Origin of the sequence: Streptomyces mobaraensis, from assembly GCF_020099395.1 — a bacterium.
GTDB lineage: Bacteria > Actinomycetota > Actinomycetes > Streptomycetales > Streptomycetaceae > Streptomyces.
The window spans coordinates 4331574-5254319 of record NZ_CP083590.1 but is presented as its reverse complement, the minus strand read 5'-3'; the positions used below and the strand labels follow the sequence as shown (position 1 = coordinate 5254319).

The following is a 922746-nucleotide window of genomic DNA, read 5'->3' as shown; positions in this document are numbered from 1 at the left end:
GGGCGAGCTTGTTGCTGAAGATCGTGCCGAAGACGGAGACGCCGAACGACGCGCCGATGGACCGGAAGAAGGTGGCGCCGGAGGTGGCGACGCCGAGGTTCTCGTAGGCGACGGAGTTCTGCACGATGAGCACGAGCACCTGCATCACCAGGCCCAGCCCGAAGCCGAACACGAAGAAGCAGACGCTCATCACGGTGGTGCTGGTGGCCGGCTGGAACTGGTGCAGGAGCAGCAGGCCGACGCACATCACGGCGGTGCCGGCGATCGGGAAGACCTTGTAGCGGCCGGTGCGGCTGACGATCTGTCCGGAGGCGGTGGACGAGATCAGCATGCCGGCGACCATGGGCAGCATGTGGACGCCGGAGAGCGTCGGTGTGACGCCGTGCACGACCTGGAGGAACGTCGGCAGGTAGGTCATCGAGCCGAACATCGCGAAGCCGACGACGAAGCCGATCACCGAGCAGAGGGTGAAGGTGTGGTTCCGGAACAGCCCGAGCGGCAGCACCGGTTCGGCCGCCCGCCGCTCGACGAGGACGAACGGCACCAGCAGCAGCACGCCCAGCACCCCGAGCCCGATGATCTGCCAGGACGACCAGGGGTAACTGACCCCGCCCAGCGAGGTCATCAGTACCAGGCAGGTGGCCACGCCCGCGATGAGGAACGTGCCGAGGTAGTCGATGCGGTGCGGGGTGCGGCGGACGGGGATGTGCAGGACGGCCGCGATGACGGCGAGCGCGACGATGCCCACGGGGACGTTGATGTAGAACACCCAGCGCCAGCTGAGGTGGTCGACGAACAGTCCGCCGAGCAGCGGTCCCAGCACGCTCGTCCCGCCGAAGACCGCCCCGAACAGACCCTGGTAGCGGCCGCGTTCGCGCGGCGGGACGATGTCGCCGACGATCGCCATCGACAGCACCATGAGCCCGCCGCCGCCCAGGCCCTGGACGGCCCGGAAGGCGATCAGCTCCGGCATGTTCCGCGCGATGCCGCACAGCACCGAGCCGACCAGGAAGATCACGATGGCGGTCTGGAAGAGCTTCTTCCGGCCGTACTGGTCGCCGAGCTTGCCCCACAGCGGGGTGGCCGCCGTGGAGGCGAGCATGTAGGCGGTGACCACCCAGGACAGGTGCTCCAGGCCGCCGAGGTCGCTGACAATGGTGGGCAGGGCGGTGGACACGATCGTCTGGTCGAGCGCCGCGAGCAGCATGCCCAGCAGCAGGGCGCCGATCGCGAGCCGGACGGTACGGGCGGGGTGCTCGTCGCCGGGGGCGGGCGCGGCGGGCGCAGCGGACGGCGCGGTGCCCGTAACGTCCGTGGCATCCGGAGCGGCACCCGAGGCGCCCGGTACACCCGGACCGCTTGGGGCTCCCGGTACGCCCGGGCTGCTCGGGGTGCCGGGTACGCCCGGGGTGCCCGGGGTCTCCTGGGACATGGCAGCGCCTCCTCGGGGACGGGGTCCGGGGTCGGACCGGTTTCCGTGGTGCGGACCGGTTCCGGCGCGTCGCCTTCCCATCGTCGTCCGGATGGCCGTCCGGGGCCCGCCGGGATACGCCGTCACAGCCGCCCCGCAGCCCCCTCGCGACCCCGCTGACCTGGGGCGTTGGCGCGAATGGCGGGACTTTTTGTATCTTTGGGAAACAAAGTGGTTCCGCCCGCACTCCCTGACCGGCGGGCGGAACCGCTTGTTCTCTCACGCCCCACCCCGCCGCCCCCGAGGGTTCCTCCTTACTTGGCCGGGCCGCCGCCCTCCTCCTGCTTCAGGAACGCCACCTCCGGGAACTCCGCCGACGGGCCGTCGAGCAGCTTCCCGGGCGCGTTGCGGAGCTGCTTGTCGAAGAAGGCGACGAGGTACGCGCGGGTGAGCGCGTTGGCGCGGTCGCTGGGGAGCGTGCCGAACGCACCCGCCGCGTCCTCCGGGGGCACCCCCTCCGGCAGACCGACCTGATCCGCGAGCCAGTGCATGTCCGTGAAGGTCATATGGCCGCCCTTGCCCACGTCCAGCCAGCGCTTCCAGCCGGTCATGCCCTTCCAGGCGGGGCTCCAGGTGTCCATGGGCCCGCCGAGGTCGCCCGCGCGGGCGGCGCCGAGCAGTAGCACCGGCTTCTTGACGCCGCCGGCGGGCGGCTCGGTGAAGAAGTCGCCGTCCATGTCGGCGGCGGCGGCCACCCGCGCGTCCTGCCCGGCCGCCTCGACGGCGCCCGCGCCGCCGATGGAGTGCCCGGCGACACCGATCCGGGCGCGGTCGATCCGCAGGCCGGGCACGGCCGGGGAGCCGGCGGTAAGCCGGTCGAGGACGAAGCGGAGGTCCTTGGCGCGGTTGCGCACCACCGCCGCGTTGTCGCGCTGCTCCGATCCGCAGACGGCGCACTGCTCGATCCGGCCGCCCGGGAACTCGACGGCGGCCTCGTAGGTGTGGTCCACCCCGGCCACCACGTAGCCGCGGCTCGCCAGTTCCTCGGCGACGGAGGTGAGGGACGCCCGGCTCTGCCCGAACCCCGGCGAGAGCACGACGAGCGGCCGGGCCCCGCCGGCCGCCGGCTCGGCGTCGACGACGGCGTGGGTGCGCACGGTGCTCAGCTTGGCGTTGCCGTACAGCGCCTCGGAGAGCGCCGGCGAGACGTACGGCGCCGTGGAGCCGCGGGCGGACCGCGCCGCCGGGTACCAGACCGAGACCATCAGCTCGCGCTTCCCGGCGGACGGCTTCCAGGGGTCCGTCCGGGCCTCGTCGACGAGACGGAGGGTCCTCTCCCCGATCGCCTGCCGGACGGTGGGGGCGGGCACCTCGGGCGCGGCCCCTCCGGCCCGGGCGGTCCGGACGGCCTGGGCGCCGGTGGCGGCCGGGGCCGCGGCGGCGACGACGGGTATCTGGGAGACGGCGAGCGCGCCGAGCAGGGCCGCGGCGGCGACCGCGCTCGTGCGGCCGCGCCCGTTGCGAGCGGGGTGTTGTACGGAACGACGTGCGGGATTCTTGGACATGTCCGCCACGGTAGAAATCCCCTGGGGCACGGACATCGCCCCGGGGGAGGACGGCGCGGCCCTTACAGGCCGTACCGGCTGACGTCGCGTAAGCCACGCGAACGATGTAAGGGCCACCAATCGGCGGGGGTACGACGGCCGTTCGCGGCCCGCACACGCAGGGGCCACCCCGAAGGGGCGCCTCCGTCCGGCCATCCACTCACTACGCGACGCCTGCGCCGCCGGACCGCAACGGCCTTGACGCACGCCCGCGCCCTCGAACCACAGCGACCCTGACGCACACCCACACCCTCGAACTACAGCAGCCCTGACGCACACCCGCGCCCTCGAACCACAACGGCCCTGACGCACGACCGCACCCTCAGACCGCAACGGCCCTGACGCTCACCCTCACCCTCGAACCACAGCGACCCTGACGCACGACCGCACCCCGGACGCAGGGCGGACACCACACTCACACCCCCGCCGCATGGCACCGCACCGCACCCTCAAGTCCCGGCCGCATAGCACCGGATGGCCACCTTCTGCCCCGGCCCCCACTCCTGTTCGACCGTGGCGAGCAACTGCCAGCCGAGCCGCTCATACAGCGCCGCCGCCGCGACGTCGGTGGCCACCACATCCAGAACCGGATGCGCACCGCGTTCCCGCGCTTCCTCCACGGCCCGCGCCATCAGCAGCGCACCGACCCCGCGGCCGCGCGCCGAAGGAGCGACGAACAGCCGGCCGACCACGGCGGTCGCACCGGCGCCCGCCCCGGCACGAGCGCTCCACAGCCCGGGCGCCACGTCCCCCGCGCCGCTCCGGGACAGACCGACGTGCCCGACGACACGTCCGTCCGCCTCCGCGACCCACGAGGCGACGAGCACCTCCGGCGTCAGCCAAGCCTCGGGAGAATCGGGCCAGTTCACGGGGTAGCCATCGCGCTCATGCGTCTCCGCCAGCGCCCGCACGCAGGCTTGGAGGTCCTGATCCACCCGCCGCCGTACCCGCACGAAGACGTTCGCGCCGGACTCGCTCTCACTCTCCATCGCGGCATGGAAGCACAGCCCGCACCCCACGACCAGCGACTTTCATCCCGCCCCCAAGTGCCCCGCTCCCCCACCCCCACCCGGGCGCCGCCTTCACCCTCCCGGCGGAGCCGGACCCTCCCCCGGGAGGAGCCGCCACTCCCGGCTCGCGGGACAGCATGAACCCATGCCCCTCACCGCGCCCCTCACTCCCCGCCGCACGCCGCCGACCCCGCTCGTCCCGGCCGCTCCGGCGCGTCGCACCACCACCCCGCCAGCGTCCCGTCGTGCCGTACGCGCCGCCCGGGTCGCCGCGCTCTGCGTGCTCCCGTCGAGCCTGTGGCGGGTGGCGCCGGCCGTGGGGATCCCCGTCGGCTACGAGGCGGACGCGCTGCGCGACCGGCTCCAGGTGCCCGGCTGGGGAACCCCCGCGCTCCTGGGGCTGAGCCTGCTGGCCGAGGCGGTCACGCTCCTCACCGTCGGGCTGACGCGCCCGTGGGGCGAACGCGTGCCGCGGTGGGTGCCGGCGTTCGGCGGGCGGGCGGTCCGCCCGGCCGCGGTGACGGCCGTCGCGGGCACCGGCGCCGCGCTGCTGACCCTGATCTTCACGGTGCTGCCGGCCGCGCAGCTCCTCATGGGCGTGGCCGGCGGCGACGCCGACCCGCACGGCCCCTGGCTCCTCCTGATGCGGCTCTGCTACGCCCCCCTGCTCGCCTGGGGTCCGCTCACCGCCGCCGTCGTGGTCGCGTACCACCGCCGCCACCGCACCCACCTGCGAGCGCACGCCTGAGAGCGCACGCCTGAGCGGGCGCGGGCACAGCTGAGGGGCACTCTTGGCGCGCCCCTCCCTCTTTTGTATCGTGGAGGAACAAAGCGGAGCCGCTCGCCCGGGGGCGAGCCCGGCGACGCCCGCCCCACCCCCGCAGGAGCACAGCATGCCCAGGTCCGAGTCCATTGGTGCGATCAAGGCCGTACTCCTCGACATGGACGGCACCATCGTCAACTCCGACGTGGTCGTCGAGCGCTGCTGGCGCCGCTGGGCCGAGGAGCACGGGCTGGACGCGGACGAGGCCCTGAAGGTGGTCCACGGCCGCCAGGGCTGGGCCACCATGGCCGCCCTGCTCCCCGACCGCCCCATGGAGCTCAACCACGAGGACAACCGGCGCATGCTGGAGGCCGAGACCGCCGACATGGACGGCGTGGTCCCGGTCGCCGGCGCCCCCGCGTTCATGAGCGCCCTCGCCGGACTCCCGCACGCCCTCGTCACCTCCGCGGACCGGCCCCTCGCCGAGGCCCGCATGGCCGCCGCCGGGCTGCCGATGCCCGCCGTCCGCGTCACCGCCGAGAACGTCGGCGCCAGCAAGCCCGACCCCGAGGGCTTCCTCAAGGCCGCCGCCGAACTGGGCTTCGCCCCGCACGAGTGCGTCGTCTTCGAGGACTCGGGCGCGGGCATCGCGGCCGGCCGCGCGGCCGGCATGCGCGTGGTCGGCGTGGGCCCCCGCGCGGGGGCCCACGCTCCCGACGCACACGTCCCGGACCTCACCGGGGTCCGCGTGGAGGCCGCGGCGGACGGCGGCCTGACCCTCCACCTCACCGCCGCCGACGACCGCTGACGCACCCGCCGGCCCAACCTGCCCGGCCCGGCCGGTCAGCCTGACCGGCCGGTCAGGCGAACTGGCCGGGCCGGTAGTCCCCGGCGGGCTGCTGGATGATGACGTTCATGCGGTTGAAGGCATTGATGAGGCCGATAAGGAACACCAGGCCGGCGAGCTGCCGCTCGTCGTAGTGCTTGGCGGCGTTCGCCCACACCTCATCGGGGACCCCGCCGGCCGCGTCGGCGATGCGGGTGCCCTGCTCCGCCAGCTCCAGGGCGGCCCGCTCGGCCTCGGTGAAGATTGTGGCCTCCCGCCAGGCCGCGACCAGGTGGAGCCGGGTCGCGGTCTCGCCCGCGTGGGCGGCCTCCTTGACGTGCATGTCGAGGCAGAAGCCGCAGCCGTTGATCTGGCTGGCGCGGATCTTCACCAGCTCCTGCGTCGCGGCCGGCAGCCCCGAGTCCGTCACGACCTTGCCCGCCGCGACGAGGTGCTTGACGACCGTGGCGGCCTGCGGGTCACCGAAGAGGTTCAGACGCGCGTTCATGTGGACTCCCTGGTCACATCGCTGTTTCGCTGTCGCCTTTCAGACGGGGCACCCCGCCGCGGTGTGACGACTCCGCGAGTGACGCGCGTCTCACCGTCCCGGCCGGCCGCCCCGCTGACGCGCCGGACCAGCACCGCGAGAGGAAAGCCGCCGCCGCGTAGACCAGCGAGGGCACGAGTCCGTCGTCCCGCGCGCCGGCGACGAGCGCCCCGGCCGCCGACAGCGCCAGGGCGACCGCCCACGGCACACGGGGGCGCCGCGCGCCGCCCGGTACGCCAACGCCTCGTACGCCACCGCCCCTTACGCCGGCGCCCGGCGCCTCGTCGTCCGGAAGACGGCGAGCAGCAGACGGTTCACGCCGGGGCCGCCCCGGCGTTCCCCGAGCGCCCGATGACGAGCGCCGCCGCCTGCCGCATCCGCCGCGCCTCCCGGCCGAGCGCCTCGGTGCCGTCCTCCGTGAGCCGGTCGTAGCGCCTCGCCCGTCCATCCACGATTCTCCTCGTCACCGGCGGCCACCAGCCCGGCCCGTTCCAGCCGGTCCAGCGCGCCGTACAGCGTGCCGACGGCGATCCGGGGCCGGCCGTCCGTGGCCCGCTCGGCGGCCTTGTCACCTTCTCCGCACGGCACTCGTCATAGGGGCGACGACCGGGATGCGAACGGCCGTCTCACCGACGAGTGAATCGAGAACACGATGCTGACCAATCTCATGTACGCGACGGTCTACGTCACCGACCAGGACCGCGCGCTGGCCTTCTACACCGACGGGCTCGGCCTGGAGAAGCGGATCGACTTCCCCGGGCCCGACGGACGCTTCCTGACCGTCGGCGTTCCCGACAGCCCGGTGCAGATCGTCCTGTGGTCGCACGCGTCGGCCGCGGGACAGCCCGGCGAGAGGGACGGGCACCCCGCGCCCGGCCCGCTGATCCTCGAATCCGACGACCTGCACAAGGACTTCGAGGCCATGCGCCGGCGCGGCGTCGTCTTCGAGGGGGACGCACCCGAGGACTACCCGTTCGGGGTCCGCGTCGAGGCGGTGGACCCGGACGGCAACCGGATCTCGCTCCGTCAGCAGCGGAAGCCGTGACCGACCGCCCGTCCGGCCTCCTGGCCGAGGCGTTCGAGGCCCAGCGCGACCGGCTGCGCGCCGTCGCGTACCGCGTGCTGGGCTCGCACGCCGACGCCGAGGACGTCGTCCAGGAAGCCTGGATGCGCCTCGCCGGCCAGGACGAGGCGGCCATCGGCAACCTGGCCGGCTGGCTGACCACCGTGGTCGGCCGCATCAGCCTGGACCTCCTGAGATCCCGCCGGGCCCGCCCCGAGACCGCCTACGGGCAGGACTTCGCGGACCTCGTGGTGACGCCCGCCGACACCCCCGCGCCGGACGAGCAGGCGACGCTGGCCGACTCGGTCGGCCTCGCCCTGCTCGTCGTGCTCGACTCGCTCTCTCCGAGCGAGCGTCTGGCGTTCGTCCTCCACGACATGTTCGCCGTCCCGTTCCGCGAGATCGGCCACATCCTGGGCAAGTCCGCCGACGCCGCCAAGGTGACCGCCAGCCGCGCCCGCCGCAAGGTCCAGGCCACGGACCGGGCGGCGGGCCCCGGCCGCGAGCACCGCGAGGTCGTCGAGGCGTTCCGCGCCGCCGCCCTCGGCGGCGACTTCGAAGCGCTCCTGCGCATCCTCGACCCGGACGTGAAGCTGACCGTCGACACCCCCGACGGCGTGGTCGTCGTCCTCGGCGCCACCGAGGTCGCCGCCGGCGCCCGCGTCTCCTCCGGCCAGGCCGTCCACCACCGTCCGGTGCTGGTCAACGGTGTTCCAGGCCATATGTCCTGGCGCCCGGACGGCACCCCTCTCTCCGTGATCGCCTTCACCGTCACCGAAGACCGGATCAGCGCCATCCACATCGTCGTCGACCCGGCCAAGCTCGCCACGATCCGCCTGCCCGCCCCGGCCTGAACGGCCCTCACCAGCACGGCCCGACGCCACCGGCCGTCGGCCCCCGGCCGCCGGCAGCGGTGGAGGCGGGCCGGCGCAAGGACGGGCGGGTTCGGTGTCGGCGAGCTGATGTCGCACCGCACCTTCGGCTGAACCCTGCTCCGGTCAGGAGATCAGCACTTTGCTCCCGCCCGTTCCGCCAGCTCCCGCAGCTTGGGCGGGGCCGAGCGTCCGGCGACGAGCATGAGGTCGCGGATCGCGGACCGCGCGGTCTCATGGCCGCGCACCATCTCGGGAGCCAGATGCTCGGCCGCCAGGAAGCACTCCACCGCGTCGGCGACGTGTCTGAGCTGGGCGTGCGCCCTGCCCATGTCGAGGGCCAGCCGCGCCCGCCGCTCGACGGACAGGCCGCTCGCGTCCACCCGCAGCCCGGTGTCCAGCGCTTCGCCCGCGTCGCCCAGCTCCACGGCGACGGCCACCGCCTGGATCTCCACATTCGTCGGGCCGAACTCCAGGTTGAAGTCGTTCCTGTCGCCGCCGAGGCGGCGCGCCACGGACCGGGCGCGTTCCGTCTCCCGGCGGGCGGCCGGGCGGTCGCCGCGCCGGGCGTGGACAAGGGCGAGCACGAGGTGGAACGAGCCCAGCAGCGACAGCTCCTCGGGCACGGACGCCGCCTCGCCACCGGACCCGCCGGCCCCGCCGAGCGCGTCCACGGCGGCCTGCGCGACGTGCTCCGCCTGCTCGTACCGCCGGAGCCGCAGGCAGGCGTGGGCCAGCCGGCAGGTCCCGGCGAAGACGTCGAGGACGCGCCCGGACATCTCCGCTGCCGCGATGGAACGGTCGGCGGCCACCCAGGCGGCGTCCGCCTCGTTCCGCCGGGTGAAGGCCGCGGAGAGCGCCTGGTACGTGCGGGCGAGGAGGCCGTACGCCATGGCCCGTTCGGGCTTCGCGGCGGTGCGTGCCAGCCGTTCGAGGCTGGGCAGCAGCGAGTTCAGTGCCGCACCCAGCTCGGCGTACCGGTCTCCGTGGGCCAGCGACCACACGTGCTCGACGTCCTCCCGGAAGCCGGCGAGCGGAGGGTCGGCACGCGGCGGGTCCTGCGCCGGGCGGGACAGGAGCGCCTCCAGCGCGGGATGCCCGGAGAGCAGGAGCCTGGCCCGGTTCAGGGGGTCGTCCCCCACGGGCCCCTCCGTCGGCTCTGCGACCGGGGGCGCGTCCGGGCGCAATTCGACGACGGACACGCCGAGTCCGTCCGCCAGCCGGTTCAGCACGTCGATCCGGTTGACCGGCTGGATCCCGCGCTCGACCTGCGAGAGCCAGCTTGTGGTGCGGCCGAGGAGGGCCGCCAACTCCTTTTGTGTCAGCCCGCGCCGGGCCCGCAGTTCCGCGACGCGGGTACCGAACGCCCGCCGTTCCCTGTCGCGTTCTTCCGAATTCCCGCGATGCCCGCGGATCTCGCGCCCCACGCCGGTCACCGTTCCGCTCACACCCCGCCGTGTCCGCCGGCGCGTTCTCCGTCGGGGCGTTCTCCGTCGGGGCGTTCTCCGTCGGGGCGTTCTCCGTCGAAGCGCTCCAGAAAGGTGACGTCGGTGCCGAGGACGTATTTCTCGCGCTCGGCGAGGAAGTGCCGCACGTGCGGCTGCCGTTCGTGGTCGTCGAACGCGGCGCGGTCGGCGTACAGCTCGTAGAAGACCCGCACGTGGGGCTCGTCCGGCACGCGATGCGTCGCGTACACCAGAGTCCCGGGTTCATGCCTTCGGATGTACTCGACCGTCCGCGCGACCAGCGCGTCGAAGCCCTCCGCGGCCTCCGCGCCGCGCAAGGTGAACCGGACGACCAAGCCGAAACCGGCAGCCATAAGCGCTCTCCCCTCGTGTCGCACCAAAGAATCGCAGAGGTCCGGGCAGGGCGGTACGGTCGCAGGATTTCTTGACTCGCAGAAACACTACGAGTAGCGTCGCGGTCACACTGCCGGGCCCGTCGGATTCTCCGCAGCACGACCGCCCAATCCGCCTGCCCGCGACGGCACTTCACGGACGCGCGCCGATGGACGCACGCCCATGACGGAATACGCGAAACGGACACGAGAAAAGGCCCCGGCGGATAACCGCTCTCCGGTGCTGGAACCACCGGGCGAGCTCCGCCGAGGCCGACATCTGACCCCTGGAAACAGCAGGAGATTCGATGCGTCCTCAGAATAACGGCCCGCACGCCACGGCGGCCCGGCCTTTCACCACTCGGCACTTCGGGTACACCGGGTCACTCACCTCCGGGGCGGGCCCGCGTCCGCGCACCTCCTCGTCGCGGACGGTCCGCTCATGACCTCGGTTCGGACATCCGTGCCCCCGGTGAACGGCCCCCGCACCCCGCACCGTTCCTGCGGCCACCCACCCTCCGCGTGGACAACGGCGGACGGCATGCGGACCTGCGGCGCGTGCGGGACGCGCAGGGTGGACGACTACCGGGCGCTCGCCCTCGCGCTGGAACTCCCGGCGCCCACGCGGCTGTTCGGGACGACCGCCCGCGGACGGGGCACCATGACGATCACACCGCACAGCCACGGCACCAACCCCGGTAGTCCCAGCAGCCCCACCGACCCCGCCGCCGCCCGCCGCGCGGACCTGCTCAGGCGGGTGCGCGAAGCGAACCGCTGGAGCGCCGAGCGGCGGCCGTGAGGGGCGGGAGCGGCCTTACCCCGCCACCGCTTCGTACAGGCTGAAACCGGCCAGCGCCAGCATGACCAGCGCCGCGATGCGGGTGATCAGCGTCAGGGGCACGTACCGCATCAGGGTCCGGCCGCCCACGATGCCCAGGCCCGCCACGGCCCACAGGCCCAGGACCGCGCCGAGGCCCACCGAGACCGGGTCGTCGTAGCGGGCCGCCAGGTTGGCGGTCATGATCTGGGTGAGGTCGCCGAACTCGGCGGCGAGGATCAGCATGAAGCCGGCGCCGGACACCTTCCAGAAGGACTGGTCGGCGGGCTTCCTGACCTCCTCGCCGTCCTCCTCCTTCTGGAACAGCAGCATCGCCGCGCCGATCAGGAAGGCCGCGCCGACGATCGCCTGGAGCAGGCGGTGCGGGAGCAGGGTGAGCAGGCTGCCCGCGGCGATCGCCAGGGCGACGTGGACGACGAAGGCGGCCGCGACGCCCGCGAAGACGTACGAGGCGCGGTAGCGGGTGCCGAGCATGAGCGAGGCCAGGGCGGTCTTGTCCGGCAGCTCGGCCAGGAAGATCACGCCGAAGACCAGAGCGGTGACGGTGAGGCTGATCACAGGTTTCCTCTTCGGTGGGGCTGCCGCACCGGAAGGGTCCTGCCCTGGGTCCTGGGGGATTCAGGGGTCGCTTCGGCACGGCAGCGTCATGGACACTGCGGCCGAAGGTCTCGCTGGCCCGCACCCTCGCGGGTACGGCCTCCGGGCGCCGGCCGGGCCTGGGGCCCAGCAGTATGTCGACGGTCCGGCGAAGAGCTACTCCCCTTCTGCTCCCCTCAGGGTACGGGACGGGAGTGCCTGCCGTCGTCCCCCGTTTCCGCGGAGGCGGGTGCGACGGGGCCGTGGACGACCGGGCCGGCCGCGTCGGCCGGGTCGAGCACGCGTTCCACTTTCGGTGGCGCGCCAGAAGTCGCACGCTGTCATCAGGGGGGCCGTGCGACCGGTCGCCGGGCGGCCCGGGATCCCGGGCGGCACCGGCGGACCGCCGTGGCGCCCGGCGCACGACGGAAGCGCTCGAAGCGAAAGCGGAAGAAGAACTTGAACTTGCAAGTATCGTTAGGGGTACCTAACCTTTGGACCTCTCGTCGTATCCGTCCCCGCCACGAGGAGCAGTCCCATGCCCCCCACACCCACTCAGGCCGCCCCCCGCCCGGCCCCCGCGTCCCGCGGCTCCGCACCGCTCGTGGAGCGCCTGGACGCGGCCCGGCCGTACGTCCTCTCGCTGTTCCGGATCGTCGTCGGCCTGCTGTTCGCCTGCCACGGCGCGGCCTCGCTCTTCGGCGTCCTCGGCGGCGCGGCCGGCACCCACGGCGGCACCATCGAGGCCGGCACCTGGCCCGGCTGGTACGCGGCCGTCATCCAGCTCGTCTGCGGCGTCCTGGTGATGCTCGGCATCGGCACCCGCGGCGCGGCGCTGATCGCCTCCGGTTCCATGGCGTACGCCTACTTCGACATGCACCAGAAGGTGGCGCTGTGGCCCATCCAGAACGGCGGCGAGGCCGCGGCGATGTTCTGCTGGGCCTTCCTGCTGCTCGTCTTCACGGGCCCGGGCGCCCTCGCCGTCAGCCGGCTGTACTCCCGCCGCTGAGCGCGTAGAACGGGGCCCCGAGCCCCGGGAGACCTCGTCGGGGGGCACGTGATACGTACTACATCGCGCGCCCCCCTTCGCTTGCCTCAGGAGTCCCAGGCGTACTCTGTACGGTTGTGAAGGCCGCTCCTGCCGCTCCCCTGCGACATCGCGGCGGGGGACCGTAACAGGAGATCGGACGTGCTGGATCAGTTGGGGGCGTTGGCCGACACCCCATGGATATACGTGATCGTCGCGCTATCGGTGCTGCTCGACGTCTTCCTGCCGGTGCTGCCGAGCGGAGTCCTCGTGATCACCGCCGCCACCGCGGCGGCGGGCTCCGCCGTGGGCACCCACGGTCACACGGCCCTTCCCGAGATGTTCGCCCTGGTGGCGTGCGCCGCGACGGCCTCGGTCGTCGGCGACCTGGTCGCGTACCGCGTCGCCTGGCGCGGCGGTGACCGCTTCGACCGCGCCATCGCCCGCTCGCGCCGCCTCACGGCCGCCCAGGAACGGCTCGGCACCGCGCTGCTGCGCGGCGGCGGCGCGCTCGTCGTCGTCGCCCGGTTCGCCCCCGCCGGCCGCTCCGTGGTCAGCCTGGGCGCGGGCGTCATGCACCGCAGGGTCCGGGAGTTCCTGCCCTGGTCCGCCCTCGCGGGCGTGACCTGGGCGCTGTACAGCGTGTTCCTGGGGTACTTCGGGGGCCAGTGGCTCGGTGCGACGTGGATCGGCACGGCCGTCTCCGTCCTCGCCCTGTTCCTCGCCGGCTCGGGCGCGGCCTTCCTCGTCCGCCGCCCGCACGAGCCGGAGCCGGCGGCGGCGGAAGCCGGCTGACGGCCGGAGCGCTGCCCGCGGATTTCCGCGCCGGACGGAACGAACGGCCCGGTCCCTCACCAGGGACCGGGCCGTTCGGCGTTCCGCGTGGTCCGTCCGGGCGTTCCTTGAGGTCCGGACCGCCTACGGCTGCCCGTCGACCCGTCGGCCCGTCAGTAGACCTTCTTCAGCGCGTCCTGCTTGGCGAAGGCGGACAGCCCGTTGCGCCACAGCGAGTCCACGCGGCTGCGCTCGTTGGCGTTCGGGTAGCGGTTGGTGCAGGACGGGCCGGGGCCGCCGCCGGACATCAGCTCGCTGCACGGGCCCGAGTAGTGGTCCGGCAGGCCGAGGACGTGCCCGGTCTCGTGGGCGGTGACGCGCACCGAGTCGTACTGCTGGTTCTGCCGGTAGTCGAGGAAGACGTACCCCCGGCCGTGGCCGTCGGTGCTGGCGTACGAGCCGCGCGAGTCGTTGCCCTCGTAGTACCGGAAGTCCGCGTTGGAGCCTGACTGGAGGCGGACGTTCCGGACGGAGCCGTTCCATATCTGTGCGCTCTGCGCTATCTGGTTGGCGAAGCTGGGCGCCTGGCTGGCGTCGTACGTCACCGTGACCGTGCGCAGCCCGGGCGACGCCGCCTGCTTGGCCTTCGCCGACTTCATGACGGCCTCGAAGAACGCCTTGTTGTTTGCCTCTTCCTGGGCCGAGCCGACGTACGACGATCTCGTCATGCCCTGCCCGGCCTGCCCCGACGGGGAGACCTGGGACGACGCTTGAGTGGCCGCGGTCGCCGGGACGGCCGCCGTGGTGGCGGCGACGGCGAGACCGAGGGCCGCCGCGGCGACCAGGGCGGAGCGCCGCGTGGAGCGCTTCAGGGAACGCTGCATGGAGTGGTTCATGTGGGGGACTCCATTTCCTGCGGTCCGCCGCCGCGGACCGTGCGGGTGGGACGCACGGCCGGGTGACGAACCGGTGAAGTGTCTGGTCCCGCAGAGTGTCTGCCGAGCGATCGGCGGCCGGGATGATGCCAATCGGCGATAGCTCCGGCCAATCACCCCGGCCGCTCACGGACCGGCCACCCGCACGCCCGCCCCGCCACGGGCCGCCCCGATCGCGTCGTTCCGCTTCAACCCCAGGCGCAACAACAGCCCCTCCCACACCACCCCTCACGCTCCGCACCACCGCCCTTACACCGACACGCGGTTGACGGGCCGTTCACACACCTGCCCGAGAATGTGCCTGGTGTGGCCAAGGGGGCGCGGTTATGCTCCGGACCGTGGAGCTTGAGGTCAGGCACCTCCGTGCGCTGTGCGCCATAGCCGACACCGGGAGCGTACGGAAGGCCGCATTACAGCTGGGCATGACCCAGCCCTCGCTCACCACCCAGCTCAGGCGCATCGAGGGAGCGATCGGCGGGGTGCTGTTCACCCGTGGGCAGACGGGCAGCCGCCCCACGCCCCTCGGCCATTCCGTGCTGTCCCGCGCCCGCCCGATCGTGGCCGAGATGACCGCCCTCGTGATGGCCGCGCGGGACGCCGCCTCCGGCATGGGCGGCCTCTGCCTGCGCCTCGGCAGCGTAGGCGGCCCGGCCGTTGCCGCGTGGCTGCGCCGCGTCCACCGCCGGCTCCCGGGCACGGACACCACGATCCACATAGAGGTCTCGTCGGCGGCCCTGATCCAGCTGCTCGCCACCAACCAGCTCGACGTCGCCCTCGTCCAGGAGCCGGCCGGTTTCCCGCTGCACCTGCCGCCGGGCCTGGAGCGGCGCGTCGTCGTCGACCGCGAGCCCCGGTTCGTCGCGCTGGCCGCCGGACACCCCGTCGCCGCGCTCGCGTGCGTGGCGCTGCCCGAACTCGCCGACGACTCCTGGATCATCGACCCGACCGCCGACCACGACTGTGCCGCCCTCCGCCGCGCCCTCTCGACGGCCGGCCTCAACCCCCGGCTGCTCCAGGTCCGCGACACCGCCACCGCCGCCGACCTCGTCGCGTCCGGCGAGGCCGTCCGCCTCTGCCAGCCCACCGCCGAGCCGACCGACGGCACGGTCGTCCGCCCGCTCCTCGGGGATCCCCTCACGGCCCGGCTGTCCCTGGTGTCACGGACGGGGGCGCTGTCCATCACCGAGATCGACGCGCTGTACGACGATGTGGCGCACGCCTACGAGGAGTTGGCGCGCGTCAGCGCGGCGTACCGCGCGTGGCGGGAGCGGCGCGGCGAGATCCGGCCGCCGGAGGCGTACGACGCCTCGCAACCCCCTTCCCCCGTACCCCCCACGGATCACCCAGCGCCCGCTGCCCCCGCCGCGCACCCGCCACACGCCGTCCTCCGGGCGCCGGCCGTCCGGTTGTCACCCACCGGTGCACCGCAGGAGCGCCGGCACCTCTCCGCCTGAGGCCGCCCGGGTGAGTCCGGGCGGATTCCCGGATGGGAACGCCCGGCGGCGGGCAGTCCCTGGCTGTCGTGCCCCGACGGCCCCCGAAGCATCCGCGCCCGTCCGGGGTACGGCGGTCACCCCGGCGGGCCGGACCGGGCGGGCGGTGGCAGACGTCCTCACCGCCGCCGCCCGCCCCTTCTCATATCCCCACCGCAGCCACCGCAGCCACCGCCCTCACCCAAGCAACAGCCCCTCCACCCGCTCCATCACCTCAGAGCTCGCGAACGTCAGCCGCCCCACGTGCACCCCGTCCGACCCGTACGCCGGTTCCTTGAGAACGGCGCTCCGCGCGACGTCCAGCGTCCAGGGCTCGCCGTGCACGACGAGCCCGCCGGACGGCGGCATGACGCTCATGCTCCAGCCCGCGCCGAGCAGCCATCTCCCTTAGATCTCCGTCTCGTTGGCGGCGTTGGACGGCAGGTGGCGGGCCGCGAGCTCCCACAGCGAGGCCGCGGCCGGGGACGTGCCCGACACCGGAACGGTGGCCACCACCGCCGTCGACTCGTGCCTGGCGTACGCCAGCACACACCGGGCGTCCGGCCACTGGGCCGTGAAACGCGCCATGATCACCCGGTCCGATCCGGTGATGCGCCTGGCCATGCCGGTTCCCCTCCCCTTTCCGCCGGTGCCCCCGCCGGCCTTTCCTCGTGCAACCAACAGCCGTGGGACGTGCGGGGTCACGGGTACGGCCGAGGTCACCCGTACCCCAGGCGTTCACCCGTATGTCCGCGACGGCGCAGCCGCGAGGTGGTGGTGCCAGGTACACCCCGCTCCGGTGTCCAGGCCCATGGCCCGCCCGAGGCCCCGGTGATGAGATCGGTCCATCGAAACGACGCGAGTGCGAGGAGAACGGATCATGCGGGTGCGCGGACGCGATGGGCGAGCGAACCGTCGGAGCGGCAGGGCCGCCCTGGCCGGCGGCGCGGTCGCCGCGGTGGCGGCCCTGCTGACGGGCCTCACCCCGGCCACCGCGACCCAGGCCTCCCCCAACGGCCGTACGGTGAACGGCGGCACGCTGGACGCGGACGTCCGCGCCCTCCGGTCGGCGGGCGGGGGACGTCCGGGTGCTCGCCGAGGTGGACACCGGCCGGGGCGTGCTGCGGTCGCGCGCGGGCGGCGGTTCGTCACCGACGCCGTGGGACGCCCGCTTCCGGATCGCGAGCACGACGAAGACGTTCACCTCCGTCGTCGTACTCCAACTGGCCGCCGAGGGCAGGCTGTCGCTCGACGACACCGTCGAGAAGTGGCTCCCCGGCGTCGTCAAGGGCCAGGGCAACGACGGTGCGCGGATCACCGTCCGCGATCTGCTTCAGCAGACGAGCGGCCTGTTCGACTACGTCAGGGACCCGGAGCTGGGGCGGGCGCTCAGCGAGGGCTTCGACAAGGTCCGTCACGACACGACGCCCGCGGCGGAGTGGGTGGCCGTCGCCATGCGCCACCGGCCGCTGTTCACGCCGGACCCCGCGCACCCGCGCTGGGCCTACTCCAACACCAACTACCTCCTCGCCGGCATGATCGCCGAGAAGGCGGGCGGCCTGGGCTGGCGCGAGCAGGTCGAGCACCGCGTCATCGCCCCGCTGGGCCTGCGCGACACCTCCGTACCGGGCGCCAACCCGTACCTCCCCGGCCCGCACGCCCGCGTCACCCTCCGCACCCCCGACGGCAGGCTGACGGACGTCACCGACCACAGCATCCAGCACACGGCCGACTCCGGAGTGGTCAGCACCACCGCCGACCTCCGCACCTTCTTCCGCGCCCTGGCCGGCGGCAGACTGCTGCCGCCCGCCCAACTCCGCGAGATGCGGCGGACGGTGGCACGGACCGGCGACACGGACGACCTCGCGCAGTGGCCCGACGGCGGGTACGGGCTGGGCGTGCGCTGGACCCCGCTCTCCTGCGGCGGCGGCTACTGGCACCACGAGGGCGACGGCTTCGGCTCGTACACCCGCACCGGCGTGACCCCGGACGGCCGCCGTTCCGTCGCCGTCTCCATCACCAGCGACGGCAGCACCCCCGGCACCCCCGATCTCGTCCGCCTCAACAAGGCCGCGCGCAAGCTGGCCGACGACGCCCTGTGCGGACGCGCCGGGCGCTGAGCACCCCGGGCTACCCGGCGGCGCCGAGCACCACCGGACGCGAGGCGGGCGCTGAGCACGACCAGTCACGCGCCGGGCGCTGAATCCCACCGGTTACGCACCGGGCGCCGACCACCGCAGGCCACGCACCCAGCGCCGACCACCCCACCCGCTACGCGCCCGGCCGCGCCCCGAACTCCACCCGCCGCAGTACGCCCCCGCCGTCGGCGACCCACCGCGAGACGGAGGCGTTCGGCACCGGCCACGGCCGGGCCGGCGTCTCGCCGCCGAGCACATGGCGCAGCGCGACGACGACGGCGTCGTGCGCCACGAGCAGCACCCGCCGCCCGGGCGGGACGGCGGCGGGGTCGCGCAGCAGGGCGCGGACGCGCGCGGCGACGTCGGGCAGCGACTCGCCGCCGGGCGGCCGGTACGTCCACTCGCCGGCCTGTTCGCGGCGCAGCGCCTCGCCCGGGTCGCGGTCGCGGATCGCGTGCGCGTCGTGCCCCTCGAAGACGCCCATCTCCCGGTCGCGCAGCCGCTCGTCGAGGACCGGCGGGGGCGGCCGGCAGCCGAGCCGTTCGGCCGCGTCCGCCATCGCCTCCCACGTCTGCCGGGCCCTGACGTACGGGGAGACGACGACGGCGTCCGGCACCGTCCCGGCCAGCCACCGGCCGAGCCCGGCGGCCTGTTCCCGGCCGAGCGGGGTCAGCGGTACGAGGGGGTCGGCGCCGGGCGGCAGTACGGCGGGTGTGCCGGTGGCGCGGGCGCGGTCGAAGAGCACGTTGGCCGTGCTCTGGCCGTGCCGGACGGCGATCAGCTCGGCGGGGAGGGCGGGGGCGGGGAAGACGGGTGCGGGGAGGCCGGGTTCTGCCACGGGCGGGCTCCTGGGGAGGGACGGCCGGACGAGCCGGAGGAAGGCGATGATCCGGGGGAAAGACACCGTTCCAGGTCGTACCCACCCACCCCGCCCGAGTCACACCTCACGTTGCACCGGCACCTCACCCCCGCCGATGCTGTGACCATGATCGAACAGCCCACCGTCCGCCTCTTCTCCTACGGCACCCTGCGCCGGCCCGAGGTCCAGCGCTCCCTCTTCGGCCGCGAGCTCACGGGCGTGCCCGACGCCCTGCCCGGCTACCGGCTGGCCACCGTGGAGATCACCGACCCGCACGTCATCGCGCTCAGCGGCTCCGCCCACCATCCGATCCTCCGGCCGACGGGCGACCCCGCCGACACGGTCGAGGGCACGGCACTGCTGATCACGGAGACGGAACTGGCGGCGGCGGACGACTACGAGGTGGACGACTACGCGCGCACCCTGGTACCGCTCGCCTCCGGCGCGGAGGCGTGGGTGTACGCGCCGGCGGCGGCTGCCTCGTAGGAACGGTCCCGGTCCTCACGTTCCGGGCGGCGGACGCACCTGGCCGACGCCACCGGGGGCCTCGGTGGCGCATGTGGCGATCCGCCACAACTGGCCCTGCTGGTTGCTGACGTAGATCTGGCCGTCGGCGGTGTCCAGGGCGAGGCCCTTGCAGAGCTGGAGCCCGGTGGCCACCACGCGCTGCGCTCCGTCGGCGAGCGTGATCTCGTAGAGGCGGCCGGTCTGCCGGGGGTCGACGGCGTAGGCCCTGCCGGCGCCGTCGAGTTCCACGCGTACGGCGTCGGCCCCGGGCAGGTTGGTCAGGACGTGGTGCCTGCCGTCGGCCAGGTCGACCTCCTGCACGTTGCCGGCGGTGTCGCCGACGTACGCCTTGCCCTTCCCGTCCAGTGCCACGCAGTCGATGTTGCCGCCGGCCGCGCCGAGCCCGGTGGCGGCCGGACGGGTGTCCTTGCCGCCCAAGTCCACCTCGGTCAGCTGCCCTTCGGCGTAGTCGGCGACGTACGCCTTGTTCTTCTTCCCGTCCAGTGCCACACCGTACGCGCCGGTGACGCCGGTGAGCGGGGTGAACGAACCGTCGGACAGGTTCACCACGAGCAGCCGCGCACCGGCGTAGTCGGTGACGTAGGCGTGCCCCTTCCCGTCCACCTTCACATCGCCGACGTCCCCAAGATCCTTCGCGATCACGCGCTGGGCGCCGGTGGTGAGGTCCACCGCGGACAGCTTGTGGCCGGCCCGGTCGGTGACGTACGCCGTGTTCCGCGCCGGGTCCACCGCGAGGCCCTCCGACGAACCCAGGTCCGTGGCGACCAGGGCGTACGCCGCCCTGTTGTCGATGAGTTTCGACAGGTCGTCCATCTTCGGCATGTCCTTGTCGCTGATCTCCACCTTCGGCGGGCCGCACGCCTTCATGTTCGACGACGCCGTACGGGACACCGACTGGGGGTCTTCGGAGACCTTGCGCTGGGCCGTGGACACCTCCTTGGCGTTCCGGAAGAGGCCGCCCAGGAACTCCATCGCGGCGAACGCCCCGTGGGCCGTCTGGCGCACCAGCCACGGGTCGCGTTCCTTTTCGAGGTCGCCCGCGTCCTTGGAGACACCGTCGGCTCCGGGAGTGTTCTTCCGGAGCTTCTCGGTGGACTGCTCGGCGGAATCGTGCTGGTCCCCGCCTTTGTCGAAGACGTTTCCGAACGACATGCCCGTCCTCCTGACCGGCTCGGCGCGCACAGAGGCTTCTCTTCCGGGTGTTCTCTCGGTTTCCCTCAGAGAGGCTGCTTCTGGTCCGCCATATTGATCTCCTCGGGCTGGAAGAGCCGATGCTCCCCGACCTTGACGGCGACGACTTCCGCCACCCCCTTCTGCAGGAACCGCTTTCCCGGGTCGGACATGTCGAAGTTGTCGCCCCCGTCGGCGATTTCGCCGAGCGGCCACGCGATGACGTGGCAGTACTCGTTCCCGGTCTGCGGCGGAGTGCATCTGACCGGCACCGGCTGCTCGTAGTACAGGGCGACCAGGCCGCCGAAGGTGACCGGAATGTCGTAGGAGAACCGCCTGATCTGCCGCCGCGTCGTCGCCATGACGTCCACCCGGCTGCCCACCGGGAAGGTCACCGACGACGTGTGCTTCCAGGCGGTGGTCAGCGAACCGCTGACGGAAGCGGTGATGCCGAGCATCAACTGCGCCGACAGTTCCCCGGTGCCCGTCGCGGAGCCCGAGGCCGTCGTCGTGCTCGTCGCCTGGGTCTGGGACTCGTTGTCGACGCCGATGTTGTCCTTGCTGTTCTTCACCGTGGTCTTGGCGGACTTGTTCAGCGCCATGCTCTTCTGCAGTTGCGCCTGCACCGCCGCGGTGGTCTTCGCCCCGAACGTGAGCTGTATCGTCCCCTGGAGCGACCAGCTGATGGTGTTCGAGATCGAGAACTCGACCGTGTCCGTCGCGGTGAACTGCACGGGGTCGGTGGCGTTGACGTACGTCTGCTTGGAGAGCACGTCGGGGGGAGGCTGCTCGATACCGCACTCCTCCTCGATGAGCGGTACGCCCAGGTTGAGGTAAGCGCGCCATCCGCGTTGGCGTGCCGTGTCCTCTCCGGCGGGAAACCCCTCGTAGCGCACGTCGTTCAGGGAGAACCCGACCGGGCAGATCTCCTTGTCCCCGCCCTTGGGTTTCCTCTTCAGCCTGGACAGGTTCCGCTCCAGAATGGAGCGCGCTTTCCGGAGGATTTCGAGCTCCTCCTGGTTCTGCGTCGTCAAGGGATGGCGCATAAACACATCGCCGAGATAAGCGCGCCCCACAGGGTTCTTCTCACTGGGCTCGGCCATCGCCTTCCGGCTCCTCTCGCCGCACGTCTCCCGCCGCGCGGGGACATGGCCGGGGCGAGAGGAGAGCTCTGGGGCGACCGTCGGAGAACGTCGCGTGCCGGCATCGCCGACTCCCAGGCACCGGTTCCAGGGTCACATCCGCGACGGCGGCTGTCGCGCCGGCGGCATCGCACGGGTGATCCGCGACCGCGGGGACATGGCCGGGGCGGGGCGGGCGCAGGGCTCGGGCAGGACAGGGCCGAGCAGGGCCGGGCAGGGCCCGGGTTCAGCGTCCGCGCCGCCACCGCAGCGGACCGGCGGCCAGCCAGTCCGCGCGCATCCGCTCGTACTCGCGGCGCTCGGTGGTGGTGAGCGCGCGTCCCCGGCGCTCCGACAGGAAGGCGCGGATGGCGCGGTTGATCTCCTCGGCGCACGACTGCCGGCGGACGGGCTGGTGGGCGGGCTGGTGAGCGGACTGGTGGACAGCCTGCTGGACGGGCTGTTGGACGGACGGACGGGAGGGGACCAGGGACATGCCGCCAGGCTAAGGGGGGCCACTGACAAACGGCCCATGATCCGGGGAGAGTTCAGGAGAAGCTCATCAAATCCTCATCAAGCGGGGCACGCGGACCGGCACAGCGGCCGTACCGCGCCTGCGGCCGTACCGCTCCCACACGGCCCTGCCCGGCCCACTCGCCTCACCCGCCGCCCGCACCCGCACATACCCGAACGCACCCGCACGCGCCCGCGCCCGAACCCACCCGCACCGGCCGTCACGCCGCCGTGCAGTACCGTCCCCGCCCCCGGGTGGCCGCGAGCCACTCGGTTCGCAGACGGGCGTACTCCTGCCGCTCGTCGCCGGTCAGCGCGCGGCTGCTGCGCGCGGCCAGGAAGCTGCGGATGGCGTGGTTGATCTCCTCGGGGCATGCGGGACCTGCGGTCCGGGTGTGGGACATGCGCCCAGATTACGAACGCACAGGAACCACCGCATCCGAATATCGCCCAGGCGAGCCGCCTCACACCGACGACCATCCCAATCCCCGGCCACCGATCACCGATCACCGATCACCGATCACCGATGGTCGCCACCGCGAACGCCAACCTCCGGTCCACCCAAGGGGCTTTGACGCGGAAGTCGGCCCCCTCCGACCGCATCACCTCCTCGTCCCCGGCCGTCCAGAGCAGCGTCCGGTCGCGGCGCGGCGCGTCACCGCCCTCGGCACCGAAGGAGAGCACCGAGTCGACGACGCCTCCGACGAGGCTGCCGGCGGCGTGGAGGGCCGCGTCCTGCCGGGAGAGGGCGGCCCACTTGTTGCGGCCGGCGATCTCGGGGTGCCCGGGCTGCTCGACACGCCAGGTGTGCCGCAGCAGCCGCCGCGCCGGCGGCACGCGCCGGACGCGCCCGATCTCCCGCCCCGCCGCGTCCCGTACCACGTAGCACCGCTCGTCGTACCGCTCGTCACCGCCGGACCGGTCACCGCCCTCACGCCCGACCGTGCACAGCACGCGCCGCGTCTCCCGGTCCTCGTACAGCACACTGGTGTCCGCGTCGGGGGCGACGATCAGGGCGCACGGCGGGAAGACGCGCCCCGCCCCCTCCCGCCGGGGCACGCGGACGGCCCTGGGCCCGAACACCGTACGGCCGCCCTTCGCGTCCTGCCGTTCCACCCCGCCGACGGTGAACGTGGTGACGTCCCGCCAGTCGAGAACCGGCGGCAGCGGCTCCCCGCCCCGCCCGCCCCGCGTCGTCCTTCCGAAAACCATCCCCCGACCCTAAACGGCCCGCTCCCGGGGCCGGCCGCTCAGTCCCACCGGTTGAACAGCACCGACCCGAGGTTCTCGGGCCGCCAGTAGGCGATCTGCTCCCGCTCGGCGCCGGAGAGGGCGGCCGCGTCGGCCTCCGTGAGCGGCGCCGACAGCCGCGCGGCGCTCAGCAGGGTGAACCCCAGGCCCCCGAGCCCGGAGGCCCACACGGGCGGCTCGCGGAACCCGCCCTGCCCGTCGGCGAAGGCGACCAGCGGATAGTGGGCGTTGAACAGCGCGACATGCCGCCCGGTCCGGTCGTCGGCCGTGGCACGGTGGAAATTGGCCGGGTACGCCGCTGCCGCGAACTCCCCGACGCGCGCTCGCCCCACCCGAGTCACGGCGTACCAGGCGGCCCGGCACTCCCGCGGTTCGACGACGGGCACGGCCGGTTCCCCCCGTCCCCGAAACCCGGTCACCCCCATCGCGACCGTGAACACCGCCTCACCCACCCCTCTCGCCACAGTCCCCCGGGCCGGAACGATACCGGCGCCATCCCCCACTCGAACGAACGATCGAATTCGCATACGATCATGGGCCGTCCCACCCCGAGAGGCCCCCAGGAGACGCCCGTGCCCACCCCCACCCTCCGGCGGCAGCTCGCCGACCGCTTCCTCGACGTCAACGGCGATCACCCGATGACGGCCGCGGACGACGCCTACGTCACCGAGCAGTTCGCCGTCCTGGACGAGCTCTGCGCGGCACACCGCCGGGACGCGGACGAGGTACGCGGACTGATGCTGGCCCGACGCCTGCCCCTCCCCTCGTACCTGCGGTCGGACGGCGCCGAGATGGTGCCGGCGGACCTCTTCGGCCTCGCCGAGGCGGCCGGGGGGCCGGACCGGCTGGAGGCGTGGTTCACCGGCCACTGGGCCGATCCGGCCGAGGGCCGGGCGGAGTGGGACGCCTACCTGAGCGGCCGGTACGTGTGCCTGCACTCCGTGCGCCCGGACACCATCCAGCGCAAGGAGTACTTGACGGCGGCGATCGGCGCCGCCCCCGGGGCCGCCGACGCCGGCAGCGCCCCCTGGTCGGCGCGCCTCCACACCCTGATCGACGAACTCGACGCACTGGAGCCCGCGTTCGCCCCCTACGACCGCCTCCGCTTCGGCGGCCCGACCTCCCGCGACATCTGCATCGACGCGATGCGCGCCCGCTTCCCCCGGCCGGCGGCGGAGGCGGCGGACGCGTAAGACCCCGCGCCCGCACCCGGCACACCGCACCCTCCCGCCCGGTCGATATTCGGTCGCCCCGCAAACCGGCGAACCACCATAATCCGGTGCGGGAGGGGAAGAACCACATGCTCGAGGTGATCGTCTGCGCGCGGTGCGACGCCGTGCTGTCCGCCCCCGTGTCGCGGGTCGCGCTGCCCGCCCACGCCGGCTTCTCGTTCGGTCACGAGCTGCTCCCCGTGCTCATGGAATCCGGTACGTACGCCGTGGACCCCGAACCGTCGGGCCCGCCGTGGCGGCGCTGGGACGAGATCGGACCGGAGGAGGCGGCGGCCCGGGGCGTGTACGCGCCGGTGCACAGCCTGTCGTACGGGCCGTCCGGCACGATCGTCATCGCGCCGGGCGACTCCCGGGGCACCGCCTTCGTCCCCGGACGGGCCGGGGGCTACTGCTGCGGGGTGTCGGGAGCGGACGGGCCCAACCTCGCCTGCGAGCACTGCGGCCAGGAGGTCGCGACGCTCGACGACGACTGCTCGATGTGGCAGGCGGTCTGGTTCCTCGAACACGCCGTCCGCCGACGCCCGTCCGGGACGGCCCGCCGGGCGGCCGACGGGAATCCCCCGTCGGCCGAACGGCCGGGCATACCTCCCGTCGACCCCGACGGATACTGGGACCTCCGCTGGGAGGCAGCGGCCGGCGCCGCGCTGGCCCACCTGCTGGCCGCCTCGGGCGGCAGCCCCGTCACCCTCCCCGACGGCCTCCTCACGGACATGTTCGGCCGCGCCGCCGACGCCCTTCTCCCACCGCCCGCCCCCGGGACCCCCGCGAAGCGGGCTGCCCTGGCCGGACCGGGCCTGCCCGCCCCCGGCCCCGCCGTCGACATCGCCCTGATCCCCCGGCACCCGCGAACAGGAGAGCCCTGCCCGCCGCCCGGCCGTGCGGGCACGCCACCGGCGACCGTCCCCCTGCCCGCCGAGATCTGGACGTATCTGGCCTTCACCGGCGACCGCCGCCTGGTCCAGGCGCCCGGCACCCTCCCCGACGAAGCCCTGCGCGACGACCCCCCGCCCCCGCGCCCCTGGCGCCTCTTCCGCCCGGAGTCGAAGGTCTTCCTCGCCACCCTGGCCCGGCTGCCGGCCGTCCGGCAGCCGTGGCTGCGCGCGATCCACGACCGCGTACGGGAACGGCCGTACGCGTCACCGTTCTAGGTTTCCCGGCGGCGTGCGAGGAGGCGGGAATCGTCCAGGGGCCCTTTCCCGGGCCCGTCACGCCCGCGGCCGGGCTCAGGTGGCCCGGGACGAGCAGTCGGCCACCCCGCCGCGGCGCCGTATCGCGTCCACCCACCGGGCCCGCAGCTCCTCGTACACCCGGCGCTCGGCCGGGGTCAGGGGGCGTTCGCGGTCGGCGAGGAACGCGCGGATGGCGCGGTTGATCTCCTCGGCGGGACACGACGGGCTCGGGGCGGCGGCCATGCTCCCGAGGCTAGCCCGGCCCCGCGTCGGGTGTCCCCGCCTCGCGCGTCCCCGCGTCACAGCAGCCCGGGCTCCGTGTCCGGCCGGCAGATCGGACAGGCCGGCGTCAGGCCGCCCGCGAGCGCGCCGAGCGCCTGCTCCCGGCTGATCGCCCGCCCCTGTTTGCCGGCCATGCCGCAGCCACCGACGTGCACGACGGTCTCCTGCCCGGCACGTCCGCCGCTGATCTCCCAGTCGGGTGTCGGAGGCGGGGGTGGCGGGGTTCGCACGGCTTCGGCTTCGAGCTCGGCGATCCGGCCGCGGACCCGCTTGAGGGTGTGGTCGAGCCACGTCTCCAAGGTCCGGAGACGGGGGAGTTCAGGCGGGAGATCGTACACGTGTGCGATATTAGCGGAAGCGGAACAATCACCTCCGTGACGGTTCGCGCCGTACGAAAGACCTCTGGCCGCAGAAGGGTGTCGCCCGTACGATGCACACCGTGATCAGAGCTGTGGTGTTCGATGTCGGGGAATGTCTCGTAGACGAGACCCGGGAGTACGGGACCTGGGCAGACTGGCTGGGCGTGCCACGGCACACCTTCGCCGCCATGTTCGGAGCCGTGATCGCGCAGGGCAGGGACTACCGAGAGACCTTCCAGGAGTTCCGCCCGGGTTTCGACCTCTACGAGCAGCGTGAAGCCCGTGCCGCTGCCGGACAGCCCGAGCACTTCGACGAGGCGGACCTGTACCCCGACGTCCGGCCCGCGCTCGCGCAGCTCCGGACCGATGGCCTGTGGCTCGGCATCGCCGGAAACCAGACCGTGCGGGCCGGCGGCATCCTGCGCGAGCTGTTCACGAAGGACGTCGATCTCATCGGCACGTCGGACGACTGGGGCGCATCGAAGCCCGACCCGGCGTTCTTCCACCGGGTCGCCGAGGTCGTCCCCTTCGAGCCCTCCGAAACCCTCTACGTCGGTGACCGGGTCGACAACGACCTCCGGCCGGCGATCGCGGCCGGCATGGAGACCGCGCTGATCCACCGCGGGCCGTGGGCGACTATCCAGTGGCGCACCGAGGAAGCGGAGAAGCTGCCGACTTTCCGGGTCGAAAGCCTGTCGGAACTGCCTCCATCTATCGCCGAGTTCAATGCGCGAGGGCGCTGACCGTCGTCTCCCACCCATACAGCCGGTCGTCCAGCTCGCGGACGCACCGGTCGTGCTGCCACCGTGCAAGGGATCGCCGTGCCTCCCGCACCCGATCCATGCCTGTCGCGTACCAGGTGATGGCGAGCTGGTCGAGAGCGAGGGCGGCGTACCTGCACGCGTCCTCGGGGCGTCCAGCGGCGGCTTCGACGCGGGCGAGATCCCCAAGGATCACAGTGCGCTGCTTGTCGCACCGCGACGAGAGGTCTTCGAGCACTTCACGAAGCGTTTCCCGCGCCTGCGGCAAGTGGCTGGCCTTCAGCTGGACGTTGCCCTTGAAAGCGGCCAGCCGGGTCTCGCTGAACCAGTCGAGCCAGGCGGGCGACGGCTGGGGCGACCCGGAGCGGAGCAGGTCTTCAGCGTGCCCGATGAGATGCAGGGCTGTGCTCGGGTGACCGCTCAGTGTCTCGCACTCCGCCTCGACGGCGTCCAGCCAGGCGAGGTACAGGGCCGAGGCTCGGCTCCTCCGAGCGTAGGCGCGGGCCGCCGTCAGCCGCTCGATCGCCTCCTCGCGCCGCCCCGCCCACCCCGGGATGAAGGCGCTGTGCGCGAGGATGGCGCTGCCGAGGAGCGCGTCGTCCGCCTCTCCCGCCGCTTGAAGGGCCCGCAGGAGGGTCTCGCCCGCCTGCTCCGGGCGCCTGAGGTCGAAGAACTCGATCCTTCCGCCGAGGAGGAAGGACTCGGCAAGGGCCGCTGCAATCGCCGCCCGTGTTGCGCCAGTTGACTCGGGTAGCAGTGCGCAGCCGAGGCCCGCGTGGGCGATGACGGCCGGATACAGAGTGGCTGGGGCGACGCTCCAGTACATGCGCCGGTGCGCCTGTACCACGGCCCTGAAGTCGTCTCCGATCGTGGCGGGTTGGATGGCGCCTGTCTGGGTGGGGACGGTCGACAGCCCTCGGCGGGCGGGCGCGGCAGGCGAGGGGCCGGGACCGGAGCGTGCCTCATCAGGCATCCACGGCGGCGTGAATCCGAGATCTTCGAGTCTCTGGCCCAGGAGGTCAACCAGCACGTGCCCGGCGTCAGGGTGCGGCCATGGAGGCGACGCCGATTCCCACCGTCGGATCTGCCGGACTCCTACCGGCACGCCGCGCCTCTGCATGGCGTCGCACAGGGCCTGTTGGGACCGGTAACCGGCAGCGACACGGGCGGCTTTGAGACGGACGTTGCCTACAGGGCGGGACACTCGATCACCTCGGTCGCCATCGTCGCCAACCGGACCTGAAGAGGCTATCCCTACGACATCTGATCACTCAGACGACCGTAGGAAAGTCCTCCCCACGTCCTCAGGAAGACCGCTCAAAGTCCTCGATTCGGCCCCGCGCAGGCGCGACGCTTCCGCCACCAACCCCTGTAGCTGCGAGGAGTCCCCTTCCATGCCCCCCGACCTGCACATCCCACGGCTAGCTCTCCGTCTCGACGCCGTGCGCGTCCCGCACAACATCGGTGTCCAGGTCCTCCGCATCCTGGGCGCTCGCAGTGGGGCGGTCGTCGAGCGCCGGGGACGTGCGCTCTACTGGTTCCTGCCCATCGGATCGGCACCCAGGTGGGACCTGGCCGGCACCCGTGCTCTGTCGGCCAGCGTATGGTGCGACACCGCCCGCCGCCCGGCCTGCATGACCCTGACCGATGCTTCGTGGAGAGTGCACCCCGGGGAAGGCCAGTGGGTCACCTGCACGGAAGCGCTTCGTGCAGCCGTAACGGACGCGCAAGCACGTGATCTTGTCGAGTGGTCCGTCCCATGTCGCCCGTGAGCCGCCGCGACGATCGGCACCTCACGGAGCCCTGTCAGCTCGGGCAGCACAGTAAGTGCCGCGGCGCCACGACGATCCGGCTCATCACCGGCGGGCCCTGCGACGGCGAGGAGTCGCTGCCCTGCACCTGCCCGTGCCACAAGCGGGGGCGGAGGTGAGGGCCGGCGCCGTCTGGATTCTCGCGCACGCCTCTTCGCCGGAGGCGGCCCGCGACCGTTGGGCGGCGGGGAAGCTTGCGGAGATCCGGACGAGGGCCTGGGAGGTCGTCGAGACGAGGTACTGCATCGTTGATGTCGTGCCCGTCGTACTCGCCCTGGGCCGTGCGGGGCGCCTCGGACCGGTCCTTACATACGCCGAGGAGAGCAGGCAGTGGTGGCTGGTCCCGCCGGGCCACGCGTCAGCCTTCGACGGGCTGGAGGGCGTCACCGTCCGGCCGCCGGGGTGGCCCCTACGCTGCCCGCCTCCTGGGGAGTCGCTGTGCGGCCGGGGATGGCTGGAGCCCCCGGACGGCACGGGCCGGCTGACCGCCCCCGTCACCCTGGCCGCCGCCCTGGCTCTGATCCCGGCCTCCCCGGTCCTCCGGGAAGGCGCGCACACATGATCACGACTCAGTCGCATCGACGTCTGAACCGTGCCCAGATCCGCACCGACCTGTGCAAGGCCGTCGACGCCTACGTCCTGATACCCCCGATCCATGAGACCGCCCGGCTCATCGCCCGGCTGACCCGTCACCTCACGGGCCTCATACGGCTGACCGAGCGCCAGGCCGCGGCCTGCGCCCCCGAGAGCGTCGATCGCTGGATGCGGCTGGCTTCGCTGGAGCGCGCCCGCGTGGCGCTGGGCAAGCGGCCCGAACCCGACGCCGAGGGCGCGGCGGATCATGCGCTCACCTTGTACTGGGCCCTCTTCGAACTGATCGACTATCTACGGGATCCGACATGACCATGAAGCGCCGGCCTTGGGCACCTGAACAGCTGGAGTACCTGTCCCGGGCGGAGATTGAGGCCGCCAGCGAGCAGGCGGTCAGGCACTTCTGTCATCCGCGCTTGGATCACGGTGAGCTGATCGAGCGGCTCACGGCCTACCTGATCGCGTTGGTGCGCATGGTGGAGCGCCAGATGGCCTGCCGCCCCAACGACGCCGCGACGGCCCGTGCGCACGCCGTGGAACAGGCCCGCAGGGTCTTGGGCAGGCCCCCGGTCCGCGGATGCAGGGAGGAAGCGCGCCACGTGCACGACCTCTCCGTCCGCGTCGACGCCTTGCTCCGCTGCCTACCGAAGGGCGAGAGGTGTCCGACCCGCTGACGTACGCCGAGCGGCGCGCGGCCGTCGAGTGGCTGGCCTCGCAGAGCTACGACGCTCTCCGCGTCCGCCGGGCATGGGCTCAGCAGCGGTCCGCGCTCGTCCGCGGGTCCGGCCCCCGGTTCGACACGGTCCGGATGCCCGCCCTTCTCGTCCGCCGGGCCGCCGGCGCGCGCGACCGCAAGAGCATCCAGGCCGCCCTGGCAGAGCACGGCATCACCACGGCAGTCCTGGCCGACGGCTGGCCCCGCGTCTACTACGCCCTCATCCCGCCCGGCACCCGCGAGCAGTGCGGGCAGTGGGGCGTTCCCGGCGTCGAGTGCCTGACGCCCACCTGTCGGGTGCCCCTCCCGGCGCCGAGCCGTACGGAGCTGCCGGGCGCGCACTGGGTGCTCCCCGCGCCCGCCGGCCCCGATGCCCTCTGTGACCCGGGCAGCCTCAGGCAGTTCCTCTCCGCCAGCCTTGGAGCCCCCCATGAACACTGTTGAAGCGGCGCCCGCCGCGCGGGCCGCCGCAGTCGTCGTCGGCGCCTACCTGCGGTTCCTCCGCGAGCGCATGGGCCGGACACTCCACGAGGCCGGACGCGCTGTTAGGCGCACCGCCAGCACAATCAGTCGGATCGAGACTCGTGGCGCGCTTGAGGTCACTGGGGCCGACGTCGATGTACTGCTACGGCTCTACGGCCTGCCGGCGACCCGCGTCGAGGCCGTCCACCAGCTCCTCGACGCCCGCGGCGAGATGCTGTACGACCCGGGCGACGGTTGGCACGACCGGCTCGCGGCGGTCGAGCGCATGGCCACAGCCATCAGCACGTACCAGGCGACCGTCATTCCTGCCGCGCTGCGGACCGCCGCCTACGATGCGGCACTGATGGTGATAGGCCGGGACCACTCCGCGCCCCTGCGCCGTCGTTTCCTCAAGGATCCGCCCCAGAGGCGACCTCCGGGGCTCTACACCGCCTTCCTGGACACCTCGGTGCTCCGACGGCCGATGGGAGGCCCGGAGGTCATGGCCGATCAACTCGACCACCTCCTGACGCTTCTTCAGTCGCGGCGGATTGGCCTACGGGTCGTGCCCACGGAGGCGGGCCCGGTCGGCTGGGACACCAACACCAGCCGCCTTCGGATGAGTGGGCTGCACCTGTACGTGACTGAGGGTTGGGGGCGGCCCCGGTACTCCGTGGGCGGTTTCGGGCGGCCGGAGGCGGGCCTGCCGCTGCGGAGGGCGGCACGGTTCGCGTTGGGGGGCGAGGAGACCGTCGAGGTGGTGCGTCAGGCCCGCACCCGGATGGCGATGGCTGTTCGACCCGAGACCCCAGAGCCTGACTCAGCGTCACCGTTCGTTGACAAAAGGTAATCGACCTGTACATGAACGAAGTGGTCCCATGATCGAGTGACCACCCCTGAGCGGCCGGGCGCACCTCGGAGGCGGCACCTTCGGCGCCCGGCACAGCGAGCCCTCTCCCACCCCCGGGAGGGGGCTCGCGTCTTACGGTCGGTGACCTGCGAAGACACCAAGATCATTTGGGAGGTATTGGGGAGGCGACGCCTTGTACTCACCTCGCCTTGAGGACGGGTGAGACCGTTCGCAGAACGGGGGGGGGGACAGCGAAGGCCCAGGACGGAGACTGCTCCGGCCTGGGCCTTCATGCTGTTGACGCTGACAGTGTCGGTGGGCACAGACGGATTTGAACCGCCGACATCCGCTTTGTAAGAGCGGCGCTCTACCGCTGAGCTATGCGCCCGCAATGAAAGGACAGCCTACATGTCCCCGGCGGCCACCCCGCAAACCCGTGGGTTCCGGCCGGATCGCCCGGGACCGCGCCCCGGGGGTTATCCCCACCCCCGATCCGGTGGAGCACGGTATGCCGGGCGGTGGGCGGCGGGCCGTACCGTGACGGGGTCGGGGCGGGGTCCAGGGGGGCCGTCCGAACGTACGGCGCGCACCGCGCGGTGCGACCGGCGCTCAGATCACGCAGGTCACTCAGGTCACGCAGGACACGGAGATCACCATGGTTCGACTCGCCCGACCCGTCCGTCTCGCCCGACCTGACCGTCCCGCTCGGCCCGTCCGTCCCGCTCGGCCCGTCCGTCCCGCTCGGCCCGTCCGTCTCGCTCTGCTGGTCGGCGGGGTGGTGGCCGCCGGGGTGGCGGTCGCCGGGTGCGGGTCGGTGGATCTTTCGGATGTGGAGCCGGAGCAGCAGTCGTTCGCGATCGCGGGCCGGACGCTGACCGTCGACACGGACAACTCCGCGGTCGAACTCGTCCCGGGGGACCGGAAGGACGTCAAGGTCACCCGATGGTTCGACGGGTGGTCGGTGGGCGGGTCCGTGAAGACCACCTGGGCGATGGAGAAGGGCGACGTCCTCAAGCTGCGGCAGCACTGCGACGGGATCAGCGTGCAGTGCAAGGGCAAGCACCGTATCGAGGTGCCGCGTGGGATGCGGGTGGTGGTCAAGGACGAGAACGGCGGGGTCACCTCCCGGGGGATCAAGGGCGACCTGCGGCTCGCGTCGGAGAACGGCGACATCGTCGTGCACGACGCCGACGGTCGGCTGGAACTGGTCTCGGAGAGCGGCGACATCCGCGCCGAGGACGGCATAGCCTCCCGCTCCGTCTCCGCCCGCTCCGAGAACGGGAACATCACCGTCCGGCCGGACCGCGTCCCCGACCGGGTGACCGGCGAGAGCGAGAACGGCGACGTCACCGTGCGGGTGCCCGACGGCTCGTACCGCGTCGACGCGCGCAGTGGCTCCGGACGGACGCGGGTCGGCGTCCCCCGCGACGCGGCGAGCCGGCACGTCGTCGGCGCGCGCAGCGAGAACGGCGACGTCACCGTGCGGACGGCGGAGTGAGCCGCGCGGAGTGACATCGCGGAGTGGACCGTGACCTGAGCGGCCACCGTCCTGTGTGATCGTCCCCAGCGGGTGGGACAATGGCCTCCGGGCCTGGGGCGATCAACGGGAGAGGCAGAGGGCACGTGACGGCTACCTTCGCGCAGTCCGTACGACCGGCCGGTCGGCTTGCCATATCCCAAGGGTCGGAACGGCGGGAAAGGTCGGGACGACCGGAAGGGTCCGGACGGCCGGAAAGGCCCCGGCGGCCCGAAAGGTCCCGACAGGCTGCCGCGTCCGCCCTCCGCGACGCCGTCGCCCTCGTCCTCCTGCCGCTGCCCCTCCTCGCCGCCGCCGTCGCCGTCACCGCCGCGGCGGCCCCGGCCGCGTTCGCCGGCGGCGGGACGCGGCGCTGGGGCTGGGGCCGGGGTGACGCGCAGCGGGCCGAGGCGCAGGCCGCGAAGGACGCGGCGGCCACGGCGTTCTACGAGCTGGACACGGCCCAGCGGGATCTGCGGATCTCCCTGGAGACGATCGCCGCGGTGGACTCCTCGCCCGCCGGCCGGCGCGCCGCCCAGGAGTTCGCGGCGCTGGGCGCCCGCATCGACGAGGTGTCGGGCGCGTACATCACCGCCGTCGACGCCCACGACCTGGACCGCGAGGACCTCGACTCCTCCGCCGCCGCCCGGGCCCGTACCGACCTCAACCGGGCGAAGGACGAGCTCGTCCGCGTCAAGGCAGACCTGGAACGGTTCGCGCAGGGGCTCGGGCCGCTGCTGGCCGCCGCCGAGGCGGAGCTGGCGCGGCTGGCCCCCGCCGTCGAACGGGCCCGGCAGGCGCTGCTCGCGGCGACCGAGGCCCTGGACGCGACGCGCGCCGCCGGGCTGCGGGCCGACGACCTGGCCGCCCGGCTCGCCGCGCTCTCCCCGGAGCTGACCAAGCTCAACCAGGGCGCCGGACAGCACGGCGTGGCGGAGACGATCGGCCGCGCGGAACGGGTCCTGCGCGAGGCCGACGCGATCCGCGAGGCCGCCGCGCAACTGCCGCAGCGCGCCGCCGAGATCGACAAGCGGCTGGTGTCGCTGCGCACCCGGGCCCAGGCGATCGCCACCCGCGCCACACAGGTGGTGCCCGTCCTCAGCGAACTCCGCCGCCGCTACAGCGCCGCCTGCTGGCAGGACCTCCAGCAGGTGCCCGAGGAGGCGCGGCAGGCCGTGGAACAGGCGGAGGCCAAGCTCGCCGAGGCGCGTACGGCCCGCGACGAGCAGCGGTGGCCGGACGCCACCGCCCTGCTGTCGACCGTCCGCGCGCTCCTGACGACGACCGACGCGTCCGTCTCCGCCGCCGGCGACCGGCTGCGGCGGCTGGACGAGGTCTCCGCCGACCGCCAACAGGAGGTCGAACGCACCCGGTTCGCCATCCGGGACGCCCAGCGCCTCGCCATGGCCGGCCGCAGCACCCCGGACCCCCGCCACGCGGCCCCCCTGGACGAGGCCGTGGCCCGTCTGGACCGCGCCGTGGCCGGCCTGGAGGGCCGCCACCCCGACTGGTGGCGCTTCCTGACGGAGACGGAGGCCGTACGGCAGTCGGTCGCGACCGTGGTCCAGACGATCCGCGAGGAACGCGGCGCGGGCCGCTGACCGACGGCGCCGGGCGGTCGGCCGACGGCCGGCGCCCGGACGGGGCTCCCCCGGCCGTCCCCCTCGTTATGCTGCCTGACATGCCTCGCTACGAATACCGCTGCAAAGCCTGTGGTGCCACCTTCGAACTGCGCCGGCCCATGGCGCAGTCGTCCGCGCCGGCCATGTGTCCTCAAGGGCACCTGGACAGCGTGAAGTTGCTGTCGACCGTCGCGGTGACCGGCGCGGCGTCCGCCGGGCCGTCGTCCGGGTCCTCCGCCGAGAGCGGTGGCGGAGGAGGCGGCGGGTGCTGCGGGGGCGGCTGCTGCGGCTGAGTGGCGGGACGCGACCGCAGCCGTACGGAGTGGGGTGCGCGCCCGTGACGGCCCGCGCACCCCGCCCGTCAGTCCCGCTTCTTGCGCGCCAGCGTCAGGCCGTCCGCCACCGTGAGCATGACCGCCTCCATCCGCCGGTCCGCCGCCACATGGTCGTTGAACGCCTTGACGCCCTCGCCCGCCGCCGACGCCGCGGGGGCGACGACCTCGCCGTGGAAGAAGACGTTGTCGGCGACGATCAGGCCGCCGGGGCGCAGCCGGGGGACGATCTCCTCCCAGTAGTCGACGTAGTGCTCCTTGTCCGCGTCCAGGAAGACGAGGTCGAGGTGCGGCTCGGCGGGGAGGGCGCGGACGGATTCCAGGCCGTCGCCCAGGCGCAGTTCGACGCGGTCGGCGACGCCGGCCTTGGCCCATGCCTCGCGGGCGTGGGCCGTCCACTCCTCCGAGATGTCGAGGGCGATCAGTCTGCCGCCGGGGGGCAGCGCCTGGGCCATGGAGAGGGCGGACAGGCCGGTGAAGGTGCCGATCTCCAGGATGTCGCGGGCGCCGGTCAGGCGGACCAGGAAGGCGAGCAGCGGGGCCTGCTCCTCCGCGACCTGGAGGTGCGCGCTGTCGGGCAGCAGCGAGCGGGTGGTCTCGACCAGGGCGCGCTGTACGGGGTCGAGCGGCGGATTGTGGTCGATCATGTACTCGTAGAGCTCGGAAGTGAGCGGACTGCTCTTGGACTCGGTCACGCGAGGCTCCTCGGGTCGCTGACGCCGCGCGGCGATGCGGCGCCCCGGCGGTGGTCACCGGGCCACTGGACCGTCGACGGCACAGGGGGGAAGGGCATCGACGCCGCGCGTCTCCCGCGCACGTTGACGCCTCAACGAACGTTAGTTGCGGCCGCGTTCAGGAAAACAGCCGCTTATCAGACATTCCGTCCCTGCCTCACGGCGCCGCCAGGGGCCGCACCCCCACCGCCTCCGCGAACGCCCGCGCGATCTCCTCCCCCGCCGCGACACCGACCGTCTCCAGGCCCACGACGTGCGGCGCCCCCCACCCCGTCTCGGCCAGCTCGCCGTGGCCCGGGCGCCAGCCGCGGTCGGCGGCGAGCAGCAGGTCGGCGTCGAGCAGGGAGTCGCCGGCGGACAGGACGGACGTGGCGCCGGTGCGGCGGGCGACCTCGGCGACCGCCGCGCTCTTGGTGACGGGCCGCGGGACGGCGTAGATCTTGCGGCCCTGGAGGGAGACGTTCCAGCCGCGCTCGCCCGCCCACTCGGTGAGCTCCTTCACCCACGCGACGGGCAGCCGCTCCCGGTCGACGACCAGGTAGGCGAACAGGTCCTCGGCGGTCCGCTCGCGCAGCAGCCACGCCGGGCCGGCCGTCGCGACCAGGCGCGCCCGCACCTCGTCGAGCGTCGCGCACTCGGCGGCGACGGCCCGCCGCACCCGCTCCCGCCAGCCGGTGTCCGGCTCGCCGTCGACGAGGATCTCGCCGCCGTTGGCGCAGACCGCGAACCGGGGTACGGGCCCGGGCAGCCGGATCCGGCCGTACTGCGCCCGCGTCCGCGTGGTGGCGGGCACGAACGCGCCGGTCCGGGCGAGTCCGTCGAGCAGCGCCGCGGCCGTCTCCGTCACATAGGACAGCGGCTTCCCCTCGTACACCTCGACGCACAGCAGGCGCGGCGCCCGCGCGTCGTCCTCGCCGAGGCGGAGGGCGGCGGCGGAGTAGATGAGCGTGCGGTCGAGGTCGCTGGCGACGAGCGTGTCCACCGTCGGGACCATCGTGGGGACGTTCACAGAGTTCACCTTCACGAGGACCGCACCGCACGCCCGTCGGTTCCCGTCGCACCACGCGTGTACCGCGGGTGGACGAGGCCGACGCAGCTGTACGGCAGCCCCTCGACCTCCTCCACCGGCACCCCGCGCTGGGCGGCCAGCAGCCGGACGTGGTCGAGGTCCGCGCCCGCGCCCCGCTCGGCGAGGATCTTCCAGGGGACGCGGCGCAGCAGGACGCGGGTGGTCTCGCCGACACCGGGCTTGACCAGGTTGACGTCGTGGATGCCGTACTCCTCGCTGATCCGCTCGACCGCCGCCCAGCCCCGCCAGGTCGGCGTCCGGTCGGCGCCGGCGAGCTCCTTGGCGTCGTGGGCGACGCCCTCCTCGACCTCCGCGAACCGGGCGGCGACGGTGTCGAGGAAAGCGCGGGAGACGTCGGCGTCCGCCAGCTCCCGGTAGAACTTGGCGCCGTGGAAGTCGCCCGGTCCGACGAGGTCGGCGCGCAGCACCGTGCGCGAGATCAGGCCGGAGACCGTCGAGTTGAGGCAGGCGGACGGGATGAGGAAGTCGTCCCGGGTACCGTACGTCTCCACGCAGTGGCCGGGGTCGGCGAGGACGGCGAGCCGCGGGTCGAACTCCGTTCCGCGCAGGGCCTGTTCGAGCTCGCGGGTGATCGCGCCCTTGCCCGTCCAGCCGTCGACGAAGACGACGTCGGACGGGTCGTGGTGGTCGGCGAGCCAGCGCAGCGCCGCCGTGTCGATGCCCCGGCCGCGGACGATGGACACGGCGTAGTGCGGCAGGTCCAGGCCGTGCGCGTGCCGCGCCCAGCGGCGCATCAGGACGCCGACGGGGGTGCCTGCGCGGGCCAGCGAGACCAGCACCGGACGCGGCGAACGCTCCGCCAGGACGGTCTCGGTGACCGCGCCCACGGCACGCGCGATCCGGCCGGCGGACGACTCCAGCGCGGCGGCGTACAGCGCCTGGTAGCGCTCGGACGGCTGGTACTCGACGGGCAGCGACTCCGCGTAGTGCGCGCCCCCGCTCTGGATCGCCTCCTCCCGCTCCTCAGTGGGCACTTCGAGGGTGACGGACGAGAGGTCCTGGAGCAGCCAGCCGACGTCCTCCGGCGCGTAGGAGGAGAAGGCGGGGCCGCGCAGGGGCTCCCCGGCGGCGCGGTGGGACGGGATCACGGCCAGCAGGACCTTCCGGGTGTGCGCGCCGAGCCGGTCCAGCAGACCGCCGGGGGCGTGCAGGGCGGGGGTGTCGCCCGTCGAGTCGGTGACGACGACGACCGCGTCGAAGCCGGCGCCGGCGACGTTGTAGGCGTAACGGTCGGCGGAGGGGCTGTCGGAGGGGCCGCCGGCGGACGCGCCGGCCGGTACGTCGTCTACGTCGTGGGCCGGGAAGACGAGGCGGGTGCGGATGGCGTACCCGGGGTCGTCGATGGGGACGACGGGCGACCGGGTCGTGGTGGAGAACAGCACGTCCGCGTCCGCGAGGCGCTCCTCCAGCGCCCCCGCCAGCCGCAGCGGCGCGTACATCAACTCCTCGGTCCCCAGCACGAGAACGCGCCGCGCCTCAGCCCCGCCCTCCGGCAGCGCCTCCGCGATCCGCGCGGCCATGCGCGGCAGCGCCGCCTCCAGCCGGGCCCGGTGCTCGGGGGTGAAGCCGTGCCGCCCTCCGTCGGGCAGACCGGCCGGCCAGCCGAGGTCGATCCGCTCCGGAACGGCCGTACCGCCCCCGGCGGGGGCGGTCTCGCCGCCGTCCCACTCCTCCGCCAGCTCCTGCCCCCGCCGCAGCACCCCTTCCGGCAGCGACACCGTCCCGGACGCGAGGGCGACGACGTCCACCCGCGCGCCGAGCTCCGCCGCGAAGGCGTCGAGCGCGGTGCGCTCCTCCGCCGGGCGGAGGTCGACGAGGGCGACGACGACGTACCGGTCGCGCGGGCGGCGGGTGTGCAGGGCGGCGATGGTGTTGCGGACGGTACGGCCGGTGGAGAGCTCGTCGTCGACGAGGACCAGCGGCCCGTCGCCGGCGAAGAACCGCGGGTCCTCGGGGAGCAGCAGGTGGGACGTGGCGTGGCTGTGCTCCTCCTCGAAGCCGCCGGCGGGGGCGACCCCGGCCACCGTCCGGCGGGTGGAGTGCAGGTAGGGGGCGGTGCCGAGGCCGTCGGCGACCGAGTGGCCGAGGCCGGTGGCGGTCTCGGCGTAGCCGAGGACGACCGCCCCGGCGGCCGCGGCGTCCCCGAGCAGCGCCCGCACCCGGCGGCCGAGGTCCAGGCCCACGCCGTGGACGACGGACGGCCGCTGGGGCACGTGCTTGCCGAGCACGCGCGAGACGAGCAGGTGCGCCCGCTTGGGGTTGCGGCGCAGGGCCAGGCCGAGCAGCCCGGGCAGCTCCGCGTCGCCCTCCAGCCGTACGCCGAGCCGATCGGTCACCCACTGGCCCGACCACATCAGAACGTCACTCCCTCTCGCATCGCGCCTACCGCCGTCGTCGTCGCCGTCGCCGTCGCCGTCGGCACGCTCGCGCCCAGCAGCTCCACGAAACCGACATCCTCTCGTGCCACACCGAACGCCTCGGCCCTCAGCAGAGTCCTTTCTGCCCAGGCGCGGTGCGGCTTCACCTCGTTCATCTTGTTGGTGTAGGCGGACCGCAGCACTCCACCGCCGCCGTCCACGGACCGCAGGATGTCCTGGGCGTCGCTGAACTCCTCGTGGCTGACCACGGAGAGGGCGTGCACCGGGGCGACGTGCGACGGGTGGATGCACGTCTTGCCCTGGAGGCCGTTGGCGCGGTCGAGTTCGATCTCGCGCAGCAGGCCGTCCATGTCGTGCTCGATCAGGGCGGAGCGCAGCGCCTCCGCGGGCCCGGCGAACGGGCTGCGGCGCAGCTGTGGTTTGAACATCCGCTGGTGCTGCCGGAAGTACTCCCACACCGGCCCGGTGACGGTGAAGCCGCTGCCGTCCGCGCGGCCGAGCACGTTGACGACGTCGGCGATCACGGAGGCGACGAGCTGGACGTCGTAGGCGGTCATGTCGGGCGCGCGGCGCAGCCCGTAGGCGGAGCAGAAGTCGGTCACGCCGAGCCGGAGGGCCAGCACCCGGTCGCGGTACTTGGTGACGGCGCGGGCGATCCCGCCCAGCGTCTCGGTCCTGGTCTCCAGGTGCAGCAGCTCGGGGGACTCCAGGACGGGCATGGCGAACAGCCGCTGTCCGTGCGCCGTTTCGGCCTCGGCGAGCGCTTCGAGGAAGGGCAGGCCGCGGTCCTCGGTGAACTTGGGCAGGACGAAGCCGGAGAGCAGCCGCCGGGCGGGGCCGAAGCGGCGCATGAGGTCGGTGATCTGCCCGGGGCGGCGGACGCGGACGAACAGCAGCGGCACCCGGTCCGCGGGCGCGGCGGCCAGCTCGGCGAACTGCCGGACCAGGTTCTCCTCCGCGTCGGCCACCTCACCGTCCGCGATCGAGTCCTCCAGGCACAGGACCATGGACACGACACCCTGTCCGGCCTGCTTGAGGACGTCCCGGGCCAGCGCGGTCCGGGTGGCGGGGCTGTAGAGGGTGGCGCCGAGGGCGACGGCGAGCGTACGGGCCGGGGAGTCGACGCCGAACTCGGCCGGCTCCCGGTGGAACAAACCGTTCCGGACCTCGGGCGCGAGGTGTCCAAAATGCCGCATCTTTCTCCCCGTTGTGCCGCGCCGTCCCGCCGGGCCGTCCAGCCGACGAGCGTGGCCGATTATCGTACGTCCGGGAACGGGTCAAGAGTTCCCCAAATGCCGGAGGAATCTCTTCTCCTCCGCCACACCATCTGCCCCACACCGTCTGCCCCCGTGACTCCCGCGCACCCGCCCCGCGCCCCCGGCGCTCCCCCGGCTCCCCGGCCGCACCCCGGCCGTGCTCCGGCCCGGGCCGGGGCCCGCGTTGTCCGCGGCCCGCGCGGGAGGGCAGGATTGCGGACATGACGCACGCGATGCTGAAGGGATCGAACATCCCGCTGGAGGCCCCGGCCGTACGGGCGGTGCTGCGCTGGACCCCCGGTGCCGGCGTCCCCGACGTGGACGTCTCCGCCCTCCTCCTGGGCGCCGACGACCGCGTGCGTTCGGACGAGGACTTCGTCTTCTACAACCAGCCCCGCCACCCCTCCGGCCTGGTCCGCCACCTGCCCAAGAAGCGGCTGCACGAGGGCCTCACCGACACCGTCGAGGCCGACCTCGCCCCGCTGGACGGCTCGGTACGCCGCGTGGTGATCGCCGCCTCCGCCGACGGCGGGACGTTCGGCCTGGTCAAGGACCTGTGCCTGCTGCTGTACGACGCCTCGGCCGCGACCCCGCCGAACACCGCCCCCGGCGACACCGCCGCCCTCGGCCCCCTCGTCGCCCGCTTCGACGTCCGGCCGGAGACGGGCGACGAGACCGCGATGATCTGCGGCGAGCTCTACCGCCGCGGGGACGGCTGGAAGTTCCGCGCCCTCGGGCAGGGCTATGCGTCGGGGCTGGTCGGGCTGGCCACGGAGTACGGCATCTCCGTCGAGGACGACGAGGAGACCGACGACGCGGCCGACCACGGCCCGGCGGGCTCCGGCGCCGCGAGCGGTACGGGCGACGGGGCCGTCGTCGGCGCCCGGACGCCGGGGTCCCCCGGGATCGCCCCGGCCCCCGCCGCGCACGGCTCCCCGGTCCGCCATCCCGAGCCCATACATCCGGCGCCCGCCCCGGTCACGCCCGCACCGGCACCATCCTCCTCGCCGGCCACACCGCTCGCGCCCGCCGCGGCCGACGCACCCACCACGGCCGTCCCGCGCCCGGCCGCTCCCGGATACGGCTATCCGCCGCCGCCCGGCGTCCCCCCGACCGTCCCGCCCGCCCCCTCGGCCCCGCCTGTCCCGTCGGCGTACGGCTACCCGCAGTACCCGGCCGCCCAGCCGTCCTACGGCTACCCCCAACAGGCCCAGCAGCCACAGCAGCAGCCGTTCCAGGACGCCCAGAACGACTACCCGCTCCCCCCGCCGGCGGCCCCCGACCCGGCGTTCCGGCTGCCGCCCCAGGGGCCGCAGTTCCTGCCGGGCCGCTGACGCCGGCGGCCGGACCGCGGCCGGTACCGCACCCACGGACGGGCGGGCGGCGGCATACGGCCGCCACCCGCCGCCACCCTCACACCCCAGCCCTCACACCTTCGACTTGTACCCCCGCCCCCACTGGAGACCCCACCCGTACAGCCGGTCCAGCTCCGACTGGAACCCGTACACGTACCGCATCTCCCGCCGGACGACGATCTCCTTCTTGTCGTTCTCGATCAGGACGACGGCGCACGACCGGGCCTCCGGCGCGCGCTCGTGGAGCGCGACCTCAAGCCGGGGGCCGTTGCCGGGATACAGCGTCACCGTCGCCTGGGTACGGTCGAACGCCGGGGTCCCGTCATAGATGTAGACGAAGATCAGCAGGCGCTTGATCTCATCCCGGTGGTCCATGTTGATGTAGATGGTCTCCCCCGAGCCGGAGCCGAACCGGTCGTCGCCGCTGAGCTGGACATACGGTGGAGAGTTGATGCTGCCCAGTATGTTGCCGAGCGGCTGCACTACGCCTTTCGCCCCGTCCCACAGCTCGTACATGCAGGCGAGGTCCAGGTCCACACTGACCATCGCCGGGCCCTGCGCCTGCACCATCTCCGGGGTGAACTTGCGGAAAGGGTGCCGCATCCCGCCGTGGGCCGGCTTCTCGTGGATGACCGTGGTGCGCATCTGCCACGACAGGTTGACCCGCATGTTGCCGCTGACCGCGCCGTTCTTGGTCAGCGAGTAGACCGGGCGGCGTTTGGTCAGCTCGACCGCGCCCGACGCGCTGTGCTGGGAGTCGAACTGCCAGGCCGCGCCGCGCCCCCAGTTGCCGAACAGCTTGTCCCGTACCGTCATCTGCTACCCCCACCCCTCGCGGTCCGGTTCCCGCCCCGGAAACCGGTGAGCGGGACGGCCGTGAGGTGATCTCACCGCCGCCCCGCTCAGAGGGTTCCCGCACAGGCGCCGGGGTCACACCCCGGAGGTGACCTCCTGACGGCTGCCGTCGCCGTCCCCGGCCGCGGCCTCCTTGCGGTTGCGCGCCACCGAGGACCAGAACGAGAGGCCGATCAGGGCCACGCCGATGAGGCCGGTGACGACCTCGGGGACGTCGTACTTGATCGTGGCCAGCAGGATCAGCGCGAGCGTGCCGATCGCGTAGTGCGCGCCGTGCTCCAGATAGACGTAGTCGTCCAGGGTCCCCTTGCGGACCAGGAAGACCGTCAGGGAGCGGATGTACATCGCACCGATGCCGAGGCCCAGCGCCATCACGAAGATGTCGTTGGTGATGGCGAAGGCGCCGATGACCCCGTCGAAGGAGAAGGAGGCGTCGATGACCTCCAGGTAGAGGAACATGAAGAACGCGGCCTTGCCGGCCAGCCCGACGACCGAGCCGCCGCTCTTCTTCTCCGCCGGAGCGGACTCCTCCGCCTCTTCCTCCTCGTCCTCCAGGCGCTCCTCGAAGAAGCCCGAGATGCCGCCCACGACCAGGTACGTCACCAGACCGCCGACCCCGGCCAGCAGCACGGTGGCCGCCTTGTCGATCGTGCCATCACCGCCGTGCACGGGGACGGAGGTGGCCACGGTGGTGGCCGCGATGATCAGTACCACCAGGGAGACGATGACCGACAGGCCCTCGACCTTGCCCAGCTTGGCGAGGAACCGCTCCACCGGGCCCAGCCACCGTATGTCCCGGTCCTCGAAGACGAAGTCCAGGAAGATCATCAGCAGGAACATCCCGCCGAACGCGGCGATCGCCGGGTGGGCGCTGGTGACGAGCTGCTCATAGCGGTGGTGGTCGTTGATCGCCACGTCGACGGCCTCGATGGGCCCGAGCTTGGCGGTGATGGCCACGATGACCACCGGGAACACCAGCCGCATGCCGAAGACGGCGATGAGGATGCCCAGGGTCAGGAACATCTTCTGCCAGAAGGCGTTCATCTTCCGGAGGATGCCGGCGTTGATGACCGCGTTGTCGAACGAGAGCGAGATCTCCAGGACGGACAGGATCGCGACGAGCGCCAGCCCTTTCCACCCCCAGAGCACGCCGGCCAAGGCAAAGCCGATCGCCGTGATGGCGAACGACCAACCAAAGGTTTTCAGGAGCACTGGCTACCCAATCCTTCGCTGCGATGCTGTCCGCGCTGTCCGCGGCTTTACTAAACGTTGACCACGCAGTCTAGAGGGCCCGCCCCGCAGCCGGGAGGGCCGACCTCCGGGCGCACGCGGCGCCGCCCGGCGCCACCAGGGCTTCCATGACGACGCCGCGTGCGCCCGCGCCTACCGTGCGTCGTTCACGAGACGTTGACGCCGAAGTCCAGGGCGATCCCCCGCAGACCCGACGCATACCCCTGTCCGACCGCGCGGAACTTCCACTCGCCGCCGTAGCGGTACACCTCGCCGAAGATCATCGCCGTCTCGCTGGAGGCGTCCTCGCTCAGGTCGTAGCGGGCCAGCTCGGAGCCGTCCGCCTGGTTGACCACGCGGATGTAGGCGTTGCTGACCTGGCCGAAGTTCTGGCCGCGGAGGTCGGCCTCGTGGATGGAGACCGGGAACACGATCTTGTCGCAGGCCGCCGGGACCTTGGCGAGGTCGACCAGGATGGTCTCGTCGTCGCCGTCCCCCTCGCCGGTGAGGTTGTCACCGGTGTGCTCGACCGAACCCTCGGGGCTCTTCAGGTTGTTGTAGAAGACGAAGTACTCGTCACCGAGCACCCTCCCGGAGGCGCACAGCAGGGCGCTGGCGTCCAGGTCGAAGTCCGCGCCGGTGGTGGTGCGGGCGTCCCAGCCCAGACCGACCACGATGGCCGTCAGGTTCGGCGCGTGCTTGGAGAGGGAGACATTGCCTCCCTTGGCGAGCGTGACACCCATGGTCCTGTTCCTCCCCGAGTTGTACGTAGGTCGCCGCGCACGTCCGGCGCCGTACTCCCGGACTGCCCAGTACGGGCTGCCCGAACACGGGAGTACGGCGCCGGAGGTGAGCCGCCGCGGCCGCTTGGGCGGCCGGGCCGTCGGTCAGACGTTCACTCCGAAGTCCTGCGCGATGCCGCGCAGGCCCGAGGCGTAACCCTGGCCGATGGCACGGAACTTCCACTCCGCACCGTTGCGGTACAGCTCACCGAAGACCATGGCGGTCTCGGTCGAGGCGTCCTCGCTCAGGTCGTAGCGGGCCAGCTCGGTGTTGTCGGCCTGGTTGACGACGCGGATGTACGCGTTCCGCACCTGGCCGAAGCTCTGCTGGCGGCTCTCGGCGTCGTAGATGGACACCGGGAACACGATCTTGTGCACATCGGCGGGGACGCCGGCCAGGTTGACCTTGATGACCTCGTCGTCGCCCTCGCCCTCACCGGTGAGGTTGTCACCGGTGTGCTCGACCGAACCGTCGGGGCTCTTCAGGTTGTTGAAGAACACGAAGTTCTGGTCGTTCGCGACCTTGCCCTGGTCGTTGGTGAGCAGCGCACTGGCGTCCAGGTCGAAATCCGTACCGGTGGTGGTACGGGCGTCCCAGCCGAGACCGACGATGACCGCGGTCAGGTTCGGGGCTGCCTTGGTCAGCGAGACGTTGCCGCCCTTGCTGAGACTGACTCCCACGAGTCCTCCATTGGTTCGAGGGGCCTGGCCGGCCGGCCCTGCCCCCGGTTGTGCGATGGCATCCGGTGAACGTACGGATCCTAGTGACCGGTTCCCACCGATTACAGGGTCTTGCGCGGCTCTCGCGTCAGAGCGCGGCCAGTTCCCGGGTGTACTCGTTCAGGTCGCGCGCGTCGGGCAGCCCGTTGACGATCGTCCAGCGGACGACGCCCTGCTTGTCGATGATGAAGGTGCCGCGCACCGCGCAGCCCTTCTCCTCGTCGAAGACACCGTAGGCGCGGCTGACCTCGCCGTGCGGCCAGAAGTCGGAGAGCAGCGGGTAGTCGAGCTTCTCCTGCTCGGCGAAGACGCGCAGCGAGAACGGCGCGTCGTTGGAGACGGCCAGCAGCTGGACGTCGTCGTTGACGAACGTCGGCAGCTCGTCGCGGAGGGCGCAGAGCTCGCCGGTGCAGACGCCGGTGAAGGCGAACGGGTAGAAGAGCAGGACGACGTTCTTCTCGCCCCGGAAGTCGGAGAGGCGGACGGTCTCGCCGTGCTGGTTCTTCAGCGCGAAGTCCGGGGCCTCGGTGCCGACGTCGATCGCCATGGTCGCATCCCTCTCTCGGCGGGCCGGCCCCGGGCCCGCGGGTGTGCGGCCCCGGCCGCCGGCGCGGGTAGGCGGCCAGTCTGTCACTGCCGTCCCAGGGGAACGCACGGCGCCCCCGGCAGCGGGGCTGCCGGGGGCGCGGTGGGGCTGCGAGAGCGGCCGGGGCTCAGCGCTTGGGGGACACCAGGCGCGTGCCGGTCCAGTCCTTGCCCACGCTGATGCTCTTGCTCTGGGAGAGGCCGGCGGTCTGGGCGGCCTCCGAGATGTCGCTCGGCTCGATGTAGCCGTCACGGCCGGTCTTGGGCGTCAGCAGCCAGGTCACGCCGCCGTCCTCCAGCAGACCGATGGCATCCACCAGCGCGTCCGTGAGGTCTCCGTCCTCATCCCGGAACCACAGCAGGACGACGTCGGCCACGTCGTCGTAGTCCTCGTCCACGAGGTCCTGGCCGATGAGGGACTCGATACCTTCACGGAGATCGTGGTCGACGTCGTCGTCGTAACCGATCTCCTGGACCACCTGTCCGGGCTCGAAACCCAGCCTTGCGGCGGGGTTGGTCCGCTCCTCCGCGTGGTCCGCGGTCGCGCTCACGGATTGCCTCCTGTCATCTTTCGAGAAACTGTCGTGCCTCCCGCGTACGCGAGGCATTGGGCGTAGTCCACACGTGCCGGACGGATCGCGCAAGTACCCGCCCAGCGATCCCTCCCAAACGTTGACGTCTCGTGGCAACTCCCATCATGAGGCAGTAGCCGGGAGTGATTCACGCCACAGCGTTCCGCCGGGTTTGCGAAGTTACTCCCTGGGATTGCGGCGGTCGGGGCCGAACGGCCGTACGCGAGGGACCCCCATAGGGGGCGTATGGTTGCGATTTGGCCGCCGCATGGCGGCCACCTCCGACGCTTCGTCTACCGAGTGGTGGTTACCGCCCAGTAGAGATGACGTTTCCGTCGCCGCGGTCCACGATGGGAGCCGGCGCGACATAAGCGAAGACAGTATGTGACCGCGTGCACCGCAACGATGCGTGCAGAGCACGACACACCCGAACAGCGAAGGAACAGCGTGGCTTCCGGATCCGATCGCAACCCGATCATCATTGGCGGTCTTCCCAGCCAGGTCCCGGACTTCGATCCCGAAGAGACCCAGGAGTGGCTCGACTCGCTCGACGCGGCCGTCGACGAGCGGGGCCGGGAACGAGCCCGCTACCTCATGCTTCGCCTGATCGAACGGGCGCGCGAGAAGCGCGTGGCCGTGCCCGAGATGCGCAGCACGGACTACGTCAACACCATCGCGACCAAGGACGAGCCGTTCTTCCCCGGCAACGAGGAGATCGAGCGCAAGGTCCTCAACGCCACCCGGTGGAACGCGGCCGTCATGGTCTCCCGCGCCCAGCGCCCGGGCATCGGCGTCGGCGGTCACATCGCGACGTTCGCCTCCTCCGCCTCCCTGTACGACGTGGGCTTCAACCACTTCTTCCGGGGCAAGGACGAGGGCGACGGCGGCGACCAGATCTTCTTCCAGGGCCACGCCTCGCCGGGTGTCTACGCCCGCGCCTTCCTGCTGGACCGACTGTCCGAGCAGCAGCTCGACGCCTTCCGCCAGGAGAAGTCGAAGGCCCCCTACGGCCTGTCGTCGTACCCGCACCCGCGCCTGATGCCGGACTTCTGGGAGTTCCCGACCGTCTCCATGGGCCTCGGCCCGCTGGGCGCGATCTACCAGGCCCGGATGAACCGCTACATGGAGTCGCGCGGCATCGCCGACACCTCCAAGTCGCACGTCTGGGCGTTCCTGGGCGACGGCGAGATGGACGAGCCGGAGTCGCTCGGCCAGCTGTCCCTGGCCGCGCGTGAGGGCCTGGACAACCTGACCTTCGTCGTCAACTGCAACCTGCAGCGCCTCGACGGCCCGGTGCGCGGCAACGGCAAGATCATGCAGGAGCTGGAGTCGCAGTTCCGCGGCGCCGGCTGGAACGTGATCAAGCTGGTGTGGGACCGCTCCTGGGACCCGCTGCTGGCCCAGGACCGCGACGGCATCCTGGTCAACAAGCTGAACAGCACGCCCGACGGCCAGTTCCAGACGTACGCCACCGAGACCGGCGCGTACATCCGCGAGCACTTCTTCGGCGACGACCACCGTCTCCGCAAGATGGTCGAGGGCATGACCGACGACCAGATCCTGCACCTGGGCCGCGGCGGTCACGACCACAAGAAGATCTACGCGGCGTACGCGGCGGCCAAGGCCCACAAGGGCCAGCCGACCGTGATCCTCGCGCAGACGGTCAAGGGCTGGACGCTCGGCCCGAACTTCGAGGGCCGCAACGCGACCCACCAGATGAAGAAGCTCACGGTCGAGGACCTCAAGCGCTTCCGGGACCGCCTCCACATCCCGATCGCCGACAAGGAGCTGGAGTCCGGCCTGCCGCCGTACTACCACCCGGGTCGCGACTCGGAGGAGATCCAGTACATGCACGACCGCCGCAAGGCGCTCGGCGGCTACGTGCCCACCCGTGTGGTCCGCGCCAAGCCGCTGAACCTGCCCGGCGACAAGGCGTACGCGCCGATCAAGAAGGGCTCCGGCCAGCAGGCGATCGCCACCACCATGGCCTTCGTCCGCCTGCTCAAGGACCTGATGCGGGACAAGGAGATCGGCAAGCGCTTCGTGCCGATCGCCCCGGACGAGTACCGCACCTTCGGCATGGACTCGCTGTTCCCGTCGGCGAAGATCTACAACCCGCTGGGCCAGCAGTACGAGGCCGTGGACCGCGAGCTGCTGCTCGCGTACAAGGAGTCCCCGACCGGCCAGATGCTGCACGACGGCATCTCCGAGGCGGGCTGCACCGCGTCGCTGATCGCGGCCGGTTCCGCGTACGCCACGCACGGCGAGCCGCTGATCCCGATCTACGTCTTCTACTCGATGTTCGGGTTCCAGCGCACCGGTGACCAGTTCTGGCAGATGGCCGACCAGCTCGCGCGCGGTTTCGTCCTGGGCGCGACCGCCGGCCGGACCACCCTGACGGGTGAGGGCCTCCAGCACGCGGACGGCCACTCGCACCTGCTGGCCTCCACCAACCCGGCCGTCGTCGCGTACGACCCGGCGTTCGGCTACGAGATCGCGCACATCGTGCAGGACGGTCTCCGCCGGATGTACGGCGAGAACGCGGAGGACATCTTCTACTACCTCACGGTCTACAACGAGCCGATCCAGCACCCGGCCGAGCCGGAGAACGTGGACGCCGAGGGCATCCTCAAGGGTCTGTACCGCTACAAGGCGGCCGAGGCCGGTGCCATCCCGGCGCAGATCCTCGCCTCCGGTGTGGCCGTGCCGTGGGCGATCGAGGCCCAGAAGATCCTCGCCGAGGAGTGGAACGTCAAGGCGGACGTCTGGTCGGCGACCTCCTGGAACGAGCTGCGCCGCGACGCCATCGCGGTGGAGGAGCACAACCTGCTCCACCCGGAGGAGGAGCAGCGCGTCCCGTACGTGACGAAGAAGCTCTCCGGCGCCGAGGGTCCGAAGGTGGCCGTGTCCGACTGGATGCGTGCCGTTCCCGACCAGATCGCGCGCTGGGTGCCCGGCACGTACCAGTCGCTGGGTGCCGACGGCTTCGGTTTCGCGGACACCCGTGGCGCGGCCCGTCGCTTCTTCCACATCGACGCGCAGTCGATCGTCCTGGGCGTGCTCACCGAGCTCGCCAAGGAGGGCAAGATCGACCGTTCGGCGCTGAAGCAGGCGATCGACCGCTACCAGCTGCTCGACGTGGCGGCGGCCGACCCGGGCGCCGCGGGCGGCGACGCGTAAGGGTCGTCCCTTAGAGCACACAAGGGGCCCCGGCCGGTGAGAACCGGCCGGGGCCCCTTCGCTCGTTCGGGCTATTCGTGAGCGTCAGATGTGCGCGGCGCCCTGGGCGGCCTCGGCGTTCTCGCCGCGCCGGGTGAGCAGGGCGAGCAGGGCGGCGACGACGGAGACGCAGCCGGCGACGAGGAACGAGGTGTTCATCCCGGAGACGAAGGTCTCGTGCGCGGCTCCGGCGATCTTCCCGGCGATCTCCGGCGGGGTGCCCTTGGGCACCGGCGGGACGCCGACCTCGACCACGGCGGAGGCCGCGTCCTTCTGCTCCTTCGACAGTGGCGGCAGCCCGGCGCCGGCCCACTTCTCCGGCAGTTCGTGCCCGACGCGCGAGGCCATGACGGCGCCGAGGACGGCCGTGCCGAGGGTGCCGCCGACCTGCATGGACCCCTGCTGGAGGCCGCCGGCCAGGCCCGCGTGCTCCAGGGGCGCGTTGCCGACGATGACCTCGGTGGCGCCGACCATGACCGGGGCCAGGCCGATGCCGAAGAGGGCGAACCAGACGGACATCAGGCCGGTGCCGGAGTCCACCTTCAGGGCGGACATGCCGAAGCAGGCGACGGCGGTGCAGACCATGCCGACGAACAGCGGGATCCGCGGGCCGATGCGGCCGATCAGCGCGCCGGCCACCGGGGAGCACACGATCAGCATCCCGGTGAGCGGCAGCAGGTGCAGGCCGGCGTTGACGGGCGTCATCCCGTGCACGTTCTGCAGGTAGAAGGTGACGTAGAACAGGGCACCCATGAAGGAGAAGGCCATCAGGACGATGAGGGCCGCGCCGGCGGAGAGCGGCACGGACCGGAAGAGCTTCATCGGCAGCAGGGGTTCGCGCACCCGGTTCTGCCAGAGGACGAAGGCGACGAAGCCCACCAGCGCCGCCCCCAGGAAGATCAGGGTCTTGGCGTCGCCCCACTGCCACGTGGGCGCCTTGATAAGGGCCCAGACGAGGCAGAACATCGCGCCGGAGAGCAGCGCGATGCCGAGGAGGTCGAAGGAGCGGGGGGCGTTCTCGGCCCGGTGGTCCTTGAGGATGAGCAGCCCGAGGACCAGCGCCAGCACGCCGATGGGCACGTTGATGAAGAAGACGGACTGCCAGTTCACGTGCTCGACCAGCAGCCCGCCGACGATCGGGCCGCCCGCGGTGGACGCGCCGATGACCATGCCCCAGAGGCCGATCGCCATGTTGAGCTTCTCGGGCGGGAAGGTCGCCCGCAGCATGCCCAGCGCGGCCGGCATCAGCAGCGCGCCGCAGAGGCCCTGGAGCACCCGGAAGCCGACGACCATCGACACGCTTCCCGAGAGGGCGATGAGTCCCGAGGCGGCGGCGAATCCGGTGGTACCGATGAGGAAGATCAGGCGGTGCCCGAAGCGGTCGCCCAGCTTGCCGGCCGTGATCAGCGCGACCGCGAGGGCGAGGAGGTAGGCGTTGGTGATCCATTGGACGTCGGCGAGCGAAGCGTCCAGGTCCTTCTGGATGGCCGGGTTGGCGATGGCGACGATCGTGCCGTCGAGCGCGACCATCATCACGCCCATCGCGACCGTCACAAGAGTCAGCCAGGGATGTCCCCGCAGTCCACTCCGGGGCCCGAGGTCCGGCGGCGTCGCGTCCGCGACGGTGGTCTGAGACGTCATACACCGAGATTATGGCAGGCCCTGACAATTGACAAACGACGCCATGAGTCGTTATCTGACAACTTGTCCAGAGCACTATTCTGACCAGCGGAAACACCGAGCAGAGGCAGGGACCCATGCAGGCGATCGACGGCGTGGTGGAGCGTGAGGCACTCCCCGGACTGCGGGAACGCAAGAAGCAGCGGACACGGAACGCCCTGACACGGCACGCCCTGGAGCTGTTCGCCCGCAAGGGGTACGACGGCACCACCGTCGACGAGATCGCCGAGGCCGCCGACGTCTCCCAGCGCACCTTCTTCCGCTACTTCGCCAACAAGGAGGAGGTCGCGCTCGCCCTCCAGGAGATCGAGGAGGCCGTCGCGCTCGACGCCCTGAAGAACCGCCCGCAGGAGGAGCCGCCGCTCACCGCGATGTGCCAGGCGGCCATGGCCACCTGGGACGCGATGGGCCCCGCCATCGAGGACGTCGTCCCGCTCGAACTGCACCTGACCACCCAGCGCATGATCGAGTCGACCCCGCAGCTGCTGGCCGCCCGGCTGCGCCGCCTCGGCCACTTCGAGGACCGGCTGGCGGCCGAGATCGCCCGCCGCGAGGGCGTCGACCTGGCCGCCGATCCCCGGCCGCGGGTCCTGGTCGCCGCGTGCAGCGGGGTGCTGCGGGCCGCGTCGCGGGTGTGGGGCGAGAAGGAGGACGGCGAGCTCGACGATCTGCTCCGCCTGGTCACGGACTACCTCGGCCTGCTCGGCCCGGCCCTGACGGACGCCTGGCGGCCCCCGGCGGAGAGCGGCCCGGCCCCCAGGTGACCCCCGAGGCGCCGCCCGGCGCCAGAGCGGGGTGAGGCAACGCACGTATGTCCAACGCCACTCGCGATCAAACGTGATCCGCGTCACTGTCTTGGCGAACGCGCCGCCCGGTCTCCTAGGGTGGTCCGCGGTGACTTCCTTCCCGGAGCTCGGCTCTCCCTCCTCGCCGTGGACGAACACGGCCACGGTCTGGCGCGCGCTGCTCGCGCTCACCGTGGTCTTCGTCATGCTCGCCACGACCGGCTGGACCGCCGTCCGCGGCCGCGGCGCGGCGGCCGACCCGCGCCGCGCGGCGCTGACCGCGTGGCTGCACGGCAGCGTCGCCGGGCACCCGCTCCCGTCCCCCTACGCGGACCCGGGCGTGCTCGGACGCTTCTTCGCCACCCTCTCCGGCACCGACCGCACCCGGCTCGCCGACCGCTACCCCCTCGTCGTCGGCAACCTCAACGGCGCCCCGCTGTCCCTCCGGTACCGCGCCAACCGGACGGCGCTCGTCCAGGCCCGGACAGTCGAGGAGCGCCGCACCCGCGACAACGGCCTCACCCCGGCCGGCCGCTACGAGGCCAAGCGGCGCATGCACCGCTTCGACTCGCTGCTCTCCCACGACCGGCAGATCCTCGCCTTCGACCCGGGCGGCAGCGGACGCGTCGCGGAGGTCCTCGGTGACCTCGGACGCGCCGAGCGCGTCTCCGTCGTAGTGCCCGGTGTCGATACGAACGTCCTCACGTTCGAGAAGAGCGGACGTCCGTACGCCGCCCCCGTCGGGATGGCCGACGCCCTCTACACCACCGAGCGCAGCATCCGCCCCGCCGCCCGTACCGCCGTCATCGCCTGGGCCGACTACACCTCCCCCGCCGGCGTGGGGGTGGACGCGGCCACCGGCAAGCTCGCCGCCGAAGGCGCGCTGCGGCTCCGCTCCCTGGTGCGCGGACTGCCCGGCGGCTCCTCCGTCTCCCTCTTCTGCCACAGCTACGGCTCGGTGGTGTGCGGCGTCGCCGCCCGCGAACTCGACCCCCGGGTCACCGACATCGCCGTCGCCGGCAGCCCCGGCATGCGCGCCCGGCACGTCTCCGACCTGCACACCAGCGCCCGGATATGGGCCATGCGCGACGCCGACGACTGGATCAGGGACGTCCCGCACCTGGAGGTCGGCGGCCTCGGCCACGGCGCCGACCCGGTGTCCTCGGCCTTCGGCGCCCGCCTGCTCTCCGCCGCCGACGCCGACGGCCACGCCGGCTACTTCGCCCCCGGCACCGTCAGCCTCGCCAACTTCGCCCGCCTCGGCACCGGCGACACCAGCGGAATCCGCTGCTCCCCGTCCGACACCGACTGCGCCGCCGGCACCACCGTCCCCCGCTGACGCATGACGCGCGTAGCTCCGGAGGGGGGACGCGCGGGCGGGCGCCGCATACGATGACCCGCATGGGTGATGTGCTGGCCGGTTTCCACACCGTCTGGGAGTTCGACACCGACTCCGTGCTCATCCGCTTCGAACGGGGGATCCGGACACCGAAGCTGCTCCAGGCGCTCGGTGAACGGCGCATCCCCTACGAGGCGCTCGCGGCGGTCGAACACATGCCGGGCAGACGCGGCACGGTGGTGCTGCGCGCCGTGCCCCGGCCCGGCGCCGATCCGCTGATGGACGCCGCCGACGGCCAGCTCAAGGAGGGCACCGACCCGTACCGGCTGGTCCTGCCCGCCGAGCGGGCCACCCTCGCCGAGTACTACGCCGAGGAGATACGCACCGCGCTCGGCCCCGACGCGGCCGAACCCGCGGAACACCCCCTCGTCACCGCCCCCGAGCCGCCGCGCTCCTTCAAGGCGTACGACGGCCGGGCCACCTTCGACGGCCGGACCGTCGCCTTCCGCTGGTTCTGGTCCGGCGCCACCTCCGCCAAGTGGAAGGCCGGCGACCAGCGCTTCGCCGTAGGCGAACTCGCCGACGTCCAATGGCGCTCCCCCGACCTCATGGGCGGCCACCTCCGCCTCGTCCTCCGCGACCCCGAACGGCCCGCGCCCGGGCAGGCGGACCAGGACCCGGCGTCGGTGGTGTTCGGGATGGGGTACGGGCCGGTGCACGAGTCGTTGCCGTTCGCGGCGGCGGTTCTCCAGTCGGTGCGCGCGTCCTCTCCCGTGCCGGTGGCGCCGTCTCCGTCTCCGGCCCCCGCCGCGCGGCCGGATCCCGGCGCGATCGCGGACCGGATCCGGCACCTTGGGGATCTGCATTCGGCGGGGTTGCTGACGGATGACGAATTCAGCGCGAAGAAGGCGGAGTTGCTGGCGGAGCTTTAGGGAGCCCTCCGGGCGGGTGGTGCCCCGGTCCCGCCCCTTCACCGTTTCTGCGGGAGGTCCCGCACCCCGATATCGCGGCTTCGCCGCGAGGTCCTCAAACGCCGGACGGGCTGAGTGGTGCGCCCGGGCGCACTATCCAGCCCGTCCGGCGTTTGAGGACAACCGCGCGGAGCGCGGTTTGGGGGGTCCGGGGGCTTGCCTCCGGGAATCGGCGAAGGTGGGGGTCCCCCCTCTGGGGGAGGGACCGGGGCACAGCCCGCCGCAGGCGCCCCACCCGCCTCCCCTTACCCTGAGCGAGCCATGCCCAAAGCCTCACTCCGCCACCGCCTCCCCCACGCCTTCACAGCCCTCCTCACCGCGATCCTCCTCCCGGTCACGGCCACGATCCTCCCGAACGACTACGGCGTGCACCCCGGCCTCGCCCTGATCTACGCCGTACTCGAAACGGGCCCCCTCCTCCTCTCCGTCCGCAAACCCCTCCTCGCCTGGACGATCACGCTCACCACAGGCACCGCCTGCGCCCTCACCATCCCCCCGGGGGCCTCGCCGCACGGCGTCTGGCCCTGGCCCCCCACCCTCCTCATCGCCTTCCTCCCGATGCTGTTCTTCCTGGGCCTGCGGGCCCGCGCCCGCACGATGCTGGCGGTCTGGGCCGTCTACACGGCCCTGAGCTACGGCTTCGACGCGGCCGACCCGCGGCGCAGCAACGGCAGCTGGCTGATCGTGTCGCTGCTCGGCGGCACCCTGCTGCTGCTCGGCGCGGCGTTGCAGAGGAGCAAGCGGGCCGAGCGCGCCCTCGACGAGCAGGCGACGATCAGCGAGGCCGAGCGGGCCCGCCGCACGCTGCTGGAGGAGCGCGCGCGGATCGCCCGCGAGCTGCACGACGTCGTCGCCCACCACATGTCGGTGATCACCGTGCAGGCGGACAGCGCGCCGTACCGCATCGCGGGCCTGCCGCCGGAGGCCACCGAGGAGTTCGGCACGATCGCCGCGACCGCGCGCGAGTCGCTGAGCGAGATGCGCCGGCTGCTGGGCGTGCTGCGCAGCGAGGACGCCGGACAGGGCGGCGGGGAGCGGACCCCGCAGCCCGGGGTGGACCGGATCGGGCAGCTGGTCGAGGCGACGGTACGGGCCGGTCAGCCGGTCGAGCTCACGCTCGACAGGGAAGCGGCACCGGAGGCGCTCCCCCAGGCCGTGGACCTGTCCGCGTACCGCATCGTCCAGGAGGCCCTGGCCAACGCCGTGCGGCACGCGCCGGGCGCCGTCACCCGCGTCTCGGTCGCGGCGGACGCCGACGGGCTGACCGTCCTCGTCGTCAACGCCCCCGCCGGCCGCCCGCACGTCCCGCTGGAGACCACCGGCACCGGCCACGGCCTGGTGGGCATGCGCGAGCGTGTCCGCCTGGTCGGCGGCACCCTCGACACCGGTCCCCTGCCGGACGGCGGCTTCCGGGTGGCGGCCCGACTGCCGTACGCGGCGGAGGCCCTGGACCCCGTCACCGAACCGACAGCGCCGACAGACAAGGAACCCCCGGCCGCATGACCATCAAGGTGATCATCGTCGACGACCAGGCGATGGTGCGGGCGGGCTTCGCCGCCCTGCTCGCCGCCCAGCCCGACATCGACGTCGTCGGGGACGCCCCCGACGGCGTCCGGGGCGTGGAGCTGAGCCGCACCGTCCACCCGGACGTGGTGCTGATGGACGTCCGCATGCCGGAGATGGACGGCCTGGAGGCGGCCCGCCGCCTCCTCGATCCCCCGGCCGGCGTCGTCCACCGCCCCAAGGTGCTGATGCTGACCACCTTCGACGTGGACGACTACGTCTACGAGGCGCTGCGCGCCGGCGCCTCCGGCTTCCTCCTCAAGGACGCCCCGCCGGCCGACCTCATCTCGGCGGTCCGCGTGGTGGCGGCCGGCGAGGCGCTGCTCGCGCCGTCGGTGACGCGCCGCCTCATCGCGGACTTCGCCCGGCAGCGGCCCGCCCCGCGCCGGGACCGCTCACTGCGGCTGAAGGGCCTGACGCCGCGTGAGACGGAGGTGCTGGAGCTGATCGCCCGCGGGCTGTCCAACCAGGAGATCGCCGGCTCGCTGGTGCTGGCGGAGCAGACGGTGAAGACGCACATCGGGCGGGTGCTGGCCAAGCTGGGGCTGCGCGACCGGGCCCAGGCGGTGATCTTCGCCTATGAGTCGGGCCTGGTGAAGCCGGGGGCGGCGTAGCGCTCCTCGTTGGCCCGCCGGGCCTCCGCGTACCGGTCGATCTTGTGGTCGAGGACGTCGAGCGTGCTCCTGAGCTCGGCCATCCGCCGCCGGACGTCCGCGCGGTGCGCGCTCAGCAGCCGTTCGCGCTCGGCGACCGTCGCCTCGCCCTCGCGGACGAGTTCGGCGTAACGGACCATGTCCGCCACCGGCATCCCGGTCAGCCGCAGCTTGCCGACCAGGTCGAGCCAGTCGAGGTCGCGGTCGGTGTAGCGGCGCTGGCCGGTGTGGGAGCGGTCGACGTGCGGCATCAGGCCGATCCGCTCGTACCAGCGCAGGGTGTGGGCGGACAGTCCGGTGTACGCGGCCACCTCGCCGATCGTGTACCGGCCGCGGCCGGCGCCCCGGACGCGGCGCCCGGTCTCGACCGGTCCTCCCGCCGGTGCGGTATCCATGACGGTCATACGGTGTCTCCCCCTCGTGTCCCGGCGGTCCCTTCCGGCACCCTGTTCACTCCTGGGCAACGCCGAAGCGGTGCGCCGCACTCCGCACCCCCGGATCCTTGACGGAATCTTGGACCGGCGGAGCGGGTTAGGCTCGTCCCATGGAGAGCCTGCAGAGCCTGCGGAAGATCGAGAACTGGCCGGTGCCGACCGCCGCGGCGGCCGTCGTACGGGCCGACGGGACGGTGGCCGGGACGCACGGACCGACCGCGCACCGCTTCGCCCTGGCCTCGGTCACCAAACCGCTCGCCGCCTACGCCGCGCTCATCGCCGTCGAGGAGGGCGCGGTCGAACTCGACGAGCCCGCCGGGCCGGCCGGCTCCACGGTCCGTCACCTCCTCGCCCACACCTCAGGACTGGCCTTCGACGAGCACCGCCCGGCGGCCGAGCCCGGCACCCGGCGGCTCTACTCCAACGCCGGCTTCGAGGTCCTCGGCGACCACATCGCCAAGGCGACGGACATCCCGTTCGCCGAGTACCTCCGCCAGGCGGTCCTGGAACCCCTCGGCATGACCGCCACCGGCCTCCCCGGCTCCCCCGCCAAGGACGGCGTCTCGACGGTGGACGACCTCGTCCGCTTCGCCGCGGAGTTGCAGGCACCGCGGCTGCTCTCGCGCGAAACGCTGGCCGAGGCGACGACGGTCGTCTTCCCCGGCGTCACCGGCGTACTGCCCGGGTACGGCCACCAGCGGCCCAACGACTGGGGGTTGGGCTTCGAGTTGCGGGACGGCAAGTCGCCGCACTGGACGGGCTCGCTCAACTCGCCTCGTACGTACGGCCACTTCGGGCAGTCCGGGACGTTCCTGTGGGTCGACCCGGAGGCGGGGGCGGCATGCGTCGCCTTGACGGACCGGGACTTCGGGGCGTGGGCGGTGGAGGTGTGGCCGGCGCTTTCGGACTCCGTCCTGGCCGAGTTGGGCGGGAAGTAGCCGTTTCTTGCAGGGGCTGCGCCCCCGCAACCGCGCTCCGCGCGGTTGTCCTCAAACGCCGGACGGGCTGGAGTGCGCGCCCGGGCGCGATATCCAGCCCGTTGGGGGTCCCCCCTCTGGGGGAGTTTGAGGACAAAGCGGCGAAGCCGCTTTTCAGGGGGTCCGGGGCTCTCCCCGGGAATCGGCGAAGGGGCGGGTCAGGGGCACCCACACCAAAACCTCAGCCCCACCCCCCACCACAAACACATCCAACCCCGAAGCACCCCGCACCCGAGCCGAGTCCCCCGCCATCAGCTCCTCCTCCCCCAGCCCCACAACCCCCCGCACCACATGCGCATAGAGCCACTCCGCCGCAGGCAGGACGCACCGCTCACCGGCTCGGGGCCGCAGGACGTGCAGCGCCGCCCCCGCGTTCGGGACCGCGAGCACAACCCCGTCGCGCACGGAACGCGCCACCTCGTACGCCGGCGCCCCACCGCCCTCGACCGGATCGAGCCACATCTGAACGAACCGCAGCGGCACCCCGGAAGCATTGCGTTCCACATGCCGAACCCCCGCCCCCGCACTCAACCACTGCACGTCACCAGGACGGACCGTCACGACATGCCCGGCCGAGTCCTCGTGCGTCAGCTCCCCCTCCACCACCCACGTGACGATCTCCACATCCCGGTGCGGATGCTCGTCGAACCCCGCACCCGGCGCGAGCGACTCCTCGTTGCAGGCGATCAGCGGGCCGAAGCGCACGTTGTCGGGGTCGTAGAAACCGGAGAAGGAGAACGCGTGCCGCGTCACGATGCCGGCCTCCGCGTCCCCTCCGCGATACCGTTCCGCCGCCCGCCACAGCTCGATCATCGGGCTACGGTAGCCCGGCCGCCCCGTGGCGCACCCGAATAGGGCAGGCTTGTCCCCGTGCCTGAATCCGCCGCTCACCCACCGCATCCGCACAGCGCCACCCTGCGCAACCTGGAGAAGTCGTCCGGGACCCTGGCCGCCGCCGCCATCGCCAGGATGGACGCGCAGCTTCCGTGGTACCGGGCGATGCCGCCGGAGAACCGTTCGTGGATCGGGCTGGTGGCCCAGGCCGGTATCGCGGCCTTCACGGAGTGGTTCCGGCATCCGGAGACCCCGCAGGCGATCAGTACGGACGTCTTCGGGACCGCGCCCCGGGAGCTGACCCGGGCGATCACTTTGCGCCAGACCGTGGAGATGGTCCGGACGACGATCGAGGTCATGGAGTCGGCGATCGACGAGGTCGCCGCGCCGGGTGACGAGTCGGCGCTGCGGGAGGCGCTGCTCGTCTACGCCCGGGAGATCGCCTTCGCCACCGCTCAGGTGTACGCGCAGGCCGCCGAGGCGCGGGGCGCCTGGGACGCGCGGCTGGAGTCGCTGGTGGTCAACGCCGTGCTGTCGGGCGAGGCGGACGAGGGGGTGCTGTCCCGGGCCGCGGCGCTGGGCTGGAACTCGCCGGCGCATGTGGCGGTGGTGCTGGGGACGGCGCCGAACGGCGACAGCGAGCTGACCGTGGAGGCCATCCGGCGGGCGTCCCGGCACGCCAAGCTCCAGGTGCTGACGGGGGTGCTGGGCACCCGCCTGGTGGTGATCGCGGGGGGCAGCGACAACCCGTTGCAGGCGGCGAAGGCGCTGATCGGGCCGTTCGCCGCCGGGCCGGTGGTGGCCGGTCCCGTCGTCCCCGACCTGCTGGCGGCGACCCGCTCCGCGCAGGCCGCCGCCGCGGGCCTGAAGGCGTGCGCGGCCTGGCCGGACGCCCCCCGGCCGGTGCTCGCCGACGATCTCCTGCCGGAGCGGGCGATGGCCGGTGATCCTGTGGCGCGGGTGCAGTTGGTGGAGGAGATCTACAGACCGCTGGAGGAGGCGGGTTCGGCGCTGCTGGAGACGCTGAGCGTCTACCTGGAGCAGGCGAGCAGTCTGGAGGGCGCGGCGCGGATGCTGTTCGTCCACCCAAACACCGTGCGGTACCGGCTCCGACGTGTGACGGACGTCACCGGATGGTCACCCTCCGATGTGCGCTCGGCCTTCACCCTCCGCATCGCGCTGATCCTGGGGCGTCTGGCCGACACCGAGTGACAGCCGTAGGCTTTTGTGGAACGCAGACAATTCCCCTGACGGTTCTTCGTCCCTGTCCCCACGGGTGACCGAACCCGTCCACGAGAGAGAGTGTGAGGGTGCTCGTACTCGTCGCTCCCGGCCAGGGCGCTCAGACGCCCGGCTTCCTGACCCCCTGGCTCGACCTTCCCGGTGTCGCCGACCGCCTGCGGGGCTGGTCGGAGGCCATCGACCTGGACCTCGTCCACTACGGCACGGACGCCGGTGAGGAAGAGATCCGTGACACCGCCGTCGCCCAGCCGCTGCTGGTCGCCGCCGCGCTGGTGTCCGCGGGTCAGCTCTTCCCCTCCGGCGACGACGTCGCCCGGCTGGTGGGCGCCACCGCCGGGCACAGCGTCGGCGAGCTCGCCGCGGCCGCCCTGGCGGGCGTGCTGTCCGAGCGGGACGCGCTGCTGCTCGTCCGCAAGCGGGGCCTGGCGATGGCCGAGGCCGCCGCCGTCACCGAGACGGGCATGTCGGCGCTGCTGGGCGGGGAGGCCGACGTCGTCCTCCCGCATCTGGAGAAGCTCGGCCTGACCCCGGCGAACGTCAACGGCGCCGGTCAGATCGTCGCCGCCGGTACCATGGAACAGCTGGCGGCGCTCGCCGCGGACAAGCCCGAGGGCACCCGCCGCGTCGTGCCGCTGAAGGTCGCGGGCGCCTTCCACACCGAGCACATGGCCCCGGCGGTCTCCGTCCTGGAGGCCGCGGCCCGCGAGCTGGAGCCGGCCGGCCCGCGCACCCGCTACGTCTCCAACCGCGACGGAGCGGTGGTGACGGACGGCGCCGAGGTCGTGGCGCGCCTGGTCGGCCAGGTGGCCAACCCGGTCCGCTGGGACCTGTGCATGGAGACCTTCAAGGAGCTGGGCGTCACGGCGATCATCGAAGCGGCCCCCGGCGGCACCCTGACGGGCATCGCCAAGCGCGCCCTGCCGGGTGTGAAGACGCTGGCCCTCAAGACGCCGGCCGACCTGGACGCCGCCCGCGAGCTGATCGCCGAACACGGCAACAGCACGGCCGATTCCTCGGCCGCGTAAGGAGCCCCGGACATGACTGCCAAGATCAAGCCCTCCAAGGGCGCGCCGTACGCGCGCATCATGGGCGTCGGCGGCTACCGCCCGGTGCGCGTGGTGCCCAACGAGGAGATCCTCAAGCGCATCGACTCGTCGGACGAGTGGATCCGTTCCCGCTCCGGGATCGCCACCCGGCACTGGGCCGGCCCCGAGGAGACGGTGGCCACCATGTCGGTGGAGGCCGCGGGCAAGGCCATCGCCGCCGCCGGGATCGCCCCGGAGCAGATCGGTGCCGTGCTGGTCTCGACGGTGTCGCACTTCAAGCAGACCCCGGCCATCGCCACCGAGATCGCCCACCGCATCGGCGCCGGCAAGCCGGCCGCCTTCGACATCTCCGCCGGCTGCGCGGGCTTCGGCTACGGCCTGACCATGGCCAAGGCCCTGGTCACGGACGGCTCGGCCGAGTACGTGCTGGTCATCGGCGTCGAGCGGCTGTCGGACCTGACGGATCTCGACGACCGTTCCACCGCGTTCCTGTTCGGCGACGGCGCCGGTGCCGTGGTCGTGGGTCCCGCGCAGGAGCCGGCCATCGGCCCGACGGTGTGGGGCTCGGAGGGCGACAAGGCGGAGACCATCCGGCAGAACCTGCCGTGGGACGTCTACCGCGAGAGCTCCGAGGTCCGTACTGAGGTCCGCTTCCCGGCCATCACGCAGGAGGGCCAGGCGGTGTTCCGCTGGGCCGTCTTCGAGATGGCGAAGATCGCCCAGCAGGCGCTGGACGAGGCCGGCATCACCGCCGACGACCTGGACGTCTTCATTCCGCACCAGGCGAACATGCGGATCATCGACTCGATGGTCAAAACGCTGAAGCTGCCGGAGAATGTCGTGGTCGCCCGGGACGTGGAGACTACCGGGAACACCTCGGCGGCCTCCATTCCGCTGGCCATGGAGCGCCTCCTGGCCACCGGAGCGGCGAAGAGCGGCGACACCGCGCTGCTCATCGGCTTCGGGGCGGGTCTCGTGTTCGCCGCGACGGTCGTTACCCTCCCCTAGGCGAGATCCACCCGGAACGGCACCAGCCGACCACGGTGCGGGAGCTCTCCACAGCAGTTCCCTGAGCAGTTTTTCCAGAACCACCGCACAATTAAAAGGAGCGCCACCATGGCCGCCACGCAGGAAGAGATCCTCAAGGGCCTCGCCGAGATCGTCAACGAGATCGCGGGCATCCCGGTCGAGGACGTCAAGCTGGACAAGTCCTTCACCGACGACCTGGACGTCGACTCGCTCTCCATGGTCGAGGTCGTCGTCGCCGCCGAGGAGCGCTTCGAGGTGAAGATCCCGGACGAGGACGTCAAGAACCTCAAGACGGTCGGTGACGCGGCCGACTACATCCTGAAGCACCAGGCCTGATCCCGCGTTCGTCGCCACCCCGGCGGGTGGCGTTTCCAGCACCTCTATTCGTGGAGACAGAATTCCTGTGAACTCGACCAATCGCACCGTGGTCGTCACCGGTATCGGCGCAACCACACCGCTGGGTGGCGACAGCGCGTCTACCTGGGAAGGGCTGCTCGCCGGTCGCTCCGGCGTGAAGCCCCTGGAGGGCGAGCGGTTCGCCGACCTCCCGGTCCGGATCGCCGCCACGGCGGCGGTCGACCCGTCCGAGGTCCTGCCCCGCCCCCTCACCCGCAAGCTCGACCGGTCGGCGCAGTTCGCGCTGATCGCGGCCCGTGAGGCCTGGGCCGACGCGGGCTACACCGCCCGGGCCGGCGAGGACGCGGCCATCGCCCCCGAGCGGCTGGGCGCGGTCATCGCCTCCGGCATCGGCGGCGTGCAGACCCTGCTCGACCAGTACGACGTGCTCAAGGAGAAGGGCGCCCGCCGCGTCTCCCCGCACACCGTGCCGATGCTGATGCCCAACAGCCCGTCCGCCAACGTCGGCCTGGAGGTGAACGCCCAGGCGGGCGTGCACACCCCGGTCAGCGCCTGCGCGTCCGGCGCCGAGGCCATCGGCTACGCCGTGGAGATGATCCGCACCGGCCGTGCCGACGTGGTCGTCGCGGGCGGCACCGAGGCGGCCATCCACCCGCTGCCCGTCGCGGCCTTCGCCAGCATGATGGCGATGTCCAAGAACAACGAGGAGCCGGAGAAGGCCTCCCGCCCGTACGACAAGGCCCGTGACGGCTTCGTCCTGGGCGAGGGCGCCGGCGTCATCGTCCTGGAGTCCGCCGAGCACGCGGCCCGCCGCGGCGCCCGCGTCTACTGCGAGCTGCTGGGCCAGGGCCTGTCCGCGGACAGCCACCACATCGCCCAGCCCGAGCCGACCGGCCGGGGCATCGCCGCGGCGCTGCAGGGCCTGCTGGAGTCCAGCGACCTCAAGCCGTCCGAGGTGACGCACCTCAACGCGCACGCCACCTCGACCCCGCAGGGCGACCTCGCGGAGATCAAGGCGCTGCGCAAGGTCCTGGGCGACGACCTCGACCACGTCGCGGTCTCCGCCACCAAGTCGATGACCGGCCACCTGCTGGGCGGCGCCGGCGGCATCGAGACGGTCGCGACCGTCCTGGCCCTGTACCACCGCACGGCCCCGCCGACCATCAACATCGACGAGCTGGACGACGAGATCGACGCGGACATCGTCCGCGACAAGCCCCGCAAGCTGCCCGAGGGCACCATCGCGGCGATCAACAACTCGTTCGGCTTCGGCGGCCACAACGTGGTGCTGGCGCTGCGGACGGTCTGACGCCCGCCCGACGCACGAGGGCCCGCCCGGTCGATGAGACGACCGGGCGGGCCTTCGGCGTTCACCCCTCCCGCGGCTCCTCGAAGCTCGCGAAGTACGACGCCGCCATGTCCTCGTCGCCGTGCCCCTGTTCGACGGCCCGCCGGAAGCGCTCCGCGCCGGCCGCCGCGACGTCGAGCCGTACGCCGGCCCGCTCCCCGGCGGCCACGATGAGGCGGGCGTCCTTCTCGGCGGTGGCGGTCGCGAAGCTCGGCGGGGTGAGACCGCCGTCGAGCAGCAGGGCGGACTTGGCCCGCAGATAGCCCATGTCCAGCGGGCCGCCCTCGACGGCCGCCAGGAAGTCCCGGGCGTCCACGCCCAGCCCCGCGGCGAGCGCCAGTGCCTCGGCGGTGCCGTGCGTGACGGTCAGCACCCAGCTGTTGAGCACCAGCTTGAGCCGGGAGGCGCTGCCCGCGGCGCCGTCCTCGCCCGTCCACAGCGTCCGTGTGCCCACGGCGTCCAGGACGGGGGCGAGCGCGGGGCGGACGGCGGTGGGTCCGGCGGCGAGGACGGTGAGCTCGCCCTTCTCGGCCGGCGCCCGGGTGCCCAGGACCGGGGCGTCGACGAGGACGACGCCGTGCTCGTCGGCGAAGGCCGCGAACGCGTCGAGGACGTCGAGGCCGGCGGTGGTCGACTGGAGCCACACCGCGCCCGGCCGCAGCCCGGGGGCGGCCCGGCGCATGACGCCCAGGACGGCCGCGCCGTCGTACAGCATGGTGAGGACGGTGTCGGCGTCGCGGACGGCGTCGGCGGGTGTCGCGGCGATCCGGACCCCGTCGGCGGTGAGCGGTGCGGCCTTGGCCGGGTCGCGGTTCCAGGCCCGGACGTCGAGTCCGGCGCGGGCGAGGTTGCGGGCCATGGCGGCGCCCATGATGCCGGTGCCGAGGACGGCGACGGGAGCGGTGCGGGGGGTGGTGTCGGTCATGCCGTGACCGTACGGGCTGGAGTGCGCTCGAAGGCAAGCGCGCCGCTCAGACCACCTGGTGCAGCCAGCGCACCGGAGCGCCCTCGCCCGCGTGCCGGAAGGGTTCCAGTTCGTCGTCCCAGGGCTTGCCGAGGAGGGTCGCGACCTCGGTGGCCAGGTCGGTCTCGCCGCGCTGGGCGCGGTGGAGGGCGGCGCGGAGGCGGTCCTCGGGGACCAGGATGTCGCCGTGGACGCCGGTGACCGCGTGGTGGATGCCGAGGTCGGGGGTGGAGCTGTAGCGCTCGCCCTCGGTGCCGGCGGCGGGGTCGGCGGTGACCTCGAAGCGGAGGAGGTGCCAGCCGCGGAGGGCGGAGGCGAGGCGGGAGGCGGTGCCGGGGCGGCCCTGCCAGGAGAATTCGGTGCGCCAGGTGCCGGGGGCGGCGGGCTGCCGGATCCAGTCGAGCGTGACGCGGACGCCGAGCACGCCTTCGACGGCCCATTCGACGTGCGGGCAGAGTGCGCGCGGTGCGGAGTGCACGTAGAGAACGCCACGTGACGTCACCGGGACCTCCAGTGCGGTTCGAGGTTCGCCTTCCCCAGGGGCCTCGCGTCCGTACCGGTCCCGCCCGGGGCGGCACCGGGCGTTCGTCCCTGTGGCCCCTCCCGCACCAGCTCGCGAGGTTACCAACAGTAAACACCATAGGGGGCAATTTTCCGGAAAGGGACAGGATGTGACGTGTTGTGATCCGGCGCAGTGGTGGTGCGGACAGGACCGGTAAGGCCCCGGTCACTCCCGGGAGGAACCCCGCACGCGGTCGGGTTGCCGGCCGGGTGACGTACCGTCGGTGCAGGACACCTGCAACCCGGCCGGAGGGGGAAGACGATGCGCACCAGCACCGACCGCCCGTCGCGCGCCGCCGCCGTGGCACTGACGGCGGTGGCGGCGCTCACCGCGGGGCTGCTCACCGCGGGCTGCGACGACCGGGCCCCCGGCGCGGCCGCGAAGCGCCCGGCGGCGAAGCCGAGAGCGAGCGCCGGGCCCGCCTGGAACACCCGGCCCGACTCCCTGGCCTCCCTGGGCGATTCGATCACCCGGGGCTTCGACGCCTGCCGGCTGCTCAAGGACTGCCCGGAGGTCTCCTGGGCCACCGGCTCCGAGGTGGACAGCCTCGCGGCCCGGCTGCTGCCGTCGCCGGAGACGCGGAGCTGGAACTTCGCGCGCACCGGCGCGCGGATGGCCGACCTCCCCCGCCAGGTCGCCGCGGCCGTCCCGCACCGGCCGCAGCTGGTGACGGTGCTGCTCGGGGCGAACGACGCCTGCCGGGCCGACGTGGCCGAGATGACGCCGGTGAAGGACTTCCGGGCCGACTTCGAGAAGTCGCTCAAGGAGCTCCGCCGGTCGCTGCCGAAGACGCAGGTGTACGTGGCGAGCGTCCCCGACCTCAAACGGCTGTGGTCGGAGGGGAGCAAGAGCCCGCTGGGCAAGCAGGTATGGAAGCTGGGGATCTGCCCGTCGATGCTGCGGGACTCCGAGCTGGTGGACGCCCCCACCCGGGAGCGGCGGGAGAAGGTGGAGCGGCGGGTGAAGGAGTACAACGCCGTCCTGGAGGACGTCTGCCGCCGGGACCTGCTGTGCCGCTACGACGGGGGGTCGGTGCACTCCTACGGCTTCACCGGCGCGGACCTGAGCCACTGGGACTGGTTCCACCCCAGCAAGGAGGGGCAGCGGCGGCTCGCCGAGCTCGCCTACCGGCGGATCACGGCGGGAGGCCGCTGACACCCCGCGGCGGGAGGCCGGGGGCGGAGCCCGTCAGGTGACCCCGCCCCCGCCCATTCCGCACGGTAGCGGAAGATCGCCCTTCGGTGGGCCAACTCGCCCGCCCTGTACGTGCGTTCGACGGTCATTCGGTGCTGTCGCGGTGGGCGCGCAGCCCCACGTCGAGGACGCCCTCCCAGTCCGTCAGCTCCTCGACGAGCGGATGCGCGGGCTTCCGTCCCTCCAGCCCCAGCACCACCTCCGCCTCCCGGCCCTTCCCCTTGCCCTTGCCGTTCTCGCCCTCCCGGGACTCGGAGTGGATGTGCACGTCCGTGACCCGGAACCCCTGGCTGGTGCAGAGCTCCAGGACCCGGCCCAGCACCCCGCGGCGGGTGCGGTAGGAGAGGAGCAGCTCGAACCGCTCGACCGTGGGGACGGCCGCCAGCCGGCGGGTGAGCAGCGGGAAGCCGCGGACGACCAGGAAGTGCACCACCGTCGCGGCGGCGGCGAGCAGCGGCAGGCCGCCGCCGCAGGCCATGCCGACGGCGCAGGTGAGCCAGATGGTCGCGGCGGTGGTGAGGCCGCGGACCGCGTCCCGGCGGACGAAGATCAGGCCACCGCCGATGAAACCGATGCCGGAGACGATCTGCGCGGCGACCCGCGAGCCGTCGAATCCCGTGCCGGCCAGCCCGTTCGCCGGACCGAAACCGTGCAGCGAGACTTCCACGAAGAGGGCGCTGCCCACCCCGACCAGGGTGTGGGTGCGCAACCCCGCGCTCTTCTGCTGGAGTTCGCGCTCCAGGCCGATGAGGGAGGAGAGGAGCAGGGCGAGGCCCAGTTCGGTGAACTGCCGGGCGCCCTGGCCGCCGCCGACGCCGAACAGCGCGGACACCTGGGGGAGACCGAGGGATATGAGGGGGTGTGCTCCGATGAACTCGGCTGTGTGCATGCGTCATTGTGGCGTGAAAGCAGTGTTCCGGGGGCCGGAATCCATCGGCGGAGCGCATGAGATGACCGCCCCTTCCGCGATGCGGACAACGCTGATTGCATACGGCCCCATGAGACCCACCACGCTCGCATCGCGCCTTCCGGGCGCCGCCCTCGTCGCCTCCGCGCTGGCCCTGGCTCCCCTTGCCGGTCCCGCCACCCCGGCGGCGGCCGCCGCCCCCGCGCCCGTACCGTCGTCCACCCAGGAGGAGAGCCGGCTGGACGGCCCAGCACCCCAGGAGATCCTGCGGCGCTCCGGCTTCGACGCGGCCGCCGGCGAGCTCGCCGGGGCGCTGGCGCGCACCCGGACGCCCGGGCAGGCCGAGCGGGCCGCTGCCGACGCCGGGCACCGGCTGTGGCGGAAGGCCGTGGCCCGGGCCCAGGGCCGCGGCCCGGCGGCCGGCGACCTGGCGCGCGACGACGACCGGCCGCTGTACTGGGCCCGGTTGGGCCTGACCCGCGAACTGCGGCGGTGGAAGCCGGCGTTCGCGCTGTCCGACGCCCGGCGGGCGGCCCTGCTGGACGTGCTGGAGCGCGGCTCGCGCGGCCAGGACTCGCTCGACTTCCCGGCCGGGTCCGGGGTCAAGCGGGTGCTGGTCACCGGGTTCGACCCGTTCCAGCTCGACGGCGACATCCGGCGCTCCAACCCGTCGGGCGCGGCGGCGCTCGCCCTGGACGGCACGGTGATCGACACCCCGTCGGGCCCGGCCCGGGTGGAGGCGGCCGTCTTCCCGGTGCGCTGGAAGGACTTCGCGGAAGGCACGGTGGAGCGGACGCTGCTGCCCCACTTCCGTCCGGGGCCGCGCCGTGTGGACCTGTTCACCACCATCAGCCAGGGCCGTCCGGGCCGCTTCGACGTGGAGCGCACCAACGGCGCCTGGCGCGGCGGCAGTACGGACAACGAACGGCTCCAGGGCGGCCCGGGGCTGGTCCCCGTACCGGCCGGGATACCGACCCCGCACCCGCAGCCGCAGTGGACGCGGACCTCACTGCCGTACGCCGCGCTGACCGCGGCGGCCACCGGCCCGTTCCCGGTGCACGACAACACCGAGGTCACCGAGGTCCCGGCGGGCTCGGACACGCCCGTCGTCCGGCCGGACGGGCCGACGCCCGGCTCGGCGGCCCGCGCGGGCGGCGGGGGCGACTACCTGTCCAACGAGATCGCCTACCGGGCGACGCTGCTGCGCGACGCCACGCGGCTCGCGGTGCCCGGCGGCCATCTGCACACGCCGGTGCTGCGGTTCGGCGCGGACAACGGCTCGCCGGACGGCCGCGTCACCGACCCGGAGTTCGAGCGCAACCGGCAGGAGATCACCGCGCAGGTCCGGGCGCTGCTCCGGGTGGCCGCGGAGACGCTCCGGCGGCCATGATGAGCGCATGATCATCGCAAGCGCGCAGTTCACGGCCCGGCCGGGGGACATCGGAGCCAATGTCGGGACCATGGCCGGGCTGGTCCGCGAGGCGGCCGGGAGGGGCGCCGCGCTGGTCGCCTTCCCCGAGCTGGCCGTCACGGGCTACGAGTTGGCGGCGATCACCGCCGCCCCGGACCGGCTCGCCCTGGAGCCGGACGACGCCCGGCTCGGCCCGCTCCGCGAGGCGTGCCGGGAGACCGGCACGGCGGCCGTCGTCAACTGCGCCGGGAGCCCCCGGGAGGCCGGGTCCGGGCCGACGATCAGCACGTTCGTGTACGGGCCCGACGGCGCGCCGCTCGTCCGCTACGACAAGCGGCACGTGACGGAGAAGGAGGCCGCCGCCGGCTTCGCGGCCGGCGCCGAGGACGGCGGCCGGTTCGTCCTGGACGGCGTCCGGATCGGCCTCGCGATCTGCTACGACGTCGACTTCCCGGACATCGCCGCGCGCGCCGCGGCGGACGGCTGCGCGCTGCTGGTGGCCACGTCGCTCTACGGCAGCGACGGCGGCCGGGAGGAGCGGGACCGGCTGTTCCCGGCGCTGGCCCGGGACCACGGGCTGCATGTGCTGCTCGCCAACCACGTGGGCCCGGCGGGCGGTTACGTCGGCTGCGGCGGCAGCGGGGTCTGGGGGCCGGACGGCGTCCGCCTCGCCGCGGCGCCGGAGGGGGCGCCGGGCGTGGCGACGGCGGACGTGCCGCTCTGACGGCGCCGTCCGGCCCTCACGTGAGGTGTCAGCGGACGGAGAGGGTGACCTCGATGTTGCCGCGGGTGGCGTTGGAGTAGGGGCAGACCTGGTGCGCCTTCTCGACGAGGGCGAGGGCGGTGGCCTCGTCCACGTTCGGGATGTGCGCGGACAGGGCCACCTTCAGGCCGAAGCCGCCCTCCGGGGTCTTGCCGATGCCGACCTCGGCGGTGACGGTCGAGCCGGAGATGTCGGCCTTCTCCTGGCGGGCGACGACGCCCAGCGCGCCCTGGAAGCAGGCGCTGAAGCCGGCGGCGAAGAGCTGCTCGGGGTTGGTGCCGGCGCCGCTGCCACCCAGCTCCCTGGGCGGGTTGACGACGACGTCGAGCTTGCCGTCGTCGCTGGCGACACGGCCGTCGCGGCCGTTCTCGGCGGTGGCGACGGCGGTGTAGGCGACGTCGACGGGCTGGATGCTCATGGGGGCTCCTGAGAGGTACGAGGGGGGAAGGGGGCTCAGTCGGCGAGGGAGACGATCATCTTGCCGGTGTTCTCGCCGCGCAGCATGCCGAGGAAGGCGTCGGCGGTGTTCTCGATGCCGTGCACGACGGTCTCGTCGCGCTTGAGGGCGCCGGACCGGATCCAGCCGCCGACCTCCTCGAAGAACTGCGGCCGCAGGTGGGCGTGGTCCATGACGATCATGCCCTGGAGGCGGATCCGGTTCTGGATGAGCAGGCCGAGGTTGCGCGGGCCGGGGGCCGGCTCGGTGGCGTTGTACTGGGAGATGGCGCCGCAGATGGTGGCGCGGCCGTGCAGCCTCAGGGCGCCGATGGCCGCCTCCAGGTGCTCGCCGCCGACGTTGTCGAAGTAGACGTCGATGCCGTCGGGGGCGGCCTTGGCGAGCTGCTCGGCGACCGGGCCGTTCTTGTAGTTGAACGCGGCGTCGAAGCCGTACTCCTCGACGAGGCGGCGGACCTTCTCGTCCGAGCCGGCGCTGCCGATGACCCGGGAGGCGCCCTTCAGCTTGGCGATCTGCCCGACCTGGCTGCCGACGGCGCCGGCCGCGCCGGAGACGAACACGGCGTCGCCCTCCTTGAAGGAGGCGACTTCCAGCAGGCCGGCGTAGGCGGTCATGCCCGGCATGCCGAGCGCGCCGAGGTAGGCGGAGAGCGGTACGTCGCCGGCGTCGGCCTTGACGGCGTACTTGGCGTCGAGGACGGCGTGCTCGCGCCAGCCGAGGTCGTGCAGGACGAGGTCGCCGACGGCGAAGCCCTCGGCGCGGGAGGCGACGACTTCGCCGACCGCGCCGCCGGTCATCGGCTTGTCCAGCGCGAAGGGCTCGACGTACGTCTTGCGGCCGGTCATCCGGCCGCGCATGTACGGGTCCACCGAGAGGTGCAGGTTGCTGACCGCGATCTGGCCCTCGGCGGGCTCGGCGAGCGGGATCTCGCGGAGGTCGAAGTCGGCGGGGGTGGGGGTGCCCTTGGGGTGGGAGACGAGGTGCCAGGCGCGGGTGGTGCCGGGGAGCGGTGCGGACATCGGAAGGACCTCCTGCGTTGTTTCAGGTGCTGAAACAATAGTTGACCTAGATATTTTAGGTGTCAAGTAACTGGGTACTCTTCTTCCATGGCCCCGCCGACATCCCGCCCCGACCCCGTGACGATCGAGGTCGTCGAGCTCATCGCGACCGTCGTCGCGCGCTACCACGAGGAGTACGACGAGGCGGCCGGCCGGCACGCCCTCACCGGCGCCCAGGCCCGGCTCCTCGCCCTGCTGTCCCGGGAACCGCTGCCCATGCGCCGGATCGCCCGGAAACTCAAGTGCGAGCCGTCCAACGTCACCGGCATCGTCGACCGCCTCGCCGCCCGCGGCCTGGTCGAGCGCCGGCCCGACCCGGCCGACCGCCGCGTCAAACTGGCCGCCGTCACCGAGGACGGCCGGGAGACCGCGCGGCAGCTGCGGGAGGAGCTGGGCTTCGCCCGGGAGCCGCTGGCCGGGCTCTCCGCGGACGAGCGGGGGCAGCTGCGCGACCTGCTGCGGCGGGTGGTGGGCGGGATCCCGGACGGGGAGGGGGCGTCCGAACCCCATTGAGGTCCGAACCCCATTGAGGCGGGAACGCCCTCGCCGTCCCCGGACCCACGGCACGATGGACCCCATGGACCCCTCTGATACCGCGCCCTTCACCCCCTTGGAATTCCAGCTCGTCCTCCTGCGCCGGATGGCCGACCACCAGCCCGGCCTGGTCGAGGACGCCCTGCGGGAGCTGGGCACCGGCCGCGCCGCGATGCGGGAGGCCAACCGGCGCTGGCAGGCCATGCTGCGCTCGCCACGGCGGCGGGGGGCCGGCGCCCGCTACCGGTCCGTCCTCGGCCCGCCCGAGGCCGTCGGCGAGCGCCGGATCGGCGACCTCGCCATGGAGGCCGCGTCCTGGCCGGTCCCGCTCTGGCCGGACCTGCGGTTCGAGGTCCTCACCGCGCCCGGCGGCGCGGTCTGGAACGAGTGGCTGGTCCGGGCGCCCGGCGCCCCCTCCCCCGCCCCCCGCACCGTCGAGGAGCTGCGGCCCTGGTCGTGCACGGTGGACGAGGTGGCCCGCGCGTTCGCCCCGGCCCGCCCGATGGAGGGCACGGCGCCGACCCGCTGGCAGCTCGCCTTCACCGCGCCCGACGCCACCGGCGAGCGGCGGGAGCACGTGGCGGAATTCACCTGGGGGCTCCTCCAGCGGCTGGTGCGCTGACGCCGGCCCGCTCGCGCCGGCACCGGCTCCTCGCCGGGCCGGACCCCGCCGCCGCTCCGGCCGGCCGCGCCGTCCCGCCACCGTCCCGCCCCATCGGGCCCCGCCGTCCCGCCGCCTCGAACCCCGGCGTCTCCCCACGTCAGACCCCCGCGTCTCTCCCCGTCTCCTCCTTTCGGACGAGGCGGGCGCGGACGGACCGGCCTTTTACCCGAGGCGGGGTTCCGCCCGGCGTCCGTAGCGTGGGCGCGTCCCCTGCCCCCGTCCCGGACGGACCGACCCCCCATGGCTCCCTCCCACCGCCCCGCCCTGGCCCGGATCCTGCTGGTCCTGGCCGCCCTGGTGCTGCCGGTGGCCCTGCTGACCGGGCTGACCGGCTGCTCCTGGGGCGGGATCGACAACTCCAAGGCCATCGGCACCCCCGCCTCCCCCGACGAGCCGCAGCGGGTGCGGATCCCCTCCCTCGGCGTGGACAGCCCGCTGATCCGCCTCGGCACCGACCCGCACACCGGCCACCCGGTGCGGCAGCCGCCGAAGGACCACAGCGACACCGCGGGCTGGTGCACCGGCAGCGCCCTGCCCGGCCGGCCCGGCACCGCCGTCCTCGTCGGACACCGGGACCACGGCGGCGGCGTCTTCCGCGACCTCGGCACCCTGCGCGAGGGCGCGACGGTCGACGTCGAACGCGGCGACGGAAAGGTGCTGCGCTTCACGGTGACGGCCGTCCGCACCCTGGACGGCGACGCGGCGTTCGCCACCCGGAAGGAGCACCCCGCCGCCGGCTCCACCGGCCCTCCGGAGCGCGCCCTGCGGCTCGTCGCCTGCGCGGGCGACGACCCCGGCGGGCCGCCCGGGCACCGCTTCCTCGTCGTCGACGCGCTCCTGCGATCATGACGGCCCGCCGCCGACCATGAGGGCGTGACGCCCCGGCCCCTGCTCGCCGCGCTGCTCGCGCTCACCGTGGTGGGCGGGGCGCTCGACGCCGTCAGCTATCTGGGCCTCGGCCACGTCTTCACAGCCAACATGACGGGCAACGTCGTCATCCTCGGCTTCTCCGCCGCCGGCGCGGCCGGCTTCTCGGTCCCCGCGTCCTCGCTGGCCCTGGGCGGCTTCCTGTGCGGGGCGCTGCTCGGCGGCCGGTTCGGGACGGCGATGGCGGGCCGCTCCCGGCGGCTGTGGCTGGGCGGGGCGCTGACGGCGGAGGCGCTGCTCACCGGCGGCGCGGCGGTGCTGGCGGCCGGCTTCCCGGGCGGCCTTCCCGGCGGCCTCCCCACCGACGAGGCCCGCCGCTTCGCCATGATCACCGTGCTCGCCGTGGCGATGGGCGTACGGGTCGCGACGGTCCGCGCGCTGGCCGTGCCGGACATGATGACGACCATCCTCACCCGCGTCCTCACCGGCATCGCCGCCGACTCCCGGCTCGCCGGCGGCTCCGACCCCCGGCTCGGCCGGCGGCTGGGCTCGGTGCTGGCCATGGCCCTCGGGGCGCTGGCCGGCGGCTGGCTGCTGATCCACCACGGCCCGGTGTGGCCGCTGGCCCTCGCCGCCGGCGCGGTGGCGCTGCTCGCCGCCGGCTGCCTGGCGGCCGGCGCCGGACGCGCGCCCGGCGCCGGCCCGGACGTCAGGCCAGCTCGGCGGAGAGGGTGATCGTCGTCCCGGCGAGCGCCTGGCTCACCGGGCAGTTCTTCTTGGCGTCCTCGGCCGCGGCGGCGAAGCCCTCCTCGTCCAGGCCGGGCACCTCGCCGCGGACGTAGAGGTGGATGCCGGTGATGCCCTCGCCCGGCTGGAAGGTGACGTCGGCCTTGGTCTCCAGGCGGGTGGGCGGGGTGCCCGCGCCGGTCAGGCCGTGCGAGAGCGCCATGCTGAAGCAGCTGGAGTGTGCGGCGGCGATGAGCTCCTCGGGGCTGGTCTTCCCGTTCGCCTGCTCGGCGCGGGACGGCCAGGAGACCGGCTGCGAGCCGATGCCGGACGAGTCGAAGGTGACGGTGCCGCTGCCGTTGAGCAGCTCGCCCTCCCAGACGGTGTGCGCGGTGCGGGTGGTGGCCATGGCGGTCCTCCAGGGATGTGACGGATGCCGGGGCGCCGGACCCCGGGAACACGGCTGAGCGATCGGACGGTACGGCCGTGACGGTACGGCCGTACGGCCATCGGGGCGATACCCCGTCCGATCATCCGGTTCCGTTCCCCGGCCGCCCGGCTCCGACACGCCCGTCCGGGGCCGGTGTGTTCCAGGCCACCAGGGCGGGCCGGCCGTGCTCGGCGCCGATCCGGCTGACGGTCCCGGTGTCCAGCCGGAACAGCGCGCCCGCCGCCGGCGGCAGGCCGAGCCTGCGGGCCGTCAGCACCCGCAGGAAGTGCGCGTGGGCGACGAGGACCACGTCCCCGTCGTCCCCCTCCAGCCAGGGCGCGATCCGGGCCAGCACCCGGTCGGCGCGGGCCCCCACCTCGGCGGGCGTCTCCCCCGGGTGCCCGTCCGGGCCGGGGACCACGCCGTCGTCGAAGAGAAACCAGTCCGGCCGCTCCTTGTGGATCTCGGCGGTGGTGATCCCCTCGTAGCCGCCGTAGTCCCACTCCCGCAGGTCGGGTTCGATCCGTACGTCCCGCAGCCCGGCCAGTTCCGCAGTGCGCAGCGCGCGGGCGCGCGGGCTGGCCAGGACGTGCGCCACCGGGCGCCCGGCCAGCAGCGGGCGCAGCGCCGCCGCCTGCCGTTCGCCGCGGGCGGTCAGCGGGAGGTCGGTCCAGCTGGTGTGGAGCCCGTCGCGGCTCCACTCGGTCTCGCCGTGCCGGACGAGGAGGAGCTCACTCACCGGCGCCGCGCTCCTGCCGCTCCTTCGCCACCGCGGCGCGCACCTCGTCCATGTCGAGGGCGCGGGCCTGCCGGATGACGTCCTCCAGCGCGGCCTCGGGGAGCGCCCCGGGCTGGGCGTAGACGGCGATGTTGTCGCGGACGACCATCAGGGTGGGGATCGAGGTGATCTGGAAGGCGGCGGCCAGCTCCGGCTGCGCCTCGGTGTCGACCTTGCCGAACAGCAGGTCCTCGTGGCGCCCGGCCACCCGCTCGTAGACGGGGGCGAACTGCCGGCAGGGGCCGCACCAGGCGGCCCAGAAGTCGATCAGGACGAAGCCGTGCTCCGAGACCGTCCCGTCGAAGTTCTCCTTGGTGAGCTCCACGGTGCTGCTCATATGTTCTCCCGCTTCCGTCGGCCGGCCCGGTGGTGGGACCCGTTCCCGGGCCCGGCAGCCCCAACCCCGTACCGGCACGCACTATTCCGCGGCCGGCACCCCCGTTCCGCAGCCACCGGATGGCCTACAGCCGCCTCCGCGGCGAACCGGTGTGACCGTGGTTACATCATCGCCGGAGGTGCTTTTGTATGACCGGCGACAGACCGCAGAGCGGTGGCAGAACCGACGACGAGCAGGTCCCGACACCGACATCCCAGGCATCACGGCGCCTGGTGCTGGCGGCCACCGCCGCCCTGGCGCCGATACTGGCCGGTGCCGGCCCGGCCAGGGCCGCCGCGCCGGGGCGGACGACCCCCGATCCGTGCGGCGGGCGCCACGCGCTGGTGCACCCGGCGACCACCAGCGAGTCCGACTGGGAGGAGGTCGTCGACATCCTCCAGCACCGGGGCCGGCTCGCCAACAACCAGGTCTACCGCATGGGCTTCCTCCGCCACGACCTGAAGGTCACCTCGTACGGCTACTCCCTCACCCCGGCCCTGGGCGTCGGGTCATTCGTCTCCTTCCTCCGCTACGAGGACGGCAAGGTGATGATGATGGGCGACATGGCGGTCACCGAACGCGAGATGCAGCGCGTCATCGACATCCTCGACGCGCACGACATCACCCAGACCGCCATCCACAAGCACCTGCTGACGCACGATCCGGCGGTCTGGTGGATGCACGTCCACGGCATGCACGACGACGCCACCCATCTCGCCGGGGCGCTCCGCTCGGCCCTGCAGGCCACCGGCACCCCGCCCGGCACCGGAGTGCCCGTCAAGAAGCCGCTGGACCTGGACACCTCGGGCATCGACCGGGCGCTCGGCGCGCAGGGCGACACCGAGGGCGAGATCTACAAGATCGTCTTCGCTCGCAACGAGACCGTCATCGACCACGACCGGGTGCTGCCCCGGATGACCGGCTCGACCACCGCGATCTCCTTCCAGCCGGTCGGGAAGCGCAAGGCGATCGTCAACGGCGACTTCGTGATGCTGGCCCACGAGGTGCAGGACGTGGTCAGGGCGCTGCGGCGCGGCGGGATCGACATCGTCTCGATCCACAGCCACATGCTGACGGACGACCCGCGCCTGTTCTTCCTGCACTTCTGGGGCGTCGGCGACGGCGTCCGGCTGGCCCGCGCGCTGCGTGCCGCGGTGGACCGGACGAACGTCTCGGCGGCGGTGGCCCTCGGCTGACGGCACGGGGCACCGGCTGTACGGGAAAGGGCCGCCCCGGAACGGGTGGCGGCCCTGGGGCCCGCGGGACGGCGGGCTGGATCGTTTATTCGAACGGATCGCTCGTGTGGGGCGGGTGGGACTCGAACCCACGACCGACGGATTATGAGTCCGCTGCTCTAACCGGCTGAGCTACCGCCCCGTTCACGGCGCGTCGCGCACATCTGTGCGCGCCGTCTGCCGCAGCATAGCCGCTCATACGATCTGTTGCCCCGGTGGGGGCACATCGTGTGACCAGCCTGACCTTGAGGACTGCGGGCGGGGCGCGATGGTTCCCGCGCGGCGGGAAATCCCGGCATGAAAAAAGGACCCCGTACAGGGGTCCTCTTCCGGATGGCTCCTCCGACTGGACTCGAACCAGTAACCTGCCGGTTAACAGCCGGCTGCTCTGCCAATTGAGCTACAGAGGATCGCGCTCCCCCGACTGGACTCGAACCAGTAACCTGCCGGTTAACAGCCGGCTGCTCTGCCAATTGAGCTACAGGGGATCGTCGCGTGCCCCGAACGCATCTTCGTCCGGTCTCCCGGGCGGCGTGCGCTCGCTGCGAGACATACATTAGCGCAAGCAGGGGGGTGCTCCGCCAATCGGTACTCCCGGAGTGACCTCCGGGCACGCAGGGTAGGCGGCGGGCACAGCCCGGCAGGGGCCCGCGAGGCCGTGGGTTCCACGGGATCCGAGGGAAGGATGGGGTGTGATGCGCTACCGGCTGACGTTCATCGCCGGCGCCGCCGTCGGCTACGTGCTCGGCGCGCGGGCGGGCCGCGAACGGTACGAGGAGCTGCGCAAGGGGGTGCGGCGGATCGCGCAGAACCCGGCCGTGCGGAACACCGCGGAGACGGCCGCGGTGAACGGCAAGGCCCTGGCCGGCCGCGCCCTCGGCAAGGTGGGCGACCGCGTCCCCGGCTCCGTGGCCGACCGGGTCCGCTCGCTGCGCGAGCAGCGGAGCCCCGACGAGGACGAGTGGGGCACCAGCAACACCTGACCGGATGCGGGCGGGCGGCCGCGGTTTGGCATCATCCTCCGCATGGGCATAGTCGCGGGGCTGGACAGTTCGACCGAGAGCACACGGATCGTCGTCTGCGACGCGGACACGGGCGCCGTGCTCCGGCAGGGGTACGCGCCGCACCCCCCGTCCGCCGCCGAGGGTGATCCCCAGGCGTGGCTGATCTCCCTCGGCGAGGCCGCCGCCGGCGGACTGCTGGAGGGCGTCCAGGCCATCGGCGTCTCGGCGCAGCAGCACGGGCTGCTCACCCTGGACGCCGGCGGGGTGCTCGTCCGCCCCGCGCTGCTGGGCAACGACAAGCGGGCGCAGCCCGCCGCCGCCGACCTCACCGACGCGCTGGGCGGCCGGGCCGCCTGGGCGGAGGCCGTGGGCACCGTCCCGCAGTCCGCCATGGCGATCGCCAAGCTCCGCTGGCTGGCCCGGAACGAGCCCGAGTCGGCCACCCGCACCGCCATGCTGCTCCAGCCGCACGAATGGCTGGTGTGGCAGTTGCTGGGCCGCCCGGCGCGCCGGACCACCGACCGCGGGGCCGCCTCGGCCACCGGCTACTGGTCCGCCGCCACCGGCCAGTGGCGCCCCGACCTGGTCGAACTGGCGCTGGGCCACCCCGTCGCGCTCCCCGACGTCCTCGCCCCCGCCGAACCCGCCGGGCACACCCCCGAGGGCCTGCTGATCTCCGCCGGCACCGGCGAGACCATGGCCGCCGCCTTCGGCCTCGGTGTGGGCCCGGGCGACGCGGTGATCTCGCTGGGCGCCTCCGGCTCCGTCTTCGCCGTCCACCACCAGGCGCTGACCGACCCGTCCGGCACCATCACCTCGTTCGCCGACGCCACCGGCATGCAGCTCCCCGTCGTCCACACCCTCAACGCCGTCCGCGTGCTGCGCGGCACCGCCGAGCTGCTGGGCCTGGACCTGGCCGGGCTCTCGGAGCGGGCGCTGCTCTCGTCCTGGGGCTCGTACGGGCTGGTGATGCTGCCGTACCTGGAGGGCGAGCGCACCCCGCACCTGCCGCACACCGCCGGGACGCTGGCCGGGCTGCGGCGGGAGAGCATGAAGCCCGAGCACCTGGCGCGGGCCGCCTTCGAGGGGATGCTGTGCGGCCTCGCGGACGCGCTGGACGTGCTGCGCGGACGCGGCGTCGTGGTGCGCCGGGTGTTCCTGCTGGGCGCGGCGGCCGAACTGCCGGCCGTGCAGGCGCTGGCTCCCGCCCTGTTCGGGGCGCAGGTCGTCGTCCCCCAGCCGGCCGACTACGCGGCCCTGGGCGCGGCCCGGCAGGCCGCCTGGGCGCTGGGGGTGCGGCACGGGATGCTGTCCCCGCAGGAACCGCCGCGCTGGCCGCAGGGTGCCGGGCAGGCGTTCGAACCGGGTGAGGAGCTGGCGTCGGGCCAGGCGGTGCGGCAGCAGTACGCGACGGTGCGCGAGCAGACGCATCCGGGGGCGTTCCAGCAGTAACGCGCGGCAGCGCGTCAGTCGAGGTAGCCGCGCAGCTGGTCGGCGAAGGCGTGGTCGCGGAGCTTGTTGAGGGTCTTGGACTCGATCTGCCGGATCCGCTCGCGGGTGACGCCGAATATCCGGCCGATCTCCTCCAGCGTCCGCGGCCTGCCGTCCACCAGCCCGTAGCGCAGCTGCACCACCTTGCGCTCGCGCTCGCCCAGCGTGGACAGCACGGCCTCCAGGTGCTCGCGCAGCAGCAGGAAGGCGGCGGACTCGACGGGCGACGCGGCGTCCCCGTCCTCGATGAGGTCGCCGAGCGCGACGTCGTCCTCCTCGCCGACGGGCGCGTGCAGCGACACCGGCTCCTGGGCGAGCCGCAGCACCTCGCTGACCCGCTCCTCGGAGAGGTCGAGGTACGCGGCGACCTCCTCCGCCGTCGGCTCGCTGCCGCGCTCCTGGAGCATGCGGCGCTGCACCCGGACCACGCGGTTGATCAGCTCGACGACGTGCACCGGGACGCGGATCGTGCGCGCCTGGTCGGCCAGGGCCCGGGACATGGCCTGGCGGATCCACCACGTCGCGTACGTCGAGAACTTGTAGCCGCGCGCGTAGTCGAACTTCTCGACCGCCCTGATGAGACCGAGGTTGCCCTCCTGGACGAGGTCGAGCATGGTCAGGCCGCGGCCGATGTAGCGCTTGGCGACGGAGACGACCAGGCGCAGATTGGCCTCGATCAGGCGGCGCTTGGCCATCCGGCCCAGGACGACGAGGCGGTCGAGGTCGAGCGCCAGACAGGTGTCGAGGTCGGGGTCGTTCGACAGTTTCTCCTCGGCGAACAGCCCGGCCTCGACCCGGCGGGCCAGCTCCACCTCCTCGGCCGCGGTGAGCAGCGGGATCCGGCCGATCTCGCGGAGGTACTGGCGGAAGAGGTCCGAGGAGGGGCCGTTGCTCTCGGCGGCGCGGCGGTCGCGGTCCCGGTCGCGGTCCCGGTCGCGGTCGTGCTCGCGCTCACGGTCGTGGTCGCGGTCCCGCTCCGCGAGTGGCTCCGGCTCGTCGGCCAGGGTCTCGGGCGGTGGCGGTCCGGGCTGCCGCGGAACGGCCCCTACGGGGTCGGCCAGGGCCTCGGGGAGGGTAGGGGTCCGGGTCTGCACGGGGGCGACCTCCAGGGTGATCGCTGCGTTTGGCAGAGTCTCGGCCGCGGCGGCGGCGCCGCCCACCAGTGTGGGGCACGACGCGGCTCCGCCACGAGGGGCGTGCGGCCACTTTCTGTGGTCGGGGGGTGACGCCCCGGTCCCTCCCCTTCGCCGCTTCCTGGGGCTGCCGCCCCAGACCCCGCTTTCGCGGCTCCGCCGCTCGTCCTCAAACGCCGGACGGGCTGATTCAGCCCGTTGGGGGTACCCCCTCTGGGGGAGTTTGAGGACAACCGCGCGGAGCGCGGTTTCGGGGGCGCGGGGGCTCGCCCCCGCAAGAAACGGTGAAGGTGGGGGTACCCCCTCTGGGGGAGGGACCGGGGCAACCCCCGCCCGTCAGGGCTAAAGCGCGGCAGCGCCCCGCTCCTGCAACGCCTTCCCGTACTGCTGCAGCACCCACAACTCGTTCTGCACCGCAGCGAGATGATCCGGCGCGGACTGCGCACCGAGCCGCACCAGACTCCCCTGCACCTCTCGCACCCGCCGCTCCACAGCCCGCAGCCGCACCTGCACCAGCTGCTGCCCGGCGTAGACCTCGTCCACCGTCTTGGCGTGGATCGCCTCGACGGCGAGCTCGGTGATCATGGAGCGGACGGTGTCGTCGGGGGCCGCGTCCCGGACGCGGGTGAGGTAGTCGCTGTCGGTCAGGGCGAGGGCGACGCCGCCGGCCTGTTCGATCGCGCGGCGGACGACGGCGTAGGGCGGGGCGGTGAACTCGTCCTCGCCGTAGGCGTCGAAGGCGGGGGCGACCAGCTCGGGCCGCTGGAGGGCGAGCTTGAGGAGCTCGCGTTCGGTGCGATGCGCGGGGCTGCGCAGGTTGAGGGCGGGTCCGCGCGGGCCGGCGGGTGCGGCCGGGCCGGCCGGCTGGGCGGGGGCCGCCGCGCGGGGTGCCGTCCGGCCCCGGCCGCCGTCGCCGCGCGCGTCCCGCTCCCGCGCCCACCGCGCGAGCTGTCCCACGCGCATCACGACGAACTGGGTGTCGAGGATCCCCAGCAGCCCGGCCAGCCGCACGGCGTACTGGTGCCGGATGGAGCTGTCCTTGATGTGCGCGACGATCGGGGCGGCCTCCTCCAGGGCCGCCGCCTGGCCCTCGGGGGTGTCCACGTCGTGCCGGGCGACGACGGAGCGGAGGGCGAACTCGAAGAGGGGCGTGCTCTCCTCGATGAGCTGCCGGACCGCGTCGTCGCCCTTGTCGAGCCGGAGGTCGCAGGGGTCCATGCCGCCGGGCGAGACGGCGATGTTGGTGTGCGCGGCGAACTTCTGGTCGTCCTCGAAGGCGCGCAGGGCGGCCCGCTGTCCGGCCGCGTCCCCGTCGAAGGTGAAGATCACCTTGGCGCGGGAGTTGTCCATCAGCAGCCGGCGGAGGATCTTGACGTGCTCGCCGCCGAAGGCGGTGCCGCAGGTGGCGATGGCGGTGGTGACGCCGGCCATATGGCAGGCCATCACGTCGGTGTAGCCCTCGACGACGACCGCGCGGTTGCCCTTGGCGATGTCCTTCTTGGCGAGGTCGATGCCGTAGAGGACGTGGGACTTGCGGTAGATCGGCGTCTCGGGGGTGTTGAGGTACTTGGGGCCGTTGTCGTCGTCGCGGAGCTTGCGGGCGCCGAAGCCGACGACGTCGCCGGTGATGTCGCGGATGGGCCACATCAGCCGGCCGCGGAAGCGGTCGATGGGGCCGCGCCGGCCGTCCTGGGAGAGGCCGGAGAGGGTCAGCTCCTTGTCGGTGAAGCCACGGCCGCGCAGGAACCGGGTGAGGTGGTCCCAGCCGGCCGGGCTGTAGCCGACGCCGAAGTGCCGCGCCGCGGCCTGGTCGAAGCCGCGGCCGGCCAGGAAGGCCCGGCCGATCTCGGCCTCGGCGCCGTCGAGCTGCTCGGCGTAGAACTGCGCCGCGACCTTGTGCGCCTCGACCAGCCGGGTGCGCTCGCCCTGCTGGCGGCCGGGCGTGTAGCCGCCCTCCTCGTAGCGCAGGGTGATGCCGGCCTGGGCGGCGAGCCGCTCGATGGTCTCGGTGAACGACAGGTGGTCGACCTTCATCACGAAGTCGACCGTGTCCCCGCCCTCCTGGCAGCCGAAGCAGTGGTACAGCCCCTTGGACGGGCTGACGTGGAAGGACGGGGACTTCTCGTCGTGGAACGGGCAGAGGCCCTTGAGGTTGCCGCCGCCGGCGTTGCGCAACTGGAGGTATTCGGACACGACGGCGTCGATCGGGACGGCGTCCCGGACCGCCTTCACATCGTCATCGTTGATCCTGCCTGCCACGCGTGAAGTCTACTGGCGGCCGCCGACACGCCCGGCCCGCGGTCCCCGGGATCGGGGGAATCTCAGGGAACCAGCGAGTCCAGCGGCACCCCGGGGTCCGCCAGCGCCTCGGGGTCCGGGTGGGCGCCGGCCCGGATGAGCCGCTGGACGGACTCCGTGACGTCCCACACATTGACGTTCATCCCCGCCAGCACCCGGCCCTCGCGCAGCCAGAAGGCGATGAACTCGCGCTTCCCGACGTCCCCGCGGCACACCACCTGGTCGTAGGAGCCGGGCGGCGCGTAGCCCGAGTACTCCATGCCGATGTCGTACTGGTCGGAGAAGAAGTAGGGGACCCGGTCGTAGACGACCGGCCGGCCCAGCATGGCGCGGGCCGCCGCCGGGCCGCTGTGCAGGGCGTTGGCCCAGTGCTCGACGCGGAGCCGGCCGGTGCCGTCCGGGCGGCCGATCGCGGCGACGTCGCCCGCGGCGAAGACCTCCGGGTCGGAGGTGCGCAGCGAGGCGTCGACGGCGATGCCGCCGCCGTCCTCGCGGTCGACGAGGGCGAGCCCGGCGGCCTCGGCGAGGGCGGTGCGCGGGGCCGCGCCGATGGCGGCGAGGACGCTGTGCGCGGGGTGCTCCTCCCCGTCGTCGGTGCGCACGGCGAGCACCATGCCGTCCTGGCCGGTGATCTCGGTGAGGCGGGCGCCGAAGTGGAAGCGGACGCCGTGCTCGGCGTGCAGGTCGGTGAAGACCTGCCCGAGCTCGGGGCCGAGGACCCGGTGCAGCGGGGTGGGCTCGGGCTCGACGACGGTCACCTCGGCGCCGTAGCCGCGGGCGGCGGCGGCCACCTCCAGGCCGATCCAGCCGGCGCCGGCGATGACGAGGTGGCCGTTGTCCCGGCCGAGGGAGGCGAGGACGCCGCGCAGCCGCTCGGCGTGGGCGAGGCGGCGCAGGTGGTGGACGCCGGCCAGGCCGGTACCGGGGATCTCCAGGCGGCGCGGCTCGGCGCCGGTGGCGAGCAGCAGCCGGTCGTAGTGGACGCGGGTGCCGTCGCCCAGCCGGACCGTGCGGGCGGCGCGGTCGAGGTGGACGGCGGGCAGGCCGAGGTGGAGCTCGACGTCGGCGCGGGCGTACCAGGCGGGTTCGTGGACGAAGACGCTGTCCCGCTCGTCCTTCCCGATCAGGTACCCCTTGGAGAGCGGCGGGCGCTCGTAGGGGTGGTCGCGTTCGTCGCTGATGAGGATCACCCGCCCGGTGAAGCCCTCCGCGCGGAGGGTCTCGGCCGCCTTCGCGCCGGCGAGCCCCCCTCCGACGATGACGAACGTCTGGTTCGCGTCCACCACTTGCTGCCTCCTCGCTCGATATGCCACTTCGAGTCCCCGGTGCGTGCGCCGGAACGGCCAGTGCGAGCGTCCCGCACGCGGCGGGCCGCCGGAAGAGGGCCGCGCCGGGGACCGTCCGCGGCCCGGACCCTCGGATCCCGCCCCGGGGTCAGCCGGCGGACGGCGGACGGCCCCCGGTGAGCCGGGCGTGCAGGGTGCGCGCCGAGGCGTCGGTGAGGGCGGCGATCTGGTCGACGACGGCGCGCAGCCGACCCGCGTCGTCGGCCGCGGCCGTGTACAGGGAGCGGAACTGCGGGTCGAGGCCGTCGGGCGCCCGGGAGACCAGCGCCTCGGCCAGCTCGGCGAGGACGACGCGCTGGTCGGCGCGGAGCTTCTCCTGGTCCTCGCGCTGGATGACGTACCGGTCGGCGACGGCCTTGAGGACGGCGCACTCCAGCCGGGTGCCGTGCGGGACGACGAGGGCGGCGCGGTGGCGGGTGAGCCGGCCGGGGCCCCAGGCCTCCCGGGTGGCGGTCTCCGCGGCGAGGCAGAACCGGCCGATGAGCTGGCTGGTGGCGTCCTTGAGGCGGGCCTGGGCGACGGCCGAACCGTCGTAGCCGTGCGGCCACCACTCCTGGTCGAGCAGCCGGTCCAGGGCCTCGGCCAGCTCCTCGGGGTCCGCGCCGGGGGCGTAGCGGCGGGCGGCGACGGCGAAGATCTCGCGCCGCTCGGGCTCGGCGGCGAGGACGTTGGGGTCGAGGTGGCCGGCGTGCAGCCCGTCCTCGACGTCGTGGACGGAGTAGGCGACGTCGTCGGACCAGTCCATGACCTGGGCCTCGAAGCTCCTGCGATGCGGGGGCGCGCCCTGCCGCAGCCAGTGGAAGACCGGCAGGTCGTCGGGGTAGACGCCGAACTTGGTGGAGGCGGGGTCGGTGGGGTGGCCGGCGCGCGGCCACGGGTACTTGGTGGCGGCGTCGAGCGCGGCGCGGGTCAGGTTGAGGCCGACGCTGGCCGGTTCGCCGGTCTCGGGGTCGGTGGTGAAGCGCTTGGGCTCCAGCCGGGTCAGCAGCCGCAGCGACTGGGCGTTGCCCTCGAACCCGCCGCAGGAGGCGGCGACTTCGTCGAGCGCCCGTTCGCCGTTGTGCCCGAACGGCGGGTGGCCGAGGTCGTGTGCGAGGCAGGCGGTCTCGACGAGGTCGGGGTCGCAGCCGAGGGCGGCGCCGAGCTCCCGGCCGACCTGGGCGCACTCCAGGGAGTGGGTGAGCCGGGTGCGCGGGCTGGCGTCCCAGACCTGCCCGCTGACGCCGGGGGTGACGACCTGTGTCTTCCCGGCGAGCCGGCGCAGCGCGGCGGAGTGCAGGACGCGGGCGCGGTCGCGCTGGAAGGCGGTGCGGCCCGGCCGTTTGTCGGGCTCGCTGACCCAGCGCTCCAGGTCCGGGGCGTCGTAGCCGTCGAGGGCGGGCGCTTCCCCGCGGGCGGTCGCTGCTGAGCCGTTCATACCCCCGACGGTAGTCCCCGGGTCTGACAAGGGCATGGGGTCCCTCGGCCCGTTTCCGCCGGTCCGGGGCCCGTAGGGTCTGCCCCTACCCCGTCCGGCCTGCGCTCTCGTGGAACCGCGGCGGCCCGCGCGGCGTTCCTTACTGTCCGGAGAGGGGGAGGCGAACATGAGTATGAAAAAGTGGCCGCGCCGCTGGCTGCCCGCCACCCGCAAGGGCAGGCGCCGGGCCGTCCAGGCGGTGATGGCGGCCTGTGCGCTGGCCCTGCTGCCCGTCACCTGGGTGCACGCCGCCGCCGACGACCGGCTGCGGCGGGTCGAGGACGTGCCGTCGGCACCGGTGGCCGTCGTCTTCGGCGCGGGCCTGTGGCAGGGCAAGCCGTCCCCGTACCTGGCGCACCGGCTCGACACCGCGATCGACCTGTACCGCGCGGGCAAGGTCCGCGTCCTCCTGGTCACCGGCGACAACGGCCGCCGGGAGTACGACGAGCCGGACGCCATGCGCGCCTACCTCCGCGAGCACGGCGTCCCCGACGACCGCGTGGTCGCCGACTACGCCGGCTTCGACACCTGGGACTCCTGCACCCGTGCCCGCCGCGTCTTCGGGGTGCGCAAGGCGGTGCTGGTCACCCAGGACTTCCACATCCGGCGGGCGGTGGCGCTGTGCGACGCGGCCGGGATCGACGTGTACGGGGTGGGCGTGGACGCGAAGCGCGACCGCACCTGGTACGCGGCGGGCGCCCGGGAGATCCTGGCGGCCGGGAAGGCCGCGGTGGAGGCGGCGGTACGGCCGGGGCCGAGGTTCCTGGGCCCGCGCGAGCCGGGGGTGGACCGGGCGCTGGAGGCGGCGGGGAGGTGATCCGCGGGCGGGGCCGCCACCGGCCGGACTCGCCGTCGCCGGCCGCGCGGTGGGCCGCCGGCCGGCTCCCGTCGCCGCCCGGAAGTCCGGCGGCCTCGCCTCCGGGCCCGCGGCCTGCGCCGCCCCCGGCGCTACCGCTTCGGCTCGCGGCCGTTTATGGCGTCGACGTAGAGCCGGAAGATCTCGTCGTCGTTCAGGGGGCTGTACGACACCTGCGACGAGCGGTCGCCGTCCGGGCCGCCGCCGTTGAGCCCGCCCAGGACGCCGACCAGGTCGCCGGTCCGCGTCCGCTCGTTGAAGTGGACCAGCCAGGGGCTGCCGGAGGTGCCGGAGAAGAAGCCGTCGCACCGCATCTTCAGCTGGTTGTGGTTCTCCAGCCTGCTCGTCAGGGCGGTGCAGCGGATGGCCTCGTCGGCGGGGTCGTCGTCCGCGCTGGGGTAGCCGATGACGGTCACCCGGTTGACGTAGCCGGGGGTGCGGGCCAGCCGGTTGGCGCCGGTGACCCGCTCGATCTGACGGCCCTTCGCGTCGGGCCGGACGGTGGCGAAGGCGAAGTCCAGGTCGGAGCCCTCACCGGTGTCGGTGCGTCTGGGGTCGGTGAAGGTGCGGTCCACCGTCCACACGCCGTACGGCTGCTCCTTGGCGCCCGCCTGATAGTCCGGCACGAACGCGGCGTCCTCGCCGATCGAGCAGTGTCCGGCCGTGACCAGCAGGTTCCCCTTGGGGCTGTGGACGACGCTGGCCGTGCAGTGATGGCTCTTCATGTCCTCGCCGGTGTAGAAGAGGACGCCCACCGAGGGCACTCCGCCGAAGTGCCGCGCGCTGCCCGTGATGCGCTGCGCCTCGCTCCGGGCGTCGGCGTCCGCCGCGTCGTCGGACACCGTCCCGGCGGACGGGGCGGTGGCCTCCGGGCCCCAGAACCGCCGCGCCTGCTCGCTGGTCCAGCTGCGGTCCCTCCCGTGGCCGCCGGCCTGCGGGACGGCCGCCGCCAGTACGACGACATAGAGTCCCGCCAGCGTGGCCCGGCCCCATCGGGCCCGGCTCCACCGGGGAAAACGCACAGGCACCCCCACCACGTTCGGAAGGTCGTTCACAGGCTAACCGCACCGTCCGGCGCGTACGGCCGCCGGACGGTTTTCCGTACCGTCGGACGACCGACGATCCGGTGTATGAACAGCGTACGAATGATCGTCAACCATCCACCACATCCGGTGCGGGAAGTCTCGTCCCGCCCGCCCCGATCACACGAACGGCGTCCGCCCTGCCCGGCCCATCGGTCGTACCCGGCCTACGCGGCTCACCGGTCGTCAGACGGCCTACCCTGCCCACTGGTCGTAACCGAGCTTGGCGAGCAGCCCCAGCACCACCACGACCAGGACCACCCGCACGAACCCGCTCCCCCGCTTCAGGGCCATCCGGGCGCCCACCGTCCCGCCCGCCAGGTTGAAGACCGCCATCGGCAGGGCAACCGACCACAGCACCGCACCCTGGAGCGAGAAGGTCACCAGGGCGCCGATGTTGGTGCAGACGTTGACGATTTTGGCGGTGCCTGAGGCGGCCACCAGGTCCATGCGGAGGATCCCGGCCAACGCGAGGACGAGGAAGGTGCCGGTGCCGGGGCCGATCAGGCCGTCGTAGAAGCCGATGCCCAGTCCGGCCACGAGGATCGCCGTCCACACCCGCCGCCGGCTCACCGGCCCGCCGCCCGCCGCGACGGCGCCGAAGCCCGGCCGCAGCAGGACGAAGGCCAGGACCGCGACCAGGATCACCATGATCAGCGGCCGGAGCAGCGTGCTGTCGATGCCGGAGGCGAACACCGCCCCGGCCAGCGAGCCGCCGAGCGCGGCGAGTCCGGTACGGAAGGCGGTGCGCAGGTCGAGGGGGGCGCGGCGGGCGTACGAGACCGCGGCGGCGGCGGTGCCCCAGATGGCGACGGCCTTGTTGGTGCCGAGCATGTGCGCGGGCGCGGCGTGCGGCAGGCCCACCAGCAGGGCGGGGAGCTGGAGCAGGCCGCCGCCGCCCACGACGGCGTCGATCCAGCCGGCGGTGGCCGCGGCGAGGCAGAGCAGCAGCAGGGTGGTCAGGGATATGTCGTGGGTCACCACGGGATCGTACGGGCGGCCGGTGCGCCAACTCCTGTCCCCGGCCCGCCCGCTGTCCCGATATCGGCCGTGCGCGGGCCGTTGTCGGTGCCGTCCCCTAGGCTGAGCGCGACAGGTGAGGGTCGCCCCTGATGTGCCTGGTGGGGCAGGGCGGAGGAGCACATGACGAACGGCTGGACGCTCGACGACATGCCCGACCAGAAGGGCCGGACGGCCGTCGTGACCGGCGCCAACAGCGGCATCGGGTACGTCACCTCGCGAGAGCTGGCCCGGCGCGGCGCCCGCGTGGTGCTGGCCTGCCGGGACGAGACGCGCGGCAGGGCCGCCGAGGACCTGCTGCGGCAGCAGGTGCCCGGCGCGGACGTCCGCCTGGCCCGGCTCGACCTCGCCGACCTGGCGTCGGTGCGCTCCTTCGCCGCGGAACTGCCCGAGGAACGGCTCGACCTGCTGATCGACAACGCCGGGGTGATGGCCCTGCCGCGGCGGCGCACGGTCGACGGCTTCGAGATGCAGTTCGGCACCAACCACCTGGGGCACTTCGCGCTGACCGGGCTGCTGCTGCCGCGCATGCGGGACGCCGGGTACGGGGCCCGGGTGGTCGTCGTCTCCAGCTTCATGCACGTCCTGGGCACGGTCGACCCGCGCGACCCGCAGCTCGACCGGCGCTACCGCCGGTGGGCCGCCTACGCCCGCTCCAAGAGCGCCAACCTCCTCTTCGTCCACGAGCTCGCCCGCCGCCTCGCCGCCGACGGCTCCCCCCTCGTCGCCGCCGCGGCCCACCCCGGCTACGCGGCGACCGGCCTCCAGACGGCCGCGGTACGACTGGAGGGGCGGCAGCGCACCGAGCGCGTCGTGGCCGGTGCGACGCGGCTGATCGCGCAGTCCGCCGAGCACGGCGCCCTGCCGACGCTGTACGCCGCGACGGCGGAGGATGTCCGGCAGGACGATTTCATCGGCCCTGGCGGCCCGTTGATGCGGGGGGCGCCCACGCGGTCGGCGCGTGCTCCGTGGACGCGGGACGATGTGGCGTCGGCGGGGCTGTGGCGGATGTCGGAGCGGCTGACGGGGGTGCGGTACGGGTGGCCGGCGGGGGTGTGACGCCCCTGGTTCGCCACCGGGTGAGCCCGGCCGAGGGCGGAAACGGAACGTTCTCACTCCAGCCCCGACGCACGCAGGATCCCCCGCACCCCGTCCCCGTCGATCCGGCTCGCCAGAGCCGCGAGCACCGGCGCGCCCTCCCGCAACAGCCCCCGTGCCAACGCCTTCCGGGCTCCCGTCTCCAGCTCGTGCCACAGCAGCGGATTGGTCCGCAGCACCCGCGGGTCGACCTCGACCCGCCCTCCGCCCACGTCGCGGAGGACGAGCCGGGGCGCCACCCCGTCCGACTGCCGTACGCGGGTGAGCAGGTCCGTCCGGACCCGCCGCTCGCGGAGGAGGCCGCGGGAGGCCAGCCAGCCGTCGCCGGCGGTGACGCGCGGCGGCCGCAGGACCGCCACCAGGAGCGTGCCGAGCGCGGCCCAGCTGCAGGCGCGGGGTGCGTCGAGCTCGCCGCGCAGCAGGTCGACAAGGGTGAGGAGGCCGCCGAGCGCCGTTCCCCAGCACCACGCCTCGCGGGCCTCGCGCCGCCAGTGGCGGTCCCGGGCGAGTACGCCGTCGGTGGCCGTGGCGGCGGGGCGCCCGGAGCGGGGCCCGTGTCTGCGCGTCCTTACCGTCGGTCGCCGTCCCATGGCGCGAGGTTAGGGCCGTCCGGCCGGTGATCCCGCGCCCATTGACGCCAAGCTGACGGAAACGTGTCCGAACCTGACGGTCTCCTGATGTCCTCTTGACAGAGCGTCGGTCAACTTCCGTTAAAGAAGCGCCAAGATGGCAACGGAAGGCGCCAAGAGACCGCCAAGGACCAGTGATTTCCGGTCGCCTCCGCCGCAGGCTGGGCCTCCCACGTCACGGAGGTACGAACAGAGATGTCCACGCCGGCCCACACGGAAGAACGGCCCGACGGGACCGGCGAGGAACCGCCGGATACGGAGGCCGGGCGCGAGGGCCTCCGGGAAGAGGAGCACCGGCTCACCGCCCTCCAGGGCCTGGCCGCGCTCTCGCTCGACGCGATGGCCTCCGTCGCGTACGGCCCCGAGTCGATCGTCCTCGTGCTGGCCGCGGCCGGCGCCCACGGACTGGGCTGCACCCTGCCCGTCACCCTCGCCATCGCGACCCTGCTCGCCGTGCTCGTCGCGTCCTACCGGCAGGTCATCGCCGCCTTCCCGGACGGCGGCGGCTCGTACGCGGTGGCCAAGCGCCACCTCGGCCGCCGCACCTCCCTCGTCACCGCCGCCTCACTGGTCCTGGACTACGTGCTGAACGTGGCGGTCTCCGTCACCGCCGGCGTCGCCGCCCTCACCTCCGCCTTCCCCGCCCTCCACGCCCACCGGCTGTGGATCTGCCTGGGTGTCCTGGCGCTGGTCACGGGGGTGAACCTGCGGGGCATCGCGGAGTCGGCGAAGGCGTTCATCGTCCCGACCGCCGTCTTCGTCGGCTCGATCCTCACGATGATCGTCGTCGGGCTGTGCCGTGACGCGCCCGCGAGCACCGAGGCCGCCGCCGGGCACGTGTCCGCGCTGAGCTCCGACGCGACCACGGTCGGCGCCCTGCTGCTGCTCAAGGCGTTCGCCGCCGGCTGCTCCGCCCTCACCGGCGTCGAGGCCGTGGCCAACGCCGTGCCCTCCTTCCGTGCCCCGCGGGCCCGCCGCGCCCAGCGCACGGAGGTGGCGCTCGGCGCGCTGCTGGGCGCGATGCTCATCGGGCTGTCCGTGCTCATCGGCCGCTTCCACCTCCAGCCGGTGGAGGGCGTCACCGTCCTCGCCCAGCTGGCGGACGCCTCGCTCGGCCACAACTGGGCCTTCTACGTCGTGCAGTTCGCGACCGTCGTGCTGCTGGCGCTGGCCGCCAACACCTCCTTCGGCGGGCTGCCCGTCCTGATGAGCCTCCTCGCCCGGGACAACTACCTGCCCCACGTCTTCGCCCTCAAGGCCGACCGCCAGGTGCACCGGCACGGCGTCCTCGCGCTGGCCGCCGTCTCGGCACTGCTGCTGGTCTTCTCCGGCGGCGACGTCAACACGCTGGTGCCGCTGTTCGCGATCGGGGTGTTCGTCGGCTTCACCGTCTGCCAGGTCGGCATGGTCCGGCACTGGCGCCTGGAACGGTCGCCCGGGTGGCGCGGCAAGGCCGTGCTGAACGGTTTCGGGGCGCTGCTCACCGGGGTGTCGGCGGTCGTCGTCACCGCCACGAAGTTCACCGAGGGCGCCTGGCTCATCGTCCTCGCGCTCCCCCTGATAGTGCTGGCCTTCGAGGCGGTCCACCGCGCGTACACCCGGATCGGCGACCGGCTGGCGCTGGGCCGGGTGCCGGAGGCGCCCCGCCGCTGCCACTCCGTCGTCGTCGTGCCCGTCTCGTCCCTCTCGCGCCTCACCAGCAAGGCGCTGACCGCCGCCGTTTCTCTCGGCGACGAGGTCGTCGCCGTGACCGTCGCTCCGCCCGACGCGGAGGGGCGCCGTGCCGTCGAATCGCTGCGGCGCGACTGGGAGTTGTGGAGGCCGGGCGTCGAGCTGGTCGAACTCCCCGCCCCGGACCGGGCGCTGGGGCGCCCTATCGTCGACTACGTTCAGGAAGTCGCCGACCGCCACCCCGACAACCGGGTCATCGTCCTCATCCCGGAGGTGGAACCGGCCCGGCTCTGGCAGCGGTTGCTGCAGAACCAGCGGGGGGCGGTGGTCGCGCACGCGGTGCGGCGGGATACGGACGCGGTGATCTGCCGGCTGCGGTTCCGGGTGGGCTGAGGCCGCCTGCGGCGGGCTGTGCCCCGGTCCCACTCTTTCACCGTTTCCTGGGGCTGCGCCCCAGACCCCCTTGTCCTCAATCGCCGGACGGGCTGATTTCAGCCCGTCCGGCGATTGAGGACAACCGCGCGGAGCGCGGTTTCGGGGGTGCGGGGGCGCAGCCCCCGCAAGAAACGGTGAAAGGGAGGGACCGGGGCACACCCCCCAAGCGGCTACCGCCGCTTCAACCGCCCCCGCACCCCCTTCAACAGCTCCACACGTCCCACCCGCACCACCAACACATCCCGCCCCTCAACAACCTTCGCGTACCACGGCAACCCGATCCGCTGCCACTTCGCCGCCGCCAACCGCCCCTGCGGCGGCACAGGAACGACCCATTCCCCGGCCCCGGCCGAGAGCCGCAGCTCGAAGCGCCACTCCCCCGGCGCGGCGGCGCAGTCGTACCGCACGGAGAAAGCCCCGTCCGCGCCCGGCACCACAGGCACGGACCGCACCGCCCCACTCGCCACCTCGGTGGCCCGCAGCGCCAACGCTCCGTCCGGCCAGCCGGAAAGGGTGCAACGGCCGGTCACGGAAAGGGTGGCCGGGCCCTCCGAGGCCCACGCGGCGCCGTCCACGGCCAGGTGCGGCAGCACACGATGCCGTGTCTCCCCCACATCGAGCGAGAGATTCCGGTACGGCTTGGTGGTGAAGAGGGCAGCCGCCGTCCCCTCCCCCGTCACCACCGTCACCGTCTCGTCGCTGACCGTCTCCGCCCGCCGGCTGCCGAGGCGCGCTTCCTTCCGAACACCCTGGGCGTCAACCGCCAGGGTGAAGTCCCACAGGCCCGGGCCCAGCGGCGCCCCGCCGGCCGCCGTGGCGAGGTCCACGGTCACGTCGAAGCCCGCGTCCGGGTAGCGGAACTGCCCGCCGGTCCCTCCCTCCTCGTCCGCGCCCAGGTCCGGGGTGGGGACGCGCCGCACGGGGAGGCGGTGTTCGACGGCGCTGCCGCGCTTGCGCAGGAGCAGTTCGACGGCGGTCTCGCCGGCTATTCGGTGCACGTAGGCGTGCCCGGCCAGCCGCAGCGTGCCGCCCTCCAGCTCGGCGGTCTCCAGGAAATGGCGGACGCGCAGTTCGGAGGTGATGTCGTAGCAGTCGTCGGGGATGTTGAGCGTGGAGTCGCGGAAGTAGGGGTACTCCGCGTACGCGCGGCCGTCCTCGGTGAGGATGTCGGGGCCCTGGGCGGCGGAGGCGGCGAGCGTGGTGATGCCGTAGCTGGCGGCTCCCCGGTCGAGTTCCCAGCGGACGACGGTGAGGAGCTCGTCGAGGAGGCCCTCCCGGATGAGGTGGCAGCGCAGCCGGACCATGGCGGGCAGCCGGGCAGCCAGGCCCTCGTGGTAGTACGGCTCGATCAGCTCGCCGAGCTCCTTGAGGAGCGCGTCCTGGGTGTCGCGGTAGGGCTCGCGGCAGAGCTGGAGGACGGCGTCGCGCAGTTCGACGGCGAAGTGACGGTGCATCAACACGTCACGGCGGTCGCCCGGTTCGGTGTGCCGGGCGACCAGTTCGGTCATCATCCGGAACAGGTCCATGCGCATCCGGGTGCCGTGCGGCTGCGCGGTGATGTTGTTGCCGTCCTCGCGGGCCACCCAGTACAGGCAGTCGTAGTCGGCGACGACGGAGATCGCGGCGGCCTCCAGGTAGGCGGTCGCGGTGAACGGCTGGTCCTCGCCGATCGACAGGCCGGTCTCGAAGCGCAGCCCGAGCCGGTCGATCAGCTCGCGCCGGAAGAGCTTCATCGGGTTGAGCGTCCAGTAGACGCGGGACGAGAACACGTCGGTCTTCGGCTGGTTCCGGCCGAACATGGACGTGGGCGCGCGGCGGCCGCCCTCCCCGACGATCCGGCCGAGGACGACGTCGGAGCCGTTCTTGTCGGCGGCGGCGACCATGCGCTCCAGGGCCTCCGGCCCGAGGTGGTCGTCGGCGTCCAGGAAGAAGACGTGGCGGCCGGTGGCGCGGTCCAGGCCGAGGTTGCGCGGTCCCGCGGGTCCGCCGGAGTTCGGCTGGTGGATCACGCGCATGCACGGCGCGTCGGCCGCGAGCCGGTCCAGCTCGGCGGCGGTGCCGTCGGTGGAGCCGTCGTCGACGACGATCAGTTCGATCCGGTCGGCCCCCAGGGTCTGGCCGAGCACGGACGTGACACTGCGGGTCACGTACGGCATGGCGTTGTACGCGGCGATGATGACCGTGACGTCCGGGCCGGGCATGGGTGCGCGCTCCGTTCCTGCGGTCGGGGCGTGGCTCCCGGCCGGGTGGGCTGGTCGGTGCCGGCCGGGTCCCCGGCACGGGCCATTTCAGGGTATACGAGGGTGATATCCCGAACGACTGTCCGAAAATCGACCGGCCACGGTGTGTGACCCGGGCGTTCCCGGTGGCTGGAACGATCGACATGCCCGTGCAACACCCCTGTCGTGATCGCGCCGCATCGTTGATCGTTGACCTGTCGGGCCACCAGCCGGGCCCGCACACCGGACAGCCGGCGCACCGGCCCGGCCACCGGCCGGCGGAGCCGCTCGTTGATCTGTCAGGCCACGGAGGGCGGCCGGAACCACCGGCCGTGCACGCACTGCCGAAGCACCCAAGGGGGACAGCACCATGCCGATCACCCGCAGACGACTCCTCGCCGCCGGCGGCGGCCTCGCGCTCGCCGGCGCGACCGCCGCCGCGTGCGGCTCCAACACCGGCCGTGCAGGCGGCGGTTCGGGCGGCGGCCTGTCGCACTGGTACCACCAGTACGGGGAGGCGGGCACCGAGCAGGCGGTCCGGCGCTACGCCGCCGCGTACAAGAAGACCCGGGTCTCCGTCCAGTGGCGGCCGGGCAACTACGACCAGCAGACCGCCGCCGCCCTGCTCTCCGGCTCCGGCCCGGACGTGTTCGAGGTCAACGGCCCGACCCTCGACCAGATCCTCGGCGGGCAGGTCGTCGACCTCACCGATCTGCTCAAGGACGTCAAGGACGACTTCCAGCAGGCCGTCCTGGCGCCCAAGACGCACGGCGGCCGGATCTGGGGCATCCCCCAGACCGTCGACACCCAGCTCCTCTACTACCGCAGGAGCCTGCTCGACAAGGCGGGCGTCCGGCCGCCGCGCTCGCTCGACGAGCTGGTGGACGCCGCCCGCCGGCTCACCGACCGGCGGACCAAGGGCCTCTTCCTCGGCAACGACGGCGGCGCGGGCGTCCTCGGCGCGACCCCGCTGTACGCCGCCGGCCTCTCGCCCGTCACCGCCGACGGCACGGTGGGCTTCGACGACCCGGCCGCCGCCCGTACCCTCGCCAAGATCCGCAGGCTGTACGAGGACAAGTCGCTGCTGCTGGGCGCGCCCGCCGACTGGTCCGATCCGTCCGCCTTCGTCCAGGGCCTCACGGCCATGCAGTGGTCCGGGCTCTGGGCGCTGCCGCAGATCACCAAGGCGCTCGGGGACGACGTGGGGGTGCTGCCGTTCCCCGCCGACGGCCCGGCGGGGAAGCCCGCGGTCCCGGTCGGGGCGTACGCGGCGGCGGTCAGCGCGCGGAGCGGCCGGAAGGAGGAGGCCAAGGAGTACGTCCGCTGGCTATGGGTCGAACAGACCGGCTTCCAGCAGGACTTCGCCCTCTCCTACGGCCTGCACCTCCCGGCCCGGACCTCCCTCGCCCGGAAGGCGGACCGGCTCCGGCAGGGGCCGGCCGCGGAGGCGTCCCGGTTCGCGGCCGAGCACGGCCACGCCGATCCGCTGCTGTGGACGGTCGCGAGCAAGGTGGCCTACCAGGACGCGCTGAGCCGGATCATCAAGGACGGCGCCGATCCGGAGGGGCAGCTGAAGGCGGTGGTGCGGACGACGGAGGCCGAGCTCGCCCGCGTCCGGAAGAGGTCCTGAATGCCGCCGGCCGCCCTCCGGCGCCGCCTCCTGGCGACCGGCCGCCGGCAGCGGAACCGTACCCTCTGGTTCTGGGTCTTCGTCGGCCCCTTCGCCGCCGGGCTCGCCCTGTTCACCTACGTCCCGCTCGGCTGGAGCGTCGTCCTCAGCTTCTTCGACGCGCACAACACGGTCACGCCCCGCGACTTCACCGGCCTCGGCAACTACCGCCGCATCCTGTCCGACCCGGAGTTCCGCTCCTCGCTGACCACCTTCGCCGTCTTCTCCGCGATCATCGTTCCCGCCACGTTCGCGCTCTCCCTCGCCCTGGCGCTGGCGGTCAACCGGCTCCGGTGGGCACAGGCGTTCTTCCGCTCGGTCTTCTTCCTGCCGACCGCCTGCTCGTACGTGGTCGCCGCCCTCGTCTGGAAGATGTCGATCTTCAACGGGGTGCGCTTCGGCTTGGCCAACACCGTGCTCGGCTGGTTCGGCGCCGAGCCCGTCGCCTGGCTGGCGACCACCCATCCGCCCTGGTACTGGCTGGTCATCGGCACGGTACGGCTCTGGCTCCAGACCGGCTTCTACATGATCCTGTTCCTGGCCGGGCTGCAGCGCATCCCCGTCGGGCTGTACGAGGCGGCGGCGCTCGACGGGGCGCGCCCCGGCTGGCAGACGTTCCGGTACATCACGTTCCCCGCGCTGCGCGCCACCTCGGTGGCGGTGGCGCTGCTGCTGGTCATCAACGCGTTCCAGGCGTTCGACGAGTTCTTCAACCTGCTGTCGGACGCGCGCGGCTATCCGCCGTACGCCCGGCCGCCGTTGGTCTACCTGTACTACACCGCGCTCGGCCAGGGGCAGGACCTGGGCCTGGGCAGCGCGGGGGCGGTCGTGCTGGCGCTGGTGATCGCGGTGGTCACGGTCGTCCAGGCGCGCTGGTCCGGCCTCGGCCGGAGGGAGGAGTGACACCATGACCCCGTCGCATGAAAACCGCGAGCAGCGTGCGAACCCCGTGCACAACGCCCTCGTCCGCGCCGGCCGCGCGCTGCGGCTGACGCTGCTGATCGCGCTGGCCGCGCTGTTCCTGGTCCCGTTCTACCTGCTGCTGCGGAACGGGCTCGCGTCGGAGAGCGACATCACCGCCCCCGACTGGACCTTCTTGCCCCGCGCGCCGCACTGGTCGAACGTCCGGGAGCTGTTCGACGACCCGAACGTGCCGATGGCGCACGCGCTGCTCAACTCCACGCTGATCGCGGTCGCCACGACCATCGGCACGCTGGTCCTCGCCTCGCTCGCGGGGTACGGCCTGGCCCGCATCCCGTACCGGCACGCGAACGCCGTCTTCTACGCGATCCTGGGCACCCTGATGGTCCCGGCGGCCGTCACCTTCGTGCCCTCGTTCGTGCTGGTGTCGTCGCTGGGCTGGGTCTCCACCCTGCGCGGCCTGATCGTGCCCACCCTGTTCAGCGCCTTCGCCTGCTTCGTCTTCCGGCAGTACTTCCTGGGCTTCCCACGGGAGTTGGAGGACGCGGCCCAGGTGGACGGGCTGGGGTACTGGCGGACGTACTGGCGCGTCGTCGTCCCCAACTCGCGGCCGGTCTTCGCCGCCGTCGGCACGATCGTCTTCATCGGCGCCTGGAACGCGTTCCTGTGGCCGCTGGTCATCGGCCAGGACCGGGACGCGTGGACGGTCCAGGTGGCGCTGTCGACGCTCAACAACGCGCAGACGGTCCATCTCCACGAGCTGTTCGTGGCGGCGGCCGTCTCGATCGTGCCGCTGCTGGTGGTGTTCCTGTTCCTCCAGCGGTACATCGTGGCGGGAGTGGAGCGCTCGGGAATCGACGACTGAGGGCGCGGCCGGCAGGCCCTGTTCAGACCGCCCAGGGCGACCGTTCCTTGAACGCCGGCCGGTCCCGGTGGGCCTGCGGCCGGTGGCCGCCGCGCAGCAGGGCCGCGCCGAGCGGGGTGAGGGTGTGGAGGACGGCGCTGCCGTGCCGCAGCGTGAGCACCAGGCCGGCCTCGCGCAGGACGCCCGCGTGCTGGCTGGCCGAGGCCGCCGACACCCCGACGCGGCGGGCGAGTTCGCTGGTGGTGCAGCCGCCGCCGATGGAGCCCAGCACCGCCGACCGGGTCTGCCCCACCAGCTTCCCCAGCGAGCGCGGCGCGTCCTGCACCGGGGGCGCGGACTCCGCGCAGTGCCGGGCCGGGTAGACGAGGACCGGCGTCAGGTCCGGGTTCCGCAGGGTGACGGGGTTGCCGCGGCAGAAGAAGGACGGCACCAGCAGCAGGCCCCGGCCGTTCAGGTGCAGGTCGCGGTCGACCGGGTAGTCGCACTCCAGCACCGGCGCGTGCCAGCGCATGGTGGGCGGCAGCGAGGACAGCAGCGCGTCCGCCCCGCCGTCGAGCAGGGCCCGGCCGCGGACGGCGCGGTCGGCCTCGATGCGCGCCTGGATGTGCGCCCAGTACGGCGCGATGGCCGCCTCGTGGTAGTCGTGCAGGGCGGTGATCAGCTTGCCGAACGCCCGGGCGTCGCCCTCGGCCAGCGATCGTATCCAAGCCGGCAGGGTGCGGACCGTGGGCAGCCGGCCCAGCTCGTCGTGGATCCGTTCGGCCGGAGTCGCGCGCAGCGCCTCCACGCCGGTCTCCAGTCCGAGTACGCCTTCGGCCGGTGTCAGGAAGTCCGGGAAATAGCCCCGGGGCGGAACCAGCGGGGCCAGCAACCGAGTTTCACTATTCAACCGAGTGCGGGTTTCGGTGCGCCAATCGCCGTAGATCGACTCGCCTTGTTTGTCCCGCAACCGGTGCAGGCTCAATACGGTTTCCCAGAGCACGTCCGGGTCTCCGGCCAGGCGCAACCGGGCCAGATCGAGTCCAGTGAAATGGACACGCAGCACCAAACCCCCACATGAGACATCCGCCGTCACCCCCCGCCCACTGAGTATGCACACCGATACGTGCTGTTACCACGCCCTTTTGGCCACAGTTGAAAGGACTCGCGGCGAACACCCCGGGAGCGAAATCCTATTCACGCACTCAGGGCCGCCCCAGCTCGTTCCCGTGGGGGGTGGCGAGCGAAAAAGCGGTCGCTGAGTATGCGAGTTGCCGCCCGAGCCGATGCGGGCGGCAACAACTCCCGGTGGGGGAGTAAACGAGGGGCGGCGCTCCCGCACGAGCGCCGCCCCTCCGCCGCGTCACGGGGTCCGGGGCGGGCGCCCGGGACACGTGCTGTCACACGGCGGTTCCGCTCCGGTGATCTCCCGGTGGCCCTCGCGTTACGTCCGGGTTAACCGGCGCCCGGGGGCGACCGCGTACCGGACACGGACGTCCTCCGTCCGCCTCGGGGCAGGAGGCTCCTAGGGACAGGCGGAAGGGGCGGTCCCGTGCGCGGAACCGCCCCTTCCCGGTACCGGAGCCGCCGTCGGTCCGAGGGTCGAGGTCATCCCATCGGCGGCTCCGGAGTTCATCCGGCCGGCGTCACCAGGCCGGTGCATCCGGCCGGCGTCACCGGCTGTCGCTCACCGCCCCGGTCAGGGCGGCGGCGCGGCCGGCCTCCAGACGGGCGACGGGGATGCGGAACGGGGAGCAGGAGACGTAGTCCAGGCCCACCTCGTGGAAGAAGTGCACCGACTCCGGGTCGCCGCCGTGCTCGCCGCAGACGCCGAGCTTGAGGTCGGGGCGGGTGGCCCGGCCGGCCTCGGCCGCGGCGCGCACCAGGGACCCGACGCCGTCCTTGTCGATCGTCTCGAACGGGCTGACGCCGAAGATGCCCTTCTCCAGGTACGCGGTGAAGAAGCTGGCCTCCACGTCGTCCCGGGAGAAGCCCCAGACCGTCTGCGTCAGGTCGTTGGTGCCGAAGGAGAAGAACTCGGCGGCCTCGGCGATCTGGCCGGCCGTCAGGGCGGCGCGGGGCAGCTCGATCATGGTGCCCAGGGTGAGCTTGAGGCTGGTGCCGGTGGCGGCCTCGACGTCGGCGATGACGCGCTCGGCCTCCTCGCGGACGATCTCCAGCTCCTGGACGGTGCCCACCAGCGGGATCATGATCTCGGCGCGCGGGTCGCCCTTGGCGTTCCGCCGCTCGGCCGCGGCCTCGGCGATCGCCCGGACCTGCATGGCGAACAGGCCGGGGATGACGAGCCCGAGGCGGACGCCGCGCAGACCGAGCATCGGGTTCTGCTCGTGCAGCTTGTGGACGGCCTGGAGCAGCCGCAGTTCGTTCTCGTGCGCCTCCTGGCGGGCCTCGGCGAGCGCGACGCGCACCGACAGCTCGGTGATGTCCGGGAGGAACTCGTGCAGCGGCGGGTCGAGCAGCCGGACGGTGACCGGGAGGCCGTCCATGGCCTCGAACAGCTCGACGAAGTCGGCCTTCTGGAGCGGCAGGAGAGCGCCCAGGGCCTCGTCGCGCTCGGTCTCGGTGTCGGCCAGGATCAGCCGCTCGACCAGCTCGCGGCGCTCGCCGAGGAACATGTGCTCGGTGCGGCAGAGGCCGATGCCCTGGGCGCCGAACCGGCGGGCGCGCGCGGCGTCCTCGGCGTTGTCGGCGTTGGCGCGGACGCGGAGCCGGCGCATCCGGTCCGCGTAGGCCATCATCCGGTGCACGGCCTGGACGAGCCCGTCGGCGTCGTCGGCGCCCGCGTGCATCCGGCCCTCGAAGTACTCGACGACCGGCGACGGGACGACGGGGACCTCGCCGAGGTAGACCTTGCCGGACGAGCCGTCGATGGACACGACGTCGCCCTCCTCGATCACCACACCGCCCGGAGCGGTCATCCGCCGCCGCTTGGTGTCGACTTCGAGCTCCTCGGCGCCGCAGACACAGGTCTTGCCCATGCCGCGGGCGACGACGGCGGCGTGCGAGGTCTTGCCGCCGCGCGAGGTCAGGATGCCCTCGGCGGCGATCATGCCGTCGAGGTCGTCGGGGTTGGTCTCGCGGCGGATCAGGATGACCTTCTCGCCCGAACGCGACCACTTGACGGCCGTGTACGAGTCGAAGACCGCCTTGCCGACGGCGGCACCCGGCGAGGCGGCGATGCCGCGGCCGAGGAACTCGGTCTTCGCCTTCTCGTCGAAGCGCGGGAACATGAGCTGTGCGAGCTGGTTGCCCGTCACCCGCTGGAGCGCCTCGGCCTCGCTGATCAGGCCCTGGTCCACGAGCTGCGTCGCGATGCGGAAGGCGGCACCGGCGGTGCGCTTGCCGACGCGGGTCTGGAGCATCCACAGCTTGCCGCGCTCGATCGTGAACTCGATGTCGCACAGGTCGCGGTAGTGCGTCTCCAGCGTCTCCATGATCTGCATCAGCTGGTCGTACGACGTCTTGTCGATGCGCTCCAGCTCGGCGAGCGGCATGGTGTTGCGGATGCCGGCGACGACGTCCTCGCCCTGCGCGTTCTGCAGGTAGTCGCCGTAGACGCCCTGGTGGCCGCTGGCGGGGTCGCGGGTGAAGGCGACGCCGGTGCCGGAGTCCGGGCCGAGGTTGCCGAAGACCATGGAGCAGACGTTGACGGCCGTGCCCAGGTCGCCGGGGATGCGCTCCTGGCGGCGGTAGAGCTTGGCGCGGTCGCCGTTCCAGGAGTCGAAGACCGCCCTTATGGCCAGGTCCATCTGCTCGCGCGGGTCCTGCGGGAACTCCCGGCCGGTGCGCTCGGCGACGATCCCCTTGAACCGCTCGACGAGGGCGCGGAGGTCGTCGGCGTCCAGCTCGACGTCGGTCGAGACGCCCTTCGCCTCCTTGGCCTCCTCCAGCGCCTCCTCGAAGAGGTCGCCGTCGACGCCCAGCACCGTCTTGCCGAACATCTGGATGAGGCGGCGGTACGAGTCCCAGGCGAACCGCTCGTCGCCGGCCTGCGCGGCGAGGCCCGTCACGGACGCGTCGGAGAGCCCGATGTTGAGGACGGTGTCCATCATCCCGGGCATCGAGAACTTGGCGCCTGAGCGGACGGAGACCAGCAGCGGATCGTCGGCCTGCCCGAGCTTCTTGCCCATCCGGGCCTCCAGCGCGTCCAGGTGCGCCGTGACCTCGTCCCGCATCGCCGGCGGCTCCTGGCCCTCGGCCAGGTAGACCTTGCACGCCTCGGTGGTGATGGTGAATCCGGGCGGCACCGGGAGACCGAGGTTGGTCATCTCGGCGAGGTTGGCACCCTTGCCGCCGAGCAGGTCCTTGAGGTCCTTGTTGCCCTCGGTGAAGTCGTAGACGAACTTCTGCTGATCTTCGGATACCGGCACGGAACTCGACTCCTTCACTGGACCTCCCGGGGAAAAGCGCTGCCGCAGTGGGGAGGGTTGCCCTGACGGCGGGGAGCGTACCCAGATCGAAGGCTTCTGAGGAGGTCCACTCCAACGACATGAGGGCGTAACCGGCTGTCTGCCAGCAGATCGAAAGTCGCTTGGGGGGGCCGGGGTTTACAGGCAGCGCATTCACATCTTGAACGCACTTTCACGGTGTGGAGTCGTAATCGCACGGCGCGTCGAGATTTAGGCCGTTCGGCCGACATTTTGTGAAGTCATAGCGGGTGGCACTGAGTGCCATCCTTAGGAAGGTGCACACCTCGATATGGCGCTCATGTGAGCGGGACCCCTATCAGAGGTGGCGAGAATCACGCCGTCGGCCTAACGGCGAAAAACGCCGGACGGGCTGCCAAGTCAGCCCGTCCGGCGTTTGAGGACAGCGCGCGCAGCGCGCTTCGGGGGTCTGGGGGCTTGCCCCCAGGAATCGGCGAAGGTGGGGGTGCCCCCTCTGGGGGAGGGACCGGGGCACAGCCCGCCGCAGGCGCCCCGGCCGGGGAGAGGCGCCCTCACCCACCCGACGTGTCGAGCTCCGCGTCCGCCCCCACCACCGCACAGTCGTACGGATCGTCCAGCCACCCCTCCGGCAGCACCACGCGGTCCCGCCCGGACGTCCGCCCCCGCGGCCCGTTGGCCCCCACCGGCCACGCCTGATCCAGGTCCAGCCCGCTCAGAAGAGCGTCCAGCTCCGCCAGGGACGACGTCACGGCCAGCTGCCTCCGCAGCTCGGACCCGATCGAGAACCCCTTCGTGTACCAGGCGACGTGCTTGCGGAAGTCGATGACGCCGCGCTCCTCGCTCTCCAGCCACTCCCCCAGCAGCTCCGCGTGGCGCAGCATCACCCGCGCCACCTCCCGCAGGGTGGGCGCGGCGGGCTCGCGGGGGCCCTCGGGGTCGAAGGCGGCGACCAGGTCGCCGAACAGCCACGGGCGACCCAGGCAGCCGCGCCCGACCACGACCCCGTCGCAGCCGGTCTCGCGCATCATCCGGACGGCGTCGTCGGCCGACCAGATGTCGCCGTTCCCGAGCACCGGGATCTCCGGGACGGCCTCCTTGAGGCGGGCGATGGACTCCCAGTCGGCGGTGCCGCCGTAGTGCTGGGCGGCGGTGCGGCCGTGCAGGGCGATGGCGGTGACGCCCTCCTCGACGGCGATCCGGCCGGCGTCCAGGTAGGTGATGTGGTCGTCGTCGATGCCCTTGCGCATCTTCATGGTGACGGGCAGCGACCCGGCGTTGCCGACGGCCTCGCGGAGGATGGCGCGCAGCAGGTTCCGCTTGTAGGGGAGGGCGGAGCCGCCGCCCTTGCGGGTGATCTTGGGGACGGGGCAGCCGAAGTTGAGGTCGATGTGGTCGGCCAGGTCCTCTTCCACGATCATGCGGACGGCGCGGCCGGTGTAGACCGGGTCCACGCCGTAGAGCTGGATCGAGCGCGGCTTCTCGCTGCCGTCGAAGTGGATCAGCCGCATGGTCTTGGCGTCCCGTTCGACCAGCGCCCGGGTGGTGATCATTTCGCTGACGAAGAGCCCCTTGCCGCCCGAGAACTCGCGGCACAGCGTGCGGAAGGGCGCGTTGGTGATCCCGGCCATCGGGGCCAGGACCACCGGCGGCTGCACGGTGTGCGGACCGATCTGGAGCTGCGTCATGGAGGGGCTTCCTCGTTCGTGCGGGAGGGGCGGGCTGGGGCTGTATGGGGGCGGTCCCGGCGGTGGGCCGGGGGCGTCCCGCCGCCCCACGGACACCGGGCCTGTGAGACGACCGTCCATTGTCCCTCATCCGGCGGACCGGATCCCGTGGCTCCGGTCACTCCGTTCCGCGCCCTGTGCACGCGGGGTTCAGGGGCTCACGGAGCTCACGAGGCTCACGGAGCTCACCCCTCCTCGGCCCGCACCAGCTCCAGCAGCCGCCGCAGCCGCGCGTGCGTCTCGTCGTCGGCCGGGGTGAAGACGAGCACCCGGGTACCGGGGTGCGGTCCGGTCCAGAGGTTGGTGTGGTCGAGGTTGAGGAGGCCCACCCGGGCCTGCCGGAAGACGCGCTGCCGGTTGGCCGCGGGCGGGACCACCTCGTGCCGCTCCCACACCTCCCGGAACTCGGGCGACGCGTCCCGCAACCGCTTGAGCAGGCATTTCCAGGCCGGCTCGGCGAGGTGGTCGGCCATCGCGGCCCGGAACTTCGCCGCCATGGCCCGCTTGGCGTCCTCCCGGTCGACGGCGTCGGCGTACCAGGTCTCGTTGGTGAAGTGCAGCCAGAGGCAGTTGCGCTCCTCGGGCGGCAGGGCGTCGAGGTCGCAGATCAGCTGTTTGTACGTGCGGTTGTACGCCAGGATGTCGTAGCGCGCGTTCTGTACGCAGGCGGGGAAGGGCTCCAGCTGCTCCAGCATCAGGCGCAGCCCGGCCGGGACGCCGGCGGGCTCGGCGTTGGGAGCCGGGTCCGAGGCGTTGGCGAGGGCGAAGAGGTGGGCGCGCTCGGCGCGGTCGAGCAGCAGCGCGCGGGCGATGGCGTCGAGGACCTGGGCGGAGACCTGGATGTCCCGGCCCTGTTCGAGCCAGGTGTACCAGGTGACGCCCACGGCGGCGCGCAGCGCGACCTCCTCCCGGCGCAGCCCGGGGGTCCGCCGGCGGCGCCCGCGTGGCAGGCCGACCTGCTCGGGGGTGATGCGCTCGCGGCGGCTTCGGAGGAAGGCCGCGAGCTCGGCGCGGCGGGCCTCGTCGTCGATGCCACGGGTCCCGGTCGCGCCGCCCGGCGCGACGAGCGGGACGGCCGTCGGCTCCTGCACCATCGTGGTCATGCCTCCAGCCTGCGGTACGGGCGGCCCGCTGTCAGGGCCGTTGCCGGGTAGTCGTTGTACCAGGATAAAAACTCTCTGGTACCAGGTTGCGAAGTGCGTCATCGTCATCGTGTGAACGAAGCACGCATAGCCGATGAGATACCCGCCCCCTCCTCGACACCTCCTGCCTCCACCTCTTCCGGCACCCCGTCCCCGCCGCACCCCCGCGCGGCGGCGCTGGGCACCGGCGGCCTCGTCACGGTGCTCCTCGGCGCCGCGCTGCCGATGGTGGACTTCTTCATCGTCAACGTCGCCCTGCCCGCCATCGACCGCGATCTGCACGCCGGTCCGGCCGTCCTGGAGATGGTCGTCGGCGGGTACGGCATCGCGTACGCCGTCCTGCTGGTGCTCGGTGGACGGCTGGGCGACATGGTGGGCCGGCGCCGGATGTTCCTCTGGGGAACGGCCGCGTTCGGCGTGACGTCCGTGGCGTGCGGTCTGGCGCCGGACGCCTGGACCCTGGTGGCCGCCCGCGTCGCCCAGGGCGCCGCCTCGGCGCTGCTGCTGCCACAGGCGCTGGCGACGATCCAGGCGGCGACCCACGGCGAGCGGCGTACCCGCGCGATGAGCTTCTACAGCGCCACCGCCGGCGTGTCGAGCGTGGTCGGCCAGATGCTGGGCGGCTTCCTGGTCTCCGCCGACATCGCGGGCTCCGGCTGGCGGCCGATCTTCCTGGTCAACGCGCCGCTCTCGGTGATCGCGCTGCTGATGGCGGCACGGCTGATCCCGGAGACGCGGTCGGACCGGCCGACCAAGGTGGACGGCGCGGGCACGGTCCTTCTGTCGGTGACCCTGGCCTCGCTGCTGGTGCCGCTGACGGAGGGACGCTCGACCGGGTGGCCGGTGTGGGCCTGGGCGCTGCTGATCCTCTTCCCGTTCGCCGCGGCGGCCTTCTGGGCGGTGGAACGGCGGCTGGAGGCCGCCGGACGGACCCCGCTGGTGCCGCCGTCCCTGCTGCGGATCCGCTCGGTCCGCAGCGGCCTCGCGGTGCTGGTGCCGTTCTCGCTGGGCTGGGGCGGCTACATGTTCGTCGTGGCCGTGGTGCTGCAGGACGGGCTGCGGCTCAACCCGACCGAGGCCGGACTCGCCCTGGTGCCGCTGTGCGTCGCCTTCTTCGTGGGCTCCCTGCTCGGCCCCCGGCTGGGCGCCCGCTACGGCCGCCGCGCGGTGACCGCCGGAACGCTGGTGCAGGCCGCCGGCGTGCTGGGGATGGTCCTGACGTTCCACTGGGGCTGGGACGGCCTCGGCGTCTGGGGCCCGATGCCCGCCCTGGCCGTGCAGGGCCTGGGCCAGGGCCTGCTGCTGCCGCCCACCCTGCGGGCGGTGCTGAGCGAGGTGCCGGCGACGCAGGCGGGCGTGGGCAGCGGGGTGATGGTCACCACGCAGCAGTCGTTCATGGCGCTGGGGGTGGCGACGCTCGGGTCGCTGTTCCTGTCGCTGTCCTCCTCGATGGGCATGCGGGACGCGGTGGTGACGACGTTCGGGGTGCAGTTGGTGGCGGTGGCGGCGACGGTGGTGCTGAGCACGCGGCTGCCGAGGGCGGTGAGCTGAGAGGGGGCCGGAGAGGCCGGGAAGACCGGGAGGCCCCGGAGGGACGGGAGGGGCTCGGCGGCGGCGCGCGCACCGCCCGGGTGACACTGGATCGAATGACAGATATTGAAATCCGTCATTCGATGTGCCACTCTGGTGGTGTCGTCCTCCCCCCCTTCCCTCCATGAAGGAGTCCCCGTGCTGTACCGCACCCTCGGCACCACCGGCCCTCAGGTCTCCGCCCTCGGCCTCGGCTGCATGGGCATGTCCGCCCTCTACGGCGAGGCCGACCGGGCCGAGTCGATCGCCACCATCCACGCCGCCCTGGACGCGGGCGTCACCCTGCTCGACACCGGCGACTTCTACGCCATGGGCCACAACGAGATGCTCATCGGCGAGGCGCTGCGCTCCGCCCCGGCCGCCCACCGCGAACGGGCGCTCACCAGCGTCAAGTTCGGCGCGCTGCGCGACCCGGACGGCGGCTGGTCGGGCTACGACGGCCGCCCGGCGGCGGTGCGGAACTTCGCCGCGTACTCGCTGGAGCGGCTGGGCGTCGACCACATCGACGTCTACCGGATCGCCCGCGTCGACCCCGACGTGCCGATCGAGGAGACCGTCGGCGCCATCGCCGAGCTCGTCCAGGCCGGGCACGTCCGCCACATCGGCCTGTCCGAGGTCGGCGCCGACACCCTGCGCCGGGCCGCCGCCGTCGCCCCGATCTCCGACCTCCAGATCGAGTACTCGCTGATCTCGCGCGGCATCGAGGACCGCATCCTCCCCACCGCCCGCGAGCTGGGCATCGGCGTGACCGCCTACGGCGTCCTGTCCCGCGGCCTGATCAGCGGCCACTTCGGCCGCGACCGCCGGCTCGCCGCCGACGACTTCCGCGGGGTGAGCCCCCGCTTCCAGGGCGAGAACCTCCAGCGCAACCTGGACCTGGTCGACGCCCTGCGCAAGGTCGCGGAGCAGCGGGGCGCGACGGTCGCCCAGACGGCCATCGCCTGGGTCCTCGCCCAGGGCACCGACATCGTCCCCCTGGTGGGCGCCCGCACCCGCGAGCGGCTCGGCGAGGCGCTCGGCGCGCTGGACGTCGCCCTGGGCCCCGACGACCTCGCCGCCATCGAGACGGCCATACCGGCGGACGCCGCGGCGGGCGAGCGCTACCCGGCGGACCAGATGGCGCACCTGGACAGCGAGCGGTGAGCGGGGGCGGGGGGCGCTCGCCGGGCGCCGGGGCCGGGTCTCACCGCGGACGACCCTCGGCACCCGACGCCGGCGAGCACCCGGGCCACACCCGCCCGTACCGCCCCTGCCCACCCACTCCTCCACCCGCCCCTCCCCGGTCCCACCGGGACCCGCCCCGCGCGCCCCGGCCCCGCCCCCGGCCGGGTACGGTCGTCCCAGGCGCGTAGGCGCCGGAGGAAAGGACCCGTACCCACATGCCGCCCGAGCCCCTGACCCAAGACCGCATCCTCGAAGCCACCGAGGACGTCCTGCGCCGCTTCGGCCCGGCCAAGGCGACCGTCGTCGACGTCGCCCGCGCGCTCGGCGTCAGCCACGGCAGCGTCTACCGGCACTTCGGCAGCAAGGCCGCCCTCCGGGAGGCCGTCACGGAGCGCTGGCTCGACCAGTCCCACACGGCCCTGTCCGCCATCGCCTCCGCCGACGCCCCCGCCGAACAGCGCCTGCGCGACTGGCTCACCGCCCTCTTCGCCGCCAAGCGCCGCAAGGCGGGCGACGACCCGGAGCTGTTCGCCACGTACATGGTCCTGGTCGGCGAGAACAGCACCACGGTCGAACGGCACGTCGCGACGATGGTCGGCCAGCTCGCCGGCATCCTCCGCGACGGCACCAAGAGCGGTGAGTTCTCTCTCCCCGACCCCGACCGCACCGCCCGCGCCGTATGGGACGCCACCAACCGCTTCCACGACCCGGCCTACGCGCCCGAGTGGTCCCACCCGGACATCGACACGGCCTTCGACACGGTCTGCGGCCTGGTCCTGCACGGGCTGCATGGCTGATACACCGATCCTGACGGCTCCTTGACACCTCGATAACGCGTCCTTGATGGACCGGTGCCGCACGCCTTCCTAGGCTGATCTCCTGCCTCAATTCACCCACCCGGCAGGAGAGTTACACCGTGAGTACGCCCTCGCCCGCCGACGACGACATCGTCCTCGCGCCGGCACGTCCCCGCCCGGCGGACGGCTGGCAACAGGTAGAGAACAAGATCGAGTTCGAGACGCGGCGCGCCGCCGACGGGACCGACTGTGGGATGGCGTTCACGTCCGCCGAACGGCTCGTCGCCTGCCTCGGCCCCGACCAGCCGTGGGTCGCCCTGCCGCTCGGCGCACTGCGCCTCCTGTTGGGCGAGGCGGGCGTACCGCATGTGCTCGTGGATCCGCCGACCGCCCCGGCCTCGGAGGGGTTGTCCTCCTGGGACGAGCGGGAGGCCCTCCATGGCTGACCGGCTCAAGGCCACGGTCGAGCACATCGACGACGCGGGCAGGGGGTTCCACCGGGAGGCCCTGCACCTCGGCGAGTTCAAACACCTCGCCTCCCCGCCGACCCCGGGAGTCGGCGACGCCGCCCTGAGCTCGGCCCTCCTCCGGCTCAGCGAGGCGTTCGGCATCGGCCACGAACTGCTGACGAACCTGGTGACCAAGCACGGCGGCAACCTGCGGGCCGCCGCGAGCGATTACCGGAACCAGGACATCGACACCCGGAAAATCCTCGACGACCTGATGGGCAAGGTGTCGAAGTGATCGACGACGACCTCGCCGGCCTCAAGAAGGTCGCCACGGACTACACGTCGGCGACCGAGAAGTACGACACGACGTCCAAGGTCCTCGACAAGAAGGTGAGCAGCGTCGTCCACGAGGCCGGCTGGACCGGCGACGGCGCGGACGCCTTCCAGACGGTGTGGGGCCATGACAGCACGATCGGCGCGGCACTGGCCGAGGCCATGTCGCAGGTGTCGGACGTCGTCACCGTCCTCTCCGAGGAGTTGGAGAAGGCCAAGGGCGACCTGGGCGACGTCCAGGACACGGCCCGCGCGGCCGGCCTGACCCTCGACAGCCAGGGCGGTGCCACTGGCAAGGCGGACCAGCAGGCGGAACTGGACGCATACCAGAAGGGGCGCGACGCGGCACTGAAGCGGGCGCAGGACGCGCGTCAGCTGGCGACGGCCAGCCTGAACTCCGTACTCGACCAGATGCTTGGCAAGGGCAACCCGAACCAGTACAACGGCGCCGACTACTGCACGCTGTCGGAGGTCCTGCGGGGGCTGTACACGACGCCGGCCGCGCTGACCCAGGAGAGCGCGAAGAAACTGGAGGCGCTCAAGCAGAGCGCCAAGGACCTGAAGCGGGAAGCGCGGAAGCTGCCCAAGGGCGGCGCCGAGTGGAACGAGAAGCTGCAGCAGCGGCGGGCGGCCAGGGCCGCACTCAGCGATCAGCGCCTCCGGGCCGCCTCCGTCGAGGGGTGGCAGAGCAAGGTCAAGGGCAGTGGCGCCGCGCGCGTCACGATCGGTGAGATCGCGGAGAACTACCGGGTGCGGGGAGCCGGGCCGATGGGCAAGTTCGGCGCGGTGAGCACCGGTCTGACCGGCGCCATGGTCGGTCTTCAGATGTACGACGACCACCGGACGCGGGGCTGGTCGTACAAGGAGGCGTTCGCACGGGACGCGACTCCCGCGGCGGTGGGCATGGCCGCCGGCACCTACGCCGAAGGCGTGCTCGTGGGCGCGGCCACCAGCAACCCCGCGGTCGCCGCGGGCGTGGTGGCAGCCGTCGGCATCGGTTACGGTGTGGGCACCTTCGGCTACGAACTGACCCACAACGCCCACTGGGGCAGCAACATCCACAAGTACGGTGTCGTCAGCGGCATCGGCCACAGCTTCGCCGACGCCGGACAGGCGTGGGTGGACAACGACGTGAAGGCGATGTGGCACAAGGGCGAGGACACCGCGAAGGCCGCCTGGCACAAGGGGACGAGCGGCGTGAAGAAAGTCTGGCATGGCATCTTCGGCTAGCAAGCGCCGCCCGGTGCGCCCATCGACCCGGCCGGAGATGCCGGCCTCGACACTGCGGTTCGGCGGCGCCCTGCTCGTCCTGGCCGGACTGGTGCTCGGGACGTTCGCTCTCGGCATCTCCAGCCATGCGTCGGGAGTGTGGGGGACGCGCGGCACCTTCGCCGTCGAGCAGTGTGAGCACAAGGCGACCACCCAGCGCGGCGGTGGGCGCGGCGCGGACACCGTCGAGTGTTCGGGTACCTTCCGCCCGTCGGACGGCGGCTCCCCGAGGACCGACCTCGACATCGACCGCGACTACGAGCCGGGACGCCGCGTCACCGCCTCCTGCGACTTCATCGGCATCTGCTACAAGATCGACCGGGTGAACGCGTGCGGCTGGTTCTCCGGCCTGCTGGCCGCCCTGCTCATGGTCTCCCTTGGTGGGCCGGGAGTCGTCCGCGGCACCGCGTGGCTGACGGAATCGTACGACCGGGGGCGTGCGATCCAATGGCGCCTGGTCAAGGGGCTCTTCTGGGCGACCCTCGGCTTCTTCGCGCTGTTCCTAGTACTACGCAACGCGCTGTGAACGGGTGCTCGAGCTCAAGCGGCCGCACGGACCTGCTGCCGGCAATCCGCCGACCGACCCGGTCGCCTTCTTCCTGGCAAACGCCGGAAACGCCGCCGGATCGGCATCACCATACGGACGCGGCCCCATGACGAAGAGGAAGCGCCCGCGCAGACACGCCTACCCACCTCTACCCCCACGGCCCTTCCCCGGTTACGGCACCACCTGGGTGGACCGCGGCGCGCCCTACTGGCGACGCCGGGCCAAGTGGACGCTGTTCTGGCTGTTCCTGACCCTGCTCACCGGCGCCATGGGAGCCGGCTTCCTGTGGGGGATCGCCGAGGAGAGCCCTCTCGCGCTGGCGATCACCGCGCCCGTCTTCGTCGTCCTCGGCGGTGTCACCGCGCACCTGACCATTCTGGAGATCCGCCGCGCCGACAGGGACGATGTACCGGAAAGCCGGCTCCTGCGGGCAAACGAGGGAACGAAGCGCCTGCTGCTCGCCTTGGCTGTCGTCGCCGCCGTGGCCCTCGCCTTGCTCGGAACCTTCGAAGTGGCGGTCGCTCCCGTCCTCTTCTGTTTCGCCTTCCCCCACCTCATCCGCAGCTTCGGGCGCTACGCCCCCGGCGAGCGGGAACACCGCAGGTGGGCCGGGCTCGACACCTGAGCCCCGCCCGCCGCCACCCTCACCCCACCCCGAGGAACCGCAGAACCGCCAGCACCCGCCGGTGGTCCGCGTCCGCCCTCGGCAGGTCCAGCTTGGCCAGGATGTTGTTGATGTGCTTCGCCACCGCGCTCTCGCTGACGACCAGTTGGGCGGCGATCCCCGCGTTGGAGCGCCCCGACGCCATCAGTTCCAGCACCTCGCGCTCGCGCGGGGTGAGCCGGTCGAGCGGGTCGCTGTGCCGCCGGAGCAGCAGTTGGGAGACGACCTGCGGGTCCAGGGCCGTGCCGCCCGCCGCCACCCGGCGCAGCGCGTCGATGAACTCCTCGACGTCGGCGACCCGCTGTTTGAGCAGGTAGCCGACGCCGCGGGTGTCGCCGGTGAGCAGGTCGGCCGCGTACCGCTCCTCGACGTACTGCGACAGCAGCAGCACGGCGACGTCGGGCCACTGCCGGCGGATGAGGAGCGCCGCCCGGACGCCCTCGTCCGTGAAGCCGGGCGGCATCCGGACGTCGCTGACCACCAGGTCCGGCCGGTGTTCCTCGACCGCCGCGAGCAGCGCCTCCGCGTCGCCGGCCTCGGCGGCCACCTCGAAGCCCGCCGCCTCCAGGACCTTCACCAGCCCCACCCGCAGCAGTACGGAATCCTCGGCGATCACGGCGCGCACGGCAGCTCCACAGTCACAACGGTCGGGCCCCCCACGGGGCTGCTGATCGAGAAGGTGCCGTCCACCGACGCGACCCGCTTGGCCAGCCCCGCCAGACCTGTACCGCCCGACTCGTCCGCCCCGCCCACGCCGTCGTCGGAGACGACCACGAGCAGTATCCCCCCGAACCGTTCGACGGTGACCTCCGCCCGGGACGCCTGCGCGTGCTTGACGACGTTGGCCAGCGCCTCGGAGACGACGAAGTACGCCACGGCCTCGATCGCGGGCGCCGGCCGGGACGCCAGGTCCACCCGGACGCGGACGGGCAGCGGGGCGCGGTCGGCGATCCCGGACAGGGCCGCGTCCAGACCGCGGTCCTCCAGGACCGCCGGGTGCAGGCCCCGGACGAGGTCGCTCAGTTCCTGGATCGCCGCCTTCGCCTCGCGGTGCGCCTCGTCGATGACCTTCCGCGCGTCCTCGGGCAGATCGGTCAGCGTCACCTTCGCCAGCCCCAGGTTGACGGCCATCGACACCAGCCGCTGCTGGGCGCCGTCGTGCAGGTCGCGTTCGATGCGCCGGCGCTCGGCGTCGGCCGCGTCCACGACACCGGCCCTGCTCTCCGTGACCTCGTCGACGCGGCGCGCCAGCAGCTCGGCGGGGGTGGGCCCGAGGCGGCTCAGGGCGGCGCGCGCGTCGAGCCCGGCGAGGGTCTTCAGCAGCCAGACCGCCCCGTACAGCCCGCCCGCGCCGGCAACGGTCACATACACGGCCTGCGTCGAATAGCCGGGGTTGGACAGCCGGAAGTCCAGCGGCAGCGCCCAGACCCAGACGTACACGGTCAGCGCCGCCACGGACACCAGCGCGCCGGCCAGCGCCGCCAGCGCGGCGGCGGTGATCAGCGGACCGATCGCCAGGTGGTACTGCACCTGCCGCCAGAACCGCTCGGAACGGATCCCCGCCTTCCCCTCCGGCCGGGGGATATCCATCCCCAGCCAGCCCCGGAAACGCGCCCGCTGCATCGCCGTCAGCAAGGGCGAGGCCGCCGCGAGCAACGCGAACATGCCGAAGACCGCCGCCAGGACGCTCAGCGCCCGCGTCGGCCCGCCGGACAGCCACGGCACCGCGAGCACCGTCAGCCCCAGGAGATGGATCAGGCCACCGGAGAAGTGGAAGGCGACCGGACCGCCGCTGTTCTCGAAAGGGCGCAGCAGAGGACGCAGCAGAGGGCGCAGGGTGTTCGACATGTGCATGAAAGAACCGTAGGTCCGCAGGTCGGACGGGGGCCATGGCACACACTCCCGTCCCGGGGGTGAAGCCAGTGCCACCCCGGAACGGACAGCGGTACCAGTGACCGGAGGACGCCCCCGCCGCCATCGTGGAACACATCGCCCCGCCGCCCGCCGACCGACCCACGGAGCCCCGATGACCGTCCTCCGCCTCCCCCGTAACGCACCGTCCGGACGCGACACGGCGGACGACCGGGGCTCGGCGGACGGGCCGGGCGCGACGGCCGAGGTCGTCCTCCTGCACCCGCCCACCGCGCCCGCGCCCGCGCCCCGGCCGCGCCCCCGTCTCCTCGGCTACGCCCTGGCCGCCTGTGGTCTCGCCCTCCTCCCCTGGCTGGTCGTCCTCGCCACGAGCCTGCCGGCCGAGACCACGGCCGCGAAGTGGTCGGCGGCCTGGGTCGGGCTGGACGCGCTGGAGGCCCTCGCCCTCATCACGACAGGCGTCCTGGCCGTACGCCGCCACGTCCTCCACACGCTCACGGCCGCGGTGGCCGCCACCCTGCTCGTCGCCGACGCCTGGTTCGACGTGATGACGGCCGCCCCGGGCGCCGACCTGGCCTCGGCCCTGGTCATGGCCGCCGCGGCGGAACTCCCGCTGGCGGCGGTGTGCGCGGTGGCGGCGGCCCGCGGCCACCGAGGCGGCGCCGGCGTGGGCGACGGCGGCGAGGGCGGCGGCGGCGAGGGCGGCGGCGGCGACCGCTAACGTGCGCCCATGACACCGACGGACGACCACCGCATCCTCCCCGCACCCCTCCACGCCCTGGCGAGCATGGAGTTCGGATACGACGCGGAGGGCGACGGCATCGATTTCGAGCTCTACCCCGAGTTCCTGTCCGCCGGGGAGACGACCGCGTGGTTCCGCGCCTGGACGGGCAACGGCGAGGTGACGGGTGACGCGTTCCGCGTCTTCGGCCAGGACGGGTCGGGCGGTCTCACGGCCGCCTGGCTCGTCCGGCCCGCCGCGCCCCTCACCGCCCAGCCGGTCGTGCACCTCGGCTCGGAGGGCGAGATGGGCGTCGTCGCCCGCGACCTGCCGGCCTTCCTCTGGCTCCTGGCCGACGGTTTCGGCCCGTTCGAGGCCGTCGACGCGCTCGAACGCGCCCGTCCCGCCCGCCGCGTACCCGAACTCGCGGCGGTCGCAGCGCGGTTCGCCCCGGACCGGCGGCAGTCGGCGAAGACGGTCATGGACGAGGCGGCGGCACGGGAGTTCCCGGGCTTCGAGGACGGCATCCTGCGACTCTGCGCCTGATCCGCGTGCCACCACAGCGTCACCGCCCGAACTTCTCCCTGGCCGCCTCGGTCACGGGAGTGAAGAAGTTGACGAGGTTGCCGTCGGGGTCGCGGAACAGCAGCGACCGGTTGCCCCAGGGCATCGTGGTGGGCCCGCTGACGACGTCGGAGACGAAGCCGGCCAGGTCCTGGTGCACGCGGTCCACGTCGTCGACGAGGAACTCGGTGATCACACTATGGTTCTCCGCCGGGCGGGCGGAGCCGGGGGCGAACAGCGGGACGGTCCGGGTGCTCGCTATCGCGAGGGTCGCGCCCGCCGTCCTGAGTTCCGCGAAGTCCTCGGTGGCCCACACCGCCCGCGCGCCGGTGGCCCGCTCGTAGAACGCGACGAGACGCGCCACGTCGCCGGTGATGATACGGATCGAGACGAAGTCCACGGCGATCTCCTTCAAAGGGCCGTCAAGGTCCGGCAGGGGCCGTCAAGAACCGCACCGGAAGCATGCACCGCGCAGACTAGGAGCAATAGCGGACAGAACCGGTCCTGTATGCGCATTACGTTGGTGCCCATGTCCCGACCCACCGGCCGCATGCTGACCCTCCTGGAACTCCTGCAGTCGGGCGGCACCCGCACCGTGGCCGAACTCGCCGACCGCCTCGGCGTCGAAGGACGCACCGTCCGGCGATACGTGTCCCAACTGATCGATCTCGGCGTGCCCGTGGAATCGGTACGCGGCCGCCACGGCGGCTACCGCCTCGCCCCCGGATACCGCCTGCCTCCGCTCATGCTCGGCGACGACGAGGCGCTGGCCGTGCTCCTCGGCCTGGTCGCCGGCCGCCGCACAGGGCTGACGACCGCCCAGCGCACGGCGAACGAGACGGCGTCCGCGAAGATCCGGCGGGTACTGCCCCGGCACCTCGCCCGCCGGCTCGACACCCTCCTGGAAACCCTCGACTTCACCGACCGGCCCGGCGAGTTCGACACCCCGGACGCCGGGATCCTGCTCACCCTCGCCGACGCGGTACACCACCGCCGGCCGGTCTCGCTCCGCTACACCGACCGCGACGGGCGGCACGGCGACCGCACGCTGCACGCGTACGGGATCGTCGCCCACGCGGGCCGGTGGTACGTCACGGGTGAGGACCCTGAGGTTGGTGAGGACCGGACCCTCCGGCTCGACCGCGTCGCGGAGGCGCGGACCCTGCCCGGCTCATTCCCGGAGCCCGAGGGGCCCGGCCCGGCGCAGCGGGTCCTGTCGGGGTTCGCCACGGCCGCGTACCGGCACGAGGTGACCGTGCGGATCCACGGAACGGTCGAGCGGATCCGCGCCCGCCTGCCCGCCTCCGTCGCCGTCCTGGACGAGGACGAGGCGGAGGGGGCGGAGAGGGATCACACGGCCGAGCGCTGGCGGCGCGTCGAACTGCGGGTGGAGCGGCTCGACTGGCTGCCCCCGGTCCTCGCCTCGCTCGACCGGCCGTTCGTCATCGAACGCCCCGAAGCGCTGCGCGACCTCGTCGCCGCGCTCGCCGACCGCCTGGCGTCGTACGCGCGCGGAACCTGACGGCTGCGTGCGTCGGGAGCGGCGGGCCGGCCGGTACGCGGCGCAGGAGCCCACCACACCGCGGGAACGGGACCGGCCCGCGCGCCCCGCCCCCGAATGCGCGCCGCGTCCCGTCACTTCACTCCGAGCCTCACTCCCCCTGCGCCCACGCCGCGACCGGCAGCGACAGATACACGCCGACGCCGGACAGCCCACTCACCGACCGGACGCCGGCGCACAGCCGGTCGACCCGCTCCTGCCGGTCGGCGGCCCGGCTCTCGAACCACTTCGACCGCACCTCCACGACGAGGTCCAGCCCGCCACTGTCCAGCGGCCCGAGCGGCCGGAAGCGCAATTCGACGTCGCCGGGCCGCAATGCGCCGTCGTACGGCTCCTCGGGGCACTCCACCGCGAGGGACACCAAGTGCGGGAGCGCGTCCCGCAGTTCACGGAGGGTGTCCTCGGGGACGTGGGGCGCGTAGGTGATCTCCACGAGTGGCATCGGCCCACCCTACGCCGATGACGGCCGCACCCCCCACGTCACGGTCGCCCCACCCCTCTCCGGCCTCCCTCCCGACCGCGCGAGCAGCGCACGCACCTCCACGGCCCCGGCCAGCACCTCGTCCGCGTGCGGCACCGGCAGCAGCCAGAAGTCACCCGGCCCTTCGCGGCGGCCGGGGTGCGGCGCGCGCAGATACCGCAGGTGGTCGTCGATCCCGACGGCCCGCGTCCCCTTCCCGGCGGCCCACGTCCGCGCCGTACCCGCCCGCACCAGAACGCTGTAGACGTCCCGCCGACGGGTCACCACCACGCCGTACGCGATCCCCGCCGCCCGGAACGCCGCCTCGACGACGTCGTCCGTCCGCACCCCGCCGAGGCCGCCCTCGACCGCCTCCGCCGCGAGGTGGATCACGTCGAAGCGCCGCCCGATCTCGATCGCGGGCGTCCGGCCTTCCGCCCAGTCCTCGTGGATCTCGCGCGGCCGCAGGACGCGGGAGACGAGCCACAGTGCGCCGGGGTGGCGCTGCGTGGGGTACGTGAGGGGCAGCGGCGCGTACGTCACCGGGCCACCTCCCCGGCAGCCTTGGACTCGGAATCCGGGTCCACCCGCCAGAACGAGGTCGTCACCGCGCAGTACGTACGGTGCTCCGGGTGCAGCCGCGTGTGCTTCAGCGCCCATACCTCGGCTCCCAGCGGGTCGCCCTCGCCCGCCCGGGACGTCTTCCGGCAGGCCCGGCACTGGAACTCGTACACCGGCTCGACGGGCAGCCCCCGCGCGCCGTCCCGCGCCAGTACGAACGCGGGCGCCACGCTGTCCACTTGCGTCACCGCCGCCTCCCGTGCGGGTGTCGCCGCAGCTCGACGTCGCAGTCGACAACGCGCGAGAAGTCACCGTCCCGCCGCGCGACGATCCGCTGCCGCGCGAGCGCTTCACAGACGTCGCAACCAGGCGCGGGCGCGGGCCCGTCGACGGGTTCCACCGGCACGCCGCCCACGGCGGCATCCGCCAGCGCGGCCCTGCGGGCGCGGTCCCCGGGCGTACGCCGAGGGGCGGGCATCATGCGGCACCCCCCTCGGCGGTGACGAGAAGCCGGTCGAGCTCCAGTCGCATTCCAGCGGCCTCGTCGTGCGTCAGCACGAGCTCGCCGTCCGCTACCGCGACGCCGTTGTCGACAACCCTGAGCGGCAGACCGATCCGCCCGGCCTCGGTGTGACGCAGCGACTTTTCGGGAACGCGCTCGATCCGCACGCCCCGCGTGGGGTTCGCGGTCACGGAACCCGCCCCACGCTTCCCTTCGGTAATCGTCATGTGACAGACCGTAGGACCGGACACGAGGAGCAGCCCGGAAGCTTTTTCCGGGTCGCCACCCCTTCCGGGGTCAGGCCGCCGCCAGCACCCCTACGTGCGCAGCGAGTTCACGCAGCTCGCGCCGGTATGTGGGCCGCTCGCGCTTGAGCAGCGTGCCGATCGCGTCGCGCACCAGAGGGAAGTAGCGGATCTCCTCCGGGCTCGTGTCCTTGATCTTTCGCAGCATGTACAGCGTGGCGTAGTCGTCACCCGTCAGTCGGTTCGCGTGCATCACCTCGACCAGGTACCTGGTCGTGCGCTCCAGCGGCAGCACGCCGCCCGGCTCAGGCACCTCCACGTCGTCGGCCAGCCGCAACGCTTCCGCCGCGTCACCCTCCTCGGCCGCCAGATGCACAGCGTGCATCTTGACGTTCGTCGGTCCGAACGACGTATGCCAGTCGTTGCGGTCCTCTCCGAGGCGTGTCGCGACAGCATCGGCCCCGCGCAGCAAATCCCAGGCCACCGGCGCCTTTCCGTCCCGCACGGCCGCGATCGCAGCCGCGAGGTGAAGCGCTCCGTAAGCAGAGAGGTGCTCCTGGGTGGCCCCGCCCCCGGGGCGTACGTGATCGATAGCCGTCCGCGCCAGTTCCAGGGAGTCCGCTACCTCCCCGCTTGAAGTCAGGATTCCGCACACATTCCACACAGAGGCGGCGATGAGCGCTGGATCCCCGGTGTCATCGGCGATCTGCATCGCGCGATCAGCCGCCGTCAGCGAGAGCTTCCGCTCGCCGACGCGCCGCAAGAAGACCTGGTGGAGGTGCAGCAGCGAAATCAGGGAACGCGCCGCCTGCAACTCATCGTCACCAGTCGTGTTGCGCACTGTCAAGTACGCCTCGGCCAGCAGACCGGGCAACTCCCGTCCAACTGGCTCGTACCGCTGCGTCTGCGTCTCGTACACCTGCCAGGCTTCGGTTACCCGTCGAGCCAGCTCATGCGTGCTCATCGGCTCACCTGGCAGGCCGGAACCCAGGAGCGTGGGGGGGGTGCGCAAAGCCCGGCGAATCGCTGGGACCGTGGGATGCTCCGGCGAAGACGAGAGCGACAGCGAGACCGTAGGACCGGTGAGGTCGGCAAGGTCCCGAATCCCAAGGACGCGCGCGATGTCGAGAAGCACGGACAGCCGGTCCACTGGAATGAGCCCGCGTTCGACCTTTGACACCCAGTCCTCCGAGCGGCCGACGAGCCCACCGAGGGCCGCCTGCGACTTCCCGCTCTTCGTCCTGTAGTGCTTGATCCGCTCCCCGATGCTGAGTTCCGGTACATCGATCATGGATGTTCCCCTTGATGGTGGGCGCTCAACTACCAGCGTAGGCCAGCGGCTTCCGGGGGACCTCGGCGTGCGGCGAAGTTCGCTCGTCAGTGAGCGAGTGCCGATCTGGTTCGGGAGCGACCACGGAAGAGGCTCAAGGACTCGCCCCCTTGGCCGCGCCCCGCACTCCGACCGTGCGGTCGGCAAAGGACGACCCGGACCTGAAAGTCACCACACCGGCCGAGCGCCAGCCGTGGCGCGTGGTCGTGGACACCCACGCCCGGACGCCGCGCGGCGCCCGCGTGCTGGACGACGCCGCGCCGACGCTGATCGCCGTGGCCGACGGCGCGGACGCGTCGCACCTGGAGGGCCGGGCGACCGTCGTCCGGCTGCCGAAGGCGGCGGAGGGCCTGGACATCACGTCCCTGTTGCGCGAACTGTACGAACGCGACGTGCGCGGTGTGTTCCTGGAGGGCGGACCCACCCTCGCCGCCTCGTTCGTGTCGGCGGGGCTGGTCGATCGCGTCATCGCGTACATCGCGCCCGCCCTCCTGGGCCGGGGCAAGAGCGCCCTCCAGGGCGGAACGATCGGCACGATCGGCGACACGCTGCGCTGCGACCTGATCGACGTGGCCCGTTCGGGCCCGGACGTCCGTCTGGTGGCGCGGCCGCGTTAAACGGTGGCCGGGCAGGCGGCCGGTTGCCACGCTGTGGTCATGGAGTTCCGACCCGGTGACGCGTCCGGCCCCGCGTGGCTCGGCGCCCCGATCGACGCCCGTTCGCTGTTCGCTCCCGAACACGCCGCGCTGATGGCCACGCTGCGCGGTCTGGCGCCCGCCGAGTGGGACAGGGAAGCGGTGCCGGGCTGGACTGTGCGCGATCTCGCCGCACATGTGCTGGGCGATTGCTACGGACGTCTGGCCCGCGACCGTGACCACCACGCCAGCGGGCCCGCCCCGGCCCCGGGCGAGACCCTCGAAACGTTCATCCACCGCATCAACCAGGAATGGGTGACGGCCTTCTCCCGGGTCAGTCCCGCCGCGCTCATCGAGACCCTGGACCTGATCGGCGCGCAGACGACACGCTTCTTCGAGAGCGTCGACCTCGACGCACCCTCGCTGGGAGTGTCCTGGGCCGGGATCGACCCGGCGCCGATGTGGCTGGACAGCGCCCGTGACCTCACCGAGTTCTGGACGCACCGCCAGCAGATCCGCCATGCCGTCGGCCTGCCGACCGACCCGGACCCACGGGCGCTGACGATGGTCCTGGACACGTTCATGCGGGCCGTGCCGCACACCCTGCGCACGGTCGACGCGCCGCCCGGCACCCAGGTCCGGGTGGAGGTCGAAGGCCCGGCGGGCGGCGCCTGGACCGCCACAGCCACGGCTACGGCTACGGCCACGGCCCCCGGGACCCGCTGGACGCTGGCCGAACCGGACGCCGGCCGTCCGGCCGCGCGGGTCCGACTCGACGCGGAAACGGCCTGGCGCCTGTGCACCCGGGGCATCCGACCAGGCACGGCCCTGGCCCGCGCCGGCATCGAAGGCGACCGCGCCCTGGCCGAGGCCGCCTGCCGCGTCGTGTCGATCGTCCACTGACGGCTGCCGCCCGCGCCACAGCCCCCGGGCCCGCCGAGGCCACCCGGGAACTCCGGCGCGCGACCACCGCGCCGCCCACCCGTCCCCGCATCCGTCGCGGCACGAACGGGATGCCAGACTCTGCCGATGACCAACGCCAAGGACACAGTCCGCCAGTTCCTCCTCCAGGTGCGATCGGGCCTGCACCCCGACCGGGCCGGCCGCTTCATGGCCGGACTGGTCCGGGCCCACCAGGTCGTCTCGGAGGCGCCGGTGGTCGTGGAGCGCACACCGCGGCAGTACACCGAGCACGTCCAGGAGATGCTCGACGCGTACGGAGCCTTCACGCTGACCGTGGACGAGCTCATCGCCGAAGGCGATCGGGTCTACGCCCGCTGGACGCAGACCGGACGGCACGTCGGGCCGGTCGGCGACCGCGCGCCGACCGGTGCGCGGGTCACGGCGATGACCAGTGCGGTCTACCGGGTCGAGGACGGCCTGATCGTCGAGTACTGGATCCAGATCGACCGGCAGGGCATCACGGCTCAGTTGGAGCGCGCCGCCGCGCGCGCGGAGCACTGACGCTCCCGGCTACCTGCCGGCGGCGGCCGTTCCGTTGCGTTCGGCGTCCGGGCGGGGCTCCGGGGCCCGGTCCGGACCGGTCCGGATCCAGAACCGCAGCTTGCCGGACCGTTCGTCCTCGAAGACGCCGCCGCACGCCTCGATGACCTTGCGGGAGCCGGTGTTGTCCGGGTCGCAGGTGACCAGGACCGGGTCGATGCCCAGGCCCGCGGCGACGGGCAGGACGGCACGCAGCATCGCCGTGGCGTGACCGCGCCGGCGTGCGGAGGGGCGGACGTCGTAGCCGATGTGGCCTCCCCATTCCAGCAGGCGCGGGGTGGCCCGGTGGCGGACGGCGATCCGTCCGAGATAGGTGTCGCCGTCGACGTACCAGAGGGTGGTGGAGGGAACGTGACCCTCGGGACGAGGAGTGTCCTCGTGCGCGTCGGCAAGCACCGAATCCACGTACCCCGCGAAGACTTGGGGGTCCCGCCACCGGGGGTGGTAGCGCAGGATGTCCCTGCCGACCATCGAATCGTCCTCGGGAACCCCTCGTCCCTCGGCTCGCAATTCCTCCATGGCCTCGACGAAAGAGGCGTGAACGCGCACATCGGGTCTGATCAGTTGAGGCATCCGCACAGTGTGCCCGATGCCGGCCCGACGCCACCGTGCCCGATCACTCCACCCCTGTGGATTCCCCCTGCTCGAAGGCGATACGGCAGGCTTCGACCTGACCGGCCACATGCTCCATGAACCAGCACATGATCTCGTAAGGGATCACGTGCCCCTCCGGGCTGAACACGCGGACGGTCGGCTCCAGGTCCGGATCCTCGTCGGGTATCACCCCTACCAGACAGGCGTTCCCGGGAAGGTGCGTCTGCGCGTCGGGACAGTCGGCCCATGCGGCCGGCGCCGGTACGGCCTCGCTCAGTTCCACGCACCACGCGTCGTCCGGCAAGGCGTAGTGGTACTGGATGGCATAGTGACGACCTGCGTGAACTCGAAGCTGCGACATGTCCGCAGGCTGCCACAAGTCCGCACCGGAGTCCCGCGATGATGGGTACGCACAGGCGCGGAAAACCGGCAGGACCCCGGTGACGCGCGCGAATTCGCGTCTGGGATTCTTGGACCGTTCCGGGAATTCGGAGATGCAGGGGGGACGTCATGCGCCTGCGTGCGCTTGGTCTGGTATGCGGTCTGATCGCGGCCGTATCTTTCACGAACACCGGATGCGCTCGTTACTGGGACTGTGGTGACGAGGGCGACCGCCCGGCGGGGCTCACTCGTCAGGACATGGTCGGCACCTATCGCGCCGATCCCTTCGGCACCCTGACGCTGAAGAGCGACGGAACGTTCGAGGTCAGCGACTGGCCGGAGTTCGACTACCCGAACGACCCCAAGCACACGGACTGGGCCGCCGCCGGCACCTGGGCACTCCAGCCGGAACGGAAAACCAGCGGGATGCGCGATGACCTCGAGCTCTCTTTCACCGGAAATCGGTACTGGAACTCCGATTTCTCCAAATGGCAGAGCGATTTCACCTTCGACGTCACGGGAAAACGGCAGAAACCGCGCCTGTACCGCTTCACCACGGACCCGGACGTCTGCGAACTCCACACCCTCCGCCACGACTGACGCGGCCGGGCGGTCCCTCGCGGCGCGAAGCGCCGGACGACCCAAGCGACCCCCTCCCGGAAGCTTCGCGGTCACCGAGCCGAACGAACCCCGGACTGTCAGTGGGGGCCGCTACGGTGTGTAGTGCACGGCTTACTCATCAGGGGAGGCGCATGATGGCAATCATGGTGGACATTCCACGGCGCGAGGCGCTCCAGTCGATACACGGTGGTGGGGACGGGGACGAGCCGAAGGCCGATTTCGAGCAGCTCTGCCGCGATCTGGAGCAGGTCAACGACACCCTGCCCGACGGGTAACGCGTGGAGATCATCGGGGGGGGGAAGATCATCATGTCGCCGTGGCCGCAGGGCCGCTGCCTACGTGCCATGCGGAGCCTGGAGCGCCAGCTCAGGCCGCACGCCCCGGAAGGGCATGAAGTAGGCACCGAACCCTGCCTGTTCCGCTTTCCCGAGCAGGAGAGGGGTTACGGGCCCGGCCTGCACGTGGCCGACGAAGCCCTGGTCGACGTCGAGAGCATCTTCTTGCCGGGCGAGGCCCTGTCCCTGGTCGGCGAAGTGACGTCGTCGTCAACACGGGCGCTCGACCTCACCGACAAGGTGGAGGTCTACGGCCGGGGAGGCGTCCCCGTCTACGTCCTGATCGACATGGCCGTCAAGGCGGTCACCGCGTACCACGACCCCACCCCCGACCGCGGCTACCGGGCCCACACCCAGGTCAAGTTCGGCGACAAGGTACGCATCCCCGCGCCCTTCGACTGCGAGGTGGACACTGCCACTTGGTGAACGCGGGGAGCGTCGAGGGCAGCCGCACGCGCCAAAATCCCGTGACGGGGTCCCGCACCCCGCCTAGGATCGACTGCCATGCTCTCCCGACCCTCCTTCATCGACGACCACACCGTCACCGACGCGGTCACCGCGCACTGGCCGCTGCCCGGCGTGACCGAAGTCGCCTATCTGCCCTGGGGGTTCGGCGCCTACCACTGGCGTGTGACGGCCGCCGACGGTACGGCGCTGTTCGTCACGCTCGACCAGTTGGAGCCGCGCCACACCGCCGAGTCGCTGGAGGCCGCCTACGCGGGGGCCGCCGCGCTGGCCGCGAAGGGGCTGGACGTGGTGTGCGCGCCGCTGCGTGCCCGCGGCGGGTGGTTCACCGTGGGCGTGGGCGGGGGTGCGCTGAGTGTGACGCCGTGGCTGGACGGCCGGTCGCCCGGCGAGGAGGAGGCGGCCCGCCCGGAGCACGTCGGCGAGGTCATCGAGGCGCTCGCCGCACTGCACGGCGCCGTGCCGCCGGAAGGGCTGCGGCCCTGGGCCCCGCGGGTGGCGCCCGGGTTCGCCGAGGACGTGCGGGACCGTACGGCCCGGCCCTGGACGTCGGGGCCGCTGGCGGAGGAGGCCAGGAACGCGATCGCCGCGCGCGGGAGCGCCATCGCACGCTGGACGGACCGCTACCACGAGCTGGCGGACCTCGCCCGTGCCCGCCGCGCCGACTGGGTGCCGACCCACGGCGAGCCGCACAACGACAACCAGGTCGTCACCCCGTCCGGCCTCCGCCTGGTCGACTGGGAGTCGCTGGCCCTCGCCCCGCGCGAGCGGGACTACGCGGACCTGCCCGACGACCGCCGCCCGGACGCCGACCCGGCCATGCTCGAACTCTTCGCCCTCGACTGGCGCCTCTCCGAGATCGACGAGTACGTCCGCTGGTTCGCGGCCCCGCACACCGGCACCGAGGACGACCGCACCGCCCTCGCCGGCCTCCACGAGGAACTCGCGGCGGAGTAGCCGCGGATCCGTCGTACGGTGACCCGATGGGCCTCCTCGACAGACTCAACGGCACCCGGCGCCCCGCCCCGGGGATCACCCCGCGCCCCGCCGCCGACGTCCGCGCCGCGCTGCTGGCCGTCGCCACCGCCGACACCCCGTACGTCGTCCGCGACGGCGCCCCCGAAGGCGTCGACCTGGTGGCGGAGTGGCGCGTCCGGGAACCCGTCGTCGGATCCGGGAGCGGCCACATCGACCGCCGCCTGCGGATCCGGATGAAACTGGTCCCGGCCGACCACGAGGTCCGCGCTCTCGACTTGCTCTGGGAGATCACGCGGTCCGGTCGCCGGGGGCGCCTGGCGACGGAAACCACGCACTCGTGGGGCAACGTGAACACGGTCTCCCGGCAGTGGACCGTCGGGAAGGGTCCCACGGGACGCCTGGAGACGACCGAGACGTTCCGCTTCGACACCTCGATGCTCAAGGACCCCCTCCGCGACGCCGTTCTCGCGGCGGGCTGGACCTGGCGCGGAACGCTCCGCCGCAAGCTCCAGTAGGAACCGGTACGGCACGGGCAGCCCGGAGGCCCCGCCCCCGCGCCGAGGAGCGCGGGGCCGGGGCCTCCGGTATGAAACGAGCTACAGGACGGGCGACGTCAGCAGCCGAGCAGACGGCCGCCCAGGTACGCCTCGATCTGGTCGAGGGAGACGCGCTCCTGCTTCATCGTGTCGCGCTCGCGCACGGTCACCGCGTTGTCGTCGAGGGTGTCGAAGTCGACGGTGACGCAGAACGGCGTGCCGATCTCGTCCTGGCGGCGGTAGCGGCGGCCGATGGCGCCGGCGTCGTCGAACTCGATGTTCCAGTGCTTGCGCAGGTCCGCCGCGAGGCCCTTGGCCTTCGGGGAGAGCTGCGGGTTGCGGGACAGCGGCAGGACGGCGACCTTGACCGGGGCCAGGCGCGGGTCGAGGCGCATCACGACGCGCTTCTCCATGACGCCCTTGGCGTTGGGCGCCTCGTCCTCGACGTACGCGTCGAGCATGAAGGCGAGCATGGCGCGGTTCAGACCGGCCGCCGGCTCGATGACGTACGGGAAGTAGCGCTCGCCGGCCTCCTGGTCGAAGTACGACAGGTCCTGGCCGGAGGCGGCGGAGTGGGCCTTGAGGTCGTAGTCGGTGCGGTTGGCGAGGCCCTCCAGCTCCGAGAACTCGGTGCCGCCGAAGTTGAAGCGGTACTCGATGTCAACGGTGCGCTTGGAGTAGTGCGAGAGCTTCTCGGCGGCGTGCTCGTACCACCGCATGTTCTCCTCGCGCATGCCGAGGCCGGTGTACCAGCTCCAGCGCTGCTCCATCCAGTACTCGTGCCACTGCTCGTCCTCGCCCGGCTTGACGAAGAACTCCATCTCCATCTGCTCGAACTCGCGGGTGCGGAAGATGAAGTTGCCCGGCGTGATCTCGTTGCGGAACGACTTGCCGGTCTGGGCGATGCCGAACGGCGGCTTGCGGCGCGAGGTCTGCTGCACCTGGGCGAAGTTGGTGAAGATGCCCTGGGCGGTCTCGGGGCGCAGGTAGCTCACCGAGCCGCTGTCCTGCGTGGGGCCGAGGTGGGTGGAGAGCAGGCCGGAGAACTGCTTGGGTTCGGTGAAGCCGCCCTTGTTACCGCAGTGCGGGCAGTTGAGGTCGGCGAGGCCGTTCTCGGGGAGCCGGCCGTGCTTGGCCTCGTACGCCTCCTCCAGGTGGTCGGCGCGGAAGCGCTTGTGGCAGGAGGTGCACTCGGTCAGCGGGTCGGTGAAGGTGGCGACGTGACCGGACGCCTCCCACACCTCGCGGGCCAGGATCACCGACGAGTCGAGACCGACCACGTCGTCGCGCGAGGTGACCATGGAACGCCACCACTGGCGCTTGATGTTCTCCTTGAGCTCCACACCGAGCGGCCCGTAGTCCCAGGCGGCACGCTGACCGCCGTAGATCTCACTGCACGGATAGACGAAGCCACGGCGCTTGCTCAGGCTGACGATGGTGTCGATCTTCTCGGCGGCCACGGTGCTCTCTTCATTGCGACGATGAACAGCGAATGCTTCAGGTTACCGGCGCGGCACCCCCTCTCATCAAATCGGTCCCGCCCCGACCGCTCGCCAACCGGCCACCGGCCGGTCCACCCCTCTCCCGGGCCCTTCCATGACCGAGCCCTTGTTGACAATCGTTTCCATTTTCGTTGAAAATGAGTGTCATGAACGACGATCCTCGCCGCCCCGCCTCCCGGTCCCCCCGAATAACCGGGATCGCCGTCGCCCTGGCGGCGGCGCTCGGTCTTGGCACCCTCTCCGCCTGCGCCTCCGACGAGCAGGTGAGAGGCGGAGACGGCAAGCTGGACGTCGTGGCGTCGTTCTACCCGATGGAGTTCCTCGTCCGGCAGATCGGCGGGGACCACGTCCACGTCACCGGCCTCACCAAGCCCGGACAGGAACCGCACGACCTGGAGCTCAAGCCCCGGCAGGTCGCCTCCCTGGAGAAGGCGGACGCCGTCGTCTACCTCAAGGGGCTCCAGCCCGCCGTGGACGAGGCGATCAAGCAGTCCGGCGCGAAGAACGTCGCCGACGCGGCCTCCCTCACCCACCTGGAGACCCACGGTGACGAGGTCGACGGCCACGACCACGCCGATCACGGCGACCATGGGAGCCACGAGGGCACCGCCGACCCCCACATCTGGCTCGACCCCGTGAAGTACGCCGAGGTCGCCGAGGGCGTGAACAAGACCCTCGCCAAGGCCGCCCCGGACCACCGGGAGATCTTCCAGAAGAACACCGACATCCTGGTGTCCCGCCTCAAGGACCTGAACACGAAGTTCGCGGACGGCCTGCGGAACCGCGCCTCCGACACCTTCATCACCACCCACGCCGCCTTCGGCTACCTCGCCGAGCGCTACGGGCTCACCGAGGAGGCCGTCAGCGGCGTCGACCCGGAGGCCGAGCCCAGCGCGGCGCGGATCAAGGACCTGCACAAGCTGGCGAAGGACCACCACGTCAACACGGTCTTCTTCGAGACCATCGCCAGCCCGGCCACCGCGAAGACCATCGCCGGCGACCTCCACCTGCGGACCGACGTCCTCGACCCGCTCGAGGGCATCACGGACCACTCCAAGGGACACGATTACTTCGAGGTCATGGAGTCCAACCTGGCGGCCCTGCGGAAAGCGCTCGGTGCGAAGTGAGCACGCGCACGGAGACCGGCACACAGAGCACGTCGGCGCCCGGCGCGCGCGCACCTGAGGAGGCGGACATGGAACAGACCGGACAGACCGAGCAGCCCGTCATATCCCTGCGCGGGGCGACCGCGTCGCTCGGCGCGCGGCCCGTCCTGCGCGGGGTCGACCTGGAGGTCCGGCGCGGCGAGGTCGTCGCGCTGCTCGGCGCCAACGGCTCCGGGAAGTCCACGGCGGTCCGGGCGATCGTCGGCCAGGTCCCGCTGACCGGCGGCGAGCTGGAGCTGTTCGGCACGCCGAAGCGCCGCTTCCGCGACTGGGCACGGATCGGGTACGTACCGCAGCGCACCACCGCCGCGGCCGGCGTCCCGGCGACCGTGCGCGAGGTGGTCTCCGCCGGGCGGCTGGCGCGGACGAAGCTCGGGTTCAGCCGCCGCGCCGACCGCGACGCCGTCGTGAAGGCGCTGGAGCTGGTCGGCATGGCGGACCGGCTCAAGGACTCGGTGAACGCCCTCTCCGGCGGCCAGCACCAGCGGGTGCTGATCGCCCGCGCGCTCGCCGTCGAACCCGAACTGCTGATCATGGACGAGCCGATGGCCGGCGTGGACCTCGCCAGCCAGGAGGTGCTGGCCAACGCCCTGCGCGAGGAGGTCGCCCGCGGCACCACCGTCCTCCTCGTCCTGCACGAACTCGGGCCGCTGGAGCCCCTCATCGACCGGGCGATCGTCCTCCGCGACGGCTGCGTCGTCCACGACGGGCCGCCGCCCGAGGCCGTGGGCCAGCACGCGCTCCCCGGCCACGACCACGTACACCCGCACGCCGGCCCGGCGGCGGAACCGACTCGGACAGGTTTGCTGAGCTGATGGAGATCCTCGACGCCGCGTTCATGCAGCGCGCACTGCTCGCCGCGCTCCTCGTGGGCATCACCGCCCCCGCGATCGGCATCTACCTCGTCCAGCGCCACCAGGCGCTGATGGGCGACGGCATCGGCCACGTCGCCCTCACCGGCGTGGGCCTGGGCTTCCTGCTCCACGCCAGCCCGGTGTGGGTGGCCGCGACGGTGTGCGTCGTCGGCGCCGTCGTGATGGAGCTGATCCGCTCCTACGGCAAGGCCCGCGGCGACATCGCCCTCGCCATGCTGTTCTACGGCGGCATGGCCGGCGGCGTGATGCTGATCAACCTCTCGGACAACGGCTCCAACGCCAACCTGGTCACCTACCTCTTCGGTTCGCTGACCACGGTCTCGCGGCAGGACATCGTCGCGATCTGCATCCTGGCCGCCTTTGTGATCCTCGCCACACTGGGCCTGCGGCGGCAGCTTTTCGCCATCTGCCAGGACGAGGAGTTCGCCCGCGTCACCGGCCTCCCGGTGCGCCTGCTCAACCTGCTGGTCGCCGTCACGGCCGCGCTGACGGTCACGGTCGCCATGCGGGTGGTCGGGCTGCTGCTGGTCAGCGCCCTGATGGTGATCCCGGTGGCCGCGTCCCAGCAGATCGCCCGCAGCTTCGCGACCACGCTGGCGCTGTCCGTGGGCATCGGGGTGCTGGTGACCCTCTCCGGCACCACGACCTCGTACTACGTGGACGTCCCGCCGGGCGCCACCATCGTGCTGATGACGATCGGCGTCTTCATCGTCCTCACGGCGATCGCCGCGCCACTGGCCGGATCCCGCGCCCGGAAGAAGGCGCTCGACGAGGAGCGGTGCACGCTGACGGAGCCCGGCGCTCCGGGCGCACCGGGCACCCCGGACGACGTACGCGTCTGAGGGCTCCCGGCGCCCCCAAGACCCCGTGCGACGGCGGTCACATCGGCGATCACAACTGCTGCGGCGACAGCGGGGTGCAGGTTAGGCTAACCAAACCTGTACTCCGCAGGACGTCCGGAACGCATGGATCATGGCAAACGACCGGTACGCGGGGCCTGGCACAATTGGCCCGCACGCCGCCGAAATCCGTGCGTGGGTGTGTCAGCCGAGCTTGAGGAGGCAACTGTGGCGACCGCCGGTCCCCCGGTACGCGGCCGAGCCACCAAGCAGCGCGCCGCCGTCGCGGCGGCGCTCGACGAGGTGGACGAGTTCCGCAGCGCTCAGGAACTCCACGACATGCTCAGGCACCGCGGCGCGTCCGTGGGACTGACCACGGTCTACCGCACCCTCCAGTCCCTCGCCGACGCCGGCGAGGTGGACGTCCTGCGCACCAGCGAGGGCGAGGCGGTCTACCGCCGCTGCTCCAGCGGACACCACCACCACCTGGTCTGCCGGATGTGCGGCAAGGCGGTCGAGGTCGAGGGACCGGCCGTGGAGACGTGGGCGGACACCATCGCCGCCGAACACGGCTTCGTGGACGTCGCCCACACGGTGGAGGTCTTCGGCACCTGCGGGGACTGCGCCCGCGCCGCCGGCGCCTGACATACGACGAACGCCCGGCCGGGAAGGCCGGGCGTTCCGTTTGCCCGCCGCCCCGTTCAGGCCGACGCGCCGTCCTCCTCGACGGCGTTGGGGATCGCCCCGCCGAACCGCCGGTCCCGCTGCGCGTACTCCAGGCAGGCGCGCCACAGATCGCGGCGGTCGAAGTCCGGCCAGAGCACGTCCTGGAACACCATCTCCGCGTAGGCGCTCTGCCAGAGCAGGTAGTTGGACGTGCGCTGCTCCCCGGACGGGCGCAGGAACAGGTCCACGTCCGGCATGTCCGGGTAGTAGAGGTACTTCGCGAAGGTCTTCTCGCTGACCTTCGACGGATCGAGCCGGCCGGCCCGGACGTCCTCGGCCAGCGCCTGGGCGGCGTCCGCGATCTCGGCACGCCCGCCGTAGTTCATGCAGAAGTACAGCGTGAGCAGGTCGTTGTCCTTGGTCTGCTCCTGCGCGATCTGGAGCTCCTTGGCCACCGAACGCCACAGCTTGGGCATCCGGCCCACCCAGCGCACCCGGATGCCGAGCGCGTCGAGCTGGTCCCGGGTCTTGCGGATGAAGTCCCGGTTGAAGTTCATCAGGAAGCGCACCTCGTCCGGGGAGCGCCGCCAGTTCTCGGTGGAGAAGGCGTACAGGGAGATGCTCCCGACGCCCATCTCGATCGCGCCCTGAAGGACGTCCAGCACCCGCTCGGCGCCGACCTTGTGCCCCTCGGTGCGCGGCAGCCCGCGCTCCTTGGCCCAGCGGCCGTTGCCGTCCATGACGATCGCGACGTGCTCGGGAACGAGCTCACCGGGGATCTTCGGCGGCCGCGCGCCCGAGGGGTGCGGCTCGGGGGTGCGGTACTCGCGACGGGAACGGCCCAGAAGCCCGCGTCGTGCCATGGCTGCCACTACTCCTATGTACTTCTCTACTTCTCGACGTAGCGGAGCGAACGAAGCCCCCGCTCGAGGTGCCAGTGCAGATATGCGGCGACGAGGCCGCTGCCCTCCCGGACGTGCCGCGCCTCGCACGCGTCCGCCGTGGCCCAGTCCCCCGACAGCAGGGCGGCGAGGAGCCCGATCGCCTCCGAGGAGGGTACGACGCTTCCCGGCACCCGGCAGTCACCGCAGACCACGCCGCCGGCCGCCGTCGAGAAGAACCGGTTGGGGCCCGGCATCCCGCAGCGCGCGCACGCGTCGAAGCTCGGCGCGTACCCGTTGACGGCGAGCGAGCGCAGCAGGAACGCGTCGAGGATCAGATGCGGCGCGTGCTCCCCGGCCGCGAGCGTCCGCAGCCCCCCGACGAGCAGCAGGTACTGCTGGACGGCCGGCTCACCCTCGTGGTCCGTGAACCGCTCGGCCGTCTCCAGCATGGCCGTCCCGGCGGTGTACCGGGCGTAGTCCATGACGATCGGCCCGCCGTACGCCGCGATCGTCTCGCTCTGCGTGCACAGCGGCAGGCTCCGCCCCACCAGCTCGCCGCCGCGGGCGAAGAACTGCACGTCGACGTGCGAGAACGGTTCGAGGCGGGCCCCGAACTTGGACTTCGTCCGGCGCACGCCGCGAGCTACGGCGCGGACGCGGCCGTGGGCGCGGGTGAGGAGGGTGATGATGCGGTCGGCTTCGCCGAGTTTCTGGGTTCTGAGGACGATGCCGTCGTCACGGAACAGGGTCATCGCCCGCCGCCGAGCCTTTGCGCGCGGAGCACGGTGACTGCGTCGCGGGAGAGGGTCATGGGGCCATTGTCCCGCACGCGCGGGACGCTTGCGGCAGGGGCTGCGGCCCCGCACCCCCGAAACCGCGCTCCGCGCGGATGTCCTCAAACGCCGGACGGGCTGACTGGTCAGCCCGTCCGGCGTTTGAGGACAAGGGGGTCTGGGGCGTCAGCCCCAGGAAACGGCGAATGGGGGTGCCCCCTCTGGGGGAGGGACCGGGGCAAACCCCCCGCCGTCTACGACGGCGTCCGCGCCGCCGCCAGCAACCGGTCCGTATCCTCCGGACAGATCATCAACGCCCGCCCCACCGTCGCCAGCACCTCCCGCTCAGCCGGCCGGTAAGGCCCGTCCGCGAGCGCGATCCGGGCCCCCTGCAGCAGGATCGACTCCCGCCCGGCGGGAGCGAGGTGCGGAGCCAGCGGCTCCAGCGCCTCGTGCAGCTCGATGGCGAGTGCGGTGCCGCACGGGTCGAACCCGTCCCGCCCCGACACGGCGGGGCCCGCGGGGAATCTGCCGGGGCCGGGCAGCCGCCCGGTATCGGCGGCCAGCGCCTCGATCAGCGTGACGAGCTGCTCCTCGCTGCAGTCGGCGAAGCCGGCCGCCCGCACCGCGCCCACCGCCGCCCGGCGGACGGTACGCGCCTCCGTGCCGCCCGCCGCGAGCACCGCGAGCGCGACCGTGTGCACGGCGTCCCGCAGCATCGCGGAGAACCGGGTGGTCGTGGGGTGGTCGAGGACGTCCATCGGGTACCGCTCGTGGCACGCCGTGCACTCGACGACCGGCCCCACCGGCCCGCGTGGCAGCATCGGCAGCCCCAGGACGACGAGGCGGCGGCGGCCGGTGCGCCGGTGGTAGTTGCGGTCGCCGCCGCAGCCGGGGCAGAAGAACTCGCCGTCGCCGATGGTGCGCCATACGGTGCGTACGCCCAGCACACACCGGTCGGGGCTCGGTCGGCCTTGCGCGTGCTTCACGGCGCACACCTCCTAACGCCACGGCCTCGTCGCCGCGTTGACGTGATGTTAGCCACATCGTCGACGTGCCGTCAGCACCCCGTGCGCAGACTCGGGCCGCTCGGGGGAGCCCCGGTACCGGACGCGCCCCCGAGCGCACCGGATGCGGTGGTTTCGGAGGCGCGCCGTTGACGATCGGGACGGCGCGCCCGTCATCCGGGCGCGCCAACTCCCGCCTGCGTCAGGGCCGGTACGCGCGGTTCACCGCGGACACGACCGCCTTGATGGAGGCACGGGTGGTGTTGGGGTCGATGCCGATGCCCCACAGCACCTTGCCGTCGATCACGCACTCGATGTACGAGGCGGCCTGGGCGCTGGCGCCCTCGCTCATGGTGTGCTCGGTGTAGTCGAGCAGGCGGGCGTCGATGCCGGTGGCGGCGAGCGCGTCGAAGAAGGCGGAGATCGGGCCGTTGCCCGTACCGGTCAGGACCGTCTCCTCGCCGTCCACGACGGCCTCGACGGTGAGGACGTCGGCGCCTTCCCCGGCCGTGGTGGTCTGGGCGGCGCGCAGTTCGACGCGCCCCCAGGGGTTCTCGTCGGTGGGCAGGTACTCGTCGCGGAAGACGGACCAGATCTCCTGCGGGGTGACCTCGCCGCCGCCCGCGTCGGTCCGGGCCTGGATGATCTTCGAGAACTCGATCTGCATCCGGCGCGGCAGGTCCAGCTTGTGGTCGTTCTTCAGGACGTAGGCGATCCCGCCCTTGCCGGACTGCGAGTTGACGCGGATGACGGCCTCGTACGACCGTCCGACGTCCTTGGGGTCGATGGGCAGGTATGGGACCGCCCACTCGATCTCGTCCACGCTCCGGCCCTCGGCGGCGGCGGTGGCCTCCATCGCCTCGAAGCCCTTCTTGATGGCGTCCTGGTGGGAGCCGGAGAAGGCGGTGTAGACCAGGTCGCCCGCGTAGGGGTGGCGCGGGTGGACCTCCATCTGGTTGCAGTACTCGGCGGTGCGGCGGATGTCGTCGATCCGGGAGAAGTCGATCTCGGGGTCGACGCCCTGGGAGAACAGGTTCATGCCCAGCGTGACCAGGTCGACGTTGCCCGTCCGCTCGCCCTGGCCGAACAGGCAGCCCTCGACGCGGTCGGCGCCGGCCATCACGGCGAGCTCGGCGGCGGCGACGGCGGTGCCGCGGTCGTTGTGCGGGTGGGCGGAGAGGCAGACGAACTCACGGCGGGACAGGTGGCGTCCCATCCACTCGAAGCGGTCGGCGTGGGTGGAGGGGGTCGAACGCTCCACCGTGGCGGGCAGGTTGAGGATGATCTCCCGGCCCTCCTCCGGCTGCCAGACGTCCATGACGCCCTCGCAGACCTCCAGGGCGAAGTCCAGCTCGGTGTCGGTGAAGATCTCCGGGCTGTACTGGTAGCCGAACACGGTCTCGTCGCCGAGGATCTTGTCGGCGTACTCCATGACCAGCCGCGTCCCGTCCACCGCGATCTGCTTCACCTGCTCGCGCGAGCCGCGGAAGACGACGCGGCGGAAGACCGGCGCGGTGGCGTTGTAGAGGTGCACGGTGGCCCGGTGGGCACCGCGCAGCGACTCCACGGTCCGTTCGATCAGTTCCTCGCGGGCCTGGGTGAGGACGGAGATCGTCACGTCCTCGGGGATCGCGCCCTCCTCGATGATCGAGCGGACGAACGCGAAGTCGGTGGCGCCGGAGGACGGGAAGCCGACCTCGATCTCCTTGTAGCCCATGCGGACCAGGAGATCGAACATCTCCCGCTTGCGGGCCGGCGACATGGGGTCGATCAGGGCCTGGTTGCCGTCGCGCAGGTCGGTGGAGAGCCAGCGCGGGGCCTTGGTGATCCGGCGGTCCGGCCAGGTGCGGTCGGGCAGGTCCACGGCCTCGTACCGGCCGTACTTGTGCACCGGCATCCCGGACGGGCGCTGGGTGAGGGTGGCGGCGGTGAGGGGGGTGGGACGGCCCACGGAATCAGGGGCGGCGTCACGGGGGGCGTCAGGGGCGGAATCGGAGGCGGAATCGGGGATCCGGATCGTCCGGGACATCTGCGCAGGTCTCCTCGGGTGCTCCACGTGGGTCCCGGGCTCCGTCACGGCGGAGCCGGGGGGGCCGACGGGGCGAGCGGTGTTCCCAGGGGTACCCGAGGGCTCCCGGGCCGGGCACCGCATCACCGGTCTCCGCGGGGAGGGGGTCGGCCGACGACTACGGACCCTCACCGCGGCAGCTAAGGAGAAGCAGCCCATAACGCATGATGCACGGCACGGTAGCCGAGACCGGCGGGGATGCGACGAGCCGTATCAGCATGCGGGACGCGCGGTCACCTAGCAGCTGCGACCGGCCCTGGCCTGCCCGAAGGCCGCGAAGCACTCTTTTTCATTAATCATGACCTCAGGGAGTGACAAGACGGTGACGCGGTGCCACATTCGGGCCATGAATGGCGACCCCACCGGGACGGCATGCCGCCCCTTCTGCACGATCATTCCTCCCCACGTGCTCGACCGGCTCGCCGAGTCCGAGGACCCGCTGCACCACGAACCCGCCCGCCGCACCCTCGAACACGACGGCGCCCTGCGCACCCGCCGCCGGGTCGTGACCGCCCGCGGCACCGCCGCCCCCACCGGCACCCCGTCCGACACCGCGGAACGCACCCTCTGCGACGCCCACCACACGACGAACCTGCCCGGCACCAAGGTCCGGGGCGAAGGCGGCCCGCCCACCAAGGACGCCACCGTCAACCGCGCCTACGCGGGCCTCGGCGCCACCTTCGACTTCTACCTCAAGGTCTTCGGACGCCACTCCATCGACGACGCCGGGCTGCCGCTGAACGCCTCCGTCCACTACGGCGTGAAGTACGACAACGCCTTCTGGGACGGTGACCAGATGGTCTTCGGCGACGGTGACGGCACGATGTTCCTGGACTTCACCATCCCGCTCGACGTCATCGGCCACGAGCTCACCCACGGCGTCACCCAGTACACCGCCAACCTGGAGTACTACGGGCAGTCCGGCGCGCTCAACGAGTCGATCTCGGACGTCTTCGGCGTGTTGATCAAGCAGTACGCCCTGGGGCAGACCGCGGCCGACGCGGACTGGCTGATCGGCGAAGGGCTCCTCGGCCCGGGCCTCGACGGCGCGCTGCGCTCTATGAAGGCACCCGGCACGGCCTATGACAACCCGGCGATGGGCAAGGACCCCCAGCCCGGCAGCATGGACGACTACGTCCGCACCCCGCGTGACAACGGCGGCGTCCACATCAACTCCGGTATCCCCAACCGGGCCTTCTACCTGCTGGCCACGGCCCTCGGCGGCCACGCGTGGGAGCGCGCCGGCAAGGTCTGGTACGCCACGCTGACCGGTGGCGAGCTCAGTCCCACCGTGGACTTCGCCGGTTTCGCCCGGCAGACCCTGGCGTCCGCCCAGCAGCTGTACGGGGACGGCGAGGTGACGCAGGCGGTCCTCAAGGCGTGGTCCCAGGTGGGCGTCCCCACCTCGTAAGGCGGCCCCCGGCGGGCCACAATGACGCCATGCGGATCGTCATCACACGAACCGGCGGCTTCGCCGGGATCGAGCGCCGGGCCGAACTGGACACCACAGGCCGGCCCGACGCCACCCACCTGGAAGCCCTCGCCCACCGCGCCCTGTCCCCCGGCCGCGACGCCCCCGCCCGCGGCGTCCCCGACGGTTTCCACTACGAGATCACGGTCGACAGCCGCAAGGTCCACCTGGCGGACCCCCATCTCACGGAGGACCAGCGGGAACTGATCCGGACGGTGCTGCGGGAAGGGGCGTGAAACGGACGCGCCGGGCAGGGTTCACAGACCGTTAACCTGTTCGAGCACGATGGCTCGAAACAGGGGGAACAGTCATGGGATGGCCTGATCTCGGCGTGAAGGACGCCAGACCGAGGAGCGTCGCCGCCGAATTCCACACCGCCAGCTCCGAGGGGAAGGGCACCGCGAAGCTCGACGACCCCGTGGCCGCGGCGAAGGCGCACGGCGGCTGGACGGCGTCCGCGGCGAGCGACGACTGCGTCGCCGAGTGGAGCAAGCACCTCCACGAACTCGGCAAGTCGGCCCGCGCCGCGGCGGGCTCCATCACCAAGGCCATGGACGAGTACGCCGGCACGGACCGCTCCATCGAGGCCGGGCTGCGCCAGGGCGCCGCCGCTCTGGAAGGTGCCTGATGGTAACGGTGCCCGACCTCCGTGACGCCAAGCCCGACCTCTGGCGCAAGGCCGCCGACGACGTGCTCCGCGCGGCCAAGCACTGCGAGGAGATCGGCGGCCTGGCCCGGGACCGCGTCGCGTCCACCCTCCGGCAGTGCTGGATCGGCGACGGCGGTGAGGCCGCCCGCAAGACGTTCGTCCAGCACGCCGGCGACTACGAGGCCGCGGCCCTGTCCCTGCGCGCCCTCACCACGGCGTACGACGACCTCGCCGAGGCCATCGAGAACGCCCAGCGCGACCTCACGAGCGCCCTCGACTACGCCCGCGCCAACGACCTGCACGTCGACGAGAGCGGCCGGGTGCAGCTCGCCCACGCCGTCGCGACGGCTCCCGGCGACACCACCTACACCGACCGCATCAGCCACGCCCAGGGCATCATCAACGACGCCCTCACCAAGGCCACCACGGCGGACACCAAGGCCGCCGAGGCGATCCGGGCCGTCAAGGGACTGACCGAGGTCAAGGACCCGGCGATGGTGAAAGAGGCGCTCGTCCCCGGCAGCCCGCTCAACGTCGCACTGCGCCTGGCCAACGGGCCCGGCGGCCTGCACCCGGTGAACGTCGGCGCGGCACAGCTCGCCGCGGTGGACCGGGCGGCCCGCGAGACGGGCATGAGCAAGACCCTGCTGCTGGCCATCCTGTGGCAGGAGCAGCAGTGGTACCAGAACGTCGACAAGGACCCCGGCAGTCCGCTGGGGCGGTTCGGACGGTTCTTCGACTGGTCGCTGGAGGAGACGCTCAAGCCGGACAAGTCGCTCGGCATCACGCACATGAAGCTGAAGACCGCGCGATCGGTGCTGGAGAAGCACGACGAGTCGTTCATCGTCGGCGGCCGGCATCTGCGCGACCTGAGCGACGCCCAGCTGACCAAGTACATCGAGGAGAACCCGAACGAGGACATCCGGCTGAGCGCGTACCTCCTCAAGGACCTCAAGGAGAACCCCTACGGAGCCCGCACCGACAAGCACCTGTTCCTGCTCTACGCGGCCGACACCCCGCAGGTCCGCGAGGCGAACGAGCGGTACGGCGACGACACGGACAGCCGTGGCGGCGCGATCCGCCACCGCGCCTCGAACTGGGACAAGCTCCAGCCGCACCTGACCGACGCACAGCGCTGGGAGTCGTTCACGGACGAGCAACGGGCGCAGGCGCTCAGGCAGTTGGAGAGCCAGACCCCCAAGGGCCATCACGTCGACCTGCACCCGATCTTCGACACCGACGGGGTGACCACGGGCACCGGATCGGGCGCGCCCAAGCCCGGAACACCTTCGCCCGAACCCGGCCCCGCCCCGACCCCGCCGAAGTGACAGCAGCTGTGAACAGGCTCGTCCGCGCCCTGACGGCCGTCGCGACCACCGTCGTTCTCACCTCGTGCGGGGCGGGGAAGGACGACGGCGGTCCGCCGCCGCTGGTCCCCATGCCCGCGAACGTGCCCACCAAGCCCGAGTACAAGGACTCCGACGATGTCGTCCGGGCGCTCGGCGCGACCGGCCTCCCCTGCACGATCCTCCGGCGCGCGAAGACCGACCCACGTTTCGGCACGTCACTGGATTGCAGGGCCAAGATCAACGGCACGGCGGTCGAGAACGAAATCCACGTCTCGAACCCCGACACCTACGAGCGCGACCGCATCGGCGACTCCATCGCCTCCCGCCGCAAAGCGCCCTACAGCCACACCCTCGTCGCCGCCGGCAACTGGTACGTCCGCGTCATGGAGCCCCGCTACGCTCCGCGGATCGCCCAGGCCCTGCACGGCGTCGTCCTGCGCCCGGAGGGCGGCAAGATCCCCGACTACCCGCTGCCGAGCATCCCGGCCGAGCCGCGCTACAAGAACGTGGGCGCCCTGGCGGACGCCCTCGACGCGGCCGTCGGCTGCGCGGACCGGAAGTCCCAGGGGTCGGCAGTGATCGACTGCACCACCGGCAAGCAGTCCGGCGCCCCGAACTGCGCGACCCTGGCGCTGCACGCCACCCCCGCCGACCGGGACCGCACGCTGCGCGAGGCCATCGCGTACAAGGGCGTCCCGGCGACCCTGGTGGCCGCCGGGAACTGGACCGTCAACCTCTGCGACGACGGGCTGGGCGAGCGCGTCGCGCGGGCGCTGCACGGCCGGGTCGTGCGCTACGACGGGGGCTGAGGCCCCCGGCCGGCACCGGCCTGGCTCGTCCCGCCCGGCAGTCTAGAAGCCCAGCTTCCGCAGCTGCTTCGGGTCACGCTGCCAGTCCTTGGCGACCTTGACGTGGAGATCGAGGTAGACGGGCGTGCCGAGCAGGGCCTCGATGTGCTGGCGGGACTTCATGCCGACCTGCTTCAGGCGGGCGCCCTTGGGGCCGATGATGATGCCCTTCTGGCTGGGGCGCTCGATGTAGACGTTGGCGTGGATGTCGAGCAGCGGCTTGTCGGCCGGCCGGTCCTCGCGGGGGATCATCTCCTCGACGACGACGGCGATGGAGTGCGGCAGCTCGTCGCGGACGCCCTCCAGGGCGGCCTCGCGGATCAGCTCGGCGACCATGATCTGCTCGGGCTCGTCGGTGAGGTCGCCCTCGGGGTAGAGCGGCGGGCTCTCGGGGAGCATCGGGACCAGCAGGTCGGCGAGGAGCGAGACCTGCTGGTCGCCCACCGCCGAGACCGGGACGATCTCCGCCCACTCGATGCCCAGCTCCTCGCCCAGCCGCTGGATGGCGATCAGCTGCTCGGCCAGCGCCTTGGAGTCGACGAGGTCGGTCTTGGTGACGATGGCCACCTTGGGCGTCTTCTTGATCCCGGCCAGCTCACCCGCGATGAAGCGGTCACCGGGACCGAGCTTCTGGTCGGCCGGCAGGCAGAAGCCGATCACGTCGACCTCGGCCCAGGTGGTCCGGACGACGTCGTTCAGCCGCTCGCCGAGCAGGGTGCGCGGCTTGTGCAGACCCGGGGTGTCGACCAGCACCAGCTGGGCGTCGGGCCGGTGCACGATGCCGCGCACGGTGTGGCGGGTGGTCTGCGGCCGGTTGGAGGTGATGGCGACCTTCGTCCCCACCAGAGCGTTGGTCAGGGTCGACTTGCCCGCGTTGGGGCGGCCGACGAAGCACGCGAAACCCGCGCGGTGGGGCGCCTGGGAGGGGGATGAAGCTCTGTCCATGGGGTTCATTCTCCCCGATCGCCCGGCGTTCGCCGACCAGCGGGCGCGTGAGGCCGGTGGGCGGGCGCGCGAAGCCGGTCGGCAGGGGCGCGAAGCCGGTCAGCGGGCGCGCGGAGCCGGTCGGCAGGGGCGCGAAGCCGGTCAGCGGGCGCGCGGAGCCGGTCGGCAGGGGCGCGAAGCCGGTCGGCGGGCGCGTGAAGCCGGCCGGCTCCCCGCCGGGAGCCCGTCAGCCCGCCGTCACGACCGCCGACGGGACGCCGTCCGGGCCCGCGAGCAGCACCGGGGTGTCCGGGCCGCCCAGGTCGCGGACGGCCGCGCGGTCGGCGTCCGGGACCGCCGCCGCCTCGGAGACGACCGCCGCCGCCTCCAGCGAGCGGGCCCCACTGGCGACGGCCATGGCCACGGCGGTGGCCAGGGCGCTGAGCCGCAGCGAGTCGAGGGCGACGGTGCCGGCCACGTACGTACGGCCGGTCTCGTCCCGTACCGCCGCGCCCTCCGGCACGGCGTTGCGGGCGCGGGTGGCCCGGGCGAGGGTGATGAGCTTGCGGTCCTCGGGGTCGAGCTCGGTGATCTCCGTCATGGCCCGAGGATAGTGAAGCGGCCGGGCGCGCCCGCCACCGGTCGGGCCGCCGATCGGACCTCCGGTCGGGCCACCCGTCAGCTCGCCGCCGAGACGGAGCGCAGGCCGCCCCGCCGCGCCTCCGGCGAGTTCAGCCAGGCCACCCGCTCGGCGGTGTTCGTGCCCGGCACCGGGTTGTGCATCACGATGGTGAGGTCCGGCCGGGCCGGCACCTGGAGCGCGGTGTTCTCGAAGGACAGCGTGCCGACGACCGGGTGCTCGTACTCCTTGACGAGCTGCCCGGCGGGCTGCACGTCGTTGCGCGCCCACAGTTCCGCGAACTCCGGGCTCTCCGCCGACAGTTCCTCGATGATCAGCGCGAACCCCTCGTCATCCGGGCGCTGCGCGCAGGCGGCGCGGTACTGGGCGACGACGTGCCCGGCGTTCCGCTCCCAGTTCGCCGCGCGTGAGCGGTAGACGGGGTCCGTGAAGAAGGAGATCAGGCAGTTCTGCCGGATTTCGGGGCGGAAGCCCATGACGACGGCGGCCGACTCGTTGTAGGCGACCGTGTTCCAGTAGGGGTCCATGATGTGCGCGGGGTTGGGCAGCCAGCCTTCGATCAGCCGCATCAGGCCGTCGCACAGGTGATCCGGGTCGTCGACGACGGAGTCGGGCAGCGGCGGGTTCAGCCCGGCGAGGACGTACAGGTGGCGGCGCTCGCTCCCGGTCAGCCGGAGGACCCGGGCCACCGCGTCGAGCACCTGCGGGGAGACGGTGATGTCCCGCCCCTGCTCCAGCCACTGGTACCAGGAGGCGCCCACACCCGCGAGGACGGCGACCTCCTCGCGGCGCAGCCCCGGCGTGCGGCGGCGTCCGCCGCCGTCCGGCAGACCGGCCTCCGCCGGGCTCACCCGGGCCCGCCGGCTCATCAGGAAGTCGCGCAGTTCCGGGCGGCGGTTCGCCCCGGCGGCGTGCGTGCGTGTCGTCACGGTCCCCCCTCGTCCGCGTGTCGTACGCGTCTCGTCGCATCCTCGTGTGTCTGGTGGTGCGGCCACCACCATAAGTACCGACTCCCCGGCCTTATTCCGGGAGCCCGAGGGTGGACGCATGCCGCTCGAAACGTCCCCTTCCCCACCCGCCACGTCCGCCCCCGCCGCCGCTTCCCGCCCGGAACCGGCGGGCGCGTCCCGGATGACCACCCGCGCGAAGCTCGTCCTGCTGGTGCTGTGCGCCGCGCAGTTCATGGTCGCGCTCGACTTCTCCATCCTGAACGTGGCGCTGCCCGTCCTCGGCGACGACCTCGGCATGAGCCGGGCGAACCTCCAGTGGGCCGTCACCGCGTTCGCCCTGCCCTCCGGCGGCTTCCTGCTCCTCTTCGGCCGGATCGCCGACCTCTACGGCCGGCGCCGCCTCTTCCTCGCCGGACTGACCCTGTTCACCGCCGCCTCCGTCCTCGCCACCTTCGCCTGGGACCCCGCCTCCTTCCTCGCCGGACGGGCCCTCCAGGGCCTCGGCGCGGCGGTCATCGTCCCGACGGGCATGTCCCTGCTGACCACCACCTTCCGCGAGGGCCCGCAGCGCGAACGCGCCCTCGGCATCAGCAGCACCCTCATGTCCCTGGGCTTCACCATCGGCATGGTGCTCGGCGGCGTCATGACGGACGGCCTCGGCTGGCGCTCCACCATGGGCCTGCTCGGCGTCGCCGGCCTCGCCGTGCTGCTGCTCGCCCCCGGCCTGCTCACCGAGTCCCTCCCCCATAGCCTCAACGGCATGGGAGGTACCCCCATCCCGGACCGCCCCCGGCTCGACCTGCCCGGCGCGGCGACCGTCACCGGCGGACTGCTCGCCCTGATCTACGCCCTGTCCACCGCCGCCGAGGGCGGATTCGGCCGTACGGACGTCATCGCCGCCCTCGTCGCCGGAGTCGTCCTGCTCGCCGCGTTCGCCGTCATCGAGTCCCGGACCGCCGAACCGCTGGTGAACCTGTCCATGCTGCGCCGCCCGACGGTCGCCTTCGGCAACCTCGCCGGCCTGACGACGTTCGCGACGATGACCGCGGCCATCTTCCTCCTCACCCTCTACCTCCAGGACGTCCTGCACCTCTCGGCGTTCCGCACCGGCCTGATCTTCGGCGTCCAGGGCGTGGTCGCGGTGCTCGCCGGCACGGTGGCGTCCAAGGTGATCGCCCGCTTCGGCACCCGCACCACCCTCTTCGCCGGCCTGCTCGGCCAGGCGGCCTGCACCGCGCTGCTCCTCGGCATCGGCCGCTCGTCGGGCGCCTGGCTGACGCTCCTGGCCATCTCCCTCGGCGTCATCGGCCACCTGTGGGCGATCGTCGCCTACGGCGTCACCGCCACCTCCGGCCTCCCGGACGGCGAACAGGGCCTGGCCACCGGCCTGGTGACCAGCTCCCAGCAGATCGGCATCACCATCGGCATCCCCCTCCTCAGCGCCCTCGCCTCGGCATACACCGCCACCCTGCGGACGGACGGCGAGGACGCCGTCGGGGCCACACTGGGCGGGATCAGGCTGGGCCTCGGGGCCGACGCGGCGGTCGTGGCGGCGGTGGCGGTCCTGGTCGCGGTGGGGCTGCGGAGGCGGGGCGCGCAGGGTCAGCCCTGACGGGCGGGCTGTTCAGCCCGTCCGGCGGTTGAGGACGAGCGGCGAAGCCGCGACAAGCGGGGTCCGGGGCGCAGCCCCAGGAAACGGCGAATGGGGGTGCCCCCTCTGGGGGAGGGGCTGGGGCACCCTCACCCCGCGACCAGCCGCTCCACCTTCTCCGCCGTCCCCGTCCCCGGCACGGGGTTGTGCACCGCGATCGTCAGATCCGGCCGCGAAGGAATCCGCAGCGGACTGCTCTCGAAGCACAACCGCCCCACCCCCGGATGATCGATCTCGTACACCAACTGCCCCTCCGGATGCACATCCCCCGCCTCCCACAACCGCGCGAACTCCCCGCTCAGCGCGCACAGCCCGGCGACCGTCCCGGCCACCTCCGCCGCCGCCTCCGACCCCGGCCGCTCGCTCCGGGAGGCACGGAACTGGGCGACGAGGCGGCGGGCGTTCTCCTCCCGCCGGGCGGCCTCCGCCGGCCCGGCCGTGGCCGTCCGGTAGCCCGGGTCGGTGAAGAAGTCGGCCAGCCAGTTGCGGCGCTCGCCCGGGCGGAAGCCCCAGACGAGCGCCGCCGCCGCGTTGTGGGCCACGGTGTTCCAGCAGGGGTCCAGGATGTGCGCGGGCCAGGGCAGCCACCCGTCGATCAGCCGCCGCAGCCCTGGGCAGAGGTCGTCCGGCCGCTGCCCGGACTCCGGCGGCGGCGGGTTCAGCCCGGCCAGGACGTAGAGGTGGCGCCGTTCGACGGACGACAGCCGCAGCACGCGGGCGACGCCGTCGAGGACCTGCGGCGAGACGGTGATGTCCCGCCCCTGCTCCAGCCACTGGTACCAGGTGGTGCCCACCCCGGCGAGAACGGCGACCTCCTCGCGCCGCAGTCCCGGCGTCCGCCGGACGCCCCCGGCCGGCAGGCCCGCCTCCGCCGGGGTCACCCGGGCCCGCCGGGTCATCAGGAATCGGCGCAGTTCGTCACGGCGGTGCGGCCGTCCGCCGTCCGCGCGCGGTGCGGTGGTCACGGGTCCCCCCTCGTTCTGCCACCCCGGCTGGTAGTCCGACTGCCACCATAAACACGCTCTCCCCGGCGGTATTCCGGACGCCCGAGGGTGGCGGCATGCCGTACGACACCTCCGACGCCCTCAGAACCCCTGCCTCCCCGCCCTCCGTCCCCGCCCTCTCCGCCCGGGCCCGGCGGACGCTCCTGGTGCTGTGCACCGCGCAGTTCGTCGTCACGCTCGACTTCTCGATCCTCAACGTGGCGCTGCCCGTCCTCGGCGACGACCTCGGCATGAGCCGGGCGAACCTCCAGTGGGCCGTCACCGCGTTCGCCCTGCCCTCCGGCGGTCTCCTGCTGCTGTCCGGCCGGATCGCCGACCGGTACGGGCGAAGGCGGCTGTTCCTGCTGGGACTGGCCGTGTTCACCGTGGCGTCGGTGCTCGTCACCCTCGCCTGGGACCCCGCCTCGTTCCTGGCCGGCCGGGCCCTCCAGGGCGTCGGCGCGGCCCTGATCGTCCCCACCGGCATGGCCCTGCTGACCACCACCTTCCCCGAAGGACCGCAGCGCGAACGGGCCTTGGGCATCAGCGGCACCCTGCTCTCGCTCGGCTACACCACCGGCATGGTGCTCGGCGGTGTGCTGACGGACGGCCTCGGGTGGCGGTCGACGATGGGCCTGCTCGCGGCGGCGGGGGCCGCGGTCCTGGTGGTGGCTCCGGGCGCGCTGCCCCGGGACGACGCGGAGTCACGGGCCGGCCGGCGCCGCCCGGTCGACCTGCCCGGCGCGCTGACCGTCACCGGCGGGCTGTTCGCCCTCGTCCACGCCCTGTCGACAGCGGCCGAGCACGGGTTCGGCGGCGCCGACGTGATCGCCTCGCTCGCCGTCGCCGCTGTCCTGCTGGGCGCCTTCGTCGCCGTCGAGTCGCGGGTCGCCGACCCGCTGGTTCCGCTGTCGATGCTGCGCCGGCCGACGGTCGCCTGGGGGAACCTGGGCGGCCTGGCGACGGTCTCGACGATGACCGCCCTGATCTTCCTGCTGACCCTGTACCTCCAGGAGGAGCTGGGCCTCTCGCCCTTCCGCACCGGCCTGCTCTTCGGCGTACAGGGCTTGTTCGCCGCCCTCGCCGGACTGACCGCCTCCCGCGTCATCGGCCGCCTCGGCGCCCACCGGACGCTGGTCACCGGACTGCTGCTGCAGACCGTCTGCACCGCGCCGCTGCTCTGGCTGGGCACCGGCCCGACCGCCGCCTGGTGGGCCCTGGCGGCGGCCTCCGCCGGCGTCGTCGGCAACCTGTGGGCCGTCGTCGCCTACGGCGCCACCGCCACGGCCGGCCTCCCACCCGCCGCGCAGGGCCTGGCGACGGGCCTGGTGACCACGGCCCAGCAGCTGGGCACGACGCTCGGGATCCCGCTGCTCAGCGCGGGGGGCGTCGGCGTGGGGACTGCGGACGGCTTTCGGGGTGGACGCGGTGGCAGTGGGTGCCGCGGCGGTGGTGGTGGCGGTGGGGCTACGGAGGCCTGCCAAAATCAGCCCGTCCGGCGTTTGAGGACGAGCGGCGAAGCCGCGAAAAGGGGGTCTGGGGGCTTGCCCCCAGGAATCGGCGAAGGGGTGGGGCCGCGGCACAGCCCGCCGCAGGCGCGCTCCGCGCGCACCCTCACCCCGGCCCCTCCCCCCGCAACCGCACCTCCTCCTCCAGCCGCTCCAGACTCCGGTCCAGCGCCTCCTCCACCACCCCGTCGTCCGGCCGCTGCGAGCCCTGATGGAAGGAGAGGTGCACGGTGACCTGGCTGGAGCCGCTGCCGTTACCCTCGACCTGGAGCCAGCCGCTGTAGCGGCCGTCCTCGCGGGTCCCCCACTCCAGCCGCATCTGTTCCTTGCGCGCGCGGACGAGGGCGTCGGCGTCCTCGCCTGTCCGGTCCTCGTGGACGGTGACGGCGGGCGGGTCCTCGGGGTGGACGTGCAGGTCGCGGGGGAGCCAGCTGTCGAGCCGGTTGAGGTCGCAGACCTGGTCGAAGACCATCTCGGGCTGCGCGGGCAGGGTGCGGGTGCGTTCGAACTCGCTCATGGTGGGCGGGTAACCGGCCCCGCCCCCATCCATGCGGCGGGGCGGCCCGGATTCCCCCGGACGGCCCGCGCGGCGGCGGGGCGCCGCCGCTACTCCGCCCGCACCGGCTCCACCAGCACCGTCACGATCCGGTTCCGCCGCCCCGCCGGCGCCTCGGCGGTCAGCCGCAGCGCCGTCACCGACGGGTCGGCGCCATGTTCGGGAAGGGGCACGTCGGCCGTCGCACCCGCGATCGGCACCCGTCCCAGCGCCTTGGCGAGCAGCCCGCCGACCGTCTCCACGTCCTCGTCGTCCAGCGCCTCGATCCCGTACAGCTCGCCGAGGTCGCCGATGTCGAGCCGGGCCGTGACCCGGTGGCGGCCGTCGCCCAGCTCCTCCACGGGCGGCAGCTCCCGGTCGTACTCGTCGGTGATCTCGCCGACGATCTCCTCCAGGATGTCCTCGATGGTGACGATGCCGGCCGTGCCGCCGTACTCGTCGACGACGACCGCGCAGTGGTTGCGCTGCTGCTGCATCTCGCGCAGCAGGTCGCCGGCGTTCTTGGTGTCGGGCACGAAGACGGCCGGCCGCATGGCCGTGGAGACCGGCTCGGACTCGGCCTCACGGTTGATGTGCGTCCGCCGCACCAGGTCCTTCAGGTACACCACGCCGACGACGTCGTCCTCGTTCTCGCCCGTCACCGGTATGCGGGAGAAGCCGGAGCGCAGCGCCAGGGTGAGCGCCTGCCGGATGGTCTTGCCGCGTTCTATGACGACGAGGTCGGTGCGCGGCACCATCACCTCGCGGACCAGGGTGTCGCCGAGCTCGAAGACGGAGTGGACCATGCGCCGCTCGTCGTCCTCGATCAGCGACTCCTTCTCGGCCAGGTCGACCATCGCCCGCAGCTCCGCCTCGGAGGCGAACGGGCCCATGCGGAAGCCGCGGCCCGGGGTGAGGGCGTTGCCGATGAGGATCAGCAGCCGGGGCACCGGGCCCATGATCCGGGCCAGCGGCAGCAGGACGTACGCCGCGGCGGTCGCGGTGTTCAGCGGGTGCTGGCGGCCGATGGTGCGCGGCGAGACGCCGACGGCCACGTAGGAGACGAGGACCATCACCGCGACGGCGACGGTCAGCGCCTCCCAGGTGGCGTCGAACTCACGGAGGCAGACGTATGTGGTGAGCACCCCGGCCGCCATCTCGCAGGCGACCCGCACCAGCAGCGCCACGTTGAGGTAGCGGGTGGGGTCGGAGGCGACGGCCATCAGCTTCGCGCTGCCGCGGCGCCCCGCCCGTACCGCCTCCTCGGCCCGGAACCGCGTGGTCCGGGCGAGGCCGGCCTCCGCGCAGGCGGCGAGCCAGGCGACGACGAGCAGGAGGACCGCCGCGGCGATCAGCTGGCCGGTCACGTGATCGTCGGAGCCGGGGAGGGCCCTTCGATCCCGCGCTCGGCGCGCCAGCCGTCGATGATCGCCGCCTGGAGGCCGAACATCTCGGCCTTCTCGTCGGGTTCCTCGTGGTCGTAGCCGAGGAGGTGGAGCACCCCGTGCACGGTGAGGAGCTGGAGCTCCTCGTCCATCGAGTGCCGGGTGGGGGCCGCCTCGCCCTGCTGCTTGGCGACCTCCGGGCAGAGCACGATGTCACCGAGGAGCCCCTGCGGGGGCTCGTCGTCGTCCTTGGCCGGCGGACGGAGCTCGTCCATCGGGAAGGACATGACATCGGTCGGCCCGGGCAGGTCCATCCACTGGATGTGGAGCTGCTCCATGGCCTCGGTGTCGACGACGATGACCGAGAGCTCGGAGAGCGGGTGGATGCGCATCCGGGCGAGGGCGTAGCGGGCGACGTCGAGGATCGCCTTCTCGTCGACCTCGGTGCCGGATTCGTTGTTGACGTCGATCGCCATGGTGCTCAGCTTTTTACTTTCCCTCGCCGCGGCTGTCGTACTTCTCGTACGCGTCCACGATACGGCCGACCAGCTTGTGCCGGACGACGTCATTGCTGGTGAGGCGCGAGAAGTGGACGTCCTCGACACCCTCCAGGATCTGCTGCACCTGCCGCAGGCCGCTCTTGGTGCCGCCGGGCAGGTCGACCTGGGTGACGTCACCCGTGATCACGATCTTGGAGTCGAAGCCGAGCCGGGTGAGGAACATCTTCATCTGCTCGGGGCTGGTGTTCTGTGCCTCGTCGAGGATGATGAACGCGTCATTCAGGGTGCGACCACGCATATATGCGAGCGGCGCGACCTCGATCGTGCCCGCCGCCATCAGCCGGGGGATGGAGTCGGGGTCGATCATGTCGTGCAGCGCGTCGTAGAGCGGGCGCAGGTACGGGTCGATCTTCTCGTAGAGGGTGCCGGGGAGGAAGCCCAGGCGTTCGCCGGCCTCGACGGCGGGGCGGGTGAGGATGATGCGGTTGACCTGCTTGGACTGGAGGGCCTGCACGGCCTTGGCCATGGCCAGGTAGGTCTTGCCGGTGCCCGCGGGGCCGATGCCGAAGACGACGGTGTGCTTGTCGATCGCGTCCACGTACCGCTTCTGGTTGAGCGTCTTGGGACGGATGGTGCGGCCGCGGTTGGAGAGGATGTTCTGGGTGAGCACCTCGGCGGGCGTCTCGGGCTGGGACTCGGCGTCCCGCAGCATGGCGATCGAGCGTTCCACCGCGTCCTCCGTCATCGGCGCACCGGTCCGGAGCACCAGCATCATCTCGTCGAACAAGCGCTGGACGAGGGCCACTTCCCGCTGGTCCCCCGTCGCGCTGACCTCATTGCCCCGTACGTGGATGTCCGTCGACGGGAACGCGTTCTCGATCACGCGCAGGAGGCTGTCGCCGGAGCCCAGAACGGTCACCATGGGGTGCTTGGCGGGGACCGTGAAGCGGGCTTGTGCCTGCGCTCGTGTGGGTGTCTGAGTCATGGGCCGGCACTGTGGCCTGCTCATCCCTCTTTCCGTGTGCGTGCGTCCGGCGGCGGGCGCTCTCGCGTCCGTCCGCCCCGTACGGTCCAGGGTACGCCGGTGGCCGGACGGGCCCGAGGGGTTTTCGGCACCCCTCCCCGGCCCGGCCTCACGCCCCCCGGAAGCCCAGGGTGGGCTGCGCGCGGCGGAGCGGCCAGGGGCGGGCGGCGCCCGGCAGCAGGCCGTCGAGGAAGGCGTAGCGGCGCAGGGTGTCGCGGGACTGGTCGTCGTAGGCGCGGACGTGCTGCCACCAGGCGGCGACCTCCCGCCAGCCGGGAGCGGAGAGCGAACCGCCGAACTCCTGGACGGAGAGGGCGGAGGTCAGGCAGGCGAAGGCGAGGCGGTCGGCGAGCGGCCAGTCGGCGAGGGTGCCGGCGACGAAGCCGGCGACGAACACGTCCCCGGCGCCGGTGGGGTCGAGGGCCTCGACGACGATCGCGGGGACCTCGGCGGTCTCGCCGGTGCGCCCGTCGGCGGCGTAGGCGCCCTTCTCGCCCATGGTGACGACGGCCAGCGGGACCCGGTCGGCGAGGGCGCGGGCGGCGGCCCGGGGGCAGTCGGTGCGGGTGTAGCGCATGGCCTCCTCGGCGTTGGGGAGGAACGCCTCGCAGTGCTCCAGGTCGGCGAGGTCGGACGGGTCCCAGCGGCCGGTGTCGTCCCAGCCGACGTCGGCGAAGACGCGGCTGCCGGAGCGGGCGGCGTTGGCGAGCCACTCCTCCCGGCGGCCGGGGACGAGCAGGGCGACGGCGGCCTTGGCCGGGACCGGGCGGACGGGGGCGGGCGGCTCGGGCGGCGGGGCCTCGTGGCCGTGCGAGACCATGGTCCGCTCGCCCTCGTAGGCCATGGAGACGGTCACCGGGGAGTGCCAGCCGGGGACCGTCCGGGAGGGGCCGAGGTCGATGCCCTCGCCGCGCGAGAGCGCCTCCCAGCAGTACTCGCCGTACATGTCGTCGCCGAAGGCGGCGGCGAGGGTGGTGCGCAGGCCCAGCCGGGCCAGGGCGGTGGCCATGTTGGCGATGCCGCCGGGGCTGGAGCCCATGCCGCGCGCCCAGGACTCGGTGCCGCGCACGGGGGCGGAGTCGAGTCCGGTGAAGATGATGTCGAGGAACACGGTGCCGGTCAGGTAGACGTCGAACTCCGGTCCGCCCTCCGCCCGTACGCCCGCGAGGGGGTCGAGCACCGGGGCGTGGCCGCCGAGGGACGCCAGGGACCCGCCCGGGGCCTGCGTCCGGTCCGGCCGGCGCCGGGCACCGCCCTCGGCAGGGTCCGCAGAGGCACGGTCCGCAGAGATCGTCATGCTTTCGCTGCTCCTCTCAGGGGGTGCGGTCCGGACAGTGTGCCCGATGCTGCGGTACGTTCCGGCCATGAGGCTGACGATTCTCGGCGGTGGCGGCTTCCGGGTGCCGTTGGTGCACCGGGCCCTTCTTGACGACGCGCGGCGCGACGCGCCCGGCCGCGTCACCGAACTGGTGCTCTTCGACACGGACTCGATGCGGGCCAGGGTGATCAGATCCGTCCTGTCCGCCCAGGCGGAGGGGGTGCCGGGCGCCCCTTCCGTCCGGGTGGCCGACGACCTCGACGACGCCCTGCGCGGCACGGACTTCGTCTTCTCCGCGATCCGCGTGGGCGGGACGGCGGGACGGGTGCGGGACGAGCGGATCGCCCTGGACGAAGGGGTGTTGGGGCAGGAGACGGTCGGCGCGGGCGGTGTGCTGTACGGGCTGCGCACGGTCCCGGTGGCCCTGGACATCGCGCAGCGGGTGGCCGAACTGGCCCCGGACGCGTGGGTCATCAACTTCACCAACCCGGCGGGCATGGTGACGGAGGCGATGTCCGCCGTCCTGGGTGACCGCGTCATCGGCATCTGCGACTCACCCGTGGGGCTGGTACGCCGCGCGGCGCGGGCGGCGGGCGCCGATCCGGACCGGGTGGAGTACGACTACGTGGGGCTCAACCACCTCGGCTGGCTGCGCCGGTTGACGCTGGACGGCCGTGGCCTGCTGCCGGGCCTGCTGGGCGACGAGGAGGCGCTGGCCTCGTTCGAGGAGGGGAAGCTGTTCGGTGCCGAGTGGCTCCGGGCGCTGGAGGCGCTGCCCAACGAGTACCTCCAGTACTACTACTTCCGCCGGGAGACGCTGCGGGCGACGAGCGACGCGGAGCACACGCGCGGCGAGTATCTCGACCGCCAGCAGGGCGACTTCTTCTCCCGGGCGGCGGGCGCGCCGGAGCGGGCGTACGAGCTGTGGGAGCGCGCCCGGCTGGAGCGCGAGGAGACGTACGGCGCGGCGAGCCGGGCGGCGAGCGGGGGCTGGCAGCGGGACTCCTGCGATCTGGACGGCGGCGGTTACGAGCGGGTGGCGCTGGCGCTGATGCGGGCCGTGGCCCGGGACGAGCGGGCGCGGCTGATCCTCAACGTCCGCAATATGGGCACCGTTCCGGAGATCGACCGCGAGGCGATCATCGAGACGGTGTGCGAGGTGGGCGCCAAGGGCGCGCGGCCGCTGCCGTGCGACCCGCTGCGGGCGGACCAGCTCGGGCTGATGCTCCAGCTCAAGGCGGTGGAGCGGGCGGTGATCGAGGCGGCGGTGAGCCGGGACCGGGACGCCGCGCTCCGGGCGCTGGCGCTGCATCCGCTGGTGGACTCGCCGGCGGTGGCGGCGCGGATCCTGGAGCGGGCGGGGGCACCCGCACGGGCGTGAGGGGGCGCGGACCGGCGCGTGCGGGGTCCGGTGAGCCTCTTCCGGTGATCTTTCGGCGAGCTTTGGGCGAAGGGTGATCCATCCGACATTGACCGGGTGTGGAGTGGGGCCCTAGCTTCGCGCTGCACCCGCTCACATGTTCATCAGGAGTTCACACGTGTCGCCCTCGCTGAAGTCTTCCCCCCGGCGCGTCCGCATGGCCGTCGCCGGTGCCGCCGCCGTCGCCGTCGGCGCCGGTCTGTTCGCTTCCGGCGCGGCGACCGCGGACCGCTCGGTGCCCCGCTCGGACAAGGAGATCCCGAACCTCACCCTCGTCCAGGAGAAGATCAAGGCGTACTACGGCGACACCGTCGACAAGAAGGGCGAGCACTACGCCTCGCCCAAGAGCGCCTACGCCAAGCAGGTCGCCGAGATCGAGAAGAAGGCCAAGGCCCACCTCGAGGGCGTCGTGCGGAACGCGCCGAAGAAGGGCGCCAAGCCGGCCATCGTCCTGGACGTGGACGACACCACGCTGCTGACCTACAACTACGAGCTGAAGCAGGGCTTCCACTTCACGCCCGAGTCGCAGGACGCGTACCTGAAGTCGACCGACATGACCGCCGTCTTCGGCATGCCGAAGCTGGTCAACTGGGCGCAGTCGAAGGGCATCACGGTCTTCTTCGTGACCGGCCGCGGCGAGCACCAGCGCGCGTGGAGCGTGCGCAACCTGAAGAACGCCGGGTACAAGCCGGCCGCCGACCGGGCGCACTTCTTCCTGAAGGACAAGAAGAACCCGCCGTCCTACCTGAAGTGCGGCGCGAACTGCACCACGGTCGAGTACAAGTCCGGCACCCGCAAGCACATCGAGGCCCAGGGCTACCGGATCGTCGCCAACTTCGGCGACCAGTACAGCGACCTGCAGGGCGGCGCCTCGGGCCGCGCGTTCAAGCTCCCGAACCCGATGTACTACCTGCCGTAAGGCACCTCGTTCACCGTTCCCGCTTGGGAACGGGAACGCGCGTGAGGTCCCGGGCGACGGTGAGCTCCCCGTCGAAGCCCGCCGCCCGGGCCTGCCGTTCGAAGACCTCCGGGTCCGCGTACCGCTGCGAGAAGTGCGTCAGCACCAGGTGCCGTACCCCGCTCTCGGCCGCCACCCGGGCCGCCTGACCGGCCGTCAGGTGCCCGTGGTCGGCCGCCAGGGCCGCGTCCTCGTCCGTGAACGTGGACTCGATGACGAGCATGTCGCAGCCCTCCGCCAGGGCGTACACCCCGTCGCACAGCCGGGTGTCCATCACGAACGCGAACCGCTGGCCGCGCCGCGGCTCGCTGACGTCCGCCAGCGTCACCCCGCCGAGGACGCCGTCCTTCTGCAGCCGGCCCACGTCCGGGCCGGTGATGCCGTGCTCGGCCAGCAGCGCGGGCAGCATCCGCCGCCCGTCCGGCTCCACGACCCGGTATCCGTAGGACTCGACGGGGTGGGAGAGCCGGCGCGCCTCCAGCGCGTACGACGGCGTCTCGGCCAGCACCCGGCCCTTGCCCGACACCGGCTCCTGGGCCAGCTCCACGGTCTCCCGGTAGGCGGTCGCGTAGCGCAGCCGCTCGAAGAAGCGGCGGCCGCTCGCCGGGTAGTGGGCGGTGACCGGGTGGGGCACCTGGTCCAGGTTGATCCGCTGGATCACACCGGCGAGGCCGAGCGAGTGGTCACCGTGGAAGTGCGTGACGCAGATCCGGTTGAGGTCGTGGGCGGCCACCCCGGCGCGCACCATCTGGCGCTGCGTGCCCTCCCCCGGGTCGAAGAGCAGGCCCTCGCCGTCCCAGAGCAGGACGTAGCCGTTGTGGTTGCGGTGCCGGGTGGGCACCTGGCTGGCGGTGCCGAGGACGACGAGTTCACGTACGGACATGGTGGAGGCTCCTGTTGTGCTGTGGCTCTAGCCGGGCGGCCAGTTGAGCCCACGGCCCCCGAGCACGTGCGCGTGCGCGTGGAACACGGTCTGCCCGGCGCCGGTCCCGGTGTTGAAGACGATCCGGTACCCCGAGCCGTCCACGCCCTCCCCGGCGGCCACCTCGCCCGCCTCCCGCAGTATGTCCGCGGCGATCAGCGGCTCGGCGGCGGCGAGCGACGCGGCGTCCGGGTAGTGCGCCTTGGGGATCACCAGGACGTGCGTGGGCGCCTGGGGGTTGATGTCCCGGAACGCCACGGTCGTCTCGGTCTCCCGGACGACCGTCGCGGGCACCTCCTTAGCGATGATCTTGCAGAACAGGCAGTCGGCCTGCGGTTCTCCCGCCATCGTGCACTCCCTCCGGGGCGTCGGCTGATCGTGATCGGATCGTACCGGGCGGGACCGGCGACCACCGGAGCCGCCCACCGTCAGCCCACGAGGGCGGCGGCCGCCTCCCGCGCCTCCGCGAGCCATGCCTCGCGCTCCGCCGCCGTGGAGTCGGAGACCGTCCGGAAGACCCTCCGCCGTACGTCGGTGACACCGACGTAGGGCAGTACGCAAGCGGCCCAGACCCGCTGAGCGGATCGCCGAACTCCTCCCGCTCCCGGGCCTCCGGGGTGTCGGACGTATTGAGCACCAGCGCCCGGCCGGCCCGGAGCAGCCCCTCGGGCTCGCCGTCCGCGTGCTCCAGCTTGTAGGCGACGCCGGGCGCGAGCACCCGCTGCACCCAGCCTGCCAGCACCGCCGGCGGCATCCCCCACCAGTTGGGGTGGACGAACACCAGCGCGTCCGCCCTGGCGAGCTCCTCCCGGTACCGGGCCACGAGCACGTCGTCCGCCGCCCCGGCCCCCGCCACCGTGCCCGTCTCGTCGGCCCGCAGAACCGGATCGAATCCCTCCGCACAGAGGTCGTGCGCGAGGACCTCGCACCCGCGAGCACGCAGCTCGTCCGTCACAGCGCCGAAGAGGACGTGATTGAAGCTGCCGGGACGGGGATGGGCGAGGAGAGCGACGACGCGCACGGAGAATCCCTTCAGAGGTGCGGCACTCTCACACCGCATGGTCATGGGCGAAAGAGCCGTGACGAAGCCCGTCAACCGGTCGGCCAGGCGAGGTGGACCGGCAGGTCCTCGGCACGTGCGGCCCGGAGTCGGCACCACGTGGCCGCACGGGAGCAACTCGGAGGCGGGCCGTACGAAGTACTCAGGCGAGCGGCTGTACGGCGCTCTCCCGGCTCATGGAGATCATCTTGGCAGAGCGCCTCGATGGATCACAGGGGCCGTCGGATCACAGCGCGATGGGCCGGTAGGCCAGCGCCGCGTCGACGACCTGTTCGGCGGAGAGCTCGGGCCGTTGGTGGTACATCAGGTCGATGACGGCGGGATGGAGCACGCTGCGCTCGAACTCTGCGACCAAGGCGTCGTGTTCCGCTTCGGAGGCTCCCTCGCCGTCCATGATCCGGCGTACCAGCCGGACGAGTCCGTCCCGTTCCATGGCGGTCATCTCCTACCTCCTCGGCCCGTCGCCGTCCCGGCCTCGATCGGGGACGGACGTGAAGCCCACGACCGGCCCGTACGCCGGCCACCGCCCCGCGGTGGTGTGGTACGCGAGGAAGTCGACGTGATCGGGGGTCCCGACCCGTCGGTGATCCAGCGCCGATCCCGGAATGGCCGTCCGGCGCGTACCGACCGGCCGTCGCCCCGGCCCGCCCGTCGGGCCTCAGCTCCACCGCCCCGTCCGCCCCAGCAGCAGCGCCGTCGCCGCCGTGCCCGCCGTGGAGGTGCGGAGGACGCTGGGGCCGAGGCGGTAGGGGTGGGCGCCGGCGGCTTCGAAGGCCGCCAGTTCCTCGGGGGAGACGCCGCCCTCGGGGCCGACGACGAGGACGATGTCGCCGGTCTCCGGGAGGCCGGCGGTGGCGAGGGGGGTGCTGCCCTCCTCGTGGAGGACGGCGGCGAAGGCGGCGTCGGCGAGGAGGGCGGCGACCTGGCGGGTCGTCATCAGGTCGGCGACGTCCGGGAAGCGGAGGCGGCGGGACTGCTTGCCGGCCTCTCTCGCCGTCGCGCGCCACTTGCCGAGGGACTTCAGGCCGCGGTCGCCCTTCCACTGGGTGACGCAGCGGGAGGCGGCCCAGGGGACGACCGCGTCGACGCCGGTCTCCGTCATGGTCTCGACGGCGAGTTCGCCGCGGTCGCCCTTGGGGAGGGCCTGGACGACGGTGATCCGCGGCTGGGGCAGCGGCTCGGAGCGGACGGAGGTGACGGCGACATCGAGGTGGTCCTTGCCGCTGACGGCGGCCACCGTGCCGTGCGCGCCCGTGCCCCGGCCGTCCGTCAGCACGATGTCCTCGCCGACGCGCAGCCGGCGGACGGAGACGGCGTGCCGGCCCTCGGGGCCGTCGAGGGGGAAGACGGTGCCGGGGAAGACGCCCGTGAGGGAGTCCTCCTCGACCAGGAAGACCGGCGCTGTCATGAGTCGCTCCCTCGCGATGGTGCTGTCAAGGACGCGCGGGCCGCGTCGAGTTCGGTGGCCAGGACCTCGACGAGGCGGGCCGCCGGGAGGTCGCGGGCCAGGCGGTGGCCCTGGCCCGCCCACAGGTTGACGGCCTGCGGGTCGCCCGCCGCGGCGGCGGCCTTGCGCAGGCCGGCCGTCAGGTAGTGGACCTGGGGGTAGGCGGCGGGGGCGTAGGGGCCGTGCTCCCGGATGAATCGGTTCACCAGGCCGCGGGCCGGGCGCCCGGAGAAGGCGCGGGTCAGTTCGGTGCCGGTGAACAGCGGGTCGGTCAGCGCCCGTTTGTGCAGCTCGCTCGCGCCGGACTCGGGGCAGGCGAGGAACGCCGTGCCGAGCTGCGCGGCACAGGCGCCCGCGGCGAGCACGGCCGCTATCTGGGCGCCGCGCATCAGCCCGCCGGCGGCGAACAGCGGCAGCGGGACCGCCTCGCGGACCTCGGTGAGCAGGGCGAGCAGCCCGGCACCGGCCCCGGCGCCGTCCAGCCGGGGATCGTCGTGGTGGGTGCCCTGGTGTCCGCCGGCCTCGACGCCCTGGACGCAGAGCGCGGCGGCGCCCGCCTCCCACGCGGCCCGCGCCTCGGCGACGGAGGTGACGGTCACCGCCGTCACCGTGCCGGCCGCGGCGAGCGCCGCGAGGTCCTCGGCGGACGGGCAGCCGAAGGTGAACGAGACGACCGGAACCGGATCATCCAGGAGGATGGCGAGCTTGGCCTCGTAACCGTCGTCGGTGGCCTGGTCCCAGTCGCCCAGGGGCGCGTCGTACCAGGTGGCCTCGCCCGCGAGTTGCTCGGCGTAGACCTCGACGGCCGCGGGGTCCGCGGCGGGCGGCTGCGGCATGAACAGGTTGACGCCGAAGGGCCGGGACGTACGGGCGCGGAGCTGCTTGATCTCCTCGTACATCGCGGCCGGCGTCTTGTAGCCGGCGGCGAGGAAACCGAGGCCGCCGGCCTCGGAGACGGCCGCGGCGAGCGGCGGGCAGGAGCCGCCGCCCGCCATCGGGGCCTGCACGATCGGGTGCCGGAACAGGCCGGTCAGCGCGGTGTCCCCAACGGGTTCCCCTACGGATTCCCCAACGGATTCAAAGGCCATGACCACATCGTGTCACGCCCCTGGGACCGCGCCGAACGGAACCCGGGCCGCGCCGGAAACGAGCCCGGGCCGTATCCCGACGAACCGGGTCGGCGCCGGCCCGGCCCCGGGCACTTCTCCGGATCCGGCCCGTCCGCTAGCGCCCGTTGAACGCGTCCTTGAGCCGCGAGAACAGCCCCTGCTGCCCCGGCTTGAACTCGCCCGTCGGCCGCTCCTCGCCACGGATCTTGGCGAGCTGCCGGAGCAGCTCCTCCTGCTGCGCGTCGAGCTTGCCGGGCGTCGTCACCTCGACGTGCACGATGAGGTCGCCGCGCCCGCCGCCGCGCAGGTGCGTGACGCCGCGCTGGTGCAGCGGGATCGCCTGGCCGGACTGGGTGCCGGGCCGGATGTCGATCTCCTCCAGGCCGTCCAGCGTCTCCAGCGGCACCTTGGTGCCCAGCGCCGCCGCGGTCATCGGGATGGTGACCGTGCAGTGCAGGTCGTCACCGCGCCGCTGGAAGACCGGGTGCGGCTTCTCGTGGATCTCGACGTAGAGGTCGCCGGCCGGGCCGCCGCCGGGGCCGACCTCGCCCTCGCCCGCGAGCTGGATGCGGGTGCCGTTGTCGACACCGGCGGGGATCTTGACCGTCAGCGTGCGGCGGGACCGGACGCGGCCGTCGCCGGCGCACTCCGGGCACGGCGTCGGCACGACCGTGCCGAAGCCCTGGCACTGCGGGCACGGACGGGAGGTCATGACCTGGCCCAGGAACGAGCGGGTGACCTGCGAGACCTCACCGCGGCCGCGGCACATGTCACAAGTCTGCGCGGACGTGCCGGGGGCAGCGCCCTCGCCGCTGCACGTGGTGCAGACGACGGCCGTGTCGACCTGGATCTCCTTGGTCGTGCCGAACGTCGCCTCGTCCAGGTCGACTTCCAGCCGGATCATCGCGTCCTGGCCCCGGCGGGTGCGCGAGCGCGGGCCGCGCTGCGACGCCTGGCCGAAGAAGGCGTCCATGATGTCGGAGAAGTTGCCGAACCCGGCACCGAAGCCGCCGGCGCCACCGCCGCCGCCCGAGGACGAGAGCGGGTCGCCGCCGAGGTCGTAGACCTGCTTCTTCTGCGGGTCCGAGAGCACCTCGTAAGCGGCGTTGATCTCCTTGAACCGCTCCTGCGTCTTCGGGTCCGGGTTGACGTCCGGGTGCAGCTCGCGGGCGAGGCGGCGGAAGGCCTTCTTGATCTCGTCCTGCGAGGCATCGCGCCGTACGCCCAGGACCGCGTAGTAGTCCGTGGCCACTTACGACTCCGCCAGGATCTGTCCGACGTAACGTGCCACTGCGCGTACCGCTCCCATCGTTCCGGGGTAATCCATGCGGGTCGGTCCGACCACGCCGAGTTTGGCGACGGCTTCGTCGCCCGAACCGTAGCCGACGGCGACGACGGATGTGGAGTTCAGGCCCTCGTGGGCGTTCTCATGACCGATGCGCACGGTCATGCCCGAGTCCGTGGCCTCGCCGAGCAGCTTGAGGAGGACGACCTGCTCCTCCAACGCCTCCAGCACGGGCCGGATCGTCAGCGGGAAGTCATGCCCGAAACGGGTGAGATTGGCGGTGCCGCCGATCATCAGCCGCTCCTCGGTCTCCTCGACCAGGGTCTCCAGGAGAACGGCCAGGACCGTCGAAACGGTTCCGCGATCGTCCTGCTCGAAGGAGTCGGGGAGATCCTGCACCAGCTGCGGCACATCCGTGAACCGCCGGCCCACGACGCGGCTGTTGAGCCGCGCCCGCAGATCCGCCAGCGCCACCTCGCCGACCGGCGCCGGGCAGTCGACCATCCGCTGCTCGACCCGCCCGGTGTCCGTGATCAGCACCAGCATCACCCGCGCGGGGGCGAGCGGCAGCAGCTCCACGTGCCGGACGGTCGACCGGGTCAGCGACGGGTACTGCACGACCGCCACCTGCCGGGTGAGCTGCGCCAGCAGCCGCACCGTGCGGGCCACCACGTCGTCCAGGTCGACCGCGCCGTCCAGGAAGTTCTGGATCGCGCGCCGCTCTGCGGAGGACAGCGGCTTGACGCCCGCCAGCCGGTCGACGAAGAGGCGGTAGCCCTTGTCGGTCGGGATCCGGCCGGCGCTGGTGTGGGGCTGGGCGATGAACCCCTCCTCCTCCAGCACCGCCATGTCGTTGCGCACCGTCGCCGGGGACACGCCGAGGTGGTGACGCTCGGTGAGGGCCTTGGAGCCGACGGGCTCCTCGGTGCCCACGTAGTCCTGGACGATGGCACGCAGGACCTTGAGCCTGCGTTCGCTCAGCATCCGCGCACACCTCCAGTCCAGCGGTCCAGCCGTCTCGCGGGGTCTTCCCCGGGTCTTACCCGGGTCTCGTGCCTGGCACTCAAAGGTCACGAGTGCCAAACCCCACACGTCAGTGTACGGCGGTCCACCACGGCCACGGCAAGGCAGTCGCGCTCCGTATCCGATCCGCCGTCCGATCCGCGTCCGATCCGTGTGCGCCGCCGGACGGGTCACCGTACCGCGCGCGCGTTAGGTTCCCGGCATGGGAAACCACGGAGGAACGGACCAGGAGCAGCACAGGGGGGCGCGCTGGGAACGGCTCGCGCCGGGGGTGGCCCGGCGCAGGCTGCCGCGCTGGGACGCGACGACGGGGGCGGTCGTCGGGGCGGCGGGCGTCCTGGTCGTGGACACGGGGGCGACGCTCCGTGAGGGCGCGGAGATCGAGCGGGAGGTGCGGGAGCTCTTCGGGCGGCCCGTGACGCACATCGCACTCACGCATGGCCACTTCGACCACGTCTTCGGCACCGCCGCGTTCGCGGGCGCGGCGGTGTACGGGGCGGCGGGGCTCGCCGATCAGCTCGCCCCCGGGGAACTGCGGGAGGACGCGGTCCGGTACGGGATGGACGCGCGCGACGCCGCCGAGGCCGCGGCCCGGCTGGTGGCCCCGGCCCACGAGGTCGCCGACCGTTCGGAGCTCGACCTGGGCGGCGGGCGGCGGGTCCGGCTCGTCGCCCTCGGAGCCGCCCACAGCGGCCACGACCTGGCCGTCCTGGTGCCGGGCGACGGCGGGGCCCCGGACGTCGTCTTCTGCGGCGACCTGGTCGAGGAGTCCGGCGAACCGCAGGCCGGCCCCGACGCCACACCGGCCGCCTGGCCGGCCGCGCTGGACCGGCTGCTGGCCCTCGGAGGCGACGACGCGGTGTACGTCCCGGGGCACGGCGCGGCGGTCGACGCCCGGTTTGTCCGTGAGCAACGCAACGCGCTGGCACGGCGCTTCGGCGTGTCGTAGGCCGGAAGGGCGGGTTTTTCCTATCGTCTGCGCGTGCGCAGCAGACAGTACGACCCCGACCTGACGCCTCCCTGGAAGCGGAACGTCCCCGTCCCGGAGGTGCCGGCCGAACCGGACCTGGTGGTGGAGGAGGTCACGACCGGCTTCTGCGGGGCGGTCGTCCGCTGCGAGAAGACCGCGCAGGGGCCGACCGTGACCCTGGAGGACCGCTTCGGCAAGCACCGCGTCTTCCCGCTGGAACCGCGCGGCTTCCTGCTGGAGGGCCGCGTCGTCACTCTCGTCCGTCCGACAGCCCCTCGCACCCCTAAGGCGCCGGCCCGTACGGCCTCCGGCTCGATCGCCGTCCCCGGCGCCCGGGCGCGCGTGGCGCGGGCCGGACGGATCTACGTCGAGGGGCGGCACGACGCCGAACTGGTGGAACGCGTCTGGGGCGACGACCTGCGCATCGAGGGCGTCGTCGTCGAGTACCTGGAGGGCGTCGACGACCTCCCGTCCATCGTCCGCGACTTCGCCCCCGGACCCGACGCGCGGCTGGGCGTCCTGGTGGACCACCTGGTGCCGGGATCGAAGGAGTCGCGCATCGCGGCGGAGGTCACGGGCGAGCACGTGCTCGTCGTCGGGCACCCGTACGTGGACGTGTGGGAGGCGGTGAAGCCGTCGTCCGTGGGGATCGCGGCGTGGCCGTCCGTGCCGCGGGGGCAGGACTGGAAGACGGGGATGTGCCGGGCGCTGGGCTGGCCGGCGAACACGGGGGCGGCGTGGCAGCGGATCCTGGCGGGGGTGCGGTCGTACAAGGACCTGGAGCCGGAGTTGCTGGGGAGAGTCGAGGAATTGATCGATTTTGTGACGGCCGGGGTTTAGCAGGGGTCACCGGGCAGCGTGCGGAAGCCGGACGTGTCCAGGGAGACGCCCATCAGGTCGAGCGGCACGGGCTCGCCGAACTTGCTGGTGCGTTCTGTCCGGTAGTCGGCTTCCTCACCGACGCCGAAAGGCTCGGTCAGCAGGACGCACTTGGCGGCGAACGGATCGATGATCAGGTAGGCGGGGACACGGCCGGCCGCGTACATCGAGCGCTTCTCGTGATAGTCGCGGAGGGCGCTGGTCTTGGAGACGACCTCCACGAGCAGAGTGGCGGCCGCGGCGGGGACCAGTCGGCCAGGGCCCTCGAACGCTCCTCGCTCGATCACCAGCAGATCCGGCTGCGGTTCGCTGTTCTCACCGGGGATGGCGATGTCCTGGGTCGTCTTCCGCTGCCATCGGTCGCCGGGAACCTGGTCCCGGACGAGCTCGACGATGTCGTTGTGAACCCAGTCTGGCCCCGCCATCATCACGATGTCCCCCCGCAACAACTCGATCTTGTACCCCTCGAAGACCTCGGGGTGCTCGTCAATGAGCGCGATCAGTCGTTCGTCCACAGCCATCATCTCCGTGGTCCTCCGCATCGCCGCTCCTGGTTTCGGCGACAGCCCTAGGGAGAGGCTAGGCGCAGACGGGGGCGATACGCGTCAGTTCACCCGATCAGGTAATCAGTCCACCAGGTCCCGCACCACCGCGTCCGCCAGCAGCCGCCCCCGCAGCGTGAGCACGGCGCGCCCGGCCTCGTACGGCGCGCGCTGGAGCAGGCCGTCCGCCAGGGCCTTCTCCGCCGCCGCGAGCCCCGCCGGCTTCAGGAGGGACAGCGGGCAGCCGTCCACCAGGCGCAGTTCCAGCAGGATGCGCTCGACGCGCCGGTCCTCCTCGGCCAGGATCTCGCGGCCCGCCCCCGGGGAGCGCCCCTCGGCCAGGGCCTGCGCGTAGGCGCCCGGGTGCTTGACGTTCCACCACCGCACCCCGCCGACGTGCGAGTGGGCGCCGGGCCCCGCGCCCCACCAGTCCGCGCCGCGCCAGTACAGCTCGTTGTGGCGGCAGCGGCCGGCGTCCGTGGTGGCCCAGTTGGAGACCTCGTACCAGTCGTAACCGGCGGCCGTAAGGCGCTCCTCGGCGATCAGGTAGCGGTCGGCGTGGACGTCGTCGTCGGTCATGGGGACCTCGCCGCGGCGGATGCGGCGGGCGAGCTGGGTGCCCTCCTCGACGATCAGGGCGTAGGCCGAGACGTGGTCGGGGCCGGCGGCGACGGCGGCGTCCAGCGAGGCGCGCCAGTCGTCGTCGGTCTCGCCGGGGGTGCCGTAGATCAGGTCGAGATTGACGTGGTCGAAGCCGGCGGCGCGGGCCTCGGCGACGCACGCTTCGGGGCGGCCGGGGGTGTGCGTGCGGTCGAGGATCTTCAGGACGTGCTGCCGGGCGCTCTGCATGCCGAAGGAGACCCGGTTGAAGCCGGCGGCCCGCAGTTCCTCCAGGTAGCGGGGGTCGACGGACTCCGGGTTGGCCTCGGTGGTGACCTCGGCGCCGGGGGCGAGCCCGAACTCGTCGCGGATCGCGGCGAGCATCCGGCCCAGGTCGGCGGCGGGCAGCAGGGTGGGCGTGCCGCCGCCGACGAAGACCGTCTCGACCGGGCGCGGGTCGTCGCCGAGCACCTTGCGCGCCAGCCGGATCTCCTCGGCGACGGTGTCGGCGTAGTTGTCGCGGGAGGCCAGGGCGCCGCCGGAGCCGCGCAGCTCGCTCGCGGTGTAGGTGTTGAAGTCGCAGTACCCGCAGCGGGTGGCGCAGTAGGGGACGTGCAGGTAGAAGCCGAGGGGCCGCCGGCCCGCGTCGGCGAGGGCGTGCGGGGGCAGCGCCCCGTCGTCGGGCACGGGCTCGCCGTCGGGCAGTACGGAAGGCATGGGTCCATTGTCCGGCATGACCGCCGGACGCCGGACCGTCCCCGAGCCGCCGGCCGCCGGGCGCGGGCGAGCGCCCCCGGTCAGCGCTCGCGCGTGCCCTCGTACATCTCCTCGATCAGGTCCTTGTACGCCCGCTCCACGACGGGCCGCTTGAGCTTGAGGCTGGGGGTGAGCTCCCCGTGCTCCACGTCCAGGTCGCGCGGCAGCAGCCGGAACTTCTTGATCGTCTGCCAGCGCTGGAGGCCCTCGTTGAGCCGCCGGACGTACTCCCCGACCATCTCCTCGGTCTGCGGCGCGGCGACCACCTCGGCGTAGGTGCGGCCGCCGAGCCCGTGGCCGGCCGCCCACTTGAGCAGGGAGGGCTCGTCGAGGGCGATGAGGGCGGTGCAGTAGTTCCGGTCGGCGCCGTGGACGAGGATGTTGGAGACGAACGGGCAGATGCCCTTGAAGCGGCCCTCGACCTCGGCGGGGGCGACGTACTTGCCGCCCGACGTCTTGATCAGGTCCTTCTTGCGGTCGGTGATGCGCAGGAAGCCGTCGGGCGACAGTTCGCCGATGTCGCCGGTGTGGAACCAGCCGTCCGGTTCGAGGACTTCCGCCGTGCGGTCGGGCAGGCCGTGGTAGCCCTCCATGATCCCGGGGCCGCGCAGCAGGACCTCGCCGTCGTCCGCTATGCGGACCTCGGTGCCGGGGAGCGGCTTGCCGACGGTGCCGGTGCGGTACGCCTCGCCGGGGTTGACGAAGTTGGCGGCGCTGGTCTCGGTGAGGCCGTAGCCCTCCAGGATGTGGATGCCGGCGCCGGAGAAGAAGAGGCCGATGTCGGGGGCGAGGGCGGATGCGCCGGAGATGCAGGCGCGCAGCCGGCCGCCGAACGCCTCCCGGATCTTGGCGTAGACGAGGACGTCGGCGGCCTTGTGGCGGGCGGCGAGCGCGAAGGGGACGGAACGGCTGCCGGTGCGGCGGTAGTTGTCCTGCGAGACTCTGGCGTACTCGCGGGACACCTCGGCGGCCCACTGGAAGATCTTGTACTTGGCCCCGCCGCCTTCCCGGGCCTTGGCGACCACGCCGTTGTAGACCTTCTCGAAGACGCGGGGCACGGCCGCCATATAGGTCGGCCGGACGACCGGCAGGTTCTCGACGATCTTGTCCGCGCGGCCGTCGACGGCGGTGACGTGGCCGATGCCGATGTGCCCGGCCGTGAGCACCTTGCCGAAGACGTGGGCGAGCGGGAGCCAGAGGTACTGGACGTCGTCGGAGCGGACCAGGCCGGTGGCCTCGATGGCCCGGGCCATGTACGACCAGCTGTCCTGGCGGAGGCGGACGCCCTTGGGGCGGCCGGTGGTGCCGGAGGTGTAGATGAGGGTGGCGAGTTGCTCGGAGCGGATCGCGGCGACCCGGTCGCGGACCAGGTCCGGGGTCTCCTTCAGGCGGGCCGCGCCGCGTCGTTCCAGCTCGGTGAGGGAGAGCACCCAGCCGTCCGGGTCCCCTTCGGCGGGTACCGCGTCCGCTTCGTCGATCACCACGACGTGCGCCAGGCCGGGGAGGGCGGCGCGCTGCTCGCGGGCCTTGGCGAGCTGGGCGGCGTCCTCCGCGATGAGCACCTTGCTCTCGGAGTCGGCGAGCATGAACGCCGACTCCTCGGCGTTGGTGCTGGGGTAGAGCGGGGTGGTGGCGGCGCCGGAGCAGAGGATGCCCAGGTCGGCGAGGATCCACTCGACGCGGGTGTTGGAGGCGAGGGCGACGCGCTCCTCGGGGGCGACGCCGAGTCCGATCAGCCCGGCGGAGATCGCGAACACCCGCTCGGCGGCCTGCTTCCAGGTGAGCGAGGCCCAGGCGGACGGGCCGCGGCCCGAGGGGGGCGGCACGGGATACCGGTAAGCCTCGGCGTCGGGAGTGGCGGCGACGCGTTCGAGGAAGAGCGTCGCCACGGAGGGCGGCCGGTTCTCGAGCAAAGTCCTGGTGTCGGTCACGGCATCCTCCGGGGCCCGCCTCGTTGCTGGGTGACTCGCGAGTAACCTTCAAGCAGTGATCAGACTAGAGGCGCCGGGGCCGTCATGTAAGAGGCCCAGAAAGCCTTGTTGAACCTGTGACCGAAAGTGATTGGTGGCGCGTACACGTACCGCGCGGGATGCCGCTCGGGGCGACGGGAGCACCCCGTGGACCCCATGGGCCCACGAAAACGCCCGCTCCCTCGCGGGGAGCGGGCGTCCGTGCGCCGCCGGGGCGCGGCGAGGGCGGGACCGGCTACTTCTTGCCCTTCTCGCCACTCTCGTCCGAGGAGAGCACCGCGATGAAGGCCTCCTGCGGAACTTCCACGCTGCCGACCATCTTCATTCGCTTCTTGCCCTCCTTCTGCTTCTCCAGGAGCTTCCGCTTACGGGAGATGTCACCGCCGTAGCACTTCGCGAGAACGTCCTTGCGAATGGCGCGGACGGTCTCACGGGCGATGACGCGGGCGCCGATCGCGGCCTGGATCGGCACCTCGAAGTTCTGCCGCGGGATGAGCTCGCGGAGCTTGGCGACGAGCCGGACGCCGTAGGCGTAGGCCTTGTCCTTGTGGGTGATCGCGGAGAAGGCGTCGACCTTGTCGCCGTGCAGCAGGATGTCGACCTTGACCAGGTCGGAGACCTGCTCGCCGGTGGGCTCGTAGTCCAGCGAGGCGTAACCGCGGGTCTTGGACTTGAGCTGGTCGAAGAAGTCGAAGACGACCTCGGCGAGGGGCAGCGTGTAGCGGATCTCGACGCGGTCCTCGGAGAGGTAGTCCATGCCCAGCAGGACGCCGCGGCGAGTCTGGCAGAGCTCCATGATCGCGCCGATGAACTCGCTGGGCGCCAGAATGGTGGCCCGGACGACCGGCTCGTGCACCTCGGAGATCTTGCCGGTCGGGAACTCGCTCGGGTTGGTCACCTCGTGCTCGGTGCCGTCCTCCATGAGGACGTTGTAGACCACGTTCGGCGCGGTGGCGATCAGGTCGAGACCGAACTCGCGCTCCAGGCGCTCGCGGATGACCTCCAGGTGGAGCAGGCCCAGGAAGCCGACGCGGAAGCCGAAGCCCAGCGCGGCGGACGTCTCCGGCTCGTACACCAGCGCGGCGTCGTTGAGCTGGAGCTTGTCGAGAGCCTCACGCAGCTCCGGGTAGTCCGAGCCGTCCAGCGGGTAGAGGCCGGAGAAGACCATCGGCTTGGGGTCCTTGTACCCGCCCAGCGCCTGGGTGGCCCCGTTCTGGAACTGGGTGATGGTGTCGCCGACCTTCGACTGGCGGACGTCCTTCACACCCGTGATCAGGTAGCCCACCTCGCCGACGGACAGGCCGTCCGCGGGCAGCATCTCCGGGGAGTTGGTGCCGATCTCCAGCAGCTCGTGCTGGGCGCCGGTCGACATCATCCGGATCCGCTCGCGCTTGCGCAGCGTGCCGTCGACGACCTTCACGTACGTCACGACGCCGCGGTAGGCGTCGTAGACCGAGTCGAAGATCATCGCGCGGGCCGGGGCGTCCTTGACGCCGACCGGGGCCGGGACGTCGCGGACGACGCGGTCCAGCAGCTCGGGCACGCCGACACCGGTCTTCGCGGAGACCTTGAGGACGTCAGACGGGTCGCAGCCGACGAGGTTGGCCAGCTCGGCGGCGAACTTCTCGGGCTGCGCGGCCGGCAGGTCGATCTTGTTGAGGACCGGGATGATCGTGAGGTCGTTCTCCATCGCCAGGTACAGGTTGGCGAGGGTCTGGGCCTCGATGCCCTGGGCGGCGTCCACCAGGAGGATGCAGCCCTCGCACGCGGCGAGGGAGCGGGAGACCTCGTAGGTGAAGTCGACGTGGCCCGGGGTGTCGATCATGTTGAGGATGTGCGTCGTCTTCGACTCGTCCTCGGAGGGCGCCCAGGGGAGACGGACCGCCTGCGACTTGATCGTGATGCCGCGCTCGCGCTCGATGTCCATCCGGTCGAGGTACTGCGCGCGCATCTGCCGCGAGTCGACCACGCCGGTCAGCTGAAGCATCCGGTCGGCGAGCGTCGACTTGCCATGGTCGATGTGCGCGATGATGCAGAAGTTACGGATCAGAGCCGGGTCGGTACGGCTCGGCTCGGGCACGTTGGTAGGGGTCGCGGGCACGCAGGATCCATTCGGTGACTTCGGCGTTTGCACGCCAGTCTCGGCGGGAGTCGGGTATACGACCCCTCCATGCTCCCATGAGCGGCGGCCGCCGTCCGGTTTGGGACGGCCCGGGGCGGGCTGGTAGCCTGGTCCACTGTGCTTCGCGACCCTCTCACGCGCGGAGCGCACTCTCGAAATCCAACGAACCTGAAAAGGCTCTTTCGTGGCGAACATCAAGTCCCAGATCAAGCGGAACAAGACCAACGAGAAGGCGCGCCTGCGCAACAAGGCCGTCAAGTCCTCGGTCAAGACCGCTGTCCGCGCGGCCCGCGAGGCCATCGTCGCCGGTGACGCCGCCAAGGCCACCGCCGCCGTCGCCCTGGCCGGCAAGAAGCTCGACAAGGCCGCCAGCAAGGGTGTCCTGCACAAGAACGCCGCCGCCAACAAGAAGTCGGCGCTGGCCAAGCAGGTTGCCGCCCTTAAGGGCTGAAGCCTCTCCGGGGCGTGAGCCCCGGCCCCTGCCGGTACCGGAACCAGCGGCCCCTCTACCGCTCCGGAACGGCACCCCGCCGCGCTCGGTCGTTCGCCACGCGGGCGCGGCAAGAGCCTGACGGCTCACCCGAACGAAACCGAGGGCCCCGGGCCCGTCCTTCCCCAGGACGGACCGGGGCCTTCGGCGTATCCGACGACCGGGGGCTTCGGCGTACTCGGCGACCGGGGCCTTCGGCATGCCCGGGGTTCGGGAGGAACCCGGGATACGCGGCGGCACTGCGGGCACGCCGCGCGCTCAGGAGCGGCTGCGGGGTACGCGGCGCCCCGGGCTGCCGCGCGCTCAGGAGCGGCTGCGGGCCGCCCGGGCCACCGCGACCACGGCCTTCTCCAGGGCGTACTCCGGATCGTCGCCCCCGCCCTTGACCCCGGCGTCCGCCTCGGCGACGGCGCGCAGCGCGGCCGCGACGCCGTCCGCCGACCAGCCGCGCATCTGCTGGCGCACCCGGTCGATCTTCCAGGGCGGCATGCCGAGCTCACGGGCCAGGTCGCCCGGGCGGGCGCCGCGCGGTGCCGAGGCGAGCTTGCCGATCGAACGCACGCCCTGGGCGAGGGCGCTGGTGATCAGCACCGGCGCGACGCCGGTGGACATGGCCCAGCGCAGCGCCTCCAGGGCCTCGGCGGCCCGGCCCTCCACGGCCCGGTCGGCGACGGTGAAGCTCGACGCCTCGGCCCGGCCGGTGTAGTAGCGGGCGACGACCGCCTCGTCGATCGTCCCCTCGACGTCCGCGACGAGCTGTGCGCAGGCGCTGGCCAGCTCGCGCAGGTCGCTGCCGATGGCATCGACGAGCGCCTGGCACGCCTCCGGCGTCACGGACCGGCGCGTGGACCGGAACTCCTGGCGGACGAACGCCAGCCGGTCGGCCGGCTTGGTCATCTTGGGGCAGGCGACCTCCCGGGCCCCCGCCTTCCGGGCGGCGTCCAGCAGCCCCTTGCCCTTCGCACCGCCGGCGTGCAGCAGAACGAGGGTGATCTCCTCGGCCGGGGCGCCCAGGTAGCCCTTGACGTCCTTGATCGTGTCCGCCGAGAGATCCTGGGCGTTGCGCACGATCACGACCTTGCGCTCCGCGAACAGCGACGGGCTGGTCAGCTCGGCCAGGGTGCCGGGCTGGAGCGCGTCCGGCGCCAGGTCGCGGACGTCGGTGTCCGCGTCGGCGGCACGGGCCGCGGCCACCACCTCCTGCACGGCGCGGTCGAGGAGAAGCTCTTCCTGCCCCACGGCGAGCGTGACGGGGGCGAGCAGATCGTCGTTCGCGGCTTTGCCCGCGGTGTTCCTGGCCATCGGACCCAGCATCCCACGCGGGTCGGACACTCCGTCCCGCGCGGGCCGGACGCTCCCCTCCACGGTGGTGCGGGCATACCGCACAATGATCGGGTGAGCAGCGTTCCCCCTTCCTCTTCCTCCGTCGACCGCCCTTCCCGCTTCCTGCTGGTGCTCCCGGACCGGGAGGCCGCCGAGGAGGCGGCCGAGCGGGCCGCGGCCGAACACCCCCTGGACGGGACGCCGCAGATCGTCCGCGAGGCGCTGGCCGGAGAGGACGACGCGGAGGACGCGCAGTGGCTGGTCGTCCTGGAGGACCCGGACGGCGTGCTGGACCCCGCCGCGCTGCGCGCCCTCGCCGAGGAGTACGAGGGCTGGATCGAGACGGACTGAACCGTCCGCTCCCCCGTTCCGTTCCCCGTACCGTCCCTCTTTCCGGAGGCCGCGCCGCCGGGCCCGGGCCGCCCAGGACGGCGTCGGCCGCGCCCGTCACCGCCACCGGACCGTCACGGTCGGTCCGCAGCACCACCGCGCCCTCCGCGCGCAGGGCGGTGAGCGTCCGCGGCGCGGGATGCCCGTAGGAGTTGCCCGTCCCCACCGAGACGACGGCCAGCCGGGGCCGCGCCCGGTGCAGCAGCTCGGCGTCCTGGTGAGCCGAGCCGTGGTGGGCGACCTTCAGGACGTCCACCGGCGGCAGCTCCGGATACCGCTCCAGGAGGGCGTGCTGCGCGGGCGGTTCGAGGTCGCCGAGGAGCAGGAGGGTCAGCTCCCGGGCGCGGACGAGAAGGGTGACGCTGGCGTCGTTGGGGCCGCCCTCCGCCTCGGCCGCCTCCCCCGGGCCCGGCGGCCACAGCACCTCCCAGGACAGCGGACCGAGCCGACCGCGTTCACCGGGTGCCGCGGCGACGACCGGGACACCCGCGCGGCGCGCCTCGCGGTGGACGAACGCGGCCTGCCCGGGCGGTTCTTCGAACGGGGTGCCCTCGATCGTCCCCACCGTCCGGCCGCGCAGGACGCCGGGCAGTCCGTCCACGTGATCGGCGTGGTAGTGCGTCAGCAGCAGGAGCGGCACGGTCCGGACGCCCAGCGCGCGGAGACAGCGGTCGACGGCCCGGGGCTCGGGTCCGGCGTCCACGACGACGGCCGCTCCGTCACCCGCTGCGAGCGCCAGGGCGTCGCCCTGTCCCACGTCGCAGGCCGCGAACCGCCAGCCGGGCGGCGGCCAGCCGGTGACGATCCGGGTCAGGGGAGCCGGCCGGATGATCGCCAGGGCGAGGAGGAGTGCGCAGACCGCGCCGAACCATCGCCGTCGGCGCCGACGACGGGGCAGGCGCGGCTCGGATTGCCGCTCGGGGCGCCGGGCGGCTCGGTGGACCGCGTACCCGGCGGCCACGACGGCCGCGGCCATCAGCGCCGCCCCCGACCAGCCGCCCGGCCAGGCGAGCTCCGCGCCGGGGAGCGCCGCGCCGGTCCGCGCCACGGCCGCCGTCCAGGCCGCGGGCCGGCCCGCGAGCCAGGCGAGGCCGTGCGCCACGGGAGCGGCGAACGGTGCGGTGACCAGGGTCGCGAAGCCCAGGATCGTGGCCGGGGCGACCGCGAGCTCCGCGAGCAGGTTGCAGGGAATGCCGACCAGGCTCACCCGGGACGACAGCAGCACGATCACCGGCGCGCAGGCGGCCTGCGCCGCCGCGGTCGCCGCCAGGGCCTCCGCGAGTCGGGCCGGCACACCACGCCGGCGCAGCGCCGCGCTCCAGCGCGGGGCCATCGTCAGCAGGGCGCCGGTGGCCAGGACGGACAGCAGGAACCCGTAACTCCGCGCCAGCCAGGGGTCATAGAGCACCAGCGCCAGGATGGCCGCCGCCAGGGCGGGCAGCAGGGTGCGGCGGCGGCCCGTGGCGAGGGCGAGCAGGGCGACCAGGCCGCAGGCCGCGGCCCGGAGCACGCTCGGCTCCGGCCGGCACACCACGACGAACCCCAGCACCAGCAGCCCGCCCACGACCGCCGTCCCCCGCAGAGGGATGCCCAGCCGCCCGGCCAGGCCCCGGCGTTCGGCCCGCGCCGCCAGATGCGCGGGGCCGATCAGCAGGGTGAGCAGGATGGTCAGGTTGCTTCCGGAGACGGCGAGGAGGTGAGTCAGGTCCGTGGCGTGGAACGCCTCGTCGAGATCGGGCGGGATGCGGGACGTGTCCCCGACCACCAGGCCCGGCAACAGGGCCCGCGCGTCCGGCGCCAGTCCGTCGGTGGCCTCGCGCAGGCCCGCGCGGAGCCGTGCGGCGGTCTGCTGGAGCCCGGTCGGTTGCCCGATCACCCGCGGCGGTCCGTGCCGGACGCGGACGACGGCCGCGATCCTGTCGCCGTCGTACGTGGGCGGCGCCAGCCGGCCGGTCACCCGGAGCCGGGTGGACGGCAGGATGCCCAGCCAGTCGGGCCGGACGAGGAGCAGGACGGGCGTCCGGACCTTGGTCGCGGTCGCCGTCCCCCGCCGGGTGACCACGACCCGGGTCGCCTCCCCCTCCACGGTGACGGCCGGGGCGGCCCGCACCGCCCCGCGGACCCGCGGCCGGACCGCCCGGGGGTCCTTGATCACCGTGACATCGAGCGTCGCCTCCGCGTACTCCGCCGCCAGCCCCGGCACCGGCCCCCGCCGGCCGTCCGCTGCCCGCAGCGCGCCGACCACGGCGCCGGCGGCACCGCACAGCAGCACGGCGGCGGTGGCCGCGGCGAGGGCCGAAGCCCAGCGGCGCGTGGCGCGGAGCGGCCGGGCGGGTCGGGAAAGCCGGAGGCGACGCGCTGTGCCGTCAGGCCGGGCTGGTCCGTCGGAGGGCGGCTTAGGGTCGGGGTACCTGTTTCCACCGGGGTGCGCGGGCCCTTGCGCACGCGCCGGGCCGGCGGCAGGCGTCGCCCGCGCCCGGTGAGCGGGCGCGGGTCGGTCGGGGCGTGTCGGCCGCTGCGCCGCGTCGTGCGACGGCGAACCCTCGTCGGGCCGCGCGGATGCGGCGGGTGCGTCCGGGTGTCTCCGTCCGCCGTGGCTCGCCGGTCCGTCGGAGTGCTCGGGGCTGGCGGCGTACGCGTTGCCGCCCGGGTGTGCGGTCTCGTCTCGACGGGACAGTCCATCGGTGTCGGGCAGTGCCCGGGGAGCGGTTGCGGGAACCGACCAGCGGGTGGGGTGAGGTGGAGGGGCGGGGTGCGTCGGGCGGGCGGTGGGAGTTCGAAGTGGTGCGGTCCGTTTACGGCACCTGACGGCGATGCCGGCCGACACGGCGGAGAGGAACAGGGCCACCGTGCACAGCGCGGTGACCGTCGTCGCGTCCGCCGTCAGTGCGGCGGCGGCTCCGGCCCAGGCGGCGAGCGCCGGCACCATCAGGCGGAGGTCGGCGGGGATCGCGGGCGGAGGCTCGGGCCGGGCCGGCGGGGTGTCCGGCGGGTCGGTCGCGGGCGGTGGCAGTGTCCTCCTCATGGTTGCACCAAGGGGCGCAGGTCGGCGAAGCGGCGGGCCCCGATGCCGTTGACCTGGCGGAGGTCGGTGACCGAGCGGAAACCGCCGTGTTGAGTGCGGTAGTCGACGATGTGCTGCGCCAGGACCGGGCCCACGCCCGGCAACGCGTCCAGTTGCTCCACCGTCGCCGCGTTGAGGCTGAGCGGGCCGTTGGCTCCTGTTGCGGGTGTGGTGCCCGTCGCCGGCCTGAGGCCGCCGCCCGGGCCCGCATCGTTCGTGCGGGCCGGTGTGTTGGGTAGGGGTGGGCCGGCGCCCGGGGGTACTCCGACCACGATCTGCTCGCCGTCCGCGAGCACCCGCGCCCGGTTGAGTCCGGTCATGTCGACGCCGGGGCTCGCGCCGCCCGCCGCGTCCAGGGCGTCGACGACGCGGGAGCCGGCCGGCAGTCGTTGGATGCCGGGGCGGCGTACCTTGCCGGAGACGTCCACCACCACTCCCCCGGTGCTCGGGCCCGGCGTGCCGGCCGGTGGGACCGGTACGGCGGCCACCGGTGCGGGCGGGGGTGCGCCCGGTCGGGCGCGTACCGATGGCAGGGGTGCCGCCACGGGGGTTTCGCGGGTCGGGGCCGGGACGGTCCGCGGTCGGCCCGTCCAGAAGTGGAAGGCCGCGAAGAGGCCCGCGGCGGCCAGGACGATCGCGAGGGCGGCGAGGGTTCTCGGCTCGATGCCGCATCGGAGTTGGACCCAGAGGGGCAGTCTCTCCTGGAATGCGAGGCGCCAGCGGGTGGGGCGTGGGAGGGGCTCGGGGCTTCCCACCGTCGTTCGGGGGGCGGGGGAGGCGGGGCGGCTCGCTCCTGCACGCGGACCGCCCGCGCGGGGCCGTTCCGTCGTCCCGGCGTGTGTCCCTCGTCCCGGTCCGGCTCCGGCTCGGCAGCCGCCTCGGACTCGGCGAGAGGGGCGGCTTGGTGGACGGTCGCGGGTGGGTGGGGGTGCGGTTTTCTTGGGTGTGGCGCTTTCCTTCGGTGCGGCAGTTTCTTTTGGTCCCGCGGCTCCCATCAGTGCGGAGGCGCGGTCGCGGAGGGTCGTGTCGGGTGTGGGGGTGGTTGCGTCGAGTGCTGCTGTCGTCGTCATGGGAGTTGACGGTAGGAGTGCGACGCAGGAGTGGGTGATCTTGGTCAAATCCAGTGGATGGGTGCGGAGTTGTGGATAACTTCGTCACCCGATCGAGGGGGGTGAGTGGTTGTGAGCCAGGGGGTTGCGCGGTGAGTGGTGGGGGTGCCCCAGCCCCGCCCTTTCACCGTTTCTCCGGGGGCTCCGCCCCCGCGCCCCCAACTCTGCGCCCGCACTCTCCTCCGGGTTCCGACCCGGGCCCCGCCCCGCAGCCACGATCCACTTCGGAAGCTCCGCCTCCCGCCCTGCGCCCGCGGGCTCCTCCTGAGCCCCGCCCGCGCACCCCCCAGCCCTACGCCCCCGGGCCCTGCCCACCGCTCCGGCCTTGGACGCCGGGCGCAGCCGGGGAGACTGCCCCGCCCCTACCGCGCCGACACCACCACCCCCAGCAGCCCCGGCCCCGTATGCGCCCCGATCACCGCGCCCACCTCGCTCACGTGCAACTCGCCCAGGTTCGGGACCCGTTCGCGGAGGTGGTCCGCCAGGTGGGTCGCGCGGTCAGGGGCGGCCAGGTGGTGGACGGCGATGTCGACGGGGGTGGAGCCGGCGCGGGTGAGGGCGATTTCCTCCAGGCGGGCCACGGCCCGGGAGGCGGTGCGGACCTTTTCGCGCAGGTCGATGCGGCCGTCGACGAGTTGGAGCAAGGGCTTGACCGCCAGCGCCGAGCCCAGCAGGGCCTGGGCGGCGCCGATGCGGCCTCCCCTGCGCAGGTAGTCGAGGGTGTCGACGTAGAAGAAGGCGGCCGTGCCCGCCGCGCGCTTCTCCGCGGCGGCCACCGCCTCGTCGAGCGTGCCGCCGGCCGAGGCCGTATCGGCGGCGGCCAGGGCGCAGAAGCCGAGGGCCATCGCCACCATGCCCGTGTCGACGACCCGGACGGGGACCGGCGCCTCGCGGGCCGCGAGCAGCGCGGCGTCGTACGTGCCGGAGAACTCGGCGGACAGGTGGAGGGAGACCACGCCCTCCGCTCCGGATTCGGCCGCCGCGCGGTAGGCGGCGGCGAAGACCTCGGGGGCGGGCCGGGACGTCGTCACCGGCCGGCGTTTCCGCAGGGCGTGGGCGACCGAGCGGGCGGAGACCTCGGTGCCCTCCTCCAGGGCCGTGTCGCCCAGCACCACCGTCAGCGGCACGGACGTGATGCCGTGCCGCCGCATCGCCTGTTGGGGCAGGTAGGCCGTGGAATCGGTGACGATCGCGACATGGCGGGACATGAACCGGAGGTTACCCGCACGGCGGCGGGACAAGCAGCCCGGGCCGAGATGGTGATCGCTTCGGATCGCGGGGGCCGCCCTCGGGGCGGCCCCCGGTCAGCTCGTGCCCTCGGGGTGTCCGTTCTTCTGCCATTTCTCCCAAGGGCGGGCGTCCTTCCGCCACATGTCCTGTCCCGCTATCGCGGGCCGCGCCGACTCCGGTTCCGGTGAAGATTCCGGTGCATGTTCCGGTGCAGGTTCCGCTTTCCGCTTCGGCTCAGGGGTCGACGTGGCACCCTCCGCGTCCACCGGCGTCCAGTGCCGCAGCGCCCCCGCCTCCATCCGGATCTGCTCGCTGAGGTCCGCCAGGTCGTCGTCCGAGAACCGGCGGGCGCGGTCCTGGGCGGCCCAGCGCAGCGAGTCCGCCGCCTGCCGGATGCGGTCCGTGCGTTCGCGCATCTCGGGGAGGGCGGCGTCCACCCGCTCGCGGCTGGGCTCGGTCTCCAGCCGCCGGAGGTCGTCGTCCAGCTCGTGGCCGTGGGCGCTCAGGCGCTCGAAGAAGGCGAGGGACTCGGAGAGCGACGGGTCCTCGGGGGCGCGCAGCCGCAGGGCCTCCTGCGTGGCCCGCATCGTCGTCCGCAGGGACAGCCGCAGCTGGGCCACCTCGCCCGCGGCGCCCGGCACGGTGTACTGCCGGGCCTTGAGCCGGGTGTCCTCCACCGTGCGCCGGGCCTGGGTCACCGTGCGGTCCACGCCGCGCTTGACGGCCTTCACGGTCCGGACGGTCGCGACCACGGCGAGCGCGACGAGGACCGCGAAGATCAGGGCGATGATCACGGCCGCGGCTTCCATGGGCGCTCCTCGACGGGCTCTCGGCCGGACCGGCGGGCCGGTCGGTTCACGGGTTCTTGAGGCACCTCTCCACGGTAAACGGCACGGGCAGGCCGTGGGTTCCATCGGAACCCCCAACCTGCCCGTAGGGGAAACCCCCGAGTCCCGGACGTCACACCGGGAGCACCGGGGGAACCAGGAGCACCGGGAGCACCAGGGGTGCCACCGACGCCCCTGACGCCCCTGGCGTCACCGACGTCACCGACGTCACCGACGTCACCGACGTCACGCCGGAACGATGTTCACCAGCTTCGGCGCCCGCACGATCACCTTGCGGACCCCCGCCCCGCCCAGCGCCGCGATCACCGCGGGCTCGGCCAGCGCCACCCGCTCCAGCTCCTCCTCGGAGATCGACGGGGCGACCTCCAGCCGCGCCTTGACCTTGCCCTTGATCTGGACGACGCAGGTCACGGCCTCGTCGACCAGGTACGCCGGGTCGGCCACCGGGAAGTCCTGGTGCACCACCGAACCGTCGTGGCCCAGCCGGCGCCACAGCTCCTCCGCGATGTGCGGGGCCAGCGGCGCCATCAGCAGCACCAGCCGCTCCGCGACCGAGCGCGGCACCTCGGTCAGCTTGGTGACGTGGTTGTTCAGCTCGGTGATCTTGGCGATGGCGGTGTTGAAGCGCAGGTTGGCCATGTCCTGGCCGACACCGTCGATCGTCTTGTGCAGGATCCGCAGCGTCGCCTCGTCCGGCTCGGCGTCGACGACGGTGACCTCGCCGGTGTTCTCGTCGACGACGTTCCGCCACAGGCGCTGCAGCAGCCGGTACTGGCCGACGACGGCGCGGGTGTCCCAGGGGCGGGAGACGTCCAGGGGGCCCATCGCCATCTCGTACAGGCGCAGGGTGTCGGCGCCGTACTCGGAGCAGATCTCGTCCGGCGTCACGGCGTTCTTCAGGGACTTGCCCATCTTGCCCAGCAGCCGGGAGACCTTCTCGCCCTGGTACCAGTAGGCGCCGTCGCGCTCCTCGACCTCGGCGGCCGGCACGGCGATGCCGCGGGCGTCGCGGTAGACGTACGCCTGGATCATGCCCTGGTTGTACAGCTTGTGGAACGGCTCGGCCGAGGAGACGTGCCCCAGGTCGAACAGCACCTTGGACCAGAACCGCGCGTACAGCAGGTGCAGTACGGCGTGCTCGGCGCCGCCGACGTACAGGTCGACGCCGCCGTGCGGCTTGTCCTCGCGCGGGCCCATCCAGTAGCGCTCGGCCTCGGGCGAGACCAGCCGCTCGTCGTTGTGCGGGTCCAGGTAGCGCAGCTCGTACCAGCAGGAACCGGCCCAGTTGGGCATGGTGTTGGTCTCGCGGCGGTAGGACTTCACCCCGTCGCCCAGGTCCAGCTCGACGTTGACCCAGTCCGCGTTGCGGGACAGCGGGGTCTCCGGCTCGGTGTCCGCGTCGTTCGGCTCGAAGGTGCGCGGCGCGTAGTCCTCGACCTCGGGCAGCTCCAGCGGCAGCATCGACTCGGGCAGCGCGTGGGCGACGCCGTCCTCGTCGTAGACGATCGGGAAGGGCTCGCCCCAGTAGCGCTGACGGCTGAACAGCCAGTCGCGCAGCCGGAAGTTGACGGTCCCCTCGCCGATGCCCCGCTCGGTCAGCCAGGCGGCCATGCGGGCCTTGGCCTCGGGCACGACCAGCCCGTCCAGGGAGATCTCGGGGCCGGCCGAGTTGATGATCTCGGCTTCCTTGGAGTCGAAGGAGTCCGCCCACTCCGCCGGGTCGGTGCCCCGGTCGTCCGACGGCTTGACGACGCAGCGCATCGGCAGGTCGAAGGCGCGGGCGAAGGCGAAGTCGCGGCTGTCGTGCGCGGGGACGGCCATGATGGCGCCGGTGCCGTAGCCCATCAGGACGTAGTCGGCGACGAAGACGGGGATCCGGTCGCCGGTCGCCGGGTTGACGGCGTACGCGCCGGTGAAGACGCCGGTCTTCTCCTTGGCGTCGGCCTGCCGCTCGACGTCCGACTTGGCGGCGGCCTCCTTGCGATACGCGGCGACGGCCTCGGCCGGGGTGGCGTGCCCGCCGGTCCAGTCCTCGTGGGTGCCCTCGGGCCAGCTCGCCGGGACGACGGAGTCCTCGGTGACCAGCGGGTGCTCGGGCGCCAGCACCAGGTAGGTGGCGCCGAACAGGGTGTCGTGGCGGGTGGTGAAGACGGTGGCCTTCGCCCCCGGCCGGCCGTCGATCGCGAAGTCGACGTGCGCGCCCTCGCTGCGGCCGATCCAGTTGCGCTGCTGCAGCTTGATGGCCTCGGGCCAGTCCAGCGCGTCCAGGTCGTCCAGCAGCCGGTCGCCGTAGGCGGTGATGCGCATGTTCCACTGGCGCAGCTTGGACTTGAAGACCGGGAAGTTGCCGCGCTCGGAACGGCCGTCGGCGGTGACCTCCTCGTTGGCCAGCACGGTGCCCAGGCCCGGGCACCAGTTGACCGGCGCGTCGGAGGCGTACGCCAGGCGGTACTCGCCCAGGACATCGGCGCGCTCGACGGCGCTCAGCTCACTCCACGAGCGCCCATCGGCCAGTGCGCGCTCCCCGTTCTCGAACTGCGCCACCAGCTCGGCGATCGGCCGGGCCTTCTTCGCGTCCTCGTCGAACCACGAGTTGAAGATCTGCAGGAAGATCCACTGCGTCCACTTGTAGTACTCGGGGTCGATCGTCGCGAACGACCGCCGCTTGTCGTGGCCCAGCCCCAGGCGGCGCAGCTGCGCCTTCATGTTCTCCATGTTGGCCTCGGTGGACACCCGGGGGTGGGTGCCGGTCTGCACCGCGTACTGCTCGGCGGGCAGGCCGAAGGCGTCGAAGCCCAGGGTGTGCAGGACGTTGTGGCCGGTCATCCGGTGGTACCGGGCGGTGACGTCCGTGGCGATGTAGCCCAGCGGGTGGCCGACGTGCAGGCCCGCGCCCGAGGGGTACGGGAACATGTCCATGATGAACTTGCGCGGCCGGGCCACGACCTCGGGGTCGCCGGCCAGCTCGCCGTCCGGGTTGGGCGCCTCGTACGTCCCGTTCGCGTCCCAGAAGTCCTGCCAGCGTGCCTCGATGTCGGCGGCCAGCGCGGCCGTGTAGCGGTGCGGGGCAGCCACCTCGGCGGCGGTAGTGGTCTCGCTCATCGTCCTCAAAGCTCCATCGATCGTCGTCTCTGCCTGCGGTCGCGTCGCGGTCCCCGGATCCCCTACGGGTCCGGAAACGAAAAATCCCCTCGCACAGGAGGGGACGCCGCGCCGATGCCGACCTGACCGGTCGGGATTGATCAGCGCGGCTCGCTAAGCAGGAGGCGTACGGCACGCATGGGGCCAGGTTACCGCAGGGGCCCTGGGCCCCGCACCGAGCCCGGGGGCCGGTGCGGCGGGCCCAGGCGGCCTTGGCGGGCCGTGGCGGGCCTGAGCGGCCCTTGGCGGGCCTGAGCGGCCCTCGCACGGGCCGGACACCGCCCCCGCGAGGGCGACGGCGTCCGGCCCCGCACTCAGCGCCGGTGTCCGGGCACGTACGACGTGACGTAGTCACGTCCCGGCGAGCCGACGCCGGTCACGTCGTCGTAGCCGACGGTCGCCGAGAGCGAGCCGTCGTCGCCCAGGCTGCGCAGGGACACCGTGCTGCCGCCCTTGGCGTCGACGCCGTTGTTGAAGTCGACGCGGACGTTGCCGATGCCCTGGCCCTTGCCGAGCGGGTGGTCGGTGACGTCGTGGTACGCGGCGGTGCCGTAGCGGTCGTAGATGCCGGGGTTGGCGAAGCCGATCGGCACGCCGTGCCGGGCCTGCTGGGCCAGCGCCTGCACGCCGGCGATCACCGGGGCGGCGAGCGAGGTGCCGCCGATGCGGTACTCGCCGTACTTCACGGACTTGTCCGGGAAGGTCTGCGTCTGGCCGACCAGGAAGCCGGTGGTGGAGTCGGCGACCGCCGCGATGTCCGGTCCGACGCGCATCGGCTTGGCCGCGCCGTCGGCCTTGGCGAGCGCGTCGGGGACCACGCCGCGCTGGTAGTACGGCTGCTCGAAGATCTTGCTGGTGCCGCCGCCGGCCCCGCCGGTGAACTCGCCCGGGAAGCCGCTCCAGGTGCGCCCGTCCTTCGACAGCGGCGCCTTGTGGGTGCCCCAGCCGGTCTCCCACAGGTAGCTGTCGCCCTTGCCGACGGCCAGCGAGGTGCCGCCGACGGAGGTCACCCACGGCGAGTTGGCCGGGGTGTCGACCGTCTTCTCGCCGTGCTTGTGGCTGTTGTCGCCGTCGTCGCCGGAGGAGAAGTAGAAGCCGATGCCCTCCACGGCGCCCTGCTGGAAGACGTGGTCGTAGGCGGTGGCGATGTCCGGCGTCTCGTGGGTCTCGATGTCGCTCCAGGAGTTGGAGACGATGTCGGCCAGCCGGTTGTCGACGATCTTGTGCAGGGAGTCGATCAGGTCGTCGTCCTGGCAGGAGGCCCCGGCCACGTAGACGATGTCCGACTCGGGGGCCACCGCGTGCACGGCCTCGATGTCGAGGGTCTCCTCGCCGTACCAGCCGGCCGCGTCGCACTCCTCGGGCGAGCCGTGCTTCCAGTCGGCGGGCAGCACCTGCGAGAACTGGCCCTTGCGGTACGCCTTGTCGCCGTTGCGCTTCGCGTACTGCTCGATGTCCTTGGCGATCGTCGGCGAGGCGTACGCGTCGGTGATCGCGACCGTGACGCCCTTGCCGGTGAAGTTCCTGGCGCCGTACGCGGCCCGCAGCTGCTTGCCGGTGTAGCCCTTGATCGCGTACGGGGCGTGGCCGCCGTAGGCCGACGGGAGGCTCTTGTTCACGTTCGAGCCGTAGTACGTCGAGAACGGACCGGAGTTGACGAACGCGGCGCTCGGTCCGGGCAGCGACTCGTCCCGGTGGGCGCGCCGCGGGGCGTCGTTGAGGCCGACGACGGTGAGGACCGCGCCGTGCAGGGAGGCGGGGACGGAGGCGGTCGAGGACGGCGCGTGGTACGTCCGGCCGTCCTTGACGTAGTCGTGCAGCCGGGTGCCGAACGCCTTCTGCACCGCCGCGGCGTCACCGGTGACGGTGACGTAGTGCTCGTTGGTGCCGGTCACCTTGAGGCCCGCGGACTTCAGCCATCCGGTGACCTCGGCTATCTGCCCCTTGGTCGGGCCGAAACGATCCTTCGCCTGGCCTGCCGTCAGGTACTTGCCGTAGGAGGCGGACCGGGGGTCGGAGACGGCCCGGGCGTACGCGGCGAGCCCCTTGGCGTCCCGGCCGGCGAGGTAGACGCGGGCGGTGACGGCCTTCTTCGCCGAGGTGGTGCCCCGGTCGGCGGCGGCCGTGGCCCACCCGGGCTTGGTGCCGGCCAGCGACTGCCGGGCGGGCGGTCCGCTGTCGGCGCCGGCGGTGGGCGCGCCGAGCGCCAGCACTCCGGTCACCAAGGGCAGCGCGGCGGCCAGGGCCAGGCCCGCGCGGGCTCCGGAGTGACGAGAACGGCGAGATCTCATAAAACCCCCTGCGATGCGATGAGTCGCGTGTGGTCATGCGTGACGGCCGCGTCGGAAGCGGCGCGCACACGGCACGTCACTCTTTCGGCGAACGGTTCATGCAGGGGACATGTGTTCGCCAACAAGCGGGCAAGGAAGGGTCATGAACATGCAAGAAGCGGCGAGCCCCGGAAAGAGGGACCACACCAAGGGGATCGCACAACGAAAAGCGGGCCGCCCTTTCGGACGACCCGCTCATCTTCTGTGGAGCTAAGGAGAATTGAACTCCTGACCTCCTGCATGCCATGCAGGCGCTCTACCAACTGAGCTATAGCCCCTTGTTCTCTTGTCCGCCGCCCGGGCTTTCCCGCCGTTTCCGGCCGGTTCCCCCTGGCGACATCGACTACATTACACGGACCCCCCTGCCATCTGCCAAATCGGTGGTTCCCCTGACCGGTTTCGCCCGATTTGCCCGAGGGTTCGGGGCCCTCACGCGGTCGCGAACGAGTAGAACCGCTTCAGCGCGCAGTGCTCGTCGAGCAGCCGCCCGTAGATCGGCTCCCCCTCGAGCTCGCGGTAGGTCTCGATGGGGTCGCCTTTTATGATCAGCGCCCGTGCGCACTCGACGCACCAGTACTGGTAGTCGGCGTTGATCGGTTCCATCTCGCGAACGATGGGCGTCCCGCTGCCGCACCAGTCGCATTTCCGGCTGTGTGCACCCATTCACTCAGCTCCAGCTGTGGCCGCAGGCCGTGCAGACGTACGAAACACCGCCGTTGTCGCCGAGCACCTGGGCCACCTGGGCGGATCCACAAGCCGGGCATTGAAGGGCGGTCGCTCCGGGAGATCCGGGAATCCCGGAAAACCCGGAAAACCCGGAAGCTCCGGGAAGGGCGGGCACTCCGGGAAGGGCGTCGGTCGTCGCGAACACGCACCCCGGCATGTCAGCTTCCCTCCCCTTCACCCCGTCCGCGCCCGGCCGTCCGATTCTGCCACGGGACGGGCGCCAGGTCAGCGCCGCCGGCGCAGCAGGGCCGTCCCCACCGCGGCAACCGCCGTGCCCGCCAGCGCCAGCGAGGTGACCCACACCCCGTGCGCCGAGGAGGCCGCCGTCCCTCCGCCGGCCTCGGCGAGGTAGACGGCACCGTAGACGGCCACCCCGGTGAGCAGGCCGAGCTGGCTGGTGGTGGTGAGCAGTCCGCTGGCGTCCGCGGCGTGCTCCGGCCGCACCCCGGCCAGCGTACGGCCGAGCGTCGGGCTGAAGGCCAGGCCGAGCCCGCCACCGCCGCCGAGCAGCACCAGGTACAGCCACAGGCCGCCGTCGCCGCCGTCCCGCAGGACCAGCCCGGTGCCCGCGAAGGAGACCGCCGCCAGCAGCAGCCCGGCCGTGGGCAGGGCGCCGTGCCAACGCTCGGGGAGCCTGCGCCAGTTGAGGCCGACGCCGCCGAAGGCCACCGCCGTGGGCAGGAAGGTCAGCCCGGTGCGCAGCGGCCCGAAGCCGAGCCCGCTCTGCAGGTGCAGGGAGAGCGACAGGAGGACGCCGGCGTTCATCGCCATGGTGAGCCCGAGCCGCGCCACCGCCTGCGGCACGCCCGGCGCCCGCAGCACCACGGGGGCGATCAGCGGCGCCCCGCCGCGGCGGGCCAGCCGCGCCTCGTACCCGGCGAAGGCCGCCGCGAGCACGGCGCAGAGCGCGAACGACAGCCAGGTCCACAGCGGCCAGTCCTGCTCCTCGCCCAGCACCATCGGCACCGTGAAGCACATGACGGCCGCCGCGAGGAGCACCAGGCCCGGCAGGTCGAGCCCCCGCGCGCGCTCCCCGGCGCGCGGCTCGTCGCGGGGCATCAGCCGGACGCCCAGGAGGAGGAGCAGCAGCCCGATCGGCACGTTGACCAGGAAGACCGGCCGCCAGCTCCAGCCGAACAGGTCCGCGCCGATCAGCAGGCCGCCGACGATCATCCCGATCGCGGCGCCGGAGGCGATCACGGCCGAGAAGAGGCCGAGCGCCCGGGCCCGCGCGGGGCCGTCGTAGGTGCGCTGGATCAGGCTCAGCACCTGCGGCAGCATCACGGCCGCGCCGGCGCCCTGGACGAACCGGAAGGCGATCAGCGCCCCGGTGCCGTCGGCCAGTCCGCAGAGCAGCGAGGCCAGGGTGAACAGGGCGAGCCCGGCGAGGAAGACCCGCCGGTGGCCGTGGCGGGCACCGAGCCGGGCGCCGGTGATCAGCAGCACCGCGTAGCTGATCGTGTAGCCGGCCACGATCAGTTGCAGCCCGGAACCGGACGCGTGCAGTTCGCTCCGGATGGTCGCGGTGGCGACGTTGACCACAAACGAGTCGAGGATCGCCATGAACTGGCCGAGCAGCACGATCAGCAGCAGCCAGCCGGGCCGCACGGGCCTTCCGGGCCTACGGACACCGGCGCCGTTGTCAGTGGGGTCCGCTTCACTGGAACCCGGCACTTCACCGGGGCCGGGAACGGACGTCGTTCGGGGGGACGGAATCGTGGACATGCCCTACAGGCTGTGTTCGGACGGGTACGGGTGGCGAGAGCCCGCCACACTTATTACCAGCGGCACCTGGCGGCATTCGCGCGCCGCGATGACCATGGGGGACGTGACGACGATGGCAACGCTGAACGGACGCAGGCGAACGGAGCTGGCCGCCTTCCTGCGCGGTCGGCGGGCCAGGGTGAGACCGACCGACGTGGGCATCCCCGAGGGCCTGCGCCGGCGCACCCCCGGCCTCCGGCGCGAGGAGGTGGCGCAGCTCTCCGGGGTCGGCATCACCTGGTACACCTGGCTGGAACAGGGCCGCCCCATCAACGCCAGCGTGCAGGTGCTGGACGCCATCGCCCGGACGCTGCGCCTGGACGAGAACGAGCGCGAGCACCTCTACCAGCTGGCCGAAGTCCCGTACGCGCCACGGCGGGTGGCCGACGCGGACGCGGTCGGCCCGGCGGTGCAGGCGGTCGTGGACGCCCTCGGCCCGAACCCGGCCGTCGTCTACAACGCCCGCTACGACGTGCTGGCCACCAACGCGTCCTACCGCGCCCTCTTCCCGCTGGTGTACCTGACGGCCGACTGGAAGGCCAACGTCCTCTGGCAGCTGTTCACCCGGCCCGAGTGCTGCAGCCCGGTCGTCGACCGGGAGACGGAACTGCCGCTGCTGGTGGCCACGTTCCGCGGGGCGTACGGGCGGCACGTCGGCGAGCCGGCGTGGGAGGAGTTCCTGCGCCTGCTCATCACGTCCAGCGAGGAGTTCCGCCGGCTGTGGGAGGCCGGGGACGTCATCCCGCCGGGCCGCCGCACCAAGGTCATGCGGCACGCGTCGGTGGGCGAGCTCCGGCTGGTCTCCACCTCGCTCGCGCTGGCCGAGGCGCCCGAGACGCGCGTGGTGGTCTACACCCCGGAGGACGCGGAGACCGCCCGCCTCCTGGCCACGCTGGCCGCCCTGGAGGACCCGCTGGTGGGCTGCCCGGAGCACGGCATGCGGCTGTCGGAGATACGGGGCCGGCTGGCGGAGAAGGAGCCGCAGCGGGTCTCCTGACCCCCGGTGCCGTCGCGGTGCGGCCGGCGAGCCGTGCCGCGACGGCGACCGCCCCGGCCGAAGTGAGGGTGGCAAAGCGAAGATCCCGCCCGGTCGTGCGACCGGACGGGATCCCTTTCCTGTGGAGCTAAGGAGAATTGAACTCCTGACCTCCTGCATGCCATGCAGGCGCTCTACCAACTGAGCTATAGCCCCGCTGTTCTCGGCTCCCCCGGAGGTTTCCCCCGCGTTCCCCGCGAACAAGAAGAACTTTAGCCTGCCACCTGCCCGAATGGGAAATCGGGCCCGGTGGCGGGCCCACCCCCCGGAACGAGGGGTTCCGGGAGGGCTCAGTCGTCGTCGCCGAGGACCGGCTCCGGCAGGGTGCCCGCGTTGTGTTCCAGCAGCCGCCAGCCGCGCGCGCCCTCGCCGAGGACGGACCAGCAGCAGTTACTGAGGCCGCCCAGCGCCTCCCAGGAGCGGGAGTCCAGCCCGAGCAGCCGCCCGATGGTGGTGCGGATGGTGCCGCCGTGGCTGACGACGACGAGCGTGCCGCCGTCCGGCAGCCGGTCGGCATGGTCCAGGACGACGGGGGCCGCCCGCTCGGCGACCTCGGTCTCCAGCTCGCCGCCGCCCCGCCGCACGGGCTCCCCGCGCTTCCAGGCCGCGTACTGCTCGCCGTACCGCTCGCTGATCTCCTCGTGCGTGAGGCCCTGCCAGGCCCCTGCGTACGTCTCGCGCAGCCCGGGGTGGTGGGTGATCTCCAGGCCGGTGAGGGCCGCCAGCTCGGCGGCGGTGCAGGCGGCGCGCCGGAGGTCGGAGGCGACGACGGCGTCGGGCTTCATCGCCGCCAGCAGCCGGGCCGCCCGGCGCGCCTGGGCGACGCCGGTCTCCGTCAGCTCGATGTCCGTAGTGCCCTGGAAGCGGCGTTCCACGTTCCAGGCCGTCTGGCCGTGCCGCCACAGGACGATGCGGCGGCCCCGGCCGCCTCCCCTGCTGCCGTTCAGCTCAGCTCACCGTCCAGCCCGTCGGCGGCCTCCTGGGCACGGGCGTGCTCCGCGGCCTTGCCACGGGTGGCCACCGCGTCGGCGGGCAGCTCCATCTCGGGGCAGTCCTTCCACAGCCGCTCCAGGGCGTAGAAGACGCGCTCCTCGCTGTGCTGGACGTGCACGACGATGTCCAGGTAGTCCAGGAGCACCCAGCGCGCGTCACGGTCGCCCTCGCGCCGGACCGGCTTGGCGCCCAGCTCCTTGAGCAGCCGCTCCTCGATCTCGTCGACGATCGACTTGACCTGGCGGTCGTTGGGGGCCGAGGCCAGCAGGAAGGCGTCGGTGATCGACAGCACGTCGCTGACGTCGTACGCGACGATGTCATGCGCGAGCTTGTCGGCGGCAGCCTGGGCGGCGGCCTGAATGAGCTGTGCGGAGCGGTCCGTGGCGGTCACTGGCCATGCTTTCGGTAGAGAGCGGGTACGCCCTCAAGGGTCTCACGACCCGCCGCGGCCCCTCCCGGGCTTTTCCGGCGCTCTCCGCACCGGGCACGGCGCCGCTCAGCCCTGATAATTCCTGCCGAGCACCACGGTCACGTCCGCGTTGGCCGCGACGTCCGACGCCTGTCCCTTCCGTACCGCGCCGGCCGGCAGCCCCAGCGTCTTGGCGACCTCCTTGGCGTCCGCCGCCCGCTTGTCGTCCGCGTAGTACACGGTGGAGGCGCCCGCCGCGGCGGCCGTGCCCGCGTCGAGGTAGGTGTAGCCGCCGTTGACGAGGGCGACCCGGGCCGCGCCCGCGCCGGCCGCGCCGCCTGTGGCGTTCTTCACGCTGACCCGGGGCGTGCTGCCGGCGCCCGCGCTGCCCACCGCGCCGCCGAGCACCTCCTTCACCACACCGTCCGCCTCCTCCCCGCCGAGGGTGCCGTCCTGCCGCACGGGCAGCACGGTGGTGCGGTACGCGCCCGCCTTGGCGCGGGCCGCGAGCTGGGCCAGGGAGGCGCCGAGCTGCGGGACGGACAACGACGGGTCGGGGATCTGCGCCAGCGTCTCGACCGTGGTGGTCGCGGCCTTGGGGTCGGTGGACATCTTCTTCAGGACGGCCTGCATGACCTGCCCGAACCGGCTGAGCTGCCGGTCGGGGGCCTCGCCCGGCGCCCGGTGGGTGGCGTAGGCGACGGCCGCCTGGCCGTTGAGGCTCTGCCCGGCGCCCCGGCGCACCAGCGGGTCGTCCCCCGGCTTGGCCCCGGGGACGTCGGTGTCCGCGTCCACTGTCACCCCGCCGACCAGCTGAACGAGGTTCTCCAGGTACGGGGTGTCCAGCCGCCAGCTGCCCTTGATCTGCGAACCGAGCAGGGTGTTGAGGGCGTCGCGGGTGCCCCCGGTGCCCGCCTCCCGCACGGACTTGCCGAGGGTCGTGGACCCGCCGCCCTCCTTGGCGACGGCGAGCGCGTTGGGCAGCAGGACGGCGGTGGCCTTCTTCGTCGTCGCGTTGTCGACGAGCAGGGCCGTCGAGCTGCCGCCGCCCTTGGTCTGCCGCAGGTGCACGACGATGACGTCGCGCTTCTGCCCGGTGCCCGCCGCGGCACCCCCGTCCCCGCCGTCGTCGCCCGCCAGGAAGAGGTAGCCGAGCACTCCGCCGAGGACCAGCACGAACGCCACGGCGAGCGCGACGTAGCGGTTGCGGCCCCGGCGCTTGCGCTCGTCCCGGCGCTCGGTGCGGCTCTCGCTGAACTTCAGCCAGTCGATGACGTCCTCGGCGTCCTCGTCCGGCGCCTCGACGAAGGAGAACTGCTCGGTGCGGTAGGCCGGGCCCTCCGCCGGGCCGTCGTCGGGAGCCTGCCGCGGCTCGGGGACGGCGCCGGCCGGCGCCGCGCCCTCCGTGCCGCCGGGGGCCTCCGCGCGGCCGGCGCGGTCCGCCTGCCGGGGGATCCACTCCTGCGGGTGCTCGTCGTCGACGGCGGGGGCCTGGGTCTGATGCTGATGCTGATGCTGATGCTGCTGTACTTGAACGTGGCCTTGGGGCTGGGCGTATCCCTGCTGCTGCTGGAACGCGGGGTACTCCTGCGCCTGCTGGTACCCGCCCTGGCCACCGCCGCCGACGCCCTGACCCCCGACGCTCTGTCCCCCGACGCCCTGGCCCCCGACGGCGTACGGGTCGTAGCCGCCGTACCCCTGTCCGTACCCCTGCCCGTAGTCCTGACCGCTCCCCTGCTGCTGCGCCGAGGCGTCGAACCCGGCGAGCGGCCTGCCGTAGGCGTCGTACGCCATCCGCGGATCGTCCGGACGGTGGACCGGGCCGCCGTAGGCGTCGTAGCCGTACACCTGCGGCTGCTGTCCGTACGGATCCCGGGCGTGGGGGTCATGCCCGTGGGGATCGTGCGCGTACGGGTCCTGGCGGTCGTTCAACGGTGCCCCTCGGTGGCGCTGGAGCCGGTTCGGCCGGATGTCAGCCGTCGTGACGGTACAGCTTGCGCTTGGCGATGTAGCGCACGACACCGTCCGGCACCAGGTACCAGACGGGCTCGCCCTCGGCCACGCGCGCGCGGCAGTCGGACGAGGAGATCGCGAGGGCCGGGACCTCGACGAACGAGACCCGGTCGTCCGGCAGCCCCGGGTTGGCCAGTATGTGCCCGGGGCGGGTGACGCCGATGAAGTGGGCGAGGGAGAACAGCTCGTCCGTGTTGTGCCAGGTGAGGATCTGCGCGAGCGCGTCCGCGCCGGTGATGAAGAACAGGTCCGCGTCGTCGTTGAGGGCGCGCAGGTCCCGGAGCGTGTCGACGGTGTACGTCGGTCCCCCGCGGTCGATGTCGATCCTGCTGACCGAGAACTGCGGGTTGGACGCCGTGGCGATGACCGTCATCAGGTAGCGGTCCTCGGCCGGGGACACCGCCTTGTGGCTCTTCTGCCAGGGGTGGCCGGTCGGGACGAACACCACCTCGTCCAGGTGGAACTGCGAGGCGACCTCACTCGCGGCGACCAGATGGCCGTGGTGGACCGGATCGAACGTCCCGCCCATGACGCCGAGCCGCCGCTTCGCGGGCTCTGTCTGCTCTTCCATGCGTGCAGACCCTACTGGGCACGGCGGAACACCGGCCCTGCGGGGAGGTGCGCCCCGGCCGGTCAGCGGTCCCGGTTGAAGCGGGTGGTCACGTAGAGCAGGAGCAGCAGGATGAAGAGCGCGGCGCCGCCGGTGACGTAGGGGCTGAGGCTCTCGTGGGTGTCGACGTGCTCGCTCTCGGAAGCGAGCGTGACCAGGGCCGAGTGGGCTGAGGTGAGGGACATCGTCGGCAGGACCTCTCCGGAGGCGATCGGTTGGAGACTTCCGCCACATCGTATGCGGAGGCGGTCGCCACGCTCACGCCGACTCCGCCCGCCGGGCCGTCAGCCCTTCTTGCGGTACCCGCGGAGCAGCAGCCAGGCCGTGAGCGGCACGCCGATCAGGGCGACGATGACGACCGTGCGCAGCACCGGCCCCGGCCCCTGGTCGTGGGCGGAGACGGCCAGCGTCCCGGTGAACGCCGGGGACGCCGCGAGGTGGGTGAAACCCTGGAGAGCGGACATGCCTCCACGGTAGCCCTGTCAGTGGCAGCGCCTAGGGTGGGGTCCGTCAGCCGGGGGACGGGCCACGAACGAGCCCAGTTGAGGGGGTCGCCATGAGTGACAGCAACGCCGCGAACGGCTCCGGCCGCGCGGAGGGGGACACGGAAGGACGGGTTCCGGGCCGCGACCGGAGGCGCTTCCCGGACATCTCGTCCCGGGCGTACGAGCACCCCGCGGACCGCTCCGCCCTGGTCGCCCTGCGCAAGCTCAGCGGTTTCGACACCGTGTTCAAGGCCCTCAGCGGCCTGCTGCCGGAGCGCAGCCTGCGGCTGCTGTTCCTGTCCGACTCGGTGCGGGTGAGCGACCAGCAGTTCCCGCACCTGCACACGATGCTCCTGGACGCCTGCTACATCCTGGACCTGCCCAAGGTCCCGCCCATGTACGTCACCCAGGACCCGCAGCCCAACGCCATGTGCGTCGGCCTCGACGAGCCGGTCATCGTGGTGACGACGGGCCTGGTCGAGCTGCTGGACGAGGAGGAGATGCGGGCGGTCGTGGGCCACGAGGTGGGCCACGCCCTGTCGGGCCACTCGGTCTACCGCACGATCCTGCTGTTCCTGACCAACTTCGCGCTGAAGGTGGCCTGGATCCCGCTGGGCGGCATAGCGATCACGGCGATCGTGACGGCGCTGCGCGAGTGGTTCCGCAAGTCGGAGCTGTCGGCGGACCGGGCCGGGCTGCTGGTGGGGCAGGACCTCCGGGCGTCGCTGCGGGGCCTGATGAAGCTGGCGGGCGGCAACCACCTGCACGAGATGAACGTGGACGCCTTCCTCGCCCAGGCCGCCGAGTACGAGGCGGGCGGCGATCTGCGGGACTCCGTTCTGAAGATCATGAACGTGCTGCCGCGCAGCCACCCGTTCGCCACTGTGCGGGCGGCCGAGCTCAAGCGCTGGGCGGAGAGCCGGGACTTCCAGCGGCTGATGGACGGCCACTACCCGCGGCGCGCGGAGGACAAGGACGCCTCCATAACGGACTCCTTCCGCGAGTCGGCCAACCACTACGCGGAGTCCGTGCGGTCGAGCAAGGACCCGCTGATGGGGCTGGTCAGGGACATCGCGGGCGGGGCCAACGACCTGGGCAGCCGGCTCCGGGACACCTTCACCGGGCGTTCCGGCGGCGGCCCGAAGGACACGCCGCGGGACCCGGCGGACGCTCCGCGCGACGAGCCCCGGGACGAGCCGCGCGACGGCGGGGGCAAGGGCTGACGGGAGCGGGAGGGAGACGGCGCGGTCAGCGTCCCGGCGGGGCCGGCCCGCCCGCCGGGGCCAGGGGTCCCGGCGCCAGCACGCCGCACAGCCCGACGGACGGCCGGCCCGTCGCGTAGGGGTCGGTGAGCGGCTGCCGGCTGTTGTCCGCGGTGCGGCCGGCCAGGATGGGCCGCAGGTACGCCGCGTCGTCCGCGCCGCAGGACTCCGGCCCCGCCTCGACCGTGCTCCGCAGCACCTGCACGTGGTGGTCCTGGAGGTCGTCGCGATCGAAGCGGAAGCGGACGATCCGGCGGACGGTGAACAGCGAGGTGTCCGCGGCCGCCGCCTCCGCCGTCCCCGCCTTCGCCGGTCCCGTGCCCGCCGGACGGACGGCGTAGACGAAGGTGTGGTCGGCGGAGACCTCCAGCGCGGCCGGGGAGACCTCGGTGAGGGAGAAGGCGCCCTCGACCCGGACGGGGGCGTCGTCCACGGCCACCTGGGCGGGGTCGAAGCGCACCACCCAGCCGGTGATCGCGTGCTGCCCGTCGGCCGCGGGCCGCTCGAAGCTGCGGTCGTACTGCTCCACCTGCGAGGGGGCGAGCAGCACGCGCACGGCCCGGCCGTCACCGCCGCCGAGCAGCTCCCGGTCCAGCGCGGACCGGACCGTGTACTCCTTGGCGGTGGCGAGGGCGGCCATCACCAGCCCCTCGGAGAAGTTCTGGGTGCGCCGCACGTCCGGCAGCGTCACGCCCTCCGCGCCCTCCCCGAACCGCTGGGCCGGGCTGCCGGCGAAGAGCCGCGCCGCGGGCCCGCCAGGCACCGTCCCGCGCGGGGCCAGCGGTATCACGGTGGTCTGCAGCGGCTCGGCGGACGGCGGCCTGGGCTCCTTGTAGGGGTGGCGCAGCCCCATGTAGACGGCCGTGCCGAAGGCCAGCGCGATCAGCAGGACGAGGAGCAGCAGCTGGCGGGAGGCGCCGAGCCGGGCCCAGACGTGCCGGGTGCGCACGGCGGGGGCGTGGTCGCCGAGCCGCTCCCGGGCCGAGGACTCCTGGAGGCGGGCAGCCCGGACGAACGATTCGTCGAAGACGACCGACCGGTACTCTTCGTCACCACCTCCCGGGGCACCCTCGGGCGTCCCCTCAGGCGGGTCTCCAGGCCCTTCCATACCTCAAGGGTAGGTCGCCGGGCCCGTCCGTAAACGCGCTGGTACACGACAACTTGCCGCGAGGGCCCGCGGAATCGCCGCCCGGTGCCACGGCTTCCGGGCGGGTGCCGTCACCGCAGGTCACCCCCGCCATGATCACGGAGGGTGACGAACGGGCGCGGGGAGAGGTCATCCGTGCCGCACCCCCGGGGCCGATGCCGCCGCCGGGGCCGTAGCCGCCGCCGGTGACGCCGCCGAGGCGACCGGAGCCCTGGGGTCCGCCGCGGCGTCCGGCCGGCCCGCGTGCGGCAGGGCCTCCTGCCGCTGCGGAGGCGCGTCCACCCCGGTGGTGGCGGGCGGCGGCGCGGGATCGCGGCGGTCGCCGGAGGACGCCCCGCGGTAGACGGCCGCGAACGCCAGGGCCACCGCGCCGATGCCCAGCAGCACACAGAGCAGCCAGGCCACCGGCCGGTACCAGCGCGGGCGCCCCCGGTAGGGCCGCCGACGGGCGCCGTAGCGGCCGTAGGGCCCGTAGGCGTCGTCCGGATCCAGGTCGTGGGTGAGCGTCCGCCAGCCGCCCGGCCCGCCCGTGCGGCGGCGGGTCCGCCCGTCGGCACGCCGCTCGTAGGCGTCGTAGCCCTCGTACCCGTCGTCCTCGCCCGGTCCGCCGCCCGAGCGGGCCCGGGCGGCGAGCACGCGCTCGGCCGCGCTGGGCTCGTGCACCACGGCGGCCCGCACGAACTCCTCGTCGAAGACCACCGCGGCGAACTCGTCCTCGCCTCCGCGGCGGTGGCTGTCGGGCTCCTCGCCGTCCGGGAACGGCTTGCCCCCCACGTCGTCCGGCACGCCCCCAGCGTAGACCCGGAACGGTCAATCCGCGCGGGCGGTACGGGAATTAGGGCCGCCACGGAGCCGCCACGGAGCCGCCGCCGGACCTCCGGGGAGCCGCCGCGGAGCCGGCCACGGACCGCGCGGCCACCGCCTCGTACCGCCCCGCCGCAGGTCAGCCCCGGCAGCCCGGTCACCCCCGGCAGCTCAGCCCGGTCAGCCCCGGATGTGCCCGTCGCCCGTGACGATGTACTTGGTCGAGGTGAGCTCCGGCAGCCCCATCGGCCCCCGCGCGTGCAGCTTCTGCGTGGAGATCCCGATCTCGGCGCCGAAACCGAACTGCCCGCCGTCGGTGAACCGCGTCGACGCGTTCACCGCGACCGTCGTGGAATCCACCAGCTGGGTGAACCGGCGGGCCGCCTGCTGCGAGGTGGTGACGATCGCCTCCGTGTGTCCGGAGGACCACTGCCGGATGTGCCGCACGGCGTCGTCCAGCGAGTCCACCACCGCGGCCGCGATGTCGTAGGAGAGGTACTCGGTCGCCCAGTCCTCCTCCGTGGCGGGCACCACGGTCGCCTTCGTCCCGCCGGCCAGCGCCCGCACCCGCTCGTCGGCGTGCACGGTCACCCCGGCCTCCGCCAGGGCGTCCAGCGCGGCCGGGAGCAGGCGCTCGGCGATGTCCCGGTGGACGAGGAGGGTCTCGGCGGCGTTGCACACGCTGACGCGGTGCGCCTTGGAGTTGACGAGCACCCGGACCGCCGTGCCGAGATCGGCGTCGGCGTCCACGTACACGTGGCAGTTGCCGGTGCCCGTCTCGATCACCGGGACCGTGGACTCCTCGACGACGGTCCGGATCAGCGAGGCGCCGCCGCGCGGGATCAGCACGTCGACCAGGCCGCGGGCGCGCATCAGCTCCTTCACGGACTCCCGGCTCTCCCCCGGCACCAGCTGCACGGCGTCCGCGGGCAGCCCGGCGCCCGCCACCGCGTCGCGGACGACGGCCACCAGCGCGGTGTTCGACGCGTACGCCGAGGAGGAGCCGCGCAGCAGGACCGCGTTGCCGGACTTCAGGCAGAGCGCGGCCGCGTCCACCGTCACGTTCGGCCGGGCCTCGTAGACGATCCCGACGACGCCGAGCGGCACCCGGACCTGCCGCAGGTCGATGCCGTTGGGCAGGGTGGAGCCACGCACCACCTCGCCGACCGGGTCGGGCAGCCCGGCCACGCTGCGCACGTCCGCCGCGATGGCCAGGACCCGCTCGGGGGTGAGCGTCAGCCGGTCGACGACGCCCTCGGCGGTGCCGGCGGCGCGCGCCCGCGCGACGTCCTCGGCGTTGGCGGCGACGATGTCGGCGGTCCGGGCCTCCAGGGCGTCCGCGACGGCGAGCAGCGCCGCGTCCTTGGCCGCGCGTGGCAGCGGCGCGAGCTCGGCGGCGGCGGTACGGGCGCGGACCGCGGCACGGAGCACGGGGGACTCGGGGAGAGTGCCGGAGGGACTGGACGGGAGGGTGTCGCTGCTCATGGGGACGCAGCTTAGTTGCGGCCCGGCCGGCGCGCGCCGGCCGTTCACACCTCGGACGGGCGGGCGGGACGCGGCAGGGTCGCCCGCCCGTCGGAACGGGCTCCGTCAGAACGGGTGCACCCCCACCGGCGCGGCCGGCAGCGGACCGCAGCCCTCCGCCACCCGCTGGTGGTACGTCTCCCGGTCGATGACCTCCAGACCCACGATCTCCCAGGGCGGCAGCCGGGCCGTCGAGCGGTGCTCGCCCCAGAGCCGCAGGGCGACGGCCGCCGCGTCGTGCAGGTCGCGGGCCTCCTCCCAGTACCGGATCTCGGCGTGGTCGTTGGCGTAGCGGCTGGTCAGCAGGAAGGGGTGGTCGTGCGCGAGCTGCTCCAGCGCCCGCCGCACCTCGCCGAGCGGCGCCTCCGCCCCGGAGACACTGAGGGTGACGTGCCACAGCCGGGAGCCGCCCGCGCCGGACCCGTCCGGGCGGTCCGTGCCGGTGTCCTCCCCCGTGCCGTACGTCCCGACGCTGGTCAGGACGGGCTGTTCCTCCCCCGCGGCGCGCGGAATGCGGGAGACCGATCCCCCACCTCGGGGCGGGGCCCCTGGGCGCCCTCGTCTCACCGGCGGCCTCCCTGTTCTGGCCGGCCCCGTGCGCGTCTGCGGCGGAGCCGTGTCGTGCTGGTTCTCCCGCGTACCCGGATTCCCGCCCGGGGCACCGCCCGCCCGCGGCGGCCCCGGCCGGAACGCACCCGGCTCTTAAGAGTTGACCAGCCCGGGGACGGCCGCGGGGTGGTTTTCCGGAAAGGCCGGAGGAAAGGCTGGACTTACCTCGGGACGGGCCTCGGCGCACGCCCGGATGCCGTACCTTTTCCCTCCCCGAGTCCCCGCCGCCTCCGCCCCCCTTGGTCAGGGGTGGAGAACGACCAGATCGTCCCGGTGCACGACCTCGCGCTCGTACTCGGGCCCGAGCTCGCGGGCCAGGTCCCGGGTGGAGCGGCCGAGCAGCTGCGGGATCTCCCCCGCGTCGTAGGCCACCAGCCCGCGGGCCACCGCGCGGCCCGCGCCGTCCCGCAGCTCGACCGGGTCGCCCGCGCTGAACTCGCCCTCGACGGCCGCGATGCCCGCCGGCAGCAGCGAGCCGGTGCCCCGGACCACCGCGCGCACCGCGCCGTCGTCCAGCGTGAGGGCGCCGCGCGGGGTGGAGGCGTGCGCCAGCCACAGCAGCCGGTCGGCGGAGCGGCGGCCGGTGCGGTGGAAGAGGGTGCCGGTGGGCCGGCCGAGGAGGGCGTCGGCGGCGCGGCTGGCGGAGGTGAGGACGACCGGGATGCCCGCGGCGGCGGCGATCCGGGCGGCCTCGACCTTGGTCACCATGCCGCCGGTGCCGACGCCCGCCTTGCCGGCGCTGCCGATGGAGACGCCTTCCAGGTCCTGCGGCCCGCTGACCTCGGCGATCCGCGAGGTGCCCGGGGTGCTGGGGTCGCCGTCGTAGAGGCCGTCCACGTCGGAGAGGAGGACGAGCAGGTCGGCGCGGACGAGGTGGGCGACGAGGGCGGCGAGCCGGTCGTTGTCGCCGAACCGGATCTCGTCCGTGGCCACCGTGTCGTTCTCGTTGACGACCGGGACCGCGCCCATGGCCAGCAGCTGGTCCAGGGTCCGGCGGGCGTTGCGGTAGTGCGCGCGGCGGCTGGTGTCGTCGGTGGTCAGCAGCACCTGCCCGACGCGGCGGCCGTAGCGGGCGAAGGACGCGGTGTAGCGGGCGACCAGCAGGCCCTGGCCGACGCTGGCGGCGGCCTGCTGGCGGGCCAGGTCCTTCGGCCGCCGGTCGAGGCCCAGCGGCGCGAGGCCGGCGGCGATGGCGCCGGACGAGACGAGGACGATCTCCTTGCCCGCCGTGTCGCCGAGCACCCGGGCCAGGACGTCGACGAGGGCGTCAACCCGGTCGGCGTCCAGTCCCCCGCCCGCGGTGGTGAGAGAGGACGAGCCCACCTTGACCACGATCCTGCGGGCGCCGGTGACCTCCGGCCGGATCCCTCCGTCCGCTCCGGTCGCCGTTTCCTCCGCCGTCCCTGCCCGCACCGTGCTCCGCACCTCTGCTCTCGCCCGCCGGTCCTGCCGTCTTCCGCTGGAAACGGCCAATCTACCGCCTGACGATTGTGGTCGTTCGACCCTATTTTGTGGCGGTTGCCGTGACCGAAGATTGCTCCTGGCCCAGCGGCCGTCATACGGTCGGTTGCGGCCGTTGTCCAGACCGTTGTCCCATGACGTGTCCGACCCGGTCCATCCCGATCCCTCAGTTCTCCTGCCAGGAGCCCGCCCAGTGCCTGCCGGAACAGTCCCCCGCCGAGCCGTACAGGCCGCGGCGCTACTCGCGATGCTGGTGTCGTTCGTACTCCAGCTCGTGGGCGCGCTGCTGCCCAACGTGCCGCTCTTGATCGCCACCTCGGCGGCGGGCCTCGCGCTCGATCTCTATCTGCAGCACCGCGACCCCGGTCTGCTCGCCCTGCTCGGCAAGGTCCGGTTCGACGTCATGGTGCGGCAGCTGCTGCGCGACATGGTGATCATGCTGGGGCTGCTGCGGCTGCACGACGACGGCTCGCTGCGCGACTACGCGCCGGTCTTCGTCGGCGTCGTCCTCTTCTACGCGGCCCACCTCGGCTGCCAGGCCGTCGCGATCCTGGTCCGCCGCTCGCGCACCCTGCCGTTCGTGACGCGCAACATCGACGCGTCCGGTCTGCACCTGACCGCCGCCCCGCCGCGCATCCTGGCCCGCCAGCACGGCCGCCGCCTGGTCCGCTTCGCCGTCCCGGCGACGGTGGGCCTGCTGGTCACCGTGGGCACCGGCAAGGCCGCGGGGGCCATGGCCGGCGTCGGCCTGGCCCTCGTCCTCGCCGTCGGCGGGCTGCTGTACCTGGCGAGCTGGCTGCGCCCGGCCAAGCGGATCGCCACCGACGAGCAGGCCATAGAGTGGCTCGACCGCTGGCTGGCCGACTACCGGCCGACCGTCGGCATGTACTTCTCCGGCGGCACCAGCTCCGCCTACCAGGCGAACATGTGGCTCTCCACGCTCGCCCAGCTCGACGGCAAGCCGATCATCGTGCTGCGCGAGCGCTTCATGGTGAAGAAGATCGACGCCACGGACATCCCGATCGTCTGCATCCCCAAGGTCCACCACCTGATGGCCCTGGAGCAGTCGACCCTCAAGGTGCTGCTGCACCCGTCGAACTCCGGCAAGACCTCGCAGGTCCTGCGGATGCCGTCGATCAAGCACGCCTTCATCAACCACGGCGAGAGCGACAAGCTCTCCAGCTGCAACCCGTACTCCAAGGCGTACGACGAGATCTGGGTCGCCGGCCCGGCCGCGCGCGAGCGCTACCAGCTCGCCGACATCGGCGTCGACGACCGGGACGTCGTCGAGGTCGGCCGTCCGCAGCTGGCGCCGATCCAGCCGTACGCGGGCGCCCCGACCCGCCCGTTCACCACCGTGCTGTACGCCCCCACCTGGGAGGGCTGGGACGGCAACCCGGGCAACACCTCGGTCATGCTGGCCGGCGAGAACATCGTCCGCGAGCTGCTCGCCGACCCCGCCGTCCGGCTGCTCTACAAGCCGCACCCGATGACCGGCTCCGTCGACCCCCGCGCGGGCGAGGCGAACCGCCGCATCAAGGACATGATCCGCGAGGCCAACGAGCGCCGCGAGGGCCCGCGCCCCGGCCCGGAGGCCGCCGCCCAGCTGGAGCGGATGACCGCCGAACTCCAGGCGCTCACCACCAGCACCTTCCGCCCCAGCGTGGACGAGGCGGAGCGGATGCTCGTCCAGACCGCCCCCGAGCCGGGCCGGTCCGCGGCGGTCGAGGCCGCCACGGCCGCCTGGGAGGCCGCGTACTGGGCCTCGCTGCCCGAGTGGGAGCACCAGATCGTCACCGGCCCGCGGCCGGCCCTGTTCAGCTGCTTCAACCAGGCCGACGTGCTGATCAGCGACGTCTCCAGCGTCGTCTCGGACTACCTGATCAGCGAGAAGCCGTACGCGGTGGCCAACACCAGCGGCATGAGCGAGGAGGAGTTCCTCGCGAACTTCCCGACCGTCACCGCGGCCACGATCCTGACGCCCGACGGCTCCGGCGTCCGCGCCCTGCTCGCCGCCGTCCGCGACCCGCGCCTGGACCGCCTCGCCGAGGCCCGCGCCCAGCTCAAGGTCCAGCTGCTCGGCCCGTCCGACCCGCCGTCCCTGGTCCGCTTCAACCAGGCGGCCCTGGACCTGGCCCACGCGGCCGACGAGCGCGCGGCGCGGGTCGCCGCGCGGGCGGCGTCGGAGATTCCGGGCCAGCGCGAGGGCGCCGGCGCCCTTCTCCCGGGCGAGGAGCCGTCCCCGGCCGCCGGGGGCGGGGGCGACTGGTTCAGCCCCGCACAGGGGCGCTGACGCGGTTCTCACGTGCGTGAGGGCGGGACTGGGGGTTGCCCCGGTCCCGCCCTTTCTCCGTTTCTTGCGGGGGCAAGCCCCCGCACCCCCGAAACCGCGCTCCGCGCGGTTGTCCTCAAACGCCGGACGGGCTGATTTCAGCCCGTCCGGCGTTTGAGGACGAGCGGCGAAGCCGCGAAAGGGGGTCTGGGAGCTCGCCCCCAGGAAACGGCGAAGGGGCGGGCCAGGGGCACAAACCCCCGACCCGCCCCGCAGGGCGCCGCACCGTTACGCGAACGGATCGAACCCCTGATACTCCTGCTCCGCCTCGTCCCGCTCGGCCTGCTTGTCCCGCCGCCGCTGCGCCGCAGGCCGCGGCGCCTCCAGCCGATGGTCCTCGCCACGACGACCGAGCATCTCCGCGCCGGCGGCCATCGTCGGCTCCCAGTCGAAGACGACCGCGTTCTCCTCGGAGCCGATGGCGACGCCGTCGCCCGCGCGGGCACCGGCCTTCATCAGCTCCTCCTCGACGCCGAGGCGGTTGAGGCGGTCGGCCAGGTAGCCGACGGCCTCGTCGTTGTTGAAGTCGGTCTGCCGCACCCACCGCTCGGGCTTCTCGCCGCGCACGCGGTAGATGCCGTCGTCCTCCAGGGTGACGGTGAAGCCGGCGTCGTCCACGGCCTTCGGCCGGATGACGATGCGGGTCGCCTCCTCCTTGGGCTTGGCGGCGCGTGCCTCGGCGACGATGCCGGCGAGCGCGAAGGACAGCTCCTTGAGGCCCTGCCGGGAGACGGCCGACACCTCGAAGACGCGCAGACCGCGGGCCTCCAGGTCGGGACGGATCATGTCGGCGAGGTCCTGGCCGTCGGGGATGTCGACCTTGTTGAGGACGACGATCCGCGGCCGGTTCTCCAGCCCGCCGTACTCCTTGAGCTCCGCCTCGATGACGTCGAGGTCGCTCAGCGGGTCGCGCTCGGACTCCAGCGTCGCCGTGTCCAGCACGTGCACCAGCACCGAGCAGCGCTCGACGTGCCGCAGGAACTCCAGGCCCAGCCCCTTGCCCTGGCTGGCGCCGGGGATCAGGCCGGGGACGTCGGCGATGGTGTAGACGGTCGAGCCGGCCGTCACGACGCCGAGGTTCGGGACGAGCGTGGTGAACGGGTAGTCGGCGATCTTCGGCTTCGCGGCGGAGAGCACCGAGATCAGCGAGGACTTGCCGGCGCTCGGGTAGCCGACGAGCGCCACGTCGGCGACGGTCTTCAGCTCCAGGACGATGTCCTGGACGTCGCCGGGCTCGCCGAGCAGCGCGAAGCCGGGCGCCTTGCGGCGGGCCGAGGCGAGCGCCGCGTTGCCGAGGCCGCCGCGGCCGCCCTGGGCGGCGATGAAGGTGGTGCCCTGGCCGACGAGGTCCGCGAGGACGTTGCCGCGCCGGTCGAGCACGACGGTGCCGTCCGGCACCGCCAGGACCAGGTCCTGGCCGTCCTTGCCGGAGCGGTTGCCGCCCTCGCCGGGCTTGCCGTTGGTGGCCTTGCGGTGCGGGCTGTGGTGGTAGTCCAGCAGCGTGGTGACGGACTGGTCGACGACCAGGATCACGTCGCCGCCGCGGCCGCCGTTGCCGCCGTCCGGGCCGCCGAGCGGCTTGAATTTCTCACGGTGCACGGAGGCGCAGCCATGGCCTCCGTTACCCGCGGCGACATGCAGCTCGACGCGGTCCACGAAGGTGGTCATAGCGGGTTGCCTCCGATACGTAGGTGGGGGTTTGTCTGTTGTAACGCAGCGAGGGCGGACCCGCTTCCCCGCAGGGGAAGGGAGGTCCGCCCTCGCTGTATCGCTCTACGGAAACCGTGATCGGAAGATCAGGCGACCGGAACGATGTTGACGACCTTGCGGCCACGGTGGGTGCCGAACTGCACCGCACCGGCGTTCAGCGCGAACAGCGTGTCGTCGCCACCGCGACCGACACCGGCACCCGGGTGGAAGTGGGTGCCACGCTGGCGGACCAGGATCTCACCGGCGCTGACGACCTGACCGCCGAAGCGCTTCACGCCGAGCCGCTGAGCATTGGAGTCGCGACCGTTCCGGGTGGACGATGCGCCCTTCTTGTGTGCCATGTCTCCTCAGTCCCTTACTTCGCGGCCGTCGGGATGCCGGTGATCTTCAGCGCGGTGTACTGCTGGCGGTGACCAATCCGCTTGCGGTAACCGGTCTTGTTCTTGTACTTCAGGATGTCGATCTTGGCACCCTTGTGGTGGTCCACGATCTCGGCCTGAACCTTGATGCCCGCCAGGACCCACGGGTCGCTGGTGACGGACTCGCCGTCGACGACGAGCAGCGTCGAGAGCTCGACCGCGTCGCCCACCTTGCCGTCGGAAATCTTGTCAACCTCGACGATGTCGCCGACAGCAACCTTGTGCTGACGACCACCGCTACGCACGACTGCGTACACGCGGATCTCACTCTCGCTAGTAATCGGGACCTCTGATGCCAGCCGCTCAGACGGGCGGAGCCCGTGCTCTCCGAGTGGATGAGCGGCCTCTCCCGGCGAGGCCGGGAGGGATTTGCTCAGGGGTAGGCGTACAGACGCCGAAAGGCAAGGTTACGGGGCCCCAGGCAAGGGGTCAAACCGGGCCTGCACTCAGCCCGTCCGGCGCTTGAGGACGAGCGGCGAAGCCGCGATCACGGGGGTCTGGGGGCGGAGCCCTCAGGAAACGGCGAAGGGGCGGGACAGGGGCACACCCCCATCCCGCCCCTCCAGGGCGGACCCTTACTCCTCCGAAGCCACGGCCTTCTTGGCCGGCGCCTTCTTCGCAGCCGTCTTCTTCGTGGCCGCCTTCTTGGTCGTGGCCGCCTTCTTGGCGGTCGTCGACTTGGCAGCCGTCTTCTTGGCCACGGCCTTCTTGGCGGTGGTCGTCTTCTTCGCGGCCGCCTTCTTGGTGGTGGCCTTCTTGGCGGCCGTCTTACGGGCCGTCTTCTTGGCCGGAGCCGCCTCGGACTCCGAAGGCTCCTCCACCACCGTCTCGGCCGCCTCCGGCGTCTCCGGCGTCACCAGAGCCTCGCCGGTCTCGGCCACCGCGGTCGCCTGCACGGCCTCCGGAGCGGTCTCGACCGCCGCGGGAGCGGTGACGACGACCACGGCCGCCTCCTCGGCGCCCGCGGGCGGCCCCGCCGGAGCGGTGACCTTCCGGGTCGCGCGACGGCGCGGACGGGCGGGCGCAGCCGGAGCGGGCTCCGGCTCGACGACGGGCTCCGCGACGGGCTCGACGACCGTCTCGGCCACCGGCTCGACGACGGCCTCGGCAGCGGCCTCCACGACCGGCTCGACGACGGCTTCCGCCGCCGGCTCGACCGCCTCCGCCTCCGCCCGCTCAGCCTCGGCCCGCTCCATGCGCTCGGCCCGCTCAGCCCGCTCGGCCCGCTTCGGCGCACCCGCCGGCGCGGACGCCTTCCGGGTCGCCCGGCGGCGGCCACGGCCGCCACGGGTCGCCGCGGCGGCCTCCGCCTCGGCCGGGCTGGAGAACCACTCGTCCTCGTCCCCGCCGACCGACGGCACCAGCTCCGCCTCGGTCACCGGCGCCGGCTCCAACTCGGGAGCCGAAGGCTCCTCCAGGGTCTCCTCGGCGGACTCGGCGGACTCGACGGACTCCGTGACCTCCGCGGTTCCGGCGCCACCCTTGCCGCCGCCCCGCTTCTTGCCGCGCTTGCCGCCGCCCCCACCGCCGCCGACCGACGTCGGCTGGTCCATGTGGACGATGACACCCCGGCCGTTGCAGTGGACGCACGACTCGGAGAAGGACTCCAGCAGCCCCTGCCCGACCCGCTTGCGGGTCATCTGCACCAGACCCAGCGAGGTCACCTCGGCGACCTGGTGCTTCGTCCGGTCCCGGCCCAGGCACTCCAGCAGGCGCCGCAGCACCAGGTCCCGGTTGGACTCCAGCACCATGTCGATGAAGTCGATCACGATGATGCCGCCGAGGTCGCGCAGCCGCAGCTGGCGCACGATCTCCTCGGCCGCCTCCAGGTTGTTCCTGGTGACCGTCTCCTCCAGGTTGCCGCCCTGGCCGGTGAACTTGCCGGTGTTGACGTCGACGACGACCATCGCCTCGGTCCGGTCGATGACGAGCGAACCGCCGCTCGGCAGCCAGACCTTGCGGTCCAGCGCCTTCATCAGCTGCTCGTCGATCCGATACGTGGCGAAGACGTCGACGTCCGACGTCCACTTCTGCAGCCGGTCCACCAGGTCGGGCGCGACGTGCGAGACGTACCCGTGGATGGTCTCCCAAGCGCCCTCGCCGCTCACGATGACCTTGGAGAAGTCCTCGTTGAAGATGTCGCGGACCACCCGGACGGTCATGTCCGGCTCGCCGTACAGCAGGCTCGGCGAGCTGGTGGAGATCATCTTGGACTTCTTCTGGATGTCCTCCCACTGCGCCTGCAGCCGCTCGACGTCACGGCGCAGCTCGTCCTCGCTCGCGCCCTCGGCCGCGGTGCGCACGATCACGCCGGCGTCCTCGGGGACGATCTTCTTGAGGATCTGCTTCAGGCGCGCCCGCTCGGTGTCGGGCAGCTTCCGGCTGATGCCGGTCATCGAGCCCTCGGGCACGTAGACCAGGTAGCGGCCGGGCAGCGAGACCTGGCTGGTCAGGCGGGCGCCCTTGTGGCCGATCGGGTCCTTGGTGACCTGGACGAGCACGGACTGGCCGGACTTCAGCGCGGACTCGATGCGGCGCGGGCCGTTGCCCATGCCGAGCGCGTCGAAGTTGACCTCACCGGCGTAGAGGACGGCGTTGCGGCCCTTGCCGATGTCGACGAACGCGGCCTCCATCGACGGCAGCACGTTCTGGACCTTGCCCAGGTAGACGTTGCCGACGTAGCTGGTGGCCTGCTCCTTGTTGACGAAGTGCTCGACGAGGACGTTGTCCTCCAGCACGCCGATCTGCGTCCGGTCGCCGTTCTGGCGGACGACCATCACGCGCTCGACGGCCTCGCGGCGCGCCAGGAACTCGGCCTCGGTGATGATCGGCACCCGGCGGCGGCCCTGCTCGCGCCCCTCGCGGCGGCGCTGCTTCTTGGCCTCCATACGGGTCGAGCCCTTGATGGACTGGACCTCGTCGAAACCGGTGCCGCCCTCCTTGAGGCGGTCGCGCGGCTCGCGGACCTTGACGACGGTCCGCTCCGGGTCGTCGACGGCCTGTCCGTCCTCCATCGCCTCGCCGGACCGGCGACGGCGACGGCGACGACGGCGGCTGCCCGCGGTCGAACCGCCGGACTCGGCGCCGGACTCCTCGGCCTCGGCACCCTCGTCGTCGGCCTGCTCGGCCTCCTCGGCCTCTTCCGGCTCCTCGCCCTCGGTCTCGCCCTCGGCCTCGGCGTCCGCGGCCTCACCGCGGCGACGGCGACGGCCGCCCCGACGGCGACGGCGCGAGGGGCGCTCGCCCTGCTCCTCGTCCTCGGCGGCACCCTCGGCGGTCTCCGCCTCCTCGGCCTCCTCGGCCTCGGGCTCACCGGCGGTCACGACGGTCTCGGCCGCCTCGACGGGCTCCGCGGGCTCGCCCCGACGGCGGCGACGGCGACGGCCGGACGTGGCCGGCTCGGCCTCCTCCGCGGCGGGCTCCACGACCGTCCGCTCCTCGGCCGCGTACGCGGCGGCGGCGGACTCCGGCGTCTGGAACATCGGCTCGGTGAACACCGGCGCCTGGAACACGGCGGTCGGCGGGCGCACCGCCCGGCGGCGCGTACGGCCCGGGGCGGCCTCCTCGACGGGCGCGGCGGCCTCGGTGGCGGCCTGCTGCTCGGCCTCGGCGCTCACGGCCCGGCGGCGCGTACGGCGGGACCGCGGCTCCTCCTCGGCGACGGCCGGCTCGGCGGCGGGCGCCTCCGCGCCCTCGACAGCACCGGCCCGACGGCGGGTGCGGCGGGCGCGCGGCTCCTCGGCCACGGGCTCGGCGGCGGGCGCCTCCGCCGGCTCCGGCGCGGCCTCGGCGGCGGCGCTGCCGGCCGCGCGGGTCGCCCGGCGACGGGTCCGGGCCGGACGCACCGGCTCGACGGGCGCCTCGACGACCGCCTCGGCCTCCGCGTCCTCTTCCGGCTCCTCGGCCTCTTCCGGCTCTTCCGGCTCCTCGACCTCGTCCTCGACCGGAACGACAGGCGCGGCCACCGGACGGACAGCACGCCGACGCGTACGCGCCGGGGCGGCGGGCGCGGCCTCCTCGACCGGCTCGACGTGCTCCACGGGCTCGACGGCCTCGGCGGCGGGCGCGGCGGCCGGATCGGCGATCACAGCGGCCTCGGTCTCGGCAGCGGCACGCGGCGGACCCGCGGGAGCGCCGGCCCGGCGGACCGCGCGACGACGCGGACGGGCCGGGGTCTCGGTCTCCGCCTCCACGGCGGGCGCGGCCTCGGGCTCGGCGGCCGGCTCGGCCGGGGCGGACGCCTCACCGGTGCCCACGACGGGGCTCGTGACCTTGCGCGTCGCCCGGCGGCGCGGACGCGCCGGGGTGGCCGGCGCCTCGGACGACTGGGCCGGCTCGGCGGCGGGCTCGGCGGCGCTCGTGTCGTCGGCGGGCTGCGGGGCGACGGCCTCGGCCGGTCCGCCGGCCTTGCGGACGGCACGGCGACGCGGACGCGCCGGCGTGGCGGGCGCCTCGGCAGCGGCCTCGACGGTGTTCTCAGGGGTCTCAGGGGTCTCGGCCTTCTCAGCCGTGGCCGCGGCGCGGGTCGCACGGCGGCGCGAGCGCGCCGGAGCGGCGGGCTCGGCGGCCGGCTCCGGGGCGACGGAAGCGGCCCCGGACGCCTCGGACGCGCCGTCGGCGGCGTCGGTCACCGGCGGGCCGGCCGGGCGGGAGGCCACCCGGCGACGGCGGCGCGGAGGCAGCGTGTCGCTGGGGCTCCCGGTCGCGCCGCCGGTGGCCGGCGACGCGCTGGTGGTGTCGTTCCCGGGCGCGTCGTGCGCGTTCCCGGATTCCATGGGCTCAGTGGGTTCGAGCATGCGGGCGGTTCTCCCGTCACGCTCCCGGGCGCCGCGCCGGATTCCGGCCCGCCGGCCCGCGTGATGTGCGCGGTACCGCCGTCCGGGGCGCGGTCGCCGCACGGGAGCTGTCGTCTCGCTCGCCGGGTCCGATCTGCGGCACCGGCGAAAGTCTCCTGGTCAATGCGCCGTACCGGACCGGGGAGGCTCCCTGGTGCACCGGCGGCGCGCGACGCGTCCTTACGCTGGTCCGCCCACTGCCGTCGCCGCGCCGGCGGCCGGTGATGAAGCGGCCGTGGCAGCGTCGCGATCGGGCGCGAGCGGATCGGTCACCGTTCCGGTCTCATCGTCGAGCGGCCCCTGCGCCAGCCTGGTCACCGCGGCGGGGACCGGCGGCGCCAGGTCGGCCGTGGCGCGGAGCCCGGACAGGACGTCGTCGGGTCGAACGGCGGGTGTCGAATGCCGAACAACCAGCCGCAGTATCGCACAGGCACCGGTACCGGGCCTATCGGCCGGAGCGGCCGCGGCCTCGAGCCGGCACACGGCACCCCGCGCGTCGAAGGTGCGCATCCCGTTCTTGGTGCGGCGCGCGACCTCCACGGTCTCCGCCGCGAGGAACGCCGCCACGGCCCGCTCGGCGTCGGCGACCTCCACCCCGTCCAGCCGCAGCTCCCAGAGGGAGCCCTCCAGCCGGTCGGCGAAGGAGGACGTCCGCGCCTCCACCGCGTCGACGATGTCGAGCCCGGCGGGCAGCGACTCGTCGAGCAGCTCCCGCAGCAGCGCGGGGTCGCGCGCCTCGGCGAGCTGGATCTCCAGGTACTCGGCCTCACTGCCCGTGCCAGTGGGGGCGGCATTGGCGTACGACACCTTGGGGTGCGGCGTGAAGCCGGCCGAATACGCCATGGGCACCTCGGCCCGGCGCAGCGCCCGCTCGAAGGCGCGCTGGAAGTCACGGTGGCTGGTGAACCGGAGGCGGCCGCGCTTGGTGTAGCGGAGGCGGATGCGCTGCACCGCGGGTGCGGGCGGCGGGCCTTCGGGCTGTCGCTTGCCCAGTGGTCTGATCCTTCGTGAGAGCGGTCGTACTGCTACCTAGAGTACGTGCAACAGGGACCCCGCAAACCCGGCAGGGCCCCTTCTCGGACTCACGTCCTATTCGACAACGCCCAAACGGGACGTCTCCCCGCACCTCGCTCGTTGACGCCGTCGGCCCCGCCCGAGGTGGACGGGGCCGGCGGTACTACTTGTTGACGACCGAGAGCGGCAGCAGTTTCTTGCCCGTGGGGCCGATCTGGATGTCGAGGTCCAGCTGAGGACACACGCCACAGTCGAAGCACGGCGTCCAGCGGCAGTCGTCGACCTCGGTCTCGTCGAGGGCGTCCTGCCAGTCCTCCCAGAGCCAGTCCTTGTCGAGGCCGGAGTCCAGGTGGTCCCAGGGGAGGACCTCCTCGTAGGTGCGCTCGCGGGTGGTGTACCAGTCGACGTCGACGCCCTGCGGCGGCAGCGTCTCCTCGGCGCACTTCATCCACTGGTCGTAGCTGAAGTGCTCGCGCCAGCCGTCGAAGCGACCGCCGGACTCGTAGACCGCGCGGATGACCGCGCCGACGCGGCGGTCGCCGCGCGAGAGGAGGCCCTCGACGATGCCGGGCTTGCCGTCGTGGTAGCGGAAGCCGATCGAGCGGCCGTACTTCTTGTCACCGCGGATCTTGTCGCGCAGCTTCTCCAGCCGGGCGTCGGTCTCCTCGGCGGAGAGCTGCGGCGCCCACTGGAACGGGGTGTGCGGCTTGGGCACGAAGCCGCCGATGGACACCGTGCAGCGGATGTCGTTGGAGCCGGAGACCTCGCGGCCCTTGGCGATGACGTTGACCGCCATGTCGCCGATCTGGAGGACGTCCTCGTCGGTCTCGGTCGGCAGGCCGCACATGAAGTACAGCTTCACCTGGCGCCAGCCGTTGCCGTACGCGGTGGCGACGGTCCGGATCAGGTCCTCTTCCGAGACCATCTTGTTGATGACCTTGCGCATGCGCTCGGAGCCGCCCTCGGGGGCGAAGGTCAGACCGGAGCGGCGGCCGTTGCGGGTCAGCTCGTTCGCGAGGTCGACGTTGAACGCGTCCACGCGGGTCGAGGGCAGCGAGAGGCCGATCTTGTCCTCTTCGTAGCGGTCGGCGAGGCCCTTGGCGATGTCACCGATCTCGGTGTGGTCGGCGGAGGACAGCGACAGCAGGCCGACCTCCTCGAAGCCGGTCGCCTTGAGGCCCTTCTCGACCATCTCGCCGATGCCCGTGATGGAGCGCTCGCGCACCGGGCGGGTGATCATGCCCGCCTGGCAGAAGCGGCAGCCGCGGGTGCAGCCGCGGAAGATCTCGACGGACATCCGCTCGTGCACGGTCTCCGCCAGCGGGACCAGCGGCTGCTTGGGGTACGGCCACTCGTCGAGGTCCATGACGGTGTGCTTGGACACGCGCCACGGCACGCCGGAGCGGTTGGGGACGACGCGGGCGATCCGGCCGTCCGCCAGGTACTCGACGTCGTAGAACCGCGGGACGTACACGCCGCCGGTCTTCGCCAGGCGGAACAGCACCTCGTCGCGCCCGCCCGGCCGGCCCTCCGCCTTCCAGGCGCGGACGATCTCCGTCATCTCCAGGACGGCCTGCTCGCCGTCGCCGATGACCGCGCAGTCGATGAAGTCGGCGATCGGCTCCGGGTTGAACGCCGCGTGCCCGCCCGCGACGACGATCGGGTCGTCCACCGTGCGCTCGGCCGCGTCCAGCGGGATGCCCGCCAGGTCCAGCGCGGTGAGCATGTTGGTGTAGCCGAGCTCGGTGGAGAAGCTGAGGCCGAAGAGGTCGAACTCCTTGACCGGGCGGTGGGCGTCCACCGTGAACTGCGGCACGCCGTGCTCGCGCATCAGCGCTTCCAGGTCCGGCCAGACGCTGTACGTGCGCTCGGCGAGCACGCCCTCGCGCTCGTTGAGGACCTCGTACAGGATCATGACGCCCTGGTTGGGCAGGCCGACCTCGTAGGCGTCGGGGTACATGAGCGCCCAGCGGACGTCACACTCGTCCCAGTTCTTGACGGTGGAGTTGAGCTCTCCGCCGACGTACTGGATGGGCTTCTGGACGTGCGGGAGAAGCGCTTCCAGGCGCGGGAAGACCGACTCGACAGGCATCACGATGTCTCTCATGAGCGGGCAGGGGTGACCCTCAAGAGTAACGTGCCCGACGGCATGGCGGTCCAGATCGGTCGTCACGCTCCGTGGCCGGGGCTCACAGTCCCGGCTCCGCCACGCGCTCCCACACCCCCGCCAGCGCCCGTTCCCCCTCCGCCGCCCGCGCCTCCTCGCGCCCGTACAACAGCCCGTAGGTGAACGTCGCCTCCCCCGCCACCGCCGCCTGGGCGCTGATCAGGCGCAGCGCGTCGCGGGTGAGGACGCTGTCCTGGTGGTCACCGAGGACGGTCTGGACGGCCTTGAGCCGCTTGGCGAGGCGCTTGGCGTCCTTGCCGAGCGCCGGGGCCGCCGCCTCGGCCGCGTAGCGGGCGCGTTTGGCGGCCTTGCGGGCCTCGTGGAGGGCCGCGTCGCGGGCCGGTCCCGGGTCGGTGGCGAGGGCGTGCGCGATCCGGGCCGCGAGCCGCTCGTGGTCCCGGCGCACCGCCTTGACCAGCGCCTTCTCCGAGGCGTCGACGGCGGACGGGCGCAGCGGCGGGTCGGTGACGAGGGCGTCGAGCCGGTCCAGCAGGGCCAGGTGGCGCTCGCTGTCGAGGGCGGCGGTGACCCGGCGGCGGGTCTCGGCGCGGCTGCGGTTGGACCAGATGCGCAGCCGGGCGCGGACCGGGCCGCGGACGAGGGGGCGCGGGAGGTCGTCGAGGTGGTGCCGGAGCCGTTCCACGACCACCTCGCGGTCGCGGTCCGCGCCCAACTCGACGGCCAGCCAGCGGAGTTCGGCGCCCAGGAGGTCGGTGGCCCGGGGGTCGAGGAGCCTGCCGTAGGTGCGGAGGGCGCTGCGCAGCCGCCGGGTGGCGACGCGCATCTGGTGGACGGCGTCCTCGGTGCCGAGGCGGGCGGCGGGGTCGAGGGCGACGACGGCCTCGGCCTGCTCGCGGAGGTGGGCGAGGACGACGCGGGCGGCGTCGCCCGTGGCGGGGGCGGGCGGCGGGGGCTCCGGGGTGGTCTCTCCCGCGAGGGCCCGCGCGAGTTTGCTGCCGGCGCGCGACGGACGCAACCCGGCCTCGCGCAGCCGAGGTTCGATGACGTCGAGGAGGCCGGGGTCGGCGCCGGGGGCGAGTTCCACCTCGACCTCGGTCCAGGCGGCCATCGCCCCGGGGCCCTCCCCGGCGGGCCGCCCGGCGGTGACGGAGTCGGTGCTCACGTCGGCGAGGAGGGTGCCGTGCGCGTCGAGGAGGTGCCGGACGTCGCGGCGCGAGACGACGCGGGCCAGCGGGACGAGCGGGGCGCCCCGGGTGCGGGCGCGGACGAGGGCGGTGAGGCGGCGCGGGATCCCGTCCGTGAGCGGGGCGCGCACCTCGTCGCGCACCCCGGGGGCGACGGGCAGCTTGAGGTGCCATCCGGCATCGCCTCCGGTGCGGCGGCGCAGGGTGATGCCGGCGGCGAGGAGGCGGCGGTCGGCGGTGTCGTAGTAGACGGCGTCGAGGACGTCCGTCCCGCGGTCGACGACGCGGGCGACGGGCCCTGCCCCGCCGAGGTCGGGCAGCCGCACCGGGGACGTCGCGTCACCGGTCTCGTACTTCCGCTCGATCTCCCGCGCGATCGTGCCCCGGACCCGGTCCATGCCGTCGAATCTAGTCGCCGGACGCGCCCGGCGGCAGGGCCGGTCTCGGACACGGCCGGACCGCGGGCCGATGTCGCCCCCGACCGCCGCCTCGCCTGCCGCCACCCGCCACCCGGCACCCGCCGGCCGCGTGTCCGGGACTGCCGCCGCCCGTCGTCACCGCCCAGCGGCTCCGGACGCCGCCCAACCGCACGGCGCCCGCGTCAGGCCGACGCCAGCGGCCGTTGCACCTTGATCGACTGGAGGAGTCCGACGGCGATCCAGGCGGCGAACATCGACGAGCCGCCGTACGAGACGAAGGGCAGCGGCAGTCCCGTCACGGGCATGATCCCCAGGGTCATGCCGATGTTCTCGAAGGACTGGAAGGCGAACCAGGCGATGATCCCCGCCGCCACCACCGTCCCGTACAGCTCGGTCGTCTCACGGGCGATGCGGCAGGCGCGCCAGAGGATCACGCCGATCAGGACGATGATCGTGCCCGCCCCGACGAAGCCCAGCTCCTCGCCCGCGACGGTGAAGATGAAGTCCGTCTGCTGCTCGGGGACGAACTGCCCGGTGGTCTGGGAGCCGTGGAAGAGGCCGGAGCCGGTCAGTCCGCCGGAGCCGATGGCGATCCGCGCCTGCTTGGTGTTGTAGCCGACGCCCGCGGGGTCGAAGGCGGGGTTGGCGAACGCGGCGAAGCGGTTGATCTGGTACTCGTCCAGTATCCCGAGCTGCCAGATCAGCACACAGCCCAGCACGCCCGCGCCCAGCAGCCCGGCGATCCAGCGGTTGGAGGCGCCGGAGGCCAGCAGGACGGCGAGCACGATGACGACGAGGACCATCACCGAGCCCAGGTCCGGCATCAGCAGGATGACGAGGATGGGCACGGCGGCGATGCCTAGCGCCTGGAGGACGGTGCGGTGGTCGGGGTGCGGCCGGTCGCCGGCGTCCACGGCCTGGGCCAGCAGCATGGCCATGCCCAGGGTGATGGTGATCTTCGTGAACTCGGAGGGCTGAATGGAGAAGCCGCCGCCGAGCTGGATCCACGACCGGGCGCCGTTGATCGTCGCGCCCAGCGGGGTGAGCACGGAGAGGCAGCCGAGCACGGAGACCACGTAGAGCACCGGGACCGCGCCGCGCAGCGTCCGGTGGCCGGCCCAGACGGCGCCGGCCGCGAGGGCGAGCCCTATGCCGATGTTGAGGAGGTTGCGCAACAGGAAGTAGTAGGGGTCGCCATGGGTGAGCTCGGTGCGGCCGCGGGTGGCGGAGTAGACGAGCAGGGTGCTGAAACCGGACAGGGCCAGCGCGGCGAGCAGCATCACCCAGTCGAGGCGGCGGACCACGGAGTCGCGGTCGGTGAGCCGGGCCCAGGCCGAGCGCTGCGGGGCGAAGCGGCGGATGCGGAAGCCGTCGGCGCTCATACCGCTCATGTCGCTCACTCTTCCTGCTTCTCTTCCTTGCGGGCGGGCTCGGACGGCGGCGGGTCGATGTGCGCGGCGACGATGCTGCCGTCCTTGTCGATCTTCGGCAGGCCGGCCTCGGGCCGCGGCAGGAGCGCCTTCTTGGCGTCGACCTTCCCCTGTTCGTCCACCCCGTACAGGGCGTTGTAGATCTTGCGGACGGCCGGTCCGGAGGCGCCGGAGCCGGTGCCGCCCTGGGAGATCGTCATGACGATGGTGAAGTCCTTGGTGTACGTGGCGAACCAGGACGTCGTCTGCTTGCCGGCGACCTCGGCGGTGCCGGTCTTGGCATGCATCGGGATCTCCTTCTGCGGCCAGCCCTGGAAGCGCCAGGCGGCGCTGCCCTGGGTGGCGACGCCGGCCAGCGCGGCGTCGAGCTGGTCGCGGGTCTTCCCGTCGAAGGGCAGCTTCCCGTGCGCCTTCGGCCGGATCTCGCGGATCCGCTTGCCGTCGGGGCTGACGATCGCCTTGCCGACGGTGGGGTCGTGGAGGGTGCCGCCGTTGCTGATGGCCGCGTAGATGGTGGCCATCTGGATGGGGGTGACGAGGGTGTCGCCCTGCCCGATGGAGTAGTTGACGGAGTCACCGGCGCGCATGCGGGCGAACGACTCGCAGTTCTCCTTGGCGATCTCGGCCGCGTAGTCGCCCTTCCCCGCCCCCTGGCCCTGTTTGCACCAGGTGTCCTTGTTGGCCTCCCAGTACCGCTTCTTCCAGTCGCGGTCCGGGACCCGGCCGCGGACCTCGTTGGGCAGGTCGATGCCGGTGGGCTTGCCGAGACCGAAGTCGTGGGCGGTCCGGTAGAACCAGTCCTTGGGGTGCTTGGGGTTGTTGCCGCCGTCCTTCTGCCACTGCCGGTAGGCCAGGTCGTAGAAGACGGTGTCGCAGGAGACCTCCAGGGCCCGGCCGAGGTCGATCGGGCCGTACCCCTTGGACTCGAAGTTCTTGAAGACCTGGTGACCGATGTTGTACGAGCTCGAACAGTTGTATTTGTCGGTGAAGGAGTACCCCGCGTTGACGGCCGCCGTGGCGGAGATGACCTTGAACACCGAGCCGGGGGCCGCCTGCCCCTGGATGGCCCGGTTGAGCAGCGGATAGTCGGAGTCCTTGCCGGTCAGCGCCTGGTAGTCCCTGGCGGAGATGCCGCCCACCCAGGCGTTGGGGTCGTAGGTCGGGTTGGAGGCCATGGCCACCACCCGGCCGGTCTTGGACTCCATGACGACGACGGCGCCCGCGTCGGCCTTGTAGGTGGTACCGGTGTTGCGGTCCATCTCCTGCCGGGCGTCCTTCATCGCCTGGTCCAACTCCCGTTCCGCTATGGCCTGCACACGGGCGTCGATGCTGGTGACGACGTTGGAGCCGGGCTCGGCCCGGTCGCTCCTGGCCTTGCCGATGACCCGGCCGAGGTTGTCGACCTCGTACCGGGTGACGCCGGCCCGGCCGCGCAGCTCGGAGTCGTACTGCCGCTCCAGCCCGTTCCGGCCGATCTCGTCGGAGCGCATCAGCGGGGTGCGGGAGTCCTTGGCCTGGGTGATCTCGTCGTCGGTGACGGGCGACAGATAACCCAGCACCTGGGCGGTGTTGGAGCCGCCGGGGCCGGGGTAGCGGCGGACGGCCATCGGCTCGGCGGTGATGCCGGGGAAGTCCTCGGCGCGCTCACGGATCTGCAGGGCCTGCTGGGTGGTGGCCTCGTCGGTGATGGGGATCGGCTGGTAGGGCGAGCCGGCCCAGCAGGGCTTGGGCGTCTTGGCGTCGCACAGCCGCACCTTGGCCGCCACGTCCTCCGGCTTCAGCCCGAGCACCCCGGCGAGCCGGGTGAGGACACCCTTGCCCTTGTCCCTCATCTTCATCAGGTCGGTGCGGTCGGCCGAGACGACCAGCCGCGTCTGGTTGTCGGCGAGCGGGATGCCGCGCGCGTCCAGGATCGAGCCGCGGGTGGCGGGGACGATGACCTGCTGGATGTGGTTGCTGGCCGCCTCGGCGGTGTATTCGTCGCCGTTGCGGATCTGCAGGTACCAGAGGCGTCCGCCCAGCGTCAGCAGGAGCGAGACGACGAGGATCTGGATGACGACCAGCCGGATGGTGATCCGGGAGGTCCGGCCGGTCTCGGGGATGTTGCTCACCGGGCGGCTCCTCGGGATCGGTCCGGCCGGCGGCGCGCGAACGGATCGGCTGTCACAGGTGCTTGCCGCCCTTCCACTTGCTCCGCGACCCCCGCGCCCCCCGTGACAGCCGCGTTCCGCGGACCTGAAGGCCGCCCAGCCCCTTGCCGCGCCCGCGTCCGCCCAGGCCGGACATGCGGCCGTACGCGCCCTCGCCGGCCGCGACGGCGGTGGCGCCCTCGCCGGTGAGCGGGTCGTTCTCGGCCCGCCGGGCCAGCGCCATGATCAGCGGCACGGTGAAGGGCGCCAGCAGCAGGTCGTAGAGGGCGGCGGTGAGCAGCAGCCCGGTGAGGCCGACGTGCCGGGCGGCGGTGTCCCCGACCAGGGCGCCGACGCCCGCGTAGAGCAGGGTGGAGACGACGGCCGCGCCGAGGACGACGAGCAGCGGCACGGTGGCCGAGCGCAGCCGCCCGGTCTCCGGCCGGGCGAGGCCGACCAGGTAGCCGACGACGCACAGCACCAGCGCGTAGCGGCCGGTCGCGTGGTCGGCGGGCGGGGCGAGGTCGGCGAGCAGGCCCGCGCCGAAGCCGACCAGGGCACCGCCGGTGTGCCCGTAGACCAGGCCGAGGGCGACGACGACGAGGAGCAGCAGGTCGGGGACGGCGCCGGGCAGATGGAGCCGGGCGAAGACGCTCACCTGGAGGACGAGGGCCACCACCACCAGCGCGGTCGAGAGCAGGATCCGGTTCAGGCGCATGGGCATGGGGTCAGTCCCTGGGTTCGGCGCTCGGCGTCGGGGTGGCCGTGACGGTCACCGTGGGCGTGGGCTTGGAGGCCTCGGGCTTGGGCGGCAGCACGCTGTCGCGCGGGTCGGCCTTGGGCGGTTCGACGACGACGCCGACCAGGTCGAGCTTGCTGAACCCGACGAAGGGCCGCACCTGGAGGGTGCGGGTGAGCCGGCCCCCGGAGGGCTCGACGCGGACGACCTCGCCGACGGGGACGCCGGGCACGAACGGCTTGTCCTTGCTGGACCCGAAGGTGACCAGGCGGTCGCCGGGGCGGACGGCGGCCTTGCCGTTGAGCAGCTCCACGCGCAGGCTGCTGTCCCCCTGACCGCCCGCGAAACCGATCTCGCCACTCTTCTCCAGCCGGGTGCCGACGGTGAACTTGGGGTCGGTGACGAGGAGGACGGTCGAGGTGGACGGGCCGACGGTGGTGACGCGGCCGACGAGCCCGTCCCCGTTGAGGACGGTCATGTCGCGCTTGACGCCGTCGTTGCTGCCGAGGTCGATGGTGACGGTCCAGGAGAAGCCCTGGGCCGCTCCTATGGCGATGACCTGGGCGCCCTTGATGCCGTACTGTCCGCGCCCGGCGGTGCCGAGCATCTTGTCGAGCTCGCGGACCCGGGCGTTGTTGCGGTCGTCGCTGCCGAGCCGCTGCTTGAGGGCGGTGTTCTCGCGCTCCAGCCGGGTGATCCGGTCGCTGCGGCCGCCCGAGTCACGGACGGCGGCGACCGCGTCGGCGACCGGGTCGACGATCCCGGCGACGCCCTTCTCCACCGGCCCGAAGGCGGTGGCGGCGGCGCGCCGGGCGCCGTCGAGCGGGGACCGGTCGCCGCCCCGGATGTCGACCGTGATCAGCGCGAACGCGACGGCGATCAGCAGTACCAACAGCAGCCGGCTCTCTCGTGTGTCCCTCACGTGCGGCGGCATGCCCTTCTCGTCGGGTCTCCTGTGACCGGCGGGCCGGGCGGACGCCGGTCACCGGCAGCAGCGTTCTGCCTGTATATCAGGTTGTTTCCGCCGGGCGGCGGTGCCGGGGGCGGGTCACCTGCGGGGCTGTGCGTCCAGCACCTGCTGGAGGGCCTCGAACTCCTCCACGCACTTGCCGGAGCCGAGCGCGACGGAGTCCAGCGGGTCCTCGGCGATGTGGATCGGCATGCCGGTCTCGCGGCGCAGCCGCTCGTCCAGGCCGCGCAGCAGGGCGCCGCCGCCGGTGAGCACGATGCCGCGGTCCATGACATCGCCGGAGAGCTCGGGCGGGCACTTGTCGAGGGTGGTCTTCACCGCGTCGACGATGGAGTTGACCGGTTCCTCGATGGCCTTGCGGACCTCGGCGGCGGAGATGACGACGGTCTTGGGCAGACCGCTGACCAGGTCCCGGCCGCGGATCTCGGTGTGCTCGTCCTGCTCCAGGTCGTAGGCCGACCCGATAGTGATCTTGATCTGCTCGGCGGTGCGCTCGCCCAGCAGGAGGCTGTACTCCTTCTTGATGTGCTGGATGATCGCGTTGTCCAGCTCGTCGCCCGCGACCCGGATCGACTGCGCGGTGACGATGCCGCCGAGGGAGATCACCGCGACCTCGGTGGTGCCGCCGCCGATGTCGACGACCATGTTGCCGGTGGCCTCGTGGACCGGGAGGCCCGAGCCGATCGCGGCGGCCATGGGCTCCTCGATGATGTGCACCTGCCGGGCGCCGGCCTGGGTGCTGGCCTCGATCACCGCGCGCCGCTCGACGCCGGTGATGCCGGAGGGGACGCAGACGACCACGCGCGGGCGGGCCATCCAGCGGCGCTTGTGGATTTTGAGGATGAAGTAGCGGAGCATCCGCTCGGTGATCTCGAAGTCGGCGATGACGCCGTCCTTCAGGGGGCGGACCGCCACGATGTTGCCGGGCGTGCGCCCGATCATCTTCTTCGCCTCGGCGCCGACCGCCAGGATGCCGCCCGTGTTCGTATTGATGGCGACGACGGACGGTTCGTTGAGGACGATCCCGCGGCCTCTGACGTACACCAGCGTGTTGGCAGTCCCGAGGTCGACAGCCATGTCACGGCCGATGAACGACATGTTGTTCCCCATGAGGATACGTCTGGCCTTCCCAGCTTGAGCGATTGCTTACGTGAGGTCGGCAGGTGGTGCGCTGCGGGGCGCGGAAGCTCTCATCGTAGTCTCGCCGACGGAAAGCGACGCGACAGCTGCTCCGCCATTGTCGGCGGAACGCGAGCCCTCCCCGGTAATGGTGACGTCGTGTCGGAGTGAGAGGTTCCCCCGATCGCCACGCATATGTCAGAGGGCGACCGAAAAGAAATCGGTCGCCCCTGATCAGAATGGGAGCCGGCCTGATCCGGTATCAGCCGTGGTCGGGAAAGAAAATCTTGATTTCCCGCTCGGCGGACTCCACCGAGTCCGAGGCATGGATGAGGTTCTCGCGCGTGATGGTGCCGAAGTCACCACGGATGGAACCCGGGGCGGCCGAAATCGGGTCGGTCGGTCCCGCCAGCGCCCGGACGCCCTCGATGACGCGCTCGCCCTCGACGACCATGGCGACGACCGGACCGGAGGACATAAAGCCCATCAGCGGCTCGTAGAAGTCACGGCCGACGTGCTCGGCGTAGTGCTGTTCGAGGACGGCACGGTCCAGGGTGCGCAGCTCCAGCGCGCTGATCGTCCAGTTCGCCTTCCGCTCGATGCGGGCGATGATCTCGCCCACGAGCTTGCGGGCGACCGCGTCGGGCTTGAGGAGGACGAGGGTGCGCTGGCTCATACTGCGGCTCCTTGCGAAGATCGTGTGTGTGGGGCCAGAGGGTACAGGGGTGCGGGGGCCCGCCGTCACCCGGTACGGGCCGGCCGCCCCGCGGTGACGCGTACCGCTACGACGCCTCGGCCTCCGCCGCGAACCGCGCCTTCGCCGCGTCGATCTTCCGGCCGAAGTGCACCGACGCCCACCACAGGGCGCCGAAGACCAGCCCCAGGGCGAACATCAGCGGCACCACGAAGCCGCTCGCGACCAGCCCGACCTGGAGCAGCCAGCCGAGCTGCACCCCGCCGGGACGGGTGATCATCCCGCACAGCACCACGCTGAGCAGCATCGCCGTCCCGCTGACCGCCCAGACCGTCCCGGTGGACAGGTCCTCGTCCTTCATGGCCACCAGCCCGGCGAAGCCGATGATGAAGAATTCACCGATCAGGGTGCTCGCGCACAGCGTCCGCATGGTCAGTCCCTCCCGAGCAGCAGCAGGCGGGCGTCGCCCACCGTGAAGACCGAGCCGGTCACCAGTACGCCGGCGCCGGCGTACTCGCCCTCCTCCTCGGCGAGCGTGATCGCCGCCTCCAGGGCGTCGTCCAGCCGCGGCTCCACCTGGACCCGCTCCTCGCCGAAGACCTCGACGGCGAGCGCGGCCAGCTCGTCGACGTCCATCGAGCGGTCGGTGGAGTTGCGGGTGACGACGATCTCGGCGAAGACCGGCTCGAACGCCTCCAGCACCCCACGCACGTCCTTGTCGGCGCTGGTGCCCACGACGCCGATCAGCCTGCTGAAGCCGAACGCCTCGGTGACCGTCTCGGCCGCGGCCCGGGCGCCCGCCGGGTTGTGGGCGGCGTCCAGGACGACCGTGGGGCTGCGGCGGACGACCTCCATCCGGCCCGGCGAGGTGACGGAGGCGAAGGCGCGGCGGACCACGTCGAGGTCCAGGGTGCGGGCGTGCTGAGAGCCGATGCCGAAGAACGCCTCGACCGCCGCCAGCGCCACGGCGGCGTTGTGCGCCTGGTGGGCGCCGTACAGCGGGAGGAAGACCTCGGGGTACTCGCCGCCGAGGCCGCGCAGGGTGAGGAGCTGGCCGCCGACCGCGACCTCGCGGGCGACGACGCCGAACTCCATGCCCTCGCGGGCGACCGTGGCGTCCACCTCGACGGCGCGCTTGAGCAGCGCCTGGGCGGCGTCCACCGGCTGCTGGGCGAGGACGACGGTGGCGTCCTGCTTGATGATCCCGGCCTTCTCCAGGGCGATCTCCCCGGGCGTCGAGCCGAGGCGGTCGGTGTGGTCGAGGCTTATCGGCGTGACCACGGCGACCGTGCCGTCCACGACGTTGGTCGCGTCCCAGGTGCCGCCCATGCCGACCTCGACCACCGCGACGTCCACCGGGGCGTCGGCGAAGGCGGCGAAGGCCATGCCGGTGAGCACCTCGAAGAAGGAGAGGCGGAATTCCTCGCGCTCGTCGACCATCCGCACATAGGGCTCGATGTCCCGGTACGTCTCGACGAACCGCTCGGCGCTGATCGGCGCGCCGTCCAGGCTGATCCGCTCCAGGTAGGTCTGCACGTGCGGGCTGGTGTAGCGGCCGGTGCGCAGGTCGAAGGCGCTCAGCAGGGCCTCGATCATGCGGGCGGTGCTGGTCTTGCCGTTGGTGCCGGTGATGTGGATGGACGGGTACGCGTGCTGGGGCTGGCCCAGGACGTCCATCAGCTTCCGGATGCGCTCCAGCGACGGATCGAGCTTGGTCTCGCCCCAGCGGCCCGCGAGCTCGGCCTCCACCTCGCGCAGCGCCCGCTCGACCTCGGGGTCGGCGGGGCGCGCGGGGATGCCGTCGCCCTGCGGCGGGCCGGCCTGGGCGCGCAGGGTGCGGCTGCCGGCCTCGATCACCGCCAGGTCGGGGTCTCGGGTGGTCTCGGCGTCGACGATCTCCTCGAAACGGTCGGCACCGTCGGGTCCGCCGGATCTCTTCTCGCCGAGGTCGTCGTGGTCGTCGTTCTGGGGGCGCTCGCTCACGCCGCCCAGTCTACGGAGCCGGGACGGTGCGCCGGGGCAGGGGCCGGGGGGCGGGCGGCGCTGCGGGAGCGTTATGTTCCGCTTTGCCCTACGGTTTTAGTGCGGATTTCGTTGGATTGCGGAGGGATTCGCCGGGGACGTCCGTGGGAGCGGGTGAGAAACATGGCCTCCGAGGACCGTGATCTGCTCCAGGCCGTCCTGGAGGCCCTGCCCGCCGGCGCCCTGCTGCAGAGCCCCGCCGACGAGATCCTCGCCGTCAACCGCCGCTTCGCCCGCATGTTCGATCTCGAAGGGCGGGTCGACCTCTCCCGCGGCGCCCCGATGCGCCCGGTCGTCCCCCTCGTCCGCGCCCACTTCGCCCCCGGCTACACCGGCACCGGCAGCCCCGGCGAGATCCTGGCCCGCCGGCCCGTCCACCGGGAAGCCGAGATCCCGCTCGCCGACGGGCGCATCGTCCGCCGCGAGGTGGAGCCCCTGCGTCACGGCGGCACCTACCTCGGCGCCCTCTGGTTCTTCACCGACATCACCGACCGCAAACGCCGCGAACACGATCTCGAACGGGACAACGTCGCCCTGACCGAGCTGGCCCGGCAGCGCAACGCCTTCACCGCCGCCGCCTCCCACGAGCTCCGCACCCCGCTCACCACCGTCATCAGCTTCGGCGAGCTCCTCGTCGACCCGGCGTTCGGCCCCCTCACCGACCAGCAGCGGGCCTTCGCGGACGCCATCCGCCGCAACGGCGAACGAATGCAGCGGGTCATCGCCGACCTGCTGTTCACCACCCGGATGCGGGCCACCGGGCCGGAGCTGGAGTTCGGCTGGGTGGACGTGCCGGACATGCTGCGCGACGCCGTCCTGGAGTCCCTCTGCGTCCCGTCGGGCGGCCCGGGACCGGTCTTCACCACCCTGCACTGCACCCCCGGACCCCCGCTGCGCGGCGACCGCCACCGCCTCCGGCACGTCCTCGGGAACCTGCTGGAGAACGCCGCCAAGTTCACCCCGCCCGACGGCCGGATCACCGTCACCGCCGCGCCGCACGGCGACCACTGGGAGATCGAGGTCGCCGACACCGGCATCGGCATACCCGAGGCCGCCCGCGAGGAGATCTTCACCGGCTTCGTCCGCGCCGCCAACGCCCGCTCCGGCGGCTACCCCGGCACCGGCCTCGGCCTGGCCATCGGCCGCACCCTCGTCGAACTGCACGGCGGCACGCTCACCGCGGGCGGTACGGAGGGCGAGGGCGCGGTCTTCCGCGTCGTCCTCCCGGTCGCGGGCCCGCCGGGCGTGATCGAGGAGGACGTACCGTGACCCGCATCCTCGTCGTCGAGGACGACCCCGACCTCGCCCTCGCCCTGCGCGTCCTGCTCGAACGCGCCGGCCACACCGTGATCCCCGCCGACGACGGCCGCGAGGCACTACGGCTCCTCTTCGCCGAACGGCCCGCCCTGGTGATCCTCGACATCGGGCTGCCCGAGCTCGACGGCTGGGAGGTCCTGGAACGCACCCGCGACCTCAGCGACCTCCCCGTCCTCCTGCTCACCGCACGCGGCGCCGAAACCGACCGCGTACGCGGCCTGCGCTCCGGCGCCGACGACTACCTCCCCAAGCCCTTCGGCAACGAGGAGCTCCTCGCCCGCGTCGAGGCCCTGCTCCGCCGCGCCGCCCCCGCCCGCTGGGCCGGCGAGTCCTTCGACGACGGCCTCCGCCTCGTCCCCGAACGCCGCTCCGCCGTCTGGCAGGGCCAGGAGGCCCGCCTCAGCGACATCGAGTACCGCCTCCTCCAGATCCTCGTCCGCAACCGCGGCCGCGTCATCACCACCGAGCAGCTCCTCGACCGCGTCTGGGACGACCACGCGGCCACGGGCCGCGAACGCGTGAAGTTCGCCGTCCTGCGGTTGCGGCGCAAGCTGCGGCAGGCGGCGGGGGACGAGGCGGCGGATCCGGTGGAGGCCGTGCGGGGGCTGGGGTACCGGTACCGGACGTAGGGCGGGGGGTGCGCCCCGGTCCCGCCCCTTCGCCGCTTCCTGGGGCTGCGCCCCAGACCCCCTTGTCGCGGCTCCGCCGCTCGTCCTCAAACGCCGGACGGGCTGGAATCAGCCCGTCCGGCGTTTGAGGACAGCGCCCGCAGGGCGCTTCGGGGGTGCGGGGGCGCAGCCCCTGCAAGAAACGGTGAAAGGGCGGGGCCGGGGCAACCTCCCGGGACGAAAGTCCCGACCTGAACCCGCAACCGTCGAGCAACCGGAGCTCATCCGGGGGCGCAACCGACCCACCCCAATCTCGAGGCTGCCCTCGTCACCGCAGCCTCAGGAGAGCCCGTGCCCGCGCCCCTCCCCCGCCGCAGCATCGCCATAGTCCTCGGCACCCGCCCCGAACTCATCAAGCTCACGGACCTGGCCCGTCTCCTCGGCCCCGCCGCCCACCTCATCCACACCGGCCAGCACTACGACGAGAACCTCTCCGGCCGCTTCCTGACCGAGCTGGGGCTCCCCGAGCCCACCCTCCTCACCGGCGTCGGCGGCAAGCCCCGCGCCGTGCAGATCTCCGCGGCCCTGGAGCAGCTCGACGAGCTGTTCACCGCCGAGCCGCCGCTCGCCGTCGTCGTCCAGGGCGACACCAACGCCGCCCTGGCCGGCGCGCTGGCCGCGAACGCCCGGGGCATCCCGCTGGTGCATGTCGAGGCCGGCCTGCGCAGCCACGACCGGAACATGCCCGAGGAGCACAACCGCGTCCTCATCGACCGCATCGCGGACGTGCTCTGCGCGGCCACCGAGGACAACCGGGCCCACCTCCTCGCCGAGGGCCTGGAGGACGCCCGGATCGCGGTCACCGGCAACACCGTCGTCGAGGCCGTCCGCAACCAGCTCCCGGCCGCCGACGAGCGCGCCGCCCTCCTGCGCGCGCACGGCCTGACCGCCGACGGCTACGTGCTCGCCACCGTGCACCGCCCGGAGAACACCGACGACCCCGCCGCCCTGCGCGCGGTCCTCACCGAGCTCGCCGCGCTGGTCACGGACGACCGCCCGGTCCTGCTGCCGCTGCACCCGCGCACCCGCGCCCGGATCGAGGCGGCCGGCCTCTCCGGCCTGCTCGCGCCGCTGACGGTGACCGCGCCGCTCGGTTACTCCGAGTTCCTGGCGCTGGCCCGGCACGCGGCGCTGCTGGTGTCCGACTCCGGCGGCATTCAGGAGGAGTGCACGGTCCTCGGCCGCCCGCTGGTGGTCGTCCGGCGCTCCACGGAGCGGCCGGAGGCGATGACCGACTTCGCGGAACTGGTCGTTCCGGGCCCGGCGATCGGCGCGGCCGCGCGCCGGCGGCTCGCGGAGGGCCCCGAGGGGTTGGCCCGGCTCGCCGCGCTGCCCAGCCCGTTCGGCGACGGCCTCGCCTCGGAGCGGATCACGGCCCTGCTGGCCGGGATCGCCACGCCGGTGCGCCTGGCGGCGTAAGCGCACGCCCCCACCGCCGCCGCCCGCTCCCCCGCCCCACCAGGACTCCGCGTGTTCCAGAACCCCTTCTTCCTCATATTCCCCTTCTTCCTCCTCGCCTGCTTCCTCCTCTACTGGGCCGGCGCCCGCCACGCCTACACCCGCCGCCCGCTCGCCGAGCACGGTGACCCGAACGCCTTCGACTGGCACTTCTTCGTCCCCTGCCGGGACGAGGAGGCCGTCGTCGCGACGACCGTCGGCCGGCTGCGCGCCGACCATCCCCGCGCGCACGTCTGGGTCATCGACGACGACAGCGACGACCGCACCGGCGCGATCGTCGCCGAGCTCGCCGAGCGCGACCGCCGCGTCCACCTCGTGCGCCGGCACCGCCCGGAGGCCCGGCAGGGCAAGGGCGCGGCGCTCAACGCCGCGTACGACGAGCTGAACCAGTTCCTCTCCCGGGACACCGACCGCGAGCGGATCGTCGTCTGCGTCGTCGACGCCGACGGACAGCTGGACCCGAACGCCCTGAACGTCGTCAGCGGCCCGCAGGGCTTCGGCGACCCCGAGACCGGCGGCGTCCAGGTCAGCGTCCGGATGCGGAACACCGAGGACGAGCGCCCGCTGCCCGGCCGCGGCCGGGTGCGGAACGCCTTCGCGCGCCTGCTGGTGCGCATGCAGGACATGGAGTTCTCCGTCTCCAACGCCGGGATGCAGCTGCTCCGGGCCCGCACCGGCTCCGTCGGCCTCGGCGGCAACGGCCAGTTCACCCGGCTCGCCTCGCTCGACCGGATAGCCGCGGCCGAGCGGCGGCCCTGGAAGCGCGGCGCCCTGCTGGAGGACTACGAGCTGGGCCTGCACATGATCCTCACCGGTGACCGGATCAACCACCTCGCCGACACCTGGGTCTCCCAGGAAGGGCTGCCGCACGGCCGCCGGTTCCTCACCCAGCGCACCCGCTGGGCGCAGGGCAACCTCCAGTGCGTCCGCTACGCGCCGCGCATCATCTCCTCGCGGCACTACGGCGGCCGGGGCATCCTGGAGACCCTCTACACCTTCCTCCAGCCGGTCGCCCACCTGGTGACGCTCGCGCTGTGCGCGCTGATGTTCGCGCTGCTGGGCCTGACCGCGGCCGAGGACGGCCCCGGCGCGGCGTTCGGCGGGATGCTGGCGCTGTGGCCGCTGGTCCTCGCGCTGGCCGTCGTCTCCGTGCTGCCGTTCGTGCTGTGGGGACCGGTCTACCGCCGCGACCGCGCCGACGACCGCTCGCTGCTCACCGCCCTGCTGTGGGGCCTGGCTCTGTGGCTGTACGCCTACCACCTCTTCCCGGCGTCGGCCCGCGGCTTCGTCCGGATGCTGCGCGGCCGCAACGGCTGGGCCAAGACCCGCCGCAACGCGGAGGCGACGGACTCGGGCCCGGTGGCCATCGAGGCCTGACACCCCCGCTCCCTGTTCCGTCGCTCACATCCGCCCCGGACCCGGAACCTCCGGGTCCCGTCCGCCCTCTGACCGCCGGTGACACTTGTGCCCGGCGCCGACGGCGGCCGGGTGACGGAACGGGAGCATGGTGCGGATACCGGAACTCAGCACGCGGACACACTTGTTGCTGCTCACCGCGTGGGCCGCGCTCTGGTTCGTGGTCGTGGAACCGAGCGGCGGTTTCTCCTGGCACTACCTGCGCACAGGCGGCGAACTGATCTACGACGGCTCGTCGGGCGACGGCGGCCTCAACCTCTACGCCCGCCACCCCGAGCTCCAGATGGGGCCCATCAGCTTCCTGGTGGCCGGGCTGTTCAACCCCTTCCCCGCCGAGGTCGGGCAGGTCCTCGCCGAGGCGTTCATGTCGGTGCTCGGCCTGGTCGTCCTGGTGCTCACCGGGCGCAGCGCCGCCCGGCACTTCCTGGGCACCGGCACCAACCACCAGCGGCTGCGGCGGCGCGTCCTCATCGCCGGACTGGCCTTCATCCCGATGTGGATCGAGGTCTCGGTCCGCTTCGCCCATCTCGACGACGTCCTGGCGCTGTTCTTCACCGCCCTGGCCGTCCGCTCCATGACGCGCTGCGACGCGGCGGCCACCGGCATCTGGATGGCCCTCGCCCTGGACTCCAAGCCCACCGCGCTGGCCTTCCTCCCACTGCTGCTCGCCCTCCCGAAGGAACGCTGGCTGCGGGCCGGGCTCTGGTGCGCCGGCCTGGTCGCCGTCGCCTGGGTGCCGTTCTTCCTCGTCGACGCACAGTCCTTCGCCGCCGCCGAGTTCACCATCCCCAACAACCCGGCGTCCGCGCTGCGCTGGCTCGGCGCCAACGACCCCGAAACCCCGAGCTGGGCCCGCCCGGCCCAGGCCGCCCTCGGCCTCTTCCTCGGCACCGTCGCCGTCTGGCGCGGCCGCTGGGCGGCGGTCGTCCTCCTGGGCGCCAACGCGCGCATCGTCCTCGACCCGAGCGTCTACACGTACTACACGGCGTCCGTGCTGCTCGGCACGCTGCTGTGGGACGTGTGCGGGCAGCGGCGGCTGGTGCCGCTGTGGAGCTGGCTGGCGTTGGTGGCGCTGTACGGGAGCGTGTTCGTCGTCCACGACGATGCGGCGCGGGGCTTGATCCGGCTGGCGTTCGTCGTCGTCTCGACGGCGTACGTCCTGTTCGCACCGGTGCGTGACCGGCGGCGCCGCTCGCCCGATCGCGCCGAGCTGCACGACGAGCCCGTCGAGGGGCCGTGGGGGCCGATGTGGGATCCGGGGCGGTCGCGACCGTGGTCGCGGTGAGGTGCCCCGGACCCGCCCTTTCTCCCCCAGCTACCGCTGGGAGGTGCCCCCAGTTTCCTGCGGGGGCCAGCCCCCGCACCCCCGAAACCGCGCTCCGCGCGGTTGTCCTCAAACGCCGGACGGGCTGAATCGTGCGCCCGGGCGCACGATTCAGCCCGTTGGGGGTACCCCCTCTGGGGGAGTTTGAGGACGAGCGGCGAAGCCGCGACAAGCGGGGGGTCTGGGGGCGCAGCCCCCAGGAAACGGCGAATGGGGGTGCCCCCTCTGGGGGGAGGGACAGGGGCAACCCCCATCCCGCCCCGGCCGGGGGGGCGAACCCCCAACGCTTACGCGCCCGGCAGCGCGTCCAGCTGAGCCCCGATCCGCTCGATGTCAGCCTCAGCCTTCGCAAGCCGCGTACGAATCTTCTCGACGGCCGCTTCGGCCGCCTTCGCCAGGAACGCCTCGTTCCCAAGCTTGGCCGTCGCCTGAGACTTCTCCTTCTCCGCCGCCGCCAACGCCTTGGCAAGCCGCTTCCGCTCCGCCTCGACGTCGATCGTCCCGGACAGGTCCAGGGAGACCGTCGCCCCGCCGATGGTGAGGTTCGCGGTCGCCTGGAACCCCTCACCCTCCGGCTGCAGACGCAGCAGCTGCCGGATCGCACCCTCGTGCGCGGCAAGGGCGGTACCGGACAGGCCGAGCCGCGCCGGCACCCGCTGCCCCGGCTGGAGCCCCTGGTCGGCGCGGAAGCGCCGGACCTCGGTGATCACCTGCTGGAGGTTCTCGATCTCCGCCTCGGCCGCCGCGTCCCGGAACCCGCTGTCCGTCGGCCAGTCGGCGACGACGAGCGACTCCTTGCCGGTGAGTGTCGTCCACAGCGCCTCGGTGACGAAGGGGACGATCGGGTGGAGCAGCTTGAGGGTGACGTCCAGGACCTCGCCGAGGACGCGCGCCGACACCTTCGCCTGCTCGCCGCCGCCCATGAACGTGGTCTTGGACAGCTCGACGTACCAGTCGAAGACCTCGTCCCACGCGAAGTGGTAGAGGGTGTCCGACACCTTGGCGAACTGGTAGTCCTCGTAGTACGCGTCCACCTCGGCGACGGTCGCGTTCAGCCGGGAGAGGATCCACCGGTCGGTGGCCGACAGCTCCTCGCCCGCGGGGAGTTCGCCCTCGACCGTCGCGCCGTTCATCAGCGCGAACCGCGTCGCGTTCCAGATCTTGTTGGCGAAGTTGCGGGACGCCTGGACCCAGTCCTCGCCGATCGGCACGTCGGTACCGGGGTTGGCGCCCTTGGCCAGGGTGAAACGGACGGCGTCGGAGCCGTACGCGTCCATCCAGTCCAGCGGATCGACCACGTTCCCGAAGGACTTGGACATCTTCTTGCCGCGCTCGTCGCGGACCAGGCCGGTGAGGGCGATGGTGTGGAACGGCGCGACGCCGTCCATCGCGTAGAGGCCGAACATCATCATCCGGGCGACCCAGAAGAAGATGATGTCGTGGCCGGTGAGCAGGACGTCGGTGGCGTAGAACTTCGCCAGGTCCGGCGTCTTCTCCGGCCAGCCGAGCGTGGAGAACGGCCAGAGGCCGGAGGAGAACCAGGTGTCGAGGACGTCGGTGTCCTGGTGCCAGCCCTCGCCGGACGGCGGCTCCTCGTCCGGGCCGACGCAGACGACCTGGCCCTCGGGGCCGTACCAGACCGGGATGCGGTGGCCCCACCACAGCTGGCGCGAGATGCACCAGTCGTGCATGTTGTCGACCCAGTCGAAGTAGCGCTTCGACATGTCCTCCGGGTGGATCTTCACCCGGCCGTCGCGGACGGCGTCGCCGGCGGCCTGCGCCAGCGGGCCGACCTTGACCCACCACTGCATCGACAGCCGCGGCTCGACGGTCGTGCGGCACCGGGAGCAGTGGCCGACGGAGTGGACGTACGGGCGCTTCTCGGCGACGATCCGGCCCTGCTCGCGCAGCGCGCCGACGATCGCCGAGCGCGCCTCGAAGCGGTCCAGGCCGAGGAACGGGCCGTGCACGGTGATGACGCCGTGCTCGTCCATGACCGTCATCGACGGCAGACCGTGACGCTGGCCGATGGCGAAGTCGTTGGGGTCGTGCGCCGGGGTCACCTTGACGGCGCCGGTGCCGAACTCCGGGTCGACGTGCGTGTCCGCGACGACGGGGATCGTGCGGTCCGTCAGCGGCAGCTTGATCTGCTTGCCGACGAGGTGCGCGTACCGCTCGTCCTCCGGGTGGACGGCGACGGCCGTGTCACCCAGCATCGTCTCGGCGCGGGTGGTGGCGACGACCAGCGACTCCTCGCCCTCGCCGTACCGGATGGAGACGAGCTCGCCGTCGTCCTCCTGGTACTCCACCTCGATGTCCGAGATGGCCGTGAGGCAGCGGGGGCACCAGTTGATGATGCGCTCGGCGCGGTAGATCAGCTCGTCGTCGTAGAGCTTCTTGAAGATCGTCTGGACGGCCTTGGACAGGCCCTCGTCCATGGTGAAGCGCTCGCGCGACCAGTCGACGCCGTCGCCGAGCCGGCGCATCTGGCCGAGGATCTTCCCGCCGTACTCCTCCTTCCACTGCCAGACGCGCTCGGTGAACGCCTCCCGGCCGAGGTCGTGGCGGGACTTGCCCTCCTCGGCGAGCTGCTGCTCGACCTTGTTCTGCGTGGCGATGCCGGCGTGGTCCATGCCCGGCAGCCACAGCGCCTCGTAACCCTGCATCCGCTTGCGGCGGGTGAGGGCGTCCATCAGCGTGTGCTGGAAGGCGTGGCCCAGGTGGAGCGAGCCGGTGACGTTGGGCGGGGGGATGACGATCGTGTACGGCTTCTTGTCGCTCGTCGCGTCGGCCGTGAAGTAGCCCCGCTCTACCCAGCGCTCGTACAGCGGCCCCTCTACTTCGGCCGGCGCGTACTGGGTCGGCAGTTCGGGGACGCTGTCGTGTTGCTGCTGAGTGTTCTCGGTCACGGGGGAAATTCTACGGGGCCCGGGCGGTCCGCCACGAACCCGTTTGCCCCTGACATGACCCGGAACCGGACCCTGAGAGGCGTCGGGGGAAACTGACGCAAACGCCGCACCCGTCCCACGCGGCACAGGAGACCTCTCGGTCCCGCGAAAACCACCGAAGAACGGCACGCACGATGATCACGCCCCTCCCGGCCCCTCCTCCCCCGCCCCAGCAGCCCCCGCGCCGCGGCGGAAAGCGCCGGACAACCCGCCTGGCCGGCGCCGCCGCCCTCCTGATCGCGGGGGCGGCCGTAGGCGGCGTCCTCTGGTTCCGGGACGGCGACGGCGACGACGGCGCGAAGCCGTACACCGTCGCCCTGCCCGACCGCCTCCTCGACGGCGCGTACAAGAAGGAGGCCGCCCGGCCCGGCGACGCCGACGGGACCGAGGACCTGACCGACGACGCGCAGGCCAAGAAACTGGGCATCGCCCACGGCAAGGGCTTCACGGGCGGCTACGTCAACGACAAAAAGCAGAAGCTGAACGTCTACGGGGTGAACGGCGACATCGCCGACCCGCGCAAGACGCTGGACGCGCTGGTGGCCATGGCGGACGAGGGCGCCGCGAAGCACCCGTCCGGAGCGGTCGGCGGCACGCCCCGCACGGTCACCCCGTGGACCGAGTTCCACCCCTCGGGCGCCGACGGCGTGATCATGAAGTGCACGACCTCGAAAAGCGCGAGCGGAACGGGCGCCGTCTCCGTCAGGCTGGGGATCAGCCAGTGCTTCTGGGCCGACCACAGCGCCATGGGCGGCGTCCAGCACATGGTGATGGCCTTCGACGGCCTGCCGCCCAACGGCCGGGACACCCCGGGCGCCACCGGCGAGGTGATGTCGGCCGAGGAGCTGTCCGAGGCGACGGTTAAAGTGCGGGACGAAGCGCGCAGCGAGAAGTGAAGCGGTGACCGCGGGGAGCGGTCGCGACGGGGGGAGAACGCGATGAGTCGCATCCGGTTGCCCGGATCCGGGCGCCCATGCTCGTGTGCCGCGGCCGGCCCCACACCCCCGGCCGCCGCTCCCGGCTGTGCCGAAACCGTTGCCGACCCGAGGTAAAGCCGGGATAAGGCATCGGAAAGGATGACGCGGAACGCCGCCCCCTTCCCCCCACACACGTCGAGAGAGACACCCACACACCATGAGCTTCAACCAGCCGGGCCCCTACGGCCAGCCCCCACAGCAGCCGCACCCCCCGCAGGGCCCCAACCTCTACGGCCAGGGCGGCGCCCCCGGCCAGCCCGGATACGGCTACCCCCCGCCGCCCCAGGCCGGCCCGTACGGCGCGCCCCCGCCGGCGCAGCCCGGGCCCTACGGCGCGCCCCCGCCCCAGCCGGGCCCCTACGGCCAGCCGCCCCAGGCCCCCTACGGCCAGCAGCCCGGCATGCCCGGCCCGTACCCGCCGCCGATCCCCCCGCAGGGTGGCGGCAAGGGCAAGACGATCGCCATCGTCCTCGGCATCGTCCTGGTGATCGGCGCCCTCGCGGGCGGCGGTTACATGCTCCTGGGCAAGGGCGGCGGAGGCGACGACGTGAAGCCGTACACGATCGTCCTGCCGGAGAAGCTGCTGGACGGCAAGTTCACCAAGAACACGACGACGGGCACCGAGAAGTCCGAGGACCTCGCCAACGACGCCGAGACCAAGAAGCACGGCATCGAGAACGGCAAGGGAGTCCGGGCGCTCTACGAAAACCCGGAGAAGCAGAAGCTCTCCGTCGTCAGCGTCTACGGCAGCCTCGGCGACCCCGGGCGGACGGTCGACGCCATGGTCGCGGACGTGGAAGAGAAGCAGAAGAAGAACGAGCAGACTCCCCTCGGCCGGACGGCGAAGGTGGAAACGATTACGCCGTGGAGCGAGTTCAGCCCGAGCGGTTTCGACGGCAAGGTCATGAAGTGCCGGCAGCAGAAGGCGACCGTGACCATGAGCACGATCACCAGTGAGAACAACGTGAGCACGTGCATCTGGGGCGACTCCAGCGCCGTGGGCGTCGTGCAGCACAGCATCGCGACGAGCAGTTCGCCGTACGCGACGTCCAACGCCACCGGCACGGTGATGCCCGCCAAGGAACTGGCCGAGGCCACCGCCAAGATCCGCAACGAGGTCCGCAAGGACAAGTAGCAAGCGCCGTAAGGCGATCGGTCCCGAAGGGAAAGACATGAGCTCAGACCAGCCCAACCCGTACGGGCAGCAGCCCCCGCCCAACCCCTATGGGCAGGGTGCCGGTGCGCCGGGCGGGCAGCCGGGCTACGGCTACCCTCCGGGACCACCGCCTTACCAGCAGCCGAACCCGTACGGGCAGCCCCCGCAGCAGCCCCCGGTGAGCCCCTATGGGCAGCCGCCGCAGGCCGGCTCCTACGGCCCGTACGGGCAGCAGCCCGGGATGCCGCCCGGCCCGTACGGCCCGTACCCGCCGCCCATATCCCCGCAGCGCTCCGGCAAGGGCAAGGCGATCGCGATCACCGTCGGCGTGCTGGCCGTCGTGGGCGCGCTCACCGGCGGCCTGGTGCTCTTCAGCAAGAGTGGTGGCGGCGGTTCCGTGCCCGACGACGGGAAGCGGTACACGCTGACGGCTCCCGCCACGGTGCTCGGGGACTATAAGAAGGACCCCAGCGAGACCACCAAGGGCTTCGGGCCCAACGGCAAGGAGAAAGCCGAGGCGTTGGGCGTCGTCGACGCGGAGAACACGGGCGCCGGCTACGAGTCCGGTGAAGGCTTCTCCCAGAAGTACCTCTTCTTCAACGGCGTCTACGGGAAGATCAAGAACCCGGACAGGACCCTCGACCGGCTCTTCGACCTGATGGGCGAGTCCCTCAAGAGGGACTCCAAGGGCGACAAGGGCGAGCTCGTGGGCAGCCCGGAGCAGGTCACCCCGCAGGGGCTCGGGAACGCCGTGATGAAGTGCCAGTACGTGAAGACCGCCGGCACCGGCGACTCCTCCGGCGGGGCGCCCGCCAACTTCAAGGCCCCGCTGTGTGCCTGGGCCGATCACAGCACCACCGCCATCGTCATGCACGTCGACGTGGCGTCCGCCATGGGCGGCGGCAGCGCGACGCTCCAGCAGGCGGCCGAGCAGGCCGTGAAGTTCCGCAACGAGGTCCGCGTCGAGGCGGGCGCATGACGCAGCCGAGCCCCTACGGCCCGCAGCCCGGCATGGCCTCCCCTCCGCCCCCACCCCCGCCCCTGCCGCCGCAGGGCGGACGGGGCAAGGGCAAGACCCTGGCTCTGGCCGCCGGCGCCCTGGTGCTGGCCGGCGCGGCCGTCGGCGGCTTCCTCTACTTCGGCGGCGAGGAAGGCGACACCCGGCACTACCGGCTCACCGCCCCGGAGACCGTGCTCGACACGTACCGGAAGGCGGAGGACCAGCCGGACGAAGTCGCCGGCGACGACAACCGCGAGGAGAACCGGGCGCTGGGAATCGAGGATTCCCGGGAGATCACCGCCTTCTACGCCGACGGCAACGGTCCGGAGCAGCGGCGTCTCGTCTACCACGGCGCCTGGGGCCGCATCGGCGACCCGAGCGGAACCCTCGACCGCCTGTTCCGGAAGTTCGCCCGGGAACCCATGGGCGGGGTCGACGGCACCTTCGTCGGGTCCCCGCAGGATTTCCACCCGAAGGCGCTCGACGACGCGGTGATGAAGTGCCAGAAGGTACGGATCAAGCGCAACGGCGGACTGCTCGGCAAGCCCGTCGAGACGGAACTGCCCTTCTGCATGTGGGCCGATCACAGCACGATCGGCTTCATGTTCACCCTGGATCCCACGACGGCCGGCAGCCGGCCGGTCTCTCTGGACAAGGCCGCCGAGGACACCGCCCGCCTCCGGAAGGAGGTCCGGACCGAGGCAGGCACCTGAGCCGGATATCGAAGGCAGGCCACGCCCCTGACCAGGTACGTTGACGGAACTCGCACCACCGTCAGGAGCTCGTCATGTCCGCAGTGCCCCCAGAGGCGTCCCCCCGCCCCCGCGTCCTCTACGTCACCGACCTCGCCTACGAGGCCAAGGGGCGCCGGTACTGCGACGAGGACATCTTCCTCACCTCCCGGCTCCGCGCGTGGTTCGACATCGCGCTCTGCCACCCGCTGGACGCCGTCGCGCTGATGGACGGCTTCGACCTCGTCGTCATCCGCAACAGCGGCCCCGTGCTCAACTACCAGGCCGCGTACGACCACTTCCGCGCCGAGGCCGCCCGCCGGGGCACCCGCGTGCACAACAGGCTCACCGGCAAGGGCGACATGGCGGGCAAGCGGTACCTGCTCGACCTCACCGTCGCCGGCTACCCCGTCATACCGACCGTCGACCGGCTCGGGGACCTCGACCGCCTCCCGGTCGTCGACGAGTACGTGGTCAAGCCCAAGCAGGGCGCGGACTCGATCGGCCTGGAGTTCCTGTCCCGCGAGCGGCTCGCGGACGGCCTCGCGGACGGCGAGGTGCTCGTCCAGCCGCGGATCCGCTTCGCGTACGAGGTGTCGTTCTACTTCGTCGACGACGCCTTCCAGTACGCCCTGTACGCCCCCGACCCGGCCCGCCGCTGGGACCTGGAGCCCTACGAGGCCACCGAGGCCGACCTCGCGTTCGCCCACCGCTTCGTCGAGTGGAATGGCACCGACCACGGCATCCAGCGCGTCGACGCCTGCCGTACGCCGGAGGGCGGGCTGCTCCTCGTCGAGCTGGAGGACCTCAACCCGTACCTCTCCCTGGACTTGGTGCCGGCCGCCACCCGCGACGCGTTCGTCGACGCCCTGGCCGCCTCCCTGCGCAGGGCTGCTCTCTGACGACACAGCGGAGCACGCACGACAAGGCGCCCGGCCGCCGGTTCGAGGAACCGGCGGCCGGGCGCCCGCGCAGAACCCGTGGGCGCTACGCGCTCTTCTCGTGCCGCTCCCCCGAGCCCGGCTCGTTGCCCCGAGTGCGCGGCACCAGGGTGGGGTTGACGTTGGACTGCACGACGTCCGCCGTGATGACGACCCGGGCGACGTCCTTGCGGGACGGCACCTCGTACATCACCGACTGGAGGACCTCCTCCATGATGGCCCGCAGCCCCCGGGCGCCGGTGCCGCGCAGGATCGCCTGGTCGGCGATGGCCTCCAGCGCCGGGCGGTCGAAGTCCAGCTCCACGCCGTCGAGTTCGAAGAGGCGCTGGTACTGCTTGACCAGGGCGTTGCGCGGCTCGACGAGGATTTTCAGCAGGGCCGCGCGGTCCAGGTTGTGGACGCTGGTGATCACCGGCAGCCGGCCGATGAACTCCGGGATCATGCCGAACTTGACCAGGTCCTCCGGCATGACCTCCTGGAACTGGTCGCTCGCCTCGATCTCGCGCTTGGAGCGGATCGTCGCGCCGAAGCCGATGCCCTTGGCACCCGCCCGCGACTCGATGATCTTCTCCAGGCCGGAGAACGCGCCGCCCACGATGAACAGCACGTTCGTCGTGTCGATCTGGATGAACTCCTGGTGCGGGTGCTTCCGGCCGCCCTGCGGGGGCACGGACGCCGTGGTGCCCTCCAGGATCTTCAGCAGGGCCTGCTGCACACCCTCGCCGGAGACGTCTCGAGTGATCGACGGATTTTCGCTCTTTCGGGCGACCTTGTCGATCTCGTCGATGTAGATGATGCCGGTCTCGGCCTTCTTGACGTCGTAGTCGGCGGCCTGGATCAGCTTCAGCAGGATGTTCTCGACGTCCTCGCCCACGTAGCCCGCCTCGGTCAGCGCCGTGGCGTCCGCGATGGCGAACGGGACGTTCAGCATGCGGGCGAGCGTCTGCGCCAGCAGCGTCTTGCCGGACCCGGTGGGGCCGAGCAGCAGGATGTTTGACTTGGACAGCTCGATGGCGTCGTCACGGTCGCGCCCGCCGGCCTCGCCGGCCTGGACGCGCTTGTAGTGGTTGTAGACGGCCACCGAGAGGGCCTTCTTGGCGGCCTCCTGGCCGACGACGTACCCCTCGAGGAACTCGTAGATCTCCCGGGGCTTGGGCAGTTCCTCCCAGCGCACCTCGGAGGTCTCCGCGAGCTCTTCCTCGATGATCTCGTTGCAGAGGTCGATGCACTCGTCGCAGATGTACACACCAGGACCCGCGATGAGCTTCTTCACCTGCTTCTGGCTCTTCCCGCAGAACGAGCACTTGAGCAGGTCGCCGCCGTCACCGATGCGTGCCACGAGGTGCTTCCCCTTCGCCTGGGATCCGCCTTGCTCTGCGAACCCGAGTGCTTGCCTATCGACGGTACCTTGCCGGGCCCCCCGTGCGGGCCCCCCTCGCACCTACTCGGCCAAGGGGGGGTACCGGCGGCACGGTGTCCGGGAGGTCCGGGAGCGCGCCCCCGGCCGGTTCCCGGACCGTCACGTCATGAACGTCAGACCGCGACGGACGACTTGCGCGTCGAGACGATCTGGTCCACGAGACCGTACGCCAGCGCGTCCTCGGCCGTGAGGATCTTGTCGCGCTCGATGTCGTCGCGGATCTTCTCGATCGGCGTGGTGGAGTGCTTGGCCAGCATCTCCTCCAGCTGCGTCCGCATGCGCATGATCTCGTTCGCCGCGATCTCCAGGTCGGAGAGCTGCTCACGGCCCGTCTGGCTGGACGGCTGGTGGATCAGGACACGGGCGTTGGGCAGCGCCATGCGCTTGCCCGGGGTGCCGGCGGCCAGCAGGATCGCCGCGGCGGAGGCCGCCTGGCCCATGCAGACCGTCTGGATGTCCGGCTTCACGAACTGCATCGTGTCGTAGATGGCGGTCAGCGCGGTGAACGAGCCGCCGGGCGAGTTGATGTAGATCGAGATGTCCCGGTCGGGGTCCATCGACTCCAGGCACAGCAGCTGCGCCATCACGTCGTTGGCGGAGGCGTCGTCGATCTGCACGCCGAGGAAGATCACGCGCTCCTCGAAGAGCTTCGCGTACGGGTCGTACTCGCGGACGCCCTGCGAGGTGCGCTCGACGAAGCGGGGGACGACGTAACGACTCTCGGCGGGCAGGCCGGAGAACTGCGCCTGCGGGCCCGTGTAGAGGCCGCTGCCGGGGAAGTTGTTCATGCGGGTGTTCACCATCCTGATGGCGGTCGTTGGCTGGGATTCGACGGTCGGGCGGTACTCCCGGGGGCCGACCCCCGGGCTCCGGGGCTCAGGCCCCGGTGCCGCCGCCGCCCGGAACGCCGGAGGCGTGCGTGATGATCTCGTCGATGATCCCGTACGCCTTCGCCTCCTCCGCGCTGAACCAGCGGTCGCGGTCGCCGTCACGGATGATCGTTTCGACGGTCTGACCGGTGTGGTGGGCGGTGATCTCCGCCATGCGCTTCTTGGTGCGGAGCAGCTGCTCGGCCTGGATCTTGATGTCCGAGGCGGTACCGCCGAGACCCGCGGAGCCCTGGTGCATCAGGATGTCGGTGTTGGGCAGCGCGAAGCGCTTGCCCGGGGTGCCACCGGTCAGCAGGAACTGGCCCATCGAGGCCGCGAGGCCCATGCCGATGGTCACCACGTCGTTCGGGATGTACTGCATGGTGTCGTAGACCGCCATGCCGGCCGTCACCGAGCCGCCGGGGCTGTTGATGTAGAGGTAGATGTCCTTGTCGGGGTCGGCGGCAAGGAGCAGCAGCTGAGCCGTGATCTTGTTGGCGATGTCGTCGTCGACCTGCTGGCCCAGGAAGATGATCCGCTCGTCGAGCAGTCGGCTGTAGACCTGGTCGCCGAGGCCACCACCGATGGAAGGACCGCCGGCGGCGGAAGGCATCAGATTCGTCACGTGATCCACCTGCTCGTCTCTGACGGCAACGGGCCGTCTCCGCGTCTTCTCTCGGGGCCGGGGGGCCTCCGGGCCGGTACGGTCCGGCGCGCTCGAAGTCTCCCCTGCCCTCGTATCTACGGACCCTAACGCGCTGGTCGGCGGGCGCCATCCCGCATGAGGAACTGTTCGCTCTGAGCGCATGTTCCGGGCGGTACGGCCCTGTGGGGGGCCGGCCGGTACGCCCTCTGTGGGCCGCCGCCCGCGGCGCCCGGGGTGCCGGGCGCGCCCCCGCGCGCACGCGGTCCGGCGGCCGGAGCCGGGACGGGCCCGGACACGGCCCCCGCCGGGCGGCGGCGGGGTCGTGTCCGGGCCCGTCCCGGAGGCCGTCCCCGCGACCGCCGCGCCCGGGGGCACGGCGGTCGCGGAGCGCGGCCGGTGGGCGTTCGGGGGCTCAGCCCTCGTTCTTCGCCTCGGCGCCCTCGGTGGCCTCGGCCTCGTCCTCGCCGTCCTCCAGGTCGACGACCTCGCCGTTGGAGTCCTTGACCGTGGCGGCCTCGACGACGGTCGCGAGGGCCTTGCCGCGGGCGACCTCACCGACGAGCATCGGGACCTGGCCCTGCTCGACGACGGCCTGGGCGAACTGGTCGGGGCTCATGCCGGAGGACTGGGCACGGCGCATCAGGTGCTCGGTGAGCTCGTCCTGGCCGACCGACAGCTTCTCCTTGTTGACGATCTCGTCGAGGACGAACTGGGTGCGGATGCCCTTCTCGGCCTGCTCCTTGAGCTCGGCGTCGAACTCCTCGGCGGTCTTGCCCTGGATCTCCAGGTACTTCTCCAGGGTGAGACCCATCTGGCCCAGCTGGTGGTGCTCCAGGTTGTGCTTCCGGGTGTTGATCTCGTCCTCGAGCAGCTTCTCCGGCATCGGGACCTCGACCAGCTTCAGGAGCTCCTCGAGCACCTTCTCCTGGGCCTGGGTGGCCTGGTCGAACTTCTTCATCCGGGCGAGACGCTCACGGCTGTCGGCCTTGAGCTCCTCCAGCGTGTCGAACTCGCTCGCGAGCTGGGCGAACTCGTCGTCCAGGGCGGGCAGTTCGCGGGACTTCACCGCGGTGACGTCGACCTTGACCTCGGCCTCCTTGCCCTCGGCGCTGCCGCCCTTGAGCTCGGAGGTGAAGGTGGCGGTGCCGCCGGCCTCCAGGCCGGTGACGGCCTCGTCGATGCCGTCGAGCAGCTGGCCGGAGCCGATGGTGTAGTCGACGCCCTTGGCGACGCCGTCCTCCAGCACCTCGCCGTCGACCTTGGCCTCCAGGTCGAGGGTGACGATGTCGCCCTCGGCGGCGGCGCGCTCGACCGGGGAGGTGGTGGCGAAGCGCTCGCGGAGCTGCTCGACCGACTTCTCCACGTCCTCGTCGGTGACCTCGACGGCGTCGACGGTGACCTCGATGCCGGAGTAGTCCGGGATCTCTAGGGCGGGACGGATGTCGACCTCGGCGGTGAAGGTCAGCAGCTCGCCGTCCTTCAGCTCCGTGATGTCCACCTCGGGCTGACCCAGCGGGTTCAGCTCACCCTCGTTGACGGCCTCGGTGTAGAACTTCGGGAGGGCGTCGTTGACGGCCTCCTCCAGCACCGCACCGCGGCCGAAACGCTGGTCGATGACCCGGGCCGGGATCTTGCCCTTCCGGAAGCCAGGCACCGAGACCTGCTGGTTGATCTTCTTGTACGCCGCGTCGAGGCTGGGCTTGAGCTCCTCGAAGGGCACCTCGACAGTGAGCCGAACCCGGGTCGGGTTCAGGGTCTCCACGGCGCTCTTCACGGTTCGGTCTCCTTGGGGCTGACTTCGGGTTTTTCTGCCGAGGTTCTGCTGAGCCTCAGCCGATCGCGCCCGGTAGTAGAGACACAGACGCGCAACCTGCATAGTAACCGCACGCTGGATGAGCCCCACAAGGCGATCTTGCTGGTCGGGGTGGCCGGATTCGAACCGACGACCTTCCGCTCCCAAAGCGGACGCGCTACCAAGCTGCGCCACACCCCGTCGGTGCGACACGTAGGGTACATGCCCGCGGGAGCGGCGGCCGACCTTTGACCGCGCCGTGACCACGCGGATGCCCGGCCATGACCATGGCGGTGACCACGGGGGTTGCCTGTGGGGCAAACGGGGTGGAGGTGGCTCGGGCGTACCTCCGCGGGCCCCTGGAGGCGGGCCTGGCACCGGGGTGTGCGGCGAGGGGCCCGGACCCGCTACGATGCACGTCAGTGCCGCACCCCCCGTGGGGTGGAAGCGGCACGCGCGGGCGTAGCTCAATGGTAGAGCCCCAGTCTTCCAAACTGGCTACGCGGGTTCGATTCCCGTCGCCCGCTCGCACGACGCCCCCGGCCACCGGCCGGGGGCGTTTCTCGTGCGCCGCGCCGCCCTGCGGAGAATCCGCTCCGGAGGGCGGCGGGTCAGAGCTTGATGTTGCTGATCGTCTGGGCGAGCGAGTTGAGGAACCGGTGGATCGACGGGGCCATGCCCGACGACGCCAGGAAGAAGCCGAAGAGGGCCGCGACGGTGGCCGCCCCGGCTTTGATCTTCCCGCCGCGGATCATCATCACCAGGATGATCGCCAAGAGCAGCACCGCAGACACCGATATGGCCACAACTGATCACACCCTCGGTCGAAGAACCTGGCCCGGCCCCCGGAGCTCCACCTCGTCGGGCTCCACCGCACCATCGTGCCATCAACTCGCGCTCCGTGGAGGTGATGTGACGATTCATCGACGATTTGACCGGCTCCGTCAGGGGTCGATTTCCGGCCGCGGTGGCCGGACACCGGGGAAAGCGCCCCTCGGGATGCCCTCGGACGCCAACCGGAATCATTGCCCCCGCTTTGCCGGACCCCGCTAGTGTGCGTCGAATGTCCCGTACCGCCACGTCCCCGGCGCGTACCGCGGCCCCCGCTCCCGGCCCGCCCCAGGCCGGTCCCGCCGCCGTACCGCGCGACCCGTTCTTCGACAACGCGAAGTACCTGGCCATCGTGCTCGTCGTGCTCGGCCACGCCTGGGAACCGCTCACCCACAGCAGCCGGGCCGCGACGGCGCTCTACCTCACCGTCTACGCCTTCCACATGCCGGCGTTCATCCTGATCTCCGGCTACTTCTCGCGGGGCTTCGACCTGAGCCCGGCCAAGGTCAAGCGTCTGATCACCAGCGTCCTGGTGCCGTACCTGATCTTCCAGCTCGCCTTCGTGGAGTTCCAGCACCTGGCCGAGGACGGCACCGACCCGGAGCCGTTCACCCTGCTGGAGCCCTGGTACCTCAACTGGTTCCTGGCCGCGCTCTTCCTCTGGCGGCTGACGACGCCGGTGTGGCGGGCGGTGCGCTGGCCCGTTCCGCTCTCCTTCGCCGTCGCCATCACGGCGATGCTGTCCCCGGAGGTGGGGAGCGAGTTCGACGTGATGCGGGTGATGCAGTTCCTGCCGTTCTTCGTGATCGGCCTGCAGCTGAAGCCCGCCCATTTCGAGCTGGTGCGGCGGCGCTGGGTGCGGATCGCGGCGGTGCCGCTGTTCGCCTGCGCGGTGGCCACGGCGTACCTGCTGGCCCCGCGGCTGGACACCGGCTGGTTCTACCACAACTCCACCATCCGGGACCTGCGTGAACCCGCCTGGACGGCGCCCGTGATGACCTTCGCGCTGTTCCTGTGCGCCGCCGCGCTGACCGTGGGCTTCCTGGCCTGGGTGCCGCGCCGGCGGACCTGGTTCACGGCGCTCGGGACCGGGACGATGTACGGCTTCCTGCTGCACGGCTTTGTGATCAAGCTGTCGCGCTGGTGGGAGTGGTACGACCTGTACGACTGGATCCGGCGGCCGGCGGGCGAGGTCCTGGTGTCGGTCCTCGCCGTCGCCCTGGTCACCGTGTTGTGCACGTCTCCGGTGCGACGGATGTTCCGTCCGGTGATCGAACCGCGGATGGACTGGGCCTTCCGCGTGCCGCCCCGGCCCGCCATCGTGGCGGCCACCGCCACGGCCCCGGGCGCCGCTACAGATGCAGCACGACCTGCGCCGCCAGCGCCACCCACCATCCCACCGGCACGATCAGGCCGATCGCTCCAGGGCGGCTGAACAGCGGCGCCCCCGGGTCGGGCTGCGGTCCATGGTTGCCGGGGACCGGGGGCGCCAGCTTCTTGAGCTTCGCGTGCACGCTCAGGTTCCAGAGCAGGGTCAGCGGCGTGAAGATGATCAGGGAGAACGGGCTCCACCACTGCCAGCAGGTCTTCGCGGTCATCTCGCGGAGCAGCGCGGTGCCGCAGGTCCGGCAGAACAGGCCCTTCTGCGAGAAGAACCGCATCATGAAGACGAGGCCCTGGTGGCGGCGGATGGTCATCTGAGCGGCCGGGAACCCGCCGCATATCTGACAGCTGCCGTGCGCGCCCGGCATCGGATACGGCTGCTGCTGCGGCGCGGTGCCGTAGGGAGCGGGACCGGGCTGCTGCGGGGCGGCCGAGTACGGGCCGGGGCCGGGCTGATGCGGCGGAGCGGCGTACGGGCCGGAGCCCGGTTGCGGCGGGGCCGCGTAGGGGCCCGCGTTCCCGTACGGGTTCCCTTGCGGGGCGGCGGTCCCGTAAGGGTGTCCCTGCGGAGCGGCGGTCCCATACGGGCCGGCCTGCGGCGCGGCTCCGTACGGACTGCCTTGCGGCGCGGCCCCGTACGGGTTCCCCTGCGGCGCGGCGGGCGGGGTCTGGTGGGGGCCGGGCTGCTGCTGGGCGTACGGGTTGCTCTGCGGTTGCGGCGGAGGTGCGGCACCCTGCGGCTGCTGCGGGTACCCGTAGGGCGCCTGCGGCTGTTGAGGCGGCTGAGGCGTGGTCATGAGAATCCCCCGTGGAACATCGAGAACACGATGAGCGCGATGAGCGCGATGAGCGTGGTGCCCGTGGTGCCCGTGGTGAGCTGAGCGCCACCACCGCGGCGGCGCGACGTGACGCGGCGGCGCATACCGGCGGCCCCACGGCGGCGCGCACATCCGCCGCCGTGCGCGGCGGACGGACATGTCTATCAACGCGCGCGCGGAAACCGCAACGCCGGGCCGGCGCAATGCCGCATGGCCCGTGGCGCCGCGCCCGGAGAAACCGACGAGGAACGAAACGCGGGGAATTCGCGCGGCCGGAAAAACGGTCGAGCGGCAGCCGTATGCGAGAAGCGCGCCCGGAATTCGGCCCGCCCGGGGCGGTCGCGGCGCTCAGTCGCGCCGGTCGCGGCAGATCAGCAGCAGCGCCCGGTCGTCGTTGACGTCCTTGGCCACGGCCTCGATCAAGTGCCAGGCGGCGCCCGCGAATCCGGTGGTGACGTACCGGTCGGCCTCGCCGGTCAGCCGGTCCATGCCCTCGGTCAGCTCGCGTTCGGCGGTCTCCACCAGGCCGTCGGTGAACAGCATCAGGACGTCGCCGGGGCGCAGCCGCCCCTTGACGGAGTCGAACTCGGCGCCGTCGTAGACGCCGAGCAGCGGCCCCTCCGCGGCCTTCTCCTCCCAGCGGCCGGTCCCGGCGCTGAGCTGGAGCGCGGGCACGTGCCCGGCGGAGAAGAGTTCGTAGTCGCCGCTGTCCAGGTCGAGGACGAGGTGGACGGAGGTGGCGAAGCCCTCGTCCCAGTCCTGCCGGAGGAGGTAGCCGTTGGCGGCGGGGAGGAAGGCGTGCGGGGGCAGCGAGCCGAGCAGTCCGCCGAAGGCGCCGGAGAGCAGCAGCGCGCGGGAGGCGGCGTCCATGCCCTTGCCGGAGACGTCCGTGAGGACGACTTCGAGCGTCCGGCCGCCGTTGGTGCGCGCGGCGACGACGAAGTCGCCGGAGAACGACTGTCCGCCGGCGGGCCGCAGGGCCATCTCGCGGTGCCAGCCGCGGGGCAGTCCGGGCAGTTTGCTCTGGACGCGGATGCGTTCGCGGAGGTCGAAGAGCATCGTTCCGCCGCGCCGCCAGGGGACGCCGACGCGGCTGCGGAACTGGGCGATGAGCAGGCCGAGGAAGCCGACGGCGGCGACGACGAGGATGGTGCCGGGGGTGACGCGGTCGGCGCCGTACGCGGCGGGGTCGAGGACCGCCGACTCGACGATGAGGGCGGTCGCGGCCGCCGCGTAGAGGCCGAGGAGGCTGGCGGGGCGGAGCAGCAGTCCGCCGGCGACGATGGGCAGCACCAGAGCGGCGGGGGCGCACCATTCGGGCTGGGCGATGGTGCCGATGGCGAGGGCGGGGACGGAGAAGAGGAGGGTGCTGAGGGCGACCCAGTCGGAACCGTCGCCGCGGAAGTAGTCGACCCCGGCCTTGCGCACGCTCGTACGGGCCCGGTGCAGTGCTTTGCGCATCCGGGCCGTCGGGGTCTCCGCACCGCCAGTCATTGCTTCGGGACCTTATCCACCCATTCGGCGGCGCGTCGATTCACGCCGCGCCGACACGGCTGCCCGCGGGGCACCTGGGGTGCAACCCTATGCGAAAGACGCTCACCTGAGCGGTTATACGGCTCCTCGCATGGCTGTACAGCGGGGAATCCGGTCGTACGACCGGAGCGCACCGGCCCGGCCGCACTCCCCCCTTGATTCAGCTCCGCTGGCAGCCCGGACACCAGAAGAGGTTGCGGGCGGCGAGCCCGGCCGTACGGACCTCTTCCCCGCAGACGTGGCACGGCTGTCCGGCGCGCCGGTAGACGTAGACCTCGCCGCCGTGGTCGTCCACCCGTGGCGGCCGGCCCATGGCCTCGGGGGTGTGGTCGGGCCGTACGGTGTCGATTCTGTTGTGGCGCACGCCCTCGCGCATCAGCGCCACCAGGTCGTGCCAGATGGCGTCCCATTCCGATCGGGTGAGATCGCGGCCCGTCCGGTAGGGGTCGATTCCATGACGGAAGAGGACCTCCGCCCGGTAGACGTTGCCCACCCCGGCGACCACCTTCTGGTCCATCAGCAGGGCGGCGACGCTCGTCCTGCTGCGCGATATCCGCCGCCAGGCCGGCTCGGGGTCCTCGTCCTCCCGGAGCGGGTCGGGCCCCAGCCGGTCGTGTATCGCCTGCTTCTCGCCGTCCGTCAGCAGGGCGCAGGCGGTCGGGCCGCGCAGGTCGGCGTACGCGTCGGGGCCGGCGAGCCGCAGCCGGACGGTGTCCGTGGGCGGGGGCGTGGGGGCGGTGCCGAGCGTGTACTTGCCGAAGAGGCCGAGGTGGACGTGGATCCAGCCGGTGGGCCCGAAGCCGAGGAAGAGGTGCTTGCCGTGCGCCTCCGCCTCCTCCAGCACCCGGCCGTCGACGAGCGCGGCGCCGTCTGAGAACTTGCCCTGCGGGCTCGTCGCCCGGACCGGGCGGCCGGCGAACAGGGCGCGGTGGTCCGCCGCCAGGCGGTGGATCGTGTGCCCCTCGGGCATGGCGTGCGTCCTCCCGGACGGTGTGAGCGGTACGGGCGGTGTGAGCGGTACGACCGGCGTGAACCGGTACGGGCGGTACGGATGGCCGGTGGAACCGCGAGGGGCCCGCCGCACGGCTGCGGCGGGCCCGAGGACGTCCAGAGGACCCCGTAACGTGCGGGGCCGCGCTCCGTCCTGCTTGGTCAGTCCTGCTGCGGGTGGTGCGCCGGGATGGCGGGCAGCTCGCCCGTCGTCTCGTAGCGGCTGAGCATCTCGATGCGGCGGGTGTGACGCTCCTCACCCGAGTACGGCGTGGCGAGGAACACCTCGACGAACTTCGTCGCCTCCTCCTCGGAGTGCATCCGGGCGCCCACCGCGATCACGTTCGCGTTGTTGTGCTCCCGGCCCAGCGCGGCCGTCTGCTCGCTCCAGGCCAGTGCGGCGCGGACGCCCTTGACCTTGTTCGCGGCGATCTGCTCGCCGTTGCCGGAGCCGCCGATCACGATGCCGAGGCTGCCCTCGTCCGCGGCGGTCCGCTCGGCGGCCCGCAGGCAGAACGGCGGGTAGTCGTCCTGGGCGTCGTAGAGGTGGGGGCCGCAGTCGACGGGCTCGTGGCCGTGGGCCGTGAGCCACTCGACGAGGTGGGTCTTGAGTTCGTAACCGGCATGGTCGGAGCCGAGGTACACGCGCATGCGTCCGAGTGTGGCACGTCCCGGCGCGTGGCCGCGCCAGTGGCCTTGATCGGTACACGGGGTGAACACAACGATACGGATTCGGGTCTTCCGAAATACACCTTCGAAAAGTTCTAATGCGGGGGCTCGCAACCCGAGAACCAAAGGAAACTGCCCATGAGCGCGATACCGCCGACCATGACGAAGGCGTCACCCGGCGATCCCGCGGACGCCGCGCCGGCGACGGGGGACGGCCTCAAGGCCGGCCTCAAGAACCGCCACCTTTCCATGATCGCCATTGGTGGGGTCATCGGCGCCGGACTCTTCGTGGGTTCCGGGTCCGGTATCGCCGCCGCCGGCCCCGGCATTCTGATCTCGTACGCCCTCGTGGGCGCGATGGTCGTCCTCGTCATGCGGATGCTCGGCGAAATGGCCGCCGCGAATCCGACCTCCGGCTCGTTCTCCGCCTACGCGGACCGCGGCCTCGGCCGCTGGGCCGGTTTCACCATCGGCTGGCTCTACTGGTTCTTCTGGGTCGTCGTGCTGGCGGTCGAGGCCACGGCGGGTGCCGCGATCCTCAACAGCTGGGTGCCCAGCGTGCCCAAGTGGGCCTGGGCGCTGATCGTCATGGTCGTGCTCACCGCCACCAACCTGGCCTCGGTCAGCTCGTACGGCGAGTTCGAGTTCTGGTTCGCGGGCATCAAGGTCGTCGCCATCGCAGCGTTCGTGATCATCGGCGGGCTCGCGGTCTTCGGTGTGCTGCCCGGTTCGAAGAACGACGGTGCGGGCCTGGCCCATCTCACCGACGCGGGCGGTTTCCTGCCGCACGGTCCCGGCGCGATCCTCACCGGCGTGCTGATGGTCGTCTTCTCCTTCATGGGCAGCGAGATCGTCACCCTCGCCGCCGGCGAGTCCGAGAACCCGCAGAAGGCCGTCCGGCAGGCGACCAACAGCGTCATCTGGCGGATCGCCGTCTTCTACCTCGGCTCGATCTTCGTCGTCGTCACGCTGCTGCCCTGGAACTCCAAGGCGATCGCCAAGGACGGCAGTTACGTCGCGGCGCTGAACTCGATCGGCATCCCGCACGCCGGCCAGGTCATGAACGTCATCGTCCTGACCGCCGTCCTCTCCTGCCTCAACTCGGGCCTCTACACCGCCTCCCGCATGGCCTTCTCGCTCGGCCAGCGCGGCGACGCGCCGAAGGCGTTCGCCCGCGTCAACGGCCGGGGCGTACCGCAGGCGGCGATCCTGGGATCGGTCGTCTTCGGCTTCCTCTCGGTCTTCTTCAACTACATGTGGCCCGACACGGTCTTCAAGTTCCTGCTCAACTCGTCGGGCGCGGTGGCCCTGTTCGTGTGGCTGGTCATCTGCTTCACGCAGCTGAAGATGCGCGGCATCATCCTGCGCGAGATGCCGGAGAAGCTGGTCGTGCGGATGTGGCTGTTCCCGTACCTGACGTGGGCCACGATCGGCATGATCCTCTTCGTGCTCGGCTACATGGTCTACGACGGCGGCGACAACCGCGAGCAGGTCGCCCTGTCCGTCCTGGTGGCCGTGGTGGTCCTGGCCATCGGCCTGGTCCTGGACCGGCGCCGGCGGGCGGTGAAGTAGCCTCCGGCGGACCTCGGCGTCGAACGGCGGTGGGCCCCACCCTTGGGAGGGTGCGGGCCCACCGCCGTTCCCGTTCACCCGACGGTCGGTTCGTGGCATCCGGCGTCCGAGAGCGGTCACGCCGGGTCCGGTCACGGACTTCCCGGCCGGAAGGGGCGGACGCCGTCCTACCGTGTGGCCCGGATCCGTACGGGAAAGGGCGCACAGATGGCCGTCGGCGAGCACGTCCGGGACGACCGCCCCCGGCAGAGCTCCGGCCGGCACCGGCCGCAGGTCCCGGGCGTGCCCGGGAAGCTGAGGGACGTCGCGGCGTTCATCCGGGAGAAGACCGGCCTCCGAGTGGAGGTCGTCCGCGGCAACGTGCTGGCCACGACGCCTCGTTCCCGGGCGGATGCCCAGCTCATGAGCGAGCTGCACGAGGCCCTGAACCGGTGCCGCTCCGACGGGGTGGGGTCCTTCCAGAACGCGTCGATCGGCCTCGCCGGCGACCTCGACGACTTCGTCACGCCCCTCATGGTGGTCTGCGACCTGTCGGTAATGGATTCCGACGAGTGGCTGCTGTCCGGTGAAGAGGTGGAGCTGGCCATCGAGGTGGCGTCCTCACCCCGCGACCCGAGGGTCGGAGTCGCGGACAGGATCGCCTGGTACGCCGAGGCCAAGGTGCCCTTGGTGCTCTGTCTGCGGCCGGTGGAGCGGGAGTGGGAGCTGCACGCCCGTCCCTCGGCCGAGGGATACCGCGCCCTCACCCAGGGGCGCTACGGCGAGCCCGTCCCCCTCCCCGAGCATCTGGGCGGCGACCTGCCGACAGAGCGCCTGCCGCGCTGCACGCGCTGACGCGTACGGGCGCGGGCCCGCACCCCCTGCGAGAGGGGTGCGGGCCCGCGCCCGTACGGAAAGCGGAACCTCAGCCCCGCCGGCCCAGCAGCTTCCAGGCCGTGGGCAGCGCCCCCATCGCCAGCGCCGCCTTGAGCGCGTCGCCGATGAGGAACGGGGTCAGGCCCGCCGCCACCGCGTCGCCGAGCGGCATGTGGAGGGCGAGGGCCAGGTACGGGACGCCGACGGCGTAGATGATCGCGGTGCCGAGGGCCATGGTGCCCGCGGTGCGCAGGACGGAGCGGTCGGCGCCGCGGCGGGCGAGGGCGCCGACGACGGTGGCGGCCAGCAGCATGCCGAGGACGTAGCCGAACGAGGGGAAGGCGGCGCCGGACTTGCCCTCGGCGAACCAGGGCATGCCGGCGATGCCGGCGAGCGCGTAGAGGGCCAGCGAGAGGAAGCCGCGGCGGGCGCCGAGGGACGTACCGACGAGGAGGGCCGCGAAGGTCTGGCCGGAGACCGGGACGGGCGAGCCCGGGACCGGCACGGTGAGCTGGGCGGCGAGGCCGGTGAGGGCGGCGCCGCCGACGACGAGGGCGACGTCCCGGGCCCGGGAGGAGGACGCGGGCAGGAGATCGGCGAGGACCGTACCGGTCCGGGGGACTGAAACTGCGGCGCTGGCCATCGGTACTCCGCTGGAGGAAGGGTCGGATACGGGATCAAGCGGCTCGGGACTCGTATGAGAACCGAGGACTTACGGGGCTCATACACAGAACACCGCGACGTTAGCCCAGCTCTCTCGAATCGGCATGAGGCAGCCGTCACAAAGGCCCTCCACCCGCTTTGGAAGGTTCCCGAAGTCGGCGACGGACCGAGTGATGCTCGTCACCGAAAGGGCCGCTCGGCTTGGTTCACGCCGCCGCACCGGGAGAATGGTGAGACTTGCGCGCACTTTTCACGTGTCGCATGCTTTGCGCCCCCGCCGACCCGTGGGCGGCGCGGGCACCGCCGAGACGTCGCGCCACCGCATCCCGCGCGCCCCGGGCGCGCGCCGCACGAACCGAGAGTACGAGCCCCATGCACGACGCACCCCCCGCCGAGCCGCTCGCCGGTGAGAGAGAGCCGCTGTCCGCGGGGCTCAAGCAGCGGCACCTGACGATGCTGGGGCTGGGCGGCGTGATCGGCGCCGGCCTGTTCGTCGGCTCGGGCGCCGGGATCTCCGTCGCGGGCCCCGGGATCATCATTTCCTACCTGCTGGCGGGCGCCCTCGCCATGCTGGTGATGCGGATGCTGGGCGAGCTGTCGTCGGCGATGCCCGCGTCCGGTTCGTTCTCGGTGCACGCGGAGCGGGCGCTCGGCCGCTGGGCCGGGTTCACGGTGGGCTGGCTCTACTGGTTCCTGCTGGTGATCGTGCTGGCCGTGGAGGCGACGGCCGCCGCGCAGATCGCGCACGGCTGGGTGCCGGGGATGCCGCAGTGGGCCTGGGTGCTGGTGTTCATGGTGGTGTTCACCACCGCCAACCTCACGGCCGTGAAGAACTTCGGTGAGTTCGAGTTCTGGTTCGCCGCCCTGAAGATCGGCGCGATCCTCCTCTTCCTCGGCCTCAGCCTACTGGCGATCTTCGGGCTGCTCCCGGACACCGACCCCGTGGGCCTCTCCAACCTCACCGGCCAGGGCGGTTTCCTGCCCAACGGCTGGAGCGGGGTGATCTCCGGCGTGCTCGCGGTGGCCTTCGCCTTCGGCGGCCTGGAGGTCGTCACGATCGCCGCCGCCGAGTCCGAGGACCCGGAGCGCGCGGTGGGCCGCGCGGTGCGCAGCGCCGTCTGGCGCATCCTCTTCTTCTATGTGGGCTCGATGCTCGTCATCGTCACCCTGCTCCCCTGGTCGTCGCTGAAGCCCGGGCAGAGCCCCTACGTGGCGGTGCTGGACCGCATCGGGGTGCCGGCGTCCGGCCAGATCATGCAGATCGTGATCTTCGTGGCGCTGCTGTCGGCGCTCAACGCCAACCTCTACGGCTCGTCCCGCATGGTGTTCTCGCTCGCCGAGCGCGGCGAGGCCCCGCGCTCCCTGCTGACGGTCTCGCGCGGCGGGGTGCCGCGCCGGGCGGTGTTCGCCTCCGTGGCGTTCGGCTTCGCGTCCGTCGTCCTCAATCTCGAGTGGCCGGATTCGATCTTCCGCTATCTGCTCAACTCGGTCGGCGCGGTGCTCCTCTTCGTCTGGGGCCTGATCGCCGCCTCGCAGCTGCGGCTGCGCCGCCGCATCGAACGGGAGATGCCCGAGCGGCTGACGTTGCGGATGTGGTGCTTTCCCTATCTGACCTGGGCCGCCCTGGCCGGGATGGCCGCGGTGCTGGTGCTGATGCTCACCGACGACGCCGCCCGTCCGCAGTTGCTGTGGTCGGCGGCGGCCACCGGCGCGGTGCTCGCCGTCGCCTGGATCCGGGAGTTCCGGATCCGCCGTCGCGACCGGGCTTAGCGCGTAAAGATATTGATTCTGGCGATATATCAGGTGCGGAGAGTAATCCTCGCGTCTAAATATCGGACATCCGTGTGACAAGTGTTGTCCTGAGCGAACATCACCCCCACACTGAGGCAACTTTTCCGGGTTGTTGCCTGTTGTAACAACCCTTTCATCACTCATTCCACGGGGACAGACACGACCATGACTCGGACAGATGCGACCCCCGCGCCCGAGCGCGAGGTCACCGATGCGGCGCCGGGCCACGGCGCCGCCCTGTCGCACGGCCTCAAGCAGCGCCATCTCTCGATGATCGCCCTGGGCGGCGTGATCGGCGCCGGCCTCTTCGTCGGCTCGGGCACCGGCATCGCCGCCGCGGGCCCCGGCATCGTCCTCGCCTATGCGGTGTCCGGGCTCCTGGTGATGCTCGTGATGCGCATGCTGGGCGAGATGGCCGCGGCCAGCCCCGCGTCGGGCACCTTCTCGGTGCACGCGGAGAAGGCCATCGGCCCGTGGGCCGGCTTCACCGCCGGCTGGATGTTCTGGATCGAGCTCTGCGTGGGCATCGCCGTCGAGGCGATCGGCGCCGCCGCGATCATGGTCAAGTGGTTCCCGTCCACGGACTCCTGGATGTGGGTCCTGCTGTTCATGGCCGTCTTCTGCGGCACGAACCTGGCGGCCGTCGGCAACTTCGGCGAGTTCGAGTTCTGGTTCGCCACCCTCAAGGTGGCGGCGATCGGCGCCTTCCTGGTCCTGGGCGTGCTGGCGATCTGCGGCCTGCTGCCGGGCACCGACGCGCCGGGCACCGACAACCTCACCGGCCACGGTGGCTTCCTCCCCAACGGCACCGACGGCCTCGTCGCCGGCCTGCTCGCCTCCGTCTTCGCGTACGGCGGCCTAGAGACGGTGACCATCGCCGCGGCCGAGTCCGAGCAGCCGGTCAAGGGCGTCGCCAAGGCGGTGCGCACCGCGATGTGGCGGATCGCCCTCTTCTACGTGGGCTCCATGCTCGTCGTCGTCACCCTGATCCCGTGGACCGACAAGTCCGTCCTGGAGGGCCCCTACGTGGCGGTCCTGAAGTACCTGGACGTCCCCGCCGCCGGTGAGATCATGAACGTGATCGTGCTGATCGCGCTGCTCTCCGCGATGAACGCCAACATCTACGGCGCGTCCCGGATGGCGCACTCGCTCGTCGAGCGCGGCGAGGGCCCCCGCTTCCTCGGCAAGGTCTCCTCCGGCGTCCCCCGGCGGACCGTGGTCGCCTCCTCCGCCTTCGGCTTCTTCGCGGTGCTGCTCAGCTACTGGTGGCCGGACACCGTCTTCAAGTGGCTGCTCTACATGACGGGCGCCGCCGTCCTCGTGGTGTGGGGCTTCATCGCCGTCACCCAGCTGATGATGCGGCACCGGCTGCAGCAGGAGCAGCCGGGGAGGCTCGTGGTGCGGATGTGGTGGTTCCCGTACCTGACCATCGCCGCGCTCCTCGGCATCGTCTGCACCCTCGGCCTGATGCTGCGCGAGAAGGACACCGCCCAGCAGCTCTACGCCACGGCCGCCCTCACCGTCGCCCTCGCCCTCACCGGCTACCTGCGGCAGCGCGCCACGGCGCGGCGGCGGAGCTGACGGCCCGTCCATCTCCAGCAACCCCGAGGCGGGGTCGGTCCTGAGCTCCAGGACCGACCCCGCCTCGGTCTTTTGACGGAGAAGGCCCCTTGACCCATGGTCCGAAGGGAAAGAAGACGCACTTGCTGATAGCGTCTACCTGCAAGTTAATTGCAATAAGCAGTCGGAGGGCTCGGCATGGCCATCTACACACTTCCTGAACTTCCGTACGACTACGCGGCGCTCCAGCCGGTGATCGACGCGAAGATCATCGAGCTGCACCACGACAAGCACCACGCGGCGTACGTCAAGGGTGCCAACGACACGCTGGAGCAGCTCGCCGAGGCCCGGGACAAGGACCAGTGGGGCGCGGTCAACGGCCTGGAGAAGAACCTCGCGTTCCACCTCTCCGGCCACATCCTGCACAGCATCTACTGGCAGAACATGACCGGCGACGGCGGCGGCGAGCCCCTGGAGAAGGACGGCGTCGGCGAGCTGGCCGACGCCATCGCCGAGTCCTTCGGCTCCTTCGCCAAGTTCAAGGCGCAGCTGTCCAAGGCGTCGGCCACCACCCAGGGCTCCGGCTGGGGCGTCCTCGCCTACGAGCCGCTCAGCGGCAAGCTGATCGTCGAGCAGGTCTACGACCACCAGGGCAACGTGGGCCAGGGCTCCACCCCGATCCTGGTCTTCGACGCCTGGGAGCACGCCTTCTACCTGCAGTACAAGAACCAGAAGGTGGACTTCATCGAGGCCATGTGGCAGGTCGTCAACTGGCAGGACGTGGCGAAGCGTTACGCCGCCGCTAAGGAGCGCGTCAACGCGCTGCTGCTCGCCCCCTGAGCCCGAGCCCCATCCGGGCCCGAGCCTCTTCGCAGGAGGCCCCCCGAACGGCCTGCTCGTGATCGTCTTCTCACCCGTGTCACGCGGCAGGCACGGGAAGGCCCCGCGCGGTCGATGCGCGCGGGGCCTTCCTCCATGCTCTCATCCCCGGGCGCCTCTACGGGCCCATGCAGGGATCAGCCGTGCCCGAACGCCTCGCCCGTCACCGTGAACTCCCGGGCCAGGCCCGTCTCGTGGAGGCGGGCGAACGGCGCGAACGGAACGCCGAGTTCCGACTTTCCCCGGTCGAAGTTCCACGCCTTGTGCACCGCGAAGCGGTAGTCGACGGCCGCCTCACCCGCCGCGTCCACCCGTACCGTGCCCGTCAGCCGGAACTCGACGCAGCGCAGGGCCAGCCACCAGTCGGGGTGTGTCCGACGGGTGATCAGCAGGTCGCGCCAGCCGCTGTCCGCCGGGTACGCGGCGGGCGTCCGCTCGCCCAACGGCCACGGGTCTTCCCCCGACCACCGTTCGCCCCCGGCCCACCGGTCGAGCGCCTCCGCGCGCCAGCGGGCAAGCTGCTCGTCGACCGCGGCCCGGACGGGCGGCAGGGCAAGCAGCTCGTCGGCGTCGATCCGGCGGACGCCGCCCGTACCGCGCACGTAGTGCCGCAGCATGCCCGCCGCCCGGCGCAGCCGCAGCGCGGACCACAGGGCCGCCAGCGCCCGGCAGGCGCCCAGCGTGAGCAGGTCGTACGGGCGTACGGGCAGCTCGGCGAAGGCGGCGTTGCGGCAGGGCGGCTCGGCTTCGGCCCAGCCGCCGTCGCGGCCCAGCGGCCGGGAGAGGTCGGTCTGGCCCATGGTTCGGACCCTAAGGGAGGGGAGGGACGGGCGCGCGCCGACCGGGTTCGGTCGGGGGACCGCCCCTCCGGGAGCTCCCGAGGCGGCCCGTGGATCAGTCGAAGATCGGCCCCACCGTCCGCGTCCGCTTGATCTCGAAGAAACCGGGCGTCGAGGCGACCAGCAGGGTGCCGTCCCAGAGCCGCGCCGCCGCCTCGCCCTTGGGGGCGGGGGTGACGACCGGGCCGAAGAAGGCGACCTCCGAGCCGTCCGGGCCGGGTACGGCGATCACCGGGGTGCCGACGTCCTCGCCGACCTTCTCGATGCCGGTCCGGTGCGAGGCGCGCAGCTCGTCGTCGTACGCGTCGGTGTCGGCGGCGTCCGCCAGCGAGGCGGGCAGGCCGGCCTCCTCCAGCGCGGCGACGAGCGTCGCGCGCTCCTGCGGGAGGGCCTGGTTGTGGAAGCGGGTGCCGATCGCGGTGTAGAGGCGGCCGAGCACCTCCTCGCCGTGCTCCTTGGCGGCGGCGACGCACACCCGCACCGGGCCCCAGGCCCGGGTCATCAGCTCGCGGTACTTCTCGTCCACCTCGTCGAGGCGGTGCTCATTGAGCACGGCCAGGCTCATCACGTGCCAGCGCACCTCGACGGGTCTGACCTTCTCGACCTCCAGCATCCAGCGGGACGTCATCCAGGCCCAGGGGCAGAGCGGGTCGAACCAGAAGTCGGCGGTGACCTTCTCGGCCTTGGTCCCGGCCTTGGTCTTGGTCTCGGTCATGCGGGGTCTCCTCGGGTCTTCGCGGGTCTCCACGGGAAGCAGGACGGTCACGGTTGCAACCACGCCGTGCGTGCCATGATTCCTGATGTTCGAAACACGTCGAAGGACTGCTTCGTACGCACGCCGAACACGAGAAGACACAGACGCCGCAGACGAGACGAGGGAGCCCCGCCGTGCCCGGTGAGAACCTGACCCGTGAGGAGGCCCGGCGACGGGCCGCGCTGCTGACCGTGGACGCCTACGAGGTGGCGCTGGACCTGCGGTCCGCGGTGGGTCCGGAGAACCCGGCGGACGGCGGCCCGCGCACCTTCCGGTCGGTCTCCACCATCCGCTTCCGCTGCGCCGAGCCGGGCGCTTCCTCCTTCGCCGACCTCGTCGCCCCCTCGGTCGCCGCCGTGACGCTCAACGGCCGCGCGCTGGACCCCGCCGAGGTCTTCGACGGCACCCGGATCACCCTGGACGGCCTGGCGGCCGAGAACGTCCTGACCGTCGACGCCCACTGCGCCTACAGCCGGACGGGCGAGGGGCTGCACCGCTTCGTCGACCCCGAGGACGGCGAGGTCTACCTCTACACGCATTACGAACCGGCCGACGCCCGCCGGGTGTTCGCCAATTTCGAACAGCCCGACCTCAAGGCCCCCTACACCTTCACCGTGACGGCCCCCGCCGAGTGGACGGTGATCAGCAACGGCGCCCAGGACGGTCCCGTGGAGCCGGCCGACGACACGGCGGCGACCTGGCGCTTCGTCCCCACGAAGCCGATCGGCACCTACATCACGGCGGTCGTCGCGGGCCCGTACCACGTCGTCCGCGACCACTACAACCACAAGCTTCCCGACGGCACCACGCTGGAGATCCCGCTCTCCGTGCTCTGCCGCAAGGGGCTGGCCCCGCACTTCGACGCGGACGAGATCCTCACCGTCACCCGGCAGGGCCTGGACTTCTTCCACGAGCACTTCGACTTCCCGTACCCCTTCGGCAAGTACGACCAGGCGTTCGTCCCGGAGTACAACATCGGCGCGATGGAGAACCCGGGCTGCGTCACCTTCCGCGAGGAGTTCATCTACCGCGGCAAGGTGACGGAGGCGGCGTACGAGCGCCGGGCCAATGTGATCCTGCACGAGATGGCGCACATGTGGTTCGGCGACCTGGTGACCATGGAGTGGTGGGACGACCTGTGGCTCAAGGAGTCGTTCGCCGACTTCATGGGCTCGTTCTCGCAGGTCGAGGCCACCCGCTACACCAGCGCCTGGGTCACCTTCGCCAACCAGCGCAAGGCGTGGGCGTACCGGGCCGACCAGCTGCCCTCCACCCACCCGGTCACGGCGGACATCCACGACCTGGAGGACGCCAAGCTCAACTTCGACGGCATCACCTACGCCAAGGGCGCGTCGGTGCTCAAGCAGCTCGTGGCCTACGCCGGGCGGGACGCCTTCCTGGAGGGCGCGCGCCGCTACTTCAAGCGCCACGCGTACGGCAACACGCGCCTGACCGACCTGCTGTCCGTCCTGGAGGAGACCTCCGGGCGCGACATGACCGCCTGGTCGCGGTCCTGGCTGCAGACCGCGGGCGTCAACTCGCTGACGCCGCAGCTGACGTACGACGCCGCCGACCGCGTCACCGAACTGGCCGTCCTCCAGGAGGCCCCGGCCGGCCACCCCGAGCTGCGTCCGCACCGGGTGGCCGTCGGCCTCTACCGCCGGCAGGCCGGCGAGCTGGTGCGCTACGCGCGCGTCGAGGTCGACGTCACCGGGCCGCGCACGGTCGTCCCCGAGCTGCGGGGCGCGGAGCGGCCCGACCTCGTCCTCGTCAACGACGACGACCTGACGTACTGCAAGATGCGTTTCGACGAGCAGTCGCTCGCCACCCTCCGCGGCCACCTGGGCGAGCTCACCGACCCGCTGGCCCGGGCCCTGTGCTGGTCCGCGCTGTGGAACCTCACCCGCGACGGGCTGATGCCTGCCCGCGACTACCTGGACCTGGTGCTGCGCTTCGCGGGCGCCGAGACCGACATCGGCGTCCTCCAGATGCTCCAGCTCTGCGCCGGCACCGCGCTCACGCACTACGCGGCGCCGGAGTGGCGCGAGCGGGGCGCCGCGGAGCTGGCCCGCGGCGCGCTGAGCGAGCTGCGGCTGGCCGAGCCGGGCAGCGGCCACCAGCTGGCCTGGGCCCGGTTCCTGGCCCGGACCGCCACCACCGAGGCCGACCTCCAGCTGCTGCGCGGGCTGCTCGACGGCACCGCCCGGATCGACGGCCTGGACGTCGACCAGGAGCTGCGCTGGTCCTTCCTGGCCGCCCTGGCCTCGGCGGGCGCGGCCGACAAGGCGATGGTCGACGCCGAACTCGCCCGCGACGACACCGCGTCCGGCCGCCGCCACCACGTCCGCTGCCTGGCCTCGCGCCCGGACCCGGAGGTCAAGGCGGAGGCGTGGGCGACCGTCGTCGAGTCCGACACGCTCTCCAACGCGCTCACCGAGGCCACCCTCGCGGGCTTCGACCAGCCGGGGCAGCGGGAGCTGTTCGCGCCGTACGTCGAGCCGTACTTCGCGGCGCTGGAGCGCGTCTGGCGGGAGCGGTCGATCGAGATCGCCATGGCGATCGTGCGCGGCCTGTTCCCGATGCTCCAGGACGACCGGCGGACCCTGGACCTCACCGACGCCTGGCTCGCGGAGCACGCCGACGCCCCGCCGGCCCTCCGCCGGCTGGTGCTGGAGGCGCGGGACGACCTGGCGCGCGCCCTGAAGGCACAGGAGTGCGACGCGGCGGCATGACCCTTCCCGATCACTTCCGCTCATCGAACTCCCGTGCATCTGCCCGGAGTTGTCCCCACTTGTCGACGAGCCTGTAACAGGGGTTAAGGAGCGGGCGCGGCGCGGGAATGGGCGGGTCATGAGCTACGAGACCCCCCTCTCCCCGCGCCCGCTCCACCACCTCTCCGACGTCCGCCACCGCGTCCTCACCTCACGGCAGCTGCGCGAGCACGGCGTTCCCTCGTCCACGGTCAACGAGCGCTGCCGCCCCGGCGGCCCCTGGCAGCAGCTGCTGCCCGGCGTCTACCTGCTCCACACCGGGCCCGCCACCAGCGAGGAGCGGCTGCACGCCGCCCTGATGTACACCCGGGCCCGCACCCAGGGCATCCCGGCCCAGGAGCCGCGCGGCGCCCAGGCCGGCGCCCCCTACGGGGAGGCGATGATCACCGGCCTGGCGGCGCTGGCCCTCTACCGCTTCACCAGCGCTCCCCCGCTGCTGCGCATCGACCACATCGACGTCCTCGTCCCCGGCACCCGGCGGCTCCGCGAGACCGGCTTCGTCCGTCCCGTGCGCACCCACACCGTCCCCCGGCCCCGGCTGGTGACCGGCGTCCCGGTCGCCCCGGTCGCCCGCGCCGTCACGGACGCCGTCACCCGCCTCACCGACCCCGACCAGATCCGCCGGCTCCTCACCGAGGCCGTCCGCGGCGGCCACTGCGAGGCGGCCCGGCTGGTCCGCGAACTCTCCCGGGCCCGGCTGCTGAACCGCTCGCACATCGTGGACGCCGTCGACGTCCTCCTCGCCGAGGGCCGCTCCCTGGCCGAGGACCGCCTCTACGCCATGGTCACCGACCACGCCCTCCCGGCCCCGCTCTGGAACGTCGAACTCCGCCTCCCCGGCGGCCCGTCCCTCGGCCCGGTCGACGCCTACTGGCCCGACCACGGCGTCGTCGTCGAGATCGACGCCCGCGCCCCCCGCCAGGAACCCGACGCCACCTGGACCCGCCAGGCCCAGAAGCGCCACCACCTCGAACACCTCGGCCTCACCGTCGTCCACCTCACCCCCCGCAAACTCCGCGAATCCCCCGACCAGCAGGCCGCCGTCATCCGCACGGCCCTGGCGACGTCGGTGGAGCGGGGGGCACGGGGGTACGTGGTGGTGCTGCCGCGGTGACGGCTCGTGGCCGGGCCGGGGCGCGCGGCCCGCGCGCCCGGCGGCGTCACCGCTTGAGCAGCAACTCCGTGTTCCGGTCCGTCGCCTCGCCCACCAGGGTGGGGTCGTTGCCCGGGGCGTTGAAGGCGAGTTCGCGGTAGAGGGCGGCGAGGCCCGTCTGGGAGAGGTCGTGGTAGTCGGTGCGGTGGGGGGCCGCGGATTCGATGAGGGTGGTGTAGAGGGAGATCGTGCCGTCGCGGTTGTCGGTGATCTCGATGACGCGGGCGAGCTGCGGGTAGTCGACGTGGGAGGCGGTGGCGATCTCCCAGAAGGTGCCGCGGGGGCGGATGCGGTTGCGGTGGCTGTGGCCGTTGATCCAGGCGAGGACGTTCTTGTGGCGCTGGAGGAGGGCGATCATCTCGTCGCCGCCGTGCCGCTGCTCGTTGGGGCGGGCGGGGTCGGGGACGGTGTTGTTCATGCTCCAGCTAGGGTGGTGGCTGAAGACCAGGGCGTACTCGTCGCGGTGCGCCTTGAGGGTGCGGTCCAGCCAGTCGAGCTGGGCGGTGCCGATGGAGCCCTGGTAGTGGCCGCCGGGGTCGGTGGAGTCGAGGCTGATGCCGACGACCCGGTCGGAGACGCGGAAGCTGTAGTAGAGGTTGCCTGAATCGAGGTTGTCCTTGGTGTAGCCGTGGCCGACCGGGCCGCGGCCGGTGTAGCGGCGGTCCAGGTGCAGGGCGACGTACTGACGCTGGGTCAGGGGCACGCGGCGGGCGTCCGGGGTGACGCTGCGGAGCTCCTTCTTGTGCTTGCGCAGCAGTTCCTCTATGCGCTTGCCCTTGGGGTCGGCGCCGTGCAACTCCCCGTCCATCAGCCACTTCGCCTCGTCGGCGGAGATGGTGTACAGCTTCTTGCCGCCCACGGCGACGTCGCTGATGAACGAGCCGGCGGCCGGGTAGCAACCGCCGGAGAGCAGGTCGTGGTTGCCGAAGGTGGAGTACCAGGGGATGTTCAGGCCGGGGCTGTTGACGCTCCTCATGGCGGCGTTGAGGTAGCCGGGGATGCGCGGGTAGCCGACGGCCTTGTCCTGGTCGCGGAGGGAGCTCTCGGGGTGCCAGTAGAGCTTGAGGCCGCTGTTCTGGACGCCCTCGTAGTGGCGCGGGTCGCCGGTGTTGGGGTTCATCCGGCCGCCGCTGAGGGCGGTGAGGAACCACTCGGCCTCGATCTTGGCGTTCTCGTCGCCGTTGTCGCCGGTGGTGATGACGAAGCGGAGCGGGGTGCCGGTGGCCGGGCCGCGGCGCAGCTTGTTGACGCGTTCGACGAGGGAGGCCACGCCGGGCAGGGTGAGCGCCTCGTGCGGGCGCCAGGCGCCCTCGCCGCCGGCGCGGAAGAACTCGTAGCGCAGCGGGTGTTGGACGTCCGTCAGGTGCAGGTCGGTGAACTGCACGAACGACGCGAGCGTGGTGCGCCGCCGGGTGCGGTCGGCGCGCGCGGGGGCCAGCTCCGTACGGACGACGCGGGGCCAGCCGGGGCCGTCGCCGAGCCGCTTGTACTTTCCGGTGCCGCGCGGGGCGGCGACGGAGGCGAGCGTGGTGCCGGCGCCCGTCGGGGCGGCCGCGGTCTCGGTGCCGGCCGCGCCACCGTCGGGGAGCGCGCCCGGGGTGTGCGGGACGGGCTCGTCGGCGGCGGCTGAACCGGCGGCGCCCAGGGCGAGGCCGGTGCCGACGGCGCCCGCGGCGGCCAGGAACCCGCGGCGGTCGAAGTGCGAGGCTGATCTGCCGGATCTGCTGTGCATGGCGGTCTCCCCGAGTGCGAACGCGAATGCGAGCGGAGGTGCAGGCGGTCTGCGGCTGCTGTCACCGAGGATCGTTGGCAGCGCGCATGACCTGGGCGTGAACAGGACGGCAACGGTCGCCGCCGATCACCTCACATCGATCTTGGCTACTGCAAGCGACATAGAGGACTCGTCCCCTGGAACGCCGGACCTCACTCAGCGTTCACCCGACGGGGAAAGCATCCCCGAAAACCCTATGGCCCCGCCGGTCCCGCTGTACTCCGTTTGCCCTGAATGGCTGAACCGTGGACCCCCGTCCCTCGTCTCTCAGGGGAACCCCCGGCGGACCCCTCGTGAACGGTTCACGGCGTCCGTCCCGCTTCCTCCCACTGTGCGTGCTGGCGGGTTTACGCCATCTTTATTTTCCCTCCCTGGCAACTCTCCCCAAAAGCCCGTCACTTCCATAAAAGTGAGCCCCCATCCGGTTCCGATATCCGGACCTGCCGTCGGCAGCCGTTCACTCACCAGCCAGGGATGTCCATGAACACCCCCACATCTCGCCACGCGTCCCGCGGCGGCGCGAGACGCGCGTCCCGAATAGCCGTCGCCGCCGCCGCGGCGGTGGCACTCGCCGCCACGGGCGCGGCACCCGCCTTCGCCGACGGGCCGCAACCGCCGGCCGCGACGCCGGCCCCGGGCCCGGTCAAGCCGGCCGGCCCCGAGCAGGACAAGCTCGGTTCGCACGGCGCGGACCTGCTCGCCAAGGCCAAGTCCGCGGGCGAGCGGACCGTCACCATGATGATCGCCACCGCCCCCGGCCAGACGGGGCAGATCGCCGGGAAGCTCGACTCCGTCCAGGGCGCCTCGGTGGGCAAGGAGTACGACAAGCTCGGCTACGTCCGGGCGACCGTCCCCACCGCCAAGGCCGACGCCGTGATCGCCGAGGCGCAGAAGCTGTCGTCGGTGCACGGCATCGACCTCAAGCAGGAGATCAAGCTTCCCGACCCGACGCCGCGCGGTGACGCGGTGGCGGGCGCCAAGGGGCCCAAGAGCCGCTCCTACCCGGCGCCCGACAAGCGGACCCCGGCCAAGAACCCGTACCAGCCGGCCTTCGAGACCGGCGCCGTGGACTTCGTCGAGGACCACCCCAAGGCCGACGGCCGGGGCGTCACCATCGGCGTCCTGGACTCCGGAGTGGACCTGGCCCACCCCGCGCTGCAGAAGACCACCACCGGCGAGCGCAAGATCGTCGACTGGGTGACGTCCACCGACCCGCTGGCGGACGACGACGGCACCTGGCTGCCGATGACGCAGGACGTGTCCGGCTCCTCGTTCTCCTTCAACGGCCGCACCTACACCGCCCCCGCGGGCTCCTACCAGGTGGCCCTGTTCCGGGAGAGCGCGACCGCGGGCGGCGACATGAAGGGCGACCTCAACCGGGACGGCGACACCACCGACTCCTGGGCCGTCCTCTACGACAAGGCCAAGGGCACCGTCCGCGTCGACCTCGACGACGACGGCGACTTCCGGAACGACGCCGAGATGAAGCCGTACAAGGACGGCTACCAGGTCGGCTACTTCGGCAAGGACGACCCGAAGACCGCCATCGCCGAGCGCATCCCGTTCGTCGTGCAGGTCCGCAAGGACGTCCCGATGGACCCGAAGGGCGGAAACTGGGCCGGCAAGAAGGCCGACTTCGTCAACATCGGCGTCATCGAGTCGGAGCACGGCACGCACGTCGCGGGCATCACCGCGGCCAACGGCCTGTTCGGCGGGAAGATGAGCGGCGCCGCCCCCGGCGCGAAGATCGTCTCCTCGCGCGCCTGCACCTGGAGCGGCGGCTGCACCAACGTCGCGCTCACCGAGGGCATGATCGACCTGGTCGTCAACCACGGCGTCGACATCGTCAACATGTCGATCGGCGGCCTGCCGGCCCTCAACGACGGCAACAACGCCCGCTCCGAGCTCTACACGCGCCTCATCGACACCTACGGCGTGCAGCTCGTCATCTCCGCGGGCAACAGCGGCCCCGGCGCCAACACCATCGGCGACCCCGGCCTCGCGGACAAGGTCCTCAGCGTCGGCGCCTCCGTCTCCAAGGAGACCTGGGCCGCCAACTACGGGTCCGAGGTCCGGACCAAGTACGCGATGATGCCGTTCTCCTCCCGCGGCCCGCGCGAGGACGGCGGCTTCGCGCCGGTCATCACCGCCCCCGGCGCGTCCATCAACACCACGCCGACCTGGGAGCCGGGCGCGCCCGTCGCCGAGTCCGGCTACGACCTGCCCCCGGGCTACGGCATGCTCCAGGGCACCTCGATGGCCTCCCCGCAGGCCGCGGGCGCCTCGGCGCTGCTGATCTCGGCCGCCAAGCAGAAGGGGATGAAGCTCACCCCCGCCGACCTGCGCACGGCCCTCACCAGCACCGCCAAGCAGATCAAGGGCTTCCAGGCGTACGAGCAGGGCTCCGGCCTGATCGACATCAACGAGGCGTGGAGCGCGCTGCGCCACAAGGCCACCGCGCACGAGTACGCCGTGAAGGCGCCGGTCTCCACGGCCCTCTCCGGCTCCCTGAAGACGCCCGGCTTCGGCACCGGCCTCTACGACCGCGAGGGCGGCCTCAAGGCGGGCCAGTCGAAGACGTACGACGTGACCGTGACCCGCACCTCCGGTCCGGACAAGGACGTCTGGCACGAGCTGAAGTGGCGCAACAACGACGGAACGTTCAAGCTGGCGAGCCGTGACGAGGTCCGGCTGCCGCTGAACAAGCCCGTCACCGTCAAGGTCACGGCGAAGCCGAAGTCGGCGGGCATCCACAGCGCGATCCTCACCGTGGACGACGACCGCACCGAGGGCATCGACAAGCAGATCATGACGACGGTCGTGGTCGCGGATCCGCTGGCCGCCCCGGCCTACCGGGTCGAGAAGCGCGGTACGGCCCAGCGCAACGCCACCACCTCGTACTTCGTGACCGTGCCCAAGGGCGCCAAGACGCTGGAGATCGCGATGAGCGGTCTGGCGAAGGACAGCCAGACCCGGTTCATCGCCATCAACTCCTACGGCGTCCCGGTCGACCCGACCACCACGACCAACTGCTACCCCAACTACAACAACCCGGCCAACGCCTGCCGCCCGGACGTGCGCTCGTACGCCAACCCGCTGCCGGGCGTCTGGGAGATCGAGGTCGAGTCGCGGCGCACCTCGCCGCTGCTGGACAACCCCTACACGGTGACCGCCACCGTGCTGGGCGCCTCCTTCGACCCGGCCGTGCAGAAGGTGAAGGAGGCGAAGGTCGGCACCCCGGCCACCGTCACCTGGAAGGCGACGAACAACTTCGCCCAGCTCGACGGCAAGCTCCAGGGCGGCCGCCTCGGCTCGTCCAAGGTCGCCCGCCAGGAGATCGCCAAGGGCCAGAAGCAGACGTCCAAGGTCACCATCGGTGAGGGCGTCACCCGCTTCGAGGCCGCCATCGGCGGCGCCGCCGACCCCAAGGCCGACCTCGACCTCACCGTCTACAAGGACGGCAAGCCGGTCGGCTCCTCCACCAGTGGCGGCTCCGACGAGCAGGTCGTCCTGACCAAGCCCGCCCCGGGCGAGTACACGGTCGAGGTCACCGGCTACGAGGTGCCCTCCGGCACCACGGCCTACGACTACCGGGACGTCTACTTCGCCCCCTCCCTGGGCGAGGTCAAGGTCCCGGCCGGCCAGTCCGTCAAGCTCGGCAACGGCCAGTCCGCCCAGGTCACGGCCGACGTCGTGGTCGCCGGCGCGGCCCCCGAGGGCCGGACGTTCTCCGGCGAGGTCCAGCTCGTCAACGAGCGCGGGACGGTCGCGGGGACCGGCAGCGTGACGATCGAGAAGGTCGTTTCCTGACCGGTCGGTGACTGATCAGACGGGGCGGGCGTCCGGTTCCGGGCGCCCGCCCTGCTCGATCTTCCGGGCGCCCGCTCCGTTCGGCGCTGGGCAGCGGGTCAGCGCAGGACACGCTTCCCAGCCAGGAGCCCCGCGATGTCCGGGACCGCGAGGACCTGAACGTTCGTGCCGTCAGCCAGCTCGTCGCGGTAGGCGGTGAGGTCGTACGGATCGGATGTGACGACGATCGCCGCGGGGTGCCGGGCCGCGACCACCACGGCCAAGGCGTCCACAGCGTCGGGACGCTTCTGCTCCGGAACCGCCGCGGTGGCCAGCAGCCGTCCCGCGCGCCGGGCATCGTCCTCCGTGTGTCCCGCGATGCAGACGCCGCAGGGTGGAGCCGGCACCGCCCGGACGCCGAAGATCACGCACTCTGGGATCACCCGACTCAGGGGTGTCCAGCGTCCCGGGCGCCACGCCTGAGCCAGGACCGGCAGTGGCACCACCGGCGGATGGCCGCCTTCGGTTTGGAGCCGGTGCAGGAGCCGGGCCGCGGAGTCCTGCCGCTCCAGAGCGATCAGCATTCCCGCGTCGTACACGAAGACGGATGTGCTCACGCAGCTTCCCGCCCGGCGGCGAGCGCCTTGGCCAGGCCGGCCCGAGCCGCGGCGAGCTCCTCAGCGGAGAATTCGGGCTCCGCGCCCTCCGGAGCGGGCATGGCCTCGGTCCGGGCGATCTCGGCGTCGATCGCGGCGAAGCGGCGGGCGACCTCCTCGTCCTCCGCCATTTGACGGCGGACGGCGGCCGTGACGTAAGCCGTCACGTCCAAGCCCATGGCCTTCGCGTGCTCCCTGAGGGCCTCCCTGAGATCGGGGTCCATGCTGATGCTGAATCGCTCCTTGGGCGCCATGTACGTGAGCGTAGCACCGCGTGTTACGGCTGTCCGGGGATTGATACGCCGCCCAATGAATTGGACTTCCGGGCCCCCCACTCCCGCATGATGGAACCGCGCCTACCGGTCCCACCGTCGTCCGGCAGAGACGCATATGTCCTAGACGAGCAATGGGAGCCCCCCTGTGAGAGTCGGAATCGTCGGAGCCACCGGACAGGTCGGCGGAGTCATGCGCAAGATCCTCGCCGAGCGCGACTTCCCGGTGACGGAGCTGCGCCTGTTCGCCTCGGCGCGGTCCGCCGGGTCCACGATCGCCTGGCAGGGCACGGACGTCACCGTCGAGGACGCGGCCACGGCCGACTACACCGGGCTGGACATCGTCCTCTTCTCGGCCGGCGGCGCCACCTCCAAGGCGCTCGCGGAGAAGGTCGCCGGGCAGGGCGCCGTCGTGATCGACAACTCGTCCGCCTGGCGCCGCGACCCCCAGGTGCCGCTCGTCGTCTCCGAGGTCAACCCGCACGCCGTCGCCGACCGGCCCAAGGGCATCATCGCCAACCCGAACTGCACCACCATGGCCGCCATGCCGGCCCTGAAGGTGCTGCACCGCGAGGCCGGGCTGCGCAGCCTCGTCGCCACCACCTACCAGGCCGTCTCCGGCTCCGGCCTGGCCGGCGTCGCCGAGCTCGACGGGCAGCTGCGCAAGGTCGCCGACCACGCCACCGAGCTGACGCACGACGGCGAGGCCGTCGAGTTCCCCGAGCCCGGCGTCTACAAGCGGCCCATCGCCTTCAACGTGCTGCCGATGGCCGGCTCGATCGTGGACGACGGCCTGTTCGAGACCGACGAGGAGCAGAAGCTCCGCCACGAGTCCCGCAAGATCCTGGAGATCCCCGACCTCAAGGTCTCCGGCACCTGCGTCCGCGTCCCGGTCTTCACCGGCCACTCGGTGCAGGTCAACGCCTCCTTCGACGGCCCGCTGAGCGTCGAGCGCGCCTACGGGCTGCTCGCCGACGCCCCGGGCGTCGAGCTGTCCGAGATCCCGACGCCGCTCCAGGCGGCGGGCAAGGACGTCACCTACGTCGGCCGCGTGCGCGTCGACGAGACGGTCGAGCACGGTCTGGCCTTCTTCGTCGTCGGCGACAACCTGCGCAAGGGCGCGGCGCTGAACGCGGTACAGATCGCGGAGCTGGTGGCCGCGGAGCTGCGCGGCTGAGCTGCTTCGGGCGATACGGCGGGGCGGGGTCCTTCGGGCCCCGCCCTTCGCCGTTCCGGGGCCGGGGCGGGGCAGGCGCGGGCCCGGCGGGCTTATTCGGGCCGCGATGTCCGACCCCCGTGGGAGAGTTCCGTTCATGAACCGGATAGCCAGAGGCGAACATCTGACCGTCCCGGCCGAGCCGTTGCACGCCGCGGTCACCTGGACCGCCGTGCCCGCACTCCCCGACGCCGGGGCCCTCACCGTCGCCGCCCTGCTCCTCGACGCGCGCGGAACGCTCCGCGCGGACGCCGACCTCGTCTCCTCCCAGCACGCCGGGCACCCCTCCGGGGCCGTGCACCACCTGGGCACCTCGGAGGGCGAGGCGGGCCTGGTGGCCGAGTGGCTGGTGATCGACCCCGCGCGGATCGAGCCGGACGTGACACGGATCGTCGTGGCCGCCGCCACGAAGGGCCGCGCCCTCGGCCGCGTCCCCGGCCTCGGCCTGGCCGTCACGACGGCCGGGGGCACCCCGGTCGCCCATGTCGCCGTCGAGGACGGGGTGCGGTTCGACGACGCGGACGGGCGGGGCGGGCCGGGCGGCATCGGCGCCTCCGACGAGCTCGGCGGTCCCGGCGGACGGGACGGCCGGGACGGCGTGGACTCCGGGGCGACCGCCGTGGCGACCGCCACCGCGGCCGTCCTCGGCGAGTTCCGCCGGTACGACGACGACGGCGGCGGCAGCGGCTGGCGGTTCGCGGCCGTCCTCCGGGGTTACGCCTCCGGCCTCGGCGGCGTGGTCGAGGCGCACCGCGCGGGGGCGGGGGCGGGGGGCGACGCGACGTACGGGGACGGCGTCGGTCCCGGGGACACCCTCGGGGGTGGTCTCGGGGGTGATGTGGCGTATGCGGCGCACGCGGACGGTGGCCACCGGGCGGGAGCGGAGCCGTACCCCGTGGTGGCCGATCACGCGTTCAACGGGGAGGCGGGGAGCCTCGTGCCGGGTCCGGGGGCCTACGCGCCCGAGGCGGGCGGGCCCTTGCCGGGAGCGGGCGATCTGTCGGCCGGGTCCGGGGACGGTAACGGCGCGGTGGTGCCGGAAGGCTCGGGCGGCCACGCGCTCGGCGCCGCACCGTCAGAGCCGGCGGACGCACGCTCCTACGCCTTCGAGCTGAGCGGTTCGTCGTCCGATGCCGGGGGCGGTACGGGCGCGCAGGCGCCTGCGGGCATGGGCGGGCCCGCGCCCGAAGTCGTACCGCCGCACGAACCGCCGTACCCGGTGGACGCGGGGGCCTACGTACCCGGGACGGGCGGTTCGCCGTCCGGTGCCGCCGGGGCGGACACCCTCGGGTACCGGGGGCACGGCGTCGACGCTTCCGTTCCCGGTGCTCCGGCACGTGTACCGGAGATTCCCGCCTACCCTCCGCACGTGCCCGGTCCGGGGCTTCACTCGGGCGCCGCGGCCGGTCAGGAAGCGCCCGTTCCGAGCGCTCCCGGTGACGTCGTTCCCGGTGGCGTCCCCCTCGGTGATGCCGCCCCGGGTGATACCGCCTCCGCGTACGGGGCCGGCACGGCGGTGCCGCCCGAGCCCGTCTTGAGGCCGCCCGTCCCCGGGAGCGGTCTCGGCTCGCTGCTCGCCGACGCGCCGACCGTCGGCCTCGCCGTCGTCGGTTCGCCCGCGCGGGAGACGGCCGAGACGGCGACGCCGGTGGAGGGGCCGGGCGTGGCGGAGCAGGGCGCGGCGGACCCGGCCGAGGAACGGGCCGTGGTCGGGCGGATCACGAACCGCCCGGTCCCGTCCGAGCCCGGCACCGAGGACTCGGCGTCGGAAGCGTCGGCGCGGGCCCAGGCACCGGCGACCGACTCCCCGTCCGCCGGCCTGCCCTTCACCGCCGGCCCGGCCGACGACACGGCGCTCGGCGGCGCTCCGGGCCACGCCGGCGGGCCTGCCCCCGTTCCGCCCGCGAACGCCGCCCCCGCCTCGAAAGCCACCCCCGCCGTCCCCGTCACCGACGCGACTCCGGCCTCCGAACCCGTCGTCATCACCGACGTCACCCCGGCCTCGGAAGCCGTCCCACTCACGGACGTCACTCCAGCCTCGGAAGCCGTCCCCCTCACCGACGTCACCCCGGCCACCGAGGCCACCCCCCTCGCCGAAGGCCCCCTGACAACCGCCACCCCCGCCTTCATCCCCTGGGAGCAGACCGGCACCGGCGACGAGGACGTCGTCCCCGATGGGCCGCTGCCCGACGGGCCCGTGCTGGTCGAGTTCGCCAGTCCCGGTGGTCCGGCGGCGGTGGAGGTCGTGGAGTCGGTGGAGACGGCCGACGGGGAGCGGCGGACGGCCAGCCCGCTGCTGTCCGGGACGGGCCGATTCCGCGGGCGGGCCGTGTTCACGCCGCGGGCCGGCCGGCCGCCGACCCTGCGGGTGGCGGCGCGGCGGCAGTGGAGCCTGACGTTCCTGCCGCTCGACGAGGCGCGCACCCTGGAGCCGGACGGCACGCTCCAGGGCACCGGCCCGGACGTGCTGCGCTACTCCGGACCCGCCGCCGACCTGCGGGTCAACCACACGGGCGGCCGGGCCGACCGCGGCAGCCTCACGCTCCGCGCCGTCTACCCCGAGGGCGACCCGGCCGACCGGGACGGCGCCGACGTGCTCGCCCAGGGCCGGGGAGCGCTGATCGACGTGACGCCCGTCGCCGGCCCCTGCCTGCTCCTCGTCGATGCCGACGGCCCCTGGTCGCTCGCCGCCCTGCCCTCCGCCGTGCCCGAGCCGGACGCCGCGGACGCCGGCGGGGTGCTCGCCGAGTACGCGGGACAGGGCCGGAACCTGGAGGTCGTCGAGATCACCCACCCGTGCCCCGGCTCGCCGGTGATCCTGGAGTACGACCTGGAGGGCTCCGACTTCTTCGCGGTCACCGAGATCGATCCGTACGGCGACACGCGCGAGCTGATAGCGAAGGACGAGGGGTTCCAGGGCCGCCGCCTCCTCTTCACCGGGCTCACGGAGGGCGAGACGGCCACCCGGCTGGAGCTCGGCGCCCTCACGCGCTGGCGCTTCCGCCTCCTCCCGCTCTCCGCCGCCCGCCCGCTGACCGACGAAGCGCTGTCGGAGGGGGTCACCGGCGCCGGCTGTGACGTCCTCGTCCACCACGGCCCGCCCGCGGCGCTCACCCTGACCTCGGCGGAAGCGGGGCCCGTGCACGTCACCAGCCTGGAGCCCGGCGGACTGGCCCGCGTCCGGGTGACCCGCGCGCACACCCCGCGCCCGGCGCACGGCCCGCTGCGCGCGCGGCCCGGCGCGCCCACGTACGTCCTCGTGACGGCGGCGGGCGACCAGTCCTGGAAGCTGACGCTCCGCCCGCCGGAGGAGATCCGGTCGTTCGCCACCGCGATCGGCGGCCACGGCCATGACGTCGTCCGCTGGACCGGCGCGCCCGGGCCCGTCCGGTTCGACTACGACTTCGACGACGGCGAGCCGCTCCTCGACGAGATCCCCCGGCCGGAGCTGTGGGCGCTCGACGAGCACCTGGCGCCGCTGTACCGGGTGGCCGCCGGGATCGGCGTCCACCACGTCCCGGCGGGCTGCCTCCAGGTCCGCGCGCACCGGGCCTGGCGGCTCACGGCGGGCGGGGCGCACGGCAGTCCACGGCAGGCGCCTGACGCCGCCTCCGTGGAAGGATGGCCGGGAACGTCATGACACGCGTGATGCGAAGGAGATGCCCAGGTGCCAGGCACGAATCTGACCCGCGAAGAGGCCGAGCGGCGGGCCACGCTGCTGACGGTGGAGGCGTACGAGATCGACCTCGACCTCTCCGGCGCGCAGGAGGGCGGGACGTTCCGCTCGGAGACGGTCGTGCGGTTCGACTCCGCCGAGGCCGGCGCCGAGACGTTCATCGACCTGGTGGCCCCGACCGTGCACGAGGTCGTACTCAACGGCGAGGCGCTGGACCCGGCCGTGGTCTTCGCGGACAGCCGGATCACCCTGCCGTCGCTGCACGGCGGGGAGAACGAGCTGCGCGTCGTCGCCGACTGCGCGTACACCAACACGGGTGAGGGCCTGCACCGGTTCGTGGACCCGGTGGACGACCAGGCGTACCTGTACACGCAGTTCGAGGTGCCGGACGCCCGCCGCGTCTTCGCGTCGTTCGAACAGCCGGACCTGAAGGCGACGTTCCGGTTCACCGTGAAGGCCCCCGAGGGCTGGACGGTCATCTCCAACTCGCCCACGCCGGAGGCCCCGGCGGACCGGATCTGGCGCTTCGAGCCGACCCCGCGGATCTCCACGTACATCACCGCGCTGATCGCCGGCCCGTACCACAGCGTGCACAGCACCTACGAGAAGGACGGCCGGACGGTCCCGCTGGGCATCTACTGCCGGCCGTCGCTCGCCGAGTACCTGGACGCGGACGCCATCTTCGACGTCACGCGGCAGGGCTTCGACTGGTTCCAGGAGAAGTTCGACTACCACTACCCCTTCGCCAAGTACGACCAGCTGTTCGTGCCGGAGTTCAACGCCGGCGCGATGGAGAACGCGGGCGCGGTCACCATCCGCGACCAGTACGTCTTCCGGTCGAAGGTGACGGACGCGGCGTACGAGGTGCGGGCCGAGACGATCCTGCACGAGCTGGCCCACATGTGGTTCGGCGACCTCGTCACCATGAAGTGGTGGAACGACCTCTGGCTGAACGAGTCGTTCGCCACCTACACGTCGGTCGCCTGCCAGGCCGCCGCCCCCGGCTCCAAGTGGCCCCACTCCTGGACCACCTTCGCCAACTCCATGAAGACCTGGGCCTACCGGCAGGACCAGCTGCCCTCGACTCACCCGATCATGGCCGAGATCCGCGACCTGGACGACGTCCTCGTCAACTTCGACGGCATCACCTACGCCAAGGGCGCCTCGGTGCTCAAGCAGCTGGTGGCGTACGTCGGCGAGGACAAGTTCTTCCAGGGCGTGCAGGCGTACTTCAAGACCCACGCCTACGGCAACACCCGCCTGTCCGACCTGCTCGGCGCCCTGGAGCTGATGAGCGGCCGTGACCTGAAGACCTGGTCGAAGGCGTGGCTGGAGACGGCCGGCATCAACGTCCTGCGCCCCGAGATCACCGTGGACGGCAACGGCGTCATCACCTCCTTCGCCGTCCGCCAGGAGGCCACCCCGCTGCCCGAGGGCGCGCAGGGCGAGCCGACGCTGCGCCCGCACCGGATCGCGATCGGCGCGTACGACCTCAAGGACGGCAAGCTGGTCCGCACCGAGCGGATCGAGCTGGACGTCGACGGCGAGCTCACCGTGGTCCCGGCCCTCGTCGGGCAGCGGCGCCCGGCCGTCGTCCTGCTCAACGACGACGACCTGTCGTACGCGAAGGTGCGCCTCGACGAGGAGTCGCTGCGCGCCGTCACCGCCCACCTCGGCGACTTCGCCGAGTCGCTGCCGCGCGCCCTGTGCTGGGCCTCCGCCTGGGACATGACCCGCGACGGCGAGATGGCCACCCGCGACTACCTGGAGCTGGTGCTCTCGGGCATCGCCAAGGAGTCGGACATCGGCGTCGTCCAGTCGCTCCAGCGGCAGGTCAAGCTGGCCCTCGACCTGTACGCGGCGCCGGACTGGCGTGAGACCGGGCTCCGGAAGTGGACGGACGCGGCGCTCGAACAGCTCCGCGCGGCCGAGCCCAGCAGCGACCACCAGCTGGCCTGGGCCCGCGCGTTCGCCGCCACCGCCCGCACCGACGAGCACCTGGACTTCCTCGCCGGCCTGCTGGAGGGCACCGAGCTCGTCGCCGGCCTCGCCGTCGACACCGACCTGCGCTGGGACCTGCTCACCCGCCTCGCCGCCACCGGCCGCGCCGACGAGAAGGCCATCGCGGCCGAGCTCGACCGCGACCGCACCTCGGCCGGCGAGCAGCACGCGGCCGCGGCCCGCTCGGCCCGCCCGACCGTGGAGGCCAAGGCGGAGGCGTGGGCGTCGGTCGTCGAGTCCGACCAGCTCACCAACGCCGTCCAGGAAGCCGTGATCAGCGGCTTCGTCGTCGCCGACCAGCGCGAGCTGCTGGCGCCCTACGCGGCGAAGTACTTCTCCGTCGTCAAGGGCATCTGGGAGACCCGCAGCCACGAGGTCGCCCAGCAGATCGCCGTCGGCCTCTACCCCGCGCTCCAGATCTCCCGGGAGACCCTGGACGCGACGGACGCCTGGCTCGCCTCCGCGAACCCGAGCGCGGGCCTGCGCCGGCTCGTCCTGGAGTCCCGCGCGGGCGTCGAGCGGGCCCTGAAGGCCCAGGCGGCGGACGCGGCGGCGGCCGCCTGACCGGCGCGGCCCTAGGGTGCTCGGATGTTCGAAGAAACGGAGACGACCGAGCTCCCCAGGGCCGCCCTCCCCGCCGGGGGCACCACGGCCCTCCTGTACGACGCCGTGCTCGTGCTCGTCCGGAAACGGACGCGCCGCCGCGTCCCGTTCGAGGCCGTCGAGCGCGTCGACGGGCCGGGGCCGGACGGCCACACCCTGCGGATCGAGCTCACCTCGCCCCACGCCGGGGGCGAGGTCATCACACTGCGGAGCGACGACGCGGAGGCCCTCGCGGCCTTCGACACCGCCCTCGCGTCGTCCCTCCCGCCCCGGCTGCCGCACCAGGCGCGGCGGGACGGCCGGCGGCTGACGAGCGTGGAGCGGATCGGCCTCGCGCCGGCGCGCGAGGTGCAGGCGGCGGGGCGGAGCCTGACGCTCCGGATCCTGGCCGCCCTCTACGTGCTCGCCCTCCCCGTCGTCTTCCTGGCCTCGGAAGACCTCGGCCGCTCCCTCGCCTCCTTCGACGCCGTCGGCGACTGGCTCCGCGCGGGCGTGTTCCTGCTGCCGGGCCTGGTACTCGCCCGCCTGACGGCGTCCAACGCATACACCGCCTGCCTCATGCGCCTCCGGAGCGCCACCGCCACCGGCACCCTCACCGACGTCCACCGAGGCGACGACGCCGGCGACCCCGATCAACCGGTCGTGTACCACTACACGTTCACGGACCGGGAGGGGACCGACCACCACCACGAGAGCCACGGCTGGCCCCTGTCCGCGGACGGGCGGACGACCCCGATCCGCTACGACCCTCGGTCGCCGGACCGGAGTTACACCCCCGCCGACCGGATCGGCTTCCCGGCACAAGCCGCCGTAGGAGCCATCGGCCTGGTCCTGCTCGGGCTCGGCCTGTACTTCGCGGCGCCTACCGCGCTTGAGGCAGCGCGGGTGATGCAGGAGGACTGGTGAGGCCCGGCAAGGCACCCCTGGCCTGAGGGCCTCGAACGCCCTACTGTGAGCGCTGTGACGGACGAGTCGGCCATAGCCGTTCCTCCCCCCTTGGTGCTGCGCGGCCGGGGCACCCGTGTGCAACTGGACCGGCAGGGCGTGCTGCTGGACCGCCAGGGCGCCCGCACCACCATCCCGCCGGCCGCCGTCGAGCGCGTACAGGCCGCCGGACTCGGAGGCCGCACCCTGCGGATCGTCCTCACCTCGCCGAGCGGCGACGGCGGCCGGACGTACTCCGTACGGTGCCGCAGCGCGGCGGCGGTACGGGCCTTCGCGGCGGGCTTCGAGGCCGCGCTGCCGCTCCGGGACCGGGAGGCGCGACGGATCGACGGGCGCTCCCTCGTCCACACGGCCCCGGTCCCCATGGCCGGATGGCGGCCGATCTCCCGCACGGCGCGGATCACGTGGGCGTCGGTGGCACTCTACGCGGCGGGGCTCACGTACATCGTCGCGGCCGCACGGGAACCGGCCTTCCTTGTCGTCCTCTGGACGATCGCTCCGATGGCCCTCGCACCATCCCTGATCTGTCTGGAGGCGATCGGTGGTTTCGCCCTCGAATGCTGGGGGCTGTGGGTCCGCGGGGTGACGGTCGTCGCCGACCTGACGGACACCAGGCGCGGAACGCAGGGATCCATTCGCTACACGTACCGGTACCGGGACGCCGATGGCGTCCAGCGCATTCATGCCAGCAACGACGCACCCTGGCCGGCGGATTCCAAGGCCGCGGAGCTCACCTACGACGCGGCGCACCCGAACCGCATCAGAGTCCGGAAATCCAGGCGCCACGCGGTCATGCTGGGCACCTTCGTCTCACTCGGCCTGGCGGTGTTCGGGGGGATGGCCGTTCTCGGCCTCTGCTGCGCCGTGTTCGCTCTGGTCGGCCCGTTGCTGTAGCACCGGCGCGGGCCCGACGGGCGAGCTGCCCCCCGACGGCCCGCAGAACGGTACGCCAAACGCCGGGCGGGCCACGCTGGGCTCGTCCGGCGTTCGCGCCACGACGCGAAGGCGCGCGAGGCGCACCACGAGCGCACCCTCACCGGGCGCGCCCCCCGCAAAGGCTTAGCGCGACGTCCGCGGGTAGTGCGTGTCGTGCGTGCGCACGTTGTCCGAGTTGCGCGCCAGCACCATCGTCAGGCCGGCGATCACGAGGAAGAGCACGATCGGCGCGGCGACGTAGAGGCCGAGCGTGTTGATCACGCTGAGGCCGGGGCCCGGGTCGTCGCCGTCGTCGCGGGTGAGCGCGAACGCGGGGGACGACATCAGCAGCATCAGCAGCGTGCCGGCGGACACGACCCCGGCGCGCTTGGCGTTCATCTTCTTATTGCTCACGGGCTCAAAATATCGGACCCCCGTGGACCGCGCGCGTCCGGGGTGGCCTTCGGGGTCACCGTCCGCGGGCGGGCCGTGAGGGAGCGGATCTCGTCCATCAGGGTGTGCAGCCGGCGCGAGGAGGCCAGGTCCTCCAGGGAGAGCGGCCGGCCGGCGGGGTCGGCGACGGGCAGGCGCCAGTTGGGGTACTCGTCCGAGGTACCGGGGAGGTTCTGCGGGCGGCGGTCGCCGACCGTGTCGGGCAGCCAGACGCCGACCATCCGTGCGGGGGTGCGCAGCAGGAAGCGGTGGACGGCGCGGACGGCCGCCTCCTCGTCGTCCGGCCCCTCGGGCAGCAATCCGAGCCGGCCGAAGAGGGCCAGCCACTCGGCGACGCCCTTGGCGTCCTCGCGCTGCTCGACGGCGAGCGGGCGGCGCAGCAGGCCCAGGCGGTGGCGGAGGGCGACGTGGTCGCCGGTGAGGCGGGCGGCCGTGCTGGGCAGGTCGTGGGTGGTGGCGGTGGCGAGGCAGCCCTCGCGCCAGCGCTCGGGCGGCAGCGGCCCGGCCCGCCGGGCGCCACGCGACCAGTCACGTTCGAACCAGAGGACGGACGTGCCGAGCACCCCGCGCTCGGCGAGCGCCTCGCGGACGCCGGGCTCGACGGTGCCCAGGTCCTCGCCGATGACGGCGGCCCCCGCCCGGTGCGCCTCGACGGCGAGGACGCCGAGCATGGCGTCGGCGTCGTACCGGACGTACGTCCCCTGCCCCGGCTCGCGGCCCTCCGGTACCCACCACAGCCGGAACAGCCCCATGACGTGGTCGATCCGCAGCGCGCCCGCGTGCCGCAGCAGCCCGCGCAGCAGGTCGCGGTAGGGGGCGTAGCCGGTGGCGCGCAGGGCGTCGGGGCGCCAGGGCGGCAGCCCCCAGTCCTGGCCGCGGGAGTTGAACGCGTCGGGGGGCGCGCCGACGGACATCCCGGCGGCGAGCGACTCCTGCTGCGCCCACGCGTCGGAGCCGCCGGGGTGGACGCCCACCGCCAGGTCGTGGACGAGTCCGACGCGCATCCCGGCGTCGCGCGCGGCCCGTTGCGCGGTGGCGAGCTGGCGGTCGGTGAGCCAGGCGAGCCAGCAGTGGAAGTCGACGCGGTCGAGGAGCTCGCCGCGGGCGCGGGCCGTGCGGGCGGAGCGGGGGTCCCTGAGGCCGGCGGGCCAGGAGTGCCAGTCGGGGCCGTGCGCTTCGGCGAGGGCGCACCAGGTGGCGTGGTCGTCGAGCGCCTGGCCCTGCTCGGCGAGGAACTCGCAGTAGGAGGCGCGCCGTCCGGGGCCGAGCGGCACCGCGCGGACGAGTTCGAGGGCGCGCAGTTTCAGGGCGCGGACGGCGTCGTGGTCGATGGGTTCGCCCCGGCGGAGGACGGCCGCGTTCAGCTCGGCCGCCTCGGCGAGCAGCCGCTGGGCCTCCTCGCGGCCGGGCCCGGTGAGCCGGCCGAATTCGGTGATCTCCTCGACGCGCAGGTGCACCGGGTCGGGGAAGCGGCGGGAGGAGGGCCGGTACGGGGACGGGTCGGCGGGCCGGCCGGGGGTGCCGGGGACGGCCGCGTGCAAGGGGTTGACCTGGAGGAAGTCGGTACCGAAGGCCCGGCCCGACCAGGCGGCGAGCTCGGCCAGGTCGCCGAGGTCGCCCATGCCCCAGGAGCGGGCGGACAGCATGGAGTAGAGCTGGACGAGGAAGCCGTGGCAGCGCTCGGGCGGCTGCGGCACCCGCTCGGGCGCGACGATCAGCGGGGCGGCGGCCGACCGCCCGTCGGGCGTCCGGGCGCGCAGCAGGTGGATGCCGAGCGGCAGGGGATCGTCCCAGGTCAGGGACTGCCCGTCGGACGTCTCGACGCGGAGCGCGGTGTCCTCGGGCAGGTCCGGCGGCCGGTGCGGGGCGGGGCCGCGCAGGACGACGGCCGGGGGCAGCAGCCGGTTGCGTCCGGTGCGGGCATGGGCGTCCAGGGCGTCGCGGACGGCCCGCGGAGTGGAGGCGTCGACGCCGAGCGCGGCGAGGACGGCGACGACCGTGTCCTCGGGGACGGGGACGCTCTGCCCGGGGGCGGGTTCGTAGGACGTGGCCACACCGTGCAGCGCGGCGAGGTGCGCACGCTCCGCGCCGGTCTCGGTACGACCCTCGATACGGCCATCGGTACGGCCCTCCGCGCGGTCCATGCCTGCCTCCAGAGGACGGCGGGGACGGCGCCGCACCGGCCGGTGCGGGGTCGCTCGGCGGCCGGCACGGTGCTCCCCGGTGACGGCCGGGACGGTGTCAGCTTACTTACGGCGACGGCGCGCTGACGGGGCTTTGGCACTTTCCGGCCGCCGGCCGGCATCACCGTCGTGCCGCCCCCGCCGCAACCCCCGGGCCGGGCATTACCGGCAGTTCGGTCACCCGCGTTGACACGTTCCGCCCCTGGTGATGGGCTCATCGCTCACATCACCACCACGACGTACGGCAGCGGGGCGAGGAGAAGGCGTGCGGTTCCAGGGCGACGACCCCTCGTGCGGCGATCAGGGCCCCGAGCAGCACGTTCGAGGCGCTTCGGAACGGCCCGCAGACCGGCCCACGTCCAGGCCCGCGAGCCGCCCCGGCCGGGCGCTCGGCACCGGCCGGTTCGGCGGCCCGTACGCCGTCCGGCCGCGCCGCGCCGGGGTGACCGTCCTGGCCGTCGCGCTCCTCGGCGGGCTGCTCGGCAACGCCCCCGTGGCCGCCGCGCCCGCCGGACCCGCCGCCCCGGCGGCGGGCAGCCCGGACGCCGCCGACCCGGAGGGGTCCGACGCGCTGCCGCCGGTCTGGCCGCGCCCGCAGTCGGGCCGCGCCCAGGGCGCGCCGGTGCCGGTGGGCACCGAGGTCACCCTGATGGCCGAGCCGGGCACGGACCCGTACACCCTGACGGCGCTGCGGGAGGTGCTGCGCGGCGCGGGGGCCCGGACGGTCGTGGACGCCCAGCCCGGCGGCACCCCGCCGCCGCGCGGACTGATCGTGTACGCGGGCGGCCGGCAGGCCGAGGACGCGCTGCGCACGCTCGGCGCCCCGGCCGCCGGCGACCTGCCCAAGGGCGGTTACCGGCTGGCGTCCGGGCAGCTCGACGGCCGGCCGGCGGTGGCGCTGGCGGGCGTCGGCGACGACGGCCTGTTCCACGCGGCGCAGACGCTGCGCCAGCTCGTGGTGCGGCGGGACGGCGGGACGGCCTTCGCCGGAGCCGTGATCCGCGACTGGCCGGTGACGGCGGTGCGCGGGATCACCGAGGGGTTCTACGGACAGCCGTGGTCGACGCCGCAGCGCCTCGCACAGCTGGACTTCATGGGCCGGACGAAGCTGAACCGGTACCTGTACGCGCCCGGCGACGACCCGTACCGCCAGGCGAAGTGGCGCGATCCGTACCCCGCCGACCGCCGCGAGGAGTTCCGCGCGCTGGCGGAACGGGCCCGCCGCAACCATGTGACGCTGGGCTGGGCGGTGGCGCCCGGGCAGGCCATGTGCTTCTCGTCGGAGGAGGACGTACGGGCGCTGAAGCGCAAGGTGGACGCCATGTGGGCGCTCGGCGTCCGGGCGTTCCAGCTCCAGTTCCAGGACGTCAGCTACAGCGAGTGGCACTGCGGGGCCGACCGGGACGCCTTCGGCTCGGGGCCGAAGGCCGCGGCGGAGGCGCAGGCGAAGGTGGCGGGGGCGCTGTCCCGGCACCTGGCGGCGAAGGGCGGCGAGGCGGTACCGCTGTCCCTGCTGCCCACCGAGTACTACCAGGACGGCCGGACGGCCTTCCGGCGGGCGCTCGCCGACCGGCTCGACCCGCGCGTCGAGGTGACCTGGACGGGGGTGGGCGTGGTCCCGCGGACCATCACCGGCGGCGAACTGGCCGCCGCCCGCGCCGCGTTCGGCCACCAGCTCGTCACCATGGACAACTATCCGGTGAACGACTTCGCGCAGGACCGTATCTTCCTCGGCCCCTACACCGGGCGGGAACCGGCCGTCGCCGTCGGTTCGGCCGCCCTGCTCGCCAACGCCTCGGCGCAGCCCACCGCGTCCCGCATCCCGCTGTTCACCACCGCCGACTACGCCTGGAACCCGCGCGGCTACCGCCCCGAGGAGTCCTGGAAGGCCGCGGTCGACGACCTCGCGGGCGCCGACCCGAAGACCCGCGAGGCCCTGCGGGCGCTGGCCGGGAACGACGCGTCGTCCGTCCTCGGCGGCGAGGAGTCGGCGTATCTGCGCCCCCTGATGGACGACTTCTGGACGGCGCTCTCCGGCACGGACGCCGACCGGCTGAAGACGGCGGCGGACCGGCTGCGCGCCGCCTTCCGCACCATGGCGGACGCCCCGGGCCGGCTGACGGACGCGCTGGGCACCGAGGTCCGGCCGTGGGTACGGCAGCTGGCGCGGCACGGGGAGGCCGGGCTGCGCGCCGTCGACATGCTCACCGCCCAGGCGCGCGGCGACGGCGCGGACGCCTGGCGCGCGGAACTCGACGTGCTGCGGCTGCGCGATCAGATCACCTCCGAACGGGTGACCGTCGGCGCCGGCGTGCTGACGCCCTTCCTCCAGCAGGCCCTCGCCCGCGCCAACGGCTGGCTCGGCGTCGACCGCCCGCTGCGCACGTCCGGCGCGGCGACCGACGGCGACCCGGCGACGACCGTCCCCGCGCCGGCGGACGGCCCACTGACCGTGAAGCTCCGCGAACCCCACCCGATGACCGCCGTCACCGTGCTCACGGCAGCCGCTCCCGGCGCGCGCGGCACGGTCGAGGCGCACACCCCCGACAAGGGCTGGCAGCCGCTGGGCCCCCTCGCGGCCGGCGGCTGGACGCAGCTGCCCGGCAAGGGCGTCCGGGCCGACGCCCTGCGGCTGGTCTGGTCGGGCCCCACCCGGCCGGCAGCGGTCCACGAGATCACCCCGTGGTTCGCGGACACCGCCGCCACCCACTTCGAGCTCACCCATGCGGAGGCGACGGCCGAGGCGGGCGGGGCGCCCGCGGTCGTCGAGGCGCGTGTGATCAACCAGCGGCCGGGGGCGGTCAAGCAGAAGCTGACCGTCCGTGCGCCCAAGGGCGTCACCGTCAAGGCCCCCGACGAGGTGACGGCCGTCCGCGGCGGCGTGACCACCCTGCGCGTCGAACTCTCCGTCCCGGCCGACGCGCCCTCCCGCGTCTTCACCGTCCCCGTCCGCCTCGGCGACCAGGAGCGCACGGTCACCGTCCGCGCGTACCCCGCCGCCGGCGGCCCCGACCTGGCCCGCACCGGCGAGGCCACCTCCTCCGGCGACGAGGCGTCCGACTTCCCGCCCTTCGCCGCCCTCGACGGCAACCCCAAGACCCGCTGGTCCTCCCCTCCCGCCGACGACGCCTGGTGGCAACTCCAGCTCCCCCGCCCCACCCGCCTCGGCCGCCTCGTGCTCCACTGGCAGGACGAACTCCACGCCACCCGCTACCGCGTCCAGGTCTCCCCCGACGGCCGCACCTGGCGCGACGCGGCCACGGTCACGGACGGCAAGGGCGGCACCGAAACGGTCCGCTGCGACGCCCCGGGGACGCGCTTCGTCCGCGTCCAGGGGGTGAAGCGGGCGGCGGAGTCGGCGGGGTACTCGCTGGTGGACGTGGAGGCGTACGCGGTGCGGAAGGGGTAGGGCACGGGCGCGGAGCCGTCCGGTCCCGCGGGACGCACCGTTTCGCGCGTGAAATGAAACGTCTCACGAAAGAAACGAGCGCCCTACCCTGGACCCATGACGACACGGCAAGAGCTGCACGACTTGATCGACCGCATCGATCCGGACGAGCTGGCCGCGGTCGCCGCCATACTGCACGCGTATGCCCGGCGCGACGCCGCACGAGGAGCGACGGAGCCGCCGTACCCACGCTCCGTCGGCATCCTCTCCGACGCTCCGCCGGACCTCTCGGCGCGTGTGGACGATTATCTCTCGGACGGCTTCGGGCACTGACACAATCCGCCTGTGATCGTCGTGGACACAGGCCCCTTGGTGGCCCTCGCCAGCCCTTCCGACGCCGCGCACGACCGCTGCCGGAACTGGCTCGATTCCCTGCCCACCCGACGCGATCTGCTGGTCCCGGCCACAGTGATCGCCGAGACCTGTTACCTCATCGAACGCTACGGCGGCCCAAGAGCCGAGGCCGTCTTCCTGGACGACCTGGCACTGGGCGCGTACGGGACGGTCACCGGCCTCATGCCGGAGGACCTGGAGCGCATGGCCGACCTCGTCCGCGCCTACGCGGACCTTCCCCTGGGCGGAACAGACGCCTCCGTGATCGCCGTGGCCGAGCGCGTCAAAACGGCGAACGTCGCCACGCTCGACCGCCGGCACTTCACCGTGGTCCGCCCCGCGCACACGGACGCACTCCGCCTCCACCCGTCGTAAGGGGCAGCCGCGCGTACTGCCGCCGCCTCACCCCACCCGCGCCCCGCTGCCGACCCGCCCCGCCTGCTCCCGGCTCGGGCGGCGGTAGCCGCAGTTGCAGACCCAGTCGTCGTAGCGCGAGATGGTGCCGTCGTGGCCCATGTGAATCTCGCGCACCATGGTGCGGTCCATGCAGCGAGTGCACCGCACCCCCTCGCACATGGTCCTGGGGAACCTCTCCTGCTGCGCGGCTTTCTGGTTCATGTCCGCGATGATGCGCCCAAGTTGGACCGATGGCACCGGCATGTGCGACAGCCTCCCCCTAAGTGCGTACTCCCGAACTTGCCTGACGGCGAGGACTGTCCGCGATCACGGTGAACGGATGCCGAATTCCGCCCCCGTCGCGGTTGGGCGCACCCAAAGGGGGACTTCAACACGCGGATTTCCGAACAGCCTGGCGATCCAGCGGGCAGCGGGGCCACTCAGGAGCGTGACGTCCCTGCCGGGGTCCGCGATGGGGCGACGGCGGGCGACGGGTGCCGCTATCGTGGAAGTGCTCGGAGGTTGGTCGCCGGGGCCTAATGGCTGTAGGCCCCGTCGGCCAGGCGCAAGAGAAAGTCCGCCACGGGGGACTGTGCCCCGTGACGGACGGGCTGACGGATGGATCGCCGGGGCCTATTGGGTGTAGGCCCCGTCGATCACCCCTTGCCGATCACAATCAGGATCAGTGTGGTCACGGCGACGAACAGTTCCACCCACGGTGTCACCGCCTTCGCCCCACGCCGCACCCGACGCCAGTCGATCGAGCTCCTCAGCCTTCTATGACGGGCCATGTAGTCCCTCTCCACGGATCGGAACCCCGCCGACTGCGAGGCTCCACGAGGGGACCTCGGACAGAAACGGCACGCGGGCCGACCCCGCCCGAGACCCCTGGATGGAGCCCCGAACGCGGCGAGCGAGCCGACCCGGAGGAAGGCTCACGAATGGCACGTCACGTGGGTGAGCCTAGCGCCAACCGTGGGAGGTTCCAGGCCAGTTGGGACTACAGCCGCACATTCACCCTTCCGTGGCGAGTGCGAACATTTACGTGAGCGACGAGCGGAGCGTCACCGCCCCCGAAGCTCGAAGCTCGGGCCCGTCCGCCCGCTCCCAACTCACGCCGCCACGGCCCACCTGCGGCGATCCGTGGACCGCACTCCCGAGGCCCAAGACCCGAGCTTCGGACCTCGGGACCCGAGCCCTCTTTCCAAGGAATGGGGGGTGGGTTTCATCCCACCCACCCACCCTTCCAACCTCCGCGCCCGCACACGCGGTTCACTTTCCGCGACCGCGTCGCGACGCAGCGCCGCGACCGTGTACCGTGCCCCGCAGACAACAAAACGGCCCCCGCCGGTGCCGCAAACACCGAGCGAGGGCCTGACCATCCAGATCGAATGAGAGTCGATCCCATGGCTGTCGCCAATCCTAGCGCCGACGCGCGCCCGTACGCGCCGCCCAAGCCCCCCGCGCCCCAGCAGCCGCCCATGGCCGGTCCCGGCTACGGCAAGCGATCGGCACCCGATCAAGCACCGCGCTCCGCAGGGGACTTCGCGCACCTCCCCGCCCGCGAGGCGTACATCGCCGCGCACCTCGACCGCCTCCCCGACGGCGCGGCGATGGACCACAAGACGCTCGCCAGGGAACTCCCCTACGGCCAGCAGGCCGTCCGCACGGCGCTGCGCGTCCTCTCCGAGGCGGGCCACCTGCGCGTCTGCCGGGAACGGGTCAGTGCGGAGCGGACGCAGTGGGTCTCGCGGACGTACTTCTCCCGCACGGCGCGGGACGACGCCTGGTGGTCGGCGTTCCTGCGGGGCGACGTGCCGCAGGCCACGCGCGTGGAGGCGGGGACGCTCGCGGGGGCGGTCGCGGGGGCGAAGGCAGCGGCGGGGACCGACGCGGAGGCGGGGGCGGTCGCCACGGCGATGGCGACGGCGGACGAAGCCACGCCCGACGCGGCCCCGGCGCCCCCGTCCCGCCCGTCCCGCCCCTCCCGCCGCTCCCCCGCCCTCGACCTCCTCGCCTCCGTCGGCCACGCCGACCCCCGCATGGCCCTGTCGGCCCGCGAGTGCGCGGCCCTGGAACCGCTGGCGGCGGAGTGGCTGGCGCGCGGCGCGAGCCCGGCGGCGGTCAGGCACGCGCTGGTCAACGCGCTGCCGGACGTCGTCGCCGCGCCGGGTGCGTTCGCCCGCAGGCGGCTGACGGACCGGATGCCCCCGGAGGGCGCCGCGCCCCGCCCGGAGCGGCAGCCCGCACCCCGCCGGATCGTGGAGTGCACGAACTGCCACGTCCCCGGCCCGCCGGAGGCCCTGCCGGGCGGCCTGTGCCGCGTCTGCCACGGGACGGCACCGGCCGCCGGCCCGTCCCCCGAGGCCGAGGACGCCGTCCGCCGCCGGGTCGACGAACTCCGCGCCGTCGTCCGCGACCGCCCCAGGGCCCCCGCCCGCCCGCCGAAGCCCCGCAGCGGGCGTGGCTGACGCCCCGACCGGACGCCGAAGCGCCGGGCCGGGGCCGGTACGGGAAAGACCCGTCCGAGAAAAGGCCCGTACGAGAAAGGCCCGGTCCTCTCAGGCGGAAATGCCGTCGATCCGGGCCATCGCGTCCTCCGCGCCGTATGCCTCCAGGTAAGGCAGCCAGCGCGGATCCCTATGCCCCGTGCCGATGATCCGCCAGGCGAGGCCGGACGGCGGGGCCGGTTGGTGCCGGAGCCGCCAGCCCAGCTCGGCGACGTGCCGGTCGGCCTTGACGTGGTTGCAGCGGCGGCAGGCGGCCACCACGTTCTCCCAGGCGTGCTGCCCGCCCCGGCTGCGCGGGACGACGTGGTCGACGCTGGTTGCGACGCCACCGCAGTAGGCGCAGCGCCCGCCGTCACGGGCGAAGAGGGCCCGGCGGGTGAGCGGGACGGGGCCCCGAAAGGGGACCCGCACGAAGCGCTTGAGCCTGACGACGCTGGGTGCGGGGATGGTGCAGCTGGCGCTGTGCAGGTAGGCGCCCGTGTCCTCGAGGCTGATGGCCTTCTCGTTGAGGACGAGTATGAGCGCGCGGCGGAGCGGTACGACGCCGAGCGGCTCGTACGACGCGTTGAGGACCAGGACATGCGGCACGGGTGCCTCCTTGTACGCCGGCGGCGCGTGGCTCGCGCCGGGACGATCTCCTGCAAGTGTCCCCTGGCCCCTGGCCGGTGCGCCACCATCGGCGGGTAACGGGTCACAGGTGTTTTGGAACACACCTCGGTCAACTGCGCGCAGGACCCGTCCCTTCTCGAACACAACAACGGAAGACCCGCTCTGCCCCGTTAGTGTGGTGATTCTGCCCCTGCCGATGTTCGGCGCCGGGCATGTCCATTACGAAGGGTTCCCGCTGTGTCCTGGTCCGCTGCCCTCGTCGCCGCTGACTCGACGCCCCGTCCCTCGTCCCTCGACGAGGCACAGAAGACCGCCAACGACGCCGCCGGCTGGCTGGAGGCGAACTGGTCCGTCTGGATCAGCAACGGTCTGCGCATCGTCCTGATCCTCACCATCGCGATCGTGCTGCGCTCGCTCGTCCGCCGGGGGATCACCAAGCTCATAGCCCGGATGAACCGCACGGCCCAGGCCGTGGACAACGCCCTGGGCGGCATCCTCGTCAACGCCGAGCGCCGCCGCCAGCGCTCCGAGGCCATCGGGTCGGTGCTGCGCAGCGTCGCCTCGTTCCTGATCATGGGAACGGCGGCGCTGACCGTGCTGTCGGTCCTGAAGATCAATCTGGCGCCGCTGCTGGCGAGCGCGGGTGTGGCCGGTGTGGCCATCGGTTTCGGCGCCCGCAACCTGGTCACGGACTTCCTGTCCGGCGTCTTCATGATCCTTGAGGACCAGTACGGCGTGGGCGACGAGATCGACGCGGGCGTGGCGACGGGCACGGTCGTCGAGGTCGGCCTGCGCGTGACCAAGCTCCGGGGCGCGAACGGCGCCATCTGGTACGTCCGCAACGGCGAGGTCAAGCGGATCGGCAACCTGAGCCAGGGCTGGGCCATGGCCGAGGTCGACGTCACCCTGCGTTACGACGAGGACCTGGACCGCGCCCGCCAGGTGATAGGGGAGGTCGGCGAGGAGATGTCCAAGACCGCCCCCTGGGACGAGAAGCTCTGGGAGCCCGTCGAGGTCATGGGACTCGACTCGGTCTCCCTCGACTCCGTCGTGGTCCGGGTCCAGGCGAAGGCCGCGCCGGGCGAGGCGGCGGCCGTCGCGCGGGAGCTGCGCTGGCGGATCAAGCGGGCGCTGGACGCGGCGGGGATCCGGATGGGGCCGCCGCCGGCGGTGGCGGAGGAGACGGATCCCGCCGACCCCACCGCCGTCGTGGCGCCGCCGTCCGTGCTCGCCAATCCGACGTCGCCGCAGGCGCTGGCCACGGCGCCGATACCGCCGGGGGCGACGTTGGGGAAGTGAGCCCCGGTCCCGCCCCTTTCGCCGATTCCTGGGGCTGCGCCCCAGACCCCCTTTCGCGGCTTCGCCGCTCGTCCTCAAACTCCCCCAGAGGGGGGACCCCCAACGGGCTGGGTGGTGCGCCCGGGCGCGCATTTCAGCCCGTCCGGCGTTTGAGGACAACCGCGCGCAGCGCGGTTTCGGAGGTCCGGGGGCTTGCCCCCGGGAATCGGCGAAGGGGCGGGCCAGGGGCACAGCCCGCCGCAGGCGCACCCCCCTACTCCCCCCTCAGCCCACCCCCCACCTGAGCCGCCACCAACCCCCCGTCGATCACGAGATCCTGCCCGTTCACATACGAAGCCTCCTCCGACGCCAGGAACGCAACCGCGTCGGCAACATCCTCGGCAGCCCCGACCCGCCCCGCGACGACCCGGTCGACAACCGCCGCCTCCTCGGCAGAGGAGACAGCCGCCCGGTACATGTCGGTCTCGATGTATCCGGGGCTCACCGAGTTCACGCGAATACGCCGCGCGGCGAGATCCGCCGCGAACGTCCGCGTCAGGCTGTGCACAGCCGCCTTCGTGGCGGAGTACAGGGACGCGGAAGGCAGCCCGCGGTGCGCGGTCCAGGACGCGTTGATGACGACGGCGCCACCGTCGGCCAGCAGCGGCAGAACCCGCTGCACGGTGAAGTAGACGCCCTTGAGATTGATGCCGACGACACGGTCGAACTCCTCCTCGCTCACCTCGGGCAGGGCGGCGAACGAGGCGACGCCCGCGTTGGCGAAGACCACGTCCAGCCGCCCGTACCGCTCACGGATCGCATCGGCCAACGCGTCCGCGTCGGCGACGCGCGACACGTCACCCCGTACCGCGTGGACGCGCCCGGGACCCCCGAGCTCGCCGACCGCGGCGTCGAGCCGCGCGCCGTCACGGCCGGTGATGATCACCTGAGCGCCCTCGGACAGGAGTCGGCTGGCGACGGCGAGGCCCATGCCGCGGGCACCGCCGGTGATGAGGGCGATCTTGTCGTCGAAACGGAAAGGGCTGTGGGAAGCGCTGCTGGTCATGGACCTCAGCCTGCTGCCCGGCGATCACCTCCGACAGTGCTCGTTCAACATGGGTCCACCACCACCAGCCCGGCGTCCGCCGGGGTACGGAACCCGGCCGCCGCCAGCCGCTCCAGCCGCTCGGCCGTCCCGCTGCCGGGCCGGGGGTTCTGGAGCTCCACGTGCAGACCGGGCTGGTCCGGCAGCGCCAGCGTGGTGGTGTCGAAGACCAGCTCCCCCGCCTCCGGATGCCGCACCGCCTTCAGCGCCTGCGCCGTCGTCCCGACGTCGTGCCGCGCCCACAGCGCGGCGAACTCCGGGCTCGCCGCACACAGCCCGTCGGCTATCCGGTCGAACCCGGGGTCGTCGGGATGCCGCGCCGCGGCGGCACGGAACGCGGCGACCACGCCGGGCGCGACGGCCTCCCAGTGGCTGTGGAGCGCCCGGTAGCGGGCGTTGGTGAAGAACGCGACCAGGCAGTTGCGGTCGGCGTCGGTATAGCCGAACACCGCGCGGGCCGCGTCGTTGACGGCCACGAAGTTCTCGTAGCGGTCCAGCAGCACGGCCGGCCGGGGCGACCAGGCCTCGATCAGCCGCCGGAGCTCGGGCGTGGCCTCGGGGCGGGGGACGCCGGCCGGAGGCGGCGGATTGAGCCCGGTCAGCAGGTACAGGTGCTCGCGCTCCGGCTCGTCCAGCCGCAGGGCCCGGGCTATCGCGTCCAGGACGTCGGCGGAGACGTTGATGGGCCGCCCCTGTTCGAGCCACGTGTACCAGGAGACGCCCACCCCGGCCAGCAGCGCGACCTCCTCGCGCCGCAGCCCGGGCGTACGGCGCCGGGCCGCCGGGGGCAGCCCCACGTCCTCGGGGGCGAGGCGGGCCCGGCGGCTGCGCAGGAAGCCGCGCAGGCGCTCGCGGCGACCGGAGGCGGAAGGCGTGTCGGTGGCCATGCGAGCACCGTAACGGACGGGTCTGACAACGCCCTTCGGAGCGGCGCCCGCCCCTCAGGCCCTCAGGCCCTCAGGCCCTCAGGCCGCGCCGACCTTCCGCAGGAACTCGTCCACGTTCCCGAGCATCCGCGCCACCTGCTCGTCCACGCTCAGCGACTCCTTGTACCGGGGGCCGCTGAACTCCGGCACCTTCTTGCCGCGCACATACAGCGGGCAGGCCAGGTCGGCGCACATATAGGCGCCCACCGTGTTGCCGTCGCGTCCGAAGGCGCCGACCTTGCGGGCGGCGAGCAGGGAGACACCGGATCCGGGGTGGCCGGTCAGGCAGAACGAGCAGATCGTCGTCTTGGCGAGGCTGCGCGGGCCGCCCTGGGGGACCCGCAGGGTGATCCCCTGCGGCTTGCCGTCGCGGACGACGACCAGGTAGCCGCGGTCGGGGGCGCCGGGATCGCGCCAGCCCAGGAAGTCGAGGTCGGCCCAGGGGAGTTCGGCCAGTCCCCGGGGCAGGCTGATCCTGCGCGCCTCACCTTTCGAGCAATTGATGAAAGAGGCTCGTATCTCGTTCTCGCCGAGTGGTTCCATGGGGCGAGAAATTAACAGTGTGCCCGTTGTGACGTCATGCGAATTTCGTTCACCCCGTTCCGCTTCCTGCTCACTCCCTCACCCGTGACGCGAAGAGGTCTGATCCCGTGAAACTCGCAGTGGTCGGCGGAGGCTCGACCTACACCCCCGAACTCGTCGACGGCTTCGCCCGGTTGCGGGCGGCCCTGCCGGTCGACGAGCTCGTGCTGATCGATCCGGCGGCCGACCGCCTGGAGCCGGTCGGCGGCCTGGCCCGCCGGATCTTCGCCCGCCAGGGACATCCCGGCCGGGTGACCTGGACCACCGACCTGGACGCGGGCGTGGACGGCGCCGCGGCCGTCCTGCTGCAACTGCGCGTGGGCGGACAGGCGGCCAGGGCGCGGGACGAGACCTGGCCGCTGGAGTGCGGCTGCGTCGGCCAGGAGACTACCGGCGCCGGGGGCCTGGCCAAGGCGCTGCGGACGGTCCCGGTCGTGCTGGACATCGCCGAACGGGTCCGGCGGCGCAGCCCGGACGCCTGGATCGTGGACTTCACCAACCCCGTCGGCATCGTGACCCGGGCCCTGCTCACCGCCGGCCACCGGGCCGTGGGGCTGTGCAACGTGGCCATCGGCTTCCAGCGGAAGTTCGCGGCCCTGCTCGGCGTCACCCCCCAGGACGTCACCCTCGGCCACGTGGGCCTCAACCACCTCACCTGGGAGCGCGAGGTGCGCGTCGGGGGCGTGGACGTCCTGCCCAAGCTGCTCGCCGAGCACAGCGACGCCATCGCGGCGGACCTGCGCCTCCCACGCGAGCTGCCCGCCCGGCTGGGCGCCGTCCCCTCCTACTACCTGCGCTACTTCTACCGGCACGACGAGGTGGTGGAGGAGCTGCGCACCAAGCCGTCGCGCGCGGAGGAAGTGGCCGCGATGGAGCGCGAGTTGCTGGAGTTGTACCGGGACCCGGCGCTCGACGAGAAGCCGGCGCTGCTGGCGAAGCGCGGGGGCGCCTACTACTCGGAGGCGGCCGTCGCCCTCACCTCGGCGCTGCTCGGGGACACCGGGGAGGTGCAGGTGGTCAACACGCTGAACAACGGCACCCTGCCATTCCTGCCGGACGACGCGGTGATCGAGGTCCCGGCGGCGGTCGACGCGCGCGGCGCGCACCCGCTCCCCGTACGCCCCCTGGAACCCCTCTTCTCCGGCCTGGTCGCGGGTGTCACGGCGTACGAGCACCTGGCCCTGCGCGCGGCCCTGGAGGGCGGCCGGGACCGGGTGTTCCAGGCCCTGCTGGCCCACCCCCTGATCGGCCAGGACGCGACCGCGGACCGGTTGACGGACACCCTGATCGCACACAACCGCCCGCATTTGGCGTGGGCGTGACGGCGGGAGGGGGCGTGACGGCGGGAGGGGGCGCGGCCGCGCGACGGGGCTCCGGCATGGGTACGGGCGGGGGCCCAGCCGGGGCGGGCTCGGGCGCGGCCCCGTACGCACCCGCCCGTACGGATGGCACCGCACGCGGAGGCGCGGACGGAAGCACGGACGGAGGCGCACGCCCGGCCCCAGGCGCGCGCGGCGCCCCAGGCGCCGGCCTGCGCCCCCGTACGGCGCTGGCGGTGGACGCGGGCAACAGCAAGACGGATGTGGCGCTGGTGGACACCGCCGGCCGGATCCTGGGCACGGCCCGCGGCGGCGGTTTCCGGCCGCACGCCGACGGCGTGGAAGCGGCCGTGGGCGAACTCGCCCGCCTGGTGGCCGCGGCGGGGGCGGGGCCCGGCGCATCGCCCGTGGACCACGTCCAGGCGTGCCTCGCCAACGCGGACCTCCCGGTGGAGGAGGAACGGCTGGCGGCGGCGATCGAGCGGTACGGCTGGGGCCGGACGGTCACCGTCGTCAACGACACCTTCGCCCTGCTGCGGGCCGGGCTGCCGGACGGTTCCGCGCCCATGGGCGTGGCCGTGGTGTGCGGGGCGGGCATCAACTGCGCCGGTCTGACGCCCGACGGCCGTACCGCCCGGTTCCCGTCCCTCGGCCGGATCTCGGGCGACTGGGGCGGCGGGGGTCACCTCGCGGGCGAGGCCCTGTGGTGGGCCGCCCGCGCCGCGGACGGCCGGGGCGAGCCCAGCGCCCTCGCGACCGCCCTGCCCGCCCACTTCGGGCTGCCGGGCATGCCGGAGCTGATCGAGGCGCTGCACCTGGGCACCGTCGCGCGGGCGCGGACGCACGAGCTGGCCCCGGTCCTCTTCGCCGTCGCGGCGGCCGGCGACGCCGTCGCCCGGGCGATCGTCGCGCGGCAGGCCGAGGAGGTCGTGGTCATGGCCCGCACCGCGCTGACCAGGCTGGACCTGCTGGGCGAGCGGGTGCCCGTCGTCCTCGGCGGCAGCGTCCTCGCGGCCCGTCACCCTCTCCTCCACGACGACGTGCTCAAAGGGCTGGCCGCCTCCGCCCCCCGGGCCGAGCCGGTGACGGTCACGGCCCCGCCCGTCCTCGGTGCCGCCCTGCTCGCCCTGGACCTGCTGGGGGCGGAGCCGGACGGGTACGCGGCGCTGCGGGCCCGGTGGGCTTGACGCGGGAGGGCGGCGGAGGCCGGAAGTCCGACGGCCGAAGACCCGATCCGCACCGGCACCTCGCCCGCCCCGCCCGGAACCGCCCGGCACCCGCGTCGCGTGAACACCTGCGCGGAGACCGGTCGACCGCGCCCCGCCCGGATCGCGATCCGAACAAGATCGCGAAGTACGTGGTGTCTTTGTCAGTCCCTGCCGCCATACTTCTGGCCAGGTGCCCGTCCCGCCCCGCACCGGGTGGCGGCGGCGCACCGGCGACCAAGGGGGAGGTCTCGTGTCACAACCGCTGAGGACGGCCGCGCCACCGGGGCCGACGCCGGATCCGGGGCAAGGACCGGGGCCGGGGCCGGCCGGGGTCCCGGCCCGCGGCTCGGAGCGCGCCGCCTGGCGTGCGCGGTTCGCCAGGATGCGGACGGCCGCGACGCGCACGGAGCCGGGCAGGCTGCGGGTGATCGGCGCCGCGCTGGCCGCGCTGCTGATCGTCTTCGGTGCGGTCACCGCCTGGCAGGTGACGGACCGGTCCCGGGCGGCCGACGCCGTCGTGGAGCGCAGCGAGCCCCTGAGCGCCGCCGCGGCGGACATCTACGCCTCGCTGGCGGACGCGGACACCACCGCCGCCACCGGTTTCCTCGCGGGCTCCAAGGAGACCCGCGCGGTGCGGCAGCGGTACGAGAAGGACATCGCCACGGCGTCCGAGCTGCTGGTCAAGGCGGCGGCGAACACCGGTGGTTCGCCGGCCGAGCGCGAGCAGATAGCGACGCTGAACGAGCGGCTGCCCGTCTACACGGGCCTGGTCGAGCAGGCCCGTGCCGACAACCGGCAGGGCCTCCCGCTGGGCGGCGCCTACCTGCGCTACGCCAGCGACCGTATGCGCCAGGATCTGCTGCCCGCCGCCCGCCGGCTGTACGAGGCGGAGCGGGACCGGCTGGAGGCGGACTACGCGGACGCCGAGGGACTGCCCTGGGCGGCGATAGCCGTGGGCCTCCTCGCGCTCGGCGCGCTCGCCTGGTTCCAGCGCCGCGCGTACCTGCGGACCAACCGGGTGTTCGACCGCGGACTGCTGGCCGCGACGGCGAGCACGCTGGTGGTGCTGGTGTGGCTGGGGGTGGGCCAGGGCCTGGCCCGGGCGGAGCTGGAGGACTCGTACGACCACGGCGCCAAGTCCCTCCAGGTGATCGGCATGGCCCGGATCAGCGCGCTCCAGGCGCACGGCGCCGAGAGCCTGTCCCTGGTGGCACGCGGCGCCGTCCTCACCGACGACGGCAAGGACGCCTACGAGGAGGGCTACGGGCGGGACATGCGCGACCTCTTCGGCGGCACGGGCGGCACGCCGTCCCCCGGGAGCCTGCTGGGCAGGGCGGCGTCCCTCGCCGACGACGCGGACGGCCGCGCCCCGGTGACGGAGGCGATCGACGGGGTGCGCGACTGGAAGCGGCGGCACGACGCGGCCCGCGCGGCGGACGTCGCCGGCGACTACGACCGCGCGCTGCCGCAGGTGATCGGCGAACGGGACAGTACGGGCGAGTCGTTCGACCGCGTGGACACCGCGCTGCGGAAGGCGCTGGACCGCGAGAAGGACGACTTCCGGCAGGCCGCCGACGACGGGCGCGACGCGCTGACCGGCCTCGCCGTGGGCGCCGGTGTGCTGGCCGTGCTGGGCGCCGCCGCCGTGGTCCTGGGCATCGGCCGCAGGCTCTCGGAGTACCGATGAGCGGGCCGGCGCGGAAGAACGGCGTCGCACGGCGGCAGAACGGCATCGAGCAAAGGAACGGCATCGCGCGGACGGACGGGGGAGGGACCATGCGCGGAAACGGAAGAGCGGCCCCGGCGGCGGGAGCAGGGGCAGCGGCGGCAGCACGGCACCGGACCGCCCGGAAGGTGTTCGGTGCCACCGTCGCCATGCTCGTGACCTGCGCCCTGGCCGCGGTCACGGCCTTGCTCCTCCCCGGCGGCGCGCCGGGACGGAACGGCGGCCGGGGGACGACGGCGGCGGTACGTCCGGCCGCCGCCGCGGCGCCCGCCACCGACTGCACGGACCCGGAGGCCAGCCTGCGCCCGTCCACGTCCGACGGCCCGGCCGTGCGCCGGATCAAGGAGCGCGGCCGGCTGATCGCGGGCGTCGACCAGAACAGCTACCGCTGGGGCTACCGCGACCCGGCCACGGGCAGGCTGGACGGCTTCGACATCGCGTTGGTGCGGGCCATCGCCAAGGCCATCCTGGGCGATCCGGACAAAGTGACGTTCCTGGCCATCCCCACCAATCAGCGCATTCCCGCCCTCAAGTCGGGCAAGGTGGATATCGTCGCGCGTACGATGAGCATCAGCTGCGACAGGATCAAGGAAGTTGCCTTCTCCACGGCCTATTTCCAGGCCGGCCAGCAACTGCTGGTGCCCAAGGGATCGAAGGTCACCGGCCTCGACGACGCCTTGATGACCGGGCGGAAGATCTGCGCCGCCGCCGGCTCCACGGCCGAGGCCGAACTGACGAAGCGGGCGGCGTCGGCGAGCGTGACCACCGTTCCCAACCAACTCGACTGCCTGGTACGGCTCCAGCTCGGCCAGGTCGACGCCATCCTCACGGACAACGCGCTGGGCGCCGGACAGGCGGCGCAGGACCCGTCCGTGGTACTCGTCGGCAAACCGTTCACCACCGAGTACTACGGCGTGGCGATGAACCGCGGAGCGGAGGACCTGGTACGCCGGGTCAACGCGGTGCTGGACGACTACCGTGCCGGCGGCACGTCGAGTCCCTGGATGCAGGCGTACCGGCAGTGGCTGGCCCGCGCCGACCTCGGCATCACGGCGCCCCCGGAGCCCAAGTACCGGGACTGACGGGCGGAAACGCGGCCCCACCCCGGACCCCGGGCACCCGCGCACCCCGCGGGCGGCCCACCGGCACGCATCGGGCGGGCCCTGGCGAGGAAGGCGGGAAGAGAGCGAGGGGAAGGAAGGAGAAAGGCCCCGGGAACACGGGAACGTAGCGGGAGGCCGACCGGCGGACTCCCCGGAACAGCACCGGTACGAAGCGGCGCGGGCCGCGGACAGGAGAGGGGACCGATGGCGGTCGCGGGGCCCACCGGGCCGGTCTTGAGCCGCGAGGAGGTCGACCGCGCGCTGGCGCGGCTCGGCGCGGAGCACGAGGCCGTCGAGTCCTCCCTGCTCGCCCTGCAGGACCACGCCGGCCGCCGGCTGCTGGAGGGCGCCGACCTGTCCGGCGTCACCAGAGCCCGCTGGGCGGTCGCCGAGCAGCTCATCAACCGGCTCTGGACGTCCTTCGACGCCTACACCGACGCCCTCACCCGGGCCCGCGAGCTGCGCTCCCGCCGCCGCTGGCCGCACCAGAGCGAACTGTCGGAGCTGACCGACCTGCTGCGCGGCGCCCGCGTCACCCTGCCGGGCGGCGACCCGTCCGCCGGGCTGACGACGCTCGGCGGCGCGGCCAAGCTCAGCGAGCGGCTGACCCTCGAAGAGCTCGTCGACCGGATGAACGGCTGGTACGCGCAGGCCCTGGACGTGGTCGTGGTCGCCGACGCCGTCTGGTCCGCGCTCCCCGCCCGTATCGACCTGCTCGCCGCCGAGCTGGGCCGCACCCGCTCGCTGGCTCATTCCGTCGGCGTCCGCCCTGGCGAACACCCGTCCGGGGACGACCTGGAGGAGATCACCCGCGAGCTGTCCGCCCTGCGGGCCGAGGTGATATCCGACCCGCTGGCCTTCTGGACGGGCGCCTCCCCCAGCTCCGCGCCGGGCGGCGGCCGCACCGACACCACGCGCTACGACCGCGCCGCCCGCGCCCTGGAGGACGTCCGCCGGGAGATCGAGGCGGTACTGACGGTCCGGCAGGACGCCGAGCAGCGGCTGATGCGGGTGCGCGACGTCCTCTCCCGGGCGGACCGCACCCTGGAGGAGGCCCGGCAGGCCCGCGCGGAGGTGCTGTCCAAGATCGCGGCCTCGGAGGTCCCGGCCGTCTCCGGCCCGCCGACCGCCCTCTACGAGCAGTTGTCCGCCGCCGCCGAGCACCGCAGACGCGCCCGCTGGCACCGGCTCTCGCCGCTCCTGGAGAGCCTGGAGCAGCGTGCCGAGGAGGAGTTGCTGCGGGCCCGCGCCTCGCTGACCGCGGTCACCGCGCCCCTGGCCGTCCGGGCCGAACTGCGCGGCCGGCTGGACGCCTACCGGGCGAAGGCGGGCCGGCACGGCCTGGCGGAGGACCCGTTCCTCGGCGAGCGGTACGACGCCGCCCGCCGCATGCTCTGGAGCGCTCCCTGCGATCTGGTGGCCGCCGAACAGGCCGTCCTGCGCTACCAGCAGGCGGTCTCCGGGGCCCTGGCCCCGCCGGGCAACGGAAGCCCGGGCCACAGCGTCCATGACCACAGGGGGGAAAGATGAGCGGAGACAACGGCACCACGGCCTGCCAGCGGCCGGGCTGCGCGGGCGCCTACGAGGACGTCGGCGGCGGCGAGACCTACTGCGACACCTGCGGCCTCGCGCCGGTCGTCTCGGCCGCGGGGACGCTCTCCTCGCCGGCCACCGGGATCGTCGCCGGCGGAACGGGAGGGCGAGCCTCCGAAAGATCGCGGGGCTCCACGGGCTCCACTCATTCATCCCCTTCCTCCCGTTCTTCCCGCTCCGCCCCCTCCCGCCGCTCCGTGTCGGGCCGCCTGTCCCGCTCCACCCTCGGCAACGGGAGCACGCCCTCCCGTTCGGTGTCCGTCCGCAGTTCGCGCTCCGGAACCGCCGCCTCCGCCCGGAACAAGCTCGGCGCCGGCCTGGTCAGCATGCCGGGCGTGCCGCGCCCGGACCCCCGCGCCGCGGTCCTGGCCAACCCCGAGGTGCCCGAGCGCAAGCGGTTCTGCAGCAAGAGCGACTGCGGCGAGCCGGTGGGCCGCTCCCGCGGCGACCGCCCCGGCCGCACCGAGGGCTTCTGCACCAAGTGCGGCCACCCCTACTCGTTCGTCCCCAAGCTGCGCGCCGGCGACGTCGTACACGGGCAGTACGAGGTGGCGGGCTGCCTGGCCCACGGCGGCCTGGGCTGGATCTACCTGGCCATGGACCGCGCGGTCTCCGACCGCTGGGTCGTCCTCAAGGGCCTGCTGGACACCGGCGACGAGGACGCGCTCGCCGTCGCCCTCGCCGAGCGCCGCTTCCTGGCCGAGATCGAGCACGCCAACATCGTCCGCATCTACAACTTCGTCGAGCACCTCGACCAGCGGACCGGCAGCCTCGACGGCTACATCGTCATGGAGTACGTCGGCGGCAAGTCCCTCAAGGACATCGCCAACGAGCGCCGGCTGCCGGACGGCCGGCGCGACCCGCTGCCCGTGGAACAGGCGTGCGCCTACGGCATCGAGGCGCTGGAGGCGCTCGGCCATCTGCACAGCCGCAATCTGCTCTACTGCGACTTCAAGGTCGACAACGCGATACAGCAGCAGGATCAGCTCAAGCTGATCGACATGGGCGCGGTCCGGCGGATGGACGACGACGAGAGCGCCATCTACGGCACGGTCGGCTACCAGGCGCCCGAGGTCGCGGAGGTCGGCCCGTCCGTCGCCTCCGACCTGTACACGGTGGCCCGCACCCTCGCCGTCCTCACCTTCGACTTCCAGGGCTACACCAACGTCTTCGTCGACAGCCTGCCCGACCCGGACAACATCGAGGTCTTCAGCCGCTACGAGTCGTTCTACCGGCTGCTGGTCCGCGCCACGGACCCCGACCCGGCCCGCCGCTTCTCCTCGGCCGAGGAGATGGCCGACCAGCTCACGGGCGTCCTGCGGGAGGTGGTGTCGCTCCAGACGGGCACCCCGCGGCCCGCCCTGTCCACGCTGTTCGGGCCCGAGCCGCGCGTGGTGGACACCGTCCTCTTCGCGGACGAGGGCGGGGACCCGTCGGCGCTCGGCGCCCGCCCGTCCCGTTCCGTGCTGTCGCGGGCGCCCCGGCAGGCCCCGCCGCCCGTCGCCGCCGCGCCCCCGCCCGAGCCGCCCGCCCTGGCGCCGCTCGACGTGCCGGCCGCCGCGTTCGCCCTGCCCGTCCCGATGGCCGACCCGTCCGACCCCAACGCCGGCTTCCTCGCCGGTCTGCTCTCCGCGCGCCCGGCGGAGATGTACGCGGCCCTCCAGGCGGCCCCCGTCAACTCGCTGGAGCTGCGGCTGCGCCGCTTCCGTGCCCAACTGGAGCTCGGCGAGCTCATGCACGCCGGCAAGGCGATGGCCTCCCTGGAGGCCGAGTACCCCGACGACTGGCGGATCGTCTGGTACCGCGGCCTGCACGCCCTGGTGACCGGCGACAAGGAGACCGCCGCGCTCTCCTTCGACGCCGTCTACGACGCGTTCCCCGGCGAGCCGGCCCCCAAGCTGGCCCTCGGCGTCTGCGCGGAGGTCCTCGGCCAGCTCGACAACGCCGCCGAGTACTACCGTCTGGTGTGGAGCACCGACCCCGGCTTCGTCAGCGCCGCCTTCGGGCTGGCCCGGGTGCGGCTGGCGGCCGGGGACCGCACGGGCGCGGTCGAGGTGCTGGAGTCCGTGCCGGAGGCGTCCATCCACTTCACGGCCGCCCGGGTCGCGGCGGTCCGCGCCCGGCTGCGCCGCCGGTCGCCGCACGAGCACCTGCTCGACGACCTGACGGCCGCCGCCGGGCAGGTCGAGCGGCTCTCCGAGGTCGGCCTGGACCAGGAGCGCCGCGAGCGGCTGGCCACGGAGGTGCTGGGCACCGCCCTGGACTGGGTGCTGACCGGCCGCGCGGGCGCGCCGGTCGCGGACGGCCGGCGGACCGCCCTGCTCGGCGCCGGCACGGACGAACGGAGCCTGCGCTTCGGGCTGGAACGCTCGTACCGCGTGCTCGCACGCCTCGCCCGGGACGGCGGGGAAAGGATCGAACTGGTGGAACGGGCCAACCGCTTCCGCCCCAGGACATGGGTGTGATCGATGTCGCAACTGCCGCAATCCGCACAGCTGACGGCCTGTCCCGTCTGCCATGAGCCGCTGGACCCCGCCGACAACTTCTGCGGCGGCTGCGGCGCGGACCTCTCGGCGGCGGCCCCTGCGGCGGTCCCCCCCGGCGGTACGGCCGGGGACCCCCGGCGGACCGCCCGCTACCGCGAGCCGGACGGCCACCGTCCGGCCCCGCCCGGGACGCCGGCCGTCCCGGGCCAGGCCGGACTCCCGTCGGCCGGCGCGTCCGGCACACCTGGCACACCCGGCACTTCCGGCACATCCCACGCTTCCGGCGCGACAGACCCGACAGGCGCGACAGGCCGCCGGCGCGTCTGCGGGGCCTGCCGGTCCGGCATGATCGACGACGACGGGTACTGCGAGCACTGCGGGCATGCACAGCCGCGCGAACGGGATCACATGGAGCACGAGACGCCGGGCGTCGCCGCGGTCAGCGACCGCGGCCTGCGCCACCACCGCAACGAGGACGCCTTCGCGGTGTCCACCACGACCCAGCCCGACGGCGGCACGGCCGTGCTCGCCGTCGTCTGCGACGGCGTGTCGTCCGCCGCCCGGTCCGACGAGGCGTCGACCGCCGCGAGCGCCGGCGCCCTGGCCTCCCTGGAGGACGCCCTCGCGGCCGGCACCCCGCCGCGGGAGGCCACCCACCGGGCGATCCTGGACGCCGCGCGGGCGGTCGACGCCCTGGCCGCGTCCGGCCACCGGGCCCGCGAGCACCGCCACCACCAGCAGGAGAACGCCCCCGCCTGCACTATCGTCAGCGCCGTCGTCACCGGCGAACTGCTGACCGTCGGCTGGGTCGGCGACAGCCGCGCCTACTGGGTCCCCGACGACCGCACCACCGAGCCGGCCCGGCTCACCGAGGACGACTCCTGGGCCGCCCAGATGGTGGCGGCCGGCCTGCTGTCGGAGGCGGAGGCGTACGCGGACGAGCGCGCCCACGCCATCACCGGCTGGCTGGGCGCGGACGCCTACGAAGTGGAGCCGCACACCGCGGCGTTCCAGCCGGACCGCCCCGGCGTCGTCATCGTCTGCACCGACGGCCTGTGGAACTACGCCGAGACCGCCGAGCGGATGGCCGCCGTCGTCCCCTCCGACGCCCGCGAGCGGCCCCTGGAGACCGCGCGCAGGCTGGTCGGTTACGCCCTTGACGGCGGGGGGCACGACAACGTAACCGTTGCGGTACTGCCGTTCCCCGCCCGCTCCGCGGAGCCGGGGGCGGCCTGACGCCCGAGCGTCAACGGGGGGATCCGCACGCCGGTGCCGGGGGAGGCGCCGCGCGTGTCCGTCCGTCCGTCGGTCGCCATGTGACCAGGTGAGTGCGAAGGAGCGGATCGGATGTCGAACTTGTCCAAGCCGGACGTGCCGCGTTTCTCGGTCGACGTGTACCAGAACGAGTTCCTGCCCGAGGGCGGGCGCGAGGTGAACGCGATCGTCACCGTGACGTCCACCGGAGGGGGCACGTCCGCCGGCGCGTCGGCCGCGTCGGCGCCGGACACCGCCGTGGTGATCATGGTGGACTGCTCCGGCTCGATGGACTACCCGCCGGCCAAGATGCGCAACGCCCGGCAGGCCACGGCCGCGGCGATAGACGTACTGCGCGAGGGCGTCTCCTTCGCGGTGGTGGCCGGCACCCACCAGGCCAAGGAGGTCTACCCCGGGCTCGGCCGGCTGGCGGTCGCCGACGCCACCACCCGCGCCCAGGCGAAGGAGGCGCTGCGCAAGCTCACCCCCGGCGGCGGCACGGCCATCGGCACCTGGCTGCGGCTCGCCGACCGGCTGCTGGCCTCGTCCGACGCCTCCATACGCCACGGCGTCCTGCTCACCGACGGCCGCAACGAGCACGAGGAGCCGGACGCCCTCCGGGCCTCCCTGGACGCCTGTGCCGGACGGTTCACCTGTGACGCGCGGGGCGTGGGAACGGACTGGGAGGTCAAGGAGGTCACCGGCATAGCCTCCGCCCTGCTGGGCAGCGCCGACATCGTCGCCGACCCGTCGGGCCTGGCCGCCGACTTCACCGGGATGATGGAGAACGTCATGGGCAAGGAGCTCGCCGACGTCTCCCTCCGGCTGTGGACCCCGCAGGGCTCCGAGGTGCAGTTCGTCAAGCAAGTGGCGCCCACGGTCCGCGACCTGACGGATCGTCGGACCGAGGCCGGCCCTCGCGCGGGCGACTACCCCACCGGCTCCTGGGGCGACGAGTCCCGCGACTACCACGTGTGCGTCCGGGTCCCCGACGCCGGTGTGGGCCGGGAGATGCTGGCCGCCCGGGCGTCCCTGGTGCGGCCGACGCGCGACGGCTCGGCGGAGGTCCTCGCCCAGGGCCTGGTCCGGGCGGTGTGGACGGACGACCTCGCCGCCTCGACCACGATCAACCCGCAGGTCGCGCACTACACCGGTCAGGCGGAGCTGGCGCAGGCCATCCAACAGGGCCTGGAACTGCGCAAGTCCGGCGACCTGGACGGCGCCACGGCCAAGCTCGGCCGGGCCGTGCAGCTCGCCAGCCGCTCCGGCAACGAGGACACCGCGAAACTGCTGGCCAAGGTGGTGGACGTGGTGGACGCCGTGAACGGTACTGTGCGGCTGAAGGCCAAGGTCTCGGCCGAGGCGGAGAAGACATTGGAGACACGCTCGACCAAAACGGTCCGCGTGAAGAAGTAGCACGCCGGCCGGGCGAACACCGCAAGGTCATGGGAACACCGGAAACGGCGCAAGAGGGGGAACGACCGACATGCCGACCTGCCCGAACGGTCACCAGTCGGTGGCCGACGACTGGTGCGAGGTGTGCGGCCACCGGATGACCGGGGTCTCCGCGCCCACGGGTGCCGTCCCTCCGCCACCACCGCCCACAGCACCCCCTTCCTACACGGGAGGCACGGCCGAGGCCACCATGCAGGCGGAGCTGTGCCCGCAGTGCCGCACTCCGCGCGAGGCCCAGGCACCGTTCTGCGAGGAGTGCGCGTACAACTTCCTGACCGGGACCGCCTCGCCGTACGTGACCCCGCCGCAGCCGCACGGGTTCCAGTCGGCTCCTCCCCCGCCACCGCAGCCCACCCCGCCGCACACCTTCGACTACCACGGCTCCCGCCCGTCGCGGATCAACCGCGCCGCGGAACCGCTGACCCCGCAGCACACGTCGCCGGGGCCGGCCGGTGACGACGACTGGATGCTGCCCCCGCCGGCCCCCGCGCCCGACAACCCGTACGCGTACGAACCGCCGGCGCCGCCGGCCGGCTGGGTCGCGGTGATAGCTCCCGACCGCGAGTACTTCCGGTCGATGATGAACCGCAGCGGCCCCGAGGCGGCCGGCCTCAACCTGCCCGCCTACTCACCCGAGCAGCAGTGCCGCCTCACCGGCCCCCAGATCACCATCGGCCGCCGCCGGCACAGCACGGGAGAATCCCCCGACATCGACCTCTCCCGCCCCCCGGAGGACCCGGGCGTCTCCCACCAGCACGCCGTGCTGGTGGAACAGCCGGACGGCGGCTGGGCCGTGGTCGACCAGGACTCCACCAACGGCACGACGATCAACGGCTCCGAGGAACCGATCCAGCCGTACGTGCCGGTCCCCCTCCACGACGGCGACCGGGTCCACGTCGGCGCCTGGACGACGATCACCGTCCGCCGGGGCTGAGACGTCCGCTTCCGGCCGGGGAGTCCTACGACGGGAGTCCTCGGCCGGGCCGTCTGCGACCATGGAGGGGTGAAAGAGATTCCGCGCGGCACGCTTCAGGAGCAGACCTTCTACGAGCAGGTCGGCGGCGAGGAGACCTTCCGGCGCCTGGCCCACCGCTTCTACGAGGGAGTGGCCGAGGACCCCCTGCTCCGGCCCATGTACCCCGAAGGCGACCTCGGTCCCGCCGAGGAGCGCATGGCCCTCTTCCTCATGCAGTACTGGGGCGGCCCCCGCACCTACAGCGAAAACCGCGGCCACCCCCGCCTCCGCATGCGCCACGCCCCCTTCACGGTGGACCGGGCCGCCCACGACGCCTGGCTGCGCCACATGCGGGACGCGGTGGACAGCCTGGACCTCTCGCAGGCGCACAGGGACGAGATGTGGCGCTACCTGACGTACGCGGCGGCCTCAATGATCAACACCCCCGACTAAGCCCGTCCGGCGCTTGAGGACAGCGCGCGGAGCGCGCTTCGGGGGTGCGGGGGCCGGCCCCCGCAGGAAACGGTGAAAGGGCGGGACTGGGGCACCCTCCCGAACCCGTCACGCAGGCGTGACGGTCAACCCCCCGAGACCGCCCGTCCGCACAGCGACCGACCCATACGGCGTCCGCAACCGCAACCATCCGCCGGCGGCGAAGAGCGTCAACGGCTCGACCGCGGCGCCACCACCTGTCCCGGCGGGCACCCGCACAGGCCGCAGAAACCCAAGAGCCTGAGCCGCGTGCACCACCCGCAACGGCACCCCCGTCTCCCCGAGCGTCCGCGACCAGATCTCCCGCCCGATGCGATCCCGCTCGGCCCGGTTCCGCCGCTGCGCGGGCAGCGCCTCGTCGCGGGCCCGGAACTCGCCGACGGCCGCCGCGACGGTGCCGCGCACCTCCTCGACGGAAGGCAGGCCGGGGACCCGGCGCCAGCCGCCGCGCGGCGGCAGCACACCGGCCCACGGCGGCCCGGTGACGGTCTCGGGAACGGAGACCTCAAGCCCGTCCCCGACCGGGGAACCGGCATCGATCTCATCGGCCAGCCGCCCGGCCGACACGGTCACATCTAGGGCGCCCTCGTCGCCCAGCCGAGCCGTTCGGATGGCGAGCACCTCGAACGACGGCGGGCGCCCGAAGACACCGAGCACCCCGCCGGCCGCCTGCAGCCGCACCGCGGCCGCCCGGTCGTAGTGGATCAGCCGGGCCAGGAAGGCGGCCAGGTCGGCGGCCTCCCGGGCGTCGGCGAACCGCAGCCGCGGCCCCCGCGAGGGGGCCGGAGGCGGAACCGGGGACGCCGTCATACGGCGACGGCCCCCTCGACGGCGTCGGCCGGGTCGGCGGCCGGCTCGTCGTCCCGGAACCCCGCCAGCAGCTCCCGCTCCTCCTCGGAGATCCGCCGCGGCCGCCCGGTCTCCCGGTCGATCGGCACGACGACCGTGGACGCCCGGGCGTACACCCGCTCCTCGTCCTTGATCTCGTAGGAGATGGTCAGCGAGGCGCGGGAGACGTGCGTCACCCAGCTCTCGATGACCACCGGCTCGGGCCGGTGGACGAGCGGCCGCAGGTAGTCGATCTCGTGCCGGGCCACGACGGACCCGTCGGAGAACGAGTGGTTCCCCTTGCCGAACTCCGAGCTGAAGAGGAAGTCGATCCGGGCCTCCTCCAGGTAGCGGAGGAAGACCGCGTTGTTGACATGGCCGAAGGCGTCCATGTCCGACCAACGCAGCGGGCAGGCGTAAATATGGCGCGCCATATCAGCCCCGGGTGAGCTTCTTGTAGGAGGCACGGTGCGGACGCGCGGCGTCCGGGCCGAGCCGCTCGATCTTGTTCTTCTCGTAGGACTCGAAGTTGCCCTCGAACCAGAACCACTTGGAGTCGCCCTCGTACGCCAGGATGTGGGTGGCGACGCGGTCGAGGAACCAGCGGTCGTGGGAGACGACCACGGCCGCGCCGGGGAAGTCCAGCAGCGCGTTCTCGAGCGAGGACAGCGTCTCGACGTCGAGGTCGTTGGTCGGCTCGTCGAGGAGCAGCAGGTTGCCGCCCTGCTTGAGGGTGAGCGCCAGGTTGAGGCGGTTGCGCTCACCGCCGGAGAGCACACCGGCCGGCTTCTGCTGGTCCGGGCCCTTGAAGCCGAACGCGGAGACGTAGGCGCGGGACGGCATCTCGACCTGGCCGACGTTGATGTAGTCCAGCTCGTCGGAGACGACGGCCCACAGCGTCTTCTTGGGGTCGATGTTGGCGCGGCTCTGGTCGACGTAGGAGATCTTGACGGTCTCGCCGACCTTGATGGTGCCGGAGTCCGGCTTCTCCAGGCCCTGGATCATCTTGAACAGGGTCGTCTTGCCGGCGCCGTTCGGGCCGATGACGCCGACGATGCCGTTGCGCGGCAGCGTGAAGGACAGGTCGTCGATGAGGACCTTGTCGCCGAACGCCTTGGAGAGGTTGCTGACCTCGACGACGACGGAGCCCAGACGCGGGCCCGGCGGGATCTGGATCTCCTCGAAGTCCAGCTTCCGCATCTTGTCGGCCTCGGCGGCCATCTCTTCGTAGCGGGCCAGACGCGCCTTGGACTTGGCCTGGCGGCCCTTGGCGTTGGAGCGGACCCACTCCAGCTCTTCCTTGAGCCGCTTCTGACGCTTGGCGTCCTTCTGGCCCTCGACCTTCAGACGGGCGGCCTTGTTCTCCAGGTAGGTGGAGTAGTTGCCCTCGTAGGGGTGGGCGCGGCCGCGGTCGAGCTCCAGGATCCACTCGGCGACGTTGTCGAGGAAGTACCGGTCGTGGGTGATCGCCACAACGGTGCCCGCGTACTTGGCGAGGTGCTGCTCCAGCCAGTTCACCGACTCGGCGTCGAGGTGGTTGGTGGGCTCGTCGAGGAGCAGCAGGTCGGGGGCCTCCAGCAGCAGCTTGCAGAGGGCGACGCGGCGCTTCTCACCACCGGAGAGGTTGGTGACCGGCCAGTCGCCGGGGGGGCAGCCCAGGGCGTCCATGGCCTGCTCCAGCTGGGCGTCCAGGTCCCAGGCGTTGGCGTGGTCCAGCTCCTCCTGGAGCTTACCCATCTCCTCCAGCAGCGCGTCGGAGTAGTCGGTGGCCATCAGCTCGGCGATCTCGTTGAACCGGTCGAGCTTGCCCTTGGTCTCGGCGACGCCGTCCTGGACGTTCTCGAGCACCGTCTTGGACTCGTCGAGCTCCGGCTCCTGCATGAGGATGCCGACGCTGTAGCCGGGCGACAGGAAGGCATCCCCGTTGGAGGGCTGCTCCAGGCCGGCCATGATCTTCAGCACGGTGGACTTACCGGCGCCGTTCGGGCCGACCACACCGATCTTCGCGCCGGGCAGGAAGCTCAGCGTCACGTCATCGAGGATGACCTTGTCGCCGTGCGCCTTGCGCGTCTTGCGCATGGTGTAGATGTACTCAGCCAAGAGAAACCGTCCGGCATTCGAGAAGGGCCAATGTGCGGCTCCGCCGCGTGAGGGCAGACACACCCATCTTGCCGTACCGGCGGCCCGGGGCGAAAACGCGATTCGGCACGGCCGGGGCGGTGCGCCGGCCGCCCACGCCGGGAGGCGCGGCCGGTACCCGTCGGCCACCGTCCCGGCGCCCACCCCCGTGCCCGTCCCGGCGCCCGTCCCCGCGCCCCGCCCGGCGTCACTCGCCCGCGGCCTCCGCGGCGGCGTTCCTGCGGCGCCGCAGGAGGAACACCGTCACCCCGCCGACCGCCACCAGGGCCGCCCCGACGCCCACGGCCGTCGGCGTGGAGCCGCTGCCGCCGGTGTCCGCGAGGTCACGGTCCGCGGCGGCGGCCCCTCCGGAGCCACCGGACCCGCCGCGGCCCGCGCCGCCGCTCCCGGAGCCGCCGCTTCCGGCGCTGCCGCCCGACGTGCCCGGCGTGCCGGACGGAGAGGGCGGCGGGCCGGCGGCCGTCGCGTCCTTCGTCCCCAGGCCGTCCCGGCCGGCGGTGTCACCGGTCCGGCAGTCGAGCACCCCCGAGACGGTCGTGGAGGATCCGTCGGGCCCGTCGACGCTGATCCGGTACGCCTGGTCCTCGGCGACCTTGACCAGGACCGTCTCGGTCGTGTTCGGCTTCACCGTGTGCGGCGCGCCGGCTATCCGGAAGGCGTAGGGCGCGTCGCCCCGGTTGGTGACGGTGATGTCGACGCCGCCCTTGGCGCAGTTCTTCCGGGCGGACACCGCGGGGGCGGCACCCTTGTCCGCCCACGCGGCGACGGCGCCGGCGGTGGCGGTGCTCCGGCTGGAACCGGCCAGGATCATCGTCTGCGTGCGGATCCGGTCGCCGGTGAACACCCGGCCGACCGGCACCTGGGTGTTGGCGGTGGCCGTGACCCCGGCCAGCCCGGGCCGGGCGCCGGCGGGCACCCCGAAGTAAAGCTGTCCGCCGTTGACCAGGGTGGTGACGGGTTTGCCCGCCTTGTCCACGATGCGTATGTTCTGGGCGATCGCCTCCGCGGTGGGCGTGAGAGTGACGCTGTCCGCGGTGGTCCGTACCGTGACCGGGCCGATCCGCCCGCCGGACCGGCCGGACACCGCGAGCTGATCCAGGGAGAGGGACGCCTTCGGCTCCGCCAGGTCCTCGGCGTTCTTGTAGAGGTAGTCGGCGAGCTTCGCGGCCGCGGGGTTGTCGGCCGCGACGTCGGTGCCACCCGAGTAGCGCCAGATGGCGACCTGGGTGCCGGCCGCGGCGAGGCCGGGGTCGAGGGTGCCGGTCCCGGCCTTCTCGGCGAGCGCGGCGAGGTCGTCGACCTGGGGGTAGGAGTTCTGCAGGATCCACCGGATCCGGCCCGCGTTCCGGTTGCGCTGCAGCGAGGACTCGCTCCAGCTCACCTCCCGGTACTTGGCCCCGTTGACGGTCGCCGTCTCGGCGTCGACGCAGTAGGTCTGCACCGTTCCGCCGCCGTCGACCTTCATCTCGTACAGCCCGGCCGTGACGGGGGTCGACGTGCCGCCCTTCTTGACGTGCGCTCCGGACCTGGCGGGCATCTCGCCGCCCAGCACCGCGCTGACGCCCCCCGAGTGCTGCGGCGCCTCCGCCGCCTCCGCCGGCTCGGCCGCGGACGCCGCTCCTGCCGCCGACACCGCACCGGTCAGGGCCAGGGCCCAGGCCAGGACGGCCGCGGCGGAGCGCGCGGGCCACCGCCTCGTTTCAGAGCTCATGGACTTCCTTTCGGGCGCGCGCGAGCCGTCGCAGGGCCTCACGCGACACGCCGGGCAATTCAAAAGCGGCAGCCCCCGTTGGTACGTGTGGGGGATCCTATGAAGCGCCCGTGACACGAACGCCGCACTCGCCTGCCGGGCGGACGATCCGAATCGGAATCGTTATCGGAACCAGGTGTTCAGCCCGGGTTTATCGACAAATCCCCGAGCCGGACGCCGCACTTCACGGCACGCTCGGCACCAACGAGCCGCCGAGCCTTCCCCTGCCCTCACGATCCGACGCCACGTCAGGTGGCCCGACGGCAGATGCCCCGACGGCACGCGACTCGACGGAAGAAGGGTTGCCGCCAGAAGGCCCGCCCACAAGTGACCCGGCGGCCTTCGCGATCCCGGCCGGCACCGCTTCCGTCCCGCCCACGACCGCGCTCATCCGCGCCGCCTCCCCATCCGTGACCGCCTTCCCCATGACGCCCGCCAGGCGCACCGGTTCGACCGGCAGCGGCCGCGCCGGCGACACCCTGCGGAACGCCGAGGTCCCGCGGGCGAGATCGTGCCCGATCGCCACCGCGTCGATGTCCGCGGACGTCCACCGCTTCCCGTCCCGCTCCTGGGTATTGATGCGCAACTTCCCCTGCACGACGACGGGTTCGCCGATCGTCACCGAGGCGACCACGTTGCTCGCCAGCGTGCGCCACGCCCACACCGAGTAGAAGCTCGTGTAGGCGTCGGCCCACTCCTCCCGCCCCCGGTCCCAGCGGCGCACCGTCGCGGCGAGCCGGAAGCGGGCGAGGGCCGCGCCGTTCGCGGCCTCCCGGAAGTCGGGCTGGGTCACCACATTGCCCACGACCGTCACCAGTGTCTCGTTCATCGCGCTGCCTCCCCCGTTTCACGACGTCCGGGAGCCCGCGCGCGGCGCGGCACACCCCCGGCACGGGCGGTGCAGCCGCCCGTGACCTCATCGTGCACGCGACGGGCAAGGCCCGTCGGGGCCTGTGGACAGCGAGCGAGCGCACGGAAGAAACCCGTCACTCACAGGAGCACACAGCCGCCCCTTCACTCCCCTCCCCCTCCCTTCCCTCACCGTCAAGGGACGGCCAACGGGTTTTCCACAGGCAGGGCACGCACCGCACCGCCGCGCCGCCCGGAGCCCCCTCCCCGCATCACCCGTCCTCCACGTCACCCCTCCCCCGCGGCCACCACGTACCGCCCCCGCAACTCCCGGTACCGCAGCAACTCCGCCGCCACCGGCTCCAGCACCCGTTCCCGCCCACAGGCCGCCGCGGCGTTCCGCAGCCGGCGTTCCGTCTCCAGTCCGTACCCCCGGGCCGGCCCCCGGGCGGCCATCCGGCAGCCCCAGGACAGCAGGGGCGCCCCCGCCGCACAGCCCGCCGTCAGCCCGCCGGGCACCCACCAGGGCACCTCCGTGCCGCCGCAGAGCGCGGTCAGCAACCACACCAGTCCACCCAGTTGCAGCAGCACCAGCATCACCTGTGCAGCCGTGGCCAGAGCCCACCACCGCGGTCGCACCAGCCGGGGCGCGCCGCCCCCGCGCGTCCGTCCGGCGCCCGTCCGCCTGCCGCCCGTACGCCGGTCCCCGGTACGCCTGCCGCCGGTGCGCCACCCGCCCGTACCCCGGCCGGAAGCACGCCGTCCGCCCGTCCTCGTACCCTCCGCTGCGCCGGACGAAGCCCCCGCCGCGCGCCGCCCGCCCGTCCACCGGACGCCGGACGCGCCGCGGCGCGCGGCGGGCAGGGAAGCCGCCGCGCCGGCCTCGTCCAGGGCCTCGGGCAGCCCCTCGGCACCGTTGACGGCGGCCTCGCGGACGGCCAGCGCCCACGGTTCCGGCAGCCCGGCGGACGCCTCGTGCACCAGGGTGCGTACCGCCTGCTCGACCAGCGGCCGGGAGGCCGTGCGCCGCTGCGGCGGTGCCACGTCCGCACCACTGCTCGCACCGGTCTCACCCGTCCGCGCCTCCCGGGTCTTCCGGTAGTGCCGCCAGGCGTGGCCCCAGACCGTCCCGCAGGCCCGTTCCGCGCCGCGCAGCCAGGTCCGTTCGGCACGCAGCCCGGACGCGCGGGCACCGACGGCCTCCGCCAGCCGGTCCTCGAAGTCCAGCCGCGCCCCGTCCGTCAGCCCGGGCCGGCCCTCGGCGACGTAGACGGGGCGCAGCCGTGCCGAGGCGCCGTCGACGTCGGCGGTGAGGCGGAGTTCGGCGGCCTTCCTGCGGGTGACGAACTGGCCGAGCACCTCGCGCAGTTCGCCGACGCCCTCGCCGGTCAGCGCGGACAGGGCCAGGACCGCCGCCCCGGGCTCGCCGTGCTCGCCGAGGGCCAGGCCGTCCTCGTCGAGGAGCCGCCGCAGGTCGTCCAGGACCTGGTCCGCGGCGTCCCCGGAGAGCCGGTCGAGCTGGTTGAGGACGACGAAGGTGACCTCCGCGTAGCCGGCCAGCGGGCGGAGGTAGCGCTCGTGCAGCACCGCGTCGGCGTATTTCTCCGGGTCGACCACCCAGATCACCGCGTCCACCAGCTCCAGCAGCCGGTCGACCTGCTCGCGGTGGCCGGCCGCCGCCGAGTCGTGGTCCGGGAGGTCGAGGAGGACGAGTCCGGCGAACCCGGGGTCGCGGGGGCGCGGCGGCTTGCGACGCGCCCCCTCCGGGATCCCGAGCCGGTCCAGGAGCCCCTCCGCGCGGTCGGTCCAGGCGCACGCGACGGGCGCGGAGGTGGTGGGACGGCGCACTCCGGCCTCGGAGAGCTGGGCGCGGGCGAGGGCGTTGAAGAGGGTGGACTTGCCGCTTCCGGTCGATCCGGCGAGGGCCACGACCGTCAGGTCGAGGGGGTGCCGCTGCCGGACGGCGGCCTCCTCCAGCACGCGTCCGGCCTGGTCGAGCGTCCCGCCGTCGAGCCTCGCCCGGGAGAGTCCGACCAGTTCGCGGAGGGCGTCGAGGCGGGTGAGGAGCGTGCCGCCGAGGACGGTGGCGACGCTCGGCACCGGGCGCGCGGGGACCGCCGCGCGCTCCCGCTGTTCCTGGCGCGCCTTGTCCGGTTGCGTACGCTCCGGGCGTGCGCGGCGGGCGATGAGTCCGTCGTCCCAGGAGCGGTCGACGGCGTCGGACGCGGGCGGCCTCCCCGGCCCGCGGCGGCTGTCGGCTGAGTGCACCGCGGTCACCTTTCCTTCTGCAACACGGACAGCGCGGCGATGAGTTCGACCTGGTGGTCGGGGGTGACGTCGAGGGCTTCCAGGGGGGCGGTACGGCGGTCGCGCTCGGCCCCCAGGACGCGATCCACGCATGCGTCGAGGAGCGCGCCACCACGTTCGCGCAACCGGAGCGCGCTCCGGGCGCCGAGCGCCTCGGCGAGCGCCTCGCTCGCGGACTGCGCCCGCCGTCCGCCCAGCAGTGAGGCGGCGAGCAGCGCCGTCACCCGGTCCGCGTCGGGAACCCCACCGCGTTCGGAACCATGGACATGCCGGACCTGCCGTACCTCCCGCGCCCCACGAGCCTCACGCACCTCCTCCTCCGCGTGCTCCTCCAGGCAGCGGCGCCAGTAGCGCACGGCCACCCCGATCCGGGCGGCGGCGCCCTCCGCGTCCCGCGGGGCCAGCGCGGTGACGGCGGCCGGGTCGCCGGCGCAGGCGGTGGCGATCTCCTCGTCGGCGGCGTCGACGGCGCAGGCCAGCAGGGCGATGAAGGCGTTGGTGAGGGCGGTCAGCAGCTCGTCGGAGGTGCTGTCGCGCGGGTGGCCGCGCCAGTGCGTCAGCGCGTCGCCGGCCAGCGCCTCACCGCCGGCCGCGTCCCGCCGGACCCGGTCCGCGGCCCGGCCGTACGCGTCCTCGACCCGCTGGAGCAGCCGCACCGCCGCCGAGTGCTGCCCGGCCGCGGCCCCGGCCAGCCCCGGCAGCCGCGAACCGAGCGACGCCAGCACGCCGTTGGCGGTACGGGCCCGGGCCACCGTCCGCGAGGCGGGATCCTGGGCTCGCTGGATCAGCCAGGCCCGCAGCCCCGCCACGGCCGTGACCGGCAGCAGCCCGCTCCCGCCGGCCACCGACTCGGGCAGCTCGGGAATGGTGAACCGGGGGACGTCCCCCAGCCCCGCCGCCTCCAGCAGCGCCCCGAACTGCCGCGCCACCTCCCCCGTCACCTGGTGCGGCACCCGGTCCACGACGGTGACCAGCGTGACGTCGTACTCCTTCGCCGCCCGCAGCAGATGCCACGGCACCGCGTCCGCGTACCGGGTGGCCGTGGTGACCAGCACCCACACGTCCGCCGCGCAGATCAGCTGCGCGGCGAGCTCCCGGTTGCGCTCCACGAGGGAGTCGATGTCGGGCGCGTCCAGCAGCGCCAGCCCGCGGGGCAGCGCCCGGTCGGTCTCCAGCCGCAGCCCGGGCCGGTCGTCGTCCTCGTCACCCGTAGGGGTCACCTCTACGGGGACGTCCTCCAGCAGCCCGTCCCGCGCGGGCACCCGGACCCTCCGCAACGCGGGCAGCACCCGCGGCCCGGCGAACCAGTGGTGATCGTCCGGATTGCAGACGAGCACCGGCACCCGCGTCGTCGGCCGCAGCACCCCCGCCTCCGTCACCCGCCGCCCCACCAGCGAGTTCACCAGCGTGGACTTCCCCGCCCCGGTGGATCCCCCCACCACCGCGAGCAACGGCGCTTCGGGGGCGCACAACCGGGGCACGAGGTAGTCGTCAAGCTGCGCAAGGAGCTCGGCACGGTTGCGACGGGCGCGAACGGCGCCGGGAAGGGGGAGCGGAAACCGAGCGGCCTCGACGCGGTCCCGCAGTGCGGACAGCGCGTCGATCAGCCGGGGCCGTACGTCCAAGGTCGCCACATGTGCAGAATGCCCAATTCTGAGGTGTTTTTGAAGCGTATAGACCATGCCGCGCGGGGCGTGGCGAGTGAGGCCCGGGCATAACGAGTACACAACACCCGCCGCAGGAGGCGTCAAAAACGGTGCACGATTCGCACTCGCCTGCGATTATCAGGACCGCTTCACCGAACCTCCACATCGTGTCACGGAGGTGAAGCAACCGGGACGAGGTACGCGGAGCCCTATCCTTGTCCCCGGCAAGGTCACGGCACCACCGAGCCCGGGGCTTCAGCCGTCCGCGACACCGCCGTACCACACCGGCCCCCGTAGCTCAGTGGATAGAGCAGGCGCCTTCTAAGCGCTTGGCCGCAGGTTCGAGTCCTGCCGGGGGCGCACGGTCAGACCCTCCCCTTGGGAGGGTCTTTTTGCTGGTCAGTGTGAGGGTGGCTGGGGTGGGGGGCGCTGGCGGTGGTGATCTGTGTCGGAATCGACGCAGACGACGGCCGCGCAGGGGGCCGTCCCGGGCGCATACTGGGGGCAATGACAAAGCCTGCTGCACTCAAGCGTCATCTGCCCACCAGCCCCTTCGCGGCCAAGGTCACGCCGGCTCCCAAGGACTTCGCCGTGGGCGACCAGGTCACGCATGACATGTACGGACTCGGCCGGGTGACCGGCGTCGAGGACGGGATCGCGGTGCTCGTGGATTTCGGCTCTACCGAAGAGCGGATCCTGAGCCCGTACGCCAAAATGACCAAACTCTAGGACCTCTGTGCCGTGTTGCGGCACGCCGGCCCTTCGCCGGGCCGGCAACGCAAAGGGAGACCTCTCATCGACTCGACCTCACTGTTCTCCGCCCCGGAAGGGGCACCCCGCCGCTCGGCCCTCGAACTGCCGCCTCCGACGACGAACCCCTTCCAGGCCCCGGACTTCGGGGAGGACGAGGCCGTTGCGTCCGAGGACCCGGTCGCGAGTACGTCCTTCTGACGTTGCGCCCCTTCTTTAAACAGGAGGGGCATTTTTCTGTCGCCCTGTCGCCCTGTCGCCCTGTCGCCCTGTGGCCCTGTGGCCCTGTGGGGCCGGTAAGGCCCAGCCAGGCCCCGGTCAGGCCCAGTCGGGCCGGTCACTTCGGTAGCTCCTCCGTCTCCGCCAGGACGTCGTTCCGGCTGCCCGTCAGGAAGCGCAGGATCGCCTGGAGTTCCTGCGGCGAGAAGTCGGAAGCGAGGGTGCGGCTGCGGGCGTCGAGGCCCTTGTAGTAGGCGGCGATGCGGCGGAGGCCCTCGGGAGAGGCTTCCACGATCACGCGGCGGCGGTCCTCGGGGTGCGGGCGGCGGTGAACGTAGCCGCCCTTTTCGAGGCGGTCGAGCATGTGGGTGACCGCGCCGGTGGTGCGGCCCAGGCGGGTGCTGAGGGTGCCGGCGGTGGTGGGGCCCTCACGGTCGAGGGTGTGGAGGCAGAGCAGGTCCGTGGGGGCCACGTTCAGCTGCTGGGCGATGCGGTCGTGGAGCCGTCCGAGCGCGCCGGCCAGGTCGGTCATGGCCAGCATGATGTGGTCGGCGAGGGCGTCCGCCGAGCCGCCCGCCCCTCCAGCCGTCGGCTTGACACTCATTGACATCCCCTTTTAGCTTCGTGGATAAGATACTTAGCGATGCAGCTATTCTAGCCCCGAACCGGAGGATTCCGGATGTCCACCGACGCATCCGCTCCACCCGCCCCGCCCGCGCCACCCGCCACCCCCACCGCGTCCGGCCGGGCGCGGACCCTGGCGCTCGTCGTGATCCTGCTGGCGAGCTTCATGGATCTGCTCGACGTCACGATCATGAACGTCGCCCTTCCCTCGCTCCGCGAGGATCTGGGCGCCTCCCCCGCGCAGTCGCAGTGGCTGCTGGCCGGGTACACGCTGGCGTTCGCGCTCGGCATCGTCACCGGGGCGCGCCTCGGTGATCTCTACGGGTACCGGCGGGTGTTCCTCGTCGGTGTCGCCGGGTTCACCCTGGCCTCCGCGCTGTGCGCCGTCGCGCCCGGCGCCGGAGCGCTGGTGGCGACCCGTGTGGTCCAGGGCGTCTTCGCCGCGGCGATGGTGCCGCAGGTGCTGTCGCAGATCCAGCTGATGTACGCGCCCCACGAGCGCGGCGGCGCGATGGCCGCGTTCTCCTCGCTCAACGGCCTCGCCTCCGCCGTCGGCCCGATCCTCGGCGCCGCCCTGCTGGAGGCCGATCCGTTCGGGCAGGGCTGGCGCGCGGTGTTCTGGCTCAACGTCCCGGTGGGCGTCGTGGCGCTCGTCGTCGCCTCCCGGGCGCTGCCCGAAGGCCGTGCCGGGACCCGGCCCCGGCTGGATCCGCTGGGCATGCTCCTCTCCGGCGCCGGGCTCGTCCTGGTGCTGTACCCGCTGATCGCCGGCAGCGAGGAACGGCCGTGGCCCGCCTGGACGTACGTCTGCCTCACGCTCGGCGTGGCCGTCCTCTTCCTCTTCCACCGCCACGAGAAGGGGCTCTCCGCCGCCGGCCGGACGCCGCTCGTCGAGATGTCGCTGTTCCGGCTGCGCCCGGTCGGCGGCGGGCTGCTGCTGCAGTTCCTGTTCTTCCTGCCGGTCATGGGCTTCTTCCTCACCTTCATGCAACTGCTCCAGGCCGGCCTGGAGATGGGCCCGATGGCCGCCGGCGTCGCGATTCTGCCCTGGCCGATCGCCACCGTCCTCGGCGCCGGGCTCGGCGCGGCCGTCCTCCTGCCGAGGTTCGGCCGGGTCACCGTGCAGCTCGGACTCGTCGTCCTCGCCGTCGGCTTCCTGCTCCTCGCCCTCATCGCGCGGTCGGCTGGCCCCGGCGCGACCTGGCTCGACTTCCTGCCCGGCGTCACCGTCGGCGGACTGGGTCTCGGGCTCACCGTCGCGCCGCTGGCCGCGCTCACGCTGGAGGGCATTCCCGGCGAGCACGCCGGGTCCGGATCCGGCCTGTTCAACACCGTCGCGCAGCTCGCCGCCTCCGCCGGTGTCGCCGTCATGGGCACCGTCTTCTTCGCCGTCCGCGACTCCCACCCCGACGGGCGCGCCCACGGCTACGTCCCCGGTTTCACCGCCACCATGGGGGCCGGTCTCGGCCTCATCGCCCTCTGCTTCGCCGTCAGCTTCCTGCTGCCCCGGAGGTCCGCGCCCCGGTCCTGGTGATCCGGTTTCGGACGAAACCTCCCGTCCCGGACTTCCGGTGGGCGGGAGGCTTCGGCATCGGGTCAGATCGGGTCGGGGCGGGCCGGGCCAGACCGGGTCAGCTCGTCGGCGGCAGCAGCGCCGCCCGCTGCTTGAGCGGTTCCCACCAGGCGCGGTTGTTGCGGTACCAGGCGACCGTCTCCGCCAGCGCCTCCTCGAAGTCGCGGACCGGCCGGTACCCCAGCTCGTCGCGGATCTTGCTCCAGTCGAGCGAGTAGCGGCGGTCGTGGGCCTTGCGGTCCTCGACGTGCCGGACGAGCGACGGTTTCGCGCCGACCGCCTCCACCAGCATGTCGGTGAGCTCGCGGTTGGTCAGTTCGGCGCCGCCGCCGATGTGGTAGATCTCGCCGGCCCGGCCGCGGGTGCGGACGAGTTCGATGCCGCGGATGTGGTCGTCGATGTGCAGCCAGTCGCGGACGTTGCGCCCGTCCCCGTAGAGCGGCACCTCCAGGCCGTCCATCAGATTGGTGACGAACAGCGGTATCAGCTTCTCGGGGAAGTGGTGGTGGCCGTAGTTGTTGGAACAGCGGGTGACGCGTACGTCGAGGTCGTGGGTGCGGTGGCAGGCGAGGGCGAACAGGTCGCCGGCCGCCTTGGCCGCCGCGTAAGGGGAGTTGGGGGACAGCGGCGCGTCCTCGGTCCAGGAGCCGTGATCGATGGAGCCGTAGACCTCGTCGGTCGAAATGTGCACGAAGACCCGGACACCGTTGTGCAGCGCCGCGTCGAGGAGTCTCTGTGTGCCCAGCACATTGGTCCGGACGAAGGCGTCCGCCTCCCGTACGGAACGGTCGACGTGGGACTCGGCCGCGAAGTGGACGATCTGGTCGTGCTCGGCGGCCAGCCGGTCGACCAGCTCGGTGTCGCAGATGTCGCCCTGGACGAAACGGAAGCGGTCGGAGTGGCGGACGGCGTCGAGGTTGGCCGGGACGCCGGCGTAGGTGAGCTTGTCGAGGACGGTGAGGTACGGGCGCTCCGGTCCGTCCCCGGCCAGCAGGGTGCGGACGTAGTGGGAACCGATGAACCCGGCGCCGCCGGTGACGAGGATCCTGGGAACGGCGGCGGTCTCCTGCGCGGCGGTGCGCGTCTCCGTGGTGCGCGTCTCAGTGCTCATGGGGACAGCTCTACCGTGCCGTGATCGCCCCTTACCAGGCAGCGGGCGGACGCAGATTCGGGACTGGGGCCTCCGGATCGTGGCGGTGATCTTCCGTTCCATGCGCCCGGAGGGGTGCGCACAGCGGCCGGAAAGGGAAAGCGCGGCGCGCTTGACGAAGCACGGAATTCATGTCCCCGGAATTTCCCACCGGAGCGATTTGACATTGCGGGAAAATGCGCTCTCGGAATACCTCCGCAGAAATTACGGCCGAAAAGGGCGGGATGGCCGGTTTTCGACGGGCCACCGCCCCCGCCCGGGCCCTGGATGGCGCCCCGCCCAGTCGGCACAGGGTGGAGCCGGCCGTAGGCCATTCCGTCCGGCGATCCCGGGAGCACTCATCCGACATACGCGGGAACGCACGGGAAGCGCCCGTCGAATACGGCCTTCACCGGCCTCATGTGAAATTCCCGCATTACCTGGTTATGCTGTCCGCTTCCTGACGTCCGTATTGCCGAACAGATGGGACCGCTGTATGGGCACGCCGGAGTTTCCCGGCCGCTTGCAGGCGACGTTCGTTCCGGATCCCGACGTGCCGGGAAACGGAGCCATAGCCTTCTGGGGCACCCCCGAACCCGCGGTGGAGGCGGCGGCCCTGGGCCTGCCGGCCGGCGCCGCCGACACCACGGGCACCCGGCTCCCCGCTTCCCTCACTCCTCCCACTCTCCCCACGCTTCCCACCCTTCTGCCGCACGGCGGCTCCCTGGTGGACGTGGACGTCCCCGCGCTGCTGGTCCCGGTCGGCGAGGCGGTCGGCGCGCTGGCTGCCCTGACCGCAACCGGAACCGACGCCGACGCCAGCGACGGCGACGGCGACGACGGCGACGGCGACGGCGACGGCGACGACGTGCCGGAAGCCCCCGCCCCCGGCCGCCCCTGGGGCCACTCCGTCCACGCCTGGGCCGTCGCCGCCCGCCTCGCCCTGGAGCACGTCACCGCCGGCCACCTCGTCCCCGTGCTGCGTGAGGCCGGCGAGGGCCAGGTCCGCGCCCACTGGCGGGCCGCGACCGACGGCGACCCACGGCTGGCGGCCCTCGCCGCGGCTCTGCCCGCCGCCGCCCACGCCCTGCGCGTCCCGACGCCGGACGCCGCCTCCCCACCGAAGGCCACTTCCGCACCGGACGCCACCGACACACCCCCCACCCCCACGCGCGTCTGGTCCCCCCTCGCCCTCCTCACCGCCTTCTGCGACGCCGTCGCCGACGCCTGCGCCCGCACCACCGACGCCCCGGCTCTCGCACCCACCACCCCACCCACTTGGGCAGCCACCCTCACCACCACCCCCAACTCCCCCGATATCCCCGCCTCCGCCGCCCCCACCCCCGACCAGCTCGCCGCATGGGCCCTGGCCGGCGACGGCGAGCGGGCCGCCGTCCGGCTCCACCTCCGCCTCGGCACGCCCGCCGGGCCGGACGCGCTCTGGCCGCTGACCTTCCACCTGGAGGCGGTGGACGAACCGGGCACCCTGGTCTCCGCCCACCGCGTCTGGGACGCCGGTTCCGACCCCCTCCCCCTCGGCGGCCGGGTCCTGGACGGCCCGCAGGAGGCGCTGACCGAGGGGCTGGGCCGCGCGGCCCGCGTGTTCCGGCCCCTCGCCGCCTGTCTGGAGGAGAGCCGGCCGACGCGGGTGCTGCTCAACCCCTTCCAGGCGGCCGGGTTGTTCGGCGACACCGCGACCGCCCTGCACACCGCGGGCATCGGGCTCACCGTCCCGGAGGAGTTGGGCGGCAAAGGCGGCAAAGGTGGCGAAGGCGGTGAAGGAGGTGAAGGCGGTGAAGGAGGTGACGACGGCGCGAGCGGCAATGTCCTCGGCCCCCGCCTCCGCGTCGGCACCCGCCGGACGCACCGAAACACGCACCGAAACACGCACGGAAGCACGCACAACAGCACGCCCGGGAACAACGCCGCACCCCGCGCCCGTACCGTCACCTACCGCTGGGAAGCCGTCGTCGGCGACGACGTGGTGACCCCCGACGAGGTCGCCCTCCTCGCCTCCCGCGGCGAGCCCCTCGCCCCCTGGCGGAACACCTGGATCCGGCTCGACCCCGACCGGATCGACCAACTGGCCGGACTCGTCGGCACGTCGGGACGGCTCTCGACCGCCGAGGCGCTGGCCATCGCGCTGTGCGGCCACCACCGCACCGAGGAGTTCGGCGACGTGCCGGCCGTCGCCGACGGCTCGGTCGCCGACCTCGTCGGGCGGCTGCGCGAGGCGGGCGGGCGCACCGAGCCCGACCTCACCGGTGTGCGCGCCGACCTCCGCGACTACCAGCGGCGCGGCGTCGCCTGGCTGCAGTCCCTCACCGACCTGGGCTTCGGCGCGCTGCTCGCCGACGACATGGGCCTGGGCAAGACGCTCCAGACCATCGCGCTGCTCGCCGGCCGCACCGGCGACCGCCCCCGGCTCGTCGTCTGCCCGACGTCCGTCGTGAGCAACTGGGAGCGCGAACTGGCCCGGTTCGCACCGGGCTTGACCGTCATCCGTCATCACGGTGCCCGGCGGGCCACCGGCCCCGACGCCTTCACCCCAGGCGCGGTCGTCGTCACCAGCTACGCCCTGCTGCGGCTGGACGCCGACCTGCTCGCCTCCGCCGACTGGGACCTCGTCGTCCTGGACGAGGCGCAGCAGATCAAGAACCACACCGCGCAGACGGCCCGCGCGGCCCTGCGCCTGGACGCCCGGGCCCGGGTGGCGCTGACCGGTACCCCGGTCGAGAACCGGCTGTCGGAGCTGTGGTCCATCGCGCACTTCGCCAACCCCGGGCTGCTCGGCTCGCACCGGCGGTTCAAGGAGCGGTTCGCCGGGCCGATCGAGCGCGGCGGCGACCGGGAGGCGGCCGAGCGGCTGCGTGCCGTCGTCTCGCCGTTCGTGCTGCGGCGGATGAAGAGCGCGGTGGTGGACGAGCTGCCGGCCAAGATGGAGTCCACGGTCCCCTGCGACCTCACCGCCGAGCAGGCCCGGCTCTACCGGGCCGCCGTCGCGGACGCGCTCGACGGCGACGACGGGCTCGGCACCGGCATCCGGCGGCAGGGCAACGTGCTGCGGCTGCTCACCCACCTCAAGCAGATCTGCAACCACCCGGCCCAGTACCTGGGCGAGGTCCCGGCGTCCGCGAACGCGCTGGCGGGCCGGTCCGGGAAGCTGATGCGGGCGACGGAGATGCTGGGCGAGGCCGTCGCGGTGGGCGACCGGGCCCTCGTCTTCACCCAGTACCGCGTCATGGGCGAGCTGCTGGCCCGCCACCTCGCCACCGAACTCGGCCTGGACGACGTACCGTTCCTGCACGGCGGCACCCCGGCCGAGCGGCGCGACGCGATGGTGGACGCGTTCCAGCACGGCGACGCGGCGTCCCCGCTGCTCGTCATCAGCCTCAAGGCGGGCGGCTTCGGCCTCAACCTCACCCGGGCCTCGCACGTCCTGCACTACGACCGCTGGTGGAACCCCGCCGTCGAGGACCAGGCCACCGACCGCGCCCACCGCATCGGCCAGACGAAGACCGTGCACGTGCACAAACTGGTCACCGCCGACACCTTCGAGGAACGCATCGACGCGCTCCTGGAGAGCAAGCGCTCCCTCGCGGACGCCGTCGTCGGTACGAGTGAGACCTGGCTGGCCGAGCTCGACGACGCCGCCCTGCGCGCCCTCGTCCGCCTCGCCGACTCGGAGGAGTCCACGAGCGCGGGCGACCCGACCCCCTCGGCAGTCACAGGAGAAACGGCATGAGCACCGCCACGCGCCGCGCCACACACACCCACGAAAAGCCCGCCACCCGGGGGAAGCCGGCCGGCCGCGAGAAACCGGCCGCCCCGGGCGGCACCTGGTGGAGCAGGCGCTGGATCCGCGCCCTGGAGTCGCTGGGCGCCACCTACCCCAACCCCCGCCTCCCGCGCGGCCGTACGCTGGCCCGCCAGGGCGCGGTCCAGGGCCTGACGGTCCGCCCGGGCGAGGTCACCGCCCGGGTGGAACTGGCCAAGACGAGTTACGAGGTGACGCTGCGGCTCCCGGTCTTCGGCGACGGCGAGTGGACGGCCGGCGTCCGGGTGCTGGCCGGGCAGCTCCGGCACGCGGCGTCCCTGCTCGAAGGCCGGATGCCCGAGGACATCGACGCCACCTTCGGCAAAGCCGGGCTCGCCCTCTTCCCCCGGCGCGGCGAGCTTTCCTGCCACTGCGACTGCCGGGACAGCGGTGACCCGTGTTCCCACGGTGCCGCCGTCCACTACACCTTCGCCGACGCCCTCCAGGACAACCCCTTCCTACTGCCCGCCCTGCGCGGGCGCGGCCGGGAGAGGCTGCTGACCGAACTGCGGGCCGCCCGGTCCGGCGGCACCGCCGACGCGTCCGCCGCCCCCGAGACCATCGCCGCCGCCGAACTGCCCGCCGACGACTCCTACTTCACCGGCGGCGACCTCACCGCCGTCCCCCTGCACCCCCAGCCGCCCGCCGACCCCGCCCGCAGGCTGCGCCGGCTGGGCCCGCCGCCGGGCCGCTCACCGGCCGACGCCGAGCTGCTGGCCGGCGCGGTGGAACGGGCCGCGGCCCACGCGTGGCGCACGGCGGGAGGGAGCGCCTGAGCGGATGCGAGAACGAAAGCGGAACCTCGGCCTCACTTCTCCTTGAGCTTGAGGTACCGCAGGGCTTCCTTGTACAGCTTGTCGCCGTCCGCCCGCGCCTTGCCCTTCTCCGGCATCGTCACCTCGAAGTACCAGGCGGTGTCCTTCGCCTTGTTGACGATGACGCGGGTGCGGCGGACGGCCTTGGGATCGTTGTCACCGGAGCCGGACTTCCGGTAGACGGTCGTCATCTCCACCGAATCGAGGCCGTCGAAGGAGGGCGCGGAGTCGATCGACGACTTGGCCTCCGTGATCCCGGACAAGTTGCCCTTTTCGAAGTCCGCCTTGCGCTTGGCGGCCTCGCCGCGCGCCGAGTCGACCTGCTTGGTCTTGTCTGACGCGTCGGAGGAGCCGGCGGGCGGGTCGCTCTCGGTGAACAGCGAGATGCGGTAGACCCCGCCGGGGTCGTTGAAGAGCACCCAGTGCTCGTCGGGCTTGATCTCCTTGACGTAGTCCTCCGGCACCGCCAGCGACGCCTTGACGATCTCCGGCTCGTCGACGACCTTCCAGTGCAGCGGCGTCGCCGGCCCGTACCCGAACGGGTTGATGGCGAACAGCGCGACGGCCGCGCCCACCACGACGACCCCGACGCCCAGGGACCACTGCGTCTTCCGCTTGTGGTGCAGCACCGGCGGGATCCACCGGCTGCCGGTCACCGCCGGCGTCGGCGCCGCCGACGCGGGCGCCACGGGCGCCGGGCGCGCGACCTCCTCCAGAGCCGCGCGCACCTCGGACGTCGTCGGCCGGGCGGACGGCTCCTTCCGCAGCAGGCGCATCACGATGTCGGTGAAGACGGCCGGCCCCCGGGTCGGACGCGGCGGTTCCGCGGAGAGGACGGCCTGCATCGTCGCCTGCGTGTTGGAGCGGCGGAACGGGGACATGCCCTCGACGGCCGCGTACAGGACGACGCCCAGCGACCACAGGTCGGACGCGGGCCCGGGCCGCTGTCCCAACGCCCGTTCCGGGGCGACGAACTCGGGTGAGCCGATGAAGCCGCCGGTCTCGGTGAGGCCCTGCTCGCCCTCGATCTGCGCGATGCCGAAGTCGGTGAGCACGACCCGGTCGTGCCGCCCGAGCAGGACGTTGTCCGGCTTGACGTCCCGGTGCAGCACTCCCGCCTCGTGCGCCGCCTCCAGCGCGCCCAGCACGGCGAGGCCGACGCGGGCGGCCTCGCGGGCGTCCAGCGTCCCCTCGTTCAGCCGGCCGCCCAGCGACTGCCCCTTGACCAGCTCCATGACGATCCAGGGTCGGCCGTCCTCCACCACCACGTCGTGCACGGCGACGACGGAGGGGTGCGCGACGCGGGCGGCGGCGCGGGCCTCGCGCTGCATCCGCAGGTGGATGGTCTGCCGCATGGACTCCGGCAGGTGGTCCGGGACGCGCGGCTCCTTGACGGCGACCTCGCGGTCCACGACCTCGTCGTGCGCCCGCCACACCGTTCCCATGCCGCCGTGGCCCAGCCGCGACCGGAGCAGGTACCGCCCGCCCACCCGGCGGCCGGCGCCCGGCTCCCCCACAGCCGTCCCCGGACCCGCGGCCGTCACCGAGCCCCCGGCCGTACCCGGACCCATCGCCGGCCCCGGACCGGCTGCCGCACCCGAATCCATCGCCGACCCCGAACCCGCCGCCATCCCCGGCCCCCCGACCGGTCCCGTCCCGCCGGGGGCCACGTCGGCGGCCGCGCCGGGCGCGACGGCCATCGCGGCCGGGTCCTGTGTCACCGGCGGCGCCGCCGGGTCCGCATACGGGTTCGGCCAGGCCGGGGCCGGCGGCCGCAGGTCGTAACTGGTGGGCTGATGCGCCCTTCCCCCGTCGTTGGTCATGCCCCCATCATCGGCCACGCGCGCCGGGCCCCGTAATCGCCCGTGTATTACCCCCTCGGCGCACCCTCGCCGTCCCGCCTCCGCCCGGGGACCACGCGCCCCTGCCGTCCCGCGCCCCACCCGCCCCTACCGTCCCGAACAGGGGTTCCGTCCGGCCGGACCGCCGTATTAGCGTGAGGGGCCGGGCGCGGGACGCGGGCCTGGAACGACGGAACGGCCGTCACCGGCCGCGTGCCGACGAGCAGTTCACGAGCGCGACGGAACACACGAGTACAACGGACGACGGAACAACGGACCGACAGCACGACGGAACGACGGAACGACGGAACGAAGAAAAAACCGCAAAGGACCCAGCCGTGCCCCACCCGCAAGCCGTGCCTCCCCCGCAACCCGCGCCCCACCCGGCCGGAAGACTGCTCGCCGTCAGCGACCTCCACATCGCCCACTCCGAGAACCGCGCCCTCACCGAGACCCTGCGCCCCACCCACGACGACGACTGGTTGATCGTCGCCGGCGACGTCGCCGAGCGGTACGACGACGTCGAGTGGGCGCTCCGGCTGCTCGCCGGCCGCTTCGCCAAGGTGATCTGGGCGCCCGGCAACCACGAGCTGTGGACCCCGCCCAAGGACCCCTGCGACCTGCGCGGCGAGAAGCGCTACCTGCGCCTGGTGGAGCTCTGCCGCGAACTCGGCGTCGCCACGCCCGAGGACCCCTACCCGGTGTGGGAGGGCGACGGCGGCCCGGTGGCCGTCGCGCCGCTGTTCACCCTCTACGACTACACCTTCCGCGTCCCCGGCGCCGACACCAAGGAGGAGTCGCTGCGCCGGGCCTACGAGGCGGGCGTCGTCTGCACCGACGAGCACTTCCTGCACCCCGACCCGTACGCCACCCGCGACGACTGGTGCCGGGCGCGCGTCGCCTACACCGAGCGCCGGCTGGCGGAGGTCGACCCCGGTATGCGGACGGTGCTCGTCAGCCACTGGCCACTGGTCCGCGAACCCACCCGGATCCTGCGCTACCCGGACTTCGCCCAGTGGTGCGGCACCGAGCTCACCGCCGACTGGCACGTCCGCTTCCGGGCCGCCGCCGCGGTCTACGGGCACCTGCACATCCCGCGCGTGACCCGGTACGACGGGGTCCGCTTCGAGGAGGTGTCGGTCGGCTACCCGCGCGAGTGGCGGCCCCGGCCGCCCCGCGAGCCGCTCCGGCAGATCCTGCCCCAGCCCGTCGACGAGCCGGGAGCCGTCTGGTGATCGCCGCGATCCTGCCCTCCTGGGCCGTCACCGAACACGCCTTCACCGACGCCCCGGACGACCCGGTGAGCCTCCTCTTCCCCGAGGAGGCCGCCCATGTCGCCCGCGCCGTCCCCAAGCGCCTGCACGAGTTCGCCACCGTCCGGGTGTGCGCCCGCGCCGCCCTCGGCCGGCTGGGCCTCCCGCCCGGTCCGCTGCTGCCCGGCAAGCGGGGCGCGCCGGGCTGGCCAGACGGGGTGGTGGGCAGCATGACGCACTGTCAGGGCTTCCGGGGCGCCGCCGTCGCGCGGGCCGCCGACGCCGCGTCGCTCGGGATAGACGCCGAGCCGAACGGACCGCTCCCGGACGGCGTCCTCGACATGGTCTCGCTGCCGTCCGAACGCGAGTGGCTCGCCGACCTGGCGGCCCGCCGGCCGGACGTGCACTGGGAACGGCTGCTGTTCAGCGCCAAGGAGAGCGTCTTCAAGGCGTGGTACCCGCTGACCGGCCTGGAGCTGGACTTCGACGAGGCCGAGCTGGCCGTCGATCCGGACGCCGGGACGTTCACGGCCCGGCTGCTGGTGCCGGGTCCGGTGGTCGGCGGCCACCGGCTGGACGGCTTCGAGGGGCGCTGGGCGGCGGGCGAGGGCCTCGTCGTCACGGCCATCGCCGTCCCGGCGCCGGCCGGTGCCGCGACGGGAGGGACCACAAAGGAAATCGAGGACGACCGGACCACCGTCTCCTGAAAACGGCGTGCTCCTGAAAACGGCGTGGCGCCCGCCGACCGCGTCGGGGGCGCCACGAACGGGCGCCGGCCCGGCGGGCCCTCCGCCGTGCGGAGCGGAGGCCCGGCGCGGACGCGCCCGGTGTCGTCGGGGTGCGGTGCGTCAGTCGTTGACGCAGACGTTGCCGTTGGTCGAGTTGAGCAGCCCGACGATGTCGATGGTGTTACCGCAGAGGTTGATGGGGAGGTGGATCGGGATCTGGATGACGTTGCCCGAGACGACGCCCGGGGAGCCGACGGCCGCCCCCTTGGCGTTCGAGTCGGCGAGGGCGGTGCCGGAGACGCCGGCGAGCGCCGTGCCCACGGTGGCGGTGAGGGCCGCTGCCTTGGCGATTCGTGACATGGGGTGACACCTTCGTTCGGTCTGACAGGGTCGAGCTCACGGCCGCTGACGGCCGGGAGCCCGGATCAACGTCCGATCACCCCGAAGGTTTCGAATCGTGCGGCGGACGGGTGACCGGCCGCCGAACGGCCCCGCCGGGCCCCGGAAGGTGCCATGACGTCCGTGCGACGTCTGTACAGCCGCGCCCCGTACCGCGTACAACGCGTACAAGGGAGGGACGGACGACCGGCGGGAAGGAGCGGGCCATGCGCGGGATCGCGATCGTCGGGGCGGGTCAGGCCGGACTGCATCTGGCGCTGGGGCTGCTGGGGACGGGAGGCGGATCCTCCGGTCACGAGGTGCTGCTCGTGTCCGACCGGACGCCGGACGGGATCCGCGCCGGGCGGGTGCAGTCGACGCAGCAGATGTTCGGCCCGGCCAGGGCGCTGGAGCGGGCGGCCGGGCTGAACCTGTGGGACGCCGAGGCGCCCCCGATCACCGGCGCCCGGCTGACCACCGCCGAACCGCCGGGCACGGTCCTCCGCGCGTTCGGCGGGACGCTGGACGAGCCGGCGCAGTCGGTGGACCTGCGGCTGAAGACCGCCCGCTGGCTGGAGCTGTTCGAGGAGCGCGGCGGACGCGTCGAGTACCGCCCGGTGACCGCCGACGACCTGCCGGGCCTCGCCGCCGCCCACGACCTGACCGTGCTCGCCTCCGGCCGCGGCGATCTCGGGTCCGTCCTCGGCCGCGACCCCCGGCACAGCCCCCACGACCGGCCGCGGCGCGCCCTCGCCGTCGTCTACCTGCACGGCGTCCACCCGCATCCGGAGGAGCCCGGCCGGCTGCGGATGACGTCCGTGCCGGGCGTCGGCGAGCTGTTCGTGTTGCCGGCGCTCACCCTCTCCGGCCCCTGCACGATCCTGATGTGGGAGGCCGTGCCGGACGGCCCGTTCGACCGCTGGCGGGACTCCCCGGGCCCGGCGGAGCTCCTCGCCCGCTCGCTGGAGCTGATGCGGGAGTACGTCCCGTGGGAGTACGAGCTGTGCGCGGACGCCGAGCCGACGGACGCCGGTGCCGCCCTGACCGGCGCGGTCACCCCCGTCGTCCGGCATCCGGTGGCGGAAGTGGCGCCCGGGACGCATGTGTTGGGCATGGCGGACGCCGTGGTGCTCAACGACCCGCTGGCCGGGCAGGGCTGCAACAGCGCGGCCCGCTGCGCCGACCGGTACCTGCGGGCGATCACCGACCGCGGCGACCGGCCGTTCGACCACGCCTGGATGTACGGGGCGTTCGCGTCCTGGTGGGAGCACGCGCGGCACGCCGTCGCCTTCGGCGACCTGCTGCTCGGCCCGCTCCCGGACCACGCGCGGCGCGTCGTGCTCGCGGCGGCGGACCACCCGGAGATCGCCCACCGCTACGTCAACGGCTTCGCCGACCCGGCCGGCTACCGCGACTGGCTGCTGGACGCCGACCGGGCGGACGCGTACCTGACGGCGGTCACGGGCCGGCCGGTGCCGGAGGCGGGTGCCGGGGGTGGGGTCTGACGGAGGGGGGCTGACGGGCGGCGCCTGACGTGCGGAGCCCGGCGGACGGGGTCTGACGGGCGGGGCTCCCGTGCGAGGCCTGCCGTGCGGCGCCCGGCGGGTGGCCGTCCGGCCCGTGCGTTAGCGTGACCGGGTGAGCACGACACCGGCCGCCCCAGGCACCGCCCCGGGCACCACCCCGGCCACCGCCGCCGCACGGCACCGCCCCGGCCAGGGGCCCGTCGTGGCCGCGGTGTCCCTCGGCGGCGGACTGGGCGCGGCGGCCCGCTACGGGGCCGGTCTGCTGTGGCCGACGCCGGACGGCGCCTTCCCCTGGACGACGTTCCTGGTCAACGCGACCGGCTGCGCCCTCATCGGCGTCCTGCTCGCGACCATCGCCGAACGGGGTTCCCCGCACCGGCTGCTGCGCCCCTTCCTCGGCACCGGCGTGCTCGGCGGGTACACGACGTTCTCCACCTACGCCGTCGACGTCCGGCACTTCCTGGCGGACGGCCGGACGGCGACCGGGCTGCTGTACCTGGCCGCGACGCCGCTCGCCGCGCTGGCCGCGGTGTGGGCCGCGTCCGCCGTGACGCGCCGGCTGGTGCGGGGAGGCCGACGGTGATCCCGCGCGGCCCGGCGCTCCGGCTGACGGTGTACCTCGGCGAGTCCGACACCGCGCACGGCCGGCCGCTCGCCTCCGAGCTCGTCCACCGCGCCCACCGGGCCGGGCTGGCGGGCGCCAGCGTGTTCCGGGGCGTCGAGGGCTACGGCGCCTCGTCCCGCGTGCACACCGCGCGGCTGCTGTCGCTGAGCGAGGACCTGCCGGTGGCGGTGGTGATCGTGGACGTGCCGGAGCGGGTACGGGCGTTCCTGCCCGTCGTCGACGAGCTGCTGGACGAGGGGTCCGGCGGGCTCGTCACCCTGGACGAGGTCGAGGTCCACCGGGGGTGAACTGGCTGTTCGTCGTCGCCGGCGCCATGGTCGGCGCTCCGCTGCGCTACCTCGTCGACCGGGCCGTCCAGGCGCGGCACGATTCGGTGTTCCCCTGGGGGACGTTCACGGTCAACGTCGTCGGCTGCCTTGTGCTGGGGGTGGTGACGGCCGTCGCCCCGCAGGACGTCCGGCTGGGGCTGGGCACCGGGCTGTGCGGGGCGCTGACCACGTACTCGACGTTCTCGTACGAGACGCTGCGGCTGGCGGAGGACGGGGCGCGGGGGCTGGCGGTGCTGAACGTGCTGGGGAGCGTGGCGGCGGGGCTGGGGGCGGCGTACGCGGGGGTGTGGCTCGGCGGGGCGGTCTAGCGCGGGCTGTTCTCACGGTTCCCGCTCAGCGCCGCCTGTTCACGATTCCCGCCCGGCGCGGTCTGTCCACGACTCACGCCTCCCCCAAGTGCTCCAGCAGCACCCCCCACAACTCCCGTGCCGCGCGCGGCGGGGGCGCGTCCTTGCGGTGGGCCACCGCGACCGTCCGGCGCATCCGGTCGCCGTCGAACGGGGTGACGCGCAGCCCCGAGCGGGCGGCGACCATGCCGGGGACGACGGCGACGCCGAGGCCGGCGCGGACGAAGCCCAGGACGGCGTCCATCTCGCCGCCCTCCACCGTGAACGACGGCTCGAAACCGGCCGCCCGGCAGGCCCCGATGGTCATCTCGCGCAGGTCGTAGCCCCGCCGGAACATCACCATCGGCAGTCCGCGCAGGTCCTCCACCCGGATCCGGGCCCGGCGGACCGGTGGCGGGGCGGACGGGGAGGAGACGACGACCAGGTCCTCGTGGAGCAGCTCGGTGGTGGTCAGGGCGGGGGCGCCGACGCCCAGCGGGGTGATGATCAGGGCCAGGTCGAGGGCGCCGGCGGCCAGGTCGCGGACCAGGTCGCGGGAGCCGCCCTCGTCGATGAACAGCTCGATCCCCGGATAGCGCGCGTGGTAGGCGCGCAGCACGTCCGGGACCAGGCTGGCGCACAGGCTCGGCGGCGCGCCGAGCCGTACCCGGCCGCGCCGGAGCTGGGCGACCTCCTGGACCTCGCGCCGCGCGGTGTCGGTGTCGGCGAGGATGCGCCGGGCGAGGGGCAGCAGCGCCTCGCCCGCGTCGGTCAGCTTGATGTTGCCGCGCGCCCGGTGGAACAGGTCGGCGCCCAATTCCCGTTCCAGCGCCCGGATCTGCTGGGAGAGCGACGGCTGGGCGACGTGGAGGGTCTCGGCGGCGCGGGTGAAGTGACGTACTTCGGCCACCGTCGCGAAGTAGCGAAGCTGCTGGAGTTGCACGGCGACCAGGATAGATAGGCGCTCTCTATGGAAACCAGGCCCGCCATGTCTTGGACGCATGAATCTTGCCGACCTACTGTCGGCGGCATGGCACTGGCGACCCGGACGGAGCGATCCCCGTCCTCCACCGAGCCCCCCTCCGAGCCCCCTTCCAGGCGCGCCGCCGGGCGGTCCCCGTCCCTCCTGGGCCGCCTGTGGCGCTCGACCGTCGGCAAGAAGGCGGTCATGGCGACCACCGGCCTGATCATGCTGGCGTACCTGGTCGCCCACATGCTGGGCAATCTCAAGGTCTTCTTCGGGCCCGGGGAGCTCAACCACTACGGGCACTGGATCCGCACCATCGGCGAGCCCTTCCTGCACCGCATGTGGTTCCTGTGGCTGACGCGGGTGGTGCTCACGGCGTCCGTGGTGCTGCACGGCGTGGCCGCCTACCAGTTGAGCCGCCGGGACCTGGCCGCCCGTCCGGCGAAGTACGAGCGGAAGCGGGCCCGGGCGAGCTACGCCACCCGCACCATGCGCTGGGGCGGGGTGATCCTCGGTTTGTTCATCGTCTGGCACATCCTCGACCTCACCACCCTCACGGTGAACCCCAACGCCGAGGAGGGGCACCCGTACCAGAACCTGGTGGCGTCCTTCGACCGCTGGTACGTGAGCGCCTTCTACATCGCCGCGATGCTCGCACTCGGCCTGCACATCCGGCACGGATTCTGGAGCGCGGCCCAGACGCTGGGCGCCAACTCCCCGCGCCGGGACCGGGCGTTCAAGGTGATCGCCAACGGGCTGGCCGCCCTGCTGACCCTCGGCTTCCTCGCCGTCCCGATCGGCGTGCTGACAGGAATCGTGAGCTGACATGCCCGACCATGACATCCGGCGGACCGCCGGCGACGACCACGGCGTCCGTTGGACCACCGGTGACGACCGCGTCCGCTGGAGCGTCGGCGACCCGATCGCCGACACCAAGGCCCCCGACGGCCCGATAGCCGAGCGCTGGGACCGCCGCCGGTTCGAGGCCAGGCTCGTCAACCCGGCCAACCGCCGCAAGCAGACCGTCATCGTCGTTGGCACCGGCCTGGCGGGCGGCGCGGCCGGCGCCACCCTCGCCGAACAGGGCTACCACGTCGTCCAGTTCTGCTACCAGGACTCGCCGCGCCGGGCGCACTCCATCGCCGCACAGGGCGGCATCAACGCGGCGAAGAACTACCGCAACGACGGCGACTCCGTCCACCGCCTCTTCTACGACACCGTCAAGGGCGGCGACTTCCGGGCCCGCGAGTCCAACGTGCACCGCCTCGCCCAGGTCTCCGTCGAGATCATCGACCAGTGCGTGGCACAGGGCGTGCCGTTCGCCCGCGAGTACGGAGGGCTGCTCGACACCCGCTCGTTCGGCGGCGTCCAGGTGTCGCGGACGTTCTACGCCCGCGGTCAGACGGGCCAGCAGCTGCTGCTCGGCGCGTACCAGGCGCTGTCCCGGCAGATCGCGGCCGGGAACGTCGAGATGCACGCGCGCACGGAGATGCTCGACCTGATCGTCGTGGACGGGCGGGCACGCGGCATCGTCGCCCGCGACCTGATCACAGGATCCGTCCGGACGTACGTCGCCGACGCCGTGGTGCTGGCGACGGGCGGCTACGGCAACGTCTTCTACCTCTCGACGAACGCCAAGAACTCCAACGCCACGGCCATCTGGCGGGCGCACCGGCGCGGCGCGTACTTCGCCAACCCGTGCTTCACCCAGATCCACCCCACCTGCATCCCGCGCTCCGGCGACCACCAGTCCAAGCTGACGCTGATGAGCGAGTCGCTGCGCAACGACGGCCGCATCTGGGTGCCGAAGTCGCAGGGCGACACGCGCCCACCGGCGGAGATCCCGGAGGACGAGCGCGACTACTACCTGGAGCGGATCTACCCGTCCTTCGGCAACCTCGTCCCGCGCGACATCGCCTCGCGCGCCGCGAAGAACGTCTGCGACGAGGGGCGCGGCGTCGGCCCCGGCGGGCAGGGCGTCTACCTGGACTTCGCCGACGCGATCCGGCGGATGGGCCGGAAGGCGGTGGAGGCGAAGTACGGCAACCTCTTCGAGATGTACGAGCGGATCACCGCCGAGGACCCGTACGAGGTGCCGATGCGCATCTACCCGGCGATCCACTACACGATGGGCGGTCTGTGGGTCGACTACGACCTCCAGACGACCGTTCCGGGCCTGTTCGCGATCGGCGAGGCCAACTTCTCGGACCACGGCGCCAACCGGCTCGGCGCGTCCGCCCTGATGCAGGGCCTGGCCGACGGCTACTTCGTCCTGCCGTCGACGATCAACGACTACCTGGCCCGGCACCCGCACACCCCCGTCCCGGACGACCACCCGGCGGTGACGGAGGCGGTCGGCGAGGCCACCGACCGCCTCACCCGCCTCCTGTCCGTCGACGGCGACCGGACCCCCGACTCGTTCCACCGCGAACTGGGCGAACTGCTGTGGGACGAGTGCGGCATGGCGCGGACGGAGAGCGGCCTCCGCAAGGCGCTCGACCGCATCCCCTCGCTGCGGGAGGAGTTCTGGCACCGGATCAAGGTCCCCGGGACGGGCGAGGAGCTCAACCAGTCGCTGGAGAAGGCGAACCGGATCGTCGACTACCTGGAACTGGCGGAGCTGATGTGCCTGGACGCGCTGCACCGCGCCGAGTCCTGCGGCGGCCACTTCCGCGAGGAGAGCCAGACGCCGGAGGGCGAGGCGGCGCGCAAGGACGAGGAGTTCTCGTACGCGGCGGCCTGGGAGTTCACGGGCACGGGCGGCCCGCCGGTGCTCCACAAGGAAGCCCTGACCTTCGAATACGTCCACCCCACCCAGCGGAGCTACGCGTGAACCTCACCCTGCGCATCTGGCGCCAGCGCGACGCCGGCTCGCCCGGCGCCATGACCACCTACGAGGTCAGGGGCATCAGCGAGGACATGTCCTTCCTGGAGATGCTCGACCACCTCAACGAGGAGCTGATCCTCGCCGGCGACGAGCCCGTCGCCTTCGACCACGACTGCCGCGAGGGCATCTGCGGCGCCTGCGGCATGGTCATCAACGGCCAGGCCCACGGCCCGGAGCGCACCACGACCTGCCAGCTCCACATGCGCCACTTCACCGACGGCGACACCATCGACGTCGAGCCGTGGCGGGCCGCGGCGTTCCCGGTCGTGAAGGACCTGGTCGTCGACCGCTCCGCGTTCGACCGCATCATCGGCGCCGGCGGCTACGTCTCCGTCCCCACCGGCTCCGCCCCCGAGGCCCACGCCACCCCGGTCCCCAAGCCGACCGCCGACCTCGCCTTCGAACACGCCGAGTGCATAGGCTGCGGCGCCTGCGTGGCCGCCTGCCCCAACGGCTCCGCCATGCTCTTCACCTCCGCGAAGGTCGTCCACCTCAACGTCCTCCCCCAGGGCGCCCCGGAGCGGGAGTCCCGCGTCCTCGACATGATCGGCACCATGGACACAGAGGGCTTCGGCGGCTGCACCAACACGGGCGAATGCGCCACGGCCTGCCCCAAGGGCATCCCCCTGACGGCGATCGGGCGCATGAACCGGGAGTACTTGCGGGCTTCGGTGAAGGGGCGGGGCAAGTAGGGGGCAGGGAGCGGGCCGGTGGGCAGAGCACCGTACGGTGCTCTGCCAATGACGTCACGCCGCCTATCGACCCGGATTCCTGCCCTGGCTGGGGCCGAATTGCGGCAGATGGAAGGGACGGGCAGGCGGTGCGGGGGCCTGCGCGGGGCGGGGCACTTGAGGTTGGGGTCCAGGAGCGCGCGCCCCTGGGGAGGTCAGCCGGGCGGCCTTGGTGATGCTGCTCGGCAGGACGGGTGGTGCGGCGCTTACCGGGGCGGGGCCACTGACCAGTAGCTCACCGTAGGGGCCCTGAGCCGTCGCCTTCCGCTGCGCCTGTCCCTGAGCGAGCGGCTTCTGCTGTGCCACGGGAGTGGCCTGCGCGGACGCCTCCACCAGGGCCTTGGCCGCGTGGTCCCAGGAGTACGCCTTGAGTGCCTCGCGGAGCTTCCTGGCGTTCTCGCGTCGCTGGGGGAGGTCGGCCTTGAGTTCGCTGATGGCTTTGGCCCAGTTCCGCTGCCGGTCGTTCGGGTTCTTCGGCTCGGGGACGATACACGGCTGCCCGATCTCGGGCGGGAACTTCGACTTGTCACCCAGGAACTGCGCGACACCGCTCTCCTGATTCACCAGGACCGGCACTCCGTGCCCTGCCGCCTCCGTGGCCACCAGGCCGAAGCCCTCATGCTTGGACGGCATGATGACCGCGTCGGCGCTGACGATGTCGTTCTTGAGCTCGTTTGCGTCCTTCGTGAAGGGCTTGACGGTGACATTGCCTTTTCCGCCCAGCCGTTCTGCGTCCTCCGCTATCTTGTCGAGCTCCTCGGAGTCGGCGCCGCGTACGGTGAGGTGGACGTCGAAACCCCTCTTGCTCAGGAACTTCACTGCGCGCAGCGCATCATCGACACCCTTCAACGAATCGTCTGTCCGGCCCATCACCAAGAGGTTGAGGCGTCCCTCGTGCGGTCCGCGCTGTACCAGCTCCTCGACCCTCACACCGGGTATGAGCTGGTGCGAGTCGGGCACGTGCTGTCCCGCCGAGGACAGTCGCTCGGCTTCCGCCGTCAGCAGTGGGCCGACGCCCACGACCACGTCCGCCCGATCCATCACCTCGCGCTCGATCCGGGAGTCCCGAGCCGCCTTGGCCTGTGCGTGTGCCGGATCACGTGCGTACTTGACCTCGGCGAGCCGCTCCGGGCTCGTGTGCAGGAAGTGCGCGACCTTCGCGTCCGGATACCAGCGGTCACGCAACTCGGCTGCAGCTGGGCCGGAGAAACGAGAGTGCCCGACGATCAGGTCGAACGGCCGTGTCCTCGGGTCGGGGAGACCATGGGTACGGGGGTCGCGGGTGGACTGGAACTCCATCCAGTCACGGTCCTCCACACCCTCCGGTATCGGGGGGGTGGAGACCATGCGCGCACCCCGGTGAGGCTGCGTGTCAGGGTCGGCAGTGAACAGCGTGACGTCGTGCTCTTTCGCGAGTGCCTCGGTGATGTGCTGATTGAACACCGGAATGCCGCCGCCACCCATACCGCTGATGTCGGAAACGACGAGAATGCGGTAGCGCTTGTCTGCCACGTGTGCCGCCCTCTCAGAATCCGGCGTGTGCACGCAGCTCGCGGCCGATCCCCCAGGTGAGGAACTGGCCCAACTCGTAGGCGTTGTAGTGGATGAGCCCCGCGTTCCGCCCCGGCGTCAGGCGTGCCGCGAATTCGTCGAGGATCTCGGCGAAGACCATGGCGCGCGTAGCGGAGATCACCACATTCTGGGTTTCATCGCGATCCGGGTAGTACTGCCGCTGGTAGTCCTCCGGCGTCCATGGGAGGGAGCCCTTGGCGTTCAGCCCACGCCAGTCGGCGGCATCCTTCTCGAAGGGCACCGGCACCGCTTCCCCCGCGGGACCGGTCACGAGCCCCACGACACCGTGCCGCGCCGGATCAATCTGCTGGTACTCCTCGCGCCACGCGGGCGCCGTCTGCCCGGCCAGCATCATCCGAATATCGGCGCCCGCCACGGCCGCTTCCATCTGCACCGAAAAGTCCAGCGTCCCCTTCAGCTCGTCCTGTGACGGCATCGCTTCCGCCGCGTTCCACGCCGCGCGGCGCAGGGCCTCGAAGCGCTCGGGAAGGTCGGGCAGGTCCGAGACCGGACGGGAGACGGAAGCAATCCAAGACGCATTCCCCGGGTGCGGTGTCGGTGTGGCGATGCCCAGGGGCGCACGCAGGGCGTCCGCGGCCTCATGTGCCACGGCGCAAAGGTCCGCTGCACCGGAGCCGATGGTCACCGCCGGCCGCCCCGGAGCCAGCCGGTAGAACAGCTCCGGGAAGATACCGATCATCGCCAAATACGGGGAAGAGGGGATGATCACACAGGATCCGGGCTCCATGTAGTAGTCCGGGTACGGCTCCCTGCGCTCCACGAGGAATCCCGGGTCGGCGTCGAGTCGCTGTTTCCAGTCCAGCACCGCCTCGTCGAAGGTCAGCGGACGGCCTTCCGGAGCGCGTCGGGAGATCAAGTGCCGCGCCGGATCGGAAGCGTCACCCGGTTGGGGCGAACCAAGAGCTGCTTCGGCGTCCAGCAACACCTGCTCCAACGCCTGCCACGCGGCCCGCCGAGCCGCCGGCCATGTCCATTCCGGATCGTCTTCTTGCCGCCAAGAGGGGCCCTGCTGGGCCCACAGCATTCGCGCCGCCGCTGAGTAGACCTGTTCGTAGGCATCCGCCATATTCAATTGTTCCGTCATCTTTACATCCCTTCAATGAACGGCTCTTGATAGGCCGCCAGAACCAATTTGTCCGTCGGTCGTCACGCGGGAAACTGCTCCACCGCAGGAGTTTCCTTCGGCCGGTGCCCGCCGGCCCGGCAGCCGACGAAGGGGCCGTCGGGATCGCGGAGCGTCTGCATCGTCGGTGCCAAGTAATCCCTATGCCACATCGCCGGTCCGGTCAGTCCTCCATTCGGACCCGTGAGTTCCTGCCAGGCGAGCCACAGGGCATGCAACTGGGCGATCGCTTCCGCGTGTTCCCACCATTGCGGGCACCACGGCGAGCGGGACGTGACCTCCCTGCCATACACGGGGAGGAGCAGACCGCTCACCCAATCCACGAGGCCTTCCATCGCCACCCGCTGCTCCTCGCCCTCCAGACAGAGGATGAAGGGTGCGACCGGGTATGCGTTCTCCGTGGCGAACTCGCTCATGCGGGAAACGTCCCTCCATTCGCCCGCGCGGTCATGGCCTTCACCTCGGCCCGGGCGGCCGCCTGGATGCGGTCGGCTCCCGGCTCCTCGTACCAGGGGCGCAGCCGGATGAGGGCAGGCTTCACACCGGTGGCAAGGAGGAGGGCGGTGCCCTTGGGAAGGGCGCGGATCCGGTCCGCCGGCATCACTCGCTGGAGGCGGGTGGAGGTGGAGCGTGAGCGCGTGCCCGCGCTCTTCGAATAGCTCACCGTGGTGACGTCGTGTTCTCCTACGAGCCTGGAGATCTTCTCGATGAAGTCGGCGTCGTCCAGCCCGGCGCCGAGGAGTTTGACCGTTGCGGCGCCCCACAGCGCGTCCATACCGGCCTCGCCCCACACCCGGCTGCCCTGCCGGTAGCTCTGTAGCAGGGTCACGACGTTGATGCCGCGGGAGCCGAGGTGCGAGTAGAGGTCGGGCAGGTCGGAGATCCTGCAGACGTTCGCGGCCTCGTCGAGTACGGCGGTCATAGGGGGATCGAGGCGCCCGCCCATCCGCTCGGCCGCCCGGACCCCGGCACGCAGGACGGAGTCGGCCACCGCTGCGATGACGCCGGCGGCCGAGCCCCCGCCGTCCTTCGACAACAGGTAGAGCGTGTCCTGGCTTAGCGCGTGCGCCTCGGGACGGAACTGAGGGAGGCGGGGGTCGCGGGTCACCCAGGCGGCGATCTCCGGATCCAGGAGACAAGCCACGCACTGGCGGGCGGTCTCGTAGATGCCGTCCCGCGTTTCGACCGCACCCCTGATCGTGCCCTGCAGCTGCTCCGCGAGGGCCACCATGCCGGCGTCGCGCAACAGGTCGACGGGCGTACGATCCGTCGGGTCGGCCAGCCAGGCCAGAACGTCCGTCACCTGGTACTTCCCGCGGTTCGCGGCGTGGAACAGCGCGGTGAGCGTGTTCTGTGCGGCGGAGATCCAGAAGTCCCGCTTGGACGCGTCGTCGTTGACCGCTCCCACGAAGTGGCCGGCCAGCCTGCGGGCCCCTTCGATCGTGGCGGCGTCGGCGAGCATGTCCCACCACATCTCGCGGGGGGTGTGCGCGATGCCCTGCGGATCGAACGTCCAGACCGTGCCGGCGCGCGCCCGCTCGGCCTTGGTGACGCTGTAGACGTCCGCCTTGTTCGACGTGAGCAGCACGGCCCCGCGCGCCCGTAGGACTCGGGGAACGGCGATGCCCGTCGACTTGCCGGCCCGGGGGGCCATCAGGTCGAGTTCGACGTCCTCGAAGGAGGAGCGCAGCTCCGGGCCGTTCGGTTCCAGGTTGCCCAGGAGGTTGCCGGTGTCGTCGGGGTCAAGGCGTTTGAGCCCGGCCAGCGCCGGCCGTAGCTGCCTGGCCCGTTCAGCCGCACCCTTGGGCAACATACCCGCCAGTTCATGCCGGCCCGCCAGACCGGCCGGCTTCTTCCCGCGCTTGCTCAGCACACGCACGGTGCCCCATCCGACACCGGCGAACAGCAGGACCGTCAGGGTCCAGAAGAGCCAGGCGGGCGGGGCCGGCGAGTAGGCCGCGCCGGGGCCCTGGACGATGGCGAGGACGGCCGTGGTGGCCGGGTCGTCGTGCACCCACCTCGGCCGGCCTCGCCCGGACAGCAGCGCTGCCAGAGGTGCTGTGAGCAGAGTGCAGGCCAGCGCCGCGGCGCCGATGAGAATCAGTGCGGGAGCCAGGAGGGAATCAGCGTCCGCTCGGGAGGGGCGCGGGCTGCCGTGGGGTGGCACGGTCAGATCACCATCCGCTCATCGGTCTCGAAGAGTTTGCGCTCGGTGTGGGAGAGCATGAGCTGGACGGCGTGGGAGCCGCCGCCGCGGCCGACCTTCCACAGAGCGCGACCGCGTTGTCCGGCTCCCCAGGAGCCGATGAGGTCGCATTCGGCATCGGTGAGGCCGATGGCTTCGCGGGTCAGGTTCAGCGGTTTGGTGTCCTGGGCGAGTTGGATGCGGGTTTCGCAGGAGGCGATGAGGTCCTTGGCGATGGCGACGGCCTCGCTGCCGGCTGAGCCGACGGCTTCGAAGTCGGACAGGCGGTGGGTGGCCAGCAGCTGGATGGTGCCGGTGGCGCGGGAGAGGCGGAGGTCGGCGTCGATCTTGCGGACCATGGCGGCGCCGCCGGAGCGCATCTGCCGCCACAGCTCGTCCCGGACCACGATCCAGGGACGTTCACCGGGGCGGTCGATGGCGCTCTGGGCCCAGGAGGAGACACAGGTGAGGACCATGGCGACGGTCTCGTCGCCGTACTGTTCCAGGGCGGAGATATCGACGGACTGGATGGGGGCCTGCCAGTCCAGGCCAATGCTGGTCTGCTGGTCGAACAGGCCGCCAAGGTGGCCGGTGATCATGCCGCCGAGGGCGGAGCGAAGGGAGGTCATCTGTTCGCGGGCGAGCTGGACGTCGTCGCCGCGGACGCGCAGTTCGCGGGCCATCGCGTCGGTGGGGTCCTTCAGCCGTTCGTAGACCAGCGGGAGGGTGGGCACGCTGAGGGTGCTCTGGCCGTGGAGTTCGCCGGTGACCTCGCGGACGGCGATGTCCAGGCACTCCTCTTCCTGCGGTTTCAGGGTGCGCTTGAGCTGGAGCTCCAGCAGCGCTTTGAGCAGGGTGAGACGGCGGCGGTGGATCTCTTGGAGCCGAGTCTTCAACTCCGGGCCTCTGATCTTCTCCAGGCCGTGGCCGAGCGGGCCGGCGTCCAGCGGGTTGAGCCGGCCGGTCAGGCCGGGACCGAGGCGAACGGGTTCGACCCCGAGGTGCTCGCACAGGGCCCGGTACTCGCCCTTGACGTCTCCGGCGATCAGGGTGCGGTGGCCGAGGGCCATCAGGCGGAAGCACAACGCCTTGATGTGCGCCGACTTCCCGGACCCGGGGATGCCGGTGATCATCACGTTGGGGTTGGTGCACAGGCCCTCGCGCACCCAGGCGGCCGGATGTGCGGAGAACGCCTGCATGGTCAGGGTGTTCCAGCCCATGTAGACGCCGATCGGCGGCAGAGAGGCGGCGTGCAGGAAGGGGTAGATGCCGCTGGCCCGCTCGGTGTCGGCGCGCACCACCTCGACCTTGGCCAGGGACGCGGCCCGGCCGGCGAACGGTCCGGACCAACCGCGTTTGGGGGCCACGCGCATGGCGGCCGCCGGATCCTCCAGCAGGCGCGAGCGCCGCAGGTCGCGGGCGGAGACCTTGGTCTTCGCCGGGGACGTCTCGGCGGGCGCGTCGAAGAGGTCGGAGATGGTGGCGGCCTTGAGGGAGGTGTCGTCCCTCCTTCGGGAGAACAGCGCCATCAGATGCCCACCCTTCGGTCCGGAAGGCCCTGGCCGAGCGGGAGGGCGGCGACGGCGAACGCGGCGTCCTGCGCGCCCCACACCCGGCGGATCTCCAGGCCGGCGTCGGAGGCGTCGGCCTGGAGCTCGGCGCAGGCGGTCTCCAGCTGGTCGAGGCTGGTCACGGTGACGGCGATCAGACAGGTCAGGCGGACCACACCGTGGCCGGACGCGCGGGCGATGTCCTGGGCGCGGGCGGTCATCGCCTCACGGCGCTCGTCCTCCGACTCCGCCCGGCCGGTCTTCGCGCGCAGCTTGCGGGCGGTGTCGCGCTTGGTCTTCTCGCGGGCGAGTTCCTGCCGGGCCTTGGCCGGGCCGATCGGCTCGTAGACGAGGGAGAGCGAGCGGCGGGCGTTCTGCCGCGGGCGCAGCAGGGGCTGGAGGAAGGTGGCGTAGACCTCGCTGCGGGGGAAGGCGCGGACCTGGTAGGTGACGGTCCAGGCGCCGTCGTGCCGGTACAGGCCCCAGCCGGTCTCGGTCGCGGCCGGTCCGGCGAGTTCGGGGTCGACGCCGCGCTCGGCGCCCGACCAGGCCGGGTCTTCGGCCGCGGTGTTGCGGGCGGCGAGGGCGAGTTGGGCCTCGGGGTCATAGGAGGTGCGGATCGCCTGGGCGACGCCGCGGGGGGTGAGCCACTCCACGACCTGAAGGCCCGCGCTGGAGAGGGAGCCCTGCATCGCGTGGATTTCGCGCACCAGGACGGCGGCTGCGCCGATCTGTCCGCCGCCGGCGCCCTTGATGGCCAGCCTCGCGCGCGAGGAGGAGAGGGTCAGGGCCAGGTAGGTCTCGCGGATCGTCGCGGTCGGGCCGGCGCCTTCCATCAGCTCGCCCAGTGCCTGGACGGCCGCGGGCGGTGCCTCGTCGGCGGTGTGGCGCTCCGTCCACGACCGCAGGGCCGCGCCGTCGTCGGGAAGAGAGCGCTGGTGGACGCTGATCCGGGTGATCGCGCCGCCCTCCTTGCACTGGGAGCGCAGGAAGGCGCCCCAGGCGCGTACGCGGGCGTTCTGCCGGTCGGTGTCGACCAGCGCCAGGCCGGGAAAGGTGACCCGGCAGATGGCGGTGTAGGTGCCGTCGACCGGGTTGTGCATGACGCCGAGGGTGCCCCCCAGGCCGTCGGGGGCTTCCAGCAGGTGCAGGCGCGCCAGCACCCCGGGCAGGTCCATGGGCTGTTCGCCGTCCTTGGTGCGGGGGGCGAAGACGCCGGAGAGGAAGATGTTGCGGTTCGTGGCCACGGCGATCTGGTGCCTTACTGCGAGGACGATCCACTCGTCCGCGCTCAGCCCCAGCACCCGCCCGAAGGCGAGCAGGATCAGCAGCGCGGCGAGGGGGAGGAAGACCAGGGCGGCGCCCCAGCTGTGCTGGTAGAGCGGGATGAGGGCGACCACGCAGGCGCCGGCCACCAGGGTGAAGCCGATGCCGCTGAGGTTGCCCATGAAACCCGAACGCTCGGATTGCCAGCCGCTGAAGGTGTGCGGTGTGGACATCAGGCGTCACCTCCCTGGGCGGGGGCCGTCGCGGTCTGGCTCGGCGGCGGCGTCGACTCCGGCCGCGGCGACGCGGGCGGAGTCGACTGGGCGGTGACGGCCGGCGGCGGGGGTTCGCTCTCGGTCCTGAGCGAACCGGAGGCCGGCGGGGCGGACTCACCGCCACCGCCACCACCGCCGGTGCGCGGGGGTACGACGACGTGGCGGCCGCCGCCCTGGCCTCCCTGGTCGAGCCCGGCGTGCGCCGCCGCACTGGCGAATCCGCTTTCGACGGTGTCCTTGCCGAGCGCGGCGAGCTGGACACCGAGCCCCACAGCGGCGCCGACCTGGGTTCCGACACCGGCGCCGCCGGTGCCCTTCGAGCCCGCCTTGCCGACGCCGCCCTTCCAGAAGCCGCCGCCCTGTCCGCCGGTATTCCCGGACCCGGCGTTCCCGCCGCCGCCCGAGCCGAAGCCGGCGGTCGCCATGTTGTCCCCCTCCAGGGCCCGGGTGTAGCTGCTGCCGCCGCCGACGGTTCCCGGCCCGGCGAGCGCGGGCTGGTTCCCGCCGAACATCGACGACGCGCTCGACCCGAGGGAACTGATCATCCCGGAGGCCATGGCAGCGCCGGCTCCGACGGTGGTGAAGGTGATGAACTTCGCTATCGCCGGCCAGGCGAAGCCGGAGATGATGAAGATGACCAGGCCGACGAGGATGTTCTGAATTCCCGTGCTGTTTCCCATCGCGGAGAAGCCGATGGAGAAGCAGATGACGATCACGGGCTTCATCAGGATCAGCGCGATGAGAGCGTTACGGGCCTTGGGCCACCACTCCTTGGTCGAGTCCTGCATCTGCCCGGCCAGAGCGATCGGCATCATGGTGACCAGCACCATGATCGCCGCCTGGCGGATGAGCATCTCCATCCACAGCATGCCGATGGCCAGGATCGACAGGATGCCGAGCACGATGACCGCGCCGACGGAGTGCGCCACGATGCCGCCGTTGCCGACCAGGGCAGCCCCACCGCCGCCGGCACCCGTGCCACCGACCATGCCGAGGAACAGCTTGCCCAGCTGCACTTCCATGGCCTTCTTCGCGTCTTCGCTGCCGTCCTCGACCGTCATCTCGATCATCGAGGTACTGAAGGTGTCACACCAGCTGAGAGCCGTCTGGGTGCACAGCCAGTAAGTGCCGGTGATAAAGCCCCACTTCGCCAGCCCGGTAATCGCCGTCGCAAGTGGCCCTCCCTGCTGGGAGATACCCACCTTGCCGAACTGAATCAGAAGCAGGAAGGCGGCAACGAGAGCGGAGACCCCCATCATGATCTCAGTCGGCCGCGTGATCCCCGTCTGCTTCAGATTGATCCTCGAAGCATGATCGAAGAACGAGGCGAACTGTTGCAGCAGCCACACCACGGCCTCACCGATGACCGCCGCGACCTCCTTGAGCGCCTTGAACGCCAGCTCGGATATCTTCCCGGCCACCCAGTCGAACGGCGTAGTAGCCTTCGCGAACTTGTAGTCCATTTCCGACTTGCATTTTTCGAATATCTTACCGTCCTTCTCCACGCACTTGGTCATGAAGTCGTTGAGCTTCTTGTACTCGTCCGGCGGGGTGTGCTTCTCCGCACCCGTACGCCACCGCCTCAGCGCAACGAGCTCCTTCTCCTCCTTCTCCTTGTCGGTAGGGTCCGGCTTCTCTTCGACGCCGCAGATGGTGTCCCCCGGGAAGTCCTCCGGGCAGCGCTTCTGGGGGCGACAGCTGTGTTCTTGGCCGGGGTGCTTCTCCTCCCAGAGGTCTGCCGCTTCGAGATCGCAGTACTCTCGCTCTTTATTGACGCCGATTCGGGTGTTCTTCTTCACCAGCCAGTCCGGATACGGATCCGGAGGGCCGGCACTTTTATCCGCTGCCGCTGCGAACGAAACCAAGAAGGCCAGCATCATCATGGCCACACTGAAAGCCGCGCCAAAGCGCGCCAGAAACCTACTCAACGTCGACCAGTCTCCAGTCATCCGCCCACGCGTATCTGCTGTCCGGATCCCACGCCCTTGGGTAGGAGGTCTTCTCGACGTACTGCGGCTCTTCGGTGAGCTTCCAGTCGTCGCCTTCCCACTTGTAGAAGACGTGCGTGGTCTGGTCCTTCAACGGGTCTTCATCATTTGGCTTGCCCGGCAAGGTGGCGTATTGGTCATAGGCCATCCACACTTCGAGGACGTCGCCGTCGTCGGTTACGCTGCGCACCCGCGCAGCTTTCACCTGGGTGGTGAAGGTGACGCCGGCAGGGGTCCCGCCGGAGGGCGGAAGCCCAGCGGCTTCACGTGTCTTGCGCACTTTGGAGACGTACTTGTCGACGCTTTCCTTGGAGTCCCGCGACACAATGGCTTCCATCTGGCGTCGCGCGATCGAGTCGTCGAGGATGTCCAGCTCCTGCTGGTGGCGGACCGCCGCCATCAACCCCCCGATGTGCCCCCGGTGGAAGCCGACGCTGACGCCGTCTTTCACCCCCCGACTTCGGGGGATTCTGAGGTGACGAGATGTGGCAGGAGTCCAGTTACCCGAGCGGCCCATCACAAGCCGCGAAGGCGACGGCGACGGGCTAGTGGGTGCCTTCGCAGCCGAAGGGCTCTCTTTCTGGCTGTTTTCGCCTCCGCCGGTCAGCAGCAGGATGCCGCCGACGAGGAGCGCGACGACGGCGACCCCGATGACCAACAGACGTATGCGGGCCCTGCGGGCGTTCTTTTGGTAGTCCACCGGGGCGCTCACTTGCCCATGTTGTAGAACATCATCACCAGGCCGCTGGTGACGGAGATCCCCAGGCCGGCTATGAGGCTCCACAGGATGGCCTGCTTGCCGCGGGCCGCCAGGCCGGCGCGTTCGGAGTTGTGGCCGATGGCCACGCAGCCCCAGCCGGTGAGTCCTCCGAGCACCGCCAGGGCCAGGCCCAGACCGGCCGTCCATCCGAGGATCTTGCTGGTGGGGTCCTTGAGTTTGTCCGGCACGGTGGGCTGGAAGTCCGGAACAGGTCCGTCGGCAAGGTATGTGACGGCGTGGTGCAGAAGCTGGCTCATGCCGCTCCTTCAAGTGCGGAGGGAACAGGGTCGATTGAGCGGGCAGCGGTGAGGGCTGCCGGAACGGGTGCCGGCGGCAGGGGGTCACCCCAGGCCGTCTTCGCGGCGTCGAGGACCCGCTGAGCCAGCTCGGCGCCGGCCTGGACCGTTCGGGCCTTGAGCCGGCCTATGTTGCGCAGGCCACTGACGCGGATCTGCGGATCCCACGGCACGGTGACGACGGCCGCCACCCGGCCCTGGAGCATGGTGATGGCCGCGCGTACGGATGCGGGCAGGCGGCCGTCGGCGAGGCAGACCAGTGCGACGACCGTGCGCTGGAGCGGAAGACCTTCGGCGAGAGCGGCCTGCACGGCGGTCTGGAGCGCTTGGACGCCGTCACCGTTGGCCGCCGCGCACAGCACGGGAACGGCGAACGGCAGTCCGCACCAGGCCGCCGTGGTTCCCGACCGGCCTTCGCACCGGGCAGTCACGATGTCGTGGGCCACGGCGTGCCCGGTGTCGGCCACTACCGCCTGCCAGCCGCCGATGGCCGCCAGCTGGTACCAGGCCGCGGGGTCGGTGGGCAACGACAGCGGCGGGCAGCTCCAGTCCTGATGGTCGGTAAGCACCTGCCATTCCCCGGCAGGTCCCTGGCAGCGCGAGGCGGCTTCGCGCACCTGACGGCGCGACAGGGGCAGGTCGGGAGGCAGGGCCGGCAGACCTCCGCCGGGAGCGGAGACCCACGTCGGCCAGGGCGAGGACAACCGCGGGACGGTGTCGAGCACGGCCGCGGTGCCCACCGCGGCCAGGGAGCCGGCCAGAAGGCCCGCCACTGCGGACCGGCCACTGCCCCCGACCGCCGACATTACGGGTAAGGCCACACGGACGTGAGTCGGCAGCGGAACGAGAATCGTTTTCCTGCCCAAAGCTCCCCCGGCATTGCAACCGTATTCTCTCGGCCAAACCTTGAGGTGCATTTCTAGCAGGAGTCCTTGGTAGAGCCAAATGCTTTGCTGAACGCAAGCGGCACGTACGGTCACCTGCTGTCAGCCTGCGCGCCTTTTTGTCCAGGTGCGTCGCCTCTATGATTTTTGACGGTTAAATCCCTTAGTTCAGATATGGGATTGTATGCCGCTACCCACGGTACTGGAGTGATTGACGGTGCGACTTGAGGCCGACCATCCTTGGCCTGAGCTTGCGGCGTAACGATCCGGCGAGGAACGGAATCTTCGCGCCACCGAGAACGAGGGGGGAGCTTGAACCTAAAGAAGGTTCTGATATCCGGGATCGCGCTACTGGTCGTCAGCCCGCTTGCCATCGGCCTGGGATTGTTGTTTTTTGTCGCCACTTTTCTCGATGATAACGAGGGGGGAGACTACAACCTTGCCTCCAACACCCTGAAGGTAGGAAAGGGGGGCGTCCCCCCTCAATATGCACCCCTTATCGAGAAAGCCGCGAACGCCTGCGACGCCGGCCTGCCCGCCTCCATTCTCGCCGCCCAGCTCTGGGCCGAAAGCGATTTCAGTCCGAAGGAAGAATCAAAGGCGCACGCTAAGGGGATCGCACAGTTCATCGACAGTACATGGGCAATAGAAGGAGTGGACGGCAACGGCGACGGGGTGAAAAACGTATTCGACCCGGAGGATGCCATCCCCGCCCAGGGGAGAATGATGTGCCGACTCCTCACGGAGTTCAAGAAGCACCCTGAATACAATGGCAGCCCCATCGAGCTGGCGCTGGCTGCATACAACGCGGGACCGGGAGCCGTCTACGACCACAAGGGTGTGCCTGGCCCATCGTTCTCCGGTGGCGAAACGTACCGGTATGTCAGGGACATCATGGCGAATGCGTCGCGGTTCGTCGGCTCGGTGGGAACGAGTGAAAATCCCGCGCAGAAGGCGCGGCAAGCGGTCGAGTGGGCGCTGAAACAGCGCGGTGGCTGGTACCAGCTCGGCGGGGACTGCACCGACCCACTGGGGAGCGATTCGGGTAAGTGGTGCGACTGTTCGTCACTCATGCAGCAGGCGTACAAAAAAGTAGGTGTCGACATACCCCGGACCACCTGGGACCAGGTCAAGATCGGCCACCAGGTCGATATTGATCACCCGGCTCCAGGCGACCTCGTTTTCAATCCTGGATATGACGGTTCGGATGCCTTGCCGGGCCACGTCGGCATGTACATCGGAGATGGAAAGATCGTCGAAGCGCCTCACACCGGCGCTCAGATTCGCGTGGTCTCCTACGACAGTTGGCGCCACTCCACCACCCCGATCACCCGCATCAGCAAGGTGGTCCGCGTCGTAGAAGCCGACACCGCCCCCGGTAACTGGCAGCGGCCTGTGCACAGTTCTATCGGGACCCCGTACCACCAGGCGGGCGGGATGTGGTCCAGCGGCTACCACACCGGCGTGGACTTCGTCGTTCCCTCCGGCACGCCCATCCACGCCATCGGCCCCGGCACGGTCGTCTCCGCCGGGCCGGGCGGGGCGTACGGCAACCAGGTGATCATCAAGCATGAGGACGGCATGTACAGCCAGTACGCCCACATGACCCGGGTCGAGGTGTCCGCCGGTCAGACGGTCCGAGGCGGCCAGGAGATCGGCATATCGGGCGCTACCGGCAACGTCAGCGGCCCCCACCTCCACATGGAGGTCCGCACGGGCCCCGCATACGGCAGCGACGTCGACCCCGTGGCCTATATGCGGCGCAAGGGCATCGACATCTGACCCCATGGCCGACGAGCACGAAGGCGCCCACCAACACGCGAGGACATCATGAACGACGAACACCTTCTCTTCCGGCCCTGGGGAACCGCGACCCACGAGTTCTGGCAGAGCGACCCGCCAGAACAGCTCAGCGGGGCCGGCCGGGAGGAGAGTGCCCCTCTCCCAACCCGGCAGGCACCGAGCTCGGACGTGGCTGAAGCATCCCGGGCCGAGCCCGTCAACAGCCGCCGCGAAGCCGCATCACCGCCTCCGCCTCCCGAGAGCTACCGCGAACGCATCGCGGCCATCGCTGCTGCCTTCGCAAACCCGCAGGACCTGCCCCGTCTACATGCGGCGAGTGTGGAGGCGGAGCGGGTCGACCAGGAGTTCACCGCCATATACGGAGACAAGCACTCCCACACGATTCAGATCCGTGAGCTGCGCGGGTGGGTCGCGCATCTGTTGGGCAGGTCCGAGGATGCCGCCCGTTGGTACCTGCACACTGCCGGCCTCCAGTTCCATGTCCGCGGAGCCGACGACCCTCTGACCCAAACCTCCGCGCGGCGGGCGGTCGAGCACTGGCGGGGGATTCGCGACGCACAGGCCCAGCGGTCCGTCGGAGCGGAGCTGTCCACCCTGCTGGCTGCCGTCATGGGCGAGAGCAGCGAGCCCTACCGCATGGTCCGCTCGGTCCTCGATGACGTGCCCTCGACGCAGAGTTCCTGACCAAGTAGGCCGGGGTCATGGCCGGCGTGCCGGCCAACCCACATGCGGAGGCGTTGCGTTCCTCGCGGAGCGACGGGCCGCGCGCCTCAGAGGATCCGGCCCGGAAGTCCATGGGCGGAGCGGGGGCCTGCGTGCGCGGGTACGGGAAAGAAGGGGCGGTTTACGCGTACCCCGGTTTGCTAGGGCTGCTCGCCCCTTCGGGCGGCGGGCGGGGGCGCTTAGCATGGGGGGATGAGTGAGCTGCTGCCGGTCTCCGGCGATGACGGGTCCGTGCGCGCCTCGCATGCCGAGCGGGACGCGGTCGTGGAGCGGTTGAACGAGGCGGCGGCCGAGGGGCGGCTGGACTTCGCCGAGCTGGACGAGCGGGTGGAGCGGGCGCTCGGCGCGCGGACGCATGGCGAACTCGCCGCGCTCACGGCCGACCTGCCCGTCCTGCCGGGCGCCGACCCCGCCAAGCCGCTGACGCTCAAGGGCGGCTTCCACGGCGCGAAGCGCGAAGGGCACTGGCAAGTGCCCGCGCGGATCGTCGCCCACGGCGGCATGGGCGGCGTCATCCTCGACTTCACCGCGGCCGAGTGCCGGCTGCCGGAGGTCGCGGTGGAGGCGGAGGGCGGCATGGGCGGCGTCGTGCTCATCATCCCCGAGGGCTGGGGCGTGAACACCGACGGCATGGAGGGCGGGGTCAAGGACAAGACCGCGACCACCCCTCGCCTTCCCGGCACCCCGCTGATCCGCGTCAGCGGAACGCCCGGCATGGCGGGCGTCGTCGTCCGCCACCCCAAGCGGCGCGAACTGCGGCGGAGCAAGCGGCGCGCGGAGCTGACGCAGGGCTGACGCAGGGCTGAGGCCGGGCTGAGGCCGGGCTGAGGCCGGGTATGGCGCGCGGAGTCGTTCCGGTTGACCGGACGAGCGGCGATGTGAGCTCTGCGGCGTCTCCGAGCGGCCGCGCGTCTCCTTGGGCCGTGCGTCTCCGAGCCGCCGGCAGGCAAGGCCGGGAACCCGGGCCCTCTCCCGCACGACTCCCTTGAAGTCCACTGATCGTCAAGGGGGTTGGTTCGGATGACTTCGGCAGTACAGCCGACGCGTCGCGGGGTGCTGGGGGCGGCGGGCGCGGGGGCTCTCGCCATGGGGCTCACCGGGGCGGGCGGTTCGGCGGGCGGCTCGGCCGCCGCCGTCTCGTCGTACCGGAGCGGCCGGGGCGACCGGGGGGACCAGGGCAACCGGAGCGACCGCGGCGATGGCCATCCGGTGGACGGCGGCCGCGGCAGAACGGTCGCGATCCTGCTCTACGACGGCTTCACCGCGCTGGACGCGGTCGGCCCCTACGAGATGCTCTGCCGCCTGCCCGGCGTGCGCGTCGTCACCGTCGCCCACCGCCCGGGCCCCGTGCGCACGGACACCGGGCAGCTCGCCCTGACCGCCGAGCGGGCCCTCACGGACGTACGCCGCGCCGACGTCCTCCTCGTTCCCGGCGGCGGCAACCGCGGCACCGTCGCCGCCATGGAGGACCGGGCGGTCCTGAACTGGGTCCGCCTTCTGCACCGCCGTACGACGTGGACCACCTCCGTCTGCACCGGCTCGCTGATCCTCGGCTCCGCCGGGCTGCTGAAGGGGCTGCCCGCGACGACGTACTGGGCCTCCCGCCCGTACCTGGCGAAGCTCGGCGCCGTCTGGACGCCCGGCCGCTTCGTCGAGACGGGCCGGATCATCACGGCGGCCGGCGTCTCGGCCGGCCTCGACATGGGTCTCCACCTCGTCGCCCGCCTCTGCGACGACGCCACCGCCCGGGCGACGCAGCTCGCCGTCGAGTACGACCCGCACCCGCCGTTCGACTCCGGCAGCCCCGAGAAGGCGGACGAGACGACGCGGCGGCTCGCGCTCGAACTGATCGACGACGCGGCGGTCCCGGCGGCCTGAGCGGACCTGCCGTGTCAGAGCGGACCTGACCGGACCTGACTGGGCCTGACCGGGTCACGGACGCCTCAGGGGCAGATGTGGCCCATGGGGCGGCGGCCGATGACGGCGATGCCGTGGACCGGGTCCTTGCCCGCACAGAAGTTGACATCGGGACCGCCGTTGCGGGTGGGAGTGCACGACAGGCCGACCGGAGTATCCGGGTTCTGCAGGTGGACGCCGAGGGGCTGGAGGACGGACGCCACGTCGGCGTCCCGCGCGGTACCGACGCTCCGGCAGCGCATGGGCGTCGTGGAACCGTCGGCCGCGAGCGCCTCCCCGGCGACGACGGCGGGCGGGAACAGGACGAGAGCTGCGGCGGCCGAGAGGCCGGCGAGGCAGCCGGCGGTCATCTTCTTCTTCAGGATCTTCGGGTCCACGGGAGTCCTTCGAGCGGCGGCTGGGGTTGACGCGTTCCTCGTTCAACCGTTGCTCCGCCGATGGGGAAACAACCCGTCTGTGCGCGGGAACCACCCGATGGGGTAAACCCCTCGGCGCCAGTCCCCCGGGACCGCCTCCCCGCATTTTCACCATAGAGCCGGGAGGGGGAGTTGCCGCAAGACCCCGGCCACGCCGCAGAATCGGTCGCCCCGGCCGCGTCCGCCGGCCGGAACGTGTACGAGCGACGGGGGGCATTCGCGATGCGCGTACTGCTGTCGACCATCGGGACGCGGGGCGAGGTGCAGCCGATGGTGGCCCTGGCCACCGCCTTCCGGACGCTCGGCGCGGAGGCGCGCCTGTGCGTGCCGCCGGACTTCGGGGAGTGGGTGGAGGGGCTGGGGTTCCCCGTGGTGCCCATCGGTCCCGCGTTGCGCGGCACCGCGTCCGGGGGCGGTTTCCGGCCCACGCCCGAGCGGCTGCGGGAACTGGCGGAGGGCACGGTCGTCACGCAGTTCGCCACGCTGCCGGAAGCGGCCCGGGGCTGCGACGCCGTCGTGGCGGGCGGGGGACTGCAGATCGCCGCCCGCTCGGTGGCGGAAGCGGCCGGCATCCGCTACGTCCACGTCTCGTACTGCCCGGTGACCCTCCCCTCCCCGCACCACGCCCCTCCCCCACTGGCCCTCCAGGACAGGCCGCTCGCCCCGGACACCGCCGACCGCCACGCCCTCTGGGCCGAGGACGCCGCCCACGTCAACGCCACCTTCCGCGCCGCCCTCAACTCCGGGCGGGCGACGGCGTCCGGCCGTGCGACGGCGTACGGTCTGCCGCCGGTCGATGACGTACGCGGCCACATGCTCGGCGACGAGCCGTGGCTCGCCGCCGATCCGGTGCTGGGGCCGTGGCCCGGCGGGGACGTCCTGGGTACGCCGGGCCCGCCCTGGCAGCCGGGCGCCTGGCTGCTTCCCGACGACACCCCGCTCTCCCCCGCCCTGGAGGACTTCCTCGCCTCCGGCGAACCCCCCGTCCACTTCGGTTTCGGCAGCATCCGCGCCACCCCCGGCCTCCCCGAGGCGATGATCGGCGCGGCCCGCGCGGTCGGCCGGCGGGCGCTCGTCTCGCGCGGCTGGGCCGGGCTGTCCCTCGTGGACGACGCCCCGGACTGCCTCCTCGTCGGCGACGTCAACCAGCGCGCCCTGTTCCCGCGCGTCGCGGCCGTCGTCCACCACGGCGGCGCGGGGACGACCACGGCCGCCGCGTCGTCCGGGGTGCCCCAGGTCGTCGCCCCGCAGATGTACGACCAGCACTACTGGGCCCGCCGCGTCCACGAACTCGGCGTCGGCGCCGCACACCCGGCCACCCCGCCGACCGCCGACTCCCTCACCGCCGCCCTCCGGTACGCCCTCCACCCCGGCACGGCCGCCCGCGCCCGTACCGTCGCCGCCACGATCCGCACGGACGGCGCCCGGCGCGCGGCGGAACGTCTGGTGGCGGGGGTGGGGTGAGGGGGCCGATGGACGCCCGGGGGGACGAGCGGGCGTCCGAGACCAGTGGCCGTCCGGGACCGGGCTCGTTTCCGGCTCGCCCTTCGGCCCGTTACCCCCTTCCCGACCGAAAGCATGACGTAAAGAATCACGGCATGTACGTGACATCCCTCACGAGACCTCCGGCCCCCCTCGCGCGCCGCCTCGGCGCCCTGGTGCTGGCCGGGGTCCTCGCCTGCGCACTGCTCCTCGCTGGTGGCGGCCCCGCGGCCGCCGCCGACCCCGACACCCACCGCCTGGCCACCTGGAACATGCAGGTCGGAAGCGACCGTTGGGGCGGCGTACGGACGCTCTCGCGCTCCTTCGACGTCGTCGCCCTCCAGGAGGTCCCCGCCTCCCCGCCCGGCGGCGCGCGCCTGATCAGCCGGAACGGCAACCTCCATTCGTACCGGTGGGACCTCGGCCGCGGGCAGGTCCGCTACCTGCACGTGCTCATCCAGCCCTCCCGCAACCTGGGCCTCGTCACCTCGTTCTACCCGGACTCCGTCCGCGAACTGAGAGGCGGCTACCGCTCGGCGCTCGCCGCCGTACGCCGCGAGGACCGGACGGTCTTCGCCTCCGTCCACGCCGCGTCCAACGGCGGACGCCCCAACGACGCGGCCGGCCTGATCCGCCGCGTCGCCCGGTACGCCTCAGGCAGCGGCATCGCCAACTGGGTCGTGCTCGGCGACTTCAACCGCTCCCCGCAGGCCGTCGCCCACGACGGCGTCCCGCAGAACACCCGCATCTACAACAGCGGTCAGGCCACGCAGCAGAACGGCAACGAGCTCGACTTCGCCGCCTCCAACATCAACACGCAGAACTGGCACGCCACCGTGAACCCCAACTACGGCAGCGACCACTGGCCGGTCGGCTTCTCCACCCTGCGGGCGTCGGGAAGCCCGCGCGACCTGACGATCCACGCGGACAACAGCGACCGCCTCCTGGACGTCTACAACGGCCGCAACGCCAACGGCAGCCACGTGATCATCTACCACGCCAACGGCGGCGCCAACCAGCGCTGGCGCCTGCTGCCCGTCGGGCGCCCGGGCGACTCCGGGCAGCCGCTGTACCGCCTCCAGAGCGTCAGCAGCGGCAAATGCCTGGACGTCAACCGGGGCCAGCGGAGCCGCAACGGCGACTACCTGAACATCTGGGACTGCCACGGCCCCAACGGCGAACCCGACCCGGGCGGCTACCAGCACGACACCCAGAACTTCACCCTGGAACACCCCGAGTGGCGCTTCCCCAACCTCACCGTGCTGCGCGACAACGGCACCCACCAATTCGTGAACGTCGACCGCAACCGCACCGGTGACGGCACCTGGCTGATCCAGTGGCCGTACCAGCGGAACGGCGACGGCACGCCGGTCATCAACGAGTCGTTCTACCTCCACCCGCGCTTCTGAGCGCGGCCCGCCCCACGGGCAAGGGGGAGGCGCCGGCCACGAGGGAGCGGCCGACGCCTTCTCCGCCTCCTCCGCCGCCGTCCCGCCGGGCGCGCAGCACGCCCGTCCCCGACGCGGACGCCGTCGGCCCGGACACCGCCCGGCCCGGCACCTCGCGCCACAGCGCCGCGTACGCCGTGAACCGCCGCACGCCGCAACGGCAGCAGGTCGCGACCCCGCTCCGCGCCACCACCCACGCCCCGGGCGCGTGCCCGCACCCCTTCGCCACCATCAGTGCACCCACCGGTGATGCCGCCCCATCGCGACGATCCAGCCCTGCGCGGCGACCCGGTCCCCCTGCCGGGAGGCGGCGTAATACGCCTCCCGGATCCGCCGGCACTCGACACAGGGCGCGGGGCGGCGGGACGCCGGGGGCGGGGGCGGCGGGAGGGCGGCTTCGGGCATGGGGGTACCCCTTCCGGAGGTCAATTACCTGGTGTGGTCTCAGGGTTGCGCTCAGCGAGTACGCTCCGGAAGAGGAGCAGCCATAACTCCGCGAGAGTTATGCACAAAGGGGATATACAGGGCATGGCTACAGAAGACGACTCCCTGCCGGACCCGACGTCATCGATGCTGGCCTTCTTCGGATCCGAGCTGAACCGGATCCGGAGGAAGGCGGGGAAATCACAGACCCAGGCGGCCGAAATGGCCCACACGACGCAGGCGATGATCAGCTACGTCGAACGGGCCAAGCGGGTGCCGTCGGAGGCCCTGGCACACGACCTCGACTCGGCGTTCGAGACGGACGGGCACTTCGGGCGGTTGCATCCGCTGGTGATCAAGTTCGCTTATCCGAGCTGGTTCCTGCCGTACGTGGAGATGGAGCGCGAGGCGACCTCGCTGAGCATTTTCAACAACCAACTGATCCATGGACTGTTGCAGACCGAGGAGTACGCCAGGGCGGTGCTGGCCGGAGGGCGGCCGGACAGCCTGGAAGACCTGGTAGCGGCTCGTATGACCCGCCAAGACATCTTCGAAAAGGAGACGCCGCCGCACGCTTGGTTTGTTCTGGACGAATACGCGCTCGCTCGGCCATACCCCGGTCCTGCGGCCATGAAAGAGCAGTTGCAACACTTGTTGACGGTCGGCGAGCGTCCCCGCACCGTCATCCAGATCATCCCCCGAAACGCTCCACCGCATCCTGGCGTGAACGGCTCATTCAACATCCTGAGCTTCGAAACCGGCGCCGACGTCCTGCACGTCGATGGCATCACCCGAGGTCACATGACCGCAGACCCGGCTGAAGTACTCGTTGCCAGCCGTTCGTATGATCTGATCAGGGCGGTTGCGCTCTCGCCACGGGAATCCGCTGACGTGATCCGGACGTATCTGAAGGAGTTGAGCCCGTGATGTATACCCGCAAGTCCGTTGTGAATATGGCGATAGGCACGGATGGCCTCGTAGACACGCCCTGGATCAAGTCCAGTTACAGCGGTACATACGGCGGTGACTGCCTGGAGTGGGCTCCCGCTCACGCCCACACAGGCACCGTCCCCATAAGAGACAGCAAGACCCCTGACAGCCCAGCCCTCCTCCTCCCCGCCCCCGCGTGGACCGCGTTCCTGCGCATGGTCACGACGCCGGGCAACTGACCGACGCGCGGCGAAGACTGCGGCAACTGCGGCGCCGAACAAGCGCTGCCGCGCCGCCACGCGACTGTGTCCGGCTGCCCAGCGTCGCCCGTGAGCGGATCAGGCTGGAACCACTGGTTCACCCACCCCCATGAACTCCGCCTGCTTCAGCAGGGCGTCGTTGAGGCGGGGAGTCGAAGACCCGGTCCGAACGCCCGGCTGAGGAATCGATACGGCCGTTCCCGTAGGAGGGACATCGCGCCGCTCAACTCCTCAAGGGCGACGGCCCCTTCCTGAAGGAACGGCTGCACCCCTGAGGCGTACCCGGCAGATGTGGTGCCCGGGATCCCTCGGTCGGGTGGTTTGGGACCGGCCCTTCGCCATAACGTCGAGCCGACCGGAAGGATCGGTCTGCTGTCGCCGTCGCGAGGGGCATCCGGTCCGGCGGAATCAGCAAGACCAGCGGGATCAAGGGGGAGGGAATCATGATGGGAACGAAGCGGTCTACCGCTCCATGGGGCATGGCACTGGCCCTGGTCGCCGCCATGGCCGCTACCGCGGCACCGGCGGCTGCGCACAACCAGACACCCGACCGTGCTCAACCGGCTCAGCGCCTCACGCTCGCGAACTCGGACAACGGCCGGTCCGTGATCGCGCACTTGGGTGACGGCATCGAAGTCCGGCTCACAGGCTATCGGGCAAGCGGGCTCACCTGGACCTGGAGCACCCCGGCAGCCAGCGACTCCGCCGTACTCCGGCGCACCGCCGGCCGTACGGCACCGAACGGCGACGCGTCAGCGGTCTTCCACGCGGAACATGGCGGGACCGCCACCATCACCGCGCAACGACGTTGCCGCCCCGACGCAGGCCATGTCTGTCCCATGGTGATCACGCCGTGGAAGGTCACGGTCGAAGTGAAGTGACTCACGGGGGGGGCGGCCTCCGCCGACCGTCGGCCCGGCCGTCAGCCCGGCTGTCCGGCTGTCCGGCTGTCCGGCTGTCCGGCTGTCCGGCTGTCCGGCTGTCCGGCTGTCCGGCTGTCCGGCTGTCCGGCTGTCCGGCACGGAACGAAGGCGGCCAACCCACAGGACACGCCCATCAACCTCTCGACGCCGCACGCCCGTTGCCCGTAGCCGACGCGACGCCACCCGGTTCCGCGCCTCACCGCCGGGAAGGCGCCGAGCGAGCCCGGCCGGAGCCGGAGGCCCGACGCCTCCCCCTGACTGGCCTCACTCGACGGACGTCAGGAACCCGACCATCAGGTCCAGCCACTCCTGCGGGCTTTCGAAGAACGGCACGTGGCCGGTGGCGAGTTCGGCGAGGCGGGCGCCGGGGATGCCGTCGGCGAGTTGGCGGTGGTGGAAGGGTGTGACCAGGTTGTCCAGGGTGGTGGATATGACGAGGGTGGGAACGGTGAGGCGCGGGAGGTCGGCGAGGACGTCGACTCGGTCGGCGAGGTCGAGGTGGTCGGGGGTGCCCGGGGGGACGGAGTCCCAGCCGGCCGCCAGCATGGCGTCGACGTCGTCCTGCGAGAACGCGTCCGCCGTGGGTACGGCGAAGCCGGTGAGAGCGCCGAAGGCGGTGATGCCGGCGGGGTCGTCGGTCTTCTCGATCAGGTCGCGCCAGAGGCGGGTGGCGAGGGAGAAGCGGGCGTTGGGACGGGCGAAACCGGCGGTCAGGACGAGGGCGGTGACGCGCTCCGGGTGCCGGGTGGCCGCCCGGACGGCGACGGGGGCGCCCAGCGAGTAGCCGGTGACGGCGAACGTCTCCAGCCCTTCCGCGACGGCGGCTGCGACGAGTTCGTCGGCGAGGCCGTCGAGGGTGAGGGGCGCGTCGGAACGTGGGCTACCGCCCGTACCGGGGTAGTCGGGGCCGACGACGGTGAAGTGCTCGGCGAGACCGTCCATGATCGGGCCGTAGTTGGGCTGGATGCCGCCCCCGGCGCCATGGGCGAGGAGGAGGCCGGGGCCGCTGCCGCGGGTGGTGCGGGCGAGGGTGGGGGTGGGGAGTTCTGGGCGCGACATGACTTCTGCTCTCTGTGTGTGGGTGGTTCAGGACGTGGGGTGCGTTATCGGCTGGGTGAAGGCTGTGAGGGTGGCGGCGGCCGTGACGACGAGCGCGCCGAGCCAAGGGAGGTCGTGAAGGCCCAGGCCGGAGCCGAGGGCCTGGCCGCCGAGTGCTGAGCCGCCGGCCGTGCCGAGGTTGAAGGCCGAGGCGGTGACGGCGGTGATCAGGGTGGGCGCTCCGGGGACGGCGGCGAGGGCGCGTTCCTGGAGCAGCGGGATGAGGGCGGCGGTGACCAGCCCGAGGAGGGGCACGGTCAGCGCGGCGGTCGGGCGGGTGTGGCTGGCCAGGGCGAGGGACGCGAGGACGGCGGCGAGGACGAAGAGGGTGGTGCGGAGGGCGTGTTCGGGGGCGCGGTCGGCGAGCCGGCCGCCCAGGACGTTGCCGAACAGCGCGCCCACGCCGAAGGCGGCGAGGAGGAGAGTGACCGCGTTCGCGGAGAAGCCGCTCACGTCCCCGAGGAGCGGGGAAATATAGGTGTGGACGGTGAAGAGGCCGGCCTGCGCGAGAACGGTGGCCGCCAGGACGCGGGCCGGTCCGCGGCCGAGCAGCGCGCGGACTTCCGCGCGGGGCGCGGGGCGCGTCCCGGGGTCGGCGGGACGGACGAGGGCGGCCACCGCGAGCAGTACGAGCGCGCTGAGAATGGCGATCCCCCAGAACGTCGCCCGCCAGCCGTACCGGCCCCCGATCCAGGTGCCGAGCGGGGCGCCGAGGACGGTGGCGAGGTTCCATCCGGCGGCGACCACGGCGATCGCCCGGCCGCGATGGGCGGTGGTTGTCGTCGAGACGGCGATGACCAGGGCGGTCGCGAAGGCGGTGCTGTGCGTAAGCGCGGTGACCATGCGGGCGGCGGCGAGCGTTCCGAGCCCGCCGGCCAGGGCGGCTGCCGCGTTGCCGGCGATGAACAGGACGAGCAGCCCGAGCAACGCCCGGCGCCGGGGCAGCCGCAGCACGGCGACGGTGACGACCGGCCCGGCCACCGTGACGACCAGGGCGTACCAGGTGACCAGCGAGCCGACGGCGGGAAGCGGCTGACGCAATTCAGCTGCCAGCCCGGGCAGCAGCCCGACCATGACCCACTCGCTGGTCCCTATGAGGAAGACGCAGGCGGTGAGGGTGGCGAGAACGGCGGCGGGGTGGGGGTGGGAGTGAGAGCGGGAGTGGCGGCTGGTGGGGGGCTGGACTGGTGGTGCCGGAGTTGGGTGGTGGGCCGCCCCCGGTGGAGTGCTTGGGGCCATGTCGCGACGCTAAGGTCTGACATCGGTGTGAGAGTCAAGTGCGGGTGGGGGTGGCAGGGGGCGATGTGTCGCCGACTTCATCGAGAACTGCGCGTCGGGCGGTATGACGTTTTTGCCGGATTCCGAGAAGGTGAGTAAAAAGCCTGGCCCGCCGGACTAAAACACCAGGTGGCGCCCTGTGGTCCCCGCGTGCGCGGGGGTGGTCCCGCGAGCCCTTCGGGGTTGCTGCTGGCGCGCTTGTGGTCCCCGCGTGCGCGGGGGTGGTCCCGACGCCGCCTTGGATGACGCGTGGGTGGACGTGTGGTCCCCGCGTGCGCGGGGGTGGTCCCAACGGCATCCGCAAGGTGTGGAATGGCATCGCGTGGTCCCCACGTACGCGGGGGTGGTCCCTTGTACGCGCCAACGGACCGCTGAACGGTGGTGTGGTCCCCGCGTATGCGGGGGTGGTCCCGCGGCGGGCGCGAGCGACACCAAGGTCGTGTCGTGGGCCCCGCATGCGCCGGGCCCGCAAGTCGGCGCCGCCGCCCGCCCCTCGGGCCAACAGGCAGGCAGCGGCGCCGTGAGCGGTCGCGGGCGGCACGTGCCCGCGACCGCACCGCGACCGACTACTTCAGCGCCGCGTCAGCCGTGCTGGAGACGCCGGAAGTGGCGGACTGGGCCGTGGAGTTGGCCGTGTCCTTCAGGGCGGTCACCGGGCCCGGCTCGGGGGTGGAGGGGGCGGAGGCGCCGGGGGGGCGGCGGCTGCTCCTCCGAGGACGACGAGGAGCTGGACGAGCCGCCCTTGGGGTCGTACTTGTAGGTCTCGGTGACCTTGTGCTCCTTGGTGATCTGGCCCGGGGCCGGGGAGACGATCGCCACGGGCAGGGAGCCCAGGCCGTGGCCCTCGTGGTGGCGGCCGTGGTGGTCGTCCGCCATGGCCGTACCGGCCTGGCCCAGCACCATGCCACCGGCCAGCACGGCCAGCGCCACGCCAACCACACGGTTGCGCATCGACATCTTCGGATCTCCTTGGGAGAGGGGGGACGGTGACGCCGCCCCCGAGATGGAAGCGGCGCCGTGTGCACGGCGGGGCACTGCGGTGTTCCCGGGCCGGTCGTGGCCCGTGCCACCGGGGGTCGGCTGAATGGCACGGACCACCGGCCGGGAAGGCCGCCCCTGCCGAGGCAGCAGAGAACTACCGGTGCGATCAGCAGCCCGTCAAAACATCCGACCGGAAAACCGTGCTCGCCCGTCGAACCTCTCGGCGTATGACGAACAGTCTGTCCCCGCCCCCCCGTTGGTGATGCGACTCCCCGCACCCCGTACGTCACCTCAAACGCGTTCCGCGCCCCCTGATGTGGTGGCCCGCACTCGTTCCGCCTGACGGCCGCCACCTGAACGAAGGACGACATCGCGCCACCCGTCCCACTCCCCGTAACAGCAGCGCTCGAACGTCACGGAGTTGACCGGGCCCCGGGTCGCCCCTTCCCTCCCTCCCCGCTCCCACCCCGGCGCCCTGAAGCGCTTCGGGACGCGAGCGGGGAGATGCCCGCCGTGGCGAAACGCCTCACCGCGCCCCGAAGACCTGCGTCCAACGCGGGCCGCCCGGCGCGTTGTTGATGCCGACGCCTATCTCGTCGAACGAGCAGTTGAGTATGTTCGCCCGGTGCCCGGAGCTGTGCATCCAGGTGTCCATCACGGAGGCCGGGGTCTGCTGGCCGTACGCGATGTTCTCGCCGTATGTGCTCCACCGGTAGCCGACGGCGGTGATGCGGTCGCCGGGGCCCTTGCCGTCCGGATTGGTGTGGTCGAAGAAGTTGCGGGCGGCCATGTCATCTGAGTGGCCTTGGGCGGCTTGGGTGAGCAGCGAGTTGAGGCGTACGGGCGAGCAGCCGGCCTTGGCGCGTTCGGCGTTGACGATGGCCGTCACCTGCTGCTGGAGCGAGCCGCCCACGTCCCCCTTGGAGGGGGCGGGGGCCTTGGCGGCCGACCTGGCGGTCGTACGGGCGGAGTCGGACGTCCGCGATCCCTGGCCCTGCGCTCCCGACCCGCTCCCCGAACCGGAGCCGGAGCCAGCATCGGAGTCCGATGAAGATGAGGAGGGAGCGGCGGCGGAACGTTCCTGCGCCGACTTCCCCTCCTCGCCCTTCTTGCCCGCCTTGTCCTTGTCCCCCGCCTTCTCCTCGTCCTTGCCCTTCTTCTCCTTCTTGTCGTCCTTGCCGCCCTTGCCGTCCTTCGTGGCCTTCGCCGAGGCGGAGGGACGGGCGCTCGGGGAGGCATTGGCGGTGGCGGCCCGGTCGCCGAGGGGGACCGCCGCGTCGCCGGTGGTGACGCGGGTGCTCGCCTCGGTGCCGGAGGACGAGTCGGAGAAGAACTCCGTCCCCCCGACGATCGCGCCACCGGCCACGACGGCGAGGGCGGCGGCGCCGATCGCGACCCGCTTGCCCTTCGTGCCGTGCTTCGCCTTCGCCCTGGGGTTGTTCCGCTTCGCGTGGGTCACGCCGTGCTTGCCTTTCGTCGTTTTCACCGGGTTCGCCGGATTGCTGTGGAGCGTGGTGTTCGTGATGTCGTGAGTGGCCTGCGGCGCGTCGGGCCCATGCCCGGCGAGGGGGTGCCCGCCGGCGTCCTGCCCGAGCACGTCCCCGTACCCGCCCGGGTGGACGGCGGCCACCGCCTCCGTCCGCAGCACGGTGGCGCTGCCCCACCAGTCGAGGAGCGCCCCGGCGACGGGGACCAGGCCGAAGCCGACCAGCAGCCCCTCGGCCGGGACGAGCGACGTCCAGGCCCCGCCGCAGGCGCCGCACCCGCGCGCGTGGCGGGCGACGCGTTTGCGCCAGAGGGCGGAGGGGGTGCCGTCCCACGTCGCGACGAGCCCGTCGAGCGCCGGGCAGCGAGGTGAGGCGCCGAGGGCGCGGACGACGCCGCGGGCCGTGTCGAGCCGCTCCTTGATGCGCTGGACGCGGACGGCGGTGTGCTGCGGCGTGAGGCCGAGCGCGGCGGCGACCTCGGCGCGGGTCAGTTCGCCCGCGGCCTCCAGCCACCACAGGGAGAGCACCTCGCGCTCGCCCTCGTCGAGCCAGCGCGTGGCCTCGGCGACCTCCTTGCGCTGGCCTTCCAGGCCGAGCCGCACGATGGTGACGGCGACGAAGTCGGCCGCCGGGTCGGGGACGTCGGCGCCGGTGCCGGGGAGCCCGTCGAGGGGGGTCTCCGGGCGGCGCTCCCGCCAGTGGGTGCGCAGCTGGTTGGTGGTGATCGCCACCAGCCAGGAACGGAAACCGGCCGGGTCGCGCAGCTCCCCCAGCCCGTTGATGACGCGCAGCATCGTCTCCTGCACGACATCGTCGACGTCCGCGTGCCCGTTGAGGGCGCGGCCGACGATGTTGTAGACGAGCGGCAGGCAGGCGGCGACGAGTTCGTCCTGTGCCGCCGTGTCACCGGCCCGCGCGGCCTCGACCAGCGCAGCGTTATCGGTTCCCACGCCTCACGCACCTCTCTCCGTTCGCATCCGACACCTGGGAGACGGAGCGCTCCCGGCCGGATAACAAAAATTGCAAGATTCTTGCATCACAGGGGAGGGGGGTGCGGCGGGCGGGGTCGTCCGGGCGGATCGCGTCAGCGGTGACCGAGGACGTTGACCACCCGGCCGTTGGGGTCGCGGACGAAGAAGCGCCGTACGCCCCACTCCTCGTCCTGCAGGACGTGGACAATCTCGGCGCCGCTGTCCCGCACGGCCGCGTAGGCGGCATCCACGTCGTCCACCTCGATACTCAGATCGGGAGCAACCGGGGCGGTCTTGTCACGGGCCATGAAACTGACCTGCGCCGCCGCCGGGTTGGAGGGGGAGGCGAGTGTCATGATCCAGCCGTGGTTCATGACCTCCTCGAAGCCCAGCAGGCCGTAGAACTCCCGGTTCTCCTGCACGGACTCCGACTGGATGTTGGGCACGACACGACGAACGGCCATCGACGACTCCGGGGGGTGGGGTGGGGCTGCGGGTGGGGGTGGGGCGGGCTGGGCTCTCCGAACCCCCAGAAGTACTACGGCTCGGCCGTCCTCGCACAGGGGGCAGCGGGGAGCAAGAGGCGTCCGGCCCGCCTGGACCTGGGGCGGTCTGTGCGGCATCGAGCTCCTGTGGGTGCGCGGCGACAGCCGCGCGGACGGGTGGGGCAGCAGGATCCTGCGGGCGGCCGAGGCCGAGGCACGGCGGCGGGGCTGCGATCGCGTCGCCGTGTCCTCCTTCACGTTCCAGGCTCCCGGCTTCTACCGGCACCACGGCTACGTCGAGACCGGCCGGACGCTCGGCATCCCGGGGGGACATGCGGACGTGCACTTGTTCAAGCCGCTGACCACAGCGGGTCAGGCCGACCCGTCGTAGGCACAACGGTCACCGCCGCCATGCGGGCCGCGAGGCGAGGCGTTCCCCCGCTCCCCTACCGCCCCTCCCCCACCGGAACCAGGAACTCCCGCAGCATTCCCGGCGTCGCCGCGTTCGCGAACGCCGCCGCCTCCCCGGCCGCCATGTCGCGGATGCGGTACGCCTCCTCGCCGGCCGCGACGGCGGCTGTCGCGGTGACGACGCCGGCGCGGCGGGCGAACGGGGTCCGGGTGAAGGTCCAGGCGAGGACCGCGCCGCGGTCGAGGAGGACCGTGTCACGGGTGAGGCTGCCGGAACGGATGACGAGCCAGCGGCCGCGGAGGGCGTGGCCGAGGGCGCGGTAGGCGTCGTCGGCGAGGGCGCAGGCCACCGGGGTGGAGAGGAGCAGCCAGCCCAGCGCGCAGTACAGGAGCACCGGGGTCAGCAGGGCGCCGAGGACGGCGAGGACGACGGCCGGCGGCAGGACGCACCACAGCAGGACGCGGACGACGCGACGGCGCCGGGCGACCGGCGGGTGGGGGCGCAGGCCGCTGGTGTCCACGAGTTCGCCGAGGACGCCGGCGCAGACGTGTTCGCCCTCGGAGCGGGGGGCGGGCGGGAGGAGGGTGCTGCGTTTGCGGTTCTCCTCGCGGTCGCCGAGTCCGCCGGCGACGGCGCGTACGGTGGCGCCGCCGCCGGTGCGGAGGAGCAGCGGTTCGCGGAGGACGACGCCGCGCAGGCGGGCGCGTTCGATGGAGACGGACCGGGTGGTGAGCAGGCCGTGGCGGACGCGGAGGGTGTCCGCGTCCGTCCGTTCCAGCCGGTACCGCCACCACGTCTCGGCGTAGAGGACGACGGACCCGACCGTGCCGAGGGCGGTGACGGTGAGGATGAGGAGGGGGACGGTGATCCAGAGGGCGCTGTTGCCGAACTCGTCGAACGCCCGCCGGACGAAGCCGATCCGCCACGGTTCGATGCCCATTCCGTCGAGCACCCGCCAGACCGCGCCGGCGGCCGCCAGGACGCCGCCGAAGACCCAGAACGTGAGCGGCGCGTACCGCAGCCAGCGGGGGTCGGCGGTGGACAGGACGGGGTCGTCGGCGTCCATCCGGCCGGCGCGGGCGAGGAGTTCGGCGCGCAGCCGTTCCGCGTCGGCGCGGGACAGGGCGTCCAGCGACACCTGACCGTGCCCGCCGGTGCCGGCACGCAGCACGACGAGGCCGAGGGCGCGCTGGACGGGGTGAGCGGTGAGGTCGACGTTGCGGACGCGGTGCAGGGGGACGGACTTGGTGCGCCGGGTGAGCAGGCCGGTGCGGAGTTCGAGCGCGTCCACGGTGACGCGGTAGTGAGTGCGGAGCCAGGAGAGGGAGCCGAGGGCGGTGAGGGCCGCGAAGACGACCGCGACGACCGCGAGGCTGATCCATACGCGGGCGCCGGGGCGGCCTCCGGTGGCGAGCACGGCGAGGATGAAGGAGCCGAGGGGGGCGCCCAGCCAGGAGCAGTGGGACAGGAGGGTACGGGGGGACGGGCGGTGCCACGTGTCGGTGGTGGCGGGTGAGGAGGGGGGCATGTTGCGGGCGGCGTGGCGGCCTGAGGTGCGGGCGCCGGGGGCGGGTGCGCCTCGGGTGGGTACGCCGGGGGCGGGTACGCCGAGGGTGGGCGTGCGGGTGCCGGGGGTATCGGGGCTGGAGGTATGGGGGGTGGAGGTATCGGGCGCACCAGGCGTTCCCGGCGTGCCGGGGTTGGACGTACCGCCTTCGTACGTGCCGCCGTCGTAACCGCCCTGGTCCTCCTGCCGCCACGGGCCGTGGTCTCCGTTGTGCCTCACGCCGCGTCCTCCCGGACGTAGCGGACGGCATGGCCGACGTGTTCGGCCATCCGCCGGGCGTCGTCCTCCGCCAGGCCGGCGATCTTCACGGCGCCTGCCGTGGAGGCGGTGGTGACGACGACGGTGGCGAGCCCGTAGCGGCGTTGGAGGGGGGCCGACCGACGTGTCGACGGTCTGCACCCGCGACAGCGGTGCGATGCGGCTGCGCTGCCAGAACCAGCCGTTCGCCGTGTAGACGGCGGTCTCGCCGACCTCCCAGGCGTGGATCCGGTAGCGCCAGGCGGGCATGGCGAACTGGTAACCGAGCGCGGGCGCGACGAGCACGACCGCGAGGAGGGGGACGAGCCAGGGCAGGGCGCCGGGGAAGAAGAGCACCGACAGCACGAGGAGCGTCGCCGCCGTCAGGAGCAGCGGACCGCTGACGGTCAGCAGCGCCTGCACCGCCCACCAGCGGCGGGCTCGGGGGTCGACGCGGTGGCGGGGTGACCGGAGGGTGACGGGTGGGCCGTCGCCGGCCGTGCCGGTGGTGTGCATGGAATGCCCCCTGGGACCCGGGACCTTTCCAGGTCAGTCGTTTCAGGTCAGTCGTATTGCGACGTCATCGGTAAGGTATGGCAATACGACCGACTTGTAAAACGGAGGTGACCGTCGCGGTGCCGAAGCGGGTGGATCACGAGGAACGCCGACGCCTGATCGCCGAAGCGCTCTGGCGCATCGCGAGCTCGCGAGGGCTGGAGGGCGCCAGCCTGCGCGACGTCGCCGCCGAGGCGGGCATCTCGCTGGGACAGTTGCAGCACTACTTCTCCGGCAAGGACGAGATGCTCGTCTTCGCGCTGGAGCACATCACTGTTCTGGCGGAGGCGCGGATCCGGGAGCGGATCATGGCGCTGTGGAGACCTGGGGGCGGGGCGGGCTCGGGGGCCGCCGGGCCGGGCTCCGGGGCCGGGGCGGACTCCGGGGCCGCCGCCTCCGACGGGCCCTCCCCCCGGACCATCCTGCGCGAGTGCGCCGCCGAGATGCTGCCCCTGGACGAGGAGACCCGCACCGGCCTCCTCGTCGGCATCGCCTACTTCGTCCGCGCCATCAACGACGAGCGCATCCGGCGCCACGCCAAGGAGGGTCAGCCGAAGCTGCGCGCCTTCTTCGCCGAACAGTTCCGGGAGGCCGTCGAGCGGGGGGAGGCGGTGCCGGGGCTGGATCCGGACATGGAGGCGATGCTGCTAATCGCTTTGACGGACGGGTTGACGAGTTCCGCGTTGATGGAGGTGATCACGCCGGAGGAGGCGATGGGGTTGGTGGACCGGCATTTGGGGCGGTTGTTCGTGCGGTGAGCTTCACTGTGGGTTGCGGTGGTGGTGATGCCCCGGACCCTCCCTTTCACCGTTTCCGCGGGGGTGCCCCGCGCCCCCTTCGCGTACGCGGCCGGGGCCCGCTGCCGGCTCCCGGCCGGTCGGACCGTCCGAGCCGTTCGATCCGTTCCCGGGACAGAATGGTCCGACCGAACCACCCGGGAGTGACGAAGTGCACCGACTCACCTACGGCGACATCGAGTCCGCCGGCCGCCGGATCGCCGGGCACGTCCGCCCGGTCGCCCTGGCACCGACGGATCCCGAGGCGACCGACCCGACCGGACAGCCGTACGAGCTGTGGCTGGCGCTGGAGTTCATGCAGCACACCGGCTCGTTCAAGGCCCGAGGCGCCCTCAACTTCCTCCAGGCGCACCTCGACAACGACTCCCTCCCCGACGCCGGGGTCACCATCGCCTCCGGTGGCAACGCCGGTCTGGCCTGCGCCTGGGCCGCCCGGCGGCAGGGCGTGCGCGCCACGGTCTTCCTGCCCGCCACCGCGCCGGCGGTGAAGGTCGCCAGGCTGCGGGGGTACGGGGCCGAGGTGCGGCTGGTCGGCGACGAGTACGCCGAAGCGGCTTCCGCCTGCGCGGAGTTCGCGGGGACGACCGGGGCGCTCGCCTCGCACGCCTACGACCACCCGCTGATCGCCGCCGGGGCCGGCACCCTGCTGGACGAGATCCACCGCCGGATCCCGGACCTGGACACCGTGGTCGTGGCGGTGGGCGGCGGCGGCCTGTTCGCCGGAGTCGCCACCGCGGCCCGGCGGCACGGCGTCCGCACGGTCGCCGTGGAACCGGAGCACTCCCGCGCCCTCAACGCCGCTCTCGCCGCCGGGCAGCCGGTCGACGTCCCGATCGACTCCGTCGCCGCCGACTCCCTCGGCGCCCGGCGCGCGTCCGCCCTGGCCCTGCGGGTGGCGCAGCAGGGGGACGTGCACTCCGTCCTGGTCCCGGACAGCGAAATCGTGCGCGCCCGGCAGGGATTGTGGGACGAACGCCGCATCGCCGTGGAACACGGCGGGGCAACGGCGCTGGCGGCACTCACGGCTGGAGAGGCGGACTCCGCCTCTTACGGATACCGGCCGCGTGCGGGCGAGAAGGTGTGCGTGGTCCTGTGCGGCGCCAACACGGATCCCGCTACGCTCACTGGTCCGGCGAGTTGACTGTCGGCTGGGGCAGTTGCCCAGCGGGCGGGCCGCCGCAGTGTCCGTGGAAGGCGCGCGGCGGCAGGACAACTGCCGCCGGACGAAGGGGGGGAGCCGATGTCCGGCACATCCGCTTTGCCGGTTCCCGCGAAAGCGGGTAAAAACGCCGCCTCTCACAGATGAAACCGCAGGTCGGCTCCTGCGGTCCCCGCGCATGCGGGGGTGGTCCCATCCGGAAGCCGGTCCGGCCCTGGCCGGTGTAGTGGTCCCCGCGCATGCGGGGGTGGTCCCGCCTGCGTGACCCGTTCGTGCCCGATCCGGTGGTGGTCCCCGCGCATGCGGGGGTGGTCCCGGGCAGCCGGTCGACCCGCAGGCCGCCCAGGAGTGGTCCCCGCGCATGCGGGGGTGGTCCCCCGATCAACCCGGCATGGGCGGCGGCGTAGTGGTGGTCCCCGCGCACGCGGGGGTGGTCCCTCGCGGCGGACGCAGCGCAGGGGAAGGGCGGTGTGGTCCCCGCGCACGCGGGGGTGGCCCCGCGTCGTCCTCATACTCCGTCTTCCGCCTCTTGTGGTCCCCGCGCGCACCGGTGTGGTCCCTGACGGCGCGCTCACGCGAACTCGGCTGGCCTGCGGTCCTCGCGCATGCGTGGGTGGTCCGTCGCGCGCGAGCAGGTATTGGACGTAGTCGAGGCGGTCCCCGCGCACGCGAGGGTGGTCCTGTTTCCAGGTGGCAGACAGTGCCGGCCCGTAAGTGGTCCCCGCCTACGCGGGGGTGGCCCCGCCTCCCGCATGTGCTCCGCGACGCTGTCCTCGTGCTCCCCGCGACGCGGGGGTGATCCCCGCGCCTTGCCCCTCGGCTCGGCCGCCGGCCGGGACGTCGTTGTCCCGGCCGTCCCAGGGGATCCGGCACGACAAGAGTCGTCCCCACCAAACGCCGAAGGGCACCCTCACCCCGCCCTCCGAGCCGCCCGGTTCCTCCCGCCCGGCCCCGGCGACAGCGCAGCCGCGAGCTCGTCCAGGGCGTCCGTCAGAAGCTCAGCTCCCCGCACCGTGACCCCCGTATCGCCCTCCGTCGCCGCCCAAGCCGCCGCCCGTAGCCTCAGCGGCGTCCAGTCCAGCGGCCGGCGTTCACGCAGCGCCTCGACCGCGTCCGGCAGCAGCTCGCGCAGCGTTGCCGCGAAAGCCGCCGCGCCCGGGGACGGTGGAGCGTCCGGCTCCGGCAAGTGGGCTTCCATGAGCATGGTGACGCGGCCCATCGTCGCCAGGGCGGATTCCGCCGCCCGTTCGGCGCTGCGGGAGAGGCCGCGGTGGCGGACGGGTTCCTTCTGGGCGCGTTCGGCGGTGTCCTCCCATTCGCGTCTCGCCGCCCGCGCGTCCAGCAGCGCCTCGCGGACGTGGCGGGGACTGCGGCCGGCCGGTTCCGCGTGGGCGGTGAGGACGGCGAGGGTGTACTCGCCGTTGGCGCGCAGCCATTCGGCGAGGCGGTCGCGGAGGCGGCGGGTCTCCCAGACGGGGAACAGGGCGTACGCCGCCATCGCCAGCAGCCCGCCCAGCAGCGTCAGGGCCACGCGCGCCTGGACGGTCTGCGACCACCCTTCCCCCACCACCCCCAGCAGGAACACCACATACCCGCCGACACACGCCGACGCCACGATGTAACCCGTCCCCGTGAACAGGTACAGCAGGCCGACGCAGATCACCGCCAGCGCCGCGCACACGTACACGCCGGGGTGGAGCAGGGCCGTGACGGCCGCGCCCGCCAGGACGCCCACCACCGTGCCGACGAAGCGGGCCACGCCCCGCGAGTATGTCTGCGCGAAGTCCGGGCGCATGATCATCACGGAGGCCATGGGGGCCCAGTAGCCGTGTCCCCACGGCAGCGCCGTGCCCACCACGTACCCGACGCTCGCCACCGCCGACACGCGGACCGCGTGCCGGCCGATCGGCGACGACCAGCGCGCCTCCCGCCGTACCGCCCGGACGGCGAGCGGGATCAGCCGCTGGACGGTCGGGCGGAGGAGGTGGCGGTACGGCTCCGGCGGGCGGTCCGCGGGCGGGGTGTCCGTCGCGCGGCGCGCCTGCCGGACCGGCTCGTCGCTGCCCTCGACCGCGTCGCCGAGCAGGGCGATCAGCCGGTAGGCGGAACGGCGCGCCGCGCCCGTGAGTATCGGGCCGGACTCCGGCACCCGGAGCACGTCCAGCGCCTCGGGCGGCAGCCGGACGGGGCCGCCCCGGCGGACCGAGCGGGCGACCGCGTCGAGGACGGTCGCGGCGGCGCCCAGCAGGTCGCGGACGCGGTCGCGTTCCGGGCCCTCGGGCGGCGCGCCGACGACCGGGTCGGCGAGCGCCGCCAGCACCGGACGGAGTCGTTCCGCGAGCCCGCGCGGACCGCCGAGCTGGCGCGGGCGGTTGCGGGCCTGACGCGGCGTGACCGCGGCGGCGCTGCGCGCCTCCATCAGCGGCTGCGGATCGAAGTGCGCCACCGGGTCGTGCCGCAGCCGGCGCGCGTAGTCCGCCTCGGCGGCCAGCGCGTCGGCGAGCGCGTCCCGTTGGCGCCCCCACGGTCTGATCGGGAACACCACGATGAGCAGCGCCTGCACCAGGCCGCCGACGGCGATCAGCCCGGCGTGCTCGGCCGCCCCGGCGACGGACGTCGGCAGGGTGACGGTGATCAGCATCACCGCGACCGTCTGCGTGGCCACCAGCCCCGACACCGGCCCGACCGCCCACGCCATCCCCGCCAGCAGCGTCCAGGCGGCCAGCAGCAGGAGGAACAGGACGTGGCTGTAGGCCGCCAGGTAGCCCAGGAACGTGCTGGCGGCCAGCCCGACCGCCACCCCCAGCGCCAGCACCGGCCGCGGCCGCCAGCTGCGCTGGAACGTCGCGAGGCCGGCGGCGAAGGCGCCGAACGCGGAGGAGACGGCGAGGGCGGGGCTGCCGAAGGTGAGCATGAGGGCCATGACGATCGCCACACCCGCCGTGCTGCGGACGGCCAGGAGGGGTTCCGGGGCCGCCCGCTCGATCGTCAGGCCGGCGCGGGCCGTGTCCTTGAGGGCGCTCAACCAGGGCATGATCTTGAGCTTACGTTCCGGCGGAGAATTCGGAAGGGCGGGTTCCGGGGGCGCGTCCGCTCCCACTCGGCAGCCTCAGCTCCCCCCGCCGCCCAGCGCCTCCTCCGGCAGCACCCGCAGGGCCCGCAGCGCGGCGCCCAAGTCGACGACCGCGCGCGGATCCTGGAGCGACCGGCCGGTCAGCTCCTCCAGCCTGCGCAGCCGGTAGCGCACCGTGTTCGGGTGGCAGTACAGCCGGCGCCCGGTCTCCGCCGCCGACCCGCCCGCCGCGAACCACCGTTCCAGCGTGTCGAGGAGCCGCTCGCGCTCGTCCGCCGGCAGGGCCAGCACCTCGTCGAACACCGTCCTCGCGATGTGCCCGGCCTCCGCCGGCGCCGCCGCGACCAGCATCGCGAGCGGATCGTCGTCGAAGTGGACGACCCCGGCCCCGGCCCTGGGCAGCGCGGCCAGCGCCAGCCGCGCGTACCGCAGGGCCTGCGGGGTGTCCCGCAGCGAGTCGTACGGCGGGCTGACGCCCACGCGCGCCTCGCTCCGCGCCAGGATCGCCAGCGCCGCGGACCGGACGTCCGGCGGCAGCACCGACATCACCCCGATCCGCTGCCCCGGCAGCAGCCGCCAGGCGGACGGCACCCGGCCGGCCCGCAGCGTCGCCTCGATCCGGGGCAGCGCCGAACGGCCCGGCGCGGGGACGTCGGCGGCCACGACGATGAACGGCCCGCTGCCCGGCAGCCCCAGCGCGCGGGCCGCCTCCCACATCGTGCTCCGGTCGGTGATCGCGCCCGTCAGCAGCGCCTCCACCAGGGCCGACCGCTCGTGCTCCCGCTGGGCCGCGAGCTCCGCGGCCGTCTCCCGGTACGCCGCGGCCATCGCGTCGGAATACGCGCCAGCCAGCCTCCAGACCTCCGACGACAGAGTCAGCAGCGTGTCACTGGTGATGTCGTGCGCCCGGCGGGCCTCGGCGGCCAGCTCCGCCCACAGCAGCTCGAAGCCGATCCGGAAGGCGTGCAGCGTACCGGCCAGCGGCACGTCCTGGAGGGCCCGTTCCCGTCCGGTCTCCCGCGCCGACGACAGGTCCGCTGGCCCGGCCCGGCCCGCCAGGCACAGCAGCGGAAGCCGGAGGTTCTCCACGCACGACCGGTACAACGGCGCGTCGGGAAGCAGGTGTTCGTCACCGTACGACTCGACCTCGGCCCGCACCCGGCGCGCCAGCAGCCCGCCCAGGGCGGAGACCCGCTCCAGCAGGGCTCGCGCCACCGGGACGATCTCCGCGCTCGGCGCCGGCCGGTCCATCCGCGCAGCGTACTGCGGGGTTCGCTGTGCGCGGGGACAAGGCGGCGGGCCGTGGACTGTCCGGCGTACCAGGCGCGTTCTTCCGCCATCGCCGCGCACAACTGGTGATCAGCGCCTACGAGTCGGGGCTCGTCAGCGCCGCGCGTCGGCCGGCCGGGGCCTGAGGGATCAGCGCGTGCACCAGCTGGACGCGTGAGCGGATGCCCAGCGCCGCGAAGACGTTCCGCAGGTGGTGGTCGACGGTGCGGTGGCTGAGGGCGAGGACGGCGGCGACCTCGCGGTTGGTGAGGCCCTCGGCGACGTGCCGCGCCACCCGCAGCTGCTGCGGCGTCAGCGCGGACAGCGGGCCCGGGGCGACGGCGGCCGCCTCCCCAACCTCAAGAGCCACCTCCCGAACCTCAAGAGCGGCCGCCCGGGCCTCCAGCTGCGCCGCCCGGCGCGTCAGCCCGACGCGCCGGGCGTGACCGGCCGCGGCCGACAGCCGGGCGGCGCGGGCGGCGCCGTCCTCCGCCCGGTCCGCCGCCCGTGCGAGGACGGCTGAGCAGCGCAGGTGCAGTCGCTGTACGGGATCGCGCACGGTTCGTCCCTCCTGGTGCCGACGGGTCCGGGCGGACGGCGGCTCCGCGCCCGGGCAGCGAGGAAGTTACCGGCCGGTCAGCCTCTTCGACAGGGGAGCGGCACGCGCGCCCGGCGACGCGGCCCGCCCGGCCCGGCGGCCCCGGGCGCCGAGGCCCCTGGTGGTGAGGGGGTCGGCGACGCGCCCGTGGACCGCTGTTGTCCGGCCGTCCGGTTCCACGGCGGCACGCTTTGTCCGTGGCGACAACCCGTCGGAACACCGGTGGTTTCACCGATGCGCGGACACCCACCGCGACCGCATGCTCCCCGCAGTCGGACGTCCCGGCCGCCGTCGGCACCCGCCGCTCCGGCGCCGGTCCCACCCTCGGAGGTACGCACATGAAGCGCAGGATCGTCGGCACGTTCGTCGCGGCGGCCACCGCGACGGCCACCGCGGCCGTTTCCCTCGTGGCCGGGGGCACGGCCACGGCCGCCCAGCCGGCCGCGCACCGGGCGCCGGTCGTCTTCGTCCACGGCTACCTGGGGTCGGACCCCGTCTGGGCGCCGGCGAAGGCCGCGTTCCTCGCCAGCGGCTACCGGAGCGACGAGCTCTTCGGCTTCGTCTACGACTACAACACGTCCAACGAGACCAGCGCCCGCGGCCTGGCCGCCTTCGTCGAGAAGGTGAAGAAGGACACCGGGGCGCCGAAGGTCGACATCGTGAACCACTCCATGGGCGGCATGGTCTCCATGTGGTACGTCAAGGAGCTCGGCGGCTCGTCGAGCGTCGGCCACCTCGCCTCGCTCGCCGGCGCCCACCACGGCACGGACGTCGCGGCGCTGTGCACCGTCATGTCGCCGTCCTGCCAGGAGATGAAACCGGGTTCGGCCTTCCTCAAGAGACTGGCCTCCGGCGACGAGACGCCCGGCGACACCCGGTACCGGACCTGGTACTCGCCCTGTGACGGCGTCATCAGCCCGTTCTTCAGCACCCGGCTGAGTGGCGCGGAGAACACGCTGGTCCCCTGCGTCAACCACGTCGCGTTCCTCACGGACGGCGGCGTGCTGTCCCAGGTGGCCGCCTTCACGAAGGGGGAGTGAGACCGCGCGCGGTTCCCCGAGGCCGGCCCCGCACCCCGCGGGTGCGGGCCGGCCTCCGGGAACCTACTTGTGGCTCGGGAACCCCAGGTCCACCCCGCCGTCCTCCGGGTCCGGCCAGCGCGTCGTCACGACCTTGCCCCGCGTATAGAAGTGGACGCCGTCGTTCCCGTAGATGTGGTGGTCCCCGAACAGGGAGTCCTTCCAGCCGCCGAACGAGTGGTAGCCCACCGGCACGGGGATCGGCACGTTCACACCCACCATCCCCGCCTGCACCTCCAGTTGGAAGCGGCGGGCCGCGCCGCCGTCGCGGGTGAAGACGGCGGTGCCGTTGCCCCAGGGGGAGGCGTTGATCAGGGCCACCCCCTCCTCGTACGTCTCCGCGCGCAGCACGCACAGCACCGGGCCGAAGATCTCGTCGCGGTAGGCGTCCGACTCCGGCGACACCTTGTCGAGCAGCGACAGGCCGATCCAGTGGCCCTTCTCGTACCCGTCGACCGTGAAGCCGGTGCCGTCGAGGACGACCTCCGCGCCCTGCGCCGCCGCGCCCGTCACGTACGAGGCGACGCGGTCGCGGTGCTCGGCGGTGATCAGGGGGCCCATCTCGGACGCGGGGTCGGAACCGGGCCCGATCTTGATCTTCTCGGCGCGGTCGCGGATCTTCGCGACCAGCGCGTCGCCCGTGTCGCCGACCGCCACCACCGCCGAGACGGCCATGCAGCGCTCCCCCGCCGAGCCGTACGCGGCCGACACGGCGGCGTCCGCGGCGGCGTCCAGGTCGGCGTCGGGCAGGACGAGCATGTGGTTCTTGGCGCCGCCGAGCGCCTGGACGCGCTTGCCGTGCGCGGACGCGGTGGCGTGGATGTGCCGGGCGATCGGGGTCGAGCCGACGAACGAGACGGCGGCGACGTCCGGGTGCTCCAGCAGCCGCTCCACCGCCACCCGGTCGCCGTTGACGACGTTGAGGACGCCCTCCGGAAGCCCTGCCTCCGCGGCCAGTTCGGCCAGCAGCAGCGCCGCCGACGGGTCCTTCTCGCTCGGCTTGAGCACGAACGTGTTCCCGCACGCGATGGCCAGCGGGAACATCCACATCGGCACCATCGCCGGGAAGTTGAACGGCGTGATGCCCGCCACCACCCCCAGCGGCTGCCGGATCGCGGCGACGTCCACCCGGCTGGACACCTGGGTGGACAGCTCGCCCTTGAGCTGGGTGGTGATGCCGCAGGCCAGCTCGACGATCTCCAGACCGCGCGCGACCTCGCCCAGCGCGTCGGCGTGCACCTTGCCGTGCTCGGCGGTGATCAGCCGGGCCAGGTCCTCGCGGCGCGCGTCGAGCAGCGCGCGGTAGGCGAAGAGGACGGACGTGCGGGTGGCGAGCGAGGACGTCCCCCACGAGGCGTACGCGTCCTTCGCCGCCGCCACCGCGGCGTCCACCTCCTCCGCCGACGCCAGCGCCACCCGGGTGGTCACCTCGCCCGTCGCCGGGTCGGTGACCGGCCCGTACGCGCCCGACGCGCCCTCGACGGCACGGCCGCCGATCCAGTGGCCGACGGTCTTCGTTTCCGACGTCATCTCCACGTCCCCTTCTTCGTCTTCGGGCGTCCCTCAACGGGCTTGGCGAACCCGCCTCACAGATGGCGGCGGCGCCCCGCGGCCCCCCGCTCGTACTCCTCCCGGGCCCGCACGGCGGCCGGGCGGGTCGCGGTGCGGGCGACGGGCACATCCCACCACGCCTGGGCGGGCGGCGCGCCCGGCACACTGTCGGGCGTCGCGGTCTCCACGTGGACACATGTGGGCCGCGTCGCCGCCCGCGCCGCCGCCAGCGCCTCCGGCAGCTCGCCGGCGGTCCGGACGCGGAGGACGTCGAGGCCGAGGGAGGCGGCGTTGGCGGCGAGGTCGACCGGGAGCGGGTCGCCGGTGTACGTGCCGTCGGGCGCCAACCGCCGGTACGCCGTGCCGAACCCCTCGGCGCCCACCGCCTCCGACAGGCCCCCGATCGACGCGTAGCCGTGGTTCTGGAGGATCACCACCTTGATGTCCAGCCCCTCCTGCACCGCCGTCACCAGCTCCGTCGGCATCATCAGGTACGTGCCGTCGCCCACCAGCGCCCACACCGGGCCACGGCCCGCCAGCCGGACGCCGATCGCGGCCGGGATCTCGTAGCCCATGCAGGAGTAGCCGTACTCGACGTGGTAGTCGCCGCCGCGCGAACGCCACAGCTTGTGCAGGTCACCGGGGAGCGAGCCGGCCGCGTTGACGAGCACGTCGGACCCGTCGGCGAGGCGGTCGAGCGCGCCGAGGACCTGCGCCTGCGTGGGGCGGGCGGACGGGTCGGCGTGCGGCGCGAAGGCCCGTTCCACCTCCCGGTCCCAGGCCGCCCGCCCCTCGGCGTACTCCCGCGCGTACGCCTCCGGCACCCGGTAGCCGTCGAGCGCCCCCGCCAGCGCCTCCACGCCCGCCCGCGCGTCGGCCGCCACGGCGAGGCCGGCGAGCTTGTGGGCGTCGGCGGAGGAGAGGTTGAGGTTGACGAAGCGGACGCCGGGGGCGGCGAAGAGGGTGGACGAGGCGGTGGTGAAGTCCGTGTAGCGGGTGCCGACGCCGACGACCACGTCCGCCGTCCGGGCCAGCGCGTCGGCGACGGCCGTCCCCGTGTGCCCGATCCCGCCGACGTCGGTGCGCGTCGCGTGGTGCACGGCGCCCTTGCCCGACTGGGTGAAGGCCATCGGGATGCCGGTGGCCTCGGACAGCGAACGCAGCGCCGCCTCCGCGCCGCTGTGCCGGACCCCGCCGCCGCAGACCAGCAGCGGCCGGCGGGCCGAGCGGACGACGGCCGCCGCCTCCGCCACGGCCGCCGGGTCGGGGGCCGGGCGGCGGACGTGCCAGACGCGGTCGGCGAAGAACTCCTCCGGCCAGTCGTACGCCTCCGCCTGCACGTCCTGCGGCAGGGCGAGGGTCACCGCGCCCGTCTCCACCGGGTCCGCGAGCACCCGCATCGCCTGGAGCGCGGCCGGGACCAGCGCCTCGGGACGCGTGATCCGGTCGAACCAGCGCGACACCGGCCGCAGGCAGTCGTTGACGGACACGTCCCCGGCGCCCGGGTGTTCGAGCTGCTGGAGGACGGGGTCGGCGGGCCGGGTCGCGAACGTGTCGCCGGGGAGCAGGAGGACGGGCAGGTGGTTGACGGTGGCGAGGGCGGCGCCGGTGACGAGGTTGGTGGCGCCCGGGCCGATGGAGGTGGTGACGGCGTGCGTGGACAGCCGGCCGGCGGTCCGGGCGTAGCCGACGGCCGCGTGGACCATGGCCTGTTCGTTGCGCCCCTGATGGAACGGCATGCGCTCGCGGCCGGTCTCCAGCAGCGCCTGCCCGACGCCGGCGACGTTGCCGTGCCCGAAGATGCCCCAGCAGGCGGCGATCAGGCGGCGGCGCTCGCCGTCCCGTTCGGTGTACTGGTGGGCCAGGAACTCCACCAGGGCCTGGGCGACGGTCAGCCGCCGGGTCCCTGAAGTCTTCATCGGGCGTCTCCCGCGGAGTAGAACGGCAGCCGGGGGTCGGCCGGCCGCCGGGACCAGGTGGCGCGGATCCAGGCGTGGTCGGGGTGGTCGCGGATCAGCCACTCCCGGGGGCCGGGGCCCGCCATGACGTTGAGGTAGTACAGGGGGTGGCCGGGCGCGGCGACGGACGGGCCGTGCCAGCCGTCGGGGATCAGCACCGCGTCGCCGGTGCGGACCTCCGCGAGGACATCGGTTCCCCCGGCGCGGGAGGGCGACACCCGCTGGTAGCCGAGCCCGGGTTCGCCGCCGGGGCCCGGGGCGATCTCGAAGTAGTAGATCTCCTCCAGCCGGGACTCCTCCCCCGGCCGGTCCTCGTCGTGCTTGTGCGGCGGGTACGAGGACCAGTTGCCGCTGGGGGTGAGGACCTCGACGGCGATCAGCCGGTCACAGGCGAACACGTCCGCCGCCGCAAAGTTGTTGACCTGCCGCGAACAGCCGCCCGCGCCGCGCAGTTCGACGGGAACGGCCGGGGCGGGCCCGTACCGGGCCGGGAAGCGGTGCTCGCACCGCGCCCCGGCGAGCGCGAACCGCCCGCCGGCGGGCGCCGTGACGGTGACGCGCGCGTCCCGCGGGACGTACGCGAAGTCGGTGACGGCGGTGAACACGCTGTCCCGCCCGTGGAGGGTGAACGTCCCGCCGTCGAGGACGCGGACCGTACAGCCGCCCGCGAGCGGCAGCACGATCCACTCGCTGTCGGCGGTGGCGAAGGCGTGGGTGCCGCCGGGCGGGAGGCTGAGGATCCGCAGCGAGGAGCGGTCCCAGCCGGCGCGGGCGGGGTCGACGTCCAGGGAGTAGGGACCGCGGGCGGCGCTGCCGGCGGGGAGATGGGTCATGGGGGCTGGCTCCTGCGGTCGTCGGGGTGGCGCGGACAGGACGGAGGCGGGGCGGGATCGATTCGGCGTTCTCGGTCTCCGTTCTTCCTTCCCCCCGGCCGCGCGGCGGGACGCGCGTGGGGCGAGGGGCGCGGGGTCCGCGCTGTCGTCGGCCACCGGGCAGCGCACCCGCGCGCCGCGCGCCGTACGCCTCCCGGAGGTCGTGGGACGTGCGCGGGACGCGGGGCGGCCTGCCGCCCGGCGCCGCTGCGGTTCCCTTCTCGGTGTGGCCACCTCGGGGGTGGGTGTCCCCGCCCCGCCCCTTCCCGTTTCTTGCGGGGGCTGCGCCCCCGCACCCCCCGAGCGCGCCTGCGGCGCGCGTCCTCAAACGCCGGACGGGCTGGGTCCTCACCGCACCAACTCCGCCACCCGGTCCACCGCCTTCGCCACATCCCCGTCCGGCGGATAGAGCAACGCCCGTCCCGCCACCATCCCCCGCACCCCGGGCAACCGCAGCACCGCGCCCCACCGTTCGTACGCCCGCTCGGCGTCGTCGGGGCGGGCGCCCGCGTCGCCGCCGAGGAGGACGACGGGGAGGGTGGTGGCCCGCAGCACGTCGGCCATGGCGTCGGCGTCGTCGGTGACGGGGACCTTGAGCCAGGTGTAGGCGGAGGTGGCGCCGAGGCCGGAGGCGATGGTGAGGGAGGTGGTGACGGCCTCGGCGGTGAGGTCGGTGTGGAGCGGGCCGCCGGCGTCGCGGCGGCACAGGAACGGTTCGACGAAGACCGGCAGCCGGTGTGCGGCCATCCCGTCGACGGCCCGGGCGGCGGACTCCAGGGTGCGCAGCGAGCCGGGGTCGTCCGGGTCGATGCGGAGCAGCAGCTTCCCGGCGTCGAAGCCGCGCCGGGCGAGGTCCTCGGCGCTGGGGCCGGTGAAGCGGTCGTCGAGTTCGAAGGAGGCGCCGAAGAGGCCGCCGCGGTTCATGGACCCCATGACGACCTTGCCGTCCAGGGCGCCGAGCAGCAGCAGGTCGTCGAGGATGTCGGAGCTGGCGAGCACGCCGTCCACGCCCGGCCGGGAGAGCGCGACGCAGAGACGTTCCAGCAGGTCGGCGCGGTCGGCCATGGCGAGGCGACGGCCGCCGGCGGACAGGGCGCCGCGGGCGGTGTGGTCGGCGGCGACGACCAGCAGCCGGCCGGACGGCCCGAGCAGCGGGCGGCGCGGGCGGCGCGCGGCGGCCTCGGCGATGGCCTCGGGGTGGCGGCTGCGCACGGTGGTGAGGTCGGAGATGCGCACGGGCGGGGTCACGGCCGTTCGTCCCCTCGCGGCGTGGGGCGGGAAGCTCCGGACCGGTGGGACGCCAGCAACTCCTCCACCTCATCCGGCCGCGGCATCGCCGACGAGCAGGCGAGCCGGGACGCGACGAGGGCTCCGGCGGCATTGGCGAAGCGGAGGACGTCCGTCAGGGGGCGGCCGGCGAGGAGGCCGTGGCAGAGGGCGCCGCCGAACGCGTCGCCCGCGCCGAGGCCGTTGAGGACCTCGACCGGGACGGGCGGCACCTCGGCGCGGGTGCCGTCGCGGTGCAGGGCGAGGACGCCGTCGGGCCCCCGCTTCACTACGGCGAGTTCGACGCCCGCGGCGAGCAACGCCCGTGCGGCGGCCTCGGGTTCGCGTTCGCCGGTGGCGACCTCGCACTCGTCGAGGTTGCCGACGGCGACGGTCGCGTGCCGCAGGGCCGCCGCGTAGTGCGGGCGCGCGGCGGCGGCCGCGGCGGCGCCCGTCCGGCCGCCCGCGCCGGAGGCGCCGCCCTCGCCGCCCCAGAACAGCGGCCGCCAGTCGAGGTCGACGACGGTGTGGCCGCGCCGCTCGCGGGCCGCGAGCGCGGCGAGGGTCGCGGACCGGCTGGGCTCCTCGCACAGGCCCGTGCCGGTGACCCAGAGGATGCGGGCGGCGCGGACCGCCGCCAGGTCCAGTTCCTCGGGCCGGATCTCCAGGTCGGGCGCCTTGGGGCGGCGGTAGAAGTAGAGGGGGAAGTCGTCGGGCGGGAAGATCTCGCAGAAGGTGAGGGGGGTCGGGTAGGCGGGGACGGGCGTCACCCAGCGGTCGTCGACGCCGAAGCCGCGGAGTTCGGTGTGCAGGTAGGCGCCGAAGGGATCGGCGCCGGTACGGCTGATCAGGGCCGTGCGGCGGCCCAGCCGGGCGGCGGCGACGGCGACGTTGGCCGCCGAGCCGCCGAGGAACTTCCCGAAGGCGTCCACCTCCGCCAGCGGAACGCCGGCCCGGAGCGGATAGAGGTCCACGCCGAGCCGGCCCATGGCGATCAGGTCGTAGGCGTGGGGGATCTGCGGTCCGTCCGGCTCGCTCATGGGGTCAGGTGTAACCGCGGCCGCCGAACACTGTCAAGGATTTGTCCTTACATATTGACGTCCTGCGTGGGCGGCTTGACGTGACGTCCGTATGTCCTGTCGAAGCCTTGACACCCTCTCACCGGCCCAGGAAGCTACGGACATCCCCACCGCCCGCTGGGAGGAGAGCCGCATGCTCGACCGGATCCGCGTCGGTTCGGCGCCCGACTCCTGGGGCGTCTGGTTCGCCGACGATCCCGCGCAGGTACCCTGGCACCGCTTCCTGGACGAGGTCGCCGACGCGGGCTACCGCTGGATCGAGCTCGGCCCGTACGGCTACCTCCCCACCGACCCCGCCCGGCTGCGCGACGAGACCGCCCGGCGCGGCCTGAGCGTCTCGGCCGGAACGGTCTTCACCGCCCTGCACCGCGGCCCGGCCGTCTGGGACGCGACATGGGAACAGGTCTCCCGGGTCGCCGCCCTGGCCCGCGACACCGGAGCCCGCCACCTCGTCGTCATCCCGTCCTTCTGGCGCGACGACCGCACCGCCGAACGCCTGGAGGACCCCGAACTGACGCCCCACCAGTGGCGCCTGCTCGCCGCCGGCACGGAACGGCTCGCCCGCGAGGTCCGCGACGCGTACGGGCTGGAGATCGCCGTCCATCCACACGCCGACACGCACATCGACACCGAGGAACACGTCGCCCGCTTCCTCGACGCGACCGACCCGGAGCTGGTGCGGCTATGCCTGGACACCGGGCACTACGCCTACTGCGGCGGCGACAGCGTCCGGCTCATCGAGACGTACGGGGAGCGGATCGGCTACCTCCATCTGAAGCAGGTGGATCCCGACGTGCTCGCCGACGTCGTCGCGCGGGGGACGGCGTTCGGGCCGGCGGTGCGGCAGGGGGTGATGTGCGAGCCCCCTGGCGGGGTGCCGGCGCTTCCGCCCGTCCTGGCGGCGGCTTCCCGGCTCGGCGTCGACCTCTTCGCCATCGTCGAACAGGACATGTATCCGTGCGCGCCGGATGCGCCGCTTCCCATCGCGCGCCGGACGCGAGCCTTCCTGCGCTCGTGCGGCGCGTAGCGCCGCGGTGTCTGAGCCCCGGTCCCTCCCCCAGAGGGGGCACCCCCATTTCACCGTTTCTTGCGGGGGCGAGCCCCCGCACCCCCGGGGACGGGCTGTTCAGCCCGTCCGGCGTTTGAGGACGAGCGGCGAAGCCGCGACAAGCGGGTCTGGGGCGCAGCCCCAGGAAACGGTGAAAGGGAGGGACCGGGGCACCCCACCCACCCACAAGGACCACCGCATGAGAAACCTCCGCATCGCCCTCCTGGGCGCAGGCCGCATCGGCGCCTTCCACGCCGCCACCCTGACCCGCCACCTCGAAGGCGTCACCGACCTCCTCATCGCCGACGCGGATCCGGCCCGCGCCGCCGCCCTCGCCGCGCGGGTCGGCGCGAAGGCCCTCGACTCGCCCGAGGAAGCGTTCGCGGCGGGCGGCGTGGACGCCGTCCTCATCGCCACGGCCACCGCCGCCCACGCCGACCTGATCACCCGAGCCGCCCACGCCGGCCTCCCCGCCTTCTGCGAGAAACCGATCGCCGTCGACCTCCCGGGCACGGTCCGCGCCCTGGCCGAGGCCGAACGGGCGGGCACCCTGCTCCAGATCGGCTTCCAGCGCCGCTTCGACGCCGGTTACCGCGCCGCCCGCGAGGCGCTGCGCGCCGGCCGGCTCGGCCGGGTGCACACGATCCGGGCCGTGACGTCCGACCCGGCCCCGCCGCCGGCGGAGTTCCTGCCCCTCTCCGGCGGCCTGTTCCGCGACTGCATGGTGCACGACTTCGACACCGTCCGGTGGCTGACGGGACGGGAGGTGACGGAGGTGTACGCCCGGGGGTCGGACGCGGGCGCGCCGGCCTTCCGGGAGCACGGTGACGTGGACACCGCCTGCGCGCTGCTCACCCTGGACGACGGCACGCTGGTGTCGGCCACGGCCACCCGCTACAACGGCGCGGGCTACGACGTCCGTACGGAGCTGTGCGGGGACCGCGACCAGTGGGCGGTGGGCCTGGACGCCCGGACGCCGCTCACCTCCGCCGAGCCGGCCGGTCCGGGGGCCCCGGAGCGCCCCTGGCCCGGGTTCCTGGAACGCTTCGAGAGCGCGTACCGCGCCGAGCTGGACGCCTTCGTGCGCGCCGTGCGCGGCGCGCTGGACAGCCCGTGCCCCGGCCGTGAGGGCCTGAACGCCCTGCTGATCGCCGAGGCGTGCGAGCTGTCCCGCCGGGAGAACCGGCCGGTGGGACCGGCCGAGGCGGCCGCGGCGGCCGGGCTCGGCTGACCGTACGGACGCGCGGCCGCCCGAACACCACGTCGCCACCGGGTTACGAGCGTCACGGCCCGGTCAGTCTTCCTCGACAGCCGTTCCACAGCCCTGCCCGCCCGGCTCGCCCGGGCCGCTCCCCGGGCAAGGCTGCGTGATCGAGAACGGCAGCGTCGCGGACCCCCCGACGGAACCCCCTCCGTGGCCGCGGCGCAAGGGAGAGGCGCGAGAGATGACCGACCGTCGACTCTGGTCCTACAAAGAGATCGCCGCACACATCGGGGTGCAGACCGATACGGTGCGGTCCTACCGCAAGCACGGTCTGCTGCCGTCGCCCGACCTCACCGAGGACGGGAAGCCGTACTGGTTCGCCGACACCATCCGGCTGTGGGTCGCCGAACGCCCCGGCAACCGGGCCCGGCGGGCGCGCCGGGGGTGAACCGCCCCGGAGCCCGTCCCAAAGCCTGGCGCCATACCCCGGGGGGGTACGATGGCGGCGCAGTCGCCAACCGGTCCACTTCACCGAGGAGCACAGCATGACGCACGGAACGACCGCCGGGACCACCACCGTCTACCAGGTGACCGGCATGACCTGCGGCCACTGCGAGAGCGCGGTCGGCAGCGAGCTCTCCGCGCTCGACGGGGTGACCTCCGTCAAGGCCGAGGCGTCCGCCGGCCGGGTCACCGTGGTCTCGGAAGGCCCGTTGGACGACGAGGCCGTCCGGGCCGCCGTGGACGAGGCGGGGTACGAGCTGGTCGGCCGCGCCTGATCCACCTTCTTGAGCAGATCACGACAAGGGCCCTGATTTCCGTTCAGGGCCCTTGCCCTTTTCCGCCCCCTTTGCCGCCACCAACACCGCACCAAAACAAGAGACCTAGATCACAGCAATTCCGGGGTAACCATTCCGTGCATGGATTGGTCTAACCAGGCAGTGCTGGATCGTCTTGGGGGACGGGCCGGCCACGCGTGGCCGGGACACGTACCCGGGGAGCTTTGAGCGGCCCTCCCGTCCGTACGTTGTCCCGGCAGATCGCGTCCGAGAGGCGGCGCACCCGGTGCGCCGCGGGAACAGTGAGCGCGCGGCGCGCATTCGGACTCCCGGGCGGATCCCGTGGGGGGAATCCGCTTCGGGACGGAAAGCGCCCCGCTCCGACCCGTGGGGGGATCGGAGCCGGGGCGCTTTTCATTGATGCCATGTACAACTGTCCGCACTGCCATGTACATGTGCTACGTACATCATTTTTATTAGGGGTAACCGCCGGTATCACCTTGACAGGCACCGGCGCGCGATCCGACCCCGGTACGCGAACGGCGCCCCCGCCGTCCCCCGAAGGGGAGGCGAGGGCGCCGTGACGGCTGCCCGGGAACCCGGGGTCAGCGGGCCTCGACGGGCACGAAGTCGCGCTCGACGACGCCGGTGTAGATCTGGCGCGGGCGGCCGATGCGGGAACCCGGCTCCTTGATCATCTCGTGCCACTGGGCGATCCAGCCGGGCAGCCGGCCGAGCGCGAACAGCACGGTGAACATCTCGGTGGGGAAGCCCATCGCCCGGTAGATGAGACCGGTGTAGAAGTCCACGTTGGGGTAGAGGTTGCGCGAGACGAAGTAGTCGTCGCTGAGCGCGTGCTCCTCCAGCTTGAGCGCGATCTCCAGCAGCTCGTCGTCCTTGCCCAGGGCGGAGAGGACGTCGTGCGCCGCGGCCTTGATGATCTTCGCCCGGGGGTCGAAGCTCTTGTAGACGCGGTGCCCGAAGCCCATCAGGCGGACGCCGTCCTCCTTGTTCTTCACCTTGCGGATGAAGGCGTCGACGTCGCCGCCGGAGTTCTTGATGGACTCCAGCATCTCCAGGACGGCCTGGTTGGCGCCGCCGTGCAGGGGGCCCCACAGGGCGTTGATGCCCGCCGAGATCGACGCGAACAGGTTGGCCTGCGAGGAGCCCACCAGGCGCACGGTCGAGGTGGAGCAGTTCTGCTCGTGGTCGGCGTGCAGGATGAGCAGCTTGTCCAGGGCGCTCACCACGACCGGGTCCAGGTCGTACTCGGCGGCCGGCACCGAGAAGGTCATGCGCAGGAAGTTCTCGACGTAGCCGAGGTCGTTACGCGGGTAGACCACGGGGTGGCCGACGGACTTCTTGTACGCGTAGGCCGCGATCGTCGGCAGCTTGGCGAGGAGGCGGATCGTGGAGAGATCGCGCTGCTTCTCGTCGAAGGGGTTGTGGCTGTCCTGGTAGAACGTCGACAGGGCGCTGACCACGGACGACAGCATGGCCATCGGGTGGGCGTCACGCGGGAAGCCGTCGTAGAACCGCTTGACGTCCTCGTGCAGCAGGGTGTGCCGGGTGATCTCGTCCTGGAAGCGCGACTGCTCGTCGGCGGTCGGCAGCTCGCCGTTGATCAGCAGGTACGCCGTCTCGAGGAACGTGCTGCGCTCGGCCAGCTGCTCGATGGGGTAGCCGCGGTAGCGCAGGATGCCCTGCTCGCCGTCCAGGTAGGTGATGGCGGACTTGTAGGCCGCCGTGTTGCCGTAACCGGAGTCCAGGGTCACCAGACCGGTCTGTGCGCGCAGCTTGCCGATGTCGAAGCCCTTGTCACCGACGGTGCTGTCGATCACCGGGTAGCTGTACTCGCCGTCCCCGTAACGCACTACTACAGAGTTGTCGCTCACGTCATCCCTCACCGACGTTGTGCCTCTTCTTCGAGGTGCCCTGACTACCCCTACCTTCCCCCATTTGGACGCGGTCCGTGCACTCGGGGTCGGCCATAGGGCCCAAGAGCGGCACTGAGTGCCGTCCAGCGTGCCATCCTGCCCCCTTCGCCCCGATTGGTAAACCGCTCAGAGACGAACACCACCTCCCACGGCGAGCCGGTGATCGAGCGCGGTGCAGCGCCGGCCCGCCCCGACCGTGCGGACGGCCTGCCCGAGGGCCCGTCGCGAGCCGACCAGGACGACCAGCCGTTTTGCCCGGGTTACCGCCGTATAGAGAAGGTTGCGCTGGAGCATCGTCCAGGCGCTCGTCGTCACCGGGATCACCACCGCCGGGTACTCGCTGCCCTGGGAGCGGTGGATCGTCACGGCGTAGGCGTGGGCGAGTTCGTCAAGTTCCGTGAAGTCGTAGCCGACCTCCTCGTCCTCGTCGGTGCGCACGGTCAGCCGCTGCTCGACCGGGTCGAGACCGGTGACCACGCCGACCGTGCCGTTGAAGACGCCGTTCTCCCCCTTCTCGTAGTTGTTGCGGATCTGCGTCACCTTGTCGCCGACCCGGAAGACGCGGCCGCCGAAGCGGCGCTCCGGCAGGTCGGGGCGGGCGGGGGTGACGGCCTGCTGGAGGAGCGCGTTGAGGGCGGCGGCGCCGGCCGGGCCGCGGTGCATCGGGGCGAGCACCTGGACGTCCCGCCGCGGGTCCAGGCCGAACTTCGCGGGGATGCGGCGGGCGGCCACGTCCACGGTGAGCCGGCCCGTCTCCTCGGTGTCCTCCTCGGCGAAGAGGAAGAAGTCCGCGAGGCCCGTGGTGACGGGCGGGACGCCGGAGTTGATGCGGTGGGCGTTGGTGACCACGCCCGACTGCTGCGCCTGCCGGAAGATGCGGGTGAGGCGGACGGCGGGGACGGGGCTCCCCGGAGCCAGCAGGTCCCGCAGCACCTCCCCCGCGCCCACGGAGGGGAGCTGGTCGACGTCCCCGACCAGCAGCAGATGGGCGCCGGGGGCCACGGCCTTGACCAGCTTGTTGGCCAGCAGCAGATCGAGCATGGACGCCTCGTCGACGACGACCAGGTCGGCGTCGAGCGGCCGGTCCCGGTCGTACGCGGCGTCGCCGCCGGGCTTGAGCTCCAGCAGCCGGTGGACGGTGGACGCCTCGGCTCCGGTGAGCTCCGCCAGCCGCTTGGCGGCCCGGCCGGTGGGCGCCGCCAGGACGACCTTCGCCCGTTTGGCGCGAGCGAGTTCGACGACGGACCGGACGGTGAAGGACTTGCCGCAGCCGGGACCGCCGGTGAGGACCGCGACCTTGCTGGTGAGCGCCAGCCGGACCGCCTCCCGCTGCTCCGGGGCGAGTTCGGCGCCCGTCCGGCCGGCGAGCCAGGTGAGGGCGCGGTCCCAGTCGACGTCGCCGAAGGCGGCCAACCGGTCGTCGTCGGCGCGCAGCAGCCTGGACACCTGCCCGGCGAGGGAGAGTTCGGCCCGGTGGAAGGGGACGAGGTAGACGGCGGTGACCGGCTGTCCGTCCTCAGGACCCGGCACCGTCTCGCGCACCACACCCTCCTCGTCGGCGGCGAGTTCGGCCAGGCACTCGATCACCAGACCGGTGTCCACCTGGAGGAGCTTTACGGCGTCCGCGATCAGCCGCTCCTCAGGGAGGAAGCAGTGCCCCTGGTCGGCGGACTGCGAAAGGGCGTACTGCAGGCCCGCCTTGACGCGTTCGGGGCTGTCGTGCGGGATGCCGACGGACTGGGCGATCCGGTCGGCGGTGAGGAAGCCGATGCCCCACACGTCGGCGGCCAGCCGGTACGGCTCCTTCTGGACGACGGTGATGGAGGCGTCGCCGTACTTCTTGTAAATGCGGACGGCGATGGAGGTGGAGACCTCGACGGTCTGGAGGAAGAGCATCACCTCCTTGATGGCCTTCTGCTCCTCCCAGGCGTCGGCGATCTTCTTCGTCCGCTTGGGGCCCAGGCCCGGGACCTCGATCAGCCGCCCGATCTCCTCCTCGATGATCCGGAGGGTGTCGGTGCCGAAGTGCTGCGTGATGCGGTCGGCGAAGACCGGGCCGATGCCCTTGACCAGGCCGGACCCCAGGTAGCGGCGGATGCCCTGGACGGTGGCGGGGAGCACCGTCGTGTAGTTCTCCACCGTGAACTGGCGGCCGTACTGCGGGTGGGAGCCCCACCGGCCCTCCATCCGCAGCGACTCGCCCACCTGGGCACCGAGGAGCGAGCCGACGACGGTGAGCAGGTCGCCGGCGCCGCGGCCGGTGTCCACCCGGGCGACGGTGTAGCCGTTCTCCTCGTTGGCGTAGGTGATGCGTTCGAGCACCCCTTCGACCACTGCCGGTTGTGCCATGGAGTGACGGTACCGCCGGGGTACGACAACGCCCGTGGGAGGGGAGCCCCGGGCACGATTCGAGGGGCCCGGTCCCTGACCGAGCCCCTCGTTTCCCCCCGGCCGGCTTCCCCTTGATCCCCCCGGATACCTCCCCCGGGAAGCCGGATGCCACATACGACAGCCCTCGGGCCCGGGAGGTTGCGGCCCCTCCGAAGCGTTATCGATCCGTTACCCGAAGTGGCGGGAAGTCCGTTACGCACGGGGAAGCCGGTTCTCTGTGAAACTCGCTTTCTCCACTCTCGCTGTCCCCGGTCTCCCCCTCCCCGACGTCTCCCGGCTCGCCGCCGCGCACGGCTGGGACGGCGTCGAGCTCCGCGCCCACCCCGAGGAGCCCCTCCACCCCGGCAGCGGCCCGGCCGAACGGGCCGCGGCGGTACGGTGGTTCGCAGCGGACGGGGTACAGATCATGGGGGTGGCCGGGTACGCCCGGGTGGCCGGGCCCGGCCCCGACGAGCCGGTGTTCGACGAGCTCGACGCGCTCGTCCGGCTCGCCGCCGACCTCGGGGCACCGTTCGCCCGGGTGTTCCCGGGCGCCGGGGAGCAGCCGGCGGAGGAGGCGGAGGCCACGGCCGCCCGGCGGCTGGCCTGGGTCGCGCCGCTCGCCGCCGACCTGGGCGTCCGGGTGCTGCTGGAGACCCACGACTCGCACCCCCGCGCCCAGGACGCCGTCCGGGTGCTCGGCCCGGTCGGGCACCGGAACGTCGGCGCCCTCTGGGACCTTCTGCACACCTGGCGGAACGGCGAGCCCCCCGCCGCCACCCTGCCCGCCCTCGCCCCGCACCTCGGCTACGTCCAGGTCAAGGACGCCGCCTCGGCGGAGGACACCGCTCCGCTGCCGCTCGGCACGGGCGCGGTGCCGGTCGCCGCGTGCGTGGCGGAACTGGTCGCGGCCGGCTGGGACGGCTGGCTGTGCTGGGAGTACGAGAAGCGGTGGCACCCGGAGGCGCCGGACTTCGCGGGGCTCGCCGGGGCGGGGCGGGAGTACTTGAGCGGTCTGCTGTCCCCCTGACGCCGCGTCAGTCGGCCGCCACCGTCACGGCGATGCCCGCCAGCGCCGTCCCCGTGACGTACCGCTGCACCCGCAGCCAGCGCGGGCGGCGGCCGAGGAACGAGGCGACGGATCCGGCCGTGACGGCGATCAGGCCGTTGACGGTGAGCGCCACGGTGATCTGGGTGAGCCCGATCAGCAGGCTCTGCAGGGGGACGGACCCCCGGTCCGGGTCGACGAACTGCGGCAGCACGGACACGTAGAGGATCGCGATCTTCGGGTTGAGCAGATTGGTGACGAAGCCCATCGCGAAGAGGCGGCGGGCCGGGTCCGGGGGCAGCGGCTTCGGGGCGAACGCCGAGGTGCCGCCCGGCCGCAGGGCCTGCCACGCCAGCCAGGCCAGATAGCAGGCGCCGGCGAGCTTCACCGCCGTGTAGACGGCCGGGACCAGCGCGAAGAGGGCGGCGATCCCGGCGACCGCGGCCAGCAGGTACACGAGGAAGCCCGCCGCGACGCCCAGCAGCGAGATCAGCCCCGCGCGCCGCCCCTGGGTCACCGAACGGGACACCAGATACATCATGTTGGGCCCCGGGGTGAGCACCATGCCCAGGGCCACCAGGGCCATGCCCGTCACCGCGTGCCAGGTGACCACGGAGAACTCCTTTGCGTGTAAGGGGGACAAGGGGTCACCGGGTGGCGCTCGTACGGGCGGCGGCCGGTCCGCCCCCGCCCGTCCGCACCACCCGGCGGAAGGCCGGCCGGCCCGCTCCCGCCAGGGAGGCCACCGCGATCCCGCCGACCAGCAGCACCGCCGCGCACCACCCCAGCGGGCTCACGTCCTCTTCGAGCAGCAGCGCGGCCGACGACATCCCGAAGACCGGCACGAGGAGCGAGAAGGGGGCCACGGCCGAGGCGTCGTAGGTGCGCAGCAGATGGCCCCAGAGGCCGAAGCCGAGCACCGTGCTGATCCAGGCGACGAACAGCAGCGCCCCGACGCCGCTCCAGTCGAGGGAGCGCAGCGCCTCCGCGTCGGCATGCGGGCCCTCCACGGCGAGGGAGAGCAGGAGCAGCGGCAGGACCGGGACGGCGCTCACCCAGACGATGAACCGGAAGGCGTCCGGTGCGGCGGCCTTGCGGGTGAGGATGTTGGAGACGCCCCAGAAGGCCGCCGCGGCGATGACGAGGGCGAAGCCGAGGAACGGCCCGGACAGCCCCTCGTCGACCGCCGCGACCACGATCCCGGCGACCGCCACGGCCAGGCCCACCGCCCGCGTCCCGCGCAGCCGTTCGCCCAGCGCGACGACGGCGAGGAGGGCGGTGAACACCGCCTGCGCCTGGAGGACCAGCGAGGACAGCCCGGCGGGCATCCCGGCGCGCATGCCGACGAACAGCAGCCCGAACTTGCCCACGCCCAGCGTCAGTCCGACCCCGATGATCCAGCGCCACTTCACCGGCGGCCGGCCGACGAGGAAGACCGCGGGCACGGCGGCGGCGAGGAAGCGCAGGGCGCCGAAGAGGAGGGGCGGGAAGTGGTCGAGACCCACGTCGATGACGACGAAGTTGACACCCCACAAGGCGGCGACGAAGACGGCGAGGAGGAGGTGGTGCGGACGCATGCGATCAGCATCACGGGCGCGGACCGTGCAGCACCAGTTCACCTTCCTTCACTATGGGATGGAGCAACGCTTCAACATGGAGCGATGCTTTCGACGTCGGAGGTGGGGAACGTGCTGGACCTGTCCCGGATGCGTGCCCTGCACGCCGTGTCCGTCCACGGCTCGGTGAGCGCGGCGGCGATCGCCCTGGGCTACACCCCGTCCGCCGTGTCCCAGGCGATAGCCAAGCTGGAGCGGGAGACCCGGACGCCCCTGCTGGAGCGGCGCGGCCGGGGCGTGGTGCTCACCGACGCCGCCGTACGGCTCGCGGACACCGCGCGGGAGCTGCTGGCGCTGGTCGAACGGGCGGAGACCGAGCTGGACGAGCGCCGTGGACTGCCCACCGGGCGGCTGGCGGTCGCCGCGTTCCCCACGGCCGCCCGGGACCTGCTGCCGGGCGTCCTCGCGCGGCTGGCGCGGGAGCATCCGACCGTGGAGGCCCGGATGTCGGAGGTCGACCCGCACCTGTCGGTGGGGCTGGTCGCGCAGGGGGCCATCGACCTGGCCGTCGTCCACGACTGGGACATCAACCCGCTGCCCGCGCCGGAGGGCATGGAGCGGGCGACGCTGGGCGAGGACCGGTGCGACGTGATCGTCCCCCGCGGCCACCGGCTGGCCCGACGCGAGGTGATCATCGCGACGGACCTGGTCCACGAACGCTGGATCTGCCAGCCGCCCGGCACCGTCTGCCACGACTGGCTGGTACGGACCCTGCGGGCGACCGGCCACGAGCCGGACCTCGCCCACCAGGTGGCCGAGTTCCAGACCCAGCTGGCCCTGGTCGACGCCGGTCTGGGCATCGCCCTCGTCCCCCGGCTGGGCCGCGGGGCGCTGCCGCCCGGCGTGGTCGCGCTGCGGCTCGACCCCGTGCCCGTACGGCGGTTGTACGCGTACTGGCGGACCGGTGCGGCCCGGCGCCCCGCGATCACCGAGACGGTCCGGCTGCTGCGCGCGGCGGCGGCGGACGCGTAAGCCGGAGCCGGGAGCCGGGAGCCGGGAGCCGGGAGCCGGGCGAAGCGGCGGAAGGCACGGAGCCCGGGAACCAGGAGACCGGCCGGCCCGTCCAAGAGCCGTGCCGCCGGCGAGTCCTCGCGGCGTGGTGCCGGGGCCGTCGCACGCCGCGTCGCCCGGCAGCCCTCCCACCGGCCGCGGCCGCGGCACGCCGCCGCCTGTGCGCGCCCTCCCGAAGCACCGGCGGCGGCACCGCGGTCCTTGGAACGCGACGGCGGGCGCCCCCTTACCGGAAACGCCCGCCGCTTCTCGCACTCTGTCCTTACGGACGCAGCGCGCTCTGCTTCTCGTTCTTCACGCGGTCGAGCTTGGCGTCGAACGGCGCGAGCGGCTTGGCGGCCTTCTCGTCCTTCTGGACGGCCTGGGGCGCCACGCCGGCCCACTTCAGGACCTCGGCCGTGGCCTTGGCCCGCTCGTCGGCCACCAACTGGGCGATGTTCGAACCGTGGTTGCCGCCGGGAGCGTAGAAGCGGTAGTCGTGCCGCGCCTCGGCGCCCTTGCCCAGGCGGAACGGTTCACCGCTCCACGGGTCGTTCTGCCCGTACACGAAGAGCATGTTCCGGCTGTCCTCGCGCACCCAGCGGTCGACGTCCGCCATCGCGCCGGGGCGGAAGGTCATCGGGATGTCCCGGGGGACGTACGAGCGCGGCTGGTTGATGCCGGGGTACCGCAGCACACCCTTGAGGTGCGGGTTCTTCACCGTGGGGGCGCCCAGCTGGGTGCCCGCCTGGTAGTAGTACGGGGTGAAGCGCTCCAGGCCCTGGTCCGTGTAGCCGTCGAAGCCCGAGATGTCGTCGATGAACTTGTACAGCTCGTCGGTGGACGCCTTGGTGGCCGGGACGGAGGCGCAGTCGCTCTGCAGGTGGTACTGCCAGAAGGACCACACCAGGTCCAGGACGACGTTCTCGTACGCCTTGTCGGCGCTGCCGACGACCTTGAACGTCTTGCCGTTCTCCTTCGCCCACTTCTCGTAGCGGGCGACGATCTCGTCCCGGCGGACGAGCGCCTCGCGCTGCACCGAGTTGAGCTGGGTGCGGCAGGCCTTGTCACCGACGTTCTGGAAGAACTTGTCGTACGCCGAGTCTTCCTTGTCGTTCACGTCGTTGGGCGCGACGTAGGCGACCGTGCCGTTCATGTCGTTCGGGTAGAAGCGGCGGAAGTAGGTGGCCGTCATGCCGCCCTTGCTGCCGCCGGTGGCCAGCCAGTTCTTCCCGTAGACCGGCTTCAGCGCCTGGTACAGGCGGTGCTGGTCGCTGGCCGCCTGCCAGATGTCCAGCTTGGACCAGTCGGCGGGCTGCGGCCGGGACGGCGTGAAGAACCGGTACTCCATCGACACCTGGTTGCCGTCCACGATGCGCGTGGGCTCGCTGCGGCTCGGGTTGGTGGAGACGTTGTAGCCGGACGTGAAGAACACGGTCGGCCGGTCGGTGTCCTTGTGCAGCAGGGTGAAGCGCTGCTCGAAGGTCCCCTTGCCGGGGTTCCGGTGGTCCACCGGCTGCCGGTACGTCATCACGAGGTAGCGGTAGCCCTGATAGGGCTTCTCCTCGACGAACTTCATCCCGGGAATCTTCAGGATGCGGTCCTTGATGTCGGCCTGCGGTGCGGTGACGGTGCTCGCCGCCTCCGCCGTGGCGCTGCCGGCGCCGATCGCTCCTATGAGCATCGACGCCGCCAGCAGCGATCTGAGAGCCTTGCGCATGCGCCCTCCCCTGGGTTCGCAAAGGTCGCCGTGAACCTATCCGGGGTGACATGCGTTGCGCCAGACCCTTTGTCCTCGCTGTTCACACAGGTTTGATCTTTCCTTTACGCACGCACGGCCGGTACGGGCCGATCCGGCTCGTCCAGCCACACCTGTTCGACGCCGGCGCCCACGGTCAGCCCGAACCGCTCGAATCCGGGCCGCCCCCGAGCGTCCCACCAGTGGTAGGCCGCGCTCACCTCTGCCCACAGCTTCCGGGGACCCGACTGGTACACCTCGAACTCGCCCTTGCCCGGCTCGTAGTCCACCGTCGCCCACGACGTGACGGCGGTGTCGCGAAGCCACAGCGTGTAGGAACCGTCTCCGTACATCTCCGCCCACGGGAACGCTCCCGGCACCTGAACGCCGATCGCGAACATCACGTGCCAGTCGCCCACGGCGTCCGGAGACAGCGTGGTCGTGGAGCGCACACCGTCCGCCGGCCACTTCCGGCCCCCGAGGTACTCCCGGACGTGCGTCCGCGCGGTGCGCTGGGCGCGGAGCCGCATGAACGCGGACGACCCGACGAACCGGCCGAACGCCGTCCCGTCCCCCGCGACGGTGAGGCGGACCACCGCTTCCCCGCCGTAGGCGGGCCCCCACGGAGCGACGATGACGCCGCCGGGTCTGGTCTGCGTGATCCACGGCGGGGGCAGGCGGCCGACGGAACACGTGGCGATCACCCGGTCGTACGGCGCTCTCTCGGGGAACCCCTCGGCTCCGTCTCCTACGACAGTGAGCGGCTCGTACCCCGCCGCGTGCAGCCGGGCTCGCGCTTCCCGCGCGCTGGTCTCGTCCACCTCCACCGTGACGACGTTCGCGGCGCCGACGCGGTGGCACAGCAGGGCGGCGTTCCAACCGGTTCCGGTGCCGATCTCCAGCACCCGGTGCCCTTCTTCGACGCTCAGCGCGTCGAGCATCGAGAACACCATGGTGGGCATGGAGTTGGAGCTGGAAGGGACCTTGCCCTTGCCGGGCCCGGTGTACGCGCCCTCGTCCCACTGGGTGGTGATCGGCGCGTCCCGGTAAACGGCGGCCCACCAGGCTTCGGGTTCCTCGGCGCGGACCACGCGGTCGCTCTGCCGGTTCATGCCGGCGCGGCCGGGCCAGATGACGTCAGGCACGAACAGGTGCCGGGGTACCGCCTCGAAAGCGGGCAACCAATCGCTCGTCAGCACCCCGGATGCGGTGAGCGCGGAGGCGAGTCCTTCCGGGCCCGCCTCCTTCATGCCATCGGCGCTCACTCAGCTACCGTCCGCCGGGTTCTTGCCGTCGTTGGTGTTGCCGCCCTCGTCGGACCCGCCGCCTCCGTGCTTGTTACCGCTGTCGCTGTCGTCCTGCGGGTTGCCGTCCGCCATCGTCCGCCACCAGGGCATGGCTCCTCCTAGGGTGAGTGGTGCGGCTGGGGAGCATCCCCACGCCGCCGTACGATTGCGCACCCGTCCGGCCGGACGGGAGTCCGCAGGGGGCCTACGCGCTCCAAGGGCCCCAGTGTGCTGCGTACAGGTGCAGCCCACGGGCGGCCGTCACACGTTCGCCCTCGCCGCGATCAACGGAGCGGAGCGCCCGCGTGAACTCGCCCTTCAACCAGTCGCACTCAGGGCATCCGCTGCGGCCCCAGCCGCTCGGCGCGCTGCCCACCGGCGGGACCTCATCACCGCTTCCCGAGGCACCGGTGATGGTCACCATCCGCGTCGCCCCTCCCGGTTCAGCTCGCTCACGCGGGCGCGGAGCTTGTCGGTGGCGGTGGCGCGGCGGTAGCGCGTAGACCGCCAGGCCCGGCCGCCTTCCGGCGGGCGGAGGGTGATCCGGCGGGTGTCCTGATCCCACCCGACGACGACCCCGAACCGGTCGAGCTCGGTGTCGAGGATGAGTTCGAGCGGTTGAGGGATCCAATCGTCAACCACGGTGCACCTCGTCCCCGTGCCGCAGCCCCTCCCGGCGCAGCAGCTCCACACGCTTGCAGTTACCGGCACGCTCGGCGGCGCGCCGCGCCTCGGTGATCCGGGTGCACGCGGCGCACGGCACGCGCGGGTTGGGCACGAGCGCGGGCCGCGCTCCGACCCCGAAGGGCATGTGCGTCATACGTTCGAACCTCCGCAAGTCCTGCTCGTGCGCTCCGATCAACCGACCGAGCCGCCATCGGTGACCGGGCAATGACAGGTTGGACCTGTGTAACGTCGGAAGGCAGGGGTTCGGGGTACCCAGCGGGTACCCAAACACCGCGTGGAGTCCGTCAGTTTGTGGATCACGGAAGTGACGAACGTCGATTCGAAGGCCGGGCGATATGAGCGCGATCATTGAGGTTCCAGGACCGGGAGCGAACGTGCGGGTGCTCCGGGATGAACGTAGCTGGAAGCAGGCGGAATTGGCCCGGCGCGCCGGGCTTTCCCGGCCGCATATCGGGAAGATCGAACGTGGCGAACGGACGCTGACGCAAGGCGTGGCCGCCGCGCTGGCGCGCGCTTTCGGGGTCAGCCTGGAAGTGGTTCTGGGCTCGACGCCGGTGGTCGGTGTCGAGGATTCGCTGAAGGCTCTGACATCGGCGATTCGACGGTTCGACCTTCCGATGGAATCCACGGCGAGCCGGGAACAGCTCAAGGCAGCGCTGGCCGACATGTCCGCGATTCGTGGGAAGGCCGATCTCGGTCAAGTTCTGCTGAAACTCCCGCCACTGGTGGCGGAAGTGACGAACCACGCCCACAAGACGGGTACGCCGGAGGCGTGGGCCATGGTGGCGGACGCTTACTCGTGCGTGTACTGGCTCGCCGCTCGGCACCGCTGGATGACGCTGGCCGACTTGGCGGTCACGAAGCAGAAGATCGCCGCGCAGCAGGCTGATCCGGTCACACTCGCGGTCGCCGCCAGGGACGAGGCCGGCGTCTACCTGAACCACGGGGAATTCGAGGAGGGCCTGGCCGTCGTCGACCGCGCCATCACTCAAGTAGAGCGCGGGAACGCCAACGGCGCCGACCGCTCTTACGCCCTGGGAACCCTGCACCTTCGGGGACTGACGCTGGCCGGACGACTCGGTGACAAACGTACGGCCGACCGCCATATGGAACGCGCCTGGGCTCTCGCCGAAGATTTCGACCGGGACGTCAACCGAGCCGGAGGGCTGCATTTCGGCCCGCAGAACACAGCGGTCCATGCCGTCGCGACATGCAGTGACCTGCGAAGGCACGCCGACGCCATCGCGGTCGCGCAGGATCTCACCAAAAACCCGGCACAACGGCCGCTGAGGCTTCCCGCCACCCGAACCAGCCCCATGTACATGAACACCGCACGCTCCAAGCTGGCGCTCGGTGATCGTGACGGAGCCCTTGAAGACCTGGAGAAGGCTTGGCGCATCGCCCCTCAAATGGCGAAGGTGCACCCCACCAGTCAGGAACTCATCCGCGTACTGACGACACTGCACAAGCGAAGTAATCCGCGACTCGTCAAGCTCGCGCAAAGGGCCGAAATCGAATTCTGAGACCCATCCCACAACCGAAAGGCACCGCATGACGGGCGAGTCGCACACTGACGGGACGGCCGGATTCCTGCTGGAGATGGGCGTGTTGAAGCGGGCCAAAAGGTCCGGGTGGTGGATCGCCGGGGTGAAGGATCCCGAGTCGATCGCGGAGCACTCGTTTCGGACGGGGATCATCGGCTCGGTGCTGGCCATGATGGAGGGTGCCGATCCCGCGCGGGTGGCGCTCATGTGCCTCTTCCATGACACCCAGGAGACACGTGTCGGGGACATCCCGCACATCGGGCGGCGTTACCTGACCGCCGCGTCCAACGAGAACGTGACCGCCGACCAGGTGTCGGCCGCCCATCCCGCCGTAAGAGAAGGCGTGCAGCGCATCGTCAGCGAGTACGAGAACGGGACCGGGCTGGAGGTTCTGTGCGCCCATGACGCCGACAAGTTGGAGTGTCTGATCCAGGCGGTGGAATACCGCGAGCAGGGGTACCAGAACGTGCAGAACTGGATCGACACCAGCCGGGCCAAACTCAAGACGGCGTCGGCGCAATCCCTCGCCGAGGCGGCTCTGCGGATGACGTCGGTGCAGTGGCAGGAGACATATCTCCGTTGACTTCCACGGGGGGTCTTCCCCAGTCCCGCCCCTCCCCACCTGGCCAGGCTGCCATCCGGCGGCAGAAGGAGGTCGAGCGCGTGCCCCGCATCATTTCCCTGGACGCCTTCGGGAAGCTGTTCGAGATCTTCGAGCACACCGCGTGGCGGCTTGAGACGCGGGCGCGGTACGCCTCCGACGAGTCCACTGACACATACGCCCAGTTCCTGAAGGGCGAGCATCCGCGATGGGACCTCACCACTCCCTGGTCGGTCACCATCCGGGAGAAGACCGCGGGCGGGGCGACGGTCGGCCGCGTGCGCGTCGTCGATGACCCGCCGACTCCGGGGCAGCGGTACCTCCTCGCGCACGCCGAGAAGAACATCGCGCTCGGCGAAGCCATCCGACACCTGTGGCGCGCGGACGCCGAGCAACACAGTCTTCCCGCCGAAGACTTCTGGATCTTCGACTCCCGCCTGGTCGCCCTGCTGAACTTCGACGAGGACGACAACCTCGTCGACGTCGAACTGATCACCGAGCCGGCGGAAGTCAACCGGTACTCCCAACTGCGGGACACCGCGTGGCATTACGCGATCGAGCACACGGCGTTCACGGCCCGGCTCGGACTCGCCGAATAGCGTTAGCGTGTACCGGTGAGCACCGACTTCCAGCAGGCCCGAGTAGCTCTCGGAGCGCGGCTCAGGGAACTGCGCACCTCCGTTCCTGACGGCCGGCTCACCGGTACGGCGCTCGCGCAGCGGTTGGGCTGGCCGCACTCCAAGGTGTACAAGCTGGAGAACGGACGCCAGACCGCGACAGCCAAAGACCTCACCGCCTGGGCGGAAGCGACTGGTCAGCCGTCCGTCGCCGACGAGCTCCACTCCCGACTCCGGGAGCTGGAATCACGTCATCGGTCCTGGCGGCGCCAACTGTCGGCGGGCCACCGCGCAGTCCAGGAAGTACACAACGCGGCACAGGCGAATTCGGCCGTCCTGCGTGCCTGGGAATCCTCCTGGATCGTCGGTGTCCTTCAGACGCCCGATTACGCCCGTGCCATCCTGACCCGCTTCAGTGAACTCCACCGGTCGAAGCGCGACGTCGAAGAGGCGGTACGCGCCCGCATGAAGCGGCAGTCGGGGCTCTACGACTCGGACAAGCGCTACCACGTGCTGCTCTGGGAGGCAGTCCTGCACACCCGGATCTGCCCGCCCTCCGTGCTCGCGGGGCAGCTCGACCGGCTCCTGGGGATCGTCGGCCTCGACACGGTCGAACTCGGCGTCGTGCCTTTCGGAGCGGCTCTGAAGGTCCCGCCCGGGGTCGGGTTCTGGATCTACGACGACCGCCAGGTGATCGTGGAGACCTGGGACGCGGAGCTGTGGCTGGACGACACCGAGAGTGTCACCACTCACCTACGCACCTGGTGCGCGCTGCGTGAGTCCGCAGTGTTTGGGCCCGACGCGCAGCGGCTCATCAGTCAGGCGCGGCGCGCTCTGAGCACGTGATCGCCATAGCCGCTCGGCGCCCGTCTGAACACACGGGGAGCCCCAGCCCCGCCCTTTCACCGTTTCTTGCGGGGGCAAGCCCCCGCACCCACGAAACCGCGCTCCGCGCGGTTGTCCTCAAGCGCCGGACGGGCTGATTTCAGCCCGTCCGGCGCTTGAGGACGAGCGGCGAAGCCGCGAAAAGGGGGGGGGGCTGGGGCGCAACCCCAGGAAACGGTGAAAGGGTGGGACCGGGGCACCCCCCTCAGACCCCAGCCAACCGCCGCATAGCGGCGAGGAGTTCCTCCGGCGGCCGGATCGAGAAGTGCTTCGTCTCATGGTCGATCACCGTCAGCGAGGTCAGGGTGCCGTCCCGCCACCAGTACACCCGGGGCGAGAGGCACGTATCGGGGTTGTCCTGGTACGCGCCGAGGCCGAAGGCCGCCAGGTCGTTGACGGCGCTGACGACCGTCCCGTCCACGACGGGGTGGAAGGCGAGGTTGTGCCGGCTCGGCACGGTCACCAGGACGCCCTCGGCGGGCGGCGCCTGGCCGGTCACCTCGCGGACCAGCTCGTCGAGGACGAGGAGCTTGCTCGCGGCGTGCGCCGAACCCGCCCCCACGATGTAGAGGACCGTCCCGTCGGGCCGGTCCAGCCGGTCGTGGCCCATCGGCAGTGCCGCGAGGTTGGCGCGGGCCGTCGCGCGCAGGGTGGCCGGATCGCCGTCCCTCGCCACGCCCTTGTCGTCCAGGAGGACGATCGAGTCCGGGGTGTCGAGGGCGATGCCCTCCACCAGCCCCTCCGCCACCGGACGGAGGTATCCGAAGGCGTGCCGGACCTCGGCGGGGACGTGGGTGTCGGACAGCAGGCGCAGCAACGGCTGATGCGGGTGGTGCGGGTGTGACGTCATGGTGTCAGCCTAGAGGTGGCGCCACGACGTCCCCCGCACCCGTCAGACGGCGCTCAGGCCCCCACCCCGAGCGCCTCCTCCCGGCCCGCGCCGCCCGCGAACGTCCGCCAGAGCTGCGCGTACCGGCCGCCCAGCGCCAGCAGTTCGGTGTGCGTGCCGTCCTCCACCACGCGTCCGCCGTCGAGGACGACCACGCGGTCCGCCCGTGCCGCCGTCGTCAGCCGGTGGGCCACGACGAGCGTCGTGCGCCGGCCCGCCAGCCGGTCCGTCGCCTCGTTCACCAGCGCCTCCGTGGCGAGGTCGAGGGCCGCCGTCGCCTCGTCCAGCAACAGCACGTCCGGATCGACGAGTTCCGCACGCGCCAAAGCGATCAACTGCCGCTGGCCGGCGGAGAGGTTGCGGCCGCGCTCGGCCACCGGATGCAGGTAGCCGCCGTCCAGCGTCGCGATCATCGGGTGCGCCCCCACGGCCCGCGCCGCCGCCTCCACCTCCGCGTCGGACGCGTCCGGCCGGCCGTACGCGATGGCGTCGCGGACGGTGCCGGGGAAGAGGTAGGGCTCCTGCGGGACGACGCCCAGGCGATGGTGGTACGCCACCGGGTCCAGGTCCCGCAGGTCGTGGCCGTCCACCAGGACCGCCCCCGAGGTCGGGTCGTAGTAGCGGGCGACCATCTTCACCAGCGTGGACTTGCCCGCGCCCGTCTCGCCGACGAACGCGACGGTCTGGCCGGCCGGGATGGTCAGGTCGATGCCGCTGAGGGCCTGGGCGCGGCCGCCGGTGTCGGAGTCGTCCGTCCCGTAGCGGAAGTGCACGTCGTCGAAGACGATCTCCCCGCGCAGCTTCCCCACCGGACGCGGATCCTCCGCCGCCGGTGTCGACGTCCGCTCCCGCAGCAGCGCCTGGATCCGGCCCAGCGACACCGTGGCCTGCTGGTAGCCGTCGAAGACCTGCGAGAGCTGCTGCACGGGTGCGAAGAACAGGTCGATGTACAGCAGGTAGGCGACCAGCGCGCCGGTGGTCAGCGTGCCGTCGTCCACCCGGCCCGCACCGACGATCAGCACGGCCGCCGACGCCACCGACGAGAGGAGCTGGACGAAGGGGAAGTAGACCGAGATCAGCCACTGCCCCCGCACCCGCGCCCGCCGGTAGCCGTCGCTCCGCTCGGCGAACCGGTCGGCGCCCGCCTCCTCGCGGCGGTACGCCTGGACGATCCGCAGCCCGGCGACGCTCTCCTGGAGGTCGGCGTTGACCAGGCCGACCCGCTCCCGGGCGAGTTCGTACGCCTTGACGCTCTGCCGCCGGAAGAAGACCGTGCCGACGACGAGCAGCGGCAGCGTCGCGAAGACCACCAGGGCCAGCTGCACGTCGATGACGAGCAGCGCGACGAGGATGCCGAGGAAGGTGAGGACGGAGACGACGGCGGTGACGAGACCGGTCTGGAGGAACGAGGACAGGGCGTCCACGTCCGTCGTCATCCGGGTCATGATCTTGCCGGTGAGCTCTCGCTCGTAGTAGTCGAGACCGAGCCGCTGGAGCTGCGCGAAGATCTTCAACCGGAGCGTATAGAGGACGCGTTCGCCGGTGCGGCCGGTCACCCGGGTCTCGCCGACCTGCGCCGCCCACTGGGCGACGACGACCAGCAGCGCCAGCCCGGAGGCCGCCCACACCGCGCCGAGCGCCATCCGCTCCACGCCCTGGTCGATGCCGTGCCGGATCAGCACCGGCAGCAGCAGCCCGGCGACCGCGTCGACGGCCACCAGCAGCAGGCTCAGCGCGAGCGGCGCGCCGAAGCCGCGCAGCAGCTGCCGCAGCCCGTACGCCTCCTCGGGGCGGGCGGCCCGCTCCTCGTCGATGTCCGGGGTGTCGGTGGCCGGCGGCAGCGCCGCGACCTTGGCGAGGAGTTCGGGGGTGGCGGGCATGCCGGTGAGGGAGCCGTGCGGATCGTCCTCTTCCGCCCGTCCGTCGCGGATCCACAGCGCCGGGGTGACGCCGTCCACGCGGCCGTCCACCGCGTCCTCGACGGTGTCGACGGGCGGTTCCGTGGCGCCCGCCGGGTCCTTGGCGACGCCGCCCAGCTCGTCGGGGTCGGTGAGCAGCCGCCGGTAGAGGGCGCACCGCTCCTGGAGCTCGTCCGCCGTGCCGACGTCCACCAGCCGGCCGCCGTCCAGCACCGCGATGCGGTCGGCGAGGCCGAGGGTGGACGCCCGGTGGGCGATCAGCAGCGTCGTCCGGCCGGCCATGACGCCGCGCAGCGCCTCGTGGATCTCGTGCTCGACGCGGGCGTCGACCGCCGAGGTGGCGTCGTCGAGGAGGAGCAGCCGGGGGTCGGCGAGGATCGCGCGGGCGAGGGCGATGCGCTGCCGCTGGCCGCCGGAGAGGGTCAGGCCCTGCTCGCCGACCTTGGTGTCGTAGCCCTCGGGCAGCGCGGAGATGAAGCCGTCGGCCTGCGCGGCCCGGGCGGCGGCGCGGACCTGCTCGTCGGTGGCGCCGGGGAGGCCGTAGGCGATGTTGTCGCGGACGCTGTCGGAGAACAGAAAGCTGTCCTCCGGCACCAGGCCGATCGCGGCCCGCAGCGAGGCGTGGGTGAGGTCCCGGACGTCGTGCCCGCCGATCCGGACGGCGCCGGACGTCACGTCGTAGAAGCGCGGCAGCAGCAGGGACAGCGTCGACTTGCCGCTGCCGGAGGCGCCGACGACGGCGACGGTCTCGCCCGGTTCGATCCGCAGGGTGACGCCGTCGAGGACGGGCCGCGCGGGGTCGTAGCCGAACGAGACGTCGTCGAACTCGACGGTCGCGGGCGCGTCGGCGGGCAGTTCGTGGGCGTCGGGGCGCTCGTCGATGACGGGCTCGGTGTCGATGAGTTCGAGGACCCGCTCGACGCCGGCGCGGGCCTGCTGCCCGACGGTGAGGATCATCGTCAGCATCCGCACCGGGCCGATGAGCTGGGCGAGGTACGTGGAGAAGGCGACGAACGTGCCGAGGGTGATCTGCCCCCGGGTCGCCAGCCAGCCGCCGAGCGCCAGCATGGCCACCTGGCCGAGCGCGGGGACGGCCTGGAGGGCGGGGGTGTAGCGGGAGTTGAGCCGGACCGTGCGCAGCCGCCCGGCGAACAGCCGGCGGCTGACCTTCCGGAGCTTCCCGGCCTCCTGGGCCTCCTGCCCGAAGCCCTTGACGACCCGGACGCCGCCGACCGCGCCGTCCACCACGCCGGCGACGGCCGCGGCCTGCCCCTGGGCGTACCAGGTGGCGGGGAAGAGCCTGGTGCGGCTGCGGGAGGCGAGGAACCACAGGGCGGGGGCGACGGCGAGGGCGACGACCGTGAGCAGCGGCGACAGGACCGCCATCACGATCAGCGAGATCAGGAAGAGGAGGATGTTGCCGATCATCATCGGCAGCATGAACAGCAGGCCCTGGATCAGCTGGAGGTCGCTGGTGGCCCGGCCGACCACCTGGCCGGTGGAGAGCTCGTCCTGCCGCTTGCCGTCGAGGCGGGCTATGGACGCGTACATCTCGGTGCGCAGGTCGTGCTGGACGTCGAGCGCGAGCCGGCCGCCGTAGTAGCGGCGGACGTAGGTGAGGCCGTAGACGACGACTGCGGCGACGATCAGCAGGGTGGCCCAGGGGGCCAGGGAGCGGTGGTGACCACCGATGACGTCATCGATGATCACCTTGGGTATGAGCGGGACGAGGGCCGTGACGGCCATGCCGCCCAGCGAGGAGCCCAGCGCCAGCAGCACCGCCCGCCGGTAGCGCCAGCAGTACCCGGCGAGCCGCCTGGCCCAGCTCGGCCCGTCCGTCCGTTGCTCCGCCCTCGCCGCCTTCTCCACCTGATCCGCCACCCGGGTCCTCCCGCCTCGTACGCCTTACCGAGAGGCGCAAACGCCGGGAGGGGCGGATTTCATCCCGCCGTTACGAACGGGACCCGTGTCAGGCCTCCCGGGCAGCCGCGATCTGCCGCGACATGATCGTCGTCAGCTCGTACGCCGTGTGGGACGCGGCCACGGCCGTGATCTCGGCGTGGTCGTAGGCGGGGGCCACCTCGACGACGTCCGCGGAGACCAGGTTGCAGGAGGCCAGGCCGCGCAGGATCTCCAGCAGCTCGCGGGAGGTCATGCCGCCGGCCTCGGGGGTGCCGGTGCCGGGGGCGTGCGCCGGGTCGAGGCAGTCGATGTCGATCGAGATGTACAGCGGGCGGTCGCCGATGCGCTGGCGGAGCTGGTCGGCGACCTCGTCGGCGCCGCGGCGGTAGACGTCCGCGGAGGTGACGATGCCGAAGCCCATCTTCTCGTCGTCGGTCAGGTCCTTCTTGCCGTACAGCGGGCCGCGGGTGCCGACGTGGGAGAGGGCGGAGGTGTCGAGGATGCCCTCCTCGACGGCCCGGCGGAACGGGGTGCCGTGGGTGTACTCGGCGCCGAAGTAGGTGTCCCAGGTGTCCAGGTGCGCGTCGAAGTGCAGCAGCGCGACCGGGCCGTGCTTCTTGGCGACCGAGCGCAGCAGCGGCAGCGCGATGGTGTGGTCGCCGCCGAGCGTCATCATGCGGGCGCCGGTGCCGAGGAGGTCGTCGGCCGCGGCCTCGATCGTCTCGACGGCCTCGTTGATGTCGAACGGGTTGGCGGCGATGTCACCGGCGTCCGCGACCTGCGCGAGGGCGAACGGCGACGCGTCCTGCGCCGGGTTGTAGGGGCGCAGCAGCCGGGACGCCTCGCGGATGGCGTTGCCGCCGAAGCGGGCGCCGGGGCGGTAGGAGACGCCGGTGTCGAAGGGCACGCCGACGACGGCGACGTCGGCCGTGCCGACCTCGTCGAGCCGCGGCAGCCGGGCGAACGTCGCCGGCCCGGCGTAGCGCGGGATACGGGACGAGTCGACGGGGCCGCGCGGTTCACGGGGGGCGTCGGTGGTCATGCGGGGAAGCCTCTCGGATCGCTGCCTGGGACGTTCCCGAGGGTAGGCAGGGGCCGGGGTTCCGCACATGTACGGAATTGTGCGTCCGGGCTCCCCTTATGGACACCGCGTCCATCGCGGGCGGGGGGAGACGGGGGATCGGCGGGCGGGAAGAATGCAGCCATGCCGACGCCGCAGACCGTACCCAGCCGAGCCGAGCTGTTCGACCACCTCGTCCGGACGCGCATCGCGGGGGTCGTCGCGACGCCCCGCCGGAACAGCCTCGACCACTACCGCAAGCTCGCGCACGGGGACCGGTCGCACTGGCTGGGCGTGGAGCTCGGCGACCGCTGGAACGACGAGCAGGACGTGCTCGCCGTCATGGCCGAGCGCTGCGGCGTCAGCGACGACCCCGCGCTGCGGTCCGGGCAGGACACCATCGACCCCGAGCTGACGATCACCGCGCTGGAGCGGGCGGCCTCGTTCCTGCGCAAGGCGGCGGAGGCGCGGCAGCGGGTGCTGTTCGCCACCGGCCACCCCGGCGGCCTCTTCGACGTGCACCGCGCGACGGCCGCGGCCCTGCGCGCCGCCGGCTGCGAGATCGTCTCCGTGCCCGGCGTGCCGCGGGCGGACGAGGGCGCGGTGTACCAGGTCGCGGACGTGGCGGTGTTCGAGGGCGGGGCCACGCTGTGGCACACCCACTCCCCCGCCCCCATGGCGGCGGTCCTGAACGCGCTGGCACGCGAGGGCCGCCCGCTGCCCGACCTGGTCGTCGCCGACCACGGGTGGGCGGGGTGCGCGGCGCAGCGCGGCATCGACACGGTCGGCTTCGCGGACTGCAACGACCCGGCGCTGTTCCTCGCGGAGGCGGAGGGGGTGCTGCGGGTGGCGGTGCCGCTCGATGACCACGTCGTCGACCCTCGGTTCTACGAGCCGATGACGGCGTACTTGCTGGACGCGGCGGGGGTGCGGGCGGCGGGGTGAGCTCCCCGGTCCCGCCCCTTCACCGCTTCCTGGGGCTGCGCCCCAGACCCCCTGATCGCGGCTTCGCCGCTCGTCCTCAATCGCCGGACGGGCTGAATTTTCAGCCCGTCCGGCGATTGAGGACAGCGCCCGGAGGGCGCTTCGGGGGTGCGGGGGCTCGCCCCCGCAAAAACGGTGAAATGGGGGTGCCCCCTCTGGGGGAGGGACCGGGGCCAAATCCTCACGGCGGTCAGGCCGTCCGCCCGTTCCAGCCGCGTACGCACAGCCACGACCCCCCGTACAGCGCCCCGAGCTCGAAGGCGCGCCCGGCGAGGCCGAAGGCGAACCGGGAGCCGCCGGTCTGGTCCACGAGCCACTGGTGCCAGAAGAACATCACCAGGACCGTCAGGACGATGACGACGGCCCCCGCGGCCATCAGCAGGATGTTGCGCACGAGTTTTCCCCCTCTTCCGGCCGACGAGCCTACCGAGGGCCGTCGCGACCGGCTGACGCGGCGTCAGTCCGCAGCGACGCGCGGCGTCCGCACCAGCCCCTCCTGGATCACCGACACCGCCAGCTCCCCGCCCTCCGTGAAGATCCGGCCACGGGCCAGCCCGCGGCCGCCCTGGGAGGTGGGGCTCTCCTGGTCGTAGAGCAGCCACTCGTCCGCGCGGAACGGCCGGTGGAACCACATGGCGTGGTCCAGGCTGGCGCCGACGACGTCGCCGACCACCCAGCCGCCGCGGCCGTGGGCGAGCAGGACGGAGTCGAGCAGCGTCATGTCGGAGACGTAGGTGGCCAGGCAGACGTGGAGCAGCGGGTCGTCGGCGAGCTTGCCGTTGGTGCGGAACCACACCTGCGACCGGGGTTCGCGCGGCTCCCCGTAGCGGGCGAACGGCGGGTCGCCGACGTACCGCAGGTCGACGGCGGCCCGGGCCTCCAGCAGCCGCTCGACGACGTCCGGGCCCGCGAACCGGTCGGCGTACCGGGGCAGCAGCTCGGCGGCGGTCGGCAGGGTGAGCGGGTCGGGCGCGGGCGGGGCCGGTTCCTGGTGCTCCAGCCCCTCCTCGTGGAGCTGGAAGGAGGCCGAGAGGTGGAAGATCGGCCGGCCGCGCTGGACGGCCACCACGCGGCGGGTGGTGAAGGAGCGGCCGTCGCGGATGCGGTCCACCGTGTAGACGATGGGCGCGCCGGGGTCTCCCGGCCGCAGGAAGTAGGCGTGCAGGGAGTGCGGGAACCGGTCGTCCGGGACCGTCCGTCCGGCCGCGACCAGCGCCTGGGCGGCGACCTGGCCGCCGAAGACGCGGGGGATCAGGGCGGGCCGACTGGTGCCGCGGAAGATGTCCTCCTCGATCCGTTCGAGGTCGAGGAGGTCGAGGAGGTCCTGCAGCGGGGCCGGGGCCGGGGGTTCGTTCACGTGCGGTGCCGTTCCGTTCTTACAGTGGTCACAGGCCCATCGACTTGGCGACGATGGAACGCATGACCTCGCTGGTGCCGCCGTAGATCCGGCTGACGCGGGTGTCGGCGTACAGCCGCGCGATGGGGTACTCCATCATGTAGCCGTAACCGCCGTGCAGCTGGAGGCACTTGTCGATGACCACGGCGGCGCGTTCGGTGGTGAAGAGCTTGGCGGAGGCGGCGTCGGCGGCGCTCAGCTCGCGCGCGTCGTGCGCGTCCAGCGCCCGGTCGACGACGGCCTGCATGGCGTCGACCTCGGCCTTGCAGTCGGCGAGGACGAACTTGGTGTTCTGGAACGACGCCACCGGCTGCCCGAAGACCGTGCGCTCGGCCACGTACTTCCGCGCGAACTCCACGGCGGCGGCGGACTGCGCGTACGCCGAGAAGGCGATGCCCAGCCGCTCCTGCGGCAGGTTGTGCGCGAGGTAGGAGAACGCCTTGCCCTCCTCGCCGAGCCGGTCGCCGACGGGCACCTTGACGTCGGTGAAGGACAGTTCGGCGGTGTCGGAGGTCTTCAGGCCGAGCTTCTCCAGCTTGCGGCCGACCGCGTAGCCCTCGGAGCGGGCGTCGACGAAGAGGAGCGTGATCCCGCCGCGCCGGTCCTCGGGGGTGGGCGGCGCGGTGCGGGCGCAGACGATCACCCGGTCGGCGAGCACGCCGCCGGTGATGAAGGTCTTGGCGCCGTTGAGGACGTAGTGGCTGCCGTCCGCGGAGAGCTTCGCGGTGGTCTTCATGCCGGCCAGGTCGGAGCCGGTGCCGGGCTCGGTCATGGCGATGGCGGTCATCATGTCGCCGCTGACGAACGGCGGCAGCCAGCGCCGCTTCTGCTCCTCGGTGGCGTATTTCAGCAGGTACGGCAGGACGAGCGCGGTGTGCACGCCGCTGCCGCCGAAGCTGACGGCCGCGCGGGCGCACTCCTCGGTGATGACGGCCTGGTACTTGAAGCTGGTCTCGCCGGCGCCGCCGTACTCCTCGGGGACCTCGATACCGAAGACGCCCAGTTCGCCGAGCTTCTTGTAGAAGTCGCGCGGCGCCTGCCCGGCCTCGCGCCAGTCGTCGTAGTACGGGACGACCTCCGCGGCGATGAAGGCGCGGATGGTCTCCCGGAACGCCTCGTGGTCCTCGTTGAACACCGTCCGACGCACAACTACCCCCTCGGCGGGGCCGGTTCCGCCGCCCCCGGTCGGCTGAGCGCTTGCTCAGCGAAAGCTACCCGGCGGTCTCCGGGACTGTCCAGATCCCGCCGGGGCCGGGCGCACCCGGGAGCTCAGTGGCGCGTGGGACCGCTGAGCGCCGCGAGCGCGCCGTGCGCCAGCCGGCGGAGCAGCGCGGCGGTGGCGTCGCGGCCGGGCAGCCCGCCGGCGCGGCCGAGGTGCGGGGTGGAGTTGAGCAGGCCGAACACCGCGTGCACGGCGGCCCGGGCGTCGTCCTCGGCGACCCCGGGGTGCAGCGCGCGCACGACCTCGACCCACAGCTCCACGTACTGCCGCTGGAGGGAGCGGACCTGCTTGCGGTCGACGTCGCGGAGCTGGCCCAGCTCCCGGTCGTGCAGGATGATCAGCGCCCGGTCGTCCAGGGCGAAGTCGATGTGCCCGTCGATCAGCGAGTCCAGTACGGCGGCGGGCCCGGCGTCCGCCGCCTCGGCCGCGGCCCGGCGCTCCCGCCCGCTCGTCAGGAGCCGGCCGCTGATGCCGACCAGCAGCTCGGCGAGCATCGCGTCCTTCCCGGCGAAGTGGCGGTAGAGCCCGGGGCCGCTGATGCCGACCGCGGCCCCTATCTCGTCCACCCCGACGCCGTGGAAACCGCGCTCGGCGAAGAGGCGGGCGGCCTCGCGGAGGATCTGCTCACGGCGGGTGGGGGCGGGGGCGGCGGCGGACGGCCGGGCGGCGGTCTCCGCCACGGGGGCGGATCCGGCCGCTCCGGCGGCTGCGCGGGCGGGGTTCACGGAGGTCACCGAACAAATTGTAGACAGCGCCGTTAGCGGCCGTTAACCTGAAGAGGATCTGTTAACGGTTATTAACCGCAACGGTTGTTCACCGCACGTGGCACGGGAGCAAGGGAGCTTCGAGTCCATGCAGCAGGCACCGGCGCTGGGCAGCGCCGCAGATCCGGCGTCCGAAGGCTGGCGCGACAACGAGGCCGCACACCGCGAGCTCGTCGCGCGGCTGCGCGAGAAGCTCGCCGCGGCCCGGCTCGGCGGGGGCGAGCGCGCCCGCGCCCGGCACACCGCGCGGGGCAAGCTGCTCCCCCGGGACCGGGTGGACACCCTGCTGGACCCCGGCTCCCCCTTCCTCGAACTGGCCCCGCTGGCCGCCGACGGCATGTATGGCGGGGCGGCCCCCGCCGCCGGGGTGATCGCGGGCATCGGCCGGGTCTCCGGCCGCGAGGTGGTGATCGTCGCCAACGACGCGACGGTCAAGGGCGGCACCTACTACCCGATGACCGTCAAGAAGCACCTCAGGGCCCAGGAGATCGCCCTGGAGAACCGGCTCCCCTGCCTCTACCTGGTGGACTCCGGCGGCGCCTTCCTGCCGATGCAGGACGAGGTCTTCCCGGACCGCGAGCACTTCGGCCGGATCTTCTACAACCAGGCCCGGATGTCCGGCGCCGGCATCCCGCAGATCGCGGCCGTCCTCGGCTCCTGCACGGCCGGCGGCGCCTACGTCCCCGCGATGAGCGACGAGGCCGTGATCGTCCGCGACCAGGGCACGATCTTCCTCGGCGGCCCGCCGCTGGTGAAGGCGGCCACCGGCGAGATCGTCACCGCCGAGGAGCTGGGCGGCGGCGAGGTGCACTCCAAGGTCTCCGGCGTCACCGACCACCTCGCGGAGGACGACGCGCACGCCTTGCGGATCGTCCGCACGATCGTCTCGACGCTCGGCGACCGCGGGCCGCTGCCCTGGCGGGTGGAGCCCGTCGAGGAGCCCGAGGCCGACCCCGCCGGGCTCTACGGCGTCGTCCCCGTCGACTCCCGCACCCCCTACGACGTCCGCGAGGTCATCGCGCGGGTGGTGGACGGCTCGCGGTTCGCCGAGTTCAAGGCCGAGTTCGGGCAGACGCTGGTGACCGGCTTCGCCCGGATCCACGGCCACCCGGTCGGGATCGTCGCCAACAACGGCATCCTCTTCGCCGAATCCGCCCAGAAGGGCGCCCACTTCATCGAGCTCTGCGACCAGCGCGGCATACCCCTGGTCTTCCTCCAGAACATCTCAGGCTTCATGGTCGGCCGGCAGTACGAGGCCGGCGGCATCGCCAAGCACGGCGCCAAGATGGTGACGGCGGTGGCCTGCGCCCGCGTCCCCAAGCTCACGGTCGTCATCGGCGGCTCGTACGGCGCCGGCAACTACTCGATGTGCGGCCGGGCCTACTCGCCCCGCTTCCTGTGGATGTGGCCCAACGCCAAGATCTCCGTCATGGGCGGCGAGCAGGCCGCCTCCGTCCTCGCGACCGTCAAGCGCGACCAGCTGGAGGCGCGCGGCGAGGAGTGGAGCGCGGAGGACGAGGAGGCGTTCAAGGCGCCCGTCCGCGAGCAGTACGAGACCCAGGGCAACGCCTACTACGCGACCGCGCGGCTGTGGGACGACGGCGTCATCGACCCGCTGGAGACCCGCCGGGTCCTCGGCCTCGCCCTCACCGCCTGCGCCAACGCCCCCCTGCCCGAACGCGACCCGAACGCGCCCGGCTACGGCGTCTTCCGGATGTGAGAGGAGACGTGACGATGTCGAAGATGTTCGAGAGTGTCCTGGTCGCCAACCGAGGCGAGATCGCCGTCCGCGTCATCCGCACCCTGCGCGAGCTGGGCATCCGCTCGGTCGCCGTGTACAGCGACGCGGACGCCGACGCCCGGCACGTCCGCGAGGCCGACACGGCCGTCCGCCTCGGCCCGGCGTCCGCCGCGGAGAGCTACCTGTCCGTGGAGCGGCTGCTGGCCGCCGCCGAGCGGTCCGGCGCGCAAGCCGTCCACCCCGGCTACGGCTTCCTCGCCGAGAACGCGGCGTTCGCCCGCGCCTGCGCGGACGCCGGGCTGGTCTTCATCGGCCCGCCGGCCGACGCGATCGACCTCATGGGCGACAAGATCCGCGCCAAGGAGACGGTCCGCGCGGCGGGTGTCCCGGTCGTGCCGGGTTCGACGGGCAGCGGCCTGACCGACGCCGAACTGACCGAGGCGGCGCGGGAGATCGGCATGCCGGTCCTCCTGAAACCGTCCGCCGGTGGCGGTGGCAAGGGCATGCGGCTGGTCCGCGACGAGGCGCTGCTCGCCGAGGAGATCGCGGCGGCCCGGCGCGAGGCGCGCGGCTCGTTCGGCGACGACACGCTGCTGGTGGAGCGGTGGATCGACCGCCCCCGGCACATCGAGATCCAGGTCCTCGCGGACGGCCACGGCAACGTCGTCCACCTCGGCGAGCGCGAGTGCTCGCTCCAGCGCCGCCACCAGAAGATCATCGAGGAGGCGCCGAGCGTCCTGCTCGACGAGGCCACCCGCGCCGCGATGGGCGCCGCCGCCGTCCAGGCGGCCCGCTCCTGCGGCTACACGGGCGCGGGCACGGTCGAGTTCATCGTCCCCGGCGGCGACCCGTCCGCCTACTACTTCATGGAGATGAACACCCGCCTCCAGGTCGAGCACCCGGTGACGGAGCTGGTCACGGGCCTGGACCTGGTGGAGTGGCAGCTCCGCGCGGCGGCGGGCGAGCGCCTGTCCTTCACGCAGGACGACGTGACCCTCACCGGCCACGCCGTCGAGGCCCGCATCTGCGCCGAGGTCCCGGCCCGCGGATTCCTCCCCTCCGCCGGCAGGATCGTCGCCCTCCACGAACCGGAGGGCCCGGGCGTCCGCGTCGACTCCGGCCTGCTGCCGGGCACGGAGGTCGGCACGGACTACGACCCGATGCTCGCCAAGGTCATCGCCTACGGCCCCGACCGCGCCACGGCCCTCCGCCGCCTCCGCGCCGCCCTCGCGGACACGACCATCCTCGGCCTGGAGACCAACACCGGCTTCCTCCGCCGCCTCCTGGCCCACCCGTCGGTGGTCTCGGGCGACCTGGACACGGGCCTGGTCGACCGCGACGGCCCCTCTCTCCTGTCGGACACGGTCCCGGCCGAGGTGTACGCGACGGCGGCCCTGGCCCGGCAGGCGGCCCTGTCCCCCGCCTCCGCCCCCGCTTCGTGGACGGACCCGTTCTCCACCCCGGACGGGTGGCGCCTGGGCGGCACCCCCGCCTGGACACCGCACCACTTCCGCGTCCCCGGACACGACCCGGTCACGGTCCGGGTCCGGACGACGGCGACGGGGACGGAGGTGCTGGTGGACACGCCGGAGGGCGCGGGGGCGCCTGAGGGCGCGGGGGCGCCTGAGGGCGCGGGGGCGCCTGAGGGCGCGGGGGCGTCTGAGGCGGCGGGCGGCGCGGAAGCGCCCGCGCGGCCGGCGCAGCACGGGCGGGCGACGGGCGGCGCCGGAGGCGCCACGGTCGGCGCGGCAGCGGGAGGCGCGACGGCGCCTGTCGGCGCGAGCGGCGCCCAGGCGTCCGGGAGCCCGGCGCCGCCGGAGCCGGGCGGCGTGGCTGCCGCCCCGACGGGCAGCCCGACGGACCGTGCGGCGCACGGGGCCACCGACGCACCCGCTCCGGCGGCGGGCGGCGCCGAAGGCGCCACGGCAGGCGCGGCAGCGGCCGGCGGGCAACGCGCGGGCAACGCGGGCGCTCCGCGCGCCGGCGTGGCCGCCGCAGACGACGCCACTGCGCCCGGCGGCCGTACGGCCGGCGCGGCAGCGACAGGCGCGAGCACGGCCCGCGTGACGGCGCCCGCCGCCGCCCTGCCCGCGCAGCAGGGCGCGGCGACCGGGGGGTCCGGGGGCTTGCCCCCGGTTTCGGGAAGGGGCGGGATTGGGGAACAGCCCGCCGCAGGCGCCCCCCACCGCGCCCGCCTCCTCCCCACCGCCCCCCACCACCTCACCCTCGACCTCGACGGCCGCACCACCCCCTTCGTCATAAGCCCCGACGGAGCCTGGCTGGCCCACCAAGGCGACACCTGGCACGTCCTCGACCACGACCCCGTAGCCGCCGGAGGCGCGAGCGCCGCCGCGCACGCCGGAGCGCTCACCGCGCCCATGCCCGGCACGGTCACCGTCGTGAAGGCGGCCGTCGGGGACACGGTCACCGCCGGCCAGAGCCTGCTCGTCGTGGAGGCGATGAAGATGGAGCACGTCATCGCCGCCCCGCACGACGGCACGGTCACGGAACTGGACGTCACCCCCGGCAGCACGGTCGCCATGGACCAGGTCCTGGCCGTCGTCACCCCGGACCAGCCCGCCGACCGGCCCACCGAACGGCCCGCCGCCCAGGAGGAAGCATGACGGCCGACGGCCTGCCCATGCCCGTACGGGACCCCTCCCTCCCGGACCGTGTCCGGATCCACGAGGTCGGCCCCCGCGACGGCCTGCAGAACGAGAAGGCGATCGTCCCGGTCGAGGTGAAGGCGGACTTCATCCGCCGCCTCGCCGACGCGGGCCTGCGCACGATCGAGGCGACGAGCTTCGTCCGCCCCGAGTGGGTCCCGCAGCTGGCCGACGCCGAGGAGCTCCTGCCCCTCGTCGACGGGATCGGCGTCCGCCTCCCCGTCCTCGTCCCCAACGAGCGCGGCCTCGACCGCGCCCTCGCCCTGGGCGCACGCGAGGTCGCGGTCTTCGCCAGCGCCACCGAGTCGTTCGCCAAGGCCAACCTCAACCGCACGGTCGACGCGTCGCTCGCCATGTTCGAGCCGGTGGTCCGCCGGGCGAAGGACGAGGGCGCGAAGGTCCGCGGCTACCTCTCCATGTGCTTCGGGGACCCCTGGGAAGGCCCCGTCCCGATCGAGCGCGTGGCGGATGTCGGCCGCCGCCTGTACGAGCTGGGCTGCGACGAGCTGAGCCTCGGCGACACGATCGGCGTCGCCACCCCGGGCCAGGTCACGGCCCTCCTCGCGGCGTTCAACGCGGCGGGCGTCCCCACCGACCACCTCGCCGTGCACTTCCACGACACCTACGGCCAGGCCCTGGCCAACACCCTCACGGCGCTGCGCCACGGCGTGACCACCGTGGACGCCTCCGCGGGCGGCCTCGGCGGCTGCCCGTACGCGAAGAGCGCCACCGGCAACCTCGCCACCGAAGACCTCGTCTGGATGCTCCACGGCCTCGGTATCGACACCGGGGTCGACCTCGGCCGGCTCACCGCCACAAGCGTGTGGATGGCCGCCCACCTGGGACGGCCGAGCCCGTCCCGTACCGTCCGCGCCATCTCCCACCAGGAGTCCTGAGCCATGCTGGACCACCGCCTCACCCCCGAGCACGAGGAACTCCGGCGTACCGTCGAGGAGTTCGCCCACGACGTGATCGCCCCGAAGATCGGCGACTTCTACGAGCGCCACGAGTTCCCCTACGAGATCGTCCGCGACATGGGCCGCATGGGCCTCTTCGGCCTCCCCTTCCCCGAGGAGTACGGCGGGATGGGCGGCGACTACCTCGCGCTGGGCATCGCCCTGGAGGAGCTGGCCCGCGTCGACTCGTCCGTGGCGATCACCCTGGAGGCCGGCGTCTCCCTGGGCGCCATGCCGATCTTCCGCTTCGGCACGGAGGAGCAGAAGCGCGAGTGGCTGCCCCGGCTGTGCGCCGGCGAGATCCTGGGCGGCTTCGGGCTGACGGAGCCGGAGTGCGGTTCGGACGCGGGCGGCACCCGCACCACCGCCCGGCTGGACGAGGCCACGGACGAGTGGGTCATCAACGGCACCAAGTGCTTCATCACCAACTCGGGCACCGACATCACCGCCCTGGTCACCGTCACCGCGGTCACCGGCCGCACGCCGGACGGCAAGCCGCTGATCTCCTCGATCATCGTCCCGTCCGGCACCCCCGGCTTCACCGTCGCGGCCCCCTACTCCAAGGTCGGCTGGAACGCCTCGGACACCCGCGAGCTGTCCTTCTCGGACGTCCGGGTGCCGCGCGCGAACCTGCTGGGCGAGGAGGGCCGGGGCTACGCGCAGTTCCTGCGGATACTCGACGAGGGCCGGATCGCGATCTCCGCGCTGGCCACCGGCCTGGCGCAGGGCTGCGTCGACGAGTCGCTGACGTACGCGAGGACCCGGCGGGCGTTCGGCCGGCCGATCGGCGACAACCAGGCGATCCAGTTCAAGATCGCCGACATGGAGATGCGCGCCCACACCGCCCGTCTCGCCTGGCGCGACGCCGCCTCCCGGCTGGTGCACGGCGAGCCGTTCAAGAAGCAGGCGGCGCTGGCCAAGCTCTACTCGTCGGAGATCGCGGTCGACAACGCCCGCGAGGCCACCCAGATCCACGGCGGCTACGGCTTCATGAACGAGTACCCGGTGGCCCGGATGTGGCGGGACGCCAAGATCCTGGAGATCGGCGAGGGCACCAGCGAGGTCCAGCGGATGCTGATCGCCCGGGAGCTGGGCCTCACGGGCTGACGCCGGACGGCAGGGGGCCGGGGGCGGCGCGTACGGCACCCGCCGCCCCGCGCCGGCGTACCGCCCGCGCCCCGGCCCGGCCTGCCCAAACCGCCTCCCGCCTGCGAGAATTCGCCCATGGCAGAGATCTTCCAGAAGGACGGCACGTGGACGTTCGACGGGGACGCGATACGCATCGTCCCGGGCCGGGAGCGCGGGGTCCATCTGGTCCGCCAGACGCTGGGTGAGCTGACCGTGCCGCTGGAGGCCGTGGCGGGCATCGCCTTCGAGCCGGGCCGCAAGGCGGGCCGGCTGCGGCTGCGGCTGCGCGAGGGGGCCGACCCGCTCACCCAGGTGACGCGCGGCCGGATGGCGGACGCCATCGACCCGTACCAGCTCAGGACGGAACCGGACCGGGCCGGCGTCGCCGAGTACTTCGCGGAGGAGGTCCGTACCGCCCTGCTGCTGGAGCAGGTGCCGGACGGCCCGGCGGACCGCTATCTGCTGCCCGGCCCCGCCGTCCCGCTGGCGGTCGGCGCCGGGGACGGAACCGCCTCCTTCGACGGCGAGACGGTCCGGCTGGAGTGGAACTGGGTCACCGACGACGGCAAGGCGTCGGGCGGCCCGCGGGAGCTGGCGCTGGCCGACATCACGGGCGTGGAGTGGCTGCCGAGCATCGGGCTGGAGAACGGCTACCTACGGTTCGCCGTCCGGGGCGCGCCCTCGAAAACGCCCGCCAAGCACGACCCGAACGCCATCGAGCTCTTCGGCTTCAAGAAGGACGGGCTGATGGCCCTGCTGGGCGCCGCCGTCACGGCCCGGCTGCCGCACCCCGCCGCCCCGGTGCACGAGGTCCCGGCGGCACCGCCCGTCACGCCCGCCCCGCTCGACCGGGCCCCGTCCGACGCGCCGCCGGCCGACGATCACGACACCCTGCTCCGCCGGCTGCGGGAGCTGGGCGAGCTGCACCGCTCGGGGATCCTCACGGACGAGGAGTTCACCGCCGCGAAACAGGCGATTCTCCAGCGTTTCTAAGCAAAACGATCAACACTTTGCCACCACTCTTGCCCGAAATCGGGCAGGATTCTTGCGAAACGCTCCGACACCCCTCAGTATCAACGGGTGCTCGAACGCCGTATGTCCCATGACGACCTGGTGGACCACCTGGTGCGCAGCACGCCGCTCCAGCGCGGCGAGGCCGCCCGGGTGGTCCTGGACGTCCTGGCGTACTTCGACGAGACGGCCGAGGAGTTCGTCCGCCGCCGCCACCGCGAACTGCAGTCCGGTGGTCTGGCGAACGCGGAGATCTTCGAGCGGATCGCGGCGGAGCTGCCGCACCGCGCGGTCGCCCCGCCCCCGCTCTCGCTGCGCCAGCTGCGGCGCATCGTCTACGGCTGAGACCGGCTACGGCCGAGGCGGGCCGGGGGCCGGGACACCCGTCCCCGGCGAAGGCGAAACGGCGGCTGCTGCCGCCCGCGGGCATCATTGATCGTTTGTCAGGGAGGGTCATCACCTTATGTGCGGAATCGTCGGTTACATCGGGAAGCGCGACGTCGCCCCGCTGCTGCTCGAAGGGCTGCAGCGACTGGAGTACCGCGGCTACGACTCCGCGGGCATCGCCCTGCACGCGAGCGGCAAGGCCGGCGGCCTGAAGACCGCCAAGGCCAAGGGCCGCGTGCGCGAGCTGGAGGCCCGCCTCCCCAAGCGCTTCAACGGCACCACCGGCATCGCGCACACCCGCTGGGCCACCCACGGCGCCCCCAACGACGTCAACGCGCACCCGCACGTGGACGCCGACGAGAAGGTCGCCGTCGTCCACAACGGCATCATCGACAACGCCTCCGAGCTGCGCGCCAAGCTGACCGCCGACGGCGTGACGTTCCTCTCCGACACCGACACCGAGGTGCTCGCCCACCTGGTCGGCCGCTCGCAGGCCGCCACGCTGGAGGAGAAGGTCCGCGACGCCGTCCGGCACATCGAGGGCACCTATGGCATCGCCGTGCTGCACGCCGACTTCCCGGACCGCATCGTCGTCGCCCGCAACGGCTCGCCGGTCGTCCTCGGCATAGGCGAGAAGGAGATGTTCGTCTCCTCCGACGTCGCCGCGCTGGTCAGCCACACCCGCCAGGTCGTCACCCTGGACGACGGCGAGATGGCCACCCTGAAGGCCGACGACTACCGCACCTACACCACCGAGGGCTCCACCACCTCGTCGCAGCCGACCACCGTGGAGTGGGAGGCCGAGTCGTACGACATGGGCGGCCACGACACGTACATGCACAAGGAGATCCACGAGCAGGCCGACGCCGTGGACCGCGCCCTGCGCGGCCGCATCGACGACCGCTTCTCCACCGTGCACCTCGGCGGCCTCAACCTGGACGCCCGCGACGCCCGCGCCGTGCGCCGGGTGAAGATCCTCGGCTGCGGCACCTCGTACCACGCCGGCCAGATCGGCGCCCAGATGATCGAGGAGCTGGCCCGCATCCCCGCGGACGCCGAGCCGGCCTCCGAGTTCCGCTACCGCAACCCGGTCGTGGACCCCGACACCCTCTACATCGCGGTGTCCCAGTCCGGTGAGACCTACGACGTGCTCGCCGCCGTCCAGGAGCTCAAGCGCAAGGGCGCCCGCGTCCTCGGCCTGGTCAACGTGGTCGGCTCGGCCATCGCCCGGGAGACCGACGGCGGCATCTACGTGCACGCCGGCCCCGAGGTCTGCGTCGTCTCCACCAAGTGCTTCACCAACATGGTGGTCTCCTTCGGCCTGCTCGCCCTGCACCTGGGCCGCACCCGCGACCTGTCGGTCGCCGACGGCAAGCGGATCATCGAGGGCCTGCGCAAGCTGCCCGCGCAGATCGAGGAGATCCTCGGCAACGAGGCGGAGATCGAGAAGCTGGCGGCCGAGTACGCCGACGCCAAGTCGATGATGTTCATCGGCCGCGTCCGGGGCTACCCGGTGGCCCGCGAGGCCTCCCTCAAGCTCAAGGAGGTCTCGTACATCCACGCCGAGGCCTACCCGGCGTCGGAGCTCAAGCACGGCCCGCTGGCCCTGATCGAGCCCGCCATGCCGACCGTCGCGATCGTCCCCGACGACGAGCTGCTGGAGAAGAACCGCGCCGCCCTGGAGGAGATCAAGGCCCGCAGCGGCCGCATCCTCGCCGTCGCGCACCAGGAGCAGGAGAAGGCCGACCACACGATCGTGGTGCCGAAGAACGAGGACGAGCTGGACCCGATCCTCATGGGCATCCCGCTCCAGCTCTTCGCCTACTACACGGCCAAGGCCATGGGCCGCGACATCGACAAGCCGCGCAACCTCGCCAAGTCCGTCACGGTCGAGTAGTCACGCCTGGCGGCTCCGGCCGCCACGCCTGACGGCCTTGCCCGTCACGCCCGACGGCTGTGTCCGGCACGCCTGACGGCCCCTCACTGCCGACGGCGCTCCCCGCGCGTGCCACCGGGCGCGCGGGGAGGACCGCCTCCCCGGTGCCGGCGCCGCCCTCGCGCCGGCGGTGATGCCACCGGTCCCGGGAACCGTCACCTCCCGCCCGGCGGCACGTGCGCTCACCGGACTTGTACCCGGAGGAAGCGGCTTTCGCACACCTGAGCAGGCGCGCGCTTTCGCGATGCGGGGCGCGCGCCGAGCCGCGTCCGCCGGCGGCACCGTCGCTCACCACCCGCATCGGTTACGGGAGTTGGGCATGAAACGGCGGGGGCGTCCCGTCCGTCCCGGACACCCCCGCCGTCCCATACGCCTCAGGGCCTCAGGGCCTCAGGGAATGACCACCACAGGCCGCTGCGCCCGCCGGGCCAGCCGGCCGGCCACCGAGCCGAAGATCCGGCCGACGATCCCATGGGTGGAGCCCACCACGATGGCGTCGGCCGCGTACTCCCGCCCGACCTCCTCCAGCTCGTGGCAGATGTCCCCGCCCCGCTCGACGAGGATCCAGGGCACCTCGGAGAGGTGGTCGGCGCAGGCCAGTTCCAGGCCCAGGACCTCGGTGCGGTGGTCGGGGACGTCCACGAAGACCGGCGGTTCGCAGCCCGCCCAGACGGTCGTCGGCAGCCGGTTGGCCACATGGACGATGATCAGGCCCGAGCCGGAACGCCGGGCCATGCCGATTGCATAAGCAAGCGCCCGTTCGCTCGACGTGGAGCCGTCGAAACCCACCACGACACCGTGCTGGAACGCGGGATCGCAGGAATGACGTGTTTCTTCCACCGCTTCGGGAAGCGCCGTCTGATCGGCGATCCGCTTGCGGTCCGCGGGTTCGGAGAATTCGTGACCGGCCATCGGTGTCTCGGCGAAGGAAGTCCTCTTGCGGAGGGTCGGCGGTGGGCTGCGGTGGACTGAAGGGACATTTCCCGCCGTACGGGACACCGCGCGGGCGCATGGGTGTCAGTACGGCGACAAAAATCCGTCCGGGATTCATCTTTTCAAGGACTTACCCCCCAGGGTACGGCCCCGCCCGCCGGGTGCCCAGAGGCCGGCCCGCCGAACGGGGCCGGAAGACGCCGGCGGCCGCCCGCCTGCGACGGCCGCCCCCGAGGGGCGGACGTCCGGACGACGGGTGCGACACGCGGTGTCCCCTCGACGGGTGTGACGGCTGACGGGTGAGCGTTCCCCGGAGCATGCACGAGGGCCGCCCCCAGCGCAATGCCCCGTGTGTCCCTACCCCTGCCCGTTCGCCGAGTGACCCACACGCCGGACCCGCGTTGTACTACCGCCAGCAGCCGCCACCAGGGAGCCGCTCCGTGCCCGGAACCCGCGACGACGCCCACGCCGCCGAACCCGACCGGGAATCGCCCGATCCGGTGAGCGACGTGGTGCGCTGGGCGGCGTTCAGCTGCGCCCTGGTCCCCCTCGTCCTGCTGATGTGCGGACGGTCCTTCGGCGGGGCGGCCGGCAGCGCCGCCGGCCTCGTGGCCCTCACCTGCGCCTGCCACGCCCTCCTCCGGCGGTCCGAACGGGCCGCCGGCCGCGCCCCGCGGGCCGTCGGCCGGGGTGGCGCGGGCCGCCGGACGGACCGGGGCGAACAGCCCGCCGGAGCACTCGAAGAGGACCTGGAGGAGGCCCTCGGAGGGGCACTCGAACGAGTCGCGCCGCCGGTCTCCCCGCACCGCGGCCGGCACGGCCGCACCGGTACCGGTACGCATCGCGGCGCACGCCATCCGGGCGCCAGTACGTACGTCGACTGATTTTTCGTACGCCCACACCCGTATGTTTTCGGCCAACTTCAGGCCGAGGGCCCTCGCTTGGCCTGACCAGCCCCCAACAGCCGGGCGACCAGCAAGGAAAGGACCGCTGAGGGCGGTTGATCCCTACGGCGTGGGGGCAGAGCCGAGAGGCGTACTTTTCAGCGGGGCCTGCAAGTGCAACGCTTCGTGATCGAACGCTTCGCGCCAAGTTGTCATGTCGACATAGAGCCGGATGGTGAACTGGTCACCGCGACTACATCCGACACAGTAGATTCGATCTTGGCCATGACCGGCGGGGGAACCGTTCAGGACCGAGGGGAAACGTGCAGGACCGAGAGGACTCGACCGCCGAGGGGGGCTTAGCGCCATGAGCCAGGACTCCACGACCGTACCGGAGACCGTGCGCAAGCTCTCCGGACGCCGCCGCCGGGAGATCGTCGCCGTTTTGCTCTTCAGCGGCGGCCCGATCTTCGAAAGCTCCATTCCGCTCTCCGTATTCGGGATCGACCGGCAGGATGCCGGGGTTCCCCGTTATCGCCTGCTCGTCTGCGCGGGCGAAGATGTGCCATTGCGAACGACCGGCGGTCTGGAACTGACCGCGCCGTACGGCCTGGAGGCGCTCTCCAGGGCCGGCACCGTCGTCGTACCGGCCTGGCGGTCCATCACCCAGCCACCGCCACCCGCCGCCCTCGACGCACTGCGCCGCGCCCACGAGGAAGGCGCCCGCATCGTCGGGCTGTGCACCGGGGCCTTCGTACTGGCCGCCGCGGGACTGCTCGACGGCAGACCCGCCACCACCCACTGGATGTACGCGCCGACACTCGCCAAGCGCTACCCCTCGGTCCATGTGGACCCGCGGGAGCTCTTCGTGGACGACGGTGACGTCCTGACCTCCGCGGGCACCGCCGCCGGCATCGACCTGTGCCTGCACATCGTCCGCACCGACCACGGCGCGGACGCCGCCGGGGCGCTCGCCCGACGCCTCGTCGTACCGCCGCGCCGCAGCGGCGGCCAGGAGCGCTATCTCGACCGGTCTTTACCGGAGGAGATCGGCGCCGATCCGCTCGCCGAGGTCGTCGCCTGGGCGCTGGAGCACCTCCACGAACAGTTCGACGTGGAGACCCTGGCCGCCCGCGCCTATATGAGCCGCCGCACCTTCGACCGCAGGTTCCGTTCGCTCACCGGCAGTGCGCCGCTCCAGTGGCTGATCACCCAGCGGGTGCTCCAGGCACAGCGGCTGCTGGAGACGTCCGACTACTCCGTGGACGAGGTCGCCGGACGCTGCGGATTCCGTTCCCCCGTCGCCCTGCGCGGCCACTTCCGGCGGCAGCTGGGGTCCTCCCCCGCGGCCTACCGGGCGGCCTACCGGGCGCGGCGGCCCCAGGGCGGCCCCGACGGCCGGCCGGACCGCCCCGAGCGGCCGGACCGGGACGGGCGGGGTGACCGCTTCGGCTCCCCGGACCCGCTGGAGCCCCGGTCCGGGGAGCCGGCGGTCGTCGGGCTGAGACGGACGGCCCTGGCCGCCGCGCACGCGTCGGCCGGTCCGCTCGGCGGTCCGCCGCACTCCGCCGGGCACGGCGGACACGGCGGGCATCCCGGACACGGGGTGCCCCTGGGGCACGGGCCGGGGAACCCGGGGTTCGGCCATGGACCGGGACACGGTCCGGGCGCCGTCGAACCGGGCAAGCCGGAGTCCGACCTGTACAGCCCGCACCTGCCCGGCCAGCGGGAACGCCCCGTAGGGTGAGTTCCATGAACGATCGCATGGTGTGGATCGACTGCGAGATGACCGGGCTCTCGCTGTCGACCGACGCGCTCATCGAGGTGGCCGCCCTGGTGACCGACTCGGAGCTGAACATCCTCGGCGACGGTGTGGACATCGTCATCCGCCCGCCCGCCGAGGCCCTGACCACCATGCCCGAGGTGGTGCGCCAGATGCACACGGCCTCCGGGCTGCTCGACGAGCTGGACGGCGGGACGACGCTCGAGGAAGCGGAGCGGCAGGTCCTGGCGTACATCCGCGAGTACGTCCCGGAGCCCGGCAAGGCCCCGCTGTGCGGAAACTCGGTCGGCACCGACCGCGGCTTCCTGCTGCGGGACATGCCGGAGCTGGAGAAGCACCTGCACTACCGCATCGTCGACGTCTCGTCGGTGAAGGAGCTGTCCCGGCGCTGGTTCCCCCGTGCCTACTTCGCCAGCCCGAAGAAGGCCGGCAACCACCGGGCCCTCGCCGACATCCGCGAGTCGATCGCCGAGCTCCGCTACTACCGCGAGGCGATCTTCGTGCCGCAGCCCGGTCCGGACTCCGACACGGCGAAGGCGATCGCGGCCAAGCACGTCCTTCCTGTTCAGTCGTAGTACGGCCTTGATCCCCGTGGGGTTTCCACGGGGATTCCGGCGGAGTGACGCAGCTCGCTCCCGGCACGGCGAAAGCCGGGAGCGAGCACCCCTCCGGACCCTGTAGACTTCTTCTCGGCCGGTGGGAAACACGGAAACGAACGCCGGTCGTGGTGGGTATAGCTCAGCTGGTAGAGCACCTGGTTGTGGTCCAGGATGTCGCGGGTTCGAGTCCCGTTACTCACCCTCAGAGCCGAAGGCCCTGATCTGGGAAACCAGGTCAGGGCCTTCGGCGTTTCCAGCCGCGGCCCGTGTGCGGGTCCGCGCGTCCGAATGGCCGTCAGCCCGTGCCGGGCCTCCCGCCGCCCCACCACCACGACACGCCGGAAGCTCTCCCCACGCCTCTTTCACCCCCTAGGTCACGTCACGCAGCGCGTCCTTGACACTACGCCAGGTTGCGGCGAGTCTCGGGGCAGTCCCGGAACCCCCAACGCTCCGGCGCGGTACGCCCCTTGGCGGGCCGCCTCCCGTGGGCCGGTGGGGCGGGCACGGCACCAGGAGGAGGCATGCGCGGCGGCACCCAGGGACGGCGCCCCCGGACCCGACGGGCACGGGCGGCACCGGCGGCACTGGCGGCCGCGCTGCTCCTGGCCGCGGCGCTCACCGGCTGCGCGGCCGACGACGACGGGCGGACCACGCTCTCCGTCGGCACCTTCGGGGTCTTCGGCTACCGGCAGGCCGGGCTGTACGCCGAGTACGAGCGGCTGCACCCGGAGATCCGGATCAAGGAGAACGTGATCGAGCGGAGCGACACCTACTTCCCCCAGTTCCTGACGCACCTGGTGACCGGCAGCGGGCTGGCGGACGTCCAGGCGGTCGAGGTCGGCACCCTGCACGACCTGGCGGCGGGCCAGGGCCGCCGGCTGGAGGACCTGTCCCGGGCGCCGGGCGTACGCCGGGCCGACTGGCTCGGGTGGAAATGGGCCCAGGCCACCGACCCCGACGGCCGCACGGTCGGGCTCGGCACGGACATCGGGCCGATCGCCGTCTGCTACCGCAAGGACCTCTTCCGCCGGGCCGGGCTGCCCACCGACCGGGAGGCCGTCGGCCGGCTGTGGGCCGGCGACTGGCGGAAGTACCTCGACGCCGGCCGCGCCTACCGGAAGCGGGCCCCGGCGGGCACGGTCTTCACCGACTCGGCGGCGGGCGTCTACAACGCCGCCATCCACGGCTATCCGGAGCGCTACTACGACCGCTCCGGCCGCCCGCTGTACACCGGCGGCCCGGCCGTCCGGGCGGCCTGGGACCTGGCGGTGCGGGCGGCCCGCGAGGGGCTGACCGCGCGGCTGCGACAGTTCGAGAAACCCTGGGACCAGGCGTACGCGAACGGCCGCTTCGCCACCGTCGCCTGCCCACCGTGGATGCTCGGCTACATCAAGGAGAAGTCGGGCGACGCGGGCCGGGGCCTGTGGGACGTGGCACCGGCGCCCCGGCCGGCCAGCTGGGGCGGCTCGTTCCTGACCGTGCCGAAGGCCGCCCGGCACCGGGCGCAGGCCGTGGCGCTCGCCGCCTGGCTGACCGCGCCCGCGCAGCAGGCCAGGCTCTTCGCCCGGCAGTCGAGCTTCCCCTCCACCCCCGCCTCGTACGGCATGCCGGAGCTGCGGGACGCGCGGAACCCCTACTTCGGCGGGGCCCCGGTCGCGCGGATCTTCGCCCGGGCCGCCCAGGGGGCGCCCACGCTGGTGATCGGGCCGCACGAGCAGCAGATCGGCACCGCCTTCACCGACGTCGGCATCCCGCAGGTCGAGCAGCAGGGCAGGGACCCGCGGGCGGCCTGGGCGGCGGCCCAGAAGGAGATCCACAACGCGGTGGACGAATGACCTCGGCGCCGCCCACCACCGTCGAGGACCCCGGCGCGGAGCCGGCTCCGGGCCCGTCGCACCCCCCGCCCGCCCCCGGCCGGGACCGCCGCGCCGCCTGGCGCACCCGCCGTCACCGGTGGGACGTGCGCTGGAGCCCGTACGCGTTCGTGGCGCCGTTCTTCCTGTTCTTCTCCGCATTCGGTCTCTTCCCCCTCCTCTGGACCGGCTGGGCCTCACTCCACCGGCTCGAACTCACGGACCTGAGCCGGATGGAGTGGGCCGGGGCGCGCAACTACCTCCGGCTGCTGCACGACGAGTTCTTCTGGAACGCCCTGGGCAACACCTTCACCATCGGCGTGCTCTCGACCGTCCCCCAACTGCTGACGGCCCTCTGTCTGGCGCATCTTCTGCACCAGCGGCTGCGGGCCGCCACCTTCTGGCGCGTCGCCCTCCTCACCCCGTACGCCACGTCGGTCGCCGCGGCCACCCTGGTGTTCGTCCTCCTCTACGGGCGGGACTACGGGCTGATCAACTGGGCGCTGGGGCTGGCGGGCGTCGACCCGGTCGACTGGCAGAACGGCACGTGGACCTCCCGGATCGCCGTCTCCTCGATCGTCGTCTGGCGGTGGACGGGCTACAACGCGCTGATCTACCTGGCCGCCATGCAGGCGATCCCCGACGAGCTGTACGAGTCGGCGGCGCTGGACGGCGCCTCGCGGATCCGGCAGTTCCGGCACGTCACCGTGCCCTCGCTGCGGCCGACGATCCTGTTCACCGTCGTCGTCTCGACGATCGGGGCGACCCAGCTGTTCGGCGAGCCCCTGCTGTTCGGCGGGGCGGCCGGGCAGAAGGGCGGGGCCTCGCACCAGTTCCAGACCCTGGGCCTCTATCTGTACGAGCAGGGGTGGTTCGGCTTCCACCTCGGCCGTGCCTCCGCCGTGGCCTGGGCCATGTTCCTGATCCTGCTGCTGGTCGCCGCCGTGGGCGGGCTGCTCGCCCGCCGGCTGCGCACGGACCGCTGAGGAGCCGCCGTGCCCGTCCCCGCCCCTGCCACCCCCGTCACCCGCGCCACCCGCGCGCCGGCCGGCGGGCGGCCACGCACCGGACCGCTCGGATACACCGTGCTCGTCCTCTTCACCGCGGGCTCGGTGCTGCCCCTGGTGTGGACGGCCGTGGCCGCCTCGCACGACAACACCCGGCTCGCGCACACCCCGCCGCCCCTCTGGTTCGGCGGCAACCTGGCGCACAACCTGGGCATCGCGTGGAGCGACGCCAACCTGGGCCTGGCGTTGCTGAACACGACGCTGGTCGCCGGCTGCGTCGCCCTGGGCACCGTCCTCTTCTGCACCCTCGCCGGCTTCGCCTTCGCCAAGCTGCGGTTCCGGGGGCGGAACGCCCTGCTGGCGGTGGTGGTGGGCACGATGATGGTGCCCCCACAGCTCTCGGTGGTCCCCCTGTTCGCACTCGTCGCGGAGCTGGGCTGGACCGACCGGCTGCAGACGGTCGTCCTGCCCACCCTGGTCAGCGCGTTCGGCGTGTTCTTCATGCGGCAGTACCTCGTGGAGGCGCTGCCCACCGAACTGATCGAGGCCGCCCGGGTCGACGGCGCCGGCAGCCTGCGCGTCGTACGGCACGTCGTCCTCCCCGTCGCCCGGCCCGCGATGGCGGTGCTCGGGATGCTCTCCTTCGTGCAGTCCTGGAACGACTTCTTCTGGCCGGTGATCGCGCTGACCCAGGACAACCCGACCGTCCAGGTGGCCCTCACCGGCCTCGGCCGCGGCTACGTCCCCGACCAAGCCGTCGTGATGGCCGGGGCGCTGCTCGGCACGCTGCCGCTGCTGCTCGTGCTCGCCCTCTTCGGACGGCACATCGTCGGCGGCATCATGCGCGGCGCGGTCAAGGGCTGACGCCCGTGCCGGCTCCGTCATCTCCCCCGTCCCCCTCCGCCCCTTCTTCTCTCTCCTCCGGAGCGTGTTCATGCCCACGACCTTCCCTCCCGGCTTCGTCTGGGGCGCCGCGACCGCCGCGTACCAGGTGGAGGGCGCGGTCCACGAGGACGGCCGCACCCCTTCCATCTGGGACACCTTCAGCCACACGCCCGGCAAGGTGCTGAACGGCGACACCGGCGACACGGCCACCGACCACTACCACCGGTACGCCGAGGACGTCCGCCTGATGGCCCGCCTCGGCCTGGGCGCCTACCGCTTCTCCGTCTCCTGGCCCCGCGTCCAGCCCACCGGCAGCGGGCCCGCCTCACCCAAGGGCCTCGACTTCTACCGCCGGCTCGCCGACGAGCTCCTCGCCCACGGCATCAAGCCCGTCCTGACCCTCTACCACTGGGACCTGCCGCAGGAGCTGGAGACGGCGGGCGGCTGGCCGGCCCGCGAGACCGCCTACCGCTTCGCCGACTACGCCGAGCTCGTCGCACGGGCGCTGGGCGACCGGGTCGAGTGCTGGGCCACCCTCAACGAGCCCTGGTGCAGCGCCTTCCTGGGCTACGCCTCGGGGGTACACGCCCCCGGGCGCACCGACGACGCCGCGGCCCTGCGCGCCGCGCACCACCTCAACCTCGCCCATGGGCTGGGCGCCCAGGCACTGCGCGCCACCCTGCCGCGCCGGGCGCGCGTCGCGGTCGTCCTCAACCCCAACGCCGTCCGGGCCCGCACCACGTCACCCGCCGACCTGGACGCTCAGCGGCGTATCGACGCGCTCTCCACCCGTATCTTCACCGGGCCCATGCTCCACGGCGCGTACCCCGCCGACCTGATCGACGACACGGCCAAGATCACGGACTGGTCGTTCGTCCGCGACGGCGACACCTCCGTCATCAAGCACCCCCTGGACTGGCTGGGCATCAACTACTACACGCCGTCCGTTGTATCAGCCGCCACTGACAACCGCCCCTCACCTGCGCGTTCGCCCTATCCCGGGGCCCAGGGCGTCGCCTTCCACCAGCCTCCGGGACCCCGGACGGCCATGGACTGGACCGTCGATCCGAGCGGCCTGTACGACCTCCTCCTGCGCTTCACCCGCGAAGCCCCCGGCCTCCCCCTCGCCGTCTCCGAGAACGGCGCCGCCTACGACGACAAGCCGGACGGCCGGGGGGCCGTGCACGATCCCGACCGCATCGCCTATCTGCGCGGGCACTTCGACGCGGTGCTGCGGGCGTTGGGGGACGGGGCGGACGTGTGGGGGTTCTTCGTGTGGTCGCTGCTCGACAACTTCGAGTGGGCGTACGGGTACAGCAAGCGGTTTGGGATCGTGTACGTCGATTACGCGACGTTGTCGCGGACGGTGAAGGGGAGTGGGGAGTGGTATCGGGGGGTGATTCGGGGCGGGCGGGTGGGGTGAGTCGCCCCCGTCCCGCCCTTTCGCCGTTTCCTGGGGCTGCGCCCCAGACCCCCTTGTCCTCAAACGCCGGACGGGCTGATTCAGCCCGTCCGGCGTTTGAGGACAGCGCCCGCAGGGCGCTTCAGGGGTGCGGGGCCCTCCCCCGCAAGAAACGGTGAAAGGGCGGGGCTGGGGCACCCTCACCGGAAAACCGACGGCGGAGGCTCCGGCGACGGCTTCGCGTGCGCATCGCGGACCGCCGCCGCCCCGCCGGCGAAGGCGGCGAGATCAGTACCGGCCTCCACCCGCCCCTGCGCCGCATCCGTCGCGCAACGCCGCCCCAACTCCCCCAATGGCAAAGCCACATCCGACGCCACAAGAATCGCGTTACCAAACCGTCGCCCCCGCAACACCGCCGGCTCCGCCACCAAACACACCTCGGGAAACACCGTCCCCACGGTCGCGATCTGCGACTTGACGAAGCCGAGGGAAGGCGGACCGTCCGCCAAGTTCGCCGCGTACAGACCACCCGGCCGCAGCACCCGCCGCACATCGGCCGTGAACTCGACGCTGGTCAGATGCGCTGGCGTCCGCGCCCCGGCGAACACATCCGCGATGATCAGATCCGCCCACCCGTCGGCCACCTTGGCGAGCACCTCGCGCGCGTCACCGGAGCGCACCCGGATCCGCCAGGAGGGATCGAGCGGCAGCTCGCGCCGGACGAAGGCGACCAGCGGCGCGTCGATCTCGACGACCTGCTGGGTGGAGCGCGGCCGGGTCGCGGCGACGTAGCGGGCCAGGGTGAAGGCGCCGCCGCCGAGGTGGAGGGCCTGGACCGGGCGCCCGGGCGGCGCGGCGAGGTCGGCGACGTGGCCGAGCCGCCGCTGGTAGGAGAACTCCAGGCGGGCCGGGTCGTCCGGGTCCACATGGGACTGCGGCGCGCCGTCGATCAGCAGGGTCCTGGCCCGCGGACGGTCGGGGTCCGGTTCGAGCTCCGCGAGGCCGCCCGCCACCTGCTCGGTGACGGGCTCCGCGGCGCGCCCGCGCCCCGCCCGCCGTCCGCTCCGGCCCGTGTCCCCGGCCGCCCGCCTGCCTTTAGCCATCCGTCAAGTATCGCCCGGTTCGTCCGGGCACCCGTACGGGACGGCCGGCCGACGGGTCAGCGGCAGCGGTCGACGGCCTCGATGGTGCGGGCCGCCTCCCCGAGCGCCGCCCGCAGCACGGCCGGGTCGGTGGCCTCGGCGAGCGCCGCCTCGGGGGCCACCAGCCAGCCGCTGCCCGTGACGGGCGGCTCGTGGCGGCCGGTGCGCGCCCCGCGCCCGTACGCCTGGGTGCAGGCGCTGCCGGGGACGTCCCAGGCCGCCGCGGTGCCGGCCGGGACGAGGAATCCGAGGGTGTGGCACTCGCCGTCGTGCAGGACGGGCCCGACCCCGTCGCGGAGGCGGAGGATGTCCACCGCCTCCAGGCCCTGCCGGGCGGGCACCGTGACCAGGTCGCAGGGGACGCCCTCACCCTGCGCCCGGGCCGGGCGCGCGGCCTGGCCGTGTCCGGGGCGCGCCTGGTGAAGGGCCGCCGTCCGCGAGCCGCCGATGTTCACTCCGGCTTCCGCCAAGGGGAACGCCTCCTCCGCACGTTTCGCTGAACCCGTCGCCGCCGTCCCGCGCCCGCCCGCCGGGGCCGCGGCACGGACGGCAGGCACCTGCTCGTACTGTTCAACTCCCTTGAGCCGTCAACGGCTACGGCGCCGTGCCGCCGTAAAGGATGGCAGTTCATGGCGGATCGCGAGTGGGATATCCGTTTTGTAGCCAAAGCGGACGTACGGGATTCCCGGCAGCCGGTACGGTCATCACGCCGTACGGCAGCACCACCGTCCGCCCCGGTCGCCGGAGGGGCGGCACTCGCCAGGAGAGGGTCCGGCCATGGCGTCGCCCCACGCGTCCCCGTCACCTCGCGCACCCCGCCCGAACACCGTCTTCCGCGCGTTGCGCGGACCGCGGTCACCTGCGGAATTCGCGGCGGCGGTGCGGCGTGCGGCCCGGGAGATCGGGGAACAGGTCTCGTGTGACGCGCGGTACATCGGGCGCGTCGAATCCGGCGAGATCCGCTGCCCCAACTACGCCTACGAGCGGGTGTTCCGCCATATGTTCCCCGGTCGTGAGCCGGTGGACATGGGCTTCCTCCCCCGCGAGACCGTACGCGGACGGGGGGCGCGAAACAAGGGCGGTGCGCCGCCCGCTCACATCGAAAGCCCCGCCGACGACGGTGACGCGACGGGTCCCGGCGCACCGGGCCTCCGGGACGCCGGCGCCCCCGGCACCGGCGGTACCAGTGACGAGGAGAGCGACGTGTTGCGTCGCGCGTTCATGACCCATGGCACGGCCGCGGTGGCCGTCGTCTCCCTGAGCGCCGCCGCGGGCGCCCGCCCCCGGCGCCACGCCGGCGAGGCGGAGGCCCTGGCGGTGGAGGAGGCCGTCCGCCGCATCCGGCTGCTCGACGACCGGCACGGCGCCGACGGCCTCTACCGGCGCGCCACCCGGCCGCTGCGGGCGGCGTACGACCTGCTGGACGCGGAGGCCCGGCGGCAGTCGGTGGCCGACCGGCTGCACACCGGCGCCGGTGAACTGGCGATCTCCGTCGGGTGGTTGGCGCACGACTCCGGCCGGTTCGCCGACGCCCGATCGCACTACGCGGAGGCGCTGGCCACCGCGCGGGTCGCCGGGGACGCGGCGCTGGAGGCGCACGCGTTCTGCAACACCGCGTTCCTGGCCCGGGACGCCGGCCGTCCGCGGGAGGCCGTCCGCGCCGCCCAGGCCGCGCAGCACGTGGGCCGGCGGCTGGGCTCGGCCCGGCTGATGTCGCTGCTGGCGCTGCGCGAGGCCGGGGGCTGGGCCCGGCTGGGCGACCGGGCGGCCTGCGCGGGCGCCCTGCTGCGGGCCCGGTCCCTCTTCGGGCAAGGGGCGTGCGAGGCGGATCCCGAGTGGATGACGTTCTTCGGCGAGGCCGAGCTGGAGGGGCTGGAGGCGCAGTGCTGGTCCGCGCTGGGCGACCGGTCCCGCGCGGCGGAGCACGGCGAGCGGGCCGTGGCGCTGGCCGACCCCCACTTCGCCCGCAATATCGCCCTCTATACGGCGCAGCTCGCGGACGACCTGGCGCACTCCGGCTCCCCGGACGCGGCGGCGGCGGCCGGGGAGCGCGTCCTGGACCTGCTCGGCCAGGTCCGGTCCGCCCGCATCCGCGGGATGCTCGACGGCACGTCCCGGACGCTGCGCCGGTTCACGGAGGACCCGGCGGTGGAGTCGTTCCTGGCGCGGCGCGCGGCCTGAGGCACCCTGAGGCGGACCTGACCGGCCCGGCGCGGCTCGGGTGGACCTGACGGCCGGCCCGCGGCAGCCCGAGGCGGCCCCGACAGTCGGCCTGGCTCAGCCCCTGCGGCCCCGCCGGCCGGCCCGGTTCAGCCCAGGTGCCCGGTGTCGTTCCAGCGCTCGATCGCCGGCTCGCCGTAGGCCCAGCCGAGGATCGACAGCGACGTCGGCTCCAGCCGGATGCGCGCCGCGAAGGACGCCTCGAAGCCGAGCCAGCGGGCGGCGATGACGCGCAGGATGTGGCCGTGGGCGAAGACGAGCACGTCCCGGTCGGCGGCGGAGCGCGCCCAGCGGACGACCTCGTCGGCGCGGGCCGCGACCTGGTCGAGGGTCTCGCCGCCGGGGACGCCGTCGCGCCAGATCAGCCAGCCGGGCCGCTGGGCCTTGATCTCGGCGGGGGTCATGCCCTCGTAGGCGCCGTAGTCGAACTCCATCAAGGCGTCCCACGCGGTGGCGCGCTCGCCGAAGCCGGCGAGGTCGCAGGTTTCACTCGCCCGGAGCAACGGACTGGTACGGACCTCGACGCCGGGCAGGCCGTCCCAGGGGGCGCGGTGCAGGCGCTCGCCGAGGAGCTTCGCCCCGCGCCGTCCCTCGTCGAGGAGGGGGATGTCCGTGCGGCCGGTGTGTCTTCCGGACAGCGACCACTCGGTCTGTCCGTGCCGGGCCAGCAGGATGCGCGGTGCCATGGAGCGGGCTCCCTCGGGATCTCGGTGACTTCCCCCACAAAATGGCGGGAGCTGCCACAAAAGTGATGTGCGGTACGGATGCCTTAGACCCGTCGGAACTATCATCACTCACTTGCGCCACAGGCAACCCGAGGCCATATTCGATCGTCTTCCTCCTCATGCGCCGCACCCAGGAACCGAACACCGGATGACCCCGGTGTTTCCGTGGCCCGACGGGGCGGTGTGCGGCGGATGCGGCGTACGCCGTACGGTTGCATGCGCGCTTGTTGGCCGCCTGAACACATGGAGAGCGTCCGGATGTACCGCACCGCACCACTCGGGAAGCGGCCGCGCTGGTGGACCGAACTGCCACTGATCGCCGTCGTCTACGCGCTGTACTCGGCGGGCCGCCTGCTGGTCCGCGGCGATGTGCAGTCGGCGGTCGATCACGGTGTGTCGATACTCGATATCGAGAAGCAGTTTCGAATAAATTTCGAACACCCCCTCAACCGCCTGTTCACGGACCACGCCATCCTCGGCGTGCCCGCGGACTTCGTGTACGCCTCGCTGCACTACGTGGTCACCCCGGCCATCCTGGTGTGGGTCTTCCGGCGCCACTCCGAGCACTACCGCAGCGGCCGGACCTGGCTGATGCTCTCCACCCTCATCGGCCTGGTGGGCTTCACCCTGCTGCCCACCTGCCCGCCCCGCCTCCTCCCGGACGGCTACGGCTTCATCGACACCATGCACCAGTACTCGTCGTACGGATGGTGGGGCGGTGACGCCAGCGCCCCGCGCGGTCTCGGCGGGCTCACCAACCAGTACGCGGCCATGCCGAGCCTGCACGTGGGCTGGGCGCTGTGGTGCGGCGTCATGCTGTGGCGCCACGGGCGCGGCACCTGGGCGAAGGTCCTCGGCGTCGCCTACCCCCTGACCATCACCCTCGTGGTCATGGGCACGGCCAACCACTACTTCCTGGACGCCGTCGCCGGTGCCGCCGTCATGGGCGTCGGCCTGCTGCTGACCCGCCCCGCGCTGCGCCTCGGCGAGCGGCTCCGCGCCCGGGCGCCCCGCGCCCTGCCCTCGCTCGACCCGGCCGGACCTGCGGGAATGCCCGAGAGCCCGGCGATTGTCAGTGCCGGGTGCGAGACTTCGGCTCGTACTGCGCACCCGCGCACGACCGCGTCCGGCATGCCCGCCGGCGGCGGCCGGGCGGGTGCGCCGGAGAGACAGCGCGAGGCGGACGGCAGTGAGCACATCCCTTCGATCCCTTCGGACATCCCCCGGCAGTCCCGCGGCGGAGCCGGCGGCAGCCGGCCCGACGGCGCTCCGGCTGCGGCTCGCTGAGCTGCGCGGGCCGGACGTCCCGCCGCGCCCGCTGGACGCCCGCGCCCTGGCGGCCCTCGCCGCCAACCCCGGCTGCCGCCGCCGCGCCCTGCTCGACGGCGCCGGGGTCGACAAGGCGGCCCTCGCGCGGGCGCTCGGCACACCCGCCGCGTTCGGGCAGTCGCAGTTCGCCATAGCGCGCGGCAATGCCTTCGAGGCCCGGGTGAAGGCCGACGGCGGTACGGAGCTCGTCCGGCTGCTGCACGCCGCGCTGCCCGCCGGAGAGGCGCCGGAGCCCCCGGACGCCGTGGACGCGCCCGACCTCTCCGCCGCCGGCCCCGAGGGCCGCACGGCCCGCACCGCCCTGGCCCTGCGGGAGGCCACCGCCGCCGGCCGGTGGGCGCTCCTCGACCACCCCATGCTGGCGCTCACCGTGGCCGGCACCCCCGCCTACCTGGAGCCGGACGCCGTCGTCGTGCACCCGGACGGCACCTGGACGGTGGTCGAGATCAAGTCCTTCGCCATGATCGACGGCGCGGCCGACGCCGCCAAGGCCGGGGCCGCCGCCCGGCAGGCCGCGGTGTACGCGCTCGCCCTGGAGACGGTGGCCGAGCGGCTTCCCGGGCCGGCCCCCGAGAACGGCCGGGTACGCCACGAAGCGCTGCTGGTCTGCCCCAAGGACTTCTCCAACCTGCCGGCCGCCGCCCTCCTCGACCTCCGCAAGCAGCGCGCCACCACCCACCGCCAGCTCGGCCGGCTCACCCGGGTCGAGGAGATCGCCGCCGCCCTCCCGCCCGGCACCTCCTTCGCCCCGGACCGGCCGGCGGCGGAGCTGACGGCCGCCGTCGAGGCGGTCGACGCCGCGTACGCGCCGGACTGCCTCGCCGCCTGCGAGCTGGCGTTCCACTGCCGCGACCGGGCGCGCGCCGAGGGCGACGTCCGGCACCTGGGGCGGAACGTGCGCTCCGGGCTCGGCGGGCTGACCACGGTCGAGGAGGTCCTCGCGGCGGCCGGGGGCGAGTCGGGCCCGTGCCACGGGTCCGAGGACGATCCCGCCGTCGCCGCCCTCCGCCGCGCCGCCGCCCTGCGCGCCGAGGCCCTGGCCGCCGCCGGGCAGCCGGAAGGACCCGAAGGGACGGCCGGATGTCGCTGATCACCTCCCTCGCCCGCCTGGAGGCGCTGCACGCCGGCCGCGCCCGCCCCCTGGCCACCGTCCGCCACCGGCACCTGTCGGACCGCCCGCTCGTGCTCGTCCCGCTCACCACCGCCGGTGAGACGGGCGCGCCCCTCGGCGCCCTCGTCGGCACCGACCGCGACGCGCCCCACCTGCTGACGGTCCCTCAGCCGCGCGACCGCGCCCTGCGGTTCGCCTTCCTGGCCGAGCTCGCCGAGGCCGTCCTGCCCTACGTCGAGGGGTACGCGGACGACACTGTCACCGAGGAGCGCAAGGAGACCGACCCGGCGACCGGCCGCCGGACGACCGTCGAGGCCGAGCTGTGCGCCGACGCCCCGCAGTTGCTGGTCCCCGGCCCGGCCGCGGCCGAGTACGTCCGGCTGCTCGGCCGGTCCATGCGCTTCCGGCGCACCGCCGAGGAGGACCCGGCGGCCGACTGGCCGGCGCCGCCCCGCGTCCCGCTGCTCGGCCGCTGGCTCACCCACTACGGGGAGCGGGCCCGCCTCCCCGGCAGTGCCCTCCTGCTCCCGATGACCGAGTCGCTCTCCCGGCACTGGGCCACCGGCCAGAGCCACTTGGAGGACCAGCACCTGGGCGCGCTGCTCGCCTGGATCGACCCGCCCGAGGGAAGCACCGGCCCGGAGGCGGCCCGCCGCGCCGAGCTGGCGCGCGACGCCGACGGCCTGCTGCTCCACCCGCCCGCCGGCCCGGCCACCGACCCCGCCTTCGACAACAAGCTGCTGGCCCCCGCCATCGCCCGCTACGACCGGGCCCGGACGGCGGTCCTGGAGACCGGCCGGGGCCACGCCGGGCTGCGGGCCGCCGACACGGTGATCCGCACGCTGCTCCTCTCACAGCTGCGGCCCACCTGGGACGCCGTCTGGCACGGCGTCGACCTGCTGCGCGCCCTCCCCGAGGGCGCCTCGGTCGCCGAGCGCTGGAAGCGCGACCGCTGGTCGTACACCGGGCACCGGGACCGGCTGCGGGCCGGCGAGCCGCCGCAGCCGCGCCGGGACGACGCGGTCACCGCCGCGCGGAAGCTCGCCGCGCGGGAGACCGCGCGGGCCCGGCTGGACGCCCAGGAGGCGCTGGACGATCCGCTGGTCATGGCCGGGCGGCGGCTGGCCGGCGAGGCGTTCGCCGGGGAGGTCACCGAGGTGGTCATGGCCCTCTCGGAGGCGAAGGTGCCGCGCCCGCGGCCGCTGGTCACCGTCCGTACGGACGACGCGCCGCTGCTGGAGGAGGGCGCGCGGGTGCACCGGGTGCTGGCCGACGGCCGGTCGCAGCCCGCCGAGTTCGTGGCCGCCGGCCCGGCCGGGCTGACGGTCCGGCTGACCGGTGGCATGGGCCGCGGCAAGGTCCCCGACGAGGGGACGGTGCCCGCGCCCGGTGACCGGGTCTGCTGGACGCTGTTCGAGCACGCGCCCAGGGGCGGCCCCGAGCTGCCCGAGCCCGAGCGCACGCCCTGGACCCACGGCGGTCCGCCCGGCACGGCGGCGGAGGAGCCCGATCCGGTGACCACGGAGGACCTGCTATGACCCAGGAGCCTGCCGTGACCCAGAAAGCGATCCCGGCCCCCGCCGGGCCAGTGCGGGAGCCCCATGCCTTCGACCCGTCCGCGGCCGCCGCCGCGGCCACGCGAGCCATCCTGCGCGACACGCTGGACGGCCGGCACCGCGGCGTCGTCGTCGACTCGCCGCCCGGCGCCGGCAAGTCCACGCTGGTCGTCCGCGCCGCCCTGGAACTGGCCCGGGCGGGCCGGCCGCTGATGGTCGTCGCGCAGACCAACGCCCAGGTGGACGACCTGGTGCTGCGGCTGGCCGAGGAGGACGCCGACCTGCCGGTCGGCCGGCTGCACAGCAGCGACCCGCGGCCGTACGACCCGGCGCTGGACGGGCTCGACCAGGTCGTCACGTCGACGAAGGCCGCGGACCTCGCCGGTCTCGACGTGGTCGTCTCCACCGCCGCGAAGTGGGCGCACACCAAGGTGACCGAGCCCTGGGGCCAGGCGATCGTCGACGAGGCGTACCAGATGCGCTCGGACGCGCTGCTGGCCGTGGCCGGCCTGTTCGACCGGGCCCTGTTCGTCGGCGACCCGGGCCAGCTCGACCCGTTCAGCGTGGTGGGCGCCGAGGGGACGGCGCAGTGGGCCGGCCTGTCGTACGACCCGTCGGTGAGCGCGGTCAGCACGCTCCTCGCCCACAACCCCGGGCTGCCGCAGCACCGGCTCCCGGTGTCCTGGCGGCTGCCGGCGTCCGCCGCGCGCCTGGTGTCGGACGCGTTCTACCCGTACACCCGCTTCCGCAGCGGCACGGACCACGGCGACCGGCTGATGTCCTTCGGCGTCCGGCAGGACGGGTCGGCGGTGGACCGGGTGCTGGACGAGGCCGCCGCGTCCGGCTGGGGGCTGCTGGAGCTGCCCGAGCGGCACGTGCCGCGCACGGACCCGGAGGCCGTCGAGGCGGTGGCCCTGGTGGTACGCCGGATGCTCGACCGCGGCGCGGCCTTGACCAGCGAGCGCGCCCCCGGTCCCGTCCCGCTCACCGCGGCCCGGATCGCGGTGGGCACCGCCCACCGGGACCAGGCGGCGGCCGTCCGCGCGGCGCTGGGGGAGCACGGGGTGACCGGCGTGACGGTGGACACGGCCAACCGGCTCCAGGGCCGCGAGTTCGACGTCACCGTCGTCCTGCACCCCCTCTCGGGCCGCCCCGACGCCACCGCCTTCCACCTGGAGACCGGCCGCCTCTGCGTCCTGGCCTCACGCCACCGGCACGCCTGCGTCGTGGTGTGCCGCGCGGGCGTGGACCGCCTGCTGGACGAGCACCCGTCGACGGAGCCGGTGCGGCTGGGGGTGGCGGTGAAGTTCCCGGACGGGTGGGAGGCGAATTTCGCGGTGCTCACGCATCTGAACGAACACCGGGTCCGGTGGAAACCCTGACCGCCGCCCCGGCACCCGCCCGCCGGACGGCGTCCGGCACGCCGCCGGAGGCGGTCGAAGATCACAGCCCTGATGGGTGGGAGGCGAATTTCGCGGTCCTGACGCATCTGAGCGAGCACCGGGTCCGCTGGAAACCCTGACCGCCGCCCCCGGCACCCGCCCGCCGGGGGCGGCCGATGACCGCGGCCCGGGACCGCCGGCCCGGGACCGCCGCACCCGCTGCGACAGCGGGCCCCCTTGCGCGCGGCGCGACAATGGATGGCGGCGCAGACGATCCTGGAGGTATGTACATGTGCGAGTGCGAGCCGAAACAGGCTCCCGGTCCGGGCGGTGGCGCGGCTCCCCGCCGCAGGCCCGCGCCGCTGCTCTTCGAGCCGCCTGAGGCCGTCTCGGAGGCCGAGCACTTCTTCGACCTCGAGTCGATCGAGGACCCGCGCGAACTGTTGGCCCGCTCGACGGAGCTGGCCCTGGCCTTCCGCGCGGCGGCCGACCGCGCGATCGAGTTCCAGGCCGTGGCGGCGGCCCAGCTCGCCGACCCCCGGCGGTTCGACCGGCTGCCCACCGCCGTGATCGCGGAGCGCGCCGAGTGGAGCGAGGACTACGCCAAGAAGATGGTGGAGTTCGGCCGTGAGCTGCTGCGCAGCGGCAGAACGGCCGACTGAGCCCGCTCCGGCGGCCCCTCGCCGCGCACCCGGCCCATGACCCGTCTCATGGGCCGTTGGCATATGCGGCGCACAACCTAGCGCACCCCGTCCCGCGCTGTCCCGATTTCAGGGAACTGCCGCCACCCGCCCCCGGCCGCGAGCCGACCATGAGGGCATGGACTCCAGCCCACGCGTTCCGCACCCCGCCCGCCTCCCGCAGCCGGCCGCCGTCTGGGAGCCGGTCCGTCCCGCCGGTGCCGAGTGGCTCGCCTCGGCCAGTCCGCTCCCCCGCAGCGTGCTGGCCCTGTGGGCGGCCGACCCGCGGACCCCGCTGCTGCTGCCGTGCGGGCGGGCCTTCGACGTGATCGGCGTCCCGTCCCTGTTCGGCCGCCGGATGCTGGACCGGCTGTGGTCGGACGGGCCCGGTTCCGGGCCGGTCGCCGCCCAGCAGGGCCGGCTGCTGCTGTTCGCGGCGCCCGGCACGGCCCAGCGGCTGCCGGCGCTGCTGCGCTGGGAGGAGTGGGCCCGGGCCGTCCCGCCGCTGCTGTGCCTGGGCACGGGCGACGCGGTGACGGTCCCCCCGCCGTACCCGCCGGACGGGACGGAACCGGTGCCGCCGGCCTCGCGCTGGGTGGTCGCCCCGGAGGTCCGGCACCCGTGGCTGCCGGGGCCCGACGTCCTGCTCTGGTCCTGCGTCCGTACCGCCCGCGCCGGTCTCAAACATACGGATTTTCTTTCCACCGGATCAGGGTGCTAGAGTCTTCTCTGTCAGCAGGCGCCGCTAGCTCAGTTGGTTAGAGCAGCTGACTCTTAATCAGCGGGTCCGGGGTTCGAGTCCCTGGCGGCGCACAGACAGAGGAAGCCCCTCCACTTCGGTGGAGGGGCTTTTTCGTGCCTTGCCGGGAGTCCCTTGGAACGTCACTCCCGGCTGACCCGGACCGTCCACGCCCCGTCCGCCGCCCGCCCGCGTACCGCCACCCGGATCCCGCCCTCCGGGACGGTCAGGGACTCCCCGACCCCGAGCGGGGCGTCGGCCAGCGGCGGGTAGACGGCCTCCCCCGGGCAGGCCAGGGTGCCGGGATGGCCGTCCACCACCTGCACGGGACCGCCGCCGGACGGCGTCTCGCTGTCCACCCGGTAGACCAGCACGCCCTCGGTGCAGGTGGCGGCGTCGTTGCCGGTCGCGGTCCGGGCCTCGACCACGACGGCGCTGCTGACCCCGGTCCTGGCCACCACCAGCCGGGTCCGGGTGTCCCCCGGCCGCATCGGGGCCTCCAGCGGCTGGACGGTGTGCACGGCGCCGCCGCGGCCGAGGACGCAGTCCACCTGCCGGGCGTCGAGCCAGCCCAGCTTCCACTTGTGCCAGCCGAAGGGGTCGGCGGCCAGCCCGAACTGGCTGCCCATGAGGTCCCAGTCGCCGACGTGGGTGTCCCAGTCGCCCTTGCCCTCGGAGGGCCGGTGATAGAGGTCGGGCAGGTCCAGGACGTGCCCCGTCTCGTGGGCGAGGACGTTCCGGTCGGGCGGGTGGTGCTCGAAGACGGTGACGACCCGGCGCAGCTCGGCGCCGTCGACCTCCAGCGGCCGCTCCAGGTTGACGACCTTGGTGGCGTCGGAGTCCACCCCGGGCGCGTCCGGGTCGGCGACCAGGTAGACCAGCCCGTAGCGGCCGAAGTCCACGGCGCCGCGCGCGGCCGTGATGGCGTCCCTCAGATAGGTGGTGCGCAGCTCGCCGTCCCAGTCACGCTGTATCCGGTACGCGGTGGAGGGCCGGGGCATCCGGAACCACCGGTCCACGGGGTGGGCGCGGACGGAGAACCGGCCGTACGAGGCCCGTTCGAAGAACCGGGAGGTGCCGGGGAAGTGGTCCGCCATGAGCTGGGCGGGGGTGGCGACCGGCCGGGAGTCCGGGAAGGAGAGGAAGACCATGACGGCGTCCAGCCGGCCGAGGGCGCGCGGGTAGGACGGGTTCCGGGTGTCCAGCCCCTCGGAGTGGTGGGCGTCGCTGCGGGGCAGCGCGCAGGGGCCGCCCGGCCCGACGGCCCGGGCGGGGGCCGCCACCAGGGTCGCCGCGATGGCGCACAGGCAGGTCAGCACCGCCCACAGCCGGCGCAGCCCGGACCGCTCCACCCCCCTGGGTGTCTGCGGACGCACCACGTCGACCTCCCGGGACGGAATCGGGACACCTCTCCCACCCTCAGGCGGTTTGTAGGGTTATGCCCTGTTCCGGTCCCCCGGTCGAGTGACTGGGCCGACTTCTGGGTACATCACACTCAGTCACGGACGGTCAATCGAGATGTCATCGAGATGCACGCCCATGCAGCCTCGGCCCCGAGCGGGCATGGACGTACAGAAACGGTCGAATCCAGGGTCGCGGCTCCCCTGATCGAGACCCGGCCGCTGGAACGGGCCCCGCACGAGCCCTATGATCGCCACATTTGCAGCATGGATTGCCCCAACCGGCGGCCGAATGCCGTCAATTCGACCACGCGTACGAGACTCATGAAAGCCGCACCATACGGTGCGGAACGATTGCCACGCGGGAGCGAGCGGTGAGCGGAACCCTCGACGGCCAGGGCGGCGCGCCGGGCGCGGCGGCGCCCGTCGTCACACAACGTCACGTCAACGCGGACGATTTCCGCGCTGCCTTCCGGGCCGCGCACCTCGGGATGGCCGTCGTCGGGGCCGACGGCCTGGTGCGCGTCGCCAACGACGCCCTCGGGGCGCTGCTGGGCACCGACCCCGCCCGGCTGGAAGGCTGTCCCGCGGCCGAGTTCACCGGGCTGCGCGAGGACTCCCGGACCTGGAACGCGTACCGGGACGTGTTGCTCGGCCGCCGGGCCCGGCTCCACTGCACGCGCCGGCTGCGGCGTCCCGGCGGCCGGGCGGTGTGGGCCGAGGTCGCCGTCACCCCGCTGCCGGGCGGCCACGACGCCCTGCTGTCGGTCGCGGACATCAGCGAGCGCCGGGACCTGCGCGCCCGGCTGCGGCACCTGCGGATGCACGACCCGGTGACCCGGCTGCCCAACCGCAGCCTCTTCTTCGAGCGGCTGGCCGCCGCGCTGGCCGCGGCGGAGGAGGACGAGGACGCCCGGATCGGTCTGTGCTACCTGGACCTCGACGGCTTCAAGGCCGTCAACGACACCCTCGGCCACCGCGCCGGCGACCGGCTGCTCTGCGCGGTGGCCCGCCGGCTGCGCGACTGCGCCGCGGAGGGCGGCCATCTGGTCGCCCGGCTGGGCGGCGACGAGTTCGCCCTGCTGGTGGAGGAGTCGGCCGGCACCGAGCAGCTCGTCGCGCTCGCCACCGCCGTACTGGCCGCGCTCCAGCGGCCGTTCGAGGTGGGCGGGCAGCGGCTGTCGGTGTCGGCCAGCATCGGAGTCGTCGAGCGCCCGGCGGCCGGGACGCACGCGACCGAGCTGATGCAGGCCGCGGACACCACGCTGTACTGGGCGAAGGCGGACGGCAAGGCGCGCTGGGCCCTCTTCGACCCGGAGCGCAACGCCCACCGGATGACCCGGCAGGCCCTCTCCAGCACTCTCCGGCCGGCCGTCGACCGGGGTGAGTTCGTCCTCCAGTACCAGCCGCTGGTCGGCCTGGGCGACGGGGTCGTCCGCGGGGTGGAGGCCCTGGTGCGCTGGCACCACCCACAGTTCGGCACGCTCGCGCCGAATCGGTTCATCGGGCTGGCCGAGGAGACCGGCGCGATCGTGCCGCTCGGCCGCTGGGTGCTGGAGACCGCCTGTCGCCAGGCCCGCCGCTGGCAGCTGGAACGGCCGGACGAACCGCTCGTCGTCAGCGTCAATGTGGCGGTCCGTCAGGTCTGGGACTCCGACCTCGTCGCGGACGTCGCCGCGATCCTCGCCGAGACGGGGCTGCCGCCGCGCCTGCTCCAACTGGAGCTCACGGAATCGGCGGTGATGGGCTCGGCGGGACGACCGCTCCAACAACTGCGCCGGCTGAGCGACATGGGCGTCGCCATCGCCATCGACGACTTCGGCACCGGCTACTCCAACCTCTCCTACCTCAGCAGACTCCCGGTCTCCACGCTGAAGCTGGACGGCTCGTTCGTCCACGGCTTCCGCACCGACGAACCGCCGAACCCGGCGGACGAGACGATCGTCGAGGCCCTGGTGCAACTGGCGCACCGGCTGGGGCTGACGGTGACGGCGGAGTGCGTGGAGAACGCGGAGCAGGCGGAACGCCTGGGGCGGATCGGCTGCGACACCGGGCAGGGCTGGTTCTACTCCCGCCCGGTGGGCGCGGACCGGATCTCCGCGCTGCTGGGGGTGGGGGCGCGCGCTGCGGTGTGAGCCGCGCGCGCCCCGAGCCGGGCACGAACGACGGCCGGGCCATGCGCTCGCGTGCGCTGACGCGGTACGCGACCGACGCCGCGCGCCCATCTGCGGCCGGGCACGCCGAACGCGGCGGGCCGCACACGCCGACCCTGCCTGTACCCAGGGCCCTCGGGCGCACCTTCTTGGGCAGGGCGCAAGTGACGGCCGAGCCACACGCCCGCGTGCGCCGACGCGGCACGGACTGCGACACGCCCGTCCCGGCCGGGCACACCGCACGCGGCGGGCCGCACACGCCGGCCCTCCCCACACCCAGGGCGCCCCGGCGCGCCGCGCCTTGTTCGGCGCCCGGCACAACCGGCCACCTTCGGCACAACCGGCCGCCTCCCGGCTCCCCGGCAGACCGGCCGCCCCTCCCCCCGGCTCCCCGGTGCGCCCGGCCGGCCGGGCCGCGCCCGGATGTGACCGGCCGCCCACCCGGCACCCCCGGTGCGACCGGCCGCCCGCCCGGTGGCCCGGTATGCCTGTATGCCCGGCCGGCCGGGCAGGTGCCCGGAGCTGACCGGCCGTGCGCCCAGCGCCCCGGCCGCACGGCGTCGACTCCGCCGGCGACGCCGGTCACTCAGGTCGGGCCGAGTGTGCTGATCACTCCGATCGGGCAGCGTGGGCCGGTCGGGCCGGCCGAGCCGAGCAGGCCGGCCGCATCCCAACGCCCCAGCCCCCTACGCGCCGAAGGCGCCCGGCATCCCGTACGCGTCCGCGATCAGCTCATAGCTGCGCAACCGGGCGTCCGCGCCATGCACATTGGCCGTGATCATCAGCTCGTCGACGCCCGTCCGCCGCACCAGCGCGTCCAGCCCCTCCCGTACCTCGTCCGGGGTGCCGTAGACCACGTTCCGCAGCCAGTCGTCGACGAAGTCCCGCTCCACCTCGCCGAATTCGTACGCCTCGGCCTCCTCGGGAGTCGGCACCAGCCCCGGGCGTCCCCGGCGCAGCCGGAGCATGGACAGCGCCCCGGTGAGCACCTGGCGGCGCGCCTCCTTCGGGTCGTCCGCCGCCAGCGCCTGGACGCCGATCTTGGCGTAGGGGCGGTCGAGGACGGCCGAGGGGCGGAAGGACGCGCGGTAGAGGTCGAGGGCCGGGACGGTGTTGGCCGCCGAGAAGTGGTGGGCGAAGGAGAAGGGCAGCCCCAGCGCCCCGGCGAGCCGGGCGCTGAACCCGGAGGAGCCGAGCAGCCAGACGGACGGCCGGTCGGCCCGCTGTACGCCGCCGGGCACCCGGCCCTGGACGGGTCCGGGCACGGCGTGGATCCGGGCGTAGGGGTGGCCGTCCGGGAAGTCGTCGTCGAGGAAGCGCACCAGCTCCGAGAGCTGCTGCGGGAACTCGTCCGCCCCCTCCGCGAGCCGGTCCGCCCGGCGCAGGGCGGCGGCGGTGGCGCCGTCCGTGCCCGGCGCGCGCCCGAGGCCCAGATCGATCCGCCCCGGCGCGAACGCCTCCAGGGTGCCGAACTGTTCGGCGATCACCAGCGGCGCGTGGTTGGGCAGCATCACCCCTCCGGAACCAAGCCGGATCCGGTCCGTCCGGGCCGCGAGATGGGCGAGGATCACGGCGGGCGAGGAGCTGGCGACGCCGGGCATCGAGTGGTGTTCGGCGACCCAGTAGCGGTGGTAGCCGCGCCGCTCGGTCAGCCGGGCCAGCTCGACGGTGGTCTCCAGCGCCTGCCGCGCCGTACGGCCGGCGCCCACGGTGGCCAGGTCCAGGACGGACAGGGGGACGGGGGCGCGTCCACGAGGGGTCGCCCGGATGATCTCGTCGTGCTCGTCGGCCACGGTGGCCCGCCTCCCTGCTCGCCGTCGCGCGGTGCGCGCTGCTCTGTCGTGGGTCCGGGAGCGCGCCGCGGCCACCCCTGAGAGCGCCGCGGGGACGTCCTGCCACCGGTCCCGCCGGAAGAGAACCGGAGCCGCTCTCCGCTTTATTCCCCCGCCGGATGCCACTTCGGCCGCCCACCCCGACATACCGACGGCATTCCGACGGCATATGCCCCCGACCAGCCCCACAGCCCGGAGCGTTCCGGAGCCTCCCCTTCTCGCGCAACACCCTCTCCGCGCGGCCCGCTTCGCCCTATCGTGAGAAGCGGAAACCCGCGCGACCAGCCAAGGGGAGACCGTGGCGCTCAAGCCCGAGCCGATCACACCGTTCCACTCGGTGCAGCACGCCCTGCGCGTCCTGGAGACGGTCACCAAATACTCCGGCGGCGTGAGCGAGGCCCAGCTCGCCCGGGAGTCCGGCCTGCCCGCCGGGCGCCTCGCCCACCTGCTGGCGATGCTCCGCCGCGAGCGGTACGTGACCCGGGTCGGGGAGGACGCCTACGCCGCGGGCCCCGCGCTCGCCCTGCTGACCACGGGCGGCGACCGCGACGCCGCCCTCGCCGGCCGGCTCCAGCGGGCACTCGCCCGGCTGCGGGACACCGTCGGCGCGGCCGTCTACCTCAGCGGGTACGTCGACGGGGAGGTCCGGATCACCCAGTACGCGGACGGGCCGGGGACGCCCCGCGTGCACGAGTGGGTCGACTTCCGGACCGCCGCCCACGCCAGCGCGCTGGGCAAGTGCCTGCTCACCCAGCTCGACCACGACGACCGGCGCGACCACTTCTCCCGGCACCGGACCGCCCGGCTCACCTCCCGGACGATCACCGACGAGAAGACGCTGCTCACCCGGCTCGCCGCGCAGCCCGCCAGCGTGCCCGTCCTCGATCTGCAGGAGTACGCGGTGGGCACGGTCTGCGCCGCCGTCCCCGTCACGGCGGGCAAGCGGGTCGGCTGCCTCGCCCTCTCGCTGCCGCTCGCCCACGCCCACCGGCTCCGCCAGGCGGCGGACGCGCTCAACCGGCACGCCGCTCCGATGCTGCTCTCCCTGGCCCTCCGATGAGGCCGGAGTGACCGCGAGCGGCGGGTGGTGCGAAGCACCCCTCGGGACCAGGTAGTATTTATCTCGTCAGCAGGCGCCGCTAGCTCAGTTGGTTAGAGCAGCTGACTCTTAATCAGCGGGTCCGGGGTTCGAGTCCCTGGCGGCGCACAGACAGCAGAAGGCCCCTCACTCCGGTGAGGGGCCTTCTGCGTAGCGGAGACCAGCGGACGTCAGGAAGGACGTCACGAACGACGTCGGGAAAGTCGGCGGAAAGGAGCAGCCACGTGCCCCAGCGGCGCCGCCCCTCGGCAGCCGGCCTGATGCTGCTGCTCCTGCTGGCCGTCCTCGGCCCGGCCTCCGCCGGCCCCACCCTCTTCGGTCCGGCCCTCTCCGGCTCGCCCCTCTCCGGCTCGGCCCTTTCCCGTCCGTCCGGCCCGGCACCGGCCGCCGCCACCGCCCGGCCGCTCACCGCGGCGCGGCCGGAGGCGCCGTCCCCGACCGGAGCGGCGGTCGTCTCCGTCCGGAGCGACCAGGACACCGGCGGCGGGAGCTGCCGGCCGCTCGACGTGCCGCAGAAGGGCACGGAGGTCGTCGTCCCGCACGCCCCCACCGACCCCCTGACCGCGTCCGCCACCGCGCGCACGCCGCTCCCGCAGGCCCCGGCACCGCGGGCCCGCGTCCCCCGGGCGCCGCCCGCGTCGCTCGTCGGCAGCGCCGAGCTCCTCCCCGTCCTGCGGATCTAGACCCGCCCGTACGGCCCGCGCCGGGCCGTACTCCGGCATGCCTGGATTCCGTAGAGACCTTGGGAGCTCCGCCCACCATGTCCCCCTCCAGCAAGAACAACGCGCGCTCCGACAAGAAGAACGCGCGCACCCCGAAGAACGGGCAGAAAGCGCCGTCCGCCAAGAAGACCCCGGCCGCCTCCTCCACCACCGGCCGCCGGCTCGCCGCCGTGGGCGCGGGCGCCGCCCTGGTCGTGGCGGTCGTCGCCGCGGGCCTGGCGATCGCCAAGAGTTCCGGCGGCTCCGGCGGCTCGGACGATCGCGCCAAGCCCGCCGCCACCGCCTCCCCCGACCCCCAGCAGCCCCTCTTCGACGAGGCCGAGCGGATGACCAGCCGCCGCGAGAAGGGCGATCCGCTCGCCCTCGGCAAGCCGGACGCGCCCGTGGTGCTGGTGGAGTACGCCGACTACCAGTGTTCGTTCTGCGGCCGTTTCACCCGCGAGAGCCAGCCGGAACTGATCAAGAAGTATGTGGACGAGGGCGTCCTGCGGATCGAGTTCCGCAACTTCCCGATCTTCGGTGATCCCTCGCAGCGCGCCGCCCGCGCCTCCTGGGCGGCCGGCAGGCAGGGCCGCTTCTGGCAGTTCCACGACGAGCTCTACGCCAAGACCCGCAAGGGCGACGCCCTGGCCGAGGACAAGCTCGTCGACATGGCCCGCACCGCCGGGGTCGGCGACCTCGACCGCTTCCGCGCCGACATGAAGAGCGACGCCGCCGAGGAGGCCGTGAAGAAGGACCAGCAGGAGGGCTACCGCCTCGGCGTCAGCAGCACCCCGTCCTTCCTCGTCGGCGGCCGGCCGCTCGCCGGGGCCCAGCCGATGAAGGAGTTCGAGGCGGCCGTCGAACAGGCCCGGCTGGCCAAGGCCGCCAGGACCCCGCAGACCACCGAGGACTCCGGGAAGCCGAAGGGCGGACCGGGCGCATGACCGACATCGGCTACCTCGCCGCGTTCCTCGGCGGCGTCCTCGCCCTGGTCAGCCCGTGCAGCGCCCTGCTGCTGCCCGCGTTCTTCGCCTACTCGCTCGCGAGCCCGGGCCGGCTGCTGGCCCGGACCGGCGTCTTCTACCTCGGGCTCGCCACCACGCTGGTCCCGCTGGGCGCGGCCTCCAGCGCGGCCAGCCGGCTGTTCAACGGCCACCGCGAGGCGCTCGTGACGGCCGGCGGGTGGATCGTCATCGCCCTGGGCGCCGCCCAGATCCTCGGCCTGGGCTTCGCCTCGCGCCGGGCCCAGGCGGCGGCCGGCCGGATCACCCCGCGCACGGCGGCCTCCACCTACCTGCTGGGCTGTGTGTACGGGCTGGCCGGTTTCTGCGCGGGGCCGATCCTCGGTTCGGTCCTGGCCATGACGGCGATGCGCGGCGAGGCGCTCCAGGGGGCGGCCATGCTCGCCGTCTACGCCCTGGGCATGGCCCTTCCGCTGTTCGTCCTCGCCCTGTTCTGGGACCGCTTCCGGCTGGGCACCCGTGGCTGGCTCAGGGGGCGCGAGATCCGGATGGGCCGCCTCCGTCTCCACACCACCTCCCTCCTCTCCGGCCTCTTCTTCATCGCCATCGGCATCCTCTTCCTCCGGTACGACGGGACCACCGGGCTCCCCGGTCTTCTCGACGCCGACCAGGAGGCGAGCCTGGAGGAGACCGCCTCCCGCCTCGGCAACGCCGTTCCGGACCTCGTGGTGCTGGCGGTCGTGGCACTGGTGGTGGCGGGGGTGCTGGCGAGGGTGGCGTTCCGGAAGCGGTGACGGCCGCCCCTGACGGGAACGGCGAGGGCCCCCGACAGGCGCGGCGAGGGCTCAGGGCAGTCGCACCCGCCCGTACAGGTTCGGCTTGTACCGGGCGAATGTCGAGATCCGCACCTTGGTGCCCGGCCGGGCCGCCTCCAGGTACCGGCTGTCGCCGAGGTAGATCGCCACGTGGTGGACGCCGGACGCCCGCCCGTTCCGCGACCAGAACACCAGGTCCCCACGGCGCAGGGACGTACGCGGAATCCGTGCCGTGGCCCGGTACTGATCCGCGGCGATGCGCGGCAGCCGGACGCCCGCCCGGCGGTACGCCACCTGTACCAGCCCGGAGCAGTCCCAGCGGTGCGGGCCCGTGCCACCCAGCGCGTACGCGTCGCCGATGTGCGCCAGCGCGTACACGACGGCCGCTTCCAGCCCCTTGGCCACGGCGGCTGCGCCCATGTCGTCCATGGCGTCCGCGCCGGCGGCCGGTGTCTCGGCCTCCGGTGCGGGCAGCCCGGCCGGTTCGGCGGGTACGGCCGTGTCTCCCGGGCCGCCGGAGTCGGCCCCCGTCCCGTCCGCCTCCGGCAGCACTGCTTCCCCCGCCCCGGGTGCCGCGGGCGTCTCAGGCTCCGCGGGGAGCGCACCGGACTCCTCCTCACCCCCGGCACCGGACGCCTCCTCCGCCACCCCGTCCTCGTCCGCGCCGGTGTCGGCGGCCGTGGACGCCTCCGCCGGGGTCTCCGGCGCGGCGGGAGCGGCGACGGGCGCGGCCACCGGGTCCGGCGGGTCGCCCGGCGCGGCCGCGGCCGTGCCCGAGCCGGCTATGACGGCCGCGCCCACGGCCGCCACGATGGCGCCCCGGACGGCGCAGCGCCGGTGCCCGGCGTCCTCGTCACTCTCCGCAGTACTTCCGCCCGTGCCGGGCGGGGCGGACGTCGTGTCGCGCCGGGGGCGCACACGGCCGTCCGGTATCGGTCCACCGGCTGTCGTCCGCACCGTTCCACCGCCTTCCGCCCTCGGTCCACGGTCGCCCGCGGGCGTGCGATCGATTGCCTCAGGCACCGCTCCGCCAGCTTCTCAACGGTCCGCGTGCCCCGCACCTCACGGCGGTCCACCGGTCCCGCCGGGCCTCCCACCAGCGCGGACCCGGGCGGCGGTCCACTCGGCCCGGGCCCGTACTCCGCCAGGGTGGTCATCGGCACCCCCAGGAGTGAGGTAGAGTTTTCTCTGTCAGCAGGCGCCGCTAGCTCAGTTGGTTAGAGCAGCTGACTCTTAATCAGCGGGTCCGGGGTTCGAGTCCCTGGCGGCGCACAGACAGCCGAGAGGCCCCTCACTCACCGTGAGGGGCCTCTCGGCGTTCCCGCCGTCATCCGTACGGTTCTGCCCCAGGCTTTCGTGTGCTGGCCAAGCGGATGACACCCGGGCACAGTCTCCCAATGGCCAGTGACCATCCGGAGCGGATCAAAAGGCTCATCGTCGACCGCCGGCTGCCGCCGGGGGCGCCGCTGCCCACCGAGCGCGAGCTGACGGAGCTGCTGGGGACGGGGCGCACGGGGGTGCGCGAGGCGCTGAAGGCGCTCCAGGCGATGGGCATCGTGGAGATCCGGCACGGCTTCGGCACCTATGTGGGCCCGATGACCATGGAGCCCGTGGTCGAGGCCCTCGCGTTCCGCACCGTCGCGGGCCACCGGCGCAGCGAGGACAGCCTGCTCCAGCTGCTGGAACTGCGGGAGGCGGTGGAGGCGGGACTGGCCCGGCGGCTTGCGGGGCGGGTGCCCGCGGCCGATCTGGCCGAGCTGGACGCGATCGTCGCCCGGATGGCGGACGAGGCCCTGACCGGTCCGGTCCGCGCGGAGACCGACCGGGCCTTCCACGCCGCCCTCCGCCGGGGGCTGGACAACCCCCTGCTCGACACGGTTCCCGAGGCGTACTGGACCGCCCTCCACCGGGTGCGCTCCGGCCCGCCGTCCGCGCCGGCCGACCCGGGGACGGTCTGCGCCCGGCACCGGGCCATCGTCGCGGCGGTTCGAACAGGTGACGCGGAACGAACGGAAGAGGCCATCCGTGACCATTTCTGCGACATTCGTACACGTCTCCGACTGGACTACCGCTTTGCCCGGTAAACCGCTCGTTTCACCCTTGCGATCATGAAGAGGCGTCAGAGATCCTGAACGGCGGCTGTGATCCCCGTCTCACCGTGCACACAGTGAGCCGGGAGACACCGGAGGGAGCCGGTGTCCAGGCGCCCGCGCCGGCCGAGGGGGGCCGGCCGGGGTTCATGTACCGGCGTACCACGCGGGGTTCCCGCGTGTGGGGGGAATGACTGATGACGTCCACGCCTGCCGACGCGCGGCGGCAGATCCCGTACGATCCGCCCCGCGACCCGTCGGTCACCACCCGGCCGCGCATCCCCGCGCCCCCGGGGCCGGACGACGCGCGGCGCAGACCCGCCCCTCCGCGCTCGGCCCGCCCGCGTGCCCCCAGATCCTTCCATCCCCGCTACGACTACGAGCACTACAGCCGGCTCGCCGGCCCGCTCACCCGCCCGGGGGACGGCCCCTACACCGTCCGCTACCGCAGCCTGCTGGCCGACGAGCCGCACCGGGTCCGGGCCGCGCTCCTGCTGGGCGCGGCCCCCGTCGTCTCCGTCGTCCTCCTCCTCTGGCTGCTCCAGCCCGCCCACTGGGTGCAGCGCGACCACGTCGGACCGCTGATGCGCGTCCTCGACCTGGTCATGCTGGTCTCCATCGGGCTGATCGAGCTCTTCCGGACGCTGAACGTCATCTCCAACGCCCATGCCACGCTGGTCGCCCGCGACCCGATACCCGTCGTCCCCGAGACCGGCACCCGGGTCGCGTTCCTCACCTCGTTCGTGCCCGGCAAGGAGCCGATCGCGATGGTCACCCGCACCCTGGAGGCCGCCGTGCGGGTCCGCCACCGCGGCCCTGTGGACGTCTGGCTCCTGGACGAGGGCGACGACCCCGAGGTCAAGGCGGTCTGCGCCCGGCTGGGGGTGCGCCACTTCACCCGCAAGGGGATCGAGAGGTGGAACCGCCCCAAGGGCCCGCACCGGGCGCGGACCAAGCACGGCAACTACAACGCCTGGCTGGACGCGCACGGCGACGACTACGACTTCTTCGCCTCCGTGGACACCGACCACGTGCCGCTGCCCAACTTCCTGGAGCGCATGCTCGGTTACTTCCGTGACCCCAATGTCGCCTTTGTCGTTGGACCTCAGGTGTACGGGAACTACGACGCGACGGTCACCAAGGCCGCCGAGAGCCAGCAGTTCCTCTTCCATGCCCTCATCCAGCGCGCGGGCAACCGCTACGGCGCCCCCATGTTCGTCGGCACCAACAACGCGGTGCGGATCAGCGCCCTCAAGGGCGTCGGCGGTCTCTACGACTCGATCACCGAGGACATGGCCACCGGCTTCGAGCTCCACCGCCACCGCAATCCGGCCACCGGCCGCCGCTGGCGCTCCGTCTACACGCCCGACGTCCTCGCCGTCGGGGAGGGCCCCAACGCCTGGACGGACTTCTTCACCCAGCAGCTGCGCTGGTCCCGGGGCACCTACGAGACGATCATCAAGCAGTACTGGAAGGGCCCCTTCACCCTCGCGCCCGGCCCTTTCCTCAACTACACGCTCATGGTCATCTACTATCCGATGACCGCGGTCAACTGGATGCTGGGGGCCCTCAGTTGCACCCTCTTCCTGGGCCTGGGCGCGGCCGGCATCCAGATCGACTCACAGGTCTGGATGATGCTCTACAGCGACGCCGCCGCACTCCAGATCGGCCTCTACATCTGGAACCGCCGGCACAACGTCTCCCCTCACGAGCCCGAGGGCTCCGGCGGGGTCGCCGGCATGGTGATGTCCGCTCTCTCCGCGCCCGTCTACGCCCGCTCGCTGCTCGACGCCGTCCTGCGCCGCAAGAGCCGCTTCGTGGTCACCCCCAAGGGTGACTCCGCCAGCCCGGACACCCTCTTCGGCACCTTCCGCATCCACCTCTTCTTCCTACTGATCTTCGGCGGTTCGCTGGTGGCCTCGTTCTTCCTCGGCCACAGCCATGCGGCGATGCGCACCTGGGCGGCCCTGGCCGTCGTCATCACGGTCGCGCCGATCGTCGCCTGGTGGTGGACCGCGCGCCACGGCAAGCAGCCCGAGGGAGCCCAGCCATGAGACTCCGGCACCTGACCGACCGCCGTTCCGGGCCCGTCATCGGCCGCCGCACCCGCCGGACGGCGGTGGGCGCGGCGGTGGCCCTCGTCCTGGCGGGCATGAACGGGCCGGCGATCTGGGGTTACGCCTCGGACCAGTACCACGAGTACAAGATCAACAAGCCGGAGTACAAGGCGGCGAACGGCCACTGGGACGTCGTCGACGTCCCGGACGAGTACCGGATCAACACGATCCACGCGGCCCTGCTCCAGACGGGCAAGGTGCTGCTGGTCGCGGGCTCGGGCAACAACGCCGCCAACTTCGCGGCGAAGACGTTCCGGACGGTCCTGTGGGACCCCGAGAAGAACACCTTCAAGAACATCCCCACCCCCAAGGACCTCTTCTGCGCCGGCCACACCCAGCTGCCGGACGGAAAGCTGCTGGTCGCGGGCGGCACCCAGCGCTACGAGAAGCTGGAGGGCGATGTCACCCGGGCCGGCGGGCTGATGATCGTCCACAACGAGAACCCGGACAAGCCGATGACCTTCCCGGCCGGCACCCGGTTCACCGGCAAGCAGTCCGGCAAGACCTTCGAGTCGAAGGACGCCGTCCTGGTGCCGCGCGCCAAGAAGGAACAGGGCAAGGACGGCAAGGTCAAGGTCACCGTCAGCACCGCCCGGGTCTATGTGGAGGCGCTGGAGCAGGGCCAGGAACACGCCACCGGCCTCACCGACAACTACCGCATCGACGGCCTCACGGGCGAGGACGACCGTAACTTCTACGGCATCGCCAACAAGCTGTCGTTCGACAAGAAGGACTTCCAGGGCATCAAGGACGCCTTCGAGTTCGACCCGGTCGCCGAGCGCTACGTCACCGTCGATCCGATGAACGAGGCCCGCTGGTACCCCACGCTCACCACCCTCCAGGACGGCAAGGTCCTCTCCGTCTCCGGGCTGGACGAGATCGGCCAGGTAGTCCCGGGCAAGAACGAGGTCTACGACCCCAAGACCAAGAAGTGGGCCTACCTCCCGCAGGAGCGGTTCTTCCCCACCTACCCGGCCCTCTTCCTCACCGACAAGGGGAAGATCTTCTACACCGGCTCCAACGCGGGCTACGGCCCGGCCGACAAGGGCCGCGACCCGGGCGTGTGGGACCTGGGGAACAACTCGTTCATCCCGGTCCCCGGCATCAGCGACCCGGACGCCCTGGAGACCTCGATGTCCGTCCTGCTGCCGCCCGCCCAGGACCAGCGGTACATGGTGCTCGGCGGCGGCGGGGTCGGCGAGGACAAGAAGTCGACGGCGAAGACGCGCATCGTCGACCTGCACACCGAGCGCCCCCGCTTCCACGACGGCCCGGACCTCTACGCCAAGGCCCGCTACCCCAGCAGCGTCATCCTGCCGGACGACACGGTCCTCACCACCAACGGCTCGGGCGACTACCGCGGCCGCAGCGCCTCCAACGTCCTCAAGGCCGAGATCTACGATCCCAAGGCCAACGCCTCCCACCGGGTCGCCGACCCGCTGGTCGGCCGCAACTACCACTCCGGCGCGCTGCTGCTGCCCGACGGACGGGTGATGACCTTCGGCTCGGACTCCCTCTTCCGGGACAAGGACAACACCCAACCCGGCGTCTTCCAGCAGCAGATCGACCTCTACACCCCGCCGTACCTCTTCCACAAGGGCGACCGTCCCGAGATCAGGGACACCGACCGGCGGATCGTGAAGCTCGGCGACAAGACCACCTACCGGATCACCTCCGCGCAGGGAGTCGCCAAGGCCCGCCTGATCCGGCCGGGTTCGTTCACCCACGTCACCAACATCGAACAGCGGTCGATCGCACTGGACCTCAAGAAGGAGGGGGCCGACCGTTTCACCGTGACCCTCCCGAAGGACCCGTCCCTGGTGCCGCCCGGGTGGTACATGGTCATGGTGGTGGACGAGAAGGGCACGCCGTCGAAGGCGGTCTGGGTGAAGGTGCCGACGGCGGAGAAGAAGGACGAGAAGAAGGAAAAGGAAGAGGAGAAGGACTGAGCGCCCTTGGGCCAGGAAGCCGTGGCCCGCTCAGGAACGGGCGTTCCGGGCCAGCTCCAGGGCGTAGGTCTCCCACCACTCCCCCGCGTCGGGCCCGCCCTTGCAGGCCCCGTCCGACTCGCCGGGCCGCTTGACCCACAGGTAGGCGTCGACCAGCCGGTCGCCGGTACGGGTGGTGGGCGGTTCGCCGAGCGCCCGCCCGGAGGGGTTGCACCAGGCCTTCTCGTGATCGCCGTCGGAGAGCGGCCCGTTGCCGTTGCGGCTGGTGTCGATGACGAAGTGCTTGTAGCCCACCAGCGCCGAGAGGGTGTGCCCGTACTCCTTGCTGGCCTGCGTGGTCTGGAAGTTGGAGACGTTGAGCGCGAAGCCGTCCGCCCGGTCGATGCCCGCGCGGCGCAGCGGCTCGGCCATCCGGTCGGCCGGGGTGACCCAGCTGGGGTTGCCGGCGTCCAGGTAGACCTTGGTGCGGGGCAGCGCCTTCAGTCTGCGGACGGCCTCCTTGAGCAGCGCGTACCGCTCCTCGTGGAACTGCTGGGGCGTACAGCCGTCCTCCATGTGCGGCAGCGCGTCGGGCTCCAGGATCACGGTGGCGCGGCGGTCGCCGATGCCGCTCGCCGCCCGGTCCAGCCAGGCGCGGTAGGAGTCGCCGTCGGCGGCGCCGCCCTGGGAGTACTGGCCGCAGTCGCGGTGCGGAATGTTGTAGAGGACGAGGAGGGCGTCGCGGTCGGCCTTGGCCGCCGCCTCGGTGAAGCCGCGGGTCTGGCTCTCGGGGTCGTCGACGCCGATCCACTCGGCGACCGGCTGCTGGGCGATCTTCGCGATCAGCCGGGCCTCCTGCTCCTTGCCGGAGCCGAGGAGCCGGGCCGCCTGCCGGGCGGCGTTGCCGTTGGGGTTCACCCAGAACGGGGAGTGGTCCCGGGGAAGCTGGGACGGGGAGGCGGCGGACGGCTGCGGGCCGGGGCCCGTGGCCTCGTCGTCGGAGGAGGAGCAGCCGGTGAGCCCGGCGAGTCCGGCGAGCGCGGCCAGGGCGGCCATCGCGGAGCCGGTACGGGTCAGGGCCGTGTGAGCCGAACAGGCTGGGCGGGTGTGGCCGGTGTGACTGCCGTACATCCACTCCCCCTTGGGTGTACTTCCGGGAGACGTCTGGGGTCCCCTCGGGACAATGAACCGGTCGCCCCCATGCTGGCACAGCGTGCCCACGAGCGTGGGAAGTCATCTCATGACATGACGGCAGATCGCTCTCTCGGAGCACAATTGCCGCTTCTTGTACGGTTCAGGCCCGTCCGCTTCCGGTCAGGTAGGCGGAGACGACCACATTGGCGCTGTACTCGCGGCGGGCGCGATCGTAGTCGCCGCCGCAGGTGATCAGCCGGAGCTCGGCCCGTCCGGGGTCGTGCGGTCCGTAGACCTTGGCGGCGTCGAACCGGTCCTTGGCGAAGACGGTGACGTCCTCGACGGTGAAGTCGGCGGCGGAGCCGTCGACCCGGGTGACGGTGACGGTCTCGCCCCGCTTGAGCTTGCCCAGGTCGGCGAAGACGGCGGGCGCCCGCTCGGTGTCGACGTGCCCGACGAGCACGGCCGCGCCGAGGCTGCCGGGCTGCGGGCCGCCCCGGTACCAGGCGACGGCGTCCGGCCGCTCGTACGGCGGCGGCTCCACCGCCCCCTGCGGCGTGAGGCCGTGGCCCTCGATCGGGGCGCGCAGCCCCATGGCCCGGACGGCCAGCCGCTCCGGCTCGGCGCCGGGCAGCGGGGCGAGGGGCGGCGGCAGTTCCCGGGCGGGCGGCCGGCCGGCGGCGGCCACGTCACCGGTGGCCGGCCAGGAGCCCATGGGCACCTCGGTGGCCTGGCGCCCCCACAGCCACAGGGCGACCAGCAGGGCGGCCCAGGCCAGGCCCGTCAGGAGGCGGCCGTGGCCGCTGGCGCGTGGTTCCGACATGGCACCCGGTCGCTTCCGTTCACCGTCTGCCCGCCTCGGTACGTCGGCGGTACCAGATCAGACCGCCGGCGATCAGGACGCCGACGCCGCCGACCACCAGGCCGGGGGTGCCGGGCGTACCCGAGGCGGCGACGGGGGCGGTGCCGCCGCCTCCGGCCGGGACCGGCGCGACGGGGACGCCGTGGTCGTGCTCCGGAGCGCGCTCCTGGGCGTGCTCCTGGGCGACGAAGCCGTCGTGCCCGTCGTGGCCGCCCACGGCGGGGCCCCGGCCGTCGTGGCCGTCGGCCAGGGAGGCGGCGCCGGCCTCCGGAAGGACGATCAACTGGCCTTCTGCGACGCCGTCCCGCCCGTCGCAGCTGACCCGCACCGGGTAGGTGCCGGCCGTGGTGGTGGAGCGGACCGTGGCGTCGGCGAGGTGCCCGGTGGTGTCGCGGGTGAGCTTGGCGTCGGTCACGAACGCCTCCGAGACGGCCGTGGCGCGTTCGCCGGTGCACCCCGAGACGCGGACGCGTACGTCGGCGCCGGGCTTCGCGGTGAGGGGGACGATGTCGACCGTCGTGGTCCGGGTGGTCACGGGATCATCGAGGGCATGGGCGGGAGCGGCACCGACGGCGACCGCCGCCAGCGCACCACAGAGTGCGGAGCGGACTGAAACCATGATGAACCTCCTGATACCTCAGAAGTTCACCTGCCCGGGAGCGGCCGCGCATCCGCTCCGTGCTCCCGTTACTCCAACCGGTGACGAACCGGATGTCCGTACCGCCCGGACGGCGGGCAGCGATGTCCGCCGTCCGGGGCGGCGTTCATCTCCGTGTGTGCTCGTTTCAGATCAGTTCGGTGAGATCCGCGATCGAGTCGACGACGCGGGACGGCCGGAAGGGATAGCGGTCGATCTCGTCGGGCCGGGTCAGGCCGGTGAGCACCAGGAACGTCTCCATGCCGGCCTCCAGTCCGGCGAGGACGTCGGTGTCCATCCGGTCGCCGATCATCGCGCTGGTCTCCGAGTGGGCGCCGATGACGTTCAGACCGGCCCGCATCATCAGCGGGTTGGGCTTGCCGACGAAGTAGGGCTCGCGGCCGGTCGCCTTGGTGATCAGCGCGGCGACGGAACCGGTGGCGGGCAGGGCGCCCTCGGCGGAGGGGCCGGTCTCGTCAGGGTTGGTGGCGATGAAGCGGGCACCCGCGTTGATCAGCCGGATCGCCTTGGTGAGCGCTTCGAAGGAGTACGTCCGCGTTTCGCCCAGAACGACGTAATCGGGGTCCGCGTCGGTGAGGACGTAGCCGATGTCGTGCAGCGCGGTGGTCAGCCCGGCCTCGCCGATGACGTACGCCGTGCCGCCCGGCCGCTGGTCGTCCAGGAACTGCGCGGTGGCCAGGGCCGAGGTCCAGATGTTGCCGACGGGCACGTCGAGGCCGATCCGCTGGAGGCGGGCGTGCAGGTCGCGCGGGGTGTAGATGGAGTTGTTGGTGAGCACCAGGAAGGGCTTCCCGGAGTCCCGGAGGCGGGAGATGAAGGTGTCCGCCCCCGGCACCGGGACGCCTTCGTGCATCAGCACACCGTCCATGTCGGTGAGCCAGGACTCGATGGGCTTGCGCTCTGCCACTGCGGAACTCCTGCCATGCTGGGCGGCCCGCCGCCGGGCCCGAAAGGCCCCTCGCCGGATCGGGGACGAACCGGACCGGCGGGGCTCGCCCACCGGCCGGCACCTCCCAGCCTAGTCAGCCCGCGGCGGCGGCCTTCCGGATGGCTCCTCCACTTCTTCGCCCGGGCCGGTCAGCGCCGCATCCGGCGGGCCCACAGCAGCAGCCCCGCCCCGCCGGCGAGGCAGACGCAGGCGACGGCGGCGAGCACGGGAACGGCGTGCGATCCGCCGGTCGCCGCGAGGACCGGGGGGCCGGGGTCGCGGCCCGGCGCGGGGACGGCGTGCGGTGTCGGGCCCGGCCTGGCGGGGGTGGGGGCGGGGGCGGTCGGGGCGGGGGCGACGGTGAAGGTGTAGTCGCCGGACTCCCCGACCCAGGCGCCGTCCGCGCCGCGCCGCTGGACGGCGGTGACGTTCGCGGTGACGGGCCCGTCGGGTGCGGCGTCGGTGAAACCGAGCCGCAGCGGGACGACGACGGTCCTGCGGGCGGGGACGGAGAAGCCGTGGAAACCGGACGAACCACCGTCGAAGACGCCGACGTTCTCCGCCTCCTCGGTGCGTTCGAACCGCACCGGCCGCCAGCGCGCGCCCTCCTTGTCGTAGAACTCCAGGTGGATGTGCTCGGGCCGGAGCGCTCGCTTGGCGTCGGCCAGGACGGCGACGGGGTGCACGTCCCGGCACTCCTGGCCCGTGACGTTGCGGAGTTCCAGCTCCCAGGCGGGTGCGGGGGCGCCGCGCTCGTAGACGTCGGGGCCGCCGGTGAGCCGGGAGGCGATCGGGAACTCGGTGCGGCCGGCGTCCCCGCATCCCGGCCGGTCGCCACGGTGCTCGGCGGCGGGCCCGACCGGTGTCGAGGGTGGGGCGGAGGCGGCGGGTGCGACAGAGGCGGCGGCTGGTGCCGGTGCGCCGAGGCCGAGGACGAGCGCCGCCAGGGCGAGGAACGGCAAGGCGTGGAGGGGCAGGGCGTGGAGTGGCGGGGCGAGCGCCGCCGCGCGCGCCGGGAGAGCGGGCGCGGCGGATACGGGGATCGGCAGCGCGCGGGACAACGGCATCGGGGAACCTTTGCTGCTGGGGGCTCCGGGAACTCTGGTGGCTCTGATGACTCTGGTGACTCCCGGTGGCGGGAACATCCCCGCCGCGCGCCGCATGGCGAAGGACACGACGGACATGTCCCCCGGCCGGCGGCGGACTTCCGCCCGTTGGGACGAGGGGCGGCTCACCCGGACGGGGGTGGGCGGCCGGAACGCTGCCCTGAGAGGGCCGTCCGGTCAGGCGCAGAGAACGTAGAGGATCACCTTGCGGGCCCGGGTGTTGCCGGGGAGTGGCTCGGTCGTGATCGTCCAGCCGCGGCGGTCGTCCGTCGGCGCGGAGCTCGCCACGTAGTTGTGCGGCTCCACCTGCGCCCCTCCGCTGTGCGCGTGTTCGCGCCCCGGGCAGAGGAGGGTGTGGGTGGCGGCCTTGCCGGCCGGGTCCTGGTACGTCCGGCTGATCCCGTGCGGCGCGGCGGTGGCGGGGGCCGCGGCGGTGAGCAGGAGGGCGGCGGCGAGGGCGGGGAGGAGGGCGGCGGTTCTCATGGGGGTTCCCTTCCGGGTGACGGATCGGAAAGCGGACATCACATGAGGAACAACGCGGTTGGTCGGTAAGGGTGCATTGCGTTCCCCCGGAGGGGTGACCGACGCCGGGCGGCCGGGGCTTCCGGCCGCCCTTCGGATCCCGGACCGGGAAGGGAGCCGGACCCCGGATCAGGACGGGATCCGAACCCGGACCAGGACGGGAGTCAGACCCCGAGCAGGGCGGGAGTCAGTCCCCGAGCAGGGCGGGAGTCAGACCCCGAACAGCGGAGCAAGCACCAGCTCCGCCGCGCCCCCGACGACCACCCGGGCCCCTTCGGGGGCGACATCGACCGGCACCGCGCCGCCGAGCGCGTCCCGGACCCCGCCCACGAAGGCCGCGGGCCGCGCGAGCACCACACCGCCGCCCAGCAGGACACCGTCGATGTCCAGGAGGCGTACGAGGTTGAGCGCGCCGACGCCGAGCAGCCGCGCGGCGCGTGCGGTGTCGCCCTCGGCGACGGCGGCGAGGCAGAGCGCTTCGAGGCAGCCGCGGTCTCCGCAGGCGCACAGGGGGCCGTCGACCATGACGACCTGGTGCCCGAACTCCCCCGCGCCCGTGCGGGGTCCGCGGTGGACGCCGCCGTCGAGGACGAGCCCGGCGCCGAGGCCGGTGCCCAGGTGCAGATAGGCGAAGGAGCCGGTGGCGCGGGGGGCGCGCAGGGCGAGGCCGAGCGCGGCGGCGTTGGTGTCCTTGTCGACGACGACGGGCAGCCCGAGCCGTTCGCCCAGCGCGTCGCGGAGCGGGAAGCCGTCCCACCGGGGGAAGCCGGTGACCCGGTGCAGGACGCCGCTGCGGTGATCGAGGGGGCCGGGGACGGCGACGCCGGCACCGAGCACGTCGCCGGTGGCGTGGTCGGCGAGCAGCGCGGTCACCGCGTCGGCCACCGCGTCCAGCACGGCCTGCGCCCCGGCTCCGAAGTCGAGCGGCGCGGTACGGGTGGCGGTCTCGGTGCCGGTGAGGTCGACGAGGGTGACGGTGAGCGCGTCCCGGTCGAGGTGCACGCCCACGGCGTGGGCGGCGCCGGGGACCAGGCGCAGGGCCGTCGCCGGTTTGCCGCCGGTGGAGGCGCGGCGGCCCGCTTCGGCGGCCAGCCCCGTGTCCCGCAGCCGGCCCGTGATCTTGCTGACGGCCTGCGGGGTGAGCCCCGCCCCGGCGGCCAGCTCGGCCCGGCTGGCGCCGGCCGGGCCGGCGCAGCGGAGCAGCCCGAGGACGACGGCGGTGTTGTGGTCGCGCAGCGCGGCCAGGTTGGCTCCGGGATCGGTCCTGTTCACGGAACCATTGTCGTGGGCGCTTGCGCTTTTGCAACAGTGTTGCCAAAGTGGCGGGCATGGACGGCATCTCCGACACCCCCCTCCGCGTCGGCCTGATCGGTTACGGCGTCGCGGGGTCGTTCTTCCACGCCCCGCTGATCGCCGCCACCGAGGGCCTGGCCCTCGACACGGTCGTCACCGCCAACCCGGAGCGGCAGCGGCAGGTCGCCACCGAACACCCCGGAGCCCGGACCTCCGCCGACCCCGACGAGCTCTTCGCCCGCGCCGGCGACCTCGACCTGATCGTCGTCGCCTCCCCCAACCGCACCCATGTGCCGCTGGCCCGCCGCGCCCTGGAGGCCGGGCTGCCGGTCGTCGTCGACAAGCCCCTCGCCGCCACCGCCGCCGAGGCGGACGAACTGGACGCGCTGGCCGAGCGGCGCGGGCTGCTGCTCAGCGTCTTCCAGAACCGGCGCTGGGACAACGACTTCCGCACCGTCCGCTCCCTGGTCGGCGACGGCAGCCTCGGCCGCGTCCTGCGCTTCGAGTCCCGCTTCGAACGGTGGCGCCCGCGCCCCAAGGGCGGCTGGCGCGAGTCCGGCGACCCCGCCGAACTGGGCGGCCTCCTCTACGATCTCGGCAGCCACCTGGTCGACCAGGCGCTGACCCTCTTCGGCCCCGCCGTCAGCGTCTACGCCGAGGCGGACATCCGCCGCCCGGGCGCCGAGGCGGACGACGACACCTTCATCGCCCTCCGCCACGCCGACGGCGTCCGCTCCCACCTCTGGATGAGCGCCACCACGGCCCAACTAGGCCCCCGCTTCCGGGTGCTGGGCAGCGACGGGGGTTACGTCAAGTACGGCCTCGACCCGCAGGAGGCCGCCCTCCGCGAGGGCCTGCGCCCGGACGACGGAACCCCGTGGGGCGTCGAGCCGCGGTCCCTGTGGGGCCGGCTCGGCGAGGGCGAGTCCCCGCTGACCGGCGGCGGCGAGCCCGTGCCGACCCTCCCCGGCGACTACCCCGCCTACTACGCGGCGATCGTGGAGGCCCTGCGCACCGGCGGCCGGCCGCCGGTCACCGCGGCGGAGGCGGCGGCGGCGCTGCGCGTCCTGGAGGCGGCGAGGGTGTCGGCGACGGAGGGCCGCACGATCACCCTCTGACCACCGCCGTCCCGTCCGGCGCCCCCCGCTCCCCACGGTCCGGCCACGCAGTCCGGCCGGGCCACGCAGCACGCCGGACCGCCAGCCGCCGTCCATGATCCGTCCATGATCGAACGGGCGCGCATCTGGAGGGCATTGTCCGGGTCGAAGCCCTCGTGGACGAGGAAGAGGCGGGCCCCGGCCCTCCCCCTCCAGGGCCCAGGTGACCGTCCAGTCGGCGCCGGACCGGGAGTCGGGGGCGGCGTCCCGCCACCCGACCCTGAGCATCCGCTCCGGCTCGAAGGCCAGGACCTCGGCCCGGATCGTGACGGAGAACCCGGTGCCGGGCATGGCCATCGCCTCTACCTGTCACGTCGATCTTCGAACCCGCAGGTCACCTCCGTTCTCCTCGCCCCGCCTGGGCTTCGCCCGGCACCGGATGCTGCAATGACGGCCATGACGCACTCCGCCTCCCGCGCCGCGGCCGGTCTCTATGCCGTGGAGACCATGGACGGCCCGACGGCGGTCCGGGGTATGGACGCCTTCCGCCTCGTCTACGCCGAGGCGTTCGCCGAACCCCCGTACGGCGAGACGGAAGCGGACGTCGCCCTGACCTTCGACCGTTTCCGCACGGAGGCCGCGCACCCCGCCTTCCGCGCGGCCCTCGCCCGCACGGCGGCGGGCGAACCCGCCGGCATGGCGCTGGGCACCACCCTCGACCGGCGGTCCGGCTGGTGGGACCCGTACGTCGCCCCCGCCGACCGGCACCGGACCCTCTGCCTGCTGGAACTCGCCGTCCGCGCCGCCCACCGACGACACGGCCTCGCCCGCCGGCTGCACGACGCCCTGCTCCGCACCACGGACGCGGACCGCATCCTCCTCACCGTCCACCACGCGGCGACACCCGCCCGGACCGCGTACCGCTCGTGGGGCTACCGGACGATCGCCGAGGTCGACCCCTGGGGCAACGGCGTCCACGCGGTGATGCTGCGTGATCGCGCGGCGGCGGATGGGGATCAGTGAGGCGGGGTCGCTCCTCCCGCTGACCTGTGAACCTCCGTCGTCCGCGCTGCCGTTACCCCCTCCCCCTCCGCGTCGGAGCGCCCTCGGGCGGTGGCGGCCCCGGCGGCAGTGGGCCGGGCGGCCGTACCGCTCGGTATTCCGTGAACCGGCACGTCCCGCAGGCCCGGCAGCGTTCCGCCCCGCCGCGGGAGTCCCAGCCCGCAGTGTGCTTGCAGTGCCGCACAAGGCGGCCGGTGGTGGTGTGCGTCTTCGCCGTTCCCGTTCCCGTCCTCATCGTCGCCCCTCGTCGCCGCGCCCGCAGTGCTCCGTCACCCAGTGGGTCAGCGCCGCCGCCGTCGCGTCCCCCGACACCGCCGCATCGCCCCCGCCCGCGGCGACCCGCCTCGCCGCCTCCAGCTCCGCGCACCGGCCGCAACCGGTCTGGTACGGCCGCAACCCCGCCGCGTTGCGTTCCTCGCGCGTCGCCAACCGCAGGGCGGACGGCGGCACTTCCCACTCCAGACCGCCGCCCGGCCGGCGGACCTGCACGCGACCCTCGTCGGCGCCGATCACTTGGACCAGCCGGTTCTCCCGCACGTCGACGACGTAGGTGCCGGTTCTGTACGTCATGAGCCCCGCCCCCCGATAGTGGACAGCAACACTCCTGTGCAGGTTGCTCGTTGTGACCTTGCTCCATCAGTCTGCGCCCATCCGGCAAGGAATAGCCTTCCAAATTGGAGGAATCACCCTTCTGGGTGATCAACCCGCACATTGAGGCGACGCGCCCCTCCCACGCAGCACGCTGGACCCGAACGCTTAAGGGGAGAAGCAGCACATGGCACACGCGTCCCGCCGTACCGCCCGCCGCCGCAGGCTCGGCACCATCCTCAGGGAGGCCCGCGAGGCAGCGGGCATCACCGCCACCGACGCGGCCCAGGCGATCCACACCGACAACACGAAGATCAGCCGCATCGAGACGGGCCGCCACCGCGTGACCCGCCTGGAACTGGAGACGCTCTTCGCGCTGTACGAGATCGCCGACGAGAAGACGCGCGAATGGTTGATCGCGCTCGCCGCCGAGGGAAATCAGCGCACCTGGTGGCGGGGCCACAGCAGCAGGCTCAACGCGGACTTCAAGGAATTGCTGACCCATGAATCGGATGCCGCGCGCATCACCGCGTTCCAGCCCCAACTCATCCCGGGCCTCTTGCAAACTCGGGATTATGCAGCAGCTGTCATCCGCGATGCGTCCTCGCACCTCACCGACGCGGAAGTCGACTTCTTCGTCGATCTCCGCCTCGCACGGCAGCAGATCCTGCGACGGGACAATCCGCCTCGATACCTGGCCCTGATCCATGAAGGTGCCATCCACCAGCAGATCGGCGGCCCGACCGTCCTGGCCGACCAGCTCCGGCACCTCATCGCCGTGAACCGGGAACCCGCGCTGACGGTCCGGGTCGTCCCCTTCCGTCATCACGGATGGAGCACTGTCCAGGGTGCTTTCACCGTGTTCTCGTACCCCAAACCCCTTGACTTGGACGTCGTGCACATCCCATCCCTCGACGGCAGTCTGTACCTGGAGGACGATGAGGTGATCAGGAAAGCCTGGAAAACGATCGCCCGCCTGAAGGCAGCCGCCCTGTCGACTACGCAGACCGCCGAGCTGATGGAGTCCATCGTGCTTGAGCTCGAACAACAACACACAAGGGGTGCAAAGTGATACACCAACGCCCCCACCCCCAGGAAAGCCACTGGCGGAAGTCCTCGTACTGCCCCGACGGAGACGAGCAGTGCGTCGAGCACCGCCCTACCCCCGACCGCCGCATAGCCGTCCGCGACAGCAAGGCGCGGCCGCGAGGGGCCTGCACTTTCGAGCCGAGCGCCTGGGTGGCTTTCATCGCGGCGATGCGGGAGCCGAATGGCCTGAAACCGGCGTGCTGAGTGCAGATGCAACAGGTGACAGCGATTTCACGCCGATGCCTCGGCGTACTGCCTGCCGATCCGACGCGCGGGATGCGCGGCGCATACGGACACACCGACGGTCAGTGCGAGCGTCGCCGCGGTGACGCCCGTCAGCCACGGCCAGTTGAAAGCCGGCCACAGGCCCTGGCCCAACTGGCTGGCCAGGGGCGCGAGGCAGACGAGTGAGACGAAGGACAGCTCCCACGGCCGTAGCGGCCAGCGTTTCCAGGGCGACCAGCCGGAAGAGCTGCGGTCGGCTCAGGCCCATGGCGCGGAGACGAGCCCTCTCGGAGTCGCGGTCCCGTTGGGCCAAGGCGCAGGTGTTGGCCGCGGACAGCAGCGCATAGCCGGTGACGATGGCGACGATCAGGTAAGTGGCGAAGGAATCGGCAGGGTTGCGTGGTTGCAGGCGGGAGAGGTAGTCGTCCTGTGACCGCACCCGTTGCCCAGGAGTGGTCGGCCACGCGCCGCTGTCACCGGTGAGGAAGATCCGATCGGCCGACGCGTCCGGTGTGTGTGCCAGCACCGATTTCCGTGACAGCAGCAGGCCCGGGAAGGCGAAATCCCGCTGGTAGACCGCGGCCAGTCGCAGTGATTGCCGCCGTCCGTCGGCGAAGGTGAGGCGCACCCGCTGTCCCAGGTGCCAGCCCTGGGCCTGCGCGACGGTCGAGCCGGCGGCGCAGGATCCGGTATCGACCCGTCCGAGGTCTCCCTGTGTGACATCGAGGTCGAGCACCTTCTTCAGCGCTTTGCCGTCGACGCCCCAGGCGCGTTGCGGCTTGGGGCGTTTCTCCCAGAAGGAAGGCGGCGTCTTCAGCCGCGCGGCCAGTACCGGAACCGCCGTTGCCCGTCGCAGGGCCGGCGGTTCGGCGGGCAGTCGGACGCCGTCGTGGGCCGTGACCACGGCGTGCGCGCGCAGGGCCTGGGCGGTCTGCTCCCGTACGGCCTGGTTCACGTGGGTGTCGGCGCCGAGCATGCAGGTCGAGATGCCCAGCGCGATCAGGACCGGGACGGCGACCGCCGCGGTGCGGCCGGACGTTCCGCGCAGACCGGCGGCCGCGACCTTGCCCAGCCGGCGGTCCAGCAGGCGCAGAGCGGCAGCGAAGGGACCGCTCAGGACGGGGATGACCCACGGCCCCAGCACGGCCAGCGTCGGCAGGAGAACCAGCGCCAGCCCCGTCGCCATGGCCGCCCGGTACATGTCCGGCATCTGCGGCACCATGATGATGACCAGGAGGGGGAGGCACAGGAGCAGCGCCATGGCCAGGCCCGTGAACAAGCGGGCCCGGCGCCGTCCGCCCTCCGGCTGGTCCGTCCCTCCGCGCACCGCGGCGATGGCGCTGGCCCGGCCCGCCGCGTGGATGGCCCCCAGCCCGGCGAGAACGGCGATGCAGCAGACCGCGGCACACACCGCCGCGCCGACGAGCGCGGTCGTGCCCGCTCCCGGCAACTGCACGGATCCCGGTAGCAACTCCCGTTCCACCAGCAGACTTCGGCACCACCGCGCGAGCGGCACCGTCCCCGCCCCGACCCCCAGGACCGATGCGAGGGCCGCGAGCCACAGAACGTCGGTGGTCACCAGGGCGCGGATCCGGCCGACGGTCGCCCCCAGCGCCCGGAGGACGGCGAACTCCGGCAGGCGTTGCGACGTCCACAAGGACACGGTCGTCCCCAACACCATCACCGCGGACATGACCATGAGGGTGATCAGCAGGCTGAGCAGGTTCTCGGTGTCCTTCACGCCTTGGGCACCCGATACCCAGGCACCGGCCGGTGACTGCTCCACCGCGGCGAGCAGCAGCCCGCAGGCCCCCACCGCGGCGGCCGTCACCGCGCAGGCGAACGCCGCGCCGAGCACTCGTGCGGGGTACACCCGCGCTTCGGAGAGGAAGAGGCGATGGAGACGCACCGTTGATTCGCCCCTCACATCCCGGTGGCCGACGAGGACACCTGTGCTATCCGGCCGTCACTTCTTCGCCGCTCGCCACTCCGGGGCGAGGACCGACCAGATCTCGAAGTCGTGCCGCTCGCCCGCGTGGAGGAAGTGCTCCCGCAGGACGCCCTCCTTCGTCATGCCGAGGCGGCGGGCGACGGCGATGCTGGGCTCGTTGTGGGTCGCGGCGCGCCACTCGATGCGGTGGATGCCCCGCTCCTCGACGGCCCAGTCGATGATGTGCCGCGCGGCCCGGGTGACCAGGCCCTTGCCGGCGGCGGCCGGTTCGAGCCAGCAGCCGACCTCCGCCGTGCCCTGTTCGACGTCCATGACGCGGAACAGGACGACGCCGACCAGCGTGCCGTCCAGCCTGATGCCGTACAGCCGGCCGGTGTCGGTGGCGGCCTTCTCCATGTACGAGCGGAGGTACGCGCGGCTCGACTCCAGGTCGGTGATCTTGTGCGGGACGGGGAGGAACCGCCCGACGAAGTCCCCGCTCCGGACGACGCAGGCCAGGAACTCCTCGGCGTGCCAGGGTTCCAGGGGGCCCAGCTCGCCGCCGTTGTCGTCGAGGGGTATCGCGTACATCGTCGTTCTCCACGGGTCGGAACCGGCGGGCAGGGCACGGATCTTCTCATGGGCGCCGTGGGGTGCTGGTGGGACGGACGTGCGTTCCGGGACGTTCCGGGTCGGTCGTGGGCCGGAATCGCTTGGGGTTTGTCAGGTCCGGGCCGTCGTCGTGGTGAGGGACCTCTCGGCGGCGGTCAGGATGTCGGCGAAGACGCGGGTGATGACGGGCTTGGCGAAGTGGCGGGCGAGGCGGGCGCCGCCCGGGATGGGGAGGCCGAAGGTCGTCGTCCAGGTGACGAGCGTGCCTTCCGGGACTTCGGCGAACGTCATGCGGCCCAGCTCGTGGCGGGCCGGCGGGTAGCTTCGGTCGACGTCGTAGGTGAAGTCGTAGGGCGGGTTGTAGGCCGTGACGCGTTCGCGGAACCAGCCGATCAGCCAGGTGTGCAGCCGGACGGCGCCCACCCCGTACGGCGCGTCCGCGCCGGGACGGGCCAGACGGGCCTTGAGGACGAACGGGGAGCGGGTGTAGTTGGTGGTCGTGGCGCACCACTCGAAGACGTCGGCGATCGGGGCCGCGATGACGCGTCGTACCGTCACGGTTTCCATGTCTCGTCCTCTCTCCTGACCGGGCCGGCCGGCTGCGGGGCCGGTCTGGAGTCTGGACGGACGGCGGGGTGCGGACGTGACGGGTCACGAAGTGGCGTGGGTCACATGTCGTCCTCTGCCCGTGAGCGGTAGAGGACGGCCAGGGCCAGGCCCGAGCCCAGGAGGACCAGAGAGCCGCCGAGGGCCATGTCGCCGCTCATCGGCGGCCCGTGGTGGCCCTGTTCCCGGCCGTCGGCGGCGGGGCGGGCGGCGGACAAGGGGGCGACGGTGATGGGGAGTCGGGCGCGGAGGGCGGGGTCGGTGGGGAGGGCGGTGGGGGCCGCGGAGCCGAGGGGCCAGGGCGGGGCGTCCTGCCCGTCGTCCTGGCCCGCCTCCGTTTCGAGCCGGTCGGCGCCGGTAAGGGGGGCGCCGCCGACGCAGGCGCCCGGGGCGCCCGCCGCGCAGCGGGCCGCGGCGTCGGGGTCGGGGTCGGTGGTGCCGGGGGCGGTGAAGGCGCAGAGCAGCAGGGCGCCGCTGATCGTCGTCGCCATGACCGTCGCCGTCGCGGCGACCGTGGCCCGGGCGGTGGGACGGACCCGGAGGCGGGCCCGGCGAAGACTGTGCCGCATATCCGAAAATAAGCACACCACGACCGACCCCCTCGGGCAGCACACGCGCCCGTTCCCCCGAACGCACCCCGCCCCGCCGCCCCGGATGCCTCCGCGCCTACCCGCCCTTGAGGTGCTGCCGCTGCCGCCCCAGACCGTCGATCGCGAGTTCGACGACGTCTCCGGAGCGGAGGTACGGCTTGGGCTCGGGCCGGCCCAGGGCGACGCCCGCCGGGGTGCCGGTGTTGATGACGTCACCAGGGTAGAGCGTCATGAACTGACTGATATAGCGCACGAGATGAGCCACCGGGAAGATCTGGTCCGCCGTGCTCCCCTCCTGCATCAGCGCGCCGTTGACCCAGGCGTGGATCGTCAGTTCCTGGGGGTCGGGCACCTCGTCGGCGGTGACGAGCCAGGGGCCCAGCGGGTTGAACGTCTCGCAGTTCTTGCCCTTGTCCCACTGGCCGCCGCGTTCGAGCTGGTAGGCGCGTTCGGACACGTCGTTGCTGATGGTGTAGCCGGCGACGGCGGCCAGCGCCTCCTCGTCCGTGGTCAGCCGGCGGGCCGTGCGGCCGATGACGACGGCGAGTTCGGCCTCCCAGTCGGTCTTGAGACTGCCGGGCGGGACGAGCACGGGGTCGTCCGGACCGACGACGGTGTCCGGGGCCTTGAGGAAGAGGACGGGCTCGGCGGGCGTGCGAGCGCCGATCTCCGCTACGTGGGCGCGGTAGTTGAGCCCCACGCAGACGATCTTGCCGATCCGGGCCACCGGCGGGCCGATCCGCAGGCCCACCGGGTCCAGGGCCGCGAGCACGCGCGCGCCGACGGCCGCCCGGATGTGGGCGAGCAGCGGGCGGTCGCCAAGCAGCGCGCCGTCCACGTCCGGGACGAGCGCGGAGAGGTCGCGCAGCGTGCCCTCCTCGTCCAGCAGCGCGGGGCGCTCCGCCCCCGCCGGGCCGACCCGGAGCAGCTTCATCGGTCCAACCCTCCGGTGCCTCGGCGAACTCGGTGCGTGATGCGCGGGCTCGGTGCGCTGGGCGCGATCGACGCGCTCGGTGTGCTCGGTGCGCCCACTGCGCTCGGTGCGTCATACACGACCGGTCGATCGTCCAAGATCCTGGGGACGGTCGGCAAGTGGCGTTTCGGCCTGTGGACGGCGACGACCGGCCGTCGGACGGCCGTCGCCGCCCGCCGTTCACCCGGTCGTGGGACGGCGGCGGCGGGGAGCCGGTGCGGCTCCGTCAGCCTCCGGACCGGTCGTCGGGCCGGTCGTCAGACCGGTCCCGCCCCGGTGGAGGTACGCCCGTTCCGCCGCCGTCCACAGCGTCGTCGTCACCACGTACAGGGCCGCGGCGAGCGGTACGACCGCCACGGTGATCAGGGTGGCGAAGGGCAGGAACGGTGAGATCCGCGCCGCCAGGGCGACCGCCTCCGCGCCCGGCACGGAGTTGTCGGTGGTGGCGGGGAGCGGCGTCGCGGCGGCCGTCCGGCGGGCACGCCGGAACGTCCAGGTGGCGGCTGCGGCCACCACCGCGAACAGGACCAGGTAGACGAGGCCGTGCGAGCCCAGCGGGCCGCCGTCGGCGAGGGCGTTCGTCCACCGGCCGCCGAGCGGGGCGCCGAACAGGGTGTGGTCGAGGAGGTCACCTCCGGATCCGGTCGAGAACAGGTGGTACATGACGTAGAAGACGGGCAGTTGGACGAGCATGGGCAGACAGCCCGCCAGCGGGGACACACCGGTCTCCGCGTACAGCTCGGCCGTCGCGTGCCGCAGCCGCTCCGGATCCTTGCCGTGCTTGCGCTTCAGCTCCGCCAGCCGCGGGGCCAGGGCCGCCTTGGCCCGTTCGCCGCGGGCGGCGGAGCGGGACAGGGGGTGGAGGCAGAACCGTACGCCCAGGGTGAGCAGGACGATGGTGACGGCTGTCGCCGAGGCCCCGAAGGCGGGTTCGAGCGCGTCGGCGACATGGGACAGGAGTGCACCCAGGGGCGCGAAAAAGGACATGGTGGAGCCCTCCACGGGGGTCTCGTCGTGCCGGAGTTCGGTACGGCGGGCCGGTGGTGTCGTCCCTGCGTCGTCATCGACGTCGTAGCCGACACAGTCACCGGTCCGCCGGATTCGGCGTGACGAGCCGCGCTGCTCCTCGCCGTCGGCCTGCCCCCTGGCGGGTGAGGGGGCCGGTGTCGACGTGCGGTGCTCGGCGGGGAACGGGCCGCCCTAGGAGCCGTCAAGCGGCTCGGCTGGGAAGGCGCGTCATGTGTCGCCCGTGGCGCACCGCTGCCGTTTCGGAGGCGGTGCGCACACGCGGCAGGGGGCGGTGAGGCCCCGCGCCGGAGCGGCGGGGAGCGGCTACGCGGCCGTCAGGACGAGACGTCCGGGCGCCCTCGGGCGCCGGCGGCCCCTGGCGTCGGGGTCGCGTTGGGCGAGGAAGGCTGTGCGCAGTTCCCTGTCCCGGATCGCGGTGCGTATTCGGGTCGGGGTCAGCGGGCCCGTGCGGACGGCCGCCGCCACGAGGACGGCGCGTACCGTCAGGGCCGCCGCGACGGCGGTCGTCGAGGCGACGGCGACCGCGCTCATCAGGATGCTCAGCAGTCCGCACTGCGCGAGCAGGAGTTCCGCGCACAGGATGAGGAACATGGCGATGTGTGTGCGGATGACGCGCTTCATCGTGCTCCCCCCCTGGTCCGGTCCCTGGACCGATCCCTGGTCCCGGTCGGTCCTCCAGTCGTTCCGATAGTAGACGGCCCCACTGACAACGGCGCCGCCGGGACCGTCCGCCCTGTTCAGAGCCGTTCGGGCCCCCGGCCAAGCCCCCGTCAGGTTCCGTTCGCGCTCCCCTCAGGCCCGTCCGCCACAGGCACTCGTCCGGTCCCGGCCGCCCCGGCCGGCCCGGACTCCTCGGGTCCCGGGTCCGAGGCCAGTACCTCGGCGTCCGGCCGGTCGTCCGCCGGCTTCGGTCCCAGCCACGAGACCGCGAGCGCCACGACGAGGTTCACGCCGAGCGCCAGCGCCCCCGCGTTCACCCCGCCCACCGGGTCGTGTTCGGTGAAGACGAGCGCGCAGACCAGGGCGCCGCCCACGGCCAGTCCGCTCAGCGCACCCCACAGCGTCATCCTCCGCCACACCAGACCCAGCAGGATCATGGGGACGAGCTGGGCCATGCCCTCGTAGGAGATCAGCGAGAGCCTGACGAGCGTGTTGGGCGCGGCGTACGTCAGGATCAGCGCCGCCGCCCCCGCCACGACCACCACGGTCTGCGCCGCGAACCGCTGCCGTCGCGGCCGGTCCACGAGGGCGGGCACCGTGCCCAGGACGCTCCGACCCCACATCGTCCCGATGACCAGCATGAACACCGCCATCGGCACGATCGACGACAGGGCCGCCGCCACCCCGATCACCCCGACCAGCCAGGCCGGCAGCGAGTCGACGACCAGCTTGAACAGGGCCAGGTTGGAGCCCGCCCCGGTCAGTCCGGGCACGACGAAGATCGCGGCCATGCCCAGCAGCATGGGGACGAAGAGCAGCACGTTGTAGAACGGCAGCAGAACGGCGTTGCGCCGCAGGGCGTCGGCGCTCCGCGCGCCCAGGTAACCGGCCACCGTGGTGGGGAAGATGACGACGGTGAGGGAGTTGAGGAAGCTGGTGGTCGCGAACCAGGTCGCGCCGAGTCCGCTGCCCCCGTGTCCGCTGAGGGTGAGCCACTGCGGTTTCTCGGCCACCAGCCGGTCGAGGAACGGACCGTAGCCGTCGAAGTGGTGCATCGGGACGTAGATCGCGAGGAAGGCGAGGGTACCGATGACGAGGACGTCCTTCAGCACCGAGACCCATGCGCTGCCGCGCAGTCCGCTGACCACGACGAAGGCGGTCGTGACGGCGAAGGCGATGAAATAGGCCCAGTTCAGGCTGATGGCGCCATAGGAGATGGTCGAGACGACGACGCCCATGCCCGTGATCTGGAGCTGGATGTAGGGCAGGAGGCAGACGGTCGCCAGCACCGCGACCAAGGCGCCGAGCCAGGGGCGGCCGTAGCGGTGGGCGACCATGTCGGTGATCGAGACGAGGCCGTGCCGGCGGGCGTACGACCAGAGGGTCGGGCCGACGACGTAGCCGATCGCGTACCCACAGGACAGGTAGGCGATGACGTAGAGGACGGGCGAGCCGAAGTTGTAGCCCCAGCCGGCGGCACCCAGGTAGCTGAAGCTGGTGTAGCCCTCGCCGGCCATCAGCACCCAGATCATCACCGTGCCGAGACTGCGGCCGCCGACCGACCACTCGGCGATGCCGCCGCCTTTGCCCCTGCCCCGGACGGCCAGGAGGCCCAGGGCGACCGTGAGGACCATGAAGATGCCGAAGACGGTTGTCGCGGTGGTGGCGTTGGTGGCGTTGGCCGCGGTGACGGTGGCGGCGGTTGTGGCGTTGGCGGCGTTCACACTCGGCCTCGCTTGCGGTCGCCGCGCCAGGCCAGCCAGACGGCGACTGGGGTGAGGAGGGTTGCCAGGAGCAGCCAGAAGAAGAGGAAGGGGAGGCCGAGGAGGGTGGGGTGGACGCGGTTGGTCAGGGGGAGGGTGGCCAGGTAGAGCGCGTAGGGGGCTAGGAGCCAGAGGAGGGTGGGACGTTTCTTCAACACGGCGTTGACCCTAGGTGGTCTTGCTTGGGCGGTGGGTTCGCCCCGCACGGCGGGTTCACCCCGGGCGGTGGGTTCGCCCCGGGCGGTGGGTTCGCCCCGCCCGGTGGGTTCGCCCCGCCCGGCGGGGTCGCCCCGCCCGGCGGGGGCGGTACGCCCGGGCGGCAGAAGGCTGACCTTGGGCGCTCGGGGCGGCGGCCGTCGGCCCGGGAGGGCGTTGCGGTCGCGTGGTGGTTTTTGGGGTGCCCCGGTCCCGCCCTTTCACCGTTTCTTGCGGGGGCAAGCCCCCGCACCCCCGCAGCACGCTGCGCGCGCTGTCCTCAAACGCCGGACGGGCTGGGTGGGTGCGCGGCGAGGGTGGGTGGGTCAGTGCCGGGTGCGCCGTTCTCACACCAAGGACGCGCTGAGTGGGTGAGCGGCAAGGGCGGGTGGGTCAGTGCCGGGTGCGCTGTGCTCACGCGCCGGACAGTTGAGGAGCCGGCGCCCTCAAGCGTCCGACGGGCCGGGATCGGGCGGGTCGGCGGCCGGTGTCCAGGTCAGGTGGCCTGTCCGGAGGTCGTTCAGGATGGAGCGGATCCACCGCTCCTCCGCCTCCGTCACCGCGCGCAGGTACTCGGTCTCCAGGGCCGTGACCCGGGGGAAGGCGTCGGTCTGGTCGGCCAGTTCGGCGTCCAGTTCCTTGAGGGTGCGGGTCAGCGTGTCCGCCCGTCGTCTGAGCGCCGCCGCGGCCTCGTCCGGGGCCGCCATCATCAGGTTGGAGAGCGCCGCCGGGAAGCGGGGGAACTCCTGTCGGGGGACGGCCAGCATCTCGTCCAGCCATTCCCGTGCGACCCGGCGGCCCTCGTCGGAGAGGGCGTAGACGGTGCGTTCGGGGTACGCCTGGTCGCGGCCGGTCTCCTGAACGGTGATCAGGCCCGCCTGGCAGAGGCGTTCGATCGTCCGGTAGAGGCTCGCGCGCTGGCTGACGTTGACGACTTTGTCCTTCCCCCACTGCTTCAGGAGCCGCTGGATCCCGTACGGGTGCAGCGGCTGCTGGTGCAGCAGCGCCAGCACGGTCAGGGCGAGCGGGGAGTCGCGGACGGGGGTCGTCATGAAGGGATCGTATCTCCACCTCGGTGACTAGTTGACCTAACACTAGTTTCACTGCAACTATCGACTAGGCAGCGATCACCAGCGAGGAGAAGCACATGCACAAGGCGCGCACCGCCCTGGTCATCGGCGGCGGCATCGCCGGGCCCGTGACGGCCCTGGCCCTGGCCGAGGCCGGTATACGGGCCACCGTCCACGAGGCCCGCCCGGCGCCCGCCGACGGCATCGGGGCGACGTTGACGATCGCTCCCAACGGGCTGGAGGCACTGCGGACCATCGGAGCGCACCGGGCCGTCGAGGCGGTCGGGCACCCGGTGCCCTCCGTCGCGCTGGAAGACGGCCGGGGCGGCCGGCTGTCCCGCTTCGACGGTTTCGCCGGGCTGCCGCCCACCCTGGCGATGCGCCGCGCGGACCTGTTCCGGGCGCTGTCCGACCACGCGGTGGCCCGCGGCGTCCCCGTCGTCCACGGCAGCCGGCTCGTCGGCGCCGAGCGGACGCCGCGCGGCGTCACCGCCTTCTTCGCGGACGGCGGCACCGCCGAGGCCGACGTGCTGATCGGCGCCGACGGCATCCGGTCCACCGTCCGCTCGCTCATCGACCCGGGCGCGCCCGGGCCCGAGTACGGCGGGGTGCTGGGCTTCGGCGGCGTCGTCGACGAGGAACCGAACGCCCCCGTCGAGCCGGGCGTGATGCACTTCGGCTTCGGACGGGTCTTCCTGGGGCACTGGCGGCTGCCCGACGGGCGCGTGTGCTGGTTTGCCGCGCTCCCCCGCACCGAGCCCCTCACCACCGCCGAGGTCGCCCGCGTCCCCGCCGCCGACTGGCTGGCCCGGCTGCGCGCGCTGTACGCGGGGCACGTGCCCGGCGAGGCACTGATCTCCCGGACGCGGCCGGAGGACCTGATGGCCACCGGTCCGATGGAGCGCATGCCGTCCGTGCCGCACTGGCACCGCGGCCCGATGGTGCTGGTCGGTGACGCCGTCCACGCGCCGTCCTCCAGCTCCGGGCAGGGCGCCTCCCTCGCCATCGAGAGCGCCCTCGAACTCGCCCGCTGCCTGCGGGACCTGCCCGTGCCCGACGCGTTCGCCGCCTACGAGCGGCTGCGCCGGCCCCGGGTGGAGGCCGTCGGCCGGGCCGCCGCCACGACGAACCGGGCCAAGGCCGGCACCGGCGGCAGCCCCGGCGCCGGCTCCTTCACCCTCCCCGACCCCGAGCAGATGTTCGGGCATCTGCACCGGTTCCGCGTCGACTGGGAGGCGGAAGTGCGGGCCTGAGGGCAGGAAGGGCTCCGCACCCGGGCCTCACGCCCCCAGCAGCCGCGACGCCGCGTAGATGAGCAGCCCCGCCAGCGCGCCCACCACCGTGCCGTTGATGCGGATGAACTGCAGGTCCCGCCCGATGTGCGCCTCGATCTTGCGGGACGTCTGCTCCGCGTCCCAGCCCGCCACGGTCTCCGTGATCAACGACGTGATCTCGTCCCGGTACGTCGTCACCACGTACACGGCCGCGTCCTCCAGCCAGCCGTCGACCTTGGCGCGCAGCCGTTCGTCGGCGGTCATCCGGGCGCCCAGGGAGAGGATCGCCGTGCGGGTGCGGAGCCGCAGTTCGCTGCGTTCGTCCTCGGCGGCGGCCACCACCATCGCCCGGACGGAGCTCCAGGCCGACGCGATCAGGTCCTGCACCTCGCTGCGGCCCAGGATCTCCGACTTCAGCCGCTCCACCCGCGCCCGGGTGTCCGGGTCGGACTGGAGGTCGTGCGCGAAGTCGGCGAGGAAGCGGTCGACCGCGCCGCGCGCCGGGTGCTCGGGCATGTCGCGCATCTCGGTGACGAAGCGCAGCAGCTCCTTGTAGACCCGCTCGCCGACCTTGCGGTCGACGAAGCGCGGCGTCCAGCCGGGCGCGCCGCCGGCGACGGCGTGCATCACCGAGTCCCCGTGCGCGACCAGCCAGTCGTGAGCGCGGGCGCAGACCAGGTCGACGGCCTTGTGATGGCCGCCGTCGGCGATGATCCGCTCCAGCATCCGGCCGACGCCCGGGGCGATCTCCTGGGCGTCCGCCCGCCGGGTGACGGCCTCGCCGACCACCGCCTGCACGTCCGCGTCGCGGAGAACGCGCAGGGCGCCGCGCAGGGCGGTGGACAGTTCGGCGGTCACCCGGTCGGCGTGTTCGGGGGCGGCGAGCCAGGCGGCGAGGCGGGAACCGATGCCGACGGCGCGCAGCCGGCGGCGGACGACGTCCCCCGAGAGGAAGTTCTCGCCGACGAACTCGCCGAGACTCTGTCCCAGCTGGTCCTTCTTGGTCGGGATGATCGCGGTGTGCGGGATCGGCAGACCCAGCGGGCGGCGGAACAGGGCGGTGACGGCGAACCAGTCGGCGAGCGCGCCCACCATGCCCGCCTCCGCCGCGGCGGCCACATAGCCCGCCCAGGGGCCCGCGCCCGAGGACTTCGCCCAGGTGGCGAGGGCGTAGACGAGGGCGACGCCGAGCAGCAGACCGGTCGCGAACGCCTTCATGCGGCGGACGCCGCGGCGCTTGCGCTCGTCGGCCTCGCTGTAGGTGAAGCCGACGGGTGGGGTGGGGGCGGGTGTCCCCGCGAACGGGGCCCCGTCTCGTGGCCTCGTCCCTCTCGACGAGGCTGGGGCTGCGCCCGGGGCAGGGGGTGGGGGTGGGCCCGGGGTCGGGGTTGGGGTCGCGCCCGAGGCAGGGGCCTCGCCTGGAGCCGGGGCCTCGCCTGTCGGTCCGCCCGCCCCCCGCGACGTCTCCGTCGGCCGGTCCGTTCCGAACCGGGGCTTTCCGGGCATCACTCCCTCGGAGGACCGCTCTTCGGGCGTCTTCCGGGACGTCTCCTCGGGTGTGTCTCCAGGCGCCTCCTTGGGGGCCTCCCCTGGGGCCCCCTCTGGGACCTCAGACGTCTCAGGGGCCTCCGAGGTCTCCCTCTCCACTCCTTCCCCCGTCGCCCCCGCACCGGACCGTGCGCCTTCGGACGGCTTCCCGCCGTCGTCGGCGCCCGCCGCCGCGTCCTCTTGGGACCGATTCATCCGTATCACCCGTCCGCGTTTCCTCGGAAGTTTCCCCGTCCCACTCGGGAAAGCTCTTTTCTCTCTACCCGCTCGACTCGGGGAACGGCCCGGTAGTTCCCACCGTCTGACACGTCGCGGCCGGTCCGCACCGGTGGTCCGGCCGCCCGGAGCTCCCGCGACCCGCGTGGGATCATGGACCCGGCGACCGGGCCGCGGCGGCACCCGCACGGGCGCCTTCCCCGACGGCCCGCCCGGATCCCGCTCCGTCCGCCCGCCGTTCAGGAGACTTCCCGCATGACCAGGCCCCCTCTGTCCCGCGGCGCCGCAGGTGCCCTGCTCGCCGTGCTGGTGGCCGTCGTCACCCTGGTCTCCACGGCGATCTTCCTGGGGACCGCGGGCGGCACCACGGGCGGCGGGGAACCACAGCGCCGGCGGCCGGACGCCGCGCCCGCCGCGGTGAGCGGCTGGACCGGATCCTGGGCCGCCGCGCCCGCCGCCGCGGACCCGCGGGCACCGGCCGGGCTCCCCGGGACAACCATCCGCAACGTGATCCACACCAGCGTCGGCGGCACCGGCGCCCGCATCCACCTCTCCAACCTCTTCGGCAACCGGCCGCTGCGCCTCACCCACGCCTCGCTCGCCGTCTCCGCCGGGCCGGGCACGGCCGCCGCGGTGCCCGGGACGATGCGACGGCTGTCGTTCGACGGCCGGGGCGCGGTGAACGTGCCCGCCGGCGGGGACGCCGTCAGCGACCCCGTGCCGCTCACCGTCGCCCCCTCGTCCGACCTGCTCGTCACCCTCTACGCGGCCGCGCCGTCCGGGCCGGTGACGCTGCATCCGCACGCCCGGCAGGTCTCGTGGCTCGCGCGCGGCGACCGGACGGAGGACACGGGCGGTGCCTCGTACACCGTCCGGACGCCCTACTGGCGGTACGTCACCGGGCTCGACGTCTGGGGGACGCAGGCGGCGGGCTCCGTCGTCGCCATCGGCGACTCCATCACCGACGGCGTCAACTCGACGATGAGTGCCAATCGGCGCTGGACCGATTTCCTGGCCGCGCGGCTGCGCACCGAGCCGGGCGCTCCGCGCTACGGCGTGCTCAATGAAGGCATCAGCGGCAACCGCATCCTGCTCAGCAACCGCGGCGGCCGGGAGCGGCCCAACAATCCCAGCGCGCTCGACCGGTTCGACCGGGACGTGCTCGGGCGGACGGGCGTCCGGGCCGTCGTCGTCGAGCTGGGGGTGAACGACATCCTGCGGCGGCCGCAGCAGCTCGACACCGGGCGCATCGTCGACGGGCTGCGGCGGCTGGTGGCGCGGGCCCACGCGCGGGGGCTGGTGGTCGTCGGGTCCACGCTGACGCCGTTCGGCGGGCATCTGGGGGTGGTTCCGGCGCGGCAGGAACCTGTGCGGCTGGCCGTCAACGCGGAGATTCGGGCGGGGCGGGTGTTCGACTCCGTGGTGGATTTCGATCGGGTGTTGCGGGATCCGGCCGCGCCGCAGCGGTTGCTGCCCGCTTATGACAGTGGGGATCGGCTGCATCCGAATGATCTGGGGTATCAGCGGATGGCCGAGGCTGTCGATCTCGGTGCGCTTGTCGGGCGGCCGGTGGATGCGGCGCTTTAGCCGCCCCGGGGGGCCGGAGGGGATTCCCCAGCCCCGCCCCTTCCCGTTTCTCGCAGGGGCTGCGCCCCCGCACCCCCCCGAGCGCACCTGCGGTGCGCGTCCTCAAACGCCGGACGGGCTGGAGGGGGCGAGGGTGGGCGGGTGAGCGCTCCGCGCGCTGCCCTCGAACGCCGGACCGGCTATTCGCCCTTTTCCAGGGACATCCTTGCCCGCTTTTCCCTGCGCTCCTTCCGCGTCACACCCACCCCGCCCCAGAACGCGAACCCCGTGATCCGCACGCGCGGCGAGCCCGGGGAGCCCGCGCCCGTGCCCTTCGTGTCGAAGCCGCCCATCAGGCCCAGGCCGTTGACCTGTACGTCCAGGTCCGGCGGGACGACGACCTCCATGCCGCCCATCACGGCGATGCAGCGGATCGTCACCTCGCGGCCCTCGAAGTGCGCCTGGCGCAGGTCGATCTGGCCGCCGCCCCAGAAGGTGAAGGCGGTGAAGCCGCGGGGCACGGTCCAGCGGCCGTGCCGGCGGAAGCCGCCCATGACGGCGATGGCGCCCTTGGAGGAGGGGGTTCCGCCGATGCGGCCCTCCCAGCTCTCGTCGGTGGCGGCGGGGGCCGCCGCGGCGGGGACGGCGAGTTCGGTCCCGGCGGCCGGCAGGTCGCGGACGAGGGGGGCGAGGTCGGCGTGGGTCCGGGCCTTGTAGGCCGCGTCCAGGCGGTCCCCGAACTCCTCCATGTCCAGCCGCCCCTCGGCGACGGCCGTACGCAGCGCCTCGGCGACGCGCTCGCGCTCGGCGTCGGAGGCACGCATCTCAGGACGTTCGCTTGTCATGACCACAGGGTAGGGCCTGACGGCGTCACAGACTCGGCCGATCGGCGTAGAGCCGGGCGATGACCTGCTCGATGTCCGGTTCGCGCACCGAGAGGTCGACCAAGGGGTAGCGCTCGGCCACGGCCGCCACGATGGGGGCGGCGCTGCGGGCCGCCGGGAAGGCCAGCCACTGGCGCGGGCCTTCCACCCGGTCGACGCGGGTGCCGGGCACGTCGTCGATCGGCGGCAGTTCGCGTTCGAGGTCGACGACGAGCATCCGTTCGCTCTCCCCCACGGTGTGCAGGCCGTCCAGTCCGCCGTCGTAGACCAGCCGGCCGTGGTCGATGACCATCACCCGGCCGCACAGCTGCTCGATGTCGGTCAGGTCGTGGGTGGTGAGCAGGACAGTGGTGCCGCGCTCCGCGTTGAGATCGCGGAGGAAGCCGCGCACTTTCGCCTTGCTGACCACGTCGAGGCCGATCGTCGGCTCGTCCAGGTAGAGCACGTCGGGGTCGTGCAGCAGGGCCGCCGCGATGTCGCCGCGCATCCGCTGGCCGAGGGAGAGCTGCCGGACGGGGACGTCGAGCAGGTCGCCCAGGTCGAGGAGGTCGACGCAGCGTTCCATGTTGGCGCGGTAACGGGCGTCGGGAATCCGGTACATGCGGCGCACCAGGCCGTACGAGTCGCGCAGCGGCAGGTCCCACCACAGGGTGGTGCGCTGCCCGAAGACGACGCCGATCCGGCGGGCCAGCCGGGTGCGGTCGCGGGCCGGGTCGATGCCGGCGACGCGCAGCCGGCCGCCGCTGGGCATCAGGATGCCGGTGAGCATCTTGATCGTCGTGGACTTGCCGGCGCCGTTGGGCCCGATGTAGCCGACGATCTCGCCGCGCGGCACCCGGAAGGAGAGGCCGTCGACGGCCCGGACCTCGCGGCGTTCGCGGCGCAGCAGGCCGGCGCGCCTGCGGACGTGGAAGACCTTCTCCACGCCGTCCAGTTCGATGAACGCCTCGTCGGACGCCTCATCGTGTTCTTCCCGCCCGCTCACTCTCAACTCCCTGTGCTCCGGTAGCTTCTCAGCCCCGCCCGCCACACCAGTCCCGTCAGCGCGAGCAGCGCCACCGCCACCAGCGGTCCGCAGAGCGACACCCACCCGGGCAGGTGCAACGGGTCGTCCCGGCCCAGCAGCCGCAGGACGGGCAGCCAGTTGACGAAGGCGAGCGGGACGACGAACGTCACCCCGCGCACCAGATCGCGGGCGAAGACCGTCGGCGGGTACTGGAGCAGCGTGACGCCGCCGTACGTGAAGGAGTTCGCCACCTCCGAGGCGTCGGACGCCCAGAACTGGAACGCCGCGCCGGCCAGGAACACGGCGCAGAAGATCGCCGCCCCGGCGACCACGGTCACCAGCAGGAACAGCGCCTTGAGCGGCGTCCACGCCACGTCGGCCGAGGCGACGCCCCAGCCCAGCACCGCCAGCCCCTGGCTCGTCCGGCCCAGCCGGCGCAGCGCGAAGCGGTCGGCGGCCACCTGGGCGAGGACGGGCACCGGGCGCACCAGCAGGGTGTCGAACGTGCCGTCGCGCACCCGCTGTCCCACGCGTTCCGCGTTGCCCAGGATCAGGTCGGCGAGGCCGAAGGAGGTACAGGTGGCGCCGTAGAGCAGCGCGACCTCGGGGAGGGTGAAGCCGCCCAGGGCGTCGATGTGCGAGAACATCAGCAGGATGGCGAGGAAGTCCAGGCCGCCCGCCACGCAGTTGCCGATCGTCATGAGGACGAACGACGCGCGGTACGTCATCGTCGAGCGCACCCACATCCCGGCGATCAGCAGGTACGCGCGGACGGCGTGCGCCCAGAGGGCCATGCGCTCAGCCACCCTGGACCACGGCCTTCCGGGTGGCCCGCCCCTGGGTCAGCCGGCCGAGGGCCAGCAGCACCGCGGCCCAGCCGGCCTGGAAGCCGAGCGCGCCCGCCAGGCCCGCCCCGGCGTACCGGCCGATCAGCACGTCCACCGGCACCTGGAGGACGGCCGACCACGGCAGGGCCTGGGCCACGTCGGCGAAGGCGCCGGGGAAGACGGTGAGCGGCAGCAGCGAGCCCGAGAAGAAGACGCACAGCAGTTGGCCGATCATGATGACGCCGTCGCCGTCGAGCAGCCAGAAGGCGCACAGCGCCAGCAGGAAGCGCAGCGCGAAGCCGATGACGACGGCCAGGGTGACGGCGCACAGGAACAGCAGCCAGCGCAATGGGTCCCGGGGGAGCGTGAGTTCGAAGCAGAGGGCGCCCGCCGTCAGGGGCACCACTCCGCGGCCCAGCAGCTGGAAGGCGGCCCGGCCCAGGTCGGCGGCGAGCCACCACAGCTGGAGGTCGGCGGGCCGGTAGAGGTCGATCGCGATGTCGCCGTTGCGGATGCGCGCCTGCAACTCCTGCTCGAATCCGCCGCCGAGCAGTGAGACGGCCGCCAGCAGGGCCTGGCCGACCCAGACGAAGGTGAGGGCCTGCCCCCGGTCGTAGCCGCCCAGGTGCGGGCGCTCGTCCCAGAGGGCGATGAAGGTGTAGGCGAGGATGAATCCGAAGACCGTATTGGTGAACACCCCGGCCGCGGTGGCCATCCGGTACGTGGCGTGGCGCCGGAAGCCGCTCACCGCGACGGCGGCGTACAGCCGCATCCCACGTCCCCTCGTCTCGTTGAACCTTGTCAGTCCGCCGACCGGCAGGGCCGAACCCGAAGCGCAGGAGCGTAGCCGTACCCCTCAGTCCCGTGCCAGGGATTATTCACCCCTCGGAGTGGTCGCCCGCCGCCGAACGGACCTGACCGCGCCGTACGGGGGCGCTGGATCCCCCCGGCCGGGACCGGTGGTGCGACAGTGCTTCCGGGAAGCACGGCAGCGCTGCCGGGTCGTGCGGCACCGCCTGACCGACACCGTCCGCCGTGGCCGCAACCCCGGCGGCGGGCCGAGGAGTTCCGGGAAAGATGAGCGACGAGCAGTCACAGCACCGCACCCGTGCCAGGGGTGACGACCCGCCGGGCTGGGCGCCGAGAGGCGACGCCGCCCGCCCCCGCAAGCGCACCGGCTGGCGACGGCTGTTGCCCACGTGGCGCATGGTGCTCGGCGGGTTCCTGCTGGTCGTCCTCCTCCTCGCGGGCGGTCTGATCGCCGGGTACACGCTGGTCGACATCCCGGCCGCCAACAAGGCGGCGACCGCGGAGAGCAACGTCTTCCTCTACGCGGACGGCAGCCAGCTCGCCCGCGACGGGGAGGTCAACCGGGAGAGCGTCCCGCTCAGCCGCATCCCCAAGGCCGTCCAGCACGCGGTGCTCGCCGCCGAGGACCGCGACTTCTACGGGGAGTCCGCGGTCAACCCCGAGGCGATGGTCCGCGCGGCGTGGAACACGGTCACCGGCAAGGGCAAGCAGTCGGGCTCCACGATCACCCAGCAGTACGTGAAGAACTACTACCTGGGCCAGGAGCAGACCATCAGCCGCAAGGTGAAGGAGTTCTTCATCGCCATCAAGCTGGACCGCGAGTCCGGCAAGGACGACATCCTGGAGGGCTACCTCAACACCAGCTACTTCGGGCGCAACGCCTACGGCATCCAGGCCGCCGCCCAGGCGTACTACGGCAAGGACTCCGACAAGCTGGACGTCGCCCAGGGCGCCTACCTCGCCACCCTGCTCAACGCGCCCAGCGCCTACGACGTCGGCGCCCACCCCGAGAACAAGCCTAGGGCCGTGGCCCGCTGGAACTACGTCCTCGACGGCATGGTCAAGAAGAAGTGGCTGACCCGCGAGCAGCGGGCCGCGGTGAAGTTCCCGGCGCCGGGCAAGAGCAAGCCGCGGCTCGGCATGTCCGGCCAGCGCGGCTACCTCGTGGAGGCGGTCAAGGACTACCTCACCGGCAACAAGATCGTCGACGAGCAGACGCTGGCCGCCGGCGGCTACCGCATCACCACCACCATCGACCGCAAGAAGCAGAAGGCGTTCGCCGACGCGGTGCAGTCCGAGCTGATGGACGAGCTCAGCGACTCCCGCAAGACCGACTCCTACGTCCGCGCGGGCGGCGCCTCCATCGACCCGCGCACGGGCCGGATCGTCGCCCTCTACGGCGGCATCGACTACACCCGGCAGTACGTCAACAACGCCACCCGCCGCGACTACCAGGTCGGCTCCACCTTCAAGCCGTTCGTCTTCACCTCGGCCGTGCAGAACGGCTCCAGCACACAGCAGGGCCGGCCCATCACCCCGTACACGGTGTACGACGGCACCAACAAGCGGCCGGTGCAGGGGCCCGACGGGCCCGTCGGCTACGCCCCCGCCAACGAGGACGACCGCAGCTACGGCCCGATCACCGTCACCAAGGCCACCGACCTGTCGGTGAACGCCGTCTACGCGCAGATGGCCGAGGACGTCGGCCCGTCGAAGGTGAAGGCGACCGCCGTCTCCCTCGGCGTCCCCGAGAAGACGCCCGACCTGACCGCCTCCCCCTCCATCGCGCTCGGCCCGGCCACCGCCAGCGTCCTGGACATGGCGCAGGCGTACGCCACCCTCGCCAACCACGGGCGGCACGGCCCGTACACGCTGGTGGAGAAGGCCACCAAGGGCGGCGAGAGCCTCCACCTGCCCGACCGGCAGGAACGGAAGCAGACCGTCCCCCGGGAGGCCGCCGACACCACCACCTCCGTCCTGCGGAGCGTGGTCGAGAGCCCGGGCGGGACGGGCGCCGCCGCGCGCGCCTCCGGGCGGCCGGCGGCCGGAAAGACGGGCACCGCGGAGGAGGACAAGGCCGCCTGGTTCGCGGGGTACACCCCCGACCTGGCCACCGTCGTCGCCGTCATGGGCCAGGACTCCGAGAGCGGCGAGCAGAAGCCGCTGTACGGCGCCACCGGGCTGCCCCGCATCAACGGCGGCGGCTACCCGGCGCAGATCTGGGCCGCGTACACCGCCGACGCGCTGGAGGGCACCCCCGCCCGGGACTTCGACCTGGAGATCCAGCAGGGCGCCGAGAGCCCGCCCCCGGAGCCGCCCGCCACCTCCGCGCCCCCGCCGTCCTCCAGTCCGCCTCCGCCCACCTCCGCACCCCCGCGCAGGCCCACGACGACCGCGCCCCCGTCACGGCCGGTACGCCCCTCGTTCCCCACGCAGCCGCCGGAGCCGACCGGGCCGCCCTCGCTGCCGATCATCACGCTTGGGCCCAACCCGGGACGCGAGGCGCGGACGGGCGACCACGATCTGCTGGGGTACGACTACTGATACGCCTACTGAGCCGTCGCGGTGCCGCGATGCCCCGGTCCCGGGAGGGCCGGGGCATCGCCCGTTCGCGGGGGAGCTCAGTGTCCCGACGTCATCTTGAGGCCGATCACGGCCACCAGCAGCAGGGCGACGAAGGAGATCCGGGCCGCGCCGGCCGGCTCGCCCAGCACCGTCATGCCGAGCACGGCGGCGCCCGCCGCGCCGATGCCGACCCAAACGCCGTAGGCCGTGCCGATGGGCAGCGTCCGGGCGGCCCGCGACAGCAGCAGCATGCTGGCCACGATCCCCGCGACGGTGAAGACGCTCGGCCAGAGCCGGGTGAAGCCGTCGGTGTACTTCATGCCGACGGACCAGCCGACCTCCAGCAGGCCGGCGACGACGAGCAGGATCCATGCCATGACGGCACCTCCGTGGAATCGCTTCTCCAGGGGTGCGTCGTCTTGTCCTGGCCCGGTACGGCGCGTCTCGTCGGGGTCCTTCCGACGGTAGCAAACGGCCGGCCCGCAGGAAGTCCCGCTACAGGTCCCGCTGACGGTCCCGCTACAGGTACAGCCCGGTGGAGTCCTCTGCCCCCTCCAGCCGCTCCGCCGCCACCGCGTGCAGGTCGCGCTCGCGCATCAGGACGTAGGCCACGCCGCGGACCTCGACCTCGGCGCGGTCCTCGGGGTCGTAGAGCACCCGGTCGCCGGGCTCCACCGTGCGCACGCTCTGCCCGACGGCCACGACCTCCGCCCAGGCCAGCCGGCGGCCCACCGCCGCCGTCGCGGGGATGACGATGCCGCCGCTGGAGCGGCGCTCGCCCTCGGGGATGTCGGTCCGGACCAGCACGCGGTCGTGGAGCATCCGGATGGGCAGCTTGTCGTGGGTCGTGTTCGTACGCACGCCATGACGGTACCCGGCCGGGCGGGCCCGTGAGACCGGAGCGGGACCACAACGGGAGAGGCCGGGACCCGGGTTCCGGGCCGGACGGCCGGTCCGCCACGCGCCGCGTCCCGCCCGTCACGCGCCGCGACCGGCGGGCGCCGTACGGGACCGCGCGCGGACGGCCGCCGTACGGACCCGTTGGTCGCCGCCTGTGACGGGCGGGGAACGCTACTTCTTGTCCTTGCCGCGGCGCGACGACGCCGTCAGCAGTCCGAGCACGCCGACGGCCAGCATGGCCGCCGGAACGATCCGCTCCAGACGCGGCACGCCCTCGTCCGTCACGAACTGCGCCCGCACGTCCGAGACCACCCGGTTCGCGATCGCACAGGCCCGCCCGAGGGTGTGGTCCACCTTCGAGGCCGCCTTCGCCTTCGCGTCGCCGATGATCGTGCTGGGGTGCATCCGCACACCGATCTCGTCGAGCGTCACGGCGAGCTCACCGCGCCTGCGGGCGATGTCCGCCTCGATCTGCGCAGGGGTCCTGGCTTCCGGCACCGCGCTGCCTCCGTAGTCTCATAAGAGTGATGACGAGTGATGACAACAGTCTGTCAGTTCGCTCGGCGCCCCGCCCCATGGCACCCCCGGTGGGCCCGCTCCGTGGTCGTCAGGGGTCGTAGGCTCGGTCCCCGGCAGACCCGCCCACCGCCCCGAAGCACAGGAGAACCATGAGCGAGCGACTCCAGCCCGGCGACACCGCCCCCGCCTTCACCCTGCCCGACGCCGACGGCCGGCCCGTCTCCCTCGCCGACCACAAGGGCCGCAAGGTCATCGTCTACTTCTACCCCGCCGCCCTGACCCCCGGCTGCACCAAGCAGGCGTGCGACTTCACGGACAACCTGGAGTTCCTCGCGGGCCACGGCTACGACGTCATCGGCGTCTCGCCCGACAAGCCGGAGAAGCTCGCGAAGTTCCGCGAGAAGGAGGAGCTGCGGGTCACCCTCGTCGGCGACCCCGACAAGGAGGTGCTGGAGGCGTACGGCGCCTTCGGCGAGAAGAAGCTCTACGGCAAGACCCTGACCGGCGTGATCCGCTCCACCGTGATCGTCGACGAGGAGGGGAAGGTCGAGCGCGCGCTGTACAACGTCAAGGCCACCGGCCACGTCGCGAAGATCATCAAGGACCTGGGGCTCTGAGGGTCCCGGGGCTCTGAGGGCCGGCCCCTGAGGCGCTCACCGCCCGTACGCCCCCTCCCCGCGCAGCACGGGACGGTCCTCCGGCTCGTCCTCGGCCTCCGGCAGGTCGAGGACGGCCTGGGCGCCGCCGCCCTCCGCCGAGCCGAACTCCAGCCGGGCGCCCAGCACCGCCGCCTGGCCCACGGCGATCGTCAGGCCCAGCCCGTGCCCGGTGCCCCGCTCCGGGGCGGCCGTACGGAACCGCCGCGGCCCCTGGCTGACCAGCTCCGGCGGGTAGCCGCCGCCGTGGTCCCGGACCACGATCCGGGTGCCCTCCACCCGCACCTCGATCGGCGGCTTCCCGTGCTTGGCCGCGTTGGCCAGGATGTTCACCAGGATCCGCTCCACCCGGCGGGCGTCCGTCGCCACGATGCGGCCCTCACCGACCACCTCGACCGCCACGTCGTCCACCCCGCGCTGGCCCCGCGCCCGCTTCACCACACCGCGGACCAGCGACGGCAGCTCCACCGCGTCCAGTTGGGCGCTCTCCACCCCCGCGTCCAGCCGGGAGACCTCCAGCAGGTCCTCCACCAGCGCCCGCAGCGTCTGCGCCCGCTCCTGCACCATCTCCACGGCACGCGGGTGCGGCAGCAGCTCGGCCGACGCCACCAGGCCGGCGACCGGCGTGCGCAGCTCGTGCGCCACGTCGGCCGTGAACTCGCGCTCCGCCTCCACCCGGGCCGCCAGCGCCGTCGCCATCGCCCGCACCGAGCGCTCCAGCTCCGCCACCTCGTCCCGGCCCGCGGGCCCGGTCCCGCCCGTCACGGGTGCCTCACCCGCCGCGATCCGGCGCGCCTCGGCCGCGCTCGTCCGCAGCCGCCGGGACAGCCCCTGCGCCACGAACCAGCCCACCACCGCCATCAGCACCACGGTCACCGCGCCCGCCAGCAACAGCGCCCAGTCCAGGGCGCGCTGGAACGCGTCCCGCTTCGGGAAGGACGCCGAGACCGACAGCACCTTGCCGGAGCCCACGCCCGTCGCCGCCCACACCCGGGGATCCTCGCCGCCGCTGATGTACGTCCCCGAGCGCCCCTTCGCCACCGCCTTGGCCAGCGGCGCCGGCAGCGCGGCGTCGTCGAGCTGGGCGTTCAGCGTCACCTGGCCCTCCCGCTGGTAGAGCTGGAGGGCGGAGCTCAGCAGCCGGTCCTGCTGGGCCCGCGCCTGGCGGTCCCGCTCCAGCCCGGAGACGTGGTGCACGGCCACGCCGAGCAGGACGACCGCCAGCGCGGTGACGGAGGAGATCGCCAGCGCGATCCGGCCACGGATGCCCATCACGTGATCGAGTACGTCTCGGTCGTCTTCCCGGCCGGGGTGAGACCCGTGTAGACGACCTCCACCGAGGTGAACGCCAGCATCCCGTCGACCTTCCGCGGCCGGGACAGCGTCAGCCGCGCCGGGAACGAGGTGCGTGCCGAGCCGTTCGCGCCGCTGGAGACCAGCACCACGCCGTCGCCCTCGGCCTTGTCCGTGGCGTACGTGTCCCACTCGATGTCGCTCGCCACCGCGCCGCCGTTGGCGCAGCTCAGGGTGATGATCTTCGGCTCCAGCAGCAGCTCGCCGTACCCACAGTCGCGGACGCCCGGCAGCTCCTGGGCGGCGCCGAACTGGGCCGAGGCCGACGCCCGGTCCCGCTGATCCTGCTGCTCCTTCTTGGCCCGCGCCGTCTGCGGCGCGTCGGACACGGCGTTCGCCCGGTCCGCCCCCTGCCCCAGCCAGACGCCGCCAAGGGCCAGTACCGCCACCGCGCCGGATATCCCCAGGAGGGTGCGCGCGCGGACCCGCCGACGGGGCACGGCACGGTCGGTCATCGGACTCTCTTCCTCGGTCGGGCGGTCGGGCGGTCGGGGGGTCGGAGGCGGCCGCGCCGGAACAGCCGGAAACGGCGGGAGCGGCCGGGTGGCGGGCGGCCGGTCCGCGGCGCGGCGGGCCCGTCTCTCCCCCGGTGTGAGGGACGGGTAAATCGGGGGCCGCGTTCCCTTTCCGGGGCGACCGGTTCACGCGGGGACGTGGGCGTGTGACGCGCCGCACGCGCGTACGACGCGTCGGAGGCGAAACGTTCCGCGGCACACGCGGGACCGGGCGCCGCCGACGCTCCGTCACCGGGCCCCGAGACGGGCCCCGGACGGTTCCCGGACGTGGCCGGACTCTCCTCTCCCGCGCGCGGCCGGGCCCAGTACAGTAGGCACGGCACCGGCGCCCGTACGCCAAGGGCTGAGCGGCGATCTTTAGGTGGTCGTGTTTGTCGGTTCGAATCCGACCGGGCGCACCCAGGCCGACGGCCCGGCCCGCAGTCGACTGCGGGCCGGGCCGTCGGCACGTCCGGGAGGGTTACGGGCGGGTGAGTTACGGGCGTCAGCCCAGCAGCTCCCGCACCACCGGCACCAGCGCGCGGAAGGCCTGGCCGCGGTGGCTGATGGCGTTCTTCTCCTCGGCGGTCAGCTCGGCACAGGTGCGGGTCTCGCCGTCGGGCTGGAGGATCGGGTCGTAGCCGAAGCCGCCGCTGCCGGCGGGCTCGGTGCGGAGCGTGCCGCGCAGCCGTCCCTCGACCACCCGCTCGGTGCCATCCGGCAGGGCCAGCGCGGCGGCGCAGGCGAAGTGCGCGGCGCGGTGCGGGGCGGCGATGTCGGAGAGCTGGGCGAGGAGGAGGTCCAGGTTGGCCTTGTCGTCGCCGTGCCGGCCCGCCCAGCGGGCCGAGAAGATGCCGGGGGCGCCGTTCAGGACGTCCACGCAGAGGCCGGAGTCGTCGGCCACGGCGGGCAGTCCGGTGGCCCGGGCCAGGGCGTGCGCCTTGAGGAGGGCGTTCTCGGCGAAGGTGACGCCGGTCTCCTTGACGTCGGGGATCTCGGGGTAGGCGTCGGCGCCCACGAGTTCGACGTCGAGGCCGGAACCGGTGAGGATCGAGCGCAGTTCGGTGACCTTGTGGGCGTTGCGGGTGGCGAGGATCAGGCGCTTCATGGGGCCCGATTATTCACGCCGGACGCGGTACGTCCCGTTCCGCCCTCGGCCGCCGGGCGGCGTCGGCCCCGCCGCGCACCGGGGGCGGCGTCAGCCCTTGGTGCACGCCGTGGTCAGCGAACCGGCCGCCTTGGTGAGGGCGCTGACGTCGGGGCGCTCGCCGTCGCCGACGCTGTCCTGGATGTCGTCCACGGCCGCGGTGACCTCGCCGATGGCGTCCTTGACCGGGGACGCGCCGTCGCTGTCGGTGTCGGCCCCGGTCCTGCGGGTCAGTTCGCCGAGATCCCGGTTGATCTTGTCGATGAACTCCTGGCCGCTCTGCGGGTCCTTGGAGTCGTCGGCGATGGTCCGCCGCAGGTCCTGGACGTCGCGCTGGACGTCCTTGGCGAGGGCGCCGCAGTCCGCCGCCGCCCGCGCCTGGGAGCAGGCGGTCACGGCGGGCAGCGCGAGGGCGGCCGCGGCGAGGGCCGCGACGGCGGTGGTGCGGCGCGGACGGTGGTGGCGCGAGGCCATGCGACGGTTCCCCTCCGGTGGGCGTGCAGCCCGGTGGTCACGGGGGCACGGACCCCTCGCCGCACCCCCCAGCATGGTAGCTACATCGTCTGCTCGAGGGCGGCGCGCTGGGCGGCGTCGAGGTCGGCGCAGCCCTTGACGGCGAGGTCGAGGAGGGCGTCGAGCTCGGCGCGGTCGAAGGGCTGGGCCTCGGCGGTGCCCTGGACCTCGACGAAGCGGCCGTCGCCGGTGCAGACGACGTTCATGTCGGTCTCGGCGCGGACGTCCTCCTCGTAACGGAGGTCGAGCAGCGGGACGCCGTCGACGATGCCGACGCTGATCGCGGAAACCGTGCCGGTGAGGGGGTGGCGCCCGTGCTTGACCAGCTTCTTCCGCTGGGCCCAGGCGACGGCGTCGGCCAGCGCGACGTAGGCGCCGGTGATGGCGGCGGTGCGGGTGCCGCCGTCGGCCTGGAGGACGTCGCAGTCGAGGACGATGGTGTTCTCGCCGAGCGCCTTGTAGTCGATGACGGCGCGCAGGGAGCGGCCGATGAGGCGGGAGATCTCGTGGGTGCGCCCGCCGATCTTGCCGCGGACGGACTCGCGGTCGCCGCGGGTGTTGGTGGCGCGGGGCAGCATCGCGTACTCGGCGGTGACCCACCCCTCGCCGCTGCCCTTGCGCCAGCGGGGGACGCCCTCGGTGACGCTGGCGGTGCAGAGGACCTTGGTGTCGCCGAAGGAGACGAGGACGGAGCCCTCGGCGTGCTTGCTCCAGCCACGCTGAATGGTCACGGGGCGGAGCTGGTCGGGTGTGCGGCCGTCGATGCGAGACATGGTGATGAGCCTATCGGGATCACGAAGGGCCCTGTTCCGGTTCGTGCGCGATCGCGCGTCACTGACCGGAACAGGGCCCTTCGCGGGAGCTCAGCGGCTCACATCATGTCTTCGATCTCCGCGGCGATCGGGTCCGCGTCGGTGCCGATGACGACCTGGATGGCGGTGCCCATCTTCACGACGCCGTGCGCGCCGGCGGCCTTGAGGGCGGCCTCGTCGACCAGCTCGGGGTCGTTGACCTCGGTGCGGAGACGGGTGATGCAGCCCTCGATCTCCTCGATGTTGTCGAGCCCGCCGAGACCGGCGACGATCTTCTCTGCCTTGCTGGCCATGTGCACTCCTGTTGTCTCGGCCCTCGGCGGTACCGCCGACCGGCTTTCCCACGGTAAACCACGTTCAGAGCAACTATGCGGGCGTATGTCCGTCATCTGGCGAAGGATGGCGGCCACCGGGCCCCGCGTTCCGGAGGACCGAAAACGTACCCCAAGTGGTCTACACCAGTATGCCAGCCCCGGGAGGACGCAGATGAGTGCGGAGGCCGCGAGCCCGCCCCGGCGCAAGCGGTGGCAGGGCCTGCTGGGCGGACTGCAGAAGATGGGCCGCAGCCTCCAGCTGCCGATCGCGGTGCTCCCGGCCGCCGGCATCCTCAACCGGCTGGGCCAGCCCGACGTCTTCGGCGCCGACGGCCTGGGCTGGACGGACGTCGCCAAGGTCTTCGCCGGGGCGGGCGGCGCGCTGCTCGACTCGGCGCTCGGACTCCCGCTGCTGTTCTGCGTCGGCGTCGCCATCGGCATGGCGAAGAAGGCGGACGGCTCGACGGCGCTGGCGGCGGTCGTGGCCTTCCTCGTCTACTTCTCCGTCCTGCACCAGTTCCCCGAGGACTGCCCGCAGACGGCGAAGTTCGCGGGGGCGGGGCTGTGGAGCGGCGTCTGCGTCTCGGGGTCGGGGGCGGCGACCCTCGCCGGCTACCAGAACCCCGGGGTCTTCGGCGGCATCGTGATCGGCCTGCTGAGCGCCTGGTTCTGGGTCCGCTTCCACCGGGTGCGGCTGGTGGACTGGCTGGGCTTCTTCAACGGGCGGCGGCTGGTCCCGATCATGATGTCCTTCGTCGCGCTGCTCTTCGCCGTGGTCTGCCTGTGGGTCTGGCCGCCGGTCGGCCACGCCCTGACGAGCTTCAGCCAGTGGCTGTCGGACCTGGGCGAGACGGGCTCGGGCGTCTTCGGGGTGGCGAACCGGGCGCTGCTGGTGGTGGGGCTGCACCAGTTCCTGAACACCTTCATGTGGTTCCAGTTCGGCGACTTCACCAAGCCGGACGGGACGGTGGTGCACGGCGACATCAACCGCTTCCTGGCCGGCGACCCGTCGGCCGGCCAGTTCACCACCGGCTTCTTCCCCATCATGATGTTCGCCCTGCCGGCGGCGGCCCTGGCGATCACCCACACGGCCCGGCCGGAGAACCGGAAGATGGTCGGCGGCATGATGCTGTCGGTGGCCCTGACGTCGTTCGTGACGGGCGTGACGGAGCCCATCGAGTACTCGTTCCTCTTCATCGCGCCCCTGCTGTACGCGGTACATGCGCTGCTCACGGGCGTCTCGATGGCCGTGTCGTGGGCGTTCGGCGTGCACGACGGCTTCAGCTTCTCGGCCGGGCTGATCGACTACGTGATCAACTGGGGGCTGGCGACCAGGCCGTGGCTGATCATCCCGATCGGCTTCGGGTTCGCCGTCGTCTATTACGCGGTGTTCCGCTTCGCGATCACCCGGTTCGACCTGCCCACGCCGGGGCGGGAGCCGGAGGAGGTCTCCCGGGAGATGGAACGGGAGAAGACGGAGTAAAAGGGCCGAACGGCACCACTCGAAGCGTGATTCGCCCCACAGGCCCCGTGTGTCGCACCCCACGGCCGTTGACGGATTCCTTTATGCCCGCTTCACGTGCTACAACAGGTCTAAACCACTGAGTGGTGTAGACCAGAAATTCAGCGTTTTTCAGCGGGCACATCCAGAGGGCCGTCGCCCCGATCTCCGAGCGCCCGCCTCACCTGGAGGAATCCGATGAGTACGGCTAGCGCCTCAGCGGCCGATAAAAAGGGCTTCGGCAAAAGCGCGATGGCTGTGGCCCAGCGTATCGGCCGCAGCCTCATGCTGCCGGTCGCGGTGCTGCCCGCAGCGGCGCTGATGGTCCGCCTGGGCCAGGACGACATGCTGGGCAAGGCGTCGTTCCCGCATTTCCTGAACAAGATCGCCCAGTTCCTGTCGGCCGGTGGCGGCGCGATCCTCGACAACATGGCGCTGCTGTTCGCCGTCGGTGTCGCCATCGGGTTCGCCAAGAAGTCGGACGGCTCGACCGCGCTGGCCGCCGTCGCCGGCTACCTGGTCTTCCAGAAGGTGCTCGGCACCTTCACCGACAGCAGCCTCCCCAAGAAGGAGGCGGTGGTCGACCACAAGGTCGCCCTGGTCGAGCAGACCGTCGACGCCAAGGTGCTCGGCGGCATCGTGATGGGTCTCGTCGTCGCGCTGCTCTACCAGCGCTTCTACCGGACCAAGCTGCCGGACTGGGCGGGCTTCTTCGGCGGCCGCCGCCTGGTGCCGATCCTGTCGTCCTTCGCGGGCCTGCTCATCGGCATCGTCTTCGGCTACATCTGGCCGGTCCTCGGCACGGGTCTGCACAACTTCGGTGAGTGGCTGGTCGGTTCCGGCGCCGTCGGCGCGGGCATCTTCGGTGTCGCCAACCGCAGTCTGATCCCGATCGGCATGCACCATCTGCTCAACTCCTTCCCGTGGTTCCAGGCCGGCTCCTTCGACGGCCCCAAGGGCACCGTCAACGGCGACATCGCCCGCTTCCTCGCCAAGGACCCGTCCGCGGGCCAGTTCATGACCGGCTTCTTCCCGATCATGATGTTCGCCCTGCCGGCCGCCTGCCTGGCGATCGTGCACTGCGCCCGCCCGGAGAACCGCAAGGTCGTCGGCGGCATGATGGGTTCGCTCGCGCTCACCGCGTTCGTCACCGGTGTCACCGAGCCGATCGAGTTCACGTTCATGTTCGTCGCCCCGGTGCTGTACGCGATCCACGCGGTGCTGACCGGTGTCTCCATGGCGCTGACCTGGGCGCTCGGCATGAAGGACGGCTTCGGGTTCTCCGCGGGCGCGGTGGACTTCGTCCTCAACTGGGGCATCGCCAGCAAGCCGTGGGCGCTGATCCTGGTGGGTCTCGGCTTCGCGGCGATCTACTACTTCGTCTTCCGGTTCGCGATCACCAAGTTCAACTTGATGACGCCGGGGCGTGAGGTGGATCCGGAGTTCGCGGAGGCGACTGCGCAGGGGGAGGCGAAGGCTGAGGCGAAGCCGGTGGCGGCTAAGGCCGCAGCGAAGGCCGACGCCAAGCCGGCTGCGGCGAAGTCGGCTGCCGCCAAGCCGGGTGCCGCCAAGGGCGGGGCGAAGAAGACGCCTGCTCAGGGGAAGCGGAAGCCTGCGGCCAAGGCCAAGCGCTGATCTCTACTTGAGCTCTGCCGAGCCCCCCGGGACCGTGGTCGGTCCCGGGGGTTTCGCTTTGCCCCTGTCCCGCCCTTTCACCGTTTCCTGCGGGGGTGAACCCCCGCGCCCCCGAAACCGCGCTGCGCGCGGTTGTCCTCAAACGCCGGACGGGCTGATTGGTCAGCCCGTCCGGCGTTTGAGGACGAGCGGCGGAGCCGCGACAAGGGGGTCTGGGGCGCAGCCCCAGGAAGCGGCGAAGGTGGGGGTACCCCCCTCTGGGGGAGGGTCCGGGGCACCCTAAACCTCGTACACCGCCCCCGCGTGGGCCAGCTCCGCGGGCCCGTCGTACAGCGACCGCGCGTCGCGCAGGTTGCGCAGTGGGTCCGTCCACGGCGGGATGTGGGTGAGGACGAGGCGCCCGGCGCGGGCGGAGGCGGCGAGGTGGCCGGCCTCCAGGCCGTTGAGGTGGAGGTCGGGGATGTCCTCCTTGCCGTGGGTGAAGGAGGCTTCGCAGAGCAGCAGGTCGGCGTCCTTGGCGAGGGAGTTGAGGGCCTCGCAGGGGCCGGTGTCGCCGGAGTAGACGAGGGCGGAGCCGCCGTGTTCCACCCGGAAGGCGAACGCCTCGACGGGGTGGTTGACGCGGTCGGTGAAGACGGTGAAGGGGCCGACGGAGAAGCTGCCGGGTTCGAGGGTGCGGAAGTCGAAGACCTCGCGCATGCAGGCGGGGTCCGGTACGTCGCCGTAGGCGGCGAGCAGCCGCTGTTCGGTGCCCTCCGGTCCGTACACGGGGATGGCGCCGGCCCGGCCGCCGTCGTGCCGGTAGTAGCGGGCGACGAAGTAGCCGCACATGTCGATGCAGTGGTCGGGGTGGAGGTGGGACAGCAGTACCGCGTCGAGGTCGTAGAGGCCGATGTGGCGCTGGAGCTCGCCCAGGGCGCCGTTGCCCATGTCGAGGAGCAGCCGGTAGCCGTCGGCTTCCACCAGATAGCTAGAACAGGCGGATTCCGTGGACGGGAACGAGCCCGCGCATCCGACGACGGTGAGCTTCATGCGGGCCTGAACCTCCGTGGGCCGGTGACGGGGGGCCGGTGACCGTGCGGTGCGTCCGAGGGTAAGGCGGGAACCGGGCGGCCGCTCCATCGCGGGCCGGGTCTGTGGCTGGAATCACCAGGACGGACGGCGCCGGGCGCCGGAGCGCGCGAAAACCCGCCCGCGCCCCCTGGGGGCGGCGGACGGGTCCGCAGTGCGGTGGAGGCGGCGGCGGGCCGCTAGAGCGGCCGGACCCGCTCCGCCCGGTCGAGGGTGTCCATGAAGCGCCGGAAGCGCTCGGCGGACTCCTCGCTGCCGGCCGTCACCGTGAACTCCTCCGGCGACATCACGGCCGCCAGCCGTTCACGCGTCTCAGGGGCGAGCGCTTCCCAGGCCGCCCGATCCAGCCGTGACTGCGCCGCAGTTTCCGCACTGCCAGTTTCCATTGTTGAGTTGCCTCATGTCCGAAGATCCACATGCGGGACAGTTCATGTGCGTCTCCTACGGGATGATGTCAGCCGGTCGCCAACATCGGTAGGGGCAGTCTCTCCGGCGGCCCCGGCCCGCTCCCGGGCGGGTGCTCAGGCCCAGAGCTGCCCGTGCAGCGCGGCCACCGCGGCCTTCGTGGTGGGCGCGGTGTAGAGGCCGGTCGACAGGTACTTCCAGCCGCCGTCGGCCACGATGAAGACGATGTCCGCGCGCTCCCCGGCGCGTTGGGCCTTGCGGGCGACGCCGAGCGCGGCGTGCAGGACGGCGCCGGTGGAGACGCCCGCGAAGATGCCCTCCTCGGCGAGGAGTTCGCGGGTGCGGCGGACGGCGTCCTCGGAGCCGACGGAGTAGCGGGTGGTGAGGACCGTCTCGTCGTAGAGCTCGGGCACGAAGCCCTCGTCGAGGTTGCGCAGGCCGTAGACGAGGTCGTCGTAGCGCGGCTCGGCGGCGACGATCCGTACGTCCGGGACGTGTTCGCGCAGGTAGCGGCCGACGCCCATCAGGGTCCCGGTGGTGCCGAGGCCGGCCACGAAGTGGGTGATCCCGGGGAGGTCGGCGAGGATCTCGGGGCCGGTCGTGGCGTAGTGGGCGCCGGCGTTGTCAGGGTTCCCGTACTGGTAGAGCATCACCCAGTCGGGGTGCTCCGCGGCCAGCTCCTTGGCCACGCGGACGGCCGTGTTCGACCCCCCGGCCGCGGGCGAGGAGACGATCTCGGCGCCCCACATGGCCAGCAGCTGCCGGCGCTCCTCGCTGGTGTTCTCCGGCATCACGCAGACGATGCGGTAGCCCTTGAGGCGGGCGGCCATGGCCAGGGAGATGCCGGTGTTGCCCGAGGTCGGCTCCAGGATGGTGCACCCGGAGGTCAGCCGGCCGGCCTTCTCCGCCTGCTCGATCATGTGCAGGGCGGGGCGGTCCTTGACGGAGCCGGTGGGGTTGCGGTCCTCCAGCTTCGCCCAGATCCGGACGTCCCCGGAGGGGGACAGCCGGGGCAGGCGGACCAGCGGGGTGTCGCCGACCGCGGCCAGCGGGCTGTCGTACCGCATGCCTAGCGGGCCCCGCCCGCGACGGCCGGGAGGATGGTGACGCTGTCGCCGTCGGCGAGTTCGGTGCCCAGGCCGGCCAGGAAGCGGACGTCCTCGTCGTTCAGGTAGACGTTGACGAACCGGCGCAGCGCGCCGTTCTCGTCGACCAGCCGCTCGCGGATGCCCGAGTGGCGGGACTCCAGGTCCTTGAAGAGCTCGTCGATCGTGGCCCCGGCTCCCTCGACGGACTTCGCGCCGCCGGTGTGGGTGCGGAGGATGGTCGGGATGCGTACCTCGATGGCCATGGTGGTGCTCCTCGTCGGAGTGCGTGGGTGCGGGGTGCGTGGGTGCGGAGAGGCGTGCGGAACGGCTGGGGCGCGGGGAACGGAACGGGTGTTCTCCCGGGACAACCGTGGGCGCATGCTATCGATTCCCCGCCCCGCTCCCCCACGGCCGTCCCGGTGGGCGGGACGCGAGGTCCCGCCTGCTGGGACGGCCGGGCCGCCGCTCAGTAGGCCGCCACGATCCGGACCTCTTCCTCGGTGATCTCGCCGTCCACGATGCGGAAGGAGCGGAACTGGAAGGGGCCCGAGCCGTCCGTGTCCGCGGTGGAGACCAGCACGTAGTGGGCGCCGGGTTCGTTGGCGTACGAGACGTCCGTGCGGGACGGGTACGCCTCGGTGGCGGTGTGCGAGTGGTAGATGACCACCGGCTCCTCGTCGCGGTCGTCCATCTCGCGGTAGAGCTTGAGGAGATCGGTGGAGTCGAACTCGTAGAACGTGGGCGAGCGGGCGGCGTTGAGCATGGGGACGAACCGCTCGGGGCGGTCGCTGCCGGCCGGGCCGGCGACCACGCCGCACGCCTCGTCGGGGTGGTCGGCGCGGGCGTGCTCGACGATCCGGTCGTGCAGGGCCTGGGTGATGGTCAGCATGCGGGCCAGCATAGGTCGGGGTGCGCGGGGCCCCGCCGGGGCCGTGACGGACGCCACGCGCCGGCCGTTTCCGGATACGCGACGGGCCCGCCGCGCACCGGGGGGGGAGGGTGCGGGCGGGCCCGATGGCCCGGCGTGGTGCCGGCGTCAGGCGGCCTGGTCGACGCTTTCCCGGGCGGCGGCCGAGTAGTCCTTGCGCTCGAACGCCTGCGGGTTGCGGGCCTTCAGCACGAAGTACGACACGACCATGATCCCGGCCCAGACGGGCGCGCAGTACAGCGAGATCCGCGCGTCCTTGTCGATGCCCATCAGCACGATCACCATGCCGATGAAGGCGAGGGCGAAGAGGCTGGTCCAGGGCGCTCCGGGGGCCTTGAACTCCGACTGCGGCAGCTCGCCGCGGTCGGCCTTGCGGCGGTAGCGGAGCTGGGCCACCAGGATCATGATCCAGGCCCACATACCGGAGATGGTGGCGAAGGAGACGACGTACTCGAACGCCTTGCCCGGCCACTGGTAGTTGATCCACACGCCGACGAGCATGCACGCGGCGGAGACCGTGGTGCCGCGCAGCGGCAGGCCGCGCTTGGTCAGGGCGGCGAAGAACTTCGGGCCCTGGCCGTTGAGCGACAGGTCGCGCAGCATGCGGCCGGTGGAGTACATGCCGGAGTTGCAGGAGGACAGCGCCGCGGTGAGGACCACGAAGTTGACGATTCCGGCGCCGGCCGGCAGGCCGATCTTGGCGAACGCCTCGACGAACGGGCTGACGCCCGGCTCGAAGACGGTCCAGCTGACCACGGACAGGATGATGATCAGCGCGCCCAGGTAGAAGACGGCGATCCGCCACGGCACGGTGTTGATGGCCTTGGGCAGCGTCTTCTTGGGGTCGGCCGCCTCGCCCGCCGTGACGCCGACGAGCTCGACGGCGAGGAAGGCGAACATGACGATCTGCAGCGTCATCAGCGTGCCGCCGATGCCCTTGGGGAAGAACCCGCCGTGGGACCAGAGCTGCGAGAAGGACGCGGTGTCACCGGCGTCGGAGAACCCGAGGGTGATGACGCCGACGCCGATCAGGATCATGCCGATGATGGCGGTGACCTTGACCATGGAGAACCAGAACTCCAGCTCGCCGAAGAGCTTCACGGAGATCAGGTTGGCCAGGTAGAGAACGGCCGTGAAGACCAGGGCCGAGGCCCATTGCGGGATCGACTTGTCCCAGTACTGGACGTACTTGGCCGCCGCGGTCACCTCGGTGATGCCGGTGACGACCCAGAACAGCCAGTAGGTCCAGCCGGTCACATAGCCCCAGAACGGCCCGAGGAACTCACGGGCGTAGTCCGAGAAGGAGCCCGAGACCGGGCGGTACATGAGGAGCTCGCCGAGCGCCCGCATGATGAAGAAAATAACGAGTCCCGCTATCGCGTACGCGAGGATGAGACTCGGTCCGGCCTTGGATATGGCCGTGCCGGCGCCGAGGAAAAGTCCGGTGCCGATGGCGCCACCAATGGCGATCATCTGGATCTGTCGGTTGCCCAGCCCCCGCTGGTAACCCTCGGAAGCCTCACCGCTTCCGTCCCGCTCGCCGGCCTCGCCTGCGACGCGGTCCGCGACCTGCTCAGAGGTCATGGTGGAACGCCTTTCTCCATACCGATCCGGATCGTCCGGATCGGGTTCCGATCCCCCCGGATGGAGTCCTGCACGAGCCGACGGTCGGTCGGCCATAGCGCTCCCGCTCCACGACATGGGTGGCGTCGATGGATGCAGGTCGTGAAGATTTATCACGGGTAATACGTAGATCGCCAGTTCGAATGTGCCGCAGGCCACAGGCGAAGCGGGGCATACCCCGTAAACACGGGCGTGTACCGCACTGCGGTAATGCGATCGTTATGCGGACACCATTACCCGAAAAGCGGACGGAGATCGTCCGTAAAGATCGTCCATGAGGACCGGCGACAGCCAGGTGGCTAGCGCGGGCCCAGCGTCTCGACCAGCGTCTCCTGGAGCCCGCCCAGCCACAGGTAGGCCATCACCATCGGCTTGCGGGGATCGTCGTCCGGCAGCCGGAAGAGGGCGTCGCTCTCGTCCTCGTCGGCGATCTCCAGCCGGGCGGCGATCGTCAGCCGGAGGTCGTTGAGGGTGCCCAGCCACTGCCGGGAGCCTTCCGGGGAGAGCCGGAGCACGGCCGCGCCGCCCCCGGGACCGTCCGCCGTGGACAGCCCGTCCAGGGAGCGGACGACCGCCAGGCCGTCGTCGCGCTTGCGGGCGCGCAGGTCGTTCTCGGTGTAGCGGCGGAACTCGGCGGCGTACGCGCGGGCCTGCTCGTCCTGCTCGGCGCCGGGGGTGCCGTAGGCGTCCGGGAAGAGGCGGGCCAGCGCCGGATCGGCGGGCGGCTCGCTGGGGCCCTCGGCGAAGAGGCGGGCCAGCGGGTCCTCGTCCGCGCCGTCCGCGGGCCCGTCGTCGGGGCCGATCAGCTCCAGGAGCTGCACGGTGAGGTTGCGGAGGATGGAGACCTCGATCTCGTCCAGGGCGATGGCCGCCCCGCCGCCGGGCAGCGGCTCGAAGTGCCCGGCCATCAGCGGTCCTGCGAGAGGGTCGCCCACAGGCCGTAGCCGTGCATCGCCTGCACGTCGCGCTCCATCTCCTCGCGCGATCCGCTGGAGACCGTGGCACGGCCCTTGTGATGGACGTCGAGCATCAGTTTGCGGGCCTTGTCCTTGGAGTAGCCGAAGTACGCCTGGAAGACGTAGGTCACGTAGCTCATGAGGTTCACGGGGTCGTTATGGACGAGGGTGACCCACGGAACGTCGGGTTCGGCCACGGCGAAGGGGGATTCGCCCGTCTCCGGACGTTCGATCTCGACAGGTGCCACACTCACGCCCGCTCCACGCCTCGCTTCTCCGTCGGGACACGGCGGTCCATACGCACCTCCCATGCTGCCACTTCGCGGCCCCAGGCGCACAAACGGCCCCCCGAAATCGTCACTCTGACGAGTATTCGCGGTAGCATCCGGTCGACGCCAGAACGGGAATGCGAGGTAGGGCCAAGTGAACGCTGCGGACCTGGGGCTGCCGGTGGCTGTGCCGTCGACGGCGCTCTTCACCGACCGGTACGAACTCACGATGGTGCAGGCCGCGCTGCGCGCCGGGACGGCCGGCCGGCGCTCGGTGTTCGAGGTCTTCACCCGGCGGCTGCCCGAGGGCCGCCGGTACGGCGTGGTCGCGGGCACCGGCCGGGTCCTGGACGCCGTCGAGAACTTCCGCTTCGACCCCGGCGTTCTGGAGTTCCTCGCCGACCGCGGCATCGTGGACGCCCCGACCCTGGACTGGCTGTCCGGCTACCGCTTCCGCGGCGACATCTGGGGCTACCCCGAGGGCGAGGTCTACTTCCCCGGCTCGCCGGTCATGCGGGTGGAGGGCACCTTCGCCGAGTGCGTGCTGCTGGAGACGGTGATCCTCTCCATCCTCAACCACGACTCCGCGGTGGCCGCCGCGGCCTCCCGGATGGCCGTCGCGGCCGGCGGCCGGCCGCTGATCGAGATGGGCGCCCGGCGCACCCACGAACTGGCCGCCGTCGCCGCGGCCCGCGCGGCCTACGTGGGCGGCTTCGCCACCACCTCCGACCTCGCCGCCGGCTTCCGCTACAACATCCCGACCGTCGGCACCAGCGCGCACGCGTTCACCCTGCTGCACGACAGCGAGCGCGACGCGTTCCGCGCCCAGGTCGACTCGCTGGGCGGCGGCACCACGCTGCTCGTCGACACCTACGACGTGACGGAGGCGGTCCGGATGGCCGTCGAGATCGCCGGCCCCGAGCTCGGCGCCGTCCGCATCGACTCCGGCGACCTGCTGCTGCTCGCCCACCGGGTGCGCCAGCAGCTCGACGACCTGGGCGCCCACAAGACGAAGATCGTCGTGACCAGCGACCTGGACGAGTACGCCATCGCCTCGCTGGCCGCCGCCCCCGTGGACGCCTACGGCGTCGGCACCCAGCTGGTGACCGGGAGCGGCCACCCCACCTGCTCGATGGTCTACAAGCTGGTCGCCCGCGCGGACACGGCGGAGCCGGACGCCCCGCTGCGGCCGGTCGCCAAGAAGTCGATGGGCGGCAAGATGTCCCTGGGCGGACGCAAGTGGGCCGCCCGGCGCACCGACGCGGACGGCGTCGCGGAGGCCGAGGTCGTCGGCACCGGGCCGGTGCCGGAGGAGCTGGCGGAGCGGCAGCTGCTCGTCGAGCTCGTCCGGGGCGGCGAGGTCGTCGCCCGGGAGCCGCTGGACGCGGCCCGGGACCGGCACACCGCCGCCCGCGGCGGACTGCCGCTCTCCGCCACGCAGCTGTCGAAGGGCGAGCCGGTGCTGCCCACGGAGTACCTCTGAACCGCTCCTCGGGGGCAAGGCCGCCTTCTCCGGGGCCGGGCCGTTCACCGACGCACCGTCGGCGTACCTCCGACCGCCCCCTGTGCCCCTCCCCCCGTCCCAGGGGACTCACTACCCTCGGTCACAGAGAGTCGAACAGCGTCGCGGCCGCCGCGGTCCCGGGTCGCGGCCGGAGCGAAGCAGTCGAATCCGTAGCGTCTTCCGCACCGTCGGCCGAGGGCCCTTCCGTAAAGGATCAAGCGCCATGAACCGTGCACTGATCATCGTCGACGTGCAGAACGACTTCTGCGAGGGCGGCGCCCTCGCGGTGGCCGGCGGCGCCGACGTGGCGGCGGCGATAACCGACCTGGTGGGCGAGGCCACCGCCGGTTACGCCCACATCGTCGCCTCCCGCGACATGCACATCGACCCCGGAGACCACTTCTCGGAGCACCCGGACTACGTCGACTCGTGGCCCGTCCACTGCGTGGCCGGCACCGAGGGCAGCGGCTTCCACCCCAACCTGGCGCCCGCCATCGCCTCGGGCGCGATCGGCGCGGTGTTCGACAAGGGCGCCTACGCGGCCGGCTACAGCGCCTTCCAGGGCGCGGACGAGAACGGGACCGGCCTCGCCGACTGGCTGCACGCCCGGGACGTGGCGGAGGTCGACGTGGTCGGCATCGCCACCGACCACTGCGTCCGGGCGACCGCGCTGGACGCCCGCCGGCAGGGGTTCGCCACGACCGTCCTGCTGGACCTGACGGCGGGCGTGGCCCGGGAGACCGTCGACACCGCCCTGGAGGAGCTGCGCGGGGCGGGCGTGGAGCTGATGGGCAAGCCCGTGGTGGGCTGACCGCGCCGAGCCCCCTCCCGGGGCCTCAGGCTGCTCCCGCCGGGCGGCGGAGCAGCCGCGCTATCGGATGCCACCACTCCGTCTCGTCCTCCGGCGCCGACCGCCACACCAGCCCGTCCGGGTGGTGCAGCGCGGCGCTCACCTCGTCCGGGCTCGGCGGTTCGCTGTTCCCGCGGAGGAAGACCGCCCGGAGGCCGAGATTCCGTACCCGGGTCAGCGCCCGCTGACGGTTCGCGGCGTGCACCAGGACCCGTACCCGCGACCCCGGCCGCGCCTCGCCGCCGGGCGGGCTGGGCAGGGACAGGGCGACGACCACACTGCCGTCCGGGAGCTTGACGAATCCGCCGCCGGCCATCCGCATCACCCTCCGTGGAGCCTCCGGGTCGGCCCCCGTGTCAACAAGGGACCGTCACCACCGCATCCAACCCCCATCGGCCGCGACCCGCCAGGGAAATCCGGAAAAACGACTCTGACCTGGGGGTTCACCCGCAGCACGGATGATCTTGCGGCTCCAGGGAGACCACCGCCCGGCGCCTCCTCCGGCCGGCCGGGGGGGCGGCTGTCAGTAGTGGGGGCGCCTGCCGAGGGCGGGTACGCGGGCGCGTTCGGCCCACCACCCGGGCGGATCGGCCACGCCCCGCGCCTCTCACGCCTCGGGACGGTGGGCAAGGGCGTGCTTACCGGCCGTTCCCCTAGGGCAGACAGGACCGTAGAGTCTTTTTGCGGTACGTACCTGTCGGCTCTGCACCCCACCATCCCCCCCCCGAGGACGGATTCCGTCATGCCGCGTCCGACGTCAGCACAGATCGTTTACGGCTCGGCCACCGTTGTTCTCTCGACCCTCCTCATGCTGCTGCTGTCACGGACGAGTTCGGGCGTCGGGATCGCCGTCGTCGCCCTGGGCGCGCTGGCACTCGGCCTGCTCGTGGCCGCGCTGGTGCCCGGCGCGCGCCGGAGCCCACGGGCGGGGGCGGTGGAGCCCCCCGTGCGCCGGCCCGCCCGGGCGCGGCCGGCGGGCGCGCGCGGGGGCGAGCGGCTGGGTGGCCGACTCGGCGACCGGGTGAGCGAGCACTCACTGCACGGCTGAGACCACCACGGTCTTGGCCGCCTTGTCGTGGATGCACTGCTGATACGGCTTGTCCCAGGCACACCAGACGACGTTGACCAGCCAGAACAGCGGTCCGCAGCAGGGCACGACCCACGGCAGGCAGTAGACGGCGGCGCGGATCCAGCCCGGCGCGTTCCGGGGCACGGCGCCGTTCTCCAGCATCGCCACGCGGATGCCCATCGCCATCTTGCCGACCGTCTGTCCACGGGCCGTCAGCATCAGGCCCTCGTAGAGGAAGTAGACGATCGCGACGAGGACGCTGAGGCCTGTGTTCTTGGTGTTGTCCTGGGACGGGTCCCAGTGGTCCCAGACGAACGCCGAGTAGACCAGGCTGACCGGGACGAAGACGATCAGGAAGTCGATGATCCGGGCCAGCAGCCGTTTGAAGCGGCTCGCGAGCGGCGGCATGCCCGCCAGCGGGTCCGCCGCGCCGAACCCGTCCCCGTAGGGGTTGCCCGGACCGCCGTGCGGGGGCGGTCCCCCGGCGCCGTAGGGGCCGCCGGGGCCGGGGCCGGGCCCGGGTCCGTACTGGCCGCCCCCGTAGGGGCCGCCGGCGGGCGGGCCGCCGCCGGGTGCTCCGCCGTACGGCGGAAGGTCCTCCGGCGGCTTCTTGCCGAACGGGTCGTCGTCCTGCGGCTGGTCCGTGCTCATGGCCCGAGTACACCCCGGAGCACGGGCCGCCGCATCCGACCGTATGCCGTTCGAGTTGCCCCCGGCCCGGCGGTCAGCCGCGGCCCGACGCGACGAAGGTGCGGGCCGCCTTGTCGTGCCAGCACTGCCGCCAGGGGCGGTCGAACAGGCACCACACCGCGTTGAGCACCCCGACGGCCACCACCCCCAGCAGGCTGTACACCAGCCAGCGGCGCAGCGCGGCGGCGAACGACGGGGTGTCGTGCGACTCGATGTCCAGGACCCGCACCCCGCAGAGCTTCTTGCCCGGTGTGCGCCCCCAGGTGGCGGTCGGCAGGACCTCGTAGAGCACGCCGCCGAGCAGCAGGGCGGCGAGGACGATCGCGAGGTACGTGCCGGTGGTGCCGTCGAGCAGCCAGACGGTGACGGTCTCGCCGGAGCGCTTGGCCCGGTCCACCTTCTCGTCGATGTGGCTCACGGCCCTGGCCCAGAGCGGCACCGCGACGGCGGCGACGGCTCCGCCGAGCACGACCGTGTCGATCAGCCGGGCCGCGAGGCGCCGCCCGAGCCCCGCCGGACGGCCCTCCTGCCGGGCGGCCAGCAGGAACGGGTTCTCCGTCGGCGGCTTCCACGGCGCGGGGGCCGCCGCCTGCGGGGCGGCCGCGGCCTGCTGCTGAGCGGGGAGGGGCTGCGCGGCGGAGGCCGGCTGGGGGGCGGGCGCGGGCTGCGGGGTAGCGGGAGCCGCCTGCCGCGCGGACGCCGGGTGCGGGGCGGCGGCGGCCGACTGCTGCACGGGCAGGGACTGGGCCTGCGGCTGCGCTTGCGGTGGTGATTGCGGATGCGGCTGTCGCTGCGGGGGCGCCTGGTGGGCGGCCTGCTGGGGCTGGTGCGGCTGCTGCGGTTGCGATTGGCGCTGGGGGGCGGGCTGGGGCTGCGGCTGATGCAGAGGCTGCTGGGACTGTTGAGGCTGCTGCGAATGCTGCGGCTGCGGAGTCCAGCCGCCGTAGGGCGACTGGCCCGGAACGCCCTGCGCCTGCCCGTGTGCCTGCGCCTGCGCCTGCCCCTGCTGTCCGGCCGCAGCCGGAGGCCGGCCCCGCACGGGGTCCTGGGCCTGCTGCGGGAGCGGCCGCGCCGTCACCGGCCGGGGCGTCGCGTCCGGCTCCCGGTGCCACGCCTCCCCGCCGCCCTGCGGCGTCGCCGGGGCGGACCGTCCGCCGAGGTCGACGGTCCCCTGGCCGCCCCGCGGCCCCGCGGCATCCGGCAGCCGCGGGTCACGGCCGCCCGGAACGGATCGCTCCGCCACGGGCCCGTCCCCGCCCCAGCCGCCGGGCACCCCGGACGCTCCGGGAGCCCCAGACACTCCGGACACTCCGGACGGCGAGGCCGCCGGAGCCCCCGAGACGGCCCCACCGCCGTACCCCCGCTCGTACCCGTCCCCGTACCCGTCCCCATAGCCGTTCCCGCCGGCGCGCCCGGCCGCCCGGCCGCTCCCGGCGTCCCAAGGGTCGCGCTCCTCACGGACACCGTCGACGGCTCCCGCCACCGGCTCCTCGTCCAGGAACACCGGCCCCGTCTCGTTCGACGAGGCGGCGCCGGTCCGCCGCGGCGTGGACGGGCCCGGGCCCTGCCGCGCGGGCGGCGTGGGGCCCTGCGGAACGGCCGGCGGCGGCACGGGCAGACCGGGCGGCGGCGCCGGCAGCGGCTCGCCGTCGGCGGGCGCGGGCCGGCTCGTCCCGGGGACCCAGGCGGTGCCGCTCCAGTAGCGGATGTAGCCGGGGATGGACGGGTCCGGGTAGAAGCCGGCGCCGGGGCTGCTGCCGGCGGATCCCGGGATGGGTGCGCTCATGGTCTCCGGTGTCCCGTATCTGTTCGGCCGTGCTGGGATGTCAGGAAGTCTGCCGCACTGGCGTGGTGTCCTGTGTACCGCTCCGGTGCCCGTGCCCGCGACCGCGGACGCGTTTCCCTGTGACATCTATGCGCAAAAGACAACCCGGGGCGCGGCCAACAGGTCTACCAGACGGCATTCCTCCGTGGGATGCGTTGCCGACGGAACCACTCACACGTGCGACCGGGAACACCACGCGATGCCGCACGCGGGTGGTGTGGAGGGTGAGACGCGCGAGCAGGCGAGGAGGCGGTGCGAAGTCGCGTCATGACCCGGGGCCGGTCCGCTCTGTTCTGTGCGGACCCGGTTCGCGAGAGACCGCGCACCGGGCACTGGAACGGAGCGAGAGGGCGCACTTCATGTATTCCGTGGTGGAGCGAGACCTGGAGATCGACCTGGTGCTGTCGCCGGAGTACCGCGTTCCGGTACCGGCGCGGCTGCACTACCGGGCGGAGGATCCGTACGCCGTGCGGATCTCCTTCCATGTGACGTCGGACGAGCCCGTCAACTGGACGTTCGGGCGCGAGCTATTGACGGAGGGGCTGCGGCGGGCCAGCGGTACGGGGGACGTCCGTGTGTGGCCGGCGCGGAGCGGGGGGCGGTCGGTGGTGTGCGTGGGGCTGACCTCGCCGGACGGGGAGGCGCTGCTCCAGGCGCCGGCCGAGGAGGTGGCGGGCTGGCTGGCCGGCACCCTGCGGCTGGTGCCGCTGGGGGCGGAACGGGAGCGGCTCGGACTGGACGAGGGGCTACGGGAGTTGCTGGCGCAGGGGGCCTGAGAGGAGCGGGGGTACGGGGGCCGGGCCCGGCCCCCGTACCCCCCCGGAACGCCGTGGTACCCCTCAGAACACCTTGCCCGGATTGAGGATCCCCAGCGGATCGAACACCGCCTTGATCCCCCGCTGCATCTCCATCGCCACCGGCCCGGCCTCCCGCGCCAGCCACTCCTTCTTCAGCAGCCCCACCCCGTGCTCCCCGGTGATCGTGCCGCCGAGCGCCAGCCCGAGCGCCATGATCTCGTCGAACGACTCCCGGGCGCGGCGCGTCTGGTCCTCATCGGCGGGGTCGAAGCAGACGACGGGGTGGGTGTTGCCGTCGCCGGCGTGGGCGCAGACGCCGATGGTGAGGCCGTGCCGCTCGGCGATGACGCTGGTGGCGTCGACGAACGCGGCGAGGCGCCCGCGCGGTACGCACACGTCGTCGATCATGGTGGCCGGGCTCAGCGCCTCCAGGGCGGGGAGCGCCACGCGCCGGGCATGGAGCAGGAGTTCGGACTCGGCCGGATCGTCGGCGGGGACGACCTCGGTGGCCCCCGCGGCGGTGCACACCTTCGCGACGGCCGCGAGGTCGGGGCGGGGGTCGGGGGTGTCGAAGGCGGCGAGGAGCAGGGCCTCCGTGGACTCCGGAAGGTCCATGCCGGTCAGCGAGTTGACGGCCCGGACGGTGGTGCGGTCCATCAGCTCCAGCAGCGACGGCGCGTGCCCGCGCGCCATGATCCGGCGGACGGCCTCGCAGGCCGTGGCGGTGGACGGGAACTCGGCGGCCAGCGCGAGCTGCGCGGGCGGGGCCGGGCGGAGCGCGAGCACGGCCCGGACGACGATGCCGAGGCTGCCCTCGGAGCCGACGAACAGCCGGGTCAGGTCGTAGCCGGCCACGCCCTTGGCGGTGCGGCGGCCGGTGGTGAGCAGCCGGCCGTCGGCGAGGACGACGTCCAGGCCGAGCACGTACTCGGCGGTGACGCCGTACTTGACGCAGCACAGGCCGCCGGACGCGGTGCCGATGTTGCCGCCGATGGTGCACTGCTCCCAGCTGGACGGATCCGGCGGGTAGTACAGCCCGTGCTCCAGGACGGCGCGGGAGAGCACGGCGTTGACGACGCCCGGTTCGACGACGGCGATGCGCTCGACCGGGTCGATCTCCAGGATCCGGTCCATCTTGACCAGCGACAGCACCACGCAGCCGTCGACGGCGTTCGCCGCGCCCGACAGGCCGGTGCGGGCGCCCTGCGGCACGACGGGGACGCGGAGCGCGGTCGCCGTGCGCATCACGTGCCGCACCTGTTCCACGGTCCGCGGCAGGACGACGGCGGCGGGGGCGCCGGCCGGGCAGAAGCCCGCCATGTCGTTGGCGTAGGCGGCGGTGACGTCGGGGTCGGTGAGGACCGCGTGCCCGGGGAGTCCTTCGCGCAGGAGACTGATCAGATCGCCCATGTGTTCACCTTCCCACCCCCCGGCGGCCCGGAGAAGATCGCGTGACGCGGCGCGGCGCGGCCCCGCCGGGAAGGGCGGGACCGCGCCGGGTGGGGGGTGGGCTCGGAGCGGAACCGGGCTCAGAGGTTGCCGCGCTTCTCCTGCTCGCGCTCGATGGCCTCGAAGAGGGCCTTGAAGTTCCCCTTGCCGAAGCCCATGGAGCCATGGCGCTCGATCATCTCGAAGAAGACGGTCGGGCGGTCCTGGACCGGCTTGGTGAAGATCTGCAGCAGGTAGCCGTCCTCGTCGCGGTCCACCAGGATCTTCAGCTCACGCAGCGTCTCCACGGGCACCCGGGTCTCGCCGGCCCACTCGCCGAGGGTGTCGTAGTAGCTGTCCGGGGTGTCCAGGAACTCGACGCCGGCCGCCTTCATCTGCCGCACGGTGGTGACGATGTCGTTGGTGGCGAGCGCGATGTGCTGGAGGCCGGGGCCGCCGTAGAACTCCAGGTACTCGTCGATCTGCGACTTCTTCTTGGCGATCGCGGGCTCGTTGAGCGGGAACTTCACCTTCCGGGTGCCGTCCGCGACGACCTTGGACATCAGCGCGGAGTACTCCGTGGCGATGTCGTCGCCGACGAACTCCTTCATGTTCGTGAAGCCCATGACCCGGTGGTAGAACTCCACCCACTCGTCCATCCGGCCGAGCTCGACGTTGCCGACGCAGTGGTCGATGGCCTGGAAGTTGCGCTTGGCGGGCGGCGCCACGACCGGGGTGGCGGCGGCGAAGCCGGGCAGGTACGGGCCGCTGTAGCCGGAGCGGTCCACCAGGGTGTGACGGGTCTGGCCGTAGGTGGCGATGGCGGCGAGGACGACGGTCCCGTGCTCGTCCTTCAGCTCGTACGGCTCCTCCAGGCCCCGCGCGCCGTGCTCGACCGCGTAGGCGTAGGCGGCACGGGCGTCCGGCACCTCGATCGCCAGGTCCACGACGCCGTCGCCGTGCTCGGCCACGTGCTCCGCGAGGAAGCGGCCGCGGTCGGTGGCCGCCTTGATGACGGTGGTGAACACGAACCGGGCACCGCCCGACTCCAGAACGTAACTCGCCGTCTCCCGGCTGCCGTTCTCCGGTCCGGAGTAGGCGACCAGCTTCATGCCGAAGGCCGAGGCGTAGTAGTGCGCGGCCTGCTTGGCGTTCCCGACGGCGAAGACCACCGCGTCCATCCCCTTGACCGGGAAGGGGTCGGCCTGCCGAGCGGTGTCAAAGGTGTGTTCTGTGGTCTGCGTCATACGCGCAGCGTCTCGCCGATCCACAAGGTGCGCAATAGTTTCTGTTTTCGCTGGGCAACCTGCACAGTGAACGCCCGGAACCGCCGGACGTTCTGTACATGGTGACCACGAGGGGTCGGCTGTGGCGATCGATCGTTTGGACGGCAGGCTGATCGAGCTGCTGGCACAGGAACCGCGCATCGGCGTCCTCGAGGCGTCCCGCCGCCTGGGCGTCGCCCGGGGCACGGTCCAGGCCCGCCTGGACCGGCTGCTCTCCCAGGGCGTCATCCGCGGCTTCGGCCCGGACGTGGACCCGGCCGCGCTCGGCTATCCCGTGACCGCGTTCGCGACCCTGGAGATCAAGCAGGGCGAGGGCCCGGACGTCCGGACCCACCTCGCCGGGGTCCCGGAAGTGCTGGAGCTGCACACCATCACCGGGCACGGGGACATGCTCTGCCGGCTCGTCGCCCGGTCGAACGCGGATCTGCAGCGGGTGATCGACAAGGTGGTGGGGATCGAGGGGATCGTGCGGGCCTCGACGGCGATCGTGATGGAGGATGCGGTGCCGCTGCGGATCATTCCGCTGGTGCGGCAGGCGGCTGGGGGGTGAGGTGTGCCCCGGTCCCTCCCCCAGAGGGGGTACCCCCACCTTCGCCGATTCCCGGGCAAGCCCCCGGACCCCCTTATCGCGGCTTCGCCGCTCGTGCTCAAGCGCCGCACGGGCTGATTTCAGCCCGTCCGGCGTTTGAGGACAGCGCCCGCAGGGTGCTTCGGGGGTGCGGGGGCAGCGCCCCCGCAAGAAACGGTGAAAGTGGGGGTACCCCCTCTGGGGGAGGGACCGGGGCACATCCCACCGCGTCAGCAACGCGGCACCGAACCTCCCGACGCCAGCCCACGCAAAGCCTCGACCGCACCCTGCACGTCAGTAACCGGAACGAGGCGCAAGCCGGAAGGCGCCCCCGCCGAAGCCTCCGCACACTGCGCCTTCGGCACCAGGAACACCCCGGCCCCGTCCCGCCCGGCGGCCTGCACCTTCAGCCCCACACCCCCCACCGGCCCAACCGACCCATCAGGATCGATCGTCCCGGTCCCGGCGATCGTCCGCCCCCCGGTGAGGTCACCCCCCCGCCCGTCCCCGTCAAGCTTGTCGATGATCCCGAGAGTGAACATCAGCCCCGCACTGGGCCCCCCGATGTCCCCCAGACTCAGACTGACCTTCACATCGGAAGGCGACCGGTGAAGATGCCGCAGAGCGGCCCGCACCGCCGAGTCCTGCGACTTCTTCATCTCCTCGACGTTCCGCTCCTCCGTCTCCTTGTCCGACTTGCCGGGCGGGAACACGGAGTCGTGCGGCATCACCGTCCGGTCCGTCCGGAACCAGTCCGACGCGACCTCGGGCAGCGTGACCTCCGCGTCCGGCCCGGTCGCGATGATCGAGACCATGCGGAGCTGGCCGCTGGTGTGCCGGGCCTCGGCGCCGCTGACCGTGATCACCGGCTTGCCCTGGTGGTCGCCGAGGACGTTCACCGTCCAGCCGGGTCTCGCGATCGTGAACGGCAGCGGCGCGAACGCGGCGGTCACGAGCAGCGCCAGGACCGGTACGGCGCAGACGGCGAGGGTCCGGGTGCGGCGGGACCACGCGGACGGAGACCACGCGGACGGAGACGAAAGTGGCATACCGCGAATCTAGTTCACCGCCGCACCACGGACAGCCGCGCCCTCACCGGAGCGCCCTCACCGGAGCGCGTCGGCCACCTCCTTCGCCGCCTCCATCACCCGCGGCCCGACCCGGTGCGGTACGGCGTCGGTGAGCATGACGACGCCGACGCTGCCCTCGATGCCGCTCACCCCGAGCAGGGGGGCGGCGGCGCCGCTGGCGCCCGTCTCCAGTTCGCCGTGGGTGAGCGCGTACCCGGGGTTGTCGACCTCGCCCGCGCGGGCGGCGAGTATCGCCCGGCCGGCCGCGCCGCGGTCCAGGGGGTGGCGGAACCCGGCGCGGTAGGCGACGTGGTAGTCGGTCCAGGTCGGCTCGACGACGGCGACGGCCAGCGCCTCCGCGCCGTCGACGAGCGTGAGATGGGCCGTCGCCCCGACGTCCTCGGCGAGTGCCCGCAGCGCGGGCAGCGCGGCTTCCCTGACCAGTGGGTGGACCTGGCGTCCGAGCCGTAGGACGCCGAGCCCGACGCGGGCCCGGCCACCGATGTCCCGGCGGACGAGTTCGTGCTGCTCCAGCGTGGCGAGCAGCCGGTAGACGACCGTGCGGTTGACGCCGAGCCGGCTGGCCAGCTCGGTGACGGTCAGCCCGTGATCGGTCTCGGCGAGCAGTTTCAGGACACGCAGTCCTCTGTCGAGCGTCTGCGAAGTCTCCGCGGTCACGACGCCCCCTCCTCCGATGAAAGGCGGGCTCCCATCGCGGTGGGGTTGCGCTTCCGGTCCCGTCCGGCAGCGCGCGAGGAGAGGCCGCCGGGTCGCTTGACGCATACGTTCCTTGACGCATACCACCGGCCGCGCTCCGCGGCGGCGCTGCCACGGGGCGTGTACGTGACCGGCACGGTAGCGAGCCGGTCCGCTCTCCGGAAGAGTCTGCCCACAATCCGGGCGCCGCGCAGAGTATTTGAGGAACGGACGATCACCGAACCGTTTCCCCACGGGCGCCCGGACCGCGAGCTCGTCTCGCACCGTCACGTCACTTCATGACCGTCACGTCACTTCATGCGCGTCGCCCACTCGCGCACCTTCTTGATGCGCTCGTTGAGCTGGCCGGCCGTGGCCTCCGCGCTCGGCGGGCCGCCGCAGGTGCGGCGCAGCTCGGTGTGGATCACGCCGTGCGGCTTGCCGCTCTGGTGCGCGTAGGCGCCGACCAGGGAGTTCAGCTGCTTGCGGAGCTCCAGCAGCTCCTTGTGCGTGACCACGGGCCGGCGCTCGGCCGGCATCTCCAGCAGGTCGGCCTCCTCGTCGGGCTTCCGCCTGCTGTGCGCGATCTGCCGCGCCTGCCGCTTCTGCAGCAGCAGCTGCACCTGCTCCGGCTCCAGCAGCCCGGGGATGCCGAGGTAGTCCTGCTCCTCCTCGCTGCCGGGGTGGGCCTGCATGCCGAATTCGGCGCTGTTGTACAGCACCCGGTCGAAGACCGCGTCCGACTCCAGGGCCTCGAACGGCAGCATGTCCTGCTCGCCCGTGTCCTCGTCCTGCTGCTTCTCCGCCTCGGCGAGCTCCTTCTCGGACTCGGCGTAGGGGTCCTCCTCGCCCTCCTTCTTGGGCTTGTCGAGGACGTGGTCGCGCTCCACCTCCATCTCGTTGGCGAAGCCGAGCAGCATGGGGATGGTCGGCAGGAAGACCGACGCCGTCTCGCCGCGCCGCCGCGACCGCACGAAGCGGCCGACCGCCTGCGCGAAGAACAGCGGCGTCGAGATCGTCGTCGCGTAGACGCCGACCGCGAGCCGGGGCACGTCCACGCCCTCGGACACCATGCGGACGGCGACCATCCAGCGGGAGTCGCCCGCCGAGAAGTCGTCGATGCGCTGCGACGCCCCCGAGTCGTCGGAGAGGACGACCGTCGGGCCCTCGCCGGTGATCTCGCGGAGGAGTTTGGCGTAGGCGCGGGCCGAGTCCTGGTCGGAGGCGATGACGAGGGCGCCCGCGTCCGGGATGCTCTTGCGGACCTCGGTGAGCCGGCGGTCGGCCGCGCGCAGCACGTTGGGCATCCAGTCGCCGCGCGGGTCGAGCGCGGTACGCCACGCCTGGCTGATCGCGTCCTTGGTCATCGGCTCGCCGAGCCGGGCCTCCAGCTCGTCGCCGGCCTTGGTACGCCAGCGCATGTTGCCGCTGTAGGAGAGGAAGATCACCGGGCGGACGACGCCGTCGTTGAGGGCGTTGCCGTAGCCGTAGGTGTAGTCGGCGGCGGACCGCCGGATTCCGTCGTTGCCCTCCTCGTAGGTGACGAACGGGATCGGGTTGGTGTCGGAGCGGAACGGCGTGCCGGTGAGGGCGAGCCGGCGGGTGGCCGGCTCGAACGCCTCCAGGCACGCCTCGCCCCAGGACTTTGAGTCGCCGGCGTGGTGGATCTCGTCGAGGATGACGAGCGTCTTGCGCTGTTCGCAGCGGTTGCGGTGCAGCATCGGACGTACGCCGACACCCGCATACGTCACGGCGACGCCGTGGTACTCGCGGCCCAGCGGGCCCGCGCTGTACTCCGGGTCGAGCTTGATGCCTATGCGGGCGGCGGCCTCCGCCCACTGCTTCTTCAGGTGCTCGGTCGGGGCGACGACGGTCACCTGCTGGACGACGTGGTGGTGCAGCAGCCAGGACGCGAGGGTGAGCGCGAAGGTGGTCTTGCCGGCGCCGGGGGTGGCGACGGCGAGGAAGTCGCGCGGCTGCTCCTGGATGTACTTCCCCATCGCGCCCTCCTGCCAGGCGCGCAGCTTGTTCGCGGTACCCCAGGGGGCCCGGCCGGGGAAGGCGGGCGAGAGATGGTGGTTGGCTGTGGTGGTAGTCACGGTCTCCGTCGGCTGGATCGGGGCCTTGAGAAATCGGTAAACGACAACCGCGTCAGCCTACCGGGGGCCGGGCCGGGACCGTCCGCGTGCGCGGGCACGCAAACGGTCCCGACCGGTTCCGGCCGGTTCCGGATCATTTCGGACAAGCCCTGGCGGGCGCGGGCGGCAGGCCCCTTCCGTCAGTCCGCGAGCAGCTCCGCGAGCCGCCGTGAGACTTCCGCCACGTCCCGCACCCGGCCCGTCGTGACGTCGAGGACGAGCCGCTCGGCGGCGTCGACGTCCCGCCGGAGCTCCACGCCGTGCAGGGCCAGGAACGTGACGCAGGCCAGCCAGGCGGTGCGCTTGTTCCCGTCGACCAGCGGGTGGTTGACCGCCAGGCCCTGGAGCAGCGACGCGGCCTTGCCGATCAGCTCCGGGTGCACCTCCTGCCCGTACATCTCCGCCGCCGGGCGGTGCAGGGCGGACGCCAGCCCGCCGGCGTCGCGGACGACGACCTCGGTGTCGCCGGCGCAGGCGCAGCCGGCCACGACGAGGGCGTCGTCCGGGGTCAGGTAGTCCGGGGTCAGGTAGCCCGTCGTCGTGGTCGTCATTTGAGCCGGTCCAGGAGCTCGCGCCAGACCTCCGCCTGTCGCCCGGCCGTCCGCCGGACGCGGGTCCGGCGGTCGGTCGCGGACAGGTACTCGTCCACCGCGCGCAGGGCGGCGGCCCGCGGGGTGATGCCTTCCCGGCGGGCGCGCTCGCGCAGCGCCGCCATACGGTCGTCGTCGAGGCGGAGGTTCAGGGACATGTGCGCACGTTAGGGCGTCAACGGGCGGGGGCGGTACCGGTTTTCGCCTCGGCGCCGCTCACCGGCCCGCCGTCCTCCCGGACGGGAGACCCCTCCGCCGCCGGCCGCAGCCGGGTCGTGATCCAGGCGCCGGCCAGGGCCACCGCCGCCAGCGTCACGTAGACGGAGACGAAGGCGGCCGGCGGGGCCGCCGTGTCGGCCGCGTCGCCGTCCGCGGCCACGGTCGCGCCGCCGAAGGCGCCGAAGAGGACGCCGCCCGCGCCGACGAGGACGATGTTGCCGAGCGCGTCGGAGAGCTGGAGGGCGGCCGAGTTGATCCCCTCCTCGCCGGGGCGGGACAGGGAGAGGACGAGGATGCCGCTGCTGGAGATCGTCAGGCCGATGCCGTAGCCGCCGATGATCCACGCGACGGCCACCAGCCAGACCGGCACCCCGTCGACCAGCACCAGCGGCACCAGCGCGACGGACGCGGCGACGAGCACCATGCCCAGGCCCATCAGCCGGTTCCGGTGCCGCTCCAGGCCGGAGCGGCTCTGGGTGAACGAGCCGAGGGCCCAGGCGAGGCCGCCGCCGGTCAGGGAGAGGCCGGCGGCGGTGGCGGACAGGCCGCGCTCGCTGACCAGCATCAGCGGGATGAAACTCTCCGCGCCGAGGAAGGCACCGGCCGCGACGCCGCGCAGCAGCACCACGGACGGCAGCCCGCGCGCGGCCCGGAACGTGCCCTTCGGCACCAGCCGGACGATGGACGGCGCGAGCAGCGCGAGCCCGGCGGCGGCCGGGACCAGGGAGAGCCAGGTGCGGTCCTGCCCGGCGTACTGGAGCAGCCCGGCGCCGCCGGCGACGGCCAGCGCGAGCAGCACGCGCCGCCGGTCCACGCTGCCGCCGCGGTCGGTGCGCGGCAGCTTCCGCAGGGCCGGCAGCATGATCAGCAAGGGCAGCAGGACGAGGACCGGGATCGCCAGGAAGACCCAGCGCCAGCTCAGCCGTTCGGCGACCGACCCCGCGACCACCGGGCCGACCAGGACCGGGACCACCCAGGCCGCCGAGAACGCGGCGAGGATCTTCGCCCGCAGCCGCTCGGGGTAGGCGCGGCCCACGACCACGTACAGCGAGACGACCACCATGCCGCCGCCCAGCCCCTGGACGAAGCGGGAGCCCACGAACATCCACATGTCCTGCGAGCAGCCCGCGAGGACCAAGCCGGCGCCGAACGCGGCGATGCCGGTGAACAGCGGCCCGAGCGGGCCGGAGCGGTCGCTCCACTCCCCCGAGAGCGCCATGGAGAACAGGCTCGCCGTGAAGTAGGCGGAGAACGCGAAGGCGTAGAGGCCGATGCCGTCGAGCGCGCGGGCGGCGATCGGCATGGCCGTGCTGACCGCGCTGGCCTCGAAGGCGATGAGCGAGATCACGGAGATGATGCCGAAGGTGAGCCCGCGGTAGCGGCGGCCGAGCACACCGCCTTCGTCGTCCGGCGGGGGCGCGGTGGCGGACGCGACCGGGGACGCGGTGACGGACGCGACCGGGGACGGGGCGGCGGACGAGGGGGTGACGGAGGCGGGGTCCGGCGGCGGGGGTATGGAGTCGGCGGTGCTCATGCGAGGCAGCGTAGGGAGGGGCCGTGCGGACCGCCTCTGGCTCCGGAACCGTTTCGGCCTCATCCCTTCGCCCTACCTCCGGAGTCACACGAGCCCCGCGGATCCGCGCATCGTCACGCCGTCCCGAAAACGTCGTCACGCCGTCATCCGAGGATGGTCACGCCGTCAGCAGCACACCCGCGTAGGACACCCCCGCGATGACCACCCACGAGCACAGCCCCAGCGCCGCGACCCGCCCCCCGGTCCGTACCAGTGAGGGCAGATGGACCGCGCTGCCGAGCCCGAACAGAGCGGCGGCGAGCAGCAGTTCCTGGACGTGCTGGGCGCCGTCCAGCACACCGCCCGGCACGAGTCCGGTGCTGCGCACGGCGACCATGGCGAGGAAGCCGAGGACGAAGAGGGGGACGAGCGGGGGCCGCTTCTGCTGGTCGGCCGGCCCCTCATCGGCGAGTGCCGCCCGGGCGTGGGCCCGGCGGCGGCTCACGGACATGGCGACGGCCGCCACCAGGGGTGCCAGCAGTGCCACGCGCATCAGCTTCACCAGGACGGCCTCGCCGAGCGCCGTCGGACCGGCCGTCTGCGCGGTCGCCACCACCTGGCCGACGTCGTGCACGCCCGCGCCGACCCAGCGCCCGAACTGCGAGTCGTCGAGCCCGAGCGGGTGGTGCAGCAGCGGCAGCACGGCGATCGCGAGCGTCCCGCACAGCGTGACGAGGGCGACGGACGTGGCGACGTCCTCCTCGTCGCTGCCGGAGACCTCGCTGACCGCGCCGATCGCGGAGGCGCCGCAGATCGAGTAGCCGGTCGCGATCAGCAGCGGCTGATCACCGCGCAGCCCCAGCCGGCGGCCGAGCCAGAGCGTGCCGAAGAAGGTGGCCGTGACGACGACGAGCACCATCGCCACCGTCGCCCAGCCGACCCCGAGCACGTCGCCGATGCTCAGCTTCAGCCCGAGGAGGACGACGCCGACGCGCATCAGCCGCTTCCCGGCGAGCGTCAGCCCCGGCCGTCCGACCCCCCGCACCCGGGCCTTGACGCCCGGCAGGTGGGCGAAGGCGATGCCGAGCACCACGGCCGCGGTGAGCATGGGGACGGCGGGGACGAGCCGGTGGACCGCCCAGGCCAGGGCGACGCCGAGGACGGCCATGGCCAGTCCGGGGAGCTTGCCGGGGGGCGCGGCGGCCGTTCCGGTACGGGCACCGCCCGGCCGCGCGTTGATCAGCGCCATGACGGCTGTTCCCCCTGGTGTTCCTGTTCCGGCTCGTACGGCCGGTAAACCCTATATGACCGGATGATCTGGTATATCCGGCTCGCTCTCCGCCGGTCCCGCCGGTCCTGCCGATCCCGCCGGTCCCGCATCACAGCTCGTCGGCGGGCAGGTGGTAGACGCGCCGCACGCTGGAGCCCAGCCGCGCGATGTCCGCGCCGTAGACGTGGATCGAGATCGCGGTGGACGAACAGGCGTTGCGCACCCGGTGGATGTCCCCGGGGGGCGCGAAACCGCAGACGTCGCCCTGCGCGTTGACGACGTCCTCGGTGGCGACCAGCCGGCAGCTCGTGCCGTCCGGGACGAGCCGGTACCGGCGCTCGCTCTCGGCGCCCTGATGGACGCCGGTGACGCACCACGAGACGTGGTCGTGGACGGAGGTCTGCTGCCCCGGCAGCCAGACCAGGGCGACGAGCGAGAAGCTGCCGTCCGGTTCCGCGTGCAGGATGTGCTGGCGGTAGCGCTCGGGGTCGCCCTCGCACTGCTCGGGGGTGAGCAGGTCGTCGGAGCCGAGGTGGCCCGCGAGCCGCTCGCCGACGAGGTAGGCCGTCGTGTCCGGCGGCAGGCCGCGGCCCACTGCCTCCCGGACGTCGTCGATGAGCCCGCGGAGGCGGGCGGTCGTCGGGGCTGCGGTAGGAGTGGTCATACGGGCAGGGTCGGGGGCGTGATCCATCACGTCCAACGACAGTTTGTTGGCCGGGGGCCAACTTCCGCTTATGGATTGGGGGATGCGCCCGGGAGGGGGCGCGGGGCGGCGGGCGTGAGGTTCTGGGCGCGCGGGCGCGAGGCTCCGGGGGCCCGCGTCGGTGCGGACGCAGGGCGCCGGGGGGGGGAGGCGGGCGCGGAGCCCCCCCCTCCCCGCGGGTGCGGGCCTGCCGGAGGCGCACGCACGGGCCTCCGGAGGGACGAGCGCAAGCCTCCGAAGGGGCGAGCGCGAGCCTTCAAGGAACGGCCGGCAGCCCGCTCAGCACCCCACCCGCCGCGCCGCCGCGGCCTTGAGCTCGTCGAGGACCAGGGCGGTGGCGGGGACGCGCAGGTGGTCGCGGAGGACGTACGCGGAGACCCGGCGGCGGGAGGCGGGGTCGAGCGCCCGGCCGGTGATCCGGTCGTGGCGCAGGAACGACAGCACGAGCCCCGGCATCATGGCCACCCCCAGCCCCTCGGCGACGAGGGACTGCACGACCAGGTTGTCGTCGGTGGTGAAGGCTATGTCGGGGGCGAAGCCGACCTCGGCGCACTCGTGCAGGAAGTTGGTGCGGCAGCGCAGGCAGCCGGCGATCCACCGCTCGTCGGCGAGGTCGGCCAGGCCCACGGCGCGGCGGCGGGCCAGCGGGTGCCCGGCGGGGAGCAGCACGGTCAGCTGGTCCTCCAGCAGCGGTATCTCCGCGAGCTCGTCCGGGACCTCGTCGTGCAGCCCGGGGTAGGTGAAGGCGAGGGTGATGTCGCACTCGCCGCGCACCAGCCGGCGGAGCGAGTCGGGCGGCTCGCCCTCCAGCAGCTCGACGCGGACGCCGGGGTGGTCGGCGGCGAGCCGGGCCAGTGCCTCCGGGACGAGGGTGGCGCCGGCGCTGGGGAAGGCGCAGACCCGTACCCGTCCCGCCCGCAGCCGGGTCAGCGAACTCATCTGCTGCTGGGCGACGGTGAGGGTGTCCAGGATCGTCTCGGCGTGCCGCGCCAGCGCCTCCCCCGCCTCCGTGAGCCGCATCCGGCGGCCGACGCGGGTGAACAGCGGGGTGCCGACCGACCGCTCCAGGGCCTTCATCTGCTGGGTGATCGCGGGCTGGGTGTAGCCGAGGGCCCGCGCGGCGGCGGAGTACGAACCGGCCGCGACCACCGCGTGGAACGTCTTGATGTGCCGGGAGTCGAACACGCCGGAATCATAAGCGGAATTTGGGGTAGCGGGCAGATCCGGCTTGAATGACTTCTGGATCAACGGACCTTTGGCGCATGGTGGACATATGGAGCCTCACGCAGCTCACACATCACGCTACGTCTCGTACGACGCGGCGGAACTGGCCTACCGGGTACTGGAGGCTCGCACCACCGACGCCCCCGGCGCTCCCGGGCCGCCGATCGTCTGCCTCGCCGGCGGCCCCGGCCGGGACGCCGCCTACCTGGGCGACCTCGGCGGCCTCGACGCCCGGCACACCCTCGTCATCCCCGACAGCCGGGGCACCGGCGACTCGCCGCCCGCCGACGACCCCCGCGGCTACGCCTTCCCGGCCCTCGCCGAGGACGTCGAGGCGCTCCGCGGCCACCTCGGCCTCGACCGCTTCGCCCTCCTCGCCCACGACGCCGGCTGCGCCACCGCCCAGGCGTACGCCGCCCTCTACCCGCACCGGGTCAGCCACCTCGTCCTCGTCGCGCCCGGCTCCCGCCTCCAGGGCGAACTGCCCACGGACGCCGAGGAGATCTTCGAGTCGCGCGCCGAGGAGGACTGGTGGGTGGACGCCTACGTCGCCGTCCACTCCCTCGCCGACACCCGCGACTTCACCGAGGCCCGCGCCCTCCTCCGGCGCGCCGCCCCCATGGGCTACGGCCGCTGGGACGCCCCGCAGCAGGCCCACGCGGCCACGGAGGACGGCCAGCTCCACCCCGTCCCCCGCATCGCCTTCTGGCAGGGCGTGGACGAACCCGCCCGCCGCGCCCTCCTCGACCACCTCCGCTCGGCCGCCTTCCCGCTCCTCGTCGTCACCGGCGACCGCGACGCCATCACCGGCGTCCGCGCCGGCGAGACGGTCGCAGCCTCCTTCCCCGCCGCGACCCGCACCGAGGTGCGGACGCTGTACGGGGTGGGGCACTACCCGTGGGTCGACGAACCGGAGATGTTCCGCCCCCTGGTCGAGGACTTCCTGGCCCGCTGACGGCCGCCGCTGTGAACGCGGCATGACACTCATGTGGCTTCCGTGCCCGGGCCGTTGTGGCCCGCCGGACCCCCTCCCTATCGTCGGGGACGGAGCACGACACGGCCGTGTGCCCGAGTGGTTCAGGGGCTCGCCTGCAAAGCGAGTTACGCCGGTTCGAATCCGGTCACGGCCTCCGCCGGGGCGCGAGGTGCGCGGGGCGGCTGAGAAGCGGTACTCAGCCGCCCCGCGCGTCGCGTCGGGTATCCGTACGGATGTCCGGGCCGGGCCGGCGCGCCTAGCGTGACGGGCATGACTCCAGCCGACCTGACGCACGCCCCGGCCACCGATTCCACCGGGTCCGCGGGCTCCCCGGCGGACACCGCCCTGAGGGTCCTGGGCATCGTGGCACTGTGGGTCTTCGCCGGCCTCACCTTCCTCATCCTCCCGCTCTCGGTCATGGCCAGCGACGGTTGCGACCAGGGCGACACCCGCACCATCTGCACCACGGCCGGCCAACAGGCCGTCGGCTGAATCCCCTTGCTCACCGCCCCCACCGCCACCCTGCTGGGCACCTGGGGCCTGGTCTCGCGCCGGGAGGGAGCGCCGGTCGCGTGGGGGGGTGGCGGTGACGATGCTGATGGGGGCGTGGGTGGTGGTGAACGGCATCGCGGGCTGAGGGTGCCGGGCGGCGCGTCCGGAGAACGGGCGGCGCGCACGGCATGGCTTGCCCGCGCCACCGGTGAACGGCCGCGACCTCCGCGAACGACCGATCTCCCCGACCGGTCAAGCGCCCGTGACGAGCCGTCGGCCACCGGGCCCCAGCCAGCCCAACGGCCACACCACCCCCACCTGTAACCCCCCGCCGTCACGACGGGAGAATCGGCCGGTCGACCGCCGACTACACGTCAGCCACCCGCCCCTCCCCGGACAGGCCCGTCATCCCATGCACCCCCTCACCACCGGTGACCCCCTCCGCCTCGGCCCCTACCGTCTCGTCGGCGTGCTCGGCGCGGGCGGCATGGGCAAGGTGTACCTCGGCCGGGACGCCGACGGGGCCGCGGCCGCCGTCAAGGTGCTGCACCCGGAGATGGCCCACGACCCGCACATGGCGCAGCGCTTCGTCCGCGAGGCGCAGGCCGCGCGGGCGGTGACGAGCCCGGGGGTCGCGCGGGTGCTGGGGGCGTGGACGGAGGGCGGACGGCCGTGGATCGCCACCGAGTTCCTGGCCGGGCCGACGCTGACCGAGGCGGTCGAGGAGCGCGGGCCGTTCGACGAGGCGGGGGTCAGGGCCCTGGGCGCCGCGCTGGCGCGGACCCTCGCGGACGTCCACGCCGCCGGCCTGGTGCACCGCGACATCAAGCCGTCCAACATCGTCCTGACCTCCTCGGGCCCGCGCGTCATCGACTTCGGCATCGCCCGCCCCGAGCACGGCCTCACCCTCACCACCACCGGCACCAACCCGGTCACCCCCGGCTACGGCGCCCCCGAGCAGGTGCTCGGCCGGCGCGTCGGCCCGCCCGGTGACGTGTTCTCGCTCGGCGCCGTACTCGCCTTCGCGGCCACCGGCCGCCGCGCCTACGACGGTACGGACGTGGCGTCCGTCCAGTACAAGGTCGTCCACGAGGAACCGGACCTGGCGGGCCTCCCCGCCCCGCTGCACGCCCTGATCGCGCCCTGCCTGGCCCGTGAACCCGAGCACCGCCCGCGGCCCGCGCTGATCGCCACCGCGATGGCCCCGCCCAAGGGCGCCGACCGCGTCTGGCGCCGCGGCCCCCTCGCCGCCGACATCACCCGCCGCGAGACCGCCGCCCGCGAACTGACCACCCTCACCGACGCCCCCGCCACCGCGTCCGGCCCCTCCCGCCGCCGCCTCGTCACCGCCCTCGTGGCGGGCGGCGCCACGGTGGCCGCGGCGGGCGGCACCGGGGCGTGGTGGTTCCTCCGCGGCGGCACCTCGGACGGGGAGACCCTCAAGGCCGACCCGCCGCCCCCGCCTCACCCCTGGGACGCCAAGCCGCTGACGGCCGGCCGGTACGAGGAGGGCCGCCCGCCCGCGGAACTCTGGGGCCCGGTCGGCACGTTCCCCTTCGCCCCCGCCCCGCTGCCCGTGCGCGACCTGGTCCTTACCATGACGAGCGACGGCCTGGCCGCCTTCTCCGTACGCGACGGCACACCCAAGTGGCGGGTGAAGAGCGAGCAGTACGGCCGCTTCGCGGGCCGCGCCGGCATCGTCGCGACCCCGTTCGCCGACGGCCGGCTCGTCGGCCTGGACGCCGCCACGGGCGCCGAGCGCTGGAGCGCGTCCGTCGACGCCGACCACGTCCTCGCGATGGACGACGAGACGGTGTACTTCGTCGACGGCGCGGCGGCCATGCGCCCCAACAGGATCAGCGCCCTCGACATCCGCACCCGCACGGTCCGCTGGGCCGTCCCCCACCCGGACCGGGAGCCGACCCACTCCGAGACCGCGCTGGCGGTCCCCGCCCGGAACCGCCTCGTCGTCTACGGCAAGAACGGCGACGTCCACGCCCTCGACACCGCCACCGGCCGCACCGCGTGGAAACTCACCCAACGACCCGACGCCCAGGACGCGGTGATGCCGGCGGTCCGCGACGGCATCGTGTACCTCGGCGGCAAGACCCTGGCCGCCCACCGCCTGGACGACGGCGGAAAGCTCTGGTCCCTCCCCTCCGCCTCCTTCCGGACCAGCCCCACCATGAGCGGCGGCACCAGCTCGTACCAGGGCTGGTCGGGCCCGGCCGTCGACGGCTCCTTCCTCTATGCCGTGGACACCCCGACCGTCCACTGCCTCGACCGCCGCACCGGCAGAACCATCTGGACCCACCGCCTGGACGACCGCGCCTACCCACCCCTCACACCCCCCGCCGTCCAGGCCCGAACCCTCTGGACCCCCACCGGCGGCACCGCCTCCGCCGCCCTGACCCTCGACAAACAGACGGGCGAACCCCTCTGGTCCTACCCCTGGCGCGGCAGCGTCTCCCCCTGGCTGGCCGGCTCGGGCAACCGCGTGTTCCTGTCCGCGGACGGATCACTGACGGCGATGCCGGTGGTGTGAGGCGCGCCGCTGGAACCGGCACTCAACGGCCCGCCCGGTGCCCACGTTCTGCCCGACGCGGGCTGGGGGGGGCAGCCCGCCACCAACGGCACGGACCGCATACCGACTTGCCCTAACCCAAGGGTTCGCTGGACGACCAGAAGTCGGAGTGGTGCCGAGGAATCAGGTCGACGTGGGTGTCGGGGCGTCCCGGCTTGCCTGGGGTGCCCTTGGGGTAAGTGACGGGCGATGGTTCAGCACACGGCGAGCTGACACTGAAAAATACGTTCCCGATCGTCCCCACCCCCACGGACACCGCAAACCCGTCCGGGGTCCGGGCGGTGATGCCGGGCATTTTCTTGTCCGCATTGACACTCGTGATCTCGTACCCCAGCTTCTCCCACGACCGCTGTACAACTCCGAGGAAGCCACCTCGCCGACGCTCGGAAATCACTGTGGTCACCACTCTGCCACGCCGGACCTGCGTCGTGCCTGCCGGACGGTTTATTCCTGTGCTACAGGCGATTTCCGAAGGAGCGTCATAGCCCCACTTCACCGGAGGCTTGATTGCCTGGAAGGTCTTGTCCAAAATCGCCTCCGAACGCTCACCTGCTTGCTGCATGTTCATCTCTGCCCGCGCCACTTTCTTCTCCCGCTCCTGACCGGAGGAGCCGTCCACCCCACAGGAGACCAAGGCGACTGACACCGCCAATGCACCGGCCGCCTGCCACAGAGCCCCCGAACGCTTCATCGGGGTGCCGCCACGCTGATGTGATCACCATGGCCGGTGACCACCAGCGCGATATTGCGCAGGGAGTCACCACCCTCGTTCTCTTTGAAATAGACGGAGTGAGCCGGCAGATCGCCCGTCAGCAAGCCGGAAAGCCCTGTATCCTCTCCGGCGGCGACAGAAAATCGATGCCCTCCGAAGTTTTTACTGGCCGGATCCACACCGAATGCCGCGTGTTTGGTGCCGAACTCGCTTCCCGGGGCGATGTAATCGAACCAATGGTCCGCCTGTTCGAACGAGGGGGGGAAATTCGTCACCTGATCGTTCTCCGCAGCTCCCACGTAGACATGATCAGCTCCTACGCCCAGATCGGAGGCCCGGTCCACCCCCGTTCCTGGGCTCCCCACAAGGATGACATCGTCAGCTGGCAAGCCCTCACCTTGCTGACTGGCTTTTCCAACAGCAAGTGAACCGTAGGAGTGACCGAGCGCCGTGACATGGGGGGCACCGCCTTCATGAGTGGCATGGATTCCTTGGAGGAATCCATTGTAGGAGGCCGCGCCCGCCTTGGCTCGATCCTCCCAAGTAACATCGAGCATCTGTGAACCAGGTTTCAATTGAGGGGCATCATAGCCAAGCCAGACGATGGAAGCCGTTGAACTTTTCGGATCCACACGGCCCGCCATTCGGGCTACATCGTCGGCGCGCTGGACGTCAGAGTCGGCGAAGTGGCCACTGAGCTTCGTGTTCAGGCCGGGAACATAGGCCGACACGTTCTTCGCGGTATCGGGATTGCCATACGAGACAATCGCCCTTCCATTCCCTTCGTCGTCGATTCCCAATAGGTAAGGCCTCAGTCCACTACTGCCATTACTCGACAACTTGTCTCGGAGCCCTTCAAGGCCCTCGATCTTGTCTTTAAGATCACTTCTTGCATCCCCGGAGGCGGCATCATACTTACGCTCGAGCTCCCTCAGGAGTATGGGCAGGTACGCCCTGTTACCTTCGTCCCGATCCTCCGCAGGGATGCCGTCTCGATTCCCCAGAATGTAGGGGTGATCATCCAGGAGACTCCTCCTGAGCTCCGGAGGCAATCCCTTCCACCATGCGTTCACAGCCTCGGGAGTGGCCTTCTTATCCGGCATCCCTATTTCGGTCAGCAAATTCTGATCGATGTTTTTTGCGGTGTCGAGATCGAACAGGCCGGTCTGCCAGTTCCCACCGGCACATCGGTGAGCGGTGTCCACAAATTTTTTTATCGCATCCGCATACTCTTTGTCCGCGTGATCCGCATCGCGCATTACTTGAGCGATCCCGTCAGCGATATTCTTCATGCGTTCAGCCTGCGCCTTTTGCGCGGCACCTGCAGCAGCCGGAGGGAGACCTTTGGCAGAGATATCGGGGGCAGACAGCGAGCCGTTGGAATGAACGGTAAATCCGCTTTCCGAGGCCTCCGCAAGTAGATTTTTCAATCGCCCTTGGTGAGCCAGGAAGGCCTCGCCCGCCGCGCGCAGCACAGCACCTATGGCATCCAGTTCCTGCTGCGCCACCTTCAGGTCTTGACTCACCTTCCCCAGGTAGGAGGCAGCAGACTCGGCCCCTAGACCGCTCCTCCAATTTTCCACCAATGGCACGTGAACATACCGGCTGCAGTCTCTGCTGTATGCCGCATATTTTCCCGACAGCTTGTCCCATGCGTTTCCGGCATCGACCACGGCCATCGGCTTGGCGGCCTTCAAATCCGAAAGATGCATTTCTACCGCCCCCCTGAAGGCCTGATGAAGTCAAAGGCGTGCTTCTCATCCACACCCTTCGACTCCTTCGCCGAAGCTATGATTTTGTCTCCGGCGGTTTCCACACGCCCCGTCAACGCACGGAGAGCTTTCGCCCAAGCTTCCAGACACTCGTGCACGGCCTTCCCTGTCAGCGTGCCCTGCAGTCCAGCGGCCGCGCTATCGCACGGTTTGTATAATCCCTTGACACCCTCTGGCATGGCCTTGGCCACGCGATGCGCAGCCTCGCCTGCTTTGGCGACATCCTCCGGCTGAATTTCGAAATCTTTTCCCAAAGACTGGGGCGGCACCCAGGCCTCCTTGTCCACGGACTTTTCACATTGACGTCGGGGATCACTCACTCCCCGACTGTCCCTATTGCTATCGCGCAACGCCCTGGTACCGCATGGGTACACGTACTCATGTACGGCTTGGTGAGTGGTGTCATCCCCGTCGAAGAAGGAAGACCGGGCAGATGGGCTTGTCGTCAGAGAGCACGTGTTCTGTCGGGGCGCACGCATAGGACGAGGCGGTTCCTACGCATGTCGCCTCCGTCTGCGTGTGATCAGGCCGAGCGCGGCCACCGCCGCGCTGACCACCACCGCCGCTCCGACTCCAACTCCAAGCCACAGCCCGGTGTCTCCTCCTGCATCACCCGCCTCTGCCCTCCCGGGATGGGAGCGGATGGAAGCGCCCGCGCCTCGGGCGGGCGGGGGCGAGGAGGTAGTCGGAGACGCGCCCTGCGCTCCTGTCAGCGGATTGACGTCCGCCGGCCCGGGGTCGCCAGGATCCTTGAGGGCGACCCGCGGCCGGACCACGCCGTAACCAAGCGTGTCGCTCCGCTTCTCGCCGCTCTTCGGGCCGCCAGCGGTGTTGATGAGGACACGGAGGACCTGGTTGGCCGTCCAGTCCGGGTGAGCGGACCAGAGGAGGGCGGCGGAGGCGGAGGCCAGGGCGCTGGCGTCGCTGGTGCCGTGGCTGCGACAGATGCCGGTGCTTCCGGGGCAACTGTGGACCATGTCGTCGCCCGGGGCCGCCAACGTCACGTAAGGGCCACGTGATGACTCCGCCGTCACGCGTACGTGCCTGTCAACCGCACCGACCGCGACCACGCCAGGGGACGCCGCCGGGTAGACGACAGGGTTGCCCCGCTGCGCTTCATTGCCCGATCCGGCGAAGATCAGTTTTCCCTTGGAGACCGCGTACCGGACGGCGTCATCCAGTTCGGAGTCCCGGGCTATGCCGGCGAGCGAGATGTTGATGACTTTCGCCGGTGAATCCGCCGCGTAGCGGACAGCCTTGACCAAGGCGGTGTTCTCGGAGGCCCAGCCGTCCGAAGAACTCATGACGCGGAAAGGCAGGATTTTGGCATCCGGGGCCAGCCCCTTGGCCCCCGTCCCGCCGAATCCCTTGCCCGTGCCGGCGATGAGTACAGCCATGGCCGTGCCGTGGCCAAAGGTGTCCGTATGAGCGCCCGCCCCAGTGGGCAGAAAATCCTTGCCGGGCAGCACCTGTCCCCGTAGGTCGGGAAGGCTGTCGTCGACGCCGGTGTCGATGACGGCCACCGTCACCCCAGCTCCCTTACTGGTTTCCCACATCTCCTCGGCGTGCATGCCGTCGAGATACCACTGAAGATCCCTGACAGTGTCCGCCCGGGCCGTTCCGGCAGTGAATACCACAAGAGTGAAGGCCGTGAGACCCCCCACCACGCCCGTCCATCGACTGCGGTTTCCGGTATCAGCCATGCTCACAAGTGCCCTCTTCCTGCGGCAGGTTCAGTCGATCACAGGGAAAACGGCCTGCGTTCCTCTCCCGCTCCCTGCTCCTCCTCGACGAAGTGGCCGGACCGGCGGCTGGCGCTACCGCCATCGTCATGGCCGCGTCCCTTGTCCCGGTGACCACGCACGAGACCCGATCCGCCCCGGGTGAAGGGGCGGCCTTCCGAGACGGCTCCCTGGACCGTCCGGCCACCGACCTCTCCCCCACTTTCGGAGGCGAGACGTCGGCCGCCCGTCCGGTTCGCGCCCCGACCGGCGCCTCCCGCACCCGGTGTCCCGCCGGGGCCAGGGCCGACTCCCATACTGGGACGGCCCTGACCCACCGCACCGGCTGCCCCGGACTCCGCACCGACGACCGTTCCGCGAGGCCCTGCGGGAAGCCCTGCTTCGGATGCCCTAGGGGCGGGGCGACCACCCAGCACACCGTCGAACGGCTTTCGGGGGGCCACTGGAGTTGCCTCGCCACCTGTGGGCGGGAGCGCCACGGCAGGCATCCTGGCGGCCGGCGCGCCCACGCGACCGCCCGGAGCTCCCTCCACCGGCGGTACCGTTCCGCGCCGGGAACCTGCCGGGCCCGGGTCACCGCCCTGCTTCGGCGCCGACGGCACGCGGCCGGGCCACGTGGGGGGCAGGCCTGGAACGCCGGGAACGGACCTGTTGGGCCGGTGCGGTGGGGACGCCGGTCCCGTGGGTGTCGGGCCGGTCGGTGTGGTGGGCACCGGCTGCCCGCCGTCCGGCACGGTGGGAGTCGCCGGTACGTCAGGAGTCGCCGGCACCGTAGGAACGGGCACGCCTCCGTCCACTCTCGTCGAGGAATCCGCACGGCTCACCGGCGGAACGGTCCTCCCGCCACTTGCGGCAGCCCCACCGGCCTCGGCAGTACCCGTCGTACCGTCCCCGGCTGCGGGCCCGCCCTTGTCGACGTGGCCAGCGGTGCCGTCCCCGCCGCCACCGCCACCACCTGCCCCGTCCAGACTGATGTGCTCAGCATCGTTGATGAACGACGGAGGCAACATCGTCGCCGGCATCGGCGGAAAGTTCGGCCGCACCCCCTTGGTGATCTCGTCGCCGGAGTCGTTGTACGCCTGGGCGAGCCGCGTCATCGCCTCGGCCGCGTGGTCGTGCTCCTGGCGGAGTTTGGTGAGCGCGGTCGTCACCTCCGCGGGGCTGGGGCCGTCCTTGGCATAGAGAGTCCGCGTGTCGTGGAACCTGCCGGGGTCGGCACGCAGCCCGGGGTTGAGCCGGTCGAACTTGTCCACCTTCGCCTTGGCGTCGGCCGGGACGGGCGGCATCTTCTGGGCCGCGCTGAGGGCGTTGGCGGCGGCACAGATCCACATGCCGACCTTCTCGCTGTAACCGCTCAAGTACAGGGTGGCGTTGGACATGTCGGCACCCCAGGCTTGGAAGGCCCGGGCGCCCTCGCCGTCCCACTCCAGGCGGCCCATGTGCTCCTTGAGCCCTTGCCCCACCTCACCGATCGTCTGAGCCGCCTCCTGGAGCCTGAGCCCGATGGCCCTGATCTTGTGCTCGTCGGCGTGCTCGACCATGGCGAGCAGCTGCTCGTGGGAGTACGTGCCGAAGTCGGGAACCACGGCCGGCGTGAACGTGGGCCTGGCCGAGCCGGGGTTCGCACCGTTCTCCTGACCCTTCATGTCACATGCCCCCCTTGTCGTGGTCCCCGCCCGTGTGACCCGGATCGCCGCCCTTGGACCCGTGCGGATCCAGCTTCGGGTCGTAGTGCTTCGCGACCTCCTGCTGGACCGCCCATATGCGGCGCTGGTGCTCCCGGTCCGTCTCCTGGTAGCCGTTGTGCGCCCCTTGCACGGCCAGGCTCAGGGCCTCGATCTGGTCGGCGAGCAGCTTCGACAGAGCGGCCAGGTCCTGATGCACGGCCCGGTAGGCGCCGTACAGCGCCCCTACCGCGTCGAAGCCCTTGCCCAGATGCCCCTGATCGAAGGTCGCTTGCTCCACGTGTGACGGGTCCGCTTCCGAACCACCCAGCCTGCTTAGCGCTTCGTCGATACGCCCTTTGAAGGTCTTGAGCGTGCCGAGCTCCACCTTCAGCCTGTCGCTCGCGGACTGTGCCCCCACTTCCGCCCCATCCCTCGTCCACCCACTCCATGGTCCCTACATCAAGCCGTGCAAGACTACCGACAGGTAGGTGCGCGCACACCACGAACGATCCCAACTCCTCACCCTCCCTGAGCAGTTGAATGTAGAAGCAAACGACCAGGCTCATGCCCAGCCTCACCGTCAGCGACCACCGCCCATGGCCACGACCGCCGCGCCGGGCGAGGTGAACGCCCGGCACAACACCCCCCACACTCACCGACATGACAGTCTCTGTCAAAATCTTGCTCAGCCATGAGACTTGACTTACAGTCACCGAGGCGCGCCCTGGTGCACAAGACGCACCTCCATCCGCGCCCAAGAGGCCAACAAATCAAGGAGGGTTGATGTCTGATTTCGGCCACGCTGATGACGGCATGGCGGACTTGCTGCGAAGGCTGAACGAGGTGACGGAACGGATGCACGACGCCTGCGCCTCGTTGAAAAAGGTCGGGCCGAAAGGCCTGGGCACTCAGGGCCTCGACGCAGCTTGCTACCACTTCCAGGACAACTGGCACGACGGCATCAAGCGCATAGCCAAGGGGTCCAAGCACATCCACAGCGCTCTGAAGGAGGTCTCGAAGGAGTTCACGGAATACGAACACGTCCTACGCCAGGGGTTCAGCGCCCGCGAACGGTAAGCCGCCGACAGCGCCCCGAATACGACCACCGGACTCACCCGTGGGAGAAACATGTCCGACTCAGCATGGCCTGGCCTTGGGTTCAATCCCGCAAAAGGCAGCGTAAAGACAACCGAGTGGCTCGCACACGACGTCGGCCGAGTCGCAGACGAACTCGAAGAGCTCCATGGCCTGGTAGAACAAATCGGCAAGTCGGACAAAGTCTGGAAGGGGGAGGCGGCCACGGCCTTCAGAGGCCAACTCGGCAAACTGCCCACCTATTTGCAACAGGGCAGCAAGTCCATGCATGACTGCTCCCGTGCGCTGAAGCAGTGGCGTGAGAACCTCCACGCCCACCAGGAGACAGCGAAGAGACTCGAAAGCGACGCGGTAGCCGCGAGGTCAAAAGTCAAAGAGACGGTCGAGGCCAGCAAACTCATCAATCAGAAGATCGATGACATCAACCACAATCATGTGCAGATCTCCAAGGCCGAGGCCGACAAGCTGACCAGCGACAGCAGCAAGGCAGCCTCAGACGCCGCCAAAGCCGTGCACGCACTCGACCTGATCATCGCCGAGGCCGAGCGCCTGCGGGAGAAGTGGGAACGGCACTCGGAAGAAGCGGCCAAGGCGATACGCGAGGCCGCCAAGAACCACCCGCCGGACATCAGTGTGTGGGAGCGGATATCGGGCGGCCTCAACAAGGCGTGGAAGGGGTTCAAGAACTTCCTCGTCAAGCACGCGGATCTGTTTTCCACGCTGTCAAGCGCATTGGCCTTGGCGGCCATCGTGGCCAGCGTGTTCCCACCCGCAGGCGCCGTCCTGGGCGGCTTGTCCGTCGCCTGCGCAAGCGCGGCAGCGGCAGGGCATTACATGGCCTGGCAGCGCGGACTCATCGACAAAAAGACAGCTTTCACCAAAATGGGAATGGACAGCTTGGGACTCTTTCCCTCCTTCGGTGCAGGCAAGGGACTCGTTCAAGGAATAAAAGCAGGCGCCAAGGGCGGCAAGTTGCTGAACGGAGCGAAGGAGGCACGAACAGGGTTCCTGGAAGGTTTTACTAACCCCATCAGCACGAAGGGGATCAGCAATGTCGTGAATCGATTCAGCGGAAAGTCCGGGAAACAAATAATCGGGAAGCCCGGGGAAGCCCGGATCTCCCCTGAAATGGTCACCGGCCCGATAAAGGCCCTGACCACCGTACACGGCCTGGAGAAATTGATCACCCATGGTGAAAGTTCCAGCCACCACGAAAGAGAACCCCTAACCCAAGCACCTGCTCCTTACACCGGCAGAAGAGGTACGCCCACCGCATTCCATCAGGCCCTGGCCAGCTGATTAAGCAGATGAAAACCTCCGCAGACACCACTGCTCGCAGCGACCTCTACATTACCTGGCTTCCCCCCGCCTTCTTCCACCCTCTTCCGCTGGACTCCGTGGATGCCGAAGAAGCAGCCGACCGGCTCTACTACATGGCCGAGAGACTTCTGCCATCCGGCACCGATGAGGAGAGACTCCGGTTGTGCGTGGCCTACGGGTGCCTTCTTGAGGACTTCATTGAGGCAGGAGCCGAGTACGCGGCCTTCTGCGCACTCGATATGGACGGAGAGAGGCAGAGCACCGCTTCCTTGGCGATGTACCGACTCTCGCTTGAGGGCTACACGGCCACAGATCTCCTCGGTCAGACGGCGTCCGCCCTCAGGGAAGCCTATCCGCAGGATGACATACGGTGCACCGACCTCCCCTGCGGCAGAGTCGTCGTACGCATAGGAGATGAACCGTTCCTGGTCCCTTCGGAGTTTTCGGGCACCGGCTTCCCGGTCGAAATGGTCAAGGGAGTGATCCAGGTCTACACCCCCTCACCCGAGGGCTCAGAGGTGATAGTACTGGAACTCACGACTCCGGCCATGGACGACTGGGATTTCTATTCCGAACTGTTCGCCAGTGTTGTTCAAACCATGAACTGGTCAAGCGAGGACGACCTACTATTCCTCACGACACCGTCCCAGGCGTTCCGCCCTGGCGGGGGTAGTCCCACCGCTTCCACACAAGAGATATACGAGCATTCCAGCAATGTTTTGGACGCCTTGGCGATGCATGGATCGGTCAGCCCTGAGAACCGATTGAGCCAGGTTGTCTGCCCCGACTGCCGAGCGGTAGGGAACGCTGCTCCATGTTCTCTCCTGCACGAGTGGTCCGTGCGCAGTGCGACAATCTCCGACAGCCCCACCGAGGCAATGCGGCGCGCCGAGACCGCTCTACTGGCTCACGGATGGAACCGGACTCCCTCATTGACGACGGCAGACCCTTCTTTCTCAGCGGTGCACGCTGCGGGCTACCGCCTTGGCCTGACCCCATTCCCTGCCGATCAGCGACTTCTCGTCAAGGTGCTCGGCCCTTGCCGGAGACCGGCGGGGGCGCCCGCGGGTTACCGTCGGTCGGTCAAGAAGGCTTGAGAGGTGCCCATGCCAGAGCAATTCGACCAGGCCCCGCGTAAATCAAAAACCGTCGTTGACTATGAGCGGATCGCCGGCAAGGGCGGATGGTACGACGAAGCAGGTTGTACTCTCGCCATTTTCCCCCTCGTAGGAGCCCTGGTCGGCTTCAGCAGCGACTTCCGGGCAGGTTATGCGGCCCTCCTGCTCGTCCCTGCCGTCATGTGGCTGTGGGCCCTCGCCATCCGGCGCGCCTTTCGTCTGCGGCCCTTGTACGGCGAGACCCGCGACTACGTGCGGCGCCTGGTGGACGCCGAGGAGAGAGGCGCAAGGATCCCGCAGCCGTCCCCCGCTTTGCAGCAGATGTATCGGGCAGAGAAAGAGGTTCGTGAACACCTTGCGAGAAAGACCCGCAAGAAGCAGCGCTGACACCGGCACCACCCGCTCGCGCCCCGCCCACCATCGGTGGCCGAAAGGCAGTCATGCCCGAGCCGTTTGACGATCTCATCCCGCCGAAGCCGGAAGCCGTCGCTCACTACGAACGGATCGCGGGCAAGGGCGAGTGGTACGACGAGGGAGGGTGCCTGCTTGCCATTGTCGCCGCCCTGGGAGCGCTGGACGCGTCCACAGAAGGGGTGCCCGCCGCCTACGCGGCGCTGCTGCTCGTGCCCCTCGTGATCTGGCTGTGGGTGCTCGCGGTCCGGCGGTCGAATCGCCTGGGGCCGCTGGAGGAGCAGGCGCGCGCGTACGTCCGGGGGCTGCTGGACGCCCAAGAACAGGGCGCCGTGCTGCCCGAGTTGTCGCCACGGCTGAAGGAGCTGCTCAACAGCGAGAAGAACGAACGCCGGTACCGCCGCTGGAAGGAAGTCCGAAAGCGGCGGCGGTGAACCGTGCCGACGGGCTCTCTTCCGCCCGTCCCGCCGTCACGCCCCCGTCGGTACCGCCACCGCCGCCTGCGGCCGGATCGGGAGGCGGTTGACCGGGCGGCCGGTGGCGGCGCGGACGGCCGAGGCGATGGCGGCGGGGGAGGTGACGACCGGGGCGGCGCTGATGGCCTTGGCGCCGAAGGGGGCGACCACGTCGCGTTCCTCGACGAGCTTGACGATGCGGATGTCCGGGGCGTCCAGGGACGTCGGCAGGGCGTAGCCGCTGAAGTCCGGGCGGCGGACCTGGCCTGCCGAGGTGCGGAGGTTCTCGGTGAGGGCCGCGCCGAGGCCCTGGGTGACGCCGGCCTCGATGCGGGCGTGTGCCTGGGCGGGGTTGAGGACGCGGCCGACGTCCTGGGCGACGGCCATCTCGACGACGCGGACGGAGCCGAGTTCGACGTCGACGTCCACCACGGCCCGTACCGCGCAGAAGGCGATGCCGACGAAGGCGTCGCCCTGGCCGGTCTCGTCCAGCGGCTCGGTGGGGTGGGGGCGGCACTGGGCGGTGGCCCAGAGCTCCTTGCCGTCGAGGGCCTCGGCGACGGTGGTGCTGAGCACGCCGTCGTACGAGGTGATCTTGCCGTCGGCGATCGTCAGCAGCTCGGTGGACATGCCGAACTGGGCGGCCAGCGGCTGGAGGAGCTGGGTGCGCACCATGCGCGCGGCCCGCTCGACCGCGCCGCCCGAGACCCAGGTGTGGCGGCCGTGGGCGGCCGGGCCGCACGGCGGCTGGTCGGTGTCGACGGGGGCCACGTACACGTCCGTGATGCCCAGGACCTCCTGGACGATCTGCCGGGCGAGGGTGGAGAAGCCCTGGCCGGTCTCGACGGCGGCGCAGATGACGGTCGCGACGGAACCGCTGACCTTCACCGTCGCCGTGGACACCTCGTCCGCGCCCTCCGCGCCGAGCATGTGGACCATGCCGACGCCGTAGCCGACGCCGCGCCGGACGGCGCCCGGTTCGCCGGCGCCCTCCAGGCCGCCGGGGAGCAGCCACTCCTCCTCCGGATCGTCCTTGGGCAGGGCGGGGAGGGGGAAGTCTCGGACGGCGGCGAGGAGTTCGGCGACGGGGGCCGGGCAGGTGACCGTCTGGCCGGTGGGCAGGATGTCGCCCGTCGCCATGATGTTGCGCATGCGCAGCTCGGCGGGGTCGATGCCGAGCCGCGCCGCCAGCTTGTCCATCTGGCCCTCGTAGGCGGCGCAGACCTGCATCGCGCCCTCGCCGCGCACATGCCCGGACGGCGGGTTGTTGGTGCGGACGGCCCAGCCCTCGACGAAGGCGTGCGGGACGACGTACGGGCCGCAGGCGAAGGCGACGGCGGCGGCGAGCGCGTCGCCGGAGGAGTCGGCGTAGGCGCCGGCGTCCATCAGGATCTGCGCCTCGACCTTGACCAGCTTGCCCTCCGCGTCCGCGTGGTGGCGGTAGCGCAGCAGCGTCGGGTGGCGGTGGGCGTGGCTGAGGAACGACTCCTCGCGGGTCGCCGCGAGCTTCACCGGGTGGCCGGTGCGCAGCGCGAGCAGGCCGAGCGGCAGCTGGACGCCGGAGTCCTCGCGGTCGCCCATCGCGCCGGGCACGCCGGTGACGACGATCTTGACGCGTTCCGGTTCGAGGGCGAAGCAGGCGGCGGCCAGGTCGCGGTCGGCGTGCGGGTCGGTGGAGGCGCAGTAGATCTCGACGCCGCCGTCCGGCCGTGGCACGGCGAGGCCGGCCTCCGCGCCGATGGGCGCCGGGTCCTGCCGGCCGATCCGGTACAGCCCCTCGACCACCACCTCGCCGGTGATCTCGGGGTCGCCGAAGCGCAGCGGGATGTGGCGGATGAGGTTGCCGTCCGGGTGCAGCGGCTCGGCGGAGAAGGCCAGTTCGGGGTCGGTGACCGGCTCCAGCACCTCGTACTCGACGGCGATGGCGGCGGCGGCGAGCCGCGCGGTGTCCGGGTGATCGGCGGCGACCGCGGCGATCGGCTCGCCGTGGTGGCGCACCACGTCCGACGCGAACACCGGGCGGTCCGCGACCCGCCGCCCGTGCGCGGCGTCGCCCGGCACGTCGGCGTGGGTGACGACGGCGTGCACGCCCGGCATGGCGGCGGCCGTCGCGGTGTCGATGGAGACGATCCGGGCGTGCGGGTGCGGGGACCGCAGCACCGCCGCCCACAGCAGGCCCTCCGCCCACAGGTCGGCGGCGTACGGGAAGGTGCCCTGCGTCTTGGCCGCGGCGTCGGCGGCCGGGACGGACACGCCGATGCCCTGCGGGGGTCCGTCGGGGACCGGCGCGGGCGCGGTCACGGAGGAGGTGACCAGGGCGCCGAGCACGCCCGTCACGTCGTCCGGCCCTCCCGAGCCGCCCGCTCCGGCGCTGCCGCCCATCCCCGTCATGCCGTCGCCTTTCCACTGCCGCCGTCGTGCGGCCCCGTCTGGTGCGGGATGCGTCCCGTCGCCGAGTCCTGTTCCCCGGGCGCCTGCTGGGCCTCTTCGAGCGCCGCGGCCGCCTCGGCGCGCTCGTCGGCGACCTGGCGGACGGCCTCCAGAACCCCCCGGTAGCCCGAGCAGCGGCAGAGGTTGCCGCAGATGGCCTGGCGGGTCTCCAGTTCGGTGGGGGCGTGGTTGCCCTCCAGGAGGTCGTGGACCGTCATCGCCAGACCGGGCACGCAGAAGCCACACTGCACGGCGCCGCAGTCGGCGAGCGCGCGCTGCACGTCGGACGGCCGCCCGTCCTGGGCCAGCCCCTCGACCGTCCGCACCTCCGAACCGGCCGTCAGCGCGGCGGGCACCAGGCAGGAGGCCACCAGCCGGCCGTCCACCTGCACCGAGCACGCGCCGCACTCGCCCTGCGAGCAGCCGTCCTTGGCGCCGGCCAGGCCGAGGCGCTCGCGCAGGACGTAGAGCAGGGACTCGCCGATCCACGCGTCGGTGACCGGCCGGTCGGTGCCGTTGACGCGCAGCACGTACGAGGCGCAGGGGTGCTCGGTGGCGGGCGCCTGCGGCTCGTCGAGCGCGGAAGGCGTAGAGGGCACGGCGGGGGCGGGCAGGTCGGCGGGGTCCGTCGGGTCCGCGGGGACGCCCGGGTCGGTGCCTTCCGGGGGGGCGGAGGAGGCGTCGGACGGGTCCGGGGAGGCGGGCGCGTCGAACGGGCCGGGCTGCTCCGGCTGTTCGAACTGCTCGTGAGGCGCGCCGGGGGCGCCTTCCTCAGGCAGGTGCTCGACGGGTGCGGGTGCGGCGTGCGGGGCGGGCGCGTCGTGCGGTACGGACGCGGCGGCGTCCGGTCCCGGGGCGGGCTCCCGCCCGGCGGGCGGCTCGTGCCCCGCCTCCGCCGGGTCGCCGGCGGCGTCGGCCGCACGCTCCCCGTGCTCCCCATGCTCACCGTGCTCGGCGGACGCGTGCGGCTGTTCCACGCCGTGTGCCGGTACGGACTCGGCGCCGTGCGCGAGGGGGTCGGCGTGCGGGACGGCCTCGGGGGCCGCGCCGGAGGCGGCACCGGAGACGTCATGTGGCGCGGCGAGCCCGTGCCGCGGGTACCCGCCGTACGCGTCCTGCGTGTTGTGCGCGTCGTGAGTGTCGTGAGCGTTGTGCGCATCGCGGGCGTCCTGGCCCTGGTGCCCGTTCGCGTGCGGAGCGGCGGCAGGGGCGCCCGGAACGTCGGTCGCCACCTCCCACGCGCCACTGACCGCCTGTTCGCCCGTATCGGTGACGTTCGTGGCGTCCGTACCGGGCCGCGGCGTCAACCCGTCGCCCGGGTACGCGTTCACCCGGTACTCCCCCGACGCGTCGGGCGTGTCGCCCGCCGTCGCCGGGGCGGCCGGCACCGACCACTGCCCGGACGGCCCGGCGTGGTCGGCCGCGTCGGCGGACTGCGCCGGGGACACGGGCACACCGGCCCCGGCCGTCCCCTCCGCACCGCCGCCCAGGGGCTGGTGCCAGGCGCCGGTGTCGGCGGAACCGGGCGCCGGCGCGGGCCACTCCACCGCCGGCCGTGCGGTGGCGGGCGCGGCGCCCGCCCCGCGCGGGGCGGCGTGCAGCGCGTACTCGCCGGACTCGTCGACCGGGTCGTCCCCGGCCGCCGGGACCGACCACTGCCCGGTGGAACCGCTCTGCGCGGCGGCGTCCGGCTCCACGCCGGGCGGGTACGGCAGCGGCCACTGCGCGGTGTCCTGCAGCCCGCCGGAACCGTCGGGACCACCGGCCGCGCCCGGCGCGGCGGGGGCCTGGAAGCCGCCGGGGCCGCCGGCCGCGGGTACGCCGGAGCCGTACGTGCCGCCGGGCCCGTACGCGTCCGCCGCGTACGACTCGGCGCCGTACGCCTCACCGCCATGGACGTCGGCACTATGGACGTCACCGCCGTGGACGTCGGCACCATGGACGCCGCCGCCGTGGACGTCGGCACCATGGACGCCGCCGCCGTGGACGTCGGCACCATGGACGCCGCCGCCGTGGACGTCGGCACCATGGACGCCGCCGCCCCGCGCGTCGGCGCCGGGCACGCCGGAGCCGTACGTGTCGGTGGCGCCGGGACCGGGACCGTACGCGTCCTCGGGCTCGGTCCACTCCGCCGGCCCGTCGACCATGCCGGAAACGTACGGGCCGGCCGGCCAGTCGTCGTGCTCGGGCTGCGCCGCGCGCCCGGCGTCCCCGGGGCGCGCGCCGGCCTGCTGCGGCACGGACGCGCCCTGGTGCGGCTGCGGACCCGCCTGCTGATGCTGCTGATGGTGCGCCACGGACTGGTGGGGCACCGAATGCTGGACACCGGACTGCTGAACGCCGGACTGCTGCTGCACACCGGGCTGGTGGACGCCCGGCTGCTGGACACCCGGCTGATGCTGCGCCCCGGCCTGCTGACCGCCCTGGCCGTAACCTCCGCCGGCGCCGCCCGGGTGCTCCTGACCGCCCGCCGGATACTGCGGCACCGCGTCCCAGGAGGACGCCGCCGCGGGCGGCGCGTACCCCGTCCCGGGCGCGGCCAGCGGCGCCCAGCCGGTGTCGGCGCCGGTGCCCGGGTGCGCCAGCAGTTCGGGTGGCAGCTGGACGAACGCCGTGCCCTCCGCGTCGATCTCCGCCCCGCGCGGCATGGGCTGCCAGCCGCCCTCGACGGGCGTCCGGGCGTGTCGCTGCTGATCGTCACTCACGCGAGTGCCCTCCCCAGTGCTCGGCGGGCCAGAGTCGCCACGGTACGCCGCAGATGCAGCACGGCCGGCGGCAGGGTACCTTCTCCCGGCGCCTGGACGGCGAGGCCGGTGCCGTTGTCCGCACCCTGCGGGGCCGGCGGCGGGTCGGGGATGCAGGCGGCGGCCACGTAGTCGCCGAAGGCGGTCAGCGCCTCGGGGGCCAGGGTCCGTTCGCCGTCCCAGTCGATGAGCGAGGCGACCCAGTGCTCGGCGTCGTACGGGCGCAGCGGCATCGGCGCGACCGCGCCGACCGCGCACCGGACCATCCGCCGGGCCGGGTCCAGGACCACCGCGACGGACGCGGTGGCACGGCCGGGGCCGGTCCGGCCGGTGGCTTTGAGGAAGGTCTGCGGGGCGTGCAGCAGCGGGACGCGGACGTAGCCGATGAGCTCGCCCGGGTGCAGCAGTTCGATCCCGGCGAGCAGCCTGCCGACCGGGATCTCGCGCCGCCCGCCGGGGCCCGCGATGACGAGGGACGCCTCCAGGGCCGCGAGGACGGGCAGCGCGTCGCCGGTCGGCGCGGCGGAGGCGATGTTGCCGCCGAGGGTGCCCGCGTTGCGGATCTGCGGGGGTCCGGCGGCGCGGGCGGCGGCGGCGAGCGCGGGGATGAGGGCGGCGAAGTCCGGCCGGCCCATGCGGGCGTGGGTCAGTCCGGCGCCGAGCAGGGCGTGGCCGTCCTGGTACTGCCAGCCGCGGATCTCGCTGATGCGCCCGAGGCCGACGAGCGCGGCGGGGCGCAGCAGGCCCGAGTTGACCGCTGCCATGAGATCGGTGCCGCCCGCGACGGGCACGGCGGCGGGCATGGCGGCCAGCGCCGCCACGGCCTCGTCGAGCGAGCCCGGCAACGTCACCGTGTGCGCCGCCTGCGGTGCGTGCGTGGTCAACCCAGCTGCCCCTTCCCCGGTGGTCCCGGCTGTTCCGGCCGTCGCGCCGGCATTCCGCCGTACGGTACGTGCTCACGGTCCGGACGTGGCAACTCTGGCACATCTTCCGAGCCCGCCGTCGCGAGGGTCCGCGAACCGCCGCCCCTCCCCGCCCGTCCCGGCCGCCCCGGAGCGGCGGGGGCGGGGACCACCGGGCACGCCGCCCGAACGCGCCCGGGCCGCGGCGGTGTCACGGTCCGGGGGACGAACGCCCGGGCGCGTCGCGGCCGGAGGCGCCGCGGCACCCGCCCGGGCGTGGCACGGCACGCGCCGGGGACGGGACCCGGCAGCGGAAGGCGCCCGCCGACCGGAGGCGTTCCGCCCCCGGCGGACGAGGGCGTTCCGGCCGCCGCCGAGGCGGCGTGCGGGCGCCTCGCGGCGCGTGGGGTCCCGGCGGTTCCGGTCAGTCCGGCGGTCCCGGCAGTCCTGGCGGTTCCGTTCGGCCCGGCAGTCCCGTTCAGCCCGGCGGCCCCGGCAGTTCCGGTCAGTCCGGCGGCCCCGGCGGTTCCGGTCGGCCCGGCAGCCCCAGCAGGCCCGGTCAGCCCGGCGGCCCCGGCGGTTCCGGTCGGCCCGGCGGTCCCGGCAGTCCCGCTCGGCCCGGCCGACCCGGTCACCCCGGTCGTCGCCCCGGTCATCGTCTCGTCATCGTCTCGGCTGCCGCTCCGGCCTTCGTCTCCCATGCCCCGCCACGCCACCCCACACCACGCCCCGCCCCTCCCCACTCGCCACCATGGCAGCATATGACCGCATTTGGCCGGGCCTTGTACGACTTACGGCGGTGTGCGGAGGTCCACCGTGCCAGGGCCGCACCGGCCGGACCGGGACCTTCCGCTCCACGTCACACGATCGGGGGCGCCCCCTCGATCGGGCGTCCGAGCAGCCCGGGCCGGCGCTGCCAGGGACGGGGGCCGCCGGGCGGCCGGTAGGCCACGCCCAACGCGTCCAGCCGCCGGTAGTGGACGGCCATGCGCTGTTCGAAGTGGGCGAAGTCCCGTTCGGCGGGCGGCGGGAGGGCCGACCACACCGCCTCGGCGAAGGCGGCCAGCCGGGGGAACGCCTGGTAGTCCAGCCGTCCCTGGTCCTCCATCACCTCCGTCCAGAGGTTGGCCTGGGCCCCGAGGACGTGCCCGGCCTCCTCCGCGGTGAGTCCCGGCGGCACCGGCTCGAAGCGGTAGACGTCCTCCAGGGTGCGGACCCAGCCGATGGGCACGGGCTCGTCCGGGCCCGGGGCCTGCCGGTGGTCGAGGTAGACCTGCTGTTGGGGGCACATGACGACGTCGTGCCCGGCCCGGGCCGCCGCGACGCCGCCCGCGTAGCCGCGCCAGGACGCCACGGCGGCGCCCTCGGCCAGTCCGCCCTCCAGGATCTCGTCCCAGCCGATCAGCCGCCGCCCGCGCGCGGCGAGCCAGCGGTCGAAGTGCCGGATGAACCAGCTCTGGAGCTCCTTCTCGTCGGCCAGCCCCTCGGCCGCCATCCGGGCCCGCGCCGCCGGGGACGCCTTCCACTGGCCCTTGGGGCACTCGTCGCCGCCGATGTGCACGAAGCGCGAGGGGAAGACGTCGAGGACCTCCGTCAGCACGTTCTCGTAGAAGGCGAGGGTGGTGTCGGCCGGGGCGAGCACGTTCGGGCTGATGCCCCAGGTGTCCCAGACGCCGAGGGCGGCGGTGTCGACGACGTCGGCGTTGCCGAGTTCGGGGTACGCGGCGATGGCGGCCTGCGAGTGGCCGGGCAGGTCGATCTCGGGGACGACGGTGATGTGCCGCTCGGCGGCGTACGCGACGATCTCGCGGAGGTCGTCCTTGGTGTAGTAGCCGCCGTGCGGCCGCTCGTCCCAGAGCGGCGACGCCCGGTGCCCGAGCTTCGTCCGGGATCGCCAGGCGCCGACCTCGGTCAGCCGCGGGTAGCGCTCGATCTCGACGCGCCAGCCCTGGTCGTCGGTCAGATGCAGGTGCAGGACGTTGAGTTTGTGCGCGGCGAGCAGGTCGAGGAAGCGGAGGACGCCGTCCTTGGGGACGAAGTGGCGGGCCACGTCGAGGAGGGTGCCGCGCCAGCCGAAGCGCGGCGCGTCCTGGACACTGACGCACGGGACGTGCCACTCCCGCCGCGCGGTGACAGGCGCCCGCCGGAAGGCGTCGGGGCCCAGCATCTGACGGAAGGTCTGGGCGGCCCAGAAGAGCCCGGCCGGATCGGCACCGTCGAGGAAGATGCCGTACCCGTCGGTGACGATCCGGTAGCCCTCGGGGCCGAGGTCGTCCGCCACCCGGGGGTCGATGCGCAGGACGAGGTGGTTGTGGTGGTCGTCGCCGTCGGGCAGCGGCAGTCCGGTGGCGGCCCCGACCGTGGCGCGCAGCCAGCGGGCGGTGCCCTCGGTGCCCGGACCGGCGTTGATCCCCGTCTCCTCGTCCAGCACCTCCAGTCCCCTGCCGGGCGGGACCCAGGTGAAGCGGCGCGGTGCGGGGACGAGTCCGGTCTCGGTGTCGCTCATGGCAGCCCTTCGGCAGGGGATCCTGGCCCGGTTCCGGAACGGATCCTCCCCCGGAACGGGTGGTCTGGACCAGACCCCGGCTGGTAAGGAACCCCGCACCCCACCCCGCACCGCCGCGAACGCGCAACAGCTCCCCGGCCGCGGACGGTGACGCGGCGGGGAGCCGTGGAGCGAGACGCGAACCCGCCCGCCGGACGGGCCGGCGGCTCGGGGGTCGGGGCGAGGTGGGAAGGGGGGCCGGGAACGGGTGGACGGGGGCGGCGCGTACGGCGGACCACCGCCCGCCACGCACCGCCCGCCCGGGGGGCTACTTCTTGTCGCCGCCCTTACCGCCCTTGTCGTCCCCGCCGGCGCCCATGCCCTCGAAGATCTCCTTGCACATGGGGCAGACCGGGTACTTCTTGGGGTCGCGCCCGGGCACCCAGACCTTGCCGCAGAGGGCGACGACCGGGGAGCCGGAGAGCGCGCTCTCCATGATCTTGTCCTTCTGGACGTAATGGGCGTAGCGCTCGTGGTCGCCGTCGCCGTGCGACACCTGCGGTGTCGGCTCTACGAGGGTGCCTGTACCTGCCCCGCGCTCGGGCTCGAGAGTGCTCATGGTCCCCAAGGGTACTGGGGAGCGGCACGGTCGGCCGAGGCTCGGGGCGCGCGGCGTCCGGCCGCCGCCGCGCGCCCGGTCCGCACCTGGTCGGCGCTCGCCCCGCGCCTCAGTTCAGACTGGGATCGTCCGGATAGGTCGCGACCATGGCCAGCTCGTTCCGCTGCCGCCGGAGCACCGACCGCCACAGCCGGGATGGGTCGGGGGACGAGACGTCACCCGGCTCGGACTCCACCACGTACCAGGCGCCCTCCACCAGCTCCTCCTCCAGCTGCCCGGGCCCCCAGCCCGAGTACCCGGCGAAGATGCGCAGCGAGCCGACGGCGGAGCCCAGCAGCTCGGGCGGGGCCTCCAGGTCTACGAGGCCGATGGCGCCGTGCACCCGCCGCCAGCCGGCGGGGTCGCCCCGGCCCGGGCGGCGCGCGGGGCCGGGGCCGGGCGGGCCGCCGGCGGGGGCGTCCTTGCCGGGCTCGTCGCCGGGGACGACGGCCACGCCGAGCGCCGAGTCCAGCGAGACGGGTCCGCCCTGGAACACCACGCCCGGCTCGCCGGCCAGCGCGGCCCAGGACGCGAGGATGTCGCCCACGCCGACCGGTGTGGGCCGGTTGAGGACCACGCCGAGCGAGCCCTCCTCGTCGTGGTCGAGCAGCAGCACGACCGCGCGGTCGAAGTTGGGGTCCGCCAGCGCCGGGGTCGCGACCAGCAGCCGCCCTGTGAGCGAGGACACCTCCGTCATGGCGACATGATCCCGCATTCCGGGCCCGCGGGAGCCCCCGAAAGGGACGAAAAACCGGCCGGTACGAAGCGTTCCGGAGCACGACGGAGGGGGCGCGCCGGAAGGCGCTCCTTACAGGCGTCCGGCGATAACCGGTAGCGACCACTCCGTTAACGCAGCGTGTTGTGACAAACCCATGACGTGCCAAGGCCCCCCTCAGGGCGGCATCGGGCCCCTCCGGTCGCATTACCCTTTCTTCTTGCCCCCTGCCCAACTCCAGGAACGCGAGATCCATGACCGGCCCTGACGATGTCCTGCTTGTCCACGGCGGTACCCCGCTCGAGGGCGAGATCCGTGTCCGCGGTGCGAAGAACCTTGTGCCGAAGGCCATGGTCGCCGCCCTGCTCGGCAGCGGTCCCAGCCGCCTGCGCAACGTCCCCGACATCCGTGACGTACGGGTCGTCCGCGGTCTGCTGCAGCTGCACGGCGTGACCGTGCGCCCCGGCGACGAGCCGGGCGAGCTGGTTCTCGACCCCTCGCACGTGGAGAGCGCGAACGTCGCCGACATCGACGCGCACGCCGGCTCCTCGCGCATCCCGATCCTCTTCTGCGGCCCCCTGCTGCACCGCCTCGGCCACGCCTTCATCCCGGGCCTGGGCGGCTGCGACATCGGCGGCCGGCCCATCGACTTCCACTTCGAGGTGCTGCGCCAGTTCGGCGCCACCATCGAGAAGCGCGAGGGCGGGCAGTACCTGGAGGCCCCGCAGCGGCTGCGCGGCACCAAGATCCAGCTGCCGTACCCGTCGGTCGGCGCGACCGAGCAGGTGCTGCTGACCGCCGTGCTGGCGGAGGGCGTCACCGTCCTGTCCAACGCGGCCGTGGAGCCCGAGATCGAGGACCTCATCTGCGTGCTGCAGAAGATGGGCGCGATCATCTCCATGGACACCGACCGGACGATCCGGATCACCGGTGTCGACTCGCTCGGCGGCTACAACCACCGCGCGCTCCCCGACCGCCTGGAGTCCGCCTCCTGGGCGAGCGCGGCGCTCGCCACCAAGGGCAACATCTACGTCCGCGGCGCCAGCCAGCGCGAGATGATGACCTTCCTCAACACCTACCGCAAGGTCGGCGGCGCCTTCGAGATCGACGACGAGGGCATCCGCTTCTGGCACCCCGGCGGCGAGCTCAACGCCATAGCGCTGGAGACGGACGTCCACCCCGGCTTCCAGACCGACTGGCAGCAGCCGCTCGTCGTCGCCCTGACCCAGGCGTCCGGCCTCTCCATCGTCCACGAGACGGTCTACGAGTCCCGGCTGGGCTTCACCTCCGCCCTCAACCAGATGGGCGCCCACATCCAGCTCTACCGCGAGTGCCTCGGCGGCTCCGCCTGCCGCTTCGGCCAGCGGAACTTCCTCCACTCGGCGGTCGTCTCCGGCCCGACGAAGCTGCAGGGCGCCGACCTGGTCATCCCCGACCTGCGGGGTGGCTTCTCCTACCTGATCGCGGCTCTGGCGGCGGACGGGACGTCGCGGGTGCACGGGATCGACCTGATCAACCGCGGGTACGAGAACTTCATGCAGAAGCTGCAGGATCTCGGTGCGAACGTGGAGCTTCCGCAGGGGGCCTGACGGGTTGTCCGCCGTGGGGGCGGGGCGGGGGGGGGGTGCCCCTGTCCCGCCCCTTCCCGTTTCTCGCGGGGGCTGCGCCCCCGCACCCCCGAAGCGCCCTGCGGGCGCTGTCCTCAAACGCCGGACGGGCTGGAATATCAGCCCGTCCGGCGTTTGAGGACAAGCGGCGAAGCCGCGATAAGGGGGTCTGGGGCGCAGCCCCAGGAAGCGGCGAAGGTGGGGGTACCCCCTCTGGGGGAGGGACCGGGGCACAGCCCGCCGCAGGCGCCGCGCACGCGAAAGGGCGGCCGCCCCCGCCCGGGGAACGGCCGCCCTCCGGCGTCCGAAGGCTTACTTGCCCTTCGCGGCTTCCTTGAGCTTGGAGCCCGCGGAGACCTTCACGCTGTAACCGGCAGCGATCTGGATCGGCTCGCCCGTCTGCGGGTTACGGGCGGTGCGAGCGGCACGGTGGGTGCGCTCGAAGGTCAGGAAGCCGGGGATGGTCACCTTCTCGTCGCCCTTGGCGACGACCTCACCGACGGTCTCGGCGAGGGCGGCCAGAACGGCGTCGGCGTCCTTGCGGGTCACCTCGGCACGGTCGGCCAGAGCGGCCACCAGCTCACTGCGGTTCATGTTGTACTCCCGTGTCTTTCTTGCCAATGAGGCGTGAGATCGAAGCCGATGCTGCCAGGGCCCTCGGACAGTCCCCGGACCCGGGTCCGCCACTAGATCCCTCGCGCCCCGGGGGGTGCCCCCTGGACGGAGTCCTCGGGGGAGCATCCTGCCCCCACCAGTGGTGGGAAAGCCAATCCGGCACCCTGGAGAGTCACACGGAAAGCGCCACAGCCTCGGAGGGGGCCGCGTTTCCGCGGCCCGTTCACTGCCCGACACCCTATGGGGGCCGTAGGAGCGCCGCGTCACGCGACGCGCCGTGGTCAGGCCGTCGTGGCGGCCGTCACAGCCACTCCGGCGGCCTTGGCGGCCTCGCGGACGGCTCCGGCGACCGCGCCCGCGACCTTCTCGTTGAAGACGCTGGGGATGATGTAGTTCGCGTTCAGCTCGTCCTCGGCGACGACGTCGGCGAGGGCGCCGGCGGCGGCCAGCATCATCTCGGTGTTCACGGTGCGCGACTGGGCGTCCAGGAGGCCGCGGAAGACGCCCGGGAAGACCAGCACGTTGTTGATCTGGTTGGGGAAGTCCGAGCGGCCCGTGGCGACCACGGCGGCCGTCTGGCGGGCGATCGCCGGGTCGACCTCGGGGTCGGGGTTGGCGAGCGCGAAGACGATCGCGCCGTCGGCCATGGCGGCCACGTCCTCGGCGCCGAGGACGTTGGGGGCGGAGACGCCGATGAAGACGTCGGCGCCGCGCACGGCCTCCTTGAGCGTCCCGGTGATGCCCTCGGGGTTGGTGTTGTCGGCGATCCAGCGCAGCGCCGAGCCCGGGTCGGCGGAGACCAGGTCCTCGCGGTCGGCGTGGACGACGCCGTGGATGTCGGCGACGACGGCGTGCTTGACGCCGGCGGCGATCAGCAGCTTGAGGATGGCCGTACCGGCCGCGCCGGCGCCGGACATGACGACCCGTACGTCGCCGATGGACTTCTCGACCACGCGGAGCGCGTTGGTGAGGGCGGCGAGCACGACGATGGCGGTGCCGTGCTGGTCGTCGTGGAAGACCGGGATGTCGAGGGCCTCGCGCAGCCGGGCCTCGATCTCGAAGCAGCGGGGCGCGGAGATGTCCTCCAGGTTGATGCCCGCGAAGCCGGGGGCGATGGCCTTGACGATCTCGACGATGGCGTCGGAGTCCTGGGTGTCCAGGCAGATCGGCCAGGCGTCGATGCCGGCGAAGCGCTTGAAGAGGGCCGCCTTGCCCTCCATGACGGGCAGCGCGGCCTTGGGGCCGATGTTGCCCAGTCCGAGCACCGCGGAGCCGTCGGTGACCACCGCGACGGAGTTGCGCTTGATGGTGAGGCGGCGGGCGTCCTCGGGGTTCTCGGCGATGGCCATGCAGACGCGGGCGACGCCCGGCGTGTAGACCATGGAGAGGTCGTCGCGGTTGCGGATGGGGTGCTTGGAAGCCATCTCGATCTTGCCGCCGAGGTGCATCAGGAAGGTCCGGTCGGAGACCTTGCCGACGCTGACGCCCTCGATGCCGCGCAGCTTCTGCACGATCTCGTCGGCGTGGGCGGTGGACGTCGCGGCGACGGTGACGTCGATCCGCAGCTTCTCGTGGCCGGAGGCGGTGACGTCCAGGCCGGTCACCGATCCGCCGGAGGACTCCACGGCCGTGGTGAGCTGGCTGACCGCGGTACCGCCGGCGGGCACCTCCAGTCGGACCGTCATCGAGTACGAGACGCTAGGCGCCGTTGCCATGGCCGCTTTCCCCTGCTTTCGCTGATTGCGTTGTTCCGCGCGCCCGGGCGTGCGGTCCGGCCGGGGGCCGTCCCCCGCCGGGCGACATCCGATCGTCGCACCTACCGGCCGGTAGACGGTAACCAGCACCGGCTTTCCGGAAGGTGGGTTTCACCATATGAGAGCGCCCTGAGCGCGCTCGGGGCCGCCCACCTGGGCGGATCCCCGTCTTCCCATCATGCGCCGCCCCCGTTAAACCGCAGGCAAAGCCCGCGCGGACGGGACCGGACACGACTGAACACGACCGAAGACGAACGGGCGGTTCCCTCCGGAGTCTTCGGAGGGAACCGCCCGTTCGCGGAAGGTTCAGCGGCACCGACCCGCCATGCTCGCCTCGCGGCAAGTGGTCGCTCGAAGCGACTAAGGTTGGGCCCGGGGGCTTGGATCGAGCCGGTGCCGTATTCAGGCTAACAAACGCCTCCCGGAAGTCATTCCCGGTACCGGGAGTTCCGCCGGAACCGGCCGGACGACCATCCGGGCGGCGTACGGCACTTCAGGCACCCGCGCCCCCGGAGCCCCGGACGGCTCAGTCCCGCAGCAGGTCCGGCACCCCGTCCGCGTCCGGCTCGTCCCGCTCCCCCGCCAGCACCGTCAGCCGCTGCGTGGCCCGGGTCAGGGCGACGTACAGGACGCGCAGCCCGGCCGGGGACTCGTCGGCGATCTCGGCCGGTGTGACGACGACCGTCGCGTCGTACTCCAGGCCCTTGGCCTCCAGGCTGCCCAGCGCCACCACCCGGTCGCCGAGACCGGCCAGCCAGGCCCGCGCCTCGGTCCGTCGGCCCATGGGCACGACGACACCGACCGTCCCGTCCACCTCGGCCAGCAGGTGCTCCGCCTCCGCGCGGACGGACGCGGCGAGGTCCCGGCCGGCGACCGCGAAGCGCGGCTCGACGCCCGTGGAGCGGACGGCGGACGGGGACTCCATCCCCGGCATGGCCAGCGCCAGCACCTTCGACGCCAGTTCGGCGATCTCGGCCGGGTTGCGGTAGTTCACGGTGAGCCGGAAGCGGCGGCGGGGGCGGGTGCCCAGCGCCTCGTCCCGGGCCGCGGCGGCCTCGTCCGGGTCGGACCAGGACGACTGGGCCGCGTCGCCGACGATCGTCCAGGTGGCGTGGCGGCCCCGGCGGCCGACCATCCGCCACTGCATCGGCGTCAGGTCCTGCGCCTCGTCGACGATGACGTGGGCGTAGTCGCGGCGCTCCTGCGCCAGTCGCTCCGCTCGCTCGCGGCGGCTCTCCGTCCGCTCGGGCATCAGCTCCTCCAGGCCGGTGAGCTGGTCGAGCGGGTCGTACTCGCGGGGCTTCCGGGGCCGGGCCGGGGCGCCGAGCAGCGTCTCCAGCTCATCCAGCAGCGCCACGTCGTGCACCGAGAGCGGACCCTTGCCGTCCGCGTCCAGCCGGCCCAGCGAGCGGGCGAGCTGGCGCACCTCACGCGGGTTGAGCACCCGGCGGGCCCAGCGCCCGAGCCGCCGCTCGTCGGCGAGCAGCGCCAGCACCTGACGGGGTGCCAGCTCCGGCCACCAGGCGGCCAGGAAGGACAGGAAGTCGTCCTCGGTGGTGATGTCCTCGTCGAACGCCGCGCGGGCCTCGGCGGCCATCTCCGGGTCGGTGTACCGCTTGGGGCCGCCGGCGCGGGACCACAGGGCGTCCAGCAGCAGGCGGCGCGCGCGGGGGCGCAGCAGGTTGACGGGGGCCGTGCCGCCGAGCACGGACTGCCGGATGCGGTCCAGATCCTCGGCGCCCAGCTCGACGCGGGCGCCGAAGGCGACGACGCGCAGCCGGTCGGGGACGGCCGCGCCGCGCGGCACGTCCAGGGCGCCGCGCACGGCCTTGCGGAGCACCTTGAGCATGCGCGAGGAGCCCTTGATCCGGGCCACGGCCGGCTCGTCGTAGGTGTCCGCCTCCGCGCCGTCCACCAGCGAACCGAGGGCCCGGATGGCGACCTGGCCCTCCTCGCCCAGCGACGGCAGCACACCCTCGGTGTAGGCGACGAGCAGCGGCGTCGGCGAGACGATCAGGATGCCGCCCGCGTAGCGTCTGCGGTCCTGGTAGAGCAGGTAGGCGGCGCGGTGCAGGGCCACTGCGGTCTTGCCGGTGCCCGGGCCGCCCTCGACCTCGGTCACCGAGGCGGCGGGGGCGCGGATCACCAGGTCCTGCTCGGCCTGGATCGAAGAAACGATGTCCCTCATGGTGTGGCTGCGGGCCTGGCCGAGCGCGGCCATCAGGGCGCCGTCGCCGACCACCGGCAGCGCGGCGCCGTCCAGGGTCGCCCGCAGCTCCGGGCGGAGCAGGTCGTCCTCGACGCCGAGCACCCGGCGGCCCTTGGAACGGATCACCCGGCGGCGCACCACACGGCCCGGCGCCACCGGCGTCGACCGGTAGAAGGGCGCGGCGGCGGGCGCCCGCCAGTCGATGACGAGCGGCGAGTAGTCGGCGTCCAGGACGCCGATGCGGCCGATGTGCAGCGTCTCGGCGATCTCGGCCCGGTCGTCCCGGACGGCGTCGTCGGCGGGCTCGACCGAGGTGTACGCGCCGTCGGGCCCCTTCTTGCCGTCCTTGCCGCGCAGCAGGTCGATGCGGCCGAAGAGGAAGTCCTCGAACTCGCTGTTCAGCCGGTTGAGGTGGACCCCGGCGCGGAACACCTGGGCGTCCCGTTCGGCGAGCGCCCCCGGCGTCCCCACCTGGCCGCGCTTGGCGGCGTCGTCCATGAGGAACTCGGCCTCGTGGATCTTCTCCTCGAGGCGCCGGTACACCCGGTCCAGATGGTGCTGCTCGGCACCGATCTCACGGTCACGGATCCCGTCCGGATGCGTGGTCCCCCCACCGTTCCCGGCGTTCTGCGGATCCGTCGCCACCTGCGCGCGTGTGGCGTTCTGCGCGGCCACCCAGGCCCCCTTCTGTGTGCGTAGGGCAGCCTTCAACCGTACGCGAACAGGGGTACCTAGCGCACCTGTCAGGACATGAGAGGTTTGGCACGGTCGGTCATGGCTTGACGGGGTGCGGTGACGGCCTAACGTCCGCGCCGCCGGGCCCGGTTGCGGACGCCTCAGCGGCCCCGCCCGACGCTCGCGCCCCTTCTCGCGCTCCGTCTTGCACTCCCTCGCCGTTCATCGCCCGGCGGCGGTGCCGGGCCACGCGCTCCCGGTTGCCGCACACCTCACTGGAGCACCAGCGGCGCCGCCGGCCCCGGGAGGTGTCCAGGTAGAGAAGGGTGCAGCTCTCGCCCTCGCACTGCCGCAGCAGCCCACGGACGGCCGGATCGGTGAGCAGCTCCACCGCGTCCCGGGCCACCAGGGACACCAGCGCCGCGCAGTCCGGCGGGGCGGCGACGGCGCGGACGAGACCGCCGTCCGCGCCCCGGACAGCCCGCGGGGCGGGCGGGGGCTCGGCGGCGAGGGCGTTGACCTGCGCGAGATCCGCCTCGGCGGCGTGCTCAGGACCGTCCACGGCCTCCGCGCGGACGACGCGGTGCAGCAGGTGGCGCAGGGCGTGGAAGCGCCCGAGCCAGCCGGCGTCGACGGCCTCCAGCGGCGTGCCCGGCGGTACGACCCGGGCGCCCAGCAGCCAGGCGCGCAGCCGCTCGGGGCTGCCAAGCCGCTCCCCCGGACCGTCGCCGGGCCGCCCCACCCCGGTGGCCACCAGGTCCAGGCAGAGCCGCCCGGAATCGAACCGCAGGTCGTGGGAGGCCGCCGCCATCTGCCTGTCACCTTTTCCCTGGGGAGCCCTGTGCGGAGCTGCGCCGCGCGGAGAGATGCGCCACCCCACAGGGTGCCCGGCCGGACGCCCGGCCGGAACCCCCACGACCGGCGGACGCGCCACCGTGGTGGCCGCCGCGCGGACGGACCTCCGCCCCGGCGTCAGCCGCGCAGGAACCCGTCGCCGTGGACGGCGATGTGGGCTTCCAGGGCGTTGAGGGCGTCCTGGGTCGCCTGGCCGCTGCCCTTGCCGCGCTGCTCGGCGTAGTAGGCGGCGCCGAGCTTCTTCAGCAGCTCGCCGCCCGCCCGTTGGGCCTGCACCTCGTCGACCTTCTGCTTGCCTTGCCGCAACGCCTGCTGGGCCTGTTCCTTGGCCCGGTCGAGGAATCCCGCCATGTCGGCCTCCGTGGCACGAGTGGAGCACGCTTCGGTCTCGGCGGCTCCGGCCGGACGGTTCGGCTCCCGGACCGGATCACCGGAGCAATTGTCGGCCGCCGCACCGCCGGGCGGCAACCGCCGCCGATCATCCGCCGGAGCACGCGCCGGGCATCGGCGCCGCCCGCCGGGGGCCGCGAGCCCGCCCGGCCGGGGCCGTCGTCCGCGCAGGGGGGCGCTGACGGTGTCGAGCGCCGCACGCGGGCTCCCGGGGCCGTGCGCGACCGGGCGTAGGGGGCCCACCCCGTCCCCGGCTCCGGTACGGCACCCGGGGCAGTCGCCTCGTGCGTCGCGCGGGGGGCGGCGGCCACCGCATACCGCCACGGCCACGGCCGCCCACGGCAGGCGACGGACCGTCCGGGGCCGGCGCCTCCCCGTCATCCGCCACCTCCGCTCAGACGGCGGCCCCGCCGTCCGCCGCCCCCGCGCACCCGCCCATCAGCGCCGCGTCCTCCGCCGGGAGCCATGCCCCGGGCGGGCGTTCCAGCCAGCGTTCCTCCGGGAAGCCCGAGGCGGCGGTGCGGAGGGCGTCGAGGCCGGGGTGGCGGAGGCCCTTGCGCCAGACCATCGAGACCGGGGAGAGGGGTATCGGGTCGGTGAGGGGGCGCAGGGCCATCCCGGGCACCTTCAGGAACTCGGTGCCCGCCAGCACCGACCACCCCCGCTTGCGCACGACGCGCACGAACTCCTCGTCCCCCTCCAGTTCGGGGAAGGGCTCGGCCATCGCGATGCCGCGGCCCTCGAAGAGGCGGCGGGCGAGGTCGGTCCACTCGGCGGTGGCCGGGTTGCCGGCGGCGGCGTACAGGGTCTCGCCGCGCAGCGCCTCCAGGGGCACGGTCGCGAGGGCCGCCAGCCGGTGACCGGCGGGCAGCAGGACGGCCATCCGCTCGTACCGTACGGGCCGGTGCTCCAGCGCCGTCCTGACCTCCACCGGCAGTCCCGCCACCCGGCCGAAGGCGACGTCCAGCCGTCCCGCCAGGATCGCGGCGGCGGCGCCGGTGAGGCCGCTGTGGTGGCGGGCGACCAGCTCCACCCGGGGCGCGGCGGCGCGGGCCCGGACGACGATCCGGTGGGCGGTGCTCGCCGGGGAGACGACGTCCACCAGCAGCGGGCGCTCCTCGCGCGCCCAGGCCGCCGCCAGTTCGTCCTGCGCGGCGAGCACGCGCCGGGCGTACGGCAGCAGCCGCGCGCCCTCCGCCGTCAGCGTCACCGCCCGCGTCGTGCGGCTGAACAGCTGCGCGCCCAGCCGCTGTTCGAGCCGGCGGATGTCCCGGCTGAGCGCCTGCTGCGCGAGGTGGAGCCGTGCGGCGGCCCGGGTGAAGTGCAGTTCGTCGGCGACGGCGGCGAAGGCTCGCAGCAGGCGCGGCTCGATGTCGTGCGGCATGCGGCGCAGTCAACAACAAGAGTGCGTGAATGGCCATCGATCAGGTGTTGGACCGGGCCCGGCGCCCGGCGCGAGGCTGATCACATGACCGCCCACCTCCTCTTCCTCGCCGTCCCGCCCCGCCACTCCGACACCGCCGCGCCGCCCCGCGACCGGACTCCGCTGCTCCGCCGGCTCCGCCCGCCGCGGACCGGCGGAAAGAAGGCCGCCGTGGCCGGTCCGCGCTAATCGACCGCCCGCGCCCGCCGCCGCCGGACCAGCACGGCACCCAGCGCCGCCGCACCGGCCACGCCTCCGCCGGCCCCCGCCAGCACGGCCACCGGAACGCCGGAACCACCGGTTCCGCCCGCCTCCGCGGCCCGTCCGCCCCGGCCGTCGGCCGCGCTCACGGCGGGCCGTATGCCGTCACCCGGCCGCTCGGCGGCGCCGCTCCCCGTACGGCTGCCGGTGACGCCGGTGACCAGCAGCCGTCCCGTCTTCCGCACCCGCCCGTGATGGCTGACCACCGTCACCGGGTACGCGCCCGGGCCCAGCGCCCGGCGGATGCGCGCCGGGCCGTAGTAGCGCGGATCGTCGCCGTCGCCCGCCTTGCTGTCGTCGCGCCGGAGCGGGACCGGCGTCTCGAAGGCCGGGGACGTCGCCGTCAGCCGGCCGTCCTCGCCGGGGTCGGGCGACGCGTCGCGCCACAGGACGTTGACCGTCCCGCCGGCGCCCACCCGCTGCCCGTCCGTGCGGGCCCGTTCCGGCGCGCCGGGGACGGTGAAGAAGGCGGGCCCGCGCGCCCGGCCCAGGTAGTCGCCGTCGCCGGGGCGGGCGGCGCGCACCACGAGCCGCGCCTCCCGCAGCGCCCGGCCGCCCGGGCCGGCGAGCGTCACCTTGTACGTGCCGTCCTTGGCGCCGAGCGGCAGCGTCACCGAGGCGCCGAACATCCGCGGGTTGTTCCAGTGGCTGCCCCTGGGGTCGTGGACCAGCCGCACGGGCGCCGGGAAGACCGGCGAGCGGACCGTGAAGGAGGTGCCGCGCTCCCCCGGGTACAGGTCGTCGTACCAGAGGCCGACCCGCTCCCCCGGCCGCAGCGCCCCGCCCCCGCCCGCCACCTGGAACAGCGGCGGCTTCGGGGCCCGCACCCGCACCAGGTCCTCCGCCACCGTCCGGCCGCCGACCCGGACGGTCAGCGGGTACGCGCCGGGGCGGGCGGACGGGGCGACGGCGGGCCGCGCGTGGTGCCCCTGCCCGGCGTCCGGCGCCCGTCCGCCGTAGGGCGCGAGGCGCACCGGCCCGCGGAAGGCCGGCGAATGGGCGGTCACGGCGGCACCCGCCCGGACGCCCTGCACGTCGATGTCGACCAGCTCCCCCGGCCGGTTCTCGAACGCCCCGTTGACGAGCACGTGGACGGCCCCGCGGCCGGGCCCGTCGGCGGCCGCCGCCCCGGCGCCCCCCAGCAGCAGCACCGCCCCCGCACCGGCCGCGACCGTGGCGGCCGCTCGGACGATCCCCTTCATGGCGCCACCCCCCTCTGTCTCTGGAAGAGGGCCTCCGGGGCCCTCCGGTTGCGCTGCCTTCTGCCATGGAACCACTCGGGTACGACATCGGGCATCGGGCACGGCCCGGGCCGGGGTACGGCAAAGGCCCCACCGCCGGGGCGGTGGGGCCTTTGCCTCACATGGGTGATCTTGTGGAGATGGCGGGAATCGAACCCGCGTCCAACGGTGCGGAATCAGGGCTTCTCCGAGCGCAGTCCGCTGCGATTTTCTCGGCCCCGGAGATCACGCGGACAAGTCTCCGACGGGCTCAGTCACTGTTTGATTTCCCACCAGGTCCCGTGACCGGACCTAGTGGTTTAGTCCCCTAGCTGATGCCAGGATCCGGGTCGGGAACATCCCCGGGCTGACACTTCGCGAGTCGCTACTTAGGCAGCGAGGGCGAAGGAATCGCGCTTGGTGTTGGCGATTATTGGTTGCGACATATGGTTTACGAGATCATTGCCGCTTCCTCGGCTCGCTTCCCCTGCTTCGACATCCGCTGTCGAAACCGATCATCCCCATGTTGTTTTTTCAACGTGCAACCCACGGTGGGGCGTGCGCTGCCCATCGTACGTGACCAACGCCGAGCGGTGCCAGCGCATTCCCGGAGGTACCCCCCAGGGACTACCGGGCCGCCTGCGCGCGCTGACGCCGGCGGGCGGCGGAGATGGCGCGGTCCGCCTCGCGGCGGTCCGTCTTCTCCCGCAGCGTCTGCCGCTTGTCGTACTCCTTCTTGCCCTTGGCCAGCGCGATCTCGACCTTGGCCCGGCCCGACGTGAAGTACAGCGCCAGGGGCACGATCGTGTGACCGGTCTCGTCGGCCTTCGCCGACAGCTTGTCGATCTCCGCGCGGTGCAGCAGCAGCTTGCGCTTGCGGCGCGCGCTGTGGTTCGTCCACGTCCCCTGGGCGTACTCGGGGATGTGCACGTTGTGCAGCCACGCCTCGCCGCCGTCGATCTGCACGAAGCCGTCCACCAGCGAGGACCGGCCCTGCCGCAGCGACTTGACCTCGGTGCCGGTCAGCACCATGCCGCACTCGTACGTGGTGATGATGTGGTAGTCGTGCCGCGCCTTCTTGTTCTGCGCGACGAGCTTGCGCCCGGGTTCCTTGGGCTGCTTCTGCTGCTTTCCCATAGTGCGGTCATTCTCGCACTAGGCCCCCGGTCCGAGGCCACTCAATACCGCGCGGGCCCGGGGCTCCGCGTCCCCGTGGACGACCAGGTCCGGGGTGATCCCGCGGCCGTCGACGGCCTGTCCCGAGGGGGTGCGCCAGTGGCCGACGGTCTGCTCGGCGACCGAGCCGTCGGGGAGCGGCCGGGGCATCTGCACCGAGCCCTTGCCGAACGTCCGGGACCCGACGACGACGGCCCGCCCCCGGTCCTGGAGGGCGCCGGCCAGCAGCTCCCCGGCGCTCATCGTGCCCCCGTCGACGAGGACGACGAGCGGGCGTCTCGTGTCCCCGCCCGGGCGAGCCTCCAGGACCCGCTGCCTGCCGTGCACGTCGTACGTGGCGACCAGCCCGCCGTCGAGGAAGGCGGAGGCGCTGGTGACGGCCTCGGTGACCAGCCCGCCCGAGTTGCCGCGCAGGTCGAGTAGGACGCCCTCCCGGGGCCCGGCGCCCCGGACCGCGGCCCGGACCTGCTTCCCGGTGCCGTGGGTGAACGACTCCACCTTGATCCGGGTGCCGGCGGCGGGCCCGTCCCGGAAGCGCTCGGTGACGACGCTGCGGGTGCGCAGCCGCGCGCGCCGCAGGGTGCTCTCCCACTCCCGGCCGCCGTCCCGCGCCAGCCCGAGGGTGACGGGCGTACCGCTGCCCGACGGCCCGCCGCGCAGCCGGGCGACGACCTCGGTGACCGGCCGTCCGGTCACCTCCGTGCCGTCCACCGACCGCAGCCGGTCCCCCGGGGCGATCCCGGCCCGGGCGGCGGGGCCGCCGCGCTCGACGCCGTCGACCTCCATCCGCCCGTCGGCGGCCCGGCGCACGGAGAGCCCGACGCCGACGTACTCGCCGCGCAGGGCGCGCTGGAAGCCCTCGTACTCGGTGGCGCTGTAGACCCCGCCCCAGCGGTCCGCGGAGCGCCCGGTGTTCGCGGGGGCGCGGACGGGCGGCCGAGCGCTCTTCGTGTGCGGTGCCGGGGCGGACGGACGGGGCGTGCGCGCCGTCGCGGGCAGCGGCCCGCCGCGGGCGTCCGCGCCCCAGGAGCCGGTGGCCGCCCCGGTCGCCAGCGCCCCGGCGAAGACCAGCGTCAGGACCGCGCCGCGCCGGTGTCGGCGGTGCGGTACGAACATCGTCGGGCCGGGCATGCGCGAGAGTCTAGGACACCGCCGGGCGCCATACGGGGAGTTGACCGCCTCCCGGACCGTACGACACCCGGCGCATCGGGGCCGCTCAGACCTTCAGGTACTTCCACAGCGCCGCGAACGCGGCCAGCGCCGGCATCAGCAAACCGGTCGCCAGGATGAGCGGCAGCTTGGTCAGCACCGCGCCCCAGCCGATGAACTGGATGACGTCGATGTGGGTGGCGAGCAGGTCGTTCACCAGGAACTGCTGGCCGGAGACGAGCAGCACGCAGGCGAGCCCGCCGCCCAGCAGCCCGGCGACGGCCGCCTCCGCGATGAACGGCACCTGGATGTAGAAGCTGGACGCCCCGACGAGCCGCATGATCCCGGTCTCCCGGCGGCGGCTGAACGCGGAGACCCGGACCGTGTTGACGATCAGCAGCAGCGCGACGACGAGCATCAGGAACATGACGCCCAGCGCGCCCCAGTTCATGTACCTCAGGAGGTTGAACAGGCTCTTGAGGGTGTCCTTCTGGTCCTCGACCGTCTGCACGCCCGGGCGCTTCTGGAAGGCGCTGGAGATGACCTCGTACTTGGTCGGGTCCTTGAGCTTGACGCGGAAGGACTCCTGCATCTGGTCGGCGGTCACCACGGTGGCCAGCGGCTGGTTGCCGAACTGCTCCTTGTAGTGCTTGTACGCCTCGTCCGTCGTCTCGAACTGGATGCTCTGGACGATCGGCATCTTCTCCAGATCGGCCTTGATCTGCTTCTTCTGCTCATCCGTGACCGCGCCCTTGGCACAGGACGGGAAGTTCGCCTTGTCGGTCTTGTTGCAGAGGTAGATCGAGACGTTGGCCTTGTCGTACCAGTAGCCCTTCATCGAGTTGACCTGTTCGTTCATCAGCAGCGAACCGCCGAACAGGGCAAGCGAGAGGGCGACCGACACGATCACCGCGAAGGTCATCGTGAGATTGCGGCGGAGACCGACGCCGATCTCCGACAGAACGAACTGGGCGCGCATGGCGTCCTTTCACTGCCTTTCAGTGCTGGTAGCCGTAGACGCCGCGCGACTGGTCGCGCACGAGACGGCCCTGGTCGAGCTCGATGACCCGCTTGCGCATCTGGTCCACGATCTGCTGGTCGTGGGTGGCCATGATGACGGTGGTGCCGGTCCGGTTGATCCGGTCGAGCAGCTTCATGATGCCGACCGAGGTCTGCGGGTCGAGGTTGCCCGTCGGCTCGTCGGCGATCAGCAGCATCGGCCGGTTGACGAACGCCCGGGCGATGGCCACCCGCTGCTGCTCGCCGCCGGAGAGCTCACCGGGCATCCGGCCCTCCTTGCCGCCGAGCCCGACCAGCTCCAGCACCTGCGGGACGGCCTTGCGGATCTCGCCGCGCGGCTTGCCGATGACCTCCAGGGCGAAGGCCACGTTCTGGGCGACCGTCTTGTTGGGCAGCAGCCGGAAGTCCTGGAACACCGTGCCCAACTGGCGGCGCATGTGCGGCACTTTCCAGTTGGAGAGCCGGGCGAGGTCCTTGCCCAGGACGTGCACCCGGCCGTGGCTGGCCCGCTCCTCGCGCAGCAGCAGCCTGAGGAAGGTGGACTTGCCGGAACCCGAGGAACCGACCAGGAAGACGAACTCGCCCTTCTCGATCTCGAGCGAGACGTCCCGGAGCGCCGGGCGGCTCTGCTTCGGGTAGGACTTGGAGACGTTGTCGAATCGAATCACGAGTGCACCACGTGCGACCTGGAGAGCGGCACGGAACGCCACGGCCGTGGCGCCCGTCGGTGAGCGTGACCATACGCGAACGACCCGTGTACGCGCAGTCGGCGTCCTGTGTCGGGCCGCCCGTGGCCGCCGGCCAGCCCCGGGAGGGCGGAAGAAAACGGGACAATCGGCTCGCGCGGGCGTCAGCGCGGCATGCGGAGGTACCGTTCGGGGCGGCTCCCGGACACCGGTCGCGCCGAAGGGCGGGAAAGCTGGCACAGTGGTAGGGAGAACCGCACGGCTCTCTCTCGCGTTGGACGTACCGGAGGAGGAATTCGCATGACATGCGACCGACTGGTGTGCGCCAACTGCGCGTCCCCGGTCAGCGAGGGACGGTGCCCGGTCTGCCGGGCGAGCCGGGAGCGGCTGCAGCAGCAGGAGGGCCTCTTCGCGGGGCTGACCCCGGCCGCGCTCGTGGCGCTGCTGGTGGCGCTGGTGGCGGTGGCGGTCGTCGCGCGCAGTTTCGCGGCGTGAGCCGAGGGTCACGATCCGGTCAGAGGTTCCCCTCGGTACGGACATGACGGTCATGACAGACGACGAGGCCCGGGGTGCGGTACGGCACCCCGGGCCTCGTCGCGTCAGCGTCCCCGCGGCCTGCGCCGGAACGTTTCGCCCGGAGGACGGGCGAGCGCCGGTCAGGCGACGGTCTTGCGGTTGATCGCCCGGGGCAGCAGCCGGAAGCCGATGCCGCCCGCGATCATCGTCGCGGCGCCGGCGACCAGGAACTCGGTCTGCCCGGCACCGGTCTGCGCCAGCTCCTCCTTGGGCTTGGCCTGCTGAACCGGCTTGACGGCCGCGCCGTCCGCACCGGTGTTGCAGTTGCCGCTGCTGGTGTCCACCGGGCACGCCTTGTCGGTGGCGCCGGGGCCGGTGCCGCTGCCGGTGGAGGGCGAGCTGGTGGAGCCGGGGGTCGGCTCACCCGTGGGGTCGCCCGTCGGGTCACCCGTCGGCTTCGGGTCCGTGGTCGGCGGCTTGGTGGTGTCCGAGGTCGGCTTCGGGTCCGTCGTCGGCGGCTTGGGATCCGTGGTCGGCGGCTGCGGATCCGTCGTCGGAGGCTTCGGGTCCGTGGTCGGCGGCTGCGGGTCCGTCGTCGGAGGCTTGGGATCCGTGGTCGGCGGCTGCGGGTCCTCCGTCGGCGGCTTGGGATCCGTCGTCGGCGGCTGCGGATCCTCCGTCGGCGGCTTCGGGTCCGTGGTCGGCGGCTGCGGGATGCTCGTCGGAGGCTGCGTCGTCTCCGAACCGCCCGGCGGCGGCGTCTGGCCGTCACCCGGCCCGTCGGGCGCCGACACGGACTTGCCCTTCTTCAGGCCGTCCAGCGGAACGTCCACGCCGGCGGCCGAGGCCACGCCCGCGGCCGTCAGCGACGCACCCGCGGCGATCACCGCGCCTGCGGTGATGCGCGCCACGCGCAACCGCGTCTTGTTGGTCATATGCCTGCTACCCCCAGTAGCTGGTCTCGTCGATGGAGCAGCTATCCACGGGGCGGCGGCTCCGGGGAACCGTGCGCGACGACTCCGGCCGTACGGCCGGGTCCCACGCCCCCCGCCACACGCACCCCAGTGATACGCATGCCGCTCGCCAGCCTTCCGAGATTCCGGGGCAGCGTCAAGCGAGATCCGGGCGGTATGCCCGGATCCTTCAGCGTTTGTGCCGTGTTTGTTTCTGTTTTCGTCTTACTTTTCCTGCTGCTTGCGCCAGCGGATGCCGGCCTCCAGGAAGCCGTCGATGTCACCGTCGAGCACGGCCTGCGGGTTGCCCACCTCGAACTCGGTGCGCAGGTCCTTCACCATCTGGTAGGGGTGCAGGACGTACGACCGCATCTGGTTGCCCCACGAGCCGCCGCTGTCGCCCTTGAGGGCGTCCATCTTGGCCTGCTCCTCCTGGCGGCGCCGCTCCAGCAGTTTGGCCTGGAGGACGTTCATCGCGGTCGCCTTGTTCTGGATCTGCGAGCGCTCGTTCTGGCAGGAGACGACGATGCCGGTCGGGAGGTGCGTCAGGCGCACCGCGGAGTCGGTGGTGTTGACGCCCTGGCCGCCGGGGCCGGAGGAGCGGTAGACGTCGACGCGGAGGTCGGACTCGTCGATCTCGACGTGGTCGGTCGTCTCGACGACCGGCAGCACCTCGACGCCCGCGAACGAGGTCTGGCGGCGGCCCTGGTTGTCGAAGGGCGAGATGCGCACCAGGCGGTGGGTGCCCTGCTCGACGGAGAGGGTGCCGTAGGCGTAGGGGACCTGAACGGCGAAGGTGGTCGACTTGATGCCGGCCTCTTCGGCGTACGAGGTCTCGTAGATCTCCGTCTTGTAGCCGTGGCGCTCGGCCCAGCGCAGGTACATCCGCTGGAGGCGCTCGGCGAAGTCGGAGGCGTCCACGCCGCCGGCCTCGGCCCGGATGTTGACGAGCGCCTCACGGGCGTCGTACTCGCCGGAGAGGAGGGTGCGGACCTCCATCTCGTCGAGCGCCTTGCGCACGGAGACGAGCTCGGTCTCCGCCTCGGCGAGGGCGTCGGCGTCGTCCTCGGCCTCGGCGAGCTCGAAGAGCACCGCGAGGTCGTCGATGCGGCCGCGCAGCGTCTCGGCCTTGCGCAGCTCGGCCTGGAGGTGCGACAGCTGACTGGTGATCTTCTGCGCCGCCTCCGGGTCGTCCCACAGCGACGGGGCTGCCGCCTGCTCCTCGAGCACGGCGATGTCGGCCCTCATCTTGTCGAGGTCCAGGACGGCCTCGATCGACCCCATGGTGGAGGAGAGGGACTTGAGCTCTTCGGATACGTCAACGACTGCCACGCAACCAGCCTAACCGGTACGCGGGGCGGCGGGGCACGCCGTGCGGGACCGGGGTGTCCGGCCGGGAACCGGGGGCGCGCGGGGTGGTCCCGGAGGTCCCCGGGCGGCCGGGTGCCCTTCCTACGTGGACGGCGCGCCCCTTCCGGGGCGGGCGGGGTCCGCTACGGGAGCTCGCCCTGGGGGGTGTCCGTGCGGTGCACGCCCGGCTTGGCGTCGCCGGAGTCGTGGTCCGCGGTGGCCAGCCAGCCGCCCACGCCCGCCGCGGCGGCCAGGGCCGCCGCCGCGGCGCCCAGCTTGATCCGGCGGCGGCGCCGGGCCTCGGCGGGGGTGCGGTGGCGGGCGGAGCCGGCCCGGGGCTCACCGGCGGCCCGGGGAGCGCGGGCCGTGCCGTGCGCGCCGCCCGCGAGCTCCTCGGGACCCGGTACGCGCATGCTCGTATGCGTGTCCCGGGTGGAGTCGAAGGCGGGGGTGGGCACGAGGGGGACCGCACCCCGGCGACGCGGCGCGGGCGCCGTACCGGCGGGCGCGCCCTGCCCGTCGTACGCCGTGCCGGGCGCCCCGGCGCCGTCGGCGAACGCCTCACCGGGCTCACCGTGCCCGGCGTACTCCCCGTGCGCCCCCTCTTCTTCGGCGCCCGGCTCGTCGATGTCGAGCGGCGGCAGCCCGGCCAGTCCGGGGAGCAGCTCCCGCAGCCGGGAGGCCAGCTCGGAGGCGCGCAGCCGGGAGGCGGGCGCCTTGGCCAGGCACTGGACGATCAGCTGCCACAGCTCGTCGGGGATGCCCGGCAGCGGCGCCACCGTCTCGGTGACGTGCCGCCGCAGGACGGCCCCGGGGTGCCCGCCGCCGAACGGCGTGAACCCGGCGAGCAGTTCGTAGAGGACGGTCGCCAGCGCGTACACGTCGACGGAGGCGCGCGGCGGCAGCCCCTCGATGATCTCGGGGGCGAGGTAGTCCGGGGTCCCGATGACGCTCCGCTGCCCGGCCGCCCGGCCGCCCGCGCCGGAGCCCGGCTGCCGGTCCCGGGCTGGGCGGGGGGCGTCCACGAGGCGCGCGATGCCGAAGTCGGTCAGCAGCGCCGGGTGGGCGCCGCCGGGGCCGAGCGGGCCCTGCATGTCGAGGAGGACGTTCTCCGGTTTGACGTCGCGGTGGACGACCCCCGCCTTGTGCGCGGCGGCCAGGGCGTCGGCGACGTCCGCGACGATGGCGACGGCCGCCTCGGGGGCCAGCCGGCGCTCGTGGTCGAGCCGGGTGCGCAGGTCCGTGCCCCGGACCAGGTCCATCACCAGGGCGAGGTCGGCGCCGTCCACGACCAGGTCGCGGACGCCGACCACACGCGGGTGGTCGAGACCGAGGAGGGCGGCGCGCTCCTGGACGAACCGGCCGACGAGCTCCTGGTCGGACGCGAGGTCCTCACGCAGGAGCTTGATCGCGACCGGGCCCTCGGGCCCCTCGCCCAGCCACACCGTTCCGGCGCTGCCCCGGCCGAGGACCTGGTGGGCGGTGTACCGGCTGCCGATCTTCCGTGCCAAGACTGTTCCCCGACTCCTCCGACATCCGACAGGCGCGTCACCGACAACCTACGCGGCCGAGGGGATGCTAGGGGCACCGGCCGGTGCCGGAGCCCCATTCCGCGGCACAAGCCACCCTACGGGTGGCGGCCCGCTCCGGACCCCGGCCGTCCGCCGGTCGCGTTCCCGTCGGCCGGTCGCGCTTTCGAGGCCGGGGCGCATCGTTTCGCCACCCCGGCCTGATCCGTCGTCAACACGTCGTGGCCGCTCCCCCGGGACCGTCCGCCCGGGACTACGCCTTCGAACCCAGCTCGGACACCCAGTCCTTGGCCTTGGTGACCCAGTCCCAGGCGGCGTCCCAGAAGCTCCTGCCGTCGGCGACCCAGTCCTTGAGCGGGGTGAACTCCCATACCGCCCAGGAGCCGATGACCAGGATGACGATCACAAAAAGGCAGCCCTTGAGGCACCCGAGGCCAGGGATGCGCATGGGGTTCGCGCTGCGCTGCCGGGGCGGCCGGGGCTCGCGCCGGGGCGCGGGCTCCGGCTCGGGCGGCGCGTACCGCTGCGGCTCCGGCGCGGGCGCGGGCTGCTGCCGGCGCGGCTCGGGGCGACGGCGCTCGGGCCGCTGGGGAGCGGGCCGCTGAGGCGCGGCCTGACGCTGCTGCTGCGGCTGCTGTGGCGGGTACTGCTGTGCCTGCTGGGGGTACGGCGGCTGCTGGGGGCCGGGGTACTGCGGGTTCGCGTAACCCTGCTGGTCCGGGTAGCCCTGTTGCGGGTACGGAGGCTGCTGGGGCTGCTGGTACGGCTGCTGCGGGGCCGGGCGGCGCGTGGGGCGCCGGCGCAGCGGGTCCTCGCTGGGGTCCAGGTACTGGACCTGCGTCTGGTCGTTGCGGTCGCGGGCCGCGCGCAGCTGCGTCTGCCAGGGGTGCGGACCGTCGGCCTGCTGCTGGTCCGGGCCGACGGGCGGCATGGCGCGCGTCGGGTCCGCGCCGCCGTACCCACCGGGGCCGGTGGGCATGATCCGGGTGCCGTCGGGGCCCGGCGCGGAGCCGGTGGGCAGGATCTGGGTCGGGCCGGCGTCCGCGCCCGGCGGGGTGCTGGGCAGCACGCTGGTCGCCGCGTTCGGGTCGTAGGCGCCCGGGCCCTGGCCGGCCGACGGGTCGACGGTCGGGGGCAGCACCTGGGTGGGGTCCGCGTCGCCGAAGCCGGCGCCGGGCCCGCCCTGCCGGCCCGCCAGGCCCGTACCGGGCACCTGGGCCGGCTGCGGGTCGGGGGCGAGCAGGGCCGCGACGCCGAGCGCCGCCTCGGCCTGGGCGGGGCTGGCGTGCACACCGATGCCGGCGGCCACCACGCGCAGGGCGCGGGCCAGGTTCTCGGCGCTCGGCCGCCCCTCCGGGCGCTTGCTCAGACAGCGTTCGATGACCGTCCACAGGGGCTCGGGGACGGTGGTGGGGCGGCGCGGCTCCGCGCTCAGGTGCTGGTGCAGCACCTCCAGGGCGGTCGCCCCGGCGAACGGCGGACGGCCGGTGACCAGCTCGTACAGCAGGATGCCGGCGCCGTAGATGTCGACGGCGGAGGTCTGCGGGCGGCCCTCGGCGGACTCCGGCGCGACGTACGCCGGAGTGCCGACGAACTCGTGGGTGCGGGTCAGGCCGGGCGAGTCCGCGAGGCGCGCGATGCCGAAGTCCGTCAGCATCGGGTGCATCCGGCCGTCCTCGTTCTTCAGGAGGACGTTGGCCGGCTTGAGGTCGCGGTGGACGACGCCGTCGGCGTGGCTGGCCGCCAGGGCGTCGGCGATCTGGGCGGTCAGCAGGGCCGCGGCCACCGGGGTGAACGGGCCGTTCTCCCGCAGGTAGCGGTGCAGGTCCGGGCCGTCGACCAGGTCCATCACCAGGGCCAGCAGATCGCCCTCGACGACGAGGTCGCGGGTGCGGACGATGTTCGGGTGGGTGAGCCGCAGCAGCACGGAGCGCTCACGCAGGAAGCGCATGACGACGTCCGCGTCGTTGGCCAGCTCCTCCTTGAGGACCTTGATGGCGACGGTCTCACCAGGCTGCCCGGCCACGGCCGCCTCGGCACCCGCCGCCTCCCGCTGGCTCGCCCGCCAGACCGTGCCCGTCGCCCCGCGTCCGAGCGGCTCTTCGAGCAGGTATTTGCTGCCTACCGGCCGCACGTCATGCGCTCCCTGGTCGTGTACTCCGGCCCGGTGGCCGGCCCGCGGTCGTGCCGCGGACCGGATGCCGGGCCGCCTCTTCGTTCCGGTTCTTCCCGGTTCCCACCGGTTGTCTTCGGTTCGGTGTCCGGCCTTCCGGCTCCCGGTCTTCCGGGGACCGGCCCTCCGGCCCACTGTAGTGCGGCCCCACGCGGCGCCGTCCTGGCGAATCGGTGGGGCATGGGGGAAAGACGCGCCTCCGGGACGGTTGGTTGCCACGGGCGGTGGCGGGAGTTCCGGCCAGGGCTCCGGCAGGCAGGCGGGGCGTCACCGGGCGTGTCACCAAAGGAAGGAAAGCGGAGAAGAGAGGAAGAAAGTCACCCAGGATCCGATCACTCCACAGTCACGATCGGACGTTTTCCCCACCACACCGCACGGGCCGGCCGATTTTCAAGATCACGAATCGGCCTGCGCCGGGCGCGCTGTCAGTGGCAGGTGCGAGGATGCTCGCAGCACGGTGCGGTGGGGGCGGAGCCGAGGCCCCGCGCTCCGTGGTGACCTGTACGTGCCGAAGCGCCCGTGCGGCCGGTGGGGGAGTTCCTGCCCCTGTCGGGCGCGTCAGGGGCAGGAAGGGACTGTGGACGCCGATGCAGATCCGGCTGACCGTCCTCGGGCCGTCGCTCGGCGGCCACGCCGCGCACGCCTGCGACGTTCTGGTGACCGCCCCGGCGGGCACCGCCCTCGCCGGTGTGACGAGCGGCCTGGCCGCCGTCCTGGCCGCGGCCGGTTCCGACCTCGGTACCGGGGTCGTCGCCGTCTACGCGGGCACCGAGCGGCTGGACGCCCACCGCTGTGCGCTGGGCGAGCCCCCGCTGATCGACGGCGCGGTGCTCTCCCTCGGCACCCCCGCCGACCCCGAGCGGCACCCCACCACGCCCCTCACCCTGCCGGCGGAGACCACCGCCCGGCTCCACGTCGTCTCCGGGCCGGACGCGGGCGGAGTGCACCTGTTGCACGGCGGCGAGGTCCGCATCGGCCGCTCCTCGGCGGCCGACATCCCGGTGGACGACCCGGACGTCTCCCGGCTGCACTGCGCGGTCACCCTGGGCGACGACGGCCGCGTGACCCTCCACGACCTCGGCTCGACCAACGGCACCACCCTGGACGCGACCCCGGTCGACGAACGCCCCGTGCCGTTCCGCCCCGGGGCACTGCTCCGCGCGGGCGAATCGACCCTGGTCCTGCACGGCCCCGACGGCACGGACGGCCGTTCCGCCGCTCCCGCCCCCGCGTTCGGCACGACGGCGGACGGGCCCGGCTCCCCCCTCCTCCTCCCCACATCACCCGACGGCGAGGGACACCTTCGGGTGACGCCCCGGGCACACCGTCCGACGGCCGTCACCCGGACGGACGTCCCCGGGCCCCGGGGCGGACGCGCGGCGGGCGGCGCGGGCGGGATGGCCGCCGCCGGGACGCGGCACGCGTCGCCGCGCGACGCCGGGGGTTCCGGTTCGGCCGGGTCGAGCACGCCGGGCGGGTCCGGCGGGCGACCCGCCACGTCCAGGACGGACCTGCGCGAGGGCGCCCAAGGGCGCACGGAGACGCCCGGCCGCACCACACGCTCCGCCGGGGCCGCCGCGACAGGCAGGACGGCCGGGACGCACGAACCCCCGCACGGCGGCGCGGGTTCCGCACCGGCCGTGCCCGGCGGGCGACCCGCCGCGGACTCCGCGCACACCGGTCGGCACCACGAAACCGGCCACTCCCCCACGGCAGCCGACGTCGCGTCCGCCGTACGGACGGCCGATCCCGCCCCGGACGCACCCCGCCCGGGGCAGGCTGCCGGGCCTCGCTCCGGGGCCGCGGCCCCGCGCACGCACGGGCTGCCCGGCGGGGAGGGGAGGGGCGCGGACGCCCGCGCGGCGGACCCGCGTCCGTCCCGTCCCGAGAACGCCGAGAACGCGGCCGGCCGCGGACCGGAAACCGGGGCGCCCCGGGCCGGACGGGTCCCCGCCCACCGGCCGGCGAGCGCGTCCCGGGACACGGACCACACGCTTCGGAGAAGCGACGGCGACGGCGACGGCCCGGCGACAGCGGGAAGCGCGCAGCACCGCGCCCCGTCCACCATGGGCGCCCATGCCTCTCCCAAAGGCCCGGCGGTGGTGTCCGCCGGTTCCGACGCGCGCCCCGTCACCGCCCATTCGGACGCCGGGCCCCGGGTCGGAGCCCACGAGGAAGCGGCGGCCGGGGGCGGGGACGGTCGGGCGCCGAGCCCGGCCGGCCCTCCGCACGGCGAGGACCACGGCACGCACGGCCGCGGAGTGGCGGCCGGCGGATCGGCGCGGCCGTACGAGGCACCCACCGCGGACACCCGTACCCAGGCCCACGTGGCCATGGCCGCTGATGGTGGCGGAGCCGCGTACTCCGGCACCGGGGTCCCCACGGGACGTGGTGGCGCATCGGCGCCGCACGCGTCCCGGGCGAACGGCTTCGCCCACGGCGCGTCGGGCCATACGGACGCCGGCGGCCAGGCGTCGGGCGCGGCCGGGCGCGGGCACGGACCGTCCGCACCGGACAGGGCGCGCGGCCTCGACGGCACCCGGGCAGCGGACGTGGGCGCGTCCCCGCACGTTGCGGGCCGGGGGGACGGCGGTCGGGACCAGGGGGCCGGGGCCGACTCCCGTTTCCGTCCTGGTTCCGATTCCGGCTTCGGTCCGGGTTCCCATCTCGGTTCCGGTTTCGGTTCCGGTGAGCAGCGGCCCGGCCAGGCCGGGCACGCGACCGACGGAGGCACCACGCCTCCCGACAGCCGCGCCGGGACCACGACTTCACGCACGGGCGGCCCGGCCCCGGCCGGTACCGGCCACGATGCCGGCGCCCCCGCGCCGCAGCGAGGAGCCGCAAGCCCCGACGGCCCCCAGGCGGGCACGTCCGGACAGGGCTCTCGCGTTCAAGACGCCCTCGGCCAAAGGGCTCACGGTGAACCAGATGGCCCCGACGACGCGTTCGGCCGCGCGGCCGGGACGCGAGGCGTTCGGGACGCCCGTTCCACCGGCCCGGCGAACGGGCTGCCGGGGAACGCCGGAGCGCCCCCGGCGGCGTCCGACGGTCGTGGCGACCGCGTGACCGGCGCGGGTTCCGCGGCGTCCCGCGTTCCCACGACCGCCGACTCCGAACGCAGCACGCACGCGCGCGGGTTCGGGGCGGAGGCCGGTGCATCCGGCGGCGTCTCCCGGTCGGAGGGCGCGGAAGCCCTCGACGCCGCTCGGCGTGCCGTCGCGCAGCACGGTGACCTGACGGCGGCCGACAGCCGGCGCACCGCCTCGGGCGCGGGCGTTCCCGGTCAGGCCAGGACCGCGAGCGGCGCCGGGGTGCCGGGCGCCGTGAGCAGGGGGCACGCGTCGGGCGCCGGGCTGTCGGCGGCCGGCCGTACGGACGCCGGAACGACGGAGACCGCCCCGCCCGCGAACGGCGTCCGGCACGACGCGGGCACGGGCAGGACGGGCACGGGCACGACGAGCACCGGAACCGCCCGCTTCGCCGCGACCTCAACGGCCGATGACCCGCGCCCCACCCACCTGCCCGGCCACTCCGGCCACACGACGCCTCACGTCCCCCAACAGCCCCGCGCAGAGCACCGGGACACCGCTCCCGTCACCGGGCTGGACGCACCATCGGAGGCGGGCCGCCCCTCCTGGGCCACCGGCCACCCTCGGCCGCACGCCGCGTCGGCATCCGAAGCCGGCCGGACGCCGGGCACCGCCCGGGAAGCGGATCCGGCGCACGCCCCGGCCGCGCCGACGACGGACCACCGGGGCGCCGCGCACCTCCGTTCCCCGGCGTCCGACGCCTCCGGCACCGCCCACCCCACCGCGGGCGGGCACGGCGGGCAGCACCGGACCGACGCGCTCGCGGCGCGAACGCCTCAGGTCACCGCCCGGATCCCCGCCGAACCCGAGGCCGCCGGAGACGCTCCCGCCCCCGGCCCCCAGACCCTTTACGCGGACGGAAGCCCCGCCGCCCCGGCACCCGCGCCGGGTCCCGACGGCGCCCCCTCACCCGCGCCCGGAAAGCGACCCCGCGGCCGCGGCATAGCGGCCTGGGCGCGCCGTCTCACCGGCGGTCGCGGCGACCGCCAGCCGCAGACCGCCGACACCGGCGTCGACGCCGCCCAACCCCCGGTCATCGGGGTGCCCGCGGAAACGGGCCCCGGACGCGCGGACGCCCGCGGCGCCGCCGCGGACGCCGCGAGCCTGCGCGAGCGCTGGCCGGACCCGGCCGCCGTGCTGCTCACGGCGCTCGGCCCGGGCCCGCGCCTGTGGGAGCGCGGACCGGACCACGCGGACCTGCTGACCGTCCGCCTGGGCACCGCCGACCGCTACGCCCCCGCCCCGGACACGGCCACCGGCCGTACCCTGCTGCCCGCCGTCCCCGTCACCGTCGCCCTGCGGCAGGCCGGTTCGCTCGGTCTGGCCGGGCCCCGGGGGCGGCTGGCCGGGCTGGCCCGGTCCGCCCTCGCCCACCTGGCGGCCCTGCACTCGCCGTCGGTGCTGGAGTTCGTCCTGATCGCCGCCGACCCGGCCCGTCCCGCGGACCGGCGGCAGGCGGAGTGGGCCTGGCTGGGCTGGCTCCCGCACCTCCGCCCGGCTTACGGCCAGGACTGCCGGCTGCTGGTCGCCTATGACCGGGAGCAGGCCGCGGCACGCGCCGCCGAGCTGGTGCGCCGGCTGGACGATGGCCCGCTCGGCCCGGGCTGGCCGACCGCGCCCCTGGAGGACGTCGCGGCGGCGGCCGACCGTCACCCCGGCCCGTACACGGTGGTGATCGTGGACGGCGACCCGGGCACGTCCGCGCTCCGCGAGACCGTCGCCCGGCTGGCCGCGCGCGGCGCCGCCGCGGGCATCCACCTGATCTGCCTCGCCGAGGCACCGGCGACGACGGCCAGCTCCCCGGTCTCGGCCGCGCTGGAGACCGCCGCCGCCGGCTCCCCCGCGTTCCCGCACTGCGGCGCGGTGGCGCTGCTCGGCGGCGACGTGGCCACGGTGGTCCAGGTCATCGAGCGGACGGCGCGGCCGGGCGACCGGTCCGGCTCCGCCCCGCCGCCCGGCGGCTCGGTCGTGGCCGCCGTGGACGCCGTGTCCGGCGCCTGGGCGGAGCGGTTCGCCCGGGCCCTCGCACCGCTGCGCGTCACCGACGCCGACCCGACGGGCCGTTCGGCGCGCGTCGCCGCCCTGCCCAGGACCGCGCGGCTGCTGGACGAGCTCGGTCTGGCCCGCGCCACGCCCGCCTCGCTGACCGCCCGCTGGGCCGAGGCCACCGACCCCGGCAGCCGCCCCGGCGGCCGGGCCGTCGCCGTCCTCGGCGCGGGCCCGCACGGTCCGCTCGCCGTCGACCTGGCGGCCGACGGCCCGCACCTGCTGGTCGAGGGCGGGCCGGGCAGCGGCAAGACGGAGCTGCTGCGCTCGCTGGCCGCCTCGCTCGCCGCCGCCGACCGCCCCGACCGGCTCTCCCTCGTCCTCGTGGACGGCGCGGCGGCCGAACGCGGCGAGGGCCTGCGCGTGTGCACGGACCTGCCGCACGTCTCCACCTACCTGGCCGCCTCCGACCCGGTCCGGATGCGGGAGTTCGCGCAGGCCCTCGGCTCGGAGCTGAAACGCCGCGCCGAGCTGCTGGGCACGCTCGACTTCACCGCCTGGCACGAGCGGCACACCTCGCCGCCGCCCCAGGTGGTGACCCCCCGGCGATCTGCCGACCCGTCGTCCGGCGACCTCGACTCGCCCCCCACCGGCACCCTCCGGCTGCGCCCCGCGCGGGGCGGCGACAGCGCCGCCCGGACGGCGGAGACCGCGCTGCCGAGGCTCGTCGTCCTGGTCGACGACTACGACGCCCTGGTCGCGCCGGCCCTCGGCAGCACCGGCCGGCCGGCCGCCGGTTCGGTGGTCCGGGCCCTGGAGGCCGTCGCCCGGGACGGTGAGCGGCTCGGCATCCACCTGGTAGCCGCCTCCGGCCGCCCGGACCGCACCGACGGCACGGAAGCCGCCGAACGGGCGGCGCTGCGCGCGGCGTTGGAGATCGCCCCGGCCGAGGCGGGGGCCCAGGGCGACGGCGGACCGGCCCCCGGCCGCGGCCGGCTGCGCCGTCCCGACGACGAGGCCGTGACCCCGTTCCAGGCGGGCCGGGTCACCGGCCGCATCCCCCGGACGGCGACGCTCCGCCCGACCGTGGTCCCGCTGGACTGGCAGCGCATGGGCGATCCGCCGACCCGCCGGCCGGTGCGCGAACTGGGCAACGGCCCGACCGACCTGGCCCTGCTCGCCAGCGCCCTGCAACGGGCCGCCCAGTCGGCGGGCGCCCGCCCGGCGCCGCCCCTGCTGTGAGCCGGCGGTGACGCGGGCGCGGTGCCGCGCCCCCATCACCACGGGCACATGCCGATGGTGGCGCCGCACCAAGACCGGACCCGCGTCACCGCGGGCACATGACGGTAGCGGCGCCGCGCCGAGACCGGCCGCGCGCCGCCGTCGATGCCGGTGCCGGTGGTGGGCCGGGCCGGGCCACCGCGATCACCGGCGCGCGGCCCGGCGGACGCCCACCACCACCCCGTACCCCGTCCCTGGCCCCGGCACCGGCCCCAGCCGTGGAAGCCCCCGCCGACACCCCGGGCGGAACCGGCGCCAACGGCACCTTCCGGACCCTTCCACCCCACCGTTCCCACTCCTCCCCGGCCGTTTCCGACCGTCGCCCACGCGACATCACATCCCGGTCACGATCGGCTAGTTGACACCGGAGCCGCTATTGCGGGCACCTCCGGTGCGGCGTAGGACTGTCGCACGGGAGTGCGGTCGTACGGGGGACGACGTACGGGGCGGCCGTCCGCTGCGACCGGGCACGGAAGGGACGGCAATGCGTACAACGCTGTGGAGGAACCGCGTGGCGCGCGGCGCGCTGGCGGTACTGGCCTCGGGCGCCCTGGCCCTGTCGGCGGCGGCCTGCGGCGGTGACGGTGACAGCGACGGGGAGAAGGACGAGGGGAAGCCGAACGCCACCGCGTCCGGCTCCTCGGACGTCATACCGAACACCGTCCGGCTCCCCAAGCTGAACGGGCAGAAGATCAAGGTGACCGCCGTCTGGACCGGCGCCGAGCAGGCCAACTTCACCAAGGTCCTCGACGAGTTCGCCAAGCGCACCGGCGCCTCGGTGTCGTACGTCCCCAGCGGTGACGACATGTCGGCGTTCATCGGTTCGAAGGTCGCGGGCGGCGACCCGCCGGACGTCGCACTCCTGCAACAGCCGGGCGCCCTGCGCGAGTTCGCGGAGAAGGGCTGGCTGAAACCGCTCTCCACCGAGGCCACGGCGGAGCTGCGGAAGAACTTCGCCAAGGGCTGGGTGGACCTCGGCTCCCACCAGGGCAAGCCGTACGGGGTCTACTTCAAGGCCAGCAACAAGTCGCTGGTCTGGTACAACACCAAGATCTTCGACGCCGCGGGCGTCAAGGAGCCGGCGACCTGGCCGGAGCTGTTGAAGACGGCCCAGGCGATCGCCGACTACGGCGTCTCCCCGGTCTCCGTCGGCGGCGCGGACGGCTGGACGCTCACCGACTGGTTCGAGAACATCTACCTCTCCCAGGCCGGTCCCGAGAAGTACGACCAGCTGGCCGCCCACAAGATCAAGTGGACGGATCCGTCCGTCAAGGACGCCCTCACCACGCTGGGGCAGCTGCTCGGCAAGAAGGAGCTGCTGGCGGGCGGCAACAGCGGGGCGCTCCAGACACAGTTCCCCACCTCCGTCACCCAGACGTTCAGCGGCGGCGAGAAGGCGAAGGCCGCCATGGTCTACGAGGGGGACTTCGCCGCCGCGAACATCACCGCGGCCAAGGCGAAGATCGGCACGGACGCCAAGGTCTTCCCGTTCCCGAAGGTCGGCGACCGGGCCCCGGTGGTCACCGGCGGCGACGTGGGCGTGGCGCTCAAGGACGGGCAGGCCGCGCAGGCGCTGCTGACGTTCCTGGCCTCGCCGGACGCGGCACAGGTCTGGGCCCACCGGGGCGGTTTCATCTCGGGCAACAAGAACCTGGACCTCGCCGCCTATCCGGACGACACCCAGCGGACCATCGCCAAGGCGCTGGTCCGGTCCGGCGACGCGTTCCGGTTCGACATGTCGGACCAGGCGCCGGCGGCCTTCGGCGGCAAGCCGGGCCAGGGCGAGTGGAAGGCCCTCCAGGACTTCCTGCGGAACCCGGCGGACGTGGCGGGCATCCAGCAGCGGCTGGAGGCCGACGCGGCCAAGGCGTTCAAGAACTGACGGGCCCGGTCCCATGAGCTCCGTCACGACGGGGGTCCCACCGGGCCCCGGCACCGTGCCGCCGGCGCGCAAACAGCGGGGACGGCGGACCGTCCTGGGCACCCGCCCCTGGGTGGCCGCCGTGTTCCTGCTGCCCGCGCTGGCCCTGCTGGGCGCGCTGGTCGTCTATCCGATCGGCTGGTCCGTCCACCGCAGCCTCTTCGACGCCTCGGGCGACGGCTTCGTGGGGCTGGACAACTACCACGAGGTCTTCTCCGACGACCGGATCCGCACCGCCCTGAAGAACAACGTCATCTGGGTCGTCGTCGCCCCCAGCATCGCCACCGTCCTCGGCCTGATCTTCGCCGTGCTGACCGAACGGGTGCGCTGGGGAACGGCGTTCAAGATGATCGTCTTCATGCCGATGGCGATCTCCATGCTCGCCGCGGGCATCATCTTCCGCCTGGTGTACGAGCAGGACCCGGACCGCGGCGTCGCCAACGCCGTCTGGGTCGGCATCCACGACACCTTCTCCGACCCCGCGCCCTACCCGGGCGCCCGGCCCCGGCCCAACGGCGACCTGGCCGCCGCCTCCGACGGCTCGTTCACCTCCAAGGCGGTACTGAAACAGGGCAGTCCGGCGGCGGTGCCGCTGGTGGCGGTGAAGCCGGAGGACGCCAAGGGGGCGCGCGACGCCGTGGCCGCCCGGCCCGAGCCCGGGAAGGTGACGGGCACCGTCTGGCTGGACTTCGTCCGGGGCGGCGGCGGCACGCCGGGCCGGATCGACCAGGGCGAGAAGGCCCTGTCGGGCATCACCGTGCAGGCCGTGCGGGACGGCCGGACGGTGGCCTCCGCCACCACCGCGGACGACGGGACGTTCACGCTCCCGGCGAAGGCCGACGGCGCCCGGCTGCGGCTCCCGGCGGGCAACTTCGCCGAGCGCTACGGCGGCGCCGAATGGCTCGGCCCGACGCTGGTCACCCCCTCGATCATCGGCGCGTACATCTGGATGTGGGCCGGCTTCGCGATGGTGCTCATCGCGGCGGGCCTGGCGGGCGTGCCCCGCGAACTCCTGGAGGCCGCCCGGGTGGACGGCGCCAACGAGTGGCAGGTCTTCCGCCGGGTCACGGTGCCGCTGCTGGCGCCCGTGCTCGGGGTCGTCGTCATCACGCTGGTGATCAACGTCCTGAAGATCTTCGACCTCGTGTACATCATCGCCCCCGGCTCCAGCCTGCCGGACGCCAACGTGCTGGCGCTCCAGCTCTACCAGTCGTCCTTCGGCACGGCCGTCAACCAGGGGCTGGGCAGCGCCATCGCCGTGCTTCTGCTGTTGCTGGTGCTGCCGGTGGTGATCGTGAACATCCGGCGCATGCGTAAGGAGCGGCGGCGATGACCACTGCGGACCCCCTCACCGGCGCACCCGCGCCCTCCGTCGGTTCCGTGCGGCGCCGGCGGTCCCTGCCCGCCCGGCTGGCCTCCCGCCTCGGCGGCGGCGTCACCCGGTTCTTCCTCGTCGCCGTCGGGCTGTTCTGGCTGATGCCGACGGTCGGACTGCTCCTCTCCTCGCTCCGGGACCGGTCGGACATCGCGGCCTCCGGGTGGTGGAAGGTCTTCAGCCACCCCGGGCAGCTGACGACGTCGAGCTACGACACTCTGTTCCACAACGACAAGGTGATGCACTCGCTGCTCACCACCACCTTCATCACCGTGCCGGCGACGGTCCTGGTGATCCTCGTCGGCGCGTTCGCGGGCTACGCCTTCGCCTGGCTCGACTTCCCGGGCCGGGACTGGTGGTTCATGGCCGTCGTCGCCCTCCTCGTGGTGCCCGTCCAGGTCGCCCTCATCCCGGTCGCGAAGCTCTTCAACACGCTCGGCATCTTCGAGACGACCGTGGGCGTGGTGCTCTTCCACACGGCGTTCGGGCTGCCGTTCGCCATCTTCCTGCTGCGCAACTTCTTCGCCGAGATCCCCCGCGAACTCCTGGAGGCGGCCCGGCTGGACGGCGCGGGCGAGTTCCGGCTGTTCTTCCGGGTGGTGCTGCCGCTGGGCGGCCCGGCCATCGCCTCCCTGGGGATCTTCCAGTTCCTCTGGGTGTGGAACGACATGCTGGTCGGGCTGATCTTCGCGGACAGCGCCAACCCCCCGATCACCGTGGCGCTCCAGCAGCAGGTCCGGCAGTTCGGCGACAACGTGGACATCCTCGCCTCGGGTGCCTTCCTCTCCATGATCGTGCCGCTGGCGGTGTTCTTCGCCTTCCAACGGCAGTTCGTCAGCGGTGTGATGGCGGGCGCGGTGAAGTAGCGCGACACCCGCCGGGAGCGGCGGCCGGACGAGCGCCGGCCGCCCCTCCCCGCCGGTCACGGCCCCCGCCCCCGCCGCGGGCCGCAGCGGTACTCCGAGACCGAGCCCCCGCGCACGTACACCGTCGACTCCGGCCGCTCGCGGCACAGTTGCGCCAGCACCCGGGTCTTGGCGGTCTCCGCGCGCTGGGCGCGGAACCAGCGGCCGCCGACGGTGGTCGTGTCCGACACCACCCACACCGGCCGGTCCGCCGGCAGCGCGGCCAGCCGCCCGCGCAGCTCCGCCGCGCCGGTCTCCTCCCCGTAGAGCGTGCCGGAGGCGGCGGCCGAGCGCCCGAGGGTGAGGTCTCGCAGGCCGGTGAACTCCTCCGGGTAGAACAGGGCTATCCGCCGTTCGTGGTGCGGCAGGAACAGCACCGCGTCCCCCGGCCGCGCCAGCCGCCCGAGCGCCCGGGCCACCCCCGCCGGTTCGTCCCCGCGGCTGCCCGGCAGCCGTTCGCGCTGCTGCTGGGGCAGCTGCCACAGGAACCCGGTCGCCACCAGCACCGCCCCGGCCGCCGCCACCGCCCGCCGCCCGGGCAGCGCCCCCAGCACCCGCTCCAGCCCCGCGGCGGCCAGCAGCGGGACACCCGCCAGGCTGAACAGCAGGTACCGGTCCAGGAACAGGGGCGTGCGCTGCGACGCGGCGTAGAGGAGGACGGGCGGTACGGCCGCGAGCGGCAGGGCCACCGCGTTCAGCGGGAGCCGCCGCGCCCCGGGCGGGCCGGTCCGCGGCAGCGGCGCCACCAGGGCGAGCACGGCCAGCGCCAGTGTCACGCCGGCGACGAGGCCGGTGGGGCCCGTGAAGGCGAGCACGAGCCCCTTCGCCTCCGCGTATCCGGGCGTCCGGATCCAGGAGACCTGCGCGCTCTGCCGCCGGGACAGCACCGCCAACGGAGCCGCCGCCGCGCACGCGGCGAGAGCCGCGCACAGCCACCCGCGCCAGGTCCGCCACGGCACCCGGGAGGCGAGGAGGGTCAGCCCGTGCGCCGCGAGCAGCAGGATCGCCAACTCGTGCAGCAGGGAGGTGACGGCGACGGCGGCCCCGTAGCCGGCCCAGCGGAGCCCGGTCCCCTGTTCCGCGGCCCGCACCAGCAGCCAGGTGGCCCCCGCGGCGCCCGCCGCGACCAGCGCGTAGGAGCGCCCCTCCTGGGCGTAGTGCCCGACGAACGGGGTGACCGCGTACGCCAGCCCGGCCCACAGCCCCACCCGGGGCCGCGCGAGCCGGCACCCGATCGCGGCGACGAGCGCCGCCGTCCCGGCCGCCGCGACGACGGAGGGCAGCCGCAGCGTCACCTCGTCGTCGTGCACGGCCACGACGGCGTGCATCAGCAGGTAGTACATGCCGTGGACGAGGTCGATGTCGCGGAGCAGCCTGAAGAGCTCCGGCAGCGACCGGCGGGCGACCTGAAGGGTGGCCCCCTCGTCGCGCCACACGGTCCCGCGATCCAGCCCCCACAGACCGAGGACGACCATCACCCCGGCCGGCAGCAGGACGGCCGCCATCGCCGCACGCGAGCGGCCCGCGCGGCCCGCGCCGCCGGCGCCGGCCGTCCCGTCCGGCCGCCCCCGCGCCCGCCCGGGCGGCGTATCGCGCCCGCCGTCCCGCGCCCCGGGCACCGGCCCGGCCGCCGCTCCCGCGCCGCCCCCCTTCCCGACGACGCCCTCTCCGGCACCGTCTCCGACGTCCGCGCGGTCCCCGGCCGCGGCCCCGGAACCGCCCCGCCCGGTCAGCACCGCGCGCAATGGCCCCCGCACCATCGCCTCCCCCTTCCGTCCACGATCAACGACCCCGTCCGTGATCAGCGACCCGCGCCCGGCACACCCGGACCCAGAATCACCCGATTCATCCCTCTTGACCGATAAAAATGTCTTTCGTGACAGTGAACGAGAGCGGAACCCCTGCCCTGCCATACGCTCCCGGCACCCTGCCCACCGGCCTCGTCACCGTGATCGTCATCGGCTACGACGACGCCTCCCACATCGCCACCGCCGTGCGGTCGGCCCTCGCGCAAGGTCCCGCCGTCGCCGAGGTCATCGCCGTCGACGACGCCTCCACGGACGGCACCGGCGCCGTCCTCGACCGGCTGGCCGCCCGCGACCCCCGGCTCCGGGTCGTCCACCGCGCCGTCAACAGCGGCGGCTGCGGCACCCCGCGCAACGACGGCGTCCGGGCCGCGGGGACGCCCTATGTGATGTTCCTCGACAGCGACGACGTCCTCCCCGAAGGCGCCGCGGAGACGCTCCTGGCCGCCGCCCTCCGCCATGACGCGCCCGTCGCCGCCGGCCTGTGCGTACGCCGGGAACTCCCCCAGCGCCTCGACACCCGCTGGCAGCCCGGCCTCTACCGCGCCGCCGCCCTGCACCGCTCCCCCGAGCACCACCCCGCGCTCCTCCACGACACCCTCTGCGTCAACAAGCTCTACGACCGCCGCTTCCTCACCGAGCACGGCGTCACCTTCCCCGAAGGGGCCTATCCCTACGAGGACTTCGTGTTCAGCGCCCGCCTCCTCGCCGCCGCCCCCCGCATCGCGACCGTCCCCGACACCGTCTACGTCTGGCACGTGCGGCGCGGCGCCCGCCGGCCGTCGATCTCCCTGGACCGGGACCGGATCGGCAACTGGCACGCCCGGCTGCGCGCCCACCGGCGCGGGGTGGAGATCTACCGTGCGGCCGGCCGGGACCCGCTCGCGCACGCCGCCCGGGTGAAGTTCCTCGACCACGACCTGCGCATGTACGTCCGGGAGCTGCCCGCCCGCGGCGACGGCTACCGGCACGCCTGGTGGCGCGCCACCCGCGAGTGCCTGACCGGCTATGCCGAGGCGGAACTGGCCGCGGCCCGGGCCCCCGCCCGCTGGATCGCCCGGGTCGTCCTGGCCGCCGCGGACCCGCGTGACCTGGACCGCCTCGCCCAGCTCGCCGCCCGCCCGGCCCGGCTGCTGCCGCCCTACGCCCGGGCCGGCGACCGTCCCGTCTGGGCGGACGACCTGCCCGCGGTCACCCTGGACGGCCTCGTCGGCCCCGGCGCCGCGCCCGCCCGCCGGCTGCCGGTAACCGTCGACGCCACGCTCCGCCTGCTGACCGGCCCGCCCCGGGCCGAACTCCGGCTGCGCGTCCACGAACTCTACGGACGGCTCGCCACGGCCCGCCCGCACACCGTGGACCTCGAACTCCGGCCGCGCGGCGGCGGCACGACGCTCGAAGTCAGCGCCTCCCTCTCGCCCGACGGCCCCGACTGGACCGCCCGGCTGTGGGTCGGCCTGGCCCCGCTGGCCGCGCCGGGGCACGGCGGGCGGCCGCGCACCTGGGACCTGCGGGTCCGGCTGCACTGCGCGCACGGCGGCGTCATCCGCACCACCGTCCGGGCGGCCGGCGGCACCCTGGGCCGCCGCGCCCTGCCGAGCGCCCGCCACGGGCTGCTGCTGGTGCGCCCGTACGCGGCGGCGAACGGCTCGCTCTCCCTGCGGGTCGCCGCCGGACTGCGGTGCGCGCTGCTCCTGGCCGCAAGTCGGCTCCGCCGCCGCCGACCCCCCCGTCCGTAACCCCGGGAACGACCGGAACGGACCCGCCGCACCCCACCCGGACCAGACCCCCGCCACCCGCTCCCACCGACGCCGCGAGGAACCGCCCCGGCACCAACGAGACCGGACACCGCACCCCGCACCCGCCTTCCGGCGCCACCGCAGGCCGCGCCCGTCCCCCACCTTCCGAACCATGCGAAGACACCACCGAAGACCACTCCCATGCCCCGCCCTCACCGGTCCACCTCCTCGAACAGCTCCTCCCACCGGTCCAGCACCCTCGGCAGCGCCAGCGGCGCCACGTGCTCCCGCGCGGCCCGCCCGTACCGCTCCCGCAGCCCCGCGTCCCGCACCAGCTCCCCCAGCGCCGCGGCCAGAGCGTCCCCGTCCCCCGGCGGCACCAGCACCCCGGTCCGCCCGTGGTCCACCAACTCCCGCACACCGCCCGACAGATCGAAGCTCACGCACGGCACCCCGCAGGCGGACGCCTCCGTCAGCGCCATGGGCCGGCCCTCGCACTCGCTGGTGAGCGCCACCACGGACAGCTCCCGGTAGGCGGCGGCCATGTCGCGGACGGTGCCCCGGAAGCGGACCCGTTCCGCGATCCCGTGCCGTACGGCGCGTTCCCGCAGGGCCGCCTCCTCCGGGCCGTCCCCGAAGAAGTGCAGCTCCCAGTCCGGCCGCCCCGCGCAGGCCGCGGCGAACGCGTCGACGAGGCGGTCGAGCCGTTTGACCGGATCGAGCCGGCCGACCGCGCCGACGCACCGGGTGTCCAGCGGCGCCGGCGGACCGGGGGCGAAGGGGAGCGGATTGGGCACCACCGCCGCGTTGGGCAGACGCCGGCGGCGGAACTCCTCGGCGTCCGGCTCGCTGAGGAACACCGCCTTCTCCAGGGCCGGGTAGTGCCGCAGGATCAGCCGGAGGTTGGCGGACGCCGCGGCCTGCGCGAAGGACTCGTGGTACTGGCCGACGGCTTTCAGGTGCCGGTGGTCCACCGTCCGCAGCCAGTCCGCCGCCCACGGCGACCCGATGACGACGTAGCCGTGCGGCACGGCCGCGAACCGCCGGGCGAGCCGCTCCCGGGCCCGCTCCCCGTCCCGCCGCGCGGCGCGCAGGGCCCGCAGCCGGGACGGCCGCAGCCGCTCGGCCGGGGTGACGGCGTCCCGGGCGGGCGCCGCCGGCATGCGGTGCAGCGTGGCCCGGCGGTACGCGGGGCGCGCGTGGTAGGTGTGCGGCTCGGGGCTGGGCCGGATGCCGATCAGCTCCACCTGGTGCCCGCGCTCCGCGAAGCCCTGGGCGAGGGTGTGCAGGACCCGCTGGGAGCCGCCCATCGAGTCCACGTCGATGCCGACCAGGAACAGGTTGCGGCGGGAGGCGGCGGAACCCCGGCTCCCCGGCGGCCGGTTCATCGTGCGCCCCCGGTGAAGAAGAGGTCGACCACGGCCTTGGCGGCCCGCCCGGTCTCGTACGGGTTGAACCGCGCCCGGAACCGCTCGTACGCCCCCGCCCACTCCTCCCGCACGGCGCCCAGGTCCCGTAGCGCCGCGGCGAGGTCGCCGGTCCCGGTGAGCAGCGGCCCCGGCGCGATGTCCGTCAGCTCGTAGTAGGTGCCGCGCAGGGTGGACCGGTAGGCCGGGTAGTCGTCGGCGTAGAGCAGCACCGGCCGGCCCAGGTTGACGTAGTCGAACATCACGGACGAGTAGTCGGTGAGGAGTGCGTCCGAGGCCAGCAGCAGGTCGTTCAGGTCGGCGAACTCCCGCCCGTCGCGCACCGCGTGCCCCACCTCCCGGGCGACCGTGAACCGCTCGTAGTAGTGCGGCCGGACCACCACCGTCCATTCGTCTCCCACCCGGCGCACCAGCTCCTCCAGGTCCACCCGGATCGACTCGCCGCTGGCCCGCGCGCCGTCGCGGAACGTCGGCGCGTAGAGCAGCACCTTCTTCCCGTCGGGGATTTCGAGCCGCTCGCGGGCGGCGGCGGCGCGCTCGCGCTGGGCGGGCTCGTTCCACCGGACGAGGACGTCGTTGCGCGGGAGGCCGGTGCGCAGCAGCTCGCCGCCGTAGGCGTTGCCGCGCACAAAGGTGCGTTCGAACTCCTCGCTGGGGGCGATGAGGGCGTCCCAGCGGTCGACCATGGCCCGGTGCCGTGCCCGCCGGGCGGGCCCGGCGAGCCGCAGCTCGGGGGCGTCGTAGCCCATGTGCTTGAGCGCCTGGCCGTGCCAGGTCTGGAGGTAGCGGGTGCCGGGGTGCTTGGGGATGTGGGCGGGGAAGCCGTGCGAGTCGATCCAGTAGCGGGCGCGGGCGACCGTCCGGACGTACTCCCAGCTGCCGCGCCGGACCAGCGGTACGCCCTTCGGGTAGCCGGCCCGGCTGCCGGTGTACGACCAGACGGCGTACAGCGGGAGGTCGCGGCGGAGCAGCTCCTCGTGGATGTAGCGGGGGCTGTCGGCGTAACCGCGGCCTTCCAGGGCCTCGAAGACGACGAGCTGTTCGTCGACGGGGAGCCGGTGGAGCTCGTGGGAGACGAGCGCCTTGGCGCCGGGCCCGGTGGCGCGGCGGGCCAGCCGCGCGCAGCGGGCGCGGACGGGTTCCAGGTGCGGGGCCAGGGCTTCGGCGCGGGCCCGCGGGCCGGTCCGCTCCCACCGGATCTCCAGCCGTCCCGGGCCCCCGTCCTCGCAGCCGACGCGGACGTCGTGCCCGCCGACACGGGTCCGCAGCGCGGGCCGGCCGGTGGGGGCGAGGACGGGATCGGTGCGGCGCAGCCCCAGTCGGCCGAGGGTCACCACCGGATGGCGCCGGCCGGTGAAGCCCTTGGGGCCGAGCGGCACCCGGGCCAGGTCGAGGACGAGCTCCGCGCTGCGGACACCGGCGTCGTCGGGCGCCGGGGCGTAGCCGAAGGGGATGACGAGGGGGGCGGCCCGGGCGGCGACGCGGAGTTCGGCCGTGACGTCGGCGGGCCCGGCGAGCAGGCCGCCCGGGTCGTAGGTGCGCAGGGTGATCCGCAGCCGGGTGCCGTGCGGTTCGACGAGCGTCACCTCGTGGCGCAGCGGGCCGGTGGTGAAGGGCTGGGCGTCCAGGTGCCAGTCGGTGACGTCGAGCGCGGCGGCCTCCCGCGCGTCCGCGGGCGCGGTGCCGCCCCAGTAGGTGCGCCCCTGGTGCCGGACGACGTGGCGCGGGGCGATCCGCGGCCGGTCGAGGGTGCGCGCGCACTCGGCGGCCTCGGCGAGGCGCCCGGCGCTCAGCAGGTACTGGCAGATCCGCTGCTCCCGGGGGAGGGCCTCGACCGCCCTCGGGTCGATGTCGGCCAGGAAGGGGGTGACGACCTCCGCGAACCGCTCGGTCCACCGCCGGTCCCGGAACGGCAGGTCGCCGAGGTGGAGCCGCAGGGCGTGGCGGAGGAACGCCTCGTCCTTGGCCGGTCTGAGCGCCGTGCGGCCCACCTCCTCCAGGAAGGCGTCGGTCAGCCGGGAGGCGGTGATGCGGTCCTCGACGTTGCGGATGCGGTGCCGGCTGGAGGAGATGGAGAGGGTGGCCGGGTCGGCGGCCAGCCGCCAGGTGTAGACGGACCAGGGGACGACGGCGAAGCGTTCGGCGAGCGTGTAGGCGCGGGCGCTGAAGTACAGGTCCTCGTAGTGGATGTCCTCGGGGAAGCGCAGCCGGTGACGTGCGAGGAAGCCGGCGCGGTAGAGCTTGTTGGTGGAGAGGTGGTCGAGGAAGTACTCGGGGGCCGACTCGATGCCCTCCACGACGCGGGGTTCGCAGAACAGGCGGGGGTACCAGAGGCCGGTGGTGCCGGTGGCCTCGTAGAACCGGGTGACCTCGCCGGTCACCAGGTCGGCGCCGGTCCGTTCGGCAGTGAGCAGCAGCGATTTGCAGGCGTGGTACGGCAGTTCGTCGTCGCTGTCGAGGAACATCAGGTACGGCGCGCGGGCGGCGTCGATGCCCGCGTTGCGCGGCGCCCCGCAGCCGCCGCTGTTGACGGGCAGCCGGAGGCCGCTCACCCGCGGGTCGGCGGCGGCCAGCCGACGCACCTGCTCGGGGGTGCCGTCGGTGGAGCAGTCATCCACGACGATCACTTCGAGGTTGCGCAGCGACTGGCCGAGGACGGACCGCACGGCGCGCGGCAGCCGGTCCTCGTCGTTGTGGACGATGACGACGACGCTGACGTCGGGGACGGGACGCGGGGGCGCGGCGGGCACAAGTCACCTCATCTCGGAAGGATCCCGGGGACCCGGATCACTACTCAGAGAGTAGACGGCACCACTGACAGTCACCGTCCGGGCGGTCCGCGGACGGCTCCGCCAGGCGCTGACCGCGAGCACCGCCGCCATCCCGGTGAACATCACGATGTCCTTGAAGGCGTGCCGCCGCGCGCTCCCCAGCTCGGGCCAGGACACCCCGGCGAGCTGCGGCAGCAGGGCCATCCAGAACCACACCGAGCGCGCGGCGGCACCCCGCACCACCACCGACGCGACCAGCGCCGGCACGATCACCAGGGCGTAGTGCAGGAAGGACGGCCGGGACACCAGGAACGCGGCGAGCATCAGCAGCGCCCCGCACTCGACGAGCCGCAGCGCCTCGTCGCCGCCGCGCCGCCAGCGCAGCCGGGCGACCGCGAGCACCGCCGCGGCGGCGCAGGCGGCGAGGACGAACGCCAGGTGGTGGGGGACGCCGAGGCGGGGCAGGACGGCGGTCCACGAGGCGTCGAAGGGCGCGGCGTAGTCGTCCTGGCCGTGCAGCAGGAACGGCAGCGTCTTGGTGAGGAACAGCCCCGGCCGGGGCATGGCGAGCGCCGCCGCGAGGGAGATCGCCGCGGGCAGGGCCACCGCCCAGGTCAGCGCCCGCCACCGCCGGGCGAGGACGAAGAGCAGCAGCAGCGGCACGAGCATCGGCTTGAGCGCGACGGCCAGGCCGACGGTGACGCCGGCCGCGGTCCAGCGGCCGCGGAGGGCCAGCAGCAGTGCGGCGGGGAAGGCCACGGCCGAGGCTGCCGTCCAGTTGCCCAGGTGGACGATGCTCTGGAAGGGGAGGAAGAGGCCCAGTCCGGCGGTCAGGGCGGCGGCGAGCCGGCTGTCCGCCCGGACGTCGAAGATCCGCAGGGCGAGCGCGACGCCGGCGAGCACCAGGGCGGCGGTGGCGAACGGCACCGCGCGGGACAGCGTCGCGTTGCCGAACGGCGCCTGCGGCAGCGCCGCGAACACCGCGCCCGGCAGATAGAGGAACCGTTTGTCCGCATACGGCGAGGCGCCCTCCAGCAGGGCACGGGCGGCCCGGACGACGACTGCGTTGTCCATGCCCGCCCGGCGGACGCCCAGCATCCGCCCGGCGCTCAGCACATAGACCAGCAGGGCCGCCGCCAGGACGGGCCAGGAGGCCCGGCCGGTGATCCAGCGCGCGAAGCCGTCCCGGGACGGAGGCCCGTCGTCCGGCGCACTCATCGTTGTACCTCCAGCAACATCAGTCCTCCGGGGCCCCGGGCGGCACACCGCAGGGCCGGGTCGTCGGGCGGCAGGCCGGGCCCGCCGTCCTTCTGCAGCACCCAGCGCGCCCCGTACTCCCGGAGGGCGCCCAGCCGTTGCGCGCGCGTGGCGGACGGCGCGTAATAGCGGCGTGTCACCGCCCTGCGCTCCCGTTCGTCGGTGAGGAACACGTCCGGGTAGGCGGGGGCGACGGTGTACGGCCCGTAGGCGGGCAGCATCCGCAGCGCGTGGTAGTCGTCGGTCATGACCGTCTCCCCGGCCGGCACCCGCGCGGCCGCCCAGGTGAACGACGGCCACGGGGCGATGGACGGGACGTGTGCCCGGACGATCCGGGCGGCGCGGGCCGGCAGGGCGTAGGCCACGGCTCCGGCCTGGACGTACGCCCCGGCCAGGAGGGCGACGGCGGTCGCCCCGGCGAGCAGCGGCCCCGCCCGGCGGCCGGTCCGTCCGGCCGCCTCCACCGCGAGGGCCAGTTGGGCGGGGAGCAGCACGGCGGGCAGGATCCGCCCCCACGACCAGTGGCCCGTCAGCCCGCCCGCCGCGAAGACCGCCGCGCCCAGGGCGAACAGGAGGACCAGCGGATCGCGCCGGTCCCGCCACCATCGCGCACAGAGCGCCACCAGCCCCAGGGCCACCAGGCAGAACTTGGACACCAGATGCTGGTAGAGCGGCCGGTGGATCGCCTCCAGGCCGTCGGCCCCGGACAGCGCGGTGAACGGGTAGTACGGCCACGCCGCGAGCACCGCGCCGGCGAGCAGCGCGCCGGCGCCCACCCGGAGCCAGACAGCGCGCGCAGGGAAAGGCCGCGCCCCGAGAAGCACCGACACCACCCCCAACACCGCGACGGCCCCCGTGAATTGGTGCACCAGCAGCACCAGAGCGAGCAGCAGCCCCAGCCCCAGAAATCGGACCGTCCCCCACCGCTCTCCCACAGCCCGGCGCAGCAGGGCCCACAGATGCAGCGCCAGCCCCAGCGCCAGCGTGCTCGGATAGGCGACGGTCAGCGCCAGCGAGGTCAGGCCGGGCACCCCGCTCCAGGCGAACAGCCGGGTGCCGTACAGGAAGAGGACGCACAGCAGCGCCAGCGGCACCGCCGCGCGCCGGCCGGTCAGCGTCCGGACGAACGCCCGCACCCCGGTGCCCAGCACGACGAGCCCGGCGAGCGCGGAGAGGTGCAGCACGGCGAGCGCGCTCGCCCGGGTCGCCGCCGCGAGCAGCGCCAGCAGCACCATCCAGGGCGAGTAGTAGGGGCTGGGCACGTCCGCATCCACCAGCGGATGCCCCGGGTGCAGCGGGTCCGCGCGCAGCCGTTCCACCACGGCCGCGTGCATCCCCAGGTCGCCGGCCCACGGCAGCCGCACCACGGCGGCCAGCAGCAGCACGGCCGGGACCAGGGTGACCAGCAGCAGGGCGCGGTACGGCAGGTCCGTCGCGGCGCCGGCGGCCGACGGGGCCTCCGTCCGGGTGGTCACGGCGCGCGGCTCAGCGGGCCCGCCCACCGCTCGAACGCATCTCCTTGGCCCGCAGTCGCCAGGGCATCGCGACCGATTCGAGCTGCACGGCCAGGCTCATCTTGGACTCCCCCGCCGTCCGGTCCTCGAAGTGGATCGGCACCTCCACCACCGTGAACCCGGCCCGCAGCGCGCGGTACTTGGCCTCGACCTGGAAGCTGTAGCCCGCGCTGTCGATGGTGTCGAGGTCGAGGGAGCGCAGCGCCGCCGCGCTCCACAGGTTGAAGCCGCCGGTGATGTCGCGCAGCCGGGTGCCGAGGATGGTGCCGGCGTAGGCGTTGGCCCAGCGCGAGAGAAGTCTGCGGTGGGCCCCCCAGGCGGCGGACAGCGTGCCGCCGGGCACGTACCGGCTGCCGACGACGACGTCCGCCCCGGTGGACAGGGCGACGCCCAGCATCTCGGCGACCTTGCCGACCGGGTGGCTGCCGTCGGCGTCCATCTGCAGGACGTACGCGGCACCGTCCTCGACGGCCCGCGCCATGCCCGCCGCGTACGCCCGTCCGAGGCCCTCCTTGGTGGTGCGGTGCAGCACGGAGACGCGGGGACGGCCGGGCTCGTGGTACTTCTCGGCCAGCTGGTCGGCGACCTTTCCGGTGCCGTCCGGGCTGTCGTCGTCCACGACCAGCAGCCGCAGCCCCTCCAGCGGCAGCGCCATCAGCGCCTCCGTCATCATCGGGAGGTTCTCCGCCTCGTTGTAGGTGGGCATCACCACGGTGGTCACCGTGCGGGCCCACTCGGCGGGCAGCGGGGTCAGGACGGCGGGGGTGTGCGGAACGCTCATGGGCTGTCCTCTTCGGTAGGGGGCGGTGGCGGGGCGTACGGAACGACGGGTCCCCCGGTCAGGCGGCGCCGAAGCGGATGGCGGCGTCGGGAATGGCGGTGCCGCACCAGACCCGGGCCCCTTCACGGAGCTCGTTGTCCGCGCCGATTTCAGCGTGATCGCCGATGACGGCACCGTCCAGGACGGTGCGCGGCCCCACCCGCGCGGCGGTGCCGATCATGGACGCCCGGATCCGCGCCCCCGCCTCGATCCGGGCCCCGTCCAGCACCACGGACCCGGTGATCTCGGCACCGGCCCCGACCCGCGCCCCCGCGCCGACGACCGTCCCGCCGGCCAGCCGGGCCCCGGGCTCGACGTGGGCGCCGGGCAGCACCAGGTGCTCGCCCGGTTCGCCCGGCACCGCCGGGGACCGGACGATGCCGCGCACCAGGTCGGCGCTGGCCTGGATGAACGAGGCGGGCCGGCCCAGGTCCAGCCAGTACGACGCGTCGACGACGCCGTGCAGCAGCGCGCCGCCGTCCAGCAGCCCGGGGAAGGTCTCCCGCTCGACGGAGACCGGGCGGCCGGCGGGGATGGCGTCGATGACCTCACGCCGGAAGACGTAGCAGCCGGCGTTGATCTGGTCGGTGATGATCTCGTCGGGATGCCGGGGCTTCTCGGTGAAGGCGAGCACCCGGCCGTCGGGACCGGTGGGGACCAGGCCGTACGCCCGGGGGTCGGCGACCCGGGTGAGGTGCAGGGTGACGTCGGCCTGGGCCCGCTCGTGACGTCTGAGCAGGGCGGGGATGTCGAGGCCGGTGAGGATGTCGCCGTTGAAGACGAGCACGGGTTCGCCCGGCCGAGTGGTGAGCGCGTCGGCGGCGCCCCGGATCGCCCCGCCCGTGCCGAGCGGCTGGTCCTCGGTGACGTAGGTGAGCCGCAGGCCGTAGGCGGAGCCGTCGCCGAAGTACGGCTCGAAGACCTCGGCGAGGTACGAGGTGGCCAGCACGACGTGGTCGACGCCGGCCGCCCGCGCCCGGGCGAGCTGGTGGGCGAGGAACGGCACCCCGGCGGCGGGGACCATGGGCTTGGGTGTGTTCAGCGTGAGCGGCTGGAGCCGAGTGCCCTTGCCGCCGACAAGCAGTACCGCCTCTGTCATGCCACTGTCCTCGCGCATCGTCGTCGCATCGTCGCACTGCGTTAGTTTTCGCGGGAAATTACACTACAATCGGCTGTCTGCGTGCAATGTCCGCTATGCGTGGCGACCGTTTCGGGAGATGCCCTTGCGACAGACGACGGCAAGAGGGAGACGCCTGCCCGGTGCGGCGAGGCTGTTGGCGCTCGGACACGAGTTCGCGAAATTCGGCACCGTCGGGGTGCTGGGGATCTTCGTCAACTTCGGCGTCTTCAACCTGTGCCGGGGCATCACCCGGCTCCCCGTCGTGCGGTGCAGCGTGGTCGCCACCGTCGTCGCCATCGCCTTCAACTACCTGGGCCTGCGGTACTTCACCTACCGCGACCGCGACAAGAGCCACCGCAGCAGGGAGGTGCTGCTCTTCGCGGTCTTCAGTGCCCTCGGCCTGGTCATCGAGAACGGCGTCCTCTACATCGCCACCTACGGCTTCGGCTGGGGCTCGCCGTTCCAGAGCAACCTCTTCAAGTTCCTCGGCATCGGCACCGCCACCCTGTTCCGCTTCTGGGCGTACCGGGCCTGGGTCTTCCGGGCCATGCCCCGCCACGGACCGCGGCACGGCCGCCCACATGCCGCGCCCACTCACGCCGCGCCCGGTCACGACGTGCCCGATCACGACGTGCCCGCAGGACCCGCCGGGCCCGACCCGGCCGCGTACCGCCCCGAGACCACCGCACCTCCACCGTAGGAACCACCGGCCCCCAGGACAGCAGGGCCGGGCGGCCGGGCCGCCAACGCCGGCGGAACCGGCAGGAACGCGGGGATGAAGAAGGACGAAAAGGGGCGGCCCCGGGGTTCTGGAACCCCGGGGCCGCCCCTCGACGGCGACCGGTCGACCGGTCAGCCGGTCAGCTGTGCGTCCGCAGCAGGGTGCGCATCGTCCGCATGGCCACCGACAGGTTGGCCAGGTCGAACGAGTCTGAGCCGCGGATCTCGTCCAGCGTGGTCCGCGCACGGGACAGGATCGGCGCGTTCTTCTCCTCCCACGCCGTGAAGCGCTGCTCCGGCGTGGAGGAGCCGTTGCCCACCGAGAGGATGTCGGCGGTGAGCGCGGCGTGGCACGCGTACAGGTCCTCGCGGATGGAGGCGCGGGCCATGGACTGCCAGCGGTCGGAGCGCGGCAGCTCGATGATCTTGTCCATGAGCTGGGTGATGTGCAGCCGGTCGCCGAGGTCGTAGTAGACCTCCGCCACGAACAGCGGCTCCTTGCCGGTGCGCTCCGCGATGGCGACGATGTCCAGCGCCGGGAAGACGGACGAGAAGCCCGCGACCCGGACGGCCAGCTCGCCGGGGATCCCGGCCTCCGTCAGTTCGTCGTGGATGGACTGCCACCAGTCGAGGTCCGCGCCGCGCAGCAGCTTGGGCAGCTCGCCCCAGACCGTCGCCACGCCGTCGCGGAAGTACTCGATCGTCTCGGCCAGCTGGAGCGGCTGCGGGCGGTTGTTGAGCAGCCAGCGGGTGCCGCGCTCGACCAGCCGCCGCGAGTGCAGCCGCACCCGGGTCTGCACGTCCGCCGCGACCTTGTTGTCCAGCGCCTCGACGGCGTCCCACACCGCGCCCAGGCCGAAGATCTCGCGGGCCGCGGCCTGCGCCCGGACGATCTCCTCCAGCGAGGCCCCGGTCTCCTCCCGCAGCCGGTGCAGGAAGGTCGAACCGCCGGTGTTGACCGTGTCGTTGACGAGGACGGTCGTCACGATCTCGCGGCGCAGGGCGTGGTGGTCGATCTGCTCGCCGAACGACTGCCGCAGGGCACCCGGGAAGTAGGCGTAGAGCAGGCGCTGGAGGTACGGGTCGTCCGGCAGGCCGGTGGCCAGCAGCTCCTCGGCGGTCGTGATCTTGATGTAGGCGAGCAGGACCGCCAGCTCCGGCTGCGTCAGGCCGCGCCCGGCGGAGAGCCGCTCGCGGATCTGCCGGTCGGTGGGCAGGAACTCCAGCGCGCGGTCCAGGTGGCCGTCCCGGCTGAGGCGGCGCATGATCCGCTGGTGGGCGTGGAGCAGGCTGGGGGCCTGGGCCACCGCGTTGGCCAGCGCGACGTTCTGCGCGTAGTTGTTGCGCAGGACAAGCTCGCCGACCTCGTCGGTCATCTCCGCCAGCAGCTTGTTGCGCTGCTTGACGGTCATGTCGCCGTCGGTGACCAGCGCGTTGAGCAGAATCTTGATGTTCACCTCGTGGTCCGAGGTGTCCACGCCGGCGCTGTTGTCGATGGCGTCGGTGTTGACCCGGCCGCCCGCGAGCGCGAACTCGATCCGGCCGAGCTGGGTCAGGCCCAGGTTGCCGCCCTCGCCGACGACCTTGACCCGCAGGTCGCCGCCGTCGACGCGGATCGCGTCGTTCGCCTTGTCCCCGACGTCCGCGTGGGACTCGGTGGACGCCTTGACGTAGGTGCCGATGCCGCCGTTCCACAGCAGGTCGACCGGGGCCCGCAGGATGGCCTTCATCAGCTCGGCCGGGGTCATCTTGGTGATGCCCGGCTCGATGCCGAGGGCCTCGCGGACGTGCGCGTTGAGCGGGATCGACTTGGCGGTCCGCGGGTGCACGCCGCCGCCCTTGGACAGCAGCGAGGTGTCGTAGTCGGCCCACGAGGAGCGCGGCAGCTCGAAGAGGCGCCGGCGCTCGGCGTACGAGGTGGCGGCGTCCGGGTTCGGGTCCAGGAAGATGTGCCGGTGGTCGAAGGCGGCCACCAGGCGGATGTGCTCCGACAGCAGCATGCCGTTGCCGAACACGTCGCCGGACATGTCGCCGACGCCGACGACTGTGAAGTCCTCGGTCTGGGTGTTGTGCCCCAGCTCCTGGAAGTGGCGCTTCACCGACTCCCACGCACCGCGGGCGGTGATGCCCATGCCCTTGTGGTCGTAACCCGCCGAACCGCCGGAGGCGAAGGCGTCGCCGAGCCAGAAGCCGTACGACTGGGCGACCTCGTTGGCGATGTCGGAGAACGTCGCGGTGCCCTTGTCGGCCGCGACCACCAGGTAGGTGTCGTCCTCGTCGTGCCGCACGACGTCCTTCGGCGGCACGACCTCGCCGCCGACCATGTTGTCGGTGATGTCGAGGAGACCGGAGATGAAGGTCTTGTACGAGGCGATGCCCTCGGCCAGCCACGCATCGCGGTCCACCGACGGGTCCGGCAGCCGCTTGCCGACGAAGCCGCCCTTGGCGCCCACCGGCACGATGACGGTGTTCTTCACCATCTGCGCCTTGACCAGGCCCAGCACCTCGGTACGGAAGTCCTCGCGCCGGTCGGACCAGCGCAGACCACCGCGGGCGACCTTGCCGAAGCGCAGGTGCACACCCTCGACGCGCGGCGAGTACACCCAGATCTCGAAGGCCGGGCGCGGCGCCGGCAGGTCCGGGATGGCCTGCGGGTCCAGCTTGATCGACAGGTAGTCGTGCGGCTTGCCGTCCGCGTCCCGCTGGAAGTGATTGGTCCGCAGCGTCGCCTTGATGACCGTGAGGAACGCCCGCAGGATGCGGTCCTCGTCCAGGCTCGCGACCTGGTCGAGGGCACCGTCCAGCTCCTCCAGCAGCCCGTCGGTCAGCTCCCGGCCCGCCCGCTGGAGCGCCGGGGACATCCGGGCCTCGAACAGGTTGATCAGCAGGCGCGTGGTGTGGACGTTGTTGCTGAGGGTGTCCTCCATGTACGACTGGCTGAACGTCGTACCGGCCTGCCGGAGGTACTTGGCGTAGGCGCGCAGCACCATCGCCTGCCGCCAGTCGAGACCGGCGCGCAGCACGAGCTTGTTGAAGTTGTCGTTCTCCGCCCTGCCGGTCCAGACCGCGGCGAACGCGTCCTGGAAGCGGCCGCGGGCGTCGTCGCCCTCGACGTGCTCGGGCATCCGCAGCCCGAAGTCGTAGATCCACGCGGCCGTGCGGTCCGAGCAGCGCAGCTCGTACGGGCGCTCGTCGACGACCTCGACACCCAGCCGGCTGAGCACAGGCAGCACCGCGGAGAGCGAGACCGGGTCACCGGTGCGGTAGATCTTGAAGCGGCGCTCGCCGGGGGCCGCGCCGACCGGCTCGTAGAGGCTGAACGCGAAGTCGCGGTCGCCCGCGATGACCGTCTCAAGGTGCTGGAGGTCGGCGACGGCGGCCCGCGGGCTGTGGTCGGCCTTGTAGCCCTCGGAGAAGGCGTGGGCGTAGCGGCGCAGCAGTTCGGCGCCGCGCTCCTCGCCGACCTCGGCGGTCAGGGTCTCGGCGAAGCCGTCGGCCCAGGAGCGGGCGGCCTCCACCAGGCGGGCCTCGATGCGCTCCTCGTCGGCGTCGCTCAGCTCCGGCAGCGTGGAGCCGGGCTCGACCCGGACGACGAAGTGCAGCCGGGACAGGACGGACTCGGTGTTCCAGGCCGTGAAGTCGACGCTGGTGCCGTTGAGCTCTTCCTTGAGGATGTCGATCAGGCGCAGCCGGACGCCGGTGGTGTAGCGGTCGCGCGGCAGGTAGACCAGGGCGGAGTAGTAGCGCCCGTACTCGTCGCGGCGCAGGAACAGCCGCAGCCGGCGGCGCTCCTGGAGGTAGAGCACATTGGTGGCGATGGAGCGCAGCTGGTCGGCCGGGGTCTGGAACAGCTCGTCGCGCGGGTAGGTCTCCAGGATCTGGAGCAGGTCGCGACCGTCGTGGCTGTGCGGCGTGAACCCGGCGTCGGACAGCACCTGGGCCACCTTGCGGCGGATGACCGGGACCCGGCGCACCGACTCGGTGTAGGCGGCCGAGGAGAACAGACCCAGGAAGCGGCGCTCGCCGACGACGTTGCCCTCGGCGTCGAACTTCTTGACGCCCACGTAGTCGAGGTACGAGGGGCGGTGCACGGTGGCGCGGCTGTTGGCCTTGGTCAGCACGAGGAGCTTGTGCTCGCGGGCCTTGGCCCGGGCGTCGGCGGGCAGCCGGCTGAACGACGCCGACGCGGGCCGGGACAGCGGCGCGTGCGGGCCGTCGTGGTGCCCGTCGGCCGTGTGCGCGGGGTCGGAGCGGAGGATGCCGAGGCCGGTGCCGGGGACGGCGGTCAGCGCGTCCTCGTCGCCGCCGTCGGCGGGCACCTTGGTCAGCTCGTACTCGCGGTACCCGAGGAAGGTGAAGTGGTCGGCGGAGAGCCAGCGCAGCAGCTCGCGGGCCTCGTCGACCTCGGTGACCGGCAGGTCGGCGGGGGCGGGCTCGTCCTGCAGCCCGTCGGCCAGCCGCAGGGCGGCCTCCCGCATCTTCTCCCAGTCCTCGACGGCCTCCCGGACGTCGGAGAGGACGCGCAGCAGGTCGTTGCCGATCTGCTTGAGGTCGTCGCGGTCGGTCTCGCGGTCGATCTCGACGTGGATCCAGGACTCGACGAGCGCGTCGTGCGGCAGCTCGGCGTCCTTGCCGGTGCCGTGCGCGTCGCAGTTGGAGCCGAGGACCTCCAGCAGCCGGCCGGTCAGATCGCGACGGACGACCATCTGCGGGTGGATGACGACGTGGATGCCGCGGTTCTGCCGGGAGAGCTCGTTGGTGACCGAGTCGACCAGGAACGGCATGTCGTCGGTGACCACCTCGACCACCGAGTGGCTGCACGTCCAGCCGTTCTCCTCGACCGTGGGCGTGTGCACCCGCACGTTCGCGGTGCCCTGCGGCCGGTTCTCGGCGAGCCGGTGGTGCGACAGCGCGGCGCCGAAGACGTCGACGGGGTCGCGGCCCGTCAGGTCCTCCGGCGCCGTGTGCAGGTAGTAGCGCTGGAGGTACGCGGTCAGGGTGTCCTGGTCGAGCCCGCCCTCACCGTTCGGCCCGGTCGGGTGCTGTGCCCCGGCCGGCGTGTTCTCGGCGACGCGGGCCGCCCGCGCGAGCAGCTCGGCCTTGGCTTCGTCCAGCTTGGTCTGCATGTCCTCTGGCTCCTGTCGCGCGCCGTTGCGTGACATAGGTGGTGAAGGCATCACGCCGCGACGCCGGTTCTCCGGTCGACTTCGACGGTATGCCGGGATGAGGGGTGACCGGGCCGTTCTCGGACAACTCTGTCAGAAACGTCAGAAGCGTCGGACGGACCCGGTTCCGGGGACCAGCGGTGGCCCGGGCGCCGTGGCGCTCCGGGCGGCGCACAGGGGCGTCGTCGCCCCCGCGGGATATCGCGCTGATCACCCGGTAAGGCTATCGCTCTTCCGGGGGACCGCGTCATGAGCCGATTGTGTACAAAAGACGGCCCCTGTCTTTGACGGTCTGGACAGCGACCCGTCCCCGGCCGCGGCCCGGCACCCCTTCCCGGCGCTCCCCTCACCGCTTTCCCCCCGTTCACCTCGGCATTCGCCCGACGCCCGCCGCCTGCCGGCAGCCGCCGGCCTCACACCACCAGACGCTCCGCGAGCTCGACCGCCTCCGTCAGGGTGTCGACCACCGGCACCCCGGCGGCGGACAGGCTCGCCCTGCTGTGCGACCCCCCGGTGTACAGCACCGCCTTCGCGCCCACGTGCGCCGCGGCGAGCGCGTCGTCGACCGCGTCCCCGACGACGACCACCCGCTCGGGAACCATGCCCTCCAGGGCCGCCACGTGCCGGGCCATCTGCTCGGCCTTGCCCCGGTCGCTCCGGCCCGTGCGGCCGTCGACGCGCACGAAGTGGTGCTCGATCCCGTACGTCCGCACCAGGGGTATCAGGTCGTCGTGCGACGCCAGCGAACAGAGCGACTGGGTGCGGCCCGCCGCCTGCCGGTCCGCGAGCAGCTGCCGGGCCCCCTCCGCCAGCTCGGCCTCCACGGCGTACTTCGCGTAGTGCCGGTGGAACGCCGCGTCCATCACCTGCCACTCGGCGTCGCTGGGCAGCCGGCCCATGAGCCGCTCGTAGAACCGCGGCACGGGCACGCAGTACAGGTCCCGGTACCGCTCCAGCGTGATCGGGGCCAGCCCCACCTCGGCGAACGAGGCGTTCGTCGCGGCCATCACCGCGTCGACGTCGTGCAGCAGCGTGCCGTTCCAGTCCCAGACGATATGAGCCCCGTGCTGTGTCATGGAAAGACCGTACCGGCCCCCACTGACAACGCCCCGGGCCCCCCGTCCGACCTGGGCGGACGCTCCTCGGACCAGGCCGGCTCAGAGGCCGGCTCAGATCAGGTTGGGGATCTCCTGCACGCCGAACCACATCAGCTCGTGGTCCTCCGCGCCGTCCACCGTGAATCGGGCGTCCTCGTCGCCCTGGTCGGCCGCGCCCAGCGCCGCCGCGGCGGCCGCGACGTCCGCCTCGGCGTCGTCCGCGTCCACGTGCACGGCCGCGGCCTTCGCCAGCGGCACCGGCCGGGACAGCCGCACCTCCCCGAGCGCCGACTCGTCGAGCCCCCGGTCCGGGTCCACGGCGGCCTCCCGGTCCGGAACGTCGACCGCGACGACCACCCGGCGCCGCGGCGCCTGCGGGTCGGTGGCGATCCGCCGGAGCGACGCCTGCGCGGCGCGCCCGAGCGCCGCGTACTCCAGCTCCTCCATGTCGTCGGAGACGTACCACTCGCGCAGCGCGGGGGTGACGGCGTAGGCGTCGAACGGGGCCGGGCCGAGCTCGCCCGTCCGGTGCGCCTCGGCGAGACCGGGGAGGGTCAGAGGGACGTAGACGCGCATGTCCGCCGCTTTCCGGAGTACCTGTGGATGGGTGCGCTGCCAGCATACGGGGGCGTGCCGGACCGGGGTGCGTCCCCCTTCGAAGTGCCGGGCGCCGGTCGACCGGTACCCGGTCCCTGCCCGGCCCACGGTCGCGACCTGCGGAAACCGCGAACCTCTCACCCGGATAGGTGAACCGCCCCCGGCCGCCGGAGGTCCTTGCCGGGCCCGTCCGCGCGCCGGTAGAAGATCCCCGACCGAAGGGGGCGAACAGCGTTGAACAGGACCACCGGACCGGGCCGGGACACCGCCCGGCGCACCGCACCACCGCGGCGGACGGACACCCGCCGCCCGGGCGCCGTCCCGGCCGCCCGGCAGCTCCGCGCGGGCATCCCGCGCTACTGGTTCGCCGAACAGCTCCTGCTCACCCTGAGCGGGCAGCGCCCGGTGCACCGCATGCTCGGCTACACCCTGCCCGCCGCCTACGACCTGCTCGTCGAGCTCGCGCCACGGGCGCCCCTGCGCCCGCCGGCCCCCGGCGGCGGAACCCCGGTCGTGCACCGCTGCGACCAGTTCCAGCCACGCCCCGGCGTGATCGAGGCGTACGCGCGGATCGGCTCCGGCGACCGGGTGCGGGCCCTGGCCTTCCGGCTGGAGCAGGGCACGGACCGCCGTTGGCGGTGCTCCGCCGTGGAGCTGGGCGGCGCCCGGGCCTGAGCGCGCCGGAGGGGCGGGACGCACCGGCGTCCCGCCCCTCCTCACGACCTGTCAGGTCGCTTCTCGCGAAGCCTCACTCCTTGCGAAGCCTCACTTCTCGCGAAGCCTCACTTCTTGCGACGCCGGCCACCGCCGCCGTTCCGCTGCGCCTTGCGGCGCTCGGCCCGGGTCATCCCGTCCGCCGCGGAGCGGACCGGACCCTCGTCGTTGGTGAAGTCGCCCTCGACGACGCCGCCCTCGCCGTCCACCGTCGGGGCGGAGAAGTGCAGCCGGTCCGGACGCTGCGGGGCGTCCAGGCCCTTGGCCCGGATCTCCGGACGGGCGGCCGGCACCGCGTCGGCCGGGGCCTTCTCCAGCGAGGGCGCCTCGCCGGCCTGGACCGGGACCTCCTCCAGCTGCTGGTCGACCTGGACCTCCAGGTTGAAGAGGTAGCCGACCGACTCCTCCTTGATGCCCTCCATCATGGCCTGGAACATGTCGAAGCCCTCGCGCTGGTACTCGACCAGCGGGTCCTTCTGGGCCATCGCGCGGAGGCCGATGCCCTCCTGGAGGTAGTCCATCTCGTAGAGGTGCTCACGCCACTTGCGGTCCAGGACCGACAGGACGACGCGGCGCTCCAGCTCGCGCATGATGTCGGAGCCGAGCTGCTCCTCGCGGGCCGCGTACTGCTCGTGGATGTCGTCCTTGACGGACTCGGCGATGAACTCGGCGGTGATGCCCGCGCGGTCGCCGGCCGCCTCCTCCAGCTCCTCGATGGTCACCTTGACCGGGTAGAGCTGCTTGAACGCGCTCCACAGCCGCTCCAGGTCCCACTCCTCCGCGAAGCCCTCGACGGTCTCCTGGCGGATGTAGTCGTCGATGGTGTCGTCCATGAAGTGCTGGATCTGCTCGTGCAGGTCCTCGCCCTCCAGGACGCGCCGGCGCTCGGCGTAGATGACCTCGCGCTGGCGGTTGAGCACCTCGTCGTACTTGAGGACGTTCTTACGGGTCTCGAAGTTCTGCTGCTCGACCTGCGACTGGGCGGAGGCGATGGCCCGGGTGACCATCTTGTTCTCGATCGGCACGTCGTCGGGCACGTTGGCCATGGCCATGACGCGCTCGACCATCTGGGCCTTGAACAGGCGCATCAGGTCGTCGCCGAGGGACAGGTAGAAGCGGGACTCGCCGGGGTCGCCCTGACGGCCGGAACGGCCGCGCAGCTGGTTGTCGATACGGCGCGACTCGTGCCGCTCGGTGCCCAGGACGTAGAGGCCGCCGAGCGCCTTGACCTCCTCGAACTCCGCCTTGACCGCGGCCTCGGCCTTCTCCAGCGCGGCGGGCAGGGCGGCGGCCCACTCCTCGACGTGCTCCACCGGGTCCAGGCCGCGCTGGCGCAGCTCCGCCTCGGCGAGGTCGTCGGGGTTGCCGCCGAGCTTGATGTCGGTACCGCGGCCGGCCATGTTGGTGGCGACGGTGACGGCGCCCTTGCGGCCGGCCTGCGCGACGATCTGCGCCTCGCGCTCGTGGTGCTTGGCGTTGAGGACCTCGTGCGGGATGCCGCGCTTGGAGAGCTGCTGGGAGAGGTACTCCGACTTCTCCACCGAGGTGGTGCCGACGAGGATCGGCTGGCCCTTGGCGTGCTTCTCGGCGATGTCCTCGACGACGGCGTCGAACTTCGCGACCTCGGTGCGGTAGATCAGGTCCGACTGGTCCTTGCGCTGCATCGGACGGTTCGTGGGGATCGGCACCACGCCGAGCTTGTAGATCTGGTGGAACTCGGCGGCCTCGGTCATGGCCGTACCGGTCATGCCGGAAAGCTTGTTGTAGAGGCGGAAGAAGTTTTGCAGGGTGATCGTGGCGAGCGTCTGGTTCTCGTCCTTGATGTCCACCCCTTCCTTCGCCTCGATCGCCTGGTGCATGCCCTCGTTGTAGCGGCGGCCGGCGAGGATACGGCCGGTGTGCTCGTCGACGATCATGACTTCGCCGTCCATGACGACGTAGTCCTTGTCCTTCTTGAACAGTTCCTTCGCCTTGATGGCGTTGTTGAGATACCCGACGAGCGGCGTGTTGACCGATTCGTAGAGGTTGTCGATGCCCAGCCAGTCCTCGACCTTGGTGACACCGGCCTCGTGGATGCCGACCGTGCGCTTCTTCTCGTCGACCTCGTAGTCGCCGGTCTCCTCGATGCCCTTCTGCGGGTTGGCCGGCTCGCCGCGCTTCAGCCGGGTGACCAGCTTGGCGAAGTCGCCGTACCACTTGGTGGCCTGGTCGGCCGGGCCCGAGATGATCAGCGGGGTACGGGCCTCGTCGACGAGGATCGAGTCGACCTCGTCGACGATCGCGAAGTTGTGCCCGCGCTGCACGAGCTCGTCCTGCGACCACGCCATGTTGTCGCGCAGGTAGTCGAAGCCGAACTCGTTGTTCGTGCCGTACGTGATGTCGCAGCTGTACATCTCGCGGCGCTGGGCCGGCGTCATGTTGGCCAGGATGCAGCCGACCGACAGACCCAGGAACTTGTGGACCCGGCCCATCATTTCGGAGTCGCGCTCGGCGAGGTAGTCGTTGACGGTGATCAGGTGCACACCGTCGCCGGAGAGCGCGTTCAGATAGGCGGGCAGCGTGCCGACGAGGGTCTTGCCCTCACCGGTCTTCATCTCCGCCACGTATCCGAGGTGCAGCGCGGCGCCGCCCATGAGCTGGACGTCGTAGTGGCGCTGGCCGAGCACGCGCTTGGCCGCCTCGCGGACGGTCGCGAACGCCTCGGGGAGCAGGTCGTCGAGGCTCTCGCCGTCGGCGTACCGCTGCCTGTACTCCTCGGTCAGGGCGCGCAGCTCGGCGTCGGAGAGGGTGAGGAAGTCCTCTTCGATGGAATTGACCTGGTCCGCGATGCGGTGCAGCTTGCGCAGGATCTTGCCTTCTCCTGCACGCATGATCTTGCCGAAGACGGACACGTAGGCTGACTCCTTGCCGGTCGGGCCTGGCACTGGCTGTCCCCCGCCACCGGCGGGGAGAGGGTGCGCGGGCACGACGGGACAGTCCCCGCCGCAACGGCCATCGTAAGCGAGGACCCCACCGCGCCGGGAGGTCCGTCATCGCGGAGGCCGGGGATCACCCGCACGGTGAACGCACGGGGTGCCCGCGAGGTGCCCGACGGGGGTAACCGGGATGCGGAATGTTGTCTTCCGGTTATTCGTGTGACGCCCGGACGGCGCCTCCGCCGCGAAATCTCCCGGCCCCCGCGACACGGTGGCACCCACCCACCAGACTCTCGGATCATGGAACCGACATCCCTCACCACCGAGCGCCTGCTCCTGCGCCCCTTCACTCCGGACGACATCCCGGCCGTGCACGCCGCCTGCCAGGACCCCGCGATCCCGCGCTACACCCCCGTCCCCTCCCCGTACACGCTCGACGACGCCCGGCTCTTCGTCGAGGAGCGTTGCCCTGCGGGCTGGCGCGACGACACCGCTTACACGTTCGGGGTCTTCACCCGGGACGACGGCCGGCTCGTCGGCTCGATGTCCCTGATACAGCTCAAACTGGCCGCCCCCGAACGGCAGGCCGAGATCGGCTACTGGACCGCCAAGGAGCGGCGCGGCCGCGGCTACACCGTCGAGGCGGCCCGCGAGACCGTCCGGTGGGCGTTCCAGGACCTCGGCGCCGAACGGCTGGAGTGGATCGCGGAGGCCGGGAACGAGGGCTCCCGGGCGGTCGCGACGAAGGTCGGGTTCCGGCTGGACGGCACGGTCCGCGCCCTGATCCCGCACAACGGAACGCGCCGCGACGCCTGGACGGGCACGCTGCTCCCGTCGGACCTGGGCCTGCCGTCCGCGACCCCCTACCTGCCGTATCCCCGCCGGGAACGCCCCGCCGAGGACTGACCGAGGGGCGTTGTCAGTGCCACACCCTAGGGTGATCGCATGACAACTGCCGCCACCGCGAAGGGCCGTAGGGCCGACATCAGCCTCTCCGCCGACGAGGCGCGCCGCATCGCGCTGCGCGCCCAGGGCCTGCTCGGCGCACCGGACCGGCGGGCCGGGGTGCGCGGGGTGCTGCGGCGGCTGGGCGCCGTCCAGTTGGACACCATCTCGGTACTGGCCCGCTCGCACGAGCTGGTCCCCTACGCGCGGCTGGGCGCCGTGGGCCGGGACGCGGTGGAGTCCGCCTACTGGACGCCACGGCCGGCCGGTGGCGCGGCGGAACCGCCGCACGGCTTCGAGTACTGGTCGCACGCCGCGTGCGTGCTGCCCATCGAGGAGTGGCCCCTCTTCGCGTTCCGGCGGCGGGCGTTCCGGGAACGCGGCCACCGCTGGCACATCATGGCGGACGCGGAGCGCTCCTGCGCCGCCGTACGCGACCGCCTGCTGGCCGACGGGCCGCTCACCGCGACCGAGTTGGGCGGCGCCAAGAAGGGCGGGCCGTGGTGGGACTGGTCCGAGACGAAGATCGCCGTCGAGTGGCTGCTCGACACCGGAGAGGTGGTCTGCACCGAACGGCGCGGCTGGAAGCGGGTGTACGACCTGGCGGAACGCGCGGTGCCGGACGCCCTCTTCCACGACGGCCTGGACGACGCGGCGTGCATACGGCGGCTGGTCGCCCAGGCCGGGGCGGCCATGGGGGTGGCCACCCGGGCGGACCTGGCGGTCTACCACCGCCTCAAGGCCGAGCAGGTGGACGCGGCGCTGGAGGGCTCCGGCCTGGTCCCGGTGGACGTGGCCGGATGGACCGCACCCGCCTGGGCGGACCCGGCGGCACTGGACGCGGAGTCGACGGCCCGGGGGCAGCGGCACCGTACGACGCTGCTGTCCCCCTTCGACTCACTGATCTGGGACCGGCCGCGCACCGAGCGGATCTTCGGCTTCACGCACCGCCTGGAGGCATACGTCCCCAAGGCCAAGCGCGTGCACGGCTACTTCGCGATGCCCCTGCTGACGGGCGGCCGGCTGGCGGGCCGGGTGGACCCGGCCCGGGAGGGACGGACGCTGGTGGCCCGCCAGGTCTCGCTCGCCGGAGCGGGGGCGGTGGCACCGATGGCCCGGGCCCTGCGCGAGGCGGCCGAGTGGGTCGGCTGCGACGACGTCCGTGTGGAGCGCTGCGACGACGCACGGCTGGGGCAGGCACTGCGCACCGCGCTCACGGCCTGACCGGCCGCCGGGTCAGCGAATCTCCAGGATCTTCTCCCGCATCGCATACACCACCGCCTCCATCCTGGAGTGCAACTGCAGCTTCTCCAGGATGTTGCGCACGTGGTTCTTCACCGTGTTCTCGCTGATGAACAACTCCTTCGCGATATCACGGTTGTTCATGCCGGTGGCCACCAGCTTGAGCACTTCCAGCTCACGGTCGGTCAGCCGGGGCGCGGGCACCAGCCGGCGCTCGTCGGTGCGCTGGATCATGGACTTGAACTCGGTGAGGAGCTTGGACGCCATGGAGGGGCTGATCTGCGACTGCCCGTCGGCGACCGCCCGGATCGCGGTGGCGACCTCGTCGGTGGAGATCTCCTTGAGAAGGTAGCCGGTGGCGCCCGCCTTGATCGCGTCGTAGAGGTCGGCCTCCTCGTCGCTGATCGTCAGCATGATGATCTTGGCGCTGGGGGCCACCTCCTTGATGGAGGTGCACGCCTCGATACCCCCGCGCCGCGGCATCCGCACGTCCATCAGCACGATGTCCGGCAGCAGGTCGGCGGCCTTGTCCACGGCCTCGGCCCCGTCACCCGCCTCGCCCACGACGAGGATGTCCTCCTCGTGTGCCAGCACGATCTCCAGCCCACGGCGGAAGAGCGCGTGGTCGTCCACGACCAGGACCCGGATCGGCTCGCTCCTCGGGGCCGCCCCCGCGACCGGGTCCGTGCGGGCGCCCTCGACGTCGTCCTCGCCGGCGCCGGTCACGGATCCGAACCTGTCCGCCATTGTTCCTCCCCCTGAAGGCCATGGCCCCTCGCGGTTGCACGGTGCGCACCCCAACCGGTCCCGCCGGACCAGCCGTTGCCGCCCGCCCATGATTCCATGCCGGGCCGGACCGCGCTGCCGCCGCGGCCGGGCGCGGGACGCACGACGGAGCCCCGGAAGCCCTCCCGGGCTCCGGGGCGCCGCCTCGGAGGGAACCGCGGACCGGCGGCCGGCGTGGCGTGTCGCGATCACCCGCGGCCGGCGCCGCGCCGCGGCCCGGCATCAGCCGCCGAGCGCTCCGCCGGCACCGCCGGGCTCCACCTCGGCGAAGGGGTCGGCGTTGAGGTGGATGACGCCGTAGTCGTAGGCGTGCCGCCGGTAGACAACACTGGGCATCTTGGTGTCGGAGTCGACGAACAGGTAGAAGTCGTGGCCGACCAACTCCATTTCGTAGAGCGCCTGGTCGAGCGTCATCGGAGCGGCGGTGTGGGTCTTCTCGCGGACCACGACGGGGCCCTCGCCCCGGATCTCCAGCGGCCCCATGCGGGTCACCGGCACCTCGTCCGCGGTCTCCGTGGCCAGCCGGCCACTGTCGTCGAGGCGCGCGGCGCCGTCGACGGCGACCCCGACCCCGCTCGCCGGGATGCGTCCGTTGCCCCGGCGGTCGAGACGCTTGTCGTGCTGCTTGCGCAGCCGCGCTTCCAGCTTGGCCGTGGCCAGGTCCAGCGCGGCGTAGGGATCCGTCGCGGCGGCCTCCGCCCGGATCACCGGTCCGCGACCGCGCAGGGTGATCTCGACACGGTCCGAACGGTCCGCCTGCCTGGGGTTGGGCTCCTTGGACACCTCCACGTCGAGGCTGATCACCTTGCCGTCGAGCTTCTGGATCTTGTCGACCTTCAGCTTCTCGGCCACGTGCTTGCGAAAGCGCTCGGGCACCTCTGTCTTGCGGCCCTTGACGACGATGTCCACGCAGAACTCCGTTCCCGGATCGCCCCGCCGAAGGTGCGGAGCGCATCCCTCTTGCATCAGGCCCCGGAGCTGACCGGAGCCACCGACACGGCGGTTCCACCTCCTCCTCCCCCGGCGGCAAGACCTGCGTCCCACCCGGTTCCAGCTTCTTCGAAGGCGCGCAAAACGCGCCATTCGGAGATATGAGTCATAGCTTTCGCCATTCCTCACAACCGAACATATCTCGCGGGGAGGCCCGTCGGTACCCCTTACCCCGCCGTACCTCCATTCAGGTGTTCTCCACCCGTTTCCATGTGGAACGACGGGGCTTACCCGCGAGTTCCGCTTGCCGGTCCTGCGGGCCTCCGCGCCTGGTTGACGTCTGTCCCGCACGAGCGCCCCTCATTCCCCCGAGAGCACCTTCGTCCCCACGCATCCCCGCCATCAGGGCCGGGCCCTCACCACGAGCGCGCGGCGGATCTCCCCGAGCTCCCCGTTCTCCCCCTCCCGGCCTCACGCGGCGGCACCGCGACCACCGCCGCCCCCGCCACCCGGCCGCCCACGGCGCCCACCGCCCGCGCCGCCTCGACCAGCGACGCTCCCGTCGTCATCAGGTCGTCGACCAGCACCACCGCCGCACCGTCGGCCCACAGCCGCGCGGCCCGCGTCGGCACGGCCAGCGCGCCGGCCACATTGGCCCGCCGCCCCCGTCCGTCCAGCCCCACCTGGTCGGCCACCATCCGGCACTGCCGCAGCACGGGCACCGCCCGGACCTCGGCGCCGGACCGCCGCAGCACCCTGGCCGCGGCCACGGCCAGCCGGCGCACCGGATCGTGCCCGCGCCGCGCCACGGCCCGCCGCGCGGAAGGCACCGGGACGAGGAGCAGAGGCGCGCCCAGGCCCCGCGCGCCCCGGCGCGCGCCACCCGTAACGGCCCGGCACACCGCGCCCGCCAGCGCGCCGCCCAGGGCCTCCGTCAGCGCCAGCGCTCCCCGCTCCTTGTGCGCGAGCAGCACCGACCGCACCGCGTCCGCGTACCAGGCCGCGGCGTACACCCGCGGCAGGCCGGCCGGCACCGGATCCGGCCACGCCCGCCGCGCCGAGCGCGCGGACAGCTGCTCCCGGCACTCCTCGCACAGGACACGGCGTGCAGCCCCGCATCCCGCGCAGTCGGCCGGGAGCACCAGCCCGGCGATCTCCTGCCACCACCCCCGCACGGTCTCCACTCTCCCGCCGGGCGACCGGACCCGCCACCCCTGTGGACAACTCCGGACATGGCCACGACACCCTGTGGACAGCTCCACGACACCGCCCGGCAGGCCCGCTCAACCACCCAGCCCGCTCAACCCGGCATGCCGGGCCCGGCCACCCGCGAAAGCCCCTGCAAGGCCCGCAAGGCCCGCAAGGCCCAAGGCCCGGGCCTCCACCCCACCCGGATCCCTACCCCGGGTAGACCGGCGCCGCCCCGTCCTTCGCCACCGGCTTCCAGTTGGTGTCCGGCAGCAGCCGGACGATGTCCCCGTCCCGCTCCGCGAGCAGCGCCGTCGCCCGCCCCTGCCCCTCCGGAGCGGCCACCCCGCCGACACCGGTGATGCCCGGCAGCGCCGAGACGCCGGACAGCGAGCCGTCCGTCTCGATGAACTCCACCTGCTGCAGGCCGCCCTGCTCGTTCCCCGCGACCAGCAGCCGGCTCCCGCCCGCCCAGGAGACGGCGTCCACGCGCACGAAGTTCGGCGCCACCGACCGCAGGTCCTGCACCGACAGCCCCGGCCGCCCGTCGCGGCCCTGCCGTTCCACCCGGCCCAGCCACAGCCCGGAACGGTCCCCCTTGGTCAGCACCAGAGCGATCCGCACCCCGTCCGCCGCTATCCGGACGCCGGTGATCCGGCGGCCGTCCAGCCCGCTCACCGGCACCTCTTCCGGCGCGCCCTTGCCCTCATGCAGCCGGAGCAGCCTCGGGTGCTCGGGGTCCTGGTCGGCCACCCACAGGTCGCCGAGGCCGTCCCAGGTGGGCGTGGTGAGACCCGCCTTGGCGCCGCCGTGCGACGTCAGCCGCGCCTCGCCCGGCTGCGTCCCGTACTCCAGGCCCGCGACGAACAGCGACTGGCCGTTGGCGCTCACCACGGCGGCCAGCCGCTCGTCCCGGTCCACCGCCACCGACCCCAGCCGCGGCCCGTCCGCTCCGAACGGCCCGGCCACCCGCCGCGCCTCGTCCTCGGCGTCGGCCAGCTCGACCACACGGCGCCGGCCGTCGAGGAAGTACTGCCGATAGGGCCGCCCCGCCGTCTGGTCCGGCCCGAAGTCCGCGGCCCGGTCCCGCTTCAGCGAGCACAGCGTCTCGTCACCGCTCTGCAGCGTCACGCTCTCCACCCGCGCCGACTCCTGCGCGGTGTAGAAGAGCTGCGCCGCCATCCGCAGGCACTGCCGCTCCCCGACCCCGGCCGCCTTGCCGTCGAGCCGCACCTTGAGGTTGTTGGAGTCGTCGAGCGACAGCCGCTCGGCCGCCAGCCGCGTCCCCGGCGGGAACGCCGTCGCCGCGACCGGGTCCAGCCACGTCGTCGGCCCGTCCAGCAGCGCCTTCACCGCGGACGTCACCGTGTCTATGCGCTTGCGCAGGTACACAGGGTCGGCGACGAGCACGTCCCGCCCCTTGCCGGCCGCCCCCGGGCCCAGCTCGGCGAAGTAGTACTTGTTGACCGACCGGTAGATGCGCTGGAAATCGGGAACGCCGACCACCAGCCCGGGAGGCAGCGCGTCGATGCGCCACTCCCCGTCCTCGTACGTCAGGTGCACCGACTGCTCGTACGTCCGCGCGTCGGGCTTGTACGCGTGCTTGTCGTCCACCCGCGCGACCTGCTTGCCGGTCAGCTTGACCCGCCGCGACGGCACCGCGCCCGGGTCCCGGTCGCGGCCCCCGGGCACCACCTGCACCTGCGGCATCTCCGCGAGCACCGTCGTCGACGCGGCGGGATCCCACTGCCGCTTGACGGACTTCGCCAGGTACATCCGCGCCGTCGCGTAGTCCGGGTCGTCGCTGGTCGTCGCCTCCAGGAAGCCCTTCACCAGCTCCGTCGGCTGCTCGCCCTTGCGCGGCGGCACACCGTACACCCGCACCTGGGAGTCGGCGTCCGCGCGCTGCGAGGAGTCGACGGCGTGCACCTCGCCGCTGTCCGGCATCGACGCGCAGCCGGCCAGCAGCAGTCCGGTGACGGCCGCCACCGCGGGCAGCGCCACGCGCCACCGGTCGTTCCGCCTCCTCACGGCCGCCTCCGCTCTTGAACACCTTGAACGCGCTGAGCACTTTGAACGCCCTGAGCGCCCTGAACGCCGCCCACCGAACCGTCCGCCGTCGTCCCGCCCGGCCGTGCCACCACCCGCGCCCCGCTCCCCGGCAGCGCGGTCGGGTCCACGGCCGGCGTCTGCCGCGTCTGCGGCGGTACGGGCGCCCCGCGGCCGGCCGCCGCCAGCGGCACCCCGGCCTCGTTCACCCCGCGGTTGCGCCGCGAGTCCGCCGGCTCCAGCGGGATCGGCGAACCGCGCAGCGGCTCCCCCGCCGTACAGGGCAGCGTCAGCCGGAACTGCGAGCCGCCGCCCGGCTCGCCCCACGCCTGGAGCCAGCCGCCGTGCAGCCGCGCGTCCTCCACCGCGATGGACAGCCCGAGGCCCGTCCCGCCGGTCGTCCGGGCCCGCGCCGGATCGGCGCGCCAGAACCGGTTGAACACCCTGGTGGCCTCGCCCGGCTTGAGCCCGACGCCGTAGTCCCGGACGGCCACCGCGACCGCTCCGCCGGCCATCGCCAGCCGGACCACCACGTCCCGCCCCTCACCGTGCTCCACGGCGTTGACGACGAGGTTCCGCAGCACGCGCTCCACCCGCCGGGCGTCCGCCTCCGCGATCACCGGCCGTTCGCCGCCCTCGACGAGCAGCCGGGTGCCCTTCCGCTCCGCCAGCGGCAGCGCGCCCTCGATGACGCGGTGGACGACGTCCCGCAGGTCGATCGGCTCGGCCTCCAGGGCCGCGGCGCCCGCGTCGAACCGGCTGATCTCCAGCAGATCCGCGAGCAGCGACTCGAACCGGTCCAGCTGCCCGAAGAGGAGCTCCGCCGAGCGCGCCGTGACGGGGTCGAAGGTGTCCCGCGCCTCGTGGATGACCTCGGCCGCCATCCGCACGGTCGTCAGCGGCGTCCGCAGCTCGTGCGACACGTCGGAGACGAACCGTCTCTGCATCCGCGACAGCTCCTCCAACTGCTGGATCTTCACCTGGAGGTTCTGCGCCATCTTGTTGAACGACTCGCCCAGCCGCGCGATGTCGTCCTCGCCCGTGACCTTCATCCGCTCCTGGAGCACTCCGGCCGCCAGCCGCTCGGAGATGCTGGCCGCCATCCGCACCGGAGTGACGATCTGCCGCACCACCAGCCACGCGATGGCCCCCAGCAGCACCACCAGGAACACCCCGGCGGTCGCCAGCGTGCCCTTCACCAGGCTCAGCGACTTCTCCTCCTGCGTGAACGGGAAGAGGTAGTACAGCTGATACGGCCTGCCGCTGATGTCGTAGAGGCGCTTGCCGACGACGAGCGCGGGCTCGCCCTCGTCCGAACCGCTGCGCCGGATCGACGTGGGCTCCTCGAAGGCCCCCTGCTTCTCCAGCCGCTTGCGCAGCTCCTGCGGCACGCTGCGCTCGGGATCGATGTCCCCCGAGGCCCGCGGCCCGCGCGTCCCCACGTGCGCCCCGTCGGAACCGCCGTCGCTCAGCGCGACGACGTAGTAGACGCCCTGGCCGCCGCTGGCGAGCTGCTGGACGAGCCCGGTGAGCCAGGCACCCGGGTCCGGGGACCTGACGCCCGTCTGCGGGGCGTCCTGAGCCCGCCCGTCCGCACCGGTCGCCCCGGCGTCGGCGGCGTCCCTGGCGGCCTTGAAGCCGCCCTCGGCCTGGCTCTGCGCCGCGTTCCGCTTGGCCTCCAGCAGGCCGTTGCGCACCTGGCCGATCACTACGATGCCCAGCAGCAGCACCACGCCCAGGGACATCAGCAGCGTGGTGGCGACCACACGCAACTGGATGTTCCGCAGCCACAACCGCATCACCGGCAGCAGCGGACGGCGCACCCAGCGCGCGTAGAGGCGCAGCACCGGGTGGACGGGCGCCGTCGCCGCCCCGTCGGGAAGCAGCCGGCCGGCCCGCCACATCCGCCGGAAGAGGGATACCCCGCCCGCCACCTCGGCGGGCCGCCCCGCGCCCCGCTCCGGAGCGGCACCGCCGTCCGTCATGTCAGCTCGGCCCGGCCTTGTAGCCGACGCCGCGCACGGTCACCACGATCTCCGGGCGCTCGGGGTCCTTCTCGACCTTCGAGCGCAACCGCTGTACGTGCACATTGACCAACCGGGTGTCGGCCGCGTGCCGGTATCCCCACACCTGCTCCAGGAGCACCTCGCGCGTGAACACCTGCCACGGCTTCCGGGCCAGCGCCACCAGCAGGTCGAACTCCAGCGGCGTCAGGGCGATCGCCTGCCCGTCCCGCTTCACGGAGTGGCCCGCCACGTCGATGACGAGGTCGCCGATGGTCAGCTGCTCGGGAGCCGGCTCCTCCGATCTCCGCAGCCGGGCCCTGATCCGGGCCACCAGCTCCTTGGGCTTGAACGGCTTGACGATGTAGTCGTCCGCCCCGGACTCCAGACCGACCACCACGTCGACGGTGTCGCTCTTCGCCGTCAGCATCACGATCGGCACACCGGATTCGGCACGGATCAGCCGGCACACCTCGATACCGTCCCGGCCGGGCAGCATCAGATCAAGCAAAACAAGATCGGGTTTGGCCTCGCGAAAAGCGGCGAGTGCCTTGTCACCGTCGGCTACGAACGACGGCTCGAAACCCTCACCACGAAGCACAATTCCGAGCATCTCGGCCAGTGCGGTGTCGTCGTCGACGACAAGGACGCGTCCCTTCATATCGACATCATCCCATTACCCGATCGTGACCTGTCACACAGCTCCGCCAGACCGGCCTTCGTCACGGGGGAAACAACCCCGTTTTCCGTGACAATCGCGGTCATCAACTCGGGAGGTGTGATGTCGAACGCAGGGTTGTACGCCTGCGCTCCCAGCGGCGCCACCGGCACTCCCGTCCCGGCTCCCACGCCCGCCGCCTGCGGCGGAACAGGGATCTCGGTGACCTCCTGGCCGGGCCGCTGCTCCACTTCGATATCCGCGCCGCCTTCCGTGCCGAGGTCCACCGTCGTGCTCGGCGCCACCACCACGAACGGGATGTGGTGATAGCGGGCCAGCACGGCGAGCGGATAGCTGCCCACCTTGTTGGCCACCGAACCGTCCGCCGCGATCCGGTCCGCGCCCACGAGGACGGCGTCCACCTCCCCGGCGGCGAACAGCGAGCCCGCGGCACTGTCCGTGAGCACCGTGTACGCCATCCCGGCACGGGCCGCCTCGTACGCGGTCAGCCGCGCGCCCTGGAGCAGCGGACGCGTCTCGTCCACCCAGAGCCGCCGCAGCCGCCCCGCGCCGTGCAGGGCCCCGGCGACGGCGAACGCCGTGCCCTGGCCGCCGGAGACCAGGGCTCCGGTGTTGCAGTGGGTCAGGATGCGGTAGCCACCGCCCGGCAGCAGCTCTTCGAGCAGGGCGACCCCGTGCTCGGCCATCCTGGCACTGGCCTCCGCGTCCTCCCGGTGCACCGCCCGCGCCTCCGCCAGCGCGGCCGCCGCGGCGGCCCGCCCGTCACCACGGTCTTTCCGAGCCGCGGCCCGGTGGGCGTCACGCACCCTGGTGACGCCGTACGCGAGGTTGACCGCGGTGGGACGGGCACGGGCCAGCATCTCGGCGGCCTCCTCCACGTCGAACCCGCGCACCGCAGCCAGCGCCACACCGTACGCACCGGCCACTCCCAGCAGCGGAGCCCCACGCACGGCGAGCGTCTGCATGGCGTCGACGAGGGCCGGCACATCCGTGCAGACCAGCTCCACTTCCTCGGCGGGCAGGCGCCGCTGGTCCAGGAGGACGATCACGGGCCCTTCCGGTGGCTCCTCCCAGCGGAGGGGCGGGGTGGCGGAAAGAGCAGCGGCATCCGAAGGTCGCGCGTACTGATCGGCCATTCACCCAGTCTGCCCCGTCCCGGGGCGACTATTGAAGGTCCTCTCGCTTCTCTCCCCCTTATGAGGCCAGGGGGCGCCGACGGGGGTCCCGAACCGGTCACCGCACGCCCCACCGCCACCTCCGTCAGGCTTCCGCCAAGACCCTCCGGGCCGCTTTACGGGCCCGGAGCGACCCCGCTCCCCCGTGACACGATGTCGGAGTACGGCTCGGACGCCGCACCGGCACGCGGGCCCAGAAGGAGCGACAGACCATGAACGACTCTCCGGGCCGGAACTCGCCCGGACCCCACCCGCCCGGCCCTCCCGGCCCCCCGCCGCCCCCTGGGTGGCAGAACGGCCCCGGCTGGGGCAACCGCCACTGGGCACCCCTGCCGCACGCCCCACAGCCCGGTGTCGTCCCGCTGCGCCCGCTGGGCCTGGGCGAGATCCTCCAGGGCTCGTTCGCGACCCTGTCCCGGTACTGGCGGACGGTGCTGCCGGTCTCCTTCGGCATCGCCCTGGTGACCCAGGCCGCGACGACGGTGGCCAACGGCCTGTGGCTGAAGGACGGCCAGGCGCTGGACGATCTGCGGGACGACGCCACTTCGCAACAGGTGCTGGACACCATGAAGGACAGTCTGGGGGCGCTGGGCATCACCATGATCGCCGGCCTCGTCGGGTCGATCCTCGCCTCGTCGATCCTGACGGTCGTGGTGAGCAGGGCCGTTCTCGGACGGCCCGTCAGCACGGCGGAGGCATGGCGCGCCGCGCGTCCCCAACTGGCCCGGATGGCGGGGCTGCTGTGTCTGATCCCGCTGATGCTCCTCGGCGTCTTCGCCCTCGGCGCGGTCCCGGGCCTGCTCCTTCTCGCGGCCGGAGCGGACTCCGCCGGCATCGCGCTCGCCCTGCTGGGCTCGCTGGCCGGGCTGGTGGCCATGGTGTGGCTCTGGGTCCGCTACTCCCTCGCTGCACCGGCGCTGATGCTGGAAAAGCAGCGCGTGACGGAGTCCCTGCGACGGAGCGCGAAGCTGGTCCGGGGAGTTTGGTGGCGGATTCTCGGAGTGCAGGTCGTCGCCCTGTTGGTCATATCCGCGATCACCATGGTCGTGCAGATTCCGGTCAGCGCCATTCAATTGATCACTATTGGCGATCTTGATTCCGGCACATCCGTCACCTGGCCTTCCTTGATCATTAGCGGTGTGGGTGCCGTCATCAGTTCCACGGTCGCCCTGCCGTTTATGGCCGGCGTGACGGCGCTGATTTATCTGGACCAGCGGATTCGCCGCGAGTCGCTGGACGTGGAACTCATCCGCGCCACGACCTCCGACTGACCCGTTCTCTTCCACCGCATACTCGCTACCCGGGGGCGCGAAGGCGCCCTCGGGGCGGGGCCGGCCCCATTGGTCGTCATTGGTCGTATGGGGGTGCAAACGCAAGTAAGCCCTGGCAGGGAGCGATGCTCCCTACCAGGGCTTACTATCAAATTTTGCTCGGCGGCGTCCTACTCTCCCACACGGTCCCCCATGCAGTACCATCGGCGCTGAAAGGCTTAGCTTCCGGGTTCGGAATGTAACCGGGCGTTTCCCTAACGCTATGACCACCGAAACACTATGAAACAATTTCAAACAACCGGCACTTTGGTTGTTCGTGGTTTCAGAACCAACACAGTGGACGCGAGCAACTGAGGACAAGCCCTCGGCCTATTAGTACCAGTCAGCTCCAACCGTTACCGGTCTTCCACACCTGGCCTATCAACCCAGTCGTCTACTGGGAGCCTTACCCCATCAAGTGGGTGGGAGTCCTCATCTCGAAGCAGGCTTCCCGCTTAGATGCTTTCAGCGGTTATCCCTCCCGAACGTAGCCAACCAGCCATGCCCTTGGCAGAACAACTGGCACACCAGAGGTTCGTCCGTCCCGGTCCTCTCGTACTAGGGACAGCCCTTCTCAAGACTCCTACGCGCACAGCGGATAGGGACCGAACTGTCTCACGACGTTCTAAACCCAGCTCGCGTACCGCTTTAATGGGCGAACAGCCCAACCCTTGGGACCGACTCCAGCCCCAGGATGCGACGAGCCGACATCGAGGTGCCAAACCATCCCGTCGATATGGACTCTTGGGGAAGATCAGCCTGTTATCCCCGGGGTACCTTTTATCCGTTGAGCGACGGCGCTTCCACAAGCCACCGCCGGATCACTAGTCCCGACTTTCGTCCCTGCTCGACCCGTCGGTCTCACAGTCAAGCTCCCTTGTGCACTTACACTCAACACCTGATTGCCAACCAGGCTGAGGGAACCTTTGGGCGCCTCCGTTACCCTTTAGGAGGCAACCGCCCCAGTTAAACTACCCACCAGACACTGTCCCTGATCCGGATCACGGACCCAGGTTAGACATCCAGCACGACCAGAGTGGTATTTCAACGACGACTCCACACACACTGGCGTGCATGCTTCACAGTCTCCCACCTATCCTACACAAGCCGAACCGAACACCAATATCAAGCTATAGTAAAGGTCCCGGGGTCTTTCCGTCCTGCTGCGCGAAACGAGCATCTTTACTCGTAGTGCAATTTCACCGGGCCTATGGTTGAGACAGTCGAGAAGTCGTTACGCCATTCGTGCAGGTCGGAACTTACCCGACAAGGAATTTCGCTACCTTAGGATGGTTATAGTTACCACCGCCGTTTACTGGCGCTTAAGTTCTCAGCTTCGCCCTGTCGAAACAGAGCTAACCGGTCCCCTTAACGTTCCAGCACCGGGCAGGCGTCAGTCCGTATACATCGCCTTACGGCTTCGCACGGACCTGTGTTTTTAGTAAACAGTCGCTTCTCGCTGGTCTCTGCGGCCACACCCAGCTCAGAGTGCAAGACCCATCACCGGACATGGCCCCCCTTCTCCCGAAGTTACGGGGGCATTTTGCCGAGTTCCTTAACCATAGTTCACCCGAACGCCTCGGTATTCTCTACCTGACCACCTGAGTCGGTTTAGGGTACGGGCCGCCATGAAACTCGCTAGAGGCTTTTCTCGACAGCATAGGATCATCCACTTCACCACAATCGGCTCGGCATCAGGTCTCAGCCTTAACGTGTGACGGATTTACCTACCACACGGCCTACACCCTTACCCCGGGACAACCACCGCCCGGGCTGGACTACCTTCCTGCGTCACCCCATCGCTTACCTACTACAAGTCTGGATCGTCGGCTCCACCACTTTCCATTCCCCGAAGGGTCCGGAACGGCTTCACGGACTTAGCATCGCCTGATTCGATATTGGGCGTTTCAAAGCGGGTACCGGAATATCAACCGGTTGTCCATCGACTACGCCTGTCGGCCTCGCCTTAGGTCCCGACTTACCCTGGGCAGATCAGCTTGACCCAGGAACCCTTAGTCAATCGGCGCACACGTTTCCCACGTGTGTATCGCTACTCATGCCTGCATTCTCACTCGTGAACCGTCCACAACTCGCTTCCGCGGCTGCTTCACCCGGCACACGACGCTCCCCTACCCATCACAGTCCCCGTTAAAGGTATGTACTGCAATGACACGACTTCGGCGGTACGCTTGAGCCCCGCTACATTGTCGGCGCGGAATCACTTGACCAGTGAGCTATTACGCACTCTTTCAAGGGTGGCTGCTTCTAAGCCAACCTCCTGGTTGTCTCTGCGACTCCACATCCTTTCCCACTTAGCGTACGCTTAGGGGCCTTAGTCGATGCTCTGGGCTGTTTCCCTCTCGACCATGGAGCTTATCCCCCACAGTCTCACTGCCGCGCTCTCACTTACCGGCATTCGGAGTTTGGCTAAGGTCAGTAACCCGGTAGGGCCCATCGCCTATCCAGTGCTCTACCTCCGGCAAGAAACACACGACGCTGCACCTAAATGCATTTCGGGGAGAACCAGCTATCACGGAGTTTGATTGGCCTTTCACCCCTAACCACAGGTCATCCCCCAGGTTTTCAACCCTGGTGGGTTCGGTCCTCCACGAAGTCTTACCTCCGCTTCAACCTGCCCATGGCTAGATCACTCCGCTTCGGGTCTTGGGCGCGCTACTCAATCGCCCTATTCGGACTCGCTTTCGCTACGGCTTCCCCACACGGGTTAACCTCGCAACACACCGCAAACTCGCAGGCTCATTCTTCAAAAGGCACGCAGTCACGACACAAGAAGCAAGCTCCTTGTGCGACGCTCCCACGGCTTGTAGGCACACGGTTTCAGGTACTATTTCACTCCGCTCCCGCGGTACTTTTCACCATTCCCTCACGGTACTATCCGCTATCGGTCACCAGGGAATATTTAGGCTTAGCGGGTGGTCCCGCCAGATTCACACGGGATTTCTCGGGCCCCGTGCTACTTGGGTGTCTCTCAAACGAGCCGCAATGATTTCAGCTACGGGGGTCTTACCCTCTACGCCGGACCTTTCGCATGTCCTTCGCCTATCACTACGGTTTCTGACTCGTCTCACAGCCGGCAGACTATGAAAGAGAGATCCCACAACCCCGCCTGCGCAACCCCTGCCGGGTATCACACACAAACGGTTTGGCCTCATCCGGTTTCGCTCGCCACTACTCCCGGAATCACGGTTGTTTTCTCTTCCTGCGGGTACTGAGATGTTTCACTTCCCCGCGTTCCCTCCACACTGCCTATGTGTTCAGCAGCGGGTGACAGCCCATGACGACTGCCGGGTTTCCCCATTCGGACACCCCCGGATCACAGCTTGGTTGACAGCTCCCCGGGGCCTATCGTGGCCTCCCACGTCCTTCATCGGTTCCTGGTGCCAAGGCATCCACCGTGCGCCCTTAAAAACTTGGCCACAGATGCTCGCGTCCACTGTGCAGTTCTCAAACAACGACCAGCCACCCGTCACAACCCGCCAACAGGCGGACCTTTACCGGGGCCGGACCGAAGGCAACAAGCTCACGCTCGCACCCTCAGACACCCAACAGCGTGCCCGACCCAGCCTCTCCAGACCCTGTGTTCCACGCCGAAGCAGTACTAACAAGTCCCTCAAGACTGTGCCGAATAGTCAACGTTCCACCCATGAGCAACCGTACGAGTCATTCGCTCGTAGTCGGCTATGTGCTCCTTAGAAAGGAGGTGATCCAGCCGCACCTTCCGGTACGGCTACCTTGTTACGACTTCGTCCCAATCGCCAGTCCCACCTTCGACGGCTCCCTCCACAAGGGTTGGGCCACCGGCTTCGGGTGTTACCGACTTTCGTGACGTGACGGGCGGTGTGTACAAGGCCCGGGAACGTATTCACCGCAGCAATGCTGATCTGCGATTACTAGCAACTCCAACTTCATGGGGTCGAGTTGCAGACCCCAATCCGAACTGAGACCGGCTTTTTGAGATTCGCTCCACCTCACGGTATCGCAGCTCATTGTACCGGCCATTGTAGCACGTGTGCAGCCCAAGACATAAGGGGCATGATGACTTGACGTCGTCCCCACCTTCCTCCGAGTTGACCCCGGCAGTCTCCTGTGAGTCCCCATCACCCCGAAAGGCATGCTGGCAACACAGAACAAGGGTTGCGCTCGTTGCGGGACTTAACCCAACATCTCACGACACGAGCTGACGACAGCCATGCACCACCTGTACACCGACCACAAGGGGGGCACTATCTCTAGCGCTTTCCGGTGTATGTCAAGCCTTGGTAAGGTTCTTCGCGTTGCGTCGAATTAAGCCACATGCTCCGCTGCTTGTGCGGGCCCCCGTCAATTCCTTTGAGTTTTAGCCTTGCGGCCGTACTCCCCAGGCGGGGAACTTAATGCGTTAGCTGCGGCACGGACGACGTGGAATGTCGCCCACACCTAGTTCCCAACGTTTACGGCGTGGACTACCAGGGTATCTAATCCTGTTCGCTCCCCACGCTTTCGCTCCTCAGCGTCAGTATCGGCCCAGAGATCCGCCTTCGCCACCGGTGTTCCTCCTGATATCTGCGCATTTCACCGCTACACCAGGAATTCCGATCTCCCCTACCGAACTCTAGCCTGCCCGTATCGAATGCAGACCCGGGGTTAAGCCCCGGGCTTTCACATCCGACGCGACAAGCCGCCTACGAGCTCTTTACGCCCAATAATTCCGGACAACGCTTGCGCCCTACGTATTACCGCGGCTGCTGGCACGTAGTTAGCCGGCGCTTCTTCTGCAGGTACCGTCACTCTCGCTTCTTCCCTGCTGAAAGAGGTTTACAACCCGAAGGCCGTCATCCCTCACGCGGCGTCGCTGCATCAGGCTTTCGCCCATTGTGCAATATTCCCCACTGCTGCCTCCCGTAGGAGTCTGGGCCGTGTCTCAGTCCCAGTGTGGCCGGTCGCCCTCTCAGGCCGGCTACCCGTCGTCGCCTTGGTAGGCCATCACCCCACCAACAAGCTGATAGGCCGCGGGCTCATCCTGCACCGCCGGAGCTTTCCACCACCAACCATGCGGTCAGTAGTCGTATCCGGTATTAGACCCCGTTTCCAGGGCTTGTCCCAGAGTGCAGGGCAGATTGCCCACGTGTTACTCACCCGTTCGCCACTAATCCCCTCCCGAAAGAGGTTCATCGTTCGACTTGCATGTGTTAAGCACGCCGCCAGCGTTCGTCCTGAGCCAGGATCAAACTCTCCGTGAATGTTTACCGGTCATCCGGTGCACACACACGAGAGCGGAACGACCAAGCGGAATAAGCCCGGCCGTTCACAGCGTCCTCGCTGTGTTTTTCAAAGGAACCTCATCCAGAACCACAAGGATCCGTGGACGGGGTTGTTTTATAGTCTGGCGTTGACTTTTGGCACGCTGTTGAGTTCTCAAGGAACGGACGCTTCCTTTGTACTCACCCGAGAGACTCTCTCAGGCTTTCCTCCGGGCGCTTCCCTTCGGTGTTTCCAACCTTACCAGATCCGTTTTCCGTTCCGCTTCCGGTTCGAATTCCGTTTCCGGCCCCCTGTTGGAGCGGGGTTTCGCCTTCTCGCTTTCGCTTTCCGGCGATTCCGACTTTATCAGATTTTCAGCGGGCCGATTTCACGGCCGATTCGCTTCCTTCTGAGGGAGTCGAGGAGCTTCGCGATCAATGTGAGCGATGCTCACGACTCGAAGCGATGTAGATGCTAACCGTTGGCGGCGACTAGGTCCAGTCGGCCCCAACCGTTCGAATCTACCTCCCCCACCCACCCGTGTCAACAGGTTTGTGAGGCAGAAGGAAACCCTACCAGCCCTCGGGCTCAGTCGAACACCGACGGCGGGCTCTCCAGCTCCTCCAACTCGATGCCCGGCGCGGACAGGACCACGTCGCCGGCCAGGTGGACCGTGTGGCGCTCACCCGTGTCGAGGGCGTTGACCTGGTACTCGTCCACTTCGAGGGTCCCGTTGTCAGTGGGGTGTGGTGTCCTGCTGACCAGGGACCACGACTGGTCGACGGTGAGGGGGGCGAGCACGGGGGCGGTGAAGGAGACCAGGCGGACGCGGGCCGGGGGGCCACCGGGGGTGAGACGGAGCAGCCGGGCGAGGGCCACGTGGAAGGCGGGGGAAGCCCCGGTGAAGGCGTGGGCCCGGACGTTGCCCTCCGTCGCGTGTTCGCCGGACGGGTCCGTGCGGACCCAGGTGACGCCGTCGAGTGCCGCCGCCCGCACCTGCCAGTCGGCGGACCGGAGCTGAAGGCGGATGGGCCGGCCCAGCGCGTCGATCGCCAGGTCGACCGAGCCGGCCGGTGCGCCGGACGCGTGAGTGGTCGTGGAGACATAGCGCCAGCCGGACGGGCCGGTGGCGCACTGGAAGCGTTCCTCACCGAGGGGGGTGTGGTCGTGCGGATCGTGGAGCGAGTAGCGGCCGCGGGGCATGGAGGGTTCCTTGACACGAACGGGCCAGGCCCCCGCCGCGGGGGCAGGGGCCTGGCCGGCCGGCTGGTGGGCCGGCTGCTGACGCTGCTGTGGCTCTCGGCGCCGCGTATGACGTGGATGCCTTGTATGCCAGGCGTACCGCGTCTGCCGCGAAGGCGGCCGGGAGGACCGCCGGCGCCGAGAGAGCCGTCAGTAACGGTAGTGGTCGGGCTTGTACGGACCCTCGACCTTGACGCCGATGTACTCCGCCTGCTCCGGGCGGAGGGTCGTCAGCTTCACGCCGAGCGCGTCGAGGTGGAGCCGGGCGACCTTCTCGTCCAGGTGCTTCGGCAGCACGTAGACGTCGGTCGGGTACGACTCCGGCTTGGTGAAGAGCTCGATCTGGGCCAGGGTCTGGTCGGCGAAGGAGTTCGACATCACGAAGGACGGGTGGCCGGTCGCGTTGCCCAGGTTCAGCAGGCGGCCCTCGGACAGCACGATGAGGACCTTGCCATCGGGGAAGGTCCAGGTGTGGACCTGCGGCTTGACCTCGTCCTTGACGATGCCGGGGATCTTCGCGAGGCCGGCCATGTCGATCTCGTTGTCGAAGTGGCCGATGTTCCCGACGATGGCCTGGTGCTTCATCTTGGCCATGTCCGAGGCCATGATGATGTCCTTGTTGCCGGTCGTGGTGATGAAGATGTCGGCGGTCTCCACGACGTCGTCCAGGGTGGCGACCTGGTAGCCGTCCATCGCCGCCTGCAGGGCGCAGATCGGGTCGATCTCGGTGACGATGACGCGGGCGCCCTGGCCGCGGAGCGACTCCGCGCAGCCCTTGCCGACGTCGCCGTAGCCGCAGACGACCGCGACCTTGCCGCCGATGAGGACGTCGGTGGCGCGGTTGATGCCGTCGACGAGGGAGTGGCGGCAGCCGTACTTGTTGTCGAACTTCGACTTGGTGACGGCGTCGTTGACATTGATCGCCGGGAAGAGCAGGGTGCCCGCCGACTGCATCTCGTAGAGGCGGTGGACGCCGGTGGTGGTCTCCTCGGTGACACCGCGGATCTCCGACGCCAGCTGCGTCCACTTCTGGGGGTTCTCTCCCAGCGTGCGGTTCAGCAGCGTGAGGATGTGGGCGTACTCCTCGCTGTCCGCCGTGGACGGGTCCGGGGCCGCGCCGGCCTTCTCGAACTCGACGCCCTTGTGCACGAGCAGCGTGGCGTCACCGCCGTCGTCCAGGATCATGTTCGGGCCGCCGGTGGGGGCGTCCGGCCAAGTCAGCGCCTGCTCCGTGCACCACCAGTACTCCTCCAGCGTCTCGCCCTTCCAGGCGAAGACGGGGACGCCCCGCGGGTCGTCCGGCGTACCGTTCGGGCCCACCGCGATAGCGGCGGCGGCGTGGTCCTGGGTGGAGAAGATGTTGCAGGACGCCCAGCGCACCCGCGCGCCCAGCGCCACCAGGGTCTCGATCAGCACCGCCGTCTGCACGGTCATGTGCAGCGAGCCGGTGATGCGGGCGCCTGCCAGCGGCTGCGCCTCCGCGTACTCCTTGCGGATCGCCATCAGACCGGGCATCTCGTGCTCGGCGAGGGTGATCTCCTTACGGCCGAATGCCGCCAGGGAAAGGTCCGCGACCTTGAAGTCCTGGCCGGTGGAGGTGGTGGTCATACGGGCTGCTCCTCCTGAAGGGCGAGCGAGAGTGTGGGTACGGCCGTGCGACGGACAGGTTGTCGTGCGTGTCGGGTCTCTTCGACACGCGCACGTCACACCTGGCCGCAGCGCAGTCCGTCGGAGGTCCTCTCTCCCTCGGCCGGCCCGTCGTGCGAACCGCCCGACCGCCATCAGCAGCGACGTCTGGCACCGCGTCCGAATCTACACCGGACGGCCCCCGGATCCCCAGCCCCTTCTGGGGATCCGGGCCCGCCGGCGGTCGATTGGTGACGGATCGTCGGGGCCCGCGGGAGGTCCGAGGGGCCTGCGGGGTCGTGCGGGGCCGCGGGAGGTGGTGGGGTTTCGGCGCCGGCCGCGCCGAACGGCCTCGCCTCCCCGGAATCCAGCGCCCGCCTGTGAAGGATGCGAGCGAAGGGTGCGACGCCGGGAAGCCGCCGGCGAGCTGCTGGGAAGGAGACCCGTGACCGGTCCGGCCGATTCCTCCGGGAGGACGACGGGATGCCGTGGCGGCGGCGGGCCGCCGCTCCGGCTGGTCGCCGTGACCGCCTGCCCGACGGGCATCGCGCACACGTACATGGCCGCCGAGCAGCTGGTCCAGGCCGCCGAGGCGCTCGGGCACCGCATCAGCGTGGAGACACAGGGCTCCATCGGCACGGAGAACGTCCTGACCGCCCGGGAGATCGCGGTGGCGGACGGGGTGATCGTCGCCGCCGACAAGGACGTCGACCTGGCCCGGTTCGACGGCAAGCGGGTGCTCGTCACCGGTGTGGGCGAGGGCATCCGCGAACCGGAACGGCTGATCCGGGAGGTGCGGGACGCGCCCGTGCACCGCACGGCCGGCGGGGCGCGGGAGGCCGGAGGGGGTGCGGGTACCGGCCTTCCGGGGCTTGCGTTCCCCGGCGGTGCGGCCGGCTCCGGTCGTGCGGCCGGTGCCGTCGGTTACCGGGCGCTGATGAACGGTGTCTCGTACATGATCCCGTTCGTGGTGACCGGCGGGCTGCTGATCGCCGTCTCGCTCGCGCTGGGCGGCCGGGCCGGGCCGCACGGGCTGGAGATCCCCGCCGGGTCGTTCTGGGAGCACGTCCACCGGATCGGCGAAATCGGCTTCGCGCTGATGCTGCCCGTGCTCTCCGGCTACATCGCCTACGCGCTCGCCGACCGGCCCGCGCTGGTGCCGGGCATGGTCGGCGGGTGGCTGGCGAACGACGGCGCGCTCTACGGCTCGCGTTCCGGCGCCGGATTCCTGGGTGCCATCGTCACCGGTTTTCTGGCCGGGTGGCTGGTGCTCGCGATCAGACAGGTGCCGGTGCGGCGTTCCGTCCGGCCGGTGATGCCCGTCATCGTCATCCCGGTGCTGGCCACGTCCGTCCTCGGCCTGTTCTTCGTCTACGCGCTCGGCGGGCCGGTCTCCTGGGTCTTCGACCGCCTCACCGACGGGCTCGCCGGGCTGACCGGCGCGGGCGCGGCGGTGCTGGGGGTGCTCCTGGGGCTGATGATCACGTTCGACATGGGCGGCCCGGTCAACAAGACGGCCTTCCTCTTCGGGGCCGGGCTCGTCTCCCACAGCCCCGAGGTGATGGGCATCTGCGCCGCCGCCATCCCCGTCCCACCCCTGGGGCAGGGGCTGGCGACGCTGTTGCGGCGCGGATTGTTCCGCGCGCAGGAGCGGGAGGCGGGGTCGGCGGCGCTGGTCATGGGCTTCTTCGGGATCACCGAGGGGGCGATCCCGTTCGCCGCGGCGCGGCCCGCGCGGGTGATCCCGGCCAACATGCTGGGCGGGGCGGTGGCCGGCGCCATCGCCGGGCTCGCGACGGTCACCGACGCGGTGCCGCACGGTGGGCCGGTCGTGGCCGTGGTGGGGGCGGTGGGCGGGGTGCCGATGTTCTTCGTCGCCATGGGGATGGGGGCGGTCGTCACGGCGCTGGCGACGGTGAGTCTGATGGCGCTGGGGGCTCCGGCGGCGGGGGCCGGCTCATCGGGGCGCGCCGCCGCGTCCGCGTCGTCTGTGCCGTCTGTGTCGTCCGCGTCGTCTCCGGCCGCCGGTGAAGCCGTGCTCGGTGGGCGGCTGACCGGGCGGACCGTTCGGCCCTGGCTTGCCGCGCGGCGCAAGGAGGAGGCCATTCCGGAGCTGGCCGAGTTGCTCGCCGCGGGTGGCTCGGTGCTGGACGGCGACGCCCTGGTGGCCGCTCTGCTCGCCCGGGAGGCGCAGGGCGGCACCGGGGCCGGGGAAGCCGTCGCCTTTCCCCATGCCCGGACCGACGCGGTCGCGGCTCCGGTCGTCGCCTTCGCCCGGTCGGCCGAGGGGGTCGACTGGGGGGCGGCGGACGGTGTGCCCGCGCGGTTGCTCTTCGCCGTCGCCGTGCCGGAGGGGGCGGATGAGGAGCATTTGCGGATTCTGACGGGGCTGGCCCGGAAGCTGATGGATTCGGGGTTCCGGGGCCGTTTGCTGGCGGCGCCGGATGTTCCGGGGATTCTGGGGGTGCTCGGTGAGCTGCGCTGAGGCCCGGACGGGGTGGTGCCCCAGCCCCGCCCTTTCACCGTTTCTTCCTGGGCTGTGCCCCGGACCCCCGGCATCGCGGCTTCGCCGCGAGGTCCTCAAACGCCGGACGGGCTGAAAGCCGGCCCTCGCCCGCGGCATCGCGGCTTCGCCGCGTCGTCCTCAAACGCCGGACGGGCTGAAGTGCGCCCCCCTGCACCACCGGCTGGAGCGAGTACCGGGCTCAGTGTCCCGGGCCCCCCGGTGTCGCCGCCGGGTCCGGGCCCGCCGCTGCTGCAGTCTCGCTGTAGACGTCGGGTTCGAGGTAGATGACGCGGGCGATGGGGACGGCGGCGCGGATGCGGGATTCGGCGGCGTCGATGGCGCGGGCCACGTCGGCGGCGGTGTCGTCGTGGCGTACGGCGATCTTGGCGGCGACGAGGAGTTCCTCGGGGCCGAGGTGGAGGGTGCGCATGTGGATGACGCCCGTCACGGTGGCGCCGTCGACGGCGGCCTCGCGGATGCGGGCGACCTGCTCGGGTCCGGCGGCCTCGCCGAGCAGCAGGGACTTGGTCTCGGCGGCCAGGACCAGGGCGATGAGGACGAGGAGGGCGCCGATGCAGAGGGTGCCGATGCCGTCCCAGACGCCATCGCCGGTGGCGACGGTGAGGCCGACGCCGCAGAGCGCGAGGACCAGGCCGACGAGGGCGCCGAAGTCCTCCAGCAGGACGACGGGCAGCTCGGGGGCCTTGGCCGTGCGGACGAACTGCTTCCAGGACTGCCGGCCGCGCAGTTCGTTCGACTCGGCGACGGCCGTGCGGAAGGAGAAGCCCTCGGCGACGACGGCGAACACGAGGACGCCCACCGGCCAGTACCAGTTGTCGAGCTCGTGCGGGTTCTTGATCTTCTCGTAGCCCTCGTAGAGGGCGAAGACGCCGCCGATGGTGAACAGGACGATGGCGACGAGGAAGCCGTAGACGTACCGCTCGCGGCCGTAGCCGAAGGGGTGCTCCTCGCTCGCCGCCTTCTTCGCCTTCTTCCCGCCGATCAGCAGCAGCGCCTGGTTGCCGGAGTCGGCGACCGAGTGCACGCCCTCCGCGAGCATCGACGACGAGCCGCTGAACGCGAAGGCGACGAACTTCGCCACGGCGATGGCCATATTGGCCCCCAGCGCGGCGACGATGGCCTTCGTTCCGCCTTGAGCACTCATACGTACGGGGTGTCCCTTCCACCACGGGCCATCACGGACGCACCGCGAGGGTCTTTGCTGTTTCTTTGCCGCCTTCGGCGGGCCATTGTGTCAGCAGGGACGGCCGGGTCGCCTTCAGACCGCGACCGTGGCGCGGAAGAGCGTGCACTCCCCCCGCAGCTCCACGTGCTCCCCCGCCGGGACGAACACGGACTCGCCCCGGGCCAGCTCCAGTTCGCCCTCGTCACCGCTGAGGCGGGCGGTGCCGGCGGTGCACAGGAGGATCTGCGGAGCGGGCGCGTCCAGGCGTACGGGCGGCGCGCCGGCGGCCCGTACGCGCCGGGAGAGGCGGAACTCGTCGACGGGCGCGTCGTACACCTCCTCCTCGTCCGGCCCGGCCTCCGGCCGGAGCACGGCCGGGACGGTGGGTTCGAAGCGGACGACGCGCAGCAGTTCGGGGACGTCGACGTGCTTGGGCGTCAGCCCGCAGCGCAGCACGTTGTCGGAGCCCGCCATGATCTCGACGCCGAACCCGTCCAGGTAGGCGTGCGGCACGCCGGCGCCGAGGTGGAGGGCTTCGCCGGGCTGGAGGCGGACGTGGTTGAGGAGCATCGCGGCGAGGACGCCCGGGTCGCCGGGGTAGTGGCGGGCGACGAAGGCGTAGGCGGCGCAGTCGTCCCGGAACGGGCCGTCCTCGCCGGCCAGCCGTTCGGCCGCGGTGGTCGCCTGCGCGACGGTCTCGGCGATCGCCGCGCGGTCGGCGGTGAGGATGGCGGTCAGGACCTCGCGGAGCGCGTCGGACGCGGGGTGGGCGTGCAGCAGGTCGACGTACGGCTTGAGGGCGTCGACGCCCAGGGCCGCGAACAGGTCCGCCGTCCGCACCGGGTCGCGGAAGCCGCACAGGCCGTCGAAGGGCGTGAGGGCGCAGAGGAGTTCGGGCTTGTGGTGCGGGTCCTTGTAGGTGCGGTGGGGTGCGTCGAGGGGGATGCCCCGGGCCTCCTCGGCGGCGAAGCCGGCCTCCGCGCGGGCGCTGTCGGGGTGCACCTGGAGGGAGAGCGGGGCGGCGGCGGCGAGCAGCTTGAGCAGGAACGGGAGCCGGGGGCCGAAGGCGCGGACGGCCGGCGCGCCGAGCTCGCGCTCGGGGTCGGCGGCGATGACGTCGGTGAGCGGCCGGGGCCCGTCGCCCCGGTCGACGCGCGAGGGGGCGCCGGGGTGGGCGCCCATCCAGAGCTCGGCCTGGGGCTCTCCGGTCACCGGGGTGCCGAGGAGACCGGGGATCGCGGTGGTGGAGCCCCAGGCGTAGGGGCGCACGGTGTTGGCGAGGCGGTCCATAGGGGGCGGTTCCTGACTGTGCGGACGGGTCCGGCGCGGTGCGTAAGGGGCCGGGGTGCCCGGCGCGCGGGCACGCTCCGGCTCGCGGGGCGGCTTAGGGGGTACCGGCGAGGGCCAGGTAGACGGCGGCGAAGTCGGTGACGGCCAGCAGTTCGGCGGCGGTCTCCAGGGGGCTCGCGCCTTCGGCGGCCTCCAGCTCGCTGACCGGGGTGTCCCGGTGCAGGGCGAGATCGCGGGCGCCGGGGACGGCCGAGGTGATGTCGGGGGCGCGTTCGCGCAGCAGGACGACCCGGGCGTGCAGCGCCTCGGGGTCCTCGACGCGGTCGCGGAAGAAGTCGTCGGGGTCGGCCCCGGCGGCGAAGGAGCCGGAGAGCAGGGCGCTGTGCGCGGTGAGCGCCTCGGGCAGGTCGGCGGCGAGCGCCGGGCGGCCGGCGAGGGCGGCGAGGACGGTCGCGAAGCGGCGTCCCGCGGCGCCCGCGAGGTCGCCCTCGGTCCAGATGAGCGGAAGGCTGTCGGCCAGTTCGGCGGCGAGCGTCTTGGCCGGGTTGCCGTAGGTGGCGGTGGCCGGGCCGCAGCGTTCGGCGAGCCGGTCGAGCCGGTCGGCGAGCGCGTCGAGGGCGGGCCGCGGCGCCTCGAACAGGCCGACGCGGTCGGCGAGCACGAGCAGCGGGGTGAGCAGGGACCAGAGCGTGCCGGGGCCGGTCGGCAGGACGTTCTCGCCGTTCTCGGGGCGGGCGGGGACGTCATCACCGGCCATCGTGGCCTCGTACGGGGTGCTGGTCAGCGGGATGGCCAGGCCGCGGGCCTGGGCGGTGGCGTCGGCGAGCGGGGTGCCGGCCGGGGTGACGCAGACGACGGAACAGCCGCGGCGGTACGCCTGTTCCAGCAGCAGGGCGAGGCCGGGCTCGGTGCCGTCGGGGCTGACGACGAGGAGCAGGTCGAGGGGGCCGGTCCAGCCGGGGAGCGTCCAGCGCAGGGCGCCGGGCGCGGCCGCGACGCCGGTGGGGCGCAGGTGGGCGACGGGGCAGCCGCCGCCGGCGAGCGCGCCCAGCAGCTCGGCCGTCGAGGCGGCGGCCGGGCCGGGTCCCACGACGAGGACGGCGCGCGGGCGCCCGTCGGGGCGCAGGGCCCCGATGCCCGCCTCGTCGGCGTTGCGGGCGGCCGTCCGGACCCGGGCGCCGGACTCGGCGGCGCCGCGCAGCAGGCCGTGGACGTCGGCGCGGGAGAGGGCGTCGGGGTCATCGAGGAGAGACTCGTCGAACACCGTTGATCAGCTCCGATCGCCGTGGTGTGCGGGGTGCCGGCCGGGGCGGCGCGGCTCAGTGGGGGCGTCGGGCCTCGTCCACCAGGAGGACGGGGATGCCGTCGCGGACGGGGTACGCCAGGGCGCAGCTCTCGCTCTCGCACACCAGCTCGGTGGTCTCGCCGGAGGCGTCCGCCTCCTGCCGCAGGGGCGCGTGGCAGGCCGGGCAGGCGAGGATCTCCAGGAGGCCGGCTTCGAGCGGCATGGGGGTTCCCTTCGGGAGGTGTGCGTCTCTGTGCGGTCAGGGTACCGCCGGACGTCACCCGTGGTGACGTCCGGCGGGAAGACCGCCCGGGCCGGCGCCGCTCAGGCGCGGACGATGGCGAGGACCTCGTCGCGGACCCGGGCGACCGTCTTCGCGTCACGGGCCTCGACGTTGAGCCGCAGCAGCGGTTCGGTGTTGGAGGCGCGGAGGTTGAACCACCAGTCCGCGGCGGTGACGGTGAGGCCGTCCAGCTCGTCGAGCTCGACGTCGTCGCGGTCCGCGTAGGCGGCGCGGACGGCCGCGGCCCGGCCCGGCTGGTCGGCGACGGTGCTGTTGATCTCGCCGGAGGCGGCGTAGCGGTCGTACTCGCGGACGAGCTCGGAGAGCGGCTTGTCCTGGCCGCCGAGGGCGGCGAGGACGTGCAGCGCGGCGAGCATGCCGGTGTCGGCGTTCCAGAAGTCGCGGAAGTAGTAGTGCGCGGAGTGCTCGCCGCCGAAGATGGCGCCCGTGCGGGCCATCTCCTGCTTGATGAACGAGTGTCCGACGCGGGTGCGGACGGGCTTGCCGCCCTGCTCCTTGACGACCTCGGGCACCGACCAGGAGGTGATCAGGTTGTGGATGACCGTGCCGCCGGGGTGCTTCCCGAGCTCGCGGGCGGCGACCAGGGCGGTGATCGCGGACGGGGAGACGGGGTCGCCGTTCTCGTCGACGACGAAGCAGCGGTCGGCGTCGCCGTCGAAGGCGAGGCCGATGTCGGCGCCGGTCTCCCGGACCTTGGCCTGGAGGTCGACCAGGTTCTTGGGGTCGAGGGGGTTGGCCTCGTGGTTGGGGAACGTCCCGTCGAGCTCGAAGTAGAGGGCGATCAGGTCGATCGGCAGGCCCTCCAGGACGGTGGGGACGGTGTGGCCGCCCATGCCGTTGCCGGCGTCCACGACGGTCTTGAGCCGCCGGATCCGGCCGAGGTCGACCAGGGAGCGCAGGTGGGCGGCGTAGTCGGCGAGGGTGTCCCGCTCCGACAGAGTGCCGGGGGTGGCGACGGGCTCGGGGGCGCCGTTCTCCGACCAGTCCTCCACGAGGGCGCGGATCTCGGCGAGGCCGGTGTCCTGGCCGACGGGGGCGGCGCCGGCGCGGCACATCTTGATGCCGTTGTACTGCGCCGGGTTGTGGCTGGCCGTGAACATGGCGCCGGGCAGGCCGAGATGGCCGCTGGCGAAGTACAGCTGGTCGGTCGAGCAGAGCCCGATCTCCGTGACGTCGGCGCCCCGGGCGGCGGCGCCGCGCGCGAAGGCCCGGGCCAGCCCCGGGGACGAGGGCCGCATGTCGTGCCCGACGACGATCGCGTCCGCCTCCGTCACCTTGGCGAAGGCAGCGCCGAAGAGCTCGGCGAGCGCCTCGTCCCACTGGTCGGGGACCACACCACGCACGTCGTACGCCTTCACGAGCTGCGACAGATCAGCCACGTCTCACCCTCCTGGAGTCCGGTACAGGTCCGGTACAGGTACCCAAACCTACCCGGACCCACCGCCCGTTCCGGCGCCGGACGGCCGTCGGAGGGAAGAACCAGGGACGAACCCGGGGCGAATCAGGGACGAATCGGGGCCGGATCGGGGGTTGAGCGCCTCACACACACAGAGGGACGAGGAGAACGCCGGCGTCGGACGGACGCGCTCCGGCAGAACCCGCGAAGCACCGCGAATCGGCGGAATGTGACGGAAATCGTCAGGCACGTCGGCCGGAATTCGCCTTCGGAGAACGGGGCTTCTAGGTCCCGGTACGTCAGGAGTCGGGCGAGCGCAGCACCCTGAGGTGGCCCCGGCGGGCGACCTCCATCGGGTTGACCTCGCGCGTGCTGGGTCCGACGGGCCCCTTCACCTGGCTGCCGACGGATCCGGCGCCGGGCCCGCCGCCCGCGGCGCGCTCCTGCGGACGGGCCGCCTCCCGAACGGCGTTGGCCAGCGCTTCGAGGTCGTCACTGCTGCGACGGGCGGGACCGGTGTCCACGGCGAGCCGGACGACCTCCCACCCGCGGGGGGCCGTCAACCGCTCCGAGTGCTCGGCGCACAGGTCGTAGCAGTGGGGTTCGGCGTAGGTGGCGAGCGGGCCGAGGACGGCGGTCGAATCGGCGTAGACGTACGTCAGCGTCGCGACGGCCGGGCGGCCACACGCGGTGCGCGAACAGCGACGTACAGGGCTCACGACGTGGGACGGTACCGCACTCTTGAGCGGGCCGCGACGACTCACTCCTGGCTCACCCCTCCGTGTCGTGCCGGAGCGCCCGGTGGACACCGCCCCCGAACCGCCGGGTCGACCTGCGCGGGGAGGGCGTGGAACACAACACGCGGCCCTGGAACTCTGTCATCACTCAGCCACCATAGTGTCATTCGTCATGCGATCGACGGTCTCCCCGTCGGCTTTATCCGATCGCAAGCAACAACGGAACGCTCATCGGGCGACATCCGATGAGATGCGCGGCTACCGCGCGTACACGGCCGACCGGCGGATACCCTTCGAGGTGATGGACAGCCCCGACAGCCCCGTACCTCCACCGGCCGGTCCGCCCGGCCGGCGCCCGCGCCACCGCGACCGGCACGGCCGCGGCATGCGCGGTCCGATCGCCCCGCCGCAGGTCCCGCTGTCGGTGAGCCGGGCCGAGGCGTTCGTCGACCTCGTCCACGATTCGGCGGAGCGGCTGGAGCGCCGCTGGCCGCAACTGGCGTCGGTGGACTTCGTGGTGCGTGAGGTGCCCGTGCCGGGCGAGGACGGTGAGCCGGGCGAGGCGCTGTTCCTCGACGGCGGCTCGGTCCCGCTCGGCCGGTACGTCGCGGCGCGCGGCGACGACCCCGACCGGATCGTCATCTACCGCCGCCCGGTGGAGATCCGCACCAAGAACCGCGACGACCGCGCGCTGCTGGTGCACGAGGTCGTCGTCGAGCAGGTAGCCGAACTGCTGGGCCTGGCCCCGGAGTCGGTGGACCCGCGCTACGGACAGGACTGACGGGGGCGGAGCGAGGCCGGGTCACCGCCCCCGCTAGCGCGTGACCGTCGTCAGGTCGGAGCGCACCGCGGGCACCTCCACCGTGGAGCGGTCGTCCGGGACCGGCTGCACGGTGAACGCCGGGACGCCGTCCTGCGGGAGGGTCAGTGTCCGGGCGGCGTGCACCGGCCCGCCGGAGACCGTCTCCACCGTGAGCGCGTACCCGCCCTTGCCGCCGCCCGGAACCGGCGGCTCCACCGTGAGCGTGGTGCCGGACCGGACGGTGTACGTCCGGCCGGCCGGGGTCCCGCCGCCGGCCGCCCACGCCGTGACCTTGACCCGCGCCTCCGCACCGGGCGCGGCCAGGGACAGCGAGGTGCCCTTGGCCCGGTCGTCCGCCACCGTGCCGCGGGCGCCGACCGGCCCGGCCGCCGGGAGGAACGCCGTCTCCTGCTTGTCCCCCTTGCCGCGGGTCACCCGCAGCCCGGCGACGACCTTCCCGCCGTCCTCGGCGGTGAGCAGCAGCGAGCCGGCCTCGCCCCGGGCCACGCCGTCCAGTTCGGCCGTCTCCGTGGTGCCGCTCCTGACGTGCAGCGTCTCGTGGCCCGCCGGGGTGATCGAGCCGGTGGGGCCCGCGAAGCGGAGTGTGAGGTCGGCGTCGTCGGCGCCGGGGGCGAAGGCGACGAGCCGCACGGAGGTGGCGTCGGCCGGGATGCCCGGGAGGACGGCGGCCGCGGCCGGCTCGGAGGCGGGCAGCCAGTCGCCGCCCTGCTTCTCGTCGGACGCCTGCACGGCCGCGCCGACCCGTCCGGAGCGGGCGGTGACGTGCAGGGTGAGGGTGTCGGCGGGGGTGTCGGTCAGGGTGCTCAGCAGGACGGGCACCGACGAGCGCGGCGGGACGGTGATGCCCTCGCCGGCGGGTGCCGCGACGCGGCCGTCCTTGCCGTGCAGTTCCAGGTCGACGACGGCCGCCGCGGCGGGGTCGGGGTTGGTGAGGTGCACGTAGTCCTGGCGGCCCTTGGCCGTGGAGACGCCCGGGAACCAGAACGACGTGTCGGCCGGCGCGCACGTCAGCCCGTGCAGGCCGCGCCCGCTGCCGGCCGCGACGGCCGTGGTCTGCCGCACGGTGTAGCCGGGGGCGAGCGGTCCCTCGGCGGAGCCGAGGAGGGCGGGGGCGTCGGAGCGGTCGGTGGTGGCGGTCGCGGGGGCGCCGGGGGCCTTGAGGGTCAGGACGGGGCCGGTCCCGGTCGCCTTGCCGCCGCCCTCCTTTTTCTTCTCGCCCTTCTCGCCCTTCTCGCCCTTCTCGCTCTTCTTCGCCGGCGCCTGGCTCTTCGTCGTCGTCACCGGCAGCAGGTCGGCGGGCCGCCGCGCGTCCCGGCCGCCGGCGGCCGCCTTGGCGGACGCGGGGGCTCCGGGGGAGAACGCCGTGTACGTCGTCTCCGCCACCTCGGAGGAGGTGGGCGCCGGGCAGACCACGGCCGAGCGCTGGACGGGCATCCGGGCGGCGGATCCCGCCGCCCGGGCGGTTCCGGAGCCGGGGCCGCTCCCGGCGTCGCCCGAGGGCGCGGCGACCACCGCGACACCCGCGACGGCGGCCAGCGCCGCCGCCGTCGCGAACAGGGAAAGGGCCGTACGCCCCACGCGTGTCCGCTCACGCCTCCCTGCCGGCCGCTCCCGCTTCACTGCTGATCGCTGGCGCTTCACTGCTGGTCGCTCCCGTCGCGGCGGAGGCCGTGGCCGGCGTCGTACGTCGTGTCGTGGCCGCCCTGACCGCCGCTTCCGTACCCGTACGGGTCCTGGACGCCGTAGGGGCCGGGGGCGGGCGGGGCCTCGTACCCGGTGGTCTCCGGGTAGGTGCCGGGGTGGTGGCCCTGTCCCTGGTACGCGTCCGGGTAGGACTGCGGAGTCTCCTGGGGGTACGCGGCGGACCCGTACGACCCGTAGGTGCCGTAAGGGGAGTAAGGGTCGGTCACCCAGCCGGCGTCCGGCGTCCCCTGGGCGTACTGCGGGGCGGGCGCCGCGGCGTACGGATCCGCCGCGTACGGGTCCGCCGCCGCGTACGCGTCCGCCGAGGGCTCCTCGTAAGGGTCGGCCGAGACCGGCGCGGACACCGGCACCGGCTCCGGCGGAGCGGTTCCGTCCTCCACCGCCGCGCCCTGCCGTCCCTCGGCCGCGGCGCGCAGCCGGCGGGCCCGGCGGCCCTCCCCGATCGGCGCCTGCTCGGGCAGGGACACGGGCTCCGCGGCGGGCACCACCGCGTCGGGCAGGTCGTCGTCGACGTGCCGGCGGCGCCCCGGCAGGGCCAGCACGACCAGGACGACGGCGAGCAGCCCCTGCGTCCACACCCACGCGGTCCGGCCGAACGGCGTCTCGTAGGAGAGCGCCAGCCGGCCACCCGCGGCCGGGAGCCGGAAGCCCTGTGCCCAGCCGTCGAGGGTGACGCGCGGCAGCGGGTGCCCGTCGAGGGTGGCCCGCCAGCCGGGCGCCGCCCGGTCGGCGAGGCGCAGCACCCGGCCGTCCTTCCCCGCGGGGATCGTCGCCCGGGCCCCTACGGGTCCCGAGGGGACGGCCACCGGGCCGGCGCCCTCGGCGACGACGCTCACCCGGGAGACGGGCCGGTCGACCCGCCACAGCGCGGTGCGCCCCTCCTGGCTGAGCCGGGTGAGGCCGGGGGCGGCGTCCAGGGCGGCGCCCAGGTCCCTGGCGCCGCCGTCGCGGACCAGGACGAAGCCGACGGCGTACTCGGCGAGCCGGGCGGCCTGGTCGGCGCCGGAGCCGGCGACGAGGTCGGCGACGACGGAGTCCAGTCGCGCGTCCCGGCCGGGCGCCACCGCGTCGTCGCCCATCCGGATCCCGGACCCGCGGACGAGCGCGTAGGAGAGGTGCGCGGTGTGCCCGGGGTCCTGGGCGAGGACCAGGGTCCGCGCCCGGTCGCGGGTGGTCGCCGCCTCGGCGACGAACGCCGGGACCTGCACGGGGTCGCGCCGCTCCAGCGGCCCCCCGGCCCCGCCGGCCGCCCACGCCACGGCGGCGGCGAGCGGGCCCGCGACCGCGGCGAGGGCGACGAGCCCGGCGACGGGCTGCCGCCAGCCGAAGCTCCTGGCGGCGACCCGCTCGCGGGCCCCCTCGGCGCCGACCACGGCGGCGGCGGTCAGCGCCAGGCCGTACACCAGGAGGGCGGGCCCGGCCCACGCCGTGTGGTTGACGAGCGCCGCGCAGAGCAGCGCGGCGAGGGCCGCCGTCCAGGCGGTGCCCACCGCGGCCCGCCGGTCGGCGCGGAGCAGCGCGCCGAGCGCGGCGAGCAGGACGCCGGCGAACAGCAGCCCGCCGAACGTCCGGGGCCCGCCCGGGTCGGCGGTGAGCAGGCGCAGCGGGGTGCCGGTGCCGCCGCCGTACTCCGTCCCCGCCTCGGTGAGGAGCCGGCCGGGGTCCGTGAGCAGCCCGAGCGACCAGGGCGCGAGGACGAGCAGCGGGGTGGCGGCGACGGCGAGCAGGGCGAGCGCGTGCGGCACGAGCCCGCCGCCCCGGGCGCGCAGCGCGAGGACGCCGAGGCCGAGCACGACGGCGAGCGGCCACACGAGCGGGGTGAACGCGGTGGCGACGGTCAGGAGCAGGGCGTACGTCCAGACGGCGCGCCACACCGGCTGGGCGCCGGGTGAGCGGAACCCGCTGGCGGCGACGGCGGCCCGGGCGAGCAGCGGCAGCAGGACCGCGAGGACGGCCGTGCCCAGCCGGCCGGTCGCGAGGGCGCCGGTGACGGCGGGCAGGAACGCGTAGGCGACGCTGCCCCAGGCCCGCAGCGGCCGGGAGCCGACGAGCGGGCGGGAGGCGAAGTAGGCGGTCAGCCCGGCCAGCGGGACCGAGCAGACGAGCAGCAGGGTGACGGCGAGGTCCGGCGAGCCGAGGAGCAGGGTGGACAGGGTCGCGAGCACCGCGAGGTAGGGCGGGGCGCCCGCGGTGCCGCCGGTGCCGACGGCGTGCCAGCCGTCCGCGTACAGCGACCACAGGTCGGACGCGCCCTCCGGCACGGGCAGCAGGGCGCCGCCGGAGAGCGCGCCGCCGCCGTACAGCCCGCGGCAGGCGACGGCGGAGACCAGCAGCAGGACGGTGAAGAGGACGGGCGCGGGCTTGCGGGCGATCCGCCGCAGCCGCGCGAACTGCTCGATCTCCAGGAAGTCCGCCTCGTCGCCGCCGGGCCCGGACTCGACGGCGCCGTGCCGCCCAGCCGACCGCGCCTCGGGGTCGGACCGGCCGCCGAAGAAGGCCGCCAGCTGCTCGAACACGACCCTGAGGGTGGCGCCCGGCGGGGGGAAGAGGGGCCGCAGCTCCTTGGCGTCGACGGCGCCGGCGCGGCGCCTCCGGGCGGCGCGGATCCGGCCGGGGCGCAGCAGTACCGCGCCCAGGCCGGTGAGTTCGTCGAGGGCCTGGCCGGGGACCTTGCCGACGAGGTGGCCGAGGGCGCTCAGCAGGGTGCCGACGACGATCCGCAGCAGTACGTAGGGGAGCGCCGCGGCGCGGGTGTTGGCGAGCAGCGCGTAGACGGCGCCCGCCTTGTCGACGCGGTGCGGGGAGGCCGGCTTGCGGCCGACGCAGTCGACCGGGCGGCGCTCGCGGGAGGCCGCCTCGGCGTGCCGGAGGACGGCGTCGGGGGCGACGAGGACGCGGTGGCCGGCGGCGTGGGCGCGCCAGCAGAAGTCGACGTCGTCGCGCATCAGGGGCAGCCGGGGGTCGAAGCCGCCGAGCGCCTCCCAGACGTCCCGCCGGACGAGCATGCCCGCGGTGGAGACGGAGAGGACGGACCGCACCTGGTCGTGCTGGCCCTGGTCCTGTTCGCGGCGGTCGAGGCCGGTCCAGCGGCGGCCGCCGCGGGCGACGGTGACGCCCACTTCGAGGAGCTGCCTGCGGTCGTACCAGCTGCGGAGCTTGGGGCCGAGGACGGCGGCGGGCCGGCCGGCGGCGATCTCCTGGTCGGCGACGCGCAGCAGTTCGCGGAGGGCGCCGGGCTCGGGGGCGCAGTCGTCGTGCAGCAGCCAGAGCCACTGGACGGGCTCGGCGTCGCGGTCATGCGCGTCGGGGGACCCGTAGGGGTCGTGGGGGTCGTCGCGCCAGGTACGGCTGACGGGGTCCCAGCCGCTGGAGCCGGCGAGGTAGGGGAGGTCGTCGGCGGTGGGCGCGGGGGTCGCGCGGACCGCCTCGTCGACGGCGGTGCCGAAGCCGGCGCGGCGGGCGAGGTGCAGGACGCGGTCGGCGCCGAGCGCGTCGGCGAGCAGCCGGGCCGAGTCGTCGTCGCTCCCGGTGTCGGCGGCGACGGCCCGCTGGACGGGCCGCTCCTGGCCGAGCAGCCCGGCGAGCGCGTCGGGCAGCCAGCGGGCGCCGTCGTGGGCCACGAGCACGGCGGTGACGACGTGGCGGGGGAACGCCGGGGGGTGAGTGAGGTCGAACGCGGGGGGTGCCGGCCGGTGGGCCGGCGGATCGCTGTGCGCGGACATCGGGTACGGGCCCTCCGGCCGGGGGCGGCCGGGGCGGGAGCGGTCGGCGCTCCCGGGTACGGCCGCGGTGCTGGACTGCGGTGGACGCCCGAGGGCGTCGGTCGTCTCGGACGGCACCCCACCCTAGTGGCTGGGAACGAGCCGCTCCGCCTCCTCGGCGCGGGGCGCGGGCGGCGCGGTCGCGCCGTGCGAGCGGGTGTTCGACCTGGTGCGGCGGTGGTGCGGACGGCTCCGCGGTGACGGCGGGCCGCGGCCGCGCGCGGCCTGAGGAACGGCGGGCCGCGGGGGACGGCGGTGCGGCGCGCTCGGGTGCGGAACGCTCGTATGGGCTCGCGCCGGGCATGCGGTGGGCGGTGGTGCACCGGGCTCGGCGAGTCTGCGGTCTGCCCGTCTTCGGGCCATGGCCGACGGGCCGGGTGCCGACGGGCCAGGTGGAGACCGGTGGCCGCGCGGGACGCGGACTCACTCGCGGACCGGCGGGTGTCGCGGCCGTTGATCGTGAGCCTGCCGACCGTGATGCCTGCCGACCGTGTAGGTCGCGAAGCCGGCGCTCGTGCGCGAAAGGTCGGTGATCGCGAGAGTCGGCGATCGGGCGGGGAGGCCGGCGCGCGGCCGGTATGGGCCATGGCCTCGACAGGCTCGGTCGGGCCTCGTCAGAACGGCCCGGCGATGACCCGGTGTCAGAAGCCGGGTGCGGCACGGCGTCCGGTATTGCGGCGCCGTCGCGTACGGCGCTCGGCCGGTGCCGCCCGGAAGGCGGAGCTCAAGCGGTGCGCCGGAAGTGACGGGGGCTCTGCCCCCTCAGACCGCGGCCTTCTTGAGGCGGCGGCGTTCCCGCTCGGACAAGCCGCCCCAGATGCCGAAGCGTTCGTCGTTGGCGAGTGCGTATTCGAGGCATTCGGAGCGGACTTCGCAGGCGAGGCAGACCTTCTTGGCCTCGCGGGTCGATCCGCCTTTCTCGGGGAAGAAGGACTCGGGATCGGTCTGGGCGCACAGTGCGCGCTCCTGCCAGCCGAGCTCCTCGTCCGCCTCCTCGACCAGCAGTTGCTGAAACAGCTCGGTCATGTGCGCCCCTCGTCTGTCATTGCGTCCCCGTGATGCTGCCGTGATCAGGTACGGCAGAACGACACGAGTGAAATTACAAGTGCGCCGATCCGGGCCAGTCAAGCCGAGATCTGCTATTGAGCCCCTTATTCACTCTGCGGAACCAAGGCCGAGCGGAAAGTTGCCAAACCGCCACAAGAGTGGACACATCTCTCGCTCGCCACAGCCGTCCCGCGGCTCCCTTGTCTTCAAGAGGGACGCGAGGGGCGGCCGTCCAGTTGCACCGCCCGAAATCAGGCGATGTTTGAACATCAGGATGCCGGGCGACTGTCCCGGGACCCCACGAGACAAACCTTTTTCCGATCTCCCCTACCGGATGAGGTGAAAGATTGGCATCAAACCGGACATCCGGTTGACACGGCGCCGCGGATGCCGGTCTCCTTGTCAGCATGCTCGCGACCGCACCCTCCCCGACGTCCGCCCGGACGTCCGTCCCGGGGATCCCCGGCCTGACCCGTTCCTACGGGTCGCGCTGTGCCGTTCAGGCGCGCTGTCGCTGTTCCAGCTGTTGATGCCGCAGAGCTCCGGCTGACGCTCTCCTCTTCCTTCCCGGTCCCGTCACAGCGGTCCCGCCCGTTCCCCGTCGCGGCACCCGTGTCGTCAACCACCGGACGCGTCCCCGTACGCCCCGGCCGGCCCCGCGCGTCGGCCGCCGCGCCGTACGCGTGACCGCCCGTACCGCTCGTACCACCCGTGCCGCACGTACCCCACCGCCCTCCGGCCCCGCGCCTCCCGCCACCCGTCGAGGAACCCCTCTCATGAACAGCGACGTCCAGATCGCCGGCGACCCGCTCGCCCTCCCCCACCTCATGCCGCCGCCCGCCGCCCACCCCGGCACCGTCGCCGAGTTCGCCGGGCTGGCCCGGAGCATCGCCGCCGACCGGGCGGCGTGGTCCCGGCTGGTCCGCTTCGACGCCGGCAGCCGCTGGTACCACCGGCTGCGCACCGGCCCCGGCTACGAGGTGTGGCTGCTGAGCTGGGTGCCCGGCCAGGGCAGCGGACTGCACGACCACGGGCACTCCTCCGGCGTCCTCACCGTTCTCCACGGCACGCTGACCGAACTGCACGAGACGTCCGGGACCACCGTCCGGCGCCGGCTCCGCGCCGGCGACCAGCGGGTCTTCGCCCCCGGCTACGCCCACGAGGTCGTCAACGAGTCCCTCGAACCGGCCGTCAGCCTCCACGTCTACTCCCCCGGCCTCACCGAGATGCCCCAGCACCGCCCGCTCCGCGTCACGGAGGACCGCCCGTCCGCCGCACCCGTCCGGTGACACCCCCTCGCACCACCCCTCGGAGGCGCCGGCCGGGACTGACAGACTGGCCCGCATGCAGCGCATTGTGGTTCTGGCCGGCGGGATCGGGGGCGCCCGCTTCCTCCGTGGCCTGACATCAGCAGCCCCGGACGCGGACATCACCGTCATCGGCAACACCGGTGACGACATCCACCTCTTCGGCCTCAAGGTCTGTCCCGACCTCGACACCGTGATGTACACGCTCGGCGGCGGCATCCACGAGGAGCAGGGGTGGGGCCGCGCCGACGAGACCTTCGCCGTGAAGGAGGAACTGGCCGCCTACGGCGTCGGCCCCGAGTGGTTCGGGCTGGGCGACCGCGACTTCGCCACGCACATCGTCCGTACGCAGATGCTCGCCGCCGGCTACCCGCTCAGCGCCGTCACCGAGGCGCTCTGCGAGCGGTGGAAGCCCGGCGTGCGGCTGCTGCCGATGAGCGACGACCGCGTCGAGACGCACGTGATGATCGACGACCCGGACGGCGCCGAGGGGGCGCGCAAGGCCGTGCACTTCCAGGAGTACTGGGTGCGGCTCCGGGCCCAGGTGCCCGCGCACGCGATCATCCCCGTCGGCGCGGAGCAGGCGAAGCCGGCGCCCGGTGTGCTGGAGGCGATCGGCACGGCCGACGTCATCCTCTTCCCGCCGTCCAACCCGGTCGTCAGCGTCGGCACCATCCTCGCCGTGCCCGGCGTCCGGGAGGCCGTCGCCGCCGCGGGCGCGCCCGTCGTCGGGCTGTCGCCGATCGTCGGCGACGCGCCGGTGCGCGGCATGGCGGACAAGGTGCTGGAGGCCGTCGGCGTCGAGTCCACGGCCTCGGCGGTCGCCCGGCACTACGGCTCCGACCTGATCGACGGCTGGCTGGTCGACACGGTCGACGCGGCGCGGACCGCCGAGGTGGAGGCCGCCGGCATCCGCTGCCGGGCCGTCCCGCTGATGATGACGGACGTCCCGGCCACCGCGCGGATGGCCACCGAGGCCCTGGCCCTGGCCGAGGAGGTGCGCGCGTGACCGACGCCCCGTCCTATCGGGTCTGGGCCCTGCCCGGACTGCCGGAGGTCCGCCCCGGCGACGACCTGGTCAAGCTCATCGCGGGGGCCGCCACCGCCGAGGGCCTGCCCGGACTGGCCGACGGCGACGTCCTGCTCGTCACCTCGAAGATCGTCAGCAAGGCGGAGGGGCGCGTCGCCGAGGCGCCCGACCGCGAGGCGGCGATCGACGCCGAGACCGTACGGGTGGTGGCCCGCCGGGGCCCGCTGCGCATCGTCGAGAACCGGCTCGGCCTCGTCATGGCCGCCGCGGGCGTCGACGCCTCCAACACCCCCGGGGGCACGATACTGCTGCTGCCCGAGGACCCCGACGCCTCCGCCCGCGCGCTGCGCGCCGGACTCCGGGACGCGCTCGGCGTGGACGTCGGCGTGGTGCTCACCGACACCGCCGGACGGCCCTGGCGCGACGGTCTGACGGACATGGCGATCGGCGCCGCCGGAGTGCGCGTCCTGGACGACCTGCGCGGCGGCACCGACGGGCACGGCAACCCGCTGACGGCCACCGTCGTCGCCACCGCCGACGAACTCGCCGCCGCCGGCGACCTGGTGAAGGGCAAGGCGGACGGGCTCCCGGTCGCGGTGGTCCGCGGCCTGCCGCACGTCGTGTCCGACTCCGGGGACGCGACGGGCGCGCGGGCGCTGATCCGCTCGAGCGCGGACGACATGTTCCGGCTGGGCACCTCCGAGGCCCTCCGGGAAGCGGTCCGACTGCGGCGCACCGTACGGGAGTTCACCGACGAACCGGTGGACCCGGGCACCGTCCGCCGCGCCGTCTCCGCCGCCCTCACCGCGCCGGCGCCGCACCACACCACCCCATGGCGCTTCGTCCTCCTGGAGTCCGAGGAGTCCCGGCTGCGACTGCTCGACGCCATGCGCGACGCCTGGATCGCCGACCTGCGGGCCGACGGCCGCTCCGAGGAGAGCGTCGCCAAGCGCGTCCGGCGCGGCGATCTGCTGCGCAAAGCGCCGTACCTGGTGGTGCCGTGCCTGGTCATGGACGGCTCCCACACGTATCCGGACGCGCGGCGGACCGCGGCCGAGCGCGAGATGTTCGTCGTCGCCATGGGGGCCGGCGTGCAGAACTTCCTCGTCGCGCTGGCGGCCGAGCAGCTCGGGTCCGCGTGGGTGTCCTCCACCATGTTCTGCCGGGACGTCGTCCGTGACGTCCTGGAGCTCCCGGCGGACTGGGACCCGATGGGAGCCGTGGCCGTGGGACGCCCGGCGGCGGCGCCGCGGGAGCGGGCGGAGCGGGTTGCTGACGCGTTCGTCGTGGTGCGGTAGCGCTGCGCTCGGCTGGTGGGGGGGGTGTGTCCGGGCGCCGCCCCCAGCCCGTTCGGTGCCTGAGGTCGGCGCGCACCACCAGCCCGTCCGGCGTTTGAGGACAGCGCGCGCAGCGTGCTGCGGGGGTGCGGGGGCTTGCCCCCGCGGGAAACGGTGAAAGGGCGGGGTTGGGGCAACTTCCCCTTGGCCCACGCGGCGTCCGGGCCCTGACGGTGTCCGGGCGGCGGGCCGGTGGGTGGGGGGAGGTGCCCCGGTCCCGCCCTTTCACCGTTTTCCTGCGGGGGCTCCGCCCCCGCACCCCCGAGCGCGCCTGCGGCGCGCGTCCTCAAACGCCGGACGGGCTGGTGGAGTGCGCGTCAGGTGGGCTGGAGAGTTACAGGTGCCTGATGTCGTTCACCGAGAAGCGCGGTGCCCGCCGCTCCGGGCGGAGGCCGGTGAGGAGGATGAGGCGGCAGGCGCGGTGGCGCTGGCCGGTGTAGGGGGCGAGGAGTTCGAGCATGCCGGCGTCGTCGGTGCCCCGGGCACCGGTGAGCGCGTAGCCGATCGTCTTCGGGAGGTGCAGGTCGCCGACGGTCACCGCGTCGGGAGCGCCGTTGCTGCGCTGGAGGGTTTCCGCGGCCGTCCAGGGGCCGATGCCGGGGACGAGTCGGAGCCGGTCCGCGGCGCGTTCGGCGTCCATCGTCGCGGCCTCTTCGAGCCGGGCGGCGACGCGGGCCGCCCGGACGACCGTCGCCGAGCGCTTGCCGTCGACGCCGGCCCGGTGCCACTCCCAGGAGGGGAGGAGGGCCCAGGCGCGGGCGTCGGGCATGACGCGCATGCGGCCGGCGGGCCCGTCGGCGGGGCCCGGCGCGGGCTCGCCGTGCCGTTGGAGGAGCAGCCGCCAGGCGCGGTACGCCTCGTCGCTGGTGACCTTCTGCTCCAGGATGGAGGGGATCAGCGACTCCAGCACCAGCCCGGTGCGGGCCAGCCGCAGGCCGGGGTGGCGGCGGTGCGCCTCGTGCAGGAGGCGGTGGCGGGGGGTGAACGCGGTGGGGTCGTCGTCCGCGCCGAGGAGCGCGGGGAGGGTGTCGAGGAGCCAGTCCGCGCCTGGGCCCCACGCCTCGGCGCGGACCTCGCCGGCGCGTGCGGCGATCCGGATCGTGCCGGGGCCCTCGGGGGTGCGGCTGGCGCGCCAGACGGCGCCGTCCGGGGCCACGCGGTACGCGGGGTCGCCGGGGCCGCGCGCCAGGACGCCGAGGGTGCGTCCCAGGTCGAGGGGGCCCGGCGGGGCCCAGGTACGGGTGGCCATCCGGCCAGGGTAACTCTGTGAGGACGCGGCCTACTGGTCCGACGAGAAGCGGATCGCGCCGTGCGGGATCCGCGCGTCGCACCACACCCGGGCGCCCGCCCGGAACTCGTTGTCGGGGCCGATCTCCGCGTGGTCGCCGACGACCGCGCCGTCGAGGACCGTACGCGCCCCGACGCGCGCTCCCGCGCCGACGAGGGAGTCGCGGACCGAGGCGCCCGCCTCGATGACCGCGCCGTCGAGGACCGTGCTGCCGTCGACCCGGGCGCCGGGTTCGACCCGCGCGCCGGCGCCGATCACCGTGCCGCCCATGAGCTTGGCGTCGGGGGCCACCTCGGCGGTGGGCAGCACCAGGCGCTCGCCGCAGCGGCCGGGGACCGCCGGGGAGGGGGCGCGGCCGAGGACGAGGTCGGCGGAGCCGCGGACGAACGCCTGGGGGGTGCCCAGGTCCAGCCAGTAGGTGGAGTCGACCATGCCGTGCAGGTGGGCGCCGTCGGCCAGCAGGCCGGGGAAGGTCTCGCGCTCGACGGAGACCGGGCGGCCGGCCGGGATGGTGTCGATCACGGACCGGTTGAAGACGTAGGCGCCGGCGTTGATCTGGTCGGTGACGATCTCCTCGGGCGTCTGGGGCTTCTCCAGGAAGGCCGTGACGCGGCCGTTCTCGTCGGTGGGGACGAGGCCGTACGCCCGGGGGTCCGTCACCCGGGTGAGGTGGAGGGAGACGTCCGCGCCCGCCGTGCGGTGGGTGGAGATCAGGGCCTCGATGTCGAGGCCGGTGAGGATGTCGCCGTTGAAGATGAGCACGGGGTCGTCGGGACCGGAGTGCAGCCGGTGGGCGACGTTGCGGATGGCGCCGCCGGTGCCCAGGGGTTCGAGCTCGGTGACGTACTCCAGGTGCAGGCCGAGCGCCGAGCCGTCGCCGAAGTACGGCTCGAAGACCTCGGCCAGGTAGGAGGTGGCGAGCACGATGTGCTCGATGCCCGCCGCCCGGGCCCGGGCCAGCTGGTGGGTGAGGAAGGGCACCCCCGCGGCCGGGACCATGGGTTTGGGCGTGTGCACGGTGAGCGGACGCAGCCGGGTCCCCTTGCCGCCGACCAGGAGGATCGCTTCTCGCGGAGGCGGCTGATGCGGTTCAGTCAACGTGTTCGTCTCTGCTTCCTGGTGGGGCCGGGCCGTGAACGGCGGCCAGTGTATGCAGACCGCACCGGCCAGGCGGACGGTGCGCCTCCTGTTAGGGCCGGTCAGCGGCCCTGGAGCCGGGCCGCGGTGCTGCGGGCGGTGCCGAGCTTGGCGTAGAGGCGGTCGCCGGGGCATTCGGTGGAGTAGCCGTCGCGGTGCCCGGAGATGACCTTGAGTTTGACCTTCGCCCCCTTCTTGAAGAGGTTCCCGCCGGCCGACACCAGGGTGGTGGTGCCGCGGGGGTTGGCGTTGTACAGGCCGAGCTTCCAGGCGGTGAGGGCGGCCACGGCGTTCACCGCGGCCTTGGCCGGGCTGGTGGTCCCATAGGTGCCGAGCACCGCGATCCCCATGCTGTTCGTATTGAAACCGAGAGTATGGGCGCCCTTGACGGGCTTTGCCACCCCGCCTGCCCGGCCCTCGTAGACGGTGCCGCACTTGTCGATGAGGAAGTTGTAGCCAATGTCCCGCCAGCCGCTGCTGACGACGTGATAGCGGTAGATACCTCGGATGACGGAGGGGGACTGGGCGCAGGTGTAGCCGTTGCCGGAGGCGGTGTGGTGCACGAAGGCCGCCTTCACCTTCTTGGTATAGACGAAGCCCCGTTCACGCATCGATTCGTCGGCGCCCCAGCCGGCCCGGGTGACGATGCGGGGGCGCGGGCCCGCGTGTCCGGCGTAGGCGGTGCCGGTGTCGGTGTCGTCGTCGACGGCGGCCGAGTCGGCGGGGCCGTGTTCGCCGTTGACACCGGTCTCGCCGTTGACACCGGCCTCACCGGAATCGCCGGTCTCGCCGCTTGTGTCCGTGCTCGTGCCCGCGCTCGCGTCCGACGCGTCACCGGGGTCCGTGCCCTCGGCCGCCGCGCCCTCCGCCGCCGAGGCGTCCTCCTCCGCCCCGGACCGGTCGCCCGTTCCGCCGGTGCCGTCGCGTCCGTCGTGTCTGTCGCGTCCGTCCCTGCCGTCCCTGGTGCCGGAGGAGCTCACGCTCGCACCCGGCGCGACCGCGGTGAGCGTCGCGACCTCCTCGGCGGTGGGCCGGTGGGTGGCGGCGGGGATCTCGTGGGCGCCCAGCGGGGCGAGCGGGGCGTTGACCGCGGAGGTGGCGCGTTCCTCGTCGTCGGGGGCGGGCGCCGCCGCGCGGGAGCGGGTCCGGGCGGCGGGCGCCGAGCCGGGGTCGACGAGTTCGGCGCGCAGGCCGCGCGGCAGCGTGGCGGAGCCCGCCGGCCGGCCGGCCGCGGCGCCCGGCCGGACCCGCACCTCGATGGCGTCCGAGGCCCCGACCCACAGCGGCGCCGTGGCCCCGCGCAGACCGGAGCGGGCCTCGGAGCCGTCGGGCCGGTCGTGGTCCTGGACCTGGACGTCCTGCCACCCGGACCAGGTCCGGCCGCCCACGGCCCGGGTACGGACCTGGGCCCGGCCGCGGAGTTCGGCCCCCGCGTCGTCCCAGACGATGCCGACCATGGAGAACGGCTTCACCCGCTGGGGCCTCAGCCCCCGGATGCCGGTCCCGGCCTGCGGCGCCTGGCTCCTGCCGGGCAGGGCGGCCCCGGTGCCGTCCGCCGTCGGCAGCGGGACGAGGGGCAGCGAGTAGGTCGCCCCGGGGATCTTCGCCGGGGCGGCGTGGGCCGCCGGGACGGCACCGGGGGCCCGTACCGGCGCCGCGCCGGGGACCCGCGGCGGGGCGGCGGCCGGGCGGGCGGGCGCGGAGGCCGCACCGGGCGCGCCGAGGACGGGCAGGGTCAAGGTGGCGGCACAGGCGGTGACCGCCGAGGTGACGAGGAATCCACGCATGACACAGATCCTGCGCATATCCGGTCATACATGTCCATTCCTATCCAGTCATCCGGTGACGGCCTGTCGGCTCGCGGCGGCCCGCGCACCGCGCCCGTCCGACTGACCGTCACGCCCCGTCCGGCGTACCCTTCCGGGGATGAACGCCACCGACCGCACCCCCGCCGACCTGCTGCGTTCCGCTCTCGCCGCGGACCCGACGCGCCCGCTCGTGACCTTCTACGACGACGCCACCGGCGAACGCGTGGAACTGTCCGTGGCCACCTTCGCCAATTGGGTGGCCAAGACCGCCAATCTGCTCCAGGGCGACCTCGCCGCCGAGCCCGGCGACCGCCTCGCGCTCCTCCTCCCCGCCCACTGGCAGACCGCCGTCTGGCTGGTCGCCTGCTCGTCCGTCGGGGTGGTGGCCGACGTGGGCGGCGACCCGGCCACGGCCGATCTCGTGGTGAGCGGCCCGGACCGGCTGGAGGAGGCGCGCGCCTGCTCCGGGGAGCGCGTGGCGCTCGCCCTGCGCCCGCTGGGCGGGCGTTTCCCGCAACCGCCGCAGGGCTTCCTCGACTACGCCCTCGAGGTGCCCGGCCAGGGCGACCGCTTCGCCCCGTACGCCCCGGTGGACCCGCAGGCCCCGGCCCTCGTCGTGGACGGGCGGGAACTGACGGGTGCGCAGGTGGTCGAGCGGGCGCGCGAGGACGCGGCGGGGCGCGGGCTGGAGCCCGGCGCGCGGCTGCTCTCCGGGCTGCCGTACGACACCTGGGACGGCCTCGCCGCCGGCCTGTACGCCCCACTGGCCGCGGGCGCCTCGGTGGTGCTCTGCCGTCACCTCGGCGAGCTCTCCGAGGAGGCCCTGACACAGCGCCGGGCGAGCGAACGCGTCACCGTGACGGCCCTCTGACGGCCCTCTGGCGCTGCCGGGTCGCCGCTCCGGGGCGATGATCGGCGGGTAGGCACCCCGAGACCCGCTCCGGAGGGAGTCGCGCACCCGTGGCCCACAGCTCAGGCGCACCTCTCCGGCCGTCCGGACCGCCCCGCCCGGCCCTGGACGGCGGCCCCCGCGTGCCCCGGCGGCGCCGCCGCTGGGTGCGCCGGCTGCTGCTGGGCCTCGCGGTGCTGCTGGTGGCGGTGACGACGCTGACCTGGGTGCTCTACGCGCGCCTCGACGGCAACATCACTACGGACACCCGCACGGCGAACGAGCTGGCGCAGTACGAGCGGGAGCGTCCCACCGCCCTGGTCGCGGGCGCCCAGAACATCCTGATCATCGGCTCCGACACCCGCGGCGGCGCCGAGAACGGCAAGTACGGCTCGGACAGCGGCACCCAGCGCTCGGACACCACGATCCTGCTGCACCTCGCCGCCGACCGGAAGAGCGCGACGGCCGTCAGCATGCCGCGCGATCTGATGGCGAAGATCCCGAGTTGCCGTAAACCGGACGGAAGTTACACCAACGAGCATTTCGCCCAGTTCAACTGGGCCTTCGAGGACGCCGGGGCCGCCTGCACCATCCGCACCCTGGAGAACATCACCCGCGTCCGCGTCGACCACCACATCATCGTGGACTTCGCCAGCTTCAAACGGCTGGTGGACGCGGTCGACGGGGTCGAGGTCTGCCTGAAGAAGCCGATGGACGACCCCGACGCCCGGCTGAAGCTGCCCGCCGGCCGGCAGGTGCTGCACGGCGAGGCGGCCCTCGGCTACGTCCGCGCCCGGTACGGTCTCGGCGACGGCAGCGACACCGAACGCATGGGGCGTCAGCAGGAATTCCTGGGAGCCCTGTTCCAGGAGATGCGCAGCGACGGGGTGCTCCTCAACCCCACCCGCCTCTACCCCGTGCTCGACGCGGCGACGAAGTCCCTCACCACGGACGCCGGGCTGGACTCGCTCCGCAAGATGTACGACCTGGTGCGCACGGTACGCAACATCCCCACGGACCACGTCCAGTTCCTGACCGTGCCGCGCCGGCCGTACCAGTACAACGCGGACCGCGACGAGTTGGTGCAGCCGGACGCGGACCGGCTCTTCGAGCTGCTGCGGTACGACCGGCCGGTGCCCGTCACCGCCCACGTCCGCCCGGCCGACGGCAAGAACGCCGATGGCCGGACCGTCGACGGCGGGAACGCCCGTGGCGGGGAAGCCGGCGGCGGGGACAACGACGGCAAACGCCCCGCCCAGCCCCGCGAGCCGGGTCCCTCCGAGGCTCCCGCGGAGGCCCCTTCCACGGGTTCCGCGAGCCCGTCGCCCACCGCTCCCCCCACCTACGAGGGCACCACGGCCGCCCGCGGCATCTGCGGTTGACGGCACCGGGGGTACGATCGGACTTTTCGCCCCGGCGAAAGCGTCGGGGGCGGCACTCCGGCGAAGAGATGGGGCGGATTGCCCAGTTGTAGGGGTGCGTGATTTGTCACTGACGTCACTAGCCGCTGAACTGGGCGGATAGTGTGAGCGGTCCGGTGCGCACGGCCGGTGACCGCGCACCGCAAGACGACATGACCGAGCGCCTCGGGGGTAGGCGCCGCGTGGCACCGACGGAGGACTCAAGCGACCGTGGACGCGCAAGGCCGTGGGCGGGCGGACGGCATCGACCCCGCCGACCAGTGGGTGTTCGACCCCAAGACCGGCAGCTACGAGCTGCGCCTCGACCCCTCCGACACGTCGGGTCCCTCCTCTGACCATGTCTCCCCCGCCGGTGCGCGGTCCAATCTCGTCGGCGGCAATCCGCCCGGCGGCACCCCCGGTCCGCGGAAGAAGCCCGAGGCGGGTACGCGGAGCGGCGGGCGCCCGCTCCCCGAGCAGCGCGGCGGCCGGCGGAGCGGCAAGGCACCGGCCGGCAAGGGCGCGAAGAACGCCGCGGCGGCGAACGCCGCCACGGGCCGCCGCAAGCCGAAGCCGAAGAAGAGCACCAAGAAGAAGGTCCTGCTGTGGACCGGCGGCACCCTGGCGTTCCTGCTGGTGGGCGGCTCGCTGGGCGCGTACCTCCTCTACGAGCACCTCAACGGCAACATCGAGAAGGTCGACGTCGGTGTGGACAACGAGGCCGTCCCCGACGGCCCGGTCAACATCCTGGTGATCGGCACGGACAAGCGCTCGGGCAAGGGCAACACCGGCTACGGCGACGACGGCAGCGTCGGCCACGCCGACACCACGCTGCTCTTCCACGTCGCCGAGGACCGCTCCAACGCGACGGTGATCTCCATCCCGCGCGACATGATCACCGACATCCCCGAGTGCCCCACCAAGAAGGACGGCACCACCCGGAACATCCCGGGCTCCAAGAAGGTGCGCTTCAACGAGAGCCTGGGCCAGGAGGACCGCGACCCCGGCTGCACCTGGCGGACCGTCGAGAAGATCACCGGACTCAAGGTCAGCCACTTCATGATGGCGGACTTCAACGCCGTCAAGTCGCTGTCCTCGGCGGTGGGCGGTGTCGAGGTGTGCGTGGGCAAGGACGTCAACGACCCCAAGTCCCACCTGAAGCTCTCCGCGGGCAAGCACGAGATCGAGGGCGAGCAGGCCCTGGCGTTCGTCCGCACCCGGCACAGCTTCGGCTTCGAGAGCGACCTGGACCGCATCAAGCTCCAGCAGCAGTTCCTGAGTTCGATGATCCGCAAGATGAAGTCGGACGACACCCTCACCAACCCCAAGAAGCTCTACGACCTCAGCAACGCGGCCACCAAATCGCTGACCGTCGACACGGGCATAGGGTCCATCACCAAGCTCACCAGTCTGGCCAAGGAGCTCAGCAAGGTGAGCCTGAAGAACATCACCTTCACCACGCTGCCGGTCATGGACAACCCCGCCGACGGCAAGATCCGCAAAACGGTCATCATGGACGAGGCCAAGGCCGAGCCGCTGCTCGCCATGGTCCGCGAGGACGTCTCCCTCACCGAGGTGAAGCGCAAGGAGAAGGCCGCCAAGGAGAAGGCCGACGCCGCCGCGAAGGAGAAGGACGCCAAGCAGGCGGCCCTGCTCAAGGGGCCCAAGGCCGAGCCGGCCAAGGTCCGCGTCAAGGTGCTCAACGGCAGCGGGAAGGTGGGCGCCGCCCAGGAGACCGTGACCTGGATGCAGAACACCAAGGCCATGCCGCACGCCGGAAACGGCGGCAACGCGGGTTCCGGCGGCCAGAAGGTCGCCAAGACGACTCTGGAGTTCGCCCCGAACCAGGCCGACCAGGCACGCGCCTTGGCGGAGGCCATGGGCCTGCCCGCTGACGCCCTCCACCAGACCGGCAAGGACGCGGCCCCCTTGGCCGAGATGACCCTCACCCTCGGCGCCGACTTCAAGGGGGCCGGTGTGCCCGTCACTCCGCCGAAGGCCCCGAAGCAGGCCCCCAAGGACATCCAGCGGGTAGAGGCCGACAACCAAATCTGCGCGAAGTGAATCCTGTGAACACACTTGTGCATCTCACTACCCGGTAACAGAGTCACCAGGTACAACGCACCTGCCCTGCGGGCCGTGCGCACCAGTCAGGGGGAGGCCCAATGCGGCTCAACGGTCTACGGGGGGAAGAAAAGGCCGAAAACGGGGGCGAAGAGAAGTCCGGGAAGGAGGAGGCGTCCGGCAAGGACGCCGCCTCCGCCATCGGAAACGGCGGCGCGGACAAGGGAACTGACCGTCCGTCGGGCCGCGGCGGCAGACCGCCGCGCCGCCGCGCCGTCCGAATAATCCGCTGGACCGCGCTCTGCCTCGCACTCCTCGTGCTCGGGGCGTCCGCGGCCGGCTACCTCTACTACCGCCACCTCAACGGCAACATCCGCAAGGGCAAGCTCAACCTCGGCGACAAGCAGCTCGACCGGAGCGTCCCCAACGCGGCGGGCCAGCGCCCCCTGAACATCCTCCTCCTGGGCTCCGACAGCCGGAGCAGCAAGGAGAACCAGGACCTCGGCGGCGCCCGCGAGGACGCCGACCGGCCGGCCCTCGCGGACGTCCAGATGCTGGTCCACGTCTCCGCCGACCGCAGCAACATGTCGGTCGTCAGCGTCCCGCGCGACACCCGCGTGACCATCCCCAAGTGCACCGACCCGGCCGACGGCAAGGTCTACCAGGAGACCAGCAGCCAGATCATCAACACCAGCCTCCAGAACGGCGGTCCCGGCTGCACGGTGGCCACCTGGGAGGAGCTCACCGGCATCCCCGTCGACCACTTCATGATGATCGACTTCGCGGGCGTGGTGAGCATGGCCGACGCGGTGGGCGGCGTGCCGGTCTGCGTGAAGAGCAACATCCGCGACGACAAGTCGGGGCTGCGGCTGGAGAAGGGCACCCACACCATCAAGGGCGAGCAGGCCCTCCAGTGGCTGCGCACCCGGCACGGCTTCGAGGACGGCAGCGACATCGGCCGGACCCACGCCCAGCACCTCTACATGAACTCGATGGTCCGTCAGCTGAAGTCCGGCAGCCGGCTCAGCGACCCCGGACAGCTCACCGACCTCGCCGAGTCGGCCACCAAGGCGCTGACCGTCGACAAGGACCTGGGCTCGGTCAAGAAGCTCTACGACCTCGGCAACGACATCAAGCGGGTGCCGTCGAGCCGGATCACCATGACCACCATGCCCTGGGTGCAGGACCCGCAGGACCCGGACGCCCACGTCATCCCCAAGAAGGGCGACGCCGACAAGCTGTTCTCGCTCGTCCGCAACGACATCGCGCTGGACGGCAAGGACAAGAAGAAGCCCGAGCCCGCGGACGCCAAGGGCCCGGCGAAGCACGCCGCCAAGCCGGCCAAGGGCAAGATCGCCGTCACCGTCTTCAACGGCACCGGCACCGCCGTCCTCCCGCCCGCCGCCGGCCGCGGCTCCGACATCGCGTCGTACCTCGTCAAGCAGGGCTTCACCAAGACGACGTCGGACTCCACCCCGCGCGCCCAGGCCGACACCACGATCACCTATCCGAAGCAGACGCAGCGCGCCGACGCCCTGGCCGTGGCCAAGGCCCTCGGCCTGCCGGACGACGCCGTACGGCTGTCCCCGTCGGCGGAGCAGGTGACGCTGGTGATCGGCGGCGACTGGCGCGAGGGCGACACGTACCCGAAGCCCGCGGACGCGAAGGGCGACGGTAAGGGCGACGCCAAGAAGACGGACGGGAAGAAGTCCGGCGGGAGCGGCGGGAGCAAGCCCAGCGGCGGGGACGACGAGGACCCGAAGAACGGCAAGGGCAAGCCGGAGAACGACAACAAGGCGCCGGAGAGCGCCGACCCGCTCAACGGCGACGACAAGTCCGCCTGCATGGAGGTCAACCCGATCAACCGGTTCTGACCGGCGGAGCGGACGGCACCGCTCCGGACGACGAAGGGCCGCCCCCGTTCACCGGAGGCGGCCCTTCGCACGGCGGCGTCCGCTACGCCCGCACCGCCGGGCGGCGGCTGGCGATGACGCGCTTGGCGAGCGAGCGCGGGCTGGTCAGGAAGCCGAATCCCCACGACATGTGCATGGTGGCCAGCGCGACCGGGATCTGCGCCCGCGCCTTCAGCGACAGGCCCTTGCCCGCGGGCACCGAGCCGGCCACGATCGCCGCCAGGTAGCCGCCCGGCACGACCAGCGCCCACGGCGTGACCGCCGCGCCCACCACGATGCCGGCCGCGATGGCGACGACGGCGGTCGGCGGGGCCAGGTAGCGGAGGTTGATCGAGCCCTTGTGGAAGCGGGCGACGACGTGCCGCCAGCGGCCGTAGTCCTTGTACTGCTTGGCGAGCGCGCGCACGCTCGGCCGGGGGCGGTACGAGACCTTGAGCTCCGGCGAGAACCAGATCAGCCCGCCCGCCTCGCGGATGCGGAAGTTCAGCTCCCAGTCCTGGGCGCGGATGAACTCCTCGTTGTACCCGCCCTGCCGCTCCAGCGCCTCCCGCCGGAAGACGCCCAGGTAGACCGTCTCGGCCGGACCGGCCTCGCCACCGGTGTGGAACGCCGCGTTGCCGACCCCGATCTTCGAGGTCATGGCGGCGGCGACGGCCCGCTCCCAGTCGTTCTCCCCCTCGGCGTGCATGATGCCGCCGACGTTCTGCGCGCCCGTCTCGTCCAGCAGCCGCACGGCCGTCTTGATGTAGTCGGGCGAGAGCATGCCGTGCCCGTCCACCCGCACCACGATCGGGTGACGCGACGCCTTGATCGCCGCGTTCAGGGCGGCGGGGGTGCGGCCGGTGGGGTTGGGCACCGTGTGCACCCTGGCTCGTGCGTGGGACGCGGTCTCACGGACGAGCTCGGCGGCGATCTCGTCCGTACGGTCGGCGGACGGACCGAGGGCGATCACCACCTCCAGCTCACCGGCGTAGTCCTGCTCCAGGATGTGCCGCACGGAGGTGCGCAGATGACGCTCCTCGTTGAGCACCGGCATGATCACGGAAACTGCGGGCGGCTGCTGCTCTGGCATGGTTCCTCGGAGGTACGGGGGTCAGGGGTTCACCCCGCGGTGGACGGAAACGCCGCCACGTTACCGCGAACGGGGGACGCGGAGCCGCGCCGCCCGGGTGGCGGACGGGGTCCGGACGGCGTGGAACCGCGGCCCGTTGATCGTATTGACCTACGGTGACCCGGTTCCGTCCCCCTGCTGCGCCGGGGGTGCCCCCAGCTCGCCGCGGAGGTCACCAAGTGCCAGTACCAGACCCAGTGCCGGACAGCGCCCGCCGCCCGGACCGGGGCCGGCACGGCGCCCCGCGCCGGCCCCGCTGGGGACTGCGCGTCGCCACCGCGCTCGCCCTCGTCATCCTCGTCGCCGGCGGCGCCGGGCACGCGGTGGTGCACGGCATCGACCGGGGCATCCGCCGCGTCGACCCCTTCACCGGCCTCTCCCACCGCCCCCGCACCGGCCACGGCACCACCATCCTGGTGGTCGGCACCGACGGCCGCGACACCATCACCGAGGGCGAGCGCACCCGCTACCACCTGGGCGGCGAACCCTGTCACTGCACGGACACCATGCTGCTCGTCCACCTCTCCGAGGGCCGCGACCGGGCGTCCGTCGTCAGCCTCCCCCGCGACACCTACACCGTCCTCCCCGCCCGCACCGACGCCTCCGGCGCCCTCCGCCCGGCCCATCCGCAGAAGCTCAACGCCGCGTACGCGGAGGGCGGGCCCGCGCTGACCGTCAGCACCGTCGAGCAGCTCACCGGCGTGCACATCGACCACTACCTGGAGGTCGACTTCGCCGGCTTCATGCGCACCGTCGACCTGGTCGGCGGGGTGCGCGTCTGCACCGAGGAACCGCTCCGGGACGACCACAGCGGGCTCGACCTGCCGGCCGGGACCAGCACGCTGGACGGCGGCCAGGCGCTGCAGTACGTCCGCTCCCGGCACCTCGACGCCAGCGCCGACCTCGGCCGGATGCGCCGCCAGCAGCGCTTCGTCGCCGCCCTGCTCCAGCGGGCGACGAGCGGCGGGGTGCTCCTCGACCCGCCCGTGTTCCGCCGGGTCGCCACTGCCCTGCTGGGCGCGGTCCGCGCGGACCGCGGCTTCGACGCGGCCGAGCTCGTCGAGCTGGGCCGTACGCTGCGGGGGCTCCGGCCGGCCGCGACCGAGTTCACGTCGGTGCCGATCGCGGCCGTCGACTTCCCGGTGCCGGGGATCGGGTCGACCGTGCGGTGGGACGAGGGGGCGGCCGCGCCGCTGTTCCGGGCGTTGCGGGCGGATCGGCCGTTGGGGGCGGGGGGTGGCGCGGGGCCGGCGCCGACGCCGGTGGAATCGGATCCGGAGGGGGAGGGAGAGGCGGAGGCGGACGGGAAGGGGCCGGGGCCGTCGGCGGCGCCGGCGCCCGGCGTTCCGGTCGCTTCGGCTTCGCCCGCCTCGCCCGCCTCGCCCGCCTCGCCCGCCTCGCCCGCCTCGCCCGCCGAAGCGTCGGCGACGGGCGCCGGGCCCGCGCCCGTCGAAGTGGCCCCCGGGCAGATCCGGGTCCAGCTCCTCAACGGCTCCGGCCGTCCCGAGCTCGGGCAGGACACCGACGCGGCGCTGCGGGCCGCCGGCTTCCTCACCACCGGCCTGCCGCTCGACGCCCCGCCGCCGACCGCCCTGCGCACGGTGATCGCCTTCGACCCGCGGTGGGACCGCTCCGCGCGCTCCCTCGCGGCCGCCCTGCCCGGCGCCGAGCTGCGGGCCGTGCCGGGGCAGGGGGCGTTGATGCAGGTGACGCTGGGGGCGGGTTTCGGGGGCGTACGGGCGGTTCGGGGGCCGGAGCCGCTGCCTGGGCAGGGGCCGGTGGGCGTGCGGCAGGAGGTGGTCACCGGGGACCGGGTGGTGTGCGGCGGCTGAGGGGTGGGGGTGCCCCAGCCCCGCCCTTTCACCGTTTCTTGCGGGGGCCAGCCCCCGCAACCCCCGAAACCGCGCTCCGCGCGGTTGTCCTCAAACGCCGGACAGGCTGAACAGCCCCAGGAAGCGGCGAAGGGGTGGCCCGGCGCTCAGTCCTCCAAGCCCTCCGCCGCCCGGTTCATCCGCAGCTCCTTGATCGCGCGCCGGCGCGCAAGCCGATGCGTGCGCCGGATCTGCGCCTCCTGGTAGCGCCGCCGGTCCTTCTCCGTCTCGGGGAGCACCGGCGGCACGGGCCGCGGCTTGCCCTCCTCGTCGACGGCGGCGAAGACGAGGTAGGCGCTGCCGACCTGCACAGCGGGCGTGGACTCGTTCCAGCGCTCGGCCATGACGCGGACGCCGACCTCCATGGAGGAGCGCCCGGTCCAGTTGCACTGGGCCTGGACGTGGACGAGGTCGCCGACGCGGACCGGCTCCAGGAACGCCATCTCGTCCATGGACGCCGTCACGGCGGGGCCGCCTGAGTGCCGGCCGGCGACCGCGCCGGCGACGTCGTCCACCAGTTTCATGATCACCCCGCCGTGCACGGTGCCCAGAAGGTTCGTGTCGCTCGCGGTCATGATGTGGGACAGCGTCGTACGGGAGGCCGAGGTCGGCTTGCCGGGTATCCCGGCCGCGCCGGACTCGGGGGCCCGGTCCTGAGTGGTCATGCACCCCACTGTATGCGGGGTGCATGTACCCGGCCGCCCATGTGTCAGCTCTGCAACAGCCATGACCCGGTCCGGTACCACCCGACCGGAGCAGTCGCGCGGGCGGGCACACTTCTTCTCATGAGTGAGTGGCCCGAAGTGCGGAACAACGACCGCCGGTACCCGTATGGAGGCGACGGCGGGCGCCCGCGCGCGTCCCAGGGCGGACCGCCGCCGCAGTACGGACAGCCCGGCCGGTCCGGCGCGCCCGGTGGCCACCGTGACGACGGTTACAACACCGGCCAGGTCTACGGGCACGGCGGCGGCCCGGCCGCGCCGCGCGGCGGCGGGCCCGGCCGGACGAGCCGGCCGAACTGGCGCAAGCGGATCACCATAGGTCTGCTCGCCTTCCTCGCCGTGGTGCTGGTGGTCTCCGTGAGCACCTACTTCTGGGCCGACTCGAAGCTGCGCCGCGAGGTCGACCTCGGGAAGGTGGAGGAGCGCCCGCCGGGCGGCGAGGGCACGAACTACCTGATCGTCGGCTCGGACAGCCGGGAGGGACTGTCCGACGAGGACAAGAAGGAACTGCACACCGGGTCGGCCGACGGCAAGCGCACCGACTCGATGATGATCCTGCATACCGGTGACAACGGCACCACCATGCTCAGCCTCCCCCGGGACTCGTACGTCACGATCCCGGCCTTCACCGGGCAGAAGACCGGCAAGCGGTTCCCCGCCTCCACCCACAAGCTCAACCAGGCGTATGCGGACGGCGGTCCCGAACTGCTCGTCCGCACCATCGAGTTCAACACCGGGCTGCGCATCGACCACTACGCGGAGATCGGCTTCGGCGGGTTCCGCAGCCTGGTCGACTCGCTCGGCGGGGTCGACATGTGCCTGGACAAGCCGATCAAGGACCGTGACTCGGGCGCCGACCTCAAGGCCGGCTGCCAGACGCTGGACGGCAAGCAGTCGCTGGCCTTCGTCCGCCAGCGCCACCAGGAGGCCGACCAGGACCTCGGCCGGATGCGCAACCAGCAGAAGTTCCTGAACACCCTCGCCAAGCAGGCGGCCTCGCCGTCCACCGTGCTCAACCCGTTCACCCTCTACCCGGTGATCGGCTCCGGCCTCGACACCCTGGTCGTCGACGACGACATGGAGCTGTGGGACCTGACGTCGATGTTCTGGGCGATGAAGGGTGTCACGGGCGGCGACGGCAAGCAGATGACGGTGCCGATAGGCAACGCCAACCTGGCCACGCGCGGCGACGGCGTCGCGGTGAAGTGGGACCCGGTCAAGTCGAAGCAGCTCTTCGAGCAGCTCAAGAAGGACGAGAAGGTCACGGTGGGATAGGCCCCGCCGGGGGCGGGGCCGCGGCTCAGGCCGGCTCCGCCCCCTGGATGACGGCGAAGATGCCGCCCTGCGGGTCGGAGACCACGGACATCCGGCCCGCCATCATGTCGAACGGCGGGACCAGTACCGAGCCGCCCGCCCGGACGAGCGCGTCGACCGTGGTATCCGTGCCGTCCACGGCGAAGTACGTCAGCCAGTGCGACGGCGTGCCCTCGGGGAACCGTTCCAGCCCCTGCATCCCGCCGACCGTCCGCCCGTCCGCCTTCAGCGCGAAGTAGCCGGGCGCCTGCTCCACCGGTGCCGCCTCGATCCCGAACGCGGCCCGGTAGAACGTCCCCGCCGCCTCCGGATCCGAGGTGTTCAGCTCGTTCCAGATCACCGCGCCGGGTTCGTTGACCACCTCGCACCCGAAGAAGTCCCTGGTCTGCCAGAGTCCGAACACGGCGTCCGTCGCGTCCGCGACCACGGCCATCCGGCCGAACGTCAGCACGTCCATCCCGGGCATCAGCACCCGTCCCCTGTGCTCCGCGACCGCTCCCACGGCGGCGTCGGTGTCCGCCACCGCCAGGTACGTCGTCCACGCGGTCGGCGGCGGGGGCTGCCCCTCCTGGGCCATCGCCGGACCGATGCCCGCCACGGCCCGCCCGTCCAGCGTGCACACCGCGTACCCGCCGGTCTCCGGCGGCCCGGGCTCTCCCTGCCACCCGAACAGATCCCGGTAGAAGTCCAGCGCCGCCCGCTGGTCCGGCGCCATCAGATCCACCCAGCAGGGCGTACCGGGCGCGTACGTCTCACGTACCTCGGGCATGACGCTCGCCTCCTGGCGCACGGCGGTCCCCCCAGGGGTCGTGTCCAGGGTGGGGGGTGCGGGGCGGGGGCGCCACCGGGGAGGACGCGGGCCGCGCCGCAAGATCCTTTATTCGGCTACGGGAATAGTCCCGGGTGGGCGTGGACGGCCCTCCGCGGCCGCCTCTAGGGTCGGGGCGCGGCCGGACAAGACCGGTCGCGGAGGGGGCGCCATGTCAGGCGAAGAGCACCTCACCCGGCTCACCGGCCGATCCGGCGGGCCGCCCTGCGACAACGACGACTGTCCCAACGTCTACGCCACCGCCCAGGGGACGTTCGTCTTCCAGGGAGACGTCTACCGCGGCTTCGCCGCGCCGGACAGGGAGGCGCTGGTGGAGATCCCCGAATCCGTACCGCGGGAGGCGGTTCATGCTCTCGGCTGGTGAATGGCGTGCCCTTTTCGACGCCTTCGAGAAGGACGCTTGGAGGTTCGAGGCGCAGCCCGTCTACACGATGCCCGGTGAACGGGACAGCCTGGCGCGCTTCCTGCGCGGAGAGCCGAAACCGGACGACCACAATGCCGCCTGGCACGCCCGGGTCCAGGAATACCGCTCGGAGGGCCGACGTATCGGACGCGTCCGGGTGGTGCGCCGGCCGTTGACCGATTACCAGCGCTATCAGTTCGCGTGGGGAATTCCGGGGAACATCGCGGCCGGTGAGGAGATCCGGGTTCTCGATGTCACGGATGACGACCACGGTCTGCGCCTGTCCGGCCGGGACTGGTGGATGTTCGACGAGGCCACCGTCGTGCATCTGGATTACCGGCCGGACGGAACGCAGATCGGCCGGTTCGTCTACCACGGGGACCCGGAGCCCTACCGGCGCTGGAAACGGATCGCGCTCGCCGCGTCGGTGCCTTTCCGGCAATACGCGGAAGAGCACGGGTGACATTCGAGCCCGAACGGCTCGGCCGGTCGAAGTCCGATCTGGCGGAGAGCCTTCGGCAGTTGCGCAAGCGAGCCGGTCTCTCGGGAGACCGGCTCGCCCGTCGTTGCGCCATGAGCCAGTCCAAGATCAGCAAGATCGAGACGGGCCGGGTGACGCCGTCCCTCGTCGACGTCCAGCGCATCCTGCGGACCGTCGACGCGCCGGCTGAGCTGGTACGGGAGATCACGGCCCTGGCCCGGATGGCCCACACGGAGTGGCAGGACACGCGCTCGTCGTGGCGCCGGGGACTGGAGAAGCGGCAGGCGGAGCTGGCGGCGCTGGAAGCGGACGCCCGCGAGCTGCGGTATTTCCTGCCGGCCATGATCACGGGGTTGCTGGCGACTCCCGAGTACATCAGGGCGAGCCTTTCCCACTGCCCGGGTGACGTCTCGAAAACCATCGCCGGAAAGATCGAGCGTCAACACGTCCTCTACGACGCATCGAAGTCGTTCGTCTTCCTGCTGACCGAACAGGCCGTGGCCTGGCCCCTGCTCCCCAAGCCGGAGATGGCGGTCCAGCTCGACCGCCTCGCGTCACTCTCCCGATTGCCCAACATCACTCTCGGAGTGGTCCCATACGAGCACGTCATCCCGCGCGGCCCGCTCAACACCTTCACCCTCTATGACGAGACGCTGGCTACGGCCGAGACCTTTACCGGGCGGCTGGTGTTCCAGGACGCCCGGGACGTGGACCAGTACCGGGAGATCTTCGCGTGGTTCACGGAGCACGCGGTGTTCGGAGAGAACGCCCGCGACCTGCTCGCGGCACGCGTGGAATCACTGCTCCGTGATCTTTAATCCGGTTCGGGAATCCCACTGGAAACGGCGCCGGCGGCGCCTTCACGCTATGCCCCATGACCTGGAGAAACGAACCCGTCCCCGCTTCGTCCGACGCCTACATGGCGGCCAGGAAGAAAGCCGACGACACCGTCCTCATGCTGGAACGCGTCCTCGCGGACATGGGCATCACCGTGGGCGACCGCGACGCCTGGCCGGATCTCCTGGGCCGCGCCTCGATGTCCGGCGAGCCGTACGTGTATCTGGGTACCGTGCCCGCCGCGACCGCGCGCAGGCTCGTCGACGCGCTGGTGTACGCGCATTCCGAGCGACGCGTGCGCGGGCGCGGCGCCTGAGCGGGTGTCCTTCCGACGTGCGGCCGGCGCACCCCGCCCGGACACCCGTGTCTCCCAGAACGGGAACGTCCACAGCAGCCTGGCCGACGACGAGGACCGCGAAGGGAAGCAGCGCCCGTGATCCACGGCGAGAACCTGGCGCGGGATCTGCGCCGGGACCACGGCTTCGTCCACGTCGGGCGCACCAGGGACGGCAAGGCCGTGGTCATGCGCAAGCGCGACCGGTGGACCGTGGTCCCTTTGCGCTGGCTCACCGCCGACGCCGTGGAGACGGTCAAGGCCCAGGCCGGGGTCGGCGGGGGGTGAGTTCCCGCGGCGCCCCCGCCGGCTCCGGCGGGGGCGTGCGTGCCACCGTTACGGCAGGTTGCGCGCCATCACGATGCGCTGGACCTGGTTCGTGCCCTCGTAGATCTGCGTGCTTTACCGGTCATACGGCTCTGACCTGCGAGAACATCCCCTTACAGGGGGCCTCCCCGAGGATTTCCCCATGATCACGAGGGTTAGTCCCCTGGTCAGGGGACTGCGGTGGCGTGGACGCCCCGCGTTGCGCGCGCAGGCCCGGCCACTGCCCTCTTGACCCGGCCGCTCCAAAGGATGAGGGTCGTGTAACAGCCTGCAACGCAGCGCAACAGTCGTAGTAGGAGGGCGCACCATGGGTTACACCTTCATCGGCAAAGACCCCGAGTCCGACGTGAACGGGTGCCCGGCGGTTTGGGTGGATGACGACCGGCGGCTACTCATGCAGGGGCGGCGAGCGGGGGACGACGTTCAGGCTCGGACGGTGGCTGACTCGCCGCGAGCCGAGGATGAGACGCTGATCGTCCTGGAACCGAGGATGATCCCGCTTCTCAAGGAGGCTATCCGTGTCGCAGAGTCTGGCTGAGTTCGCCAATCTGCTTCGGCAGTGTGAGCGCTCAGCAGTGCACCTTGAGACCCGCGACGCATACGCCGTCCCCGGGGAACACCCTGCCTTCGACGCCTGGCTGGCAGGGGAGCGGAAGAACTGGGACGACCGTTCGTCGTGGTGGCGCGATGACTGGCACGGCCTCATCCAGGACGTGACCGCCCGAGGTGTAGCGGTGCGCCGGGCGCGGGTGGTCGGTGAGCCTGTCTCGGACTACATCAAGTGGGAGCACTACGTCACCTACGGCAACGTCGCTTGCGGGGAGGAAGTCCGATGGCTGCCCCGTAGGCAGGCATCCGACCTGCTGCTGCCGGGGAACGACTTCTGGCTTTTCGACGGCAAACTGGTCCAGTTCAACGTCTTCGACGGTGACGGCCGTTGGATGCACACGGACTTCACGGAAGACGCGGCCGTGGCAGCGCGATGTGCTGACATGTTCGAGGCAGTTTGGGAGCGAGCTGTCCCGCACGACAAGTACAACGTCTAACAGAACAGCGGCCAGTCCATGACCTCACCTCTGTCGACGGCCGACGAGGCCCATAAGGCAGTTGCCGACCGGCTCACCCGCATGATGGAAGACGCCGATCTATCGGGGGCCCGGCTGGCCGCTCTCTGCGGCTGGGACCGCTCCAAGACCCACCGGATCATCAACCGGAAGACGATCCCGAAGCCCGCCGACATCCGCGCATGGTGCACAGCATGCGGAAGGCCCGAAGAAGCCGACGCGCTGATCGATACCACCCGCACGGCCAAGACCCTGTACGTCCAGTGGACCCAGTACCTGAAGGGCGGCCTCAGCAAGGCTCAGCGCAACGGCATCTACCAGGAGACACGTTCCTTCCGTGTGTACAGCTGCGGGGTCCTCCCCGGCATGCTCCAGACGGAGGCGTACGCCCGGGGCATCCTCCGTACGATCCGTCGCTTCAGGAGCCTTCCCGACGACGTTGAGGACGCCGTACAGGCGCGACTGGAACGCTCGGACGCCACTCTCCGGAGCAATCAAGTATCCGTTCTCATCGAAGAGTCGGCCCTGTACATGCCGATGACCGACCGCCCGCAGCATGCGGAGCAACTGGAACACTTCCTGTCCGTCATCGGACGCCCCAACCTGGCTTTCGGGATCATCCCCCACATGTCGCACCGCCCGGTATGGCCCCTTGAGTCCTTCTACGCGTTCGATGATCGGGAAGTTCAGGTAGAGACCCTGACGGCCATGGTCCGGGTGACGAACCGAGCCGAGGTCGGCGCGTACCTCAGCGCGTTCACTCAGTTGGGACGAGCCGCTGCGTACGGCTCACAAGCCAAAACCCTGATCAGAAGGGCCCTCGACGCTACCGGGGCGTGAAGACGTACAACGTCGTGCAACATCGGCCCTGCCGGACTGCCCACTTTCCTACTGTCCCTCTCACGGTGTACGCGTCGTACTTCTACCCGAAGATCTGGCTGACAGCGCTCACCAAAGGCGAGGTGCCGTACTGCAAGCCCCACGCCCTCCGGCACTACTACGGGTCTCGACTGCTCTACGCGGGCGTCCCTGAGAACGACGTGGCGGACTGGATGGGCCACAGCAGCACGGACGTGCTGCGGCAGCACTACCACTACATCTTCGAGGGGGCCGAGCAGCGCGGCAGGGCGGCCATCGCAACGATGCTGACCCCCGGCGCGGACGACCCCACCGAGCGGGCCGAGGTCGCCTGATCAAACCCAAACGAACAGCCCCCGGCACCACGCCGGGGGCTGTGTCATATGTGCAGGTCAGCGGGCATTTTCACCCCAGCGTCAGCCCAGGATTTCCCCAGCATGACGCCCAGGAACGGCCCCGGCCGGACCGGAACGGACCGAAGCCCGGTACTGCCGTTCCGACAGCGGAAAACTACCCCTGACCTGCGGAAACGCTGCTACGGCAGGTTCCTCGCCATGACGATGCGCTGGACCTGGTTCGTGCCCTCGTAGATCTGCGTGATCTTCGCGTCGCGCATCATCCGCTCCAGCGGGTAGTCGCGCGTGTAGCCGTAGCCGCCGAGGAGCTGGACGGCGTCCGTGGTGATCTCCATGGCCGCGTCGGAGGCGAAGCACTTCGCCGCCGCGCCGTGGAAGGTGAGGTCGTCGTCGAGGCGCTCGGACTTGGCCGCCGCCGCGTAGGTGAGCTGGCGGGCCGCCTCCAGCTTCATGGCCATGTCGGCGAGCATGAACTGGACGCCCTGGAAGTCGCCGATCGGCTTGCCGAACTGCTTGCGCTCCTGGACGTAGCCCTTGGCGTAGTCGAGGGCGCCCTGGGCGATACCGAGGGCCTGCGCCGCGATGGTGATGCGGGTGTGGTCCAGGGTCTTCATCGCCGTGGCGAAGCCCGTGCCCTCCTCGCCGATCATGCGGTCGGCGGGGATGCGGACGTTGTCGAGGTAGACCTCGCGGGTCGGCGAGCCCTTGATGCCGAGCTTCTTCTCCGGAGCGCCGAAGGAGACGCCGGCGTCGGACTTCTCGACGACGAACGCGGAGATGCCCTTGGAGCGCTTCTCCGGGTCGGTCACGGCCATGACCGTGTAGTACTCGCTGACGCCCGCGTTGGTGATCCAGCGCTTGACGCCGTTGAGCACCCAGAAGTCGCCGTCGCGCACGGCGCGCGTCTTCATGCCGGCCGCGTCCGAGCCGGCGTCGGGCTCGCTGAGGCAGTACGAGAACATCCCGTCGCCCTTGGCGAGCGGGCCCAGGTACTTCTTCTTCAGCTCCTCGGAGCCGGACAGCACGACCGGCAGCGAGCCGAGCTTGTTGACCGCCGGGATGAGGGAGGAGGAGGCGCAGACGCGGGCCACCTCCTCGATGACGATCACCGTCGCGAGGGCGTCGGCGCCCGCGCCGCCGAACTCCTCGGGTACGTGCACCGCGTGCAGATCGGCCGCCGTCAGCGCGTCGAGCGCTTCCTGCGGAAAGCGGCCCTCCTCGTCCACCTCCGCGGCGAACGGCGCGATCTTCGCCTCGGCGAGCGAGCGAACGACCTTGCGGAGCTCGTCGTGCTCCTCGGACGGCCGGTACAGGTCGAAGTCCTTGTTTCCCGCCAAGGCGAACTCCCCAGAGCGTTAACTACCGTTTAGTAACCGTGATTCTAGGGGCGCCGGCCCGGCCGGGGATACGTGAGCTTGCCGACAGCGACGGATCATGGGGAATCTTCCCCCGACCGCCCCGGACTATGCTCGGGCCACGCAGTCAGCACGCCCGTACGTACCTGGAGCACGCATGGCCCCCAAGATCACTGTGATCGGCACCGGCTACCTCGGCGCCACCCACGCGGCGGCCATGGCCGAGCTCGGCTTCGAAGTGCTGGGCCTCGACGTGGTCCCGGAGAAGGTCGAGATGCTCGGACGGGCCGAGGTGCCCATGTACGAGCCGGGGCTGGAAGAACTGCTGCGCAAGCACGTCGCGGGACTGGAGGGGTCCAGCGGGCGGCTGCGGTTCACCACCTCCTGGGACGAGGTCGGCGAGTTCGGCGACGTCCACTTCGTCTGCGTCAACACCCCGCAGAAGCACGGCGAGTACGCGTGCGACATGTCGTACGTGGACGCCGCGATCGCCTCGCTCGCCCCGCGGCTGACCCGTCCCGCGCTCGTCGTCGGCAAGTCCACCGTGCCGGTCGGCAGCGCCGCCCGTCTCGCCCGCAAGCTGGCCGAACTCGCCCCCGCCGGCGAGGAGGTGGAACTCGCCTGGAACCCCGAGTTCCTCCGCGAGGGCTTCGCCGTCCAGGACACCCTGCACCCCGACCGCATCGTCATCGGCGTCGAGGGCGAGCGCGCGGAGAAGGTGCTGCGCGAGGTGTACGCGACGCCGATCGGCGAGGGCTCGCCGTTCGTCGTCACCGACTACCCGACCGCCGAACTGGTCAAGACCGCCGCCAACTCCTTCCTCGCCACGAAGATCTCGTTCATCAACGCCATGGCCGAGGTGTGCGAGGCGGCCGACGGCGACGTCGCCAAGCTGGCCGAGGCCATAGGGCACGACGAGCGGATCGGGAAGAAGTTCCTGCGCGCCGGCATCGGCTTCGGCGGCGGCTGCCTGCCCAAGGACATCCGCGCCTTCATGGCGCGTGCGGGCGAGCTGGGCGCCGATCAGGCGCTCACCTTCCTCCGCGAGGTCGACTCCATCAACATGCGGCGGCGCGGGCACATGGTCGAGCTCGCTCGTGAGGCGGTGGGGGGCGGGTTCCTCGGGCGGCGGGTCGCCGTTCTCGGTGCCACTTTCAAGCCGGATTCGGATGATGTGCGGGATTCGCCTGCGCTCAATGTCGCGGGACAGATTCATCTGCAGGGCGGTCAGGTGACCGTGTACGACCCGAAGGGGATGGAGAACGCTCGGCGGGTGTTTCCGACGCTCGGTTATGCGGCGAGTGCGTTGGAGGCTTGCCGGGGGGCGCATGTGGTGTTGCATCTGACCGAGTGGGCGGAGTTCCGGGAGCTGGATCCCGCGGCGCTGCGGGAGGTGGTGGCTTCGCCGCAGATTCTGGACGGCCGCAACGCTCTGCACGCTGACGCGTGGCGGGCGGCCGGGTGGACGTTCCGGGCGATGGGGCGGCCGCGGGCTTAGCCCTCCGGGCGGGGTGCCCCGGTCCCGCCCCTTCGCCGATTCCTGGGGGCTGCGCCCCCAGACCCCGCTTGTCGCGGCTCCGCCGCTCGTCCTCAAACTCCCCCAGAGGGGGGACCCCCAACGGGCTGGATAGTGCGACCCGGGCGCCGTACTCAGCCCGTCCGGCGTTTGAGGACAACCGCGCGGAGCGCGGTTTCGGGGGTGCGGGGGCGCAGCCCCCGCAAGAAACGGTGAATGGGGGTGCCCCCTCTGGGGGAGGGACCGGGGCCTCCTCACCCGTCCAGCTCGCCGATCGTCGCGATCGAAGGCCCGCGCCGCCCGCTCACCTCGCGGGAAACCGCCTCCGCGTCCCGGAGCACCCGCACCGCGTTCCCCCACGTCAGCTTGGCGATGTCCGCCTCCGACCAACCCCGCCGCAGCAACTCCGCGATCAGGTTCGGGTACCCGGCCACATCCGCCAGGTCCGACGGCGTGAAGGCCGTCCCGTCGAAGTCGCCGCCGATGCCGATGTGGTCGACCCCGGCCACCTCCCGCATGTGGTCCAGGTGGTCGGCGACCGTCGCCGCCGTCGCGACCGGGCGCGGATGGCCGGCCTCGAACGCCTGGTGGACCGCCATGGCCTCGGGCGTCGTGTCGAGGTGGTGGAAGCCGTGCGCGCGCATGTTCTCGTCGGCCGCGAGGGTCCAGGCGACGGCCTCGGGGAGGACGAACTTGGGGACGAACGTCACCATCGCCACACCGCCGTTGGCCGGCAGCGCGGCCAGGACGTCGTCGGGCACGTTGCGCGGGTGGTCGCAGACCGCGCGGGCGGAGGAGTGCGAGAAGACGACCGGCGCCTCGGTGACGCGGAGAGCGTCCCGCATGGTGTCGGCGGAGACGTGCGAGAGGTCGACGAGCATGCCGAGGCGGTTCATCTCGCGGACGACCTCCTCGCCGAAGCGGGTGAGGCCGCCGGCGCGCGGCTCGTCGGTCGCGGAGTCCGCCCACGGGATGTTGTCGTTGTGGGTGAGGGTCATGTAGCGGACGCCCAGCGCGTACAGGGCGCGCAGGGTGGCGAGGGAGCAGTTGATGCTGTGGCCGCCCTCGGCACCCATCAGGGAGGCGATGCGGCCCTCGGCGCGGGCGGCCTCCATGTCGTCGGCGGTGTAGGCGAGCCGCAGGTCCGCCGGGTGGCGGTCGGCCAGCCGCCGGACGACGTCGATCTGTTCGAGGGTGGCGCTGACCGCGTCGTCGCCGGCCATGTCGCTGCGGACGTACACGGACCAGAACTGGGCGCCGACGCCGCCGGCGCGCAGCCGGGGGATGTCGGTGTGGAGGCCGGCGGCGCTCTGGTCGGTGGCGATGTCGCGGCGGTCGAGGTCGTAGGAGACCTGTTCGCGCAGCGCCCAGGGGAGGTCGTTGTGGCCGTCGACGATCGGGTGGGCAGCCAGCAGTTCGCGAGCGCGGTCGAGCGCTTCCGTCACGTCCGTCCCCTTACTTTCCGAAGCCGAAGCCGGTGTCGCCCTGCGCCTTGGCGCGCAGGCGGCGGCCCTTCTCCGTCGCCTGCTCGTTGAGCTCCTCCTGGAAGCGGCTCATCCGGGCGCTCAGGCCGGGGTCGTGCGCGGCGAGCATGCGCACCGCGAGCAGGCCCGCGTTGCGGGCGCCGCCGACGGAGACGGTGGCGACGGGGACGCCGGCCGGCATCTGGACGATGGAGAGGAGCGAGTCCATGCCGTCCAGGTACTTGAGCGGCACCGGGACGCCGATCACCGGCAGGGTGGTGACGGAGGCCAGCATGCCGGGCAGGTGGGCCGCGCCGCCGGCGCCCGCGATGATCGCCTTCAGCCCCCGGCCGGCCGCCCGCTCTCCGTACGCGACCATCTCGCGGGGCATGCGGTGCGCGGAGACGACGTCGACCTCGTAGGGGACGTCGAACTCGGCGAGCGCCTCGGCGGCGGCCTCCATGACGGGCCAGTCGGAGTCGGAGCCCATGACGATGCCGACGACCGGTGCGCCGGGGGAGCTGCTCATTCGGTGATCGTCCCTCGCAGGTATCCGGCGGCGTGGGCGGCGCGATCGCGCACGTCGTCCAGGTCGTCGCCGTAGGTGGTGACGTGTCCGACCTTGCGGCCGGGCTTGACGTCCTTGCCGTACATATGGATCTTCAACCCGGGGTCGCGTGCCATGCAATGGAGGTACGCGGAATACATGTCCGGGTAGTCGCCGCCCAGAACATTGGCCATGACGGTCCACCGGGCGCGCGGGCGCGGGTCGCCGAGCGGCAGGTCGAGGACGGCCCGGACGTGGTTGGCGAACTGCGAGGTGACCGCGCCGTCCTGGGTCCAGTGGCCGGAGTTGTGCGGGCGCATCGCCAGCTCGTTGACGAGGATCCGGCCGTCCCGGGTCTCGAACAGCTCGACGGCGAGGTGGCCGACGACGCCGAGTTCCTGGGCGATCCGCAGCGCGAGCCGCTGGGCCTCGGCGGACAGCTGGGCGGACAGGTCGGGTGCGGGGGCGATGACCGTGTCGCAGACACCGTTGACCTGGATCGACTCGACGACCGGGTAGGCGACGGCCTGCCCGTGCGGGGAGCGGACGACGTTGGCGGCCAGTTCGCGGACGAAGTCGACCTTCTCCTCGGCGAGGACGGGCACCCCGGCGCGGAAGGCGTCCTCCGCCCCGGCGGCGTCGCGGACCACCCACACGCCCTTGCCGTCGTAACCGCCGCGCACGGTCTTGACGACGACCGGCCAGCCCTCGCCCTCGGCCGCGAACCGCTCGACATCGGCCGGATCGACCACGATGCGGTGGCGCGGGCAGGGGACGCCGATCTCCGTGAGCTTCGCCCGCATCACGCCCTTGTCCTGGGCGTGCACCAACGCGTCGGGCCCCGGGCGGACGGGGATGCCGTCCGCCTCCAGGGCCCGTAGGTGCTCGGTCGGAACGTGCTCGTGATCGAAGGTGATCACATCGCAGCCTTGTGCGAACGCACGAAGGGTGTCGAGGTCGCGGTAGTCCCCCACCACCACCTCGTTCGCGACCTGCGCCGCCGAGTCCTGCGGAGTGTCACTGAGCAGCTTGAATCTGATGCCGAGGGGGATGCCCGCCTCGTGGGTCATACGGGCGAGCTGACCGCCGCCGACCATGCCGACTACCGGGAACGTCACGCCAACAGGGTATCCGTACGCACGACCGGCCCGGCCCCCGGCTTGGACGATCATCCAAGTCCGTCGGCCATCGGCCGGTGGCGGGCGGGGCGGCGGGCGTTCGTCCGGTATTCACCCGGCCCCCGGCCGCACCCCGGAAGCGCTCGCTAGCATGGTGAGTCGCCCCACGCCCTGACCGCCTTCCCCACGGAGCCTGACGAAACCATGAGTCATCGGCGCGCAGTGCGTTCCCGGCTGGAGCGGCTGGTCCGCGAAATCGCCAAGTTCGGCGCCATCGGCGCCGTCGGCTTCGTGGTCAACACCGTCATCTTCAACATGTGCCGGCACTCGGGGCTGGCCGTGGTCCGCTCGGGTGTGATCGCCACCTGCTTCGCCATCGCGGCGAACTACGTCGGCAACCGGTACTGGACGTACCGCGACTGCGACAAGAGCCGCCGCAGCCGGGAGCTGACGCTGTTCCTGCTGTTCAGCGGCGTCGGCCTGGTGATCGAGAACGGGATCCTGGCGCTGTCGCACTACGGCTTCGGCTTCACTTCCACGGTGGCGGACAACATCGCCAAGAACGTGGTGGGCCTGGGCATCGGCACGGTCTTCCGGTTCTGGTCGTACCGGACGTGGGTGTTCAAGCGGCTGCCGGTGACGCAGGCGACCGTCGAGGCGGCTGAATCGTTTCTGGCGCAGGCTCCGGCCGCCTCGGCGGCGGCTTCGTCGGGCCCGGAGATTCCGCGGCAGCGGCACCGGGCTTCGTCGACGCGCTCCTGACGCCGGCACCTGCCTGACGCCCGCGCCGGCGCCCGCCTCACGCCCGCGCCCACGCCCGCCCACGCCCGCGCCCACGCCCGCGCCCGCGCCCGCCGAAGCTCAGTCCTCCCGCTCCTCCCGCTCCGGCTCCCGGCCCCCCGGCCCCGCCTCCATGCTCAGGAACAGCGCGAACACCGGCGGGCGCTGCTGGAGCAGTTCCAGCCGTCCGCCGTCCGCCTCCGCGAGGTCCCGGGCGACGGCCAGGCCCAGGCCCGTCGAATTCCGGCCGCTGACCGTCCGTTCGAAGACCCGCGCGCCCAGGTCCGTCGGGACGCCCGGGCCCTCGTCGGAGACCTCGACCACCGCCTGGTTGCCGGTGACCCGGGTGCGCAGGGCGACGGCTCCGTCGCCATGGGTCAGGGAGTTCTCGATCAGCGTCGCGATGACCTGGGAGACCGCGCCGGGCGTGCCCACCGCCCGGAGCCCCTGCTTGCCGGAGCGGACCAGGGCCCGGCCGCCGGCGCGGATGGCGGGCCGCCACTCCTCCAGCTGCTGCTTGATGACCTCGTCGAGGTCGAAGGTGACGGCCGAGCCGGTCTTGGGGTCGCGGGAGTTGGTCAGCAGTCGCTGGACGACGTCGGTGAGCCGCTCGACCTGGGTGAGGGCGATCGTCGCCTCCTCCTTGACCGTGTCCGGGTCGTCGGTGAGCGTGATCTCCTCCAGCCGCATGGACAGCGCGGTCAGCGGGGTGCGGAGCTGGTGGGAGGCGTCGGCGGCGAGCCGCCGTTCCGCCGTGAGCATCCGGGCGATGCGTTCCGCGCTGCCGTCGAGGACGTCGGCGACGCGGTCGAGTTCGGGGACGCCGTAGCGGCGGTGGCGGGGGCGGGGGTCGCCGGAGCCGAGCCGTTCGGCGGTCTCGGCCAGGTCGGTGAGGGGCGCGGTGAGCCGGTTGGCCTGCCGGACGGCCAGGAAGACCGCGGCGACGACGGCCAGCAGGGCCACCGCGAGGATCACCAGCAGCGTCCGGCCGACCTCTTTGCTGACGGCCGACCGGGACTCCTCCACCCGGACCCGCTCGCCGTGCTCCCCGGTCTGCTCCGAGACGATCAGGCCGCCCTCGGGGCGGGTGCCGACCTCGATGGGCTTGCGGCCGGGGATCTCCACCCGCGCGTACCGGTCCTGGGCGATCTGCTGCTGGAGCACGCCCGCCTCGACCCGTTCGCCGCCGGCCAGCCGCCCCTCGACGCTGCTGACCAGCCGCACCGCCTCGGACTGCACGCTCTCCTGCGCGCTGCTCTCGATGGTGCGGGTCTCGACGATGACCAGCGAGATCCCGAAGACCGCGATCACGACGAGGACGACGGCGAGCGTGGAGTTGATCAATCGGCGGCGCACGGGCGGTTCTCCGGCTCGTTGTTCCGTTGTTCGGTTGCCCCCCGGTTGCCCCGGGTCCGGGGCGTCGCTCCTCCGGCCCGGGCGTTGCCCTGTGGTCCGGGCGTTGCCCTGTGGTCCGGGCGTTGCCCTGTGGTCCGGGCGTTGATCTGCGGTCCGGGGCGTTACCCCTCCGGCCGGGGGCTAGTTCTTCTCGAACCGGAAGCCGACGCCGCGCACGGTGGCGATGTAGCGCGGGTTGGCCGCGTCGTCCCCGAGCTTCTTGCGCAGCCAGGAGATGTGCATGTCGAGGGTCTTGGTGGACGACCACCAGGTGGTGTCCCAGACCTCGCGCATCAGCTGGTCGCGGGTGACGACCCGGCCCGCGTCCCGGACCAGGACCCGGAGCAGGTCGAACTCCTTGGCCGTGAGCTGGAGTTCCTCGTCGCCCATCCAGGCGCGGTGCGACTCGACGTCGATCCGGACGCCGTGCGTCGCCGTCCCCTGCTGGGGGGAGTCGGCGGCGCCGCGCCGGAGCAGGGCCCGGACGCGGGCGAGCAGCTCGGCGAGGCGGAAGGGCTTGGTGACGTAGTCGTCGGCGCCGGCGTCCAGCCCGACGACGGTGTCGACCTCGTCGGCCCGGGCGGTGAGCACCAGCACCGGGAAGCCGTGGCCCTCGGTGCGCAGCCGCCGGCAGACCTCCAGACCGTCCATTCCGGGCAGCCCGAGATCGAGGACGAGCAGGTCGACGTCTCCCTTGATCCCCGCGGCGAGCGCTGTGGGACCGTCTTCTCGTACCTCCACCTCATACCCCTCGCGGCGCAGCGCGCGTGCGAGCGGCTCCGAGATGGACGCGTCATCCTCGGCGAGCAGTACTCGGGTCATGCACGTGATGGTAGTCCGCTCGGGCGCACGTCAGAGCGCACTCCGGGCACCCGGGACCCGCGGAACGCCGGAGGGGATGACACATCGGAACCCCGATGAATGGTTCCGCCAACCATTGTGATCCATGTCTCAACTCCTTCCATATGCGGGCGGGGTGTGACGTATGGTTACCGGAAGTCTGTACCAACGTGGGGGACCTTCGGCTTGGCAGTGGCTAGCCGGAGGTCTCTTCCGTACGCGGGACTTATACGTCACTCTTATGTGAAACGTGAACGACCTGTCGGCCGGGTCCGCCGTGCGAAGGTGCGCGGGGGCGTGGATCCCGGAATCAAGGCCGCTCTGCCGGCTCCCCCGAGGGGGAGGCGAACCCCAAGGGCGTGGGGGCGGGCGATGCCGTGATCCGGTGCCGGCCAACCCCCACACGGGCGCGCAGCAGCTCCACGCGCGTCCTCGGAACCCAAGGATCGACCATGGCGTCCAGCCTGACGAAGGAGTCAACCGCGCGGGACAACACCCCCGTCGCCGGCGGCAAGACCCTCTTCGGCCACCCCCTCGGCCTGGCCCCCCTCTTCCTGACGGAGATGTGGGAGCGCTTTTCCTACTACGGAATGCGCGCCCTTCTCGTCCTCTACCTGATCTCCGGTGGCCCGGACGCCAAGTCCGGCAGCCAGGGCGGCGGTCTGGCCATGCCGGAGTCGACGTCGCTGGCCATCTACTCGGTGTACGTGGCCATGGTGTACCTGCTGGCCATGCCCGGCGGCTGGTTCGGCGACCGCGTCTGGGGCCCCCGCAAGACGGTGGCCATCGCGGCCAGCGTGATCATGTGCGGTCACCTGCTGCTCGCGCTGCCCGGTAAGCCGACCTTCTTCGCCGGTCTGGCGCTGGTGGCGATCGGTTCGGGTCTGCTGAAGTCCAACATCTCGACGATGGTCGGCCACCTCTACAACGGCCCCAAGGACCCGCGTCGCGACGGCGGCTTCACGCTCTTCTACATCGGCATCAACCTGGGTGGCCTCGGCGCGCCGCTGGTCATCGGCACCGTCGGCCAGCAGGTCAGCTGGCACCTGGGCTTCACCCTCGCCGCGATCGGCATGGGCCTCGGCCTGGTGGCGTTCCTCATCGGCACCCGCTGGCTGGACCCGAAGAGCGCCGAGGTCCCGATGCCGCTGACGGCGGCCGAGCGGAACTCCTGGCTGCTCAAGGGCCTGATCTGGCTGGTCATCGCCGGCATCTTCTACGGCGTCGTGGTCGGCACCGGTCACTTCACGATCAACTGGGCCCTCGTTCCGATCGCCCTCATCGGCCTGATCGTCCCGATCTTCGTTCTGGCCCGCATCAAGCGGGACAAGGAGCTGACGTCGGAGGAGCAGACCAAGGTCAGCGGCTACATCTGGTTCTTCGTCGCCGCCGCCGTGTTCTGGGGCATCTTCGACCAGGCCGGTTCGACGATGTCGACCTTCGCCGAGAAGAAGACCACGGACAACGTCTTCGGCCTCCACTTCCCGTCCACCTGGTTCCAGTCGGTCAACTCCGCGTGGGTCCTGGTCCTCGCCCCGATCTTCGCGGCGATGTGGGTGTCCATGGCGCGCCGCAAGCGCGAGCCCAGCTCCACGGTGAAGTTCTCCGCGGCGATGCTGCTGGCCGGTGCCTCCTTCGTGCTGTTCGCCATCCCCATGAAGATGGCGACGGGCGGCTCGACCGTCAGCCCCATGTGGCTGATCACCATCTACATGCTGCAGACCCTCGGTGAACTCTGCCTGTCCCCCGTGGGTCTGTCGCTGACCACGAAGATGGCGCCGAAGAAGTACGCCAGCCAGATGATGGGTGTCTGGTTCCTCGCGGTCACCGCGGGTGACTGCGTCATGACCCTGATGGCGACGGCGGGCGTGGACCTCAACGGCTTCGGCGTGATCCTCGGCGAGGCCGGGGTCGCGGCCCTGGCGGGCGTCGCGGTCTGGTCGTCCCGCAAGAAGATCGAGGCCCTCATGGGCGACGTGCGCTGACCCGCACCTGAGGCGCGCCGTCGGCCGCCTCCCCCACAGTGCCCCCGGCGCGATGATGCGCCGGGGGCACTCGTCTGCGCGGGGAGGGCGTGCGGGGACGGGCGGGCGCGGGCGGGGGCTTCCGTGCGGGGGTGGTGGGGTTGCGGGGGACCGTGAGCGGAGGGGGCGGTGGGTGGGGGCGCGCCGTTTCCCGAGCGCCGCTTGGCACTTCTCAGCGCCGTTCGGGCGCTCCTCGGTGTCGTCGACGTCAGGGTCGTCGACGTCAGGTGCCACACACGTTCATTCGGCGCCGCAAACGCTCGGCGCCCGCTCAGCGTCCCCTTGGCGCCTCTCAGCGCCTCTCAGCGCCCTCACCGGCCCGCGCGGGCCTCGGCCGACCCTCGGTGCCCCTCGGCGGCCCTCCGGCGGTTCTCGTCGGCCCTCAGCCCCTCCGGCCGCCCCCGGCCGTCGCGGCGGTCCGCAGCGGATCCGGCGATCCCGCGCACGACCCCGGGCGCGCCAAAACGGCCACCGGCGGAGCGCCGTGGCCGTACGGGACAGGGTCGGGGCGTGCGGGAAAAGGGCACGCCGTACGAGCGTCCGTCTACGAGGGGGCGGCCAGTTCCGCCCAGACCGTCTTGCCGGCGCCGTCCGCGTTCCGGACGACACCCCAGTCCAGGCACAGCCGCTGGACGATGAACATGCCGTGTCCGCCGGGGCGGCCCGCGCGGTGGGGGGTCCGGGGCACCGGCTCGCCGTTGCCGAGGTCGGAGACCTCCAGCCGCAGCACCTTCGTCCCGCGGCTGACGAGCAGCTCGGCGGGGCCGCCCGCGTGCAGGCAGGCGTTGGTGACGAGCTCGGAGACGACCAGCAGGACGTCCTCGGCGGCGGCCCGGTGATCGGCGTTGGCCGCGGGCAGCCAGCCCCACTCCCGGAGCGCCTGGCGGGTGAAGTCACGGGACAGGGGGACGGCGCCGCTGACCCCGACGAGGGGGAGCCGGCGGGCCGGTCCGCCCGGGGGCCCCGCTTCGGCGGGCGCGGCCGCGGCTGAGCCGTGCGCCTCCGGGCCGGGGTCGCCCGGCGCCGGCGGGTACGGCCGGGTGGTGCTCATCAGCGCTTCACCTCACCGATTCACCGATTGAGAAAGAGACTCTGTCGTCGCGTGCACCGTCTTCGCGTACAAAGCGGTCAGCCTGCTCCTGCCCGGACGCACGCGGTGAACACCTACGGCACCGTTCCGGTGGTCCGCACAACGCACCGTCGCCCGCCCGTCACTCGGCGAGAGCCGCGTCGAGACTGCTGTGCACCGCGAAGACCGCGCCGGCGCCCGTGATCTCGAACACCCGGGCCACCACCGGCCGCATCGCCGCGAGATGGACGGAGCCGCCCGCGGCCTCGGCCTTCAACCGGGCCCCGAGAAGCACGTTGAGTCCGGTGGAGTCGCAGAACTCCAGCCCCGAGCAGTCGACGACGATGCGCGCGCCGACCTCCTCGGCGCAGTTCTCCAGCGGTTCGCGCAGGAGGTCGGCCGTATGGTGATCGAGCTCACCCTCCGGCTTCACGACCGCGCTCGCGCCGTGCCGCCGGACCTCCACCCGTAGCCGGGCCCCGCTCACGACTCCGACACCTTTTCCCTGGTATCTCCGCATGCCATCGCGCATCCCTTCATGGTGTGCCCGTGCCCTGCCTGCCCGCTCAGGACAGCGGAAACCCTACGCGTTCCCTACGCCCGCGGAAAGTCGAACAACCGTCATTCCGCACCAAATACGGACAATCGAGACTTGCCAAGCATAGGTAAAGACCGGTACGGCTAGAGGAAGACATCACCCACCACGGACGGCCCGGAGGCGCCGCAAACCGCAGCACGAGCTCATGGCACCGGCGGCCATATGCCGAGAACGATGGAGGAGACCATGTCACCCCGGCTCGACGAACCGCGTTCCCCCCTCTCCCCGGAGGCAATCCTTCCGCACTCCGAGGACGAGGACACCGTCCCCTACGGGACGGCGGAGACCGCCTCGTCGACATTCCCGCCCCTTCCGGAGATCCCCCCGTACGACGAGGTGGAACCGGTCGACGCGCGGGCCCTGTCCAAAACCCTCTTCGCCCGCCTCGAATCGCTCGAGGAAGGCACGCACGAGTACGCCTACGTGCGCAACACCCTGGTCGAACTCAACCTGGCCCTCGTCAGGTTCGCCGCCTCCCGGTTCCGCACCCGCAGCGAACCGATGGAGGACATCGTCCAGGTCGGCACCATCGGCCTCATCAAGGCCATCGACCGCTTCGAGCTCAGCCGCGGCGTCGAGTTCCCGACCTTCGCGATGCCGACGATCATCGGCGAGATCAAGCGCTTCTTCCGCGACACCAGCTGGTCCGTGCGCGTCCCGCGCCGGCTCCAGGAGCTCCGGCTCACCCTCGCCAAGGCCAGCGACGAACTCGCCCAGCGCCTCGACCGCTCCCCCACGGTCGCCGAACTCGCCCAGCACCTGGGCATCTCGGAGGACGAGGTCGTCGAGGGCATGGGCGCCAGCAACGCGTACACCGCGAGCTCGCTGGACGCGCCCTCCGAGGACGACGACAGCGACGGGGGCACCCTCTCGGCCCGGATCGGCTACGAGGACCACGACCTCGAAGGCGTCGAGTACGTCGAGTCGCTGAAGCCCCTGATCGCCGAACTGGCCCCGCGCGACCGCAAGATCCTGTCGTTGCGGTTCGTCGCGAACATGACCCAGTCGGAGATCGGCGAGGAGCTGGGCATCTCGCAGATGCACGTCTCCCGGCTGCTCTCCCGGACGCTCGTGCGGCTGCGGCGCGGGCTGCTGGTCGACGAGTAGCACGACGGGCGGGCCGGCCGGTCCGCCGCCTCCGGACGTACGGTGCGCCGCGCGGAACTCCCGCGCGGCGCACCGCCGTTTCCCGGGGCCGGCGCTCTCGCGTCAGCCGGCCGGCGCCGCCTCCGACAGCTCGGCCGGCGCCGCCTCCGGCACGTCGGCCGGCGCCCCTTCCGGCTCGGCCGGCGCTCCTTCCGGCTAGGCCAGCGCCCGGGCGACCGCCGCCTCGGCGTGCAGCCGGGCGGTCGGGAAGACCGGCACCGGGCTGTCCTCGGCGCCGACGAGGAGTTCGATCTCCGTGCAGCCGAGGATGATGCCCTCCGCCCCCGCCGCGACGAGCTCGCGGATGATCGCCCGGTACGCCTCGCGGGACTCCTCGCGGACGATCCCGGCGCACAGCTCCTCGTAGATCACCCGGTGCACGGTCGCGCGGCCCTCCGCGTCCGGCACCAGGACCTCCAGGCCGCCCGCCGCGACCCGGTCGCGGTAGAAGTCCTGCTCCATGGTGAAGGCGGTGCCGAGCAGGCCGACGCGGCGCACGCCGGCCGCGCGCACGGCCTCGGCGGTGGCGTCCGCGATGTGCAGCAGCGGGACGCCGGCGGCGGCCTCCACCCGGTCCGCGACCTTGTGCATGGTGTTGGTGCAGATGAGCAGCAGCTCCGCGCCCGCCGCCGACAGGGACTTCGCGGCGGCGGCCAGGACGTCGCCCGCCTCCTCCCAGCGGCCCTCCACCTGGAGCCGCTCGACCTCCGCGAAGTCCACCGAGTACAGCACGCACTTGGCGGAGTGGAGTCCGCCGAGGCGCTCGCGCGTGCGCTCGTTCAGCAGCCGGTAGTACTCGGCGGTGGACTCCCAGCTCATGCCACCCAGCAACCCGATCGTCTTCATCGGGTCACTTTCGCCCCGGCCGCCTCTGGGGGCAACCGAGTTGTGATGTGACGGTGGCCGCAACGGGGGTTCCGCGGGAAACGTGGGGGTGATGTGATGACGCCGATGATCAACACTCGATCTCTCGATCTCGGCCGCTTCGCTTGGGAGAAGAGACGCATGAACCGTTCCGGCACCTCCGGGGCGTCCGAGGCGCCCCGGACGTCCTTAGGACGCCGCTCGCTCCTCCGGGCCTCGGCGGGCGCGGTGGGCGCCGCCCTGACCGGTGGAGCCGCGGACGCCCTGGGCCCGGCGGCGCACGCCGCGACGCACGCGCCCCGCACACCGTCGATGGACCCCGTACCGCTCCCGGCCCCCTCCGGCCCCTGCCCGGTGGGCACCACACGGCTGCACCTCGTGGACACCCGCCGTACGGACCCCTACGCGCCCACACGGGCACCGCGTGAGCTCATGGTGCAGGTCTGGTACGCCTCGGGCGCCGACTCCGTGCGGACGACCGCCCCCTACCTCACCGGCGGCCTCCTGCCTCTGGTGGAGCAGCGCTTCGGCCTGCCGGCGGGCTCGCTTTCCCGGGTGCGCACGCAGTCGCGCGCCGGCGCGCCCGTGAGCCGTGCGCTCCGGGACGCGCCCTTGATCCTCTACAGCCCCGGCCGCCAGGACCCGGCCGCGACGGGCACCGCGTTCGCCCAGGAACTCGCCTCCCAGGGCTGTGTGGTGGTGGGCGTCAACCACACCCACGACGGGCCCGCCGAGTTCCCCGACGGCCGCGTCGTCCCCGGCAACCCGCCGACGGGCGACCCCGAGCGGCTGCGCCGGTACTCCGACGTCCGGGCGGCGGACCTGCGCTTCGTCCTGGACGTGCTGAGCGGCGAGCGGGGCCCGAGCCCGGCGCCCGCGGTCAGCGCCGCCGTCGACTTCGACCGGGTCGGCGCGTTCGGGCACTCGCTGGGCGGCTCGGCCGCCGCGGAGGCGCTGCGCACGGACGCCCGGTTCTCGGCCGGCGCCGTGCTCGACGGCCGGCTGCTGACGGACGCCGTACGCACCGGGCTTACGCAGCCGTTCATGCTCTTCACGGAGGACTCGACGGACCCGGGCTGGGACGCGTTCATGGCGGCCCACCGGGCGTGGGGCCGCAAGGTGAACCTGCTGGGCACCCGGCACTACGGCTTCACCGACCTCGCGCCGCTGGGCGTCGGCCTGGAACTGGCGGCAACCTGGCCGCCGGAGCGGTTCCAGCGGTTCTTCGGCAGCCTGGACGGGCGCCGCGCGCAGGCGGTGACGAGCCGTTACGTGGCGGCCTTCTTCGGGCTGCACCTGCGCGGCCGGCCCGCACCGGAGCTGGACGCGCCGGGGGCGGACCTGCCGGAGGTGCGGATCGCCTGGCGGCGGGAGGCGGAGGGCTGAGCCCTGGCCGGCGGTCCGCCTTGGCATGGGTGCCGGGTGGGACGCCGGGAGCGGGGGTGGGGTGCTGGGCCGGGGGGCGCGGGCGCTGGACCGGGGGCGCCGGGCGCCGGGCCGCGCCGTTATCCCGGGCCACGGGTCCGGGCCGCGAGTTCCCAGCCGTGGACCGAGCTGCGGGGCCCGGCCTCGGCCCGGCGGCCGGGTTTCCGCGAGCCGCGGCCCGGCCGCCGGCCGTCCGGGTCAGACCTCGCGGACGCCCCCGCGCCAGACCGCGGAGACCAGGGGGACGCCCGGCCGGTAGGCGAGGTGGACATGGCTCGGCGCGTCGAGAAGGACAAGATCGGCGCGGGCGCCGGGGGTGACACGGCCGACGTCGGTGCGGCGCAGGGCCGCGGCGCCGCCCGCGGTGGCGGCCCAGACGGCCTCGTCGGGGGTCATCCCCATGTCGCGCACGGCCAGGGCGACGCAGAACGGCACCGAACTAGTGAAGGACGAGCCGGGGTTGCAGTCCGTGGACAGCGCGACGGTGACGCCCGCGTCGAGGAGCCGGCGCGCGTCCGGCCAAGGGGCGCGTGTCGAGAACTCCGCGCCGGGCAGCAGGGTGGCGACCGTTTCGCCGGAGGCCAGGGCGTCGACGTCCGCGTCGGTGAGGTGGGTGCAGTGGTCGGCGGAGGCGGCGCCGAGCTCGACGGCGAGCCGGACGCCCGGGCCGTGGCCCAGCTGGTTGGCGTGGACGCGGGCGTGCAGCCCCTTGGCGATCCCCGCCTCCAGGACCGTACGGGCCTGGTCGCCGTCGAACGCGCCGCGCTCGCAGAAGACGTCGACCCAACGGGCGTGCGGGGCGCAGGCGTCGAGCATCTCGCCGGTGACGAGCGCGACGTAGCCGTCCGGGTCGTCGGCGAACTCGGGGGCGACGACGTGGGCGCCGAGGTAGGTGACCTCGTCGGTGTGGGCGGCGGCGATCCGCAGGGCGCGGGCCTCGTCGTGGACGCTGAGGCCGTAGCCGGACTTGGTCTCCAGGGTGGTGGTGCCCTGGCGGAGGGCCTCGTCGAGGTGGCGCCGGAGGTTGGCCTCCAGCTCCGCGTCGGTCGCGGCGCGGGTGGCGGCGACGGTGGTGCGGATGCCGCCGGCGCTGTAGCTCCGGCCGGACATCCGGGCGTTGAACTCCTCGGTCCGGTCGCCGGCGAAGACGAGGTGGGAGTGGGAGTCCACGAAGCCCGGGAGGGCCGCCCGGCCCTCGGCGTCGACGGCGTTGTCAGTGGCGGGTGCTTTGCTTGTCGGACCGACCCAGGCGATGCGGTCGCCGTCGATGACGACCGCCGCGTCCTGGATCACACCGAGGGGGCCTGTACCGGGGAGGGAGGGATCGTTGGTGACGAGGCTGCCGATGTTGGTGATCGCCGTGGTGTTGGGGGCCATGGGGGTGATGACGTCCTTCGGGTTCGGGCGCTTCGGGCTCGGCCGCTTCTTGCCGGGGGTTCGGGCGGGGTGCGAGTCGGGGATGTGGTCGGGGATGTCGCCGGGCTTCCGGTCGGGGATCTCGACGGGTGTTCGGACGGGGTTTCCGGCTCGGGGCCCGGGGGCGGCCGTGTCCGGCTTCCCGCCCGGTTCCTCTTCCCGGCGGTCCGGGAACGGACGCTCGCGGGCCGGGGCCGGCCGCTCCGCCGAACCTACCGGCCCCGGCGGACCGGGCGGGCCCGGCAGGTCCCCCGGACCGCTCGGGCCCGGGATACCGAACGGCCCGGTCGGGCCGGGCAGTTCCGGACGACCGTGCGAACCGGGCAGTCCCGATGGATCGGACGGACCGGGCAGGGCTGTCGGAGCGCACGCGCCAGGCGCGTCCCAGGACCCGAACGGGCCAGGGATCCCGGCCGGACCGAACGAGCCGGGCCGCTCCGGCCAACCGAACGGACCCGGCAGGCCCGCCGGACCGGATGGACCCGGCAGTCGCGTCGAGCCGAACGGGTCCACCGGGCCCGGCCGCCTCAGGAGCGCAGGGCCGCGATGGAGTCGGCCAGGGCGTTCGCCACGTCCTCCACGAGCAGGTGGGCACCGTCCCCTACGACGTGCCGTCCGCCGACGACGGTATGCCGTACGTCCGCGTTGGTCGCCGCGAATACGGCCGTCTCGGCGCCCAGCCGCGGGTGCGGGCCTGCCGTGCGGACGGAGTCCAGCGCGACGGTCGTGAGGTCGGCGAGGGCGCCGGGCTCGATGCGGCCGGCGTCGGACCAGCCGAGGGCGGCGTGGCCGTCGGCGGTGGCGGCGCGCAGCAGGGCGGCGGCCGTCCAGTGGCCCCGGGTGCGGGTGCGCAGGCGCTCGTCGAGCTCCATCGCGCGGGCCTCTTCGAGGAGGTCGATGACGGCGTGGCTGTCGCTGCCCAGGGAGAGCGGGGAGCCGGCCCGCTGGAGGGCGGCGGCGGGGCCGATGCCGTCGGCGAGGTCGCGTTCGGTGGTGGGGCACATGCAGGTGCCGGTGGAGGAGCCGCCGAGCAGGGCGATGTCCTCGTCGGTGAGGTGGGTGGCGTGCACGGCCGTGGTGCGCGGGCCGAGGACGCCGTGGTCCGCGAGGAGCCGGGTCGGGGTGACGCCGTGGGCGGCGCGGCAGGCGTCGTTCTCGGCGGTCTGCTCGGAGAGGTGGACGTGCAGCGGGGCCGCGCGGTCGGCGGCCCAGGCGGCGACGGTGGCCAGCTGGTCGGCGGGCACCGCGCGCACGGAGTGCACGGCCGCGCCGATCCGGGCGTGCCCGCACCCCTTGAGGGCGTCGGCGCGTTCGGCCCAGGCGTCGGCCGTGCCGTCGGAGAAGCGGAGCTGGTGCCGGTTGGGCGGTTCGCCGAAGCCGGCGGAGAGGTAGGCGGTGTCGAGGAGGGTGATGCGGATGCCGGCTTCGGCGGCGGCGGCGAGCAGCGCCTCGCCCATGGCGTTGGGGTCGTCGTAGCGGGAGCCGCCGGGCGCGTGGTGGAGGTAGTGGAACTCGCCGACGCAGGTGACACCGGCGAGGGCCATCTCGGCGTAGGTGGCGCGGGCGAGTGCGAAATAGCGATCGGGGGTGAGCTTGTCGGAGACGCCGTACATGGTGTCGCGCCAGGTCCAGAAGGTGCCGGAGCCGATCTGGACGGCGCCCCGCAGGGCCCGGTGGAAGGCGTGGCTGTGGGCGTTGGCCAGGCCCGGGAGGGTGAGCCCGCGCAGGGTCACCGCCCCGGGCGGGGGTGCCGTCACCTCGGTGCGCACGGCCGTGATCCGGCCGTCGGCCGGGTCGGCGTCGATGGCCACGCCGGGCTCGACGTGGGTGCCGAGCCAGGCGTGTTCCGCCCAGTAGGTGGTGGTCACCGGCACGCGAGGCCCTCCAGTACGTCGGTGAGTGCGGTCACCCCGGCCAGGCAGTCGTCCTCGGTGGCCGTCTCGGCCGGCGAGTGCGAGACGCCGGTGGGGTTGCGTACGAACAGCATGGCGGTGGGGACGGCGGCGGAGAGGATCCCGGCGTCGTGTCCCGCGCCCGTGGGGAGCACGGGCACGCCGCCGAGCAGTCCGGCGAGCTCGTCGCGGAGGCCGTGGGCGAACTCGACGACGGGGGTGAACGACTCGCGGGTGACGCGGACGTCCACGCCGTCGCGGAGGCCGCGTTCGACGGCGGCCTGCTCGATGGCGGCGACGACCTCGGCCAGGGTGGCCTCGTCGGCGGCCCGCGAGTCGAGCCAGCCGCGGACGAGGGACGCGATGGCGTTGACGCCGTTGGGTTCGACGGCGACCTTGCCGAAGGTGGCGAGGGCACCGGCGAGGCGCGCCTTCTTGCGGGCGGCCAGGACGGTGTTGGCGTAGGTGAGCATCGGGTCCCTGCGGTCCTCGATGCGCGTGGTGCCCGCGTGGTTGGCCTCGCCGTGGAAGTCGAACCGCCAGCGGCCGTGCGGCCAGATCGCGGAGGCGACGCCGACGGGGTGCGGCGTCTCGGCGAGCGCGCGGCCCTGCTCGACGTGCAGCTCGACGAACGCGCCGACGCGGGCGAGGCGTTCGGGGTCGGGGCCGATGGCCTCCGGGTCGTACCCCGCCCGTTCCATCGCCTGCGGCAGGCCGACGCCGTCGGCGCCGCGCAGCGCGTGCGCGGCCTCGGGGGTCAGCGTGCCGGCGGCGAGCCGGGAACCGACGCACGCGACGCCGAACCGGGCGCCCTCCTCGTCGCCGAAGTTGACGACGGCGAGGGGGCGGGTGGGCGCGGCGCCGCGTGCGCGGAGCCCGTCGAGGGCGGCGAAGGACGACACGACGCCGAGGGGGCCGTCGAAGGCGCCGCCGTCGGGGACGGAGTCGAGGTGCGAGCCGGTGACGACGGCGTCGCCGGCGGTGGGGTCGCCGAGCCACGCCCACTGGTTGCCGTTGCGGTCGACCTCGTAGGTGAGGCCGCGGGTCTCCGCCTGTGCCTTGAACCATTCACGGCAGTCGGTGTCGGCGCCGGTCCAGGCGTGGCGGCGGTAGCCGCCGCTTTCGGAGTTCCGGCCGATGGGGGCGAGGTCGCGCCACATCTCGTGGAAGCTCGCGCCTGCGGCGGGCTGTGCCCCGGCCCCGCCCCTTCCCGTTTCTTGCGGGGGCTGCGCCCCCGCACCCCCGAAACCGCGCTCCGCGCGGTTGTCCTCAATCGCCGGACGGGCTGAATGGGTCACGCCTGCTCACCCTCGCGCATCGGCACCCGGACGCCCCGGTTCTCGGCCACCGACTCCGCGATGTCGTACCCGGCGTCGACGTGCCGGATCACACCCATCCCCGGGTCGTTGGTCAGCACCCGGCGAATCTTCTCGCCGGCCAGCGGCGTGCCGTCGGCGACCGTCACCTGGCCGGCGTGGAGGGAGCGGCCCATTCCGACGCCGCCGCCGTGGTGGAGGGAGACCCAGGAGGCGCCGGAGGCGACGTTGACCATGGCGTTGAGCAGCGGCCAGTCGGCGATGGCGTCGGAGCCGTCGAGCATGGCCTCCGTCTCGCGGTAGGGCGAGGCGACGGAGCCGCAGTCGAGGTGGTCGCGGCCGATGACGACGGGGGCGGACAGTTCGCCGCTCGCCACCATGTCGTTGAAGCGCTCGCCGGCCCGGTCGCGCTCGCCGTAGCCGAGCCAGCAGATGCGGGCGGGCAGCCCCTGGTAGTGGACGCGTTCCCCGGCCATCTTGATCCAGCGGGCCAGGGATTCGTTCTCGGGGAAGAGGTCGAGGATCGCCTTGTCGGTGCGGGCGATGTCGGCGGGGTCGCCGGAGAGGGCGGCCCAGCGGAAGGGGCCCTTGCCCTCGCAGAACAGCGGCCGGATGTAGGCGGGGACGAAGCCGGGGAAGGCGAACGCCCGGTCGTAGCCGGCGAGCTGGGCCTCGCCGCGGATGGAGTTGCCGTAGTCGAAGACCTCGGCGCCGGCGTCCTGGAAGCCGACCATGGCCTCGACGTGCTTCGCCATGGACTCCCGGGCGCGCGTGGTGAAGCCGGCCGGGTCCTTGGCGGCGGCGTCGGCCATGTCCTCGAAGGCGATGCCGGTCGGCAGGTAGGCGAGCGGGTCGTGGGCGGAGGTCTGGTCGGTGACGATGTCGATGGGCGCGCCCATCGCGAGGAGCTGCGGGACGAGCTCGGCCGCGTTGCCGAGGACGCCGATGGACAGCGGGCGGCGGGCGTCGCGGGCCTCGACGGCCAGCCGGAGCGCGTGGTCGACGGAGTCGGCCTTCACGTCGAGGTAGCGGTGCTCGATGCGGCGGTCGATGGCGCGCGGGTCGCAGTCGATACAGATCGCGACGCCGTCGTTCATGGTGACGGCGAGCGGCTGGGCGCCGCCCATGCCGCCGAGACCGGCGGTGAGGGTGATCGTCCCGGCGAGGGTGCCCTGGAACTTCTTGGCGGCGACGGCGGCGAAGGTCTCGTAGGTGCCCTGGAGGATGCCCTGGGTGCCGATGTAGATCCACGAACCGGCGGTCATCTGGCCGTACATGGTGAGGCCGAGGGCCTCCAGGCGGCGGAACTCCTCCCAGTTCGCCCAGTCGCCGACCAGGTTGGAGTTGGCGATCAGGACGCGCGGCGCCCACTCGTGCGTCTGCATCACGCCGACCGGGCGGCCCGACTGGACGAGCATGGTCTCGTCCTGCTTGAGGGTCCGCAGCGTGCGGACCATGGCGTCGAAGGAGCGCCAGTCGCGGGCGGCCTTGCCGGTGCCGCCGTAGACGACGAGCTTGTCGGGGTGCTCGGCGACCTCGGGGTCGAGGTTGTTCTGGAGCATGCGCAGGGCGGCCTCCTGCTGCCAGCCCAGGGCGCTGAGCTCGGTGCCTCGCGGCGCTCGCACGGGTCGCGGTCCTGACATGGGCCCTGCCTCCCTGACTCCCGGCCTCGACGGACGCCGGCCTTTTTGAATAGAACTTCTGCACATACTGGGCCGGTGAATACGTCTAGTCAACAGGTGGGGCGGGCCCCTTCGCGCCGTGGCGCCGCGCCGGGTCCGGTGGTGAAGTAGGAGCGTGGGCCTGAAGGGGAACGGTCGGTCGGAGCCCGGCCCGGCGGAGCGGCGGGACGCCGCCGTCCGGGCGGCGGTGGCGCGGGGGCTGGTGGACGAGGGGCACCCGGTGGCCGGGTTGCTGGACGTGGCCGGGATACGGGCGTCGGCGGCGGCCCTGCGCGCGGCGTTCGACGAGGTCCGCACCGGCGGCGGGCAGGACGTGCTGCACGCCTTCGCGGTCAAGGCCGCCTCCCTGGTGCCCGTGCTGCGGCTGCTCGCCGACGAGGGGCTGGGCTGCGAGGCGGCCAGCCCCGGCGAGCTGGCCCTGGCCCGCGCCGCCGGCGTGCCGCCCGGCCGCATCGTCCTCGACTCCCCCGCCAAGACGCCCGCCGAGCTGTGCGAGGCGCTGGCGCTCGGCGTCGCCGTCAACGTCGACAGCCGGGCCGAACTCGCCCGCCTCGACGCCCTGGTGGCGGCCGGCGGGCCGCCCGCCGCCCCGCTGGGCGTCCGGGTCAACCCGCAGGTGGGCGGGGGCAGCATCGGCGCGATGAGCACCGCCACGGAGAGCTCGAAGTTCGGCGTCGCGCTGCGCGACCCGGGCGCCCGCGCCTGGCTGCTGCGGGCGTACGCGGACCGCCCCTGGCTGACCCGGCTGCACGGCCACGTCGGCTCACAGGGCTGCCCTCCGGAGCTGCTCGCGGAGGGCGCGCGGATCGTCTACGAGCTGGCCGAGGAGATCAACGCGCTCGCCGGGCGGCAACAGGTCGACACCCTGGACATCGGCGGCGGCCTCCCCGTCAACTTCGCCTCCGACGAGGAGATCCCGAGCCACCACGACTACGCCCGGCTGCTCGCCGCGACCGTACCGGGGCTGTTCGACGGGCGGTACGGGCTGGTCACCGAGTTCGGCCGGTCGCTGACGGCCAAGCACGGCCTGGTGCTGGCCCGGGTGGAGTACGCCAAGTCGGCCGGGGGCCGCCGGATCGCCGTGACGCACGCGGGCGCCCAGGTGGCGACCCGGACGGTGTTCGCGCCGGACGCCTGGCCGCTGCGGGTGGCCGCGTACGACGCCCGGGGGCTGCCGAAGACGGGCGCGCCGGTCGCCCAGGACGTCGCCGGGCCCTGCTGCTTCGCGGGCGACCTGGTGGCCGTGGACCGGGCACTGCCGCCGCTGGAGACCGGCGACCACGTCGCCCTGCTCGACACCGGCGCGTACTACTTCTCCACCCCCTTCGGCTACAACGCGCTGCCCCGGCCGGGGGTGTACGGGTGGGTCGGTGCGGGGACGGCGGGCGGGGTGCGGTTCGCGCCCGTGCGCGCGCCGCAGACGCTCGACGAGCTCGTCGCCGAGAGCGGGGGCGCGCACGCGGCGGCGCTCAGCGGGCTGCGCTGACCGCCGGGCGGCGGCCGGCGGGGTGCCGGGGACGGCGGGCTCCGCCCGGGGCGGCGTCGCCCGCCGCGAGGCCGGTGGTCAGATAGCCGCGGACCCGCTTGCCGGCCGGGCTGCCCTTCGCCCACTCCGTACGCACCCACAACAACGCCTCCGCCCGGCGCTCCAGCCCGCCCAGCCACTGGGCCTTCGCCCACAGGCCCGCGCCCAGGCCGGCCATCGCCAGGCCGGCGGTGCCGGGGGCTACGAGGGAGGAGGCGACGGCGGCCGGGAAGGCGAGTGCGAGCCACCAGCGGCGGCCGCGGTGCCAGCTGCGCACGGTCACCGCGCGGTCCTGGAGGTACACCGCCTTGCCCGCCCGCGACGCGGCGTGCGCGAAGTGCGCGTAGCGCTTCCGTCGGGCCGTGAACGCGGCGGTGGCGGCCGCCAGGAACAGGGCCGCTCCGGCGAGCAGGCCGACGCGGCGGCCGGTGAGGCCGGGGAGGGTGGCGCCGATGCCGGCCGCCAGCAGGCCGAGCCACCACAGGGGGGCGGCTGGTGCTCGCACGATCACCGCTACGCGGGCCAGCGCGCAGTGTCCACGTCCCATCGGAAACCTCCTCACATCGGCTGAATTCCGCGGGCAGGGTAGCGGGCGAATCTGAGGAGAAGCTGAGGATGACCGGGCGGGGGCGCCTGCGGCGGGCTGTGCCCCCGGACCCGCCCCTTCGCCGATTCCTGGGGCTGCGCCCCAGACCCCCTTTCGCGGCTTCGCCGCTCGTCCTCAAACTCCCCCAGAGGGGGACCCCCAACGGGCTGAATAGGGCGCCCACTCCAGCCCGTCTGGGGGCACCCCCTCTGGGGGAGTTTGAGGACAACCGCGCGGAGCGCGGTTTCGGGGGTGCGGGGGCCGGCCCCCGCAAGAAACGGTGAAAGGGCGGGGCCGGGGCACCCCACATGACCGAACGATGACAGCAACGTCATACCCCGGTATCACCCACCGCTGAGCGCCCCGGTATGACGTGTACGCGCCTCTGACCCCGCTACCGTCAAAGCAGCGCACGGGAGCGGAACAACGAGCGGAGGCACGCGGAAATGCCGGTCGACAAGCGGGGGTTGAGGCGACGCGCAGCGGTCGCGGTGGTGGCGCTGGTACTGACAGGGCTGATGAGCGTCCTGGGGTCGGCGACGGAAGCCGGCGCGCAAACGCCGCAGCACACGGCCGCGGGCATGCAGGCCCGCTGACCTCACGTCACTCCGTGAAAAGCCCCCGCACCGCCGCCTTCGCGTCGAACTCCTCCAGCCGCGCCTGCGCGTCGGGCAGGGCGTCGCACATCGCCTCCAGCAGCACCCGTCCCAGCAGCATCGGCGCGCAGGCGGTGTCGAAGACCAGGCCGGTGCCCACAGCGGCGGGCAGCAGGAGGTCGCTGTGGCGGGCCACCGGGGCGAAGGTGGAGTCGGCGACGGTGACGACGGTGAGGCCCGTGCTCCGCGCGTACTCCAGCGCCTCGACGACCTCGCGCGGGTGGCGGGGCAGCGCGAAGCACAGCAGGACGCTCGCGCCGGCCCGTACCGCCGCGTCGAGGCGGTCGACGAGGAGGCTGCCGCCCTCGTCGAGCAGCCGGACGTCGGGGTGCACCTTGCGGGCGAAGTAGGTGAAGCCGGCGGCCTGGGCGCCAGCGGCGCGCAGGCCCAGCACGGGCAGCGGCCGGGACGCGGCCAGCAACCGCCCGGCGCGGGCGACGGGCTCGGGGTCGGCGAGCAGCGAGGCGAGGTGCCGCAGGTTGTCGATCTCGGCGTGGACCGCCTGCTGGTACGCGTTCTCCGTGGCCGGTGCCGTCTCCGGCGCCGCCGGGACCGCCTCCCGGAGGTGGCGGCGGAGCGCCGGGTAGCCGTCGAAGCCGAGGGCCACGGCGAAGCGGGTCACGGACGGCTGGCTCACGCCGGCGAGTTCGGCCAGTTCCACGCTGGAGAGGAAGGGCGCGTCGGCGGCCCGGCGCACCATGCAGTGGGCGATGCGGCGCTGGGTGGGCGTCAGCCGGTGCCCTTCGAAGAGCTTCTGCAGCCGTGCGGTGGCCTCCGGTGCCGCGCCGGTCTCCGTCATCCGCTCTTCCTCTCCCGTCCGCCCCGGGCCATTCACCGGGCCCGGGCTCTGCATGGAATTATGCAGCCACCGGCCGGGCCGGCGCCCCTACAACCCCTCCAGCAGCTTCTTCTGCGGCTTGCCCATGGCGTTGCGCGGCAACGCCTCCAGGAACCGGACCCGGCGCGGCCGCTTGTGCACGGACAGCTGACCGGCCACGAAGTCGATCAGCGCCTGTTCCGTCACGCCCTCCGCCACCACATACGCGACGATCTCCTGGCCGAGGTCGTCGTGCGGCAGCCCGACGACGGCCGCCTCGGCCACCGCCGGGTGGTCGAGCAGCGCGTTCTCCACCTCGCCGGCGCCGATCCGGTACCCGCCGGACTTGATGAGGTCCGTGGAGGCGCGGCCGACGATGCGGTGGGTGCCGTCGGGATCCAGCGCGGCGATGTCGCCGGTGCGGAACCAGCCGTCCGCGGTGTGGGCGCGGGCCGTGTCCTCGGGGCGGCCGAGGTACCCGGAGAAGAGGGTGGGGCCGGACACCTCCAGCTCGCCGATGCCGCCGCCGTCCTCGACGGCCGCGATCCGGGTGCGCGTCCCCGGCAGCGGCACGCCGACGCGTCCGGGCACCCGCTCCCCGTCCGCCCGCGCGGCGACGGTGATCAGCGTCTCCGTCATGCCGTACCGCTCGACGGGCCGCTGCCCGGTCAGCGCCTCCAGCTCACGGAAGACCGGCGCGGGCAGCGCGGCGCTGCCGGAGACCAGCAGCCGCGCCCCGGCCAGCCGCCGCGCCGCGTCGGGCGTGCCGACGACGCGGGACCACACCGTCGGCACGCCGAAGTACAGGCTGCCGCCCGCCGCCGCGTACGCCTCAGGGGTCGGCCGCCCGGTGTGGACCAGCCGGCAGCCCGTGCGCAGCGCGCCCAGCACGCCGAGGACGAGCCCGTGCACGTGGAACAGCGGCAGCCCATGGACCAGGGTGTCCTCCGCCGTCCACTGCCAGACGTCGGCGAGCCCGTCGAGGCAGGCCGTGATCGCGTCGTGCGGTATCAGCACGCCCTTGGGGGCGCCGGTGGTGCCGGAGGTGTAGAGGATCAGCGCCGGACGGTCCGGGTCCGCCGCCCGCTCGGGGTGGTCGGCCCGCTCCCGGATGTCGACGGGGACGGACGCGACACCGTCGCCGCCGTCGCCATCGCCGTCCTCCGCCTCCCCGCCGAGGACGAGCTCGGCGCCGGAGTCGCGCAGGATGTGCCGCCGTTCGACGGGCCCGGCGTCCGGCGGCAGCGGCACCACGGGCACCCCGGCGAGCAGTCCGCCGACGACCGCGACGGCCGTCTCGGCCGTCGCCGTCGCGCGGACGGCGACGCAGGCCGCGCCGGCGATCCGGTGCGCCACGGCCCCCGCGGCGCCGAGCAGGTCCTCGCGGGAGAGGGTCCGTCCGGCGAAGGAGAGGGCGTCCGGCCGGTCGGCGGTGTCGCCGTCGGTGAGGGACGACAGGAGGGCGGCTGTCACGGGCTGCTCCTTCCACGGAGCCGCCCCGGGGGCGGCCCCACTGCGGATACTGGTGCTGCCCCCACCGACGGGGGCCACGGGCCGACCGTACCGTTGTCGCCATGACCGGCCACGACCCTGATCTGAAGCCCGACCTCAAGAAGGACCTCGACGCGTCCCTCCAGGCCCGCAAGGAGCTGGGCGCCGACTACGAGGCGGAGCTCGTCGACTCCTTCCTGGAGAAGGTGGAGGACAAGCTCGACGGCGCGGTGGCGCGCCGGCTGCGCCGCCAGGCCGCCGAGCAGCAGATGACGGCCGCGCGCGGCGGGAAGCCCGGCGCGGGCGGCGAGTTCGGCACCTTCGGCGAGCGCTTCGGCTTCGCGACGGTGACGCTGGTGCTGGCGATCCCGCTGTCCGCGATCGGTGTGGGCAGCGCCGGGCTGGCCGGTCTGCTGGTGACCTGGGCCGGGATCGTGGGGGTCAACGCGGTGCACGTGCTGCACGCGTTCCCGTGGCAGCGGAACCAGGGCCGCGACGGCTCGGAGTGGGACTGACGGGCCGTCCACCGGGCCGCCGGTGACCCGGGGGAAGGACTGCGCGGGGGCCGCCGCACCCCGGGCCGAGCCCGGGGCCGGGACGGCGGCGGTCCCCCGCGGGGACGCGGCCCGGGCCGTAGGGCGCCGGTCACCGCGTCCGGACGGCCGTGGAGTCCGGGAGCCGCTCCGGAAGTCCCGCCGTCGCACCGATGTGCCGTCCGGGGCGCTTCCGCCCCCGCGGCACGCCTCCAGTGTGGCGGGGCCGTGTTAAGTCCGTGCTGCCGTCGCGTGACACATACGTTCCTTTTACGGGACGGGCGCGGGCGTTGACGGCTCCCGAACGGCCCGGAGCGCGACCGGTTGAGGGCCGCCCGGAGCACGACCGCTGACGGCCCGGAGCGCGGCCCCGAACGGCCTCGGAGCGCGACGGAGCCCGCCGGCCCGGCTCACACCGGTTCCGACGGGCTCCGCCGGCCGTCCCCGACCCGACCCGGGCCGGGCCGCGGACTACTTGCTGCCCTCCGCCAGGAACGCCAGCAGGTCCTGACGGCTCACCACACCGGTCGGCTTGCCGTCGACCAGCACGATCGCCGCGTCCGCCGTGCCCAGCACGGCCATCAGGTCGCCGACCGGCTCGCCGGAGCCGACCTGCGGCAGCGGCGCGCTCATGTGCTTCTCCAGCGGGTCGGAGAGCGAGGCGCGCTGGGTGAACAGCGCGTCCAGCAGCTCCCGTTCCACGACCGAGCCGATGACCTCGGCGGCCATCACGTCCGGGTGCCCGGCGCCCGGCTTGACGATCGGCATCTGCGAGACGCCGTACTCGCGCAGCACCTCGATCGCCTCGCCGACGGTCTCCTCGGGGTGCATGTGCACCAGCGAGGGCAGGCCGCCGTCCTTGCGCCGCAGCACGTGGCCGACGCGGGCGGCGTCGCCCGGCTCCTCCAGGAAGCCGTAGTCCGCCATCCACTCGTCGTTGAAGATCTTGCTGAGGTAGCCGCGGCCGCTGTCCGGCAGCAGGACGACCACCACGTCGTCCTCGGTCAGCCGCTCCGCCAGGCGCAGCGCGCTGACGACCGCCATGCCGCAGGAGCCGCCGACCAGCAGCCCCTCCTCGCGGGCGAGGCGGCGGGTCATCTGGAAGGCGTCCTTGTCGGACACCGCGATGATCTCGTCGGTCACCGTGCCGTCGTAGGCGGTCGGCCAGAAGTCCTCGCCGACGCCCTCGATCAGGTACGGGCGGCCGGAGCCGCCGCTGTAGACGGAGCCCTCGGGGTCCGAGCCGACGACCTTGACCTTGCCGCCGCTGACCTCCTTCAGGTACCGGCCGGTGCCGCTGATCGTGCCGCCGGTGCCCACGCCCGCGACGAAGTGCGTGATCTTGCCCGCGGTCTGCTCCCACACCTCGGGACCGGTGGAGTGGTAGTGCGACAGCGGGTTGTTCTGGTTGCTGTACTGGTCGGGCTTCCAGGCGTTGGGGATCTCACGGACCAGCCGGTCGGACACGTTGTAGTACGAGTCCGGGTGCTCCGGGTCGACGGCGGTGGGGCAGACGACGACCTCGGCACCGTAGGCCCGCAGCACGTTGATCTTGTCCTGGGACACCTTGTCCGGGCAGACGAAGACGCACTTGTAGCCCTTCTGCTGGGCCACCATCGCGAGGCCCACGCCCGTGTTGCCCGACGTCGGCTCGACGATGGTGCCGCCCGGCTTCAGCTCACCGGACTTCTCCGCGGCCTCGATCATCCGCACGGCGATGCGGTCCTTGACCGAACCGCCGGGGTTGAAGTACTCGACCTTGGCCAGCACGGTCGCCTTGATGCCCTCGGTCACGCTGTTGAGCCTCACGAGCGGGGTGTTCCCGATGAGCTCGATCATCGAATCGTGATACTGCACGGTGGTCTCCGCGGTCGGGGGCACTAGCGGTTCGTCGCGTGCCCGTACAACCAGCCTATTCGGACGATTCGAGGGCCGAGTGCACCAGTGACGCGTTGCACTGGCCGGTGCTCGGGGCACGTAGCCATCAACACGGTCGAGCAAGGGTGCACAGCGCTCGTGGAGCGGGAGGAGACCCGCCTTATGTCCATGTCGAGGGCGAGGGCAGCGCGACGGATCGCGGCGGCGGCGGCGTACGGAGGCGGCGGCATCGGGCTGCTGGGCGGGGCGGCCCTGGGGCTGCTGCTGACCGAGGTGGCACTGGCCCGGCGGGTCGTCGGCGGCAACCACGACACCCCGCCGCAGGCGGACGGCCGCTACGGGTCGGCGTTCGTCCACCGGGCCGGGAACGAACCCCTGGTCCTCGGCATGCTGGGCGACTCCACGGCCGCCGGCAAAGGCGTCCACCGGCCCCGGCAGACGCCCGGCGCCCTGCTGGCCACCGGGCTGGCGGCGGTCGCGGAACGGCCGGTGGACCTACGGAACGTGGCGCTCTCCGGCGCCCAGTCCTACGACCTGGAGCGACAGGTCACCCTGCTGCTGTCCGGCCACGACCGGGCACCCGACGTCTGCGTGATCATGATCGGCGCCAACGACGTCACCCACCGCGTGCCCGCCGCCCGCTCGGTCCGGCTGCTGTCGGAGGCCGTGCGCAGGCTCCGCGAGGCGGGCTGCGAGGTCGTGGTCGGCACCTGCCCCGACCTCGGCACCATCGAACCCGTCTACCAGCCGCTGCGCTGGCTGGCCCGGCGGCTGAGCCGCCAGCTCGCGGCGGCCCAGACGATAGGGGTGCTGGAGGCGGGCGGGCGCTCGGTCTCGCTGGGCGACCTCCTCGGCCCCGAGTTCGAGTCCAACCCGCGCGAACTGTTCGGCCCCGACAACTACCACCCCTCGGCGGAGGGCTACGCGACCGCCGCCATGGCCGTCCTCCCCACGCTCTGCGCCGCGCTCGGGCTGTGGCCGGAGGACGAGGAGCGGCCGGACGCCGCCCGCCGCGAGGGCATCCTGCCGGTGGCCCGGGCCGCGGCCCAGGCGGCGGCCGAGGGCGGCACGGAGGTCACGGCCGCGGCTCGGGGGCGCTGGGCGCTTCTCAAGCACCGCCGGCGCCGGCAGCTTCCGCCCCCGGAGGGGCCGGAGGGACCGGGGGACGGGCCGGAGCGGCACCATGTGTGGCACCGGGTGGGGAGGTAGCCCCGGACCCTCCCTTTCTCCGTTTCCTGCGGGGGCCCTGCCCCCGCACCCCGAAGCGCCCTGCGGGCGCTGTCCTCAAGCGCCGGACGGGCTGATTCAGCCCGTCCGGCGCTTGAGGACGAGCGGCGCAGCCGCGACACCCGGCGCGGAGCGACAATGGACGGACAGCCCGCCGCCGTCACCCGGCCCGACGGCCATGAGTCACATCACAGCCGCCGCCCCGTGACCTTGACCTTACGTGCGGGTAACTTCACCGGAGTCCTGCCGTCGCGCCGACTGGAGCCGTGATGCCCGAAGCCGTGATCGTCTCAGCTGCTCGTTCCCCCATCGGCCGGGCCTTCAAGGGCTCGCTGAAGGAGCTGCGGCCGGACGACCTGACCGCCACGATCATCCAGGCCGCCCTCGACAAGGTCCCCGGCCTGGACCCGCGCGAGATCGACGACCTGATGCTCGGCTGCGGCCTGCCCGGGGGCGAGCAGGGTCACAACCTCGCCCGGATCGTCGCCGTGCAGATGGGCATGGACCACCTGCCCGCCACCACGATCACCCGCTACTGCGCCTCGTCGCTCCAGACCTCGCGGATGGCCTTCCACGCCATCAAGGCGGGCGAGGGCGACGTCTTCCTCTCGGCGGGCGTCGAGATGGTGTCCCGGTCCGTCAACGGCACGTCGGACGGCATGCCCGGCACCCACAACCCGCTGTTCGCCGACGCCGAGGCCCGCACCGCGGCCCGCGCCGAGCAGGGCGGGGAGGGCTGGCACGACCCGCGCGAGGACGGCCTCGTCCCGGACGCCTACATCGCGATGGGGCAGACGGCCGAGAACCTCGCCCGGCTCAAAGGCATCACCCGCGAGGAGATGGACGAGTTCGGCGTCCGCTCGCAGAACCTCGCCGAGCAGGCCCTCGCCAACGGCTTCTGGGAGCGCGAGATCACCCCGGTGACCACCCCGGACGGGACGGTCGTCGCGAAGGACGACGGTCCGCGCGCGGGCGTCACCATGGAGGGCGTCAGCGGCCTCAAGCCGTCCTTCCGCCCGGACGGCCTGGTCACGGCCGGCAACTGCTGTCCGCTGAACGACGGCGCCGCCGCCCTGGTGATCATGTCCGACACCAAGGCGCGCGAGCTGGGCCTCACCCCGCTCGCCCGGATCGTCTCCACCGGCGTCTCCGCCCTCTCCCCCGAGATCATGGGCTACGGCCCGGTCGAGGCGAGCCGCCAGGCGCTCAAGCGGGCCGGCATGACCATCGGCGACATCGACCTCGTCGAGATCAACGAGGCGTTCGCCGCGCAGGTCATCCCGTCCTACCGCGACCTGGGCATCGACATCGACAAGCTCAACGTCAACGGCGGCGCCATCGCGGTCGGCCACCCCTTCGGCATGACGGGCGCGCGCATCACCGGCACGCTCATCAACTCGCTCCAGTTCCACGACAAGCAGTTCGCGCTGGAGACGATGTGCGTGGGCGGCGGCCAGGGTATGGCGATGGTGATCGAGCGGATGAGCTGAGCTGATCACTCCGCCCGCCTCCCGTTCGTGACCCAATCTCCCCCAGGATGTGACCAACGTCCCGGGGGAGATTCGTTTCCGCTGGTCAGCTATGTTGAAGTCACCACCCCCGGGCCCTAAGTCCCGCCGGTTTCATGACGTTTCGCACTGGGGACCGGGGAAGCCGCGCGCGAAGCTGAGGTAGGAATTCGGGGACCGACAGCAACCGGGAGTACGTCAGTGAGCGCCATGTCCCTTGCCCTGCTGCTGGCCGCCGCCACTGCCACCGCCGCGGGCACCGCCGCCCTGTGGACGACCCGCGGGCTGCGCCGGCAGATCCACGCACTCCGCGCCGACCTGGCCCAGGCCGGCGCCCGGCACACGGCGACCACGACGCACCCGGCGGACACGCCGGCCGCGGCGGTCCCGGCCGCCCGGACGGCCCCCGCCGAGGAGCCCGGCGTCGTCCTCTCCGACATACGGGCCGCCGTCGCCGACGCGCTCGCGGAGGAGCGCGAGCGGGAGCTCGCCGAGGCCCGGGCGTTCTGGGCCGCGCAGGAGGCCCTCGACCTGGGCGGCGCGACCGACGCCCCGTCCCTGCTGTCGGGCCTGCCGGGCGCCGTGGACGAGGTGACCGCCCCCGAGCCGCTGTACGGCGACGTCCCGCAGGGCCCGTTCCCGTACCTGCCCCGGCAGACCGACGCCGCCGCGGCGGACGAGGCGGAGTCCCCGGAACTGGCCGCGGCCCGCCGCCGGCACCCGTCGCACCCCGACTTCTCGCCCGCCGACCACTCCTCCGCCGGCGCCCCGACAGGCGACCACGAGCGCACGGTCGAGCGGCTGTCCGAACTGGCCGAGGCCGGTGTGCCGCTGGCGGACGTCCGGCCCGGCCCGCTCGGCACCCTCGACGTCTACGTCTTCGCCGACGGCACCACCGTCTGCATGACGCCCGGCCACCGGGAGACCGCGGAGAGCCTGGCGCACGCGCTGCGCACCGGCGAGGCGCCGGTGCTGCTCGGCGGCTCCGGCGTGGCGGGCGCGTACGCGCTCACCTTCGGCTGCGCGACGGGCAACGTCTACGTCCTCGCGGACCGCGTCATCGCGTCCCTCTGACCCCGCGGCCTCACCACAGACCGCGGCCTCACTGCAGGCCGCACCGCCGCGCCGCCCCCGCCACCAGCTCCACCGCCTCCGCGACCGCGCCCTCCGGCGCGCCGCCGGCGGCCAGCGCCTCGGCCAGGTCGTGGCCGGCGACGGCGACCTGGTCCGCGACGGCGAACATCCCGGCGTCCGGCATCTCGCGCGGCGCGGTCTCCCCGGGCTCCTCCATCCGCTGGGAACGGGCCGCCAGCTCGCGGGCGAGGGCCAGCGCCTCGGCGGCGGCCCCCCGGCTCAGCCGGGACTGGGGCAGGGCGCGCAGGCGGTCGGCGAAGGTGTCCACGGCGGTCAGCAGAGGCGTCACATCATCCACGCCCCGAGACTATGCGGCGGCCACCGACTGTTGCCAATGGCTGAACAGTCGGGCACGGTGACATGAAGGACCATCATCCGACGCGTCCGGAGGCGCCGATGTCCTACGTCATCTCCGACGAAACCCACCGGAACCTGCTCTCCCGAATCCCCCACTGCACCGGCCGAGAAGTCGCCGACTGGCTGCGCACGGTCGACGAAGGCCCATCCCTGTCCCGGTTCGAGGAGAAGGTGAGCTGGCTGCGCGGAGAGCACGGTCTCGCCTACGGCCACGCCAAGGCGATCGTGCACGAGTACGACCTCCGACGGGCCGCGCGCAGGCTCCTGTAGCCCTGTGGCCGCGCGCGGCCGGTCCGCATCCCACAACGCACAGGAGAATCCGTACAGAAGATCCCGCACAGACGGGCGGGGCCCGGGAAGACATCGCCTTCCCGGGCCCCGCTTCGTCTCGCGTCCCTCCGGGGACTAGTCGTCGCTCATCACCAGAGCGATGATCCGCAGCAGCTCGGTGTAGATCCACACCAGCGACAGTGTCAGACCGAACGCGGCCAGCCACGCCTCGTCGCGCGGGGCGCCGTACTGGATGCCGTCCTCGACCTGCTTGAAGTCGAGCGCCAGGAACGCGGCACCGAGCAGCACGCCGGCGATGCCGACAAGGATGCCCACCGTGCCGGTGCGGAGGCCGAGGCCGTCACCGCCGCCGAACGCGGCGAACAGCGAGTTGACGAGGCCCAGCAGGATGAAGCCGATCGTCGCGCCCATGACGAAGCGGTAGAACCGGTTGGTCACGTTGATGATCCGGGCCCGGTAGGCCACGAGCACACCGGCGAACACCGCCACCGTGCCCAGCACCGCCTGCATCGGGGCACCCTGGGCGACCTCGTTGTACGCCTGGCTGATCACGCCGAGGAACAGGCCCTCGAGCGCCGCGTAGGCCAGGATGAGCGCCGGGGACGCCTTGGGCTTGAAGGCCTGGACGAAGCCCAGAATCATGGCGACGAATCCGGCACCGAAGCCGAGGGCGACCGGCAGCTTGAGCGCCCACGCCGCGCCGGCCGCGACGATGACCAGGCCCAGCGTGATGGCGGTGCGGCTGACGACGTCGTCCATCGTCATGGCGCCCGGGCGGGCCGGGGCCTGCGGCATGCCCTGCTGGAGATCGGGGGCGCCCTGCGCGTACGGGTTGGTGGGCTGGCCGTACGGGTTGCCCGCGTACGGGTCGGTCGGCTGCGCGTACGGGCTGTTCGCGTAGGGGTTTCCCTGCGTCGCGGACCCGGACGGCGGTGCCGCGTTGAAGTTCGCGTAGCCGCCTCCGGGAGTGAACCCCCGTCGCGAGAAGACCGGGTTCCTGCTCCTCATTTCACTCCTCCATGGCCACCCTGCGCGGCCTTGCCGTCAAGGGTAATGGGTAGGCAAAAGAACGGCTCTCGTGCTGTGGGACGATCTTTTGCCGTACACCTCTCCTACCAGAGAACGCGATACGCAAACGACGGGTTCCACGCGGACGGCCGAAAGCCGGGCGGCCCGTCCGAAGACGGCCCGCCCGGCCCGTTCCCACCCGCCGTACGTCCGGTCAGCCGGCGACGGCGTTCACCCGGACCGCCATGTTCCCGGACGGGTGCCGGTTCTCGTACATCAGCTGGTGCGCCCGGCCGGTGTCGGCGAAATCACCGGTCCAGGACAGGCACGGGTCGAGTTTCCCGCTCGCGGCGAGTGCGATGACCTGGCGGCACTGCCGGATGTTCGCGAAGTGGGAGCCCTGCAGCCGCTTCTGCCGCATCCAGAGGAATCGCAGGTCGAGGTCGCCGTTGTAACCGCTGGTGCCCCCGCAGATGACGACCATTCCGGCGGTGTCGCACAAATACATCGACGTGGGAATGGTGTTCTGCCCGCTGTGTTCCAGGACGATCCGGGGCGCCCGGCGTTCGCCCAGGATCTCCCAGAACCGGTTGCCGAAGGCGCGGGCGCCCTTCATCCATTTCGCCATGGCGGCGTCGTCCGAGGTGTCGGGGAGCCGGCCCCAGTGGTCGAAGTCGTTGCGGTTGATGAAGCCCTCCGCGCCGAGCTCCAGGCAGTGCTTGCCGCGCTCGTCGTCCGAGACCACGGCCACGGGGATGCCGCCGCGGATCCGGGTGATCTGGATGGCCATCGAGCCGAGGCCGCCGGCGCCGCCCCAGATCAGCACCGGGTCGCCGGGCTCCACGGTGTGCGGGGCCCAGCCGCAGAGCTGACGGTAGGCGGTGGCGCCGGTCAGCAGGAAGCAGGCCGCCTCCTCCCAGGAGAGGCTCTTCGGCTTGGGGTGGCACTGGAAGTCCTTGACCAAGGCGTACTGGGCGAAGGTGCCGTAGTTGGTCTCGTAGCCCCACGCCTTCTGGGTGACCGACGTCATCGGGTCGGCGCCCAGCCGGATGTCCTCGGCGGTCTCGTCCCAGGTGCAGCCGGAGAGGGTGACCTCGTCACCGACCTTGACGGAGGTGACGCCCTCCCCCACGGCCCAGACGATGCCGGAGCCCTCGGAGCCGCCGATGTGGAAGTCCTCGGGCTCCCCCTTCTTCCGCCGGCCGGCCACCACGTCGTACGGGTAGCCGAGGGACGCCCACACGTTGTTGTAGTTGATGCCCGCGGCCATGACGTAGACGAGCACCTGCCCGCGGCCGACCGCCGGCACGTCCACGACCTCCATGGCGAAGCCCTGGGACGGCGGCCCGTAGCGCTCCGGGCGGATGACCGACGCGTGCATCCGCGCCGGAACCTCGCCCAGGGGCGGCATCTCGCCGATGTCGTACAGGTCCTTGGTCAACTCTTCCTCCACGTCGGGTGACTGGCGTCACATGCGTCATGCCGTACAAGGGGTGCCGGTGCTTCAGGCAGGGATCTCCGCCGCCAGCTCCCGGGCCAGGGACGCGGTGGTGGTGCCGCGGGCCAGGCGGGCCACGGGGAGGGCGACGCCCAGCTCCCGTTCGAGCCGTTTGCGCAGCTCCGTGGCCATGAGCGAGTCCATGCCGAGCCGGCTGAACGGCTTGTTCACGTCGAGGCGGCCCACGCGCATGCCCAGGACCTCCGCGACGTGCCCGGCCACCCGCTCGGCGACCGGCAGGTCGGCGGCGGGGGCCTCGGCGGGCGCGGCGGCCGGCGCCTCGGGAGTGACGGGTGCGGTCGGGGCGACGGGTGCGGCGGCGGTGACGGGCGCGGGGGGAGTCACGCGCACCTCCGCCGCCACGGGCTCGGCGGCCCGCACGCGCGCCGGAGCCGGCGTCGCCTGCCCGCGTACCGCCCCCGCCGTGATGCGCAGGCTGCCGCGCAGCTCGATCACGAACCCGCTCGCCGGGTCCGTCAGCCGCAGTTCACCGGTCAGTTCGACGCCCTGGTCCGCCGCGTTCGCCGCGGCCCGCGGCCCGCCCGTCTCGTCCGCCCGCGCATGCTCGGTCACCACGGTCCCGTCCTCGCTCACTTCGCTCACGTGCTCCGGTTCCTTCGTGTCGTCGGCCGTGGCCCGGCCGACGGGCATGCCCTTCGCCTCCGCCACGGCCCGGCCCTCCGCGTCGAGGAGGACGGTGTCCAGGGCGAGCGCCCCGCCGGCGCCCTCGGTGATCCGGCAGACCGTCCACAGCTCCTCGGTCGCCTCGCCCGTCACCGCGAACCCGGTGAGGTGCGGGGAGAGCAGCGACGGGTCGGGCAGCAGGGCCAGGGCGGGCTGGTAGGCGGACCGGACGAGTTCGGGGTGGACGGGGTGGCCGGGCCGGGGTTCCGTCCCGGCGGGCCGGCGCAGCCGGGCGACGGCCTCGCCGCGCCCGAGCCAGACCTCCTCCAGGACGGGCCGGAGGGCACCGGCCGCCGGGACGCGCCGCCGGAAGGCGTCGCCGTCGAGGTGCTCCGGGCAGCGGGCGAGGACGGTGGCGGGCGGCTCGTGCCCGGCACTCGGCAGGCCGACGGAGGCGGTGCCCCGGGCGCGTCCGGTCCACTCCCGCTCGTCGTCGGTCCGGCTCTCGACGGTGAACGCCCACTCCCCGTCCGCCGCGCCCGGCGTGACGACGGCCCGCAGCACGGCGGCCGTCCCGGGCGGGACGAGGAGGGCCTCGCCGATGTCGGCGGCGGTGAGCCGGACGTCCTCGGTGCCGGCGGCCCGGGCCACGGCCGTCCGCGCGGCCTCGACGCACTCGGGGCCGTGGACGACGGCGGGGCCGCTGTCAGGGGCACCGGGCGCGGGCGGCGGCAGGAACGGCGTCCCCGGCTCGTCCAGCCGGAACTCGTACGTCCGCGGCAGCGCGTCCAGGTCCTCCACCCAGTGGCTCTCCCGCTGCCAGGGGTAGGCGGGCAGCGGGACGCACCGGCCGCCGCCGTACAGGGCGGTCCAGTCGACGGGCGCCCCCGCCTCGTACACCCGGCCGAGGTGGGCGAGGAGCGTCTCACGCTCAGGCTGGTCGCGCAGCAGGGAGCCGACGGCGGTGCCGGGGAGGCCGGCATCGGCCAGGGTCTCCTGGACGGCCTTGGAGAGCACGGGGTGCGGGCTGATCTCGACGAAGACGGTCTCGCCGGCCTCGGCGGTGGCGAGCACGGCCTCGTGGAAGTGGACGCGGCCGCGGATGTTGCGGGTCCAGTACGCGGCGTCGAGGCCGGAGCCGTCGACGAGTTCGCCGGTGACGGTGGAGCGCATCGGGACCGTCCCGGCGCGGGGCGCGAGCTCCCGGAGCTCGTGGGCGAGCTCGTCGAGCAGCGGGTCCATGCGGGAGCAGTGGGAGGCGGCCTCGGCCTTCATGACGCGGCAGAAGACGTCGCGGGCGTCCAGCTCGGCCTTGATCTTCTCGATGCCCTCGACCTCACCGGCGAGGACGGTGGTGCGGGGGCCGTTGCTGGCCGCGACGGAGACGTCGACGGCGAGGTCGGCGATGAGCCGGTCGGCCTCGTCGGCGGTGAGGGCGGCCACCGACATCGTCCCCTGCCCGGCGACGCGGTCGCGGATGAGCCGGGCGCGGCGGCAGACGACGGCGGCCGCGTCGGCGTGGCTGAGCGCCCCGGCGACGCAGGCGGCGGCGGACTCGCCCATGCTGTGGCCGAGGACGACGTCCGGTTCGACGCCCCAGGCGCGCCAGGTCTCGGCGAGCGACACCTGCACCGCCCACAGGACGGGGTGGACGACGGCGACGGTCTCGTTCAGCAGGTCGGTGCCGTCGGTGAGGCGGTCGATGACGGACCAGCCGGTCTCGGCGCGGACGGCCTCGTCGCAGCGGATCAGGGAGGCGCTGAACGCCGGGGAGGCGTCCATGAGTTCGCGGGCCATGCCGATCCACTGGGAGCCGTGGCCGGAGAAGACGAAGGCGACGCGCGGGCGGCCCGCGTAACCGGCGTCGGACGCGTCCTCGGCGGCCTCGCGCAGCCGGGCGGCCAGCGCCTCGGGCCCGTCGCCGACGACGGCCGCCCGGCAGTCGTGGTGGGCGCGGCGGACGGCGGCGGTGTGGCAGAGGTCGGCGAGGGGCGTCGCGTGGCCTTGGGTTTCGAGGTGTCCTGCCAGGTCCAGCAGGCGCTGCCGCAGGGCCTCGGGGGAGGCGGCGGAGACGGGCAGCAGGTGCGCGGCGCCGCGCTCGGCGCCTGCCTGCCGTACGGCGGGCTCGGTGCCCGGCCCGGCCTCGGTGAGGACGACGTGGACGTTGGTACCGGAGACGCCGAACCCGCTCACGCCGGCGGTCAGCGGCCGCCCCTCGGCGGCGAGCGGCACCGCGCCGGCGTGCGGGAGGTCCAGGCCGGCGGCGTCCCAGTCGACGGCGGGGGTGCGTTCGGTGACGTGCAGGGTGCGGGGGACGGTGCGGTGCTGGAGGGCGAGGACGGTCTTGATCAGGCCGAGGACGCCGGCGGCGGCGCCGGTGTGCCCGATGTTGCTCTTGACCGAGCCGACGAGCAGCGGCGCCCGGCCTGCCCGGGTGTCGCCCAGGACGGCGGCGATGGCGCCGAGTTCGACGGGGTCGCCGGCGCGGGTGCCGGTGCCGTGGGCCTCGATGTAGTCGACGTCGGCGATCGGGATCCCGGCGTGCTCGTAGGCGAGTTCCAGCATCTGCCGCTGGCCGCTCAGCGCCGGGTTGATCATGGTGTCGCTGCCGGCGCCGTCGTTGTTGACGCTCCAGCCGCGGATGACGGCCCGTACGGGGTCGCCGTCGGCGAGCGCGCGGTCCAGCGGCTTGAGGATCACCGCGCCGACGCCCTCACTGAACACGAAGCCGTCGGCGGAGGCGTCGCCGAAGCGGCAGTTGTCCGAGAAGACGTTCGCGTCGACGAAGCCGTGGTTCTCGGTGTTGGTGAGCAGCAGCTGGGAGCCGCCGGCGATGGCCACGGTGGACTCGCCGGTGGCCAGGCTCTGACAGGCGAGGGCGAGGGCGGTCAGCGAGGACGAGCAGGCGGTGTCCACGGAGAGGCCGGGGCCGGTGACGTCCAGGGCGAAGGAGACGCGGCCGGTGGTGGTGGACCGGGAGCCGGCGCCGAGCGAGGCGTGGATGTCCGGGTGGCCGACGGACTGCTGGAGTTCCCAGTAGTGGACGTTGGTGGTGCCCACCCAGACGCCGGTGCGGGTGCCGGCCAGGGCGGCGGTGTTCTGCCCGGCGTCCTCCAGCGCCTCCCAGACGGCCTCCATGAACAGCCGCTGCTGCGGGTCCATGCCCGCCGCCTCGCGCGGGGAGATCCCGAAGAACGCGGCGTCGAAGCGGTCCACGTCGTCCAGCAGCCCGGACCGGACGCGCGCCCCCGGAATCTCGTACGGCCGCCCGAAGCGGGTCGGCGGCACGTCACGCACCGTGCAGGTCTCGTCCGTCAGCAAGCGCCAGAACGCGTCGGGGCCGTCGGCGCCGGGCACCCGGCAGCCGATGCCCACGACGGCTATGGGAGCGGGCCGCGCCCCGTCGTATTCGCCCATGGTGTACGTGACTTCCTCGATTTCGGCTCGATTCCGGGGCCCGCGCGGCCGGCGCCGGCGCGGGTTCGGACTCCGGCTCTCGGATACGTCACGACTTTCGGGGGTGGAACGGGACGGTTCAACGGACCGGTCCGGAACCTGCCGGGCGGTCCGCGGAATGGCGTGAATTCCCTGCCGTGCTCCGGCCGGTGGTGGCAGCTTCCTGCCTCCGATTCACCTGGATGTCACATCCAAGGACTTATGCGCGCAACAAACCGGCGCCGGCCGCGTAGAGGCCCGCCTGGAACCGGGAACGGGCGCCGAGCAGCCGCATGATGTCGGCGACGCGGCGGCGGTAGGTGCGGACGGAGATGTCGAGTTCGCGGGCGGCCACCTCGTCCGTGTAGCCCTCGCCGAGCATGCGCAGGATGCGGGCGCCGGAGTCGCGGCGCAGGCACTCCTGGAGGCGCTGGTAGCGGGTCAGGGGGGCGGCCCGGTACCAGGCCGTCATGAGGATGTCGTACAGCGCGCGGACCACGCTGGGGGCCCGGACGAGCGACGCCTCGGCGCCGAACACGGTGGCCTCACCGGCTCTGACCAGCGCCACTCGCTGATCGATGACGGCCGCCGCGTGCCGCACGCCCGCCGCCAGCCGGATCTCCACGCCGTCCAGCAGCGTCGCCAGCCCGGCCAGCCGGGCGTCGGCGGCCAGTTCGGGCGGGGCGAGGACCCGCACCCGGGCGTCGTCCGGGCGCCGGCCGGCCAGCGCCTCCAGCGCGTCGGTCACCAGCCGCAGGGCGTCGCCCGCGGGCGGGACGAGGAGGGTCACCGACGTCTCCGCCCGGCGCACCAGGTCGATGAGCGCGTCGACGGCGACGGCGCGGTCGCCGATGACCGCGAGGCTCGCTTCCTCCAGCGCCCGCACCTGTGTGTTCCGCATCACGGATTCGATGAGCGGGCGCATTTGTAAAAGGACTTGGTCGACGTCTCCGGGTGGTGTGTCGCCACCCGCTCGCGAACTGCCGTCGGCGTCCCGCTCGCAGGGGTTCGGGAGCACGTGGTCCGGGACCATGTAAAGGGAATTGGGAATACGCATGCACGCCCCAGTGAGTTTCTTTGCGGCCCGTCCGGATGGCGGACCTCCGCTGTAACCGCCGGTACGGACCGGAAGGCGGCCGGAAGGGGCCGTAAAAGGCCGGTGGGGAACGGGGAATTCACGGGCCGCCGCCCCGCCGGACGTCCGGACCGCCCGCCTCATCCACCCCTCCCCCCTCAGCGATCACAACGCTACCGATCGGTAACGCTACATACCGTAGTGTTCGAGCGTCAACGCACCGTAGCGCGCCGACAGTTGGCATTCGGCCAGGCGGCCGACACCGCACCGGTCGGGGCGGATTCTTGCGCAATGCGCAAACTTGCGGGCCCCGCAGGTTTCTGCGACGGTGAGGGACATGAACACCAGGGCCGCGAGAACGACGGCACGGCGGGAGCCCTCCGGGCCGGCACCCGCGGAACACCCCGCAGAGCCCCGGAACCCCGGACTCCGGGAACGGAAGAAGCAGGCCACGCGGACGGCACTCGGCCTCGCGGCGCTGCGGCTCGCCGCCGAGCGCGGCTGGGCGGCCGTCCGGGTGGAGGACATCGCGGCCGAGGCCGGCGTCTCGGCCCGGACCTTCAACAACTACTTCTCCAGCAAGGAAGAGGCCGTCATGGCCTCCGGCACCGAACGGGCCGAACGGATCCGCGCGGCGCTCGCCGCCCGCCCGCCGGAGGAACCGCTGTGGGACGCCCTCACACACGCCTTCGCCACCGTGCTGGACGAGCTCTCCGCCGTCGACCCCGGCACCCTCCTGCGCGCGCGGCTGGCCCTGGCCCACGCGCAACTGGCGGCCGAACAGGTCCGCTTCGAGGCCGGCATGGCCGCCACCCTGGCCACCGAGATCGCCCGCCGCACCGGCACCGACCCCGACCGCGACCTCTACCCGCTGCTCGCCGCCACGGTCGCGCTCACCACGACCCGGCTCACCTTCGAGCACTGGGTGCGCACCGGATCCCGTACGCCCGTCGCCGAGGCGGTGCGCCGGGAACTGGAGCGCGTACGCGTCGAACCCTGACCGGCCACCCCGCCCGTACGCCCCCGCCATGCCTCGGCACCACCCGGCGCGGGGCCTTGGCGAGGGGGGCGGGGGCGCGTGGGGGGTGCGACCGGCAGCGCGGGCCGGAGAGCCGTCACCGGCACCTCCGGCAGCGCACCACAGCGCGCGCAGCACTCCGCACCACAGCAAGCGCAGCACCGCACACCACAGCACGGCACCAGGAGCACGTCACCCGCCCCGAGGGGAACTCCCATGTCCCGTACGCCCACTGATACGACCGGCGCCACCGCCGCCCGCACCGACGAGCCTCAGGGCGCCGCCCCCGATCCGGCCGTTCCCGACGCCGAGGCGGCGGCGGGATGGCGGAAGGTCCCGGTCCTGATCGTCGGCCTCACCGCCCTGCTCGCCGCCATGCTGACGGCCTTCGCCCTGCCGGCGATCAACTCCGGCCCGCACGAGGTGCCGATCGCGGTCGCGGGCCCCGGCCCGGTGGCCGACCGGGTCGCGGACCGGCTGGCGGAGGCCCGGCCCGGCGCGTTCCGCGTCACGAAGGTGCCGGACGCGGCCGCCGCCCGGCAGCGGATCGACGACCGGAAGGCGTACGGCGCGGTGGTCCTCGGCACGGCGCCCGGCGACAAGCCCGAGGTGCTGGTCGCCACCACGGCCGGCCCTTCCATCGCCGCCACCCTGCGCGCCCTCGCGCCGTCCCTCGACCCGTCCGCGCCCCGGCCCACCGTGGCCGTCCACGACCTGCACCCGCCGACGAAGGACGACCCCAACGCGGCCGGACTCGCCGCCGGCGCGCTGCCGTTGGTGCTCGGCGGCTACCTGGCGACCGTCGCCATCGTGATGCTGCTCCGCCGCCCCGCCCAGCGGGCCGCGACCTCCCTCGGCTTCTCGGTCCTCGCGGGCTTCGCCCTCAGCGCCGTGCTCCAGTACGGCTTCGGGGTCACCGACGGCGACTACGCGCTGATCGCCCTCGCCGTCACCTTCAGCACCGCGGCCACCTCCGTCACCATCATGGGCCTCCACTCGCTGCTCGGCGGCCCCGGTCTCGGCCTCGGCGCGGCCATGATGATCTTCCTCGGCAACCCGCTGTCCGGCCTGGCCTCCGGGCCGGAGTGGCTGCCCTCCGGCTGGGGAACGTTCGGCCAGTTCCTGCCGCCCGGCGCGGGCGGCACCCTGCTGCGCTCGGCGGCCTTCTTCGACGGCGCGGGGTGCGGGCGGGCCCTGGTCGTGCTGTCCTGCTGGCTGGTCGGCGGGCTCGCCCTCTTCGCGGTGGGCTCGCGGCGGGCCACGGCGGTGCGGGTGCAGGCTTCCTGAGCCCCGGACCCACCCTTTCACCGTTTCTGCGGGGGCTCCGCCCCCGCACCCCCGAGCCGGACGGGCTGTTTCAGCCCGTCCGGCGATTGAGGACGAGCGGCGAAGCCGCGATAAGGGGGGTCTGGGGCACAGCCCCAGGAATCGGCGAAGTGGGGGTGCCCCCTCTGGGGGAGGGACCGGGGCTCACCCCTCCACGAACGCCACCACCCGCGCCGGCGCCGCACTCGTCCCCGTGAGCTTCAACGGGAAGAACCCGACCATGAACCCGCTCAACGGCAGCGCCCCGAGATTCACCAACTGCTGCACGATGAACGCCTCCTTGTCCTGGATCGCGTAGTGCCCGTCCCAGATGTGCCCGGGGTCGCGCGTCTCCTGGAAGGCCCGCCGCATCGCGGGGATCGGCCGGTCCCACCCGATCGCATCGGTCCCCAGCACGGTCGCTCCCAGCCCCGTCAGGTACCGCGTACCGGCCCCCGACATCCCCGGATAGGCGAAGTACTCCGGCTCGCCCAGCCGGTACCGCTCCTGCCCGGTCCTGATGAGCACCGCGTCACCCGGCTCGACGTCCCGCCCGGTCGCCGCGATGGCCTGTTTCAGGGCCTCGACCGGAATGGCCTCCCCCGGCTTGGCCCAGGCCCGTACGTCGAGGACCATGCCCGGCCGGTACAGCTCCTCCAGGGCGATGTCACTGAGCGTCCGGGACGGCCGGCCCTCGCACATGCGTCCGCTGTGCAGCGGGGCGTCCACGTGCGTCCCGCAGTGGGTGCTGATCTCGTGCATGACCTCGCCGGCCGGGCCCTCGCGCCCGGGGAGGTCGTCCGGGTCGCAGCCGAAGGAGGCGACCATGAAGTCCCGGCCCCACTCGTCGTGCGTGTGGTAGTCCATGCGCGGGGCGACGACCAGTGCCAGGTCCGGCATACTCTCCGGGACGAGGTCGAGGTCACGGGGGTCGATGGGGGAGGTGAGGTCGACGATGCGGCGACTCATATCGCGGTACCAGCTCTCGGGTTGTCGGCTTCCGGGGGCCGGCCGATCAGCCCCCGCAGTTCGGTCTTGAGCACCTTTCCGTAGCTGTTCTTGGGCAGCGCGGCCACGAACACGAAGCGGCGGGGCCGCTTGAAGCGGGCCATGCGGCCGAGGCAGTGCGCCTCCAGGGCGGCGGCGAGTCCACTGTCCGCTCCGCCGTCGGCCCGCACCACGAAGGCGACGGGCAGTTCCCCCCACTCGGGGTCCGGCGCGCCGACCACCGCGGCCTCGGCGACCGCGGGGTGGCGCAGCAGGACCTCCTCCACTTCGCGGGGGTAGATGTTGGAACCCCCGGAGATGACCAGGTCCTTGGCCCGGTCGACGAGGGTGAGGAAGCCGTCGGCGTCCAGCCGGCCCAGGTCGCCGGTGTGCAGCCAGCCGCCGCGCAGGGTACGGGCGGTGGCCTCCGGCGCGTTCCAGTAGCCGGACATCACGGTGGCCCCGCGGACCAGCACCTCGCCGGTCGTCCCGGCCGGCACCTCCCGCCCGTCGGGGTCCGCCACCCGCACCTCGACGCCGGTCCGCGCGCGGCCGACGCTCGCCAGCCGGCGGCCCAGCGCCTCGGGGTCGTCCCCGGCGTGGTCCTCGGGGCGCAGGTGGGTGATGGTGCCGGGCGACTCCCCCTGGCCGTAGCCCTGCCAGAGCCGGCCGGCGCCGAAGCGGGCGATGACCCGCTCCAGGTCCTCCCGGTACATCGGCGCGCCGCCGTAGAGAATGCGGTGCACGCGCGGGACGAGGCCGTCGGGCAGCAGGGCGGGGTCGAGCAGGCGGCGCAGGATCGTCGGCACCGCGAAGAACGTCACCGGGCCGAACGCGCGCAGCGCCTCTTCCAGGGTGTCCGCGGTGACCGCGCCGCCGCGCGGGAAGACCTGGGCCCGGGCGCGGGCCACGTGGGCGAGGCCGAAGAGGCCGCCGGCGTGCGACATCGGGGCGATGTGCAGCATCGACGCGTCGACGCCGGCCCCGATGTCGGCGAGCGCGCTGTCGGTGGCGGCCCGCAGGTTGCCGTGGGTGAGGGTCGCGCCCTTGGGTCGGCCGGTGGTGCCGCTGGTGTAGAAGAGCCACGCCGGCGCGTCGTCCGCCACGTCGGCGGGCGGCCGGACGGCGTTCACGGCGGCCGTCCCCACAAGGTGGTCGATGGGCACCAGGGCGGCCGGCCCGAGCCCCTGTTCGCCCAGCGGACCGGTCAGTTCACCGGTGGCGACGCAGACCCGCGCGCCGCAGTCCTCCACCAACCGCGCGAACTCCCGGGGGTGCAGCCGGGCGTTCATCGGCACCGCCACCAGCCCGGCCCACCAGACGCCGAACAGCACCTCCGGATAGAGCGGGGTGTTCCGCATGGCCAGCGCCACCCGGTCGCCGGCCCGCAGCCCGTACTCCCGGAGCAGCGCCTCGCCGATCGCGGCGGCCCGCCCGGCAAGCCCCCGGTAGTCGCGGAGGACGTCCGCCCCTTCGCACACGGCGGGCGCGTCCGGGCTCCCGGCGGCGGCCCGGTGCAGCAGGTACGCGATGTTGACGCACCCGGCGCCCCGCGCAGGCACCATTCCCCCGTCCGTCACAGCCGCCTCCCCGGTGCCTCCAGGACGACCACCGCCGCCGCGGCCTCCTCGAAGTCCAGGAAGCCGCCGCCGTTCTCGGCGACGCCGATCCGGGCGCCGGGGACCTGGCGGTCGCCCGCCTCGCCGCGGAGCTGGGTGACGAGTTCGTGGATCTGGCCGACGCCGGTGGCGCCGACGGGGTGGCCGTTGCTCTCCAGGCCGCCGGAGGTGTTGACCGGCAGCCGGCCGCCGAGGGCGGTCTCGCCGCGTTCGGCGGCGTGCGCGCCCTCGCCGTCGGGAATCAGGCCCAGCGCCTCCACCTGGAGCACCTCGCCGATCGCGGTGGCGTCGTGGACCTCCGCGAGCGAGACGTCGGACGGGCCGAGGCCGGCCCGTTCGTAGGCGGCGGCCGAGGCAAGGCGGGTGATCCGGCGGGCCTCCTCGTCGAGGGTCCGGCCGGTGCCGGAGGCGACGACGCTCGCCCGGATCCGTACCGCCCGGCCGGCGCCGAGCCGGCGGGCCGCGGCGGGCGAGCAGACGAGGGCCGCCGCGGCGCCGTCCCCGATGGGCGCGCACATGGGCTGGGTCAGCGGCGGGACGATCGGCCGCGCGGCCAGCACCTCGTCGACCGTCAGCGCCTCGCGGCGGGCGGCGCGCGGGTTGAGCGCGCCGTGCCGCCGGTTCTTGGCGGTGACGGCGGCGAGCCGCCGGGGGGTGAGGCCGGGGTGGCGGCGGCGGTAGTCGGCGGCGAGCGCGGCGTAGACGTCCATGAACACCGAGCGCCGGCCCGGCGGGACCGCCTCCGCGCCCGCCGCCTCCCGCAGGGCCTTGAGTCCCTCCTCCCAGCGGGCGACGTCGAGCCCGCCGTGGAAGGCGGCGGTCAGCCGCTCCTCGTCGGCGCCGTACATCTTCTCGGCGCCGACGGCGAGGGCGACGTCCGCCTCCCCGGCCCGCACCGCGGTGGCCGCCAGGTGGACGGCGGCGGTCCCGGAGGCGCAGGCGTTCTCGACGTTGAACACCGGGACGCCCGCCAGCCCGGCGGAGCGCAGCGCCACCTGGCCGCGCACCAGGTGCTGCCCCTCCAGGGCGCCCTGGGTGGCGTTGGCGAAGAACACCGCGTCCACGGCGGCGGGTTCCACCCCGGCGTCGGCCAGGCACAGGGCGAGCGCCTCGCCCGCGAGCGCGCCGACGGTCCGGCCGGGGAACCGGCCGTACGCCGTGCGGCCGACGCCGAGCACGTACGCGTCGCTCATGACCCACCCGTGTCCCGCGCGGGCACCCGGACGGTGTTGCGGAGCACGCCAATGCCCTCGACCTCCAGCTCGACCACGTCCCCGTCCTTCAGGTGCCGCCCGAGGTCGAACCCGGTGCCGGACGGGACGGTTCCGGAGCCGATGACCTCCCCGGCGTGCACCGCGCGGTCCCGGCTGAGGTGCACGACGGCGTCCTCGAAGGTGTGCTCCATCCCGTCGGTGGTGCCGCGCGACCACTCCTCGCCGTTGACCCGGGCGGTCATGGTCAGGGAGTACGGGTCGGTGAGCTCGTCGCGGGTCACGACGCACGGACCGAGGGTGTTGGAGCCGGCGAAGTCCTTGCCCTCGCAGGGCCCGACGCCGGCCCGCATGAGGACGGCCTGGAGGTCGCGGGCGCTCCAGTCGTTGAAGACGGTGTAGCCGAAGATGTGGGCGGGGGCGTCGGCGGGCTTGACGTCCCGGCCGGTCCGGCCCACCACGGCCGCGAACTCCAGTTCGAAGTCGAGCTCGCGCGATCCGGTGGGCGCGGCGATCTCGTCCTCCGGCCCGCTCACACAGAGGTGGTCCGCCGTGTAGTACATGACCCGCTCCCGGAACAGCGGGCTCAGGTCGAACCTCCCACTGGCCATCAGCCGCTCGAACTCCGCGGCCGGGTCGGCCGCCGCCGCGGCCTGCCGCCGGGCCAGTTCCCGCAGCCCGCTCTCCAGGTGGGCGATGAACAGCCCGCAGTCGCGCAGCCGCACCGGCCGGGGCAGCGGCGCCAGCAACCTGACGTCGCCCCGGGCCCGTACGGCCTCGCCGGGCGGCCGTTCGCACAGCTCCCGCACCCGGTCGAGGCCGGCCTCACCGGACTCGATCAGGGCCTGGAGCGAGGCGAGGCGCGGGTCGTCGGGCGCGGCGGCGGTGAGGTCGAGGACGGCGCCGTCCGGGGCGTCGCCGCCCAGCAGGACGCCGAGGTGGGGCCGGCCCGGCGGAGGCGGTCCGGCGGAGTGCTTGCCTACGAACGTGATCAGGCGCATGACGGCTCCGATCGTGCGGTCGGTGGTCCCGGGCGGACGGACGGGCACACGGGGAGGCCCGGGGGTGGCGTGAATCGACCGGCGTGCGGCCGGCGAGGAGCGGTACGGGGAACGTGCGACGACGTGCGGCTCGGAACGTGTCCCGCCACTTCTGCGGTGCGAGCCGCCGTACGCCAGGGCATTCAAGGTCCCCGGCTCGGCTCACCCGCGAAAACTGGACGGTGGTCCAATCGTTGAACGCCCGGCACAGACCGTCAAGTGGTGTGCGGGGATTGGTTTTCCGGACACGGGAGGTAAAGCGGAGGGATCCACACCTCTTCGATCGCCCGAACCCCCGTGGAACAATCGCCGCATGACTGGTCGTCGTGAGGAGTCCGCCCGGGAGAGCCGCCGGCGGCTGCTGGAGGCGGCGACGGAACTGGTCGCCGAGGGCGGTCCGCGGGCCGCCTCCGTACAGGCCGTCGCCGACCGCGCGGGCATCAGCCGCGGCTCGGTCGCCTGGCACTTCGGCTCCAAGGAGGGCCTGATCGTCGAGGTGATCGGGCAGGCGTTCCACGCCGCCGAGGAGGAGTACCGCCGGGTGCTCCCGGAGACCGGACCGCTCACCTTCGACGCGCTGCTCGACGCCCACCTCACGGTGGTGGACGCGCCCTGCGGCCGGGTGTTCGCGACGGTCCTGCCGGAGGTCATGGGCGGGCCGGGCCCACTGCGCGACGCCTACGTACGGGGGTACGAGGGGACCCGCCGCGTCTGGATCGGCTACCTGGAACGGATCACCGCCGGCACCCCGGGACTGCCGGACGCCAAGAGCCTGGCCTCGCTGGTCTTCGGCAGCGGCGTGGGCGTGAACACGCTGCACGGCCTCGACGGCCTGGTGGACCGGGCGGAGGCGTTCGCCGCCCTCAGGACCCTCTTCGAGCTGGCGGGCGGAACGGCACCGGCCGCCGACGGCTGAGGCACGCGGGACCCGGACGCCGGGGCACGACGGCCGACGACCGACGGCCGACGCCAGCCGTACGACCGACGGCCCCGGTCGTACGGGCGGACCCCGGCCGTACGACCGGGGTCCGCCCGTCGCCGGGCACACGCGCCCGCCCACAGGCGAACGGTGAACGTGCGGATGTGCCCGGAGCCGGACTCGAACCGGCACGGCCCGAAGGGCCAGCGAGGTTTAAGCTCGCCGTGTCTGCATTCCACCATCCGGGCGGGCCCTCGGGCCACGCGTGCACGGACGCGCGCGCGGGTTCCCTCGAGGAGAACAGGATGAGCCTATCCGGGTGGCGCCCCCCAAACAGCGGAACACTGACCAGAGGTTGTCTTATTTTATGGGCAACTGAGGAGCTGTCAGTGCAGCAATGACGCCATAGGCACATGCCAGCGGCCGATCCATCCCGTTCACCACCCCACCCGGGCACTCACCCGGAATTGTCGCAATCTCGACTCCCCCCGCACCGCTCCGTAGCCGTTCCCTCACCGCCCGGCCGCTCCGGCGCCGACGGCCCCGGCAGACCTGGCGGCGGCGCCCTCATACCGGAGGATGACCCGGCCCCCCGCCCGTACCTCTGGAGACGGTCCCGCGAACGGGAGCCTGGTCTGATCCGGGCCGGGCAGGCGGACAGGACCATGGAATCACGTCCCGTTCCGCGTCCCGACAGGAGTGTCCCCCGTGACCACCAGCCCCTACGGCGCCCCGACCGCCGTCCGCACCGCCGAGGTGGCGGCCCGCGCCACGGATCTCACCAAGGTCTACGGCCAGGGCGAGACCCAGGTGGTCGCCCTGGACGCCGTGTCCGTGGACTTCCGCAGGGCCGAGTTCACCGCGATCATGGGGCCGTCGGGCTCGGGCAAGTCGACGCTGATGCACTGCATGGCCGGGCTGGACACGGTCTCCGGCGGCTCCGCCCGCATCGGGGACACCGAGCTCACCGCGCTCAACGACAAGAAGCTGACCCAGCTCCGCCGGGACAAGATCGGCTTCATCTTCCAGGCGTTCAACCTGCTCCCCACGCTCAACGCCCTGGAGAACATCACGCTGCCGATGGACATCGCCGGCCGCAAGCCCGACCAGAAGTGGCTCGACACGGTCGTGGACACCGTCGGCCTCTCCGGCCGGCTCAAGCACCGTCCGAACCAGCTCTCCGGCGGCCAGCAGCAGCGCGTCGCCGTCGCCCGCGCCCTCGCCGGCCGCCCCGAGATCATGTTCGCCGACGAGCCCACCGGCAACCTCGACTCCCGCTCCGGCGCCGAGGTCCTGGGCTTCCTGCGCAACTCGGTGCGCGAACTGGGCCAGACCGTCGTCATGGTCACCCACGACCCGGTCGCCGCCTCCTACGCCAACCGCGTCGTCTTCCTCGCCGACGGCCGCATCGTCGACGAGATGTACGAGCCGACCGCCGACGCCGTCCTGGACCGCATGAAGGCGTTCGACGCCAAGGGCCGGACGAGCTGATCTCTTCCGCGTCCGCGCCCGCCCCCGACTCCCAGGACACCTGACCCGATGTTCCGTACCGCGTTGCGCAATGTCCTCGCGCACAAAGCCCGCTTGCTGATGACCGTCCTCGCCGTGATGCTCGGCGTGGCCTTCGTCTCCGGCACCCTCGTCTTCACCGAGACCTTCTCCTCCGCCCTCCAGAGCAGCAGCCAGAAGGGCTTCGCCGACGTCGACGTCGCCGTCCAGCCGCACAAGGACGACGACGACAAGGGGAAGCCCGGCGAGCCCCCGATGCTCACCCAGCGCCTGCTGGACAAGGCCGCGAAGGTGCCCGGCGCCGCCTCGGCCACCGGCAGCGTCGACGGCCAGGCGTACCTCGCCGGCAAGGACGGCGAGCTGGTGGGCTCGGGCTTCGCCCGGGCCGGCTCCAACTACTTCCCCGGCAAGGACGGCACGGACGCCCGCTACCCGCTGACGTCCGGCCGGGCGCCGCAGCGCGCCGGCGAGATCGCCGTCGACGCCAAGACCGCCGAGCGCGCGGGCTTCAAGGTCGGCGACACCGTCCGGATGTCCGTCCGGGGCCCGGTCCTCAGCCAGAAGATCACCGGTGTCTTCACCACCGACAAGGGCCAGGTGTCGGCCGGCGGCACGCTCACCCTCTTCGACACCGCCACCGCCCAGAAGCTCTTCGCCAAGCCCGGCCGGTTCAACGAGATCGACGTCAAGGCCGCCCCCGGCACGTCCCAGGAGAAGCTGAAGGCCGAGGTCGACAAGATCCTGCCGCGCGACGCCGAGGCGACCACCGGCAAGAAGCTGGCCGACGACGAGGCCGAGATGATCGCCCAGGGCATGGACGGGGTGAAGACCGGTCTGCTGGTCTTCGCCGGAATAGCCCTGTTCGTCGGCATCTTCATCATCGCCAACACCTTCACCATGCTGATCGCCCAGCGCACCAAGGAGCTCGCCCTGCTCCGCGCGGTCGGAGCCAGCCGCCGCCAGGTGACCCGCTCGGTGCTCGTCGAGGCGTTCGTCGTGGGCGCGGTCGCGGCCGTCGCCGGTCTGCTCGCCGGCATCGGCATCGGCGCCGGGATGAAGGCCCTGATGCCCTCCGACGCCATGCCGGCCGGTCCGCTCGTCGTCCCCCCGTCGGCGATCGTCTCCTCGCTCGCCGTCGGCATCCTGGTGACCATGCTCGCCGCCTGGCTGCCGGGCCGGCGCGCCGCGAAGATCCCGCCGGTGGCGGCCATGAACAGCGTCCACGCGGTGGCCACCACCAAGTCCCTGGTGGTCCGCAACACCATCGGCGCGCTCCTCACGGCCGCGGGCGCCGCGGTCTCCGTCACGGCGGGCGACGAGTCCGGCCTGGGGGTGGGCGCGGGCCTGCTGCTCATCGGCGTGTTCGTGCTGACGCCGCTGCTCTCCCGCCCGCTGATCGCCGCCGTGGGGCCGGTGCTCCGCCGCTTCGGGATGCCCGGCAAGCTCGCCGGCCAGAACGCGGTCCGCAACCCGCGCCGCACCGCCGCGACCGCCTCCGCGCTGATGATCGGCCTCACCCTGATCACCGGCCTCACGGTCATCGGCAACAGCGTCCAGCAGGCCATCGACAAGATGGCGGCCGACTCGCTGAAGGCCGACTACGTCGTCGTCATGGCCAACATGCACGACCTCTCCCCCGACATCGCCCGGAAGCTGGCCACGCAGCCCGGCGTCACCGCCGTCAGCGCCCTGCGGCAGTCGCCCGCCCGCATCGACGGCGACAGCGAGTACCTGACCGGCGTGGACGCCGCGAGCATCGGCAAGCTCACCCAGGTCGACTTCTCGGCCGGCTCGTACGCGGCGCTGTCCCAGCGGCAGCGGGTGGTCGTGGACGACGCGACGGCCAAGAGCCACCACTGGAAGGCCGGTTCGTCCTTCGAGGTCACCTACGAGGACGGCAAGAAGGGCCGGCTGACGGTCGGCGGGATCTTCAAGGGCAACGACATGCTCAAGGGGATCATGGTCGACAACCCGGCCCTGACCCCGCACATGTCCGAGCTCGTCGACCGCCAGGTCCTGGTCAAGACCGACAAGGGAGCGAGCGCCTCGGCCAAGAAGTCGCTGCGGAAGGCCCTCGGCGACAACCCGGCCATCCAGGTCCAGGACAAGGACGACATCTCGCGCGAGGTCGCGTCGATGATCAGCATGATGCTGAACGTCCTCTACGGCCTGCTCGCCATGGCGGTGATCGTCGCGGTGCTGGGCGTCGTCAACACCCTCGCGATGTCCGTCTTCGAACGCCGGCAGGAGATCGGCATGCTGCGGGCCATCGGCCTCGACCGCAGCGGCATCAAGCGGATGGTCCGCCTGGAGTCGGTGGTCATCTCGCTCTTCGGCGGGGTGCTGGGCATCGTCCTCGGCGTCTTCTTCGGCTGGGCCGCGGGCGAGCAGATCGCCACCAGCATGGCCACCTACGAAATGGCCCTGCCCTGGGGCCGGATCGCCCTGTTCCTGCTGCTGGCCGCCGTGGTCGGCGTGCTGGCGGCGCTCTGGCCGGCCCGCCGGGCGGCGAAGCTGAACATGCTGTCCGCCATCAAGGCCGACTGACGGCGCTGTCCGCCGACTCCGCCGTCAAGGCCGGCCGACGGCCCCGACCGCCTGGGGCCGACTGACGGCCCCGACCGCCCGGAGGGCCCGGTTCCGCTACGGAACCGGGCCCTCCGGCGTCGTCAGGCCCGCCACTCCCGGGTGCGCAGCGGCAGTCCCGGGTCACCGGATCCGGGGGTCCGTACGGCCAGCACCTGGTTGACGCCGATGCGGTTGCGCTCGAACGACAGCGCCGAGGCGGCCATGTAGAGCCGCCACACCCGGGCGCGCCCCGGCGAGGTCAGCCGCACGGCCTCGGCCCAGTGCGCCTCCAGGTTGGCCACCCACCGCCGGAGCGTCAGCGCGTAGTGCTCGCGCAGCGCCTCCACGTCCCGGACCTCGAACCCGGCCTCCTCCAGCTGCGCCACCGTCCGCCCGACGGGCGCGAGTTCGCCGTCCGGGAAGACGTAGCGGCCGATGAACTCGTCGACCTGGTACGCCTCCTCGTCGAGCAGCGGCCGCCGCGCGATCTGGTGGTTGAGCAGCCGGCCGCCGGGCCGCAGCAGGGCGTACAGGTCGGCCGCGTACTCGGCGTAGCGCTCGCGGCCGACGTGCTCGGCCATGCCGATGGAGGAGATCGCGTCGAAGGGCCCGTCGGAGATCTCGCGGTAGTCCTGGACGCGGATCTCCACCCGGTCCGTCAGCCCCGCCTCGGCGATCCGCTTGCGGGCGTAGCCGGCCTGCTCCTCGGAGAGGGTGATGCCGACCGCGCTCACCCCGTACTCGCGGGCGGCGTGCAGCACCATCGAGCCCCAGCCGCAGCCGACGTCGAGCAGCCGCATGCCGGGGGCCAGGCCGAGCTTGCGGCAGACCAGGTCGAGCTTGGCGCGCTGGGCGTCCTCCAGGGTGCCCTCGGGCTCCCAGTAGGCGCAGGAGTAGACCATCGACGGGCCGAGGACGAGCTCGTAGAAGGCGTTGCCGACGTCGTAGTGGTGGCTGATGGCCTGCTTGTCGCGGCGGAGGCTGTGCAGCCGGCCGGATGTCCCGCGGGCCTCCTCCGGGGGCGGCGCGGGCGGTGTCCAGGGCCCGGCGAGCTTCAGCAGCTCACGGCCGGCGGCGCGGGTGTCGGGGTCCCGGAGGGCGTCCAGGGCCGCCCGGAGGCCGGAGCGGCGGGCGGGTTCCTCACCGCGTTCCCAGATGGACCCGGCGAGCAGGTCGAGGGCCGCGTAGAGGTCGCCCTCGACGTCGAGGTCCCCCGCCACCCAGGCCCGGGCCAGGCCGAGCTCGCCCGGCTTCCAGAGCAGGCGGCGCAGGGCGCGGCGGTTGCGGACGACGAGCACCGGCCCACCGGGCGGCCCCGCCTCGCTGCGGTCCCAGGCGCGGAGGCGGATGGGGAGCGGTGCCCCCAGTACCCGTTCCGCGAGGTCGGCGAGCCGTCGGGCGGCCTGGGCCATGTCGCACACCTCCATGATGCGGTGTCAGGAGTCAGGTTCGACGAAATGGATTCATCTGACACCTAAACACCGGCGAGCCGTGCTGTAGTCCTTCCCTGCGGGAGTGCGTCACGTTCGCGCGGGGGAGGGAAAATCGCCACGACGGCCGAGCATGGGGGCGTCGCGGGGGCGTGGGGTGCGCGGCCGGCGCGCGCGGGACGGCGTGCGGGGGCGGACGGGCGGGCGCCGGGGCAGCCGGTTGCGCGCCGGGACGGACGGGCGCGCGGGGGGAACGGACGGGCGGGGGGAATGGACGAGTGCGCGCGGGCATGCCGAAGGGCGCCCACCCCACGGATTTGGTGGACGCCCTTGAGCGTGTGGTGCCGCGGAAGCCGCGGCCGCCGTGCGGACGCTGCGCGCGGCGGGGGACTCAGCCGGCCTTGGCCTTCTGCGTCGGGACCGAGTCGGCGGGCTGCGGAGCGGGCTTGGCGGCCTCGTAGAACTCCTCGCGGGGGTTCTCCATGGCGCCGAGCGACACGACCTCGCGCTTGAGGAACATGCCCAGCGTCCAGTCCGCGAAGATGCGGATCTTGCGGTTCCAGGTCGGCATGGCCAGACCGTGGTAGCCACGGTGCATGTACCAGGCGAGACGGCCCTTGAGCTTGATCTTCATCTTGCCCATGACGATCATCGCGACGCCCTTGTGCAGGCCGAGACCGGCGACCGCACCCTTGTTGGCGTGGCTGTACTCCTTCTGCGGGAAGCCCCGCATACCGGAGATCACGTTGTCGCCGAGGACCTTGGCCTGGCGCAGCGCGTGCTGGGCGTTGGGCGGGCACCAGGCGTTCTCGTTGCCGGCGCGGCGGCCGACCATGTCCGGCACCTGGGCGTTGTCGCCCGCGGCCCAGATGTAGTCGGTGCCCTGCACCTGGAGGGTCGCCTGGGTGTCCACGTGGCCACGCGGGCCGAGCGGCAGGCCGAAGCGGGCCAGCGCCGGGTTGGGCTTGACGCCCGCCGTCCACACGATGGTGTTGGCGTCGACCTCAAGGCCGTTCTTGAGCACGACGTGGCCGTCGACGCAGGAGTCCATGGACGTCGAGAGGTGGATCTCCACCCCGCGGCTCTCCAGGTGCTCCTTGCCGTACTGGCCGAGCTTGGGGCCGACCTCGGGGAGGATCTTGTCGGCGGCGTCGACCAGGATGAAGCGCATGTCCTCGCGCTTCACGTTCCGGTAGTGCTTGGCCGCGTCGCGGGCCATGTCCTCGACCTCACCGATCGTCTCGGCGCCGGCGAAGCCGCCGCCGACGAAGACGAAGGTGAGCGCCTTGCGGCGGATCTCCTCGTCGGTGGTCGAGTCGGCCTTGTCCAGCTGCTCCAGGACGTGGTTGCGCAGGCCGATGGACTCCTCGATGCCCTTCATGCCGATGCCGTTCTCGGCGAGGCCGGGGATCGGGAAGGTACGGGAGACCGCGCCCATCGCGATGACCAGGTAGTCGAAGGGCAGCTCGTACGCCTCGCCCACCAGCGGGGCGATCGTGGCGACCTTGCGGTCCTGGTCGATGGTGGTGACGCGGCCGGTGAGGACCTCCGCCTTGGGGAGCACACGTCGCAGCGGCACCACGACGTGACGCGGCGAGATGCTGCCGGCCGCTGCTTCGGGGAGGAAGGGCTGGTACGTCATGTACGAGCGCGGGTCGACGACCGTGACGGTCGCCTCGCCGTACCGCATCTTCTTCAAGATGCGACGCGCCGCATACAGGCCGACGTACCCACCGCCTACTACGAGGATCCGTGGACGCTCCGTGGTGCTCATGATTCGAGTATCCAGCACACCCCGAAGGGGTGCTCGTGCGCCCCTTCACAAGACGCGGGGTGCTGTCTGCTACACTGCGCCGCCCACGTGACCGACGCCATACCCCTCACGGGGAACCACCGACCCCCGAAACGCGTTGACCACCCCCGCTGAGCTGGCCTTGCGACCCCGAACGCAACTGGACCACTCGGTTCCGCCACCCTGCCTGAACGTTCCTTCTCACCTGACGGAGAAGGCCCGTTCCCGCTCATCCGGGCCCGTTCGGCCCCGGATGGGGGCCGAACGGCACTGGACCAGCGTTCCAGTCCCTCATTTTCATGTGAAGGATTTCACGAACTTTTTCCCCGGCCGAGCGACGACCCGCTTTTATGACTCACTCCAGCACGCCCTGACACACCCGTAACAGGCCCCCGGACCGGCCGCCGCCCCTCAGTCCAGCCCCGCCAGAACGTCCACCAGCACCCGCCCCTCCGGGGCCCCACGCCGCAACAGCAGCGCCCCCACGGCATGCAACTCGCCCCACGCGTGCGGACGCCCGACCTCGGCGGCATCCCGGACGACGCCCAGCGCCGCCTCCAACGCCGCTTCCGCTTCGCCGGCACCCGCGTAGGCGTGCGCGAGGCACGCCCCGTACCAGGCCCGGTCGCGCCGGAACGCGGGGGCGAAACCGGCGAGCCCGGCCACCAAGTGGTCGACGGCGCTCGCCCAGGCCCCCAGGTGCACGTCCGCCATGCCCCGCTGTGCCGAGAACCAGGACTCGCCGTAGAAGTACAGCCAGGGCGGGGCGTCACGCGCCTCCCGAATGACCCGGTGCGCCGCGTCCAGGTTGCGGTACGCGCCTTCGGCGTCACCGTCGAGCGCGCACCCGCGTCCCGCCATCTGCAGCGCCATGGCCCGCGTCGCCCGGCTCACCCCGGCCGTGCCCGCCGCCGCCTCCGCGAGCCTGACGCACGCGCGCCCCCTCCCCCTCGACCAGGCGAGATGGGCCTTCATGCTCATGGTGGTGGCCGCCATGTCACCGTGGCCGGCCTCCAACGCCCAGTCGTAAGACCGGTCGAACCACCCCAAAGCAGCCGGGGTGTTGTCCTGGTCCTGCGCCATCCACGCGAGGAACTGGGCGTACTCCGCCAGCAACTTCACCAGCCGGTCGGCGAGCGGCCCCCGCGCCTGGTCGTACAACCCGGCCACCCGCTCGAACTGCGCGGCCACGACCCCGGCAACGACCCGCGAACCGAGCGTGTCCTCGGCCCGCCGATGGGAAGCGAGCAACCCCTCCATCGCCTCAAGGCAGGCCACGTCCAGACGCATCCGCCCGACCCCGACCCCCCGCAGCCGCTCCATCCCGGGATCCGCGACCACCTCGGGCAACACCAGCGACGGCAGCGGCACCTCCGCCTTCCCGCCCCCGCCGAGCAGCTCCGCCGGAACGCCCAGCCCCTGAACGATCCGCCGCCGCACCTCGGCCGAGGTCACCGTCCGCCGCCGGTTCTCGATCGCGGAGACATCAGGCTGCGACAGCCCCACCCGGGCCCCGAGTTCGCTCTGGTTGGCACGGGTCAGCACCCGCCACCCCTTCAACAGCGCAGCCCAGTCCCCGGCCACGACGGCGGCCCGTAACCGCGGATGCGCCCAGACGTCCGGCTCCGGCTCCATGGCCGCAATATACGGCGGGCGTATACGGCCTGGTGGTGGATCAGCACGGCAGCACACCGGCATGGTGAAAGCGCACCGCTCGGACACCTGCCGCCCCCCACCGGAAGAGAGCCATGCCGCCTGCCTCCCACGTCCTGGGCCTCGCTCACCTCACCGACGCCGCCGGGCGCCTTCTCATGCTGAAAACCGAGGAAGGCGGTTGGCGACTCCCCGGCGGGCCGGCGCTCCCCGAGGAGACCGCTCAGCACGCCATGGCCTACTACGTCCGGCGTGACTTGCGGGTCCGGATCATGTCCCGGTTCCTGCTCGGGATGGAGCCGGTCAACGCCCGGTCCACCGCCTTCCTGTTCGCGTGCGCCCCCCTGACTCCCGACGACATCGCCCGTATCAAACTCCCGAGCGCACGCTCGGACATCACCGCGTACGCGTTCGTGGACTACCCCGGCATCACCGAGGGCAGCGTCGCCGACCACGAGCACCGACTCATCGTCGAAGCGAACGACGCCCTTAGGGGCACCGGCTAGGGCAACGGCCCGGGCGTCCGCGGGGGACAGCCCGGAGCAGTCCCACCACCCGGCCGGACCACCCGGGCCCGGCCACCAGCCACAGGAGGAACCATGACAACCTCCGTACAGGCACACCCCCTTACCGACATCCTGTCGGTCGAGTTCGAGATCACCGCCCGGTGCGACCTGGAGTGCAGCCACTGCTGCACCCTGTCCGGCCCGCGCCAGACCCATGGCACGATGACCCTCGCCGACTGGAAGTCGGCCGTCGACCAGGTCGCCGCACTCGGCATTCCGATGGTGCAGTTCATCGGCGGCGAGCCGACCCTGTACCCGCACCTCCCCGCCCTCGTCGAGCACGCTCTCGACCGACGTCTCGGCGTCGAGGTCTACTCGAACCTCACCCACATCCGGCCGTCGTTGTGGTCCCTGTTCGAGCGGAACGGCGTCCGGCTCGCCACCAGTTACTACAGCGACGACCCCGTCCAACACGAGCAGATCACCGGCGGCCGAGGCAGTCACGCCCGCACCCGAGCGAACATCGTCGAGACCCTGCGGCGCGGTATCCCCCTGCGTGTCGGCATCGTCGACGTCCTCGACGGACAGCGCGTCGCCGAGGCCGAGACCGAACTGCGCAGCCTCGGCATCCAGCACATCCGCGTCGACCGCGTCCGCGCGGTAGGCCGCGCCGCCGGCCCCACCGCCGACGCGCCGTCCGTCGACGAGCTGTGCGGACGCTGCTACCACCAGCGGGCCGCGATCTCCCCCGACGGCGACGTCTACGGCTGCATCCTCTCCCGCAACTTCCCCGCCGGGAACCTGCGACAGGACCGCCTCGCTACCGTGTTCACGGGCCCTCGGTGGGCAGAGATCGCCGAGCGCGTCACGGATGCCCGCAACGCCTGCACCCCCGACGACTCCAACGACTGCGACCCCGCCAACACCACCGCGTGCGCCCCCGCCTTCCCGAAGTAGGAGCCGCCCCCGTGGACTGGACGTCTCACGCCACCGCGCTCGCCGAGCGCGTCACCCACACCGCTTCCCGATGGCGCGCCCCCGTCGCCACCACACCGCGGCACCTCTTCGTGCCTCGCTGGTGGGAGAAGGGGCCCGCCGGCCGCACCCTCGTCGACGGACCCGCCGACGAGCAGCGGTGGCTCAACGCCGCCTACAGCGACACCTCGCTCATCACCAGCGTCGGCCCGCTTCACGCCGACCACGCCAAACCCGACGACCACCCCGCCGGCTTGCCGACCTCGTCCGCGACGTTGCCAAGTCTCGTCGTGCAGATGTTCCAGCACGCCCGGATCGGCGACGACGACACCCTCGCCGACATCGGCACCGGATCCGGCTACGGCACCGCCCTCGCCGCCCGCCGCCTCGGCGACGCACGCGTCACCAGCGTCGACGTCGACGCCTACCTCGTCGACGCCGCACGCGAACGCCTCGACGAGGCCGGCCTACGACCCACCGTCCGAGCCCTGGACGCCACGGCAACGCTCCCCGGGGAGTTCACCCGCATCGTCGCCACCGTCGCCGTGCGCCCCGTACCCGCGCCGTGGCTCGCCGCGCTGCGGACCGGCGGACGACTCGTGACCACGATCGCCGGTACCTCCCTGCTCGTCACCGCCGAGAAGACCGAGGACGGCGGCGCCCTCGGCCGCGTCGAGTGGGACCGCGCCGGCTTCATGCACACCCGCACCGGCCCCGACTACCCCCCCGGCCTCGACAACCTGCTCATGGTCGCCCACGACCACGACGGAGACGAGATCACGACCGGCCGATACCCCGTCGTCGACGTCGCTTCCGCATGGGACCTCGCGTCCATGCTCGACATCACGACCCCCGGCATCCAACACCGCTACGAAGAAGGAGCCGACGGCGGCCGAACGGCCCTGATGGCGCACGCAGACGGATCCTGGGCACGCGCGGCAGCCAAGACGCCCGATGCGCCCCCCACGGTCCACCAGGGCGGCCCCCGCCGCCTCTGGGACGCGCTCGACGCGATCCGTACGGACTGGCTCATGACCGGCGAGCTTCCCGTGCGCGGCGCAAGGGTGATCATCAAACCCACCGGCACGACCTACCTCGCCCGTGGCAAGTGGAGCGCGAGGCTCTGATCGAAGGATGAAGGCCCCGGTACCGGACGGTACCGGGGCCCTCGTCTGCCCTGCTGTTACGCCGATTCCAGGGTCAGTCCTGCTGTTTGTCCTGGTCAGCGTCTTGTGCCGTTTTGAAAGCAATGCCGTCCAAAATGTCGTGCTCGCTCACCACGACGTCCTCCGCCCCGATCCGCTCCATCAGGCACTGGAGGACGAGCGCGCCCGCCGCGATCACGTCCACGCGGCCCGGGTGCAGCACGGGGATCGCGGCGCGCTCCTCGTGGGTGGAGGTGAGGAGGCGGGACGTGACCTCGCGGACGCGGGCCAGCGGGATCCGCGCGTGGTGGATGGCCGTCGAGTCGTACTCGGGGAGGCCGAGGGCGATGGCCGCCACCGTGGTGACCGAGCCGGCCAGGCCGACGAGCGTGCGGGCCTCGCGCAGCGGGACGGTCCGCTCGGCGAGGTCGAGGGCGGCCTCGACGTCGGCCCGTATGGCGGCGATCCGCTCGGGCGACGGCGGGTCCACGACCGTGCCGTCCACGACGAGGTGACGTTCCGTCATCCGTACGCAGCCGACGTCCACGCTGCGCGCCGCCCGTACCCGGTCGTCGCCGACGACGAACTCCGTCGAGCCGCCGCCGATGTCCACGACCAGGAAGGGACGGTCGAGGTCCGTGCGACCGGTGAGTTCCTTGGTGGCGCCGGTGAAGGAGAACTCCGCCTCCAGGTCACCCGTGATCACCTCGGGCTCGACGCCCAGGATGTCCACGACGCCGGCCACGAACTCCGCGCGGTTCCTCACGTCCCGCGACGCGGAGGTGGCGACGAACCGCACGCGCTCCGCGCCGTGCGCCCGGATCACCTCGGCGTACTCCCGGCACGCGGCGAACGTCCGCTCCAGCGCCTCCGGCGCGAACCGCCCGGTGCGGTCCACGCCCTGGCCGAGGCGGACGATCGTCATCCGGCGGTCGAGCTCCTTGAACCCGCCGGTGGCGGGGTCGAGATCGGCGACGAGCAGACGGATCGAGTTCGTACCGCAGTCGATCGCGGCAACACGGCGGGTCATGCGGAGTTCTCCCTATTCTTCGTCGGAGCCGTCGGAGCCGTCGGAGCCGTCGGACGGCGACTGCGCGCCGCACGGCGTCACGCACGGACCCTTGCGCCACCACTCCGGCAGCATCGCGATCGTCTCGTCACCCAGCGGGTTGACGCCGGGACCGGCCGCCAGCGAGTGCCCCACCAGCACGTGCAGGCACTTCACCCGGTCCGGCATGCCGCCCGCGCTGGGGAAGCCCTCCAGCACCTCGATCGCGTCCCGCCGGCGGATGTAGTCCTCGTGCGCGGCGCGGTACGCGGCGGCCAGCTCCGGGTCGCTCTGCAGCCGGGCGCTCATCTCCTTCATCACGCCCTCGGCCTCCAGCGTGCCGATGGCGGAGGCCGCGCGGGGGCACGTCAGGTAGTACAGCGTCGGGAACGGCGTGCCGTCCTCCAGCCGCGGCGCGGTCTCGACGACGTCCGGGTTGCCGCAGGGGCAGCGGTGGGCGATCGCCCGCAGGCCGCGCGGGGGGCGGCCGAGCTGCTCCTTGAACGCGGCGATGTCCGCGTCGGTGGGCTGGGTGGGCTCGGTCTGGGGAGGAGGGGTGTCCATGTGCTCGCTCGTGTCGATGGGTGGGGTCAAGAGAAGGAGGCCGGGAGTGGCCGCGCGTCAGCGGTGGGCGTCCGACGTGTCCACGCCGTCCCACAGGTTGACGTACCACGGCCGGTCGGCGGCGCCCTGGTCGCGGCGGTGCCGCGGGTTGCCGCTGCCGTCCACGACCGTGTAGCCGGTCTCGCCGGGCCGGACGTAGTGCAGGTGCTCGCGCGCCAGCCGCTCGACGTACGCCGGGTCCTCCAGCCGCGCCTTCTCCTCGCGCAACCGCTTCACCTGCTCCTTCGCCTGCTCGGAGCGGTTCCGCTGGTCGTCGATGTCCGAACGCTGAGTGACCCACTGGCGCATGGGGTAGGCCAGGGCGACGATCAGCGAGCAGACGACGAGCGCCAGCAGCGCCGCGCGGCCGGTGAGCCGGCTGCGCCGCGGCGGACGGGTGCGCCGGGCCCGGGCGTCCGGCCCCTGGACCAGGACCGAGCCGATCGCCTTGAGCCTGGTCGCGGTGGAGAACCGTTCCGCCGCCACATCGCCTCCCCGCTGCCGGCTTCACCGAAGCCGGAACGCATGCCAAAACCGTCCCCGGCCACGGTACGGGACCGTGGCCGGGGACGGGGTGAGGCGTGAGGCTTTGTCAGCCTCGCACGCGCACTGCCAGGTGCGGCTCAGCCCTGGCGGAAGCGCGGGAACGCGCTGCGGCCGGCGTACACCGCGGCGTCGTCGAGGATCTCCTCGATGCGCAGCAGCTGGTTGTACTTGGCGACGCGCTCGGAGCGGGCCGGGGCACCGGTCTTGATCTGGCCGCAGTTGGTGGCGACGGCCAGGTCGGCGATGGTGACGTCCTCGGTCTCGCCGGAGCGGTGGGACATCATGCACTTGAAGCCGTTGCGCTGGGCCAGCTCGACGGCGTCCAGGGTCTCGGTCAGCGAACCGATCTGGTTGACCTTGACCAGCAGGGCGTTGGCGGCGCCCTCCTCGATGCCGCGGGCGAGGCGCTCGGGGTTGGTGACGAACAGGTCGTCACCGACGAGCTGGACCGCGTCGCCGAGGCGCTCGGTGATGGTCTTCCAGCCGTCCCAGTCGTCCTCGAACAGCGGGTCCTCGATGGAGACCAGCGGGTACGCCTCGACGAGCTCGGCGTAGTAGTCGGTCATCTCGGCGGCGGTACGGCTCTTGCCCTCGAACGTGTAGACGCCGTCCTTGTAGAACTCGGACGCGGCGACGTCGAGCGCGAGCGCGATGTCCTGGCCGGGGGTGTAACCGGCCTGCTTGATGGCCTCGAGGATGAGGTCGAGGGCCTCGCGGTTGGAACCGAGGTTCGGGGCGAAGCCGCCCTCGTCGCCCAGGCCGGTGGAGAGGCCCTTGGCCTTCAGCACGGCCTTGAGGGTGTGGTAGACCTCGGTGCCCCAGCGCAGCGCCTCGGAGAAGGACTCCGCGCCGATCGGCGCGATCATGAACTCCTGGATGTCCACGTTGGAGTCGGCGTGCGAGCCGCCGTTCAGGATGTTCATCATCGGAACGGGCAGCAGGTGCGCGTTCGGGCCGCCGAGGTAGCGGAAGAGGGGCAGGTCCGACGCCTCGGAGGCGGCGTGCGCGACGGCCAGGGAGACGCCCAGGATGGCGTTGGCGCCCAGGGAGCCCTTGTTGTCGGTGGCGTCCAGGTCGAACATGGCCTGGTCGATCAGGCGCTGCTCGGTGGCGTCGTAGCCGACGAGCTCCGGGCCGATCTGCTCGATAACGGCCAGCACGGCCTTCTCGACGCCCTTGCCCAGGTAGCGGTTCTTGTCCCCGTCGCGGAGCTCGATGGCCTCGAAGGCACCGGTCGAGGCACCGGACGGCACGGCGGCGCGGCCGGTGGAGCCGTCGTCGAGGCCGACCTCGACCTCGACCGTGGGGTTGCCTCGCGAGTCGAGGATCTCGCGAGCTACGACGACGTCGATGGACGGCACGAGGGTCTCCTTCGTGTGTGTCTGGGTACTCCAGCGTTCTGCAGCACGAGCCTAACGGGCGCCGGAGGGTCCACCTGCCCCCGGAGCGCCACCCCGCCGGAAAAATGGCACAAACGCCGAGATCAAGGGCGAATGGGCGAGCTGTTCGCTCAAGGGGGAACGGGTGCGGGAACCGGTGCGGAGCCGGTGCGGAACCGGTTCTGGAACCGGACGGCGGGTGGGACGGGCGAGGCAGGTGGGAGGCGCGTCGTACGCGGCCGGGGCGGCCGGGGCGGTTGCGTGGAACGGCCGGCGCGCGGGTCGGCCGCCGGGCGCGCGAAAACGGCGCGCGCTCGGGAGCGGTTCACGGCCCGGGAGGGTGCGGCGCGTCCGACAGCGCCCCCGCGCCTCGGAACAGGACGCGCCCCGGCCTGACGCACATCCGCGCCTGACACACATCCACGCCTGACCCGCACCCGAGCACGGCGAAGCCCCACTCCGATGCGGCTCGGGGGGGGGATCGATCGCATCAGAGCGGGGCGGTCCCGCTGCGGCCCGGGAAGGGGGGCCGGGCCGGTGGTTCGGGTGCTGTGCCGGGAACACCGCAGGTACGGGCGGCGGTACGCGCCGCCCGGCCACGGGGTCCCCGTCAGGGCCTCGGCCGGGGGCCCGGCCGTGTACGGCACACGCCCCCGGAAGACCTCTCAGCCTCAGCTGAGGTGCAGCTTCTGGCCGGGGAAGATGAGGTCGGCGCTCTCCACGATGTCCTTGTTGCGGTCGTAGAGCTTCTCCCAGCCGCCCTTGACCTTCTTGGCCTCGGCGATCTTGGCGAGAGTGTCGCCTTCCTTGACCTGGTACTCCCCGTCGCCCATCTTGACGGTCTTCGGCGCGGCGTGCTTCGGCGCGGCCGGCTTGGCGGCCGGCGCGGCCGGGGCCTCCTCGGCCTCCCGCTGCGGAGCGGCGTGCTTCGGCGCGGCCTTGCGCTCGCTGCGGTCGGCGTGGCTCTGGCCGGTCGCACGCTGGCCCGAGGTCGACTTGGAGACGACCTTGCCGGAGCCGGAGTCGTCGACCGACGGGGAGCCGCCACCGCGGGTCAGGCCGCCCTCGCCGGCGCAGCCCCAGGCGCCGGGGCCCTGGGCGGCGAGCAGCTTCTCGGCGACCAGGATCTGCTGGCCCTTGCTGGCGAGGTCGGCGCGCGGCGCGTACTTGGTACCGCCCATGGCCGCCCACGAGGACTGCGAGAACTGCAGGCCGCCGTAGTAGCCGTTGCCGGTGTTGATCGACCAGTTGCCGCCGGACTCGCACTGGGCCACGCGGTCCCAGGTCTGCACGGAGGCGGCGTGGGCGGACGTGGCCATCATCAGCGGGGCGGCGACTGCGGCGCCGGTGACACCCGCGAGCGTGGCGATGCGGACGGCCTTGTTCGGACGACGGTGCTTGCCCTTGGACATGACTCGGTTTCCTCACCGGCGCCTACGAGGTGAGCTGTCGGGTTCGGGCGTGAGTTGCCCGGCCCGGTGGCTTGCGCTCACCAGGCTTCACCCCAAGCCGTCCCGGTACGTCGGTCGTTGACCGATGAACCGTTCCGGCGACCTACCGTGGTTCCCCCGCTCCTGCCTACGGCGCTTGCGCGACGACTCCCCCGGCCGCCGGCAGGATTCGGCGTGACGACCGTGGTGCTCGCGATGGCGAGCGATGACGACGGTAAGCACAGACGGCCGACGGGTTCAAACCCTCCTTTTCAGCCACCGCCTGCGCCACCCACCCCGGGGAACCCACTGTTTCCGCAGGTGGGGGTGGTTTCACGGGTTTCTGACGAGCCGTCTCCGCGCCGATGTCAACGAGACCCATGTCTCACTTTCATCCGGAACGGACATTCGACGCGAACTCCCCCGCTACTTCTTCAGTTCGAGCTGCTGACCGGGGTGAATGAGGTCCGGATCGCTGCCCACGACCTTTTTGTTGTCCTGGTACACGCGGTGCCAGCCGCCCTCGACCCGGTGCTGTTCCGCGATCTCTGACAGGTTGTCACCGGGGCGCACGGTGTAGTCGTGCACGTCGGGTGCGTCCACGCGCCCGCGCTCCGCGCCGCGCGACGCGCGCTCACCGCCGGAACCGGACGGCTCCGCGCGGTGCTTGCCGGTGCCGGCGCCGTCCGCGCCGGCGCGCGGGTGCTCATCCGTCGTGCCGGTGGCGGACGTTCCGGAGTCCGCGCCGCCATCCCGGCCGGCCTTCTGCCTGTCGGCCGAGGTGTCCGTGGCATCACCGTCCGGCTTGCGGTGCTTGCCGCCGGAGGTCGAACCGGAGGGCGAGTCGGTGGACGAGTCGCGGTCCTCGCCGGACGGCTTCTTTGGCTGTCCCGGCTTGCCGGAGGCGTCGGTGGTACCGGAGTTGCCGGTGGTGCCGGTGGTGCCGTGCTCGCCGGCCTTCCCGCCCTTGTCACCGGCGTCCTTCCCGGCGGAGGTGTCCGACGCCTTCCCGGACGCCTTCTCGTCGGCCTTCTTGTCGGCCTTCTTGTCGGTCTTGCCCTCGGCCTTGCCCTCAGTCTTGCCCTCGGCCTTGTCGGACGACGTCTCCCGAGACCGGTCGGAATCGGTCTTCCCGGACGTTCCGGAAGCCGGCGTGTGCGACGACCCCTCGACGGCGTCGTGCGGCATCCCCGGGTTGACCTCGGGCGCCCGGCCGTCCTTGGCCAGGTCGGACTTCACCGCGCAGGCGGGCCAGGCGTACGGGCCGCGGGCGTCGAGGATCCGCTGGGCGACGGCGATCTGCTGGGCGCGGCTGGCCTGGTCGGGGCGCGGCGCGAACTCCGTTCCGCCGTACTGCTTCCACATGTCGGGGGTGAGCTGCAGTCCGCCGTAGAACCCGTTGCCCGTGTCCGCGCTCCACAGGCCGCCGCTCTCGCACTGGGCGACGCGGTCCCAGGTGGGGGCGTCCGCGGCGTCGGCGGTGGTGGCACCGAGCAGGGGCATGGCGATCCCGGCGCCCGCCACGCCCGCGGCGACGACCACGGCGGGCAGTTGACGGGGACGGCGATGTCGGCCTTTCCCGGAGAGCATGCGATCACCTCTCATATTGCTGCCGACCGGCTGCTGACCGCTGCCGATCGTGTGGCTGCTGAATATGACGGCAGAAGATAGCCACGCCCCTCAGGCGCCACAACCCACCGGGTTCAACGCCGGGAGACGGTCAAGCCAAGTTGACGTATAGTCATGTGCCCGTCTGCCCGGGCTCCGGCGAGAAAGCCACGGGCAGGGTCCGCAGGCCCCGCATGATGAGCCCGCCACGCCACCTCAGATCGTCCGGATCAGCGGAAAGCCGCAGGTCGGGAAGGCGTCGCAGCAGCGTCGCGAGCGCCGTCCGGCCCTCCAGCCGCGCCAGCGGCGCCCCGAGGCAGTAGTGGATGCCGTGCCCGTACCCGAGGTGCTGATTGTCACTGCGGGCGAGATCGAGGGTGTCGGGCTGGGCGAACCGTTCCGGATCCCGGTCGGCCGCCGCGAGGACGACGAGCACGGGGTCGCCCTCCGCGATGCGCTGCCCGCCGATCGTCAGGTCCCGGGTGGCGAACCGCCAGGTGGCCAGCTCCACCGGACCGTCGTACCGGAGCAGTTCCTCCACCCCGGTCTCCAGCAGGCTCTCGTCCCCGGCGGCCAGCGCGCGCTGCAGGCGCTCGCGCTCCCCGGGGTTGCGCAGGAGCGCGTACGTGCCGTTGCCGATGAGGTTGACGGTGGTCTCGAAGCCGGCGAAGAGCAGGATGAAGGCCATGGCGGCGGCCTCGTTCTCGGTGAGGTGCTCGCCGTGGTCGCTGGCCCTGATCAGCCCGGAGATCAGGTCGTCACCGAGGTCCTCGCGCTTGCGGTGGATCAGCTCCGCGAGGTACGTCCGCATCCGCTTCACGGAACGGGCCACTCCGCCGCGCGGGCCGCCACCGTGCCGGATCATCATCCCGGCCCAGTCCCGGAAGTCGTCCTGGTCCTCCGGCGGGACGCCGAGCATGTCGCAGATCGCGTAGATGGGGAGCGGGAACGCGAACTCGTGGATGAGGTCCGCCTCCCCGCGCTCCGCGAACCCGTCGATGAGCCGGTCCGTGAGCTCCTGCACGCGGGGCGCGAACTCGGCGACGCGCCGGGGCGTGAACGCCTTGGAGACCAGACGGCGGAGGCGGGTGTGGTCCGGGGGGTCGATGTTGAGCAGGTGCGTCATGAGGTTGGCACTCCGCTCGCCCGGAATGCCCACCTTGCCCTTGCCGTGCGCGGCCTCGGAGTGGTGCACGGGGTTCTTCGACAACCGCTGGTCGGCCAGCGCCTGCCGCGCGTCGGCGTACCGGGTCACCAGCCACGCCTCCACCCCGCTCGGCAGGGCGGTCCGGTGCACGGGGGCGTGCTCGCGGAGCCAGGCGTACGCCGGGTAGGGGTCGCTCGCGAACTCCCAGGTGAAGAGGGGAGGCGTGGGGCCCTCGGAGGCGGCGGGCGGGGCGGGAGCGGTGTGGTCGTCGGTTTTGTCGTGCACGGTCCGACGCTACTAGGGGGCGCGGGGCGAGGCGCGGCCCCGCCCGCTCGCTTCCCGTGGTGACCGCCCGGCGGCGGCCGCTTGGCGGTGGCCGCTTACTGGCGGCCGTCCAGGGCTGACCACTCAGTGATGGCCGCCCCCGCCGCTGCCGAAGGCGCCGCTGCTCCCGGGGTTCCACTTCCGTCGCTCCTCGGTGAGCTCCTCCTCGTGGCTCCCGGGGTTCCGGAGCTCGTGCGGCAGGACGCGCTCACCCGGGCCCTCGGTGCGCAGCGGGTCCGCCTCCCGGTGCTCGGTCACGTAGCCGACGGCGTCGTCGTTGTCCTCGTGCCCCGGCCCGTGGTCCGGCGAGGACGGCCCCCGGTCGTGCTCCTCGCGCGTCTGCCAGGCGCCCTGCCGCCGCTGCGGCTGGCTCGGGGGCGGCGGTTCCTTGTCACGCCACCGCCGTCCGTACACGAAGGCGAGGAGCAGCAGGGCGCCGACACAGAGCCCGACGGCGAAGGGGGCGGCGCCGCCGACCCAGGCGGGCAGGGCGAGAACCATCTCATCGGTACGCATGCAGTCCGGTTACCCGGAGGGCGCCCGGTCAAGACCGTCACTGAGCCGAACGGGTGTGCAACCGCCGCCGGGCGCGCGGGACCGCGCGGGGCTACGCGGCCCCTTCCCCACCACCGTCCCTCTTCGCCTCCACTTGGGCCTCGGCCTGCCGGATCGCGTCCCGGTACGTACGGGCGGCGGCCCGCAGCGCGGTCTCCGGCTCGACGCCCTCCGCCTCGGCCCGGACCGCCATGGCCAGCAGCGCGTACCCGACGCCCTCACCGGCCGGGAGGGGCACGTCCAGGCCCTCGGCGCGGACGCGGGAGGCCAGCTTGGCGGCCAGCGCCAGGGCCGGCTGCCCCAGCGGGACGCCCTCGGTCAGGGACGCGCGGCGCTTCTCGGCGGCCTTGGTCCGCGTCCAGTGCGCCCTGACGTCCTCCGGAGTCTCCGCCTCCGCGTCGCCGAAGACATGGGGGTGCCGGTGGACGAGCTTCTCGACGATGGTGCCCGCCACGTCGTCGATCGCGAACGGCTCGTCGGGGTCGTCCTGGGCGATGCGCGCGTGGAAGACCACCTGGAGCAGCACGTCGCCGAGCTCCTCGCGGAGCGCCTCGCGGTCGCCCGTCTCGATGGCCTCGACGAGTTCGTACATCTCCTCCAGGCCGTATTTGCCCAGGTCCTCGTGGGTGCGGATGCCGGTCCACGGGCAGGCGACCCGGATCCGGTCCATGACCTGCACCAGGTCGAGGAGGCGGGCGCCCGGCAGGTCGTACGAACCGGGCAGCAGCTCCAGCGCCGGCATCCGCTGCCGGCCGGAACCGGCGAGCCGGGCCAGACCGTCGGTCAGGGCCGACTCCCCCGCCGCCGACGTGATCACGACGACGGTCCGGCCGCCGGCCAGGCAGTCGTCGACGAGCGCCCGGGCGTCGAAGGAGCCCGCCGGGGTCTCGGCGGTGATCCCCGCCTCCCCGAGGTAGGGCAGCAGCGGATGGGCGGGGTCGGCGCAGAGCACCCGGTCGGCGGCGCGCAGCGTCTGCCACGCCGGCCAGGACAGCAGTCCGGGCGCGACGCGGTGGCTGGTGGTGAGCAGGACGATCCGGCCGGCCGCCGGGGACGCAGAGTCGTTCACCCTGTCGAGCGTAGGGGACGGCGGCCGGACCGGACCCCGAGGGGCCCGCCGCCAGCACCGGGCTCTCTCCGCGGACTCTTCTACACCGGGCTCTCGGCGGCGGGCGGAGCGACCGGCCGCAGCCAGGGCTCCTGCAGCGGGCGGGCGGTGCCGCGCTTGGCGTCCCAGGCGCCGTACCGCGGGTTGATGTCGACGCGCAGCGCCTGGGAGGTCTTCATCAGCACGTCGTTGGTACGCGCGGCGCCGAGCTTGCCGTCCAGCTTGGTGCGGACGAGGTCCATGGCGAGGGCCTGGTCGATCTGCGAGGGGGCGATGCCCAGGGCCAGGAAGCGGGCGCGCACCGCCTCGGCGCCGCCGTTGGCGCGCTCGACCTGCGACCGCTCGTCCTGGAGCTCGCGGCGGGTGACGTCCACCCCGTTGTCCTGTCCGGCCTTCTCGATGATCCGGTACTGGACGAGCCGGATGAGGGTGTCCTGGCTGAGCCGTGCGCTGTTCGCCGTCAGCTGCTCGCCCTGCGGGGACGACTCCTGTGCGTCGCGGACGTCCTTCACCTGGCTCTGGAGCTGCGCCACGGTGATCCGGTCGTCGCCCACGACGGCCGCGGCGCCGGGGTGCGGGGTGGACCCGCAGGCGGTGAGCAGGGGTGTCGCGGCCAACAGCCCGGCGGCGGCGGAGAGCGCGGTCCTTCGGCGGATCATGGAGCCTCCCGGCAGTGCTCGTGCGGCGGTACGGCGATCGACCTGGCGTTGATCGATGGTAGGGAGTCCGTGTGGCGGAGGCCACTGATTCGACCAACGATTCGCCGGCGTCCGGGATGCGCGGGGCTGGTGGGGCGGGAGGGGCTGACGAGACCTCAGCTCTTCTTGGCCGCCAGGCTTTTCACGCCCGGACCTCACCCAGCCAGCGGAGGGTGTGGCGGATCTCCGCGGGGAGCGGGTGGTGCGGACCGTGCACCCGCTCGGCGTCGAAGAGCAGGGCCATCAGCGTCTCGTGCGCGGCGTGGCGGTCGCCGAGGGACAGCAGGAGGTGGCCCGTGCGCCGGCGTATCTCGAACGCGGTCGCCAGGTCGTCCGGATCGTGCTGGAAGTGCGGCAGCAGCGCGCGGTACTCGTCGAGCGCGCCGGCCGCGTCGCCCAGTTGTTCCAGGCACTGGGCGGCGTCGTACCGGAAGCGCAGCACCTGGCGGGCGGCCCGCGGGCCGGTCTCCGCGGCGTAGTCGTCCATCAGCCGGTGCAGTTCGGGGAGGGCGCGGCGGTACTGGCCGTCGTCCATGAGCGTCGCCGCGTACTGCTTGCGCAGGCTCCGGACGACGCCGGAGTGCTCGCCGTGCTCGGCCGCGGCGGCCGGGAGGATCGCCCCGAGGATGTCGACGGCCTGGGTGATGCCGCCCTGGTCGAGCAGCCTCTTGACCTCCTCGACGGCCCCGGCGACGTCGGCCCCGCCGGTGGGCGTGTGACCCGCGGGAAAGCCGGCGTCGGCGGCGGCGGGGAAGCCCGCCGGCGCTCCGGTGGCCACGGGCGCCGCTCCGGGGGCGGGGGTCCCGGCGAGGGCCGCCGCCCCGGCGGGGGCGGGGACGGTGGTGGAACGGTCGGGCCAGGGGGCGTGCGGGAGCAGGAAGGGGCGCGTGGGGTTCATCGGGCCCATGACCGAACTGACGGTCGGGGCCATGGCTCCCCCGGCCGTCCCGCCCGGGTGGCCCGCGGCTCCGGTGTAGGGGCCGTCCGCGGTCCGTCCGGTCGCGGGCAGGAGGGGGACGAGCGCCCGGTAGACCTCCTGCGCGTCGGCGGGGCGGTCCTGCGGGTCCTTGGCCAGCAGCCGCAGGACCAGCTCCTCCAGCGCCGGGGGCGTCTCGGGCCGGAGCCGGCGGACGGGGACGGGCGGTTCGTAGAGGTGCCGGTGCAGCACCCCGAGCGCCGTCGAACCGGCGAACGGAACCTCCCCGCTGAGCAGTTCGTGCAGCAGCACGCCGAGCGCGTAGAGGTCGGTGTACGGGCCGACGGCACCGCCCATGGCCTGCTCGGGCGCCATGTACGCGGGGCTGCCGATGGGCGAACCGGTCCGGGTGAGGCGCGTGGTGTCGGCGTCCATGACGGAGGCGACGCCGAGGTCGAGGACGAGCACCGAACCGTCCGGGCGGATCATCACGTTCCGCGGCTTGAGGTCGCGGTGGATGATCGGGACGGCGTGCACCGCCGCGAGCACCGAGCAGAGCTGCGCGGCCACCGAGACGGCCCACGGCCAGGGGTAGGGCTCGTGCTCGGCCAGATGGTCGGCGAGGTCGGCGCCCTCGACGAACTGCATGACGAGGTAGAGGTCCTCGCCGTCGCTGCCCGCGTCGTGCACGGTGACCAGGCCGTGGTGGTCCACCTGGGCGGTGACCCGGCACTCGCGGACGAAGCGGCGGCGGAGCTCGTCCCCGCCGTCGGTGCCGGCCATCCGGTCGGGGCGCAGCAGCTTCACGGCCACGCGGCGGTCGAGCCGCCGGTCGTAGCCGGTCCATACCTGGCCCATGCCGCCCTGGCCGATGACCGTCGCCAGCTCGTACCGGTCGGCGATGACGCGCCCGTTCACTGTTCCCGCTCCCCTTGGTGGCCCGGACCCCTGCGGAGGAGGTCACTCAGTTCGTCCAGCTCGGCCCGGACCTGGTCGATCCGCTGCGGCCGGCGCGCGCCGTCCGCCGGGGCCGACGGCTGCCGGGACGGCTGGGCCGGCGCTTGCGGATGCGCGGGCGACTGGTGCGGGGCGGGCCTGTGGCCTTGGTCAGCGGGGTGGCGCGGGTGCGACGGCACGGTGGTCTGCGCGTGCGGGTCCGGCTGCGGATAGCCGTAGGCCGGCGCCTGCCCGGCGAGCGGCGGTGACGGCTGACGGGACGTCATGAAGGGCGCGCCACCGGCCGGGTGGGACGTGGCCTCCTGTGCGGCGGCCGGGCGCGCGTGGCGCGGCCGGTACGGGCGCTCCGCGCCGGCCCCGGCCCCCGAGGCGCCGGGCGCCATCGGGTCGACAGGGTTCACCGGGCCGGCGAGGCCGGCATGACCGCCGACCCCGGGAGACCCGGCAGATCCGGCGGACCCGACAGGCCCGGCCTGCCCGGCCGGCCCGGGAACGGCGCCCATGGGGTGCCCGGGCATCATGGCGCCGCCCGGAGGAACGGCCGATGGCGGCAACGAGGAATGACCGCCGCTCGAGTGACCACCCGTCAGGTGACCATAGGGATGCTGCCCGACCACGGGCGGGGTCGGACCGTACTGGCTATAGGACAGCGGCGGCAGGTGACCTCCGATGGGCTGCCCTCCGGGGTGGACCGGAGCGTAGGGGCCGGGGGCGGCCGCCGGGAAGGCGGCGGCCGGCGCGACACCGGCCTGCGGCGCGGCCCATCGGGTCCTGGCCGCCCGGTGGTGGCGGATGTCGGACCAGAGGTAGTAGGCGGTCGCGGCCACCCCGGTCCCGATCGCCCCGGTGACGCCCAGGGTGTACCAGACCGTCTTGGCGAGCTCTTCCCTCATCATGAACAGCCAGACCACGGAGGCCACCAACACCACCCAGAACAGCGCCCAGTCGAAGGCCCTCCGCCGGACGATGGCCATGCGCAGCATCGGTATCCAACTCAGCAGGAACACCGTGCAGACGGTGATGGCGACGATGACCACACGGATGGTGACGACCATCGCTCCACCGGGACGGTGGGGCTGCCGCTGTGCCGGGCCGGGGCCATTCATCACTGCTCCTGGTGTACGGGATGTGACAGAGCCTATCCATCGACCTCCGAACGGTCGCGAGGGTTGCCCCGATCCGACGGCCGGGGGACCGCTCACACCCAGCCACCCCCACACAGCCCCCGATCCGTGAGGCCACACCGCGCCGTCCCATCCGCCGCGCGGCCCCGGCGCGTTCGGAGGTCGCGCCCGGTTCATCCCGGCGGCACCGTCCGACCCGTCGTCCCGGCCGGTCCGTCCCGGCGGCACCCATCCGGTCCGTCCCGGCGGCACCCATCCAGTCCATCCCGCACACCCCGCCTGGCCCGTCCCGCCCGGCTCAGTCCGGTGCAGTCCAGCTCAATCCAGCTTGGTCCGGCTCAGTCCGGCCGTACCGTCCCGTCGGTCAGCCCGTCGTACAGCCCCTGGATCAGCTGTTCTCCCAGCCGTTCGGTCAGCCGCAGCGCCTCCTCGAAGGCGGCCAGGGCGCGGAACCGGGCGCCGTAGCGGCGCTGTTCGCCCAGCGGCAGCCGGGGCACCTGGAGTCTGCGTACGTCGAGCCGGGTCGCCGTCGACGCGTAGCTGCTCGCCTGGCGCTGGTTGGCGGTGCCGCGCAGGAATCCGGCGAGGAACCAGGGGTCGAGCGCGGCCGGGTCGGGCCGGAGCAGGAACAGCCCCCGGCCGAGCGCCGCTCCGGCGGTGGCCTCGTCGACGACACGGGCCACGGTGACGTCACCGAGGACCGGCACCACCACGTCGTCCGGCTCCACCAGCACCGGTTCCTCGGCCGGCCCCTCGGGCAGTGTGCCGGAGGGCGGGCCGCCCGCCTTGACGTCGTAGTCCGTGAGCACGGGAGCCGCGTCCGGCCCGGTGGCGGTGCCGGGGCCGCCGGCCCGGAGGACGAGGGCGCCGGCCCGTGCGAGCTCTCCGACGGTGGTGGTCGGCCAGCGGGCGCCCGAGCTCTCTTCCGGTACGCCCGGGGCGAGTTCGGCGGCCCGGCCCAGGGCGACGGTGAGCCGGTCCTGGACGTCCGTGAGGTCGGCGACGCCGCCGGCCGACGCGGGGGGCGGGAGGTGGCGGGCCGGGGCCAGGTCCACGTCGTCGTCGAGCAGGTCGATCACGGGCAGCGAGCGGTGCTGGCCCGGTTTCTCCTCCACCGTGCCGCACCGGTCGAAGTCCTCCCAGGCTTCCAGCACGGCGGTGCCGACGGCCTGCCAGGGGAGCTTGTCACGGCCGGCCGGGGCGAGGTCGGCGGTGTCGACGAGCAGCACCTGAGGGGTGGGCGACTGCTGTGCGCCCGGGCGGCGCAGCACCCACAGGTGCAGCGGGATGCCGTACGGCGGGGCGGCGCCGGCCGGCAGCGAGATCACGGCCCGGAGCGCGCCGCGGCGGAGCAGGTCGGCGCGGATGCGGCGGCCGGACCGGCGGGAGGCGACGGCCGGGGGCATCAGCAGGACGGCGGTGCCGCCCTCGCGGAGGCGGGCGAGGGCGTGCTGGACCCAGGCGAGCTCCGACTCGGTGCGGGCGGGGAACCCGTACTCCCAGCGCGGGTCGTAGGCCAGCTCGTCGTGGCCCCAGTTGCGTTCGTTGAACGGCGGGTGGCACAGCACCACGTCGACGGACAGGTCCGTGAAGGCGTCCGCGCGCAGGCTGTCACCCGGGCGCACCCGCACCTGGGCGTCGGAGTGCAGGGCCAGGCGCAGGGCGGTGAGCGCGGCCAGGTCGGCGTCGGCCTCCTGGCCGAGGACGGTGAGCCGCTCGGCCGAGCCGGCCGCGCCGGCCGCGCTGAGCAGCCCGCCGGTGCCGCAGGCGGGGTCGAGGACCGTGCGGTCCCGCCGGTCGCTCTTGGGCCCGTGGCCCAGGGCTGCCATGAGCTCGGCGACGCCGGGCGGGGTGAGGGAGTACTGCCGGGGATTGGCGTCGAGGTGGCGGCCGAGGAGGAACTCGTAGGCGGGGCCGGCGCCACGCACCGTGGCGAGGTCGGCGATGCCGCGCAGCAGGCCGGAGGAGACGGCGAGCTCGGCCGGGCCGGGGACGGCGACGGCGTGGTGCTCGCCGAGCCGGGCGGCCAGCACGGTCTCCAGGGCGGTGGGGAGGGCTTCGGCGAGCGCGGTGTCGGGGAGCTCCGCCAGTTCCAGCCAGTCCATGGGCCGGTTCTTGACCAGGAGCAGGACGGAGCCGGCGTAGCGGAGGGCGGTGACGGCGCCGGCCGGATGCCCGACGAGCTGCTGCCAGACCCGCTCCCGCAGCGGCACCTCCTCGATCTTGCCCTGGTGCCTCAGCCACCGCTCGATGTCGGTGAGGTAGAAGGTCGGGCTGGTCTCCGTACCCCCTATGGGCTGGGGAAAGTCGGCGTGCCGACGGCGCCAGTTGCTGACCGCCGCGCGTCCCACTCCGGCCAGCCGGGCGATTCCGGCCGCGGTCACCTCCACCGCACTCTCCGACACCTGACTCCCCTCCTCCTGGCTGCCTGCCGCTCGTTCGATGTGGTGCCGAGCATACCCCCGGCCTCCGAACCGATCCCTTCACAGGCGTGAAGTCACTCGATCCCGTGAACGTCGTTGACTCGGTTAACAGCTTCTGCTGTGATTGACCCATCGGATCGCGGATCTCTCGCCGAAAGGTGTTCGCCATGTATCAGCACGCCCAGCAGAAGCAGCGGAACTGGTTCGCCCGGCACAAGGTGCTCACCGCGGCCGGCGCCCTCGTCCTCGTCGTGGGCGCGGGTGCCGCGCTCTCGGGCGGCGGGGACGACAGCGCCTCCGACAAGGTCGTCACCGCCGGCGACGGCGGCACGGCCGACAAGGGCTCCGGTAAAGAGGGGAAAGCGGCGAAGAAGGCCGACATCCCCGGCAGCGGGACGTTCCAGATCGGGTCCGACGTCAAGCCCGGCACCTACCGGAGCGTCGGCAACAAGTCCTCGGGCAACTGCTACTGGGAGCGGGCCAAGGACTCCAAGGGCGAGGCCGACTCGATCATCGCCAACGACAACGTCACCGGCACCAGCTATGTGACGATCAAGGCCGAGGACAAGATCTTCAAGTCCCAGGGCTGCAAGGGCTGGGAGCTCGTCCCCGCCAAGGCGGGCGGCGCCCCGACGACCACGTCGGTGTCCGGCGACGGCATGTACCGGGTGGGGGCCGACATAGCCCCCGGCACCTACCGGTCCACCGGCAACAAGGCGGACGGCAACTGCTACTGGGAGCGCGCCAAGGACGCGCTGCACGGCATGGACTCGATCGCGGCCAACGAGAACGTCACCGGCAACGGCCTCGTGACGATCACCGCGCAGGACGCCTACTTCAAGACCAGCGGCTGTGCCGAGTGGAAGAAGACCGGCTGATCCGGCACCGGGCGACGACCGCGCCCGCCACGGCGCCCGGCGGTTCCGCGTATCTTTTCGACAGTCGTCAGCCGAACCGGAAAGCCAGCAGGAGGAGAGGACCCCCATGGACTCGGCCGCAGCCGCCGTCTCGGCGCCGGGCCCGGACACGGCCGCCGCACCGGCCGGGGGCCGGGCGTGGACCAGCACCCTGCGGGCACCGCGGCTCGACCCCTACTGGGTGGCCGGGGCGCTGTTCGTCCTCTATACCGCCCTCTCGGTGACCCGGCACCGCCGGATGCTCACCATGTCCTGGGACATCGGCATCTTCGAGCAGGCCATCCGGACCTACTCCCACTTCCAGGCGCCCGTCGCCGACCTCAAGGGTCCCGGCGCCAACATCCTCGGCGACCACTTCAGCCCCATCACCGCCCTGGTCGCCCCCTTCTACCGGCTCTTCCCCAGCCCCGTCACCATGCTCGTCGTCCAGGCCGCGCTGTTCGCGCTGTCCGCCGTCCCCGTCGTCCGGCTCGCCGCCGGAAAACTGGGGCGCGCCCGCGGGCTGGCGATAGGCATCGCCTACGGCTTCTCCTGGGGCATACAGCGCGCGGTCGACTTCGACTTCCACGAGATCGCCTTCGCCATGCCGCTCCTGGCCTTCTCCCTGGAAGCCGTGGTCGGCCGGCGGTGGCGGACGGCGCTGTGCTGGGCGCTGCCCCTGGTCCTGGTGAAGGAGGACCTGGGCGTCACGGTCGCCGCGATCGGCGCGGCGATCCTCCTGCTGGAGCGCCGGGACCGGCGCCACGGCCCGGACGGGACCCCGCGTGACACCAAGGCCACGATGGCCGGCGGCATCCTCGTCGCCTTCGGTCTCGCCGCCAGCGCCCTCGCCCTCGGCGTCGCGATCCCGTCCTTCAACAACACCGGCTCCTACGGCTACTGGAACAAGATCGACGGCGGTTCCACCGCCACCATCCCGCCGCTGACCGCCGCCCGCACCCTGCTGTGGATACTGCTGCCGACCACCGGCCTGCTGGCCCTCCGGTCACCGGTGGCGATCGTCGCCCTGCCGACGCTCGCCTGGCGGTTCGTCTCCCACGACGACCACTACTGGGGAACGGACTGGCACTACAACGCCGTCCTGATGCCCATCGTCCTCATCGCGCTGACCGATGCCCTCGCCACCGCCCACCGCAGCCGGCGGGACTGGCTGCGCCGGTACGCCCGGCAGCTTCCGGCCGCCGTAGCCGGCGCGGCCCTGGCCCTCAGCGCGTCCCTCCCCCTCTACACCCTGACCGAGCCCGCCACCTACGAGATACCCGCGAGCGTCAAGGCCACCGAGCGGCTGCTGGCGCGCATACCGGACGGCGCCACCGTCGAGGCGTCGGACGTCGCCGCCATAAGCCGGCTGACCGGCCGCTGCCGCGTCTTCTGGTTCGGGGACACCCAGGGGATAACGCCCGCCTACATAACCGAGCGCGTCGACGACGGCAGGCCCGTCAAGGACCTCGTCGCCGACGCGGCCCGGAGGCATCCGGGGGCCCGGTACGGCCTGGTGGGCGTGGAGGGCACGACCGTGGTGCTCAAGCGCGCCGCCTGACGCGCTCGGGCCGCCCGGCAGGAAAGGAACCGCACGGGCCGGCACCGGCGGGCGGCGGCGCACCGGGCCCTGCCTCCGTCCCTGCACCGAAGCCGACACCGGCGCTGGCATCGGAATCCGCCGAGAGGAGCGCCGGGCCGTCCCGTGCCCGTCCCGGCACCGGCACCCGCCGTCAGCCGAGGATGGTCGTGAGGAACTCCCCGGTCCAGGCCAGCAGTTCCCGCCCGACCAGCGGCTTCCCGCCGATGGGGCGGGTCGCGGGCCGCGGCACCAGGATCTGCCGGTTGGCGGGCTTCATGACCGTGCGCGGGTAGAGCCGCTTGAGCCGCAGCTCCTGCGACTCACGCAACTCGACCGGACCGAAGCGGACGTTGGAGCCCTGCAGGGTGATGTCCGTGACCCCGCAGGCCCGGGCGAGCATCCGCAGGCCCGCGACCAGCAGCAGGTTCTCCACCGGCTCGGGGAGCTTGCCGTACCGGTCGGTCAGCTCCTCGCGGACGGCCTTGATGTCCTCCTCGCTGTTGGCGGAGGCGATGGCGCGGTACGCCTGGAGGCGCAGCCGCTCGCCCGGCGCGTAGTCGTGCGGGACGTGCGCGTCCACCGGCAGTTCGATCTTGACCTCGAGCGGCGGCGGCTCCTCCGCCCCGCCGGCCTCCAGGGAGGCGCGGTAGTCCGCCACCGCCTCGCCGACCATGCGGATGTAGAGGTCGAAACCGACGCCGGCGATGTGCCCGGACTGCTCGCCGCCCAGCAGGTTGCCGGCGCCGCGGATCTCCAGGTCCTTCATCGCCACGTACATGCCGGCGCCCATCTCGGTGTGCTGGGCGATGGTGGCCAGCCGCTCGTGCGCGGTCTCGGTGAGCGGCTTCTCCGGCGGGTACAGGAAGTAGGCGTACCCACGCTCGCGGCTGCGGCCGACGCGGCCGCGCAACTGGTGGAGCTGGGAGAGGCCGAAGTTGTCGCCGCGCTCGACGATGAGGGTGTTGGCGTTGGAGATGTCGATGCCGGACTCCACGATCGTCGTGGAGACCAGCACGTCGAACTTCTTCTCCCAGAAGTCGACCACGACTTGCTCCAGCGCGGACTCCGACATCTGCCCGTGCGCGGTGGCGATCCGCGCCTCGGGCACGATCTCGCGCAGCCGGGCGGCGGCCCGGTCGATGGACTCGACGCGGTTGTGGATGTAGAAGACCTGCCCCTCGCGGAGCAGTTCGCGCCGGATGGCGGCGCCGATCTGCTTCGGGTCGTAGGGCCCGACGAAGGTGAGGACCGGATGGCGCTCCTCCGGCGGAGTGGTGATCGTGGACATCTCGCGGATGCCGGTGACGGCCATCTCCAGCGTCCGCGGGATCGGCGTCGCGGACATGGTGAGCACGTCCACGTTGGCCCGCAGCTTCTTCAGCTGCTCCTTGTGCTCGACACCGAAGCGCTGCTCCTCGTCGACGATGACCAGGCCCAGGTCCTTGAACTTCGTCTCGGACGAGAACAGCCGGTGGGTACCGATGACGATGTCGACCGAGCCCTCACGCAGGCCCTCCAGCACCGCCTTCGCCTCGGTGTCGGTCTGGAAGCGGGAGAGCGCCTTCACCACCACGGGGAACTGGGCGTACCGCTCCGAGAAGGTGCCGAAGTGCTGCTGCACCAGCAGCGTGGTCGGCACCAGCACCGCCACCTGCTTGCCGTCCTGCACCGCCTTGAAGGCGGCGCGCACCGCGATCTCCGTCTTGCCGTAGCCGACGTCGCCGCAGACCAGGCGGTCCATGGGGACGGACTTCTCCATGTCCTCCTTGACCTCGGCGATGGTGGTGAGCTGGTCCGGGGTCTCCGCGTACGGGAAGGCGTCCTCCAACTCCCGCTGCCAGGGGGTGTCCGGGCCGAAGGCGTGGCCGGGGGCCGCCATCCGCGCCGAGTAGAGCTTGATCAGGTCGGCGGCGATCTCCTTGACGGCCTTCTTGGCGCGCGCCTTCGTCTTGGTCCAGTCGGCGCCGCCGAGCCGGTGCAGCGTCGGCGCCTCACCGCCCACGTACTTGGTGACCTGCTCCAACTGGTCCGTGGGGATGTAGAGGCGATCGCCGGGCTGGCCACGCTTGGCCGGCGCGTACTCGACGAGCAGGTACTCGCGGGTGGCGCCCTGGACGGTCCGCTGCACCATCTCGATGTAGCGGCCGACGCCGTGCTGCTCGTGGACGATGTAGTCGCCCGCCTGGAGGGTCAGCGGGTCGATGGACTTGCGGCGGCGGGCCGGCATCCGGCCCATGTCCTTGCTCGCCGACTTCTGGCCGGAGAGGTCGGTCTCGGTGAGGACGGCGACCTTCAGTCCCGGGTGGACGAAGCCGCTGTCCAGGCTCGCGCAGGAGACGTGCACCAGGGACGGGGAGAAGTCGTCGAGCACGGCGTCCAGCCGGGCCGGGATGCCCTCGTTGCCCAGCACCTCCACCGTCCGCGCGGCCGGGCCGTGCCCCTCGGTGAGGAACAGCGTCCGCCAGCCGTCGGCCAGCCAGCCCTTGGTGTCGGCCAGGGCGCGGGCGGTGTCGCCGCGGTAGGTCTCGGGGGCGTGCATGCCCAGGGTGAGGGTGTCGCTGTCCAGGTCCTCGTCGGCGGCGAACGGGCTGACGGACCACCACATCACGCCCAGTTCGCGGGCCCGGTCGCGGACGTCGGCGATGCTCCACAGCGAGGCGGCGTCCACGTCGATGGGCGCCTCGCCGCCGCCCGCGGTGGCGGCCCACGACGCCTGGAGGAACTCCTGCGAGGTGGCGACCAGGTCCGCGGCGCGGGTCCGCACCCGCTCCGGGTCGCAGACGACCGCCATGCTGCCGGCCGGGAGGACGTCGAGCAGCAGCTCCATGTCGTCCACCAGCACCGGCGCCAGGGACTCCATGCCCTCGACGGCGATGCCCTCGGCGATCTTCCCGAGGAGTTCGCCGAGCTCCGGGTGGTCCTCGGCGAGCGCGGCGGCCCGCTCCCGGACGGCGTCGGTGAGCAGCAGCTCACGGCAGGGCGGCGCCCAGAGCCCGTGCTCGGCGACCTCCAGCGACCGCTGGTCCGCCACCTTGAAGTAGCGGATCTCCTCCACGTCGTCGCCCCAGAACTCCACCCGCAGCGGGTGCTCCTCGGTGGGCGGGAAGACATCGAGGATGCCGCCGCGGACGGCGAACTCGCCGCGCTTCTCCACCAGCTCGACCCGGGCGTACGCGGCGGCGGCCAGCGCCTCGGTGACCTCGCCGAGATCGGCGCTCTGCCCACTGCGCAGGCTGACGGGCTCCAGGTCGCCGAGCCCCTTGACCTGCGGCTGGAGCACCGACCGGATGGGCGCGACGACGACGCTGACGGGCCCGGCGGCCGGGTCGTCGGGGCTGGGGTGGGCGAGCCGGCGGAGCACGGCCAGCCGGCGGCCGACGGTGTCGGAGCGCGGGGAGAGGCGCTCGTGCGGCAGCGTCTCCCAGGACGGGTACTCGACGACGCCGTCCGGCGGCAGCAGCGAGCGCAGCGCGGCGGCCAGGTCCTCGGCCTCCCGCCCGGTGGCAGTGACGGCCAGGACGGGGCGGCCCGCGCGGGCCAGGGCGGCGATGGTGAACGGCCGGGCGGCGGGCGGTCCGACGAGGTCGATGTGCGGCCGGTTGCCGTCGCCCGCGGCCTTCACCGCTTCGGCGAGCGCCGGATCGTTGACGACGGCGTCGAGCAGACCGTGCAGGCTCATGAGGGGCTTCCGTCCCGGGAGGGTGACAACACGAATCGCCCGACGCGTGGGGGACGAGCCGGGTGTGTCTCCAGCGTACGACGCGGTGGTGGGGTGGGTGGGGGCGTCGGGGCGCGGCCGGGCGCGGGCCGGTGGGTGGCGGGCGGCCCGCGCCCCGACGGCGGGGGAGCGCCCCCGGGCGGCCGCGGGCCGGTTCCGCCTCGGGCGGGGGGCTTGCCCCTGTCCCTCCCCCAGAGGGGGCACCCCCACTTTCCGTTTCTCACGGGGGCTGCGCCCCCGCACCCCCGAAGCACGCTTCGCGTGCTGTCCTCAAACGCCGGACGGGCTGGGTGCAGCGCCAGGCCCGGCCGCGCACCCCCGTGGCGCGGCCGGGCCGTTGCCGGTCCCGGACGGGATCAGTCGGTGGCGATGGCGTTCAGGACGTTCATCCGGCCGGCCCGGAAGGCCGGGACCAGGGCGGCGAGGAGGCCGACCAGTGCGGAGCCGAGGAAGACGGCGGTGATCGTGGACCAGGGGATGTCCAGGACGCCCAGGCCCTCCAGGGCCAGCAGCTTCTGGGCCGTCGTTCCCCAGCCCATGCCGAGTCCGAGGCCCAGCAGGGCGCCGAAGAGGGCGATGACCACCGACTCCAGGCGGATCATGCGGCGCAGTTGGCGGCGGGAGAGGCCGATGGCGCGCATCAGGCCGATCTCGCGGGTCCGCTCGACGACCGACAGGGCGAGGGTGTTCACGACACCGAGGATCGCGACGATGATCGCGAGGGCCAGCAGCCCGTAGATGATGTTGAGCAGCTGCCCGACCTGGTCCTTGATCATGGCCTTGTAGTCGGCCTGGTCGCGGACCTTGATCTGCGGGTACTCGGCGACGGCGGCCTTGAGGGAGGCGGCCGCCTCCGTGGCCCGGCCGTCCTTCGCCTTGGCGAGGATCATGCCGGTCGGCGGCATCACGCCCGCCGGCAGGTACGTCCGGGCGGTGGCGATGTTCAGGTACATCGCGCCCTTGTCCAGCGCCGTGTCGTCCGAGGTGAGGGCGGCGACCCGGAGCCGGGCGGTCCGGCCGTCGATCATGGTGACGGTCAGCCGGTCGCCGCGCCGGATGCCGTGGTCCTTGGCGAAGCCCTCGGGCACGGACATGGCGTCCTTGACGTAGGCGTCCTTCAGCCGGCCCTGGACGGTCTCGGACCGGACGTCGTCGGCGTAGGTGGGGTCGGTGGCGGTGAGCTTCTGGGTGGCGGTCCTGCCGTCGGGGGTGGTGACCTTGGCCATGACGCGGGTGTAGCGGCTGAAGTGCTCCATGTCGTGGGCCGACAGGACGGCCTTCTCCACGGCCGGGCTCAGGGCCTTGTCGCCGCCGTCCTGGATGATGAAGTCCGCTCCGACGGACTTGTCCAGCTGGTCGGTGGCGGAGGCGACCATCGAGGAACCGACCACCGACAGGGCGGCGACCAGCGCGAGGCCGATCATCAGGGCGGAACCGGTGGCACCGGTGCGCCGGGGGTTGCGGAGCGCGTTGCGCTCGGCCAGCCGCCCGACCGGGCCGAAGACGCGGAGCACCACGGCGGCGAGGGCGCGGACGACGAAGCCGGCGAGCAGCGGTCCGACGACCACGAACCCGATGAGCGTCAGCAGGACGCCGATGCCGAGGAGGCCCGACCCGGCGGACGCCTGGTCCGCGTTGCCCGCGGCGAGCAGCGCGGCGGCTCCGGCGGCGGTCAGCGCCAGCCCGATGCCGGCGCGTACCCGGCCGGCGCGGCCGTCGGCGGGGGTGCCGGCGTCGCGCAGGGCGGCCATCGGCGAGATCTTCCCGGCCCGGCGGGCGGGCAGGTAGGCGGCGAACACGGTGACGAGCACACCGATGGCCAGGCCGACGAGCGGCGTGGTGGCCTTGACCGTCAGTTCCCCGGTGTCCAGGTTCATGCCGACGGACTCCATGACCCCCATCAGGCCGACGGCCAGTCCGATGCCGCCGCCGATGCCCAGCACCGAGCCGATGACACCGAGCATCAGCGCCTCGACGAGCACCGACCGGTTGACCTGGCGGCGGCCGGCGCCGATGGCCCGCATCAGGCCGATCTCACGGGTGCGCTGGGCGACCAGCATGGAGAAGGTGTTGACGATCAGGAAGATGCCCACGAGGACGGCGATGCCGGCGAAGCCCAGCAGCGCGTACTTCATGACGTCGAGGACGGAGCCGAAGTCCTCCTTGTTCTCCTTCTCCGTCTCGGCGGCGGTGTGCACGGTCAGGCGCGGGCCGACGGCCGCGGTGACGCGTTCCTTGAGCTGCTCGTCGCTGACGCCGGAGGCGGCGGTCAGCCCGAAGCCGCTGTACCCGCCGGTCGTGCCGAGCAGCCGGGCCTGGGCGGTACGCGTGTCGAGGTAGACGACCGCGGCGCCCGGGTTGGTGGTCTTGTACGTGGCGAGGCCGACGACGCGGACGCGGAAGTCGCCCGGGGCGGCGATGACGCGGAGGGTGTCGCCGATCCGCACGCCGCGCTTGTCGGCGGTGTCGGAGTCGAGGACGGCCTCGGCGGCCCCGCGCGGCTCGTGGCCGCTGGTGATCTCGACGGACTTCTTCTGCCGCTCGCTCCAGTTGGTGCCCACGGTGGGGGCGCCGGAGTCGGGGCCGATGTCCTTGTTGCGGGCGTCGGCGACGGTGATCTGCTGACTGCTCGCCTCGGGCTCGACCCTGGCGACGCCGGGCACGGCGGCCAGCTTGCCCTGGAGGGAGGCGGGCACGGTCCGCGGCGTCCCGCTCGACTGGACGTCGTCCTTCTTCTCGGGCGTGACCGAGACGTCCGAGGCGGTGGCCGCGAAGAGCTTGTCGAACGTCGCGTTCATGGTGTCCGTGAACACCAGCGTGCCGCAGACGAACGCCACCGACAGCAGCACGGCCACGGCGGACAGCGCCATCCGGCCCTTGTGGGCCAGGAGGTTGCGCAGGGAGGTCTTGAAGACGGTCACGACACCCGCCCGCGGGCGTCGAAGTGCTTCATGCGCTCGAGGACCATGTCGGCGGTGGGCTGGTGCATCTCGTCGACGATCCGCCCGTCCGCCAGGTAGAGCACGCGGTCGGCGTAGGAGGCGGCGACGGCGTCATGGGTGACCATCACGATGGTCTGGCCGAGTTCGTCCACCGAGCGGCGGAGGAAGCCCAGCACCTCGGCGCCGGCCCGGGAGTCGAGGTTGCCGGTCGGCTCGTCACCGAAGATGATCTCGGGCCGGGCGGCGAGCGCGCGGGCCACGGCGACGCGCTGCTGCTGGCCGCCGGAGAGCTGGTTGGGCCGGTGCTTGAGGCGTCCCGCCAGGCCGACGGTCTCCACCACCCGGTTCAGCCAGTCCCGGTCGGGCTTGCGGCCCGCGATGTCCATGGGGAGCGTGATGTTCTCGAGGGCGTTGAGGGTCGGCAGCAGGTTGAACGCCTGGAAGATAAAACCGATCCGGTCGCGGCGGAGCTGGGTGAGCTTCTTGTCCTTGAGCCGGGTTATCTCGGTCTCGTCAATCCAGATCTCGCCGGAGGTGACCGTGTCGAGCCCCGCGAGGCAGTGCATCAGGGTGGACTTGCCGGAGCCGGACGGGCCCATGATGGCCGTGAACTGCCCGCGGGCGATGTCCACGTCGACGTGGTCCAGCGCGGTGACGCGGGTCTCCCCCGACCCGTACGCCTTGAGGACCTGACGCGCCCTCGCCGCGACGGCCGTCCGTCCTCCGCCGCTCCCGGTCACGGGAATCGATACAGCCGTCTTCACGGTGGGTCTCCTGTTTCTGCTGCTGTTTCCGCTACTGCCTTTGCCGCGCCCGGAAGGCAGTCCGGCGGGTCTCTCCGGACTCGCACCAGCCTGCTGTTCCATGGCGGACGCCGCGATGGGGCACGGGGGTGTTCCGATGGTGGGGCTGACCCCACCCCGGCCCTCCGGCCTGCCTGCCTGCCTGCCTGCCTGCCTGCCGTCGCATGACGAGCCTAGGGAGCGGAAGGACCGCCACTCCTCCTGCTGCGGGACGAGCGCCACCGGTGGGGACGTAGGGGCCGACCCCTAGGGGATGCACCGCCAAAGCGGGCCCCTTCTCAGGGTCGTGCAGAATCGGAATGCTTTCTTCCGGGCGTCGCGAGCCGATGGTGCGCGAGGGAAACGGCCGAACCGCCGTCCCTTCCGAGGGAACGCGTCGCGAAGAAACCGTGAAGCCCGTCCGGGGGCAAGACAATTGGGGCTTGAGGGAATTAGTGTTCGGGTTTATGGCCGAGGGGGGGCGTCCGACAGCCTCCCCTGCGCCCGGCCGCCGGTCTCCCAAGGAAGCAGCCTCAGTGAAGATACTTCGTACGCGCGCTGCCAGCGTCTCCCGACAGGGACTGTGCACTGCTCTGCTCGTCGCCAGCCTCACCACCGCGGCGGTGGGCGCCAGCCCGCCGCACACCGCGGCGGACGCCGGCGACCCCGCCCCCGGGCCCGGCAACCCGCAGAGACTGCCGCATGGCTCCCCCAACCTCGCCCTGCCCGACCTCGTCCCCCCGCCGGGCACCCCGGGAGCGCCGGGCAGCGGCACTCCCGACGCCGGCCCGGACAAGGCCACCGGCATCCCCGCGACAGCCCTGGCCGCCTACAAGAACGCCGAGAAGCTCGCCGGAGAGCAGTGGCCCACCTGCCACGTGCCCTGGGAACTCATCGCGGGCATCGGCAAGGTGGAGTCCGACCACGGCGGCATGGGCGGCGGCCTCCGCGCCGACGGCTCCAGCGCGAAGCCCATCATCGGCCCGCCCCTGACGGGCGAGAAGTTCGCGCTCGTCCGCGACACGGACGGCGGCCGGTACGACGGCGACCGGCAGTTCGACCACGCCGTCGGGCCGATGCAGTTCATCCCGTCCACCTGGCAGGCCTACGCGGCCGACGGGCGCGGCACCGGCCAGAAGGACCCCAACAACATCTTCGACGCGGCGGCCGGCACCGCCCGCTACCTGTGCGCCGGCGGCCTCGACCTGAGCAAGCAGGCGGACGTCGAGAAGGCCGTCCTCCGCTACAACTCCTCCCGCGACTACCTCAACACGGTGCTCGCCTGGATGCGCACGTACCAGAGCGGCGGCGGGGGCGCCGTGTCCGATGTGCCCGTCGGGTCGCCGTCGGGCGGCACGACCCTGCCGACGATTCCGACGGTCCCGACCGTGCCCACGGTGCCGACCGTGCCCACGACGCCGTCCCGGCCCACGCCGGGCAACACGACGCCGACGACGCCCAAGCCCAACCCGAAGCCCGACCAGAACAAGCCGGGCGGAGACAAGGGCAAGCCCGGGGACCACAAGCCGAAGCCGCCGGCCACGGCCTCCCGCCTGGAGCTGAAGAGCGATCAGGAAGTGACGGCCGACACGGGCAAAGCTTTCCCGTCCCTGACGGTGCGCGCGGTCACCGCCGACGGGGAACCCGTCACAGGCACCCGGGTGCAGTTCGAGGTCATCGGCAAGAACGGCCCGCGCTTCCGCGACGGCCGGACCACCACCGCCACCGTCACCGCCACCACCGGCAAGGACGGCCTGGCCACGGTGAAGGGCCTCACCGCCGGTGACAAGTCCGGGACCTACACGGTCCGCGCGACCATCGGCGACCGGAGCAGTACGGCCGTCGACTTCACCGCGGTCGTCACGGAACCGACGCCGCCCAAGGCCGACGAGATCGTCCGGCCCGGCAACACCCCCTTGTCGGCCACCGTGGGTGCCTCCTTCGGGCAGCCGATCAGCCTCCAGGCCAACGCCAAGGGCGAGGGCAAGAGCAAGCCGGTAGCCAAGGTGAAGATCACGGCGACCGTTCTCAAGGACGGCAAGGCGGCGAAGACCGGTCCGTACTTCAAGGAGGGCGACAACCGGCCCCGCACGGTGACGGTCACCACGGGAGACGACGGCAAGGTGGATCTACCGCCGCTCTTCGCCGACGACCGGACAGGCAGCTTCACGCTTCTCCTCACCACCGGTGACGGCGTCCAGCTTTCCCTGCCCCTGACCGTCACCCCCAAGCCCGGCCAGCCCACCGAATCCGGCAAGCCCGGCGACAAGGGCAAGGACACCGGCAAGGGCGACAAGAAGGACACCAAGGACAGCGGCAAGAAGGGCGCACCCGCCTCCGCTTCCCCGAGCCCCAAGGCCACCGCCACCCGCACCACCGGCTGACCGCGGCCACCACCCCGTACGTCCCGTCCACCCCACCCCGCGGCGGACGGGACGTACGGCGCCTCAGTCGCCCAGCGCCGGGTCCTCGGCCACCGGCTTGCCCGTCAGGGCGGCGAGGCTGTGCCGCACGTGGGCCATGTGCGATCGCAACTCCTCGCGCCGCTCCTCGTGCTCCCGGAGCACCCGCTCGGTCTCCCGCGCGATCCGCTCCTCCCGTACCCGGGCCTGCGCGATCAGCGACGCGGCCTGCGCCTCCGCGTCCTCCTGGCCGTGCCGCGCCGCCTCCTCGGCGTCCGCGTACCGGCGCTGCGCCTCGTTGAGGGTGGACCGCGCGTACTCCTCCATGGCGGCCACCCGCGCGTCCATCGCGGCCTCGCGCTCGGCGTCCTCGCGGCCCGCCGCCTCCCAGCGCTCGGCGTGCTCCTTCTCCTGGTCGGCCAGCATCGCGGCGGTGCGTTCCCGCATCTCCTGAAGGGCCGCCTCGGCGTCGGCGCGCCACTGCTTGGCGTCCTGACGGGCCGTCGCGCGGAGCTCGTCCGCGACCGTCTGAGCCGCGAGTTGCGCCTGCCGGGCCCACTCCTCGGCCTCCGCCCGCACCTCGACCTGGTACTCGTGGGCGGCGTCGCGGACCTTGCGGGCGTAGGCGCCCGCCGCGTCGTGCATCTCGGCGGCCTCGGCGTCCGTCCGCTCCTTCAGGCCGAGCGCCTCCGCCTCCGCGGTGGCGATCAGGCCCTGGGCGCGGGGCCCCAGCGTCTCGTACGTCTGCGGGGGCAGCTGCGCCACCACCTGCCGGAGGCGCTGGACCTCGTCCTCCATCTCCCGCGCGAGGACGGTGAGCCGCGCCGCGCGCTCCCAGGAGGTGTCGCGCTGCCGCGCGAACTCGGCGAGAGCGCGCTCAACCTGGTCAGGCCGGTAGCCGCGGCCTCGTACGACAGTGAAACCGTCAGGTGACACCGATGCACTCATGCTTGTAGCCCCTTATATCCGGAAACCCGGTCTGCGACGCGGTCAGGCGCACATCATTCCCGCACGAGGGAAGTGCCCAAAACACGACACTCCGCCTGGTTGTTCTGTCAAGGATGCGCCGACCGGCAGCGCAGAGCGCCCGGTCCCCCGTGCGCGGGGCCGAGCGCCCTGCCGCCGTCGAATCCCGGCCGGCCGCTAGAAGAGACCGTCCCACATCTGCTCCAGCAGCACCGCCCACCAGTTCTCCGGCGACGAGAAGGCCACCGGGTCCAGCGCGGCGATCTGGTCCTGGAAGTCCACGGTCCAGCGCCCAGCCTGCTCCGGCGTCAGACCGTAGCGCCAGCGCCACATGCGCCCGAGCAACGCCAAAGAGCGTACGAACTGAGGAAGGCTCGTGTTGACGAACTGCGGCACGGCCGGCCGTCCGTCGGGGCCCGCCTCCAGCGGGACGGCCACGATGTGCGCCGTACCGTACTGGACGCAGAGCTGCCGTCCGAAGTCGCTGCCCATCACCAGGTACGAACCGGCGTCCGACGCCGGCTGGACCCCGCGCTCGACCGCCAGTTCCGCGAGCGTCGGCACCGGGCGGCCCGGCTGGGCCTGCGCCCAGAAGAACGGCCCGAAGTCGGCCGGCAGCCCCGCCCACACCAGCGTCTGCGCCACCACGTCCGGGACGCCCTGCCGGGACACGGCACGCTGGTCGAAACGGAAGACGCCCTGCGGACCGAACGATTCCAGCAGTTCCTGCGCGATGGCCTCGACCGCGGCCGGCGGGGCCGGGCGCACCTGGTGCGGCTGCGGCAGCGGCACCCGGTTCGGGGCCGGACGGGCGGGGGCGCCGGCGACCTGGTGCAGCTCGCCCTGGTGCTCCAGCAGGTGGCGTACGCCCTGCTGGCGGCCGGCGTGATCGCTGCCGTACGCCGCGGTGTGGCTGACGCGCACCTGCGGCCAGGTCTCACGGACCATCCGCGCGCAGTAACCGCCCGGCAGGTCGCAGGACTCCAGCTCGGTGTGGAGCTCCAGCACCTGCTGTGGCGGCACGTTCATCGACCGCAGCTCGTGCAGGATCTGCCACTCCGGGTGCGGGGTGCCCGGCGCGCTGCGCCGGATGACCTGCTGCTCCGAACCGTCCTGGGCGCGGTAGCGGAGAACGGCCATATAGCCGGGGCCGACGGTCGGGACACCGGCCGGCGGCTGCGGGTAGCCGTAACCGCCGGGCGGCTGCGGGGCGTTGGGCACCGGCGGGACACCCGGCGCACCGGGGCTCGCGAGCATCGTCGCCGCGGCGTGCACGCCGCCCGCCGGGGCGCCCGGGGCTCCGGGCGCGCCCGGTGCGCCGGGAGCGTGCGGGCCCGGCGCGGCGGCGCCGGGAGCGGCGCCCGGGGCGCCGGGGGCGGCCGGCGGGTGTACGCCGGGGCCTCCGGGGGCGCCGGGGGGCGTGGAACCGCCCGGTGCGCCGGCGGAGTTCGGCGCGGCCGGGGCTCCGGGGACTCCCGGTGCGCCGGGTGCGGCGGGTACGTTCGGGGCCCCCGGCACGTTGGCCCCGGCGAGCATCGTCGCGGCGGCGTGCACACCGCCCGGCGGCGTCCCGGGCGCGGCGGGCGGCGTCCCCGGCTGCGCAGGGGGTACGCCGGGGGCCGCGGGCGCGGCCGGTACGGGCGGGACGCCCGGGGCGGACGGGCCCGCTCCAGGGCCGGGCGGGGCGGACGCGGCGGGTGCGGCGCCAGGACCCGCCGGGCCACCGGGCGCCCCCGGCATCCCGGGCATCCCGGGAGTGCCCGGCGTCGCGAGCATCGTCGCCGCGTAGGCGGCCGACCCGCCGGCGGGCACCTGGTGACCCGAACCACCGGCGCCCGCAGGGGCGTTGGGGGCGGCCGGCGGCGCGGCCGGGCCCGCGGGCGGCACGTTCGGCGCCTGCGGCGGGACGACGGGACCAGGCGCGGCCGGCGGTCCGGCCGGAGCGCCCGGCGCCGGACGCGAGCCGCCGGGCTCCTCGATCGCGGGGGCCAGCCGCGTTCGCGGCAGCGAACTGCCCCCGGGCATCAGCTCGGTCTTCGCGTCCGGCCGCACGCCCGGCGGGGGCGTGTCGTCGGCGTCCGAACCGGACAGCGCCGGCGCGAGGACGGTCGCGGGCAGGTTCCCGGTGTCGTCGTCCGCATGCGTCGAGACGTCGGCACCCGCCCAGACGGGCTCGGGGGCCGGCGCCTGAGAAGGGGAGGCAGAAGGGGAAGGGGAGGGGGTCGAAGTGGACGCGTTCTCTGGGCCCGGGGCCTTGTCCGCCCTGGGCGCACCGGACGCACCGGACGCACCACTCGATGCGGGAGCAGAAGCGGGAGCGGCCGCCCCGGAGCCCGTCGCACCGGCGGGGCCTCCGCCGGACGTACCGCCGGACGCACCCGGCACACCGGACGTACCCGTCGCAGCCGCCGCGCCCACCCCGCCCGACGTGTCATCCGCCTCAGCGGAACCGGACCGCGCCGCCGCGGAGTCCCGCTCCCGCTCCGGCTCCCGCTCGCGCTTGCGGTCCGGGATGCCCATCGCGTCGGCCGCGTCCTGGAGCCACTGCGGCGGGCTCAGCAGGAACGACGTCGCGTTCAGGTCCACCCGCCGCGGCGGCTCGTCCGCCACCGGCGCCGGCTCGGCCGCGGTGCCGTACTCCTCCTCGTACCGCCGGATCACCTCGCCGACCGGCAGCCCGGGCCACAGCGTGGTCTCCCCGCTGTCGCGCGCGATCACCAGCCGCGAGCGGGCGCTGTCCGTGGAGGCCACGCCCTCGCGGTCCTCGGCCCAGGCGACGAAGCCCAGGTCGAACTCGCGCACCTTCACCTCGCGGTGCAGATACGCCGGAACGTCGCCGTTGACCCAGCGCTCCGCGCGCTCCTGAGCCTGCGCGAAGGTCACCACCGCGCTCACCCCTCCACCGGGACGGCGTACGCGAAGCCGCCGTCGACCATCAGGTTCGCCACCGTCTCCAGCTCGGGCGGTCCGCCCGCCAGCCGGGACAGGAAGGCGTCGAAGTCCTCACCACAGGGCAGCAGCAGCCGCTCCACCCGCTCCTGCACCGTCCAGCCGTCCTGGTCGCGGGCGTCGTCGTACGGGCAGAACCAGACCGAACCGGTCGCCTCGCCCTTCACCTTGACCGCCAGCACACCGCCCTGCACGAAGGCCACCCCGAGGTAGTCCTTGGTGAAGTGGTCGCGCAGGCACTTGTTGACGTAGACGAGGTCGTTGACCGCCGCCTCCTCGCGGACCGTGAAGAACGGCTGGTCCAGCAGCAGTCCCAGCTCCGCGTCGAGCGCGGCGCCCACCGGGGCGCAGCCGCCGGCCGCCTTGAGGAACGCCCGGTAGGCGCCGGGCAGCCGGTAGCCGAGGTCCTCCTCGACGCCCTGCACCTGCTCCTCCGTCACGGCCAGTTCCCGCTGCGGGAGCGCGAAGTGCACCGGCCGGGTCTCCTGGAGCGGCCGGGTGCCGCGCTTCTCCTGGTCCACGGCGGCCGTCGCCAGCCCGCCGTGGTGCCGCAGCAGCGCCTTCACCTCGGCCGGCACCAGCTCCAGCCGGCGCGTTCCGGCCACGTGGTGCCAGGTCCAGCCGTGCGGGGTGGCCACCGGGTGCAGGCTCGCCCAGAGTTCGTGGCCCTCCGCGTGCAGCGCGGCGTTGGCGGAGACGTAGTCGGTCAGCCGCAGCTCGTCCACGCCGAAGCCCTCCGGCGGATCCGCGATCTCGGCGGCGGCGCGGGCGTACGGGGAGAAGTCGGGGTACCCGTCCTCGTCCACCCGCACGCCCTGGGGGTAACGGCCGTGCCGGACGGGGTCCGGGAAGTGCACGACCTGCCCGGCGTAGGCCGTGTTCGGTGGCGCGGCCTGCTGCCCGAGCCGACCTGTCGTCATGGCGGATGCCCCCTGCTTGGCTGGCGTGTTCTGCGACGTTCGCGGTCCCGGCGGCGGGTGACGGATCCCGCGGCCGGGACGGCCTCGTGACGGACAGCCTATGCGGTGCCGCAAGACGGCTCCCCGCCCGTGGGTGGGGAGGACGCTCTCCTGCGGAGAACGCCCGCGCCACCGGCCCGGGTTCCGGCCTCCGCCGGGGAGGGACGCCGTACGCGACGGAGCGCCCGGGCGCACGCGTACGCGGCCGGAGCGCACGCCGGTCCCGGAGGCGTCCGGCCGGAGCGCACGCCGGTCCCGAAGGCGTCCGGCCGGAGCGCACGCCGATCCCGAAGGCGCCCAGTCCGGCAGCGCCCAGTCCGGAGAGGCCCGGCCCGGAACACGGCCGACCGCACCGGACCCGGGAGAACCGCAGAAACCCCTCACGCCCCGGCAAACCCCCACACCGCGACCGCCTCACCCCCGTGCCACGACTCGCGTCCCTCTCACCTATTCCGGCACACCAGACACACGCAACACCGCCCTGCCTTCCACTCCCACCACCCCGTTTGGCAGGCTGATCCCCGCAACAGGGGGATTGCAGGGAGGGAAGAACCACCATGCACACAACACAGGACCACCAACCCCTGACCGGGAGCACCGACGGTCGGACCGCCGCGCCCGGCGACCCCCGGCTCAGCTGGAGCGCCACCGAGGACGCCGACCGTCCACCGGTGCTGCTCCACCGCCGCGACGGCATCCTGCCCGCCGTCGCCGCCGCGCTCTCCGTCCGCGGCACCACGCTGACCTGCACCGCGGGCAAGGCAGAACAGCCACCCGCCCTGCACCCCCTCGTCCAGGACTTCCTGGACACACTCACCAGCGACCGCCGCGAGCGCTTCACCGGCCGCTGCCCCGAGGCGCTGCTCCTCACCCGCTTCCTCACCACCCACGAGGCGGGCCGCAGCAAACGTGCCTCCCGCAAACCGCTCACCCACGGCGAGGCCCGCCGCGCGCTCAAGCAGTCGAAGATCACCGCCCGGCACATCCGCGAGGACGGCGATCCCCGGCACGGCGCCTACGCCCCGCCCTGCCGGTCCTGCACCGCGCTCCTCGCCCACTTCGGCGTCCGCGCCATCGACCCCACCACCACGGAACGAGGCAGGCCCTGACCTCCATGCGCGCTTTCGACCGCACCGCAGCCACCCGGTTCCCCGTCGCCGTCGACGCCGCCCTGCGCGAGGCGGGCTGGCAGCCCGGCCGCTGGGACATCAAGGCCGCCGAGAAGTGGGCCGACGCCCTCCGCGCCCATGTGTCGCCCGCCGGACACCGGCACACCGTCTTCCCCGCCGCCGTCGAGGCGTGGGCCGAGTTCGGCGGACTGCGCGTCGCGGGGCCGGGCGCGGGCAAGCACATCGCGCCGACCCCGTTCCACATCGACCCGCTGCACGGACTGCACCTCGCCCGGACCGTCGCCGACCTCGGCCGCGCGCTCGGCACCGAGGTCTGCCCGCTCGGGCAGGAGCTCGACGGGCAGGCGCTCCTCACCATCGACGCCCACGGGCGGGTCTACAGCCTGGACCACACCGGCGACTGGTTCCTCGGCTCCGACATCGACCACGCGATCGGGGCGCTGGTGACGGGGACGCGGCCGGCTCGGCTCACGTTCGGCGGCTGAGACGGCTGAGGCGGCCGAAGCGGCTGCGGCCGCTGAGCGGCGGCGCGGGGCTGCGCCCTGCGGGCGGCCGTACCCCGGCCCCACCCCTCCGCCGTTTCCCGGGGGCGAAGCCCCCGGACCCCGCATCGCGACCGCGCCCCCGCGAGGTCCTCAAACCTCCCCAGACGGGCTGTTCACGCCGCGTCCGCCGCCTCCGCCGCGTCCGGAATCACGGCCGAGACCCGGAACCCGCCCCGGTCCGTGGGCCCGGAGACGAACACGCCGCCCAGCGCCGTCACCCGCTCCCGCATCCCGACCAGACCGTTGCCGCCGCTCGGCAGCCCCGCGTCCGTCCCGCCGTCCGACGGCCCGTTCTCCACCTGGAGGGCCACCTCGCCCTCCCGGTGCGCGACCCGCACCCGGGCCGCGGCCCCGGGCGCGTGCTTGTGGACATTGGTCAGCGCCTCCTGCACCACGCGGTACGCGGTGCTCTCCACCCGGGCGGTGTACGTGCGCTGCTCACCCTCGACCGAGAACTCGACGGCCATCCCCGCCTGCCGCGACTGCCCCACCAGATCCGCGAGTTGGACGAGGCGCGGCCCGTCCGCGGCACCCGTGGCCAAGGCGTCGGCGGACCGCCGCACCCGCGCCGAGGCCGCCGCGGCCACCGCCGCCAGCCGCTCGGGCTCCTGCGCCGCCGCCGGTTCCGCCGCGCCGTCGGGCTTGGCGCGCAGCACACCGAGCATCTCGCGCAGCTCGGTCAGCGCCTGCCGGCCCATGTCACCGACGAGCTCGGCGTTCCGGGACGCCTTCTCCGGATCCTTCAAAGCCACCGCCTGGAGCGCCGCCGCGTGCACCACCATCAGGGAGACCCGGTGCGCCACCACGTCGTGCATCTCGCGGGCGATCCGCGTCCGCTCCTCGCTGCGGGCCCACTCGGCGCGCTCCTCGGCCCGTTCGGCCAGCAGCGACAGCTCCCGCTCCAGCCCGTCGGCCCGCTCGCGCAGGCTCTCCACCAGCCTGCGGCGGGCGCCCACGTACAGGCCGAGGAGCAGCGGCGGCGCCGTCAGCCCCAGGGCCATGACGGAGGAGAAGAGGACCGCCGTGACCAGGCTCGACTCCAGACCCGAGGCCGTGGCGTCGCGGTGGAACCGGGCGGCGGAGACGAGCAGCGTCCCGGCCATAGAGGCCACCGCGAGGACGACGACGATCCGCCGCGGCACGTCCGCCGCGGCGAGGGTGTAGAGCCCCACGATCCCGAGCAGGACGCCCATCTCGGCCGGGGTGACGGCGATCGACACCAGCACCACCGCCGCCGGCCACTTCCGGCGCACCAGCAGCGCGCCGCCGACCGGTATCCCCGCCAGCGCTCCGAGCACCCCCGGAGCCCCCACCTCATGCGCGAACGAGAGCCCCTCGAAGGTGCACTCGATCACCGACATCAACGCCAGGACGACGTCCAGCACCATGCCCCGCCGCCTGGCCCACCACCACGGCCCCGCGGGCGCGCCCCGGGCGCCCGCCTCCGTGATTGCCCCCGTTGTGGTCATACCACCCAGACTACGGGGGCGGGCCAACGGTTTTCGAAAAACTGACAGCAGCACGCAAACGGCAGGAGCGGAAGCGAATGGCCGCCCCCTTCGCTCGAACTGGTGAATCGCTCAGGCATTCGCCCAAACCTCCTCCGCCCGAAGCCAAGCTGGTTCCATGACCGAGGCACGACGCCGTGACGGCGACGGGGTGGGCGGCCTGCGCGACGGGTCACACACGTTCGAGGCGCTACGAGAACAAGCCATACTCCTCCGCGGGGAAGGGCTGAGCCGACGGCAGATCCGCGACCGGCTCGGCATCGGCAACAACGACCTCCTCAACCGCCTGCTGGAAGGAGAGCCGCCCCCGGAGTGGACGAAGCGCCCCCGCGCCAAGGACGACCTGCGGGCAAGGGCCAGGGAGCTGCGCGCACAGGGCATGACCTATGACCGGATCCAGCTGGAGCTGGGCTGCTCGAAGAGCTCGATTTCCCTGTGGGTGCGGGACCTGCCGAAACCCGCGCCACGGACCAGGGAAGAGGCGTCGGAGATCGCACGCCGGGGCTGGGAGGCCACCCTGCGGCGACGTGACGTCGAGCGGCGGCAGACGAAGCTGGACGCGGCGTGCGAGATCGGCCACCTGACGGACCGGGAGCTGTTCCTGATCGGCGTGGGGCTCTACTGGTCGGAGGGAACCAAGGACAAGCCGCATCGCCGACATGAAGCCGTCACCTTCGTCAACAGCGACGTGGGAATGATCACGCTGTATCTCGCCTGGCTGCGGCTGCTGGGTGTCGAGCCGGACCGGCTGGCCTACCGCGTCATGATCCACGAGTCGGCGGACGTCGAGGGCGCCGAGCGGTACTGGGCCGGACAGATCGGAATCGACAAGTCCGGACTCGACAAAACGACACTCAAGAAGCACAACCCGAAAACGGTCCGCAAGAACGTCGGGGACGCGTATCGGGGCTGTCTCGTCGTCCGGGTTCGCGGGGGAGCCGATCTATACCGTCGCATCGAAGGGTGGTGGTACGGCATAGTGTTGGGGGCCAGGCAATCCGCCTAGCACAATGTCCCTTTTGGGACGGCTTGCTATCCCTCGTGGTGTAATCGGCAACACTGGTCACTTTGGATGACTTATTCCAGGTTCGAGTCCTGGCGAGGGAGCCATCCAGGTTCGGGTCCTGACCGCCCAGGTCAGGACCCGTCCGCGTTCCGGCCCTTCTACGCACCGGTATCCTGCGGATGTCACCCCCTCGTAACCCCGAAGCCGAAGGGCACACCCGTGAGCGCCAACCGCCCGGCAGCCGTCGTCGTTCTCGCAGCGGGTGAGGGCACCCGCATGAAGTCGGCGACCCCCAAGGTCCTGCACTCGATCTGCGGCCGGTCCCTCGTCGGGCATGTCGTCGCCGCCGCGCGCGAGCTGGAGCCGGAGCAGCTCGTCGTGATCGTCGGGCACGCCAGGGAGCAGGTGTCGGCGCACCTCGGCGAGATCGACCCCGATGTCCGCACCGCCGTCCAGCTGGAGCAGAACGGCACCGGGCACGCGGTGCGCATGGGCCTGGAGGAGCTGTCCCGTGAGGGCATCCGTCCCGACGGCACCGTGATCGTCGTCTGCGGTGACACCCCGCTGCTCACCGGCACCACCCTGCGGCGCCTGGCCGAGACCCACGCCGCCGACGGCAACGCGGTGACCGTGCTGTCGGCCGAGGTGCCGGACTCGACGGGGTACGGGCGGATCGTCCGGGACGAGGCGACGGGTGCGGTGACGGAGATCGTCGAGCACAAGGACGCCACCGAGACGCAGCGGGCGATCCGCGAGATCAATTCCGGGGTGTTCGCGTTCGACGGCCGGCTGCTGGCGGACGCGCTGGGCAAGGTGCGGACGGACAACAGCCAGGGTGAGGAGTACCTCACCGACGTGCTGGGGATCCTGCGCGAGGCCGGGCACCGGGTGGGCGCGGCGGTCGCCGACGACCACCGGGAGATCCTGGGCATCAACAACCGTGTCCAGCTGGCGGAGGCCCGCCGGCTGCTCAACGAGCGGCTGCTGCACGACGCGATGATGGCCGGTGTGACGGTCGTGGACCCGGCGACGACGTGGGTGGACGTCACGGTGACGTTCGAGGCGGACGCGCTGGTGCACCCGGGGACGCAGCTGCTGGGCGCCACGCATGTGGCCACCGGCGCCGAGGTCGGCCCGAACACGCGGCTGACGGACACCACGGTCGCGGCCGGGGCCCGGGTGGACAACTCGGTGGCCGACGGCGCGGTGGTCGGCGAGGGGGCCCTGGTCGGTCCGTATGCCTATCTGCGGCCCGGGACGAAGCTCGGCCGCAAGTCGAAGGCCGGCGCGTATGTGGAGATGAAGAACGCCGAGGTCGGCGAGGGCACGAAGGTGCCGCATCTCTCCTATGTGGGCGACGCCACGATCGGCGATCACACCAACATCGGTGCCGCGAGCGTCTTCGTGAACTACGACGGTGTGAACAAGCACCACACGACGATCGGCTCGCACTGCCGCACCGGCAGCGACAACATGTTTGTGGCTCCGGTCACGATCGGGGACGGCGTGTACACCGCCGCCGGCTCCGTCATCACCAAGGATGTGCCCCCGGGTTCGCTCGCCGTCGCACGCGGTCAGCAGCGGAATATCGAGGGCTGGGTGGCTCGAAAGCGCCCGGGAAGCGCCGCCGCACAGGCCGCTTCCGCCGCTCTCCAGGAGCACGACGGGGAGCAGTGACCTGACAACGGCAGCGTCGAACGGGGCGTACCGTGATAAGCGCACACAATGCGACATCCAAGGAGACTGTGCTGTGACCGGGATCAAGACGACCGGCGAGAAGAAGCTGATGCTCTTCTCCGGCCGCGCCCACCCCGAGCTTGCCGAGGAGGTCGCGCATCAGCTGGGCGTCGGCCTGGTCCCGACCAAGGCCTTCGACTTCGCCAACGGTGAGATCTACGTCCGCTTCCAGGAATCCGCGCGCGGCGCCGACTGCTTTCTGATGCAGAGCCACACGGCTCCCATCAACAAGTGGGTCATGGAACAGCTGATCATGATCGACGCTCTGAAGCGGGCCTCCGCGCGGAGCATCACCGTGATCCTGCCGTTCTACGGCTACGCCCGTCAGGACAAGAAGCACCGCGGCCGCGAGCCCATCTCGGCCCGTCTCATCGCGGACCTGATGAAGACCGCCGGTGCCGACCGCCTCCTCACGGTCGACCTGCACACCGACCAGATCCAGGGCTTCTTCGACGGCCCGGTGGACCACCTGTTCGCGCTGCCGATCCTGGCGGACTACGTGGGCGCCAAGGTCGACCGCGACAAGCTGACCGTCGTCTCCCCGGACGCCGGCCGCGTGCGCGTCGCCGACCGCTGGTGCGACCGGCTCGGTGCCCCGCTGGCGATCGTCCACAAGCGCCGCGACAAGGATGTCGCCAACCAGGTCACGGTGCACGAGGTCGTCGGTGACGTGAAGGATCGTGTCTGCGTACTGGTGGACGACATGATCGACACCGGTGGCACCATCTGCGCCGCGGCGGACGCCCTGTTCGCCCACGGTGCCGCGGACGTCATCGTCACCGCCACCCACGGTGTGCTCTCCGGCCCGGCCGCGGACCGGCTGAAGAACTCCAAGGTCAGCGAGTTCGTGTTCACCAACACCCTGCCGACCCCGGACGAGCTGGAGCTCGACAAGATCACGGTGCTGTCGATCGCCCCGACGATCGCCCGCGCGGTGCGCGAGGTCTTCGAGGACGGTTCGGTGACGAGCCTCTTCGACGAGCAGGCCTGACGGCCGTCGTAGGTCGCAGATCGTAGATCGATTTCGGTGCGGCCTCCCGCGCCGGGTAGACTCCTGGAGTTGCTCGGCGAGGGAGGCCGCACCGTTTTCGTCTCGGTGTGGCGGTCCGTTATCGACGCGCTCTTCGTAGCAGGCCGTTCGTGGGCCGGGTGACCCTGTCCGCACACGACCTCCGAGGAGTGCACCATGGCCGAGATCAAGCTCGCCGCCGCCGTCCGCACCGAGTTCGGCAAGGGCTCCGCCCGCCGCATCCGCCGCGCCAACCAGGTTCCCGCCGTCATCTACGGCCACGGTGGCGAGCCCGTCCACGTGTCCCTCCCGGGCCACGACCTGATGATGGCGCTCAAGACCCCCAACGTCCTGCTCTCCCTGGACATCGAGGGCCGCGACGAGCTCGTCATCCCCAAGCAGGTCCAGCGTGACCCGCTGAAGGGCTTCCTGGAGCACGTCGACCTGCTGGTCGTCGAGCGCGGCGAGAAGGTCACCGTCGAGGTTCCGGTCCAGACCGAGGGTGACCTGGCCCCCGGCGGCAACCTGCTCGAGCACACCCTGACCGCCCTGCCGGTCCTGGCCGAGGCCACCCACATCCCCGAGGCCGTCGTCGTCTCCATCGCGGGCCTGGAGGCCGGTGCCTCCGTCCTCGCCAAGGACGTCGTCCTGCCGGCCGGTGTCGAGCTGGCCGTGGACGCCGACGCGGTCGTCCTGCACGTCGTCGCCGGCCAGGCCGCTCCGGCGGACGAGGCCGCCGAGGGCGCCGAGGCCTGAGCCTCGCGCTGAGCCTCACTTTCCTCCGGCCGCCGCCCCGCTCCTGACCCGGAGCGGGGCGGCGGTCTGTGTATGAAGGAGTTATGCGGATGACGACGACGGACGCCACGAGCACGGGCCCCTGGCTGATCGTGGGCCTGGGCAACCCCGGTGGCGAGTACGCGGGCAACCGGCACAACGTGGGCTTCATGGTCGCCGACCTGCTCGCGGAGCGGATCGGCGCGAAGTTCAAGGCGCACAAGGCTCGCGCCCAGGTCGTGGAGGGACGACTGGGACCGCCCGGCCCGTCGAGCCGCCGCGTCGTGATCGCCAAGCCGATGTCCTTCATGAACCTGTCCGGCGGGCCGACGGCCGCGCTGCGCGACTTCTACAAGGTGCCCGTCGAGCGGATCGTCGCGGTGCACGACGAGCTGGACATCGACTTCGGGCAGTTGCGGCTGAAGCTGGGCGGGGGCGACAACGGGCACAACGGTCTGAAGTCGATCACCAAGGCGATGGGGGCCGACTACTGCCGGGTGCGGTTCGGGATCGGGCGGCCGCCGGGGCGGATGCAGGTCGCCGACTTCGTGCTGAAGGATTTCTCTTCCGCCGAGCGGAAGGATCTTGCCTTTGAGGTGGACCGGGCCGCGGATGCGGTCGAGTCGCTGATCGTGGATGGGTTGGAGCGGGCTCAGAGCACGTACAACTCGTAGGGGGTTTGCCCCAGCCCCGCCCCTTCCCATTTCTTGCGGGGGCGAGCCCCCGCACCCCCCAAGCGCGCCTGCGGCGCGCGTCCTCAAACGCCGGACGGGCTGACAAGTCAGCCCGTCCGGCGTTTGAGGACAAGGGGGTCTGGGGGAGGGACCGGGGCGCCGCCCGCCGCAGGCGCCCCACCACGGCCTCAGCCCGTGTTGCGCAACCCCGCCGCCACACCGTTCACCGTGAGCAGCAACGCCCGGGCCAGCAGCGGATCGGGCTCCTCCCCACGGGCCGCCGCCTGCCGCTGTCGGTGCAGCAGCGTGACCTGGAGGTAGGAGATCGGGTCGAGGTAGGCGTCCCGGATGTGGAAGGTCTGCCGCAACACCGGGTTGGAGTCGAGGAGTTCGCGCTCGCCGGTGATGCGCAGCACCTCCTGGACGGTCAGCTCGTGCTCGGCCTTGATCGCTTCGAAGACGTGCTTGAGCTCGTCGGGGACGAGTGTGTCGACGTAGTGCCGGGCGATGCGCAGGTCGGTCTTCGCGAGGGTCATCTCCACGTTGGAGAGGAAGTTGCGGAAGAAGTGCCAGCGCTCGTGCATCTCTTCCAGGACCGTGTCGAGTCCGGCCTCGCGGGCGGCCTTGAGACCGGAGCCGACGCCGTACCAGCCGGGGACGATCTGCCGGGACTGGGTCCAGCCGAAGACCCAGGGGATGGCCCGGAGTCCGTCGAGGCCGGCGCCGGAGTCGGGGCGGCGGGACGGGCGGGAGCCGAGGTGGAGTTCGGCGAGCTGGTCCACGGGGGTGGAGGCGAAGAAGTACGCCGGGAGGTCGGGGTCCTCGACCAGGCGCCGGTACGCGCCGTGCGCCGCGTCGGACACCGTGTCCATGGCGGCGTCCCAGCGGGCGAGCGCCTCGTCGGACTGGCGGGGCGCGGTGTGCAGGGCGGACGCCTGGAGGGTGGCGGCGACGGTCAGTTCGAGGTTCTCCCGGGCGAGGGCCGGGATGAGGTACTTGTCGGAGATGACCTCGCCCTGTTCGGTGACCTTGATCTCGCCGTCGAGGGTGCCCCAGGGCTGGGCGAGGATCGCGTCGTGGGTGGGGCCGCCGCCGCGGCCGACGGTGCCGCCGCGGCCGTGGAACAGCCGGAGGCGGACGCCGTAGCGGTGGGCGACGTCGCGGAGCCGGCGCTGGGCGCGGTGGATCTCCCACTGGCTGGTGGTGATGCCGCCGAACTTGGAGGAGTCCGAGTAGCCGAGCATGACCTCCTGGACGTCGCCGCGGAGGGCGACGAGCCGCCGGTAGGAGGGGTCGGCGAGCATGTCGTCGAGGATCCGGTCGGCTTCGCGGAGCTCGTCGGTGGTCTCCAGCAGCGGGACGATGCCGATCTTCGCCCAGCCGCCGTGCAGGTCCATCAGCCCGGCCTCGCGGGCGAGGACGGCGGCGGCGAAGACGTCGTCGGCGCCCTGGCACATGGAGATGATGTACGACTCGACGACCTCGGGGCCGAAGCGGTCCAGGGCCTCGCGGACGGTGTGGAAGACGCCGAGGGTCTTGGCGCCGGCCGCGTCGAGGGGGGCCGGGCTGGGGGCGAGCGGGCGGCGGGAGCGCAGCTCCTTGGCGAGGAGCTTGCGGCGGTACTCGCGCGGCATGTCGGCGTAGCGCCAGGATTCCTCGCCGAGCCGGTCGAAGAGCTGGCCGAGGGCGTGGTGGTGGGCGTCGGCGTGCTCGCGGACGTCCATGGTGGCGAGGTGGAGGCCGAACGCGGCGAGGGTGCGCAGGGCGCGCTCCAGCCGGCCGTCGGCGATGAGGCCGCCGCGGTGGGCGCGCAGCGAGTCCTGGATGAGCTGGAGGTCGGCGAGCAGGTCGGCGGTGCCGAGGTAGTCGCGGCCTTCCTGGTGGGGGGTGTTGTGGGCCAGGCGCTCGCGGGTGTTGAGGAGCTTCTGGCGGATGCAGGTGGCCTTGAGCCGGTAGGGCTCCTCGGCGTTGAGGCGCTTGTAGCGGGGGCTGATCTCCGGGAGGAGTTCGAGGTCGCGCTGGAGGGAGGCGAGCAGTTCCTCGGTGGCGCCGCTGTTGCGGATGGAGTTGGAGAGGGCGACGCGGAGCTTGTCGACGAGTTCGACGGCGTCGGTGATGCCGTGTTCGTGCTGGAGGATCAGCACGTCCCAGGTGACCTGGGGGGTGACGTTGGGGTTGCCGTCGCGGTCGCCGCCGATCCAGGTGCCGAAGGTGAGCGGGCGGGTGGTGGCGGGCAGCGGGACGCCGACCCGGTCGAGCTCGGCGGCCAGGTCCTCCAGGACATCGCCGACGGCGCCGGTGTGGAGCTCGTCCAGGTAGTAGATGGCGTTGCGGGCCTCGTCGGTGGGCTCCGGGCGGGCGACGCGGAGCTCGTCGGTCTGCCAGAGCAGGTCGATGTTCTCGGCGAGGCGGAGGTCGGTGCGGCGCTTCTCGCCCTCGCCGGTGGCCTGGTGGCCCAGGAGTTCGGCGATGCGCAGGAGCTTGTTGAGGACGCTGCGACGGGCGGCTTCGGTGGGGTGCGCGGTGAAGACGGGGCGGACGCCGAGGTGCTCGACGGCTTCCTTGAGGTGCTCGGGGTCGGCGTCCTTCAGCTGGTCCGCGGTGCGGGCCAGGATCGAGCCCTCGGCGTCGCGGCGGGCGCCGAGCTCGTGGGCGCGGTGCACCTGTTCGGTGACGTTGGCCAGGTGGAAGTAGGTGGAGAAGGCGCGGACCAGCTTGGCGGCGGTCTCGGGGTCGGTCTCCCCCAGCAGGCGGGCGGCGGCCTCGCCGTCGGTCCGGGTGAGCGCCCGGACCCGTTCGACCAGGGCGAGGAGCTCTTCGCCCTCCTGGCGGACGAGGGTCGCGCCGAGGAGGTCGCCCAGGCGGCGGATGTCGGCGCGGAGTGCGGCGCCGCTTTGTGCTTCGAGGCTGGTGGGGTCGGCACTGCTCACAGGTGCTGCTCCTAGCGGTGTTTCCGAGCACGTCTGGAGGGGTGGCGGACCGCGCTGTCCGACGCCCACCAGCATAGGTCGCCACCCGGCGCGCCCGGTGGCGGCCGACAGCCCTCTTGCCCCCCGCCGGGGCCCTGCCATACTTACGTTGCCGTAGGTTACGGAACCGTAGCCAGCTCCCCGACCCCCACGAGGGAATCCATGACTGCAAGCCCCGACCTGATCGAGGATGTGCCGAAGGCCCAGGAGGCCCCGCTCCCCGTCGCCACGCTGGGTGGTGACAGCAAGCGGTCGATCGAACAGATCACGCTGCTGCTGTTCATCACCATCCCCTTCGTCGCCCTGCTCGCCGCGGTCCCCCTGGCCTGGGGCTGGGGGGTCAGCTGGCTCGACCTGGGGCTGATGACGGCGATGTACTTCATCGGCTGCCACGGAATCACCATCGGGTACCACCGTTACTTCACCCATGGCTCGTTCAAGGCCAAACGGCCGCTGCGCGTCGCCCTGGCGATCATGGGTTCGCTGGCGGTGGAGGGGCCGGTGGTCCGCTGGGTGGCGGACCACCGCAAGCACCACAAGTTCTCCGACGCCGAGGGGGATCCGCACTCGCCGTGGCGTTACGGGGAGACCGTGCCGGCCCTGATGAAGGGGCTGTGGTGGGCGCATGTCGGCTGGATGTTCGACGAGGAGCAGACGCCGCAGCACAAGTACGCGCCGGACCTCATCAAGGACCCGGCGATCCGCTTCGTCTCCCGTACGTTCGTCCTCTGGACGACGATCTCGCTGCTGATCCCGCCGCTGGTGGGCGGGCTGGTGACGTGGTCGTGGCAGGGGGCGGTGACCGCGTTCTTCTGGGGTTCACTGGTCCGGGTGGCGCTGCTGCACCATGTGACCTGGTCGATCAACTCGATCTGCCACGCGGTCGGCAAGCGGCCGTTCAAGTCCCGGGACCGCTCCGGGAACGTGTGGTGGCTGGCGATCCTGTCCTGCGGCGAGTCCTGGCACAACCTGCACCACGCCGACCCGACCTCGGCGCGGCACGGGGTGCTGCGGGGCCAGCTGGACTCCAGCGCCCGCCTCATCCGCTGGTTCGAGCTGGCCGGCTGGGCGTACGACGTGCGCTGGCCGAGCGCGGGCCGCATCGCCGCGCGGCGCAAGCCGCGGCCCGGCGAGGAGAGCGCCCGGGCGGCCGACGGCGAACAGAAGGACGCCGCTCAGGCGGCATGATGGACGGCGTGGCGATCGACAGCAAAACCTCCGGTAAGAAGGACCTGACTCCCGCGCAGGGGGCCAGACGCACCCGCCGGGTGCGGATGACCGGCGCGGAGCGCCGGGAGCAGTTGCTGGACATCGGTCGCACACTCTTCGCCGAGCGGGGGTTCGAGGGCACGTCGGTGGAGGAGATCGCGGCCAAGGCCGGGGTCTCCAAGCCGGTGGTGTACGAGCACTTCGGCGGCAAGGAGGGGCTGTACGCGGTGGTCGTCGACCGCGAGATGCGGCAGCTCCTCGACATGGTGACGGGCGCCCTCACCGCGGGTCACCCGCGCGAGCTCCTGGAACAGGCCGCCTTCGCCCTGCTCGACTACATCGAGACCTATACGGACGGCTTCCGCATCCTCGTCCGCGACTCCCCCGTCGCCCAGTCGACGGGCACCTTCGCCTCACTGATCAGCGACATCGCCACGCAGGTGGAGGACATCCTGGGTCTGGAGTTCAAGACCCGCGGCTTCGACCAGAAGCTCGCCCCGCTGTACGCGCAGGCCCTGGTCGGCATGGTGGCCCTGACGGGCCAGTGGTGGCTCGACGTCCGCAAGCCCAAGAAGGCGGAGGTCGCGGCCCACCTGGTCAACCTCGCCTGGCACGGCCTCGACGGCCTGGAGCAGCGGCCGCGCCTGGTGGGCCACCGCAAAAGCTGAGCCGCCCCTCCGGCGGAGCGGCACGGGAGGGCGGCGGGGACGGGCGGTCAGGGCGCGGTGACCGCCGCGCCGATGGCGAAGCCTTTGGCCGGGCCGGAGGGGATGACGGCGTCGGTGCCGTAGGGGACGCGGTGCTCGTCGAGGTAGTCCTCCTTCTCCACGACCGGCGAGCTCAGCAGGACCACCGCGCCGTCACCGTCGTGGTCGTCAACGAGGATGTAGAGCGGAATTCCGGCTCGGGCGTATTCGCGACGCTTGCGGACGCGGTCGCGCTCCTGGTTGCGACGACCGGGCGAGACGACCTCGATGACGGCGCTGACCCCGGCCGCGTCGATGCCGAGCCCTTCCTCGTCGGGAATCTCGTCCAGGTCGGCGGGTGCGATGAGGAGGTCCGGGATCCACCCCTTGCGGCGGTGCATCAGGTTCGCGTCCTGGACGGGCGCATGCCCGGAATCCTCCAGATGTGCGTCAAGTGCACGTCGCAGGCGGTTGATGACAATGGCGTGGCGACGGTTGCCAGTGGGCGACACCTCGATGGACCCCTCGATGATCTCAGCGCGGTAGCCCTCGGGGAGATCCATGGCCTTCCACGTCTCCCACAGAAACGTGTCCAGATCGGCCACCGGTTCGTCATCCGCCACCGGGATCACCTCGTGCGCGAGTGCGGTCATCGTGAAGCACCTCCTCCTTCAGTCTGGGCGCGGGCGCCATTGCGGCACAAGCGACGCCGCGAACGCTATGAGCCCCCGACGGCCCGCACAGCCGGTCCGCGCGTCATCACGCGAAAGGGTGATCGGATCATCGTTTCCCCTCCTCACCCCCCGGTTTCCGCGCCACCACGAAGATCCGCCGGAACGGGAAGACCGTCCCGTGCGGGCCCGGTGGATACGCCTCGCGGAGGAGGGCCGCGTACTCGGCGAGGAACTCCTCCCGTTCCTCCGGGTCGTCGGCGAGGGCGGTGAGGACCGGGCGGAGGCCGGTGCCCTTGATCCAGTCGAGGACGGGGTCGGGGCCGGGGAGCAGGTGGGTGTAGGTGGTTTCCCAGGCGTCGACGGTGAGGCCCAGGTCGGTGAGCACGGTGAGGTAGGCGGCCGGGTCGAGGACGTGGACGGGGCCTCGGGCGGCGCCGGCGAGGCGGTCGCGCCGACGTGGGGTGTCGCAGAGGCGGCGCATCAGGGTGTGCGAGGGCGCGTTCTGGTTGCCGGGCACCTGGAAGGCGAGGACGCCTCCGGGGGTGAGCGCCCCGGCCCAGGCGGGGAAGGACGCGGGGTGATCCGGCACCCACTGGAGCAGGGCGTTCGCGATGATCAGGTCGAGCGGGCCGTCGGGGGTCCAGTGGGCCGCGTCGGCGGCGGCGAAGGAGATCCGGCCGCCGCCGCTGGTGGGGCCCGCGTGCGCGGCGGCCGCGCGGAGCATCTCGGGGGAGTTGTCGAGCCCGGTGATCAGAGCGTCGGGCCAGCGCTGGGCGAGCAGCGCGGTGGCGTTGCCCGGGCCGCAGCCGAGGTCCGTGATCCGGGCCGGGCCGGGGCCGGGCGGGTCGGGGACGCGGGCGAGCAGATCGTGGAAGGGGCGGGTGCGGGGGCCGGAGTGGCGGAGGTACTGCCGTGGGTCCCAGGTCGGGGTGTGGGGCATGGGGGGCCTCCTGGGGGTGAGGAGGGTGGAGGGCTCTGCCGGGTCCAGCATCCTCCCGTCAGTATCTTGACGTCAAGAGACTTCATGTCGACAGACCCACTACACTGATCTCATGGAGGACGAGGTCGATCGGCTGGTCGCAGCATGGCGCCGGGAGCGCCCGGACCTCGACGTGGAGCCGCTGGAGGTCTTGAGCCGGGTCAGCAGGCTCGCCCGGCACCTCGACCGGGCGCGGCGGATCGCGTTCACCGAGCACCAGTTGGAGCCCTGGGAGTTCGACGTCCTGACGTCGCTGCGGCGTGCGGGCGCGCCGTATCAGCTCTCCCCCGGGCAGTTGCTGACGCAGACGCTGGTCACCTCGGGCACCATGACCAACCGCATCGACCGGCTGGCCAAGAAGGGCCTGGTCCGGCGGGAGCCCGACCCCAACGACCGGCGCGGTGTCCTGGTGCGGCTGACGGAGGAGGGGCGGGACCGCGCGGACGAGGCGCTCGCCGGGCTGCTCGCCCAGGAGCGGGCGATCCTCGCCGAGCTCTCCACCGCGCAGCGCGTGGAACTCGCGGCCCTGCTACGCCAGTTGACCGCCCCGTTCGACAACGTCCCCGGCTAGGTCGACCGGGCCCACCCCGGCCCTGCGGGCCAGCGCGACGGCGGCGAGCGTGGAGTGCACGCCCAGCTTGCCCAGGACGTTCTGCATATGCGTCCGCACCGTGTGCGGGGAGAGGAAGAGCCGTTCGGCCACGGCCTTCCGGCCGAGCCCGGCCACCATGCAGCGCAGCACCTCCCGCTCGCGCGGGGTCAGCGACTCCACCAGGCGCTCGCTCTCCGTACGGTGCTTGCGCGCGGCCGTCAGCTCCCGCAGAACGCCCGTCAGCAGGGCGGGCGGCAGATGCGTCTCGTCCCGCAGCACCCCTCGTATCACCGCGAGCAGGCGGGAGAGCGAACAGTCCTTCGCCACCCAGCCGCCGGCCCCGGCCTGGAGCGCCGCCGCCGCCCGGCGCGGGTCGTCCCGCTCCGCCAGCACCACCGTGCGCACCCCCGGATGCCCGGAGCGCACTCCGGCCACCAGGGAAATCCCGTCCACCACACCCTCGGGCTGACCCGTCGGCGGCCGCCCTGGAGGCCGGCGCTGCTCCGGGACCCGGGCCGCTTCCACGGCCGACGCGCCCAGATCGGCGTCGATCAACAGGACGTCGTAACGCCGCCCTTCCGCCGCCGCGCGCTCCAGAGCGCGCAGCGCCGCCGGCCCGCTGCCGGCCGCCGAGACGTCCACGTCCTGCTCGGCCGCGAGGGCGGCGGCGAGCGACTCGGCGAAGATACGGTGGTCGTCGACCACCAATACCCGAATACGTGCCACAACCACCCCCAAATCCGGGGAGGCGTGCAGTGCGGGTACGGCGCCCGGTACGGAGCCGTCGCACGCGCACGGCCGCCGCCGTGCCCTGACAACTACCCCACCCCGGGCGACGTACCTGCCTGTCTCGCCCCCTGATCGGCGTCGGCCCCCACCGACGCTGTGCTCAGCGTACGGCCGGGGTCCGACAACGGAAGCCGATTCGCAAAACTGCTTGACCCAGATGTTTATCGTGAGCTTTATGTTCAGTATTGAGGTAGTGAACGACGCGGAACGACGCGATGTGATCCGACGGCGACTCGCCGCCGACAACAACGAACGATCCCCCGTCATGCGCTCCCTGCGCGGCACCGCCGCCGAACACAGCGTCCCCGTCGAGCTCTACTCCCTTGACGGCGAAGGGGAGTTGGCCGGCGGACTGACCGGGCACGTCCAGTACCGCTGGCTGCACATCGGCTTCCTCTGGGTCGACGCGCGGCACCGCGGCACGGGACTCGGCGGGCGGCTCGTGGCCGCTGCCGAGGAGAGCGCCCGCCGGCGGCACGGCTGCGTCGGCAGCCGCGTGGAGACCTGGGACTTCCAGGCCCCGGACTTCTACCGCAAGCAGGGCTACCAGGTGGTGGCCACGGTGGAGGACTACCCTCCGGGCGTCACCGAGTACACATTGATCAAGTCCCTTGCCACGGAAGGGTGATCGGGCCGCCCCGATCAGCCGTCCGATCATGCCGTTCCGGAGCCGCCGCGATCAGGCGTCCCGCCGCGCCCCCTCGCCCGCCGTCACCGCGAAGACGGCGGGCGCCCCGAACCCGGCGGACGCGAAGGCGGAGTCGACGGCCCGGGCCACCGCCTCCGCCCGCTCCTCCGCCACCAGCGCGATGGCCGACCCGCCGAAGCCCCCGCCGGTCATCCGGGCGCCCAGCGCGCCCGCCGCGCGGGCGGTGTCGACCGCCAGGTCCAGCTCCGGGCAAGAGACGGCGAAGTCGTCGCGGAGCGAGGCGTGCCCGGCCGTGAGCAGCGGCCCGGCCGCCCGGAGCTCCCCGGCCGCCAGCAGCGCGGCCACCCGCGCCACCCGCTCGTTCTCCGTGACGACGTGCCGGACCACCGGACGCAGCTCGGGTGCCAACGTTCCGAGCACATCCGGGAGTTGCGCGGGCGCGATGTCCCGCAGGGCGCGTACGCCCAGCGCCCGCGCGCCCGCCTCGCACGCGGCGCGGCGCGCCGCGTAGGCGCCGTCCGCGAGCGCGTGCCGGGCGCCGACGTCGACGACGAGCAGCCGCAGCCCGTGCGCGGCCGGGTCGAACGGCAGGTGGCGGACGGTGAGATCGCGGGTGTCGAGGTGGAGCGCGTGCCCGGCGCGGCAGCGGGCGGCGGCCGTCTGGTCCATGATCCCGCAGGGGACGCCGACGAAGGCGTGCTCCGCGTGGCGTGCCAGCCGGGCCAGTTCGGCCGGTTCCGGCGCGAGACCGTGGACGCCGGTGACGGCGAGCGCCGTCGCGACCTCCAGGGCGGCGGACGAGGAGAGGCCGGCCCCCTGCGGCACGTCGCTCTCTACATGCAGGTCCGCCCCGCCCACGGCCAGGCCCGCCGAGCGCAGCGCCCAGACGACGCCCGCCGGGTAGGCGGCCCAGCCCCGGATCCGCCCCGGGACGAGCGCGGCCGGCTCCAGCGTCACCACCCCGCCGTCGGCCCGCGCGGAGTGCAGCCGCAGCAGCCCGTCCGGCCGCGCGGCGGCGGCCACCCGGGTGCGCCGGGACAGGGCCGTCGGCAGCACCAGGCCGTCGTTGTAGTCGGTGTGCTCGCCGATGAGGTTGACGCGGCCGGGTGCCGACCAGACGCCGTCCGGCGCGCGGCCGTAGACCGCCCGGAACCCCGCCGTGGGGTTCACCGCGGCTCCGCACGGCGGGCGAACTCCCAGGCGTCCGCGATGATCCCGGCCAGCTCGGGCCGCCGGGGCTTCCAGCCGAGCACCTCGCGGGCGCGCTCGGCGGACGCCACGAGGACGGCCGGGTCGCCGGGCCGGCGCGGGCCCGTGCGGCACGGGAGCGGCCGGCCGGTGACCGCGCGGGCGGTCTCGACGACCTGGCGGACGGAGAAGCCGTTGCCGTTGCCGAGGTTGCAGATCAGGTGCTCGCCGGGGCGGGCGGCGTCCAGGGCGAGCAGGTGCGCCTCGGCCAGGTCGCTGACGTGCAGGTAGTCGCGGACGCAGGTGCCGTCCGGGGTGGGGTAGTCGTCGCCGTGCACCGTGATCTCCGCACGCTCGCCGAGGGCCGCCTGGAGGACGAGCGGGATCAGGTGCGTCTCCGGGGCGTGCCGCTCGCCGTACCGGCCGTGCGCGGCCGCGACGTTGAAGTAGCGCAGCGAGACGGCGGCGAGGCCGTGCGCCGCGCACTCCCCGGCGATCATGTGGTCGACGGCGAGCTTGGTGGCGCCGTAGGGGTTGGTGGGGGCGGTGGCGTCCGTCTCGGTCAGCGGGACGGGGTCCGGCGGGTCGCCGTAGGTGGCGGCGGTGGAGGAGAAGACGAGGGTGCGGACGCCCGCGTTCCGCATGGCGTCGAGCAGGTCGAGGCTGCCGCCGACGTTGTTGCGCCAGTACTTCTCGGGGGCCGCGACGGACTCCCCCACCTGCGAGCAGGCGGCGAAGTGCAGGACGGCGTCGTACGAGCCGTCCAGCCAGCGCGCGGCGTCCTGCACACGCCCTTCGATGAAGCGCGCGCCCTGCGGGACGGCGTCGCGGTGGCCGGTGGACAGGTCGTCGAGCACGGTCACGCGGTGCCCGGCGGCCAGCAGATGGGCCGCGACGACGCTGCCGATATAGCCGGCGCCCCCCGTGACCAGGCACGTCCTCATGTTCATCCGGTTGCCGCCTCTCGCAGTCGCTCCGCCGCGGTCTCCGGCGGCACGTCGTTGACGAACACGTTCATGCCGGACTCGGAACCCGCGAGGAATTTGAGCTTGCCGGGAGCCCGGCGGACGGTGAAGAGCTCGGCGTGGAGCGCGAATTCACTCCTGAGGGGGTGGCGCACGGGCGCCTGGTGCCAGCCGGAGATGTACGGGGTCGGCGGCGCGCCCGGCCCGAACAGGCGGTCGAAGCGGCGCAGCAGCTCCCGGTGGACGCCCGGCAGCTCGGCCCGGGCCGCCGGGCCGAGGGCGGTCAGGTCCGGCACCCGGCGCCGCGGATACAGGTGCACCTCGTACGGCCAGCGGGCGGCGTACGGGACGAACGCCGTCCAGTGCTCCCCGGCGAGGACGACGCGGCGCCCGTCGGCCTCCTCGCGGGCCACGACGTCGTCGTACAGGTTCCGGCCGCCCGTGCGCTCGCGGTGCGCGGCGAGGGAGGCGAGGGCGCGCTCGGTGCGCGGGGTGACGAAGGGGTACGCGTAGATCTGGCCGTGCGGGTGGGCGAGGGTGACGCCGATCTCCGCGCCGCGGTTCTCGAAGCAGTAGACCTGGGCGGTGCCGGGGCGGGCGGACAGCTCGGCCGTGCGGTCGGTCCACGCGTCGAGGACGAGGGCGGCGCGTTCGTCGTCCAGCGCGGCGGCGGAACCGTGGTGGTCGGCGGTGAAGCAGACGACCTCGCAACGCCCTCCCTCGGGCCCGGCGAGGGCCGGGAAGCGGTTCTCGAAGACCACGACCTCGTAGTCGGCGTCGGGAATCTCGGTGGGCCGGCCGGGCCGGGAGGGACAGAGCGGGCAGGCGTCGGGCGGCGGGCGGTGGGTGCGGCCCTGGCGGTGGGCGGCGATGACGACGGTGTCGCCGAGCAGCGGATCGGCGCGCAGCTCGCTGCCGCGGCCGGCGGGGGCGGGGTGCGGCCCGTCGCCGTCGGCGATGCCGCGCGGTGCGGCCGGGTCCGGGGCCGGCCGACGGGCCGTCCCGGCGTCGTGGACCGCGTCCATGGCATCCACCGCCCCGGGCCCTGGCTCCGCGCCGCCGCCGGGCGGGTACGAGGCGGCCGGCGCGGACGACGGTAGGCGGGTACGGGCCGGGCCGGCGGCGGAGGGGCCCGTCGCGGCGCCGTCCTGCGCGCCCGCCTCGCCGCCCGGAGCCGGACCTGGCGGGTCGGCCCGGGGGTCCGGACCTGACGGATCGGCCCCTGGCCCCGGGCTTGACGGATCGGTCCCCGGATCCGGACCTGACGGATCGGCCCGCGAATCCGGGCCCGCCAGACCGGCCCCCGGCCCCGCACCGTCCCGGCCGGAGCCCCGGGCGTCCACCGCGTCGCGGGCCGTGTCGTCCCGGGCGTCGTAATAGAACAGCTCGCGGCCGTCGGCGAGCCGGGTGGCCGTTCTCTTCATGTCCGCACTCTGCCCGCTCGTACCGCCCGGCACACCGGTCCCGCCGGCCACGGCCGGTCGGCGGCTCGCCGTGCCGCGAACGGGGGCCGGGTTCGCGCCCGTACTGCCCAAGCACCACCGGCCGCCCACGCCCGGCGGCCCGCCAGGCCGCGGGGAGCGGGCGCCCGCCCGTACCGCCGCGCCCCTACGGGCCCTGGCGGCCCACCGCGCCCCGGGCGACGGCCGGGGCCGGCACGGGCGGCGTCCGGCCGCCGGCCGCGCGGTCGAGGAGGCCCGTGCGGGCCGCCAGGGCGGCGGCCTCCAGCCGGGAGCCCACGCCGAGCTTCATCAGCACCCGTTGCACATGCGTCCGAGCGGTGCTGGGCGCTATGCCCATCCCGGCCGCGATCAGCCGGGTGTCCTCACCCTCGGCCACCCGGACCAGCACCTCGACCTCGCGCGGGGTCAGCAGCTGGAGCAGCCGGGCGCCCTCGTCGTCGGGCTGGGCGGCCGGGTTGAGCAGTTCGGCGAAGGCGCCCTGGAGGAGCTGGGGCTCCACCGCGGCCTCGCCGGCGCGGGCCTTCATCATGGCGCGCTCGACGCCCTCGATGCGCTCGTTGTGCCGTACGTACCCGGAGGCGCCGGCGGCGAAGGCGGCGGCGATGCCGAGCGGGCTGGGCACCGGGCCGAGCACCACGACGGCGACCTGCGGGCGCTCGCGTTTGATCCGGACCACGGGGTCGAAGGCCCCGGGCTCCGCCGGGGCGGCGGTCCCGAGCAGGCACACCTCAGGTGCCCGGCTCACCACCAGATCGGCCGCTCCCGCGCTCGGCGCCGCCGCGGCCAGCACCCGGTGCCCCCGCAGCTTCAGCGCCGAGGCGAGCGCCTCGGCCAGCAGCCGGTGGTCGTCGACCACCATGAGCCGCACGCCCATGCGCTGCCCCCCTGTCGCCCGCGTACGTCTCTCGTCGCCCTCTGCCCCCGGAAGCTACACGCTTGTTCGACGTTCCGCGCCCCCTACTCGTGAGAAGTCCCCCGGAATGCCGAAATCCCTGTCAATCACGTGTACTTCGCGTCTGAAACGGATCGTTCAGGCATGTACGCGTGATGGACAGGGATACGGCGTGGAGTGCTCGCTAAGTGATCAACTCCCGTGGCGGAAGTGACCGTTCGAACGATCGCCCGAACGACCGTCCACGTGACCGTTCAGCGGCGGACTCGGCCTCTCACTCGGCTCCCCAGATCATGGCGACGTACTCCTTGCCGCCCGCGAACGGGCTCGGCTTGTGCAGGTACTTGCGGCCCAGGTAGAGCCGGCCCTGCGCCCAGATCGCCTGCTCGAAGAGGGGCGAGATCTGGTTCTCGGTCTGCTGGGTGGCGACGGGGTTCTTCAGCAGCACCTTGGTGGCGAAGGTCTGCGGGTCGATGCTCACCACCGTGCCGCCGTTGCGCCAGCCCGCCGTCTGGTAGCCGATGACCGCGCCGTCCTTCTCCACGCCGATCGGCACCAGCGTGGAGCTCACGCGGCCGTCGGCCTTGCCCTTCGTCTGCCCGCTGGCTAGGTCGAACGCGACGATCTCGTTGACGCGGCCGACCTCGCCGGACTTGCCGGTCTGGTGATCGTCGGTGGGCAGGTAGAGCTTGTCCTTGCCGACGGCCAGCTTGTAGCAGGACTCGACGCCGCTCGACGAGCAGCGCGGCTGGTACTTGCCGTTCTCCGTGGAGATCTTGCTGCGCAGCTTGCCGTCCGAACCGCTGTCGTCGATGGCCATGAAGTCCGAGACGCCGGTGCCGCTGTGGTCGCCCACCTTGACGCCGATGACCAGCGGGTCGGTCGACACCACGTGCGCGCCGTCGACGCCGTTCGGCAGGTTGAAGGTGGACTTGGCCTTGCCGGACACCGGGTCCAGCGTCTGGATCTTCATCTGCGGGCGCTCGTAGTCGCCGCAGCGCCGGACCGCGACGAGCTTGCTGCCGCCGCCGTAGCCGTCGTCCTTGCAGAGGTCCTCCGGCTTGGGCTTCCACAGCTCCTTGCCGTCCATCGTCCAGGCGGCGCCGCCCTGGATGCTGCCGGCCGCGACGGTGCCGCCGCCGACGGTGACCTCATCGAACTGGACCGTTCGGTCACCGACCTTGATGGATTTCTGCCACAACTTCTTCCCGTTGTTCAGATCCAGGGCCACGATCTGATTGCACGGGCCGCCATAGCGGTTGCTGGCGGACGGCGGCGACTCCTCGACGACCACGGCCGTCTTGCCGTCTTCGGTGACGTGCTTCGGCGCCGAGCAGATGTCGCCGGGCAGCGGGATCTCCCACTGCTTGCCGCCGGACAGGCCGTAGCCGACGACCTTGTCGAGGTCGCTCTTGGCGAAGACCTTGTCGGTGACCCACATGCCGGCCGCCGACCGGCTGTCGTCGACCACCGGCTGGTCGGCCCCGAAGAGGAGCTTGCCGTCCTTCGGCTTCTGGTCCTCGGACCCGCCCTTGCCGCCGGTCTCCTTGCCCTGCTCCTGCTTCCCGCCCTTGTCGGCGGAGTTGGTGGGCTTGTCGTCCTTGTCGTCGCCGCCCTGGGTGGCGTACCAGACGCCACCGCCGACGGCGAGCACCAGCGCGGTCACGGCGCTGACGATGACCGTCATCCGCTTCTTGGAGCCGCCACCGGACGGCGCGGGCGGCGGCGCGTACCCACCGCCCCCGTACTGCGGGAACGGCTGGACGGGCGTGGGGGCGCCCGGTCCGGCCGGGCCCGGGTAGCCGTAACCGCCCGCCGGGAACGACGGGGTGTGCGGCGCCCCCGGCGGAGGCGGCGGCTGGGGAGCGCCCGGCGGCGGAGCGAGCGGCGCGCCGGGGGGCGCGGACGGAGCCTGGGGGGCAGCCGGCGGCGGTGGGGGCGCCTGCGGGTAGCCGTACGCGGGCCCGCCCTGCGGCGGCGCGGCCGGCGGCTGGTCCTGCGGCCGCGGCGGCATGGCCGGCGGGGCGCCGAACCCGGGCGCGGTGCCCTGCGGAGCGCCGAAGCCCGGCGCCGCGGACGGCGCCGCGGGCGCCGGTGCGCCCGGTGCGAAAACCGTGGGCGTGGGCGTGGGCCCGGGGCGGTCCTGGGGCTCCGCGGCCGTCGGGGTGGGGTCCTGGGGCGCGCCGAAGCCTCCGGCCGGCTGCTCCGGGGGCACCCCCTGCGGTGGCTGAGGCGGCTTGGGCGGCTGTGACATCGGCTTTCCTCTTTACGCGCGGGAAGCCGCGGCCCGACCGGCCTCCCCCGCGATCCCGGTGGCGGGCGGCCATCGGGAAGGAGCGCATCGGGTGCGGATCCCGCCAGTGAGCGGCAGGCGAGCGGGGGTTCTTTGTATCACTCTGCGCCGCCGGGGCAGGGAGGGCCGCCTGAGGTGCGGAGCCACCGATACCGGGCTGTGACGAGACCGTTGTGGCTTCGATGGGGGACGTGTGTGGCGTCGACGGAGGGCGGGCGCCGCCTCACGCACACCCTGCCACCCGTCCCACCATCCGTCCCACCCGTCACACGTCGTCGGCCAGTTCCAGCCAGCGCATCTCCAGCTCCTCGCGCTCCGCGGCGAGTTCGCGCAGCTCGGCGTCGAGCTTGGCCACCGCCTCGAAGTCGGTGGCCTGTTCGGCGATGCGCTCGTGCAGCTTCGCCTCCAGTTCGCTCACCTTGTCGAGCCGGCGCTCGATCTTCTGGAGCTCCTTCTTGGCGGCCCGGGCGTCGCCCGCGCTCTTCTGCTTGACCGGGGCCGCGGCGGCCGCGGGGGCGGCGGGCGCCGCCGCGTCGAGGACGGCCTGCCGCCGCTCCAGGTACTCGTCGAGGCCGCGCGGCAGCATCCGCAGGAAGCGGTCGCCGAGCAGCGCGAACACCCGGTCGGTGGTGCGCTCGACGAAGTACCGGTCGTGGCTGATGACGACCATCGACCCGGGCCAGCCGTCGAGCAGGTCCTCCAGCTGGGTCAGGGTCTCGATGTCGAGGTCGTTGGTGGGCTCGTCGAGGAAGAGGACGTTGGGCTCGTCCATCAGCAGCCGCAGCAGCTGGAGGCGGCGGCGCTCACCGCCGGAGAGGTCGCCGACGGGCGTCCACTGCTTCTCCTTGGTGAAGCCGAACTTCTCGCACAGCTGCCCCGCGGTCATCTCCCGGCCCTTGCCGAGGTCGACGCGGTCGCGCACCTGCTGGACGGCCTCCAGCACCCGCAGCGCCGGGTTGAGTTCGGCGACCTCCTGCGACAGATAGGCGAGCTTGACCGTCTTGCCGACCACGACCTTGCCGGCCGCGGGCTGCTTCTCGCCCTCCGTCCGGGCGGCCTCGGCGAGGGTGCGCAGCAGCGAGGTCTTGCCGGCGCCGTTGACGCCGACGAGGCCGATGCGGTCGCCGGGGCCGAGCTGCCAGGTCAGGTGCTCGATGAGGACCTTGGGGCCGGCCTGGACGGTCACGTTCTCCAGGTCGAAGACGGTCTTGCCCAGCCGGGAGCTCGCGAACTTCATCAGCTCGGTGGTGTCGCGCGGCGGCGGGACGTCGGCGATCAGCTCGTTGGCGGCCTCGATGCGGAAGCGCGGCTTGCTGGTGCGGGCCGGGGCGCCGCGGCGCAGCCAGGCGAGCTCCTTGCGCATCAGGTTCTGCCGCTTGGCCTCCTCGGTGGCGGCGATCCGCTCGCGCTCGGCGCGGGCGAAGACGTAGTCGCTGTAGCCACCCTCGTACTCGTGGACGGTGCCGCGCTGGACGTCCCACATGCGGGTGCACACCTGGTCGAGGAACCAGCGGTCGTGCGTGACGCAGACGAGCGCCGAGCGGCGCGCCCGCAGATGGCTCGCGAGCCAGGAGATGCCCTCGACGTCCAGGTGGTTGGTGGGCTCGTCGAGGACGATGAGGTCCTGGTCGGCGATCAGCAGCTTGGCGAGCGCGATGCGGCGCCGCTCGCCACCGGAGAGCGGGCCGATGACGGTGTCCAGGCCCTGCGGGAAGCCGGGCAGGTCGAGGCCGCCGAAGAGGCCGGTGAGCACGTCGCGGATCTTGGCGTTGCCCGCCCACTCGTGGTCGGCGAGGTCGCCGATGACCTCGTGCCGGACGGTGGCCTCGGGGTCGAGGGAGTCGTGCTGGGTGAGGACGCCGAGGCGCACGTGGCCCGCGTGGGTGACGCGGCCCTTGTCGGCGTCCTCCAGCTTGGCGAGGATGCGGATCAGGGTGGTCTTGCCGTCGCCGTTGCGGCCGACCACGCCGATCCGGTCGCCCTCGTTGACGCCGAGGGAGACGCCGTCGAGCAGCGCACGGGTGCCGTACACCTTGTCGACGGCTTCCAGATTGACCAGGTTGGCTGCCATTCCGCTCCTCGCTCCGCGGTCTCCCCTTCAGGAGCCCTGTGGTCCTCCCTTCAGGATCCCACGCCCGCGGGGGACCCCGGCCGGGGAGTCTTCCCCGTCACGCCTTCGCCGCCTCCACGGGCCGGGCACGCAGCGCGGCCCAGGTGGGGAGGAGCGTCGAGACGAGCGTGACGGCCCCGGCGGCGGCCACCACCGCCAGGTAGATCGAGGCGGGCCCGGACGGCTGCCAGGTGTCGGAGACGGACAGGCTGAACGGGACGAGCGTGGTGGCCGCCGCGAGGGTGCCGAGGATCAGCCCGACCGCGGCGACGTACAGGCTCTCGACGGCCATCATCCGCAGCACCTGGCCCTTGGTGGCTCCGGTGAGCCGCTGGAGGGCGAACTCCCGGCGGCGGGCGCCGACCGCGACGACCGTCGAGTTGACGACGGCGAGGGTGGTGTAGGCCACGAGCATGCCCACGATGAGGTAGTTCGCCCACATCTGGGTGCGGGTGTTCTCCGCGCGCCGGGCCGTCACCTCGTCCCGGTCGCTGACCTTGAGCCCGGGGTGCCGGGCCACCAGCCGGCCCAGCTCGTCGGTGAGCCGCTCGGCGGGGACGCCGGGGGCGGCCTTGACCAGGATCTGCGCCGGCAGCCCGGTGGTGGTGTGCGGGGCGAGCAGCGTGGTGCTGGCGAGGGCCGTCTCGAAGCCCTCGCGGGCCGGGAAGAGGGCCACGATCCGGACGTCCACCGAGGCGCCGTCGCCCATCCGCAGCCCGATGGTGTCGCCGACCCCTCGGTGCATACGGCGGGCGGCGGCCTCGGGGAGCGCGACGGCGTTCCCCTTCAAGTCGGCCAGCCGGCCGGCGGTCGGCCGGATCGCGAGAACCTGCCCGGCCCCCTCGGCGTCCACGCCCTGGAGGGTCGTGCCGCGCTTGTTCTCCCCGCCGTCGTGCGGGCGTTCGGTGAACACCGTGCTGGTGACGGACGCGCTCGCGGCGGCGACGCCGGGCAGCCCGCGCACGGTGGCCACCAGCGCGGGGTCGATGCCGCCGGCCGCCGAGGTGAGCACCGCGTCGGCCCGCAGGTTCCCGGTGAACTCCCGGTCGGTGGCGGCCGCCACGCTGGTCTGGAGGTAGAGCATGCCGGTGGTGATCGCCGTCGCCAGCATCACCGGGGTGGCGACGGCGGCCGTACGGAGCGCGCTCGCCCGGCAGTTGAGGGCGGCCAGCCGGCCGGACGCGCCGGTCAGCAGGCGCACGGGCCAGTGCAGCAGGACGCTCACGAGCTTCACGAACCACGGCCCCAGCAGCGCCAGGCCGATGACGCAGCACATCACCGTCGGGCCGGCCGTGCTCGCCGCCACCGGGCCGCGCAGGACAAGCGCGGTGACCAGCGCGAGGGCGGTGGCGCCGGCCAGGAACAGCAGCCCCAGCCCCAGCCGCACGGGGTGGAACCACCGCTGCGGCGCGGCGGCCTCGCCCAGCGCCTCGACCGGCTTGGCGCGCACGGCCCGCAGGGTGCCGACGAGCGTGCCGACGACGGACGTCAGCAGGAGGGAGCCGTACGCGGGCAGGGCCGGGATCCAGCCCTGGCTGAACTCGACGGTCTCCGCCACCATGCCCGTGTCGGTCATCCGCCCGAACAGCCACCGGCCCAGCGCGGGACCCGCCGGCCACGCGGCCGCCCCGGCGAACACGGCGATCAGCAGCGTCTCGCCGAGCAGCAGCCGGCGGATCTGGCCCGTCGTGGCGCCGACGGCCCGCAGCAGGGCCAGCTCGCGGAACCGCTGCCGGGCGGACAGCCCGACCGTGCCGGCCACGACGAACATCGCCACGGTGATGCCCAGTCCGCCGAACACCCCGGAGATCGCGACCAGATCCTCGCCGCCCGTGAGCACCTCGGGGTGCTCGACCGCACCCCGGTCGTCACCGGTCAGCAGGGTGACCGGCTGCCCGTCCAACGCCGCCTTGACCCCCTTGCGGACGGCGCCGGCGTCCGCGCCGGACTCGGTGACCACCGCGATGTCGGCGACCGTGCCCGGGTGCGCGGACAGCCGGTCGGCGTCCGGCGCCGAGAAGAACAGCGTCCGCCGCGGCACGTCCCGCCCGGCGGCCGGCCGGGCCACGCCGCTCACCCGGTACTCGGCCGCGCCGCCATGCGCCACGACACGGACGCGGTCGCCCGCCCCGGCCCGGGCGCGCCGGGCGAGGGCCGCGTCGAGGACGACCTCACCGCGGCGGGGCGCGGCACCCTCCGCGAGGGCGTACGGAGTGAGGGCCGCGGACTCCCACCCGTGCGCCTCCGCCGTCCCGCCCCCGTCCGGCAGCGCGACGTCGAACGTCCGCTCCCCGACAGCCGCCCGGACCCCCGGCACGGCTTCGACCTTGCCGGTGAGCCCGGCCGGCAGCTCCACGCGCTCCGCGAGCACCCGCTGCTTCTTCTCCCCCGGCTGGTGGTGGACCCGGTCACCCGTGACCAGGATCCGCGCCCCGGCCAGGCGCTGCGGCGGAACGTTGTTGCGGATGCCCGTCTCCATCAGGCCGCCGCAGGCCATCACGATCGTGGCGCCGATGAGGAGGGCCAGGAAGGTGGCGAGGAAGGCGGGGGTTCTGTGGCGGAGGGAGCGGAGGGCGAGCTTGCCGGTCATTCCCGCAACGGTAGGTTTCGGGGCGGGCTCGGCCCATGGGAGCAGCGGGTGGGTGAGGGGTGGGGTTTTCCCCAGTCCCTCCCCTTCGCCGTTTCCTGGGGCCGCGCCCCAGACCCCCTTTGTCCTCAAGCGCCGGACGGGCTGAAATCAGCCCGTCCGGCGCTTGAGGACAGCGCGCGCAGCGCGCTTCGGGGGTGCGGGGGCTCGCCCCCGCAGAAACGGTGAAAGGGAGGGGCCGGGGCTCACCCCACCACGGTGGCTCCCGCCACCGGCCCCGACGCCACCCGCACCGCCCGGCACGTGCCCGACGCCCGCAACGCCGCGGCGACCGTCTCCGCCTCCTCCGCGTTCTTCGTGAGGAAAGCGGTCGTCGGCCCCGACCCGGACACCATCGCCGCGAGCGCCCCGGCCGCCGCCCCGGCCGAAAGAGCCTCCGCGAGCGACGGCCGCAGCGAAACAGCCGCGTCCTGCAGGTCGTTGGAGACGGCGGCGGCCAGCGCACCCGCATCCCCCGACCGCAGAGCGTCGAGCAGCGCGGCGGAAGCCGCAGGCTGCTCGGGCCCGGGATCCGTCCCCGCCGCGGCGCGCAGCCGGTCGCACTCCGCGTACACGGCCGGCGTGGACAGCCCGCCGTCCGCGACGGCGAAGACCCAGTGGAACGTCCCGCCCGCCTCCAGCGGCGTCAGCCGCTCGCCGCGGCCGACGCCGAGCGCGACCCCGCCGAGCAGGCTGAACGGCACGTCGCTGCCCAACTCCGCGCAGATGTCCAGGAGTTCGTCCCGCGACGCCCCCGTCCCCCACAAGGCGTCACAGGCGAGCAGCGCGCCCGCGCCGTCCGCGCTGCCGCCCGCCATCCCTCCGGCGACGGGGATGTCCTTGTCGATGTGCAGGTGGACGCGCGCCTCGCGTCCGTGGCGCTCGGCGAGGGCGAGGGCCGCGCGGGCGGCGAGGTTGGAGGTGTCGAGGGGGACCTGGCCGGCGTCGGGGCCGGAGCACGTCACCCGCAGTTCGTCGGCCGGTGTCGCGGTGACGCGGTCGTACAACGAGACGGCGAGGAAGACGTTGGCGAGGTTGTGGAAGCCGTCGGCGCGCGGGCCGGCGACGGCCAGCTGGACGTTGACCTTGGCGGGGACACGGACGGTGACGGACTGCGCGGTCACGGAGGACGGCTCCTCGGGTCGGGAACGGCGGTAGAGGCGGATCATATGGAGCGGAGGCGGCCGGGCAGCGGGCCCGGCCCGTACTGCGTTCCCCCGGAGCGCTCGGGCAGCGGGCTCCGCCCGCCCCCGCTCAGCCCGCCTTGTGCTCGGCGATGGCCACGAACTCGTCCACCGTCAGCGACTCGCCGCGCGCCTGCGGCGAGACCCCGGCGGCGACGAGCGCCGCCTCCGCCGCCGCCGCGGACCCGGCCCACCCGGCGAGCGCCGCGCGCAGCGTCTTGCGCCGCTGGGCGAAGGCCGCGTCGACGACCGCGAAGACCTCTTCCCTGGTCGCCGTGGTGGCGATGGGCTCGGCGCGGCGGACGAGGGAAACGAGGCCGGAGTCGACGTTCGGGGCGGGCCAGAAGACGTTGCGGCCGATGGCGCCGGCCCGCTTGACGTGGGCGTACCAGGCGGCCTTGACCGAGGGGACGCCGTACACCTTGGAGCCGGGCGGGGCGGCGAGCCGGTCGGCGACCTCGGCCTGGACCATGACGAGGGTGCGCTCGATGCTGGGGAAACGCTCCAGCATGTGCAGCAGGACGGGGACGGCGACGTTGTAGGGGAGGTTGGCGACCAGCGCGGTGGGCGGCGGGCCGGGCAGTTCGGTGACGCGCATGGCGTCGCTGTGCACGAGTGCGAAGCGGTCGGCACGGTCGGGGAGCCGGGCGGCGATGGTCGACGGCAGGGCCGCGGCCAGGACGTCGTCGATCTCGACGGCGGTGACCCGGTCGGCGGCCTCCAGCAGGGCGAGCGTCAGCGACCCCAGGCCGGGGCCGACCTCGACGACCACGTCGTCGGGGCGCACCTCGGCGGTGCGGACGATGCGCCGGACCGTGTTGGCGTCGATCACGAAGTTCTGACCGCGCTGCTTGGTGGGGCGCACCCCGAGGGCGGCGGCCAGTTCGCGGATGTCGGCGGGGCCGAGCAGGGCGCCGGACTCGTCTGTGCTGGGGCTGGAGCTCACCCGTGAAGTTTACGGCCGCACACGGGCCACGGGCTCGCCCCCCGGCGCACGTAGAGCTTCTTGGCGCGCAGGGTCTGTTCCTCGGCGCTGGCCTCCTGCGGCCGTCCGCTGCCGCCGAGGGACTGCCAGGTGCCGACGTCGAACTGGTACAGCCCGCCGTAGGTGCCCGACGGGTCCACCGCGTCCGGCCGCCCGCCGGCCTCGCACTGGGCGAGTCCGTGCCAGTTCAGGCCCTCCGCGCCCTGCACGGTGCTGGGCAGCTTCTTGGTGCCCACCTTGATGATCTGGGTGCGGGGCTTGCGGACGATCTCGGAGGAGATCTTGCGCGGTTTCTGGCGGACGCCGTTGACGGTGCGGAGCGCGTAGGTGATGCGTTCGACGCCCTTCTCGCCGCGCTGGGCGACGACCTCGGTGCCCTTGGCGAGGTGGGGGTCGTCGTGGCGCTCGGTGGTGAAGTCGATCGGCACCTCGCGGACCTCGCGGCCGCCGGTGATGCGCATGATCGAGACGGTCTGGCCGTCGCGCGGGAAGCTGTCGGGGTCGACGGAGGCGGTGTCCTCGCCGTCGAGGGTGATCCCGGCCTGGGCGATGGCCTCGCGGACGGTCGCGGCGTTGGTGCGGATGGTGCGGGTGCGGCCGTCGGCCATGAAGGTGAGGGTCCGCTCGGTGCGGACGTCCAGGTTCAGGCCGTGCCGGCCGATGGGCGCGGAGCGGGAGGCGGACAGATAGGCGCCCTCGGCCCGGACGCCGAGCTGACGCAGGGCGCCGTCCACGGTCCGGGCGGTGGTCCACACCTGGCGGCGCTCGCCGTCGAGGGTGAGGGTGACCGGGCGGCCGTAGCGGACGATGACCCGGTCCCCGGAGGCCAGGTCGTGATGGCGGCCGGGGGCGACGATGTCGTGCTCGCCGACCGCCATGCCCTCGTCGGCCAGCAGCTCCTCGACGTCGTCCGCGAAGGTGTGCAGGGTGCGCGGGGTGCCGTCGACGCTGAGCTGGACGGCCTTGTCGCCGGCGACGAACGCGGAGGTGCCGCCGGCCAGGAAGGCGACCACCAGGGCCTGCGGGAGCAGCCGGCGCAGCGGGTCGCCGCCCTGCCGGGGGGCCGCCCGCGCGGCCCGCTTGCGGCGCCCGGCCCTGCGGGCGCTCGCCCGGCCGGGGGGCGGCGTCTCGCCGTGGAGGTCGTCGGGGGGCTCGCCGTCGGGCTCGTCGTCGAGGGCGCTGAACGGGCCGCTCCGGAAGGTGTCCTCCGGTTCGTCCTCCGCGGAGGGGACGGCGACGGCGGGCGCGTACCCCTCGTACGGGTGACCGTCGTACGAGGGGTGGACGACGCCGGTGAGCACCGTGGCGGAGGGCGGCGGCGCGGCCGTACCGGGCGGCGCGGAGGTCTGCCGGGGCACGTACGCCTCGTAGCCGGCGTACGTCCCGGAGCCGCCCTGGCCCTGCCCCTGGCCGGGCCGGCTCCCCAGCCCGTGCCCGCCCAGGCCCCCGTGGGGCCCGTACGGGTCGGGCTGGCCGTAGTCGCCGTGGGGCGCGTACGGCCCGTACGGCGGCGGCTCGGCCGCACCGCGGCGCGCGGCGTGGGGGCTGCCCTGCGGATGGCTCACGACACTCCACTGGGTCCGGACTGACGGGACCGGGACTGTAGCGGAGCGGGGGTGACTCTCCCAAGCCCGCCCGTCACCCTGTGTCGTCGGGATCCGGGGGTCAGTACTGGAACGCGCGTGCGGTATTCGCCGCGACCGCCGTGGCCAGGGCGTCCTCGTCCACGCCCTTCACCGCGGCCATCGCCCGGAGAGTGACCGGAATGAGGTACGGCGCGTTGGGCCGTCCGCGATACGGGACGGGGGTGAGGAACGGCGCGTCGGTCTCGACGAGGATCCGGTCGAGGGGGGCGGCCGCCAGGGCGTCGCGCAGCGGCTGGGCGTTCTTGAAGGTGACGTTCCCGGCGAAGGAGAGGTAGTAGCCGGCCTCGGCGCAGACCTTGGCCATCGCCGCGTCGCCGGAGAAGCAGTGGAAGACGACCGTCTCGGGCGCCCCCTCCTCGGCGAGCACCCGCAGGACGTCGTCGTGCGCGTCCCGGTCGTGGATGACGAGGGCCTTGCCGTGCCGTTTGGCGATGGCGATATGCCGGCGGAACGAGCGCTCCTGCGCGGCGACGCCCTCCGGGCCGGTACGGAAGAAGTCCAGGCCGGTCTCCCCCACGCCGCGGACGTGGTCCAGGGCGGCCAGGGCGTCGATCTCGTCCAAGGCCGCGTCGAGGGCGGCGTCACCGCCGGGCTCACGGGCGCCCTGCCGGGACCAGCCGTCGGGATCTCCCAGGACGATCCGGGGCGCTTCGTTGGGGTGCAGGGCCACGGTGGCCCAGACGGCGTCGTGGGCGGCGGCCGTCTCGGCGGCCCAGCGCGAACCGGCCAGGTCGCACCCCACCTGGATCACCGTCGTGACCCCGACGGCGGCGGCCTTGGCCAGTGCTCCGGCGACCGTGCCGCCCTGCATGTCCAGATGGGTGTGCGAGTCGGCCACGGGCACGTTCAGCGGCGCCGGCGGGGGCGGAGGGACGTCCTTTTCGTCGTTCTTCTTCCGCCCGCCGTCCGCCGTGCCGCTGTTCGATGCATTCGCCGCCATGGTCGGGATTCTAGGGACCGCCCCCGGGCCGTGCCCGGGTCGGGTTCCCCGCCCCCGACAACCCGCCTACTTGCGGTGGAAGGGGTGCAGCAGGTCGGAGAGGTGCCAGTGCCGCGGTTCCCGGGGGGCGCGCCGCTGCTCGTTGCCGACGGGGATGCCGCCGCTCATGAACGGCCCGGCCGGGGAGGCCGGCGACACCGTCGTCCGGGAGGCCAGGTGCAGGGCGTCCGCGATCTGGGAGACCTGCCCCGAGCGCATGATGCGGACGAGGTGCTCCCCGCAGTTGGGGCAGGTGGGGCGGGTGAGCGGGGACGGGACACGGTCGCCGTCCGTGTGGTACGTGACGAAGGGCCGGCCCTCGTGGTCCACGTGGTGCTCTATTTCGTACGACTGTTCCCAGCTGTGCGCGCACCTCATGCAGGCGAAGGCGTAGGACTCGTGCACCGTGTCGTGCGCCGTCCGGACGGCCGGCGCACCGGTCTCCGTCGCGGTGCGGATGGCGGTGCCGGACTCCACGCCTCGTGAGGTCCCTGCGGTCTCGCTCATGGCAGCTCCTCTTGTCCTCCGGACATTTCCCGGTCCGTTCGGACGTTCATCGGGATCGGACGTCCCACAACCAGGGAACGCCCATTCCCGCGTCGACGCAGCAGCCCATTCCTCGAATTGGGGCAAACTTAACCGCTACATGCCCGAAGAGCCCGGGAGCGAGGTCTGACCTTTGCTTTTCGCTCCAGCCCTTTACTTTACGGCGGGGCGCGGCGGCCGGCATTTCGCGAGGGGCCCGGCCGGGGGCTCCGGTCCAGGCCATTCCGGGGCCGGTACCTGCGGTTCCGGGCACCCGCAGGGGTCCGGCGGACTGTTTCCGCAGTTCCGAAGGGGTGCCTCCCGGTAAACCGGCCGGGGGTGGGCTTCCGGATTCCCGGAGGGGGCGCTTCCGAGCGTTCCGGGAGTTCCGGAGCGGTCCCCGTCCGGCTTCGGGAAGAACACTTCCGGTTACCGGTGAGAATCGTTCCGTTACCGCTTCCGGGGCCGCCCCTAGCGGGCGTCCGGCCCGCCTTCTCCGGTGCCCCCGGATCTCCCGGCTCCGCCGGATTTCGCCGCGGTTTTCGCCGCCACGACCGCGTCGAACACCTCGCGCTTGGGCAGCCCGGCCTCGGCCGCGACCGCGGCGATGGCCTCCTTGCGGCGCTCGCCCGCCTCCTCGCGGACCCGGACCCGGCGGACCAGCTCGTCGGCGTCGACCTCTCCCGGCCCCTTCTCGGGGGCGCCCTCCACGACGACGGTGATCTCGCCGCGGACACCCTCGGCGGCCCAGGCGGCCAGCTCGGTCAGCGGGCCGCGCCGGACCTCCTCGTAGGTCTTGGTCAGCTCGCGGCAGACCGCGGCCCGCCGCTCGCCGCCGAACACCTCGGCCATCGCGGCGAGGGTGTCGTCCAGCCGGTGCGGCGCCTCGAAGTAGACGAGGGTGCGGCGCTCGTCCGCCACCTCGCGCAGCCGCCCGAGCCGCTCCCCGGCCTTGCGCGGCAGGAAGCCCTCGAAGCAGAACCGGTCCACCGGCAGCCCGGAGACGGCCAGCGCGGTCAGCACCGCGGACGGCCCGGGGACGGCCGTCACCTTCACCCCGCGCTCCACGGCGGCGGCCACCAGCCGGTAGCCGGGGTCGGAGACCGACGGCATCCCGGCGTCCGTGACCAGCAGCACCCGCGCCCCGCCGGTCAGCGCCTCGACGAGCTCCGGCGTACGGGAGGACTCGTTGCCCTCGAAGTAGGAGACGACCCGGCCGGTGGTGTGCACCCCCAGCGCCTGGGTGAGCCGGCGCAGCCGCCGGGTGTCCTCCGCGGCGATCACCTCGGCGGCGGCGAGCTCGGCGGCCAGCCGGGGCGGCGCGTCGGCGACGTCGCCGATGGGGGTTCCTGCGAGTACGAGCGTTCCAGTCACGCCCCCATCCTCGCAGGCGCGCCCGCGGCCTCCCGGGGCGCCGGGCCGCGACCGCGCGCTCCCCGGCGCCCACGGCGGCCGGTTCCCTACGATGGCGCGGTGACCAGTGACACCGCGACCCAGGGCCGGCCGAGCCGCGCGGCGGCCGGACAGCCGCCTCCGTGGCAGACCCGGCTGCGCCGCTTCGGATACGCGGCGCCCGAGCGCCGCACCGGCGTGCGGGAGCGGCTCGTGCCGCCGTACCGGGAGCCGGGCACCGGCGTGTGGGAGGCGCTCGGCGTGCGGCCGGGGCCCGCGCGGCTGCTCGCGCGCTCCCTGGGCTGGCTGGGTCCGCTGCTGGTCACCCTGGTCGCCGGGCTGGCGCGGTTCCACAACCTGGGCAGCCCGCGGGCGGTGATATTCGACGAGACGTACTACGCAAAGGACGCCTGGGCGCTCTGGAAGTTCGGCTACGAGGCCAAGTGGCCCGAGGACAAGGACATCAACCAGCGGATCGTCGACGGGTACGACCACATCGCCGACGTGCCGTCCTACGTGGTCCACCCGCCGGCCGGCAAGTGGGTCATCGGGCTGGGCGAGCAGTTCTTCGGACTGACGCCCTTCGGCTGGCGCTTCATGGTCGCGCTGCTCGGCACGCTCTCCGTACTGATGCTGTGCCGCATCGGCCGCCGCCTCTTCCGCTCCACGCTGCTGGGCTGCGTCGCGGGCGCGCTGATGGCCGTGGACGGCATGCAGTTCGTGATGAGCCGCACCTCGCTGCTCGACCTGGTGCTGATGTTCTTCGTGCTGGCGGCGTTCGGCTGCGTCCTGGTCGACCGGGACCGCACGCGGGCCCGGCTGGCCGCCGCGCTGCCCGGCGACCCGGCGACCGGCGACGTCCGCCCCGACGCGGGGACCGCGGGGACCCTGCGGCTCGGGTGGCGGCCGTGGCGGATCGCCGCCGGGGTGTTCCTCGGGCTGGCGGCGGCGACGAAGTGGAACGGCGCGGTCTACCTGGCGGCGTTCGGGGTGCTCGTCGTGCTGTGGGACGTCGGCTCGCGCCGCCTCGCCGGGGCCCGCCGCCCGTGGCGCACGGTGCTGCGGCGGGACGCGCCCTGGGCGTTCGTGGCGCTGGTGCCGGTGGCGATCGTGACCTATCTGGCCACCTGGACGGGCTGGTTCGCCAACAGCGGCAGCTACAGCCGGACGCAGGGCTGGCAGCACAGCGGCTACTACCGGCACTGGGCGGAGACCGAGGGCGGCTACGGGACGGACGGCTTCCTCGCCGGCGTCCTCAACCCGCTGCGCAGCCTCTGGCACTACGAGCACGAGGTGTGGCGGTTCAACACCACCCTCAACTCGCCGCACACCTACCAGTCCAACCCGTGGAGCTGGCTGGTCCAGGGCCGTCCCGTCTCCTACTACTACGACTCGCCCGCCGCCGGCATCGACGGCTGCCCGTCCGACGCCGGGGGGAAGTGCGCGCGCGAGGTGCTGGCGCTGGGCACGCCCCTGCTGTGGTGGGCCGCCTGCTTCGCCCTCGCCTACCTCCTCTTCCGCTGGTTCTTCCGGCGGGACTGGCGGGCCGGCGCGATCCTGTGCGGGACGGCCGCGGGCCTGCTGCCGTGGTTCCAGTGGCAGGACCGGACCATCTTCGACTTCTACACCGTGGTCTTCGTGCCGTTCCTGTGCCTGGCGGTGGCCATGATGATCGGGGCGATCAGCGGGCCACGGGGGGCGTCGGAACGCCGAAGGGTGACGGGGGTGGTAGGCGCGGGGGCGCTGTTCCTGCTCATCGTCTGGAACTTCATCTACTTCTTCCCGATCTACACCGGCCAGCCGATCCCGATGGACGCCTGGCGGAACCGGATGTGGCTGGACACCTGGATCTGACGATCCCCCTTGCTATACAAGCGTCTTGAGCACTCGCTCGTGGTCCGTCTCACGCCGTCACCGCGGGTGCGTTGTCAGTGGCCTCCCGTAATGTGCTGAGCCGTGACGGGACCGCGGCCGCCCGGGCCGCGGCCGGGGAGGGAGGGGACGATGGGCACGGGAGCGAAGGCCGTGGTGGCGGTCGTCGCCGCGGCGGCGCTGGGGGGCGCCGGGTACGCGGCGTACGCCTTGGTGGACGACGTGGACCGGAGTACGCGCCGGGAGGCGGCGCCGGCCCGGACGGGTCCGCCGACGGCACCGGAAGTGGAGCGGGCGGCACGGGACTTCCTGGCCGCCTGGTCCCGCGGTGACGTGGAGGAGGCCGCGGGCCTCACCGACAACGCGCCGGCCGCGTCGGCCGCGCTGACCGGTTACCGCGACGACGCGCACATCCGGAAGGCAACATTCCGGCAGGGTGCGGCCACGGGGACGGAGGTGCCGTTCACCGTCACCGCCGAGATCGCCTACAAGGGCCGCGCCACCACCTGGACGTACCCCTCCAAGCTGGGCGTGGTGCGCGGCCGGACAAGCGGGCGGGCCGTCGTCGACTGGCGGCCGGCCGTCCTGCACCCCCGGCTGGCCGCCGGCGAGACGCTCACCACCGGGCCCGCCCAGGGGGCCTCGGTGACGGTCACCGACCGCGCGGGCAAGCCGCTGGACGCCGGGACGTACCCCTCGCTCGCGGGCATCCTGCCGGAGCTGCGCAAGCGGTTCGGGGAGAAGGCGGTCGACGGCCGGCCGCGGGTGGAGGTACGCGCCGAGGGGCCGGGGAGCGGTGCCGGACCGGCCGGCCAGGGGGCGGAGAAGGTCCTGCACGTGGTCGCCGAAGGCGGCCGGGCCGAGATCCGGACGACCCTGGACGCGAGGGCACAGCGGGCTGCCGAGGCGGCCGTGGCCGCCCGGGACGAGGCATCGGTGGTCGCCGTCCGGCCGAGCACCGGGGAGATCCTGGCCGTCGCGGACACCGGCGCGCGGCGGGCCGGCTTCAACGCGGCGCTGCTGGGACGGACCGCCCCCGGCTCGACGCTGAAGATGGTCACCGCCGCGCTGCTGATGGAGCGCGGCAAGGCACGGCCGGACCAGCCGCTCCCCTGCCCCCGGTACGCGACGTACGGCAAGCGGTTCCACAACGTAGAGCGGAGCGAGAACCCCGGGGCCACCTTCGCCCAGGACTTCGCCGCCTCCTGCAACACCGCGTTCGTCTCGCTCGCCGGCCGCATCACCGACGACGACCTCGCCACCGAGGCACGGGACGTGTTCGGCATCGGCGGGGAGGAGTGGCAGACCGGGGTCACCACGTTCGATGGCCGGATACCGTCCGACACCGCCGCCGGGAAGGCGGCGGCGATGATTGGCCAGGGCACGGTCCAGATGAACCCGCTGACCATGGCCTCGATCGCGGCCACCGTGCGCGACGGTACCTTCCGCCAGCCGCACCTGGTGGACCCCGAGCGCTTCGGCCTGCAACAGGCGCACGCCGCGCGCCCGTTGCCCCCGACGGTGGCCCGTGAGCTGCGTGGAATGATGCGGCTGACCGCCGTCTCCGGGACGGGACGGACGGCGATGTCCGGCCTCGGCGGCGACATAGGCGCCAAGACGGGATCCGCCGAGATCGACCAACAGCCACAGCCCAACGGCTGGTTCGCCGCCTACCGCGACGACATGGCCGCGGCGGCGGTCGTCCCCCGGGGCGGCCACGGCGGCGACTCGGCGGGGCCGGTGGTGGCGGCGGTGCTGCGGACGGGCTGACCGGCCGGCCCCGCGCACAGTGACGGAGGTGACAGCAGAAGGCGGCCGGACCGGACTAGCGTCGCGGGCATGCGCACTCACGACTCCCCGTACGGCCCCGCCTCGTGACCCCGCTGGTCATCGCCGCCGTCCTGGCCGCGGCGGTCACCCACGCCGGGTGGAACGCCATCGCCCACGGCATCCGCGACCAGTTGACGGCCTTCACCCTGGTCGGGGCGGGCAACTGCCTCGGCGGGCTGGCGATGCTGCCGTTCGTCCCGGCACCGGACGCGGACTCCTGGCCGTACCTGGCCGTGTCCGGCGTGCTGCACGTGCTCTACATGGCCCTGCTGATGCGCTCGTTCACCCTCGGCGACTTCGGCCAGGCGTACCCGATCGCCCGGGGTACCGCGCCCCTGGCGGTCACCGTCCTGGCGGCCGTCCTCGCCGGCGAACTGCCGGACGGCTGGCAGCTGGCCGGGGTGGGCGTGGCCTCCACCGGCCTGGTCGGCGTCGCCCTGTGGGGCATCAGGGGCTCGGGCGCTCCCCCGCAGTGGCCGGCGATCGGCGCGGCGGCGGCCACGGGCCTCGCCATCGCCGGATACACGGTCGTCGACGGCATGGGCGTACGCGCCTCCGGCTCCTCCCTGGGCTTCACCGCCTGGCTGATGGTGCTGGAGGGACTGCCCGTCCCGCTGTACGCCCTGGCGGTCCGGAAGCGGGACGCTCTCGCCGCGGCGCGGCCGTACGCGGTGCGGGGGCTGCTCGGGGGGCTGATGTCGATGCTGGCGTACGGGCTGGTCCTGTGGGCCCAGACGCGGGGGCGGCTGGCGCCGATCGCGGCGTTGCGGGAGTCGTCGATCATCGTCGGTGCGGCGATCGGGACGCTCCTCTTCAAGGAGCGCTTTGGTGCGCCGCGGGTCGCGGCGGCGGCTTTGGTGGTGGCGGGGATAGGGCTGATGTTGCACGCCGGTTGAGGCCGGCGGTTGTGGGTGCCCCGGTCCCGCCCTTTCGCCGTTTCTTGCGGGGCCAGCCCCCGCACCCCCGAAACCGCGCTCCGCGCGGTTGTCCTCAAACGCCGGACGGGCTGAACAGTCAGCCCGTTGGGGACTACCCCCTCTGGGGGAGTTTGAGGACAAGGGGGTCTGGGGGCTCGCCCCCAGGAATCGGCGAAGGGGCGGGACCGGGGCACACCCACCCCTCACCTCCCCCGAAGCGCTCCCCGCAGGCCGACGTTGGCCACCAGGATCCCGCCGTCGACGGGAAGGGTCACCCCAGTGATCCACGACGCGTCCCGCGAGGCGAGGAAGGCGACGGCGGCGGCGACATCCTCAGGCCGCCCCACCCGCCCCAGCGGATAATGCGCGGCGGCCCGCCGCAAAGCGTCCTCCCGCCCGTCCCAGTTGGGCGTGTGCACCGTCCCGGGCGCGATGAGGTTGACGCGGACGCCGCGCGCCGCCGCCTCGCCGGCGAGGGTGCGGGTGAGGCTGGCGAGGCCCGCCTTGGCCGCGCTGTAGGCGTGGTTGCCGAAGTCCTGCTCGCCGTTGACGGAGCCGATGTTGACGATCGCGCCGCGCCCGCCGGCGGCGGCCAGGTGCGGCAGGGCCGCGCGGGAGCAGCGGAAGGCGCCGCCGAGGGTGACGTCGAGGTCGCGCTGCCAGAGCTCGTCGGAGTGGTCCTCGAAGTGCTCGGGGTCGCGGCCGCAGGAGAGGGCGTTGTTGACGAGGACGTCGAGGCCGCCGAAGCGGTCGGCCGCGTGGGCGACGGCCGCTTCCACGGCCTCCCGGTCCGTGACGTCGCAGATGTGCGCCTCGGCGATGAGGCCGGCCTCGCGGATGGCGTGGGCGGTGCGTTCGGCGCGGTCGCCGTCCGCGTCCGTGACGAGGACGCGGGCGCCTTCGCCGGCGAGCCGCAGGGCGGTGGCGGCGCCGATGCCCCGTCCGGCGCCCGTGATCAGGACGGACCAGCCGTCGAACCGTCGCGTCATGGGAGCCCCTCTCGCACCACCGGTCACACCGTCCGGGGGCTGTTCCCTACCCCGCCAGCGCGCGGGCAACCGCCCGTACCAGGGCCTGCGCCCGCGGGTCGGCCGTCACGTTCTTCTGCATGCCGTTGGTGACGTAGCCGAAGGAGATGCCGGACTCGGGGTCGGCGAAGGCCAGGGAGCCGCCGCGGCCGGGGTGTCCGAAGGAGCCGGCGGCGAGCAGCGGCGAGGCGGGTCCGTGCAGCATGTAGCCCAGCCCGAAACGGGTGTTGGCTATGAGGACGCGGTCGGGCCCGGCGGACTCCTCGCTGCGGGCCAGGGTGAGCGTGGCCGGCGCGAACAGCCGGCGTCCGCCGTCCTCCACGTCGCCGATGAGCGCCGCGTAGAACCGCGACAGCGCCTCCGCCGTGGCGACGCCCGCCGAGGCGGGGAGCACGGCGGCCCGGTAGGCCGGGTCGTTCTCGTCGGGCAGCGGGTCGATGGCCGCGAAGGCGCGCCGGGTGAGCGACGCGGGGTCGCGGTAGGCGTCGGAGACGGCCTGCTTGGGGCGGACGCGCAGGCCGGGCGTGCCGGTCCCGGCGGGCGGTTCGACGTCGCCGACGCGTCCGGCGCGGTGCTGTTCGGCCTCCGGCAGCCCGAGCCACAGGTCGAGTCCCAGGGGCGCGGCGATCTCGTCGGCGATCCACGCGCCGATGTCGCGGCCGGTGACGCGCCGGACGAGTTCGCCGACCGTCCAGCTGTAGGTCTGGGCGTGGTAGCCGTGGTCGGTGCCCGGCTCCCAGGCGGGCGCCTGGGCGGCGACGGCGCGCGGGCCGCTGACGCCGTCGCGGGCCTGCTCGGGGGTGAGCGGGGTGTCGAGGACGGGCACGCCCGCGCGGTGCGCGAGGAGGTGCCGGACGAGGACGCGCTCCTTGCCGGCGGCCTTGAACTCGGGCCAGTAGGTGCCGACGGGCGCGTCGAGGTCCACCTGCCCGCGCTGGTGCAGCAGCAGCGGCACGGCCGCCGCGACGCCCTTGGTGGCGGAGCGCACGATCTGCGCGGTGCCCGGCGTCCACGGCGTACCGCCGTCGACGTCCCGGGTGCCGCCCCACAGGTCGACGACCTTCCGGCCGCCCTGGTGGACGACCACGGCGGCGCCGCGCTCGCCGCGGCGCGCGAAGTTGTCGGCGAAGGCGTCCCGGACCGGTTCGAAACCGTCCGCCACCGTGCCCTGGACGTCCGTCACTGCTGTTCTGCTCCCACTGGTCCCGCCGGCCCCACCGGTCCGTTCGCGTGCATGTCCTTCCATGGTGCATCGCGACCGGCGCCCCCCGGCGACCGGGTCGCCCGCCGCCGGCGCGCGGGCGGCCGGGCGTTCCCGCTCCCCGGCGCCTTCCTGACGTCTTGCCGGGCCGTGGACGGTCATCCGCGAACGTGACGCGGATCACGGCCCGGGCCGCGCCGCGACCGCCCGCGGGTCGAAGCCGAAGGGGAGTTCCAGCCGGTGCGCCCGCAGCAGCTCCGCGTCGCCGAGCAGCGTCCGCGTCGGCCCGTCGGCGGCGATCGTCCCGCCGCTGAGGACGACGGACCGCTCGCAGAGCTCCAGGGCGTAGGGGAGGTCGTGGGTGACCATCAGCACGGTGACGTCCAGGCTCCGCAGGACGTCGGCGAGTTCGCGGCGGGAGGCGGGGTCGAGGTTGGAGGAGGGCTCGTCGAGGACCAGGATCTCGGGCTCCATGGCCAGGACGGTGGCGACCGCGACCCGCCGCCGCTGCCCGAAGGACAGGTGGTGCGGGGGCCGGTCGGCGAAGCCGGCCATGCCGACCCGGTCCAGGGCCCGGCGCACGCAGGCGTCGAGCGCGGCGCCGCGCGTCCCGGCGGTGGCCGGGCCGAACGCGACGTCCTCCCGGACGGTGGGCATGAACAGCTGGTCGTCCGGGTCCTGGAAGACGACGCCGACCCGGCGCCGGATCTCGGCGAGGTGCGGCGCGGCCACCGGCAGCCCGGCCACCCGCACCGTCCCGGCGCCGCCGCCGAGGATGCCGTTGAGGTGCAGGACGAGGGTGGTCTTGCCGGCCCCGTTGGGTCCGAGCAGGGCCACGCGCTCGCCCTGACGTATCGTCAGATCCACGCTGTGTAGAGCCTGGTGTCCGTCCGGGTAGGCGAAGGCCAGCCCCTCGACCTCCAGCGAGAACGGACCCGTCCCGGGAACCGTCACAGCGGCACCCCTCCCGTCGTCAGGCGGACCGCCAGCGCGGCCAGCGGCAGGGCGGCGGCGCACGCCCACTGCGCGCGGCTCGCGCCGGCCGCGCCCGGCACGCCGCCGGTGTCGGGCAGGGTGCCGGTGTAACCGCGGCTGACCATGGCGAGGTGGACGCGTTCGCCGCGTTCGTAGGCGCGGATGAACAGCGCCCCGGCGGACGCGGCCAGCACCCGCCAGTGGCGCACGCCCCGCGCCGTGTGGCCCCGGGACTCGCGGGCGACGCGCATGCGCCGCATCTCGTCGGCGACCACGTCCCCGTACCGGATCATGAACGCGGCGATCTGCACCAGCAGGGCGGGCACCCGCAGCCGGCGCAGGCCGAGCAGCAGGTCCCGCAGGCCGGTGGTCGAGGCGAGCAGCACGGACGCGGCGACGCCCAGGGTGCCCTTGGCCAGCAGCGTCCCGGCGTCCCGGAGGCCGGACTCGCTCAGCGGCAGCCCCAACACGTCCACCCGCGGCCCCCGCGCCACGAACGGCAGCAGCAGCGCGAACGCCACGAACGGCAGCTCGATCGCCAGCCGGCGCAGGACGGTCCCGGCGGGCAGCCGGGCGACGGCCGTGACGGCGGCGAGCAGCGCCGCGTGGCACGCGAACGCCCACGGCGGCGTGGCCGGGGTGGCGGCCACGACGAGCATGAAGCCGCACGCCGACACGATCTTGCACTGCGCGGGCAGCGTGTGCACGGGCGAGTCGCCCGGCCGGTACAGCGATCCGTGGACGGCCGCCGCGTGCCCGGCCCCCATGTCAGACGGCCTCGGTCCGCCGCGGCTCCGCCACCGGCGGCTCGGCCGGCCGGGCCCGGCGGCGGCGCAGCACCACCAGGACGCCCGTGCCGGCCGCCAGGGTGACGCCCACGCCGGCGACCCCGGCGAGCGCGCCGGACGCGCGGGCGTCCGAGACGTCCTTCACACGGTAATCCGCCAGCGGCGAGCCCTCGGTGGCGGTCTCCCGGGCCTTGCGGTCGATGCCCTTGTCCCGGGCCACCTTCTCCAGCCCGTCGGGGGTGCTCGCCGCGTAGTAGCTGACGAACCCGGCGAGAAGGACGGTGACGGCCATGGCGACGACGGCGAAACGGCGGCGCGGGCGGGGGGCGTGAGCCGACGCGGCGGGGGCACGGGTCGCGACACGGGCGCCGTGGACGAGGTCGGGGCGGACGGCCATGACCGCGCCCACCGTCATGGCCGTGATCACCGCCTCGCCCACGCCGATCAGCACATGCACCCCGGTCATGGCCGCGAACACCGTCCTGACCGGCACGTCGGTCGTCCCCCCGAGCGCGTAGAACAGCGTGAAGACGCAGGCCGCGGCCGGGACGGAGACCAGCGCCGCGCCGAACGACGCGAACGTGACCGCGCGCGGCCGGCGCGGCAGCACCGCCAGCAGGCCGCGGAACACCGCGTAGCCGACGACCGTCGTCGTCACGGCCATGTCCGTGATGTTGACGCCGAGCGCGGTGAGGCCGCCGTCCGCGAAGAGGAACGCCTGGGCCAGCAGGACGACCGTTATGCAGAGCAGGCCCGTCCACGGGCCGGCCAGGATCGCGGCGAGGGCGCCGCCCAGCAGATGCCCGCTGGTGCCCGCGGCGACCGGGAAGTTCAGCATCTGCACGGCGAACACGAACGCCGCGACCAGACCGGCGAGCGGGGCGGCACCCGCGTCCAGCTCCCGGCGCGCGCCGCGCAGGGCCAGGGCCACGGCGGTGGCGGCGACGGCTCCCGCGGCGAGGGAGACGGGTGGGTCGAGGTATCCGTCGGGTACGTGCATGGGGCGCCCACTTTCGGTCCGTGCCGATCGTGTATGGGGTGAACCGCTCGCATGATGGGCGCGTTGCGAAGCTCTCGCAAGAGCGTGCGGCGCGCGCTTGCGCGCCCCCTGCGGGGGGTTGTGCCCCGGTCCCTCCCCTTCGCCGATTCCTGGGGGCGAGCCCCCAGACCCCCATGATCGCGGCTCCGCCGCTCGTCCTCAAACGCCGGACGGGCTGAAAGTGCCCGCCCGGGCCGAATCCAGCCCGTGCGGCGTTTGAGGACAACCGCGCGGAGCGCGGTTCCGGGGGTGCGGGGGCGCAGCCCCTGCAAGAAACTGGGGGTACCTCCCAGCGGTAGCTGGGGGAGAAAGGGCGGGACCGGGGCACCCCCAACCGGCGCCCCCTACAGCGCCGCCCTGCTCCCCGTGTCCACCGCCCGCGTAGCCGTCGCCCCCAACCGCGCGTCCTCCGCGACCTGGGCAGCGGTGAGCACGTACCCCGTCTCCGCATTAGCCGTCGACCGCGCGAAAACGACCCCGTACACCTTCCCCGCTGGGGTCAGCAGCGGCCCGCCCGAGTTCCCCGGCCGCACAGTCGACCGCACCGAGTACACCTGCCGCGTCGCAAGCCCGTCCCCGTAGATGTCCTGCCCCTTCGCCCGCAGCTCGTTGGCGACGGTCGCCGCCCGCAGGTCGAGGCCGCCGTTCTCCGGGAAGCCTGCGACGACCGCGGCGTCGCCCCGCTTGGCGGACTTGTCGAAGGGCAGTACCGGCGCGTCCAGCCCGGGCACGTCGAGAACGGCGACATCGGTCTCGGGGTCGAAGAGGACGACCTTGGCGCGGTGCGGGCGGCCGACGCCGCCGACGCGGACGGTCGGGTCGGTGACGCCGGCGACGACGTGCGCGTTGGTCATCACGTGCCGCGCGGCGTAGACGAAGCCGCTGCCCTCCTGGCCGCGCCGCCCGCCGTCGACGTCGGCGACGCCCTCGACCTTGACGACGGACGTCCGGGCGGCCCGGTTGGCGGCGACGGTGACGGCGTCGCCGGAGGGCTTGGCGACGCTGGTGGCGGGCTCGTTCTCGAAGGGGTTGAAGACCTGGGGGAAGCCGGCGCCGGTGAGGGCGTCGGTGGTGCGGCTGAACCAGGTCGGGGCCTGTTCCGGCATCGCGTCCTGGACCGCGCCGAGCACCCGCGAGTCGCGTATCTGCCCGGTGAGCAGGGTGGAGTTCGCGGAGACGAGGACGCTGGCGGCGACCCAGGACACGAGCAGGACGGCCAGCCCGTTGACGACCGCGCCGCCGGCGCCGTCCACCCCGCGCACGGGTGCCCAGGTCAGCCGCCGGCGCAGGCTCCAGGCGAGCCGCCCGGCCAGGGCGTGCCCGAGCACGGCCGGGACGAGGACGACGAGGACGGCCACCACGGCGGCCGACGACGAGCCGGGTTCGAAGTGGCCGACGACGGAGGGCAGCACCCAGACGCCCAGGACGGCACCGCCCAGGAAGCCGGCGAGCAGGACGGCGCTCGCGACGAGGCCGCGCCGGAAGCCGGAGACGGCGTAGCCGAGGACGACCAGGAGCAGAAGCACATCGAGCAGGTTCACCAGTGGAGCCCTTTCCCTTCACCCGCGCCCCCGACCGCGGCCACGGTCGCATGCCCCCGTGGACTAGGGAAAACGCGCGTTCCCGCGCGAACGGTTCCCCGAGGTGGGCTTCGCCACGTCGGGGGATACGGAACGGGCCCGTCCCCCGCCGAGGCGGAAGGACGGGCCCGAGGCACCCCGCGCGAGCGTCAGACGCGGGTCAGCCGCGGGTCGGCGTCCGGGTCCGGGTCGCCGGCCCGGTCCTCGACGGCACCCGAGGGACCCGAGGGAGCGGCCAGCTGCTTCCGCAGCCCCTCGCCCTCGACGTCCACGTTCGGCAGCGCCTTGTCCAGCCAGGACGGCAGCCACCAGGCCGCCTTGCCGAGCAGGGCGAGGACCGCCGGGACGATGGCCATGCGGACGATGAACGCGTCGAAGAAGACGGCGATGGCGAGGCCGAAGCCGATCATCTTGATCATCGACTCGGAGGAGCCGATGAACCCGGCGAAGACGCTGATCATGATGACCGCGGCGGCCGTGACCACCCGCGCGCCGTGCCGGAAGCCGGTCACCACGGCGTCGCCCGGGCTCTCGCCGTGGACGAACGCCTCGCGCATCCGGGTCACGAGGAAGACCTCGTAGTCCATGGCCAGGCCGAAGACCACGCCGACCATGAAGATCGGCATCATGCTCATGATCGGGCCGGTCTCCTCGACGCCGAACACCCCGCTGAGCCAGCCCCACTGGAAGACGGCCACGACCGCGCCGAGCGCCGCCACCACGGAGAGCAGGAAGCCCAGGGCCGCCTTGAGCGGCACGAGCACCGACCGGAAGACCACGATCAGCAGCAGGAAGGCGAGGCCGACGACCAGCGCCAGGTAGGGCAGCAGCGCGTCGTTCAGCTTCTGCGAGACGTCGATGTTCATCGCCGTCGTGCCGGTGACCAGCACGGTCGCGCCGGTCTCCGCCTTCAGGTCCGCGCCCTTGGCGCGGATCGCGTGGACGAGGTCCTCGGTCTGCTCACCGCTCGGCTTCGACGTGGGGACGACGTTGAAGACGGCCGTGTCGCCGTCCTTGTTCGGCATCGGCGGGGTGACCGCGGCGACGTCCTTCATGCCGCTCACGGTCTTGACCACGGTCTGCGCGGCGTTCCGGTCCTTGGCGCCCTTGGCGTCCACGACGACCATCAGCGGCCCGTTGTAGCCGGGGCTGAAGCCCTCGGCGATCATGTCGTACGCCTTGCGCTGGGTGGTCTTCACCGGCTGCGAGCTGTCGTCCGGCAGGCCGAGCTGGAGGGACGCGGCGGGCGCGGCGAGCGCGCCGAGGCCGACGATGCCCGCCACCAGCACCCACACCGGGCGGCGCAGGACGAAGCGGGCCCAGCGGGTGCCCATGTTGGGCTTGTCCGCGGCCGGGGTCCCGCCCTCGTCCACCGTCTTGGCCTTGCGGACCTTGCGGGCCAGCACCTGGCGGCCGGCGAAGCCCAGCAGCGCGGGGATGAGGGTGAGCGCGACGAGGACGGCGACGACGACCGTGCCGGCCGCGGCCATGCCCATCTTGGTGAGCATCGGGATGTTGACGACCGCGAGGCCGACGAGGGCGATGACGACGGTGAGACCGGCGAAGACCACCGCGGAGCCGGCGGTTCCGACCGCGCGGCCCGCGGCCTCCTCCCGTTCCCTGCCCTCGGCGAGCTCGGCCCGGTACCGGGAGACGATGAACAGCGCGTAGTCGATGCCGACCGCGAGGCCGATCATCATGGCGAGCGTCGAGGTGTTGCCGGAGAGGTTCAGCGTGGACGCGAGCGCGGCGATGGACGAGACGCCGATGCCCACCCCGATGAGCGCGGTGAGCAGCGGGAGTCCGGCCGCGATCAGCGAACCGAAGGTGATCACCAGGACGACCGCGGAGACGATGATGCCGATGATCTCGGTGGACCCGGTCTCCGGCATCTTCTGCAGGGCGCTGCCGCCCATCTCGACGGTGAGCCCGCTCTCCCGCCCGTGCTTCTGCGCCGCGTCGAGGGTGTCGCGGGAGGCGTCGGTGAGCTTGTTGGAGGCTTCCTTGTAGGTCACCAGGACGTACGCGGTGCTGCCGTCCTTGCTGACGGTGTGCGCCTGGAACGGGCTGGGCGCCGACGCGACCTGGGGGCCGGTCAGTTCGCCGACGACCTTCTCGACGGCGGCCTTGTTCTTCGGCTCGGTGATCTTCTGGCCGTCGGGGGCCTGGAAGACGACGCGCGCGGACGCGGCGTCGGCCTTCTTGCCGGGGTACCGCTGGCCCAGCAGGTCGAAGGCGGTCTGCGCCTCCGTGCCGGGTATGGAGAAGCTGTCGTCGGTGGACTTGGAGGCGGTGGCGGCGCCGGCGCCGGCGAGGCCGAGCAGCAGCACCCATATGAGGGCGACGTACCAGCGGCGCCGGAAGGCGAGCCGGCCGAGTTTGTAGAGGAAGGTGGCCACGAGGAGGTCTACTCCCGTCGGGTCGGAGAAACGAGCAACTGGCAGTGGGGAACCAGCCCGACGACGAGAGCGGCGCGCCAGGTGGATCAGTGGGGGAGATATCGGGATGTACCGGCTCGTCGCGGTGGGGGGTCCGGGACGGGCCGGGGCTCAGCGGCGGCCGAGGGCGGGGAGCACCACGGCGTCGATGAAGCGGGCGAGGTAGGCGGCGTCCGCCGGCCGGTCCTCGACCAGCGGGCGGGTGATGAAGGCGCCGAGCAGGATGTGCGCGACGAACTCCATGGCAGGGGTGTCCGGCGCGAGCTCGCCGCGGGCCACGGCCCGGTCCAGCAGCCGTCGCAGGGCCGCCTTCTCGGGCTCGACCAGCAGCTCCCGCAGGGCGCGGTGGAGGTCGGGGTTGCAGTGGACGGCGTGGCCGAGCCCCCGCATGAGGGCCGCGTCCCGCTCCATCTGCGCGGGGTCCGCGCAGGCCGTCAGCGCCACCAGGTCGCCGCGCAGGGTCCCGGTGTCGATGTCGTCGACCTTGAGCGGCTTGGTGTGCCGGAGCGCGCTCGCGACCAGTTCCGGCTTGCCCTTCCACTGGCGGTAGAGGGTGGCCTTGCTGGACCGGGTGCGGGCCGCCACGGCGTCCATGGTCAGCGCCTCGTACCCGACCTCGCGGAGGATCTCGAGGACGGCCTCGTAGAGCTCCGCCTCGCGTTCCGGCGTGAGCCGGGTGCGGCGGGCCGGCTGCGCCGCGGGTTCCCCGGGCATGCCACACCTCCTGCGCTTCCAGGTGAACGAAACGGTTTCGTACAGTACGAGCGTACGACCGCCCTTAACGAAACGACGCCGTTTCGACCGTGGTGTGCGTCACGCGTGGCGCGTGTCACGGCCCGGGTTGCCGGTGCGCCGAACGGTGGAAACCATGAAGTGGTGAGCGATGCCTACCTGAGGTACCCCCATCTCCACGGCGATCTGCTCTGTTTCGTCGCGGAGGACGACCTGTGGCTGTCCCCGCTGCCGGGGACGGACGGCGGCAAGGACCGCGCGTGGCGGCTGACCGTCGACCGCACGCGGCTGGGCCACCCGCGGTTCTCCCCCGACGGCGGCCGGATCGCCTTCACCAGCTGGCGCAGCCTCGACCCCGAGGTGCACCTCGTCCCCGTCGACGGCGGCCCGGCCCGCAGACTGACGTACTGGGGCAGCACCGACGCCCGGGTCTGCGGCTGGACGCCACCGGGCCGGGACGGCGACAGCGACATCCTCGCCGTCTCCTCGCACGGCCAGCCCTTCTCGTACTTCTCCTGGGCCTACCGGCTGCCCACCGACGGCAGTCCCGGCCTGCGCCTGCCGTGGGGTCCGGTGTCGGACATCGCGATGCGCGGCGGCGGGCACGGTCCCGGCGACGCGCCCGGCGAGACGCTGCTGCTCACCGGAAAGCCGCCGCACGAGCCGGCGTCCTGGAAGCGGTACCGGGGCGGGGCGACGGGACGGCTGTGGCTGATGGAGAAGCGGCTGGTGCCGGATCTGAACGGCCACCTGGACGCGGTGATGTTCGTCGGTGACCGGATCGCGTTCCTCTCCGACCACGAGGGCGTCGCCAACCTCTACTCCTGCCGCCCCGACGGCACCGACCTGCGCCGCCACACCGACCACGCCGACTTCTACGCCCGGCACGCCTCCACCGACGGCAGCCGGGTCGTCTACCAGTGCGCGGGCGACCTGTGGCTGGTGGACGACCTCGGCCCGGACGCCGTACCGCGCCGGCTGGACCTCCGGCTCGGCGGTCCGCGCGCCGGGCGGCGCACGTACCAGGTGCAGGCCGCCTCGCACGTCGACGCGCTGGCCGTCGACACCACGGGCCGGGCCAGCGCCGTCCAGGTGCGCGGCAGCCTCTACTGGCTGACCCACCGCGACGGCCCCGCGCGGGCCATCGCCGACACCCCGGGCGTCCGCGTCCGGCTGCCCGAGATGCTCGGCTCGACGGGCCGGGTCGCGTACATCACCGACGCGGAGGGCGAGGACGCCGTCGAGATCGCCCGGCTGCCGAGCGCGGCGGGGACGGGGGAGCACCGGCGGCTGGCGGCGGGGCGGATCGGGCGGGTGCACGAGACGCTGTCGTCGCCGGACGGCTCACGGCTGGCGATCGCCGCGCACGACGGGCGGCTGCTGCTGGTGGACACCTCCCCGGAGGGCGACGGCGAGGTGAGCGAGCTCGTCCGCTCCGACAACGGTCCGGTCCGCGACCTGGCCTTCTCCCCCGACTCCGGCTGGCTGGCCTGGTCGCACCCGGGCGTCGGCCGCTCCCTGCGGCAGATCAGGATCGCGCGCCTCTCCGACCGGATGGTCGTGGACGTCACCAACGGGCGCTTCGAGGACGAGCAGCCGGTCTTCACCCGCGACGGCCGCTACCTCGCCTTCCTCTCCTGGCGCGGCTTCGACCCGGTGTACGACGTCCACACCGGCGACCTGTCGTTCCCGCTGGGCTGCCGCCCCTACCTCGTCCCGCTCTCCTCGGCGACGCCCTCGCCGTTCGCGCTGACGGCGGAGGGCCGGCCGGCCGGCGGCGGGCTGGACGTCAGCGACACGGCCGGCGGGGAGGCCGGAGGCCCGGTGACCGTGGAGACGGAGGGGCTGGAGAGCCGGGTGACGCCGTTCCCGGTGGCCGCCTCCAAGTACTCGCACCTCCGCCCGGTGCACGGCGGCGGACTGGTGTGGCTGCGCTGGCCCATCTCCGGCGCCCTCGGCGAGACCTTCGCCAACCCGGCCGACACCTCCGGCCGTCCCACGCTCGAACACTTCGACCTGTGCAAGGCCAAGCGCACCGAACTCACCGCGTCCCTCGACTGGTTCGAGGTCAGCGGCGACGGGACCCGGCTCGTCGTCAACGACGAGGGCGAGCTGCGGGCCGCGCCCGCGACGGAAGGCGGCGACGCCGACTCCGTCGTCCACATCGACATGCGCCGCATCCTGCACGAGGTGGACCCGGCCGCCGAGTGGCGGCAGGCGTACGCGGAGGCCGGCCGGATCGTCCGCGCCTACTTCTGGGAGCCGGGCATGGGCGGCGTCGACTGGGACGCGATCCTGGAGCAGTACCGTCCGCTGGTCGAACGCGTCGCCTCCCCCGACGACTTCGCCGACCTCCTCCGCGAGGTCATGGGCGAACTCGGCACCTCCCACGCGTACGTCATCGGCTCCCGCCGCAACGAGGGGCCGCCGCACTACCAGCGCGCCATCGGGCTGCTCGGCGCCAACCTCGCCCGGCTCAAGGACGGCCGCTGGGCGGTGCGCCGCATCCTGCCCGGCGACTCGTCGGACTCCAAGGCCCGCTCCCCGCTGGCCGGTTCGGGCATCCGGGAGGGTGCCGTCCTCACCCATGTGGACGGCCGGCCGGTCGACCCGGTCACCGGCCCGTACCCGCTGCTGGCCGCCGCCGGCGGCACCACCGTCGAGCTCGCCTTCGCCCCGGCGGAGGGCGACGGCCCCGCCCGCCGGGTGGCGATCGTCCCGCTGATCGACGAACGCCCGCTCCGCTACCAGGACTGGGTGGCCAAACGCCGCGCGGTCGTCCGCGACCTGAGCGGCGGCAAATGCGGCTACCTGCACATCCCCGACATGGGCGGCTCCGGCTGGGCCCAGTTCAACCGCGACCTGCGGATGGAGATGTCCCGGCCCGCCCTCATCGTGGACGTCCGCGGCAACGCGGGCGGCAACATCAGCGAACTGGTCGTGGAGAAGCTCACCCGCACGATCATCGGCTGGGACCTCACCCGGGGCGCGCAGCCGGTGAGCTACGCCTCCAACGCGCCGCGCGGCCCGGTCGTCGCCATCGCCGACGAGATGACGTCCTCCGACGGCGACATGATCACCGCCGCGTTCAAGCTCCAGGGCATCGGGCCCGTCGTGGGCCTGCGCACCTGGGGCGGCGTCATCGGCATGACGGGCCGGCACCGGCTCGGGGACGGCACGGCGATCACCGTGCCGATGAACGCGGCGTGGTTCGACGCGTACGGCTGGGACGTCGAGAACCACGGCGTGGAGCCGGACATCGAGGTGGACCGGACGCCGGTGGACTGGGCCGAGGGCCGCCACAAGCAACTCGACGACGCCGTCCGCCTGGCCCTGGACCTCCTGGAACGCCACGGCGCGACCACCCCGCCGGACTACACCAACGTCCCGAACCGCGCCCGCCCGGAACTCCCGCCACGCGGTTAGCCCGTCCGGCGTTTGAGGACGCCGGCCCCCAACAGCCCGTCCGGCGTTTGAGGACAGCGCGCGAAGCGTGCTGGGGGGTGCGGGGGCGAAGCCCCCGAAAGAAACGGGAAGGGGCGGGGCTGGGGAAGCAAACCCAAAGGGCGCACCCTGGAAACCAGGGCGCGCCCTCACGCAACGAGCCGGGCCGGCTCAACGACCCCGCCGTCAGCGATCGTCGATCTCATCCCGGACGTCGTCGAACGAAGCCTGCTTCCCCTGCTGCCCCTTCTCCCGCAGCCGGTCCTGCCCCTGCTTCCCCCGCTGCTGAGCCTGCTCCTTCGCGTCCTGCATCTTCTGCTTGGCCTTCTGGGCCTTGTCCTGCATCTCGTCCTTCATGCCCATGCGTGTTCACTCCTCCGGGAGATCGTCTGATCGGGCCGCGACCAGCCTCACACGCGCCGTCACCCTGCGCATGTCGATCAGTGACCCTCCGTACTCACACCCGTCCCTCGGCCCTCCCGGAAGCATCAGCGGCCCCACCGGCCCCCAGCAGCCCCGGCACCTTCACCGAGGCGAGCCGGGGCCCGAACCGCCGCATCTCGCGCCGCGCCCCGAGCGCGACCAGCGCGGGCAGGGCCGCCCGCACGGGCTGGGCGCCGCGCAGCCACCGCTGGGCGTACACGTGCGCCGAGCGCCGTTCGATGCCCGCCACGAGCCGGTCGGCGGCGGGGTCCAGCGGGTACGTCCGGTTAGCCGGCCACGGCAGCCGCTGCCGCATCTCCCGCATCACGGGGTTCTCGTCGGCACCGCGCACCATGTCGGTGTCCGTCCAGCTCAGGTACCCCACGCCGACGCGTACGCCCCGGTGTCCGACCTCGGCGCGCAGCCCGTGCGCGTACGCCTCCACGCCCGCCTTGGACGCGCAGTACGCGGTCATCATCGGCGCGGGCGCGATGGCGGCGAACGAGGCGATCTGCAGCAGGTAGCCGCGGCTCCGGACGAGGGCGGGGAGGAAGGCGCGGCCGGTGGCGGCGGCGCCGATCAGGTTGACCTCGACGACGCGCCGCCAAACGGCGAAGTCGCAGCCGTCCAGCGGACCCCCGCCGGCGACACCGGCGTTGGCGACGACGACGTCGATCCGCCCGAAGCGCTCGCCGACCTCCTGGGCGACCCGTTCCATGGCCTCCTGATCGGTGACGTCGGCGGTCCAGCACTCCACTTCGGTCCGCAACTCACCGGCCACGCGCCGCAGTTCGTCCGGCTCCAGCCCGACGAGGGCGAGCCGGGCGCCGCGCGCCGACAGCTTGCGGGCCAGGGACTCCCCCACCCCACGGGCCGCACCCGTCACGACGACGATCTGCCCGGCGAGGCCGTTCCCGCGGTACGCCGCGCTCATCGCGCCACCGTCCCCTCGCCCAGCTCCGCCGGGGCATGCGGACGAGGCCGTCGCGGCTCCCGCAGCACCTGGTACTCCTGGAGGTCCACCCGCCGGGTGACCCGGCGGAACTCGGCGGTCGTGCCCGGCCAGGCGGTGGTGTTGCGGCCTTCGGAGTCGAGGTACCAGCTGTCGCAGCCACCGGTGTTCCACACGGTCCGCTCCATCCGCCGCTGGAGGCCGCGGTTCCAGGCGTTGACGGCGGACGGGCGGGCGACGAGCGCGGTCCGGCCGCCGAGGACGTCGAGTTGCCGGAGGAAGTCGGCCAGGTAGTTGAGCTGCGACTCGATCATCAGGATCATCGAGCTGTTTCCCAGGCCGGTGTTGGGCCCGATGATGAAGAGGAGGTTGGGGAAGCCGGCGGCGGTGGTGCCGCGCAGCGCGGCCATGCCGTTCTTCCACGTCTCGGCGAGTGTCACGCCGTCGGCACCGGTGATCCGCCGGGCGATCGGCATGTCGGTCACCCGGAACCCGGTACCGAAGACGAGCGCGTCCGCCTCGACCCGCGTCCCGTCGGCGGCGACCAGCCCGGACCCGCGCACCTCGGCCAGCCCGGACGCCACGACGTCGACGTTCGCCCTGGTCAACGCCGGGTAGTAGTCGTTGGAGAGCAGGATCCGCTTGCAGCCGATGCGGTAGTCGGGGGTGAGCCGGGCCCGCAGTTCCGGGTCCTTCACGGAACGGCGCAGATGGGCCTTGGCCAGCGCCTCCACGAAGCCCAGCCGCTCCGGCCGTTTGGTGAACGCCCCCACCTGCGCCTCGCGGATGCCCCACAGCACCCCGCGCCGCACGGCCCGTGTCGCCGGCATCTTCCCGTGCAGCCACCGCTCCACCCCGGTAATCCGCCGGTCGGCCCGCGGCAGCACCCAGGCCGGGGTGCGCTGGAAGAGGGTGAGCCGGGAGACGTCCGGCTGGATCGCGGGGACGATCTGGATCGCCGACGCCCCGGTGCCGACCACGGCGACGCGCTTGCCGCGCAGGTCGGTGTCGTGGTCCCAGCGGGCGGAGTGGAAGACGGGCCCGGGGAACGTGTCCAGCCCGGGGATGTCCGGCAGCCGCGGGTCGGAGAGCGGCCCGGTGGCGGAGACGACGACGTCCGCGGTGTACGCGCCGGAGGCGGTGTCCAGCTCCCAGCGCATCCGCTCGGCGTCCCATCGCGCCGCCCTCACCTCGGAGTTCAGCCGGAGGTGCGGCCGGAGCCCGTAGGTGTCGGTGACGCGCTCCAGGTAGGCCCGGATGTGCGGCTGCCCGGAGAAGTTGCGCGGCCACTCGGGGTTGGGCGCGAAGGAGAAGGAATAGAGATGCGACGGAACATCGCAGGCACACCCCGGATAGGTGTTGTCCCGCCAGGTCCCGCCGATCGCGCCCGCCCGTTCCAGGACGACGAAGTCCGTCACCCCCTCCCGCCGAAGCCGTACGGCCGCCCCCAGCCCCCCGAACCCGGACCCGATCACCGCCACGCGCACGTGCTCGGCCATTCCGCTGCCTCCCGGATCGCAACGCATCGCGCCAGTGATTGCTGGCACGGTGCGAGCGTAGGGGGGTGCCGTACCGAGCGGTAGGGGTGCGACACAAGGAAGTTACCCCGGGTCGCACCTCCCGGGACCACGAAGCGCCCACCCACCCGCCCAGCCCGTCCGGCGCTTGAGGACAGCGTGCGAAGCGCGCTTCGGGGGCGTGCGGGGGCGCGGCCCCGCGGAAAACGGTGAGAGGGCGGGACGGGGGCACCTTCCGCCCGCCCCCTTACGCTGCCCGCGTGACCACCGAAACCCCCGACGACCGGACCGCCCCGACCGACAACCGAACGCCCCGGAAGCACGAATACCGCATGGCAGAACTGGCGGAGGCAGCCGGCATCCCCCTCCGAACCCTCCGCTTCTACCGCGAACGCAAACTCATCCCCCCGCCGCGCCGCGAGGGCCGCATCGCCTGGTACGACGGCACCCACCTCACCCGCCTCCGCACCATCACCGCCCTCCTGGAGCGCGGCCACACCCTGGGCGGCATCGCGGACCTGCTGACCGCCTTCGAAAGCGGCCGGAACGTAGCCGAACTCCTGAACCTCGACGGCGCGTCGGCCACCCCCTGGTCCGGGGAGACCCCGGCCCGCCTGAGCGCGGAAGAACTGGCGGACACCTTCGCGGGCCAGGTCACGGCCGAGAACCTCGCCGCCGCGCTCGACATCGGCTACCTGGCCGTGGACGGCGAGGAGTTCGTCCACGTCAGCCGCCGCCTCCTGGACGCGTCCACCGAACTCGTCCGCGCCGGCGTCCCGTTGTCCGCCGTCCTGGAAGCGGGCCGCCACGTCCGCGCCCACGCCGACGCCCTCGCCGAGATCTTCACCGCCCTCATCCGCACCCACCTCCTCCCGGCCACCCCCCACACCGAAACCGGCCAGGTGGCCCGCACCCTGGAACACCTCCGCCCGGTCTCCCAGGCCGTGGTCGACGCGGAGGTCTCCATGGCCATGGACCGCCACATCAGAGCGAACGCGGAAACGTGGGTGCAAGCGCCCGAGCCGGAGGGCAGCCCCGGTGGAAACGAAAACGCGGATCACGACAACACGACGTCGCCCTGAAACGCTGGCTGCACATGGGGCGAGCGGATTCCCATGCTCGGGTGATCATGCTGAACCGGGAGCGCCGATGGCGAGCCACCGGCAGCGTACCCCCGGCGCTCCTACCCCCCGTACACCACCGTCACCGGCGCGTGATCGCTCCACCGCTCCGCGTGTGAAGCCGCCCGCTCCACGTACGCCTTCAGGGCCCGCTCCGCGAGGCCCGGGGTCGCGACGTGGTAGTCGATGCGCCAGCCGGAGTCGTTGTCGAAGGCGCGGCCGCGGTAGGACCACCAGGAGTAGGGGCCGGCGACGTCGGGGTGCTGGGCGCGGACGACGTCCACGTATTCCTCGAAGACCTTGGTGAGCCAGGCGCGCTCCTCGGGGAGGAAGCCGGCGCTCTTCCGGTTGGCCTTCCAGTTCTTGAGGTCGGCCTCCTGGTGAGCGATGTTCCAGTCGCCGCAGACGAGGACCTCGCGGCCTCCCCCATAGCTGAACGCATGGGAGGTACCCCCATCCGCGGCGCGGGCCTTCAGGGAGACGAGGTAGGGGAGGAACGCGTCCATGAAGCGCTCCTTCTCGTCCTGGCGCTCGGTGCCGACCTCGCCCGAGGGCAGGTAGAGGCTGGCGACGGTGACGCCCGGGAGGTCGATCTCCAGGTAGCGGCCGGTGCCGTCGAACTCGGCGGAGCCGAACCCGACCCGTACCGCGTCGGGCTCGCGCCGGGAGTAGACGGAGACGCCGGCCCGGCCCTTGGCGGCGGCGGGTGCGTGGAAGGCGTGCCAGCCCTCGGGCTCGCGCACCTCGTCGGGGAGCTGCTGCGGCTCGGCGCGGACTTCCTGGAGGCAGACGACGTCGGCGTCGGTCGCCGCCAGCCACTCCACGAAGCCCTTCTTGGCGGCGGCGCGCAGGCCGTTCACGTTCACGGAGGTCACAGTCAGGGTGAGCATTCCGGCACGATACCGACTTTGCGGGCGCCCCTGTCGCCCCCGGTCGGCTGATCGTACGATCGCGGGATGCGGATTCTGCCTGTGCCCTTCGGCCATCCGGACGCCGTGAAACTCAACGATGAGGTGCAGCTGGAGTACCAGGCGCGCTACGGCGACGAGGGTGACATGACCCCCCTGGAGGCCGCGCACTTCGCCCCGCCGCGTGGCCTATATCTCATCGCGTACGAGGACGACGGCACCCCCGTCGCCTCCGGCGGCTGGCGCGCGCGGGATCGCGACGGCGAGGGGTACGCGGACGGCGACGCCGAGCTCAAGCGGATGTACGTGGTGCCGGCCGCGCGGGGGCGCGGGCTGGCGCGGCGGATCCTCGCGCTGCTGGAGGAGGACGCGCGGGCGGCGGGCCGGCTGCGGATGGTCCTGGAGACCGGGACGAAGCAGCCGGAGGCGATCACCCTCTACGCGTCGAGCGGTTACGCGCCGGCGGAGCCGAAGTTCGGCATCTACCGGGAGTACGAGTCGAGCCGCTGCTACGCCAAGCCGCTGCGGCGCGAAGCCGTCCCCCCGGCCGTCGGAGCGGCCACCGGTGGCACCGTCCCACAGGGGTCCCCTTCCCGCTCCCGGCGGTAACGGACCCCCGGTACCCCGGCGTTCCTGCCGCCCTAGGGTGGGCGGCGTACGACATCCGGCCCACAGCTGCCAGGAGGTACGCATGAGCGACGCGGTCAGTCACCGCTACGTCGAGGTTAACGGCGTCAGACTGCACATCGCGGAACAGGGCGAGGGCCCACTGGTCCTGCTGCTGCACGGCTTCCCCGAGTGCTGGTACTCCTGGCGGCACCAGTTCGAGCCACTGGCCGCGGCCGGCTACCGGGTGGTGGCCCCCGACCAGCGCGGCTACGCCCGCAGCGACCAGCCGGAGCGGATCGACGCCTACACCATGCTGCACCTGACCGGCGACGTGGTCGGCCTGATCCACGCCCTGGGCGAGCGGCAGGCGGTCGTGGTCGGACACGACTGGGGCGCGCCGGTCGCCTGGAGCACCGCCCTGCTCCGCCCGGACCTCGTACGCGGCGTGGCCGGGCTGAGCGTCCCGCCGACCCCGCGCGGCACGCTCCGGCCGCTGAGCGAGATGCGCGCGAAGCTGGGCGACGACTTCTACCAGGTGCACTTCCAGGAACCGGGCGTCGCCGACGCCGAGTACGCCGCCGACATCGCCGGCACCTTCCGCGGTCTTCTGACCGCCGCCTCCGGCGACAGCCCCACCCCCATGGGCGTGGTGGCCGAGGGCGGGTCCGCCACGGCCGCCATGCCGCGGCCCGAGCGGTTGCCCGGCTGGCTGACCGAGGCGGACATCGAGGTCTTCGTCGGCGAGTACGCCCGGCACGGGGAGCGGGCCTTCACCGGCGGCCTCAACTGGTACCGCAACATCGACCGCAGCTGGGAGCTGCTGGCCGCCTTCGACAGCCGGGTCATCGAGGTTCCGGCGCTCTATATGGCGGGCGACCGCGACCTGGTGATGGCCTTCCCCGGCATGGACGAACTGCTGCCCTCGCTGCCCGAGGTGCTGCCCGGTCTGCACCGCAGCCTGATCCTTCCGGGCTGTGGTCACTGGACGCAGCAGGAGCGGCCGGACGAGGTCAACGCGGCGCTGCTGGACTTCTTGGGGAGCCTGCCCGAGGAGTCGTGATGGTCAGGGGGTGCCAGGCGTGGCGCGGCGGCGCCGCATGACGCGGCCGTCCTCGCCCCTTATGGGCACCCCTGAGCCGCCGGGCACCGGGCAGCGGTCGTCGACCGTCGGGGCAGCCACCGGCCCAGCCTGAAGTCCGGACCGACATCCGACGTCCGGAGTCGGCGAGCGGCCGGGGCCCGGCGGGCACCCCGGGTCCGGAACGTGAAGGCCGCCCCCTACCCCGGCCCCGGCTCCGCCGGCCCCCGCACCGCCCCCCGCAGGTCCAGCACCGCCTCCGCCCCGCCCTCCGGCCGGTTGGCGAAGGTCAGCGGAGCGCCCAGCACCCGCGCCTGGCCCGCGGCGATGGTCAGGCCGAGGCCGAGGCCGGCGCCGGACTCCGTACGGAAGCGCTGGGGGCCGTGGGCCAGGAGGGGTTCGGGGAAGCCGGGGCCGCCGTCGCGGACGCGGATGACGCCGCCGTCCACCTCGGCGACGACGGGTTCGGCGCCGTGCCGGTAGGCGTTGGTGACGAGGTTGGTCAGTATGCGTTCGACGCGCCGCGGGTCCGTCTCCACCAGGCAGTCGCGCACCACCCGTACCTCCGCCGCCGTACCGCCCGGCCCGGCCGCGGCGCCGGCCGCGCGGCGGGCGAGGTCGGCGAGGGCGCGGACGTCGGTCTCGACCCGTTCGGTGTCCGCGTCGAGCCGGGCCACCTCCAGGACGTCCTCCATGAGGGTGTGCACCCGCCGGGCCCGTTCCTGGACCATCTCGGCGGGCCGGCCGGGCGGCAGCAGGGCCGCCGCGGCGACCAGTCCGGCGACGGGGGTACGGAGTTCGTGCGCGATGTTGGCGGTCACCTCGCGCTCGGCCTGGAGGCGGGCGGCGAGCGCGTCGGCCATGGTGTTGACGGCGATGGTCAGCCGGGCGATCTCGTCCTTGCCGCCGCGCGGCCGGAGCCGGGCCGTGAGGTCGCCGTCGGCGATGCGCTCGGCGATGCGGGCGGAGGCGTTCAGCCGGCGTCCGGCGAACGTCGCCAGGCCGACGCCGACGATGCCGGAGAAGGCGGTGCCCAGACCGCCGGCCGCCCACAGGACGTCGTCGAGGTCCTCCAGGTTGCGGGTCTCGCGGCGGTAGGGCCGCTTGAGGACGATCATGTCGTCGCCGAGCCGGGTGGCCGCCCACAGCACCGGCTCCCGGCCGCTCCGGTCCAGGTAGGTGGCGCGTTTGCCGTCCTCCGCCGCCGCGCGCAGCGGGGCCGGCATGCCGTCCGGGTTGACGAGGGTGTGCTGCCGGTCGATGCCCGCCGCGTGGTCCTCGACGGCGTTGGCCAGCCGCGCCTCTATGGACTCGCGGGCCGTCGCGAGCTGGTTGACGCCCGTGCGGTGGTGCACGACGAACCCGATGAGGACGGCGACCAGCGCGGCGGTGACGGTGATCGCCGCGCCGATCTTCGTTCGCAGTCCCATGGGTCAAGGCTCCTCGACGGCTACGCTCGCGGCTGACGCTCCGGTACGAAGAGCCGCAGATCACGCAGCCCGTTGTGCTGCTCGGGCGGGAGCCCGTCGACGAGGACGGAGACCCGGCTGTAGTAGGAGTGACGATCCTGCCCTACGCGTCCGGAGAACCGGACACGGGCCTCGCGTGGCCCGTCCCCGCAGGCCGCGGCGCACCACGGGCCGGTGACCGTGCCGGCCGCCTCGGCGACCGGCCCGCCCCAGGACCGCCAGCGCAGATGGGTGAGCCGTACGACCCCGGCGATCTCGAACGTCGCCGGGCGGCTCAGCCCGGGCCGGCCGGGACCCTCGGTGACCCGCACGGGCAGCGCGACGGGCGCCGGCGTCCGGGCCGGACCGCTCACCTCCAGCCCGCCGGGCTCCGAACAGCCCGCGAGCAGCCCGCCGGACAGGCCCGTGGCGAGGAGGGTGAGGATGCCGGAGACGGCACCGAGTCGTCGCACGGCGTTCCTCGGGTACGGGAGGGGGCCCGGGGGCGGGAGGATCCTCGGGGGCGACAGGGACGGCACGGAGGGCAGGGCAGACAGAGGGAACAGGGAGGACGTGGACGGCACGGACACGACAGCCGCAGCGATCGGGGCGGCCGCCGGAAAGCGCCGAACGGGGGACCGACCACCGACCCGAAAGAGGCCATTCGCAGTAAATGTTACCGGTGTGACTGATTCGCCCAGGGCGCTCTTGACGTTCGGCAGTCGTGGGCTCATAGGATCTCGGCGCTCGACTCGGCGCTCAAGTGGTCCAGGCCGGTAGCCGCAGCTGCCTCGGAGGTCACTCATGCACATCGCCCGTCGCTCGGTCCTCGGCGCCCTGGCCGGCTCCGCCGCGCTCGGCGCCCTCGGCGCCTCCTCGGGGGAGGCCGCGGCGGCCGCCCAGCCGCCTCCTGACGCCCCGGGAGCTCCGACCACACCCAACAGACCGGGGGAAACGGACAGACCGGACGAGGCTCCCGCGGCCGGCAGCGGAAACGCCGCCGCCACCGCGCTGGCCCGCCTCCTCCCCCGCCACCACCGCCAGGTCACGTTCCGCACGGTGCCCCGCCGCTCCGGCGCGGACGTCTACCGGGTCACCGGCCGGGCCGGGCACATCCTCGTCGAGGGCAGCACCCCGGCCGTCCAGCTCACCGGTTTCCACCGCTACCTGCGGGACGTCGCCCACGCGCACTTCTCCTGGAGCGGCGAGCGGACCGCCCTGCCCGCCACGCTCCCCGCCGTCCGCGGCGCCATCGCCGCCGAGGCGAACGTCCGCCACCGCTTCGCGCTCAACGACACGAACGACGGCTACACCGGGCCCTACCGCGACTGGGCCTACTGGGAACGCGAGATCGACGTCCTCGCCCTGCACGGCTTCAACGAGGTGCTGGTCTACGCGGGCGCCGACGCGGTCTACCGTCGAACGTTCATCGAACACGGTTACACCGACGCGGAAGTCCGGAATTGGGTTCCCGGCCCCGCCCACCAGCCCTGGTGGCTCATGCAGAACATGAGCGCCTTCGGCGGCCCCGTCTCCCGCGACCTCCTCGACCGCCGGACCGCCCTGGCGCAGCGGATCACGCACCGGCTCCGCGAGCTCGGCATCACCCCCGTCCTGCCCGGCTACGCCGGCACCGTCCCGCCCGACTTCACCCGCCGCAACAAGGGCGCCCGTACCGTCCCGCAGGGCGACTGGGCCGGTTTCCCCCGGCCCGACTGGCTCGACCCGCGCACCGCCCACTTCGCGCGCGTCGCCCGCACGTACTACCGGGTGCAGCAGGAGCTCTACGGCGCCTCCTCGATGTACAAGATCGACCTGCTGCACGAGGGCGGCACCCCCGGGCCCGTCCCCGTCGGCGCCGCCGCCCAGGCCGTCGAGAAGGCGCTGCGCACCGCGCACCCCGGCGCCACCTGGGCGATCCTCGGCTGGCAGACCAACCCCCGGCGGGAGATCCTCGACGCCGTCGACCGCTCGAAGATGCTCGTCCTCGACGGCATCCCGGACCACTACCCGCGCGTCACCGACCGCGAGAAGGACTGGGGCGGCACCCCCTACGCGTTCGGCACCATCTGGAACTTCGGCGGGCACACGGCGATGGGCGCCAACACCCAGGACTGGGTCTCCCTGTTCCACCGCTGGCGCACCAAGAAGGGCAGCGCGCTGCGCGGCATCGCGCTGATGCCCGAGGCGGCCGACAACAACCCCGCCGGGCTCGCCCTCTTCTCCGACCTGGCCTGGACCGAGGGGCGGATCGATCTCAAGGACTGGTTCGCGCGCTGGTCCGTCCAGCGGTACGGCGCCGCCGACCCGAACGCCCGCCGCGCCTGGGACGTCCTGCGCCGCACCGCCTACGGCACCACCCGCGCCGACGGCTGGAGCGAGGCGGCCGACGGCCTCTTCGGCGCCCGCCCCGACCTGGCCGTCAACCGCGCCGCCGCCTGGTCGCCCCGGCAACTGCGCTACGACGCCGCCGCCTTCGACGAGGCCCTGCCCGCGCTGCTGGCCGTCGCGCCCGCCCTGCGCGGCAGTTCGGCGTACCGGTACGACCTCATGGACGTCGCCCGGCAGTGCGTCAGCAACCGGAGCCGGCTGCTGCTCCCCCGGATCAAGGCCGCCTACGACGCGGGCGACCGGACCCGTTTCCGGACGCTGACGCGGCAGTGGCTGGACTGGATGGACCTGCTGGAGGAGACCGTCGCCACCAGCGACCGCCACCTGCTCGGCCGCTGGACCGCCGAGGCCCGCGCCTGGGGCGGCACGGCCGCCGAACGCGACCGGCTGGAGCACGACGCCGTCTCCCTGCTCACCGTCTGGGGCCCGCGCGCCTCGGCGGACGGCGGCAAGCTGCACGACTACGCCAACCGCGAGTGGGCGGGGCTGGTCGGCGGCCTGTACCGGCTGCGCTGGAAGACGTACTTCACGGAGCTGGAGGCGGCACTCGGGGCCCGGCGGAAGCCCAAGCCCATCGACTGGTACGCGCTGGAGGACCGCTGGACGCGTAAGCGGCCGGCGTATCCGGCGAGGCCGTCGGGAGACATCGTGGCGGTGGCCAGAAAGGTGGCGGCGCGGCTGGCATAGCCCGTCCGGCGCTTGAGGACGAGCGGCGAAGCCGCGACAAGGGGGTCTGGGGCGCAGCCCCAGGAAACGGCGAAAGGGTGGGACCGGGGCACACACACCCCCGGCCCCACCCGGGGGTCACCCCTTCGACCCGGCGAGCTTCCACTCCCGGTGCAGCCCCGGCAACGGCAGCTTCCGCTCGAACACCGGCGTACCGAAGATCCGCAGCTGGAGCTGGAGCGCACCGTTGAGGTCGACGCCGCCGAAGGCGCCCCACTTGCCCTTCAGCGACTTCTTCCCGTCGCTCGACGCCTTGGCGGTGACCTCGCCCTCGGCCCGCAGGTACGGCGACAGGTCGCCCGTCACACCGACCGTGCCGTACAGGCCGACGGACGCCTCCGCGCCCAGCGCGGCCCGCACCCGGCCGCCGGCCGCCACCGTGGCGCGCACCGGGGAGCCCTTCATCGACGACTTGCTGACGGGGGCCCAGCCCTTGGCCCTGCTGTACGAGCCGCCGACCCGGAAGTCGCCCTTGACATCCTGCTTCACATCGACGGAGATCTTCCCGTCGGCGTCCACCTGGAGATAGCAGGTGAGGTCGGCGTTGACCACGACCGGGACGGGCCCGACCTGGACGACGGGGGCGGCGTGCAGCTTGGCGAACGGCAGGCGCAGCGGCTTGCCCTCCGTCGACGCGGCGGCCTGCCCCTTCAGCGCCCACTGCGCCGACCAGTCGCCGGCCAGGGCGAGGGACGCCGTACCGGGCGCGCGGCCGTCGGTGCCGCGGCCGTCGTACGCGAAGTCGACCTCGGGGGCGAGCTGCACGAAGCCGTCGACCGACGCCTTGGCCGAGGCGGGGGCGCCCTTCGCGGTGGCGACGGCGGTGGACACGTCCACGCGCAGGTTGCCCAGGGGCAGCTTCGCGCCCTGCGGCCCGAAGCGGAGGTTCCCGCGCTTGGCCCAGGAGACCTTGACGCCCGGGACGAGCGGCTTGACCTTGACGGCGGACGGGTCGACGGCCACGGTGCCGTTCGCCTTGGCGTCGCCGAGGAGCGCCGGGAGGGTGGCGGGGGCGGTGCGCACCTCCAGGCCCTTGTCCGTCGTCCCGACGACCTTCGTGACCTTGGCCAGGACGCCGTTGGGGGCGCCGGGGGTGGGCGCGCTGGCGAAGACGTCGCCGACGGCGACGGTCTTCGCGGGGGCCGCCGGGCCGGTGCCGGGCTTGCCGCTCGGCTTCACGCCGGGCCGGTCACCGGGCTTGCCGGTGGGCTTGGTGTCCGGCTTGGCGTCCGGCTTGGCGGTGGTGACGCCGGAGATGACGGCGCGTCCGGTGGCACGGTCGTAGGAGGCCACCTTGAGCGTCGACGTCCGCGCCTGCTGCTGCCGGGGGGCCGCCGTGGGGCGGTCCGTCGGCGCGCCGGGCGCGACCGCGGCGGCGCGCGACCCGAAGGGGGCCGCGGCGACCGCGAGCTCCTGCTCGTGCGGCGCGGCCGGGGCGGCGGCGGCCGGCGCCGCGGCCCGGTCGTCCGGCTTGTCGGCGGCCTCGGAGCCGGACGACGAACACCCCGCCACCGCCAGGGACATGGCGGTCAGGGCGGGGAACAGCACTCTCTTGTGGCGCTTGCGCAATGGGGATCCTCAGGGGCGTGCCGCGCGGCAGCGGGACAACTGCGGTTACTCACTGATAAGGAACCGCATGATCCTGTCATGCACGCCACGACCCGTTGATCCGTCGGACGACGTTCATCGGATGATCTACGTCACAGGTCAGGAGGTCGGACCGACCCCTGAGCGAACGTTCCGTCACACGGCGCGGTACACCGACACCAGGCAGGAGACGGTGACGGGCAGTGGCAGCTCCAACGCGGTGACGCGCTCCAGCAGTTCGTCCGGCGTCACATGCCGCGCGCTCGGCCCCATCAGCACCAGGTTCATCACGTCCTCCGCCGAGAGGTCGACGGTGTGCTCGTGCGTCTCCGCGCCGACGGCCTCGAAGCGGTCACCGAGCGTCCGCCGCAGCCGGTCCTCCTTGTCCGCGTCCACCGTGAGCAGCCCGAGGCGCTCGCGCAGCCCGGCCAGATGGCGGGCGGTCGGCGTCACGACCACGAGCGCGCCGCCGGGGCTCAGCACCCGGTGGAACTCCTCGCCGTTGCGCGGCGCGAAGACGTTCAGCACGACGTCCACGGATCCGCCGCGCACCGGCAGCGGGCGCCAGACGTCCCACGTGGCCGCCCACGCCCACGGGTGCGCCCGGGCCGCCTGCCGCAGCGCGAACTTGGACGCGTCGAGCCCCAGCCCGACGGCGCCCGGCACCCTGTCCAGCACGGCGGCGAGGTAGTACCCGGTGCCGGCGCCGGCGTCGAGCAGCGTGCCGCCGTCCGGGCAGTGCGGCGCCACGGCACCGGCCAGGGCAGCGGCCAGCGGGGCGTAGTGCCCGGCGCCCAGGAACGCCGTCCGGGCCCGCACCATGTCGGCCGTGTCAGCGGTTCCGGCCCGCATGTTGCCGGTCAGCAGGCCGACATACCCCTGGCGTGCGACGTCGAACGAGTGCCGCCCCGCGCAGCGCACGGACCCGTCGGCCAGGGCGAGCCGCTCACCACAGTGCGGACAGGTCAGGACGTCGAGCAGGCGGAGCCGCGCCTCGGGCGCGACAGGAAGGGCGGGCATGCGTGGTCCTCCGCAGCGATGGGCCGCGTGTCGGCAGTCGAACGGTCGGGATCGTCGGCGGCCCGGGCCGGCGCCCCGGGCGTGACCCCGCCTCAGCCGAAAACGTGCGGACAGCTGGAGAACGCCATGGTCACGAGGCTAACACGGGCTCCCTCACCCCCTGCTGGACCGCACGCCCGGCGCCGTTCTCCTTCTCTGCCTTCCCGCCCCCTCAGCCGCACTGCCAGGTGAGCACGGCCCGCTCGAACCGCCGCTCACACCCGCGTCACCACCTCGACCGTCGCGCCCCGCTGCTCGGCCCACGCCTCCAGGACCGTGCGGCACGCGTGGTCGAGGTGGCGCAGCCGGGACAGGTCGAGCTCCACGGGCCGGTCCTCCGGGAGCGCCTCCAGCGTCTCCAGCATCCGGGGCAGCCGGAGGAACGTCGCGTTGCCGCCGGCCGTGACGGTGAGCCGGCCGTCCGCCGACTCCCGTACGTCGAGGTGGAGGTGCGACGTCTCCCAGGCGGCCTTGACGACCGCCAGCAGCAGCCCGACGAGCACTCCCTCGAACATGTTGGTGCCGATGATGGCGACGGCGGTCACCGCCAGCACCACCGCCTCGCCCCGGTGCTGCCGCCAGAGCGACACGGTCTGCCGGACCGGGACGAGCTTGCAGCCGGCGTGCACGAGGACGCCCGCCAGGGCGGCCAGCGGGATGACCCCGACCGCGGCCGGCAGCAGCGCGGCGAACAGCAGCAGCCACACCCCGTGCAGGACGCGGGCGGCCTTGGTGCGCGCGCCCGCCTGCACATTGGCCGAACTCCGCACGATCACGGCCGTCATGGGCAGCGAGCCCAGCATCCCGCAGACCGTGTTGCCCACGCCCTGGGCCATCAGTTCCTTGTCGTACGCGGTCCGCGGCCCATCGTGCATCCGGTCCACCGCCGCGGCGCTGAAAAGGCTTTCCGCGGAGGCGATCAGGGCGAAGGCGAGGACGGTGCCGAGCGCGGCGACACTGCCCAGCGCGCCGAAGGCGTCGGCGCCCGGCGGCCGGACGGCCTCGACGATGCCCCGCACCTCGACGGTGGCCACGGGGAGCCCGGCCAGGGCGCAGACGGCCGTGGCGAGGGCCACCGCCACGAGAGGCGCGGGCACCGTCCGTGCCCCGGCCGGGAGCTTCTTCCACAGGACGAGGACGGCGATCGTGCCGATGCCCACGAGGAAGGGGACGAGGGCGTCGCCGTCCGTCGCCACGGTGGTTATCAGGTCCGGTATCCCGGTGATCTTGTCGACGCCGGACCGCGGCTGCCGGGCCTCGGCCATGGTGTAGAGCTGGCCGAAGAGGAGGACGAGCCCGATGCCGGCGAGCATGCCCTGGACGACCGCCACGGACACGGCCCGGAACAGCCGGCCGAAGCGCAGTGCGCCCAGGACGATCTGGAGCAGCCCGGCCGCCAGGACGAGGGCGCCCAGGGCGCCCGGCCCGAACTCGTGCACCGCCTCGAAGACGAGCACCGTGAGCCCGGCGGCCGGACCGCTGACCTGGAGGGAGCTGCCGGGCAGGCAGCCGACGACCAGTCCGCCCACGATGCCGGTGATCAAGCCGAGTTCGGCGGGCACCCCGGAGGCCACGGCCACCCCGACGCACAGGGGCAGGGCCACCAGGAAGACGACGAGCGAGGCCAGGACGTCCTGCCTCAACGTGGCGGAATACATGAGTGGTTTACGGTTCCTGAGGGTCGAGACCATGACTGCGGGTTCCTCGCGCTGTGAGGGGACGGGGCCGATGGTCGCCGCCCGAGCGGCGGGCGAACGCGCGGGTCACAGCACGTGGAACCGCCCGTCGGACCGGAGCTCCCTGACGGCACCCGTGTGCACCTCGTAGGACCAGGCGTGCAGCCCGACCGTTCCGTCGGAGATCCGCTCGGCGACACACGGGTGGGTGCGCAGCCGCTGCAGCTGCGCGACCGCGTGCCGCTGCGCCGGCCCGGCCAGGTCGGCTCCCCCGGTCCCCGCCGGCCCGTCCCCCGGCCAGGCGGCCGTCCGCTCCAGCCAGCCCCGCACGGCCGGCACACCGGACAGGTCGTCCCCGCCGACCAGCGCCCGTACGGCGCCGCAGTGGGAGTGGCCGCAGACCACGATGTCGCGCACGCCCAGCACACGGACCGCGTACTCGATGGTCGCCGTCTCGCCGGTGGGCCGGTCGGCGCTGTACGGAGGGACGACGTTGCCGGCCGTGCGCAGCTCGAACAGCTCGCCGGGCCGGGCGCCCGTGATCAGTGACGGCACCACCCGGGAGTCCGAGCAGGTGATGAACAGCGCTTCCGGGCGCTGGCCGGATTCCAGGGCACGGAACTCGTCCGCCCGCTCGGACACATGGGTGGCGAAGGACCGGGCGTTGGCTATCAGGGACCGCATGGTGGCCTTTCTCCCGCGCCCCCGCCGTTTCCGGGCAGGGCGCGGTGTGGTCAAGGTCAGCACTGGGATGTCGGATGCCGGCGGCCCCGTCGGAGGGGGATCGCCGGCGCATGCCGCGTCATGAGTCCCCGACTCGGAGAACGAGGGAGCGGGCAGGGGCACGACGTGCCGCCCCTGAACGGCCGGGGAACCGGGGCCCGTGGAGCAGCCCTTGGCCTTCACATTACCCGCGGCGTCCGGTCAAGAAAACGCCAAGTCCTTCCCTCGGTAAGGTAATTGGCGCTCGGCGCGGACCAGCGCACCGGGGGCGCACAACCACGTCGCGAGAACTCTCCGCGCACCCCCCGACAAGCCGTCGGAGCAAGCACCCACGCGCGGAAAACGCGTCCAAGCCACTCCGAAACCGGAATGGCTTGGTCGATCCCACGGCCGGCGGCGGACGACACCCCCGCCACGACCGTCACCGCTTGCGGACGTACTTCCTGACGAGCACCCCGTTGCCGAAGGCGCGCACCGACTCCAGCGAGAAGTCCGCCACCCGGAAGTCCGAGCCGAACATCGGCATACCGGAACCGTAGATCTGCGGATAGGTCTTGATGACCAGCTCGTCCACCTCGTCCGCCAGCTCCCCGGCGATCCGCGAACCGCCGCAGAGCCAGATGCCCTTCTCCCCGTCCTCCGCCTTGAGCTCGCGGACCGCCCCGACGATGTCCCCGGAGAACAGCCGCACGTTCGGGTGGGGCGACTCCGTCAGCGTCCGGCTGGCGACGTACTCGCGCAGATGCCCGTACGGGCTGGGGAGCCCGGCGTCCAGGCCGAGCTGGTAGCTTCCGCGCCCCTGGACGACGGTGTCGAAGTGCCGGTTCTCCAGGCCCTCCAGCCCGAGGACGCGCCGCCCCTCGGCCGAGATGGTCTCGGGGTACTCGGTCTTGAGGTACTCCAGGAACTCCTCTTCGACGAAGGCGAACATGGAGGACGCGTCACCACTCGGGTCGCCGATGAACCCGTCGATCGAGCAGGCGACGAAGTAGGTGAGCTTGCGCAAGAGGGTCCTCGTTTCGATGGACGGCGTGTGGTTCCGGCGGCCGATCCGCCGGGGTGGACGCCCCGGAGGGGGCGAACCACTCCGCACATAGTGCTTCAACCGTAGTGGTTGCGCAAGACCTTTCCGGCACCGGATCCGCCCCACCGCGTCACCCCCCGCCCCCTGGCACCCCCACCCCGGCGCACGCATCCGGAACGTTCAAGTGATGCCACGAGAAGGTCAACCACCCGGAAAATCGGAACTTTGCCTTCGACGCGCTTTACGACCCCACACGCGACGCGACTCACCGCCACATTCCCCGGCCGACGCACATGCGGAAAAGATCCTTCAACTCCGCTCGCACCACGCGGAGATCATTCCCCGTGTGCAGTTGAACCTTCCGCTTTCCCGCCCCTCCACCGCCCACTAGCATCCGCGAGGAAACAGCCGGAGAAGCAGCCGGAGAAAAGTTCAGAGAAACATCGAGAGAAAAATCCAGCAGAACGAACAGAAAAGAAACTTCCGACGATTTTCCGATGGTGAGGGTGACATGGCGGCACCGCTGGTCAACGCAGACGCCCTGGTCAAGACCGACCGATCCCGGCTGATCCACCCGCACCTGCCCGGTGCCGCCGCCGATCGGATCATCATGGTGGAGGGTTCCGGCTGCCGGTTACGCGACGCGCACGGCCGTGAGTATCTGGACGCCACCGGCGGCCTCATGCTCGCGCACATCGGGCACGGGCGGCGTGAAATGGCCGAGGCCGCGGCCGGGCAGATGGCGAAACTGGAGTACTACAGCAGCTTCCACGAGTTCTCCAACGAACCCTCCATCCAGCTGGCCGACCGGCTCATCGAGCTGGCGCCCGCCCCGATGGAGCGGGTCTACTTCACGAGCGGCGGCGCCGAAGCGGTCGACGCCGCGCTGCGCATGGCCCGGCTCTACCACCACCGGCTGGGCCGGCCGGAGCGCACCTGGGTCCTCGCCCGCCACTTCGGCTACCACGGGGTCACGTACGGCGGCGCCGCGGCCACCGGAATGCCCATGTTCCACCAGGGCTTCGGCCCCATGCTGCCGAACGTCCGGCACCTGACGCCGCCGCTGCCCTTCCACCCGGAGATGTACGGCGGCGAGGACCCCACCGCGTACTGCCTGCGCGAACTCCGTGAAACCATCGAGGAGATCGGCGCGGAGAACATCGCCGTGATGATCGGGGAACCGATCCTCGGCGTGGCCGGCGTCGTCGAGCCCCCGGCCGATTACTGGCCGCGGGTCCGCGAGCTGCTGTCGGCCCACGGCATCCTCCTCATCCTCGACGAGGTCATCACGGGGTTCGGCAGGACCGGCCACTGGTTCGCGTCCGAACGCCTCGGCGTAGCACCGGACTTCATCGTCACCGCCAAGGGCCTCACCTCGGGGTACTTCCCCATGGGCGCGCTCCTGGTGGCCGATCACGTGGCCGAGGTGGCCACCCGCGACGACGGGTTCCTCGGCGGATACACCTACAGCGGCCACGCGACCGGCTGCGCGGTGGCCCTGAAGAACCTCGACATCCTGGAGCGCGAGAACCTCCTCGCGGCCGCCGTCGAGGTCGGCGACCGCCTCGGCGCACGCCTGCGCCGCCTGGAGGAGTTGCCCTTCGTCGGCCAGGTGCGGCAGACCGGGCTCATGCTCGGCATCGAACTGACCGAGGACCCGGCCACCGGCGAACCTCTCTCGGCCGACTGGGTGCCGCCGCTGGTCCGGGAGCGCGCCGGGGTCGTCGTCCGCAACAACCCGAACACCGTCCTGCTCAGCCCGCCCCTGGTGATGACCCACGAAGAGGCCGACCGGGCCGCGGCGGCGGTCACGGACGTCCTCACCGAGTACGCCGCCAAGACGCACCGCACGCCCCGTCGCACGCCCCGCGCACCGGCCCCGTCGGTCCTCGACACCCCCTGGGACCGTCCGCCCTCGATGCCCGACCTGCTCGCCGCCGCCATGGAATGGCACTTCGGCCCCAGGACCGGCTCCCGCTTCTGGCTGGAGCGGGCCAGGACCCTCGACTTCGACCCGCGGAAGGACGTCCGCACCGAAGCCGACCTCGCGCTGTTCCCCAACGTCGTCGACGAGTTGCGCGACGCCCGCGTCGAGGACCTCGTCCCGCGCGGATACGGGGACGAGCCGGTCCCGCTGGACATCTTCGAGAGCGGCGGGACGACCGGCGCGCCCAAGCGCGTCGTCTGGCTGCCCGACCTGCACGAGCGGCTGACCTCGTGGCACTCGCGGGTCCTGGACGACCGCGGTGTCCCCCGCGGGGTGAACTGGCTGACGATCGGCCCGAGCGGACCGCACCTCTTCGCGCCCACGAGCCGGACGCTGGCGCATCTGCGCGGCGGCATCCCGTTCACCGTGGACCTCGATCCGCGGTGGGTGAAGAAGTGCGTCGGCGAGGGCAGGGCGGACGAGACGAAGCGGTACGTGGACCACGTCCTCGACCAGGTCGCGGCGATCCTGCGGAGCCAGGACGTCGGCGTCGTCTTCACCACGCCCCCGCTGCTGGAGGCGCTGGCCGGCCGCGACGAGCTCGCCGAGCTCATCAACCGGAAGGTCGACACCCTCATCTGGGGCGGCTCCTCCATGAACGTCGACACCCGCACCCTGCTCCGCACCCAGGTGTTCCCCGAAGCGCGGCTGCTGGGCTTCTACGGGAGCACCATGGTCGGCGGCGGCATGTACGAGCGGGACGGCGTCGCCGAGCACGAGCCGTCCGTCTTCGACCCGCCATACCCGTTCATCAGCATGCGGGTCGTCGACCCCGACACCGGGAAACCGGTGCCCTACGGCGAACGCGGCCAGGTGGTCATGAACCATGTCAGCCGCGGCATGCTGCTGCCCAACAACCTCGAACGGGACACCGCCCTCCGCATCGCCCCCGCCGAGCACTCCGGCGGCGACGCGGTGGCCGACATCCAGCCGGTCCGGACGTTCGACGGAACCACGGTCATCGAGGGGGTGTACTAGGAATGCCCGGTTCCCCGGCGCTCCTGCCCCTCGACGCCCTCGGCCCCGGCGGCCCGTACCGCACCCAGGCCAGGGAGACCGTCCACGACGTCACCGGACGACCGGTCGCGGAACTGAGCGTGGTGCCGCGCCTGTACGTGCGCCGCGCCCTGGCCGCCCTCCGCCGTGCGGAGACCCCGCCGCTGGACGAGCGGACGGCGGCCCTCGCGGAGGCGGCCCGGCTGTTCGCGACCGCCACGATCGACGGGATGTCCGTCGAGCGGTACGAGCACACCGTCGCCCGGGTCGGCGGCCTGCCCGTGTCCGTCGTGCGGCAGGCCACCGGCACACTGGCGACGGGGCTGGCCGGCGCATACGGCTTCGCCTGCCAGGCCCGGCCGCGCGGCAGCCGCGATGTGTCGGCCGGCGCCGGCACCGCGCGGTGGATCCGGCGCGGCGACGTGCTGTCCGTCCTCGCCGCCGGCAACCATCCCGGCATCCACGCCCAGTGGGTGGAGGCTCTGGCCCTCGGCTACCGCGTCGCCGTACGCCCCTCCCGGCGCGAGCCGCTGAGCGCGCACCGGCTGGTGACCGCCCTGCACGAGGCCGGCTTCGGCACGGACCACGTCGCGCTCCTGCCGACCGACCACGGTGTGGCCGACGAACTCGTCACCGGCGGCGACCTGGCCCTCGTCTACGGCGGTGACGCGGTGGTGGACAAATACGCCTCCGGCACGACCGTCCTGCCCCACGGACCGGGCCGGGCCAAGATCCTCATCACCGCGGACACCGACTTCACCCGTCACCTCGACACGATCGTCGACTCGATCGGCGCGCACGCCGGCGCGTCGTGCGTGAACACCACCGCCGTCTTCGTCGAAGGCGACCCGGCCCCGGTGGCCGAGGCCGTCGCCGACCGGCTGGCCCGCCTGCCCTCCCTGCCACCGGAGGACGACGAGGCGGCCCTGCCGGTCCAGCGCCTCGACGAGGCGCGGACCCTGGAGAAGTACGTGCGTGCGGAGGCCGCCGGGGCCACGGCCCGGCTCGGTGGTGACACCCTCGTCCACGACCTCGGCGACGGCGCCGCGGTACTCCGCCCCGCGGTGTTCCAGGTGGACCGCGCCGACGCGCCGCAGACCCGCCTGGAAATGCCGTTCCCCTGCGTGTGGATCGCCCCGTGGAGCCGAGCCGACGGCCTCGCCCCGCTCCGCGACACGCTCGTCCTCACCGCCCTCACCTCCGACCGGAACCTGGTCGCCCGCCTCCTGGACGAGCCGGCCATCCGCAATCTCCACGTGGGCGACCACCCCACCCACGTCCTGACGCCGGGCCTCCCCCACGACGGCTACTTCGGCGAGTTCCTGATGCGCGGCAAGACCTTCACCACGACGCCGGCCCTCTGACCGGGCCACCGGGCCGAGTCCCCGGCACCCGCGCCACCGACGCGGGTGCCGGGGACTACCGCGCTCCCGGTCCGGCCGGCTCCGTGGGGCGGTCGATGAGGACCGCGAGCCCGTCGAGGACGCGGGCGAGGCCGAACTCCCAGGCCTGCTCGGGGCTGTACGCGGCGCCCTGTGCGCTGCCCGCCGCCGTGCCCACGCGGGCGGCGGTGGGGTAGGCCTGCGGATCGAAGACCTTTTCCAGCAGGGGGGCGTTGGCCGCCCACCACTGTTCGTCGTCCATCGCACTGTCCTGCTGGGCGGCACGGGCGTCCGCCGCGGAGCGGGCGTTGGCCTGGACGAAGGTAAGCAGGAAGGTCAGGGCGGCGTCCATCTCGACGTCGTCGAGACCGAGTCCGTCCAGTGCCGACAGTTCATGCTCGTATTTGGCCATCAGGCCCGGCCCCAGCGGCGGCCGGCCGGTGGAGACCGTCGCGGCCCAGGGGTGTTCCTCGAACATCGCCCTGTTCTCCTCCGCCACGGCGGTCAGCCGGGCGCGCCATGGCTGCCCGGCGGTGTCGGTCCGGGGCATCCGCAGGTAGGCGGTGTCCAGCATGAGGTCCAGGAGCTCGGCCTTGCCCGGCACGTACGTGTACAGCGTCATCGGGACGACTCCCAACCGCTGCGCGACGCGGCGCATGGTGACCGCGTCCAGACCGTCGGCGTCCGCCAGACCGATGGCGACGGCGACGACCGTGTCGATGTTCAGCCGCTGCTGCGGACCACGCCGTGGCGCGTCCACCGGGACGCGCCAGAGCAGCTTCAGGGAACGGGCCGGATCGCCGGAGCCGCTTCGGTCGGGAGTCACGGGGGACATTCTGACCCATGAAACTTCTCTGTACATGGTACAGTGTACGACGTACAGAGTATGTGGGCCCGTTCAAGGAGGACTTTTGCCGATCACCGCTTCCGCCGTGTCCCTGAACGTCGACGACGTCGAGGCGTCCAGCACCTTCCTCACCGACCACTTCGGGTTCCGGAAGGAGATGAGCGCCGACGGTTTCGCGTCGCTGTCCCGTGAGGACGCCGGCATGAACGTCATCTACCTGCGGCGAGGCCTGGCCACCCTCCCCGACGACCAGCGCGACGACCACGCCGACGGCGTGATCCTCGCCTTCGTCGTCGACGACCTCGAAGCCGAACTGGCGCGCCTGACCGCCGAAGGGGTCACGATCACCATGCCGCTGCGCGAGGAGCCCTGGGGCGAGCGCGCCTTCCAGGTCACCGACCCCAACGGCGTCATCGTCCAGCTCGTCGACTGGAACGCGCCCACCGCCCACTGAGCCGGTCTCCGGAGGATCACGCGAACGGGCCGGGCCGCGACTCCCGCGGCTCGGCCCGCCGCATGGCGGACAGCCTTCCGAAGGCACGACTCACGGGTGGTCGACACCTGCCGACCGGAGAGGGATCATCTCTCGCCGACCGTTTCAACAACCGGACACCTCGGGGCAATTCAGGGTATTAACGCCCCAAAGTCCCCCTTCCGTCACCACGTTGAAACGCGGCCGCCAAGGCAGCCGCGACGGCGAAGCGCGGGCAACCGGAGACTCTCGAACGCCCCGAAAACGAAAAGATCCCGCCCGATCAGAATGATCGGACGGGATCTCCCGTGACTGCTCCGGAACAGTCGTGTTGTGGACCTGAGGGGATTTGAACCCCTGACCCCCTCGATGCGAACGAGGTGCGCTACCGGACTGCGCCACAGGCCCTTGCAACGAGTGAAACTCTAGCACCCCGACCGGCTTGAAAGAAAATCGCCCTTCGCGGCCCTCCCGCTGCTGACCAGCGCGGGGGCACCCGAAGGGCGAGCAGGCGGGCGGGACCCGCGGTCACTCGTTGGCGGCGCGGGGGCGCTCGTCGTCCGCGTACTGGTCGAACAGCGGGGTGCGGCCGCGCTCGCGGGGGCGGCGGCGGGGGCGGGTGCCCCGGCGGTCGTCGGCCGGCTTGCGGTCGAGGGAGGGACCGGCGGTGCTGGAGCGGGCGGCGCTCCAGGTGTCCGGGGTGCCGAGGTCGTCGGAGCCGCCGGCGCGCGGGGCGACGGGGGCGGTGACGTAGGTGGGCAGCGGGACGGGCACGGGCTCCCAGCCGTCGCCCTCGGTGCCGCGGTCGCGCTGCTGGTCCACCCACTCGGCGTGGTCGGTCTGCTCGACCAGGGCGCGGCGGCCGGCGCTGGGCGAGGGGGTGGCCGGCGGGGCGCTCGCGGGCTCAGCCGCGGGGGCGGGGGCCGGACGGCGGACGGTGTCCGCGGGGGCGGGGGCGGCGACGGTCGTGGGGTCCGCCGCCTGCTGAGGGCGCGGGCGGCCCTCGCGAAGCCGTTGGGCGGCGAGTTCGGCCCGGCGCTGGTCCATGACGAAGGCGAACCGCCGCCGTTCATGGACGCGCAGGTAGCAGATGTACGCGCTGAGGAGCACCGCCGGGACGCCGGGGGCCCAGAGGAAGGCGATGCCGCCGACGCCCGCGACGACCGCACCGAAGGTGAAGGCGAGGAAGAGGAGGACGGTGGTGCGGCGGCGGCGCGCGAGGACCTTGGAGCGGCGGGCGCGTTCGGCCGGGGTGGGGGGAGTCCGGTCGGGCGCGGGCATGCCGGAGGACCGGGCGGCGACCGGTGCGGTCGCGGCGTCCGGCTCCTGGGGACGCGCCGTCGGGGCGTCCGCCGTCACGTCGGGTGCCGACGCGTCCGGTGCCGGCGCGTCGGCGGAGGCGCCGGCGCGTTCGAGCTCCTTGGCGTAACGGCGCTCCATCCCCGCCCGTCCGGACAGCAGCCGGATGGCGGTGCTGAAGCGTTCCGTCGGACGGGCTTCGTTGAGCTCGTCCTGCCTACGGAGCCACATCGGCACCAAGTAGGCGGCCCAGGCCCCGACGATGACTGCGTAGATCAGGCCGCTGCTGCTCACACTGCACACGGTAGAGGGGTCCGCTCGGCGGATTCCGCCAATTGGCGCGGTGTGTCGCACGAACCGGCTGATATCTCGAACTTTTTTTGTGATTGTTGGGTTCGAAACCGAACATCGACCGTCATTCGACAGCCAAATTCGAACGTTTATTTTATTTGGGCAGCCGGGACCGGTGCCACCGGGTGACGACCCCGTCCACCGCCTCCTCCGCGGTGAGCGCGTAGACCAGGTGGTCCCGCCAGGCGCCGTCGATGTGCAGGTACCGCGGGCGGAGCCCCTCCTCGCGGAAACCGAGCTTCTCCACCACCCGGCGGCTGGGCGCGTTCTCCGGGCGGATGCACACCTCGACGCGGTGCAGGCCGAGGGTGCGGAAGCAGTGGTCGGTGACGAGGGCGACGGCGGTCGGCATCACGCCCCGGCCGGCCACGGCCTCGTCCACCCAGTAGCCGACGTGCGCCGAGCACATCGACCCCCAGGTGATGCCCGCCACCGTCAACTGCCCGGACAGCCGCCCCTGGTACTCGATGACGAAGGGCAGCATGCGGCCCGCGTGCGCCTCGGACCGCAGGTGACGGACCATCTGACGGTAGGTCGGGCGCCGGGCGGGCGGGCCGCCGGGCGGGGGCGGCGGGACGGTGGCCTCCCAGGGGCGCAGCCAGTCGCGGTTGCGCCGGTTGACCTCACGCCAGGCGCGGTGGTCGCGCATGCGGATGGGGCGGAGCAGGACGTCGCCGTCCCGGAGCGCCACCGGCCACATGGTCATGCCGGGTTCCGGGGCGCGGGTCCGGGGTGATCACCGCCGTGCAACTGGTCCACGGCGTGCGCGAGCACCCGCCCGAGGACGGCCAGGCCGTCCCGCACCCCACCCGTCGAACCGGGGAGGTTGACGATCAGCGTGCGGCCGGCGACGCCGGCCAGGCCGCGGGAGAGCGCGGCCGTCGGCACCTTGGCGAGCCCCTCGGCGCGGACGGCCTCGGCGATGCCGGGCACCTCGTAGTCCAGGACGGCCCGGGTGGCCTCGGGGGTGCGGTCGGTGGGCGAGACGCCCGTACCGCCGGTGGTGACCACCACGTCGTACCCCTCGGCGACGGCCGACCGCAGCGCGGCCTCGACCGGGTCGCCGTCGGGCACCACCAGGGGGCCCTCGACCGCGCAGCCCAGTTCGGTCAGACCGGCGACCAGCAGCGGACCGCCCCGGTCCGGGTAGACGCCGGCGGCGGCGCGGTGGGAGGCGGTGACGACCAGGGCTCTCACGGGGGCGTCCGGGGCTCTCACGCGCGCCGCCAGTCGCCGGACTTCCCGCCGGACTTCTCCTCGACCCGGACGTCCGTGATGACGGCTGCCTTGTCGACCGCCTTGACCATGTCGACGACGGTGAGGGCGGCCGTGGTGACGGCGGTGAGGGCCTCCATCTCGACACCGGTGCGGCCGGTGGTGCGGACGGTGGCGGTGATCTCGACGGCGTCGTCGGTCAGCGCGAGGTCGACGGTGACACCCGAGAGGGCCAGCGGGTGGCAGAGCGGGATGATCTCCGGGGTGCGCTTGGCACCCATGATCCCGGCGATCCGGGCGGTGGCCAGCACGTCGCCCTTGGGCAGGCCCTCGCCGCGCAGCAGTTCCACCACGCGCGGCGCCACCAGCACCCGTCCGCTCGCCCGCGCGGTGCGGGCGGTGACGTCCTTGGCCGTGATGTCGACCATGCGCGCCGCGCCCGCGTCGTCGAGGTGGGTCAGCCGGGCGGGTGGGGGCTGGGTGCTGCTCATCGTTCTCCCGGTCCAAGGCCAAGGCCGTCAGTGGGGTGCCACCGTACCCGGAGGCGGCGGCGGTCAGTCGGGAAGGCCGCCGAGAAGGATGCAGTCCACCTCGGCGCCCGCCGGGACGGAGGTGACGTCCTCCGGCACGACGATCAGCGCGTCGGCCCGCGCGAGCGCCCCCACCAGGTGCGATCCCGCGCCCCCGACGGGGGTGACCCGCCCGTCCGCGTACCGGCCGCGCAGGTACTGGCGGCGGCCCTTCGGCGACGGGCCGACGGGCTCGGCGCACTCGGCGCGGACGACGGGGCGCTCCGGCGGTTCGAGGCCCATCATGGCGCGGACGGCGGGCCGGACGAAGAGCTCGAAGGAGACGTAGGCGCTGACCGGGTTGCCGGGGAGGGCGAAGAGGGGGGTGCGGCCGGGCCCGAGCCGGCCGAAGCCCTGCGGCTTGCCGGGCTGCATGGCCAGCTTGCGGAACTCGACCCGGCCCTCGTCGCCGGAGAGCCCGGTGAGCGCCGCCTTGACGACGTCGTAGGCGCCGACGCTGACGCCGCCGCTGGTGACGATGGCGTCGGCGCGGACGATCTGGTCCTCCAGGGTGGCGCGCAGCGTCGCGGCGTCGTCCTCGACCGCGCCGACGCGGTAGGCGAGGGCCCCGGCGTCGCGGGCGCAGGCGGCGAGGAGGTAGCTGTTCGAGTCGTGGATGCGGCCGGGGGCGAGCTCGGTGCCGGGCGGGACGAGCTCGCTGCCGGTGGAGAGGACGACGACGCGGGGGCGCGGGCGGACGGTGACGGTGGCGCGGCCGATGGCGGCCAGCAGCCCGAGCTGGGCGGGGCCGAGGACGGTGCCGGCGGGGAGCGCGAGGTCGCCGGCGGCGACGTCGCTGCCGCGGGCGCGGACGTGGGCGCGGGCGGTGACGGGGCGGTGGACGCGCACCGCGCCCAGCCCGTCGCCCGTCCCTGCGGCGATTCCACCCGCGGACATGGTGGTCGCAGGCCCGCCGCCGAGCCCGCCGTCGGTCCACTCGACGGGGACGACCGCCTCGGCGCCGGGCGGCAGCGGCGCTCCGGTCATGATCCGCGCGGCCTGGCCGGGCCCCACGGCGACGAGCGTCCCGTCGCCGCCCGCCGCGACGTCGCCGACGACCGTGAGCACCGCCGGGAACTTCTCGCTGGCGTCCCGGACATCGGCGGCCCGCACCGCGTAGCCGTCCATGGAGCTGTTGTCGAAGGGCGGCAGGGCGGCCGGGACCGTGACGTCCTCGACGAGTACGCAGCCCTGGGCGTCGAGCAGTTGGAGCTCGATGGGCTCCAACGGACGGACCGTGCGCAGGATGTCGGCGAGGTGCTCGTCCACGGACCAGAGGCGGTCCGCGCCCGGCGCGGCCGCGGCGGCGTCGCTCACAAGGCTCACAGGGCTACATCTCCTCGGTGACGTACCTTCGAAGCCAGGCCCGGAAGTCCGGCCCCAGGTCTTCACGTTCGCATGCCAGTCTGACAATGGCACGCAGATAGTCACCACGGTCACCGGTGTCATACCGGCGTCCCTTGAACACCACGCCGTGCACCGGTCCGCCGAGGCCCGGCTCGGCGGCGAGGGCCTGGAGGGCGTCGGTGAGCTGGATCTCGCCGCCGCGTCCGGGCGGGGTCTCGCGCAGCACGTCGAAGATCGCGGGGTCGAGGACGTAGCGGCCGATGACGGCGTAATTGCTGGGCGCCTCGGCCGGGTCGGGCTTCTCGACGAGCCCGGTGACCTCGACGACGTCCTCGGCGTCGGTCGGCTTGACCGCCGCGCAGCCGTAGAGGTGGACCTGGGACGGGTCGACCTCCAGCAGGGCGATCACGCTGCCGCCGGAGCGCCGCTGGATGTCGACCATGCGGGAGAGCAGGGCGTCCCGCTCGTCGATCAGGTCGTCGCCGAGGAGGACGGCGAACGGCTCGTTGCCCACGTGCGGCGCGGCGCAGAGGACGGCGTGGCCGAGGCCCTTGGGGTCGCCCTGGCGGACGTAGTGCATCGTCCCCAGGTTGCTGGACTCCTGTACGCGGGCGAGCCGGGAGGCGTCGCCCTTGCGGCGGAGGGCCTCCTCCAGCTCGTAGTTCCGGTCGAAGTGATCTTCCAGGGGGCGCTTGTTGCGGCCTGTGATCATGAGGACGTCCGTGAGGCCCGCGGCGACCGCTTCCTCGACCACGTACTGGATGGCCGGCTTGTCGACGACCGGCAGCATTTCCTTGGGCGTGGCCTTCGTCGCCGGGAGGAACCGGGTTCCCAGGCCGGCGGCGGGAATGACAGCCTTGCTGATCCGAGGTCGCGCGTGAGTCATGGGGCGAACACTATCCGTTGCGAATGAGTGGAAGATGCGGCTCCACCGAGTATGAACCGAGAAAAGGAGTTTGTACGAACAATGGGCACGGCAGATGGCGGCAAGACCGACTTGCGGCGAATTCTCCTGGACCGACGGGCGGCCCTGAGCCCCGGAACGATCGAGGTCGCGCAGGAGGCGCTGGGACGGCGCGCGCTCGGCCTGCCGGAGCTGGCGGACGCGGGGACGGTCGCCGCCTACGTCTCCGTCGGCCGCGAACCGGGCACCCGCGCCCTGCTGGACGGCCTGCGCGAACGCGGCGTCCGGGTGCTGCTGCCCGTCCTGCTGCCCGACAACGACCTCGACTGGGGCCTCTACCGCGGCCCCGACCACCTGGCCCGGGCCGGCCGCGGCCTGCTGGAGCCCGACGGGCCCCGGCTCGGCCCCGACGCCGTCACCGGCGCGGACGCCGTCCTGCTGCCCGGCCTCGCGGTGGACGGCCGGGGCATGCGGCTGGGGCGCGGGGGTGGCTCGTACGACCGCGTGCTGGCGCGCCTGGAGCGCGCGGGCGCGACGCCCGCCCTCGTCGTGCTCCTCTACGACGACGAGGTGGTCGCGCGAGTCCCGGAGGAACCGCACGACCACCCCGTGCACGCGGTGGTCACCCCTGGCGGGGTGCGCCGCTTCGCGCCGGCCTGACCGGCGCCCGTTCACCTGGCGGAGGAGAACACCCGCCTCACGGCGTGAGCGTGAGCGTGTTCTCCGACGCCTTCTTCACCGCCCCCGGGGTGAAGGCCCACGGCAGCAGCTCGCCCTTGGCCCACTTGTCCGTCTGGTCGTAGTAGTTGGCGTGGTAGGCGTGGCCGGACGCGCCGGTGAGGTTGATCCACCGGGACTTGTCCAGGTCCTCCAGGTTGACGACCATCCGCATCGACGGCACCCAGACCACGTCGTAGCCGCCCGCCGCGTTCCAGCCGGCCGCGTTGACGGCGGCCTCGCCGCCGGCCAGGTTCCAGGGCCCGCGGTTGAGCATCCACCGGACGACGGCGGGGCCCTCCTTGCCGAGCGTCTGGTTCTTCAGGGTCAGCTGGTGCAGCCGGCCCCAGCTCCAGGACGAGACGTCCTTGCCGAGCTTGGAGGTGAGCTCCCAGCGGGCGTCCTTCATGGCGCGGGCCAGCAGGTCGTCGCGGTTCTTCGCGCCCTTGCGGCCGCTGGTCTTCCACCAGCCGTCGTCCGGCTTGTCGAGGATCGAGCGGACGACCTCGGTCCAGCGGTCGCCGCCGTCCGGCTGCGCGGCGTCCGGCTCGCGCTCGCCGCACTCGGTGACCAGGCGGGTCCTGCCGTTCAGGTCCTCCTTGGGACCGGAGTCGTTGGCCGGAGGCACCCGCAGGCACTGGCCCTTGACGCGCAGTTCCTTGGGGAGCTTGTTGCCGAAGGCGAGCTTGAGGGTGTTGCGCCAGACCGCGTTGAAGTAGGCGGCGGCGGCCGAGTCGGCGTCCTGCTTGTAGTCCCAGTCCTTCAGCAGGTCCTGGGCCTCGCGCAGGTACTTCGTCTCGCGCTCGTTGGGGCCCTTGAGGTTGATCTTGAGCAGGTAGGGCGTCAGGAGCTTGCCGATCTCGCTGGCGTTGTCCATCTGCATCTTCTGCATGTCCTCGGTCGAGATCTTCCCGCCGTCCTTGATCTTCGACTGGATGAGCTCGGTGATGCGGTGGCTGCGGGTGCCGTAGCCCCAGTCCGAGGTGAGCGGAATCGGGTACTTCGGGTCGATGACGGCCTGGTTGGCGGTCACGATGTAGCCGCGCTTGGGGTTGTAGTCCCAGGGCAGCGCGGTCGACGGGACGAAGCCCTTCCACTTGTAGGACGGGTCCCAGCCGGGCGCCGGGAGGCGGCCGTCGTGCTTCTTGTTGCGCACGGGGATCTGCCCGGGGGCCTGGTAGCCGATGTTGCCCTTGGTGTCCGCGTAGATCAGGTTCTGCGAGGGGACGGCGAAGTCGAACGCGGCCTTCCGGAACGACTCCCAGTCCGCGGCCCGGTTCAGCTCGAAGACCGCGTCCATCGACTTGCCCGGGTCCAGGGCGGTCCAGCGCAGCGCGACGGCGTAGCCCTCGGCGCGGTCGGGGGCCGAGCCCTTGACCGGTGCGTCCTGGCCGACCTTGCCCAGCTCGTCGTTGCGGTCGGAGACGAGCGGCCCGTTGTTGGTCTCGCGGATCGTGAACTCACGGTCCTTGCCGCCTGCGACCTTCACGGTCTCCTTGCGGGTGTCGAGCTTCAGCTCCTTGCCGCCGAACTGGTACGTCCCGTTGGGGGTGACCTTCTCCAGGTAGAAGTCGGCGACGTCGGCGCCCAGGTTGGTCATGCCCCAGGCGATGTCCTTGTTGTGGCCGATGACGACGCCGGGCATGCCCGCGAAGGTGTAGCCGGCCACGTCATACGGGCACTGCTCGCTCGTCCTGGTGCAGTGCAGGCCCATCTGGTACCAGACGGACGGCAGCTGCGGCGCGAGATGCGGGTCGTTGGCCAGCAGCGGCTTGCCGGTGGTCGTGTACTGGCCCGAGACCACCCACGAGTTGGAGCCGATGCCGTTGCCGTTGGGGCCGAGCAGGGCCGGGAGCTGGTCGAGCGTCTTCGACAGCGAGGCCAGGCCGGTGCGCAGACCGCCGGTGGAGGCGCCGCCCGTGCCCTTGCCGGGGAGGCCGCTGTCGGGAACGCCCTGGGTGCCGGTGCCCGGAGTGCCCTGGGTGCCCTGCGTGCCTCGGTTGCCCTGAGTTCCCGGAGTGCCCTGCGTGCCCCGGCCGCCGGGCGTGCCCTGCGTCCCCTGCGTGCCCTGCGTCCCCTGGCCACCGGTCTGCGGCGACGAGGACGGCGTGCCCTTGGGGTCGAAGGTCTTGCCGGCCGCGTCATAGGCGCCGCCCTCGACGATCGGCTTGTTCCGGTCGTACGGGTACGCCGGGTAGAGCTGCTCGATCTGCCGCGGGCTCAGCCGGGTGGCGGCGAGCGAGCGGTCGATCTCGTCGCGCATGTTGGCCCGCAGGTCCCAGGCCATCGCCTTCAGCCAGGCTACGGAGTCGACCGGCGTCCACTTCTCCGGCTTGTAGTCGTTCTCGAACTCCAGGGCCGCGTACTCGACGGACAGCGACTTGCCCTTGTGGTCGGCGAGATAGGCGTTGACACCGTCCGAGTACGCCTGGAGGTACTTCTTGGTCTCCGGCGACAGTTTGGTGTCGTATTCCTTCTGCGCGGTCCTGCGCCAGCCCATCGTGCGGACGAAGGCGTCGGTCTCCACCTGTCCGGAACCGAACATCTCGGAGAGCCGTCCGGCCGTCAGATGCCGCCGGACGTCCATCTCCCAGAAGCGGTCCTGCGCCTGGACGAAGCCCTGGGCGCGGAAGAGGTCCTCGGCGTTGTCCGCGTAGACCTGGGGGATCCCGTTGCCGTCCCGCTCGACCTTGACCTGACTCTTCAGTCCCTTGAGCGCGAGCGTTCCGGACATCTCCGGGAACGAGGCGCGGACGGTGCTGACGCCCCAGTACGTCCCGTATCCGACACCTGCCACGAGCAGCAGCACGAGGCTGATCACGAGCAGGCGAGCGCGTCGTCCCTTCTTTTTCTTGCCGGAAGGGCCGGTGTTGTTGGGGGGCATCGCTGTCCTTCGCGGGGCCGGGTGGTCCTGGAGTGCTGGAAGCAACCATAGGCGCAGGGCGCCCGGCGGCCCGACGCGGAGTCGTCGAGGGGTCCGGACGCGGCCGTTCCGACGAGCCGTCGGGGGCGGTTGGACGGGAGGGGCGGGAGTGGTCCCGTGGGGCGTCCGGGGGTGGCCCGGTGCGACGTCGACGAATGGTCCCGTGCGACATCGGGGGGTGACCCCTTGAGACGTCGCCGAATGGTCCCGCAGGACGTCGACGGATGGTCCCGTGCGACCTCGCCGAGTGGTCCCGCGGGACGTCGGCGGGTGGTCCCGTGGGGGTTCGCCCACCCTCGTCCCGTCCGGACCGCGTTAAGAACCCGTAAAATATTAGGAGAGGCAATGAAGTTCCGGTCGTTCGTAGGAAGGCGTTCGCAGGAACGTTCCTTCAGGTAACGGCCGGAGTCCTAGTGATGGGAGCGGCCCCTGACTGTCCACCACCTCAACGAACTCCTGCTCATCTGCTCGCTGGTCCTGCTCGTGGCGGTGGCGGCGGTACGGGTCTCCTCCCGGAGCGGGCTGCCCAGTCTGCTCGTCTATCTCGGCATCGGCGTCGCCATAGGACAGGACGGCATCGGCGTCTCCTTCAACGACGTCGGCCTGACCCAGGTCATCGGTTACGCGGCCCTCGTGGTGATCCTGGCCGAGGGCGGTCTCGGCACCAAGTGGCACGAGATCAAACCCGCCCTGCCCGCCGCCGCCGTCCTCTCCACCTTCGGTGTCGCGGTGAGCGTGGGGGTCACCGCGGCCGCCGCCCACTACCTCGCCGGAGTGGACTGGCGGCAGTCCCTGATCATCGGTGCGGTGGTGTCGTCGACGGACGCCGCGGCCGTCTTCTCCGTCCTGCGGAACGTCCCCCTCCCCGCCCGGCTCACCGGCGTCCTGGAGGCGGAGTCCGGCTTCAACGACGCACCCGTCGTCATCCTCGTCGTCGCCTTCTCGGCCGCCGGACCCGTCGAGCACTGGTATCTGCTCCTGGGCGAGATCGCCCTCGAACTGGCCATCGGCGCGGCCGTCGGCCTCGCCATCGGCTTCCTCGGCGCGTACGGCATGCGGCACGTGGCCCTGCCCGCCTCCGGCCTCTACCCCATCGCCGTGATGGCCATCGCCACCATCGCGTACGCCGGCGGCGCGCTGGCCCACGGCTCCGGCTTCCTCGCCGTCTATCTCGCCGCGCTGATACTGGGGAACGCCAAGCTGCCCCACTGGCCGGCCACCCGCGGTTTCGCCGAAGGGCTCGGCTGGATCGCCCAGATCGGGATGTTCGTCCTGCTCGGTCTGCTGGTCACCCCGCACGAACTCGGCGACGACATCGTTCCCGCGCTCGTCGTCGGCCTGGTCCTGACGGTGATCGCGCGGCCGGTCTCCGTCTTCCTCAGCACGGCGCCGTTCCGCACTCCCTGGCGGGAGAAGGCGCTCCTCTCCTGGGCCGGGCTGCGCGGTGCGGTGCCGATCGTGCTCGCCACCATCCCGATGGTGGCGGCGGTCCCCGACAGTCGGCGGATCTTCAACATCGTCTTCGTGCTGGTGATCGTCTACACCCTGGTCCAGGGGCCGACGCTGCCCTGGCTGGCCCGCCGCCTCGGCCTGGGCGAGACCGAGGCCCTGGACCTGGGGATCGAGTCCGCTCCCCTGGAGCGGCTGCGCGGGCACCTGCTGTCGGTGGCCGTGCCCGAGGGCTCGAAGATGCACGGCGTCGAGGTCTCGGAACTCCGGTTGCCGGCCGGCTCGGCCGTCACGCTGGTGGTGCGGGAGGAGACGAGCTTCGTCCCGGCCCCGTCGACCGTCCTGCGGTACGGGGACGAGCTGCTGGTCGTGGCCACGGACCCGGTGCGGGACGCGGCCGAGAAACGGCTGCGTGCGGTCGGTGAGGGCGGCAAGCTGGCCGGGTGGCTGGGGACGGGGACGGATTCCGCTTCCGTGCCGGGCCCGGCTCCGGCCACCGGCAGCAATCCGGCCTCCGGCAACAAGGGGAAGCGGAAGGCGGAGACCGGCCGGAAAGCCGGGACCGCCGGCAAGGCCGCCGGGAAGAGCCCGGGAGCGGTGGCCGACGCCGGCACCGCCGGCAGCGGAACCGATTCCTCAGCGAAGGGCGTGCGGAAGCGAGCGCCAGGTATGGTAGGGAGGAAGTAGGTTCTTCGTATGATCCTCCGGCTGGTGCCGGAGGCCCCGGCGGGCAAGCCCCCACGGGCCGGAGGACCTGCTCTTTTCCGTACGTATCACTACTGAACACACCGAACCATCTCTGCCTGATGCAGAGCTGGCGCGACCGCACGGCGGCCGTGGCCGCGATTCACGAGGCGGCCGGATCGGCATCTACCACGGTCCTGCGCGAGAGGACAGCTCTCGGCGCGCTCCGTGACGGCTTTCCCCCGTACGGGGCGTGCTACCAGGCGGCGGAAAGGCAAGGGCCGTGGAGACCACGGTCAATGACTCCGCCGGGGCCCGTCCCGGGTACGGCCGGCTGCTGCGCACGCGCGGCGCCTGGACGTTCCTGCTCCCCGGCTTCCTGGCCCGGCAGCCGTTCGCGATGCTGACCATCGGGATCCTGCTGCTCGTCCAGAACACCACCGGCTCGTACACCACGGCCGGTGCCGTCTCGGCGACGGCCGGCGTCTCGATGGCGCTGTTCGCCCCGCAGGGCGGCAAGCTCGCGGACCGCTTCGGGCAGGCCGCGGTGCTGCTCCCCGGCATCGTGGTGCACGCGGCGGCGATCTCGCTGCTCATCACGCTGGCGCTGTCCCACGCGCCGCTGTGGGCGCTGTACGCGGCGGCCGTGCCCGCCGGTGCGTCCACCCCGCAGATCGGTCCGATGGTGCGGGCCCGCTGGGCGGCCAAGCTGGAGGGCTCGCCGCTGATGGCGACCTCGGCGGCCTTCGAGTCCGTGACGGACGAGTTCACGTTCGTGATCGGCCCGGTGCTGGCCACCGCGCTCTGCACCAGCGTCCACCCGTCGGCCGGTCTGATCGCCGAGGCGGTCCTCACGGTCGTCGGCGGTGCCCTGTTCGCCACCCAGCGCCGCACCCAGCCGAAGCCCGACCGCACCGCGGCGGGCAGCCGGCAGAAGGGCTCCTCCGCCCTGTCGGTGCCGGGCGTCCGGGTGCTGATCTTCGTCTTCCTGGGCATCGGCTCGGTCTTCGGCGGCATGCAGATGTCGCTGACCGCCTTCACCAAGGAGATCGGCGAGCCGGGCATCAACGGTCTGCTCTACGGCGCGTTCGCGGCCGGGAACATGATCGCGGGCATCATCTGCGGCACCGTCGTCTGGCGCAGCTCCCCGCAGCGCCGGCTGCTCGCCGCGTACCCGCTGCTGGCCCTGGCCACCACGCCCCTGTGGGCGGTACACGCGGTGCCGCTGCTGGGCGGGCTCGGCCTGGTCGTCGGCCTGTGCATCGCCCCGTCGCTGATCACCGGCTACACGCTGGTCGAGTCGCTGGTCCCGGCGCGCACCCGGACGGAGGCGTTCACCTGGCTGACCGGCGCCGTGGGCCTGGGCCAGGCCGCCGGCTCCACGGTGGCCGGCCGCCTGGTGGACAAGCACAGCGCCAGCACCGGCTTCCTGGTCCCGCTGTGCGGCACCGCGCTGGCACTGGTGGTGCTGCTGGTGCTGCGCAAACGGCTCGCCCCGGAGGCCTCCGCGTCGCGGATCGTCGGGCGTGGGGTCGGTCACCGCGAGCCCGTCTCGGTGGACTGACGCGCCGGAATACTGCACTATGGAGCATCGTTAGCACTCATTGAGTGAGAGTGCCAGGAGGAGAAGTGCCGACTTACCAGTACCAGTGCACCGAGTGCGGCGAGGGCCTTGAGGCGGTGCAGAAGTTCACCGACGACGCGTTGACCGTGTGCCCCAGCTGCGACGGACGCCTGAAGAAGGTGTTCTCGGCCGTCGGCATCGTGTTCAAGGGCTCCGGCTTCTACCGGAACGACAGCCGCGGCTCGTCGTCCAGCAGCACGCCGGCGTCGTCGTCCTCGAAGGCGTCCTCGTCTTCGACCGCCTCGTCCACGTCGTCGACGAGCGGCTCGTCCTCGTCGGGCAGCGGTTCCACGGCCACGACGTCGTCCGCCGCCTGAGGCACTCACTCAACCGGACAGCTCACACGGAGCCCGTCGCCCCCCGCAGAGGGGCGGCGGGCTCCGTGTCGTGGTCCGCCAGGCCCGGTGCGCGCGCGGGGTGCGCGGCTAGGGTGACGCCATGGTCAACATGAGCATGCCCGAGACGGGCGAGACAGGCGGGATGCGGGCGGAGATAGGGGTCATCGGGGGTTCGGGGTTCTACTCCTTCCTCGACGACGTGACCGAGATCACCGTCGAGACGCCCTACGGGCCGCCGAGCGACTCGCTGTTCCTCGGCGAGGTCGCGGGCCGCCGGGTCGCCTTCCTCCCCCGGCACGGACGGGACCACCACCTGCCGCCGCACCGCATCAACTACCGGGCCAACCTGTGGGCCCTGCGCTCCGTGGGCGCCCGCCAGGTGCTGGGCCCCTGCGCGGTGGGCGGGCTGCGGCCCGAGTACGGGCCCGGCACCCTGCTGGTGCCCGACCAGCTCGTGGACCGGACGAAGTCCCGGACGCAGACCTACTTCGACGGGGAGCCGCTCCCCGACGGCACCGTCCCCGAGGTCGTCCACCTCGCCTTCGCCGACCCCTACTGCCCCACCGGACGCGCGGCGGCGCTCGCGGCGGCGCGCGGCCGGGACTGGGAGCCGGTGGACGGCGGGACCATGGTCGTGGTCGAGGGGCCGCGGTTCTCCACCCGGGCCGAGTCGCGCTGGCACGCGGCGCAGGGCTGGTCGGTCGTCGGCATGACCGGCCACCCGGAGGCCGCGCTCGCCCGTGAGCTGGGCCTCTGCTACACATCGATGGCGCTGGTCACGGACCTGGACGCCGGGGCCGAGACGGGCGACGGCGTGACGCACGAGGAGGTGCTGCGGGTCTTCGCGGAGAACGTGGAGCGGCTGCGCGGCGTACTCTTCGACGTGGTCGGGGGGCTGCCGGTGACCGCGGAGCGGGACTGCCTGTGCGTGCGCGTGCACGACGGGTGGGAGCTGGGGATCACGCTGCCCTGACGGGCTTCGGGGTGGGGGACCTCCGCCGTGCGGAGACCGAGGTTTTCCACAGCCTCGTCTTTTGTCCACAGGCCCCAGCGGGACTTGCGGAAATTCGGGATCGTAGAGGGCGTCGGTGGTCGGAACTCCCCCCACGCTAGGCGGTGTTTGCCATGCCTTCTCCCTCGTACTCTCCCTCCCCCGTCTCCTCCCACATCTCCCTGTCCTCGCCCTCCCCGCCCGTTCCGCGAAGTGCCCGGCCCAGGCCGTCGTGGGCGCCGCCGCCCGCCTGTGAGGTGCCGCACTTCGCTCCGGTGCGGGTGGGACGGCGGACGCGGGGGAAGACTGCCGGGCGGGCCCTGCTCACGGCCGGGGTGGTGATCCTGTGCTGGGCACTGCTCGCGTACGGCGGCCTGCGCTGACGCCGCTGATCGGGGCGGCGGATTGGACAGACCAGCCGGACCGTCTCGTATGTTATGGAACCCACCATTCCGGTACAGAGACGCACAGAGAAGGGCCGTTCGGTGAGCGAGAAGAAGACAGGGATCCTTGGAGGCTTCAAGGCGTTCCTGATGCGGGGCAACGTGATCGACCTGGCGGTCGCCGTTGTCATCGGCGCGGCGTTCACCAACATCGTGAACTCGGTCGTCAAGGGCGTGATCAACCCCATCGTCGGCGCGTTCGGCACCACGGATCTGGACCGCTACGCGTCCTGCCTCAAGGGCCCGTGCGTCAGGAAGGCCTCGGGCGAGGTGACCCAGGGCGTCTACATCCAGTGGGGCTCGGTGCTCAGCGCCTCGCTCACCTTCCTGATCACCGCCGCGGTGGTCTACTTCCTGATGCTGCTGCCGATGAAGCGCTGGCAGGAGCGCCAGGCGGCCCGCCGCCCGGAGGACAACGGCCCGGCCGAGCCGACCGAGATCGAGCTGCTCGCGCAGATCCGGGACACCCTCGTCGAGCAGCGGCGCGGCCCCGGCTCGGACTCCGTACCGGCGCAGCGGTAGGACACCGGTCAGCGGCAGGACACCGGGCCTCCCCCACGGCGCGGCCGCCGCGGTCAGATGTGGTGCGGCGGCTTCTCGTCCAGGAAACGGGCGAGGTCGGCGGCGGAGTCCCCGCTCGTGGGGCGCTCGCCCCAGCCGCGGTCGGTGTCGTCCGTCGACTGCCGGTCCAGCGGATCGTCGAAGATCAGGGACGCGGGCTTGGGTTCGGGGGCGGTGCTGCTCATGACACCAGGGTACGGGCGGCCCCGGTCGCGGCCCCCGTCGCGAGCGGTGACAATCGCCGCATGAGCGATAGGCCGCGTCGGCGGCTCGCGGCGGGCTCGGGCGTACTGCGCCGGATGACCACCCGGGGCCGGGACGAGGAGCACCGCGTCGCCACCCCGCTGGAGCTGTTCTTCGACCTCTGCTTCGTGGTCGCGGTGGCCCAGGCGGGCGGGCAGCTGGTGCACGCGCTGGCCGAGGCGCACGTGGGCCACGGCGTCCAGGGCTACCTGATGATGTTCTTCGCCATCTGGTGGGCCTGGATGAACTTCACCTGGTTCGCCTCCGCCTACGACACGGACGACGTGCTGTTCCGCGGCATGACGCTGGTCCAGATCGCGGGCGTGCTGGTGTTCGCGGCGGGGATCCCGCGCGCCTTCGACTCCGGCGACTTCCGGGTGATCTGGTCCGGCTACCTGGTGATGCGGCTGGCCATGGTGGCGCAGTGGCTGCGCGCCGGCCTCTCCACGGCCGGCCGCGAGCGCCGGACCGCCCTGCGCTACGCGGCGGGGGTGTCCGCCTGCCAAGTCGGCTGGCTGGGGCTGCTGTTCCTGCCCGACGGCGCGAAGCCCTGGCTGTTCCTGGGCATGGCGATATGCGAGATGGCCGTCCCGGTCTGGGCCGAGCACGACCACCAGACCGGCTGGCACCCGCACCACATCGCGGAACGCTACGGGCTGTTCACCATCATCGTGCTCGGTGAGACCGTGTCGGCCGCCACCGTGGCCGTCCAGTCCGCCGTCGACGAACACCAGGCGCTGGGCACCCTGTTGCCCATCGCCGCGGGCGGACTCTTGATCATCTTCGCCGCCTACTGGATCTACTTCGCCGTCCCCATCCACCTGCACCTGATCTCCAACCGCCAGGCGTTCCTCTGGGGTTACGGGCACTACCTCGTCTTCGGCTCGGTCGCGGCGATCGGCGCCGGCATCGAGGTGGCGATCGAGGAGGCCACCGGCAAGGCCCACGTCTCCACGTTCGCGGCCTCCGGGACGGTCACCCTCGCCGTGGCGCTCTTCATGTTCACGGTGTGGCTGATCCACTCCCGGCACCAGAAACGCGGCCTGATACAGCAGGCGGTGCTCCCCGTCTCGGCGCTGCTGGTCCTGGCCTGCACCTTCGCGGGACGCTGGGCCGTCCTGCTGGCCGGGGCGGTGGCCACCGCCACCGTCACCGTGGGCGTCACCCTGACGGCGCGGGGCGGGACCGCGCTGGAGGAGGAGCATGGGCGAGGGGGCGGGGACGGGGAGGCGAGCCGCGCAGCAGGATGAGACGACGGGGAAGAGGCCGGCGAAAGGCGGGTCCCGTCCGGGGCGGCCGTGGTACGCAAGGCCCATGACCGACACCGACAGCACACGGAACGCCGCCGTACGGACCGGACCGCTGGACGCGCTCACCGACGTACCCGGGCTCCGGGTCGGGCACGCCGAACTGGCCGGCCCGGGTGCCCTCACCGGAACGACGGTGGTGCTCACCGAGCCGGGCGGCGCGGTCGCGGCCGTCGACGTCCGCGGCGGCGGCCCCGGCACCCGGGAGACGGACGCGCTCGATCCCCGGAACCTCGTCCAGCGGGTGGACGCCGTCGTCCTCACCGGCGGCAGCGCCTTCGGGCTGGACGCCGCGTCCGGCGCGGTGGCCTGGCTGGAGGAGGCGGGCCGGGGCGTACCCGTCGGCCCCGACCCGGCCCAGGTCGTGCCCGTCGTCCCCGCCGCCGCCCTCTTCGACCTCGGCCGCGGCGGCGCCTGGCGGGCCCGCCCCGACGCGGCCCTCGGCCGGGCGGCGATCGAGGCGGCGGCGGGGACGGTCCCCGGTACGCCGGTGGTGCAGGGCAACGTGGGGGCGGGCAGGGGCGCCGTCGTCGGGGGCATGAAGGGAGGCATCGGCACGGCGAGCGTCGTCCTCCCCTCGGGCGTCACCGTCGCGGCGCTCGCGGCCGTCAACGCGGCGGGCTCGGCGGCCGATCCGGCGACGGGGGTGCTGTACGGGCGGCTGTACGCCGGCGAGCGGGTCGGCTACCCCGATCCCGCGCGCCACGCGGCGGCCCAGCGTGCCCTGGCCGCCGCCCGGGAGGAGACGGCCCGGCGGACGGCGGGCTCGGTCCGGCAGCCGCTGAACACGACGCTCGCCGTCGTCGCCACCGACGCCGCCCTCACCCGCGCCCAGGCGCAGAAGCTCGCCGGTACGGCCCACGACGGGCTGGCCCGCGCGGTCCGCCCGGTCCACCTCCTCACCGACGGCGACACGGTCTTCACCTTGGCGACGGGCGCCCGCCCCCTGCCCGCCGCCCACGACACGGCCTCCGCCGATGTCTCCGCCCTCACCGCCCTTATGGCGTTCAACGAGATCCTCGCCGCCGGCGCGGATGCCCTGACCCGGGCCGTGGCCAAGGCCGCCCTCGCGGCCGAGAGCGTGGACGGCCCGGGCGGGGTGTTCCCCTCGTACCGGGAGCTGTACGGGGGCTAGTGCGCGACGTCGCGGGCCGTCGTGCTCTTCAGCAGGACGACCAGGCCGGCGCTCAGCGCCGTGCCGGCGGCGATGGCGAGGAGGTAGAGGAAGGGGGCGCCGATCAGCGGGACGACGAAGGCACCGCCGTGGGGCGCGCGGAGGGTGCAGTCGAAGGCCATGGAGAGGGCACCGGTGACGGCGCCACCGGCCATCGCCGATGGGATGACACGCAGCGGGTCCGCCGCCGCGAACGGGATGGCGCCCTCGGTGATGAAGGAGGCGCCGAGCACCCAGGCGGCCTTGCCGTTCTCCCGTTCGGCCGGGGTGAAGAGCCGGCCGCGCACGGTCGTCGCGAGGGCCAGGGCGAGCGGGGGCACCATGCCGGCGGCCATGACGGCGGCCATCACCTTGAGGCTGCCGTCGTTGGGGTCGGCGAGGCCGCCGACGGCAAAGGCATAGGCCACCTTGTTGAGCGGGCCGCCGAGGTCGAAGCACATCATCAGGCCGAGCAGCGCGCCGAGGAGCACGGCGTTGGTGCCGTTCAGCCCGCTCAGCCAGTCCGTCAGCGCGGACTGGAGCGCGGCGAGCGGCTTGCCCACCACCAGGAACATCAGGAAGCCTACGACCGCCGAGGACACCAGCGGGATGACGACCACCGGCATGATCCCGCGCAGCACGGCCGGCACCCGCGCCCGCTGGACGGCCATCACCACCCCGCCAGCGAGGAGACCGGCGATCAGTCCGCCCAGGAAGCCGGCGCTGACCGTCACCGCGATGGCTCCGCCGACGAAACCGGGGACGAGCCCCGGGCGGTCGGCCACCCCGTACGCGATGAAGCCGGCCAGGACCGCCACCAGGAAGCCGAACGCGACGCCTCCGGTCTGGAAGAGGAGCGCGGCCCAGCTCGCGGACTCGGTCCAGACGAAGTGCTCGGCCACCGACGGGGCCTTGTTCACCTCGTAGCCGCCGATGGCGAAACCCAAGGCGATCAGCAGGCCGCCCGCCGCGACGAAGGGCACCATGTAACTCACGCCCGTCATCAGCCACGTGCGGAGCCGCGTCCCGAAGCCGTCGCCGCCCTCGGCGCCGGTGTCCATGGGCACGGCGGGCCGGGGTGCGCGGACGTCCCCGCGGGCGGCCTTCTCCCGTACCTCCGCCACGAGTTCGGCGGCGCGGTTCACGCCCGCCTTGACGCCGACGTCCACGACCGGCTTGCCCGCGAAGCGGTCCCGGTCGCGGACCTCGACGTCATGGGCGAGGATCACGCCGTCCGCCGCCGCGATCACGGCCGGGTCGAGCCGGGTGAACCCCGCCGACCCCTGCGTCTCCACGGATATCTCCACACCGGCGTCCCGCGCGGCGCGTTCCAGGGCCTCGGCGGCCATGTACGTGTGCGCGATACCGGTGGGGCAGGAGGTGACGGCGATGATGCGGAACGGGCGCTCGGGTGCCGGTTCGGGTTTCGGTTCAGGTTCCGGTGCCGGTTCGGGTTCCGGTTCAGCTTCCGGTTTGGGTTCGGGTTCCGGTGCCGATTCCGGCTCGGCCTCGGGCTCGGGTTCGGCGGCGGGTGCGGGTTCGTCGCCCCGGATCAGTGCCGCGGCCTCCCCCGCGTCCTCCACCGTGCGCAGCGCCCCCGTGAACTCCTCGTTCATCAGCCGCCGCGCGAGGCCCGAGAGGATCGTGAGGTGATCGCTGTCCGCCCCGGCCGGGGCGGCGATCAGGAAGATCAGGTCGGCCGGGCCGTCGGGGGCGCCGAAGTCGACGCGGGTGGCGGAGCGGCCGAAGGCGAGCGTCGGCGCGGTGACGTGGGCACTGCGGCAGTGGGGGATGCCGATGCCGCCGTCCAGGCCGGTCGGCATCTGGGCCTCGCGCGCCGCCACGTCGGCCAGGAAGCCCTCCAGGTCCGTGACGCGGCCCAGGTCCCGCATGCGGACGGCGAGCGACCGGGCGGCCGCCTCCTTGGTGCCGGCGGCCAGGTCCAGGTCGACCAGGCCCGCCGTGATCAGTTCGCTCGTCGCATCGCTCGTCGCGTCACTCGTCGCATCACTCGTCGCGTCACTCGTCGCATTGCTCATCGCGGGCTCCCTTGCTCGCGGTAGCGCCTTGCCGGCTGCCGGGTGGGGGGTTGGGAGGTGGGGGAACCGGTGACCGCCGGCGTCAGACGCCGGACGCCGGTTCGGTCAGGGCGCGGTCGCCCGGGACGTCCCGGGTGACCGTCACGGTGGACGGTTCGAGGTCGCCCGGGGCCGGCATCGCGCTGCCGGGCAGCCGGACGGCCGCCGCGCCGTGGGCCAGGGCCGCCGCGAGGGCGGCCGGGCTCTCGCCGCCGGCGGCGAGGAAGCCCGCCAGGGAGGCGTCGCCCGCGCCGACGTTGCTGCGGACGCGCGTCACCGGGGCCGTTCCGTAGTGCGTTCCGGAGCCGTCGACGAGGAGCTGGCCGTCCGCGCCAAGGCTGGCGAGGACGGTCCGCGCGCCGAGGCCGCGCAGTTCCTCCGCCGCCCGGGCCGCGTCCCCGACGGTCGTCAGGGGGCGGCCGACGGCCTGGGCGAGTTCCTCGGTGTTGGGTTTGACGACGTCGGGGCGTTCGCGCAGGGCGGCGGTGAGGGCCGGCCCCGAGGTGTCGAGCGCGATCCTGGCCCCGGCGGCGTGGGCGCGGGCCACCAGCCGCCCGTACCACTCGGGCGCGAGTCCGCGCGGCAGGCTGCCGCAGCAGGCGATCCAGCCGGCGCCCGCCGACCGTTCCCCCACGCTGTCCAGCAGCGCCTCGGCCTCGGCGGCCGTCAGTTCGGGGCCGGCGGCGTTGACCTTGGTGAGCGTGCCGTCGGGTTCGGCGACGGCCACGTTGACCCGCGTCGCGCCGGAGACGGGGACCCCCGCGACGTCGATGCCCTGTTCACGGAGGAGGCGTTCCAGCAGGGCGCCCTCCGCGCCGCCGAGCGGCAGCACGGCCGTGGTGGCGTGGCCGGCCGCCGCGACCGCGCGCGAGACGTTGACGCCCTTGCCGCCCGGGTCGACGCGGTCGGCCGCCGCGCGGAGGACGGCGCCGCGCCGCAGCGCGGGGACCTCGTAGGTGCGGTCGAGGCTGGGGTTGGGGGTGACGGTGAGGATCACGCGCGGATCACCGCCGGGCCGCGGCGTTCGATCGCGCGGGCGTCCTCGGGGCTCAGCCCGGTGTCGGTGATCAGCAGGTCGACGTCGGAGAGGTCGCCGAAGCGGGCGAAATGCCGCTGTCCGAACTTGCCGGAGTCCGCGAGCAGGACGACGCGCCGGGCGGCGGCGATCGTCGCCCGCTTCACCGCCGCCTCGGCGAGGTCCGGGGTGGTCAGTCCGCCGTCCGCCGAGAAGCCGTTGGTGGCGACGAAGGCGACGTCCGCCGCGACCTCGCCGTACGCGCGCAGCGCCCAGGCGTCGACGGCCGCCCGGGTGCGGTGCCGCACCCGGCCTCCGACCAGGTGCAGGGCGATGCCCGGGTGGTCCGCCAGCCGGGCGGCGACGGGCAGCGCGTGCGTGACGACCGTCAGCTCGGCGCCGGGGCCGACGTCCAGCGGGAAGAGGGCGGCGAGGCGGGCCACCGTGGTCCCGGCGTCCAGGATCACGCTGCCGCCGGCGGGCAGCTCGGCCAGGGCCGCCCTGGCGATGGCGTCCTTCTCGTCCGCCGCCGTGGCCTCGCGTTCCGCGAGGTCCGGTTCGAAGTCCAGCCGGCCGACAGGGATCGCGCCGCCGTGCACGCGCCGCAGCAGCCCGGCCCGGTCCAGCACCTTGAGGTCGCGGCGCACGGTCTCCGCTGTGACCTGGAACGTCTCCGCCAGCGACAGCACGTCCACCCGCCCGCCCTCGCGCGCGAGCCGCAGGATCTCCTGCTGGCGTTCCGGTCCGTACATGTGGGATCGCTTCCGTTCTACGCCCGCTTGTGTGGGATCAGCGGCAGAATACGGGCGCTGCGGGCACGAAGTAAACACTTACGGAAGTCGGCCGGACAGAAACGGGCACGACCTTACGTACTAGTGCGTAACTCCCTTGCCCCTAGTGCGAAATGCGCCTACGTTCCTGAGCCATGATCGCGAAGCTGCCCACCCGCACCACCGCCCTGACCGGCCGGCACGTCCGCCTGGAACCCCTCGACCACACGCACGTACCCGACCTGTTCCGCGCGGTCGGCGGCGACGACGAGGTCTGGCGCTGGACGTTCAGCCTCACCCCGCACACGGAGGACGAGCTCCACACCATCGTCAAGGGCCGGCTCGCCGACCCCGCCTGCGTCCCGTTCGCCGTCGTCCACCTCGCGACCGGCCGGACCGCCGGCATCACCTGCTACTTCGGGGCGAGCACCGAGCACGAGGAGGTGGAGATCGGCGGGACCTGGTACGGGCGGGAATACTGGCGCACCGCCGTCAACACCGAGAGCAAGCTCCTGCTGCTCACGCACGCTTACGAGGAGCTCGGCATGGGCCGCGTCTTCTGGAAGATCGACCACCGGAACGAGCGGTCCCAGGCGGCGGTACGGCGGCTCGGGGCCGTGCACGAGGGGACGCTCCGGCGGCACCGGCAGCGGCCGGACGGGAGCTGGCGGGACAGCGTCTACTTCTCGATGCTGCGGGAGGAGTGGCCCTCGGTGCGGGAGCGGCTCGTGAGGCGTCTCGACCGGGGATGACCCACGGGACCACGGGACCACAACAGGACCACGGGACCACAGGGCCACGGAGAACGCGTCGGCCCCCGCCCGGACCACCGTCACGGTGGCGGCCCGGCGGGGGCCGACGTGCGTCCCCGTCCCCGAGGTCGTCACGCGGCTATCGGCTCGCCCTTCTCCGCGGGCACCGCGTCCGCCACCGGGACCTCGGTGCGGGAGCGGCGCGGGAGGGCGAAGACGAGCAGGAAGACGAGGACGAGCAGGCCGGCGACCCACCAGAGGGCGTTGCCGTACGCGTCGCCGAAGGCCGTGGCGCCCCGGCCCTTCGCGACCGCGTCCTCGTCCAGGACCCCGAAGAAGACCACCGACACGAGGCCCAGGCCGATCGCGTTGCCCAGCTGCTGCGTGGTGTTTATCAGGCCGGACGCGGAGCCCGCGTGCTCGCGGGGCACCTCGGAGAGGACGGCGTCGGTGAGCGGGGCGACGACGAAGCCCATGCCCGCGCCCATGACCGTCAGCGGCAGGGCCATCTGCCAGGAGGTGATGTCGGCGCCATAGTGGCCGGTCTCCCAGATGTAGAGCAGCACACCGGCGGCCATGACCAGCGCGCCCGCCTGGAGGACCTTGCGGCCGAAGCGCGGGACGAGCTTCTGGACGGACATGCCGGCCGTGATCGACACGGCGATGGAGAACGGGATGCCGGTCAGGCCGGACCGCAGCGCGCTCCAGCCCAGGCCGAGCTGCATGTAGAGCGTCCAGCAGAGGAAGTAGATGCCGGAGAGGATGCCGAAGGCCAGCTGGACGCCGATGCCGGCGGCGAAGCTCTTCACGGTGAACAGGGAGAGCTCGACCAGCGGCGAGCCGTCCTTCCGCTTCTTGTGGCGCTCGTAGACGACGAACAGGGCCAGCACCACGGCGCTGCCGCCCATCAGCAGGAAGCCCCAGAGCGGCCAGCCCAGCTCCCGGCCCTGGGTGAGCGGGTAGAGGAACATGACGATGCCACCGGTCGCGAGGGCGACGCCGACGAGGTCGAGCCTGAGCGCGTTCTCGGCCTTGGACTCGGCGATGAACCGGCGGCCGAGGATCAGCCCGGCGATGCCGACGGGCAGGTTGACCAGGAAGATCGGCCGCCACTCCAGGCCGAGGATGTTCCACTCGGTGAGCAGCGCGCCCAGGATCGGGCCGGAGACGGCGCCCAGTCCGACGATGGCGCCGAACATGCCGAAGACCTTGCCGCGCTCGTGCGCCGGGAAGGTGGAGTGCACGATCGCCAGCACCTGGGGCACCATCAGCGCGGCGGTGCCGCCCTGGAGGACGCGGGCGGCGACGAGCAGGTGCGGATCGCCGGCGAGACCGCAGAGCATCGAGGCGAGGGTGAAGCCGCCCATGCCGAGCAGGAAGACCCGCCGGCGCCCGTATATGTCCCCGAGCCGGCCGCCGGTGATCAGGCCGGCGGCGAAGGCGAGGGCGTAGCCCTCGGTGATCCACTGGAGGACGCTGAACGAGGCGCCGAGGTCGTGGCTGATGCTGGGCATCGCGATGTTGACGATCGTCACGTCGACGAGGTCCATGAAGGACGCGGTCAGCACGACGGCCAGCGCGATCCAGCGGCGGCGGTCGAGGGGCGTACCAGCACTTGGACCAGTGCTTGGACCAGTGTCCGGACCGGCGCTCGGATCAGTGCTCGGATCGGTGCTCGGGGAGCTCACGGGGTATTGCCTTCCACTTCGTCTTCCGGGGTGTCCCACGCTAGGACCCGTCTAGGTCAAGCTGTGTCCTAGATGCCTGCCACGCTGGCGTTATGACCGACACACCCGTACGGCTTCTGAATCTGCTCTCCCTTCTGCAGACCCCACGCGAATGGCCGGGCAGCGAACTCGCCGAGCGGCTCGGTGTGAGCCCGCGGACGATCCGTCGGGACATCGAGCGGCTGCGCGACCTCGGCTACCCCGTACAGGCAACGATGGGAGCCGTCGGTGGGTACCGGCTGGCCGCCGGGGCGGCGATGCCGCCGCTGGTCCTGGACGACGAGGAGGCGGTGGCCATCGCGGTGGGCCTGCGGGCCGGGGCCGGGCACGCCGTCGAGGGCATCGAGGAGGCGTCCGTACGGGCGCTCGCCAAGCTCGAACAGGTGCTGCCGTCCCGGCTCCGCCACCGGGTGACCGCCCTCCAGGCCGCCACCGTGCCGCTCACCTGGGGCGACGGCGCGACGGTCGACCCGCGGACGCTCACCGTCATGGCCGCCGCCACGACCGGCAACGAGCGGCTGCGGTTCTCGTACCGCACCGCCGAGGGTGTGGAGACCAAGCGGCTGGTGGAGCCGAACCGGCTGGTGAGCACCGGCCGCCGCTGGTACCTGGTCGCCTACGACAACGACCGCGAGGACTGGCGCACCTTCCGGGTGGACCGGGTCAGCGACCCCTTCCCGACGGGCGCGCGCTTCGAGCCGCGCGAACTGCCGGCGGAGAACGCGGCGGAGTTCGTCAGCGGCCCCACGACCCGGCGGCAGCCGGAGCTGCGGATGGTCGTGACGCTGCACGCGCCCGTGTCGGCCGTGGCGGGCCGGCTGCCGCACTGGATGGGAGCGCCCCAGCCGGTCGACGACGGGACCTGCCGGCTGGACACGGAGTGCGCCGACTCCGTCGAGTGGGTGGCCATCCACCTGGCGATGCTCGGCTGCGAGTTCGAGGTGCACGAGCCGGAGAAGCTGATCGCGTGCACACGGCTGCTCGGGGAGCGGATCACGCGGGCGGCGGGCGGCCCGGCCGGGGAGTAACGGGGGCCGGGAGCCGGGGCCCGGGGCCCGGGGAAAGAGAAGGACCCCGGCGCAGGGGGGGGAGGCGCCGGGGTCCGATCTATAAGGATATGCCCTTTTAGGCCGCCGCGTCGAACCCGGTGTCGTGAGCCATCTTCTTCAGCTCCAGAAGCGCGTGCTTCTCGATCTGCCGGATCCGCTCCCGGGTGAGCCCATGCTGCTTGCCGACCTCGGTCAGCGTGCGCTCCCGCCCGTCCTCGATCCCGTAGCGCGCCTTGATGATCGACGCGGTCCGGTGGTCGAGCCGGCCGATGAGGGTCTCCAGTTCCTCGCTGCGCAGCAGCGCGATGACCGACTGCTCCGGCGAAACGGCGGAGGTGTCCTCCAGCAGGTCGCCGAACTGGGTCTCGCCCTCGTCGTCCACCGACATGTTCAGGCTGACCGGGTCCCGGGCCCAGTCCAGGACATCGCCGACGCGCTCGGGCGTGGTGCCCAGCTCCGCGGCGATCTCGGCGTGCTCGGGGTCGCGGCCGTTCTCCCGGTTGAACTCGCGCTGCACCCGGCGGATGCGGCCCAGCTCCTCGACGAGGTGGACGGGGAGCCGGATGGTGCGCGACTGGTCGGCGATCGAGCGGGTGATCGCCTGGCGAATCCACCACGTCGCGTACGTGGAGAACTTGAATCCCTTGGTGTAGTCGAACTTCTCCACCGCGCGGACCAGGCCGGCGTTGCCCTCCTGGATCAGGTCGAGCAGCGGCAGCCCGCTGCGCGGGTACCGGCGGGCCACGGCGACCACGAGCCGCAGGTTCGACTTGATGAAGACGTCCTTGGCGCGGGCGCCCTCGTCGGCTATCGCCTCCAGCTCCTCGCGCGAGGCGCCCCCCGCCTCGCCGGACTCCAGGCCGTCCAGGATCTGCCGGGCGTACACGCCCGCCTCGATGGCCTGCGACAGCTCGACCTCCTTCGCGGCGTCGAGCAGGGGCGTCCGCGCGATCTCGTCCAGGTACATGCCGACCAGGTCGCGATCGGCGATCTCCCCGCTCGAGGCGCGAACACTGCTTGCCTCGTCGGCGCCCTTGGCTGCGGGCTGACGACGGGCGACGGCACGGGTTGCCATGCGTACTCCCTTGCGATGAGACGGTCGCGGGATGGTGGGGGGCTCGCACTCAGCGAACCCGTCCGAAGGAAAGAACGACTGGAAACCGGACAGAATTCCCAGGAGGCGTCTTCTTTTTTACGATCATGCAGTACCCTGTCCCGCCACACGCGGGCACGCATGCCGGACGGGCCAACGGACGTCCTGGTCAGGGCGGGTGCGAACGGCCGGAGGACGACCGGTGGGACCCTCGCCCGCACCGCGCCCCTCGCGCCCGCTGAGACGGCCGTCACCCTTGACGCCTTCCCCGCGGCCTCGGAAGAACGCCGCCCCGGTACCTCGGGGCGCCTCCCCCACCTCGAAGGACGGCCTGCGCCGCCAGACGGTTGCGCGGCCGCGCGAGGCGGGGACGTGACAGAGTGCGGGCGCCCTCGGGCCCGATCGCGCGGGCGAGCAGACGCAGAGGAACGCATCGTCTCACTGATCCACTTGCCGCCGCGCGGGCGCGGGTGTGCGCTGGTTCTCAGGGGCCGGTTCCCCCGGACGGACGCGACCGGTTCCCCGGACGGACGAGAGGAGCCCTGCCATGCCGGCGCACGCGATCCTGCCTTCCCACCACACCCCGGAGGGCCCCGGTCCGGTGCCCAGGGGCGCCCGTCTCCCGGTGCGCGGGACGCGGGCGGGTCCGGTCCCCGACCGGAGCCGTCCCGTCTGGGCCGTCCCCGTCGGCCTGGGGTTCGTCCTCTTCCTGTACACCGTGTTCCTCGCGCACGAGAACGGCTTCTCCGAGCTGGGCGGCTGGCTGCTGGGCCTGGTCACCGCGGCGGTCGCGACCGGCGTCGGCTACCTGCTGGTGCGCGACCGCAACGCGATGATCACCGAGGTGCGCGCGGCGGCGTACGGCGCGCTCACCGGCATCACCCTCGGCTTCCTGCACAGCGTGGCCGGCGGGTCCTGGCTGCGCTCGCTCGGCATCGGGCTCGGCTTCGCCGTCCTGGTCGGGCTGGCGTCGTACAACCTGTTCCACTGGAACGAGCGCCACGTCCGCCGGTAGTACATCAACTCCCGCTCCAGCAGGGCTCATTCGGACGGCTTGCGAGGGCGGCCGAAGTCCGGAGGTGTACGTCCGCAGACCGTTTCCCGTGTGACGGGAGAGGCTTAGCGTGGCGTCATGACCGACACCACCGGAACATTCGACGAGGCCCTCGAACGACTCCACGCCAAGGGCCCGGAGTTCGAGGGCTGGCTCACCAACCACGCCCCCATGACCGTCGAGGCGCTGGTCCGGCACGGGCACGCGCCGCTCGTCCACCGCTGGCTCGACGGGTACCGGCACAAGCTGGAGGACATGCCGGGCCGCACCGGCGTCCGGATCGACGGGGCGGACGACGCGTCGTGGCGCGCGGCGCTCGGCGACCCCGCCCGGCTCGGGGACTGGATCGACCACTTCACCCGCGTCCTGGCCGAACGGCCGTGGCGGGAGGTGCTCGTCGAGTGGTGGCCGCGGCTGCTGCCCGGCATCACGGGCGGTTCGACGCATCCCGTCATCCGCACCGGTCACGCCGTCCGCGCGCTCCTGGACGGCGCCGAGGACGGCGACGGTGGCGGCGGTGAGACCGCGCCGCGGCTGGCCGAGCTGGGGCACGCGCTCGGCTACTGGGCCGCCCGCCACCAGCCGCTCGCCGCGCCGGTGACGCCGTCGGGGACGGCCGGCATCGGGGCCGCGCTGGCGGGTGTGCCGGGCATCGCGGACCCGCCACCCGGCATCCGCCGCCGCTTCGCGCGGCTGCCGGAGACCCCCGGCTGGCCCTCCGCCGCGAACGCGGTGCGCCCGCCCACCGGTCCCGACGAGGTGCCCGGGATGCTGGCGGAGCTGGTCCGGGAGACGGTGCTGCGCTACGGCGAGCGGGCCCACGGTTCGCCGGTGATGCTCGTCCACGCGGCGACCGCGCCCAACGCCGTCCTGCGCACCCTCCCCGCGCTCCCCCGCGAGCTCTGGGTGCCCAGTTTCCTCGCGGCCTGGGAGACGAGCGCGTCGGTGACGGCCGCGTACCCCGCGCCGGGGCCGCTGGAGCCGGTCACCGGGACGCCCCCCACGGCCGACGAGGCGTTCGCCCGGGCGGCGGAGCACGGCGACGAGCACACGATCAAGTTCACGGACACGGCGCTGGACGTCGTCGTGGCCGCCCCGGAGGCGGCGCCGGGGGCGCTGGCCGCCACGGTCCGCGCCGTCGAGCTGATCACGCCGCCGGGCGCGTGAGGGCGCGCCTCGCGGCCACCGGAGGGCCGTCAGCCGAACTGCACCGACCGCTTGGCCAGTCCCAGCCAGAACCCGTCGATCACACTGCGCTGGCTGCCGAGTTGCCCCTCGGCCGCACCCAACGTGACGAAGAGCGGCGCGAAGTGCTCCGTGCGCGGATGCGCCAGGTGCGCGGCGGGCGACGTGTGCGTGAAGTCCAGCAGGGCGTCGACGTCCTGTGCCTCCAGCGCCTCCCGTCCCCAGTGGTCGAACTCGGCGGACCAGGCGGGGGTGCCGCCCTGGTGCCGCAGGGCGGCCAGGTTGTGGGTGAAGAAGCCGCTGCCGATGATCAGCACGCCCTCGTCGCGCAGGGGGGCGAGCCGGCGTCCGATCTCCATGAGGCGCACCGGGTCGAGCGAGGGCATCGACATCTGGAGCACCGGAATGTCGGCGTCCGGGTACATCTCGACCAGCGGCACGTACGCGCCGTGGTCCAGCCCGCGTTCCGGCATGTCCTGGACGGGCAGGCCGGCGCCGCGCAGCGTGGAGCGGACCCGTTCCGCCAGGCCGGGGGCGCCCGGGGCGGCGTACCGCACGCGGTAGTAGTGCTCCGGGAAGCCCCAGAAGTCGTAGACGAGCGGGACGGTCCGGGTCGCGCCGAGCGCGAGCGGCGCCTCCTCCCAGTGCGCCGAGACCATGAGGATCGCGCGGGGCCGTGGCAGCTCGGCCGACCAGGCGGCGAGCTGGCCGGGCCACAGCGCGTCGTCGGCGAGCGGCGGGGCGCCGTGGGAGAGGTAGAGGGCCGGCATCCGTCCGGGGACCGGGACGGGTGCGGGGCGGGGGTCCGAGGTGTCGTCCTGCACGGTCGCTCCTGAGCTCGCTCGGTCGATTTGCTTGAACTTTCAAGCTCTACAGCATCACTTTAGAACGACTTTATTTAGACTTCAAGAATCCCCGAGGGGCCGAACGGCCGGCCGGCCGACGAGTGGAACAGTGGATGTCATGAGGAAAGAACCCGCAACGGACCCGGCGGAGCCCCGCTGGCTCTCCGCCGAGGAGCAGGCGACCTGGCAGGCGTACCTGCACGCCACCACGCTCCTGGAGGACCATCTCGACCGTCAGCTCCAGCGTGACGCGGGGATGCCGCACATCTACTACGCGCTGCTCGTCCAGCTCTCCGAGGCCCCCCGCCGCCGGATGCGGATGACCGAACTGGCCCAGCAGGTCAAGATCACCCGGTCCCGGCTGTCGCACGCCGTGGCGCGCCTGGAGAAGAACGGCTGGATGCGGCGCGAGGACTGCCCGTCCGACCGGCGCGGGCAGGTGGCGGTGCTCACGGACGAGGGGTTCGAGGTGCTGCGCAGGACGGCGCCCGGCCATGTCGCCGCGGTACGGGCCGCGATCTTCGACCGGCTCACGCCCGAGCAGGTCACCGAGCTGGGCGAGATCTGCGCGACCATCGCCAGCGGCCTCCAGCCGGCCGGCGCGGACCTGCCCTGGCTGCGCTGAGCCGGGACGCCGGCGCGTCTTCCGGGGACGGCGAAGCCCCCGCACGGATCGCTCCGTGCGGGGGCTTCGCATCGGGCCTCGTTCAGCCCCGCGCCCGCTCGGGGGCCGCGGCCGCCGGGCGGCGCGGCCCCCGGTGGGACCTACGGCCTCAGTGGGCCATCACCGGGACGGCGTCCTCGACGGCGCCTTCCGCGTCGCTCGCGCCCGCCGTGGCCGCGGCGTTCGGACGGCCGGCGTTGACGAAGACCACGGCCACCAGGGCGGCCAGGGTCAGGATGCCGGTGGCCCAGGCGATGCCGACCTGGAAGCTGTGCACCGTCGCCTTGATGCCCAGCACCTGGATGGCCTCCTTGGTCGTGGCACCCGCCCGGTGGGACGCTACGTAGTCGTCCTTGGCGCTGTTGGCCAGGGTGTTGAGCAGGGCGGTGCCGATCGCGCCGCCGACCTGCTGCGAGGTGTTGACCATCGCGGAGGCGACACCGGCGTCACGGGCCTGGACGCCGTGCGTGGCGAGGCTCATGGCCGGCATGAACGCCGTGCCCATGCCGATGCCCATCAGCAGCAGGCCCGGCAGGATGCCCGTCACGTACGAGGTGTCGGTGTCGATCCGCGTCAGCCACGCCATGCCGAGGGCGGCGGTCAGGAAGCCGGGGCCCATCAGCCAGCGGGCCGGGACCCGGGTCATCAGCCGGGCGCCGATCTGCGTCGAGCCGGTGATCATTGTGGCGATCATCGGGAGGAAGGCCAGACCGTTGGTGATCGGGCTGTACCCCTTGATGCCCTGGAGGTAGAAGACCAAGAAGAGGAACAGGCCGAACATGCCGATCGAGGCCAGACCGAGGGCGCCGTAGACGCCGCCGCGGTTGCGGTTCGCGACGACGCGCAGCGGCAGCAGCGGCGACTTGACCTTGCCCTCGACGACGACGAACGACACCAGCAGGACCACCGCGGCGGCGAACAGGGTGAGCGTCAGACCGGCGGTCCAGCCGTCGGACTCGGCGCGGGTGAAGCCGTACACCAGCGAGACCAGGCCGAGGGTGGCCAGGATGACGCCGGGGATGTCGAGCTTCGACGGGTTGCGGCTGCCCTCGGGCTCGTGGATGACGGCGATGGCACCGGCGGCGGCCACGGCGGCGAAGGGGATGTTCACGAAGAACGTCCAGCGCCAGTTGAGGTATTCGGTGAACACGCCGCCGAGCAGCAGACCGACGGCACCGCCGCCACCGGCGATAGCGCCGAAGATGCCGAACGCCTTGGCGCGCTCCTTCGCCTCGGTGAAGCTGACGGCGAGCAGCGACAGCGCCGACGGCGCGAGCAGCGCGCCGAAGACGCCCTGGAGGGCGCGGGAGGCCAGCAGCATGCCGGTGTTGACGGCCACACCACCGAGCGCGGAGGCGAGGGCGAAACCGATGAGGCCGGTGACGAAGGTCTGCTTACGGCCCCACAGGTCGGCTATTCGGCCGCCGAAGAGGAGCAGTCCGCCGAACGCGAGGGCGTAGGCGGTGATGACCCACTGCCGGTTGCCGTCCGAGATGCCGAGGTCGGCCTGGGCGGACGGCAGCGCGATGTTCACGATGGTCGCGTCGAGGACGACCATCAGCTGGGCCAGGGCGATGAAGATCAGCGCTTTCCAGCGCCGGGGATCCGGGGTGGTGGTGTCGGGCATGGAAGGGCCTGCCTAGTGGTGCGAGAGGTGAACGAGAACCGATGGAATGACGGAGTGCCGGGGGCGGATGTGACGTGACGTGCACGACACGGCCGGCACGCCCCGCACGGCCGGCGAAGAAGGGTGAAGCGGGTGGCGCGAAGGACGCGGACCGTCGGGGTGGGAGGAGGGGAACCGGTGGGGTCGGACGGGACGAACAGGTCGAGCGGATCGAACGGTCGAACGGGTCGAGCAGGTCGAGTCGAGTCGAGCGGGTCGAACGGTAGGTCAGGGCGGGCGGTGCGAAGGACGTACAGGTCGGACTATGGCAGGTGGGTCTGACAACGGGGCCGGACCTACCGCCGGTTGTGGCGCAGTTCGTCGAGAGTCGCCGCCGAACCGGGCAGTTCGGAACGGGCCGGGGTCATCAGGCCGTCCAGGAACAGCTGGAGGTGCCGGTGGACGAACCGGTCGAAGTCCAGACAGCCCTTGCCCGGCAGCGGTCTGGTCAGCTGGGTGAGCGCCACCATGAGGTCACCGACGTCGATGTCGGAACGCAACTGCCCCGCTGCGCGGGCGGCGGCCATCAACTCCCGGAGGTTCCGGTCGAGCCGGTCACGCGCCTCGACGAGATCCGGATGACCGTGATCCACATCGGAGTCGAGCAACGGGCACAGCGCGCCCACCCGTTCGTCTGCCGCGGCGTGAACGAACCGCCTCAGCGCACGGAAAGCATCGGGCTCCTCGGCTCGTGCTGTCTCGGCGCGGTCCGCGATGCGGTCCATCACCGAGAGGGTGACATGGTGGATCAGCTCGCGGCGGTCCGCGAAGTGACGGTACAGCGTCGCATTGCCGACCCCGACGCGTCGAGCGATTTTGTCGAAGGAGAATTCGGCCCCGTGCTCGACCAGCACTTCGCGGGCGGCGGCGATGATGCGCTCCCTGTTGCGCTGGGCATCGGCGCGCAGCCGCGGCTGGGGTGTGGTCACGACGGGTCTCCTCTCTCTCCTGTGGACTCTCCCGGTTCTCCCGGTGAGTCAGCCGACTCCGGACCAAACGGGGAAGGCTTCCCCGTTTGCGCGGGGACGAGAGCTTAAACGGGGAGAAGCTCCCCGGATATTTCCCCTCCGCCGCATTCTCTGGTGTGGCGTGCGTCACGTTTGAAGCGACCGGCGTCCCCCGCTTGCCGTACCCCCGGAAGCGCACGGACGTACGACGACCCAAGGTGTTAGTCACCCGGCAGGAGGTGACCGGCATGAAAACCCTGGCCATCCCCGTGGTGGCGGCCGCGCTGTTCGCCCTCACCGCACCGGTGGCGGGCCGGGCGGGCGCCCACGAGCCGGCGGCGATACCCGCCGCCGGACCGGATCCCACCGGCCGTCCCCCGTCCGGTCCCTGCGCCCTGCGCTCGGGCACCCGCTCGGTCTCGGAGAGCGCCCGCACCCCGCGCGGCTACGCCCGCTCCCGGGGGACCGTACGGGCGGTCACCCTCTTCATCGACTTCCCCGACGCCCCGGGCAAGGGCAGCCCGCGCAAGCGGTACGCCGAGTTCTTCCCGGCCGTCCCCGACTACTACCGGGCCAGCTCGTACGGGCGCCTCGACTACCGCTCCACGCCGCTGCTGCGCTGGATCCGCATGTCGCGCCCGTACGCCGCGTACGGCATCCGGCGCGGCACGCCGTTCGACACCCGCAGCGACAGCGGCTACCACGCGCTCGCCAAGGAGATCGTCGCCGCCATCGACGGCACGGTGGACCTGCGCCGCTACGACCTGGTCAACGTCCTGGCCAGCCCGGACGCCGGCCCGCCGGCCACCGAGGACGTCCGTTCGGTGACCTTCGCGGGGGCTCCGACGGGTCTGCGGACCCGCCACGGCGCCGCCCTGAAGAACATCTCGTTCATATGGAGCCGGCAGACGGGCGACAGCCCGTACCGCGTCCTGGTCCACGAGAACGCCCACAGCTTCGGCCTCCCCGACCTCTACGCCGCCGGGCACGGCGACCGCGTCGTCTCCCCCGTCGGGCACTGGGACCCGATGGACGAGGACTGGGGGCCTTCGAACGACTTCCTCGCCTGGCACAAGTGGAAGCTGGGGTGGCTCGCGCCACGGCAGGTGCAGTGCGTCACCGTGGCCGGCAGCCGCACCTTCACCCTCACCCCTACGGCCACTCCCGGCGGCACCAAGCTCATCGTCGTCCCCGTCTCCCGCCGGCGCGCCCTCACCCTGGAGGCCCGCACCCGCGGCCCCCTCGACCACGCCGTCTGCCGCCCCGGGGTCCTGGTCACCACCGTCGCCACCGACCGCCCCTCCGGCACCGGCCCGGTCCGCGCCGTCGACGCCACCCCGCACGGCCGCGGCTGCTACACCACCGACCCCAACGTCACGGCGAGCCTGAGCGACGCCCCGTACCCCGTCGGCGGCCACTGCGTGACCGACGGCGTCACCGTCGACGTCCTCGGCCGCGACGCACACGGCAACTGGCGGGTGAGGGTGACGCGTTCGCGGCGCTGAGCCTTGGGCGTCGTACGGACCGTCCGATGGCGAGTGCGACGGCAGTAACGTGACGGGAGAAGGCGGTGGGGAGTTGCCACCGACGCCGGGTGTGACGAGGGGGGCCGGGGGTGCGGGACGACGTGCGGGAGCACGTGCCGGGACGGGTGCGGGTGCCGGGACAGGTGCGGATACCGGGACGGGTGCGGGTGCCGGTGGGTGCGGACGCCGCGCGGTGGGTGACCCGTGGCCGGGTGAAGCGGGTGCTGTTCGTCGTCCACAACGTCACGTCCGCGACACGGCTGCTCGATGTGAAGCCGCTGTTCGACGGGGACCTGCGGGTGCAGATGGCGGCGACGTGCACCGGGTCGTCACCGTTTCTCGCGGGGGTACCGGAGCTGCTGGCGGGAGTGGAGCTGCCGGTGCTGCCGTGGGAGCAGGCGAAGGACGAGGCACGGGACTTCGATGTGGTGATCGCGGCAAGTTATGGGGGAGAATTGGAGGCATTTGAGGGGAAGTTGGTGATCCTCTCGCATGGGGTTGGCTACAATAAGAGGCTGGCCGCGCCGGGAGCCGGGAGCCGGGAGCCGGGAGCCGGGAGCCGGGAGCCGGGAGCCGGGAGCCGGGAGCCGGGAGCCGGGAGCCGGGAGCCGGGAGCCGGGAGCCGGGAGCCGCTGCCATTCGCCCTCGCCGCTCCCGCGGCCGCCGCGCCCGTCTTCGGCCTCGGCCCCGAGTGGCTGCTCCACGACGGACGCCCCCTCGCGACGGCGACCGTCCTCTCCCACCCCGAGCAGCTCCGCCGCCTCCGCGCCGCCTGCCCGGAGGCGGCCCCCACGGCCGTCCTCGCCGGTGACCCCTGCTACGACCGCCTCCTCGAAGCGCTCCCCCACCGCGACCGCTTCCGCCGCGCCTTCGGCGTCGCCCCCGGTCAGCGGCTCGTCGTCCTCAACTCCACCTGGGCGCCGCGCGCGCTGTTCGGTGACGGCGCGGAGGACCGGCTGTCCTGGCTGCTGTCCCGGCTGACCTCCGAACTCCCCGCGGACGAGTACCGGACGGTCGCCGTCCTGCACCCCAACATCTGGTACGGGCACGGGCCCGGCCAGGTCCGCGCCTGGCTGGAGCGGGCCCGGCGGGCTGGGCTGACGCCGGTCGACCCGCTGGAGGACTGGCGACAGGCACTGATCGCCGCCGACTGCGTCATCGGCGACCACGGCAGCGTCACCTACTACGCGGCGGCCATCGGCCGCCCGGTCCTCCTCGGCTCCTTCCCCGAAGCCGACCTCGACCCGGAGTCGCCCGTGGCCGCGCTCGGCCGGGCCGCGCCGCGCCTGCGGGCGTCGGACGATCTGCGGCGCCGGATAGCGGAGGTGATCGAGTCCCATGTCCCGGGCACCTTCGCGGATTTGGCGGAGCTGACGAGCTCGGCGCCGGGGCGTTCGGCCGCGCTGCTGCGTCGCCTCCTCTACCGGATCATGGAGCTTCCCGAGCCGTCCGAGCACCCGGCGCTCCTCGGCCGGCTGCCCCTGCCCGCGCACCAGCCCGCGATGCGGACCGCGCCCGTTCGCGTGCTCACGCGCGTGGTGCGCGTCGATCCGCCCGAGGTGGCCGTCGTCCGGTATGCCGACCCGGCGTATGAGCCGGAGGAGCCGGGGGCGGATGCGGCGCATACGGTGGTGCACGAGGAGACGTCCGACGTGTCTCTGCTGGAGAACGCCGATGTCATCCTCCGGGACGGTGATCCGGACGATCCGCGGGTCGGCCCGCCTGCCGCTTGGGCCGCCGAGGTCGCCGCGCGGTATCCGCACTGCGGGCTCGCCGCTTATCTCACCGGGGTCGATCGCGGGACCGTCCGTACGCGCGGAGGCGAGCTGCTGCGGCTGGCCGCCGTGCCGGGTGGGGACGGGCGGCCTGATATCTGCGATCCGGCCGCGTATGTGTCAGGGCTGTACGCGTGGCTGGGCGACGGTCACGGTGTTCCGGACGAGCTGACGGTCGTCACGGGGGTGGTGCGGCATCGTGTCGTCGTGGAGCGGGTGGCCGCTTCGCGGTGAGGGTGCCCCGGTCCCGCCCTTTCTCCGTTTCCTGGGGCTGCGCCCCAGACCCCCTTTTCGCGGCTTCGCCGCTCGTCCTCAAACGCCGGACAGGCTTGATTTCGCGCCCGGGCGCACGAGTCAGCCCGTCCGGCGTTTGAGGGAAACCGCGCGGAGCGCGGTTTCGGGGGTGCGGGGGCCGGCCCCCGCAAGAAACGGCGAAGTGGGGGTGCCCCCTCTGGGGGAGGGACCGGGGCTCACCCCCCGCCCAAACCCTCCCGCACCCGCGCCAACCCCGCCGCGTCCCCACCCCGCTCGTACAACTCCTCCGCCCGCCGCAGGAACGACACCCTCCGTTCCTCGTCCTCCGCGCAGCGGGCCCGCATTTCGGCGGCGTCCGCCTGTTGCGGTTCGGCGCCCTCGCGGTCCATGACGGTGAGGGCCTCGTCGAGGCAGAGCCGGGCGGCGGCGGGGTCGCCGGCGGCGAGGTGGGTTTCGCCGAGGTTCATGTAGACGCGGCCCTCGTTGTAGGGGTCGGGCTCGGGCAGGGCCCGGAACAGGGCCAGGGCCGTGTGCAGGGTGCGGACGGCGTCCGCGTACCGTCCGGCGCCGCGCAGGGCGCGGCCGATGTGGTCCTCCAGAAGGGCCAGGCCGCGGGGGACGTCCCGCGCACCGTCCTCCTCCGGCCCGATGCGTCGCAGGAGGCCCTGGGCACTCGTGAAGCAGTCCCGCGCCTCCTGCCACCGCCACTGCCTCAGCCGCAGCAGACCCAGGGATTCGACGGCGGTGGCCTGGCCGCGGAGGTGGCCCGCGGCGCGGTCGGCGTCGGTGGCCTCGTGCAGCGCGGTCTCGGCCTCGTCCCACTGGCCCCGGCCCAGGTACGCGAAGGCGAGCTGGGCGAGGATCCGTCCCACCGCCCGGGCGTCGCCGAGTTCCTCGGCCTGGCGGCGGGCGGCGGCCGCGCCGCGCCGGTGGGTGTCGATCCACTGGTCGTGGAAGCCGAGCCGCAGGTGCAGCCCCCAGGTGGCCTCGCACAGCTGCCAGACCAGGTCGTCCCATCCGAAGTGCTCGGCGGCCCGGACCGCCGCCGCGAGGTTCGCGCGTTCGCGGCGCAGTGCGGCGAGGGCGGTCCGGCCGTCGTCGGGGTCGCGGCCGTCGGCCAGGGTCAGGCCGCGGTAGGCGGGGCCCAGGCGCCAACGGCCGGGCATCACCCGGAAGTCGGCCGCGGCGGCGAACCGCAGGTACCAGACGACCACGCGCCGCACGGACGCGGCCAGTCCGGCGGGGTCGTCCTCCGCGCGGGCCCGCCGCTCGGCGTCCGCGCGGACGAGGTCGTGGAGGCCGTACCGCTCCTCCCCGACCTCCTGGAGGAGGTGGACGCCGGCCAGTTCCTCCAGCAGGACGCGGGCCGCGCCCTCGGTGGTGCCGGCCAGCCGCGCGGCGGCCGCCACGCCGGTCTCCGGGCCGGGCCAGACGCCCAACAGCCGGTAGAGGCGGGCGGCTTCGGGGCTCAGCTCGCGGTAGGTCACGTCGTGGGTGCGGCGGACGGCGTCCGTCCCGTTCCGGTCGTCCATCCCCTCAGGGTTCCCCGGAACGGGCCCGGCGAGCCGCCGTTCCACGGTCTCCCAGCTGAGGTGCGCGCGGGCGGCGACCAGCGCTCCCGTCTCGCAGAGCGCCAGGGGCACCCGGCCGCAGCGGCGCGCGACCGCCGCCATGCGCGCCGCGTCGCGCGCCCCCTCCCGTCGTCCGCCCATCGCCGCCACCCGTTCCAGGAGGAGGACGGCGTCGGCCTCCGGCAGCGGGTCCAGGGTGAGGAAGCGCGCTCCGGGATCCCCGGCGAGGCCGGCCAGCCGGTAGCGGCTGGTGACGATCACCAACGAGCCCGGGGCGGCCGGGATCAGCGGTCTGACCTGCGCTTCCGTGGACGCGTCGTCGAGGAGGACGAGCATCCGGCGGCCGGCGGTGAGGTCCCGGTAGAGGTTCTGCTGCCGGCGCGGATCGGCGGGCATCCGGTCCGCCGGCACCCCGAGGTCCCCCAGGAGCACGGACAGCGCCTCCCCGGGCCGGGCGGCGGACCCGGCCGCCGGGCCGCCCAGCCGGACGAACAACTGCCCGTCCGGGAAACGGTCCTCGAGCCGGTGCGCGCAGTGCACGGCGGTGGCGGTCTTGCCGATGCCGCCCTGTCCGGCGAGGACGGCGACGTGCGCCGCCGGGCGTTCGCCGCCGTCGAGCAGCTCCTCCAGCGCGGCGAGCACCGGCTCCCGGTCGGTGAACACCCCGCTGGCGGGCGGCAGCGTCCGCGGCGCGGCCCCGGGCCCGAGGCGCGGCGCTCCGGACTCCCGCACCCAGGCGACCAGCTCCCGGGCGAAGTCCGGGTCGGTCCGCGCACGGGCGTGCAGGGCCTCGGCGAGCCGCCGCACCTCGTCCACGCCGACCGGCGGCCCGTCCCCGTCGTCGTCCTCCCCGGGCCGCCGCCCGCGGCCGAGCAGCCGCGCCAGCCCCTCGGCGGCCCGGCGGCCCATCTCCCCCGCGGCCCCGCCCAGCGTCCCCGACGCGGCCGTCTCCAGCGCCCCGAGCACGGCTTCCACGCTGATCGCCAGATCCACAGGCCCTCCCCGCCCTCCCCGATGCGAACCGGTTCGATCCGCCGGGACACGCTATCGGTGCGCCCGCCTCCGTCCCACGCCTTCCGCGCACGCGTCCGGCGCGGCACGGCACGGCACGGCCCGTATGACGCCGGTCACAACCCCTACCGTGGACCGGTCCGGCCGTTGGATCGTGATCGACGTCATTCCGAAGCTCCGGAGGTATCGCATGGTGGACATCGGCAAGCTCGCGCCGTCCGACAGAGAGGCATGGGAGGGCCTGTTCCGGGCGTACATCGACTTCTACGAGCGCGACGAGCCGCAGGAGATGTACGACACGGCCTGGGCGGCCTTCCAGGAGGACACGACGCTGCACGCGCTCGGCGCGCGGGTGGACGGCCGGCTCGTGGGCTTCACGCACTTCTTCATCCACCCCAACACCTCGGGCCCGCAGGTCTGCTACCTCCAGGACCTGTTCACCGACCCGTCCGCGCGCCGGCAGGGCGTGGGCGAGGCGCTGATCGCCGCCGTCGTCGACTGGGCGAAGGAGCGCGGGTGTTCGCGCGTGTACTGGAGCACCCACGAGACGAACACCACGGCGCGCGGGCTGTACGACCGCGTGGCCGACTACAAGGGGTTCATCCGCTACCAGATCGAACTGCCGCGCTGACGGCAGGCGGACGGGCGCGGCCGCGCATGTTCGAGGGGCCGCCGCATCCTTAGGAGGCCAGTGGAGTCGCGGTGGCCTCCTCCGCCGCGGCCCGCTCCCCGCGCCCGTCCACGCGGAACATGCGCCGGTAGGTGTCCGGCGGCACGCCGAACGCGCGGTTGAAGTGCCGGCGCAGCGTCGCCCCGCTGCCCATCCCGACCCGCGCGGCGATCCGGTCGACGCTGTCGTCGGTGCGCTCCAGGAACTCCTGTGCCCGGTGCAGCCGTTGGGTCAGCAGCCACTGGAGGGGCGTGGTCCCGGTGACGGCGGCGAAGTGCCGGCCGAGGTTGCGCGGGCTCATATGGGCCCTGCGGGCCAGGTCGGTGACGGTCAGCGGCCGGTGCAGCTCCTCCAGCGCCCAGGCCAGTACGTCGGTGAGGCTGTTGCCGTTCTCCGGCGGTACGGGGGCGGTGATGAACTGCGCCTGTCCGCCGGAGCGGTGCGGCGCGACGACGAGCCGGCGGGCCACGCCGTTGGCGATGGCGGTGCCGTGGTCGGTGCGGACCATGTGCAGGCAGAGGTCGATGCCGGCGGCCCGGCCGGCCGAGGTGAGGACCGAGCCCTCGTCGATGTAGAGCACTCGCGGGTCGACCTCGACCTTCGGATAGCGCCGCGCCAGCGCGTCGGCGTGCAGCCAGTGCGTGGTGGCGCGCCGCCCGTCGAGCAGCCCGGCGGCGGCCAGGGTGAACGCTCCGGTGCAGATGGACGCCACCCGGGCGCCCGCGTCGTGCGCGGCCCGGACGGCCTCGATCAGGTCGGCGGGCTGCGGCTGGTCGACGTCCTGGCAGGCCGGGACGATGACGGTGTCGGCCGTGGCCAGTTCGTCGAGCCCGTGCGGGGTGTCGGCGTGCAGCCAGCCCCCGACCTGCGCGCCCGCCGGGGCGCAGACGGTGAAGTCGTACCAGGAGTCGACGAGGTCCGGTCGGTCCGTCCCGAAGATGGCGCAGGCGGCGGCGAGTTCCAGTAACGGCATGCCGTCGGTGACGGCCAGCGCGACAGAAGCCATGTCCGTAACTGTACGCCCCTCGTCGTTCCGGACACTCGTGGCGGCGGCGGGGCGCCGACAGCATGGGGGCATGACCAAGCATGCGTTGACCAATCGCGCGGCCCCGGCGGCGGTGTCCGGGCCGTCCGCCGGCATCGGCGGCCGGGCGTGGCTGCGGGCCGGCGTCGCGGTCGCGGCGGTGGGCTGGGGAGCCAACCAGTTCGCGCCGCTGCTGCTGCTCTACCGCTCGGAGTTGGGCCTGTCGGCCGCCACGGTGCAGGCCACGTTCGGGCTGTACGCCATCGGCCTGGTCCCGGGGCTGCTGCTCGGCGGTCCCGTCTCGGACCGGTACGGCCGCCGCCGGCTGATGCTGCCCGCGCTGTTCGTCTCGGTGCTGGCGAGCCTGCTGCTGATCGCGGGCGGCTCGCGGGAGGAGCTGCTGTTCGCCGGCCGGCTGGTCTCCGGCATCGCCAGTGGCGCCGCGTTCAGCTCCGGCACCGTCTGGATCAAGGAGTTGTCCCTCGCGGGCTCCACCCGGGAGGCCAACCCGGGCCCGCGCCGGGCGACGATCACCATGACCACCGGCTTCGCCGTGGGCCCCCTGGTGGCCGGCCTGCTCGCCCAGTGGGCGCCGTCCCCCATGACCGTCGCCTACCTGCCGCACCTGGCCCTGGCCCTGCTCTCCATCCCGCTGGTCTGGGGCGCGCCCGAGACCTGCGGCGGCTCGCGGGAGGGCAGTGTCTGGCGGCAGGTGCGGGTGCCCGCCGTGCGCGAGCCGAGGTTCCGTAACGTCGTCGCGCCGCTGGCCCCCTGGGTGTTCGGCTCCGCGTCGGTCGCCCTGGCCTATCTGCCCGGCCTGGTGAAGGACCGCGTCGGCGGCAACGCCCTCGTCTTCGGCGCCGTCGTCACCGCCCTGACCGGCTTCGCGGGCATCCTGGTGCAGCCGCTGGCACGCCGGATGGACGATCCGCGGCGACCGCGGCTGATCGCGTCGTCGATGGCGATCGTGGTGGCCGGCCTGCTGGTCTCGGCCGCCGCCGCGGAGACGCTCCAGCCGGCGCTCGTGGTGCTGGCGGCACTGGTGCTCGGCGCGGGATACGGGTGCTGCCAGGTGTGCGGGCTGCTGGAGGTGCAGCGGATGGCCGGTCCGAAGGACCTGGCCGGGCTGACCGCCGTGTACCAGGCACTCTCGTACATCGGATTCGCCGCGCCGTTCATCCTGGCGGCGCTGCAGGACTCCGTCCGGGCGAGCGTACTGCTGAGCTGCGCGGCCGGGTTGGCGCTGCTCACCCTGGCGTACGTCACGCTGCGGGCGGCGCGTGGGGGTGGCCCGGCGGCGGCGGCCGTGGGCGCGGGCGCGGGCGCGGGCGATTCAACGGCCGCTGGAGCAGCGCCGATTACGGCGGGGGCCGTCGCATCGGTGCCCGTCACGGGCGCCCCGGTCGGCTCTGCGCCCGTCGCGCCGCAGCCGGAGGACAGTCCGGCCTGAGCCGGTCGAACCCGCCGGGCGACCCGTCGGCCGAACTCGCCGACCGAGCCCGCTGATTGAGCCCACCGATGGGGCGCGCCGATCGAGCCCGCCGATTAAGCGCACCGATCAAACTCGGTCCGATCCAGTCCAATGCGATCAGATTCAGCCTGATCCACCCCCCGCGGATCCGGACCCACCCCCTCCAGCCGGCCGGGACGGCGCCGGGCGGGAACCGCGAACCCCCGTCGCCCCCGCCTCGCCGTCCCGGCCTTCCGACCCCCGGCTCCTGTGCCCGCCACCCGGCGGGCACAGGAGTTTCCGGGGCCGTCCACCCGCGCGAGGGCGTCACCGCGGAAGGGCATTACGGCGGCCGCGCGTCACGGTGCCCGGGCGTTACCGCGGCCGGACATTACAGTGGCCGATATTCGTACACCCTCGCCCCGTGTGGCACGGACCACGTTTACATAGTTTCCTTACACACCGGATACCGGAATACATAATTCCGTCACCCATTCCCGCAGGTGACGCCGGCGAATTCCAAAGAGGCCGCCGTTAACGCCGGTTCAGGGTTGACCCTTCAAGCGCCTTCATGGAGGATTGGCGTCGTCCTCAGGACAGAAGTTCACACGCGGACGGACGCGGTGACGGCACCCCGGCTTTCCCGCCGGACCGCCGGGAACCGCGCCAGCTACGGGGGGATTGATGATTGAGGCCTGACACGACGCGACCTCGGCCGGCAGGGCCGACGGCTTGCCGCCGCCCGTCCTGCCCCATTCAGGCGTCCGGCGCGCGATAGCGACGCGACAGCGAGCGGCCGCGACGACGAGCCGTAGCGCGGAGACGAGCGCGGCACGGTGACGAGCAGCAACGCGACCGCGGCGGTCACGAGCGCCGCCCGAAGGGCGGGCGACCGCCCTGTTCCCCAGGGCATCCCGGCATCCGGGAGACCGCCAACGCGCATCAGCGTGCATCGCGCGGCACCGTGAACCACGAGGACGCCACCTCACTCCCACCCCATCCCACCCCACCCCCATCTCACCTTTCACCGGCTCCGGCGAAGTGCGCTTTCCGCTGCCCGCCGCCGGTTCTCCGCTCGACGGCCTCCGGCCGCCTCGACAGCGACTCCCCCACCCACACCTCTTTCCCGGATATACCGCGGAGTTTATCCGCGGCTTACCCACTCCGCGCCATCCAGAGTTTCCCGAGGATTCCACCGGAGCCTCCCGAGGCTTCCCCGGCGCTTTCCGACGCCCGTTTACCCGTGACGTCCGGAACGGCATCCCCGGAATTCCGGCGCGCCCTCACCGGCCGCGCACGCCCGCGCGGCCGGCCACCAGGAAAAGGATTCCCCACCATGTATGTACGCACCACGGCCGAGGACGGCTATGTGCGCAAGAACAACATCGACGTCCGCCAGCTCTACCCGTGGGACGGCGTCGTCGTGCCGCCGTGGAACAGCACCCTGTGCAGTGTCCACCCGCACGAGTCGAGCACCAAGCACCAGCACGCCACGGACGAGACGTTCATCTTCACGGGCGGCTCCGGCACGGTCCGGGTGGGCGACGAGCAGCGGGACGTGACCGTGGGGGACGTCATCTACATCCCCAACGGCAACGACCACGTCGTCACCAACACCAGTGACGACACCCTGCTGACCTTCGTCAGCATCTACTGGCCGCAGCCCACCGCGCAGCCCACCACCGAACCGCAGGCCCAGGCCCAGACACAGACCCAGGAGCCGGCCCGTGGCTGAGCGAACGGACAGCGCCGTGCGCCGCGTCAACGTCAGCTTCTCCCCGCCCACGCCCAACGGGGACTTACACCTCGGCCACCTCGCCGGCCCGGTGCTCGGCAGCGACGTCTGCGCACGGTCCCAGAAGATCCTGGGCAACGACGTGGTGTACGCGTGCAGCACCGACGACAACCAGACCTACGTGGTCACCACCGCCCAACGGGTGGGCGTGACCCCGGAAGAGCTGATCCGGCAGGCCCTGGACAGCACCCGCCGCTCCCTGGAACTCGCGGGCGTCGAGGTCGACCTCTACGAACGGCCCGACGAGCAGTACACCGCGTTCGTCCGGGACTTCTTCACCCACCTGTGGAAGCACGGCGCCTTCGACCGGCGCGAGGTGCACCTCCCGTACGACGCCGAGGCGGACGAGTACCGCGCCGAGGCGTTCGTCACCGGCCGCTGCCCGACCTGCCTGGCCCACGCCCGGGCGGGCGTCTGCGAGGCCTGCGGCCTGTACAACCTGCCGGGCGCCCTGCTGGCGAGCGACACCGAGACCGCGCTGCCGACCCGCCCGGTCTCCATCTGGGTCCTCGACCTGGAGCGCTACCGCTCCCTCCTGACCCACTGGTACCAGGTCTCCGACGTCCCGCTCCGGCCCGACCTCCGGAAGGTCGTCGACCTGACGCTCGCCGGACGGCTGCCGTACATCCCCATCACGTACCCCTCCACGTGGGGCATCCAGGTCGACTGGGACGGGCCCGACGCGCCCCCGCAGGCGATCAACGCCTGGCCGGAGATCTACGTCGGCCACCTCTACTGGCCGCAGCGCGTCCGCGAGCGCCGCCGGGCCGGCTGCGACGAGTTCGTCCAGTTCATCGGGATCGACAACGGCTTCTACAACGCCTTCGTCTACGTCGCGCTGAAGCTGCTGGCGGTTCGTCACGGGCTGCCCGTCGAGCTCCCCGTCACCCGCACGCTCACCAACCAGTACTACCTGCTGGAGGGCCGCAAGTTCTCCACCAGCAAGGGCGACGTGCTGTGGGCGGGCGAGTACCTGGAGAAGGCCGGCCGGGACCGCGCGCGCTTCGTCCTCGCGCTGACCAGCCCGGAGCTCCAGCAGTCCGAGTTCACCGAGCAGGTGGCCGAGGGCACGCTCAGCGCCCGCTTCGACACCCCGCTCGCCACCATCGCGCGGACGCTCGGCGAGAAGCTGGCCGGCCGGCGCGTCGACGCCCCGCCGTCCGCCTGGTGGGCCGCCGCCATCGAGGCGTCGCGGCGGCGGTTCGAGGCCGCGTACACCCTGGAGACCTTCAGTATCCGCAAGGCCGCCGAGGCGCTCGCCCTCCACCTGGAGGTCCTCGCCCTGCGGGCCGGGCAGGTCCGGGCCGACGACGCGAGCGACGTCTCCGGCGCCCTGCTGTTCCTGTGGACGCTGCGCACGCTCGCCTGGCCGGTCACCCCCGACCTCGCCGGGGCCGTGGCCACGGCGTTCGGCGCCGACGCCACCGGCACCCCGCTGCTGCGGGACGCCGCCGAGCCGCCGGCCGGGGAGTTCCGCGCGCTGTCCGTGTGACGGCCCGGATCGCCTTTCGCGCAACCTCCTTAAGAAGCGCCTGACTTCACCGTCTCGCTCATCTCTCTCACCTCACGCACCTCACTCACCAAGGAGAAAGACATCATGCTGCGCACCTTCATGCGTTCGAAGATCCACCGCGCCACCATCACCGACAGCAACCTCAACTACGTCGGCTCCATCACCATCTCGCCGGAGCTGCTCGACGCCGCCGACATCGGCGTCCACGAGCTCGTCCACGTCGTCAACATCAACAACGGCGCGCGCTTCGAGACGTACACGATCCTTGGCGCCCCGGGCGCCAACGAGGTCATCGTCAACGGCGCCGCCGCCCGCCTGGTGCAGCCCGCCGACAAGGTGATCATCATCGCCTACGGCCAGCTCACCGACGAAGAGGTGGCCGAGCACAAGCCGCGCGTCGTGCACGTGGACGAGAGCAACAAGATCCTCGAAACGGTCACGGCGTGAGCCGCGCCCGCCGCACTCCCCTCTCCGCCCGGCGCCTCGCCGGCGCGTTACGTACGACCTGATCAGAAGGTACGAGCCATGACGGAGCACGAGATCCATTCGGTGCTGGGCATCGGTTTCGGCCCGGCCAACCTGTCCCTCGCCGTGACCATGGAGGAACTCGGCTACACCGGCCGGTCCCGGTTCGTCGAGCGGGCCGCGGACTTCCAGTGGCAGGACGAGCAGCTCATCGACGGCGCGGACATCCAGAACAATCCGTTCCGCGACCTGACCATGCCGCGCAACACCGGTAGCGCCTACACCTTCGTCAACTACCTCGCCTCGCAGGGGCGGTTGACGGACTACCTGCACCTGAACGCCAAGTTCCCGCTGCGCCGCGAGTACGCCGGCTACCTGCGCTGGGTCGCCGACTCCTTCCGCGACGCGGTCGACTACGGGCGGTCGGCGACCCGGCTGACCGTCGCGGACACCGCGGACGGCGAGGTGTTCCGGCTGGAGACCGACGACGGCCGGCAGTACCTGGGCGAGACGGTCGTCATCGGCACCGGCCGCTCACCGCGCATCCCCCCGGTGTTCCGCCGCCGCCTGGGGCCGACGGTCTTCCACGCCACCCGCTACCTGAGTTCGCTGCGCCGGCTGCGCGGGCGGGCCCTGCGGGTCGCGGTCGTCGGCGGCAGCCAGAGCGCCATCGAGATCGTCCTCGACCTGCTCGGCCGGGACGACGTCGCGCAGGTGGTGTCCGTCCAGCGGGGCATCGGCTTCCGGTTGAAGGACACCAGCCCGTACAGCCGCCGCGTCTTCCTGCCGGAGTTCATCGACTACTTCTATCCGCTCCCCGCCGAGACCAAGCGGCGGATCCGCGCGGAGCTGCGGTCGATCAACTACGCGGCGTGCGACCAGGACGTCATCGACCGGCTGGCGACCGTCCAGCACGAGTACGAGCTGAAGGGCTCCGACCGGCTGCGGCTGATGCCGTTCTCCGAGGTGTCCGAGGTGGCCCCGCACGGGGACGGCGGCGTGCACCGGCTCGTCGTCCGCGACGTCAACACCGACACGCGCGGCGTCTACGACGCCGACGTCGTCGTCCTCGCCACGGGCTTCCGGGACTTCGGCCTCGGACCCGACGACGAGCCCTACCACCCGCTGCTGGCGGACGTGGCCGACCGGCTCGCGCTGACCGAGGAGGGCATCCCCGCCGTGGCCCGCGACTACTCGGTCCCGGTCGCACGGAGCTCCTCACGGCACTCCTACGGCTCGCGCCCGCTGCGCCTGTACCTCAACGGGCTGTGCGAGGCGAGCCACGGCATGGGCGACGCGGGCGCGCTGGCGGTGCTGTCCGCCCGGTCCACGGACATCGTGGAGTCGCTGATGCTGGAGCCGGACGCTCTTGTTCCGGACCACCTCGTGACGGACCGCCTCGGAACGGGCGGCCTTGGAACGGACGGCCCCGTGACGGACGGCCTCGTGACGGACCGCCTCGTACCGGACGAGGCCCTCCGGTGACGACCACCGTCACCACCGCCGGTGCCAGGACCGCCGACGTCGCCGTGGTCGGCGCCGGCGTCATCGGCCTCGCCACCGCCGAACGCCTCGCCGCCCGCGGCCACTCCGTGATCGTCATCGACGACCGCGGCGTGGCGGGCGGCGTCACCGGGGCGTCCGGCGGGCTGGTCCGGGCGCTCGACCCGTCCTTCGCCGACTCGGACTCGGACTCGGACTCCGATTCCGTCTCCGTTTCCTCCGGCTCCGGTTCCTCCGGCGCCGATTCCTCCGGCTCCGGTTCCTCCGCCGCCCGGGACTGGGCGGCGGAGGGGCTCGGACGCTACCTGCGGCGCGGCGGCCACGGCCGCTGGCCGGCCGTCCGGGAGCACGGCAGTCTCACCCTGTTCGCCGCGGACGCCGCCGGGCGGGCCGCGGCGGGCGCCGAACGGGTACAGGCCGCCGGTTTCCCGGTCGAGGTCCTCGACGCGCGGGAGATCGCCGCGGCCTTCCCCGGCCTGGCCCCGCCCGAGGGGATGGTCGGCGTCCACGAACCCCGCGCCGGCTGGCTGCCGGCGCGGGCCGTGGCCGAGGCGATGCTCCGGGACGCGGACACGGTCACCGTGCTCCGCGCCCGGGCGCTGGAGATCGTCACCGCGCGTTCCCGGGTGACCGGCGTCCGGACCACCGACGGCTTCGTCGCGGCCGGGGCCGTGCTGCTGGCCGCGGGGGTCGGCAGCACCGCCCTGGCCCGCACGGCGGGCGTCGAACTCCCGCTGCGCACCCGGTCGGTGAGCTTCTGCGTCTTCGCACCGCGCGTCCCCGTCCCGGGCGTCCTGCCGGCCGTCCTCGACACCACGACCGGCGGCTGGCTGCGCCGCTGGGACGACGGCTCCGCCGTGCTGGCGGGGGTGCCGTCCCGGGAGTGCGACGTACCGCCGCTGATCACCCAGGGCGTACCGGACACGGAGGTGAAGCGCGTCCGCGAGGTCGCGCGGTACCGCTGCCCGGCGCTCGGCGACGCGGACGTCGTCGGCGGGGTCACCGCCTTCGACGCGCTCGCGCCGGAGGGCGGGGGCGCGGTGACCGTCTGGCCGGACCCACGGGGGCTGGTCACGGCCGTCGGCTGGAACGGCGGCGGCTTCAAGAAGGCGCCCGCGGTCGGGCGGTACGCGGCGGAGCGGATCGGGGAGGTGATCGCGTGAGGGGAGGCGATCGTTTGGTGGGGGACGGTCGTGTGGCGGGAGAGGGTCACGTGGCGGGGGACGGTCGTGTGGCAGAGGACGGTCGTAGGGCGGGGGACAGCCGTATGCCGGAGGACGGTCACGTGGCAGGCGACGCTCGCGCGGCCGGGAACCGTCACGTGGCGGAAGACGCTCACGTGGCCGAGGACGCTCACGTGGCGGAAGACGCTCACACGGCGGAAGACGCTGACGTGAGCGGAGACGGCCAAGCGAACGGCAACGTGAACGGGAACACGAACGGCCACGCGAGCGGCCACGCGAGAAGAGAGGCTCCCCCGGCGGCCCATCCCACCCGTCGCGGCGCCCGCCGCCCCACTCGTCGCACCACCGCCCCTCCCCCGTCCGCCCGGCTCAACCCCACCGACGAGATGCTGTACCGCGCCGAGCGGGCCCTCGGCTCGTCCCGGATCGTGCAGGTGCTGTGGCGCCTTCCGGAGCCGGTGCCGCCGGCCGCCCTGCGCGCGGAGTGGGAGCGGCTCGACCGGGGCCGGCTCAGCCGCCGCCCGGCCGCGGCCCGCGTCCCGGCGGCGCGCCGTGCGTGGGTGCCCGCGCACAACGCGGAGCCCCCGCGCCCGTACCCGGCGCGCCTGACGGACGACACGGCGTGGGAGTGGATCGACGAGCAGGTCCGCGCTCCCCTGCCGGCCGGCTCCGGGGCCCTCTGGCGGCTGGCGTCGGCGCCGCACGGCCGGGGGGCGCTGGTGTCACTCACCGTGCCGCACTTCCGTGCCGACGGGATGGGGATCTTCACGGCCCTGACGGAGGACGGTCCGCCGCCCGGCCGGCGGGGGCCGCTCGCCGGGGCGGCGGACGGCGATCTCGCCGATGCCGTACGGCAGGTGGCGCGTGCCGTGGCCGCGACGGCGGGCTGGACGGCGCGGACGCTCCCCGACCGGCGGGCCCGCGCGGAGCTCGCGGCGGCCCTGCGGCCGGCACCGAAACCACCGGCGTCCGCGCCGCGCTTCTTCTCCACCGCGGTGTTCGACTTCGACGCCGCGGAGTGGGACGAGCGGGCACGGGCCCACGGCGGCACGGCGAACAGCCTGTTCGTCGAGATCGCCGCCAACCTCGTCCGCGCCCGCGTACCGCTCGGCGACCGGGCCGCGATCCGGGTCGGCGTCCCGGTGAGCCTGCGGCGTACGACCGCCGACGTGCGCGCCAACGCCCTCGTCGTCGTCCCTCTGTCCCTACCGGCGGGCCCGGTCCGCCGGACGGACCTGGGGCCGACGCGCCGGAGCACCAAGGCCGCGCTGGACGGGACGGGGGAGCACAGCGCCACGCTGGTGCCCGAGCCGCTGTGGCACCTGCTGCCGCGCCGGTACGCCGACCGGCTCAAGACGCCCGGCGCCCAGGCGACCGACGTCGTCGCGTCCAACTTCGGCACGCTGCCGGACGGCGTACGCCGCTTCGCGGGTCAGTCGGCCGTCGGCGTGGCCCTGCGCACGATGAACGTGCCCGGTCTGGTGCCCGAACGGGCGGGCCTGCGCGTGTCGTTGTGCGCGGTACGCGTCGGCGACCGGCTGACCGTGACCGTGACGGCGATCCCCGACCACTTCGGCGACGCCCGGTCGCTGCGCGAGCTGGCGGCGGAGGAGTTCGCGGCGTGGGGACTGCGGGGCCGGGAGTGGTGGACGGAACGAAAGGAACCGAACGACGAATGGGAGTATGGGACTTGACGCAGGTCGAGGCACCACCGGAAAGCAGCCCCACGGAAAGCGTGACGGCACGGACCCCTGCGGCGGACCGCTGGTTCCGCACCCGCCCGGACTCGTCCTCCCTCGACCGGCCCCGGCTGCTGGCGAGGCTGCTGATCGAGCTGGCGGACCTGGACGACCGGATCGCGTTCTACGAGCGTCTCCTCGGCGTCCCGGCCGACCTGCGCATGCCCATCCCGGACTTCGGCGGTCTGGAACTGGCCGCCGTGGGCAACTTGCTCCTCATCGCGAGCGAGCGGCCGTTCACGCCCGTCCAGCGGCGGACGGCGTACTCGCTCATCGTGCCGTCCCTGGCCGGCCAGCTGGGGCTGCTGGAGCGGACGGGGACGGAGGTCCTGGAGCCGGTCGAGGCGATCAAGCCGGGTTCGCGGGCCCGGGTGCGGTATCCGGACGGCTCCCTCGCCGAGCTGGTCGAACACCGCCCGCAGCCCGGCGAACGCCCCTCCCCGCGCCCGGGCCTCGCCGTCCGCGAGGCGACGGACACGGGCGTACGCCTCCTGGCCCGGCACGCGGTGCCGGCGGGCGGGCTGGCCGAGGCGGTCCGCTTCTATCGGACGGCGCTGGAAACGGAGGCGGAAGCGGAGGCTCCCGAGGGGACGGCGATCGTGGGCAACCTGCTGCTGACGACCGCGACGGACACGGAACCGATCGCCTTCACTCTGCTGGCACGGTCACCGGAGCAGGTCGCGGAACTGACGGGAACGGCCGGGTCGCCCGAGGGTACGCCGGAAGCCCCCGCCGTCCTGACCCTGCCGGGCGGAACCAGGGCCGAGCTGAGAACGCCGCCCCACTGACCGCACCGCACCACCAATGCCGGACGCCTGAATTCCGCCCCCCGCCACTCACCACCCGGGCGCGACCTGAGACCGTACGCACGACGCCGCAGGAATGAGGCAGAGGGGAGAGCCAAGCCGATGGCACCGGACGAGTCCTTCTACCGGGACGCGGGGGACGGCCGCTACGAGAGCACGCCCGCCACAGCGGGCCCGTGGAGCCCCGAGGCGCAGCACGCGGGCCCGCCGTCCGCCCTCCTGGGCCGGGCGATGGAACGGCACGAACCCCGGGAGGGCTTCCGGGTGGCGCGCGTGACGCTGGAGATCCCGGCCCCGGTGCCGGTGGGCGACCTGCTGGTGCGCGTGCGCACGGTCCGCGGCGGGCGCCGCACGGAACTCCTCGAAGGCGAGATCACCGCGAACGGCCGCCCGGTGATGCTGGCCCGCGCCTGGCGGACGGCCGCCGCCCCGCCGGACACCCCGGCCCTGCGCCACGACCCGCCCCCGCCCGCCCTCCCCGAGCCCCAGCCGGAGCACGGCTTCAAGGGCGCGTACACGGACGGCTACGTCTCGGCGATGGAGTGGCGCTTCGCGTCCGGCGGCGGATTCGACACCCCCGGCCCCGGCACGGCCTGGGCACGCCAGCGGATCCCCCTGGTGGCGGGCGAGGAGGACACCCCGCTGACCCGCGCCCTGACCCTGGCCGACAGCAACTGGGCCGTCGGCTTCGAACTCGACCACGTCAACGGCCTCGTCATCAACACCGACGTCACCCTCGCCCTGCACCGCGACCCGGTCGGCGAATGGCTCTGCCTGACCTCGTCCACCGCCGCCGCCCCCGCCGGCTCGGGCCTGGCCGAGGGCCGCCTGGACGACGCGTCGGGCAACTGCGGCAGAATCCTCCAGACCCTCCTGATCGCCCCCCGCTGACCCACCACCCCGCCCCCACCACCCCCACCACCGCCCAGCACGGATCACCTACCATCGGCTAACCTGTCCTCGGCCGCCCCTCCACGGACGGCCGCGCCTCCGTAGCTCAGGGGATAGAGCACCGCTCTCCTAAAGCGGGTGTCGGCAGTTCGAATCTGCCCGGGGGCACTGATGCCGAAGGGGCACCTAGGAACGTTCCTAGGTGCCCCTTCGGCATCAGTCGACGCCTCGGGCGTCCGCTTCGACCGACGACAACTCCTCGGCGCATCGGCGGCGCGGGTGGGAAGCCCGCCTGAGCGGCCTCAAGTGGCGGGCAGTTGGTAGGCGAGAACGTACGCGTCGGCCGCCATGACGGTGTCGCAAACCTCGACGGCACGGCCCTCGGTGTCGAAGGCGGTCCGCACCAGGTGGATGACCGGAACGCCCGACGCCAGGCGGAGCGTCTTCACCTCGGCCGGCGAAGGCATCCGGGCCCGGATCTCCTCGTCGAAGTGGTCGAGGCGGTGGCCGAGTTCTTCGAGACGGGCATAGATGCCGCCCGGGCCGGGGTTGGGCTCGGCGATCGGAGTGTTCCTGGCCAGATCCAGCGGGATGTAGGAGGTGGCGAACTCGACCGGACGTTGATCGAGGAGGTAGCGCCGCCGTCGGGCGAGCACTCGCCGGGCGCCGTCGAGGCGGGCCGCGATGTCGGGCGCAGGCCGTTCCTCCCGGACCTCCAGGCTGTCAACCTCCGGTCGGCTTCCCGCGGCTTCCGCTTCCACCGTAAAGGCGGACTTTCCTTGCTCGCGGTGACGCCGGGCGAAGCGGTCGGAAGCCAGCCGGCGCACCGGCGGGCGCGGCCGGACGAAGACGCCCTTGCCATGCTCGGACGACACCAGGCCCTCGCCCTGGAGGATGGAGAGCGAGTGCCGCACGGTCATCCGCGAGACGGCGAAGTGCTCCACCAGCTCGGATTCCGACGGAAGCTTGTCGCCCTCGCGGAAACGCCCCTTGTCGATCGCCATGCGCAGTTGGTCGGCGATCTGGCGGAAGACCGCCCGATCACTCGTCGGGTCCAGTGCGCCGAGAAGGCCGGAAGGCAGAGGAGCCATCGGGTACTCCCTTAGGTGTCTAGACAAGCGGCCAAGTTCTGTTGCTACGGTGGAGAGCCTAGCCAGCCAAAGGGGACCGAGGAACGTGAGCACAGAGCGCCCTCACTCCGTGAGCGTCGCCGGGATCATCGTCGACGACCAGGGCCGCGCCCTGCTGATCAAGCGGCGGGACAACGGCCACTGGGAACCGCCCGGGGGAGTACTGGAGGCCGGGGAGACGATCCCCGACGCCCTGGAGCGCGAAGTACTCGAAGAGACCGGAATCAAGATCGCGACTCCGGCGGTCCTGACTGGCGTGTACAAGAACATGACCGGCTTGATCGTCTCCCTCGTCTTCCGCTGCGAGGCGATCGACGGGAACCCGACCACGGGCGCCGAGACCCGGGCACTGCGCTGGGCGACGCGCGACGAGGTCGTGGAACTTGCCGACGAGGCGTACGCGATACGCGTCCTGGACGCGCTCGACGCGGCGAACCCGCCGGCCGTCCGAGCCCATGACGGCGTGCGACTCGTCTAGCTGAATCCACTACCCATAGCGGCCTACCAGCACAAAGGAACTTGTATGGATGAGTATATGAGTGAGGCGCGGGTCTGGGGGCTCACTTGCCCAGGTTCCGTGGAAGAGGTCGGACGCGTTCGGCGCTGGACGCGCGACGTGCTGCGGCACTCGCCTTACGCCGGTGACGCCGAGGTGATCGTGAGCGAGCTGAGCAGCAACGCCGTGCTCCACACCGCGAGCGGTTGCCGGGTCGGGCACTTCCACGTCGCGCTGTGCGTGTCCGAGCACGTCATCGCCATCTCCGTCGCGGACGCCGGCGGCTCCCCCACCAGGCCGGTGATCGGTCACCCGCAGCCGACCGCGTCCAGCGGCCGGGGCCTGTCCCTCGTCTGCTGCCTCGCGACCAGGACGACGGTCCGCGGGGACAGGAGGGGCCACACCGTGACCGCCGAGCTCGTGACCACCCCGACAACCATGGGAGAAGAACGATGAAGCGACGCGACTCATCAGCCTTAAAGGGCGGCTACTGGTGCTCCTGCAACGTCGTCTTCGGTGGGGTCACCGACGGCCCCAAGCTGGTCACGGCCTTTGACGCGCGAAGCGCGGCCGAAGCCGTCATCGGCGTCATCGTGGCCATGGAGATGATGGCGACCACCCCAGAGGAGAAGGAGGCGGCGGCCGCCCGGGCGTGGGCCGAGAGGACCCAGGCCGCGTCATCGCTCATCGCGGGCCACATGTGCACCTACACGGCGACCCGGGGTGAGATGGAGTTGACGTGGACGATCCGCCCGGCCCTCTTCCTCCCCCTGGCCGACCGCTCGAAGTCCCGACTCCCCACCTGCTCCAGGCGGTTCACCACCTACCCCTTCAGACCGCTGTTGCCGCCCCGGCCGACTGAGTAACAACCTTCTCTACGGGTTCAAGGCGGCTCGCTCCGCTCGCCGCGCGCGGCCCGGCTCCCCCGGGCCGCCGCTCCTGTCTCCGCCCCGCTCCGGCCCGGGTCCGCCCGGCCGCGCGACTGAAGCGGAGTCGCCACTTTCCCTCAGAACGGATGCCTCCGGCGGGGGCGCTCCGACTCCGGGATGGCGGGGGGCCGGCGGGCGGGTGCGGGTCGCATGGGGTTGAGGGGGGAGCTGCCATCCCGTCTGCCGTCGACCCAGGCGAAGCCGAGCAGCCTTGGCCCGGGGCGTCCAGGTCGTTCGTCCAGCCGGGCGCTCCACCTGGACACCCCGGGCCAAGCCCGCTCCACATGCGTGTGGGACGACGGCAGACGGGATGGCAGCCGGGAAGCTAGTGGGAGGGAAGCGAGAGCACCGAGTGCGGGCGACAGGTTGCCGCAGATTCGAATCCTGCTGGGGATACCAGCCGAAAGGCCCCGAACCGATCACGGTCCGGGGCCTTTGGGTGGGGGCGGCAGCCCGAAGGCCGCCGCCTGGATGTCACGCCCTGCGCGGCCGATTGTTGGCCAGCCCGGTGGCGAGAGCCGACACCAAGGCGCCCAAGAACTCACCAGCCTGCTCGGGACTGAGGCGGCCTGCGAGGACGAGGACGCACAGAGCGAGCAGCAGCAGGAGTAAGCACTCCAGCAGCAGGCGCAGGTCCAGCTTCCGGTGCTCGCCGGCGGGATAGGTCATCATGGATGTTGTCACCTCCTCTCCTCGATAGGGGTGTGTGACGGCCGTCGGCCCCGTGATGCTGTGGAAGGTGCGCGGGGCCGGCGGGGCTTTGGGGTTAATCAGCCATCGAGTCTGTGACTGCGCGCTCGACAGTTTCCGAAAGTTTTTGCCTCATGAGCTGACGCTGCTCGGGGCTGAGGTGCCGGTACATGACCCAAGCTCGCTCTACTGGCGAAGTCGTTCGCTCTCCCTTTGCCATCCAGGCGAGCAGGATCATCCGCTCCTGGAAAGTGAGACGGCTGACTTCAAGCGAAACCGCTTCAGGATCTGTGACTGGGCTGCCTCTCCTTCCAGCATTGCAGCTGGCGCACAAGGTGACCATGTTCGTGATGTCCGCCGAGCCCCCAGCCGACAGCGGGACGACGAAGTGAACCTCAAGTGCGGCAGCCCCGGCCGGAGCAGAGGGGTCCCGTTCTCCGGCCCCCAGACCGCAATCCGTGCATCGGTACTCATCCCGCGCGAGCACCTGATGACGTTGTTGAGATGCCACGAACGGACGCGACACCCTGCGGTAGGAGGGGCTCCACACGGGTTCGCCGATCTTGATCAGGCGCATCTCGGTACCGTGGGCACCCCCGCGGTAGGTCTCGATCTCCCAGCCTGAGTCGCGCAGATCACGCATACGCCGTTCGATATGCGTAACCCCCTGGAACGCCTCGTGCAACTGCTCACGAGTGAACGAGTTCCCTTCCCCCACCACTGTGGCCAGCCATGCCGCGACGCGGATCTTGGAGCCATGTCTCGTGTCCTGCCAGTCGGGTGGATTTGGTGCAGCCTCCATGGAGACCCACCCTCCTATCATCTGCCGTCGCGGCATACTTACGGCAGGGAGAGTATCACGCGGCAAGTTCCCGGCAGGCTTGCGGCGCGGTCGCGGCGCGGTACATGGACATGTCCATGCAATGTGGAGCAAGCCGGCTGTAGCACCTGACATCCACGGCTGACATCAACAACGCCGGACGAAGGCGTACACCAGCGCTCCTGCCCGGCCGTCGCACCAGTCGACGGCAGAGTCGGAACGGTCTCCGACCGAACTCCTAAAGCGGGTGTCGGCAGTTCGAATCTGCCCGGGGGCACCAAGGCAAAGGCCTCGGACCGATCACGGTCCGGGGCCTTTCGTGTGTGCTGAGGAACATCGAACAGCGGCCGGTCGTGCCATGCGCACGACAGGAATCTTTGCGATCTTGGTGGGGCCTCGGGTGGGGGCGTCAGCGCGCGAAGGCGGCCGTTGTCACGTCGCGTTCCAGTGTTGCGCGGTGGTGGTCGTAGGTGTGGATGTCGGAGACGGCGATGAGGATGCAGAAGCGGTCCACGGTCGGAATGTTCTTCGCCACTGTGGCGAATTCGCGGCGGAGGTAGTGGATGGCGGCCAGGTTGGACAGGGAGCTTTGGCCGCAGACGAGGAAGACCGGGCTGGTCGACTCCGTGGGGGTGAACTTGGCGACCAGGACGTGTTCGCGGTTGCCTCGGTCGAAGAGGTACTTCTCGCCGTCGACTTCTATGGCGATCGAGTGGGTGTCCGCGGTGTCGTAGGGGTGGAGGGTGACGCCGGGGAGGTGGGCGGCGAGGTGGCCTCCGGTGCGGGGGTTGGCGCCTCCTGAGGGGCCGCCTACGCAGAACTCGGTGCGGTCGCCGTTGCCGCCGCGGAAGGTGCCCGATTCGACGAGCACCTCGCAGCCCAGTTCGCCTGCCAGCAGGGCCAGTTCGACGGCCGCTCGGGTGTCGGGGTACGCGGTCGCCCTGGGGGCGTTGTACTTGTTGCCCAGCACGACGAGGCACGTCTGGCCGGGGCGGACACCGAAGAAGCGTGCTCTTCTGTTCACCTCGCGCGTCCGTTTGGCCCGCTCCCACAGCCATACGAAGGCGCCGCCGAGGAAGCTGGTCGCCAAGCCGATGGCGATGTTCTCCAGCACCGATTGCATCCAGTCCCCCTCCATGGCTTCCCGGGTTCTCAGTATCCCGGGTGCGCGTCGCGCGGCTATCTCAGGGTTTCGTGCGTCAACTCCGCGTGAGGTGGGGTCGGGTCAGCGGTCCGTGGAGTCGCGGCCAGGCGGCAGAGTGGGTCTTTTCGCGGACTCTGTCGGGAGGGCAGGCGCTTGGGTGGGGAAGTCGGGCGGCGGGCGTTGTTGCGGGTCGTCTCGAGTGCGGTCGGTGCGGGGGTTGTCGGGTGGGGCGGAGTGGCTCGGGGTGATGGGCGGGCGTTCGACGGACGGGACTTGACCGTTGTGCCCACCCGGGAGCGGGAGGTCGCCCTCACCTTCGACTGTGGAGGTGGGGACCAAGGTGTCGATGAGGTGCTGGGGGTGCTGGGGGCCTGGGGAGTCGCCGCCACGTTCTTCATGACCGGGCGGTTCGCCTCCGCTCATGGCGACGCCGCGCGCCGGATCGCCCGCGCGTACCCCGTCGGCAACCACTCCATGACCCACCCCGCCTTCCCGGGCCTCACCCGGGAGCAGCGGGTGGAGGAGGTGCGGTCGGCCGCGGCGACCGTGGAACGGGCGGTCGGGCGGCCGCCGGTGCGACTGTTCCGCTTCCCCTACGGGGAGGTGAACCGGGAGTGCGTCGCCGATGTGAACGCCGAGGGGTACACCTGCGTCCGCTGGACCGTCGACACCTTGGGGTGGAAGGGCGCCGGCGGAGGCATCACGACAGAGCGGGTCGTCGAGCGGGTGCTCGGCGCCCTGGTCCCCGGCGCCATCGTGCTGATGCACGTCGGACGGACCAGTTCCGCCGATCCGTCCACCGTGGACGCGACGGCGCTGCCTGCGCTCCTCAAGGCCATCAGCGATCGGGGGTACGGGTTTCTCTCACTCGACAGGTTGCTTGATGGCCGGGTGTGAGGAAGGAGGGGGGAGGGGGAGGTCAGCGGCGGGTGCGGTGGCAGGCAGTAGGGAGCGGTAGAGCGGTAGGGGGCCGCGGTCCGGGGGGAGGCGACCCAGCCGGGTCGGCCGGGGGATCGCCGGGGGTACGTCGGCGGCCGGGCGGGCTGCGAGCAGCGGGCGCACGGTCAGCAGCGAGTGGTCGATCCACAGTCGGCGGCCAGCGGCCAGCGGCCAAGACCGGAACGAGCCTTCCTCCGCCGAGGCGTGCTTTCGCGGAGGACGCGGAGGAATCGCCCGAAATTCGACCAAGCGTCAGGACACACCCAACACTTCCACCACCGCCGCCCCGCCCCGTACGCTGACGGCCGTCCTCCAGTTGAAGATCGCCTCCCGGGAACCGTCTGATGATGCCGATAACGGAGGCCGTGTCCCTGGGCCTGGCCGCGGGCACGGCCACCGCCGCTGTGATCGCCACGCCGCTGCTGATCCGCGCCCGGCGCCTGACCGCGCGGCTGCGCGAGGAACTGGCGGCCGCCACGGAGTACGGGTCCCGGCTGGGCGACCGGCAGCGCGCCTGGGCGGAGGAGCTGGAGCGGCTCGTCGGCGTCCGGCTGCCCGCGGTCCTGGAGGGCGTCCCGGAGTCCGACGTTCCGAAGCCGCTGTACGCCGTTCCCGACGGCGATCCGGAGGCCGGGGCGATCGCCGCCCGCCATGAGGAGCTGCTGTCGCGGACGGCGGCGGCCATCCGGGCGCGGAAGGACATCGAGGAGTCCGGGCGCGCCGCGTTCCTGGTCATGGCCGACCGCATCCAGGTGATGGCCCTCGCCCAGCAGCAGGGCCTCGACGTGCTGGAACAGAGCGCCGAGGACCCGGTGCTGATGGCCGGTCTGATGCGCGCCGACCACGCGGCGGCGCAGCTCGCCCGGCAGGCGCAGACGATGAAGGTGCTGTGCGGCGCGTGGCCCGGACGGCAGTGGCCCGACGCGGTCTCCCTGCTGGACGTGGTGCGCGGCGCGCAGTCGCGGATCCTGGAGTACCAGCGGGTCCGCGTCCAGGGCGCGCGGGACGCCGCCGTCGAGCCGCGCGCGGTCGAGGCGCTGATCCACGCGGTCGCCGAGCTGCTCGACAACGCCACCCGCTACTCGCCGCCGACCGTGACCGTGCTGGTGGGCATCCGCCCGGTGCACAGCGGCGCCGTGATCGAAATCGACGACGGCGGGCTCGGGATGACCGAACAGGCCCTCGCCGAGGCCGAGGTGCGGCTCGGCGGCGGCGCGGCGGCCCAGGGGCGCGGCCTGGGCGCGAAGCCGCAGCTCGGCCTGGCCGCCGTGGGCATGCTGGCCCGGCGGTACGGCTTCTCGGTGAAGCTGGACTCGCCGTCGGCGTACGGGGGCGTCCGGGCCGTCGTCCTCGTCCCGTCCGCCCTGCTCAGCCAGGGGCCGACGACCCCGGCCACCCCCGCGCCCCCGCGCGCGCCGGGGCTGCGGGAACAGGCGGAGCTTGAGCAAGCGGAACGGCGGCGGGCGCGGACGGCCGCGGGAGCGGCCGCCGTGGCGGACGCGGGCGTTCCGTCGGCACTGGCGGCACCGACGGCACCGGCGGCCGGGGCGGGCAGGCCGGGCAGCCCGGGCACGCCGGACGCACCAGCAGCGCCGGCAGCACCGGGCGGCGGCGCGCCGACGTGGGACGTGCGGCGGGAGCATGCGCGGCCGGAGCCGATGCCACGTCAGGATGGTTTCGACGACGAGGCCGGGGTGCGGGACGGGTACGAGACCGGGGTACGCGACGGGCACGCCGCGCACGCCGTCGGCGGCCCGGGGACGGACGGTGTCGCCGGGCACGGTACGGGCCCGCGCCGCCCCGAAGTCCCGGGCTCCGACGCCTCGGAGCCCGCCGGTATCACCCCCGGCGGTCTTCCGCGCCGGCGCAGCCGCCGGGCGGCGGGCCCTGGCCAGGGGGCGGAGTCTCGGGGGGCGGCACCTCGGAGGTCGGTGCCTCGGAGGTCGGCGGCTCCGGCGGCAGCGACGCGGGGCCCGGAGCCCGTCCGGTCGCCGCAGCAGGCCGCGGCCTTCATGAGCAGCCTGCAAGCCGGGACTCGGCTGGGGCGCGAGGAGGCGGCGGGGACGGCAGCCGGAAGTGCCCGTACGCCGGCAAGCGTGCCGGCGACGGCTCCCCCGGCGGAACCGGCGGCGAGGGCGGCAGCCGAGACGTCCGTCGAGATGCCCGCACAGGTGCCTCCGACGGCGCCCGCCGCGGCATCGCCGCAGGCGGGTGGCGGTGGAGAAGCGGAGGCGGCGGTGGCCGCCCGGACGCCACAAGCCACAATGGCGGCGGAGGCCACCGGTCCGGTCGGCCCCTCGGACACTGCCGCAGCGGAAGGAGCTGCCGTGGGAGCGGGAGCCGCCGTACGTGCGAGAGCCGTCGAGCGGGCGGGTTTCGTCCCGTCAGCAGACAGTCGCGGCGCGGGCAGTGGCGCCGGGTCGGAGACTTCGGCCCGGCCGTCGGGGTCGGGATCACGATCGGGATCGGGATCGGGATCGGGATCGGGATCGGGTGAACCGCCGGTTCGCGTCGGGCCGCCGGGCCACGTCGGGCCGGCGGAGGATGCCGAGCTGCCGGATCACGACGGCTCGTCGCCTCACGTCGGCGCGTCGGAACCCGTCCGGGCGGAACGCTCCGGCGGATCGACGGGTACGGCCGGCCCGGCGGAAGCAGCGGCTCCTGCGGAGCGGCCGCGTCCGACGGACCCGGCCGGCATCGCGGAAGCGGGAGCGGAAGCAGAAGCAGAAGCGAAAGCGGACGCAAAAGCGGAAGCGGAAGCGGATCCGAAGGCGGAAGCGGAAGCGGCAGAGCCGGCGCGGCCCCGTGTGCCGAACGACAGCGAAAGGGAATCGCGTTGAGTACGAACGGGAATCTGGAGTGGCTGCTCGCCGACATCCTGCGGGTGCCCGCGGTGCGGCACGCGCTCGTGGTGTCCCGCGACGGGCTGCGGCTGGCCGGTTCGCCCGACATATCCACCGATGACGCCGACCGTCTGTCGGCGATCTGCTCCGGCCTGCTCTCGCTCGGCCACGAGGCCGCGGCACAGCTCGCGGGCGACGGGAGCGCGCCGCGTCAGGTGATGGTGGAGTTCGACGGCGGTTTCCTGTTCCTGGTGGCCGCCGGGCCGGGCGCCTCGCTGGCCGTGGCCACGGCGGCGGACGTGGACGCCGGGCTGGTCGCGCGGGAGATGCAGCACATGGTGGTGCGCATAGGGCAGCACCTCAGCAGCCCGCCCCGCGCCCGTACCGCCACTCCGTGAGCGGCGCGACCGGCGCGGGGCCGGTACGCCCCTATGTGATCACCGGTGGCCGGGTGGCCCCTTCCCGGGACAGCCTCGCGCTGGAGACCCTGGTGGTGGCCGCCGAAACAGCCGCCGAAACAGCCGGCGCAACCGGCGCCGACGCCACCGGCGTCGCCGCGTCCGCCGGTGAGCACACGCCCGACCTCGGCCCGGAGTGCGCCGAGATCCTGGACCTCTGCGTCCGGCTGCTGTCCGTGGCGGAGGTCGCCGCCCATCTGCGCCAGCCGGTCGCGGTGATCAAGGTGCTGCTCGCCGACCTGCTCGACGCCGGCCTGGTCGTCGCCCGTCCCCCGGTCACGGCCGCCGACCGGCACGATCCCGCCCTGCTGAAAGAGGTACTCGATGGACTCCGCCAACTCTGAGGGCGGCCGCTACCTTCCCCCGACCGTGCGCACGTCCGTAAAGATCGTGATCGCCGGCCCGCTGGGCGTCGGCAAGACGACGCTCATCGGCTCGCTCAGCGAGATCCCGCCGCTGCGCACCGAGGAGACCATGACGCAGGCGGGGCAGGGCGTGGACGACGTGCTGCCGGGCAAGGCCACCACCACCGTGGCCATGGACTTCGGGCGGATCACCCTCAACCGGCGGCGTGTCCTCTACCTCTTCGGCACCCCCGGTCAGCCGCGCTTCTTCCCGCTGTGGCGGCATCTGACGCACGGCGCGCTCGGTGCGCTGGCGCTGATCGACACGCGCCGGCTGGAGGCGAGTTTCGACGTGCTCGGGCACCTGGAGGACCTGGGCGTCCCGTTCGCCGTCGCCGCCAACGCGTTCCCGGACGCGCCGGTGTACCCGGCGGAGGAGCTGCGGGAGGCGCTGGACCTGCTCCCGGACACCCCGGTGATGCTCTGCGACGCCCGCGACCGGGCGTCGAGCGCGCGGGCGCTGGTCACGCTCGTCGACCATCTGTACACGGCCGCGGCCGCCGCGTCGCTGGAGGCACCGGCGTCATGACCGCCCCGATACCGGACTCGTCGGAATCGCCTGACGCACTGGGCGTCCCGGAAACGTCGGCTGCCCGGAAAACCCCTGGTGCCCCCCGGACACCGGCCGCCCCGCAGAACCCGGCGGCCCGGGAAAGCGACCCCCACCCGGCGCCCCCGGCCTCCGCGCCCGCCCCATCCGCCACGTCCACCGCGCCCCTCGCGCACCAGCCGACCCCGCCGCAACCGGCGGGCTCTCCGTCCGTGCCACCGCCCCCGCCCGGCTGCCCGGCCCACCAATCAACGGACGGGCAACCGGCGCCCTCACAGCCGGCCCACACACCGGCGCCCCACCCGACCCCCGCCGCCGCCCTCTACGGCGAAGTCCTCACCGGCGACACCCACGCCCTCTACGAGCGCCTCCGCCGCGAGCACGGCCCGGTCGTCCCCGTCGAGCTGGAGCCGGGCGTTCCCGCCTGGCTGGTGATCGGCTACCGGGAGCTGCTGGAGGTCACGCGCAACGAGGAGTGCTTCTCCCATGACTCGCGCCGCTGGCGGGCGTTGCGCGAGGGGCTGGTGCGGCCCGACTCCCCCCTGCTGCCGATGATGGGCTACCGGCCGACCGTGCTGTTCGCCGACGGGCCCGAGCACCGCCGCCTCTACCGCGCGGTGAACGACGGCTTCGCCCGCCTCGACCAGCACCGGCTGCGCCGCAGCATCGCCCAGCTGTCGAACATGCTCCTCGACGCCATCGCCCCGCGCGGCGAGGCCGACCTGCTGGGCGAGTACGCGCTCCAGCTGCCGCTGTGGGCCGCCTCCCGGATGCTCGGCCTTCCCGACGCGATCGCGCCCGAACTGATCGCCGCCGTGCGCGGGATGGTGGACAGCGGCCCGGAGGCGACCGCCGCCAACCAGGCGCTCCAGCGGATCCTCGGTGACCTCGTGCACCGCAAGCTGGCCGAGCCCGGCGACGACCTCACCTCGTGGCTGCTCGCGCATCCCGAGGGCCTGTCGCCCGAGGAGGTCCTGCACCACCTGGCCGTCATCATCGTCGCGGGCAACGGCCCGGCCGCCAACTGGACGGCGGCGACGGTCCGGTTGCTGCTCACCGACACCCGCTTCCGGACGCACGTCACCGGCGGCCGGCTCACCGTCGACGCGGCCCTCGACGAGGTGCTGTGGCGGGACGCGCCGGTGCAGAACTTCCCGGGCCGGTACGCCACCCGCGACCTGCGCTTCGGCGGGCGGTACGTGCGCGAGGGCGACGCGCTGCTGCTCGGCCTCGCCGCCGCCAACCACGATCCCGCCGTGCTGCCGCCGGACGGCCAGATCGTCCCCGGCAACCGCTCCCACCTGGCGTTCGGCGCGGGCCCGCACACCTGCCCGGCCCGCGACCAGGCCCGGGTGATCGCGCACACCGCCGTCGACACCCTCGTCCACCGCCTGCCCGACATCCGGCTCGCCGTGCCCGCCGGGGAGCTGGCCTACCGGCCGTCGCCCTGGGCCCGTGCGCTCACCGCTCTGCCCGTGCGCTTCAGTCCCGTCGTACCAAGACCAAGCACTGCCACCCGACACCGCACAGCCGCCGCTGGAGGCCCGTCATGGACGACACCCGCACCGACGACGCACAACTCTTCCGCGACGCACCGCCCTACCGCCTGGACGTGACCGGAGCGGACCTCCACGGGGAGGTCCGGCGGCTGCGCGACACCGGTCCCGTCGTCCGCGTCGAGCTCCCGGACGGGATACCCGCCTGGGTCGTCACCCGCCACCGGCTGCTGCGCGAGCTGCTCACCGACCCGCGCGTCGTCAAGGACCCGGTCAACTGGGCTCTGCTGCGCGACGGTTCGGTGCCGGAGGGCTGGCCGCTCATCAACTTCGTCGCGCCGGCCGGCATGGTGACCGCCGACGGCGACGACCACCGGCGGCTGCGCACCCTGGTCACCCAGGCGTTCACGCCCCGGCGCATCGCCGGGATGCGCGCGCCCGTCGAGGCGAACGTGCGGGGGCTGCTGGACCGGCTCGCCGCGCAGCCGGCCGGGCCGGTGGACGTCCGGGCGCTGTTCGCCTACCCGCTGGCCATGCGGACGATCGGCGACCTGCTCGGCGTCCCTGAGGAGCGGTACGACGAGTTCCGGGCCCTCTCCGCTAGCCTGACCAGCAGCGCCACCGGGCCCGACGAGGTCCTCACGACCCGCCGCCGGCTGCTCGCGCTGCTCGCCGCGCTGGTGGCCGAGAAGCGGGCGGCGCCCGGCGAGGACATCATCAGCGACCTGATCGCCGCCCGGGAGGACGCCGACCGGCTGTCCGAGGAGGAGCTCATCGGCACCCTGCTCCTCATGCTCGTCGCCGGTCACGGCACCACCCTCAACCTCGTCACCAACGCGGTGCGCGCCCTCCTCACCCACCCCGAGCAGCTGGCCCGCGTCCGCGCCGGTGAGCTGCCCTGGACGGCGGTGGTCGAGGAGACGCTGCGCTGGGACTCGCCCGTCGCCCACTTCCCGATGCGCTACGCCAAGGAGGACATCCCGCTGGAGGGCGCGGTGATCCGGCGCGGCGACGCGATCCTCGCCTCGTACGTGGCGGCGGGCCGGGACCCGGAGCAGTACGGGCCGTCGGCGGACGCCTTCGACACCGCGCGCGAGAACAAGCGCCACCTCACCTTCGGGCACGGCGCCCACTTCTGCTTCGGCGCGGCGCTGGCCCGGCTGCAGGCCGAGACCGCCCTGCCGGCCCTCTTCACCCGCTTTCCGGACCTCTCCCTCGCCGCCGCCCCGGACGAACTCCTCCCGCTCCCCTCCTTCATCAGCAACAGCGTCCGGACGCTTCCGGTGCTGCTCGGCTGATCCCGCGGGTCATGGGTGGGGCACGAGGGCGCGGCCCCACCCATGACATTCGTCCTGCCGTATCCCCCACACCCGGCCCTGCCGCCGGGCACCCCCGCTCCGCGAAGCTGTGATCAACGCCCCGGGATCGGCCCGGGAACAGCCCAGGAGCAGCAAGCATGTCGCAGGCAACGGACCAGCCCGGCACCGCCACCACCCCCGGCGCCCCGGCGCGCGAGGAGAACCCGCTCTCCACCGCCCTCATGCCGCTGCTGCTGGACGTCGCCGTGCCGCTGGGCGGCTACTACCTGCTGCACGAGGGCTTCGGGCTCAGCCTCGTCCTCTCCCTGGCCCTCAGCAGCGTGGTGCCCGCCGTCCGCACCGTCCTCAGCCTGGTGCGCGAGCGGGCGGTGAACGGGCTGGCCGGCGTGATGCTGGTCGTCAATCTCCTTTCCCTGCTGCTGAGTTTCGCCACCGGCGACGCCCGGCTGATGATCGCCAAGGACTCCGTCATCAGCAGCTTCGTCGGCGGCGCCATCCTCTGGTCCGCCGTCCGGGGCACGCCCCTGATGACGGCCGGCCTCAAGCCCATGCTCGTCAAGGGCAGTTCGGCGAAGGCCGCCGCATGGGACCGCCTGACGTCGGGGAACGCCCGCTTCCGGAGCCTGGAGCGCCGCTACAGCGCCGTCTGGGGCGCGGCCCTGCTCGCCGAGTGCGCGGCCCGCGTGATCGGCGCGTACACGCTGCCCGTCGAGGCCATGGCCTCCTGGGGTTCCACGGCCATGCTGCTGGGCGCCATCCTGGTGGGCATCGTGGTCGGCGGCGCGGTGGGCGTGAGCCCGATGGAGAAGCTGCTGGACGCCGAGGCGGAGGCGGGCGCGGAGCGCGAAGCGGCGGCCCTGGCCTGACGGACCGCCAGTCCGGCACCGCCCCGCCGCGACTAGAGTTGACGGGTCACCGCTGGTCATGGAGCCAGTACGTATCGCGGTTCCGGGACGGATCGGTCTCGGGGGGAGGGCTGAATCCGCCATGACTCGTCGCTCCAACGGACTGATAGGCATCTGGGCGGAGGCCCAGCGCGCGCAGAACCGGCAGCAGGAACTCCGGCACCGGGCCGAGGTGCAGGAGCAGCGCGAGCGGGAGCGGGCGCAGCGGACGGCCCAGCGGGAGGCGGCGCGGCTGGACCGGGAGCGGCGGACGGCCTACCGGCAGGCGCGGGAGGCCGAGGCGCGGCGCCGGACGGAGGAGCTGGAGGCCCGGGTCGCGGAGCTGGAGGGGCTGCTGCGCACCGGGTGCGCGGCGCCGGCGTTCTCGGCGGCGCGGCTGACGGAGCCGGAGGTGCTGGAGCCCTTCAACCCGGGCCACCTGGGGGTGCCGGCGCCGCTGCCGGACCCGGCGCGGTACGGGTTCGGGCGGCGGTCGCAGTACGAGCGCGACCTGCGGGCGGCCCAGGAGGCGGAGGCGCTGCGGCAGCGGCAGCTGGCCGCGTACCGGCAGCAGTACGACCAGTGGGCGGCGGCCCGGCTGGCGCAGGTGCGGCAGCACAACGCGGGCGTCGCGGAGCTGGTGGCGGCGTTGCGGGCGGGTGATCCGGACGCGGTGGTGGAGTACTTCTCGGCGGCGCTGTACGCGTCGTCGGCCTGGCCGGAGGAGTTCCCGCACCAGGTGTCGGCGGCCTACGACCCGGGGGCGCGGCAACTCGTCCTGGAGTGGGAGCTGCCGGGGTTCGACGTGGTGCCCGAGGTGAAGTCGGTGCGCTACATGCCGACCGCCGACCAGGAGAAGGAGACGGCCCGCCCGGCGGCCCAGCGCCGGGCGCTGTACCGGGACGTGGTGGCGCAGTGCGTGCTGCTGGCGGTGCGCGAGCTGTTCGCGGCGGACGCGTTCGGGGCGCTGGAGTCCGTCGTCCTCAACGGTTTCGTGGACGACCACGACCCGGCGACGGGCCGCCGGGCGCGGCTGGTGCTGGCGGCGGTCACGGTGGACCGGGAGGCGTTCGGGCGGCTGCACCTGGAGCAGGTGAGCGCGCCGGACTGCCTGGTGGACGGGCTGGGCGGGCGGCTGTCGGCGCGGCCGGACCAGCGCACGGCCGTCCGGGCGGAGCGGACGCCGGACGAGGTCGGCCGGGGCGTGGTGTCGCACGGCGGCGGGGACGACGGCGACCCGGACCTGTTCGAGATGGACCCGGTGGAGTTCGAGGCGCTGGTCGCGGAGCTGTTCCGGGCGCGCGGGATGCGGGCGGTGATGACGACCCGTTCGAACGACGGCGGGGTGGACGTCGAGGCGCTGGACCCGGATCCGATCAGCGGCGGCCGGATCATCGTGCAGGTGAAGCGGTACCGGAAGACGGTGCCCCCGACGGCGGTCCGGGATCTGTTCGGGACGGTGCAGGGGGCGGGTGCCAACAAGGGCGTCCTGGTGACGACGTCCCGGTTCGGCCCCGGCTCGTACGCGTTCGCGAACGGCAAGCCGCTGACGCTGGTCAACGGCGAGGAGCTGGTGGGTCTGCTGGCGCAGCACGGGCTGCGGGGGCGGCTGGGGCCGGCGGACGGGGCGGGGGGTACGGGCGGTGGCGCGGCGGCGTCCCGTACGGCCGCTCCCGCAGCGGACCCCGCGGAGCCCGCCGACCACAACGTGCTGGGCATGTCCTGGTCCGGCGGCGTGGCCCTGGACGTCTGTGCCCTGGTCTGCCGGGGCTCCCGCGTGCTCAGCGAGGAGCACTTCGTCTTCTACAACAACCCCCGCACCCCCGACGGCACCGTGCGGTCGGTCGACCCGCTGCCCGGGGACAAGGCGGCCCTGCGGGTCGCGTTCGACGCGCTGCCCGAGCCGGCGGACCGGCTGGTGCTGGCGGCGGCCATAGACCCCGAGATCAACCCGGAGGCCGACCTCTCCCGCTTCACGGACGCCCGGATACGGCTCTCGGACGCGGCGGGGGCGGAGCTCGGGCAGCTGGAGGTCTCGGACGGCCGGCCGGGCGAGACGGCGCTGGTGCTGGGCTCGTTCCGGAAGCGGTCGGGCGGGAACTGGGACTTCGTGGTGGGGGGCAAGGGGTATCCCGGGGGTCTGGAGGCTCTGGTCCAGGAGTACGGCATCGAGGTGGCGTAGCGGGCGAGCGTCGCCTGTCCTTACACCGAGGAGTGACGGAGTTGTCCACAAGCCGCCCGTCGTCCACAGGCTTCCTTGATCACCCGCTCGGGCGTGCCGTTCCTCGTAGACTGCCCGAATGGCCGACCCCACCGAGACCACCGCGACCCGTGAGCCCGAAGCGTCGAGCGAGGCGCTCGGCGTGCTGCGCCGCGTCTTCGGTTACGACGCGTTCCGCGGGGCGCAGGAAGAGATCATCGAGCACGTCGTCGCGGGCGGCGACGCGCTCGTCCTGATGCCCACGGGCGGCGGCAAGTCGCTCTGCTACCAGATCCCGGCCCTGGTCAGACCGGGTGTCGGGGTGGTCGTCTCACCGCTGATCGCCCTGATGCAGGACCAGGTGGACGCGCTCCGCGCCCTCGGCGTCCGCGCGGGCTTCCTGAACTCCACGCAGGACCTCGACGAGCGCCGCATGGTCGAGGCCGAGTTCCTGGCGGGCGAGCTGGACGTGCTCTACCTCGCCCCGGAGCGGCTGCGCCTCGAATCGACGATGAGCCTGCTGGACCGCGGCAAGGTCTCGGTCTTCGCGATCGACGAGGCGCACTGCGTCGCCCAGTGGGGCCACGACTTCCGGCCCGACTACCTGGCCCTGTCCGCGCTGCACGAGCGCTGGCCCGACGTGCCGCGCATCGCCCTGACCGCGACCGCGACGGACGCCACCCGCCGGGAGATCGCGGCGCGGCTCCAGCTCGGTGACGCCCGTCACTTCGTGGCCAGCTTCGACCGGCCCAACATCCAGTACCGCATCGCGCAGAAGAACGAGCCGCGCCGCCAGCTCCTGGAGCTGATCCGCGGCGAGCACGCGGGCGACGCGGGCGTCGTCTACTGCCTGTCCCGCAAGAGCGTGGAGGACACGGCCGCGTTCCTGGTGCGGGAGGGCGTCGAGGCGCTGCCGTACCACGCGGGCCTCGACGCGCGGGTCCGCGCCGCCAACCAGGCGCGCTTCCTGCGGGAGGACGGCCTGGTGATGGTCGCCACGATCGCCTTCGGCATGGGCATCGACAAGCCGGACGTCCGCTTCGTGGCCCACCTCGACCTGCCGAAGTCCGTCGAGGGCTACTACCAGGAGACCGGCCGTGCCGGGCGCGACGGCCTGCCGTCGACGGCCTGGCTGGCGTACGGCCTCCAGGACGTCGTCCAGCAGCGGAAGATGATCGACGGCTCGGAGGGCGACGAGGCGCACCGCCGGCGGCTGGCCGCCCACCTGGAGGCGATGCTCGCCCTGTGCGAGACGGTGGAGTGCCGCCGCGTCCGGCTGCTCGCCTACTTCGGCCAGCACGGCGAGCCGTGCGGCAACTGCGACACCTGCCTGACGCCGCCCGTCACCTGGGACGGCACGATCGCCGCCCAGAAGTTCCTCTCGGCGGTCTTCCGGCTGGCCCGCGAGCGCCGGCAGAAGTTCGGCGCCGGCCAGATCATCGACATCCTGCTCGGCAAGCGGACCGCCAAGGTCATCCAGCACGACCACGACCAGCTCACCGTCTTCGGCATCGGCACGGAGCTCAGCGCCGTCGAATGGCGGGGCGTGGTACGGCAGTTGCTCGCCGAGGGGCTGCTCACGGTAGAAGGCGAATACGGCACGCTCGTCCTCACCGACGCCAGCGGGGACGTGCTCGGCGGCCGGCGCCAGGTGCTGCTGCGGAGGGAGCCGGAGCGGAAGGCGGCCCGGACGAAGTCCGCGTCCGGCGGTGGCGGCGGCCGGTCGGGGAGCCGCGCGGCGGCGGCCGAGCTGCCGGCGGCGGCGGTGCCGGTCTTCGAGGAGCTCCGCGCCTGGCGGGCCGCCACGGCCAAGGAGCAGGGCGTCCCCGCGTACGTCATCTTCCACGACGCGACGCTGCGGGAGATCGCGACGGTCCGGCCCGACTCGTTGGACGGCCTGGCGACCGTGAACGGCGTGGGCGAGAACAAGCTGGTGAAGTACGGGGACGCGATCCTGGAGGTGCTCAAGGCGCTGGGCGCGCCAGAGGAGGACGGGGAGGAGACGGCGACGGCCGCGACGGACTGACACCCCGCCCCTCGTCGGCCACCGCACCCGGAGGGCAGCCATATGACCCCGCACTCCCTGGCGTTCTACGTGGACGTCGTCACCACCGGCACCGTGCTCGGCCTGCGCCCGGCGGACTCCCCCGAGCGCGTCGCCGAGGTCCTCGGCCCGGACTTCGGCGACAACGTCCACGAGTACGGCCTGTGCCGGGACCACGGCCTGACCGAGTTCCACTGGATCCGCGAGTCAGCTGGATCCCCGTGGGAGGCGCACCACTTCACCCTCCAGGTGCATCGCCTGACGCACCGCGGACGGGAGTTCCTGGAGCCGGTGCTCCGGGAACGGTACGGGCGCTTCACCCCCCGGCTCCGCTTCGCCAAGCTCCGCCGCCTGCTGGAGCGGCGCGGGGTGCCGCTGGTGGAGATACCGGAGGACCCGGCCAACGCGCCGTACTACCGCACGTTCTGGCAGCCGGAGTCGGAGGTGGAGATCTCGGTCATCGGCATGCGCGAGGAGTACCGCACCCCGAGCGGCCTGCGGGTCGGTGACGTGTCCGCCATCCGTGCCCCGCTGACGGCGGACGGGGTGGAGATACGGCGGGAGCGGGCCCGCGCGCGGCGGCCCTGATCCGCCTGGACCTTCAACGACGGCCGCTTGTCCGGGACTTCGCCGGGGCGGCGGGTGAGGGTGACATGCCGGCGGCGGCTCCCCGGCCACCCGCCTTCGGCGCCGCCGACCGCGCCGGTGCGGGTGCGGGTGCGCGCGACGGTCCGGTCCGCTTCGCCGGAGGTCCGACCTCCCGAGGAGGCGAAGACGAGAGCGAGGGGGAAGACGAGGACACGGGCGAAGACGAGCGTTCGGGCGAAGGGGGAGCCGAAGAAGGCGAAGACCCGCCCCCCGACCCCGACCCCGCCTCGACGACCTTCGCGAGGTGCGCGTACACCACCACGTTCCCCAGGTACGCGTGGCGCTCCTCCGAGAACCCGCCCCCGCACGTGATCACCCGCAACTCGGCCCGCCCCGAAGCCCCGTACACCTTCCGGGACGGGAAGTCCCCCCGGTCGTACACCTCGATCGCGTCGATGGTGAACACCGCCGTGCGCCCGTCGGCGCGGACGATCTCGACGAGGTCCTTCTTCTTGAGGGCGCCGAGGTTGTAGAAGACGGCCGGCCCGGTGGACGTGTCCACGTGGCCGGCGACGACCGCGGTGCCGATGGCACCGGGCGCGGTGCCGGACTCGTACCAGCCAGCGAGGTTCTTGTCGTCCCGCGGCGGGCTGGCGAGGCTGCCGTCCGGGAGCAGCCGGAGCCCGCGCAGCGGGGCGTCGACCTTGATCTCGGGGATGCGCACCCGGACCGGGGTGACGGGCGGCAGCGGCCGGATCAGCGGGTCGCGGCGGTGCGGGGCCAGGGCGCCCGTCCCGCCCGCGGGGAACGCCTCGGCCCGGGAGGGCTGCGGCGGCGGGGCGGCGGCCCGGGACCCGCTGTCTATCAGCCAGCAGCCGGAGAACAGACCGGCCGTGACGAGTACGGCGGCGGCCACGGGCCGCGAGCCGAGCCAGGTGACCAGCGCGGTCAGTGTGGCGCGCGTCGTCCGGAGCATCGAGATGTCACCGTCCTCCACCGGCGGATGTACGGCGGTCCCCCCGTCGCCCGTCCCCCGTCGGCCCCGGCCGATCCCCCCAAAGCCCCCCCCGGCCGGCCCGCCGGTCCCCGGCCCCGACGCGGGCCGGGCACCGGCGGGCGGAACGGGCCCTCAGGCCCGGTCGGTGCCCGCGCGGCGGCGCAGGAACCAGGTGCCGCCCACCGCGGCGGCGCCCAGTACGGACGCGCCCGCGATGATCTCCGCCGTGCCCGAGCCCTCGCTCGTGCCGCCGGCGCCGGTCCGCATGCCGCCCTTCGGCGGGCTGGCCGGCTTGCCGGGCTTGGCGGGGGCGGAGGACGACGAGCCGGTGGTGACGACCAGGTCGCCGGTGGCTTCCTTGCCGTTCTTGCACTTCACGCCGATGCCGTAGGTGCCGGCCTTGGCCGCCTCCGGCACGTTGAACTGGCCGACCACCAGCTCCTTGTGGGTGCCCGGCTTGAGCTCGAACGCCGAGGGCCCGCCGACGGCGCTCGCGTCACCGGAGCCCATGCCGTGTTTGCCGCAGGCGAGCGTGCTCACCGTGACCGTCGCGCCCGGCGACGCGGTCCCCGGCTCGATCTCCAGCTTGTCGAAGTCCCCGGCGAAGGCGGGGGCGCAGGGCAGCCCGGCGACAGCTATGGTCAGGACGGCTCCGGCCAGCACTCGTGCAGTACGCATGCTCGTTCCTCCGTGCGCGGACGCGGCACACCGATGTGCCGCAGCAGGTGGGAGGTTCCGCGCACTTCCGAGCGAAACGGTCCGTGGCCGGTGCCGCACGCCGCGCGACGACGAACGGGTGATCCCCGTCGGCCGGTACCGGCTGCGGACGAACGGGTGACGGGCATCCGCCGTACGGGGCACGCCACCGGCGCGGCAGGCGCGCCGGGCCGGTGGCGGCTGATACCGGTTCCGCCGCCGCTACGGCGCCATGTCGTCGGGGCAGCCCGTCCCGCGCGGGAACTTGTAGGGCGCGCCGATGCGGTACGTACCGGGGTGCGGCGCGTGCAGCACCGTCCAGTCGTCCTCGGGGTCGTCCTCGCCCGGCGGCTGCTCGACCTTCTTGGTGAGGCAGCCGCGCTCGTTCACCGCCGGTCCGCCGTCGGGGCCGGACTTCGGCGGCTCCACGGGCTTGCCGGACTCGTCCACCAGGCCCAGCCACGGCGTGTAGGGGATGCGGATGAGGACGGGCCCGGGCGACCGGACGGTGAGGGAGAGCTCGTCGGCGTCCGCGCGGAGCACCTCCGCCGGGGGCGCGGCGAGCGGCGTCGGGTTCTTGACGGCGAACAGGCGCCAGTTGGCGTCGGACCAGACCTCGTCGAGGTAGGGCTGGCCCTTGCCGACGAGCTCGGCCTCCTTGACTGCGGCGTGGTCGGGCTCGCCGATCGGCAGGACCACGTAGTGCACGGCCCAGCGGTCGAGCCAGGTGCGGTAGCTCTGCGGGTTGAGCAGGCCCTCCTTGTAGAAGACGGGGTTCCGCTTCATGTCGGCCTGCCGGTTCCAGCCGCGCGCCAGGTTGACGTACGGGGCGAGGGCGGACGCCTCGCGGTGGCTGCGGGCCGGGACGACCTCGACCCGGCCGCGGTCGGCGTCGACCTTCTGCAGCCGGTCCACGAGCGGCGCCATCTCCCGCGCCCAGGAGGCGGCGGGGGTGGTGTTGATGATGTCGGCGGTGGAGTTCACCACCTGCCAGACGGTCACCGTGACCAGCGCGAGGACGGAGGCGGTCCACATCCGGCCCGCGCGCAGCCACTGCGCCCGCGGGGGCACCTCGGCCTCCTGCAGGGCGGCGAGCAGCACCACACCGCCGAAGATCATGCCGAGCCGGGCGATGTTGGTGCCGATCTGGGAGGGGATCAGCCACACCAGTATCACGCCGACCACGTACAGCCCGGACGTCATCCGGACCGTCCGCCAGGAGCGCGGGGCGAAGGCGAGCGCGAAGGCGCCCGAGAGCAGCGGCAGGACCGTCGAGGGGACGTCCATCGGCTGCTGCCCGGAGAACGGGAAGAGCCACGCCGACAGGCCCACCACCACGACCGGCGCCAGACCCAGCGAGTAGGAGGCGGCCCGGCGCTTGCTCAGCCACAGCGCGGCGGCCACTATGCCCACGAAGAGGCCCGCCACCGGGCTCGACGCCGTCGCCAGGCCCGCCATCAGGGCGGCGAGCAGCGCCCGCGACCAGCGGTACCGGCGCTCCACGCGCCAGCTCGTCGGCCAGGCGAATATCACGGCCACCGCCGCCAGGCCGAACATGGACCCCAGCGCGAAGGTCACCCGCCCGGAGATCGCGTTGCAGACCAGCGCGAAAGCGCCGTACAGCGACGGCCACAGCGGCCGCCGGACGGCCTTGCTGCGCACCAGCAGCAGCGCGATCAGCCCGGACGCGACGGTCCCCGCGATCATCATCGTGGGACGCACCCCGAGCTGCGCCATCAGGTACGGCGAGATCACGCTGTACGAGACGGGGTGCATGCCGCCGTACCAGGCGAGGTTGTACGCGGAGGTGGGGTGCTGGAGCGCGAACTCGGCCCAGGCGTCCTGCGCCGCGAGGTCGCCGCCGCTGTTGGCGAAGACGAACCGCCACACCACGTGCAGCACCGCGGCCACGAACAGGGTGACCGGCACGGTGCCGGTGAGCGCCGCGCGGGCCCGCGGCCACGCGCCGGGGCGTGCCAGAGCGGCGTCCGCCCCTGCCGGTGCGGCGCCTGCCTGCTCTTCGGATTTCCCGGCCCGCGCCGGGCCCACGGTGGTCACTGCGGCTCTCCCCGTCTCCCCGAGGTCTTCCCCCATCTTCCCGCATGCCCCGACCGCCCCGGTGGCTCCGGGTACGCGATCGGGTCCGGCACGCGACGGGCCCGCGACCTGCGCGGACCCCGCGCGACGCTAGCACGGGCGGCGCCGGGGCTCCCGGATCGCGAAATGGCCTCGTTCCATTACGCGGTGCCGGCGCCCGGTGCGCACGGCGCCCGCCGCTCCGACGAGAGGATCCGCCGAGACGCCCGGGACCGCGAACGGAAGCCGGCCCCGGAACGGCCGCCGGGCCGGGACCGGTCAGGAACAGACGGGCTGGGACCGGCCCCGGCAACGGACGGGCCGGAGCCGGTCCGGCAACAGAGGGGCCGGGACCGGTCCGGCCGACAGGCGGATCGGAAGCCGGTCGGGCAGACGGGCCGGATCCGGAACGGGCGGCCCCGGACCGGGCCCGGACAGGCGGCTCGGTCCGCTCGGCCGAGGCGGGCGGGTCCGCTCGGCCGACGCGGGCGGGTCCGCTCGGCCGACGCGGCTCCGGGCGCCCGCCACGACGGGCCCCGGCGCCGGCCGAGGCGAGCCCCCGGCCCCGACCCCGACCCCGGCCGAGACGAGCCCCGTCAGCCGAGACGGGTCAGCTTCGAGCCGAAGGACGGCTCGCTGAGCGTCTTCTTCAGCGCCACCGGGACCCGGACCGCGTCGGGCCCGCTGCCGACGACGAGCTCGCCGACGACCGTGCCGGCCTTGGCCGAGTGCGGCAGCGCCGCACCCTTCTTCTTGTCCAGGGCGAACTTCGCCCGCAGGCCGCCCCAGCCGTAGCCCTTGACGTCCTTGGTGGCGACGACCTCGGTCTTCCCGCCGAGCTGGTCGTCGACGTAGCCCACGACCTGGCCCTTCTTGACCACGACGGCCTGCTGGAGGGCGTTCTGCACGGCGGTGAGCTGCTCGTAGCTGACGCGCTTGACCATCTTGAGGCTCATCTCGGCGTTGACGTCCGGACCGCCCTTGAAGTGCTGGTCCATGGTGGCGCCGACGATCAGCACCTCCTCGCCGTTCAGCCGCTTGCGGGCCGCCCACATCAGGGTGCCGCCGGCCGGCGAGGACGAGCCCGTCTTGATGCCCAGCACACCGGTGTGCTTGATCAGCAGGTCGTCGATGTTGCTGTTGATGCCCTCGTTGAGGCCCTTGATCGGGGTGTTGGGCTTGGTGGTGATGGACCGGACGACCGGGTCCTTGATGACCTGCTCGGCGAGCAGCACCTGGTCGACGGCCGTGCTGACGGTGGTCTTGTTGAGACCGCTGGCGTCGGTGTACGTGGTGTTCTTCATGCCGAGCTGCTTGGCGGTGTCGTTCATCTTCTTGAGGAACGCCTCCTCCGAGCCGGCGTCCCACCGCGCGAGCTGGCGGGCGATGTTGTTGCCGGAGGGGATCAGCAGCATCTGGAGCATGTCGTACTCCGAGAAGGTCTGCCCGGCCCGCAGGCCGCGGATGGCCGACTCGTCCTTGGCCTTGCCCTCCTTCTCCGCCCGCTCGTCGATGGTGACGGCCGGACCCTGCTCGGGAACGTCCTGGCCGCCCGGCCCCTTGCGCATCTTCAGCGGGTGGTCGCGCAGCACGACGTACGCCGTCATGACCTTGGCCATGCTCGCCGTCGGCACCGGCTTCTGCGGCCCGTACGTGCCGAGGTCGCCGACGCCGAGCACCTTGGCGGCGGACTGGCCCTCGGTGGGCCACTTCATGTCGAACTTCTCACCGCCGAAGGTGTAGGCGGCCTGCTTGCCGAGTGCCAGGGACGGGTCAGGCAGCGGGCGGAACGCCTGCACCACGCAGAACACGACCAGCAGGAGCACCACTATGGGCGTCCAGATCTTCACGCGGCGCATGGCCGTCCGCACCGGCGTCTCCGGCGGCGGCGGGCTGTTGGTGAGCTGGGCCAGCAGGTCGAGCGGCGCCTGCTTCTCGCCGTCCGGGCCGACGGGCATCGGCGTCTGCGTGGTGCGCTCGGGGCCGCCGGGACCCGCGGGACCGGGGACCGGGCGGGCGGCGGGGGCGGGCGGGGTGACCTTGACGGGGACGGCGGGGCGCTCCGGCGCCGCGGGCCGCGCGGGAGCGGCAGGCGCGCCGGCGGACGCCGAGGGGGCGCCGGGCGCGGCCTTCTTGCCGAGCGCGGGCGCCTCGTCGTCCGACTTCAGCGGGACGAACCGGCTGCTCCGGCCCTGGCCGGCATCCGGACGGGCCCCCGCCGCGGGGGCCTCCGGCGGGACGGCCGGGGCCTTGAGCAGGGCGGTCGGCTGGTCCGCGGAGGAGGAGCCGGAGGGCTCCCCGGCGTCCCGACCGGCACCGTTGGCGCCGCCGTTCGCGCCGCCGTTCGCGCCGCCCTTCGGGGCGCTCTTCGGGCCGTTCCCCGGGTTCGTCCTCGTCCCGGCGTCCGGACGGACGACGCCGAAGGCGGCGGTCGGCCGGTCCACGGGACGGGCGTCCGAGCCGTCGCGGCCGCCGCCGTTCTTCGGCTCGGCGGTCCCGCCGGCCGGTGCCGGGGCCTTGATGAGCTGCGTCGGCTGGTCGGCGGGGGAGGCGTCGGCGGACGGGGACACGCCGGAAGCGGACGCGCCGGAGCGGGCCCCCTTCTCGGTCCCGGTCTTGCCCTCGGTCCCGTCCTCGGATCCGCCCTCGGACCCCTCGTCGTCCGCGTTCGCCATCCAGGCGGCGACGGCGGCCTTCAGCCGGGCGTCGCCGGGCGGCACCCGGCCCGCTTCCGAGGCGGCGGGCTTTGCATCCGCATCGGTTTCCGCGCCGCCCTCGGGCGCCGCGGCGGAAGCGTCGGCGGAGGCACCGGCCTTCGCGCCCTTCGCATCCTTCGCGTCCGGCCGGGACGCCGAAGAAGCCGAAGAGGCCGAAGAAGCAGAGGAGGAGGACGCGGCGTTCCCGCCGGCGCCCTTCACGTCTCTCTCGCCGTCCGCGCCGCCCTCGCCGCTCTTGGCGCCCTCGTCGGCGTTCTCGTCGCCGTCCTGGTCGTCCTGGTCCGCGTGGGAACCGGTACCGCCGGCCACGGCCACGGCCGCTCCGGACTCCCGGTGCATCCCGAGCCTCGGGTCGCGCTCACCGCCGGCCGCCTCCCCCGACGGCTTCCCCTGCTCAGACTTGTCGGGGGACTCGCCCGCCACCGATGCCTCCTCGATTCCCACGCCGTACGCCGGGACGAAGCGCCGCGCGCTCCGCCGTTCCGGACATTCTCAACGTCTACCAGTGTGCTCTGCCGTCGGCGTGCCACCGCGCGACCACCCGGCAGGCGGCTTCCCCGGCTTCACCCATGTGCAAGACGAGACGACATACCTACCGGTTCCCACCCGAAGCCACCACGCACTCTCGACAGACCAATGTGAGAGGGGTCACCCTGTCACTCATCCACGCGGGGAGGCATGGATGGGCAGGAGCCGCAGAACAATTCCGGAGGAGCTTCTGCTGCTCGCCTTGGACCCGGCCACGGGGACCACGGCGCAGCCGCAGTCGCTCGACCTCGGTCTCGCCGGAGCCCAGCTAGTGGAGCTGGCTCTGGCCGGACGGATAGCCCCTGACGGGGATCGTATCGCCGTGGTGATGCCACGGCCGACAGGAGATCCGACCCTGGACACCGCGCTCGAACTGCTGCGCCGCCGCGGCAGTCCGGTCCGCGCGGTCCACTGGATCGGCGGGCCCCGGCTGGGGCTGCGTCAGACGTATCTCACCCATCTGGAGCGGTGCGGCATGGTGCACGCCGTCGCCGGCCAGATGTGCGGGGTACTGCCGACCACCAGGTACCAGGCGACGGACACGGCCATCAGCCGGGAGATCAGGGCCCGGCTGGACAGCGCGATCCGCACCGGCGTGCCGCCGGACCCGCGGACCGCGGCGCTCGCCGCGCTGGCCCACGCGGTCGGCCTGGGCAAGCACCTCTATCCGGGCAACGAGGGCCGCTCGTCGCGCTCCAGGCTCCGGGACCTCATCCGGCACGACCCCATGGGCGGCCTCGTGGCGCACGCCGTGATGGACGTCCAGAACGGCGCCGCGGCCCAGCCGCGCCGGGCCGCGGCCGTGGCCGGCGGCGGGAACGGCGGTTCGGGCCGCCGGACGGCGGCCGTCCGCAGCGGCGTGGCACCTGCTGAAACCGTTCCTCAGCAAGCGGGGCACCGCGGCGGCGTGATGGCGCGCGCGGCGGCCTCGTGACGCGCCGCGGCAGGCCGCGGGGAGCACCGGACGGGCGACGCGGCGTACCGCGGTGACACCCGGCACGGTGAACGCCGGGCGGCGGTAACGCCGGGTGCGACCACCGCGGGCCGGTGAACGCCGGGTACGACGACCGACGGCCACCGACGAACTCCGCCGGCCACCGCGGCCGTCCACGGCCACCGCGGCCCGGCCGCCGGGCCGTATCCGGCACCGCGTCACCTCATCCGCGCGCCGGTACGGAACACCCGTACCGGCGCCACCGCGGACGGCCGTCGGCGGCCGCCCGGCCGGTCGCACCCGTACCGGCGGGCGTCCGCCGTGACGTCGTCGCGACCGCGCCACCGCGCCCACCAGGCGTCGCGTCCAGCGGGCGTCGCGTCCACCGGGCGTCGCGTCCACCGGGCGTCGCGTCCAGCGGGCCTCGCGTCCAGCGCGCGTCGCGTCCAGCGGGCCTCGCGGCACTGGCGACGGGCCCGACGGGCGCGGCAAGCGCCATGAGCGCGGCGGAACGGTCAACTCCGGTCACGGAGGCGGCGATCCCGGTGAGGTGACGGCCGCGACGGAATGCTGACCGCGTCGCCGGGTACGCCGCACCCGCACGTCACGCACGTCCCGCACGAGCGTTACGCACCACCCCCCTCGGCCGCGGAACCGGAAGGGTCCGCGCCCGCCGCGGGGGCCGCGGGGCGGCAACCCCCCGGACCCCACAGGGAACGTCGAAACGGAATCGCGGCCTACGGCGTGACCGACCGCCCCGGCGCACCCCGGGGCACAGTGGGCGCACCGCCGGGCGCTTCCGGCGGGGATGTCGCCGTCGTGACCACGGTCACCGTGAGCGAGATCCTGTGTCGGCGTTTTCCAGCGCCGCCCCGGCCGGTGGTGGCAGGCTGCGGGAGCAGGAGACAGCAGCATGACGGAGCCGGAGGTGCGTCCCGTGGCGTCCAGTGTCAATCCCACCGTAAGGCGGCGCCGCTTGGGGCAGGAGCTGCGCAAGCTCCGTGAGCTCAAGGGGATGACGGCGGAGGAGGTCGCCGAACGGCTGCTGGTGTCGCAGTCGAAGATCAGCCGGCTGGAGAACGGCCGCCGCAGCATCAGCCAGCGCGACGTCCGCGACCTCTGCGGGGTGTACGGGGTCGAGGACCACCGCATCGTCGATTCGCTGATGCAGATGGCCAAGGAGTCGCGCCAGCAAGGCTGGTGGCACGCGTTCGGCGACATCCCGTACAGCGTCTACATCGGGCTGGAGACGGACGCGGCCTCGCTGCGCATCTACGAGGCGTCGCTCGTCCCCGGGCTGCTCCAGACGCCCGGTTACGCCAGTGCCGTCACCGAGGGCTCCTGGCCGGAGGCCACCGCGGCGGAGGTCGAGCGCCGGGTGCAGGTGCGGATGCGGCGGCAGGAACGCATCAGCGACCCGGACAACCCGCTGCGGCTGTGGGCCGTCATCGACGAGGCGGCGCTGCGCCGGGTGGTCGGCAGCCGGGCCGTGATGTGCGAACAGCTGGAGCACCTGGTGGAGTTCAGCCTCCAGCCGCACATCACCGTGCAGGTGCTGCCGTACGACGTGGGCGCGCACCCCGGCATGTACGGGAAGTTCTGCATCCTGGAGTTCCACGACCCGCAGGACGCGAGCACGGTGTACCTGGAGGGGATCACCAGCGACCTCTACCTGGAGAAGCCGAACGACGTCCAGGCGTACAGCGTGATGTACGAGCATTTGCGGATGCAGGCACTGAACGCCGAGCACTCACGGCAGTTCATGCTCCGCGTCGCGGAGGAGTACCGGGCCGCCGACGGCGCCCGCGCATAGCCCCTGCCGCAACCCCGCCACGCGAGAGGCGGAACGGTACACCTGCCGCCACTTCCGCGGAAGGGGTGCCTGGAATATGCCATCCGGTCGGGTGAACAGCCAGTTCAGCATCTGATGTTGGCGCGTACCGTCGGTTCCACCTCGGGAAACCGGCGTTTCTGACCACAGGCAGCACTCACAGGCAACGGAGCAACACCATGGCCATTCAGCAGGGCAAGTCCACCTGGCGCAAGTCCTCCTACTCGCTGGCGCACGGCGACTGCGTGGAGGTCGCCTCCCCCCTCCCCCGCGCCATCGCCGTCCGCGACTCCAAGGACCCGGCGAGCCCGGTGCTCGGTTTCACCCCCGAGGCGTGGACCGCGTTCACCGCGACCGTCACGGACGGCGAGTGACGTAGCGACGCGACGGCGTAGCGACGCGCGGTCGTGCACCGGTCCGGCCGCCGAGCACCGGCTCGGCGACGCACCGGCCCGGTGCCGGGCGGCACCCGGGGGCCACACCCCTCCGAGGCCCTCGGGTGACACGCTCCGCCGACCGTGCCGCAGGCCCGGTCAGTGCGCGACGGCCGGGCGGACCGTCTGCATGATCTTGTCGATGCGCTCCTCGGACAGCGCGTCCGGGACACCCTGGTCCGCGTAGATCACCCAGCCGTGGAAGGTGCCGTCCGGCAGCTTCTGCGCGATGCTCTTCACGATCGCGGTGGGCGGCACACAGGAGCTCGGCCGGTGCGTCACCTTGACCTTCGCGGTGGCGGTGTAGCCCTCGATGCCGTTGTGCTTCCACGGCGTCGCCTGGCCGACCTCGATCTTCGGCTTGTTGGCGCCGGTGCCGCCGTAGGCCATCACACCCCAGTTACCCGCCCAGTTACGGGCGTTGGTCTGGAGGTCGCCGTCCTTGCCGCCACCGGTGGTGCCGACGGTGGCGAGCTGGCCCTTGCCGGCCTCGCCGAAGGTGTCGGGGTTGGGGTTCGACGAGCAGCCGCCCTCATGGAAGTTGGCGGTGCCGGTCATGGCGACGACCGGCTTGCCGTTGGCGGTGTACGACAGCATCGTGTCGCCGGGCAGGACCTTCCACTTCTCCCCCTTGCCGGGGACGTCGTAGGCGAAGCCGTGCCGCTCGTAGACCTGCGTCTGCCAGCCCGCGGGGGCCTTGTGGCCGCCGTCCGCCGGCTTGTCCGCGCCCTGGCCGCCGCCCGTCGCGGGCGCCGAGGCCGACGCCTGCGGGCCGGCCGGGTCCTTGGGCGCGGTGGACGCCCCCTTGGCGTCCTCCTTCTTGTCGTCGTCCCCGGACCCGCCCTTGACCGCGAACGCGATGCCGCCGCCGATGACCGCCAGGGCGACGACACCGCCGACGATGGCGAGCACCTTCTTGTTCCCGCGCCGGGGCGGCGGCGTGGGCGCGGGCATGGGGGCCATGCCCGGCCCGGCGCCGTACGGACCGGGGGCCCCGCCCCCGTACGGCCCGGGGCCACCGCCGGGCACCGGGCCGGGCGGCGGCGGTACGGAGCCGTGGCCCGGCGGCGGTACCGAGCCCTGGCCCGGCGGCGGGGGCGGCGGTGGGACGGCCGGCTGGCCGCCGACCATCGTCGGCTGGGCGTGGCCCGTCCCCTCCGGGCCCCAGGTGGGCGGCGGGCCTCCGAAGCCGCCGCCCTGCGGGGCTTGCGGGGGGTGCGGCTGCTGGGGCTGGTGGGGATTCTGGGGTGAAGACATGCGGGACACCTTATGCGGGGGAGTGTTGCCGTCCGATCGAGTGTGTGCGACAGGTCGGCAACACGCGGGGGCCCCTGCGGGGGGCTGTGCCCCGGTCCCTCCCCCAGAGGGGGTACCCCCACCTTCGCCGATTCCTGGGGGCAAGCCCCCAGACCCCGGCATCGCGGCTCCGCCGCGAGGTCCTCAAACGCCGGACGGGCTGGGAGGTGCCCCCAACACCGGCAGCAATCGCGGCAGATGCCCGTCCGAAGCCGCCGCGGCGGCCCGCCGCTCCTCCGGAACCAACCCATAAAGCGTCGTACGCGCCCGCGCCGGCCGCCCCGCCGCCTCCGCGATGGCGACTAGGTCCCGCACCGAGCGGTACGAGCCGTACGAGGAGCCCGCCATCCGGGAGATGGTCTCCTCCATCAGCGTGCCGCCCAGGTCGTTGGCGCCCGACCGCAGCATTTCGGCGGCACCCTCGGCGCCCAGTTTCACCCAGCTCGTCTGGATGTTGGTGATGTGCGGATGGAGCAGCACGCGAGCCATCGCCGTCACCGCCCGGTTGTCCCGCATCGTGGGCCCGGGGCGGGCGATGCCGGCGAGGTAGACGGGGGCGTTGGTGTGGATGAAGGGGAGGGTCACGAACTCCGTGAAGCCGCCCGTCTCCTTCTGGATCTCCACCAGTTTCCGGAAGTGGCCGAGCCAGTGCCGGGGCTGGTCCACGTGCCCGTACATCATCGTGGACGAGCTGCGGATGCCGAGCGAGTGCGCGGTGGTGACGACCTCCACCCAGTCCTTCGTCGGCAGCTTGCCCTTGGTGAGCACCCAGCGGACCTCGTCGTCGAGGATCTCGGCGGCCGTGCCGGGGATGCTGTCGAGGCCGGCCTCCTTGGCGGCGGCGAGCCAGTCGCGGATCGAAAGCCCGGTCCTGGAGGCGCCGTTGACGACCTCCATGGGTGAGAAGGCGTGCACGTGCATCCCCGGCACCCGCTCCTTCACCGCCCGCGCGATGTCGAAGTAGGCGGTGCCGGGCAGGTCGGGGTGGATGCCGCCCTGCATGCAGACCTCGACGGCGCCGACCTCCCACGCCTGCTGGGCGCGGTCGGCGACCTGGTCCAGCGACAGCGTGTAGGCGTCAGCGTCGGTGCGGCGCTGCGCGAAGGCGCAGAAGCGGCAGCCGGTGTAGCAGACGTTGGTGAAGTTGATGTTGCGGGTGACGATGTACGTGACGTCGTCGCCGACCGTCGCCCGCCGCAGGTCGTCGGCGATGCCGCAGAGGGCGTCCAGGGCCGGGCCGTCGGCGTGCAGGAGGGCGAGCGCCTCGGCGTCCGTCAGCCGCGTCGGGTCGTCCGCGGCCTGCCGCAGCGCCGCGCGGACGTCACCGTCCAGCCGCTCGGGGACCATGCCGGGGGCCGCCGCCTCGCGGAGCGCCTCCCAGTCGCCGTACACCTCGTCGAAGTCGGCGCGCCGGTCGCCGGTGCGGCCCTCGCTGTCGATGGTGCGGTGGAGGTCGGTGCGGCCGGTGGGGACGAACACCTCTTCCGGCTCCTGCCAGGGGCGGCCCTCCACGACGGCGTCCTCGCGCGCCAGCCCGGTCTCCGGGTCGGCCAGCGCGCGGACGTGCGGGAGGATGCGCGGGTCCAGCCAGGGCTCGCCCCGCTGGATGAACTCCGGGTAGACGGCGAGACGTTCCTTCAGCTCGAAGCCCTCGGCGGCGGACCGCGCCGCGAGCTCGTCGATCTGCGGCCAGGGCCGCTCGGGGTTGACGTGGTCGGGGGTGAGCGGCGAGACGCCGCCCCAGTCGTCGACGCCCGCCCGGATGAGCCGGCCGAACTCCTCGTCCACCAGGTTCGGCGGCGCCTGCAGGCAGGCGGACGGCCCCATGATGTGCCGGGCGACGGCCACCGTGGCGACCAGGTCGTCCAGCTCGGCGTCGGGCATCCCGCGCATCGCCGTGTCCGGCTTGGCGCGGAAGTTCTGCAGGATCAGCTCCTGGATGCCGTGGTACGCGCGGGACACGCGGCGCAGCGCGAACAGCGACTCGGCGCGCTCCTCCGCCGTCTCCCCGATCCCCAGCAGCAGCCCGCTGGTCAGCGGTACGGAGCTGCGGCCCGCGTCCTCCAGGTGGCGCAGCCGGACGGCGGGCTCCTTGTCCGGCGACCCGTGGTGCGGCCCGCCGGGCTCGCTCCACAGCCGCTCCGCCGTGGTCTCCAGCATCAGCCCCATGGACGGCGAGACGGGCTTGAGCCGCTGGAAGTCGGTCCAGGACATGACGCCCGGGTTGAGGTGCGGCAGCAGCCCGGTCTCCTCCAGGATGCGGATGGAGATCGCCCGGACGTAGGCGAGGGTGTCGTCGTAGCCGTGCGCGTCCAGCCACTCGCGCGCCTCGGGCCAGCGGTCCTCGGGCTTGTCCCCGAGGGTGATCAGGGCTTCCTTGCAGCCCATCGCGGCACCCCGGCGGGCGACGGCCAGCACCTCGTCCGGGGACATGAACATCCCCTCACCCGCCCGCCGGAGCTTGCCGGGGACGGTGGCGAAGGTGCAGTAGTGGCAGCGGTCGCGGCAGAGACGGGTCAGGGGGATGAAGATGCTCTTGGAATAGGTGATGACCCCGGGCCGCCCGGCGGCCTCCAGCCCCGCGTCCCGGACCCGGGCGGCCGAGGCACAGAGGTCCTCCAGGTCGCCCCCGCGCGCCTGAAGCAGCACGGTCGCCTCGGTGACGTCCAGCGCGACGCCGTCCCGGGCCCGTTTGAGCGCGCGTCGCATCGCGTTCGCGGTCGGCGGTGGCGAGACGGGCCGTTGTGCGCTCGAAGTCATCCCCCGAGCATACGAGGGCAAAGCGGGGATGCCAGGGGGCATCGCGCCGGGGTTGTTGTGCCGATGCTCACGGTCCGTGAGACGGGGCGGGGGAGGCCCCCGCACCCCCAAGCGCCCTGCGGGCGCTGTCCTCAAACGCCGGACGGGCTGAGTGGTTGCGCCCGGGCGCGCTATCCAGCCCGTCCGGCGTTTGAGGACGAGCGGCGGAGCCGCGACAGGCGGGGTCCGGGGCGCAGCCCTGGAAGAAACGGAGAAAGGGCGGGACCGGGGCAACCACCCCTCACAGAAACTCCGCATGCGCGTCCAGCGCCCGAAGCACCTCCCCCTCCCCCGCCGCCGGCAGCCCCACCACGACCTCTTCGATCCCCAGCTCCGCGAGATGCGCGAGCTTGCCCGCCGACGGGTGGACGGCGTACGGCACTACGGCCGGCTCGCCCGGCCGCCCCGCGTCCGCCCACGCCTGCCGCAGCCGGGGCAGCGCCTCGCGCAGCCCGCCGCCTCCGATGGGCAGCCAGCCGTCCGCGTACTCCGCGACGGCCGCGAACAGCCCGGGGCCGGCGGCCCCGCCGATCAGCGTCCGGGGCCCGACGAGCGGCGGCGCGCCGACCCGCTGCCGTGGCGGCAGCAGCGGCTTGGGGTACGCCCAGCTGGCCCGTACGGACGCGAACTCGCCTTCGTACGCCGTCGGTTCGTCCTCCCACAGCGCCCGCATCAGCGCCATCCGGTCGCGGACCAGCCGGCGCCGGGTCGCCCAGTCGACGCCGTGGTCGGCGGCCTCCTCGACGTTCCAGCCGTAGCCGACGCCGAGGGTGAAGCGGCCGCCGCTGAGGTGGTCCAGGGTGGCGGCCTGCTTGGCGAGGACGACGGGGTCGTGCTGGGCGACGAGGGCGACGCCCGTGCCCACGGTGATCCGGTGGGTGACGGCGGCGGCCTGGGCCAGCGCGACGAACGGGTCGTAGGCCCGCCCGTACTCGCGCGGCAGCGGGTCGCCCGCGGGCGAGGGCGTCGTCCGTTCGACCGGGATGTGGGTGTGCTGGGGCAGGTAAAGACCCGAGAAGCCGCGCTGTTCGAGCTCTCGGGCGAGCCGGACCGGGGTGATCGTCTCGTCCGTGAGGAAGACCGTGGTCGCGATCCGCATGCGGGAGAACCTCCGTCTGTCGCCTGTACCCACGGTAATCCCTGGGCGGCCGCGCGTGACCCATGTCGAACGGGCGACACACGACCGTCATCCGCCGTCCGTCGCACCGCCCGTTCCGCGAGGCGCGCGGGTGGCGTAGAACAAGGCGGCACAGGGCGGCACAGGACGAGACGGCACGAGCGCTGGAGGTCCGGGTGGAGCGGCGGATGGCACGACGGGATGTCCTGAAACTGACGGCTGTCGCGGGAGCGGCGGGTGCCCTTACGCTCGATGGCGTGACGTTCGCTCACGCCGCCGGCGCACCGGCGCCCGGCGGCAGCGGCACGACGGAGACGCGCAAGGTGACCGGCAGCCTGCCGGCCGGCGCGCCCGACTTCGTCCACCTCCCCGTGGAAGTGCCGCGCGGCGTCCGCGAGATCGCGATCTCGTACACCTACGACCGGCCGGCCGTGCCGCCCGGCGTGCCGGGCAACGCCTGCGACATCGGGGTCTTCGACGAGCGCGGCACCGGCCCCGACGGCTTCCGGGGCTGGTCGGGCGGCGCCCGCACGGAGTTCTCGATCAGCGCCGAACGGGCCACCCCCGGCTATCTGCCCGGCCCCGTCCGGCCCGGCACCTGGCACGTCGTCCTCGGCCCGTACACGGTGGCGCCGGCCGGGATGGCGTACGAGGTGAGCGTGACCCTCCGGTACGGCCCGCCGGGCACCACGCCGGAGCCGGTGTACCCGCCGCGGCGGGCGAAGGGCCGCGGCCGGGCCTGGTACCGCGGCGACGGGCACCTGCACAGCGTCCACTCGGACGGCCTCCGCACCCCGGCCGGGATCGCGGCGGCGGCGCGGGCCGCCGGGCTCGACTGGATCGTCACCACCGAGCACAACACCACCTCGGGCCACGCCGCCTGGCAGGGCCTGTGGGGCGACGACCTGCTGATCCTCACCGGTGAGGAGGTCACCACCCGCAACGGCCACGTCCTGGCCCTGGGCACCGACCCCGGCACGTTCGTCGACTGGCGCTACCGCGCCCGGGACGACGCGTTCGGCCGGCACGCGCGGGCGATCCGGCGCGCCGGCGGTCTGGTCGTCCCGGCGCATCCGTACGGCACGTGCGTCGGCTGCTCCTGGAAGTTCGGCTACGCGCACGCGGACGCCGTGGAGGTGTGGAACGGTCCGTTCACGCCGGACGACGAGATGGCCGTCGCCACCTGGGACGCCCTGCTCGCCGGCGCGGCCCGGGAGGGCGGCCGGTGGCTGGCCGCCATGGGGAACAGCGACGCCCACCGCGAGCCGCAGACCGTCGGCCTCCCCCAGACGGTCGTCCTCGCCGACGAGCTGTCCCACGACGCCGTTCTGGCGGGCATCCGGGCGGGGCGGAGCTGGATCGCCGAGTCCTCGGCGATCGGCCTGTCCTTCGCCGTCACGACGGGCGGCGGCGCCCACGCGGGCATCGGCGGCCGGCTCCCGGCCGGGCCCGGCACCGAGGTGACGGCCCGCCTGGCGGTCACGGGCGCGCCGGCGGGCTGCACGGCGGCGTTCGTGACGGACCAGGGCACGGTGCTGTCCGTACCGCTCCCGGCGGACGGCCGGGTGGAGTGGCGGACGACGCCGGCGCGCGCCGCGTACGTCCGGGCGGAGGTCCGCCGCCCGGCCGCGGGGCGGGAGCTGCCGGGAGCGATGGCGGCGATGACGAATCCGGTGTTCCTGGGCCGAGTTGAACGCTGAGGACGGAGAGGGTGGCCAGGATGAAGAGGGAGGAGGGGGGGCGAGTCGGTCAGGACGGAATGAACCGTACGAGGGGCGGCCGATCGGCCGGTACGGAGCGAACCGCCCGTGCCGCGCACAGCCGTTCGCGAGAGGCGGATGCGCCGGACGAGACGCATGGGGCAACCGGTGGCGCCGGCCCCGAACGCCCGCCCCACCGGCTGCTATTACCGTCCGCGTCCGGCGCGCTTGGCCGGTAATGGCACCACATCCGGCTCAGGAGTCAAGTGGAATCCCTCCCGTATCCCTCGGCCGGGCGAAGGTGGCGTGTTAGCGTGCACGCCACGTCAAGCACGCGGCGTCGTTCACCCGTTTTCCGGAAGAGGCGGCTCCGTGCCGTGCTCAACGAAGGGGGATCGGTGAACGGCGACCCGTTCGCGGACTTGCACCAGGCCCGGGAGCACATCCTGGGCATCCAACGGCTGATGTCGGACCTGCGGGAACAGGTACCGCGGGAGGTCACCGGCAGCGACCCCCAAGGCGCCGTCAGCGTACGGCTCGCCGCCGACGGACTGCCCGAGCGCATCGCCCTCGTCACGGACTGGGAGCGGCGGCAGGCGCCCGGCGCCCTGGACGCCGCCGTCACCGCGGCCTACGAATCCGCGCTGCGGGAGCGGCTGGAGGGCTGGTCGCGGTCGATGGAAGGGACGGACTGGGAGCGCCGGGCCGAACGGCTCGACGCCGCCTCGCCGTTCACCGCCGACGCCTCCGGGCGCGGACCCGGGCATGGATCCGGGCACGGCCCCGGGCGCGGACCCGGGTACGAAACGGAATCCGCCGGGGCGCCGCCCGAGATGCCGGAGCCCGACCTCCGGTACGTCCTCCCCCGCCGCCTCGACGAGGTGGCCGAGGAGATGCTGTCCCTGTTCGACCTGGACGCGATCGCCGGACCGGCCGCGGCCGAACCCGAGACGTTCACCGGCAAGTCGGCCGGCGGACAGGTGGCCGTCACCGTGGCCCAGGGAGCACTGGTCTCCTGTTCCGTGCACCCCGCGTGGGCGGCCGGCCGGTCCGCCGTGCGGCTGAACCAGGCCCTCGCCGAGGCCCTGGCCGACGCCCGCGACCGCCTCGTCGCCGGCGCCTCGCGAGGGCCGTCCGCCCACCAGCTGGACGGCCTGTTCAAGGAGGCCATGGCCATCCTCGCCGATCCGGCGCGGTTCGCCGACTGAGCGGGCCGGGCCGGCTCCGGCCGCGCGTCTCGCCCGCAGATCCGTCCCCGCCGGCCGCGGGGAAACGGCCGCACACCACCGGAGGAAGCAGCCCATGGGCGACCCCGATCTCAAGGTCATCACCGACGGCATCCGCACCGACGCCGGGATGTGGGACAAGCAGAGCGCCACGCTCGGCGGCATCCACAACACCGTGGAGGGCCTGCGCATGACCCGCCTGGAGGCCGGTCTGTTCCAGATCCTCGTGTCCGCCTACATGGACGCGGTGGACCAGATCTCCTCCCGGACCTCCGAGGGCCGGGACCGCACGAAGGCGGTCGCGGACGCGCTGGCGGTCAACGCCCGCGCGTACGACGACCACGAGGTGGACACCACGAAGAGCGTCGAAAAGGCGTACTGATCCACCTGATCCACGGCACGGCACGTACAGCAGGCACGGCACAACAGGGGGAATCGTGGCATTCAACGCCGCGCAGTACACGGCGACCATCGACAAGCTGAACTCCGGGCTCACCAACCTGACGGCGAAGCTCAACCAGGTGGGCCCGAAGGCGGAGTCCACCGCCAACAAGTGGTACGTGCCCGAGGTCATCGGCAAGGCGCTGATCTGGTGCGCCAACAAGCTGATCGAGCTGGGCAAGTGGATCCTGAACAAGATCGGTGAGCTCCTCAAGGGGGCCGCCGTCCCCGTCACCGCCTTCAAGGACGCCTACACCTGGCAGCACGACGTACGCGGGCACGCCACCGACGTGGCCGGCAACGTCGCCGCCGACGCGCTCCGGGCGCCCAAGCAGTGGAAGGGCGACGGCGCGACCGCCTACACCTCGGCCGTGAAGCTCCAGCCCACGGCGGCGACGCAGATCGCGACCAGCGCCGACAAGATCGCCACGGCGCTTACCCTCTGCGCCGTCGCGGGCCTCGCCTTCTACGTGGCCCTCGGCGTCATCCTGGTGAAGTTCATCGTCGCCATCGTCGCGGCCATCGCCGCACTCGGCTCGGTGGTGTTCTCGGCGGCCGGCGCGGCCATCATCGTCGAAGAGGCCGGCGTCAACACCGCCCTCATCATCACCGCCGTCACCACGCTCGTCGCCGCACTCGGCGCCCAGGCCCAGCAGATGACGGCCGTGGAGGGCGAGGCGAAGGACAACCGGGCGTTCCCGGGCGGGCAGTGGCCGGTGGCGACGGCCTGAGCGGCTAGGGTCCGAGCGGCCGCGCTCCGCGGCGACCGCGCTTCGGATCGGCTGCGCTCCGGATCGGCCGCGCTCCGGATCGGCCACACGCCGGATCGGCCGCGGCGACCACGGCGACCGCGGCACTCAGGGCGACCGCGCCGCTCAGGGCGACCGCGGCCGACCTGAGCGGCACCGCACGACACAGGAGGCACCCCGCCCATGCACCTTCCCCGCCTGGCCCTGTGGTGCGGCGCGGCCGTCGCCTTCGTCCTGGCCGTCGTCGCCTACGCCGCCCACACGTTCTGGGCCCTCGCCCTCTGCGCCGCGCTCGGAACCGTCCTCGCCGGCGCGGCGGAGGCGTACGCGGACCGCCGCAGGCGGCGCGACTGGTACACCCGCACCTTCGCCTCCTTCGACGAACTCCGCGCCGCCGTCGACGCCCCCGCCCTGCGCCGGGTCCGCGACGAACGGGGCGTGGCGGCGGCGGTCCGGGCGGTCCGGAGCACGTACCCGTCACTGCCGCTGGCGGAGGCGGCGCGACTGGTCAAGACGCTGTGAGGGCGTGAGGGCGTGAGGGCCACCCCCTCCGGCACAGGGGCCCCTCCGGCACAGGGGTCCGCTCAGGCACTCCGGCCCGAGAGCCGCAGGAAGCGGCGTACCCACAGCACGGCCAGGGCCACCGGCAGGGCGACGACGGGCACCGACCAGGGCAGCGCGCCGAACGCCGCCAGGGCGCAGCAGGCCGGGAGGGCGAGGAGGAGCAGGGGAAGCAGCGGGAACAGAGCGAGGACGTGTGCACGGAAGTCCCTCTTGAGGAGGCGCGCCTGACGGCGGTCCCGGACACGGCGGCTCATCCGCGTACCCCCCGCCGCGCGGCGTCGAGATAGGCGGAGAGGTCGCGCCAGCCGTCCGCCGGGGCGTCCGGGTCGCCGGACAGGGCGGCCGGGTCCTCGTCCCAGGCCCGCCGCACGCCCGCCGAGACCTCGCGGTCGCCGCCGGTGAACAGCGTGCTCAGTTCGTCCATGCGGGCGGCCAGCCGCCGTACCCGGGGGTCGGCGGGCGGCACGCCGTCCACGCGCAGCCGCTCCGCGCGGCGGTAGAGCTCGGGCCACTCGACCTCCAGCAGGTAGTGCGCGGCGGGGCCGAGTCCGGCGGCGCGGGCGCGCAGGACGTCGACGCCGTCGGCGTCCAGGTGCCGCCGGAGCACCCGCTCGCCGTGGTCGGCGGCGCCGCCGGTCGCGCGCAGGGCGTCGAGCAGCGGGCCGATCGGGGACGGGGACCGGCCGGACCCGTCCGCGTCTCCGGGCACGTCCGCGTTCCCAGGCCCGTCCAGCGCGTCCCCGGACCTGTCCAGCGCGTCCCGCAGCCCGACGAGCCGCTGCCGCAGGGTGCCGAGCCGCGCGAGCGACGCCTCCACCTCGGCCAGGTGGTCGCGGACGACGCGGGCGGGGTCGACGCCGGAGTCGAGGCACAGGCCGATGGTCTCCAGGCTCAGCCCGAGGCCGCGCAGCGCGAGCACCTGGTAGAGGCGCACGACGTCGGCCTCCGTGTACTCCCGGTGGCCGCCGGCGGTGCGCCGGGACGGGCTGAGCAGCCCGAGGCCGTCCCAGTGGTGGAGGGTGCGCACGGTCAGCCCGCTCGCCTCGGCCAGGGGGCCCACGCGCCAGGTCGTGAAAGGGGAAGCGGAAGGGGAAGGGGAAGCGGAAGGGGAAGCGGTCACGGCACCACCCTGCCTCCTCACGCGACGTGAGGTTCAAGCCGCACCGCCGAACGGCAGAGCCCGGCGTGCCGCGGCCCCCGCGGATCCGCCGATCGGCAGATGGTGGGGCGCCCCCGCGGCCGGAAGAGTGGTGATCACCGAACCGGGCTGACAAGAAGGGGAGTTCACCATGCGAAGCACCAAGAGGCTTGGGAAGGGCGAGGGGCACGGGCGCGGCGGTGCCGCCGGCCGGCGGCGGACGGTGGCCGCGGCGCTCGCGGTGGCCGCCACGTGCGCCGCCGTCTCCGGGCTCGGCCCCGCCGCCTCGGCGTCGGACTCCGCGGCACCGGCCCCTCACGTGAAGCCCACGCAGCCGGCCAAGGCGGCACCGGCCCGGGTGACCGGCGAAGCCCGCCTCGACTTCTCCTACGTCCCCCGGGACGTCATCCGCTTCAAGGTCGACGCGACGTCCGTACCGTTCAGCCACCCGCGGGCCGACCCCGACATGAAGCACGGCCTGCCGACCGACGCCCGGGGCACGGTCTCCTGGTCGCACTGGCAGGCCGCCGACCACACGACCCGACGGGCTGAGGCCGCCGTGGACTGCCTGGTCACGGGCGGGGACACGGCGACGTTCACCGCCATCGTCACCAAGTCCGACATCCCGGGAGAGGTCGGCAAGCGGTACGGGTTCAGCGCCCGGACCGGCGGCCCGGGCAAGGGCCGGTTCGGGTTCCACTGGGCGGTGAGCAACGTGGACGAGGTCGACGGCGTCCCCACCGCGGCACGCGTCGGCACCTGCATGGCCCCCGCGCCGTTCGTCCCGGTGAAGTCGGGCGGTTTCACCGTCCGCCACGCGGAGCCGGCGCCGCTGCCCGCCGCGAAGGAGCGGGGCTGAGGCCCGGCCGGACCCGCCGGGTCCGGAGTTCGGGGCCCGGGGCTCGGAGGGGGCGCCCCGGACTCCGTACCCCGGACCCGGCGCACGGCTCCGGTCGTTCTCCGCACCGGCCTTTCCCCGCCCGCGACGTCACCCGTCCGGCCCACATCGTTCGCCGCCCGCCGCCGCGCGCGCCTACGTTCGTGAGGGCGGGCCGGGCACCGG

The 922746-nt window shown here is 72.9% G+C and carries 786 protein-coding genes, 19 tRNA genes, 3 rRNA genes, 1 other RNA gene, 6 pseudogenes, 1 CRISPR repeat array and 2 riboswitches (1 of these 818 cut by a window edge); of the genes and pseudogenes, 355 read left to right on the top strand and 460 right to left on the bottom strand.

Annotation, left to right across the window (positions count from 1 at the left end; translation table 11 throughout):
• The 3 genes from K7I03_RS23070 to K7I03_RS23060 form a co-directional block, all read right to left on the bottom strand.
• Positions 1–1432 carry the 5' portion of a DHA2 family efflux MFS transporter permease subunit gene (locus K7I03_RS23070; RefSeq protein WP_185940623.1) on the bottom strand. The gene continues 755 nt to the left of window position 1, outside the view, so only the first 1432 of its 2187 coding nucleotides appear in the window; its start codon is at positions 1430–1432; the stop codon falls past the left edge of the window.
• Positions 1433–1725: 293 nt separating this feature from the next.
• A complete protein-coding gene (locus K7I03_RS23065; protein ID WP_185940624.1) occupies positions 1726–2976 on the bottom strand; it encodes an alpha/beta hydrolase family protein in 1251 nt (416 codons plus the stop codon).
• 488 nt (positions 2977–3464) lie between these two features.
• On the bottom strand, positions 3465–4004 hold the full coding sequence (locus K7I03_RS23060) for a GNAT family N-acetyltransferase (RefSeq protein WP_185940625.1): 540 nt from the start codon (positions 4002–4004) through the stop codon (positions 3465–3467).
• A gap of 166 nt (positions 4005–4170) precedes the next feature.
• On the opposite strand from K7I03_RS23060, the gene K7I03_RS23055 reads away from it, so the two are divergent.
• Entirely contained in the window at positions 4171–4773 is a 603-nt protein-coding gene (locus K7I03_RS23055) for a hypothetical protein (protein WP_185940626.1), read from the top strand.
• A gap of 145 nt (positions 4774–4918) precedes the next feature.
• A complete protein-coding gene (locus K7I03_RS23050) occupies positions 4919–5596 on the top strand; it encodes an HAD-IA family hydrolase (RefSeq protein ID WP_185940627.1) in 678 nt (225 codons plus the stop codon).
• Positions 5597–5648: 52 nt separating this feature from the next.
• On the opposite strand, the gene K7I03_RS23045 is transcribed toward K7I03_RS23050, so the two are convergent.
• Together K7I03_RS23045 and K7I03_RS23040 are read right to left on the bottom strand one after the other, a co-directional pair.
• Positions 5649–6122: a carboxymuconolactone decarboxylase family protein gene (locus tag K7I03_RS23045; RefSeq protein WP_185940628.1), complete on the bottom strand. Its 474-nt coding sequence runs from the start codon at positions 6120–6122 to the stop codon at positions 5649–5651.
• A gap of 353 nt (positions 6123–6475) precedes the next feature.
• Positions 6476–6749: pseudogene (locus K7I03_RS23040) on the bottom strand (PadR family transcriptional regulator).
• Positions 6750–6813: 64 nt separating this feature from the next.
• On the opposite strand from K7I03_RS23040, the gene K7I03_RS23035 reads away from it, so the two are divergent.
• Together K7I03_RS23035 and K7I03_RS23030 are read left to right on the top strand one after the other, a co-directional pair.
• On the top strand, positions 6814–7206 hold the full coding sequence (locus K7I03_RS23035; RefSeq protein WP_185940629.1) for a VOC family protein: 393 nt from the start codon (positions 6814–6816) through the stop codon (positions 7204–7206).
• On the top strand, positions 7203–8078 hold the full coding sequence (locus K7I03_RS23030) for a sigma-70 family RNA polymerase sigma factor (protein WP_185940630.1): 876 nt from the start codon (positions 7203–7205) through the stop codon (positions 8076–8078). The genes K7I03_RS23035 and K7I03_RS23030 overlap by 4 nt, the downstream gene beginning before the upstream one ends.
• Positions 8079–8230: 152 nt before the next feature.
• Here K7I03_RS23030 and K7I03_RS23025 read toward each other — a convergent pair whose 3' ends face one another.
• Both K7I03_RS23025 and K7I03_RS23020 read right to left on the bottom strand, forming a co-directional pair.
• The gene (locus K7I03_RS23025; RefSeq protein ID WP_224347172.1) at positions 8231–9523 is read right to left on the bottom strand and encodes a helix-turn-helix domain-containing protein; all 1293 of its coding nucleotides are present in this window, start codon (positions 9521–9523) and stop codon (positions 8231–8233) included.
• A gap of 17 nt (positions 9524–9540) precedes the next feature.
• Complete coding sequence (locus K7I03_RS23020; RefSeq protein ID WP_185940631.1) at positions 9541–9915, bottom strand: putative quinol monooxygenase; 375 nt, start codon at positions 9913–9915, stop codon at positions 9541–9543.
• Between the two features lie 460 nt (positions 9916–10375).
• Between K7I03_RS23020 and K7I03_RS23015 the strand changes: the two genes are divergently transcribed.
• A complete protein-coding gene (locus tag K7I03_RS23015) occupies positions 10376–10732 on the top strand; it encodes a DUF6255 family natural product biosynthesis protein (RefSeq protein WP_185940632.1) in 357 nt (118 codons plus the stop codon).
• Positions 10733–10747: 15 nt separating this feature from the next.
• Here K7I03_RS23015 and K7I03_RS23010 read toward each other — a convergent pair whose 3' ends face one another.
• A complete protein-coding gene (locus K7I03_RS23010) occupies positions 10748–11329 on the bottom strand; it encodes a TMEM165/GDT1 family protein (RefSeq protein ID WP_185940633.1) in 582 nt (193 codons plus the stop codon).
• 556 nt (positions 11330–11885) lie between these two features.
• Here K7I03_RS23010 and K7I03_RS23005 point away from each other — a divergent pair.
• Positions 11886–12356, top strand: a complete 471-nt coding sequence (locus K7I03_RS23005; RefSeq protein WP_185940634.1) for a DoxX family protein — start codon at positions 11886–11888, stop codon at positions 12354–12356.
• Between the two features lie 180 nt (positions 12357–12536).
• Positions 12537–13169 (top strand): DedA family protein, encoded by a 633-nt coding sequence (locus K7I03_RS23000; protein ID WP_185940635.1) that lies wholly within the window; start codon positions 12537–12539, stop codon positions 13167–13169.
• Between the two features lie 152 nt (positions 13170–13321).
• On the opposite strand, the gene snpA is transcribed toward K7I03_RS23000, so the two are convergent.
• Positions 13322–14044, bottom strand: a complete 723-nt coding sequence (gene snpA / locus K7I03_RS22995) for a snapalysin (RefSeq protein WP_185940636.1) — start codon at positions 14042–14044, stop codon at positions 13322–13324.
• 365 nt (positions 14045–14409) lie between these two features.
• Here snpA and K7I03_RS22990 point away from each other — a divergent pair, with 365 nt between their 5' ends.
• Positions 14410–15537 (top strand): LysR family transcriptional regulator, encoded by a 1128-nt coding sequence (locus tag K7I03_RS22990; RefSeq protein WP_185940637.1) that lies wholly within the window; start codon positions 14410–14412, stop codon positions 15535–15537.
• A 216-nt stretch (positions 15538–15753) separates the two neighbouring features.
• On the opposite strand, the gene K7I03_RS22985 is transcribed toward K7I03_RS22990, so the two are convergent.
• Positions 15754–15933 (bottom strand): hypothetical protein, encoded by a 180-nt coding sequence (locus tag K7I03_RS22985; RefSeq protein ID WP_185940638.1) that lies wholly within the window; start codon positions 15931–15933, stop codon positions 15754–15756.
• Between the two features lie 30 nt (positions 15934–15963).
• Positions 15964–16179 carry a hypothetical protein gene (locus K7I03_RS22980; protein WP_185940639.1) on the bottom strand — a complete coding sequence of 72 codons (216 nt, stop codon included), beginning with the start codon at positions 16177–16179 and terminating at the stop codon, positions 15964–15966.
• Positions 16180–16643: 464 nt separating this feature from the next.
• Between K7I03_RS22980 and K7I03_RS22975 the strand changes: the two genes are divergently transcribed.
• A complete protein-coding gene (locus K7I03_RS22975) occupies positions 16644–17675 on the top strand; it encodes a serine hydrolase domain-containing protein (protein WP_224347171.1) in 1032 nt (343 codons plus the stop codon).
• A gap of 151 nt (positions 17676–17826) precedes the next feature.
• Here the strand turns inward: K7I03_RS22975 and K7I03_RS22970 are convergent, their stop codons facing one another.
• Positions 17827–18531 carry a histidine phosphatase family protein gene (locus K7I03_RS22970; protein WP_185940641.1) on the bottom strand — a complete coding sequence of 235 codons (705 nt, stop codon included), beginning with the start codon at positions 18529–18531 and terminating at the stop codon, positions 17827–17829.
• Positions 18532–18678: 147 nt separating this feature from the next.
• On the opposite strand from K7I03_RS22970, the gene K7I03_RS22965 reads away from it, so the two are divergent.
• Positions 18679–19038 (top strand): gamma-glutamylcyclotransferase family protein, encoded by a 360-nt coding sequence (locus K7I03_RS22965; protein WP_185940642.1) that lies wholly within the window; start codon positions 18679–18681, stop codon positions 19036–19038.
• Positions 19039–19053: 15 nt separating this feature from the next.
• Here the strand turns inward: K7I03_RS22965 and K7I03_RS22960 are convergent, their stop codons facing one another.
• The 6 genes from K7I03_RS22960 to K7I03_RS22935 form a co-directional block, all read right to left on the bottom strand.
• Complete coding sequence (locus tag K7I03_RS22960; protein WP_185940643.1) at positions 19054–20232, bottom strand: NHL repeat-containing protein; 1179 nt, start codon at positions 20230–20232, stop codon at positions 19054–19056.
• A 65-nt stretch (positions 20233–20297) separates the two neighbouring features.
• Complete coding sequence (locus K7I03_RS22955; protein WP_224347170.1) at positions 20298–21353, bottom strand: gluconolaconase; 1056 nt, start codon at positions 21351–21353, stop codon at positions 20298–20300.
• A gap of 265 nt (positions 21354–21618) precedes the next feature.
• On the bottom strand, positions 21619–21867 hold the full coding sequence (locus K7I03_RS22950; RefSeq protein ID WP_185940759.1) for a hypothetical protein: 249 nt from the start codon (positions 21865–21867) through the stop codon (positions 21619–21621).
• A 238-nt stretch (positions 21868–22105) separates the two neighbouring features.
• The gene (locus K7I03_RS22945) at positions 22106–22288 is read right to left on the bottom strand and encodes a hypothetical protein (RefSeq protein WP_004951831.1); all 183 of its coding nucleotides are present in this window, start codon (positions 22286–22288) and stop codon (positions 22106–22108) included.
• 109 nt (positions 22289–22397) lie between these two features.
• Entirely contained in the window at positions 22398–23096 is a 699-nt protein-coding gene (locus tag K7I03_RS22940; protein WP_185940644.1) for a hypothetical protein, read from the bottom strand.
• A gap of 38 nt (positions 23097–23134) precedes the next feature.
• Positions 23135–23521 carry a hypothetical protein gene (locus K7I03_RS22935; RefSeq protein ID WP_185940645.1) on the bottom strand — a complete coding sequence of 129 codons (387 nt, stop codon included), beginning with the start codon at positions 23519–23521 and terminating at the stop codon, positions 23135–23137.
• Between the two features lie 186 nt (positions 23522–23707).
• Between K7I03_RS22935 and K7I03_RS22930 the strand changes: the two genes are divergently transcribed.
• Together K7I03_RS22930 and K7I03_RS22925 are read left to right on the top strand one after the other, a co-directional pair.
• A complete protein-coding gene (locus tag K7I03_RS22930; RefSeq protein ID WP_398857757.1) occupies positions 23708–24328 on the top strand; it encodes a DUF6058 family natural product biosynthesis protein in 621 nt (206 codons plus the stop codon).
• Positions 24329–24435: 107 nt separating this feature from the next.
• Entirely contained in the window at positions 24436–25515 is a 1080-nt protein-coding gene (locus K7I03_RS22925) for a hypothetical protein (protein WP_185940647.1), read from the top strand.
• Positions 25516–25590: 75 nt separating this feature from the next.
• Here the strand turns inward: K7I03_RS22925 and K7I03_RS22920 are convergent, their stop codons facing one another.
• Together K7I03_RS22920 and K7I03_RS22915 are read right to left on the bottom strand one after the other, a co-directional pair.
• A complete protein-coding gene (locus tag K7I03_RS22920; RefSeq protein WP_185940648.1) occupies positions 25591–25779 on the bottom strand; it encodes a hypothetical protein in 189 nt (62 codons plus the stop codon).
• A 56-nt stretch (positions 25780–25835) separates the two neighbouring features.
• Positions 25836–26156 carry a DUF6233 domain-containing protein gene (locus tag K7I03_RS22915; protein WP_185940649.1) on the bottom strand — a complete coding sequence of 107 codons (321 nt, stop codon included), beginning with the start codon at positions 26154–26156 and terminating at the stop codon, positions 25836–25838.
• A gap of 101 nt (positions 26157–26257) precedes the next feature.
• On the opposite strand from K7I03_RS22915, the gene K7I03_RS22910 reads away from it, so the two are divergent.
• Entirely contained in the window at positions 26258–26920 is a 663-nt protein-coding gene (locus tag K7I03_RS22910) for an HAD family hydrolase (RefSeq protein WP_185940650.1), read from the top strand.
• Here the strand turns inward: K7I03_RS22910 and K7I03_RS22905 are convergent.
• Positions 26901–28142, bottom strand: coding sequence for a transcriptional regulator (locus K7I03_RS22905; protein WP_185940651.1), 1242 nt, complete (start codon positions 28140–28142; stop codon positions 26901–26903). The genes K7I03_RS22910 and K7I03_RS22905 overlap by 20 nt on opposite strands.
• A gap of 863 nt (positions 28143–29005) precedes the next feature.
• On the opposite strand from K7I03_RS22905, the gene K7I03_RS22900 reads away from it, so the two are divergent.
• The 5 genes from K7I03_RS22900 to K7I03_RS22880 are packed head-to-tail and all read left to right on the top strand — an operon-like array spanning position 29006 to position 31367.
• Entirely contained in the window at positions 29006–29311 is a 306-nt protein-coding gene (locus tag K7I03_RS22900; RefSeq protein WP_185940652.1) for a hypothetical protein, read from the top strand.
• Positions 29308–29652, top strand: a complete 345-nt coding sequence (locus K7I03_RS22895; RefSeq protein WP_185940653.1) for a DUF6415 family natural product biosynthesis protein — start codon at positions 29308–29310, stop codon at positions 29650–29652. Before K7I03_RS22900 ends, K7I03_RS22895 begins: the two co-directional genes overlap by 4 nt.
• Entirely contained in the window at positions 29649–30014 is a 366-nt protein-coding gene (locus K7I03_RS22890; protein WP_185940654.1) for a DUF6415 family natural product biosynthesis protein, read from the top strand. The genes K7I03_RS22895 and K7I03_RS22890 overlap by 4 nt, the downstream gene beginning before the upstream one ends.
• Positions 29999–30499 carry a hypothetical protein gene (locus K7I03_RS22885; RefSeq protein ID WP_185940655.1) on the top strand — a complete coding sequence of 167 codons (501 nt, stop codon included), beginning with the start codon at positions 29999–30001 and terminating at the stop codon, positions 30497–30499. Before K7I03_RS22890 ends, K7I03_RS22885 begins: the two co-directional genes overlap by 16 nt.
• Positions 30486–31367 (top strand): Scr1 family TA system antitoxin-like transcriptional regulator, encoded by an 882-nt coding sequence (locus K7I03_RS22880; protein WP_185940656.1) that lies wholly within the window; start codon positions 30486–30488, stop codon positions 31365–31367. The genes K7I03_RS22885 and K7I03_RS22880 overlap by 14 nt, the downstream gene beginning before the upstream one ends.
• Positions 31368–31683: 316 nt before the next feature.
• On the opposite strand, the gene K7I03_RS22875 is transcribed toward K7I03_RS22880, so the two are convergent.
• A tRNA-Val gene (locus tag K7I03_RS22875) sits at positions 31684–31755 on the bottom strand.
• Positions 31756–32181: 426 nt separating this feature from the next.
• On the opposite strand from K7I03_RS22875, the gene K7I03_RS22870 reads away from it, so the two are divergent.
• The 3 genes from K7I03_RS22870 (at position 32182) to K7I03_RS22860 (ending at position 34798) form a co-directional block, all read left to right on the top strand.
• Positions 32182–32865 (top strand): DUF4097 family beta strand repeat-containing protein, encoded by a 684-nt coding sequence (locus K7I03_RS22870; RefSeq protein WP_185940657.1) that lies wholly within the window; start codon positions 32182–32184, stop codon positions 32863–32865.
• 125 nt (positions 32866–32990) lie between these two features.
• Positions 32991–34484, top strand: coding sequence for a hypothetical protein (locus K7I03_RS22865; RefSeq protein WP_185940658.1), 1494 nt, complete (start codon positions 32991–32993; stop codon positions 34482–34484).
• A gap of 80 nt (positions 34485–34564) precedes the next feature.
• Positions 34565–34798 carry an FmdB family zinc ribbon protein gene (locus tag K7I03_RS22860; RefSeq protein WP_185940659.1) on the top strand — a complete coding sequence of 78 codons (234 nt, stop codon included), beginning with the start codon at positions 34565–34567 and terminating at the stop codon, positions 34796–34798.
• A 68-nt stretch (positions 34799–34866) separates the two neighbouring features.
• On the opposite strand, the gene K7I03_RS22855 is transcribed toward K7I03_RS22860, so the two are convergent.
• From K7I03_RS22855 to K7I03_RS22840, 4 genes are all read right to left on the bottom strand, one after another.
• Positions 34867–35532 carry an O-methyltransferase gene (locus K7I03_RS22855; protein ID WP_185940660.1) on the bottom strand — a complete coding sequence of 222 codons (666 nt, stop codon included), beginning with the start codon at positions 35530–35532 and terminating at the stop codon, positions 34867–34869.
• A gap of 196 nt (positions 35533–35728) precedes the next feature.
• A complete protein-coding gene (locus tag K7I03_RS22850) occupies positions 35729–36565 on the bottom strand; it encodes an HAD family hydrolase (protein ID WP_185940753.1) in 837 nt (278 codons plus the stop codon).
• 26 nt (positions 36566–36591) lie between these two features.
• Entirely contained in the window at positions 36592–39015 is a 2424-nt protein-coding gene (locus tag K7I03_RS22845; protein ID WP_185940661.1) for a phosphoribosyltransferase, read from the bottom strand.
• Positions 39015–40235 carry an HpcH/HpaI aldolase/citrate lyase family protein gene (locus tag K7I03_RS22840; RefSeq protein ID WP_185940662.1) on the bottom strand — a complete coding sequence of 407 codons (1221 nt, stop codon included), beginning with the start codon at positions 40233–40235 and terminating at the stop codon, positions 39015–39017. Before K7I03_RS22840 ends, K7I03_RS22845 begins: the two co-directional genes overlap by 1 nt.
• Before the next feature lie 281 nt (positions 40236–40516).
• On the opposite strand from K7I03_RS22840, the gene K7I03_RS22835 reads away from it, so the two are divergent.
• Positions 40517–41629: a TerD family protein gene (locus K7I03_RS22835; protein ID WP_185940663.1), complete on the top strand. Its 1113-nt coding sequence runs from the start codon at positions 40517–40519 to the stop codon at positions 41627–41629.
• Positions 41630–41722: 93 nt separating this feature from the next.
• Here K7I03_RS22835 and K7I03_RS22830 read toward each other — a convergent pair whose 3' ends face one another.
• The 6 genes from K7I03_RS22830 to K7I03_RS22805 form a co-directional block, all read right to left on the bottom strand.
• On the bottom strand, positions 41723–42466 hold the full coding sequence (locus K7I03_RS22830; protein WP_185940664.1) for a TerD family protein: 744 nt from the start codon (positions 42464–42466) through the stop codon (positions 41723–41725).
• Positions 42467–42580: 114 nt separating this feature from the next.
• A complete protein-coding gene (locus K7I03_RS22825; protein WP_185940665.1) occupies positions 42581–43717 on the bottom strand; it encodes a DUF475 domain-containing protein in 1137 nt (378 codons plus the stop codon).
• A gap of 185 nt (positions 43718–43902) precedes the next feature.
• Positions 43903–44478 (bottom strand): TerD family protein, encoded by a 576-nt coding sequence (locus K7I03_RS22820; protein ID WP_004946723.1) that lies wholly within the window; start codon positions 44476–44478, stop codon positions 43903–43905.
• Positions 44479–44622: 144 nt separating this feature from the next.
• A complete protein-coding gene (locus K7I03_RS22815; protein WP_185940666.1) occupies positions 44623–45198 on the bottom strand; it encodes a TerD family protein in 576 nt (191 codons plus the stop codon).
• Between the two features lie 127 nt (positions 45199–45325).
• Entirely contained in the window at positions 45326–45784 is a 459-nt protein-coding gene (locus K7I03_RS22810; RefSeq protein ID WP_185940667.1) for a peroxiredoxin, read from the bottom strand.
• Between the two features lie 166 nt (positions 45785–45950).
• Positions 45951–46373, bottom strand: a complete 423-nt coding sequence (locus K7I03_RS22805) for a DUF3052 domain-containing protein (protein WP_185940668.1) — start codon at positions 46371–46373, stop codon at positions 45951–45953.
• A gap of 468 nt (positions 46374–46841) precedes the next feature.
• Between K7I03_RS22805 and aceE the strand changes: the two genes are divergently transcribed.
• Positions 46842–49574 (top strand): pyruvate dehydrogenase (acetyl-transferring), homodimeric type, encoded by a 2733-nt coding sequence (gene aceE / locus K7I03_RS22800; protein WP_185940669.1) that lies wholly within the window; start codon positions 46842–46844, stop codon positions 49572–49574.
• Between the two features lie 84 nt (positions 49575–49658).
• Here the strand turns inward: aceE and K7I03_RS22795 are convergent, their stop codons facing one another.
• Positions 49659–51254 carry an MFS transporter gene (locus K7I03_RS22795; RefSeq protein WP_185940670.1) on the bottom strand — a complete coding sequence of 532 codons (1596 nt, stop codon included), beginning with the start codon at positions 51252–51254 and terminating at the stop codon, positions 49659–49661.
• A 116-nt stretch (positions 51255–51370) separates the two neighbouring features.
• Here K7I03_RS22795 and K7I03_RS22790 point away from each other — a divergent pair, with 116 nt between their 5' ends.
• The 5 genes from K7I03_RS22790 (at position 51371) to K7I03_RS22770 (ending at position 56565) form a co-directional block, all read left to right on the top strand.
• On the top strand, positions 51371–52057 hold the full coding sequence (locus tag K7I03_RS22790) for a TetR family transcriptional regulator (RefSeq protein ID WP_185940671.1): 687 nt from the start codon (positions 51371–51373) through the stop codon (positions 52055–52057).
• Between the two features lie 130 nt (positions 52058–52187).
• A complete protein-coding gene (locus K7I03_RS22785) occupies positions 52188–53417 on the top strand; it encodes an alpha/beta hydrolase (RefSeq protein WP_185940672.1) in 1230 nt (409 codons plus the stop codon).
• Between the two features lie 62 nt (positions 53418–53479).
• Positions 53480–54349 (top strand): DUF4429 domain-containing protein, encoded by an 870-nt coding sequence (locus tag K7I03_RS22780; protein WP_185940673.1) that lies wholly within the window; start codon positions 53480–53482, stop codon positions 54347–54349.
• Between the two features lie 300 nt (positions 54350–54649).
• The gene (locus K7I03_RS22775) at positions 54650–55891 is read left to right on the top strand and encodes a sensor histidine kinase (protein ID WP_185940674.1); all 1242 of its coding nucleotides are present in this window, start codon (positions 54650–54652) and stop codon (positions 55889–55891) included.
• A complete protein-coding gene (locus K7I03_RS22770; RefSeq protein WP_185940675.1) occupies positions 55888–56565 on the top strand; it encodes a response regulator in 678 nt (225 codons plus the stop codon). The genes K7I03_RS22775 and K7I03_RS22770 overlap by 4 nt, the downstream gene beginning before the upstream one ends.
• Here the strand turns inward: K7I03_RS22770 and K7I03_RS22765 are convergent.
• Positions 56529–57008, bottom strand: coding sequence for a MerR family transcriptional regulator (locus K7I03_RS22765; RefSeq protein WP_185940676.1), 480 nt, complete (start codon positions 57006–57008; stop codon positions 56529–56531). The genes K7I03_RS22770 and K7I03_RS22765 overlap by 37 nt on opposite strands.
• A gap of 140 nt (positions 57009–57148) precedes the next feature.
• Here K7I03_RS22765 and K7I03_RS22760 point away from each other — a divergent pair, with 140 nt between their 5' ends.
• On the top strand, positions 57149–57976 hold the full coding sequence (locus K7I03_RS22760) for a serine hydrolase domain-containing protein (RefSeq protein WP_185940677.1): 828 nt from the start codon (positions 57149–57151) through the stop codon (positions 57974–57976).
• 153 nt (positions 57977–58129) lie between these two features.
• Here K7I03_RS22760 and K7I03_RS22755 read toward each other — a convergent pair whose 3' ends face one another.
• Positions 58130–58828, bottom strand: coding sequence for a pirin family protein (locus K7I03_RS22755; protein ID WP_185940678.1), 699 nt, complete (start codon positions 58826–58828; stop codon positions 58130–58132).
• Between the two features lie 57 nt (positions 58829–58885).
• Between K7I03_RS22755 and K7I03_RS22750 the strand changes: the two genes are divergently transcribed.
• From K7I03_RS22750 to fabF, 5 genes are all read left to right on the top strand, one after another.
• The gene (locus tag K7I03_RS22750; RefSeq protein ID WP_004946766.1) at positions 58886–60061 is read left to right on the top strand and encodes a PucR family transcriptional regulator; all 1176 of its coding nucleotides are present in this window, start codon (positions 58886–58888) and stop codon (positions 60059–60061) included.
• A 98-nt stretch (positions 60062–60159) separates the two neighbouring features.
• Positions 60160–61116 (top strand): ACP S-malonyltransferase, encoded by a 957-nt coding sequence (locus K7I03_RS22745; protein ID WP_185940679.1) that lies wholly within the window; start codon positions 60160–60162, stop codon positions 61114–61116.
• Positions 61117–61128: 12 nt separating this feature from the next.
• Positions 61129–62145, top strand: a complete 1017-nt coding sequence (locus K7I03_RS22740; RefSeq protein WP_185940680.1) for a ketoacyl-ACP synthase III — start codon at positions 61129–61131, stop codon at positions 62143–62145.
• Positions 62146–62253: 108 nt separating this feature from the next.
• Positions 62254–62502 carry an acyl carrier protein gene (locus K7I03_RS22735; protein ID WP_185940681.1) on the top strand — a complete coding sequence of 83 codons (249 nt, stop codon included), beginning with the start codon at positions 62254–62256 and terminating at the stop codon, positions 62500–62502.
• A 67-nt stretch (positions 62503–62569) separates the two neighbouring features.
• On the top strand, positions 62570–63832 hold the full coding sequence (gene fabF / locus K7I03_RS22730) for a beta-ketoacyl-ACP synthase II (RefSeq protein WP_185940682.1): 1263 nt from the start codon (positions 62570–62572) through the stop codon (positions 63830–63832).
• Positions 63833–63893: 61 nt separating this feature from the next.
• Here fabF and K7I03_RS22725 read toward each other — a convergent pair whose 3' ends face one another.
• Together K7I03_RS22725 and K7I03_RS22720 are read right to left on the bottom strand one after the other, a co-directional pair.
• Complete coding sequence (locus K7I03_RS22725) at positions 63894–64796, bottom strand: NAD(P)-dependent oxidoreductase (protein ID WP_185940683.1); 903 nt, start codon at positions 64794–64796, stop codon at positions 63894–63896.
• Positions 64797–64842: 46 nt separating this feature from the next.
• The gene (locus K7I03_RS22720; RefSeq protein WP_185940684.1) at positions 64843–65337 is read right to left on the bottom strand and encodes a DUF3145 domain-containing protein; all 495 of its coding nucleotides are present in this window, start codon (positions 65335–65337) and stop codon (positions 64843–64845) included.
• 321 nt (positions 65338–65658) lie between these two features.
• Between K7I03_RS22720 and K7I03_RS22715 the strand changes: the two genes are divergently transcribed.
• The gene (locus K7I03_RS22715; RefSeq protein ID WP_185940685.1) at positions 65659–66552 is read left to right on the top strand and encodes an SGNH/GDSL hydrolase family protein; all 894 of its coding nucleotides are present in this window, start codon (positions 65659–65661) and stop codon (positions 66550–66552) included.
• A 124-nt stretch (positions 66553–66676) separates the two neighbouring features.
• On the opposite strand, the gene K7I03_RS22710 is transcribed toward K7I03_RS22715, so the two are convergent.
• Complete coding sequence (locus K7I03_RS22710) at positions 66677–67480, bottom strand: MgtC/SapB family protein (RefSeq protein WP_224347169.1); 804 nt, start codon at positions 67478–67480, stop codon at positions 66677–66679.
• A gap of 109 nt (positions 67481–67589) precedes the next feature.
• On the opposite strand from K7I03_RS22710, the gene K7I03_RS22705 reads away from it, so the two are divergent.
• Entirely contained in the window at positions 67590–68888 is a 1299-nt protein-coding gene (locus K7I03_RS22705) for a C15 family peptidase (RefSeq protein ID WP_185940686.1), read from the top strand.
• 7 nt (positions 68889–68895) lie between these two features.
• Positions 68896–69633, top strand: a complete 738-nt coding sequence (locus tag K7I03_RS22700; RefSeq protein WP_185940687.1) for a carbon-nitrogen hydrolase family protein — start codon at positions 68896–68898, stop codon at positions 69631–69633.
• A 28-nt stretch (positions 69634–69661) separates the two neighbouring features.
• On the opposite strand, the gene K7I03_RS22695 is transcribed toward K7I03_RS22700, so the two are convergent.
• Together K7I03_RS22695 and K7I03_RS22690 are read right to left on the bottom strand one after the other, a co-directional pair.
• Entirely contained in the window at positions 69662–70090 is a 429-nt protein-coding gene (locus K7I03_RS22695; RefSeq protein ID WP_004946798.1) for an organic hydroperoxide resistance protein, read from the bottom strand.
• A 35-nt stretch (positions 70091–70125) separates the two neighbouring features.
• On the bottom strand, positions 70126–71148 hold the full coding sequence (locus K7I03_RS22690) for an NADP-dependent oxidoreductase (RefSeq protein ID WP_185940688.1): 1023 nt from the start codon (positions 71146–71148) through the stop codon (positions 70126–70128).
• Between the two features lie 87 nt (positions 71149–71235).
• Here K7I03_RS22690 and K7I03_RS22685 point away from each other — a divergent pair, with 87 nt between their 5' ends.
• The 4 genes from K7I03_RS22685 (at position 71236) to K7I03_RS22670 (ending at position 73987) form a co-directional block, all read left to right on the top strand.
• The gene (locus K7I03_RS22685; RefSeq protein ID WP_185940689.1) at positions 71236–71700 is read left to right on the top strand and encodes a MarR family winged helix-turn-helix transcriptional regulator; all 465 of its coding nucleotides are present in this window, start codon (positions 71236–71238) and stop codon (positions 71698–71700) included.
• Positions 71701–71764: 64 nt separating this feature from the next.
• Positions 71765–72343, top strand: coding sequence for a hypothetical protein (locus K7I03_RS22680; RefSeq protein ID WP_185940690.1), 579 nt, complete (start codon positions 71765–71767; stop codon positions 72341–72343).
• Between the two features lie 282 nt (positions 72344–72625).
• Complete coding sequence (locus K7I03_RS22675) at positions 72626–73234, top strand: sortase domain-containing protein (protein ID WP_185940691.1); 609 nt, start codon at positions 72626–72628, stop codon at positions 73232–73234.
• Between the two features lie 24 nt (positions 73235–73258).
• Entirely contained in the window at positions 73259–73987 is a 729-nt protein-coding gene (locus tag K7I03_RS22670) for a YoaK family protein (RefSeq protein WP_185940692.1), read from the top strand.
• Here the strand turns inward: K7I03_RS22670 and K7I03_RS22665 are convergent.
• The 3 genes from K7I03_RS22665 to K7I03_RS22655 form a co-directional block, all read right to left on the bottom strand.
• Positions 73962–74387, bottom strand: coding sequence for an OsmC family protein (locus K7I03_RS22665; RefSeq protein ID WP_185940693.1), 426 nt, complete (start codon positions 74385–74387; stop codon positions 73962–73964). The genes K7I03_RS22670 and K7I03_RS22665 overlap by 26 nt on opposite strands.
• Before the next feature lie 121 nt (positions 74388–74508).
• The gene (locus tag K7I03_RS22660) at positions 74509–75147 is read right to left on the bottom strand and encodes a histidine phosphatase family protein (protein ID WP_185940694.1); all 639 of its coding nucleotides are present in this window, start codon (positions 75145–75147) and stop codon (positions 74509–74511) included.
• Positions 75140–75523, bottom strand: a complete 384-nt coding sequence (locus K7I03_RS22655; protein WP_185940695.1) for a thioredoxin family protein — start codon at positions 75521–75523, stop codon at positions 75140–75142. Before K7I03_RS22655 ends, K7I03_RS22660 begins: the two co-directional genes overlap by 8 nt.
• A 188-nt stretch (positions 75524–75711) precedes the next feature.
• On the opposite strand from K7I03_RS22655, the gene K7I03_RS22650 reads away from it, so the two are divergent.
• Positions 75712–76758, top strand: coding sequence for a DUF1259 domain-containing protein (locus tag K7I03_RS22650; RefSeq protein ID WP_185940696.1), 1047 nt, complete (start codon positions 75712–75714; stop codon positions 76756–76758).
• A gap of 107 nt (positions 76759–76865) precedes the next feature.
• Here K7I03_RS22650 and K7I03_RS22645 read toward each other — a convergent pair.
• The 3 genes from K7I03_RS22645 to K7I03_RS22635 all read right to left on the bottom strand — a co-directional run bounded on the left by K7I03_RS22645 (position 76866) and on the right by K7I03_RS22635 (position 77285).
• A tRNA-Ile gene (locus K7I03_RS22645) sits at positions 76866–76939 on the bottom strand.
• Between the two features lie 192 nt (positions 76940–77131).
• Positions 77132–77207, bottom strand: a tRNA-Asn gene (locus K7I03_RS22640).
• Between the two features lie 5 nt (positions 77208–77212).
• A tRNA-Asn gene (locus K7I03_RS22635) sits at positions 77213–77285 on the bottom strand.
• Positions 77286–77492: 207 nt separating this feature from the next.
• Here K7I03_RS22635 and K7I03_RS22630 point away from each other — a divergent pair.
• On the top strand, positions 77493–77780 hold the full coding sequence (locus tag K7I03_RS22630; RefSeq protein ID WP_185940697.1) for a YtxH domain-containing protein: 288 nt from the start codon (positions 77493–77495) through the stop codon (positions 77778–77780).
• Positions 77781–77822: 42 nt separating this feature from the next.
• A complete protein-coding gene (locus tag K7I03_RS22625; RefSeq protein WP_185940698.1) occupies positions 77823–79253 on the top strand; it encodes an FGGY family carbohydrate kinase in 1431 nt (476 codons plus the stop codon).
• 14 nt (positions 79254–79267) lie between these two features.
• Here K7I03_RS22625 and K7I03_RS22620 read toward each other — a convergent pair whose 3' ends face one another.
• The 4 genes from K7I03_RS22620 to K7I03_RS22605 all read right to left on the bottom strand — a co-directional run bounded on the left by K7I03_RS22620 (position 79268) and on the right by K7I03_RS22605 (position 85486).
• The gene (locus tag K7I03_RS22620) at positions 79268–80452 is read right to left on the bottom strand and encodes an RNA polymerase sigma factor (RefSeq protein ID WP_185940699.1); all 1185 of its coding nucleotides are present in this window, start codon (positions 80450–80452) and stop codon (positions 79268–79270) included.
• A gap of 315 nt (positions 80453–80767) precedes the next feature.
• A complete protein-coding gene (gene dnaG, locus K7I03_RS22615) occupies positions 80768–82684 on the bottom strand; it encodes a DNA primase (RefSeq protein ID WP_185940700.1) in 1917 nt (638 codons plus the stop codon).
• Positions 82685–82746: 62 nt separating this feature from the next.
• Positions 82747–84009, bottom strand: coding sequence for an NAD(P)/FAD-dependent oxidoreductase (locus K7I03_RS22610; RefSeq protein ID WP_185940701.1), 1263 nt, complete (start codon positions 84007–84009; stop codon positions 82747–82749).
• A 148-nt stretch (positions 84010–84157) separates the two neighbouring features.
• Complete coding sequence (locus tag K7I03_RS22605) at positions 84158–85486, bottom strand: deoxyguanosinetriphosphate triphosphohydrolase (protein ID WP_185940702.1); 1329 nt, start codon at positions 85484–85486, stop codon at positions 84158–84160.
• Between the two features lie 172 nt (positions 85487–85658).
• On the opposite strand from K7I03_RS22605, the gene K7I03_RS22600 reads away from it, so the two are divergent.
• Positions 85659–86342 carry a SanA/YdcF family protein gene (locus tag K7I03_RS22600; RefSeq protein ID WP_185940755.1) on the top strand — a complete coding sequence of 228 codons (684 nt, stop codon included), beginning with the start codon at positions 85659–85661 and terminating at the stop codon, positions 86340–86342.
• Between the two features lie 131 nt (positions 86343–86473).
• Here K7I03_RS22600 and K7I03_RS22595 read toward each other — a convergent pair whose 3' ends face one another.
• Positions 86474–87409 carry a trypsin-like serine peptidase gene (locus tag K7I03_RS22595; RefSeq protein ID WP_224347168.1) on the bottom strand — a complete coding sequence of 312 codons (936 nt, stop codon included), beginning with the start codon at positions 87407–87409 and terminating at the stop codon, positions 86474–86476.
• A 249-nt stretch (positions 87410–87658) separates the two neighbouring features.
• Positions 87659–88444 carry a TSUP family transporter gene (locus K7I03_RS22590; protein ID WP_185940703.1) on the bottom strand — a complete coding sequence of 262 codons (786 nt, stop codon included), beginning with the start codon at positions 88442–88444 and terminating at the stop codon, positions 87659–87661.
• Between the two features lie 162 nt (positions 88445–88606).
• On the opposite strand from K7I03_RS22590, the gene K7I03_RS22585 reads away from it, so the two are divergent.
• Positions 88607–89542 (top strand): oxidoreductase, encoded by a 936-nt coding sequence (locus K7I03_RS22585; protein WP_185940704.1) that lies wholly within the window; start codon positions 88607–88609, stop codon positions 89540–89542.
• Between the two features lie 53 nt (positions 89543–89595).
• On the opposite strand, the gene K7I03_RS22580 is transcribed toward K7I03_RS22585, so the two are convergent.
• Positions 89596–90171 (bottom strand): hypothetical protein, encoded by a 576-nt coding sequence (locus K7I03_RS22580; protein ID WP_224347167.1) that lies wholly within the window; start codon positions 90169–90171, stop codon positions 89596–89598.
• A 234-nt stretch (positions 90172–90405) separates the two neighbouring features.
• Here K7I03_RS22580 and K7I03_RS22575 point away from each other — a divergent pair, with 234 nt between their 5' ends.
• Positions 90406–92274, top strand: coding sequence for an APC family permease (locus tag K7I03_RS22575; protein WP_185940705.1), 1869 nt, complete (start codon positions 90406–90408; stop codon positions 92272–92274).
• Positions 92275–92486: 212 nt separating this feature from the next.
• On the opposite strand, the gene K7I03_RS22570 is transcribed toward K7I03_RS22575, so the two are convergent.
• The gene (locus K7I03_RS22570) at positions 92487–94517 is read right to left on the bottom strand and encodes a glycosyltransferase family 2 protein (protein WP_185945302.1); all 2031 of its coding nucleotides are present in this window, start codon (positions 94515–94517) and stop codon (positions 92487–92489) included.
• Positions 94518–94905: 388 nt separating this feature from the next.
• Between K7I03_RS22570 and K7I03_RS22565 the strand changes: the two genes are divergently transcribed.
• From K7I03_RS22565 to K7I03_RS22555, 3 genes are read left to right on the top strand one after another with little or no spacing between them, the layout of a single operon-like run.
• Positions 94906–96165: an ABC transporter substrate-binding protein gene (locus tag K7I03_RS22565; protein WP_185945303.1), complete on the top strand. Its 1260-nt coding sequence runs from the start codon at positions 94906–94908 to the stop codon at positions 96163–96165.
• On the top strand, positions 96166–97107 hold the full coding sequence (locus K7I03_RS22560) for a carbohydrate ABC transporter permease (protein WP_185945304.1): 942 nt from the start codon (positions 96166–96168) through the stop codon (positions 97105–97107).
• A gap of 46 nt (positions 97108–97153) precedes the next feature.
• Positions 97154–97990 carry a carbohydrate ABC transporter permease gene (locus K7I03_RS22555; RefSeq protein ID WP_185945380.1) on the top strand — a complete coding sequence of 279 codons (837 nt, stop codon included), beginning with the start codon at positions 97154–97156 and terminating at the stop codon, positions 97988–97990.
• A 22-nt stretch (positions 97991–98012) separates the two neighbouring features.
• Here K7I03_RS22555 and K7I03_RS22550 read toward each other — a convergent pair whose 3' ends face one another.
• From K7I03_RS22550 to K7I03_RS22535, 4 genes are all read right to left on the bottom strand, one after another.
• Positions 98013–99035 carry an ArsR/SmtB family transcription factor gene (locus K7I03_RS22550; RefSeq protein WP_224347166.1) on the bottom strand — a complete coding sequence of 341 codons (1023 nt, stop codon included), beginning with the start codon at positions 99033–99035 and terminating at the stop codon, positions 98013–98015.
• Between the two features lie 607 nt (positions 99036–99642).
• The gene (gene ppdK, locus K7I03_RS22545) at positions 99643–102360 is read right to left on the bottom strand and encodes a pyruvate, phosphate dikinase (RefSeq protein ID WP_185945305.1); all 2718 of its coding nucleotides are present in this window, start codon (positions 102358–102360) and stop codon (positions 99643–99645) included.
• 569 nt (positions 102361–102929) lie between these two features.
• A complete protein-coding gene (dusB, locus tag K7I03_RS22540) occupies positions 102930–104063 on the bottom strand; it encodes a tRNA dihydrouridine synthase DusB (protein WP_185945306.1) in 1134 nt (377 codons plus the stop codon).
• Positions 104064–104287: 224 nt separating this feature from the next.
• On the bottom strand, positions 104288–105205 hold the full coding sequence (locus tag K7I03_RS22535) for a helix-turn-helix transcriptional regulator (RefSeq protein WP_398857731.1): 918 nt from the start codon (positions 105203–105205) through the stop codon (positions 104288–104290).
• A 264-nt stretch (positions 105206–105469) separates the two neighbouring features.
• On the opposite strand from K7I03_RS22535, the gene K7I03_RS22530 reads away from it, so the two are divergent.
• The 8 genes from K7I03_RS22530 to K7I03_RS22495 all read left to right on the top strand — a co-directional run bounded on the left by K7I03_RS22530 (position 105470) and on the right by K7I03_RS22495 (position 112018).
• On the top strand, positions 105470–106795 hold the full coding sequence (locus tag K7I03_RS22530; protein ID WP_238513612.1) for an MFS transporter: 1326 nt from the start codon (positions 105470–105472) through the stop codon (positions 106793–106795).
• A gap of 177 nt (positions 106796–106972) precedes the next feature.
• A complete protein-coding gene (locus tag K7I03_RS22525; RefSeq protein WP_185945307.1) occupies positions 106973–107977 on the top strand; it encodes an aldo/keto reductase in 1005 nt (334 codons plus the stop codon).
• A 236-nt stretch (positions 107978–108213) separates the two neighbouring features.
• Positions 108214–108795, top strand: a complete 582-nt coding sequence (locus K7I03_RS22520; RefSeq protein ID WP_185945308.1) for a TetR family transcriptional regulator — start codon at positions 108214–108216, stop codon at positions 108793–108795.
• Positions 108796–108914: 119 nt separating this feature from the next.
• On the top strand, positions 108915–109241 hold the full coding sequence (locus tag K7I03_RS22515) for an SAV_915 family protein (protein WP_185945309.1): 327 nt from the start codon (positions 108915–108917) through the stop codon (positions 109239–109241).
• The gene (locus K7I03_RS22510) at positions 109234–109539 is read left to right on the top strand and encodes a DUF6317 family protein (protein ID WP_185945310.1); all 306 of its coding nucleotides are present in this window, start codon (positions 109234–109236) and stop codon (positions 109537–109539) included. Before K7I03_RS22515 ends, K7I03_RS22510 begins: the two co-directional genes overlap by 8 nt.
• Positions 109536–110807: a GumC domain-containing protein gene (locus K7I03_RS22505; protein WP_185945311.1), complete on the top strand. Its 1272-nt coding sequence runs from the start codon at positions 109536–109538 to the stop codon at positions 110805–110807. Before K7I03_RS22510 ends, K7I03_RS22505 begins: the two co-directional genes overlap by 4 nt.
• Positions 110791–111372 (top strand): hypothetical protein, encoded by a 582-nt coding sequence (locus tag K7I03_RS22500; RefSeq protein ID WP_185945312.1) that lies wholly within the window; start codon positions 110791–110793, stop codon positions 111370–111372. Before K7I03_RS22505 ends, K7I03_RS22500 begins: the two co-directional genes overlap by 17 nt.
• A 127-nt stretch (positions 111373–111499) precedes the next feature.
• Positions 111500–112018 carry a hypothetical protein gene (locus K7I03_RS22495; protein ID WP_185945313.1) on the top strand — a complete coding sequence of 173 codons (519 nt, stop codon included), beginning with the start codon at positions 111500–111502 and terminating at the stop codon, positions 112016–112018.
• Positions 112019–112037: 19 nt separating this feature from the next.
• Here the strand turns inward: K7I03_RS22495 and K7I03_RS22490 are convergent, their stop codons facing one another.
• The gene (locus tag K7I03_RS22490) at positions 112038–112682 is read right to left on the bottom strand and encodes a response regulator (protein ID WP_185945314.1); all 645 of its coding nucleotides are present in this window, start codon (positions 112680–112682) and stop codon (positions 112038–112040) included.
• Positions 112670–113905, bottom strand: coding sequence for a sensor histidine kinase (locus K7I03_RS22485; RefSeq protein ID WP_423229704.1), 1236 nt, complete (start codon positions 113903–113905; stop codon positions 112670–112672). The genes K7I03_RS22490 and K7I03_RS22485 overlap by 13 nt, the downstream gene beginning before the upstream one ends.
• 178 nt (positions 113906–114083) lie before the next feature.
• On the opposite strand from K7I03_RS22485, the gene K7I03_RS22480 reads away from it, so the two are divergent.
• Positions 114084–114650, top strand: a complete 567-nt coding sequence (locus K7I03_RS22480; RefSeq protein ID WP_185945316.1) for a hypothetical protein — start codon at positions 114084–114086, stop codon at positions 114648–114650.
• Positions 114651–114659: 9 nt separating this feature from the next.
• A complete protein-coding gene (locus tag K7I03_RS22475; protein WP_185945317.1) occupies positions 114660–115196 on the top strand; it encodes an SMI1/KNR4 family protein in 537 nt (178 codons plus the stop codon).
• A 19-nt stretch (positions 115197–115215) separates the two neighbouring features.
• Here the strand turns inward: K7I03_RS22475 and K7I03_RS22470 are convergent, their stop codons facing one another.
• Positions 115216–115614: a VOC family protein gene (locus K7I03_RS22470; protein ID WP_185945318.1), complete on the bottom strand. Its 399-nt coding sequence runs from the start codon at positions 115612–115614 to the stop codon at positions 115216–115218.
• Between the two features lie 129 nt (positions 115615–115743).
• Here K7I03_RS22470 and K7I03_RS22465 point away from each other — a divergent pair, with 129 nt between their 5' ends.
• Positions 115744–116736: a helix-turn-helix transcriptional regulator gene (locus K7I03_RS22465; RefSeq protein WP_185945319.1), complete on the top strand. Its 993-nt coding sequence runs from the start codon at positions 115744–115746 to the stop codon at positions 116734–116736.
• Positions 116737–116866: 130 nt separating this feature from the next.
• On the opposite strand, the gene K7I03_RS22460 is transcribed toward K7I03_RS22465, so the two are convergent.
• The 6 genes from K7I03_RS22460 to K7I03_RS22435 form a co-directional block, all read right to left on the bottom strand.
• A complete protein-coding gene (locus K7I03_RS22460; RefSeq protein ID WP_185945320.1) occupies positions 116867–117217 on the bottom strand; it encodes a hypothetical protein in 351 nt (116 codons plus the stop codon).
• Positions 117218–117226: 9 nt separating this feature from the next.
• Positions 117227–117778, bottom strand: coding sequence for a hypothetical protein (locus K7I03_RS22455; RefSeq protein ID WP_185945321.1), 552 nt, complete (start codon positions 117776–117778; stop codon positions 117227–117229).
• On the bottom strand, positions 117775–118044 hold the full coding sequence (locus K7I03_RS22450) for a DUF7848 domain-containing protein (protein WP_185945322.1): 270 nt from the start codon (positions 118042–118044) through the stop codon (positions 117775–117777). The genes K7I03_RS22455 and K7I03_RS22450 overlap by 4 nt, the downstream gene beginning before the upstream one ends.
• Entirely contained in the window at positions 118041–118277 is a 237-nt protein-coding gene (locus K7I03_RS22445) for a hypothetical protein (RefSeq protein ID WP_185945396.1), read from the bottom strand. Before K7I03_RS22445 ends, K7I03_RS22450 begins: the two co-directional genes overlap by 4 nt.
• Positions 118274–118525, bottom strand: coding sequence for a hypothetical protein (locus tag K7I03_RS22440; protein WP_185945323.1), 252 nt, complete (start codon positions 118523–118525; stop codon positions 118274–118276). The genes K7I03_RS22445 and K7I03_RS22440 overlap by 4 nt, the downstream gene beginning before the upstream one ends.
• Positions 118526–118595: 70 nt before the next feature.
• Positions 118596–119834 (bottom strand): helix-turn-helix domain-containing protein, encoded by a 1239-nt coding sequence (locus K7I03_RS22435; RefSeq protein WP_185945324.1) that lies wholly within the window; start codon positions 119832–119834, stop codon positions 118596–118598.
• A 173-nt stretch (positions 119835–120007) separates the two neighbouring features.
• Between K7I03_RS22435 and K7I03_RS22430 the strand changes: the two genes are divergently transcribed.
• From K7I03_RS22430 to K7I03_RS22420, 3 genes are all read left to right on the top strand, one after another.
• On the top strand, positions 120008–120490 hold the full coding sequence (locus tag K7I03_RS22430) for a RibD family protein (RefSeq protein WP_238513515.1): 483 nt from the start codon (positions 120008–120010) through the stop codon (positions 120488–120490).
• Between the two features lie 39 nt (positions 120491–120529).
• Positions 120530–121411 (top strand): maleylpyruvate isomerase family mycothiol-dependent enzyme, encoded by an 882-nt coding sequence (locus K7I03_RS22425; RefSeq protein WP_224347163.1) that lies wholly within the window; start codon positions 120530–120532, stop codon positions 121409–121411.
• Positions 121412–121537: 126 nt separating this feature from the next.
• A complete protein-coding gene (locus K7I03_RS22420; protein ID WP_185945326.1) occupies positions 121538–121972 on the top strand; it encodes an ester cyclase in 435 nt (144 codons plus the stop codon).
• Positions 121973–121981: 9 nt separating this feature from the next.
• On the opposite strand, the gene K7I03_RS22415 is transcribed toward K7I03_RS22420, so the two are convergent.
• Together K7I03_RS22415 and K7I03_RS22410 are read right to left on the bottom strand one after the other, a co-directional pair.
• The gene (locus K7I03_RS22415) at positions 121982–122584 is read right to left on the bottom strand and encodes a GNAT family N-acetyltransferase (protein ID WP_185945327.1); all 603 of its coding nucleotides are present in this window, start codon (positions 122582–122584) and stop codon (positions 121982–121984) included.
• A gap of 43 nt (positions 122585–122627) precedes the next feature.
• On the bottom strand, positions 122628–122966 hold the full coding sequence (locus K7I03_RS22410) for a hypothetical protein (RefSeq protein ID WP_185945328.1): 339 nt from the start codon (positions 122964–122966) through the stop codon (positions 122628–122630).
• A 149-nt stretch (positions 122967–123115) separates the two neighbouring features.
• Here K7I03_RS22410 and K7I03_RS22405 point away from each other — a divergent pair, with 149 nt between their 5' ends.
• From K7I03_RS22405 to K7I03_RS22390, 5 genes are all read left to right on the top strand, one after another.
• Entirely contained in the window at positions 123116–123586 is a 471-nt protein-coding gene (locus K7I03_RS22405) for a hypothetical protein (RefSeq protein WP_185945329.1), read from the top strand.
• Positions 123587–123750: 164 nt separating this feature from the next.
• The gene (locus K7I03_RS33880) at positions 123751–123882 is read left to right on the top strand and encodes a hypothetical protein (RefSeq protein ID WP_260630399.1); all 132 of its coding nucleotides are present in this window, start codon (positions 123751–123753) and stop codon (positions 123880–123882) included.
• A gap of 3 nt (positions 123883–123885) precedes the next feature.
• Positions 123886–124368, top strand: coding sequence for a Uma2 family endonuclease (locus tag K7I03_RS22400; RefSeq protein ID WP_224347162.1), 483 nt, complete (start codon positions 123886–123888; stop codon positions 124366–124368).
• A gap of 78 nt (positions 124369–124446) precedes the next feature.
• Positions 124447–125364: a phosphotransferase gene (locus tag K7I03_RS22395; RefSeq protein ID WP_185945330.1), complete on the top strand. Its 918-nt coding sequence runs from the start codon at positions 124447–124449 to the stop codon at positions 125362–125364.
• Between the two features lie 26 nt (positions 125365–125390).
• Positions 125391–125900 carry a hypothetical protein gene (locus K7I03_RS22390; RefSeq protein WP_185945331.1) on the top strand — a complete coding sequence of 170 codons (510 nt, stop codon included), beginning with the start codon at positions 125391–125393 and terminating at the stop codon, positions 125898–125900.
• 98 nt (positions 125901–125998) lie between these two features.
• Here the strand turns inward: K7I03_RS22390 and K7I03_RS22385 are convergent, their stop codons facing one another.
• Positions 125999–127381: a glycine--tRNA ligase gene (locus K7I03_RS22385; RefSeq protein ID WP_185945332.1), complete on the bottom strand. Its 1383-nt coding sequence runs from the start codon at positions 127379–127381 to the stop codon at positions 125999–126001.
• Positions 127382–127569: 188 nt separating this feature from the next.
• Here K7I03_RS22385 and K7I03_RS22380 point away from each other — a divergent pair, with 188 nt between their 5' ends.
• The 4 genes from K7I03_RS22380 to K7I03_RS22365 all read left to right on the top strand — a co-directional run bounded on the left by K7I03_RS22380 (position 127570) and on the right by K7I03_RS22365 (position 130948).
• Positions 127570–128550 (top strand): metal ABC transporter substrate-binding protein, encoded by a 981-nt coding sequence (locus tag K7I03_RS22380; RefSeq protein ID WP_185945333.1) that lies wholly within the window; start codon positions 127570–127572, stop codon positions 128548–128550.
• Between the two features lie 68 nt (positions 128551–128618).
• The gene (locus K7I03_RS22375) at positions 128619–129404 is read left to right on the top strand and encodes a metal ABC transporter ATP-binding protein (RefSeq protein ID WP_185945334.1); all 786 of its coding nucleotides are present in this window, start codon (positions 128619–128621) and stop codon (positions 129402–129404) included.
• Positions 129404–130306 (top strand): metal ABC transporter permease, encoded by a 903-nt coding sequence (locus tag K7I03_RS22370; RefSeq protein WP_185945335.1) that lies wholly within the window; start codon positions 129404–129406, stop codon positions 130304–130306. The genes K7I03_RS22375 and K7I03_RS22370 overlap by 1 nt, the downstream gene beginning before the upstream one ends.
• Before the next feature lie 225 nt (positions 130307–130531).
• Complete coding sequence (locus tag K7I03_RS22365) at positions 130532–130948, top strand: Fur family transcriptional regulator (RefSeq protein ID WP_185945336.1); 417 nt, start codon at positions 130532–130534, stop codon at positions 130946–130948.
• A 56-nt stretch (positions 130949–131004) separates the two neighbouring features.
• Here K7I03_RS22365 and K7I03_RS22360 read toward each other — a convergent pair whose 3' ends face one another.
• From K7I03_RS22360 to leuA, 4 genes are all read right to left on the bottom strand, one after another.
• Complete coding sequence (locus tag K7I03_RS22360) at positions 131005–131832, bottom strand: isoprenyl transferase (protein WP_185945337.1); 828 nt, start codon at positions 131830–131832, stop codon at positions 131005–131007.
• 26 nt (positions 131833–131858) lie between these two features.
• On the bottom strand, positions 131859–132605 hold the full coding sequence (gene recO, locus K7I03_RS22355) for a DNA repair protein RecO (protein ID WP_185945338.1): 747 nt from the start codon (positions 132603–132605) through the stop codon (positions 131859–131861).
• 275 nt (positions 132606–132880) lie between these two features.
• Entirely contained in the window at positions 132881–133615 is a 735-nt protein-coding gene (locus K7I03_RS22350) for a tellurite resistance TerB family protein (RefSeq protein WP_224347161.1), read from the bottom strand.
• A 220-nt stretch (positions 133616–133835) separates the two neighbouring features.
• Positions 133836–135662, bottom strand: a complete 1827-nt coding sequence (leuA, locus tag K7I03_RS22345; RefSeq protein WP_224347160.1) for a 2-isopropylmalate synthase — start codon at positions 135660–135662, stop codon at positions 133836–133838.
• A gap of 385 nt (positions 135663–136047) precedes the next feature.
• Between leuA and K7I03_RS22340 the strand changes: the two genes are divergently transcribed.
• The 5 genes from K7I03_RS22340 to K7I03_RS22320 all read left to right on the top strand — a co-directional run bounded on the left by K7I03_RS22340 (position 136048) and on the right by K7I03_RS22320 (position 139979).
• The gene (locus K7I03_RS22340; RefSeq protein ID WP_185945339.1) at positions 136048–137112 is read left to right on the top strand and encodes a M4 family metallopeptidase; all 1065 of its coding nucleotides are present in this window, start codon (positions 136048–136050) and stop codon (positions 137110–137112) included.
• Positions 137113–137141: 29 nt separating this feature from the next.
• Entirely contained in the window at positions 137142–137408 is a 267-nt protein-coding gene (locus K7I03_RS22335) for a protealysin inhibitor emfourin (RefSeq protein ID WP_185945340.1), read from the top strand.
• A 74-nt stretch (positions 137409–137482) separates the two neighbouring features.
• Entirely contained in the window at positions 137483–137800 is a 318-nt protein-coding gene (locus K7I03_RS22330; protein ID WP_185945341.1) for a hypothetical protein, read from the top strand.
• On the top strand, positions 137800–139149 hold the full coding sequence (locus tag K7I03_RS22325) for a hypothetical protein (RefSeq protein WP_185945342.1): 1350 nt from the start codon (positions 137800–137802) through the stop codon (positions 139147–139149). The genes K7I03_RS22330 and K7I03_RS22325 overlap by 1 nt, the downstream gene beginning before the upstream one ends.
• Complete coding sequence (locus K7I03_RS22320) at positions 139146–139979, top strand: hypothetical protein (RefSeq protein WP_185945343.1); 834 nt, start codon at positions 139146–139148, stop codon at positions 139977–139979. The genes K7I03_RS22325 and K7I03_RS22320 overlap by 4 nt, the downstream gene beginning before the upstream one ends.
• Positions 139980–140021: 42 nt before the next feature.
• On the opposite strand, the gene era is transcribed toward K7I03_RS22320, so the two are convergent.
• The 4 genes and pseudogenes from era to K7I03_RS22305 form a co-directional block, all read right to left on the bottom strand.
• The gene (era, locus tag K7I03_RS22315; protein ID WP_185945344.1) at positions 140022–140963 is read right to left on the bottom strand and encodes a GTPase Era; all 942 of its coding nucleotides are present in this window, start codon (positions 140961–140963) and stop codon (positions 140022–140024) included.
• Between the two features lie 70 nt (positions 140964–141033).
• Positions 141034–141153, bottom strand: a pseudogene (locus K7I03_RS34380) (hypothetical protein); the annotation flags it as partial.
• Between the two features lie 36 nt (positions 141154–141189).
• Positions 141190–141543, bottom strand: coding sequence for a cytidine/deoxycytidylate deaminase family protein (locus K7I03_RS22310; protein WP_004954814.1), 354 nt, complete (start codon positions 141541–141543; stop codon positions 141190–141192).
• Positions 141544–141620: 77 nt separating this feature from the next.
• Positions 141621–142511, bottom strand: a complete 891-nt coding sequence (locus tag K7I03_RS22305; protein WP_185945345.1) for a helix-turn-helix transcriptional regulator — start codon at positions 142509–142511, stop codon at positions 141621–141623.
• Positions 142512–142629: 118 nt separating this feature from the next.
• On the opposite strand from K7I03_RS22305, the gene K7I03_RS22300 reads away from it, so the two are divergent.
• Positions 142630–144144, top strand: a complete 1515-nt coding sequence (locus K7I03_RS22300) for an MFS transporter (protein ID WP_185945346.1) — start codon at positions 142630–142632, stop codon at positions 144142–144144.
• A gap of 128 nt (positions 144145–144272) precedes the next feature.
• Here the strand turns inward: K7I03_RS22300 and K7I03_RS22295 are convergent, their stop codons facing one another.
• Positions 144273–145148, bottom strand: coding sequence for a helix-turn-helix transcriptional regulator (locus tag K7I03_RS22295; protein ID WP_224347159.1), 876 nt, complete (start codon positions 145146–145148; stop codon positions 144273–144275).
• 95 nt (positions 145149–145243) lie between these two features.
• On the opposite strand from K7I03_RS22295, the pseudogene K7I03_RS22290 reads away from it, so the two are divergent.
• Positions 145244–146672: pseudogene (locus tag K7I03_RS22290) on the top strand (MFS transporter).
• A 108-nt stretch (positions 146673–146780) separates the two neighbouring features.
• On the opposite strand, the gene K7I03_RS22285 reads toward K7I03_RS22290, so the two are convergent.
• From K7I03_RS22285 to K7I03_RS22265, 5 genes are all read right to left on the bottom strand, one after another.
• Positions 146781–147191 carry an SRPBCC family protein gene (locus tag K7I03_RS22285; protein WP_185945348.1) on the bottom strand — a complete coding sequence of 137 codons (411 nt, stop codon included), beginning with the start codon at positions 147189–147191 and terminating at the stop codon, positions 146781–146783.
• Between the two features lie 89 nt (positions 147192–147280).
• The gene (locus tag K7I03_RS22280) at positions 147281–148576 is read right to left on the bottom strand and encodes a hemolysin family protein (protein ID WP_185945349.1); all 1296 of its coding nucleotides are present in this window, start codon (positions 148574–148576) and stop codon (positions 147281–147283) included.
• On the bottom strand, positions 148573–149070 hold the full coding sequence (gene ybeY, locus K7I03_RS22275) for an rRNA maturation RNase YbeY (RefSeq protein WP_004944344.1): 498 nt from the start codon (positions 149068–149070) through the stop codon (positions 148573–148575). The genes K7I03_RS22280 and ybeY overlap by 4 nt, the downstream gene beginning before the upstream one ends.
• 13 nt (positions 149071–149083) lie before the next feature.
• A complete protein-coding gene (locus K7I03_RS22270) occupies positions 149084–150079 on the bottom strand; it encodes a PhoH family protein (RefSeq protein ID WP_185945350.1) in 996 nt (331 codons plus the stop codon).
• A gap of 148 nt (positions 150080–150227) precedes the next feature.
• Complete coding sequence (locus tag K7I03_RS22265) at positions 150228–151409, bottom strand: PfkB family carbohydrate kinase (protein ID WP_398858558.1); 1182 nt, start codon at positions 151407–151409, stop codon at positions 150228–150230.
• 73 nt (positions 151410–151482) lie between these two features.
• Here K7I03_RS22265 and K7I03_RS22260 point away from each other — a divergent pair, with 73 nt between their 5' ends.
• Positions 151483–152817 (top strand): family 4 glycosyl hydrolase, encoded by a 1335-nt coding sequence (locus K7I03_RS22260; RefSeq protein WP_185945351.1) that lies wholly within the window; start codon positions 151483–151485, stop codon positions 152815–152817.
• 136 nt (positions 152818–152953) lie between these two features.
• Positions 152954–153775 carry an HAD family acid phosphatase gene (locus K7I03_RS22255; RefSeq protein WP_185945352.1) on the top strand — a complete coding sequence of 274 codons (822 nt, stop codon included), beginning with the start codon at positions 152954–152956 and terminating at the stop codon, positions 153773–153775.
• Between the two features lie 10 nt (positions 153776–153785).
• On the opposite strand, the gene K7I03_RS22250 is transcribed toward K7I03_RS22255, so the two are convergent.
• From K7I03_RS22250 to hrcA, 8 genes are all read right to left on the bottom strand, one after another.
• Positions 153786–154697: a ribonuclease Z gene (locus K7I03_RS22250; RefSeq protein ID WP_185945353.1), complete on the bottom strand. Its 912-nt coding sequence runs from the start codon at positions 154695–154697 to the stop codon at positions 153786–153788.
• Positions 154698–154724: 27 nt separating this feature from the next.
• A complete protein-coding gene (locus K7I03_RS22245; protein ID WP_185945354.1) occupies positions 154725–155084 on the bottom strand; it encodes a histidine triad nucleotide-binding protein in 360 nt (119 codons plus the stop codon).
• Complete coding sequence (locus K7I03_RS22240) at positions 155035–155796, bottom strand: NAD(P)H-dependent oxidoreductase (RefSeq protein WP_224347513.1); 762 nt, start codon at positions 155794–155796, stop codon at positions 155035–155037. Before K7I03_RS22240 ends, K7I03_RS22245 begins: the two co-directional genes overlap by 50 nt.
• A gap of 226 nt (positions 155797–156022) precedes the next feature.
• Positions 156023–156238 (bottom strand): bacteriocin immunity protein, encoded by a 216-nt coding sequence (locus K7I03_RS22235; protein ID WP_224347157.1) that lies wholly within the window; start codon positions 156236–156238, stop codon positions 156023–156025.
• Positions 156239–156454: 216 nt separating this feature from the next.
• Positions 156455–157204 carry a 16S rRNA (uracil(1498)-N(3))-methyltransferase gene (locus K7I03_RS22230; protein WP_185945355.1) on the bottom strand — a complete coding sequence of 250 codons (750 nt, stop codon included), beginning with the start codon at positions 157202–157204 and terminating at the stop codon, positions 156455–156457.
• Positions 157201–158238 carry a nitronate monooxygenase gene (locus tag K7I03_RS22225; RefSeq protein ID WP_398858556.1) on the bottom strand — a complete coding sequence of 346 codons (1038 nt, stop codon included), beginning with the start codon at positions 158236–158238 and terminating at the stop codon, positions 157201–157203. The genes K7I03_RS22230 and K7I03_RS22225 overlap by 4 nt, the downstream gene beginning before the upstream one ends.
• Positions 158239–158467: 229 nt before the next feature.
• Positions 158468–159604 (bottom strand): molecular chaperone DnaJ, encoded by a 1137-nt coding sequence (gene dnaJ, locus K7I03_RS22220; RefSeq protein WP_185945357.1) that lies wholly within the window; start codon positions 159602–159604, stop codon positions 158468–158470.
• On the bottom strand, positions 159605–160621 hold the full coding sequence (gene hrcA / locus K7I03_RS22215) for a heat-inducible transcriptional repressor HrcA (protein ID WP_185945358.1): 1017 nt from the start codon (positions 160619–160621) through the stop codon (positions 159605–159607).
• A 241-nt stretch (positions 160622–160862) separates the two neighbouring features.
• Here hrcA and K7I03_RS22210 point away from each other — a divergent pair, with 241 nt between their 5' ends.
• Together K7I03_RS22210 and K7I03_RS22205 are read left to right on the top strand one after the other, a co-directional pair.
• Complete coding sequence (locus tag K7I03_RS22210; RefSeq protein ID WP_185945359.1) at positions 160863–161609, top strand: MBL fold metallo-hydrolase; 747 nt, start codon at positions 160863–160865, stop codon at positions 161607–161609.
• Between the two features lie 33 nt (positions 161610–161642).
• Positions 161643–162470, top strand: a complete 828-nt coding sequence (locus K7I03_RS22205) for a DUF3097 domain-containing protein (protein WP_185945360.1) — start codon at positions 161643–161645, stop codon at positions 162468–162470.
• On the opposite strand, the gene K7I03_RS22200 is transcribed toward K7I03_RS22205, so the two are convergent.
• From K7I03_RS22200 to lepA, 4 genes are all read right to left on the bottom strand, one after another.
• Complete coding sequence (locus tag K7I03_RS22200) at positions 162467–163051, bottom strand: Uma2 family endonuclease (protein WP_398857709.1); 585 nt, start codon at positions 163049–163051, stop codon at positions 162467–162469. The genes K7I03_RS22205 and K7I03_RS22200 overlap by 4 nt on opposite strands.
• Before the next feature lie 84 nt (positions 163052–163135).
• Positions 163136–164368, bottom strand: a complete 1233-nt coding sequence (gene hemW, locus K7I03_RS22195; RefSeq protein WP_185945361.1) for a radical SAM family heme chaperone HemW — start codon at positions 164366–164368, stop codon at positions 163136–163138.
• An 80-nt stretch (positions 164369–164448) separates the two neighbouring features.
• Positions 164449–166338, bottom strand: a complete 1890-nt coding sequence (locus K7I03_RS22190) for an AMP-dependent synthetase/ligase (protein ID WP_185945362.1) — start codon at positions 166336–166338, stop codon at positions 164449–164451.
• Between the two features lie 274 nt (positions 166339–166612).
• Complete coding sequence (lepA, locus tag K7I03_RS22185) at positions 166613–168478, bottom strand: translation elongation factor 4 (RefSeq protein ID WP_185945363.1); 1866 nt, start codon at positions 168476–168478, stop codon at positions 166613–166615.
• Positions 168479–168683: 205 nt separating this feature from the next.
• On the opposite strand from lepA, the gene rpsT reads away from it, so the two are divergent.
• Entirely contained in the window at positions 168684–168950 is a 267-nt protein-coding gene (gene rpsT / locus K7I03_RS22180) for a 30S ribosomal protein S20 (protein WP_185945364.1), read from the top strand.
• A gap of 342 nt (positions 168951–169292) precedes the next feature.
• Here the strand turns inward: rpsT and holA are convergent, their stop codons facing one another.
• Positions 169293–170291, bottom strand: coding sequence for a DNA polymerase III subunit delta (holA, locus tag K7I03_RS22175; RefSeq protein WP_221903522.1), 999 nt, complete (start codon positions 170289–170291; stop codon positions 169293–169295).
• A 93-nt stretch (positions 170292–170384) separates the two neighbouring features.
• Here holA and K7I03_RS22170 point away from each other — a divergent pair, with 93 nt between their 5' ends.
• Positions 170385–170663, top strand: coding sequence for a hypothetical protein (locus K7I03_RS22170; protein WP_224347156.1), 279 nt, complete (start codon positions 170385–170387; stop codon positions 170661–170663).
• Positions 170664–170751: 88 nt separating this feature from the next.
• Here K7I03_RS22170 and K7I03_RS22165 read toward each other — a convergent pair.
• The 10 genes and pseudogenes from K7I03_RS22165 to K7I03_RS22125 form a co-directional block, all read right to left on the bottom strand.
• Positions 170752–172974, bottom strand: a pseudogene (locus tag K7I03_RS22165) (ComEC/Rec2 family competence protein); the annotation flags it as partial.
• A gap of 749 nt (positions 172975–173723) precedes the next feature.
• Positions 173724–174194, bottom strand: a complete 471-nt coding sequence (locus K7I03_RS34095; protein WP_185945366.1) for a ComEA family DNA-binding protein — start codon at positions 174192–174194, stop codon at positions 173724–173726.
• 1043 nt (positions 174195–175237) lie between these two features.
• Positions 175238–176083: a DegV family protein gene (locus K7I03_RS22155; RefSeq protein WP_185945367.1), complete on the bottom strand. Its 846-nt coding sequence runs from the start codon at positions 176081–176083 to the stop codon at positions 175238–175240.
• Between the two features lie 96 nt (positions 176084–176179).
• Complete coding sequence (locus K7I03_RS22150; protein ID WP_185945368.1) at positions 176180–176914, bottom strand: hypothetical protein; 735 nt, start codon at positions 176912–176914, stop codon at positions 176180–176182.
• A gap of 264 nt (positions 176915–177178) precedes the next feature.
• Positions 177179–180055, bottom strand: a complete 2877-nt coding sequence (leuS, locus tag K7I03_RS22145) for a leucine--tRNA ligase (RefSeq protein WP_185945369.1) — start codon at positions 180053–180055, stop codon at positions 177179–177181.
• Positions 180056–180408: 353 nt separating this feature from the next.
• A complete protein-coding gene (locus K7I03_RS22140) occupies positions 180409–182385 on the bottom strand; it encodes a S53 family peptidase (RefSeq protein WP_185945370.1) in 1977 nt (658 codons plus the stop codon).
• Between the two features lie 244 nt (positions 182386–182629).
• Positions 182630–182702 (bottom strand) — tRNA-Ala (locus tag K7I03_RS22135).
• 151 nt (positions 182703–182853) lie between these two features.
• Complete coding sequence (locus tag K7I03_RS22130) at positions 182854–183087, bottom strand: hypothetical protein (RefSeq protein ID WP_224347154.1); 234 nt, start codon at positions 183085–183087, stop codon at positions 182854–182856.
• Positions 183088–183091: 4 nt separating this feature from the next.
• A complete protein-coding gene (locus tag K7I03_RS34375; protein ID WP_398857703.1) occupies positions 183092–183307 on the bottom strand; it encodes a hypothetical protein in 216 nt (71 codons plus the stop codon).
• Between the two features lie 68 nt (positions 183308–183375).
• Positions 183376–184875, bottom strand: coding sequence for an MFS transporter (locus K7I03_RS22125; protein ID WP_221903523.1), 1500 nt, complete (start codon positions 184873–184875; stop codon positions 183376–183378).
• Between the two features lie 94 nt (positions 184876–184969).
• Here K7I03_RS22125 and K7I03_RS22120 point away from each other — a divergent pair, with 94 nt between their 5' ends.
• A complete protein-coding gene (locus K7I03_RS22120) occupies positions 184970–185911 on the top strand; it encodes a helix-turn-helix transcriptional regulator (RefSeq protein WP_185945392.1) in 942 nt (313 codons plus the stop codon).
• Between the two features lie 122 nt (positions 185912–186033).
• On the opposite strand, the gene K7I03_RS22115 is transcribed toward K7I03_RS22120, so the two are convergent.
• From K7I03_RS22115 to K7I03_RS22085, 7 genes are all read right to left on the bottom strand, one after another.
• Positions 186034–186106 (bottom strand) — tRNA-Ala (locus K7I03_RS22115).
• 134 nt (positions 186107–186240) lie between these two features.
• The gene (locus K7I03_RS22110) at positions 186241–186897 is read right to left on the bottom strand and encodes a histidine phosphatase family protein (protein WP_185945393.1); all 657 of its coding nucleotides are present in this window, start codon (positions 186895–186897) and stop codon (positions 186241–186243) included.
• Positions 186894–187334: a ribosome silencing factor gene (gene rsfS, locus K7I03_RS22105; RefSeq protein WP_185945371.1), complete on the bottom strand. Its 441-nt coding sequence runs from the start codon at positions 187332–187334 to the stop codon at positions 186894–186896. The genes K7I03_RS22110 and rsfS overlap by 4 nt, the downstream gene beginning before the upstream one ends.
• 105 nt (positions 187335–187439) lie before the next feature.
• Positions 187440–189284 (bottom strand): LCP family protein, encoded by a 1845-nt coding sequence (locus K7I03_RS22100; protein ID WP_185945372.1) that lies wholly within the window; start codon positions 189282–189284, stop codon positions 187440–187442.
• Between the two features lie 40 nt (positions 189285–189324).
• The gene (nadD, locus tag K7I03_RS22095) at positions 189325–189936 is read right to left on the bottom strand and encodes a nicotinate-nucleotide adenylyltransferase (protein WP_040889678.1); all 612 of its coding nucleotides are present in this window, start codon (positions 189934–189936) and stop codon (positions 189325–189327) included.
• A 62-nt stretch (positions 189937–189998) separates the two neighbouring features.
• Positions 189999–190160 (bottom strand): hypothetical protein, encoded by a 162-nt coding sequence (locus K7I03_RS22090; RefSeq protein ID WP_185945373.1) that lies wholly within the window; start codon positions 190158–190160, stop codon positions 189999–190001.
• Positions 190161–190259: 99 nt separating this feature from the next.
• Entirely contained in the window at positions 190260–190439 is a 180-nt protein-coding gene (locus K7I03_RS22085; protein ID WP_185945374.1) for a hypothetical protein, read from the bottom strand.
• Between the two features lie 92 nt (positions 190440–190531).
• Between K7I03_RS22085 and K7I03_RS22080 the strand changes: the two genes are divergently transcribed.
• Entirely contained in the window at positions 190532–191683 is a 1152-nt protein-coding gene (locus tag K7I03_RS22080) for a M48 family metallopeptidase (protein WP_185945375.1), read from the top strand.
• A 25-nt stretch (positions 191684–191708) separates the two neighbouring features.
• Here the strand turns inward: K7I03_RS22080 and K7I03_RS22075 are convergent, their stop codons facing one another.
• From K7I03_RS22075 to proB, 5 genes are all read right to left on the bottom strand, one after another.
• A complete protein-coding gene (locus tag K7I03_RS22075; RefSeq protein WP_185945376.1) occupies positions 191709–192830 on the bottom strand; it encodes an SCO2583 family membrane protein in 1122 nt (373 codons plus the stop codon).
• Positions 192831–192998: 168 nt separating this feature from the next.
• Positions 192999–193655, bottom strand: a complete 657-nt coding sequence (locus K7I03_RS22070; RefSeq protein WP_185945377.1) for an SCO2584 family spore wall biosynthesis protein — start codon at positions 193653–193655, stop codon at positions 192999–193001.
• A 198-nt stretch (positions 193656–193853) separates the two neighbouring features.
• The gene (locus tag K7I03_RS22065) at positions 193854–195158 is read right to left on the bottom strand and encodes a glutamate-5-semialdehyde dehydrogenase (protein ID WP_185945378.1); all 1305 of its coding nucleotides are present in this window, start codon (positions 195156–195158) and stop codon (positions 193854–193856) included.
• Between the two features lie 105 nt (positions 195159–195263).
• Entirely contained in the window at positions 195264–195764 is a 501-nt protein-coding gene (locus K7I03_RS22060; RefSeq protein ID WP_185945379.1) for a hypothetical protein, read from the bottom strand.
• 285 nt (positions 195765–196049) lie between these two features.
• The gene (gene proB / locus K7I03_RS22055) at positions 196050–197219 is read right to left on the bottom strand and encodes a glutamate 5-kinase (RefSeq protein ID WP_224347153.1); all 1170 of its coding nucleotides are present in this window, start codon (positions 197217–197219) and stop codon (positions 196050–196052) included.
• A 295-nt stretch (positions 197220–197514) separates the two neighbouring features.
• Here proB and K7I03_RS22050 point away from each other — a divergent pair, with 295 nt between their 5' ends.
• Positions 197515–199560 (top strand): hypothetical protein, encoded by a 2046-nt coding sequence (locus K7I03_RS22050; RefSeq protein WP_185945395.1) that lies wholly within the window; start codon positions 197515–197517, stop codon positions 199558–199560.
• A gap of 267 nt (positions 199561–199827) precedes the next feature.
• Here the strand turns inward: K7I03_RS22050 and obgE are convergent, their stop codons facing one another.
• The 15 genes from obgE to folC all read right to left on the bottom strand — a co-directional run bounded on the left by obgE (position 199828) and on the right by folC (position 220372).
• Complete coding sequence (gene obgE / locus K7I03_RS22045) at positions 199828–201267, bottom strand: GTPase ObgE (RefSeq protein WP_185946241.1); 1440 nt, start codon at positions 201265–201267, stop codon at positions 199828–199830.
• A 128-nt stretch (positions 201268–201395) separates the two neighbouring features.
• Positions 201396–201650 carry a 50S ribosomal protein L27 gene (gene rpmA, locus K7I03_RS22040; RefSeq protein WP_004950923.1) on the bottom strand — a complete coding sequence of 85 codons (255 nt, stop codon included), beginning with the start codon at positions 201648–201650 and terminating at the stop codon, positions 201396–201398.
• Between the two features lie 14 nt (positions 201651–201664).
• Entirely contained in the window at positions 201665–201985 is a 321-nt protein-coding gene (rplU, locus tag K7I03_RS22035; RefSeq protein WP_184347503.1) for a 50S ribosomal protein L21, read from the bottom strand.
• 318 nt (positions 201986–202303) lie between these two features.
• The gene (locus K7I03_RS22030) at positions 202304–206524 is read right to left on the bottom strand and encodes an Rne/Rng family ribonuclease (protein ID WP_185946242.1); all 4221 of its coding nucleotides are present in this window, start codon (positions 206522–206524) and stop codon (positions 202304–202306) included.
• Between the two features lie 219 nt (positions 206525–206743).
• Positions 206744–207514 (bottom strand): TIGR03936 family radical SAM-associated protein, encoded by a 771-nt coding sequence (locus tag K7I03_RS22025; RefSeq protein WP_185946243.1) that lies wholly within the window; start codon positions 207512–207514, stop codon positions 206744–206746.
• Between the two features lie 226 nt (positions 207515–207740).
• On the bottom strand, positions 207741–209669 hold the full coding sequence (locus K7I03_RS22020; RefSeq protein ID WP_185946244.1) for a TIGR03960 family B12-binding radical SAM protein: 1929 nt from the start codon (positions 209667–209669) through the stop codon (positions 207741–207743).
• A gap of 97 nt (positions 209670–209766) precedes the next feature.
• The gene (locus tag K7I03_RS22015) at positions 209767–211287 is read right to left on the bottom strand and encodes a CYTH and CHAD domain-containing protein (RefSeq protein WP_185946245.1); all 1521 of its coding nucleotides are present in this window, start codon (positions 211285–211287) and stop codon (positions 209767–209769) included.
• A 203-nt stretch (positions 211288–211490) separates the two neighbouring features.
• On the bottom strand, positions 211491–212690 hold the full coding sequence (rodA, locus tag K7I03_RS22010) for a rod shape-determining protein RodA (RefSeq protein WP_398858553.1): 1200 nt from the start codon (positions 212688–212690) through the stop codon (positions 211491–211493).
• A gap of 14 nt (positions 212691–212704) precedes the next feature.
• Entirely contained in the window at positions 212705–214849 is a 2145-nt protein-coding gene (gene mrdA, locus K7I03_RS22005) for a penicillin-binding protein 2 (RefSeq protein ID WP_185946247.1), read from the bottom strand.
• Positions 214850–214901: 52 nt separating this feature from the next.
• A complete protein-coding gene (mreD, locus tag K7I03_RS22000) occupies positions 214902–215585 on the bottom strand; it encodes a rod shape-determining protein MreD (RefSeq protein ID WP_185946253.1) in 684 nt (227 codons plus the stop codon).
• Between the two features lie 10 nt (positions 215586–215595).
• Complete coding sequence (mreC, locus tag K7I03_RS21995; protein ID WP_185946248.1) at positions 215596–216528, bottom strand: rod shape-determining protein MreC; 933 nt, start codon at positions 216526–216528, stop codon at positions 215596–215598.
• Positions 216529–216654: 126 nt separating this feature from the next.
• Complete coding sequence (locus K7I03_RS21990; RefSeq protein WP_004950903.1) at positions 216655–217674, bottom strand: rod shape-determining protein; 1020 nt, start codon at positions 217672–217674, stop codon at positions 216655–216657.
• Between the two features lie 283 nt (positions 217675–217957).
• Positions 217958–218371, bottom strand: coding sequence for a nucleoside-diphosphate kinase (ndk, locus tag K7I03_RS21985; protein ID WP_152262634.1), 414 nt, complete (start codon positions 218369–218371; stop codon positions 217958–217960).
• Positions 218372–218477: 106 nt separating this feature from the next.
• The gene (locus K7I03_RS21980) at positions 218478–218819 is read right to left on the bottom strand and encodes a DUF4233 domain-containing protein (protein WP_185946249.1); all 342 of its coding nucleotides are present in this window, start codon (positions 218817–218819) and stop codon (positions 218478–218480) included.
• Between the two features lie 2 nt (positions 218820–218821).
• A complete protein-coding gene (folC, locus tag K7I03_RS21975; RefSeq protein ID WP_185946250.1) occupies positions 218822–220372 on the bottom strand; it encodes a bifunctional tetrahydrofolate synthase/dihydrofolate synthase in 1551 nt (516 codons plus the stop codon).
• A 162-nt stretch (positions 220373–220534) separates the two neighbouring features.
• Here folC and K7I03_RS21970 point away from each other — a divergent pair, with 162 nt between their 5' ends.
• From K7I03_RS21970 to K7I03_RS21950, 5 genes are all read left to right on the top strand, one after another.
• Positions 220535–221680, top strand: a complete 1146-nt coding sequence (locus K7I03_RS21970; RefSeq protein ID WP_185946251.1) for a PAS domain-containing sensor histidine kinase — start codon at positions 220535–220537, stop codon at positions 221678–221680.
• Entirely contained in the window at positions 221677–222357 is a 681-nt protein-coding gene (locus tag K7I03_RS21965; RefSeq protein WP_185946252.1) for a response regulator transcription factor, read from the top strand. Before K7I03_RS21970 ends, K7I03_RS21965 begins: the two co-directional genes overlap by 4 nt.
• Before the next feature lie 330 nt (positions 222358–222687).
• The gene (gene wecB, locus K7I03_RS21960; RefSeq protein ID WP_224347151.1) at positions 222688–223815 is read left to right on the top strand and encodes a non-hydrolyzing UDP-N-acetylglucosamine 2-epimerase; all 1128 of its coding nucleotides are present in this window, start codon (positions 222688–222690) and stop codon (positions 223813–223815) included.
• 51 nt (positions 223816–223866) lie between these two features.
• Positions 223867–225231, top strand: a complete 1365-nt coding sequence (locus K7I03_RS21955) for a glycosyltransferase (RefSeq protein WP_185944972.1) — start codon at positions 223867–223869, stop codon at positions 225229–225231.
• Positions 225232–225358: 127 nt separating this feature from the next.
• Positions 225359–226555, top strand: coding sequence for a hypothetical protein (locus K7I03_RS21950; protein ID WP_185944971.1), 1197 nt, complete (start codon positions 225359–225361; stop codon positions 226553–226555).
• Positions 226556–226881: 326 nt separating this feature from the next.
• Here K7I03_RS21950 and K7I03_RS21945 read toward each other — a convergent pair whose 3' ends face one another.
• Positions 226882–229503: a valine--tRNA ligase gene (locus tag K7I03_RS21945; RefSeq protein ID WP_185944970.1), complete on the bottom strand. Its 2622-nt coding sequence runs from the start codon at positions 229501–229503 to the stop codon at positions 226882–226884.
• A 173-nt stretch (positions 229504–229676) separates the two neighbouring features.
• Here K7I03_RS21945 and K7I03_RS21940 point away from each other — a divergent pair, with 173 nt between their 5' ends.
• The 5 genes from K7I03_RS21940 (at position 229677) to K7I03_RS21920 (ending at position 234308) form a co-directional block, all read left to right on the top strand.
• Positions 229677–230438, top strand: a complete 762-nt coding sequence (locus K7I03_RS21940; protein ID WP_185944969.1) for a hypothetical protein — start codon at positions 229677–229679, stop codon at positions 230436–230438.
• A gap of 238 nt (positions 230439–230676) precedes the next feature.
• On the top strand, positions 230677–231654 hold the full coding sequence (locus tag K7I03_RS21935; protein WP_185944968.1) for a hypothetical protein: 978 nt from the start codon (positions 230677–230679) through the stop codon (positions 231652–231654).
• Between the two features lie 37 nt (positions 231655–231691).
• Entirely contained in the window at positions 231692–232654 is a 963-nt protein-coding gene (locus K7I03_RS21930; RefSeq protein ID WP_185944967.1) for a hypothetical protein, read from the top strand.
• On the top strand, positions 232651–233388 hold the full coding sequence (locus K7I03_RS21925; RefSeq protein WP_185944966.1) for a hypothetical protein: 738 nt from the start codon (positions 232651–232653) through the stop codon (positions 233386–233388). Before K7I03_RS21930 ends, K7I03_RS21925 begins: the two co-directional genes overlap by 4 nt.
• 74 nt (positions 233389–233462) lie before the next feature.
• Positions 233463–234308 carry an ATP-grasp domain-containing protein gene (locus K7I03_RS21920; protein WP_185944965.1) on the top strand — a complete coding sequence of 282 codons (846 nt, stop codon included), beginning with the start codon at positions 233463–233465 and terminating at the stop codon, positions 234306–234308.
• Positions 234309–234393: 85 nt separating this feature from the next.
• Here the strand turns inward: K7I03_RS21920 and clpX are convergent, their stop codons facing one another.
• From clpX to K7I03_RS21895, 5 genes are all read right to left on the bottom strand, one after another.
• Positions 234394–235686 carry an ATP-dependent Clp protease ATP-binding subunit ClpX gene (gene clpX / locus K7I03_RS21915; protein WP_185944964.1) on the bottom strand — a complete coding sequence of 431 codons (1293 nt, stop codon included), beginning with the start codon at positions 235684–235686 and terminating at the stop codon, positions 234394–234396.
• 194 nt (positions 235687–235880) lie between these two features.
• Entirely contained in the window at positions 235881–236570 is a 690-nt protein-coding gene (locus tag K7I03_RS21910) for an ATP-dependent Clp protease proteolytic subunit (RefSeq protein WP_004953018.1), read from the bottom strand.
• A 73-nt stretch (positions 236571–236643) separates the two neighbouring features.
• Positions 236644–237249, bottom strand: a complete 606-nt coding sequence (locus K7I03_RS21905) for an ATP-dependent Clp protease proteolytic subunit (RefSeq protein ID WP_051072744.1) — start codon at positions 237247–237249, stop codon at positions 236644–236646.
• A 445-nt stretch (positions 237250–237694) separates the two neighbouring features.
• Positions 237695–239056, bottom strand: a complete 1362-nt coding sequence (tig, locus tag K7I03_RS21900; RefSeq protein ID WP_185944963.1) for a trigger factor — start codon at positions 239054–239056, stop codon at positions 237695–237697.
• A 142-nt stretch (positions 239057–239198) separates the two neighbouring features.
• Positions 239199–239275 (bottom strand) — tRNA-Pro (locus K7I03_RS21895).
• Positions 239276–239530: 255 nt separating this feature from the next.
• On the opposite strand from K7I03_RS21895, the gene K7I03_RS21890 reads away from it, so the two are divergent.
• Positions 239531–239601, top strand: a tRNA-Gly gene (locus K7I03_RS21890).
• A gap of 84 nt (positions 239602–239685) precedes the next feature.
• Here the strand turns inward: K7I03_RS21890 and K7I03_RS21885 are convergent.
• Positions 239686–239880, bottom strand: coding sequence for a hypothetical protein (locus K7I03_RS21885; protein ID WP_185944962.1), 195 nt, complete (start codon positions 239878–239880; stop codon positions 239686–239688).
• 257 nt (positions 239881–240137) lie between these two features.
• On the opposite strand from K7I03_RS21885, the gene K7I03_RS21880 reads away from it, so the two are divergent.
• A complete protein-coding gene (locus tag K7I03_RS21880) occupies positions 240138–241340 on the top strand; it encodes an acyltransferase family protein (RefSeq protein ID WP_185944961.1) in 1203 nt (400 codons plus the stop codon).
• Here the strand turns inward: K7I03_RS21880 and K7I03_RS21875 are convergent.
• The 4 genes from K7I03_RS21875 to K7I03_RS21860 all read right to left on the bottom strand — a co-directional run bounded on the left by K7I03_RS21875 (position 241258) and on the right by K7I03_RS21860 (position 245280).
• Positions 241258–242085, bottom strand: a complete 828-nt coding sequence (locus K7I03_RS21875) for a hypothetical protein (protein ID WP_185944960.1) — start codon at positions 242083–242085, stop codon at positions 241258–241260. The genes K7I03_RS21880 and K7I03_RS21875 overlap by 83 nt on opposite strands.
• A gap of 369 nt (positions 242086–242454) precedes the next feature.
• Positions 242455–243600 carry a PP2C family protein-serine/threonine phosphatase gene (locus tag K7I03_RS21870; protein WP_185944959.1) on the bottom strand — a complete coding sequence of 382 codons (1146 nt, stop codon included), beginning with the start codon at positions 243598–243600 and terminating at the stop codon, positions 242455–242457.
• A 199-nt stretch (positions 243601–243799) separates the two neighbouring features.
• Entirely contained in the window at positions 243800–244609 is an 810-nt protein-coding gene (locus tag K7I03_RS21865; protein ID WP_185944958.1) for an Fpg/Nei family DNA glycosylase, read from the bottom strand.
• 182 nt (positions 244610–244791) lie between these two features.
• On the bottom strand, positions 244792–245280 hold the full coding sequence (locus K7I03_RS21860) for a ribose-5-phosphate isomerase (protein ID WP_185944957.1): 489 nt from the start codon (positions 245278–245280) through the stop codon (positions 244792–244794).
• A gap of 156 nt (positions 245281–245436) precedes the next feature.
• Between K7I03_RS21860 and K7I03_RS21855 the strand changes: the two genes are divergently transcribed.
• Both K7I03_RS21855 and K7I03_RS21850 read left to right on the top strand, forming a co-directional pair.
• On the top strand, positions 245437–246870 hold the full coding sequence (locus K7I03_RS21855; protein WP_185944956.1) for an amino acid permease: 1434 nt from the start codon (positions 245437–245439) through the stop codon (positions 246868–246870).
• 207 nt (positions 246871–247077) lie between these two features.
• The gene (locus K7I03_RS21850) at positions 247078–247704 is read left to right on the top strand and encodes a Uma2 family endonuclease (RefSeq protein WP_185944955.1); all 627 of its coding nucleotides are present in this window, start codon (positions 247078–247080) and stop codon (positions 247702–247704) included.
• A gap of 70 nt (positions 247705–247774) precedes the next feature.
• Here K7I03_RS21850 and K7I03_RS21845 read toward each other — a convergent pair whose 3' ends face one another.
• Positions 247775–248368 (bottom strand): biotin transporter BioY, encoded by a 594-nt coding sequence (locus K7I03_RS21845; protein WP_185944954.1) that lies wholly within the window; start codon positions 248366–248368, stop codon positions 247775–247777.
• Between the two features lie 392 nt (positions 248369–248760).
• Here K7I03_RS21845 and K7I03_RS21840 point away from each other — a divergent pair, with 392 nt between their 5' ends.
• The 3 genes from K7I03_RS21840 (at position 248761) to K7I03_RS21830 (ending at position 252579) form a co-directional block, all read left to right on the top strand.
• Positions 248761–250158: an amino acid permease gene (locus K7I03_RS21840; protein ID WP_185944953.1), complete on the top strand. Its 1398-nt coding sequence runs from the start codon at positions 248761–248763 to the stop codon at positions 250156–250158.
• Positions 250159–250344: 186 nt separating this feature from the next.
• A complete protein-coding gene (locus K7I03_RS21835) occupies positions 250345–251760 on the top strand; it encodes an amino acid permease (RefSeq protein WP_185944952.1) in 1416 nt (471 codons plus the stop codon).
• Between the two features lie 177 nt (positions 251761–251937).
• Entirely contained in the window at positions 251938–252579 is a 642-nt protein-coding gene (locus K7I03_RS21830) for a superoxide dismutase (RefSeq protein WP_185944951.1), read from the top strand.
• 176 nt (positions 252580–252755) lie between these two features.
• On the opposite strand, the gene K7I03_RS21825 is transcribed toward K7I03_RS21830, so the two are convergent.
• Together K7I03_RS21825 and K7I03_RS21820 are read right to left on the bottom strand one after the other, a co-directional pair.
• Positions 252756–253418: a hypothetical protein gene (locus tag K7I03_RS21825; RefSeq protein WP_185944950.1), complete on the bottom strand. Its 663-nt coding sequence runs from the start codon at positions 253416–253418 to the stop codon at positions 252756–252758.
• 94 nt (positions 253419–253512) lie between these two features.
• Complete coding sequence (locus K7I03_RS21820; protein ID WP_185944949.1) at positions 253513–254172, bottom strand: mycothiol-dependent nitroreductase Rv2466c family protein; 660 nt, start codon at positions 254170–254172, stop codon at positions 253513–253515.
• Between the two features lie 173 nt (positions 254173–254345).
• Here K7I03_RS21820 and pepN (K7I03_RS21815) point away from each other — a divergent pair, with 173 nt between their 5' ends.
• Positions 254346–256943, top strand: a complete 2598-nt coding sequence (pepN, locus tag K7I03_RS21815; RefSeq protein WP_185944948.1) for an aminopeptidase N — start codon at positions 254346–254348, stop codon at positions 256941–256943.
• 118 nt (positions 256944–257061) lie between these two features.
• Positions 257062–258096: a hypothetical protein gene (locus K7I03_RS21810; protein ID WP_185944947.1), complete on the top strand. Its 1035-nt coding sequence runs from the start codon at positions 257062–257064 to the stop codon at positions 258094–258096.
• Positions 258097–258142: 46 nt separating this feature from the next.
• On the opposite strand, the gene K7I03_RS21805 is transcribed toward K7I03_RS21810, so the two are convergent.
• Positions 258143–259867, bottom strand: a complete 1725-nt coding sequence (locus K7I03_RS21805; protein WP_185944946.1) for a TIGR03767 family metallophosphoesterase — start codon at positions 259865–259867, stop codon at positions 258143–258145.
• A 519-nt stretch (positions 259868–260386) separates the two neighbouring features.
• Here K7I03_RS21805 and K7I03_RS21800 point away from each other — a divergent pair.
• Entirely contained in the window at positions 260387–263716 is a 3330-nt protein-coding gene (locus tag K7I03_RS21800; RefSeq protein WP_398857684.1) for a S8 family serine peptidase, read from the top strand.
• A gap of 98 nt (positions 263717–263814) precedes the next feature.
• Here the strand turns inward: K7I03_RS21800 and K7I03_RS21795 are convergent, their stop codons facing one another.
• Both K7I03_RS21795 and K7I03_RS21790 read right to left on the bottom strand, forming a co-directional pair.
• Positions 263815–264312, bottom strand: coding sequence for a hypothetical protein (locus tag K7I03_RS21795; RefSeq protein WP_185944944.1), 498 nt, complete (start codon positions 264310–264312; stop codon positions 263815–263817).
• Positions 264309–264605, bottom strand: a complete 297-nt coding sequence (locus K7I03_RS21790; protein WP_185944943.1) for a hypothetical protein — start codon at positions 264603–264605, stop codon at positions 264309–264311. Before K7I03_RS21790 ends, K7I03_RS21795 begins: the two co-directional genes overlap by 4 nt.
• Before the next feature lie 166 nt (positions 264606–264771).
• Here K7I03_RS21790 and K7I03_RS21785 point away from each other — a divergent pair, with 166 nt between their 5' ends.
• The 5 genes from K7I03_RS21785 (at position 264772) to K7I03_RS21765 (ending at position 273958) form a co-directional block, all read left to right on the top strand.
• Positions 264772–265800, top strand: coding sequence for an aspartate-semialdehyde dehydrogenase (locus K7I03_RS21785; RefSeq protein ID WP_185944942.1), 1029 nt, complete (start codon positions 264772–264774; stop codon positions 265798–265800).
• 136 nt (positions 265801–265936) lie between these two features.
• Positions 265937–269479: a TerD family protein gene (locus K7I03_RS33875; protein WP_185944941.1), complete on the top strand. Its 3543-nt coding sequence runs from the start codon at positions 265937–265939 to the stop codon at positions 269477–269479.
• A 27-nt stretch (positions 269480–269506) separates the two neighbouring features.
• Positions 269507–272080 (top strand): aminopeptidase N, encoded by a 2574-nt coding sequence (gene pepN, locus K7I03_RS21775; protein ID WP_185944940.1) that lies wholly within the window; start codon positions 269507–269509, stop codon positions 272078–272080.
• 24 nt (positions 272081–272104) lie between these two features.
• Positions 272105–273025, top strand: coding sequence for a DUF3592 domain-containing protein (locus tag K7I03_RS21770; protein WP_185944939.1), 921 nt, complete (start codon positions 272105–272107; stop codon positions 273023–273025).
• Positions 273026–273079: 54 nt separating this feature from the next.
• The gene (locus K7I03_RS21765; RefSeq protein WP_185944938.1) at positions 273080–273958 is read left to right on the top strand and encodes a hypothetical protein; all 879 of its coding nucleotides are present in this window, start codon (positions 273080–273082) and stop codon (positions 273956–273958) included.
• Positions 273959–274123: 165 nt separating this feature from the next.
• On the opposite strand, the gene K7I03_RS21760 is transcribed toward K7I03_RS21765, so the two are convergent.
• Positions 274124–274378 (bottom strand): hypothetical protein, encoded by a 255-nt coding sequence (locus tag K7I03_RS21760; protein WP_004952961.1) that lies wholly within the window; start codon positions 274376–274378, stop codon positions 274124–274126.
• Between the two features lie 11 nt (positions 274379–274389).
• Positions 274390–276576 carry a 4-alpha-glucanotransferase gene (gene malQ / locus K7I03_RS21755; protein WP_224347149.1) on the bottom strand — a complete coding sequence of 729 codons (2187 nt, stop codon included), beginning with the start codon at positions 276574–276576 and terminating at the stop codon, positions 274390–274392.
• A 304-nt stretch (positions 276577–276880) separates the two neighbouring features.
• On the opposite strand from malQ, the gene K7I03_RS21750 reads away from it, so the two are divergent.
• The 3 genes from K7I03_RS21750 to K7I03_RS21740 all read left to right on the top strand — a co-directional run bounded on the left by K7I03_RS21750 (position 276881) and on the right by K7I03_RS21740 (position 280771).
• Positions 276881–280024: a beta-N-acetylglucosaminidase domain-containing protein gene (locus tag K7I03_RS21750; RefSeq protein WP_224347148.1), complete on the top strand. Its 3144-nt coding sequence runs from the start codon at positions 276881–276883 to the stop codon at positions 280022–280024.
• A 96-nt stretch (positions 280025–280120) separates the two neighbouring features.
• Positions 280121–280336 (top strand): hypothetical protein, encoded by a 216-nt coding sequence (locus tag K7I03_RS21745; protein ID WP_185944937.1) that lies wholly within the window; start codon positions 280121–280123, stop codon positions 280334–280336.
• A 12-nt stretch (positions 280337–280348) separates the two neighbouring features.
• On the top strand, positions 280349–280771 hold the full coding sequence (locus K7I03_RS21740) for a type II toxin-antitoxin system VapC family toxin (protein ID WP_185944936.1): 423 nt from the start codon (positions 280349–280351) through the stop codon (positions 280769–280771).
• Positions 280772–280798: 27 nt separating this feature from the next.
• Here the strand turns inward: K7I03_RS21740 and K7I03_RS21735 are convergent, their stop codons facing one another.
• Positions 280799–281014: a hypothetical protein gene (locus K7I03_RS21735; RefSeq protein WP_185944935.1), complete on the bottom strand. Its 216-nt coding sequence runs from the start codon at positions 281012–281014 to the stop codon at positions 280799–280801.
• A 1184-nt stretch (positions 281015–282198) separates the two neighbouring features.
• On the opposite strand from K7I03_RS21735, the gene K7I03_RS21730 reads away from it, so the two are divergent.
• Entirely contained in the window at positions 282199–283263 is a 1065-nt protein-coding gene (locus tag K7I03_RS21730) for a flagellar biosynthesis protein FlhF (RefSeq protein WP_185944934.1), read from the top strand.
• Between the two features lie 90 nt (positions 283264–283353).
• On the opposite strand, the gene K7I03_RS21725 is transcribed toward K7I03_RS21730, so the two are convergent.
• Positions 283354–283890, bottom strand: coding sequence for an HNH endonuclease (locus tag K7I03_RS21725; protein WP_185944933.1), 537 nt, complete (start codon positions 283888–283890; stop codon positions 283354–283356).
• A gap of 258 nt (positions 283891–284148) precedes the next feature.
• Here K7I03_RS21725 and K7I03_RS21720 point away from each other — a divergent pair, with 258 nt between their 5' ends.
• The gene (locus K7I03_RS21720) at positions 284149–285210 is read left to right on the top strand and encodes a mechanosensitive ion channel family protein (protein WP_185944932.1); all 1062 of its coding nucleotides are present in this window, start codon (positions 284149–284151) and stop codon (positions 285208–285210) included.
• Positions 285211–285463: 253 nt separating this feature from the next.
• Here the strand turns inward: K7I03_RS21720 and K7I03_RS21715 are convergent, their stop codons facing one another.
• From K7I03_RS21715 to K7I03_RS21705, 3 genes are all read right to left on the bottom strand, one after another.
• Complete coding sequence (locus K7I03_RS21715; protein ID WP_185944931.1) at positions 285464–286255, bottom strand: SDR family NAD(P)-dependent oxidoreductase; 792 nt, start codon at positions 286253–286255, stop codon at positions 285464–285466.
• A gap of 44 nt (positions 286256–286299) precedes the next feature.
• Positions 286300–287181 (bottom strand): helix-turn-helix transcriptional regulator, encoded by an 882-nt coding sequence (locus K7I03_RS21710; protein ID WP_185944930.1) that lies wholly within the window; start codon positions 287179–287181, stop codon positions 286300–286302.
• 78 nt (positions 287182–287259) lie between these two features.
• Positions 287260–287763: an FBP domain-containing protein gene (locus tag K7I03_RS21705; protein ID WP_185944929.1), complete on the bottom strand. Its 504-nt coding sequence runs from the start codon at positions 287761–287763 to the stop codon at positions 287260–287262.
• A gap of 107 nt (positions 287764–287870) precedes the next feature.
• On the opposite strand from K7I03_RS21705, the gene K7I03_RS21700 reads away from it, so the two are divergent.
• The 10 genes from K7I03_RS21700 to K7I03_RS21655 all read left to right on the top strand — a co-directional run bounded on the left by K7I03_RS21700 (position 287871) and on the right by K7I03_RS21655 (position 301354).
• Positions 287871–289124, top strand: a complete 1254-nt coding sequence (locus K7I03_RS21700; RefSeq protein WP_185944928.1) for a 6-phospho-beta-glucosidase — start codon at positions 287871–287873, stop codon at positions 289122–289124.
• A gap of 233 nt (positions 289125–289357) precedes the next feature.
• A complete protein-coding gene (locus K7I03_RS21695) occupies positions 289358–290308 on the top strand; it encodes an N-acetylglucosamine kinase (RefSeq protein WP_398857676.1) in 951 nt (316 codons plus the stop codon).
• A 403-nt stretch (positions 290309–290711) separates the two neighbouring features.
• Positions 290712–292016: a hypothetical protein gene (locus K7I03_RS21690; protein WP_185944927.1), complete on the top strand. Its 1305-nt coding sequence runs from the start codon at positions 290712–290714 to the stop codon at positions 292014–292016.
• Positions 292017–292105: 89 nt separating this feature from the next.
• Entirely contained in the window at positions 292106–293137 is a 1032-nt protein-coding gene (locus tag K7I03_RS21685) for a glutamate ABC transporter substrate-binding protein (protein WP_242879897.1), read from the top strand.
• Between the two features lie 225 nt (positions 293138–293362).
• Positions 293363–294688, top strand: coding sequence for a hypothetical protein (locus tag K7I03_RS21680; RefSeq protein WP_185944926.1), 1326 nt, complete (start codon positions 293363–293365; stop codon positions 294686–294688).
• Positions 294685–297216 carry a serine/threonine-protein kinase gene (locus K7I03_RS21675; protein WP_185944925.1) on the top strand — a complete coding sequence of 844 codons (2532 nt, stop codon included), beginning with the start codon at positions 294685–294687 and terminating at the stop codon, positions 297214–297216. The genes K7I03_RS21680 and K7I03_RS21675 overlap by 4 nt, the downstream gene beginning before the upstream one ends.
• Positions 297217–297219: 3 nt before the next feature.
• Positions 297220–298473: a protein phosphatase 2C domain-containing protein gene (locus tag K7I03_RS21670; RefSeq protein ID WP_185944924.1), complete on the top strand. Its 1254-nt coding sequence runs from the start codon at positions 297220–297222 to the stop codon at positions 298471–298473.
• A 111-nt stretch (positions 298474–298584) separates the two neighbouring features.
• Positions 298585–299907 carry a VWA domain-containing protein gene (locus K7I03_RS21665; protein WP_185944923.1) on the top strand — a complete coding sequence of 441 codons (1323 nt, stop codon included), beginning with the start codon at positions 298585–298587 and terminating at the stop codon, positions 299905–299907.
• Positions 299908–299977: 70 nt separating this feature from the next.
• Positions 299978–300880, top strand: coding sequence for an FHA domain-containing protein (locus K7I03_RS21660; RefSeq protein WP_185944922.1), 903 nt, complete (start codon positions 299978–299980; stop codon positions 300878–300880).
• Between the two features lie 69 nt (positions 300881–300949).
• Positions 300950–301354, top strand: a complete 405-nt coding sequence (locus K7I03_RS21655; RefSeq protein WP_185944921.1) for a globin — start codon at positions 300950–300952, stop codon at positions 301352–301354.
• Positions 301355–301462: 108 nt separating this feature from the next.
• On the opposite strand, the gene K7I03_RS21650 is transcribed toward K7I03_RS21655, so the two are convergent.
• The 7 genes from K7I03_RS21650 to K7I03_RS21620 all read right to left on the bottom strand — a co-directional run bounded on the left by K7I03_RS21650 (position 301463) and on the right by K7I03_RS21620 (position 310891).
• Positions 301463–302203 carry a serine/threonine-protein kinase gene (locus K7I03_RS21650; RefSeq protein ID WP_185944920.1) on the bottom strand — a complete coding sequence of 247 codons (741 nt, stop codon included), beginning with the start codon at positions 302201–302203 and terminating at the stop codon, positions 301463–301465.
• On the bottom strand, positions 302200–302655 hold the full coding sequence (locus tag K7I03_RS21645) for an acyl-CoA thioesterase (protein ID WP_185944919.1): 456 nt from the start codon (positions 302653–302655) through the stop codon (positions 302200–302202). The genes K7I03_RS21650 and K7I03_RS21645 overlap by 4 nt, the downstream gene beginning before the upstream one ends.
• A 1-nt stretch (position 302656) precedes the next feature.
• On the bottom strand, positions 302657–304321 hold the full coding sequence (gene ettA, locus K7I03_RS21640) for an energy-dependent translational throttle protein EttA (RefSeq protein WP_185944918.1): 1665 nt from the start codon (positions 304319–304321) through the stop codon (positions 302657–302659).
• Positions 304322–304547: 226 nt separating this feature from the next.
• On the bottom strand, positions 304548–306071 hold the full coding sequence (locus K7I03_RS21635) for a thioester domain-containing protein (protein ID WP_185944917.1): 1524 nt from the start codon (positions 306069–306071) through the stop codon (positions 304548–304550).
• Between the two features lie 223 nt (positions 306072–306294).
• A complete protein-coding gene (locus tag K7I03_RS21630; RefSeq protein WP_185944916.1) occupies positions 306295–306939 on the bottom strand; it encodes a single-stranded DNA-binding protein in 645 nt (214 codons plus the stop codon).
• Between the two features lie 308 nt (positions 306940–307247).
• Positions 307248–309236 (bottom strand): GTPase, encoded by a 1989-nt coding sequence (locus tag K7I03_RS21625; protein ID WP_185944915.1) that lies wholly within the window; start codon positions 309234–309236, stop codon positions 307248–307250.
• Positions 309233–310891: a dynamin family protein gene (locus tag K7I03_RS21620; protein ID WP_185944984.1), complete on the bottom strand. Its 1659-nt coding sequence runs from the start codon at positions 310889–310891 to the stop codon at positions 309233–309235. Before K7I03_RS21620 ends, K7I03_RS21625 begins: the two co-directional genes overlap by 4 nt.
• A gap of 308 nt (positions 310892–311199) precedes the next feature.
• Here K7I03_RS21620 and K7I03_RS21615 point away from each other — a divergent pair.
• Positions 311200–311272 (top strand) — tRNA-Arg (locus K7I03_RS21615).
• 147 nt (positions 311273–311419) lie between these two features.
• Positions 311420–311641, top strand: coding sequence for a CarD family transcriptional regulator (locus K7I03_RS21610; protein ID WP_224347147.1), 222 nt, complete (start codon positions 311420–311422; stop codon positions 311639–311641).
• A gap of 358 nt (positions 311642–311999) precedes the next feature.
• Here the strand turns inward: K7I03_RS21610 and K7I03_RS21605 are convergent, their stop codons facing one another.
• A complete protein-coding gene (locus K7I03_RS21605; RefSeq protein ID WP_185944914.1) occupies positions 312000–312485 on the bottom strand; it encodes a MarR family winged helix-turn-helix transcriptional regulator in 486 nt (161 codons plus the stop codon).
• Between the two features lie 75 nt (positions 312486–312560).
• Here K7I03_RS21605 and K7I03_RS21600 point away from each other — a divergent pair, with 75 nt between their 5' ends.
• Entirely contained in the window at positions 312561–314039 is a 1479-nt protein-coding gene (locus K7I03_RS21600; protein WP_185944913.1) for an MFS transporter, read from the top strand.
• 97 nt (positions 314040–314136) lie between these two features.
• Here the strand turns inward: K7I03_RS21600 and rfbB are convergent, their stop codons facing one another.
• The gene (gene rfbB / locus K7I03_RS21595; protein ID WP_221903427.1) at positions 314137–315189 is read right to left on the bottom strand and encodes a dTDP-glucose 4,6-dehydratase; all 1053 of its coding nucleotides are present in this window, start codon (positions 315187–315189) and stop codon (positions 314137–314139) included.
• Between the two features lie 571 nt (positions 315190–315760).
• Between rfbB and K7I03_RS21590 the strand changes: the two genes are divergently transcribed.
• Positions 315761–318952: a DEAD/DEAH box helicase gene (locus tag K7I03_RS21590; protein ID WP_185944912.1), complete on the top strand. Its 3192-nt coding sequence runs from the start codon at positions 315761–315763 to the stop codon at positions 318950–318952.
• Entirely contained in the window at positions 318949–319800 is an 852-nt protein-coding gene (locus K7I03_RS21585; protein WP_185944911.1) for an SWIM zinc finger family protein, read from the top strand. Before K7I03_RS21590 ends, K7I03_RS21585 begins: the two co-directional genes overlap by 4 nt.
• A 32-nt stretch (positions 319801–319832) precedes the next feature.
• On the opposite strand, the gene K7I03_RS21580 is transcribed toward K7I03_RS21585, so the two are convergent.
• The gene (locus K7I03_RS21580) at positions 319833–321662 is read right to left on the bottom strand and encodes a serine/threonine-protein kinase (protein WP_185944910.1); all 1830 of its coding nucleotides are present in this window, start codon (positions 321660–321662) and stop codon (positions 319833–319835) included.
• 356 nt (positions 321663–322018) lie between these two features.
• Here K7I03_RS21580 and K7I03_RS21575 point away from each other — a divergent pair, with 356 nt between their 5' ends.
• Together K7I03_RS21575 and K7I03_RS21570 are read left to right on the top strand one after the other, a co-directional pair.
• The gene (locus K7I03_RS21575) at positions 322019–322915 is read left to right on the top strand and encodes a metallophosphoesterase family protein (protein WP_224347146.1); all 897 of its coding nucleotides are present in this window, start codon (positions 322019–322021) and stop codon (positions 322913–322915) included.
• The gene (locus K7I03_RS21570) at positions 322912–323640 is read left to right on the top strand and encodes a 4'-phosphopantetheinyl transferase family protein (RefSeq protein ID WP_185944909.1); all 729 of its coding nucleotides are present in this window, start codon (positions 322912–322914) and stop codon (positions 323638–323640) included. Before K7I03_RS21575 ends, K7I03_RS21570 begins: the two co-directional genes overlap by 4 nt.
• Positions 323641–323781: 141 nt before the next feature.
• Here the strand turns inward: K7I03_RS21570 and K7I03_RS21565 are convergent, their stop codons facing one another.
• Entirely contained in the window at positions 323782–324021 is a 240-nt protein-coding gene (locus K7I03_RS21565) for a chaplin (RefSeq protein WP_185944908.1), read from the bottom strand.
• A gap of 245 nt (positions 324022–324266) precedes the next feature.
• Here K7I03_RS21565 and K7I03_RS21560 point away from each other — a divergent pair, with 245 nt between their 5' ends.
• The 4 genes from K7I03_RS21560 (at position 324267) to crcB (ending at position 326827) form a co-directional block, all read left to right on the top strand.
• Positions 324267–325544, top strand: a complete 1278-nt coding sequence (locus tag K7I03_RS21560; protein WP_185944907.1) for a styrene monooxygenase/indole monooxygenase family protein — start codon at positions 324267–324269, stop codon at positions 325542–325544.
• A 133-nt stretch (positions 325545–325677) separates the two neighbouring features.
• Positions 325678–326148, top strand: coding sequence for a fluoride efflux transporter FluC (locus K7I03_RS21555; RefSeq protein ID WP_185944906.1), 471 nt, complete (start codon positions 325678–325680; stop codon positions 326146–326148).
• Positions 326145–326477 carry a DUF190 domain-containing protein gene (locus tag K7I03_RS21550; RefSeq protein WP_004954959.1) on the top strand — a complete coding sequence of 111 codons (333 nt, stop codon included), beginning with the start codon at positions 326145–326147 and terminating at the stop codon, positions 326475–326477. The genes K7I03_RS21555 and K7I03_RS21550 overlap by 4 nt, the downstream gene beginning before the upstream one ends.
• A complete protein-coding gene (gene crcB / locus K7I03_RS21545) occupies positions 326474–326827 on the top strand; it encodes a fluoride efflux transporter CrcB (RefSeq protein ID WP_185944905.1) in 354 nt (117 codons plus the stop codon). The genes K7I03_RS21550 and crcB overlap by 4 nt, the downstream gene beginning before the upstream one ends.
• Positions 326828–326900: 73 nt before the next feature.
• Here the strand turns inward: crcB and K7I03_RS21540 are convergent, their stop codons facing one another.
• Positions 326901–327788: a LysR substrate-binding domain-containing protein gene (locus tag K7I03_RS21540; RefSeq protein WP_224347145.1), complete on the bottom strand. Its 888-nt coding sequence runs from the start codon at positions 327786–327788 to the stop codon at positions 326901–326903.
• Between the two features lie 87 nt (positions 327789–327875).
• Between K7I03_RS21540 and K7I03_RS21535 the strand changes: the two genes are divergently transcribed.
• The 3 genes from K7I03_RS21535 to K7I03_RS21525 are packed head-to-tail and all read left to right on the top strand — an operon-like array spanning position 327876 to position 331391.
• Positions 327876–328637, top strand: coding sequence for a succinate dehydrogenase cytochrome b subunit (locus tag K7I03_RS21535; protein WP_185944903.1), 762 nt, complete (start codon positions 327876–327878; stop codon positions 328635–328637).
• Position 328638: 1 nt separating this feature from the next.
• On the top strand, positions 328639–330645 hold the full coding sequence (locus tag K7I03_RS21530) for a fumarate reductase/succinate dehydrogenase flavoprotein subunit (RefSeq protein ID WP_221903425.1): 2007 nt from the start codon (positions 328639–328641) through the stop codon (positions 330643–330645).
• The gene (locus K7I03_RS21525) at positions 330642–331391 is read left to right on the top strand and encodes a succinate dehydrogenase/fumarate reductase iron-sulfur subunit (RefSeq protein ID WP_185944902.1); all 750 of its coding nucleotides are present in this window, start codon (positions 330642–330644) and stop codon (positions 331389–331391) included. Before K7I03_RS21530 ends, K7I03_RS21525 begins: the two co-directional genes overlap by 4 nt.
• Positions 331392–331454: 63 nt before the next feature.
• Here the strand turns inward: K7I03_RS21525 and K7I03_RS21520 are convergent, their stop codons facing one another.
• The 10 genes from K7I03_RS21520 to K7I03_RS21475 all read right to left on the bottom strand — a co-directional run bounded on the left by K7I03_RS21520 (position 331455) and on the right by K7I03_RS21475 (position 343035).
• A complete protein-coding gene (locus K7I03_RS21520) occupies positions 331455–332942 on the bottom strand; it encodes a glycosyltransferase family 4 protein (RefSeq protein WP_185944901.1) in 1488 nt (495 codons plus the stop codon).
• Positions 332943–332955: 13 nt separating this feature from the next.
• Positions 332956–334107 carry a hypothetical protein gene (locus tag K7I03_RS21515; RefSeq protein ID WP_185944900.1) on the bottom strand — a complete coding sequence of 384 codons (1152 nt, stop codon included), beginning with the start codon at positions 334105–334107 and terminating at the stop codon, positions 332956–332958.
• A 62-nt stretch (positions 334108–334169) separates the two neighbouring features.
• Positions 334170–334562, bottom strand: coding sequence for a DUF4913 domain-containing protein (locus K7I03_RS21510; RefSeq protein ID WP_185944899.1), 393 nt, complete (start codon positions 334560–334562; stop codon positions 334170–334172).
• Positions 334559–336262, bottom strand: a complete 1704-nt coding sequence (locus tag K7I03_RS21505) for a type IV secretory system conjugative DNA transfer family protein (RefSeq protein WP_185944979.1) — start codon at positions 336260–336262, stop codon at positions 334559–334561. Before K7I03_RS21505 ends, K7I03_RS21510 begins: the two co-directional genes overlap by 4 nt.
• A 53-nt stretch (positions 336263–336315) precedes the next feature.
• Complete coding sequence (locus K7I03_RS21500; protein WP_185944898.1) at positions 336316–337860, bottom strand: TraC family protein; 1545 nt, start codon at positions 337858–337860, stop codon at positions 336316–336318.
• Positions 337860–339380: an SCO6880 family protein gene (locus tag K7I03_RS21495; RefSeq protein ID WP_185944897.1), complete on the bottom strand. Its 1521-nt coding sequence runs from the start codon at positions 339378–339380 to the stop codon at positions 337860–337862. Before K7I03_RS21495 ends, K7I03_RS21500 begins: the two co-directional genes overlap by 1 nt.
• Positions 339380–341305, bottom strand: a complete 1926-nt coding sequence (locus K7I03_RS33870; RefSeq protein ID WP_185944896.1) for a hypothetical protein — start codon at positions 341303–341305, stop codon at positions 339380–339382. Before K7I03_RS33870 ends, K7I03_RS21495 begins: the two co-directional genes overlap by 1 nt.
• Positions 341306–341342: 37 nt before the next feature.
• Positions 341343–342122 (bottom strand): hypothetical protein, encoded by a 780-nt coding sequence (locus K7I03_RS21485; protein WP_224347143.1) that lies wholly within the window; start codon positions 342120–342122, stop codon positions 341343–341345.
• Positions 342119–342427, bottom strand: a complete 309-nt coding sequence (locus tag K7I03_RS21480) for a hypothetical protein (protein WP_185944895.1) — start codon at positions 342425–342427, stop codon at positions 342119–342121. Before K7I03_RS21480 ends, K7I03_RS21485 begins: the two co-directional genes overlap by 4 nt.
• Positions 342424–343035, bottom strand: a complete 612-nt coding sequence (locus tag K7I03_RS21475; RefSeq protein ID WP_224347142.1) for a hypothetical protein — start codon at positions 343033–343035, stop codon at positions 342424–342426. The genes K7I03_RS21480 and K7I03_RS21475 overlap by 4 nt, the downstream gene beginning before the upstream one ends.
• A 627-nt stretch (positions 343036–343662) precedes the next feature.
• Here K7I03_RS21475 and K7I03_RS34090 point away from each other — a divergent pair.
• The 4 genes from K7I03_RS34090 to K7I03_RS21450 all read left to right on the top strand — a co-directional run bounded on the left by K7I03_RS34090 (position 343663) and on the right by K7I03_RS21450 (position 347754).
• Positions 343663–345132 (top strand): peptidoglycan DD-metalloendopeptidase family protein, encoded by a 1470-nt coding sequence (locus K7I03_RS34090; RefSeq protein ID WP_274390178.1) that lies wholly within the window; start codon positions 343663–343665, stop codon positions 345130–345132.
• 48 nt (positions 345133–345180) lie between these two features.
• On the top strand, positions 345181–345837 hold the full coding sequence (locus tag K7I03_RS21460; protein ID WP_185944894.1) for a hypothetical protein: 657 nt from the start codon (positions 345181–345183) through the stop codon (positions 345835–345837).
• A gap of 231 nt (positions 345838–346068) precedes the next feature.
• Positions 346069–346671, top strand: coding sequence for a DUF1707 SHOCT-like domain-containing protein (locus K7I03_RS21455; protein ID WP_185944893.1), 603 nt, complete (start codon positions 346069–346071; stop codon positions 346669–346671).
• A gap of 225 nt (positions 346672–346896) precedes the next feature.
• Positions 346897–347754 carry a DJ-1/PfpI family protein gene (locus K7I03_RS21450; protein WP_221903424.1) on the top strand — a complete coding sequence of 286 codons (858 nt, stop codon included), beginning with the start codon at positions 346897–346899 and terminating at the stop codon, positions 347752–347754.
• A 65-nt stretch (positions 347755–347819) separates the two neighbouring features.
• Here K7I03_RS21450 and K7I03_RS21445 read toward each other — a convergent pair whose 3' ends face one another.
• Positions 347820–348170, bottom strand: coding sequence for a hydrophobin family protein (locus tag K7I03_RS21445; RefSeq protein ID WP_185944892.1), 351 nt, complete (start codon positions 348168–348170; stop codon positions 347820–347822).
• A gap of 261 nt (positions 348171–348431) precedes the next feature.
• On the opposite strand from K7I03_RS21445, the gene K7I03_RS21440 reads away from it, so the two are divergent.
• Complete coding sequence (locus K7I03_RS21440) at positions 348432–349673, top strand: glycosyltransferase (RefSeq protein WP_185944891.1); 1242 nt, start codon at positions 348432–348434, stop codon at positions 349671–349673.
• A 134-nt stretch (positions 349674–349807) separates the two neighbouring features.
• Entirely contained in the window at positions 349808–351100 is a 1293-nt protein-coding gene (locus tag K7I03_RS21435; RefSeq protein WP_185944890.1) for an RICIN domain-containing protein, read from the top strand.
• Here the strand turns inward: K7I03_RS21435 and K7I03_RS34370 are convergent.
• Together K7I03_RS34370 and K7I03_RS21425 are read right to left on the bottom strand one after the other, a co-directional pair.
• Positions 351066–351371, bottom strand: coding sequence for a DUF6255 family natural product biosynthesis protein (locus tag K7I03_RS34370; protein ID WP_224347496.1), 306 nt, complete (start codon positions 351369–351371; stop codon positions 351066–351068). The genes K7I03_RS21435 and K7I03_RS34370 overlap by 35 nt on opposite strands.
• Positions 351371–351544: a hypothetical protein gene (locus K7I03_RS21425; RefSeq protein ID WP_185944889.1), complete on the bottom strand. Its 174-nt coding sequence runs from the start codon at positions 351542–351544 to the stop codon at positions 351371–351373. The genes K7I03_RS34370 and K7I03_RS21425 overlap by 1 nt, the downstream gene beginning before the upstream one ends.
• A 123-nt stretch (positions 351545–351667) precedes the next feature.
• On the opposite strand from K7I03_RS21425, the gene K7I03_RS21420 reads away from it, so the two are divergent.
• From K7I03_RS21420 to K7I03_RS21410, 3 genes are all read left to right on the top strand, one after another.
• On the top strand, positions 351668–352489 hold the full coding sequence (locus tag K7I03_RS21420; protein WP_185944888.1) for a helix-turn-helix domain-containing protein: 822 nt from the start codon (positions 351668–351670) through the stop codon (positions 352487–352489).
• Complete coding sequence (locus K7I03_RS21415; protein WP_398857656.1) at positions 352489–352731, top strand: DUF397 domain-containing protein; 243 nt, start codon at positions 352489–352491, stop codon at positions 352729–352731. Before K7I03_RS21420 ends, K7I03_RS21415 begins: the two co-directional genes overlap by 1 nt.
• Positions 352732–353231: 500 nt before the next feature.
• A complete protein-coding gene (locus tag K7I03_RS21410) occupies positions 353232–353633 on the top strand; it encodes a hypothetical protein (protein ID WP_185944887.1) in 402 nt (133 codons plus the stop codon).
• Between the two features lie 306 nt (positions 353634–353939).
• On the opposite strand, the gene K7I03_RS21405 is transcribed toward K7I03_RS21410, so the two are convergent.
• From K7I03_RS21405 to K7I03_RS21385, 5 genes are all read right to left on the bottom strand, one after another.
• Positions 353940–354734 (bottom strand): alpha/beta fold hydrolase, encoded by a 795-nt coding sequence (locus K7I03_RS21405; RefSeq protein WP_185944886.1) that lies wholly within the window; start codon positions 354732–354734, stop codon positions 353940–353942.
• 27 nt (positions 354735–354761) lie between these two features.
• Positions 354762–356012, bottom strand: a complete 1251-nt coding sequence (locus tag K7I03_RS21400) for an MFS transporter (protein ID WP_185944885.1) — start codon at positions 356010–356012, stop codon at positions 354762–354764.
• 177 nt (positions 356013–356189) lie between these two features.
• A CRISPR array of direct repeats spans positions 356190–356463; the repeat unit is 30 nt; unit sequence TGTGGTCCCCGCGTGCGCGGGGGTGGTCCC.
• Between the two features lie 170 nt (positions 356464–356633).
• Positions 356634–357008 carry a hypothetical protein gene (locus K7I03_RS21395; protein ID WP_224347141.1) on the bottom strand — a complete coding sequence of 125 codons (375 nt, stop codon included), beginning with the start codon at positions 357006–357008 and terminating at the stop codon, positions 356634–356636.
• 550 nt (positions 357009–357558) lie between these two features.
• Positions 357559–359469, bottom strand: a complete 1911-nt coding sequence (locus K7I03_RS21390) for a sigma-70 family RNA polymerase sigma factor (protein ID WP_185944883.1) — start codon at positions 359467–359469, stop codon at positions 357559–357561.
• Positions 359470–359603: 134 nt separating this feature from the next.
• Entirely contained in the window at positions 359604–359954 is a 351-nt protein-coding gene (locus K7I03_RS21385; protein WP_185944882.1) for a VOC family protein, read from the bottom strand.
• Between K7I03_RS21385 and K7I03_RS34085 the strand changes: the two genes are divergently transcribed.
• Complete coding sequence (locus K7I03_RS34085) at positions 359926–360366, top strand: GNAT family N-acetyltransferase (RefSeq protein WP_185944881.1); 441 nt, start codon at positions 359926–359928, stop codon at positions 360364–360366. The genes K7I03_RS21385 and K7I03_RS34085 overlap by 29 nt on opposite strands.
• Before the next feature lie 55 nt (positions 360367–360421).
• On the opposite strand, the gene K7I03_RS21375 is transcribed toward K7I03_RS34085, so the two are convergent.
• Both K7I03_RS21375 and K7I03_RS34365 read right to left on the bottom strand, forming a co-directional pair.
• The gene (locus tag K7I03_RS21375) at positions 360422–361915 is read right to left on the bottom strand and encodes a PH domain-containing protein (RefSeq protein WP_185944973.1); all 1494 of its coding nucleotides are present in this window, start codon (positions 361913–361915) and stop codon (positions 360422–360424) included.
• A gap of 254 nt (positions 361916–362169) precedes the next feature.
• Positions 362170–362707: pseudogene (locus K7I03_RS34365) on the bottom strand (PH domain-containing protein).
• A 119-nt stretch (positions 362708–362826) separates the two neighbouring features.
• Here K7I03_RS34365 and K7I03_RS21365 point away from each other — a divergent pair.
• Positions 362827–363504: a TetR/AcrR family transcriptional regulator gene (locus K7I03_RS21365; RefSeq protein ID WP_185944879.1), complete on the top strand. Its 678-nt coding sequence runs from the start codon at positions 362827–362829 to the stop codon at positions 363502–363504.
• 190 nt (positions 363505–363694) lie between these two features.
• Positions 363695–364684: a threonine/serine dehydratase gene (locus K7I03_RS21360; RefSeq protein ID WP_185944878.1), complete on the top strand. Its 990-nt coding sequence runs from the start codon at positions 363695–363697 to the stop codon at positions 364682–364684.
• A gap of 928 nt (positions 364685–365612) precedes the next feature.
• Here the strand turns inward: K7I03_RS21360 and K7I03_RS21355 are convergent.
• The 3 genes from K7I03_RS21355 to K7I03_RS21345 form a co-directional block, all read right to left on the bottom strand.
• Positions 365613–367736, bottom strand: coding sequence for an FUSC family protein (locus K7I03_RS21355; protein WP_185944877.1), 2124 nt, complete (start codon positions 367734–367736; stop codon positions 365613–365615).
• A gap of 75 nt (positions 367737–367811) precedes the next feature.
• Positions 367812–369026, bottom strand: a complete 1215-nt coding sequence (locus K7I03_RS21350; protein WP_185944876.1) for a PucR family transcriptional regulator — start codon at positions 369024–369026, stop codon at positions 367812–367814.
• A gap of 115 nt (positions 369027–369141) precedes the next feature.
• Positions 369142–369603, bottom strand: coding sequence for a helix-turn-helix transcriptional regulator (locus K7I03_RS21345; RefSeq protein ID WP_224347140.1), 462 nt, complete (start codon positions 369601–369603; stop codon positions 369142–369144).
• Positions 369604–369980: 377 nt separating this feature from the next.
• Between K7I03_RS21345 and K7I03_RS21340 the strand changes: the two genes are divergently transcribed.
• Positions 369981–370682, top strand: a complete 702-nt coding sequence (locus K7I03_RS21340; protein ID WP_185944875.1) for an esterase/lipase family protein — start codon at positions 369981–369983, stop codon at positions 370680–370682.
• Between the two features lie 63 nt (positions 370683–370745).
• Here the strand turns inward: K7I03_RS21340 and K7I03_RS21335 are convergent, their stop codons facing one another.
• The 5 genes from K7I03_RS21335 to iolC form a co-directional block, all read right to left on the bottom strand.
• The gene (locus K7I03_RS21335) at positions 370746–372251 is read right to left on the bottom strand and encodes a CoA-acylating methylmalonate-semialdehyde dehydrogenase (protein WP_185944874.1); all 1506 of its coding nucleotides are present in this window, start codon (positions 372249–372251) and stop codon (positions 370746–370748) included.
• A 56-nt stretch (positions 372252–372307) separates the two neighbouring features.
• Positions 372308–374191, bottom strand: coding sequence for a 3D-(3,5/4)-trihydroxycyclohexane-1,2-dione acylhydrolase (decyclizing) (iolD, locus tag K7I03_RS21330; protein ID WP_185944873.1), 1884 nt, complete (start codon positions 374189–374191; stop codon positions 372308–372310).
• Positions 374188–375063: a 5-deoxy-glucuronate isomerase gene (gene iolB, locus K7I03_RS21325; protein ID WP_185944872.1), complete on the bottom strand. Its 876-nt coding sequence runs from the start codon at positions 375061–375063 to the stop codon at positions 374188–374190. The genes iolD and iolB overlap by 4 nt, the downstream gene beginning before the upstream one ends.
• Positions 375064–375450: 387 nt before the next feature.
• Positions 375451–376350 carry a Cgl0159 family (beta/alpha)8-fold protein gene (locus K7I03_RS21320; protein WP_185944871.1) on the bottom strand — a complete coding sequence of 300 codons (900 nt, stop codon included), beginning with the start codon at positions 376348–376350 and terminating at the stop codon, positions 375451–375453.
• A complete protein-coding gene (iolC, locus tag K7I03_RS21315; protein ID WP_185944870.1) occupies positions 376347–377408 on the bottom strand; it encodes a 5-dehydro-2-deoxygluconokinase in 1062 nt (353 codons plus the stop codon). Before iolC ends, K7I03_RS21320 begins: the two co-directional genes overlap by 4 nt.
• A 172-nt stretch (positions 377409–377580) precedes the next feature.
• Here iolC and K7I03_RS21310 point away from each other — a divergent pair, with 172 nt between their 5' ends.
• The 4 genes and pseudogenes from K7I03_RS21310 (at position 377581) to K7I03_RS21295 (ending at position 380478) form a co-directional block, all read left to right on the top strand.
• Positions 377581–378474, top strand: coding sequence for a sugar phosphate isomerase/epimerase family protein (locus K7I03_RS21310; RefSeq protein WP_185944869.1), 894 nt, complete (start codon positions 377581–377583; stop codon positions 378472–378474).
• Between the two features lie 220 nt (positions 378475–378694).
• Positions 378695–379726 (top strand): Gfo/Idh/MocA family protein, encoded by a 1032-nt coding sequence (locus K7I03_RS21305; RefSeq protein WP_185946038.1) that lies wholly within the window; start codon positions 378695–378697, stop codon positions 379724–379726.
• A gap of 214 nt (positions 379727–379940) precedes the next feature.
• On the top strand, positions 379941–380147 hold the full coding sequence (locus K7I03_RS21300; RefSeq protein ID WP_185946039.1) for a helix-turn-helix transcriptional regulator: 207 nt from the start codon (positions 379941–379943) through the stop codon (positions 380145–380147).
• A 51-nt stretch (positions 380148–380198) separates the two neighbouring features.
• A pseudogene (locus K7I03_RS21295) lies at positions 380199–380478 on the top strand (heavy-metal-associated domain-containing protein).
• A 605-nt stretch (positions 380479–381083) separates the two neighbouring features.
• On the opposite strand, the gene K7I03_RS21290 reads toward K7I03_RS21295, so the two are convergent.
• Positions 381084–382373 (bottom strand): citrate synthase, encoded by a 1290-nt coding sequence (locus K7I03_RS21290; protein WP_185946040.1) that lies wholly within the window; start codon positions 382371–382373, stop codon positions 381084–381086.
• A gap of 168 nt (positions 382374–382541) precedes the next feature.
• Complete coding sequence (recD2, locus tag K7I03_RS21285; RefSeq protein WP_185946041.1) at positions 382542–384764, bottom strand: SF1B family DNA helicase RecD2; 2223 nt, start codon at positions 384762–384764, stop codon at positions 382542–382544.
• A 259-nt stretch (positions 384765–385023) separates the two neighbouring features.
• On the opposite strand from recD2, the gene K7I03_RS21280 reads away from it, so the two are divergent.
• Positions 385024–385815, top strand: a complete 792-nt coding sequence (locus K7I03_RS21280; protein ID WP_185946042.1) for a sugar phosphate isomerase/epimerase family protein — start codon at positions 385024–385026, stop codon at positions 385813–385815.
• 7 nt (positions 385816–385822) lie between these two features.
• On the opposite strand, the gene K7I03_RS21275 is transcribed toward K7I03_RS21280, so the two are convergent.
• Together K7I03_RS21275 and K7I03_RS21270 are read right to left on the bottom strand one after the other, a co-directional pair.
• Positions 385823–386446, bottom strand: coding sequence for a LysE family translocator (locus K7I03_RS21275; protein WP_185946043.1), 624 nt, complete (start codon positions 386444–386446; stop codon positions 385823–385825).
• Positions 386447–386480: 34 nt separating this feature from the next.
• Complete coding sequence (locus tag K7I03_RS21270; protein WP_185946044.1) at positions 386481–387410, bottom strand: EamA family transporter; 930 nt, start codon at positions 387408–387410, stop codon at positions 386481–386483.
• A gap of 111 nt (positions 387411–387521) precedes the next feature.
• Here K7I03_RS21270 and K7I03_RS21265 point away from each other — a divergent pair, with 111 nt between their 5' ends.
• A complete protein-coding gene (locus tag K7I03_RS21265) occupies positions 387522–388421 on the top strand; it encodes a LysR family transcriptional regulator (protein WP_185946067.1) in 900 nt (299 codons plus the stop codon).
• Positions 388422–388722: 301 nt separating this feature from the next.
• Here the strand turns inward: K7I03_RS21265 and K7I03_RS21260 are convergent, their stop codons facing one another.
• The 5 genes from K7I03_RS21260 to K7I03_RS21245 form a co-directional block, all read right to left on the bottom strand.
• Positions 388723–390159 carry a S28 family serine protease gene (locus K7I03_RS21260; protein WP_185946045.1) on the bottom strand — a complete coding sequence of 479 codons (1437 nt, stop codon included), beginning with the start codon at positions 390157–390159 and terminating at the stop codon, positions 388723–388725.
• 104 nt (positions 390160–390263) lie between these two features.
• Positions 390264–391427, bottom strand: coding sequence for a methyltransferase domain-containing protein (locus K7I03_RS21255; protein ID WP_185946068.1), 1164 nt, complete (start codon positions 391425–391427; stop codon positions 390264–390266).
• Positions 391428–391442: 15 nt separating this feature from the next.
• Complete coding sequence (locus K7I03_RS33865; protein ID WP_260630470.1) at positions 391443–391574, bottom strand: hypothetical protein; 132 nt, start codon at positions 391572–391574, stop codon at positions 391443–391445.
• 306 nt (positions 391575–391880) lie between these two features.
• On the bottom strand, positions 391881–392105 hold the full coding sequence (locus K7I03_RS21250) for a hypothetical protein (protein ID WP_185946046.1): 225 nt from the start codon (positions 392103–392105) through the stop codon (positions 391881–391883).
• On the bottom strand, positions 392098–392283 hold the full coding sequence (locus tag K7I03_RS21245) for a hypothetical protein (protein WP_185946047.1): 186 nt from the start codon (positions 392281–392283) through the stop codon (positions 392098–392100). Before K7I03_RS21245 ends, K7I03_RS21250 begins: the two co-directional genes overlap by 8 nt.
• 202 nt (positions 392284–392485) lie before the next feature.
• Here K7I03_RS21245 and K7I03_RS21240 point away from each other — a divergent pair, with 202 nt between their 5' ends.
• The 4 genes from K7I03_RS21240 (at position 392486) to K7I03_RS21225 (ending at position 395758) form a co-directional block, all read left to right on the top strand.
• Positions 392486–393673, top strand: a complete 1188-nt coding sequence (locus K7I03_RS21240; RefSeq protein ID WP_221903690.1) for a helix-turn-helix domain-containing protein — start codon at positions 392486–392488, stop codon at positions 393671–393673.
• Between the two features lie 28 nt (positions 393674–393701).
• Positions 393702–394277, top strand: a complete 576-nt coding sequence (locus K7I03_RS21235; RefSeq protein ID WP_185946048.1) for an HD domain-containing protein — start codon at positions 393702–393704, stop codon at positions 394275–394277.
• Between the two features lie 80 nt (positions 394278–394357).
• On the top strand, positions 394358–394894 hold the full coding sequence (locus K7I03_RS21230; RefSeq protein ID WP_221903691.1) for a DUF6879 family protein: 537 nt from the start codon (positions 394358–394360) through the stop codon (positions 394892–394894).
• 15 nt (positions 394895–394909) lie between these two features.
• Positions 394910–395758 carry a helix-turn-helix domain-containing protein gene (locus K7I03_RS21225; RefSeq protein WP_185946049.1) on the top strand — a complete coding sequence of 283 codons (849 nt, stop codon included), beginning with the start codon at positions 394910–394912 and terminating at the stop codon, positions 395756–395758.
• Positions 395759–396002: 244 nt separating this feature from the next.
• Here K7I03_RS21225 and K7I03_RS21220 read toward each other — a convergent pair whose 3' ends face one another.
• The 3 genes from K7I03_RS21220 to speB form a co-directional block, all read right to left on the bottom strand.
• Positions 396003–396647 carry a hypothetical protein gene (locus K7I03_RS21220; RefSeq protein WP_185946050.1) on the bottom strand — a complete coding sequence of 215 codons (645 nt, stop codon included), beginning with the start codon at positions 396645–396647 and terminating at the stop codon, positions 396003–396005.
• A gap of 53 nt (positions 396648–396700) precedes the next feature.
• Positions 396701–400486 (bottom strand): ABC transporter ATP-binding protein, encoded by a 3786-nt coding sequence (locus K7I03_RS21215; protein ID WP_224347138.1) that lies wholly within the window; start codon positions 400484–400486, stop codon positions 396701–396703.
• An 88-nt stretch (positions 400487–400574) separates the two neighbouring features.
• Positions 400575–401549, bottom strand: a complete 975-nt coding sequence (speB, locus tag K7I03_RS21210) for an agmatinase (protein WP_185946051.1) — start codon at positions 401547–401549, stop codon at positions 400575–400577.
• A 162-nt stretch (positions 401550–401711) separates the two neighbouring features.
• Between speB and K7I03_RS21205 the strand changes: the two genes are divergently transcribed.
• Positions 401712–402512 (top strand): phosphatase, encoded by an 801-nt coding sequence (locus K7I03_RS21205; RefSeq protein ID WP_185946052.1) that lies wholly within the window; start codon positions 401712–401714, stop codon positions 402510–402512.
• Positions 402513–402741: 229 nt separating this feature from the next.
• Here K7I03_RS21205 and K7I03_RS21200 read toward each other — a convergent pair whose 3' ends face one another.
• From K7I03_RS21200 to K7I03_RS21185, 4 genes are all read right to left on the bottom strand, one after another.
• Positions 402742–402945, bottom strand: a complete 204-nt coding sequence (locus K7I03_RS21200; protein WP_185946053.1) for a hypothetical protein — start codon at positions 402943–402945, stop codon at positions 402742–402744.
• Positions 402946–403008: 63 nt separating this feature from the next.
• On the bottom strand, positions 403009–403908 hold the full coding sequence (locus tag K7I03_RS21195; protein WP_185946054.1) for an acyl-CoA thioesterase: 900 nt from the start codon (positions 403906–403908) through the stop codon (positions 403009–403011).
• 28 nt (positions 403909–403936) lie between these two features.
• Positions 403937–405094: an acyl-CoA dehydrogenase family protein gene (locus K7I03_RS21190; RefSeq protein ID WP_185946055.1), complete on the bottom strand. Its 1158-nt coding sequence runs from the start codon at positions 405092–405094 to the stop codon at positions 403937–403939.
• Positions 405095–405216: 122 nt separating this feature from the next.
• The gene (locus K7I03_RS21185; RefSeq protein ID WP_185946072.1) at positions 405217–405849 is read right to left on the bottom strand and encodes an SACE_7040 family transcriptional regulator; all 633 of its coding nucleotides are present in this window, start codon (positions 405847–405849) and stop codon (positions 405217–405219) included.
• A gap of 172 nt (positions 405850–406021) precedes the next feature.
• On the opposite strand from K7I03_RS21185, the gene K7I03_RS21180 reads away from it, so the two are divergent.
• From K7I03_RS21180 to glmS, 7 genes are all read left to right on the top strand, one after another.
• Positions 406022–407653, top strand: coding sequence for a carboxyl transferase domain-containing protein (locus tag K7I03_RS21180; protein ID WP_185946056.1), 1632 nt, complete (start codon positions 406022–406024; stop codon positions 407651–407653).
• Between the two features lie 23 nt (positions 407654–407676).
• Positions 407677–410298, top strand: a complete 2622-nt coding sequence (locus K7I03_RS34515; protein ID WP_224347488.1) for an acetyl/propionyl/methylcrotonyl-CoA carboxylase subunit alpha — start codon at positions 407677–407679, stop codon at positions 410296–410298.
• Positions 410295–411236, top strand: a complete 942-nt coding sequence (locus K7I03_RS21170; RefSeq protein ID WP_185946057.1) for a hydroxymethylglutaryl-CoA lyase — start codon at positions 410295–410297, stop codon at positions 411234–411236. The genes K7I03_RS34515 and K7I03_RS21170 overlap by 4 nt, the downstream gene beginning before the upstream one ends.
• Before the next feature lie 6 nt (positions 411237–411242).
• A complete protein-coding gene (locus K7I03_RS21165; protein ID WP_185946073.1) occupies positions 411243–412403 on the top strand; it encodes an acyl-CoA dehydrogenase family protein in 1161 nt (386 codons plus the stop codon).
• A 117-nt stretch (positions 412404–412520) separates the two neighbouring features.
• The gene (locus tag K7I03_RS21160) at positions 412521–413417 is read left to right on the top strand and encodes a DUF4429 domain-containing protein (protein ID WP_185946058.1); all 897 of its coding nucleotides are present in this window, start codon (positions 412521–412523) and stop codon (positions 413415–413417) included.
• Between the two features lie 87 nt (positions 413418–413504).
• Positions 413505–413780, top strand: a complete 276-nt coding sequence (locus tag K7I03_RS21155) for a hypothetical protein (protein WP_185946059.1) — start codon at positions 413505–413507, stop codon at positions 413778–413780.
• A gap of 118 nt (positions 413781–413898) precedes the next feature.
• A complete protein-coding gene (gene glmS / locus K7I03_RS21150; protein WP_185946060.1) occupies positions 413899–415719 on the top strand; it encodes a glutamine--fructose-6-phosphate transaminase (isomerizing) in 1821 nt (606 codons plus the stop codon).
• A gap of 429 nt (positions 415720–416148) precedes the next feature.
• Here the strand turns inward: glmS and K7I03_RS21145 are convergent, their stop codons facing one another.
• On the bottom strand, positions 416149–416670 hold the full coding sequence (locus tag K7I03_RS21145; RefSeq protein WP_185946061.1) for a universal stress protein: 522 nt from the start codon (positions 416668–416670) through the stop codon (positions 416149–416151).
• Between the two features lie 461 nt (positions 416671–417131).
• Between K7I03_RS21145 and K7I03_RS21140 the strand changes: the two genes are divergently transcribed.
• The 8 genes from K7I03_RS21140 to K7I03_RS21105 all read left to right on the top strand — a co-directional run bounded on the left by K7I03_RS21140 (position 417132) and on the right by K7I03_RS21105 (position 425125).
• The gene (locus K7I03_RS21140) at positions 417132–417575 is read left to right on the top strand and encodes a hypothetical protein (protein WP_221903692.1); all 444 of its coding nucleotides are present in this window, start codon (positions 417132–417134) and stop codon (positions 417573–417575) included.
• 367 nt (positions 417576–417942) lie between these two features.
• On the top strand, positions 417943–419322 hold the full coding sequence (locus K7I03_RS21135; RefSeq protein ID WP_185946062.1) for a GlxA family transcriptional regulator: 1380 nt from the start codon (positions 417943–417945) through the stop codon (positions 419320–419322).
• Between the two features lie 5 nt (positions 419323–419327).
• Positions 419328–419933 (top strand): oligoribonuclease, encoded by a 606-nt coding sequence (orn, locus tag K7I03_RS21130; RefSeq protein ID WP_004953545.1) that lies wholly within the window; start codon positions 419328–419330, stop codon positions 419931–419933.
• A 152-nt stretch (positions 419934–420085) separates the two neighbouring features.
• A tRNA-His gene (locus K7I03_RS21125) sits at positions 420086–420158 on the top strand.
• Between the two features lie 320 nt (positions 420159–420478).
• Positions 420479–421792 carry an ABC transporter substrate-binding protein gene (locus tag K7I03_RS21120; protein WP_185946063.1) on the top strand — a complete coding sequence of 438 codons (1314 nt, stop codon included), beginning with the start codon at positions 420479–420481 and terminating at the stop codon, positions 421790–421792.
• Entirely contained in the window at positions 421789–422796 is a 1008-nt protein-coding gene (locus K7I03_RS21115; RefSeq protein WP_185946064.1) for a carbohydrate ABC transporter permease, read from the top strand. Before K7I03_RS21120 ends, K7I03_RS21115 begins: the two co-directional genes overlap by 4 nt.
• Before the next feature lie 9 nt (positions 422797–422805).
• Positions 422806–423681: a carbohydrate ABC transporter permease gene (locus K7I03_RS21110; RefSeq protein WP_185946065.1), complete on the top strand. Its 876-nt coding sequence runs from the start codon at positions 422806–422808 to the stop codon at positions 423679–423681.
• 70 nt (positions 423682–423751) lie between these two features.
• Complete coding sequence (locus K7I03_RS21105; protein ID WP_185946066.1) at positions 423752–425125, top strand: GH1 family beta-glucosidase; 1374 nt, start codon at positions 423752–423754, stop codon at positions 425123–425125.
• A gap of 179 nt (positions 425126–425304) precedes the next feature.
• On the opposite strand, the gene K7I03_RS21100 is transcribed toward K7I03_RS21105, so the two are convergent.
• Both K7I03_RS21100 and K7I03_RS21095 read right to left on the bottom strand, forming a co-directional pair.
• The gene (locus K7I03_RS21100; RefSeq protein WP_185944292.1) at positions 425305–426207 is read right to left on the bottom strand and encodes a spermidine synthase; all 903 of its coding nucleotides are present in this window, start codon (positions 426205–426207) and stop codon (positions 425305–425307) included.
• Between the two features lie 56 nt (positions 426208–426263).
• Positions 426264–426716 carry a hypothetical protein gene (locus K7I03_RS21095; RefSeq protein ID WP_185944291.1) on the bottom strand — a complete coding sequence of 151 codons (453 nt, stop codon included), beginning with the start codon at positions 426714–426716 and terminating at the stop codon, positions 426264–426266.
• Positions 426717–427023: 307 nt separating this feature from the next.
• On the opposite strand from K7I03_RS21095, the gene K7I03_RS21090 reads away from it, so the two are divergent.
• Entirely contained in the window at positions 427024–428427 is a 1404-nt protein-coding gene (locus K7I03_RS21090) for an ATP-binding protein (protein WP_185944290.1), read from the top strand.
• 128 nt (positions 428428–428555) lie between these two features.
• Here the strand turns inward: K7I03_RS21090 and K7I03_RS21085 are convergent, their stop codons facing one another.
• Positions 428556–429152 (bottom strand): histidine phosphatase family protein, encoded by a 597-nt coding sequence (locus K7I03_RS21085; RefSeq protein ID WP_185944289.1) that lies wholly within the window; start codon positions 429150–429152, stop codon positions 428556–428558.
• A gap of 297 nt (positions 429153–429449) precedes the next feature.
• Here K7I03_RS21085 and K7I03_RS21080 point away from each other — a divergent pair, with 297 nt between their 5' ends.
• From K7I03_RS21080 to K7I03_RS21050, 7 genes are all read left to right on the top strand, one after another.
• On the top strand, positions 429450–430478 hold the full coding sequence (locus K7I03_RS21080; protein ID WP_224347137.1) for a phosphatase PAP2 family protein: 1029 nt from the start codon (positions 429450–429452) through the stop codon (positions 430476–430478).
• The gene (locus K7I03_RS21075) at positions 430381–431610 is read left to right on the top strand and encodes a hypothetical protein (RefSeq protein ID WP_398857636.1); all 1230 of its coding nucleotides are present in this window, start codon (positions 430381–430383) and stop codon (positions 431608–431610) included. The genes K7I03_RS21080 and K7I03_RS21075 overlap by 98 nt, the downstream gene beginning before the upstream one ends.
• Positions 431601–433169 carry a hypothetical protein gene (locus tag K7I03_RS21070; protein ID WP_185944287.1) on the top strand — a complete coding sequence of 523 codons (1569 nt, stop codon included), beginning with the start codon at positions 431601–431603 and terminating at the stop codon, positions 433167–433169. The genes K7I03_RS21075 and K7I03_RS21070 overlap by 10 nt, the downstream gene beginning before the upstream one ends.
• A 14-nt stretch (positions 433170–433183) precedes the next feature.
• Positions 433184–434569: an AAA domain-containing protein gene (locus K7I03_RS21065; protein WP_185944286.1), complete on the top strand. Its 1386-nt coding sequence runs from the start codon at positions 433184–433186 to the stop codon at positions 434567–434569.
• A 284-nt stretch (positions 434570–434853) separates the two neighbouring features.
• Complete coding sequence (locus K7I03_RS21060) at positions 434854–435231, top strand: hypothetical protein (protein WP_004948925.1); 378 nt, start codon at positions 434854–434856, stop codon at positions 435229–435231.
• A 157-nt stretch (positions 435232–435388) separates the two neighbouring features.
• Entirely contained in the window at positions 435389–435970 is a 582-nt protein-coding gene (locus K7I03_RS21055; RefSeq protein ID WP_185944285.1) for a bifunctional DNA primase/polymerase, read from the top strand.
• Positions 435971–435988: 18 nt separating this feature from the next.
• A tRNA-Lys gene (locus tag K7I03_RS21050) sits at positions 435989–436062 on the top strand.
• A gap of 69 nt (positions 436063–436131) precedes the next feature.
• Here the strand turns inward: K7I03_RS21050 and K7I03_RS21045 are convergent.
• Entirely contained in the window at positions 436132–437367 is a 1236-nt protein-coding gene (locus K7I03_RS21045; RefSeq protein ID WP_185944284.1) for a M6 family metalloprotease domain-containing protein, read from the bottom strand.
• A 395-nt stretch (positions 437368–437762) separates the two neighbouring features.
• Between K7I03_RS21045 and K7I03_RS21040 the strand changes: the two genes are divergently transcribed.
• Positions 437763–439523: a putative bifunctional diguanylate cyclase/phosphodiesterase gene (locus K7I03_RS21040; RefSeq protein ID WP_185944283.1), complete on the top strand. Its 1761-nt coding sequence runs from the start codon at positions 437763–437765 to the stop codon at positions 439521–439523.
• Between the two features lie 704 nt (positions 439524–440227).
• On the opposite strand, the gene K7I03_RS21035 is transcribed toward K7I03_RS21040, so the two are convergent.
• Complete coding sequence (locus K7I03_RS21035) at positions 440228–441334, bottom strand: LLM class flavin-dependent oxidoreductase (RefSeq protein ID WP_185944282.1); 1107 nt, start codon at positions 441332–441334, stop codon at positions 440228–440230.
• Between the two features lie 337 nt (positions 441335–441671).
• Between K7I03_RS21035 and K7I03_RS21030 the strand changes: the two genes are divergently transcribed.
• The 5 genes from K7I03_RS21030 (at position 441672) to K7I03_RS21010 (ending at position 444932) form a co-directional block, all read left to right on the top strand.
• Positions 441672–442433, top strand: a complete 762-nt coding sequence (locus tag K7I03_RS21030; protein WP_185944281.1) for an IclR family transcriptional regulator — start codon at positions 441672–441674, stop codon at positions 442431–442433.
• A gap of 73 nt (positions 442434–442506) precedes the next feature.
• Positions 442507–442580: transfer RNA gene (locus K7I03_RS21025), tRNA-Lys, on the top strand.
• A gap of 116 nt (positions 442581–442696) precedes the next feature.
• Positions 442697–443155 (top strand): hypothetical protein, encoded by a 459-nt coding sequence (locus K7I03_RS21020; RefSeq protein ID WP_185944280.1) that lies wholly within the window; start codon positions 442697–442699, stop codon positions 443153–443155.
• 77 nt (positions 443156–443232) lie between these two features.
• On the top strand, positions 443233–444120 hold the full coding sequence (locus tag K7I03_RS21015) for a DsbA family protein (protein WP_185944279.1): 888 nt from the start codon (positions 443233–443235) through the stop codon (positions 444118–444120).
• Positions 444117–444932 (top strand): cytochrome c biogenesis CcdA family protein, encoded by an 816-nt coding sequence (locus tag K7I03_RS21010; RefSeq protein ID WP_185944278.1) that lies wholly within the window; start codon positions 444117–444119, stop codon positions 444930–444932. The genes K7I03_RS21015 and K7I03_RS21010 overlap by 4 nt, the downstream gene beginning before the upstream one ends.
• Positions 444933–444983: 51 nt before the next feature.
• Here K7I03_RS21010 and K7I03_RS33860 read toward each other — a convergent pair whose 3' ends face one another.
• Positions 444984–445754, bottom strand: coding sequence for a C40 family peptidase (locus K7I03_RS33860; RefSeq protein ID WP_185944277.1), 771 nt, complete (start codon positions 445752–445754; stop codon positions 444984–444986).
• Positions 445755–446151: 397 nt separating this feature from the next.
• Between K7I03_RS33860 and K7I03_RS21000 the strand changes: the two genes are divergently transcribed.
• The 4 genes from K7I03_RS21000 to K7I03_RS20985 all read left to right on the top strand — a co-directional run bounded on the left by K7I03_RS21000 (position 446152) and on the right by K7I03_RS20985 (position 451109).
• A tRNA-Lys gene (locus K7I03_RS21000) sits at positions 446152–446225 on the top strand.
• 125 nt (positions 446226–446350) lie between these two features.
• Positions 446351–447037: a FadR/GntR family transcriptional regulator gene (locus tag K7I03_RS20995; protein WP_185944276.1), complete on the top strand. Its 687-nt coding sequence runs from the start codon at positions 446351–446353 to the stop codon at positions 447035–447037.
• A 203-nt stretch (positions 447038–447240) separates the two neighbouring features.
• Entirely contained in the window at positions 447241–449097 is a 1857-nt protein-coding gene (locus tag K7I03_RS20990; protein WP_185944275.1) for a glycosyltransferase family 2 protein, read from the top strand.
• A complete protein-coding gene (locus K7I03_RS20985) occupies positions 449094–451109 on the top strand; it encodes a radical copper oxidase GlxA (RefSeq protein WP_185944274.1) in 2016 nt (671 codons plus the stop codon). Before K7I03_RS20990 ends, K7I03_RS20985 begins: the two co-directional genes overlap by 4 nt.
• Before the next feature lie 30 nt (positions 451110–451139).
• On the opposite strand, the gene K7I03_RS20980 is transcribed toward K7I03_RS20985, so the two are convergent.
• From K7I03_RS20980 to K7I03_RS20950, 7 genes are all read right to left on the bottom strand, one after another.
• Positions 451140–452219 (bottom strand): glycoside hydrolase family 6 protein, encoded by a 1080-nt coding sequence (locus K7I03_RS20980; RefSeq protein WP_185944273.1) that lies wholly within the window; start codon positions 452217–452219, stop codon positions 451140–451142.
• Positions 452220–452382: 163 nt separating this feature from the next.
• Complete coding sequence (locus K7I03_RS20975) at positions 452383–453045, bottom strand: class F sortase (RefSeq protein ID WP_185944272.1); 663 nt, start codon at positions 453043–453045, stop codon at positions 452383–452385.
• 19 nt (positions 453046–453064) lie between these two features.
• On the bottom strand, positions 453065–453703 hold the full coding sequence (locus K7I03_RS20970; protein ID WP_185944271.1) for a hypothetical protein: 639 nt from the start codon (positions 453701–453703) through the stop codon (positions 453065–453067).
• A 166-nt stretch (positions 453704–453869) separates the two neighbouring features.
• The gene (locus K7I03_RS20965; protein ID WP_185944270.1) at positions 453870–454649 is read right to left on the bottom strand and encodes an HAD-IIA family hydrolase; all 780 of its coding nucleotides are present in this window, start codon (positions 454647–454649) and stop codon (positions 453870–453872) included.
• Positions 454650–454819: 170 nt separating this feature from the next.
• Positions 454820–455737 carry an LAETG motif-containing sortase-dependent surface protein gene (locus K7I03_RS20960; RefSeq protein ID WP_185944269.1) on the bottom strand — a complete coding sequence of 306 codons (918 nt, stop codon included), beginning with the start codon at positions 455735–455737 and terminating at the stop codon, positions 454820–454822.
• A 216-nt stretch (positions 455738–455953) separates the two neighbouring features.
• Complete coding sequence (locus K7I03_RS20955) at positions 455954–456259, bottom strand: hypothetical protein (protein ID WP_185944268.1); 306 nt, start codon at positions 456257–456259, stop codon at positions 455954–455956.
• Positions 456260–456508: 249 nt separating this feature from the next.
• Positions 456509–457570 (bottom strand): ROK family protein, encoded by a 1062-nt coding sequence (locus K7I03_RS20950; protein WP_185944267.1) that lies wholly within the window; start codon positions 457568–457570, stop codon positions 456509–456511.
• Positions 457571–457626: 56 nt separating this feature from the next.
• Between K7I03_RS20950 and K7I03_RS20945 the strand changes: the two genes are divergently transcribed.
• Complete coding sequence (locus tag K7I03_RS20945) at positions 457627–458709, top strand: Gfo/Idh/MocA family oxidoreductase (RefSeq protein WP_185944266.1); 1083 nt, start codon at positions 457627–457629, stop codon at positions 458707–458709.
• Between the two features lie 435 nt (positions 458710–459144).
• The gene (locus K7I03_RS20940; protein ID WP_313772164.1) at positions 459145–459711 is read left to right on the top strand and encodes a GNAT family N-acetyltransferase; all 567 of its coding nucleotides are present in this window, start codon (positions 459145–459147) and stop codon (positions 459709–459711) included.
• Positions 459712–459763: 52 nt separating this feature from the next.
• Here K7I03_RS20940 and K7I03_RS34350 read toward each other — a convergent pair whose 3' ends face one another.
• Together K7I03_RS34350 and K7I03_RS20930 are read right to left on the bottom strand one after the other, a co-directional pair.
• Entirely contained in the window at positions 459764–459985 is a 222-nt protein-coding gene (locus tag K7I03_RS34350; protein WP_221903278.1) for a DUF6255 family natural product biosynthesis protein, read from the bottom strand.
• Entirely contained in the window at positions 459982–460320 is a 339-nt protein-coding gene (locus K7I03_RS20930; RefSeq protein WP_185944264.1) for a hypothetical protein, read from the bottom strand. The genes K7I03_RS34350 and K7I03_RS20930 overlap by 4 nt, the downstream gene beginning before the upstream one ends.
• A gap of 205 nt (positions 460321–460525) precedes the next feature.
• On the opposite strand from K7I03_RS20930, the gene K7I03_RS20925 reads away from it, so the two are divergent.
• Positions 460526–461410, top strand: a complete 885-nt coding sequence (locus K7I03_RS20925; RefSeq protein WP_185944263.1) for a helix-turn-helix domain-containing protein — start codon at positions 460526–460528, stop codon at positions 461408–461410.
• Positions 461407–461631, top strand: coding sequence for a DUF397 domain-containing protein (locus K7I03_RS20920; RefSeq protein WP_224347136.1), 225 nt, complete (start codon positions 461407–461409; stop codon positions 461629–461631). The genes K7I03_RS20925 and K7I03_RS20920 overlap by 4 nt, the downstream gene beginning before the upstream one ends.
• On the opposite strand, the gene K7I03_RS20915 is transcribed toward K7I03_RS20920, so the two are convergent.
• From K7I03_RS20915 to K7I03_RS20870, 10 genes are all read right to left on the bottom strand, one after another.
• On the bottom strand, positions 461585–463561 hold the full coding sequence (locus K7I03_RS20915) for an FtsX-like permease family protein (RefSeq protein ID WP_185944262.1): 1977 nt from the start codon (positions 463559–463561) through the stop codon (positions 461585–461587). The two genes, K7I03_RS20920 and K7I03_RS20915, sit on opposite strands and share 47 nt — an antisense overlap.
• Before the next feature lie 57 nt (positions 463562–463618).
• A complete protein-coding gene (locus K7I03_RS20910) occupies positions 463619–464173 on the bottom strand; it encodes a GNAT family N-acetyltransferase (RefSeq protein WP_185944261.1) in 555 nt (184 codons plus the stop codon).
• Between the two features lie 132 nt (positions 464174–464305).
• A complete protein-coding gene (locus K7I03_RS20905) occupies positions 464306–464761 on the bottom strand; it encodes an SRPBCC family protein (protein WP_185944260.1) in 456 nt (151 codons plus the stop codon).
• Positions 464762–464862: 101 nt separating this feature from the next.
• Positions 464863–465369 carry a hypothetical protein gene (locus K7I03_RS20900; RefSeq protein WP_185944259.1) on the bottom strand — a complete coding sequence of 169 codons (507 nt, stop codon included), beginning with the start codon at positions 465367–465369 and terminating at the stop codon, positions 464863–464865.
• Between the two features lie 97 nt (positions 465370–465466).
• Positions 465467–466324, bottom strand: coding sequence for a fumarylacetoacetate hydrolase family protein (locus tag K7I03_RS20895; RefSeq protein ID WP_185944258.1), 858 nt, complete (start codon positions 466322–466324; stop codon positions 465467–465469).
• A 219-nt stretch (positions 466325–466543) separates the two neighbouring features.
• Entirely contained in the window at positions 466544–467350 is an 807-nt protein-coding gene (locus K7I03_RS20890) for a YidC/Oxa1 family membrane protein insertase (protein ID WP_185944257.1), read from the bottom strand.
• 345 nt (positions 467351–467695) lie between these two features.
• Entirely contained in the window at positions 467696–468013 is a 318-nt protein-coding gene (locus K7I03_RS20885) for a DUF6412 domain-containing protein (protein WP_185944256.1), read from the bottom strand.
• 149 nt (positions 468014–468162) lie between these two features.
• Positions 468163–469686 carry a sodium:solute symporter family protein gene (locus tag K7I03_RS20880; RefSeq protein WP_185944293.1) on the bottom strand — a complete coding sequence of 508 codons (1524 nt, stop codon included), beginning with the start codon at positions 469684–469686 and terminating at the stop codon, positions 468163–468165.
• A gap of 86 nt (positions 469687–469772) precedes the next feature.
• Positions 469773–469973, bottom strand: coding sequence for a DUF3311 domain-containing protein (locus K7I03_RS20875; RefSeq protein WP_185944255.1), 201 nt, complete (start codon positions 469971–469973; stop codon positions 469773–469775).
• A 483-nt stretch (positions 469974–470456) separates the two neighbouring features.
• Positions 470457–471062, bottom strand: a complete 606-nt coding sequence (locus tag K7I03_RS20870) for a PadR family transcriptional regulator (RefSeq protein WP_185944254.1) — start codon at positions 471060–471062, stop codon at positions 470457–470459.
• A 95-nt stretch (positions 471063–471157) separates the two neighbouring features.
• Here K7I03_RS20870 and K7I03_RS20865 point away from each other — a divergent pair, with 95 nt between their 5' ends.
• Positions 471158–472333: an FAD-dependent oxidoreductase gene (locus tag K7I03_RS20865; protein WP_185944253.1), complete on the top strand. Its 1176-nt coding sequence runs from the start codon at positions 471158–471160 to the stop codon at positions 472331–472333.
• A 27-nt stretch (positions 472334–472360) separates the two neighbouring features.
• Here K7I03_RS20865 and K7I03_RS20860 read toward each other — a convergent pair whose 3' ends face one another.
• The gene (locus K7I03_RS20860) at positions 472361–473860 is read right to left on the bottom strand and encodes a DUF445 domain-containing protein (RefSeq protein ID WP_398857621.1); all 1500 of its coding nucleotides are present in this window, start codon (positions 473858–473860) and stop codon (positions 472361–472363) included.
• A gap of 513 nt (positions 473861–474373) precedes the next feature.
• On the opposite strand from K7I03_RS20860, the gene K7I03_RS20855 reads away from it, so the two are divergent.
• Positions 474374–475705 (top strand): SGNH/GDSL hydrolase family protein, encoded by a 1332-nt coding sequence (locus K7I03_RS20855; RefSeq protein WP_185944252.1) that lies wholly within the window; start codon positions 474374–474376, stop codon positions 475703–475705.
• Positions 475706–475884: 179 nt separating this feature from the next.
• On the opposite strand, the gene K7I03_RS20850 is transcribed toward K7I03_RS20855, so the two are convergent.
• The 4 genes from K7I03_RS20850 to K7I03_RS20835 are packed head-to-tail and all read right to left on the bottom strand — an operon-like array spanning position 475885 to position 479173.
• Positions 475885–476529: a DUF1707 SHOCT-like domain-containing protein gene (locus tag K7I03_RS20850; protein ID WP_185944251.1), complete on the bottom strand. Its 645-nt coding sequence runs from the start codon at positions 476527–476529 to the stop codon at positions 475885–475887.
• A gap of 25 nt (positions 476530–476554) precedes the next feature.
• Complete coding sequence (locus K7I03_RS20845; protein WP_224347135.1) at positions 476555–477553, bottom strand: ABC transporter ATP-binding protein; 999 nt, start codon at positions 477551–477553, stop codon at positions 476555–476557.
• A gap of 2 nt (positions 477554–477555) precedes the next feature.
• Complete coding sequence (locus tag K7I03_RS20840) at positions 477556–478368, bottom strand: ABC transporter permease (RefSeq protein WP_185944249.1); 813 nt, start codon at positions 478366–478368, stop codon at positions 477556–477558.
• A gap of 4 nt (positions 478369–478372) precedes the next feature.
• The gene (locus K7I03_RS20835; RefSeq protein ID WP_185944248.1) at positions 478373–479173 is read right to left on the bottom strand and encodes an ABC transporter permease; all 801 of its coding nucleotides are present in this window, start codon (positions 479171–479173) and stop codon (positions 478373–478375) included.
• Between the two features lie 305 nt (positions 479174–479478).
• Here K7I03_RS20835 and K7I03_RS20830 point away from each other — a divergent pair, with 305 nt between their 5' ends.
• Positions 479479–481755 carry a transglycosylase domain-containing protein gene (locus K7I03_RS20830; protein ID WP_185944247.1) on the top strand — a complete coding sequence of 759 codons (2277 nt, stop codon included), beginning with the start codon at positions 479479–479481 and terminating at the stop codon, positions 481753–481755.
• 77 nt (positions 481756–481832) lie between these two features.
• Here the strand turns inward: K7I03_RS20830 and K7I03_RS20825 are convergent, their stop codons facing one another.
• The 3 genes from K7I03_RS20825 to K7I03_RS20815 all read right to left on the bottom strand — a co-directional run bounded on the left by K7I03_RS20825 (position 481833) and on the right by K7I03_RS20815 (position 483174).
• A complete protein-coding gene (locus tag K7I03_RS20825) occupies positions 481833–482153 on the bottom strand; it encodes a DMT family transporter (protein WP_185944246.1) in 321 nt (106 codons plus the stop codon).
• Positions 482154–482184: 31 nt separating this feature from the next.
• A riboswitch (guanidine-III (ykkC-III) riboswitch) is annotated at positions 482185–482249 on the bottom strand.
• Between the two features lie 46 nt (positions 482250–482295).
• Entirely contained in the window at positions 482296–482598 is a 303-nt protein-coding gene (locus K7I03_RS20820) for a GroES family chaperonin (protein WP_052393151.1), read from the bottom strand.
• Positions 482599–482847: 249 nt separating this feature from the next.
• Positions 482848–483174 (bottom strand): DUF3618 domain-containing protein, encoded by a 327-nt coding sequence (locus K7I03_RS20815; RefSeq protein WP_185944245.1) that lies wholly within the window; start codon positions 483172–483174, stop codon positions 482848–482850.
• Between the two features lie 170 nt (positions 483175–483344).
• Here K7I03_RS20815 and bcp point away from each other — a divergent pair, with 170 nt between their 5' ends.
• On the top strand, positions 483345–483812 hold the full coding sequence (bcp, locus tag K7I03_RS20810; protein WP_185944244.1) for a thioredoxin-dependent thiol peroxidase: 468 nt from the start codon (positions 483345–483347) through the stop codon (positions 483810–483812).
• A 36-nt stretch (positions 483813–483848) separates the two neighbouring features.
• On the opposite strand, the gene K7I03_RS33855 is transcribed toward bcp, so the two are convergent.
• The gene (locus K7I03_RS33855) at positions 483849–485123 is read right to left on the bottom strand and encodes a sensor histidine kinase (RefSeq protein WP_185944243.1); all 1275 of its coding nucleotides are present in this window, start codon (positions 485121–485123) and stop codon (positions 483849–483851) included.
• Complete coding sequence (locus K7I03_RS20795) at positions 485123–485659, bottom strand: hypothetical protein (protein WP_185944242.1); 537 nt, start codon at positions 485657–485659, stop codon at positions 485123–485125. Before K7I03_RS20795 ends, K7I03_RS33855 begins: the two co-directional genes overlap by 1 nt.
• A gap of 385 nt (positions 485660–486044) precedes the next feature.
• On the opposite strand from K7I03_RS20795, the gene K7I03_RS20790 reads away from it, so the two are divergent.
• A tRNA-Leu gene (locus K7I03_RS20790) sits at positions 486045–486117 on the top strand.
• A gap of 86 nt (positions 486118–486203) precedes the next feature.
• On the opposite strand, the gene rdgB is transcribed toward K7I03_RS20790, so the two are convergent.
• The 4 genes from rdgB to K7I03_RS20770 form a co-directional block, all read right to left on the bottom strand.
• Positions 486204–486806 (bottom strand): RdgB/HAM1 family non-canonical purine NTP pyrophosphatase, encoded by a 603-nt coding sequence (gene rdgB, locus K7I03_RS20785; protein WP_185944241.1) that lies wholly within the window; start codon positions 486804–486806, stop codon positions 486204–486206.
• Between the two features lie 90 nt (positions 486807–486896).
• Positions 486897–487319: a hypothetical protein gene (locus K7I03_RS20780; RefSeq protein WP_185944240.1), complete on the bottom strand. Its 423-nt coding sequence runs from the start codon at positions 487317–487319 to the stop codon at positions 486897–486899.
• Between the two features lie 80 nt (positions 487320–487399).
• Positions 487400–488131, bottom strand: a complete 732-nt coding sequence (gene rph / locus K7I03_RS20775; RefSeq protein WP_185944239.1) for a ribonuclease PH — start codon at positions 488129–488131, stop codon at positions 487400–487402.
• Positions 488132–488229: 98 nt separating this feature from the next.
• The gene (locus K7I03_RS20770) at positions 488230–488559 is read right to left on the bottom strand and encodes a PTS glucose/sucrose transporter subunit IIB (protein ID WP_260630333.1); all 330 of its coding nucleotides are present in this window, start codon (positions 488557–488559) and stop codon (positions 488230–488232) included.
• A gap of 97 nt (positions 488560–488656) precedes the next feature.
• Here K7I03_RS20770 and K7I03_RS20765 point away from each other — a divergent pair, with 97 nt between their 5' ends.
• Together K7I03_RS20765 and K7I03_RS20760 are read left to right on the top strand one after the other, a co-directional pair.
• Entirely contained in the window at positions 488657–489967 is a 1311-nt protein-coding gene (locus K7I03_RS20765; RefSeq protein WP_185944238.1) for a PTS transporter subunit EIIC, read from the top strand.
• A 216-nt stretch (positions 489968–490183) separates the two neighbouring features.
• On the top strand, positions 490184–491620 hold the full coding sequence (locus tag K7I03_RS20760) for a PTS transporter subunit EIIC (RefSeq protein ID WP_185944237.1): 1437 nt from the start codon (positions 490184–490186) through the stop codon (positions 491618–491620).
• Positions 491621–491899: 279 nt separating this feature from the next.
• On the opposite strand, the gene K7I03_RS20755 is transcribed toward K7I03_RS20760, so the two are convergent.
• The 8 genes from K7I03_RS20755 to clpS all read right to left on the bottom strand — a co-directional run bounded on the left by K7I03_RS20755 (position 491900) and on the right by clpS (position 497945).
• A complete protein-coding gene (locus K7I03_RS20755) occupies positions 491900–492652 on the bottom strand; it encodes an MBL fold metallo-hydrolase (RefSeq protein WP_185944236.1) in 753 nt (250 codons plus the stop codon).
• Positions 492653–493003: 351 nt separating this feature from the next.
• Complete coding sequence (locus K7I03_RS34345) at positions 493004–493093, bottom strand: hypothetical protein (protein ID WP_185944235.1); 90 nt, start codon at positions 493091–493093, stop codon at positions 493004–493006.
• Between the two features lie 119 nt (positions 493094–493212).
• Entirely contained in the window at positions 493213–494163 is a 951-nt protein-coding gene (locus K7I03_RS20745; protein ID WP_185944234.1) for a PLP-dependent cysteine synthase family protein, read from the bottom strand.
• Positions 494164–494165: 2 nt separating this feature from the next.
• Positions 494166–494447: a MoaD/ThiS family protein gene (locus K7I03_RS20740; protein ID WP_185944233.1), complete on the bottom strand. Its 282-nt coding sequence runs from the start codon at positions 494445–494447 to the stop codon at positions 494166–494168.
• Positions 494448–494650: 203 nt separating this feature from the next.
• Entirely contained in the window at positions 494651–495073 is a 423-nt protein-coding gene (locus K7I03_RS20735; RefSeq protein WP_004951072.1) for a Mov34/MPN/PAD-1 family protein, read from the bottom strand.
• Positions 495074–495220: 147 nt separating this feature from the next.
• Positions 495221–496696, bottom strand: coding sequence for an amino acid permease (locus K7I03_RS20730; RefSeq protein ID WP_185944232.1), 1476 nt, complete (start codon positions 496694–496696; stop codon positions 495221–495223).
• 338 nt (positions 496697–497034) lie between these two features.
• Positions 497035–497643 (bottom strand): DUF2017 domain-containing protein, encoded by a 609-nt coding sequence (locus K7I03_RS20725; protein ID WP_185944231.1) that lies wholly within the window; start codon positions 497641–497643, stop codon positions 497035–497037.
• Complete coding sequence (gene clpS, locus K7I03_RS20720; RefSeq protein WP_004951066.1) at positions 497643–497945, bottom strand: ATP-dependent Clp protease adapter ClpS; 303 nt, start codon at positions 497943–497945, stop codon at positions 497643–497645. The genes K7I03_RS20725 and clpS overlap by 1 nt, the downstream gene beginning before the upstream one ends.
• 169 nt (positions 497946–498114) lie before the next feature.
• Between clpS and K7I03_RS20715 the strand changes: the two genes are divergently transcribed.
• Positions 498115–499443 (top strand): nicotinate phosphoribosyltransferase, encoded by a 1329-nt coding sequence (locus K7I03_RS20715; protein ID WP_185944229.1) that lies wholly within the window; start codon positions 498115–498117, stop codon positions 499441–499443.
• A gap of 244 nt (positions 499444–499687) precedes the next feature.
• Positions 499688–500275: an isochorismatase family protein gene (locus K7I03_RS20710; protein ID WP_185944228.1), complete on the top strand. Its 588-nt coding sequence runs from the start codon at positions 499688–499690 to the stop codon at positions 500273–500275.
• 25 nt (positions 500276–500300) lie between these two features.
• On the opposite strand, the gene K7I03_RS20705 is transcribed toward K7I03_RS20710, so the two are convergent.
• Positions 500301–500630 (bottom strand): hypothetical protein, encoded by a 330-nt coding sequence (locus tag K7I03_RS20705; protein WP_040891683.1) that lies wholly within the window; start codon positions 500628–500630, stop codon positions 500301–500303.
• Positions 500631–501056: 426 nt separating this feature from the next.
• On the opposite strand from K7I03_RS20705, the gene K7I03_RS20700 reads away from it, so the two are divergent.
• Positions 501057–501362: a hypothetical protein gene (locus tag K7I03_RS20700; protein WP_185944227.1), complete on the top strand. Its 306-nt coding sequence runs from the start codon at positions 501057–501059 to the stop codon at positions 501360–501362.
• Here the strand turns inward: K7I03_RS20700 and K7I03_RS20695 are convergent.
• Both K7I03_RS20695 and K7I03_RS20690 read right to left on the bottom strand, forming a co-directional pair.
• On the bottom strand, positions 501348–502034 hold the full coding sequence (locus K7I03_RS20695) for an RDD family protein (protein WP_185944226.1): 687 nt from the start codon (positions 502032–502034) through the stop codon (positions 501348–501350). The genes K7I03_RS20700 and K7I03_RS20695 overlap by 15 nt on opposite strands.
• Positions 502035–502107: 73 nt before the next feature.
• Positions 502108–503859, bottom strand: coding sequence for an RDD family protein (locus tag K7I03_RS20690; RefSeq protein ID WP_185944225.1), 1752 nt, complete (start codon positions 503857–503859; stop codon positions 502108–502110).
• A 398-nt stretch (positions 503860–504257) separates the two neighbouring features.
• On the opposite strand from K7I03_RS20690, the gene K7I03_RS20685 reads away from it, so the two are divergent.
• Entirely contained in the window at positions 504258–504674 is a 417-nt protein-coding gene (locus tag K7I03_RS20685) for an SsgA family sporulation/cell division regulator (protein ID WP_185944224.1), read from the top strand.
• 63 nt (positions 504675–504737) lie between these two features.
• On the opposite strand, the gene K7I03_RS20680 is transcribed toward K7I03_RS20685, so the two are convergent.
• Together K7I03_RS20680 and hppD are read right to left on the bottom strand one after the other, a co-directional pair.
• On the bottom strand, positions 504738–506105 hold the full coding sequence (locus K7I03_RS20680) for an FAD-binding oxidoreductase (RefSeq protein ID WP_185944212.1): 1368 nt from the start codon (positions 506103–506105) through the stop codon (positions 504738–504740).
• Between the two features lie 119 nt (positions 506106–506224).
• The gene (hppD, locus tag K7I03_RS20675; protein WP_185944211.1) at positions 506225–507370 is read right to left on the bottom strand and encodes a 4-hydroxyphenylpyruvate dioxygenase; all 1146 of its coding nucleotides are present in this window, start codon (positions 507368–507370) and stop codon (positions 506225–506227) included.
• A 121-nt stretch (positions 507371–507491) separates the two neighbouring features.
• Here hppD and K7I03_RS20670 point away from each other — a divergent pair, with 121 nt between their 5' ends.
• A complete protein-coding gene (locus K7I03_RS20670) occupies positions 507492–507959 on the top strand; it encodes an Lrp/AsnC family transcriptional regulator (RefSeq protein ID WP_185944210.1) in 468 nt (155 codons plus the stop codon).
• Positions 507960–508207: 248 nt separating this feature from the next.
• Here K7I03_RS20670 and K7I03_RS20665 read toward each other — a convergent pair whose 3' ends face one another.
• The 9 genes from K7I03_RS20665 to K7I03_RS20625 all read right to left on the bottom strand — a co-directional run bounded on the left by K7I03_RS20665 (position 508208) and on the right by K7I03_RS20625 (position 517361).
• Positions 508208–509026, bottom strand: a complete 819-nt coding sequence (locus K7I03_RS20665) for a hypothetical protein (protein WP_185944209.1) — start codon at positions 509024–509026, stop codon at positions 508208–508210.
• Between the two features lie 57 nt (positions 509027–509083).
• Positions 509084–509725, bottom strand: a complete 642-nt coding sequence (locus tag K7I03_RS20660) for an IclR family transcriptional regulator (protein WP_185944208.1) — start codon at positions 509723–509725, stop codon at positions 509084–509086.
• Between the two features lie 329 nt (positions 509726–510054).
• On the bottom strand, positions 510055–511842 hold the full coding sequence (locus tag K7I03_RS20655; RefSeq protein ID WP_185944207.1) for a DEAD/DEAH box helicase: 1788 nt from the start codon (positions 511840–511842) through the stop codon (positions 510055–510057).
• 179 nt (positions 511843–512021) lie between these two features.
• Positions 512022–512432: a type II toxin-antitoxin system death-on-curing family toxin gene (locus K7I03_RS20650; protein WP_224347133.1), complete on the bottom strand. Its 411-nt coding sequence runs from the start codon at positions 512430–512432 to the stop codon at positions 512022–512024.
• Positions 512429–512629, bottom strand: coding sequence for a ribbon-helix-helix protein, CopG family (locus K7I03_RS20645; RefSeq protein WP_185944206.1), 201 nt, complete (start codon positions 512627–512629; stop codon positions 512429–512431). The genes K7I03_RS20650 and K7I03_RS20645 overlap by 4 nt, the downstream gene beginning before the upstream one ends.
• A gap of 17 nt (positions 512630–512646) precedes the next feature.
• The gene (locus K7I03_RS20640; RefSeq protein WP_221903262.1) at positions 512647–514224 is read right to left on the bottom strand and encodes an MFS transporter; all 1578 of its coding nucleotides are present in this window, start codon (positions 514222–514224) and stop codon (positions 512647–512649) included.
• A 157-nt stretch (positions 514225–514381) separates the two neighbouring features.
• On the bottom strand, positions 514382–515452 hold the full coding sequence (locus tag K7I03_RS20635) for a YeiH family protein (RefSeq protein ID WP_224347132.1): 1071 nt from the start codon (positions 515450–515452) through the stop codon (positions 514382–514384).
• 130 nt (positions 515453–515582) lie between these two features.
• Positions 515583–516137: a cysteine dioxygenase family protein gene (locus K7I03_RS20630; RefSeq protein WP_185944205.1), complete on the bottom strand. Its 555-nt coding sequence runs from the start codon at positions 516135–516137 to the stop codon at positions 515583–515585.
• Positions 516138–516455: 318 nt separating this feature from the next.
• Entirely contained in the window at positions 516456–517361 is a 906-nt protein-coding gene (locus K7I03_RS20625) for a LysR family transcriptional regulator (protein WP_004950592.1), read from the bottom strand.
• Positions 517362–517449: 88 nt separating this feature from the next.
• On the opposite strand from K7I03_RS20625, the gene K7I03_RS20620 reads away from it, so the two are divergent.
• The 4 genes from K7I03_RS20620 to K7I03_RS20605 all read left to right on the top strand — a co-directional run bounded on the left by K7I03_RS20620 (position 517450) and on the right by K7I03_RS20605 (position 521413).
• On the top strand, positions 517450–518355 hold the full coding sequence (locus K7I03_RS20620; RefSeq protein WP_185944204.1) for an alpha/beta fold hydrolase: 906 nt from the start codon (positions 517450–517452) through the stop codon (positions 518353–518355).
• A gap of 103 nt (positions 518356–518458) precedes the next feature.
• Positions 518459–518530, top strand: a tRNA-Cys gene (locus K7I03_RS20615).
• Between the two features lie 116 nt (positions 518531–518646).
• Positions 518647–518868 carry a hypothetical protein gene (locus tag K7I03_RS20610; RefSeq protein ID WP_185944203.1) on the top strand — a complete coding sequence of 74 codons (222 nt, stop codon included), beginning with the start codon at positions 518647–518649 and terminating at the stop codon, positions 518866–518868.
• A gap of 412 nt (positions 518869–519280) precedes the next feature.
• On the top strand, positions 519281–521413 hold the full coding sequence (locus tag K7I03_RS20605) for a serine/threonine-protein kinase (RefSeq protein WP_185944202.1): 2133 nt from the start codon (positions 519281–519283) through the stop codon (positions 521411–521413).
• 112 nt (positions 521414–521525) lie between these two features.
• Here the strand turns inward: K7I03_RS20605 and K7I03_RS20600 are convergent, their stop codons facing one another.
• The 4 genes from K7I03_RS20600 to mycP form a co-directional block, all read right to left on the bottom strand.
• Complete coding sequence (locus K7I03_RS20600; protein WP_224347131.1) at positions 521526–522143, bottom strand: hypothetical protein; 618 nt, start codon at positions 522141–522143, stop codon at positions 521526–521528.
• On the bottom strand, positions 522140–523876 hold the full coding sequence (locus K7I03_RS20595) for an alpha/beta hydrolase (RefSeq protein ID WP_185944201.1): 1737 nt from the start codon (positions 523874–523876) through the stop codon (positions 522140–522142). The genes K7I03_RS20600 and K7I03_RS20595 overlap by 4 nt, the downstream gene beginning before the upstream one ends.
• 2 nt (positions 523877–523878) lie before the next feature.
• Positions 523879–524223, bottom strand: coding sequence for a hypothetical protein (locus K7I03_RS20590; RefSeq protein ID WP_185944200.1), 345 nt, complete (start codon positions 524221–524223; stop codon positions 523879–523881).
• Between the two features lie 207 nt (positions 524224–524430).
• Positions 524431–525639, bottom strand: coding sequence for a type VII secretion-associated serine protease mycosin (gene mycP / locus K7I03_RS20585; RefSeq protein WP_185944219.1), 1209 nt, complete (start codon positions 525637–525639; stop codon positions 524431–524433).
• A gap of 1029 nt (positions 525640–526668) precedes the next feature.
• On the opposite strand from mycP, the gene K7I03_RS20580 reads away from it, so the two are divergent.
• Both K7I03_RS20580 and K7I03_RS33845 read left to right on the top strand, forming a co-directional pair.
• Positions 526669–526860, top strand: a complete 192-nt coding sequence (locus K7I03_RS20580; protein WP_185944199.1) for a hypothetical protein — start codon at positions 526669–526671, stop codon at positions 526858–526860.
• Between the two features lie 321 nt (positions 526861–527181).
• Positions 527182–527316, top strand: a complete 135-nt coding sequence (locus K7I03_RS33845) for a hypothetical protein (RefSeq protein WP_260630328.1) — start codon at positions 527182–527184, stop codon at positions 527314–527316.
• A 9-nt stretch (positions 527317–527325) separates the two neighbouring features.
• Here the strand turns inward: K7I03_RS33845 and K7I03_RS20575 are convergent, their stop codons facing one another.
• Positions 527326–527643: a hypothetical protein gene (locus tag K7I03_RS20575; protein WP_185944198.1), complete on the bottom strand. Its 318-nt coding sequence runs from the start codon at positions 527641–527643 to the stop codon at positions 527326–527328.
• 485 nt (positions 527644–528128) lie between these two features.
• Here K7I03_RS20575 and K7I03_RS20570 point away from each other — a divergent pair, with 485 nt between their 5' ends.
• The 5 genes from K7I03_RS20570 (at position 528129) to K7I03_RS20550 (ending at position 531723) form a co-directional block, all read left to right on the top strand.
• Entirely contained in the window at positions 528129–528422 is a 294-nt protein-coding gene (locus K7I03_RS20570) for a hypothetical protein (protein ID WP_185944197.1), read from the top strand.
• A 51-nt stretch (positions 528423–528473) separates the two neighbouring features.
• On the top strand, positions 528474–529739 hold the full coding sequence (locus K7I03_RS20565; RefSeq protein WP_185944196.1) for a WXG100 family type VII secretion target: 1266 nt from the start codon (positions 528474–528476) through the stop codon (positions 529737–529739).
• A gap of 98 nt (positions 529740–529837) precedes the next feature.
• Complete coding sequence (locus tag K7I03_RS20560) at positions 529838–530857, top strand: hypothetical protein (RefSeq protein WP_185944195.1); 1020 nt, start codon at positions 529838–529840, stop codon at positions 530855–530857.
• Positions 530858–530866: 9 nt separating this feature from the next.
• Positions 530867–531265: a hypothetical protein gene (locus K7I03_RS20555; RefSeq protein WP_185944194.1), complete on the top strand. Its 399-nt coding sequence runs from the start codon at positions 530867–530869 to the stop codon at positions 531263–531265.
• A gap of 53 nt (positions 531266–531318) precedes the next feature.
• The gene (locus K7I03_RS20550) at positions 531319–531723 is read left to right on the top strand and encodes a hypothetical protein (RefSeq protein ID WP_185944193.1); all 405 of its coding nucleotides are present in this window, start codon (positions 531319–531321) and stop codon (positions 531721–531723) included.
• 36 nt (positions 531724–531759) lie between these two features.
• On the opposite strand, the gene K7I03_RS20545 is transcribed toward K7I03_RS20550, so the two are convergent.
• From K7I03_RS20545 to K7I03_RS20520, 6 genes are all read right to left on the bottom strand, one after another.
• Positions 531760–534126, bottom strand: coding sequence for a xanthine dehydrogenase family protein molybdopterin-binding subunit (locus K7I03_RS20545; RefSeq protein WP_221903274.1), 2367 nt, complete (start codon positions 534124–534126; stop codon positions 531760–531762).
• Between the two features lie 5 nt (positions 534127–534131).
• Positions 534132–536879 (bottom strand): 2Fe-2S iron-sulfur cluster-binding protein, encoded by a 2748-nt coding sequence (locus tag K7I03_RS20540; protein WP_224347130.1) that lies wholly within the window; start codon positions 536877–536879, stop codon positions 534132–534134.
• Complete coding sequence (locus tag K7I03_RS20535) at positions 536876–537802, bottom strand: FAD binding domain-containing protein (protein WP_185944191.1); 927 nt, start codon at positions 537800–537802, stop codon at positions 536876–536878. The genes K7I03_RS20540 and K7I03_RS20535 overlap by 4 nt, the downstream gene beginning before the upstream one ends.
• 877 nt (positions 537803–538679) lie before the next feature.
• A complete protein-coding gene (locus K7I03_RS20530) occupies positions 538680–540326 on the bottom strand; it encodes a beta-N-acetylhexosaminidase (RefSeq protein WP_185944189.1) in 1647 nt (548 codons plus the stop codon).
• Positions 540327–540633: 307 nt separating this feature from the next.
• Positions 540634–540924, bottom strand: coding sequence for a DUF3039 domain-containing protein (locus K7I03_RS20525; protein ID WP_078588184.1), 291 nt, complete (start codon positions 540922–540924; stop codon positions 540634–540636).
• Positions 540925–541033: 109 nt separating this feature from the next.
• The gene (locus K7I03_RS20520) at positions 541034–541660 is read right to left on the bottom strand and encodes a YqgE/AlgH family protein (protein ID WP_185944188.1); all 627 of its coding nucleotides are present in this window, start codon (positions 541658–541660) and stop codon (positions 541034–541036) included.
• A 272-nt stretch (positions 541661–541932) separates the two neighbouring features.
• On the opposite strand from K7I03_RS20520, the gene murA reads away from it, so the two are divergent.
• On the top strand, positions 541933–543267 hold the full coding sequence (gene murA, locus K7I03_RS20515) for a UDP-N-acetylglucosamine 1-carboxyvinyltransferase (RefSeq protein WP_185944187.1): 1335 nt from the start codon (positions 541933–541935) through the stop codon (positions 543265–543267).
• A gap of 330 nt (positions 543268–543597) precedes the next feature.
• Here murA and K7I03_RS20510 read toward each other — a convergent pair whose 3' ends face one another.
• The 6 genes from K7I03_RS20510 to K7I03_RS20485 all read right to left on the bottom strand — a co-directional run bounded on the left by K7I03_RS20510 (position 543598) and on the right by K7I03_RS20485 (position 551167).
• Entirely contained in the window at positions 543598–543879 is a 282-nt protein-coding gene (locus K7I03_RS20510; protein ID WP_004951951.1) for an HU family DNA-binding protein, read from the bottom strand.
• 302 nt (positions 543880–544181) lie between these two features.
• Positions 544182–545615 carry an NAD-dependent malic enzyme gene (locus tag K7I03_RS20505; protein ID WP_185944186.1) on the bottom strand — a complete coding sequence of 478 codons (1434 nt, stop codon included), beginning with the start codon at positions 545613–545615 and terminating at the stop codon, positions 544182–544184.
• 565 nt (positions 545616–546180) lie between these two features.
• On the bottom strand, positions 546181–548508 hold the full coding sequence (locus K7I03_RS20500; RefSeq protein WP_224347466.1) for a HelD family protein: 2328 nt from the start codon (positions 548506–548508) through the stop codon (positions 546181–546183).
• Positions 548509–548635: 127 nt separating this feature from the next.
• Positions 548636–549349 (bottom strand): CGNR zinc finger domain-containing protein, encoded by a 714-nt coding sequence (locus tag K7I03_RS20495; RefSeq protein WP_185944185.1) that lies wholly within the window; start codon positions 549347–549349, stop codon positions 548636–548638.
• A gap of 161 nt (positions 549350–549510) precedes the next feature.
• Positions 549511–549744 carry a hypothetical protein gene (locus tag K7I03_RS20490; protein WP_185944184.1) on the bottom strand — a complete coding sequence of 78 codons (234 nt, stop codon included), beginning with the start codon at positions 549742–549744 and terminating at the stop codon, positions 549511–549513.
• Positions 549745–550177: 433 nt separating this feature from the next.
• Positions 550178–551167, bottom strand: coding sequence for a LysR family transcriptional regulator (locus K7I03_RS20485; RefSeq protein ID WP_185944183.1), 990 nt, complete (start codon positions 551165–551167; stop codon positions 550178–550180).
• An 84-nt stretch (positions 551168–551251) separates the two neighbouring features.
• Here K7I03_RS20485 and K7I03_RS20480 point away from each other — a divergent pair, with 84 nt between their 5' ends.
• Positions 551252–551395, top strand: a complete 144-nt coding sequence (locus tag K7I03_RS20480) for a hypothetical protein (protein WP_185944182.1) — start codon at positions 551252–551254, stop codon at positions 551393–551395.
• Here the strand turns inward: K7I03_RS20480 and K7I03_RS20475 are convergent.
• From K7I03_RS20475 to ftsE, 6 genes are all read right to left on the bottom strand, one after another.
• Positions 551392–552669, bottom strand: coding sequence for a hypothetical protein (locus tag K7I03_RS20475; protein ID WP_185944181.1), 1278 nt, complete (start codon positions 552667–552669; stop codon positions 551392–551394). The genes K7I03_RS20480 and K7I03_RS20475 overlap by 4 nt on opposite strands.
• A 171-nt stretch (positions 552670–552840) precedes the next feature.
• Positions 552841–553210, bottom strand: a transfer-messenger RNA (tmRNA) gene (gene ssrA, locus K7I03_RS20470).
• Between the two features lie 104 nt (positions 553211–553314).
• Positions 553315–553824, bottom strand: a complete 510-nt coding sequence (gene smpB / locus K7I03_RS20465) for an SsrA-binding protein SmpB (RefSeq protein ID WP_185944180.1) — start codon at positions 553822–553824, stop codon at positions 553315–553317.
• 18 nt (positions 553825–553842) lie between these two features.
• Positions 553843–554994, bottom strand: a complete 1152-nt coding sequence (locus K7I03_RS20460; protein ID WP_185944179.1) for a S41 family peptidase — start codon at positions 554992–554994, stop codon at positions 553843–553845.
• 85 nt (positions 554995–555079) lie between these two features.
• Positions 555080–555991 (bottom strand): permease-like cell division protein FtsX, encoded by a 912-nt coding sequence (gene ftsX, locus K7I03_RS20455; protein ID WP_185944178.1) that lies wholly within the window; start codon positions 555989–555991, stop codon positions 555080–555082.
• 19 nt (positions 555992–556010) lie between these two features.
• Positions 556011–556700: a cell division ATP-binding protein FtsE gene (gene ftsE / locus K7I03_RS20450; RefSeq protein WP_004951920.1), complete on the bottom strand. Its 690-nt coding sequence runs from the start codon at positions 556698–556700 to the stop codon at positions 556011–556013.
• Between the two features lie 318 nt (positions 556701–557018).
• Between ftsE and K7I03_RS20445 the strand changes: the two genes are divergently transcribed.
• Positions 557019–557213, top strand: coding sequence for a hypothetical protein (locus K7I03_RS20445; RefSeq protein WP_185944177.1), 195 nt, complete (start codon positions 557019–557021; stop codon positions 557211–557213).
• Positions 557214–557374: 161 nt separating this feature from the next.
• Here the strand turns inward: K7I03_RS20445 and K7I03_RS20440 are convergent, their stop codons facing one another.
• The 4 genes from K7I03_RS20440 to K7I03_RS20425 all read right to left on the bottom strand — a co-directional run bounded on the left by K7I03_RS20440 (position 557375) and on the right by K7I03_RS20425 (position 563200).
• Entirely contained in the window at positions 557375–558169 is a 795-nt protein-coding gene (locus tag K7I03_RS20440) for a hypothetical protein (protein WP_185944176.1), read from the bottom strand.
• A 243-nt stretch (positions 558170–558412) separates the two neighbouring features.
• Positions 558413–559519 (bottom strand): peptide chain release factor 2, encoded by a 1107-nt coding sequence (gene prfB, locus K7I03_RS20435; RefSeq protein ID WP_185944175.1) that lies wholly within the window; start codon positions 559517–559519, stop codon positions 558413–558415.
• Between the two features lie 161 nt (positions 559520–559680).
• Positions 559681–561048 (bottom strand): serine/threonine-protein kinase, encoded by a 1368-nt coding sequence (locus K7I03_RS20430; RefSeq protein ID WP_185944174.1) that lies wholly within the window; start codon positions 561046–561048, stop codon positions 559681–559683.
• Positions 561049–561319: 271 nt separating this feature from the next.
• Positions 561320–563200 (bottom strand): serine/threonine-protein kinase, encoded by a 1881-nt coding sequence (locus K7I03_RS20425; RefSeq protein ID WP_185944173.1) that lies wholly within the window; start codon positions 563198–563200, stop codon positions 561320–561322.
• A gap of 626 nt (positions 563201–563826) precedes the next feature.
• Between K7I03_RS20425 and K7I03_RS34510 the strand changes: the two genes are divergently transcribed.
• From K7I03_RS34510 to K7I03_RS20400, 4 genes are all read left to right on the top strand, one after another.
• Positions 563827–569556 carry an FtsK/SpoIIIE domain-containing protein gene (locus tag K7I03_RS34510; protein ID WP_423229690.1) on the top strand — a complete coding sequence of 1910 codons (5730 nt, stop codon included), beginning with the start codon at positions 563827–563829 and terminating at the stop codon, positions 569554–569556.
• 523 nt (positions 569557–570079) lie between these two features.
• Entirely contained in the window at positions 570080–571477 is a 1398-nt protein-coding gene (locus tag K7I03_RS20410; RefSeq protein WP_185944172.1) for an ABC transporter substrate-binding protein, read from the top strand.
• Between the two features lie 13 nt (positions 571478–571490).
• Positions 571491–572849 (top strand): carbohydrate ABC transporter permease, encoded by a 1359-nt coding sequence (locus K7I03_RS20405; protein ID WP_185944171.1) that lies wholly within the window; start codon positions 571491–571493, stop codon positions 572847–572849.
• Entirely contained in the window at positions 572846–573757 is a 912-nt protein-coding gene (locus tag K7I03_RS20400) for a carbohydrate ABC transporter permease (RefSeq protein ID WP_185944170.1), read from the top strand. The genes K7I03_RS20405 and K7I03_RS20400 overlap by 4 nt, the downstream gene beginning before the upstream one ends.
• 56 nt (positions 573758–573813) lie before the next feature.
• Here K7I03_RS20400 and K7I03_RS20395 read toward each other — a convergent pair whose 3' ends face one another.
• Positions 573814–575556 carry a glycosyltransferase family 39 protein gene (locus K7I03_RS20395; protein ID WP_185944169.1) on the bottom strand — a complete coding sequence of 581 codons (1743 nt, stop codon included), beginning with the start codon at positions 575554–575556 and terminating at the stop codon, positions 573814–573816.
• A 122-nt stretch (positions 575557–575678) separates the two neighbouring features.
• On the opposite strand from K7I03_RS20395, the gene K7I03_RS20390 reads away from it, so the two are divergent.
• Entirely contained in the window at positions 575679–577337 is a 1659-nt protein-coding gene (locus K7I03_RS20390) for a glycosyltransferase family 2 protein (RefSeq protein ID WP_185944215.1), read from the top strand.
• A gap of 212 nt (positions 577338–577549) precedes the next feature.
• Here the strand turns inward: K7I03_RS20390 and K7I03_RS20385 are convergent, their stop codons facing one another.
• Genes K7I03_RS20385 through K7I03_RS20360 form a run of 6 tightly spaced genes read right to left on the bottom strand, consistent with a single transcriptional unit; the run spans position 577550 to position 586225 of the window.
• Positions 577550–578725: a glycosyltransferase gene (locus tag K7I03_RS20385; protein ID WP_185944168.1), complete on the bottom strand. Its 1176-nt coding sequence runs from the start codon at positions 578723–578725 to the stop codon at positions 577550–577552.
• Complete coding sequence (locus tag K7I03_RS20380; protein WP_185944167.1) at positions 578722–581514, bottom strand: bifunctional glycosyltransferase/CDP-glycerol:glycerophosphate glycerophosphotransferase; 2793 nt, start codon at positions 581512–581514, stop codon at positions 578722–578724. Before K7I03_RS20380 ends, K7I03_RS20385 begins: the two co-directional genes overlap by 4 nt.
• A gap of 3 nt (positions 581515–581517) precedes the next feature.
• Positions 581518–582753, bottom strand: coding sequence for a glycosyltransferase 87 family protein (locus K7I03_RS20375; RefSeq protein ID WP_185944166.1), 1236 nt, complete (start codon positions 582751–582753; stop codon positions 581518–581520).
• Positions 582750–584267 carry a hypothetical protein gene (locus K7I03_RS20370; RefSeq protein WP_224347129.1) on the bottom strand — a complete coding sequence of 506 codons (1518 nt, stop codon included), beginning with the start codon at positions 584265–584267 and terminating at the stop codon, positions 582750–582752. Before K7I03_RS20370 ends, K7I03_RS20375 begins: the two co-directional genes overlap by 4 nt.
• 10 nt (positions 584268–584277) lie before the next feature.
• Positions 584278–585087: a polyprenol monophosphomannose synthase gene (locus K7I03_RS20365; protein ID WP_185944164.1), complete on the bottom strand. Its 810-nt coding sequence runs from the start codon at positions 585085–585087 to the stop codon at positions 584278–584280.
• Between the two features lie 58 nt (positions 585088–585145).
• A complete protein-coding gene (locus K7I03_RS20360; RefSeq protein WP_185944163.1) occupies positions 585146–586225 on the bottom strand; it encodes a mannose-1-phosphate guanylyltransferase in 1080 nt (359 codons plus the stop codon).
• A gap of 118 nt (positions 586226–586343) precedes the next feature.
• Here K7I03_RS20360 and K7I03_RS20355 point away from each other — a divergent pair, with 118 nt between their 5' ends.
• Positions 586344–586946, top strand: coding sequence for a GtrA family protein (locus K7I03_RS20355; RefSeq protein WP_398857590.1), 603 nt, complete (start codon positions 586344–586346; stop codon positions 586944–586946).
• Between the two features lie 160 nt (positions 586947–587106).
• Here the strand turns inward: K7I03_RS20355 and K7I03_RS20350 are convergent, their stop codons facing one another.
• From K7I03_RS20350 to K7I03_RS20340, 3 genes are all read right to left on the bottom strand, one after another.
• Positions 587107–592092 (bottom strand): NAD-glutamate dehydrogenase, encoded by a 4986-nt coding sequence (locus K7I03_RS20350; RefSeq protein ID WP_185944161.1) that lies wholly within the window; start codon positions 592090–592092, stop codon positions 587107–587109.
• Positions 592093–592544: 452 nt separating this feature from the next.
• Positions 592545–593207, bottom strand: coding sequence for an HAD family hydrolase (locus K7I03_RS20345; protein ID WP_185944160.1), 663 nt, complete (start codon positions 593205–593207; stop codon positions 592545–592547).
• Positions 593208–593300: 93 nt separating this feature from the next.
• Complete coding sequence (locus tag K7I03_RS20340) at positions 593301–593804, bottom strand: DUF6912 family protein (protein WP_185944159.1); 504 nt, start codon at positions 593802–593804, stop codon at positions 593301–593303.
• Between the two features lie 255 nt (positions 593805–594059).
• On the opposite strand from K7I03_RS20340, the gene K7I03_RS20335 reads away from it, so the two are divergent.
• On the top strand, positions 594060–594500 hold the full coding sequence (locus K7I03_RS20335; protein WP_185944158.1) for an Rv3235 family protein: 441 nt from the start codon (positions 594060–594062) through the stop codon (positions 594498–594500).
• A gap of 107 nt (positions 594501–594607) precedes the next feature.
• On the opposite strand, the gene secA is transcribed toward K7I03_RS20335, so the two are convergent.
• Entirely contained in the window at positions 594608–597430 is a 2823-nt protein-coding gene (gene secA, locus K7I03_RS20330) for a preprotein translocase subunit SecA (RefSeq protein WP_185944157.1), read from the bottom strand.
• Between the two features lie 324 nt (positions 597431–597754).
• On the opposite strand from secA, the gene K7I03_RS20325 reads away from it, so the two are divergent.
• Positions 597755–598360: a GNAT family N-acetyltransferase gene (locus K7I03_RS20325; RefSeq protein ID WP_185944156.1), complete on the top strand. Its 606-nt coding sequence runs from the start codon at positions 597755–597757 to the stop codon at positions 598358–598360.
• Between the two features lie 39 nt (positions 598361–598399).
• On the top strand, positions 598400–599623 hold the full coding sequence (locus K7I03_RS20320) for a winged helix-turn-helix domain-containing protein (protein ID WP_185944155.1): 1224 nt from the start codon (positions 598400–598402) through the stop codon (positions 599621–599623).
• A gap of 12 nt (positions 599624–599635) precedes the next feature.
• Here the strand turns inward: K7I03_RS20320 and K7I03_RS20315 are convergent, their stop codons facing one another.
• From K7I03_RS20315 to mtnA, 7 genes are all read right to left on the bottom strand, one after another.
• On the bottom strand, positions 599636–600388 hold the full coding sequence (locus tag K7I03_RS20315; protein ID WP_004946877.1) for a response regulator: 753 nt from the start codon (positions 600386–600388) through the stop codon (positions 599636–599638).
• Positions 600389–600649: 261 nt separating this feature from the next.
• Complete coding sequence (gene hpf, locus K7I03_RS20310; RefSeq protein ID WP_185944154.1) at positions 600650–601336, bottom strand: ribosome hibernation-promoting factor, HPF/YfiA family; 687 nt, start codon at positions 601334–601336, stop codon at positions 600650–600652.
• A gap of 437 nt (positions 601337–601773) precedes the next feature.
• Positions 601774–602532, bottom strand: coding sequence for a ComF family protein (locus K7I03_RS20305; protein ID WP_185944153.1), 759 nt, complete (start codon positions 602530–602532; stop codon positions 601774–601776).
• Positions 602533–602755: 223 nt separating this feature from the next.
• Positions 602756–604576, bottom strand: coding sequence for an LpqB family beta-propeller domain-containing protein (locus tag K7I03_RS20300; RefSeq protein WP_185944152.1), 1821 nt, complete (start codon positions 604574–604576; stop codon positions 602756–602758).
• Positions 604573–606579 (bottom strand): MtrAB system histidine kinase MtrB, encoded by a 2007-nt coding sequence (gene mtrB, locus K7I03_RS20295; protein WP_398857584.1) that lies wholly within the window; start codon positions 606577–606579, stop codon positions 604573–604575. The genes K7I03_RS20300 and mtrB overlap by 4 nt, the downstream gene beginning before the upstream one ends.
• A 1-nt stretch (position 606580) precedes the next feature.
• Positions 606581–607258, bottom strand: coding sequence for a two-component system response regulator MtrA (gene mtrA, locus K7I03_RS20290; protein ID WP_004946863.1), 678 nt, complete (start codon positions 607256–607258; stop codon positions 606581–606583).
• Entirely contained in the window at positions 607255–608412 is a 1158-nt protein-coding gene (gene mtnA, locus K7I03_RS20285; RefSeq protein WP_185944151.1) for an S-methyl-5-thioribose-1-phosphate isomerase, read from the bottom strand. The genes mtrA and mtnA overlap by 4 nt, the downstream gene beginning before the upstream one ends.
• 251 nt (positions 608413–608663) lie before the next feature.
• Here mtnA and K7I03_RS20280 point away from each other — a divergent pair, with 251 nt between their 5' ends.
• The gene (locus K7I03_RS20280; RefSeq protein ID WP_221903260.1) at positions 608664–609722 is read left to right on the top strand and encodes a glycerophosphoryl diester phosphodiesterase membrane domain-containing protein; all 1059 of its coding nucleotides are present in this window, start codon (positions 608664–608666) and stop codon (positions 609720–609722) included.
• Between the two features lie 157 nt (positions 609723–609879).
• On the opposite strand, the gene rrf is transcribed toward K7I03_RS20280, so the two are convergent.
• From rrf to ahcY, 5 genes are all read right to left on the bottom strand, one after another.
• A 5S ribosomal RNA gene (gene rrf, locus K7I03_RS20275) occupies positions 609880–609996 on the bottom strand.
• Between the two features lie 78 nt (positions 609997–610074).
• Positions 610075–613198 (bottom strand): 23S ribosomal RNA (locus K7I03_RS20270).
• Positions 613199–613475: 277 nt separating this feature from the next.
• Positions 613476–615001 (bottom strand): 16S ribosomal RNA (locus K7I03_RS20265).
• The 16S, 23S and 5S rRNA genes sit together here, the layout of an rRNA operon.
• Before the next feature lie 589 nt (positions 615002–615590).
• Positions 615591–616205: a hypothetical protein gene (locus K7I03_RS20260; protein ID WP_185945651.1), complete on the bottom strand. Its 615-nt coding sequence runs from the start codon at positions 616203–616205 to the stop codon at positions 615591–615593.
• Between the two features lie 189 nt (positions 616206–616394).
• Entirely contained in the window at positions 616395–617852 is a 1458-nt protein-coding gene (gene ahcY / locus K7I03_RS20255; RefSeq protein ID WP_185945650.1) for an adenosylhomocysteinase, read from the bottom strand.
• A gap of 463 nt (positions 617853–618315) precedes the next feature.
• On the opposite strand from ahcY, the gene K7I03_RS20250 reads away from it, so the two are divergent.
• On the top strand, positions 618316–620355 hold the full coding sequence (locus K7I03_RS20250) for a fructose-specific PTS transporter subunit EIIC (RefSeq protein ID WP_185945649.1): 2040 nt from the start codon (positions 618316–618318) through the stop codon (positions 620353–620355).
• Positions 620356–620575: 220 nt separating this feature from the next.
• Here K7I03_RS20250 and K7I03_RS20245 read toward each other — a convergent pair whose 3' ends face one another.
• The 6 genes from K7I03_RS20245 to K7I03_RS20220 all read right to left on the bottom strand — a co-directional run bounded on the left by K7I03_RS20245 (position 620576) and on the right by K7I03_RS20220 (position 626601).
• Positions 620576–621541 (bottom strand): cation diffusion facilitator family transporter, encoded by a 966-nt coding sequence (locus K7I03_RS20245; RefSeq protein ID WP_185945648.1) that lies wholly within the window; start codon positions 621539–621541, stop codon positions 620576–620578.
• Between the two features lie 114 nt (positions 621542–621655).
• On the bottom strand, positions 621656–622852 hold the full coding sequence (gene manA / locus K7I03_RS20240) for a mannose-6-phosphate isomerase, class I (RefSeq protein WP_185945647.1): 1197 nt from the start codon (positions 622850–622852) through the stop codon (positions 621656–621658).
• 94 nt (positions 622853–622946) lie between these two features.
• Entirely contained in the window at positions 622947–624116 is a 1170-nt protein-coding gene (locus K7I03_RS20235; protein WP_185945646.1) for an SIS domain-containing protein, read from the bottom strand.
• A gap of 55 nt (positions 624117–624171) precedes the next feature.
• Positions 624172–624360 carry a Trm112 family protein gene (locus K7I03_RS20230; RefSeq protein WP_185945645.1) on the bottom strand — a complete coding sequence of 63 codons (189 nt, stop codon included), beginning with the start codon at positions 624358–624360 and terminating at the stop codon, positions 624172–624174.
• Between the two features lie 101 nt (positions 624361–624461).
• Positions 624462–625820, bottom strand: coding sequence for a phosphomannomutase/phosphoglucomutase (locus K7I03_RS20225; protein WP_185945644.1), 1359 nt, complete (start codon positions 625818–625820; stop codon positions 624462–624464).
• Between the two features lie 316 nt (positions 625821–626136).
• Positions 626137–626601 carry a DUF3499 domain-containing protein gene (locus K7I03_RS20220; protein WP_185945643.1) on the bottom strand — a complete coding sequence of 155 codons (465 nt, stop codon included), beginning with the start codon at positions 626599–626601 and terminating at the stop codon, positions 626137–626139.
• Between the two features lie 274 nt (positions 626602–626875).
• Between K7I03_RS20220 and K7I03_RS20215 the strand changes: the two genes are divergently transcribed.
• A complete protein-coding gene (locus tag K7I03_RS20215; protein WP_185945656.1) occupies positions 626876–627355 on the top strand; it encodes a metallopeptidase family protein in 480 nt (159 codons plus the stop codon).
• 33 nt (positions 627356–627388) lie between these two features.
• On the opposite strand, the gene K7I03_RS20210 is transcribed toward K7I03_RS20215, so the two are convergent.
• From K7I03_RS20210 to K7I03_RS20200, 3 genes are all read right to left on the bottom strand, one after another.
• Positions 627389–628975: a DUF5719 family protein gene (locus tag K7I03_RS20210; RefSeq protein ID WP_185945642.1), complete on the bottom strand. Its 1587-nt coding sequence runs from the start codon at positions 628973–628975 to the stop codon at positions 627389–627391.
• Positions 628976–629034: 59 nt separating this feature from the next.
• On the bottom strand, positions 629035–632823 hold the full coding sequence (locus K7I03_RS20205) for a glycosyltransferase family 2 protein (protein WP_185945655.1): 3789 nt from the start codon (positions 632821–632823) through the stop codon (positions 629035–629037).
• 801 nt (positions 632824–633624) lie between these two features.
• Positions 633625–633888 (bottom strand): WhiB family transcriptional regulator, encoded by a 264-nt coding sequence (locus K7I03_RS20200; RefSeq protein WP_004952403.1) that lies wholly within the window; start codon positions 633886–633888, stop codon positions 633625–633627.
• A gap of 797 nt (positions 633889–634685) precedes the next feature.
• Here K7I03_RS20200 and K7I03_RS20195 point away from each other — a divergent pair.
• Genes K7I03_RS20195 through K7I03_RS20185 form a run of 3 tightly spaced genes read left to right on the top strand, consistent with a single transcriptional unit; the run spans position 634686 to position 637544 of the window.
• Positions 634686–635198 carry a cysteine dioxygenase gene (locus K7I03_RS20195; protein WP_185945641.1) on the top strand — a complete coding sequence of 171 codons (513 nt, stop codon included), beginning with the start codon at positions 634686–634688 and terminating at the stop codon, positions 635196–635198.
• Between the two features lie 55 nt (positions 635199–635253).
• Positions 635254–636225 carry a 2-phospho-L-lactate transferase gene (gene cofD / locus K7I03_RS20190; RefSeq protein ID WP_185945640.1) on the top strand — a complete coding sequence of 324 codons (972 nt, stop codon included), beginning with the start codon at positions 635254–635256 and terminating at the stop codon, positions 636223–636225.
• Entirely contained in the window at positions 636222–637544 is a 1323-nt protein-coding gene (locus K7I03_RS20185; protein WP_185945639.1) for a coenzyme F420-0:L-glutamate ligase, read from the top strand. Before cofD ends, K7I03_RS20185 begins: the two co-directional genes overlap by 4 nt.
• 373 nt (positions 637545–637917) lie before the next feature.
• Here the strand turns inward: K7I03_RS20185 and K7I03_RS20180 are convergent, their stop codons facing one another.
• The 3 genes from K7I03_RS20180 to K7I03_RS20170 all read right to left on the bottom strand — a co-directional run bounded on the left by K7I03_RS20180 (position 637918) and on the right by K7I03_RS20170 (position 641795).
• Positions 637918–638832, bottom strand: coding sequence for a DNA-3-methyladenine glycosylase family protein (locus K7I03_RS20180; protein ID WP_185945638.1), 915 nt, complete (start codon positions 638830–638832; stop codon positions 637918–637920).
• Positions 638833–638862: 30 nt separating this feature from the next.
• On the bottom strand, positions 638863–639969 hold the full coding sequence (locus K7I03_RS20175) for a mannose-1-phosphate guanylyltransferase (protein WP_185945637.1): 1107 nt from the start codon (positions 639967–639969) through the stop codon (positions 638863–638865).
• Between the two features lie 101 nt (positions 639970–640070).
• On the bottom strand, positions 640071–641795 hold the full coding sequence (locus K7I03_RS20170) for a peptidoglycan recognition protein family protein (protein WP_185945636.1): 1725 nt from the start codon (positions 641793–641795) through the stop codon (positions 640071–640073).
• 139 nt (positions 641796–641934) lie between these two features.
• Here K7I03_RS20170 and K7I03_RS20165 point away from each other — a divergent pair, with 139 nt between their 5' ends.
• The 4 genes from K7I03_RS20165 to K7I03_RS20150 all read left to right on the top strand — a co-directional run bounded on the left by K7I03_RS20165 (position 641935) and on the right by K7I03_RS20150 (position 648043).
• Complete coding sequence (locus K7I03_RS20165) at positions 641935–642687, top strand: TIGR03089 family protein (protein ID WP_185945635.1); 753 nt, start codon at positions 641935–641937, stop codon at positions 642685–642687.
• 89 nt (positions 642688–642776) lie between these two features.
• Complete coding sequence (locus K7I03_RS20160; RefSeq protein ID WP_224347128.1) at positions 642777–644087, top strand: LCP family protein; 1311 nt, start codon at positions 642777–642779, stop codon at positions 644085–644087.
• A 249-nt stretch (positions 644088–644336) separates the two neighbouring features.
• On the top strand, positions 644337–646169 hold the full coding sequence (locus K7I03_RS20155) for an LCP family protein (protein WP_185945634.1): 1833 nt from the start codon (positions 644337–644339) through the stop codon (positions 646167–646169).
• Between the two features lie 101 nt (positions 646170–646270).
• Complete coding sequence (locus K7I03_RS20150; RefSeq protein WP_185945633.1) at positions 646271–648043, top strand: LCP family protein; 1773 nt, start codon at positions 646271–646273, stop codon at positions 648041–648043.
• Between the two features lie 82 nt (positions 648044–648125).
• Here K7I03_RS20150 and K7I03_RS20145 read toward each other — a convergent pair whose 3' ends face one another.
• Entirely contained in the window at positions 648126–649154 is a 1029-nt protein-coding gene (locus K7I03_RS20145; RefSeq protein ID WP_185945632.1) for a glycosyltransferase family 2 protein, read from the bottom strand.
• Positions 649155–649372: 218 nt separating this feature from the next.
• Here K7I03_RS20145 and K7I03_RS20140 point away from each other — a divergent pair, with 218 nt between their 5' ends.
• Complete coding sequence (locus tag K7I03_RS20140; protein ID WP_224347127.1) at positions 649373–651025, top strand: LCP family protein; 1653 nt, start codon at positions 649373–649375, stop codon at positions 651023–651025.
• 146 nt (positions 651026–651171) lie between these two features.
• Here the strand turns inward: K7I03_RS20140 and K7I03_RS20135 are convergent, their stop codons facing one another.
• Entirely contained in the window at positions 651172–651729 is a 558-nt protein-coding gene (locus K7I03_RS20135; RefSeq protein WP_185945631.1) for an acyl-CoA thioesterase, read from the bottom strand.
• 120 nt (positions 651730–651849) lie between these two features.
• Between K7I03_RS20135 and K7I03_RS20130 the strand changes: the two genes are divergently transcribed.
• On the top strand, positions 651850–653061 hold the full coding sequence (locus tag K7I03_RS20130; RefSeq protein ID WP_185945630.1) for an LCP family protein: 1212 nt from the start codon (positions 651850–651852) through the stop codon (positions 653059–653061).
• A 25-nt stretch (positions 653062–653086) separates the two neighbouring features.
• Here K7I03_RS20130 and K7I03_RS20125 read toward each other — a convergent pair whose 3' ends face one another.
• Positions 653087–653869: a VOC family protein gene (locus K7I03_RS20125; RefSeq protein WP_185945629.1), complete on the bottom strand. Its 783-nt coding sequence runs from the start codon at positions 653867–653869 to the stop codon at positions 653087–653089.
• A gap of 211 nt (positions 653870–654080) precedes the next feature.
• Between K7I03_RS20125 and K7I03_RS20120 the strand changes: the two genes are divergently transcribed.
• From K7I03_RS20120 to K7I03_RS20080, 9 genes are all read left to right on the top strand, one after another.
• Positions 654081–654293 carry a hypothetical protein gene (locus tag K7I03_RS20120; RefSeq protein WP_185945628.1) on the top strand — a complete coding sequence of 71 codons (213 nt, stop codon included), beginning with the start codon at positions 654081–654083 and terminating at the stop codon, positions 654291–654293.
• Positions 654277–654795 carry a DUF6879 family protein gene (locus tag K7I03_RS20115; RefSeq protein WP_185945627.1) on the top strand — a complete coding sequence of 173 codons (519 nt, stop codon included), beginning with the start codon at positions 654277–654279 and terminating at the stop codon, positions 654793–654795. Before K7I03_RS20120 ends, K7I03_RS20115 begins: the two co-directional genes overlap by 17 nt.
• A complete protein-coding gene (locus tag K7I03_RS20110; protein WP_185945626.1) occupies positions 654792–655631 on the top strand; it encodes a helix-turn-helix domain-containing protein in 840 nt (279 codons plus the stop codon). Before K7I03_RS20115 ends, K7I03_RS20110 begins: the two co-directional genes overlap by 4 nt.
• A 56-nt stretch (positions 655632–655687) precedes the next feature.
• Positions 655688–655966, top strand: a complete 279-nt coding sequence (locus tag K7I03_RS20105) for a hypothetical protein (protein WP_185945625.1) — start codon at positions 655688–655690, stop codon at positions 655964–655966.
• 117 nt (positions 655967–656083) lie between these two features.
• Positions 656084–656272, top strand: a complete 189-nt coding sequence (locus tag K7I03_RS20100; RefSeq protein WP_185945624.1) for a hypothetical protein — start codon at positions 656084–656086, stop codon at positions 656270–656272.
• Between the two features lie 346 nt (positions 656273–656618).
• A complete protein-coding gene (locus K7I03_RS20095; RefSeq protein ID WP_185945623.1) occupies positions 656619–656849 on the top strand; it encodes a hypothetical protein in 231 nt (76 codons plus the stop codon).
• On the top strand, positions 656830–657357 hold the full coding sequence (locus K7I03_RS20090) for a DUF6879 family protein (protein WP_185945622.1): 528 nt from the start codon (positions 656830–656832) through the stop codon (positions 657355–657357). The genes K7I03_RS20095 and K7I03_RS20090 overlap by 20 nt, the downstream gene beginning before the upstream one ends.
• An 18-nt stretch (positions 657358–657375) precedes the next feature.
• Complete coding sequence (locus K7I03_RS20085) at positions 657376–658215, top strand: DUF5753 domain-containing protein (protein WP_185945621.1); 840 nt, start codon at positions 657376–657378, stop codon at positions 658213–658215.
• Between the two features lie 65 nt (positions 658216–658280).
• Positions 658281–658568, top strand: coding sequence for a tyrosine-type recombinase/integrase (locus K7I03_RS20080; protein ID WP_224347126.1), 288 nt, complete (start codon positions 658281–658283; stop codon positions 658566–658568).
• Between the two features lie 200 nt (positions 658569–658768).
• Here the strand turns inward: K7I03_RS20080 and K7I03_RS20075 are convergent, their stop codons facing one another.
• Complete coding sequence (locus K7I03_RS20075) at positions 658769–659926, bottom strand: acyl-CoA dehydrogenase family protein (protein ID WP_185945620.1); 1158 nt, start codon at positions 659924–659926, stop codon at positions 658769–658771.
• 175 nt (positions 659927–660101) lie between these two features.
• Here K7I03_RS20075 and K7I03_RS20070 point away from each other — a divergent pair, with 175 nt between their 5' ends.
• Positions 660102–661442 (top strand): UDP-glucose dehydrogenase family protein, encoded by a 1341-nt coding sequence (locus K7I03_RS20070; RefSeq protein ID WP_185945619.1) that lies wholly within the window; start codon positions 660102–660104, stop codon positions 661440–661442.
• Positions 661443–661714: 272 nt separating this feature from the next.
• Here K7I03_RS20070 and K7I03_RS20065 read toward each other — a convergent pair whose 3' ends face one another.
• The 3 genes from K7I03_RS20065 to K7I03_RS20055 are packed head-to-tail and all read right to left on the bottom strand — an operon-like array spanning position 661715 to position 664588.
• Complete coding sequence (locus tag K7I03_RS20065) at positions 661715–662905, bottom strand: dipeptidase (protein ID WP_185945618.1); 1191 nt, start codon at positions 662903–662905, stop codon at positions 661715–661717.
• Positions 662906–662915: 10 nt separating this feature from the next.
• Positions 662916–663452 (bottom strand): 5-(carboxyamino)imidazole ribonucleotide mutase, encoded by a 537-nt coding sequence (gene purE, locus K7I03_RS20060; protein ID WP_185945617.1) that lies wholly within the window; start codon positions 663450–663452, stop codon positions 662916–662918.
• Positions 663449–664588: a 5-(carboxyamino)imidazole ribonucleotide synthase gene (locus K7I03_RS20055; protein WP_185945616.1), complete on the bottom strand. Its 1140-nt coding sequence runs from the start codon at positions 664586–664588 to the stop codon at positions 663449–663451. The genes purE and K7I03_RS20055 overlap by 4 nt, the downstream gene beginning before the upstream one ends.
• A 204-nt stretch (positions 664589–664792) precedes the next feature.
• Between K7I03_RS20055 and K7I03_RS20050 the strand changes: the two genes are divergently transcribed.
• Positions 664793–665350, top strand: coding sequence for a GtrA family protein (locus tag K7I03_RS20050; protein WP_185945615.1), 558 nt, complete (start codon positions 664793–664795; stop codon positions 665348–665350).
• Positions 665351–665449: 99 nt separating this feature from the next.
• On the opposite strand, the gene K7I03_RS20045 is transcribed toward K7I03_RS20050, so the two are convergent.
• Both K7I03_RS20045 and K7I03_RS20040 read right to left on the bottom strand, forming a co-directional pair.
• Positions 665450–666724: a HAMP domain-containing histidine kinase gene (locus K7I03_RS20045; protein WP_185945614.1), complete on the bottom strand. Its 1275-nt coding sequence runs from the start codon at positions 666722–666724 to the stop codon at positions 665450–665452.
• A gap of 180 nt (positions 666725–666904) precedes the next feature.
• Positions 666905–667585, bottom strand: a complete 681-nt coding sequence (locus tag K7I03_RS20040) for a response regulator transcription factor (RefSeq protein ID WP_185945613.1) — start codon at positions 667583–667585, stop codon at positions 666905–666907.
• A gap of 470 nt (positions 667586–668055) precedes the next feature.
• Between K7I03_RS20040 and K7I03_RS20035 the strand changes: the two genes are divergently transcribed.
• Positions 668056–669588, top strand: a complete 1533-nt coding sequence (locus K7I03_RS20035) for a peptide MFS transporter (RefSeq protein WP_185945612.1) — start codon at positions 668056–668058, stop codon at positions 669586–669588.
• A 583-nt stretch (positions 669589–670171) separates the two neighbouring features.
• On the opposite strand, the gene K7I03_RS20030 is transcribed toward K7I03_RS20035, so the two are convergent.
• Both K7I03_RS20030 and K7I03_RS20025 read right to left on the bottom strand, forming a co-directional pair.
• Entirely contained in the window at positions 670172–670678 is a 507-nt protein-coding gene (locus K7I03_RS20030; RefSeq protein ID WP_185945611.1) for an ATP-binding protein, read from the bottom strand.
• A 160-nt stretch (positions 670679–670838) separates the two neighbouring features.
• Positions 670839–671228 carry an STAS domain-containing protein gene (locus tag K7I03_RS20025; protein ID WP_185945610.1) on the bottom strand — a complete coding sequence of 130 codons (390 nt, stop codon included), beginning with the start codon at positions 671226–671228 and terminating at the stop codon, positions 670839–670841.
• 240 nt (positions 671229–671468) lie between these two features.
• Here K7I03_RS20025 and K7I03_RS20020 point away from each other — a divergent pair, with 240 nt between their 5' ends.
• Positions 671469–672401: an RNA polymerase sigma factor SigF gene (locus K7I03_RS20020; RefSeq protein WP_398857567.1), complete on the top strand. Its 933-nt coding sequence runs from the start codon at positions 671469–671471 to the stop codon at positions 672399–672401.
• Between the two features lie 195 nt (positions 672402–672596).
• On the opposite strand, the gene K7I03_RS20015 is transcribed toward K7I03_RS20020, so the two are convergent.
• On the bottom strand, positions 672597–673286 hold the full coding sequence (locus tag K7I03_RS20015) for an aspartate/glutamate racemase family protein (RefSeq protein WP_185945609.1): 690 nt from the start codon (positions 673284–673286) through the stop codon (positions 672597–672599).
• Between the two features lie 246 nt (positions 673287–673532).
• Between K7I03_RS20015 and K7I03_RS20010 the strand changes: the two genes are divergently transcribed.
• The gene (locus tag K7I03_RS20010; protein ID WP_185945608.1) at positions 673533–674690 is read left to right on the top strand and encodes an alpha/beta hydrolase family protein; all 1158 of its coding nucleotides are present in this window, start codon (positions 673533–673535) and stop codon (positions 674688–674690) included.
• Between the two features lie 237 nt (positions 674691–674927).
• Here K7I03_RS20010 and hutI read toward each other — a convergent pair whose 3' ends face one another.
• From hutI to hutU, 4 genes are all read right to left on the bottom strand, one after another.
• Positions 674928–676106, bottom strand: a complete 1179-nt coding sequence (gene hutI, locus K7I03_RS20005) for an imidazolonepropionase (RefSeq protein ID WP_185945607.1) — start codon at positions 676104–676106, stop codon at positions 674928–674930.
• 566 nt (positions 676107–676672) lie between these two features.
• A complete protein-coding gene (locus K7I03_RS20000; protein WP_185945606.1) occupies positions 676673–678019 on the bottom strand; it encodes a formimidoylglutamate deiminase in 1347 nt (448 codons plus the stop codon).
• On the bottom strand, positions 678010–679197 hold the full coding sequence (locus K7I03_RS19995; RefSeq protein ID WP_185945605.1) for an allantoate amidohydrolase: 1188 nt from the start codon (positions 679195–679197) through the stop codon (positions 678010–678012). The genes K7I03_RS20000 and K7I03_RS19995 overlap by 10 nt, the downstream gene beginning before the upstream one ends.
• Positions 679198–679331: 134 nt before the next feature.
• Positions 679332–680996, bottom strand: a complete 1665-nt coding sequence (gene hutU / locus K7I03_RS19990) for a urocanate hydratase (protein ID WP_185945604.1) — start codon at positions 680994–680996, stop codon at positions 679332–679334.
• 154 nt (positions 680997–681150) lie between these two features.
• Between hutU and K7I03_RS19985 the strand changes: the two genes are divergently transcribed.
• Positions 681151–682521: a type III PLP-dependent enzyme domain-containing protein gene (locus tag K7I03_RS19985; protein WP_224347125.1), complete on the top strand. Its 1371-nt coding sequence runs from the start codon at positions 681151–681153 to the stop codon at positions 682519–682521.
• Here the strand turns inward: K7I03_RS19985 and K7I03_RS19980 are convergent.
• On the bottom strand, positions 682505–683107 hold the full coding sequence (locus K7I03_RS19980; protein ID WP_185945603.1) for a hypothetical protein: 603 nt from the start codon (positions 683105–683107) through the stop codon (positions 682505–682507). The two genes, K7I03_RS19985 and K7I03_RS19980, sit on opposite strands and share 17 nt — an antisense overlap.
• 485 nt (positions 683108–683592) lie before the next feature.
• Here K7I03_RS19980 and K7I03_RS19975 point away from each other — a divergent pair, with 485 nt between their 5' ends.
• A complete protein-coding gene (locus tag K7I03_RS19975; protein ID WP_185942711.1) occupies positions 683593–683742 on the top strand; it encodes a hypothetical protein in 150 nt (49 codons plus the stop codon).
• Between the two features lie 7 nt (positions 683743–683749).
• Here K7I03_RS19975 and K7I03_RS19970 read toward each other — a convergent pair whose 3' ends face one another.
• Both K7I03_RS19970 and K7I03_RS19965 read right to left on the bottom strand, forming a co-directional pair.
• Entirely contained in the window at positions 683750–684601 is an 852-nt protein-coding gene (locus K7I03_RS19970; RefSeq protein WP_185942710.1) for a MurR/RpiR family transcriptional regulator, read from the bottom strand.
• Positions 684602–684688: 87 nt separating this feature from the next.
• Positions 684689–686092: an acyl-CoA synthetase gene (locus K7I03_RS19965; RefSeq protein ID WP_185942709.1), complete on the bottom strand. Its 1404-nt coding sequence runs from the start codon at positions 686090–686092 to the stop codon at positions 684689–684691.
• Between the two features lie 101 nt (positions 686093–686193).
• Between K7I03_RS19965 and K7I03_RS19960 the strand changes: the two genes are divergently transcribed.
• Positions 686194–686625 (top strand): hypothetical protein, encoded by a 432-nt coding sequence (locus K7I03_RS19960; protein ID WP_185942708.1) that lies wholly within the window; start codon positions 686194–686196, stop codon positions 686623–686625.
• Between the two features lie 489 nt (positions 686626–687114).
• Here the strand turns inward: K7I03_RS19960 and K7I03_RS19955 are convergent, their stop codons facing one another.
• Positions 687115–688500, bottom strand: a complete 1386-nt coding sequence (locus K7I03_RS19955) for a cystathionine beta-synthase (RefSeq protein WP_185942707.1) — start codon at positions 688498–688500, stop codon at positions 687115–687117.
• 183 nt (positions 688501–688683) lie between these two features.
• On the opposite strand from K7I03_RS19955, the gene K7I03_RS19950 reads away from it, so the two are divergent.
• The 3 genes from K7I03_RS19950 to K7I03_RS19940 all read left to right on the top strand — a co-directional run bounded on the left by K7I03_RS19950 (position 688684) and on the right by K7I03_RS19940 (position 692330).
• Positions 688684–689730: an SGNH/GDSL hydrolase family protein gene (locus K7I03_RS19950; protein WP_185942706.1), complete on the top strand. Its 1047-nt coding sequence runs from the start codon at positions 688684–688686 to the stop codon at positions 689728–689730.
• A gap of 287 nt (positions 689731–690017) precedes the next feature.
• The gene (locus K7I03_RS19945) at positions 690018–691238 is read left to right on the top strand and encodes an acetyl-CoA C-acetyltransferase (RefSeq protein WP_185942705.1); all 1221 of its coding nucleotides are present in this window, start codon (positions 690018–690020) and stop codon (positions 691236–691238) included.
• A 228-nt stretch (positions 691239–691466) separates the two neighbouring features.
• Positions 691467–692330 (top strand): hypothetical protein, encoded by an 864-nt coding sequence (locus tag K7I03_RS19940; protein WP_185942725.1) that lies wholly within the window; start codon positions 691467–691469, stop codon positions 692328–692330.
• 28 nt (positions 692331–692358) lie between these two features.
• On the opposite strand, the gene K7I03_RS19935 is transcribed toward K7I03_RS19940, so the two are convergent.
• Complete coding sequence (locus tag K7I03_RS19935) at positions 692359–692688, bottom strand: hypothetical protein (protein ID WP_185942704.1); 330 nt, start codon at positions 692686–692688, stop codon at positions 692359–692361.
• Between the two features lie 98 nt (positions 692689–692786).
• Here K7I03_RS19935 and K7I03_RS19930 point away from each other — a divergent pair, with 98 nt between their 5' ends.
• Complete coding sequence (locus K7I03_RS19930) at positions 692787–693017, top strand: DUF4287 domain-containing protein (RefSeq protein WP_004951205.1); 231 nt, start codon at positions 692787–692789, stop codon at positions 693015–693017.
• A gap of 135 nt (positions 693018–693152) precedes the next feature.
• Here the strand turns inward: K7I03_RS19930 and K7I03_RS19925 are convergent, their stop codons facing one another.
• From K7I03_RS19925 to K7I03_RS19910, 4 genes are all read right to left on the bottom strand, one after another.
• Entirely contained in the window at positions 693153–694046 is an 894-nt protein-coding gene (locus tag K7I03_RS19925) for a Bax inhibitor-1/YccA family protein (RefSeq protein WP_185942703.1), read from the bottom strand.
• A gap of 214 nt (positions 694047–694260) precedes the next feature.
• Entirely contained in the window at positions 694261–695487 is a 1227-nt protein-coding gene (ccrA, locus tag K7I03_RS19920; protein WP_221902932.1) for a crotonyl-CoA carboxylase/reductase, read from the bottom strand.
• Between the two features lie 63 nt (positions 695488–695550).
• Positions 695551–699585 (bottom strand): type I polyketide synthase, encoded by a 4035-nt coding sequence (locus tag K7I03_RS19915; RefSeq protein WP_185942702.1) that lies wholly within the window; start codon positions 699583–699585, stop codon positions 695551–695553.
• 238 nt (positions 699586–699823) lie between these two features.
• Positions 699824–700504 (bottom strand): helix-turn-helix transcriptional regulator, encoded by a 681-nt coding sequence (locus tag K7I03_RS19910; RefSeq protein ID WP_185942701.1) that lies wholly within the window; start codon positions 700502–700504, stop codon positions 699824–699826.
• 511 nt (positions 700505–701015) lie between these two features.
• Here K7I03_RS19910 and K7I03_RS34075 point away from each other — a divergent pair.
• Positions 701016–701678, top strand: a complete 663-nt coding sequence (locus tag K7I03_RS34075) for a TetR/AcrR family transcriptional regulator (RefSeq protein ID WP_185942700.1) — start codon at positions 701016–701018, stop codon at positions 701676–701678.
• 234 nt (positions 701679–701912) lie between these two features.
• Entirely contained in the window at positions 701913–702983 is a 1071-nt protein-coding gene (locus tag K7I03_RS19895; RefSeq protein WP_221902931.1) for a GumC domain-containing protein, read from the top strand.
• 183 nt (positions 702984–703166) lie between these two features.
• On the opposite strand, the gene K7I03_RS19890 is transcribed toward K7I03_RS19895, so the two are convergent.
• Genes K7I03_RS19890 through K7I03_RS19875 form a run of 4 tightly spaced genes read right to left on the bottom strand, consistent with a single transcriptional unit; the run spans position 703167 to position 707819 of the window.
• Positions 703167–703970, bottom strand: a complete 804-nt coding sequence (locus K7I03_RS19890) for a cyclase family protein (RefSeq protein WP_185942699.1) — start codon at positions 703968–703970, stop codon at positions 703167–703169.
• The gene (locus K7I03_RS19885; RefSeq protein ID WP_185942698.1) at positions 703967–705553 is read right to left on the bottom strand and encodes an AMP-binding protein; all 1587 of its coding nucleotides are present in this window, start codon (positions 705551–705553) and stop codon (positions 703967–703969) included. Before K7I03_RS19885 ends, K7I03_RS19890 begins: the two co-directional genes overlap by 4 nt.
• An 11-nt stretch (positions 705554–705564) precedes the next feature.
• On the bottom strand, positions 705565–706800 hold the full coding sequence (locus K7I03_RS19880) for a thiolase family protein (RefSeq protein ID WP_185942697.1): 1236 nt from the start codon (positions 706798–706800) through the stop codon (positions 705565–705567).
• On the bottom strand, positions 706797–707819 hold the full coding sequence (locus tag K7I03_RS19875) for a fumarylacetoacetate hydrolase family protein (RefSeq protein WP_185942696.1): 1023 nt from the start codon (positions 707817–707819) through the stop codon (positions 706797–706799). The genes K7I03_RS19880 and K7I03_RS19875 overlap by 4 nt, the downstream gene beginning before the upstream one ends.
• 352 nt (positions 707820–708171) lie before the next feature.
• Here K7I03_RS19875 and K7I03_RS19870 point away from each other — a divergent pair, with 352 nt between their 5' ends.
• On the top strand, positions 708172–708774 hold the full coding sequence (locus K7I03_RS19870) for a TetR/AcrR family transcriptional regulator (protein WP_185942695.1): 603 nt from the start codon (positions 708172–708174) through the stop codon (positions 708772–708774).
• 168 nt (positions 708775–708942) lie between these two features.
• Here the strand turns inward: K7I03_RS19870 and K7I03_RS19865 are convergent.
• Positions 708943–709025 (bottom strand) — tRNA-Leu (locus tag K7I03_RS19865).
• Positions 709026–709485: 460 nt separating this feature from the next.
• Between K7I03_RS19865 and K7I03_RS19860 the strand changes: the two genes are divergently transcribed.
• Both K7I03_RS19860 and K7I03_RS19855 read left to right on the top strand, forming a co-directional pair.
• Complete coding sequence (locus tag K7I03_RS19860; RefSeq protein WP_185942694.1) at positions 709486–710268, top strand: ABC transporter ATP-binding protein; 783 nt, start codon at positions 709486–709488, stop codon at positions 710266–710268.
• A gap of 48 nt (positions 710269–710316) precedes the next feature.
• Positions 710317–712833: an ABC transporter permease gene (locus tag K7I03_RS19855; RefSeq protein ID WP_185942693.1), complete on the top strand. Its 2517-nt coding sequence runs from the start codon at positions 710317–710319 to the stop codon at positions 712831–712833.
• A gap of 122 nt (positions 712834–712955) precedes the next feature.
• Here the strand turns inward: K7I03_RS19855 and K7I03_RS19850 are convergent, their stop codons facing one another.
• From K7I03_RS19850 to K7I03_RS19840, 3 genes are all read right to left on the bottom strand, one after another.
• A complete protein-coding gene (locus K7I03_RS19850) occupies positions 712956–714266 on the bottom strand; it encodes a class I SAM-dependent methyltransferase (RefSeq protein ID WP_185942692.1) in 1311 nt (436 codons plus the stop codon).
• Between the two features lie 409 nt (positions 714267–714675).
• Positions 714676–716058 (bottom strand): NAD(P)/FAD-dependent oxidoreductase, encoded by a 1383-nt coding sequence (locus K7I03_RS19845; protein WP_185942691.1) that lies wholly within the window; start codon positions 716056–716058, stop codon positions 714676–714678.
• A gap of 429 nt (positions 716059–716487) precedes the next feature.
• Positions 716488–717711, bottom strand: a complete 1224-nt coding sequence (locus K7I03_RS19840) for a helix-turn-helix domain-containing protein (RefSeq protein WP_185942690.1) — start codon at positions 717709–717711, stop codon at positions 716488–716490.
• Between the two features lie 113 nt (positions 717712–717824).
• On the opposite strand from K7I03_RS19840, the gene K7I03_RS19835 reads away from it, so the two are divergent.
• The 3 genes from K7I03_RS19835 to K7I03_RS19825 all read left to right on the top strand — a co-directional run bounded on the left by K7I03_RS19835 (position 717825) and on the right by K7I03_RS19825 (position 720337).
• A complete protein-coding gene (locus K7I03_RS19835; RefSeq protein ID WP_185942689.1) occupies positions 717825–718235 on the top strand; it encodes an NUDIX hydrolase in 411 nt (136 codons plus the stop codon).
• A 93-nt stretch (positions 718236–718328) separates the two neighbouring features.
• The gene (locus tag K7I03_RS19830) at positions 718329–719192 is read left to right on the top strand and encodes a radical SAM/SPASM domain-containing protein (RefSeq protein WP_185942688.1); all 864 of its coding nucleotides are present in this window, start codon (positions 718329–718331) and stop codon (positions 719190–719192) included.
• Positions 719193–719203: 11 nt separating this feature from the next.
• Positions 719204–720337 (top strand): methyltransferase domain-containing protein, encoded by a 1134-nt coding sequence (locus K7I03_RS19825; RefSeq protein ID WP_185942687.1) that lies wholly within the window; start codon positions 719204–719206, stop codon positions 720335–720337.
• Positions 720338–720410: 73 nt separating this feature from the next.
• Here K7I03_RS19825 and K7I03_RS19820 read toward each other — a convergent pair whose 3' ends face one another.
• The 13 genes from K7I03_RS19820 to K7I03_RS19760 all read right to left on the bottom strand — a co-directional run bounded on the left by K7I03_RS19820 (position 720411) and on the right by K7I03_RS19760 (position 736203).
• On the bottom strand, positions 720411–721385 hold the full coding sequence (locus tag K7I03_RS19820) for a Ppx/GppA phosphatase family protein (protein WP_185942686.1): 975 nt from the start codon (positions 721383–721385) through the stop codon (positions 720411–720413).
• A 12-nt stretch (positions 721386–721397) separates the two neighbouring features.
• Positions 721398–721967: a DUF501 domain-containing protein gene (locus tag K7I03_RS19815; RefSeq protein ID WP_185942722.1), complete on the bottom strand. Its 570-nt coding sequence runs from the start codon at positions 721965–721967 to the stop codon at positions 721398–721400.
• Positions 721968–722024: 57 nt separating this feature from the next.
• Complete coding sequence (locus K7I03_RS19810; protein ID WP_185942685.1) at positions 722025–722492, bottom strand: FtsB family cell division protein; 468 nt, start codon at positions 722490–722492, stop codon at positions 722025–722027.
• A 137-nt stretch (positions 722493–722629) separates the two neighbouring features.
• A complete protein-coding gene (eno, locus tag K7I03_RS19805) occupies positions 722630–723913 on the bottom strand; it encodes a phosphopyruvate hydratase (RefSeq protein ID WP_185942684.1) in 1284 nt (427 codons plus the stop codon).
• 689 nt (positions 723914–724602) lie between these two features.
• Entirely contained in the window at positions 724603–725343 is a 741-nt protein-coding gene (locus tag K7I03_RS19800; protein ID WP_185942683.1) for a LysM peptidoglycan-binding domain-containing protein, read from the bottom strand.
• A gap of 4 nt (positions 725344–725347) precedes the next feature.
• A riboswitch (cyclic di-AMP (ydaO/yuaA leader) is annotated at positions 725348–725527 on the bottom strand.
• Positions 725528–725787: 260 nt separating this feature from the next.
• Positions 725788–726951, bottom strand: coding sequence for a transglycosylase family protein (locus K7I03_RS19795; RefSeq protein WP_185942682.1), 1164 nt, complete (start codon positions 726949–726951; stop codon positions 725788–725790).
• A 151-nt stretch (positions 726952–727102) separates the two neighbouring features.
• Positions 727103–728401, bottom strand: coding sequence for a cytochrome P450 family protein (locus tag K7I03_RS19790; RefSeq protein WP_185942681.1), 1299 nt, complete (start codon positions 728399–728401; stop codon positions 727103–727105).
• 123 nt (positions 728402–728524) lie between these two features.
• Positions 728525–728956 (bottom strand): DUF6479 family protein, encoded by a 432-nt coding sequence (locus tag K7I03_RS19785; protein WP_185942680.1) that lies wholly within the window; start codon positions 728954–728956, stop codon positions 728525–728527.
• A gap of 91 nt (positions 728957–729047) precedes the next feature.
• The gene (locus K7I03_RS19780; protein ID WP_185942679.1) at positions 729048–730064 is read right to left on the bottom strand and encodes a nucleoside triphosphate pyrophosphohydrolase; all 1017 of its coding nucleotides are present in this window, start codon (positions 730062–730064) and stop codon (positions 729048–729050) included.
• An 80-nt stretch (positions 730065–730144) separates the two neighbouring features.
• On the bottom strand, positions 730145–730762 hold the full coding sequence (locus tag K7I03_RS19775) for a SurA N-terminal domain-containing protein (RefSeq protein WP_185942678.1): 618 nt from the start codon (positions 730760–730762) through the stop codon (positions 730145–730147).
• Between the two features lie 181 nt (positions 730763–730943).
• Complete coding sequence (locus tag K7I03_RS19770) at positions 730944–732635, bottom strand: serine/threonine-protein kinase (protein ID WP_185942677.1); 1692 nt, start codon at positions 732633–732635, stop codon at positions 730944–730946.
• Positions 732632–733729 carry a hypothetical protein gene (locus K7I03_RS19765; protein WP_185942726.1) on the bottom strand — a complete coding sequence of 366 codons (1098 nt, stop codon included), beginning with the start codon at positions 733727–733729 and terminating at the stop codon, positions 732632–732634. The genes K7I03_RS19770 and K7I03_RS19765 overlap by 4 nt, the downstream gene beginning before the upstream one ends.
• A 407-nt stretch (positions 733730–734136) precedes the next feature.
• Complete coding sequence (locus K7I03_RS19760; RefSeq protein ID WP_185942676.1) at positions 734137–736203, bottom strand: N-6 DNA methylase; 2067 nt, start codon at positions 736201–736203, stop codon at positions 734137–734139.
• A gap of 185 nt (positions 736204–736388) precedes the next feature.
• Here K7I03_RS19760 and K7I03_RS19755 point away from each other — a divergent pair, with 185 nt between their 5' ends.
• Both K7I03_RS19755 and K7I03_RS19750 read left to right on the top strand, forming a co-directional pair.
• Positions 736389–737099: a hypothetical protein gene (locus K7I03_RS19755; protein ID WP_185942675.1), complete on the top strand. Its 711-nt coding sequence runs from the start codon at positions 736389–736391 to the stop codon at positions 737097–737099.
• A 106-nt stretch (positions 737100–737205) separates the two neighbouring features.
• The gene (locus K7I03_RS19750) at positions 737206–738678 is read left to right on the top strand and encodes a DUF2079 domain-containing protein (protein WP_185942674.1); all 1473 of its coding nucleotides are present in this window, start codon (positions 737206–737208) and stop codon (positions 738676–738678) included.
• 172 nt (positions 738679–738850) lie between these two features.
• Here the strand turns inward: K7I03_RS19750 and mfd are convergent, their stop codons facing one another.
• The 3 genes from mfd to K7I03_RS19735 all read right to left on the bottom strand — a co-directional run bounded on the left by mfd (position 738851) and on the right by K7I03_RS19735 (position 746123).
• Positions 738851–742378: a transcription-repair coupling factor gene (mfd, locus tag K7I03_RS19745; RefSeq protein WP_185942673.1), complete on the bottom strand. Its 3528-nt coding sequence runs from the start codon at positions 742376–742378 to the stop codon at positions 738851–738853.
• Between the two features lie 395 nt (positions 742379–742773).
• Positions 742774–745338 carry an ABC transporter permease gene (locus K7I03_RS19740; RefSeq protein WP_185942672.1) on the bottom strand — a complete coding sequence of 855 codons (2565 nt, stop codon included), beginning with the start codon at positions 745336–745338 and terminating at the stop codon, positions 742774–742776.
• On the bottom strand, positions 745335–746123 hold the full coding sequence (locus K7I03_RS19735) for an ABC transporter ATP-binding protein (RefSeq protein ID WP_185942671.1): 789 nt from the start codon (positions 746121–746123) through the stop codon (positions 745335–745337). The genes K7I03_RS19740 and K7I03_RS19735 overlap by 4 nt, the downstream gene beginning before the upstream one ends.
• A gap of 554 nt (positions 746124–746677) precedes the next feature.
• Between K7I03_RS19735 and K7I03_RS19730 the strand changes: the two genes are divergently transcribed.
• On the top strand, positions 746678–748525 hold the full coding sequence (locus tag K7I03_RS19730; RefSeq protein WP_185942670.1) for a lytic transglycosylase domain-containing protein: 1848 nt from the start codon (positions 746678–746680) through the stop codon (positions 748523–748525).
• Between the two features lie 63 nt (positions 748526–748588).
• On the opposite strand, the gene K7I03_RS19725 is transcribed toward K7I03_RS19730, so the two are convergent.
• The 3 genes from K7I03_RS19725 to K7I03_RS19715 form a co-directional block, all read right to left on the bottom strand.
• On the bottom strand, positions 748589–749491 hold the full coding sequence (locus K7I03_RS19725) for a coiled-coil domain-containing protein (RefSeq protein ID WP_185942669.1): 903 nt from the start codon (positions 749489–749491) through the stop codon (positions 748589–748591).
• Between the two features lie 195 nt (positions 749492–749686).
• Positions 749687–752395, bottom strand: coding sequence for an SUKH-4 family immunity protein (locus K7I03_RS19720; protein WP_185942721.1), 2709 nt, complete (start codon positions 752393–752395; stop codon positions 749687–749689).
• 5 nt (positions 752396–752400) lie between these two features.
• Positions 752401–753378 carry an SMI1/KNR4 family protein gene (locus tag K7I03_RS19715; RefSeq protein ID WP_004952601.1) on the bottom strand — a complete coding sequence of 326 codons (978 nt, stop codon included), beginning with the start codon at positions 753376–753378 and terminating at the stop codon, positions 752401–752403.
• A 596-nt stretch (positions 753379–753974) separates the two neighbouring features.
• On the opposite strand from K7I03_RS19715, the gene K7I03_RS19710 reads away from it, so the two are divergent.
• Together K7I03_RS19710 and K7I03_RS19705 are read left to right on the top strand one after the other, a co-directional pair.
• Positions 753975–754526 carry a YwqJ-related putative deaminase gene (locus tag K7I03_RS19710; protein WP_224347124.1) on the top strand — a complete coding sequence of 184 codons (552 nt, stop codon included), beginning with the start codon at positions 753975–753977 and terminating at the stop codon, positions 754524–754526.
• 5 nt (positions 754527–754531) lie between these two features.
• Positions 754532–755032: an SUKH-3 domain-containing protein gene (locus tag K7I03_RS19705; protein ID WP_185942668.1), complete on the top strand. Its 501-nt coding sequence runs from the start codon at positions 754532–754534 to the stop codon at positions 755030–755032.
• Positions 755033–755205: 173 nt separating this feature from the next.
• On the opposite strand, the gene K7I03_RS19700 is transcribed toward K7I03_RS19705, so the two are convergent.
• A complete protein-coding gene (locus tag K7I03_RS19700; protein ID WP_185942667.1) occupies positions 755206–756561 on the bottom strand; it encodes a sensor histidine kinase in 1356 nt (451 codons plus the stop codon).
• A 157-nt stretch (positions 756562–756718) separates the two neighbouring features.
• Between K7I03_RS19700 and K7I03_RS19695 the strand changes: the two genes are divergently transcribed.
• From K7I03_RS19695 to pth, 6 genes are all read left to right on the top strand, one after another.
• Positions 756719–757606 (top strand): hypothetical protein, encoded by an 888-nt coding sequence (locus K7I03_RS19695; RefSeq protein ID WP_224347123.1) that lies wholly within the window; start codon positions 756719–756721, stop codon positions 757604–757606.
• A 29-nt stretch (positions 757607–757635) separates the two neighbouring features.
• Positions 757636–757710: transfer RNA gene (locus tag K7I03_RS19690), tRNA-Gln, on the top strand.
• 115 nt (positions 757711–757825) lie between these two features.
• On the top strand, positions 757826–759283 hold the full coding sequence (gene glmU / locus K7I03_RS19685) for a bifunctional UDP-N-acetylglucosamine diphosphorylase/glucosamine-1-phosphate N-acetyltransferase GlmU (RefSeq protein WP_185942666.1): 1458 nt from the start codon (positions 757826–757828) through the stop codon (positions 759281–759283).
• Between the two features lie 73 nt (positions 759284–759356).
• Positions 759357–760334: a ribose-phosphate diphosphokinase gene (locus K7I03_RS19680; RefSeq protein WP_185942665.1), complete on the top strand. Its 978-nt coding sequence runs from the start codon at positions 759357–759359 to the stop codon at positions 760332–760334.
• A 195-nt stretch (positions 760335–760529) separates the two neighbouring features.
• Positions 760530–761108: a 50S ribosomal protein L25/general stress protein Ctc gene (locus K7I03_RS19675; RefSeq protein WP_185942664.1), complete on the top strand. Its 579-nt coding sequence runs from the start codon at positions 760530–760532 to the stop codon at positions 761106–761108.
• Between the two features lie 89 nt (positions 761109–761197).
• Positions 761198–761800: an aminoacyl-tRNA hydrolase gene (pth, locus tag K7I03_RS19670; RefSeq protein WP_185942663.1), complete on the top strand. Its 603-nt coding sequence runs from the start codon at positions 761198–761200 to the stop codon at positions 761798–761800.
• A gap of 188 nt (positions 761801–761988) precedes the next feature.
• Here the strand turns inward: pth and ppc are convergent, their stop codons facing one another.
• Positions 761989–764730 carry a phosphoenolpyruvate carboxylase gene (ppc, locus tag K7I03_RS19665; protein WP_185942662.1) on the bottom strand — a complete coding sequence of 914 codons (2742 nt, stop codon included), beginning with the start codon at positions 764728–764730 and terminating at the stop codon, positions 761989–761991.
• A gap of 201 nt (positions 764731–764931) precedes the next feature.
• On the opposite strand from ppc, the gene K7I03_RS19660 reads away from it, so the two are divergent.
• Entirely contained in the window at positions 764932–765957 is a 1026-nt protein-coding gene (locus K7I03_RS19660) for an acyl-CoA desaturase (protein ID WP_185942661.1), read from the top strand.
• Positions 765954–766646, top strand: a complete 693-nt coding sequence (locus K7I03_RS19655; RefSeq protein WP_185942660.1) for a TetR/AcrR family transcriptional regulator — start codon at positions 765954–765956, stop codon at positions 766644–766646. The genes K7I03_RS19660 and K7I03_RS19655 overlap by 4 nt, the downstream gene beginning before the upstream one ends.
• A gap of 47 nt (positions 766647–766693) precedes the next feature.
• On the opposite strand, the gene K7I03_RS19650 is transcribed toward K7I03_RS19655, so the two are convergent.
• Together K7I03_RS19650 and K7I03_RS19645 are read right to left on the bottom strand one after the other, a co-directional pair.
• Complete coding sequence (locus tag K7I03_RS19650) at positions 766694–767317, bottom strand: Uma2 family endonuclease (protein WP_185942659.1); 624 nt, start codon at positions 767315–767317, stop codon at positions 766694–766696.
• A gap of 127 nt (positions 767318–767444) precedes the next feature.
• The gene (locus K7I03_RS19645; RefSeq protein ID WP_185942658.1) at positions 767445–768278 is read right to left on the bottom strand and encodes a trans-aconitate 2-methyltransferase; all 834 of its coding nucleotides are present in this window, start codon (positions 768276–768278) and stop codon (positions 767445–767447) included.
• Positions 768279–768390: 112 nt separating this feature from the next.
• On the opposite strand from K7I03_RS19645, the gene K7I03_RS19640 reads away from it, so the two are divergent.
• Positions 768391–768888 (top strand): MarR family winged helix-turn-helix transcriptional regulator, encoded by a 498-nt coding sequence (locus K7I03_RS19640; RefSeq protein ID WP_185942657.1) that lies wholly within the window; start codon positions 768391–768393, stop codon positions 768886–768888.
• Here K7I03_RS19640 and K7I03_RS19635 read toward each other — a convergent pair.
• The gene (locus K7I03_RS19635; protein ID WP_224347122.1) at positions 768847–769635 is read right to left on the bottom strand and encodes a response regulator transcription factor; all 789 of its coding nucleotides are present in this window, start codon (positions 769633–769635) and stop codon (positions 768847–768849) included. The genes K7I03_RS19640 and K7I03_RS19635 overlap by 42 nt on opposite strands.
• Before the next feature lie 238 nt (positions 769636–769873).
• Between K7I03_RS19635 and K7I03_RS19630 the strand changes: the two genes are divergently transcribed.
• Positions 769874–770326 (top strand): GNAT family N-acetyltransferase, encoded by a 453-nt coding sequence (locus K7I03_RS19630; RefSeq protein WP_185942655.1) that lies wholly within the window; start codon positions 769874–769876, stop codon positions 770324–770326.
• Between the two features lie 51 nt (positions 770327–770377).
• Here K7I03_RS19630 and galK read toward each other — a convergent pair whose 3' ends face one another.
• The 13 genes from galK to rsmI form a co-directional block, all read right to left on the bottom strand.
• Positions 770378–771517 (bottom strand): galactokinase, encoded by a 1140-nt coding sequence (gene galK / locus K7I03_RS19625; RefSeq protein ID WP_185942654.1) that lies wholly within the window; start codon positions 771515–771517, stop codon positions 770378–770380.
• The gene (gene galE / locus K7I03_RS19620) at positions 771514–772485 is read right to left on the bottom strand and encodes a UDP-glucose 4-epimerase GalE (RefSeq protein WP_185942653.1); all 972 of its coding nucleotides are present in this window, start codon (positions 772483–772485) and stop codon (positions 771514–771516) included. Before galE ends, galK begins: the two co-directional genes overlap by 4 nt.
• Positions 772482–773525, bottom strand: coding sequence for a galactose-1-phosphate uridylyltransferase (galT, locus tag K7I03_RS19615; RefSeq protein ID WP_224347459.1), 1044 nt, complete (start codon positions 773523–773525; stop codon positions 772482–772484). Before galT ends, galE begins: the two co-directional genes overlap by 4 nt.
• 583 nt (positions 773526–774108) lie before the next feature.
• Positions 774109–774837: a response regulator transcription factor gene (locus K7I03_RS19610; protein WP_185942652.1), complete on the bottom strand. Its 729-nt coding sequence runs from the start codon at positions 774835–774837 to the stop codon at positions 774109–774111.
• Between the two features lie 292 nt (positions 774838–775129).
• Complete coding sequence (locus K7I03_RS19605) at positions 775130–777109, bottom strand: PQQ-binding-like beta-propeller repeat protein (protein ID WP_185942651.1); 1980 nt, start codon at positions 777107–777109, stop codon at positions 775130–775132.
• Between the two features lie 304 nt (positions 777110–777413).
• Positions 777414–779219 carry an ABC-F family ATP-binding cassette domain-containing protein gene (locus K7I03_RS19600; RefSeq protein ID WP_185942650.1) on the bottom strand — a complete coding sequence of 602 codons (1806 nt, stop codon included), beginning with the start codon at positions 779217–779219 and terminating at the stop codon, positions 777414–777416.
• Positions 779220–779316: 97 nt separating this feature from the next.
• On the bottom strand, positions 779317–781848 hold the full coding sequence (locus tag K7I03_RS19595) for an FtsX-like permease family protein (protein WP_185942649.1): 2532 nt from the start codon (positions 781846–781848) through the stop codon (positions 779317–779319).
• A gap of 242 nt (positions 781849–782090) precedes the next feature.
• Positions 782091–783053 (bottom strand): 4-(cytidine 5'-diphospho)-2-C-methyl-D-erythritol kinase, encoded by a 963-nt coding sequence (locus K7I03_RS19590; protein ID WP_185942648.1) that lies wholly within the window; start codon positions 783051–783053, stop codon positions 782091–782093.
• Between the two features lie 85 nt (positions 783054–783138).
• Positions 783139–784014: a 16S rRNA (adenine(1518)-N(6)/adenine(1519)-N(6))-dimethyltransferase RsmA gene (gene rsmA, locus K7I03_RS19585; protein WP_185942647.1), complete on the bottom strand. Its 876-nt coding sequence runs from the start codon at positions 784012–784014 to the stop codon at positions 783139–783141.
• Entirely contained in the window at positions 784011–785618 is a 1608-nt protein-coding gene (locus tag K7I03_RS19580) for a resuscitation-promoting factor (protein ID WP_185942646.1), read from the bottom strand. The genes rsmA and K7I03_RS19580 overlap by 4 nt, the downstream gene beginning before the upstream one ends.
• A 100-nt stretch (positions 785619–785718) precedes the next feature.
• Complete coding sequence (locus tag K7I03_RS19575; RefSeq protein ID WP_185942645.1) at positions 785719–786639, bottom strand: TatD family hydrolase; 921 nt, start codon at positions 786637–786639, stop codon at positions 785719–785721.
• A gap of 66 nt (positions 786640–786705) precedes the next feature.
• On the bottom strand, positions 786706–787185 hold the full coding sequence (locus tag K7I03_RS19570) for a hypothetical protein (protein WP_221902930.1): 480 nt from the start codon (positions 787183–787185) through the stop codon (positions 786706–786708).
• Between the two features lie 489 nt (positions 787186–787674).
• Positions 787675–788577: a 16S rRNA (cytidine(1402)-2'-O)-methyltransferase gene (rsmI, locus tag K7I03_RS19565; protein WP_185942644.1), complete on the bottom strand. Its 903-nt coding sequence runs from the start codon at positions 788575–788577 to the stop codon at positions 787675–787677.
• Positions 788578–788676: 99 nt separating this feature from the next.
• Here rsmI and K7I03_RS19560 point away from each other — a divergent pair, with 99 nt between their 5' ends.
• From K7I03_RS19560 to K7I03_RS19550, 3 genes are all read left to right on the top strand, one after another.
• Positions 788677–790449 (top strand): dolichyl-phosphate-mannose--protein mannosyltransferase, encoded by a 1773-nt coding sequence (locus tag K7I03_RS19560; RefSeq protein ID WP_185942643.1) that lies wholly within the window; start codon positions 788677–788679, stop codon positions 790447–790449.
• A 150-nt stretch (positions 790450–790599) separates the two neighbouring features.
• A complete protein-coding gene (locus tag K7I03_RS19555) occupies positions 790600–792237 on the top strand; it encodes a penicillin-binding transpeptidase domain-containing protein (RefSeq protein ID WP_185942642.1) in 1638 nt (545 codons plus the stop codon).
• Between the two features lie 104 nt (positions 792238–792341).
• Entirely contained in the window at positions 792342–793193 is an 852-nt protein-coding gene (locus K7I03_RS19550; RefSeq protein ID WP_185942641.1) for an EamA family transporter, read from the top strand.
• A 224-nt stretch (positions 793194–793417) separates the two neighbouring features.
• Here the strand turns inward: K7I03_RS19550 and K7I03_RS19545 are convergent, their stop codons facing one another.
• From K7I03_RS19545 to K7I03_RS19510, 8 genes are all read right to left on the bottom strand, one after another.
• A complete protein-coding gene (locus K7I03_RS19545; protein ID WP_185942640.1) occupies positions 793418–794203 on the bottom strand; it encodes an SDR family NAD(P)-dependent oxidoreductase in 786 nt (261 codons plus the stop codon).
• Between the two features lie 46 nt (positions 794204–794249).
• Positions 794250–795425, bottom strand: a complete 1176-nt coding sequence (locus K7I03_RS19540; protein WP_185942639.1) for a serine hydrolase domain-containing protein — start codon at positions 795423–795425, stop codon at positions 794250–794252.
• A gap of 198 nt (positions 795426–795623) precedes the next feature.
• The gene (locus tag K7I03_RS19535; RefSeq protein ID WP_185942638.1) at positions 795624–796397 is read right to left on the bottom strand and encodes an energy-coupling factor ABC transporter ATP-binding protein; all 774 of its coding nucleotides are present in this window, start codon (positions 796395–796397) and stop codon (positions 795624–795626) included.
• Positions 796394–797185 carry a cobalt ECF transporter T component CbiQ gene (cbiQ, locus tag K7I03_RS19530; RefSeq protein ID WP_185942637.1) on the bottom strand — a complete coding sequence of 264 codons (792 nt, stop codon included), beginning with the start codon at positions 797183–797185 and terminating at the stop codon, positions 796394–796396. The genes K7I03_RS19535 and cbiQ overlap by 4 nt, the downstream gene beginning before the upstream one ends.
• Before the next feature lies 1 nt (position 797186).
• The gene (locus tag K7I03_RS19525) at positions 797187–798206 is read right to left on the bottom strand and encodes an energy-coupling factor ABC transporter permease (protein ID WP_185942636.1); all 1020 of its coding nucleotides are present in this window, start codon (positions 798204–798206) and stop codon (positions 797187–797189) included.
• A 383-nt stretch (positions 798207–798589) separates the two neighbouring features.
• Positions 798590–799786, bottom strand: coding sequence for a MarP family serine protease (locus K7I03_RS19520; RefSeq protein WP_185942635.1), 1197 nt, complete (start codon positions 799784–799786; stop codon positions 798590–798592).
• Positions 799787–799974: 188 nt separating this feature from the next.
• Positions 799975–802224 (bottom strand): MMPL family transporter, encoded by a 2250-nt coding sequence (locus tag K7I03_RS19515; protein ID WP_185942634.1) that lies wholly within the window; start codon positions 802222–802224, stop codon positions 799975–799977.
• Between the two features lie 150 nt (positions 802225–802374).
• Positions 802375–802977, bottom strand: coding sequence for a TetR/AcrR family transcriptional regulator (locus K7I03_RS19510; RefSeq protein ID WP_185942633.1), 603 nt, complete (start codon positions 802975–802977; stop codon positions 802375–802377).
• A 159-nt stretch (positions 802978–803136) separates the two neighbouring features.
• On the opposite strand from K7I03_RS19510, the gene K7I03_RS19505 reads away from it, so the two are divergent.
• A complete protein-coding gene (locus tag K7I03_RS19505; protein WP_398857534.1) occupies positions 803137–806421 on the top strand; it encodes a S41 family peptidase in 3285 nt (1094 codons plus the stop codon).
• A 204-nt stretch (positions 806422–806625) separates the two neighbouring features.
• Here the strand turns inward: K7I03_RS19505 and K7I03_RS19500 are convergent, their stop codons facing one another.
• The 3 genes from K7I03_RS19500 to K7I03_RS19490 all read right to left on the bottom strand — a co-directional run bounded on the left by K7I03_RS19500 (position 806626) and on the right by K7I03_RS19490 (position 809313).
• On the bottom strand, positions 806626–806802 hold the full coding sequence (locus K7I03_RS19500) for a hypothetical protein (RefSeq protein WP_185942631.1): 177 nt from the start codon (positions 806800–806802) through the stop codon (positions 806626–806628).
• Between the two features lie 94 nt (positions 806803–806896).
• Entirely contained in the window at positions 806897–807796 is a 900-nt protein-coding gene (locus K7I03_RS19495) for an SDR family oxidoreductase (RefSeq protein WP_185942630.1), read from the bottom strand.
• A complete protein-coding gene (locus K7I03_RS19490; protein ID WP_185942629.1) occupies positions 807793–809313 on the bottom strand; it encodes a flavin-containing monooxygenase in 1521 nt (506 codons plus the stop codon). The genes K7I03_RS19495 and K7I03_RS19490 overlap by 4 nt, the downstream gene beginning before the upstream one ends.
• 350 nt (positions 809314–809663) lie before the next feature.
• Here K7I03_RS19490 and K7I03_RS19485 point away from each other — a divergent pair, with 350 nt between their 5' ends.
• Positions 809664–810413: a MerR family transcriptional regulator gene (locus K7I03_RS19485; protein WP_185942717.1), complete on the top strand. Its 750-nt coding sequence runs from the start codon at positions 809664–809666 to the stop codon at positions 810411–810413.
• A gap of 101 nt (positions 810414–810514) precedes the next feature.
• Here the strand turns inward: K7I03_RS19485 and K7I03_RS19480 are convergent, their stop codons facing one another.
• On the bottom strand, positions 810515–811342 hold the full coding sequence (locus tag K7I03_RS19480) for an exodeoxyribonuclease III (protein WP_185942628.1): 828 nt from the start codon (positions 811340–811342) through the stop codon (positions 810515–810517).
• A 66-nt stretch (positions 811343–811408) separates the two neighbouring features.
• On the opposite strand from K7I03_RS19480, the gene K7I03_RS19475 reads away from it, so the two are divergent.
• Together K7I03_RS19475 and K7I03_RS19470 are read left to right on the top strand one after the other, a co-directional pair.
• Positions 811409–811969 (top strand): GNAT family N-acetyltransferase, encoded by a 561-nt coding sequence (locus tag K7I03_RS19475; RefSeq protein WP_185942627.1) that lies wholly within the window; start codon positions 811409–811411, stop codon positions 811967–811969.
• A gap of 82 nt (positions 811970–812051) precedes the next feature.
• Positions 812052–813029: an alpha/beta fold hydrolase gene (locus tag K7I03_RS19470; protein ID WP_185942626.1), complete on the top strand. Its 978-nt coding sequence runs from the start codon at positions 812052–812054 to the stop codon at positions 813027–813029.
• 218 nt (positions 813030–813247) lie between these two features.
• Here K7I03_RS19470 and K7I03_RS19465 read toward each other — a convergent pair whose 3' ends face one another.
• Both K7I03_RS19465 and K7I03_RS19460 read right to left on the bottom strand, forming a co-directional pair.
• A complete protein-coding gene (locus K7I03_RS19465; RefSeq protein ID WP_185942625.1) occupies positions 813248–814477 on the bottom strand; it encodes a sensor histidine kinase in 1230 nt (409 codons plus the stop codon).
• Between the two features lie 20 nt (positions 814478–814497).
• Positions 814498–814968: a hypothetical protein gene (locus K7I03_RS19460; RefSeq protein ID WP_185942624.1), complete on the bottom strand. Its 471-nt coding sequence runs from the start codon at positions 814966–814968 to the stop codon at positions 814498–814500.
• 331 nt (positions 814969–815299) lie between these two features.
• Here K7I03_RS19460 and K7I03_RS19455 point away from each other — a divergent pair, with 331 nt between their 5' ends.
• Positions 815300–817573, top strand: coding sequence for an alpha-N-acetylglucosaminidase (locus K7I03_RS19455; RefSeq protein WP_185942623.1), 2274 nt, complete (start codon positions 815300–815302; stop codon positions 817571–817573).
• Positions 817574–817690: 117 nt separating this feature from the next.
• Here K7I03_RS19455 and K7I03_RS19450 read toward each other — a convergent pair whose 3' ends face one another.
• The 5 genes from K7I03_RS19450 to K7I03_RS19430 all read right to left on the bottom strand — a co-directional run bounded on the left by K7I03_RS19450 (position 817691) and on the right by K7I03_RS19430 (position 823663).
• Positions 817691–819181: a hypothetical protein gene (locus K7I03_RS19450; protein ID WP_185942622.1), complete on the bottom strand. Its 1491-nt coding sequence runs from the start codon at positions 819179–819181 to the stop codon at positions 817691–817693.
• A 174-nt stretch (positions 819182–819355) separates the two neighbouring features.
• Positions 819356–820219 (bottom strand): putative RNA methyltransferase, encoded by an 864-nt coding sequence (locus K7I03_RS19445; protein ID WP_185942621.1) that lies wholly within the window; start codon positions 820217–820219, stop codon positions 819356–819358.
• 254 nt (positions 820220–820473) lie between these two features.
• Complete coding sequence (locus tag K7I03_RS19440) at positions 820474–821916, bottom strand: SulP family inorganic anion transporter (protein ID WP_398857529.1); 1443 nt, start codon at positions 821914–821916, stop codon at positions 820474–820476.
• A 105-nt stretch (positions 821917–822021) separates the two neighbouring features.
• Positions 822022–822618: a carbonic anhydrase gene (locus K7I03_RS19435; protein ID WP_185942619.1), complete on the bottom strand. Its 597-nt coding sequence runs from the start codon at positions 822616–822618 to the stop codon at positions 822022–822024.
• Positions 822619–823078: 460 nt separating this feature from the next.
• The gene (locus K7I03_RS19430) at positions 823079–823663 is read right to left on the bottom strand and encodes a dihydrofolate reductase family protein (protein WP_185942618.1); all 585 of its coding nucleotides are present in this window, start codon (positions 823661–823663) and stop codon (positions 823079–823081) included.
• 529 nt (positions 823664–824192) lie between these two features.
• Here K7I03_RS19430 and K7I03_RS34070 point away from each other — a divergent pair.
• Both K7I03_RS34070 and K7I03_RS19415 read left to right on the top strand, forming a co-directional pair.
• Positions 824193–826646 carry an aminotransferase class III-fold pyridoxal phosphate-dependent enzyme gene (locus K7I03_RS34070; RefSeq protein WP_221902928.1) on the top strand — a complete coding sequence of 818 codons (2454 nt, stop codon included), beginning with the start codon at positions 824193–824195 and terminating at the stop codon, positions 826644–826646.
• Between the two features lie 2 nt (positions 826647–826648).
• The gene (locus K7I03_RS19415) at positions 826649–828028 is read left to right on the top strand and encodes an aldehyde dehydrogenase family protein (RefSeq protein ID WP_185942617.1); all 1380 of its coding nucleotides are present in this window, start codon (positions 826649–826651) and stop codon (positions 828026–828028) included.
• Positions 828029–828083: 55 nt separating this feature from the next.
• Here K7I03_RS19415 and K7I03_RS19410 read toward each other — a convergent pair whose 3' ends face one another.
• Positions 828084–828872, bottom strand: a complete 789-nt coding sequence (locus K7I03_RS19410) for a TetR/AcrR family transcriptional regulator (RefSeq protein WP_224347121.1) — start codon at positions 828870–828872, stop codon at positions 828084–828086.
• A gap of 85 nt (positions 828873–828957) precedes the next feature.
• On the opposite strand from K7I03_RS19410, the gene K7I03_RS19405 reads away from it, so the two are divergent.
• Entirely contained in the window at positions 828958–829347 is a 390-nt protein-coding gene (locus K7I03_RS19405) for a VOC family protein (protein ID WP_185942615.1), read from the top strand.
• A gap of 352 nt (positions 829348–829699) precedes the next feature.
• Here K7I03_RS19405 and K7I03_RS19400 read toward each other — a convergent pair.
• The 7 genes from K7I03_RS19400 to galU all read right to left on the bottom strand — a co-directional run bounded on the left by K7I03_RS19400 (position 829700) and on the right by galU (position 835032).
• Positions 829700–829773 (bottom strand) — tRNA-Ala (locus K7I03_RS19400).
• 120 nt (positions 829774–829893) lie between these two features.
• Entirely contained in the window at positions 829894–830958 is a 1065-nt protein-coding gene (gene sepX, locus K7I03_RS19395) for a divisome protein SepX/GlpR (RefSeq protein WP_185942614.1), read from the bottom strand.
• Between the two features lie 151 nt (positions 830959–831109).
• Positions 831110–831715, bottom strand: a complete 606-nt coding sequence (locus K7I03_RS19390; RefSeq protein WP_398858542.1) for a GNAT family N-acetyltransferase — start codon at positions 831713–831715, stop codon at positions 831110–831112.
• A gap of 2 nt (positions 831716–831717) precedes the next feature.
• Positions 831718–832245, bottom strand: a complete 528-nt coding sequence (locus tag K7I03_RS19385) for a MogA/MoaB family molybdenum cofactor biosynthesis protein (protein ID WP_221902936.1) — start codon at positions 832243–832245, stop codon at positions 831718–831720.
• Positions 832230–832721 carry a cyclic pyranopterin monophosphate synthase MoaC gene (moaC, locus tag K7I03_RS19380; protein WP_185942611.1) on the bottom strand — a complete coding sequence of 164 codons (492 nt, stop codon included), beginning with the start codon at positions 832719–832721 and terminating at the stop codon, positions 832230–832232. Before moaC ends, K7I03_RS19385 begins: the two co-directional genes overlap by 16 nt.
• Before the next feature lie 63 nt (positions 832722–832784).
• Positions 832785–834116, bottom strand: coding sequence for a molybdotransferase-like divisome protein Glp (glp, locus tag K7I03_RS19375; RefSeq protein WP_185942715.1), 1332 nt, complete (start codon positions 834114–834116; stop codon positions 832785–832787).
• A 13-nt stretch (positions 834117–834129) separates the two neighbouring features.
• On the bottom strand, positions 834130–835032 hold the full coding sequence (gene galU / locus K7I03_RS19370; protein ID WP_171166786.1) for a UTP--glucose-1-phosphate uridylyltransferase GalU: 903 nt from the start codon (positions 835030–835032) through the stop codon (positions 834130–834132).
• 81 nt (positions 835033–835113) lie between these two features.
• On the opposite strand from galU, the gene K7I03_RS19365 reads away from it, so the two are divergent.
• The gene (locus tag K7I03_RS19365; protein WP_185942610.1) at positions 835114–835710 is read left to right on the top strand and encodes a 5-formyltetrahydrofolate cyclo-ligase; all 597 of its coding nucleotides are present in this window, start codon (positions 835114–835116) and stop codon (positions 835708–835710) included.
• A 37-nt stretch (positions 835711–835747) separates the two neighbouring features.
• Here the strand turns inward: K7I03_RS19365 and K7I03_RS19360 are convergent, their stop codons facing one another.
• Entirely contained in the window at positions 835748–838651 is a 2904-nt protein-coding gene (locus K7I03_RS19360) for a penicillin acylase family protein (protein WP_185942609.1), read from the bottom strand.
• Positions 838652–839179: 528 nt separating this feature from the next.
• Here K7I03_RS19360 and K7I03_RS19355 point away from each other — a divergent pair.
• From K7I03_RS19355 to mscL, 5 genes are all read left to right on the top strand, one after another.
• A complete protein-coding gene (locus K7I03_RS19355) occupies positions 839180–840826 on the top strand; it encodes a potassium/proton antiporter (protein WP_238513505.1) in 1647 nt (548 codons plus the stop codon).
• A 280-nt stretch (positions 840827–841106) separates the two neighbouring features.
• Positions 841107–842387: an MFS transporter gene (locus K7I03_RS19350; protein ID WP_185942608.1), complete on the top strand. Its 1281-nt coding sequence runs from the start codon at positions 841107–841109 to the stop codon at positions 842385–842387.
• A 65-nt stretch (positions 842388–842452) separates the two neighbouring features.
• A complete protein-coding gene (locus K7I03_RS19345; protein ID WP_185942607.1) occupies positions 842453–842764 on the top strand; it encodes an FmdB family zinc ribbon protein in 312 nt (103 codons plus the stop codon).
• Between the two features lie 121 nt (positions 842765–842885).
• Complete coding sequence (locus K7I03_RS19340; RefSeq protein ID WP_185942606.1) at positions 842886–843758, top strand: S-methyl-5'-thioadenosine phosphorylase; 873 nt, start codon at positions 842886–842888, stop codon at positions 843756–843758.
• A gap of 503 nt (positions 843759–844261) precedes the next feature.
• Positions 844262–844741: a large conductance mechanosensitive channel protein MscL gene (mscL, locus tag K7I03_RS19335; RefSeq protein ID WP_185942605.1), complete on the top strand. Its 480-nt coding sequence runs from the start codon at positions 844262–844264 to the stop codon at positions 844739–844741.
• Positions 844742–844794: 53 nt separating this feature from the next.
• Here the strand turns inward: mscL and K7I03_RS19330 are convergent, their stop codons facing one another.
• Entirely contained in the window at positions 844795–844965 is a 171-nt protein-coding gene (locus K7I03_RS19330) for a hypothetical protein (protein ID WP_185942604.1), read from the bottom strand.
• 60 nt (positions 844966–845025) lie between these two features.
• Between K7I03_RS19330 and K7I03_RS19325 the strand changes: the two genes are divergently transcribed.
• The gene (locus K7I03_RS19325) at positions 845026–846273 is read left to right on the top strand and encodes a low temperature requirement protein A (protein WP_185942603.1); all 1248 of its coding nucleotides are present in this window, start codon (positions 845026–845028) and stop codon (positions 846271–846273) included.
• A gap of 64 nt (positions 846274–846337) precedes the next feature.
• Positions 846338–847465, top strand: coding sequence for a P1 family peptidase (locus K7I03_RS19320; RefSeq protein ID WP_185942602.1), 1128 nt, complete (start codon positions 846338–846340; stop codon positions 847463–847465).
• Here K7I03_RS19320 and K7I03_RS19315 read toward each other — a convergent pair.
• From K7I03_RS19315 to K7I03_RS19305, 3 genes are all read right to left on the bottom strand, one after another.
• A complete protein-coding gene (locus tag K7I03_RS19315) occupies positions 847462–849522 on the bottom strand; it encodes a PTS fructose transporter subunit IIABC (protein ID WP_224347120.1) in 2061 nt (686 codons plus the stop codon). The genes K7I03_RS19320 and K7I03_RS19315 overlap by 4 nt on opposite strands.
• 82 nt (positions 849523–849604) lie before the next feature.
• Complete coding sequence (gene pfkB, locus K7I03_RS19310; RefSeq protein WP_185942601.1) at positions 849605–850558, bottom strand: 1-phosphofructokinase; 954 nt, start codon at positions 850556–850558, stop codon at positions 849605–849607.
• On the bottom strand, positions 850555–851328 hold the full coding sequence (locus K7I03_RS19305; RefSeq protein ID WP_185942600.1) for a DeoR/GlpR family DNA-binding transcription regulator: 774 nt from the start codon (positions 851326–851328) through the stop codon (positions 850555–850557). Before K7I03_RS19305 ends, pfkB begins: the two co-directional genes overlap by 4 nt.
• A 173-nt stretch (positions 851329–851501) precedes the next feature.
• Here K7I03_RS19305 and K7I03_RS19300 point away from each other — a divergent pair, with 173 nt between their 5' ends.
• Positions 851502–852098, top strand: coding sequence for a GNAT family N-acetyltransferase (locus tag K7I03_RS19300; RefSeq protein WP_185942599.1), 597 nt, complete (start codon positions 851502–851504; stop codon positions 852096–852098).
• A gap of 131 nt (positions 852099–852229) precedes the next feature.
• Here K7I03_RS19300 and K7I03_RS19295 read toward each other — a convergent pair whose 3' ends face one another.
• A complete protein-coding gene (locus tag K7I03_RS19295) occupies positions 852230–853786 on the bottom strand; it encodes an MFS transporter (RefSeq protein ID WP_185942598.1) in 1557 nt (518 codons plus the stop codon).
• 92 nt (positions 853787–853878) lie between these two features.
• Here K7I03_RS19295 and K7I03_RS19290 point away from each other — a divergent pair, with 92 nt between their 5' ends.
• Positions 853879–854853, top strand: coding sequence for a helix-turn-helix transcriptional regulator (locus K7I03_RS19290; RefSeq protein WP_185942597.1), 975 nt, complete (start codon positions 853879–853881; stop codon positions 854851–854853).
• Positions 854854–854950: 97 nt separating this feature from the next.
• On the opposite strand, the gene K7I03_RS19285 is transcribed toward K7I03_RS19290, so the two are convergent.
• Complete coding sequence (locus K7I03_RS19285; RefSeq protein WP_152266315.1) at positions 854951–855949, bottom strand: sigma-70 family RNA polymerase sigma factor; 999 nt, start codon at positions 855947–855949, stop codon at positions 854951–854953.
• Positions 855950–856514: 565 nt separating this feature from the next.
• Here K7I03_RS19285 and K7I03_RS19280 point away from each other — a divergent pair.
• Both K7I03_RS19280 and K7I03_RS19275 read left to right on the top strand, forming a co-directional pair.
• Positions 856515–856982, top strand: coding sequence for a hypothetical protein (locus K7I03_RS19280; RefSeq protein ID WP_185942596.1), 468 nt, complete (start codon positions 856515–856517; stop codon positions 856980–856982).
• A gap of 117 nt (positions 856983–857099) precedes the next feature.
• A complete protein-coding gene (locus tag K7I03_RS19275; protein WP_185942595.1) occupies positions 857100–858188 on the top strand; it encodes a questin oxidase family protein in 1089 nt (362 codons plus the stop codon).
• Positions 858189–858217: 29 nt separating this feature from the next.
• Here the strand turns inward: K7I03_RS19275 and K7I03_RS19270 are convergent, their stop codons facing one another.
• Positions 858218–858976, bottom strand: a complete 759-nt coding sequence (locus tag K7I03_RS19270) for a dioxygenase family protein (protein ID WP_185942712.1) — start codon at positions 858974–858976, stop codon at positions 858218–858220.
• A 193-nt stretch (positions 858977–859169) separates the two neighbouring features.
• Between K7I03_RS19270 and K7I03_RS19265 the strand changes: the two genes are divergently transcribed.
• Positions 859170–859676: a MarR family winged helix-turn-helix transcriptional regulator gene (locus tag K7I03_RS19265; RefSeq protein WP_185942594.1), complete on the top strand. Its 507-nt coding sequence runs from the start codon at positions 859170–859172 to the stop codon at positions 859674–859676.
• 148 nt (positions 859677–859824) lie between these two features.
• Here K7I03_RS19265 and K7I03_RS19260 read toward each other — a convergent pair whose 3' ends face one another.
• Complete coding sequence (locus K7I03_RS19260; protein ID WP_185942593.1) at positions 859825–861342, bottom strand: MFS transporter; 1518 nt, start codon at positions 861340–861342, stop codon at positions 859825–859827.
• Positions 861343–861677: 335 nt separating this feature from the next.
• On the bottom strand, positions 861678–862310 hold the full coding sequence (locus K7I03_RS19255; RefSeq protein ID WP_185942592.1) for a TetR/AcrR family transcriptional regulator: 633 nt from the start codon (positions 862308–862310) through the stop codon (positions 861678–861680).
• A 266-nt stretch (positions 862311–862576) separates the two neighbouring features.
• Here K7I03_RS19255 and K7I03_RS19250 point away from each other — a divergent pair, with 266 nt between their 5' ends.
• Entirely contained in the window at positions 862577–863833 is a 1257-nt protein-coding gene (locus K7I03_RS19250; RefSeq protein WP_185942591.1) for a M6 family metalloprotease domain-containing protein, read from the top strand.
• A gap of 164 nt (positions 863834–863997) precedes the next feature.
• Positions 863998–865863 (top strand): hypothetical protein, encoded by a 1866-nt coding sequence (locus K7I03_RS19245; protein WP_224347449.1) that lies wholly within the window; start codon positions 863998–864000, stop codon positions 865861–865863.
• 236 nt (positions 865864–866099) lie between these two features.
• Here the strand turns inward: K7I03_RS19245 and K7I03_RS19240 are convergent, their stop codons facing one another.
• Complete coding sequence (locus K7I03_RS19240) at positions 866100–868448, bottom strand: tetratricopeptide repeat protein (protein ID WP_185942585.1); 2349 nt, start codon at positions 868446–868448, stop codon at positions 866100–866102.
• Positions 868449–868572: 124 nt separating this feature from the next.
• On the opposite strand from K7I03_RS19240, the gene K7I03_RS19235 reads away from it, so the two are divergent.
• Positions 868573–869097 carry a GNAT family N-acetyltransferase gene (locus K7I03_RS19235; protein ID WP_338019826.1) on the top strand — a complete coding sequence of 175 codons (525 nt, stop codon included), beginning with the start codon at positions 868573–868575 and terminating at the stop codon, positions 869095–869097.
• A 49-nt stretch (positions 869098–869146) separates the two neighbouring features.
• Here K7I03_RS19235 and K7I03_RS19230 read toward each other — a convergent pair whose 3' ends face one another.
• On the bottom strand, positions 869147–870142 hold the full coding sequence (locus tag K7I03_RS19230; RefSeq protein WP_185942583.1) for a helix-turn-helix domain-containing protein: 996 nt from the start codon (positions 870140–870142) through the stop codon (positions 869147–869149).
• 70 nt (positions 870143–870212) lie between these two features.
• Between K7I03_RS19230 and K7I03_RS19225 the strand changes: the two genes are divergently transcribed.
• The 10 genes from K7I03_RS19225 (at position 870213) to K7I03_RS19180 (ending at position 881674) form a co-directional block, all read left to right on the top strand.
• A complete protein-coding gene (locus K7I03_RS19225; RefSeq protein ID WP_224347119.1) occupies positions 870213–871610 on the top strand; it encodes an MFS transporter in 1398 nt (465 codons plus the stop codon).
• Between the two features lie 1336 nt (positions 871611–872946).
• Positions 872947–873345 (top strand): cupin domain-containing protein, encoded by a 399-nt coding sequence (locus K7I03_RS19220; RefSeq protein WP_185942582.1) that lies wholly within the window; start codon positions 872947–872949, stop codon positions 873343–873345.
• The gene (locus K7I03_RS19215; RefSeq protein WP_185942581.1) at positions 873338–874897 is read left to right on the top strand and encodes a class I tRNA ligase family protein; all 1560 of its coding nucleotides are present in this window, start codon (positions 873338–873340) and stop codon (positions 874895–874897) included. Before K7I03_RS19220 ends, K7I03_RS19215 begins: the two co-directional genes overlap by 8 nt.
• Before the next feature lie 105 nt (positions 874898–875002).
• Positions 875003–875365 (top strand): aspartate 1-decarboxylase, encoded by a 363-nt coding sequence (gene panD, locus K7I03_RS19210; protein WP_185942580.1) that lies wholly within the window; start codon positions 875003–875005, stop codon positions 875363–875365.
• A 78-nt stretch (positions 875366–875443) separates the two neighbouring features.
• On the top strand, positions 875444–876868 hold the full coding sequence (locus K7I03_RS19205; protein ID WP_185942579.1) for a SidA/IucD/PvdA family monooxygenase: 1425 nt from the start codon (positions 875444–875446) through the stop codon (positions 876866–876868).
• Positions 876865–878049 (top strand): NAD(P)/FAD-dependent oxidoreductase, encoded by a 1185-nt coding sequence (locus K7I03_RS19200; RefSeq protein ID WP_185942578.1) that lies wholly within the window; start codon positions 876865–876867, stop codon positions 878047–878049. The genes K7I03_RS19205 and K7I03_RS19200 overlap by 4 nt, the downstream gene beginning before the upstream one ends.
• Positions 878050–878309: 260 nt before the next feature.
• Complete coding sequence (locus K7I03_RS19195; protein WP_224347118.1) at positions 878310–879764, top strand: hypothetical protein; 1455 nt, start codon at positions 878310–878312, stop codon at positions 879762–879764.
• A 41-nt stretch (positions 879765–879805) separates the two neighbouring features.
• Positions 879806–880597 carry a VOC family protein gene (locus K7I03_RS19190; protein ID WP_224347117.1) on the top strand — a complete coding sequence of 264 codons (792 nt, stop codon included), beginning with the start codon at positions 879806–879808 and terminating at the stop codon, positions 880595–880597.
• 120 nt (positions 880598–880717) lie between these two features.
• Positions 880718–881506 (top strand): thioesterase family protein, encoded by a 789-nt coding sequence (locus K7I03_RS19185; RefSeq protein WP_185942577.1) that lies wholly within the window; start codon positions 880718–880720, stop codon positions 881504–881506.
• A gap of 95 nt (positions 881507–881601) precedes the next feature.
• Positions 881602–881674 (top strand) — tRNA-Arg (locus tag K7I03_RS19180).
• Between the two features lie 134 nt (positions 881675–881808).
• Here K7I03_RS19180 and K7I03_RS19175 read toward each other — a convergent pair.
• Complete coding sequence (locus tag K7I03_RS19175; protein ID WP_185942576.1) at positions 881809–882597, bottom strand: GntR family transcriptional regulator; 789 nt, start codon at positions 882595–882597, stop codon at positions 881809–881811.
• Positions 882598–882706: 109 nt separating this feature from the next.
• On the opposite strand from K7I03_RS19175, the gene K7I03_RS19170 reads away from it, so the two are divergent.
• Genes K7I03_RS19170 through K7I03_RS19160 form a run of 3 tightly spaced genes read left to right on the top strand, consistent with a single transcriptional unit; the run spans position 882707 to position 883998 of the window.
• Entirely contained in the window at positions 882707–883114 is a 408-nt protein-coding gene (locus K7I03_RS19170; RefSeq protein ID WP_223768434.1) for an NUDIX hydrolase, read from the top strand.
• 45 nt (positions 883115–883159) lie between these two features.
• On the top strand, positions 883160–883588 hold the full coding sequence (locus K7I03_RS19165; protein ID WP_185942574.1) for an ATP-binding protein: 429 nt from the start codon (positions 883160–883162) through the stop codon (positions 883586–883588).
• A complete protein-coding gene (locus K7I03_RS19160; RefSeq protein ID WP_185942573.1) occupies positions 883585–883998 on the top strand; it encodes a hypothetical protein in 414 nt (137 codons plus the stop codon). Before K7I03_RS19165 ends, K7I03_RS19160 begins: the two co-directional genes overlap by 4 nt.
• Before the next feature lie 537 nt (positions 883999–884535).
• On the opposite strand, the gene K7I03_RS19155 is transcribed toward K7I03_RS19160, so the two are convergent.
• From K7I03_RS19155 to K7I03_RS19145, 3 genes are all read right to left on the bottom strand, one after another.
• Complete coding sequence (locus K7I03_RS19155; protein ID WP_185942572.1) at positions 884536–884733, bottom strand: hypothetical protein; 198 nt, start codon at positions 884731–884733, stop codon at positions 884536–884538.
• Positions 884734–884827: 94 nt separating this feature from the next.
• Positions 884828–885553: an HNH endonuclease gene (locus tag K7I03_RS19150; RefSeq protein WP_185942571.1), complete on the bottom strand. Its 726-nt coding sequence runs from the start codon at positions 885551–885553 to the stop codon at positions 884828–884830.
• 427 nt (positions 885554–885980) lie between these two features.
• Positions 885981–886694, bottom strand: coding sequence for a hypothetical protein (locus K7I03_RS19145; protein ID WP_185942570.1), 714 nt, complete (start codon positions 886692–886694; stop codon positions 885981–885983).
• Between the two features lie 303 nt (positions 886695–886997).
• Here K7I03_RS19145 and K7I03_RS19140 point away from each other — a divergent pair, with 303 nt between their 5' ends.
• The 11 genes from K7I03_RS19140 to K7I03_RS19090 all read left to right on the top strand — a co-directional run bounded on the left by K7I03_RS19140 (position 886998) and on the right by K7I03_RS19090 (position 900440).
• A complete protein-coding gene (locus K7I03_RS19140) occupies positions 886998–887612 on the top strand; it encodes a polysaccharide deacetylase family protein (RefSeq protein ID WP_224347448.1) in 615 nt (204 codons plus the stop codon).
• A 386-nt stretch (positions 887613–887998) separates the two neighbouring features.
• Complete coding sequence (locus K7I03_RS19135; protein ID WP_185942568.1) at positions 887999–890494, top strand: ATP-binding protein; 2496 nt, start codon at positions 887999–888001, stop codon at positions 890492–890494.
• Complete coding sequence (locus K7I03_RS19130; RefSeq protein WP_171166850.1) at positions 890491–890895, top strand: roadblock/LC7 domain-containing protein; 405 nt, start codon at positions 890491–890493, stop codon at positions 890893–890895. Before K7I03_RS19135 ends, K7I03_RS19130 begins: the two co-directional genes overlap by 4 nt.
• The gene (locus tag K7I03_RS19125) at positions 890892–891299 is read left to right on the top strand and encodes a DUF742 domain-containing protein (protein ID WP_185942567.1); all 408 of its coding nucleotides are present in this window, start codon (positions 890892–890894) and stop codon (positions 891297–891299) included. Before K7I03_RS19130 ends, K7I03_RS19125 begins: the two co-directional genes overlap by 4 nt.
• A complete protein-coding gene (locus tag K7I03_RS19120; protein ID WP_185942566.1) occupies positions 891280–891888 on the top strand; it encodes a GTP-binding protein in 609 nt (202 codons plus the stop codon). The genes K7I03_RS19125 and K7I03_RS19120 overlap by 20 nt, the downstream gene beginning before the upstream one ends.
• A 233-nt stretch (positions 891889–892121) precedes the next feature.
• A complete protein-coding gene (locus tag K7I03_RS19115) occupies positions 892122–893525 on the top strand; it encodes a cytochrome P450 (RefSeq protein WP_185942565.1) in 1404 nt (467 codons plus the stop codon).
• Complete coding sequence (locus K7I03_RS19110) at positions 893459–894703, top strand: cytochrome P450 family protein (protein WP_185942564.1); 1245 nt, start codon at positions 893459–893461, stop codon at positions 894701–894703. The genes K7I03_RS19115 and K7I03_RS19110 overlap by 67 nt, the downstream gene beginning before the upstream one ends.
• Before the next feature lie 158 nt (positions 894704–894861).
• Positions 894862–895590 carry a VC0807 family protein gene (locus tag K7I03_RS19105; RefSeq protein ID WP_185942563.1) on the top strand — a complete coding sequence of 243 codons (729 nt, stop codon included), beginning with the start codon at positions 894862–894864 and terminating at the stop codon, positions 895588–895590.
• 121 nt (positions 895591–895711) lie between these two features.
• The gene (locus tag K7I03_RS19100; protein WP_185942562.1) at positions 895712–897790 is read left to right on the top strand and encodes a restriction endonuclease; all 2079 of its coding nucleotides are present in this window, start codon (positions 895712–895714) and stop codon (positions 897788–897790) included.
• A gap of 118 nt (positions 897791–897908) precedes the next feature.
• Positions 897909–899834, top strand: coding sequence for a DNA helicase RecQ (gene recQ, locus K7I03_RS19095; RefSeq protein WP_185942561.1), 1926 nt, complete (start codon positions 897909–897911; stop codon positions 899832–899834).
• 42 nt (positions 899835–899876) lie between these two features.
• Positions 899877–900440, top strand: coding sequence for a hypothetical protein (locus K7I03_RS19090; protein WP_185942560.1), 564 nt, complete (start codon positions 899877–899879; stop codon positions 900438–900440).
• Positions 900441–900453: 13 nt separating this feature from the next.
• Here K7I03_RS19090 and K7I03_RS19085 read toward each other — a convergent pair whose 3' ends face one another.
• The 4 genes from K7I03_RS19085 to K7I03_RS19070 form a co-directional block, all read right to left on the bottom strand.
• Positions 900454–901437 carry a class F sortase gene (locus K7I03_RS19085; RefSeq protein WP_313772154.1) on the bottom strand — a complete coding sequence of 328 codons (984 nt, stop codon included), beginning with the start codon at positions 901435–901437 and terminating at the stop codon, positions 900454–900456.
• A 132-nt stretch (positions 901438–901569) separates the two neighbouring features.
• On the bottom strand, positions 901570–902115 hold the full coding sequence (locus tag K7I03_RS19080) for a hypothetical protein (protein ID WP_185942558.1): 546 nt from the start codon (positions 902113–902115) through the stop codon (positions 901570–901572).
• A 240-nt stretch (positions 902116–902355) separates the two neighbouring features.
• Positions 902356–904191 carry an MFS transporter gene (locus tag K7I03_RS19075; protein WP_185942557.1) on the bottom strand — a complete coding sequence of 612 codons (1836 nt, stop codon included), beginning with the start codon at positions 904189–904191 and terminating at the stop codon, positions 902356–902358.
• A gap of 614 nt (positions 904192–904805) precedes the next feature.
• Positions 904806–907349, bottom strand: coding sequence for a D-alanyl-D-alanine carboxypeptidase family protein (locus tag K7I03_RS19070; RefSeq protein ID WP_185942556.1), 2544 nt, complete (start codon positions 907347–907349; stop codon positions 904806–904808).
• A 259-nt stretch (positions 907350–907608) separates the two neighbouring features.
• Between K7I03_RS19070 and K7I03_RS19065 the strand changes: the two genes are divergently transcribed.
• The 3 genes from K7I03_RS19065 to K7I03_RS19055 all read left to right on the top strand — a co-directional run bounded on the left by K7I03_RS19065 (position 907609) and on the right by K7I03_RS19055 (position 910593).
• Positions 907609–908388, top strand: a complete 780-nt coding sequence (locus K7I03_RS19065) for a GOLPH3/VPS74 family protein (protein WP_185942555.1) — start codon at positions 907609–907611, stop codon at positions 908386–908388.
• Positions 908389–909325: 937 nt separating this feature from the next.
• Positions 909326–910201, top strand: coding sequence for a helix-turn-helix domain-containing protein (locus K7I03_RS19060; RefSeq protein ID WP_185942588.1), 876 nt, complete (start codon positions 909326–909328; stop codon positions 910199–910201).
• A gap of 197 nt (positions 910202–910398) precedes the next feature.
• Entirely contained in the window at positions 910399–910593 is a 195-nt protein-coding gene (locus K7I03_RS19055) for a DUF397 domain-containing protein (RefSeq protein WP_185942554.1), read from the top strand.
• A gap of 159 nt (positions 910594–910752) precedes the next feature.
• Here K7I03_RS19055 and K7I03_RS19050 read toward each other — a convergent pair whose 3' ends face one another.
• The 3 genes from K7I03_RS19050 to K7I03_RS19040 all read right to left on the bottom strand — a co-directional run bounded on the left by K7I03_RS19050 (position 910753) and on the right by K7I03_RS19040 (position 915847).
• Positions 910753–911910 (bottom strand): flagellar basal body-associated FliL family protein, encoded by a 1158-nt coding sequence (locus tag K7I03_RS19050; protein ID WP_224347116.1) that lies wholly within the window; start codon positions 911908–911910, stop codon positions 910753–910755.
• Between the two features lie 183 nt (positions 911911–912093).
• A complete protein-coding gene (locus K7I03_RS19045) occupies positions 912094–914709 on the bottom strand; it encodes a bifunctional FO biosynthesis protein CofGH (protein WP_185942553.1) in 2616 nt (871 codons plus the stop codon).
• A gap of 280 nt (positions 914710–914989) precedes the next feature.
• A complete protein-coding gene (locus K7I03_RS19040) occupies positions 914990–915847 on the bottom strand; it encodes a TIGR03619 family F420-dependent LLM class oxidoreductase (RefSeq protein ID WP_185942552.1) in 858 nt (285 codons plus the stop codon).
• Positions 915848–916053: 206 nt separating this feature from the next.
• Here K7I03_RS19040 and K7I03_RS19035 point away from each other — a divergent pair, with 206 nt between their 5' ends.
• The 5 genes from K7I03_RS19035 to K7I03_RS19015 all read left to right on the top strand — a co-directional run bounded on the left by K7I03_RS19035 (position 916054) and on the right by K7I03_RS19015 (position 920503).
• On the top strand, positions 916054–917565 hold the full coding sequence (locus tag K7I03_RS19035) for a CehA/McbA family metallohydrolase (RefSeq protein ID WP_185942551.1): 1512 nt from the start codon (positions 916054–916056) through the stop codon (positions 917563–917565).
• Between the two features lie 398 nt (positions 917566–917963).
• A complete protein-coding gene (locus tag K7I03_RS19030) occupies positions 917964–918773 on the top strand; it encodes a hypothetical protein (RefSeq protein ID WP_185942550.1) in 810 nt (269 codons plus the stop codon).
• Positions 918774–918867: 94 nt separating this feature from the next.
• Complete coding sequence (locus tag K7I03_RS19025; RefSeq protein WP_185942549.1) at positions 918868–919173, top strand: hypothetical protein; 306 nt, start codon at positions 918868–918870, stop codon at positions 919171–919173.
• A 55-nt stretch (positions 919174–919228) separates the two neighbouring features.
• On the top strand, positions 919229–919963 hold the full coding sequence (locus K7I03_RS19020; protein ID WP_185942548.1) for a hypothetical protein: 735 nt from the start codon (positions 919229–919231) through the stop codon (positions 919961–919963).
• Between the two features lie 201 nt (positions 919964–920164).
• The gene (locus K7I03_RS19015) at positions 920165–920503 is read left to right on the top strand and encodes a hypothetical protein (RefSeq protein ID WP_221902918.1); all 339 of its coding nucleotides are present in this window, start codon (positions 920165–920167) and stop codon (positions 920501–920503) included.
• Positions 920504–920565: 62 nt separating this feature from the next.
• Here K7I03_RS19015 and K7I03_RS19010 read toward each other — a convergent pair whose 3' ends face one another.
• Together K7I03_RS19010 and K7I03_RS19005 are read right to left on the bottom strand one after the other, a co-directional pair.
• Positions 920566–920799, bottom strand: coding sequence for a hypothetical protein (locus K7I03_RS19010; RefSeq protein WP_185942547.1), 234 nt, complete (start codon positions 920797–920799; stop codon positions 920566–920568).
• Positions 920796–921605: a MerR family transcriptional regulator gene (locus tag K7I03_RS19005; RefSeq protein ID WP_224347115.1), complete on the bottom strand. Its 810-nt coding sequence runs from the start codon at positions 921603–921605 to the stop codon at positions 920796–920798. Before K7I03_RS19005 ends, K7I03_RS19010 begins: the two co-directional genes overlap by 4 nt.
• A gap of 229 nt (positions 921606–921834) precedes the next feature.
• On the opposite strand from K7I03_RS19005, the gene K7I03_RS19000 reads away from it, so the two are divergent.
• A complete protein-coding gene (locus K7I03_RS19000; RefSeq protein WP_221902917.1) occupies positions 921835–922542 on the top strand; it encodes a hypothetical protein in 708 nt (235 codons plus the stop codon).
• The last annotated feature ends 204 nt before the right edge of the window (positions 922543–922746 follow it).

Excerpts from the sequence above, each read along its gene's own strand:
- K7I03_RS22770 (WP_185940675.1), top strand. The coding sequence starts at position 55,888 with ATGACCATCAAGGTGATCATCGTCGACGACCAGGCGATGGTGCGGGCG.
- K7I03_RS19835 (WP_185942689.1), top strand. The coding sequence starts at position 717,825 with ATGCCGCCTGCCTCCCACGTCCTGGGCCTCGCTCACCTCACCGACGCC.
- K7I03_RS19445 (WP_185942621.1), bottom strand. The coding sequence starts at position 820,219 with ATGCCCGCCCTTCCTGTCGCGCCCGAGGCGCGGCTCCGCCTGCTCGAC.
- K7I03_RS20200 (WP_004952403.1), bottom strand. The coding sequence starts at position 633,888 with ATGACCGAGCTGTTTCAGCAACTGCTGGTCGAGGAGGCGGACGAGGAG.
- K7I03_RS20970 (WP_185944271.1), bottom strand. The coding sequence starts at position 453,703 with ATGGTTTCAGTCCGCTCCGCACTCTGTGGTGCGCTGGCGGCGGTCGCC.
- K7I03_RS20230 (WP_185945645.1), bottom strand. The coding sequence starts at position 624,360 with ATGCCGCTCGAAGCCGGCCTCCTGGAGATCCTCGCCTGCCCGGCCTGC.
- K7I03_RS20490 (WP_185944184.1), bottom strand. The coding sequence starts at position 549,744 with ATGGCGGGATTCCTCGACCGGGCCAAGGAACAGGCCCAGCAGGCGTTG.
- K7I03_RS19845 (WP_185942691.1), bottom strand. The coding sequence starts at position 716,058 with ATGAGCACCACGGAGCGTCCACGGATCCTCGTAGTAGGCGGTGGGTAC.
- K7I03_RS19705 (WP_185942668.1), top strand. The coding sequence starts at position 754,532 with ATGCGCGCTTTCGACCGCACCGCAGCCACCCGGTTCCCCGTCGCCGTC.
- K7I03_RS19755 (WP_185942675.1), top strand. The coding sequence starts at position 736,389 with ATGTATCAGCACGCCCAGCAGAAGCAGCGGAACTGGTTCGCCCGGCAC.
- K7I03_RS20895 (WP_185944258.1), bottom strand. The coding sequence starts at position 466,324 with ATGAAGCTGCTCCGGGTCGGCCCGGCGGGGGCGGAGCGCCCCGCGCTG.
- K7I03_RS22075 (WP_185945376.1), bottom strand. The coding sequence starts at position 192,830 with ATGGAAGGGCCTGGAGACCCGCCTGAGGGGACGCCCGAGGGTGCCCCG.
- K7I03_RS20995 (WP_185944276.1), top strand. The coding sequence starts at position 446,351 with ATGGCCAGTGACCATCCGGAGCGGATCAAAAGGCTCATCGTCGACCGC.
- K7I03_RS19015 (WP_221902918.1), top strand. The coding sequence starts at position 920,165 with ATGCACCTTCCCCGCCTGGCCCTGTGGTGCGGCGCGGCCGTCGCCTTC.
- K7I03_RS19930 (WP_004951205.1), top strand. The coding sequence starts at position 692,787 with ATGTCCTACGTCATCTCCGACGAAACCCACCGGAACCTGCTCTCCCGA.
- K7I03_RS20635 (WP_224347132.1), bottom strand. The coding sequence starts at position 515,452 with ATGGCGCTGATCAACGCGCGGCCGGGCGGTGCCCGTACCGGAACGGCC.
- K7I03_RS21450 (WP_221903424.1), top strand. The coding sequence starts at position 346,897 with ATGACTTCGGCAGTACAGCCGACGCGTCGCGGGGTGCTGGGGGCGGCG.
- K7I03_RS20070 (WP_185945619.1), top strand. The coding sequence starts at position 660,102 with ATGGCCCCCAAGATCACTGTGATCGGCACCGGCTACCTCGGCGCCACC.
- K7I03_RS21910 (WP_004953018.1), bottom strand. The coding sequence starts at position 236,570 with ATGGTGAACACCCGCATGAACAACTTCCCCGGCAGCGGCCTCTACACG.
- K7I03_RS21605 (WP_185944914.1), bottom strand. The coding sequence starts at position 312,485 with ATGAGTGTCAAGCCGACGGCTGGAGGGGCGGGCGGCTCGGCGGACGCC.
- mtnA (WP_185944151.1), bottom strand. The coding sequence starts at position 608,412 with ATGGCCGATCAGTACGCGCGACCTTCGGATGCCGCTGCTCTTTCCGCC.
- K7I03_RS23060 (WP_185940625.1), bottom strand. The coding sequence starts at position 4,004 with ATGGAGAGTGAGAGCGAGTCCGGCGCGAACGTCTTCGTGCGGGTACGG.
- K7I03_RS33845 (WP_260630328.1), top strand. The coding sequence starts at position 527,182 with ATGGCCCTGATCTTGTGCTCGTCGGCGTGCTCGACCATGGCGAGCAGC.
- mfd (WP_185942673.1), bottom strand. The coding sequence starts at position 742,378 with ATGAGCCTGCACGGTCTGCTCGACGCCGTCGTCAACGATCCGGCGCTC.
- K7I03_RS23035 (WP_185940629.1), top strand. The coding sequence starts at position 6,814 with ATGCTGACCAATCTCATGTACGCGACGGTCTACGTCACCGACCAGGAC.
- iolD (WP_185944873.1), bottom strand. The coding sequence starts at position 374,191 with ATGAAGACTTCAGGGACCCGGCGGCTGACCGTCGCCCAGGCCCTGGTG.
- K7I03_RS21115 (WP_185946064.1), top strand. The coding sequence starts at position 421,789 with ATGACCTCGGCGCCGCCCACCACCGTCGAGGACCCCGGCGCGGAGCCG.
- K7I03_RS19880 (WP_185942697.1), bottom strand. The coding sequence starts at position 706,800 with ATGAGCGACGCGTACGTGCTCGGCGTCGGCCGCACGGCGTACGGCCGG.
- ndk (WP_152262634.1), bottom strand. The coding sequence starts at position 218,371 with ATGAGCCAGCGCACCCTCGTCCTCCTCAAGCCCGACGCGGTCGCCCGC.
- K7I03_RS21305 (WP_185946038.1), top strand. The coding sequence starts at position 378,695 with ATGAGAAACCTCCGCATCGCCCTCCTGGGCGCAGGCCGCATCGGCGCC.
- K7I03_RS20550 (WP_185944193.1), top strand. The coding sequence starts at position 531,319 with ATGCCCGAGCCGTTTGACGATCTCATCCCGCCGAAGCCGGAAGCCGTC.
- K7I03_RS22600 (WP_185940755.1), top strand. The coding sequence starts at position 85,659 with ATGAAAAAGTGGCCGCGCCGCTGGCTGCCCGCCACCCGCAAGGGCAGG.
- K7I03_RS19480 (WP_185942628.1), bottom strand. The coding sequence starts at position 811,342 with ATGCTCACCCTGACTGTGACCTCCGTGAACGTGAACGGCCTGCGCGCC.
- K7I03_RS19175 (WP_185942576.1), bottom strand. The coding sequence starts at position 882,597 with ATGGCTCCTCTGCCTTCCGGCCTTCTCGGCGCACTGGACCCGACGAGT.
- K7I03_RS19710 (WP_224347124.1), top strand. The coding sequence starts at position 753,975 with ATGCACACAACACAGGACCACCAACCCCTGACCGGGAGCACCGACGGT.
- rodA (WP_398858553.1), bottom strand. The coding sequence starts at position 212,690 with ATGAGCGCCGACGGCTTCCGCATCCGCCGCTTCGCCCCGCAGCGCTCG.
- K7I03_RS19890 (WP_185942699.1), bottom strand. The coding sequence starts at position 703,970 with ATGAGTCGCCGCATCGTCGACCTCACCTCCCCCATCGACCCCCGTGAC.
- K7I03_RS20525 (WP_078588184.1), bottom strand. The coding sequence starts at position 540,924 with ATGAGCACTCTCGAGCCCGAGCGCGGGGCAGGTACAGGCACCCTCGTA.
- K7I03_RS21600 (WP_185944913.1), top strand. The coding sequence starts at position 312,561 with ATGTCCACCGACGCATCCGCTCCACCCGCCCCGCCCGCGCCACCCGCC.
- leuS (WP_185945369.1), bottom strand. The coding sequence starts at position 180,055 with ATGAGCGAGACCACTACCGCCGCCGAGGTGGCTGCCCCGCACCGCTAC.
- K7I03_RS21510 (WP_185944899.1), bottom strand. The coding sequence starts at position 334,562 with ATGAGCGAGTTCGCCACGGAGAACGCATACCCGGTCGCACCCTTCATC.
- K7I03_RS19600 (WP_185942650.1), bottom strand. The coding sequence starts at position 779,219 with ATGGCAGCCAACCTGGTCAATCTGGAAGCCGTCGACAAGGTGTACGGC.
- K7I03_RS22460 (WP_185945320.1), bottom strand. The coding sequence starts at position 117,217 with ATGCCACTCGTGGAGATCACCTACGCGCCCCACGTCCCCGAGGACACC.
- K7I03_RS22585 (WP_185940704.1), top strand. The coding sequence starts at position 88,607 with ATGACGAACGGCTGGACGCTCGACGACATGCCCGACCAGAAGGGCCGG.
- K7I03_RS22510 (WP_185945310.1), top strand. The coding sequence starts at position 109,234 with ATGGCTGACCGGCTCAAGGCCACGGTCGAGCACATCGACGACGCGGGC.
- K7I03_RS20345 (WP_185944160.1), bottom strand. The coding sequence starts at position 593,207 with ATGACACAGCACGGGGCTCATATCGTCTGGGACTGGAACGGCACGCTG.
- K7I03_RS19235 (WP_338019826.1), top strand. The coding sequence starts at position 868,573 with ATGACGCCGGTCACAACCCCTACCGTGGACCGGTCCGGCCGTTGGATC.
- mreD (WP_185946253.1), bottom strand. The coding sequence starts at position 215,585 with ATGCGCCTGAACCGGATCCTGCTCTCGACCGCGCTGGTGGTGGTGGCC.
- K7I03_RS19630 (WP_185942655.1), top strand. The coding sequence starts at position 769,874 with ATGTTCAGTATTGAGGTAGTGAACGACGCGGAACGACGCGATGTGATC.
- K7I03_RS21435 (WP_185944890.1), top strand. The coding sequence starts at position 349,808 with ATGTACGTGACATCCCTCACGAGACCTCCGGCCCCCCTCGCGCGCCGC.
- K7I03_RS21840 (WP_185944953.1), top strand. The coding sequence starts at position 248,761 with ATGCACGACGCACCCCCCGCCGAGCCGCTCGCCGGTGAGAGAGAGCCG.
- K7I03_RS19010 (WP_185942547.1), bottom strand. The coding sequence starts at position 920,799 with ATGAGCCGCCGTGTCCGGGACCGCCGTCAGGCGCGCCTCCTCAAGAGG.
- K7I03_RS22370 (WP_185945335.1), top strand. The coding sequence starts at position 129,404 with ATGGAGATCCTCGACGCCGCGTTCATGCAGCGCGCACTGCTCGCCGCG.
- K7I03_RS20955 (WP_185944268.1), bottom strand. The coding sequence starts at position 456,259 with ATGAGAACCGCCGCCCTCCTCCCCGCCCTCGCCGCCGCCCTCCTGCTC.
- K7I03_RS21010 (WP_185944278.1), top strand. The coding sequence starts at position 444,117 with ATGACCGACATCGGCTACCTCGCCGCGTTCCTCGGCGGCGTCCTCGCC.
- K7I03_RS19455 (WP_185942623.1), top strand. The coding sequence starts at position 815,300 with ATGCACATCGCCCGTCGCTCGGTCCTCGGCGCCCTGGCCGGCTCCGCC.
- K7I03_RS21310 (WP_185944869.1), top strand. The coding sequence starts at position 377,581 with ATGCTCGACCGGATCCGCGTCGGTTCGGCGCCCGACTCCTGGGGCGTC.
- K7I03_RS19090 (WP_185942560.1), top strand. The coding sequence starts at position 899,877 with ATGACCCCGCACTCCCTGGCGTTCTACGTGGACGTCGTCACCACCGGC.
- K7I03_RS19940 (WP_185942725.1), top strand. The coding sequence starts at position 691,467 with ATGTCCCTTGCCCTGCTGCTGGCCGCCGCCACTGCCACCGCCGCGGGC.
- K7I03_RS19470 (WP_185942626.1), top strand. The coding sequence starts at position 812,052 with ATGAGCGACGCGGTCAGTCACCGCTACGTCGAGGTTAACGGCGTCAGA.
- K7I03_RS21680 (WP_185944926.1), top strand. The coding sequence starts at position 293,363 with ATGGCGGTCGCGGGGCCCACCGGGCCGGTCTTGAGCCGCGAGGAGGTC.
- K7I03_RS19120 (WP_185942566.1), top strand. The coding sequence starts at position 891,280 with ATGGACTCCGCCAACTCTGAGGGCGGCCGCTACCTTCCCCCGACCGTG.
- K7I03_RS21660 (WP_185944922.1), top strand. The coding sequence starts at position 299,978 with ATGCCGACCTGCCCGAACGGTCACCAGTCGGTGGCCGACGACTGGTGC.
- K7I03_RS20565 (WP_185944196.1), top strand. The coding sequence starts at position 528,474 with ATGTCCGACTCAGCATGGCCTGGCCTTGGGTTCAATCCCGCAAAAGGC.
- rpmA (WP_004950923.1), bottom strand. The coding sequence starts at position 201,650 with ATGGCACACAAGAAGGGCGCATCGTCCACCCGGAACGGTCGCGACTCC.
- K7I03_RS20400 (WP_185944170.1), top strand. The coding sequence starts at position 572,846 with ATGACCACTGCGGACCCCCTCACCGGCGCACCCGCGCCCTCCGTCGGT.
- K7I03_RS22570 (WP_185945302.1), bottom strand. The coding sequence starts at position 94,517 with ATGCCCGGCCCGGACGTCACGGTCATCATCGCCGCGTACAACGCCATG.
- K7I03_RS22020 (WP_185946244.1), bottom strand. The coding sequence starts at position 209,669 with ATGCCTGTCGAGTCGGTCTTCCCGCGCCTGGAAGCGCTTCTCCCGCAC.
- K7I03_RS21990 (WP_004950903.1), bottom strand. The coding sequence starts at position 217,674 with ATGTCGTTCATCGGCCGTGACATGGCTGTCGACCTCGGGACTGCCAAC.
- purE (WP_185945617.1), bottom strand. The coding sequence starts at position 663,452 with ATGAGCAGCTCCCCCGGCGCACCGGTCGTCGGCATCGTCATGGGCTCC.
- cofD (WP_185945640.1), top strand. The coding sequence starts at position 635,254 with ATGCAGCGCATTGTGGTTCTGGCCGGCGGGATCGGGGGCGCCCGCTTC.
- K7I03_RS19485 (WP_185942717.1), top strand. The coding sequence starts at position 809,664 with ATGGCAGAACTGGCGGAGGCAGCCGGCATCCCCCTCCGAACCCTCCGC.
- K7I03_RS19950 (WP_185942706.1), top strand. The coding sequence starts at position 688,684 with ATGTCCATGTCGAGGGCGAGGGCAGCGCGACGGATCGCGGCGGCGGCG.
- K7I03_RS22125 (WP_221903523.1), bottom strand. The coding sequence starts at position 184,875 with ATGTCCACGATTCCGTCCCCCCGAACGACGTCCGTTCCCGGCCCCGGT.
- K7I03_RS20205 (WP_185945655.1), bottom strand. The coding sequence starts at position 632,823 with ATGTCCGCGCACAGCGATCCGCCGGCCCACCGGCCGGCACCCCCCGCG.
- K7I03_RS20690 (WP_185944225.1), bottom strand. The coding sequence starts at position 503,859 with ATGAGCGCACCCATCCCGGGATCCGCCGGCAGCAGCCCCGGCGCCGGC.
- K7I03_RS22225 (WP_398858556.1), bottom strand. The coding sequence starts at position 158,238 with ATGGCGGGCGGCGGCTCCTGCCCGCCGCTCGCCGCGGCCGTCTCCGAG.
- K7I03_RS21930 (WP_185944967.1), top strand. The coding sequence starts at position 231,692 with ATGAGCTCAGACCAGCCCAACCCGTACGGGCAGCAGCCCCCGCCCAAC.
- K7I03_RS19725 (WP_185942669.1), bottom strand. The coding sequence starts at position 749,491 with ATGAGTGCATCGGTGTCACCTGACGGTTTCACTGTCGTACGAGGCCGC.
- K7I03_RS19330 (WP_185942604.1), bottom strand. The coding sequence starts at position 844,965 with ATGAGCAGCACCGCCCCCGAACCCAAGCCCGCGTCCCTGATCTTCGAC.
- K7I03_RS22270 (WP_185945350.1), bottom strand. The coding sequence starts at position 150,079 with ATGACTCAGACACCCACACGAGCGCAGGCACAAGCCCGCTTCACGGTC.
- K7I03_RS20860 (WP_398857621.1), bottom strand. The coding sequence starts at position 473,860 with ATGCCCGGAAAGCCCCGGTTCGGAACGGACCGGCCGACGGAGACGTCG.
- K7I03_RS20115 (WP_185945627.1), top strand. The coding sequence starts at position 654,277 with ATGCTCTCGGCTGGTGAATGGCGTGCCCTTTTCGACGCCTTCGAGAAG.
- K7I03_RS20505 (WP_185944186.1), bottom strand. The coding sequence starts at position 545,615 with ATGGCAACGGCGCCTAGCGTCTCGTACTCGATGACGGTCCGACTGGAG.
- K7I03_RS20150 (WP_185945633.1), top strand. The coding sequence starts at position 646,271 with ATGCGGCTCAACGGTCTACGGGGGGAAGAAAAGGCCGAAAACGGGGGC.
- K7I03_RS22680 (WP_185940690.1), top strand. The coding sequence starts at position 71,765 with ATGGACCCCTCTGATACCGCGCCCTTCACCCCCTTGGAATTCCAGCTC.
- K7I03_RS21495 (WP_185944897.1), bottom strand. The coding sequence starts at position 339,380 with ATGTCCACACCGCACACCTTCAGCGGCTGGCAATCCGAGCGTTCGGGT.
- K7I03_RS21670 (WP_185944924.1), top strand. The coding sequence starts at position 297,220 with ATGTCGCAACTGCCGCAATCCGCACAGCTGACGGCCTGTCCCGTCTGC.
- K7I03_RS20795 (WP_185944242.1), bottom strand. The coding sequence starts at position 485,659 with ATGACCGACCGTGCCGTGCCCCGTCGGCGGGTCCGCGCGCGCACCCTC.
- K7I03_RS19495 (WP_185942630.1), bottom strand. The coding sequence starts at position 807,796 with ATGAGCGCGGCGTACCGCGGGAACGGCCTCGCCGGGCAGATCGTCGTC.
- K7I03_RS20700 (WP_185944227.1), top strand. The coding sequence starts at position 501,057 with ATGCCGCGTCCGACGTCAGCACAGATCGTTTACGGCTCGGCCACCGTT.
- K7I03_RS21610 (WP_224347147.1), top strand. The coding sequence starts at position 311,420 with ATGACAAAGCCTGCTGCACTCAAGCGTCATCTGCCCACCAGCCCCTTC.
- K7I03_RS22775 (WP_185940674.1), top strand. The coding sequence starts at position 54,650 with ATGCCCAAAGCCTCACTCCGCCACCGCCTCCCCCACGCCTTCACAGCC.
- K7I03_RS23065 (WP_185940624.1), bottom strand. The coding sequence starts at position 2,976 with ATGTCCAAGAATCCCGCACGTCGTTCCGTACAACACCCCGCTCGCAAC.
- K7I03_RS22520 (WP_185945308.1), top strand. The coding sequence starts at position 108,214 with ATGCCGCCCGAGCCCCTGACCCAAGACCGCATCCTCGAAGCCACCGAG.
- K7I03_RS22380 (WP_185945333.1), top strand. The coding sequence starts at position 127,570 with ATGAACGACGATCCTCGCCGCCCCGCCTCCCGGTCCCCCCGAATAACC.
- K7I03_RS22765 (WP_185940676.1), bottom strand. The coding sequence starts at position 57,008 with ATGACCGTCATGGATACCGCACCGGCGGGAGGACCGGTCGAGACCGGG.
- K7I03_RS21880 (WP_185944961.1), top strand. The coding sequence starts at position 240,138 with ATGTCCCGTACCGCCACGTCCCCGGCGCGTACCGCGGCCCCCGCTCCC.
- K7I03_RS22790 (WP_185940671.1), top strand. The coding sequence starts at position 51,371 with ATGCAGGCGATCGACGGCGTGGTGGAGCGTGAGGCACTCCCCGGACTG.
- K7I03_RS19815 (WP_185942722.1), bottom strand. The coding sequence starts at position 721,967 with ATGGACACCCCTCCTCCCCAGACCGAGCCCACCCAGCCCACCGACGCG.
- K7I03_RS21375 (WP_185944973.1), bottom strand. The coding sequence starts at position 361,915 with ATGCCCCCCTCCTCACCCGCCACCACCGACACGTGGCACCGCCCGTCC.
- iolC (WP_185944870.1), bottom strand. The coding sequence starts at position 377,408 with ATGAGCGAGCCGGACGGACCGCAGATCCCCCACGCCTACGACCTGATC.
- cbiQ (WP_185942637.1), bottom strand. The coding sequence starts at position 797,185 with ATGGGGGCCGGGCACGCGGCGGCCGTCCACGGATCGCTGTACCGGCCG.
- K7I03_RS34375 (WP_398857703.1), bottom strand. The coding sequence starts at position 183,307 with ATGCCGGGGTGCGTGTTCGCGACGACCGACGCCCTTCCCGGAGTGCCC.
- K7I03_RS20040 (WP_185945613.1), bottom strand. The coding sequence starts at position 667,585 with ATGACCCGAGTACTGCTCGCCGAGGATGACGCGTCCATCTCGGAGCCG.
- K7I03_RS22285 (WP_185945348.1), bottom strand. The coding sequence starts at position 147,191 with ATGAGCGAGTTCGAACGCACCCGCACCCTGCCCGCGCAGCCCGAGATG.
- K7I03_RS20035 (WP_185945612.1), top strand. The coding sequence starts at position 668,056 with ATGGCGTCCAGCCTGACGAAGGAGTCAACCGCGCGGGACAACACCCCC.
- K7I03_RS19275 (WP_185942595.1), top strand. The coding sequence starts at position 857,100 with ATGACCGACACCACCGGAACATTCGACGAGGCCCTCGAACGACTCCAC.
- K7I03_RS19025 (WP_185942549.1), top strand. The coding sequence starts at position 918,868 with ATGGGCGACCCCGATCTCAAGGTCATCACCGACGGCATCCGCACCGAC.
- K7I03_RS20475 (WP_185944181.1), bottom strand. The coding sequence starts at position 552,669 with ATGAAGGGGATCGTCCGAGCGGCCGCCACGGTCGCGGCCGGTGCGGGG.
- K7I03_RS33865 (WP_260630470.1), bottom strand. The coding sequence starts at position 391,574 with ATGCCCTGGTGGCGGACGATGGCGGACGGCAACCCGCAGGACGACAGC.
- holA (WP_221903522.1), bottom strand. The coding sequence starts at position 170,291 with ATGGCCAGGAACACCGCGGGCAAAGCCGCGAACGACGATCTGCTCGCC.
- recD2 (WP_185946041.1), bottom strand. The coding sequence starts at position 384,764 with ATGGCACAACCGGCAGTGGTCGAAGGGGTGCTCGAACGCATCACCTAC.
- K7I03_RS19475 (WP_185942627.1), top strand. The coding sequence starts at position 811,409 with ATGCGGATTCTGCCTGTGCCCTTCGGCCATCCGGACGCCGTGAAACTC.
- K7I03_RS22500 (WP_185945312.1), top strand. The coding sequence starts at position 110,791 with ATGGCATCTTCGGCTAGCAAGCGCCGCCCGGTGCGCCCATCGACCCGG.
- ybeY (WP_004944344.1), bottom strand. The coding sequence starts at position 149,070 with ATGGCGATCGACGTCAACAACGAATCCGGCACCGAGGTCGACGAGAAG.
- K7I03_RS19700 (WP_185942667.1), bottom strand. The coding sequence starts at position 756,561 with ATGACCACAACGGGGGCAATCACGGAGGCGGGCGCCCGGGGCGCGCCC.
- K7I03_RS19050 (WP_224347116.1), bottom strand. The coding sequence starts at position 911,910 with ATGTCTTCACCCCAGAATCCCCACCAGCCCCAGCAGCCGCACCCCCCG.
- K7I03_RS20245 (WP_185945648.1), bottom strand. The coding sequence starts at position 621,541 with ATGAGTGCTCAAGGCGGAACGAAGGCCATCGTCGCCGCGCTGGGGGCC.
- K7I03_RS21415 (WP_398857656.1), top strand. The coding sequence starts at position 352,489 with ATGTATACCCGCAAGTCCGTTGTGAATATGGCGATAGGCACGGATGGC.
- K7I03_RS21515 (WP_185944900.1), bottom strand. The coding sequence starts at position 334,107 with ATGACGGAACAATTGAATATGGCGGATGCCTACGAACAGGTCTACTCA.
- K7I03_RS20350 (WP_185944161.1), bottom strand. The coding sequence starts at position 592,092 with ATGCAGACCAAGCTGGACGAAGCCAAGGCCGAGCTGCTCGCGCGGGCG.
- K7I03_RS20395 (WP_185944169.1), bottom strand. The coding sequence starts at position 575,556 with ATGGTGCGGGGGCCATTGCGCGCGGTGCTGACCGGGCGGGGCGGTTCC.
- K7I03_RS33855 (WP_185944243.1), bottom strand. The coding sequence starts at position 485,123 with ATGGGCATCCGTGGCCGGATCGCGCTGGCGATCTCCTCCGTCACCGCG.
- K7I03_RS19300 (WP_185942599.1), top strand. The coding sequence starts at position 851,502 with ATGATCGCGAAGCTGCCCACCCGCACCACCGCCCTGACCGGCCGGCAC.
- K7I03_RS22925 (WP_185940647.1), top strand. The coding sequence starts at position 24,436 with ATGCTCGAGGTGATCGTCTGCGCGCGGTGCGACGCCGTGCTGTCCGCC.
- manA (WP_185945647.1), bottom strand. The coding sequence starts at position 622,852 with ATGGACCGCCTCGCCAACACCGTGCGCCCCTACGCCTGGGGCTCCACC.
- K7I03_RS21440 (WP_185944891.1), top strand. The coding sequence starts at position 348,432 with ATGCGCGTACTGCTGTCGACCATCGGGACGCGGGGCGAGGTGCAGCCG.
- iolB (WP_185944872.1), bottom strand. The coding sequence starts at position 375,063 with ATGACCCATCTCCCCGCCGGCAGCGCCGCCCGCGGTCCCTACTCCCTG.
- K7I03_RS20195 (WP_185945641.1), top strand. The coding sequence starts at position 634,686 with ATGAACAGCGACGTCCAGATCGCCGGCGACCCGCTCGCCCTCCCCCAC.
- K7I03_RS19320 (WP_185942602.1), top strand. The coding sequence starts at position 846,338 with ATGACCGACACCGACAGCACACGGAACGCCGCCGTACGGACCGGACCG.
- K7I03_RS22840 (WP_185940662.1), bottom strand. The coding sequence starts at position 40,235 with ATGCGGCATTTTGGACACCTCGCGCCCGAGGTCCGGAACGGTTTGTTC.
- K7I03_RS19205 (WP_185942579.1), top strand. The coding sequence starts at position 875,444 with ATGACGGAGCACGAGATCCATTCGGTGCTGGGCATCGGTTTCGGCCCG.
- K7I03_RS22705 (WP_185940686.1), top strand. The coding sequence starts at position 67,590 with ATGAGACCCACCACGCTCGCATCGCGCCTTCCGGGCGCCGCCCTCGTC.
- K7I03_RS20780 (WP_185944240.1), bottom strand. The coding sequence starts at position 487,319 with ATGGCCTCGCGCCACCACCGTCCGCGCCGCACCACCGCCGTCGCGGCC.
- K7I03_RS22960 (WP_185940643.1), bottom strand. The coding sequence starts at position 20,232 with ATGTCGTTCGGAAACGTCTTCGACAAAGGCGGGGACCAGCACGATTCC.
- K7I03_RS20905 (WP_185944260.1), bottom strand. The coding sequence starts at position 464,761 with ATGGAAACCGTGACGGTACGACGCGTCATCGCGGCCCCGATCGCCGAC.
- K7I03_RS21585 (WP_185944911.1), top strand. The coding sequence starts at position 318,949 with ATGAGCACCGCCACGCGCCGCGCCACACACACCCACGAAAAGCCCGCC.
- K7I03_RS22200 (WP_398857709.1), bottom strand. The coding sequence starts at position 163,051 with ATGCGGAGGACCACGGAGATGATGGCTGTGGACGAACGACTGATCGCG.
- K7I03_RS23055 (WP_185940626.1), top strand. The coding sequence starts at position 4,171 with ATGCCCCTCACCGCGCCCCTCACTCCCCGCCGCACGCCGCCGACCCCG.
- K7I03_RS22760 (WP_185940677.1), top strand. The coding sequence starts at position 57,149 with ATGGAGAGCCTGCAGAGCCTGCGGAAGATCGAGAACTGGCCGGTGCCG.
- K7I03_RS22255 (WP_185945352.1), top strand. The coding sequence starts at position 152,954 with ATGTTCATCAGGAGTTCACACGTGTCGCCCTCGCTGAAGTCTTCCCCC.
- K7I03_RS21395 (WP_224347141.1), bottom strand. The coding sequence starts at position 357,008 with ATGTCGATGCGCAACCGTGTGGTTGGCGTGGCGCTGGCCGTGCTGGCC.
- K7I03_RS20640 (WP_221903262.1), bottom strand. The coding sequence starts at position 514,224 with ATGAGCACCGCCGACTCCATACCCCCGCCGCCGGACCCCGCCTCCGTC.
- K7I03_RS20945 (WP_185944266.1), top strand. The coding sequence starts at position 457,627 with ATGGACGGCATCTCCGACACCCCCCTCCGCGTCGGCCTGATCGGTTAC.
- K7I03_RS22030 (WP_185946242.1), bottom strand. The coding sequence starts at position 206,524 with ATGCTCGAACCCACTGAGCCCATGGAATCCGGGAACGCGCACGACGCG.
- K7I03_RS22120 (WP_185945392.1), top strand. The coding sequence starts at position 184,970 with ATGGGGGACGTGACGACGATGGCAACGCTGAACGGACGCAGGCGAACG.
- galU (WP_171166786.1), bottom strand. The coding sequence starts at position 835,032 with ATGACTCACGCGCGACCTCGGATCAGCAAGGCTGTCATTCCCGCCGCC.
- galE (WP_185942653.1), bottom strand. The coding sequence starts at position 772,485 with ATGAACATGAGGACGTGCCTGGTCACGGGGGGCGCCGGCTATATCGGC.
- mycP (WP_185944219.1), bottom strand. The coding sequence starts at position 525,639 with ATGGCTGATACCGGAAACCGCAGTCGATGGACGGGCGTGGTGGGGGGT.
- K7I03_RS20610 (WP_185944203.1), top strand. The coding sequence starts at position 518,647 with ATGACTCCAGCCGACCTGACGCACGCCCCGGCCACCGATTCCACCGGG.
- K7I03_RS19775 (WP_185942678.1), bottom strand. The coding sequence starts at position 730,762 with ATGATCCGCCGAAGGACCGCGCTCTCCGCCGCCGCCGGGCTGTTGGCC.
- K7I03_RS22360 (WP_185945337.1), bottom strand. The coding sequence starts at position 131,832 with ATGGCACGACGCGGGCTTCTGGGCCGTTCCCGTCGCGAGTACCGCACC.
- K7I03_RS19035 (WP_185942551.1), top strand. The coding sequence starts at position 916,054 with ATGGCACGACGGGATGTCCTGAAACTGACGGCTGTCGCGGGAGCGGCG.
- K7I03_RS21270 (WP_185946044.1), bottom strand. The coding sequence starts at position 387,410 with ATGCGTCCGCACCACCTCCTCCTCGCCGTCTTCGTCGCCGCCTTGTGG.
- K7I03_RS21850 (WP_185944955.1), top strand. The coding sequence starts at position 247,078 with ATGGCCGTCGGCGAGCACGTCCGGGACGACCGCCCCCGGCAGAGCTCC.
- K7I03_RS23050 (WP_185940627.1), top strand. The coding sequence starts at position 4,919 with ATGCCCAGGTCCGAGTCCATTGGTGCGATCAAGGCCGTACTCCTCGAC.
- K7I03_RS21300 (WP_185946039.1), top strand. The coding sequence starts at position 379,941 with ATGACCGACCGTCGACTCTGGTCCTACAAAGAGATCGCCGCACACATC.
- K7I03_RS19925 (WP_185942703.1), bottom strand. The coding sequence starts at position 694,046 with ATGAGGAGCAGGAACCCGGTCTTCTCGCGACGGGGGTTCACTCCCGGA.
- K7I03_RS20135 (WP_185945631.1), bottom strand. The coding sequence starts at position 651,729 with ATGACCACTCAGGACCGGGCCCCCGAGTCCGGCGCGGCCGGGATACCC.
- K7I03_RS22580 (WP_224347167.1), bottom strand. The coding sequence starts at position 90,171 with ATGGGACGGCGACCGACGGTAAGGACGCGCAGACACGGGCCCCGCTCC.
- K7I03_RS22335 (WP_185945340.1), top strand. The coding sequence starts at position 137,142 with ATGCGGATCGTCATCACACGAACCGGCGGCTTCGCCGGGATCGAGCGC.
- K7I03_RS21090 (WP_185944290.1), top strand. The coding sequence starts at position 427,024 with ATGGCGTCGCCCCACGCGTCCCCGTCACCTCGCGCACCCCGCCCGAAC.
- K7I03_RS22725 (WP_185940683.1), bottom strand. The coding sequence starts at position 64,796 with ATGACCGACACCACCCCCCGCACCGCTCCCGTCGCCGTCCTCGGCACC.
- K7I03_RS22850 (WP_185940753.1), bottom strand. The coding sequence starts at position 36,565 with ATGGTCCCGACGGTGGACACGCTCGTCGCCAGCGACCTCGACCGCACG.
- bcp (WP_185944244.1), top strand. The coding sequence starts at position 483,345 with ATGAGCGAGCGACTCCAGCCCGGCGACACCGCCCCCGCCTTCACCCTG.
- K7I03_RS21865 (WP_185944958.1), bottom strand. The coding sequence starts at position 244,609 with ATGCCCGAGGGGCACACGATCCACCGCCTGGCGGCGGACCACCGCGCC.
- K7I03_RS20385 (WP_185944168.1), bottom strand. The coding sequence starts at position 578,725 with ATGAACCGGCCGCCGGGGAGCCGGGGTTCCGCCGCCTCCCGCCGCAAC.
- K7I03_RS21135 (WP_185946062.1), top strand. The coding sequence starts at position 417,943 with ATGAGCCAGGACTCCACGACCGTACCGGAGACCGTGCGCAAGCTCTCC.
- K7I03_RS19230 (WP_185942583.1), bottom strand. The coding sequence starts at position 870,142 with ATGGCTTCTGTCGCGCTGGCCGTCACCGACGGCATGCCGTTACTGGAA.
- K7I03_RS19555 (WP_185942642.1), top strand. The coding sequence starts at position 790,600 with ATGGGCACGGGAGCGAAGGCCGTGGTGGCGGTCGTCGCCGCGGCGGCG.
- K7I03_RS21690 (WP_185944927.1), top strand. The coding sequence starts at position 290,712 with ATGCGGACGGCCGCGACGCGCACGGAGCCGGGCAGGCTGCGGGTGATC.
- K7I03_RS22425 (WP_224347163.1), top strand. The coding sequence starts at position 120,530 with ATGGAGTTCCGACCCGGTGACGCGTCCGGCCCCGCGTGGCTCGGCGCC.
- K7I03_RS20620 (WP_185944204.1), top strand. The coding sequence starts at position 517,450 with ATGGAGCCTCACGCAGCTCACACATCACGCTACGTCTCGTACGACGCG.
- K7I03_RS21070 (WP_185944287.1), top strand. The coding sequence starts at position 431,601 with ATGTCGCTGATCACCTCCCTCGCCCGCCTGGAGGCGCTGCACGCCGGC.
- K7I03_RS21170 (WP_185946057.1), top strand. The coding sequence starts at position 410,295 with ATGACGGCCGACGGCCTGCCCATGCCCGTACGGGACCCCTCCCTCCCG.
- K7I03_RS19820 (WP_185942686.1), bottom strand. The coding sequence starts at position 721,385 with ATGACCCGCCGTGTTGCCGCGATCGACTGCGGTACGAACTCGATCCGT.
- K7I03_RS20650 (WP_224347133.1), bottom strand. The coding sequence starts at position 512,432 with ATGACGACCACGACGACGGGCTACCTGACCCCGGACTACCTGACCCCG.
- K7I03_RS19045 (WP_185942553.1), bottom strand. The coding sequence starts at position 914,709 with ATGACTTCGAGCGCACAACGGCCCGTCTCGCCACCGCCGACCGCGAAC.
- K7I03_RS20050 (WP_185945615.1), top strand. The coding sequence starts at position 664,793 with ATGAGTCATCGGCGCGCAGTGCGTTCCCGGCTGGAGCGGCTGGTCCGC.
- K7I03_RS22330 (WP_185945341.1), top strand. The coding sequence starts at position 137,483 with ATGGGATGGCCTGATCTCGGCGTGAAGGACGCCAGACCGAGGAGCGTC.
- K7I03_RS21710 (WP_185944930.1), bottom strand. The coding sequence starts at position 287,181 with ATGGCCACCGACACGCCTTCCGCCTCCGGTCGCCGCGAGCGCCTGCGC.
- K7I03_RS22480 (WP_185945316.1), top strand. The coding sequence starts at position 114,084 with ATGACCGTCCTCCGCCTCCCCCGTAACGCACCGTCCGGACGCGACACG.
- K7I03_RS22465 (WP_185945319.1), top strand. The coding sequence starts at position 115,744 with ATGTCCCGACCCACCGGCCGCATGCTGACCCTCCTGGAACTCCTGCAG.
- rph (WP_185944239.1), bottom strand. The coding sequence starts at position 488,131 with ATGTCTCGCATCGACGGCCGCACACCCGACCAGCTCCGCCCCGTGACC.
- K7I03_RS20445 (WP_185944177.1), top strand. The coding sequence starts at position 557,019 with ATGACATGCGACCGACTGGTGTGCGCCAACTGCGCGTCCCCGGTCAGC.
- K7I03_RS19840 (WP_185942690.1), bottom strand. The coding sequence starts at position 717,711 with ATGGAGCCGGAGCCGGACGTCTGGGCGCATCCGCGGTTACGGGCCGCC.
- K7I03_RS20130 (WP_185945630.1), top strand. The coding sequence starts at position 651,850 with ATGAGTGAGTGGCCCGAAGTGCGGAACAACGACCGCCGGTACCCGTAT.
- K7I03_RS19855 (WP_185942693.1), top strand. The coding sequence starts at position 710,317 with ATGTTCCGTACCGCGTTGCGCAATGTCCTCGCGCACAAAGCCCGCTTG.
- K7I03_RS22050 (WP_185945395.1), top strand. The coding sequence starts at position 197,515 with ATGCTGGTGTCGTTCGTACTCCAGCTCGTGGGCGCGCTGCTGCCCAAC.
- K7I03_RS33875 (WP_185944941.1), top strand. The coding sequence starts at position 265,937 with ATGAACCGGATAGCCAGAGGCGAACATCTGACCGTCCCGGCCGAGCCG.
- K7I03_RS21970 (WP_185946251.1), top strand. The coding sequence starts at position 220,535 with ATGGCCTCCGAGGACCGTGATCTGCTCCAGGCCGTCCTGGAGGCCCTG.
- K7I03_RS22795 (WP_185940670.1), bottom strand. The coding sequence starts at position 51,254 with ATGACGTCTCAGACCACCGTCGCGGACGCGACGCCGCCGGACCTCGGG.
- K7I03_RS19105 (WP_185942563.1), top strand. The coding sequence starts at position 894,862 with ATGTCGCAGGCAACGGACCAGCCCGGCACCGCCACCACCCCCGGCGCC.
- K7I03_RS21980 (WP_185946249.1), bottom strand. The coding sequence starts at position 218,819 with ATGCGGACGCTGTGCGCGAGCACCCTGATCGGTGAATTCTTCATCATC.
- hutI (WP_185945607.1), bottom strand. The coding sequence starts at position 676,106 with ATGGCCCCCAACACCACGGCGATCACCAACATCGGCAGCCTCGTCACC.
- K7I03_RS19945 (WP_185942705.1), top strand. The coding sequence starts at position 690,018 with ATGCCCGAAGCCGTGATCGTCTCAGCTGCTCGTTCCCCCATCGGCCGG.
- K7I03_RS21350 (WP_185944876.1), bottom strand. The coding sequence starts at position 369,026 with ATGGACCGGCCGGCGCCGAGCGCGGAGATCGTCCCGGTGGCGCGAGCC.
- K7I03_RS20120 (WP_185945628.1), top strand. The coding sequence starts at position 654,081 with ATGTCAGGCGAAGAGCACCTCACCCGGCTCACCGGCCGATCCGGCGGG.
- K7I03_RS34370 (WP_224347496.1), bottom strand. The coding sequence starts at position 351,371 with ATGGTGGCGAAGGGGTGCGGGCACGCGCCCGGGGCGTGGGTGGTGGCG.
- K7I03_RS20320 (WP_185944155.1), top strand. The coding sequence starts at position 598,400 with ATGACAACTGCCGCCACCGCGAAGGGCCGTAGGGCCGACATCAGCCTC.
- K7I03_RS22440 (WP_185945323.1), bottom strand. The coding sequence starts at position 118,525 with ATGACGATTACCGAAGGGAAGCGTGGGGCGGGTTCCGTGACCGCGAAC.
- K7I03_RS19165 (WP_185942574.1), top strand. The coding sequence starts at position 883,160 with ATGGATGAGTATATGAGTGAGGCGCGGGTCTGGGGGCTCACTTGCCCA.
- K7I03_RS19250 (WP_185942591.1), top strand. The coding sequence starts at position 862,577 with ATGAAAACCCTGGCCATCCCCGTGGTGGCGGCCGCGCTGTTCGCCCTC.
- K7I03_RS19715 (WP_004952601.1), bottom strand. The coding sequence starts at position 753,378 with ATGACGACAGGTCGGCTCGGGCAGCAGGCCGCGCCACCGAACACGGCC.
- era (WP_185945344.1), bottom strand. The coding sequence starts at position 140,963 with ATGGACAGAGCTTCATCCCCCTCCCAGGCGCCCCACCGCGCGGGTTTC.
- K7I03_RS20725 (WP_185944231.1), bottom strand. The coding sequence starts at position 497,643 with ATGGCCGGGCACTTCGAGCCGCTGCCCGGCGGCGGGGCGGCCATCGCC.
- glmS (WP_185946060.1), top strand. The coding sequence starts at position 413,899 with ATGTGCGGAATCGTCGGTTACATCGGGAAGCGCGACGTCGCCCCGCTG.
- K7I03_RS19440 (WP_398857529.1), bottom strand. The coding sequence starts at position 821,916 with ATGTATTCCGCCACGTTGAGGCAGGACGTCCTGGCCTCGCTCGTCGTC.
- K7I03_RS22655 (WP_185940695.1), bottom strand. The coding sequence starts at position 75,523 with ATGAGCAGCACCGTGGAGCTCACCAAGGAGAACTTCGACGGGACGGTC.
- K7I03_RS19390 (WP_398858542.1), bottom strand. The coding sequence starts at position 831,715 with ATGTGGCCGGTGGCGCTCCGGGACGGCGACGTCCTGCTCCGCCCCATC.
- K7I03_RS22780 (WP_185940673.1), top strand. The coding sequence starts at position 53,480 with ATGGGTGATGTGCTGGCCGGTTTCCACACCGTCTGGGAGTTCGACACC.
- K7I03_RS19785 (WP_185942680.1), bottom strand. The coding sequence starts at position 728,956 with ATGCGTACCGATGAGATGGTTCTCGCCCTGCCCGCCTGGGTCGGCGGC.
- K7I03_RS19570 (WP_221902930.1), bottom strand. The coding sequence starts at position 787,185 with ATGAGCGAGACCGCAGGGACCTCACGAGGCGTGGAGTCCGGCACCGCC.
- K7I03_RS19415 (WP_185942617.1), top strand. The coding sequence starts at position 826,649 with ATGCCCGGTTCCCCGGCGCTCCTGCCCCTCGACGCCCTCGGCCCCGGC.
- K7I03_RS22955 (WP_224347170.1), bottom strand. The coding sequence starts at position 21,353 with ATGGCCGAGCCCAGTGAGAAGAACCCTGTGGGGCGCGCTTATCTCGGC.
- K7I03_RS19260 (WP_185942593.1), bottom strand. The coding sequence starts at position 861,342 with ATGCCCGACACCACCACCCCGGATCCCCGGCGCTGGAAAGCGCTGATC.
- K7I03_RS21535 (WP_185944903.1), top strand. The coding sequence starts at position 327,876 with ATGGCACTGGCGACCCGGACGGAGCGATCCCCGTCCTCCACCGAGCCC.
- K7I03_RS19360 (WP_185942609.1), bottom strand. The coding sequence starts at position 838,651 with ATGCCCCCCAACAACACCGGCCCTTCCGGCAAGAAAAAGAAGGGACGA.
- K7I03_RS21800 (WP_398857684.1), top strand. The coding sequence starts at position 260,387 with ATGAACACCCCCACATCTCGCCACGCGTCCCGCGGCGGCGCGAGACGC.
- K7I03_RS22895 (WP_185940653.1), top strand. The coding sequence starts at position 29,308 with ATGATCACGACTCAGTCGCATCGACGTCTGAACCGTGCCCAGATCCGC.
- K7I03_RS21180 (WP_185946056.1), top strand. The coding sequence starts at position 406,022 with ATGCAGCAGGCACCGGCGCTGGGCAGCGCCGCAGATCCGGCGTCCGAA.
- K7I03_RS22535 (WP_398857731.1), bottom strand. The coding sequence starts at position 105,205 with ATGACCACGATGGTGCAGGAGCCGACGGCCGTCCCGCTCGTCGCGCCG.
- ahcY (WP_185945650.1), bottom strand. The coding sequence starts at position 617,852 with ATGACCACCACCTCCACCGGCCAGGACTTCAAGGTCGCGGACCTTTCC.
- K7I03_RS22390 (WP_185945331.1), top strand. The coding sequence starts at position 125,391 with ATGGGCCTCCTCGACAGACTCAACGGCACCCGGCGCCCCGCCCCGGGG.
- K7I03_RS20835 (WP_185944248.1), bottom strand. The coding sequence starts at position 479,173 with ATGCGGCTGTACGCCGCCGTCGCGGTGAGCGGCTTCCGGCGCCACGCC.
- K7I03_RS20025 (WP_185945610.1), bottom strand. The coding sequence starts at position 671,228 with ATGCGCGATGGCATGCGGAGATACCAGGGAAAAGGTGTCGGAGTCGTG.
- hemW (WP_185945361.1), bottom strand. The coding sequence starts at position 164,368 with ATGCCTTCCGTACTGCCCGACGGCGAGCCCGTGCCCGACGACGGGGCG.
- K7I03_RS20880 (WP_185944293.1), bottom strand. The coding sequence starts at position 469,686 with ATGGTCCTCACGGTCGCCCTGGGCCTCCTGGCCGTCCGGGGCAGGGGC.
- K7I03_RS21905 (WP_051072744.1), bottom strand. The coding sequence starts at position 237,249 with ATGCCTTCCGCCGCCGGCGGTCCTTCCATCGGTGGTGGCCTCGGCGAC.
- K7I03_RS19150 (WP_185942571.1), bottom strand. The coding sequence starts at position 885,553 with ATGGAGGCTGCACCAAATCCACCCGACTGGCAGGACACGAGACATGGC.
- K7I03_RS21015 (WP_185944279.1), top strand. The coding sequence starts at position 443,233 with ATGTCCCCCTCCAGCAAGAACAACGCGCGCTCCGACAAGAAGAACGCG.
- K7I03_RS20085 (WP_185945621.1), top strand. The coding sequence starts at position 657,376 with ATGACCTCACCTCTGTCGACGGCCGACGAGGCCCATAAGGCAGTTGCC.
- smpB (WP_185944180.1), bottom strand. The coding sequence starts at position 553,824 with ATGGGAAAGCAGCAGAAGCAGCCCAAGGAACCCGGGCGCAAGCTCGTC.
- K7I03_RS22700 (WP_185940687.1), top strand. The coding sequence starts at position 68,896 with ATGATCATCGCAAGCGCGCAGTTCACGGCCCGGCCGGGGGACATCGGA.
- K7I03_RS20030 (WP_185945611.1), bottom strand. The coding sequence starts at position 670,678 with ATGAGCACCACCCGGCCGTACCCGCCGGCGCCGGGCGACCCCGGCCCG.
- K7I03_RS21715 (WP_185944931.1), bottom strand. The coding sequence starts at position 286,255 with ATGACCAGCAGCGCTTCCCACAGCCCTTTCCGTTTCGACGACAAGATC.
- K7I03_RS21645 (WP_185944919.1), bottom strand. The coding sequence starts at position 302,655 with ATGGCGCGCCATATTTACGCCTGCCCGCTGCGTTGGTCGGACATGGAC.
- K7I03_RS19655 (WP_185942660.1), top strand. The coding sequence starts at position 765,954 with ATGATGGACGGCGTGGCGATCGACAGCAAAACCTCCGGTAAGAAGGAC.
- K7I03_RS20830 (WP_185944247.1), top strand. The coding sequence starts at position 479,479 with ATGAGCGACGAGCAGTCACAGCACCGCACCCGTGCCAGGGGTGACGAC.
- K7I03_RS19650 (WP_185942659.1), bottom strand. The coding sequence starts at position 767,317 with ATGACCGCACTCGCGCACGAGGTGATCCCGGTGGCGGATGACGAACCG.
- K7I03_RS23005 (WP_185940634.1), top strand. The coding sequence starts at position 11,886 with ATGCCCCCCACACCCACTCAGGCCGCCCCCCGCCCGGCCCCCGCGTCC.
- K7I03_RS20885 (WP_185944256.1), bottom strand. The coding sequence starts at position 468,013 with ATGAAGCGCGTCATCCGCACACACATCGCCATGTTCCTCATCCTGTGC.
- K7I03_RS20705 (WP_040891683.1), bottom strand. The coding sequence starts at position 500,630 with ATGGCCGGCGGCGGATTCGTCAAGCTCCCGGACGGCAGTGTGGTCGTC.
- K7I03_RS22630 (WP_185940697.1), top strand. The coding sequence starts at position 77,493 with ATGCGCTACCGGCTGACGTTCATCGCCGGCGCCGCCGTCGGCTACGTG.
- K7I03_RS21920 (WP_185944965.1), top strand. The coding sequence starts at position 233,463 with ATGTCCGCAGTGCCCCCAGAGGCGTCCCCCCGCCCCCGCGTCCTCTAC.
- K7I03_RS21820 (WP_185944949.1), bottom strand. The coding sequence starts at position 254,172 with ATGACCGAGACCAAGACCAAGGCCGGGACCAAGGCCGAGAAGGTCACC.
- K7I03_RS21355 (WP_185944877.1), bottom strand. The coding sequence starts at position 367,736 with ATGCCCTGGTTGAGCGCCCTCAAGGACACGGCCCGCGCCGGCCTGACG.
- K7I03_RS21530 (WP_221903425.1), top strand. The coding sequence starts at position 328,639 with ATGCCCGACCATGACATCCGGCGGACCGCCGGCGACGACCACGGCGTC.
- K7I03_RS19885 (WP_185942698.1), bottom strand. The coding sequence starts at position 705,553 with ATGGTGCCTGCGCGGGGCGCCGGGTGCGTCAACATCGCGTACCTGCTG.
- K7I03_RS22835 (WP_185940663.1), top strand. The coding sequence starts at position 40,517 with ATGACGCACGCGATGCTGAAGGGATCGAACATCCCGCTGGAGGCCCCG.
- K7I03_RS20600 (WP_224347131.1), bottom strand. The coding sequence starts at position 522,143 with ATGAAGCGTTCGGGGGCTCTGTGGCAGGCGGCCGGTGCATTGGCGGTG.
- K7I03_RS19500 (WP_185942631.1), bottom strand. The coding sequence starts at position 806,802 with ATGGGCATGAAGGACGAGATGCAGGACAAGGCCCAGAAGGCCAAGCAG.
- K7I03_RS21870 (WP_185944959.1), bottom strand. The coding sequence starts at position 243,600 with ATGACTGGCGGTGCGGAGACCCCGACGGCCCGGATGCGCAAAGCACTG.
- K7I03_RS20545 (WP_221903274.1), bottom strand. The coding sequence starts at position 534,126 with ATGGGCGGCAGCGCCGGAGCGGGCGGCTCGGGAGGGCCGGACGACGTG.
- K7I03_RS21480 (WP_185944895.1), bottom strand. The coding sequence starts at position 342,427 with ATGAGCCAGCTTCTGCACCACGCCGTCACATACCTTGCCGACGGACCT.
- K7I03_RS21790 (WP_185944943.1), bottom strand. The coding sequence starts at position 264,605 with ATGGCGCCCAAGGAGCGATTCAGCATCAGCATGGACCCCGATCTCAGG.
- K7I03_RS22240 (WP_224347513.1), bottom strand. The coding sequence starts at position 155,796 with ATGCGGTGTGAGAGTGCCGCACCTCTGAAGGGATTCTCCGTGCGCGTC.
- K7I03_RS21665 (WP_185944923.1), top strand. The coding sequence starts at position 298,585 with ATGTCGAACTTGTCCAAGCCGGACGTGCCGCGTTTCTCGGTCGACGTG.
- K7I03_RS22890 (WP_185940654.1), top strand. The coding sequence starts at position 29,649 with ATGACCATGAAGCGCCGGCCTTGGGCACCTGAACAGCTGGAGTACCTG.
- K7I03_RS19795 (WP_185942682.1), bottom strand. The coding sequence starts at position 726,951 with ATGCTCTCCGGGAAAGGCCGACATCGCCGTCCCCGTCAACTGCCCGCC.
- K7I03_RS23015 (WP_185940632.1), top strand. The coding sequence starts at position 10,376 with ATGACCTCGGTTCGGACATCCGTGCCCCCGGTGAACGGCCCCCGCACC.
- K7I03_RS21835 (WP_185944952.1), top strand. The coding sequence starts at position 250,345 with ATGACTCGGACAGATGCGACCCCCGCGCCCGAGCGCGAGGTCACCGAT.
- K7I03_RS21055 (WP_185944285.1), top strand. The coding sequence starts at position 435,389 with ATGGACTCCAGCCCACGCGTTCCGCACCCCGCCCGCCTCCCGCAGCCG.
- K7I03_RS22250 (WP_185945353.1), bottom strand. The coding sequence starts at position 154,697 with ATGTCCGTACGTGAACTCGTCGTCCTCGGCACCGCCAGCCAGGTGCCC.
- K7I03_RS20580 (WP_185944199.1), top strand. The coding sequence starts at position 526,669 with ATGAACGACGGAGGCAACATCGTCGCCGGCATCGGCGGAAAGTTCGGC.
- K7I03_RS20980 (WP_185944273.1), bottom strand. The coding sequence starts at position 452,219 with ATGTACGGCAGTCACACCGGCCACACCCGCCCAGCCTGTTCGGCTCAC.
- K7I03_RS20480 (WP_185944182.1), top strand. The coding sequence starts at position 551,252 with ATGACCGCCCACCTCCTCTTCCTCGCCGTCCCGCCCCGCCACTCCGAC.
- K7I03_RS20280 (WP_221903260.1), top strand. The coding sequence starts at position 608,664 with ATGAACGACTCTCCGGGCCGGAACTCGCCCGGACCCCACCCGCCCGGC.
- K7I03_RS19960 (WP_185942708.1), top strand. The coding sequence starts at position 686,194 with ATGACCGGCCACGACCCTGATCTGAAGCCCGACCTCAAGAAGGACCTC.
- K7I03_RS20170 (WP_185945636.1), bottom strand. The coding sequence starts at position 641,795 with ATGCGTGGATTCCTCGTCACCTCGGCGGTCACCGCCTGTGCCGCCACC.
- K7I03_RS20510 (WP_004951951.1), bottom strand. The coding sequence starts at position 543,879 with ATGAACCGCAGTGAGCTGGTGGCCGCTCTGGCCGACCGTGCCGAGGTG.
- K7I03_RS22415 (WP_185945327.1), bottom strand. The coding sequence starts at position 122,584 with ATGCCTCAACTGATCAGACCCGATGTGCGCGTTCACGCCTCTTTCGTC.
- K7I03_RS22495 (WP_185945313.1), top strand. The coding sequence starts at position 111,500 with ATGACGAAGAGGAAGCGCCCGCGCAGACACGCCTACCCACCTCTACCC.
- K7I03_RS22920 (WP_185940648.1), bottom strand. The coding sequence starts at position 25,779 with ATGGCCGCCGCCCCGAGCCCGTCGTGTCCCGCCGAGGAGATCAACCGC.
- K7I03_RS22810 (WP_185940667.1), bottom strand. The coding sequence starts at position 45,784 with ATGGCGATCGACGTCGGCACCGAGGCCCCGGACTTCGCGCTGAAGAAC.
- K7I03_RS22310 (WP_004954814.1), bottom strand. The coding sequence starts at position 141,543 with ATGACGGAGATCACCGAGCTCGACCCCGAGGACCGCAAGCTCATCACC.
- K7I03_RS22300 (WP_185945346.1), top strand. The coding sequence starts at position 142,630 with ATGCCGCTCGAAACGTCCCCTTCCCCACCCGCCACGTCCGCCCCCGCC.
- K7I03_RS20900 (WP_185944259.1), bottom strand. The coding sequence starts at position 465,369 with ATGCGGCACAGTCTTCGCCGGGCCCGCCTCCGGGTCCGTCCCACCGCC.
- K7I03_RS20730 (WP_185944232.1), bottom strand. The coding sequence starts at position 496,696 with ATGACCTCTGAGCAGGTCGCGGACCGCGTCGCAGGCGAGGCCGGCGAG.
- K7I03_RS21410 (WP_185944887.1), top strand. The coding sequence starts at position 353,232 with ATGGCACTGGCCCTGGTCGCCGCCATGGCCGCTACCGCGGCACCGGCG.
- K7I03_RS21935 (WP_185944968.1), top strand. The coding sequence starts at position 230,677 with ATGAGCTTCAACCAGCCGGGCCCCTACGGCCAGCCCCCACAGCAGCCG.
- K7I03_RS20990 (WP_185944275.1), top strand. The coding sequence starts at position 447,241 with ATGACGTCCACGCCTGCCGACGCGCGGCGGCAGATCCCGTACGATCCG.
- K7I03_RS22395 (WP_185945330.1), top strand. The coding sequence starts at position 124,447 with ATGCTCTCCCGACCCTCCTTCATCGACGACCACACCGTCACCGACGCG.
- K7I03_RS20180 (WP_185945638.1), bottom strand. The coding sequence starts at position 638,832 with ATGGCCACCCGTACCTGGGCCCCGCCGGGCCCCCTCGACCTGGGACGC.
- K7I03_RS22150 (WP_185945368.1), bottom strand. The coding sequence starts at position 176,914 with ATGGAAGCCGCGGCCGTGATCATCGCCCTGATCTTCGCGGTCCTCGTC.
- K7I03_RS22820 (WP_004946723.1), bottom strand. The coding sequence starts at position 44,478 with ATGGGTGTCACGCTCGCCAAGGGAGGCAATGTCTCCCTCTCCAAGCAC.
- dusB (WP_185945306.1), bottom strand. The coding sequence starts at position 104,063 with ATGACGCAGCTCCAGATCGGTCCGCACACCGTGCAGCCGCCGGTGGTC.
- K7I03_RS19645 (WP_185942658.1), bottom strand. The coding sequence starts at position 768,278 with ATGCCCCACACCCCGACCTGGGACCCACGGCAGTACCTCCGCCACTCC.
- K7I03_RS19970 (WP_185942710.1), bottom strand. The coding sequence starts at position 684,601 with ATGACGGAGACCGGCGCGGCACCGGAGGCCACCGCACGGCTGCAGAAG.
- K7I03_RS21335 (WP_185944874.1), bottom strand. The coding sequence starts at position 372,251 with ATGACGTCGGAAACGAAGACCGTCGGCCACTGGATCGGCGGCCGTGCC.
- K7I03_RS22445 (WP_185945396.1), bottom strand. The coding sequence starts at position 118,277 with ATGATGCCCGCCCCTCGGCGTACGCCCGGGGACCGCGCCCGCAGGGCC.
- K7I03_RS20770 (WP_260630333.1), bottom strand. The coding sequence starts at position 488,559 with ATGACGGACATACGCCCGCATAGTTGCTCTGAACGTGGTTTACCGTGG.
- K7I03_RS19800 (WP_185942683.1), bottom strand. The coding sequence starts at position 725,343 with ATGTCCAAGGGCAAGCACCGTCGTCCGAACAAGGCCGTCCGCATCGCC.
- K7I03_RS33870 (WP_185944896.1), bottom strand. The coding sequence starts at position 341,305 with ATGATGATGCTGGCCTTCTTGGTTTCGTTCGCAGCGGCAGCGGATAAA.
- K7I03_RS19850 (WP_185942692.1), bottom strand. The coding sequence starts at position 714,266 with ATGGCCCAGGCCGCCCGACGGCTCGCCGACCTCGCGGAACGGGTACTG.
- K7I03_RS20910 (WP_185944261.1), bottom strand. The coding sequence starts at position 464,173 with ATGTACGCGATACCCCTCGACGACAACGGCGGCGAGCTGGGCCCCCTG.
- K7I03_RS22690 (WP_185940688.1), bottom strand. The coding sequence starts at position 71,148 with ATGTCCGCACCGCTCCCCGGCACCACCCGCGCCTGGCACCTCGTCTCC.
- K7I03_RS20680 (WP_185944212.1), bottom strand. The coding sequence starts at position 506,105 with ATGGGCGATCTGATCAGTCTCCTGCGCGAAGGACTCCCCGGGCACGCG.
- K7I03_RS19185 (WP_185942577.1), top strand. The coding sequence starts at position 880,718 with ATGGCACCGGACGAGTCCTTCTACCGGGACGCGGGGGACGGCCGCTAC.
- K7I03_RS19265 (WP_185942594.1), top strand. The coding sequence starts at position 859,170 with ATGAGGAAAGAACCCGCAACGGACCCGGCGGAGCCCCGCTGGCTCTCC.
- K7I03_RS19590 (WP_185942648.1), bottom strand. The coding sequence starts at position 783,053 with ATGATCCGCCTCTACCGCCGTTCCCGACCCGAGGAGCCGTCCTCCGTG.
- K7I03_RS19765 (WP_185942726.1), bottom strand. The coding sequence starts at position 733,729 with ATGGTCGTCACCATCCGTGTGGTCATCGTCGCCATCACCGTCTGCACG.
- K7I03_RS22575 (WP_185940705.1), top strand. The coding sequence starts at position 90,406 with ATGTCCACGCCGGCCCACACGGAAGAACGGCCCGACGGGACCGGCGAG.
- K7I03_RS20940 (WP_313772164.1), top strand. The coding sequence starts at position 459,145 with ATGACGCACTCCGCCTCCCGCGCCGCGGCCGGTCTCTATGCCGTGGAG.
- K7I03_RS19575 (WP_185942645.1), bottom strand. The coding sequence starts at position 786,639 with ATGGCGGCGAATGCATCGAACAGCGGCACGGCGGACGGCGGGCGGAAG.
- K7I03_RS22420 (WP_185945326.1), top strand. The coding sequence starts at position 121,538 with ATGACCAACGCCAAGGACACAGTCCGCCAGTTCCTCCTCCAGGTGCGA.
- K7I03_RS19610 (WP_185942652.1), bottom strand. The coding sequence starts at position 774,837 with ATGGGCGTGCGGCTCATGGTGGTCGACGACCACCGGCTGCTGGCCGAG.
- K7I03_RS20095 (WP_185945623.1), top strand. The coding sequence starts at position 656,619 with ATGGGTTACACCTTCATCGGCAAAGACCCCGAGTCCGACGTGAACGGG.
- K7I03_RS19325 (WP_185942603.1), top strand. The coding sequence starts at position 845,026 with ATGAGCGATAGGCCGCGTCGGCGGCTCGCGGCGGGCTCGGGCGTACTG.
- K7I03_RS22090 (WP_185945373.1), bottom strand. The coding sequence starts at position 190,160 with ATGTCCCTCACCTCAGCCCACTCGGCCCTGGTCACGCTCGCTTCCGAG.
- K7I03_RS21500 (WP_185944898.1), bottom strand. The coding sequence starts at position 337,860 with ATGGCGCTGTTCTCCCGAAGGAGGGACGACACCTCCCTCAAGGCCGCC.
- K7I03_RS20735 (WP_004951072.1), bottom strand. The coding sequence starts at position 495,073 with ATGCTGACCATCACCCAGGCCCTGCACGACCGGATCGTCGAGCACGCC.
- K7I03_RS20825 (WP_185944246.1), bottom strand. The coding sequence starts at position 482,153 with ATGGCATGGATCCTGCTCGTCGTCGCCGGCCTGCTGGAGGTCGGCTGG.
- K7I03_RS21455 (WP_185944893.1), top strand. The coding sequence starts at position 346,069 with ATGAGTGAGCTGCTGCCGGTCTCCGGCGATGACGGGTCCGTGCGCGCC.
- K7I03_RS22950 (WP_185940759.1), bottom strand. The coding sequence starts at position 21,867 with ATGTCCCTGGTCCCCTCCCGTCCGTCCGTCCAACAGCCCGTCCAGCAG.
- K7I03_RS20365 (WP_185944164.1), bottom strand. The coding sequence starts at position 585,087 with ATGAGCGTTCCGCACACCCCCGCCGTCCTGACCCCGCTGCCCGCCGAG.
- K7I03_RS19100 (WP_185942562.1), top strand. The coding sequence starts at position 895,712 with ATGACTCGTCGCTCCAACGGACTGATAGGCATCTGGGCGGAGGCCCAG.
- K7I03_RS21565 (WP_185944908.1), bottom strand. The coding sequence starts at position 324,021 with ATGTCACGAATCGCCAAGGCAGCGGCCCTCACCGCCACCGTGGGCACG.
- K7I03_RS22665 (WP_185940693.1), bottom strand. The coding sequence starts at position 74,387 with ATGGCCACCACCCGCACCGCGCACACCGTCTGGGAGGGCGAGCTGCTC.
- galT (WP_224347459.1), bottom strand. The coding sequence starts at position 773,525 with ATGGACGCGGTCCACGACGCCGGGACGGCCCGTCGGCCGGCCCCGGAC.
- K7I03_RS20145 (WP_185945632.1), bottom strand. The coding sequence starts at position 649,154 with ATGCCAGAGCAGCAGCCGCCCGCAGTTTCCGTGATCATGCCGGTGCTC.
- K7I03_RS21675 (WP_185944925.1), top strand. The coding sequence starts at position 294,685 with ATGAGCGGAGACAACGGCACCACGGCCTGCCAGCGGCCGGGCTGCGCG.
- K7I03_RS20460 (WP_185944179.1), bottom strand. The coding sequence starts at position 554,994 with ATGCCCGGCCCGACGATGTTCGTACCGCACCGCCGACACCGGCGCGGC.
- K7I03_RS22845 (WP_185940661.1), bottom strand. The coding sequence starts at position 39,015 with ATGTGGTCGGGCCAGTGGGTGACCGATCGGCTCGGCGTACGGCTGGAG.
- K7I03_RS21745 (WP_185944937.1), top strand. The coding sequence starts at position 280,121 with ATGACGACACGGCAAGAGCTGCACGACTTGATCGACCGCATCGATCCG.
- K7I03_RS20765 (WP_185944238.1), top strand. The coding sequence starts at position 488,657 with ATGAGTGCGGAGGCCGCGAGCCCGCCCCGGCGCAAGCGGTGGCAGGGC.
- K7I03_RS20975 (WP_185944272.1), bottom strand. The coding sequence starts at position 453,045 with ATGTCGGAACCACGCGCCAGCGGCCACGGCCGCCTCCTGACGGGCCTG.
- K7I03_RS22530 (WP_238513612.1), top strand. The coding sequence starts at position 105,470 with ATGGTGGACTTCTTCATCGTCAACGTCGCCCTGCCCGCCATCGACCGC.
- K7I03_RS22155 (WP_185945367.1), bottom strand. The coding sequence starts at position 176,083 with ATGTCCCGCCATGTCGCGATCGTCACCGATTCCACGGCCTACCTGCCC.
- K7I03_RS20405 (WP_185944171.1), top strand. The coding sequence starts at position 571,491 with ATGAGCTCCGTCACGACGGGGGTCCCACCGGGCCCCGGCACCGTGCCG.
- K7I03_RS21100 (WP_185944292.1), bottom strand. The coding sequence starts at position 426,207 with ATGGCTAAAGGCAGGCGGGCGGCCGGGGACACGGGCCGGAGCGGACGG.
- K7I03_RS21080 (WP_224347137.1), top strand. The coding sequence starts at position 429,450 with ATGTACCGCACCGCACCACTCGGGAAGCGGCCGCGCTGGTGGACCGAA.
- K7I03_RS22980 (WP_185940639.1), bottom strand. The coding sequence starts at position 16,179 with ATGGCCAGGCGCATCACCGGATCGGACCGGGTGATCATGGCGCGTTTC.
- K7I03_RS22065 (WP_185945378.1), bottom strand. The coding sequence starts at position 195,158 with ATGAGCAGCGACACCCTCCCGTCCAGTCCCTCCGGCACTCTCCCCGAG.
- K7I03_RS21830 (WP_185944951.1), top strand. The coding sequence starts at position 251,938 with ATGGCCATCTACACACTTCCTGAACTTCCGTACGACTACGCGGCGCTC.
- K7I03_RS19270 (WP_185942712.1), bottom strand. The coding sequence starts at position 858,976 with ATGCCGGCCCTCTACCTCTCCCACGGCGCCCCGCCGCTCGCCGACGAC.
- K7I03_RS19280 (WP_185942596.1), top strand. The coding sequence starts at position 856,515 with ATGCCGGCGCACGCGATCCTGCCTTCCCACCACACCCCGGAGGGCCCC.
- K7I03_RS20015 (WP_185945609.1), bottom strand. The coding sequence starts at position 673,286 with ATGAAGACGATCGGGTTGCTGGGTGGCATGAGCTGGGAGTCCACCGCC.
- K7I03_RS20865 (WP_185944253.1), top strand. The coding sequence starts at position 471,158 with ATGCACAAGGCGCGCACCGCCCTGGTCATCGGCGGCGGCATCGCCGGG.
- obgE (WP_185946241.1), bottom strand. The coding sequence starts at position 201,267 with ATGACCACCTTCGTGGACCGCGTCGAGCTGCATGTCGCCGCGGGTAAC.
- K7I03_RS21235 (WP_185946048.1), top strand. The coding sequence starts at position 393,702 with ATGACGGGCGAGTCGCACACTGACGGGACGGCCGGATTCCTGCTGGAG.
- K7I03_RS19875 (WP_185942696.1), bottom strand. The coding sequence starts at position 707,819 with ATGCGCCTGATCACGTTCGTAGGCAAGCACTCCGCCGGACCGCCTCCG.
- K7I03_RS21425 (WP_185944889.1), bottom strand. The coding sequence starts at position 351,544 with ATGCCCGAAGCCGCCCTCCCGCCGCCCCCGCCCCCGGCGTCCCGCCGC.
- K7I03_RS20930 (WP_185944264.1), bottom strand. The coding sequence starts at position 460,320 with ATGACGTACAGAACCGGCACCTACGTCGTCGACGTGCGGGAGAACCGG.
- K7I03_RS20495 (WP_185944185.1), bottom strand. The coding sequence starts at position 549,349 with ATGGCGGCGGCCTCCCACGACCTGCGGTTCGATTCCGGGCGGCTCTGC.
- K7I03_RS21810 (WP_185944947.1), top strand. The coding sequence starts at position 257,062 with ATGAGCTACGAGACCCCCCTCTCCCCGCGCCCGCTCCACCACCTCTCC.
- K7I03_RS21685 (WP_242879897.1), top strand. The coding sequence starts at position 292,106 with ATGCGCGGAAACGGAAGAGCGGCCCCGGCGGCGGGAGCAGGGGCAGCG.
- K7I03_RS22965 (WP_185940642.1), top strand. The coding sequence starts at position 18,679 with ATGATCGAACAGCCCACCGTCCGCCTCTTCTCCTACGGCACCCTGCGC.
- K7I03_RS19605 (WP_185942651.1), bottom strand. The coding sequence starts at position 777,109 with ATGTCACAGCCGCCCAAGCCGCCTCAGCCACCGCAGGGGGTGCCCCCG.
- K7I03_RS22015 (WP_185946245.1), bottom strand. The coding sequence starts at position 211,287 with ATGGACCGGGTCCGGGGCACGATCGCGCGGGAGATCGAGCGGAAGTAC.
- K7I03_RS21260 (WP_185946045.1), bottom strand. The coding sequence starts at position 390,159 with ATGCGCAAGGCTCTCAGATCGCTGCTGGCGGCGTCGATGCTCATAGGA.
- K7I03_RS22435 (WP_185945324.1), bottom strand. The coding sequence starts at position 119,834 with ATGATCGATGTACCGGAACTCAGCATCGGGGAGCGGATCAAGCACTAC.
- K7I03_RS19870 (WP_185942695.1), top strand. The coding sequence starts at position 708,172 with ATGACTGGTCGTCGTGAGGAGTCCGCCCGGGAGAGCCGCCGGCGGCTG.
- K7I03_RS20645 (WP_185944206.1), bottom strand. The coding sequence starts at position 512,629 with ATGTCCCTGAACCTCCGCCTCGACGACGACCGTATGGCGGCGCTGCGC.
- mtrB (WP_398857584.1), bottom strand. The coding sequence starts at position 606,579 with ATGACGGACGGCGGTGCCGCTCCGGAGCGGGGCGCGGGGCGGCCCGCC.
- K7I03_RS21650 (WP_185944920.1), bottom strand. The coding sequence starts at position 302,203 with ATGACGGCGTCCCCGGTTCCGCCTCCGGCCCCCTCGCGGGGGCCGCGG.
- K7I03_RS21105 (WP_185946066.1), top strand. The coding sequence starts at position 423,752 with ATGCCCACGACCTTCCCTCCCGGCTTCGTCTGGGGCGCCGCGACCGCC.
- K7I03_RS20760 (WP_185944237.1), top strand. The coding sequence starts at position 490,184 with ATGAGTACGGCTAGCGCCTCAGCGGCCGATAAAAAGGGCTTCGGCAAA.
- K7I03_RS19305 (WP_185942600.1), bottom strand. The coding sequence starts at position 851,328 with ATGTACGGACCGGAACGCCAGCAGGAGATCCTGCGGCTCGCGCGCGAG.
- K7I03_RS21925 (WP_185944966.1), top strand. The coding sequence starts at position 232,651 with ATGACGCAGCCGAGCCCCTACGGCCCGCAGCCCGGCATGGCCTCCCCT.
- K7I03_RS19135 (WP_185942568.1), top strand. The coding sequence starts at position 887,999 with ATGATGCCGATAACGGAGGCCGTGTCCCTGGGCCTGGCCGCGGGCACG.
- K7I03_RS34085 (WP_185944881.1), top strand. The coding sequence starts at position 359,926 with ATGTTGGGCACGACACGACGAACGGCCATCGACGACTCCGGGGGGTGG.
- K7I03_RS20745 (WP_185944234.1), bottom strand. The coding sequence starts at position 494,163 with ATGCGGTACGACAGCCCGCTGGCCGCGGTCGGCGACACCCCGCTGGTC.
- K7I03_RS19545 (WP_185942640.1), bottom strand. The coding sequence starts at position 794,203 with ATGACGCGACGGTTCGACGGCTGGTCCGTCCTGATCACGGGCGCCGGA.
- panD (WP_185942580.1), top strand. The coding sequence starts at position 875,003 with ATGCTGCGCACCTTCATGCGTTCGAAGATCCACCGCGCCACCATCACC.
- K7I03_RS20215 (WP_185945656.1), top strand. The coding sequence starts at position 626,876 with ATGGACAGCCCCGACAGCCCCGTACCTCCACCGGCCGGTCCGCCCGGC.
- K7I03_RS22375 (WP_185945334.1), top strand. The coding sequence starts at position 128,619 with ATGGAACAGACCGGACAGACCGAGCAGCCCGTCATATCCCTGCGCGGG.
- K7I03_RS21060 (WP_004948925.1), top strand. The coding sequence starts at position 434,854 with ATGTACATGTGCGAGTGCGAGCCGAAACAGGCTCCCGGTCCGGGCGGT.
- K7I03_RS33880 (WP_260630399.1), top strand. The coding sequence starts at position 123,751 with ATGGTGGACATTCCACGGCGCGAGGCGCTCCAGTCGATACACGGTGGT.
- K7I03_RS21630 (WP_185944916.1), bottom strand. The coding sequence starts at position 306,939 with ATGAACGAGACACTGGTGACGGTCGTGGGCAATGTGGTGACCCAGCCC.
- K7I03_RS22140 (WP_185945370.1), bottom strand. The coding sequence starts at position 182,385 with ATGAGATCTCGCCGTTCTCGTCACTCCGGAGCCCGCGCGGGCCTGGCC.
- K7I03_RS21845 (WP_185944954.1), bottom strand. The coding sequence starts at position 248,368 with ATGGCCAGCGCCGCAGTTTCAGTCCCCCGGACCGGTACGGTCCTCGCC.
- K7I03_RS22565 (WP_185945303.1), top strand. The coding sequence starts at position 94,906 with ATGCCGATCACCCGCAGACGACTCCTCGCCGCCGGCGGCGGCCTCGCG.
- K7I03_RS21855 (WP_185944956.1), top strand. The coding sequence starts at position 245,437 with ATGAGCGCGATACCGCCGACCATGACGAAGGCGTCACCCGGCGATCCC.
- K7I03_RS21205 (WP_185946052.1), top strand. The coding sequence starts at position 401,712 with ATGCCGACGCCGCAGACCGTACCCAGCCGAGCCGAGCTGTTCGACCAC.
- K7I03_RS19980 (WP_185945603.1), bottom strand. The coding sequence starts at position 683,107 with ATGGGACGTGGACACTGCGCGCTGGCCCGCGTAGCGGTGATCGTGCGA.
- K7I03_RS34345 (WP_185944235.1), bottom strand. The coding sequence starts at position 493,093 with ATGAGGCAACTCAACAATGGAAACTGGCAGTGCGGAAACTGCGGCGCA.
- K7I03_RS19065 (WP_185942555.1), top strand. The coding sequence starts at position 907,609 with ATGGGCAGGAGCCGCAGAACAATTCCGGAGGAGCTTCTGCTGCTCGCC.
- K7I03_RS19315 (WP_224347120.1), bottom strand. The coding sequence starts at position 849,522 with ATGAGCAATGCGACGAGTGACGCGACGAGTGATGCGACGAGTGACGCG.
- K7I03_RS22985 (WP_185940638.1), bottom strand. The coding sequence starts at position 15,933 with ATGAGCGTCATGCCGCCGTCCGGCGGGCTCGTCGTGCACGGCGAGCCC.
- K7I03_RS20340 (WP_185944159.1), bottom strand. The coding sequence starts at position 593,804 with ATGCGCGTCTACGTCCCTCTGACCCTCCCCGGTCTCGCCGAGGCGCAC.
- K7I03_RS20410 (WP_185944172.1), top strand. The coding sequence starts at position 570,080 with ATGCGTACAACGCTGTGGAGGAACCGCGTGGCGCGCGGCGCGCTGGCG.
- K7I03_RS23020 (WP_185940631.1), bottom strand. The coding sequence starts at position 9,915 with ATGGCTGCCGGTTTCGGCTTGGTCGTCCGGTTCACCTTGCGCGGCGCG.
- K7I03_RS22625 (WP_185940698.1), top strand. The coding sequence starts at position 77,823 with ATGGGCATAGTCGCGGGGCTGGACAGTTCGACCGAGAGCACACGGATC.
- K7I03_RS22405 (WP_185945329.1), top strand. The coding sequence starts at position 123,116 with ATGCGCCTGCGTGCGCTTGGTCTGGTATGCGGTCTGATCGCGGCCGTA.
- K7I03_RS20850 (WP_185944251.1), bottom strand. The coding sequence starts at position 476,529 with ATGACAAGCGAACGTCCTGAGATGCGTGCCTCCGACGCCGAGCGCGAG.
- K7I03_RS34515 (WP_224347488.1), top strand. The coding sequence starts at position 407,677 with ATGTTCGAGAGTGTCCTGGTCGCCAACCGAGGCGAGATCGCCGTCCGC.
- K7I03_RS22945 (WP_004951831.1), bottom strand. The coding sequence starts at position 22,288 with ATGTCCCACACCCGGACCGCAGGTCCCGCATGCCCCGAGGAGATCAAC.
- snpA (WP_185940636.1), bottom strand. The coding sequence starts at position 14,044 with ATGAACCACTCCATGCAGCGTTCCCTGAAGCGCTCCACGCGGCGCTCC.
- K7I03_RS20105 (WP_185945625.1), top strand. The coding sequence starts at position 655,688 with ATGACCTGGAGAAACGAACCCGTCCCCGCTTCGTCCGACGCCTACATG.
- K7I03_RS22210 (WP_185945359.1), top strand. The coding sequence starts at position 160,863 with ATGGGAAACCACGGAGGAACGGACCAGGAGCAGCACAGGGGGGCGCGC.
- K7I03_RS22675 (WP_185940691.1), top strand. The coding sequence starts at position 72,626 with ATGGCTCCCTCCCACCGCCCCGCCCTGGCCCGGATCCTGCTGGTCCTG.
- K7I03_RS20440 (WP_185944176.1), bottom strand. The coding sequence starts at position 558,169 with ATGACCAACAAGACGCGGTTGCGCGTGGCGCGCATCACCGCAGGCGCG.
- K7I03_RS19000 (WP_221902917.1), top strand. The coding sequence starts at position 921,835 with ATGCGAAGCACCAAGAGGCTTGGGAAGGGCGAGGGGCACGGGCGCGGC.
- K7I03_RS34510 (WP_423229690.1), top strand. The coding sequence starts at position 563,827 with ATGCAGATCCGGCTGACCGTCCTCGGGCCGTCGCTCGGCGGCCACGCC.
- nadD (WP_040889678.1), bottom strand. The coding sequence starts at position 189,936 with ATGGAAGAGCAGACAGAGCCCGCGAAGCGGCGGCTCGGCGTCATGGGC.
- K7I03_RS20840 (WP_185944249.1), bottom strand. The coding sequence starts at position 478,368 with ATGGCCCTCTGGGCGCACGCCGTCCGCGCGTACCTGCTGATCGCCGGG.
- K7I03_RS19895 (WP_221902931.1), top strand. The coding sequence starts at position 701,913 with ATGTCCCGTACGCCCACTGATACGACCGGCGCCACCGCCGCCCGCACC.
- K7I03_RS21705 (WP_185944929.1), bottom strand. The coding sequence starts at position 287,763 with ATGGAACCACTCGGCGAGAACGAGATACGAGCCTCTTTCATCAATTGC.
- K7I03_RS22860 (WP_185940659.1), top strand. The coding sequence starts at position 34,565 with ATGCCTCGCTACGAATACCGCTGCAAAGCCTGTGGTGCCACCTTCGAA.
- K7I03_RS22080 (WP_185945375.1), top strand. The coding sequence starts at position 190,532 with ATGAGTGACAGCAACGCCGCGAACGGCTCCGGCCGCGCGGAGGGGGAC.
- K7I03_RS20165 (WP_185945635.1), top strand. The coding sequence starts at position 641,935 with ATGAACGCCACCGACCGCACCCCCGCCGACCTGCTGCGTTCCGCTCTC.
- K7I03_RS20985 (WP_185944274.1), top strand. The coding sequence starts at position 449,094 with ATGAGACTCCGGCACCTGACCGACCGCCGTTCCGGGCCCGTCATCGGC.
- K7I03_RS20630 (WP_185944205.1), bottom strand. The coding sequence starts at position 516,137 with ATGACCACTCCTACCGCAGCCCCGACGACCGCCCGCCTCCGCGGGCTC.
- K7I03_RS19285 (WP_152266315.1), bottom strand. The coding sequence starts at position 855,949 with ATGGCAACCCGTGCCGTCGCCCGTCGTCAGCCCGCAGCCAAGGGCGCC.
- K7I03_RS19040 (WP_185942552.1), bottom strand. The coding sequence starts at position 915,847 with ATGCGGATCGCGACCACGGTCTTCCTCACGGACGAGACGATCACCCCG.
- K7I03_RS22940 (WP_185940644.1), bottom strand. The coding sequence starts at position 23,096 with ATGGTTTTCGGAAGGACGACGCGGGGCGGGCGGGGCGGGGAGCCGCTG.
- K7I03_RS21385 (WP_185944882.1), bottom strand. The coding sequence starts at position 359,954 with ATGGCCGTTCGTCGTGTCGTGCCCAACATCCAGTCGGAGTCCGTGCAG.
- K7I03_RS21120 (WP_185946063.1), top strand. The coding sequence starts at position 420,479 with ATGCGCGGCGGCACCCAGGGACGGCGCCCCCGGACCCGACGGGCACGG.
- K7I03_RS34350 (WP_221903278.1), bottom strand. The coding sequence starts at position 459,985 with ATGAGGACGGGAACGGGAACGGCGAAGACGCACACCACCACCGGCCGC.
- K7I03_RS20260 (WP_185945651.1), bottom strand. The coding sequence starts at position 616,205 with ATGCCCCGCGGCCGCTACTCGCTCCACGATCCGCACGACCACACCCCC.
- K7I03_RS19695 (WP_224347123.1), top strand. The coding sequence starts at position 756,719 with ATGACCGAGGCACGACGCCGTGACGGCGACGGGGTGGGCGGCCTGCGC.
- recQ (WP_185942561.1), top strand. The coding sequence starts at position 897,909 with ATGGCCGACCCCACCGAGACCACCGCGACCCGTGAGCCCGAAGCGTCG.
- K7I03_RS22485 (WP_423229704.1), bottom strand. The coding sequence starts at position 113,905 with ATGTCGAACACCCTGCGCCCTCTGCTGCGTCCTCTGCTGCGCCCTTTC.
- moaC (WP_185942611.1), bottom strand. The coding sequence starts at position 832,721 with ATGAGCAGCACCCAGCCCCCACCCGCCCGGCTGACCCACCTCGACGAC.
- K7I03_RS22605 (WP_185940702.1), bottom strand. The coding sequence starts at position 85,486 with ATGAACGGCTCAGCAGCGACCGCCCGCGGGGAAGCGCCCGCCCTCGAC.
- K7I03_RS22340 (WP_185945339.1), top strand. The coding sequence starts at position 136,048 with ATGAATGGCGACCCCACCGGGACGGCATGCCGCCCCTTCTGCACGATC.
- K7I03_RS20595 (WP_185944201.1), bottom strand. The coding sequence starts at position 523,876 with ATGCATCTTTCGGATTTGAAGGCCGCCAAGCCGATGGCCGTGGTCGAT.
- K7I03_RS21760 (WP_004952961.1), bottom strand. The coding sequence starts at position 274,378 with ATGAACGCCAAGCGCGCCGGGGTCGTGTCCGCCGGCACGCTGCTGATG.
- K7I03_RS20685 (WP_185944224.1), top strand. The coding sequence starts at position 504,258 with ATGTATTCCGTGGTGGAGCGAGACCTGGAGATCGACCTGGTGCTGTCG.
- hrcA (WP_185945358.1), bottom strand. The coding sequence starts at position 160,621 with ATGCTGAGCGAACGCAGGCTCAAGGTCCTGCGTGCCATCGTCCAGGAC.
- K7I03_RS22685 (WP_185940689.1), top strand. The coding sequence starts at position 71,236 with ATGGCCCCGCCGACATCCCGCCCCGACCCCGTGACGATCGAGGTCGTC.
- K7I03_RS21580 (WP_185944910.1), bottom strand. The coding sequence starts at position 321,662 with ATGACCAACGACGGGGGAAGGGCGCATCAGCCCACCAGTTACGACCTG.
- K7I03_RS21240 (WP_221903690.1), top strand. The coding sequence starts at position 392,486 with ATGAGCGCGATCATTGAGGTTCCAGGACCGGGAGCGAACGTGCGGGTG.
- K7I03_RS20695 (WP_185944226.1), bottom strand. The coding sequence starts at position 502,034 with ATGAGCACGGACCAGCCGCAGGACGACGACCCGTTCGGCAAGAAGCCG.
- K7I03_RS22740 (WP_185940680.1), top strand. The coding sequence starts at position 61,129 with ATGACTGCCAAGATCAAGCCCTCCAAGGGCGCGCCGTACGCGCGCATC.
- K7I03_RS19675 (WP_185942664.1), top strand. The coding sequence starts at position 760,530 with ATGGCCGAGATCAAGCTCGCCGCCGCCGTCCGCACCGAGTTCGGCAAG.
- K7I03_RS20925 (WP_185944263.1), top strand. The coding sequence starts at position 460,526 with ATGGCACACGCGTCCCGCCGTACCGCCCGCCGCCGCAGGCTCGGCACC.
- K7I03_RS22735 (WP_185940681.1), top strand. The coding sequence starts at position 62,254 with ATGGCCGCCACGCAGGAAGAGATCCTCAAGGGCCTCGCCGAGATCGTC.
- K7I03_RS22710 (WP_224347169.1), bottom strand. The coding sequence starts at position 67,480 with ATGCACACAGCCGAGTTCATCGGAGCACACCCCCTCATATCCCTCGGT.
- K7I03_RS20960 (WP_185944269.1), bottom strand. The coding sequence starts at position 455,737 with ATGCCGTTGTCCCGCGCGCTGCCGATCCCCGTATCCGCCGCGCCCGCT.
- K7I03_RS22990 (WP_185940637.1), top strand. The coding sequence starts at position 14,410 with ATGCTCCGGACCGTGGAGCTTGAGGTCAGGCACCTCCGTGCGCTGTGC.
- K7I03_RS19915 (WP_185942702.1), bottom strand. The coding sequence starts at position 699,585 with ATGGGCGAATACGACGGGGCGCGGCCCGCTCCCATAGCCGTCGTGGGC.
- K7I03_RS19225 (WP_224347119.1), top strand. The coding sequence starts at position 870,213 with ATGACCAAGCATGCGTTGACCAATCGCGCGGCCCCGGCGGCGGTGTCC.
- rdgB (WP_185944241.1), bottom strand. The coding sequence starts at position 486,806 with ATGAAGCGCCTGATCCTCGCCACCCGCAACGCCCACAAGGTCACCGAA.
- K7I03_RS22560 (WP_185945304.1), top strand. The coding sequence starts at position 96,166 with ATGCCGCCGGCCGCCCTCCGGCGCCGCCTCCTGGCGACCGGCCGCCGG.
- K7I03_RS21735 (WP_185944935.1), bottom strand. The coding sequence starts at position 281,014 with ATGAACCAGAAAGCCGCGCAGCAGGAGAGGTTCCCCAGGACCATGTGC.
- K7I03_RS19830 (WP_185942688.1), top strand. The coding sequence starts at position 718,329 with ATGACAACCTCCGTACAGGCACACCCCCTTACCGACATCCTGTCGGTC.
- K7I03_RS34075 (WP_185942700.1), top strand. The coding sequence starts at position 701,016 with ATGAACACCAGGGCCGCGAGAACGACGGCACGGCGGGAGCCCTCCGGG.
- orn (WP_004953545.1), top strand. The coding sequence starts at position 419,328 with ATGAACGATCGCATGGTGTGGATCGACTGCGAGATGACCGGGCTCTCG.
- K7I03_RS19510 (WP_185942633.1), bottom strand. The coding sequence starts at position 802,977 with ATGCCCGGGGAACCCGCGGCGCAGCCGGCCCGCCGCACCCGGCTCACG.
- speB (WP_185946051.1), bottom strand. The coding sequence starts at position 401,549 with ATGACCACCGACGCCCCCCGTGAACCGCGCGGCCCCGTCGACTCGTCC.
- K7I03_RS20375 (WP_185944166.1), bottom strand. The coding sequence starts at position 582,753 with ATGAGTGCGCCGGACGACGGGCCTCCGTCCCGGGACGGCTTCGCGCGC.
- K7I03_RS19110 (WP_185942564.1), top strand. The coding sequence starts at position 893,459 with ATGGACGACACCCGCACCGACGACGCACAACTCTTCCGCGACGCACCG.
- K7I03_RS21875 (WP_185944960.1), bottom strand. The coding sequence starts at position 242,085 with ATGACCACGCCTCAGCCGCCTCAACAGCCGCAGGCGCCCTACGGGTAC.
- K7I03_RS22410 (WP_185945328.1), bottom strand. The coding sequence starts at position 122,966 with ATGTCGCAGCTTCGAGTTCACGCAGGTCGTCACTATGCCATCCAGTAC.
- K7I03_RS19595 (WP_185942649.1), bottom strand. The coding sequence starts at position 781,848 with ATGACCGGCAAGCTCGCCCTCCGCTCCCTCCGCCACAGAACCCCCGCC.
- K7I03_RS20020 (WP_398857567.1), top strand. The coding sequence starts at position 671,469 with ATGGAGGAGACCATGTCACCCCGGCTCGACGAACCGCGTTCCCCCCTC.
- K7I03_RS21770 (WP_185944939.1), top strand. The coding sequence starts at position 272,105 with ATGTTCGAAGAAACGGAGACGACCGAGCTCCCCAGGGCCGCCCTCCCC.
- K7I03_RS20710 (WP_185944228.1), top strand. The coding sequence starts at position 499,688 with ATGAACCGTGCACTGATCATCGTCGACGTGCAGAACGACTTCTGCGAG.
- K7I03_RS20820 (WP_052393151.1), bottom strand. The coding sequence starts at position 482,598 with ATGCTCCACGACCGCGTGCTGGTCCGGACCGACATCCCCGAGGGCGAG.
- hutU (WP_185945604.1), bottom strand. The coding sequence starts at position 680,996 with ATGTCAGGACCGCGACCCGTGCGAGCGCCGCGAGGCACCGAGCTCAGC.
- K7I03_RS21805 (WP_185944946.1), bottom strand. The coding sequence starts at position 259,867 with ATGCACAGCAGATCCGGCAGATCAGCCTCGCACTTCGACCGCCGCGGG.
- pth (WP_185942663.1), top strand. The coding sequence starts at position 761,198 with ATGACGACGACGGACGCCACGAGCACGGGCCCCTGGCTGATCGTGGGC.
- K7I03_RS21860 (WP_185944957.1), bottom strand. The coding sequence starts at position 245,280 with ATGCGCGTGTACCTCGGCTCCGACCATGCCGGTTACGAACTCAAGACC.
- K7I03_RS20870 (WP_185944254.1), bottom strand. The coding sequence starts at position 471,062 with ATGACGACCCCCGTCCGCGACTCCCCGCTCGCCCTGACCGTGCTGGCG.
- K7I03_RS22830 (WP_185940664.1), bottom strand. The coding sequence starts at position 42,466 with ATGACGGTACGGGACAAGCTGTTCGGCAACTGGGGGCGCGGCGCGGCC.
- K7I03_RS21160 (WP_185946058.1), top strand. The coding sequence starts at position 412,521 with ATGGCAGAGATCTTCCAGAAGGACGGCACGTGGACGTTCGACGGGGAC.
- K7I03_RS21220 (WP_185946050.1), bottom strand. The coding sequence starts at position 396,647 with ATGACGTCACACCCGCACCACCCGCATCAGCCGTTGCTGCGCCTGCTG.
- K7I03_RS19145 (WP_185942570.1), bottom strand. The coding sequence starts at position 886,694 with ATGCAATCGGTGCTGGAGAACATCGCCATCGGCTTGGCGACCAGCTTC.
- K7I03_RS23045 (WP_185940628.1), bottom strand. The coding sequence starts at position 6,122 with ATGAACGCGCGTCTGAACCTCTTCGGTGACCCGCAGGCCGCCACGGTC.
- K7I03_RS21825 (WP_185944950.1), bottom strand. The coding sequence starts at position 253,418 with ATGGGCCAGACCGACCTCTCCCGGCCGCTGGGCCGCGACGGCGGCTGG.
- K7I03_RS20520 (WP_185944188.1), bottom strand. The coding sequence starts at position 541,660 with ATGACGGAGGTGTCCTCGCTCACAGGGCGGCTGCTGGTCGCGACCCCG.
- K7I03_RS19640 (WP_185942657.1), top strand. The coding sequence starts at position 768,391 with ATGGAGGACGAGGTCGATCGGCTGGTCGCAGCATGGCGCCGGGAGCGC.
- K7I03_RS21405 (WP_185944886.1), bottom strand. The coding sequence starts at position 354,734 with ATGTCGCGCCCAGAACTCCCCACCCCCACCCTCGCCCGCACCACCCGC.
- K7I03_RS20355 (WP_398857590.1), top strand. The coding sequence starts at position 586,344 with ATGCCCTTGCGACAGACGACGGCAAGAGGGAGACGCCTGCCCGGTGCG.
- K7I03_RS20485 (WP_185944183.1), bottom strand. The coding sequence starts at position 551,167 with ATGCCGCACGACATCGAGCCGCGCCTGCTGCGAGCCTTCGCCGCCGTC.
- K7I03_RS22715 (WP_185940685.1), top strand. The coding sequence starts at position 65,659 with ATGCGCACCAGCACCGACCGCCCGTCGCGCGCCGCCGCCGTGGCACTG.
- K7I03_RS22245 (WP_185945354.1), bottom strand. The coding sequence starts at position 155,084 with ATGGCGGGAGAACCGCAGGCCGACTGCCTGTTCTGCAAGATCATCGCT.
- K7I03_RS19080 (WP_185942558.1), bottom strand. The coding sequence starts at position 902,115 with ATGCGTACTGCACGAGTGCTGGCCGGAGCCGTCCTGACCATAGCTGTC.
- K7I03_RS21940 (WP_185944969.1), top strand. The coding sequence starts at position 229,677 with ATGATCACGCCCCTCCCGGCCCCTCCTCCCCCGCCCCAGCAGCCCCCG.
- K7I03_RS20605 (WP_185944202.1), top strand. The coding sequence starts at position 519,281 with ATGCACCCCCTCACCACCGGTGACCCCCTCCGCCTCGGCCCCTACCGT.
- K7I03_RS22260 (WP_185945351.1), top strand. The coding sequence starts at position 151,483 with ATGAGGCTGACGATTCTCGGCGGTGGCGGCTTCCGGGTGCCGTTGGTG.
- K7I03_RS19340 (WP_185942606.1), top strand. The coding sequence starts at position 842,886 with ATGGTCAACATGAGCATGCCCGAGACGGGCGAGACAGGCGGGATGCGG.
- K7I03_RS20755 (WP_185944236.1), bottom strand. The coding sequence starts at position 492,652 with ATGAAGCTCACCGTCGTCGGATGCGCGGGCTCGTTCCCGTCCACGGAA.
- K7I03_RS21950 (WP_185944971.1), top strand. The coding sequence starts at position 225,359 with ATGGTGCGGATACCGGAACTCAGCACGCGGACACACTTGTTGCTGCTC.
- K7I03_RS22230 (WP_185945355.1), bottom strand. The coding sequence starts at position 157,204 with ATGACAGCGCCGGTCTTCCTGGTCGAGGAGGACTCCCTCACGGGCGTC.
- K7I03_RS20740 (WP_185944233.1), bottom strand. The coding sequence starts at position 494,447 with ATGGCCATCGAGGTACGCATCCCGACCATCCTCCGCACCCACACCGGC.
- K7I03_RS22325 (WP_185945342.1), top strand. The coding sequence starts at position 137,800 with ATGGTAACGGTGCCCGACCTCCGTGACGCCAAGCCCGACCTCTGGCGC.
- K7I03_RS20665 (WP_185944209.1), bottom strand. The coding sequence starts at position 509,026 with ATGCCACTTTCGTCTCCGTCCGCGTGGTCTCCGTCCGCGTGGTCCCGC.
- leuA (WP_224347160.1), bottom strand. The coding sequence starts at position 135,662 with ATGTCCCGGACGATCCGGATCCCCGATTCCGCCTCCGATTCCGCCCCT.
- K7I03_RS21255 (WP_185946068.1), bottom strand. The coding sequence starts at position 391,427 with ATGAAGGAGGCGGGCCCGGAAGGACTCGCCTCCGCGCTCACCGCATCC.
- malQ (WP_224347149.1), bottom strand. The coding sequence starts at position 276,576 with ATGGACCGCGCGGAGGGCCGTACCGATGGCCGTATCGAGGGTCGTACC.
- K7I03_RS19365 (WP_185942610.1), top strand. The coding sequence starts at position 835,114 with ATGGGCACGGCAGATGGCGGCAAGACCGACTTGCGGCGAATTCTCCTG.
- K7I03_RS20890 (WP_185944257.1), bottom strand. The coding sequence starts at position 467,350 with ATGTCCTTTTTCGCGCCCCTGGGTGCACTCCTGTCCCATGTCGCCGAC.
- K7I03_RS19435 (WP_185942619.1), bottom strand. The coding sequence starts at position 822,618 with ATGCGGTCCCTGATAGCCAACGCCCGGTCCTTCGCCACCCATGTGTCC.
- K7I03_RS20530 (WP_185944189.1), bottom strand. The coding sequence starts at position 540,326 with ATGAGCGACACCGAGACCGGACTCGTCCCCGCACCGCGCCGCTTCACC.
- K7I03_RS21085 (WP_185944289.1), bottom strand. The coding sequence starts at position 429,152 with ATGGCACCGCGCATCCTGCTGGCCCGGCACGGACAGACCGAGTGGTCG.
- K7I03_RS21245 (WP_185946047.1), bottom strand. The coding sequence starts at position 392,283 with ATGACGCACATGCCCTTCGGGGTCGGAGCGCGGCCCGCGCTCGTGCCC.
- K7I03_RS21460 (WP_185944894.1), top strand. The coding sequence starts at position 345,181 with ATGAACGACGAACACCTTCTCTTCCGGCCCTGGGGAACCGCGACCCAC.
- K7I03_RS22235 (WP_224347157.1), bottom strand. The coding sequence starts at position 156,238 with ATGACCGCCATGGAACGGGACGGACTCGTCCGGCTGGTACGCCGGATC.
- K7I03_RS20570 (WP_185944197.1), top strand. The coding sequence starts at position 528,129 with ATGTCTGATTTCGGCCACGCTGATGACGGCATGGCGGACTTGCTGCGA.
- ftsX (WP_185944178.1), bottom strand. The coding sequence starts at position 555,991 with ATGCGCGCCCAGTTCGTTCTGTCGGAGATCGGCGTCGGTCTCCGCCGC.
- K7I03_RS20325 (WP_185944156.1), top strand. The coding sequence starts at position 597,755 with ATGGAACCGACATCCCTCACCACCGAGCGCCTGCTCCTGCGCCCCTTC.
- K7I03_RS21635 (WP_185944917.1), bottom strand. The coding sequence starts at position 306,071 with ATGAGCTCTGAAACGAGGCGGTGGCCCGCGCGCTCCGCCGCGGCCGTC.
- K7I03_RS19465 (WP_185942625.1), bottom strand. The coding sequence starts at position 814,477 with ATGGGACTGCGAACGAAGATCGGCGCGGCGATCACCGTCACCGCCGCG.
- K7I03_RS19220 (WP_185942582.1), top strand. The coding sequence starts at position 872,947 with ATGTATGTACGCACCACGGCCGAGGACGGCTATGTGCGCAAGAACAAC.
- mtrA (WP_004946863.1), bottom strand. The coding sequence starts at position 607,258 with ATGAAGGGACGCGTCCTTGTCGTCGACGACGACACCGCACTGGCCGAG.
- K7I03_RS22695 (WP_004946798.1), bottom strand. The coding sequence starts at position 70,090 with ATGAGCATCCAGCCCGTCGACGTCGCCTACACCGCCGTCGCCACCGCC.
- murA (WP_185944187.1), top strand. The coding sequence starts at position 541,933 with ATGACCGGCCCTGACGATGTCCTGCTTGTCCACGGCGGTACCCCGCTC.
- K7I03_RS20360 (WP_185944163.1), bottom strand. The coding sequence starts at position 586,225 with ATGACAGAGGCGGTACTGCTTGTCGGCGGCAAGGGCACTCGGCTCCAG.
- K7I03_RS22475 (WP_185945317.1), top strand. The coding sequence starts at position 114,660 with ATGACACCGACGGACGACCACCGCATCCTCCCCGCACCCCTCCACGCC.
- K7I03_RS19490 (WP_185942629.1), bottom strand. The coding sequence starts at position 809,313 with ATGGCCGAGCACGTGCGCGTGGCGGTGATCGGGTCCGGGTTCGGGGGG.
- K7I03_RS21145 (WP_185946061.1), bottom strand. The coding sequence starts at position 416,670 with ATGGCCGGTCACGAATTCTCCGAACCCGCGGACCGCAAGCGGATCGCC.
- K7I03_RS20855 (WP_185944252.1), top strand. The coding sequence starts at position 474,374 with ATGACCAGGCCCCCTCTGTCCCGCGGCGCCGCAGGTGCCCTGCTCGCC.
- K7I03_RS20125 (WP_185945629.1), bottom strand. The coding sequence starts at position 653,869 with ATGCCCGAGGTACGTGAGACGTACGCGCCCGGTACGCCCTGCTGGGTG.
- K7I03_RS21340 (WP_185944875.1), top strand. The coding sequence starts at position 369,981 with ATGAAGCGCAGGATCGTCGGCACGTTCGTCGCGGCGGCCACCGCGACG.
- K7I03_RS19660 (WP_185942661.1), top strand. The coding sequence starts at position 764,932 with ATGACTGCAAGCCCCGACCTGATCGAGGATGTGCCGAAGGCCCAGGAG.
- K7I03_RS20315 (WP_004946877.1), bottom strand. The coding sequence starts at position 600,388 with ATGGCGGACAGGTTCGGATCCGTGACCGGCGCCGGCGAGGACGACGTC.
- K7I03_RS22650 (WP_185940696.1), top strand. The coding sequence starts at position 75,712 with ATGACCGGCGACAGACCGCAGAGCGGTGGCAGAACCGACGACGAGCAG.
- K7I03_RS19750 (WP_185942674.1), top strand. The coding sequence starts at position 737,206 with ATGGACTCGGCCGCAGCCGCCGTCTCGGCGCCGGGCCCGGACACGGCC.
- K7I03_RS21560 (WP_185944907.1), top strand. The coding sequence starts at position 324,267 with ATGCGCGGGATCGCGATCGTCGGGGCGGGTCAGGCCGGACTGCATCTG.
- K7I03_RS19995 (WP_185945605.1), bottom strand. The coding sequence starts at position 679,197 with ATGTGGCGCGACCTCGCCCCCATCGGCCGGAACTCCGAAAGCGGCGGC.
- K7I03_RS19290 (WP_185942597.1), top strand. The coding sequence starts at position 853,879 with ATGACCGACACACCCGTACGGCTTCTGAATCTGCTCTCCCTTCTGCAG.
- K7I03_RS22755 (WP_185940678.1), bottom strand. The coding sequence starts at position 58,828 with ATGATCGAGCTGTGGCGGGCGGCGGAACGGTATCGCGGAGGGGACGCG.
- K7I03_RS22130 (WP_224347154.1), bottom strand. The coding sequence starts at position 183,087 with ATGGGTGCACACAGCCGGAAATGCGACTGGTGCGGCAGCGGGACGCCC.
- K7I03_RS19975 (WP_185942711.1), top strand. The coding sequence starts at position 683,593 with ATGCCGGTCGACAAGCGGGGGTTGAGGCGACGCGCAGCGGTCGCGGTG.
- rfbB (WP_221903427.1), bottom strand. The coding sequence starts at position 315,189 with ATGAGCACTGAGACGCGCACCACGGAGACGCGCACCGCCGCGCAGGAG.
- K7I03_RS22085 (WP_185945374.1), bottom strand. The coding sequence starts at position 190,439 with ATGTCCGCTCTCCAGGGTTTCACCCACCTCGCGGCGTCCCCGGCGTTC.
- K7I03_RS34070 (WP_221902928.1), top strand. The coding sequence starts at position 824,193 with ATGGCGGCACCGCTGGTCAACGCAGACGCCCTGGTCAAGACCGACCGA.
- K7I03_RS21730 (WP_185944934.1), top strand. The coding sequence starts at position 282,199 with ATGGCTGTCGCCAATCCTAGCGCCGACGCGCGCCCGTACGCGCCGCCC.
- K7I03_RS21400 (WP_185944885.1), bottom strand. The coding sequence starts at position 356,012 with ATGGCCCCAAGCACTCCACCGGGGGCGGCCCACCACCCAACTCCGGCA.
- K7I03_RS19910 (WP_185942701.1), bottom strand. The coding sequence starts at position 700,504 with ATGCGGAACACACAGGTGCGGGCGCTGGAGGAAGCGAGCCTCGCGGTC.
- K7I03_RS22880 (WP_185940656.1), top strand. The coding sequence starts at position 30,486 with ATGAACACTGTTGAAGCGGCGCCCGCCGCGCGGGCCGCCGCAGTCGTC.
- K7I03_RS19525 (WP_185942636.1), bottom strand. The coding sequence starts at position 798,206 with ATGCACGTACCCGACGGATACCTCGACCCACCCGTCTCCCTCGCCGCG.
- hppD (WP_185944211.1), bottom strand. The coding sequence starts at position 507,370 with ATGACGCAGACCACAGAACACACCTTTGACACCGCTCGGCAGGCCGAC.
- K7I03_RS21420 (WP_185944888.1), top strand. The coding sequence starts at position 351,668 with ATGGCTACAGAAGACGACTCCCTGCCGGACCCGACGTCATCGATGCTG.
- recO (WP_185945338.1), bottom strand. The coding sequence starts at position 132,605 with ATGACCCTGTTCCGTGACGACGGCATCGTCCTCAGAACCCAGAAACTC.
- K7I03_RS19160 (WP_185942573.1), top strand. The coding sequence starts at position 883,585 with ATGAAGCGACGCGACTCATCAGCCTTAAAGGGCGGCTACTGGTGCTCC.
- K7I03_RS19055 (WP_185942554.1), top strand. The coding sequence starts at position 910,399 with ATGGCCATTCAGCAGGGCAAGTCCACCTGGCGCAAGTCCTCCTACTCG.
- K7I03_RS19155 (WP_185942572.1), bottom strand. The coding sequence starts at position 884,733 with ATGATGACCTATCCCGCCGGCGAGCACCGGAAGCTGGACCTGCGCCTG.
- K7I03_RS20555 (WP_185944194.1), top strand. The coding sequence starts at position 530,867 with ATGCCAGAGCAATTCGACCAGGCCCCGCGTAAATCAAAAACCGTCGTT.